Annotated in this window: 815 protein-coding genes, 2 tRNA genes, 20 pseudogenes and 1 riboswitch (2 of these 838 only partly in view); of the genes and pseudogenes, 445 read left to right on the plus strand and 392 right to left on the minus strand. The window is 60.6% G+C overall.

Annotated elements, in window-relative coordinates:
- Together ACZ889_RS13475 and ACZ889_RS13480 are read left to right on the plus strand one after the other, a co-directional pair.
- A protein-coding gene (locus tag ACZ889_RS13475; protein WP_003251108.1) for an MFS transporter crosses the window boundary here: on the plus strand, positions 1-1,155 show its 3' portion. It extends 159 nt beyond the left edge of the window; 1,155 of the gene's 1,314 nt are visible here — the last part of the coding sequence; its start codon lies off the left edge, out of view; the stop codon is at positions 1,153-1,155.
- 138 nt (positions 1,156-1,293) lie between these two features.
- Positions 1,294-2,586, plus strand: a complete 1,293-nt coding sequence (locus ACZ889_RS13480) for an OprD family porin (protein ID WP_014756042.1) — start codon at positions 1,294-1,296, stop codon at positions 2,584-2,586.
- 170 nt (positions 2,587-2,756) lie between these two features.
- Here the strand turns inward: ACZ889_RS13480 and ACZ889_RS13485 are convergent, their stop codons facing one another.
- Together ACZ889_RS13485 and ACZ889_RS13490 are read right to left on the minus strand one after the other, a co-directional pair.
- Entirely contained in the window at positions 2,757-2,942 is a 186-nt protein-coding gene (locus ACZ889_RS13485; protein WP_274147262.1) for a hypothetical protein, read from the minus strand.
- An 848-nt stretch (positions 2,943-3,790) separates the two neighbouring features.
- Complete coding sequence (locus tag ACZ889_RS13490) at positions 3,791-4,696, minus strand: LysR family transcriptional regulator (protein WP_003251100.1); 906 nt, start codon at positions 4,694-4,696, stop codon at positions 3,791-3,793.
- A gap of 98 nt (positions 4,697-4,794) precedes the next feature.
- Here ACZ889_RS13490 and ACZ889_RS13495 point away from each other — a divergent pair, with 98 nt between their 5' ends.
- Positions 4,795-5,556 carry a sulfite exporter TauE/SafE family protein gene (locus ACZ889_RS13495; RefSeq protein WP_180688372.1) on the plus strand — a complete coding sequence of 254 codons (762 nt, stop codon included), beginning with the start codon at positions 4,795-4,797 and terminating at the stop codon, positions 5,554-5,556.
- 1 nt (position 5,557) lies between these two features.
- Here ACZ889_RS13495 and ACZ889_RS13500 read toward each other — a convergent pair whose 3' ends face one another.
- The 5 genes from ACZ889_RS13500 to ACZ889_RS13520 all read right to left on the minus strand — a co-directional run bounded on the left by ACZ889_RS13500 (position 5,558) and on the right by ACZ889_RS13520 (position 10,260).
- Positions 5,558-6,982 (minus strand): GGDEF domain-containing protein, encoded by a 1,425-nt coding sequence (locus tag ACZ889_RS13500; protein WP_180688371.1) that lies wholly within the window; start codon positions 6,980-6,982, stop codon positions 5,558-5,560.
- Between the two features lie 137 nt (positions 6,983-7,119).
- Entirely contained in the window at positions 7,120-8,949 is a 1,830-nt protein-coding gene (locus tag ACZ889_RS13505; protein WP_476257446.1) for an SLC13 family permease, read from the minus strand.
- 125 nt (positions 8,950-9,074) lie between these two features.
- The gene (locus ACZ889_RS13510) at positions 9,075-9,467 is read right to left on the minus strand and encodes a glycine zipper domain-containing protein (protein ID WP_003251091.1); all 393 of its coding nucleotides are present in this window, start codon (positions 9,465-9,467) and stop codon (positions 9,075-9,077) included.
- A gap of 73 nt (positions 9,468-9,540) precedes the next feature.
- Positions 9,541-9,726: a hypothetical protein gene (locus ACZ889_RS13515; protein ID WP_004577263.1), complete on the minus strand. Its 186-nt coding sequence runs from the start codon at positions 9,724-9,726 to the stop codon at positions 9,541-9,543.
- Positions 9,727-9,969: 243 nt separating this feature from the next.
- Positions 9,970-10,260 carry an RcnB family protein gene (locus ACZ889_RS13520; RefSeq protein WP_003251088.1) on the minus strand — a complete coding sequence of 97 codons (291 nt, stop codon included), beginning with the start codon at positions 10,258-10,260 and terminating at the stop codon, positions 9,970-9,972.
- Between the two features lie 117 nt (positions 10,261-10,377).
- Here ACZ889_RS13520 and ACZ889_RS13525 point away from each other — a divergent pair, with 117 nt between their 5' ends.
- Positions 10,378-10,728: a hypothetical protein gene (locus ACZ889_RS13525; protein ID WP_003251087.1), complete on the plus strand. Its 351-nt coding sequence runs from the start codon at positions 10,378-10,380 to the stop codon at positions 10,726-10,728.
- 169 nt (positions 10,729-10,897) lie between these two features.
- Positions 10,898-11,719 (plus strand): class I SAM-dependent methyltransferase, encoded by an 822-nt coding sequence (locus tag ACZ889_RS13530; protein WP_476257447.1) that lies wholly within the window; start codon positions 10,898-10,900, stop codon positions 11,717-11,719.
- On the opposite strand, the gene ACZ889_RS13535 is transcribed toward ACZ889_RS13530, so the two are convergent.
- The 4 genes from ACZ889_RS13535 to ACZ889_RS13550 form a co-directional block, all read right to left on the minus strand.
- Positions 11,720-12,487 (minus strand): SDR family oxidoreductase, encoded by a 768-nt coding sequence (locus ACZ889_RS13535; protein ID WP_003251082.1) that lies wholly within the window; start codon positions 12,485-12,487, stop codon positions 11,720-11,722.
- 36 nt (positions 12,488-12,523) lie between these two features.
- Positions 12,524-13,591 (minus strand): phosphotransferase family protein, encoded by a 1,068-nt coding sequence (locus ACZ889_RS13540; RefSeq protein ID WP_476257448.1) that lies wholly within the window; start codon positions 13,589-13,591, stop codon positions 12,524-12,526.
- Positions 13,592-13,774: 183 nt separating this feature from the next.
- Complete coding sequence (locus ACZ889_RS13545; protein ID WP_003251077.1) at positions 13,775-14,092, minus strand: SCP2 sterol-binding domain-containing protein; 318 nt, start codon at positions 14,090-14,092, stop codon at positions 13,775-13,777.
- A 56-nt stretch (positions 14,093-14,148) separates the two neighbouring features.
- Complete coding sequence (locus ACZ889_RS13550) at positions 14,149-14,859, minus strand: histidine phosphatase family protein (RefSeq protein WP_010954748.1); 711 nt, start codon at positions 14,857-14,859, stop codon at positions 14,149-14,151.
- A 197-nt stretch (positions 14,860-15,056) separates the two neighbouring features.
- On the opposite strand from ACZ889_RS13550, the gene sohB reads away from it, so the two are divergent.
- Both sohB and ACZ889_RS13560 read left to right on the plus strand, forming a co-directional pair.
- Entirely contained in the window at positions 15,057-16,076 is a 1,020-nt protein-coding gene (sohB, locus tag ACZ889_RS13555; RefSeq protein ID WP_004577258.1) for a protease SohB, read from the plus strand.
- A gap of 154 nt (positions 16,077-16,230) precedes the next feature.
- A tRNA-Cys gene (locus ACZ889_RS13560) sits at positions 16,231-16,304 on the plus strand.
- A 100-nt stretch (positions 16,305-16,404) separates the two neighbouring features.
- On the opposite strand, the gene ACZ889_RS13565 is transcribed toward ACZ889_RS13560, so the two are convergent.
- Positions 16,405-17,454, minus strand: a complete 1,050-nt coding sequence (locus tag ACZ889_RS13565) for a site-specific integrase (protein ID WP_180688368.1) — start codon at positions 17,452-17,454, stop codon at positions 16,405-16,407.
- A 28-nt stretch (positions 17,455-17,482) separates the two neighbouring features.
- Complete coding sequence (locus ACZ889_RS13570; protein ID WP_180688019.1) at positions 17,483-17,752, minus strand: hypothetical protein; 270 nt, start codon at positions 17,750-17,752, stop codon at positions 17,483-17,485.
- A 111-nt stretch (positions 17,753-17,863) separates the two neighbouring features.
- Here ACZ889_RS13570 and ACZ889_RS13575 point away from each other — a divergent pair, with 111 nt between their 5' ends.
- Positions 17,864-18,394, plus strand: a complete 531-nt coding sequence (locus ACZ889_RS13575; protein ID WP_108078252.1) for an MltR family transcriptional regulator — start codon at positions 17,864-17,866, stop codon at positions 18,392-18,394.
- A 74-nt stretch (positions 18,395-18,468) separates the two neighbouring features.
- On the opposite strand, the gene ACZ889_RS13580 is transcribed toward ACZ889_RS13575, so the two are convergent.
- Positions 18,469-20,412 (minus strand): DNA cytosine methyltransferase, encoded by a 1,944-nt coding sequence (locus ACZ889_RS13580; RefSeq protein ID WP_476257449.1) that lies wholly within the window; start codon positions 20,410-20,412, stop codon positions 18,469-18,471.
- An 81-nt stretch (positions 20,413-20,493) separates the two neighbouring features.
- On the opposite strand from ACZ889_RS13580, the gene ACZ889_RS13585 reads away from it, so the two are divergent.
- Both ACZ889_RS13585 and ACZ889_RS13590 read left to right on the plus strand, forming a co-directional pair.
- On the plus strand, positions 20,494-21,042 hold the full coding sequence (locus tag ACZ889_RS13585) for a hypothetical protein (RefSeq protein ID WP_108078250.1): 549 nt from the start codon (positions 20,494-20,496) through the stop codon (positions 21,040-21,042).
- Between the two features lie 164 nt (positions 21,043-21,206).
- The gene (locus ACZ889_RS13590) at positions 21,207-21,614 is read left to right on the plus strand and encodes a hypothetical protein (RefSeq protein WP_476257450.1); all 408 of its coding nucleotides are present in this window, start codon (positions 21,207-21,209) and stop codon (positions 21,612-21,614) included.
- Positions 21,615-21,669: 55 nt separating this feature from the next.
- Here ACZ889_RS13590 and ACZ889_RS13595 read toward each other — a convergent pair whose 3' ends face one another.
- Positions 21,670-22,053, minus strand: a complete 384-nt coding sequence (locus ACZ889_RS13595; protein WP_041168400.1) for a hypothetical protein — start codon at positions 22,051-22,053, stop codon at positions 21,670-21,672.
- Between the two features lie 102 nt (positions 22,054-22,155).
- Here ACZ889_RS13595 and ACZ889_RS13600 point away from each other — a divergent pair, with 102 nt between their 5' ends.
- The gene (locus ACZ889_RS13600; protein WP_014756154.1) at positions 22,156-22,374 is read left to right on the plus strand and encodes a hypothetical protein; all 219 of its coding nucleotides are present in this window, start codon (positions 22,156-22,158) and stop codon (positions 22,372-22,374) included.
- 77 nt (positions 22,375-22,451) lie between these two features.
- Positions 22,452-22,598 carry a hypothetical protein gene (locus ACZ889_RS13605; protein WP_178085882.1) on the plus strand — a complete coding sequence of 49 codons (147 nt, stop codon included), beginning with the start codon at positions 22,452-22,454 and terminating at the stop codon, positions 22,596-22,598.
- 2 nt (positions 22,599-22,600) lie between these two features.
- On the opposite strand, the gene ACZ889_RS13610 is transcribed toward ACZ889_RS13605, so the two are convergent.
- The 5 genes from ACZ889_RS13610 to ACZ889_RS13630 all read right to left on the minus strand — a co-directional run bounded on the left by ACZ889_RS13610 (position 22,601) and on the right by ACZ889_RS13630 (position 25,464).
- A complete protein-coding gene (locus ACZ889_RS13610; RefSeq protein ID WP_476257451.1) occupies positions 22,601-23,125 on the minus strand; it encodes a hypothetical protein in 525 nt (174 codons plus the stop codon).
- Positions 23,100-23,465 carry a DUF7740 domain-containing protein gene (locus ACZ889_RS13615; protein WP_180688364.1) on the minus strand — a complete coding sequence of 122 codons (366 nt, stop codon included), beginning with the start codon at positions 23,463-23,465 and terminating at the stop codon, positions 23,100-23,102. Before ACZ889_RS13615 ends, ACZ889_RS13610 begins: the two co-directional genes overlap by 26 nt.
- An 81-nt stretch (positions 23,466-23,546) precedes the next feature.
- Positions 23,547-24,089, minus strand: coding sequence for a hypothetical protein (locus ACZ889_RS13620; protein ID WP_180688363.1), 543 nt, complete (start codon positions 24,087-24,089; stop codon positions 23,547-23,549).
- A complete protein-coding gene (locus tag ACZ889_RS13625; RefSeq protein ID WP_012051892.1) occupies positions 24,086-24,853 on the minus strand; it encodes a lambda exonuclease family protein in 768 nt (255 codons plus the stop codon). The genes ACZ889_RS13620 and ACZ889_RS13625 overlap by 4 nt, the downstream gene beginning before the upstream one ends.
- Positions 24,850-25,464: an ERF family protein gene (locus tag ACZ889_RS13630; protein WP_012051893.1), complete on the minus strand. Its 615-nt coding sequence runs from the start codon at positions 25,462-25,464 to the stop codon at positions 24,850-24,852. Before ACZ889_RS13630 ends, ACZ889_RS13625 begins: the two co-directional genes overlap by 4 nt.
- Before the next feature lie 426 nt (positions 25,465-25,890).
- Between ACZ889_RS13630 and ACZ889_RS13635 the strand changes: the two are divergent.
- Positions 25,891-26,034, plus strand: a pseudogene (locus ACZ889_RS13635) (DUF4113 domain-containing protein); the annotation flags it as partial.
- Positions 26,028-26,183, plus strand: coding sequence for a hypothetical protein (locus ACZ889_RS13640; RefSeq protein WP_230623078.1), 156 nt, complete (start codon positions 26,028-26,030; stop codon positions 26,181-26,183). The pseudogene ACZ889_RS13635 and the gene ACZ889_RS13640, both read left to right, overlap by 7 nt.
- Before the next feature lie 165 nt (positions 26,184-26,348).
- Here the strand turns inward: ACZ889_RS13640 and ACZ889_RS13645 are convergent, their stop codons facing one another.
- Positions 26,349-27,305: a LysR family transcriptional regulator gene (locus tag ACZ889_RS13645; RefSeq protein ID WP_108078247.1), complete on the minus strand. Its 957-nt coding sequence runs from the start codon at positions 27,303-27,305 to the stop codon at positions 26,349-26,351.
- Positions 27,306-27,346: 41 nt separating this feature from the next.
- Here ACZ889_RS13645 and ACZ889_RS13650 point away from each other — a divergent pair, with 41 nt between their 5' ends.
- Together ACZ889_RS13650 and ACZ889_RS13655 are read left to right on the plus strand one after the other, a co-directional pair.
- Positions 27,347-27,778 (plus strand): GFA family protein, encoded by a 432-nt coding sequence (locus ACZ889_RS13650; protein WP_012051932.1) that lies wholly within the window; start codon positions 27,347-27,349, stop codon positions 27,776-27,778.
- 294 nt (positions 27,779-28,072) lie between these two features.
- On the plus strand, positions 28,073-28,882 hold the full coding sequence (locus ACZ889_RS13655) for a hypothetical protein (RefSeq protein ID WP_180688362.1): 810 nt from the start codon (positions 28,073-28,075) through the stop codon (positions 28,880-28,882).
- Positions 28,883-28,993: 111 nt separating this feature from the next.
- On the opposite strand, the gene ACZ889_RS13660 is transcribed toward ACZ889_RS13655, so the two are convergent.
- Complete coding sequence (locus tag ACZ889_RS13660; protein ID WP_155293960.1) at positions 28,994-29,380, minus strand: hypothetical protein; 387 nt, start codon at positions 29,378-29,380, stop codon at positions 28,994-28,996.
- A gap of 524 nt (positions 29,381-29,904) precedes the next feature.
- Between ACZ889_RS13660 and ACZ889_RS13665 the strand changes: the two genes are divergently transcribed.
- The 9 genes from ACZ889_RS13665 (at position 29,905) to ACZ889_RS13705 (ending at position 37,258) form a co-directional block, all read left to right on the plus strand.
- The gene (locus ACZ889_RS13665) at positions 29,905-30,882 is read left to right on the plus strand and encodes a hypothetical protein (protein WP_476257452.1); all 978 of its coding nucleotides are present in this window, start codon (positions 29,905-29,907) and stop codon (positions 30,880-30,882) included.
- Positions 30,883-30,941: 59 nt separating this feature from the next.
- Positions 30,942-31,262: an IS66-like element accessory protein TnpA gene (gene tnpA / locus ACZ889_RS13670; protein WP_144180134.1), complete on the plus strand. Its 321-nt coding sequence runs from the start codon at positions 30,942-30,944 to the stop codon at positions 31,260-31,262.
- Positions 31,259-31,594 (plus strand): IS66 family insertion sequence element accessory protein TnpB, encoded by a 336-nt coding sequence (gene tnpB / locus ACZ889_RS13675; protein ID WP_014861582.1) that lies wholly within the window; start codon positions 31,259-31,261, stop codon positions 31,592-31,594. The genes tnpA and tnpB overlap by 4 nt, the downstream gene beginning before the upstream one ends.
- Before the next feature lie 63 nt (positions 31,595-31,657).
- On the plus strand, positions 31,658-33,193 hold the full coding sequence (gene tnpC / locus ACZ889_RS13680) for an IS66 family transposase (protein WP_014861581.1): 1,536 nt from the start codon (positions 31,658-31,660) through the stop codon (positions 33,191-33,193).
- A gap of 21 nt (positions 33,194-33,214) precedes the next feature.
- Positions 33,215-33,799 (plus strand): nucleotidyltransferase family protein, encoded by a 585-nt coding sequence (locus tag ACZ889_RS13685; protein WP_014756466.1) that lies wholly within the window; start codon positions 33,215-33,217, stop codon positions 33,797-33,799.
- 48 nt (positions 33,800-33,847) lie between these two features.
- Positions 33,848-34,192: an ASCH domain-containing protein gene (locus tag ACZ889_RS13690; RefSeq protein ID WP_256591574.1), complete on the plus strand. Its 345-nt coding sequence runs from the start codon at positions 33,848-33,850 to the stop codon at positions 34,190-34,192.
- Positions 34,193-34,418: 226 nt separating this feature from the next.
- Positions 34,419-35,330, plus strand: a complete 912-nt coding sequence (locus tag ACZ889_RS13695; RefSeq protein ID WP_476257453.1) for a hypothetical protein — start codon at positions 34,419-34,421, stop codon at positions 35,328-35,330.
- Between the two features lie 383 nt (positions 35,331-35,713).
- On the plus strand, positions 35,714-36,232 hold the full coding sequence (locus ACZ889_RS13700) for a cysteine hydrolase family protein (protein WP_014756163.1): 519 nt from the start codon (positions 35,714-35,716) through the stop codon (positions 36,230-36,232).
- 726 nt (positions 36,233-36,958) lie between these two features.
- The gene (locus ACZ889_RS13705; RefSeq protein ID WP_003250941.1) at positions 36,959-37,258 is read left to right on the plus strand and encodes a hypothetical protein; all 300 of its coding nucleotides are present in this window, start codon (positions 36,959-36,961) and stop codon (positions 37,256-37,258) included.
- A gap of 126 nt (positions 37,259-37,384) precedes the next feature.
- Here the strand turns inward: ACZ889_RS13705 and ACZ889_RS13710 are convergent, their stop codons facing one another.
- Positions 37,385-38,482: an SDR family oxidoreductase gene (locus tag ACZ889_RS13710; RefSeq protein WP_476257454.1), complete on the minus strand. Its 1,098-nt coding sequence runs from the start codon at positions 38,480-38,482 to the stop codon at positions 37,385-37,387.
- A 72-nt stretch (positions 38,483-38,554) separates the two neighbouring features.
- Between ACZ889_RS13710 and ACZ889_RS13715 the strand changes: the two genes are divergently transcribed.
- Entirely contained in the window at positions 38,555-38,926 is a 372-nt protein-coding gene (locus tag ACZ889_RS13715; RefSeq protein WP_180688359.1) for a MerR family transcriptional regulator, read from the plus strand.
- Between the two features lie 31 nt (positions 38,927-38,957).
- Here the strand turns inward: ACZ889_RS13715 and ACZ889_RS13720 are convergent, their stop codons facing one another.
- From ACZ889_RS13720 to adhP, 3 genes are all read right to left on the minus strand, one after another.
- On the minus strand, positions 38,958-39,194 hold the full coding sequence (locus ACZ889_RS13720) for a hypothetical protein (RefSeq protein WP_180688358.1): 237 nt from the start codon (positions 39,192-39,194) through the stop codon (positions 38,958-38,960).
- A gap of 276 nt (positions 39,195-39,470) precedes the next feature.
- The gene (locus tag ACZ889_RS13725; RefSeq protein ID WP_017148244.1) at positions 39,471-39,677 is read right to left on the minus strand and encodes a DUF6434 domain-containing protein; all 207 of its coding nucleotides are present in this window, start codon (positions 39,675-39,677) and stop codon (positions 39,471-39,473) included.
- A 91-nt stretch (positions 39,678-39,768) separates the two neighbouring features.
- Positions 39,769-40,779: an alcohol dehydrogenase AdhP gene (adhP, locus tag ACZ889_RS13730; protein WP_003250933.1), complete on the minus strand. Its 1,011-nt coding sequence runs from the start codon at positions 40,777-40,779 to the stop codon at positions 39,769-39,771.
- A 432-nt stretch (positions 40,780-41,211) separates the two neighbouring features.
- Here adhP and ACZ889_RS13735 point away from each other — a divergent pair, with 432 nt between their 5' ends.
- Entirely contained in the window at positions 41,212-41,406 is a 195-nt protein-coding gene (locus tag ACZ889_RS13735) for a hypothetical protein (protein WP_003250932.1), read from the plus strand.
- A 1-nt stretch (position 41,407) separates the two neighbouring features.
- Here the strand turns inward: ACZ889_RS13735 and ACZ889_RS13740 are convergent, their stop codons facing one another.
- Both ACZ889_RS13740 and ACZ889_RS13745 read right to left on the minus strand, forming a co-directional pair.
- Positions 41,408-41,821 (minus strand): DoxX family protein, encoded by a 414-nt coding sequence (locus ACZ889_RS13740; RefSeq protein ID WP_014859854.1) that lies wholly within the window; start codon positions 41,819-41,821, stop codon positions 41,408-41,410.
- A 104-nt stretch (positions 41,822-41,925) separates the two neighbouring features.
- A tRNA-Leu gene (locus ACZ889_RS13745) sits at positions 41,926-42,010 on the minus strand.
- A 467-nt stretch (positions 42,011-42,477) separates the two neighbouring features.
- On the opposite strand from ACZ889_RS13745, the gene ACZ889_RS13750 reads away from it, so the two are divergent.
- The 3 genes from ACZ889_RS13750 to ACZ889_RS13760 are packed head-to-tail and all read left to right on the plus strand — an operon-like array spanning position 42,478 to position 45,454.
- Entirely contained in the window at positions 42,478-43,638 is a 1,161-nt protein-coding gene (locus tag ACZ889_RS13750; RefSeq protein WP_004576582.1) for a two-component system sensor histidine kinase NtrB, read from the plus strand.
- Positions 43,639-43,643: 5 nt separating this feature from the next.
- Positions 43,644-45,089 (plus strand): ATPase domain-containing protein, encoded by a 1,446-nt coding sequence (locus ACZ889_RS13755; RefSeq protein WP_003250928.1) that lies wholly within the window; start codon positions 43,644-43,646, stop codon positions 45,087-45,089.
- An 11-nt stretch (positions 45,090-45,100) separates the two neighbouring features.
- Positions 45,101-45,454, plus strand: a complete 354-nt coding sequence (locus ACZ889_RS13760; protein ID WP_003250927.1) for a response regulator — start codon at positions 45,101-45,103, stop codon at positions 45,452-45,454.
- Between the two features lie 38 nt (positions 45,455-45,492).
- Here ACZ889_RS13760 and csrA read toward each other — a convergent pair whose 3' ends face one another.
- The 8 genes from csrA to ACZ889_RS13800 all read right to left on the minus strand — a co-directional run bounded on the left by csrA (position 45,493) and on the right by ACZ889_RS13800 (position 51,255).
- Entirely contained in the window at positions 45,493-45,690 is a 198-nt protein-coding gene (gene csrA / locus ACZ889_RS13765; protein WP_012051904.1) for a carbon storage regulator CsrA, read from the minus strand.
- A gap of 253 nt (positions 45,691-45,943) precedes the next feature.
- Positions 45,944-46,966, minus strand: coding sequence for a DNA topoisomerase IB (locus ACZ889_RS13770; protein ID WP_003250925.1), 1,023 nt, complete (start codon positions 46,964-46,966; stop codon positions 45,944-45,946).
- Positions 46,967-47,023: 57 nt separating this feature from the next.
- Entirely contained in the window at positions 47,024-48,115 is a 1,092-nt protein-coding gene (gene modC / locus ACZ889_RS13775) for a molybdenum ABC transporter ATP-binding protein (RefSeq protein ID WP_476257455.1), read from the minus strand.
- A gap of 1 nt (position 48,116) precedes the next feature.
- On the minus strand, positions 48,117-48,797 hold the full coding sequence (modB, locus tag ACZ889_RS13780; protein ID WP_003250923.1) for a molybdate ABC transporter permease subunit: 681 nt from the start codon (positions 48,795-48,797) through the stop codon (positions 48,117-48,119).
- Positions 48,797-49,555, minus strand: a complete 759-nt coding sequence (modA, locus tag ACZ889_RS13785) for a molybdate ABC transporter substrate-binding protein (RefSeq protein WP_180688356.1) — start codon at positions 49,553-49,555, stop codon at positions 48,797-48,799. Before modA ends, modB begins: the two co-directional genes overlap by 1 nt.
- An 82-nt stretch (positions 49,556-49,637) precedes the next feature.
- Complete coding sequence (locus ACZ889_RS13790) at positions 49,638-50,723, minus strand: NAD(P)H-dependent flavin oxidoreductase (protein WP_012051909.1); 1,086 nt, start codon at positions 50,721-50,723, stop codon at positions 49,638-49,640.
- 51 nt (positions 50,724-50,774) lie between these two features.
- Positions 50,775-50,945 (minus strand): hypothetical protein, encoded by a 171-nt coding sequence (locus ACZ889_RS13795; RefSeq protein ID WP_012051910.1) that lies wholly within the window; start codon positions 50,943-50,945, stop codon positions 50,775-50,777.
- Between the two features lie 7 nt (positions 50,946-50,952).
- Positions 50,953-51,255, minus strand: coding sequence for a DUF1883 domain-containing protein (locus tag ACZ889_RS13800; RefSeq protein ID WP_003250918.1), 303 nt, complete (start codon positions 51,253-51,255; stop codon positions 50,953-50,955).
- Positions 51,256-51,414: 159 nt separating this feature from the next.
- Between ACZ889_RS13800 and ACZ889_RS13805 the strand changes: the two genes are divergently transcribed.
- From ACZ889_RS13805 to gorA, 5 genes are all read left to right on the plus strand, one after another.
- A complete protein-coding gene (locus tag ACZ889_RS13805; protein ID WP_019438771.1) occupies positions 51,415-51,774 on the plus strand; it encodes a hypothetical protein in 360 nt (119 codons plus the stop codon).
- Between the two features lie 77 nt (positions 51,775-51,851).
- Positions 51,852-52,502 (plus strand): c-type cytochrome, encoded by a 651-nt coding sequence (locus ACZ889_RS13810; protein ID WP_180688355.1) that lies wholly within the window; start codon positions 51,852-51,854, stop codon positions 52,500-52,502.
- Positions 52,499-53,413: a c-type cytochrome gene (locus tag ACZ889_RS13815; protein ID WP_012051913.1), complete on the plus strand. Its 915-nt coding sequence runs from the start codon at positions 52,499-52,501 to the stop codon at positions 53,411-53,413. The genes ACZ889_RS13810 and ACZ889_RS13815 overlap by 4 nt, the downstream gene beginning before the upstream one ends.
- Before the next feature lie 236 nt (positions 53,414-53,649).
- Positions 53,650-54,489 carry a UTP--glucose-1-phosphate uridylyltransferase GalU gene (gene galU, locus ACZ889_RS13820; protein ID WP_010954649.1) on the plus strand — a complete coding sequence of 280 codons (840 nt, stop codon included), beginning with the start codon at positions 53,650-53,652 and terminating at the stop codon, positions 54,487-54,489.
- Positions 54,490-54,586: 97 nt separating this feature from the next.
- Positions 54,587-55,942, plus strand: coding sequence for a glutathione-disulfide reductase (gene gorA / locus ACZ889_RS13825; protein ID WP_476257456.1), 1,356 nt, complete (start codon positions 54,587-54,589; stop codon positions 55,940-55,942).
- A 134-nt stretch (positions 55,943-56,076) separates the two neighbouring features.
- On the opposite strand, the gene ACZ889_RS13830 is transcribed toward gorA, so the two are convergent.
- The 6 genes from ACZ889_RS13830 to ribBA all read right to left on the minus strand — a co-directional run bounded on the left by ACZ889_RS13830 (position 56,077) and on the right by ribBA (position 62,910).
- Complete coding sequence (locus ACZ889_RS13830) at positions 56,077-57,384, minus strand: substrate-binding domain-containing protein (protein ID WP_003256241.1); 1,308 nt, start codon at positions 57,382-57,384, stop codon at positions 56,077-56,079.
- Positions 57,385-57,539: 155 nt separating this feature from the next.
- Positions 57,540-58,688, minus strand: a complete 1,149-nt coding sequence (locus tag ACZ889_RS13835) for an ABC transporter ATP-binding protein (protein WP_004576591.1) — start codon at positions 58,686-58,688, stop codon at positions 57,540-57,542.
- A 17-nt stretch (positions 58,689-58,705) separates the two neighbouring features.
- Positions 58,706-59,512 carry an ABC transporter permease gene (locus ACZ889_RS13840; protein WP_003256236.1) on the minus strand — a complete coding sequence of 269 codons (807 nt, stop codon included), beginning with the start codon at positions 59,510-59,512 and terminating at the stop codon, positions 58,706-58,708.
- Between the two features lie 6 nt (positions 59,513-59,518).
- Complete coding sequence (locus ACZ889_RS13845; protein WP_014590488.1) at positions 59,519-60,436, minus strand: ABC transporter permease; 918 nt, start codon at positions 60,434-60,436, stop codon at positions 59,519-59,521.
- Positions 60,433-61,458 carry an ABC transporter substrate-binding protein gene (locus tag ACZ889_RS13850; protein ID WP_004576593.1) on the minus strand — a complete coding sequence of 342 codons (1,026 nt, stop codon included), beginning with the start codon at positions 61,456-61,458 and terminating at the stop codon, positions 60,433-60,435. Before ACZ889_RS13850 ends, ACZ889_RS13845 begins: the two co-directional genes overlap by 4 nt.
- 330 nt (positions 61,459-61,788) lie before the next feature.
- A complete protein-coding gene (ribBA, locus tag ACZ889_RS13855; RefSeq protein ID WP_003256231.1) occupies positions 61,789-62,910 on the minus strand; it encodes a bifunctional 3,4-dihydroxy-2-butanone-4-phosphate synthase/GTP cyclohydrolase II in 1,122 nt (373 codons plus the stop codon).
- A 78-nt stretch (positions 62,911-62,988) separates the two neighbouring features.
- On the opposite strand from ribBA, the gene ACZ889_RS13860 reads away from it, so the two are divergent.
- Positions 62,989-63,282, plus strand: a complete 294-nt coding sequence (locus ACZ889_RS13860; protein ID WP_003256229.1) for a DUF1330 domain-containing protein — start codon at positions 62,989-62,991, stop codon at positions 63,280-63,282.
- A 204-nt stretch (positions 63,283-63,486) separates the two neighbouring features.
- On the opposite strand, the gene ACZ889_RS13865 is transcribed toward ACZ889_RS13860, so the two are convergent.
- Positions 63,487-64,506 (minus strand): alpha/beta hydrolase, encoded by a 1,020-nt coding sequence (locus tag ACZ889_RS13865; RefSeq protein WP_014756183.1) that lies wholly within the window; start codon positions 64,504-64,506, stop codon positions 63,487-63,489.
- Between the two features lie 146 nt (positions 64,507-64,652).
- Between ACZ889_RS13865 and ACZ889_RS13870 the strand changes: the two genes are divergently transcribed.
- The 6 genes from ACZ889_RS13870 to ACZ889_RS13895 all read left to right on the plus strand — a co-directional run bounded on the left by ACZ889_RS13870 (position 64,653) and on the right by ACZ889_RS13895 (position 68,725).
- Complete coding sequence (locus ACZ889_RS13870; RefSeq protein WP_476257457.1) at positions 64,653-65,537, plus strand: LysR family transcriptional regulator; 885 nt, start codon at positions 64,653-64,655, stop codon at positions 65,535-65,537.
- A 26-nt stretch (positions 65,538-65,563) separates the two neighbouring features.
- A complete protein-coding gene (locus tag ACZ889_RS13875) occupies positions 65,564-65,965 on the plus strand; it encodes a hypothetical protein (protein ID WP_003256224.1) in 402 nt (133 codons plus the stop codon).
- A 134-nt stretch (positions 65,966-66,099) separates the two neighbouring features.
- Positions 66,100-66,321, plus strand: a complete 222-nt coding sequence (locus ACZ889_RS13880) for an MbtH family protein (RefSeq protein WP_476257458.1) — start codon at positions 66,100-66,102, stop codon at positions 66,319-66,321.
- Positions 66,318-67,037 carry a thioesterase II family protein gene (locus ACZ889_RS13885; protein WP_064614834.1) on the plus strand — a complete coding sequence of 240 codons (720 nt, stop codon included), beginning with the start codon at positions 66,318-66,320 and terminating at the stop codon, positions 67,035-67,037. Before ACZ889_RS13880 ends, ACZ889_RS13885 begins: the two co-directional genes overlap by 4 nt.
- Positions 67,038-67,094: 57 nt before the next feature.
- On the plus strand, positions 67,095-67,646 hold the full coding sequence (locus tag ACZ889_RS13890; RefSeq protein WP_070095755.1) for an isochorismatase family protein: 552 nt from the start codon (positions 67,095-67,097) through the stop codon (positions 67,644-67,646).
- A 26-nt stretch (positions 67,647-67,672) separates the two neighbouring features.
- The gene (locus ACZ889_RS13895; protein ID WP_180688352.1) at positions 67,673-68,725 is read left to right on the plus strand and encodes a DUF1615 domain-containing protein; all 1,053 of its coding nucleotides are present in this window, start codon (positions 67,673-67,675) and stop codon (positions 68,723-68,725) included.
- A 639-nt stretch (positions 68,726-69,364) separates the two neighbouring features.
- Here ACZ889_RS13895 and ACZ889_RS13900 read toward each other — a convergent pair.
- The 9 genes from ACZ889_RS13900 to ACZ889_RS13940 form a co-directional block, all read right to left on the minus strand.
- Complete coding sequence (locus ACZ889_RS13900; protein ID WP_476257459.1) at positions 69,365-70,228, minus strand: metal ABC transporter substrate-binding protein; 864 nt, start codon at positions 70,226-70,228, stop codon at positions 69,365-69,367.
- On the minus strand, positions 70,225-71,124 hold the full coding sequence (locus tag ACZ889_RS13905) for a metal ABC transporter permease (RefSeq protein WP_180688351.1): 900 nt from the start codon (positions 71,122-71,124) through the stop codon (positions 70,225-70,227). The genes ACZ889_RS13900 and ACZ889_RS13905 overlap by 4 nt, the downstream gene beginning before the upstream one ends.
- A complete protein-coding gene (locus ACZ889_RS13910) occupies positions 71,124-71,870 on the minus strand; it encodes a metal ABC transporter ATP-binding protein (protein WP_476257460.1) in 747 nt (248 codons plus the stop codon). Before ACZ889_RS13910 ends, ACZ889_RS13905 begins: the two co-directional genes overlap by 1 nt.
- The gene (locus ACZ889_RS13915; protein ID WP_003256213.1) at positions 71,867-72,769 is read right to left on the minus strand and encodes a metal ABC transporter substrate-binding protein; all 903 of its coding nucleotides are present in this window, start codon (positions 72,767-72,769) and stop codon (positions 71,867-71,869) included. Before ACZ889_RS13915 ends, ACZ889_RS13910 begins: the two co-directional genes overlap by 4 nt.
- A 16-nt stretch (positions 72,770-72,785) precedes the next feature.
- Positions 72,786-73,355: a DUF6162 family protein gene (locus ACZ889_RS13920; protein WP_003256212.1), complete on the minus strand. Its 570-nt coding sequence runs from the start codon at positions 73,353-73,355 to the stop codon at positions 72,786-72,788.
- Positions 73,352-73,672: a hypothetical protein gene (locus ACZ889_RS13925; RefSeq protein WP_047603499.1), complete on the minus strand. Its 321-nt coding sequence runs from the start codon at positions 73,670-73,672 to the stop codon at positions 73,352-73,354. Before ACZ889_RS13925 ends, ACZ889_RS13920 begins: the two co-directional genes overlap by 4 nt.
- Positions 73,669-74,208 (minus strand): hypothetical protein, encoded by a 540-nt coding sequence (locus tag ACZ889_RS13930; protein ID WP_003256210.1) that lies wholly within the window; start codon positions 74,206-74,208, stop codon positions 73,669-73,671. The genes ACZ889_RS13925 and ACZ889_RS13930 overlap by 4 nt, the downstream gene beginning before the upstream one ends.
- A complete protein-coding gene (locus ACZ889_RS13935) occupies positions 74,205-75,398 on the minus strand; it encodes a PepSY-associated TM helix domain-containing protein (protein ID WP_476257461.1) in 1,194 nt (397 codons plus the stop codon). Before ACZ889_RS13935 ends, ACZ889_RS13930 begins: the two co-directional genes overlap by 4 nt.
- A gap of 177 nt (positions 75,399-75,575) precedes the next feature.
- Positions 75,576-76,910, minus strand: a complete 1,335-nt coding sequence (locus ACZ889_RS13940; protein WP_003256208.1) for a lysine N(6)-hydroxylase/L-ornithine N(5)-oxygenase family protein — start codon at positions 76,908-76,910, stop codon at positions 75,576-75,578.
- Positions 76,911-77,083: 173 nt separating this feature from the next.
- Here ACZ889_RS13940 and ACZ889_RS13945 point away from each other — a divergent pair, with 173 nt between their 5' ends.
- Entirely contained in the window at positions 77,084-77,530 is a 447-nt protein-coding gene (locus ACZ889_RS13945) for a hypothetical protein (protein WP_064614826.1), read from the plus strand.
- Positions 77,531-77,797: 267 nt separating this feature from the next.
- Here the strand turns inward: ACZ889_RS13945 and pbpG are convergent, their stop codons facing one another.
- Positions 77,798-78,724, minus strand: a complete 927-nt coding sequence (gene pbpG / locus ACZ889_RS13950) for a D-alanyl-D-alanine endopeptidase (RefSeq protein ID WP_180688349.1) — start codon at positions 78,722-78,724, stop codon at positions 77,798-77,800.
- A gap of 193 nt (positions 78,725-78,917) precedes the next feature.
- Positions 78,918-79,250, minus strand: a complete 333-nt coding sequence (locus tag ACZ889_RS13955) for a tyrosine-type recombinase/integrase (RefSeq protein WP_080756726.1) — start codon at positions 79,248-79,250, stop codon at positions 78,918-78,920.
- Between ACZ889_RS13955 and ACZ889_RS13960 the strand changes: the two are divergent.
- Positions 79,250-79,405: pseudogene (locus ACZ889_RS13960) on the plus strand (DNA polymerase V subunit UmuC); the annotation flags it as partial. The gene ACZ889_RS13955 and the pseudogene ACZ889_RS13960 sit on opposite strands and share 1 nt — an antisense overlap.
- A gap of 107 nt (positions 79,406-79,512) precedes the next feature.
- Here ACZ889_RS13960 and ACZ889_RS13965 read toward each other — a convergent pair.
- Together ACZ889_RS13965 and ACZ889_RS13970 are read right to left on the minus strand one after the other, a co-directional pair.
- Positions 79,513-80,082 (minus strand): DJ-1/PfpI family protein, encoded by a 570-nt coding sequence (locus tag ACZ889_RS13965; RefSeq protein WP_080756727.1) that lies wholly within the window; start codon positions 80,080-80,082, stop codon positions 79,513-79,515.
- 405 nt (positions 80,083-80,487) lie between these two features.
- On the minus strand, positions 80,488-81,654 hold the full coding sequence (locus tag ACZ889_RS13970) for an aminotransferase-like domain-containing protein (protein WP_180688348.1): 1,167 nt from the start codon (positions 81,652-81,654) through the stop codon (positions 80,488-80,490).
- A gap of 80 nt (positions 81,655-81,734) precedes the next feature.
- Between ACZ889_RS13970 and ACZ889_RS13975 the strand changes: the two genes are divergently transcribed.
- The gene (locus tag ACZ889_RS13975; RefSeq protein ID WP_012051939.1) at positions 81,735-82,178 is read left to right on the plus strand and encodes a MarR family winged helix-turn-helix transcriptional regulator; all 444 of its coding nucleotides are present in this window, start codon (positions 81,735-81,737) and stop codon (positions 82,176-82,178) included.
- An 860-nt stretch (positions 82,179-83,038) separates the two neighbouring features.
- On the opposite strand, the gene ACZ889_RS13980 is transcribed toward ACZ889_RS13975, so the two are convergent.
- Entirely contained in the window at positions 83,039-83,713 is a 675-nt protein-coding gene (locus ACZ889_RS13980) for a polysaccharide lyase family 7 protein (protein WP_003256199.1), read from the minus strand.
- 234 nt (positions 83,714-83,947) lie between these two features.
- On the opposite strand from ACZ889_RS13980, the gene ACZ889_RS13985 reads away from it, so the two are divergent.
- The gene (locus ACZ889_RS13985) at positions 83,948-84,271 is read left to right on the plus strand and encodes a DUF1654 domain-containing protein (protein WP_476257462.1); all 324 of its coding nucleotides are present in this window, start codon (positions 83,948-83,950) and stop codon (positions 84,269-84,271) included.
- Between the two features lie 38 nt (positions 84,272-84,309).
- Here the strand turns inward: ACZ889_RS13985 and ACZ889_RS13990 are convergent, their stop codons facing one another.
- Positions 84,310-85,134, minus strand: coding sequence for a S24 family peptidase (locus ACZ889_RS13990; RefSeq protein ID WP_019751052.1), 825 nt, complete (start codon positions 85,132-85,134; stop codon positions 84,310-84,312).
- Between the two features lie 164 nt (positions 85,135-85,298).
- Here ACZ889_RS13990 and ACZ889_RS13995 point away from each other — a divergent pair, with 164 nt between their 5' ends.
- Positions 85,299-85,637 carry a chemotaxis protein gene (locus tag ACZ889_RS13995; protein WP_121783273.1) on the plus strand — a complete coding sequence of 113 codons (339 nt, stop codon included), beginning with the start codon at positions 85,299-85,301 and terminating at the stop codon, positions 85,635-85,637.
- Between the two features lie 68 nt (positions 85,638-85,705).
- Here ACZ889_RS13995 and ACZ889_RS14000 read toward each other — a convergent pair whose 3' ends face one another.
- Together ACZ889_RS14000 and ACZ889_RS14005 are read right to left on the minus strand one after the other, a co-directional pair.
- On the minus strand, positions 85,706-85,888 hold the full coding sequence (locus tag ACZ889_RS14000; protein WP_010954600.1) for a hypothetical protein: 183 nt from the start codon (positions 85,886-85,888) through the stop codon (positions 85,706-85,708).
- 94 nt (positions 85,889-85,982) lie between these two features.
- A complete protein-coding gene (locus ACZ889_RS14005) occupies positions 85,983-86,336 on the minus strand; it encodes a hypothetical protein (RefSeq protein WP_003256193.1) in 354 nt (117 codons plus the stop codon).
- A gap of 161 nt (positions 86,337-86,497) precedes the next feature.
- On the opposite strand from ACZ889_RS14005, the gene ACZ889_RS14010 reads away from it, so the two are divergent.
- Positions 86,498-87,319, plus strand: a complete 822-nt coding sequence (locus ACZ889_RS14010; protein ID WP_476257463.1) for a shikimate 5-dehydrogenase — start codon at positions 86,498-86,500, stop codon at positions 87,317-87,319.
- 56 nt (positions 87,320-87,375) lie between these two features.
- Here ACZ889_RS14010 and ACZ889_RS14015 read toward each other — a convergent pair whose 3' ends face one another.
- From ACZ889_RS14015 to ACZ889_RS14025, 3 genes are all read right to left on the minus strand, one after another.
- Positions 87,376-87,618 (minus strand): hypothetical protein, encoded by a 243-nt coding sequence (locus ACZ889_RS14015; protein ID WP_003256190.1) that lies wholly within the window; start codon positions 87,616-87,618, stop codon positions 87,376-87,378.
- Between the two features lie 97 nt (positions 87,619-87,715).
- Positions 87,716-88,243 carry a lactoylglutathione lyase gene (gloA, locus tag ACZ889_RS14020; RefSeq protein ID WP_476257464.1) on the minus strand — a complete coding sequence of 176 codons (528 nt, stop codon included), beginning with the start codon at positions 88,241-88,243 and terminating at the stop codon, positions 87,716-87,718.
- Between the two features lie 224 nt (positions 88,244-88,467).
- Positions 88,468-88,827 (minus strand): histone-like nucleoid-structuring protein, MvaT/MvaU family, encoded by a 360-nt coding sequence (locus ACZ889_RS14025; protein WP_010954596.1) that lies wholly within the window; start codon positions 88,825-88,827, stop codon positions 88,468-88,470.
- Positions 88,828-89,188: 361 nt separating this feature from the next.
- On the opposite strand from ACZ889_RS14025, the gene ACZ889_RS14030 reads away from it, so the two are divergent.
- On the plus strand, positions 89,189-90,478 hold the full coding sequence (locus ACZ889_RS14030) for an OprD family porin (protein WP_476257465.1): 1,290 nt from the start codon (positions 89,189-89,191) through the stop codon (positions 90,476-90,478).
- A 67-nt stretch (positions 90,479-90,545) separates the two neighbouring features.
- On the plus strand, positions 90,546-91,295 hold the full coding sequence (gene cobF, locus ACZ889_RS14035) for a precorrin-6A synthase (deacetylating) (RefSeq protein ID WP_476257466.1): 750 nt from the start codon (positions 90,546-90,548) through the stop codon (positions 91,293-91,295).
- 69 nt (positions 91,296-91,364) lie between these two features.
- Here cobF and ACZ889_RS14040 read toward each other — a convergent pair whose 3' ends face one another.
- Complete coding sequence (locus ACZ889_RS14040) at positions 91,365-91,715, minus strand: response regulator (RefSeq protein WP_012051948.1); 351 nt, start codon at positions 91,713-91,715, stop codon at positions 91,365-91,367.
- 248 nt (positions 91,716-91,963) lie between these two features.
- Between ACZ889_RS14040 and ACZ889_RS14045 the strand changes: the two genes are divergently transcribed.
- Genes ACZ889_RS14045 through ACZ889_RS14065 form a run of 5 tightly spaced genes read left to right on the plus strand, consistent with a single transcriptional unit; the run spans position 91,964 to position 98,463 of the window.
- A complete protein-coding gene (locus ACZ889_RS14045) occupies positions 91,964-95,431 on the plus strand; it encodes a response regulator (RefSeq protein WP_180688343.1) in 3,468 nt (1,155 codons plus the stop codon).
- Complete coding sequence (locus ACZ889_RS14050; protein ID WP_010954591.1) at positions 95,428-96,249, plus strand: CheR family methyltransferase; 822 nt, start codon at positions 95,428-95,430, stop codon at positions 96,247-96,249. The genes ACZ889_RS14045 and ACZ889_RS14050 overlap by 4 nt, the downstream gene beginning before the upstream one ends.
- Positions 96,246-96,821, plus strand: coding sequence for a chemotaxis protein CheB (locus ACZ889_RS14055; protein WP_180688342.1), 576 nt, complete (start codon positions 96,246-96,248; stop codon positions 96,819-96,821). The genes ACZ889_RS14050 and ACZ889_RS14055 overlap by 4 nt, the downstream gene beginning before the upstream one ends.
- Positions 96,815-98,041 (plus strand): hybrid sensor histidine kinase/response regulator, encoded by a 1,227-nt coding sequence (locus ACZ889_RS14060; protein WP_003256177.1) that lies wholly within the window; start codon positions 96,815-96,817, stop codon positions 98,039-98,041. Before ACZ889_RS14055 ends, ACZ889_RS14060 begins: the two co-directional genes overlap by 7 nt.
- Positions 98,042-98,085: 44 nt before the next feature.
- A complete protein-coding gene (locus tag ACZ889_RS14065) occupies positions 98,086-98,463 on the plus strand; it encodes a response regulator (RefSeq protein ID WP_003256176.1) in 378 nt (125 codons plus the stop codon).
- A gap of 48 nt (positions 98,464-98,511) precedes the next feature.
- On the opposite strand, the gene ACZ889_RS14070 is transcribed toward ACZ889_RS14065, so the two are convergent.
- Genes ACZ889_RS14070 through ACZ889_RS14080 form a run of 3 tightly spaced genes read right to left on the minus strand, consistent with a single transcriptional unit; the run spans position 98,512 to position 101,152 of the window.
- A complete protein-coding gene (locus ACZ889_RS14070; protein WP_014859099.1) occupies positions 98,512-99,093 on the minus strand; it encodes a TetR/AcrR family transcriptional regulator in 582 nt (193 codons plus the stop codon).
- A gap of 12 nt (positions 99,094-99,105) precedes the next feature.
- Positions 99,106-99,954, minus strand: a complete 849-nt coding sequence (locus ACZ889_RS14075; RefSeq protein ID WP_014590524.1) for a 3-hydroxybutyryl-CoA dehydrogenase — start codon at positions 99,952-99,954, stop codon at positions 99,106-99,108.
- A 13-nt stretch (positions 99,955-99,967) separates the two neighbouring features.
- Positions 99,968-101,152 (minus strand): acetyl-CoA C-acyltransferase family protein, encoded by a 1,185-nt coding sequence (locus tag ACZ889_RS14080; RefSeq protein ID WP_003256172.1) that lies wholly within the window; start codon positions 101,150-101,152, stop codon positions 99,968-99,970.
- Between the two features lie 168 nt (positions 101,153-101,320).
- Here ACZ889_RS14080 and ACZ889_RS14085 point away from each other — a divergent pair, with 168 nt between their 5' ends.
- Positions 101,321-102,409, plus strand: coding sequence for an AraC family transcriptional regulator (locus ACZ889_RS14085; protein ID WP_476257467.1), 1,089 nt, complete (start codon positions 101,321-101,323; stop codon positions 102,407-102,409).
- Between the two features lie 79 nt (positions 102,410-102,488).
- On the opposite strand, the gene ACZ889_RS14090 is transcribed toward ACZ889_RS14085, so the two are convergent.
- Positions 102,489-102,926 carry a carboxymuconolactone decarboxylase family protein gene (locus tag ACZ889_RS14090; protein WP_476257468.1) on the minus strand — a complete coding sequence of 146 codons (438 nt, stop codon included), beginning with the start codon at positions 102,924-102,926 and terminating at the stop codon, positions 102,489-102,491.
- Between the two features lie 200 nt (positions 102,927-103,126).
- On the opposite strand from ACZ889_RS14090, the gene ACZ889_RS14095 reads away from it, so the two are divergent.
- On the plus strand, positions 103,127-104,323 hold the full coding sequence (locus ACZ889_RS14095) for a CynX/NimT family MFS transporter (RefSeq protein ID WP_476257469.1): 1,197 nt from the start codon (positions 103,127-103,129) through the stop codon (positions 104,321-104,323).
- Here the strand turns inward: ACZ889_RS14095 and pdxR (ACZ889_RS14100) are convergent.
- The 6 genes from pdxR (ACZ889_RS14100) to glcD all read right to left on the minus strand — a co-directional run bounded on the left by pdxR (ACZ889_RS14100) (position 104,316) and on the right by glcD (position 110,506).
- The gene (gene pdxR / locus ACZ889_RS14100; RefSeq protein WP_476257470.1) at positions 104,316-105,749 is read right to left on the minus strand and encodes a MocR-like pyridoxine biosynthesis transcription factor PdxR; all 1,434 of its coding nucleotides are present in this window, start codon (positions 105,747-105,749) and stop codon (positions 104,316-104,318) included. The genes ACZ889_RS14095 and pdxR (ACZ889_RS14100) overlap by 8 nt on opposite strands.
- Positions 105,750-105,840: 91 nt before the next feature.
- Entirely contained in the window at positions 105,841-106,179 is a 339-nt protein-coding gene (locus ACZ889_RS14105) for a hypothetical protein (RefSeq protein ID WP_004576022.1), read from the minus strand.
- A gap of 139 nt (positions 106,180-106,318) precedes the next feature.
- Positions 106,319-106,717 (minus strand): heme-binding protein, encoded by a 399-nt coding sequence (locus ACZ889_RS14110; protein WP_003256164.1) that lies wholly within the window; start codon positions 106,715-106,717, stop codon positions 106,319-106,321.
- Positions 106,710-107,945 carry a glycolate oxidase subunit GlcF gene (glcF, locus tag ACZ889_RS14115; RefSeq protein ID WP_476257471.1) on the minus strand — a complete coding sequence of 412 codons (1,236 nt, stop codon included), beginning with the start codon at positions 107,943-107,945 and terminating at the stop codon, positions 106,710-106,712. The genes ACZ889_RS14110 and glcF overlap by 8 nt, the downstream gene beginning before the upstream one ends.
- A 9-nt stretch (positions 107,946-107,954) precedes the next feature.
- A complete protein-coding gene (gene glcE / locus ACZ889_RS14120) occupies positions 107,955-109,007 on the minus strand; it encodes a glycolate oxidase subunit GlcE (RefSeq protein ID WP_161775375.1) in 1,053 nt (350 codons plus the stop codon).
- Positions 109,007-110,506: a glycolate oxidase subunit GlcD gene (gene glcD / locus ACZ889_RS14125; protein WP_017148258.1), complete on the minus strand. Its 1,500-nt coding sequence runs from the start codon at positions 110,504-110,506 to the stop codon at positions 109,007-109,009. The genes glcE and glcD overlap by 1 nt, the downstream gene beginning before the upstream one ends.
- A gap of 194 nt (positions 110,507-110,700) precedes the next feature.
- On the opposite strand from glcD, the gene glcC reads away from it, so the two are divergent.
- The gene (glcC, locus tag ACZ889_RS14130) at positions 110,701-111,465 is read left to right on the plus strand and encodes a transcriptional regulator GlcC (RefSeq protein ID WP_476257472.1); all 765 of its coding nucleotides are present in this window, start codon (positions 110,701-110,703) and stop codon (positions 111,463-111,465) included.
- A 60-nt stretch (positions 111,466-111,525) separates the two neighbouring features.
- Here glcC and ACZ889_RS14135 read toward each other — a convergent pair whose 3' ends face one another.
- Positions 111,526-111,843, minus strand: coding sequence for a DUF2388 domain-containing protein (locus tag ACZ889_RS14135; protein WP_003256154.1), 318 nt, complete (start codon positions 111,841-111,843; stop codon positions 111,526-111,528).
- A gap of 281 nt (positions 111,844-112,124) precedes the next feature.
- Here ACZ889_RS14135 and ACZ889_RS14140 point away from each other — a divergent pair, with 281 nt between their 5' ends.
- Positions 112,125-112,751, plus strand: coding sequence for a glutathione S-transferase family protein (locus ACZ889_RS14140; RefSeq protein WP_108190621.1), 627 nt, complete (start codon positions 112,125-112,127; stop codon positions 112,749-112,751).
- 42 nt (positions 112,752-112,793) lie between these two features.
- On the opposite strand, the gene mrdA is transcribed toward ACZ889_RS14140, so the two are convergent.
- Positions 112,794-114,689: a penicillin-binding protein 2 gene (gene mrdA, locus ACZ889_RS14145; protein ID WP_003256152.1), complete on the minus strand. Its 1,896-nt coding sequence runs from the start codon at positions 114,687-114,689 to the stop codon at positions 112,794-112,796.
- A gap of 561 nt (positions 114,690-115,250) precedes the next feature.
- Here mrdA and ACZ889_RS14150 point away from each other — a divergent pair.
- Positions 115,251-116,591 (plus strand): MFS transporter, encoded by a 1,341-nt coding sequence (locus ACZ889_RS14150; protein WP_476257473.1) that lies wholly within the window; start codon positions 115,251-115,253, stop codon positions 116,589-116,591.
- A gap of 102 nt (positions 116,592-116,693) precedes the next feature.
- Entirely contained in the window at positions 116,694-117,947 is a 1,254-nt protein-coding gene (locus ACZ889_RS14155; RefSeq protein ID WP_476257474.1) for an OprD family porin, read from the plus strand.
- A 388-nt stretch (positions 117,948-118,335) separates the two neighbouring features.
- On the opposite strand, the gene ACZ889_RS14160 is transcribed toward ACZ889_RS14155, so the two are convergent.
- Positions 118,336-119,705, minus strand: a protein-coding gene (locus ACZ889_RS14160) for an IS3 family transposase (RefSeq protein WP_372340364.1) whose coding sequence is annotated in 2 segments (ribosomal slippage) — positions 118,336-119,205 and positions 119,208-119,705 — 1,368 coding nt in all. Because the reading frame shifts where the segments join, the coding sequence is not laid out codon by codon here.
- A 246-nt stretch (positions 119,706-119,951) separates the two neighbouring features.
- Between ACZ889_RS14160 and ACZ889_RS14165 the strand changes: the two genes are divergently transcribed.
- Positions 119,952-120,665 carry a GntR family transcriptional regulator gene (locus ACZ889_RS14165; protein ID WP_003256147.1) on the plus strand — a complete coding sequence of 238 codons (714 nt, stop codon included), beginning with the start codon at positions 119,952-119,954 and terminating at the stop codon, positions 120,663-120,665.
- A 6-nt stretch (positions 120,666-120,671) separates the two neighbouring features.
- Here the strand turns inward: ACZ889_RS14165 and ACZ889_RS14170 are convergent, their stop codons facing one another.
- A complete protein-coding gene (locus ACZ889_RS14170) occupies positions 120,672-121,622 on the minus strand; it encodes a PDR/VanB family oxidoreductase (RefSeq protein WP_047603072.1) in 951 nt (316 codons plus the stop codon).
- Positions 121,623-121,634: 12 nt separating this feature from the next.
- A complete protein-coding gene (locus ACZ889_RS14175; RefSeq protein ID WP_014860002.1) occupies positions 121,635-122,702 on the minus strand; it encodes an aromatic ring-hydroxylating oxygenase subunit alpha in 1,068 nt (355 codons plus the stop codon).
- A gap of 281 nt (positions 122,703-122,983) precedes the next feature.
- Here ACZ889_RS14175 and ACZ889_RS14180 point away from each other — a divergent pair, with 281 nt between their 5' ends.
- The 29 genes from ACZ889_RS14180 (at position 122,984) to ACZ889_RS14320 (ending at position 165,846) form a co-directional block, all read left to right on the plus strand.
- Positions 122,984-123,649 (plus strand): ABC transporter ATP-binding protein, encoded by a 666-nt coding sequence (locus ACZ889_RS14180; protein WP_180688333.1) that lies wholly within the window; start codon positions 122,984-122,986, stop codon positions 123,647-123,649.
- Entirely contained in the window at positions 123,649-126,108 is a 2,460-nt protein-coding gene (locus ACZ889_RS14185) for an ABC transporter permease (protein ID WP_180688332.1), read from the plus strand. Before ACZ889_RS14180 ends, ACZ889_RS14185 begins: the two co-directional genes overlap by 1 nt.
- Positions 126,098-127,156 carry a lipocalin-like domain-containing protein gene (locus tag ACZ889_RS14190; protein ID WP_476257475.1) on the plus strand — a complete coding sequence of 353 codons (1,059 nt, stop codon included), beginning with the start codon at positions 126,098-126,100 and terminating at the stop codon, positions 127,154-127,156. The genes ACZ889_RS14185 and ACZ889_RS14190 overlap by 11 nt, the downstream gene beginning before the upstream one ends.
- Positions 127,157-127,753: 597 nt before the next feature.
- Positions 127,754-128,257, plus strand: a complete 504-nt coding sequence (tssB, locus tag ACZ889_RS14195) for a type VI secretion system contractile sheath small subunit (protein WP_004576422.1) — start codon at positions 127,754-127,756, stop codon at positions 128,255-128,257.
- A 34-nt stretch (positions 128,258-128,291) separates the two neighbouring features.
- Complete coding sequence (gene tssC / locus ACZ889_RS14200) at positions 128,292-129,830, plus strand: type VI secretion system contractile sheath large subunit (protein ID WP_004576423.1); 1,539 nt, start codon at positions 128,292-128,294, stop codon at positions 129,828-129,830.
- Positions 129,831-129,854: 24 nt separating this feature from the next.
- Positions 129,855-131,210 (plus strand): type VI secretion system baseplate subunit TssK, encoded by a 1,356-nt coding sequence (tssK, locus tag ACZ889_RS14205; RefSeq protein ID WP_265959414.1) that lies wholly within the window; start codon positions 129,855-129,857, stop codon positions 131,208-131,210.
- Positions 131,207-131,887, plus strand: coding sequence for a type VI secretion system protein TssL, short form (tssL, locus tag ACZ889_RS14210; RefSeq protein ID WP_104887816.1), 681 nt, complete (start codon positions 131,207-131,209; stop codon positions 131,885-131,887). Before tssK (ACZ889_RS14205) ends, tssL begins: the two co-directional genes overlap by 4 nt.
- A 5-nt stretch (positions 131,888-131,892) precedes the next feature.
- Complete coding sequence (locus tag ACZ889_RS14215; RefSeq protein WP_409322160.1) at positions 131,893-133,623, plus strand: OmpA family protein; 1,731 nt, start codon at positions 131,893-131,895, stop codon at positions 133,621-133,623.
- 15 nt (positions 133,624-133,638) lie between these two features.
- Positions 133,639-134,130 carry an Hcp family type VI secretion system effector gene (locus tag ACZ889_RS14220; protein WP_104887814.1) on the plus strand — a complete coding sequence of 164 codons (492 nt, stop codon included), beginning with the start codon at positions 133,639-133,641 and terminating at the stop codon, positions 134,128-134,130.
- Between the two features lie 148 nt (positions 134,131-134,278).
- Positions 134,279-136,933: a type VI secretion system ATPase TssH gene (gene tssH, locus ACZ889_RS14225; RefSeq protein ID WP_476258017.1), complete on the plus strand. Its 2,655-nt coding sequence runs from the start codon at positions 134,279-134,281 to the stop codon at positions 136,931-136,933.
- Between the two features lie 2 nt (positions 136,934-136,935).
- Positions 136,936-139,302: a type VI secretion system Vgr family protein gene (locus ACZ889_RS14230; RefSeq protein WP_476257476.1), complete on the plus strand. Its 2,367-nt coding sequence runs from the start codon at positions 136,936-136,938 to the stop codon at positions 139,300-139,302.
- Between the two features lie 51 nt (positions 139,303-139,353).
- Positions 139,354-141,900, plus strand: a complete 2,547-nt coding sequence (locus ACZ889_RS14235; protein WP_476257477.1) for a lysozyme family protein — start codon at positions 139,354-139,356, stop codon at positions 141,898-141,900.
- 1 nt (position 141,901) lies between these two features.
- Complete coding sequence (locus tag ACZ889_RS14240; protein ID WP_476257478.1) at positions 141,902-142,318, plus strand: hypothetical protein; 417 nt, start codon at positions 141,902-141,904, stop codon at positions 142,316-142,318.
- 398 nt (positions 142,319-142,716) lie between these two features.
- The gene (locus tag ACZ889_RS14245) at positions 142,717-143,133 is read left to right on the plus strand and encodes a hypothetical protein (RefSeq protein WP_476257479.1); all 417 of its coding nucleotides are present in this window, start codon (positions 142,717-142,719) and stop codon (positions 143,131-143,133) included.
- Positions 143,134-143,191: 58 nt separating this feature from the next.
- Positions 143,192-143,455, plus strand: coding sequence for a PAAR domain-containing protein (locus ACZ889_RS14250; RefSeq protein WP_476257480.1), 264 nt, complete (start codon positions 143,192-143,194; stop codon positions 143,453-143,455).
- 2 nt (positions 143,456-143,457) lie between these two features.
- Positions 143,458-144,690, plus strand: coding sequence for a hypothetical protein (locus ACZ889_RS14255; protein ID WP_476257481.1), 1,233 nt, complete (start codon positions 143,458-143,460; stop codon positions 144,688-144,690).
- A gap of 9 nt (positions 144,691-144,699) precedes the next feature.
- Complete coding sequence (locus tag ACZ889_RS14260) at positions 144,700-148,059, plus strand: ImcF-related family protein (protein WP_476257482.1); 3,360 nt, start codon at positions 144,700-144,702, stop codon at positions 148,057-148,059.
- A 519-nt stretch (positions 148,060-148,578) separates the two neighbouring features.
- Entirely contained in the window at positions 148,579-151,047 is a 2,469-nt protein-coding gene (locus ACZ889_RS14265; RefSeq protein ID WP_476257483.1) for a type VI secretion system Vgr family protein, read from the plus strand.
- Positions 151,048-151,064: 17 nt separating this feature from the next.
- Positions 151,065-153,332, plus strand: a complete 2,268-nt coding sequence (locus ACZ889_RS14270) for a hypothetical protein (RefSeq protein ID WP_476257484.1) — start codon at positions 151,065-151,067, stop codon at positions 153,330-153,332.
- 21 nt (positions 153,333-153,353) lie between these two features.
- The gene (locus tag ACZ889_RS14275; protein ID WP_476257485.1) at positions 153,354-154,370 is read left to right on the plus strand and encodes a formylglycine-generating enzyme family protein; all 1,017 of its coding nucleotides are present in this window, start codon (positions 153,354-153,356) and stop codon (positions 154,368-154,370) included.
- A gap of 72 nt (positions 154,371-154,442) precedes the next feature.
- The gene (locus ACZ889_RS14280) at positions 154,443-154,718 is read left to right on the plus strand and encodes a PAAR domain-containing protein (RefSeq protein ID WP_476257486.1); all 276 of its coding nucleotides are present in this window, start codon (positions 154,443-154,445) and stop codon (positions 154,716-154,718) included.
- Between the two features lie 73 nt (positions 154,719-154,791).
- Positions 154,792-155,925: a hypothetical protein gene (locus ACZ889_RS14285; RefSeq protein WP_476257487.1), complete on the plus strand. Its 1,134-nt coding sequence runs from the start codon at positions 154,792-154,794 to the stop codon at positions 155,923-155,925.
- Between the two features lie 19 nt (positions 155,926-155,944).
- Positions 155,945-159,259, plus strand: coding sequence for an ImcF-related family protein (locus tag ACZ889_RS14290; protein WP_476258018.1), 3,315 nt, complete (start codon positions 155,945-155,947; stop codon positions 159,257-159,259).
- Complete coding sequence (gene tssA, locus ACZ889_RS14295) at positions 159,256-160,842, plus strand: type VI secretion system protein TssA (protein ID WP_476257488.1); 1,587 nt, start codon at positions 159,256-159,258, stop codon at positions 160,840-160,842. The genes ACZ889_RS14290 and tssA (ACZ889_RS14295) overlap by 4 nt, the downstream gene beginning before the upstream one ends.
- A 23-nt stretch (positions 160,843-160,865) precedes the next feature.
- Positions 160,866-162,635: a type VI secretion system baseplate subunit TssF gene (gene tssF, locus ACZ889_RS14300; protein WP_180690133.1), complete on the plus strand. Its 1,770-nt coding sequence runs from the start codon at positions 160,866-160,868 to the stop codon at positions 162,633-162,635.
- The gene (gene tssG, locus ACZ889_RS14305; protein WP_033726714.1) at positions 162,599-163,696 is read left to right on the plus strand and encodes a type VI secretion system baseplate subunit TssG; all 1,098 of its coding nucleotides are present in this window, start codon (positions 162,599-162,601) and stop codon (positions 163,694-163,696) included. Before tssF (ACZ889_RS14300) ends, tssG (ACZ889_RS14305) begins: the two co-directional genes overlap by 37 nt.
- Entirely contained in the window at positions 163,677-164,213 is a 537-nt protein-coding gene (gene tssJ / locus ACZ889_RS14310; RefSeq protein WP_004576431.1) for a type VI secretion system lipoprotein TssJ, read from the plus strand. The genes tssG (ACZ889_RS14305) and tssJ (ACZ889_RS14310) overlap by 20 nt, the downstream gene beginning before the upstream one ends.
- Positions 164,214-164,217: 4 nt before the next feature.
- Positions 164,218-164,658, plus strand: a complete 441-nt coding sequence (gene tssE / locus ACZ889_RS14315; protein ID WP_004576432.1) for a type VI secretion system baseplate subunit TssE — start codon at positions 164,218-164,220, stop codon at positions 164,656-164,658.
- 21 nt (positions 164,659-164,679) lie between these two features.
- The gene (locus ACZ889_RS14320; RefSeq protein ID WP_004576433.1) at positions 164,680-165,846 is read left to right on the plus strand and encodes an OmpA family protein; all 1,167 of its coding nucleotides are present in this window, start codon (positions 164,680-164,682) and stop codon (positions 165,844-165,846) included.
- 72 nt (positions 165,847-165,918) lie between these two features.
- Here ACZ889_RS14320 and ACZ889_RS14325 read toward each other — a convergent pair whose 3' ends face one another.
- Positions 165,919-166,665, minus strand: coding sequence for an enoyl-CoA hydratase-related protein (locus ACZ889_RS14325; protein ID WP_064493055.1), 747 nt, complete (start codon positions 166,663-166,665; stop codon positions 165,919-165,921).
- A gap of 116 nt (positions 166,666-166,781) precedes the next feature.
- On the opposite strand from ACZ889_RS14325, the gene ACZ889_RS14330 reads away from it, so the two are divergent.
- The 18 genes from ACZ889_RS14330 to ACZ889_RS14415 all read left to right on the plus strand — a co-directional run bounded on the left by ACZ889_RS14330 (position 166,782) and on the right by ACZ889_RS14415 (position 189,526).
- Complete coding sequence (locus tag ACZ889_RS14330; RefSeq protein ID WP_004576435.1) at positions 166,782-167,426, plus strand: TetR family transcriptional regulator C-terminal domain-containing protein; 645 nt, start codon at positions 166,782-166,784, stop codon at positions 167,424-167,426.
- A gap of 73 nt (positions 167,427-167,499) precedes the next feature.
- Entirely contained in the window at positions 167,500-168,216 is a 717-nt protein-coding gene (locus ACZ889_RS14335) for a response regulator (RefSeq protein ID WP_003256139.1), read from the plus strand.
- The gene (locus tag ACZ889_RS14340) at positions 168,213-168,995 is read left to right on the plus strand and encodes a substrate-binding periplasmic protein (RefSeq protein ID WP_003256136.1); all 783 of its coding nucleotides are present in this window, start codon (positions 168,213-168,215) and stop codon (positions 168,993-168,995) included. Before ACZ889_RS14335 ends, ACZ889_RS14340 begins: the two co-directional genes overlap by 4 nt.
- Positions 168,992-171,244 carry an ATP-binding protein gene (locus tag ACZ889_RS14345; protein WP_180688331.1) on the plus strand — a complete coding sequence of 751 codons (2,253 nt, stop codon included), beginning with the start codon at positions 168,992-168,994 and terminating at the stop codon, positions 171,242-171,244. The genes ACZ889_RS14340 and ACZ889_RS14345 overlap by 4 nt, the downstream gene beginning before the upstream one ends.
- Positions 171,245-171,440: 196 nt before the next feature.
- Positions 171,441-172,847, plus strand: a complete 1,407-nt coding sequence (locus ACZ889_RS14350; protein WP_003256132.1) for an amino acid permease — start codon at positions 171,441-171,443, stop codon at positions 172,845-172,847.
- A 238-nt stretch (positions 172,848-173,085) separates the two neighbouring features.
- Positions 173,086-173,880: an enoyl-CoA hydratase/isomerase family protein gene (locus ACZ889_RS14355; protein ID WP_004576437.1), complete on the plus strand. Its 795-nt coding sequence runs from the start codon at positions 173,086-173,088 to the stop codon at positions 173,878-173,880.
- A 33-nt stretch (positions 173,881-173,913) separates the two neighbouring features.
- Positions 173,914-175,074, plus strand: a complete 1,161-nt coding sequence (locus tag ACZ889_RS14360) for an acyl-CoA dehydrogenase family protein (RefSeq protein ID WP_476257489.1) — start codon at positions 173,914-173,916, stop codon at positions 175,072-175,074.
- A 17-nt stretch (positions 175,075-175,091) separates the two neighbouring features.
- Positions 175,092-177,209: an acetate--CoA ligase family protein gene (locus tag ACZ889_RS14365; protein ID WP_476257490.1), complete on the plus strand. Its 2,118-nt coding sequence runs from the start codon at positions 175,092-175,094 to the stop codon at positions 177,207-177,209.
- Entirely contained in the window at positions 177,202-178,809 is a 1,608-nt protein-coding gene (locus ACZ889_RS14370; protein WP_180688327.1) for a 5-guanidino-2-oxopentanoate decarboxylase, read from the plus strand. The genes ACZ889_RS14365 and ACZ889_RS14370 overlap by 8 nt, the downstream gene beginning before the upstream one ends.
- Positions 178,810-178,843: 34 nt before the next feature.
- On the plus strand, positions 178,844-180,073 hold the full coding sequence (alr, locus tag ACZ889_RS14375) for an alanine racemase (RefSeq protein WP_180688326.1): 1,230 nt from the start codon (positions 178,844-178,846) through the stop codon (positions 180,071-180,073).
- A 24-nt stretch (positions 180,074-180,097) separates the two neighbouring features.
- Positions 180,098-181,288: a pyridoxal phosphate-dependent aminotransferase gene (locus tag ACZ889_RS14380; protein ID WP_180688325.1), complete on the plus strand. Its 1,191-nt coding sequence runs from the start codon at positions 180,098-180,100 to the stop codon at positions 181,286-181,288.
- Positions 181,281-182,693 (plus strand): aldehyde dehydrogenase family protein, encoded by a 1,413-nt coding sequence (locus ACZ889_RS14385; RefSeq protein WP_476257491.1) that lies wholly within the window; start codon positions 181,281-181,283, stop codon positions 182,691-182,693. Before ACZ889_RS14380 ends, ACZ889_RS14385 begins: the two co-directional genes overlap by 8 nt.
- 43 nt (positions 182,694-182,736) lie before the next feature.
- Positions 182,737-183,438, plus strand: coding sequence for an NAD(P)H-dependent oxidoreductase (locus ACZ889_RS14390; protein WP_004576441.1), 702 nt, complete (start codon positions 182,737-182,739; stop codon positions 183,436-183,438).
- 336 nt (positions 183,439-183,774) lie between these two features.
- Positions 183,775-184,878, plus strand: a complete 1,104-nt coding sequence (locus ACZ889_RS14395) for a polyamine ABC transporter substrate-binding protein (protein WP_180688323.1) — start codon at positions 183,775-183,777, stop codon at positions 184,876-184,878.
- 34 nt (positions 184,879-184,912) lie between these two features.
- The gene (locus ACZ889_RS14400) at positions 184,913-186,325 is read left to right on the plus strand and encodes an aminotransferase (protein ID WP_047603058.1); all 1,413 of its coding nucleotides are present in this window, start codon (positions 184,913-184,915) and stop codon (positions 186,323-186,325) included.
- Between the two features lie 53 nt (positions 186,326-186,378).
- Entirely contained in the window at positions 186,379-187,227 is an 849-nt protein-coding gene (locus ACZ889_RS14405) for a helix-turn-helix domain-containing protein (RefSeq protein ID WP_080580376.1), read from the plus strand.
- A gap of 153 nt (positions 187,228-187,380) precedes the next feature.
- Positions 187,381-188,613: an ethanolamine utilization protein EutH gene (gene eutH, locus ACZ889_RS14410; RefSeq protein WP_004577508.1), complete on the plus strand. Its 1,233-nt coding sequence runs from the start codon at positions 187,381-187,383 to the stop codon at positions 188,611-188,613.
- 115 nt (positions 188,614-188,728) lie between these two features.
- Complete coding sequence (locus ACZ889_RS14415; RefSeq protein ID WP_064493064.1) at positions 188,729-189,526, plus strand: helix-turn-helix domain-containing protein; 798 nt, start codon at positions 188,729-188,731, stop codon at positions 189,524-189,526.
- A gap of 46 nt (positions 189,527-189,572) precedes the next feature.
- On the opposite strand, the gene ACZ889_RS14420 is transcribed toward ACZ889_RS14415, so the two are convergent.
- The 3 genes from ACZ889_RS14420 to catR all read right to left on the minus strand — a co-directional run bounded on the left by ACZ889_RS14420 (position 189,573) and on the right by catR (position 192,758).
- Positions 189,573-190,844 carry a D-arabinono-1,4-lactone oxidase gene (locus ACZ889_RS14420; protein WP_017148266.1) on the minus strand — a complete coding sequence of 424 codons (1,272 nt, stop codon included), beginning with the start codon at positions 190,842-190,844 and terminating at the stop codon, positions 189,573-189,575.
- A 28-nt stretch (positions 190,845-190,872) separates the two neighbouring features.
- Complete coding sequence (locus ACZ889_RS14425) at positions 190,873-191,640, minus strand: SDR family NAD(P)-dependent oxidoreductase (RefSeq protein WP_012051983.1); 768 nt, start codon at positions 191,638-191,640, stop codon at positions 190,873-190,875.
- Positions 191,641-191,885: 245 nt separating this feature from the next.
- Entirely contained in the window at positions 191,886-192,758 is an 873-nt protein-coding gene (catR, locus tag ACZ889_RS14430; RefSeq protein WP_003256113.1) for an HTH-type transcriptional regulator CatR, read from the minus strand.
- A 135-nt stretch (positions 192,759-192,893) separates the two neighbouring features.
- Between catR and ACZ889_RS14435 the strand changes: the two genes are divergently transcribed.
- From ACZ889_RS14435 to ACZ889_RS14455, 5 genes are all read left to right on the plus strand, one after another.
- On the plus strand, positions 192,894-194,015 hold the full coding sequence (locus ACZ889_RS14435; RefSeq protein ID WP_003256112.1) for a muconate cycloisomerase family protein: 1,122 nt from the start codon (positions 192,894-192,896) through the stop codon (positions 194,013-194,015).
- A gap of 17 nt (positions 194,016-194,032) precedes the next feature.
- Complete coding sequence (gene catC / locus ACZ889_RS14440; protein WP_003256111.1) at positions 194,033-194,323, plus strand: muconolactone Delta-isomerase; 291 nt, start codon at positions 194,033-194,035, stop codon at positions 194,321-194,323.
- A 43-nt stretch (positions 194,324-194,366) separates the two neighbouring features.
- Positions 194,367-195,302 carry a catechol 1,2-dioxygenase gene (gene catA, locus ACZ889_RS14445; RefSeq protein WP_180688321.1) on the plus strand — a complete coding sequence of 312 codons (936 nt, stop codon included), beginning with the start codon at positions 194,367-194,369 and terminating at the stop codon, positions 195,300-195,302.
- 117 nt (positions 195,303-195,419) lie between these two features.
- Positions 195,420-195,914: a GNAT family N-acetyltransferase gene (locus tag ACZ889_RS14450; RefSeq protein ID WP_003256109.1), complete on the plus strand. Its 495-nt coding sequence runs from the start codon at positions 195,420-195,422 to the stop codon at positions 195,912-195,914.
- 161 nt (positions 195,915-196,075) lie between these two features.
- Positions 196,076-198,175 (plus strand): putative bifunctional diguanylate cyclase/phosphodiesterase, encoded by a 2,100-nt coding sequence (locus ACZ889_RS14455; RefSeq protein WP_180688320.1) that lies wholly within the window; start codon positions 196,076-196,078, stop codon positions 198,173-198,175.
- A 14-nt stretch (positions 198,176-198,189) separates the two neighbouring features.
- Here ACZ889_RS14455 and ACZ889_RS14460 read toward each other — a convergent pair whose 3' ends face one another.
- A complete protein-coding gene (locus tag ACZ889_RS14460) occupies positions 198,190-199,014 on the minus strand; it encodes an aldo/keto reductase (RefSeq protein WP_003256107.1) in 825 nt (274 codons plus the stop codon).
- A gap of 245 nt (positions 199,015-199,259) precedes the next feature.
- Here ACZ889_RS14460 and ACZ889_RS14465 point away from each other — a divergent pair, with 245 nt between their 5' ends.
- Positions 199,260-200,138, plus strand: coding sequence for a DMT family transporter (locus ACZ889_RS14465; protein WP_003256106.1), 879 nt, complete (start codon positions 199,260-199,262; stop codon positions 200,136-200,138).
- A gap of 59 nt (positions 200,139-200,197) precedes the next feature.
- Here the strand turns inward: ACZ889_RS14465 and ACZ889_RS14470 are convergent, their stop codons facing one another.
- Entirely contained in the window at positions 200,198-201,103 is a 906-nt protein-coding gene (locus ACZ889_RS14470; RefSeq protein WP_003256105.1) for a LysR family transcriptional regulator, read from the minus strand.
- Between the two features lie 386 nt (positions 201,104-201,489).
- Between ACZ889_RS14470 and katG the strand changes: the two genes are divergently transcribed.
- From katG to ACZ889_RS14485, 3 genes are all read left to right on the plus strand, one after another.
- Entirely contained in the window at positions 201,490-203,745 is a 2,256-nt protein-coding gene (gene katG, locus ACZ889_RS14475; protein ID WP_476257492.1) for a catalase/peroxidase HPI, read from the plus strand.
- Positions 203,746-203,903: 158 nt separating this feature from the next.
- Positions 203,904-205,115: a M24 family metallopeptidase gene (locus tag ACZ889_RS14480; RefSeq protein WP_003256102.1), complete on the plus strand. Its 1,212-nt coding sequence runs from the start codon at positions 203,904-203,906 to the stop codon at positions 205,113-205,115.
- 162 nt (positions 205,116-205,277) lie between these two features.
- Complete coding sequence (locus ACZ889_RS14485; RefSeq protein WP_003256101.1) at positions 205,278-206,612, plus strand: MFS transporter; 1,335 nt, start codon at positions 205,278-205,280, stop codon at positions 206,610-206,612.
- A 124-nt stretch (positions 206,613-206,736) separates the two neighbouring features.
- On the opposite strand, the gene ACZ889_RS14490 is transcribed toward ACZ889_RS14485, so the two are convergent.
- A complete protein-coding gene (locus tag ACZ889_RS14490; protein ID WP_014860028.1) occupies positions 206,737-207,744 on the minus strand; it encodes a GlxA family transcriptional regulator in 1,008 nt (335 codons plus the stop codon).
- Positions 207,745-207,925: 181 nt separating this feature from the next.
- On the opposite strand from ACZ889_RS14490, the gene pssA reads away from it, so the two are divergent.
- Positions 207,926-209,254 carry a CDP-diacylglycerol--serine O-phosphatidyltransferase gene (gene pssA, locus ACZ889_RS14495; RefSeq protein ID WP_180688318.1) on the plus strand — a complete coding sequence of 443 codons (1,329 nt, stop codon included), beginning with the start codon at positions 207,926-207,928 and terminating at the stop codon, positions 209,252-209,254.
- 232 nt (positions 209,255-209,486) lie between these two features.
- Positions 209,487-210,632: a GGDEF domain-containing protein gene (locus ACZ889_RS14500; RefSeq protein WP_476257493.1), complete on the plus strand. Its 1,146-nt coding sequence runs from the start codon at positions 209,487-209,489 to the stop codon at positions 210,630-210,632.
- Between the two features lie 121 nt (positions 210,633-210,753).
- On the opposite strand, the gene ppnN is transcribed toward ACZ889_RS14500, so the two are convergent.
- On the minus strand, positions 210,754-212,127 hold the full coding sequence (gene ppnN, locus ACZ889_RS14505; RefSeq protein ID WP_014590577.1) for a nucleotide 5'-monophosphate nucleosidase PpnN: 1,374 nt from the start codon (positions 212,125-212,127) through the stop codon (positions 210,754-210,756).
- A 213-nt stretch (positions 212,128-212,340) separates the two neighbouring features.
- On the minus strand, positions 212,341-213,402 hold the full coding sequence (locus tag ACZ889_RS14510; protein ID WP_476257494.1) for a YeiH family protein: 1,062 nt from the start codon (positions 213,400-213,402) through the stop codon (positions 212,341-212,343).
- A gap of 112 nt (positions 213,403-213,514) precedes the next feature.
- On the opposite strand from ACZ889_RS14510, the gene ACZ889_RS14515 reads away from it, so the two are divergent.
- Positions 213,515-214,402, plus strand: a complete 888-nt coding sequence (locus ACZ889_RS14515; protein ID WP_003256092.1) for a LysR family transcriptional regulator — start codon at positions 213,515-213,517, stop codon at positions 214,400-214,402.
- A 217-nt stretch (positions 214,403-214,619) separates the two neighbouring features.
- On the opposite strand, the gene ACZ889_RS14520 is transcribed toward ACZ889_RS14515, so the two are convergent.
- On the minus strand, positions 214,620-215,075 hold the full coding sequence (locus tag ACZ889_RS14520) for a MaoC family dehydratase (RefSeq protein WP_004577493.1): 456 nt from the start codon (positions 215,073-215,075) through the stop codon (positions 214,620-214,622).
- 231 nt (positions 215,076-215,306) lie between these two features.
- On the opposite strand from ACZ889_RS14520, the gene ACZ889_RS14525 reads away from it, so the two are divergent.
- The 4 genes from ACZ889_RS14525 (at position 215,307) to ACZ889_RS14540 (ending at position 220,137) form a co-directional block, all read left to right on the plus strand.
- Positions 215,307-216,332: an AraC family transcriptional regulator gene (locus ACZ889_RS14525; protein WP_476257495.1), complete on the plus strand. Its 1,026-nt coding sequence runs from the start codon at positions 215,307-215,309 to the stop codon at positions 216,330-216,332.
- 271 nt (positions 216,333-216,603) lie between these two features.
- Positions 216,604-217,956 carry an MFS transporter gene (locus tag ACZ889_RS14530; RefSeq protein ID WP_108079268.1) on the plus strand — a complete coding sequence of 451 codons (1,353 nt, stop codon included), beginning with the start codon at positions 216,604-216,606 and terminating at the stop codon, positions 217,954-217,956.
- Positions 217,957-217,984: 28 nt separating this feature from the next.
- The gene (locus tag ACZ889_RS14535) at positions 217,985-218,713 is read left to right on the plus strand and encodes a nitroreductase (RefSeq protein ID WP_476257496.1); all 729 of its coding nucleotides are present in this window, start codon (positions 217,985-217,987) and stop codon (positions 218,711-218,713) included.
- A 104-nt stretch (positions 218,714-218,817) separates the two neighbouring features.
- Positions 218,818-220,137, plus strand: a complete 1,320-nt coding sequence (locus tag ACZ889_RS14540; protein ID WP_180688313.1) for an OprD family porin — start codon at positions 218,818-218,820, stop codon at positions 220,135-220,137.
- Positions 220,138-220,287: 150 nt separating this feature from the next.
- Here ACZ889_RS14540 and ACZ889_RS14545 read toward each other — a convergent pair whose 3' ends face one another.
- Both ACZ889_RS14545 and ACZ889_RS14550 read right to left on the minus strand, forming a co-directional pair.
- Positions 220,288-221,700 (minus strand): purine-cytosine permease family protein, encoded by a 1,413-nt coding sequence (locus ACZ889_RS14545; RefSeq protein WP_047603039.1) that lies wholly within the window; start codon positions 221,698-221,700, stop codon positions 220,288-220,290.
- A gap of 377 nt (positions 221,701-222,077) precedes the next feature.
- Complete coding sequence (locus ACZ889_RS14550; RefSeq protein WP_014590636.1) at positions 222,078-222,530, minus strand: Lrp/AsnC family transcriptional regulator; 453 nt, start codon at positions 222,528-222,530, stop codon at positions 222,078-222,080.
- 111 nt (positions 222,531-222,641) lie between these two features.
- Between ACZ889_RS14550 and ACZ889_RS14555 the strand changes: the two genes are divergently transcribed.
- Positions 222,642-223,256: a LysE family translocator gene (locus tag ACZ889_RS14555; RefSeq protein ID WP_476257497.1), complete on the plus strand. Its 615-nt coding sequence runs from the start codon at positions 222,642-222,644 to the stop codon at positions 223,254-223,256.
- Between the two features lie 66 nt (positions 223,257-223,322).
- A complete protein-coding gene (locus ACZ889_RS14560; RefSeq protein WP_003256077.1) occupies positions 223,323-223,955 on the plus strand; it encodes a LysE family translocator in 633 nt (210 codons plus the stop codon).
- Between the two features lie 22 nt (positions 223,956-223,977).
- Here the strand turns inward: ACZ889_RS14560 and ACZ889_RS14565 are convergent, their stop codons facing one another.
- From ACZ889_RS14565 to ACZ889_RS14610, 10 genes are all read right to left on the minus strand, one after another.
- Complete coding sequence (locus ACZ889_RS14565; RefSeq protein ID WP_180688312.1) at positions 223,978-226,161, minus strand: GAF domain-containing hybrid sensor histidine kinase/response regulator; 2,184 nt, start codon at positions 226,159-226,161, stop codon at positions 223,978-223,980.
- A 150-nt stretch (positions 226,162-226,311) separates the two neighbouring features.
- Positions 226,312-226,875 carry an NUDIX hydrolase gene (locus ACZ889_RS14570; protein WP_010954491.1) on the minus strand — a complete coding sequence of 188 codons (564 nt, stop codon included), beginning with the start codon at positions 226,873-226,875 and terminating at the stop codon, positions 226,312-226,314.
- A 2-nt stretch (positions 226,876-226,877) separates the two neighbouring features.
- Positions 226,878-227,630 carry a GntR family transcriptional regulator gene (locus tag ACZ889_RS14575; RefSeq protein WP_003256074.1) on the minus strand — a complete coding sequence of 251 codons (753 nt, stop codon included), beginning with the start codon at positions 227,628-227,630 and terminating at the stop codon, positions 226,878-226,880.
- 88 nt (positions 227,631-227,718) lie between these two features.
- A complete protein-coding gene (locus ACZ889_RS14580) occupies positions 227,719-228,108 on the minus strand; it encodes a carboxymuconolactone decarboxylase family protein (RefSeq protein WP_003256073.1) in 390 nt (129 codons plus the stop codon).
- 186 nt (positions 228,109-228,294) lie between these two features.
- Positions 228,295-228,780 carry a flavin reductase family protein gene (locus ACZ889_RS14585; protein ID WP_003256072.1) on the minus strand — a complete coding sequence of 162 codons (486 nt, stop codon included), beginning with the start codon at positions 228,778-228,780 and terminating at the stop codon, positions 228,295-228,297.
- Positions 228,781-228,792: 12 nt separating this feature from the next.
- Positions 228,793-230,274, minus strand: a complete 1,482-nt coding sequence (locus tag ACZ889_RS14590) for an aldehyde dehydrogenase (protein ID WP_180688311.1) — start codon at positions 230,272-230,274, stop codon at positions 228,793-228,795.
- Positions 230,271-231,104: an alpha/beta fold hydrolase gene (locus ACZ889_RS14595; protein WP_180688310.1), complete on the minus strand. Its 834-nt coding sequence runs from the start codon at positions 231,102-231,104 to the stop codon at positions 230,271-230,273. Before ACZ889_RS14595 ends, ACZ889_RS14590 begins: the two co-directional genes overlap by 4 nt.
- 68 nt (positions 231,105-231,172) lie before the next feature.
- A complete protein-coding gene (locus ACZ889_RS14600) occupies positions 231,173-231,769 on the minus strand; it encodes an amino acid synthesis family protein (RefSeq protein WP_003256068.1) in 597 nt (198 codons plus the stop codon).
- Positions 231,770-232,033: 264 nt separating this feature from the next.
- Positions 232,034-233,074, minus strand: a complete 1,041-nt coding sequence (locus tag ACZ889_RS14605) for an LLM class flavin-dependent oxidoreductase (protein WP_019438211.1) — start codon at positions 233,072-233,074, stop codon at positions 232,034-232,036.
- 80 nt (positions 233,075-233,154) lie between these two features.
- On the minus strand, positions 233,155-233,640 hold the full coding sequence (locus tag ACZ889_RS14610) for a flavin reductase family protein (protein WP_003256061.1): 486 nt from the start codon (positions 233,638-233,640) through the stop codon (positions 233,155-233,157).
- A gap of 316 nt (positions 233,641-233,956) precedes the next feature.
- Here ACZ889_RS14610 and ACZ889_RS14615 point away from each other — a divergent pair, with 316 nt between their 5' ends.
- On the plus strand, positions 233,957-235,363 hold the full coding sequence (locus ACZ889_RS14615) for a purine-cytosine permease family protein (RefSeq protein ID WP_012052008.1): 1,407 nt from the start codon (positions 233,957-233,959) through the stop codon (positions 235,361-235,363).
- 52 nt (positions 235,364-235,415) lie between these two features.
- Here ACZ889_RS14615 and ACZ889_RS14620 read toward each other — a convergent pair whose 3' ends face one another.
- On the minus strand, positions 235,416-237,041 hold the full coding sequence (locus tag ACZ889_RS14620) for a methyl-accepting chemotaxis protein (protein ID WP_476257498.1): 1,626 nt from the start codon (positions 237,039-237,041) through the stop codon (positions 235,416-235,418).
- Between the two features lie 230 nt (positions 237,042-237,271).
- Positions 237,272-238,473 (minus strand): annotated as a pseudogene (locus ACZ889_RS14625) (NAD(P)/FAD-dependent oxidoreductase).
- Positions 238,474-238,666: 193 nt separating this feature from the next.
- Here ACZ889_RS14625 and ACZ889_RS14630 point away from each other — a divergent pair.
- Positions 238,667-239,206, plus strand: coding sequence for an RrF2 family transcriptional regulator (locus ACZ889_RS14630; RefSeq protein ID WP_011805352.1), 540 nt, complete (start codon positions 238,667-238,669; stop codon positions 239,204-239,206).
- A gap of 46 nt (positions 239,207-239,252) precedes the next feature.
- Here the strand turns inward: ACZ889_RS14630 and ACZ889_RS14635 are convergent, their stop codons facing one another.
- Positions 239,253-240,164 (minus strand): AraC family transcriptional regulator, encoded by a 912-nt coding sequence (locus ACZ889_RS14635; RefSeq protein WP_004577487.1) that lies wholly within the window; start codon positions 240,162-240,164, stop codon positions 239,253-239,255.
- 102 nt (positions 240,165-240,266) lie between these two features.
- Between ACZ889_RS14635 and ACZ889_RS14640 the strand changes: the two genes are divergently transcribed.
- From ACZ889_RS14640 to ACZ889_RS14660, 5 genes are all read left to right on the plus strand, one after another.
- The gene (locus ACZ889_RS14640; protein ID WP_003256052.1) at positions 240,267-240,827 is read left to right on the plus strand and encodes a carboxymuconolactone decarboxylase family protein; all 561 of its coding nucleotides are present in this window, start codon (positions 240,267-240,269) and stop codon (positions 240,825-240,827) included.
- 99 nt (positions 240,828-240,926) lie between these two features.
- Positions 240,927-241,991, plus strand: coding sequence for an acyl-CoA dehydrogenase family protein (locus ACZ889_RS14645; protein WP_144000201.1), 1,065 nt, complete (start codon positions 240,927-240,929; stop codon positions 241,989-241,991).
- Complete coding sequence (locus tag ACZ889_RS14650; protein WP_180688307.1) at positions 241,988-242,809, plus strand: ABC transporter ATP-binding protein; 822 nt, start codon at positions 241,988-241,990, stop codon at positions 242,807-242,809. Before ACZ889_RS14645 ends, ACZ889_RS14650 begins: the two co-directional genes overlap by 4 nt.
- Complete coding sequence (locus tag ACZ889_RS14655; RefSeq protein WP_019751100.1) at positions 242,796-244,001, plus strand: ABC transporter substrate-binding protein; 1,206 nt, start codon at positions 242,796-242,798, stop codon at positions 243,999-244,001. The genes ACZ889_RS14650 and ACZ889_RS14655 overlap by 14 nt, the downstream gene beginning before the upstream one ends.
- Positions 244,001-244,756 (plus strand): ABC transporter permease, encoded by a 756-nt coding sequence (locus ACZ889_RS14660; protein ID WP_180688306.1) that lies wholly within the window; start codon positions 244,001-244,003, stop codon positions 244,754-244,756. The genes ACZ889_RS14655 and ACZ889_RS14660 overlap by 1 nt, the downstream gene beginning before the upstream one ends.
- Positions 244,757-244,805: 49 nt before the next feature.
- Here the strand turns inward: ACZ889_RS14660 and ACZ889_RS14665 are convergent, their stop codons facing one another.
- Both ACZ889_RS14665 and argC read right to left on the minus strand, forming a co-directional pair.
- Positions 244,806-245,492 carry a GNAT family N-acetyltransferase gene (locus ACZ889_RS14665; protein ID WP_014860042.1) on the minus strand — a complete coding sequence of 229 codons (687 nt, stop codon included), beginning with the start codon at positions 245,490-245,492 and terminating at the stop codon, positions 244,806-244,808.
- Between the two features lie 75 nt (positions 245,493-245,567).
- The gene (gene argC, locus ACZ889_RS14670) at positions 245,568-246,509 is read right to left on the minus strand and encodes an N-acetyl-gamma-glutamyl-phosphate reductase (RefSeq protein WP_108079274.1); all 942 of its coding nucleotides are present in this window, start codon (positions 246,507-246,509) and stop codon (positions 245,568-245,570) included.
- A gap of 156 nt (positions 246,510-246,665) precedes the next feature.
- On the opposite strand from argC, the gene ACZ889_RS14675 reads away from it, so the two are divergent.
- Positions 246,666-247,544, plus strand: coding sequence for a LysR family transcriptional regulator (locus ACZ889_RS14675; RefSeq protein WP_180688303.1), 879 nt, complete (start codon positions 246,666-246,668; stop codon positions 247,542-247,544).
- Between the two features lie 66 nt (positions 247,545-247,610).
- Here ACZ889_RS14675 and ACZ889_RS14680 read toward each other — a convergent pair whose 3' ends face one another.
- Complete coding sequence (locus ACZ889_RS14680; protein WP_476257499.1) at positions 247,611-248,261, minus strand: TIGR04211 family SH3 domain-containing protein; 651 nt, start codon at positions 248,259-248,261, stop codon at positions 247,611-247,613.
- Between the two features lie 271 nt (positions 248,262-248,532).
- Between ACZ889_RS14680 and ACZ889_RS14685 the strand changes: the two genes are divergently transcribed.
- Entirely contained in the window at positions 248,533-249,876 is a 1,344-nt protein-coding gene (locus ACZ889_RS14685; protein ID WP_476257500.1) for an OprD family porin, read from the plus strand.
- Between the two features lie 185 nt (positions 249,877-250,061).
- On the plus strand, positions 250,062-250,541 hold the full coding sequence (locus tag ACZ889_RS14690; protein WP_014860047.1) for a VOC family protein: 480 nt from the start codon (positions 250,062-250,064) through the stop codon (positions 250,539-250,541).
- A gap of 80 nt (positions 250,542-250,621) precedes the next feature.
- Here the strand turns inward: ACZ889_RS14690 and ACZ889_RS14695 are convergent, their stop codons facing one another.
- Complete coding sequence (locus ACZ889_RS14695) at positions 250,622-252,367, minus strand: BCCT family transporter (RefSeq protein WP_003256034.1); 1,746 nt, start codon at positions 252,365-252,367, stop codon at positions 250,622-250,624.
- Positions 252,368-252,682: 315 nt separating this feature from the next.
- Here ACZ889_RS14695 and ACZ889_RS14700 point away from each other — a divergent pair, with 315 nt between their 5' ends.
- The 4 genes from ACZ889_RS14700 to ACZ889_RS14715 all read left to right on the plus strand — a co-directional run bounded on the left by ACZ889_RS14700 (position 252,683) and on the right by ACZ889_RS14715 (position 254,896).
- A complete protein-coding gene (locus ACZ889_RS14700; RefSeq protein WP_003256033.1) occupies positions 252,683-253,000 on the plus strand; it encodes a hypothetical protein in 318 nt (105 codons plus the stop codon).
- Between the two features lie 8 nt (positions 253,001-253,008).
- Positions 253,009-253,209 carry a DUF1289 domain-containing protein gene (locus ACZ889_RS14705; RefSeq protein ID WP_003256032.1) on the plus strand — a complete coding sequence of 67 codons (201 nt, stop codon included), beginning with the start codon at positions 253,009-253,011 and terminating at the stop codon, positions 253,207-253,209.
- A gap of 49 nt (positions 253,210-253,258) precedes the next feature.
- Positions 253,259-253,900 (plus strand): LysE family translocator, encoded by a 642-nt coding sequence (locus ACZ889_RS14710; RefSeq protein WP_003256031.1) that lies wholly within the window; start codon positions 253,259-253,261, stop codon positions 253,898-253,900.
- 207 nt (positions 253,901-254,107) lie between these two features.
- Positions 254,108-254,896: a substrate-binding periplasmic protein gene (locus ACZ889_RS14715; protein ID WP_003256028.1), complete on the plus strand. Its 789-nt coding sequence runs from the start codon at positions 254,108-254,110 to the stop codon at positions 254,894-254,896.
- 69 nt (positions 254,897-254,965) lie between these two features.
- Here ACZ889_RS14715 and ACZ889_RS14720 read toward each other — a convergent pair whose 3' ends face one another.
- The 3 genes from ACZ889_RS14720 to ACZ889_RS14730 are packed head-to-tail and all read right to left on the minus strand — an operon-like array spanning position 254,966 to position 259,038.
- Entirely contained in the window at positions 254,966-256,309 is a 1,344-nt protein-coding gene (locus tag ACZ889_RS14720) for a c-type cytochrome (RefSeq protein ID WP_476257501.1), read from the minus strand.
- Between the two features lie 18 nt (positions 256,310-256,327).
- Positions 256,328-258,583, minus strand: a complete 2,256-nt coding sequence (locus ACZ889_RS14725; protein WP_180688300.1) for a xanthine dehydrogenase family protein molybdopterin-binding subunit — start codon at positions 258,581-258,583, stop codon at positions 256,328-256,330.
- Positions 258,583-259,038, minus strand: coding sequence for a (2Fe-2S)-binding protein (locus tag ACZ889_RS14730; protein ID WP_003256023.1), 456 nt, complete (start codon positions 259,036-259,038; stop codon positions 258,583-258,585). The genes ACZ889_RS14725 and ACZ889_RS14730 overlap by 1 nt, the downstream gene beginning before the upstream one ends.
- Before the next feature lie 269 nt (positions 259,039-259,307).
- Here ACZ889_RS14730 and ACZ889_RS14735 point away from each other — a divergent pair, with 269 nt between their 5' ends.
- The gene (locus ACZ889_RS14735) at positions 259,308-261,494 is read left to right on the plus strand and encodes an OsmC domain/YcaO domain-containing protein (protein WP_012052024.1); all 2,187 of its coding nucleotides are present in this window, start codon (positions 259,308-259,310) and stop codon (positions 261,492-261,494) included.
- Between the two features lie 209 nt (positions 261,495-261,703).
- Here the strand turns inward: ACZ889_RS14735 and ACZ889_RS14740 are convergent, their stop codons facing one another.
- From ACZ889_RS14740 to tssB (ACZ889_RS14805), 14 genes are all read right to left on the minus strand, one after another.
- A complete protein-coding gene (locus tag ACZ889_RS14740; RefSeq protein WP_476257502.1) occupies positions 261,704-262,582 on the minus strand; it encodes a DUF6708 domain-containing protein in 879 nt (292 codons plus the stop codon).
- Between the two features lie 2 nt (positions 262,583-262,584).
- The gene (locus ACZ889_RS14745; RefSeq protein WP_476258019.1) at positions 262,585-265,575 is read right to left on the minus strand and encodes a T6SS effector BTH_I2691 family protein; all 2,991 of its coding nucleotides are present in this window, start codon (positions 265,573-265,575) and stop codon (positions 262,585-262,587) included.
- Positions 265,568-266,491 carry a DUF4123 domain-containing protein gene (locus ACZ889_RS14750; protein ID WP_476258020.1) on the minus strand — a complete coding sequence of 308 codons (924 nt, stop codon included), beginning with the start codon at positions 266,489-266,491 and terminating at the stop codon, positions 265,568-265,570. The genes ACZ889_RS14745 and ACZ889_RS14750 overlap by 8 nt, the downstream gene beginning before the upstream one ends.
- Entirely contained in the window at positions 266,488-268,656 is a 2,169-nt protein-coding gene (locus ACZ889_RS14755; protein WP_476257503.1) for a type VI secretion system Vgr family protein, read from the minus strand. Before ACZ889_RS14755 ends, ACZ889_RS14750 begins: the two co-directional genes overlap by 4 nt.
- Before the next feature lie 73 nt (positions 268,657-268,729).
- Positions 268,730-269,245 carry an Hcp family type VI secretion system effector gene (locus ACZ889_RS14760; protein WP_012052029.1) on the minus strand — a complete coding sequence of 172 codons (516 nt, stop codon included), beginning with the start codon at positions 269,243-269,245 and terminating at the stop codon, positions 268,730-268,732.
- Positions 269,246-269,377: 132 nt separating this feature from the next.
- Positions 269,378-270,247 (minus strand): type IVB secretion system protein IcmH/DotU, encoded by an 870-nt coding sequence (icmH, locus tag ACZ889_RS14765; protein ID WP_476257504.1) that lies wholly within the window; start codon positions 270,245-270,247, stop codon positions 269,378-269,380.
- A 1-nt stretch (position 270,248) separates the two neighbouring features.
- Positions 270,249-271,586, minus strand: a complete 1,338-nt coding sequence (tssK, locus tag ACZ889_RS14770) for a type VI secretion system baseplate subunit TssK (RefSeq protein ID WP_476257505.1) — start codon at positions 271,584-271,586, stop codon at positions 270,249-270,251.
- Positions 271,587-271,641: 55 nt separating this feature from the next.
- The gene (gene tssJ, locus ACZ889_RS14775; RefSeq protein ID WP_476257506.1) at positions 271,642-272,439 is read right to left on the minus strand and encodes a type VI secretion system lipoprotein TssJ; all 798 of its coding nucleotides are present in this window, start codon (positions 272,437-272,439) and stop codon (positions 271,642-271,644) included.
- Entirely contained in the window at positions 272,436-273,005 is a 570-nt protein-coding gene (locus ACZ889_RS14780) for an FHA domain-containing protein (RefSeq protein ID WP_476257507.1), read from the minus strand. Before ACZ889_RS14780 ends, tssJ (ACZ889_RS14775) begins: the two co-directional genes overlap by 4 nt.
- Entirely contained in the window at positions 273,002-274,018 is a 1,017-nt protein-coding gene (tssG, locus tag ACZ889_RS14785) for a type VI secretion system baseplate subunit TssG (RefSeq protein WP_476257508.1), read from the minus strand. The genes ACZ889_RS14780 and tssG (ACZ889_RS14785) overlap by 4 nt, the downstream gene beginning before the upstream one ends.
- A complete protein-coding gene (gene tssF / locus ACZ889_RS14790) occupies positions 273,982-275,748 on the minus strand; it encodes a type VI secretion system baseplate subunit TssF (protein ID WP_476257509.1) in 1,767 nt (588 codons plus the stop codon). Before tssF (ACZ889_RS14790) ends, tssG (ACZ889_RS14785) begins: the two co-directional genes overlap by 37 nt.
- 3 nt (positions 275,749-275,751) lie before the next feature.
- Positions 275,752-276,162 (minus strand): type VI secretion system baseplate subunit TssE, encoded by a 411-nt coding sequence (tssE, locus tag ACZ889_RS14795; RefSeq protein WP_010953542.1) that lies wholly within the window; start codon positions 276,160-276,162, stop codon positions 275,752-275,754.
- On the minus strand, positions 276,159-277,649 hold the full coding sequence (tssC, locus tag ACZ889_RS14800; RefSeq protein WP_020191642.1) for a type VI secretion system contractile sheath large subunit: 1,491 nt from the start codon (positions 277,647-277,649) through the stop codon (positions 276,159-276,161). Before tssC (ACZ889_RS14800) ends, tssE (ACZ889_RS14795) begins: the two co-directional genes overlap by 4 nt.
- A 17-nt stretch (positions 277,650-277,666) precedes the next feature.
- On the minus strand, positions 277,667-278,170 hold the full coding sequence (tssB, locus tag ACZ889_RS14805; protein WP_108078351.1) for a type VI secretion system contractile sheath small subunit: 504 nt from the start codon (positions 278,168-278,170) through the stop codon (positions 277,667-277,669).
- A gap of 326 nt (positions 278,171-278,496) precedes the next feature.
- Between tssB (ACZ889_RS14805) and vasI the strand changes: the two genes are divergently transcribed.
- From vasI to tssM, 3 genes are read left to right on the plus strand one after another with little or no spacing between them, the layout of a single operon-like run.
- A complete protein-coding gene (vasI, locus tag ACZ889_RS14810) occupies positions 278,497-279,147 on the plus strand; it encodes a type VI secretion system-associated protein VasI (protein WP_179053565.1) in 651 nt (216 codons plus the stop codon).
- Positions 279,135-280,598, plus strand: a complete 1,464-nt coding sequence (tssA, locus tag ACZ889_RS14815) for a type VI secretion system protein TssA (RefSeq protein ID WP_476257510.1) — start codon at positions 279,135-279,137, stop codon at positions 280,596-280,598. The genes vasI and tssA (ACZ889_RS14815) overlap by 13 nt, the downstream gene beginning before the upstream one ends.
- Positions 280,595-284,215, plus strand: coding sequence for a type VI secretion system membrane subunit TssM (gene tssM, locus ACZ889_RS14820; RefSeq protein ID WP_476257511.1), 3,621 nt, complete (start codon positions 280,595-280,597; stop codon positions 284,213-284,215). Before tssA (ACZ889_RS14815) ends, tssM begins: the two co-directional genes overlap by 4 nt.
- Before the next feature lie 77 nt (positions 284,216-284,292).
- On the opposite strand, the gene ACZ889_RS14825 is transcribed toward tssM, so the two are convergent.
- Positions 284,293-286,146 (minus strand): ABC transporter ATP-binding protein, encoded by a 1,854-nt coding sequence (locus ACZ889_RS14825; RefSeq protein ID WP_047603023.1) that lies wholly within the window; start codon positions 286,144-286,146, stop codon positions 284,293-284,295.
- On the opposite strand from ACZ889_RS14825, the gene ACZ889_RS14830 reads away from it, so the two are divergent.
- From ACZ889_RS14830 to dapA, 11 genes are all read left to right on the plus strand, one after another.
- Positions 286,145-286,300, plus strand: coding sequence for a hypothetical protein (locus tag ACZ889_RS14830; RefSeq protein WP_162996129.1), 156 nt, complete (start codon positions 286,145-286,147; stop codon positions 286,298-286,300). The genes ACZ889_RS14825 and ACZ889_RS14830 overlap by 2 nt on opposite strands.
- Before the next feature lie 148 nt (positions 286,301-286,448).
- Positions 286,449-287,939 (plus strand): BcsE family c-di-GMP-binding protein, encoded by a 1,491-nt coding sequence (locus ACZ889_RS14835; RefSeq protein ID WP_017148281.1) that lies wholly within the window; start codon positions 286,449-286,451, stop codon positions 287,937-287,939.
- Positions 287,936-288,121, plus strand: a complete 186-nt coding sequence (gene bcsF / locus ACZ889_RS14840) for a cellulose biosynthesis protein BcsF (RefSeq protein ID WP_010953551.1) — start codon at positions 287,936-287,938, stop codon at positions 288,119-288,121. Before ACZ889_RS14835 ends, bcsF begins: the two co-directional genes overlap by 4 nt.
- On the plus strand, positions 288,114-289,727 hold the full coding sequence (gene bcsG / locus ACZ889_RS14845) for a cellulose biosynthesis protein BcsG (protein WP_180688294.1): 1,614 nt from the start codon (positions 288,114-288,116) through the stop codon (positions 289,725-289,727). The genes bcsF and bcsG overlap by 8 nt, the downstream gene beginning before the upstream one ends.
- Positions 289,724-289,942 (plus strand): cellulose biosynthesis protein BcsR, encoded by a 219-nt coding sequence (gene bcsR, locus ACZ889_RS14850; RefSeq protein ID WP_014859246.1) that lies wholly within the window; start codon positions 289,724-289,726, stop codon positions 289,940-289,942. Before bcsG ends, bcsR begins: the two co-directional genes overlap by 4 nt.
- Complete coding sequence (gene bcsQ / locus ACZ889_RS14855) at positions 289,939-290,646, plus strand: cellulose biosynthesis protein BcsQ (protein ID WP_180688293.1); 708 nt, start codon at positions 289,939-289,941, stop codon at positions 290,644-290,646. The genes bcsR and bcsQ overlap by 4 nt, the downstream gene beginning before the upstream one ends.
- The gene (gene bcsA, locus ACZ889_RS14860; RefSeq protein ID WP_476257512.1) at positions 290,643-293,252 is read left to right on the plus strand and encodes a UDP-forming cellulose synthase catalytic subunit; all 2,610 of its coding nucleotides are present in this window, start codon (positions 290,643-290,645) and stop codon (positions 293,250-293,252) included. The genes bcsQ and bcsA overlap by 4 nt, the downstream gene beginning before the upstream one ends.
- Positions 293,249-295,537, plus strand: a complete 2,289-nt coding sequence (bcsB, locus tag ACZ889_RS14865) for a cellulose biosynthesis cyclic di-GMP-binding regulatory protein BcsB (protein WP_180688292.1) — start codon at positions 293,249-293,251, stop codon at positions 295,535-295,537. Before bcsA ends, bcsB begins: the two co-directional genes overlap by 4 nt.
- A complete protein-coding gene (gene bcsZ / locus ACZ889_RS14870) occupies positions 295,537-296,652 on the plus strand; it encodes a cellulose synthase complex periplasmic endoglucanase BcsZ (RefSeq protein ID WP_014859243.1) in 1,116 nt (371 codons plus the stop codon). Before bcsB ends, bcsZ begins: the two co-directional genes overlap by 1 nt.
- Positions 296,640-300,158, plus strand: coding sequence for a cellulose synthase complex outer membrane protein BcsC (gene bcsC, locus ACZ889_RS14875; RefSeq protein WP_476257513.1), 3,519 nt, complete (start codon positions 296,640-296,642; stop codon positions 300,156-300,158). The genes bcsZ and bcsC overlap by 13 nt, the downstream gene beginning before the upstream one ends.
- Positions 300,159-300,495: 337 nt before the next feature.
- A complete protein-coding gene (gene dapA, locus ACZ889_RS14880) occupies positions 300,496-301,362 on the plus strand; it encodes a 4-hydroxy-tetrahydrodipicolinate synthase (RefSeq protein ID WP_239607430.1) in 867 nt (288 codons plus the stop codon).
- A gap of 153 nt (positions 301,363-301,515) precedes the next feature.
- Here the strand turns inward: dapA and ACZ889_RS14885 are convergent, their stop codons facing one another.
- Together ACZ889_RS14885 and ACZ889_RS14890 are read right to left on the minus strand one after the other, a co-directional pair.
- Positions 301,516-301,974 (minus strand): GNAT family N-acetyltransferase, encoded by a 459-nt coding sequence (locus ACZ889_RS14885; RefSeq protein WP_476257514.1) that lies wholly within the window; start codon positions 301,972-301,974, stop codon positions 301,516-301,518.
- A 72-nt stretch (positions 301,975-302,046) separates the two neighbouring features.
- The gene (locus ACZ889_RS14890; RefSeq protein WP_476257515.1) at positions 302,047-303,813 is read right to left on the minus strand and encodes a M24 family metallopeptidase; all 1,767 of its coding nucleotides are present in this window, start codon (positions 303,811-303,813) and stop codon (positions 302,047-302,049) included.
- Here ACZ889_RS14890 and pdxR (ACZ889_RS14895) point away from each other — a divergent pair, their 5' ends adjacent.
- The 4 genes and pseudogenes from pdxR (ACZ889_RS14895) (at position 303,814) to ACZ889_RS14910 (ending at position 311,062) form a co-directional block, all read left to right on the plus strand.
- Entirely contained in the window at positions 303,814-305,310 is a 1,497-nt protein-coding gene (pdxR, locus tag ACZ889_RS14895) for a MocR-like pyridoxine biosynthesis transcription factor PdxR (RefSeq protein ID WP_476257516.1), read from the plus strand.
- Between the two features lie 270 nt (positions 305,311-305,580).
- Positions 305,581-307,206 carry a methyl-accepting chemotaxis protein gene (locus ACZ889_RS14900; RefSeq protein WP_180688286.1) on the plus strand — a complete coding sequence of 542 codons (1,626 nt, stop codon included), beginning with the start codon at positions 305,581-305,583 and terminating at the stop codon, positions 307,204-307,206.
- Between the two features lie 741 nt (positions 307,207-307,947).
- Positions 307,948-310,663: pseudogene (mgtA, locus tag ACZ889_RS14905) on the plus strand (magnesium-translocating P-type ATPase).
- Positions 310,664-310,684: 21 nt separating this feature from the next.
- Positions 310,685-311,062 carry a DUF2493 domain-containing protein gene (locus ACZ889_RS14910; RefSeq protein ID WP_476257517.1) on the plus strand — a complete coding sequence of 126 codons (378 nt, stop codon included), beginning with the start codon at positions 310,685-310,687 and terminating at the stop codon, positions 311,060-311,062.
- Between the two features lie 100 nt (positions 311,063-311,162).
- Here ACZ889_RS14910 and ACZ889_RS14915 read toward each other — a convergent pair whose 3' ends face one another.
- The 4 genes from ACZ889_RS14915 to ACZ889_RS14930 all read right to left on the minus strand — a co-directional run bounded on the left by ACZ889_RS14915 (position 311,163) and on the right by ACZ889_RS14930 (position 314,735).
- Positions 311,163-312,389 (minus strand): MFS transporter, encoded by a 1,227-nt coding sequence (locus ACZ889_RS14915; RefSeq protein ID WP_003254145.1) that lies wholly within the window; start codon positions 312,387-312,389, stop codon positions 311,163-311,165.
- Positions 312,390-312,681: 292 nt separating this feature from the next.
- Positions 312,682-313,557 carry a universal stress protein gene (locus ACZ889_RS14920; RefSeq protein ID WP_180688284.1) on the minus strand — a complete coding sequence of 292 codons (876 nt, stop codon included), beginning with the start codon at positions 313,555-313,557 and terminating at the stop codon, positions 312,682-312,684.
- A 159-nt stretch (positions 313,558-313,716) separates the two neighbouring features.
- Positions 313,717-314,019: an AzlD family protein gene (locus tag ACZ889_RS14925; RefSeq protein ID WP_212628468.1), complete on the minus strand. Its 303-nt coding sequence runs from the start codon at positions 314,017-314,019 to the stop codon at positions 313,717-313,719.
- On the minus strand, positions 314,016-314,735 hold the full coding sequence (locus tag ACZ889_RS14930) for an AzlC family ABC transporter permease (RefSeq protein WP_180688282.1): 720 nt from the start codon (positions 314,733-314,735) through the stop codon (positions 314,016-314,018). The genes ACZ889_RS14925 and ACZ889_RS14930 overlap by 4 nt, the downstream gene beginning before the upstream one ends.
- Before the next feature lie 119 nt (positions 314,736-314,854).
- On the opposite strand from ACZ889_RS14930, the gene ACZ889_RS14935 reads away from it, so the two are divergent.
- Positions 314,855-315,319 carry an Lrp/AsnC family transcriptional regulator gene (locus ACZ889_RS14935; RefSeq protein WP_014753443.1) on the plus strand — a complete coding sequence of 155 codons (465 nt, stop codon included), beginning with the start codon at positions 314,855-314,857 and terminating at the stop codon, positions 315,317-315,319.
- Positions 315,320-315,418: 99 nt separating this feature from the next.
- Here ACZ889_RS14935 and ACZ889_RS14940 read toward each other — a convergent pair whose 3' ends face one another.
- Complete coding sequence (locus ACZ889_RS14940) at positions 315,419-316,360, minus strand: LysR family transcriptional regulator (RefSeq protein ID WP_010953569.1); 942 nt, start codon at positions 316,358-316,360, stop codon at positions 315,419-315,421.
- 142 nt (positions 316,361-316,502) lie between these two features.
- On the opposite strand from ACZ889_RS14940, the gene ACZ889_RS14945 reads away from it, so the two are divergent.
- The 3 genes from ACZ889_RS14945 to ACZ889_RS14955 all read left to right on the plus strand — a co-directional run bounded on the left by ACZ889_RS14945 (position 316,503) and on the right by ACZ889_RS14955 (position 319,957).
- Complete coding sequence (locus tag ACZ889_RS14945) at positions 316,503-317,645, plus strand: iron-containing alcohol dehydrogenase (protein ID WP_476257518.1); 1,143 nt, start codon at positions 316,503-316,505, stop codon at positions 317,643-317,645.
- 44 nt (positions 317,646-317,689) lie between these two features.
- Positions 317,690-319,033: an MFS transporter gene (locus ACZ889_RS14950; RefSeq protein ID WP_070095498.1), complete on the plus strand. Its 1,344-nt coding sequence runs from the start codon at positions 317,690-317,692 to the stop codon at positions 319,031-319,033.
- 138 nt (positions 319,034-319,171) lie between these two features.
- A complete protein-coding gene (locus tag ACZ889_RS14955) occupies positions 319,172-319,957 on the plus strand; it encodes a 2-keto-4-pentenoate hydratase (RefSeq protein WP_180688280.1) in 786 nt (261 codons plus the stop codon).
- On the opposite strand, the gene ACZ889_RS14960 is transcribed toward ACZ889_RS14955, so the two are convergent.
- Positions 319,947-320,765 carry a helix-turn-helix domain-containing protein gene (locus ACZ889_RS14960; RefSeq protein ID WP_180688279.1) on the minus strand — a complete coding sequence of 273 codons (819 nt, stop codon included), beginning with the start codon at positions 320,763-320,765 and terminating at the stop codon, positions 319,947-319,949. The two genes, ACZ889_RS14955 and ACZ889_RS14960, sit on opposite strands and share 11 nt — an antisense overlap.
- A 106-nt stretch (positions 320,766-320,871) precedes the next feature.
- On the opposite strand from ACZ889_RS14960, the gene ACZ889_RS14965 reads away from it, so the two are divergent.
- The 12 genes from ACZ889_RS14965 (at position 320,872) to ACZ889_RS15020 (ending at position 332,122) form a co-directional block, all read left to right on the plus strand.
- Positions 320,872-321,186: a DUF2834 domain-containing protein gene (locus ACZ889_RS14965; RefSeq protein ID WP_121783325.1), complete on the plus strand. Its 315-nt coding sequence runs from the start codon at positions 320,872-320,874 to the stop codon at positions 321,184-321,186.
- Complete coding sequence (locus tag ACZ889_RS14970) at positions 321,183-321,608, plus strand: MAPEG family protein (protein WP_476257519.1); 426 nt, start codon at positions 321,183-321,185, stop codon at positions 321,606-321,608. Before ACZ889_RS14965 ends, ACZ889_RS14970 begins: the two co-directional genes overlap by 4 nt.
- 71 nt (positions 321,609-321,679) lie before the next feature.
- Positions 321,680-321,913, plus strand: coding sequence for a hypothetical protein (locus tag ACZ889_RS14975; RefSeq protein WP_054889537.1), 234 nt, complete (start codon positions 321,680-321,682; stop codon positions 321,911-321,913).
- A 316-nt stretch (positions 321,914-322,229) separates the two neighbouring features.
- Positions 322,230-323,261, plus strand: coding sequence for a phosphate ABC transporter substrate-binding protein PstS (gene pstS, locus ACZ889_RS14980; RefSeq protein WP_003254123.1), 1,032 nt, complete (start codon positions 322,230-322,232; stop codon positions 323,259-323,261).
- Between the two features lie 70 nt (positions 323,262-323,331).
- Positions 323,332-324,300 (plus strand): phosphate ABC transporter permease subunit PstC, encoded by a 969-nt coding sequence (pstC, locus tag ACZ889_RS14985; protein ID WP_003254121.1) that lies wholly within the window; start codon positions 323,332-323,334, stop codon positions 324,298-324,300.
- A complete protein-coding gene (pstA, locus tag ACZ889_RS14990; RefSeq protein WP_003254119.1) occupies positions 324,297-325,190 on the plus strand; it encodes a phosphate ABC transporter permease PstA in 894 nt (297 codons plus the stop codon). Before pstC ends, pstA begins: the two co-directional genes overlap by 4 nt.
- A 50-nt stretch (positions 325,191-325,240) precedes the next feature.
- On the plus strand, positions 325,241-326,026 hold the full coding sequence (gene pstB / locus ACZ889_RS14995; RefSeq protein ID WP_003254117.1) for a phosphate ABC transporter ATP-binding protein PstB: 786 nt from the start codon (positions 325,241-325,243) through the stop codon (positions 326,024-326,026).
- Between the two features lie 94 nt (positions 326,027-326,120).
- On the plus strand, positions 326,121-326,819 hold the full coding sequence (locus ACZ889_RS15000; RefSeq protein ID WP_004574211.1) for a Fic family protein: 699 nt from the start codon (positions 326,121-326,123) through the stop codon (positions 326,817-326,819).
- The gene (locus ACZ889_RS15005; RefSeq protein ID WP_003254112.1) at positions 326,819-327,418 is read left to right on the plus strand and encodes a trehalose-phosphatase; all 600 of its coding nucleotides are present in this window, start codon (positions 326,819-326,821) and stop codon (positions 327,416-327,418) included. Before ACZ889_RS15000 ends, ACZ889_RS15005 begins: the two co-directional genes overlap by 1 nt.
- A gap of 345 nt (positions 327,419-327,763) precedes the next feature.
- Positions 327,764-328,951, plus strand: a complete 1,188-nt coding sequence (locus ACZ889_RS15010) for a porin (RefSeq protein ID WP_010953581.1) — start codon at positions 327,764-327,766, stop codon at positions 328,949-328,951.
- A gap of 140 nt (positions 328,952-329,091) precedes the next feature.
- A complete protein-coding gene (gene nosP / locus ACZ889_RS15015) occupies positions 329,092-330,255 on the plus strand; it encodes a nitric oxide-sensing protein NosP (RefSeq protein ID WP_003254110.1) in 1,164 nt (387 codons plus the stop codon).
- Positions 330,224-332,122, plus strand: coding sequence for a PAS domain-containing hybrid sensor histidine kinase/response regulator (locus ACZ889_RS15020; protein WP_014860443.1), 1,899 nt, complete (start codon positions 330,224-330,226; stop codon positions 332,120-332,122). The genes nosP and ACZ889_RS15020 overlap by 32 nt, the downstream gene beginning before the upstream one ends.
- 45 nt (positions 332,123-332,167) lie before the next feature.
- On the opposite strand, the gene ACZ889_RS15025 is transcribed toward ACZ889_RS15020, so the two are convergent.
- The 6 genes from ACZ889_RS15025 to ACZ889_RS15050 form a co-directional block, all read right to left on the minus strand.
- Positions 332,168-332,833, minus strand: coding sequence for a response regulator (locus ACZ889_RS15025; RefSeq protein ID WP_003254108.1), 666 nt, complete (start codon positions 332,831-332,833; stop codon positions 332,168-332,170).
- Positions 332,834-332,887: 54 nt separating this feature from the next.
- Positions 332,888-333,448 (minus strand): PQQ-dependent catabolism-associated CXXCW motif protein, encoded by a 561-nt coding sequence (locus ACZ889_RS15030; protein ID WP_476257520.1) that lies wholly within the window; start codon positions 333,446-333,448, stop codon positions 332,888-332,890.
- Between the two features lie 313 nt (positions 333,449-333,761).
- A complete protein-coding gene (locus tag ACZ889_RS15035) occupies positions 333,762-334,553 on the minus strand; it encodes an ABC transporter permease (RefSeq protein ID WP_004574210.1) in 792 nt (263 codons plus the stop codon).
- Complete coding sequence (locus ACZ889_RS15040) at positions 334,550-335,290, minus strand: ABC transporter ATP-binding protein (protein ID WP_003254104.1); 741 nt, start codon at positions 335,288-335,290, stop codon at positions 334,550-334,552. Before ACZ889_RS15040 ends, ACZ889_RS15035 begins: the two co-directional genes overlap by 4 nt.
- Positions 335,287-336,276: a YVTN family beta-propeller repeat protein gene (locus ACZ889_RS15045; protein ID WP_088512309.1), complete on the minus strand. Its 990-nt coding sequence runs from the start codon at positions 336,274-336,276 to the stop codon at positions 335,287-335,289. Before ACZ889_RS15045 ends, ACZ889_RS15040 begins: the two co-directional genes overlap by 4 nt.
- 30 nt (positions 336,277-336,306) lie before the next feature.
- Positions 336,307-337,500: an ABC transporter substrate-binding protein gene (locus tag ACZ889_RS15050; protein WP_014860446.1), complete on the minus strand. Its 1,194-nt coding sequence runs from the start codon at positions 337,498-337,500 to the stop codon at positions 336,307-336,309.
- 150 nt (positions 337,501-337,650) lie between these two features.
- On the opposite strand from ACZ889_RS15050, the gene ACZ889_RS15055 reads away from it, so the two are divergent.
- On the plus strand, positions 337,651-338,928 hold the full coding sequence (locus ACZ889_RS15055; RefSeq protein ID WP_180688274.1) for a HAMP domain-containing sensor histidine kinase: 1,278 nt from the start codon (positions 337,651-337,653) through the stop codon (positions 338,926-338,928).
- Positions 338,925-339,563: a response regulator gene (locus ACZ889_RS15060; protein WP_003254098.1), complete on the plus strand. Its 639-nt coding sequence runs from the start codon at positions 338,925-338,927 to the stop codon at positions 339,561-339,563. The genes ACZ889_RS15055 and ACZ889_RS15060 overlap by 4 nt, the downstream gene beginning before the upstream one ends.
- Before the next feature lie 207 nt (positions 339,564-339,770).
- Here the strand turns inward: ACZ889_RS15060 and ACZ889_RS15065 are convergent, their stop codons facing one another.
- Positions 339,771-340,430: a pentapeptide repeat-containing protein gene (locus ACZ889_RS15065; protein ID WP_476257521.1), complete on the minus strand. Its 660-nt coding sequence runs from the start codon at positions 340,428-340,430 to the stop codon at positions 339,771-339,773.
- 66 nt (positions 340,431-340,496) lie between these two features.
- Positions 340,497-342,392, minus strand: coding sequence for a quinoprotein ethanol dehydrogenase (gene exaA, locus ACZ889_RS15070; RefSeq protein ID WP_033726729.1), 1,896 nt, complete (start codon positions 342,390-342,392; stop codon positions 340,497-340,499).
- A 254-nt stretch (positions 342,393-342,646) separates the two neighbouring features.
- Here exaA and pedF point away from each other — a divergent pair, with 254 nt between their 5' ends.
- The 11 genes from pedF (at position 342,647) to ACZ889_RS15125 (ending at position 354,164) form a co-directional block, all read left to right on the plus strand.
- Positions 342,647-343,108: a cytochrome c-550 PedF gene (pedF, locus tag ACZ889_RS15075; RefSeq protein WP_014860448.1), complete on the plus strand. Its 462-nt coding sequence runs from the start codon at positions 342,647-342,649 to the stop codon at positions 343,106-343,108.
- A gap of 5 nt (positions 343,109-343,113) precedes the next feature.
- Positions 343,114-343,989, plus strand: a complete 876-nt coding sequence (locus tag ACZ889_RS15080) for a substrate-binding periplasmic protein (protein WP_012052781.1) — start codon at positions 343,114-343,116, stop codon at positions 343,987-343,989.
- A gap of 8 nt (positions 343,990-343,997) precedes the next feature.
- Positions 343,998-344,759, plus strand: a complete 762-nt coding sequence (locus tag ACZ889_RS15085; protein ID WP_047603008.1) for a quinoprotein dehydrogenase-associated SoxYZ-like carrier — start codon at positions 343,998-344,000, stop codon at positions 344,757-344,759.
- A 38-nt stretch (positions 344,760-344,797) separates the two neighbouring features.
- Positions 344,798-345,721, plus strand: coding sequence for a quinoprotein relay system zinc metallohydrolase 1 (locus ACZ889_RS15090; protein ID WP_004576474.1), 924 nt, complete (start codon positions 344,798-344,800; stop codon positions 345,719-345,721).
- Positions 345,722-345,916: 195 nt separating this feature from the next.
- The gene (gene pedH / locus ACZ889_RS15095; RefSeq protein WP_010953598.1) at positions 345,917-347,704 is read left to right on the plus strand and encodes a PQQ-dependent alcohol dehydrogenase PedH; all 1,788 of its coding nucleotides are present in this window, start codon (positions 345,917-345,919) and stop codon (positions 347,702-347,704) included.
- Between the two features lie 162 nt (positions 347,705-347,866).
- On the plus strand, positions 347,867-349,387 hold the full coding sequence (gene exaC, locus ACZ889_RS15100) for an acetaldehyde dehydrogenase ExaC (RefSeq protein ID WP_003254088.1): 1,521 nt from the start codon (positions 347,867-347,869) through the stop codon (positions 349,385-349,387).
- A 225-nt stretch (positions 349,388-349,612) separates the two neighbouring features.
- Positions 349,613-349,684 carry a pyrroloquinoline quinone precursor peptide PqqA gene (gene pqqA / locus ACZ889_RS15105; protein ID WP_003243383.1) on the plus strand — a complete coding sequence of 24 codons (72 nt, stop codon included), beginning with the start codon at positions 349,613-349,615 and terminating at the stop codon, positions 349,682-349,684.
- A gap of 51 nt (positions 349,685-349,735) precedes the next feature.
- Complete coding sequence (pqqD, locus tag ACZ889_RS15110) at positions 349,736-350,008, plus strand: pyrroloquinoline quinone biosynthesis peptide chaperone PqqD (RefSeq protein ID WP_180688271.1); 273 nt, start codon at positions 349,736-349,738, stop codon at positions 350,006-350,008.
- Positions 350,009-350,097: 89 nt separating this feature from the next.
- Positions 350,098-351,261: an alcohol dehydrogenase-like regulatory protein ErcA gene (gene ercA / locus ACZ889_RS15115; RefSeq protein WP_004576476.1), complete on the plus strand. Its 1,164-nt coding sequence runs from the start codon at positions 350,098-350,100 to the stop codon at positions 351,259-351,261.
- On the plus strand, positions 351,245-352,915 hold the full coding sequence (locus ACZ889_RS15120; RefSeq protein ID WP_104961963.1) for a PAS domain-containing hybrid sensor histidine kinase/response regulator: 1,671 nt from the start codon (positions 351,245-351,247) through the stop codon (positions 352,913-352,915). The genes ercA and ACZ889_RS15120 overlap by 17 nt, the downstream gene beginning before the upstream one ends.
- A 634-nt stretch (positions 352,916-353,549) precedes the next feature.
- Entirely contained in the window at positions 353,550-354,164 is a 615-nt protein-coding gene (locus tag ACZ889_RS15125; RefSeq protein WP_121783333.1) for a hypothetical protein, read from the plus strand.
- A 136-nt stretch (positions 354,165-354,300) separates the two neighbouring features.
- On the opposite strand, the gene ACZ889_RS15130 is transcribed toward ACZ889_RS15125, so the two are convergent.
- From ACZ889_RS15130 to ACZ889_RS15180, 11 genes are all read right to left on the minus strand, one after another.
- Positions 354,301-355,650 (minus strand): D-serine ammonia-lyase, encoded by a 1,350-nt coding sequence (locus ACZ889_RS15130; RefSeq protein ID WP_180688269.1) that lies wholly within the window; start codon positions 355,648-355,650, stop codon positions 354,301-354,303.
- 252 nt (positions 355,651-355,902) lie between these two features.
- The gene (locus ACZ889_RS15135) at positions 355,903-356,625 is read right to left on the minus strand and encodes a proteasome-type protease (protein ID WP_014756324.1); all 723 of its coding nucleotides are present in this window, start codon (positions 356,623-356,625) and stop codon (positions 355,903-355,905) included.
- Positions 356,626-356,698: 73 nt separating this feature from the next.
- Positions 356,699-357,478, minus strand: coding sequence for a transglutaminase family protein (locus ACZ889_RS15140; protein ID WP_014860454.1), 780 nt, complete (start codon positions 357,476-357,478; stop codon positions 356,699-356,701).
- Positions 357,475-358,425: an alpha-E domain-containing protein gene (locus ACZ889_RS15145; RefSeq protein WP_003254074.1), complete on the minus strand. Its 951-nt coding sequence runs from the start codon at positions 358,423-358,425 to the stop codon at positions 357,475-357,477. Before ACZ889_RS15145 ends, ACZ889_RS15140 begins: the two co-directional genes overlap by 4 nt.
- Before the next feature lie 3 nt (positions 358,426-358,428).
- Positions 358,429-359,838, minus strand: coding sequence for a circularly permuted type 2 ATP-grasp protein (locus tag ACZ889_RS15150; protein WP_476257522.1), 1,410 nt, complete (start codon positions 359,836-359,838; stop codon positions 358,429-358,431).
- Between the two features lie 433 nt (positions 359,839-360,271).
- A complete protein-coding gene (locus ACZ889_RS15155) occupies positions 360,272-360,643 on the minus strand; it encodes a RidA family protein (RefSeq protein WP_003254071.1) in 372 nt (123 codons plus the stop codon).
- Between the two features lie 27 nt (positions 360,644-360,670).
- A complete protein-coding gene (locus ACZ889_RS15160) occupies positions 360,671-361,366 on the minus strand; it encodes a DUF3726 domain-containing protein (RefSeq protein WP_409292579.1) in 696 nt (231 codons plus the stop codon).
- 2 nt (positions 361,367-361,368) lie between these two features.
- On the minus strand, positions 361,369-363,063 hold the full coding sequence (locus ACZ889_RS15165) for a hypothetical protein (protein WP_476257523.1): 1,695 nt from the start codon (positions 363,061-363,063) through the stop codon (positions 361,369-361,371).
- Positions 363,064-363,089: 26 nt separating this feature from the next.
- Entirely contained in the window at positions 363,090-364,640 is a 1,551-nt protein-coding gene (locus tag ACZ889_RS15170) for a BCCT family transporter (RefSeq protein WP_476257524.1), read from the minus strand.
- A gap of 55 nt (positions 364,641-364,695) precedes the next feature.
- Positions 364,696-365,682: a dipeptidase gene (locus ACZ889_RS15175; protein WP_003254063.1), complete on the minus strand. Its 987-nt coding sequence runs from the start codon at positions 365,680-365,682 to the stop codon at positions 364,696-364,698.
- A 13-nt stretch (positions 365,683-365,695) separates the two neighbouring features.
- Complete coding sequence (locus ACZ889_RS15180) at positions 365,696-367,138, minus strand: aldehyde dehydrogenase family protein (protein ID WP_010953610.1); 1,443 nt, start codon at positions 367,136-367,138, stop codon at positions 365,696-365,698.
- Between the two features lie 99 nt (positions 367,139-367,237).
- On the opposite strand from ACZ889_RS15180, the gene ACZ889_RS15185 reads away from it, so the two are divergent.
- The gene (locus ACZ889_RS15185; RefSeq protein WP_014860458.1) at positions 367,238-368,125 is read left to right on the plus strand and encodes a LysR substrate-binding domain-containing protein; all 888 of its coding nucleotides are present in this window, start codon (positions 367,238-367,240) and stop codon (positions 368,123-368,125) included.
- A gap of 66 nt (positions 368,126-368,191) precedes the next feature.
- On the opposite strand, the gene ACZ889_RS15190 is transcribed toward ACZ889_RS15185, so the two are convergent.
- From ACZ889_RS15190 to ACZ889_RS15205, 4 genes are all read right to left on the minus strand, one after another.
- Positions 368,192-369,121, minus strand: coding sequence for a LysR family transcriptional regulator (locus ACZ889_RS15190; RefSeq protein WP_047602994.1), 930 nt, complete (start codon positions 369,119-369,121; stop codon positions 368,192-368,194).
- A 98-nt stretch (positions 369,122-369,219) separates the two neighbouring features.
- Positions 369,220-369,729: a flavin reductase family protein gene (locus ACZ889_RS15195; protein WP_004576490.1), complete on the minus strand. Its 510-nt coding sequence runs from the start codon at positions 369,727-369,729 to the stop codon at positions 369,220-369,222.
- Positions 369,730-369,754: 25 nt separating this feature from the next.
- Positions 369,755-370,789, minus strand: coding sequence for a methionine synthase (locus tag ACZ889_RS15200; protein ID WP_047602993.1), 1,035 nt, complete (start codon positions 370,787-370,789; stop codon positions 369,755-369,757).
- Between the two features lie 26 nt (positions 370,790-370,815).
- Complete coding sequence (locus ACZ889_RS15205) at positions 370,816-371,799, minus strand: DUF1852 domain-containing protein (protein WP_004576492.1); 984 nt, start codon at positions 371,797-371,799, stop codon at positions 370,816-370,818.
- A 231-nt stretch (positions 371,800-372,030) separates the two neighbouring features.
- On the opposite strand from ACZ889_RS15205, the gene ACZ889_RS15210 reads away from it, so the two are divergent.
- Positions 372,031-372,531: a peroxiredoxin gene (locus ACZ889_RS15210; RefSeq protein ID WP_004576493.1), complete on the plus strand. Its 501-nt coding sequence runs from the start codon at positions 372,031-372,033 to the stop codon at positions 372,529-372,531.
- Positions 372,532-372,617: 86 nt separating this feature from the next.
- Complete coding sequence (locus ACZ889_RS15215; protein ID WP_004576494.1) at positions 372,618-373,556, plus strand: LysR family transcriptional regulator; 939 nt, start codon at positions 372,618-372,620, stop codon at positions 373,554-373,556.
- Here the strand turns inward: ACZ889_RS15215 and ACZ889_RS15220 are convergent.
- A complete protein-coding gene (locus tag ACZ889_RS15220) occupies positions 373,533-374,663 on the minus strand; it encodes a porin (protein WP_047602991.1) in 1,131 nt (376 codons plus the stop codon). The two genes, ACZ889_RS15215 and ACZ889_RS15220, sit on opposite strands and share 24 nt — an antisense overlap.
- 373 nt (positions 374,664-375,036) lie before the next feature.
- Between ACZ889_RS15220 and ACZ889_RS15225 the strand changes: the two genes are divergently transcribed.
- Positions 375,037-376,338, plus strand: coding sequence for an MFS transporter (locus ACZ889_RS15225; RefSeq protein WP_047602990.1), 1,302 nt, complete (start codon positions 375,037-375,039; stop codon positions 376,336-376,338).
- A 1-nt stretch (position 376,339) separates the two neighbouring features.
- Complete coding sequence (locus ACZ889_RS15230; RefSeq protein ID WP_003254044.1) at positions 376,340-377,524, plus strand: M20 aminoacylase family protein; 1,185 nt, start codon at positions 376,340-376,342, stop codon at positions 377,522-377,524.
- Between the two features lie 171 nt (positions 377,525-377,695).
- Here the strand turns inward: ACZ889_RS15230 and ACZ889_RS15235 are convergent, their stop codons facing one another.
- Complete coding sequence (locus ACZ889_RS15235) at positions 377,696-378,247, minus strand: GNAT family N-acetyltransferase (protein WP_476257525.1); 552 nt, start codon at positions 378,245-378,247, stop codon at positions 377,696-377,698.
- A 102-nt stretch (positions 378,248-378,349) separates the two neighbouring features.
- Between ACZ889_RS15235 and ACZ889_RS15240 the strand changes: the two genes are divergently transcribed.
- The 10 genes from ACZ889_RS15240 (at position 378,350) to ACZ889_RS15285 (ending at position 386,189) form a co-directional block, all read left to right on the plus strand.
- The gene (locus ACZ889_RS15240; protein WP_230678084.1) at positions 378,350-378,685 is read left to right on the plus strand and encodes a hypothetical protein; all 336 of its coding nucleotides are present in this window, start codon (positions 378,350-378,352) and stop codon (positions 378,683-378,685) included.
- Positions 378,686-378,750: 65 nt separating this feature from the next.
- Positions 378,751-378,993 carry a hypothetical protein gene (locus ACZ889_RS15245; RefSeq protein WP_003254042.1) on the plus strand — a complete coding sequence of 81 codons (243 nt, stop codon included), beginning with the start codon at positions 378,751-378,753 and terminating at the stop codon, positions 378,991-378,993.
- Positions 378,990-379,787, plus strand: coding sequence for an exodeoxyribonuclease III (gene xth / locus ACZ889_RS15250; protein ID WP_180688263.1), 798 nt, complete (start codon positions 378,990-378,992; stop codon positions 379,785-379,787). The genes ACZ889_RS15245 and xth overlap by 4 nt, the downstream gene beginning before the upstream one ends.
- A gap of 116 nt (positions 379,788-379,903) precedes the next feature.
- A complete protein-coding gene (locus ACZ889_RS15255) occupies positions 379,904-380,584 on the plus strand; it encodes a thermostable hemolysin (RefSeq protein ID WP_180688262.1) in 681 nt (226 codons plus the stop codon).
- Positions 380,574-382,043 carry an AMP-binding protein gene (locus ACZ889_RS15260; RefSeq protein WP_180688261.1) on the plus strand — a complete coding sequence of 490 codons (1,470 nt, stop codon included), beginning with the start codon at positions 380,574-380,576 and terminating at the stop codon, positions 382,041-382,043. Before ACZ889_RS15255 ends, ACZ889_RS15260 begins: the two co-directional genes overlap by 11 nt.
- A gap of 8 nt (positions 382,044-382,051) precedes the next feature.
- Positions 382,052-382,732, plus strand: a complete 681-nt coding sequence (locus tag ACZ889_RS15265; RefSeq protein ID WP_003254035.1) for a TenA family transcriptional regulator — start codon at positions 382,052-382,054, stop codon at positions 382,730-382,732.
- Positions 382,719-383,525, plus strand: coding sequence for an SDR family oxidoreductase (locus ACZ889_RS15270; RefSeq protein WP_129932158.1), 807 nt, complete (start codon positions 382,719-382,721; stop codon positions 383,523-383,525). Before ACZ889_RS15265 ends, ACZ889_RS15270 begins: the two co-directional genes overlap by 14 nt.
- Positions 383,522-384,163 (plus strand): hypothetical protein, encoded by a 642-nt coding sequence (locus ACZ889_RS15275; RefSeq protein ID WP_012052741.1) that lies wholly within the window; start codon positions 383,522-383,524, stop codon positions 384,161-384,163. The genes ACZ889_RS15270 and ACZ889_RS15275 overlap by 4 nt, the downstream gene beginning before the upstream one ends.
- A 2-nt stretch (positions 384,164-384,165) precedes the next feature.
- Positions 384,166-384,828 carry a response regulator gene (locus ACZ889_RS15280; protein ID WP_180688259.1) on the plus strand — a complete coding sequence of 221 codons (663 nt, stop codon included), beginning with the start codon at positions 384,166-384,168 and terminating at the stop codon, positions 384,826-384,828.
- A complete protein-coding gene (locus ACZ889_RS15285; RefSeq protein ID WP_476257526.1) occupies positions 384,825-386,189 on the plus strand; it encodes a sensor histidine kinase in 1,365 nt (454 codons plus the stop codon). The genes ACZ889_RS15280 and ACZ889_RS15285 overlap by 4 nt, the downstream gene beginning before the upstream one ends.
- Positions 386,190-386,201: 12 nt before the next feature.
- Here ACZ889_RS15285 and arsH read toward each other — a convergent pair whose 3' ends face one another.
- From arsH to ACZ889_RS15305, 4 genes are read right to left on the minus strand one after another with little or no spacing between them, the layout of a single operon-like run.
- Positions 386,202-386,903 (minus strand): arsenical resistance protein ArsH, encoded by a 702-nt coding sequence (gene arsH, locus ACZ889_RS15290; protein WP_180688257.1) that lies wholly within the window; start codon positions 386,901-386,903, stop codon positions 386,202-386,204.
- Between the two features lie 13 nt (positions 386,904-386,916).
- Complete coding sequence (locus tag ACZ889_RS15295; protein WP_180688256.1) at positions 386,917-387,387, minus strand: arsenate reductase ArsC; 471 nt, start codon at positions 387,385-387,387, stop codon at positions 386,917-386,919.
- A gap of 28 nt (positions 387,388-387,415) precedes the next feature.
- Positions 387,416-388,699, minus strand: a complete 1,284-nt coding sequence (locus ACZ889_RS15300) for an arsenic transporter (RefSeq protein ID WP_180688255.1) — start codon at positions 388,697-388,699, stop codon at positions 387,416-387,418.
- A gap of 21 nt (positions 388,700-388,720) precedes the next feature.
- Complete coding sequence (locus tag ACZ889_RS15305) at positions 388,721-389,068, minus strand: metalloregulator ArsR/SmtB family transcription factor (RefSeq protein WP_102885894.1); 348 nt, start codon at positions 389,066-389,068, stop codon at positions 388,721-388,723.
- Positions 389,069-389,281: 213 nt separating this feature from the next.
- Here ACZ889_RS15305 and ACZ889_RS15310 point away from each other — a divergent pair, with 213 nt between their 5' ends.
- Both ACZ889_RS15310 and ACZ889_RS15315 read left to right on the plus strand, forming a co-directional pair.
- On the plus strand, positions 389,282-389,455 hold the full coding sequence (locus ACZ889_RS15310; RefSeq protein WP_019751183.1) for a hypothetical protein: 174 nt from the start codon (positions 389,282-389,284) through the stop codon (positions 389,453-389,455).
- 79 nt (positions 389,456-389,534) lie between these two features.
- Positions 389,535-389,762 carry a hypothetical protein gene (locus tag ACZ889_RS15315; RefSeq protein WP_003254020.1) on the plus strand — a complete coding sequence of 76 codons (228 nt, stop codon included), beginning with the start codon at positions 389,535-389,537 and terminating at the stop codon, positions 389,760-389,762.
- Positions 389,763-389,964: 202 nt separating this feature from the next.
- On the opposite strand, the gene ACZ889_RS15320 is transcribed toward ACZ889_RS15315, so the two are convergent.
- Entirely contained in the window at positions 389,965-390,429 is a 465-nt protein-coding gene (locus ACZ889_RS15320; protein WP_060538167.1) for a hemerythrin domain-containing protein, read from the minus strand.
- Between the two features lie 169 nt (positions 390,430-390,598).
- A complete protein-coding gene (locus tag ACZ889_RS15325; RefSeq protein ID WP_102885621.1) occupies positions 390,599-391,456 on the minus strand; it encodes an SDR family oxidoreductase in 858 nt (285 codons plus the stop codon).
- A 194-nt stretch (positions 391,457-391,650) separates the two neighbouring features.
- On the opposite strand from ACZ889_RS15325, the gene ACZ889_RS15330 reads away from it, so the two are divergent.
- Positions 391,651-392,175, plus strand: a complete 525-nt coding sequence (locus ACZ889_RS15330; protein ID WP_180688254.1) for a hypothetical protein — start codon at positions 391,651-391,653, stop codon at positions 392,173-392,175.
- A 56-nt stretch (positions 392,176-392,231) separates the two neighbouring features.
- Here ACZ889_RS15330 and ACZ889_RS15335 read toward each other — a convergent pair.
- The 3 genes and pseudogenes from ACZ889_RS15335 to ACZ889_RS15345 form a co-directional block, all read right to left on the minus strand.
- Positions 392,232-392,411, minus strand: a pseudogene (locus ACZ889_RS15335) (protease); the annotation flags it as partial.
- 62 nt (positions 392,412-392,473) lie between these two features.
- Positions 392,474-393,244 carry an SDR family NAD(P)-dependent oxidoreductase gene (locus ACZ889_RS15340; protein ID WP_180688253.1) on the minus strand — a complete coding sequence of 257 codons (771 nt, stop codon included), beginning with the start codon at positions 393,242-393,244 and terminating at the stop codon, positions 392,474-392,476.
- Positions 393,245-393,322: 78 nt separating this feature from the next.
- On the minus strand, positions 393,323-393,814 hold the full coding sequence (locus ACZ889_RS15345) for a DUF1543 domain-containing protein (protein ID WP_060545010.1): 492 nt from the start codon (positions 393,812-393,814) through the stop codon (positions 393,323-393,325).
- 158 nt (positions 393,815-393,972) lie between these two features.
- Here ACZ889_RS15345 and ACZ889_RS15350 point away from each other — a divergent pair, with 158 nt between their 5' ends.
- Genes ACZ889_RS15350 through ACZ889_RS15370 form a run of 5 tightly spaced genes read left to right on the plus strand, consistent with a single transcriptional unit; the run spans position 393,973 to position 397,064 of the window.
- Positions 393,973-394,509 carry a chalcone isomerase family protein gene (locus tag ACZ889_RS15350; RefSeq protein ID WP_003254011.1) on the plus strand — a complete coding sequence of 179 codons (537 nt, stop codon included), beginning with the start codon at positions 393,973-393,975 and terminating at the stop codon, positions 394,507-394,509.
- Between the two features lie 2 nt (positions 394,510-394,511).
- Positions 394,512-395,048 carry a DUF3833 domain-containing protein gene (locus ACZ889_RS15355; protein WP_003254010.1) on the plus strand — a complete coding sequence of 179 codons (537 nt, stop codon included), beginning with the start codon at positions 394,512-394,514 and terminating at the stop codon, positions 395,046-395,048.
- Positions 395,045-395,350 (plus strand): DUF6482 family protein, encoded by a 306-nt coding sequence (locus ACZ889_RS15360; RefSeq protein ID WP_003254009.1) that lies wholly within the window; start codon positions 395,045-395,047, stop codon positions 395,348-395,350. The genes ACZ889_RS15355 and ACZ889_RS15360 overlap by 4 nt, the downstream gene beginning before the upstream one ends.
- Positions 395,351-395,358: 8 nt before the next feature.
- Positions 395,359-396,885: a cryptochrome/photolyase family protein gene (locus ACZ889_RS15365; RefSeq protein ID WP_180688252.1), complete on the plus strand. Its 1,527-nt coding sequence runs from the start codon at positions 395,359-395,361 to the stop codon at positions 396,883-396,885.
- Complete coding sequence (locus ACZ889_RS15370) at positions 396,882-397,064, plus strand: DUF2256 domain-containing protein (protein ID WP_080574912.1); 183 nt, start codon at positions 396,882-396,884, stop codon at positions 397,062-397,064. The genes ACZ889_RS15365 and ACZ889_RS15370 overlap by 4 nt, the downstream gene beginning before the upstream one ends.
- On the opposite strand, the gene ACZ889_RS15375 is transcribed toward ACZ889_RS15370, so the two are convergent.
- The 7 genes from ACZ889_RS15375 to ACZ889_RS15405 form a co-directional block, all read right to left on the minus strand.
- Positions 397,002-397,490: a DUF2878 domain-containing protein gene (locus tag ACZ889_RS15375; RefSeq protein WP_180688250.1), complete on the minus strand. Its 489-nt coding sequence runs from the start codon at positions 397,488-397,490 to the stop codon at positions 397,002-397,004. The genes ACZ889_RS15370 and ACZ889_RS15375 overlap by 63 nt on opposite strands.
- Entirely contained in the window at positions 397,490-398,752 is a 1,263-nt protein-coding gene (locus ACZ889_RS15380) for an SAM-dependent methyltransferase (RefSeq protein WP_180688249.1), read from the minus strand. The genes ACZ889_RS15375 and ACZ889_RS15380 overlap by 1 nt, the downstream gene beginning before the upstream one ends.
- Positions 398,727-399,536 (minus strand): DUF1365 domain-containing protein, encoded by an 810-nt coding sequence (locus ACZ889_RS15385; protein ID WP_003254004.1) that lies wholly within the window; start codon positions 399,534-399,536, stop codon positions 398,727-398,729. Before ACZ889_RS15385 ends, ACZ889_RS15380 begins: the two co-directional genes overlap by 26 nt.
- Positions 399,533-400,780: an NAD(P)/FAD-dependent oxidoreductase gene (locus ACZ889_RS15390; RefSeq protein WP_476257527.1), complete on the minus strand. Its 1,248-nt coding sequence runs from the start codon at positions 400,778-400,780 to the stop codon at positions 399,533-399,535. The genes ACZ889_RS15385 and ACZ889_RS15390 overlap by 4 nt, the downstream gene beginning before the upstream one ends.
- Before the next feature lie 6 nt (positions 400,781-400,786).
- Positions 400,787-401,539 carry an SDR family NAD(P)-dependent oxidoreductase gene (locus ACZ889_RS15395; RefSeq protein ID WP_476257528.1) on the minus strand — a complete coding sequence of 251 codons (753 nt, stop codon included), beginning with the start codon at positions 401,537-401,539 and terminating at the stop codon, positions 400,787-400,789.
- Positions 401,536-401,958, minus strand: a complete 423-nt coding sequence (locus tag ACZ889_RS15400) for a nuclear transport factor 2 family protein (protein ID WP_003254001.1) — start codon at positions 401,956-401,958, stop codon at positions 401,536-401,538. The genes ACZ889_RS15395 and ACZ889_RS15400 overlap by 4 nt, the downstream gene beginning before the upstream one ends.
- 103 nt (positions 401,959-402,061) lie before the next feature.
- Positions 402,062-402,508, minus strand: coding sequence for a PAS domain S-box protein (locus ACZ889_RS15405; RefSeq protein ID WP_012052718.1), 447 nt, complete (start codon positions 402,506-402,508; stop codon positions 402,062-402,064).
- Positions 402,509-402,661: 153 nt separating this feature from the next.
- Here ACZ889_RS15405 and ACZ889_RS15410 point away from each other — a divergent pair, with 153 nt between their 5' ends.
- The gene (locus ACZ889_RS15410) at positions 402,662-403,549 is read left to right on the plus strand and encodes a MerR family transcriptional regulator (RefSeq protein WP_476257529.1); all 888 of its coding nucleotides are present in this window, start codon (positions 402,662-402,664) and stop codon (positions 403,547-403,549) included.
- A 166-nt stretch (positions 403,550-403,715) separates the two neighbouring features.
- Here ACZ889_RS15410 and ACZ889_RS15415 read toward each other — a convergent pair whose 3' ends face one another.
- From ACZ889_RS15415 to ACZ889_RS15435, 5 genes are all read right to left on the minus strand, one after another.
- On the minus strand, positions 403,716-405,353 hold the full coding sequence (locus tag ACZ889_RS15415; protein ID WP_180688245.1) for a mechanosensitive ion channel family protein: 1,638 nt from the start codon (positions 405,351-405,353) through the stop codon (positions 403,716-403,718).
- 67 nt (positions 405,354-405,420) lie between these two features.
- Positions 405,421-405,780, minus strand: a complete 360-nt coding sequence (locus ACZ889_RS15420; protein WP_476257530.1) for a cupin domain-containing protein — start codon at positions 405,778-405,780, stop codon at positions 405,421-405,423.
- Complete coding sequence (locus tag ACZ889_RS15425; protein WP_234410154.1) at positions 405,777-406,370, minus strand: GNAT family N-acetyltransferase; 594 nt, start codon at positions 406,368-406,370, stop codon at positions 405,777-405,779. Before ACZ889_RS15425 ends, ACZ889_RS15420 begins: the two co-directional genes overlap by 4 nt.
- A 188-nt stretch (positions 406,371-406,558) precedes the next feature.
- Positions 406,559-407,518 carry a ribose-phosphate diphosphokinase gene (locus ACZ889_RS15430; protein WP_180688244.1) on the minus strand — a complete coding sequence of 320 codons (960 nt, stop codon included), beginning with the start codon at positions 407,516-407,518 and terminating at the stop codon, positions 406,559-406,561.
- 95 nt (positions 407,519-407,613) lie between these two features.
- The gene (locus ACZ889_RS15435; RefSeq protein WP_476257531.1) at positions 407,614-408,603 is read right to left on the minus strand and encodes a universal stress protein; all 990 of its coding nucleotides are present in this window, start codon (positions 408,601-408,603) and stop codon (positions 407,614-407,616) included.
- 246 nt (positions 408,604-408,849) lie between these two features.
- Here ACZ889_RS15435 and ACZ889_RS15440 point away from each other — a divergent pair, with 246 nt between their 5' ends.
- The 16 genes from ACZ889_RS15440 to ACZ889_RS15515 all read left to right on the plus strand — a co-directional run bounded on the left by ACZ889_RS15440 (position 408,850) and on the right by ACZ889_RS15515 (position 426,755).
- Complete coding sequence (locus tag ACZ889_RS15440; protein ID WP_180688242.1) at positions 408,850-410,259, plus strand: LLM class flavin-dependent oxidoreductase; 1,410 nt, start codon at positions 408,850-408,852, stop codon at positions 410,257-410,259.
- Positions 410,260-410,279: 20 nt separating this feature from the next.
- Positions 410,280-411,251 carry an AMP-binding protein gene (locus tag ACZ889_RS15445; RefSeq protein WP_047602964.1) on the plus strand — a complete coding sequence of 324 codons (972 nt, stop codon included), beginning with the start codon at positions 410,280-410,282 and terminating at the stop codon, positions 411,249-411,251.
- Entirely contained in the window at positions 411,248-412,018 is a 771-nt protein-coding gene (locus tag ACZ889_RS15450) for an ABC transporter ATP-binding protein (RefSeq protein ID WP_180688241.1), read from the plus strand. Before ACZ889_RS15445 ends, ACZ889_RS15450 begins: the two co-directional genes overlap by 4 nt.
- Positions 412,015-412,896, plus strand: coding sequence for a branched-chain amino acid ABC transporter permease (locus tag ACZ889_RS15455; protein WP_003253990.1), 882 nt, complete (start codon positions 412,015-412,017; stop codon positions 412,894-412,896). Before ACZ889_RS15450 ends, ACZ889_RS15455 begins: the two co-directional genes overlap by 4 nt.
- Before the next feature lie 4 nt (positions 412,897-412,900).
- Entirely contained in the window at positions 412,901-413,965 is a 1,065-nt protein-coding gene (locus ACZ889_RS15460) for a branched-chain amino acid ABC transporter permease (RefSeq protein WP_003253989.1), read from the plus strand.
- Positions 413,966-414,043: 78 nt separating this feature from the next.
- Complete coding sequence (locus ACZ889_RS15465) at positions 414,044-415,384, plus strand: ABC transporter substrate-binding protein (protein ID WP_060538311.1); 1,341 nt, start codon at positions 414,044-414,046, stop codon at positions 415,382-415,384.
- A 59-nt stretch (positions 415,385-415,443) separates the two neighbouring features.
- Complete coding sequence (locus ACZ889_RS15470) at positions 415,444-416,778, plus strand: ABC transporter substrate-binding protein (protein WP_476257532.1); 1,335 nt, start codon at positions 415,444-415,446, stop codon at positions 416,776-416,778.
- Positions 416,779-416,894: 116 nt separating this feature from the next.
- Positions 416,895-417,671 carry an ABC transporter ATP-binding protein gene (locus ACZ889_RS15475; protein WP_003253986.1) on the plus strand — a complete coding sequence of 259 codons (777 nt, stop codon included), beginning with the start codon at positions 416,895-416,897 and terminating at the stop codon, positions 417,669-417,671.
- Between the two features lie 283 nt (positions 417,672-417,954).
- A complete protein-coding gene (locus tag ACZ889_RS15480) occupies positions 417,955-419,304 on the plus strand; it encodes an OprD family porin (protein ID WP_182374978.1) in 1,350 nt (449 codons plus the stop codon).
- A gap of 345 nt (positions 419,305-419,649) precedes the next feature.
- Complete coding sequence (locus ACZ889_RS15485) at positions 419,650-420,882, plus strand: SfnB family sulfur acquisition oxidoreductase (protein WP_003253983.1); 1,233 nt, start codon at positions 419,650-419,652, stop codon at positions 420,880-420,882.
- Positions 420,883-420,891: 9 nt separating this feature from the next.
- Positions 420,892-421,278, plus strand: a complete 387-nt coding sequence (locus tag ACZ889_RS15490; protein ID WP_003253982.1) for a hypothetical protein — start codon at positions 420,892-420,894, stop codon at positions 421,276-421,278.
- Entirely contained in the window at positions 421,275-422,246 is a 972-nt protein-coding gene (locus ACZ889_RS15495; RefSeq protein WP_003253981.1) for a sugar ABC transporter substrate-binding protein, read from the plus strand. The genes ACZ889_RS15490 and ACZ889_RS15495 overlap by 4 nt, the downstream gene beginning before the upstream one ends.
- A complete protein-coding gene (locus tag ACZ889_RS15500) occupies positions 422,243-423,271 on the plus strand; it encodes a sugar ABC transporter substrate-binding protein (protein ID WP_012052704.1) in 1,029 nt (342 codons plus the stop codon). Before ACZ889_RS15495 ends, ACZ889_RS15500 begins: the two co-directional genes overlap by 4 nt.
- Positions 423,268-424,806, plus strand: coding sequence for a sugar ABC transporter ATP-binding protein (locus ACZ889_RS15505; protein WP_476257533.1), 1,539 nt, complete (start codon positions 423,268-423,270; stop codon positions 424,804-424,806). Before ACZ889_RS15500 ends, ACZ889_RS15505 begins: the two co-directional genes overlap by 4 nt.
- Positions 424,790-425,767, plus strand: a complete 978-nt coding sequence (locus ACZ889_RS15510) for an ABC transporter permease (protein WP_180690131.1) — start codon at positions 424,790-424,792, stop codon at positions 425,765-425,767. Before ACZ889_RS15505 ends, ACZ889_RS15510 begins: the two co-directional genes overlap by 17 nt.
- Before the next feature lies 1 nt (position 425,768).
- Positions 425,769-426,755 (plus strand): ABC transporter permease, encoded by a 987-nt coding sequence (locus ACZ889_RS15515; protein WP_003253977.1) that lies wholly within the window; start codon positions 425,769-425,771, stop codon positions 426,753-426,755.
- A 66-nt stretch (positions 426,756-426,821) separates the two neighbouring features.
- Here ACZ889_RS15515 and ACZ889_RS15520 read toward each other — a convergent pair whose 3' ends face one another.
- Entirely contained in the window at positions 426,822-428,060 is a 1,239-nt protein-coding gene (locus ACZ889_RS15520; RefSeq protein ID WP_134698404.1) for an acyl-CoA dehydrogenase family protein, read from the minus strand.
- Between the two features lie 338 nt (positions 428,061-428,398).
- Here ACZ889_RS15520 and msuE point away from each other — a divergent pair, with 338 nt between their 5' ends.
- The 7 genes and pseudogenes from msuE to ACZ889_RS15555 all read left to right on the plus strand — a co-directional run bounded on the left by msuE (position 428,399) and on the right by ACZ889_RS15555 (position 435,391).
- Entirely contained in the window at positions 428,399-428,959 is a 561-nt protein-coding gene (gene msuE / locus ACZ889_RS15525; protein ID WP_004576525.1) for an FMN reductase, read from the plus strand.
- A gap of 26 nt (positions 428,960-428,985) precedes the next feature.
- Positions 428,986-430,077, plus strand: a complete 1,092-nt coding sequence (gene sfnG, locus ACZ889_RS15530; RefSeq protein WP_014756375.1) for a dimethylsulfone monooxygenase SfnG — start codon at positions 428,986-428,988, stop codon at positions 430,075-430,077.
- An 11-nt stretch (positions 430,078-430,088) separates the two neighbouring features.
- Positions 430,089-431,219: pseudogene (locus tag ACZ889_RS15535) on the plus strand (AMP-binding protein).
- A gap of 9 nt (positions 431,220-431,228) precedes the next feature.
- Complete coding sequence (locus ACZ889_RS15540; protein ID WP_012052699.1) at positions 431,229-432,062, plus strand: ABC transporter ATP-binding protein; 834 nt, start codon at positions 431,229-431,231, stop codon at positions 432,060-432,062.
- Positions 432,038-432,919 (plus strand): branched-chain amino acid ABC transporter permease, encoded by an 882-nt coding sequence (locus ACZ889_RS15545; RefSeq protein ID WP_012052698.1) that lies wholly within the window; start codon positions 432,038-432,040, stop codon positions 432,917-432,919. Before ACZ889_RS15540 ends, ACZ889_RS15545 begins: the two co-directional genes overlap by 25 nt.
- Positions 432,920-432,931: 12 nt before the next feature.
- Positions 432,932-433,999, plus strand: coding sequence for a branched-chain amino acid ABC transporter permease (locus ACZ889_RS15550; protein ID WP_180688234.1), 1,068 nt, complete (start codon positions 432,932-432,934; stop codon positions 433,997-433,999).
- Between the two features lie 67 nt (positions 434,000-434,066).
- Positions 434,067-435,391 (plus strand): annotated as a pseudogene (locus ACZ889_RS15555) (ABC transporter substrate-binding protein).
- Between the two features lie 211 nt (positions 435,392-435,602).
- Here the strand turns inward: ACZ889_RS15555 and ACZ889_RS15560 are convergent.
- From ACZ889_RS15560 to ACZ889_RS15570, 3 genes are all read right to left on the minus strand, one after another.
- Positions 435,603-436,706 carry a sigma-54 interaction domain-containing protein gene (locus tag ACZ889_RS15560; RefSeq protein WP_003253968.1) on the minus strand — a complete coding sequence of 368 codons (1,104 nt, stop codon included), beginning with the start codon at positions 436,704-436,706 and terminating at the stop codon, positions 435,603-435,605.
- Between the two features lie 8 nt (positions 436,707-436,714).
- Positions 436,715-437,902 carry an acyl-CoA dehydrogenase family protein gene (locus ACZ889_RS15565; RefSeq protein ID WP_004576530.1) on the minus strand — a complete coding sequence of 396 codons (1,188 nt, stop codon included), beginning with the start codon at positions 437,900-437,902 and terminating at the stop codon, positions 436,715-436,717.
- Positions 437,903-438,189: 287 nt separating this feature from the next.
- On the minus strand, positions 438,190-438,342 hold the full coding sequence (locus ACZ889_RS15570; protein WP_476257534.1) for a hypothetical protein: 153 nt from the start codon (positions 438,340-438,342) through the stop codon (positions 438,190-438,192).
- Between the two features lie 186 nt (positions 438,343-438,528).
- On the opposite strand from ACZ889_RS15570, the pseudogene ACZ889_RS15575 reads away from it, so the two are divergent.
- From ACZ889_RS15575 to ACZ889_RS15630, 12 genes and pseudogenes are all read left to right on the plus strand, one after another.
- Positions 438,529-439,070: pseudogene (locus ACZ889_RS15575) on the plus strand (ATP-binding cassette domain-containing protein); the annotation flags it as partial.
- 407 nt (positions 439,071-439,477) lie between these two features.
- Positions 439,478-440,047 (plus strand): acyl carrier protein, encoded by a 570-nt coding sequence (locus ACZ889_RS15580; protein WP_033726736.1) that lies wholly within the window; start codon positions 439,478-439,480, stop codon positions 440,045-440,047.
- Positions 440,048-440,058: 11 nt separating this feature from the next.
- Positions 440,059-441,333 carry a beta-ketoacyl-[acyl-carrier-protein] synthase family protein gene (locus ACZ889_RS15585; protein WP_108078383.1) on the plus strand — a complete coding sequence of 425 codons (1,275 nt, stop codon included), beginning with the start codon at positions 440,059-440,061 and terminating at the stop codon, positions 441,331-441,333.
- Between the two features lie 169 nt (positions 441,334-441,502).
- Positions 441,503-442,417 (plus strand): beta-ketoacyl-[acyl-carrier-protein] synthase family protein, encoded by a 915-nt coding sequence (locus tag ACZ889_RS15590; RefSeq protein WP_100773812.1) that lies wholly within the window; start codon positions 441,503-441,505, stop codon positions 442,415-442,417.
- A complete protein-coding gene (locus tag ACZ889_RS15595; protein WP_476257535.1) occupies positions 442,414-443,712 on the plus strand; it encodes a beta-ketoacyl-[acyl-carrier-protein] synthase family protein in 1,299 nt (432 codons plus the stop codon). Before ACZ889_RS15590 ends, ACZ889_RS15595 begins: the two co-directional genes overlap by 4 nt.
- Positions 443,709-444,920, plus strand: a complete 1,212-nt coding sequence (locus tag ACZ889_RS15600) for a beta-ketoacyl synthase N-terminal-like domain-containing protein (protein ID WP_476257536.1) — start codon at positions 443,709-443,711, stop codon at positions 444,918-444,920. Before ACZ889_RS15595 ends, ACZ889_RS15600 begins: the two co-directional genes overlap by 4 nt.
- 38 nt (positions 444,921-444,958) lie before the next feature.
- Positions 444,959-447,829, plus strand: coding sequence for an aminotransferase class III-fold pyridoxal phosphate-dependent enzyme (locus tag ACZ889_RS15605; RefSeq protein WP_180688231.1), 2,871 nt, complete (start codon positions 444,959-444,961; stop codon positions 447,827-447,829).
- A 9-nt stretch (positions 447,830-447,838) separates the two neighbouring features.
- Positions 447,839-448,576 carry a 3-oxoacyl-ACP reductase family protein gene (locus ACZ889_RS15610; RefSeq protein WP_064614744.1) on the plus strand — a complete coding sequence of 246 codons (738 nt, stop codon included), beginning with the start codon at positions 447,839-447,841 and terminating at the stop codon, positions 448,574-448,576.
- Complete coding sequence (locus ACZ889_RS15615) at positions 448,573-449,337, plus strand: SDR family NAD(P)-dependent oxidoreductase (protein ID WP_003253958.1); 765 nt, start codon at positions 448,573-448,575, stop codon at positions 449,335-449,337. Before ACZ889_RS15610 ends, ACZ889_RS15615 begins: the two co-directional genes overlap by 4 nt.
- A 2-nt stretch (positions 449,338-449,339) precedes the next feature.
- Positions 449,340-450,624, plus strand: a pseudogene (locus ACZ889_RS15620) (DUF1302 family protein).
- A 50-nt stretch (positions 450,625-450,674) separates the two neighbouring features.
- On the plus strand, positions 450,675-451,511 hold the full coding sequence (locus ACZ889_RS15625) for an outer membrane lipoprotein-sorting protein (RefSeq protein ID WP_003253956.1): 837 nt from the start codon (positions 450,675-450,677) through the stop codon (positions 451,509-451,511).
- A 33-nt stretch (positions 451,512-451,544) separates the two neighbouring features.
- Complete coding sequence (locus tag ACZ889_RS15630) at positions 451,545-454,154, plus strand: efflux RND transporter permease subunit (RefSeq protein ID WP_476257537.1); 2,610 nt, start codon at positions 451,545-451,547, stop codon at positions 454,152-454,154.
- 69 nt (positions 454,155-454,223) lie between these two features.
- Here ACZ889_RS15630 and ACZ889_RS15635 read toward each other — a convergent pair whose 3' ends face one another.
- From ACZ889_RS15635 to ACZ889_RS15645, 3 genes and pseudogenes are all read right to left on the minus strand, one after another.
- Positions 454,224-454,607: a MerR family transcriptional regulator gene (locus ACZ889_RS15635; protein WP_003253954.1), complete on the minus strand. Its 384-nt coding sequence runs from the start codon at positions 454,605-454,607 to the stop codon at positions 454,224-454,226.
- A 166-nt stretch (positions 454,608-454,773) separates the two neighbouring features.
- Positions 454,774-455,352 (minus strand): NAD(P)H-dependent oxidoreductase, encoded by a 579-nt coding sequence (locus tag ACZ889_RS15640; RefSeq protein WP_003253953.1) that lies wholly within the window; start codon positions 455,350-455,352, stop codon positions 454,774-454,776.
- Positions 455,353-455,406: 54 nt separating this feature from the next.
- Positions 455,407-455,702, minus strand: a pseudogene (locus tag ACZ889_RS15645) (type 2 periplasmic-binding domain-containing protein); the annotation flags it as partial.
- Positions 455,703-456,290: 588 nt separating this feature from the next.
- Between ACZ889_RS15645 and ACZ889_RS15650 the strand changes: the two are divergent.
- Positions 456,291-456,644, plus strand: a complete 354-nt coding sequence (locus ACZ889_RS15650; RefSeq protein WP_180688228.1) for an SDR family oxidoreductase — start codon at positions 456,291-456,293, stop codon at positions 456,642-456,644.
- An 89-nt stretch (positions 456,645-456,733) separates the two neighbouring features.
- On the plus strand, positions 456,734-457,507 hold the full coding sequence (dapB, locus tag ACZ889_RS15655) for a 4-hydroxy-tetrahydrodipicolinate reductase (protein ID WP_476258021.1): 774 nt from the start codon (positions 456,734-456,736) through the stop codon (positions 457,505-457,507).
- Positions 457,508-457,525: 18 nt separating this feature from the next.
- Here the strand turns inward: dapB and ACZ889_RS15660 are convergent, their stop codons facing one another.
- The 4 genes from ACZ889_RS15660 to ACZ889_RS15675 form a co-directional block, all read right to left on the minus strand.
- Positions 457,526-458,206, minus strand: coding sequence for an HAD family hydrolase (locus ACZ889_RS15660; RefSeq protein ID WP_227743101.1), 681 nt, complete (start codon positions 458,204-458,206; stop codon positions 457,526-457,528).
- Positions 458,207-458,275: 69 nt separating this feature from the next.
- On the minus strand, positions 458,276-458,998 hold the full coding sequence (locus ACZ889_RS15665; protein WP_014861577.1) for an NAD(P)H-dependent oxidoreductase: 723 nt from the start codon (positions 458,996-458,998) through the stop codon (positions 458,276-458,278).
- A 493-nt stretch (positions 458,999-459,491) separates the two neighbouring features.
- Positions 459,492-460,478, minus strand: a complete 987-nt coding sequence (locus tag ACZ889_RS15670; protein WP_098090551.1) for a zinc-binding dehydrogenase — start codon at positions 460,476-460,478, stop codon at positions 459,492-459,494.
- A 69-nt stretch (positions 460,479-460,547) separates the two neighbouring features.
- Positions 460,548-461,654 carry an alkene reductase gene (locus ACZ889_RS15675; RefSeq protein WP_047602924.1) on the minus strand — a complete coding sequence of 369 codons (1,107 nt, stop codon included), beginning with the start codon at positions 461,652-461,654 and terminating at the stop codon, positions 460,548-460,550.
- 236 nt (positions 461,655-461,890) lie between these two features.
- On the opposite strand from ACZ889_RS15675, the gene ACZ889_RS15680 reads away from it, so the two are divergent.
- The 4 genes from ACZ889_RS15680 to ACZ889_RS15695 are packed head-to-tail and all read left to right on the plus strand — an operon-like array spanning position 461,891 to position 467,767.
- A complete protein-coding gene (locus tag ACZ889_RS15680; RefSeq protein ID WP_179053510.1) occupies positions 461,891-462,028 on the plus strand; it encodes a hypothetical protein in 138 nt (45 codons plus the stop codon).
- Positions 462,029-462,054: 26 nt separating this feature from the next.
- Positions 462,055-463,218, plus strand: coding sequence for an efflux RND transporter periplasmic adaptor subunit (locus ACZ889_RS15685; RefSeq protein WP_476257538.1), 1,164 nt, complete (start codon positions 462,055-462,057; stop codon positions 463,216-463,218).
- Positions 463,215-466,388, plus strand: a complete 3,174-nt coding sequence (locus tag ACZ889_RS15690; RefSeq protein WP_476257539.1) for an efflux RND transporter permease subunit — start codon at positions 463,215-463,217, stop codon at positions 466,386-466,388. The genes ACZ889_RS15685 and ACZ889_RS15690 overlap by 4 nt, the downstream gene beginning before the upstream one ends.
- Positions 466,385-467,767, plus strand: coding sequence for an efflux transporter outer membrane subunit (locus tag ACZ889_RS15695; RefSeq protein ID WP_476257540.1), 1,383 nt, complete (start codon positions 466,385-466,387; stop codon positions 467,765-467,767). Before ACZ889_RS15690 ends, ACZ889_RS15695 begins: the two co-directional genes overlap by 4 nt.
- Before the next feature lie 175 nt (positions 467,768-467,942).
- Here the strand turns inward: ACZ889_RS15695 and ACZ889_RS15700 are convergent, their stop codons facing one another.
- The 6 genes from ACZ889_RS15700 to ACZ889_RS15725 form a co-directional block, all read right to left on the minus strand.
- On the minus strand, positions 467,943-469,250 hold the full coding sequence (locus ACZ889_RS15700; protein ID WP_080756695.1) for an MFS transporter: 1,308 nt from the start codon (positions 469,248-469,250) through the stop codon (positions 467,943-467,945).
- A gap of 64 nt (positions 469,251-469,314) precedes the next feature.
- The gene (locus ACZ889_RS15705) at positions 469,315-470,295 is read right to left on the minus strand and encodes a transketolase family protein (RefSeq protein WP_047602921.1); all 981 of its coding nucleotides are present in this window, start codon (positions 470,293-470,295) and stop codon (positions 469,315-469,317) included.
- 3 nt (positions 470,296-470,298) lie between these two features.
- Positions 470,299-471,186 (minus strand): transketolase, encoded by an 888-nt coding sequence (locus ACZ889_RS15710; RefSeq protein ID WP_144000007.1) that lies wholly within the window; start codon positions 471,184-471,186, stop codon positions 470,299-470,301.
- 48 nt (positions 471,187-471,234) lie between these two features.
- Complete coding sequence (locus ACZ889_RS15715) at positions 471,235-472,326, minus strand: glycerol dehydrogenase (protein ID WP_180688226.1); 1,092 nt, start codon at positions 472,324-472,326, stop codon at positions 471,235-471,237.
- Positions 472,327-472,469: 143 nt separating this feature from the next.
- Positions 472,470-473,162 carry an SDR family NAD(P)-dependent oxidoreductase gene (locus tag ACZ889_RS15720; protein WP_180688225.1) on the minus strand — a complete coding sequence of 231 codons (693 nt, stop codon included), beginning with the start codon at positions 473,160-473,162 and terminating at the stop codon, positions 472,470-472,472.
- A 110-nt stretch (positions 473,163-473,272) separates the two neighbouring features.
- Positions 473,273-474,064 (minus strand): shikimate dehydrogenase family protein, encoded by a 792-nt coding sequence (locus ACZ889_RS15725; RefSeq protein ID WP_098090542.1) that lies wholly within the window; start codon positions 474,062-474,064, stop codon positions 473,273-473,275.
- Between the two features lie 280 nt (positions 474,065-474,344).
- On the opposite strand from ACZ889_RS15725, the gene ACZ889_RS15730 reads away from it, so the two are divergent.
- From ACZ889_RS15730 to ACZ889_RS15765, 8 genes are all read left to right on the plus strand, one after another.
- Positions 474,345-475,538: a glycerol dehydrogenase gene (locus ACZ889_RS15730; protein ID WP_180688224.1), complete on the plus strand. Its 1,194-nt coding sequence runs from the start codon at positions 474,345-474,347 to the stop codon at positions 475,536-475,538.
- Positions 475,539-476,711: an iron-containing alcohol dehydrogenase gene (locus ACZ889_RS15735; protein WP_180688223.1), complete on the plus strand. Its 1,173-nt coding sequence runs from the start codon at positions 475,539-475,541 to the stop codon at positions 476,709-476,711.
- Between the two features lie 137 nt (positions 476,712-476,848).
- Positions 476,849-478,123: a carbohydrate porin gene (locus ACZ889_RS15740; protein WP_144000009.1), complete on the plus strand. Its 1,275-nt coding sequence runs from the start codon at positions 476,849-476,851 to the stop codon at positions 478,121-478,123.
- Between the two features lie 67 nt (positions 478,124-478,190).
- Positions 478,191-479,699, plus strand: coding sequence for an aldehyde dehydrogenase (locus tag ACZ889_RS15745; RefSeq protein WP_108078395.1), 1,509 nt, complete (start codon positions 478,191-478,193; stop codon positions 479,697-479,699).
- Between the two features lie 32 nt (positions 479,700-479,731).
- Positions 479,732-480,973, plus strand: coding sequence for a sugar ABC transporter substrate-binding protein (locus ACZ889_RS15750; protein ID WP_047602912.1), 1,242 nt, complete (start codon positions 479,732-479,734; stop codon positions 480,971-480,973).
- Positions 480,974-481,028: 55 nt separating this feature from the next.
- On the plus strand, positions 481,029-482,540 hold the full coding sequence (locus ACZ889_RS15755) for a sugar ABC transporter ATP-binding protein (protein WP_180688221.1): 1,512 nt from the start codon (positions 481,029-481,031) through the stop codon (positions 482,538-482,540).
- Positions 482,533-483,579, plus strand: a complete 1,047-nt coding sequence (locus tag ACZ889_RS15760; RefSeq protein WP_180688220.1) for an ABC transporter permease — start codon at positions 482,533-482,535, stop codon at positions 483,577-483,579. The genes ACZ889_RS15755 and ACZ889_RS15760 overlap by 8 nt, the downstream gene beginning before the upstream one ends.
- Before the next feature lie 122 nt (positions 483,580-483,701).
- Positions 483,702-484,379, plus strand: coding sequence for a GntR family transcriptional regulator (locus tag ACZ889_RS15765; protein WP_047602909.1), 678 nt, complete (start codon positions 483,702-483,704; stop codon positions 484,377-484,379).
- An 88-nt stretch (positions 484,380-484,467) separates the two neighbouring features.
- On the opposite strand, the gene ACZ889_RS15770 is transcribed toward ACZ889_RS15765, so the two are convergent.
- Complete coding sequence (locus ACZ889_RS15770; RefSeq protein WP_047602908.1) at positions 484,468-485,409, minus strand: TIGR03571 family LLM class oxidoreductase; 942 nt, start codon at positions 485,407-485,409, stop codon at positions 484,468-484,470.
- On the minus strand, positions 485,406-486,623 hold the full coding sequence (locus ACZ889_RS15775) for an MFS transporter (RefSeq protein WP_098090529.1): 1,218 nt from the start codon (positions 486,621-486,623) through the stop codon (positions 485,406-485,408). Before ACZ889_RS15775 ends, ACZ889_RS15770 begins: the two co-directional genes overlap by 4 nt.
- A gap of 97 nt (positions 486,624-486,720) precedes the next feature.
- Between ACZ889_RS15775 and ACZ889_RS15780 the strand changes: the two genes are divergently transcribed.
- Positions 486,721-487,644 carry a LysR family transcriptional regulator gene (locus ACZ889_RS15780; RefSeq protein ID WP_047602906.1) on the plus strand — a complete coding sequence of 308 codons (924 nt, stop codon included), beginning with the start codon at positions 486,721-486,723 and terminating at the stop codon, positions 487,642-487,644.
- A gap of 442 nt (positions 487,645-488,086) precedes the next feature.
- Here ACZ889_RS15780 and ACZ889_RS15785 read toward each other — a convergent pair whose 3' ends face one another.
- Positions 488,087-488,443, minus strand: a complete 357-nt coding sequence (locus ACZ889_RS15785; RefSeq protein WP_476258022.1) for a TonB-dependent receptor domain-containing protein — start codon at positions 488,441-488,443, stop codon at positions 488,087-488,089.
- Between ACZ889_RS15785 and yfcF the strand changes: the two are divergent.
- A pseudogene (gene yfcF, locus ACZ889_RS15790) lies at positions 488,435-489,067 on the plus strand (glutathione transferase). The gene ACZ889_RS15785 and the pseudogene yfcF sit on opposite strands and share 9 nt — an antisense overlap.
- An 81-nt stretch (positions 489,068-489,148) precedes the next feature.
- Here the strand turns inward: yfcF and ACZ889_RS15795 are convergent.
- On the minus strand, positions 489,149-490,063 hold the full coding sequence (locus ACZ889_RS15795) for a LysR family transcriptional regulator (protein WP_003253946.1): 915 nt from the start codon (positions 490,061-490,063) through the stop codon (positions 489,149-489,151).
- Positions 490,064-490,269: 206 nt separating this feature from the next.
- Between ACZ889_RS15795 and ACZ889_RS15800 the strand changes: the two genes are divergently transcribed.
- The 3 genes from ACZ889_RS15800 (at position 490,270) to ACZ889_RS15810 (ending at position 494,550) form a co-directional block, all read left to right on the plus strand.
- Positions 490,270-491,292 (plus strand): zinc-dependent alcohol dehydrogenase family protein, encoded by a 1,023-nt coding sequence (locus ACZ889_RS15800; RefSeq protein WP_010953736.1) that lies wholly within the window; start codon positions 490,270-490,272, stop codon positions 491,290-491,292.
- Between the two features lie 517 nt (positions 491,293-491,809).
- Positions 491,810-493,195, plus strand: coding sequence for a hypothetical protein (locus ACZ889_RS15805; RefSeq protein WP_476257541.1), 1,386 nt, complete (start codon positions 491,810-491,812; stop codon positions 493,193-493,195).
- A complete protein-coding gene (locus ACZ889_RS15810) occupies positions 493,195-494,550 on the plus strand; it encodes a GntR family transcriptional regulator (RefSeq protein ID WP_180688219.1) in 1,356 nt (451 codons plus the stop codon). The genes ACZ889_RS15805 and ACZ889_RS15810 overlap by 1 nt, the downstream gene beginning before the upstream one ends.
- 127 nt (positions 494,551-494,677) lie before the next feature.
- On the opposite strand, the gene ACZ889_RS15815 is transcribed toward ACZ889_RS15810, so the two are convergent.
- Both ACZ889_RS15815 and ACZ889_RS15820 read right to left on the minus strand, forming a co-directional pair.
- On the minus strand, positions 494,678-495,979 hold the full coding sequence (locus ACZ889_RS15815) for an MFS transporter (RefSeq protein WP_180688218.1): 1,302 nt from the start codon (positions 495,977-495,979) through the stop codon (positions 494,678-494,680).
- Between the two features lie 66 nt (positions 495,980-496,045).
- On the minus strand, positions 496,046-497,359 hold the full coding sequence (locus tag ACZ889_RS15820; RefSeq protein ID WP_003253941.1) for an L-fuconate dehydratase: 1,314 nt from the start codon (positions 497,357-497,359) through the stop codon (positions 496,046-496,048).
- A 101-nt stretch (positions 497,360-497,460) separates the two neighbouring features.
- Here ACZ889_RS15820 and ACZ889_RS15825 point away from each other — a divergent pair, with 101 nt between their 5' ends.
- From ACZ889_RS15825 to ACZ889_RS15860, 8 genes are all read left to right on the plus strand, one after another.
- Positions 497,461-498,408 carry a LysR family transcriptional regulator gene (locus tag ACZ889_RS15825; RefSeq protein ID WP_088512260.1) on the plus strand — a complete coding sequence of 316 codons (948 nt, stop codon included), beginning with the start codon at positions 497,461-497,463 and terminating at the stop codon, positions 498,406-498,408.
- Positions 498,409-498,435: 27 nt separating this feature from the next.
- Positions 498,436-499,407, plus strand: a complete 972-nt coding sequence (locus ACZ889_RS15830; protein WP_476257542.1) for a LysR family transcriptional regulator — start codon at positions 498,436-498,438, stop codon at positions 499,405-499,407.
- 307 nt (positions 499,408-499,714) lie between these two features.
- The gene (locus tag ACZ889_RS15835) at positions 499,715-501,256 is read left to right on the plus strand and encodes a UxaA family hydrolase (RefSeq protein WP_003253938.1); all 1,542 of its coding nucleotides are present in this window, start codon (positions 499,715-499,717) and stop codon (positions 501,254-501,256) included.
- A 35-nt stretch (positions 501,257-501,291) separates the two neighbouring features.
- The gene (locus ACZ889_RS15840; RefSeq protein ID WP_180688216.1) at positions 501,292-502,350 is read left to right on the plus strand and encodes an Ldh family oxidoreductase; all 1,059 of its coding nucleotides are present in this window, start codon (positions 501,292-501,294) and stop codon (positions 502,348-502,350) included.
- A gap of 20 nt (positions 502,351-502,370) precedes the next feature.
- Positions 502,371-503,588 carry a fumarylacetoacetate hydrolase family protein gene (locus ACZ889_RS15845; protein WP_476257543.1) on the plus strand — a complete coding sequence of 406 codons (1,218 nt, stop codon included), beginning with the start codon at positions 502,371-502,373 and terminating at the stop codon, positions 503,586-503,588.
- Positions 503,589-503,687: 99 nt separating this feature from the next.
- Entirely contained in the window at positions 503,688-504,995 is a 1,308-nt protein-coding gene (locus ACZ889_RS15850; RefSeq protein ID WP_406669821.1) for an MFS transporter, read from the plus strand.
- 125 nt (positions 504,996-505,120) lie between these two features.
- Entirely contained in the window at positions 505,121-506,770 is a 1,650-nt protein-coding gene (locus tag ACZ889_RS15855) for a VRR-NUC domain-containing protein (RefSeq protein ID WP_476257544.1), read from the plus strand.
- Entirely contained in the window at positions 506,767-509,028 is a 2,262-nt protein-coding gene (locus tag ACZ889_RS15860) for an ATP-dependent DNA helicase (RefSeq protein WP_476257545.1), read from the plus strand. The genes ACZ889_RS15855 and ACZ889_RS15860 overlap by 4 nt, the downstream gene beginning before the upstream one ends.
- A 99-nt stretch (positions 509,029-509,127) precedes the next feature.
- Here ACZ889_RS15860 and ACZ889_RS15865 read toward each other — a convergent pair whose 3' ends face one another.
- Positions 509,128-510,309: an NnrS family protein gene (locus ACZ889_RS15865; RefSeq protein ID WP_182374993.1), complete on the minus strand. Its 1,182-nt coding sequence runs from the start codon at positions 510,307-510,309 to the stop codon at positions 509,128-509,130.
- Positions 510,310-510,524: 215 nt separating this feature from the next.
- On the opposite strand from ACZ889_RS15865, the gene ACZ889_RS15870 reads away from it, so the two are divergent.
- From ACZ889_RS15870 to ACZ889_RS15915, 10 genes are all read left to right on the plus strand, one after another.
- Complete coding sequence (locus tag ACZ889_RS15870) at positions 510,525-511,439, plus strand: site-specific integrase (protein ID WP_476257546.1); 915 nt, start codon at positions 510,525-510,527, stop codon at positions 511,437-511,439.
- 277 nt (positions 511,440-511,716) lie between these two features.
- A complete protein-coding gene (locus tag ACZ889_RS15875) occupies positions 511,717-512,550 on the plus strand; it encodes an urease accessory protein UreD (protein WP_182374994.1) in 834 nt (277 codons plus the stop codon).
- 9 nt (positions 512,551-512,559) lie between these two features.
- Positions 512,560-512,862 (plus strand): urease subunit gamma, encoded by a 303-nt coding sequence (locus ACZ889_RS15880; RefSeq protein ID WP_003253929.1) that lies wholly within the window; start codon positions 512,560-512,562, stop codon positions 512,860-512,862.
- A gap of 19 nt (positions 512,863-512,881) precedes the next feature.
- A complete protein-coding gene (locus tag ACZ889_RS15885; protein WP_010953752.1) occupies positions 512,882-513,199 on the plus strand; it encodes an urease subunit beta in 318 nt (105 codons plus the stop codon).
- Positions 513,196-514,899 carry an urease subunit alpha gene (gene ureC / locus ACZ889_RS15890; RefSeq protein ID WP_476257547.1) on the plus strand — a complete coding sequence of 568 codons (1,704 nt, stop codon included), beginning with the start codon at positions 513,196-513,198 and terminating at the stop codon, positions 514,897-514,899. Before ACZ889_RS15885 ends, ureC begins: the two co-directional genes overlap by 4 nt.
- 9 nt (positions 514,900-514,908) lie before the next feature.
- Positions 514,909-515,412: an urease accessory protein UreE gene (gene ureE, locus ACZ889_RS15895; RefSeq protein WP_003253926.1), complete on the plus strand. Its 504-nt coding sequence runs from the start codon at positions 514,909-514,911 to the stop codon at positions 515,410-515,412.
- Between the two features lie 18 nt (positions 515,413-515,430).
- Positions 515,431-515,976 carry a HupE/UreJ family protein gene (locus tag ACZ889_RS15900; protein WP_003253925.1) on the plus strand — a complete coding sequence of 182 codons (546 nt, stop codon included), beginning with the start codon at positions 515,431-515,433 and terminating at the stop codon, positions 515,974-515,976.
- The gene (locus ACZ889_RS15905) at positions 515,976-516,650 is read left to right on the plus strand and encodes an urease accessory protein UreF (protein WP_098090494.1); all 675 of its coding nucleotides are present in this window, start codon (positions 515,976-515,978) and stop codon (positions 516,648-516,650) included. Before ACZ889_RS15900 ends, ACZ889_RS15905 begins: the two co-directional genes overlap by 1 nt.
- A gap of 11 nt (positions 516,651-516,661) precedes the next feature.
- A complete protein-coding gene (gene ureG / locus ACZ889_RS15910) occupies positions 516,662-517,285 on the plus strand; it encodes an urease accessory protein UreG (protein WP_003253923.1) in 624 nt (207 codons plus the stop codon).
- Positions 517,286-517,623: 338 nt separating this feature from the next.
- Positions 517,624-518,993, plus strand: a protein-coding gene (locus ACZ889_RS15915; RefSeq protein WP_372340364.1) for an IS3 family transposase whose coding sequence is annotated in 2 segments (ribosomal slippage) — positions 517,624-518,121 and positions 518,124-518,993 — 1,368 coding nt in all. Because the reading frame shifts where the segments join, the coding sequence is not laid out codon by codon here.
- A 664-nt stretch (positions 518,994-519,657) separates the two neighbouring features.
- On the opposite strand, the gene ACZ889_RS15920 is transcribed toward ACZ889_RS15915, so the two are convergent.
- The 12 genes and pseudogenes from ACZ889_RS15920 to mcpP all read right to left on the minus strand — a co-directional run.
- Positions 519,658-520,386: a DUF899 domain-containing protein gene (locus ACZ889_RS15920; RefSeq protein ID WP_476257548.1), complete on the minus strand. Its 729-nt coding sequence runs from the start codon at positions 520,384-520,386 to the stop codon at positions 519,658-519,660.
- A 94-nt stretch (positions 520,387-520,480) separates the two neighbouring features.
- Positions 520,481-522,682: an LTA synthase family protein gene (locus ACZ889_RS15925; RefSeq protein ID WP_476257549.1), complete on the minus strand. Its 2,202-nt coding sequence runs from the start codon at positions 522,680-522,682 to the stop codon at positions 520,481-520,483.
- A 135-nt stretch (positions 522,683-522,817) separates the two neighbouring features.
- Entirely contained in the window at positions 522,818-524,098 is a 1,281-nt protein-coding gene (locus ACZ889_RS15930; RefSeq protein ID WP_180688208.1) for a hypothetical protein, read from the minus strand.
- A 46-nt stretch (positions 524,099-524,144) separates the two neighbouring features.
- Positions 524,145-524,897, minus strand: a complete 753-nt coding sequence (locus tag ACZ889_RS15935) for a hypothetical protein (protein WP_180688207.1) — start codon at positions 524,895-524,897, stop codon at positions 524,145-524,147.
- A gap of 45 nt (positions 524,898-524,942) precedes the next feature.
- Entirely contained in the window at positions 524,943-525,623 is a 681-nt protein-coding gene (locus ACZ889_RS15940; RefSeq protein WP_003253917.1) for a C39 family peptidase, read from the minus strand.
- 61 nt (positions 525,624-525,684) lie between these two features.
- Positions 525,685-527,136, minus strand: coding sequence for a heme utilization protein (locus ACZ889_RS15945; protein ID WP_476257550.1), 1,452 nt, complete (start codon positions 527,134-527,136; stop codon positions 525,685-525,687).
- Positions 527,137-527,185: 49 nt separating this feature from the next.
- A complete protein-coding gene (locus tag ACZ889_RS15950; protein WP_180688205.1) occupies positions 527,186-527,764 on the minus strand; it encodes an adhesin in 579 nt (192 codons plus the stop codon).
- Position 527,765: 1 nt separating this feature from the next.
- Positions 527,766-528,203: a hypothetical protein gene (locus tag ACZ889_RS15955; protein WP_180688204.1), complete on the minus strand. Its 438-nt coding sequence runs from the start codon at positions 528,201-528,203 to the stop codon at positions 527,766-527,768.
- A gap of 297 nt (positions 528,204-528,500) precedes the next feature.
- On the minus strand, positions 528,501-529,070 hold the full coding sequence (locus ACZ889_RS15960; protein ID WP_180688203.1) for an AAA family ATPase: 570 nt from the start codon (positions 529,068-529,070) through the stop codon (positions 528,501-528,503).
- Positions 529,067-529,633: a nicotinamide riboside transporter PnuC gene (pnuC, locus tag ACZ889_RS15965; RefSeq protein ID WP_180688202.1), complete on the minus strand. Its 567-nt coding sequence runs from the start codon at positions 529,631-529,633 to the stop codon at positions 529,067-529,069. Before pnuC ends, ACZ889_RS15960 begins: the two co-directional genes overlap by 4 nt.
- A gap of 182 nt (positions 529,634-529,815) precedes the next feature.
- Entirely contained in the window at positions 529,816-530,550 is a 735-nt protein-coding gene (locus tag ACZ889_RS15970; RefSeq protein ID WP_404940839.1) for a methyl-accepting chemotaxis protein, read from the minus strand.
- 138 nt (positions 530,551-530,688) lie between these two features.
- Positions 530,689-531,450: pseudogene (mcpP, locus tag ACZ889_RS15975) on the minus strand (methyl-accepting chemotaxis protein McpP); the annotation flags it as partial.
- Between the two features lie 300 nt (positions 531,451-531,750).
- Between mcpP and ACZ889_RS15980 the strand changes: the two are divergent.
- Complete coding sequence (locus ACZ889_RS15980) at positions 531,751-532,581, plus strand: undecaprenyl-diphosphate phosphatase (RefSeq protein ID WP_003253910.1); 831 nt, start codon at positions 531,751-531,753, stop codon at positions 532,579-532,581.
- A complete protein-coding gene (locus ACZ889_RS15985) occupies positions 532,574-532,987 on the plus strand; it encodes a DUF1294 domain-containing protein (RefSeq protein ID WP_180688200.1) in 414 nt (137 codons plus the stop codon). Before ACZ889_RS15980 ends, ACZ889_RS15985 begins: the two co-directional genes overlap by 8 nt.
- A gap of 58 nt (positions 532,988-533,045) precedes the next feature.
- Here the strand turns inward: ACZ889_RS15985 and ACZ889_RS15990 are convergent, their stop codons facing one another.
- Together ACZ889_RS15990 and ACZ889_RS15995 are read right to left on the minus strand one after the other, a co-directional pair.
- Complete coding sequence (locus ACZ889_RS15990; protein WP_047605158.1) at positions 533,046-533,405, minus strand: MmcQ/YjbR family DNA-binding protein; 360 nt, start codon at positions 533,403-533,405, stop codon at positions 533,046-533,048.
- A complete protein-coding gene (locus ACZ889_RS15995; protein WP_128573797.1) occupies positions 533,398-534,336 on the minus strand; it encodes a LysR substrate-binding domain-containing protein in 939 nt (312 codons plus the stop codon). The genes ACZ889_RS15990 and ACZ889_RS15995 overlap by 8 nt, the downstream gene beginning before the upstream one ends.
- Before the next feature lie 128 nt (positions 534,337-534,464).
- Here ACZ889_RS15995 and ACZ889_RS16000 point away from each other — a divergent pair, with 128 nt between their 5' ends.
- The gene (locus ACZ889_RS16000; RefSeq protein ID WP_014861405.1) at positions 534,465-534,692 is read left to right on the plus strand and encodes a hypothetical protein; all 228 of its coding nucleotides are present in this window, start codon (positions 534,465-534,467) and stop codon (positions 534,690-534,692) included.
- Positions 534,693-534,918: 226 nt separating this feature from the next.
- Here ACZ889_RS16000 and ACZ889_RS16005 read toward each other — a convergent pair whose 3' ends face one another.
- Positions 534,919-535,209, minus strand: coding sequence for a helix-turn-helix domain-containing protein (locus ACZ889_RS16005; RefSeq protein ID WP_245150103.1), 291 nt, complete (start codon positions 535,207-535,209; stop codon positions 534,919-534,921).
- Between the two features lie 187 nt (positions 535,210-535,396).
- Here ACZ889_RS16005 and ACZ889_RS16010 point away from each other — a divergent pair, with 187 nt between their 5' ends.
- The 3 genes from ACZ889_RS16010 to ACZ889_RS16020 are packed head-to-tail and all read left to right on the plus strand — an operon-like array spanning position 535,397 to position 536,896.
- Complete coding sequence (locus ACZ889_RS16010) at positions 535,397-535,807, plus strand: hypothetical protein (protein ID WP_128573800.1); 411 nt, start codon at positions 535,397-535,399, stop codon at positions 535,805-535,807.
- 1 nt (position 535,808) lies between these two features.
- Positions 535,809-536,396 (plus strand): hypothetical protein, encoded by a 588-nt coding sequence (locus tag ACZ889_RS16015; protein WP_476257551.1) that lies wholly within the window; start codon positions 535,809-535,811, stop codon positions 536,394-536,396.
- A 32-nt stretch (positions 536,397-536,428) separates the two neighbouring features.
- Complete coding sequence (locus ACZ889_RS16020) at positions 536,429-536,896, plus strand: hypothetical protein (protein WP_135007189.1); 468 nt, start codon at positions 536,429-536,431, stop codon at positions 536,894-536,896.
- Between the two features lie 373 nt (positions 536,897-537,269).
- Here ACZ889_RS16020 and ACZ889_RS16025 read toward each other — a convergent pair whose 3' ends face one another.
- A complete protein-coding gene (locus tag ACZ889_RS16025) occupies positions 537,270-538,538 on the minus strand; it encodes a DUF4145 domain-containing protein (protein WP_476257552.1) in 1,269 nt (422 codons plus the stop codon).
- Positions 538,539-538,969: 431 nt separating this feature from the next.
- On the opposite strand from ACZ889_RS16025, the gene ACZ889_RS16030 reads away from it, so the two are divergent.
- A complete protein-coding gene (locus ACZ889_RS16030) occupies positions 538,970-539,389 on the plus strand; it encodes a hypothetical protein (RefSeq protein ID WP_128573802.1) in 420 nt (139 codons plus the stop codon).
- A gap of 343 nt (positions 539,390-539,732) precedes the next feature.
- Here the strand turns inward: ACZ889_RS16030 and ACZ889_RS16035 are convergent, their stop codons facing one another.
- Positions 539,733-540,266: a hypothetical protein gene (locus ACZ889_RS16035; RefSeq protein ID WP_476257553.1), complete on the minus strand. Its 534-nt coding sequence runs from the start codon at positions 540,264-540,266 to the stop codon at positions 539,733-539,735.
- Positions 540,267-540,466: 200 nt separating this feature from the next.
- Between ACZ889_RS16035 and ACZ889_RS16040 the strand changes: the two genes are divergently transcribed.
- Positions 540,467-541,384 carry an abortive infection family protein gene (locus ACZ889_RS16040; RefSeq protein ID WP_476257554.1) on the plus strand — a complete coding sequence of 306 codons (918 nt, stop codon included), beginning with the start codon at positions 540,467-540,469 and terminating at the stop codon, positions 541,382-541,384.
- A gap of 105 nt (positions 541,385-541,489) precedes the next feature.
- Here the strand turns inward: ACZ889_RS16040 and ACZ889_RS16045 are convergent, their stop codons facing one another.
- Complete coding sequence (locus tag ACZ889_RS16045; RefSeq protein ID WP_135007191.1) at positions 541,490-541,798, minus strand: hypothetical protein; 309 nt, start codon at positions 541,796-541,798, stop codon at positions 541,490-541,492.
- A gap of 622 nt (positions 541,799-542,420) precedes the next feature.
- Between ACZ889_RS16045 and ACZ889_RS16050 the strand changes: the two genes are divergently transcribed.
- Entirely contained in the window at positions 542,421-542,765 is a 345-nt protein-coding gene (locus tag ACZ889_RS16050; protein WP_014861410.1) for a hypothetical protein, read from the plus strand.
- Positions 542,766-543,091: 326 nt separating this feature from the next.
- The gene (locus ACZ889_RS16055; RefSeq protein WP_014861411.1) at positions 543,092-544,759 is read left to right on the plus strand and encodes an SIR2 family NAD-dependent protein deacylase; all 1,668 of its coding nucleotides are present in this window, start codon (positions 543,092-543,094) and stop codon (positions 544,757-544,759) included.
- A gap of 594 nt (positions 544,760-545,353) precedes the next feature.
- On the opposite strand, the gene ACZ889_RS16060 is transcribed toward ACZ889_RS16055, so the two are convergent.
- Both ACZ889_RS16060 and ACZ889_RS16065 read right to left on the minus strand, forming a co-directional pair.
- The gene (locus tag ACZ889_RS16060) at positions 545,354-545,968 is read right to left on the minus strand and encodes a DUF6338 family protein (protein WP_167551138.1); all 615 of its coding nucleotides are present in this window, start codon (positions 545,966-545,968) and stop codon (positions 545,354-545,356) included.
- 475 nt (positions 545,969-546,443) lie between these two features.
- On the minus strand, positions 546,444-547,037 hold the full coding sequence (locus ACZ889_RS16065; protein WP_014861412.1) for a hypothetical protein: 594 nt from the start codon (positions 547,035-547,037) through the stop codon (positions 546,444-546,446).
- 1,381 nt (positions 547,038-548,418) lie between these two features.
- Here ACZ889_RS16065 and ACZ889_RS16070 point away from each other — a divergent pair.
- On the plus strand, positions 548,419-548,790 hold the full coding sequence (locus tag ACZ889_RS16070) for a histone-like nucleoid-structuring protein, MvaT/MvaU family (protein WP_014861413.1): 372 nt from the start codon (positions 548,419-548,421) through the stop codon (positions 548,788-548,790).
- 121 nt (positions 548,791-548,911) lie between these two features.
- On the opposite strand, the gene ACZ889_RS16075 is transcribed toward ACZ889_RS16070, so the two are convergent.
- A complete protein-coding gene (locus ACZ889_RS16075; RefSeq protein ID WP_014861414.1) occupies positions 548,912-549,919 on the minus strand; it encodes a DUF4917 family protein in 1,008 nt (335 codons plus the stop codon).
- A 293-nt stretch (positions 549,920-550,212) separates the two neighbouring features.
- On the opposite strand from ACZ889_RS16075, the pseudogene ACZ889_RS16080 reads away from it, so the two are divergent.
- From ACZ889_RS16080 to ACZ889_RS16155, 16 genes and pseudogenes are all read left to right on the plus strand, one after another.
- Positions 550,213-550,323, plus strand: a pseudogene (locus ACZ889_RS16080) (porphobilinogen synthase); the annotation flags it as partial.
- Between the two features lie 353 nt (positions 550,324-550,676).
- Entirely contained in the window at positions 550,677-553,367 is a 2,691-nt protein-coding gene (locus tag ACZ889_RS16085) for an AAA family ATPase (protein WP_014861415.1), read from the plus strand.
- A gap of 618 nt (positions 553,368-553,985) precedes the next feature.
- On the plus strand, positions 553,986-556,154 hold the full coding sequence (locus tag ACZ889_RS16090; protein WP_476257555.1) for an nSTAND3 domain-containing NTPase: 2,169 nt from the start codon (positions 553,986-553,988) through the stop codon (positions 556,152-556,154).
- Between the two features lie 146 nt (positions 556,155-556,300).
- Positions 556,301-556,882: a hypothetical protein gene (locus ACZ889_RS16095; protein ID WP_476257556.1), complete on the plus strand. Its 582-nt coding sequence runs from the start codon at positions 556,301-556,303 to the stop codon at positions 556,880-556,882.
- A 387-nt stretch (positions 556,883-557,269) separates the two neighbouring features.
- Positions 557,270-558,214 (plus strand): LysR substrate-binding domain-containing protein, encoded by a 945-nt coding sequence (locus ACZ889_RS16100; protein ID WP_128573810.1) that lies wholly within the window; start codon positions 557,270-557,272, stop codon positions 558,212-558,214.
- A gap of 133 nt (positions 558,215-558,347) precedes the next feature.
- Positions 558,348-559,203, plus strand: a protein-coding gene (locus ACZ889_RS16105; protein ID WP_476257557.1) for an IS5 family transposase whose coding sequence is annotated in 2 segments (ribosomal slippage) — positions 558,348-558,701 and positions 558,703-559,203 — 855 coding nt in all. Because the reading frame shifts where the segments join, the coding sequence is not laid out codon by codon here.
- A gap of 414 nt (positions 559,204-559,617) precedes the next feature.
- On the plus strand, positions 559,618-560,454 hold the full coding sequence (locus tag ACZ889_RS16110; RefSeq protein WP_476257558.1) for a hypothetical protein: 837 nt from the start codon (positions 559,618-559,620) through the stop codon (positions 560,452-560,454).
- A gap of 154 nt (positions 560,455-560,608) precedes the next feature.
- On the plus strand, positions 560,609-562,825 hold the full coding sequence (locus tag ACZ889_RS16115; protein WP_476257559.1) for a hypothetical protein: 2,217 nt from the start codon (positions 560,609-560,611) through the stop codon (positions 562,823-562,825).
- Positions 562,826-562,837: 12 nt separating this feature from the next.
- A complete protein-coding gene (locus ACZ889_RS16120) occupies positions 562,838-565,156 on the plus strand; it encodes a hypothetical protein (RefSeq protein WP_476257560.1) in 2,319 nt (772 codons plus the stop codon).
- Positions 565,146-565,682, plus strand: coding sequence for a hypothetical protein (locus ACZ889_RS16125; protein ID WP_135007193.1), 537 nt, complete (start codon positions 565,146-565,148; stop codon positions 565,680-565,682). The genes ACZ889_RS16120 and ACZ889_RS16125 overlap by 11 nt, the downstream gene beginning before the upstream one ends.
- Before the next feature lie 260 nt (positions 565,683-565,942).
- Positions 565,943-567,088 (plus strand): tyrosine-type recombinase/integrase, encoded by a 1,146-nt coding sequence (locus tag ACZ889_RS16130; protein ID WP_476257561.1) that lies wholly within the window; start codon positions 565,943-565,945, stop codon positions 567,086-567,088.
- Positions 567,089-567,176: 88 nt separating this feature from the next.
- Positions 567,177-567,824 carry a site-specific integrase gene (locus ACZ889_RS16135; RefSeq protein WP_128573818.1) on the plus strand — a complete coding sequence of 216 codons (648 nt, stop codon included), beginning with the start codon at positions 567,177-567,179 and terminating at the stop codon, positions 567,822-567,824.
- A gap of 374 nt (positions 567,825-568,198) precedes the next feature.
- Complete coding sequence (locus ACZ889_RS16140; RefSeq protein ID WP_128573820.1) at positions 568,199-569,203, plus strand: CBASS cGAMP-activated phospholipase; 1,005 nt, start codon at positions 568,199-568,201, stop codon at positions 569,201-569,203.
- Entirely contained in the window at positions 569,204-570,352 is a 1,149-nt protein-coding gene (locus tag ACZ889_RS16145) for a CBASS cGAMP synthase (protein ID WP_476257562.1), read from the plus strand. It begins immediately after the preceding gene.
- A gap of 4 nt (positions 570,353-570,356) precedes the next feature.
- Complete coding sequence (locus tag ACZ889_RS16150; protein WP_014861423.1) at positions 570,357-571,982, plus strand: ThiF family adenylyltransferase; 1,626 nt, start codon at positions 570,357-570,359, stop codon at positions 571,980-571,982.
- 53 nt (positions 571,983-572,035) lie between these two features.
- On the plus strand, positions 572,036-572,470 hold the full coding sequence (locus ACZ889_RS16155) for a Mov34/MPN/PAD-1 family protein (RefSeq protein WP_128573939.1): 435 nt from the start codon (positions 572,036-572,038) through the stop codon (positions 572,468-572,470).
- Positions 572,471-572,614: 144 nt separating this feature from the next.
- Here ACZ889_RS16155 and ACZ889_RS16160 read toward each other — a convergent pair whose 3' ends face one another.
- Positions 572,615-573,550 (minus strand): hypothetical protein, encoded by a 936-nt coding sequence (locus ACZ889_RS16160; protein ID WP_128573822.1) that lies wholly within the window; start codon positions 573,548-573,550, stop codon positions 572,615-572,617.
- A 481-nt stretch (positions 573,551-574,031) separates the two neighbouring features.
- Here ACZ889_RS16160 and ACZ889_RS16165 point away from each other — a divergent pair, with 481 nt between their 5' ends.
- Positions 574,032-574,643: an FMN-dependent NADH-azoreductase gene (locus tag ACZ889_RS16165; RefSeq protein WP_180688199.1), complete on the plus strand. Its 612-nt coding sequence runs from the start codon at positions 574,032-574,034 to the stop codon at positions 574,641-574,643.
- A gap of 68 nt (positions 574,644-574,711) precedes the next feature.
- Here ACZ889_RS16165 and ACZ889_RS16170 read toward each other — a convergent pair whose 3' ends face one another.
- The 3 genes from ACZ889_RS16170 to ACZ889_RS16180 form a co-directional block, all read right to left on the minus strand.
- Positions 574,712-575,914 carry an NAD(P)/FAD-dependent oxidoreductase gene (locus ACZ889_RS16170; RefSeq protein ID WP_476257563.1) on the minus strand — a complete coding sequence of 401 codons (1,203 nt, stop codon included), beginning with the start codon at positions 575,912-575,914 and terminating at the stop codon, positions 574,712-574,714.
- A gap of 80 nt (positions 575,915-575,994) precedes the next feature.
- Positions 575,995-576,594, minus strand: a complete 600-nt coding sequence (locus ACZ889_RS16175; RefSeq protein ID WP_104961855.1) for a helix-turn-helix domain-containing protein — start codon at positions 576,592-576,594, stop codon at positions 575,995-575,997.
- 39 nt (positions 576,595-576,633) lie between these two features.
- The gene (locus ACZ889_RS16180) at positions 576,634-578,586 is read right to left on the minus strand and encodes an oxidoreductase (protein WP_476257564.1); all 1,953 of its coding nucleotides are present in this window, start codon (positions 578,584-578,586) and stop codon (positions 576,634-576,636) included.
- A gap of 173 nt (positions 578,587-578,759) precedes the next feature.
- Here ACZ889_RS16180 and ACZ889_RS16185 point away from each other — a divergent pair, with 173 nt between their 5' ends.
- The 6 genes from ACZ889_RS16185 to ACZ889_RS16210 all read left to right on the plus strand — a co-directional run bounded on the left by ACZ889_RS16185 (position 578,760) and on the right by ACZ889_RS16210 (position 582,799).
- Entirely contained in the window at positions 578,760-579,803 is a 1,044-nt protein-coding gene (locus ACZ889_RS16185; protein WP_017147666.1) for an ABC transporter substrate-binding protein, read from the plus strand.
- A 22-nt stretch (positions 579,804-579,825) separates the two neighbouring features.
- On the plus strand, positions 579,826-580,581 hold the full coding sequence (locus ACZ889_RS16190; protein ID WP_180688196.1) for a class II aldolase/adducin family protein: 756 nt from the start codon (positions 579,826-579,828) through the stop codon (positions 580,579-580,581).
- A 162-nt stretch (positions 580,582-580,743) separates the two neighbouring features.
- The gene (locus tag ACZ889_RS16195; protein ID WP_003253899.1) at positions 580,744-581,628 is read left to right on the plus strand and encodes an EamA family transporter; all 885 of its coding nucleotides are present in this window, start codon (positions 580,744-580,746) and stop codon (positions 581,626-581,628) included.
- A gap of 70 nt (positions 581,629-581,698) precedes the next feature.
- Positions 581,699-582,019: a YbjQ family protein gene (locus ACZ889_RS16200; protein ID WP_003258990.1), complete on the plus strand. Its 321-nt coding sequence runs from the start codon at positions 581,699-581,701 to the stop codon at positions 582,017-582,019.
- Between the two features lie 138 nt (positions 582,020-582,157).
- A complete protein-coding gene (locus ACZ889_RS16205; RefSeq protein ID WP_003253897.1) occupies positions 582,158-582,346 on the plus strand; it encodes a hypothetical protein in 189 nt (62 codons plus the stop codon).
- Positions 582,347-582,487: 141 nt separating this feature from the next.
- Positions 582,488-582,799: a hypothetical protein gene (locus tag ACZ889_RS16210; protein ID WP_476257565.1), complete on the plus strand. Its 312-nt coding sequence runs from the start codon at positions 582,488-582,490 to the stop codon at positions 582,797-582,799.
- Positions 582,800-582,845: 46 nt separating this feature from the next.
- On the opposite strand, the gene ACZ889_RS16215 is transcribed toward ACZ889_RS16210, so the two are convergent.
- A complete protein-coding gene (locus ACZ889_RS16215; protein ID WP_003253895.1) occupies positions 582,846-583,178 on the minus strand; it encodes a hypothetical protein in 333 nt (110 codons plus the stop codon).
- Positions 583,179-583,478: 300 nt separating this feature from the next.
- Positions 583,479-584,621 carry a class C beta-lactamase gene (gene ampC, locus ACZ889_RS16220; RefSeq protein WP_004577472.1) on the minus strand — a complete coding sequence of 381 codons (1,143 nt, stop codon included), beginning with the start codon at positions 584,619-584,621 and terminating at the stop codon, positions 583,479-583,481.
- Between the two features lie 107 nt (positions 584,622-584,728).
- Between ampC and ACZ889_RS16225 the strand changes: the two genes are divergently transcribed.
- A complete protein-coding gene (locus ACZ889_RS16225) occupies positions 584,729-585,730 on the plus strand; it encodes a bile acid:sodium symporter family protein (RefSeq protein ID WP_108078430.1) in 1,002 nt (333 codons plus the stop codon).
- 889 nt (positions 585,731-586,619) lie between these two features.
- Here the strand turns inward: ACZ889_RS16225 and mobA are convergent.
- From mobA to ACZ889_RS16240, 3 genes are all read right to left on the minus strand, one after another.
- Entirely contained in the window at positions 586,620-587,195 is a 576-nt protein-coding gene (gene mobA / locus ACZ889_RS16230; RefSeq protein ID WP_180688195.1) for a molybdenum cofactor guanylyltransferase MobA, read from the minus strand.
- Between the two features lie 61 nt (positions 587,196-587,256).
- Entirely contained in the window at positions 587,257-590,385 is a 3,129-nt protein-coding gene (locus ACZ889_RS16235) for a multidrug efflux RND transporter permease subunit (RefSeq protein ID WP_476257566.1), read from the minus strand.
- Positions 590,386-590,396: 11 nt separating this feature from the next.
- Positions 590,397-591,572, minus strand: coding sequence for an efflux RND transporter periplasmic adaptor subunit (locus ACZ889_RS16240; protein ID WP_185279343.1), 1,176 nt, complete (start codon positions 591,570-591,572; stop codon positions 590,397-590,399).
- Positions 591,573-591,817: 245 nt separating this feature from the next.
- Between ACZ889_RS16240 and ACZ889_RS16245 the strand changes: the two genes are divergently transcribed.
- The 4 genes from ACZ889_RS16245 (at position 591,818) to ilvA (ending at position 596,240) form a co-directional block, all read left to right on the plus strand.
- Positions 591,818-592,519, plus strand: a complete 702-nt coding sequence (locus tag ACZ889_RS16245) for a response regulator (protein ID WP_003253889.1) — start codon at positions 591,818-591,820, stop codon at positions 592,517-592,519.
- Positions 592,520-592,525: 6 nt separating this feature from the next.
- Positions 592,526-593,824, plus strand: coding sequence for an ATP-binding protein (locus tag ACZ889_RS16250; RefSeq protein WP_003253888.1), 1,299 nt, complete (start codon positions 592,526-592,528; stop codon positions 593,822-593,824).
- Between the two features lie 243 nt (positions 593,825-594,067).
- Entirely contained in the window at positions 594,068-594,499 is a 432-nt protein-coding gene (locus tag ACZ889_RS16255) for a PACE efflux transporter (protein WP_003253887.1), read from the plus strand.
- Positions 594,500-594,680: 181 nt separating this feature from the next.
- The gene (gene ilvA / locus ACZ889_RS16260) at positions 594,681-596,240 is read left to right on the plus strand and encodes a threonine ammonia-lyase, biosynthetic (protein WP_003253886.1); all 1,560 of its coding nucleotides are present in this window, start codon (positions 594,681-594,683) and stop codon (positions 596,238-596,240) included.
- Between the two features lie 122 nt (positions 596,241-596,362).
- Here ilvA and ACZ889_RS16265 read toward each other — a convergent pair whose 3' ends face one another.
- The 3 genes from ACZ889_RS16265 to ACZ889_RS16275 all read right to left on the minus strand — a co-directional run bounded on the left by ACZ889_RS16265 (position 596,363) and on the right by ACZ889_RS16275 (position 599,805).
- A complete protein-coding gene (locus tag ACZ889_RS16265; RefSeq protein ID WP_476257567.1) occupies positions 596,363-597,544 on the minus strand; it encodes a hypothetical protein in 1,182 nt (393 codons plus the stop codon).
- A gap of 51 nt (positions 597,545-597,595) precedes the next feature.
- Positions 597,596-598,075, minus strand: a complete 480-nt coding sequence (locus ACZ889_RS16270; protein ID WP_476257568.1) for a VOC family protein — start codon at positions 598,073-598,075, stop codon at positions 597,596-597,598.
- 110 nt (positions 598,076-598,185) lie between these two features.
- Positions 598,186-599,805, minus strand: a complete 1,620-nt coding sequence (locus ACZ889_RS16275) for an NADP-dependent glyceraldehyde-3-phosphate dehydrogenase (protein ID WP_476257569.1) — start codon at positions 599,803-599,805, stop codon at positions 598,186-598,188.
- A gap of 451 nt (positions 599,806-600,256) precedes the next feature.
- On the opposite strand from ACZ889_RS16275, the gene ACZ889_RS16280 reads away from it, so the two are divergent.
- The 3 genes from ACZ889_RS16280 to ACZ889_RS16290 all read left to right on the plus strand — a co-directional run bounded on the left by ACZ889_RS16280 (position 600,257) and on the right by ACZ889_RS16290 (position 603,498).
- Positions 600,257-601,411 carry a hypothetical protein gene (locus ACZ889_RS16280; protein WP_476257570.1) on the plus strand — a complete coding sequence of 385 codons (1,155 nt, stop codon included), beginning with the start codon at positions 600,257-600,259 and terminating at the stop codon, positions 601,409-601,411.
- A gap of 72 nt (positions 601,412-601,483) precedes the next feature.
- Positions 601,484-602,602: a glycosyltransferase 61 family protein gene (locus tag ACZ889_RS16285; RefSeq protein ID WP_180688189.1), complete on the plus strand. Its 1,119-nt coding sequence runs from the start codon at positions 601,484-601,486 to the stop codon at positions 602,600-602,602.
- A 47-nt stretch (positions 602,603-602,649) separates the two neighbouring features.
- On the plus strand, positions 602,650-603,498 hold the full coding sequence (locus ACZ889_RS16290; protein WP_476257571.1) for a helix-turn-helix transcriptional regulator: 849 nt from the start codon (positions 602,650-602,652) through the stop codon (positions 603,496-603,498).
- Here ACZ889_RS16290 and ACZ889_RS16295 read toward each other — a convergent pair.
- On the minus strand, positions 603,463-604,044 hold the full coding sequence (locus ACZ889_RS16295) for a LysE family translocator (protein WP_014590819.1): 582 nt from the start codon (positions 604,042-604,044) through the stop codon (positions 603,463-603,465). The genes ACZ889_RS16290 and ACZ889_RS16295 overlap by 36 nt on opposite strands.
- A gap of 292 nt (positions 604,045-604,336) precedes the next feature.
- Here ACZ889_RS16295 and ACZ889_RS16300 point away from each other — a divergent pair, with 292 nt between their 5' ends.
- Positions 604,337-605,908, plus strand: a complete 1,572-nt coding sequence (locus ACZ889_RS16300) for a TerC family protein (RefSeq protein WP_047605197.1) — start codon at positions 604,337-604,339, stop codon at positions 605,906-605,908.
- Here ACZ889_RS16300 and rarD read toward each other — a convergent pair.
- Together rarD and ACZ889_RS16310 are read right to left on the minus strand one after the other, a co-directional pair.
- Positions 605,871-606,758, minus strand: coding sequence for an EamA family transporter RarD (rarD, locus tag ACZ889_RS16305; protein ID WP_180688187.1), 888 nt, complete (start codon positions 606,756-606,758; stop codon positions 605,871-605,873). The genes ACZ889_RS16300 and rarD overlap by 38 nt on opposite strands.
- A gap of 33 nt (positions 606,759-606,791) precedes the next feature.
- Entirely contained in the window at positions 606,792-608,378 is a 1,587-nt protein-coding gene (locus ACZ889_RS16310; RefSeq protein WP_180688186.1) for an EAL domain-containing protein, read from the minus strand.
- A 298-nt stretch (positions 608,379-608,676) separates the two neighbouring features.
- On the opposite strand from ACZ889_RS16310, the gene hppD reads away from it, so the two are divergent.
- Positions 608,677-609,753: a 4-hydroxyphenylpyruvate dioxygenase gene (gene hppD, locus ACZ889_RS16315; RefSeq protein ID WP_003253865.1), complete on the plus strand. Its 1,077-nt coding sequence runs from the start codon at positions 608,677-608,679 to the stop codon at positions 609,751-609,753.
- Positions 609,754-609,776: 23 nt separating this feature from the next.
- Here hppD and ACZ889_RS16320 read toward each other — a convergent pair whose 3' ends face one another.
- Together ACZ889_RS16320 and ACZ889_RS16325 are read right to left on the minus strand one after the other, a co-directional pair.
- Entirely contained in the window at positions 609,777-610,583 is an 807-nt protein-coding gene (locus ACZ889_RS16320) for a CSS-motif domain-containing protein (protein WP_003253863.1), read from the minus strand.
- A 129-nt stretch (positions 610,584-610,712) separates the two neighbouring features.
- Positions 610,713-611,399 carry a type 1 glutamine amidotransferase domain-containing protein gene (locus ACZ889_RS16325; protein ID WP_180688185.1) on the minus strand — a complete coding sequence of 229 codons (687 nt, stop codon included), beginning with the start codon at positions 611,397-611,399 and terminating at the stop codon, positions 610,713-610,715.
- A gap of 192 nt (positions 611,400-611,591) precedes the next feature.
- Between ACZ889_RS16325 and ACZ889_RS16330 the strand changes: the two genes are divergently transcribed.
- Positions 611,592-613,655 carry a hybrid sensor histidine kinase/response regulator gene (locus ACZ889_RS16330; RefSeq protein ID WP_180688184.1) on the plus strand — a complete coding sequence of 688 codons (2,064 nt, stop codon included), beginning with the start codon at positions 611,592-611,594 and terminating at the stop codon, positions 613,653-613,655.
- A 6-nt stretch (positions 613,656-613,661) separates the two neighbouring features.
- Here ACZ889_RS16330 and ACZ889_RS16335 read toward each other — a convergent pair whose 3' ends face one another.
- The 7 genes from ACZ889_RS16335 to gspG form a co-directional block, all read right to left on the minus strand.
- Positions 613,662-615,278: a response regulator gene (locus tag ACZ889_RS16335; RefSeq protein ID WP_180688183.1), complete on the minus strand. Its 1,617-nt coding sequence runs from the start codon at positions 615,276-615,278 to the stop codon at positions 613,662-613,664.
- A gap of 78 nt (positions 615,279-615,356) precedes the next feature.
- Complete coding sequence (locus tag ACZ889_RS16340; protein ID WP_004576565.1) at positions 615,357-616,412, minus strand: HEAT repeat domain-containing protein; 1,056 nt, start codon at positions 616,410-616,412, stop codon at positions 615,357-615,359.
- 223 nt (positions 616,413-616,635) lie between these two features.
- The gene (locus tag ACZ889_RS16345) at positions 616,636-618,051 is read right to left on the minus strand and encodes an efflux transporter outer membrane subunit (RefSeq protein ID WP_104961572.1); all 1,416 of its coding nucleotides are present in this window, start codon (positions 618,049-618,051) and stop codon (positions 616,636-616,638) included.
- Positions 618,048-621,227, minus strand: a complete 3,180-nt coding sequence (locus tag ACZ889_RS16350; protein WP_016486703.1) for an efflux RND transporter permease subunit — start codon at positions 621,225-621,227, stop codon at positions 618,048-618,050. The genes ACZ889_RS16345 and ACZ889_RS16350 overlap by 4 nt, the downstream gene beginning before the upstream one ends.
- A 12-nt stretch (positions 621,228-621,239) precedes the next feature.
- Positions 621,240-622,481 carry a multidrug efflux RND transporter periplasmic adaptor subunit MexE gene (mexE, locus tag ACZ889_RS16355; RefSeq protein ID WP_003253847.1) on the minus strand — a complete coding sequence of 414 codons (1,242 nt, stop codon included), beginning with the start codon at positions 622,479-622,481 and terminating at the stop codon, positions 621,240-621,242.
- Between the two features lie 191 nt (positions 622,482-622,672).
- A complete protein-coding gene (locus ACZ889_RS16360; protein WP_180688182.1) occupies positions 622,673-623,863 on the minus strand; it encodes a type II secretion system F family protein in 1,191 nt (396 codons plus the stop codon).
- Positions 623,864-623,874: 11 nt separating this feature from the next.
- The gene (gene gspG / locus ACZ889_RS16365; protein ID WP_014861762.1) at positions 623,875-624,300 is read right to left on the minus strand and encodes a type II secretion system major pseudopilin GspG; all 426 of its coding nucleotides are present in this window, start codon (positions 624,298-624,300) and stop codon (positions 623,875-623,877) included.
- Between the two features lie 185 nt (positions 624,301-624,485).
- On the opposite strand from gspG, the gene ACZ889_RS16370 reads away from it, so the two are divergent.
- From ACZ889_RS16370 to ACZ889_RS16385, 4 genes are all read left to right on the plus strand, one after another.
- Entirely contained in the window at positions 624,486-625,079 is a 594-nt protein-coding gene (locus tag ACZ889_RS16370) for a lytic transglycosylase domain-containing protein (protein WP_004576566.1), read from the plus strand.
- A 174-nt stretch (positions 625,080-625,253) separates the two neighbouring features.
- The gene (locus tag ACZ889_RS16375) at positions 625,254-626,705 is read left to right on the plus strand and encodes a sensor histidine kinase (protein WP_180688181.1); all 1,452 of its coding nucleotides are present in this window, start codon (positions 625,254-625,256) and stop codon (positions 626,703-626,705) included.
- Between the two features lie 307 nt (positions 626,706-627,012).
- Complete coding sequence (locus ACZ889_RS16380; protein ID WP_476257572.1) at positions 627,013-628,506, plus strand: sensor histidine kinase; 1,494 nt, start codon at positions 627,013-627,015, stop codon at positions 628,504-628,506.
- The gene (locus ACZ889_RS16385; RefSeq protein ID WP_180688179.1) at positions 628,475-629,902 is read left to right on the plus strand and encodes a sigma-54-dependent transcriptional regulator; all 1,428 of its coding nucleotides are present in this window, start codon (positions 628,475-628,477) and stop codon (positions 629,900-629,902) included. Before ACZ889_RS16380 ends, ACZ889_RS16385 begins: the two co-directional genes overlap by 32 nt.
- 14 nt (positions 629,903-629,916) lie before the next feature.
- Here the strand turns inward: ACZ889_RS16385 and ACZ889_RS16390 are convergent, their stop codons facing one another.
- The 3 genes from ACZ889_RS16390 to ACZ889_RS16400 all read right to left on the minus strand — a co-directional run bounded on the left by ACZ889_RS16390 (position 629,917) and on the right by ACZ889_RS16400 (position 632,309).
- Complete coding sequence (locus ACZ889_RS16390) at positions 629,917-630,219, minus strand: hypothetical protein (protein ID WP_180688178.1); 303 nt, start codon at positions 630,217-630,219, stop codon at positions 629,917-629,919.
- Between the two features lie 86 nt (positions 630,220-630,305).
- Positions 630,306-631,658, minus strand: a complete 1,353-nt coding sequence (locus ACZ889_RS16395) for a GntP family permease (protein WP_003253832.1) — start codon at positions 631,656-631,658, stop codon at positions 630,306-630,308.
- Positions 631,659-631,769: 111 nt separating this feature from the next.
- On the minus strand, positions 631,770-632,309 hold the full coding sequence (locus tag ACZ889_RS16400; RefSeq protein ID WP_003253831.1) for a gluconokinase: 540 nt from the start codon (positions 632,307-632,309) through the stop codon (positions 631,770-631,772).
- Between the two features lie 206 nt (positions 632,310-632,515).
- On the opposite strand from ACZ889_RS16400, the gene gntR reads away from it, so the two are divergent.
- From gntR to ACZ889_RS16415, 3 genes and pseudogenes are all read left to right on the plus strand, one after another.
- Positions 632,516-633,535, plus strand: coding sequence for an HTH-type transcriptional regulator GntR (gene gntR / locus ACZ889_RS16405; RefSeq protein ID WP_003253830.1), 1,020 nt, complete (start codon positions 632,516-632,518; stop codon positions 633,533-633,535).
- 317 nt (positions 633,536-633,852) lie between these two features.
- Positions 633,853-634,530: pseudogene (locus ACZ889_RS16410) on the plus strand (PAS domain-containing protein); the annotation flags it as partial.
- Positions 634,531-634,635: 105 nt separating this feature from the next.
- Positions 634,636-635,067: pseudogene (locus ACZ889_RS16415) on the plus strand (methyl-accepting chemotaxis protein); the annotation flags it as partial.
- Here the strand turns inward: ACZ889_RS16415 and ACZ889_RS16420 are convergent.
- The 8 genes from ACZ889_RS16420 to ACZ889_RS16455 form a co-directional block, all read right to left on the minus strand.
- A complete protein-coding gene (locus tag ACZ889_RS16420) occupies positions 635,042-638,314 on the minus strand; it encodes a transporter substrate-binding domain-containing protein (RefSeq protein WP_476257573.1) in 3,273 nt (1,090 codons plus the stop codon). The pseudogene ACZ889_RS16415 and the gene ACZ889_RS16420 sit on opposite strands and share 26 nt — an antisense overlap.
- Before the next feature lie 13 nt (positions 638,315-638,327).
- Entirely contained in the window at positions 638,328-638,942 is a 615-nt protein-coding gene (locus ACZ889_RS16425; protein WP_003253824.1) for a response regulator transcription factor, read from the minus strand.
- 221 nt (positions 638,943-639,163) lie between these two features.
- Complete coding sequence (locus tag ACZ889_RS16430) at positions 639,164-639,406, minus strand: DUF1272 domain-containing protein (RefSeq protein WP_003253822.1); 243 nt, start codon at positions 639,404-639,406, stop codon at positions 639,164-639,166.
- A gap of 66 nt (positions 639,407-639,472) precedes the next feature.
- Entirely contained in the window at positions 639,473-640,225 is a 753-nt protein-coding gene (cobM, locus tag ACZ889_RS16435) for a precorrin-4 C(11)-methyltransferase (protein ID WP_004576572.1), read from the minus strand.
- Positions 640,226-640,259: 34 nt separating this feature from the next.
- Complete coding sequence (locus ACZ889_RS16440) at positions 640,260-640,646, minus strand: cobalamin biosynthesis protein (RefSeq protein WP_003253817.1); 387 nt, start codon at positions 640,644-640,646, stop codon at positions 640,260-640,262.
- Complete coding sequence (locus ACZ889_RS16445) at positions 640,646-641,332, minus strand: CbtA family protein (RefSeq protein ID WP_180688175.1); 687 nt, start codon at positions 641,330-641,332, stop codon at positions 640,646-640,648. Before ACZ889_RS16445 ends, ACZ889_RS16440 begins: the two co-directional genes overlap by 1 nt.
- 9 nt (positions 641,333-641,341) lie before the next feature.
- The gene (locus ACZ889_RS16450) at positions 641,342-641,530 is read right to left on the minus strand and encodes a CbtB domain-containing protein (protein ID WP_003253813.1); all 189 of its coding nucleotides are present in this window, start codon (positions 641,528-641,530) and stop codon (positions 641,342-641,344) included.
- A 93-nt stretch (positions 641,531-641,623) separates the two neighbouring features.
- Positions 641,624-641,846, minus strand: a riboswitch (cobalamin riboswitch).
- Positions 641,847-641,965: 119 nt separating this feature from the next.
- Positions 641,966-642,445 (minus strand): GNAT family N-acetyltransferase, encoded by a 480-nt coding sequence (locus ACZ889_RS16455; RefSeq protein WP_003253811.1) that lies wholly within the window; start codon positions 642,443-642,445, stop codon positions 641,966-641,968.
- Positions 642,446-642,568: 123 nt separating this feature from the next.
- Between ACZ889_RS16455 and ACZ889_RS16460 the strand changes: the two genes are divergently transcribed.
- The 4 genes and pseudogenes from ACZ889_RS16460 (at position 642,569) to ACZ889_RS16475 (ending at position 645,604) form a co-directional block, all read left to right on the plus strand.
- The gene (locus ACZ889_RS16460) at positions 642,569-643,198 is read left to right on the plus strand and encodes a LysE family translocator (RefSeq protein ID WP_012052198.1); all 630 of its coding nucleotides are present in this window, start codon (positions 642,569-642,571) and stop codon (positions 643,196-643,198) included.
- Between the two features lie 21 nt (positions 643,199-643,219).
- Positions 643,220-644,093: pseudogene (locus ACZ889_RS16465) on the plus strand (alpha/beta fold hydrolase).
- 96 nt (positions 644,094-644,189) lie between these two features.
- The gene (locus ACZ889_RS16470; RefSeq protein WP_047605212.1) at positions 644,190-645,077 is read left to right on the plus strand and encodes a pirin family protein; all 888 of its coding nucleotides are present in this window, start codon (positions 644,190-644,192) and stop codon (positions 645,075-645,077) included.
- A gap of 266 nt (positions 645,078-645,343) precedes the next feature.
- Entirely contained in the window at positions 645,344-645,604 is a 261-nt protein-coding gene (locus ACZ889_RS16475) for a DUF1652 domain-containing protein (RefSeq protein WP_033725899.1), read from the plus strand.
- Between the two features lie 105 nt (positions 645,605-645,709).
- Here the strand turns inward: ACZ889_RS16475 and ACZ889_RS16480 are convergent, their stop codons facing one another.
- The 6 genes from ACZ889_RS16480 to ACZ889_RS16505 form a co-directional block, all read right to left on the minus strand.
- Positions 645,710-645,997 (minus strand): hypothetical protein, encoded by a 288-nt coding sequence (locus ACZ889_RS16480; RefSeq protein WP_003253801.1) that lies wholly within the window; start codon positions 645,995-645,997, stop codon positions 645,710-645,712.
- Between the two features lie 169 nt (positions 645,998-646,166).
- Complete coding sequence (alkB, locus tag ACZ889_RS16485) at positions 646,167-646,814, minus strand: DNA oxidative demethylase AlkB (RefSeq protein ID WP_180688173.1); 648 nt, start codon at positions 646,812-646,814, stop codon at positions 646,167-646,169.
- A 158-nt stretch (positions 646,815-646,972) separates the two neighbouring features.
- Positions 646,973-648,418: a curlin gene (locus ACZ889_RS16490; RefSeq protein ID WP_180688172.1), complete on the minus strand. Its 1,446-nt coding sequence runs from the start codon at positions 648,416-648,418 to the stop codon at positions 646,973-646,975.
- A gap of 16 nt (positions 648,419-648,434) precedes the next feature.
- Complete coding sequence (locus tag ACZ889_RS16495; protein ID WP_014861749.1) at positions 648,435-648,908, minus strand: curlin; 474 nt, start codon at positions 648,906-648,908, stop codon at positions 648,435-648,437.
- 15 nt (positions 648,909-648,923) lie between these two features.
- Positions 648,924-651,155, minus strand: coding sequence for an Ig-like domain-containing protein (locus ACZ889_RS16500; RefSeq protein ID WP_180688171.1), 2,232 nt, complete (start codon positions 651,153-651,155; stop codon positions 648,924-648,926).
- Positions 651,156-651,187: 32 nt separating this feature from the next.
- On the minus strand, positions 651,188-652,516 hold the full coding sequence (locus ACZ889_RS16505; protein WP_476257574.1) for a hypothetical protein: 1,329 nt from the start codon (positions 652,514-652,516) through the stop codon (positions 651,188-651,190).
- 268 nt (positions 652,517-652,784) lie between these two features.
- Between ACZ889_RS16505 and ACZ889_RS16510 the strand changes: the two genes are divergently transcribed.
- The 6 genes from ACZ889_RS16510 to ACZ889_RS16535 all read left to right on the plus strand — a co-directional run bounded on the left by ACZ889_RS16510 (position 652,785) and on the right by ACZ889_RS16535 (position 659,182).
- On the plus strand, positions 652,785-653,702 hold the full coding sequence (locus tag ACZ889_RS16510) for a LysR family transcriptional regulator (RefSeq protein ID WP_476257575.1): 918 nt from the start codon (positions 652,785-652,787) through the stop codon (positions 653,700-653,702).
- An 84-nt stretch (positions 653,703-653,786) separates the two neighbouring features.
- Positions 653,787-654,716 (plus strand): hydroxymethylglutaryl-CoA lyase, encoded by a 930-nt coding sequence (locus ACZ889_RS16515; RefSeq protein ID WP_047605215.1) that lies wholly within the window; start codon positions 653,787-653,789, stop codon positions 654,714-654,716.
- Between the two features lie 24 nt (positions 654,717-654,740).
- On the plus strand, positions 654,741-655,931 hold the full coding sequence (locus tag ACZ889_RS16520; RefSeq protein ID WP_088512677.1) for a CaiB/BaiF CoA transferase family protein: 1,191 nt from the start codon (positions 654,741-654,743) through the stop codon (positions 655,929-655,931).
- A 12-nt stretch (positions 655,932-655,943) separates the two neighbouring features.
- Positions 655,944-656,468: a gamma carbonic anhydrase family protein gene (locus tag ACZ889_RS16525; RefSeq protein WP_076403117.1), complete on the plus strand. Its 525-nt coding sequence runs from the start codon at positions 655,944-655,946 to the stop codon at positions 656,466-656,468.
- A gap of 67 nt (positions 656,469-656,535) precedes the next feature.
- Positions 656,536-657,852 carry an MFS transporter gene (locus ACZ889_RS16530; protein ID WP_476257576.1) on the plus strand — a complete coding sequence of 439 codons (1,317 nt, stop codon included), beginning with the start codon at positions 656,536-656,538 and terminating at the stop codon, positions 657,850-657,852.
- A 49-nt stretch (positions 657,853-657,901) separates the two neighbouring features.
- Positions 657,902-659,182 carry an OprD family porin gene (locus ACZ889_RS16535; protein ID WP_014861743.1) on the plus strand — a complete coding sequence of 427 codons (1,281 nt, stop codon included), beginning with the start codon at positions 657,902-657,904 and terminating at the stop codon, positions 659,180-659,182.
- A 12-nt stretch (positions 659,183-659,194) separates the two neighbouring features.
- Here ACZ889_RS16535 and ACZ889_RS16540 read toward each other — a convergent pair whose 3' ends face one another.
- From ACZ889_RS16540 to icmH (ACZ889_RS16570), 7 genes and pseudogenes are all read right to left on the minus strand, one after another.
- Entirely contained in the window at positions 659,195-660,343 is a 1,149-nt protein-coding gene (locus ACZ889_RS16540; RefSeq protein WP_476257577.1) for a DUF6708 domain-containing protein, read from the minus strand.
- Positions 660,343-660,546 (minus strand): annotated as a pseudogene (locus ACZ889_RS16545) (hypothetical protein); the annotation flags it as partial. The gene ACZ889_RS16540 and the pseudogene ACZ889_RS16545, both read right to left, overlap by 1 nt.
- 136 nt (positions 660,547-660,682) lie before the next feature.
- Positions 660,683-661,819 carry a DUF6708 domain-containing protein gene (locus ACZ889_RS16550; RefSeq protein ID WP_100774674.1) on the minus strand — a complete coding sequence of 379 codons (1,137 nt, stop codon included), beginning with the start codon at positions 661,817-661,819 and terminating at the stop codon, positions 660,683-660,685.
- Positions 661,819-664,479 carry a T6SS effector BTH_I2691 family protein gene (locus ACZ889_RS16555; protein ID WP_476257578.1) on the minus strand — a complete coding sequence of 887 codons (2,661 nt, stop codon included), beginning with the start codon at positions 664,477-664,479 and terminating at the stop codon, positions 661,819-661,821. The genes ACZ889_RS16550 and ACZ889_RS16555 overlap by 1 nt, the downstream gene beginning before the upstream one ends.
- A 14-nt stretch (positions 664,480-664,493) precedes the next feature.
- Entirely contained in the window at positions 664,494-665,372 is an 879-nt protein-coding gene (locus tag ACZ889_RS16560) for a DUF4123 domain-containing protein (protein ID WP_476257579.1), read from the minus strand.
- The gene (locus tag ACZ889_RS16565; protein ID WP_476257580.1) at positions 665,372-667,549 is read right to left on the minus strand and encodes a type VI secretion system Vgr family protein; all 2,178 of its coding nucleotides are present in this window, start codon (positions 667,547-667,549) and stop codon (positions 665,372-665,374) included. Before ACZ889_RS16565 ends, ACZ889_RS16560 begins: the two co-directional genes overlap by 1 nt.
- 13 nt (positions 667,550-667,562) lie before the next feature.
- Positions 667,563-668,411 carry a type IVB secretion system protein IcmH/DotU gene (icmH, locus tag ACZ889_RS16570; RefSeq protein ID WP_476257581.1) on the minus strand — a complete coding sequence of 283 codons (849 nt, stop codon included), beginning with the start codon at positions 668,409-668,411 and terminating at the stop codon, positions 667,563-667,565.
- A 349-nt stretch (positions 668,412-668,760) separates the two neighbouring features.
- On the opposite strand from icmH (ACZ889_RS16570), the gene ACZ889_RS16575 reads away from it, so the two are divergent.
- From ACZ889_RS16575 to ACZ889_RS16610, 8 genes are all read left to right on the plus strand, one after another.
- Complete coding sequence (locus ACZ889_RS16575) at positions 668,761-669,501, plus strand: gluconate 2-dehydrogenase subunit 3 family protein (protein ID WP_180688162.1); 741 nt, start codon at positions 668,761-668,763, stop codon at positions 669,499-669,501.
- 3 nt (positions 669,502-669,504) lie between these two features.
- Positions 669,505-671,289, plus strand: a complete 1,785-nt coding sequence (locus tag ACZ889_RS16580; protein ID WP_019437539.1) for a GMC family oxidoreductase — start codon at positions 669,505-669,507, stop codon at positions 671,287-671,289.
- 12 nt (positions 671,290-671,301) lie between these two features.
- Positions 671,302-672,549: a c-type cytochrome gene (locus tag ACZ889_RS16585; RefSeq protein ID WP_476257582.1), complete on the plus strand. Its 1,248-nt coding sequence runs from the start codon at positions 671,302-671,304 to the stop codon at positions 672,547-672,549.
- A gap of 266 nt (positions 672,550-672,815) precedes the next feature.
- Positions 672,816-673,835, plus strand: a complete 1,020-nt coding sequence (gene ptxS / locus ACZ889_RS16590; RefSeq protein WP_179052502.1) for a transcriptional regulator PtxS — start codon at positions 672,816-672,818, stop codon at positions 673,833-673,835.
- Positions 673,836-673,899: 64 nt separating this feature from the next.
- Entirely contained in the window at positions 673,900-674,679 is a 780-nt protein-coding gene (locus ACZ889_RS16595) for a sugar phosphate isomerase/epimerase family protein (protein WP_180688160.1), read from the plus strand.
- Complete coding sequence (locus ACZ889_RS16600; protein WP_476257583.1) at positions 674,672-675,622, plus strand: sugar kinase; 951 nt, start codon at positions 674,672-674,674, stop codon at positions 675,620-675,622. The genes ACZ889_RS16595 and ACZ889_RS16600 overlap by 8 nt, the downstream gene beginning before the upstream one ends.
- Positions 675,623-675,677: 55 nt before the next feature.
- Positions 675,678-676,970 carry an MFS transporter gene (locus ACZ889_RS16605; protein ID WP_010954250.1) on the plus strand — a complete coding sequence of 431 codons (1,293 nt, stop codon included), beginning with the start codon at positions 675,678-675,680 and terminating at the stop codon, positions 676,968-676,970.
- Between the two features lie 10 nt (positions 676,971-676,980).
- Positions 676,981-677,943 carry a 2-hydroxyacid dehydrogenase gene (locus ACZ889_RS16610; protein ID WP_476257584.1) on the plus strand — a complete coding sequence of 321 codons (963 nt, stop codon included), beginning with the start codon at positions 676,981-676,983 and terminating at the stop codon, positions 677,941-677,943.
- A gap of 41 nt (positions 677,944-677,984) precedes the next feature.
- Here ACZ889_RS16610 and ACZ889_RS16615 read toward each other — a convergent pair whose 3' ends face one another.
- From ACZ889_RS16615 to bamA, 3 genes are all read right to left on the minus strand, one after another.
- Positions 677,985-678,950 carry an endonuclease gene (locus tag ACZ889_RS16615; protein WP_108078029.1) on the minus strand — a complete coding sequence of 322 codons (966 nt, stop codon included), beginning with the start codon at positions 678,948-678,950 and terminating at the stop codon, positions 677,985-677,987.
- A gap of 14 nt (positions 678,951-678,964) precedes the next feature.
- Complete coding sequence (locus tag ACZ889_RS16620; RefSeq protein WP_108078028.1) at positions 678,965-679,348, minus strand: hypothetical protein; 384 nt, start codon at positions 679,346-679,348, stop codon at positions 678,965-678,967.
- A 130-nt stretch (positions 679,349-679,478) separates the two neighbouring features.
- Complete coding sequence (gene bamA, locus ACZ889_RS16625; RefSeq protein ID WP_180688158.1) at positions 679,479-681,842, minus strand: outer membrane protein assembly factor BamA; 2,364 nt, start codon at positions 681,840-681,842, stop codon at positions 679,479-679,481.
- Between the two features lie 197 nt (positions 681,843-682,039).
- Between bamA and ACZ889_RS16630 the strand changes: the two genes are divergently transcribed.
- The gene (locus ACZ889_RS16630) at positions 682,040-682,741 is read left to right on the plus strand and encodes a response regulator transcription factor (protein ID WP_004374934.1); all 702 of its coding nucleotides are present in this window, start codon (positions 682,040-682,042) and stop codon (positions 682,739-682,741) included.
- The gene (locus ACZ889_RS16635) at positions 682,738-684,000 is read left to right on the plus strand and encodes a HAMP domain-containing sensor histidine kinase (protein WP_012052222.1); all 1,263 of its coding nucleotides are present in this window, start codon (positions 682,738-682,740) and stop codon (positions 683,998-684,000) included. Before ACZ889_RS16630 ends, ACZ889_RS16635 begins: the two co-directional genes overlap by 4 nt.
- Here the strand turns inward: ACZ889_RS16635 and ACZ889_RS16640 are convergent.
- From ACZ889_RS16640 to ACZ889_RS16650, 3 genes are all read right to left on the minus strand, one after another.
- Positions 683,993-684,988 (minus strand): aldo/keto reductase, encoded by a 996-nt coding sequence (locus tag ACZ889_RS16640; protein ID WP_476257585.1) that lies wholly within the window; start codon positions 684,986-684,988, stop codon positions 683,993-683,995. The two genes, ACZ889_RS16635 and ACZ889_RS16640, sit on opposite strands and share 8 nt — an antisense overlap.
- Before the next feature lie 96 nt (positions 684,989-685,084).
- Complete coding sequence (locus ACZ889_RS16645) at positions 685,085-685,936, minus strand: LysR family transcriptional regulator (RefSeq protein ID WP_060489927.1); 852 nt, start codon at positions 685,934-685,936, stop codon at positions 685,085-685,087.
- A 62-nt stretch (positions 685,937-685,998) separates the two neighbouring features.
- On the minus strand, positions 685,999-687,183 hold the full coding sequence (locus tag ACZ889_RS16650; RefSeq protein WP_476257586.1) for an MFS transporter: 1,185 nt from the start codon (positions 687,181-687,183) through the stop codon (positions 685,999-686,001).
- Positions 687,184-687,450: 267 nt separating this feature from the next.
- Between ACZ889_RS16650 and ACZ889_RS16655 the strand changes: the two genes are divergently transcribed.
- The gene (locus ACZ889_RS16655) at positions 687,451-688,110 is read left to right on the plus strand and encodes an alpha/beta hydrolase (RefSeq protein ID WP_274083573.1); all 660 of its coding nucleotides are present in this window, start codon (positions 687,451-687,453) and stop codon (positions 688,108-688,110) included.
- Here the strand turns inward: ACZ889_RS16655 and ACZ889_RS16660 are convergent.
- Positions 688,095-688,976: a LysR family transcriptional regulator gene (locus tag ACZ889_RS16660; protein ID WP_180688154.1), complete on the minus strand. Its 882-nt coding sequence runs from the start codon at positions 688,974-688,976 to the stop codon at positions 688,095-688,097. The two genes, ACZ889_RS16655 and ACZ889_RS16660, sit on opposite strands and share 16 nt — an antisense overlap.
- A gap of 185 nt (positions 688,977-689,161) precedes the next feature.
- On the opposite strand from ACZ889_RS16660, the gene ACZ889_RS16665 reads away from it, so the two are divergent.
- Positions 689,162-690,805: an acetolactate synthase large subunit gene (locus ACZ889_RS16665; protein WP_004576806.1), complete on the plus strand. Its 1,644-nt coding sequence runs from the start codon at positions 689,162-689,164 to the stop codon at positions 690,803-690,805.
- A gap of 126 nt (positions 690,806-690,931) precedes the next feature.
- On the opposite strand, the gene ACZ889_RS16670 is transcribed toward ACZ889_RS16665, so the two are convergent.
- Positions 690,932-693,475 (minus strand): HWE histidine kinase domain-containing protein, encoded by a 2,544-nt coding sequence (locus ACZ889_RS16670; protein ID WP_476257587.1) that lies wholly within the window; start codon positions 693,473-693,475, stop codon positions 690,932-690,934.
- A gap of 226 nt (positions 693,476-693,701) precedes the next feature.
- Between ACZ889_RS16670 and ACZ889_RS16675 the strand changes: the two genes are divergently transcribed.
- Positions 693,702-694,319 carry a dTMP kinase gene (locus ACZ889_RS16675; protein WP_017148329.1) on the plus strand — a complete coding sequence of 206 codons (618 nt, stop codon included), beginning with the start codon at positions 693,702-693,704 and terminating at the stop codon, positions 694,317-694,319.
- A gap of 40 nt (positions 694,320-694,359) precedes the next feature.
- Here ACZ889_RS16675 and ACZ889_RS16680 read toward each other — a convergent pair whose 3' ends face one another.
- Positions 694,360-694,800: an Lrp/AsnC family transcriptional regulator gene (locus ACZ889_RS16680; RefSeq protein ID WP_004374903.1), complete on the minus strand. Its 441-nt coding sequence runs from the start codon at positions 694,798-694,800 to the stop codon at positions 694,360-694,362.
- A 143-nt stretch (positions 694,801-694,943) separates the two neighbouring features.
- On the opposite strand from ACZ889_RS16680, the gene ACZ889_RS16685 reads away from it, so the two are divergent.
- Positions 694,944-697,991 carry an aminotransferase class III-fold pyridoxal phosphate-dependent enzyme gene (locus ACZ889_RS16685; protein WP_476257588.1) on the plus strand — a complete coding sequence of 1,016 codons (3,048 nt, stop codon included), beginning with the start codon at positions 694,944-694,946 and terminating at the stop codon, positions 697,989-697,991.
- Positions 697,992-698,069: 78 nt separating this feature from the next.
- Here the strand turns inward: ACZ889_RS16685 and ACZ889_RS16690 are convergent, their stop codons facing one another.
- From ACZ889_RS16690 to ACZ889_RS16725, 8 genes and pseudogenes are all read right to left on the minus strand, one after another.
- Positions 698,070-699,194 (minus strand): mechanosensitive ion channel family protein, encoded by a 1,125-nt coding sequence (locus ACZ889_RS16690; protein ID WP_014756865.1) that lies wholly within the window; start codon positions 699,192-699,194, stop codon positions 698,070-698,072.
- 303 nt (positions 699,195-699,497) lie between these two features.
- Positions 699,498-700,556 carry a GGDEF domain-containing protein gene (locus ACZ889_RS16695; RefSeq protein WP_144000569.1) on the minus strand — a complete coding sequence of 353 codons (1,059 nt, stop codon included), beginning with the start codon at positions 700,554-700,556 and terminating at the stop codon, positions 699,498-699,500.
- Positions 700,557-701,033: 477 nt separating this feature from the next.
- Positions 701,034-703,085 carry a TonB-dependent receptor gene (locus tag ACZ889_RS16700; protein WP_108078631.1) on the minus strand — a complete coding sequence of 684 codons (2,052 nt, stop codon included), beginning with the start codon at positions 703,083-703,085 and terminating at the stop codon, positions 701,034-701,036.
- A gap of 81 nt (positions 703,086-703,166) precedes the next feature.
- Complete coding sequence (locus ACZ889_RS16705; RefSeq protein ID WP_108078632.1) at positions 703,167-703,574, minus strand: DUF2946 family protein; 408 nt, start codon at positions 703,572-703,574, stop codon at positions 703,167-703,169.
- Between the two features lie 194 nt (positions 703,575-703,768).
- A pseudogene (locus ACZ889_RS16710) lies at positions 703,769-703,888 on the minus strand (hypothetical protein); the annotation flags it as partial.
- A gap of 60 nt (positions 703,889-703,948) precedes the next feature.
- Complete coding sequence (locus ACZ889_RS16715; protein WP_180688149.1) at positions 703,949-706,102, minus strand: TonB-dependent receptor; 2,154 nt, start codon at positions 706,100-706,102, stop codon at positions 703,949-703,951.
- A gap of 71 nt (positions 706,103-706,173) precedes the next feature.
- Positions 706,174-706,563 (minus strand): DUF2946 family protein, encoded by a 390-nt coding sequence (locus tag ACZ889_RS16720; protein WP_014861864.1) that lies wholly within the window; start codon positions 706,561-706,563, stop codon positions 706,174-706,176.
- A gap of 402 nt (positions 706,564-706,965) precedes the next feature.
- Positions 706,966-707,859 carry a LysR family transcriptional regulator gene (locus ACZ889_RS16725; protein ID WP_180688148.1) on the minus strand — a complete coding sequence of 298 codons (894 nt, stop codon included), beginning with the start codon at positions 707,857-707,859 and terminating at the stop codon, positions 706,966-706,968.
- Positions 707,860-707,960: 101 nt separating this feature from the next.
- Here ACZ889_RS16725 and ACZ889_RS16730 point away from each other — a divergent pair, with 101 nt between their 5' ends.
- The 3 genes from ACZ889_RS16730 (at position 707,961) to ACZ889_RS16740 (ending at position 710,009) form a co-directional block, all read left to right on the plus strand.
- Positions 707,961-708,374, plus strand: coding sequence for a VOC family protein (locus tag ACZ889_RS16730; RefSeq protein ID WP_004374879.1), 414 nt, complete (start codon positions 707,961-707,963; stop codon positions 708,372-708,374).
- Between the two features lie 158 nt (positions 708,375-708,532).
- Positions 708,533-709,849 (plus strand): cation:dicarboxylate symporter family transporter, encoded by a 1,317-nt coding sequence (locus ACZ889_RS16735; RefSeq protein WP_033725482.1) that lies wholly within the window; start codon positions 708,533-708,535, stop codon positions 709,847-709,849.
- A gap of 13 nt (positions 709,850-709,862) precedes the next feature.
- Positions 709,863-710,009 carry a hypothetical protein gene (locus tag ACZ889_RS16740; RefSeq protein WP_175442727.1) on the plus strand — a complete coding sequence of 49 codons (147 nt, stop codon included), beginning with the start codon at positions 709,863-709,865 and terminating at the stop codon, positions 710,007-710,009.
- Positions 710,010-710,051: 42 nt separating this feature from the next.
- Here the strand turns inward: ACZ889_RS16740 and ACZ889_RS16745 are convergent, their stop codons facing one another.
- From ACZ889_RS16745 to folE2, 3 genes are all read right to left on the minus strand, one after another.
- The gene (locus ACZ889_RS16745; protein ID WP_180688147.1) at positions 710,052-710,774 is read right to left on the minus strand and encodes a DUF4198 domain-containing protein; all 723 of its coding nucleotides are present in this window, start codon (positions 710,772-710,774) and stop codon (positions 710,052-710,054) included.
- A 14-nt stretch (positions 710,775-710,788) separates the two neighbouring features.
- Positions 710,789-712,879: a TonB-dependent siderophore receptor gene (locus tag ACZ889_RS16750; protein WP_180688146.1), complete on the minus strand. Its 2,091-nt coding sequence runs from the start codon at positions 712,877-712,879 to the stop codon at positions 710,789-710,791.
- Positions 712,880-713,184: 305 nt separating this feature from the next.
- Positions 713,185-714,129 (minus strand): GTP cyclohydrolase FolE2, encoded by a 945-nt coding sequence (gene folE2 / locus ACZ889_RS16755; RefSeq protein WP_265980319.1) that lies wholly within the window; start codon positions 714,127-714,129, stop codon positions 713,185-713,187.
- Between the two features lie 353 nt (positions 714,130-714,482).
- Here folE2 and ACZ889_RS16760 point away from each other — a divergent pair.
- From ACZ889_RS16760 to ACZ889_RS16770, 3 genes and pseudogenes are all read left to right on the plus strand, one after another.
- Positions 714,483-714,916, plus strand: a pseudogene (locus ACZ889_RS16760) (TerC family protein); the annotation flags it as partial.
- Between the two features lie 323 nt (positions 714,917-715,239).
- The gene (gene arfB, locus ACZ889_RS16765; RefSeq protein ID WP_004374860.1) at positions 715,240-715,653 is read left to right on the plus strand and encodes an alternative ribosome rescue aminoacyl-tRNA hydrolase ArfB; all 414 of its coding nucleotides are present in this window, start codon (positions 715,240-715,242) and stop codon (positions 715,651-715,653) included.
- Positions 715,654-715,911: 258 nt separating this feature from the next.
- Positions 715,912-716,274, plus strand: a complete 363-nt coding sequence (locus ACZ889_RS16770) for a histone-like nucleoid-structuring protein, MvaT/MvaU family (protein ID WP_004374858.1) — start codon at positions 715,912-715,914, stop codon at positions 716,272-716,274.
- A 223-nt stretch (positions 716,275-716,497) separates the two neighbouring features.
- Here the strand turns inward: ACZ889_RS16770 and ACZ889_RS16775 are convergent, their stop codons facing one another.
- The 7 genes from ACZ889_RS16775 to ACZ889_RS16805 form a co-directional block, all read right to left on the minus strand.
- Positions 716,498-717,406, minus strand: coding sequence for an amino acid ABC transporter substrate-binding protein (locus ACZ889_RS16775; protein ID WP_476257589.1), 909 nt, complete (start codon positions 717,404-717,406; stop codon positions 716,498-716,500).
- 48 nt (positions 717,407-717,454) lie between these two features.
- Positions 717,455-718,795, minus strand: coding sequence for a putrescine-ornithine antiporter (gene potE, locus ACZ889_RS16780; RefSeq protein ID WP_476257590.1), 1,341 nt, complete (start codon positions 718,793-718,795; stop codon positions 717,455-717,457).
- Positions 718,796-718,934: 139 nt separating this feature from the next.
- Positions 718,935-720,047 (minus strand): hypothetical protein, encoded by a 1,113-nt coding sequence (locus ACZ889_RS16785; protein WP_014861893.1) that lies wholly within the window; start codon positions 720,045-720,047, stop codon positions 718,935-718,937.
- Between the two features lie 86 nt (positions 720,048-720,133).
- Positions 720,134-721,549 (minus strand): DUF2252 domain-containing protein, encoded by a 1,416-nt coding sequence (locus tag ACZ889_RS16790; protein WP_476257591.1) that lies wholly within the window; start codon positions 721,547-721,549, stop codon positions 720,134-720,136.
- Positions 721,550-721,844: 295 nt separating this feature from the next.
- On the minus strand, positions 721,845-723,278 hold the full coding sequence (locus tag ACZ889_RS16795; protein WP_476258023.1) for an efflux transporter outer membrane subunit: 1,434 nt from the start codon (positions 723,276-723,278) through the stop codon (positions 721,845-721,847).
- A gap of 1 nt (position 723,279) precedes the next feature.
- Positions 723,280-726,489 (minus strand): efflux RND transporter permease subunit, encoded by a 3,210-nt coding sequence (locus tag ACZ889_RS16800; RefSeq protein WP_476257592.1) that lies wholly within the window; start codon positions 726,487-726,489, stop codon positions 723,280-723,282.
- A complete protein-coding gene (locus ACZ889_RS16805; protein ID WP_060538618.1) occupies positions 726,486-727,697 on the minus strand; it encodes an efflux RND transporter periplasmic adaptor subunit in 1,212 nt (403 codons plus the stop codon). Before ACZ889_RS16805 ends, ACZ889_RS16800 begins: the two co-directional genes overlap by 4 nt.
- A gap of 517 nt (positions 727,698-728,214) precedes the next feature.
- Here ACZ889_RS16805 and ACZ889_RS16810 point away from each other — a divergent pair.
- Positions 728,215-729,894, plus strand: a complete 1,680-nt coding sequence (locus ACZ889_RS16810) for a SulP family inorganic anion transporter (RefSeq protein ID WP_180688141.1) — start codon at positions 728,215-728,217, stop codon at positions 729,892-729,894.
- A gap of 26 nt (positions 729,895-729,920) precedes the next feature.
- Here the strand turns inward: ACZ889_RS16810 and ACZ889_RS16815 are convergent, their stop codons facing one another.
- Both ACZ889_RS16815 and ACZ889_RS16820 read right to left on the minus strand, forming a co-directional pair.
- Complete coding sequence (locus ACZ889_RS16815) at positions 729,921-730,364, minus strand: potassium channel family protein (protein ID WP_180688140.1); 444 nt, start codon at positions 730,362-730,364, stop codon at positions 729,921-729,923.
- Between the two features lie 391 nt (positions 730,365-730,755).
- On the minus strand, positions 730,756-731,664 hold the full coding sequence (locus tag ACZ889_RS16820) for a LysR family transcriptional regulator (RefSeq protein WP_019751499.1): 909 nt from the start codon (positions 731,662-731,664) through the stop codon (positions 730,756-730,758).
- 103 nt (positions 731,665-731,767) lie between these two features.
- Between ACZ889_RS16820 and ACZ889_RS16825 the strand changes: the two genes are divergently transcribed.
- The gene (locus ACZ889_RS16825; RefSeq protein WP_060538616.1) at positions 731,768-732,520 is read left to right on the plus strand and encodes an SDR family NAD(P)-dependent oxidoreductase; all 753 of its coding nucleotides are present in this window, start codon (positions 731,768-731,770) and stop codon (positions 732,518-732,520) included.
- A gap of 317 nt (positions 732,521-732,837) precedes the next feature.
- Here the strand turns inward: ACZ889_RS16825 and ACZ889_RS16830 are convergent, their stop codons facing one another.
- From ACZ889_RS16830 to ACZ889_RS16840, 3 genes are all read right to left on the minus strand, one after another.
- Entirely contained in the window at positions 732,838-734,274 is a 1,437-nt protein-coding gene (locus ACZ889_RS16830; protein ID WP_108078636.1) for an alanine/glycine:cation symporter family protein, read from the minus strand.
- An 83-nt stretch (positions 734,275-734,357) separates the two neighbouring features.
- Positions 734,358-735,167, minus strand: coding sequence for an alpha/beta fold hydrolase (locus ACZ889_RS16835; protein ID WP_047602664.1), 810 nt, complete (start codon positions 735,165-735,167; stop codon positions 734,358-734,360).
- Between the two features lie 90 nt (positions 735,168-735,257).
- The gene (locus tag ACZ889_RS16840; RefSeq protein WP_047602665.1) at positions 735,258-736,154 is read right to left on the minus strand and encodes a LysR family transcriptional regulator; all 897 of its coding nucleotides are present in this window, start codon (positions 736,152-736,154) and stop codon (positions 735,258-735,260) included.
- 107 nt (positions 736,155-736,261) lie between these two features.
- On the opposite strand from ACZ889_RS16840, the gene ACZ889_RS16845 reads away from it, so the two are divergent.
- The 4 genes from ACZ889_RS16845 to ACZ889_RS16860 are packed head-to-tail and all read left to right on the plus strand — an operon-like array spanning position 736,262 to position 739,422.
- Positions 736,262-736,924: an RraA family protein gene (locus ACZ889_RS16845; RefSeq protein WP_180688137.1), complete on the plus strand. Its 663-nt coding sequence runs from the start codon at positions 736,262-736,264 to the stop codon at positions 736,922-736,924.
- Between the two features lies 1 nt (position 736,925).
- Positions 736,926-737,591: an RraA family protein gene (locus ACZ889_RS16850; RefSeq protein WP_180688136.1), complete on the plus strand. Its 666-nt coding sequence runs from the start codon at positions 736,926-736,928 to the stop codon at positions 737,589-737,591.
- Entirely contained in the window at positions 737,588-738,217 is a 630-nt protein-coding gene (locus tag ACZ889_RS16855; RefSeq protein WP_180688135.1) for an RraA family protein, read from the plus strand. The genes ACZ889_RS16850 and ACZ889_RS16855 overlap by 4 nt, the downstream gene beginning before the upstream one ends.
- Entirely contained in the window at positions 738,214-739,422 is a 1,209-nt protein-coding gene (locus ACZ889_RS16860) for a pyridoxal phosphate-dependent aminotransferase (protein ID WP_476257593.1), read from the plus strand. Before ACZ889_RS16855 ends, ACZ889_RS16860 begins: the two co-directional genes overlap by 4 nt.
- Positions 739,423-739,629: 207 nt before the next feature.
- Here the strand turns inward: ACZ889_RS16860 and ACZ889_RS16865 are convergent, their stop codons facing one another.
- From ACZ889_RS16865 to ACZ889_RS16885, 5 genes are read right to left on the minus strand one after another with little or no spacing between them, the layout of a single operon-like run.
- Positions 739,630-740,928: a dicarboxylate/amino acid:cation symporter gene (locus ACZ889_RS16865; RefSeq protein WP_257645088.1), complete on the minus strand. Its 1,299-nt coding sequence runs from the start codon at positions 740,926-740,928 to the stop codon at positions 739,630-739,632.
- 37 nt (positions 740,929-740,965) lie between these two features.
- Complete coding sequence (locus ACZ889_RS16870) at positions 740,966-741,907, minus strand: D-2-hydroxyacid dehydrogenase (protein WP_047602671.1); 942 nt, start codon at positions 741,905-741,907, stop codon at positions 740,966-740,968.
- Between the two features lie 14 nt (positions 741,908-741,921).
- Entirely contained in the window at positions 741,922-742,311 is a 390-nt protein-coding gene (locus ACZ889_RS16875; RefSeq protein ID WP_180688133.1) for a VOC family protein, read from the minus strand.
- Positions 742,308-743,273 (minus strand): hydroxymethylglutaryl-CoA lyase, encoded by a 966-nt coding sequence (locus ACZ889_RS16880; protein ID WP_476257594.1) that lies wholly within the window; start codon positions 743,271-743,273, stop codon positions 742,308-742,310. The genes ACZ889_RS16875 and ACZ889_RS16880 overlap by 4 nt, the downstream gene beginning before the upstream one ends.
- Before the next feature lie 17 nt (positions 743,274-743,290).
- On the minus strand, positions 743,291-744,481 hold the full coding sequence (locus ACZ889_RS16885) for a CaiB/BaiF CoA transferase family protein (protein ID WP_047602674.1): 1,191 nt from the start codon (positions 744,479-744,481) through the stop codon (positions 743,291-743,293).
- Positions 744,482-744,594: 113 nt separating this feature from the next.
- Between ACZ889_RS16885 and ACZ889_RS16890 the strand changes: the two genes are divergently transcribed.
- Positions 744,595-745,494, plus strand: a complete 900-nt coding sequence (locus ACZ889_RS16890; RefSeq protein WP_047602877.1) for a LysR family transcriptional regulator — start codon at positions 744,595-744,597, stop codon at positions 745,492-745,494.
- Between the two features lie 158 nt (positions 745,495-745,652).
- Here ACZ889_RS16890 and ACZ889_RS16895 read toward each other — a convergent pair whose 3' ends face one another.
- Together ACZ889_RS16895 and ACZ889_RS16900 are read right to left on the minus strand one after the other, a co-directional pair.
- On the minus strand, positions 745,653-746,318 hold the full coding sequence (locus ACZ889_RS16895) for an RraA family protein (RefSeq protein ID WP_047602675.1): 666 nt from the start codon (positions 746,316-746,318) through the stop codon (positions 745,653-745,655).
- A gap of 101 nt (positions 746,319-746,419) precedes the next feature.
- Positions 746,420-747,319, minus strand: a complete 900-nt coding sequence (locus tag ACZ889_RS16900; RefSeq protein ID WP_064614602.1) for a LysR family transcriptional regulator — start codon at positions 747,317-747,319, stop codon at positions 746,420-746,422.
- A gap of 151 nt (positions 747,320-747,470) precedes the next feature.
- Between ACZ889_RS16900 and ACZ889_RS16905 the strand changes: the two genes are divergently transcribed.
- The 6 genes from ACZ889_RS16905 (at position 747,471) to ACZ889_RS16930 (ending at position 753,767) form a co-directional block, all read left to right on the plus strand.
- A complete protein-coding gene (locus tag ACZ889_RS16905) occupies positions 747,471-748,820 on the plus strand; it encodes an MFS transporter (RefSeq protein ID WP_180688131.1) in 1,350 nt (449 codons plus the stop codon).
- A 53-nt stretch (positions 748,821-748,873) separates the two neighbouring features.
- Positions 748,874-749,536: an RraA family protein gene (locus ACZ889_RS16910; RefSeq protein WP_098090425.1), complete on the plus strand. Its 663-nt coding sequence runs from the start codon at positions 748,874-748,876 to the stop codon at positions 749,534-749,536.
- 328 nt (positions 749,537-749,864) lie between these two features.
- Entirely contained in the window at positions 749,865-750,977 is a 1,113-nt protein-coding gene (locus ACZ889_RS16915) for an MFS transporter (RefSeq protein ID WP_374222560.1), read from the plus strand.
- Positions 750,978-751,003: 26 nt separating this feature from the next.
- Positions 751,004-751,228, plus strand: a complete 225-nt coding sequence (locus tag ACZ889_RS16920; RefSeq protein ID WP_180688129.1) for a hypothetical protein — start codon at positions 751,004-751,006, stop codon at positions 751,226-751,228.
- Positions 751,229-751,355: 127 nt separating this feature from the next.
- Positions 751,356-752,711: an MFS family transporter gene (locus tag ACZ889_RS16925; RefSeq protein ID WP_476257595.1), complete on the plus strand. Its 1,356-nt coding sequence runs from the start codon at positions 751,356-751,358 to the stop codon at positions 752,709-752,711.
- A 12-nt stretch (positions 752,712-752,723) separates the two neighbouring features.
- Positions 752,724-753,767: a hydroxyacid dehydrogenase gene (locus ACZ889_RS16930; RefSeq protein WP_180688127.1), complete on the plus strand. Its 1,044-nt coding sequence runs from the start codon at positions 752,724-752,726 to the stop codon at positions 753,765-753,767.
- A gap of 75 nt (positions 753,768-753,842) precedes the next feature.
- Here the strand turns inward: ACZ889_RS16930 and ACZ889_RS16935 are convergent, their stop codons facing one another.
- The 9 genes from ACZ889_RS16935 to ACZ889_RS16975 form a co-directional block, all read right to left on the minus strand.
- Positions 753,843-754,421, minus strand: a complete 579-nt coding sequence (locus ACZ889_RS16935; RefSeq protein WP_180688126.1) for a TetR/AcrR family transcriptional regulator — start codon at positions 754,419-754,421, stop codon at positions 753,843-753,845.
- A gap of 184 nt (positions 754,422-754,605) precedes the next feature.
- Complete coding sequence (locus tag ACZ889_RS16940; RefSeq protein ID WP_476257596.1) at positions 754,606-755,421, minus strand: HpcH/HpaI aldolase/citrate lyase family protein; 816 nt, start codon at positions 755,419-755,421, stop codon at positions 754,606-754,608.
- Positions 755,418-756,260 (minus strand): HTD2 family dehydratase, encoded by an 843-nt coding sequence (locus ACZ889_RS16945; protein WP_182375024.1) that lies wholly within the window; start codon positions 756,258-756,260, stop codon positions 755,418-755,420. The genes ACZ889_RS16940 and ACZ889_RS16945 overlap by 4 nt, the downstream gene beginning before the upstream one ends.
- A gap of 13 nt (positions 756,261-756,273) precedes the next feature.
- Positions 756,274-757,203, minus strand: coding sequence for an electron transfer flavoprotein subunit alpha/FixB family protein (locus tag ACZ889_RS16950; protein WP_180688123.1), 930 nt, complete (start codon positions 757,201-757,203; stop codon positions 756,274-756,276).
- Positions 757,203-757,952, minus strand: a complete 750-nt coding sequence (locus ACZ889_RS16955; protein ID WP_180688122.1) for an electron transfer flavoprotein subunit beta/FixA family protein — start codon at positions 757,950-757,952, stop codon at positions 757,203-757,205. Before ACZ889_RS16955 ends, ACZ889_RS16950 begins: the two co-directional genes overlap by 1 nt.
- A gap of 51 nt (positions 757,953-758,003) precedes the next feature.
- Complete coding sequence (locus ACZ889_RS16960; RefSeq protein WP_180688121.1) at positions 758,004-759,200, minus strand: CaiB/BaiF CoA transferase family protein; 1,197 nt, start codon at positions 759,198-759,200, stop codon at positions 758,004-758,006.
- Positions 759,201-759,256: 56 nt separating this feature from the next.
- Complete coding sequence (locus tag ACZ889_RS16965; protein ID WP_476257597.1) at positions 759,257-760,423, minus strand: acyl-CoA dehydrogenase family protein; 1,167 nt, start codon at positions 760,421-760,423, stop codon at positions 759,257-759,259.
- 71 nt (positions 760,424-760,494) lie between these two features.
- Positions 760,495-761,091 carry a thiamine pyrophosphate-dependent enzyme gene (locus tag ACZ889_RS16970; protein ID WP_110744361.1) on the minus strand — a complete coding sequence of 199 codons (597 nt, stop codon included), beginning with the start codon at positions 761,089-761,091 and terminating at the stop codon, positions 760,495-760,497.
- Complete coding sequence (locus ACZ889_RS16975) at positions 761,079-761,609, minus strand: thiamine pyrophosphate-binding protein (protein ID WP_110744360.1); 531 nt, start codon at positions 761,607-761,609, stop codon at positions 761,079-761,081. The genes ACZ889_RS16970 and ACZ889_RS16975 overlap by 13 nt, the downstream gene beginning before the upstream one ends.
- Before the next feature lie 489 nt (positions 761,610-762,098).
- Between ACZ889_RS16975 and ACZ889_RS16980 the strand changes: the two genes are divergently transcribed.
- The 3 genes from ACZ889_RS16980 (at position 762,099) to ACZ889_RS16990 (ending at position 766,178) form a co-directional block, all read left to right on the plus strand.
- A complete protein-coding gene (locus ACZ889_RS16980; RefSeq protein WP_110744359.1) occupies positions 762,099-763,391 on the plus strand; it encodes a dicarboxylate/amino acid:cation symporter in 1,293 nt (430 codons plus the stop codon).
- Positions 763,392-763,605: 214 nt separating this feature from the next.
- The gene (locus ACZ889_RS16985) at positions 763,606-764,529 is read left to right on the plus strand and encodes a LysR family transcriptional regulator (RefSeq protein ID WP_047602692.1); all 924 of its coding nucleotides are present in this window, start codon (positions 763,606-763,608) and stop codon (positions 764,527-764,529) included.
- 278 nt (positions 764,530-764,807) lie between these two features.
- Positions 764,808-766,178: an MFS family transporter gene (locus tag ACZ889_RS16990; RefSeq protein WP_476257598.1), complete on the plus strand. Its 1,371-nt coding sequence runs from the start codon at positions 764,808-764,810 to the stop codon at positions 766,176-766,178.
- A 529-nt stretch (positions 766,179-766,707) separates the two neighbouring features.
- Here ACZ889_RS16990 and ACZ889_RS16995 read toward each other — a convergent pair.
- The 7 genes from ACZ889_RS16995 to ACZ889_RS17025 form a co-directional block, all read right to left on the minus strand.
- A complete protein-coding gene (locus tag ACZ889_RS16995) occupies positions 766,708-768,060 on the minus strand; it encodes an OprD family porin (protein ID WP_180688117.1) in 1,353 nt (450 codons plus the stop codon).
- 193 nt (positions 768,061-768,253) lie between these two features.
- The gene (locus tag ACZ889_RS17000) at positions 768,254-769,408 is read right to left on the minus strand and encodes an acyl-CoA dehydrogenase family protein (protein ID WP_180688116.1); all 1,155 of its coding nucleotides are present in this window, start codon (positions 769,406-769,408) and stop codon (positions 768,254-768,256) included.
- 74 nt (positions 769,409-769,482) lie between these two features.
- The gene (locus tag ACZ889_RS17005) at positions 769,483-770,832 is read right to left on the minus strand and encodes an MFS transporter (protein WP_180688115.1); all 1,350 of its coding nucleotides are present in this window, start codon (positions 770,830-770,832) and stop codon (positions 769,483-769,485) included.
- Between the two features lie 72 nt (positions 770,833-770,904).
- Positions 770,905-771,750, minus strand: a complete 846-nt coding sequence (locus ACZ889_RS17010) for a fumarylacetoacetate hydrolase family protein (RefSeq protein WP_180688114.1) — start codon at positions 771,748-771,750, stop codon at positions 770,905-770,907.
- A gap of 18 nt (positions 771,751-771,768) precedes the next feature.
- Positions 771,769-771,981, minus strand: coding sequence for a biotin/lipoyl-containing protein (locus ACZ889_RS17015; protein WP_047602697.1), 213 nt, complete (start codon positions 771,979-771,981; stop codon positions 771,769-771,771).
- Between the two features lie 28 nt (positions 771,982-772,009).
- Positions 772,010-773,542, minus strand: coding sequence for an acyl-CoA carboxylase subunit beta (locus ACZ889_RS17020; RefSeq protein ID WP_047602698.1), 1,533 nt, complete (start codon positions 773,540-773,542; stop codon positions 772,010-772,012).
- A complete protein-coding gene (locus ACZ889_RS17025; protein ID WP_110743195.1) occupies positions 773,539-774,315 on the minus strand; it encodes an enoyl-CoA hydratase/isomerase family protein in 777 nt (258 codons plus the stop codon). The genes ACZ889_RS17020 and ACZ889_RS17025 overlap by 4 nt, the downstream gene beginning before the upstream one ends.
- Positions 774,316-774,501: 186 nt before the next feature.
- Here ACZ889_RS17025 and ACZ889_RS17030 point away from each other — a divergent pair, with 186 nt between their 5' ends.
- Genes ACZ889_RS17030 through ACZ889_RS17040 form a run of 3 tightly spaced genes read left to right on the plus strand, consistent with a single transcriptional unit; the run spans position 774,502 to position 777,256 of the window.
- Positions 774,502-775,890: an acetyl-CoA carboxylase biotin carboxylase subunit gene (locus ACZ889_RS17030; protein WP_180688113.1), complete on the plus strand. Its 1,389-nt coding sequence runs from the start codon at positions 774,502-774,504 to the stop codon at positions 775,888-775,890.
- A 12-nt stretch (positions 775,891-775,902) separates the two neighbouring features.
- Positions 775,903-776,304, plus strand: a complete 402-nt coding sequence (locus ACZ889_RS17035; protein ID WP_110743194.1) for a cupin domain-containing protein — start codon at positions 775,903-775,905, stop codon at positions 776,302-776,304.
- Positions 776,305-776,308: 4 nt separating this feature from the next.
- Positions 776,309-777,256 carry a hydroxymethylglutaryl-CoA lyase gene (locus ACZ889_RS17040; RefSeq protein WP_180688112.1) on the plus strand — a complete coding sequence of 316 codons (948 nt, stop codon included), beginning with the start codon at positions 776,309-776,311 and terminating at the stop codon, positions 777,254-777,256.
- 47 nt (positions 777,257-777,303) lie between these two features.
- Here ACZ889_RS17040 and ACZ889_RS17045 read toward each other — a convergent pair whose 3' ends face one another.
- Positions 777,304-777,864 (minus strand): TetR/AcrR family transcriptional regulator, encoded by a 561-nt coding sequence (locus ACZ889_RS17045; protein ID WP_346641161.1) that lies wholly within the window; start codon positions 777,862-777,864, stop codon positions 777,304-777,306.
- A 70-nt stretch (positions 777,865-777,934) separates the two neighbouring features.
- Positions 777,935-778,702 (minus strand): SDR family NAD(P)-dependent oxidoreductase, encoded by a 768-nt coding sequence (locus ACZ889_RS17050; RefSeq protein ID WP_110743192.1) that lies wholly within the window; start codon positions 778,700-778,702, stop codon positions 777,935-777,937.
- A 265-nt stretch (positions 778,703-778,967) separates the two neighbouring features.
- Between ACZ889_RS17050 and ACZ889_RS17055 the strand changes: the two genes are divergently transcribed.
- The 4 genes from ACZ889_RS17055 (at position 778,968) to ACZ889_RS17070 (ending at position 783,694) form a co-directional block, all read left to right on the plus strand.
- Entirely contained in the window at positions 778,968-780,488 is a 1,521-nt protein-coding gene (locus tag ACZ889_RS17055; protein ID WP_180688110.1) for a class I adenylate-forming enzyme family protein, read from the plus strand.
- A gap of 8 nt (positions 780,489-780,496) precedes the next feature.
- Positions 780,497-781,273 (plus strand): enoyl-CoA hydratase/isomerase family protein, encoded by a 777-nt coding sequence (locus ACZ889_RS17060; protein ID WP_180688109.1) that lies wholly within the window; start codon positions 780,497-780,499, stop codon positions 781,271-781,273.
- A 95-nt stretch (positions 781,274-781,368) separates the two neighbouring features.
- Positions 781,369-782,223 (plus strand): acyl-CoA thioesterase, encoded by an 855-nt coding sequence (locus ACZ889_RS17065; RefSeq protein WP_180688108.1) that lies wholly within the window; start codon positions 781,369-781,371, stop codon positions 782,221-782,223.
- 121 nt (positions 782,224-782,344) lie between these two features.
- Entirely contained in the window at positions 782,345-783,694 is a 1,350-nt protein-coding gene (locus ACZ889_RS17070; protein ID WP_180688107.1) for a carbohydrate porin, read from the plus strand.
- Positions 783,695-783,766: 72 nt separating this feature from the next.
- Here the strand turns inward: ACZ889_RS17070 and ACZ889_RS17075 are convergent, their stop codons facing one another.
- Complete coding sequence (locus ACZ889_RS17075) at positions 783,767-784,726, minus strand: LysR family transcriptional regulator (protein ID WP_047602708.1); 960 nt, start codon at positions 784,724-784,726, stop codon at positions 783,767-783,769.
- A gap of 133 nt (positions 784,727-784,859) precedes the next feature.
- Between ACZ889_RS17075 and ACZ889_RS17080 the strand changes: the two genes are divergently transcribed.
- The 12 genes from ACZ889_RS17080 (at position 784,860) to ACZ889_RS17135 (ending at position 802,173) form a co-directional block, all read left to right on the plus strand.
- On the plus strand, positions 784,860-785,420 hold the full coding sequence (locus tag ACZ889_RS17080) for a nuclear transport factor 2 family protein (protein WP_219341971.1): 561 nt from the start codon (positions 784,860-784,862) through the stop codon (positions 785,418-785,420).
- Positions 785,421-785,459: 39 nt separating this feature from the next.
- Positions 785,460-786,557 (plus strand): alkene reductase, encoded by a 1,098-nt coding sequence (locus ACZ889_RS17085; RefSeq protein WP_180688106.1) that lies wholly within the window; start codon positions 785,460-785,462, stop codon positions 786,555-786,557.
- A 246-nt stretch (positions 786,558-786,803) separates the two neighbouring features.
- On the plus strand, positions 786,804-788,318 hold the full coding sequence (locus tag ACZ889_RS17090) for an aldehyde dehydrogenase family protein (protein ID WP_476257599.1): 1,515 nt from the start codon (positions 786,804-786,806) through the stop codon (positions 788,316-788,318).
- A 136-nt stretch (positions 788,319-788,454) separates the two neighbouring features.
- The gene (locus tag ACZ889_RS17095; RefSeq protein WP_180688104.1) at positions 788,455-790,842 is read left to right on the plus strand and encodes a membrane-bound PQQ-dependent dehydrogenase, glucose/quinate/shikimate family; all 2,388 of its coding nucleotides are present in this window, start codon (positions 788,455-788,457) and stop codon (positions 790,840-790,842) included.
- A 329-nt stretch (positions 790,843-791,171) separates the two neighbouring features.
- Complete coding sequence (locus ACZ889_RS17100; RefSeq protein WP_110743184.1) at positions 791,172-791,648, plus strand: nuclear transport factor 2 family protein; 477 nt, start codon at positions 791,172-791,174, stop codon at positions 791,646-791,648.
- Positions 791,649-791,650: 2 nt separating this feature from the next.
- Positions 791,651-792,724, plus strand: coding sequence for an LLM class flavin-dependent oxidoreductase (locus ACZ889_RS17105; protein WP_476257600.1), 1,074 nt, complete (start codon positions 791,651-791,653; stop codon positions 792,722-792,724).
- Positions 792,714-793,442: a hypothetical protein gene (locus tag ACZ889_RS17110; RefSeq protein ID WP_476257601.1), complete on the plus strand. Its 729-nt coding sequence runs from the start codon at positions 792,714-792,716 to the stop codon at positions 793,440-793,442. The genes ACZ889_RS17105 and ACZ889_RS17110 overlap by 11 nt, the downstream gene beginning before the upstream one ends.
- A 509-nt stretch (positions 793,443-793,951) precedes the next feature.
- The gene (locus ACZ889_RS17115; RefSeq protein WP_110743182.1) at positions 793,952-795,082 is read left to right on the plus strand and encodes an efflux RND transporter periplasmic adaptor subunit; all 1,131 of its coding nucleotides are present in this window, start codon (positions 793,952-793,954) and stop codon (positions 795,080-795,082) included.
- A gap of 10 nt (positions 795,083-795,092) precedes the next feature.
- Positions 795,093-798,245: an efflux RND transporter permease subunit gene (locus ACZ889_RS17120; RefSeq protein ID WP_476257602.1), complete on the plus strand. Its 3,153-nt coding sequence runs from the start codon at positions 795,093-795,095 to the stop codon at positions 798,243-798,245.
- A complete protein-coding gene (locus ACZ889_RS17125) occupies positions 798,235-799,659 on the plus strand; it encodes an efflux transporter outer membrane subunit (protein ID WP_476257603.1) in 1,425 nt (474 codons plus the stop codon). Before ACZ889_RS17120 ends, ACZ889_RS17125 begins: the two co-directional genes overlap by 11 nt.
- A gap of 214 nt (positions 799,660-799,873) precedes the next feature.
- The gene (locus tag ACZ889_RS17130) at positions 799,874-801,088 is read left to right on the plus strand and encodes an MFS transporter (RefSeq protein ID WP_476257604.1); all 1,215 of its coding nucleotides are present in this window, start codon (positions 799,874-799,876) and stop codon (positions 801,086-801,088) included.
- A 161-nt stretch (positions 801,089-801,249) separates the two neighbouring features.
- On the plus strand, positions 801,250-802,173 hold the full coding sequence (locus ACZ889_RS17135; RefSeq protein WP_108078684.1) for a LysR family transcriptional regulator: 924 nt from the start codon (positions 801,250-801,252) through the stop codon (positions 802,171-802,173).
- A gap of 130 nt (positions 802,174-802,303) precedes the next feature.
- On the opposite strand, the gene ACZ889_RS17140 is transcribed toward ACZ889_RS17135, so the two are convergent.
- Positions 802,304-803,404, minus strand: a complete 1,101-nt coding sequence (locus tag ACZ889_RS17140) for an alkene reductase (protein WP_476257605.1) — start codon at positions 803,402-803,404, stop codon at positions 802,304-802,306.
- Positions 803,405-803,628: 224 nt separating this feature from the next.
- Between ACZ889_RS17140 and ACZ889_RS17145 the strand changes: the two genes are divergently transcribed.
- The gene (locus tag ACZ889_RS17145; protein WP_080756684.1) at positions 803,629-803,928 is read left to right on the plus strand and encodes a LysR family transcriptional regulator; all 300 of its coding nucleotides are present in this window, start codon (positions 803,629-803,631) and stop codon (positions 803,926-803,928) included.
- Positions 803,929-804,127: 199 nt separating this feature from the next.
- A complete protein-coding gene (locus ACZ889_RS17150; RefSeq protein ID WP_052196202.1) occupies positions 804,128-804,457 on the plus strand; it encodes a winged helix-turn-helix domain-containing protein in 330 nt (109 codons plus the stop codon).
- A gap of 361 nt (positions 804,458-804,818) precedes the next feature.
- Here ACZ889_RS17150 and ACZ889_RS17155 read toward each other — a convergent pair whose 3' ends face one another.
- The 18 genes from ACZ889_RS17155 to ACZ889_RS17240 all read right to left on the minus strand — a co-directional run bounded on the left by ACZ889_RS17155 (position 804,819) and on the right by ACZ889_RS17240 (position 823,417).
- Positions 804,819-805,007 (minus strand): tyrosine-type recombinase/integrase, encoded by a 189-nt coding sequence (locus tag ACZ889_RS17155; RefSeq protein ID WP_256873172.1) that lies wholly within the window; start codon positions 805,005-805,007, stop codon positions 804,819-804,821.
- Positions 805,008-806,886: 1,879 nt separating this feature from the next.
- The gene (locus tag ACZ889_RS17160; protein ID WP_476257606.1) at positions 806,887-808,686 is read right to left on the minus strand and encodes a sigma-54-dependent Fis family transcriptional regulator; all 1,800 of its coding nucleotides are present in this window, start codon (positions 808,684-808,686) and stop codon (positions 806,887-806,889) included.
- A 72-nt stretch (positions 808,687-808,758) separates the two neighbouring features.
- On the minus strand, positions 808,759-809,649 hold the full coding sequence (locus tag ACZ889_RS17165; protein WP_180688100.1) for a transporter: 891 nt from the start codon (positions 809,647-809,649) through the stop codon (positions 808,759-808,761).
- Between the two features lie 60 nt (positions 809,650-809,709).
- Positions 809,710-810,834: an NAD(P)-dependent alcohol dehydrogenase gene (locus ACZ889_RS17170; protein ID WP_180688099.1), complete on the minus strand. Its 1,125-nt coding sequence runs from the start codon at positions 810,832-810,834 to the stop codon at positions 809,710-809,712.
- Between the two features lie 18 nt (positions 810,835-810,852).
- Positions 810,853-812,322: a benzaldehyde dehydrogenase gene (locus ACZ889_RS17175; RefSeq protein WP_180688098.1), complete on the minus strand. Its 1,470-nt coding sequence runs from the start codon at positions 812,320-812,322 to the stop codon at positions 810,853-810,855.
- 273 nt (positions 812,323-812,595) lie between these two features.
- Positions 812,596-813,768, minus strand: a complete 1,173-nt coding sequence (locus tag ACZ889_RS17180; RefSeq protein ID WP_476257607.1) for a M20 aminoacylase family protein — start codon at positions 813,766-813,768, stop codon at positions 812,596-812,598.
- Between the two features lie 3 nt (positions 813,769-813,771).
- Positions 813,772-815,061, minus strand: a complete 1,290-nt coding sequence (locus ACZ889_RS17185; protein ID WP_061203259.1) for an MFS transporter — start codon at positions 815,059-815,061, stop codon at positions 813,772-813,774.
- Positions 815,062-815,398: 337 nt separating this feature from the next.
- Positions 815,399-816,316 (minus strand): LysR family transcriptional regulator, encoded by a 918-nt coding sequence (locus tag ACZ889_RS17190; protein WP_014756758.1) that lies wholly within the window; start codon positions 816,314-816,316, stop codon positions 815,399-815,401.
- Positions 816,317-816,457: 141 nt separating this feature from the next.
- Complete coding sequence (locus ACZ889_RS17195; protein ID WP_476257608.1) at positions 816,458-817,375, minus strand: LysR family transcriptional regulator; 918 nt, start codon at positions 817,373-817,375, stop codon at positions 816,458-816,460.
- 50 nt (positions 817,376-817,425) lie between these two features.
- On the minus strand, positions 817,426-818,103 hold the full coding sequence (locus ACZ889_RS17200; protein ID WP_180688096.1) for an alpha/beta hydrolase: 678 nt from the start codon (positions 818,101-818,103) through the stop codon (positions 817,426-817,428).
- Positions 818,096-818,938, minus strand: coding sequence for a DODA-type extradiol aromatic ring-opening family dioxygenase (locus tag ACZ889_RS17205; RefSeq protein WP_180688095.1), 843 nt, complete (start codon positions 818,936-818,938; stop codon positions 818,096-818,098). The genes ACZ889_RS17200 and ACZ889_RS17205 overlap by 8 nt, the downstream gene beginning before the upstream one ends.
- A 20-nt stretch (positions 818,939-818,958) precedes the next feature.
- The gene (locus ACZ889_RS17210) at positions 818,959-819,588 is read right to left on the minus strand and encodes an NADPH-dependent F420 reductase (RefSeq protein WP_476257609.1); all 630 of its coding nucleotides are present in this window, start codon (positions 819,586-819,588) and stop codon (positions 818,959-818,961) included.
- A gap of 234 nt (positions 819,589-819,822) precedes the next feature.
- Positions 819,823-820,779, minus strand: coding sequence for an alpha/beta fold hydrolase (locus ACZ889_RS17215; protein ID WP_476257610.1), 957 nt, complete (start codon positions 820,777-820,779; stop codon positions 819,823-819,825).
- Between the two features lie 67 nt (positions 820,780-820,846).
- On the minus strand, positions 820,847-821,332 hold the full coding sequence (locus ACZ889_RS17220; RefSeq protein ID WP_180688093.1) for a nuclear transport factor 2 family protein: 486 nt from the start codon (positions 821,330-821,332) through the stop codon (positions 820,847-820,849).
- A gap of 116 nt (positions 821,333-821,448) precedes the next feature.
- Positions 821,449-822,063, minus strand: coding sequence for a nitroreductase family protein (locus ACZ889_RS17225; RefSeq protein ID WP_430757505.1), 615 nt, complete (start codon positions 822,061-822,063; stop codon positions 821,449-821,451).
- 23 nt (positions 822,064-822,086) lie between these two features.
- Complete coding sequence (locus tag ACZ889_RS17230; RefSeq protein ID WP_047602739.1) at positions 822,087-822,440, minus strand: putative quinol monooxygenase; 354 nt, start codon at positions 822,438-822,440, stop codon at positions 822,087-822,089.
- Between the two features lie 76 nt (positions 822,441-822,516).
- Positions 822,517-822,714 (minus strand): tautomerase family protein, encoded by a 198-nt coding sequence (locus ACZ889_RS17235; protein WP_014756768.1) that lies wholly within the window; start codon positions 822,712-822,714, stop codon positions 822,517-822,519.
- A gap of 301 nt (positions 822,715-823,015) precedes the next feature.
- Positions 823,016-823,417, minus strand: a complete 402-nt coding sequence (locus tag ACZ889_RS17240; RefSeq protein WP_014756769.1) for a DoxX family protein — start codon at positions 823,415-823,417, stop codon at positions 823,016-823,018.
- A gap of 138 nt (positions 823,418-823,555) precedes the next feature.
- Between ACZ889_RS17240 and ACZ889_RS17245 the strand changes: the two genes are divergently transcribed.
- Together ACZ889_RS17245 and ACZ889_RS17250 are read left to right on the plus strand one after the other, a co-directional pair.
- Complete coding sequence (locus ACZ889_RS17245; protein WP_061203267.1) at positions 823,556-824,455, plus strand: LysR family transcriptional regulator; 900 nt, start codon at positions 823,556-823,558, stop codon at positions 824,453-824,455.
- Positions 824,456-824,611: 156 nt separating this feature from the next.
- Positions 824,612-825,406, plus strand: a complete 795-nt coding sequence (locus tag ACZ889_RS17250; protein ID WP_180688090.1) for an SDR family NAD(P)-dependent oxidoreductase — start codon at positions 824,612-824,614, stop codon at positions 825,404-825,406.
- Between the two features lie 43 nt (positions 825,407-825,449).
- Here ACZ889_RS17250 and ACZ889_RS17255 read toward each other — a convergent pair whose 3' ends face one another.
- From ACZ889_RS17255 to ACZ889_RS17270, 4 genes are read right to left on the minus strand one after another with little or no spacing between them, the layout of a single operon-like run.
- A complete protein-coding gene (locus tag ACZ889_RS17255; protein ID WP_014861920.1) occupies positions 825,450-826,436 on the minus strand; it encodes an LLM class flavin-dependent oxidoreductase in 987 nt (328 codons plus the stop codon).
- A 54-nt stretch (positions 826,437-826,490) separates the two neighbouring features.
- Complete coding sequence (locus tag ACZ889_RS17260; RefSeq protein WP_014861921.1) at positions 826,491-827,300, minus strand: sugar phosphate isomerase/epimerase family protein; 810 nt, start codon at positions 827,298-827,300, stop codon at positions 826,491-826,493.
- A gap of 23 nt (positions 827,301-827,323) precedes the next feature.
- The gene (locus ACZ889_RS17265; protein ID WP_476257611.1) at positions 827,324-828,124 is read right to left on the minus strand and encodes a sugar phosphate isomerase/epimerase family protein; all 801 of its coding nucleotides are present in this window, start codon (positions 828,122-828,124) and stop codon (positions 827,324-827,326) included.
- Between the two features lie 23 nt (positions 828,125-828,147).
- Positions 828,148-829,140, minus strand: coding sequence for an LLM class oxidoreductase (locus ACZ889_RS17270; protein ID WP_014861923.1), 993 nt, complete (start codon positions 829,138-829,140; stop codon positions 828,148-828,150).
- A 141-nt stretch (positions 829,141-829,281) separates the two neighbouring features.
- Here ACZ889_RS17270 and ACZ889_RS17275 point away from each other — a divergent pair, with 141 nt between their 5' ends.
- A complete protein-coding gene (locus tag ACZ889_RS17275; RefSeq protein WP_119714264.1) occupies positions 829,282-830,175 on the plus strand; it encodes a LysR family transcriptional regulator in 894 nt (297 codons plus the stop codon).
- Positions 830,176-830,194: 19 nt separating this feature from the next.
- On the opposite strand, the gene ACZ889_RS17280 is transcribed toward ACZ889_RS17275, so the two are convergent.
- The 3 genes from ACZ889_RS17280 to ACZ889_RS17290 all read right to left on the minus strand — a co-directional run bounded on the left by ACZ889_RS17280 (position 830,195) and on the right by ACZ889_RS17290 (position 832,402).
- A complete protein-coding gene (locus ACZ889_RS17280; protein WP_476257612.1) occupies positions 830,195-830,521 on the minus strand; it encodes an ArsR/SmtB family transcription factor in 327 nt (108 codons plus the stop codon).
- A 71-nt stretch (positions 830,522-830,592) separates the two neighbouring features.
- On the minus strand, positions 830,593-831,513 hold the full coding sequence (locus ACZ889_RS17285) for a LysR family transcriptional regulator (protein WP_476257613.1): 921 nt from the start codon (positions 831,511-831,513) through the stop codon (positions 830,593-830,595).
- Positions 831,514-831,529: 16 nt separating this feature from the next.
- Complete coding sequence (locus ACZ889_RS17290; RefSeq protein WP_180688088.1) at positions 831,530-832,402, minus strand: LysR family transcriptional regulator; 873 nt, start codon at positions 832,400-832,402, stop codon at positions 831,530-831,532.
- Between the two features lie 187 nt (positions 832,403-832,589).
- Between ACZ889_RS17290 and ACZ889_RS17295 the strand changes: the two genes are divergently transcribed.
- The 8 genes from ACZ889_RS17295 to ACZ889_RS17330 all read left to right on the plus strand — a co-directional run bounded on the left by ACZ889_RS17295 (position 832,590) and on the right by ACZ889_RS17330 (position 843,348).
- Positions 832,590-834,107 carry an alginate export family protein gene (locus ACZ889_RS17295; protein ID WP_257645086.1) on the plus strand — a complete coding sequence of 506 codons (1,518 nt, stop codon included), beginning with the start codon at positions 832,590-832,592 and terminating at the stop codon, positions 834,105-834,107.
- Positions 834,108-834,149: 42 nt separating this feature from the next.
- A complete protein-coding gene (locus ACZ889_RS17300; protein WP_476257614.1) occupies positions 834,150-835,868 on the plus strand; it encodes an arylsulfatase in 1,719 nt (572 codons plus the stop codon).
- On the plus strand, positions 835,840-836,748 hold the full coding sequence (locus ACZ889_RS17305; protein WP_476257615.1) for a formylglycine-generating enzyme family protein: 909 nt from the start codon (positions 835,840-835,842) through the stop codon (positions 836,746-836,748). Before ACZ889_RS17300 ends, ACZ889_RS17305 begins: the two co-directional genes overlap by 29 nt.
- A 172-nt stretch (positions 836,749-836,920) precedes the next feature.
- Positions 836,921-838,258, plus strand: a complete 1,338-nt coding sequence (locus ACZ889_RS17310) for an MFS transporter (RefSeq protein WP_180688085.1) — start codon at positions 836,921-836,923, stop codon at positions 838,256-838,258.
- A gap of 122 nt (positions 838,259-838,380) precedes the next feature.
- Positions 838,381-839,667, plus strand: coding sequence for a salicylate 1-monooxygenase (gene salA / locus ACZ889_RS17315; RefSeq protein ID WP_121783456.1), 1,287 nt, complete (start codon positions 838,381-838,383; stop codon positions 839,665-839,667).
- Between the two features lie 74 nt (positions 839,668-839,741).
- Positions 839,742-840,680 (plus strand): catechol 1,2-dioxygenase, encoded by a 939-nt coding sequence (gene catA / locus ACZ889_RS17320; RefSeq protein WP_476257616.1) that lies wholly within the window; start codon positions 839,742-839,744, stop codon positions 840,678-840,680.
- A gap of 39 nt (positions 840,681-840,719) precedes the next feature.
- The gene (locus ACZ889_RS17325) at positions 840,720-841,865 is read left to right on the plus strand and encodes an NAD(P)-dependent alcohol dehydrogenase (protein ID WP_476257617.1); all 1,146 of its coding nucleotides are present in this window, start codon (positions 840,720-840,722) and stop codon (positions 841,863-841,865) included.
- Positions 841,866-841,896: 31 nt separating this feature from the next.
- Complete coding sequence (locus ACZ889_RS17330; RefSeq protein ID WP_180688081.1) at positions 841,897-843,348, plus strand: aldehyde dehydrogenase; 1,452 nt, start codon at positions 841,897-841,899, stop codon at positions 843,346-843,348.
- Positions 843,349-843,446: 98 nt separating this feature from the next.
- On the opposite strand, the gene ACZ889_RS17335 is transcribed toward ACZ889_RS17330, so the two are convergent.
- From ACZ889_RS17335 to frmR, 4 genes are all read right to left on the minus strand, one after another.
- The gene (locus tag ACZ889_RS17335; protein ID WP_061203278.1) at positions 843,447-844,376 is read right to left on the minus strand and encodes a helix-turn-helix domain-containing protein; all 930 of its coding nucleotides are present in this window, start codon (positions 844,374-844,376) and stop codon (positions 843,447-843,449) included.
- A gap of 176 nt (positions 844,377-844,552) precedes the next feature.
- Positions 844,553-845,095, minus strand: a complete 543-nt coding sequence (locus tag ACZ889_RS17340) for a VOC family protein (RefSeq protein WP_011154375.1) — start codon at positions 845,093-845,095, stop codon at positions 844,553-844,555.
- Positions 845,092-846,981 carry an oxidoreductase gene (locus tag ACZ889_RS17345; protein ID WP_476257618.1) on the minus strand — a complete coding sequence of 630 codons (1,890 nt, stop codon included), beginning with the start codon at positions 846,979-846,981 and terminating at the stop codon, positions 845,092-845,094. The genes ACZ889_RS17340 and ACZ889_RS17345 overlap by 4 nt, the downstream gene beginning before the upstream one ends.
- A gap of 134 nt (positions 846,982-847,115) precedes the next feature.
- Positions 847,116-847,394 (minus strand): formaldehyde-responsive transcriptional repressor FrmR, encoded by a 279-nt coding sequence (frmR, locus tag ACZ889_RS17350; RefSeq protein ID WP_047602753.1) that lies wholly within the window; start codon positions 847,392-847,394, stop codon positions 847,116-847,118.
- A 404-nt stretch (positions 847,395-847,798) separates the two neighbouring features.
- Between frmR and ACZ889_RS17355 the strand changes: the two genes are divergently transcribed.
- The 3 genes from ACZ889_RS17355 to ACZ889_RS17365 all read left to right on the plus strand — a co-directional run bounded on the left by ACZ889_RS17355 (position 847,799) and on the right by ACZ889_RS17365 (position 850,623).
- Positions 847,799-848,908 carry an S-(hydroxymethyl)glutathione dehydrogenase/class III alcohol dehydrogenase gene (locus tag ACZ889_RS17355; RefSeq protein WP_014861938.1) on the plus strand — a complete coding sequence of 370 codons (1,110 nt, stop codon included), beginning with the start codon at positions 847,799-847,801 and terminating at the stop codon, positions 848,906-848,908.
- A 43-nt stretch (positions 848,909-848,951) separates the two neighbouring features.
- Positions 848,952-849,530, plus strand: coding sequence for an S-(hydroxymethyl)glutathione synthase (gene gfa, locus ACZ889_RS17360; RefSeq protein ID WP_014861939.1), 579 nt, complete (start codon positions 848,952-848,954; stop codon positions 849,528-849,530).
- 205 nt (positions 849,531-849,735) lie between these two features.
- Complete coding sequence (locus ACZ889_RS17365; RefSeq protein WP_180688079.1) at positions 849,736-850,623, plus strand: LysR family transcriptional regulator; 888 nt, start codon at positions 849,736-849,738, stop codon at positions 850,621-850,623.
- 41 nt (positions 850,624-850,664) lie between these two features.
- On the opposite strand, the gene ACZ889_RS17370 is transcribed toward ACZ889_RS17365, so the two are convergent.
- From ACZ889_RS17370 to ACZ889_RS17380, 3 genes are all read right to left on the minus strand, one after another.
- The gene (locus tag ACZ889_RS17370; protein ID WP_180688078.1) at positions 850,665-852,128 is read right to left on the minus strand and encodes an efflux transporter outer membrane subunit; all 1,464 of its coding nucleotides are present in this window, start codon (positions 852,126-852,128) and stop codon (positions 850,665-850,667) included.
- Positions 852,129-852,134: 6 nt separating this feature from the next.
- Complete coding sequence (locus tag ACZ889_RS17375) at positions 852,135-855,314, minus strand: efflux RND transporter permease subunit (RefSeq protein ID WP_061203283.1); 3,180 nt, start codon at positions 855,312-855,314, stop codon at positions 852,135-852,137.
- 83 nt (positions 855,315-855,397) lie between these two features.
- On the minus strand, positions 855,398-856,579 hold the full coding sequence (locus tag ACZ889_RS17380) for an efflux RND transporter periplasmic adaptor subunit (protein WP_180688076.1): 1,182 nt from the start codon (positions 856,577-856,579) through the stop codon (positions 855,398-855,400).
- Positions 856,580-856,698: 119 nt separating this feature from the next.
- Here ACZ889_RS17380 and ACZ889_RS17385 point away from each other — a divergent pair, with 119 nt between their 5' ends.
- Positions 856,699-857,607, plus strand: coding sequence for a LysR family transcriptional regulator (locus ACZ889_RS17385; protein ID WP_121783460.1), 909 nt, complete (start codon positions 856,699-856,701; stop codon positions 857,605-857,607).
- Between the two features lie 40 nt (positions 857,608-857,647).
- Here ACZ889_RS17385 and ACZ889_RS17390 read toward each other — a convergent pair whose 3' ends face one another.
- On the minus strand, positions 857,648-859,018 hold the full coding sequence (locus ACZ889_RS17390; RefSeq protein WP_180690125.1) for an MFS transporter: 1,371 nt from the start codon (positions 859,016-859,018) through the stop codon (positions 857,648-857,650).
- A gap of 98 nt (positions 859,019-859,116) precedes the next feature.
- On the opposite strand from ACZ889_RS17390, the gene ACZ889_RS17395 reads away from it, so the two are divergent.
- On the plus strand, positions 859,117-859,980 hold the full coding sequence (locus tag ACZ889_RS17395) for a LysR family transcriptional regulator (protein ID WP_257645085.1): 864 nt from the start codon (positions 859,117-859,119) through the stop codon (positions 859,978-859,980).
- A gap of 94 nt (positions 859,981-860,074) precedes the next feature.
- On the opposite strand, the gene ACZ889_RS17400 is transcribed toward ACZ889_RS17395, so the two are convergent.
- Positions 860,075-860,683: a cupin domain-containing protein gene (locus ACZ889_RS17400; RefSeq protein ID WP_240459582.1), complete on the minus strand. Its 609-nt coding sequence runs from the start codon at positions 860,681-860,683 to the stop codon at positions 860,075-860,077.
- Positions 860,684-860,720: 37 nt separating this feature from the next.
- The gene (locus ACZ889_RS17405; protein ID WP_014861946.1) at positions 860,721-861,821 is read right to left on the minus strand and encodes a porin; all 1,101 of its coding nucleotides are present in this window, start codon (positions 861,819-861,821) and stop codon (positions 860,721-860,723) included.
- Positions 861,822-862,336: 515 nt separating this feature from the next.
- On the opposite strand from ACZ889_RS17405, the gene ACZ889_RS17410 reads away from it, so the two are divergent.
- The 3 genes from ACZ889_RS17410 (at position 862,337) to ACZ889_RS17420 (ending at position 866,566) form a co-directional block, all read left to right on the plus strand.
- The gene (locus ACZ889_RS17410) at positions 862,337-863,869 is read left to right on the plus strand and encodes a sigma-54-dependent transcriptional regulator (protein ID WP_180688075.1); all 1,533 of its coding nucleotides are present in this window, start codon (positions 862,337-862,339) and stop codon (positions 863,867-863,869) included.
- 319 nt (positions 863,870-864,188) lie between these two features.
- The gene (glyA, locus tag ACZ889_RS17415; RefSeq protein ID WP_061203288.1) at positions 864,189-865,442 is read left to right on the plus strand and encodes a serine hydroxymethyltransferase; all 1,254 of its coding nucleotides are present in this window, start codon (positions 864,189-864,191) and stop codon (positions 865,440-865,442) included.
- Positions 865,443-865,534: 92 nt separating this feature from the next.
- Positions 865,535-866,566 (plus strand): lipoyl synthase, encoded by a 1,032-nt coding sequence (locus ACZ889_RS17420; protein ID WP_476257619.1) that lies wholly within the window; start codon positions 865,535-865,537, stop codon positions 866,564-866,566.
- A 55-nt stretch (positions 866,567-866,621) separates the two neighbouring features.
- On the opposite strand, the gene ACZ889_RS17425 is transcribed toward ACZ889_RS17420, so the two are convergent.
- From ACZ889_RS17425 to ACZ889_RS17435, 3 genes and pseudogenes are all read right to left on the minus strand, one after another.
- On the minus strand, positions 866,622-867,896 hold the full coding sequence (locus tag ACZ889_RS17425; protein ID WP_014861950.1) for an MFS transporter: 1,275 nt from the start codon (positions 867,894-867,896) through the stop codon (positions 866,622-866,624).
- Between the two features lie 58 nt (positions 867,897-867,954).
- A pseudogene (locus ACZ889_RS17430) lies at positions 867,955-869,110 on the minus strand (acyl-CoA dehydrogenase family protein).
- 60 nt (positions 869,111-869,170) lie between these two features.
- Positions 869,171-870,037 carry an IclR family transcriptional regulator gene (locus ACZ889_RS17435; protein ID WP_476257620.1) on the minus strand — a complete coding sequence of 289 codons (867 nt, stop codon included), beginning with the start codon at positions 870,035-870,037 and terminating at the stop codon, positions 869,171-869,173.
- 237 nt (positions 870,038-870,274) lie between these two features.
- Between ACZ889_RS17435 and ACZ889_RS17440 the strand changes: the two genes are divergently transcribed.
- From ACZ889_RS17440 to ACZ889_RS17465, 6 genes are read left to right on the plus strand one after another with little or no spacing between them, the layout of a single operon-like run.
- On the plus strand, positions 870,275-871,060 hold the full coding sequence (locus ACZ889_RS17440) for an enoyl-CoA hydratase (protein WP_180688073.1): 786 nt from the start codon (positions 870,275-870,277) through the stop codon (positions 871,058-871,060).
- Between the two features lie 3 nt (positions 871,061-871,063).
- Entirely contained in the window at positions 871,064-872,593 is a 1,530-nt protein-coding gene (locus ACZ889_RS17445; RefSeq protein ID WP_180688072.1) for a 3-hydroxyacyl-CoA dehydrogenase, read from the plus strand.
- A gap of 23 nt (positions 872,594-872,616) precedes the next feature.
- Positions 872,617-873,819, plus strand: a complete 1,203-nt coding sequence (locus ACZ889_RS17450; RefSeq protein ID WP_180688071.1) for a 3-oxoadipyl-CoA thiolase — start codon at positions 872,617-872,619, stop codon at positions 873,817-873,819.
- Between the two features lie 26 nt (positions 873,820-873,845).
- Positions 873,846-875,084, plus strand: a complete 1,239-nt coding sequence (locus ACZ889_RS17455; protein ID WP_180688070.1) for a CaiB/BaiF CoA transferase family protein — start codon at positions 873,846-873,848, stop codon at positions 875,082-875,084.
- A gap of 60 nt (positions 875,085-875,144) precedes the next feature.
- Positions 875,145-875,894 (plus strand): electron transfer flavoprotein subunit beta/FixA family protein, encoded by a 750-nt coding sequence (locus ACZ889_RS17460; RefSeq protein WP_180688069.1) that lies wholly within the window; start codon positions 875,145-875,147, stop codon positions 875,892-875,894.
- Positions 875,895-876,824, plus strand: coding sequence for an electron transfer flavoprotein subunit alpha/FixB family protein (locus ACZ889_RS17465; protein ID WP_476257621.1), 930 nt, complete (start codon positions 875,895-875,897; stop codon positions 876,822-876,824). It begins immediately after the preceding gene.
- Between the two features lie 46 nt (positions 876,825-876,870).
- On the opposite strand, the gene ACZ889_RS17470 is transcribed toward ACZ889_RS17465, so the two are convergent.
- A complete protein-coding gene (locus tag ACZ889_RS17470) occupies positions 876,871-878,739 on the minus strand; it encodes a sigma-54-dependent Fis family transcriptional regulator (RefSeq protein WP_061203294.1) in 1,869 nt (622 codons plus the stop codon).
- Positions 878,740-879,055: 316 nt separating this feature from the next.
- On the opposite strand from ACZ889_RS17470, the gene ACZ889_RS17475 reads away from it, so the two are divergent.
- From ACZ889_RS17475 to ACZ889_RS17500, 6 genes are all read left to right on the plus strand, one after another.
- On the plus strand, positions 879,056-879,856 hold the full coding sequence (locus ACZ889_RS17475) for an SDR family NAD(P)-dependent oxidoreductase (RefSeq protein WP_476257622.1): 801 nt from the start codon (positions 879,056-879,058) through the stop codon (positions 879,854-879,856).
- A gap of 151 nt (positions 879,857-880,007) precedes the next feature.
- Positions 880,008-881,678 (plus strand): flavin-containing monooxygenase, encoded by a 1,671-nt coding sequence (locus ACZ889_RS17480; protein ID WP_121783468.1) that lies wholly within the window; start codon positions 880,008-880,010, stop codon positions 881,676-881,678.
- 101 nt (positions 881,679-881,779) lie between these two features.
- Positions 881,780-883,228 carry an NADP-dependent succinate-semialdehyde dehydrogenase gene (gene gabD / locus ACZ889_RS17485; protein ID WP_476257623.1) on the plus strand — a complete coding sequence of 483 codons (1,449 nt, stop codon included), beginning with the start codon at positions 881,780-881,782 and terminating at the stop codon, positions 883,226-883,228.
- Between the two features lie 101 nt (positions 883,229-883,329).
- The gene (locus tag ACZ889_RS17490; RefSeq protein ID WP_180688067.1) at positions 883,330-884,661 is read left to right on the plus strand and encodes a carbohydrate porin; all 1,332 of its coding nucleotides are present in this window, start codon (positions 883,330-883,332) and stop codon (positions 884,659-884,661) included.
- Between the two features lie 93 nt (positions 884,662-884,754).
- Positions 884,755-885,537: a (S)-acetoin forming diacetyl reductase gene (locus tag ACZ889_RS17495; RefSeq protein ID WP_047602776.1), complete on the plus strand. Its 783-nt coding sequence runs from the start codon at positions 884,755-884,757 to the stop codon at positions 885,535-885,537.
- A 62-nt stretch (positions 885,538-885,599) separates the two neighbouring features.
- Positions 885,600-886,724 carry a glycerol dehydrogenase gene (locus ACZ889_RS17500; protein WP_476257624.1) on the plus strand — a complete coding sequence of 375 codons (1,125 nt, stop codon included), beginning with the start codon at positions 885,600-885,602 and terminating at the stop codon, positions 886,722-886,724.
- 36 nt (positions 886,725-886,760) lie between these two features.
- On the opposite strand, the gene ACZ889_RS17505 is transcribed toward ACZ889_RS17500, so the two are convergent.
- Positions 886,761-887,087, minus strand: coding sequence for a hypothetical protein (locus tag ACZ889_RS17505; RefSeq protein ID WP_180688065.1), 327 nt, complete (start codon positions 887,085-887,087; stop codon positions 886,761-886,763).
- A gap of 198 nt (positions 887,088-887,285) precedes the next feature.
- Here ACZ889_RS17505 and ACZ889_RS17510 point away from each other — a divergent pair, with 198 nt between their 5' ends.
- Complete coding sequence (locus tag ACZ889_RS17510) at positions 887,286-888,212, plus strand: LysR family transcriptional regulator (RefSeq protein ID WP_180688064.1); 927 nt, start codon at positions 887,286-887,288, stop codon at positions 888,210-888,212.
- Between the two features lie 49 nt (positions 888,213-888,261).
- Here the strand turns inward: ACZ889_RS17510 and ACZ889_RS17515 are convergent, their stop codons facing one another.
- Genes ACZ889_RS17515 through ACZ889_RS17525 form a run of 3 tightly spaced genes read right to left on the minus strand, consistent with a single transcriptional unit; the run spans position 888,262 to position 890,639 of the window.
- Entirely contained in the window at positions 888,262-888,897 is a 636-nt protein-coding gene (locus tag ACZ889_RS17515) for a trimeric intracellular cation channel family protein (protein WP_180688063.1), read from the minus strand.
- 6 nt (positions 888,898-888,903) lie between these two features.
- Positions 888,904-890,160 carry a M20 family metallopeptidase gene (locus ACZ889_RS17520; protein ID WP_180688062.1) on the minus strand — a complete coding sequence of 419 codons (1,257 nt, stop codon included), beginning with the start codon at positions 890,158-890,160 and terminating at the stop codon, positions 888,904-888,906.
- 50 nt (positions 890,161-890,210) lie between these two features.
- A complete protein-coding gene (locus ACZ889_RS17525; protein WP_180688061.1) occupies positions 890,211-890,639 on the minus strand; it encodes a MarR family winged helix-turn-helix transcriptional regulator in 429 nt (142 codons plus the stop codon).
- A gap of 226 nt (positions 890,640-890,865) precedes the next feature.
- Between ACZ889_RS17525 and ACZ889_RS17530 the strand changes: the two genes are divergently transcribed.
- Positions 890,866-891,492, plus strand: a complete 627-nt coding sequence (locus ACZ889_RS17530; protein WP_180688060.1) for an alpha-ketoglutarate-dependent dioxygenase AlkB family protein — start codon at positions 890,866-890,868, stop codon at positions 891,490-891,492.
- Between the two features lie 81 nt (positions 891,493-891,573).
- Here the strand turns inward: ACZ889_RS17530 and ACZ889_RS17535 are convergent, their stop codons facing one another.
- The 4 genes from ACZ889_RS17535 to ACZ889_RS17550 form a co-directional block, all read right to left on the minus strand.
- Entirely contained in the window at positions 891,574-893,094 is a 1,521-nt protein-coding gene (locus ACZ889_RS17535; RefSeq protein WP_476257625.1) for an MFS transporter, read from the minus strand.
- A gap of 11 nt (positions 893,095-893,105) precedes the next feature.
- Complete coding sequence (locus ACZ889_RS17540; protein ID WP_180688058.1) at positions 893,106-894,296, minus strand: HlyD/EmrA/EmrK family protein; 1,191 nt, start codon at positions 894,294-894,296, stop codon at positions 893,106-893,108.
- On the minus strand, positions 894,293-895,801 hold the full coding sequence (locus ACZ889_RS17545) for an efflux transporter outer membrane subunit (RefSeq protein ID WP_180688057.1): 1,509 nt from the start codon (positions 895,799-895,801) through the stop codon (positions 894,293-894,295). Before ACZ889_RS17545 ends, ACZ889_RS17540 begins: the two co-directional genes overlap by 4 nt.
- A 123-nt stretch (positions 895,802-895,924) precedes the next feature.
- On the minus strand, positions 895,925-896,545 hold the full coding sequence (locus tag ACZ889_RS17550) for a TetR/AcrR family transcriptional regulator (RefSeq protein ID WP_047602784.1): 621 nt from the start codon (positions 896,543-896,545) through the stop codon (positions 895,925-895,927).
- 146 nt (positions 896,546-896,691) lie between these two features.
- On the opposite strand from ACZ889_RS17550, the gene ACZ889_RS17555 reads away from it, so the two are divergent.
- Complete coding sequence (locus ACZ889_RS17555; RefSeq protein ID WP_476257626.1) at positions 896,692-897,582, plus strand: LysR family transcriptional regulator; 891 nt, start codon at positions 896,692-896,694, stop codon at positions 897,580-897,582.
- 2,204 nt (positions 897,583-899,786) lie between these two features.
- On the opposite strand, the gene ACZ889_RS17560 is transcribed toward ACZ889_RS17555, so the two are convergent.
- The 3 genes from ACZ889_RS17560 to ACZ889_RS17570 all read right to left on the minus strand — a co-directional run bounded on the left by ACZ889_RS17560 (position 899,787) and on the right by ACZ889_RS17570 (position 902,080).
- Positions 899,787-900,215, minus strand: coding sequence for a DUF6691 family protein (locus ACZ889_RS17560; RefSeq protein ID WP_047602793.1), 429 nt, complete (start codon positions 900,213-900,215; stop codon positions 899,787-899,789).
- Between the two features lies 1 nt (position 900,216).
- The gene (locus ACZ889_RS17565; protein ID WP_004577361.1) at positions 900,217-900,654 is read right to left on the minus strand and encodes a YeeE/YedE family protein; all 438 of its coding nucleotides are present in this window, start codon (positions 900,652-900,654) and stop codon (positions 900,217-900,219) included.
- A 232-nt stretch (positions 900,655-900,886) separates the two neighbouring features.
- Positions 900,887-902,080: a cation:proton antiporter gene (locus tag ACZ889_RS17570; RefSeq protein WP_108078686.1), complete on the minus strand. Its 1,194-nt coding sequence runs from the start codon at positions 902,078-902,080 to the stop codon at positions 900,887-900,889.
- Between the two features lie 321 nt (positions 902,081-902,401).
- On the opposite strand from ACZ889_RS17570, the gene ACZ889_RS17575 reads away from it, so the two are divergent.
- Complete coding sequence (locus tag ACZ889_RS17575; RefSeq protein WP_476257627.1) at positions 902,402-902,974, plus strand: bifunctional pyr operon transcriptional regulator/uracil phosphoribosyltransferase PyrR; 573 nt, start codon at positions 902,402-902,404, stop codon at positions 902,972-902,974.
- A gap of 1 nt (position 902,975) precedes the next feature.
- On the opposite strand, the gene ACZ889_RS17580 is transcribed toward ACZ889_RS17575, so the two are convergent.
- The 4 genes from ACZ889_RS17580 to ACZ889_RS17595 all read right to left on the minus strand — a co-directional run bounded on the left by ACZ889_RS17580 (position 902,976) and on the right by ACZ889_RS17595 (position 907,668).
- Positions 902,976-903,854: a universal stress protein gene (locus tag ACZ889_RS17580; RefSeq protein WP_476257628.1), complete on the minus strand. Its 879-nt coding sequence runs from the start codon at positions 903,852-903,854 to the stop codon at positions 902,976-902,978.
- 218 nt (positions 903,855-904,072) lie between these two features.
- Positions 904,073-904,963: a universal stress protein gene (locus tag ACZ889_RS17585; RefSeq protein WP_180688053.1), complete on the minus strand. Its 891-nt coding sequence runs from the start codon at positions 904,961-904,963 to the stop codon at positions 904,073-904,075.
- 161 nt (positions 904,964-905,124) lie between these two features.
- Positions 905,125-907,407, minus strand: a complete 2,283-nt coding sequence (locus ACZ889_RS17590; RefSeq protein ID WP_440781145.1) for a heavy metal translocating P-type ATPase — start codon at positions 907,405-907,407, stop codon at positions 905,125-905,127.
- Positions 907,408-907,413: 6 nt separating this feature from the next.
- A complete protein-coding gene (locus ACZ889_RS17595) occupies positions 907,414-907,668 on the minus strand; it encodes an outer membrane lipoprotein OprI (RefSeq protein ID WP_108078689.1) in 255 nt (84 codons plus the stop codon).
- 188 nt (positions 907,669-907,856) lie between these two features.
- Between ACZ889_RS17595 and ACZ889_RS17600 the strand changes: the two genes are divergently transcribed.
- Genes ACZ889_RS17600 through ACZ889_RS17610 form a run of 3 tightly spaced genes read left to right on the plus strand, consistent with a single transcriptional unit; the run spans position 907,857 to position 910,826 of the window.
- A complete protein-coding gene (locus tag ACZ889_RS17600; RefSeq protein ID WP_019751519.1) occupies positions 907,857-908,504 on the plus strand; it encodes a BON domain-containing protein in 648 nt (215 codons plus the stop codon).
- 26 nt (positions 908,505-908,530) lie between these two features.
- Positions 908,531-910,372, plus strand: a complete 1,842-nt coding sequence (gene ftsH / locus ACZ889_RS17605; RefSeq protein ID WP_180688051.1) for an ATP-dependent zinc metalloprotease FtsH — start codon at positions 908,531-908,533, stop codon at positions 910,370-910,372.
- Between the two features lie 28 nt (positions 910,373-910,400).
- The gene (locus ACZ889_RS17610) at positions 910,401-910,826 is read left to right on the plus strand and encodes a potassium channel family protein (RefSeq protein WP_088513168.1); all 426 of its coding nucleotides are present in this window, start codon (positions 910,401-910,403) and stop codon (positions 910,824-910,826) included.
- A gap of 7 nt (positions 910,827-910,833) precedes the next feature.
- On the opposite strand, the gene ACZ889_RS17615 is transcribed toward ACZ889_RS17610, so the two are convergent.
- The 3 genes from ACZ889_RS17615 to ACZ889_RS17625 form a co-directional block, all read right to left on the minus strand.
- On the minus strand, positions 910,834-913,209 hold the full coding sequence (locus tag ACZ889_RS17615) for a phosphoketolase family protein (protein ID WP_476257629.1): 2,376 nt from the start codon (positions 913,207-913,209) through the stop codon (positions 910,834-910,836).
- Between the two features lie 33 nt (positions 913,210-913,242).
- Complete coding sequence (locus ACZ889_RS17620; protein WP_144000132.1) at positions 913,243-913,419, minus strand: CBS domain-containing protein; 177 nt, start codon at positions 913,417-913,419, stop codon at positions 913,243-913,245.
- Positions 913,420-913,538: 119 nt separating this feature from the next.
- The gene (locus tag ACZ889_RS17625) at positions 913,539-914,099 is read right to left on the minus strand and encodes an Hsp20/alpha crystallin family protein (protein WP_180688049.1); all 561 of its coding nucleotides are present in this window, start codon (positions 914,097-914,099) and stop codon (positions 913,539-913,541) included.
- Positions 914,100-914,297: 198 nt separating this feature from the next.
- On the opposite strand from ACZ889_RS17625, the gene ACZ889_RS17630 reads away from it, so the two are divergent.
- A complete protein-coding gene (locus ACZ889_RS17630; protein ID WP_476257630.1) occupies positions 914,298-915,032 on the plus strand; it encodes a hypothetical protein in 735 nt (244 codons plus the stop codon).
- On the opposite strand, the gene ACZ889_RS17635 is transcribed toward ACZ889_RS17630, so the two are convergent.
- Positions 915,001-915,732 carry a transcriptional regulator FNR gene (locus tag ACZ889_RS17635; protein WP_012052286.1) on the minus strand — a complete coding sequence of 244 codons (732 nt, stop codon included), beginning with the start codon at positions 915,730-915,732 and terminating at the stop codon, positions 915,001-915,003. The two genes, ACZ889_RS17630 and ACZ889_RS17635, sit on opposite strands and share 32 nt — an antisense overlap.
- Positions 915,733-915,956: 224 nt before the next feature.
- On the opposite strand from ACZ889_RS17635, the gene ACZ889_RS17640 reads away from it, so the two are divergent.
- On the plus strand, positions 915,957-916,526 hold the full coding sequence (locus ACZ889_RS17640) for a GNAT family N-acetyltransferase (RefSeq protein ID WP_004577366.1): 570 nt from the start codon (positions 915,957-915,959) through the stop codon (positions 916,524-916,526).
- A gap of 59 nt (positions 916,527-916,585) precedes the next feature.
- Positions 916,586-917,953, plus strand: a complete 1,368-nt coding sequence (locus ACZ889_RS17645) for an erythromycin esterase family protein (RefSeq protein WP_476257631.1) — start codon at positions 916,586-916,588, stop codon at positions 917,951-917,953.
- 47 nt (positions 917,954-918,000) lie between these two features.
- On the opposite strand, the gene ACZ889_RS17650 is transcribed toward ACZ889_RS17645, so the two are convergent.
- Positions 918,001-918,693, minus strand: a complete 693-nt coding sequence (locus ACZ889_RS17650; RefSeq protein WP_004374568.1) for a phosphoribosyltransferase — start codon at positions 918,691-918,693, stop codon at positions 918,001-918,003.
- 64 nt (positions 918,694-918,757) lie between these two features.
- A protein-coding gene (locus ACZ889_RS17655; RefSeq protein ID WP_230623047.1) for a hypothetical protein crosses the window boundary here: on the minus strand, positions 918,758-919,246 show its 3' portion. The gene runs 156 nt beyond the window's last position; 489 of the gene's 645 nt are visible here — the last part of the coding sequence; its start codon lies beyond the right edge, outside the window; its stop codon occupies positions 918,758-918,760.

Consider the following 919,246-nt stretch of genomic DNA (forward strand, 5'->3'; position numbering starts at 1 on the left):
CTCGAAGACCTGCAGTTCAGCACAGCGGCCTATGGCCTGGGTGCAGGGCTGTTCTTCGTCGGCTACATCATCTTCGAAGTGCCGAGCAACCTGATCCTGCAGCGCGTTGGCGCCAAGCTGTGGATCGCCCGCATCATGATCACCTGGGGCCTGCTGTCGGCCTGCACCATGTTCGTCACCAGCACCACCCAGTTCTATATCCTGCGTTTCCTGCTGGGTGCGGCCGAGGCCGGCTTCCTGCCAGGCGTGTTGTACTACCTGACCATGTGGTACCCCACCTATCGCCGCGGGCGCATCATTGCCCTGTTCATGATCGGGCTGCCGTTGTCGAGCGTGATTGGCGGGCCGATTTCTGGCTGGATCATGGGGCATTTCGACCAGGTTCAAGGTTTGCATGGGTGGCAGTGGCTGTTCCTGCTGGAGGCGATCCCCAGCGTTTTGCTCGGCATCCTCACGTTCTGGGCATTGCCTAACCATTTTCAGCAGGCCAAGTGGCTGTCGGCTGACGACAAGGCACAACTGGCGGCAGACCTGGCCGCCGACGATGCCGAGGGCAAGGACAGCAAACACAGCTTCCGCGATGGCTTCTTCAACCTTAAGGTGTGGATGCTCGGTGGTATCGACTTTTCGATCCTGCTCAGCGCCTATGCGATGGGCTTCTGGATGCCGACCTTCATCCGCGATGCGGGCGTCAGCGACACCTTCCATATCGGCCTGCTCACGGCCATTCCAAGCCTGGCCGCGCTGGCCGGCATGCTCATGATCGGGGCCAGCTCCGACCGCCACCGCGAGCGCCGCTGGCACATCATCGTGCCGTTCATCATTGGTGCAATCGCCATGGCCAGCAGCACCTTGTTCAGCCAGAACCTGGTGATGACCGTGGTGCTGTTCGCCATTGCCTCGGCGGCGATCATCGGCGCGGTGCCGGTGTTCTTCAGCCTGCCGGCGACTTTCCTCAAAGGCACCGCAGCCGCCACCGGCTTTGCCCTGGCCTGTTCGGTAGCCAATATCGCCGGCCTGGTGAGCAACTCACTGATGGGCGTGGTCACCGACCTCACCGGCACCTCGCACGCTGCGCTGTGGGTGTTTGCCGGCTGCCTGATCCTCAGCTGCTTCCTGGTCATCGCCTTGCCGGCCAAGCTGGTCAACCGCTAGCGGCCCAGCGCTTCACGCAACGGCAGGGCAGGCGGGCCGGGGGCCCGCCTGCCGACCTCTCTCGATGCAACCCGCACGCCGGTGGCCATGCAGTGCCGCCGCGCCGGGTTGCTGTTGCCCAAATCCAGGAGTAGCCCTATGCAAGGTTTCACTGCGCCGCGTTTTTCTTCGTCTGCACGCCTGGCCGGCGGTTGTATTGCCGCCGCTTTGTGTGCAGAGGCCACGGCAGAAGAGGCCGGTTTCATCGAAGGTGCCCGCGCCACGCTGCAGGCGCGCAATTACTTCTTCAGCCGCGACTATGCCGATATCAAGGGCGCCAGCACCCAGTCGCGTACCCAGGAATGGGCGCAGGGGTTTATCCTCAATGCCAGCTCCGGTTATACCCAGGGCACCGTTGGCGTGGGTGTGGATGTTACCGGCCTGCTGGGTTTCAAGCTCGACAGCAGCCCGGAACATGCCCGGTCCGGGTTGCTGCCCAGCCTGGACAGCGGCAAGTCGGCGGACGAATACAGCCGCCTGGGTGCGGCGATCAAGTTCAAGGTGTCGCAAACCGAGCTGAAGGTGGGCGAGTTGATGCCCAACCTGCCGGTGCTGCTGTTCAGCGATTTGCGCCTGCTGCCGCCGACTTACCAGGGCGCGATGCTGGAGTCGCGCGAGTTCGCCGGGTTGACCCTGAGCGCCGGCCAGTTCCGCTCCACCAGCCTGCGCGACTCGTCCAACAGCCAGAAGATGTACGCGCTGGTCAACGACCCGATCAACCCGGCGCGGCTGGCGCGCTTTACCAGCGACCGGTTCAACTACGTGGGTGCCGACTATGCCTTCAACGACAACCGTACCAGCGTCGGTGTCTGGCAGGCGCAGTTGGAGGATATCTACCAGCAGCGCTTCTACAGCTTCAAGCATGCCGAGCCGATCGGGGGCTGGACGCTGGGGGTCAATGCCGGTTACTTCGATGCCCGCGAGGACGGGAGCAAGGTGGCTGGCGACTACGATAACCATGCGCTGTTCAGCCTGTTCTCGGCCAAGACCGGCGGGCATACCTTCTATGTGGGCTATCAGCAGATCGGCGGGGATGACGGCTTTATCCAGGTAGGCGCCAACACCAACCCGATGGGTAATACGCTGCCGACCTATGAGTTCTCGGCGCCGGGTGAACGCTCGTGGCAGGTGCGCCATGATTACAATTTTGTCGCCTTGGGGCTTCCGGGGCTGACGTCGACCCTGCGTTATGTAAAGGGGCGAGACGTGGAAACAGGGCTGGGCTTTGAAGGGCGTGACCGCGAGCGTGACCTGGACCTGGCCTACGTGGTGCAAAGCGGGCCGTTGGCCGGGCTTGGGATACGGGTGCGCAACGTGATGGCGCGCTCCAACTACCGGACAGATATAGATGAGAACCGCTTGATTCTGAGTTACACGATCAAGGTGTTCTGAGGGGGTAGGTGACCCGGCGCCAGCTCGGTTCCCGAAGCAACCTTGTGCTGCGAAGAAGCAATAACTGCCTAAGGCAGTCGTTTGCCTTACCGCGCTCTTCGCAGCGCAAGGCTGCTCCTGCACGTGCTGGGTAGGTTTGAGCTGTGGAGCATGACAATGGCTCTTGCAGGTCACTGCAAGGTGTCGGGCTTCAGGCTATCTGGCAGTTGCCGAATGGCCTCCTCAAGCCGCGCGATCGGCCCGGTGAGTTGATCCGCTTCCTTGTCCTTGCCTTCACCTCTTAAGCGCTCACGCTCAACGCGCAGGTTAAGCAGATTTTTCTGCAACTTCAGTGCAGAGGTTTTGAACGAGTCCATGCTTTTCTCACGCTGTAGGCTTCCGTACCGTTGTAGGAAAAATGGACCGTAGCAGCTCGAATTTGCCGGAGAAACTGATGTTTCATACAGGCAAGACTCATTGCCACGCCATTTCCTACAGAGTGCGGTAAGCAATCCTACAAGTCGTGTTTCAGATCGTGTCCCCCCAAGCAAGCTCAATCTACCGTATTGGCTGGGTTCAGGCGCTTTCGAGGGGCAGCGCGCTGAACGCAGGTACTCCACAAAGCTGGAGGCGTGTTTAGAAACTTCATGTATCAATTGCCCGCCCGCGAGCGACACGTGCTCAGCGTCCACCACTGCGGCTGAATCCAGCCCAGCGGCATCTGCGCATCACATCTGATCCGCTTTTTTTCCATAAACCTGAATCTGTAACCGTATCAGCCCAAGCTCGACAATGTGCCCATTCCCGCATCACAACTGTAGAGGTTCCAATGGGCAAGCTGGCGCTGTTCCTGGGTGGTTTTCTGCTGCTGACCATTCTGATTGGTATTCTTGGCACCATTCCGCCAAGCTGAGTTCAACTGCGTTTTCCCCTGCGCGGCCCGTCCACTCCAAGCGACGGGCCCAATCTATTGGCCAATGGCCGGTCATCTTTTTCATCGCACTGCTGGATCAGCATCAGGTGCAAGTCATTCTCAGGGCAGGAGCGGATCGAGCTGGTCAAGTTGGCCAATTCGCCTTTCTCCTTGTGCGATAAGTCGTTCTTTACGCTGGGAAATCTGTCCACAAAAAACGTGGGTAGGTCTGTGGATAAAGTGCTGCAAGCCAGACCCGCGGCGGGCTCTGTTAAATTGAGCAGAAATTGAACAGTCGTTTCATGGCCTGTTTCAGCGTAGCGGGCCGGCTCGGCGCAGGGCGGCCAGCAAGTCACGCACCCGCGTCGGCAACTCGCCGGCAGGGTATACAGCATGCATCTGTGGGTCCTGGCCGCTACTTGACGTCAAGCGGTACTGCGGGCACACCCGCACCAGGCGGCCGGCCTTGACCTGTGCTTCGCCGACCCAGGCGGCAAGGCGAGCGATGCCGGCGCCGGCCAGGGTGCTGTGGTACACCGCGCCTCCTGAGCCCAGGCGGAGCCTGGGCCTGGGGCGCAGGCTGGTGATCTGGTCATTGTGGCAAAAGTGCCAGGCCTTGAGGATGCGTGGCGCGGTATGCAGGATCAAGGTGTGTCCATCCAGGTCTTCCGGATGTTGCGGTGTGCCAGCCAGGGCCAGATATGCCGGGCTGGCATACAGGTGGCGCTGGTAGGGCCAAAGCGGGTAGCCGATCAGCTCGCTCGATTGCGGGAAGGCACCGCGCACCACGAAATCGAATTTACCTTGCAGCGGGTCAAGGGCTTCGTCGCTGTACTGCACGTCCAGGGTCACCTGAGGGTGGCGGCGGGAAAACTCGGCAAGCACTTGCGGTAGCACATGCTCTCCCAGCAGTTGCGGCGCGGCAAAGCGGATCCAGCCTTGGGCGCTGCCGCTGAGCGCGGCCAGTTCGTCGGCAGCATCGCGTTGCACATCCAGCAAGCGTTCGGCATGCGGCAGCAAGCGCTCGCCGGCCTCGGTCAGGGTGACGGCGTTGGCGTTGCGGTTGAGCAGTTTGCTTCCCGCATTGTCTTCCAGGGTTTGTACCGCGCGTGTAACTGCGCTGGGTGAACGCCCCAGGGCGCGGGCGGCAGCAACGAAGCTGCGCTTGTGCGCCACGCTGACGAACGCCTGGATTTCCCGCAGCATGTCCAGTGCCATTGCCTGCTCCTCGTTGCAGCTATCGCAATATGGCATTTCAACACAAGTGTGCCACTTTGATTAGCCTTGCAGGCGTCTTCACTGCCTGGAACCGCGTCATGATGGATATTGCTGTGCTTTCTGTGTTCGCCTTCGCCGCTGGGTTGATCGACGCCGCGGTGGGTGGCGGCGGGCTGATCCAGATCCCGGCCTTGTTCAACGTGTTGCCCTCCGCGCAACCGGCCGCATTGCTCGGCAGCAACAAACTGGCGTCCGTGTGCGGAACGGCCTTCGCAGCCCGCTCGTTCATCCGTAAAGTGACGCTGGATTGGGGGTTGATCGTACCGGCGGCACTCAGTGCCTTTGTCATGTCGTTCGCGGGGGCCGCCACGGTGTCGCTGGTACCCCCCAGCGTGATGCGCCCGGCGGTGCTGGTGCTGATCGTGCTGATGGCTGTCTACACCTTCTGCAAGAAGGACTTCGGCACCTTGCACACACCTGCCCAGGTCGGCCGCAAGGAGCAGTGCCTGGCAGTGCTGATCGGCGGCGCTATCGGCTACTACGATGGCCTGTTCGGCCCGGGCACCGGTAGCTTCCTGATCTTCCTGTTCATCCGCTTCTTCGCCCTGGACTTCCTGCACGCCTCGGCTTCGGCCAAGGTGGTGAACATTGCCACCAACCTGGCGGCGCTGGTGTTCTTCGTGCCGACGGGCAACGTGCTGTACGCCATAGCCTTGCCCATGGCGGTGTGTAACATTCTCGGCGCGTTGACCGGTACCTGGCTGGCGGTCCGCAAGGGTGCCGGGTTTGTCCGCGGGCTGTTCCTGGTGCTGTTGTGTGTGCTGATCGCCAAGCTGTCGTGGGACCTGCTGGCCGGCTAGTTCAGATCACCAGGCGCTGTGCTTCGGCCTGTTCGACGCGGTTGCGGCCCCGGGCTTTGGCCCGGTACAGCGCCTGGTCGGCACTCGCCAGCAGTTCGTCCAGGCTGGGGGCCGGCATGTCTGCGTCGCAGCCTGCCACACCGATACTCACGGTAATTTGGAGGCGCTGGTCGGCCTGTGCCACGTGCAGGTCTTGGATGGCGCGGCGCAGGCGTTCGGCGATGAAGTTGGCCCGCTCTGGCGCAAGTCCGGGCAGGATGACAACGAATTCTTCGCCACCCAGGCGTGCGATCAGCTCATCGTTGTGCAGCTGGTCCTGGAGGGTGCTGGCGAATTGGCGCAGCACCTGGTCACCGACTGCATGGCCGTGGGCATCGTTGATCGACTTGAAGTGGTCGATGTCCAGCATCATCAGGGTCAGCGGCAGCGCCTGGGCGTGCTGTTGGCGGCTCTCCAGCAGCGCGTTGGCGCGGCGTGTGAAGGCGCTGCGGGTGAGCACTCCGGTGAGGTGATCGACGGTGGCCTGGTGCGCCAGGCGGGCCATGAGGCTACGGTTGGCCTGGCTGACGCAGGCCACCACCAGCGGCCCGAGCACCAGCATGGCGATGCCCAGGCGCGCCGACATCAGCGTGGTAACCCCAGGCTCGCTCTGCGGCACGCTGAAGTGCATGAGGTTTTGCGCCACGGCCACGATCAGCGTACTGCCGGCCGTGAGCGTCAGCAATGAAACCAGGAACGGTGAGTAGGTCCAGGCACACCACAGTAATGCGGCAATCGGGAAGGCAATGGCCCCAGGGCCACCGAAAGCGATGCTGAATGCCAGTGAGGCCAGCAGTACCAGTAACGGCGCCAGGCGTATGGGCTGCGCGCCGCCGCGCACCAAGGCCCGCACCGAGGGCGCTGTAAGCAGCACCGGCAGTACCAGCACACCGGTCGAGAACTGTTCGCTGAACCAGGCTAGCCAGGTGGCGCGCAACGACTGTTCGAACCACGGTGCGGCCATTACCGCTGCCATGCTGGCCGCCACCATGGCAGCGGCGGCGCAGGCAGCGAACACGCTAAGCACGCCGCGCGGGCTGCGCATGCGCCGGTGCATGCGAGGCAAGCGCGACATCAGCTGCCAGAGGGTGACCACCACGCCAAGATTGCACAGGTTGAACCACAGAGCCGGCCCCCAGGCGCTGCCACACAGCAGGTCGGCCCCGACCATGGCCAGCCACACCAGGCTAAAGCCCGTAAACGTGGCTTGACGGGGGTAGCGCAGGAGTACGCCGGCCAGTACCGCATTCACTGGCCAGAACAGCGACAGCGATTCGATCGGGCGTGCCAGGATGCCGCCCAGGGTGAGGGCGAAGGTCACGCCAAGTACAACGACATAAGGCAATACGCGCGATTGGGCTGGAAAAACCATGAACTCGACCGGCAAGCGGAAACGAAATCCAGGACAACGCGATAGAGCACCTGGGGCAATTACCTGCAGTGTGTTGGCTCAGGGTGGTTGATGTCAATCTGCCGCGATTGGTTGCGATAATGTCAAATTGCCTCTATTCCTGGCCACTTTCCTCACAGCCCGAAGAACCACGGCACCATCACGACGGTAACCAGCATCACCAGCACGGTGAACGGCACGCCAATCTTGACGAAGTCAGCAAAGCGGTATTGCCCGGGCCCAAGTACCAGCGTGTTGACCGGTGATGACACCGGCGTCATGAATGCCGCCGACGCGGCTAGCGCGACGGTCATGGCGAACGGGTAGGGCGACATGCCCAGCTGCGCCGCAGTGCTGACAGCCACCGGCGCCATCAGAACCGCGGTGGCGGTGTTGGAAATGAACAGCCCGATCACTGCGGTGACGGCGAACAGGCAGGCAAGAATGGCGCTGGGGCCGGCACCACCCAGCACGTTCACCAGCCCACCCACCGCCAGGTCGATGCCGCCGGTTTTCTGCAGCGCCTGGGCGAAGGGCAGCATGCCCACGATCAGCACCAGGCTTTGCCAGTGGATGGCGCGGTAGGCACTGTTCATGTCAATGCAACGGCCTGCGCCCATCAGCAGGCAGCCGATCAACGCTGCCATGACATTGGGTACGGCGCCGCTGACCATTAGCCCGACCATTACCGCCAGGCTAAGCAACGCTTGCGGCGCGCGGGTGCGGGCTGGTGCGACCAGGTCGATCTCGGCGGGCAGGCTCAGGACCAGGAAGTCTTTGGGCTTGCTCTGCAACTGGCGTACCGCCTTCCACGGGCCGACCACCAGCAGGGTGTCGCCAAGGCGCAGCTTTTCTTCCACCAGTTGCTCTTCGATAGCGGCCTGATCGCGGCGCAGGCCGACCACGTTGAGGCCATAGCGGGTGCGGAACGCCAGTTCGAGGATAGTCTTGCCGATCAACTGCGAGCCGGGCGGCAGCGAGACCTCAGCCATTCCCAAATCCTGGGATTGATCGATGAAGTAGGCGGCCTTGAAGTGCAGCGGCTCCAGGTGCATGGTTTGGCACAGGCTGCGCAGGTCGTCATGCTTGGCGAACAGGTCGAGCAGCAGCACGTCGCCCTGATGCAGCACGGTGCCCGAGTCGGCAGCGATCACGCGCGTGGTGAACTTGTGCTGGCGCTCGATACCGATCACGTTGGCGCCGTGTCTGGTGCGCAGTTTCAGCTCGCCGAGGTTGTGGCCGATCAGCGGCGACTGAGGGCGGATGCGCAGGCGTCGTTCACGGCCGTTGAGCTTGTAGTCCAGTACCAGGTCCAGCAAGGTGCGGCGGCTTTCCACCCGGCCGTCCTTGCGCACTTCACCGTTGAGCCAGTGGCGGGTCAGCAGCATGTAGCCAATGCCCAGCACCAGCACCACCAGGCCGAACGGGGTAAAGCTGAAGAAGCTGAACCCTGCTTCGCCATGGCGTACCAGCTCGCTGTGCACCACCACGTTGGGCGGTGTGGCGACCAGACTGAGCATGCCACTGATGAGGCCGGCAAAAGCCAGTGGCATCATCAGGCGGCTGGGTGACAGCTGCAGGCGCGCAGCGATGCTCAGCACCACCGGGATGAAAATGGCCACCACGCCGGTGGAGCTCATGATCGATCCCAGCCCGGCCACCGCCACCATCAGCAGTACCAGCAGGCGCGCCTCGCTATTGCCGGCCCGCTCGCTCATCCATTCGCCGATGCGATAGGCAATGCCGGTGCGCACCAAGCCTTCGCCAATCACGAACAGGGCGGCGATCAGCACCACGTTGGGGTCGCTGAACCCGGCCAGGGCCTGTTCCACGGTAAGGATGCCGAGTAGTGGCAGGGCGAGAATCACCAGCAGCGCGACCACGTCCATGCGTGGGCGGTTGATGACGAACAGGGCAATCACGATGGCCAGCAGGCCGAGGACCCAGAGCAACTCATGGTTCATGGGGAGGGGGTGTTCCTTCACACGGGGCACGATAGACAGTAGCAGTCAGTGTGCCAGCTTGTAGTGAAGGGGGTGTTGATGTGCTGCAACAAAAAGGGCCGCTATGCGGCCCTCCGGTCACGGGGTCAGTGACGGTGGCGGTGGTGCTTCTTGCTGCCGCGGTTGTCGTCGCCCAGATGGTTACCGAGGGCACCACCGGCCGCGCCGCCCAGGCCGGCACCCACGGTCGAACCGGTCTTGCCGCCTACTGCGCCGCCCAGCAGCGAGCCGCCAGCCGAGCCCAGGCCACCGCCAATGGCGGCTTCGGTACGGTTGCCCTTGCGCGCACCGACAGCGCTGCCGGCTGCGCCGCCAACGCCGGCACCGATGGCTGCGCCGGTCTTGCCGCCGAGCTGTTGACCAACAACGTTGCCCAGGACACCCCCCAGGCCACCGCCAATGGCGGCAGTACCGTCACCGGCGAAAGCGCCCTGGCACAGCAGCAGGCCGAGGGCAAGGGAAGGCAGAGTCAGACGCATGATACGAACCTCAAAGGAATCATCAGGATAAGTTGCCGCTCAACGTGCGGCAGGTCAGGGCTGAAAGGACGCTTCAGCGGTAGTAGCGGTCACCGCGGTATTGCCGATCGTCATCGTCGTCGCGGTCATGGCGGTGGTGGTGGCGATGGTCACGGTCGCGGTCACGCCAGCCGTCGTCATCATGGTAGCGATGGCTATGGCAACCTGCGGTCAGCAGGACAACAGCAACCAGAGAAAGGCTTGCAAGACGCGTGAGCACGATATAGGTCCTTGATCCGCATAGGTTTACGGGGCACCTTTTAAGACTGGGGCCGATCGATTTGGTTTCCCGGGCGGGCAAAAAAAATTGTGCGTCCAGCGATCAGCGCCAATGCGCCCGCCTGCACCAACGGGCTGTGGCGCTACCGGCATCGACCAGCCCTGGCGTATCGACGCGTTCCAGGCGCACTTGGCCGGCGGCGAGGTGCTCTGCAATGGGTCGCCTTGGCCAGGGCATGTTGAATCAGGATGCCGGTTGAATCGCCAGCACCACGCCATTGGTGATCTGCACCAGCACGTAATGCTTGCCCATGCGCACCCAGTGGCTTTCCTTTTCCGGTTCGGGCAGGCCTTTGGCTTTCCAGTCCTTGACGGCCTGGTCATCGCGTTTGTATTGGTCCGGGGCCTTGTCGCCGACGTTCAGTTCACGATTGTGGGTTTCGGGGGCGGTGATGCTTTCTTCGCTCGAGGGGGCGGCGCTGACGCTCAGGGGCAGGCAAGGCAGGGCGGCGAGTAGCAGGTAGTGCAGTTTCATGATGCGTTCCTCGTGATGGCATGTTTTATCTGCGACAGCGGCAAGTGCGTGGCAATTCACTCGGGATGCCTGCCAGTGCTAGAGTCGCCTTCTTTTTCGCGACCCCGAGGATGGAACATGCGTGCGATTCTGCCGTTGGCTGCGGTGCTGATGCTGGCCGGTTGTGCTTCTGCGACCATGGAAACGGCGCGTGGCGGCAAGCCGACTGCGCAGCTCGACTCGCACAAGGCGCCAGAGCTGGTTGCCCAGTGCATCCAGTTCAGCTGGCAGGAAGAGAAGGTGTTCGGTGATGACGCCAGCGGCTACCTGGAACCGCGCAAGCAGGGCGGGTTCACCGTGTTTACCCGTGAGGCCGAAGCGTTTGTGGACGTTTACCCGCAGCCGGGCGGGACGCGTGTGGATTACTACGCGAAGCAGAACGACGGCGTGGCTCTGCAACGCCGAGCGGCTGCTGCAACCTGCCTGTAACGGCTGGCGCTATCGCCGCTCATGCAAGGGCCCGTGCATTCAGGGTACTGAGCAAGGCAGTTGTTGCCACAGCAGAGGCGCGCGGGCTTTACAATTTTTTTCAAGGCAGTGATGTCGCAGCGCGCGCGGTGACGGCTAGCATAAGGTGCTTCCACTCAAGGACGACACCATGGACCGTTCACTGCAACTCAACCGTATAAGCTGGGATGAGCGTGCCCCGTTGCACGCCGCTTCGAAGGACTACGAGGTCGAGCGCCTGGTCCAGCAACACGGGCACTTGTCCGAAACCGTATGCTTCGACCTGCCATTGCTCGGTGACATCGACGGGCTTGATACGGTCCATTTGCAGTGCCACATCGGCACCGACACCCTGTCGCTGGCGCGCCTTGGCGCCAAGGTTTGCGGCCTGGATTATTCCAAGGCATCGCTGGCCGAGGCACGGGCATTGGCCGAGCGTTGCGCGCTGCCCATCCAGTATGTCGAGTCTGACGTCTATGCCGCCGACAAGGTACTGCCGGCGGGTACGTTCGACCTGGTCTACACCGGTATTGGCGCGCTCTGCTGGTTGCCCCGCATCGAGCCATGGGCACGCACCGTCGCAGCACTGCTGAAACCGGGCGGGCGGCTGTTCCTGCGCGATGGGCATCCGATGCTGATGGCTGTCAACGAAGATCATCAGGACCGCCTGCAGCTCGAATATCCGTATTTCGAGCACGAAGCGCCGACGGTGTGGCACACCGACCAGACCTACGTCGAAACCGATCAGCGCCTGGCCCACACCGAAACCCATGAATGGAACCACGGCCTGGGAGAAGTGATCACTGCCTTGTTGGCCCAGGGCCTGCAGCTGACAGCGCTGGTCGAGCACCAGAGCATCCCCTGGGAGGCGCTGCCGGGGCAGATGGTCAAGGGCGAAGACGGCGAATATCGCCTGCGCGAGCAGCCTGCACGCCTGCCCCTGAGTTACACCTTGGTCGCCGTCAAAGCCTGATCAGGACAGGAAGCCACCGTCGACATTGAGCGTGGTGCCGGTGGTGTAGCTGGAGGCATCGCTGGCCAGGTACAGCACCGCGCCCGCCATTTCCTTGGGGTCGGCCACGCGCTTGAGCGGGATCTGTTGCAAGGCGGCGTTGAGGATGGCTTCGTTCTTCACCAGTGCCGAAGCGAACTTGGTGTCGGTCAGCCCCGGCAGTAGCGCGTTGCAGCGAATACCGAAGGGTGCACACTCTTTGGCGAACACCTTGGTCATGTTGATGACCGCCGCCTTGGTCACCGAATAGATGCCTTGGAACAGCCCGGGCGAAACACCGTTGATCGACGCCACGTTGATGATGCTGCCGCCGCCGTTCTCGCGCATCAGCTTGCCAGCCTCCACCGACATGAAGAAGTAACCACGGATGTTCACGTCCACGGTCTTCTGGAACGCCCCTGGGTCGGTGTCCAGCACATTGCAGAATTGCGGGTTGGTGGCTGCATTGTTGACCAGCACGTCCAGTCGCCCGAACTGTTCGCGAATGCCGGCGAACACCTGCTGAATCTGTTCCAGCTCACCAATGTGGCAGGCCACAGCCGTGGCCTTGCCGCCGGCGGCAATGATGGCGTCGGCCACCTGCTGGCACCCGTCAAGCTTGCGGCTGGAAACGATCACATGGGCCCCTTGCTGCGCGAGCAAGTGGGCGATGGCCTCGCCGATGCCTCGGCTGGCGCCGGAAACAAAGGCAATCTTGCCGTCGAGGTCGAACAGGTGGGTCTTGGACATGCTGTTTTCCTTGTTATCCGTCGTCGTGGGCTGTGCTCAGAGGCTGGACTTGGAAATGACCTGCAAAGTCATTTGTTCCAGCAAGCGGTTCATGTGAATGAACTGGGCGAAACGCTTGTCCTGGGTCTGGCCATGGTAGTAGCGGTAGTAGATCTGCTGAACGATGCCTGCCAGGCGGAACAGGCCATAGCAATAGTAGTAATCGAAGTTGTCCAGGCGGATGCCGGCGCGCTCGGCGTAGTAATCGACGAACTGGCGACGGCTGAGCATGCCCGGCGCGTTGCTTGGCTGGCGGCGCATCAACTGTACTGGCGCCGGGTCGCCGGCTTCGATCCAGTAGGCCAGGCAGTTGCCCAGGTCCATGAGTGGGTCGCCCAGGGTGGCCATTTCCCAGTCCAGCACACCGATGATGCGCATGGGGTTATCCGCGTCCAGGATGACGTTGTCGAACCGGTAGTCGTTGTGCACGATGCTAGGGCGCGGGTGGTCGGCGGGCATTTTTTCGTGCAGCCAGGCGGTTACCGTTTCCCAGCGTGGCGCATCCGGTGTCAGGGCTTTTTCATAACGGCTGGTCCAGCCCTCGATCTGGCGCTGCACGTAGCCCTCCGGCTTGCCCAGGTCGGCCAGGCCGCAGGCGGTGTAGTCCACCTGGTGCAGCTCGACCAAGCGGTCGATGAAGCTTTTGCACAGGGCTTCGGTCCGGCCAGCGTCCAGGTTAAGTTCGGCCGGGATGTCCGAGCGCAGGATGATGCCCTTGACCCGTTCCATCACATAGAACTCACCGCCGATCAGGCCGGTGTCGGTGCAGTGTGCGTAGGCCTTGGGGCAGTAGGGGAAGCCGCTGTTCAGCTGGTTGAGGATGCGGAACTCGCGGCCCATGTCGTGGGCCGACTTGGCCTTTTGACCGAAGGGGGGGCGACGCAGCACGAAGTCGCGGCCCGGGTAGCTGACCAGGTAGGTGAGGTTGGAGGCGCCGCCAGGAAACTGGCTGATGCTCGGCAGGCCGAGCAGGCCGGGGATATTGGCTTTGAAGTAAGGGTCGATGACGGCCGCGTCGAGTTCTTCGCCGGGGCGTACCTGGGTGGACTGGTCGGTGAGCGTCATGCGTCTTCCTTATTCTCGATAGCAAGTACTATTGGGTAATCTAATGGTCCGCCAGGGTTGGAACAATCGTCCCATGTGCCAAATAGGTGAGGGTGTTGCTGTTGGATCACTGCACCGAATGCAGGGCAAAAAAAACCGAAGCCGTCAGGCTTCGGTTTTTCGATCATCCGGTATTCCCAGCCCTCAGGACGGGAACAGCTCGCTGAGTTTCATCGACAGCATCATGTCGCCCTCAACCCGCAGCTTGCCGCCCATGAAGGCCTGCATGCCGTCGGTTTCGCCGCTGACGATACCCTTCAGGGTTTCGGCGTCCATCACCAGGGTGCAGTTGGCATCCGGGTTTTCGCCTTCCTGCAGGTCGCAGGTGCCGTCCTTGACGATCAGCGCGTAGTGCTTGTCTTCGTCGGTGATGTTGAAGCCGAACACCAGGTCCAGGCCGGCGGCAGCGGATGGGTTGAATTTCTCTTGCATCTTTTTGACGGCATCAGCTACGGAGGTCATGGCGCATTCCTTATAGAGTGATTTACACGTCCCCGCAGGGACACAACAAGCCGGGCCTATCGGTAAGTGACAAGCTCCGGCGCCCTCAACAGCTGCACATGGGCCTGGCTGTTGAAGGAGGCCAGTGCCACGTCGCGGCCGCGAAACTTCAGCTGGCTGAGCGACGTGTTGATGATCTGCCAGTTCAGCGCGAACGCCTGGCTGGGGGTAATACCGGTAACCAGGTGGAGCAGGGCGGCAATGGTGCCACCCGAGGTGAAGATAGCAACATGATCGCCGCTGCCGGCGCTGTCCAGCACACGTTGCAGGCCCCCTTGTACGCGTGACGTAAACGAATGCCAGGTTTCCAGGCCATTATCGGCATGCTCGCCATCGTGCCAGCGCTGCACCATCAACGCGAACAGACGCTGAAACTCGCTGCGGTGCTGCGCAGCATTGCGCAGCACATGCAGGGCATCGGGCTCTTCCGGCAGCAAGTCGGGCAACAGGGCGCGGATCACACCGTCGGCATCGAACTCATTGAATGCGGCGTCGGTCTCAACCGCCGGCACCGGGCAGCCGTTGGCGTGCAGCGCCTGCAGCGCCAGCCGTGCGGTATCCTGCTGGCGGCGCAGGTCGCCAGCCACGCAGCGATCCAGCCGCACGCCCAACTGGGCCAGGTGCTCACCCAGGGCCTGGCTCTGGCGCACGCCCACGGGCGAGAGGACGTCGTAGTCATCGGCACCGAAGGAGGCTTGGCCATGTCGAATCAGGTAGAGATTGCCCACGAAAGGTTCCGGCCTGTTGGAGGTTGCTGCGAGGTTAGGATGCGGCTCACGGGCTGTCAACGAAAAAACATACAAGCGTTTGAAAAGGTTGTTTGAAAGATGTTGCCAGCGTTTACACCGGCTGGCAGCACCACAGACGCAACGGTATGCTTGCAACAGTGACGCGCCGTAGTGGCGCAGGCATTTAAGGAGTCAACGTGGAGTTTCTTGCCGAATACGCAAGCTTTCTCGCCAAAACCGCCACCCTGGTCATCGCCATATTGGTGGTGCTGTCGGCGATCGCCGGGCTGCGTGGCAAAGGTCGGCGCAAATCGGGCGGGCAATTACAGGTCACCCGACTGAACGATTTTTACAAGGACCTGCGTGAGCGCCTAGAGTCCGGCCTGCTCGACAAGGCCCAGCTCAAGGCCCTGCGCAAGCAGCAGGCCAAGGCGGAAAAACAGCAGAAGAAGGGCAAGGCCGAGGACAAGAGCCGGGTATTCGTACTGGACTTCGATGGCGACATCAAAGCCTCGGCCACCGAAAGCCTGCGCAACGAAATCACCGCACTGCTGACGCTCGCCACCGCGCGTGACGAAGTGGTACTGCGCCTGGAAAGCGGCGGTGGCCTGGTGCACAGCTACGGCTTGGCTGCATCGCAACTGGCGCGTATTCGTCAGGCAGGCATCCCGTTGACCGTGTGCATCGACAAGGTGGCTGCCAGCGGTGGGTACATGATGGCCTGCATCGGCGAGAAGATCGTCAGTGCCCCATTCGCCGTACTGGGGTCTATTGGCGTGGTGGCGCAGTTACCCAACGTCAACCGCCTGCTGAAAAAACACGACATCGACTTCGAAGTGCTGACTGCTGGCGAATACAAGCGCACCCTGACCGTCTTTGGCGAAAACACCGAGAAGGGCCGGGAGAAGTTCCAGGAAGACCTGGACATCACTCACCAGTTGTTCAAGGATTTCGTCTCCCGCTATCGTCCGCAGTTGCACATCGATGAAGTGGCCACTGGCGAAGTCTGGCTGGGCGTGGCCGCCTTGAATCGCAAGCTGGTGGACGAGCTGCAGACCAGTGACGAGTACCTGAGCGAGCGCGCACGCAACGCCAACCTGTTCCACCTGCACTATGCCGAACGCAAGAGCCTGCAGGAGCGGATTGGCATGGCCGCCAGCGGTACAGTGGAGAACGCGGTGGTGGGCTTGTGGAGTAAACTCAGCCGCCTGCGCTAACACCTTGAACCCGTTGAAATTTTTTTTCGTTCAGGGGGTTGCAAGGTTAAAAGAATGAAGACATAATGGCGCCCATCGAAACGCAGCAAACTTTGAAAAAGGTTCAGCGTTTCAAGGAGATAGCAAAGCGCAAGCAGCTAGATCCGACCTTTGAGGCCGAGTAGCAAAGTGGTTATGCTCCGGATTGCAAATCCGTCTACGCCGGTTCGATTCCGACCTCGGCCTCCACCATTCGAAAGCCCCGCAGATTAACGTCTGCGGGGTTTTTCTTTGTGCGTCAGAAAATGCCGAAGTCCCAAAACAAATTGGGATCAGTCCCAAAACTTCATCATTTGGAAGGCTTGGCGATGGCCCCGACGCGTCGATAAACGCGCTCGGTGATTCCCTCTTTTGAGTGGCCCAGCAGCACACTTGCATCGCTCAGGTCGTTGATCTCCGAGGCCGCCTTCGGTCGGATGTCGCGGAACTGAAACTGGGCGATTCGGTTGGCGAGGTCTGGCTTTTTCTCGACTTCAGCTTTCACCCTGGCCGCCTCTCGGGCGTCTGCCCACCGGTTGCGCAGCATTGGCCAGCTCATGCGCTTGCCGTGCTCGTTGAGGATGAAGAACGGCGACAGGTGCTTGCTGGTCCTGCGCATGATTCGCTCGAGCAGCTGGCCCAGACTGTTCTTCACCCCGTCCACTTCCAAGACGATCCTCAATCTCTTGCCGGTCTTGCCTTGGCTGACCATCAGGTAGATCCCCTCCACATCGTCCTTTCGCATGGACAGCACGTCTGACGGTCGCTGGCCAGTCAGGTACGCCAGGTCCATCGCATCCTTGAGCTCCGGTGGAGCTTCCTCATATACCGCCTGCCACACCGTCTCGTTGGCATAGAAGTCGCGCGGCTTTTCCTTATTCTTCCTCACGCCCAGGCACGGGTTGTCCCTGGTAGTGAGGCCCCATTCCCTTGCTGTGTTGAACACATGGGAGAGCAGGGCGATCTCCCTGTTTGCCCTGGTCTTGGCCGACCGCGAATCGCGGTACTGCGCGATCATCGCCGGCGTGATGGCATCGATTGGCGCCGAGTCGAACACGGTTCGCAGCTGCTTGAGCTCGTAGATGTTGTCCTTTTGGGTTCTGGCGGCCTTGCCCGGGATGATCTTCAGCAAGTACTCGTCGAAGATTCCCTTCATTGTGGTCAGCTCTTTCGGTACCGACTTGGCCTCCAGTTCCGCCCACTTCAGCTTGGCCTTCACCAAGTCATTGCCGAGGAAGATGTCCTTGCCTGACTTGTCTCTGTAGTACAGCGCCTCCCACACCTTGCCGTTGGCTTTTGGTCTCTTGCGGCGATACATACCTGGCGGCAGGTCGCGATTCTCGGTCTTCCTTGGGCGCATTTCACTTTACTCGGGAAAAATCAGGGGTTCACGCTGGCGCCGGTGGCGGGGCTGCAGTAACTGGAACGGTGTCGATCACTACGCCGCTGAGCTTCTGGCGGGCGTATTGGCGGCCTACTAGTGGCCGGCCGCCGCGGCTCTCGACAAAACCGTCCTCCTGCTGGTGAAGCTCGAAGCTGCTATCAGCGCTCCGCATGCTGGGCTTGATCTCGCGCCGCGTGACAGTCTTCTGGCCGTTTAGGATGGCGCGGACCATATGCCCGCTGAACAGGATCGGGCGTTCCTTTGCTTGAGACATAGCTTCACCTTGGCCGCCATATCGCGGCAGTGAATAGAGGGGAGAGGGGTTACAGCTTCTAGATTTTCAATGTATGTTGGCGCGAATAATTGAAGGCAAGGCAGGGCGCTGATGAAGGAGTTGTTTTTGTTTCCTAGCACCGAGGAGCTTATGTCCGAATCGGATAGAGGCTCCGTTATAGTTGGTGCAGCAATTTTAGAAAAGGCGCTTACTCGTATTATTGAGTTTGAATTCAAGAAAAACGGACTCTCTAATAGATATATTGTAAAAGCATTTGACGGGAACGGCCCATTAGGAACTCTGTCTTCTCGTATCCAAATCGCTAGAGGATTTGGTCTGATTTCTGATGATGCTTTTAGAGATCTGATGATGGTCAGAAAACTTAGGAACGAGTTTGCACACTCGGATAGTCACTGTTCGTTTGGTGACGAACTTGTCAGGAAGCAAATTGATTCTCTGAGCTTTTCGAAGGGGGCTCGCTCTCAGATGATGAACATGCCAGTCTATTCGGCTCTGCTTGCGATGGGGGTGAAAGAGTTGGCCAGGTTCTATAAATATTTGTTCTGTCTGACTGTGAAGGATATCGAAGTGAGCATTGCATCGACCTGGGTCGACCGAAACAGAACCGAACTTACCCGTTGAGATCAGCATTTTTCCACAGAACTGCTGATGGTTATAGTTCCCTGAGGAGGCGTGCCACAGAGCAATTCCTAGCGTCAGGCGGCAGCGGCTTTGTGATTTGAACGTATCCAAGGATCGTTAGCGCGGGCGATGGCGGCCATCGGGGGCGGGCTGACGCTGTTGCCGCACATGTGCACCTGCTCGGTCTTGGTGAACGGCTTGCCGTCGGCTCCCTTGTCGATGATGTAGCTGGCTGGGAAGCCTTGGGCCCGGTAGAGCTCGTGCGGCTGCAGCATGCGCAGGCAGATGTCGACGATGACGTACGGGGTGCCCTTCACGAAGACGGTGACCAGGCCTAGGCGGTCCTTGGTGGTAACCGTCGGCGCTGGGGCGTCGCAGGCGCTGATGTTCTCTGTGCCGTAGTAGCTGATCAGGAATGCCGCGACGCGCAGGGCGCCTTCCTCGTGCTCTGGCGACAGCTTGTACTCGACCAGGGCGTGATGCTCTGCGCCTGCGGTCATTGTCGGCACCAGGTCATCTACGGGACGGCCTACGCAGTTGCGCCGGAGCGTGGCTAGGCTGGCGGTCACGAGGCGCTGCTGGCTGCCGGTGTTGGTGACTGTGGTCAGTGGCTCGTCCGCGCCCTTGGCTGGCGTGGTGTTGAATCCGCCGTTGGCCTGCTCGATGAAGGCTGTGCACACGCCCATGGCATGGGCCGCACCCGCGGGCCTCTTGTAGTTGCCGCCGCTCGTGATGGTCGGCACCGGATCGGTGATGGCTGCACCTTCACTGTTGAACCTGAATTTGACCAGGTGCGCCGATGCCAGCGCCCGGTGGCTTTGGGTCATCAGCGTTCCCATGGGCTGGTCAGCGGCTACTGGCTTACCGGCATACACCGGGCCACCGGCCCCGACCATCACGGGGCTGGCCATCATCAGCTCGCCACGGTTGGCCGCAGTAACTGTTGGTAGTGGATCGCCCGGATCGTTCACTCGGTCGGCGCCCTGGCGTGTTGCTGGAAGAATCACCGGGCTTGCCATGGCAAAGGACCCGCCGCGCGGCCAGGAGGTCACCGTGCGAAGTGGCTCATGCGCCGACTGGGCCAGTTCGCCCGACCAGTTGGCTATCGGCACGATGAAAGGCTGCGGGTTGTCCAGCACGAACTTCTTCATGCCCTTGGCCACGCGTCGCAGCGTTGCGGCTGCCAGCTCCTTCTTGCGACCAAAGATGCTCTTGCTCGGCACGCTCCAGTCAATGCAGTCGGCGGCGGTGCGCCACTTGTGCTGGCCCTTGGTTGGATGTTTGGCGTGGGTCGGCTCTGGCCACACGATGGGTTGCCCGTCGCAGCGAGCGATCATGAACAGCCGCTCCCGGCTGGTGGGAGCGCCGAAGTCGCATGCCTTGATGATCCGCCACTCCACCTGGTAGCCCATGCCTTCGAGCAGGTGCACGAAGCGGCGCCAGGTGATGCCGCGGCGCTTCGGGTCTGGCACGAGGAACTGCTGTTGCACCGGCACACGCTCTCCGACAGCAGCGACCGTGCCGTCCAGCTTCATCACCCGCCCGGTGTTCTTGTCGCGCTTGGCCATCAGCGGACCCCACTGAAGGATCTGCTTAACGTTCTCTAGGCTGATCACCCGAGGCTTCTTCTTGCCGGCCCACTTGAGGCCGATCCACGAGAGGTTGCGGATCTCGCGCTTGCGCGGTTGGCCGCCGGCAGCCTGGCTGTGGTGGGTGCAGTCAGGGCTCATGTGGAACCAGCCAACCGGCCGCCCCTGGCATTCCTCATCCGGGTCACCCTCGAAAACGTCGGTGGTGAAGTGGCGCGCTGCAGGGTGGTTGGCGGTGTGCATGCTGATGGCCGCCGGGCTGTGGTTCTTTGCCACCGTCACCGGCCGGCCCAGGCCCATCTCCAGCCCGGTACCGGCGCCGCCGCCACCGCAGAAGAAGTCCACCACGATCTCATCGTCTTGCGGATCGAAGCCAAGGGCGTACTGGGTTTTGAAGTCGAGCGGGTTCTTTTTCTGGAATGCAGACATGGGCGGTCCTCGCCAGGGTGGCGTGATTTGGTGAAGTCGGGTATTAGTGCGCGGCGTAGTGCTGAGCTAAAGAGGCGATGAATGAGCTGTGAAGGGGTTTTGTTTTGGATTGAGCATCATCCGGGTCTTGCATCTTGGGTGCAGGCGGTTGGATCTATTGGTGCGATTGTTGGAGCTTTTGCAATCAGCAGTGGGCAAAACAGGCGTCAGGGTAGGCTTGCAAAACGAACTGCTATAGATCGTTTCGACGCCTACTGTGCTGTCATAAAAAATGCGGTTGAAAGCGCAGAGTCGGTTTCCGGCTTGGCACGCGATAAGGCTGCTTATTTCGAGTTTCGCTCGGTTTGGGAAAAGTATTTGGGTGAATCGTTTAAGACCTCTTTGGAGGCAGCCAAAGCGATATTGGTGCACGATCTCGCCGACTATAAACTTGTTGTCTACTACAGCGGTTTGATGGGATCAATTTATAAAATGCACTATGAAGTTGAGAAATACATGGCCGCGACCCCGAGTCCGGACGCGACATCCAAGGCTTACGATGATTTGAAGCAACTGTCAACGCTCATCAATTTCGACTGGATTCAATTTCAAGAGCGCGCTGAGCTGAAGCGGATCCGGATGAAAAGGTAGCGTTCCCATTGCAGGCGCCGCCCTCGCCGGGGAGGCGTTATCGATGAATAGGGGAAGGCACTGGCGGGCAGCGCCGAGTGATATGCTTCGCCGCTCACCAAACAAGGATGGTGGTAATGGGGTTGCGAGATCGAGGAAGATCGCCAAGATCAGGAGCTGCCGCGATGAAGACCCGAACGGCATCATTCATAGGGCTCGCGATTTGGATAGCGTTTCTTTGGTTGGGAAAGCCATCTGCGTCGTTGATCAGCTATTCCGTGCCGTTTGGAATTGCTCTGATCGCCACAGGCCCCCTCGAACTGATCCCAGATCGTTGGCACAGGCTTAATTTCTTCGTCAATGCCCTGTCGACTGGATTCTTCTTCGTCAGCATCATGTTTGCGATAGTGGCAATCTCTTTCGACCTGTCATTGAGCAAAAGCGAGCGTTCGATTTTCTGCCTTGCTGGATGGGCAACGCTGTTGATTGTTTACCATTTCGCAATCCCTCGGCTGAAGCGGTCGCCTTTTCACCGACTCAGCGAGGATAGAGGGATGTACAGCCCTCCAACGGATGACGATAAACGGAACTGAGATCAGATAGGCCAATGCCGGAGCAGATTAGTCGCTGGCGTGCAGCGCCGGAGGGTCAGGCCCGGCGAACCTTGAAGCCGAACATGCATTCGATATCGTGGTACTCGCACCGCTCGTAGGCTTTGTACTTGGCCTGCGATGGCGTGCAGGCGAACACATCGACGATGGTGCGATTGGTGATGTCCCACCAATCCCAGCCACTGACCAGAACCTGGTAGCGCTTCAGCGGAAGCTTCTCGGCCATCTCGCCGTACTGCATCTCCCAGGTGGGGTGGTAGTTACGGATGCGCTTCTTCGGGTCGCTGTCGAGGATTACGCCGATGTACTGACCGCGGTCGGCCATGATCACGCCAGGCTCGCCGTTGGCGATGACGCGCCGGCCTATCTCAGCTGGTACGCCGTAATGGCGTCGGACGTAGTCGCAGTTGTAGTTGCTCATGGCTTTCTCCATGCATACGCCGCCCTCCGTGGCCGGATGCGGCATGGTGTCAAAATGGGGCGATAGGGTAGGATTGCAGGGTCTTTTCAAGGATGAATCGCAGTGAAGAAGCTCAAAGACCTAGAGGCCGCAGCAACCCGCTACCTGAGCAGATATTCCCGCAAGCAGTTTTTCTCAGTGTTCGTTGTTATCACTGCGGCCAACTACTGGCTTGCCTACAACGTCGACGGGTACAAGTCGATATGGCTGGCAATGATCGGAGGTTGGTTTTTCGGCATGACCTTTGCGCCGTTCCACTCCCAAAACAACTCGCCAAACTGACCCTTTGCCATGGTGGCAATTTGGTTTGGGATGGGGTATTACGGGTGACCGGCATGGGATCGGGATAAGGATCAGTAATGAAGAAATGGCGCGTGTATCTTGATGGGAAAAAGCTCGGGACGGTTTTTGCTGACACTGAATCAGAGGCAAAGATCGCAGCAGAAGATGAATTCGGATTGACCGACGATGAAGGGGATTCGCTCGATGTCGATGAGGATAATTGATATCAGCGAGTGACTGCGATTGGACTGATAACTTCGTCGCCAGGATCCTGCTGAATCATCAGCATGCTCTTCCGGTCGAAGGCCAGGGCCAGGCGCGGCGAGATGCTGATCTCGTGCCGCGGCGGGGTTAGAAACTTCGCCGCGTGCACCCTGCCCAGTGCGTGGATGCCGTGGATCAGCGCCTCAATCATTTGGCTGTATGTGGCGTCAGCCCAGCCGCAGATCACCCGCAGGTGCTGGCCAGTCCGCTTCCTTGCTGATAGCCGCAGCGGCTCAGTACGCGCCACAAAACGGTGAGCTTCGATTTCGTGGCGCGCAATCCTGAACAAGGCGTGATGCCCGAGCGCCTCGACGTGATGAATCATCAGCGTCATCGCCTCGCCTTGTTCCTCGATCCCGGCCCATTCCATCAGTTCCAGCAGGGCCTGTTTAGTCCCTGGTCGAGCCTTCAAGCGCAGGTCTTCTTCCTGCAGGCGCTCGGCCTTGGCCCTGCGCTTCTCGTCACGCTGCTGCTGCGTCAGAGCCATCATCGCCTCCATTGCGCACGAAGGTGGCGCCCGGCCCGATGTCGAGCAGGTCGCAGACCCGATTGATGATCTTGAGCGCGGCGTCGAACACCTTGGCGTCGTCAGCCTCACGAGCCAGGCGCTTCATGTTCGGCTGGTGCTCCAGGCAGACTTTGTCGACCAGGCGCCGTGCCAGCCTGCGCAGGTGATCGGCGCTGTCGTGCATGCGCAGGCTCAGCGCGAAGGCCTGGGCCACATCATCAGGCCGGTACTGGCCGCCGCTGCGGGTGATGTACAGCTTCTTGATCGGCCGATTCATCCAGGCCGGCAGGGTTACCACTCCAGAGGGTGCTTGCTGCATGTCTGTGCTCCGTGAGGCCGCTGGGCGGCAGGCGGAACTGTTCTTGCCGCCGGCGCTGGCGGACCAGGCTGTTGAGTCTTTTCATTTCCTGATGCGTACCCGCGGGAAGTCGATACTGTTGCGCTCAATGATCTTCACCAGCGTTCCGTAATTCAGGTCGAGCTGCTCGGCCACCTGGGCGCGGTGCAGGCCGGTATCGTGCAGGGCGCATATTTTCTGGACCACTTTCAGCTCCTCGATCCGCTTCAGGTTCCGCTGGATCTGGCGCTGGGCATCCCGCTTGCTGTTGGCTGACTTCTTCCGCTCGGCTCGTCGGAAAACAAAGTTGCCTTCGCGGGCGGCCCGGAATAGGGCCTGTTTGGAAATGCCGGTGGCCTCGTGAACCTGCTGGCAGGTCATGATCTTCGCCATCTCGGCCACCGTTGCAACTCGGGCCTTCACCTTCTCCTTTCGCGGGGCTGGGTTAGGTTTCTTGGGCCTCGCCTTAGCGGCTGGCTTTGGCTGCGTATCGGGATGCTTGCGCGGCGGCAGCGGTCGATGGGTGAAGCCTTCAAGGACAACGAGCTGGCCACCAGAGGCAAAGAAGGCCGCTTTGGCGGCCTCCAGGTCGATTGATGGGTTCATGCTGCCTGGCTCCTCAGCTGCTTTTCGTAGCCGTCCACGAGCAGCTTGAATTCCCACAGGTCCTGCTCAAGCTGTTCGATATAGTCGTCATCGCGCTTGAACTCACGCCACCAGAGCTGGCGGCCTACGGGCTTGAGGAGGGGGCAGTACATCCCGATGTGCCACCATTTCCGGCCAGTGATCCACATGCAGCCTTGCACCTGGTCGATGACGTCGCTGGCATCGTTGTCGATGTGGAACGCGCGGAGCTTGTCCGGGGCCAGGAAGCACTTGTATTCGCTTCCGCCGTCTTCGCCGATGAAGCCGTCCGCGCTGGCGCCGAACGAGCCGTCGTCTGTTTTAACCAGGCCGACCTGCGTGACGATAAGGCCAGTCTGGATTTCATGCTCCATGCGCGCCTCCGGCTCCAGTTCATGGCCGCGGCGCATCTGCCAGGTCTCGAACCCTCCATCGAGCGGGGCGCCGCCTATGCGTTCGACGGCCAGCTCGAAGGCGTAGGTGAGGGCGGCATTCGATGGCTCGCCGACCGTTTCGCCATCTAGGGCGCGCTGCACGACCTCGGCCTTTGGACCGGCCTTGTAGCCTGCCAGCTCCATAGCCTTGGATTCGCCAAGGCCCGCAAGCATGGCGTCAACGTATTTCTTCTGCTGGGCGTTCAGTCCGTTCACCCGTGAGCGTGCGGTGCTAAACATACTGGCGGTGATCACTCCAGCGCGGGCCTGCAGCCACTCTGGCGAGCCCTGAGTACAATTGACGATGATCATTGGCTTGCTCCCACTTGTGGTGCTGCGCTGAGCTGAGAACCGCGAGCGCTAACCGCTACCTTCAATGCCTCGTAGAGCTCGTCGGCCGTTTTCTTGTCGGTGGCCTTTAGGTCCTGGGCGAACTTGACGCCCGCCTGCCATACCGCTGTGAGCGAGTCTTTGGAGTCAGCGGCGTAGGCCTTCGGGATCCACTCATTCATAAGCTCCCCAAGGCTTTGGGGTTGCTCACCGCCGCCGTTCCCGTCGTTGTCTTCGTTCGTCAGCACGACGTTGAAGATCATCATCGTCAGGTAGCGCCGGGCATAGCTGTAGGTAGAGCCATTGGCGTGCACGCCGGTCTTGTTGACGCTGCCCTTGATGCCGGTCGAGTCGATTGGCAGGTCGACGTAGTAGCGCTTGGTGTGCCCGGCCTCGTGCATGCAGTCGCAGACGGTGCGGATGTGCCCGGCCAGCGGACTGTCATCGGTACCGAACGAGAGGGAAAAACCGTGCAGCGTGTAGGTTGGGGCGATCTTCTTGTCGATCGACTCAAGGGCAGCATAAGAGCTGTTGGTCTGGCTGTTGTACTTGTCGCGGAACACCGGTCCGATCTCGGCCTGAGCGCGCACCATCGCGGCGTTGAATGCGGCGGAGGCAGAGCGATCAGACCTCCGACATGATCTACAACACCATGGAGTCGGTGACCCAAGGGATTGGCGACAACACGGCGGAAGCAATCGTCCAAGGGAAAAGCCTCGAAGACTCCATGGCCAGTCTGGGGCGATCTATTGTCACGGACGTGCTGAGCTCGCTCATCCAGGTGGGTACCCGGTACGGCATAAACACCGCCCTGGAACTGGCCGGGATCGCCACCACCACGAGTGCCAAGGTAGCGTCCGAGGGCGTCAAGACCGCGGCCGAGGTTACCGGGATTGGCGTCGTCACTGGCGCCTCCCTCGCGGCTACCGCAACAACTACTACTGCACAGGTTGCAGCGGCAGGGACCACCTTGTCCGCCTGGCTGCCGGCGGCATTGGTTGCCTCGGTCGGTACGCTTGATGGATGGCATCAACGAGCGCTGGGGGAGGGGGACAGTGCGGGCCGCCAGCGTGCCGGCGATACCGGACTGGGGTATGAGGAGGGAGATGATGAGCCAATCCTATACGACACGGATCGACCAGCTATGGACGGTCAAATGTTAAGCCTGCCGTCCGCCTGGCTGGCCGAGCTGAATGACCAGCCGGCCTTGTTGACCGATCCCGATGGCAGGGCCGCGGTGCTCGTTGAGCTAGCGTTTTCCGCGCACCGACGCAGCGACGTTGACGAAGACCAGCTGGCAGACATGCTGTAGTTCACCGAGGAAGCTAGGCTGTGGGCGCTGATCGAGCATGAGGAGGTCGCTTGAGCCTCCTTGTGTGAACAACGGCTATGGGGAGAAAGCCCAGGGTAGCCAGTGACAGCTATCGACCCATTGCAGCCGTTTAGACAATGCAGTGGATGCCACGACCTACGCTGCTCACTGATCGGCTAAGCATAGATACTGATGTAACTGCTCTCCAAGAACCTCGAACGCCTGAGCGATCCTGTGAATTTTGCGCAGGTCATTGTGCATTGCGATCCACACCTCAACCTCAAAGCCAAAATCGTGTGGTAGCACATGTACCAGGCCGTGCGATTTTGCGATTTGCGTCGGGCAGAGTCCGAAGCCTAAGCCCGCTCTCAGAGCGGCCAGCTGAGCAAGGTGATGATCAGAGGCAATGGCGAAATGCTGGTCGGCATCGCACAGACCAGAGTCGATAAACCGACGCAAATCCGCTGAGCGTCTGTCTGGCCCGATCAGCGGTCGCTGGCGCAGCGACAGCAGGGAGGTTGGATTACCGTAGCGCTCCAGGCACCCGGCACTGGCATGGATGCCAATCTGCAAACTGCCGACACGCCGCACCGTGATATCCGCTTCATTGGGCCGCATCAGCCGCACCGCAATATCCGATTGCAGCCTGGCGATGTCTTCAAGGGCATCGCTTATGCTCAGCTCAAGTTTGAGTCCGACGTGTTCGTAATGGAAAGGGCGCAGCAGGTCGGGCAATACTTCGACGCCAAGCAACTCGCCACAGGTCAGCCGGACTGTACCGTGATCCATCGACGCTTCAGAGCTGGCCATGCGGTTGAAGGTTTGCGCGGCCAGATCCATGGCCTCCACATGTTCGATCAGGCGCTGCGCTCCGGCAGTAGGCGTCAGTCCTTGAGGTGTGCGGGTGAACAGACTCACACCGAGAGCGTGTTCAAGACAGTCGAGGCGCCGGCGCGCAGTGGCCTGGGCGATACCCAGCAGCTTCGCCGCGCCGCTCAGGCTACCAGAGCGCAACACGGCGAGAAATACACGCTGGCTTTCCCATTCAATACCGCTCATACATTCTTGGCCAACAGTTGCTCCTAATTTGATCTTCTGCCCGAGCCCGTGAAAAGCGATCATTCGCCCACATTTTTCCGGGCGTCATTGTAAGGAACTAACGCATGAGAATCACCGGTCAGTGCCGATGTGGGCAAGTCACCCTTGAGATCGTGGCGCGGCAATTGCCGCCGCTGTATGCCTGCCACTGTTTGAATTGCCAGCGCTGGAGCGGCAGTGCGTTTGGTCTGCACATGCTGAGCGCGGCTTCGGCTGTTCAGGTGTCTGGCGAAACGGCGATCTTTGAGCATGAACACCAAGGTCAAACGTCTACCCAACATGCCTGCGGTACATGTCATACCCGGCTGTTCAACGAGACGACGGCAGCACCCGGCATGCGAGTGGTACGGGCCGGCATCCTGGAAGGGGCTGAGCGCTTCGAGCCGGTTGCGCATATCTGGACTCGGCGCAAGCAGCCATGGCTGGTGCTGCCGGGAGCAATCGCACAATGGCAGGAGAGCCCCACGCCAGAAGCATTTGCCGCCGCATTAGGGTAAGAGCTTGCTCTTCCATAAGTGAAGATGTCGCTCGCCGAGCGGCAAATTATCAGGGTTGACTACGTCCGCTTTGGGTCGATAGCGGCCAGTCGTAAACGGCTGCAATCGACCCATAGCTGCCCCTCGTTCGGGGCAGCAATCGGCCAAAAGCCGACCTGCATTCCAGGCTAAGAAACCAGGAGCGACCTGCGAAGCATTTGCCTTGAAAGTAGACCAGAATTTATAAAGTGATATCCTTTGCTAAAATAATCATAGATAAAGTTACTTATATTCTGGTTTTGCCGAGGAAAACCTTTGATCAACAAATCAATTAACAACAAGATAAACCAGCTGAACTTTCAAGGAAGAAGCGATAAAGAGCTAAAAAGTTTATACATAAAAAGAAACTCACTCAATATCGAGCCAGAATCTTTCATATACAGAATTTTTCGGGCGGACTTTTTACTTGAGGATATAAAAAACTCCGAGATAACTTTTGTTAGAGTCGGCCCGGACTCTTTCGCGGACCCTCTAGAAAACCCACTTTTAAACAAACGATTTACAGAGGGAAATGACAGTTTTACCCTCGGCTTTCTAGAGAATTACTATGCCTCATGCTGGACAAACGACCCCATTAATAAAAAGTGGCGATGGACAGAGTTTCTTAAGGGGCGGACAGGAGTTCGCATAAAAGTATCTCTTCAGAAATTCATGAACCGACTGATGGACACAAGAGACAATCATTTCATGCTGCATTATTTTGCAGTCAAAGTCATTTATGAAGACGACCAGATATTGGACAATCTAATAGCGAGCAACGATTACACCGCGTTTCTCGATTCATTAGGGCAAAAAGGCGCGCTATTAGCCTCCACCCTAAGTGACAGTTTGGAGCATGAGAGAGAGATAAGAATCATATATTCTTACATGCCGGAAAATCAATTCGTAGCCAATAGAGTAAAAATTAAAAACAGCCTCTGCAAGCTGCCATTCAACTGGTCAGACCTTATTGAAGAAATCCTGATGCCGGACTATTTACCCATTGAAACATATACTACCTTAGAGTCTAAATTTAGAAGTCTTGGCATCTGCTGCACTATAGATAGTGGCAAATCTGAAAACTAGCAACCTATATATAACTGCCAGATTCGATCAACTCCTGTCAGCCACAATCAGAAATCACACAGCTAATGGGGACGGATTTATTTTTCAGAAAATCGATCCGTCCCCTTTGAGTCAAACTCCCTCTTTACCCCATTCACGGACGAGTAATGTGAGGCCCGAAAAATTTCTTACCTGGTGTTCCCGAGACGTCGTCAGATGGAAATGCTTCCAGCATTGGGCCAAGCACTCTCCCCAATTAATTTTCGAATCGTCTAAATAGGCGTCAAAGCCTTCCGAGGGCATACAGGTAGTAGTATTTATAACGAGTGAATTTAATAATGGCCAGTCATTATCGTGACAAAAGTCCCCAACAATTCCTGCGTAATAACCAGCCATATTGTGGCTAAGGCCGAACGCATTCTCTAGTTCGTTATAAGGAACTACTCGCTTGGCTTGAGCCGCGAGAATTAGATAGCGCAGAATATTGGAAAATACTTCGATCTTGAAGTAGGCGGGCATAAACGATCTCCAAGGAGAGGGTATACGAGAGTCAAGAAGGCACTTCGTGCAACTTCTATAAGACCCAACCGAAAGTAGATAGGTTTGTCAGCTTCTCGATGTGATCGAGAAGGACGGGTAGAGGGTAATTTTGAAGAGCGCGGGAGTCAAGCGTTTTGTCGGATGATTTTTCGCTAAAGCTAGACTATGAATCGTCCATAATTTTTAGACGCATCCGAAGGTCTGCCCCTGGTCGAAAGCGGCCCTTCGCGAGTGGCCGCTGACGACCCATAGCTGCCCTTCACTAGGGCAGCTTGCCGCCAAAAAGGAGTCAGTCGGATGCTTCTACGTAGCTAAGGGCTATTCACCACTGACCTCAACCCCTCATGCTAGTGGGGCTGTCGATGGCTGCGCCTTCTTCGTCATCCTTAGCCTATCGCCAGGACGGCGGTTTTGCATGGCCATAGACCCACTCGAAAGCCCATGAAATCGCTGTAGCATCGTTTCACTAATTCTGATGAAGCTGAATTTGACTGGAGAACCTGATGGGATCTGCTGAGGCTCACACCAAAATCACGGTGGAAAACACCCTGACGACGGAACAAATCATGCGGGGACGATTCAGCGATTTTGATGTGCAGGGCACTTCGATTGAAGCTGATGGTGACCGACTGCTACTTAGAGAAAATTTTGAAGAGGCTCTCGCAGTCTACCAGCGCATTGAAGGCCCAGCTCGACCATTACGGGAAAAAATGTCTTTCGCGCTATGGGCGCTCGGGAACGAGGCAGCTTGGGCAACCCTAGGCGATGGCGTAGATTTGACCACTGAAGACGGCATTGCCATGGAACTTCGCGCATTTGCCATGACAATTTTCAACTCCGAGGCTAGTGATAGAACGATCACTGACCTTGTGGATAGCGTGCTAGCGCGCAAAGACGAGCTTCCATTCGCCGTCCAGTTGTTGTCATCGGCAATCTACATTGCTGTGTCCATGCGTTTAAATCGCACAGAAGGACTACCCCTTTACCCTGCAAGCTGTGCTAAGGCCGTCACCGCAATCAGGGAAATGTCCAAGCCGTACGCTGACTGCATGGAGGCGTTCGCCTTGGCCCGTCAGATAAGCATCCATCAAACCGACACTCGGCCGCTCAACGAACTGATCGAGCAAATGGATCTGTCGGAATGTCCAGTGCTCGGTTTTGTATTTACCGCGGCGGTGCTGGTCGGAAATAAAAGGGTGGCTCGGGAGGTGATCTCGGTATTGTGCGCTCGATTCCATGGGCATCCAAATCTTGCTGCTACGGTCGCCATGGCAGCGATTCAAGCATGTGATCTGGAACTGATTGAGGAGCTGCCAGACCCACTTCGTGAAGTCGCCATGGAGCTGCCTGAGCTTCAAGTGCTGGATGCGATGAATAGCGGCAACACCAACGCTTTGTTGGCCTCGATTGCGAAGCTACAAAACGCTGAGAGCCCCAACCGTAAGCGTCCGGCGAATTCACCTTCCGAACTCCAGCTTTAAGGGCGATGGTGTCCGCGTATTTTTAAGCGGACGCAATCACCCTTATCGCCAGGATTTCCATGCGCCAACGAAGCTCTTATCCGAAACCCTTCAAAGCCCAGGTCGTTCAGGAATGCCTGCAACCTGGGGCGACCGTATCCAGTGTCGCCATCAGCCACGGCATCAACGCCAATGTCATCCGCAAATGGATGCCGCTCTATCGAGACCAGCCTGCAACAACCTCGCTGCCAGCCTTCGTCCCGTTAAAAGCCGCACCTAAACGGCCAGCCGAAGCGTCAGCGATCATCGAGTTGCCCATGGCCGGGCTAGTGATGACCGTCAAATGGCCAACCTCAGATCCCGAGGGCTGCGCGCAATTTATCCGGGCTGTCGCTCGATGATCCGCATCGATGCGATCTGGCTGGCCACCGAGCCGATGGACATGCGCGCCGGCACCGAAACGGCATTGGCCCGGGTGATTGCGGTGTTCGGTGCGGCGAAGCCGCACTGCGCTTATCTGTTCGCCAATCGCCGGGCTAACCGGATGAAAGTGCTGGTGCACGATGGCGTCGGCGTCTGGCTTGCCGCGCGTCGACTGAATCAAGGCAAGTTTCACTGGCCCAGCATTCGCCATGGTTGCGAAGTCGAACTCGACAGTGAACAACTCCAGGCGTTGGTACTAGGCCTGCCGTGGCAACGAGTCGGCGCAGGTGGTGTGATCAGCATGCTGTAATCGCCGGCCATTTGACTGGTCTGCTTGTCGTCGTCCTGCGCCTGCTCTGGCACAATCGGCAGCATGACTTTCTCGCCCAATCTCGATCAGATGACCCCGGAACAGCTTCGTGCCTTGGCGGCACAGGCGTTGCAGTTGCAGTCTCAGGTCGAGGCGATGAGCAGGAAGATCCAGAACGATGAAATCCTCATCGAACAGTTCAAGTTCGAAATCGCCCTGCTCAAACGCCACAAGTTTGCCAAGCGCAGCGAGCAAATCAGCCCGGCACAAGGCAGCTTGCTGGATGACCTGCTCGATACAGACCTTGAAGCTATCGAGGCAGAACTAAAACAGCTTCTTCCCGCTTCGTCACAGGCCGAGCCACGGCAATCACCCAAACGTGCACTATTGCCGCCGCAATTTCCGCGTACCGTGATTCGCCACGAGCCAGAAAACACTCTGTGCGCCTGTGGCTGCCAACTTCAGCGTATTGGGGAAGACGTCAGCGAGAAGCTGGATTACACGCCGGGCGTGTTTGCCGTCGAGCAACATGTGCGTGGCAAATGGGCCTGCCGTCAGTGCGAAACTCTGATTCAGGCGCCGGTGCCCGCGCAGGTCATCGACAAAGGTATTCCAACCGCAGGCCTGTTGGCCCATGTGATGGTGGCCAAGTTTTCCGATCACTTGCCGCTCTACCGACAGGAGAAAATCTTTGGCCGCGCCGGGCTGGCGATTGCTCGCTCGACTTTGGCCCAGTGGGTTGGACAGACCGGCGTGCGACTCCAGCCGCTGGTCGATGCGCTGCGTGAAGCTGTGCTGAAACAGGGTGTGATTCACGCTGACGAAACACCGGTGCAAATGCTTGCGCCGGGCGAGAAGAAAACCCACCGGGCTTACGTCTGGGCCTACAGCACTACGCCGTTTTCGGCACTCAAAGCTGTGGTTTACGATTTCAGCCCCAGTCGTGCAGGCGAACATGCGCGCAACTTCCTGGGCGACTGGAACGGCAAGTTGGTCTGCGATGACTTCGCTGGCTACAAAGCTGGTTTTGAGCAAGGCATCACTGAAATCGGCTGCATGGCCCACGCCCGTCGCAAGTTTTTCGATCTGCATGTTGCGAACAAAAGCCAGTTGGCCGAACAAGCGCTGCACTCGATCAGCGGCTTGTACGAGATCGAACGCCAGGCGCGGGACATGAGTGATGAAGATCGCTGGCGAATACGTCAGGAACTGGCGGTACCGATCAGCAAAACACTGCATGACTGGATGTTGGCCCAGCGCGACCTGGTGCCCAACGGATCAGCCACAGCTAAAGCCCTCGATTACAGCCTGAAACGCTGGGTAGCGCTGACGCGCTACCTGGACGATGGGGCTGTGCCCATCGACAACAACCAGGTGGAGAACCAGATACGGCCGTGGGCACTCGGACGCTCGAACTGGCTGTTTGCCGGGTCACTGCGCAGTGGCAAGCGGGCGGCTGCAATCATGAGCCTGATCCAGTCAGCGCGCATGAATGGGCATGATCCGTATGCCTACCTTAAAGATGTGCTGACGCGGTTGCCGACGCAACGGGCCAGTGAGATCGGGCAGCTACTGCCGCATCAGTGGGTATCGGCCTAGCTGCAACAAGGTGATTTCTGAGTGGACAATAGTTCGAAAATCCAAGCGATTATCTCAGATGACCCCATTCGGTGGCGGTTACTCGAAATAGTGCGCTCCTTGGGATTGCCAGACTGCTGGATCGGAGCAGGCTTTGTACGAAACGCGGTTTGGGATTATCTGCACGGGCGCGATTCATCCCCGATTTCAACAGACGTTGATGTCATCTGGTTTGATGCACAACGCTGCACACCAGAGCAAGATGAAGCCCTGGAAGCAGTTCTCAGAGGTCTAGAGCCGAACGTATTATGGTCTGTGAAAAATCAAGCGAGAATGCATGCTCAGAACGGCGATAAGCCATATCTCTCAGCGACCGACGCAATGCGCTACTGGCCAGAAACCGCAACGGCGGTAGCCGTAGCACTGCGAGAGAAAGGCTCATGCGAGGTCGCGGCGCCCTTGGGGCTTGATGATCTTTTTGACTTGATTATCAGGCCAGCGGGGAGGTTCGCCACGGAGAAAACTGCGATCTATCAAAGCCGCCTCAAGTCCAAAAATTGGGTGAAAATCTGGCCGCAGCTCAAGCTTGCGCTCGTAGCGGTACCTCCCATCCCTCCGACAAAGTAACTTAGCCGGACGCATATCTTTTAGGAGAGAACCATCAAGGCTTTATCAATTGTACGGCCCAGTGGCAGTCGAATCGCTTCTGGCCAGAAAACACTCGAAGTCCGTCGTTGGCATCCAGACTTACAACCTACCGAGGATCTTCTGATTGTCGAAAATGGGCGTTTTCTTCATGCCGACGGGGAGGAAGATGATGACGGTATTGCGGTCGCGATTGTGCGCGTAAAAGCCGTGCGTCCGTTCATCCTAGCTGACATGGAAGCAGCCTGCGCAAGTTATTTTGAAGACGGCTGGCTCGCATGGGAGTTGAGTGACATAAGACCAATATCCCCTGTTACCATCCGCGCGGCGCGGGGTATCTACGAGGTAGATTTCCTGCATACAGAAGAACCCTGAACATTGAGCAAGATGTGTTGGGCAGACGCTTACCCCCAACCTCCACTGGGATATGGTTATACGAGAGCGCCTCTTAAAAATCACATGGCGGAGATGGGATACTGGTACTTGGAGAGTTCCCTACTCGCTTTTAGCTGAATGGGCGACTCGGATCGTTCCCCTACTGCCAGCGGGGGACCTCCGCGACGAAATCCTTGTGGACGCTTCCTGTATGGGATGCTTCGACATGAAACCCTTGACCCCCTATTTTTGTGAACTCTTCAATCGTAAGCCGACCTCGGCCAACTTCACGCTTATGAACGATGACCTTCCTCTTGATCAGCTTGATGACCAAGCCCTGACGCAATACATCTTTGATGAGGCCACAGCTGATTCACCGTACTGCGGTTTGCTTGACCCTGAGTTCGCACCGGACCTGGAACCTTTGTTTAAGCGGGGTATTGCAGATGCTTTGACTGCCAAGGCTGCTGACCTCACCGGCGACGCCAAGAATAGTTACATTGGTGTACTCACCGAGTGGGGGTTAATCCGGAGACCAGAGGGCATAGCCGCATTTAATTTTGAAAGGCGCCTGATGGGCAGTGATTTGCCAGAAGGTGTGCTTGAACACTTGGAATCAATCCGAACCTCTGTGGGCGGTGCCAGCGGCTCACAGCTGGTGTATTTGCAGTCTCAACTCGACAGGCTGTCCCTGGAGATCGGCCGGGCAACTCCAGTTGCGGCGGCAGAGGAAACGGTCGCCGCCGCCATCAATGAAATCTTGAGTCTGAGGTCCCACCGCCTCAATGAAGTGGGGCTGAAACGCATCAGTGAACTGACAAAACGATACGGGGCTCCCAGCCTACTTGCGGAGTTGCGCTCATTGGCCAAGGTTTCAAATACGACGTTGGGAACTGATGTCGTTGATGCCCTTGCAGTTCATATGGTTCGTCAGCAGGGCACTCTGGCCACACGCCGTAGTTACCTCGCTGGAATTCTCCGCAAGCGATTGGTGAACCTCAAAAGCGCTTGGCTGGATCAGCAGGTCTCAAAGGGATTGAATCGAGGGATCGACATTGAACAAATGATCGAGCTAGCCAAAGGGGTAGACACATGGGACGACTGGTTGGCAGGACTTGAAAAACTTCGTCCTTACTGAAACGGTAACGCTAGAGAAATTACCTGGTGTCAGATTCTGCAACCCAGAATCGCCCTAACTTTGAAGAATACGCGAACATCCGCTTTTGGCCGATAGCTGCCCTTCACGAAGGGCAGCTATCGGCCAGAAGCGGACCTCAATGCTCGATACTTCAATCAGCCTTCACCCTCACAGCGCTCACTTGCCAACCCGGTAAAGTGCAGCTACTGTCAGCTCTATGAATCAACCACGAATTGCCTTGACCACGACCGTCACGACCGCCAGAGGCTGGTCGTGAGGGGTTTCGTGAGCCAATAACGCACGAACTTCAAAGGCCCGCCAGTGATGGAAAGGGCCTTTTCTTTTGCCCTTGTGTCGCTGGCCAATATGCAAGGGAAAGCATTATGTATGCACTGTTGATTCTTGATATGCAGGCTGGATTGTTTTATGGCCCGGATAAGCCATGGGCTGGCGAAGCACTGCTAGACACATTGAATAATTTATTGAGTAAAGCCCGAAGTGCAGGAGCACCCATTTTTCTCGCCCGCCATATTGGTCCACCTGGGTCGCCAATCGAGCCTGGAAGCCCGTTGACGCAACTGGTGCAGGAGCTGGTGTTACAAGGCGACGAAGTGATTTTCGATAAAAGCCGACCTAACGCGTTCTACAAGACCGCCTTGGCCGATCGGTTACGGGATTGTGGAACTCAGGGTGTGGTCATTACCGGAATGAAAACCCAATACTGTGTCGATAGCACCTGCCGCGCCGCACGAGATCTTGGATTCGATGCAGTGCTGATCGCCGATGGCCATACCTGCACCGACACCCCTGCCCTGAAGGCCGAAGAGATTGTCGCTCATCACAATGCGACCCTCGCGGGACCATTCTGTCGTGTCGTACACGCCGAGGACTGGTGTTTCTAACTGCCATCGCCAGACGGTTCGATTCCGACCTCGGCCTCCACCATTCGAAAGCCCCGCAGATTAACGTCTGCGGGGTTTTTCTTTATGGGTCCAAAAACGCCACGAGTTCGGTAACTTTTGGCATGGAGTTCCGAAATCTCATAGCCAACCTTGAGTCGCGGTCCTGCGCGATCAGGGCCGGCGTGCTGGGGGCCATTGATGTCTAGTCAAACACTGAGCGCAGCTGCTTGAGCTCGTAGATGTTGGCGGATGACCCGGTCCAGCTTGCGCTCGTCGTGCTGTTGTTCGGTCATGTCGTGGTTCTTGCGTGCAGGCGCCGCCCTCGCCGGGAACGCCTTATCGTTGAATTAGAGGTGATATGCTTCGCCGCTTACCAAAACAGGGAGGGTGGTAATGAAACTGCGGGAGAGGCACAAGGCGTTTCAGGAATGGTTCACGCCGAGGCGGCGTAGGCGAGCGGGCGGAACCTTACTCGCCATCTGGGCTGTCGGCATCTTCATCTACCCTGGCCAGCACTGGATCTATGTATTGGTGCCAGGAATTATGTGGTTCTTTAGCGCATGGCCCCCGGAGCTTCACGACAAGCGTTGAGTCTTTGGCGGGGCTGCTGAATAGCCGATTGTCCGATTCAGCTCACAGATGAGTCAGACGAATTTGCGTAAAACTGCACGTTCGCTATGGTGGCAATAAACCACCTGACTACAACTAAAGTCGTAGGAGTGCCTCATGAGAATACGCGGTGATGTTTTCTGGGCCTGGGCTGACCCGACGCTTCATCACCGAACTCACGACGAGACGCTCGACGATGGGACATACATTGATGTTCAGACGCGACTGTCGCGGACAGGCAAAACGCAGATGTTCATCGGGGTGTACGCCCCTGGTGGCATGGCTATCCTCGAGGAGGCCTTCGATTCTCGCCCTGGCGAGTCGATGACCAGGGCGCTGGCGTGGGGCGTTGGCCGGGCCCGACGGGTCGCCACTGAAGGTGCGCCTGCTGCAGGCTTTATGGCTGCCTCGAAATAGCGGCCAGGCGCGCAGCGCCGGAGGTCAAGCGGCGACCTATTGTCATCAGCGAAGACACCGTGCATGAAACCTCTGCGTCTCCAGACTTCCAGCAATCCGGCAGGGAGGCTTCATCGGCCTGGCCCGTTATCCTCGCTGGCCAGCGCCTTCTCTTTTGGACTTTTTCATCAAGTAGTCGCTGACATAGCGCACCGTGTTTTCCAAGGCCTGCGTCATGTCGGGATGGGTAAACGCGTACTTGCGCTCCAATTGCCTGCTGTTTCCCATGTTGAAGCGCTGTGTCTGAATAAAGTTCAATGACTCGGCGCTGATCGCCAGTCGGGTCGCCAGTCCCGGAATTGTCAATATCGACCTGAGCAACCCTATGGGTACATGGCGGCGGGGTGCCTTGACCTTTAGCGTGTCTGCGATCTGCACAAGCATTCCCTGCAAGTTTGGTGTTCGCTCATACAGCGCCAGAACTTGCCGGTTGGCCATGGCGGGGTCGAACGCCACGCAAGTTATCATGTTCACCAGATAATCGACGCTGACCAATGGCAACCAGTGACTGGCGGAACCGGGAACAGCTTTGAACCGGCCTTGTGCCAGATTGCGAATGAGTTCGGCAAGCGGTTGTCCGTCCAGGATATGCCCGTTCTCGCTGTGGCCGCACACCGTAGCAGGGTGAACAATCGTGTAATCCGCATCCGCGTCTTGCATATAGCGGATGACTGCAAAATGGGACTCGAGTTTGCTGCCTTCGTAGCCTCCTACACGGGCGTAGACCGCGGGCCAGTTTGTGTTTTCAGGGCACTGAACATCAACCCCGATACTGGCAAGGTGGTTGAGGTTTTGCAGCATGAAGCCGCCTACCATGAGCAATCGGATGCGCTGGCTGGCCGCAAGCCTGGCCACGCTCAGAGCACCTTGGACATTGACTGTGCGGGCGCGCTCCGCTGTCAGCCCCCAGGAAAATTGCGCCGCGAGATGGAAAAATACAGCGGCCGAAGTGACGCGTTCTTTGTCTGCTTCGCTGAGGCCAAGCCCCTCCTGGCTGATATCGCCTTCAACGGCATGGATATACTCAGGGTTACCCCCCAGTTGGCCTACCTGCTCCTTGAGGCGTTCGATGTTGCCGGGGCTGCGCATCAGCACCCAGGTCTTGTGCCCTTGCGCAGTAAGAGCGGCCAGCAAATGTTGCCCCACAAAGCCGCTGCCGCCGGTGACAAAGCATTCCACACTCATGTTTGAACCCTTGTTTGGATAATGGGCGCAGGCTAAGGTGTAGAGCCTGCTCTACAGTCAAGGATTTTTAACGTGAATATTGGAGAGTTGGAGCGCCGGAGTGGGCTCAGCCGCCATGCATTGCGCTATTACGAACAGCTCGGGCTTATCGAGCCACACCGACAAGCCAACAACTATCGCAGTTACAGTGAACAGACCGTAGCTGACTTGGCCTTCATACAGAGCGCCCAGGGCGGGGGCTTTTCACTTGCCGAGATTAAGGACATTCTTGTGGCCAGGCGGGGTAACACGATCGATTGCGCGCAAGGCGCCGTCTTGGTCGCCGCCAAGATGGCCGAGATTCAAACGAAGATCACCACGCTACAGGCCGCTTATGTTTTTCTGGACGCGGAGCGCGCCAAGCTTGAAGCCAGTGCTATTGCCAATGGGCAGATAATGCCTTGAAGTCCTGTCAGTGACTATTTTCGATCGAGCGTCAGCCTTCAGGTAAGGTGACACCGCAGACAAATTCCTGCGTCCCCAAGCGGTGTGAGCCGAATTCCACCACGTAGCCGTCTCCTCTGCGCTGCGCCTCTGCCATCGCCGTTTTCTGGTCAGCATAAACGTCGACGAAATGCCAGGGATGTCGGTCTCTCAGGACCCCCCATCCGATGACCCAGCCTTCCCGCGAAGGGTCTGGCGGCAGGTTCTTCGCCAAGCTTCGAATGGACATACCGATCTCCTCATATGCACAGGCTCGCCCTTGCAGGTTGAGCACTTTTCTTGAACCACACCTCGCGGGCGCCGGTCTTCAGCATGAAGGATGAGTGATATTTCCAGGTTTGCTCATCAAATATTGAAATGTTCGCAGTCTAGGGTTGAACTCAAGCCAATTCCACCATCGAGGGAGTCAGGAAATGGATTATTCCAGCATGGTTGAATCGTTGGACAAGATGCTGAAAGCAACGGCTGCAGCCAAGGCCTGCCTGCAGCCGTCAGATACAGAGCGTCAACCACACCTCCGTAGCCATTCGTCCGCGACGTCACCCATGGTTGATGGGGTGCCACTCTTGATCCAAAGCATGAATCCTCGGTCGAACTTGAATGCCGCGCCGCACTCGCTGAGCAGAAACTGACGAACCTTCTGCGTGTTGCGGTAATGCTTGTCCAATGGAGTCGTACGGGTGATCGGCCCGGCGTGCCAGTCTACGGTCATGGTCTGTTCCTTTGACAATTGAGAAAGCAGAAAGCCCGAAGATGTTCATCTACGGGCTTTGCTGTGGTTCCAAATGGCCTGGCTCGGCCTGTCAGCCTTCGAACTGTATCACCATCCGGCCTTTGATCTTGCCCTCCAGCATCTCGTCAAAGATCTGGTTGATATCCTCGATCGGTCGCAGCGTTACCTTGGGCACCACTTTGCCTTCAGCGGCAAACTGGAAGGCTTCCTGCAGGTCCTGGCGTGTACCTACCAGCGAGCCCACCACTTCGATCCCATCAAGCACCAGACGGGGAATATTCAGGTCCATGGACTCCGACGGAAGCCCGACGGCCACCAGTCGCCCGCCAGCGCGCAAGGCATCGACAGCCGAGTTGAACGCGCCTTTGGCAACGGCAGTAACGACGGCAGCATGTGCACCGCCGGTTTTGGCCTGGATGACCTTCGCGGCATCTTCGTTGAGCGGGTTGACGACCAGGTCCGCGCCCATCTCGCTGGCGAAGCGCAGTTGCTCTTCGTTGACGTCGATGGCGATGACTTTGGCGTTGAACACATTCTTGGCATATTGCAGGGCCAGGTTGCCCAGGCCGCCGAGACCGTAGATGGCGACCCATTGGCCGGGGCGGACGTTGGAGATCTTCACTGCCTTGTAGGTCGTGACGCCGGCGCAGGTGATGCTGCTGGCGGCAGCGGAGTCGAGGCCGTCGGGCACTTTAACCGAGTAGTCGGCCTTGACGATGCAGGCCTCGGCCATGCCGCCGTCCACGGTGTAACCGGAATTCTTCACGTCGCGGCACAGGGTCTCGTTGCCGCTGTTGCAATATTCGCAATGTCCGCAACCCTGGTAGAACCAGGCAACGCTGGCACGGTCGCCTGGCTTGAGCGAGGTGACGCCCGGGCCAACTTCCTGAACCACGCCAATACCTTCGTGGCCCAGTACTACACCGGTCTTGTCACCAAAGTCGCCATTTTTCACGTGCAGGTCGGTGTGGCACACACCGCAGCACTGCATCTTCAGCAGCGCTTCGCCGTGTTCGAGAGGGCGCAGGGTTTTCTCTACCACGTCCACGCGACGGCCTGGTGCAACGACAGCAGCTTTCATGAGAGCCTCCGTGTCTATCCGATATGAGCTTGGGTTATCGCTGGGACAGCATAGACCTCGCCTGGCCAGGCAAAACTGCTTCAGATCATGGTCATGGTGGACGTTTGCGCAAAATACCGACGGATGCCTGACTGGCATTTGCGGAAAAAAGAAAAGCCCGCGGCAATGATGCGGCGGGCTGCAAGAACGTACGGAGCAGGGTCAGTGTGCCCACCCGGATGTCGGCATTTCGTGAAGATCAGGTCATGAGGCTGTCATCATCTGCGCCGAAGTGCGCAGGGATAAAAAAGCCCGCCATAAAGGCGGGCGAAAGACGTTTGAAGGGAGAGCCTGCAGGTTGCGCCGTGCCAGTTAACCCAGGATTAAGCGACAACACATTGACCCAGCATCCTGATCAGCCTATACAGGCCTGCCATTATCCCAGGAGCCAGCATGCGCGACGAAGACGACCTGCACGAACCCGAGCACGATCACCTGCTTGACCACGAATTTCTCTACGACGACGTGGAGCCCGAGGCAGATGCCCAAGGCGCCGAGGATGAAGTGGAGGAAGACGAGGAGACGCTGGATGACCTCGATGATGAAGAGCGCGATCACCCAGCCTGGTTCGACGACTGCGACGACTGACTCAGCGACCATCCACCGAGAACCGCCCGGGCCCGCTTACCGCCAGCAACAGCAGGCCGCCCATGATGCTGAGGTTTTTCAGAAACTGGGTCATGTTGGCGCTGCGCTCGGGGTCGACCATGTTCCAGAACGGGTGGCCCAGCAGCGCCGTGCCCAGTACGAACAGCGCAAAAAGAAAGGCCAACGGCCGCGTGTAGAAACCGAGGATCAACAGGATTGCGACGACGAACTCCATGATGACGGCAATCCCTGCTGCCAGCATCGGGGCAGGGGCGCCGAGCGAGGTCATGTAGCCTACCGTGCCATCGAAGCCGGTCAGCTTGGCCCAGCCAGACAAGACGAAGAGGACCATCAGCAGTACGCGGGCGAACAGGATAATGATGTCGCGTTGACCATCGAACAGGGAGTAGCGCATGGCGGCGTTCCAGTGGACGGGGACAAGCTCCACTTTAGCAGCTGCGCCAGACATTGCTGTCAGGCAGCAAAAAGGCGCCGCAGGGGCGCCTTTTCAACGAAGTTTGGTGCGAGTGGCGGGACTCGAACCCGCAAGGCTCACGCCGACAGATTTTAAGTCTGCTGTGTATACCAATTCCACCACACTCGCACGTTTGAAGGGGTCGCAACGACCAGCTCGCTTCTAAGCAGAAGGGCTTCGCAATCAAGCGCGCTTTATAACCCATTGTTATAGTTGAGTCAACTGCAGCACCTATGATCAACAGATAGAAGAGGCGATCGAACGGGCAATTGACACCTTGCTGTCGTTACGCCACTGTTGCCCATGATTGGATCCAAGCGTGTTCCGCAATGACTTGGGGCCGAGTTGGCGAAGGTGTGGTGCGTCCACGGTTATTCTGGCGGCTGTTGTTCGCGCAGGTGCTCGTGTTGGCCTCTGCCGGCGGTGGTATGATCATGCGGCTCAGCCTGTGATTGCTGAAAGAGGCCATGCCGCGGCGCATCAGCCCGGCGCTGGCCGAGCCGGAACGCTGACAGCCTGTAGTCGTTCAGCGGTCTACTGGCAGACACTCCAGGCTACGTTCATTTTCTCCCTCCTGCTGTGCCAGTGGAGTTTGCATGGTTTCAGCCGACTGCCTCGACGCTTCCCTCATGCCCGCCCATCGTTATGAACAGCTGGTTCAGTCGGTGGTGGATTATGCCATCTACATGCTCGACCCTTCCGGCCATGTGGTGTCTTGGAACGCCGGCGCGCAACGGATCAAGGGTTACCGTAGGGATGAAGTGATCGGCAAGCATTTTTCGTTGTTCTTCACCCCACAGGATTGTGCGCAGGGCCGCCCCGAGTGCCTGCTGCGTCAGGCGCTGGAGCAGGGTGTGGCGCAGGACGAAGGCTGGCGGGTGCGCAAGGACGGTTCGCAGTTCTGGGCCCTGGCGGCATTGGATGTGATCCGTGATGAAAATGGCCAGATCATTGGCCTGGCCAAAGTCACACGCGATATCACTGACCGTCGCGAGTCGGCGCTGCAGCTCGACGCAGTGCGTGCCCAGCTGTTCCAGGCGCAGAAGCTTGAAGCCCTCGGCCAGTTGACCGGTGGTCTGGCGCACGACTTCAACAACATGTTGACCATCATCATCAGCTCCGCGCGCCTGGCGCTGGCCACCCAGGACCCGGCACGCACCCAGCGCATGTTGCAGCACATCCTCGATGCCAGCCAGCGTGGCACCGAACTGACCCAGCAACTGCTCAGCTTTGCCCGTCACCGCAAGCTCGATGTGGCCAGCGTTGCCCCGGCAGACTTGGTTAACGCTACGCGTGGCCTGCTTGAGCATGCATTGCCAGGCTCGATTGACTTGAACGTATTGCTGCAACCGGACCTGCCGCGGATCGAGGTGGATGCCGGGCAACTGCAGATGGTGTTGCTCAACCTGTTGTTCAATGCCCGAGATGCCATCGACGGGCATGGCCGCATCAGCCTGACTGTCGATGTGGTCGAGCTGTTCGGCGAAGTTGAAGGGCTGAAGGGCAGCTTCGTGCGCTTCGAGGTGGAAGACACCGGCGCAGGCATACCCACAGAGATACTGCCGCGTATCTTCGAGCCGTTTTTCACCACCAAGCCTTTCGGCAAGGGTACCGGCCTGGGGCTTAGCCAGGTCTATGGGTTCGCCCGGCAAAGTGGTGGTGCCATTTGTGTCGACAGCGAGCCTGGCCGGGGAACTTGCATGCGACTGTACTTGCCAATGTATCAGGACCAGACGGATAGCCCACTCGACAGGTAGACATCATGGCACAGGCACTGAAGCGGCTGGTAACGGGGATCGACGGGCTCGACGCGTTGCTCAAGGGTGGCCTAATAGCTGGCGCCTCCTACATTATCCAGGGGCCGCCGGGGGCCGGTAAGACCATCCTCGCCAATCAGCTGGCCTGCGGCCACGTGCGTGGCGGTGGTCGGGTGCTGGTGGCCACCTTGCTGAGCGAGTCGCATGAACGCTTGTTCCAGTACCTGTCCACACTGGACTTCTTCGACCCGGCGCTGGTCGGTGACAAGATCCAGTTCGTCAGCGCCTTTGATACCCTCGAGCAGGACGGGCTGGATGCGGTGGTGCGGTTGCTGCGCCAGGAAATTGCCCGGCAACAGGCCAGCCTGCTGATCGTCGACGGTGTGCTCAATGCCCGGGTACGCGCGGAAACCGCGCTGGACACCAAGAAGTTCGTTTCTGAGCTGCAGGGGCATGCCGCCTTCGCCGGTTGCACCGTACTGTTGCTGACCAGTGCCCGGCTGGACGAGGGCAGCCCGGAACACACCATGGTCGATGGCGTGATCGAACTGGGTGAGCAACTGGTGGGCAGCCGCGCCGTGCGCCACGTCCAGTTGCGCAAGACCCGCGGCAGTGGTGCGTTGTCGGGGCGTCACGAATGCCTTATCGATGAGTCCGGCATGCAGGTCTATCCTCGCCTGGAAGCGTTGTTCAGCCACCCTAGCCAGTTGGGCAGCGGTACCTTGGCGCGTATCAGCAGCGGTGTACCCACCTTCGATGAAATGCTTGGTGGTGGCTTGGCCACCGGGTCAGTCAGCCTGTTGATGGGGCCTTCGGGGATTGGCAAGACGTCATTGGGCCTGGCCTTTCTGGGTGCCAGCACGCCGCAGGCGCCGGGGTTGCATTTCGGTTTTTACGAAACGCCCGAACGCCTGCGCAGCAAGGCCGCTTCGCTCGGCTACGATTTTGCCGCGATGGAGCAGGGCGGTAGCTTGCAGCTGTGCTGGCAGCCGACCACCGAGGGCTTGCTGGACCAGGTTGGCGCGCGGCTACTGGAGCGTGTAGCGGCGCAGGGCAGCAAGCGCGTGGTGATCGACAGCCTTGGCGCATTCAGCCGCCTGGCTATTGACCCGACGCGGCTGAATGCGTTTTTCCGCGCGCTGGCGGGTGAGTTGCGCGCGCGCGATGTCAGCGTGGTCCTGACCTGGGAGATGCGCGACATTTTCGGCGCGGAAATCAGCGCCCCCGCGCCGGACCTGTCGAGTATCGTCGACAACCTTATGCTGATGCGCTTTGTCGAACTGGACTCGCAACTGCGGCGCATGCTGTCGGTCCTCAAGGTGCGTGACAGCCACCATGACCCGGCCTTGCACGAGCTGCTGATCGGGCCGCAAGGCATTACCTTGCGCAAGGCATTCGAAGGTGCCTGCGGTGTGCTTTCGGGAACGCCGACGCCGCAGGGGAGCGGGTGACGGACGAGCCGATGAACACCATCCTGATTGTCGATGACGAGTACCTGATCGCCGATATCCTCGGGTTTGCCCTGGAGGACGAAGGTTTCGTGGTGGAAAAGGCGAGCAATGGCTGCAAAGCACTGGAGGCATTGAAGGAAAAACGCGTGCAGCTGGTGATTACCGACTACATGATGCCGCTACTCAACGGTGAGGAGTTGGCACGTGCCATACGCCAGGACCCGGCGTTAAGCGAGTTGCCGGTCATCCTCATGAGCGGCGCACAGGCCAGCCAAGGATGCCCGGCCCTGTTTGCCGCAATATTCGACAAACCGTTCGACATGGATGAGATGATCGCCACGGTGCATCAGTTGATGGGCACCTGAGGCTGGCGGTCGAGCGCATCCATGCCCCTCGGGTGGCGCTAGTGTGAGTCTTCGTGTTTCTCCGGAGCCGGGCTGCCGGCCTGGATGCGTTTGAAGATCTCTTCTCGATGGACCTGAACATCTTTCGGTGCATCGATACCGATCCTCACCTGCATCCCTTTGACGCCCAGAATGGTGACTTTGATGTCATCGTTGATGACGATGCTTTCGCCAACCTTACGGGTGAGTATCAGCATGTAGTTCTCCTTGGTGATGTAAAAGTCCGCTGGGCTAGTTGCCGCGGCGGCGGGAGCTTGTCCCTCTTCCTTCTCATTAAAGACGCTTTCGGCGGATAGTAATTCCCCGACAGACAAATTCTGTTGCGTGTCTTCAGTTGCAGGTGCCAAAGCAAACCGTCAACGGTTTGTCGGCCAAGGTGCTCGCTGGCAAGAATAGGGGGGTTGGCGGCTAATGGGAAATTTCTTCGCATCATGGGCTGAATAGACAAGCTCAATGGTCCTCCTGTTCCTCGAGTGCCTGAAGAAACAGCAGCAAGGCCACTTCCTCCGGGTCCAGGCCTTTGCGCACACGGTTTTTGGGCAAATTGGCCAGGCGCCCCAAGGCATAGTGCTCCAGGACTGCCGGGTGGATGTAGCAGCGCCGGCACACTGCCGGTGTATTGCCCAGGCGTGTGGCCACTTGGCGGACTATCGCGGCAACCTGGCGTTTGGCTTCACTTTCCGGCTCCCAGGCCAAGGGCTTCAGCAGGTTCAATGCCAGGCTGCTGCCGGCCCAGGTGCGATAATCCTTGGCGGTGAAGTCGGCGCCGGTCAATTGCTGCAGAAACTGATTGACCTCGCTGGAGCCGACACTATGGCGCTGGCCGTCTTCATCCAGGTATTGAAACAGCGCCTGCCCAGGCAGTTCCATGCAGCGTTTTAGCAGGTTGGCCAGGCGTCGGTCGTTGAGGGTGACGTTGTGCTCGACGCCGCGCTTGCCGCGGAACTGGAAGCGGATAGTGCTGCCTTTGACCTGCACATGGCGATTGCGCAGGGTGGTTAACCCGTACGACCGGTTATCGCGCAGGTAGCGCTGGTTGCCAATGCGGATCAGGGTGTGGTCCAGCAGGCTCACCACCAATGCCATGACCTTTTCCCGGTCCAGCCCTGGCCGCGCCAAGTGGGCTTCCAGCTGTGTGCGCAGCTTTGGCAGGGCCTGGGCGAACGCAAGCATGCGCCCATACTTGTGCTGGTCGCGCAGTTCGCGCCACTGCGCGTGGTAGCGGTACTGCTTGCGGCCGCGGGCATCGCGGCCGGTGGCTTGCAGGTGGCCTTGCGGGTCGGCGCAGATCCACACATCCGTGTAGGCCGGGGGAATCACCAGTGCGGCGATGCGCGAGAGGGTGTCGCTGTCACGTACCCGTTGGCCATCGGCATCCAGATAGATGAAACGGTCGCGCCAGCGCCGACGGGTCAAGCCCGGCTGACTGTCGTCAACGTAGTGCAGGGTGCGCGGCAGGGGGCAGTCGAGCATGGGCAGCAGGCCTCGATCAGGTCACTGATCAATGGACAATACGCGTGCTAAGGATGCTCAACCCAAAAGGGCCACCGACTTGATCTGGGCGAACAGTGTCTGCCCTGTGTGCAAGCCGAGCTGGTCTGCCGAGAAGCGGGTGATGCGTGCAAGCAGGGCATTGCCGCCAGCATCCAGGCTGACCAGCACATGCGCCGGGTTAGCCGCCGGACGGCTCTCGCGCACACGCACCGGCAGGCGGTTGAGGATGCTCGATGCGCTGTCCGCCGCCAGGGCCAGGCTGACATCCCGGGCCTGAACCTTGACGCGCAGGGTGCTGCCCATCACCTGCGCCGCGTGGGTGATGCGCAGCAGCGGCCCGTCGCTGCCGGGCAGGCGCAGGTCAAGCAGGCCGTAGTGCGGGTCGTGCCCTACCACCTTACCCTCGAACACGACGCCGGCGTCGTCGCCCTGGGCCAGCGACAGGTCAAGGCGAGCCAGGGTTTCGCCGATCGGGCCGCTGGCGATCGCCCGGCCTTGTTCCAGCAACACCAGGTGGTCGGCCAGCCGCGCGACTTCATCCTGGGCGTGGCTGACATATATCAGGGGGATGTCCAGTTCGTCGTGCAGGCGCTCCAGGAAGGGCAGTATCTCGCGCTTGCGCGGGCCGTCGAGGGCTGCCAGCGGCTCGTCCATCAACAACAGCCTTGGGCTGCTGAGCAGGGCGCGGGCAATACCTACCCGCTGCGCCTCGCCACCCGACAGGGTTGCCGGGCGGCGCTCCAGCAAGTGGCCGATACCCAGCAGTTGGCATGCCTGGTCGAGGCTGACCTTGCGTTCAGCGGGCGCCACTCGGCGCCAGCCGAACGTCAGGTTGCCGCGCACCGACAGGTGCTGGAACAGGCTGGCTTCCTGGAACACGTAGCCCACCGGGCGCAGGTGCGGTGCCTGGAAGTAGCCACGGGTGCTGTCTTCCCAGACTTCGCCGTTGACCTCGATATAGGCGCTGGCGGCCCGTTCCAGCCCGGCCAGGCAGCGCAGGCAGCTGGTCTTGCCGGAGCCAGAGTGGCCGAACAGTGCGCTGATGCCGCGCCCGGGCAGGTGCAGGTTGACGTCCAGGGTGAAGTCGTCGCGCGCCAGTTTCAGGCGCGCCACAATCGATGCGCTCATTTCAGCTCCAGCCAGCTTTGCCGCGGCGTCCAGCGTACAGCAGGAGCAGCACCAGGAAAGAGAACACCAGCATGGCACCGGCCAGCCAGTGGGCTTGCGAATACTCCATGGCTTCGACGTGATCGAAAATTTGCACCGAAACCACGCGAGTCTTGTCGGGGATGTTGCCACCGATCATCAGCACGACGCCAAACTCGCCCACCGTATGGGCAAAGCCGAGGATGCTGGCAGTGACGAAGCCAGGGCGTGCCAGCGGCAGCACCACATGAACGAAAGTGTCCCATGGGCTGGCGCGCAAGGTAGCGGCGACTTCCAGGGGCCGCTGGCCGATCGCGCCAAAGGCATTCTGCAGGGGTTGCACCACGAACGGCATGGAGTACACCGTCGAGCCAATCACCAGGCCTGTGAAGCTGAACACCACACTGCCCAGGCCTAGCGCCTGGGTGGCCTGACCAAGCCAGCCGTGCGGGCCAAGGGCGATCAACAGGTAAAAGCCGATCACCGTCGGTGGCAGTACCAGCGGCAGTGCCACCACCGCACCCACCGGCCCGCGCAGCCATGAGCGCGTGCGCGCGAGCCACCAGGCGACCGGGGTGCCGATGACCAGCAGGATCAGGGTGGTCAGGCTGGCCAGTTTTACGGTCAGCCAGATAGCGCCCAGGTCACTGGCATCGAGTGGCATCAGCGTTCATAACCATAAGATTTGATCACCGCTGCGGCTTTCGGGCCTTTGAGGTATTCGACCAGTGCCTTGGCGGCCGCATTGTCCTTGCCTTTGTTGAGGATGACGGCGTCCTGACGGATCGGGTCGTGCAGGTTGGACGGCACGATCCAGGCCGAACCATGGGTCACCTTGCCGTCCATGTAGATCTGCGACAGGGCGACAAAGCCCAGCTCGGCGTTGCCGGTGGAGACGAACTGGAAGGCCTGGGTGATGCTCTGGCCTTCGACGATCTTGCCTTTGGTGGCTTCGGTTAGCTTCAGCCTGTCCAGTACCTGGGTGGCGGCCAGGCCGTAAGGTGCCGCTTTCGGGTTGGCGATGGACAGGTGTTTGTATTCGTTCTTTTTCAGCGCTTCACCCTTGGCATCTACGTAGCCTTCCTTCGCAGACCACAGGGCCAGGGTGCCGATGGCGTAGGTAAAGCGCGAGCCGGGCACGGTTTCCTTTTCTGCTTCAAGCTTCTTGGGGGTGGTGTCGTCAGCGGCTAGGAACACTTCGAACGGTGCACCGTTCTTGATCTGCGCGTAGAACTGCCCGGTGGCGCCATAGGCCGCGACCAGTTTGTGGCCGGTGTCTTTTTCGAAGTCCTTGGCGATGGCCTGGATAGGGGCTGTGAAGTTGGCTGCGACCGCGACCTGGACTTCGTCGGCCCAGGCAGTGTTGAAGGCGAAAAGGCTGGCCAGGGCAGTGACGGCCAACTGGGGCGAGCGGATACGCATGAAGACAGCTCCTTGAGGTTATCGTTATAGCCTTGACTATATAGCGATAAGCCATTAGCCGGGAAGAGGCCAGGCCTGCCTGTCAGAATGCCTGGTGACCGATCACTGCCAGTGCCTTACCGGCAATCTCCCGGGTCAACTCACCCGCCGGCATGTGCCGGCCCAGCCGTAACGCCTGCCCCGACCACAGATTGCTGAAATCACTCTTACCCTGCGGATCGGTGATCGCCCGTAAAGGCATCAATGCCCCGCCCGCCAGCGGGAAGCGCGGTGCAAGCTCGCTCATCGGCCCCAGCTCGCGCATGAGGCGATTGTTGATGCCCCGCGCCGGGCGGCCGGTGAACAGGTTGGTCAGCGCGGTGTCGCTGGCAGGCGCGCTGTCCAGCGCCCGGCGATGCGCTGGCGACACCTTGGCCTCGGGGCAGAACAGGTAAGCCGTGCCGATCTGCACTGCCGAGGCACCCAGGGCCAGTGCCGCCAACAGCCCGCGGTGGTCGCCGATACCACCGGCGGCAATCACCGGCACGCCAACGGCATCGGCCACCTGCGGTACGAGCGCGAAGGTGCCTATCTGGCTGGTGATGTCATCGCTGAGGAACATGCCGCGATGGCCACCGGCTTCATAACCCATGGCGATGATCGCATCGCAGCCATTGCGCTCCAGCCAGGCCGCTTCTTCCACAGTCGTGGCGCTGGACAGTACCTTGGCACCGCTGGCCTTTACCCGCTGCAGCAGTTCGGCCTGCGGCAGGCCGAAGTGGAAGCTCACCACCTCCGGGCGCAACGCTTCGACCAGCAGGCAGCTCTGCTCGTCGAAAGGCGCGCGGTTGGACACCGGCGTGGGCGCCGCGAAGTCGGCGCCCACTTCGCTGTAATAAGGCTCAAGTGCCTGCTTCCAGCGCGCATCGCGCTCGGCATCGGGCGCTGGCGGCTGGTGGCAGAAGAAGTTCAGGTTCAGCGGGCGCCCCGGGCAGCCGGCGCGGAATGCGGCGATCTCGGCGCGCACCTGCTCGCCGCTGAGCATGGCGCAGGGCAGGGCGCCCAAGCCACCTGCCAGGCCCACGGCAATGGCCATGGCCGAGCCGGTCGCCCCCGCCATGGGTGCCTGCAGAATGGGCAGCTCGATGCCCAGCAGGTCGAGGATACGGCGGTCGGGCCAATGGCTCATGCGAGTCTCCTTGCGTGGGGCGAGCGATGCGGCGGGGGCTTGCGGCAAGTCTTACAGGGCCTTGCTGACCTGGATGTCGCTGATTTTCTCGGCGTCTTCGCCGTGGATCTTGCGCAGGGCCTCAAGGGCTTGCTCTTGCGAGGCATCGGGCATCAGCGCGAAATCCCAGCGACGCTGGCCGTCGAGCTTGTATTTGATGACGTACTTGATGGTCTGGGTCATGGTGGCCTTATCTGAGTTTCGACGACGAGCGACGGATGATCTTGATCTTGTGGGTCAGCGTTGGCTTGCGGGTGACCGAGATCGGGCGAGTGGTGACGGTATCGATGGTGATGTTCCAGAAGCCGGTGCTGGGTACGGTGATCTTCGCCGGAAACTTCTCGAAATGGCCGCCGTGGTAAGTATGACGGCCGCCGTTCTTGAAGCTGCGGAAGTTGGCGTCGTTCATCAGGCGGATATTGCAGCGCTGGGAGCACTCGATGACGACGATGTCGTCCTCGTTGAGGTGCTCGCGCTGGTGTACGAATTTCATGTGATGCTCCGCAAGGTTTGGATCTGCAAAAGCAAAAGATACCACGATGTGCCGTTACACTGCCGCGTTGATCGCCGGGCGTAGATAATTCTGCCAAAGCAGGGAGCAAAACCGCCTGGATGTGGTCGAAGCGAATTCCTGAAGGCAGAGGTGCAGCAAATGAAGTGGATGGTGGCGGCGTTGTCGGTGACGCTCGGTGGCTGCGTGAGCGTCGCGGAGCTGGAGCAATCGCGTGAAACGATGGATGTGATCTCTGGCAAGAGCCCGCGCGCCTATGCCGATTGCGTAAAGGAGAAGCTTGCCGATACGCGTGACCCGCTGACCGAAGAGCAGCGTGGCGACGGCCTGCGGCTGATCGTACCGCAGAAAATCACCTCAGGTGCTGGCCCGGCGGCGCTGGTGGATATCGACAAGCGCGGCAGCGGCAGCAGCATCAAACTGCACGAGCGGCTGAATAACTTCCCGCTGCGCCTTGGCGATGTGCGCACTGCGGCAACGCAATGCATCTCCGGAAGTTGATCTGAAGCAACGGGTCCTCCTTTCTCTGCTTATATGTTTTAAGCCTAAACATATAACAAAAGAAAAGGAGATTCGTGATGACACCGTTGAGACGCGTGATGATCGGCAGCTTGCTGATCCTGATCTGGCCCGCGGCACATGCCGCTGATGGTCAGAAGGTCTTCACCCAGGGTGGGGCCAACCCCGCCGCCATGGCCTGCCTGGGTTGCCATGGCCCGGACGGCAATGGCATTGCGGCTGCCGGCTTTCCACGTTTGGCCGGGCTACCGGCCGGTTATCTTGCCAAGCAGTTGCAGGACTGGCGCAACGGCAGCCGCAAGCAGCCAGTGATGGAACCTTTGGCCAAGGCCCTGAGCGACGACGAAATCAAGGCCGTCAGTACCTACCTGGCCAGCCTGCCGGCAGCGCCCGCTGGCGACCTGCACCGCCAGCAGATTGCCGATGACCCGACCACCCGCATGGCCCTGTACGGCGACTGGAGCCGGCAGATTCCAGGTTGCGTGCAATGCCACGGGCCGGGTGGCGGCGGGGTGGGCGAACACTTCCCGCCCTTGGCCGGCCAGCCCGCCAGTTACCTGGTGGCACAGCTCAATGCCTGGCGCGACGGCAGCCGCAGCAATGACCCCAACCAGCTGATGGTCGGCGTGGCCAAGGCCATGACCGATGAGGAGATCAAGGCCGTTGCCGAGTTCTTCGCCCGCCCCGCCAGTCAGGAGGTCACGCCATGAAAACCCTGATTCCCGTCTTGTTGCTGCTGGCCGTGGGCAGCGCCCAGGCCACGCCGATCGCCATGGAAGACCAGTCGCAGTTGAAGGTGCCCGGTGTGCAGGCTGCACCGCAGTTCGTGCCGCCTGCTGAGCGTGAGTTGCCCGATAATGCCTTTGGCAAAATGGTGCGTGAAGGCCACGCTTTGTTCGTCGACACCCGCCGACTGATGCCCGAGGCGGTGGGCAACGGCATGAACTGCAGTAATTGCCACCTCGATCAGGGGCGGTTGGCGCATTCGGCGCCGCTGTGGGGTGCCTACCCGATGTATCCGGCCTATCGCAAGAAGAATGACAAGGTCAACACCTTCGCCGAGCGTATCCAAGGGTGTTTTCAGTTCAGCATGAACGGCAAGCCGCCGGCCGCTGACAGCCCGCAGATGACGGCGTTGGCGGTGTATTCATACTGGCTGTCGACCAAGGCGCCGACCGGCGTGGAGATTGCCGGACGTGGTTATCCGGAGGTGGCACAACCCAAGGGCGGTTATGACTTCAAGCGCGGCCAGCAGGTTTACCGTGAACAATGCGCGATTTGCCATGGCGATAACGGTGAAGGGCAAAAGGTCGCAGGCGAGTACGTAATGCCGCCGCTTTGGGGCAAGGACTCCTACAACTGGGGGGCCGGCATGCACCGCATCAATACCGCGGCGTCGTTCATCAAGTACAACATGCCGCTGGGCAAGCCGGGCAGCCTCAGCGATCAGCAGGCCTGGGACGTGGCGGCGTGGATCAACCGCCACGAGCGGCCACAGGACCCGCGGTTGGTAGAGGGATCCATCGAGAAGACGCGGGTGAAGTTTCATGCCAATGATGGGGTTAACCTGTATGGTCAGCAGGTTGATGGGGTGCTGATCGGACAAGGGACGGGGAGCTGAGGTAAACCGGTGGCGGCCTCTTGGCGCGTGAGCCCGTCGAAGAGGCCGCCACCGTGACGCTGATTTCCCTGTCATCCAACGGTCATGTATGACAGCAATATTTACGATCCCCCGGAACTATCTACACTGGGATATCTCTATGATGGCAACGGTCGTTATCGGGGGCATTGTAAGGTGACTGCCGCCTGATTAGACTGCGCCGAATTCCACAGGCCTAGCCTTTTGTAAGGACGTATATGATCAAAAAATGCTTGTTCCCGGCAGCCGGCTACGGCACACGCTTCTTGCCTGCTACCAAAGCCATGCCCAAGGAAATGCTGCCGGTGGTCAACAAGCCACTGATCCAGTATGGCGTTGAAGAAGCATTGGATGCGGGTCTGAACGAGATCTCCATCGTTACCGGGCGCGGCAAGCGCGCCCTGGAAGACCACTTCGACATCAGCTACGAGCTGGAAAACCAGATCAAGGGCACCGACAAGGAAAAATACCTGGTCGGTATTCGTCGTCTGCTCAACGAGTGCTCCTTCTCGTACACGCGCCAGACCGAAATGAAAGGCCTCGGCCACGCCATTCTCACTGGCCGCCCACTGATCGGCGACGAGCCGTTCGCGGTGGTGCTGGCGGACGACCTGTGCGTCAACCCGGAAGGTGACGGCGTACTGACTCAGATGGTCAAGCTGTACAAACAGTACCGCTGCTCGATCGTCGCCATCCAGGAAGTCGACCCGCAGGAAACCAACAAGTATGGTGTGATCGCCGGTGAGATGATCCGCGACGACATCTTCCGTGTGACCAACATGGTCGAAAAGCCGGCCCCGGAAGACGCGCCTTCGAACCTGGCGATCATCGGCCGTTACATCCTGACCCCGGATATCTTCGACATCATCGCCAATACCAAGCCAGGCAAAGGCGGTGAAATCCAGATCACTGATGCCCTGTTGCAGCAGGCGAAGGATGGCTGCGTGATTGCCTATAAGTTCAAGGGCAAGCGTTTCGACTGCGGTGGCGCCGAAGGCTACATCGACGCGACCAACTTCTGCTTCGAGAACTACTACAAGACTGGCAAGGCTTACTGATAAGCCCTGCTGGCCTCAAAGCCATCCTTCGGGATGGCTTTTTTGTTTGCGGCGGCCAACGGCGGTATGCTGGACGCCTGCCTGGGAGAGTGAATACATGGCCTTCGATTTTGATCTGTTCGTGATTGGCGCCGGGTCCGGTGGTGTGCGCGCAGCGCGTTTTGCTGCCGGTTTTGGCGCAAGAGTGGCAGTGGCTGAAAGCCGCTACCTGGGGGGGACCTGCGTCAACGTCGGTTGTGTGCCGAAAAAACTGCTGGTATACGGCGCGCACGTTGCCGACGAGCTGGAGCAAGCCGCGGGTTTCGGCTGGACGTTGGAAGAGGGGCATTTCGACTGGGGCACCCTGATTGCCAACAAGAATCGGGAAATCGAGCGCCTTAACGGCATCTACCGTAACCTGCTGGTCAACAGCGGGGTGACCCTGTTGCAGGGCCACGCGCGTCTGACGGGTGCCAACGAAGTGGAAGTGGACGGTCAGCGCTACACCGCCGAGCATATCCTCATCGCTACCGGTGGCTGGCCGCAGGTACCGGACATTCCCGGCAAGGAACTGGCCATCACTTCCAACGAAGCTTTCTACCTCAAGGACTTGCCGCGCCGCGTGCTGGTGGTGGGTGGGGGTTATATCGCCGTCGAATTCGCCGGCATCTTCCAAGGCCTGGGGGCCGACACCACACTGCTGTACCGTGGCGACCTGTTCCTGCGCGGCTTCGATGGCTCGGTGCGCACCCACCTGAAGGAAGAACTGGAAAAACGCGGCCTCGACCTGCAGTTCAACGCCGACATCCAGCGCATCGACAAGCTTGAAGATGGCCGCCTGAAAGCCACGCTCAAGGACGGCCGCGAGCTGGTCGCCGACTGTGTGTTCTATGCCACTGGCCGGCGCCCGATGCTGGACAATCTGGGCCTGGAGAACACCGGCGTCGAGCTGGATGCGCGCGGCTTCATCCGGGTTGATGAGCAGTACCAGACCACCGCGCCCTCGATTCTCGCCATCGGTGATGTGATCGGCCGTGTGCAGTTGACCCCAGTGGCCTTGGCTGAAGGCATGGCCGTGGCGCGGCGCTTGTTCAAACCCGAGCAATACCGCCCGGTGGATTACCAGAACATCCCCACTGCGGTGTTCAGCCAGCCACCCATCGGTACCGTAGGCTTGACCGAAGAGCAGGCGCTGGAGGCCGGGCACAAGGTGCAGGTATTCGAAAGCCGCTTCCGGGCCATGAAGCTGACCCTGACCGACATTCAGGAAAAGACACTGATGAAGTTGGTGGTCGATGCCGAGACCGACAAGGTGCTGGGCTGCCACATGGTCGGTCCTGACGCTGGCGAGATCATTCAAGGCCTGGGCATTGCACTTAAAGCCGGTGCGACCAAGCAGCAGTTCGACGAAACCATCGGCGTGCACCCGACGGCGGCCGAAGAGTTCGTGACCATGCGCACCGTCACCCGCTGATGACGTGGAGCCTGCTCTACAGCCTGTAGACGCAGCCTTGTGCTGCGACGAGGTCCTTGCTGACACTGGAATGTTTCTGTCATTCGGGCCTCGTTGCAGCACAAGGCTGCTTCAGAGGTGTGTACAAGGCCGGATCAATACACCCACACCTCGACCCGCCGGTTGCGCAGCCGGCCTTGCTCCTGTTCATTGCCGGCCACTGGCAATTCATCGCCCATCCCGGTCACCTGCAGCACCTCCACGCCACCACGCGCCAGTTCGCGGCGCACTGCTTGCGCACGCAGGCGGGAGAGCAGGGCTGCGCGCCCGGGCGTTTCCTTGGGGTCGCCGAACCCCACCAGCACTGCCTTGCCCTGCAGCTTCCCGGCCTGGCGCAGGTACTCTGCCACCCGCTGCACATCGCGCAAGGCCTTGTTGTCCAGCCTGGCGCTTCCTTCCTGGAAGCGGAAGTTCACACTCAGCCGCTGCGCCTGCAGGGCCAGGATGCGATAGCGCGGTGGCATGTCGCTTTGGGGGGCGACAGACAGGGCCTTGATCTGCTGCGAAACGAAACCCTGCTGGGCGATGATCGCCTGGCCGGCCGGGCTCTGAGCGAAATCGACCAGGGCCTTGGCCTGGGGCTTGGGGTTGGCCGGCAGGTAAAAGTACAGGCGCCGTGAGAGCGGGTAGTCCTCGCTGGCCACACGTGCACGCTCTGGCAGCATGGCCGGCGCGTCGCCTTCGGCCACCGCCAGCACCTTGGCCCCGTGTACGGCGGCCAGGCTGCTGAAACCGATGGCCTGGCGGTCGGTACCCACGCGTTGCGCCAGTTCGTCGCTGGACTCGAAGCGCCTGGCCTTGGCCGAAAGTTCGCCGTGCTGAGGTTCCAGCACCAGCGCCTTGAAGGTCTCGAAAGTGCCGGAACGGTCGTCACGGGCATACAGATGAATGGCCCCGCCAGGTATGCCCAGTTGTTCCCAGCGCTGGATCTGCCCGGAGAAAATCTGCGCCAGTTGCCGGGTGTCCAGTTGGGGTATTGGGTTGTCGGGGTGGACGATGATCGCGACGCCGTCGAGGCCGATCACTTGTTCTGCGCCGGCTGCGCGCAGGTCGCCCAGCGCCTGCAACTGGCGCACTTCACTGTCGTTGATCGGTCGCGAGGCGGCGGCCAGGTCAGCCTCGCCACGGCCCAGCGCGACAAAGCCTGTGCTTGAACCGTGGGCGGCAATGTCGATGCGCAAGGGCTGACCATGCACGTCGCGGGCGGTAATCACCCGCTCGTTGGCGACCTTGCCTGGCTGTTGTGCGATGGCGGTGGCCTGCTGCGCGCGCAATTGCCCCTGCACCAGCGCCGGCATCAAGGCCGCGCCGATGGTGTTGGAGCCTTGGACACGCAGATGCAGGGGCTCAGACAAGGTCGCTAGTGGAAGCAAGGTGAGCAGCAAGACAAGCAGGCGGAGCATGCCGGGTGGCCTATGGCACAGTGTTGGCCGGCAGATTACGACAGTGGCGTGATGATAATGTGACGGGGGCGTACACCTTCCAGCGTGCAGCGCCTGCCCGATCGTGCGCCGCGCGGGCGACGCTCGATCTGGCAGGCGCTGCAACGCTGAAGAGGTTAATGTGCCCCGGCCGACTTGCTCAGGTCGCTCTCGGCCCATTCGGTATAAATGCAAGCGTCGGCCACTGCCCAACGCACCTTCACGCTGTCGCCCGGCTGCATCGGCATGCCCGCGGCCGACAGGGCCTTCACCGTCAGCTCGGTACCCCCTGCAGTCACCACATGACAGGTCTGGCTTTCACCCAGGAACAGCACTTCGCCCACCTTGGCACTGACCTCGTTCCAGCCTGCCGGCAATGGCTCGCGCGCCGCTTGTTCGGCGGTCAGGGCCAGGGCTTTTTCCGGACGCACCATGATCAGCGCATCCTGCTCGGCGGCCAGGCCTGGGGTGAGGCGGATGGCCACTGGTTGGCCCTCGAAGCTGCCTGCGCCATTGCTGCTGGCCTTGATCCGCAGGAAGTTGGAGTTGCCCAGGAACGACGCAACAAAGGCATTCGGCGGATTCTGGTACAAGTCGTACCCGGTGCCCAGGCCGACGATCTTGCCGTGGCTGAAGATGGCGATGCGCTGCGACAGGCGCATGGCCTCTTCCTGGTCGTGGGTCACGTAGACAATGGTAATGCCCAGGCGGCGGTGCAACTGGCGCAGTTCGTCCTGCAGGTCTTCACGCAGCTTCTTGTCCAGCGCGCCGAGCGGCTCGTCCATCAGCAGGATACGCGGCTCGTACACAAGCGCCCGGGCGATCGCCACGCGCTGCTGCTGGCCGCCCGACATTTGCGAGGGTTTGCGGTGCGCGAACGGCTCCAGTTGCACCAGCTTGAGCATGGCGTCGACGCGCTTTGCGGTTTCGGCAGCGCCGAGTTTGCGAATGGCCAGTGGGAAGGCGATGTTGTCACGCACATTCAGGTGCGGGAACAGCGAATAGCGCTGGAACACCATGCCGATGTCACGCTTGTGCGGCGGCACGTTGACCAGCGACTGGCCGTCGACCAGGATCTCGCCGCTGCTCGGTGTTTCGAAGCCGGCCAGCATCGACAGGGTGGTGGACTTGCCCGAGCCGCTGGAACCGAGGAAGGTCAGAAACTCGCCGTCCTGGATCTCCAGGTCGAGGTTGTCCACGGCGGTGAAGTCGCCGTAGTGCTTGTTCAGGCCGCGCAGGCTGACCAGGGTTTTGCCGTGCGCGTTGTCTTTGATCACTGCACTCATTGTTGTTTTCTCCGCGCTCAGGCGTTTTCGGTGCGCCGGCGCAAGGCGGCGGCAATGAACATGACCAGCAACGACAGGCCGATCAGCAAGGTCGAAGCCACGGCGATGACCGGGCTCAGGTCCTGGCGCAAGGTGGTCCACATCTTCACTGGCAGGGTCTGCAGGTCGGGGCTGGCCATCATCACGCTCAGCACCACTTCATCCCAGGACACCAGGAAAGCGAACAGGCCACCGGCGATCATGCCGGGGCGGATGGCCGGGAACGTGACCTTGAAAATGGCCTGCAGGCGTGAGGCACCGCAGATCACCGCAGCATCTTCGATCGACTGGTCGAACAGCTTCAGCGAGTTGATGATCGAGATGATGGTGAACGGCAGGGCGACGATCACGTGGCTGACCACGAAGGCGAACAGCGTGCCGGTGTAACCTAGCTTGAGGAACAGTGCGTATACCGCCACGGCAATGATCACCAGCGGCACGATCATCGGCATGGTAAACAGCCCGTACAGCAGCTCGCGGCCCGGGAAGCGGCCACGCACCAGGGCGAATGCGCTGGGCAGGCCCAGCAGCACAGCGGCGATGGTGGTCAGCACGGCCACCTTCAGGCTGGCCAGTGCGGCGTCCATCCACTCCGGGTTTGAGAAGAACTGGCCGTACCACTTGAAGGTCCAGCCCGGTGGCGGGAACACCAGCCACTGTGACGAGCCGAATGACAGCAACACAATGAAGACCACCGGCAGCAGCAGGAAGGCCGCGATGACCCCGGTGGTCAGGTACAGGCCCGTACGCAGCGGGCGGCCCATGGCATTGGGAGACAGGAGCATGGCGGTTTACCTCGCGTTGCCAACCGGGGATTCCGGCTGCAGCTTCAGGTACAGGTAGAAGAGCACCAGGGTGATCGCCACCAGCAGTGCGGCAGCGGCGCTGGCCAGGCCCCAGTTGAGGAACGACTGCACCTGCTGGATGATGAATTCAGGCAGCATCATGTTCTGCGCGCCCCCCAGCAGCGCCGGGGTGACGTAGTAACCGAGCGACATCACGAACACCATCAGCGCCCCGGAGAACAGCCCCGAGCGGCACAGCGGCAGGAACACCTTCCAGAAGTTGGTCCACGGGCTGGCACCACAGATCGAACCTGCCTGCAGCACCATCGGGTCGATGGCGTGCATGGTCGCCTGCAGTGGCAGCACGATGAACGGGATCATGATGTAGCTCATGCCGATTACCACGCCGGTGAGGTTGTGCACCATTTCCAGCGGGGCATCGATGATGCCCATGGCCATCAACGCCTTGTTGATCACGCCCGAGCTCTGCAGCAGCACCAGCCACGAGTAGGTGCGCGCCAGCAGGCTGGTCCACATCGACAGCAGCACGATGTTCAGCAGCCAGCGGCCCCAGCCCTTGGGCACCAGGGTGATCGCCCAGGCCAGCGGGAAGCCCAGCAGCACGCTGATCAGGGTCACCACGCCGGCCACCGAAAAGGTGTTGAACAGCACACGTGCGTAGGCCGAGTTGGCAAACAGCTGCTCGTAGTTACCTAGCCCCGGGGTGGGTTCCAGCACCCCGCGCAGCAGCAGGCCGACCAGCGGGGCGAAGAAGAACACGCCAAGGAACAGCAGGGCGGGCAGCAGGTTGCGGCTGCCTTTCCAGCGCTGGCTCAGGCTTGCGCGGCGCGGGGCGGTGCCCGGGGCGCCGGCACCCGTGGGGGTGCCTTGCGCATTGTGCAGGGCGTTGATGGCGACTTTCATTTGACCAACCACTCATTCCAGCGGGCCGCGATAGCTTGACCGTTCTTGGCCCAGTAGGCGAAGTCGAGGGTGACCTGGTCCTGGGCGTAGGCAGTTGGCAGGTTTGGCGCGAGGTCTTTGTCCAGTTTGGCCACGCTGTCGACGTTGACCGGCGCATAGGCGGTCTTGTTGGCGAATTCGGCCTGGCCCTCTGCGCTGCTGGCGTTGGCCAGGAATTTCATGGCCGCTTCCTTGTTCTTGGCGCCTTTGGGGATGACCAGGAAGTCGGCCATGACCAGGTTCTGCTTCCAGCTCACACCCACCGGTGCACCGTCTTGCTGCAGGGCGTAGACACGGCCATTCCAGAACTGGCCGAGCGAGGCTTCACCCGAGGCCAGCAACTGCTGTGACTGGGCGCCACCGCCCCACCAGACGATGTCTTTCTTGATGGTGTCGAGCTTCTTGAAGGCGCGGTCCAGGTCCAGCGGGTACAGCTTGTCAGGGGCTACGCCGTCGGCCAGCAGGGCCAGTTCCAGCACGCCGGGGCTGGGCCATTTGTACAGGGCTCGCTTGCCGGGGTAGGCCTTGGTGTCGAACAGCGCGGTCCAGTCCACCGGCTTGTTGGCCCCGAGCTTGCCTTCGTTGTAGCCGAGCACGAAGGAGAAGAAGAATGAGCCGACGCCATGGTCGGAGACGAAGCGTGGGTCGATCTTGTCGCGCTTGATCTGGTTGAAGTCTAGGGGTTCGAGCAGGCCTTCGCTGGCGGCACGCAGGGCGAAGTCGGCTTCGACGTCGACCACGTCCCACTGCACGTTACCGCTCTCGACCATGGCCTTGAGCTTGCCGTAGTCGGTGGGACCGTCCTGCACGACCTTGATGTTCGTGGCTTTGGTGAACGGTACTGCCCACGCTTCTTTCTGGGCGTCCTGGGTCGTACCGCCCCAGCTGACGAAGTTGAGGCTGTCGGCGGCCTGGGCGGCCTGACATGCCAGGGTCAGCAGGCTGGCGGACAGCACTGCGGTTACACGTTTGCTTAACAGCATGGTTACGCCCTCGTTGCTTTTGTTATTCGAGGCGGGGCTTTTGGTGCGCCCGCCAATAATGTTCGGGGAGCAGCTAAAACAAAGTGTTCTGATGGCCGTTTTTAATTGTAGGTGCCGGCCTGCAGGTTTAAGGTCTACGGGATATCATATTATGGTATTCCAAGATTTTGGCAAGAGGTATGAGGCGACCGGCCATCACTCCGCCCTGTCAAAAGCACCAAGGGCCCTGTAGGCGCGGGTTTACCCGCGAATGCGTCGGTGGTGTCACCCTCGCATTCGCGGGTAAACCCGCGCCTACAGGGCCCCGCTAAATCAATTGCTTGTGTGTTCTCAGCCATCCATCCCCGGGTCGAACGGGATGCTCTGCACCACCTCCAGCTCATAGCCCGCCAGCCCCGCGTATTTCAGCGGTGGCCCCAGGTGACGCAGCTTGCCCACGCCAAGGTCCTGCAGAATTTGCGCCCCGGTACCCACTTCGGAATACACCTTGGACTGGCCACGTTGATAGGGCCGCACAGGGTGGGTCAGTTGTGGCACACGCTCAAGCAAGGCCTGGGAGGATTCGTGGTTGGCCAGGATCACCACCACGCCAGTACCTTCCTCAGCCACCTTCTGCAGCGCCGCCCACAGCGTCCAGTTGGCGGGGCCGGCGTACTCGGCACCCACCAGGTCGCGCAGCGGGTCAATCACATGCACCCGCACCAGGGTCGGCTGTTCGCGGCGAATGTCGCCCATGACCATGGCCATGTGCACGCCACCTTCGATGCGGTCTTCATACGTGACCAGGCGGAAGGTGCCATGCACGGTCGGTAGCTCGCGCTCGCCGATGCGCTTGATGGTCTGCTCGGTGCTCAGGCGGTAGTGGATCAGGTCGGCGATGGTGCCAATCTTGATGCCATGCCGGGCGGCGAACACTTCCAGGTCGGGGCGACGGGCCATGGTGCCGTCGTCGTTCAGCACTTCAACGATGACCGAGGCCGGGCTGAAGCCGGCCAGGCGTGCCAGGTCGCAGCCGGCTTCGGTGTGGCCGGCACGGGTCAGCACGCCGCCTTCGCGTGCCCGCAGGGGGAAAATGTGGCCAGGTTGTACCACGTCTTCGGGGCGGGCGTTGGGGGCCATGGCCGCTGCCACGGTGCGTGCCCGGTCAGCGGCGGAAATGCCGGTGGTGACCCCGGTGGCCGCCTCGATCGACACGGTGAACGCGGTGCTGAACACGCTACCGTTGGCCGGAACCATCTGCTCCAGGCCCAGGCGCTGGCAGTGATCGTCGGTCAAGGTCAGGCAGATCAGCCCGCGCGCCTCGCGGGCCATGAAGTTGATGGCCTGGGCGTCGCAGCGCTCGGCGGCGATCAACAGGTCGCCTTCGTTTTCCCGGTCCTCGTCATCCACCAGCAGGACCATCTTGCCTTGCCGGTAGTCCTCGAGAAGTTCCTCGATGGTGTTGAAAGCCATGGTGCACGCTCACTGTGGTGGGGTGAATTTTATGGTATACCATCATACACAAATATCGCCGTAACAGGAGAGCTGCACATGAAGGCCTACTGGATCGCCCATGTGGACGTGACCGACCCCGAGCAGTACCAGCAATACACCCAGCGCGCCCCGGCTGCCTTCAAGGCATTCGGCGGGCGCTTCCTGGCCCGTGGCGGGCGCAGCGAGGCGATGGAAGGGAGGGCTACGCCTCAGCGTAGCGTGGTGATCGAGTTCGATTCGTACGCGCAGGCCGTCGCCTGTTACCGCTCCGCGCTGTACCAAGAGGCATGCAGTCATCGCCAAGGGGTGGCGAAGGCTGAGGTGATCATTGTGGAAGGGTTTGAGCCCTGAGCAGGATTTGCCGGCCCTTTCGCGGGTAACCCGCTCCTACACAGGCCACCACAGAATTTGACGTTTGTGGTGGCCTGTGTAGGAGCGGGTTTACCCGCGAAAGGGCCGGACCTGCCGCACCGATGGCAGTTTCATTGAAGCCTGCGGGCCGTTTCCGCAAATAGAAGCAAAAGACCCGCCCAGGCGGGTCTATTGCTCATTGCCTCACTGCAGATGCACTTTAAGTTCGTTGCCCGCCTGCCGCAGCGCCGCCTTTACTGCCGGCACTTGGCTCAACGGGTTGAGCAGCCCATAGTCATGAATCATTCCGTTGTAGCGCACCGAGGTTACTGTCACGCCCGCCGCATTCAACTTGCGGGCATACGCCTCACCTTCATCCCGAAGCACATCGAACTCAGCCGTTTGCACCAGGGCCGGTGGCAAGCCCTTCAGCTGTTCGGCGGACGCCCGCAGCGGCGAGGCGTAGATCTGCGCCCGCGCCTTTGCATCAACGGTGTAGTTGTTCCAGAACCACTTCATCATCCCGGTGGTCAGGAAGTGTCCTTCGGCAAACTGCTTGTACGACGCTGTCTCGAAGCTGGCATCGGTCACCGGCCACAGCAGCAGCTGGAAGCGCAGGGCAGGGGTGCCGGCCTCTTTGGCCTTGAGTGCAACCACCGCCGCCATGTTGCCGCCAACGCTGTTGCCGGCTACAGCCAGGCGCTTGCCATCCACGCCGATCTCCTTGCCATGCTCGGCCACCCAGCGCGTCGCGGCGTACGCCTGGTTGATCGCCGTCGGGTAGTGCGCTTCCGGTGACGGGGTGTAGTCCACATAGACCGCCACCGCACCCGAGCCGACCACCAGGTCGCGGATCAGTCGTTGGTGGGTCGGGAAGTCGCCCAGCACCCAGCCGCCACCGTGGAAGAACATGAACACCGGCAAATCACCTTTGACATTAGTCGGGCGTACCACTTGCAGCTTGATCGACTGGCCATTGGCCTGAATCGTGCGTTCCTTCACTTCGATCCCCGAGAGGTCGACCTTTACCGAGGCCTGGGCGCCGGTCAGTACCGCGCGGGCGTCGTTTGGTGTGAGCTGTTCCAGCGGCTTGCCACCCCCTTTCTCCAGGGCTTCGAGGAAGGCCTGGGTGTGTTGTTCGACACCAGGGCTGCCGGCGGCGAAGGCACTGGAAACGGACAGGGCCAGGAGGGAGGCGGTGAGGGCTTTGTGGACAATGTTCATGAGCGAATCCTTTTCTGTGCAAGTGTTGGTAGTGGGCGTCTTGCCTGGCCTGAGGGGCCATCGCTGCGACTTGTGCGTAGATTAGGCAGATGCACTCGTGGGAAAAAGCCGCTATAAAGTGTTTGACTGTCAGCAAGAGCGAGACAATGAACCCTTACGAAGACATGCGGATCTTTGCCCAGGTGATGGAGGCCGGTAGTTTCACCGCTGCCGCCGACCGTCTAGGCATGTCCAAGCAATCGGTCAGCCGGCGTCTGATGCAGCTTGAAGAGCGCCTGGGCGTGCGCCTGCTCAACCGCTCCACCCGGCGCCTCGATGCCACGCCACTGGGGCAGCACTACTACCAGTCGGCCCTGCGCCTGCTGGGTGAAGTGCAGCAGGTCGAACACGACATCAGCGGCCAGGCCCAGGTCCTGCGCGGCACCTTGCGCCTCAGCGCGCCGCTGTCGTTTGCCATGGCGCACCTGGGTTGCCTGCTGACCGAGTTTCTGCAGTTGCACCCCCAGGTTGATGTAGAGGTAGACCTGAGCGACCGCGCCGTCGACCTGATTGGTGAAGGCTATGACCTGGCGCTGCGGATTGGTGCACTGGAGGACTCCAGCCTGATCGCCCGGCGTATCGCCAGTGTCGAGCGGGTCTACTGTGCGAGCCCGGCGTATTTGCAAGCACGGGGAGTGCCGGGAAAACCGGATGAGCTCGTCGCGCATGATTGTCTGCCCTATGGGCATTCGCGGCAGGTGCAGTGGCAATTCCACAAAGGTGGCAAAACCCAGGCAATTCAGGTGACCGGGCGCATGCGGGCGAACAATGGCGAGTTGCTGCGGGGGGCTGCGATTGCCGGGATGGGGGTCACTTACCTGCCGACCTTTATCGTTGGGCAGGCGTTGGCGGAGGGGCAACTGGTGACGGTTCTGGATGAGTGGCGCCCGCCCGCGCTGCAGCTGTCGGCGGTGTATCCGCAGCACCGGCAGGTGGCGCGGCCGGTGCAGGGTTTTGTCAGCTTCCTGCGTGCGCGGCTGGCGCAGCTCTGACCGTCGGTACAGGCTATGCTTGCCCTATGAGTACGCCCGTTCCTTTACGCCAACCTTGCCCCCCTGGCGCCTGCGTCTGCGGCCGCGAGCAATTGGCCGACCATCCGCAGGCCGCCCAGCGCATCCTTTTGCTGACCCGGCAGGAAGAAAAACGCCTGCTCGAACGCCTGGAAAACCTGAGGGACCTGGAAGACCTTCAACGTCTGCAGCAGCGCCTGTACGAAAACCTCGGCATCCGCGTGCACATCGCCCCCGGTTACAACGAGGTACGGACCATGCGCGGCATCGTCATCGAGCTGGACGAGCAACCCGGGCTGTGTCGCAAGACCCGGCAGTCTATCCCGGCGGCGATCCGGCGCGGGCTGGAGCGTAATCCGCAGGTTGCGTTCCGGTTGCTCGATACGCACGACCTGTTGCGCGATACCTGAGCGTTGATACCTGTACCGGTCGATCCCACCTGGGGGCGCGTCAATTCCGTTAATTTTTACAGCGCTTGCTACGTCTACTTGAAAGCCACCCTGCGCCAGGCGCGCAGCGGCATCATCATTTAAGGAGACAGGCAATGACTTCCGTTTTCGACCGCGACGATATCCAGTTCCAGGTAGTGGTCAACCACGAAGAGCAATACTCGATCTGGCCCGACTACAAAGTCATCCCCAACGGCTGGCGTGCCGTGGGCAAAAGCGGCCTGAAGAAGGACTGCCTGGCCTACATCGATGAAGTCTGGACCGACATGCGCCCGTTGAGCCTGCGCCAGAAAATGGCTGAAGCTGCCGCCCAGTGACCGTGCTGAACCTGCTGTGCCTGCCGTACTCCGGGGCCAGCGCCATGGTCTACAGCCGCTGGCGGCGCAAGCTGCCGGCATGGTTGCAGGTACGCCCGGTAGAGTTGCCTGGGCGGGGGGCGCGCATGGCCGAGTCGCTGCACACCGACATGCAAGTGCTGGCTCGGCAACTGGCCAGCGAGCAGCGACTGGCGGCAAGCGCTCCTTATGCGCTGCTCGGCCACAGCCTGGGCGCTCTGCTGGCCTTCGAGCTGGCCCATGAGCTGCAGGCATTGGGCTGCCCGGCGCCGCTGGCCTTGTTCGCCTGCGGCACCGCGGCACCTACCCGGCGTGAGGACTACGACGGCAACAACTGGCGCGAGCCCAAGAGCGACGCCGAGCTGATCAGCGAGTTGCGCGCGCTGCAAGGTACGCCTGAGGAAGTGCTGGCCAACGCTGAGCTGATGAGCCTGACCTTGCCGACCTTGCGCGCCGATTTTCTGTTGTGCGGCACTTACACATACCGGCAGCGAGCGGCGTTGCAGTGCCCACTGCATGTGCTGGGTGGCGTGGATGACCGGGCCAGCGATGAGCAACTGCAGGCATGGCGCTGTGAAACCCACGGCGCGTTCTCGCTGCAGATGTTCCCGGGTGGTCATTTTTTCATCCATGAGCAGGAAGACCGTGTGCTCGCTGCGCTGACCGCGTCGCTGCAGCCGCTTCGGCTGTCCGCCTGATTGACGTCACCGCTTGCCTGGGGGAGGCTAGGGTTTTTCCCAGGCAAGAGGCAGACAATGCTGATCGATCCACTCAAGGCCACGCTGCTGGTCGTCGACATCCAGGAAAAACTGATCGGTGCCATGAGCGACCCCGAAGGCACTCGGGCACGGGCCCGCTGGTTGCTGGCGGCGACTGCCGAGCTGGCGCTGCCGACGGTGATTTCCGAGCAGTACCCCAAAGGCCTGGGCCATACCCTGGCCGAACTGCTGGCCGCAGCGCCGGCAGCCGAAGTGGTGGAAAAAAGTCACTTTTCCTGTGTGGCTGCCGAGTGCCTGCCGGCCAGTTTGATGGCGCGCGAGCAGGTGATCGTCTGCGGCATGGAAACCCATGTTTGTGTGCTGCAGACCGTGCTCGGCCTGCTGGCGCTGGGCAAGCAAGTATTCGTGGTCGAGGATGCCTGCGACAGCCGCACCTCGGCCAGCAAGGCCGCAGGCCTGGCGCGCATGCGTGCCGCCGGCGCGCAGGTAGTGACCCGCGAGATGGTGCTGTTCGAATTGATGGGCAGTGCCGGGCACCCGCAGTTCCGCCACATCAGCAAAACCTATCTGGTCGGTGAACAGCCCTGAACGGCCGGTTACTGGCCATTTCGGTGATGGCCCTGGCGCTGTTGCAAGGCTGCGCCGGGCGCCGCGAAGAAGCGCCCGAAGCGGACCCGGCCAAAATCCGTGCGCAGCTGTTGCGGCTGTTACCCGCCCAGGTCAAGGACCGCGAGGGTTGGGCCAACGATATCCAGGTAGCCTTCGAAGCCCAGCGCATAGCGCCCAGTAAAAGTAACCTGTGTGCAGTGCTGGCGGTGACCGAACAGGAGTCGACTTTCACTGCGGACCCGCAGGTGCCCAACCTTGGGCGTATCGCCCGCCAGGAGATCGACCGCCGCGCTGCGCGCCTGCATATTCCCAAACTGCTGGTCGACGGTGCGCTGAAGACGCCGTCGGGCAACGGCAAGAGCTACCAGCAGCGGTTGCAGACAGTGCGCAGCGAAAAGCAGTTGAGTGAACTGTACGACGAAGTCGTTGCACGCCTGCCGCTGGGCAAGACCTTGCTGGACGGGCTGAATCCGGTGCACACCGGCGGGCCGATGCAGGTCAGCATCGACTTCGCCGAAAAGCATGCAAGGGATTACCCCTACAGCCATGAAGGCACGATTCGCCAGGAAGTGTTCAGCCGGCGCGGCGGCATGTACTTCGGTATTGCCCACCTGTTGGGCTACCCGGCCAACTACGAGCGCCAGCTTTACCGTTTCGCCGATTTCAACGCGGGCTGGTACGCCAGCCGCAATGCGGCATTCCAGGCGGCGTTGAGCAAGGTCACGGGGGTGAAGTTGGCACTGGACGGCGACCTGGTGGCGCCAGGGGCGATCATGCCGGGGACGACTGAACTGGCCGCGCGCAAGCTGGGGGTGAAGCTGGGGCTGCGTAACCCGCAGATCCGAAGCCAGCTGGAGGAGGCCGACAGCCTGGCGTTCGAGGACAGCAAGCTGTACAGCGGGGTGTTCGCCCTGGCGGATGCCAAAGCCGGCAAACCGGTGCCCCGCGCAGTGTTACCGGGCATCGAGCTGAAGAGCCCGAAGATTACCCGCAAGCTGACCACGGCCTGGTTTGCCGGGCGGGTGGATGAGCGTTATCAGCGGTGCATGAAGCGTTAGCCTGGCAGCAACCGTTCAACGGGTTTACCCGCGAATACGGTGGCGGCGGCAACGGTGATCGGCGGGTGGAAATTGGCCAGCAGGCCCGGCCTCTTCGCGGGTAAACCCGCTCCTACACGACGGCCTGCGCCCAACCACCGACGCGTGTCCAATGTAGGAGCGGGTTTACCCGCGAATACGGTGGTGGCGGCAACGGTGATCGGCGGGTGGAAATTGGCCAGCAGGCCCGGCCTCTTCGCGGGTAAACCCGCTCCTACACGACGGCCTGCGCCCAACCACCGACGCGTGTCCTGTAGGAGCGGGTTTACCCGCGAATACGGTGGTGGCGGCAACGGTGATCGGCGGGTGGAAATTGGCCAGCAGGCCCGGCCTCTTCGCGGGTAAACTTGCTCCTACACGACGGGCTGCGCCCAACCACTGACGCGCGTCCAATGTAGGAGCGGGTTTACCCGCGAATACGGTGGTGGCGGCAACGGCGAACGGCGGGTGGAACTTGGCCAGCAGGGCCGGCCTCTTCGCGGGTAAACCCGCTCCTACACGACGGCCTGCGCCCAACCACCGACGCGTGTCCAATGTAGGAGCGGGCTTGCCCGCGAACACGGGCGAAGCCCGTGCCATCCACCGCGTGGGCCTGTCCGATCAGCGCCCGCCCAATGCCCCAACCACTTGGTCAACGCTGGCTTTGAGCCCCGCAATCGCATCTTCAGGGTCACTCTCCACCACCACCAGCTTGGCCCCGGCCGCCTTGATTACCTCGGCCACTGCCGCGTCCGGCTGACGATGGTCCAGCACCAGCGCCACGTCCTGCGCCTTCAGGTTCTCCCCCAGCGCCTTGAGGGCCGCCGCATCCCATTCGGCCGGCAGTGGCTGCTCGACCGCATCCAGGTTCAACCCGTTGACCAGATATCCCAGCCTCTCCGACAGGCTCACCACCGTCAGGTTGTCGACTTTGGCCAGCCGCGTCTGGCTGCTGGCCGAAAGCTCCAGCAACTGGCGCTTGAGCCCTGCCAGGTTGCCCTGGATCTTTGCCTTGTCGTCAGGCGCCAGGCGCTCCAGGTCATTGGCCACCACGTCGGCCATGCGCCCGAGGTTGGTCGGGTTGAGCCAGGGGTAAGCACCATAGGCATCGTCACCGTTCACCGCAATGCCCGGCAGTGCGCCATCCACCGGTCGCGCGGCATCGATCTCGACAATGCGGATATTGCTGCGTCGGGCCATCGGGTACAGCGGGTCGTCACGCCAGATCGAACGCACGCCGATCACCGCATCTGCCTGCTGGGCGGCCTTGTGCAGGCCTGCGCCACCACGCCCGCTGAAATATGACGGTTGGCGGCTGGCAGGCAGGTTGGCCGGTGCTGCCTGCTGGAGCTGCACCGCAGTGCCGTCGAGCAGGGCGCTGGCCAGGCTATGGGTGACGGGCAGGGTCGTCAGCACTTGCGTGGCGAAAGACAGGGACGGCAGGCCGGCCAGTGCCAGCGCCAGGGTCAGGTGTTTGAAGTTCATGCCGGGTTTCCTTGCAGGCGAGGAACGAGTGCGCGGGCCAGGGCGGCCAGGGCAAAGCAGATGCCGGCGACCAGGATGATCGCGGCCCCTGACGGCACCGGCAGGTCGAAAACAATCGGTAGCAGGATGCCGAGCAGGGTACTGATGGTGGCAATCAGCACCGACAGGAAGAAAAAACCCTTGAGCGACTGACTGACCAGGCGAGCAGCGGCGGCCGGGATGACCAGCAGCGCACCGACCAGGATGGCCCCGATCACCTTCACCGCAGCTACAGTCACCAACGTCACCAGCACCACGAACAGATAGTCCAGGGTCTTCACCGCTACCCCGCGCACAGCCGCCAGCTGCGGGTTGAAACTGGCCAGCATGATGCGGTTGTACAGCGGCAGCGCCAAGGCCAGCACCAGCGCCGCGACGATGCCCAGCACGAGCAAGTCCTGGGCGCTAACGGTCAGCACCGAGCCGAACAGCACGTTCTCGAGGATGTGCACGTTGATCTTGCCTGCCAGCATCAGCAGCAGGCTGGCGCCCAGCGCCAGCGACACCGACAGGAACACGCCAATCAGTGTGTCCGGCGACAGCCCGGTACGGTTGCGCAGGAAGTTGAGCAGGATGCCGAACAGCAGGCAGTAGCCGAACAGGCTGCCGTAAGGGCCGGTATAGGGCTCACCCAGCAGGATACCGATGGCCACGCCGGTCAGCGCCGCATGGCCGACCGCTTCGGAGAAGAAGGCAAAGCGCTTGACCACCACCAAGGTACCCAGGCCGCCCAACACCGGGCCGATCATCAGGCCGGCCAACAGGGCGTTGACCACGAAGCCGTAGGCCAGTGCCTCGGGCAGATAGCCGGAAGTGGCCCAGTCCTGGACCGTTTGGCGAAAGATTTCAAAACTCATCAGGCAAGGTTCTCGCTACGCGGGTGAACGGAGAACAGGCCGAGCAGGCGCTCCGGGGTCAGGGCCTGGGCAGGCGGCGCATCGAACAGCACCTGGCGGTTCAGGCCTGTTACCCGGTCCGCCAGACGCAACACGGCTTCCAGGTCGTGCTCGATCCATAGAACGGTAGTGCCGGCCTGGCGCCAGCCCTGCAATAACTGTTCGAACACCTGGATTCCGGCTTCATCGAGGGCCGACATCGGTTCGTCCAGCACCAGCAACTGCGGCTCGGGGATCAGGCCCTGGGCCAGCAGCACGCGCTGGCGCTCACCGCCGGACAGTGCCCCCATGCGCCGCGTGCGCTTGTCGAGCATGCCAACCTGAACCAAGGCTGCATCAATGGCCGGCTTCACGCGCCGCGACAGGCCGAGGAAGGCCGGGCGGCGCTGGCACATGGCGGCCATGAAGTCGTCCACGGTCATAGGCAGGCCGCGGTCGAACTCCAGTGCCTGCGGCACGTAGCCAATCACTTCGCGCTCACCAGGCCAATGCAAGGTCAGCTGGCCCTGGTGTGGCATCTGCCCGAGCAGGGTCTTGATCAACGAGCTCTTGCCGCCGCCGTTGGGGCCGACGATGGCGTGCACGCTACCTGCTGCCACGCTGAAACTGACCTGTTCGAGGATGCGCGTACGCCCCAAGGTCAGGTCGATGCCAGTGAACTCGATGCGCGGCCCGCAGGCTGTCACCCGCTTGGCGGCAGCGGTCATGCGCGGTTCTCCTGAATGGCGCGGACCACGGTGTCCAGGTTGCGCTTCATTTCCACCTCGTACTTGTCCTTGGTGTAATCGCCGTAGGAGATATGCGTCAACGGATACAGGCGTACGCCGGACTCACGCTGAATGGTTTCAACATAGGCCGACGGGAAGTCCATTTCCGAGAAGATCACCCGCACGTCCAGTGCCTTGAGCTGGTCGATGGTTTTTTTCAGCTGCGCCGGGCTGGGCTCGATGCCATGGGCCGGCTCGACGACGGCGGTCACCTCCAGACCGAAGTCGCGCACCAGGTAGTCATAGGCAGCATGGATGGTGGCGACCCGGAACGTTGCGCCAGGGGCTTCGGTGACCTTGGCTAGGGCCTCGGCACGCAGGGCGCGCAGGCGCTTGGCGTAGGCACGGGCGTTTTGCGTGTACAACTTGGCGTTGTCCGGGTCGAGCTTGCCCAGTTCACGGGCGATGTTGTTCACCTGGGCGATGGTGGTGCTGATCGACAGAAAGGTGTGCGGGTTGACCACCTTGCCGGCACCGCGCGCGGCGATGCCAGTGGCCGCCAACAGCGGCACGTTCTGATTGGCTTCGATAGTGGCAATGTCGGGTTTTTCGCTGGTGGCGATCATGCGGTCTGCGAAATCGTCATGGCCAACACCGTTGAGCACCACCACGTCCAGCGTGCCGATGCGCTTGATGTCCTCGGCCCGCGGCTCGTAGGCGTGCGGGTTGAAGCCCGCCGGAATCAGGGGAACCACCTCGGCCTTGTCGCCGACAATATTGCTCACGTAGCTGTAGTAGGGGTGCAGGGTGATGCCGATTCGCAGCGGCTTGCTGTTATCGGCCAGGGCCATTGCCGGCAGGGCAAGGGACAGGAGCAGGGCGAGGGCGGAGCGAAACATGGGCGGGTCCTTGGGTTCAGTGACGGTGTTCGCGGGTGACCCCGGCGTCGTAGTGGCTGACCACTTGTTGCCAGCCAGCCGCGATCAGGGCGGCCTGGCCGAGGTCGTCCGGGATCACGGCGGCGCTGTCGCGGCGCAGCCAGATATCGGCTTGGCCTGTGCTGTCGGGTGGCAGGATCAGCAGCAGGCTGCCGGCCACTTCCGGGGCCTGGCTGCGGCCCAGGTAGGCGCCGGGTTCCAGCCATGACCATTGGTGGCCGCCACGGCTTTGGCTGCCGGCATCGACCACGAACGGCGGCAGGCCTTCTTCGGCCAGGGCCTTTACGCTGGGCGTGACGGCGTTTTCTTCGCGCAGGAGCTGGATCTCGTCGAAGGCTACCCGCAGGTCGGTGTACAGGCCTTGCTCGGCGGCGGTGAGGTCGCGGCGGGCGTCGATCTGGTGGCTGGCGATGGCCTGTTCGTCCTCGCGCTCACCGCGCAGCAGCACCACGCTGGCGGCGAGCACCACGATCAGCAAGCTTGCCAGCAGCACGTACAGGGTTTCGTGCCCGGCACCGGCCGGGCGAATGACGTGGGCGCGGCTCATGGCTGGGCGATATCGGCGTAGTCCACTTCCACCACGTGCCCGGGGCCAGCATCGAACAGCACGTAGAATTCGCCGTCCGGGCGTTTGAAGGTCAGCGTCGAGTCGTCGCCAAGCTTGCCGCCGACCAGCACCTGTTCGTCATAACCAATCACGTCCAGGGTCACTCCGGGGGCACCGCTGCCGTCCGAGAAACCGCCGGTGCACTTGACCTGGCCGCTGGCCAGTTCTTCGCATTCGCACATCGGGTTGTGCGCCAGCGCAGGGCCGGCGACCAGTACCAGCAAGGGCAGCGCCAGGGTGCGCATCCGTTGATTCATTTGTTTTCTCCTTGTTTCTCGAGCCATGCCACAGTGGCTGGCGATGCCTTGGCCAGGGGGATCGACGCCTGGTGCATGCTGCCGTCCCAGCCTTCCAGGGTGATCCAGATATGCGCGTCGGGTTTGGTACGCGGCGGAATCGGCAACGAGGTGCCCATGTTGTAAGGTGCACCGAAGAAAATGGTGCCGGCGGCGCGCAGGCTTCTTGGCTTGCCGATGCGCAGGTAGGCTGCCTTGACGTTTTTTATGCAGGCCTTGCACAGCGATGCATTGAACGATTTGAAGTAGCCGGCGGGGCCGTCGGCGTGTGGCGCCTCGTCACGCAGTTCCGCAAGGTCGAGGCTGTAAGGGCCGACCTGGATGTCACTGATCACGTTGGCGCCAAGGCCGGCGTCGCCGCGGAACAGCCTGGCGTCGGCGAAGTACTTGGGCATGAAGCCCAGCGGGATCAGGATCAGCAGGATGTTCAGGTGAAAACGCCACTTCAGCCAAAGCTGCTTCAGCGGGCTGGCGGGCAGGGCCTGGGCCTGGCTCATGAATGGATCTCCACGGTGGTTTCACTGTGAGCTGCACGCGGAGCGCGCTCGCTGCGCTTGAGGGCCGCGGCGGTGGCCTGGGCGGTGCGCTTGGCCCAGATCAGCAGGCCGCTGAGCACCATCAGGGTGAGGATCAGGCCGAAGAAGAACCACACCAGCTTGATCGGCAAACCGCCAAAGTCGCCGGTGTGCAGCGGGCGCATGGACTCGGTGACGAACTCCAGGGCCGAACGGTCGCTGATCAGGAACTGGCTGTCGACATTGCGTGTGTACGGATTGACCGACGCACTCTGGAACATCAACGGGTACCAGCCCGGGCCAGACAGCATGACGTGGCTGTAGGCAGTGGCGGGGAGCGAAATGGAGGTCACTTCCAGCCCTGGGATCGCCAGCCCGGCAAGGCGTGCCGCCTCATCCAGGTCGATGCGCGAGGCGGGGCTGCCATCTGGCGTTTGTGGCACTTCCTCACGGGCGATCACCGGCACGATTGGCTGGCTGGAAAGGGTGATGTGGTTGTCAGACAGGATCGCCTGGATCAGGAACCAGGTGCCGGTGATGGAAATGACTGCAATGAACCAGATTGACCACACCCCGGACAGACGGTGCAGGTCACCCCAGAAAATTCGCGAACCATGGCCGGTACGCACGGGTTTGAAAAAGCCTTTCCAGAACTTCTTGTAAACCACCAGGCCGGTGACCAGCGAGGCCAGCATCGGCAGGCCGAGCAGCGAGACCAGGTACCAGCCCCAGCTGAAACCGTTGGTGAACGGCACCAGCCACCAGCCGTGCAGGGCGCGGGTGAAGGCTTCGAAGTTGAAGTCCGGGGTCTTGCCCTGAATGGTTCCGGTGTAGGGGTTTACATACAGCGTCGGGCGGGTGCCGTCAGGCAGGGTGACATTGGCTTTCACCGCGAAGTGCGAACCATCTGGCTGGCTCAGGCGCTCCACCACCATGTCCGGCTCGGCCTTGTTCAAGGCCTCCAGTACCTTCTGAAAGCTCATGCGCTCGGTGTCCGCGTCTGGCTTGTTGGCGCGCACAGCCGAATCGGCGAGCCAGACGATTTCCTGGCTGACCACGGCGAGCATGCCGGTGAAGCAGACGATCAGGACAAAGAACCAGATCGGCAAGGCGAGCCAGCTGTGGACCAGGAACCACAGCTTGGATTTGGATTTTTTCGGTGATTGGGCCATCAGACGGTCTTCTGCTATGGGTGGTCGAGCGTGTGCCAACCAAAGAGTGCTGTACTGATAAGGACGAATGAGAATCGAAAACCTGCAGGTTAAAATGAAAGCAAATGTTTCAAAGCACAAACACCGGACTGCGCACGAGGCACCAGTCCGGCCTTGATGGCTGGTTGTAGAGAGGGGTCAGGCGCGGGTCAGTGCCACGGCTGCTTGGGGCTTTTCGTGCAACTGCTCCAAGTCCTGGTACAGCGCTCGGCCAATTTCCGCAGCGCGTGCCGGCAGGACCGAAAGCAGGGTGTCACTCAGGCCGTGGCTGTTTTCGCAGAAGCCCTGCAGGTACACCGAGGCTTGCAGGTCCGGGCTGGCCAGTACGCGGTAGTTGCGGTCGACGCTGAAGTCCTCCAGGTAATCGGCCAGCGGCGCCAGCAATTCACGGTGCGAGCGGCGCTCGTAACCGGTGGCGAGGATAACGGCATCGTAGCGGTGGGTTTGCTGCTGGCCGGTGGCGAGGTCGCGCAGGGTCAGTTCCAGGCCTTCGCGGGTGGCCACCACCGCTTCCACCTGGCGCCGGCACAGCACGTTGTGGCGGTGCTGATGGGCAACCTTCTGTCGGTAGAGGATGCCGTAGATGCGCTCGATCAGGTTGAGGTCGACCACCGAGTAGTTGGTGTTGTGGTATTCGCCCAGCAGTTTGCTGCGCTGTTCGGCCGGTTCGTTGTAGACCAGGTCGGTATAGTCGGGCGAGAAGATCTCGTTGACGAAGGGGCTGTCGTCGGCGGGCTTGAGGGCCGAGCCGCGCAGAATCATGTCGACCTTGACTGACGGGTAGCTGTCGTTGAGGTCGATGAACGCCTCGGCGGCGCTCTGGCCTGAGCCGATCACGGCAATGCGCATGGGTTTGCCAGCCGTGCACGGCAGTTTGGTCAGGCTGCTCAGGTACTGCGAGTGGTGGAAGACTCGCGGGTCGTCCTTGAAGGCGCCGAAGTTTTCCGGGATTTTCGGCGTGCCACCGCTGCCCACCACCACTGAGCGGGTGGCGCGGCTGTATTCGCGGCCTTGTTTGTCACGCGTGATCACGCACAGGTGTTGGACCCGGCCTGCATGCATGTGCGGTTCGATGCGCAACACTTCCTGCCCATACACCGCCTGGGAGGCGAAATGCTCGGCGGCCCAGCGCAGGTAGTCGTTGTACTCCAGGCGGCAGGGGTAAAAGGTGCCGAGGTTGATGAAGTCGGCCAGGCGCTGCTTCTGGTGCAGGTAGTTGACGAAGCTGTAAGGGCTGGTTGGGGTACGCAGCGACACCAGGTCCTTGAGGAACGAGATCTGCAACTCGCTCTGGGTAGCCAAGGTCTCGCCGTGCCAGTGGTAGTCTTGCTGCTTGTCGATGAACAGTGCGTCGAGTGCATGGCCCCGGGATTCGGCGAGTTCTTCCAGGGCGATGGCCAAGGCCAGGTTGGAGGGGCCGAAGCCCACGCCGATCATGTCTTTGATGGTTTCCTGCTGTGAAGACTGGCTCATGGCTGCGATTCCCTGAATGTCGAATATGGACGCCCGCCGGGGCTCCGGCTCCTGCGCAAGTACATGAGTTGGAACGAGCCAGCCGAGGGGGAATTTAAGCGGGCTAAAGAACAGCGTGAGGCGGCCGATGTGTTGGTTACGGCAAGGACCAATTTTTCAGGCAGGGAATCAACATGAGCGGTATCACGGCAAGCAACCTGATGATCAATGGTGTTTCAGCACAGACGCTAAGCGCGAACGCAGCAACCGAGCGTGAACAGGCGAAACAGGCCGATGAGGCGGTGGGGCCGTTGAGCATAAGCAGTGACAGCAGGAAGGTGTCGGCGGGTAGCCAGGCGCAGTCCACCGACACTGAAGGCAGTAGTGAATCGGGGGCTGTGAGCGAGCTGCGTCAATTGATCAAGGATCTGCAGAAGCAATTGGCAGAGGAACAGAAACAGTTGGCTGCATTGCAGAACAGCAAGATGGACGAGACTGCGAAAGCAGCAGCGGTTGGTGCCAAGCAGGCGAGCGTTGCTACCCTCAATGGGCAGATCATGGCGGCCACGGCGCAGTTGCTGGAACTGTTGCAGCAAGAGGGCGGCAGCAGTGCGGGAGGCATGGTCAGCGCTACGGCCTGACTGGACATGCACAGGCCGCTGTAGGCGCGGGTTTACCCGCGAATGGGTCAGGCCTGCTGGCCAATTTCCACCCGCCGTTCACCGTTGTCGCCGCGACCGTATTCGCGGGTAAACCCGCTCCTACACCTATCGAGGGTGGACACACATTGGTGATTGGGCGCAGGCCGTCGTGTAGGCGCGGGTTTACCCGCGAACACGGGCGAAGCCCGTGCTATCCACCGCGTTGTCTGTTTCGCGAACACGCCCGCACGTTCCAGGATATGGCGGTCATTCGGCCGCCAACCGCCCCTTGTTCTGCCGGTCGGCCTTGTACTGCATGGCCACCGCCGGTGCCGGCTTGGCGGTACCGGTTTCCAGCCATTGACGCATGCGGCTGGCATCGGCGAAGTGGGTGTACTTGCCGAAGGCATCGAGAATGACCATGGCCACCGGGCGGTTATCCATGCGGGTCAGCAGTACCAGGCAGTGCCCGGCCTCGTTGGTGAAGCCGGTCTTGGTCAGCTTGATATCCCAGTTGCTTTTGTTCACCAGGTGGTCGGTGTTACGGAAGCCCAGGGTGTAGTTGGGCTTGCGGAAGGCGACGGTCTTTTCGCGGGTGGTCGACAGCTCACTCAGCATGGGGTACTTGCGCGAGGCCATCAGCAGCTTGGCCAGGTCGCGGGCAGTGGATACGTTCTGCGTCGACAGGCCGGTCGGCTCAACATAGCGGGTCTGGGCCATTCCCAGGCTGCGGGCTTTGGCATTCATTGCCTTGATGAACGCCGGATAGCCGCCGGGGTAGGCGTTGGCCAGGCTATTGGCCGCACGGTTCTCCGACGACATCAGGGTAATCAGCAGGGTTTCGCGGCGGTCCAGCTGGCTGCCCAGGCGCACGCGCGAGTACACACCTTTCATCTCCGGGTTGTTGGCAATGGTCATGGTGAGCATTTCATCCATGGGCAACTTGGCATCCAGCACCACCATCGCCGTCATCAGTTTGGTCACCGAAGCGATCGGCACCACGCGGTCGGCATGGCTTGAATACAGCTCCTGGTTGCTGTTCAGGTCGATCAGCAGAGCGCTGCCTGAAGCCAGATGCAGTTTGGAGGGGTCACGTTGAACCTGGGCCGGGGGTTGTGCAGCAGCAGTCGACGGAAGGGTCGCGGTACCTGTGAGCAACAGCAGCAGGCTGAGGATGGACAGGGATGTTTTCACGTTGAGGCTCACTAAAAGTTGGTATGTCGTTGGCTGTGCAAGGGTTTTCCCCCTAAAACCGATGCATTTTGGAGTATGGCTGAATTGCTGTCGAATGCCTTATGCCTAAAGGGCGCAAAGTGAACGATATTTAATCCTGTACCCATTACGTTCTTTTCCAGCTTCGCCAGTTCCGTCCAATCGTTGGCAGAATTCAACCACTTGGCGTAGGTCGAGAGAAGCACCTGCACCGAGCGCCCAAGCTGCCCAGCAATGAACGCTGGATTCGTGGTGACGAGCCAGAAGGCTGGAAGATGAATGGCGACTCCGTCGAGACGCGGCGCTTCTGCTTCGAGCGGTATTGCGCGATCTCTCTGGCCCTTGCCAGTGCGCCAAGAGCCCGGCTGTTCAACATTACGGTGCGGGTGTATTTCGTCTTGGTCCGCTCGACTGCCTGCTTTTCAACCACGATCCGGCAGATGTGAGCCGTCTTTTTCTCGACGTCGACCTCATCCCGGCGCAGCGACATAATCTCGCCCGTGCGCATACCCAACCTGCGACACGCTGCTGATGACCCGATTTGCCTCAAAGGCGGTCGACCGTATCTTCAGGCCCGGTTTTCGGTACAGCAAGGCAGAGGTGCTGCTGATGGACTTGCGGCAACCCGGTGAGTTGGCAGAGGACTTGTTTGCGCTCAAGCAATGAGTGGCTGCATTCGATCTACATCTGCCTTTAAAAAAGGACAGCTAACGGCCAGAAGAGGACCGTCGAAGACATTACCTGATGGGCTGATTTGTGGAACGAGGCGGTCATCCATGTTCCGCTGCTAGCATTGATCTGAACTGAGAAATGAGCGCTGAAGATAATCCGGCACCTTCGAACACTGCGCAGGTGAAGCTAACGGGTGCAGGGCCTGGAGCAGTTATGATGCGGTCTGCAACCACAGCTACTGCACTGCTTCGATAGCGCGTGCGCCCGTCATAACCTACGGCATTTTTTTGCAGAAATTCAGCGCTGTTCGAGGTATGAGGAACTGTGTCGAGTAGCCCGGCTCTCGCAAGTGCCAGCGTTCCACCACAGATGCCAGCAATTGTCGCTCCACTTGAACGACTAGCATGAAGAAAGTCTCGAATATCCGGAGCTTCTGTACGCTCCCAGACCATTCCTCCAATCACGACAACAACGTCCGGTTTCCAGTCCAGGCATTGTTGCAAGCCACTATCGACAGTTACAGCCAATCCGCCCTGCGAGTGGAGCGGCCCTGTAGTAGGTGCGAAAAACCTGACGTCGATCCCATAAAATGGAGACGCAGTTCCAGCAATGAATGCGTATTCCCAGTCAGCAAAACCCGGTGTCAGTATCAAACCCACGCGTGCCATCAGCCAGATTCCTCCATGAATGCCGATAGCGTACGGCGGCTTCAAACAGACATCAAGGTTCAGCTAGCGGTGCTCATAGGAAGGGAGGATGATGTTCCCGGTCGCGATATTGGATTCAATATCGAAATTAAGAATACTGTGCTGCTGGCACCAGGGCCTTAGGGCAATTTGAAATTTGTCAAGTGTCGGCAAGCTTGATTGACTACGATTATGAGGGCGAAAGCGAAGCTAACGCATCTTAGATAACACGCGATTGACTCCAGACCGCCGGGGGCATTTAGTGAGCTCCTCAGACTTTGTCTTCAGTAAGTGACCGCTTTTGGCCGATAACTGTTCTCCACGAAGGACAGCTATGGGTCGAAAGCGGCCTGTCGTGAATCGCAGATTTCGACCCATTAGAGATAGTCAGGCCGCCTGCTGGCTCAGAGCCCGACGCAGGACATCCGACAAACGCTTCAGACCTTCATCCAGCTTGTCGGGAGCAACATGGCTGAAGTTCAGCCTCAGGTGCCCTGGATGTTTGTCAGGCTCTGGGAAGAAGGGCTCTCCTGGCATGAAAGCCACATTGGCCGCCAGTGCCGGCTCGAGCAATGCCCGGGTATCGATGGGGTGCTTGAGCGTCAACCAGAAGAACAACCCTCCCTCTGGCATCTGCCACTCGGCCAGGTCGGCGAAGTGCGTCTCCAATGCCGCCTGGAAAGCGTCTCGACGACCTCGGTAATAGCTGCGTAACTCTTCAAGATGACGGTCAAGCCTTTCTGTCCCCAGCCATTGAAGCACCTGCCATTGGCCAACCCGACTGGTGTGCAGGTCCGCCGACTGTTTGAGCCGCAGCAAGTGCGGGAACAGGTCGGGGCTGGCAATCAGATACCCAATCCGCAAGCCGGGCAGCAAGGTCTTGGACACAGTACCGGTATAAATCCAGCTGGTGGTGTTCAGACGGCTGACAACCGGCATGGCCGCGACGCTGTCGAAGCTCAGCTCTCGATAAGGCTCATCTTCGATCAATGTGACGTTGAACTCATCGAGAAGCGCCGCGACTTCGTCCCTTTTCCTGTCGCTGTAGCGCAGCCCCGACGGGTTCTGGAACGTTGGAATCAGATAGATGAACGCGGGGCGGTTCAGGCTCAGCAGTTCGCGCAGCGACTCCAGGTCCGGGCCATCCCGCTCCATCGGCAGCGAAAGGCAGTGCGCGCCGAAGAACTGGAAGCTTTGCAATGCAGCCAGATAGGTAGGGGCTTCCAGCAGTACCGGCGTTCCTTTGTCGATATACAGTTTTGATGTCAGGTCCAGAGCCTGCTGCGAGCCGCTGAGAATGAGCACTTGGCTAGCCTCGCACGTGATTCCCAAGGCACGGGCTTCCCTGGCCAGCGCCTCACGCAACATCGGCTCACCCTCGCTCATCCCGTACTGGCCCATGCTGGTGGGCATTTCAGCCCAGTCCACAGAGGGCAGCATCTCCTCTGCCGGTAGCCCCCCTGCAAAAGACATCATCCCTGGGCGCTGCGCGGCGGCCAGAATTTCACGAATCAAAGAGCTTTTAAGGCGCGAAACACGTTCAGAAAATGCCATGGATCACCTCTGGCCAAGCGCGAACAATATAGGTCAAACTCCTTTACCTAAAGTAGAGCGCTCGTCGAGAATAAGTCAATATGATTGACCTAAAAAACCAGGAAGCACAGCAGCAGGCCATGGAGGCGTTTTTCTTTGGCTATCAGGCGTTCACCACCAAGGCCGACGAGATGCTTGAGCGCAGGGGCTTGGGCCGTGTGCATCAGAGGATCGTTTTTTTCATAGCCCGGCACCCGCACCTCAGCGTCAAGCAACTGCTGGCTCTGCTCGGCGTGACCAAGCAGGCGCTGAACATACCGCTCCGGCAATTGGCAGAGATGGGCTTAGTGGACAGCGTGGCATCGCATACCGACAAACGGATGCGTTTGCTTCAGTTGACCAAAGAAGGCTCGCGACTTGAGGAAATGCTGCGACGTGAACAAGTAAAGCTGCTTGAACGGGCATTCGGTGAGGCCGGAGCGCCGGCGGTAGAGGGATGGCTGGCTGTCAATGCGGCATTGGGGAAGATACAAAATTCAACGTGAACCCGGATACCCGGAAGAAGGCCTCTGTAGACGCGGTTTCATTAGGAACATGCGTATGCTGAGCAGATTTGATTGTCCGCAATGGGTCGACAGCGGACTGTGGGAGGTGGGTGTAGCTGACGACCCAGGACGGATCTTGGTTGGCTGAACGCCTGGATGGGGGAATAAAGCTGTCTAAAACCGCCCGAAAGCGTCTCGGTTTTATTGGGCCAAAGTCGCTGAAACTGGCTGAACCCTATTAGACAGGCCAGATGCTCAGGCCGCTTGCGGTGCGGTCTGAGGCTAGATACCCACGCTACTGCTGCATTGCCGGGATGTGCTGGATGGACGTACAGCCGGCGCGTACCAATTTTTGTACCAATAGTGGGATGCAGTTCAGCGAAAGGTCCCGGTATTGAGGTTCTCGCCCGTGTCCGGTGATCTGATATAAAACCTTTCTGGACAGGGTAAGCGCACACTTGATGTAGCTCAGAGCTTCTGAGCATTGAGAGGTGCGTATGACCATAGATAGGGATGGAATGGATTGTGATCAGCAGGTTAGCAGGCCGGCTGAAAACAATGGTCCGCCAGGCAGTCAAGACTCGGAAGGTAAACGGGAGCAGCCCGAGGATCGCGACGATTCCGCACATAATCGGCCCTTTCGAGGCAGGCAGAGATCAGGCCCGCCGGACCCATCGCGGGCATCCAATGCCGAGCGTTATAGTTATCACAAGCGCCCACTGGAGTAACTTCCAGTACAGTGTGTAAAGGCTGGCGGAAGTACTGTTCAGCCCAGCTGATAGAAGCCCAGCCCCGCGCTGGGCTTTTTGCATTCATGCGACGCCCTGAGGGGTTTTGATAGCAGGGCTGGGCATCGACGTTCAGCGATGGATGAGCGAGAGCTCGCTGATGATGCAGATCGAGCCGTCCTCGGCGGGGGTTGCGTCGGTGTAGTCGACCTGGTTGTAGACCCCGCCGTGGAACTCGAACAGGTGCGAAGCCCAGGTACTGTCGAGCTGCAAATCGCCCGACGAGGCGGATACCCCGTTGCATTCGGCCGTCACGGTTACCACGCCTTCAGACGTCGTGTGAATGCTGATGTGGAACGTCGCACCCAGTGGCACCCCCTTCAGGACTGTGGAATTCACCGGGTCGGTCTGGTTGAAGGTGCGTCGAAACCCCAGTGTGATGTTGCCCTTGTTCCAGAACACCTTTACTGGCGGGCCGTCGTCCCCGCGTACGTGCATCTGGGCGATGACCACCTTCTGCGCGGAGTTGACCTTGGTCAGCGTCATGGTCTGGCGATTCCAGTGATCCTGGGCGCTGGCCAGCGTCCAGTCTTGCGTTTCTGTCCATTCGCAGCGTGTCCTGTGGGTGCTTTTGCTCGAAGCACCTTTGGTTGGGGCTGAGAACTGGATTGAGCCATCGCTGAGCACTGTCACGATGCTGGGAAAGCGGGCAATCGCTTCAGCACCGTTCAGCTCCAGAGCAACGGGGTTGGTTGAGGAGACGGCTACCGGCGTGGCGATGGTGAGGTGGCTGATATCTACGGCCATGGGGAACTCCTGGCGAAAAGGTTTGAGTGGCATAGCCGCCGTACAAGCGACGGCCGAACACAAAGTTAGCCTCAGGCTAAAGATCGGTCAATAGCTGATGGCTAAATTAATTTCGCTTCACGGGAAATTACCTACAGGCGAAATTTTCCGCAGTGGGGGGCTTTACGCAGGATTTGACGGTGAGCTAAGCTTTCGCCGAGTACTGTACGAATATACAGCTATCAGGATGAGAATATGGCAAGCCACATGAAGTCGGAACCTCAACAGCGCCAGGAAATGACCGGAATAGAGCGGCTTAGCCTGCGGGTATCGTCAATGATCAACCACCCGCTCGCACAGACGCAGCGCTGGGTAGTGGTGCACCGTCTGGATACCGACGGTGAAGCGGAATGGGAGGAGGTGATGGGCCAACTGCTGGAAACGCCAGAGTTGCAGCTGACGTTCAATGATGACGCCAGCGTGACGGTGCGATGGGCGCGCAGTAGCGTGGAAGAGCGTGATGATTTTATCGTCGAGCGCGACTGCGAGGCTCAGGTCGAGGAAGCTGCATCGTTCTGAGCTTCAGCAAAAGCCCGCCGGTCAGGGCGGGCTTCGGTTTATACAAGGTGGGCATTCCACACCAGCAGGACCCTGGCCTGTATGTAGGTCTCTTCCCGACGAATCATGCGGTCTTTGTGCCGCGAGTTGTCGGAGATCATCTCGAAGTGGTCCTCGTCCGCGATCTGTAGCCGCTTGATGTAGATGTGGTCGCCCCAGGAAAAGAAGTAGATGCCATCGCCGACGAACTCTCGGATGCTGACGTCGACGATCAGCGGGTCGCGGTGCCTGATGGTCGGCTCCATCGACTGGCCCCAGCCGGTCACCATCTTCAGGTGATGGTGCTCGCTGAACGTCACGCCCAGTTCGCGCAGGTGGCTGGGGCTGACGCGAACGTCCTTGAACATCTCGGGGTAGTCGTGGGGGATCTGGCCGCCGCCCATGGCTGCCCGTACGTCATAGTGGGCAATCCACACTTCGTCACCGACCAGGCCGGGGCGCAGCGGCTCGGCTTCCAGCAGCGTGGCATCTGCAGGCTCTTGCGCCGCAGCCAGCAGCCTTTGCCGGGTTTCTTCAGCGATACCTTTGCCGCTTCGGGCAAGCATCTGTTTGACCAGGTCGGCTGCAGAGAGCTTGTTGTCACCTGGCTCGACAGCCGCCTGTGCGTGTTCGCCTGGCGACAGCGCGTCGAACCAGCCCCGTGGCAAACCTTCGATGCCCTCGATGCGGCGGGCCACGTCATCGCCCAAGTTTTTCACGGTCTTGTCGGAAAGGATCTGGCTAAGGTGTGCAGGCGCCATCCCCCAGCGCTCTGCGCAGGTGCCCTTTCTCTGGCTGCCGATCAGCTTCACCAGGTTGTGCTTGCGAATTTGGTAGATGTCCATGGGGTAAAGCATGCCAGTGTTTAGCTTGCTGCTAAATGTGCGCATGGCTAAATCTGCTCTTGTCGTGTTGTTAGCTGTAGGCTAAATTAAGCGCGCGAACAAGGAAAGCTGACGAGACATTTTTCTCCAGGGCTGATCACATCATCATCTGTAATGAGGTTCACATGGATCCGACCGACCTCGGCCCGGGTACCGTCACTTGGCTGGGCGGTACGGGGACTGTATTGCTGGGTGCGTTTCTGTGGCTGCGTAAATGGTTGTCCAGGGATGCAGTCGACCGCGCGATGGACACCGCAGAAATTGCCGTCATCCGCCACCTGACAGAGCTGCTGGACATCGAACGGGATGCTCGAAGGGAGGCGCAGGCAAAAGCTGATCTGCTCACCAAGGAGCGAAACGAGCTGGTGATGACCGTAGGCCGGCTGCAAGGCAAGGTCATGGTGCTGTCCAGTAAGCTGGGCAGTAGCGGCCAAACCTCAGGTGGCAGCCCGGGCAATCCGTGAAGCACAAAAAAAGCCCGCCATATTGGCGGGCGACAAGGGCGTAGGGAGCAACGCACAACATATTCGGTTCAGGCAACCAGAGTACCTGGTTGCAACTGTTCGGCCAGTGCCTGGGCTGAGGCGCGGGTCGGCATCGGGCCGCTCACGGCTTCGCCGTTGCGAACCAGGTACCAGCACGCCAGCAGGCCCTGCTCACGCAGTGAGGCGGGAACGGCGCTACCGACAACGGACATGATCTGGATAGTGGCCATGGGGACCTCCTGTGAAACATGGCTCTACCATACGCAGCAGCCGGATATGTTTGAAATCAACTTCCTCGATAGTGATCATTGCTCCTATCAACCATTACCAGCGCGGTGGCCCGTAGTACACCGGTGGCGGCCCATAGTAGGTGCGGTAGCCCGGTGGCGGCGGGGGTGGTGCGTAGTAGGGCTGGTAGTACACCGGCTGTGGTGGCGGTTGTACGTACACCGGCGGCGGCGCGTAATAGACCGGCTGGCGTTCGACATACACTGTGCGGTCATGGCCGCCATAAACCGTCGCCCCAACCACGGCGCCGACCACTGCCGCACCCAGCAGTGGCCCCGGCCCATACCAACCACCGTGCCCATGGCCGCCATAGCCGCCGTGCGCTGCTGCAGGCCCGCTGATGGCCAGGGCACCGACCAGCAGGACGATTCCGGGAATGAGACGGTTCATAAAACAACCTCGCAGGAAAACCCCACGTCCGGGGCCCTGTTACTATGACTCCAGTCTCTGTCAGCTGAGCACAGGGGAACGGTAAAGGTTGTGTAAGGGGCGACCAGTGGTTGACTCTGTTACGCTGAATAAACGTTTCAGTCATGACTAAGGGGCCTGTTATGCCGACAACTCCCAGCCGGGACACCGTGCTTTGTATCTCTCTGGCCGGACGCCCCGGCACCTTCGGCGTGCGCTTTCACAACCACCTGTATCAGCAGTTGGGCCTGGACTTCTACTACAAGGCCATGCGCACCGATGACCTGCCGGCGGCGGTGGCAGGGATCCGCGCCTTGGGTATTCGCGGCTGCGGGGTATCGATGCCGTACAAGGAAGCCTGCATGGCCTTGGTCGACGAAATCGATCCCTCGGCGGCGGCCATCGAGTCGGTCAATACCCTTGTCAATTGCAATGGCCACCTCAAGGCGTACAACACCGATTACCTGGCCGTGCGCCAATTGCTGGCTCAGCATCAGGTCGATCCGGGCACGGCCTTTGCCCTGCGAGGCAGCGGTGGCATGGCCAAGGCCGTGGCCAGCGCCTTGCGCGATGCCGGGTTTGCCGAAGGCATCATCGTTGCACGCAACGAGCAGGCCGGGCGTCAGTTGGCGGATGTCTGTGGTTATCGCTGGGTACCTGAGCCAGGCGACATTTGCCCGCCCATGCTGGTGAACGTGACGCCGATCGGTATGGCGGGCGGGCAGGAGGCAGAAGAGCTGGCGTTTCCCGAGCACGCCATCGCGGCGGCGGAGCGGGTGTTCGATGTGGTGGCGATGCCGGCGCAGACGCCGTTGATTCGCCGGGCTCAGGCGTTGGGCAAGCCGGTGATCACTGGGCTGGAGGTCATTGCGCTGCAGGCGCTGGAACAGTTCGTGTTGTACACCGGGGTGAGGCCGACGCAGGCGCAGGTGGATGCGGCGGTGGCATACGCGCGGGCTAGCTAGTTAATGCTACCCCCTTCACAGCTTCGGCGGCGAAGGGGGTACAGGCGAAACCCGGATCAGAACACCTCGTGCCCGTTATCCAGCTGTTTGTCGACCAGTGCCCGGCCATGGGCCAGCGACACACGCTGCGCGTTCTCAAGGTCGGAGAAGAACTGCATTGGCATCGACATGCGCTTGCTGGTGTGCCCGTCAGGTGCCGTGATCAGGCAGCCGGCGGCATAGGGCAGGGGGGAGTCGGGATGGGGCATCACGCTGGCAGTGATGGTGTGCTCGCGGTATTCACAGTGAAGAGATTGCATCGTCCTTACCTCGCTGTGGCATGTGAAGCAGTTACCTTCATATACCACAGCAAGAGGCCGGGAGTTCCCGGCCCGACGAGCGCGCCGCGACGAACGCTTAGCCTTCGAGCTCGGTTGGCTGGATCACTTCGATCCAATAACCGTCCGGGTCCTTGACGAAGGCCAGGTGGTTCATGCGGCCGTCCTGCAGGCGTTTCTGGAACGGTACTTCCAGTTCCTCGAAGCGCGCGCAAGCGGCGCGTACGTCGGGTACCGAAATGCAGATGTGGCCAAAGCCGCGCGGGTCGGTGTTGCCATTGTGGTAGGCGAAATCGGCATCGTTTTCGGTGCCATGGTTGTGGGTCAGCTCCAGCACGCCGGGGATCGCCTTCATCCACTGGTGGCGGGCGGTGTCATCAGCGGGGATCTGGGCAGGGTCGACCAGGGCCAGGAAGTACAGGCTGAAAGCGGCTTCAGGGAAGTCACGCTTGTCCACCAGGCGGAAGCCCAGCACGCGGGTGTAGAAGTCCAGCGACTTCTCGATGTCCTTGACCCGCAGCATGGTGTGGTTGAAGACGAACTGGGCGGTGGCGGCGTCAGGTTGCGCGGTGACGCCAGGCAGGGTTTGCAGATCGTGCAGGCTCATGGGAACTCCTGAGACGGGGCCGGGCACAGGGCGCCGGCAAAACAGACAGGCTGGCCATGATACGGCAGTGCGCCGATTGCGCAAATGAAAGCGCCCTGCAAAGGCAGGGCGCTGAAATTAGAGGCCCGCATGTGCGGGCGCGTGATGGGGTCGCTAGTCCTTTAGCTGTTTCGATACTGAGCCAGTCCTTGTGAAAAAAGTGTGAAGCCTATGTGGGCATTTCATCAGCGTACCCAGCTTTCTACTGTGGCGGCCCCATACTGTTCTTTCCAGGCCTTGAGGCCACGGTGGTTGCCGCCTTTGGTCTCGATGCGTTCGCCGGTGTGCGGGTTCTGATAGACCTTGACCACCCGCGGGCGGCGTTGTTGCTTGGGGGGTGTGCTGGAAGCGCGGGCCACAGCCTTCGGGTCGAGGATGGCGATGATATCGCGCAGGCTCTTGTCATAGCTTTTCATCAGGCCGACTAGTTTCTGCTCGAATTCGATTTCGCGTTTGAGGCCGGCATCCTTTTTCAACGCTTCCAGTTGCGCCATCTGTTCCTGGAGCGCTTTTTCGGCAGCACGAAACTCTGCAAGTCTGGACACTGTAATCACTCCTGTACGTCGGTCGTGGCAGGGCGTGACGAACATTGAAGACGCGTAAAAACGCCGGCCACGCAGTTGGGTTTCACTGTTCGCTGATATCGAGTGTAGTCATTCATGGCTACTGGGTAAACTGCTAACTTTTTGCAAGTAAGGCGGGAACTTTCCTAGTTTTGCGCACGGTATTTGGCGTTTTTTCTGCGGTTGCACCACAGGGGGCCTAGACCATGGTCCAATGGCCCGCGTCAGAGCCTTTGGGCGATCATTTCAGATGATGGCCGACTCATGTTCGGACCTGCCGCAGTACCGTGGCCAACACGTGCCACAGGTTGTTAACTCGTCTTCATTCTGGATGTTTCCTCGCATGTTTTCCCCTTTCCCCCTCGCCCCTGGGCGCCGTGTTACCGGCCTGTTTCTATTGTGTGCCGGTGTCAACGCCCAGGCTGCCGGGTTTCTTGAAGACGCCAGTGCCAAGATCGAAGCACGCAATGTCTATTTCAACCGGGACTTCCGGGACGGCTACAGCAGTTCCAGCCAGGGCGCATCCAAGCGCGAAGAGTGGGCACAAGGCTTCATCCTCAATGTGCAATCGGGTTATACGCAAGGCCCGGTAGGTGTTGGTGTGGATGCGCTGGGCATGTTCGGCTTCAAACTGGACTCCAGCCCGGCCGACAGTAACAGTGGATTGCTGCCCTCGTCTGGCCACGACCCCCGGCACTCGGCCGACCAGTATGCGAAGATGGGCCTGGCGGCCAAGGTCAAGGTCTCCAATACCGTGCTCAAGTACGGCTCAATGATGCCGGATGTGCCGTTGCTCAAGTACAACGATGGCCGTCTGCTGCCGACCCTGTTCCAGGGTGCCATGCTCACCTCTGAAGAACTGCACGACCTGAAGTTCACCCTGGCTCGCCTGGACAACTACACCGCTCGGGATTCCACCGATCGCCAGGACATCCGCGTGCACTGCAAAAACAAGCGTTATGCCTGCGATACCGAAGCCGACCACTTCGACCTGGCCGGTGTCGACTACCGTTTCAACGAGCGTTTCAGCGCCCAGTACCAAGTGGCCAAACTGGAGAATATCTACCGTCAGCACTTCCTCGGCCTGGTGGCCAGTCAGCCGCTGCCGGTGGGCAGCCTGTCGGCTGACATGCGCCTGATCAAGAGTGATGACATCGGCAATGCCCGTGCCGGTGAAATCGACCATCGCGCCTTCAGCGGCATGCTTGGCTACAGCCTCGGTGGCCACAAGCTCAGCGCCGGCTGGCAGCGCATGTATGGCAACAGCGCCATGCCGTACCTGGATGGTAGCAACCCGTACCTGGTCAACTACGCCCAGGTCAATGATTTCGCCGCTGCACAGGAGCGCTCCTGGCAAGTGCGCTATGACTACGACTTCAAGGCGTTGGGTGTACCCGGCCTGACCTTCTTCACCCGTTATATCAACGGCGACAATATCAAGGTGCCGGGCAGCGGTGCCGAAGGCAAGGAGTGGGAACGCGACACCGAGTTCAAATACCAGGTGCAAAGTGGCACCTTCAAGGATGTCAGCGTACGCCTGCGTAACTCCACTTACCGCAGCAACTATGAAAGGTGGGCGCGTGACATGGATGAGACGCGGGTCATTGTCAGCTACAACTTCTCGATCTTCTAAGCAGCTGCTTTGCCAAATACCGGTAACCGCCTGACAATGGTGGCGGGTTCCCGCAAAGGGCAGGGCAATGAAAGACCTGTTGTTGATCGGCATCGGCGCGGGTGACCCGCGCCAGGTCACCTATGAAGCAGTCGATGCGCTGCGCAGTGCCAGCGTGTTCTTCGTGCTCGACAAGGGCGACGACAAAGATGAACTGGTGCGTCTGCGCAAGGCCATTCTGCAGCGCTACCGCCCCGAAGGTGGCTATCGCCTGGTGCCGGTGGTCGACCCTTTGCGCGATGGGCAGGCGGATGACTACCTGGGCGCGGTGCAGCACTGGCACCGGCAGCGTGCTGCGCTGTATGCGCGCCTGATCGAGGAGGAAATTGGCGACGGGGAAACAGGTGCCTTCCTGCTGTGGGGCGAGCCGACCCTGTACGACAGTACCCTGCGCATTCTCGACCTGGTCCGCGAACAGGGCGTGACGTTGCGCGTGCAGGTCATCCCTGGCATCAGCAGTGTGCAGGCGCTGGCGGCGCGGCACCAGGTGCCGCTCAACCGCATCGGCGAGCCCCTGACCGTGCTGCCTGGGCGACGCCTGGCCGAGCAGGGGCCTGTCGACAATGTGGTGGTGATGCTCGACGGGCAGTGCGCCTTTGCCGGGCTCGATGACCCGGCGTTGACCATTTATTGGGGCGCGTACCTGGGGACCGAGGATGAAGTGCTGATCGCCGGGCCGTTGCAGGCGGTGAAGGCACGGATACTGGAAGTGCGCGAGCGGGAGCGGGCGCGCAAAGGGTGGATCATGGATACCTATCTGCTGCGCAGGGAGCTGTGAAGTGGGTTGCCTGTGTCGGCCTCTTCGCGGGCAGGCCCGCCCCGGCAAGCGAAACAGGCAACGCCGTGCTCAAGGGTTACCCAGAATACCCACCACCGTGTCCCGCAACTGGTCGATGCTGAACGGCTTGCCGATCAGGTGCATGCCCTCCGGTACCGTGAGGCTGTCGGCGTAACCGCTGGCGAACAGCACCGGTAATAGCGGCCGCAGTTCGCGCGCTTTGCCCGCCAGCACCTCACCTCGCATGTCCGGCAGCCCCACATCGGTCATCATCAGTGCCAGCGCCTGGCTTGGGTCTTCAAGTACACGCAGGGCGGCTGTGGCGTCTTCTGCCTCGATGACCTTGTAGCCCAACTCGTCGAGCACTTCGACCGTCAGCATACGTACGATGTCGTCGTCTTCGACTACCAGAAGGTGCATGGTTCAAATCCTGTACAAATGAGTGTCTTTAATCTGTGCACCGCGCGGCATCAGAAGTTCCCGAGGATACCGCTCCATGCAAATAGATGGAACGATTGCCGAATGCAACCTTCAAATACTGGCTAAATGCCCTGCCAGACCCGTGAAAGCTGGTTAGACTCGCTTATCAGGACAGCGCAGTGGCAGATAACAATAACGACTGATCGGCCACTCTTTTCAATGGACTTTTCTAGCTCGGGCGTTTTCTCATGATTCAAGCAGCCTCGATGGACCAGCGAAGCTTTCGCAAGCTGTTGAGCCGTAACATCGGCCTCCCCCTGGGGGTTGGCCTGCTCGGGGCCGTGGCCTTCGTCGCGGTGATCAACTACCTGCTTTCGGCCATGCAGTGGGTCGAGCACACCGACCGGGTGATCGGCAACGCCAACGAAACGGTCAAGCTCTCGATCGACATGGAAACGGGCATGCGCGGCTTCCTGATCACGGGCGACGAGCGCTTCCTTGACCCTTACGAGGTGGCCAAGCCACGCATTCTCGGCAGCCTGCAAAGCCTGCGCAGCATGGTCGAGGATAACCCGCAGCAGGTTGACCGTATTGACCGGCTGATGGCCTTGCAGCAGGCCTGGAACGACTTCGGCAGCGAGATGATCAGCCTGCGCCGCAGCCAGGGCGATTACCAGGCCTCGATCGGCAATGGCCGGGGCAAGCGCATCACCGATGAAATCCGCAAGGAGTTCGATGACCTGATCATTACCGAACAACAACTGCGCATGGCCCGTAACGAAAAAGTCAGTACCGTCACCGTGACGTCGATTTCGGCTTTCGTGCTGTTCATTGTCGGCCTCAGTGCATTGCTGGCCTACCTGGGCCGTCGTGACCTGCTGGCACTTTCGGCCAACTACGCTGAAAACCTGCAGGCCCAGCAGCGCTCGGCGCAGCGCCTGGAGCACCAGGCCTGGCTACGCAACGGCCAGACCCAGCTGGCGCAGCAGGTGCTCGGGCAGCTGACCTTGCCCATGCTTGGCGAGAACATCCTGCGCTTCTTTGCCTCTTGTCTGGGCAGCGTGGTGGGCGCCGTGTACGTGCGCGACGAGCATGGCCGGCTGGTGCGCGTGGCCTGTTATGGCCTGAGTACCGAAGAGCAGGCCCGCGAGCAGATCGAGTCGGACCACCATGGCCTGTTGGCCCAGGCGGTCCGCGAAGGCCGCTTGCTGCGCCTGGAGGAACTGCCCGAAGATTTCTATCGCCTCAGTTCCGGCCTGGGCAGCGGCTTGCCGCGCAGCGCACTGCTGATGCCGGCGACCGAAGACGGGCAGATCAACGGGGTGATCGAGCTGGGCTTCCTGCGCCCCTTGCAAGAACGGGATGAAGAGCTGCTGGAGCGGGTCGGCGGCAACCTGGGCATGTCGATCGAGAGTGCACGTTATCGTCAGCGCCTGCAGGAAGTGCTGGCCGAAACCCAGCAACTCAATGAAGAGCTGCAGGTGCAGCAGGAAGAGCTCAAGACTGCCAACGAAGAGCTCGAAGAGCAGTCACGGGTGCTCAAGGAGTCTCAGGCCCATCTGGAAACCCAGCAGGCCGAACTCGAGCAGACCAACGAGCAGTTGTCGGATCGCACCGAAGCGCTGGACCGCAAGAACGATGAGCTGAGCCAGGCGCAGCTGGAGCTGCAGGCCCGTGCCGACGACCTGCAGCGATCGAGCAAGTACAAGTCCGAATTCCTCGCCAACATGTCCCATGAGCTGCGCACGCCGCTCAACAGCTCGCTGATTCTGGCCAAGCTGTTGTCAGAAAACGCTGAAGGCAACCTCAGCGAGGAGCAGGTCAAGTTCGCCGAATCCATCTACTCGGCCGGCAACGATCTGCTCAACCTGATCAACGACATTCTCGATATCGCCAAGGTCGAGGCCGGCAAGCTTGAAGTACGGCCCGAAACCACCCAGGTCGAGCGCCTGGTAGAAGGCTTGCGCGGCATGTTCCAGCCGCTTGCCGGTCACAAGGGGCTTGCCTTCGAGGTCAAGGTCGAGCCGCAGGTACCGGTCACGCTGTTCACCGACCGTCAGCGCCTGGAGCAGATCCTCAAGAACCTGTTGTCCAACGCCATCAAGTTCACCGAGCGTGGCCAGGTCAGCATGAACGTCAGCTTCCAGGCTGGCAGCGGTATCGTGTTCGCAGTCCGTGACACCGGCATCGGCATTGCGGCCGATCAGCAGCAGGCGATCTTCGGCGCCTTCCACCAGGTCGATGGCACCAGCAATCGCCGTTATGGTGGCACTGGCCTGGGGCTGTCGATCTCCCGTGACCTGGCGCATTTGCTCGGAGGCCAGATCAATGTCGACAGCAGCCCCGGGCAAGGCAGCGTGTTCAGCCTGATTCTGCCGGAGCGCTATGCCGCCGAGGCCGAAGACGTCGAGCCGCAAAGCCTGCGCCCGGCCGTCGATGCGTTGCCGCCTGCACCGCAAGCGCCGTTGGCCGCCGCTGTCATGCGCCCGGCGCCGGCCTTTGCCGACGACCGCGAGCGGGCCCCTTTCGATACCCGTTGCATTCTGGTGATCGAAGACGAGCCCAATTTTGCCCGCATTCTCTTCGACCTGGCCCATGAACTGGGCTATAGCTGCCTGGTGGCCCATGGCGCCGACGAAGGCTTCGAGCTGGCAGCCCAGTACATTCCGGATGCGATCCTGCTGGACATGCGCCTGCCCGACCACTCGGGCCTCACCGTCCTGCAGCGCCTCAAGGAGCAGGCCAGCACCCGCCATATCCCGGTGCACATCATTTCGGTGGAAGACCGCGTCGAGGCGGCCATGCACATGGGGGCGGTGGGGTATGCGGTCAAACCCACCAGCCGCGAGGAGCTCAAGGAGGTGTTCGCTCGCCTGGAAGCCAAGCTTACGCAAAAGCTCAAGCACATCCTGCTGGTGGAAGACGACGACCTGCAGCGCGAGAGCATCGCCCGGCTGATCGGCGACGACGATGTCGAGATCACGGCCGTCGCCATGGCCCAGGATGCACTGGCGCTGTTGCGCCAGAACATCTACGACTGCATGATCATCGACCTCAAGCTGCCAGACATGCTCGGCAACGAGCTGCTCAAGCGCATGACCGCCGAGGATATCCGCGCCTTCCCGCCGGTGATCGTGTATACCGGCCGCAACCTCACCCGCGAGGAAGAAGCTGACCTGCTCAAGTACTCACGCTCGATCATCATCAAGGGCGCACGTTCGCCGGAGCGCCTGCTCGACGAAGTGACGCTGTTCCTGCACAAGGTCGAATCGCAGCTGTCCAACGAGCGTCAGCGCATGCTCAAGACCGCGCGCAGCCGCGACAAGGTGTTCGAGGGCCGCAAGGTGCTGCTGGTGGACGACGATGTGCGTAATATCTTCGCCCTGACCAGCGCCCTGGAGCACAAGGGCGCCATTGTCGAAATCGGCCGCAACGGGCGCGAAGCCATCGAGCGCCTGGAGCAGCACGACGACATCGACCTGGTGCTGATGGACGTGATGATGCCGGAGATGGACGGCTTCGAGGCCACCCGCCTGATCCGTCAGCAACCGCGCTGGCGCAAACTGCCGATCATCGCCGTGACCGCCAAGGCCATGAAGGATGACCAGCAGCGTTGCCTGCAAGCCGGTGCCAATGATTACCTGGCCAAGCCGATCGACCTGGACCGCCTGTTCTCGTTGATCCGTGTCTGGCTGCCGCAACTGGAGCGAATTTGACTAGCGAACGCAACACCGACATCGAGATCCGACTGCTGATCGAGGCGATCTACCTCAAGTACAGCTACGATTTCCGCAATTATTCCGGCGCTTCGATCAAGCGCCGGATTCTCCACGCGCTGCGTCAGTTCGATTGCCTTACGGTGTCTGCGCTGCAGGAACGTGTGCTGCACGACCCGGGCATGTTCATGCAGTTGCTGCAGTACCTGACGATCCCGGTCAGCGAGATGTTCCGTGACCCTGACCACTTCCTTGCCGTGCGCAACGAAGTGGTGCCGCTGCTTCGTACCTGGCCCTCGATCAAGGTCTGGATCGCTGGCTGCAGCACGGGGGAAGAGGTGTATTCCATGGCCATCCTGTTGCGTGAGGAAGGGCTGCTTGAACGCACCATCATCTACGCCACCGACATCAATCCGCATTCGCTGGACAGGGCCAAGCAGGGTATCTACTCGATGCAGAGCATGCGCGAATACGAGGAAAACTACCGCCTGGCCGGTGGCCGCCGTGACTTCGCCGAGTACTACACCGCCGCCTATGGCAACGCCATCATGGACAGCAGCCTGCGCGACAATGTCACCTTCGCCGACCACAGCCTGGCCACCGACAGCGTGTTCTCCGAGACCCAGTTGGTGTCGTGCCGCAATGTGCTGATCTACTTCAACAAGGACCTGCAGGATCGGGCGCTGGGCCTGTTCCATGAGTCGCTCTGCCACCGCGGTTTCCTGGTGCTGGGTAGCAAGGAGTCGGTGGACTTTTCGGCCTATAGCGATCGTTTCGAGCCGCTGGTCAAGCCCCAACGGATCTTCCGTAAATCATGAGCGGTGTACGTGCAGTGGTGATCGGCGCCTCGGCCGGTGGCGTGGCGGCATTGTTCCAGGTGCTCGGCGCGCTGCCATCGACGTTCGCCATACCGGTGCTCTGCGTGCTGCACCTGCCGGACGATCGCCACAGCCAGCTGGCCGGCGTGCTGCAGCGGCGGCTGCATCGGCCGGTGTGCGAGGCACGTGACAAGGAGAGGATCAGCGGCGGGCAGATCTATGTGGCAGGGCCGGGTTACCACTTGTCGGTGGAGCGCGACCTGACGCTGTCGCTGAGCCAGGAAGAACCGGTGCATTTCTCGCGCCCAGCGATCGACTTCCTGTTCATCTCGGCGGCCGATGCCTATGGCGACAGCCTGCTGGGTGTGCTGCTTACCGGCGCCAACGAAGACGGCGCCAGGGGCCTTGCCTACATCAAGAAAAATGGGGGGCGCACGATCGTCCAGGACCCTCGTGACGCACAGGTTGCCCTGATGCCGGAGGCCGCCCTGGCCCTGCACCAGCCCGACCATATTCTTACTCTGAGCGGTATCGGGCAGTTGCTCGCGACCTTGGAATACAGCGCATGCTAAGCCACACCATCGCCAAACTGCTGATTGTCGACGACTTGCCGGAAAACCTGCTGGCGCTCGATGCCCTGATCCAGGGCGAGGACCGCGAGGTGCACCAGGCACAGTCTGCCGAGGCTGCCTTGTCGTTGCTGCTCGAGCACGAGTTCGCACTGGCCATTCTCGATGTGCAGATGCCGGGCATGAACGGTTTTGAACTGGCCGAGCTGATGCGCGGTACCGACAAGACCAAGCACATCCCGATCGTCTTCGTCAGCGCGGCGGGTCGCGAGATGAATTATGCCTTCAAGGGCTACGAGAGCGGGGCCGTGGACTTTCTGCACAAGCCGCTCGACACCCTGGCGGTGAAAAGCAAGGTCTCGGTGTTCGTCGACCTGTTCCGCCAGCGCAAGGTGCTTGGCCGGCAGCTGGAAGCCCTGGAGCAGAGCCGCCAGGAACAGGAGCTGTTGCTCAGCCAGCTGCAGGTGGCACGGTGTGAGCTGGAGCACGCCGTGCGCATGCGGGACGACTTCATGTCGATCGTCTCCCACGAGGTGCGTACGCCGCTCAATGGCCTGATCCTGGAAACCCAGTTGCGCAAGATGCACCTGGCTCGGGGCAACCTGGACGCGTTCAGTGTCGACAAGCTGCAGGCCATGGTCGAGCGCGACGAACGGCAGATCAACAGCCTGATCCGGTTGGTCGAGGACATGCTCGATGTTTCGCGCATCCGTACCGGTAAACTGTCGCTGCGGCCCAAACTGTTTGACCTGGGCCAACTGGTGCGTGGGCTGGTGGAAAACTTCACGGCGCAGGCCATGGCCCTGGAAACACATATCGAGTTGCAGCGTTGCGAAGCGCTGAAGGGGGAGTGGGACGAATTCCGGATTGAACAAGTAGTGGCCAACCTGTTGTCCAATGCAATGCGTTACGGCGAGCGCAATCCGGTGCAGGTGCGGGTGTTCGAGCAGGGCGGCATGGCCTGGGTGCAGGTGCAGGACCACGGCATCGGTATCAGCGCCGTCAACCAGCAGCGGATCTTCCAGCAGTTCGAGCGGGTCTCTGCCCAGCAGGCCAGCGGAGGGTTGGGCCTGGGGTTGTACATCTCCGAGCAGATCGTCCAGGCACACGGTGGCCGGATACAGGTTGAAAGCGAGGAGGGCAAGGGTGCCACATTCACCCTGCAATTGCCGATGGCAATATTCAAAGAACAAAACGACCAGGCGCGGGCAACCTCTGTGTAAGCCTGGGGTCTGATGGCCAACTGTAAGTATTTCAAGGCGTTAACATGAGTGAAGATGCACAAGATGTGGTTCTGGTCGTCGAGGATGAACCGGCGATTCGCATGATTTTGCGCGATTACCTGGCGGGTGAGGGGTACCACGTCCTGGTGGCTGAGGATGGCGAGCAGGCGTTTGCCATCCTGGCCAGCAAACCGCACCTGGACCTGATGGTGACAGACTTCCGTTTGCCGGGGGGGATCTCGGGGGTGGATATTGCCGAGCCCGCGGTGAAATTGCGGCCCGACCTGAAGGTGATTTTCATCAGCGGCTACCCGGCGGAGATTCTCGAATCTGGCAGCCCGATCACCCGCAAGGCACCTATCCTGGCCAAGCCGTTTGACCTGGATACCTTGCACGAGCAGATCCAGTCGCTGTTGCGCTGAGGCATCCGGCCTTTTCGCGGGGCAAACCCGCGAGGAGGCCGTTGCAGGCTATCGCAGCGTCCGCTCAATCCCGCCGACCAGCAAGTTTTCCATCAGCTCCAACCCTTGCGCTTCAGGCAGTGCTTTGAGCAACCCCGGCAGCTGGTTGAGAAACGTCGCCAGTACATGCGCTGTAGCGTCCAACGCTTGCCCCGGCAGTTTCGCTTGCGGTGCGATCAAGCGCAGCAAACCCGCCTCATAGCGCTTGCGCAACGATGCCAGGTGCGCCTGTTGCGCCTCACTCAAACAACACAAATCCCGCTCGGCCAGCCGAAACTGCAGCGGCCGTTCGGCATGCAACTGCCAGTGCGCAGCAATCAGGCAGCTCAATGCCGATGTCCCCCGGGCCATGGCCCGGCGGGCCTGGTCCAGGGTGGCCTGCAGCTCTTCGTACAACTCTTCGATCAAGTCGTACAGCAGGTCCTGCTTGCTGGGAAAGTGATGGTACAGCGAGCCGGCGGTCAGCCCCACATGGGCCGCCAGTTCGCGCATGCTGACCTGGCCAAAGCCCTTTTCGGCAAACAATGCCATGGCCCGGTCACGTCGCTCCTCAAAGTTGGCACAGCGCATTGCGGCATTGACCGGGGGCATGGCGCTTGGTCCTCAGTAGGTGAAGAAACCGCGACCGCTCTTGCGCCCCAGCCAGCCGGCCGCGACCATTTCCTTGAGCAGCGGAGCAGGGCGGTACTTGCTGTCGTTGAAGCCTTCATGGAAGGCCTCCATGATCGCCAGCAGGGTGTCCAGGCCGATCAGGTCGGCCAACGCCAGCGGGCCGATCGGCTGGTTGCAGCCCAGGCGCATGCCGGTGTCGATGTCCTCGGCACTGGCCAGGCCTTCCTGGCGCACGAAGATCGCCTCGTTGATCATTGGCACCAGGATGCGGTTGACCACGAAGCCCGGGCGGTTGCCGGCGGTGATCGGGGTCTTGCCGACTTTTTCGGTCACCACCAGCGCTTGGGCGTAGGTGTGGTCGCTGGTCTGCAGGCCACGAATGATCTCCACCAGCGCCATCATCGGTACCGGGTTGAAGAAGTGCACACCAATGAAGCGCTCGGGGTGCTCGATGCTGGCAGCCAGTTGAGTCACCGACAGCGACGAGGTGTTGGTGGCGATCAGGCAGTCGGCGGCAACGTTGGCTGCCACCTGCTGCAGGATGCGCTGCTTGAGCTGCAGGTTCTCGGTAGCCGCTTCGATCACCAGGTGTGCAGCGCTGAGCTGGGTGTAGTCGGTGCTGGTGCGAATGCGTGCTTTGGCGGCTGCGGCCTTGTCGGCATCGAGGGTGCCTTTGCTGACCTGGCGCTCGAGGTTCTTGCTCAAGGTGGCCACGCCGCGCTCGAGCGCTGCGTCGGAAACATCCACCAGCAGCACCTGGTAGCCGGCAATGGCGCACACCTGGGCAATGCCGTTGCCCATGGTGCCCGCGCCGATCACGGCGATCTGTTCAATGCTCATGTGTCAGTCTCCCTCAGACGCGCTCGAACACGACGGCGATGCCTTGGCCACCGCCGATACACATCGTGGCCAGGGCGTAGCGGCCCTGGATGCGCTGCAGCTCATGGATGGCCTTGGTGGCGATGATCGCACCGGTGGCACCCACCGGGTGGCCCAGGGAAATGCCCGAACCGTTGGGGTTGACCTTTTCCGGGTCGAAGCCCAGCTCGCGGGCCACGGCGCAGGCCTGGGCAGCGAAGGCCTCGTTGGACTCGATCACATCCAGGTCTTGTAGGTTCAGGCCGGTTTTTTCCAGCACTTTGCGGGTGGCCGGAATCGGCCCCAGGCCCATCAGCTCGGGCTCCACCCCGGCGTGGGCATAGCCCACCAGGCGTGCCAATGGTTTCAGGCCCAGGCGGCGCACTGCGTCACCGGTGGCCAACACCAGGCCGGCGGCGCCATCGTTGATACCGCTGGCGTTGCCGGCGGTGACGGTGCCGTCTTTCTTGAATACCGGCTTCATACCGGCCAGTTGTTCGGCGGTCACATCAGCACGCACATGCTCGTCGACACTGAACTGCACGCTGCCTTTGCGGGTTTTCAGCTCCAGCGCAACGATCTGGCTGGCGAAGCGGCCCTCGGCAATGGCACGCGCGGCGCGGCGCTGGCTGGTCAAGGCCAGTTCGTCCTGCATTTCGCGGGTAATGCCGTGCTTGGCCGAAACGTTCTCGGCGGTGATGCCCATGTGGAAGTGCTGGAACGGGTCCTGCAGCACGCCGACGGTATAGTCGATGCCTTGCAGGTCACCCATGCGTGCACCCCAGCGCGCCTGTGGCAGCAGGTAAGGGCCACGGCTCATGGATTCGGCGCCGGCTGCGACGGCCACATCGGTGTCGCCCAGCAACAGGCCCTGGGCCGCAGAGACAATAGCCTGCAGGCCAGACCCGCACAGGCGGTTGACGTTGAATGCCGGCGTTTCCTTGGGGATGCCAGCGTTCATTGCCGCTACCCGTGCCAGGTAGGCGTCACGCGGTTCGGTGGGGATCACCGTGCCCATCACCAGGTGGCCGACTTGCTCGGCGGCCAGGCCCGAACGCTCGATGGCGGCGCGGGTCACGGCGCTGGCCAGGTCGGCCAGTGGCAGGTCCTTGAGGGAACCGCCGAAGCCACCAATGGCTGAACGGACGGCACTGACGACGTAGATTTCTGCGCTGCTCATGAGGGCTCCGATTGCGAAGGCGTGGCGGGACCGGGCCAGGCTCTGCGAGAATGGTGGGCGGCCCCGGAGTGGGATCGAGTCTAGGCAAAGGCTCTGTTGCCGCCTATGCCGGATCTGTTCAAACAACCTGGCACTTTTTGCCACTCAGCATAGACAGCGAAAACCGCCATGCGCGAAAGCGATTCAGTCGCCGTGTACTTCCTCAACGCCATGCTCCACGCCCTGCGCGACACGCCCGTCGAGCGTGATGCCCAGCTGCGTGCGGTGGGCATTGCCCCGCAGCTGCTGGATCAGCCTCAGGCGCGGGTGCCGGCCAAGGCGTTCGCCCAGCTGTGGCTGGCGTTGATCCAGCGCCTGGACGATGAGTTCTTTGGCCTCGACAGCCACGGCATGCCGCTGGGCAGTTTTGCCCTGATCTGCCGGGGTTTGATCCTCGAGCCGAACCTGGAAAAGGCCTTGCGCCAGTGCATGGGGGGCTTCGGCCTGTTCCTGCGTGACCTGCGTGGCAGCCTGACGGTACGTGGCGGGCGGGCGCTGATCAGCGTGCAGTCGAACATTGCCGACCCATTGACCCGGGTCTATGCCGAGGAAACCTACCTGGTGCTGATGATCGGCATGCTGTGCTGGCTGGCTGGGCGGCGGATTGCCATCGACCGCACGGAGCTCGCGGTGTCGCGCCCGGCCCAGGAGGACGACTTGCTGCTGTGGGGACCGGACCTGCGCCTGGGCAGCGGACGCACCGAGGTGGAGTTCGACAGCGCTTACCTGCGCCTGCCGGTGGTGCAGGACCGGGCGGCTTTGCAGACCTTCCTGCGCAGTGCGCCACAGGGCCTGGTGATCCGCTTTCGCAATCAGAACGGGCTGGTGGCTGAGGTGTATCGGCACCTGCGGGCATTGCGCTATGGACAGTGGCCGACATTGGCCGCGCTGGCGCAGCAGCAGGGGGTCAGTGCCAGTACCTTTCGCCGGCAGTTGGAGCGGGAGGGGCGTTCGTACCAGCAGATCAAGGATGAAGTGCGCCGGGCCATGGCCTTCGAGCGGCTGCGCGAAGGCGCGTTGAGCATTGCCGAAATTGCCGAGCAGGCGGGGTTTCAGGAACCGAGTGCGTTCCACCGGGCGTTCAAGAAATGGACCGGGCAGAGCCCAGGGAGCTACCGGGCGCGGCTGGTCGGCCTGCGTTCTACCTGTGGGAGCGGGCATGCCCGCGAAGAAACCAACGCGGTGGATGGCACCGGCTCTGCCGGTGTTCGCGGGTAAACCCGCTCCTACAGGGCACGCCCAGAATTGTAGGAGCGGGCTTGCCCGCGAATAGGCCTGCACAGGCCACCCGAAAGGATCAGGCCGGCACCATGGCAAAGCCGACGCCGAACCGGTTCCAGGCATTGATGGTGGCAATTGCCAAGGTCAGGTTGGCCACCTCGGCCGGCTCGAAGTGTTCCTGCAGGGCTTCATATTGGCCCTGCGGCGCACCCCGTTCAGGCAAGCGGGTCAGGCTCTCGACCCAGGCCAGCGCAGCACGTTCACGCGGCGTGAAGTAGCTGGTGTCCTGCCACACGCACAAGGTCTGCAGGCGTGCTTCGGTCTCACCGGCCTTGCGCGCATCGTTGGCATGCAGGTTGACGCAGTAGGCGCAGCCGTTGATCTGCGAAGCGCGCAGGCGTATCAGCTCCAGCAGCGAGTGTTCAAGGCCGCTGTTGGCCAGCGCCTGCTCCAGGCCGACCATGGCTTTGTAGGCTTGCGGCGCGTGTTTGGCCCATTCGATACGGTTGTGCATGTCAGTCTCCAAGCGTGTGGGGTGGATATGGCGCTACTGTAGCGCCGCTCATTGGCCTCCCCGATAGCCAATTTTGCGCATAAGCGGGAGGCCAATCGTCCATTCAGGTGGCCACTGACCTGCATCCAATCTCTTCATTTCTGCCAAGCCAGCCGAGCCGGGATAATGACCAGTTCCTGCTACAAGAGAACCGACTCACAATGAGCGCTGTACTGAACCTGTTGCTGGTGATCCTGCTGGCGTTGAACCTGCGGCCGATCCTGACCAGTATCGGCCCGTTACTCGAACCCATGCGCGCCAGCACCGGCCTGGGTTACCAGCAGGCCGCCTTGCTGACGGCGCTACCGGTGCTGTGCATGGGCCTGGTGCCCCTGTTGCAACCGTGGCTGCGACGCTGGGTCAGCGAGCACGGTGGCATGCTTGGGGGACTGGCCGCGATTGCCCTGGCCTGCCTGTGGCGCCTGCAACTGGACAGTGCCTGGGCGCTGATCGCCAGTGCGCTGGTCGCCGGCCTGGGCGTGGCGGTGGTGCAGGGCATGATGCCGGGGCTGGTCAACCGCTGGTTCCCCGGGCGTCTGGCCGGGGCGATGGGGCTGTACTCGGCGGCGCTGATGAGCGGCGGCGGCCTGGCTGCAGTACTCGGGCCACACATCAGCGGTCATTTCGGTTACTGGCAGGCGGGCCTGGGCGTATGGGCGATCCCGGCCGTGCTGGCGGTGCTGGCCTGGGCCGTGCTGCGGCCAAGGCAGGAGGCGCCAAAGCTGTCTGGGGCCGCAGGCGGGCACTGGTTCGGTACGCGCCGGGCGTGGTTGCTGGCCCTGTACTTCGGCCTGATCAACGGCGGCTACACCAGCATGGTGGCCTGGTTGCCGGCTTACCACATCGAGCACGGCGGCAGCGCTCAGGGCGGTGCCGACCTGGTGGGCCTGATGACCGTCTTTCAGGTGCTCGGTGCGCTTGGCCTGCCGCTGCTGCTGCGACGTTGGGCCGACAGGCGCCCGGGTTTGTGGCTGGCGCTGGCGATCCAGCTGGCGGGCTTCCTGGGGCTTTTGCTGGCACCTGCGGCGGCTTCCGGGCTTTGGGTCGCCATGATCGGATTTGGCTTGGGTGCCTGCTTCAGCCAGTGCCTGACGTTGACCCTGGAACACCTGAAAACGCCTGCCGAGGCCGGCAGCCTGGCGGCGTTCGTACAGGGTATCGGCTTTATCATCACCGGCATCGTGCCGTATATCACGGGTTGGCTGCGGGATGTCAGTGGCGACTTCCAGGCTTCGTGGACGCTGTTGACCGTGACCGTGATGGCAATGCTGCTGGTGACCGCGTGCTTCAACCCGCGCGGCTATGCGGCGGCTATCGCCCGGCCGGCCGCAACCGGCAAGGCCGCACCGGTCAACTGAGGCGTTGCAGGGTATCGCGTACCCGGTCCAGCGCCGGGTTGATATCCAGCAGTTCGATGGCGCCGAAGCCCATCAATAGCCCCGGCCGTACCGGTGCCTCGCTGAAGAAGGGTGCCAGTGAATACAGGCCGACCTCTACCTTGCGCGCGAGGTTGGCCAACAGCTCCACATCCACCCCGGGCGTAGCCAAGGCACTGAGGTGGAAGCCTGCGCTGGCGGGGATGGCGCTGAACCACGGTGCCAGATCGCCGCCAAGGCGCGCCAGGATGCGCTCGCGGCGTGCACTGTAGACCTCGTGGCAGCGGCGGATGTGCTTGTTCAGGTGGCCTTCGCCAAGGAAGCGCGCCAGCGCCCACTGCAGCAGGGTCGGGCTGTGCCAATCGCTAAGGTGCTTGGCCACGCAAGCGGCCTGCAGTACGGCAGGTGGTAATACGGCATAGCCCAGGCGCAGCTCGGGCAGCAAAGTCTTGGAGAAGGTCCCGACATAGGCGACCAGCCCATGCCGGTCCAGACGCTGCAGCGCGTCCGAGGCTGGCCCGTGGTAGCGGAACTCACAGTCGTAGTCGTCTTCGATGATCAGTGCACCCAGCTCGGCGGCCCGCGCAAGCAGGGCATGCCGGCGTGGCTCGCTCATCGGCATGCCCAGCGGGAACTGGTGCGAGGGTGTGACGTAGATCAGCCGGGTGCCATCGGCGATCTGTTCCACGCACAGGCCCTCATCGTCCACCGGCACCGATTGCAGGCGTGCACCCAGGGCCAGGAACAATTGCCGTGCCGGTGGGTAGCCAGGATCTTCCATGGCCACCTGGCAGCCCGGTTCGACCAGCACCCGGGCGATCAGGTCCAGCGCCTGCTGGGCGCCGTTGCACACCAGCAGGTCGGCTGCGCTGCAGTGCACCCCGCGCGAGTAGGCGATGTGGTGGGCAATGGCTTCGCGCAGTTCCGGCAAGCCCTGGGCCGGGAATTGGCGCTCGGGGTGGCGCTGGCTACGGCGCAGGGCGTAGTTCAGGCAACTGCGCCACTGGTCGAAGGGGAACTGTGCCTTGCTCGAAGCACCACCGACGAAGTCATAGCGCGATGGCGCCTGCACCTGGCGTTGGCTGAGCACGGTGGCGCGCTGCTGCCAGCGCTCGAGGGAGGCGGCGCCGGCCAGGGGTATGGTGGCTGATTCGTTACTGCGCAGCGGATGGCGCGGGGTGACGAATGTGCCACGGCCGACCACGCCACTGAGCAGGTTATCGTAGGTCAGGCGCGAATAGGCCTCGGCCACTGTCTTGCGCGATACGCCCAGTTGTTCAGCCAGCAGACGGGTGGGCGGCAGTTGGGTACCGGCGGCCAGGTGGCCGCTGTCGATACCGTCGCGCAGTTGCTGGTAAAGCTGATCGGCCAGGCCTTTGCGGCCCTCCAGGCGAATGTGCAGTTCCATGGGCGGGTCCGGAGCGGAGGATTGCTCAGGATAGCGGATCGGCTGCGACTCAGGTGCTTGTCACAGGCGACGAAGAGGCCGAGCCAACCGCTCAGAGCCGAGCGGTGCTGACGGTGATATAGCCTTTTTCTGCCAGGGCAATGCGTATCACGGTTTCATCCTCCGGCGCGTTGCGGTTGCGCTTGATGCGCACGCCTTCAACCGCCGAAGCTTTCATATGCTCTGAAATGGCCCGCCCGTTCGCGTCGAAGAACACCTCGCTGGCCAGCAACTCGATGCGTTCGATCAATTGCCGGGAATGTTCATCGGTGGCGCAGAAGAACATGACCCCCGACAAGTGCGGGTCGTTGTCGGGGTTGGTCATGTCATGGGCCAGCATTTCGCGCAGGCTGCTGCGCAGTTCGGCGATGGGGCGGGCGTACGGGTGCATGCGGAGCCTCCTCTGGATCGCGACCTTGCGTCCTCCAGTGCCGATCATGTTTTCTGTGGGCAGAGGCAGCAAGTAGGGCGCTTCTGAGGGCGGCGTAGGAAACGTCTTAAGATGCTGGGCGGTGGTCGAACCCCAGGGTCTACAAGGCAGCAGCCCCCGCCTTGGCCACCTGGGCATCCTGTTCGGATTTGACGCCGGATACACCAATGGCGCCCACCACCTGGCCTTCCACCCGCAGCGGCACGCCACCTTCAAGGCTGGTCAGCAGGGGGGCGGTCACGAAGGCCGTGCGGCCGCCATTGACCATGTCTTCATAATCCCGCGTCTCTTTGCGCCCCAGTGCGGCGGTGCGGGCCTTTTCCATCGCGATGTAGGCACTGGCCGGTGCGCAGCCGTCCAGGCGTTCCAGGGCCAGTGGGTGGCCGCCGTCGTCGACCACGACGATGGTCACGCTCCATTGGCGGGCCTGGGCTTCCTGGCGGGCGGCGGTCAGTACGCGGGCGATTTCGGTCTGGCCGATAACGAACTTGCTAAGCATGGGCGGGCTCCGGGTTCAAGGCTGCTTCGACGATCTCGACCCAGTGGCGCACGGGCGTGCGTCCAGCTCCGTCGAGGTGGGCCTGGCAGCCTATGTTGGCTGTGGCAATGAGGTGCGGTTTACCGCTTTCCAGCGCATTCAGACGATTGTCGCGAAGTTGCAGTGACAGTTCAGGTTGGGTCAGCGAATAGGTACCTGCCGAGCCGCAGCACAGGTGGCCATCGGGCACCGAGGTCAGGGTAAAGCCAAGCCGTGTCAGCAGCGCCTCTACCGCGCCGCCCAGCTTCAGTGCGTGCTGCAGGGTGCATGGGCAGTGGAAGGCCAGGCGCTGTTCGGTGCACAGGGCCAATTGTTCGATCGGCTCATCGCGCAGGACTTCCACCAGATCGCGGGAAAGTGCACTGACCCGTGCCGCCTTGGCAGCGTAATGGGGGTCTTTCTCCAGCAGGTGGCCATAGTCGCGGACAAACGCACCGCAGCCGCTGGCGGTCTGCACGATAGCCTCGGCACCCGCTTCGATGGCGGGCCACCAGGCATCGATATTGCGCCGTGCCCGCTGCAGGCCTTGCGCCTGAGCATTCAGGTGATAGTCCACCGCGCCACAGCATCCGGCCTGCAGGATGGGTTGCACACTGATGCCCAGGCGGTCGAGCAGCCGCGCAGCCGCGGCATTGGTATTGGGTGACAAGGCCGGCTGCACGCAACCTTCCAGCATCAGTACCCGGCGCGCATGGCGCACTGCCGGACGCTGGCCGGGTGTGGTTACCTGCGCCGGCAACTTGCGTTTGAGTGAGGCCGGTAGCAGCGGGCGCAGCGCCTGGCCGCTGCGGGTCAGGGCCTTGAACAGTGCCGGGCGCGGCACCACCGCACGCAGGCCCAGGCGCAACAGGCGCTGGCCGAGCGGGCGTGGCACCTGCTGCTCGACCACTGCGCGGCCGATGTCCAGCAGATCATGGTACTTCACCCCGGATGGGCAGGTGGTTTCGCAGTTGCGGCAGGTCAGGCAGCGGTCCAGGTGCAATTGGGTGCTGGCGGTGACCGGCTCGCCTTCGAGCATCTGCTTGATCAGGTAGATGCGCCCGCGCGGGCCGTCCAGTTCGTCGCCCAGCAACTGATAAGTGGGGCAGGTGGCGGTGCAGAAACCGCAATGTACGCAGGTGCGCAGGATGCGCTCGGCTTCGTCGGCGCGGGCCAGGCGGCGCGATGTTTCGCTAAGGTTGGTTTGCATGGGCTGGCCTCACAGGTCCGGGTACAGGCGACCAGGGTTGAACACCCCCTGGGGATCGAGCTGCTGCTTGAGGGCGCGGTGATAGCGCATCAGTGCAACCGGCAGCGGCGGGCTACTGGCTGCACCGGGGGCGTAGCAGGTGGCGTGGCCGCCCACCCTGGCGACCTGATCGCGAATGGCCTGCGCCGGCGCGCAGGTCTTGAGCCAGCGCTGGGCACCCCCCCAGTCGATCAGCTGCTGGCCGGGCAGGTCCAGCTCGCCGGTAACGGTGGGTACGGACAGGCGCCACAGGGGGGCGGCGTCGGCAAAGAACGCCAGGCGCTGCTCGCGCAGGTCGCTCCAGAAGCGGTTATCGAGCGTTTCGCCCCCCAACCGCTGGCGTGCCGATTGCACCGACCCTTCGCCGCCTTCCAGGCGCAGGTACAGCGTTTCGCCGTCATGGCAGGCGGCGCTGATCGGCAGCGGTTGCTGACCCCATTCGGCCAGCTCGGCCAGCGCTTCATTGCGGCCCATCGGCAGGCGCAGGCTCAGGCACAGGCGCGGGCGTGGCAGCACTTTCAGCGAAACCTCGGTCAGCAGCCCCAGGCATCCGAAGCTGCCCGCCATCAGGCGTGACACATCGTAGCCGGCGACGTTCTTCATCACCTCGCCACCAAAGCGCAGCAGCTTGCCGTGGCCGGTAATCACCCGTGTACCCAGTACGAAGTCGCGCACCGACCCGGCCCACGGCCGTCGCGGGCCAGACAACCCGGCCGCGACCATGCCGCCCAAGGTGGCCTCGGGGCCCAGGTGGGGTGGTTCGCAGGGCAGCATCTGGCCGGCCTCGTGCAGGGCGGCCTCGATCTCGCGCAGGGGGGTACCGGCGCGGGCCGTGAGTACCAGCTCGGTGGGGTCGTAGCTGACGATGCCGCGGTGGTTGCGGGTGTCGAGTACTTCGCCAGCCACCGGGTTGCCGAGCATCGCTTTGCTGTTGCTGCCCTGGATACGCAGCGGCGTACCTTCGTTCAGCGCCTGGTTGACCTGCTCCAACAGCGTTTGGCTCATGTCGCGGTCCATGCTCATCAGAAGCGCTCCAGCTCAGGGAAGGGCAGTTGCCCCTGGTGCACGTGCAGGGCGCCGAATTCGGCGCAGCGGTGCAGGGTGGGAATGTTCTTGCCGGGGTTGAGCAGGCCCTGGGGGTCGAAGGCGGCCTTCACCGCGTGGAACAGGGTAATTTCATCGCTGTTGAACTGCGCGCACATCTGGTTGATCTTCTCGCGCCCCACGCCGTGTTCACCGGTGATGCTGCCGCCCACTTTCACACACAGCTCCAGAATCTTGCCGCCGATCGCTTCGGCACGCGCCAGCTCGCCGGGCAGGTTGGCATCGAACAGGATCAAAGGATGCATGTTGCCGTCGCCGGCATGGAACACGTTGGCCACCCGCAGGCCGTACTCCGCGGACAGGTCGCTGATGCCCTTGAGCACCCGTGGTAACTCGCGGCGCGGGATGGTGCCGTCCATGCAGTAGTAGTCCGGGGAGATGCGCCCCACGGCCGGGAACGCGTTCTTGCGCCCGGCCCAGAAGCGAACGCGCTCGGCTTCGTCGCAGGCCAGGCGCACCTCGCGGGCCCCGGCTTGCGTCAGCACGGCGGCGACGCGCTCGCAGTCGTCGTGAACATCGGCTTCCACGCCATCCAGTTCGCACAGCAGGATCGCCGCCGCGTCCACCGGGTAGCCGGCATGGATGAAGTCTTCAGCGGCGCGGATCGCCAGGTTGTCCATCATCTCCAGGCCGCCGGGAATGATGCCGGCAGCGATGATGTCGGCGACTGCCCGGCCGGCGTCCTCGACGCTGTCGAAACTGGCCAGTATCACCCGCGCCACCTGGGGCTTGGGCAGCAGCTTGACGGTGACTTCGGTGACGATACCGAGCATGCCTTCGGAGCCGGTGAATAATGCCAGCAGGTCGAAGCCGGGGCTGTCCAGGGCATCGCTGCCCAGGCTCAGGCGTTCGCCCTCGACCGTAAGGATGTCCACCTTGAGCACATTGTGTACGGTCAGGCCGTACTTGAGGCAGTGCACGCCACCGGCGTTTTCGGCGACATTGCCACCGATTGAGCAGGCAATTTGCGAGGAAGGGTCGGGTGCGTAGTACATACCATGGGGTGCGGCGGCCTGGGAGATGGCCAGGTTGCGTACGCCCGGTTGCACGCGGGCGTAACGCCCCTGCGGGTTGACCTCGAGGATACGGTTGAAGCGCGCCATCACCAGCAGGATGCCCTTGGCCAGCGGCAGGGCACCACCAGACAGGCCGGTACCGGCGCCACGCGCAACCACCGGTACGCCGCGCTGGTGGCAAAGCTTCAACAGCGTCTGCACCTGCTCCAGGCGCTCGGGCAGCGCCACCAGCAGTGGCACGGTGCGGTAGGCCGACAGGCCGTCGCATTCGTACGGTTTGAGGTCTTCATCGCGGTGCAGGATTTCAAGGTCCGGCAGTGCATCGCGCAGCGCCTGCAACAGGGCGGCCAGGTCCACGTTGGGCAGCGCGCCATCGACGCGTTCGTCATACAGGATATTCATTGGCTCACTCGCAACGGTTTTTGTTGTTGTTGGCGAAGCGGTCACCGATGCAGCGTGCGCGTGCTAGCGTTCGGGGTCGAGCGAGATGTTGACTGGTCCTACCAGTTTCTTCGGGCAGTACTGTCTATTCACGGTTCTGTCTGGCTAGATTGGCGCTATAAGTCAAAGTGGTCCTACCAGCAGGAGTGTGCGCAGTGGGTACTGAAGGCAAGGCCAAGGTCGCCGACCAGGTGGCCGAACGGGTCGAGCGGCTTATCGTCGAAGGCGTGCTCAAGGTGGGCCAGGCACTGCCGTCGGAGCGGCGGCTGGTGGAAAAGCTTGGCTGTTCACGTTCGGCCTTGCGCGAGGGCCTGCGCGTTCTGCGTGGGCGCGGCATCATCGACACCGAACAGGGGCGGGGTTCGTTCGTCGCCGATCTCACCGGGCAGGCGGGTGCTACGCCTTTGATGCACCTGTTCAGTTCGCAACCGCGCACGCTGTTCGACCTGCTGGAGGTCAGGGCGTTGCTGGAGGCTGAGTCGGCGCGGCTGGCGGCGTTGCGGGCTACCGACGTCGACCGCCTGCTGATCCGCCGGCGCTACGAAGAAATGCTGGCTGCGCACGAGGCTGCGCAGGCGCTCGATGCCCGTGAGCATGCCCGCCGTGACCATGCCTTTCACCGGGCGATCAGTGAGGCATCGCATAACCCGGTGCTGGTGCATACCCTGCAATCGCTCAGTGACCTGACGTTGAGCACTGTGTTTGCTTCGGTCAACAACTTGTATTGCCGGCCAGCGCAGAAACGCCAGATTGATCGGCAGCATGCGCGGTTGTATCGCGCGGTCATGGAGCAACTGCCCGAGCAGGCGCATCGGGCGGCGCGTGAGCATATCAACGGCATACGCGACAGTTTGCGGGAGGTCGAGCAGGAAGAGCAGCGCCTGGTCAGGGCGACCATGCGTATGGATGGCTGGGGGTGAAACGGCCCTGTGCCGGCCCTCTCGCGTCGAACCGCCGCGAAAGGGCCGGTACAGGTTTACTCAATGGTCAGCCACAGGGTCATCTTGCGACAGTATGGCCCGGGCCAGCTCTTCATCGTTGGCCTGCAACCCAGGATGGTCCTTGCGGGCCTGTTCAAGCGCCGACTCCACATAGGCGCCGCGGATGGCACCGCCGCTGGCGACGAACGCTGAAAGTTCGTCACGGGCCGGGATGATCCGTTTGTCGTCCTTGAAGGTCGAATACAGCGAAGCGGAAATACCGGCCGAGGTGGCGACGTCGCCCGCATCGACGCGGGCCAGGGCAGCACCGGCAGGCATCAGGAGCAGCAGCGCAGGGGCGAGGAGTAGGTGGCGCATGTCGTGTTCTCCAGTAACGTGAAGCACAGGGAAATAAACCACTCAGTGTCTAAGACGGCGGAGGCGTTGGGGTAGTTCCCTTATCCTGGCTGGAGGGTGTCGGGGATAAGGTGCACCTGCCGCTGACGATGTGGCTGAACTGGCGGTTTGCAAGCTGGCGACGGAGCGCGTCATGGATTGACCGCGTCGGGACGCGCGTGATTTGCTTGGGGGGATGGTGCTTCGCGGGCAAATCCGCAGAGGGCCCTGCCGATCATTCAAAGGAAACTGAAGGTTCGCCCATGTCCGACTACAAGCTGCACTGCTTCGCCGAATCCGGTAACGCCTACAAGGCTGCGCTCATGCTTGAACTCACCGGCCAGAACTGGCAGCCGGTGTTCGTCGACTTCTTCCATGGCCAGACGCGTGAGCAAACCTGGCGCGATGAGGTGAACGAGCAGGGCGAGGTGCCGGTGATGGAACACGCTGGCAAGCGCTTCACCCAGTCTGCGCTGATCCTCGAATACCTTGCCGAACAGACCGGCCAGTTCGGGCCTCGCGATGAAGATGAAAAGCGTGAGATCTGGCGCTGGATGCTGTTCGACAACCATAAGTTCACCAGCTATTACGCTGCGCTGCGCTTTCTGTTCTGCCTGAAGAACACTGGCGAAACCGATGTCACGCGGTTCCTGCGCGAGCGTGCCACGGCGGCTTACCGTATTGTCGATGCTCACCTGGCGAAGACGCCATTCATGGTCGGTGGCCGGTTGACCATTGCCGACCTGTCGTTGGCGGGGTATGTGTTCATGCCAGAAGACACCGGTATCCCGTTGGCAGCGTTCACGCACATCGAGGCCTGGAAAGCCCGGATCCAGGCGCTGCCGGGGTGGAAACACCCGTATGAGCTGATGCCGCGCACGGCATCCTGACTCATTCGCGGCTAAAATCGCCTCCACAGCGGCCACGCCAAATCATGTGTGTGGCACACCCCGAGTGGGTGCGCCGCCCGCATACTCCGGCTTCAGGTGCCCTTGCTCATCCAGCAGATAAGCATCCATCACTTCCCGCACCACCGGCCCTGCGACCCGGCCTCCAGCCTCACCGTTCTCGATCATGACCGCCACCACCACACTGGGGTGCTCAGCCGGAGCAAAGCCGACAAACAGGGCGTTGTCGCGGTGGCGCTCCAGGGTCTTGTTGCGGTTGTAACGCTCACCCTGTTTGATCGCCACCACCTGCGCGGTACCACTCTTGCCGGCGATCCGATACTGCGCGCCTGCTGCTGCGGCGCGGGCAATGCCGCGCGGGTCGTGCATGACCATCTGCATGCCCTGGCTGACCTGGTCCCAGGCATGCTTGTCGTGCAGCACAATGTCGGGCATGGGGTTTGGGTCGATCGGCGTATCGCCGCCCACGGTCATGGCCAGGTGCGGGCGGTGCCACACGCCCTTGCTTGCCAGCAGGCTGGTGGCCTGGGCAAGTTGCAGGGGGGTGACCTGCATGTAACCCTGGCCAATGCCAAGGATCAGCGTCTCGCCCGGGAACCAGGCCTGGCGTCGTGTGGCGCGCTTCCACTCGGCCGAGGGCATCAGCCCGGAGGCTTCCTCGAACATGTCCAGCGACACCTTCTGGCCCAGGCCGAACTCGGCCATGTAGTCGTGCAGGCGGTCGATACCCAGCTTGTGCGCCAGGTCGTAGAAGTAGGTGTCGTTGGAGCGCATGATGGCGGTGTACATGTCCACCCAGCCGTCGCCGCTGCGGTTCCAGTTGCGGTACTTGTGGTCATAGTTGGGCAGTTCGTAGTAGCCCGGGTCGAACACCCGGCTGCCAGGGGTGATCACCCCGCTGTCGAGGCCAGCGATGGCCACTTCAGGCTTCACGGTCGAGCCAGGCGCATACAGGCCGCGCAGGACGCGGTTGAACAGTGGGCGGTCGATGGAGTCGCGCAGCGCGGCATACTGCTTGAAGCTGATGCCCTTGACGAACAGGTTGGGGTCGAAGCTGGGGTTGCTGACCATCGCCAGTACGTCACCATTGGCCGGGTCCAATACCACCACCGAGCCACGGCGGTCACCCAGCGCTTTTTCTGCGGCTATCTGCAAATGGGCGTCCAGGGTGAGGACTATATCCTGCCCTGGGGTCGGGTCCTTGTGGTTGAGCACGCGCATCACCCGACCCTGAGCGTTGGTCTCGACCTCTTCGTAGCCCACGTGGCCATGCAGCTGGCTTTCGTAAAAGCGCTCGATGCCGGTTTTGCCAATCGATTGGGTGCCGCGGTACTCCGTGCTGTCGAGCGTCTTGGCTTCTTTCTCGTTGATGCGTCCCACATAGCCCACTGAATGCGCGAAATGCCCGGCCAGTGGATACTCGCGGATGAACTGCGGCTCCACCTCCAGGCCCGGCAGGCGGAACTGGTTCACCGCTACCAGGGCGATCTGCTCCTCGCTCAAGCCCACCATAAGGGTCACGGGCTCGAACGGTTTGCGGCCACGGCGCAGGTCCTTGTCGAACTGCTTACGGTCGTCTTCGGTCAGGCCCAGCACCTGCGTCAGGGTGTCGAGCACCTTGGCCGAGTCGCCGCCTGATCGCTCGCGGGTCATGGTCAGGTCGAAGCTGGGCTTGTTGTCGGCCAGTACCACGCCGTTGCGGTCATAGATCAGCCCGCGTTCGGGGGCGATGGGCAGCACGTGCACGCGGTTGTTTTCCGACACGGCCGTTTGTTGGTCGTGCTGCAGCACTTGCAGCACATAGAGCCGGCCCACCAGAACAGCACACAGGCTGAACACCATGGCAGCGCAGGCCAGAAGCCGACGGTTGACCAGGTGCTTTTCCTTTTCGTGGTCCTTTAGCGGGATGGGTTGCGGCATCTGTGAATCGATCCTGAGGGGTGGCAATACGCGCGCGATCGGGTCGCGGATGCTACGCAACCCGCACCGCACCCTCAAGGCGAGTCCCGGCTGCTGGCTGGCTGGCATCGGCTGTGCGCCCCATGATCAGGGCGCTGAGGGGGAACATGAAGATTTGTTCATTGCGTAGTCATGGTGGTGAGTCAAGGGGTGGTTTTTGATGGTTTGTGGATCCATAATTCGATTGTGTTCGTTAATCGAACATCAAGTTTCTTTGGTTTTAAATTTATAACCTATTGAATTTATTTATAAAAAATATGATTTTTCCTAACGATGAGCTGAGGTTGGTCGCGCCTGATTGATAGGCAGTGCTTTCGTAACGTTGTCTGTGGATCCATTATCTGGTTGATTAGCGCCTGACAACGGCCGGAGCCCTCCTGCCGTATGCGATAACAATTACAAAAAGGGTCCAGTCATGAATGGCTATCCAGCGGCACTGAACCGTCAGGGTTCCTCCCGTTGCGCCTGCGCGTGCGCATCGTTCCTCTCGCCTTTGGCCAAGCCTGGCCGGCAGGTGACCCCATGAATACCGATCTCAAGCAACGTCTGGACAACGACCCGATGGGTCGCTTTCAGTGCCTGGCCATTGGTATTTGCATCATCCTCAACATGATCGATGGCTTCGACGTGCTGGTCATGGCCTTCACCGCCGCCTCGGTGTCTGCCGAGTGGGGCCTGAATGGGGCGCAGGTAGGGCTTCTGCTCAGTGCCGGCTTGTTCGGTATGGCGGCCGGGTCATTGTTCATCGCGCCGTGGGCTGACCGCTTTGGCCGACGCCCGCTGATCCTGCTGTGCCTGGCGCTGTCCGGTATCGGCATGCTGCTCTCGGCACTGAGCCAGAGCCCGCTGCAACTGGCGCTGCTGCGTGGCCTGACCGGGCTGGGCATCGGTGGCATCCTGGCCAGCAGCAATGTGATTGCCAGTGAATATGCCAGCAAACGCTGGCGCGGCTTGGCGGTGAGCCTGCAGTCCACTGGCTATGCGCTGGGCGCGACCCTGGGCGGTTTGCTGGCGGTATGGCTGCTGGGGCATTGGGGCTGGCGCTCGGTATTTCTGTTTGGCGGCATCGTCACCGTACTGGTAATCCCGCTGGTACTGCTGTGGTTGCCAGAGTCGCTGGACTTTCTGCTGGCACGCCGGCCGGCCAATGCGCTGGCCCGGGTCAACCGCCTGGCCGTGCGCCTCGGCCAGCCGGCATTGGCGCAACTGCCGGCTGTTGCCGCAAGGGCAGAGGATGCCAGCAGCGGTTTCAGGCAACTGCTGGCGCCGGCCATGCGCCGCACCACGCTGGTGATCTGGTTGCTGTTCTTCCTGGTCATGTTCGGCTTCTACTTCGTCATGAGCTGGACGCCGAAACTGTTGGTGGCCGCCGGCTTGTCGGCCCAGCAAGGCATCACCGGCGGGGTGCTGTTGAGCGTGGGCGGCATCGTTGGCGCGGCGCTGATCGGCGGCCTGGCTTCGCGCTGGCCACTGACGCGCGTGCTGGCGTTGTTCATGCTCATCACCGCCGCGCTGCTGGTGCTGTTCGTGGCCAATGGTGCCTCGGTCACTGCGGCGCTGGCGTTGGGCCTGCTGATCGGGCTGTTTTCCAACGGCTGCGTGGCTGGGCTGTATGCCTTGTCGCCGGTGGTCTATGACGCATCGGTACGCGCCACCGGCGTGGGTTGGGGGATCGGCATCGGCCGCATGGGCGCGATCCTGTCGCCGACCGTGGCTGGCGTGCTGCTCGATGGTGGCTGGCAACCCCTGCATCTGTACGGCGTGTTTGCCAGCGTGTTCGTGCTTGCCGCGGGTTGCCTGCTGCTGTTGCGCCCAACGGCCAAGCCTGCGTCCGCCTTGCCTGCTGATGCACTGAGCCACTGAGTGCAACCCGGCCTCGCCGGGTATCTGAATGCAACTTACTGCTCCGGGTCATGCTGGCCTGGGGCGGTCTGCTGCGCCTATTGAACGCGGAGAACAATAATAATGATGGACACAACTTGCACGCTGGCCCGTTCGGTCCTGGCAGTTTCGCTGGCGTTTGGCCTTGGTTTGCCGGCCTGGGCGCAAGAGGGGGGCTTCTTTGAAGATGCCAAGGGTGGGCTGACACTGCGCAACTACTACTTCAACCGCGATTTCCGCGACCCGGGGGCCGCCAAGGGCAAGGTTGAAGAATGGGCCCAGGGTTTCATCTTCAAGTTCAGCTCTGGCTACACCCCGGGGCTGATCGGTTTTGGCCTGGATGGTATCGCCCTGTTCGGCGTGAAGCTGGACAGCGGCGGCGGTACCAGCGGCTCAGAACTGTTGCCGGTGCACGATGACGGGCGAGCGGCCGACGACTACGGTCGGGCCGGGCTGGCAGCGAAGCTGCGTATGTCCGCGACTGAGCTGAAGGTGGGGGAGTTGTTGCCGGATATTCCGATGTTGCGTTACGACGATGGCCGCCTGCTGCCGCAGACCTTCCGTGGTGCCATGCTCGACTCGCGGGAAATCGAAGGCCTGAGCCTGCAGGCCGGCCAGTACCGCGAGGTGAGCCTGCGCCACTCTTCGGACATGCAGGACCTGTCTGCCTGGGCCGCGCCCGGGGTCACCTCGGACGGCTTCAACTACGCCGGCGCCGAGTACCGCTTCAACCAGCAGCGAACACTGATCGGCGCCTGGCACTCGCAGTTGGAGGACATCTACCAGCAAAGCTACTTCAACCTGCTGCACAGTCAGCGGGTAGGGGAGTGGACGTTGGGGGCCAACCTTGGCTACTTCATCGACCGGGATGACGGGCAGGCGCGCATCGGCGACATCCAGAGCCGCACCGGCTACGCCTTGTTGTCAGCTTCGCACAGTGGCCACACGCTGTACCTGGGGTTGCAGAAGGTCAGTGGCGACAGTCAGTGGATGTCGGTGTACGGCAGCAGTGGGCGAACCCTGGGCAACGACATGTTCAACGGCAACTTCAGCAATGCTGACGAGCGTTCGTGGCAAGTGCGTTACGACTACAACTTTGCCGCGCTCGGTGTGCCAGGGCTGCTGGCCATGGTGCGGTACGGGCATGGCGAGAACGCCACCACGGCGGCGGGCAGCAATGGCAAGGAGTGGGAGCGCGATACCGAGGTGAACTACACCTTCCAGAGCGGGTTTTTGAAGAACCTCAACATCCGGCTGAACAACGCGACCAACCGGCGCAGCTTCAACAGCGATTTCGACCAGACGCGACTGATCGTCAGCTACCCGCTGACCTTGTAGGAACGGGTTCAGCCGCGAACACCGGCGCAGCCGGTGCCATGTTCCGTGTTGCCTGCTTCGCGGGTAAACCCGCTCCTACATCTACGGCGCCTGTTTTGAGACAGGTTGGTTTCTTGGCGCGCGCTCTCCCCGTAGGAGCGGGTTCACCCGCGAACACCGGCGCAGCCGGTGCCATGCACCGCGTCGCCTGCTTCGCGGGTAAACCCGCTCCTACATTTACGGCGCATATCTTGAGACAGGTTGGTTTCTTGGCGCGCGCTCTGCCCGTAGGAGCGGGTTCACCCGCGAACACCGGCGCAGCCGGTGCCATGTTCCGCGTCGCCTGCTTCGCGGGTAAACCCGCTCCTACATCTACGTGAGCTGCGCCCCAGATGTTGGACGGTCGGTGCTAGGCTACCTCAGCTTGAGTTCTGTAAGCCACAGGACTCAGGCCGTTGAGTTTCATTTTAATGCGGTCATGGTTGTAATAGTGGATGTACTCATCCAGTCCCGCCTGTAGCTCTGCGACGCTTTTGAAGCGCTCACGGTAGAAGTATTCCGATTTCAGCGTGCCGAAAAAACTCTCCATCGCGGCGTTGTCCAGGCAGTTACCTTTGCGTGACATGCTTTGCTCAAGCCCTGCTTCCTTCACACGTGCACAGTAATCAGGGTATCGGTAGTGCCATCCTTGGTCCGAGTGCAGCAGTGGTTTGTTGCCCGCCGGAAGCAGTTGAATCGCGCGCTCCAGCATTTCGCCGACCAAGGTGAAGCGCGGTCTGGTGTCGGTGCGATACGTCACGATTTCGCCGTTGTACAGATCCATTACAGGCGAGAGGTACAGCTTTTCACCCGCCACTTTGAACTCAGTGACATCGGTAACCCACTTCTGGTTAGGCTGATCAGCCTGGAAATTACGCTTGAGAATATTAGGCGCGGCTTCTCCCATCAGGCCCCGATACGCCTTGTACTTCTTCGGACGGACCGTGCACTTGAGGTCTAGAGCAGCCATCAGCCGGCGCACCTTTTTACTGTTAACCAACTGCCCAGAACTGCGCAGCGCAGAGGTAACCCGCCGATAACCATAACGACCGCGATGTCGGTCGCAGATCTCCTGGATCGAGATTTTGAGAGAGGCACACTTATCCCCGGCCTCAAGCAGCCCTAGCTGGTAATAGTAAGTACTGCGTGGCAGGCCGGCAGCCTTGAGCAGATCGGCAAACGGGTAGTGTTCGCGCAAAGCCCTTACTAGCCGGGTTTTTTCCTGGCTTTCTTCAGCCTCGCCTTCTCCTCGTCGAGCTCCTCGAGCTTTTTTAGGTAGGCGTTCTCCGCTTCAAGCTGGCGAAGTCTCTTGAGCAGCTCCGCATGGGTAAGCTCCTCGATAGGTTTGGGAGCGGTCTCTTCGGGCTTGCGCGGGGCTTTAGGCATAGGGTTAACCAATATCTTTTTGCTTGAGGACAGGGCTTGGAAGCCGCCACTGTAATACTGTTCCTCCCAGTGCCGCACCTGAGATGAGTTACCCAGGTTGAACAACGCTGCGGTGGCCCGGAGCGACAGCTTCTCGCGCCACATACGGTAGAGCACAGAAAGCTTGAACTCGCTGCTGTAATGACCGCCAGGCTTCTCGAAGCTGGCCTCACCATGTAACTGATAGGACATGACCCAACGGCGCAGCAAAGTCGGATCGATTTGAAACAGCGCCGCGATGTGGCGAAAGCCTCGGCCACGCTTGAGGAAAGCCTGGATGGCTGACTGCTTGAATTGTGTTGAGTACTTGCTCATGAAAACCCCCAGATGATGGACAGATGTCCAACATCTGGGGCGCAGCTCAACGGCGCATGTCTTGCGCCAGGTTGGTTTCTTGGCGCGCGCTCTGCCCGTAGGAGCGGGTTCACCCGCGAACACCGGCAACGCCGGTGCCATGTTCCGCGTTGCCTGCTTCGCGGGTAAACCCGCTCCTACAACAGGCCTGCTGCAACCCCTCGGCTTGCGCTAAGATGCCCGCTCATGTCTTTGGAAGTCGCCTGGATGAGCAAACCCGGTCAGATGGTGCTGGTTGCGTTGCGCAAGATGATCGCTTCGGGCGAGCTGGCAGCCGGCGAGCGCTTGATGGAAGTCCCAACCGCTGAACTGTTCGGCGTTTCACGCATGCCGGTGCGCATGGCATTTCGCACCCTCGAACAGGAAGGCCTGCTGGTGCGCTTTGGTGGCCGGGGGTTTCAGGTGCGTTCGGTCAGCGCCGATGACATCGCGGGTGCGGTCGAGGTGCGCGGTGTGCTGGAGGGGTTGGCGGCGCGTCAGGCTGCAGAACGTGGCTTGTCGGTGCAAGCACGCGCTGCGCTGCAACAGTGCCTGGTCGACGGCGATCAGCTGTTCGACAAGGGCTTTGTGAGCGAAGACGACTTGCAGGTCTATCACGACCTGAACATGCGCTTTCATCAGGTGATCATCGACGCCAGCCACAACCCGGCCATTGCCGTTGCCCTGGCGCGCAACGACCACCTGCCATTCGCCTCGGTTACCGCACTGGCGGTGGACCGCCATGATCTGGCTCGCGAGTACCGGCGCTTCAACTTCGCCCACATGCAGCACCACGCCGTGTTCGACGCCCTGGTCAACCGCCAGGGTGCCCGCGCCGAAGCGATCATGCGCGAGCACGCCAATGCCACCTTGCGCTATGCCGAAACCTTTGGTGGGGCAGCGGCGGACGCGGGCATGAAAGTCATCCTGCCCTCGTCGTAAGCCGGGTCAGATGTCCAGCACCAGCAGTGGCGTCTTCGAGCGCGAGCAGCAGGGCGTGAACTGATCGTTCAGGGCCTGTTCCTCTTCAGTGAGAAACAGATCGCGATGGTCCGGTGTGCCCTGCAGCACGCGTGTCAGGCAGGTGCCGCAAATACCCTGCTCGCACGACATGGCGATCTCGATACCGTTCTCTTCCAGCACCTGCACCACGGTCCGGTCGGCTGGCACCTCGAACACCTGGCCCGTGCTGCCCACCTGCACCGAGAAACTGCCATCGTTGCTGGCATCCACCGGTGCTGCGGCGAAGTACTCGCGGTGCAGGTTGGCCTCCTCCCAGCCCAAGCCCTTCGCGCTGTCCAGCACATGCTGCATGAACCCGCCCGGCCCGCACACATACAGGTGCACATCAGCTTGCGGGTTGCCCAGCACCTGGGCGATGTCCAGCGCCGTTTCCGGCTGCTCGTCAAAATGCACGAACAGCCGATCAGCGAACGGCGCGCTGCGGATCCGCTCGACAAACGCCGCCCGCTCGCTGGAGCGGGCACAGTAGTGCAGCTCGAAGGCCTGGCCGCAGTGGGACAGCTGCTCGGCCATGCACAGGATTGGGGTAATGCCGATGCCGCCGGCAAACAGCACACTGCGCTGCGCCCCCTCGGCCAGCGGGAACAGGTTGCGCGGCGCACTGATACGCAGCCGGGCACCGGCCTGCACCTGCTCGTGCAGGCTACGTGAGCCGCCCCGCGAAGCCGGGTCGTTGAGCACGCCTATCAGATAGCGATGGCGTTCTTCGGGGTGGTTGCACAGCGAATACTGGCGCACCAGCCCGTCGGGCAGGTGCACGTCGATATGGGCGCCGGCGCTGAACGCCGGCAGCAGGCTGCCATCTGCCGCTGCCAGCTCGAAGCTGCAGATTCCCTGCGCTTCATCGTTACGGGATACCACTACGGCATCGATCATGTCGGCTGTTCCTCAGGCAGGGGTGGCGCTGGTGGCGATCAGTTGCGGCTGCGGCGCACGCTCTTTGGCGATGATCCGCTCCAGCACTTTGCGTGACTGCACGCCGCCGGCATCGATGTTCAGCTTCAGCAAGTTGCGCTCGGGGTGGGCCAGCAGGTTTTGCTGCTGGCGTTCGAGCATTTCCAGGTCTTCGCTGAAAATCTTGCCCTGGCCCTCACGAATGTTGTCGGTCAGGGTCTGGTCGTGCGCAGCGAAATTGCGTGCCATGCCCCAGAAGTACCAGATCGAGGTATCGCTTTCCGGGGTGATGAAGTCGACCACGATGCTCGATGCCTTGTGCTGTGCCTCGGCGTGGTAGCCGCCCTTGCCGGCATGCGCTACACCCACTTCGATCAGCACATGGCTAGGTGGGGTGAAACGGCAGATCTGCCAGCGGTCCACCGGTACATCGTCGGCCAGGCCGTTGCCACGCAAGGCCATGCGCCAGAACGGCGGCGCCATGATGTTTTCCATGTGCCGGGCGGTGACCACTTCGTCGCCGGTGACGGTGGTCACCGGCGGTGCCTCGTCGATCTCCTTCTGGCCGATGCTGGACGCGTGCACATAGGTTTCATGGGTGAGGTCCATGAGGTTGTCGATCATCAGGCGGTAGTCGCAACCGATGTGGAACAGCCCGCCGCCGTAGGCCCACTCATCATTCACCGCCCATTCCAGATGCGGAATCAGCGCCGGGTCGGCCTGCGCCTGGTCGCCGGGCCAGACCCAGATGAAGCCATAGCGCTCGACGGCCGCAAAGGTCTTGTTGCAGGGGAAGCCACGCACCCGTTGGCCCGGCATCGACACGGTCTTGCCGTCGCAACCCATCACCAGGCCGTGGTAGCCGCACACCAGGTTGCCGTCCTCGACATAGCCCAACGACAACGGTGCGCCGCGGTGCGGGCAGAAGTCCTCGACGGCGGCTACTTGGTTCTCTCGGGCGCGGTAGAACACGATTTTTTCCCCGCAGATCTGCCGGCCCAGGGGTTTGGTGGCGATTTCGTCGGGTGTGCAGGCGACGTACCAGGTGTTTTTAGGGTACATGGGAGGCTCTCCGGGGTTTTGTTTTTATTTAATGGATCCATTAAGGCTGTGACTGGCGTGCGAGGTCAATGAATTTTACTTGAGAGATGCGTATTCTGTGCGATTATCGGTTTTTAGTGGATCCATTGATGGGGCGCCCCTGCGATTCGAGCGGGCGGCTGCAGCAGCACGTCGTCTGAACAGGAAGGCACCGGCGAGATCGATCAATGCGGCCGGTGCAGGAGCAGGCTTGGCCGAACCTGCTATGCCTAAAGGGACACCCCACCCATCAAGGCCACTCGATGCTAGCCATCGAACAACTCTACAAATCATTCCCCACCCCCCAAGGCCCGCTTCCCATATTGCAGGGGGTGGACGTGCGCCTGGCGCGGGGCAGCAGCCTGGCGCTGATGGGCGAGTCGGGCAGCGGCAAGAGCACTTTGCTGCACCTGGTGGCTGGCCTGGACAGAGCGGACAGCGGCCGTATTCTGATCGACGATGTTCCGCTCGATGGCCGTTCGGAAGCGTCGCTGGCGCAGTGGCGGCGGGAGGGGATCGGCCTGGTGTTTCAGCAGTACAACCTGATCAGCAGCCTGGACGTGGGTCTGAACCTTACGTTCCAGGCCCGTCTCGCCGGGCGGCATGACCCGCATTGGGCGGCTTACCTGGCGCAGCGCCTGGGCCTGGTGGACCTGCTTGAGCGTTACCCGGAACAACTGTCTGGCGGCCAGCAGCAGCGGGTCGCCATCGGCCGTGCGCTTGCCGGGCGCCCGGCCTGGCTGTTGGCTGACGAACCGACCGGCAGCCTTGACGAGGCCAGCAGTGACGAGGTGCTGAGTTTGTTGTTGCAGTTGGTCGCCGAAGCCGGCAGCGGGGTACTGATGGTGACCCACAGCCCGCGGCTGGCGGCGCGTTTGCAGCGCCGTTGCTACCTGCAGGCCGGCCGTGTGCGGCCCGAGCAGGGCTGATGAAGCTTTTGTCGCTGGCCCTGTTGGCGCTGCTCAGCCACTGGCGGCGCCATCGTGTGCAGTGCTTCAGCATCTTCACTGGCCTGTGGCTGGCCACGGCGCTGTGGACCGGTGTGCAGGCATTGAACAGCCAGGCACGCAGCGACTATGCCCGGGCCAGCGCGGTATTGACCGGGCCGTTGCAGGCGCAACTGATCGCGCGCAATGGCGAGCGCTTCGATCAGGCGTTGTACGTGCAACTGCGCAGGCAGGGCTGGGCTGTTTCGCCGGTGCTGGAAGGGCGCTTGCGCTTGCCGGGCGAGCCCGCACGCAGTGTGCGACTGATCGGCATCGAGCCGTTGAGCCTGCCGCCTGCCGGCAGCATTGCCGGTGTGCAGGTGCAGGCATTCGACCTGCAAGCGTTCATCGGCACGCCCGGGCAAGCCTGGGTTGGGCCAGACACCTTGCGTCAACTGAACACAAGCCCCGGGCAGCCGACCCGCGACAGTGAAGGGCAGTTGCTGCCGCCTATGGTTTTGCAGCCTGCGTTGGCACCCGGGGTCATCGTGGTGGACATCGGCCACGCGCAGGCGTTGCTGAACGCACCGGGGCAGTTGTCTCGTCTGCTGCTGGCTGATACGCCCGGGCCGTTGCCTGCGGATATCGCCCGCTACCTTGAACTGCAGCCGCGGCAGGACGATGGCGGCTTGCAGCGCCTCACCGACAGTTTCCACCTCAACCTGACCGCCCTCGGCCTGCTGGCGTTCGTTGTCGGCTTGTTCATCGCCCACGCCGCGATCGGTCTGGCGCTGGAGCAGCGCCGTGGGCTGATCCGCAACCTGCGCGCGTGCGGCGTCAGCCTGAAGACCCTGCTGGGTGCCCTGGTGCTGGAGCTGGGCCTGTTCGCGGCACTGGGTGGGCTGGCCGGGGTGGCCAGTGGTTACGCATTGGCCGCGTGGCTGCTGCCCGACGTGGCCGCCAGCCTGCGTGGTCTGTATGGCGCCCAGGTCGCCGGCACGTTGAGCCTGCCGGCGGGGTGGTGGCTGCTGGGTGTGCTGGTGAGTGTACTCGGGGCATTGCTGGCCGGCCTGCAAAGTGTAATGCGCGCTGCCCGATTGCCTTTGCTGGCGCTGGCGCAACCCCAGGCCTGGCGACTGGCGCAGGGGCCGTGGTTGCAACGGCAGGCTTTGCTAGCGGGCCTGCTGCTGTTGCTGGCCTTGGGCTGTGGTGTATTCGGGGCTGGCCTGCTTAGCGCGTTCGGCATGCTGGCAGGGTTGCTGCTGGCGGCGGCGCTGCTGTTGCCGGCCTTGCTCGATCGGGTACTGGCGTGGCTGGCGCGTCGTTGCCACCGGCCATTGGCGCAATGGTTCGTGGCTGACAGCCGCCAGCAGCTGCCAGCCTTGAGCCTGGCGTTGGTCGCCCTTTTGCTGGCGCTGGCTGCCAGTGTTGGTGTGGGCAGCATGACCGAGGGTTTTCGCAAGACGTTTGTCGGTTGGCTTGACCTGCGCCTCTCCGCCGACCTGTATGTCACCCCGCGGGACACGGCCCAAGGCTTGCAGATAGTCGAGTGGCTCAAGCAGCAGCCCGGGGCCAGCGTGGTCCTGCCCGGCTGGCGTGCAGACATGCAGCTGCAAGGTTGGCCGGTGCAAGTGCAGGGCATTGTCGATCACCCCGCCTATCGAACGCGCTGGCCATTGCTGGAACAGCATTCGCGCGCCTGGCAGCAACTGGCCAGCGGACAAGGCGTGATGCTCAGTGAGCAGTTGGCCAGGCGATTGAACCTGCAACTGGGCGACAGCCTGAAGCTGCCCGCAGGCACGTCAGCCATGCCCGTGGTGGGGATCTATGCCGATTACGGCAACCCCAAGGGGCATGTACTGGTCAATGCCGACTGGTTGCGCGCCCACTGGCCACAGGCAACCCTGGCCGGCTTGAGTGTCGACCTGAGCGCTGAAGGGGTGGCATCGCTCAAGGCCGCGCTGCAACGGCACTTTGCCCTGGATGACAGCCGGGTGGTCGAGCAGGCGCGCCTGAAACGCTGGTCGACCGACGTGTTCAACCGCACCTTTGCCGCCACCGCAGCCCTCAACAGCCTTACCCTTGGCGTGGCCGGTGTGGCGTTGTTCATCAACCTGCTGACCCTGGGCCAGGCCCGGCTGGGCCAGTTGGCACCGCTGTGGGCGCTGGGGGTGCGGCGCATGCAACTGGTCTGGCTGAGCCTGGGGCAGACACTCATGCTAAGCAGCTTCACCGTGTTGCTGGCAATCCCGCTTGGGCTGTTGCTGGCCTGGTGCCTGGTCGCAGTGGTGAACGTGCAGGCCTTCGGCTGGCGCTTACCGCTGTATGTGTTCCCCATGCAACTGCTGCAGTTGACCGTGCTGGGCATGTTCACCAGCCTGCTGGCCTGCGCCTGGCCGCTGTGGCAACTGGCGCGCCGCCAGCCGCGCGAACTGTTGAGGCCGTTGGCCGATGAAGCTTAATGCGTGGCTGTTGCTGACCGGGTTGTTGTTGTGCGGCTGTGATCAGCCAGCACCGCAAAGCTATGCCGGGCTCGGGCAGCAGGCTGGCGAGTTTAGCCAGGTGACCCGCGATCATCGTCTGGTCTTCCCGCATGACCACGGTCCCCACGACGGCTTTCGTATCGAGTGGTGGTATGTCACCGCCAACCTCAAGGACGCCCAGGGCCGAGATTGGGGCGCCCAGTGGACACTGTTCCGCTCGGCCTTGCGCCCCGGCCCGGAGACCAGCGGCTGGAACAGCCCGAACCTGTGGATGGGGCATGCAGCACTGACCGGGCCGGGTGGCCATCAGGCTGCTGAAACCCTGGCGCGGGGAGGGATCGGCCAGGCCGGCGTGCAGGCCCAGCCGTTTCGTGCATGGATCAATGACTGGGTGTTACAGGGCCAGGGCGGCATTGAACACCTGCAGATGGTCGCAAGTGGCGACGGATTTCGCTATGACTTGCAGTTGCACAGCGATCTTCCCTTGGTGCTGCATGGTGAGCAGGGCTACAGCGAAAAATCAGGCAAGGGCCAGGCTTCGTACTATTACAGTCAGCCGTTCTACCACGTCCAGGGGCAGGTCCAGCGTGGCAGCCTGTGCATCGCGGTTACCGGGCAGGCCTGGCTGGACCGGGAATGGAGCAGTCAGCCGCTGGCGCCCGGGCAGACCGGCTGGGACTGGTTTTCCCTGCACCTGGACAGTGGCGCCAAGCTGATGCTGTTCCAGGTACGGGAGGCCCACGGGGAACCGTATCGCGCCGGGACCTGGGTAGGGCCACAAGGGGACGTGATGGCACTGGACGCCGCACAGATCAAGCTGCAGGCGCTGGCCTGGTCCGCGCAGAAAAACGGCAAGCAGGTGCCGACGCGCTGGCGGGTGCAAGTGCCGGAGCATGGGGTGGATGTGCAGGTCGATGCCGTTGAGCCGCAGGCGTGGATGCAGACACGGTTCCCGTATTGGGAAGGGCCGGTACGCTTGAACGGGAGTGCGGGCGGGCGCGGGTATCTGGAGATGACCGGTTACTAGGCGCTGTGTGTAAAGTCTTGAGACGAAGAGCTGGTTAGCCGGCGAGTTAGCATGCAAGCCTCAGCCAGCCATACCCATATCACACGATGCGCTGAGCCCACTTTCCGGCATAGGCACTGTCGACAAACAGGGTATTCACTGACGGGTACCTGCTCATCAATGAAGCTCAGGAAGAATTGGCTGTTTTAATTGGGGGGGTATCATTTTCTGGACTTGCCTTTGGTGGGTTTAGATTAATTGATATTTGTACGGCGGTGGTCCGCGCGGTCTGTTGGTTAAATTCGTTGATATGGATCAATGCATTGCTGGTGCATTGAGTGCATCTGTTTGGCGCTACTCGATTGGGGGGGGCAAGCAGAATCCTGGTCGAAGGTTTTCCTGTCGCTTGTAGGAAGTTTCCTAGTTTTGTGCGGGGGGTGGCGAAATGTGAAGAATTGGTGCATGTTTGATCTGGAAACATTTCAAGTGTTGCCTTGGGGGAGCGGTAGTTGCTGGCAATGAATTGAATTCCATTGCAGTTGCCAATGGGCCTGAAATGGATCGTTGTCAGTGATGTCACTTTCGTCGAGGCCGTTTCCAGTGGCTTCAGGAGGAGTTATGGCTTCAGGCAGTTTTCAAAGTGAGGTGCCGAGGGCGCGCGTCAATATTAAACTTGATCTTCATACGGGTGGGGCCCAGCGTAAGGTTGAGCTGCCGCTTAAGCTCATGCTGATGGGGGATTACAGTAACGGAAAAGAGCAGCGTCCGCTGTCCGAACGGAGCAAGGTTAATGTCAATAAAAATAATTTTGACAGTGTGCTCTTGGAGTTTTCACCGAGCCTCAAACTGGTCGTTGAAGATACGCTGGCCAGCGAAGGTGGAGAAACGCCTGTTGAACTGAGTTTTCAGCGGATGAAGGACTTCGAGCCCGAACAGGTCGCTCGACAGATACCCCAATTACGTGCGCTGCTGGCGATGCGCAACCTGCTGCGTGAGTTGAAAGCCAATCTCTTGGATAACGCCACGTTCCGTGCCGAGTTGGAACGCATACTGAAAGATGAAGCGCTGAGTAATGAACTGCGTAAGGAACTGGCTGCCCTTGCCCCTCAAGGCGGATGCTAGAAAACCATCATCTCTACAGACGGGAAGCTAACAAATGTCCGAAGAGCAATCCTCTGCGCAATCGCGTGGCGCCACTGTGCGGGTGGAAGACAGCCAGAATGTCTATCACACATTGTTTGAAAAAATAAATCTCGAACCCCTTGAGCAGATGGGCGGTATCGACGCCTACCAGAGTGTGGATGTTCTGTCTGAGGCAACACCCAATCAGCGTGTTACTGCGTCTGTAAGTGTTTTTCTTGAGCGGCTCAAGCAAGTCTCCCCGAAAGTGGAGCGTCTGGACAGGGCCCTGCTGGACGAACACATTGCCTCGATTGATGCCCAGATCAGCAGTCAGCTGGACGAAGTGATGCATCATCCTGACTTTCAGCGTGTAGAGTCGATCTGGCGTGGGGCGAAGTCGTTGATCGATCAGACGGACTTCCGCCAGAACGTCCGCATCGAGTTGTTGGATATCAGTAAAGAGCATCTGGCCCAGGACTTCGAAGATGCGCCCGAAATCGCTCAAAGCGGCATGTACCTGCATACGTATACTCAGGAATACGATACGCCGGGTGGTGAGCCTATTGCGGCGGCGGTCTCAAACTACGAGTTTGGCCGTGGGGCGCAAGACATTGCACTGTTGCGGAATATCTCGAAAGTTGCGGCCTCCGCTCATATGCCATTCTTGTGCTCGATGGGCCCTGCGTTCTTTGGCAAGCAAACAATGGAGGAGGTCGCCGCGATCAAGGATATCGGCAACTACATGGACCGTGCTGAGTACATCAAATGGCACGCTTTCGCTGAAAGCGATGATGCCCGCTATGTCGGCGCCACATTGCCCTGTACGTTGGGGCGACTGCCTTACGGGCCTGATACGAGTCCGGTTCGGCTGTTTAACTATGAAGAGCGCGTCAAGGGGCCGGACCATAGCAAGTACCTCTGGGTAAGCTCGACGTTCGCGTTTGCAGCCAATATGGTCAAAAGTTTTATCGCCAATGGTTGGTGCGTACAAATTCGAGGGCCGCAATCAGGGGGTGCTGTAACGAATCTGCCGATCCATCTCTATGACATGGGGACGGGCAGTCAGGTCAAGATTCCTTCGGAAGTGATGATTCCGGAAACCCGCGAGTTTGAGTTTGCCAATCTTGGTTTGATTCCGTTGTCGTACTACAAGAATCGCGATTATGCGTGCTTTTTCTCAGCGAACTCAGCGCATAAGCCGGCGATTTATGACACACCTGAGGCCACGGCCAACAGCCGCATCAACGCTCGGCTGCCTTATGTCTTTCTGCTTTCGCGTATCGCTCACTATTTGAAACTCATCCAGCGGGAGAACATTGGCACGACCAAGGATCGCCGCCTGTTGGAGCTGGAACTGAACAGGTGGATTAGCGGCTTGGTTACCGAAATGACGGACCCCGGCGATGACTTGCAGGCGTCTCATCCGCTGAGGGAGGCAAAGGTGGTTGTCGAAGATATTGATGACAACCCAGGCTTCTTCAGAGTCAAGCTGTTTGCGGTGCCGCATTTCCAGGTTGAGGGTATGGACATCAACCTGTCGTTGGTTTCGCAGATGCCCAAAGCTAAATCCTGACGGCGAACCCGGGAGTTACTAATCGTGAAGATCGATCGGCCTATGTGGGCGTCCGGTGTGGTGTTGTCTGCGCAGCAGTTTCAGCAGCAGGCCCGCTTTGAATCGTGGACCAACCAGGCAGTTGCTTCCTTGGCATGGGTTCATCCGTGGGGTATTCGCGCAGTCGCATTTGATGCGGACGCACTGCAGCTAGGCAAACTCCTGGCCACTCGGCTGCAGGTGTGCATGCCCGATGGAACGCTGATTGACACGGATCGATTGGATCGGCTTCCCAGTGCCCTGGAACTGTCCCGGGCGCTGCCTGACGACAGTCAAGCGGCAACGGTGGTGCTCGCTTTGCCGCTGGAACAGGCCAATGGCAACAACTGTCTGTTCGAGGGTGCCCGAGTTGAGCGCCCGGTCAGATACCGCCAAGTGTGGCGGGATGTACAGGATCACTATACCGATGAGGTGCAGTCAATCAGCGTACTCGAACATGCACTGAGCTTGCGCCTGAATGAAGATGACAACGCAGACTACCTCACCTGCCCAGTGGCACGCCTTGTCCGGGATGGGCGGGGGCGTTGGGAAATTGATCAGGATTACATCCCCCCGTTGCTGAGGTTTGATGCGCACGCTGGATTGTTACTTCAGCTGGATAACTTGCTGACCCAGCTGTCCTCCAAACGTGAGCGGCTGATGGGGATGCGTCGCGAGAGCAACCAGCGCATGGCAGATTTTGCTGTCGCTGATGTGACATTGTTCTGGTTGCTCAACGCGTTGAATACCTATCAGCCGGTGCTGGCAGACCTTAAAGCACACCCTGCTCGGCATCCGGAGTTGGTGTACCAGCAGTTGGTGAAATGCGCGGGGGCGCTGTTGACGTTTTCGTTGGACCAGAGTGTCGAGGACATTCCTGCCTATCAGCATACGCACCTTGAGTCTGTTTTCCCGCCGTTGATGCGTACGCTCTCCACATTGCTGGAAGCGAGCCTGCCGTCACGTGTGCTGGCTTTGGTACTCGAAGCGCGCAGTGCCAACCGATGGCAGGTGGCCCTGAACGATCCTCGTTTGCTTGAGCCAGACGGGGCTGACTTTTACCTGTCGGTGCGCTGCCGGCTGCCAGCCGTGCAAGTGCAAAGCCAGTTCCCACGGCTGTGCAAGATCGGCTCGCCTGATGATGTGGACTATCTCGTCAATGCAGCACTCGATGGCGTGCCCTTGAAACCCCTCAGCCATGTGCCTGCGGCGATACCGCTGCGTTTGGAAAACCAGTACTTCGCACTGGATCTCGGGCATGAGAAAGGGCGTGCCATGTTGGAGGACGGCGTATGCGCGCTCTATGTGCCGAGCGTGTTCCAGGACGCCACACTTGAGCTGTTCGCGGTGCTGCGCTCATGAGTCTCGCTCAGCAGAAACCCGGCACAGCCAAGGTGGATATCGACGCCTTGTTACAGGATACCTACTTGCTGGTGGTCGAGTTGCGACATGGCACAGGTGTGCACAGTAGCCCGGAACTTTGGCCGCGTTGCGTGGCGGATGTCGAGCATGTTCGGGCCTCTCTTCAGGAGGAGGGCCTGGATCGCCATAGCATCGAGCTTATCAGCCATGCGCAATGTGCCTTGCTGGATGAGACAGTGCTCGCTTGCGCCGAAGGTAAGGCCCATGAGGACTGGGCAATGGAGACCTTGCAGGCCAAGTTTTTCAGCAGTCATCAGGCGGGGGAATCGCTTTATGAAGACATGCGCACCGTGCTTCGGGAGGCCTCTGCACACCCTTATGTCTTCACGGTCTTTCAGCGGGCGCTGATGCTCGGTTTTCGGGGGCGCTACCGCGAAGTGAATCATCCAGAGCGGCAGCAATTGTTCGCTGCAATCGATGCGCATGTACCGCCCCTTGACACAAGTCAGTCCCTGGTCACCCAGATAGGGCCTACTTCACACCTCCCGATGTGGGGTTGGCTGCAGTCTCCTCTGGTCCACGTGGTGGCCGCATCTGGCCTGCTGATAGGCCTCTGGTGGGGGCTTGACCATACGCTGGGTGAGGCAGTGGCCTCGCTCCTGCCGGTGCAGGGGTGAGCGAGATGCAGCTGAGACAGGAGCAGGGGCTCTGGCTATGGGCCGGAACGTTGTCCTTGCTGCTCATTGCCACGCTTCCGCTTGCTGTTGAGTGGCAGCTCACGATCGCCGTGGTCGTCACGGGCGGAGTGTGGGCAGCATGGCGCCGAAGCAGGCGGATTGCCGGCGGCGAGGGACATGAACTGCAGTGGAGCAAGGGCACTAGCCTACCTGCAGGATCCTACCGCCATCCGGTTGTCTTGGTGGTAGGCGATTGTCTGGCTGAGCTGTTTGGTCCGTTACCCGCTGAGCAATGGGCATTGCGGGTAACGGGGGAGGGTTGCTATGTCCGGGTGCCCGACGCGCAGAAGCTACCCACGACGATTGCCAGCCTGTTGCTGCAAAGGCCCGAATGGAATGAACAGCTGAGTGTCATGTGGGTCGTGGATCCCTCCGTCCATACAGATGTTGCAGTGTTGGCGAATGAACTGCGCAATGTGCACCGTCAGATTGTGAGGTTGCGCGAACGTGGTAGCCCACTGTCGCTGCTGGTGGTGGGGTTTTTCCAGAGCACTTCGCAGACCTCGGCCTGGTTTACCTGGGCAAGCGCCAAATCGAGCGTGCAAGTGCATGAATCAGGTATGTGCATGAGCCTGGCCGAATGGCAGGGTTGGAGCGCGGATCCTGATCTCCGGGCTGCTCGACTGCGAGACACTGTGCAATTGAGCGCTGCTGCTGGCTGGTTGAAAGCTCTCTGTATGTCGGAAATGCGCGTGCGGACTTCTCGCCAGGAGATCGCGGCCACCGCCTTTGCCCTTGCATGGACACCCAATTCCAGCGAGCGCCCTGACAACAACCTATGGCACCGCTGGCTGCAGGAGCGGACTGGGCTGAGCTTTGACCAAGGTACGTCTGATGATGCCTATGCTTCATTGCCGTTCCCTGACGCTCTGCTTCATTTGCTGCCTCGCAGTGCTCAACGTAATAGGCAACACAGAGCGGTGCTGGTGGGGGGCTGGCTGTTTGTGTTGGCAACCTCCATCGCGTTGGTAAGCTCTGCATGGCAGAACACATTGCTGGTACGCCAGGTCACCGAAGACTTACGGCGCTATGCCACTGCTTCGGTGAGTGCTGAGCCTGACAAGGGTCTCCAACGGGAGGGCGCGCTGGCAGTGCTTCGTCAGGATGCCGAGCGCTTGGACCACTATTACCGCCAGGGTGAGCCGTGGTCGCTGGGCCTCGGCTTGTACCAGGGCGAAAAACTGCGCCCGTCATTGCTGGCGGCCATCAACGGCCACCGTATCCCGACGATGCCTCAGTCTTCGCCTGCCAGCCCTCAAATGGTTCGCTTGGACAGCCTCTCGCTTTTCAGCAGTGGCAGTGCGCAGCTGAAGGCGGATTCAACCAAGGTCCTGGTCACTGCATTGGCGGGCATCAAGGCCCAGCCAGGTTGGCTGATTGTGATCACGGGGCACACGGACGCTACCGGCAGCGACGAACAAAACCTGCGTTTGTCGCGAGCACGTGCGGCCGCGGTACACGACTGGATTCAACACATGGGCGACATCCCCAGCAACTGCTTCGCGGTGCAAGGCCTGGGAGCCAGCCAGCCAGTTGCAAGCAACGACACGGAACAAGGACGGTCGGCCAATCGCCGAGTTGAGATTCGCCTGGTGCCGGAGGCGGGGGCTTGCCTGTCCTCGACTGCGGCTTCTGGCCTGCAACCCCAGTCGCATTCCGCGACCTCCAACACTTGAAAGAGGATTTTCTAAATGGCTATTCCTGTTTACCTGTGGCTGAAAGACGATGGCGGTGCCGATATCAAAGGCTCGGTGGATGTTCAAGATCGAGGTGGGAGTATCGAGGTCGTCGCTCAGGATCATAACTTGTACATTCCGACTGATAACAACACTGGCAGATTGACCGGTACGCGCATCCATACCCCATTCCTTTTCACCAAAGAGATTGATGCGTCTTCCCCGTATCTCTATAAGGCCGTCACAACCGGTCAAACGCTCAAGTCGGCGGAGTTCAAGTGGTACAAGATTAATGATGCCGGCCAGGAAGTTGAGTATTTCAATACCAAGCTGGAGAACGTGAAGGTCGTTCAGGTTGCACCAAAAATGCACGACATCAAAGATCCTGAGAAAGAAAAGCACAACCATTTGGAATCGGTCGAATTGCGTTACGAAAAAATCACCTGGACATTCAAGGATGGAAACATCATCCATTCGGATTCCTGGAATGAACGTACTACCGCCTGATGGAACTTGGCCGTCGGTCTGTAATTGCTGACGGTCCCCAGTGTATTGGGTTGAGCGTCCGCGTGCGGGCGCTCAGCCAAGTACACCACGGTTTCAGATACGTCCACTGATGACGTTACGTTGACCATTGACGACAAGGATGCCCTGTATGGCACATGATCCTACCCGCTTGCTCCGCCGTCTCAACGCTTATTGCACCCAGGCACTGACGGCGGCAGCGTCGTTGTGTCAGGCACGTGGGCACAGTCATATCAGCATTGAACACTGGTTGTTGAAGTTGTTTGAGCAAGGAGAAGGTGATCTTGTGGTCATCGCCCGCCGTTATGGGTTGGATGTGGATGCCCTGTGGCAAGGACTGCTTGAGTACTTCAATACCTTGCCGCGCAGCGTGCTCAGCAAGCCCCAACTAAGTCTCGAAGTGCAGCAACTGATCAGCAGCGCCTGGCTACTGGCATCGATGGATCGCGACTGTGAGCAATTGCGCTCCGTGCATGTGTTGGCGGCCCTGATTGAGACACCGGACTTACTCAAGTGCTCAGCCGCTTGGCCTCTATTGGGTATAGGTTCAACACAACTGCAACAGGTGGTAGCCCTGCTTGAATCGGATTCGGAAGAAAGGCAGTTGGTGCAGACTGTGTCGTTCAACCCCGCGACGGGACGGACGGCCAAGCCTACAAGCGCTGCGGATAGCGATGTGGCGCAGCCAGCGATCCTCGATCAGTTCAGCCATGATGTAACCGCCAAGGCCGCAGCGGGGCAGATCGATCCAGTCTTCGGACGTGACGATGAAATTCGTCAGGTGATTGACGTACTGAGCCGTCGCCGCAAGAACAACCCCATCCTGGTAGGAGATCCCGGTGTCGGGAAAACCGCCCTGGTCGAAGGACTTGCTTTGCGCATTGCCAGCGGCGAAGTCCCGGATAGCCTGAAACCGGTGAGTATCCGTACGCTGGACTTGGGGCTGCTTCAGGCTGGAGCCGGGGTCAAAGGTGAGTTCGAGCAGCGGCTCAAGAACGTGATCGATGCCGTCCAGCAATCGGAAACACCCATCCTGTTATTTATCGATGAAGCGCACACCCTGATCGGTGCTGGCAACCAGCCGGGGGGCGCTGATGCCGCAAACCTGCTGAAACCTGCCTTGGCGCGTGGCGAGTTGCGAACCATCGCTGCCACGACCTGGAGCGAATATAAGCAGTACTTCGAGCGCGATGCTGCGCTGGAGCGGCGCTTTCAGATGATCAAGGTGGATGAGCCGGATGATGCCAATGCTTGCTTGATGCTGCGCGGGCTCAAAGCGCGTTACGCCACCTATCACGGCGTGCACGTTCAAGACGCTGCAGTGCAGGCGGCGGTTAGTTTGTCCCGGCGTTTTCTGACGGGGCGCCGCCTGCCGGACAAAGCGGTTGACCTGATAGACACCGCGTGCGCACGCGTTCGTATGAGCCTCGATTGCGAGCCGCAGGCGCTGGTCCAGCTGAAGTCGCAAAAGACGGCCCTGACTGCAGAGCGAACTGCGTTGGAAGAGGATGCACAGCTTACTGGCAGGCTGATGGAGCCTCGTTTGGCGAAGATCAACGCCCAGCTGGTTCATCTCGAGAGCCAGCAGGCTGCGCTGGAGCTGCAGTATCAACAAGAGCTTGAGCTTACCCGTCAGTTGCTCAATGTTCGTCAGGCCGAGCAGGTCGATACAGCGGCCTGCGCGAAGCTGCAACAGGAACTGAGCTACGTACAGGGGAGCCGGCCGCTACTGTCGCTCGACGTGTGCGCACGCAGTGTGGCCGAAGTGATTGCCGACTGGACAGGCGTTCCCCTTGGCAGTTTGCTCAAGGACGAACACGCCAGCTTGTTGAATTTGGAAGATCAACTGGCCGAACGCGTGGTCGGTCAAGAGCCAGCCCTGCTTGCACTGGCTCAGCGGTTGCGCGCCGCCCGTACAGGGTTGACGAACGACAACGCGCCGATGGGCGTTTTCCTGCTGGTCGGCACCAGTGGCATCGGCAAGACGGAAACAGCACATGCCCTGGCCAGTAGCCTGTTCGGCGGTGAGAAGTCGCTCATCACGCTCAACATGTCCGAGTACCAAGAGGCGCACACCGTCAGCCAGCTGAAAGGGTCACCGCCTGGTTATGTTGGCTACGGCCAGGGTGGTGTGCTTACCGAGGCCGTTCGCCAGCGCCCCTACAGCGTCGTGTTGCTGGACGAGGTCGAGAAAGCCCACCGAGATGTCCTCAACCTGTTCTACCAAGTGTTCGATCGCGGCTTCATGCGCGATGGCGAAGGCCGGGAGATCGATTTCCGCAACACGGTCATCCTGATGACCTCCAACCTCGGCAGCGACCTGCTGCAAAGTTGCATCGAGCAGCACCCAGCCACAGAAGATGCAGCCCTCCATGAGCTGCTACGTCCGGTGCTACGCGAGCACTTCCAGCCGGCACTGCTGGCACGGTTCCAGACATTGATCCTCCGCCCACTGGAGGCCGATGCGCTCAAACGCATTGTCGCGATCAAGCTGGGCCAGGTAGCCAGGCGTTTGCAGCGTCATTACGGCTTGCAGTGCCAGGTGGAGGACTCGCTCTACGAAGCCTTGGTCGCCGCCTGCCTGCTGCCCGATACCGGCGCTCGCAACATCGACAGCTTGCTGAACCAGCAGATTCTGCCGGTACTCAGCCAACAGCTACTGCAGCGCCAAGCTATTGGCCAGCCAACTCAAACGGTGACGCTTGGGTACTGCGAGAACAGCGGCATCAGTTTGAGCTTTTCCGATGAACACGACGCAGCACCGCTGGCTGGTGAGAGGGCTTGATCATGGCGAAGTCATTACTAGGTTCCACCCCTAACCACTACACGCTTGAAATCGATGAATTGGATGCGGTCGAGCTCGATGTACTGTCGTTCAACGGTGAAGAATGGCTGAGCCAACCCTTCAAGTACAGGGTAGCGTTCACCTCTGCCACGCAGGACATCGAGGCTGCCAAGGTCCTGGGGAAGGACGCCAGTTTTCAAATGGGGTCGTCAGGGCATGCACCGGTCAATGCGATCTCCGGTGCAGCGTCACGCACGTTGCATGGTGTGATCACGGGTTTCAAGCGCCTCTCCAGCTCCAGGGATGAGGCCCGCTATGAGGTAACCCTGCAGGCTCGCCTGGCGTTGCTCAGCCGTGGCAAGCAATACCGGATCTACCAGCATCAGTCAGTTCCGGAAATTGTCGAAAGCATCCTGCGCAGCCGCCACCAGTTCGAGGGGCAGCACTTTCTGTTCGACCTGGTACGCGAATACCCCAAGCGCGAACAGGTCATGCAATACGGTGAAAGTGACCTTTCCTTCATCAGCCGCCTGTTGGCAGAGGTGGGCATCTGGTATCGCTTCACGCACAACGACAAGCTGTTTATCGACGTTGTCGAGTTTCATGATCATCAGCAGCATTACCAGTTCGACGTCAGCCTGCCGCTCCGCCCACTGTCTGGCCTGGCCAGCAACGGCCAGGATGGCGCCTGGGCGCTGCAGGTCAGCCATGAGGTAGTGGAACAGCACATCAACGTGCGTGCTTATCACCACCGTGATGCCGGAGCTTTCCTTGACGGGGACGTGGATCACAGCCGGCAGGCGACGACCACCTATGGCGAGGGTTACCACTACGGCGAACCCTACACCGCGCTGGGCGACGCAATCGCCCAGGATGAGGATCTGGAAAGCGAAAGTGGCTACTTCTACGCGCGCCTGAACCATGAACGCTTCCTCAATGGGCAAACCCGCTGCAGTGGCATCAGCAGCAGCGTCGCACTCGCTCCAGGGCAGGTGGTTACGATCACTGACGGGGCACCCCAAGTCTTCGAGCCTGGAGTCGTCATGACGCATCTGACCATCGAGGCCGCCCGGGACCGTAGTCTGGAAGTCACCTTCGAGGCGATACCGTACTCAGAGTCGATATGCTTTCGGCCGCCACTGCCGGACAAGCCGCAGATCGCGGGCACAGTGCCGGCGCGAGTCACCAGCACCCAGCAGAACGACCCCTATGGTCACATCGACCTGGAGGGGCGCTACCGAGTGAACTTCCTGTTCGACCGGGACAGTTGGAAAGCGGGAGAGGAGAGTGTCTGGCTACGACTGGCTCGACCTTACGCAGGCGACACCCATGGCCTGCACCTGCCGTTGATTTGCGGTACGGAAGTGGCGGTGGCGTTTGAACAGGGCGACCCGGACCGGCCTTACATCGCGCATGCCCTTCACGATAGCCAGCACCCCGACCATGTAACGCTGCGCAACTACAAACGCAATGTGCTGCGCACGCCTGCGAACAACAAGTTGCGCATGGACGATACGCGGGGGCAGGAGCATATCAAGCTCAGTACCGAGCACAGTGGGAAGAGTCAGCTCAACCTGGGGCATCTGGTAGATGGGGACCGCAAAGCGCGCGGGGGAGGTGCTGAGCTGCGCACGGATGGGCATGCAGCTATCCGAGGTGGCAGCGGCGTCTTCATCAGCGCTGACGCGCAGCCTGGTGCCCAAGGCGGCATGCTCGAAATGGCCGCTGCGCTGGAAAGACTGGATCAGGCCAAAGAACAACTGGAAGCACTGTCGAATGACGCCCAAGCGAGCAAGGCCGAGCCTGCGGACGTTCAAGCTCAACTGGACATGCTCAAGCAGGACCTGGAACAACTCAAGTCCTCGGTACTGCTGCTCAGCGCGCCGCAAGGTATCTCGCTGACCAGTGGTGGGCATCTGCAACTGGCGGCCCAGAAGAACCTGATGTTCAACGCCGGTGCGCAAGCCGATATGAGCGTGGTCAAGCGCTTATTTGTCGGGGTGGGGCAGGGGCTTAGCGTGTTTGTTCGCAAGTTGGGAATCAAGCTCATAGCCAACCAGGGGCCGGTGAGTGTTCAGGCGCAGAACGATGCGCTGTCGCTAATGGCTCGGCATGGTTTGGAAATTGCCAGTACTGAGGATGAAGTCCGTATCACCGCGAAGAAGAAGATTACGCTGAATGCGGGCGGTAGCTACATAGCGATAGATGCCTGCAGTGTTGAGTCAGGTACGGAGGGTGACTTCCTGATCAAGTCCGCAAGTTTTGAACATATAGAAGAGCCTACGAAGCAGCCGATAGAGCGTGTATCAATGCCTGCTTTGGTAGATCATGATCCTGAAATGCTGGGTTCTACAGTGTTTTCTGGGTGAATATTTCTTCGGCGGGAGTGATTCGCTATGGTTGATCGTGTGAGGAGTCTGGTGGGTGATTTATTCAAAAAAATATCTCATCAGGAAGATTCGCCTGTTACTGAATTTCCCACTCTAAATGTGAGCGCTCTTCTGCCTGTCACTGATTGGAGTCATCCTTTTAGGCAAAAAGGATATGTAAATATCCTTCACCAGCTCACTCAACAAGGTCGTGCGACGGCAGGGTTTTATCCACTGGGTGTTAGCGGCCTGTGGCATGGTGGAATACATTTTGACAGCGGTACGGCAGCTGTTCTCGATCAGACCAGTGTGTCGTGCATCGCAGATGGTGAAGTGATTGCCTATCGTATTGATATGGAAACGAAAGAAACAGCCTATGTTGTAAAAGGTTCCTCGGAGAATAGGCCGTTTTCTCGAAATTTTGTATTGGTCCGCCATCGTGTTGATGCGCCGGAGATTGCCGAGAGCAGTGAGTCTCCTCCATCATTGATCTTCTATAGTCTCTATATGCACCTGCAGGATGGCGCGTTCTATCGTGACTCACCCTTTATGGAACGTCCTGCCTTCTGGGAGGAAAGAGGGGACTATATTGTTTCAAAGAATGCCAAAGATAAGAGGAGCAATGCTCAGCCAACTGAGTTGGGCTCGAATATTCGTCATCTGGAAATTGCTGGAAGCAAAATAGACTTCCTGCCGCAAGGGTCTCATGTGCGTATTAGCGGTGATGGCGATTTTCGTAAGCTGGAGAGCTCAGTTGGGCCGAGCAGCCTGCGGGACGAATCTGATGTGCTGCAGGGCTATGTTGAGGTCAAACAGTTGGATGCGGTGGGGGCGGGAGAGTACAGCACGCGAAATGCGGTTAATGTATATTCCGAGGCTGATAGGAAAAGCAAGGTGCTTAGTTTGAAACTTCCGAAAGGCACTCTCGTAAAAGTGAGTGGTGAAGGTGAATTCCGGAGGTTGCTGAATGTTGCGCAGTTTGTCTATTTTAAGTCGCTAGAGGTTCAGCGTGTACCCTGCGAATATGACAACGTTAGCATTCTCGCTACGCCTGTCCCGATAAGCGCGGGGGACTTGGTAGGGCATGTTGGTGTATATCAAGATGCTGTCGCGGACCGGCCTGAAAAGAAACTTCATTTAGAGGTTTTTAGTGCTGATGACGTGGCGGGTTTTTTTGAGAGTTGCCGGGAATGGAGTAAGGGTCTTCCGGGAGAGCTAAATACATGGCTTGAGTTGGCGAGGGGCACAGAAGTTGTGCCGGACCAGGGCTTCACCAAAAATAACCCACCCGCTCAGACCGGCAAGCACCCGGTGAGTGCAGAAAACTTGTTGGTTCCCAAATCCTTGCTTGATGGATTGCCTCCTACCCATAGAATCAAAGTGCCTGCGGCTGGCGGGCGTAGGGCTTGTAACTGGTATCACCTTGAGGGTGTGCTCAGTGATGCAGCGAATCAGCTGTTGAATGGTTGGGTGAAAGAGGAAGTGGGTATAACTCCGTGGAAAAATCCATGGGATTGGGAGGGGTATCAGGTTATTACGGAGTATAAGACGCCTGCAGAGTTCATGGCTGCCTCCCGCCGGTCAGAAAAGCTGCTGACGGAGGAGCAGCTTAAGCGGTTTGGCGCGATGGCCGATGAGGGCGAAAAATCGACAGTCAAGACTCGCTTGCGCGAACTGGTTGATAGTGACGGCAATGGAAGAATCACAGCGAATGAACTCCGAGCTGCAATTCAAACGCCGGCCGGTGCTCAAAAGCTTTCAAAGCTGGTGGTCAGCTACGAGAGTGAATGGTATTACGCGGCGCACAAATGGGATGCCTTGGATGAGCTATTAGGGCATTCGGGCTCAACTCCCAATGTCAATTGGCTGGCAGAGAAAGATCGGATTAAACAGCTGAGTTGGTGGGGTGATGTGGCGGCAAAATTGTGGCTGCCCCAAGAGGCGAGGGTGTATCACTTTAATCCAATGGGGCTATTGGCAAATCTGGGGTTAGTGGATGATAACGACTTAAGGTGGCTGGTTGTTCCGCGAGGGCAGTTCACTTTTGATGCCGAAGGTAACGATATCGAGGGGAATGCAAGTTTTACCCGCATTGCGCATGCGCCTCCAGGCGAATCTGGCATAACTATTGGACGAGGGTATGATCTAGGTCAGCGTTCTAATTCTGAAAATGAATTGCCTGCAGTTGGGATAGGCGAACCTCTCCTTTCGTGGTTGGTCAAGTCAAAAAAATTCAAAGGAGAGGCTGCGCGGGAGTATTACCGCAATGCCCCTAAAGCGGTTAGAGAGTACAAAATCACTCGGAGGCAGCAATTTGAGTTATTTGTCTCTGTTTATGATTTTATGATTAGTGAAGTCGTTAGGATATCCAGAAATAATGAGGCCTATGGTGTGCTTAATTGGGAGGCGTTAGATCCTAGGGTGCGAGATGTAGTGGTCGATTTAATTTATAGGGGTGATTATCACCCGGATTCAAGGAAGTTCGTTCAGCGGCCTTTTGTTAATAACGATGTGTCGGCTTTGCGAGCTATTATGATGGATAGGGATAAATGGGGGGCGTCCCTCTTGATAGGTTTAGGCGAAGGGCGGATCATTTGAAATGAAATTTTTTTTGTTCTTGTTTGCCGTTTTTTTGTTTGCGATGGAAAGCGCTGACTCGAAAGAGCTTGATTATAAGCTGGTGCTTACGGCAGGGACCGGTACTGTTGATGGGCGCGTGGTGCGCTTTCTGACATTTTTCGAGGATGCGTGTCTTACGGTGCAAAATGTTGTGCCGGGGGATGTAGGGAGGGTTGCGGCGGAGGCGAGAATATGTAGTTTAGATGGGCGGGATATAAGTAGTGATTTCGTGGATGTTACCTTCAAGCGAGGTGTCTTTACGGATAAGGGTCTGTTTTTTGATGTTAGTGCTACCCCATTTAGGCCTCTGGGGGAAAGGAAGTTGCTCTGTCAGGTAAAGTTTGTTCAGGGCGTGGCTGACCACTTGTCATGCGTAAATGCAAATTACGATGAGTGATATCTAGTGTTTCGAAGGATTGATTTGTTTGTCTGCTCAATTTGTTTTGCTCGATGAATATCGGATCTTTGCTATAGCGAATTCGCCGAAGAGTGTTAGGGAGCACAGGCTCACGCGAAGGCAGCAGTTTGAGTTGTTTTATATTGTTTATGAGAGGCTTAAGAAAAATGTAATTTCTACATCAATGAGGTAGCGAGGTTATGGGTCCTTTCATTGGGGCTCGCTTGACTCTAGAGGTCAGAATGTCGTTGTTGATCTAAAATATATGGGGTTGTAACGATAAAAGTAGACCTTTCGTGTAGGGGCAATATTGCTGCTTTGAGGGCTGTATTGGAAGTTGGAAGTAACTGGTCTAGGGTTTCTGAGGATAGGTATCGGAGAAGGGTGAGGTTTTTGCAATGAAAACGCGTTCGTTGTTATTGTCATTGCTGATTGTTTTGTCGGGTGCGGCTGGGGCAAAGGAGCTTGATTATGGCTTGGTGCTTACTGCTGGTACGGGTGTGATCGATGGGCGAGTAGTGCGTTATCTGACCGTGTTTAAAGAGCCTTGCCTGATTGTGCAAAATCTCGTTCCGGGAGACGTGGGGTCAGTTGTGAACGAGTCCAGGATATGTGGGCTGTCCGGAAGGGGTTTCAGTGAGGATTTTGCGGATTTTAGTTTTGAACGAGGAGTCTTTGAGAAGGGTGGGTTGTTTTTTGAAGTGATTGCTTCGCCCGTAAAGCCTATTGGTGAGAAGAAACTATATTGCGAGGTTAAATTTTCCGGTGCGTCGGCGGATCATTTGTCTTGCAAGAGTGCTCAGGGTGAGGAATGATTGCGCTGTTTAATTTTTCAGGCTGCTTTCGTGGGATAATTTTTGTTTGGGGGTAGCAATGAAAGGGGTGGTTCGGATAAGTGATAAGAGTTCCGGTGGTGGGACTGTGCTTAACGGTTCTAGTTCAATGCGATTCAGCGGTGTTGGAGTTGGCCGCGTGGGAGATGAAGTTGATTGTCCAATTCCTGGGCATGGCAGGACTGTAATTTCAGAGGGAAATGCAGCCTTTAAAGATAACGGTGTTCCCGTCGCATTTGATGGTCATCGCTGCGCGTGTGGTTGCGTTCTGATTTCGTCGATGCCCAATGCTGGTGCGAGCTAGATATGCCTGGCGAACTTGATCGAATGCCGCCTGCTGCGGTTCAGCCAGAACGCCCTCGCATATGGCTTTGGCTATATTTGCTTGCCGTGGTGTTGATCATTGCGTTCGCTGGAGTGATTCTATTTTCGGAGGCTGCTCTGCATGAAACATCGTTAGAAGCATGGGGCACTGCTTTAGGTATTTCGTCTCTCGGATGGGGCGTAGCGTGTTGCGTTCGGCTGCTCTATTACCTAAGTCAACAGCGAAGTGCCGATGGCTGGGATGCTGCACGTGCATTGGACTTTGACAGCAAGCTCCGCCAGGGACGCCGTAGTCTCCAGGTTTGCGCTACCAGCGTGTACACCGCTCTACGTCTTGAGCAAATGAAGGAAAGTGAGCAGGCCGATGCCATCCTCAAGGGCGCCTCTGCACTAAAGGCTCAATCATGCAGGATGACGGGCGCCACGGTGCGGCATTCCCGTTTGCCTGGTGATCTGAACGAGGACACTGAACGCGCGCTGTTGAATGTACTCACGCAGGTGCTCGGAGATCTGGCTCCTATGTTTGCTGAGCTGCCTGACGATGTTCAGGTCGCATTGGCTGTCGAGGTTGCAACTCCTCTGCGAAAGGATCGGTTGGCCGATGTTTGGAAGATGGCTTGGGTCGAATCGGGCATCCGCCAGCCTCTTCAGCTTTTCGCTTGTACCGGACTTGATGCAGTAGATCAGTGGCTGGACCGGCGCAACGACGATACGGCGGTACTTCTGGTGATGGCCGTAGTGTTGGCACCTCAGGCGCCACTCGGCACGGCGGAATCAGCTGTTGGATTGCTGCTGAGCAATCCCAGCGCTTACCCCTCAATGGCATCAGTTGCCACATTACACAGGCCAGAGCAATCGCGAGACGACACCCCCGAGGCGCTGCTTCGCGCTGTTCACCAGTGCTTGGATTGGGTGCCCATCGAGGTGGCTGCAGTCGAGCATCTATGGCGAGCAGGCGTTGAACAGAAACACCAGCGAGCTGTGACATCCGTTCTGGGCAGGGTCGAGCTGTTAGCTCTTAAAGATAAGCAGGTCCACAACCTGGATGCCCTGCTTGGCTATCCCGGAACGGCAGCACCCTGGTTGGCAATCGCTCTGGCTGCGCAAGCCGCGCAACGTAGTGCCGGAGCTCAATTAATTCTAAGTGGTGGACACGGCGCTGAGACGCCGCTGTGGGGAACGGTGGTGACGCCTGTTCAGCCGCTTGTGAGGTAGGGCTTTGACATGCAATTTAGGCGGACGTGGTTGTTGGCTGTTGTGCTTGTCATTGCATTATTGGCCCTCGTCATCATCGGTTCAGTGCTGTGGGTGCGTCCGGGCATGGCAGTGACGCTATTTGATAGCGCGTCAGGTGGCGGCGGAGTTCTGATAGCGGCGCTGGTCGCAATGCCAGTATTGTTGTTGGTAGTCGCTTACCTGGTCTTCGCTCGTCACTCGGGCGCATCGGCATACTGGAGTCATGCAGGTCAGGGTGAATCTGCTTTAGAGGGTGACGCACAACAGCAGGCCACTGCCTATGATGTGCCTGCGACCGATATCACGTCAGCGTGTATGCACCTTCGCGAGCAGTACGGTTGGCTGTGGTGGCGAAGGGTTCGTTTGCTATTGCTGGTTGGGGAGCCCACCGAGGTAGAGGCTATCGCGCCAGGTTTGGTCGATGGGCACTGGCTGGAAGGGCGAGGCACCGTGCTGCTTTATGGCGGAAGCGTTGCAACGGCGCTAGACACTCGGCTGCTGGACAAATGGCAACGGCAGTTCGGTTGGCGAGGTATTGACGGACTCGTTTGGGCGCTGAGAGATCGTCAAACCGACGACCGCATTTCAATGAGTACCAGTGTTCGCCAGCTGCGAGACATAGGCCGCTATTTTGGCAGGGCATTGCCGCTGCACCTGTGGCAGGTTTGCGGCAGTGAATGGGAGCAGTTAGAGCGTGATGTGACAGCGATTGGTTGTACGCTGCCTACCCGAAGACCTGGCGTTTGCTGGGATGAACGTGTGGGCGGTCTGCAGCACAGATTGCGCGAGCAGGGGTTAGCACAGATGCAAAAGCATGTGGACCATGACTTCCTGCTGCGACTCGCGCGTGATCTGCTGGGCGACGGCGCATCACGTTGGCGCGGTGTATTGGAATCCTTGTCAGGTAGGGCCGTTCGGGGTATCCAACTCCGGGGCCTCTGGTTCAGCCTGCCAGTTCGGCGAACTTCCCCCAAGGTGCTTGAGCACCATTGGCCTGAAGATCCTGCTTGGTCTGGAATTCTCAGTGACCATTCTGCCCGATCTCGCAGACTGGGTTGGCACCCAGTAAGAATCGTCTACACCTCCGCGCTCGGGCTTGCAGCTGTCTGGGGCATTGGCTTGTTGGTTTCATTCACCAGCAACCGTGTCGAAGTCGGCCGAGTGGAAGCTGCGTACCGAGCGCTACAACAGCCCGAGGCCGCTAGTGATTCAGCGCACGCCCTGGCCGAGCTGGTTCGCGAAATGTCCCGCCTGAGCTACCGCAGCGAGCACGGAGCCTCCTGGTACCAACGCTTTGGCCTGAACCGCTCCGATGACCTGCGTGAGGCGGTGTGGCCGCTGTATGTCGAGGCCAATGACCGCCTTCTTCGGGACCCGGCCGCATCCGACTTGGAGAGACAACTCACCGCGCTGGTCAAGCTCGCACCGGGTAGCCCGGCCCGCGCCGAGAGAGCGCAGCAGGCCTATGATCAGCTCAAGGCCTACCTGATGCTGGCCCGCCCGGAAAAGGCCGATGCAGATTTCCTGGTCGATAGTGTGGGTGCAAACCAGCCTGCCATGTGGCGGTTCTATGCTGAGCATTTGCCTGATCATCCGGAATGGGCGATCAAGGCCAATCCCAGACTGATTGGTCAGGTTCGCCAGGTGCTGCTCGGCGAGTTGGGGCAGCGCAACGCGGAAGCCACGCTGTACCAGCACGTCCTCGACACCGCCGCGAACCACTATCCGCCCATGGGCTTGCAGCAGATGGTCGGTGACACTGATGCGACCTCCCTGTTCACCAGTCGCGAGCAAGTCCCCGGAGTGTTCACCCGCGAAGCTTGGGAGGGGCAGGTACGTTCGGCCATTGATGACGCCGCTAAGGCGCGTCGTGAAGAGATTGACTGGGTATTGAGCGACAATGTGGGTGATGTCGGGGGCGAGCTGAGCCCTGAGCAACTGAAAGCGCGGCTGACCGCGCGCTATTTCCGGGATTACAGCAGCGCTTGGCTGGCCTTTCTCAATAGCCTGCGCTGGCAGAAGAGTACCACTCTGCATGATGTGATCACCCAGCTGACGGTGATGAGCGATGCACGCCAGTCGCCTTTGATCGCCCTGATGAACACCCTGAGTTACCAAGGGCAGGCGGGTGTCCGTGGCCAGGCTTTGGCTGACTCACTGATCGAATCGGCGCAGAAGCTGGTGGGGCAAAAAGCAGCACCGATGGTTGATCAGCTGGCTCAAGTGCCTGGCGGCCCACTCGACAGCACGTTCGGCCCGCTGATGGCCTTGCTGGGCAAAGATCCCGAAGGCCGATCCGGCAGCGACCATTTAAGCCTGCAAGCCTTCCTCACACGCGTCACCAGCGTGCGGCTGAAGTTGCAGCAGATAACCAATGCCCCAGACCCGCAGGCCATGACACAAGCGCTGGCGCAGACCGTGTTTCAAGGCAAGGGCGTCGATCTTACTGACGCGCAGTCCTACGGCAACCTGATTGCCGCGAGCCTGGGCGCCGAGTGGGGCCCTGTGGCCCATGCGTTGTTCGTGCAACCACTGGCGCAGGCCTGGCAGCAGATCCTGCAGCCATCATCGGCAGGCCTCAACCGGGATTGGCAACGCGCCATCGTCGATGAGTGGCATGGTGCATTCGACAACCGTTACCCCTTTGTTGCCTCCAGCAGTGATGCATCCCTGCCCATGCTCGGGCAGATGATTCGCGCCGACTCCGGGCGCATCGAGCAGTTTCTGCACCAGCAGCTCAATGGGCTTGTGCGCAAAGAGGGGAGTCGCTGGGTGATCGATCCCCGCCAGAGTCAGGGCTTGCGCTTCAACCCGGCCTTTCTGGAGGCAATCAACCAACTCAGCCAATTGGCGGATGTGCTGTACACCGACGGCGGCATGGGCATGAGCTTCGAACTGCGGGGCAAACCCGTGCAGGACGTGGTGCAGACCAGCTTCGTGCTCAACGGCGAGAAGCATCATTACTTCAACCAGCGTGAGCGCTGGCAGCGCTTTCGCTGGCCAGGGCAGGGTGACCACCCGGGCATCAGCCTGACCTGGACCAGCGTGCATGGCGGAGAACGGCTGTATGCGGACTACCAGGGTACCTGGGGTTTGATACGCCTGCTGGAGGAGGCCAATGTCACCCCACTGGATGACGGCGACAGCCGTTTTCGGGTGGTGCTAAGTGCGCCGGACGGCCTCGGCCTGACGTGGCACCTGCGTACCGAGCTGGCTGAAGGCCCGCTGGCATTGCTCAAGTTGCGCAGCTTCCGCCTGCCCCGGGACATCTTCCTTGTGGACGATGCGCATTACGCGCAGAAGGGAGGCCCGCGATGCTGTAGTGCTGGGCACATTAACTCTAAGTGATGAGCATGGCCTTGCTTCGGCGCTGTGGAGCGCATTGTTAACGTATGTTCGGCCGCTTTAGAAGTAGGCTTTTTGCATGCAGTTTAGACGGAAGATTTTGTTAGCCGTTGTGCTTCTCAGCGGGCATTTGATTTTGTAATTTATGTAGGCTATTTCCCGCATCTTAAGGCAACTCGGTGAATGCTTGATTCTCCCTCCATGATCGTTGGTTAATTTGCTAATGCCAGGGTATGAGGTCGCCTGAGTTTAATTGTCATGAGTGAGTTTTGTAGGAAGTTTCCGAATTATTCCTAAAGGGTGGCGGACGTTAGAAAAAATTGCCATCGTTGCAAGGGGTGCATTGCAGAGTGCTCTATCAGACGTAGCGCTGTTCATTTGAGTCTCTGTCAACACGGCTCTACGCAGGTTGATTCACCGGCATCAGTTTGAACTTTTCGATGAACACAGCGCAGCGTTGTTGGCTGCCGCGAGGGCCTGATCTTGGCGAAGCCATTACTTAGTTTCACCCATAATCATTACATGCTTGAAATCGATGAACTGGACGACGTCGAACTCGATGTACTGTCGTTCAAAGGTGAGGAATGGCTGAGTCAACCGTTCAAGTATACGGTGGCGTTTACCTCTTCCACGCAGGATATTGATGTCGCCAAAGTCCTCGGGAAGGACGCCAGTTTTCAGATGGGGTCGTCAGATCAGACACCGGCCAATGCGATCTCTGGGGCGGCGTCACGCACGTTGCATGGTGTGATCACGGGTTTCAAGCGCCTCTCCAGCTCCAAAGATGAAGCCCGTTATGAGGTGACCCTGCAGGCTCGCTTGGCGCTGCTCAGCCGTGGCAAACAGTACCGGATCTACCAGCACCAGTCGGTTCCAGAAATCGTCGAGAGCATCTTGCGCAGCCGCCACCAATTCGAAGGTCAGCACTTTCTGTTCGACCTGGCTCGCGAATACCCCAAGCGTGAACAGGTCATGCAGTACGGTGAAAGTGACCTTGCCTTCATCAGTCGCCTGTTGGCAGAGGTGGGCATTTGGTACCGCTTCACGCACAACGACAAGCTGTTTATCGACGTTGTCGAGTTTCACGATCACCAGCAACATTATCAGTTCGACGTCAGTCTGCCGCTCCGCCCCCTGTCTGGCCTGACCAGCAACGGCCAGGATGGCGTCTGGGCGCTGCAGGTCAGCCATGAGGTGGTGGAGCAGCACATCAACGTTCGCGCCTATCACCACCGCGATGCGGCGGCTTTCCTGGAGGGGGACGTAGATCACAGCCGGCATGCGACGACAACCTATGGTGAGGGTTACCACTACGGCGAACCCTACACCGCGCTGGGTGACGCAATCGCCCAGGATGAGGACCTGGAAAGCGAGAGTGGCTACTTCTATGCGCGCCTGAACCATGAACGCTTCCTCAATGGGCACACCCGCTGCAGTGGCATCAGCAGCAGCGTCGCACTCGCTCCGGGGCAAGTGGTTACGATCACTGATGGGGCACCCCAAGTCTTCGAGCCTGGAGTCGTCATGACGCATTTGACCGTCGAGGCTGCTCGGGACCGTAGTCTGGAAGTCACCTTCGAGGCGATTCCCTACTCAGAGTCGATATGCTTTCGACCTCCATTGCCGAACAAGCCGCAGATCGCCGGGACGGTACCAGCGCGGGTCACCAGTACTCAGCAGAACGACCCCTATGGCCATATCGACCTGGAGGGTCGCTACCGGGTGAACTTTCTGTTCGATCGGGACAATTGGAAAGCGGGAGAGGAGAGTGTCTGGCTACGGCTGGCACGACCTTACGCCGGTGACACGCATGGCCTGCACCTGCCGCTGATCTGCGGCACCGAAGTGGCAGTGGCGTTTGAGCAAGGCGACCCGGACCGGCCCTACATTGCTCATGCCTTGCACGATAGCCAGCCCCCCGACCATGTCACGCTGCGCAACTACAAACGCAACGTGTTGCGCACACCCGCGAACAACAAGTTGCGCATGGACGATACGCGGGGGCAGGAGCACGTCAAGCTCAGTACTGAACACAGTGGTAAGAGCCAGCTCAATCTGGGGCATCTGGTCGATGCCGATCGCCGGCCTCGCGGGGAGGGCGCGGAACTGCGCACCGATGGGCATGCCGCGATCCGTGGCGGCAGTGGCATCTTCATCAGTGCTGATGCTCAGCCTCAAGCCCAAGGGACAATGCTGGAGATGGGAGCAGCGTTGGCTCAGCTCAATAACGCTCTGGCATTGGTGAACGCACTGGCGCAAAGCGCAGCTGTGTCGGGAGCATTACCAGCTGATAATCAGGCCCAACAGAGCCTGCGGGAGGCATTGGCGCGGCTCAAAGATTCGGGACTCCTTGCCTCGGCACCTGCCGGGATAGCTATGGTTACACCTGCAAACATCCAACTATCGGCAGAAAACTCTATTACAGCTACGGCTGGTGATAGTGCTGACTTAAGCCTATTCAAACGTTTTAGCGTGGCCGCAGGTGAGGCAGTCAGTCTGTTCGCCCAAAAGTTAGGGCTCAGATTAATTGCGGCTCGTGGCCCTGTGGACATTCAGGCACAAAGCGATGCGATGACGTTACAAGCAGACAAGGAACTTGCTTTAAATAGCAGTAATGGCGAGATCGTTCTCAATGCCCAACACGGCATCACCCTGGTTAGCAGAGGTGCCTATATCAAGATAAAAGACGGATCTGTTGAGATCGGTGCCCCGGGTGAACTGCATATCAAGAATGACAATATCGCTTGGGGAGGCACTGCCTCATTGGAGAAGGCCCTGGCACCGATGATTCTGGAAGATCCTGTTTACAGCAATCCCATGCAAGGTGGCTTTCAAGTTAGAGATAAAGTCAGTGATAAGCCAAAACCTTACGTACGGTACCGAATTGAAGCTGCCGACGGCAGCGTGCTGAGAGGCATGACAGATGGGAATGGTTATACACAATCCCACTATGGAATTGATCTTCAAAGCATAAAGTTATTCTTTGAGTAACTTCGGAGTGATAGGAAATGAGCGGTGCGGATATCTCAGTAGCAGAGAGCAGGGTTTGCAAAAGTAAACCCGTTGTAGTGGCTCATCATCAATCGGTACAGTGTTATTTTTGTCCGGAAACCGAAGAGTTGGTTTTTATTGCTGACAGTGAGGCTGCAGAGTTTGAGGCGCATTGGAAGGAAATGCAACAGTGCGTAAATGATTTTCATCAGGAAAAAATTAATTACTCCGTTGCAATTGAAAAATATGGAATTGCTGCAGAAACCACAGCAGCGCCTGAGGCGTCATTTCATGACGCTGTAGTGCGAGCTGAGGAAAATTTGGAGTTGAAGCGAAAAGAATTAAAAGAAAAAATTGGTGAGTTTTCTACCCAGGACATGAAATATAGTGATGTTGTGGAGCTTGTTCCTGTTAGTGGCCAGTCTGCTAAAAGAAAAGCTGGTGAGAAACGAGCGCCTGTAGTTTATGTAAAAAAAGGTTACTACAGTAAAGGCAAGGATGGCAGAAAACTCCATACTGTGTCGTTGAAAAGTAGTGACAAAAAAGGCGGCGCTGAAAGTATCTTTGAGCGACGCAGTGATGGAAAAATCCGACGCATAGACGACAAGAAGCTTAAGCGGCAGCTTGCGGGATTGAATTGGCCAAAAATAAAAATTGATCTGAAGGATGTTGTTAAATGGGCAGGCCTTGGTTTTGATCCTGAGGCGCTGAGTATGGATTGTTCACTTTTTGACTGGGCGGATAGCTGGAATGCTGCCGCACAAGGTGAGGCAACGTGGGGGGATCATATTGACTTTGAGGGCGGAGCACAGTTTATGCGCTTTGTTTCCAATTTCGGCGCAAATGTTGAAATTGATCCACGTAAGCAACAATTCTCCATCAAAGGAGAGGGTGGCGGCAGCTTGACTGCGGCTGCCGGCATAGCGTCCTTTTCAATTTACGCCCCGGATCGCATCGGATGGGCGCTTACAGTTAATCCCTCTGATGAGAACGAGGTCCCGTTTGATTTAGGGATGATGCGCTTAAGTTTGAACGTTCGCTTGGCCGCATTTATTGGAGCGACGCTTCAGGTGGAGGCTCTATTCCAGGTGGTCAGGAGTGGTGACCAGCAAACCGTCATGGGCCAACCTGGTCGTTTGAGACCTTTCAGTGAAAGAAAAAGCAAAGCTTATGATTTTCATAAGCAGATGAACAGTGAAGATGAAGGGATACAACTTTCGGCAGAAGCTTTTGCGGGTGCGAGGGCGGAAGGAACACTGACGGGATCACTGCAATGGTTAAAGCCGACAGCGGCAGGGGAAACAAATGGCGGTATACTGGAGACTACTGGAGAGTACGTCGATTTTTGTAAAATAGGACCCAGTATTGCAGGGTTGGCGGGGGCGGGTGCCGGCTTGAGTTTTCATTGTACTTTTATTAATGGGAAGTTTTGTTTTCATTTTGCAGCCTCTCTATGCAAAGGGGTAGGTGCCAAAGGTGGCTTTATTTGTGAGGTGGATGGCAATACCTTTCTGGAGTTTGGTGCTTGGTTGATTTATCAACTGAATGAAAGGAATTATGGTTTTTTTAGAGTCATGGATAAGGCCGCATTTAGAGTGTATACGAACTATTGTGTTATGCAAATGGAGGTCGTTGAAACTAATGTATATGAGTATTACTCATCCGCAAAAGAATCGATTGAGAAAATTGCAGATGATTTCAAAAACCAGGTTGGTGAATTGGCTGGTGAGACAAAGAGGAGTGTTGATGCTTCGAGACGACGGAATCAGTTAGCTAAGAATGTTATCACTCGACAGTTAGATTTGTTGCGCTACACACCTGAAGCTAAGGGTATATTGCTTTATCTTCTAACGCGTCATGGTAAGTGGGACAATATAGATCCAGGAAACATAGAGTTTTTCGATCGCTACGGTGAACGAAAAGAGGCGGTGCTTTGTGTGCTTAGAAGTATTCAGAGCAAGCCGGAGTGGCGTAAAGTATTGTCTCGTGTCAATGCGCAAGGGAATGGCCCATCAGAGGGATACGATGAGTTGGACGCCGTCGAGCGGCATGAGCGAAGCTTGGTGGAATTTCTTAAGTTAGGGAGGGATCGAGATAGAGAGTTATATGAAATAAAATATAAGCGAAGCGAATTGGCCATAATTTATGATCGGTTGAAGGAGTTTGGTTCTTCTGGTTATGCGCTCGCTATGAATGATACAGTCTATTATAAGCTAAACGTTGGTCGTAATCCGAATTACCCGCGACGCTGCAAGTTTGGTCCTTGTAGTGCGGATATTGTCTGAGTAAACCTAATTGGAGTGGTCGTGAAAATTTTTAAGGTGTCTATATTTTGTTTGGTTTTTTTGAGTTTGTCAGGCTGTGACCAGTTGGCGAACGGAGTTGATCATAAGGAACTCGGGATAACGCCGATAGAGATGAAGAATTTTATCGAAGAGGTAAAAAGGGACTTGGTGTTTGTTGAGGGTGGTGAATATTTGATGGGGGATTATGGCTTACAGTATGGGTCGGAGCAAATGTCTTATGATAGTGATGAAGACAGTCGGCCAGTACATAAGGTAAAGTTGAGCACCTTTTCTATTGCAAGATTTAAGATCTCAAATAAAGAGTTTGAGATGTATCTTAAAAGCAGTGGTCTTAAGTTGCGTTCTTTTGAGGTAGGGGGAATACAGGAAAAGTGGAAGAACATTCATTCTTTACCTGATTTGCCAGCGCATATGGACTGGTATGAAGCCGACCGCTATTGCAACTGGCTGGCTAAAGTGTCCAATCTTCCTTTCTCATTACCCACTGAGGCCCAGTGGGAGTACGCGGCACGCAGCCGCGGGCAGTTTTTGATGGTGGCCACTGATGACGGTACTTATAAGCAGACAAATGATGGTTTTACTAAATATGGGGGAGGGCCGAAAGGAGTTAACATTTCTACTTATCGAGATCGTGAGGATTTTGCTAGACAAATGGGGTGGAGCACGGAGGGGCTTACGCCCTTGCCGGTAAACAGGTTTCCTCCCAATCCGTTGGGCCTTTATGCCATGTCGGATAATGGGCTGGAGTGGGTTAAGGATTGGTATGACGAAAATTATTATCAGTACTCCCCTGAAATTGACCCCCAGGGGCCGGAAACACCAGTGACCAAGGACTACTATGGCCGGGATACAAAAGTTACACGTGGTCAGGCATATGCCAATCCCAGCTGGGGAGGAGGAGTGAATGTGCACAGAACCCCTGAGAATCCGCATGGTTATGCATCCGAAGATAAAATGATTGTGTTGGGCGACAAAACGGCGAGGTGTGTTGTTAACAGTGACAATCGGATTGAGTAATGGTGGGCTCTAAATTTCAGGGGGTATTTAAACATAGGCTGCCTGAAAGGCGGGTGATGATCTTATTTTTGAGTGCTTAATGATACGCGCGGAGTTATTCGTGTTGGCGACAAACTGTCTTCGGGAGGCAAGGTACTTGCCGGCACCCGTGGGTTGAAATTTATGCAGCTTGATGTCGCTTGCGTAGGTGATGCTGTTTTTTGTCCAATACCTGGGCACGGCGTGAATGAAATAGCAGAGGGGGATACGGGTTCGAAAGTTAAAGGTCGGCCCATTGCTTTAGACGGTCATTGCTGTTCCTGTGGTTGTGAGTTAATCACGTCGCTTCCTCAAGCAGGTAGGCTGTGAGATGGCAGTTGACCTGAACTCATTACCCGAGAGGCGATTGCTACCCCGGCAACCTCGGCACTGGCGGTGGGGTGTGGTCATCTTGCTTTGTTCGCTCATAATTGGCGGGTTGATGGTCCTGCTTTGGCGGGTGGGCAGTTGGCATACATCATTTTGGTTGTGGATCTGCGCATTATTAGGAGTTTTGATTACCGGGTTATTGTTCTACGCACTGCGTTTGTTGGCGTACGAGAAACATCGAGATTATATAGAGAGTTGGAATGAGCGTCGCGATGAGTTGGAGCGGTCACTCATTCGGCGCGGCCAGCGTACGGTTGCCGTATTGGCCGTATCCTATTGTTCCGGGGCGGGTAATAATAGACTTGCTCAGGCCCTGCGTTTGGGTAGTAAGCCCCTCCAACCTATTTATCTGGAAGGACAAGCCTTGACAATGCGGTTGAGTCAATTAAAGCCGTGGGTGCAAAATCACTCAAAGTCCGAATACGCTAAGCGTTTACATGGATTTTTACAACAAGTTGTACGTCGGTTGGAGTCTGATTTAGAGATCGGGGCGCGCAGTCTTGCTGTGGATGTTCGTATTAGGCATAACCAAGTGCTTTGCAATGAAGAGCTTCTGTCTATTTGGTCTGCAGTTACCACCAACCACCGTTTAACTGATAACGTGGTCTTTGCAATGGACGATGATGGCGTAATGTGGCTGGACACGTGGTTGGATGCGCCGGAACGACATCAACTGTTAATGTCCGTTGAAATTAATCTTTTTCTAAACCCCGTTGCTGAACAGGCCGAGACCGTGACAGCTGTGTTGTTGGGCTCTTCGCAGTGGTGTAACACGCAAAAAATTGATTCGATCGCCCTGGTTCATCGCCCTGTCCAACTTGAGTGCGCTGGTCGCTCTATCAAGGATGCAGTTACGGATGCATTTCTTTGGGGGCAACTGCGTGCCGGAGAAGAAACGTACTTCAGTTGGCAGGCTCAGGTGCCTGGTGACGTTTTACGTGAGACAAGTATCGCTGTGAATGCAGCACGTTTCCCTTTTAACGTGGCCAGGTGTCATCGATTGGATGATTCGTTTGGTTTACCTGGATGTGCAGTAGGTAATGTCGCATTAATCGTTGCTAGTGAGTGTGCCAAGGCGGAGGACGGTCCGCAGGTGGTCCTGCTACACGATGCCTCTGCTCAAATTTTTATTGTCCGGCCTGCATGAGATCTTGAAATAGGGATTGATCGTGAAAAAGAAGAGAATCAGCGTCTGGATAGTGATCCTGTGTTTGCTCGTTGCGGGTGGGGTATTGATCTGGGTCGATAATCCCGTAGTGCAGGTGAGGAGTGAGACTGCACGCTTGCAATGGACAGCAGTGTTGTTGATCGGCTGTTTGATATTTCTCTTTCTCGATGGCGTCGGCGAATTGGCTATCCGAATGTTGGGCGCGAGAGATTTTATTGCTCTGATGGGACAAAAGCTCGGAGTCAACCGGACTCGTTCGACTGGCAGTAACGTGGTTTCTAATGCTGAGGATCCTTTCGGCGTACCCGAGTTGAGGGCGCATTTGAAGGGACGCTACGGCTTCTTCTGGCGGCGCAAAATTCGACTGTTGTTGGTGGTCGGTGAGTCTGAGCAGATCGAGGCGATTGCCCCTGGGTTGAGCGAGCAGCGTTGGCTGGAAGGGCAAAACACCGTGCTGCTGTGGGCCGGCAGCATCCAAGGTGAACCGCAAGACGCGTTGCTTTTGCAGTGGCGCGGCCTATGCCGCAACCGTGCGCTCAATGGGGTGGTCTGGGTGTTGAACAAAGACCAAAGCAATAACGTGAGCGCGATGAACGATAGCGTTCGTCGTTTGCAGAATCTGGCCAAAACCCTACGCTGCCAATTGCTGCTGCATGTGTGGCAGGTCTGCGACAGTATGTGGCCGCAGCACGCGCGCGAAATCGGAGCGGTAGGCTGCATGCTCCCGGTACCATTATCGCCAGTGCGGCTCGCCGACCACTTAGGCATGCTCGCACAACCCTTACGTGAGCAGGGTCTATCGCAGCTTCAAAAAGACTCTGATCATGATTTCTTGCTTCGATTGTCACGCGATGTTGCGATCGAGGGTGTCTCCGGATGGTGCGCTGCATTGTCCGCGCTGTTCCGGCGACGCGACGTTTGGTTGCGTGGAGTGTGGTTCAGCTTACCGCTGCGACTCCAGAACAACCTTCGCGTGGATCATCACTGGCCTGCAGACCCAGCATGGTCAGGGATCCTCAACGATCGCTCCGCCCGAGCCCGGCGACTGGGTTGGCACCCAGCCAGAGTCGCCTACGTTTCTGCGCTCGGCCTCGCTTTCATTTGGGGCATCGGCTTGCTGTTGTCGTTTGCGAGCAACCGTGCCGAGGTCGGTCAGATAGCGGCGGCGTACAGCGCTTTGCAGCAGCCTGTAGCAGGTACAGACACTAAACAGGCACTGGGTGAGCTGGTACGCGAACTCTCCCGCCTGGGCTACCGATCAGAACACGGCGCACCGTGGTATCAGCGCTTTGGCCTGAGCCGGTCGCACGAGCTGCGTGAAGCGGTGTGGCCCCTCTATACGCAGGCCAATAACCAGCTGCTCCGTGACCCAGCCGTAGCTGAGCTGGAAAAACGGCTCAAGGCGTTGGTCAACTTGCCTCCGGCGAGCTCTCAGCGGACACAGCAGGCTTACATCTACCTCAAAGCCTATCTGATGCTGGCGCGCCCAGAAAAAGCCGATGCTGCTTTCCTGGCCGAGACCTTGGGCGCTGCCGAACCGGCATTGTGGACATTCTACGGCCAGCATCTGCCCGAGCACCCTGACTGGGCGATCAAGGCCAATCTCAGGTTGATCGCCCAAACACGCCAGCTGCTGCTGCGTGAACTGGGTCAGCGAAACGCTGAAAGCAGCCTGTACCAGCAGGTCCTCGACACCGCGGCGAACCACTACCCGGCGTTGGGTTTGCAACAGCTGGTCGGCGACACCGATGCAAGCGCTCTGTTCGCCAGTGCTGAACAGGTCCCCGGTGTATTCACCCGCCAAGCCTGGGAAGGGCAGGTTCGTGCAGCCATTGAAGACTCGGCGCAAGCCCGGCGCGAAGAGATCGACTGGGTACTCAGCGACCACCCCAACGACATCGCCAAGGCGCTGAGCCCCGACCAGCTTAGGGAGCGGTTGACCACCCGCTACTTCCAGGATTACAGCAGTGCCTGGCTAACCTTCCTCAACAGCCTGCGCTGGCAGCAGGGCCATGGCCTGCGCGATGTGATTGCACAGTTGACGCTGGTGAGTGACGTGCGCCAGTCACCATTGATCGCCTTGATGAACACGTTGAGCTACCAGGGCCAGGCCGGCGTTCGTGGCCAGGCCCTGGCCGATTCCCTGATCGAATCCGCGCAGAAGCTGGTAGGGCAAAAAGCAGCACCGATCGTCGATCAACTTCCCCAAACACCCAGCGGCCCGCTCGATAGTACCTTTGGCCCTTTGATGGCTTTGCTGGGCAAGGACACTGAAGGGCGATCAGTCGATGGCCGCCTGAGCCTGCAAGCCTTCCTCACGCGGGTCACCGGTGTGCGCTTGAAGCTGCAGCAGGTGGTCAATGCGCCCGATCCCGAGGCGATGATGCAGGCCGTGGCACAGACGGTATTCCAAGGCAAAGGCGCGGACCTGACCGACACCCAGGCCTATGGCAACCTGATCGCCGCCAGCCTCGGCGCCGACTGGGGGCCGGCGGCCAATACGCTGTTCGTGCAGCCGCTGGATCAGGCGTGGCAACAGATTCTGCAGCCGTCGTCGGCCGGCCTCAACCGGACCTGGCAGCGCGCGATCGTCGATGAGTGGCAGGGCGCTTTCAGCGGCCGCTATCCCTTCGCCGTCACCAGCAGTGACGCCTCATTGCCCGTGCTGGGGCAGATGATCCGCGCCGACTCCGGGCGGATCGAACAGTTTCTGGCACAGCAACTCACGGGGCTTCTGCGCAAGGAAGGCAGCCGCTGGGTGGCCGACGCGGGGCAGAGCCAGGGGCTGCGTTTCAACCCGGACTTTCTCACCGCGATCAACCAGCTGAGCCAGTTGGCCGATGTGCTGTACACCGATGGCGGTATGGGCTTGAGCTTCGAGCTGCAAGGCAAGCCTGTGCGTGATGTGGTGCAGACCACCTTCGTACTCAACGGTGAAAAGCACCACTACTTCAACCAGCGAGAAAGCTGGCAACGCTTTCGCTGGCCCGGGCAGGGTGATCATCCGGGTATCAGCCTGACGTGGAGCAGTGTTCATACCGGCGAACGTCTGTTTGCGGACTACCAGGGCACCTGGGGGCTGATTCGTTTGTTGGAGCAGGCCAACGTCACGGCGTTGGATGACGGCGACAGTCGCTTTCGGGTCGTGCTGGATGCGCCAGATGGCCTGGGCCTGACTTGGCATTTGCGCACGGAGTTGGGCGAAGGGCCGCTGGCGCTGCTCAAGTTACGCGGGTTCAGCCTGCCGCGAGAGATCTTTCTGGTAGAGGGCCGTGATACCCCGCAGTACACGCACAATGGGGGCTTCGAATGAGCCTGAAAAGCCTGATCGAAAGCTGTTTGTCCACCAGCGAGCCACTGGTCATTGCCCGCAAACACAGCGAATCCTGGGAGCCTTGGCTAACGCCCATCAGCGGTGATGCACCGGTGGGAGAGGACCCGGGCTACGACGACGATTTCCAGCGCATGCGCGAAGAGGTCAACAAACTCTCCGGGGCGGATGTCGACCTTGTGGCCCAACTGGCGCAGAAGCTGCTCCAGCAGTCCTGCAAAGACCTTCGTGTTGCCACCTACTACCTGTGGGCACGCTTGCATAGGGACGGTGAGTCCGGCTTGGCAGATGGCCTGAGTTTGCTGGCGGCGCTGATGGAGCGCTATGCCTGCGACATCCTGCCGGCGCGTCCCCATAGCCGCAAAATGGCCCTGGAGTGGCTTGCCGGCAGCAGGGTCCTGGCAAGCCTGTCGCTGTACCCTCAGGTGGTCAAGGCTGAAACTGAGCGAACGGTGGCTGCGCTGGTGTGGTTGGAGCACGGCTGCAGCAACTGGCCCGCAGACCAGCGACCGCGGCTGGACGCCTTGTACGGCGCCCTCAGCAATAGACTCGCTATGTCGGGAGGTGTTGATGCAATCGTCCCGCAGACCAGCAGTGACTCACCGCCGAGAAGTAGCGCCCCTGGCCCGAGCACATCACCCATCAAGTCCGGTCGCGATTTGCTGGACAGTGGCCGGGGCTTGGCCAGCTACCTGCGTGAACAACCAGAAGGTTGGCTGGCAGCCCATCGGCTGATGAAGAGCCTGCGCTGGGACACCGTGCATCAGGTACCGCCCCAAGACGCACAGGGCATTACCCGGCTGGCACCCCCGCGCGGTGAATACCGTGCCCAGTTAAAACGCCTGCACGTGCAGCAACGCTGGAGTGAGTTGATCGACCAGGCCGAGCGGATGTATGCCGAGGGCGTCAACCATTTCTGGTTGGACCTGCAATGGCATCTGCATCAGGCCTTGAGCAAATCACCCCATCCGCACAGTAGCTGGGCAGCCATCGTCAAACATGACCTGAACATGCTGCTGCAGCGCTTGCCTGGGCTGGACATGCTGTATTGGAACGATGGCTCGGCTTTCGCGGATGAAACCACACGCGAGTGGATCAACCAGCACGTCAGCGACAGCCGCTCCGCGCAATGGCTGCCTGCTGCAGCCTCGGCAACCACCACGGCAACCTGCGAAATCCTTGCGCTGGAACCTGAGGCACTGGCGCAAGCCGATGCTGAGGGTGTCGAGCAAGCGCTGGCGTGGCTTGCAAAGCGGCCCGATACGCAGGCCGGGCGGCAACGCTGGTTGCTGCGCCTGCTGATGGCCCGGGTGGCCGAGCAGTACGGCAAGGCCGAACTGGCCATTCATTTGTTCACTGAACTGGATACCACCGCGCACCACCACGCACTGACCGACTGGGAGCCAGAGCTGATCTTTGAGGTCAAGGCGCGGTTGCTCAAGCTGCTGCGTTTGAAAGCCCAGCGCAACGATGCCGATCGGCCAGCCCTGGCGCGGCAGATGGAACAACAGCTGGCGGCGCTGGTAGCCATTGACCCGGTACGCGCTGCGGTGCTGTGCAGCTAACTCACATTGATCAGGATCTTGTTTTGAGCAAGGACAACCCAACCCTACGGTACTTTGATGCCGAGATGCGCTACCTGCGTGAAGCCGGTAAAGAATTTGCCCAGGCGTTTCCGGACCGCGCGGCGCAGCTGAACCTGAATAAACCTGGGGCGCAGGACCCCTATGTGGAGCGCCTGTTCGAAGGCTTCGCGTTCTTGATGGGGCGCCTGCGCGAAAAACTGGACGACGATTTGCCCGAACTGACCGAAGGGCTGGTCAGCCTGCTCTGGCCACACTACCTGCGCACTATCCCCTCGCTGGCAATCGTTGAGCTCATGCCTGATGTCAGCCAGATGAAAGGCACCGAATCCATTGCCAGGGGGTTTCAGGTGTTGTCTCAGCCAGTGGGTCCGCAACGTACCCGCTGCCGCTACTCCACGACACAGGACCTGCCGCTTCAGCCGCTCACGCTCGACACCGTGCGTCTTGATCACGAGCCTGATGGGCGCGCGGTGCTGCGTTTGCGTTTCTTGTGCGGGGAAATGGCAGATTGGAGCCGGCTGGATCTTGCTCAGATACCGCTGTACCTGAACGCCGATGCCGCATTGGCCAGTGCACTGCATCAAGCACTGACTTTGAAGGTACAGGCGTTATATGTGCGTATGCCGGGCGAGGCAGAACGCCAAACACTTGAAGGCCATTTCAAGCCCAAGGGCTTCGCCGATGATGACCGTCTTTGGCCCAAAGGTGATAGTGCGTTCAGCGGCTACCAGCTGCTGCTTGAGTACTTCACCTTCCGCGAGAAATTCATGTTCGTGACGCTGTGCGGTTTGGAGTCGTTGTCATTGCCACTGGGCGCTACTTGGTTCGAGCTTGATGTCGTGCTGTGTGAAGCATGGTCGCATGCCTTCACGCCCAACGAGGAGCACATCCGTTTACACGCGGTCCCCGTGATCAATTTGTTCCCGCTGGATGCGGACCCGCTCAACCTGGACCCGCTGCAGAACGAGTACCTGCTTCGCCCGATGCGGCTGCAGGACGGGCACACGGAAATCTATTCCGTGGACAGGGTGTCCGGTTCCAAGAACAGTGTCCGTCAGGACTACGTGCCTTTCAGCAGCTTTCGCCACAAGGGTGGCATGCTCCGCGATGAAGCCCCCGAGCGGTATTTTCATACCCGCCTCAGGCAGGGCGCCAATGGTCTTCATGACACCTGGCTGATCCTGGGCGGGGAAGGCTTTGACAAGGATGTGCTGCTCAAGCGCAAAAGCCTGTCACTGCGCCTTACCGGGACCAATGGCCAACTGCCGCGCAAGGCCCTGCGCAGTACATTGCTCGACGCGGCCGCGCAATCCACCCAGGCGGGGCTGCAGGTGCGCAACCTGACCTCACCCACGCTGCCATGTTATCCGCCGAATCGTGACCGGTTCCACTGGCGGGTACTGAGCCACCTGGGCTCGAACTTCTTGCCCATGCTCAATAGTGCTGAAGTGCTGCGTGGCACGCTGGCGTTGTACGAGTGGACGGGTAGCGAAACCAATCGCCGTCGCTTGGAGGCCATCGTTGAGGTCAAGCATCACCTTATCCAGCGGTTCGAAAAAGGGTTCTTGCTGCGCGGCGTGGATATCGAGGTGACGCTCGACAGCAATGGTTTTTCGGGGGAGGGGGACATCTGCCTGTTCGGTGAAATGCTCAGCCGGTTCTTCGCGCTGTATGCCGACATTCACTTGTGCACGCAACTGACGTTGATCCTGCAACCGACGGGGAGGTGCCTGCGATGGAGCGAACATCACAGTCAGCGTATTCCAGGCTGAAGGCAGAAGGGCTTTTGCAGGTGCTGGAGGGGCAGGTTGCCTCGGCCAACGTGTATCGCGTCTGCCAGTTGCTCGAGCAGGTACTGGTCGATCACCCACCGCTGGGCAGTACCGCACACCCGGTTGATGACGGGGTCCGCTTTCGGCCCGACCCAGGCATGGGCTTTCCCGCCAGTGAGCTGAAGGCCATAGAGTTCGACGACGCCTGTCCCGAACGCCCTATTACGATACGAACTCGGCTACTTGGTTTGTATGGTGTCGATTCGCCGCTGCCAACGGCCTACCTGGACGACATCGCCCAGCGCCGTGAGGGCCACGAAGCTGTAGAGGCGTTTCTCGATATCTTCAACCACCGGGTATTCACCCAGTTCTATCGGATCTGGCGCAAATACTCGTATCCCGCCACCTTTGAGGCGGGCGGTAGCGATGCGACTTCACAGTGCCTGTTGGGCTTGATCGGCCTTGGAGTACCCGGTACTGCCGAGCGTATCGCCACGCCCATGTCTCGCTTTTTGGCATTGCTCAGCGTGATGCGCTTGCCGACCCGCAACGCTGAGGGCATTGGCGCGTTGGTCAAGCTGCTGGCGCCGAGCACGGAGGCACATGTCACCGGGCATTGGCCGCAACGTGTCGTGCTTGAGCGACCAGCCAGCCTGGAAACGAAAAGCCCGGTAAGTCTTTCCCAAGGCATGCCGCTAGGCGCTGTCGGAACGGATGCGAACAGCCAGTTGCGCCTGTTGCTGCACACCAATGATCCGGAAGAGGCGCGCGAGTGGCTTCCTGGGGGGCAGTTGCTGCTCGACTTGCGGGTGCTGCTGGAGGTGTACCTGGGGTGGCGCTGTACGGCCAAGCTACAGCTGTCGATTCCGCTGCGTCTGCTGCCCGTGCCGGTACTGGGCCGTGCGCAAGTCAGGTTGGGAATGACGGCAGTACTGGGGTTGCCGACCGGTGAAGAGGCTACAGCCAACACCGACACCATCACAGTCAACCTGGGCCGCTATCAAGGCCTACAACTGAATCCTTGCGACAGGGAGGTATCGCATGTGGCGTACCGCTTCTAAACGCTTCACGGTCGTGGCGCTGGTGACACTGCTGGGCGGCTGCGGCCTCACCCAGAAGGTTGTGGAGGGTACGGCTTCCACGGCCCGTGCGGTTTTCTACAAGCAAGTCAAAACATTGCATCTGGATTTCACCGGCCGGTCAGCGATGAATACCGACAGCATGGAGATGAGTGGGTTGTCCGTTTCGGTGCTGGTGCGTGTCTACCAGTTGCGGGATCACAAGGCTCTGGACAAGGCAACTTACGACGATCTGGTCAGCCACGGCGAGCGCGTGCTGGGGGGCGACCTGTTGAGCGAAAAAGCCGTAGTGGTCAAACCTGGTGAGGCGGCTCAGCTCAGCACGCCTTTGCATAGGGAGGCTCAGTACATTGCCGTGATTGCGTTGTTCCGAAATCCGGACATGGAGCAAGACGCGTGGCGTTTGACCTTGCAGCGTGATGACCTCGATCCGGACCAGCCCAGGGTTGTCGAGTTGGGTGATAACCGCTTGAAGTTGCGGCCGCGCAGCGAGGACTGAGCACATGATCGAACCAAGCCCTTCGCTTTACGAAACGCTGCTGCAGAATTTCAGCGGCGAGTTGGAGCTGGATCGGGTCAGTGATGATGATCAACTGACGCTTTCGGTTCTGGACAACCTTCAGCGCATTCTAAACAGCCGGGCCGGCACACTCGCGCATCTGCCGGACTATGGCTTGCCGGATATGGGCACGGTTCTTCAAGGGTTGCCGGCCTCGGCCCATGGTTTGATGAATGACATCGTGAGCACGTTGCGCAGGTATGAGCCGCGGCTCGCAGAAGTACGCATCGAGCTGGTGCCGCAGCGACGGCCCGGCCATTTGGAATACGCACTCGATGTACGCATCAAGGGCGGTGGCCGCGCCACCTTTGGGACCACGCTTGCACCTGACGGGAGGGTGGTTGTACGTCACCTGAAACAGGAAGGCTATCTCGCCAAGCTATAGACCTACGGACAAGGAGGCCAGATGACGGCGCTTTTTGAAATGCGGATTCGCTTGGGCGGCGACCCAGGCAGTTTTGATGAGTTCAACGTGTTGCGCGGCGAGTTGGCCAAGCTTGATCATCCTGCGTGTCCTGACGTTGACTGGGCAAAAGTTGAAGCGTTGTGCTTGAGGCTCTTCGAACGGAACGGGGTGGAGCTGCAGACCGCAGTGTCCTTTATCCTGGCGCGTAGCTACCGTACGGGGCTCGCTGGTTTGACCGAGGGGGTGGCATTGCTCGCCACTCTCACGGACGAGTGGCCGCGCTTGTGGCCGGTGCAGGCTTCAGCTCGGATCGAGCTCATCGCCTGGTTGTTTGCTCAGCTACATCCCCTGGTTCGAATGCTGGAATGGGGCGGATCGAGTCTGGCGACGCTGAGGGAACTGATCGTTGAGCTGGGGCGGCTTGAGCACCGTTTGGAGCGGCTTGGCCATGCTTCCTTGGCTTCGCTGAAGGTGTTTCGACAGCAGATCAGTAGCGTGATGCAGCGGATGTCGGGAAGCAGGGACGTGCCGATGCCGCTTCCGTTGCAACCATGGGCATCACCAGCCGAGCCAGCGCTTAGCCCTCCGATCGCTGCGGTTGTCTCAGCACCACCGACTTACACCTTTGTAGTTGAACCAGCGGCGCAGAAACGCGCGGTGTTGCCGTGGTTGCTGACACTGACGGTCACCAGTGTCTTTGTGGGGTGGCTGGGCTGGCAAGAATGGGCATCCAGGCAAGTCAAAGAGCCGCCCACGCCTGAGCCGATCCAACTCGACAGTCTGAATCTGTTTGATCCGGGCAGTGCCGAACTGAAGCCCGGTTCAACCAAACTGCTGATAAACGCACTGGTTGGCATCAAGGCTCAACCGGGTTGGCTGATTGTTATCTCCGGGCATGCGGATGCACGGGGTGACGCGGCCAAGAATCTCGACCTGTCCCGTGCCCGTGCTTCAGCCGTGCGCGACTGGATGCAACGGATGGGGGATATCCCGGACAGTTGTTTTGCTGTTCAAGGTGTCGCGGCCAGCCAGCCGGTCAGCAGCAACCACACATTCGATGGGCGGGCGGAGAATCGTCGTGTGGACATCCGGCTATTGCCGCAGAGCAGTGCGTGCGGGGGGGAGAGCGATGACATTCGCGTTGAGCCGCGTAGCGATAGCATCTAACCCCAATATCCCGTCGATGCCGCCGCTCCCTTTCAGCGCGGTCTTGTGCCGCGAAAGGGTCGAGTCACCCTTTCAATCCTTGATCATCCCTCGCAGCACTGCCCGCGCTTCTTCAGTACGCAAGCATTCGATGAACAGTCGGCTTTCCCGCGCCACCGTGGCCTCCAGCTCCGCCCGCTGGCTGTCCTTGAGCAGCCGCTTGCTGATCCGCAGTGCCGCCTGCGGGTAGCCTTGCAGCTGCCGCGCCAGCGTGCGGGCAGCGTCCAGGCACTGTTCGCCGTTTTCATGCAGCTCATTGGCCAGCCCCCAGGCCAGCATCTGTTCGCCATCCAGCAATGCATTGGTCAGCAGCAAGCGTGCCGCCCGGGCCTGGCCAAGCACACGCGGCAGCAGCAGGCTGGAACCAAACTCCGGGCACACACCCAGCGGCGCGAAAGGCATGCGCAGCTTGGTCGAGCGGCTGACCAGCACCTGGTCGCAGTGCAGCAACAGGGTGGCCCCGATGCCGATCGCCGCACCACTGACCGCTGCGATCAGCGGCTTGTCCAGGCCCATGACCACCCGCATCAGGCGGAATACCGGGCTGTCCAGGTCGCTGGGCGGGTTGTCGAGGAAGTCGCGAAGGTCGTTGCCAGCGCTGAAGCAGTGCGGCCCACCGGTGATGATGATGGCATCGACAGCGGGGTCTTCACCTGCCGCCAGCAATAGGTCGCCCAGCAGCTGGTACATGGCAGTGTTCAGGGCATTGAGCTTGTCGGGGCGGTTGAAGGCCAGGGTCAGCAGGCCTTGGTCCAGCTCGCGTGTGATCAGGTCGTTCATGGCAGCCGCTTTTATTGTTGTGAGGGGGCCCTGACGGGCAGTGGCGCTTAGGGTTTATCACGCAGTCCGGCTTGTTGTACAGTCGTTCAGTCCAGCCCCTAACCAGAGACCCACCGATGACTCAGGAAGCCCGCTACCACCGCATGCTGCCGGAATTGCGCAAAGCCAACCTGGTCGAGGCGACCCTGGTGTGCCTCAAGCGCCATGGTTTCCAGGGGGCTTCGATCCGCAAGATCTCGGCTGAGGCCGGGGTCTCGGTCGGGCTGATCAGCCACCATTACGCCGGCAAGGACGAACTGGTGGCAGAGGCTTACATGGCCGTCACCGGTCGGGTGATGGGCCTGTTGCGCGAGGCCATGGCCCAAGCTGCGCCCAATGCCCGCGAGCGGTTGTCGGCGTTTTTCCGTGCCTCGTTCTGCGCCGAGCTGCTCGACCCGCAATTGCTCGATGCCTGGCTGGCCTTCTGGGGCGCGGTGAAGACCGCCGACGCGATCAACCAGGTGCACGACCACTCCTACGGCGAGTACCGCAACGAACTTGGCCGGCTACTGGCCAGACTGGCCGAGGAGGAGGGCTGGCAGGGCTTCGATGCCGACCTGGCGGCCATCAGCCTGAGCGCCTTGCTCGACGGCCTGTGGCTGGAGTCGGGCCTGAACCCCGGCACCTTCACCCCCGAGCAGGGCGTGATCATCTGCGAGGCCTGGGTCGACGGCCTGCAGGCCGGTGGCCGGAGGCGCTTCAGCCTGTCCGAGGGCTGTTGATCACCTGTTCAGTAACGAGTACGCTGCTGTCGCGAGTGTGTAGAACAACACCAATAAAAAGAGACAACACGCAATGACGCCTCGGGTATTGATCGTCGATGACGATCCGCTTATTCGTGACTTGCTGCAGGCCTACCTGTCCCAGGAGGGCTACGACGTACACTGCGCCGACACCGCGGAAAGGGCCGAAGCCCTGCTTGCCAGCCAGGATGTCGACCTGGTGCTGCTGGACATCCGCCTGCCCGGCAAGGACGGCCTCACCCTGACCCGCGAACTGCGGGTGCGCTCGGAGGTTGGCATCATCCTCGTCACCGGGCGCAATGACGACATAGACCGCATCGTTGGCCTGGAATGCGGTGCAGATGACTACGTGATCAAACCACTCAACCCCCGCGAGCTGGTGTCCCGGGCGAAAAACCTGATCCGCCGCGTACGCCATGCCCGCGAGGCGCACCCCGCCCCGGCCTGCGCGCAATCGCTGAAGCAGTTCGCCGACTGGGCACTGGATACCGACCGCCGGCGCCTGATCGACGCCCGTGGCGGGCAAACCCTGCTGACCCACGGCGAGTTCCAGTTGCTCAGCGTGTTCCTGCGCAACAGCGGCCACACCCTCAGCCGCGACCAGTTGATGGACCAGATTCGCAACCGCGAGTGGGTGCCCAACGACCGCTCCATCGACGTGCTGGTCGGCCGCCTGCGGCGCAAGCTGCATGACGACCCGGCCGAACCGCAGTTGATCATCACCATTCACGGCACCGGCTACCTGTTCACCGCCAGCGTGGCAGCATGATTCCTCGCGCCTGGCAGTTGGCGCTGGCCTTGACGTTGCCCACCCTGCACGCCAGTGCCAGTGAGCCCGTGCGTTACTGTGACTACCCGGTGTACCCGCCCATTTCCTGGAGCGACGGCCACCAGGTGCGCGGCCTGGCCCCAACCGTGGTGCGTGAACTGTTCGCGCGCATGGGCTACGAGGTGCAAACCGTGGTGCTGGGCAACTGGAAGCGCTGCCTGATGGACGCCGCCGCCGGGCGGGTGGACGTGGTCCTGGCCTACAACAGCGACCAGCGTGACCAGCGCATGCGTTTTTCCACGGAGCCGGTGGTGCGCGAGGAAGTGGCCGTGTTCTACAACCGCAAGCGGCCGGTGCAGTTCCAGCAGCTGGAGGACCTGGCGGGTTACCGCGGCGGCCTGCTGTACGGTGAAAGCTATGGCGCCGAGTTCGACCGCTTCGTCGCCCGGCATCAGAACATCGAGCGGGTATCGTCCAGCCAGCAGAACTTCGGCAAGCTGATCCGCGGGCGCATCGACTATGTGATCCAGGAGCGGCGCACCGGCCAACTGTTCATCGAGCACCTGCCCGGCGCGCAGGACATCCGCGTATTGCCCAGCGCGCTGAGCGTGGACTACCTGCGGGTAGCCGTATCGCGGCAATCACCCCTGAGCCAGCACATGGACGAAATCGACGCGCAGTTGCGGCGCATGAACCAGGCTGGCGAGATCGCGCGCTGGCTGGAGCAGAGCGAGGTCACTTACCGCGACATGATCAACCTGCCGGCGGATGCACGATGATCCGCCTGCGCACCGATGGCCTGCTGCGCCGCCTGCTGCTGTTCATCCTGCTGTTCAGCTTGTGCTTCACGGTACTGGCCAGCGGCGTGCAGCTGTACTTCGAGTACCGTCGCGAAATGCGGGATATTGAGGCACGCATGGCGTTGATCCGCGCCGGCTACCTGGCCAGCCTGGAGCGCAGCCTGTGGGACCTCGACGAGGCGCAGCTGGATGTTCAGTTGCGCGGCCTGGTGGACTTTTCCGATGTGGCGCGGGTGCGTCTGGTCAGTGATGATTTCACATTGTTACGCGGTGAGGCCGAGCCCCAAGGGCCGCTGCGCATCGAGCGCTTCCCTCTCGACTATCAGCCGCCCTCAGGGCCGGTCAGGCACCTGGGCGAACTGGAAGTCAGCATCGACCTTGGCGCGGTACACCGGCGGCTTTACGCCACGGGCCTTGCCAGCCTGTTGTGGATGGGCGTGTTTCTGTGCGGCCTGGCAGTGGCGCTGTCAGGGCTGTTCTACCGCCTGGTCACCCGCCATCTGCAAGTGATGGCCGAGTTCGCCCGGCGTATTGGCGCCGGCCAATGGCAGGAACCGTTGCGCCTGGGGCGCCGCCGTTCATCGCGCCCTGACGAGATCGACACGGTGGCCAATGCCCTGGACGATATGCGCCGCGCCATCCTCAGCGACATTGAACGCCGCGAACGCGACCGCCTGGCGTTGCAAGACAAGCGCGACGAACTGCAGGCCATGGTCGAACGACGTACCGCCAGCCTGGCCCGGGCCAAGGATGACGCCGAGGCCGCCAACCTGGCCAAGTCACGCTTCCTGGCGACCATGAGCCACGAACTGCGCACCCCGCTCAACGGTATCCTGGGCATGGCCGAGCTGCTACGCGGTGGCCGGCTGGAAGCGGCCGACCGTCAGCGCCTGGAAGCCTTGTACAAGGCCGGCGAGGGGCTGTTGGCGATTCTCAACGAAGTGCTGTATTTCGCCCGGCTCGAAGAAGGTGAGAGCCGCGCCGAGCTGGTCGGCTTTTCGCTGCGCCAGTTGTGCCAGGAAGTGCTGGCGCTGCTCGAACCCATGGCCGCGGACAACGGCGACACACTGCATCTGGAGATTGATGAGCAATTAGCCGGTTACCAGCACGGCGCCGAGCAGTACCTGCGTCAGGTGCTCAGCAACCTGCTGGCCAATGCCATCAAATTCACCGAGCACGGCCAGGTGCGGCTCAAGGTGCAGGTGCTGGTCAGCGAGGCGACCACGCAGCGCCTGCGGCTGTCGGTCAGTGACAACGGCATCGGCATCGAGCCGGCCGTACAGGCAAAAATCTTCGACCGCTTCGTCCAGGCCAGCGAGGCCGTGGCACGCCGCTACGGCGGCACCGGTCTGGGACTGGCGATCTGCAAGCACCTGGTGGAAAAGCTGGGGGGCTGCATTGGCCTGGACAGTGTACAAGGGCAGGGCAGCTGCTTCTGGTTCGAACTCGACATCGCCCTTGGGCAGCCGGTTGCGGCCAATACCCCGGCCCAGTCGGTCAGCGCCAGCCTGGATATCCTGGTGGTCGAGGACGTCGCGCTGAACCGTGAGGTGGCGAGCGGCCTGCTGGTGCGCGATGGCCACCGGGTGAGCTTTGCCGAGGATGCCGGGCAGGCCCTGCAGTTGTGCGCACAGCGGCGCTTCGACCTGATCCTGCTGGACGTTCACCTGCCCGGCATGAGCGGGGTGGAACTGTGCCGGCAGCTTCGCGCCACCCCCGGGCCTAACCACCACAGCCGGATAGTTGCGCTGACCGCTGGCGTGCAACCGGGGCAACTGTCGGATTACCTGGAAGCCGGCATGCAAGGTGTGCTGGCCAAGCCCCTGCGGCTAGCCAACCTGCGCCAGGCGCTGGCCGACGCAACGCCGACTGAAGAGGCCGGTATTGACGCGAACATGGACTGGTCGCTGCTGGCCACCCACCGCTCGCTGCTGGGCGAGCAGAAGCTGCAGGGCCTGCTGAATGTGTTGCGCCAGTCACTGGAGCAGCACGCCACGGCGTTGGCCGAGGCGCTGCCAGCCCAGGACTTTACCGAGGTGCTGCACCTGGCCCATCGCCTGGCCGGCAGTTGCGACTCCCTGGGTTTTTCTGGCCTGGCTGCGCTGTTGCGATGCCTGGAAGACGCCGCCCGCCAGCATGATGGGCAGGCGCTGAACGCACTTGCCGAGCCACTGGCAAGCCAGCTCGGCCAGGCCCGTGCGACCCTGGAACAGTTGATCCAGAGCTGACGTACAAAAAACTTACGACTTTTTACATCTTCGATCCGTTCGTACAACGGCGTCTTACATCCGTTTCCAATAATCCATGGCAACCGTGTTGCACGCGGTCCATGAGGCTTATTGGAGACAAGAATAATGACATGCCGTAGCGCTCAGCCCCTCGTTCGCATCGCCACACGTACCTGCCGCAATGGTGAGGTGCGCCATGACTGACAACGTTGAAAAGATCCAGCTCACCCGCGCCCTGAAAAGCCGGCACATCTTCATGTTGTCGCTGGGTGGGGTTATTGGAACCGGCCTGTTCATGGGCTCGGGCGTAACCATCAATCAGGGTGGGCCGGTGGGCGCGATCCTGGCTTACCTGGTGGCGGGCTTGCTGATGTACCTGGTGATGGTCTGCCTGGGTGAGCTGTCGGTGCAGATGCCGGTGTCCGGTTCGTTCCAGGCCCACGCCACTAAGTACATTGGCCCGGCCACCGGCTTCATGATCGGCTGGGTGTACTGGATGAGCTGGGCCACCACCGTAGGCCTGGAGTTCACCGCTGCCGGCATGTTGATGACCCGCTGGTTCCCGGAGGTGCCGATCTGGTACTGGTCGGCGCTGTTCGTGGTGGTGCTGTTCGGCCTCAACGCCCTGGCCACGCGTGCCTTTGGCGAGGCCGAGTACTGGTTCTCGGGCATCAAGGTGGCAACCATCCTCGGCTTCATCGTCATTGGCCTGCTGGTGATCTTCGGTGCCATCCCCCTGAGCAGCGGGGCACCCGCACCGATGCTGAACAACCTGGTGGGCGAGTCGCTGTTCCCCCATGGCCTGTCGGCAGTGTTCGCGGTGATGATGACCGTGGTCTATGCCTTCCAGGGCTGCGAAATCATGGGGGTGGCTGCCGGTGAGACCGAGCACCCGGAAAAGAGCATCCCGCGGGCGGTGCGCAATGTGGTGTTCCGCGTGCTGATCTTCTATGTGCTGGCGATTGCCGTGCTGTCGGCCATTGTGCCGCACGAGCAGGCCGGGCTGATGGAAAGCCCGTTCGTGCAGGTGTTCGATATGGTCGGCATCCCTTACGCCGCCGACTTGATGAACTTCGTCATCCTCACGGCCATCCTCTCGGTGGGTAACTCTGGGTTGTATGCCTCCACGCGCATCCTCTGGGCCATGTCCAAGACTGGCATGGCACCGAAAAGCCTGTCGCCGCTGAGCAAGCGTGGCGTGCCGCTGCGGGCGCTGAGCATCACCCTGTGCTTTGCGCTGATCTCGCTGATGACCAGCTTCGTCGCGGCTGACACGCTGTTCATGGTGTTGATGGCGGTAAGCGGTATGTCCGGCACCGTGACCTGGATCGTCATCGCCCTGGCGCAGTACCGCTTCCGCAAGGCCTGGCTGCGCGACGGCGGGCAACTGCAGGACCTGAAGTACAAGGCGCCGCTGTACCCGCTGGTGCCGCTGCTGTGCATCACCCTGTGCAGCTCGCTGTTCGTGTTCCTGGCGCTGGATGAAACCCAACGACCGTCGCTGTATTGGGGCTTTGGCTTCATTGCCCTGTGCTATGCGGCGTACTTCTTCGTCAACCGCCGCCGGCAGGGGGCCTTCGCACCCAGCGCACCAGGGGTTTGACGCCGCAGCTCGTCGTCGGCGGGTGTCAATCGCTGCATGTTCAGCACCTGTGAGATCGAGCACCGCCCGCGCGGCGCGCGATCTCACAGGCCATAAAGCCGTCACGACGAACGCCCTTGTGTAACGCCAAACACCGAGTTGTGCGAAGTTGTAACAGCCCATCCCGTCTTGTTGAACACTCGTTTAGTATCTTCCTCGTCAAGCCCTCCAAAACCATCACAACAACACCGAGGCCCCCATGACTACCCCGTCGTCGCCACTGTTGAGCAAGGTCGAAGCTGGCGTTGCCTGGATCACCCTCAACCGCCCCGAGCAGCGCAACGCGCTGGACATTCCCACCCTCAAGCAACTGCACGCCTTGCTCGACAGCCATGCCGACGACCCCGCCGTACGCGTGGTGGTGCTGACTGGCAGCGGCCGCAGCTTCTGCGCTGGCGCCGACCTGGCCGAATGGGCAGCCGCCGAAGCGGCGGGCACCCTGGAAAGCTACGGCTGGACCGAAACTGCCCATGCCCTGATGTTGCGCCTGCACAGCCTCGACAAACCCACCATCGCCGCCATCAACGGCACCGCAGTGGGCGGTGGCATGGACCTTAGCCTGTGCTGCGACCTGCGCATCGCCGCCGCCTCGGCGCGCTTCAAGGCCGGCTACACCAGCATGGGCTACAGCCCCGATGCCGGCGCCAGCTGGCACCTGCCACGGCTGATCGGCAGCGAGCAGGCCAAGCGCTTGTTGTTCCTCGATGAACTGTGGGGCGCCGAGCGTGCCCTGGCGGCTGGGCTGGTCAGCGAAGTCTGCGCCGACGAGCAACTGCCCGCCGTGGCGGCCGAGTTGGCCGGGCGCCTGGCCAATGGCCCGACGTTCGCCTATGCGCAGACCAAGCAGCTGATCCGTGACGGCGCCCGGCGCACCCTCGCCGAGCAGCTGGAGGCTGAGCGCCACGCCGGCCTGCTGTGCGGCCGCAGCCAGGATGGCGCCGAGGCCCTGCAAGCCTCGGTTGAACGCCGCGCCCCCCGTTTTACCGGCCAGTAATCCGATACCCGACCCTCATCAGGACCTTCGCAGATGAATTTCCAACTGACCCAAGAACAAGAAATGTTGGTGGAAGCGGTACGCAGCTTTGTTGCCAAGGAGCTGCTGCCCCATGAGGAAGCGGTGGACCGCGCCGACGCTGTGTCACCCGAACTGGCCGCGCAGATCCGTGGCAAAGCCATCGCTGCTGGCTTCTATGCCTTCAACATGCCCGAGGAAGTGGGAGGGGGCGGTCTGGACTACCTGTCCCAGGCGCTGATCGAACGTGAGCTGTCCAAGGTGTCCTGGGCGCTGCATGTCTTCGTTGCACGGCCGTCGAAAATCCTCATGGCCTGCAAGGACGAGCAGATCAACGACTACTTGCTGCCTTGTGTGCAGGGCGAGAAAACCGACTGCTTTGCCCTCACCGAACCGGGTGCCGGTTCGGATGCCAACGCCATCAAGACCCGCGCCGTGCGCCACGGCGATGACTTTGTCATCAACGGCAGCAAGCACTTCATCAGCCACGCCGGCCACGCCGATTTTGCCATCGTCTTCGCGGTCACCGACACCTACGAGCACAACGGGCGCAAGCGCAATGCGGTCACCGCCTTGCTGGTCGACCGGGGTACGCCGGGCATGACCATCCGCCGTGGTCCCAAGTGCGTGAGCAACCGTGGTTATCACACCTACGAGCTGTTTTTCGACGACTGCCGGGTGCCGGCCAGCAAGGTGCTGGGCGAAGTCGGCAAAGGTTGGGAAGTGGCCAATGCCTGGCTTACCGCCGGCCGGGTGATGGTCGCCGCCAACTGCGTGGGCCAGGCCCAGCGCGCCCTCGACCTGTCACTGCAATGGGCCGCCGACCGCAAGCAGTTCGGCCAGGCCATCGGCAGCTACCAGGGGGTGTCGTTCAAGCTGGCCGACATGGCCACGCAGATCCGCGCCGCCGAAATGCTCACCCTGCACACCGCCTGGAAGATGGATCAGGGCAGCATGACCGACGGTGAAGCCGGCATGGCCAAGCTGTTTGCCAGCGAAGTGCTGGGCAAGGTCGCCGACGAAGCCGTGCAGATCTTCGGCGGCATGGGCCTGATGGACGAAGGGCCGGTTGAGCGCATTTGGCGCAACGCGCGTATCGAGCGCATCTGGGAGGGCACTTCGGAAATCCAGCGGCATATCATCGCCCGCGAACTGCTGCGCCCGCTGCTGCGCTGAGCGCCAGGAGAACACCCATGTCGCAATCGATTCGTGACAACCTCAAGCGCCTGCTGGCGCCCCGGCACCTGGCCTTCGTCGGCGGGCGCAGCATGGCGCGGGCGCTCAAGCGCTGCGCCGAAGGTGGCTTTGCCGGTGAGCTGTGGCTGGTCAACCCGCAGCATGAAAGCCTGGAAGGCATCCCCTGTGTGGCACAGGTGGCCGACTTGCCTTACGCTCCGGACGCGGTGTTCATTGCCACCAACCGTGAGCTGACCTTGCAGTGCGTTGCCGAGCTGGCTGCACGTGGTGCCGGTGGCGCCATCTGCTATGCCTCGGGCTTTGCCGAAAGCGGTGAGGAGGGCTGCCAGTTGCAGCAACGCCTGCTCGCTGCGGCCGGCAACATGGCCCTGCTCGGCCCCAACTGCTATGGCCTGCTCGACTACCTGCACGGTGCAGCCCTTTGGCCGGTGGCCCATGGCGGCGAGCAGGTGGAGAAGGGCGTGGCGATCCTCACCCAGAGCGGCAACTTTGCCTACAACCTGTCCATGAGCGACCGCTCCCTGCCGGTGGCCTACATGGCCTCGGTCGGCAACCAGGCGCAACTGGGTGTGGCCGAGCTGATGGATGTGCTGCTCGACGACCCACGGGTAACGGCCATTGGGCTGCACCTGGAAGGCTTGAAGAACGTGCCGGGCTTTGCACGCGCCGCCTACAAGGCATTGCAGCAGGGTACGCCGATCATTGCCCTGAAGACGGGCGTTTCGCAGATCGGCGCTGAACTGGCGCTCAGCCACACCAGCTCGTTGTCCGGTTCCGATGCGTTGTACGACAGCTTGTTCCAGCGCCTGGGGGTGATCCGCGTCAGCGGCCCGGTGAGCTTTGTCGAAACGCTCAAGGCCGCAGCCTGCGGACGCTTGCCGGCAGATGGCGAGCTGATTGCGCTGGCCTGCTCAGGCGGCGATGCCGGCCTGATTGCCGACTATGCCGAACGCAACCAGTTGCAATTGCCGAAGCTCGCGCAAGAGCAGGTGGCGGCACTGGCCGAGGTGTTGCCGGGCTATGCCAACCTGGTCAACCCACTGGACTTCACCACTGCCATCTGGGGCGATGAAGCCGCCCTGCAACGCATGCTCGACAACACCCTGAGCGGCGCCGCGGGCGCGGCGATGCTGGTGCTGGACTACCCGGCGGCCTTCACCGGCGAGCGCAAGGAATGCGACCTGCTGCTGGGGCTGTACTGCGATGCCGTTGAACGCCACGGCAAGATCGGCTTCGTCACCTCGGCTTTCCCGGAACTGTTGCCTGCCAGTGCGCGTGAGCGCCTGCATGCGCGGGGCATCGCTGCCCTGCAGGGCGTGGAAGACGGCCTGGCGGCCTGGGGGCGCATCGTCGCTTACCAAAAGAACCGCCAGCGGTTGCTGGACCAGGGCGAGGCTGCGCGGGTACCGCTGTGCCCGCAGGCCCTCACGGGCGAAAGCCGACTGTTGGACGAATGGCAATCCAAGCAGGCCCTGCGCGCCTTCGGTCTGCCGGTGCCGGCAGGTGTGCTGAGTACGCCCGAGCGCGCTGTGGCAGACGCCGCCCGCGTGGGTTACCCCTTGGTACTGAAGGCGGTCAGCGCGCAGCTGCCGCACAAGACCGAAGCTGGCGCTGTGGCGTTGAACCTGCGCGATGCCCGCGCCCTGGAAGCTGCACTGGTGCAGATGCGCCAGTGCATCGCTGACTACGCCCCGCAGGTTGCGTTTGATCAGGTGCTGCTTGAGCCCATGGCCGAGCCGCCCTTGGCCGAGCTGATAGTGGGCATCAAACGTGAACACGACTTTGCCCTGGCCTTGGTGATCGGTGCCGGCGGCGTGCTGGTCGAACTGCTCAAGGACAGTGTCAGCCTGTTGTTGCCCACCACCGACAGCGCCATCCGCGCCGCACTGCTGAAGCTGCGCAGTGCCAGCCTGCTGCAAGGCTTCCGTGGCCGCCCGGCTGCCGACCTCGACGCCTTGGTCGCAGCTATCCGTGCGGTGGCCGACTACGCCTGCGAAAACGCCGGGCAGCTGTTGGAGCTGGATGTGAACCCATTGATGGTCGGTGCCCATGGCACCACCGCGGTCGACGCGCTGATCCGCCTCGGCCAGGCGCAAGGAGAACGACATGAATGACCTTACCCTGACAGCCGGCCAGGCGCTGGTGCGGTTGTTGGCCAACTACGGTGTGGAGACCGTGTTCGGCATCCCTGGGGTGCACACCCTGGAGCTGTACCGTGGCCTGCCGGGCAGTGGCATTCGCCATGTACTGACCCGCCACGAGCAGGGCGCCGGCTTCATGGCCGACGGCTATGCGCGGGTCAGTGGCAAGCCTGGGGTGTGCTTCGTCATTACCGGCCCAGGCGTGACCAACGTCGCCACCCCCATCGGCCAAGCCTACGCCGACTCGGTGCCGATGCTGGTGATTTCCAGCGTCAACCACACCGCCAGCCTGGGCAAGGGCTGGGGCTGCCTGCATGAAACCCAGGACCAGCGCGCCATGACTGCGCCCATCACCGCGTTTTCTGCGGTGGCCCTGCAGGGCGACGATTTGCCCGAGCTGATCGCGCGCGCCTGGGCAGTGTTCGACAGCGAACGACCGCGCCCGGTGCACATTTCGGTGCCCCTGGACGTGCTGGCGGCATCGGTCAGCCGGGACTGGAGCGGTGAGGTGGTACGCCGTCCCGGGCGTGGCCAGCCGTGCCGCGAAACCCTCGAGCAGGCTGCCCTGAGGCTTGCCGCCGCCCAGCGGCCGATGATCATTGCCGGGGGTGGCGCGTTGCACGCGGCTGAGCAGTTGCAGCAACTCAGTACACGGCTGGCAGCGCCTCTGTTCACCAGCGTGGCCGGCAAGGGCGTGCTGCCACCAGACGCGCCACTCAATGCCGGCGCCAGTCTGTGCGTCGAACCCGGCTGGCAACTGATCAGCCAGGCTGATGTGGTGCTTGCCGTAGGCACCGAAATGGCCGACACCGACTTCTGGCGCGAGCGCCTGCCGATCACTGGCGAGCTGCTGCGCGTGGACATCGACCCGCGCAAGTTCAACGACTTCTACCCCTGTGCCATTGCCTTGCAAGGTGATGCCCGGCAAACCCTGGCCGGCTTGCTCGAACACCTGCCAGCACTCGACCGAGACCCTGCACAGGCCAGCGAAGCGGTGAGCGACCTGCGCCAGGCCATTCGTCATGGGCATGCACCGTTGCAGGCCACCCATCAGGCGATTCTTGACCGCATTGCCGCCGTGCTGCCCGACGATGCGTTCATCAGCAGCGACATGACCCAACTGGCCTACACCGGCAACTACGCCTTCGCCAGCCGGGCGCCGCGCAGCTGGCTGCATCCGACCGGCTACGGCACACTCGGCTACGGCCTGCCAGCCGGTATTGGTGGCATGCTTGCCACCGACCATCGCCCAGGCCTGGTGCTGGTGGGCGACGGCGGTTTCCTTTATACCGCCCAGGAGCTGGCCACGGCTGTAGAGGAACTGGACCGGCCGTTGGTGGTGCTGCTGTGGAACAACGACGCCCTCGGGCAGATCCGCGATGACATGCTCGGCCTGAACATCGAGCCGGTCGGCGTGCTGCCGCGTAATCCGGACTTCATCGGCCTGGCCCGTGCCTTTGGTTGCGCGGTGCGCCAGCCGCGTGATCTGGACGCGCTGCAGGCCGACCTGGCCAGCGGTTTCGCCACACCCGGCGTGACCTTCATCGAACTCAAACACACCTGCGTCTGTTAAGCCGCGAACAACCAAAAGAACAAGAGAAACCCACATGCCATTTCGCCGTACACTTCTGGCCGCATCCCTGGCCCTGCTGATCACCGGCCAAGCCCCACTGTATGCCGCCCCCCCGCTGTCGATGGACAACGGTACCAATGCCCTGACCGTGCAAAACAGCAATGCCTGGGTCGAAGTCAGCGCCAGCGCCCTGCAGCACAACATCGGCACGCTGCAGGCCGAGCTGGCCGGCAAGTCCAAGCTGTGCGCCGTGCTCAAGGCCGATGCCTATGGCCACGGTATCGGCCTGGTAATGCCATCGATCATCGCCCAGGGCGTGCCCTGCGTGGCGGTGGCCAGCAACGAGGAGGCCCGCGTGGTCCGCGCCAGTGGCTTCACCGGGCAACTGGTGCGGGTACGCCTGGCCAGCCTCAGCGAGCTGGAAGATGGTTTGCAGTACGACATGGAAGAGCTGGTGGGCAGCGCGGAATTTGCCCGCCAGGTCGATGCCATCGCCGCGCGCCATGGCAAGACCTTGCGCATTCACATGGCGCTCAACTCCAGCGGCATGAGCCGCAACGGGGTGGAGATGGCCACCTGGTCCGGCCGTGGCGAAGCGCTGCAGATTACCGACCAGAAGCACCTCAAGCTGGTCGCGCTGATGACCCACTTCGCCGTGGAAGACAAGGACGATGTCCGCAAGGGCCTGGCGGCCTTCAACGAGCAGACCGAATGGTTGATCAAGCACGCGAAGCTCGACCGCAGCAAGCTCACCCTGCACGCCGCCAACTCGTTCGCTACGCTGGAGGTGCCGGAAGCGCGCCTGGACATGGTACGAACGGGGGGCGCGCTGTTCGGTGACACCGTGCCGGCGCGCACCGAGTACAAGCGTGCGATGCAGTTCAAATCGCACGTGGCTGCGGTGCACAGCTATCCGGCTGGCAACACCGTGGGCTATGACCGCACCTTCACCCTGGCCCGTGATTCGCGGCTGGCCAACATTACGGTCGGGTACTCCGATGGCTACCGCCGGGTATTCACCAACAAGGGCCATGTGCTGATCAACGGCCACCGTGTGCCGGTCGTGGGCAAGGTGTCGATGAACACGCTGATGGTCGATGTCACCGACTTCCCGGACGTGAAGGGGGGCAACGAAGTGGTGCTGTTCGGCAAGCAGGCCGGGGGCGAAATCACCCAGGCCGAGATGGAAGAAATCAACGGCGCGTTGCTGGCCGACCTGTACACCGTGTGGGGCAGTTCCAACCCGAAGATCCTCGTCGACTGAAACCGCCAAAGAAGGGAGATTGCCATGCGCTACGCCAAGCTTACCCAACGCATCGCTGGCGACGGGGCTGCGGCCTGGGACATCCACTACCGCGCCCTGGCGCTGCAGGCCGAGGGTAAGGACATCCTGCTGCTGTCGGTGGGTGACCCGGACTTCGACACCCCCGCGCCTATCGTCGAGGCGGCCATCGACAGCCTGCGCGCTGGCCATACCCATTACGCCGATGTACGCGGCAAGCTGGCGCTGCGCCAGGCCATCGCCAACCGTCACCGGCAGCGCAGTGGCCAGGCGGTGAGCGTCGACCAGGTGACCGTGCTGGCGGGTGCCCAGTGCGCGCTGTTCTGCGTGGCCCAGTGCATACTCGACCCAGGCGATGAGGTGATCGTTGCCGAACCGATGTATGTCACTTACGAGGCCGTGTTCGGCGCCTGTGGCGCCAAGGTGGTACCGGTACCGGTCAAGCCCGAGAATGGCTTTCGCGTGTGCCCGCGTGACGTCGCCGAGCGCATTACCCCGCGCACCCGCGCCTTGGCGCTGAACAGCCCGCACAACCCTTCGGGGGCGAGCCTGCCGCGCGCCACCTGGGAGGCGCTGGCCGAACTGTGCATTGCCCATGATCTGTGGCTGATCTCTGACGAGGTCTACAGCGAGCTGCTGTATGAAGACGAGCATGTCAGCCCCGGCAGCCTGCCGGGCATGGCCGAGCGCACTGCAACGTTGAACAGCCTGTCCAAGTCGCATGCCATGACCGGCTGGCGCATGGGGTGGGTGGTCAGCTCGACAGCACTGGCCACGCATCTGGAAAACCTCGCCCTGTGCATGCTCTACGGCTTGCCGGACTTCGTCCAGGATGCCGCCGTGGTGGCGCTGGAGCAGCCGTTGCCCGAACTGGACGCCATGCGCGAAGCCTACCGCCAGCGCCGTGACCTGGTGTGCGAACAGCTGGCCGGCTGCACGGGCCTCAAGGCGCTTAAGCCCGATGGTGGCATGTTCGTGATGGTCGATATTCGTGAGACCGGCGTAAGTGCCCAGGCCTTTGCCGACTACCTGCTGGACAGCCAGGGCGTGTCGGTGCTTGCCGGCGAAGCGTTCGGCCCCAGTGCTGCCGGGCATATCCGCCTGGGCCTGGTGCTGGGCAATGCGGCGCTGGTCGATGCCTGCCAGCGCATCGCCCGCTGTGCCGACGAACTGAAACGGGAGTACGGCCATGCGTGAGTATGCGCGGCTGTACATCGATGGCGCCTGGCAGGTGCCGAGCGGGCAGGGCATGGCTGAGGTGATCGACCCGGCCACCGAGCAGGCCATTGGCCGGGTACCCTTGGGCGCCGAGGCCGATGTCGAGCGGGCGGTGATGGCGGCGCGGCGGGCCTTCCATGGCTGGTCGCGCACGCCGTCCAGTGTGCGCGCCGGGTACATCCGGGCATTGGTCGCACAGCTGAAAAACCGCGCGGCGCAAATGGCCGAGGTTATTACCGACGAGCTGGGCATGCCGGTGCAGTGGTGCCAGGCGGTGCAGGTCGAAGGCCCGATTGCCGGGTTGGAGCAATACGCCGAACTGGCCAGGCTGATGGACGAGGTGCGCGAAGTCGGCAATTCGCTGGTGTACCGCGAAGCCGTTGGCGTGTGCGCATTCATCAACCCGTGGAACTACCCGCTGCACCAGATGATCGGCAAGCTGGCGCCGGCCCTGGCTGCCGGGTGCACGGTGGTGGTCAAACCCAGCCAGGAAACGCCGCTGCACGCATTTGTGCTGGCCGAAATGATCGACGCCATCGGCCTGCCGGCAGGGGTGTTCAACCTGGTCAGCGGCCCAGGTGCCAAGGTCGGTGAAGCCCTGGCCCGGCATCCGCAGGTGGACATGGTGTCGTTCACCGGCTCAACCGGTGCCGGGGTGCGGGTGGCACAAGCGGCCGCGCCGACGGTGAAGCGGGTGTGCCTGGAACTGGGTGGCAAGTCACCGTTGCTGATTACCCCCGATGCCGACCTGCACGCTGCGGTGCGCCATGGCGTGCAGGATGTGATGATCAACTCGGGGCAGACCTGCACGGCACTGACCCGCATGCTGCTGCCGGCCAGCCGCTACGCCGAGGCGCTGGAAATCGCCGAGGCCGAAACCCGCGCACTGGTCATGGGCGACCCGCGTGACCCCGCCAGTTTCCTCGGGCCGATGTGTTCGGCAGGCCAGCGGCGCACGGTGCTCGACTACATTCGCCAGGGCCAGGAGGAGGGCGCGCGCTTGTTGTGCGGTGGTGATCACGGCGGCTTCGAGCGCGGCTTCTACGTGGCGCCCACGTTGTTCGCCGACGTCGACAACCGCATGCGCATTGCCCAGGAAGAAATCTTCGGTCCGGTGCTGTGCCTGATCCCCTACGCCGACGAGGCCCAGGCGCTGGCGCTGGCCAATGACTCGCCGTTCGGCCTGTCCAGCGCAGTGTGGGCGGGCAGGCGCGAGCATGGCCTGGCGCTGGCACGGCAGATACGGGCCGGGCAGTGCTTCATCAACGGGGGCGGGTTCAACTACCGGGCGCCGTTCGGTGGCTACAAGCAGTCGGGCAACGGTCGCGAGTGGGGCGAAGAGGGCCTGGCGGAGTTCGTCGAGGTGAAAGCCGTACAGTGCTGAGCCACCGCTGGAAGACAACCTGTTTTGTGTAAGGAGAATGCTTGTGAATGTACTGATCGTCCACGCTCACCCCGAACCGCAATCGTTCACGGCAGCCCTGCGTGACCAGGCTGTGGAAACCTTCCGTGCCCAAGGCCATCAGGTGCAGGTCAGTGACTTGTACGCCATGGGCTGGAACCCGGTGGCCAGTGCCGATGACTTTACCCAGCGCGAGAACCCCGAGTACCTGGTGTATGCCCTGGAGCAGCGCCAGGGGGTCAAGCGTGGTGCCATTGCCGCAGATATCCAGCAGGAGCTGGACAAGCTGTTGTGGGCCGATCTGCTGGTGCTGAACTTCCCGATCTTCTGGTTCTCGGCCCCGGCCATGCTCAAGGGCTGGATCGACCGGGTGCTGGTGTCGGGGGTGTGCTATGGCGGCAAGCGCTTCTACGACCAGGGCGGGTTGGCGGGCAAGAAGGCGCTGGTGACCGTGACCCTGGGCGGGCGCGAGCACATGTTTGGCGATGGCGCGATTCACGGGCCGTTGGAAGACATGCTGCGGCCGATCCTGCGGGGCACGCTGGCCTATGTCGGGTTCGAGGTGCTGCCGCCGTTCGTGGCTTGGCATGTGCCTTACATCAGTGCTGCTGCGCGGCAGGACTTTCTGCAGCAATACCGGCAGCGTCTGGAGCAGCTCTCGGACGACCAGCCACTGGTGTTCCCGCGCCTGGCGCAGTTCGATGAAGCGTTGTACCCGCTGACGTGACCTTTCTCCTGTACTGAACACTGGGGCCGCGTTGCGGCCCTTTCGCGACACAAGGCCGCTCCCACAGGATTACCGCCAGCTTCGAAGGCTGCGCCGTCCTCCCACAGGATTACCGCCAGCTTCGAAGTCTGCGCCGTCCTTGTGGGAGCGGCCTTGTGTCGCGAAAGGGCTGCAAAGCAGCCCCAACATTTTGTCGGCATACGATGTTCTGCAAACCTTCCAGCGCCACCTGCCAAAAAACGACCACCCACACATTCGGGGTATGTCACCCCTGGGCAAATCCACCGATAGTGAACCCATCGGCTCGATCCGGAGCACTCACACGATGGAGTTGCCATGCGCAAGGTACTGAAGGTGATTGGCGGTCTGCTGCTGGCGTCTGGCGCCAGCCTGGCCCAGGCGGCAGAGGTGGACAGCGGTAACACGTTACGGTTGTACAACTGGACCGACTACATCGGTGAAACCACCCTGGCCGACTTCGAGAAGGCCACCGGCATCAAGGTCATCTACGACACCTTTGATGGCTACGAAACCGTGCAGACCAAACTGCTCACCGGCCGCTCCGGCTACGACCTGGTCATGCTCAACGCCTCGCTGGTCCCCCCGCTGATCAGCGCCGGCGTGTTCCAGGCACTGGACAAGCAGCAACTGCCTAGCTGGCAAAACCTCGATCAGCAGGTGGTCAACAACCTGCAGGGCTACGACCCTGGCCTGAAGTACTCGGCGCCCTATACCTGGGGCAGCTCGGGGGTAACCTACAACGTCGACAAGATCACCGCGCGCATGCCCGACGCGCCGATCGGTTCGCTGGCCATGCTGTTCGACCCCAAGATCGTCTCGCGCTTCGCCGACTGCGGCGTCACCCTGATGGACGCACCCACCGAGGTCATCCCGCTGGCCCTGCAGTACCTGGGCAAGGACCCGCGCAGCGCGTCGGCCGCCGACCTCAAGGCAGCCGAACAACTGCTGCTGGGTATCCGCCCCTACATTCGCAAGTTCGACTCGGTCAACTACCTCACCAGCCTGCCCAACGGCGATGTCTGCCTGGCGCTGACCTGGTCCGGTGACTACGCCACCGCCCAGGCCCGTGCTGTGGAAGCGAAGAAGGACATCAAACTGTCGTTCTTCATCCCCCAGGAAGGTTCGCTGATCTGGTTCGACAACCTGTACATCCCCAAGGATGCGCCGCACGCGGCCAACGCCCACCGCTTCATCGAGTTTCTGCTGCAGCCGCAGACCATGGCCAAGGTCACTGACTACATCCACTACGCCAACAGCAACGCTGCTGCTACCGCGCTGGTGCGTGATGACATTCGCCAGGACCCGGCCATCTACCCCGACGCACAAACCCGTAAGCGCCTGTTCGCGCAGAAAACCCAGAGCCCCAAGGACATGCGCGCCATCACCCGGGTCTGGAGCACGGTCAAGACCGGTTTCTGAACACTGCCCAACGATTCCCGCCAAGGAGCTGCCCATGGCCACCCCAAGCAAAGCATTCGCTATCGCCCACGACCCGCTGGTGGAAGCCGACAAGGCCCACTACATGCACGGCTACCATGTGTTCGACGAGCACCGCGAGCAAGGTGCGTTGAACATCGTCGCCGGTGAGGGCGCCTACATTCGTGACACCCACGGCAACCGCTTCCTCGATGCCGTCGGCGGCATGTGGTGCACCAACATCGGCCTGGGCCGCGAGGAAATGGCCCTGGCCATCGCAGACCAGGTGCGCCAGCTGGCGTATTCCAACCCGTTCTCCGACATGGCCAACGACGTGGCCATCGAACTGTGCCAGAAGCTTGCGCAGCTGGCGCCGGGCGACTTGAACCATGTGTTCCTCACCACCGGCGGCTCGACCGCTGTCGACACCGCCTACCGGCTGATCCAGTACTACCAGAACTGCCGCGGCAAGCCACACAAAAAGCACATCATCGCCCGCTACAACGCCTACCACGGCTCCACCACCCTGACCATGTCGATCGGCAACAAGGCCGCCGACCGGGTGCCGGAGTTCGACTATCACCACGACCTGATCCACCACGTCTCCAACCCCAACCCGTACCGTGCCCCGCACGACATGGACGAGGCCGAATTCCTCGACTACCTGGTGGCCGAGTTCGAGGACAAGATCCTGTCGCTGGGTGCCGACAACGTGGCGGCGTTCTTCGCCGAGCCGATCATGGGCTCGGGCGGGGTGATCATTCCGCCCGAGGGCTACTTCCAGCGCATGTGGCAGCTGTGCCAGACCTACGACATCCTGTTCGTCGCCGACGAAGTGGTGACCTCGTTCGGGCGCCTGGGCACCTTCTTCGCCAGCGAGGAACTGTTTGGCGTGATCCCAGACATCATCACCACCGCCAAAGGCCTGACCTCGGCGTACCTGCCGCTGGGCGCGTGTATTTTTTCCGAGCGCATCTGGCAAGTGATTGCCGAGCCAGGCAAGGGTCGTTGCTTTACCCACGGGTTTACCTATAGCGGCCACCCGGTGTGCTGCACGGCGGCGCTGAAGAACATCGAGATCATCGAGCGCGAGCAACTGCTCGATCATGTCAACGACGTGGGGGGTTACCTTGAGCAACGCTTGCAGAGCCTGCGCGATCTGCCGCTGGTGGGGGATGTGCGCTGCATGAAGCTGATGGCCTGTGTCGAGTTCGTCGCCAACAAGGCCAGCAAGGCACTGTTCGCCGATGAGGTGAACATCGGCGAGCGCATCCACAGCAAGGCGCAGGAAAAAGGGTTGCTGGTGCGCCCGATCATGCACCTGAACGTGATGTCGCCACCGTTGATCATCACCCATGCGCAGGTGGACGAGATCGTCGAGACCCTGCGCCAGTGCATCCTCGAAACCGCGCGTGAACTCACGGCGCTTGGCCTGTACCAAGGCCGATGAACCTGGCGCAAAGGGCTGTGCGCGGGCGTGCCTGGCAGGCTAGACTGCCGGGCATGACCCAGGCCTCCCCCGATACCCCGCTTACCCTCACAATGGGCGCGCTGCAGCAGTGGCACGTGGCGTTGCAGCGCGCCCTGGCCCATGGCGAAACCCCCGAGGCGCTGGAGTATGTGGCCGCTGCCATCGGCCAGTTGGTGCAGGTGGAGTCGATGATGATCAGCCTTGAGTGCCAGGGGCGGGCACCGCAGTTGCTGTACCAGCAAGGCATTCCTGAACTGCACCGGGCTGCCGTGCTGGAGCGCTATTTCAGCGCCGGCTACCTGCTGGACCCTTTCTGCCTTGCCGTGCAAAGCGGCCTGGCCGAAGGCTTCTACCACCTGCAGGAAATCGCCCCCGACAACTTCTTCGACAGCGACTACTACAAGGCTTATTACCTGGGTACAGGTTGCAGTGAAGACAGCTACTACATTGTCGACCTCAGCGCAGGCCGCAAGCTGTCGCTGAGCCTGTTCCAGGGCTGCAGCGGCACGCGCCTGAATGCCGGGCAGGTCGACCTGTTGCGTGCGCTGGAGCCGATGGTGCGCGAACTGCTGGGGCGCTATGCCCGGCACAACCTGGAACCGGGCGCTGCATCAACCGAGCGCGGCAGCCTGCAGGCAGCGTTCGACAGCTTTGGCTGTCAGGTGCTGACCGACCGCGAACGGGAAGTGGCGCACATGATCCTGCGCGGGCACTCGGTGAAATCTACTGCGCAGGAGCTGGGTATCTCGCCGGAGACCGTGCGCATGCACCGCAAGAACCTGTACATGAAGCTCGGGATCAACTCGCAATCGGAGTTGTTTGCACGGTTTATCGACTGGTTACGCGGTGATCAGCTGGAAATCCATAGCGTAACGCGGTGATCAATTTTCTATACCTCCCGGTATATGGACAGCCCTGCACCTTGCCGCATAGCTTAACCCTCGACGGGGCGCGCCATGCTCAAGCCATAACAACAACGATGCCCCGTTACATTTCAGTCCTGCCAACCCAAAACTCTAAAAATGAGGCGGCAAATGGAAAGCATCGGCACCTATGTCATCTACGTCATCATGGTGTGCGCGGTACTGGGTGCCGTGGCATCCATCTACAACCCCGAAGGCGAACTGGGCCAGGAGTTCATCGCCGGCCTGCACAGCATCGGCCCCATCTTTATCCCGGTAGCCGGCATCATGGCGGCGATCCCGTACATTTCAGCTGGTATCAGTCATGTGATCGCGCCACTGTTCCAGGCCATCGGGGCCGACCCTGGCATCGCCGGTCCCATCTTCATCGCCTCGGACATGGGCGGCTACCAGTTAGCCAAAGCGCTGGCGCAAAGCCAGGAAGGCTGGATCCTCGGCCTGATCACCGGCTTTCAGTGCGGCGCCACCATCATCTTCGTCATTCCGGTCGGGTTGGCCATGCTGCGCAAGGCCGACCACAAGTACATGGCATTGGGGATCATGGCCGGGCTGCTGACCATTCCGCTGAGCATCATGATCATTGCCATGACCATGCAGGCGCTTGGCCTGAGCGTGCGTCCGGACATCGCTACCACTGGCGCCGCTACCCAGGCACTGCACTTCACCTGGGCAATGCTGCTGCGCAACCTGATGCCGTTGATCCTGTTTTGCATTGCCCTGGCAGCAGCATTGCGCTACTTCCCCACACTGATGGTGTACCTGTTCCTCAAGCTCGGCCAGTTCATGTACATCGCCGTGGTTCTGGTGCTGGTAGCGTCCATCGTGCAGTACTTCACCGGCCTGTTCAGCCACCTGTTCGGCAGCTGGGGTTTTGCGCCGATCATCGCCGATGCCGATGATCAGTTTCGCGCCTTGGAAATTGCTGGCTACATCGGCCTGATGCTGTGCGGGGCGTTCCCCATGGTGCACTTGCTCAAGCGCTTCCTGGCGCGGCCAATCGAACGGGTGGCCTCGCGCTTTGGCATGTCTGGTGTCGGTGCGGCCGGGGTATTGGCGGCCTCGGCGAATATCCTGGCCATGTTTCGCTTGGTCAGCGAAATGCCGCCCAAGGACAAGGTATTGGTGATCGCTTTCTCTGTGTGCGCCGCGTTCACCTTTGGCGACCACATGGCCTTCTCCGCCAACTTCCAGCCCTCGCTGATACTGCCGTTGATGATAGGCAAACTCAGTGGCGGCCTGATCGCCATGCTGCTGGCCAGTTGGCTGGCGGTGCCCAAGGCGCAGGAGTTGGGGCGTCAGGACGCTGCCGCAGGTGTCTGCAAGGGGGTGGCCGAGCCGTCCTGAGCAAAAGCGTCATGCGCATGATCCGGAGCGTCCTGGGCGCTCCGGATTTTGTGTTTTTAACCGATCAAGGCGGTAAGGTCATGCAGGCCTTCGGTGCATGAGCGTGTGGTGAACAATGACAAAAGATGAGGCAAACGAGTTGGCAGCGGTGATCGAGGCGATCGGCAGCGAACAGCTGGGACCGGCGCTGGATGCGTGGCTGCGCAGCAAGCTGACGTTCGACATGAGTTGCGCCTACCTGTTCCAGTTCAATCAACCAGCACTGCTGGTGCATAACGGGTACAACCGTACGGTCACGGAGCGTACGTTGAACGCCTACGTGCGCGGCGGCTACCTGCTTGACCCGTTCTACGTTGCTTGCGTCAACGAGCACCCAGCCGGGCTATGGCGCATGAGCGAACTGGCACCTGACTGCTTCTTCTCTTCAGGGTTTGCCATTTCCAAGGACATCCACCCCTGCGTGTCGTCCGACTATGGGACGGCGGTGGATGAGGTGGGCTTCATCATTCCCCTTCGGCCCCGGTTGGCGATCGTCTATTCGCTGATGCGCAACCACGGCAGCGGGGATTTCGGTGCAGGAGAAATGGACCTGTTGGCTGCAATGTCGCCGCTGCTGGCTTCGGTTTTTGGTCAGCACTGTCGATTGCGTTACGCTGATATCCTGCGCGCAGCACCAGAGGGGGTGGTGCTGGAGGACGCCTTCGTAGAGATCTTGCAAGGGCAACTGACTGAAACCCAGCGCCTTATCGCCAAGTTGTTGTTACAGGGGCACAGCAATGCGTCGATTGCGCGGCAGCTGAATATTTCCGATGGGACGGTAAAGGTGCACAAGCACAACATCTATCAGCGCCTGGAAATTTCATCCAACGCCGAACTGTTTCGCCTGTTTATCGATTATCTGGCCAAGGGCTGATACAGCAAGGGGCTGCAAAGCAGCCCCTTGCTGTATCAGGTACAGGTCACCTGAACAGCGGACTCAGGTGCTCGCTGAGGTAGATCCCTTGCGGATCGAGCTGGCGGCGCAGCTTACGGAAGTCCTCGGCACGCGGGTATATTGCACTCACATCTTCACCCGTCAGGAAATGCAGCTTGCCCCAGTGCGGTCTGGCGCCATAGGAACGCAGGATCTGATCCACCGCCCGCAGATAGTCCCAGTAGTCGGTACCCGGCTGGCCGGACACCGAAATGGTCACGCTGTCCTGCTCGAAGAATGGGCTCATCCACGCCCCGTCACCGGCAGTAAAGCGGTACTCGATGGGGTAGATGGCCTTGGGGAAGTCCTCCAGCATCAGCTTGCGCACGGCCCGCAACGCTTCTTTGCTGTGGCGCAACGGCACAGCGTATTCCAGCTCGTGAAAGTTGGGCAGGTACTCGATCGGGTACACATCCGAGCTGTAGGCCACTTTCTCGAACTCGCTTTCCCAGATCGGGTGGCCGGTGATGTCCATGACCTTCACTTCGCAGACATCGGTGGTGCGCCCGCTTGTAGAGGTGGCGGCGGTATCGGGTAGGCAATAGCAATGCCGGCTTTGCTCGTAGGGGCACCAGAAGAAGCTGAAGTGGCGGTGTTTGCGTGCCAGTTCGTCGTGCTTTTCCATCACGCTTTCGAAGTCTTCGCGCCAGATGCGCTCGTGCAGGTTGAAGCTGTCGGTCACCTGCAAGGTCAGTTCGGAAACAATGCCCAGTACGCCCAGCGACACCCGACCCGCTTGTAGCAGGTCAGGGGTGCTTTCGTCGACCACGAGTATTTCGCCATTGGGTTGCACCAGCTTCATGCCGACAATCGACGAGGCCAGGTTGCCGAGGGTCAGACCGGTGCCGTGGGTACCGGTAGTCAATGCGCCTGCAATCGACTGGCTGTCGATGTCGCCCTGGTTGACCATTGATAACCCGGCGGCACGCAATGTCTTGCCCAAGGCATTGATGGTGGTGCCGGCGGCAGCGGTGACGCGCTTCCTCTCGTGGTCGATATGGCGTACGCCGCTCATGTTGGCCAGGGTCAGGTGCAGGCCATTGGTCAGTGCCACTGGGGTGAAGGAATGCCCCGAGCCGGCCACGCGCACGTTCATGCCATTGCTGCTGGCCTGGCTGACCATTGAGCACAGTTCGTCCTCGCTGGCCGGTGCCCCGCGTGCTGTACGGATGCAGGACTGGTTACCGGCCCAGTTGCGCCAGTGCGCGTGTTCAAGGCCGAATTCGTTGATATGCATGTTGTTGGAAGAGGTGCTCACATCGTTCTCCTGCCGGTTGTTCTTGTAATCAGAGGGCGGTGTAGCCATTGTCGGCAAACAGGTGCGCACCGTTTACGAAACTGGCGTCGTCACTGGCCAGGAACAAGGCTGCGCTGGCGACTTCCGAGGGTTGGCACAAGCGCCCCTGGGCGGCAGCGATGGCCTGTTCGCTGACGTCCACGCCATGTTTGCGCAACATATCGATCTCGCGCAGGCCGTGGGCGGTGGCGATGAAGCCCGGGCAGATGGCATTGGCGCGAATGCCTCGGTCGCGAAACTCCACAGCGATAGCCCGGGCGAACATATGGGTGGCACCCTTGCTGGTGCAATACAGCACCTCCATCGGCGTGCCCACCACTGCCGAGATGGATGAAGTGCAGACGATACTGCCGCCGCCGGCCGCGAGCATGCCCGGCAACACCGCGCCGGTGACCAGGAACATGCTCTTCACGTTCACGGCCATGATCCGGTCCCATTCTTCTTCACTGGTTTCCAGGAAGGGCATGGCCGACAGGATGCCCGCGTGGTTCATCAGCACGGTGATGTGGCCGAATGCCTCTTCTACGGCCGCCACCGCGGCCTTCACTTGTTGTGCGTCCGAGACATCGGCGGCGGCGAAGATGGCCTGGTAACCTGCATCACGCAATCGCCTTGCAACTTCGGCGCCCTTGCTGCCGGGCAGGTCGACAATGCCTACCCTTGCCCCTTCTGCCGCGAACAGCTCCGATGCGGCCAGCCCGCAGCCACCCGCACCGCCAGTGATCAGCGCCACCTTGCCGTTAAGACGTCCAGCCATGTTCGACTCCCGATGATTTTTGATTGACTGTCTTGAGCCCGGGCGTTTCGCGATTCGCGTGCCGGAGCATGAAACAGATCATCGGGAACATCCATATACCGATGGGTATACGGGGCACGCATAGGCAATGGGGCAGGGCTATAGAGTCCCTGTGGGGCCTGCCCGCGAAGCAGGAGAACCGGTGCATAGCACGGGCTTTGCCCGTGTTCGCCGGCGCGTCCGCTCCCACAAGGTGCATGGTGTGTTCATATTGCCTGTTGCTCGATCAACGCCAGGCACCGCTTCACGATCGGGCTTACATCACCCTTGCGCCGGCTGAGGATGATGGGGCTGACGGCGCCGCTATCAAGCAGGCCGACATACTCGATATCGGGACGGTGCTGCTGCTGTACCGATGCTGGCACCAGGGTCACCCCGACGCCAACCGCTACCAGGCCGATGGCAGTCTGCAGTTCGTTGGCCCACTGGCTGACACGAATGCTCATGCCGTGGTGGGCGAACAGCGCCAGCACGTGGTCGGCATAGCTGGGCCGGGGATTGGCCGGGTAGAGGATGAACGCTTCGCCAGCCAGCTGGGCCAGACTGAGCGGGCTGCCCGCCAGGGGGTGGCCCTTGGGCAGCACGGCCACCAGCGGGTCCTCGCACAGCACCTGCTGGTGAATCACCGGGTCGTCGATGCGAATGCGGCCGAAGCCAATGTCGATACGCCCGCTTTTCAGTGCCTCCACCTGTTGCAGTGTGGTCATTTCGTTCAGGCCCAGTTCCAGCTCGCTGTCCTGGCGAAGTTCGCGGATCAGCTCCGGCAGCACGGTGTACAGGGTAGAGGGCGCAAAGCCGATGCCCAGCCACTGGCGCTGGCCCTGGCCGATGCGGCGGGTGTTGTCGCTGATGTTCTGCAACTGCTGCAGCACGGTGCAGGTCTGTTCGTAGAAGAAACGGCCGGCCTCGGTCAGCCGCAGCGGACGTTCGCGCACCACCAGCAGGGTGCCGAGCTGGTCCTCCAGCTGGCTGATCTGCCGGCTCAGGGGTGGCTGGGCGATGTGCAGCAGCTCGGCGGCGCGGGTGAAGTTCAGGGTCTCGGCCAAGACTTTGAAGTAACGCAGGTGGCGCAGCTCCATCAGACCTCCAGGGTATGGTGGGAGATTCATTTGATATTGGACGGTCATCAGGGTCTCGCGCAATCCTTCAACAATCAAGTAAACGCATCACTCGGGCCTACGACTGTAAGCCCTACCTGACGGGACCTGGCAACAATGACAAGCGCGCTGATTGAACACATAGATGCAATTATCGTCGATCTCCCGACCATTCGCCCGCACAAGCTGGCGATGCACACCATGCAGCAGCAGACCCTGGTGGTATTGCGACTGCGCTGCAGCGATGGCGTGGAAGGCATCGGTGAAGCCACCACCATCGGTGGCCTGGCGTATGGCTACGAAAGCCCCGAAGGCATCAAGGCGAACATCGACGCGTACCTCGCCCCGGCGCTGATCGGCCTGCCGGCAGACAACATCAATGCCGCCATGCTCAAGCTGGACAAGCTGGCCAAGGGCAACACCTTCGCCAAGTCCGGCATCGAAAGCGCCTTGCTCGACGCCCAGGGCAAACGCCTGGGCCTGCCGGTCAGCGAACTGCTGGGGGGCCGCGTGCGTGACAGCCTGGAGGTGGCCTGGACCCTGGCCAGCGGCGACACCGCCCGCGACATCGCCGAAGCTCAGCACATGCTGGACATTCGCCGGCATCGGGTGTTCAAACTGAAAATCGGTGCCAACCCGGTGGCGCAGGACCTCAAGCACGTGGTCGCGATCAAGCGCGAGTTGGGTGACAGCGCCAGCGTGCGGGTCGACGTCAACCAGTACTGGGACGAGTCCCAGGCCCTCCGCGCCTGCCAGGTATTGGGCGACAACGGCATCGACCTGATCGAGCAGCCGATTTCGCGCATCAACCGCGGTGGCCAGGTGCGCCTGAACCAGCGCAGCCCGGCACCGATCATGGCCGATGAGTCGATCGAAAGCGTCGAGGACGCCTTCAGCCTGGCCGCCGACGGCGCCGCCAGCATCTTCGCCCTGAAAATCGCCAAGAATGGTGGCCCGCGCGCGGTGCTGCGCACTGCACAGATCGCCGAGGCCGCTGGCATCGCCTTGTACGGCGGCACCATGCTCGAAGGTTCGATCGGCACCCTGGCTTCGGCCCATGCATTCCTCACCCTGCGCCAGCTCACCTGGGGTACAGAGCTGTTCGGGCCGCTGCTGCTGACCGAGGAGATCGTCAACGAGCCGCCGCAATACCGCGACTTCCAGCTGCACATCCCCCATACCCCAGGCCTGGGCCTGACGTTGGACGAACAGCGCCTGGCGCGCTTCGCTCGTCGCTGACAAGCAAGGAGATAACCATGTTGTTCCACGTGAAGATGACCGTGAAGCTGCCGGTCGACATGGACCCGGCCAAGGCCGCCCAGCTCAAGGCCGATGAAAAGGAACTGGCCCAGCGCCTGCAGCGCGAAGGCACCTGGCGCCACCTGTGGCGCATTGCCGGGCATTACGCCAACTACAGCGTGTTCGATGTGCCCAGCGTCGAGGCGTTGCATGACACGTTGATGCAGCTGCCGCTGTTCCCGTACATGGACATTGAGGTCGACGGCCTGTGTCGGCATCCCTCGTCTATTCACAGCGACGATCGCTGATTCGCACCTGTATGCCTGACAAGAACAATACGAGGTAAGCACTATGACCGTGAAAATTTCCCACACTGCCGACATTCAAGCCTTCTTCAACCGGGTGGCTGGCCTGGACCATGCCGAAGGAAACCCGCGTTTCAAGCAGATCATTCTGCGTGTGCTGCAAGACACCGCTCGCCTGGTCGAAGACCTGGAAATCACCGAGGACGAGTTCTGGCACGCCGTGGACTACCTCAACCGCCTGGGTGGCCGTAACGAGGCAGGCCTGCTGGCTGCTGGCCTGGGCATCGAGCACTTCCTCGACCTGCTGCAGGATGCCAAGGATGCCGAAGCCGGCCTTGGCGGCGGCACCCCGCGCACCATCGAAGGCCCGTTGTACGTTGCCGGGGCGCCGCTGGCCCAGGGCGAAGCGCGCATGGACGACGGCACAGACCCAGGCGTGGTGATGTTCCTTCAGGGCCAGGTGTTCGATGCCGACGGCAAGCCGTTGGCCGGTGCCACCGTCGACCTGTGGCACGCCAATACCCAGGGCACCTATTCGTACTTCGATTCGACCCAGTCCGAGTTCAACCTGCGTCGGCGTATCATTACCGATGCCGAAGGTCGTTACCGCGCGCGCTCGATCGTGCCGTCGGGGTATGGCTGCGACCCGCAGGGCCCAACCCAGGAATGCCTGGACCTGCTCGGCCGCCACGGCCAGCGCCCGGCGCACGTGCACTTCTTCATCTCGGCACCGGGGCACCGCCACCTGACCACGCAGATCAACTTTGCGGGCGACAAGTACCTGTGGGACGACTTTGCCTATGCCACCCGCGACGGGCTGATCGGCGAACTGCGTTTTGTCGAGGATGCGGCGGCGGCGCGCGACCGCGGCGTGCAAGGCGAGCGCTTTGCCGAGTTGTCATTCGACTTCCGCTTGCAGGGTGCCAAGTCGCCTGACGCCGAAGAGCGAAGCCATCGGCCGCGGGCGTTGCAGGAAGGCTGAGTTCGAGGTTATGTCACTGTGATTTTGCCTGGGGCTTTCCGTGCGGGGAGGTCCCGGGCTTTTTGTCGCCAGGGGCGGGTGATCTAGAATCGTCTTTTTGTTCAGGCCTCCCACACCATGCTCCCCATCGCGCTGCTGCCAACCACCCTCGACCAGGCGTCGCTGATCCGCAATCTCTACCAGTTCTATTGCTACGAGTCCTCCGACTGGGAGCAGGAAGACGTCGAGGCGGATGGCCGTTTCTACATCCACGAGGAGCACCTGCAACGTTACTGGCAGGACGACGGCTGGGGCGCGTATCTGGTGCTGGTGGACGGATTCATCGCCGGCTTCGTCCTGGTCGAGCGCAGCGAACTGCCTGGCATCGATGCGCAGGAACTTGCCGACCTGTTTATTTTGAAGAAGTACCGTCGCCAGGGCATCGGCCAAGCGGTGGCGTTGCAGTTGCTGAGTGGCGAGGGTGACTGGCTGCTGCGTTGCTACGCACAGGATCTGCCCGCCGTGGCTTTCTGCAATGCCGTGCTGGCGAGCCTGCCGCGGCCGGCGCAGGCTATCGCCCTGGGGGATGAGCCGGACTTGCTCAATTTCCTGGTGACCGGCACCCGCCATTGAGGGCGGGGCGCTTTCGTTCGTCCAGATAAGGGATAGCGCCATTTTTGTGATGTGCTTCACAAAATGTTCGCGAGCGGCATAATGCCATCATCGCTTTCCAAGACCCGGCCGCCGCTTGCCGGGGTCCCTTTTCATGCGCTTCGAAGGTTCAGGTAAAGTTCATGTCGCTCGCAGCAAACCCCGACATCATGTACCGGCTGTTGATCCAGAGCGTGGTGGATTATGCCATCTACCTGCTCACCCCTGACGGTATCGTCGCCAACTGGAACCCCGGCGCCCAGCGCGCCAAGGGGTACCGTGCCGAGGAAATCGTCGGCCAGCACTACTCGCTGTTCTACACCGATGCCGAGCGCGCAGCCGGGTTGCCAGCATTCAACCTGGAGCAGGCGCGCAGCACCGGACGCTTTGAAGAAACGGGTGCACGCCTGCGCAAGGACGGCACGGCCTTCCATGCCCATGTGGTCATCGAAGCGGTGTACGACGATGCCGGGCAATTGGTGGGTTTCGCCAAGGTCACCCGCGACATCTCTGAACGCCACCGCCAGGAGCTCGAATTGCTGCAGGCCAAAGAGCTGGCCGAGCAGTACAGCCAGGAAATGGCCAAGCTGTCGCAGTTTCTCGATTCGGTGATTGCCAACATTCCCGCAAGCGTCATCGTCCAGGACCTGGAAAGCCAGCGCATCCTGTTGGCCAACCAGCAGGCCGAACGCCTGTTCGGTGGGCCACAGCGCAGCATGATCGGCCAGTTGCCCAGGGAATGCCTGGCACCGGCTGCCGGTGACTACCTGGAGCAGCAATTCGTGCGGGGTGCCCGCAGTACCAAGGGGCACGCCGCCGAAACCCGCGTCGACACCGCCCGCGGCCCACGCACACTGCGTAGCCGTACCCTGCTCAGTCAAAACCGCGAAGGGCAGGCCGATTACGTGTTGTTCGTGGCTGAAGACGCCACCGAAGAGCTGGCCGCCCATGCGCAGATCCATCACATGGCGCACCATGACGCGCTCACCGGGCTGCCCAACCGTACGCTGTTCCACGAACGGCTACGCCAGGCCCTGTTGCGCGGCAGCGAAAACGCCAAGCTGACGGCTGCCCTGTGCCTGGACCTGGACAACTTCAAGAACATCAACGACTCCCTTGGCCATGCGTTTGGTGACAAGTTGCTACGCGAGTTGGGCAAGCGTCTGCGCCGCGAACTGCGTGAGCACGACACCTTGGCCCGCTTGGGTGGCGACGAGTTTGCCGTGGTGCTGACGGGCCTGGAGGGGCGGGATGCCGCGTGTAATACCGCGCAGCGCCTGATCAAGGCCATCAGCCCGCCATTCCAGATCGAAGGGCATCAGTTCGTGGTGGGGGTGAGCATCGGCATCGCCATCGCGCCTGATGACAATGACCAGGCAGAGCAACTGTTGGGTTACGCCGACATGGCCCTGTACCAAGCCAAGCGTAACGGCCGTAATCGTTATGAATGCTTTGATGTCGAACTGGACGTTGCCGCCCGTCAGCGCCGCCTGGTGGAAACCGACCTGCGCACAGCGCTGCACCTGGGGCAGTTGCAGTTGCACTACCAGCCGGTAGTCGATCATCAGACCAGCAGCGTTACCGGCTATGAGGCGCTGCTGCGCTGGGAACACCCGACCCGTGGCATGGTCATGCCGATGGACTTCATCCCCATTGCCGAAGAAACCGGGTTGATCCACGAGTTGGGCAACCGTGCGCTGAATCTGGCCTGCCAGGAGGCGGCCAGTTGGGACAGTGAGCAGACGGTGTCGGTCAACCTGTCGGCGGTGCAGTTCAAGAACGGCGATCTGGTGCATACCGTCGCCCTCGCGCTGGCCGACTCGGGCCTGCCGCCGCAGCGGCTGGAGCTGGAAATTACCGAGTCGGTACTGCTGGGCAACAGCGAGGAAAACGTGCGCACCTTGCGTGCGCTGAAAGACCTGGGCGTGTCCATTTCACTGGATGACTTTGGTACCGGCTACTCATCGTTGGGCTACCTGCGTTCGTTCCCGTTCGACCGGATCAAGATCGACAAGTCGTTCGTGCATGACATGTGCGACAGCCGCGAGGCCATGTCGATCATTCGCGCCATTACCGAGCTGTCCAACAGCCTGATGATCAAGACCACGGCCGAAGGCGTGGAGTCGGAGGAGCAGATGCGCCGGCTCGCGGCGGAAGGCTGTTCGCACTTCCAGGGCTACTTTTACGGGCGGCCGGCACCGGCGAGCGAGCGGTTGAAGCAGGTCATCACGCAAGAACAATGACTTGCGCGGCGGCCTCAGCTGTTCCAGTCCGGGGCAAACGGCGGGCTAACCACGCGCTGGTCTTTCGGCAGCCCGGCAATGGCTGCGCGGTCTTCGTCATCCAGCTGCACGGTCAACGCGGCCAGGTTGGCCAGCTGGTTTTCGCGGCTGCTGGCTTTGGGGATCGCCGCCACGCCGTCCTGGTCCAGCAGCCATTTCAGCGCGACCTGGCTGGGCAGCACGCCATGCTTGCGGGCAATCGCCTGGATCACTGGCTGCGCCGCTGCCTGGCCGCGTGCCAGCGGGGTGTAGGCGGTGAGCAACAGGTCATGGCTGCGAGCGAAGTCGAGTAGCGGTTGCTGGCTGAGCAGAACATGGTATTCCACCTGGATCGCCGACAACGGTGCGCCCAGGGTTTCCACCACCTGGCGCAGTAACCCCAACGGGAAGTTGGCCACCCCAATATGGCGCGCCTTGCCTTCGTCACGCAGGGCTACCAGGGTGTCGATGCTGCGGGCCAGGTCCCAGTCTTTGCCTGGCCAGTGGATGTGGAACAGGTCGACCTGTTCGGTACCCAGCGCGCGCAGGCTGTCTTCCAGCGACTGACGCATGGCGTTGGGCTCCAGGCGGTCCCACCAGACCTTGGTGGTCAGGTGGATCTGCTCGCGTGGCACGTCGCTGTCGCGCAGCGCCTGGCCAACGGCTGCTTCGTTTTCGTAGGCGGTGGCAGTGTCGATGTGCCGGTAACCCACGTCCAGTGCCTGGCGCACGGCCTGGGTGCATTCACTGCCGGTCATTGGCCAGGTGCCCAGGCCGATGGCGGGCAAGTCCAGGCCGGTGCGGGTGCTGAGCCTTTGCATGTAAATTCCTTGTAGGGTGTGCAGGGGTCGGTCGATGGTCGGCGATCAACCGTGCACGGGCCATGCAGACAAGGTGGAAAGTGGTCGATCAGCGAACACAAATTGCACTTGACCGGGTCAAGCGGCAAATGAACTTCCTTATGCTGCGGCATCTCTTCTAGAATCCCAGCTGTCACATCCGCCAGGCAATGCCTGCGCGGCCTTCCTTGGGCGGGGCATGTTGCCGCGCCGTCATCGAGAGAGCCATGAGTTCCAGCACACCGCTGTCCGGCGTCAACCAACCCCTGCGCGGCATCGCTTTGGTGGTGGTGGCGACGTTCCTGTTCGCCAGCCACGATGCCTTGTCCAAATTCCTGGGTGGCCTGTACCCGATAGTCATGGTGGTGTGGGCGCGTTATGTGGTGCACACGTTGCTGATGGCCGGTATCTTTCTGCCCAAGTCTGGGCTCAATGTATTGCGCACACGCCGGCCGGTACTGCAGACCTTGCGGGCCCTGAGCCTGCTGAGCACCAGCCTGCTGTTCACGACCGGTTTGCAATACCTGCCACTGGCCGAGGCCACGGCCGTCAACTTCCTTGCCCCGGTGCTGGTCACCGCGCTGTCGGCGCCGCTGCTCAAAGAGCGAGTGACAGTGGGGCAGTGGGTGGCGGTGGTCATGGGCTTTATCGGCGTGCTGGTGGTGGTGCACCCGGGTGGGGCGATGTTTACCCCGGCCATTCTGTATCCGTTCGGTTCGGCGTTGGGCTTCTGCTTCTATCAGTTGCTGACGCGGATTCTGGCGGCGCATGACAGCCCGACCACCAGCAACTTCTACGCGGGGCTGTGCAACACCTTGGCAATGAGTGCGCTGGTGCCGTTCTTCTGGGAAGTGCCGCGCTGGGACCATGCCCTGTTGATGCTGGCACTGGGGGGCTTTGGCATGACTGCGCACCTGCTGCTGACCCAGGCCTTCCGCCATGCGGCGCCGGCGTTGCTGGCGCCGTTCAGCTATTGCCAGATCGTGTTTGCCGGGTTGCTTGGCTTCGTGGTGTACAGCCAGGTGCCGGATACCCTGAGCCTGGTGGGGATTTTGGTGATCTGCCTCAGTGGGCTTGGCGCAGCGTGGATGCAGCGCAGCAAATAGCAGTTGTGTACTTCAGGCTTTACGGCCGGTAGCAACAGCGTTGTGCTGCGAAGCGGGCATCACGGCGTGGCCATGAACTGCAGGATGCGGTCGCGCAGCCAGCGCTCGGCGGGGTCGTTGTCCTGGGCGCCGCTCCAGACCATCGACAGCTCGGCCTCGGTGATGTCGAACGGCGCCGGGTCGGCGCGCAGGCTGCCGTCGTCGGCGAGGGCACAAGCGGCATAGTCCGGCACCGTGGCGATCAGCTCGGTGTTGCGCAGCAGGGCGCGCAGGCTACCGAACTGCGGCACCGCCAGCACCACCTTGCGGCAACGACCGATGCGTGCCAGGTCGAGGTCGATGTTGCCGCTCATGTCACCGGAAAACGACACCATCACATGCGGGCGGGCGCAGTATTCGTCGAGGGTCAGCGGCCCCGGGCGGTCGTCGGCGCGCAGCACCCGTACACCGATGTCGCGCAGCTTGCGGCGTTTGGCGGTGGCCGGCAGGTCGGTGGTATAGCTCACACCTACCGAGATCTCGCCGCTGGCCAGCAGGCCAGGCATCAGCAGGAAATTGGCCCGCCGCACGACCACGCTAATGGCGGGGGCTTCTTCACGCAGGGCCTGCAGCAGGGCCGGAAACAGGCCGAACTCGGCATCGTCAGAAAGGCCCAGGCGGAACACGTTGCAGCTGTTGGCCGGGTCGAACTGGCGGGCGCGGCTGATGGCGGCGGAAATCACGTCCATGGCCGGGCCCAGTTCAGCAAAGATCTGCATGGCCCGTGGGGTGGGTTCCATGGCCCGGCCGCTGCGGATCAGCAGCGGGTCGTCGAACAGCTCGCGCAGGCGGGCGAGGGCGGCGCTGACGGTGGATTGGGTGATAAACAGCTTTTCACCCACGCGGGTCAGGTTGCGTTCGATCATCAGGGCTTCGAACAGCACCAGCAGGTTCATGTCGACGTGGCGCAGGTCGTTGCGGTTCATGAGGGCTCGGCGTCCTGGGCAAAGGGTATGGTTGTGTATTGAAGCAGGGTGCAGGGCCCTGTGCCTTGTATGGATGTGCCGGCCTCATCGCGGGCTTGACCGCGATGAGGCCGATACAGGCCTGCGCCTGACAGAGTCAGCCTATCAGGCTCCAACAGCCACTCTATTAGAACTCTGCCCAAGCTCGGCTAGTCTTTCACGTGGCCCCGCGAATTCCGCGACAGGGCAGCGCGTCAGCACCTGCGTGCAAGACCGTGCCCCCTCGCCGTGACAGCTTCGCAAGCCCCGTGTACACCTGATGAGGGGTAGTACGAGCCCACCCGCTCGGCTGAAAGAACACTGGCATAGACCGGAAATCTGGATAACCGACCCAAAGGTACCCGCAGATGTCGAACGAATCGAAATGCCCGTTCCATCAAACCGCAGGTGGCGGCACCACCAACCGTGACTGGTGGCCTGACCAGCTCAACCTGAGAATTCTTCACCAGCATTCCTCCAAGTCCAGCCCCGACCCGGACTTCGACTATGCCAAGGCGTTCAAGAGCCTCGACTTCCAGGCCCTGAAGAAAGACCTGACTGCCCTGATGACCGACTCGCAGGATTGGTGGCCGGCCGACTTTGGCCACTACGGCCCGCTGTTCATCCGCATGGCCTGGCACAGCGCGGGCACCTACCGCATTGGTGATGGCCGCGGTGGTGCGGGCTCTGGCCAGCAACGCTTCGCCCCGCTCAACAGCTGGCCGGACAACGTCAGCCTGGACAAGGCCCGGCGCCTGCTGTGGCCGATCAAGCAGAAGTACGGCAACAAGATTTCCTGGGCCGACCTGATCGTACTCACCGGTAATGTTGCCCTCGAATCCATGGGCTTCAAGACCTTCGGCTTCTCCGGCGGGCGTGCCGATGTGTGGGAGCCGGACGAAGACGTGTACTGGGGGTCGGAAAAGGTCTGGCTGGGCGGCGATACCCGTTACGGCAAGGATCAGGTCAAGGCGCAGCCGCCGGGGCAGGGTGACCTGGTGGCCGAGCCGGCCAAGCATGGTGAAGAGCAGAATCGCGACCTGTCGGCCGAGCGTAACCTGGAAAACCCGCTGGCCGCCGTGCAGATGGGCCTGATCTACGTGAACCCGGAAGGCCCGGAAGGTAACCCCGACCCCGTGGCCTCGGGCAAGGACATCCGTGAAACCTTTGGCCGCATGGCCATGAACGATGAAGAAACCGTGGCCTTGATCGCCGGTGGCCACGCGTTCGGCAAGACCCATGGTGCCGGCCCCGCCGACAACGTCGGCCCCGAGCCGGAAGCGGCAGGCCTGGAAATGCAGGGCCTGGGCTGGCACAACACGTTTGGCTCCGGCAAAGGCGGGGATACCATCACCAGTGGCCTGGAAGTGACCTGGACCTCCACCCCGACCCGATGGAGCAACGAATACCTGAATAACCTGTTCGACTTTGAGTGGGAGCTGACCAAAAGCCCGGCCGGCGCGCACCAGTGGCGGCCAAAAGAGGGCAAAGGCGCCGGAACGGTGCCCGATGCACACGATCCCGGTAAAAAGCACGCACCGTCGATGTTGACCTCCGACCTGGCATTGCGCTTCGACCCGATCTACGCGCCGATCGCCCGCCGTTTCAAAGACAACCCTGAGCAACTGGCGGATGCTTTTGCCCGTGCATGGTACAAGCTGATCCACCGCGACATGGGCCCGCTGTCGCGCTACCTGGGCCCGGAAATGCCCAATGAAGAGTTGCTGTGGCAAGACCCGTTGCCCAAAGCTGACCCATCCACGATCAGCGAGCAAGACATCGCGGCCCTCAAGGCCAGGATCCTGGCCTCGGGTTTGAGCGTGGGCGAACTGGTCTCCACCGCCTGGGCATCCGCGTCGACCTTCCGCGGCTCCGACAAGCGCGGTGGTGCCAACGGCGCACGTTTGCGCTTGGCGCCACAGAAGGACTGGGCTGCAAACCAGGGCGTGGACAAGGTGTTGGCGGCATTGGAGAAGATCCGGGGCGAGTTCAACAACGGCGGCAAAAAGGTTTCCCTGGCCGACCTGATCGTGCTGGCCGGTACCGCGGCAGTCGAAAAAGCTGCCAAGGATGCGGGCTACAGCGGCAGCGTAGGGTTCCGCCCAGGCCGAGTCGATGCGTCCCAGGAGCAGACCGACGTCGAGTCGTTCGCCGTGCTGGAACCGCTGGCCGATGGCTTCCGCAACTTCACCAAGGCACGCTACAGCGTCAAGGCCGAGAAACTGTTGCTGGACAAGGCCCAGTTGCTGACCTTGACCGCGCCAGAGCTGACCGTGCTGATCGGTGGCCTGCGGGTGCTCGGTGTCAACCATGGTGGTAGCAAACTCGGGGTGTTCACCGACAAGCCGGGGACGCTGAGCAACGACTTCTTCCGCAACTTGCTGGATATGAGCGTGGAGTGGAAACCGACCTCGGCGGACAACGAAACTTTTGAAGGCCGCGACCGCAAGACCGGGCAGGTGAAGTGGAGCGGTAGCCGGGTCGATCTGGTGTTCGGTTCGCATGCCCAGTTGCGGGCGTTGAGCGAGGTGTATGGCAGCAGTGATGGGAGTGACAAGTTTGTCCGCGACTTTGTGGCCGCCTGGCAGAAGGTCATGGAGCTGGACCGCTTTGATTTGAAATAGCGTTGCCTGGCGGGGGGGCGCTCAGCGCCCCCTTGGCCAGTGGTTATCCCGCCAATTCCAGGTCGGATAGATACAAAAGTGTCCTCGTCGGTTCTGTTGCAATGCTTCTCAGGCGGCCGGCCTGAACAGCGTGCTCACAACGACAAGGAACCCCGACCATGCAAATGCCCAAGACCCTGAAAATCCGCAATGGCGACAAGGTGCAGCCAACCTTCTCCGCTCAGGAATACGCTGCTCGCCACGCCCGGCTGCGGGCCTATATGGCCGAGCAGGACATCGAGGCGGCAATCTTCACCTCGTACCATAACGTCAACTACTACAGCGATTTCCTCTACTGCTCGTTCGGCCGCCCCTATGCGCTGGTGATCACCCAGGACAAGGTGGTCTCGATCAGTGCCAACATCGACGGCGGGCAACCTTGGCGGCGCACGGTCGGTACTGACAACATCGTCTACACCGACTGGCAGCGCGACAACTATTTCGTCGCCATCCAGCAGGCGTTGCCGCTGGCCTCGCGCATCGGCGTGGAGTACGACCACCTGAACCTGCAGAACCACGGCAAACTCGCCGCCTGCTACCCCAAGGCCGAGCTGGTGGACATCGCTGCGCCGTGCATGCGTATGCGCATGATCAAGTCGGCCGAGGAGCAGGCACTTATCCGTCACGGTGCACAGGTGGCCGACATCGGCGGGGCGGCAGTGGTCGAGGCCCTGCGTGAGCAGGTGCCCGAGTACGAGGTGGCACTGCATGCCACCCAGGCGATGGTGCGCGAAATTGCCAAACGCTTCCCCGACGCCGAGCTGATGGACACCTGGACCTGGTTCCAGTCCGGGCTCAACACCGATGGCGCACACAATCCGGTCACCAGCCGCCGTGTGGGCAAGGGCGAGATCCTCAGCCTCAACTGTTTCCCCATGATCGCCGGCTACTACACCGCGCTGGAGCGCACCCTGTTCCTTGACCACTGCCCGGACGAGTACCTGCGCCTGTGGCAGGCCAACGTCGAAGTGCACGAAGCCGGGCTGAAACTGGTGCGCCCGGGCATGCGCTGCAGCGATATCGCCCGCGAACTGAACGAGATCTTCCTGCGCCACGACCTGCTGCAGTACCGCACCTTCGGCTATGGCCATTCGTTCGGCACGCTCAGCCATTACTACGGCCGCGAGGCGGGGCTGGAGCTGCGCGAGGACATCGATACCGTGCTGGAACCGGGCATGGTGGTGTCGATCGAGCCGATGATCATGCTGCCTGAAGGGCGGCCGGGGGCGGGCGGTTATCGCGAGCATGACATCCTGATCGTCAACGACAGCGGCGCCGAGAACATCACCAGGTTCCCGTATGGGCCGGAGCACAACATCATTCGCAAATAAGCATCGGCGTCGGCTGCTTCGCGGGCAAGCCCGCTCCTACGGGGATTTCACCGTTGTCGTAGGCGCGGGTTTTCCCGCGAAAAGGCTGGCCCAGACAACAACAAGATCCCCGTATGACCACCAGACCCTGCCTCCAATTAAAAGAACCAGAGGGTACCCGTCATGTCCAGCACCACCCTAGACCCATCCGCCATCGCCGGCCCCGCGCACAACGCCGAACGCCAGGCGCTGCGCAAGGCCGCCCGGGCCAGCTTCATGGGCAACTTCGTCGAGTGGTTCGACTACGCCGCCTACGGCTATCTGGCCACCATCATCGCCGCCACCTTCTTCCCGCAAACTGACAAGACCACCGGCCTGCTGGCTACCTTCGCGGTATTCGCGTTGTCTTTCCTGGTACGCCCGCTGGGCGGCATTGTCTGGGGCCACTTCGGCGACCGACACGGTCGGCGCAACGCGTTGTCCTGGTCGATCCTGATCATGTCGGTATCCACCTTCTGCATCGGCTTGTTGCCGGGCTATGCGCAGATCGGGCTGTGGGCACCGGCCCTGCTGTTGCTGATCCGCCTGGTTCAGGGGTTTTCCGCCTCGGGTGAGTACGCCGGGGCCGCTGCGTTCCTGGCCGAGTACGCGCCGCCTGGGCGGCGTGGCTTGTACACCAGCATCGTGCCGGCCAGCACGGCGGCGGGGTTGTTGTTCGGTGCGGCGTTCGTTGCGGTGCTGCATGAGCTGCTCAGCAGTGAAGCCCTGCATGAATGGGGCTGGCGCCTGCCGTTCCTGCTGGCGGCGCCGTTCGGCCTGGTAGGGCGCTATATCCGCATGAGCTTGCAGGACACGCCCAAGTTCCTGGAGATGGAGCAGCGCCTGGAAACCAAGGCCGGCATGGCCACGACGCCGCTGCGCGAACTGCTGGGCCAGCACCGGCGCAGTCTGGCGATCGGCATAGGTGTCACCTGCCTGAATGCGGTTGCGTTCTACCTGTTGCTCAGTTACATGCCGACCTACCTGTCCAGTGAAATGGGCATGAGCGAGCGGGATTCGTTCATCGCCTCGACGGTGTCGCTGGCCACCTATATCGGCTTGATCTTCCTGATGGGGCGGCTGTCCGACCAGTTTGGTCGCAAGACCATGCTGGTGGTGGCCTCGCTGTTGTTCCTGGGGTTGACCGTGCCGTTGTTTCGCCTGCTGGACGGCCAGCCGCTGCTGGTGATTCTGGCCATCCAGATCCTTTTCGGTGCGATGCTGGCGATGAACGATGGGACCTTGCCGTGCCTGCTGGCCGAAATCTTTCCGACCCGGGTGCGCTTCAGCGGGTTTGCCCTGAGCTTCAATGTGGCCAATTCGCTGTTTGGCGGGACTGCGCCGTTCATTGCCACCTGGCTGATTCAGGTGACGGGCAGCAAGCTGGCCCCGGCAGGATACCTGCTGGCGGCAGCACTGGTGGCGCTGGTGGCCATGCTGATGTGTCGGGAGACGGCGCACGGGGCCCTTGAAGATTAGTTGACCTGCACTGGCCTCTTCGCGGGCAAGCCCGCTCCTACAACGGCCTGTGGCGGACCACCGATGTGCGTGTAGGCGCGGGCTTGCCCGCGAAGAGGCCAGCAATGCCAATACCTGACCCCCGTCAGTGGAGAGAGGCCTGCCGCCGCTCCCCTAAAGGCGACAGCCCGAAGAACCGGCTATAACTCTTGGAAAAATGCGCAGGCGAACTGAAGCCGCAGGCCAGCGCTACCTCACGCACTTGCACGTCGCTGCGCAGCAGTAACTCCCGCGCCCGCGACAGCCGCAGCTCCAGGTAATACTGGCTGGGCGTGCGCTGCAGGTACTTGTGGAACAGCCGCTCCAATTGGCGCACGGTCACGTCGTTGAGGCTGGCCAGTTCCTCCAGCCCCAGCGGCTCCTCCAGATTGGCCTCCATGATCGCCACCACCTGGCTCAGTTTGGGCTGGGCGCTGCCGAGCAGGGTGCGCAGCGGCACACGCTGCCGCTCACGCTCACCGCGTACGCGGTCGCACAGCAACAGCTCGGCGGCCTTGGCCGCGATGTCCTGGCCGCCCGTGTCGCGGGCCACCAGTTGCAACATCATGTCCATGGCTGCCACGCCGCCTGAGCAGGTGTAACGGTCGCGGTCCAGTTCGAACAGCTGGCTGGAGATCACGATACCGGGGAAGTGTGCCTGCAACGTCGGCAGGTCTTCCCAGTGGATGGTGCAGCGGTAACCCTTGAGCAATTCGGCCTTGGCCAACAGGTAGCTACCGGTGCAGATACCGCCTAGCGGCAAGCGCTGGCGGGCCAGTTGGCGCAACCAGTCGATCAATGGGCGGTTGCTACGGCTTCGGTCGATCGGGTTGGCGCCGACCACCAGCAAGGCATCCAGCGCGGGGGCGTTGGCGATGTTGTAGTCGGGCAGTACGCGCATGCCGTTGCTGGCCACCACCGGCGCGTCGTCTGCGGCGATCAGCACACTGCGATACAGTGGCTTGCGCGCGGCCAGGTTGGCCATGCGCAGGGTCTCTACCGCCGACGCAAGGCCGATGGTGGTGAAATTGGGCAAAATCAGGAAGCCAAAGGTCTTTGCCGAACAATTCTTTACACTAGACGGCGATAGGTTTGCAGAAGCGGGGTGGACCATTGCGCTGTTCCTGTGCAAGCTGAGGCCTGGTTGGTCAGGGGCAGTGAGAAAGCAGAGCCTCGCGTGGTTCTTGTTGTTATGGGTCGTTGCCGGGTCGATCATACACCCCGGATGCAGCGGCCAGGAATGGCCCCGCCGGCTGGCAGGGCCGACAGTGATTGCACAGAGAAGGTGAGCGTCAGTGAACCCCGAAACCATGCTGGCGGGCTTGCCAGGCTATGCCATGGCCCCCGAAGCGATCCAGGTGCTGCCCGATGCCAGGGCTTACCGCGCCTGCCTGTTCGAGCGCATCCGTACGGCGACTCGGCGCATCGTTATCGTCGCGCTCTACCTGCAGGAGGACGAGGCTGGCCAGGAAGTCCTGGATGCCTTGTACCAGGCCAAGGCCGCGCGGCCAGGCCTGGAGATCACCATCGTGGTCGACTGGTTCCGCGCCAGGCGCGGGCTGCTGGGGGCCGGGCGTCAGCCGGGCAATGCCGCCTGGTATCAGGCCCAGCGCCAGTTGCGCGGGCTGGACATCGCGATCCATGGTGTGCCAGTGCAGACTCGCGAACTGTTCGGGGTGTTGCACCTTAAAGGCAGCATCATCGACGATTGTGTGATCTACACCGGCGCTAGTTTGAACAACGTCTACCTGCATCGTTTCGACCGCTATCGCCTGGATCGCTACCACGTGTTCCAGTCACCGGCACTGGCTGATGCCATGGTCGGCCTGGTGCAGCGTTTGCTGCACCACACCGCCACACCGCGCCTCGACCTGCCGGCGCTACCTTCTACCCGCAGCTTGCGCGGCGACATTCGGCGTTTGCGCGCACGGCTGCGGCGCATGGCCTACGAGGTACCTGCCAGCATGACGGGGCAGGGCTTGCAGGTGATCCCGCTGCTGGGTGTGGGCCGTGGCAATCCACTGAATCGGGCGCTGTGCGCCTTGCTGGCAGTGGCGCGCACGCAGATCATCATCAGTACGCCGTATTTCAACCCGCCACAGGTCGTGATGCGCGAACTTGACCATGCCCTGGCGCGGGGGGTTGGGGTGGAACTGATTGTCGGTGACCGCACCGCCAACGACTTCTACATCGCCCCTGGCGAACCGTTCAGTGCCAGTGGTGCATTGCCCTATCTGTATGAGGACAACCTGCGCACCTTCGCCCGCCGCCGCCACGCCGCGATTGCCAGCGGCCAGCTGCAAATACGCATCTGGAACGATCCGGGGCATACCTTCCATGCCAAGGGCGTGTGGATCGACCAGCGTTATTCGCTGCTGACCGGCAACAACCTGAACCCGCGCGGGTTCAACCTGGACCTTGAGAACGGCCTGCTGATCGACGACCCGCAGGGGCAATGGCTGGCGCCACGGGAAGCGGAGTTGAGCGAACTGCGGCGCTTTGCGCCGAGAATCGGTTCGGCAGAGGCGCTGGGGGAGAAGGCCGAACATCCCAAGCAAGTGCGCAAGTTTCTGCGTCGGTTGCGCTATAGCCGGCTGGAACCGTTGATCAAACGGGTGCTCTGACGTCGCCTGTAATGGCCCTGTCGCCGGCAAGCCAGCGACAGGGCCAGAGTGGTGCGCACCGCGCATTGATGTCATTATGATATTGCTGCCCGCGGCCCTTTGTCAGGGGCTGGATTACAATGTGCAGGCAACCGTGCAAGGCCCCTCTGAACGTGATCACGATCGCATACAGTCGGGCCTTTTCCCGTTAACCAGACAGGCCAATGCGTATATGGCGTTAGATCCACCCACGATGCTGACTATTTCAGTCGCTTTGGCCGCTGCGGCCGCCTTGTACCTGGCGATTGAATGGCGCAGTGTGCGCGAAACTTCGTTGCTGTACTGGAGTGCGGGTTTCGCCACGATTACGGTTGGTAGCACCCTGGCATTGTTGCGCGGGGTCGGCTTTCTGTTCATCGGAATCTGGTTCGCCAATGGCTTGCTGGTGGTGGCCCACGTTTTTTTCCTGATCGGCGTGCTGCGCTTCACCCAGGAGCGCTTGTCACGTGCCTGGCTGATGATTGTGCTGGTCTGGTTCGCCTTGCTGCTGCTGCCTGTGGGCCCGCAGTGGTCGAAGGTGATGCTGATGGTCAACTCGTTGTTGGTGGCCTCGCTGACGCTCAAGGCCAGTTTCCTGCTGCGGCCACATGGCAAATCGCTGAGTGTCGGGGCCGTGCAGCTGCGCTATGTGTTGCTGATCCATGGGCTGTTCTATGTGGCCAAGGCGGCCATCGCGATCACGCCAGGCACGCTGATTGACCTGGCGACCTTTGGCGGGCTGATCATTCAGGTTTCGCTGGTGGAAGGCGCGATGGCGATCATGCTGATTGCCTTGTCGATGACCGGCACCGTACGTTACCGGCGTGAAGAGCGGATTGCCCGGCTGGCAGCCCGTGACCCACTGACTGCGCTTTACAACCGGCGTGCACTGGAGGTGAGGGCGGGGCATTTCTTCAAGGACGTGAGCCCGGCGCAACCTGGGGCATTGCTACTGATCGACATCGACAACTTCAAACTGGTCAACGACCTGCACGGGCATATCGCCGGCGACCGTTTGCTGATTGCCTTGAGCGAGATGATCCGTACGGCGCTGCCCGAGCGTTCGCTGGCGGCGCGGTTGGGCGGGGATGAATTCGTCATCTTACTCAGTGGCGCGAGCAGTGAACGGGTCATGGAACTGGGTAGTGGGCTGCGCGAGCAGTTCCAGCAATACGCCGACAAGACCGTGCCTACGCCCCAGGCGGTGACCTTGAGCATTGGTGCCAACGTGTTCGATCAGCCGCCGGCGAGCCTGGCGGCGTTGATCGAGCAGGGGGATGTGGCGTTGTACCAGTCCAAACGTGGGGGGCGCGACAGCATTCGGTTTTTCGAGCGGACGATGGTTGAACTCCGGCAGTGAGCGAATCACCTAGGTGGGTGAGCTCTCATGTAACCCATGTGGGTGATCCGTACAGGCGCTCCCGTCACCCGGCCCCCGCGTTTGACGGGCATCCATGCCCGTCATCAGCAAAACAGCGTGGTCAGGTCGCTACCTGATAGCACGGCACATACTCCGCGCCGCCGGGCAGCTTCATCCGGTGCTGGTCGACGAATGCCTGCAGCAGCCGGCCCAGCGGGTCCAGTACGGCGCTGTCACCGTGGATCTGATACGGCCCGTGTTCCTCGATCAGGCGGATGCCTTTGTCCTTGACGTTGCCTGCGACAATCCCGGAAAACGCCCGGCGCAGGTTGGCCGCCAGTTCATGGGGCGGCAGCTCGCGGCGCAAGTCCAGGTCGGCCATGGCCTGGTGGGTCGGGTCGAACGGTCGCTGGAAGCTCTCCTCGATCTTCAGCAGCCAGTTGAAGTGGAAGGCATCGTTGCGCTCGCGGCGGAACTGCTTGACCGCTTTGAGGCCTTCGACCATGTGCCGGGCGACTTCCGCCGGGTCATCAATGATGATTTCGTACAGGCGATGGGCCGCTTCACCCAGCGTGGCGCCGACGAAAGCGTGCAACTGTTGCAAATAAGGCTCGGCGCTGCGCGGGCCGGTGAGCACCACCGGGAACGGCAGGTCGTGGTTGTCCGGGTGCATGAGGATGCCCAGCAGGTACAGGAACTCCTCCGCCGTGCCGGCACCGCCCGGGAAGATGATGATGCCGTGGCCGACACGCACGAAGGCCTCCAGGCGCTTCTCGATGTCTGGCAGGATCACCAGTTCGTTGACGATCGGGTTGGGCGCCTCGGCGGCGATGATGCCGGGCTCGGTCAGGCCCAGGTAGCGGCTGCCATGCATGCGTTGCTTGGCGTGGGCGATGGTGGCGCCCTTCATCGGGCCTTTCATCACGCCCGGGCCGCAGCCGGTGCAGACATCCAGCTTGCGCAGGCCCAGTTCGTGGCCGACCTTCTTGGTGTACTGGTATTCCTCGGTGCTGATCGAGTGGCCGCCCCAACACACCACCATCTTCGGCTCCACGCCCGGGCGCAAGGTGCGCGCGTTGCGCAGCAGGTGGAAAACGTAGTCGGTGATGCCCTGGGAGCTTTCCAGGTCGATGCGCTGGCTGGCCAGCTCGCTTTCGGTGTAGACGATGTCGCGCAAGGCGCTGAACAGCATTTCACGGGTGCTGGCGATCATTTCGCCATCGACGAAGGCGTCGGCCGGGGCGTTCAGCAGCTCCAGGCGCACGCCACGGTCCTGTTGGTGGATACGCACCTCGAAGTCTTTGTAGGCCTCAAGGATAGTCTTGGCATTGTCGACATGGGCGCCAGTGTTGAGGATTGCCAGGGCGCACTGGCGGAACAGTGTGTAAAGGCTACCGGTACCGACTTCACTCAGTTGCTGCACTTCACGTTGTGACAGCGTCTCCAGGCTGCCTTTGGGGCTGACGGATGCATTGATGACATGGCGTTGAGGCATCTAAGTCTTTCCTGTGCGGGTAAAACATCCTTCTTTGACACCACCATACCGAGAAATGTGGACGGCAACGAGGGGGGCTGTGAAAAACCTTGAGACCGGGCGGCCTGCTTCGCGGGTAAACCCGCTCCTATACAGGTACAGCGCAAGCCTTGATGGCGGTGCGGACCTGTGTAGGAGCGGGTTTACCCGCGAAGCAGCCAACCCGGTCTCGAATCAGCCCAACAGCTTCTGCACCCCCAGGGTAATCGCCAACCCCCCGCCAACCAGCCACAGGTTGAGGATCGCCCCGGTCGCCAGCGCCCGTGGCCCGGCCTGGCGAATCTGGCTGAAGCGGGTCTCCATGCCCAACGCCGTCATGGCCATGGTCAAGGCAAAGGTGTCCAGGCTGTTCACGGCCTGGGTCACGCTGCCAGGCAGCACTTGCAGCGAATTCACCAGTACCAGTGCCAGGAAGCCAAAAGCGAACCAGGGCATGGCAATGCGCCCGTTGCCCTGCGCCTGGCCAGCCTTGCGCGAACGGCTGATCCACAGGCCCACCACCAGCAGTACCGGCACCAGCAGCATGACCCGGGTCATCTTGACGATGGTGGCGATATGCGTGGCTTCGGGGCTGACATTACTGGCCGCGCCTACCACCTGCGCCACTTCGTGGACTGTGCCGCCCAGCAACAGCCCGGCGCCCATGGTATCCAGATGCAGCCAGCCGGCATTGATCGCCAGCGGGTAAAGGAACATCGACAAGGTACCGAACAGCACCACGCTTCCGACTGCCATGGCGCTTTTATGGGGGGCGCTGCGCAGCGCCGATTCGAATGCCAGCACGGCGGCGGCGCCGCAGATGGCGCTGCCGGCGGCGGTCAGCAAGGCGGTATCGCGGTCGAGCTTGAACACTTTCATGCCACACCACAGGCCGATCAGCAGCGTACTGGTGACTACCAGCACCGACACGACAAGCCCCGACCAGCCGACTTCGGCAATTTCCTGCAGGCTTACCCGCAGGCCAAAAAATGCCACGGCAATGCGTAACAGGCCGCGAGCGGAAAAATTGATGCCTGCTGCCCAGCTTGCCGGTACGCCGTCACGCAGCGCGTTGCCATACAAGGCACCTGCAACGATACCCACGATCAGCGGGCTGATGCCCAGGTTGGCGATAGCGGGCAGGGCCGCCAGTTGCGTGACTGCGACCGCGAACAGCGCGACGAACAGAATGCCATTGAGCCGCCCTCGGGTGGAGAGGGTAGGGGCAAAGGCGGGGTTGGACGGAACCGTGGCCATGTGAGTCCTCCGGAAAAGGTGTTTCGACAAGGCCTACGTTAATCTGGTTATAAGCTTATAAAAAATCGTAATTTAGGATGGCAAATATCCGAAAAGCTGATAATTTTTAAAAATGACCCCAGAACAGCTGATAACATTCGCCACGGTTGCCGAACACGGCAACATCAGCCATGCCGCTCAAGCCCTGCACCTGTCGCAGCCGGCGGTGTCCGGCCAGCTCAAGCTCTTGCAAGAGGCGTTTGGCGAACCCCTTTACCAACGTGCCGGCCGCGGCGTGCGGCTGACAGCGGCCGGTGAGCAGTTGCTGGCGCATGCCGAGCGCCTGCGCGAAACCTTCCGACAGGCGCAAGCATTGCGCGAGGCCATGCGCGGGCTGGAGCGCGGCACCTTGCGCATCGGCGCCAGTACCACGCCCGCCAGTTACCTGCTGCCTTACCTGATCGCCGATTTTCACGGGCGTCATCCGGATGTGCTGGTCAGCACCTCGCATGGCAACACGGCGGAGATCGTCGCCGCCCTGGACAGTGTTGATATTGCCCTGATCGAGGGGCCGCCCGGGCAGGAGTTGCCGTTGGGTACGCAAGTGACGCCGTGGCGCGAGGACGAGATCGTGGCGATTGTGCCCCGTGGGCATCCCCTGGCAAGCAGTGACCAGCAGACACTGGCGGCGCTCGGCACCTACCCCTTGGTACTGCGTGAAAGCGGCTCGGGTGTGCGGCAGATCGTCGAGCGGGCGTTTGCCCGTGATGGCGTGGCAATGCGAGTGGCGCTGGAAATCGCTGGCGTTGAAGGGGTAAAAGAGGCGGTCCGGGCCGGGATGGGGGTTGGCTTTGTGTCGGCGATGTCCATTCGTCATGAAGATGGGGCGCTGCACCGGCTGCAGGTTGCGCCGCAGGCGCTGGTGCGGCGTTTTTCCATTCTGTTGCCGCATGGGGCTACGCCTTCGCGGGCTGCCTCGCGGTTTCTTGAATTGTGTGTTGCCATGCAAGAGGTGGGTTGACTGTGCTGGCCTCTTCGCGGGCGTGCCCGGTCCCACAGGTTACAGCACAGATGTTGAAGACTGTGCTGTACCTGGACTGCCCGCCAAAATTTGAAAGCCTGCGCGCTGCGCTTGCTCAGCCGCTTCGCGCAATTGCGACCCTCTGACGGCGGTACTTGAGAGAGATGTTTGGGGGCTTCTGAGCAATGAGGATTGGCCAAATGGATCGGCGTCGGGGTCATTTTGCTCGTGCGATTAGCACGGTCAGGTCGTAAGTCAACACCGAACCGGTGCCGGCTACCTGCACAGCAATCGCGAGCGTGACCCAGCCGCAATCGTCTCGACGAGCGTGCTGTGAGACATTCATCACCTTTGCCGTCAGGCTGAGCCTATCTCTCGGCTTCACAGGTCGATGCATGATGAAGTTTTCAATGCGGTGCCCGGCCACGACATGCGTCACCGAAAACAGCGCATCACACAGCATTCGCTGAGCCAGTGCGAAGGTATGCACGCCGCTTGCACAATGTACGCCCAGGGGGCTGGAAAGCGCCTGAACGGGATCAGTGTGCATGTATAGCGGATCGTATTGCTTTGCGAAGGCGATGATTTCGTCTTGCGCCAACGCTTCATCTCGATGGTGTGTCCACGCCTGGCCGACAGAAAACTGCTCCCAGAACATCTCGCTGGCACTCATGGAAAGGGCCTTAAACAGGTGGGGTGACTATCCTGGATGCAGGGGCGAGAATGAAGCAATGCCCGCTTACCTCAGGTGTTGTGACCTCTCTGGGCGGTAATCCAAAACGTGTTGCAATAAAAAACAAGGGGCGTTGACACCTGGCACAGTGATATTGGTACGGTAGATCTTCTACGGGTGTGTCTGCTTTGCAAGGCAGCCTTTGGTATCGAGTTAGCAACGGAGCCCCAGATGGAGTTTTCTGCTCACAAAGGCACTACGTCGATCAGCCTCGTGCGGGACGCACTTCAAGGAGCAGAACTGCGTGGCCTGGATGTTGCTACTGTGCTCAGCCACGCGCATATTGATCCACGCCTGCTGGACCAGCGCTATGCCAGGGTACCTGCTGGTACGTTCTCCAGATTGTGGATTGCGTTAGCGGATTTGCTCGACGATGAGTTTTTTGCGGCAGACAGTCACCCTCTTCGCAGAGGTAGCTTCAAGCTGATGGCGCAGTTGGCCCTCGGCTGCGACACCATTGGACAGGCGCTCAAGCGGATTCTGGCGTTTCTCAGGACTGCCCTTGATGACATCTATGGGTCGGTGGAGTGCGACGGAGAGTATGCTGCAATTGTCATCCATGATCATGGTGAGTCGCGAAGGGCGTTTTGTTATGGTGCCTGGCTGGTCCTCGTGCACGGCCTGCTTTGCTGGCTGTGCGACAGGCGCATTCCTATTGTGAAGTTATCGATGCGTCCTCCTCAGCCGGTGGACGACAGCGACTATCGAATGCGTTTCTGTGAGGAAATCGAGTGGAGGGCCGAAAGAACCTCCGCTGTGTTCGAGAAGAGCTTTCTGGCGTACAAGGTTTGCCAAACGCCCGCTTCTCTTCCTGCCTTTCTAAAAGGCACGCCAAGTAACTTCCTTGTGAAATACCGTAACGACGACAGTACGAGCATTATGATCCGGCGGCGATTAAAACTGCTCTCTCCACACACGTGGCCTGAACTCGATGAGCTCGCACGCGACTTGAGCATGTCCAGTTCCACCCTACAGCGAAGGCTCTATGCTGAAGGTTTCACCTACCAACGGCTCAAAGATAATCTAAGGCGGGATATTTCCATCAGTCTGCTGTGCCGGGCAGGTATGACAGTGGATGGCGTTGCGTCAGAGGTTGGCTTCATTGAGACCAGTGCGTTCCACAGGGCATTCAAGAAATGGACGGGTATCACCCCTGGTGCTTACAGACGCTCGTTGCTTAGCCCTCGAGGGGACTAGTCCGCTGCGCTTGGGCTGATCACCCTCTCTTCGAAGCCATCTGGTTTTCCAAAAACTGCCCGTTCCGGTCAAGCAGAATGATGCCATTGGGCATGGTTGGCGCTTGCCATAAGGCCTACGATTTTTCTCGGGCGCCGTCTAGTTGGTGCCTCTCAACTCTCCCGACTCACACGCAGAACCATGCGTACCTGTGCGTGTGGTCGAGTTGTGCCAGATCGCTATACGTATGTGGACTTCAAAAACACAACAATAAGATTGAAGGAGACACGGTATGAGTTCTTTGAATATGTACACGTTGACCGAAGAGTCGAAGTTTAACCGCTTTCATGGGATTATTCTGTTCTGGTGCGTGTTAATTCTGATTATCGATGGCTACGACTTGGCAGTGGTGGGGGCTGCCTTACCGGCCATCATGGCCGATATGCAAATTGACGCAACCAGCGCCGGGGTAATGGCTGGCTCAGCATTGTTTGGGACAATGCTGGGCGCCATTTTTTTAGGTACATTGGCAGATCGAATTGGCCGGCCGAAAATGATCGCGATCTGTGTGGCGCTGTTCAGCGTTTTCACCGCTGCGGCAGGGTTCACTGACAGCCCGCTGACCTTCAGTATCATGCGCTTTATCGCCGGCTTGGGAATCGGCGGTGTGTTGCCCATCTGTACGGCGCAGATGGGTGAGTTCTCGCCCTTGAAAGTTCGCACCCGGCTGGTGACCATCGTTTTCGCAGGCTATTCGGTGGGCGGAATTCTGGTAGCGCTGACGGGTAAACAACTGATCGAAAGCTACGGTTGGCAATATGTGTTTTACGTGGCCGTCCTGCCAGTGGTTTTGATTCCTTTCATTCTCAAGTCAATGCCCGACTCTATCGGCTTTATGTTGAAGCAGGGTCGACAAGACGAGTTGAAAATCATCGCGCGTCGCCTTCGTCCTGACCTTGTGATCAAGGATGACACGCAGCTCGTCGGCAATCCGCAGGTTATCTCTGCTCAAGACAAGCCGGTACGAAGCCTTTTCCTGGAAGGCCGTGGATACAGCACGGTCATGATCTGGATGGCATTCATGACCGGGCTGTTCATGGTGTATGCGCTCAATTCGTGGCTCACCAAGTTGATGGCCATGGCGGGCTTCAGCCTCGGTTCAGCCCTGAATTTCGTCATCGTGTTCAACCTCGGTTCGATCTTCGGTGCAATTCTGGGTGGATGGCTTAGCGACAAATTCAGCATCAAGCACGTCTTGGTGGTGTTCTATGTAGTGGGCGCGGTCGCACTCACGTTGCTGGGATATACCCGCTCCACCGAACTGCTCTTTGTCGTCGTGTTCATCGTGGGGGCCTCGACCCTTGGCACCCAGCTTCTGGCCTATGCATACGCCGGCGATTTCTATCCCTCCACCATCCGCTCAACTGGCGTCGGTTTTGCATCGGGCGTCGGTCGCGTCGGGGCGATTGTCGCACCTGTTTTGATTGGTGCCTTGGTGTCGATGGCGTTGCCGCTGGAGCAGAACTTCATGGCAATCGCGCTCGCCGGCCTGGTAGGGGCTGTTGCAGTGACCATGATCAACCAATCTCGCTCGGACTCGGCTGTAGTGAGGAAGAAGGCCACGGTTGCCCACGAGCTGACCTGACCATAATTCTGCGAGACAGGTGCCAAGTATGCTTATTGATCGCTTGCGCAAATCACCGGTAGGTTCGGACGAAACTGCCCGTTTGATCGACTGGGCAATTGTCTCACGTCGGAGCATCAGGTCGTTCCTCTCAACCCCAGTTCCGCTAGAGGAAATCGAAGCGATGCTGAACGTTGCTCGCTTTAGCGCAACAGGCGTCAACCTGCAGCCCTGGAACGTGCATGTTGTTACCGGTGATATGAAGGCACGGTTGTCCGCAGCACTTGCTGAGGTTGATGACCATCCGGCTGATGACCAACGCTTTTCTGATCCCTACGCGTATTACCCCAGGGAGTGGACGTCTCCCTACATCGAACGGCGCAGGGAGGTAGGGTGGGGGCTCTATAGCTTGTTGGGCATCAGTCGAAGCGATAAACAAAGGATGCACGAGCAACACGGCCGGAATTATCGCTTCTTCGGGGCGCCTGTTGGCCTGTTCTTCACGATTGACCGCGTGCTTCAGGAAGGGAGCCTGCTGGACTATGGCATGTTCCTGCAAAGCCTCATGATTGCCGCACGGGGAAGAGGCTTGCACACCTGCCCGCAGGCAGCATTCCTTAAATATCACAGCATCATCACTGAAATGCTGGCAATACCGAAGAGCCAAATGCTCGTCTGTGGGATGAGCTTGGGTTATGCCGATGATGGCAGCATTGAGAACACGTTGGTTACTGGCCGTGAACCCGTGCGTGCATTCACGACCTTTCACTCAGAATAAAAAACCTGGCGTGCGCCCTGTGCAAGTTTGGCGTCGGGCAGGGTGATACTGTTTCGATCATTCCGCTAAAGCGGGCCTTAACCCATTTGTAGGACTGGCATTGCATGGGGCGCTTAGCTGCGCTCCATGCTCAAGCACACAACAAGAACAAGGTGCCTGTGATGTCTATTGCTTTTAAAAAATCGTTGGCTTGTTCAGCAACACTGCTAGTCGCGCCTTATGCTTCTGCCGCGTTCGTGGAAGACTTCAAAGGCAGTCTCGAGCTCCGGAACTTCTACTATAATCGTGATTTCCGTAATGATGGCGCCACTCAGTCCAAGCGCGATGAGTGGGCGCAAGGCTTTATTTTGAACTTGCAATCGGGTTTTACAGAAGGGCCAGTGGGCTTCGGTATTGATGCGATGGGCTTGCTGGGGGTGAAGCTTGATTCCAGCCCGGACAGAACGGGATCAGGGCTGCTGGCCTACGATTCCGACAGGCAGGTTGAGGATGAATACGGTAAGTTCGTGGCCACCGCCAAAGCGAGGATGGGTAAGACGGAGTTGAGGATAGGGGGGGTAAACCCTCTGATGCCTCTACTCTGGAGTAATAACAGCCGCTTGCTGCCTCAGGTCTTTCGCGGTGGTTCGCTGACCGTCAACGATATCGATAAATTGACGGTAACGGCTACAAGAGTCAACGCAGTGAAGCAGCGTAATTCCACCGATTTCGAATCACTCACAGCCACTGGCTATGCCCCGGTTGAGGCGGATCACTACAACTACCTGGCATTTGACTTCAAGCCTGCGAAGGACATGACCTTCAGTTTGCACGCCGCCGAACTTGAAGATCTCTATAAATCCTACTTCGCCGGCATTAAAGTCATCAAGCCGTTGTGGGAAGGCAATGTGATCGCGGATGTTCGCGTGTTCGATGCCAGCGAGACGGGCTCCAAAAAACTGGGTGAGGTGGACAACAGAACGCTGAGTAGCTACTTCGCCTACAGCATCAAGGGACACACCCTCGGTGGCGGTTACCAGAAGGCTTGGGGCGACACCTCGTTTGCGTTCGTGAACGGCACGGATACCTATCTGTTCGGCGAATCGCTGGTCAGTACATTCACTGCCCCTGAGGAGCGAGTGTGGTTCGCAAGGTACGACTTTGATTTCGCCGCGTTGGGTGTACCGGGCTTGCTGTTCACCACCCGGTACATGAAAGGTGATGATGTTGATCCTGATCTGCTGAAGAGCCGCCAAGCCGCTTCACTCCGCCTTAACGGGGAGGAGGGCAAAGAATGGGAGCGGGTCACTGATATCTCTTATGTCATTCAGAGTGGGCCGGCGAAGGGTGTTTCGTTCCAATGGCGAAACTCCACGAACCGCTCGACCTACGCTGACAGCGCTAATGAAAATCGCTTGATCATGCGCTACACCTTCAACTTCTGAATAGCGAAATGGGCCGGCCTTCTGGCGCCGGCCCCTTTTTTGCCATTCATTCCCAGTCGACGGGTTCGCTGTTTCCCGCCTGAATTGCACCAGGCGTTCGGACGCCTGCACCCAGCCGTTTCATCTTTTGCTGCGAAAGGCCAGTACCGATCAAGCCACTGCTGCCAGCTTGGCGCTGGTCTGCCGACGACGGTAGGCACTGTCACGGCTCGCCAGCCACCAGTACAGCGGCGAGGTGATCGCCAACCCTACCAGCCACGACAGGTCAGCCCCGTTGATGTGCTCGGAAATTGGCCCGACGTACAGCGGGGTGTTCATGAACGGTATCTGCACCACGATACCCACAGCGTAGGCGATCAGTGCCTGCGGGTTGTAGCGCCCGTAGATACCACCATCGACCTGGAAGATCGACTGGATGTCGTAATCACCTTTGTGAATGGCGTAGAAGTCGATCAGGTTGATCGCCGTCCACGGCACCAGCACCACCAGCAGTACCAGCACCATGTCAACGAAGTGGCCGATGAAGTCTGCCGAAGCGAACACCGCTACCACGCAGCAGGCCGACAGCACGATCAGCGACAGCACTGCACGGCTTTTGGCGGTGGGGATCCAGCGGTAGGCGAACGTTTGCACCAGGGTGATGATCGACAGCACCGCGCCATACAGGTTGAGGGCGTTATGGCTGATCACACTGAGCAGGAACAGCACCAGCATGATCGGGCCGAGCGTGCCGGTGGCCAGCTTGACCGCGTCCATGGTGTCCATGCCGGCCGGGATCGCCAGCACGGCCACGGCGCCGAAGATGAACGACAGGCTTGAACCCAGGGCCGAGCCCAGGTAGGTGGTCCAGAAGGTCGAGCTGACTTTGACATCTGCCGGCAGGTAGCGCGAGTAGTCCGACACATAGGGCGCAAAGGCGATTTGCCACAACGCCGCCAGCGACACGGTGGCCAGCCAGCCGGCCAGGTTGAAGCCGCCGCGGGTAAGGAAATCGTCGCTCTGCACATGGGTGAAGATGTAGCCGAAGCCAACCACGATACCGATACCCAGTACCCAGGTGCCAATGCGATTGAGCACGTGGATGAAGCGGTAGCCGATGATGCCGATGATGCCTGAACCCAACGCACCGACGACGATGCCCACCGGTACCGGAACGGCGTCGACCACGCCATGCAGTGACTTGCCGGCAAGGACGATGTTGGAAGCGAAGAAACCGATGTACATGACGCCGGCGATCACCACCACCAGCAGCGCGCCGAGGGTGCCGAACTGGGCGCGGCTCTGGATCATCTGCGGAATGCCCATTTGCGGGCCCTGGGCCGAGTGCAGGGCCATCAGCACCCCGCCGACCAGGTGACCGACGAGGATGGCGACGATGCCCCATACCAGGTTCAGGTGGAACAGCTGCACACCCAGCGCGCCGGTGACGATGGGCAACGGCGCGATGTTGCCGCCGAACCAGAGTGTGAACAGATCCCTTACCTTTCCATGGCGGTCTTGCGGGGGCACGTAGCCGATCGTGTGTTTTTCTATCAGGGGTGCCGAATTGGCTGCACTGGTCATGACTGACTCCAAGGCAAGGTAGGGCATTGGGAACTGCCCGGGGGCGTGCCGGCGGTGGGCGACGCGTTCTTGTTGGAGCGATGATGAGGGGCGCGGGGGTAACGAGAAATTAGTAAATATGTGCCCATAAGCGTTAAAAAAACTAAGGCTGACAAAAGCTTAAGCGGGTGACGGTAGCAAGGAGAGTGCCAGCTGGCTGAAGGCCTTGGGGTAGAGGGGCGGCGGGTTGGCAACCGGATCACGGTGGGCTGGGTTGGTGCGATGTGCGCGTTTTCAGGGCAGATGAAAGGTTGCCTGGGCCGGCCTTTTCGCGGGTAAACCCGCTCCTACAGCAGGCGCGGGTTTACCCGCGAAGGGGCCGGCACAAGAGGAAACAGCTACATGGGGAGCAACCGATCCTGAATCACTTCCTTCATCACCAAGGTCGAGCTCAAGCGTTTCACATTGGGAATACTGGTCAGATGCTCGTCATACAGCTTCTGAAACGCCGGCAGGTCCTTGGCTACCACATGCAGCAGGTAATCCGGGTCGCCAAACAGCCGCTGCGCTTCGACAATCTGCGGGATCTGCGCCAGTGCCGTTTCAAAGTCCGCCACCGGCTGGCGGGTCACCTCGCGTAGCGTCACGAACACCAACGCGGCAAAGTTCAGCCCAAGGGCGCTCGGTGCCAGCCGTGCGTGATAGCCCAGAATGGCGCCGGACTCTTCCAGTGTCTTCAAGCGCCGATGACAGGGTGACAGGCTGAGCCCCACGCGGTCGGCCAGCTCGGTTACCGACAGCCGCCCGTCTTTTTGCAGCTCGGCAAGGATTTTTCGATCAGTTCTATCCATTGGGAAGAATCTTCCAGTACATGAATGCTGAGGGGGAATATACGAAAGAAAATCCCCGGACGGAATCCGTAATCTATCGACATCCCAATGCAGTAGATAAGGAAGATTCAAGTGGCTATCAGTGTGCTGACGGCGTTCTGGGCTGTGTCGATGCTGTTCGTGATTACCCCCGGTGCAGACTGGGCCTATGCCATCTCGGCCGGCATGCGTGGGCGCTGGGTGATGCCAGCGGTGGCGGGGATGTTGTCGGGGCATTTCCTGGCCACGCTGGTGGTGGCGGCCGGGGTCGGCAGTTTGCTGGCAGGTCACCCGTTGGCGCTGACCTTGCTGACCCTGGCGGGGTGCAGCTATTTGCTGTGGCTGGGCGGCAACCTGTTGCTCAGCCCGGCATTGCCGGCGGCCGGGCAGGGCGGAGCGGGGGAGTCGGGCTCACGCTGGGCGTTGAAGGGTTTTTGCGTCAGCGGCCTGAACCCCAAGGTATTCCTGCTGTTCCTGGCCCTGCTGCCGCAGTTCACCGACCCGCAGTCGAGCTGGCCAGTGCCATTGCAGATCTTGTTGCTGGGGCTGGTCCACCTGTGCAGTTCGCTGGTGATCTACACGCTGGTCGGCTATGGCGCCAAAGCTGTGCTGAGCACTCGGCCGGGTGCGGCAAAGCTGGTCGGGCGGGTGTCTGGGTTGGCGATGATTACCGTGGCCCTGGGCTTGATAGCCGGGCAAATGACCTGAATTTACCGGTTCAGAATGACTTCAGATACACTCGCTGCACCCTAATGCACAACCAGGAAGTGCCCCATGCCCGAAACCACGCAACTGCTCACGTTCGCCTTGATTTGCCTCGGCATGGTCCTGACCCCAGGGCCGAACATGATCTACCTGATTTCCCGCTCGATCTGCCAGGGCCGCCAAGCCGGCTTGATTTCGCTTGGCGGTGTGGCTCTGGGCTTCGTCATCTACATGTTCTGCGCGGCAATGGGCATCACGGCGCTGGTGATGGCGGTACCCTTTGCCTACGACGCGCTGCGCATCGGTGGCGCGCTGTACCTGTTGTACCTGGCCTGGCAGGCGCTGCGGCCGGGTGGCCAATCGCCGTTCCAACTCCGTGAACTGCCCGCCGACAGCCCGCGGCGGCTATTCACGATGGGGTTTGCCACCAGCCTGCTCAACCCCAAGATTGCCGTCATGTACCTGTCGCTCATGCCGCAATTCATCGAACCGGGCCACGGCAGCGTGCTGTTGCAGTCGCTGGTGCTGGGTTCGACGCAGATCGCCATCAGCGTTACGGTCAACGCGCTGATTGCGATCATGGCCGGTTCCATCGCCGTGTTCCTGGCTGGCAGGCCGCTGTGGCAACAGGTTCAGCGTTGGTTGATGGGAACGGTGCTGGCGGGGCTGGCGGTGCGCATGCTGGCAGAAGGGCGCCGTTGATCGCCTATTGCGATGCAAGGTATCAGTGGCCGAATACTTTGCCGAGTATCTGGCACACCTGTTCTGCCGAGTAGGGTTTGGCCAGGAAGGTGAACCCTTGGTGCCCGCCTTCGGCAATCGCCTCGCTATAGCCCGAAGTCAGGATCACCGGCAACTGCGGGCGCTGGCGGCGAAGTTCGCGGGCCAGTGCCAAGCCACCCATGCCGGGCATGACCACATCGGAAAACACCGCATCAAAATCACCTGCCGGGCCAGTCAACTGCGCCAGCGCTTCTTCTGCCGACCGTGCATAGCTGATTTGGTAGCCGTGGTCCTCGAGGAGCTGAGCTGTGAAATTGCCCAGGTCGGGATTGTCTTCTACCACCAGTATTCGTCGCCGCTCGCCCTGTACCTGTGGCTGGCTGCCGGCCGAGGCGTCTTCGGGCGAGGCCGCAGTTGGTGCCTCCTGCGGCAGATACAGGGTAAAGGTGGTGCCCTGGCCGGGGATGCTGTTCACCTGTACATCGCCCCCGGATTGCTTGGCGAAACCAAACACCTGCGACAACCCGAGCCCGGTACCTTCACCTGGGGCCTTGGTGGTGAAGAACGGGTCGAAGATGCGCTCCAGCAACTCGGTGGCAATACCGACTCCGTTGTCGCTCACCGATATCGCCGCGAACGGGCCTGGCTGTGAAGGCTGACCGCGCAAGGCCGGCAGGCACTGGTCGGCCTGCAGGCGCAGCTGCAAGGCACCTTCGCCAGCCATGGCATCGCGGCCGTTGAGCATCAGGTTGATTACCGCAGTTTCCAACTGGCTGAGGTCGGCGCGGATGTGGCAGGGCGCTTGCGGTAGCTGCAGCTCGACCCGGATGCGCGCGCCAGTGACGGTGTCGAGCATGTCGGCCATGGCTTCCAGCCGTGGCCCGGCTTCGAACACCTGTGGGCTGAGGGCCTGGCGTCGGGCGAAGGCCAGTAGCTGGCCGGTCAGTTTGGCACCACGGTCAACCGTGTCGGACATGGTCTTGAGGTAGCGCTCGCGGCGCTCCTCGGCCAGGTTGGGGCGCTGCAGGAAGTGCAGCGACGAGCGGATGATGGTCAGCAGGTTATTGAAGTCGTGGGCTACCCCGCCGGTCAGCTGGCCAATGGCTTCCAGCTTTTGGGCCTGGCGCAGCACGGCCTCGGTGTGCAGCAACTGAGTGGTGCGTTCTTCGACGCGATGTTCCAAGGTGGTGTTGAGCGCTTCCAGGGCCGCCATCGCTTCGCGCACTTCGGCATGGGCCTGGACCCGCTGTATGTGCGCCCAGCATCGCTCGGTCACTTCGCTGATCAGTGCTTGCTCGTAGTCGGTCCATACTCGGGGTACGCGGTCGTGAATCGCCATCAGCGCGGTCAGCTTGCCACCCTTGATCAGTGGCATGCAGATGGTGGCCGTAATGCCGATGGCCTGAAAAGTCGCCGCCTCGTCAGTGGCCAGTTCGCGCAGGTTGTCGTTGATCACCAGGGCCAGGCCGCTGCGCAGGCGGCTGACCGCCAGGCGGCCGAAGTCATGCAGGTGATAGTGGCCCACCAGGCGTGGTGAGCCGGGTGTCACCGCATCGCCGCAAATGGTGAAACCGTCCTCGTCGGGGTCCATCATTGCATAGGCGCAACTGGACAAGCCAAGGTGCTCGACCAGCATGCGGGTGGTGATGGCCATGATCTGGTCCGGGTCGGTCGCTTCGGTCACGGCTCGCCCGAGGGTATCGAGAAAGTTCAGGCGCTGGTTGGTGACCACGCTGGCTGTGGTTTCGGTGACCGTGTCGAGCATGCCCAGTATCTCGCCATCATGGCCGCGAATCGGGCTGTAGCAGAAGGTAAAATAGGCCCGCTCCAGGCCGCCGTTGCGGTCGATCATCAGCGGGAAGTCTTCGATGTAAACCGCTTCGCCGGCCAACGCGCGGGCCGCCATGCTGCTGATTTCATCCCAGGCTTCGTGCCACACGTCGCGGAAGGGGATGCCCAAGGCCAGGGGCTTGCGACCGAGAATCGGTGTGAAGGCATCGTTGTACAGGGTGATCAAGTCCGGGCCCCAGAGCACGGCTTGCGGAAAGCGCGAGGCCAGGCACAGAGCTATCGTGGTTTTCAGGGCATCGGGCCAATGTTCCAGCGGGCCCAGGGGGGTGGTGGCCCAGTCGTGGTTGCGGATGCGTTCGGCCATTAGCCCGCCGCCATCTAGCCATCTAGCCATGTGCTTTGCCGGTCCTCTTTCTCAAGGCCCTTAGGGTGCACCGAGAATAGACCGTTGGCGAGGGTTTTGTGAGGGCTGTGCCACTGCACGAGCCTCTGTAACTGCGCGATCCGGGTGAGTGCAGGTTCACCCGCGAAGAGGCCGGGCAGGCTAGCGCATGAAGTGCACCTTGCCGGTGTCATCATTGCCCATGTAAATGCCATACACCCCGGCCTGCCGCTCGAGGATGTAGCGCTCGAGAATTTGCCGGATGGCCGGGTAGTAGATCTCATCCCAGGGGATTTCATCCGGTTCGAAGAACTTGTACGCCAGCGTCTCAGGCCCGTACTGCCCGGTCTCTTCGGTGACGATGGCACGGAAGATGATGTACACCTCGCTGATCTTTGGCACGCTGAAGATCGAATACGGCGAGACGATGTCCGCACGTACGCCGCTTTCTTCCCATACCTCGCGCAGCGCCGCCTGTTCGGTGGTTTCGCCAGCCTCCATGAACCCGGCAGGCAAGGTCCAGGTGCCGGGGCGAGGGGGGATGGCGCGCTGGCACAGCAGGTACTTTCCATCGCGCTCGATGATGCAGCCGGCGATGATCTTGGGGTTGATGTAATGGATGTAGCCGCAGCCGGTGCAATGCAGGCGTTCGTGGGTATCGCCTGTGGGAACGCCCCGGGCCAGTTCCTTGGTGCAGTGCGGGCAGTAGCGCGGGGCATTGGGCATGATCAGCGACCTATGCGGGGTTCCTTCAGGGCCAAGGGTTCGACAATGTCGCGCACTTTGGCGTTGTCATCCTGCTTCTGGCGCAGGTAGTCCAGGGCCACCTTGGCGGCGGCGCGGACGTGGTCGACCGAGGCCTGGTGGGCTACCAGCGGGTCACCGCCCTTGATGGCCTCGACGATCTTTTCCATTTCGCGGTTGCTGGCGCCGCGGCGGTTTTCCTGCGATACCGAGGTGGCGCGCAGGTAGCTGATGCGTGCTTGCAACTGGCGCAACTGCTGGGCCGCCACCTGGTTGCCGGAGCCTTCCAGCAGCACATCGTAGAAACCTTGTACCGAATCCAGTACCTGTTGCAGCTCACCTTCTTCCAGTGCCTCGCGGTTCACTTCCAGCGCGCGTTCCAGCGCACGGATGTCCTTGGCCTTGGCGTTGAGGGTGAACAGTTGCACGATCAGGCCTTCGAGCACACAGCGCAGCTCATAGATGTCACGTGCGTCTTCCAGGGTGATGATGGCCACCCGTGGGCCTTTGGCGTCGGCGAACTCCACCAGGCCTTCGGACTCCAGGTGACGCAGCGCTTCACGTACCGAAGTGCGGCTGACGCCGAGGCGGTCGCACAGGTCGCGTTCGACCAGGCGGTCGCCGGGCAGCAGGTGAAAGTTCATGATAGCGGCGCGCAGCTTGTCGAGCACGATTTCGCGCAGAGTAACGGGATTGCGGTTGACCTTGAAGCTGTCGTCGAGTGGCTGGCGTTTCATCAGGTGCGCTCTTTATGAGGCTGTTGCGCCAACATCGCGGAATGCCTCGAACCGAGGCTTTCCATGCAGTGGTTCGAACAGCCCGTTGTTAACGGGTTGGCTCCGCATCGGCTTCGGCAAAGGCTTCACGGGCCAGGCGGAAACTGTCCACCGCCGCGGGTACGCCGCAATAAATGCCGACCTGGAGCAGGATTTCGCGAATCTGTTCACGGCTCAGGCCATTGCGCAGGGCACCGCGAATGTGCAATTTGAGCTCGTGGGGCCTGTTGAGCGCGGAAATCATGGCCAAGTTTATCATGCTGCGCTCTTTCAGCGACAAGCCTTCACGGCCCCAGACGTGACCCCAGCAATACTCGGTGACCAGCTCCTGCAACGGTTTGGTGAACTCATCTGCGTTCTGGATCGAGCGGTTGACGTAGTCCTCGCCCAGCACCTGGGTGCGGATTTTCAGACCCTTTTCGTACTTTTCATTGCTCATGTGCAGTACTCCGGCATAAAACAGGGGCCGCAACCGAGGGTGAGACGATTAGCGCGACCCCTGAAAACAGGGTCATCGGTGTTGGCTTTTTCGCGGGCTTGCCCGCTCCCACGGGTTCCAGGATCTGTGCGATACCTGTGGGAGCGGGCGAGCCCGCGAAGCGGCCAACACCGACTTCAAGATGTATCAGCCAAGCGGCGGCAGGGCGCCGAGCTTGCCTTTGTGGTAGACCATCGGGGTCACCGGCTCGGCCGGCAACACCAGGTTCTTCACCGCGCCGACAATGATCGCGTGGTCACCGCCGTCATACTCGCGCCACAACTCGCACTCGATGATCGCCGTAGCCTTGGCCAGCAGGGGGTTGCCCAGCTCGCTCAGGTGCCACTCCACGCCCTTGGCCTTGTCCTTGCCCTTGCCTGCGAAGGCATAGGCTTCGGCGGTCTGGTCGGCGGACAGCAGGTGGATGGCGAACTGCTTGCTGTCGCGCAGGATCGGGTAGGTGTCGGAGGCGTAGTTGGGGCAGAACAGCACCAGCGCCGGGTCGATCGACAGCGCGCTGAATGCACTGGCGGTGATGCCGACGATGCCGCCGTCGGCGTCCAGCGTGGTCACTACCGTGACGCCGGATGGGAAGGAGCCCATCACGTCTTTGTAGATGCCGGGTTCGATCATCTCGTGTTCCTCTTAGCGCATCACGAACGGGTCGGGCATCGGCGCGGTGGACAAGTTGATCCACACGGTCTTCAGCTCGGTATAGGCCAGCACCGAATCGATGCCGCTCTCACGGCCGTAGCCGCTGTTCTTGAAACCACCTATCGGTGCCATGGCCGACACGGCACGGTAGGTGTTGACCCAGATGATCCCCGAACGCACGTCGCGGGCCAGGCGGTGGGCACGGCCCAGATCGCGCGTCCAGATGCCGGCAGCCAGGCCGAATTGCGAGTCGTTGGCTATGGCCAGTGCTTCTTCTTCGGTCTTGAAGCGGATCACCGCGGCGACCGGGCCGAACACTTCTTCCTGCATGATGGTCATCGCGTTGCTGTCGCACTCGAACAGGGTCGGCTCGTAGAACCAGCCGTCACCTTCAACGTCGGCACGCTTTCCGCCCATGTGCAGTTTTGCACCTTCGGCCTTGGCTGCTGCCACCAGGCCTTCGACGACTGCCAGCTGTTGCGCGGTGGCCATCGGGCCCATTTCGCTGGCGTCGTCCTGCGGGTTGCCGATGCGGATGCGCTTGGCGCGGGCAATCAGGCGCTTGACGAACACGTCGAAGATTTCATCCTGCACCAGCAGGCGCGAACCGGCCACGCAGCTTTGCCCGGACGCGGCGTAGATGCCGGCCACGGCGCCATTGATGGCGCTGTCCAGGTCGGCGTCGGCGAAGATGATGTTCGGCGACTTGCCGCCCAGCTCCAGCGACAGCTTGGCGAAGTTTTCGGCACTGCTGCGCACCACGTGGCGGGCGGTGGCGGCACCGCCGGTGAAGGCGATCTTGCGCACCAGTGGGTGGCGGGTCAGCGCCGCGCCGGTGCTGGGGCCGTAGCCGGTGACCACGTTGACCACACCGGCCGGGAAGCCGGCCTCAAGGGCCAGTCGGGCCAGCTCGAGGATGGTCGCCGAGGCGTGCTCGGACGGTTTGAGCACGATGGTGTTGCCGGCAGCCAAGGCCGGCGCCAGCTTGATCGCGGTGAGGTACAGCGGGCTGTTCCACGGGATGATCCCGGCAACCACGCCGATTGGCTCGTGCACGGTGTAGGCGAACAGGTCGGGTTTGTCCAGCGGCAGGGTGCCGCCTTCGAGCTTGTCGGCCAGGCCCGCAGTGTAGTGGAAGAACTCCGGCAGATAGCCGACCTGACCGCGGGTTTCGCGGATCAGCTTGCCGTTGTCACGGCTTTCCAGCTGGGCCAGGTGCTCCTTGTTCTCGGCAATCAGGTCACCCAGACGACGCAACAGCTTGCCGCGCGCGGTGGCGGTAATGCTGCGCCACGCCTTGCTGTCGAAGGCACGCTGGGCGGCCTGAACGGCCAGCTCCACATCGGCTTCATCGGCGTCGGGCAGTTGCGCCCAGGCCTGGGCGGTGGCCGGGTTGAGGCTGTCGAAGGTCTTGCCGCTCTGGGCATCGCGCCATTGGCCGTCGATGCACATCTGGAAACGAACGAGGGTCATGCAACAATCCCCTTGGCGGATTCGGTGAGGGTGCGGGCTTGGGTGAGGAAGTCCAGCAGCATCTTGTTGACTTCACGCGGTGCTTCCACTGGCATCATATGCCGTTGCTCGGCGAGGACCACACTGCGTGCGCCAGGAATGCTGGCGGCGAGCTGGCGGGTCATGGCCGGGGTGGAGCCCGAGTCGAGTTCGCCGGTGGCGATCAGCGTCGGCACCTGGATACTGCCCAGGTCGTCGGCGCGGTACATGTCCTGAGTGGCGAACAGCGAATAAGTGGTGTGGTAGCCCTGCGGGTCGTTGCTCGCCAGCACCTGGCGAATGGCGGCGACCTGCGCCGGGTTGGCAGCCTTGTATTCACGGCTGAACCAGCGGTCCAGGGCAGCATCGACGTTGGCGTCTGGGCCCAGCTCCGCCGCCTGGGCAGCGCGGGCGATCACCCCGGCACTTTGCTCGGGGGTGCGGTTGAACACGCTGTTGAGCACGACGAGTGCAGCCAGGCGCTGCGGGTAATTGAGGGCGAACGCACGGGCAACCAGGCCGCCCATGGAGAAGCCGATCACGGTGGCTTGTGCAATTTGCAGGTGGTCAAGCAGTTCGGCGAGCTGGTCGGCATAGCCTTCCAGCGGTGTGTCGGCGGCCGGTACGCGGCTTTGACCGTGGCCGAGCATGTCGTAGGCGATGACGCGGTAGTCGTTGGTCAGGCCAACGAACTGACCGCCCCACATTTCCTTGTTCAGGCCCACGCCGTGGATCAGCACCACGGGTTGGCCCTGGCCGACATCCAGATAGCTGGTGCCGGCAGGTGTGCGTTCAGCGACAGGCTGAATCATGGAGGGCGCTCCTTGAAGGTCGGGCGCGGCGGGTAAGCACGCCACGCCCCGGCCCGTCTTGGTTGTTGTTATTGAGCGTTGGCTTTTTCGGCAGCCAGTTCTTCCAGGTCGATGTAACGGTTGCCGATGCGCGGGTGCAGGCGGCCGCCATCGGCTGCGCCCAGGACCACGACGATTTCATCGGCACGCGGGGCATCTTCGATCTGCATTTCCAGGGTGATGTAGTGCGAACGCAGGCCTTCGTCGTCCTTCTGCATCATCGGGATCTGGATCGAAGTGCCTGGGCCGCCGCGCTTGTTGGTGAAGCTCAGGTAGCTCTTGGCCTGTACCGCCTCGCGGTAGTGGTTGCCGAAGCGCAGGGTATGGATCACGGCCGAGGCGTGCTCGATTTCGCCATCGGCGCCGACGACGGCGGCCTTACCGTAGGCCTCGATCTTGTCGGCGCCGCCAATGGCAGCAGTCAGGCGCTCGACCATCAGGGCACCCAGCTCCGAGCAGTTGGCGCGAATTTCCGGCTTCAGATCTTCAACGAAACCGCGACCGGCCCATGGGTTCTTGATCACGACGGCCAGGCCGACCATGGTCACCGGCTTGTCGGTGGCTTTGCCGCCTTCGATGCGGGTCTCTTCGGAGTAGGTGACGATCTTGCGGATTTCGAAACTCATGGATGGCTCCTGGTGAGGGTTATCAGCTCTTGTTGTCTGATGGTATACCATAATATTTGTTGTGCAAGAGGTGTCAGGAAATTTCTCTTGCCGGGGGACGAAAGGTGGCCTGATGCCTTGATTTCTCTGTTGTCTGTACTGGCCTCTTCGCGGGCTTGCCCGCTTCCACAGGGACTGCACAGGTTTCAAAAAAAAGCCCGCTCACGCAGGCCGAAGGGGCCCACGGGAGCGGGCGCGTCCCGCAATGATTCAGGCAATGGGAATTCAGGCGAACGCCGGCACCACTTCCTTGATGAACAGCTCGAGCGACTTCTTCTTCTCGGCGTGGGGCAAGCTGTTGTCGCACCAGAAGCTGAACTCGTCGACGCCCAGTTCCTGGTAGTACTTGATGCGCGCGATGATTTCTTCCGGGGTGCCGATCATGGTGTTCTTGCGGATGTTCTCAAGCTGGAACGCCGGCACTTCGGCGAATTTCGACTCCGGGCTCGGCTCCAGGAAGCCATTCACCGGGGTGGTCTTGTTGCCGAACCAGGCATCGAAGGTGCGGTAGAAGCGCGAGATCGCCTGGGCGCCGACCTTCCAGCCTTCCGGATCTGCCGGGCTGTGCACATGGGTGTGGCGCAGCACCATCAGTTGCGGGCGCGGCACGCCTGGATTGTTGTCCAGGGCGGCCTGGAACTTGTTCTTCAGGTCCAGCACTTCTTCGTCCCCCTTCATCAGCGGGGTGACCATGACATTGCAACCATTGGCAACGGCGAAGTTGTGCGAGTCCGGGTCGCGGGCGGCGATCCACATGGGCGGCGTGGCGTTGAACGGCTTCGGTACGCTGGTGGAGGTCGGGAACTTGTAGACTTCACCGTCGTGGGCGTAGTCGCCTTCCCACAGCTTGCGCACCACCGGCACCATCTCGCGCAGCGCCTTGCCGCCGTCGGTGGCCGGCATGCCACCTGCCATGCGGTCGAACTCGAACTGGTAGGCGCCGCGGGCCAGGCCGACTTCCATGCGGCCGTTGCTGATCACGTCGAGCAGGGCGCATTCGCCAGCGACGCGGATCGGGTTCCAGAACGGCGCGATGATGGTGCCAGCGCCCAGGCGGATCTTCTCGGTGCGCGCGGCCAGGTAGGCCAGCAGCGGCATCGGGCTTGGCGAAATGGTGTATTCCATGGCGTGGTGTTCGCCGATCCACACGGTGCTGAAACCGCCGTCTTCGGCCATCAGGGTCAGTTCGGTCAGGTCTTCGAACAGCTGGCGGTGGCTGACCTGTTCATCCCAACGTTCCATGTGTACGAACAACGAAAATTTCATGGGTTTTTCCTCAACGCTTGTTATTGCCCGTCAGTCAATCGGGCTTCAGTGTGGGAGCGGGCTGCGTCCAACTGCAGGCTTCAGGCAAAGGCCGGCAGGCTGGCCATCTTGCCGCGGCAGTACACCATCGGCCGTGGCGCTTCGGCAGGGACGATCAGGTTGTGTACCTTGCCGACCATGATGGCGTGGTCGCCACCTTCATATTCACGCCACAGTTCGCATTCGATGACGGCGGTGGCACCGGCCAGGATCGGGTTGCCCAGTTCGCTCAGGGTCCACTCGATGCCGCTGGCCTTGTCCTTGCCTTTCTTGGCGAACGCGTAGGCTTCGGCCTGCTGTTCACCGGACAGCAGGTGAATGGCAAAGCGCTTCTGCTTGATCAGTACCGGGTAGGAGTCGGAGGTGTAGTTGGGGCAGAACAGCACCAGCGGCGGGTCCATCGACAGGGAGGAGAAGGCGCTGGCGGTCAGGCCGACGACCGAGCCGTCGTCGTCCTGGGTGGTGATGACGGTAACGCCGGACGGGAAGGAGCCCAGAACATTCTTGTAGACAGTTGCGTCGATCATCGGGAGTACCTCTGAAGGGCTGCGGTGGTCCGCGGTTTTTATCGTTGATGTGTCTGATGGTATACCGTAATACCTATTTTGCAAGCGGAATTTTCACCCCTGGGTTTTCGCGATGAACGGCCAAAAGCCACGAAAACCGTGGCCTTGAGCGGTGAGGCGGTTTGTCGCAGGGGTTTCGTAAGCGGATCAGTGGCCGTTTTTTCATGCGGATCAGTGTTGTCAAAAGTTTGGAATACCATAATATGGTCCGCAGCTGAGAGGCCGCCTAGATGCGGTTTCCTTACAAAGATAAAAACGACCTTTCGAGCTGAAAACCATGTCCCAACCGTCGTCGCAACACCAGTTTGTCGAGAATCACACGGTCGATTACGTTCCACCTGCCGAGCGCCATGGGAAGGCGCGCGACCTGTTCACCCTCTGGTTCAGTACCAACATTGCGCCATTGCCTATCGTGACCGGCGCCATGGTGGTCCAGGTGTTCCACCTGAACCTGTTGTGGGGCCTGATCGCCATCGTGCTGGGCCATCTGGTCGGGGGCGTGGTCATCGCCCTGGCCTCTGCACAGGGGCCGCAGCTGGGCATTCCGCAAATGGTGCAGAGCCGTGGCCAGTTTGGCCGCTACGGTGCCTTGCTGATCGTGTTCTTCACCGCGCTGATCTATGTCGGCTTCTTCATTTCCAATATCGTCCTGGCGGGCAAGACCATTCACGGCATCGCGCCGAGCGTGCCGATGCCTGGCGCGATCGTGATCGGTGCCCTGAGTGCGACTGCCATTGGCGTGATCGGCTACCGCTTCATCCATATCCTCAACCGCATCGGTACCTGGGTGATGGGCTCGGCGTTGCTGGCCGGTTTCATCATGATGTTCGTCCAGGATCTGCCGGCTGACTTTTTCAGCCGTGGCGCGTTCAACCTGTCGGGCTTCATTGCCACCGTGTCGCTGGGTGTGATCTGGCAGATCAGCTTCTCGCCGTACACCTCTGACTACTCGCGCTACCTGCCCCGTGAAGTGGGCATTGCCAAGCCGTTCTGGGCCACTTACTTCGGCGCCACCCTGGGCACCATCCTGTGCTTCAGCTTTGGTACGGTGGCGGTGCTGTGCGTGCCGGAAGGCACCGACGCAATGGATGCGGTGAAGCAGGCCACCGGCTGGCTGGGCCCGATCCTGATGGTGCTGTTCCTGCTTAACATCATCAGCCACAACGCCCTCAACCTCTACGGCGCCGTGCTGTCGATCGTGACCGCGATCCAGACCTTCATGGCCGAGTGGACGCCGAGCATCAGGGTACGGGTGATCCTGGCCTCGGTCATTCTGGTGGGCTGCGGGATGGTGGCACTGAATGCCTCGGCGGACTTCATCGGCCAGTTCATCGGCCTGATCCTGGCGCTGCTGCTGGTGCTGGTGCCGTGGGCTTCGATCAACCTGATCGATTTCTACCTGATCAAGAAGGGCCAGTACGACATCGCCTCGATCTTCAGTGCCGACGGCGGCATCTATGGCCGCTTCAACCACCACGCGATCATTGCCTATGCCTGCGGCATCCTGGTGCAGCTGCCGTTTGCCAATACTTCGCTGTATGTGGGGCCGTACTCGAACATTGTCGAAGGGGCTGACCTGTCGTGGCTGTTCGGCTTGCTGGTGACCGTGCCGCTTTACTACTGCCTGGCGACGCGCGGCAAGGCTGTCGAGAAGGCGGGGCGGGTGGTAAGCGTCAACGACTGATAGACCGCTGTTGCTGTAGCCGGGGCCGCAATGCGGCCCCGGCTGTTTTGGATCAAACCTTGAACTGCGCCACCATCCCGTTCAGGTCCACCGCCAACCGCGACAGATCCTGCGCCGCCGCACTGGTCTGGTTCGCGCCCGCCGACGTTTGCATCGCCAGGTCACGAATATTCACCAGGTTCCGGTCCACCTCGCGTGCGACCTGCGCCTGCTCTTCCGAGGCACTGGCAATCACCAGGTTGCGCTGGTTGATCGAAGCAATGGCCTCGGCAATCACTTCCAACGCCTGCCCTGCGCTTTGTGCCACTTCCAGCGTACCCGTGGCGCGGCCCTGGCTGCTGTGCATTGCTGTCACTGCCCGCTCGGTGCCGTTCTGGATACCGGCAATCATCTGCTCGATCTCTGCCGTCGATTGCTGGGTACGGTGGGCGAGGGCGCGTACCTCGTCAGCCACCACGGCAAACCCACGTCCTGCCTCTCCGGCCCGTGCCGCCTCGATGGCGGCGTTCAGTGCCAGCAGGTTGGTCTGCCCGGCAATTGCACCAATCACGTCCAGCACCCGGCTGATCTCGTTGGCGTTGCTGGCCAGCTGCTCGATCTCAACCGATGTGCCGGTCACATCCGCTACCAGATGCTGAATGGATGCCAGCGCCTGGTTGACCTGGTCGCGGCCATCGCGGGTGGTCTGGTCAGCGCCTTTGGAAGCATCAGCAGTGCTGACCGCGTTGTTCGCCACTTCCTCGACTGCCGCAGTCATCTGGTTCACCGCCGTGGCGGCCTGGTCGATTTCTGCACTCTGCTGATGCAGGCCGCGGCTGGTGTCTTCAGTGACGGTGTGCAGTTCTTCCGAGGCCGAGGCCAGTTGGTCGGAAGACGCGGCGATCTGGCGAATGGTATCGCGCAGGCTGCCCTGCATCCGGCTCAGGGCGCGCAATAGCATGGCCGGCTCATCGCGGTCGGTTACCCGTATCTCCCGGGTCAGGTCGCCGGTCGCCACGCGCTCGGCCACAGCCAGCGCATCGGCCAGCGGCACGACGATACTGCGGGTGAGCACGGTAGCGATGGTGGCAAGGGCCAGCATGATCACCACCAGTGAGGCAACCAGCGCGGTGAACGCTTCGTCCGCTACGTCGCTGCTGCGCTGCGAGGCTTGTTCGGCACCTGTGCCGTTATAGGCGATCAACGCTGCCATGGCCTGCATCATGCTGTCGGCGCGCTGAGTCAGCGGGCCGCTGATCTGCTGCTTGGCATCGTCCATGTGCCCAGCTTGAATGCCTTGCAGCACACGGGTCTGTAATTCGAAATAGTGCTGATAAGCAGCGCTGAAGGCATTGAACAGGGCGCGGTCATCGGCAGCGATGATCGTGTCGGCATAATCCTTCAGCGCATTATTCAGCTCGGTATTGATGCCGTTGAGCATCTGCAGGTTGCGCTCGCGGTCACTGGGGTTGTCGTCCAGGGCGGCACGCAAGGTGACGGCGCGGGCACGCCCGAGGTTGGTGCTGATGTCACCGAGGGCTATTACGGCCGGCATCCAGGTCACCCGGATTTCATCCGTGGCCTTGTCCATCTGCCGGGTTTCGTAAAGTGCGATCAAGCCCATGAACAGAACCAGGATGCCCAACAGGGCGAACACGCTTGCAGCGCGAATGCCGATCTTCAAATTCCGTAACTGCATGGAATGCTCCTTGACGGTGGCGTGCAGGCCTCAGGAGCTTGGGTGGATGGCCGGGTCACCGGTATGGCGCCAGGCTCTTGATGCGCTGCGGAGTTGTTTGTGTGTCTCACCCTCGTGACTTTTTTGATTTCAATGATGCCATATGGCCATCATTATTGAACAGCCATTCAATGTAACGGCCAAAACTGACAAAACCGCCAATTGTTGACGGTTTTGTCAGAAAAATGCCGTTAAACGATGGCGATCATTGGGTCCGCCGCAGCCAGCGCCAAGGCGCGGTCAGCCGCTGGCGGATAAATCCATACCGAGTTGATCTGGCGCTTGAGGGCCTTGCCTTCCTGGCCGTGCAGCTTCAGTTCGCGCTCCCAGCCTTCGCTGAAGGCGGCGCCCCAGTCTCCCAGGTCCAGGCAGGTGACGTATTTGGGCTGGCGATACAGCACCGGCTGCAGGCCGAGCAGGTCGGCGGCGGCGTTGTTGCCGGCGTGGCGGCCCATGGGGATGGCGTGCTGGCACGTCATCAGGGCATGGTTGCCCAGGTCATCCACCGCAGCCCAGGCGGTGTCGCCGGTGGCGTAAACGTGCTCCTGGCCCAGCACTTTCAAATGGCCATCCACTTTCAGCCGGCCGAAGGTATCGCGCTCGCCGGCAACGTGCGCCGTCAACGGGCTGGCCTTGACGCCAACGGTCCAGATTACCGTGTTGCTGGCGATGTGCTCGCCGTTGTCCAGGGTGACTCCCGCAGCATCGACAGCCACCACGGAAGCGCCGGCCAGCCATTCGACCCCGGCCTGTTCACACGCGGCAACAATCGACGGTGTGATCCCTTCACCCAATGCCGCCCCACTTGCGCTCCACGGTCGACCACCACTACCCGCAATGCCGCGTCGGCCCCGAGGATCGAGCGCAGGCGAGTAGGCATTTCGGTTGCGGTCTCGATGCCGGTGAAGCCGCCGCCGCACACCACCACGGTATTGCGAGTTGGCGAAGCGGGCAGGGCGGCCAGATCGACCAGATGCTGCTCCAGGCGCATGGCCGATTCCATCTGGTCGACATCGAACGCATGCTCCGCCAGGCCTGGTACTGCCGGGCGGGCAACCTGGCTGCCTGCGGCCAGGATCAGGCGGTCGTAGGCGATGCGCTGTGGCTGGCCGTGGGTATCGGTATAGCTGACGCTGCGACCTTCGGTGTCGATGCTGTCGGCGTTGCCCGGGAAGAAGTGAATGCCCACAGCCTCGAACAGATCACCCAGAGGTGCCTTCATGCCATGCACGTCGGCCTCGTAAAAGCGCGGACGAATGCGCAGTTCCGGCTGTGGCGCCAGCACGCTGATGCTGAGATCGGCACGTTGCGCCTGGTCGAGTAGGCGGGCAGCGCTCAGGGCGCTCCAGACACCGGCAAAGCCGGCACCGATGATCAGGATGTTGGATTTCATGAAGGTGCTCCGCAAGGTTCGAAGAGGGCATCGGGGGCCAGCTGTATGGCCTTCGAGTAACTACGAATATATCGGTCGTAGTTACCTTCGGCAAGGGCTTTTCCCTTTGCGGTGGAGCTACCTTTTGACACCTTGTTTTGTCAGTGCCGGGGTATCGGCGTAACATGTACGACAAAATCGGTCGGAGATTTGAATGTCGCTTTACAGTGCTGGCGTGGAATACGGTATCCATTGCCTGTTGTTTTTAGTCGACGAGCGCGGTGAAACTCGTGATTCCAGCGTGCGCGACCTGGCCGAGTTGCAAGGCGTGCCGCAGGAATACCTGGCCAAGGTCTTCACCAAGCTGGCCCGTGCCGGGCTGGTGGCGGCCACCGAAGGCGTGCGCGGCGGCTTCCGCCTGGCGCGGCCGGCGGCGCAGATCAGCGTGCTGGATATCGTCCATGCCATTGATGGACCGAAGAAGATCTTCGATTGCCGCGAGGTGCGCGAGCGTTGCACCTTGTTCGACGGCTCGCCGCCGCGTTGGGCGACCGAGGGTACCTGTGCGATCCACGCAGTGATGCTGGGGGCGCAGAAGCGCATGGAAGAGTCATTGGCACAGCAGACTGTGCTGGACCTGGCCATGCGCTTCGGGCGCAAGGCCCCGGCTGAATTTGGCCAGCAGGTCGATGCCTGGATGGGTGAGCGGCGGGAGGCCAAGGGGGCTGGGGATATTCCGGTAGACCAGGTGTGAAGGGCTTGCCCGAACCGGCCTTTGCGCGAGCAGGGAAGTACGCCGATCAGCGCCCTTCGTGTTGGCGCCGATAGGCCCCAGGCTGCACCCCCATGGCCTTGGCAAACGCCCGGGTAAACGCCGCCACCGACTGATACCCCACCTGCGCACCCACTTGCTCCACGGTATTACCCGCCCGCAGCAACTGGCTGGCATGGCGCATGCGCAGTGCCAGCAGCACCTGCCCTGGCGATTGCCCCGCCAGTTCGTTGAAGCGCTTGAAAAACGCAGACCGCGATAAGCCGGTGCAGGCGGCCATGCTCTCCAGCGTCCAGGCTTGCCCCGGTTGTTCGATCAACTGCTCCAGCAGCCCGGTAAACGCTGGCTGGCGAGCGAGGGCGACAAGCCCGCCCAGTGACTGCCCGGCAATGACCTGCTGGCGCAGCACGTACAGGAACAACAGGTGCGTCAGGCGCTCCAGCAACGCCTGCGACGGGCCGGCGGCCCGCCGGCATTCTTCCAGAATGAGCTCGAACAGCGCCCGCGCCGCACTGCCGGCGGGGTCTTCGGCGCGCAGCAGGATCCAGTCGGCCAGGCCTTCGACAATCAGTGAAGACAGGCCGGACTGGAAATGGAAGAAGCCGCAAACCAGCCCGACGCCGTCGCTGGCTTCGCTATCCAGCGACTGCATGGCCTGGCGCGGTTGGGCACAGGCGTCGACCGGGTCCTGATCGCTGGACAAGCGATAGGCAAGGTCGCGCAACAGGAATACGGCATCTCCCTTCTCCAGGCGCACCGGTTGCGGCTGGCCGTCAATGTGCAGCCAGCAATGCCCTTGCACCACCAGGTGAAAGCTGGCGCGGCCCATGCCCTGGGTGCTGGCATGCCAGCCACCGCAATAGCGCCCGACATGAAACAGGCTGGCATCGAGCTCCAGGCCCTCTAATAACCAATCGACAAGGTGGCTGGACGAAATCATCTAATACAAAGACTCAGGAACAAGGAAAGGCGACTGATGAATATGGAGGGTAGTTCTTATAACCAACAGACTGTAGTGACACTCATCAAAGGAGATCACTGCATGTCCTCGCGCATTACTTTACACACGCTGCAGAGCGCCCCGGAAGCGGCACGGCCGTTTCTTGAGAATGCCCAGAAGAATTCCGGCTTCATCCCCAACTTGCTCGGCGTGCTGGCCAACGCCCCGGCGGCGCTTGAAACCTACGTGACCGTTTCGGCACTCAATGGCAAGTCTGAGCTTGGCCTGGCCGAGCGTGAAGTGGTGCAACTGATCGCGGCCACCCAGCATGGCTGCGACTTTTGCGTGGCCGGCCATACGGCCGTCGCGCTGAACAAGGCCAAGCTGCCGCAGGAGGTGGTCGATGCTCTGCGTGCCCGTGGTGAACTCCCCAACGCCCGCTACGAAACCCTGGCCGCCTTTGCCCGCGAAGTGATCGCCACCCGTGGCAATGTCAGCGAAGCCACCTACCAGGCCTTCCGTGAGGCCGGCTTCAGTGAAGGCAACGCCTTGGAGGTGATTCTGGGCGTAAGTCTCGCAACCCTGTGCAACTTTGCTAATGTTTTCGCCCAGACGCCACTCAACGAAGAGCTTGGCAAATACCGCTGGCAGCCTTCTGCGTAGCCCACCTGTGATAATGGCCCTTACCAGGCCGTTGTAGGAGCGGCCTTGTGCCGCGAACGGGCCGCAGAGCGGCCCCGGCGTTATCAAAGGAGCAAGACCATGCAAGATTGTGCATTTCGACACTGGCTGGATGCCAATGCCGAGGCCATCGACCGGGGCCTGTGCGAACCGCAGCAGGTGCTGGCGCAGATCGCAGAATCGCAGCTGTTGCGCACAGGGGTCGACCCAGCGCTGGGCGGTACGGGCGGGCAGGTGACCGATGCGGTCGAGGCCATCGCCGCCATTGCCAGCCGCTCATTGGCTGCGGCTTTCGTCTGCTGGGGCCAGCGTGCCTTCATCGAATACCTGCTGCACAGCCCCAACCAGCCCCTGCGTGAGCGCCTGCTGCCGCGGCTGTTGACCGGTGAATTGGCCGGTGCCACCGGGCTGTCCAACGCCATGAAGTTCCTGTCCGGTATCGAAGCGCTGCAGGTGCGTGGCCGCCCGGCAGCCGATGGCTGGCACCTGGAAGGGCGACTGCACTGGGTGACCAACTTGCGTAAAAGCGGCTTCGTGGTGGCGGCGGCCATTGAGGATGAAGCCGGCGGCGCGCCGTTTGTGCTGGCCATTCCTTCCGACGCCCAAGGCCTGGAGCGCTCTGATGATCTACAACTGATGGGCCTGCAGTCGAGCAACACGGCAGCACTGGCTTTTCACCAGGTATCGCTGGCACGCGACTGGCTGCTGCATGAAAATGCACGCGAATTCCTGCCAAGGGTACGCCCGGCATTCCTGGCGCTGCAATGTGGCATGGCCATCGGCCTGGCGCGACGGGCGCTGGAAGAGGTTCACGCGCACCTGCATGGCCGAGCGTCGTTCCTCGACGAAGCCCGTCAGGTGCTTAGCGAACGCCTGGAAAACACCGTCAGCGAACTCAAGCAGGGCTTGCTCGAAGGTCGCTTCCAGCAGCAGCCGGCGGCCTTGTTCAAGCTGCGCATCATCCTGGCTGAAAGTGCTGCCGACGCGGTACAACTGGAATTGCAGGCCAGTGGCGGCAAGGCTTACCTCAGCGAATACGGCGAAGGGTTTGCCCGCCGCTGGCGGGAGTCGGCCTTCGTGCCGATCGTCACGCCCAGCCTGGTGCAATTGCGCGCCGAACTGCAACGCCAGGCGGGCGTTGCATGAGCGCAGTGTTGCTGGAGGCCCGTGACATCCGCCTGGGCTACCCGCGTGAGGGGGGGTGGCAGCAGGTACTGGCGCAGTTCGACCTGCAGCTGGCGCCAGGTGAAGTCGTGAGCATCCTTGGCCCCAGTGGTGTGGGCAAGTCAAGCCTGCTGCGGGTGCTGGCAGGCCTGCAGCTGCCTGGCGGCGGTAGCGTGAGCTTGCACGGCCAGCCACTGCAGGGGCCGCACCCGCGTCTGGCGGTGGCCTTTCAGGACCCCAGCCTGCTGCCATGGCTGAGCCTGGAGAAAAACGTCGCCTTCGGCCTGGACTTCGCCCGTCAGCCCAAGCTGGCGGATGCCGAACGCCGTGCACGCATCGACCATGCGATTGCGGCTGTGGGCCTGGCCCACGCGCGTGGCCAGTACCCGGCGCAGTTGTCTGGCGGCATGGCCCAGCGCACCGCGCTGGCCCGCTGCCTGGCACGCCAGCCCGAAGTCTTGCTGCTGGATGAACCCTTCGGTGCGTTGGATGAGGTGACCCGCGCCGACATGCAGCAGCTGCTGCTGCAACTGATCGCCACGCACAAGACCGCGGCCGTGCTGATCACTCACGATATCGACGAAGCCCTGCTGCTGTCAGACCGGGTTCTGCTACTGGGCAACCACCCAGCGCACATCCTTGGCCAGTGGCACATCGACCTGCCGCAACCGCGCACGCAGAGGGTCGAAGAGCTGGGGGCCTTGCGCATAGACATCCTCAAAACCCTTCGGCGGGCAAGCCGCACAGTCGAACCTACCCCAACCCCTTTGCCCTCGGAGGCTGTCCATGTGCATGGATGACTGCTGTTCCTCTTCTTCGCGTCGTGACTTTCTCAAGCTCGGCGCCATGCTCACTGCTGCCGGTGCATTGCCGTTGCTGTCGAGCTTGCAGGCGCGTGCCGCTGCCGAGCCGGACGCGCCGGTGCGTATCGGCTACCTGCCGATCACCGATGCCACGCCGCTGCTGGTGGCACATAACAACGGCTTGTTCGAGGCCGAAGGCATCCAGGCCGAGCGCCCGGTGCTGCTGCGCAGCTGGGCGCAGGTGATCGAGGCATTCATTTCCGGCCAGGTCAATGTCATCCACCTGCTTTCGCCGATGACGGTGTGGGCGCGCTATGGCAGCAAGGTGCCAGCCAAGGTGGTGGCCTGGAACCACGTGGGCGGTTCGGGCCTGACTGTTGCGCCGGATATATCCGACGTGAAACAGCTTGGTGGCAAGACAGTGGCCATTCCGTTCTGGTACTCGATCCACAATGTGGTACTGCAACAGTTGCTCAACGACAACGGCCTGACGCCAGTGTCGAAGCCGGCCAATGCGCAATTGGCCGCCAACGAAGTCAACCTGCTGGTGCTGCCGCCGTCCGACATGCCACCCGCTCTGGCCAGCAAGCGCATTGCCGGCTACATCGTTGCCGAGCCGTTCAACGCACTGGCCGAGAACCTCAAGGTGGGCCGCGTGCAGCGCTTTACCGGCGATGTATGGCGCAACCATGCGTGCTGCGTGGTGTTCATGCACGAGCATGACCTGAATAACCGCCCGGAATGGTCGCAGAAAGTGGTCAACGCCATCGTCAAGGCCCAGCAATGGACCCGTGACCATCGCACCGAAGCCGCCGCACTGCTGTCCCGGGCGGGCCCCAACAAGTACACCCCGCACGAGCCTGCGGTGCTGACCAAGGTCCTGGCGCCCGCCGCCGAAGACCGTGCTGGCTACATTGCCAGTGGTGCCATTCGCCATCAGCAGTGGGACGAAAAGCGCATCGACTTCCAGCCATACCCGTTCCCGAGTTACACCGAAGAGCTGGTCAAGCGCCTGAAAACCACCCTGATCGAAGGCGACAATGCCTTCCTTGCCGGGCTGGATCCGGCGTATGCCGCCCGCGACCTGGTCGACGATCGCTTCGTGCGTAATGCCATCGCGACAGTGGGTGGCCCGTCGGTGTTCGGCATTGCCGACAACTTCGAGCGTAGCGAGGAGTTTGCGGTCTGATGCGCACCCATGTCGTACATGCCGGCCTTGGGCTGGTCGGGTTGCTGGCCTTGTTGCTGTTATGGTGGGCCGGTGTAGCACTGTTCGGCCAGGCCGACGGCCTGTCGGCGCGCTTTTCGCCGGCGGCAACCCTGGCCAGCCTGGTCGAGCTGCTGGGGCAGGGCGAGGTCTATGGGCATATCTGGGTCAGCCTCAAGCGCATCCTGATTGGGCTGCTGCTGGCGCTGCTGATGGGTGTGCCGCTGGGCTTGCTGGTAGGCAGCTACCGGCACCTGGAGGCGGCGACCACGCCAGCATTCCAGTTTCTGCGCATGATATCGCCATTGTCGTGGATGCCTGTGGTGGTGATGCTGATGGGCGTGGGTGACCAGCCGATCTACTTCCTGCTGGCGTTTGCCGCGTTGTGGCCGATCTTGCTGAATACGGCGGCAGGGGTGCGTCAACTGGACCCGCGTTGGCTGCAACTTAGCCGCAGCTTGAGTGCAACGCGCTGGGAAACCTTGTGCAAGGTGATTGTGCCGGGGGTGATCGGTCACGTGCTGACGGGCGTGCGCCTGGCCATCGGTATTCTGTGGATTGTGCTGGTGCCGTGCGAAATGCTTGGGGTGAGTGCGGGGCTTGGGTATTTCATTCTTGATACCCGCGACCGGCTGGCGTATTCCGAACTGATGGCGATGGTGCTGCTGATTGGCGTGCTGGGGTTTGTGCTGGATGCCCTGGCGCGTGGGCTGCATCGGCGCTGGGTGTATGGCTGAAAGGCCAGTGAGGCCTGTTCTTGGGTATCCCCGCGAGCAGGCCCTTGGTTCAATGCACGGTCTTGCGCTGGCGCACACATTCCTGGGCTTGAGCGGTCAGCTCATCCAGCCGCTCATCGCGCATCTGCTCCGCTTCGATCATTGCATCCTCACCCTGCTGGTTAAGCAGATAGGTGTGAATCTGCAGCACTTCAGCCGTCTGATAAATCGGCGCAATGTCCAGGCGCCCGATCAGCGCACCACTGGGCTGGCCGGTACTGCTCATCAGCACCTGCGGTCCATTGGCGGCCACCACTTGCATGCCCATCGCCTCGAACCACGGCACCTGGTTGGCAAAGGCGTTCAGCTCCACGCAGGCATGGCGCGACCGCAGGTCGCCCAGCAGAGCACGGGCGATGCCCTGGCGGCGATGGCTGGCGCACACGGCCAGAAAGGCCAATGAACAGGCCCGCCCATCGTCCTGGGCTGGCAGCGACAGCGCAAAGCCCAGCAACTGGTCCGGTGCTTCGGCATCCAGCGCCAAGGTAAGTGCCACCGCCAGACCGCGGGCGCCGTCCAGCGCTTGCAGATACTGGTGGACTTCCATGCCGACGCCGTACTGGTACAGCGGGTACAGCGGGTTGTCGACAGCGATGGCGACACTGCTCAATTCGCCGACATTGTGAATGACCAGCTCGCGGATCTGGTTCTGGAAAGATTCGGGTGGCACGCTGTCGAGGCGGCTCAGGATGAACATCTGGGGGCTCCGGCGGATGAGAATACGACCCGCGCTGTGTTGGCGCGGGTGTACAGTCTAACCGGTTTTGCCGCATCAGCCGTGTGCCTGTAAGGCACCGAGCATCAGGTCGAGGTTTTGCACGGCAGCACCAGAGGCACCTTTGCCCAGGTTGTCGAACACTGCGGTGAGCAGTACCTGGCCATGCTCGGGGTTGGCGTACAGCGCCAGGCGCAGGTCATTGCTGCCGTTCAATGCCTCGGGGTCGAGGTTTGCCGCAGCGCCGCCCTGATGCAGAGGCATCACCTGAACATGGCGGGCACCCTGGTAATGCCGTTCCAGGCAGCCTTGCAGCTGCTCGGCGCTGACCTGTCCAGGCAGCAGGCGAAGCTGCAGCGGAATGCTCAGCACGATGCCTTGGCGGTAGGCGCCATAGCCGGGCATGAACATCGGCCGCGCCGACAACCCCGCGTGCTGCTGGATCTCCGGTACGTGCTTGTGCGCCAGCTCCAGGCCATACAGCTGTAGCGCCGGGGCTTTGGCGGCGCCGGGTTGTTCGTGCCGCTCGACCGCCGCGCGACCACCGCCGGAGTAGCCAGACACGGCGTGGATGTTCAGGGGGTAGTCCGCAGGCAGCAAGCCGGCCTTGACCAGTGGGTGCAGCAGCGCGATGGCGCCGGTGGGATAGCAGCCGGGATTGCTGACACGTGTGCTTTGCGCGATGCGCTCGGCTTGCTGATGGTCAAGCTCCGGCAGGCCATACACCCAGCCTGGTGTGGTGCGGTGCGCCGAGCTGGCGTCGATCACCCGCACCCGTGGGTTGTGGATTGCGGCCACGGCCTCGCGGGCGGCGTCGTCGGGCAGGCACAGCAGGGCGATGTCGGCGCTGTTGATCGCTTCGCGGCGGCGTTGCGGGTCCTTGCGCTCGGCCTCGGGGAGGGTCAGCAGGCGAAGATCGCTACGGCCCTGCAGGCGGGCATGGATCTGCAGGCCTGTGGTGCCTTGGTCGCCGTCGATGAAAACAACAGGGGTGTGCATGCTCGGGGTCCGGTTGGGGAAAGATAGCCTATGCTCGCCCGTAGCGTTGGTAATGAAAATTTGAATATGATGATCGATACATTCAGGTTTTCTGAATTAGTTTTGAAACGCGTGGTGAACCTGTGGGTTTACCCGCAAAAGGGCCGGCTCTGAACAATGCGCGAAATCAGCCTCGACCGCCTCCGCACATTGGTGGTCATCACCGACCTGGGCTCCTTTGCCGAGGCCGCCCGCCAGCTTAACCTGGCGGCGCCCACCATCAGCTTGCACGTGGCCGAGCTGGAGGCGCGTATCGGCGCCCCGTTGCTCACCCGCACCCGCGGCCAGGTGCGGCCTACCGTCATCGGTGAAACACTGCTGGGGCGTGCCCGACGCCTGCTGGCGGACGCTGACTTGGCGCTGGACGAAGTACGCCGGCAGGTCGCAGGGTTGACCGGGCGTGTGCGGCTGGGCGCCTCCACCGGTGCCATCGCCCATTTGCTGCCGCAGGCGCTGGCGCGCCTGCGTGTGGAGCACCCGGGGATCGATGTGCAGGTTCAGGTGCTGACCTCACAGGCGTCGCTCGCGCGCTTGCGTGAGGGCACACTGGATATCGGCCTTGTGGCCTTGCCGCAGGTGGCCGGCAAAGGGCTGACGGTTACCCCCTGGCGGCGCGACCCGATCCTGGCGTATGTGCCGGCCGACTGGCAGCCGCCGGTCAGGATCACCCCGGCGTGGCTGGCGCAACGGGCGTTGATCCTGAACGACAGCACCACCCAGCTGTCGCGGGTTACCGGCGAATGGTTTGCAGCGGCGGGGTTGTACCCCGAACCACGGATCGAGCTGAACTACAACGATGCGATCAAGAGCCTGGTCGGCGCCGGGTACGGGGCGACCTTGTTGCCGCAGGAGGGGGAGGCGACCGAACTTGACCGGCGCATTGCCCGCCGACCGCTGCGGCCGGGGTTGTGGCGGCAGTTGGGTATTGCGTGTCGGGAAGGGCAGGTGGAGCGGGCCACGGGGTATGTGCTGGAGGCGCTGGAACGGTTGCGGTAGGGGTGGTTCCGCTGCTGCAAGACCTGTGGCAGGCCTGCACGTTCCAGCCCCGACGCCTTGCCGAACTCAGAACCAGCGATCGTTCTTCTTGCGCCCACGGGTCAGTGCCGGCAGGATCAGCCCCGCCAGCAAGCCTGCACCGGCAATGCTGCCGCCATACACCATGTAGCGCATCATCACCCGCTTGTTCTCATCCCCCAGGCGGGCCTGGGTATCGCGCAGGTCCGACTGGCTCTGATCGAGCTGCTCGTTCAGTACCTTGTTGCGCGCCTCCAGCTCGTCAATCAGCTGCTTGCGCGAATCAAGCGTTTCCTGCATGCCCTGTACGCGGTTCTTCCAGCTGTCGTCGATGGTCTTCAACTGCCCGGTCAGTTCGGCGACCTGGGCATCGAGCAATGGCAGGCGCTCGTTCTGCCCGGGCACTGTCTGCAGGTCGTTGCTGAGGATCCACACCACATCGCCGTTCTGCCCGCGCACCTGGCTGTAATTGCCCTGGCTGCCGAGCAGGGTCAGCTTCTGCCCGGACTTGAGCGTGCCGACAATGCGGTGCCCGTCGGTCGGGCCGCTGCGCACGTAGGTGCTCAGGCTGTCACTGACCCAGCGTGCGTCGCTGGCAGGCTCTTCGGCGTGCACGGGTGCGGCAAGGCCCACCAGGGCGGCAATCAGGCCGATGCGCAGGGCAGGGAGGGCGGAAGCATTTGGGCGGGAATCGGGCATGTTGGGTCTTCGCTGAAACAGGACAAAAAGTAGGCCCGGTGACTGGGCCGATGAACCGGTCGGTGAGTTGACCGTCAGCGAAAGACCGTTTTTTTGTCAGCAGGTTCACTGCCTAGTGTCGGAAATGTCTGCAGAATGTTGCAGTGCCCGCCCCAGAGCGCTGCGTTGCCGATGACGCAATTGTAATGCGCCGATCACCTTGGCGTTATCTGCCGGTCGTCAATCTTGGCCCGCCGACATAACAACAAATGCGACGTTCAAGGAGCATCGGATGACGTGCAGATCACCCCTGACACTGGCTGCTTGCCTGGCGCTGGCCGGCGTTGGCAGCCAGGTTGTTGCTGCAGAAAAAAGTGCGGACGGCTTCATGGAGGGCAGCACCCTCAGCGTGCTTAACCGCAACTTCTACTTCAACCGCGATAATCGCGATTCTGTGGCCCCCACACACAACCCGAGCAAACAACCTGACAACGGCTACTCCGAGGCCTGGGGGCATGCCGTGATTACCCGATTCGAGTCGGGCTTCACCCAGGGCATCGTAGGTGTTGGCCTGGATGCGTTTGCCATGCTTGGCCTCAAGCTCGACACTGGCGGCGGCCGCAACGGCGGGCGCAGTTCTTTCGACGTATTGCCGGTTGACCGCGACGGCCAGGCACGTGACGAATACACCAAGGTGGGGGGCGCGGCCAAGCTACGACTGTTCGACACGGTACTGAAGGTGGGGGATGTGTTCCCGGCCAACCCGGTGGTGGCGGCTGGCGACTCGCGGCTGCTGCCGGAAAGCTTCCGTGGGGTGACCCTGGAGAACACCAGCATCAAGGACCTTACCCTGCAAGCCGGGCGTCTGCATGCCATGAGCCAGCCGATGTCCAGCGACCTGCGGGAGAACTTCGTGACCTTCTATGGCGGCCCGGTCGATTCGCCCTGGATCGCCTATGGTGGGGGGGATTACAAGCTCAATGAGCATGTCAGCGTCAGCCTGTTCAGTAGCCGGCTCAAGGACGCGTGGAACCAGTACTACGCCGGCACCAGCCTGAGCGGGCCACTGAGCGAGGCGTTGGCGCTGATTGGCGGTTTCAACTATTACAAGGCTGTGGATGAAGGGCAGCAGCGCCTGGGCGCCTTTGACAACGACATCTGGAGCGCCAAGCTGGGTGTGCGCTTTGGTGCTCACACCCTGGCCCTGACGCACCAGCGCAACAACGGCGACGACGACTTCGACTACCTGCGTCAGTCTGACTCGATCTTCCTCGACAACTCCATCCAGTACAGCGACTTCAACGCGCCCAAGGAGCGTTCGTGGATGCTGCGTTATGACCTGAACATGGCCGCCTACGGCGTACCCGGGTTGTCGTTCATGACACGCTACGGCAAGGGTACCGATGCTGACTACTCCAATGCCAACGCCACCTACATGCGCCGTGACGTTGCGGGCAACCCGCTGACCGACCAGAAACGCTGGGAGCGTGACATCGAGGTGAAGTATGTGGTGCAGACGGGCGCGGCCAAGGACCTGTCGTTGCGGGTTCGCCAGGCCACCACCCGGGCCACGGCGTTCGAGTCGGACTTGGACGAAGTGCGGCTGATCGTGGAGTACCCGTTGTCGATTCTGTGATTCCACCTTGGCAACCTTGTTGCTCCTTTGGTTTGGGTGGATTTTCTGGCGCTCCGCTTGGGGCGCTTTTTTTATCGGCTTGATCGCCTATCAAACCTGCATTTGCATCAGGTGGTCAGGTGCTACCGGTACGCCGGGGCTATGGGGCTAGACTCAAGGCTCACCTTCGATCTTGGAGCAAGACCATGACTGCCAAGAACACCGTCTGCCTGTGGTATGACCACGCTGCCGAAGAGGCGGCGAACTTCTATGCCCGAACTTTCCCCGATAGCCGGGTGGTCGCTGTGCACCAGGCACCCGCCGATTACCCTTCAGGCAAGCAGGGCGATGTGATCACCGTGGAATTCACGGTAATGGGTATCCCGTGCGTGGGGCTCAATGGTGGATCGGCCTTCAAGCACTGTGAGGCATTTTCGTTCCAGGTCAGTACCGTGGACCAGGCAGAGACCGACCGCTTGTGGGAGGCCATTGTCGGCAACGACGGCGAGGCCAGCGTTTGCGGCTGGTGCAAGGACAAATGGGGGATTTCGTGGCAGATCACTCCACGCATCCTCATCGAAGCCATCGGCCATTCCGACCGTGCGGCGGCCAAGCGTGCGTTCGAGGCCATGATGCAGATGGGCAAGATTGATGTGGCGAAGATAGCGGCGGCGCTAAAAGGTTGAAGCGGGTCTGTGTTTCAGCAGGCGCGGCCTCGAATCGCGAACGGGCTGCGTGGCAGCCCGTGGTTTTCGGGTTGGCGCCGTCAGTTGCTGGTTACTTCGGCCTCTGCCGCTGTCTTGGCCGATGCCTTCTTCTCCTGCACCACAATGTAGAACTCCTCCCCATGCTTCACCGCCCCATACAGTACGGCCTTCTCGATCAGCTCGTTGCCGCGCAGGTGGCGCAGCATCATCGGGTCCTTGCGCAGGTCGCGGTACAGCGCCAGGCATAGCAGCACCATCACCACCACGAATGGCAAGGCCACGACGATGGTCAGGTTCTGCAACCCGGTCAGCGCCTCGCCAGGGTTACCTGGGTCGCCGATCGCCAGCATGATCGCCGCCACCGTACCGGTCAGCGTCCCCCAGAAAATCACTGTGCGTCGCGATGGCGCGGTGGTGCCGTGTTCCGACAGCGTGCCCATCACCAGCGAAGCGGCGTCGGCGCCCGAAACAAAAAAGATGCCCACCAGGATCATCACCAGCACCGAGGTTGCCGAGGCCAGCGGGTAGCTGTCCAGCAACTGGTACAGCGCGTGGTTACTGTTGACCGCCCCGTTGGCCAGCTGGAAGGCGCCCTCGCGCACGGCCTCGATGGCGGCGCCACCGAAGATGGTGAACCACACCAGGCTGACCAGGCTTGGCACCAGCAGCACCCCGGTAACGAACTGGCGAATGGTGCGCCCGCGGCTGATGCGGGCGATGAACATGCCCACGAAAGGCGTCCAGGAGATCCACCAGGCCCAGTAAAACACGGTCCAACCGGCCAGCCAGCTGTTCATCTGCTCGCCGCCGCTGGCGTTGGTGCGGGCCATCATTTCCGGCAGCATCTTGATGTAGATGCCGAGCGAGGTCGGCAGCAGGTTGAGCATCAGCAGCGTCGGCCCGACCATGAACACGAACACCGCCAGCACCAGTGCCAGCACCATGTTGGTGTTGGACAGCCACTGGATACCCTTGCCGATGCCCGACACCGCCGAGGTTACGAAGGCAATGGTCAGCAGGGTGATGATCGAGATGTAGAACAGTTTACCGGGGCTTTCGATCCAGCCGTTGTATTCCAGGCCGCCGGCAATCTGCAGCGCCCCAAGGCCCAGCGAGGCGGCCGAGCCGAATAGCGTGGCGAAGATTGCCATCATGTCGATCAGGCGGCCGAGAGGGCCGTTTGCGTGCTTGCCGATCAGTGGTCGGAAGGCGGCGGAAATCAGCTGCGAGCGGCCACGGCGGAAGGTGCCGTAGGCGATTACCAGGCCGACGATGGCGTACATGGCCCAAGGGTGCAGGGTCCAGTGAAACAAGGTGGTGGCCATTGCCACCTGCATCGCTTCGCTGGTCTGCCCGCTGGCCGAGCCGGGCGGCGGCGATATGTAGTGCGACAGCGGCTCGGCCACGCCGAAGAACATCAGGCCGATGCCCATGCCGGCGCTGAACATCATTGCTACCCAGGACACCGTGCGAAATTCTGGCTGTTCGCCATCGCGGCCCAGCGGCACTCGCCCGTAACGGCTGGCGGCCAGCCACAGCACGAACACCACGAACAGGGAGGAGGTGAGCACGAAGAACCAGCCGAAATTGAGAATGACCCAGGATTGCGCGCTGGAGGCGCTGCTGGCCAGGCTGACCTGGTTGAGGAAGCCCCAGAGCACGAAGGCGATGGCCAGAAGGCTGGTGAAACCAAAGACAATCCAGTCAAGCTTGCCCTCGAAATGCCGGTCCTGGCGGGCTTCTGCGGTTTTCGAGGGGTCTGTGACGCCAAGATCGAGTGTTTCGGGGATGTGTTCCTTTGCCATGTATGATGAGGCCCCATTGTGTCTGCCTGAGCGCGCAGGCTTGTTGTTGTGTGGGCTGCCGAGCGCGATGACGGCCTCGGCGGGGTGGATTGCTGGCGGGATTATCCTGCGCAGCAAATGGCGGCTCATGTCCCCATAACGTCCTGGGGCGTCCATTACGCGACTTGGCAAATACTTTTAGTTCTGGGGGCAGTGGCCCTTTCTGTCTCGGCTTCTGGTACCCTGATGGGCATAACCCGGGCCCGCACATACGAGCATCGTAGAAGCGCTGCTGCTTGTGGGCCTGGCCGCACCAGGAAACGGAGATTCGTCATAATGGCCACTGACCGTGTGAGCCTGATTCATTTCGATAAATTGAGCATGAGCCCTGCCGCTGCCGATCGGTTCCAGAAAGCCCTCGACGCGCTGGAAGCGCTCAAGCTGCAGGACCGTTACGTGTATCTCATTGCTCCCTATCTGGGTGATATCGCTGACGCCTCCGACGCCGAGCAACTGGCCACAGCCCTCGAGCAGGGCTTGCGCGTAGTCGAAGAGTTGCTGGCAGCCAGGTCGGTAACCAAGGTCAAGGCCGAGGAAGTGCGCCAGGTGTTCCACAGCGCAGGCGAACGTGCGCGTGCAGAGCTGCCTGGCTGAGCAGTTGCATGGCCAAAGACATCGACAACCCCTGCGTCTCGTTATGCCAGCTCAACAGCGAACTGTGCGTGAGCTGCGGCCGTACCCGTGACGAAATCCGCAAGTGGCGGGGCATGAAGCGGCCCGAGAAAATGGCCACTGTGCAGCGGGCGGCGACGCGAATGAAGGCTATCGCCAAGAAGGCGGCCAAGCGGCAGAATGCCAGCTGAACCTGCGTGCAATTCACGCAGCCTTTCCTGATTGTCTGCCGAGCCTGAAATGGATTCTCACTCGCTGTTCGCGTTCACCCTGGTCGCCGCCATCGCGATCGCCAGCCCCGGCCCTGCCACCTTGATGGCTATCAACAACAGCCTTGCCCATGGCCAGCGCAGCGCGATCTGGTCGTCGCTGGGCAATGGCACGGGCCTGTTCTGCTTGTCGGCTGCGGCCATGCTGGGGCTAGGCGCACTGCTGGCCAGTTCTGAAGTACTGTTCAATGCCGTGAAGATCCTGGGGGCGGGCTACCTGTTCTACCTGGGCGTGCGACAACTGCTGAAGAAGAGCCCGATGCTGGAGCAGGGGGCCGCAGAGCGTGCGGCCAAGGTGCGACCCGCGCCGCTGAAACTGTTCAAATCGGCCTTCCTCACTGCAGTCACCAACCCCAAGGCGACCATGTTCTTTACTGCGCTGTTCCCGCAGTTCATCGACCAGGGGGCTGCGTTGTTGCCGCAGTTCCTGACCTTGACCGGGATTTTCGTGGCCTTGTCGCTCACTTCGCTGAGCGCGTATGCCGCCTTGGCTGCGCGGGCCAAAGGGGTGCTGACCCGGCCGTCGCTGTCGCGCTGGGTGAACCGGGTGGTGGGCACCACCTTTATCGGTTTCGGCGCGGCGATCCTGGCGATGCGACGGCAGGGTGCCTGAAAAGCCCACGTTGTCGCCTGCTGTGCAGGCCCTTACTGTCTGTCCTTCGGCAGATTTTTCAACTGAACGATGAAAGGCTCGTCTGCGGGTTGCTGATGGTCCAGACTGTCCACAGCGCGCAGACGATAGCTGCAGGCGGCCACAGTGGGTGGCAGCCTTTGGCTATCACGCCGGGTCGCCGGGTGTTTCATGTGCCGAGGGTCGTAGATGATCGAGCGTTGCTTTCGCCACGTCTTGCTCCTGGTGTGCCTGTCACTGCTGCCCCTGGCTGCGGTGGCGGATGATGCATGCTTACGGCTGACCGCCACGGGTAACCCGGAATACCCCCCCTACCTGTGGCGCGACCCGCTAAACCCTCAACGATTGATCGGTGCCAATGCCGACCTGCTCAAATACGTGGGCAAGCAGTTGGGGCTGGACATAGAGGTGGTTTACGCCGGGCCGTGGTCGCGAGCCCAGGAAGCCGTGCGCACTGGGCGGATCGACTTGATGGCCGGGTATTTCCTGACCGAGGCGCGCCGGCAGCATGTGGACTTCATCGCCCCGCCATTTTTGCGCACCCCCAGCGTCATCTGGGTGCGCCAGGACAATGCTTTTGCCTACCAGCAATGGGCCGACCTCAAAGGCCGCAAGGGTGGCACTCTGGTCAACAACAGCCACGGCCAGCAGTTCGATGAATACGCCCAGGCCAATCTCACCCTCGAAGCGGTGCCCAGTGCCAGGCAGGCGTTCGAGAAGCTGATGCACAAGCGCAGCGATTATGTGGTGTACGAGCAGTATCCTGGCATGGCGCTGGCACGCACATTGGGCATCGCAGCCACTGTGCAGGTGTTGCAGCCACCGGTATCCAGCGAAGGGTTGTACCTGGCAATCTCACGTGAGTCGCCCTGCAACCGGCCACCGCTGCGTGAGGCGCTGGCGCGGGAGATGGCGAAGATCGTTGGCGGGGCCTTGCCCGAACAGTGGTTGAAACAGAATCTGGAGCGGTGGCAGTGACAGAGTGGCTCATGTGCTGCGCGGTCTTTGTTGGGGGCAGCCTCGCGTCGGTACATGTGCCACTCCAATTCAACGCATATGCAAGATGATAGGGCTGCTGCTGGCCGGGTCGGTATGCCCACGCAGCTTGCCTACCGCCTGCACATCCACCGCACCACCCTGGTTGCCCCAGGCCGTACGCACAAAGCTGAGCACGTCGGCAATCTCCTGATCACTCAGCTGTTCGCGCAAAGCCGGCATGCGATAGGCGTCCGGCATCCCTGCAGCCACCACCCGCTGCGAACCATTGAGCGTGATATTGATTGCCGAGGCGCTCTCCTTGGCCAGTGCCGAGGTTGCCCCGGCCAAGGGCGGCATCCATTCGGCCTGGCCCTTGCCGTCCAGGCCGTGGCATGACGCACAGCGTGTCACGTAGGTGCGCGCTCCTGGGCTGTCCAACCGCGTCGCTAGCGATTCGGCCTGGTATTGCCAGGGTGCGCCGTCACGTTGAGGGTCGCCGGGCAGCGACTTCAGGTAGTGGGCGATGGCGGCCAGGTCGTCGTCACGCATGAATTGCGTGGAGTTGTTGAACGCCTCGGTCATCGAACCATATACCACTGCATGCCGGTTGCGCCCGGTCTTCAGGAACTGCGCGATCTCGGCCTCGCTCCAGCGCCCCAGCCCGGTGTTGTGGTCGGCACGCAGGCTGGGTGCATACCAGCCGTCGAGCAGTGCGCCGGACAGGAACGGCTTGCCGCTGTCATCCAGCGCCTTTTCATTGAAGGCCAGGCCGCGTGGCGTATGGCAACTGCCGCAGTGCCCGGGGCCCTGGACGATATAGGCGCCACGGTTCCACTGTGCATCCTGCCCGGCCTTGGCGGTGTAAGGCGTGGTGGCGGCGAACAGGCCGTTCCACAAGGCGATGGGCCAGCGCAGGTTCAGCGGCCAGGGGATGTCGCTGGCCAGGTTGGCCTGCCGCGCCGGTTGCACGCCGTGCATGAAGAATGCATACAGCGCCTTGACATCATCATCGCTGAGCTTGGCGTAGGACGGGTAAGGCATAGCCGGGTACAGGCGTCGGCCACCCGGCGCGACACCCTGGCGCACGGCGCGGTCGAAGTCAGCCAGGGTATAGTTACCGATACCGCTGTCGCGGTCGGGGGTGATGTTGGTGGCGTGGATTGCCCCCAGCGGGGTGGCCATTTCCAGCCCGCCGGCGAACGGTTTGCCATCCGGCAGGCTATGGCAGGCCACGCAATCACTGAGCCGGGCTACGTATTCGCCGCGGCTGACCAGCGCCGGGTCGGCAGCAGTGGCCTGTGCATCGGCAAACGGCGATGCGGGTTCACGGGTGACATACCAGGCCAGCAGGCCCGCCGCGACCAGGCACGGCACCGCCAGCCAGCCAGCGGTTCTTGCGAAACGATGGGTCATGAGGCGTCCCTTGTGCGATCAGCTGAAGGTGTGGCGGCTCAATGGCAAACTGCGCACGCGCTGGCCAGTGAGCTGCGCGACCGCATTGGCCACCGCCGGGGCAACGGCGGGCAGCGGTGGTTCGCCGATGCCGCCCATCTTCGCCCCGCTTTCGATGATGCGCACATGCACCCGGGCCATGCGCGAAGGCGGCAGGATCGGGTACAGGTCATAATTGCGCGCGCGCGGCTTGCCATCCACGTACACCGCTTCTTCCACCAGCGTCTGCGACAGGCCCAGGGCGACGGCGCCGTTGACCTGATGCTCGATGATCGCCGGGTTGACGATGCTGCCTGGGTCGATGGCTTGCCAGATGTCGTGCACCCTGACCTGGCCGTTGTCGATGGAAACCTCGGCAATGACCGCAGCCTCCGAGCCGAACGGTGAGGCCATGGCCACGCCGCGTGCGCGCTTGCTGCCATCCTCGGCGGTGAACGGTCCGCGCTTCCAGCCGCCGGACAAGTCGGCCACTGCGTTCAGCAGGTTGGTCAGTCTCGGGTTGTCGCGCAGCAGGTGCAGGCGCAGTTCAAACGGGTCCTTGCCACCTTTGTCAGCCAGTTCGTCCAGGAATGATTCGTAGAAGAAGTCGTTCAGCGAGTTACCTACCGAGCGCCAGTAACCGAGCATGGCCGGGCCTTTGACATAGATCTGGGCAATGCGCTTGTTGGCGATGGCGTAGGACTTGCCTGACAGCCCCTCAAGCGCGGTCGGGTCGATCTTCTCCCCTTGTTTTCCAGCAAGGGCCTCGGTTGGGCCCTCGGTGGCGCTGACCGCTTCGAGCGCCACTGGCATACCGTCTGCGTCCAGCCCGGCGCGGAACTTCACCACTGCGACGGGGCGCAGTACATCGCGCAAAAACTCCTCCTCGCGGCTCCAGATAAGCTTCACCGGCCGGCCAACCGCTTTGGCCAGGGCAATGGCCTGCGGGTAGGGGTTGGCAGAGTCGTACAGGAAGTGGCGGCCAAAGAAGCCGCCCAGCAGCGGCGAGTGCAGGTTGATTTGTGCAGGCTCCAGGCCGGTGCGTCTGGCAATGTCGTCACGGAACATGTCCGGGGCCTGGTTGGGCAGCCAGACGTCGAGGCTGCCGTCCGGGTTGAAGCGGGCGAGGGCGGACGGTGGCTCCAGCTGGGCATGGTTCAGGTACTGGTTGTGGTAGCTGGCCTCGACCTGGGTCTTGGCGTTGGCCAAGGCGCCGGCAATATCCCCTTCGTTCTCTTCATCACGGGACGGCCCTTGCACCGTCGCGAGGTGTTCGCGCCAGGCGTCGCTGGAAAAATCGGCCGGCATCGGGCGCACTTTGCTGTCGGCGGCCGGTTCTTTCCAGTCCACCTGCATCGCCTCCACTGCACGCTTGGCGTGCCACCAGCGCTCGGCGACCACGGCCACGGCGCCTGGCAGCTGATGCACAGAATGTACGCCTTTCATGGCCTTGACCTGGTCTTCGTTGCGCAGGCTGCCAACCGTCATGCCCAGGCGCGGCGCATGTTGCACGGCAGCGTGGAGCATGCCGTCGACTTTGATGTCGATGCAGTACTGGGCCTTGCCGGTGGACTTGTCGTAGGCATCCAGGCGGCGTACGGGCTTTCCAATCCAGCGAAACTGGCTGGGGTCGCGCAGCTTGACGCTGGCCGGGTCGGGCACCGGCAGGTCCATGGCGCGACCGGCCAGCTCACCGTAGGGCACGGAGCGTCCACTCGTGGTATGTACTACGTTGCCCGGCGTGGTTGAAAGCTCATCGACCGGTACACCCAGGTGTTCGGCGCCCGCCTGCAGCAGCATGCCCCGGGCGAGCGCGCCCAGGCGGCGCATGGTGGGGTAGCTCATGCGCACCGACATGCTGCCACCGGTGATGCGCATGCCGTTCTCCATCACCACGTAGGCTTCGCCCGGTGGTGCGCTATCGACCACGAAATGGGCCGGGTCGACATCCAGCTCTTCACCCACAATCTGCGCCATGGCGGTGAAAGGGCCTTGCCCGCCTTCCATAAAGGGGCTCAGCAGGCGCACCGTGCCGTCCGGGCGAATCTCCAGAAATGCAGGCACCTGGGTGCCGCGTTCCGCGGTTGCCGCAGCGGCGGCTGCTGCCTGCACGCGGGCCGAGCCCATGGGCAGGCCGAAACCTAGCACCAGGGCACCGACTGCGGTGCCGGCAAGAAAGCGCCGACGTGACAGGTTGACCGTTTCGCCCCGCTGCAGCCTGAGCAGTTCGGCGGGTGTATCGACTGGCGTGTTCATCAGGCCTGTTCCCCCTGGGCCAGGTCATGCACGGCGGCATGGATGGCGTTGTAGGTGCCGCAGCGGCACAGGTTAACCATGGCTGCATCGATCTGCGCATCGCTGGGTTTGGGCGTGTGCTTGAGCAGCGCCGTGGCTGCCATGACCTGGCCAGACTGGCAATAGCCGCATTGAGCCACCTGGTGCTCGACCCAGGCGGCGACCACCCGTTTGCCGACGGGGTCGGCTTCGATCGCCTCGATGGTGGTGACCTCACGCCCCACCACACCGGCCACCGGGGTAACGCAGGCGCGCACCACATTGCCGTCCACCAGCACCGAACAGGCGCCGCACTGGGCCAAGCCGCAGCCATACTTGGTGCCGGTCAGCCCCAGGTCATCGCGGATTACCCACAGCAGGGGCGTGTCGGCGTCCGCCTCGACCTGATAGGTCTTCTGGTTGATGCGTAGTTCCATGGTTTCACCTGCCCGTCACGGTTGTTGTCGCTGTGTTTTATCTGCATGGGGAATACGTTGTCCCCCGGTGCAGAAACGCTAGCACAGCAGGATGACCGCTGGTCTGGTGGCGGGGTGGCTTCAGAGGATCAGGCAAGTAATCCGGCGGAATACGCAAGCCAGCTTCGAAAAATCAAGCCTGCAGTCGGCGTTGAACAGGACTTGCGCAACGAAAACCCGGATAATGCCGGCCAATTTCGTTTTGCACGCTTAAATCACGGTAATCCCGCATGGAAATCAAGGTCAATTTTCTCGACAATCTCCGTCTCGAAGCCAAATTCGATGACTTCACGGTGATCGCCGACCAACCTATCCGCTACAAAGGCGATGGTTCGGCCCCCGGCCCGTTCGACTATTTCCTGGCGTCTTCGGCCTTGTGCGCGGCTTACTTCGTCAAGCTGTACTGCCAGACCCGCGATATCCCCACCGAAAACATCCGCCTGTCGCAGAACAACATCGTCGACCCGGAAAACCGCTACAACCAGATCTTCAAGATCCAGGTCGAACTGCCCGAAGACATCTCCGACAAGGACCGTCAAGGCATCCTGCGCTCCATCGACCGCTGCACGGTAAAAAAGGTGGTGCAGACCGGCCCTGAGTTCGTGATCGAAGTGGTCGACAACCTCGATGCCGATGCCCAGGGGTTGCTGATGCCGGTGTCGGACACCAGCACCTATATCCCCGGCAAGGACCTGCCGCTGGAGCAGACCATTGCCAACATGTCGGGCATCCTCGCCGGGTTGGGGATGAAGATCGAGATCGCCTCGTGGCGCAACATTGTGCCCAACGTCTGGTCGCTGCACGTACGCGATGCGCAGTCACCCATGTGCTTTACCAACGGTAAAGGCGCCACCAAGGAGGCTGCGCTGGCCTCGGCGCTGGGCGAGTTCATCGAGCGCCTCAACTGCAACTTCTTCTACAACGACCAGTTCTGGGGCGAAGACCTGGCCAACGCCCCGTTCGTGCACTACCCGAACGAGCAGTGGTTCAAGCCGGGCCCGCGCGACGCGTTGCCGGCCGAGATCCTCGATGAGCACTGCCTGGCGATCTACAACCCTGACGGGGAGCTGCGTGGTTCGCACCTGTATGACACCAACTCGGGTAACACGGCGCGGGGCATCTGTTCGCTGCCGTTCGTGCGCCAGTCCGACCAGCAGGTGGTGTACTTCCCGTCCAACCTGATCGAAAACCTGTTCCTCAGCAATGGCATGAGCGCGGGCAACACCTTGGCCGAGGCGCAGGTGCAGTGCCTGTCGGAAATCTTCGAGCGGGCAGTGAAGCGCGAAATCCTCGAGGGCGAGTTGTGCCTGCCGGACGTGCCGCAAGAGGTGCTGGCCAAATACCCGGCGATCGTCGCCGGCATCCAGGGCCTGGAAGAGCAGGGCTTCCCGGTGCTGGTCAAGGATGCGTCGCTGGGGGGCGAGTTCCCGGTCATGTGCGTGACCTTGATGAACCCGCGCACGGGTGGCGTGTTTGCCTCGTTCGGTGCCCACCCGAGCCTGGAAGTGGCGCTGGAGCGCAGCCTCACCGAGCTGCTGCAGGGCCGCAGCTTCGAAGGCCTGAACGACTTGCCGCAACCCACCTTCGAAAGCCATGCACTGACTGAGCCGAACAACTTCGTCGAGCATTTCATCGACTCCAGCGGCGTGGTGTCGTGGCGCTTCTTCAGCGCCAAGGCCGACTTCGAATTCGTCGAGTGGGACTTCTCCGGGCACGGCGAGGACTCCAACCAGCAGGAGGCCGCGACCCTGTTCGGCATCCTCGAAGACCTGGGCAAGGAAGTGTACATGGCGGTGTACGACAACCTTGGCGCCACCGCGTGCCGCATCCTGGTGCCGGGCTATTCGGAAATCTACCCGGTCGAGGACCTGATCTGGGACAACACCAACCGCGCCTTGTCGTTCCGTGCCGACATCCTCAACCTGCACAGCCTCGACAGCCGCTCGCTGAAGCTGCTGCTCAAGCGCCTGGACAATTGCGATGTGGATGACTACACCACCATCACCACGCTGATTGGTGTGGAGTTCGACGAGAACACAGTATGGGGCCAACTGACCATTCTGGAGCTGAAGCTGCTGATCTGCCTGGCGGTACAGCGTTTTGAGGACGCCAAGGAACTGGTCGAGGCATTCTTGCAGTTCAACGACAACACCGTAGACCGCGGCCTGTTCTACCAGGCGCTGAACGTGGTGCTGGAAGTGCAGTTGGATGACGAACTGGAGATGGATGACTACGAAGCCAACTTCCGCCGTATGTTCGGCAATGCGCGCATGGATGCGGTATTGGGCTCGGTGGACGGCAGTGTCCGCTTCCATGGCCTGACCCCGACCAGCATGAAGCTCGAAGGCCTTGATCGCCACCTGCGCCTGATCGACAGCTACAAGAAACTGCACGCGGCCCGGGCCAAGTTCGCCTGACAGGCGCTGCGCCCAATCATCGCCGGCAAGCCAACGCCACAGGTATTGCACCGCTCTTGAGATTTGTGCCGAACCTGTGGACGCTGGCTTGCCTGCGATAAGTCAGGAGCCGTCCTACAGCCCTTTGATCTGGGCGCCATCCCCATTCTGTCTTGCCGCGTTGCCATCCAGGCGCATAGCGTTCTCTTCCTATCCACTTCAGGTGGTGACTATTCGGGCTTAGCAGGCCCACCTTCGAAAGCCTCCGCCGGTGGTGGCGCTGCACGGACATTGAAAAGCTTGCAGACACAGTACCAACAGAAGGCGACGGTCAGGTTGTAGGGAAACAGCACGGCCCAGAACGGCAATTGCCAGTTCTTTTTGCCCTGCATTTCACCGGGCTCGCCGGTTCGCCAAGGGGCATAGTGGCGCCAGGCTTCTGCCGGGGTCAGGCAGATGGCGTGCAGTGGCTTGTGCCACCAGTTGGGTTCACCGGGCGGGGGGAGTTTGTCCGGGCCGTGGTCCATGAAGTGGCGCAGGTATTCCCACACTTCGGCGACATGTTTGACGCCGGGTTCGGTGGGTTCGTTGCTGTCGACCCAGAGGCAGTCTTTTTGATGCAGGCTGCCGTCTTCGCGGCGGGGGGCGAAGGCGAGGGCATAGCTGGTGCTGAATGATGAACCGCCGTATTCGGTGCGCTTGAAGATGCCACCTCCGGTGTCGGCCCATTCGAATACGAGTACCTTGCTCAAACGTTGGTAATAGATTTTTTGGGTTGACCGATTGAAGCAGAAACTTGATAAGCGTTTTATGAAATATATCCGATAAATGAGGAAAGGTAGGAAAGTGAAAGGCATAAGCAAGAATCCAGTCGCTAATAATGGAGCGGTTTCGTACATGCGCCATATATCCCTGGATAGTAAATATGGGTAAAAGCCGGCAATTGACAGAACAGTTATCGCGCAATACAGCTTCCCCATGAAGACAGAGTCTGTGATCCATGGATTCCTTAAGCATAAAATGGTGTCGGATAAGCTTAATAGTTGCCCTGTGATAGAGGGCTTGTGTCCAGAGTCTGACATTGAGTTGAATATCCAGATGGTTGCCATGGTCAGCGCTCCAGACGAAAAGTTGACAGGGTCTCATTGTCTTCGTCCAAGCCTTGATTGGCGTTGTAGGTTAGATGAAGTGAGACATGATTTTGGTTGGCGAGGGTGTTTTCGAAATGTAGAACTAAGCCAGCATCTACGAGGTGGCCGGTCGGGCTGATTGGAAAAACGTCAATTCCGTGGTTGTCACGGACGGAGCTCAAACTTCCTGACCATTCACTTACGCCTAGCCTGAATGCAGGCAGCAGCACTGTGAACTCTACGGTTGGTTGGGGGGTGGCTACTTCGTTATGTGTGATAGCTGTCCAATTTGGCGGCGACCAGTGGTTATTCTGATGCCATCGGGTGTCGGCGTTAGTTATGCCCAGGGATAGGGCCTGCTCGGCGGATAGTAGCTTGGGCCCGTAATGTTCATTGTGCCAAGCCTTAATTTCTGTTTGCAGTGAGGTGAAAGCAGGAAGTTTCTTGTCAAAGTCCAAGTTGATGTCGGCGTGCGACTCTCCATCATTGATGCGATTGCCGAATATGCTACGTGCTGCCCACAGTTCTATTGGGCTGTGAAGGCGTTCATGTGCCTTGGCGTGTAGGTAGAGGCCTCCTGCGATGATGGCTACGCCTACGAGGACAAGGGCAGCGGCGGCCCATCCGGCAAAGGGCACAACCGATGTCACGCCTGCAATTGCAAGTCCTGCTTCAAGGACGACAGCGGAACCAATAGCCATGGTGAACCCGCCCGCCACAGTGTAACCGGCTGCAGTTAGATCACCATTTTCGTACTGTCGTAGCGCCTTAGTACCGTCCGCGAAAAAACCCAGTGCAATCGCCGGGTATCCGGCTAAACGCGCAAACAAATTGCTACTCAAGAACTTGATAATCCCATTGCCAAAGGCCATGCCCGGCGCTGTGGCACTTAATCTCAGCATGACGGCCTTTTGCGTTGCCCGCACGCTGACCAATGTCGCCGCCGCTGCACCAATCACCCCGAAAACAGATGAAGCGAACCCCAGGGTGTATTCCGGTGCATCGCTCTTCTGCAGGCTGTTGTAGGCCGTCTTGAGCGATAAGATGTTGAACCACAGCATCCCCGCGTTTAAACCACCACCACCGCCCGAGGTGAGCAGCCCCAGAAAGTTAGGTTTCGCACGCGCACTGGTGGTCAGCTCAATGGACACCGTGCGGCTACCCGAAATGCGCAACGCTTTCATCTCTTCAACCTGCGCCATGCCGCTCTTCAAATACCGCTGCACCTCCTGGCTAAAGGGATTTTCCGTAACGGCCTGCTCGGTGATGCGATAGCGCGCCGCCAACAACCCCAGCGCTTTCTCGGCATTGGCCTCACGCGCTGCCAGCAACACTTGCCGCCGCAGGCCATGGCTGGCATCCCAACGGGTCTGGCCACGCAGGCGCTTGAGCACCACGGCATTGACCGACTGGGCGGTGAGGTCGGTGATGTCCGCCATGGCCGGGAAGCGACCGGCCAGTCCTTCGATCACGTTGTCGCTGGCGCCGAACATGGCGCCGATCGAATCGGCTTTATCCTTGAACGGGTTGAACGGCGCCAAGGCGGTGTAAAGCGGGCTGTCGTGCTGCTCCAGCCATTGCTCCAGGCGTTTGAAGCGTCGGTCATGATCTTCGGTGCCAGGTGTCGGCTGGCCCATCGGGTGGATCAGCAACGCCAGTGAGATTTCCAGACCGCGGGCGGAGGTGCGTTCGTCGCGGTCGTAACAGGCCAGTGCCGCAGCCAGGCTGTAGGGATTATCAATGTGTTGGGATTCGGCCGTCGCCAGCCAGGCGTCATGATCGTTGCTGGCTTGCAAGGCCAGGTTGCGCAGGGCGGCAATCCGTCGTTCCAGCGCGTCGCGTTCGGCGAGGAAGCGCCGGTATTTGTCGACATCGAGGCGCTGTGCTAGGCGCGCGCCATTGGGGGAGTAATCTTCGTGGGTGAGGGCCTGGAAATGGGACTCGGCCGGCGACAGGGCAGGCCCCCGGCGTGACGTGCCCAGCCTGAACGCGGCCAGTTCCGGTGAAGGTGCATCCGCCGGGTACAGGCTTTCCAGCGTCTTGTTCAGCAGCATGGCGACCAGGTTGCGATGGTGAAAGTCGCGGCTCTGCGGGCTGAGCTGTTCGGCATCCAGCCGGTAACACGCTGGCACGCGCTCCTGCTCGGGAGGTTGGGCGGGTCTTGTGTGCTCCAGTTGCTCGGCCGGCATCAGGTCACGCAGTTGATGCTGGTAGGCCGAGACAGACAGGCTCAGGTCCAGGGCCATGCCTTCGGCGTCGGCGAGCGCCACCACCACTGGCACTTTCGGCTGGGTCCAGGGGTAGTGGCGGGCGATGGCATTGAGGTTGCCGATGGGCAAGGTTTCGGTGACCGGGTCGCTGCTCCAGGTCAGCGGCATGCGCCGCTCGGTTGGCTTGAAGTCTTCGACCCAGGTTTGCAGGGCACTGACCGGCAACACATGGGGCTGGGTGGACGGCGCCTGATTGCCGCTCACCAGCTCGGCCATGTCCAGCTGGCGCATGTGCCGTTTGCGCAGGGCTGCCGAACCGGTGATACGGGCGGTGATGGCGTTGGTCCACAGGTGCGGGCTGTAGCCGATCCACACTTCCTTGGCCGTATCCTGGCAGGTGTCGGCCCACACCCAACCCGTGCTCTGGCCGGACAGGTAGCGCTCACGGCGGTGGTAGTCCTCCAGCCCTTGGTAGCGCATCTCCTTGTAGAGGCCCGCGCCGACGTGCTCATGAATGACCAGTTTTTCGCCCAGAGGGCCTTTCATGAACACGTAGACATAGCCTGGGCGCACAGCGCGGAGGGTGTAGGCCGAGTGCTGCAGCGGGGCGAAGCCTTGTTCCAGGTTGAAGCCTGCATCGGTATAGCGGCAGGCGGGGGCGTCGCCGGTGCGGGGTACGATGGCGTAGCGCACCGGCAGGATGGGCACACGTGCGCTGCAGGCAGGGCCGGAGGTGGCGCTGCTGACGGAGGCGTTAGTCATGGGCAGGCTCCTTGCTTTCGACCAGTGCCTGGAGCTCGCGAAGGCGGGCCTGGGGCGACTCTTCGAGGTTGGTGTAGATTTTTCCTGCCTTGTCATTGCTCATCAGCCACATGTGCCCGGCTATCAGCCGAATGAATTGGCCCGCAACTTCCTCGCTCCGGAAATTGAGGGCTGTCAGTTGAGGCAGGAGTGTTTCTATCCATAGGCGTATGTCCGCCAAGGTATGGTTGGCATAGGGCGGCATGGCCAAGACCTCATGCGCCAATGAGAGGACAAAGTGCTCGTGCATGCCTGCTTGCAACCGATCAAGTTCAAGCGGCTGGAGGGTCAAAGGCAGTTCTGATCTTGAGCGGGCAGCAATCGGCTTGTTTTCGTGTGTTTTCCACTCATGAGCCGGCCCCCAGTTGGCTCGCCATGCCAACCGAGACACCGGGCCAAGCCAGGCCTTGCGATGGTCGTCGTCCAGCGCATTCAGCCAGGCTGCAAGATGGTCCGGTGTGACATGGTGAGTGGCAACGCTCTGGTCAGGGAGCACGACCTGCACCAGGCTGGTGAAGTGGTCTGCCAGCGCTGCCAGGCCAACCTCGGCATCCAGCGCGATGGCTCCACCGATAGGCATCCAGGTCGTGATTGCATGGGCAAGCAGCTCGTGAGCGTCTGCAACGTCCACCAGCAAAGGCCCAAACTCATGACGGTCATCCAGGGCGCTGTTCTTCCATAACCATGCCTTTTGAGTATTCCGGCTGACAGCATTGATAAGGTCGAGTACCGATGGGGCATAAGCAGGAACCAGTTCACCTTCCTGCGGGATGGGCCGATAGGCCCAGTACTCGATTGCTCTGGTCATGAGCAGCAGAAAGCGGCAGTTGTGAGCGAAGTCTTCGCTGCGCGGAGCAGCTGATGACGGTGTAGTCATTGGACTGGCCCTCGGATACAGCGGCAATCGGGCAGGAGGCAGGAACCATCAGGGCGGCGCCCACACAAGCGCTCCAGAGGCTTGCCGGTGTTCGGGGCACTGCTGATGGAAAAGGGGCTTGTCGTCCCATTTGCCGACTTGAGCATCTGGCCGGTGATGCGAATCGTCGGGCTGTCCAGGGTGATGCCTGTTTCGTCGATTCGAATGGAGCCCCCAGGGCCTTGGATGACCACGGCTTCCGATGCTCGAAGTTCATAACGGCGAGTACGTCTGCGGATATCCCCACGGGCTTCCAGCTCGGCATGCCCTTCGACCCGTTGCTCGAAGTTGCCACCGATACGGGTGTGGTGATTGGCGGCGATCTGGTCGTGACGGTGATTGCCGATGTTTTCGACACGGTCCTTGGCGATCCTGATCGTGTGGTTTCTACCGATGTCGAGCGCGGCGTCCTGCCCAATGGTGATGCGCTCGTCATTGCCAACCGTTTCCATACGGTCGTGGCCGATCAGGATCGATTCGTCGTTATCGACCTGCTCTTTGCGGTCATTGCCGACCTGCGTAGTCTCATCGTGCTTGACCACATTGTTCTGGTCCCTCTGGGCATGAATGAACACTTCCTCCTGGCCCAGTTCGTCCTCGAAGCGCAGCTCGTTGAAGCCATCGCCCTTGTGGGTCTGGCTCTTGATGGTCATGCGGGTCTTGTGGCGGGGAAGGTCGTAGGGTGGCAGCTGGTTACCGCAGTAAGTACGGCCGGTGATCATCGGCTGATCGGGGTCGCCGTTGACGTAGTGGATGATCACGTCCTGGCCAATCCGTGGGATGGCCATCGAGCCCCAGCTGCCGCCGGCCCAGCCTTGGGATACGCGTACCCAGCAGGAGCTGAACGCGTTGTCCTGGCTTTCTCTGTCCCAGGGGAAGCTGACCTTGACCCGGCCCCATTCGTCGCAGTAGATCTCTTCACCGGGCGGCCCCACCACGGTGGCCATATGCGGGCCGTCAACGCGTGGTTTGGGCAACGGAGCTGGGCGCCATTCGGTTCTGCCTGGCACCAGTACCGCCTTTTGCTCGTAACGTGTGCCCTGGTCGGTCCCGGCAGCTTCTTCCTGCAGGCTGGTGAACTGGCTGCCTTCGTGGCGGACCGTGCTGACCCGCCAATGCACATTCAGGTCTTCGCGCGGGTGCCCGGTCAGGGTGAAGCTCAGGCCTGGTTGCAGGCGCACATCGTCGCCTTGCACTTGGGCAATACGCACGTCATGGCGCAAGCCGGTGATGCGGTTTTCGGTGAACGGCTTGCCAACGGCATCGCGTTTGTAACGGCCGGGGTAGTCGAAGCACTCATAGTCCGTGGACTGGTGCTCAAGATACGGGCCCGAGGCCCTGTGTTCCTGACGATAGGCCGGGTGGGTGAAGGTGTAGTCGCGTTGAACCTGCCGTGCAGTACGCACCTGTTCGCTGTAGCGCAAGCGCCGTAGGCACGGTTGAGGCTGGTCGCCGCCGTGGCTGGAATGGTACAGCACGGTGGCTGGGGCTGACGGTTCACGCTCACGGTAGAAGCCTTCGGCGTCGTCCTCGTGTTTGATGACACCGTGACTTATCAGACCGAGTGACTGCAGTCTGTCGGTGATGATCAGCTTATGGCGTTTCTCACTGTGCTCGAAGCGGTAGACGAAGCCTTCTTCGGCTGTCAGGCGGGCGATGAAGTCGAGGTCGGTTTCGCCGGCTTGTACGCAGAATTCGCGCACTTGGTGGTCCAGGCTGGCGCGTAGTTCGTACTGGTCGATGCCCTGGCGCTTGAGCATCAGTTCAAGAATTTGCGGCACGGTCTTCTGCTGGAAGATGCGCCAGTTCGAACGCAGGCTGGCACGGGCCAGCTGTGGCTCGATCAGCGCGTCATAGTAGGTGCGGTAGAAGCCACTTTCCGCTTGGCTGAAACGACTGACCAGACCGTGCACGTAGCGTACTGGGTGTCCGCCTTCCCAGATGGTGAAGAGCACCGGTTTGTCGAGCAGGTGGCCGAAGTCGATATCGTTCTCGAAGCTGATCAATTTCAGCTCCAGTTCGAAGGGTGTGCTGATCCCTTCTCGTAGTTCGAACGACACCACTTCGAACTCAGTCTTGCCCACGAGTGGTTCAAAGCTGTAGCGTAAATCAGATTGGCTAGGCATAAATATCCTTTCCGCCTTCTGAGTATTCGAAAAGCCCAGGCAGAGCGAGCCTGCCTGGGGCGTTTCAGTTAGATCAGGCGATCGGATTGCGCCAGTCGTCAGAACCTTCGGTATTGGCTACATCGTGAGCCCACGTGATCTTTCGATACGCCAGGGATACTTCAATCAGTTGTGTGTAGTTTTCATTGTCTTTGTCGAGTGCGTGGGGAAGCACGGTATTGATGCTGACGATGGTGGCGTCTTCTAGCGTGGTCGTGAAAAAGTGCTCTTGTTTGCCTTCCTCCGAGGTGCGATACCAGCTGACTTCGACCGTTGGCAACATTTCGCCGGTGGCAAGTGCCTGATACATCAGGGGCGTAGCTTTGTTCAGTGAACTGGTGAATATGAAAGGCTTATGCACGCGCTGGCCACTCGGTTGACCGCTCTGGGGGTCAGTGGGCGTAGTCACCTCATGCTTGATTTCCTGAACCAGAATTTGATCTTCATGGCCTTGTTGGAACACGTTGCCGACGGAGTCAGCGGTGAAGGCGCCCGCGGTGATGTTGCCTTGGGTCTGGCCTACGATCTTGATGTAAGCGGGTGTTGGCATGGCAGTTACTCCTGCGTCCATGTGGGTAAAGCACGCGCACCACGGTGGCGTGGCCATCGGAAACGATGGGCTTGTCAGCGAGGCAAAAACCTCGCTAATTCGTTGCATTCAGCGGTGCTGTGTCACGGTTGGCTATTGCTGCAAAATGCCGTTCAGCGACTCCAGCACTTCGGTGGTAATCAGGTGCAGGCGATAGCTGTAGATGCTGTAAGCCACCGCCATGGCGATGGCGGAAATCACCAAGGGGCTCCACCAGGGCCATTGCCGGTTCATGCGGAAGTTGCGTGGGGCCACATTGGTGTAGGGGTCGCAGACTTCTTCGGGGGTAGGGCCGCGCAGTTCGCGGATGATCCCGTGCAGTTGGTGAATCAATGCGTTGAGTGTTTCTTCGCCTTTCGGCGCGAGCGCGTACTTGCCCTTCAGCCCAAGGCACAGGGCGTAGTACATGAACTCCAGTACGTCCTGGTAACGCTTGGGCTCCTGCATCAGGCGGGTAATCACCGTGAAGATTTTTTCTCCACCCCAGGTCTCGTCGTGGAAGATGCTGAGCAGCGGCTCCTGGCTCCAGCAGCTGCTCTTACCCCAGGGCCGCTCCATAACGGCCTCGTCTATGAACAGGCACAGACCGTAGGAGTACGCCAACAGCTGGGCGGGCTCGTAACCGTGCTGGCGCAGTTCTTCCTGAATGTTGTCGATCTGGCCGCGCACTTGCTGGTGCACGTCCTGGATATTTGGCAGCTCGTCCAGCGTACGCAGGCGTATGACTAAGCCGAACAACGGTGATGCGGCATCCAGCATCAGGTTGGCGAAGCCGCCCCGCAGCTGAAATTCCGGGTCAGCGGGGTAGCCTTCGGAAAAGGGCTCAGGCTCAGGTTTGTCCGTGGATACTTGCGCATTGGTTGCCGCAGCCCAGGGGGCGAGTACTGGCTTTTCAAGGGTTGAATCGAGCGCGTTGACTGCAGCGTTGTTTTCATCGGTGGGCGTATTGTTGTCATTTCCCATGTCACTCACTCCTGATCGCCCAGAACTGCAGTTCAAGCCCTGGGAAGTCGCCCGCAATGTGGATGCCGAAGCCATTCGCCTTGCTCATGCACGCCCAGGCCGGGTCACGTCGGTCCAGCTCGAAGTAGCTGAAGCCCGCATGGAAGGGCAGGTCGCGGGGCGCCACGGGTAATGGCAACAAAGGGATGCCCGGCAATTGCAGCGGCACCAGGTCATTCAGTGACTCAAGCGAGGTGATCTTGGCTTTCTGGATGAACATCTGGCGCAACGCCTGTGGTGGCATGCTGGCGCGCACGGCGAGGATGAAGTCGGCTTCGTCGATCAGCCGGCGGTCTTCCAGCGTGGTCGTCATCACACCGAATTGTTCGCTCTCCAGCGGTAGTGAAACAGCGCGTGGCCGCAAGACGGTGCTCAGAGACCGACGCAAGGTGTCTTCCAGTGGTTTGAAAGAGGTGCGCAGCGCGGTGTGGTGATAGGCGGGGTACTCCTGCGGGAGCCTGTTCTGGTCGGTGAAGGTGACGAATTCGCCGCAGGCCTGGCTCATGCACAGGTACAGCTGCTCGGGGTGCGTTTGCGCTTGCCTGGCCAGATGCTGGAAGCATGGCCACCAACGGTTCATGGCCTGCAGCAGGTTGAAGTCGCGAATGTCGGCGATCCCGGACTGGCCCGATGCACCAATCCGCGTGGCGAGGCCGCGCGCCCGCTCGCGCAAGGTATGGGTGATTTCTTCAAGAAACCGCTGCAGCGCTGGCACCGCCCGCACCGAAACGCTGGTGGGGTAGAACGCTTCGTCCAGTTGCAGGCTGCCGTCGGGGCGCCGTTCCAGAATACGTGCCAGGGCCAGGCGGGTGTAGGCGCTGCTGTCTTCGGTCTTGCGTTTGAGCTGCAGGTTGGGCACCGCAAGGTCTACCTGCACCAGGTCACCGTCAGCGGTGTGGGTATCCTTGATTTCCTGTGCCTGGGCGGTATAGCGGAAATTGGCTGCATTGTCGGGCCAGCTCACTTCGCGGCCGCCATCGGTACGCAGCGGCAGGCACAGATACACCTCACTGTCTTTGCACGCGTTGTCGCCGATTTCCAGCGGCGGCGGTGGCGGCAGGTCGGCGGGAATGTCGAACACCGTGCCGTCCGGCATCACACCTCGCGCCCGGGTGATGGCGACTTTGCCCAGGCTCAGGTATTCGTCGCTCAACTGAAGTTCGCTGAAGCCGTAGAAGGCTGCGTTGAGGCTGGCGAGGCGCTGGTGCAGGGCTGCTTCGCTGGCCCTGGTCGCCTGTTGGAAATGCTGTGGTTTGACGAACAGGCCTTCGGGCCAGAGAACGGGATTGCGTGAACTCATGGGCGCTCCGTGTCAGCGTGAGTAAGCAGGAAGGGCAAAGGGTGTTGAGGCGCCATCAGTCTTCTTCCTTGAGCACGATGTGCGTGTCGTTGACCAGCACCGACAGCATGATCTGGCGGCCACGCGGCGGAATGCGCAGAACTTGCCGCCAACTGGCGTTTTCATGCCCTCGGTAATCGGCAATCACCGCGACGAAGCGGGTTTCGGCGTGGATAGGCTCGAACGGGATGTACTTGAACTGGCCAGGGCGCAGCAGGTAATCGTCACTGCGGATGTAGGTACTGCGCAGCGCTTTGGCCGGGTCCTGCTCCAGTAGCTGGTACACGGTGTTGCGCAGCAGTGAGTCGTCGCGCAGTTGCAGGATCGTGATGGCAATAGGCGTAGCGACCAGCGCTGAGGCAACGCTTGTGGTGCGCGGCAAGGTCAACGCCACCTGAGGGTCGTCGTAGCTGCCGGGGCCGCTTTCTTCCAGGGGCGAGCGCGCCGGGTCGCTTTCGTCTCCTTCGTCCAGCTCGACGGGGGACATGGCCGGGAATTGCGCTTGCAGGTATTCGAACAGAACCCCGATTTTTTCGGTCAACGCATAGGGGTCGCCAGCACTCAGGGTTACAGCGTAGGGGCTGGGCTCCAGGGCGCTATCCAGTTCGGCTGCGACGTCAAGGCTGTTCGGATTGCCGTTGAGGGTAGGGCTGGCATTGATGCTGAATGCGACCTCGGTCGGGTGATCCTGGGGCGGCCCGATGGGCAACGAGTGGTCCATGGCCACCTGGCTCATTCTGCTCAAAGAGGTACAGCCGGTGGGCACGACCAGCGCAAGCAGCAGGGTGGCGAGCAGAAGTGGATGAGGCTTCATGGGTATGCTCCGGCAATCAGGCGCTGCAGCGGGCTTTCTCGGAGTGCCCCTTCACCGTCTGCTGCGTCCAGCGCTGCCAGAGGGTCATTCCCCTTGGCTGCTTTGAAGACCGAGGAGATCTCGACGGCTGGTTGGGGGGCAGAAGGCTGTGCCGGCCAAGCGGGTGCAGGCGCTTCCGCTATCAGGCGGTCGAGCACCCTCGGGTCCGGGTTGAACAGGTCCTCCAGCGAGCGCGTGCAGGCCTGATCCTGGGTGTACTGAACCTGTAGCCGATAGGTACCAATGAGAAGCTGGTCACCCTCAACCAGGCGTCTGGGTGGAAGCGGCCCCAGGCTGTTGGCACTGCCATTGAGGTAGGTGCGGTGGCAGTGGTCGATCACGCAGAAGCTGCCTTCGATCCAGCGGATTTCGCAGTGGATGGGCGCAACGGTCTGATCGCGGTCATTGATCTGCCAGTTTGCTCGCCCGCTGCCGATGGTGCCGCCCTTGCAATCGAACAGGTGCCGAGCAGTAACGCCGTGCTGCAGTTGGTCGAGGTTGGTGATGCTCAAGGTGACTGTGTTCATGAGCGCCCCCGGATGCGTACAACCGGGCTGATCTGGCCATGCCGGTCGTCGACGAAGCTGGTCCAGCCCAGGTATGCGCCCTGGCTGCGGTGCAAGCAGAAGGGGGACAACGCGCTCTGCTTAAGGCGCAGTTCCAGGTCGTAGGCCAGCCCGTCACGCAGCAGAAAGTCGATCAGTGCACGCAAACGGCCGAAGTTGATGCCGCTGGGCAGCAAGTCCCGCAGCTGTGTCTGGTCGAGTTCGCTGATCACGATGGTGAACTTGCTGCTGCGAGTGCGCGTGCGGCTGCCGATCATGAACGTGCTGCCCAGCTGGCCGTTGGTCCGCCCCAGCCTTGCAAGCTGCCTGGACGGCGTGACGACTGATCGCGTCTCGAACTCGCGGATGTGCACCTGCTTGAGGTCGAAGCAGTGCGCAATGATGCCGGCCACAGTGCCCGGCGCACGGCTGCGGCTGGCGATCACGCCGGCAAAACTGAGCAGGCGGCTCCAGGGCAGCGCCGTGTCCCCTCGCAACTGCTTGTCGTTAAGCCCCAGCAGGGCAAACACGTACTGCGAGAACCCGTCACTGGCACCTGGCTGGAAGCGGATGTAATAGCGGTACTTGCGCCAGATACGGTGCAACAGGCTGAGCAGGTAGTGGTTGAAGAAGTCGAAGAAGGCCGGCCGTACACCGATGCCATGCGCATGTTCATACGCCACCTGTTCCAGGTAATAGGTGGGCAATGGCGAATCGGTGCCGTGCAACCCCAGGAACGTGGCAACGACGCGGTAGCGCTCGTCCTCAGCGGGCATTCGCTGGGCTTTGTACACGTCCGATACAGGGAAGGTCAGCCGTGGGTCGCAGGCCAGGCGCACGCGCAGCCGGGTGGCCTTGTCCGGCCAACGCGGTTCCAGGTCATCGCCATGCAGCCCGTGCAACCGCTCCAGCAACTGGAAGAAGTTGTACTGGTGCGCTTTGCAGAGCAGCTTGTCGGCTAGATCAGCGGTTGCTTGCCGGTCTGTATTGGCCATGTGTAGTGCTCGTTATTGGTGGTGTTGATCACTTCCAGCTGGTGGAAGGAATTGATGCTGGCGTACAGGGCGAAGAAGTGCGCGAGCACACAGCTGAACAGGTACAAGTCGCCTTCGCAGAGGAAGGCGGCCTGGTCCAGTTTCAGCCGGGTGTGCAGGCCGCGAATGGGTTGCCCCTTGATCAGCCAATCCATGGGCTGCGTATGAATGTCGCGCATACCTTCCAGGCGTTTACGGGTGGTGCGGGCCTGCTGGATGTCATGCAGGGCCATGAAGTCATAGGCGCGGATCACCGCTTTCAGCGGCTCTACCGAGAGCATGGACAGGTAGTTGAGCGACATGTTGGAGATCAACGCCCACTGCAACTGGCCGTCCAGCACCGGGCGACAGGGGCGGGTGGGTGTACAGAGATTGGTGTAGGTGGCCAGAGGCGGCGTAAGTTCGGTCAGAACGTTGATGTCATCGATGCCCAGCGCCAGCGGGAGGTCCCGATTAGTGCAAGTGAGGTCGATGGACGCGGTTTCCAGCTCGCCTATGTAGCTGTTGGCGTCGGCGCGGACGAAGGCGATTCGATGCATGACGCCATTGCCGTGCAGGCACTCTTCCAGCTGGCAGCGGTAATACAGCGCCGTGCGCCCCTGGACGTGCTCGATTTCATGGGCGAATGACTCGAAGGGACGGAAGGTCCGAAGGTGCTCACCGGTGTTCCCGTCAGTCGTCGTTCGGGTGCTGATCACCTGGTCGACACTGAAGATTTCGTAGCCGTGCGGCGCTGTGCCCTTGGGCTTCAGTGGAACCATGGCGTCCTTGCCGGACAGGTCGATGGGCTCGGCGCTGTGCTGGAACAGGTTGACCGCAGGTGCGCAGAACAGGTTGAAATCTGCTTTGCCGACACGCAGCGAGTCGGGTAGCTGGCGCGTGAAGAGAAATTCGAGGTTTACCTGCTGGCTGCCATGAGCTGGCCAGATTTTTTCCAGCCCGGTAACGCTGAAAAAGTGAAAACGTTGAGGGAACGCGAAGTATTCCTGCAGGATGCGGTAGCCATCAAAGACGTTCTGTGGATAAGGCAGCAAGGCGTCGTTGGGGCTGAACCCTGGGAATGCGATGCTATTTGCCGGCAGCCGACGAACCTCGCCATTGATGGTCACGCTGACATGCTTGAGGTATTGAGAAACCCACAGGTAAAGCGTGCGAGCGGTTCGGGCATCGCCGCTGAGGTAAAAGTCGAGGCTAGTACAGCCCAGGCTGTTCAACGGCCGCTCGACCAGTGATTGAAGGCCGATGCAGATCACAGAACTGTCGGATGTCTGGGTGGCTGCCACCGTGTCGATCTCAAACGGATAAATGTTGACCGCTGTACAGGTGCGGAACTCGCAGGCCACGCCGTCTACCGGTTTCGAGAACAGCTGCGACCCCTTTGGGATGCGCTGTGACTGGCTGAGGGATTGCCTCACCGGGCTGAACTTGATGATCGTCGCGCTGGGCATCGGCCGCAGGTAGTTCGGCCACAGCAACTGCAGCATGGGATGGGTCAGCTCTGGCAAGTCGTCTTCCAGCTTCAGCCGTAGCTTGGCGGTCAGGAGCGCAAAGGCTTCCATCAGGCGTTCGACATCGGGGTCGCTGGCGCCTTTGCCAAGCAACCGCGCGAGTTGTGGGTTGTCCTTGGCAAAGTCGTTCCCCAGTTCGTGCAGGTAACGCAGTTCTTCGCTGAAACGGTCTCTCAGTGACATGGGTCACCTCACGCGCGTGTAGCGGTTGTGCCCATCGACCAGCAGCTCGAGTTGCAGCTGCTCTGCGTGGTTGTTGACCTGTACCAGGCAATCCAGCCTGAAATGCAGCTCCAGCGGGGCATGGGTATCGGGCACTGCGTTGAGCGTGCGTACCTGTATGCGCGGCTCGAAGCGCTGGAGGGTGCGGCGGATATCCGCGCTCACCTGCACAAGCAAGTCGCCGTTGCTCACGTCATGCCCGTTGAAGTCGCGCAGGCCCAGCTCAGGGCTGCTCTGGGAGCACCCCTGGCGAGCATTCAGCAGCGTTTCGAGGTGGCGCTTGATGGCGGCGAACTTGTGGGAAGCGCTCTCGCGTCGGGAGGCCTCCCGGCGGGTGCACTGGTCCACCATCAGGCGATCAAAAAGACCACTCATTGCGTATCGAGCCGCCCGACCAGGGAAATCTCGAAGTTCGCGCCCATGTACTTGAAGTGCGGGCGTACGGCGAGCGAAACCTGGTACCAGCCCGGGTCACCCGCAACATCCGAGACCTCAATACGGGCGGCACGCAGCGGCCGGCGGCTGCGAACGTCGGCAGACGGGTTCTCCTGGTCGGCGACGTACTGCTTGATCCATTTGTTCAGCTCGGACTCAAGGTCACGGCGCTCTTTCCAACTGCCGATCTGCTCGCGCTGCAGCACCTTGATGTAGTGGGCGAGCCGGTTGACGATGAACAGGTAGGGCAACTGGGTACCCAGCTTGTAGTTGGTCTGTGCCTGAAGCCCCTCAGGGGTTTTCGGGAAGTGCTTGGGCTTTTGTACCGAGTTGGCGGAGAAGAACGCGGCGTTGTCGCTGTCTTTACGCATGGTCAGGGCGATGAAGCCCTCTTCGGCCAGTTCGAATTCCTTGCGGTCGGATATCAGCACCTCGGTAGGAATCTTGGCCTGCAACTGGCCCAGGGATTCGTACAGATGGACCGGCAAGTCTTCGACAGCACCGCCGGATTGGGGGCCGATGATGTTCGGGCACCAGCGGTAGCGGGCGAAGCTGTCGTTGATGCAACTGGCTAACAGAAAAGCAGAATTGCCCCACAGGTAGTTGTCGTGCTGCCCGGCGATGTCTTCGTTGTAGTTGAAGCTCTCGATCGGTTGTTCCTGCGGGTGGTAAGCGGAGCGAAGCATGAAGCGCGGCCCGGTCAGGGCGACGTGGCGGGCGTCTTCGCTTTCACGAAAAGCGCGCCACTTGGCATGCCGAGGGCCGGCGAAGAGGTCTTTTATTTCCTTGAGGTTAGGCAGCTCCTCGAAGCTGTTCAAATTGAAGAATTCGGGGGCAGGTGCAGCAAGAAAAGGGGCATGGGACATGGCGCCAACGGAGGCCATGTAACTTAGCAACTTGATGTCAGGGGAAGAGGGGCCGAAGTTGTAGTTGCCTACCATGGCCGCAACCGGCTCTCCCCCGAATTGGCCATAACCCGCGGTGTAAACATGCTTGTAGATACCGCTGCAGGTAATGTCAGCAGCATTTTCGAAGTCGTCGAGCAGGTCCTCTTTACTGACATGCAAGACTTCAAGCTTGATGTTCTCCCTGAAGTCCGTGCGGTCGACCAGAAGTTTCAGGCTGCGCCATGATGATTCAAGCTGCTGGAACTCAGGCTGATGCAGAATGGCATCCATCTGTTTGCCGAGCATTCGGTCGATTTCGGCAATCATCTGGTCGGCTCGGTGCTTGTTGATCAGTTGATCTGGGTCATTGCTCTTGAGGATTTCGGTGATGAAGGCAGATACGCCCTGCCTGGCAATTTGGTAGCCCTCCTGGGCAGGTACCAGTTTGGTTTCTGCCATGATCTGGTCGAGCAAGGTGGCATTGCTCAATGTGTCGGCCGTTGCGTCTGTGGTGATGGCGGTGCTGCTTGGCTTGGGCATGTGGACGCTCCGTTGTCTCAATCTTGTTCTGGCGCCTCGAGCACCAGGTCCAGTTCTTGGGCGAGCTGCTTACGCGCCTGCTCGTTGTTAAGCAGGTGCTGCAATTGCTTGCGGAAGGCCGGGACGTTACCCAGCGGGCCTTTCAGGGCGACCAGTGCTTCGCGCAGCTCCAGCAGCTTGTTCAGCTCGGGCACCTGGCGCGCGATCCGGTCCGGCCCGAAATCGTTGATGGACCTGAACTGAAGGTGGACGGCCAGCTCGGTATCCGGGGCGGTGCCAAGCCTGGACGGTACCGTTACGTCCAGGCTCACGTTGGCGTCGTTCAACACGCTGTTGAATGTATGTTTATCGATGCGCATGACCTGACGGTCCTCAAGCGCACGGTTGTCATCCAGGCCGAAGTCGCCCAGCACCAGCATCTTGTGCGGCAGCTCCACCTCAGCCTGCTCATCGCTGGTAGCGGGGACATACTTGATATTGACGCGTTCTTTCGGCGCAACGGATCCCGTATTTTTAGACATCGGTACGCAACTCCCTGTTGGGCTGTAGGATGTTCAGGTGCTAGTTGTGTTTATTGTTGTCTCGGTCTTGTAGGAAGATTCCCACATATGATTAATGGGTTGGGTTATTTGTCCGTTCCCTATGAAAACGATGCACGGAATAGTGCTCTTTGGTCGAGCATTAAGATGTAAAGAAATATTTGTTTGTGTGCATTCGGTACTGTGTAATAGGCTTCTGCTGGATTTGTTTTAATTGGTCGCGCGGACGCATGGGCATTGCTATCTATTTGTAGGAAAGTTCTTTGCGCCGTATAGGCCTTTTGTACTATTCAGAGAGTAAATTCAGGATGATTAACCGCTGTGCATATGGCGCCGGTCTCTCGTTGCTGTTTTGTCTGCAGCCGGTGCTGGCAGGCTCCACGCGGGACTGTCCCCGGATTGTTTCCAACGTCGAGCGACTGGCCTGTTTCGATCAGGCTGCTGGCACCCCGGCGTACACGCCAAAACGGCAGTGGTCTGCACCGGAGCAGCAGGCCCCCACTGTGTTGCGTGTGATGGCAAATGAAGCTGAACGGGCACCGGATGACCTGACGTTTCGCATCGGGAGCCAGACCCAGGACGGGGCAGGCGCACCAGCGCTTGTGATTTCGGCGCCCGCCATCGCATCGGGTGATGAACGTGCTTACATGGCAATCAGTTGCATCCAGGCCATCTCCCGGCTACAGCTGATTGCCAGGCGCCCGATCGAAGCAAGCTGGGTCAAGGTACGCCTGAGCGGGGAGGGCTGGTCTACCCGTGAGACGTCCTGGCAAGTGATGGAGAACGGCCAAGTGCTCGATGCCGGGCGGGGCCTGCCCGCCATCGAACAGATCAGGAAGCTGATCGGTGCCCAGCGTATCGAGGTTGTGAGTGATTACGGCGAGGTCGACGGGCTGACCTTCGATGCGCAAGGCCTGGACCCCTTGATCAGCCGGGCGCGAAGCACATGTCGGTGGTAGCGCAGGTATCCGGGGAAGAGGTCACTCGGTTGCTCGCGCCGATTGATCCGGCAGTTCCGGCTGGCCTGTTCGATGTCGAGGACGAAACCTATCAGGCCATTGATCAGGAGATGGTCAAGCTGGGTGGGCTGCAGGAAGCCTCGATCGACTGGGTCTACATCGAAGACGCGTCCCGTCAGTACCTGAGCCAGCAATGCAAGCACTTGCGAATCGTTGCGCACCTGAGTGCCGCATGGTTGCGTAGCGGCTGCTGGGAGCAGTGGGGATGCACCTTGGCGTTGCTGGCCGGCATGCTCGAGTGCTATTGGGAAGCCGCTCATCCCAAGCCGGGACCGAAAGGCTTCCTGGGCAAACGCAAGCTGGTTGCCCTGGTGATCGATCGCTTGGCCGAGGCGCTCCCGCGTCTTGATCGTTTTACCTACACCCCGACCCACGCAGCGGCAGCGCAGGCTGCCTTGAAACGCCTGCAACAACAGGAAACGGTGCAGCTGGACACGGCAGCACTGGGCGAACTTGAGCGCCTGCTAGGCAAGTACTCGGAACTTGCCAACGGTGTTGGCGAGGCTGCTGTGCCCAAAGCGCCGGCTGCAACCGAGAAGCCTGCGCCGTTGGCCGATGTCATCGCCACACCCGTGTCACGCATGTCGATGGGCAATGAGCGTGAGACACGGCGGGCCGTGCTGTCCATGGCCGAGCTCATCAACCAGCAGGACCCTTACGACGCTACCGGCTATCAGGTACGGCGTTTCGGTTTGTGGGCGCACATTCAGATTGCTCCCCAGGTCAGGCAGGGCAACCGTACGGAATTGATGGCGGTGCCGCTGGACATCACGCGGGTCTATGAAGAGGCCATTGCCAGTAAGGCGGTTGACCCCGCCTTGCTGCAGCGTATTGAAAAGAGCCTGACGGCTTGCCCCTTCTGGATTCGTGGCAGCTTTCTGGCTGCGACCGTCGCCACACAGCTGGCGATGTGCGAGGTGGCCGAAGCCATCCGTTGTGCCACCGCCCGGTTTGTACAGCGCATGCCGTCGCTGCAGCAGTTGTGCTTCAGCGACGGGCTGGTATTTGTCGACGACCAGTGCCTGGCCTGGCTCAAGGGCACGCAAGGGCCGTCTGGCCAAGGTGCAACCCCCCAGGAGTTCAGCGGCTTGCGCGAGGAGTTGGTCAGCCAGCTGGAAACCGGTGGCGTAGAACCGCTGCTCCTTCGGCTGCAAGGGCTGCAAGCGGGCTTTCGTGCTCCCCGTGAGCGCTGCCACACCACCGTGATTGCAGCTGATCTGCTGGCCGCGCGGGGTGTGTCCTGGCTGGCCCAGGACCTGTGCGCCAACGTTGCCCGAACCATGCAGCAAACCACCGCCAGTGCGTGGGAGCCCGAGGTGTTTCAGCGGCTTCAGCAGTACGCGGCATCCCCAGTGCTGGCAGTTCAAGACAAGGATCAGGAGCCTCGATGAATCAAATATGGACGCAACTCAAACGTTGGGGCTGGCCGTGGGTAACGCGCATTGGCCTGGCGCTGCCGCTGCTGCTAGGGCTTGGCGCCTTGCTGATGCTGGTCGCTATCTGGTGGCTTGGCCCGCAATGGACGTGGCGGGAGCAGCAGCCGCTGGCAAGTGTGGCTCATCGCAGCGTGGCAAGCCTGGTGCTCGTGCTGGTGCCGCTTCTGTGCTGGCTTGGGGTGCTGCGCACGCGCTTTCGCCGCCTGCAAACGGAGCGCCGGCAGGCACTGGCCGCCGAACAGGATGTCGCGCTACCGTTCGTGCAGGCGCAAGAGCGGGCCTTGAGCCAGGGGCTTGAGCGGTATCTCGACAATGCCGGTGGGCGACGCGCGTTGTACCGGCTGCCTTGGTACCTGGTGTTGGGCGACGAACAGTCCGGTAAAAGCAGCTTCATCGACCGCACCGATCAGCGCTTTACCCTGACGCGTATCGACCAGGCCCAGGCACGGGGCCGACAGGCTGAAGCACTGGCCTATCCGGTAGGCTGGTGGGTCAGCGACGATGCCGTGATCATCGACCCGCCCGGCGTTTTCATCAGTCAAAAACCACCGGTGGGCTCGGCGGCCAACGACCCCACCAATGCCTCCGCGCCGCCCGGCATCCAGGCCCGGTTATGGGAGCACCTGTTGGGCTGGCTGCAGCGTAAGCGAAGCCAGCGGGCGCTCAATGGTGTGTTGCTGGTGGTCGACCTGCCGGCGCTGCTGCATGGCAAGCCCGAGCAGCGCGTCGCGCTGGCCCATGGGTTGCGCACACGCCTGTACGAAGTGAGCAGTCAATTGGGCGCGCGCCTGCCGCTGTACGTGGTACTGACCAAATTCGATCTGCTGGACGGCTTCGACCAGTTCTACAGCCAGCTTCCGGCCGCCAAGCGTGAAAGCCTGTTGGGGTTCACCTTCAAGCTGGATGCGGTTGACGCGTTCGACGCCTGGCTGGATGAGTATGACGAGCACTACGGGCGGCTTCTCACCCAATTGCATGAGCAGGTCATCGATCGGCTGGATGTACTGGGCAAGACAGCACCGTGCGGACGCCTGTTCTCACTGCATGCACAGCTGATCGGGTTGCGCCCCATACTGCAGGCATTCTTGCGCGAAACCCTGGCGAGTGACCGGTTCACCACGCCACCCTTGGTGCGTGGTGTGTACTGGTCGTCAGTGGTACAGCAAGGCGACATGCGCAATGCCTTTGTCCGTGAAGCGGCTCAGCCCTACACGACGAAGCTACCCCTGCGTGAAGGTAAAGCACAGGGGAAGGCGTTGGTCTATTTCATCCAGCAAGCATTCAGGCGGGTTATTTACCAGGAAGCCGGGCTGGCGGGCGACAATGTTCGGGTAGCGCGCAGCAAGCGCCACTTGTTGTGGGTGGGCTCTGGTGTGGGCATCCTGGCGTTCAGTATCGCCATTGCCAGCTGGCAGCGTTACGCCGAGATCAATGGCGCCAAGGCTGCCAGTGTGCTCGCCAAAAGCCAGGAGTACGGCGGTCACGAAGTCGATATGCGTCTTGATCCGACCGGGCGCAACCTGCTGGCGCCACTGGACCAGATTCGCGATGCGGTGGCGGTGTTTGGCGACTATCGTGCGGCCTGGCCGGTGGTTGCCGATTTTGGCTTGTATCAAGGGCGCAACATTGGTCCCTTGGTTGATGAGGCGTACCTCAGCTTGTTGTCGAAACGTTTCTTGCCGGCCTTGGCCAGTGGTGTGATCGATGCCATGAACGCTGCACCACCTGGCAGTGAGCAACAAATGGCCGCGCTCAGGGTTTACCGGATGATCGAGGACCGCAATAGCCGCCGGCCAGAATGGGTCGAGGACTGGATGGCCCGTCAGTGGCAACGGGCCTTTCCTGGCCAGGGTCAGTTGCAGCGTGACCTCATGCAGCACCTGAAGTACGCCTTGGCCTATGCTGATACCGATTTGCCGCAGTACCGCCAGCGGGTCAGCGAAGTGCAGCAGGCGTTGCGCAAATTGCCGTTGCCACAGCGGGTCTACGCTGGGCTGAAACAACAATCGTACGAGCAGGTGCACGCCGGGCTGGACCTGCGCCACCAGGTAGGGCCTGCGTTCGATGTGGTGTACCAGCCGTCTTCCGGGTCAAGGCAAGGGGGGGAGGATGTAAGGCTGGCCGGCATGCTCACCGCCAAGGGCTTCAGGGATTACTTCGAGCCGCACAGCCAACGCTTCGCTGAAATGGCGATGGTTGATCAATGGGCATTGGGGGAGCGCAGTCAACTCGACTATTCGGACGTCGACCGCGATGCGTTGACCGAGCGGCTGTATAACCTCTACAGCGCCGATTACATTGACAGCTGGCGGCGCGCCCTGAACGCGTTTACGGTGGCTGACTTCCGTGATCTGGACCATGGTGTCGCGATCCTGGAGCAGTTGACCGGCCCCGCAGCACCGTTGCAACGGCTGCTGGATACGGTCAGGGATAACACCTCGCTTGCGTCTCCAGCAGTTGTTGAATCACCGGGTGAGCTGAGTACGCTGCGGGTAGCAACCGGAAAACCCGAGCAACAGCAAGCGTTGGCTATCCAGCGGGCGTTTGCAGGCCTGGGCGCCATGCTGCAGGCGACAGGAGAAAAGCCGAGCTACTACGATGAAACCCTCGGCGCTGTTGCGGCCGTGCTGGACTACGCCAAGGCCGTACAGGACAGCCCGGACCGCGGCAAGGCCGCGTTGCAAGCCGTGCATCAGCGCTTTGCGATGACAGGGCAGGACCCGATCGGCACCCTGCAACGTGTTGCCACAGGTTTACCGGAGCCTATCAGCCACCAGGTCAGAAAGCTCGCCGACCAGACTGCCCAGGTGCTGAACGTCGAAGCACTGCGCGAACTGGAGCGACGTTGGGATGCTGACGTGTACAGTTTTTTCCAGCAACGCCTGGCAGGCCGCTACCCCTTTGTGGTGAAGGCACCCGATGCTTCTTTGGATGACTTCGAGGCGTTCTTCGGGCCGAAAGGGCGCCTGCAGCAGTTTAATGATCGGTATCTCAAGGTTTTCCTGAAGGACAACCTTGAGGCTTTGCAGTCCGCTCAGCACGGGCAATCCCTGATTCGTGCCGACGTGATCGAGCAGCTCGAGCTGGCGGAGCGCATCCGCGAAACCTTCTTCGATCAGCGTGGCCAACTGAGTGTGCAGTTCAGCATCGAGCCCTTGGGGCTCAGTGCGAACCAGCGTACCAGCCTGCTGGACCTGGATGGCCAGTTGATTGCCTACACCCATGGCCCAAGCCATATCACGGGTATTGTCTGGCCCAATACCCTGGGGCAGCAGGTCCGTAGCAATCTCACCTTGCTAAGGCAAAATGGCAACAGCAGCAGCCTGGAGTACCGTGGCCCGTGGTCGATGTTCCGCTTGCTCAGCCGCGGCGCGCTCAATGGCCGGACGGCGACCAGCGTGGACCTGAGCTTCCGGACCGGAGATGGCGTGATGCGCTATCGGCTTAACGCTGAAAAAGCCTTCAATCCTATTACCCAGCAACCGTTCAAAGGCTTCCGCTTGCCCCGAGGCTTATTGCAACAGCCAGCCAATGGGGTGCAGGCGGCGCTATCGGATGAGCAGCGACTATGAACATCGTCAGGGGCGCAATGCATTGACTGGGCAGGCTTTCGAAGCCTGGGTATGCGCTGTCTGCCCCCGGCCTCTGCTTACTCCACAGCCTCGGCCACGCCCCGATCCTCACCCAGGAACCCGCCACTCTGGTGCTGCCACAACCGTGCATAGGTACCCTGTTTTGCCAACAGTTCGGCATGGGTGCCTTGCTCGATGATGCGCCCTTCATCCATCACGATCAGTCGGTCCATGGCGGCGATCGTCGACAACCGGTGGGCGATGGCGATAACGGTCTTGCCCTGCATCATCTCATCCAGGCTCTCCTGAATGGCCACTTCCACCTCCGAGTCCAGCGCGCTGGTGGCTTCGTCAAGCAGCAGGATCGGTGCGTTCTTCAGCATCACCCGGGCAATTGCAATGCGCTGGCGTTGGCCGCCAGACAGCTTGATACCGCGTTCACCCACCAGGGTGTCATAACCGCTGTTGCCCTGGCGGTCGCTGAGCTGGCTGATGAAACCGTCGGCCTGGGCATTGGCCGCAGCAGCACGGATCTGTGCTTCGGTAGCATCGGGGCGGCCATAGGCAATGTTGTCGCGAATCGAACGGTGCAACAGCGAGGTGTCCTGAGTGACCATGCCGATGGCGCTGCGCAGGCTGTCTTGCGTGACCTTGGCGACGTTCTGCCCGTCGATGCGTATTTCCCCCTTATCCACGTCGTAGAAGCGCAGCAGCAGGTTGATCAAGGTGGATTTACCGGCGCCGGAGCGGCCGACCAAGCCGACTTTTTCGCCTGGACGAATGTGTAGCGTCAGCTCATTGAGCACCTGGCGCTCGCCGTTGTAGTTGAAGCTGACCTTGTCGAAACTCACCGCGCCACCCGTGGTGACCAGCTCTGCAGCACCCGGCGCATCCTGTACCTTGGGGCCGCGGGTGAGGGTGGCCATACCGTCCTGCACGGTGCCGATGTTTTCGAACAGCGAGGTAATTTCCCACATGATCCAGTGCGACATGCCGTTGACGCGCAAGGCCATGGCGGTGATTGCCGCCACGGCCCCGGTGCCGACCTGGCCCTGGTGCCACAGCCACAGTGCATAGCCACCGGCACCAAAGATCAAGCCCACCACCAGCGCCTGGTTGACGATTTCGAACTGGCTCACCAGGCGCATCTGGCGAAAACCGGTCTGCTTGAAGTCTTCCATGGCTGCGCGCGCAAAGTGCGCTTCGCGGTTGGAGTGCGAAAACAGTTTCACCGTGGTGATGTTGGTGTAAGCGTCAGAAACCCGCCCGGTCATCGACGACCGGGCATTGGCCTGCTCCTGCCCGACTTTGCCCAGCCGGGGTACGAAATACAGCATGGCCAAGCCGAACAGCACGACCCAGGCAATGAAGGGCAGCATCAGTTTCAGGTCAAAGCCGCCGGCCAGGGCAATGATCGCGATGAAATACACGCCAATCCCCGGCAGGATTTCGATAAGGGTGAACAGCACATCGCGCACTGCCAGTGCCGTCTGCATCACCTTGGTTGTGACCCGGCCAGAAAACTCGTCAGAAAAGAACGACAAGCTTTGGCGCAACATCAGGCGGTGAAAGTCCCAACGCAGCCGCAGCGGCAGGTTGATCGCCAGCACCTGGTGCTGAACCATGGTGCGCAGCGCCACCAGCCCGATGCTGACCAGCAGGACGATGCCGATACCCCACAGCACACGGCTTTCCTCGGGGCCAACAGTACCGCCTGCCTGCCAGGACGCGAGCAGGTCGACCACCTGGCCGAGGAACGCGAACAGCCAGGCTTCGTATATCGACACCCCGGCACTGAGCAGTGCCAGCGCCAGAATGTAGCCACGGGCGCCGCGGGTACAAGCCCACATGAAGCGCAACAGGCCAACGGGCGGCGGTGGTACCTCGTCGGGTGGGAAGGGGTCGAGCCGACGTTCAAAGATACGCAGCATGCTTGTCTCCGGAAAACGGTTTTTGCCTGGCCAATGCCCTGCCGGCTTGCCTTTGCCGACTTTTGTTTTTAACCCGGAAAAGGTCGGCCTTGGGGTGTTTGTTAACAAACCTTTGCAACTCATTACATTTCAGATTGATTTCATTCTGCCCTGATGCTGTATAATTGACGCGACTTTGTGCTAGGTATCCTTTTCGTCGTTTTTTTGACATGAGTCATAAGGCGTCAGCAGAGGATGTGACACATTCCGCCTTCAAACCGTTTCAATTTACCTTTTGTAGAGCCAGTGTTTTGACTAATGGAATGCAGTTGTTGGCGATTTCCGGCCTGAGCGTCGAGAGCAGCCAGCTTCATCAACAAGGACTGTACTGGTTAGCCTGTGACGCCGCCGAAGACGCCTCCTTGCTATGCCGCCAGGTGGTCGAAGGCATGCCCGATAATGCCAGGGCAGCCCTGATCGCCGATGCGCAAGCCATGGATGACGTGCTGGGTGCGCTCGACGCAACGCGCGGCCCGGCCGAGCTCGCGTTGTATGAGGCCAACTCGCAAGCCACCCGTTATCTGGTTGAAGACCTGCCTCGTCTTGATGCCCGTGGGCGTGTGCTGGTGCTGCTGGCACCGGCACACGCCTGGGCGGATACCGAAGTCGAGCACTGGTGCAATGCGCTGCGCCCGGCGTTGTTGGCTGAAGCGGCGTTGCTGCTGGTCGTCAGTGGGGGACAGAGCACCGCCTTGGTCGAGCGCCTGCGCGTTTTCAACCAGTGCCTCGACGGCCTGGGGCAGGTGTACCGCGGCAAAGGTGGGGTGCGCTACCTGCAGCATTTCTGGAGCAACCCGCTTGGCAAAGCAGCCACCCGGGACATGGAGCTGACTCGGCTGAGCGCGGGGTTTGCCGTTGCTGCCACGCCTCAGGCACCCAGCGACACCGGTGGCGACGAGTTGCTGTGCCTGGCCCAGCGCCCGGTACTGGAAGGCGCGCCAGCCTTCTCTGAACACTGGCAGGTCTGCGAAAGCTTTGAGGAACTGGGGGGCAAAGCCAGCCGGGCGGTGTCTGCCACGGTGATCTTTGCCATGGACGGTGGGCAGCGTCTGGATAGCCTGGCGCGCCAACTGCACCACCTGCGGCAGTCGCGTGGCAACGCCTTGAAGCTGGTGGTGCGCGAAATGGCGCCGACCCTGCGTTATCAAGACGAACAGTTGCTGCTGGCTTGTGGTGCCAGCCAGATCGTGCCGTTCGGTGCCAGCTTGTCACGCTTCCTGACCATGGTCGAGAGCATCCAGGGTTACGTCTGGCGTCGACACCTGCCAACCGACTTCGATGCCTTGCTGGCACGCCTGCGGCCGCTGGCCATCTGTGGGTTGGTAGCGCCACGGGCGTTCGCCGAGGCTGTGCAAAGCATGTGGCACGGGGTGCGCAACGGCGAAATCGTCCACCAGTTGCTGGTGTTGCGTCCGGCGCCCGGCCTGACCCCGCTGCAGGCTTGCTCGCGTACGGTATTCCGCCGTGATGGCGACATTGCCTGCGTGGTTGGCGAGGTGCTGTTCCTGTTCCTGTTCGCTTGCCGCTCGGAAGGGGTCGAGCAGGCGCTTGACCACATCTTCCAGCTGTCATGGAAAGAGCTGTTCATCAGCCAGGAGGTGCTTGCCGGTGTCGACAGCCTGGCCACTCCGGCTTTCCTCGACAGCAACCTACCGCAGCCACCCCGCAGCGACACGGCGGCGCAACTGCCTGCACAGGCATGGTCGGCACTGGCACCGCGCAAGGTTGGCCTGGCCAAGCGGGGTGGCGCATGAACTTCGTGCAACTGCTGCAGGTGGTCGGCATTACCGCACTCGTCACGCTGGGCCTGGCCTTGTTGCTAGTGCGCCTGTGTTCGGCATTACGTGGCGTGTTGCGCCGTCGCCTTCCCCCCCGTTACCTGAAACCGCTGGGCGTACGCCGCCGCGCTGCACGCCAGGAACCCCAGAATGACTAATACCACCATCACCCTCCCGGTACTGGCCCGCTGGCCTGGACTGGGAGGGTGGAACCTCTATTTTTTTGCAAAGTTTCTGCTGGTCGCACTTGGCATGCTCGACTTCCAGGCGCTGCCGAACCTGTTGTTTGCTGCGTTTCTGCTTATCCCTTTGCCGGGCCAGTGGCTGCGTATTGCCCGGCAACTGCTGGCGGTGCCAATCGGTATCGCGCTTTTCTACCAGGACACCTGGCTGCCACCCTTCAGCCGCTTGCTGGCGCAGCCGGGGGTGCTGGACTTCTCGTGGGACTATCTGCTCGAGCTGCTGGGCCGCTTCATCAACTGGAACCTGCTGGGGGCGCTGGCAATGTTGCTGGTGGGTTACCTGTACCTACGCCATTGGCTGCGCCTGAGCACCCTGAGCCTGCTGGGGTTGGCATGGCTGTCGGTCGGCGGCTTGCCGTTGCTGGGTGCAAGCCAGGCGCCCGGCGTGGCGGCGCGCACCGCAGCCGAACCCGCGCCAGCCACTGCAGTAGCCGACAATGCCACGCTCGACAGCTGGCTTGAGCGCTTCTTCGCCAGTGAGCGCGAGCGGGTGACGGCGTTCCCGGCCGTGAATGCCGATGAGCAACCGTTCGACCTGCTGGTAATCAACATCTGCTCGCTGGCCTGGGAGGATCTGTCTGCCGTGGGGCTGCGGGACAACCCGCTGTTGTCGCGCATGGACGTGATCTTCGACCAGTTCAACTCGGCGACCTCCTACAGCGGCCCGGCCGCCATCCGTGTGCTGCGTGCCAGCTGCGGACAGTCGTCGCACACTGGCCTGTACCAACCGGCTCCGGAGCAGTGCCTGTTGTTCCAGAACCTGGCCCGGCTGGGTTTCCAGAGCAACACCTTGCTCAACCACAGCGGCCGGTTCGACAACTTCATCGGCGACATTACCCAACAGCACATGCCGCAACCCGGCATGCGCAATACCGACTTCCCACGGGCGCTGGTGGGCTTCGACGGCTCGCCGATTGCCAGTGACCTGGATGTCCTGCACCGTTGGTGGGGGCAACGCAAAGGTACCCCGGACGAGCATGTGTCACTGTTCTACAACAGCATCAGCCTGCATGACGGCAACCGTATCGTCACTGCCGACGGCGGTACCCGCGTGGCCGACTATGCCACCCGCGCCAATCGCCTGTTTGGCGAGCTTGGCACCTTCCTTGACGAACTGGAGCGCAGTGGCCGCCGGGTAGTGGTGGCCATTGTCCCTGAGCATGGGGCCGCGTTGCATGGTGACCGCATGCAGTTGTCTGGCATGCGCGAAATTCCCACGCCGTCGATTACCCATGTGCCGGTCGGCCTGAAGTTCATCGGCATGGGCCAGCCTGCCCGCAACGAGCCGCTGCGGGTCACAGCTGCCACCAGCTACCTGGCGTTGTCCGAGCTGATCTCGCGTGTGTATGCGGGCCTCGGCCAGCAGCAGGTGCTGGATGTGCCCGGCCTGCTGACCGACCTGCCAACCACCGAGCAGGTTGCCGAAACCTCTGGCGCACAGGTGCTGAATTACCAGGGCCGTGCCTACATGCGCCTGCAAGGCCAGCCTGACTGGCAGCCCATTCCGAAGGAGCGCCCATGATCACTGGCAAGTCAGACCCGTCCGACCGCAGCGACGATATTGCCCAGTTGCGTCAGCACCTGGACATGCCAGAGCTGAACTACCAGGACATCTCGATGCTGGTGGGCGTTCAGCAGGCCCTGCAGCGCTGGCCATTGCTGGGTGAAAGCTGCAAGGCCAGCAGCGACGAAGCGCTGTACGCAGCTGTCACCCTGCGCGAGAGGGTCGCGCCATGACCAGCCTGGCATTGCATGGGGTACGCGGAGGCCTGGGGCGCAGCGCCTTGCTGGCTGCATTGGGCTACGCGCTGCAGGGCGTGGGCGAGCGGGTGCTGCTGATTGACCTGTGCCCAAGCAACTTGCTCGGGCTGCACTTCAACCTGCCGCTGGATACGTCCGAGGGCTGGGCGCTGGCCGAGCGGGAAGGGCGGCCGTTCAGCGATGCCGTGTACGAGGTGCTCGATGGCCTGTGCCTGCTGCCGTACGGCAACCTGCCTGGCGGTGCGCAGCACCGTGTGCCCGATGCGCAGTCATGGCGCGCTCGCCAGGTCGAGCTGGCCGAGCATTTCGACTGGCTGTTGTACGACCTGCCGCAATTGCCGGGCGATACCGCCGGCAATGGCATCGAGACTGATGTACGGGTACTGGTGGCAGAAGCCGAAATGGCTAGCCACCTGCTGCTCGGGCGACGCCCGCTCGAGCACTTCGACATGCTGCTGGTCAACCGCTACGACCCGGCCAGCCGCTTGCAGAGCGACCTGTTGATGGTTTGGCGTGACCTGTTTCGTGATCGCTTGCCGATCCAGGTGGTCCATCGCGACGAAGCCTTCCTCGAAGCGCTGGCGTACAAGGCTCCCCTGGGTCTTTACGCACCGCAGAGCCTGGCCTGCCGGGATGTGCAAAGCCTGGCGGTGCGCTGTCTGACGAGGCGCCAGCCGTGACCCTGACCCCTCTGTCGGCCTATACCTGGTTCACTGTCCGTGGCGCGCGTCTGCCGGTCGCGTGGCTGTTCACCCTCGGCGTGTGGCTGGCCTTCCTGTTTCTGCGCCTGGAGTCACCCGCCTGGCAGGCGCTGCTGGCCGAGCGCCAACGCCTGTACCCGCAGCTGGCGGGCAAGCGCCCAACCCTGGGTGACCCGCTGCGTCTGTTGATCCAGAGCCTGTGGTTGTTGCTGTGGCGCCAACCGCAGGCACGTACAGCAGGGCCTGGCCGCCGCGCGTTGGGCGCTGTGCGCATGCACCTGCGGGCGGCAGGCGGGGTGGCGCGCCACTACCGCGGCCTGCTGATCGATGCATTGCAACAGGTACCCGCGCGCTACCGCGCCAGTGTTTTCAAGCACCAGGCCTCGGCACGCCTGCGCGGCCTGAGCGTGTTTGCCCGGCGGGCGTTCTATAGCGTGCTGACGGTATTCGCCCTCAGCCTCGCCCTGCTGTGCGTGACGGAACCGTTCGGCTATCTGGCGCAACTGATGTTCATCTGCCTGCTGCTGGTCATCGCCCTGCTGGTGCGACACATGCCGGGGCGTTTCCCGACCCTGATGCTGATCGTGCTGTCGACCATCATCTCGTGCCGCTATCTGTGGTGGCGCTACACCTCGACCCTGAACTGGAACGACACCACCGACTTGGTATTCGGGGTGATCCTGTTGGCGGCAGAAACCTATTCGTGGTTCGTGCTGATCCTGGGTTACATCCAGACCAGCTGGCCATTGCAGCGCAAGCCGGCAAACCTCCCGGCCAACGCCAGGCACTGGCCAACCGTCGATTTGCTGATCCCCACCTACAACGAAGACCTGTCAGTGGTGCGCACCACGGTAATGGCCGCGCTGGGTCTGGACTGGCCACGCGAGTGCCTGCGCATCTATATCCTCGATGATGGCCGCCGCGACACGTTTCGTGCCTTTGCCGACGAAGTCGGGGTAGGGTATATCGTGCGGCCCGACAGCAAGCATGCCAAGGCCGGCAACCTCAACCATGCGCTGGGCGTCACCGACAGCGAGTTGATCGCCATCTTCGACTGCGACCATGTGCCGGTGCGCTCCTTCCTGCAACTGACCGTGGGCTGGTTCCTCAAGGACGCTAAACTGGCGCTGGTGCAGACACCGCACCATTTCTTCTCGCCTGACCCGTTCGAGCGCAACCTCGGCTCGTTCCGCCGCCGCCCCAACGAAGGGGAGCTGTTCTACGGCCTGATCCAGGACGGCAACGATATGTGGAACGCGGCGTTTTTCTGCGGCTCGTGTGCCGTGCTGCGCCGCACTGCGCTGGAAAGCATCGGTGGTTTTGCTGTCGAGACCGTGACCGAAGATGCCCACACCGCCCTGCGCCTGCATCGCCAAGGGTGGACGTCAGCCTATCTGAGTATTCCGCAGGCCGCGGGCCTGGCCACCGAAAGCCTGTCGGCGCACATCGGCCAGCGCATTCGCTGGGCCCGTGGCATGGTGCAGATCTTCCGCACCGACAACCCGCTGTTCGGGCGTGGCCTTAGCCTGTTCCAGCGGGTGTGCTACGCCAACGCGATGCTGCACTTCCTGGCCGGCCTGCCGCGGCTGGTGTTCCTGACGGCGCCACTGGCGTTCCTGTTGCTGCATGCCTACATCATCTACGCACCGGCATTGATGATTCTGCTGTACGTGCTGCCACACATGATCCACGCCAGCCTGACCAACTCGCGGATGCAGGGCAAGTACCGACAAACCTTCTGGGGCGAGGTCTACGAGACCGTACTGGCCTGGTACATCGCCCGCCCGACCACGGTGGCGCTGTTCGCGCCGAAAAAAGGCACGTTCAACGTCACCGCCAAGGGCGGCCTGATGGAGCAGGAACAGTTCGACTGGCGCATCGCCCAGCCTTACCTGTGGCTGGCCGCGCTCAACGTGGTGGGCCTGGGCTTTGCGGTGTGGCGCCTGGTCACTGGCCCGACGGCAGAAATCGGCACGGTGATCGTCAGCTCGCTGTGGGTGATCTACAACCTGCTGATCATCGGTGCCGCAGTTGCGGTGGCCGCCGAAGTGCGCCAGGTGCGCCGCGCCCATCGGGTGCAGATGCGCTTGCCGGCGGGGCTGATGCTGGCCAGCGGTCATGCCTACCCCTGCACCCTGGTCGACTACTCCGACGGCGGTATCGGCCTGCAGGTACAGCCCGGTCTGGAGTTGAAACCGGGGGAGCAGGTACGCCTGCTGCTCAACCGCGGCCAGCGCGAGTTCGCCTTCCAGGCGTGCGTCACCCGTACCGTCGGGCAACACGTGGGCCTGGTGTTCCGCGACCTCGCCCTGCAGCAGCGTATCGACCTGGTCCACTGCACCTTTGCCCGCGCCGATGCCTGGCTTGGCTGGAACGAGCAGCACGAGGTCGAGCGCCCGCTGCGCAGCCTGATCGATGTGTTGAAGCTGGGTGGCGTCGGTTACGTGCGCCTGGTCGAGCACATGCCGCCATGGCTGCGGGCGTGGTTGCGCCCGTTGCGTTCGCTGGCGCTGTGGCTGGCCAGCTACTGGCCCCGCACACCGCGGGCAATCCCTTCCATGAACCCTGTTGATCGAGACGCATGATGACTGGTTATCCCGCGCGTACCTGGGGCCTGGCGATGGCGCTGTTTACCGCCTTGTCGCAGAGCGCCGCTGCTGCTTCTGTAGCTCCGCTTGCCGAGCCTGCGGTACCCACACCCACGGTACCAAACTGGCAGGTTGCGAAAACCTTCGAGCAGCTTGGACATGCGTCCGACAGCCTGCTGCTGGGGGTACGCAACAGCGAGCATATTGAGTTCGGCCTGCGTCGCGATCGCCTGGCCACCGATGCCAGCTTGCAACTGGACTACACGCCTTCGCCAGCCTTGCTGCCGAACCTGTCGCACTTGCGCGTCTACCTCAACGACGAGCTGATGGGTGTAGTTCCGGTGGAAAAGGAGCAGTTGGGCCAGCGTGTGCGTCGCCAGCTGCCGTTGGACCCGAAACTGCTCGGCGACTTCAACCGGGTACGTCTGGAGTTTGTCGGGCACTATACCGATGTCTGCGAAGACCCGGCCCACAGCGGCCTGTGGCTTAACCTTAACCGCAAGAGCCAGGTACAGTTGCACGAGCAGGCGCTGGTGCTGGAAAACGACCTGGCGTATTTCCCGTTGCCGTTCTTCGATACCCGCGACACCGGCAAGGTAGTGCTGCCGGTGGTGTTCAGCGGCGTGCCGAGCCTGGGCGAGCAGCGTGCGGCGGCAATCCTGGCATCCTACTTCGGCAGCCAGGCCGGTTGGCGCAAGGCCAGCTTCCCTGTGCTGTACAACCACCTGCCGGCCCGTGGCGAAAAACCTGCACCGAGCATCGTGTTTGCCAGCAACGACCGTCGCCCGGCGTTCCTCGCCGATCTGCAGCAGTTCCCGCCAGTCGACGGCCCCGTGCTGCAGGTGATCGATCACCCGGACGACCGCTTCAGCAAAGTGCTGCTGGTGCTGGGCCGTAACGACGACGACCTGATCAAGGCCGCCTCGGCGCTGGCGGTCGGCAACAATCTGTTCCGCGGCGCGCGCGTCAAAGTGGAGCAGATGACCGCGCTGCAACCGCGTCAGCCCTACGATGCGCCGAACTGGACGCGCACCGACCGCCCGGTTCGATTTGCCGAGCTGCTGGATTACCCCGAGCAACTGCAAGTCAGCGGCCTGCAACCGCGGCCGGTGACACTGGAACTGAACCTGCCGCCCGACTTGTTCGTTTGGCGCAACCAGGGTATTCCGCTGCGCACCCTGTACCGCTATACGGCGCCAGCGGTGACCGACGAATCGCGCCTGAGCATCAGCGTCAACGATCAGTACATCACCAGCATGCCGCTGGTGGGCAATGATCGGCGCGGCGGTACCCTTGAGGAAATGCGCCTGGCAGTGCTGCCCGGTGACAACACTGCATTGACCGAGAACTCGCTGGTGCCGGCGCTGAAGATTGGCGACCGCAATCGCCTGCGCTTCGACTTCAGCTTTGCCAGCACCCTGGGCAGCGCCCAGCGCGATCGCTGCCAGACCTCGCTGCCGGTGGACGTGCGTGCAGCAATCGACGACAACTCCACCATCGACCTTTCCGGTTACCACCATTACATCGCCATGCCCGACCTGCGTGCATTCGCCCGCAGTGGCTTCCCGTTCAGCCGCATGGCCGACCTGTCCGAGACGCTGGTCATCATGCCGGCCAAACCTACGGCGATGCAGGTCGGCACTTTGCTCGACACGGTTGGCGGGTTGGCCGGACAGATCGGTTACCCGGCGCTTGGCCTGCAATTGATCGACGACTGGCAACAGGTCGCAGCGGCAGACGCCGACTTGCTGCTGATCGGCAGCCTGCCCGAGGCCCTGCGCGATGCGCCCAACCTTGGCCTGTTGCTCAGCGCCCAGCGTGACTGGTTGCTGCAGGGCCGCAGCGCATCGTTGCCCGGTGGCCAGCGTTTCGATACTGAGCCGGTGGCTGCAAGCAGCCGCGTGGCGGTCAGCGCCCAGGCGCCGATTGCGGCCATCACCGGGCTGAAGTCGCCGTTCCACGAGCAGCGCAGTGTTGTGGCCTTGCTGGCCAACAGCGACAGCGATTACGCATTGCTGCGCGACGTGCTTGGCGATGTGGGCAAGCTCGATGCGGTGGCGGGTTCGGTAACGCTGGTACGCAGCAGTGGCGTGAGCAGCCAGTTCGTCGGCGAGCACTACTTCGTGGGCGCGCTGCCGTGGTGGCTGCTGCTGTGGTTCCACTTGTCCGAGCACCCTGTGTTGCTGGCGGTGATCGCGGCTGTTTGCGTGGTGCTGTTCGCCTTCTTGTTGTGGCGGGCACTGCGCTGGGCAGGCAAGCGCCGCTTGGGTGAGGCGGGGTGATGATGCGCCAGATGCTGGTAGGGCTGGTCGCCTTAGGCCTGCCCGTTTTCGCCAATGCCGGGTCGGTTTGCCCATGGCCTGCCTGGGAGCGGTTCAAGGCCGAGCTGGTGAGTGTGGATGGCCGGGTCATCGACCCGAGTGACGAGCGCCTGATCACCACCTCGGAAGGGCAGAGTTACGCGCTGTTCTTCGCCCTGGTAGGCAACGACCGGCAAACCTTCGCGCAGTTGCTGCGTTGGACCAGCAACAACCTCGCCGAGGGCGACCTGGCCCGGCATCTGCCTGCCTGGCTGTGGGGCCGTGACGGGCAGCAGCAGTGGCAGGTGCTGGACGCCAACAACGCCAGCGATGCCGATCTGTGGATCGCCTACAGCCTGCTGGAAGCAGGGCGGTTGTGGGACCAGCCGGCCTACACGCAACTGGGCCAGCACCTGCTGTGGCGTATCGCCGCGCAGACCGTGCGCAAGCTTCCAGGCCTTGGCGTGATGTTGCTGCCAGGTGACTACGGCTTCGAAGACGCCCAGGGTACCCGCCTGAACCCCAGCTACCTGCCGCTGCAGTTGCTCGACCGCTTCAGCGAGGTGGACCCCTTGTGGGGGGAGCTGGCGGCCAACACGCGGCGTTTGTGGTTGGCATCGTCGCCAAAGGGCTTTGCACCGGACTGGTTGCTGTGGACGCCGGCCGGAAAGCCAGCGGCAGACACGAAACATGGCAATGCCGGTGATTATGACGCCATTCGTGTGTACCTGTGGGTCGGCATGTTGGCCGAGGGGGCGGCGCAACGCCGCGAACTGGTCGCCCATTATGCGCCGATGGCGGCATTGACCCAGCGCCAGGGGCTACCTCCTGAGCACCTGGATGCACGCAGCGGTGAAGCCCGCGGCCATGGCCCGGCAGGTTTCTCTGCGGCCTTGCTGCCATTGCTTGCTGCCTCGCCAGAGCACGTGGCCGGCCTGGCGGCCCAGCGCCAGCGCTTGCGCGAACAACCGGTCGAGGCCAAGGCGTATTACAGCCAGGTGCTGGCGCTGTTCGGCCAGGGCTTCGACGAGGCCCGTTACCGTTTTGACCCGCACGGCCGCCTGTTGCCGGCCTGGAGTGCGCCATGCAGCGAATGATCGGCGTGTTGATGCTGGCGGCAATAACCTGCCAGGCAGATGCACAACCCAAGGATATCGATGAACAGCGCCAATGGCTGCTGGACCAGGTACGCCGTGGCGAAGCGCTGCACCGTGACGACCTGGTGCGCGATGCGCTGGGCCGTTTGCAGTTGCTTGAGCCGCGCAACCCGGATGTGTTGCTGGCGGCCTTGAGCCTGGCATTGCGCGAGAAGAACAGCAGTGAAGCCGAGCAGTTGAGTGCGCGGATCAGTGCCGTGGCGCCTGGCAGCCTGCAAGCACGTCAGGCCGCACGCCTGCTTGAACTTCAACAACCGGCGCCTGCGCGGCGCTTGCAGCAGGCGCGTCTGCTGGCGGTTACCGGCCGTAACGAAGAGGCGCTGGCGGTGTACGAACAGTTGTTTGCCGGCGAACCACCCAGCCTTGAATTGGCCCTGGACTACTGGCGCGTGCGCGGCAACCTGCCAGGCCAACGCCCTGAGGCGATCCGCCAGTTGCAGCGGTTGGATCAGCAGTACCCGGGCAGTGCCGGGCTGCGCCAGACCCTGGCCGGTTGGTTGTTCGCCGAAAAGCGTGACCGCGAGGCCTTGGCCCTGCTCGATCAGCTGGCGCGAGACCCCGGTGCACGGGATGCCGCTGCCCAGCGCGAGTTCGACTACCTGTCCGGGCAAGCCGTGAGTGCCACCAGCGCGGCAGCCTGGCAAGCCTTTCTTCAGCGTTACCCGGCTTCGCCGTTGTTGGCACAGGCCAGCGAGACCTTGCAACAGCAGCGCAAGCTGCTGGCCGACCCGGCATGGCAGGCCGGTCAACGGGGTAAGGCATTGCTCGACAAGGGCCGTAATGCCGAAGCGGAAACGCAGCTGCGCCTCGCCCTGCGCCAGTACCCGGGCGATGCCAGCCTGCATGGGGCCCTGGGTTATGCGTTGATGCGCCAGGGCCGCCATGAAGACGCCCATGCGGCGTTCCGCGCGGCGAGCGCCAAGGAGCAGGACACCTACTGGATCAGCCAATGGAAGGACCTGGAGTCGTCCAGCCAGTATTGGGCCCTGCTGAAGAAAGCCGAGCGGGCCCTGGAGGTGAAAGACGTGCGCGGTGCGCGCGCACTTTACCAGCAGGCTCGCCAGCAACGGCCAAAGGATGAATACGCGTTGCTGGGCTTGGCAGATGTCTCGCTGGCCGAGGGCGATGTGGCGGCTGCCGAGCGGCAGTACCTGCAGGTACGGCGTATGGCGCCGGATAACGAAAGTGCCGTGCGTGGCTTGATGCGCGTTTACCAGGCGCAGTCGCCAGGCAAGGCGCAGGCATACCTGGACAGCCTGCCACCACGGCAGCAGGCGCAGTTCGCCAGCCTGCGACGCAGCCTGGAACTTGCGCGCCTGCGCCAGCAAGGGGACGAAGCCCTGCAGCGCGAGGACTGGTCGACGGCCAGCCATGTGCTGGGCCAGGCTTCAGCCCTGGCTCCCGATGAGCCTTGGCTGGTGTATCAGCTGGCCAACAGTCTGCGTCACCAAGGGCGCACTGGCGAGGCCGACGCGGCATTTGCCAGGCTGGTGCAGCACCAGCCACGTGATCCGGCAACGCGCTATGCCCACGGCCTGTTCCTGGAGTCCAGCGACCGTGATGCCTTGGCTCTGGACAGTCTGAGGGCGGTACCTCAGGCGACCTGGAGCGCGGACATGCACGCGCTGGAGCAGCGTGTTCAGCGGCGTATGACCCTGGCCTCTGCGCAGCAGTTGCAGGCACAAGGCCGCAGTGCCGAGGCGACAGCCTTGCTTGAAGCCGGCCTGGCGCGTGGTGAAGGTAGCCCGGACGACTTGATGCTGTTGGCTGACTGGGCAGCCGCGCGTGGCGAACATGGCAAGGCGCGCAGCTATTACCAGCGTGTGCTGGTCGCGCAGCCTGGGCGTCCTGATGCACGCCTTGGGGTGATGGAAAGCGCCGTGGCCGAAGGCAACCTGCAGCAGGCCCGGCACATGCTGGGCGTGAAGGTGCCACAATTTGCCGCTGATGACGGCAACGCCCAGCGGCGCCTGGCGGCGGTGTGGACCGCGCTGGGTGAACACGATCAGGCGGCCAGGCTGCTTGACCGGATTGCCGCGCAGCAGACGCGACCCGATCCGTTGTTGCGGCGCGACGCAGCCCGCCTGGTGGCGCAGGATGATCCTCAACGAGCACTGGACCTTTACGCGGCAGCGATGGCTGATGCGCAGTTGCTGGACCGTGCTGCCGTAGCGCCACGGGATGACCGTGCATTGACCCTGGCCAGCCGCGAGCGGGATGGCGACGACTGGCTGGCCCGCAGCCTGCGCAGTGATGTGGACGCCCTGTATCGCCAGCGCAATACCCATGTGACGCTGATGCATGACTACGGCTGGCGCGAGGATGACGGTACGCCCGGCACGTCGGAGCTGAGTACCCAGTCGACCTTGTTGCATGTCGACACTCCTTGGCAGGAGGGCACCGCGTTTGCGCGAGTAGAGCGCATTGGCATGGATGCGGGGTCGTTCGAGCCGAACGATCAGGGAAGCTACACCCCCGACTTCGGCAGCTGCCAGTTTGTTGGCCAGACCGCTGACGGCAAAACACTGCCCGCGTGCACGGGGGGATCGCAGACTGCAAACGGTAGCCTGTTGGCGTTGGGTTGGCAGGGCAGCCGCTGGGCGTTCGACCTGGGCACCACCCAGGGCTATGCAATCAACAACTGGCTGGGCGGCGCAACGGTCAACGGTGACCTCGGGCAGGTTGGCTGGTCGCTGACCGCCTCGCGCCGGCCGATGAGCAATTCATTGCTGTCGTTCGCCGGCGCACGCGACCGCCCGACGGGCGTGCGCTGGGGCGGGGTCACTGCCAATGGCGCCACGCTCGGCCTGAGCTGGGACCAAGGTGGCGACAACGGGGTGTGGGCCAGCCTGGGGCACCATTGGCTGTACGGCGAGAACGTGGCCGACAACCAGCGGACCCGGGCCATGGCCGGCTTTTACCACCGCGTGGTGGAAAAGGCCGACGAGCGTGTCCGTGTTGGCGTGACGCTGATGCACTGGCGCCATGACAAGGACCTGGGCGGCTACAGCCTGGGGCAGGGCGGTTACTACAGCCCGCAGCGCTACAGTTCGGTGGGCGTGCCGGTCAGTTATGCCTGGCGCAACTACGACTGGTCGCTGCTGCTGGAAGGTTCCGTCAGCTGGTCTCAGGCTCATAGTGGCAGTAGCCGCTTGTACCCGGACGCGCACATCAACCGCAAGGTACTGGCGAATTATGGCGTCGACTCCAACATCGATGCGATGACCGAAGCCAGCGACAGCAGCGGGTTGGGCTACCGCCTGCGCGGTCTGTTCGAACGGCGCCTGAGTGACCAGTGGGTACTGGGCGGCGGCTTCGACTGGCAGCACAGCGATGACTATGCGCCTAGCCATGGCATGCTCTACCTGCGCTACCTGTTCGAACCGTGGCGAGGCAACCTGGCCCTGCCGGTGACACCGCTGGAGCCTTACAGCGAGTGGCGGTGACGGCAATCGCTGCGTTGCAAGGGGCGCGCCTGCACGGGGCGATGCGGGCCAAGGGTTGACACCAGGCACGCCGCCCCACCATTATCCAGCCATACCTACGCAACGGGCTTGCCAGCATGTCCACATCCAACCACGCCATTTCCGCTTCGGGCTTCATCGCTCAGGCAGACGCGTGCGTTGCCGTTGCCAAGAAATCCAAGAAACAGCCGCTCATCTGACCGAGGCGCGCTGTCTCGTCAGGTGGGCTGACGAGACAGAAGGCGCCAGGTATCCCTGCCACCACTTCCACTCTTCGCCCTGCTGACGCTGACTTTCGGTCAACATCAGGAGTTTTTGCATGTCGAATTTCCGTGGTATCTGGATCGCCCTCGTCACGCCAATGCGCGCCAATGAAATCGACTTCCCAGGCCTGGAAAAGCTGGTGAAGAAGCTGCTCGAAGACGGTGTGGCCGGTTTTGTGGTGTGCGGTACCACGGGTGAGGCAGCGGCGTTGTCCAAGGCCGAGCAACTGGCAGTGCTGGATGCCGTGCTGGCCTGGGTGGAGCCTGGCAGGGTGGTGATGGGCCTGTCAGGTTACAACCTGCGTGAGTTGCTGGCCTTCCAGGCTGAAATCCAGCAACGTGACATTGGCGGACTGCTGGTTCCCGCGCCTTGCTATATCCGCCCTTCGCAGGCTGGCATCGAAGCCTTCTTCGCCACCGTGGCCGATGCCGCCAGCGTGCCAGTGATCGTCTACGACATTCCCTACCGCACTGGCGTACGCATCGAACGTGAAACCCTGCGCCGTATCGTGCGCCATCCACGCATTGCAGCGGTGAAAGACTGTGGTGGTGACAGCGAGACGACCATGGCCCTGATCGAGGACGGCCACGCCCAGGTGCTGGCCGGTGAAGACCTGCAGATCTTCAATAACCTGTGCCTGGGTGGGGCAGGGGCCATTTCAGCCTCCGCACATGTGCGCGCCGACCTGTACGTACGCATGGTGCGGCAGGTTGACAGCGGTGATTGGGCCGCCGCGCGTGGTACGTTCTACCAGTTGCTGCCCTGGATCAAAGTGGCCTTTGCCGAGCCCAACCCGGCCGTGGTCAAGGCGGCATTGCAGCTGCAAAGCCTGATTGCAGACGAGCTGCGCGAGCCCATGCAGGCGTGCACGAATACCACCCGAGACAAGCTGCAAAGCGTGCTGTGTTCACTCGGTGCCTGAAGCGGCAACGATTGATGGCGGGTTGACAAGCCGCCACACCCTTGGTCGGTTCGGGGTCGGCGGGTGCCTCGCGAGCGGATTTCTGCCAGCTACGCGCTGAGACAGAGTATTGCCAGGGCCGCTTTGCGGCCCTGTCGCGACTCCAGGTTGCTCCTACGCTGGCTGGGTCGGCAGGCGCTTTTCCATCGGCTGATACACCAGCCCGGCAAACTCACCCACGTCGCCTGCCAGGCTGAATCCGTAGCGTTGGTAGGCGGGTACAGAAGACAGTGATGCCTTTACCGTCACCACCTCAGCGCTGGCATGCTTCAGTGCGGCGTTCATCAGGCGCTTGCCTATGCCCTGGCGTTGCAGGCCTGGTGCAATGAACAGCATCGCAATGTGACGGCCTTCCTTGAGCTCGATCAGCCCCGCGATAGCGCCTTCGACAAAACAGGCCAGCATGAGGTTGTCACCTTGCATGCGCTCGGCAAACGCCTGGGGTGCTGACACCTGGGTAAAGGTCTCGATACCTTGCGCCGACAGCGTGGGCGCGACTGCCTGCATGAAGGCATCCATGCACAAGGCGCAGGCCTGGGGGAGGTCGTCAGGGGTGAGCGTGCGTACTTGCATGGTAATCGTCCTTGTCGGGTGACCTTCTGTTGCCCACTTTAACCTGTTACGGGTTCAAGGGCTGATGCGGTATCAAGCTGCCCTGGCAGCGCCCGGCTTGCGTTCGCCAATCAGGATGTCTTCGAAGAATGCCCCGACAGGTTCGGTAGGGTGACACAGTTGTATCTCCAGCACCCACACCACCTCGCTCGGGACAATCTCCACCTCGGCCAGCTTGTCCTGGCTATACAACACATGCGGGAAGTCGGCGATGCGATGCCCGGCCAGGTTGCGCTCCAGCTGCCAACCTTTGGCCTGGGCACTGCGCTCGGCGAAGTCATACAGTTCACGCCCGGTCAACCCGCGGCCCCAGGCCTGGCGGGTCTCGTCGAACACTTCATGCAGTGCCTTCACGCAGGCGTGGTGCAGGGCGTGCTGGCCAAACACGAAGGTATCGCCATAGTCACCTTCATAGCCATCCCAAACCGGGCCAACGTCGACCACGACGATGTCCGTGGTACGTAACACGCGTTGAAGGTCAATGCCTTGCCGTGGCGTACGTACGGTATCGTCACCAAAACGGATGTAGGTGGGGTGCCAGGTGTGTGAGGCGCCCATCGCCTGCAGGGTATGCGCGGCCATCTCCAGGGCCTGGGCGGTGGTCATGCCGACCTGCAGTTGGCTGGCAATGGCGGCCACGGCCCGCACCGACTGTTCGCGGGCCGCGAGCATGCCGTCCAGCGAATAACGTGGGCCGACCTTTTCCAGCTCAGGGTGCAGCGTGCTGGCTGAGGAAGCCTGCGTTGTCAGTGCGCCACTGGCGACAAAGGCCTCGGCTACAAAGCGATGGGGCTGTACCCCTGCTGCAAGGCATTGCTCGCGGACCTGGGTGATCATCGTGGCATTGCCACAGGCATAGACCTGGGCTTCGTCCCAGCGATGCGTCTGGCTGAGCGCCACCTGTTGTATACGTGCCTGGGCCGAGAGCACCGGTTGCCAGCGAAAGTGCGGGTGCACACGGCTGGACACGTCGAGAAATTCGCGATCATAAAAATCCGCCGGCGAAGAGCCGCCCCAATACAGCGTGACGTCGGCATCGCCGGCCAAGGCTGTCAGCAACAGCGGCTTGATGCCGGCGTAACCTGTGCCGGTGGCGAAAAGGATCAGCGGGCGTTGGTCATCGTGCTGCCAGGTACAGGCGCCCAGCGGGCCTTCGAGCTTTACCGTTGCACCTGCTTGCAGGGTGGGCAGCAAACCTTCAGTGAACAGGCCGCCGCTGACCTTGCGGATGTGAAACACCAGTTGCCCTTGTGCCTGGGCAGGCAGGTTGGCAATGGAGAAACAGCGGCTGTCGCCGTTGTCCAACTGAAACCGCATGTACTGGCCCGCCCGCACCTCCAGCGGCTGAGCAGGCTGCAACACCAGCTCGACGATATCTGCGCTCAGCGCGCGCTTGCCAACCACCTGTGCCTGGGTTTCCAGTGCGGGTGCGTCCAGTGACCAGCCGGGTATTTCCAGGCGCATGTCGCTGCAGGCGTGGCTCTGGCACAGCAACATCTCGTCGGCGGCCAAGGGATAGGACGGCGGCGGTGTGTCCGCATCCCGCTGCTTGTCCTGATGCTGCCCCGACACCACCTTGACCTTGCACGAGCCGCAGGCGCCGCGGCGGCAGGAGAAGGGTACCGGCAGGCCGCTGGCGAGCATGGCGTCGAGCAGCAGCTCCTGGCTGGCTTCGAACGTTTTGCCCGAGGGCGACAATTCAATGATGTGGCGGCTTTGCATGAGCACCTCGGGGCAAATGGAGGTTCGATTGTTGCTATAGTCCAGGACCAGCAGAACCTCCAGTTTTGGATATTTCATATGGTCCAGCTTCGTAAATGGCAGCCACTGCTCAAGCTCGATGGGGCACAAGCTTCGTACCGGCAGATCGTCGAAGGGCTGGTGGCCGCAATCAGCGAGGGTCGCCTGCGCCCTGGCACGCCGCTGCCGGGCACGCGGGAGATGGCGCAACTGCTGAACGTCAATCGCAAGACCGTGATCCTTGCTTATGAGGAAGCCGAAACCAAAGGCTGGCTGCAAAGCGTGCAACGCCGGGGCACCTTTGTCAGCCAGCAGCTGGCGCCCGGCACAGCGGCCGTTTGCGGTGCCGTGCGGCCTTTTGCCCTGGCGCTGCCAGAGGAACCTGCCGTTGCCTACTTCAAGGCGAACGAACAGGCTGTAGCCCAACAAGGGCGGCCGGGGGCCTTGTTCTTCGACAACGGCGCCTGTGACCACCGCCTGCTACCGCAGGCTGTACTGCACCGCTATTACCGCAATGCCTTGCGCAGCAGCTTCAGCAGCAATAGTGTGCGCCACGGCAGCGAGTGCAGCAGCCGCAATCTGCGCAGCGCCCTGGCCGACATGTTGCGGCACAATCGCAGCCTGAACGTTGGCGCCGAGCATATCTGCCTGACCCAGGGGGTGCAGATGTCACTGTCCCTGGTGGCCAGTGTGTTGCTCAAGCCGGGTGACGTTGTGCTGGTCGAGCGCCTGAGTTACCCCCCTGCGTGGGAGATCTTCCGTCAGCTGGGTGCCCGCCTGGTGACCGTGGAGCTGGACCATGAGGGCTGCCGGGTCGATCAGCTCGAGGCCCTGTGCCGGCAGCACAAGGTGCGGATGATGTACATAACACCCCATCACCAGTTCCCGACCACGGTCAGCCTGCCAGCCGGGCGCAGGCAACAGCTGCTGGAGCTGGCGCGCCAGCATGCCTTTTGCGTGGTCGAAGAGGATTACGACTACGAATACCACTTTGCCGGGCGGCCTTATCTGCCGTTGGCCAGCGACCGCCAGCAGCGGCACGTGATTTACATTGGCTCACTGTCCAAGCCTTTGGGCAGTACGTTCCGTTGCAGCTATATCGTGGCACCGGTGGAAGTGACAACCGTGCTGGAACGCAGGGCGATGTTGACCCTGGGGCAGGGCGATGCAGTCATGCAGCAGATGTTGGCGGACCTGATCAATGATGGCGAACTGAAGAAGCACCTGCGCCGGGTCAACCGCGAGTACCGGCGCCGGCGCGAGACTTTGTTGGGGTGTTTGCGCGATGCGTTCGGCGAACAGATCAGCGTGCAGGCGCCAGAAGGTGGCCTGGCGCTGTGGGTGAGGTTTGCCGATGAGATCAACGTGGATCAGTTGGTCGACAAAGCGCTGGAACGGGACCTGGTGGTGCGCAGTGGGCGACAGTTTTCACCGTTTGGCCATGCCGAGAATGCCTTGCGCCTGGGGTTTGCTTCGCTGGATACGGATGAGATCCGGCAGGCGACCCAACGCCTGGCAGACGCCGCGAAAGCGATTGGCAAGGCGCGGTGGCTGTAGGCACGGCCTTCTGTCGCGACAGGGGATGGCACGGGCTTCGCCCGTGTTCGCGGGCAAGCCCGCTCCCACAGTGATCGCGCTGGCCTCAGGATTTGTGCAAGAGGGTTCCGCCCCCAAGGGGCGCGAAGCCTCTGGGTCTCAACGCATTCCGTTCGGTTACCGCACATAACCGCATCACGGCGCCTCAAGCCTGCGCCAGCACCTCCGATAGCAGCACACCCACCATCGAATCTTCGATCAGAAGTGGTGCCAACAAGGAGTACTGCCCGCATGCTTGCCAACCTGAAAATTCGCACCGGAATGTTCTGGGTGTTGTCGCTGTTCAGCCTGACCCTGCTGTTTTCGACTGCCAGTGCCTGGTGGGCTGCCGTGGGTAGCGACCAGCAGATCACTGAACTGGACCAGACTGCGCACCAGTCGGACCGGTTGAACAATGCGTTGCTGATGGCGATTCGCTCCAGCGCCAACGTGTCTTCGGGCTTTATCGAGCAGTTGGGTGGCCATGACGAGAGTGCAGGCAAGCGCATGGCGCTGTCGGTGGAGCTGAACAACAAGAGCCAGGCGCTGGTCGACGAATTTGTCGAAAACGCCCGCGAACCCGCCCTTCGCGTGCTGGCAACCGAGCTGCAGGCTACCTTTGCCGAATACGCCAAGGCGGTGGCCGGGCAGCGTGAAGCGACCCGCCAGCGTTCGCTGGAGCAGTATTTCAAGGTCAACAGCGATGCCGGTAATGCCATGGGGCGGTTGCAAACCCTGCGCCAGCAACTGGTGACCACACTGAGCGAACGTGGCCAGCAAATCATGCTCGAGTCCGACCGGCGTCTGGCCCGGGCACAATTGCTGAGCTTGTGCCTGCTGGGCGTGACCGTGGTGCTGGCGGTGCTGTGCTGGGCGTTCATTGCCCAGCGTGTGTTGCACCCCCTGCGTGAAGCCGGTGGGCATTTCCGGCGCATTGCCAGTGGCGACCTGAGTGTGCCGGTGCAAGGGCAGGGCAACAACGAGATCGGCCAACTGTTCCATGAGCTGCAGCGCATGCAGCAGAGCCAGCGCGACACCCTTGGGCAGATCAACAACTGTGCCCGGCAGCTGGACGCCGCCGCCACGGCGTTGAACGCGGTCACTGAGGAAAGCGCCAACAACCTGCGTCAGCAGGGGCAGGAGCTGGAGCAGGCCGCGACTGCCGTGACCGAAATGACCACGGCAGTGGAGGAGGTTGCGCGCAACGCGATCACCACCTCGCAAACCACCAGTGAATCCAACCAGCTGGCCGCGCAAAGCCGCCGGCAAGTCAGCGAAAATATCGACGGCACCGAAGCCATGACCCGCGAAATCCAGACCAGCAGTGCGCACCTGCAGCAGTTGGTGGGGCAGGTGCGGGACATCGGCAAGGTGCTGGAAGTGATCCGCTCGGTGTCCGAGCAGACCAACCTGCTGGCGCTCAATGCTGCCATCGAGGCGGCCCGTGCCGGTGAGGCCGGGCGCGGCTTTGCGGTGGTGGCGGATGAGGTGCGCACACTGGCCTACCGCACGCAACAATCGACCCAGGAAATCGAGCAGATGATCGGCAGCGTGCAGGCGGGGACCGAAGCTGCGGTGGCTTCCATGCAGGCCAGCACCAACCGCGCCCAGTCGACACTGGACGTGACCCTGGCCTCGGGGCAAGTGCTGGAGGGCATCTACAGTGCGATCGGCGAAATCAACGAGCGCAATCTGGTCATTGCCAGTGCGGCCGAAGAGCAGGCTCAGGTGGCGCGGGAAGTAGACCGCAACTTGCTGAACATCCGCGAACTGTCCAACCATTCCGCGGCGGGTGCGCAGCAGACCAGCGAGGCGAGCAAGGCGTTGTCGGGGCTGGTGGGGGAGATGACGGCGTTGGTGGGGCGGTTCAAGGTTTGAGGCGCTGCGCCTGCGTGGAACATTAAGATAAGGTTAAACTTATTTAAAGTTCCCCTTGCGGGTTGACTTCGATACTACGCTTGAATAAAGTTCGACCGCCCCGAGCGCGGGGCCTTTTTTCCCTTCACTGAAGAATTCAATGGACACAGTATCTCGTCGCTGCCTGACCTCTGCCGAATGGCCGGGTCAGGCACTTGAACCGGAACACCGGTCCCGACACCCTGGTCGGGCAAGCCGCGCCAGAGCCTGATGCTCCGCCGTGACTTGCCGCCGCCGGTGTTGGCCGGTTGGAGGCAAGCTCATGAACCTCACTTCATTCGTTTCACATCGCCAGCCTGCGTGCCTTGCGCCGCGGCAGGCCCGCGCCTGGCCGCGGCGTCTGCACGGCTACTTTGACCACCACCAGCACCCCCCAAGTAGTTGCGGGGTGCTGGTGCGTGTTCATGCACGCTTGAGCCCCCGCACTTCTCACTGAATAAAAGATATTGAGCGGTATCTTTATGCTCGAACTTTTCACGTTAAAAGTTCGCGGGATAACTATTGCCCTGTGTTTATGAAAAGGAATCAAACCATGGATTGCGCGAGTAGAAAGTTCGCTGCCGACACAACTTCCGACTCTCGGCAGCGGACAGACAACTGTCGGAAAGAACCAGCATTATTCAGCGACCCGACATGCCTTCGTTCACCGCCTGGGTGAAACGTCTGTGTGTCGTGCCGCCGCAGCGGCAGGAGCACAGCAACATGACTGTCAAATACCGTAACACCTCATCGGCCAAGGCCGAACGCGAAACCCGCCTGTCCACCCGCGCCGCCCGTGAAGCGCGCAATGGCCTGGCGGTCACCCTCGCCAACCTCGATGCCAGCGAACAGGGCCTGACCGAGCACGAAGCCGCCAAGCGCCTGGCGCGCGATGGGGCCAACCAGGTTGCCCACGACCCGCAACCCCACCGCCCTGGTGCAGCTGCTCAAGGCCCTGAACAACCCGTTCATCTATGTACTGCTGACCCTGGCCGGGATCAGCTTCGTCACCGACTACTGGCTGCCGGTCAGCGCAGGCGAAGCAGACGACGCCGACCTGACCAAGGTCATCATCATCATGACCATGGTCAGCCTCAGCAGCCTGCTGCGCTTCTGGCAGGAGTACCGCTCGAACAAGGCTGCCGACGCGCTCAAGGCAATGGTGCGTACTACGGCCACGGTGTTGCGCCGCGAGCAGATCGGGCAAGCCCCGCGCCTGCGCGAAGTGCCCATGGACGAACTGGTGGCCGGCGACATCGTGCAGCTTTCTGCAGGTGACATGATTCCCGCCGATATCCGTCTGCTCGAAGCGCGTGACCTGTTTATCAGCCAGGCCGTGCTCACCGGCGAAGCGTTGCCGGTCGAAAAGTACGACACCTTGGGTAATGTCGCGCAGAAGTCCGCCGCCGAGCATGGCGCACATCAGGACAACCTGCTCGAGTTGCCGAACATCTGCTTCATGGGGACCAATGTGGTCAGTGGCCGCGCCCGCGCCGTGGTGGTGGCGACCGGCCGACGCACCTATTTTGGCTCGCTGGCCAAGGCCATTGCCGGTTCGCGCAGCCAGACCGCTTTTGACCGCGGCGTGAACAGCGTCAGTAGCCTGCTGATCCGCTTCATGCTGGTGATGGTGCCGGTGGTGTTCATGATCAACGGTGTGGTGAAAGGCGACTGGGGTGATGCCTTCCTCTTCGCGCTTGCCGTGGCAGTGGGCCTGACCCCGGAAATGCTGCCGATGATCGTCAGCGCCAACTTGGCCAAGGGCGCCGTGGCCATGGCCCGGCGCAAGGTGGTGGTCAAACGCCTGAACGCCATCCAGAACCTGGGCTCCATGGACGTACTGTGCACCGACAAGACCGGTACGCTCACCCAGGACCGGATCATCCTCGAGCACCATGTGCGCTTCGACGGCCAAACCGACAAGCACATCCTTGAGCTGGCGTGGCTCAACAGCCATCACCAAAGCGGCATCCGCAACCTGATGGACCAGGCCGTGCTGCATTTCGCCGGCCAGGACCGCCAGTTCCAGGCGCCTTACGCCTACGCAAAGGTCGACGAACTGCCGTTCGACTTCATCCGCCGCCGCCTGTCAGTGGTGGTGAAGAATGCCTTGGGCGATCACCTGCTGGTAAGCAAAGGGGCGGTCGAGGAAATGCTCGCCATCGCCACCCATGTGCAGGAAGGCGACAAGGTCGTTGCCCTCGATCCGTGCCGCCGCCAGCAGCTGATGGCCAGTGTCGATGCCTTCAACCAGGACGGCTTCCGCGTGCTGGTGGTTGCCACCCGGCAGATCCCGGCGGCCGAAGGCAAGGCGCAGTATCACACCGAAGATGAGCGCGATCTGGTCATCCAGGGCTTGCTGACCTTCCTCGACCCGCCCAAGGAAACGGCCGGCCCGGCCATTGCCGCCTTGCGCGACATGGGCGTGCAGGTAAAGGTACTGACCGGCGACAACCCGGTGGTCACGTCCAAGGTCTGCCGTGAAGTGGGCCTGGCGCCAGGCCAGCCGTTGCTCGGCCAGGACATCGAGGGCATGGACGACACCACCCTGAAGCTTCAGGTGGAGGAGCGCACCGTCTTCGCCAAGCTCACCCCGTTGCAGAAATCACGGGTGCTCAAGGCCCTGCAGGCCAATGGTCACACCGTGGGCTTCCTTGGCGACGGCATCAACGATGCCGCCGCCCTGCGCGATGCTGACGTCGGTATCTCGGTGGACAGCGGCACCGACATCGCCAAGGAATCGGCCGACATCATTTTGCTGGAAAAGAGCCTGATGGTGCTCGAGGAGGGCGTACTCAAAGGCCGCGAAACCTTCGGCAACATCATGAAGTACCTGTGCATGACCGCCAGTTCCAATTTCGGCAACGTGTTCTCGGTCCTGGTGGCCAGTGCGTTCATTCCGTTCCTGCCGATGCTGGCGATCCACTTGTTGCTGCAGAACCTGATGTATGACTTTTCCCAGCTGTCGCTGCCCTGGGACCGCATGGACAAGGCGTTCCTCAGCAAGCCACGTAAATGGGATGCCCGCAACATCGGCCGCTTCATGTTGTGGATAGGTCCTACGTCGTCGATCTTCGACATCACCACGTTCGCCCTGATGTGGTACGTGTTCGCCGCCAACAGCGTCGAAATGCAGGCGCTGTTCCAGTCTGGCTGGTTCATCGAGGGCTTGCTGTCACAGACGCTGGTAGTGCACATGCTGCGCACTCGCAAGGTACCGTTCTTCCAGAGCACCGCTGCATTGCCGGTGGTATTGGCAACGGGGCTGGTCATGGCATTGGGTATCTACATCCCGTTCTCCCCGGTGGGCGCGATGGTTGGCCTGGTGCCGCTGCCGTGGGAGTACTTCCCTTGGCTGGCCGCCACCCTGCTGGGCTACTGCGTGGTCGCCCAGGCCATGAAGACCCTCTATATCCGCCGTTTCGGCCAGTGGTTCTGAGCGATGCAAGGAGAGCAGACCATGCGAGTACTGATTTGTGCAGGACGCAACTACGCCGACACCCGACGCTGTCGCCAGGCCTTGGACGACGTCCAGCGCCAGCGGCCGATCCGGGTGTTGATCCACGGTGGCAGCCAGTTCATTGGAGGGGAAATCGAAAGCTGGGCGCGCGAGCATGGCGCCGATCTGGTGCGCTACCCGCCAAACTGGCAGCTGCACGGCAAAGCGGCCGAACGCTTGCGCAACCTGTTCATGCTCAATGACAGCCGCCCTGACCTGTTGCTTGCCTTGCCCGGTGGCGATGACACCGAGGAGCTGCTGGCCAGGGCCCGTGGCGCCGAGGTTCAGGTGATGTGCGCCAGGCAACCACGCCAGCCCGAGCGGGGCGATTGCAGCTAATGCAAGCGCCTGGGGCCGTACGGTACCTGCGGGCTTGCCCGCGAAGCAGGCGCCTCGGTTTCACGGTCTCAAGCTTTGCGCAGCCGCCCTGGGCGGCTGCTTAACCTGGCTGCGCCGCCAGATCGTTACTGACGTTGCGCCCCAGCACCAGCACGGTGACAAAGCCACAGCCCACCAGCGCCGTGGCCAGGCTCAGCAGTACCGCAGTGCCCATATGGTCTACGACTTGCCCGCCGAAGAACGAGCCCACGGCAATGATCACCTGGAACAGGGCCACGAACAGCGGCATGCCACGTTCGACATCCTTGGGCGCCACGACAAACATCCAGATATTGGCACAGGCCGGGAACGCACCGAAGGCAAAGCCCCACAGCGCGATCAGCATGGCGGCGCCCGTCATGCCGGTGGCGAAGTGCGGGAACAGGGCGGTGCTGACTGCGATCATGAGCGCGACCAGCATCAGGGTATGCCGCACGCTGCGGTTGGCCGCAAAGCCGGCGAAGATGTTGCCCATGAAGCCGGCCACGCCATACAGCAGCAACAATGAACCGATCGTAGGCCCGTCAAAGCCGGCATTCTGTTTGAAGAACGGTGCGACATAGGTGTACGCAGCAAAGTGCGCCAGGCCGATCAGCAACACGGCGATCAGACCGACCCGTGCTTGCGGGTTGATGAACAACGCCGGCAGGTCGCGGATGCGGATGGCCTTTTCCGGCATCAGCCGCGGCAGCAGGAACACCTGTGCCAGCAGCACCGGTACGCCTACCAGTGCAGTGACCAGGAACGTCATGCGCCAGCCCATCAGGCCACTCAGCCAGGTGCCGACAGGCACGCCCACTACCGTCGCCAGGGTTACGCCAGCCATGATGATGGAGTTGGCTTTGGCTACGCCCATCCCGTCAGGTGCCAGGCGGCCGCTGAGGGCGATGGCTGTCGCCCAGAAGCCGCCGATACTGATACCCAGTAGCACACGGCCGACCAACAGCAGGTTGAAGTCGCCGGCGTAGGCCACGATGGCGTTGGCGATGATCATGATCAGCGTCAGGCCGATCAGCAGGTAGCGCCGGTCCAGCGCGCCGACGCCTACGGAAATCAACGGGGCGGCTAACGCAGCCATGATCCCTGGCAGGGTCACCATCAGGCCGGCAAGGCCTGCACTGATGCCAAGGTCGCTGGCCACATCGTTCAGCACCCCCACCGGGAGGAACTCACTGGTGACCAGGGCGAAAGCACCCACGGCTACCGAGAGGATTGCCAGCCATTGCTGGGTCACGCTTTGTTGGCTATGTTCGGGAAGGCCGCGAGGGGCCTGGCTGTTGCTTGGCATGGGTTAGGTTCCATGAGGGATCTCGCCTGTAGCAGGCGCAGGAGCGGGGGGATTTGCAGGGGATTGTAGAGGCGGCCTTGCCCAACCGACAGGCAGGCCGCTCGATAGTCATCATCAGTGCAATCGATGAAACGTCTTGCGTAGAGCCGCTGCTCTCAGCAATGACGCCCCACTCGCGAATGCTGTGGGCGGGAGGAGCTCTTCCCAAGCCCGTACGTCAGCAGGCAAGGCCAGCCACGGTGGTTTGACCCAGATAGGCGCAACAGGCGGCAGTGCAGAACATTCATGCAGCCTAGGGTGTTACCATCACATCACACTGCGATTCGTTCAGTACATGCTTGGTGACGCTGCCCACCAGCAGTTCCTCCAGCGCGCTTGCCCCCTGCTTGCCGACAACGATCAGGTCGCACTCCAGCTCCTGTTCCTGCTCGGCAATGCGCCAGCCAGGGTCACCGTGCACCAGGATCTGCCTCGCATCGGCCAGGCCGGCAGCCTCACTCAGCGCCGCGAGCTGTACTTGTGCATCCTTGCGGATGACATTGCGGTAGTGGGTGAGGGTATCGTGGTCGAGATGGGCGAAGCGCACGCTGGCTTCGAACGGGGCTTCGTACGCATGCAGCAGAATGATCTCTGCTTGCGGGGCAATGGCCTTGGCCAATTCGATCGTGCGCAGTGAAACGGACGAAAAATCGACTGGCACCAGCACGGTGCGGTAGGCATCACGAGGGGCCGGCTTGACCACCAGCAAAGGGCAGGGCATGCGGTTGAGCAGTTTCTGCACAGTTGAACCCAGCAGCAGGCGCCGCGCTACGTTCTGGCCCCTGGCCCCACACACCAGCAGGTCGCTGTGCTTGTCCTGCACCACCCGGTTGATCTCCGTGATCACCGAGCCGCTGGCGACCTGCACGCCAGCGGAGATACCGTAACGCTGGAACAGCAGCGCTGCCAGTGCGTGGGTTTTCTCGCCTGCGCTATCCAGTACGCGTTTCAACAGATCGTCATCAGGCGTCACCAACTGTTTGAGGCGCTCGAAGGGTGCCGGGTTGGCAACGTAGAGCAGGTCCAGTGAGGCCTGTTGCGCATCGCTCAGGTAGGCCGCCCGCTCAGCGGCGTTGCGGGCATGTGGGGAAAGGTCGGTGGCAACCAGTATGTGTTTCAGCGGGTTCATGTGGGGCTCCTTGGTCAAGGCGCGCACAGCGATCAAGCGGTAAACCTTGCGCACTGTGCACCTGTCGGTACTTGAGTCATTCCTTGCGTGCAGCCATCGTCGCGCGAACCCGGCGCGAGGGCTTGATTTGGGTCAATGGCGTGCAGGTGTAGCGGCAGGTCATGCCGGCAACAGCACGCGCAGCAACCCCGTCACGGCAATGGCAAATACCACTACCGGCAACAGGGAAAACCGCGCAGCGGCGTACACGGTAAGCCCCAGAGCAATCAGGTCGGCCGGGTGCCCGGAAACGAACTTGGGCGCGATCACGGCAATCAGCACGCAGCCGGGCGCGGCGTTCAGCACCTGGGTCAGTTGCGGGCCCAGGGTGCGGTTGCGCAGCAGTAAAAAACCCAGCGCACGGGTCAGGTAGGTGACCACGGCCATGCCAACGATGGTGACCAGCGTAGCAACGTCAATCATGGCTTGGCCCACAAATAGGCGGTCACCAGGCCGGCTACAGTGCCCGCGAGCACGTACCAGCCACCGGGGATCAGCAGGTAGAACAGCGCTGCGGTGAACAGGCTGAACAACCATGGCAGGGCAGCGTGTACACCTTTCCACAGGCCTTTGAGCAGTACCAGAAAGACCGCGGCGAAGGCCATGTCGAAGCCATAGCTGCGCAGGTCCCCGAGCAATGGCCCGATCTGTGTGCCAAGGCTGGTGAAGGTGACCCAGGTGATCCAAAGGGATAGCGACACGCCCATGAAATAGCACAGGCTGAAGCCACCACGCTGGCGTGCATCGGCCAGGCCCATGGCCCAACTCTCGTCACACATGAAGAACAGCGCTCCTAATGCCTTGGGCAACGGCAGGTGGCTCAAGCAAGGCGCCAGCGTCGCGCCCATCAGCAGGTGGCGGCTGTTGATCAGCAGGGTCATGGCAACAATCACAAGGATTGCTGGCGGTGAGGTCCACAGCTCGATTGCGGCCAACTCCGATCCGCCACCGAAGTTGAGGCCAGTCATCAGTGCCACTGCGCCGGCTGTCAATTGCTGCTGGGAAGCTTGCGCACCGAGTACCAGGGCAAAGGGGATGAACCCAAGCAATACCGGCAGGGCGGCAACGGCGCCACGGCGCAGTTCGCTGTGCGGCGTGGTGGCGGGTGGGTCGTTCAGTACAGGTTCAAGGGCATTCATGGTCACCTCCAATGGAGGCAAATTATTCCAATTAACGACTGAAATTGGCTTGCGCAGTTGCGCTGATGGGCAGATCATTTGGCATTTGCTACCGACAATATCGAAAAAAAGGTTTATCAATGCCAATCAAGCTAGATGCCATCGACCGCCGTATCCTCCGGGCGCTGCAGCGCGACGGCAGGTTGCAGAACCAGGAGCTGGCCAAACAGGTAGGCTTGTCTGCCTCGCCGTGCCTGCGCCGGGTACGCCTGTTGGAGGAGGCTGGGGTGATCGAGCGTTATGTGGCGCTGCTGGACCCGGCCAAGGTCTCGCTAGGCCTGACCCTGTTTGTGAGGGTATGGCTCAAGCGTCAGGACCAGGAAACCACGGACGAATTTGTCGAGGCTGTGCGCCAGTTGCCCGAAGTGGTGGAGTGCCATGTGATGGCGGGCGATTGTGATTTGATGCTACGGGTGGTGGCAGCAGACCTGGAGGCCTATCGACGCTTCCAGGTGGCGCACCTGACCAGCCTGAGCGTGGTCCAGAACGTGAAGACCGAAGTCCCGATGGAAAAAATCAAGCTCACCACCGAACTGCCGGTGTAGCTGCAAGGCTGATTACCCAGGGCTGGCGGGCTGCCTCATCACTGTCTTGACCCTCAGCCTTTCAGCCCGGATTTCCCAGTGGCCTGCCATGAAACCGCATTAACTGTCGCAGCGCTGTCGGCCCTGCAACAGCAGCAGTTCGGTGAGCGTGTCCATGGCCGGTGTTGCCTGGCTGCCTTTACGGGTTACCAACTCGTAGGGGTCGCTGACCGAGCCCATGCTCAAGGGCAGTATGCTCACCTGTTGATTCATTGCACATTGCCGGGCCACGTCGATCGACACCAGCGCAACGAAGTCAGGACGGTTTTGCAACAGCGACAAGGTCGCCAGGATCGAAGTGGTTTCAACCAGGTGCAGCGGGAAGCGCAGCCCGGCATCGTGAAATTCGCGCTCCAGTTGCACGCGCATGGGCATGTTGGCCCGGTAGACGATCCAGCGGCTCTCGGCCAGGTCGGCAAGGCTCAGGCTTGGCGCATGCTTGAGCGGGTGGTCGATGTTGGCGATGACCGCCAGTGTCTCATCCTGGACAAAGGTGCTGGCGAACAGCTGCGGCGTATTGCTGACACTGGTGCGGCACAGGGCGATGTCCAGGCGGCCGCTCTCGATCTGCGTCAGCAGCGACTGGCTGGTGTCTTCGATGATTTCGAACGACATCTGTGGCTGGATGCTGGCCAGCTGTGACACCGCCTTCATCAGCAACGGCACCGCGCCCATGATCGCCCCCACAGCCAGCCGGCCGCCGACCCCACGCAGGATTGCATCCAGATCGTGCCGCAGGTTGGCGATATCGGTCTGCAACAGGCGTGCGTAGCGGATGGCGCAGTGTCCGGCGGCCGTGGGCTCCAGGCCTCGGTTGGTGCGGTTGAACAGCACGGTGCCGAAGGTGGTTTCGATTTCCTGCAAGGCCTTGCTGGCACCAGGCTGGGTAAGCCCGACGCTGCTTGCTGCACCGAGCAGCGAGCGGTGCTCGTCCAACTCGATCAACAAGCGCAGGTGGCGGGCGTGCAGGCGGGACATGATCGAATTGAGCGATGGGGTCATCTGGTATTAGTCCTGGTTATACCGATATGGATTGTTCTCAATACCATGGCCAGCCGCGCATTCCTATACTGGCGCTGCACAGTGTCGCATCCAGTGCGGCTGAAACGCCCAGAACAATAAAGCCAGGAGCCTGCCAAGCCTTATGTCCCTGATCAACTACATCACTCAGATCCAATTCGATATCGGTGCCATTGCCTGCCTGCCCGCCGAATGTGGGCGCATTGGTATAACCAGGCCTTTGATCGTGACCGACCGTGGCGTGCGTGCCGCCGGTATCGTCGATACGGCGTTGAACACCTTCGGCAGCACCACCGCACAACTGCCGATCTACGACGGTACGCCACCCAATCCCAACGAGCATGCCGTGCGTGAGGCCGTGGCCATGTTCAAGGCATATGGCTGTGATGGCATCATCGCCATTGGCGGTGGCTCGGCAATTGACCTGGCCAAGGGGGTGGCTGTGTGTGCCCGGCACGACGGCCCGTTGAAGGGCTTTGCGGTGATCGAGGGCGGCCTGGCCCGGATCACCCCGGCAACCGCGCCGGTGATTGCGGTGCCGACCACGGCCGGCACGGGGAGCGAGGTCGGGCGCGGTGCCATCCTGATACTCGATGACGGGCGCAAGGTTGGGGTGATCTCGCCCCATGTGGTGCCCAAGGCCGCCATCTGTGACCCGGCATTGACCCTCGGGTTGCCGGCTCAACTCACGGCTGCCACCGGCATGGACGCGATTGCCCACTGCCTGGAAACCTTCATGGCACCTGCGTTCAACCCGCCTGCCGACGGCATTGCCCTGGACGGCCTGTGGCGGGCCTGGCGCTTCATCGAACGAGCCACCCGCGCGCCGGGCAACCTGGACGGGCGCATCAACATGATGAGCGCATCGCTGCAAGGTGCGCTGGCCTTCCAGAAAGGCCTGGGCTGCGTGCACAGCCTTAGCCACGCGCTGGGCGGGATCAACCCGCGCCTGCACCACGGCACCCTCAATGCGATCTTCCTGCCTGCCGTCATCCGCTTCAACCGCACGGCCGAAACGGTGGTGAGTGAACACAAGATGCAACGCATCGCCCAGGCGATGGGGCTGGCCGATGACAGCCAGATCGAAGATGCCATTCGCCACATGACCCGTACGCTGGGCCTGCCGACCGGCCTTGGCGAACTGGATGTCAACCCGGACCTGTTCCCACGCATCGTCCAGGGCGCGTTGGCCGATCACAGCCACCGCACCAACCCACGTGAGGCATCTGCCGAGGACTACCAGTGGCTGCTTGAAGCGTCCATGTAAGCCGTTACCTGCTGTTCAACCAATAACAACAAAAGTGAACGCCCATGAATACCAAATATGCGCAACCCGGGCTTGCCCGCGAACCTGAAGCGGTCGCCAGCTCGAACCCGTTCAGAAAGTACCAGGTCATCACCGTCAGCCTGTTGCTGGTGATCGGCATCATCAACTACGTCGACCGCAGTGCGTTGTCGATTGCCAATACGTCCATCCAGCGCGACATGGGCATCACGCCGTCACAGATGGGCATTCTGCTGTCGGCGTTTTCCCTGGCGTATGCCTTTTCGCAACTGCCCTTGGGCATGATCATCGACCGCCTGGGCAGCAAGATTTCGCTGGGGGCGGCCCTGCTGGGCTGGTCGGTGGCACAGACGGCTTCAGGCCTGATCAACAGTTTTTCTGCATTCATCGGGCTCAGGGTGGTGCTGGGAATTGGCGAGGCGCCGATGTTCCCGTCGGCGGCCAAGGCGCTGGCGGAGTGGTTCGAGGCCGAGAAGCGGGGGACGCCGACCGGCATCGTGCTGTCATCGACCTGCATCGGGCCGTGTCTGGCGCCGCCGTTGCTGACGCTGCTGATGGTCACCTGGGGCTGGCGCGGCATGTTCATCGTCACCGGAGTGTTCGGCATTCTGGTTGCCGCCTGCTGGTTCGCTTTCTACAAAAGCAAGGCGCGGTACCTGGCCGAACTGCCTGCCGAGGCGCGTGAGCAGCTGCTGGCGGCCCAGGCGCATAAACAGGCGGTACCAAGCGCCAGGCCCAGTGTGCAGGCACAACTGGCGGCGTGGGCCGAACTGTTCCGCCACAAGAGCACCTGGGGCGCAGTATTGGGCTTCATGGGGGTGATCTACATGCTGTGGCTGCACCTGACCTGGCTGCCGGGCTACTTCGAGCGCGAGCATGGCTTGAGCCTGTACCAGACCGCCTGGGTGGTTTCGCTGGCCTATGTATTCGGCGCGTTGGGCACCATTGTCGCGGGCCGCATCTGCGACCGCCTGGTGAAGAACGGTGCCAGTGTGCTGGGTAGCCGCAAGCGGGTTGTAGTGACTGCGTTGCTCGCGGCGGCCGCATTCACCGTTCCCCTGTCGTTCGGTAGCGGCTTCCTGCTCAGTGTGGCGCTGCTGTGTTGCGCACTGTTCAGCGTGAACATGGCCAGCTCTACCGCATGGATGATCGCCAACACCGTGGTCGATAGCCAGCGCGTGGCCTCGTTTGGCTCGATCCAGAACTTCGGCGGCTACCTGGCAGGCTCCGTGGCGCCCATCGTGACCGGGTTCAGCATTCAGCAGACCGGGTCCTTCGCTTCGGCATTCCTGATCAGTGCCGCCGTGGCCGCGGTTGCTGCGATGGCTTATGTGTTGTTGTTGAAGCAGCCGGTTTCCACTGATCGCTGAGCATGCACCTGCAGGCGGGTTTCATCAGGCAGTTCAATAACAATTTGTGATGATGGGCATCATGACAATATATTTATCATTATCAATTTCAGGTCATAGCATCTGTTGCCTGCCATCGCCTATCTCAATGAGGTCTTGATGAACCGTTCGCTCTTCGTACACCAACGCACTGCAGCCTTGCTACTGCAACACTGGCGCAGCGGTGACCTGCTGACGGAACTGCCCGGCAGCCTCAAGCCCGAGACGTTGAAACAAGGCTATGACAGCCAGGACCAGTTGTTTGCCGCTGCCGCAGGCCAGCGCGCCGGGTGGAAGCTGGGCGTCGGCAGCCCGGCAGGCATGCGTGCCGGCAAGTTGTCGCGGCCCTTGATTGGCCAACTGGAAGCGGGGCGTTGCCATGCCGATGGCGCACATATCCAGCTGCCAGCGGTTACGCCGGTGACCATCGAATGCGAAATTGCCTTCGTGCTGGACCGGGATATTCCTCCGCAAGCCGGGCGCGTACCGGTGAGTGAGGATATTCGCGCCACGTGCGTCACCTTTGAAGTGGTGCGTTCGCGCTTTGTCGACCGAAAGGCTGTCGGCTGGCCAAGTTTTGTGGCTGACAACGTGGGGTTTGAAGCATTGGTGGTCGGCAATAGCCTGGGCGCCGGTATCAATGTGCCGTTGCTCGCCGACCTGGCCGAAACCACCGAGGTGCATGTGGATGGCCAACGGCGCGCCGGTGGCTTGTCTGGCGATGCGGCCACCGACCCGCTGGTGTCGCTGGCTCACCTGTACGCGCACGCTGCCGAGCGTGGCCAGACCCTGAAGGCCGGGGATGTCGTGACCACCGGGGCCATGTGCCAGCCGTTCGATTTGCATGAAACAGGCCACCAGGTCAGCGCCAGGTTCCTTGGCCAGACCCTGACGTTCACGCTGTAACGGCCGACCATTGCTCGAACGCTGCCTGCATTCTTTGCCGGGTCTGTGGGTCGGCGGGGATCAGGTGTTCGATGCGCAGTGACTGCACGGTGACATCCTGCGGCATGCCAAAGGTGGTGAACGTGGACAGGAACCGCAGCTCACCATACGGGGTGTTCACGCGGGTCAGCAGCAGAGGGGTGGCTGTCGTCATCTGGCACGGGCTTGCCGGGGCCGGCAAGTCGCGCAAGCGCGCTGCCAGTGCCGGATTGCCTGCGGCCTCCCTGGATGCACGTTGCCAGGCTGCAGCGCGGATTTCCGGCGCGTTGGCCAGGTGATCACCCAGACCACCCGGGCACAGCAGTGTCTGTAGCAGGTTGAGGCCGGTTGCCGGCTGTGCGCTGACACCGGCCATCGCCAACAGCAGCCCGGTACTGGCGTTGGCGGCGATGACGTCCCAGTGGCTGTCGATGACGATCGCCGGAGCGGGGTTGTTCACCTGCAGAATATGCTCGATGGCAGTATTCACCAAGGCCAGTTCAGGCGCATCGAGTGGCGTGGCGGCGTAGCGGGGTGCGTATCCTGCAGCAACGAATACTTCGTTGCACCGCTCCAGCGGCGCATTCAGGGCCGAGAGGAGGGCATGCAAGGTGCCTGGGCTGGCTTTGGCGCGTCCTGTTTCCACACAGCTCAGATGACGCTGCGACAGCCCCGTCAGCAGCGCCAGTTCCAGCTGGCTGAGGTTGGCCTGACGGCGCAGTTCGCGAAGATGCTGGCCCGCTGAGATGTGCGGGGCAGGGGTGCTGCGATGGAACAGATGCTGATTCATGCGTTGCCCTGATCGTCCTTGAGTGCAATGTCCATGACCTCACGGGTCATTGAGTGCAAGCAACCCTATCACTACTGTGCCGGCAAACCCTATCAAGGAGAGCTATATGGGCTTGCGTATCTGCGCGCTGGCAATACTGGTGCTGTTTTCGCTGTATACCGGCTGGACCATGCTGATTGCCGAGCAATCGCTGCTGGCATTCGGGCTGGCACTGCTGGCGCGGCCGGACACGGCCCAGGTGGTCATCGACCTGTACCTGATGGCCGGGCTGGCCGGTTGCTGGATGGTGAGAGACAACCGCATGCGTGGCAGCGCCGGGATCGCGGTGCTGCCCTACCTGCTGCTGACCGTCGTGTTCGTTTCGCTGGGGCCGTTGCTGTACCTGGTGATCAGAGGCGTTGCCGAGGGGCGCCAGCCATGAGCAGTGCCTTGCAGGTTTATGCGCTGTGTGTGGCGGTGCTGTTCCTCAAGATGTTCCTGGTTTCCTGCTATCAGGGCTATCACCGCTTGCGCTTCGTCGCGTTCACCAACCCGGAGGACGCTGCCGTGTTCAGGCGCATCGCCCAGGCCGCAGAACGCCCGCAGGTGATACGTGCTGCCAAGGTTTGGGCCAACGACCTGGAGAACATTCCCATGTTCTTTGCCCTCGGCGGGCTGGCTGTTGCGCTGGAAGCCGCCGCGCTACCGGTGCTGTGGCTGAGTGTGGTGTTCACGGTTGCCAGGGTCCTGCACACGCTGGCCTACCTGCGGGGTTTGCAGCCTTGGAGAACGTTGTTCTATGGCATCGGGGTCATTTGCCTGCTGGGATTCTGCTTACTCATCACCGCGAGAATAGGCGGCTGAACCAAAATATTGCATGAGTCATCTTGATGCTTTCACATAGCAGTACTAATACTTAAGCACTGCCGAAGGGGATGATCATGCAGACACGCTTCGTTGTGGTTCCCGCAGTGCCACTCAAGAAAGAGGCTTATCCTCGGCGGCTTGGCTTTCCCGCCGCACTGGGGGAGGGTTACGACCTCTACGACACCCAAGACAAGATGCGTCTGAGCCTGAACTTTTCCACCCGTGCCCAGGCTGAGTTCGAATGTGCATGCCGCAACCGCTGTGGGGATGGCGGTGATACAGGTCTCGCCGGCATCGGTTGATCGCCTGCAGTGGCCAGGTTCCTGTTCCTGGTGCTGCGTTGCAGGGTCTTCGCGCCTGCCGGTTTGCCTGAACGGTTGAAACCCTGCGCGTCTAAAAAGTGCCGGCTAATGGGCGAGCGGTGCTTTAGCCTCGTACGGCCGTCATCCAATCGGCACATTCAAGCGTTAGCGTTGAGGCCGGAGCCGTTTCAGGGTTCCAGCCCGGCGCCTGATGGCACAGTCAATAAGCTCTACCGCGCGGCCTGCCATTCAATAGTCACAAAGTTGTAACACAGCTGATGCAAAGTGTGCCGGCCATCACATGGAGCACATTTTGATGAAACGCCTGATGAAGTCTGCTGCACTCGCCGTTGCCGTTTCCCTTTGCGCCACCTCGGCAGCCTTTGCTGCAGAAAACGTTCGGTTGACCGGTTCGGGCGCCAGCTTCCCTGCACCGATCTACCTGACCTGGTTCAAGGACTTCAGCAAGAACACGGCTGGCGTCACCGTCGATTACCAGTCCAAGGGCAGCGGCGCGGGCGTTCAGGACTTCCTGAACAAGACCGTCGACTTCGCCGCCAGCGACTCGGCCATGAGCGAAGCAGACATTGCCAAGGTTGGCGAAGGCGTGCAGTTGCTGCCAATGACCGCCGGTGAAATCGTCCTGGCTTACAACCTGCCGGGTAACCCTAAAGGGCTGAAGCTGCCGCGCGACGTCTACTCCAATATTTTCCTCGGCAAGATCACCCAGTGGAACGACCCGCAAATCGCGGCGGCCAACCCTGACCTGAAGCTGCCTGCCACCCCGATCACCGTGGTCGTGCGTGCCGACTCCAGCGGCACCACTGCCGTCTTCACCAAGCACCTGTCGGCCATCAACGCTGACTTCAAGCAAGGGCTGGGCGAAGGCAACACCGTCAACTGGCCGGCCACCGACAAGTTCATCAAGTCGCCGAAGAACGACGGCGTAACCGCCACTGTCCGCCAGACCCCGGGCGCCATCGGCTACATCGAGTACGGCTTCGCCAAGCTGGCCAAGGTCGACTTCGCCATGTTGCAGAACAAGGCTGGCCAATACGTCGTGCCGAATGCCGAGAGCGGTGCTGAAGCACTGGCGGCGGTGAACATGCCGGAAAACCTGGTGGCCTGGCTGCCTGACCCGGACGGTGCCAAGTCCTACCCGATCACTTCCTATACCTGGATGATTTTCCGCAAGGACAACGGCAACCCGGAAAAAGCCAAGGCCATGCGTGAAATGGTCGAGTACAGCCTGACCAAAGGCCAGACCATCGCCGACTCGATGGGGTACATCCCGCTGCCGCCGTCGGTAGTCGACCAGGTGCGTAAAGCGTCCGCCAACATCCAGTAATACCCAGGCGCTCCCGGTATCGGCATGAAGCCATGCCGGGGGTGTTTGTCCCTTGTCCCGGAACTCGCCAATGAACACTCCTTTTGCCATACCGGATAACCCCGACTCCGCGTGCCAGCCACCGTCTACGAAAGACTTTCTGGTCGATCGCACCTTCCGTGCGCTTGCGCGCATTGGCGTGGTGCTGGTACTGGCGCTGGTCTTCGCGCTGGTCTACGAAGTCGGCCGCAAGGCACTGCCCGGCATTGAAAAGCACGGTTTTGACGTGTTGTTCGGCAGCGTCTGGGACGTTAACCAAGGCAAGTACGGTATTCTGCCAGCGATCTGGGGGACGCTGTACAGCGCCTTGATCGCCCTGTTGATCGCCGGTTTCTTCGGCGTCAGCATGGCCATTTTCCTGACCCAGGATTTCCTTCCGGCCAAGCTTGCCGCGGTGTTTCGCACCATCGTCGAGTTGCTTGCCGCCATCCCCAGCGTGGTGTACGGCCTGTGGGGCATCTATGTGGTTATCCCGGCGATTCGCCCGCTGACCGCCTGGCTGAACAGCGAGCTGGGCTGGATCCCGTTTTTCGGCACTTCCCTGAGTGGCCCAGGCCTGCTGCCTGCGGCGTTGGTACTGGCGATCATGATCCTGCCGACCATCGCGGCGGTTTCCCAGGATGCGCTGACCAGCGTACCGATGAAAACCAAGCAGGCTGCCTACGGCATGGGGACCACCCACTGGGAAGCCATCCTCAAGGTGATGGTGCCCTCGGCGGCTACCGGCATCTTCGGCTCGTTGGTGCTCGGCCTGGGCCGTGCACTCGGCGAAACCATGGCGCTGGCCATGCTGGTCGGCAACGCCAACACCATTTCCCTGTCCTTGTTCGCACCGGCCAACACCCTGGCGGCGCTGCTGGCGCTGAACTTCCCGGAAGCCGGCCCGAACGAGGTCGAAGTGCTGATGTACGCGGCACTGGTACTGATGTTCATCACCCTGCTGGTGAACGTCCTCGGCTCGATGATCATGCTCTACGCTCAGCGGGGTAACAAACAATGACTGACCTGACGACCCCTGTAGCCGCGCTGCCCAGCCTGCAGCGCAAGCTGGAAGGCCGCGCCCTGCGCAGCCTGGTATTGACCACCCTGGCATGGTTCGCGGCACTGGTGGCCAGCGTGCCGCTGATTTCCGTGCTGTACATGCTGATCACTCGCGGCGGGGCACGCCTTAACCTGGAAGTGTTCACCGAGCTGCCGCCGACCGGCTTCGAGATGGGCGGTGGTTTCGGTAACGCCATGGCCGGTACCTTCGTCATGGTCGGCATTGCCGCCGCCATCGCTGTGCCGGTCGGTATCCTGGCAGCGGTGTTCCTCGCCGAGCTCGGCCCGGACAGCAAGCTGGCCAATGCCGCGCGCTTTGCCGCCAAGATGCTCACTGGCCTGCCATCGATCCTGGCCGGGGTGTTTGCCTACGCCCTGGTGGTGATGACCACCGGTACCTACTCGGCACCGGCAGGCGGCGTGGCGCTGGCGGTATTGATGCTGCCGATCGTGGTGCTCACCGCTGAAGAGTCGATGAAGATGGTGCCCAAGATCATGAAGGACGCCGCCTACGGCATGGGTTGCACCCGCGCCCAGGTCATCTGGAAGATCGTGCTGCCTACCGGCCTGCCGGCCATCCTCACCGGCGTCATGCTGGCCGTGGCCCGCGCCGCTGGCGAAACCGCGCCACTGCTGTTCACCGCGTTGTTCAGCAACTACTGGATCTACCACGACGGCGACCTGGCGGTGATGAACCCCACAGCCTCGCTTGCGGTACTGATCTACAACTTCTCCGGCATGCCGTTCGACAACCAGCTGGAGCTCGCCTGGGCGGCCTCGCTGGTGCTGGTAATGATCGTGCTGGTCATCAACATTTTGAGCCGAGTCTTCGGCAAGCCCAAGTATTGAGAAAGGGAGCATCCAACTTGAACGTATCCACTGCGCAAAGAGCCGCTCCCATGGTCAGCGAAGCCCCCATCGTCATGGACTGCAAGCTCGACAAGATTTTCTACGGTAACTTCATGGCCGTGCGTGACAGCCATGTGCCGATCAGGAAAAACGAGATCACCGGTTTCATCGGCCCTTCGGGCTGCGGCAAGAGTACCGTGCTGCGTAGCTTGAACCGTATGAATGACCTGGTGAAGGGCTTCCGTTTCGAAGGCCATGTGCACTTTCTTGGGCAGGATGTCTACGGCAAGGGCGTCGACCCTGTTGTAGTGCGCCGCTATATCGGCATGGTGTTCCAGCAGCCCAACCCGTTCTCGATGAGCATCTTCGACAATGTGGCCTTCGGCCTGCGCCTGAACCGCTACAAAGGCGACTTGGGCGATCGCGTGAAGCACGCCTTGCAAGGCGCCGCGTTGTGGGACGAAGTGAAGGACAAGCTCAAGGTCAGCGGGCTGTCACTGTCCGGTGGCCAGCAGCAGCGCCTGTGCATCGCCCGTGCCATCGCCACTGAGCCGGAAGTGCTGTTGCTGGACGAGCCCTGCTCGGCACTCGACCCGATTGCCACCCGCCGCGTGGAGGAGCTGATGGTCGAGCTGAAAAAGGACTACACCATCGCCCTGGTGACCCATAACATGCAGCAGGCGATTCGTGTGGCCGACACCACCGCGTTCTTCTCGGTGGATATTTCCCAGGGCACCCGCACCGGCTACCTGGTCGAGATGGGCCCGACCGCGCAGATTTTCCAGAACCCGCGCGAGCAGCTGACCAGCGACTACATCAGCGGCAAGTTCAGCTAAACCATGCAAGCTCAAGGTGGGCGGGTGTTGCAGCCAGGAAGGTTGCAACACCCGGCCGCGTTACCTTCCGTTAAAGTGTTACCCGGGATTACCAATGCGAGCGACGCGTCGTCTTGATCTGTCAGCGGTAGAGCGCGCACTGCGCGAGGTGCAGGGCCGTTTTGCCGAACTCAGCCAGCATTTCACCGAACCGCGGGACCCGTTTACCGACGAGGTGCTGCTGAATGTGGTTGAAGGCTATGCGCTGATTGACGACTATGTCGCTCGCGGTATCGACCTGTTCGACCTGCAACAGCTGAACCTGATGCTGGAAATCAATGCCACCGTGCTATGCGGCAGCGATCCGGCCCGTCGCCTGGAATTCGCCCCGCACCTTGCGGCAACCGAAGCGCACTTTTTCAACAACGTGGAAGGTGGCATCAAGGATTTGTACAACTGGTACTGCGCGTACCGCAGCGATTCCATCTGGAAGCGGGCAGCGGGTGTGTATGTACGGATCCTCAGCAAGCCGCAGCTGTTCATCGAAGGCAACAACCGCACGGGTTCGCTTATTGTCAGCTATTTGCTGATGCGTGCCGGGCTGCCGCCATTCGTGCTGTCGCTGGACAACGCCGAGGGTTACTTCAACCCGTCCTCGGTCATACGCAACTCCGCCAAACACGGTGTCAAGGCTTTGTACGAACTCCCCAAGATCAAGAAAAAGTACGCCGCGTTCCTGGAAGCGAAGGCGCCTGAGCCCGGCAAGTTCTTCCTCAACGGCACGCCCGTGCCTGCCTGTGAGGGGAGCCGCTGATGCAAGGTTCATCCCTGTTCGCACGAGGGCGGCAAGCCATCGAACGCAAGCTCAAGCGTGGCCAGGTACGCATTTCGTTCGATATCGACGACACGCTGGCCTGCCTGCCCGAACACGCCGCCGCCGAGGACAGCAAGCTGCCAGGTTTCGTCCATCGCTGGCTGGGTGAGCCCCTGCGCAGCGGCACCCGCGAACTGATCCGCGACCTGCGCCGCCAGGGCTGCAGCATCTGGATCTACACCTCCTCGGGGCGTACCCCGGCTTACATCCGCCGCTGGCTGATGCTTTACGGCATTCATGTCGATGGCGTGGTCAACAGCGATCGGCACCAGCACATCCTGGCCCAGAACGGGCTGGAAAACTCACCCTCCAAGCTGCCTTCGGCTTTTGATATCGATCTGCACGTAGATGATTCCGAAGGTGTGCGCCTGGAAGGTGTCGACCACGGTTTCCGCGTGGTGGTGGTGTGCCCGAAGGATGAGCACTGGGCGCAGAAGGTGAAGGACGCGGTGGTGGATGTGCAGGCACGGCTGGCCTGGCAGCAACCGCATCGCTATGAGATGCCCGCTTGCCAGCGTTCGCAGGCACTGGCTTCCTGAAGCCAGGAGATTCCGCTCAGACAATGTAATTGGGGCTGCTTTGCAGCCCTTCGCGGGCTCGCCCGCTCCCACAGGGATCTTGGATATCCAAAGATTGTGGGAGCGGGCGAGCCCGCGAAGGGCCGCAAGGCGGCCCCGGTTCATTCAATCGTATGGATGCCCGCCTGCCACTCCTGCCTAAGCCATAAGTCTCGAACCCAGACCCAAGCAGGTACCGGGACCAAATCACCGGGCCACACCCTCCCGCCCCAAAGCACTCGCCACCCCACGCCAAAGCAGCGTTTCTGGCAATTTGCCCACTTCTGATAATCGCCTCCGACATCCCGTCCCCGTTTGGAGCGCGCCATGCACAACAACAATAAGCACCTGCCGCCTCGTTTTCTCGCAGCCGCCATCGCCAGCTTTTCTGCGCTTGGCCTGAGCAGCGTCGCCGAAGCCGAGATCATGCTGTACGACAAGGACCAGACGACGTTTTCCACCGATGGCTATATCAACGCCTTCTACGTCAACAGCGAGGTCGACCGTGAGGGCGAGCAGTTTGACCGCCGCCAGTCGCGGGTGAAGATGGGCTTCTTGCCCAACTACCTTGGCTTCAACATGGGCAAGCAGGTGGATGACCTGAAGCTCGGCGCGCGTGCCTCGTTCTGGGTAACCATCAACGACAGTGAAACCAACGGTACCGACACCGCCATCGACGTGCGCCAGTTCTATGGCACGGTGGCCAACCCCGAGTGGGGCGAGGTGCTGATCGGCAAGGACTTCGGGCTGTTCGCCCGCTCCAACATCCTGCTCGACGAACTGCTGGCCGGCTATGGCCAGGTCAGCGACACCCTGGGGCTGGTGGACGGCGGCGGAGTGTCGTTCGGCAACATTGGCAGCGGTTACCCATACCCGTTCCCTACCTCACAGATCACCTACCGTACGCCCGTGATGGAGGGCCTGCGGGTGGCGGTGGGCATCATGGACCCGGTGGACACCAACGACAGCAGCCCGACCGGAAAGGCCTACCAGGAAAACCCACGCACCGAGAGCGAGATCACCTACCAGTTCGACCTGGGTGGAGCGCAGATCTACAGCTGGGTCAACGGCAGTTACCAGACCTCGGACAATACTGACTCCACGGTAGAAACGATCACTTCCAAGGGGGTGGGTTACGGGGTGCAGGCAAAGATGGGCGGCTGGTCGCTGACCGGCTCGGGGTTCCAGGCCAAAGGCATCAACCCGTTCTTCACCAACAATGCCGGCGAACCGGTTTTACGCAATGTCGACAGTGATGGCTACCTGCTGCAGGGCTCGTACAAGTTCGGCAAGAACCGCGTGGCGCTGTCCTATGGCAAGACCAAGGACGATGGCAACGGTGCGGTTGGCAGCGGCGCGGACTACGAGACCCGGGGTGTGGCGCTGTTCCATGACATCAACGACAACCTGAAACTGGTGGCCGAGTACAACCAGTTTTCCATCGACGGGCATGACACCAGTGCGCAGAACGAAGACACCGATACCTTTGCGGTGGGCGCGGTGTTGACCTGGTAAGCGGCCGGGGCCGCAAGGCGGCCCCGAATGACACGGTCTTTTACGCCCATGGAACCGCCCACCCGCTACCCAAGTAGCATTCGTCACCCACCACCACCTCCTTAAACTGATCACTCAGCCACCCCGTGCCGGAGACCACGATGCAGCAGGCTCATAACGACGGTGTGGTCAGTGCCATGTCGCAGGCTACCGACGCACGGTTGGCCGCTCAGGACCTGGCGCGGCAGTTGCTGCACCCGCACCTGGGGTTCGTGCTGTTCTTCTGCTCCGCCGAATACGACTTGCAGGCTTTGGGCGAAGCATTGGAACAGGACTTTGGTGGCATACGCCTGGTCGGCTGCACCAGCGCCGGTGAAATCACCCCGCTGGGCTACGGCCGCAATTGCGTGACGGCGGTGGGCTTCGATCACCGGCACTTTTCGATCGCCACCGCGTTGATCGATGAGATGGAGCGCTTCAGCCTGATCGACGCGCAGCAGATGGTCGAGCGGCTGGTCGGCACCTGCCGCAGCAATACCCTGGCGCCAATCAAGGGCCACAGCTTTGCACTCACGCTGCTCGATGGCTTGTCCAGCCGCGAGGAGATGGTGCTTGCCGCACTCAGCGCAGCACTGGGGGATATCCCGCACTTCGGCGGCTCGGCCGGTGACGACAACTACCTGAACCGCACCCATGTGTATTACGGCGGTACATTCCACAACGGTGCAGCCGTGGTGGTGCTGGTCAACACCTGGCTCGACTTCGAAGTGTTCACCACGCATCACATCCTGCCGCGCCAGGAAAAGCTGGTGGTCACCGGTGCCGACAGCGCCCAGCGCCGGGTTTTCGAACTGAATGCCGAGCCGGCGGCCGAGGAATATGCCCGCCACATCGGTGTGCCCGTGGCTGCGCTCGATCACCGGGTGTTCGCCGCCCACCCGCTGGCCGTGCGCATTCATGATCAGTACTACGTGCGGGCGATCCAGCAAATGCACCCTGACCTCAGCTTGAGCTTCTACTGCGCGGTGGAGAACGGCATCGTGCTCACGGCCATGACCCCGGGCCCGCTGTTGCCGAACCTGCACCAGCTGTTCGATGGCCTGCACCAGCGTCTCGGACCATTGCTGCTGACCATCGGTTGTGATTGTTTCCTGCGGCGTCTGGAACTGGAGGCCCATCACGGCCTGGAGCCGGTCGGCGCGTTCCTGCGCGAGCAACGGGTGATTGGCTTCAACACCTACGGAGAACAGTTCAATGGCATGCACATCAACCAGACCTTCACCGGGGTCGCCATTGCCCGCAACCGGCCTCCTGTCGGTCGCTGAACTGCAGGCCGAGCTGACCCGGCTGCAGCATCAGAACCACAAGCTGCAGCGCATCAATGACGCACTGATCGAGCGCATCGAGTCGGGCGTGACCCGGGGCAACGACCCATACGCCGCGTTCCAGCATTCGGTGGTGCTGGCCGAGCAGGTGCGCGAACGCACCGATGCGTTGAACCAGGCCATGGCCGAGCTCAAGGCCGTCAACCGCCTGCTCAGCGAGGCCCGGCAGCGGGCCGAGACGGCCCATCAGCACCAGATTCGCCTGATTACCGACAACGTCCCGGCACTGATCGCCTACCTGAACGCCGATCTGGTCTACGAATTCACCAACAAGGTTTACGAAGAGTGGTATTGCTGGCCGCATGGCGTGATGCTGGGCCAGAGCCTGCGCGAGGCCCACAGCGAGCAGCACTACCAACGCCTGGAAGGCTATGTGGCGCGGGCGCTGGCGGGGGAGAGCGTAACGTTCGAGTTTGCCGAGACCAATATCAACGGCCAGGAACGCTACATGCTGCGTTCCTACGTGCCGAACCGCCTGGCCAGTGGCGAAGTAGTGGGTATCTTCGTGCTGATCCGCGACATCACCGAGCGCCGCAACACCGCACAGGCGTTGCACCAGGCGTACCAGCACCTGGAGCAACGGGTGCGCGAGCGCACTGCCGAACTGACCAGCCTCAACGACCAGTTGCTGCGCGAAATCGAAGAGCGCAGCCAGGCCGAGTCGCGTCTGCGCGAGGCCAAGCGCGAGGCCGAGCAGGCCAACCTGTCGAAAACCAAGTTCCTTGCTGCGGTCAGCCATGACCTGCTGCAACCGCTGAACGCGGCGCGGCTGTTCACCAGTGCGTTGCTCGAGCGCGACGAGCCGCAAAACGCTGCCCACCTGGTGCGTAATGTCAGCAATTCGCTGGAGGATGTGGAAAACCTGTTGGGTACCCTGGTGGATATTTCCAAGCTCGATGCCGGGGTGATCAAGGCCGATGTCGCCCCGTTCGCCCTCCACGAACTGATGGACAACCTGGCTGCCGAATACGCCCAGGTGGCGCGTAGCGAAGGGTTAGAGCTGCATTTTGTGGGGTGTTCTGCCGTCGTGCGCAGTGACATCCAGCTGCTGGCACGCATCCTGCGCAACCTGCTCAGCAACGCCATCCGCTACACCCGCAGCGGGCGCGTGGTGCTGGGGTGTCGGCGCCAGCGCGGTGGCGTGCGGATTGAAGTGTGGGACAGCGGCATCGGCATTGCCGAAGAACACCTGGAAGACATGTTCCTGGAGTTCAAGCGGGGTGATGTGCAGCGCCCGGACCAGGACCGTGGGCTGGGCCTGGGCCTGGCAATCGTGGAGAAGATCGCCGGCATCCTCGGCCACCGGATCCGCGTGCGGTCATGGCTGGGCAAAGGCTCGGTGTTCGCTGTCGAGGTGCCGCTGAGCGCCACTGCACCCAAGGCCCAGCCGAGCCAGGCGATCTGCGAGCCGATGCTCGAACGCCTGCGCGGGGCACGGGTATGGGTGCTGGATAACGATGCGGCGATTTGCGCGGGCATGCGCACCTTGCTGGAAGGTTGGGGCTGCCGGGTGGTCACTGCGCTGTCGGAGGAAGACCTGGCGCGCCAGGTGGACAACTACCACGCCGAGGCCGACCTGCTGATTGCCGACTACCACCTGGACAATGACTGCAATGGTGTCGACGCCGTAGCGCGGATCAATGCCCGCCGCGCCCAGCCGCTACCGGCGCTGATGATCACGGCCAACTACAGCAACGATCTCAAGCAGCAGATCCGCGAGCTGGGTCACACGCTGATGCACAAGCCCGTAAGGCCGATGAAACTCAAGACGGCGATGAGCCATCTGCTGGCCAGTGGCGTGGCATAGCGGTTGGCCGCTTCGCGGGTTTACCCGCGAAGCGGCCGGAACAGGTCAACGGCGCAGATAATCAGCAAAATCGATATCGCCAGCACTGAGGATGGCTTGTACCCGGTTGTGCACATTGAGTTTGCGCAAGATCGCCGAAACGTGGGCCTTGACGGTGGTTTCGGCGATGTCCAGCGTGTAGGCGATCTGTTTGTTCGATTCGCCTTTGGTCATGCGCTCGAGCACCAGCAGTTGCTTGCGGGTCAGGGCCTGGAGCATTTCCGGCGGGAAGCTCGGGGCATCGTTATGGCGCCGGCTGGTACTGCTTTTTTGCGCGCGGATGATGTCTGGCGGCAGGTAGACATTGCCATTAAGGATCTGCTCGATCGCTTCGATCATCTGTGAGCGTGGCGACGACTTGGTGATGAAGCCCACGGCACCGTAGGTAATGGCCTGCAGCACGATCTGCTTTTCCTGCTCGGCCGAAACGATGACCACCGGCGTGGTTGGCGCCTCGTTGCGCAGGGTGATCAGGCCATTGAGGCCGTGCATGCCGGGCATGTTCAGGTCGAGCAGGATCAGGTCGAGGTCGTCATGCGCCTGGGTCAGGGCCAGGGCGCTTTCAAGGTCGGCGGTCTCCATGACCTCGCTGCCCTGGAAGCCATCGCTGATGACATTGTGGATGGCTTCGCGAAACAGGGGGTGATCGTCGGCAATCAGAATTTTGTACATGGCCTTTTCACCTTGTTTTTATTGGATGGAGCGGGGCATGCATACACAGGCATTTCAGGGGAACGGCACCGGTTGTGCCGGCTGCAATGGCAGGTTGGCTTGCTGCCATGCATCCAGGCCGTCGCGGTACCAATACAGGTTGTTATAGCCCAAGGCTTTCGCGCGTTTTACCGCGTTCCAGCTTAACCAGCAATCGGAGCGGCAGTAAAAGACCAGTGGTTGGTCCGGGTGCCCGGCCGTGGCTTTTTGCAGGTTACGCACGAAGTAGTCCTGCCATGCCAGGCTCAGTTCGCCGTCGCCGGTGTTGGCCAGCCACAGGCTGCCGGGGAGGTTGCTGTGCGGTTCGTCTTCGATGAAGCGACCTTGCAGCCATTGACGGCGATAGACGTCGATCAGCACCGGTCGGGGCGTCTGGCCCAGCAGGCCTTGCAATGTGGCGGTGTCGACGACCTGGCCGCCTTCGACCTGTTGCGGGGTCGGGCTGCGATAGTGCGTGGTGCGATAGCCGTCGGCGGAGAACAGCGGCGCCGTGTCAGCCTGGGCGATACCTAGCGTCAGGCTCAGCGAAAGTACCGCCAGCAAAGGGCGTGGCAGCCGGGGCAGGGCACGTGGCATGGCGGTTTTTCCTTTTTGTTATGGACTCATTACATGCCAGTGGCGGTGCTTTGTGAATGCGACGATAGACAGTAAATGCAGTACTAAAGTAGTAGATGGCCGGGCGCCTGAAGGCAGGGAGACGCCCAAGGTGTGGGAGCAACTGTCTTGCTCAATTTCTAAAAGCTGGCGCGATCCGTGTGGGAGCGGCCTTGCGTCGCGAAAGGGCCGCAAAGCGGCCCCCGATTTCAGCTGCACCGCACACATGGCCGGGGCTGCTGCGCAGCCCAATCGCGACACAAGGCCGCTCCCACACGCGTTACACGCCAGGTTTTCAGCGCGGCTTGCGCAGCGCTGCATGCTGGGGGTTGAAGGTGAGGATCGCCAGCAGCGTGAACAGCCCGGTCAAGCCCAGGCACACCGCCAGCGCCAGCAGGTTCAGCCGCTCATAAAGTGCAAACCGCACCAGCTCTACGGCATGGGTGAACGGGTTCACAGCACACAGCCAGTACAACCACTGGCTGGCCTCGCGCATTTTCCACAACGGGTACAGCGCCGACGACAGGAAGAACAGCGGGAAGATCACGAAGTTCATCACCCCGGCGAAGTTCTCCAGCTGGCGGATGGCGTTCGACAGCAATAGCCCCAGGGCACTGAGCATGAAGGCCACCAGTAGCAATGCCGGCAGCGCCATCAGCAAGCCCGCTGCCGGTGGTTGTACCCCGTATAACCAGGCGATGGCGAGGAAAGCATAGACTTGCAGCAGGGAAATCAATGAAGTTGCCAGCAGTTTGCTGCCCAGCAGGAACGGGCGTGGCAGCGGGCTGGTCAGCAACACGCGCATGCTGCCCATCTCGCGGTCGTAGACCATCGACAGCGAGCCCTGCATGCCGTTGAACAGCAGAATCATGCAGGCCAGGCCGGGGATGATGTACACCTCGTAGGGGATGTAGGTGTCGTAGGGCTCGATGATGGCAATGCCCAGCGCTGCGCGAAACCCGGCAGCGAATACCAGCAACCACAGCAGCGGGCGCACCAGCGCGCTGAGCAGGCGTGTACGCTGCAGCACGAAGCGCAGCCATTCGCGCAGCATGATGCCGTTGAAACATTGCCAGTAAGCGTTCATCGGGCGTTGGCTCCTGAGGGGGCGTTGGTCAAGCGGGCAAAGGCGTGATCGAGGTCACCGCCGTGCTCAAGGCTCAGCGCATCGGCGGTGCCACTGGCCACCAGGCGCCCCTGATGCAGAATCAACAAATCATCGCTGGGCTGCACTTCGTCCAGCAGGTGAGTGGCCCACAGCACACTGAGCTGCTGCTCGCGGCACAGCCGGCGCAGGTGCTGGTTAAGCGCCAGGCGGCTGGCCGGATCGAGGCCGACGCTGGCTTCGTCCAGCAGCAGCAGGCGCGGTTCATGCAGCAGCGCGCGGGCAATTTCCACCCGTCGCCGATGGCCGATGTTCAGTTCACGCACACGATCGCGCCGGCGTTCACCAAGGCCTTGGCGGGCCAGTTCGGCTTCGACCCGCAGGTGGCTCTGGCGCCGCGACAGGCCATGCAAGGCGGCGTGGTAACGCAGGTTCTGCTCAACGCTCAGGTCCAGGTCCAGGGTGCTTTGCTGAAACACCACACCCAGCTGGCGCAAGGCCGGGCGTGCAGCGTTGCGTAGCGAGCAGCCGCACACGCGGATGTCGCCATGCTGCAGGTCGTACAGGCGCGTGAGCAGGGCGATCAAGGTCGACTTACCGGCACCATTGGGGCCCAGCAATGCGGCGAAGCGCCCAGGTGCCAGGCTGAAACCGACTTGCCTGAGTGCCTCGCGCTGGCCATAGGCGAAGCTCACGTCACTGACGTCGAGGGCATTCATGGTGTCACCACCACGCCCCAGGGGTAGCGCCCGACCTTCACCGACTTGAGCACTTTGAGCTGCTTCACATCAATGACCGAAACGTCACCGCTGACACCGTTGGTGGCCAGCAACTGGCGCTGATCCGGGGTGAATGCCAGCTGCCAGACCCGCCGCCCGACCAGCAGGTAGTCGAGCACATCAAAGGTCTTGGCATCGATCACCGCCACGTGGTTGGCCGGGCCCAAGGCGACGAAGGCGTACTTGCCATCGGCGCTGAGCTTGATGCCCACTGGCTGGACTTTGTCCGGGTGCACGCCCTTGATCTGGAAATTCAGGGTTTTCAGCACCTGGCGCGTGGCCACGTCGAGTATGGTCACCGTGCCGCCGATTTCTGCCGAGGCCCACAGGCGCGAACCGTCTTTGCTGAACTCGACGAAGCGCGGGCGCTGGTCGACCAGCGTGCTGTCGGCCAGGGTCTGGGTGCTGGTGTCGATCCAGTGCAGCATGTTGGTGGTTTCACTGGTGTTGACCGCCCACTTGCCGTCAGGGCTGACCGCCATGCCTTCGGGTTCGATGCCGACTTCGATCTGCCCGAGCACCTTGTCGGTGACGGTGTCGATCACCGTCACCAGCGCATCGTCCTCGTTGGACACATACAGCCAGCGGTCGTTGGGGTGCAGGGCGAACTGCTCGGGGTCCTTGCCGGAAGGCAGCTCCTTGATGATCTTGCGTGTGGCCACGTCCATCACCTGCACCCGGTCCGAGTCGCTGGCGCAGATGTACAGCAGCTTGCTGTCGTGTGACAGCAGCAAGCCACGCGGACGCTGGCCCACCGGCAGGGTTTCGGTGACTTCCAGCGTTTGCAGGTCGATCAGGCTGAGGCTGTTGTCCTTCTCGTTGGAGACCCAGGCGGTGGCAGCCATGGCGTGACTGCTGGCCAGCGCCAGGGCGCCCGACAGCAGGCTGGGGTAAATCAGGGCCCGGTGGAAGAGGGGGCGGCGCATGGCGGATTCCTTATTGTTGTGGTTGTCGGGTCAGGGGTAGCTACACGTCACTTCGGGCTTGTCATAGCCCAGGCTGTCCATTTCGTTGAAGGGATGCAGGAAGCCCTCCTGCGGCGAGGTGCTGACCAGGGCGCGGGGCTGAACCAACGGGATCGGCTGGCGCAGTTCGCCGTTCCACGGGCGGTAACTGAGCTTGCGCCCCTTGAAACCGTCCAGCGGCAATTGCTCGCTGAGCAGCAGTTGCTGCAGCGCGCGAGGTTCGGCCAGGCGCAGCTTGCTGGCCGCACTGGCGACACTGCGCACAGCCATCCAGGCGGCGAAGTCACGGTCATTCATCCAGCGCCCGGCCTGGGCCTCGAAGCGTTTTTGCAACTGCGCCGCCCCGAAGGTTTCCACCGTCTTGTGCCAGCCCGTGGGGGTCAGGCCCTGGGTACCGGCCACCGGGCGTGGATACCACGTCTGGTAGGGCAGGTACTCGCCGAAGTCACCGCGCTCGTCGGCCACCAGTACCACGTCGTACTCGGCAGTCTGGGTGAACAGCGGCATGTCGGCCTGGGCGCTGCGGCGCTGGTCGTTGTCGAAGGTCCAGGTTTTTTCCGCGACCAGTTGCACGCCAAAGCGCTTCACCGACCGCCGCAGGGCAGCGGCGTAAGCCTGGTCGTCCGGGGTCTGGCCGACCACCAGCAATGCCCGTTGCCATTTGCGCAGCACCAGGAACTGCGCCAAGGCATCGGCCAGCATGGCCCGGCTCGGCAGGCTGTGCAGGACATTGCCCAGGCACTGGCTGCTGCGCAGGCTGTCGTCGGGGCTGCCGGCGTTGAACAACAGGCTGTCGGGCAGGGCGGCAGACAGCGCGCGCAGGCTGGCGGCCGGGGCATTCACCACGAACAGGCGCAGGCCTTGTTCATGCTGGGCCCTGGCGGCTTGCAGCAGGGCCTCGGGGCTGTCGACATTGGCGCTGGTCAGCTGAAATTGCTGCTTCAGGAAGCGCCCGGTGCTGTTGCTGTCGACAATGGCCAGTTCGGCACCTTGGAGCCCGGCATCGCCGGGTTCGGGGATGACGTTTGACAGCAGCGGGCCAGCGGCGGGGCGATAGCCCAGGTAGCCGATGCGTATGTGCAACGGGGCTGCGGCCTGGCCCTGAGCGGCGGGCGCCTGGGGCGTAGCCAGCGTTGCGGCCAAGGCCAGCAGGCAGGTCAAGGCAAGGTGGGCAGGCTGGCGCATAAGACACTCCACGGCAGATGGCGCCAGCATAGGAAGCCCGCCGGGAGGGGGGAATATGCAGAAAGTAGCGCTCGGCCGGTACCAAGGTAGTAATTCAGTGCGGGGGCCGCAGTTTTACGATGGTCCACAACGGCCTGAGGAGAACCGCTTGTGCGCCTTGTCAACTTGTCGGCCCTGTGGCGAGTCAACCTCTGGGTCACGTTATGCTTCGCCTTGGTGACGCTGGCTTGTGCCGGGGTGCTGTTGCACCAGGCGGTGGCCGACGTCGAGCGTGAGTTGCAGTCAGCCGAAGCCGTGGTGGCATACCTGGGCGACACCGCCGAACGCGACCCGGCAAACCTGCAGCCCGGCTTGACCAAGAGCCTGCGCCATGTGCGGGTGCATTGGCTGGCAGCGGGTGAGGTGCCAAGGCTGCCGCAAGAGGCCGGTATGGATGCCTGGCTCGGCCGCCAGTTGTTCGGCGAGCGCTACCACAGCAGCCGGCTGCTGGACTTGAGTGATGGCCGCCGCGTGTTGATTGCCGTGGATGCGCGGGATGAAATCGATGAAGTCTGGGACTCCCTGCAACAACTGCTTGTCGTTTGTGGCCTGGCGTTGTTGCTGAGCTTGTTGACCATCCGCTGGGCGGTACGGCGGGCCATGGGCCTGCTGGATGAGCTGCTGGGCGCCTTGCATCAGGTTTCAGGCGGGCAATTGACGGCACGCCTGCGCGAAGCCGGCCTGCCGGAAGCGCGCCAGCTGGCCAAACACTTCAACCGCATGGCCGCAGCCCTGGAGCAGGCCCAGGCCGACAATACCCAACTGACCCAGGCCCTGCTGGCAGTGCAGGAGCAGGAGCGTACACAGCTGGCGCAGACCCTGCACGATGATCTGGGGCAATACCTGGCAGGCATGCGTGCCCAGCTATACCTGCTGCGTATGGTGGCCGAACAGCCTGAAGTGGTGACGCAGACGGCGCAGGCCCTTGAATTCAATTGCGAGCGCCTGCAGCAAGGTTTTCGCGCGCTGGTGCACAACTTGTATCCGGTGGCGCTGCACTACATGCCGCTGGCCGAGGCCTTCGGGCTGTTGGTGAGCCAGTGGCAGGCCAGCCAGGGCATCGAATGCCGGCTGCGGGTTGGCGAGCACTTGCCGGCGCTGCCTGGGCCGAGCAGAACGCATTTGTACCGCTTGCTGCAGGAGGCGTTGACCAACGTCGCCCGGCATGCCGGTGCCAGCCAGGTGCGGGTGCGCCTGCAGCGCAGTACCAAGGGCTTGCGCCTGTTCATTCGCGACAACGGCTGCGGCGGGTGCCAGCCCCAGCGCCCAGGGGTAGGCCTGCACTCGATGGCCGAGCGCGCCCGCAGCCTTGGGGGGGAGTTACGCATTTTCAGCCGCCCGGGCGGTGGCTGGGCGCTGGCCCTTAACATTCCCGAGGAGGTGCGATGAATATCGTGTTGGTCGATGACCACGCCGTGGTCCGCCAAGGCTACGCCAGCTTGCTGCGGGCGGTGCTGCCATTGGTGCAGGTGCGTGAGGCCGCCAGTGGTGAAGAGGCGCTGGCCAGGGTACAGGAGCAGGTGCCCAACCTGGTGATCATGGACTTTGGCCTGCCCGGTATCAGTGGCCTGGAAACCACCCGGCGCCTGCGCCAGCGCCTGCCGCAATTGCGGGTGCTGTTTTTCAGCATGCACGATGAACTGCCGCTGGTGCGCCAGGCGCTGGATGCGGGGGCCTCGGGCTACCTGACCAAGAACTCGGCGCCTGAGGTGCTGATCGAGGCGGTGCAGCGGGTGTTGGCCGGGCATGCCTACATCGAGCAGCCCCTGGCCACCCAGCTGGCTTGCCTGTCACAGCAAAGCACCAGTGACCCCCGGTTGCAGCGCATGACCCAGCGCGAACTGGAGATATTCACGATGCTGGCCAAGGGTACCCCGGCGCGGGTGATTGCCGAGCAGTTGTGTATCAGTGCCAAGACCGTGTCCAACCACCTGACCTTGCTCAAGAGCAAGTTGCAGGTGAGCTCGCATGCCGAACTGGTGCATCTGGGGATTGACCTGGGGGTGGTGCGGGTGGCGGGGTGAGGTATTTCATTGCACCTGTTGGGGCTGCGTCGCAGCCCTCCGCGCACAACGGAATGTGTCCAGCCCCCGACATGTGTCCACCCCCGATCTGTGTGTGTAGGAGCGGGTTTACCCGCGAATACGGTGGCGGCAGCAACAGTGAACGGCGGGTGGAAATTGGCCAGCAGGCCCGGCCCTTTCGCGGGTGAACCCGCGCCTACAGGCCGCTCATTTGTCCCAGGTTTCAGGGCACCCCTTGCACCCCTCCATGTTGGCCTCCTGAAAATTCCCGTAATGCTGCCGCGCCCCGCGCAAATCGGCGTGTGCCAGGTTGCTCTGGCCAAACTTGGCCTCCTGCAGGTTGGCATCGCCCAGGTTGGCCGCTTGCAGGTCGGCCTTGCTCAACCAGGCCATCTCCAGGTCCGCCGCCTGCAAGTTGGCCTGCTGCAGCTTTGCCCCGGACAGCCTGGCGAACTGCAGGTAGGCTGCGCGCAGGTCCGCCTTTTCAAACTGTGCGCCCTGGGCGAACAAGCCCCAGCCTTGAATGGCCACCAGCTTGCTGTTGCTCAGGTCGGCCAGGCGCAGATTGCTCTGTTGGAGGCTGGCGCGGGTCAGGTTGGCACCTTGCAGGCGGGCTTTTTCCAGATTTGCCAGGTCCAGCTGGGCGTGACGCAGGTCGGCATCGCGCAGGTCGGCACCGGCGAGGTTCATCTTGCGCAGGTCCTGGTTGGCCAGGTTGGCGCCGCGCAGGTTGGCCCCCGGGCACTGGCTGGCTTCGGCAATCACACAGCCGTTGATGGTCAAGGGGGTATCGTTGCCAGTGTCGTCGGCGTTCACTGCCAGGGCAGGGGATAGCGCCAGCAGCAAGGTCAAGGGCAGGTAATTCATGGCAAAAGCCTCTGGGCAGGAGAAGGGCAGAAACGGGGAGGGGCGCAGGCCGCTCCCCGCTGCAGGTCAACGCTGTGCAGTCTTGTTGTCCCAGCTCGGGATCTTGAACACCCAGAACGAGCCACCCTGAGCCACCGGCTTGGTCAGCTCGGCCATGTCGCCGCCCCACAGTGGTACTGCACCGCCGTAGCCCACGGTCACGCCGATGTACTGCTCGCCGTCCTGTTCCCAGGTGATGGGCGGCGAGACGATGCCGCTGCCGGTCTGGAACTTCCACAGCTCTTTGCCCGTTTTGGCGTCGAAGGCCTTGAAGAAGCCGTCGCCGGTACCGGTGAACACCAGGTTGCCCTTGGTTGCCAGCACCCCGGCCCACAGCGGCAGGTGCTCCTTGTGTTCCCACACCAGTTTGCCGGTGGACGGGTCCATGGCGCGCAACGTGCCGACGTGGTCGTCGTACATGCGCTTGATACGGAAGCCCATGCCCAGATAAGCCGAGCCCTTCTTGTAGTTCACTTCCTCGGTCCAGTATTCCTCTTTCCACTGGTTGCCGGGGATGTAGAACAGCCCGGTGTCCTGGCTGTAGGCCATGGGGTTCCAGTTCTTGCCGCCCAGGAACGGTGGCGAGACTTCCACCGGCTTGCCCTTGGTTTCACCCGGCAGCGGCTTGGCCGGGCGTTGGCCGGGGTTTTCCACCGGGCGGCCGGTCTTCAGGTCGATATGGCTGGCCCAGGTGATGTTGTCGACGAAGGGGAAGGCGTTCTGCAGCTTGCCGTTGTTGCGGTCGACCACATAGAAGAAGCCGTTGCGGTCGGCGTGGGCGGTGGCCTTGACCACGTTGCCGTTCTTGTCCTTGTAGTCGAACAGCACCAGCTCGTTGTTGCCGGAGAAGTCCCAGGCATCGTTGGGGGTGTGCTGGTAGAACCACTTGACCTCGCCGGTACTCGGGTCGACGCCGACCTGGCCGGAGGTGTACAGGCTGTCGAAGTCATGCGGGTTGCCGTCTTTCGACGTGCGCGCCCAGGTATTCCAAGGGCCGGGGTTGCCAGCGCCGACAATGATGGTGTTGGTTTCGGGGTCGAAGCTCGCGCTTTGCCAAGGGGCTCCGCCGCCGTGGCTCCAGGCTTCGACCTTGCCGGTTTCGGTGGTTGGGTCGTCTGGCCAGGACGGCGCCTTGACGTCACCGGTCGGGGTGCTGTCCTTGCCGTTCAGGCGGCCCATGTGGCCCTCGACGAAGGGCCGCATCCACACTTCTTCACCGGTGTCCGGGTCGCGTGCGAACAGCTGGCCGACCACGCCGAATTCATCGCCGGAGCTGCCGTGGATCAGCAGCACCTTGCCGCTGGTCTTGTCCTTGATCAGCACTGGCGCACCGGTCATGGTGTAGCCGGCGCTGTGGTCGCCGAACTTCTTGTTCCACACCACTTTGCCGGTGCGCTTGTCGAGGGCGATGACACGCGCATCGAGGGTGCCAAAGTAGATCTTGTCGCCGTAGATCGCCGCCCCGCGGTTGACCACGTCGCAGCAGGGACGAATGTTGTCGGGCAGGCGGTGGTTGTAGGTCCACAGGCGTTTGCCGGTCTTGGCATCGAGGGCGAATACCCGCGAGTACGAGCCGGTGACGTAGACCACGCCATCGCTGACGATGGCCTGGGATTCCTGGCCGCGCTGCTTCTCGTCGCCGAAGGAGTAGGACCAGGCCGGGGTCAGCTTGAACACGTTCTTGTCATTGACCTGGGCCAGCGGGCTCCAGCGCTGGGCATTGGTGCCCATGCCGTACTGCAGCACGTCCTGGGTGGTCAGGTGGTCATTGGCGATGTCTTCCCAGGTGACGTTCTTGCCGGCAGGTGCAGCGGGTGTGCTGGCCGCTGTTGCCACATTGCCCAGGGCCAGGCTACCGGCTATCAGCAGGACGCGCACGCTCAGGGCCAGCGGGGAAAGGGCGGGTAGCGATCTTATTGTCATGGTTGCAGTTCCCAGTGGAGGTTTTGGCCTGCACAGGGTGGGGCGCAGCGGCCATCGCGGGATACGGAAAAAGTCCCGCCCTTGCCGGGAATAGTTCCCGCACGGCACCTCAATTGGCCCTTCGCCACAAGCCCTACTACCAAGGGATTAAGGCCCGGCCACCAAAGCAGCATTCGGCCACCCGCGGGCTGTTTCTAAGATGGCGGCACGGCCTCTGTGGTTGAGGCTTTGTGTGCAATGGTGAGGGCATAACAATGACAACAAAATGCAATGTGTTGCTGGCTGCTGGGTTGCTGGCCGCAGCCGTGCTGACCGGTACAGCCTGGGCCCATGGCAACGTGGTGCCCCAGGCAGTGGAGACCAAGGGCCTGACCCCGATCAAGGACACTGGCGTGAGCCTGGACGGCGACGGCTGGGCCGCGGTCAACCCGTACCGCAGCTCGCCCGAGCACGAAAAGGCCGTGGAAATCGGCGCCTCGGCCTACAACCAGAACTGCGCTGCCTGTCATGGCCTGGAGGCCAAGTCGGGTGGTATCGCCCCTGACTTGCGCATGCTCGATGCGGGTGATGCCGGCGATGAATGGTTCGTCGAGCGGGTACGCCACGGCGCGGTTCGCGACGGCCGCGTGTACATGCCGAAGATGGCCGACTACCTCAGCCAGGAAGCCCTGTGGGCGGTGCGCACCTACCTCGACAGCGTGCACGTCGAGGAGTGACGGCCATGCGTCTGTGGGCGGTGCTGTTGAGTGGCCTGCTGCTGTGTTGCGCGGCGGCCCAGGCGCAGGTGCGCAACTATGACGCGATCATCGCCGCCGGCGAGCTCAAGGTGGCAGTGTACAAGGATTTCGCCCCCTACAGTTTCCAGGACCACGGCCAGCCGCGTGGTGTCGATGTGGAGCTGGCGCAGGCCCTGGCCACGGCCTTGGGGGTACGCCTGCAACTGATCTGGGCGCCACCCGGAGAAAAGCTCGACGATGACCTGCGCGACTACATCTGGCGTGGCAGCCCGCTGCGTCATCAGCAATTGGCCGACCTGATGATGCGGGTGCCTTACGATCGCGCCTACGCGCAGCGGCGCAACGAGCTGGGGGAGCTGGAAAACGCCCAGGTGGTGATGTTCGGCCCCTATCAGCAGGAGCGTTGGCAGGTGGCCTACGATCGCCGTCGCCTGGCCTCGGTGGCCAGTGTCGCGGTATTCCAGCAGCATCCTATCGGGGTCGAGGTGGACAGCGTGCCGTCGTTCTACCTGACATCGGTGTTCAACGGCATGCTCAGCGCCAGGACCCACCATTACCCCAGCGTGCAGCAAGCTTTCGCTGCCATGCAGGCCGGCCAGGTGGACGCAGTGATGGCGATGCGCGGCGAGGTTGACTGGCAGCTGCACCAGGCCGCCGACCCGCAACTGGCCCTGGCAGAAAACGCTTACCCGAACCTTGGCAAACAGGCCTGGGAAATCGGCATGGCCGTACATGAAAGCAACCGGCAGCTGGCCTATGCCGTGGAGGAGGCCATGGAAGCGATGATTCGCGATGGCCGGCTCAAGGCGATGTATGCCGCATACGGCCTGCGTTACGAGGTCCCGGAGATGTATCAATAGGAGTGGCCATGAACTGGCGAGCAACTTTCCTGCTGGCCTGCTGGATGCCCTGGGCCGCCCAGGCTGCGACACAAGGCACCCACACAGACCCGGTGCCTTCTGTGATGTGGGACTTCTACCACAAGCAGTTGCTGGGGCAGGCGGCGTTCGTGTTCGATGACCGTGTGAAGCTTCTGGCGCCGCCCTTTGCCGAGGATGCACGGCAGGTACCGCTGGAGATCGACGCCCGGGCGTTCACGGGCGATGTGGTGCGGATTATCGCCTGGGCAGAACTGAACCCTCTGCCGCGCATCGTCGACTTTCAGCCCGGCGAGCGCGTGTTGCCCTGGTTGTCGATCCGCATCCGCATCGAACAGGCCACACCGTTGCGCGCCGCCGTACTGACACGCGATGGCCTGTGGCACGTCGGTTCGACCCTGATCGATGCTGCCGGCGGCGGTTGTACCGCACCCAGCGTGGTGCGCACCCAGCCCGGCTGGGAGGAGCACCTCGGGGAGGTGCTGGGCGGGCGCTACCCGCGTGGCGACAGCAGCCGCCTGCGCCTGCAGGTGGCCCACCCGATGGATAACGGCCTGGTCAGCGGCATTCCTGAATTCTTTCTCAACCATGCCGAGTTGCAAGGTGCAGATGGCCAGCGCCTGGCCAGCCTGGAGCTGTACCCGGCGGTCAGCGAAAACCCCAACCTGGGCTTTGACATTCAGGGCCCTGGGCCAACACGGCTGCTGTTGCAGGACAACAGCGGCAACCAGTTCGAGGCGGCGCTGCCCTGAGCGCGTTGTCTGATTTCACCCTGACCCGAGGCACCGCCATGCGTTGGATCCTGCTGTTGCTGCTGTGCCTGGGGCTGCCGGCCCAGGCTGATCTGGCGTACCGGCTTACCCCCCGGCAGATCGCCGAGGGCACCTGGTTGCTGGAAGGCAGCACCGACAATTTCGCCAAGGCCAATGGCGGCAATGTGGTCAACACCGCGTTCATCGTCACCGACAGCGGTGTGGTGGTGATCGACAGCGGGCCGTCGAAGGGCTATGGCGAGGCATTACGCAAGGCAATTGCTACCCTCACCGACAAGCCGGTAGTGGAGGTGCTGCTGACCCATCATCATCCTGACCATGTGCTGGGCAACCAAGCCTTTGCCGATGTGCCGATCGGTGCCCTGGCCGGCACCCGCGACCTGCTGCGCCAGCAAGGCGATGCCATGGCCGAGAACATGTATCGCCTGGTCGGCGACTGGATGCGCGGTACCGAGGTGGTGCTGCCGACCCGGGTGCTGCAGCCGGGCGTGCATGAGGTGGGTGGGCACCGCCTGAGGTTGCTGGGACTGGGCGGGCATACGGGTGCCGACCTGGCGATTTTCGATGAAAAGACCGGCGTGCTGTTTGCCGGCGATCTGGTGTTCTACGAACGCGCCCTGACCACGCCCAACAGCCCGGGGCTGGACGTGTGGCTCAAGGACCTGGATACCCTGCAGGCACTGCCCTGGAAACAGCTTGTACCCGGGCATGGCCCGTTGGCCGGTGATGCGCAGCCGTTCGTGCAGATGCGTGACTACCTGGGCTGGCTCGATGGCCTGATGCGTGATGGCGCGGCGCGCGGTGACGACATGGCTGAGATGATCCGCAGCCCCATTCCCGAACGGTTTGCCGGGATCAGCCTGACGCGTTATGAGCTGATCCGCAGTGTCAGCCACCTGTACCCGCGTTACGAGCGCCAGCAGTTGCAGCGCTTGCCATGACATTTACGGTGCCTGTGAGCCCCCGCGCCGTCCGTGCCGCGCTCTATGGCTGCCCCCGTCCATCGCTCAGGCCCCTACCAAGGAACTAGAAAACTCCGCACTGCGGGCAATTGTTGGCAATCGGGTCGGGACCAAGAATTCCCGGCACACCGGGAAATTTTCCCGGGCACAACAAAAAAACCAAAGGTAGCCGTCATGACCCGATCCCCACGTCGCCCCTTGTTCGCCGTGAGCCTGGTGCTCAGCGCCATGCTGCTTGCCGGCGCGGCGCACGCCGCTGTCAGCAATGAAGAAATCCTCCAGGACCCGAAGAACCCGCAGCAGATCGTGACCAATGGCCTGGGCGTCCAGGGCCAGCGCTACAGCCCGCTGGACCTGCTCAATGTCAATAACGTCAAGGAGCTGCGCCCGGTCTGGGCGTTTTCCTTCGGCGGGGAGAAGCAGCGCGGCCAGCAGGCCCAGCCGCTGATCAAGGACGGGGTGATGTACCTGACCGGCTCCTACTCGCGGGTGTTCGCCGTGGACGCCCGCACCGGCAAGAAACTGTGGCAATACGATGCACGTCTGCCGGATGACATCCGCCCTTGCTGCGACGTGATCAACCGCGGCGTCGCACTGTACGGCAACCTGGTGTTCTTCGGCACGCTGGACGCCAAGCTGGTGGCCCTGAACAAGGACACCGGCAAGGTGGTCTGGAGCAAGAAGGTTGCCGACCACAAAGAAGGCTACTCCATCAGTGCCGCGCCGATGATCGTCAATGGCAAGCTGATCACGGGCGTTGCCGGTGGCGAGTTCGGCGTGGTGGGCAAGATCCAGGCGTACAACCCGGAGAACGGCGAGCTGCTGTGGATGCGCCCCACCGTGGAAGGGCACATGGGCTATGTGTACAAGGACGGCAAGGCGATCGAGAACGGTATTTCCGGCGGTGAGGCGGGCAAGACCTGGCCTGGCGACCTGTGGAAGACCGGCGGCGCCGCGCCGTGGCTGGGTGGTTACTACGACCCGGAAACCAACCTGATCCTGTTTGGTACCGGTAACCCGGCCCCGTGGAACTCGCACCTGCGCCCCGGTGACAACCTGTACTCCTCCTCACGCCTGGCACTGAACCCGGACGACGGCACCATCAAGTGGCACTTCCAGAGCACGCCGCATGACGGCTGGGACTTCGACGGCGTCAACGAGCTGATCTCGTTCAACTACAAGGACGGCGGCAAGGAGGTCAAGGCTGCCGCCACGGCCGACCGCAACGGTTTCTTCTACGTGCTCGATCGCACCAACGGCAAGTTCATCCGCGGCTTCCCCTTCGTTGACAAGATCACCTGGGCCACTGGCCTGGACAAGGACGGCCGGCCGATCTACAACGACGCCAGCCGCCCGGGCGCACCCGGCAGCGAGGCCAAGGGCAGCTCGGTGTTCGTCGCGCCGGCCTTCCTCGGCGCCAAGAACTGGATGCCGATGGCCTACAACAAGGACACAGGGCTGTTCTACGTGCCGTCCAACGAGTGGGGCATGGACATCTGGAACGAAGGCATCGCCTACAAGAAAGGTGCGGCGTTCCTCGGTGCCGGCTTCACCATCAAGCCGCTCAATGAAGACTACATCGGCGTGCTGCGCGCCATCGACCCGGTCAGCGGCAAAGAAGTTTGGCGCCACAAGAACTACGCGCCGCTGTGGGGCGGTGTGCTGACCACCAAGGGCAACCTGGTGTTCACGGGCACGCCAGAGGGCTTCCTGCAGGCATTCAACGCCAAGACCGGCGACAAGGTCTGGGAATTCCAGACCGGCTCGGGCGTGCTCGGCTCGCCCGTCACCTGGGAAATGGACGGTGAGCAATACGTTTCGGTGGTCTCCGGCTGGGGCGGCGCGGTGCCGCTGTGGGGCGGCGAAGTGGCCAAACGGGTCAAGGACTTCAACCAGGGCGGCATGCTCTGGACCTTCAAGTTGCCCAAGCAGTTGCAGCAAACGGCAAGCGTCAAGCCATAACGCCTGCCTACTGCCGCTTGCTGCCGCTGATCGGTGGCAAGCGGCCCTACTACCAAATGACGAGAGCCCCGCTGCCAACGATGCATTCGCCCGGCACGCGGGGCTTCTTACCATCGGTGCATCGCCTGTCGTGGGACAGGCACCGACCCGCAGAGGCTCAGCATGATCTACGCACAACCCGGAACTCCAGGCGCCGTCGTATCCTTCAAACCCCGTTATGGCAACTTCATCGGTGGCGAGTTCGTGCAGCCGTTGGCTGGCCAGTACTTCACCAACAGCTCGCCGGTCAATGGCCAGCCGATTGCCGAATTCCCGCGCTCCACGGCCCAGGACGTCGAGCGCGCCCTGGACGCCGCGCATGCCGCCGCCGAAGCCTGGGGCAAGACCTCGGTGCAAGACCGTGCGCGGGTACTGCTGAAAATTGCCGACCGCATCGAACAGAACCTGGAAGTGCTGGCGGTTACCGAAAGCTGGGACAACGGCAAGGCCATACGCGAAACCTTGAATGCCGACGTGCCGCTGGCAGCGGACCACTTCCGCTATTTTGCCGGTTGCATCCGCGCCCAGGAGGGTGGCGTAGGCGAGATCAACGAAGGCACCGTGGCTTATCACATCCACGAGCCGCTGGGTGTGGTGGGGCAGATCATCCCGTGGAACTTCCCGCTGCTGATGGCCGCCTGGAAGCTCGCCCCGGCCTTGGCCGCTGGCAACTGCGTGGTGCTCAAGCCCGCGGAGCAGACGCCGCTGTCGATTACCGTCTTTGCCGAACTGATCGCCGACCTGTTGCCGGCAGGCGTACTGAACATCGTCCAGGGCTTTGGCCGTGAGGCCGGCGAGGCGCTGGCCACCAGCAAGCGCATTGCCAAGATCGCGTTCACCGGGTCCACCCCGGTGGGCTCACACATCATGAAGTGCGCGGCCGAGAACATCATCCCGTCCACCGTCGAACTGGGTGGCAAGTCGCCGAACATTTTCTTCGAAGACATCATGCAGGCCGAGCCGGCGTTCATCGAGAAGGCTGCCGAAGGCCTGGTGCTGGCGTTCTTCAACCAGGGCGAGGTGTGCACCTGCCCGTCACGGGCGCTGATCCAGGAGTCGATCTACGAACCGTTCATGGCCGAGGTGATGAAGAAGATCGCCAAGATCACCCGCGGCAACCCACTGGATACCGAAACCATGGTGGGTGCCCAGGCGTCCGAGCAACAGTACGACAAGATCCTTTCGTACCTGGAGATTGCCCGGGAGGAGGGCGCGCAGCTGCTCACCGGCGGTGGTGCCGAGCGGCTGCAGGGTGACCTGGCCAGCGGTTACTACATTCAGCCAACCCTGCTCAAGGGCAACAACAAGATGCGCGTGTTCCAGGAAGAAATCTTCGGGCCGGTGGTGGGCGTGACCACCTTCAAGGACGAAGCCGAAGCGCTGGCGATCGCCAACGACAGTGAATTCGGCCTGGGCGCCGGCCTGTGGACCCGCGACATCAACCGCGCTTACCGCATGGGCCGCGGCATCAAGGCTGGCCGTGTGTGGACCAACTGCTACCACCTGTACCCGGCGCATGCGGCGTTCGGGGGGTACAAGAAGTCCGGTGTTGGCCGTGAGACCCACAAGATGATGCTTGACCATTATCAGCAGACCAAGAACCTGCTGGTGAGCTACGACATCAATCCGCTGGGCTTCTTCTAAACCGCGTCGCGGCCTTCGCGGGCTCGCCCACAGGTTCACCGTCGGTTCCAGAACCGGTGCAGAACCTGTGGGCGCGGGTTTGCCCGCGAAGAGGCCGGCACACGTAACGGCCTACCCGTACCAACGCACCCCGCAAGCTCGTTCCAAAGTAGCATTCGGTCCGGTCCGCCCCCGTGCATTAATGCTTCTACCGGAATCCTCCGGCACAAGAAGAGGACTTGCCCTATGTGGACTAAACCCGCCTATACCGACCTGCGCATTGGCTTCGAAGTGACGATGTATTTCGCCAACCGTTGATGACGGCCCGGCCATCGCCACGGTGGCCGGATCCTCCTGGAGTATGCGCCTGTGAACCTCATCGATCGCCAGCAAGCCCTTGCCTTGGGGCGAGGCTTGCGCCTGGACTGGGAGCCACAGAAGGCTTGCCACGTGCTGTTGTACGCCGGGGGCATCATCGAGCTCAATGCCAGTGCCGGCTGGGTCCTGGAGCTGCTGGACGGCCACAGTACCGTGGCAACGGTCATCGACCGCCTGGCACAACGCTTCCCCAATGTACCGGGGCTCGAAGAGGACGTACTGGCGTTTCTGGAGGTGGCCCGCGCCAAATCCTGGATAGAATGACCGGTAGCCCCGCTTTGGTCTGGTTGCTTTCGTGGTGGGATGCTTTACGCTGGCGGTTATCTTCCAGAACAATAAGAACAGGCTTACCGATGAGCCAGAGTTTCAGCCCCCTTCGCAAATTCGTATCGCCTGAAATCATCTTTGGTGCCGGCTGCCGGCACAATGTGGCCAATTACGCCAAAACCTTCGGTGCGCGCAAGGTACTGGTGGTCAGCGACCCTGGCGTGATCGCGGCCGGCTGGGTGGCGGATGTGGAGGCCAGCCTGCAGGCCCAGGGTATCGACTACTGCCTGTACACAGCGGTGTCACCCAACCCGCGGGTCGAAGAGGTGATGCTCGGCGCCGAAATCTATCGGCAGAACCACTGTGACGTGATCGTCGCCGTCGGTGGCGGCAGCCCGATGGATTGCGGCAAGGCCATCGGCATCGTGGTGGCCCATGGGCGCAGCATCCTCGAATTCGAAGGCGTGGACATGATCCGCGTGCCCAGCCCGCCGCTGATCCTGATCCCGACCACCGCCGGCACCTCGGCGGACGTGTCGCAGTTCGTGATCATTTCCAACCAGCAGGAACGCATGAAGTTCTCCATCGTCAGCAAGGCGGTGGTGCCGGACGTGTCGCTGATCGACCCGCAGACAACCCTGAGCATGGACCCGTTCCTGTCGGCCTGTACCGGCATCGATGCGTTGGTGCATGCCATCGAGGCCTTCGTGTCTACCGGCCACGGGCCGCTGACCGACCCCCATGCGCTGGAAGCCATGCGCCTGATCAATGGCAATCTGGTGGAGATGATCGCCAACCCTACCGATATTGCACTGCGTGAAAAGATCATGCTCGGCAGCATGCAGGCGGGGCTGGCGTTCTCCAATGCGATCCTGGGCGCAGTGCACGCCATGTCGCACAGCCTGGGCGGCTTCCTCGACTTGCCCCATGGCTTGTGCAATGCGGTGCTGGTGGAGCACGTGGTGGCGTTCAACTACAGCTCGGCGCCGGAGCGTTTCAAAGTGATCGCCGAGGTGTTCGGTATCGACTGCCGCGGTCTCAATCACCGGCAGATCTGCGGGCGGCTGGTGGAGCACCTGATTGCCCTGAAGCGTGCCATCGGCTTCCATGAAACCTTGGGCCTGCACGGGGTGCGCACGTCCGATATCCCGTTCCTGTCGCAACACGCGATGGACGACCCGTGCATCCTCACCAACCCCCGTGCGTCCAGCCAGCGTGATGTCGAGGTCGTTTATGGCGAGGCCCTCTGACGAGCAGCAGCGGGCGTTGGCCGGGCTGCTGGGGCTGGGTGACCACTCGGCGCGCAAAAGCCATTACCCGGAGCTGTCCGCCCGCCTGGACGAACTGGAAGCCGAACGCAACCGTTACAAATGGCTGTTCGAAAACGCCGTGCACGGTATTTTCCAGGCCAGCCTTCAGGACGGCATGCGTGCCGCCAACCCGGCGCTGGCGCGCATGCTCGGCTATGACGACCCGCAAGCGGTGCTATTTTCCCTAACTGACCTGGCCGCCAACCTGTTTGATGGCGGTGCCGAGGAGTTGCAGGCCATTACCGCGGTGCTCGCCCGTGAGCACAGCTTGCACGGCTACGAAACCCGTCTGCGGCGCAAGGACGGCAGCCATCTCGATGTGCTGATGAACCTGCTGCTCAAACCCGGCCATGAAGGGCTGGTGGAGGGGTTTGTCGCCGACATTACCGAACGCAAGCTGGCCCAGCAGCGCCTGCAACAACTCAATGACGAACTGGAGCAACGGGTCGCTGCGCGTACCGATGAATTGCTGGAGGCGCGTGATGCCGCCGAAGCCGCCAACCGCAGCAAGGACAAATACCTCGCCGCCGCCAGCCATGACCTGCTGCAACCGTTGAACGCCGCGCGCTTGCTGATTTCGACCTTGCGCGAGCGGCCATTACCAGAGGCCGAGCATGTGCTGGTGGAGCGTACCCACCAGGCCCTTGAGGGCGCCGAAGATTTGCTGACCGACCTGCTGGACATTTCCCGGCTCGACCAGGCAGCGGTGAAGCCGGACGTGGCCGTGTACCGCCTCGACGAGTTGTTCGCACCACTGGTCTCGGAGTTCCGCTCAGTGGCCGATGCGGAAGGCCTCAAGCTGCATGCGCGCATCCCGGACTGTGCCATCAGCACTGACCTGCGGCTGATGACACGTATCCTGCGCAACTTCCTCAGCAACGCCTGCCGCTACACCGACGAAGGCCGGATCTTGCTGGGGGCAAGGCGCCGGGGTGGCCATTTGCGGCTGGAAGTGTGGGATACCGGGCGGGGTATTGCCGAAGACCGGTTACAGGCGATCTTCCTTGAGTTCAACCAACTGGACGTCGGCCGCGCAGCGGATCGCAAGGGCGTGGGGCTGGGGTTGGCCATCGTCGAGCGGATTGCCAAGATTCTCGGCTACCGGATTGAGGTACGTTCGTGGCCGGGGCGTGGTTCGGTGTTCAGCATCGAGGTCCCGCTGGGTAAAGAGGTGCCGCTGGCCGCTCACCAGGCTGTGCCGCTGCCAAGCGTCGGCAACCCGCTACCGGGCCGCCGCCTGTTGGTACTGGACAACGAAGTGAGCATCCTCGAGAGCATGGGCGCGCTGCTTGGGCAGTGGGGCTGCGAAGTGGTGACCGCGACCGACCAGGCAGGTGCCTTGCTGGCCTTGCAGGGGCAGGCCCCGGAACTGATCCTGGCCGACTACCACCTGGACCATGGCGTGGTGGGTTGCGAGGTGGTCAGGTATTTGCGTGAGCATTTTGCGGTTGCCATACCGGCGGTGATCATCACCGCCGACCGCAGCGATCAATGCCGGCGGGGCTTGCAGAAATTGGGGGCGCCGCTACTGAACAAACCTGTGAAACCCGGGAAACTGCGGGCGGTGTTGAGCCAGTTGCTCTTGGTGCATTGATTGGGTAGCGGTTCACCGCTGAGCAGACAATGCCAGCTAGTCGATGAGCATCGACTGTGCGATGGTCCTGTTTTAACCACCCTCTTTAGCTGCCGAATGGCCTCGGGGGTGGCAGCCAACAAACTGCGAACATTGAAATAGAGCACTTAAATGGCCTGTCGCGAAGTTTGGATCCACGGGCCTTTAAAACTTACCATTCGGTCAGAATGCAAGCAGTTAGTAAACTAACTAATACGGCTTTAAATACCGCTGGTCGGTGCTTTTGCTCAAGAAATGAACGATTTGCCAGCGAGTCGTTCCTATTTGCCAGCAAGTGTGTTCTTCCAGCACCGCACTTCGCACCTCTCCCCAGAACGTATGGACGTTCAACTTGATCTGCATGGCAGGGATGCTCACGGGGCTTCTTACCTCTGACAATGGAGTAACGCCATGCCCAACCGGGGCTCAACGGTTGAGCCACTGTGCGCAATCGAGTAACCATTCGCTGTTTCAATTAACGATATGAATTTGGTCTTCCCAGTGCGATCAGGCCGTACGCATGCTTGTTGCAAGGCCATCTAGCGCTGATGCATTACGTGGAGAATTCGACGTGGAGTTTAATACAATTATTAGCCTGTTCGGGCAGAAAGAATCCATGGAGTTGGTGCGGTTGTCGGTCATTTATGTTCATTTACTGGCCTGTTGTATCGCCATCGGCCTGGTATTTACCAGTGACGCCGAGATGGTCAGGGACTTGCTGAAGGGGCATCAAAAGGCCTGCCATGACGGTAAGCACATGGCGCGATTGCAGGCGTCTGTTGCCAATGCCTTGATATTCTTGTGGCTTACCGGTGCCGCGGTCATTGGTATCGATTACCTTGAAAAGGGCATGAGTTATTTTGCCAATCCCAAACTTCACGCCAAGGTCATTATTGTCTTGCTCCTGACCTTCAATGGCATGTTGTTGCATCGTTATGTATTACCTGCCTTGCTCAAGGCCGGTTCTTTGCTTGACCTGAATATAGGCGTGCGGATGTTTGCCCTGTTTTCTGGTGCACTGTCAGGTGTTTCCTGGTTATATGCAGCGATGCTGGGCGTCGGTCGGCCACTGGCCTGGAAGTATTCGCTGACCGAGTTGCTGTTGGCCTATCCGGTGATGATCCTGCTTGGCTTTGCCCTGATGGCCGCACTGACCCAGTGGGCGCGAAAACGCACCATGGCCAAAGCGACGCCAGCACCTGTCTGGCCGCTGGCGGGCATTCCTTGCTGATGGCCTGAGGCACTGCGACGGCGCCACGAACCGCAAACCTGGTTTGCGGCGCCGTTGCAGTGCCTGATGTGATTCAGCACGGCAAGCGTGCAACGCTTCCATGATCCGTTGCATGACTGCGAACCGGCGATCGCGGTTACAGGTTTGCCTGCACGCTGCGCCCTTTGGCCAGATAGGCGTTGAACTCATCTTCCGGCACCATGCTGCCCCCCGTTCCCCAGACGAGGTGTGTAGCCTGCTGCAGCTGGGTTGGGGTGAAGCCCTGGCGAGCCAGGTACTCGCCGGCTTGCAGCACCCGTAGCATACCGGGTACGCCGGCCAGGGCAGAGGGTTCCAGTTTGACCTTGTCCTGCTCATGGGCGATGACCATCAAGCGGTACAGCTCTTCGTCGGTCACGGTGTAGTAACCATCGATCAGCCGCTGCATGGCTTTGCCGACAAACCCTGATGGGCGGCCGACCGCCAGGCCGTCTGCTGCGGTGATGTTGTCGATGCCGAAGTCCTGCACGCAGGTTTCATCATGCAGGCCGGTATAGACACCCAGCAGCATGCAGGGGGAGTGGGTGGGTTCGGCAAAGATGCAGTGCACCGCATCGCCGAACACCAGCTTCAGCCCGAATGCGACACCGCCCGGGCCGCCCCCTACGCCGCACGGCAGGTAGACGAACAACGGGTGATCTGCGTTCACCTGGATGCCAGCCTGGTCGAATTGCCGCGCCAACCGTTCGGCGGCGACGGCATAGCCGAGAAACAGCTGTGGGGAGTTTTCGTCGTCGACAAAATAACAATTGGGGTCTGAAGCCGCCTGCTGGCGACCCTGCTCGACCGCTACGCTGTAGTCGCACGCGTGTTCTACCACGGTCACGCCGTTGGCCCGCAGCTTGTCCTTCTTCCATTGCCGGGCGTCTGACGACATGTGCACGCTCACCTTAAAACCCAGCTTGGCGCTCATGATGCCAATCGACAGCCCCAGGTTGCCGGTTGAACCCACGGCGATCGTGTACTGGCTGAAGAATGCGCGGGCCTGGTCGCTCGCCAGTTTGGTGTAGTCATCCGTTGGCGTGATCAATCCGGCCGCCAGGGCCAGGTCTTCGGCATGCTTGAGCACTTCATGGATACCGCCCCGGGCCTTGATCGAACCGGAGATGGGTAGGTCACTGTCCGCCTTGAGCCACAGGCTGCCTGCGTTCTGCAGTGATCCTTCTTCGACAAGCACCCGGCGCAGCTGTGGCAGCGGGATGACAGGCGACTCGATGACCCCGCCGGCAGCGGCTGTTTCGGGGAACACAGTGGCCAGGTAAGGCGCGAACCGCTGCAGCCGCGCGCTGGCCGCTTGCACGTCGGCCGCCGTCAGGCCCACGTCGTGCAGGGCTTCTGCAGCCTTGGCGATACCAGGGTTGAACCAGCTGGTCTGCTTCAGGGCAACCAGCTCGGCGATGATCGGGTGGCTTTGTTGCCAGGCTTCCAGGGTTTTTCCGTGAATCATGATTTCACCTGCAGTGCAGTCTGTAGGCCGCCAGCAGCAGTCTCGTGACAGGAGGGAAGGCGCAGGATAACCCACGGAGTTTCGAACATTACACATTGGTTTTACTGAGGTGTTGCCTGTACCGGCCTGTTCGCGGGCTCGCCCGCTCCCACAGGCCATCACAGCCTTCAAGGCTTGCACAGTACCTGTGGGCGCGGGCCAGACCGCGAAAGTGCCTGTCCAGGCACCAAAGGATCTGGACAGTTCGCTGACTCAGCCATAAGGCGGCGCTGGCAGTTCGGCCAGCAGGGTTTTCAAGCCGTCGCTCCACTGCCTGCGAATCTGCTGGTAATAGGCATCGTCGCTGGTAATGCGCTTGCGCGTCATGCTTTCCAGGCTGTTATTGCGGTACACCAGCAAGTCCAGCGGCATGCCCACCGACAGGTTGCTGCGGATGGTGGAGTCGAACGAGATCAGGCCGCAGCGCAGCGCTTCATCGAGCGGCGTGCGGTAATCCAGGTTGCGGTCGAGTATTGGCCTGCCGTACTTGCTTTCACCCAGCTGCAGAAACGGGGTGTCCGGTGTGGCCTGGAAGAAATTGCCTTGTGCATACACGTTGTAGATGGCCATGGGGCCGCCGGCTATCTGGCCGCCGACGATGAATGAACTGCTAAGGTCGATATCGGCCGTGAGCTTGCTGCGGTCTCTTTTGACCACCTCGCGCAGGGTGTCGGCGACCAGCACCGTTGCATCGTAGAGCGTGGCAACGTTCAGCAGGTGGGGGCCGTTGCCCTGGGTGCGTTGCTGCAGCAGGTTTACCACCGACTGCGAGGTCGCCAGATTGCCGGCGGTCTGCAGCACGATCAGCCGCTCGCCCGGGACGCTGAAGACGAACAACTTGGTGAACGTGGAGATCTGGTCGATGCCGGCGTTGGTGCGTGAGTCGCTGATGAAGACAAGCCCGTCCTCCAGGTGCATGGCGACACAGTAAGTCATGCGGTTTCCCTTGTGTTGCGTGTGGAAGGGTCTTGCCGCACTCGCGCGGCAAGACCGGTCTGAAGCCAGCCTGTCACTGGCGATGCACGTGGACGCTGGCCTGCATCGATTCGGCGCCGCCGCCGCGGCGTACGCCCCTGACCGGACAGGCATCGAGGTAGTCCAGGCCCACCGCCAGTTTCAGGTGACGCTCTGGCCGGGTCAGGCGATTGGTAATGTCGAAGCTGTACCAGGCATCGTCGACCCAGGCTTCGGCCCAGGCGTGGCTGGCCAGGTGTTGTTCGTCCTCGGTGCACAGGTAGCCGGACACATAGCGTGCCGGCACCCCCAGGCTGCGTGCGCAGGCCAGGAAGGCGTGGGTGTGGTCCTGACACACGCCTGCGCCACCGTTGAAGGCTTCGATGGCCGTGGTGCCCACCGACGTGGCCCCAGGGCTGTAGGGCATGTGCTCGGCCAGGCCTTGCATCAGCCCGATCAGTGCTGCCCGGTCGCGGTGACTGCCACATTGCCGGGCGGCGAAAGCAGTCAGGGTGTTGTCGGCCAGCGTCAGGTGGCTGCCGCGCAGGAACGGCAGGGGCGACTGGCTCTCGGTTTCGTGCTCGCAATCCGGGTCGATCTCGACCTGGCCGTGTGCGGTAAGCGCCAGGTGGCCATGGGGTTTGTCCAGTGTCAGCACATGCAGGATGTTGCCGTAAGGGTCGATCTGGCCCTTGACCTTGCAGGGCAGGTCCAGTTGCCATTGATTGATACGCTGGCGTTCGCTGCTGCGCGGCGTCAGGCGCAGGAACTGGATACTGTTGCACACGTCGCTGGCGTAGCTATAGGTCGTGTCGTGGCGAATGGACAGTTTCATACAACCTCCAGGTAGGAGTGATGGACGGCCTGGCCCAGTTGGTTGATGCGGCCGATGAAGTCGCTCAGCCACGGGTGCAACCCTGCATCAAGGATTTCGTCGATTGCGGTGTAGCGCAGGCGCGCGTTCAGTTCGGCGGCCATACGCTGGGCGGCCCGCCCGGTACTGCCCGGCAGGCCCGCCAGGATCAGGTCAAGTTCCTCGATGCAGGCATGCAGCGAGCGCGGCACGTCCACCCGCAACAGCAGCAGCTCGGACACCGGCCGGGCACTGGGCGCGGCGCGATAGAGCTCGTTGAAGGCCTCGTACGAGGTCAGCGCGCGCAGCAGGGCGCTCCATTGATAATAACCGCGGGCGGAGTCGTCGCTGACCTCTTCGGAGGCCTCGCCGAACATTTCATAGCGCGAATCGAGCAGGCGCAGGGTGTTGTCCGCCCGCTCCAGGAAGGTCCCCAGGCGAATGAAGCTGTAGGCATCGTTGCGCATGATGGTGCCGGAGGTCGCACCGCGGAACAGGTGCGATCGTTCCTTGACCCAGTCGCAGAACTGGCTGATGCCGTAGCGACCCAGGCCATTGCTGGCAATGTTGCGCATTTCGATCCAGGTGGCGTTGATGTTCTCCCACATGTCAGCGGTGATACGGCCGCGCACAGCATGGGCATTGGTCCTGGCGGCCTGCAGGCAGCAGTAGATGCTGCTGGGGTTGGTGGCGTCGAGGGCGAAGAAGTGCAGCATGCGCTCGGTGTCGAGTTCCTTGTGCCGACGCAGGTAGTCGTCCAGCATGCCCGAGGCCATCAGCGACATTGCCAGTTCGGCATGGCCGTCGCTGCGCCCGGCCTGGGGCATCAGCGATAGCGAGTAGCTGACCTCAAGCATGCGTGCGAGGTTTTCTGCACGCTCCAGGTAGCGGGACATCCAGTACAGGTCGGAAGCAGTTCGCGAAAGCATGGCTCAGTCCTCCACCACCCAGGTGTCCTTGGTACCGCCGCCTTGCGACGAGTTGACCACCAGCGAGCCTTCCTTGAGCGCCACGCGCGTCAGGCCACCGGGCACCAGGCGGGTTTCACTGCCCGACAACACGAACGGGCGCAGGTCGATGTGACGCGGTGCGATGCCGCTGTCGACGAAGGTCGGGCAGGTTGACAGGCACAGCGTCGGTTGAGCGATATAGGCGTGCGGGCGGGCTTTGATGCGCGCGCGGAAGTCCTCGATCTGGGCTTTGGTCGAGGCGGGCCCGACCAACATGCCATAGCCGCCGGAGCCCTGGGTTTCCTTGACCACCAGTTCGGGCAGGTGGGCCAGTACATGGGACAGGTCCGCCGGCTTACGGCACTGCCAGGTCGGCACGTTGTTCAGGATCGGTTCTTCGCTCAGGTAAAAGCGGATCATGTCGTCGACGAAGGGGTAGATGGATTTGTCATCGGCCACGCCAGTGCCGACGGCGTTGGCCAGTACCACATTGCCGGCGCGGTAAACCGAGATCAGCCCCGGCACGCCCAGCATGGAGTCAGGGTTGAAGGACAGCGGGTCGAGGTAGTCGTCGTCCAGGCGACGATAGATCACGTCCACCTGTTGGGGGCCGGCCGTGGTGCGCATGTAGACATGCTCATCACGCACGAACAGGTCGGCGCCTTCGACCAGCTCGATGCCCATTTCCCGGGCCAGGAAGGCATGCTCGAAATAGGCGCTGTTGAAACGGCCGGGCGTGAGCAGCACCGCGGTGGGGTTGTCCAGTGGGCTGGCGCTCTTGAGCGTGTCCAGCAGCAGGTTGGGGTAGTGATCGATGGGCGCGATGCGCTGGGCGGCAAACAGTTCGGGGAACAGGCGCATCATCATCTTGCGGTCTTCGAGCATGTAGCTGACGCCGCTGGGGGTACGCAGGTTGTCTTCCAGCACGAAGTAGCTGCCATCGCCGTCACGTACCAGGTCGACACCGGCAATATGCGCATACAGCCCACGGTGAAGGTCCAGGCCCTGCATGGCGATCTGGTAGCCCTCGTTGGCCAGCACTTGCTCTGGCGGGATGATGCCGGCCTTGAGAATGCGCTGGTCGTGGTAGATGTCCTCCAGGAACAGGTTCAGCGCCTGTACCCGTTGAATGCAGCCACGCTCGACCGTGCGCCATTCGCTGGCGCGGATGCTGCGCGGGATGATATCGAAGGGGATCAGGCGCTCGGTATCCTGCTTGTCGCCATACAAAGTGAAGGTGATGCCTGCGCGGTGAAACAGCAGGTCGGCCTCGCGCCGGCGCTGTTCCAGCAACTCCAGCGGGGTGTTGGCCAGCCAGCGGGCGAACTCCTGGTAATGCGGGCGGCAAGTGCCGTTCGCTTCGTACATTTCATTGAAAAAAGCCCGGGACATACCCACTCCTTGCCGCCGTTGCCGGCAGCTTCATTGCGGTTCATCTGCGTCTTTCAGGGTGCTGCCTTGCTGGGGTAAGTGGGAGCTGTGTCTCGCGTTAACCTCGGTTTCGGTAGATTGCCTGTGCGTTGAGTACAACCAGTCTGTGCAATAAAAATGCCGAATACGCCTGGCGGTTCTGGCGATGCAGGAAATGTGAGGGGCACACCCGATGTGTGCTGCCTGGCCGCAAGGGCCGGCGCATCAAAAAAGGGCGCTTTTGATCCGGGCGCGGGTTTTGAACCGAAATGGGGCGCAGGCCGGTGCCTGGCGGGAGAAAAAGGGAGTATTCCGGGTGCATGACGTGGGGCGGAGGGGGCATGCATCGAGCGCCGCGTGGGCGGCACTCGATTGCGCGAACGCTGAACATCGTGAGACGGGCGCCTTCAGGGCGTCAGAGGCAGGCGTAGACCACCAGCTCCACCAGCATTTCTTCCCGGGCGAGGCCAGCCACCACTACGGCCGCGCGGTTGGGGTAGGGTGCCTGGAAATACTCGGCGTACACGGCATTCACAGTCGCCAGATAACGGCGGTCGGTCACGTAGATCAGTACCTGGGTCACGGCATCCAGCGAGCTGCCAGCGGCTTCCAGGGTGTGGCGCAGGTTGTCCAGTGTCTGGCGGGCCTGGGCCTCGATGCCGCCGGCAACCACCTGGCCCTGCGTATCGATTGGGATCTGGGCCGTGTACAACGTACCGTTGCCGACGACCGCCCATTCCAGTGGCGCCCTGGAGGCGAACAGCTCGGTCTTTATCGCATGCTTCATGGGTTGTTTCCTCAGTGGCAAGGGTGTTCAGTCGGCGTCGCTGCCGCCGCCTGCACCGTGGCGGCGTGAGGCTTCGGTGCTCTCGACAAGGATGTGTTCGGCCAGCTGCCTGAGCCTTTGCCAGGTATGTTCGTTGACGGTAAAACCTTGCTGCAGTGTGCGCTGCGGGTCGCTTACTGCCTGGGCGGTCTGGCCTGCTCGGGTGAACAGCACCGTTACGTCTTGCGCGGCCGCTTCAATGGCCTGGGGCCGGGTTTCACTGCTCAGTTCCGGGCGCGGCATGCCGGCGGTAAAATCGGCCAGGTGGCATTGGCGGGCGTCCTCCCAGCGTGCTTGCACGTGCAGCCCCTGCACCGCTGCCCGGCTCAGGTAGCCCAGCAACAGCAAACGGTTGTGGCAGTGGCGTATGCGCAGTTCAGCCTGACCACAGCGCATGGCCTTGGCTGCCGCCAGTTCCACCACCGTGGCGGCGCAGCGCAACACGCTCTGGCCCTTGGCGTCGATCACCAGCAGGGCGTTATCCTCATGGCACAAGGCGTATGGCCGTGCAGCTTCGGCTTGCAGATAACGCAACGCCTTTTCCAGTGCACCGACGCCATCGAGCCCCTGCAGTTGCAACCAGCCCACGAGTTCGGCGGCATCCTCGCAGTCGCCCGGGGCGAAGCCCATGCCTTCGAATGCCTTGCGGCACATCACCTGTATTTCGTTAAGCGATACGCGCATGGTCAAAGCTCCCTTTGCGGCATGACTGCGAAATTCCAGTCGTCTGCGAACGGCTGACCGATGTCGCTGACCAGCGGCGCGCCCTGGAACAGCGTGATACGCACCCAGCGGCTTGACTTGGGGTCGAATTTCCCCGCGCCGAAAAATGCCAGTTTGCAGCGCAGCAGGTGGATCGGCAGCATGTCCCGGGCCAGCAGATTGGCACGGATTTCACCGTAGTTCGTTTTTGCCATGCCTTGCAGGCGGCGTACCGCGCCCTTGAACATCGGCTGGGCGATCAGGAAGTGAGCGGTCAGCGCCTGAGGCTGCAGTTGCAGGTGCTCCAGTAGCGCGCTATGGCACTGCTGGATATTGCGGGCAATACCCAGCTGCATTTCTTTTTCGGCCCCTGGCTCCTCTGCGCGAATGCCCAGGCGCGGCTCTTCTTTTTCAGCTGAGCGGTACCAGAAGAAGTGCTCCGCATCGGCAGCACTGAAGTCGTAGCGCAACGCCCAGCCATACTGCTGCTCGATGAGCTGGCGCAGTTGCCCAAGGGGCATCTGGGCGTCCAGCTGCCAGCTTTCGTTGACCCCCATGTGCTCGGCCAGGGGCGTGACCTGCTCGGGGTACAGCTCCAGCAGCAGGCTGACCAGAAGCTCCTGGCAGCCCACCCCCGTGTGTATTTGCGCCCAGGCCAGCAGGCGCGGCCAAAGGCCCGCGCCGTCGGCTTGCGTGCCAAGCCAGGTGGCCAGTAAAGCAAGCTCGGCCAAGGTTTGCAGGTTCTGCTCATGCTGGCGCTGGTCTTCGGTCCGGGACTGGCTCAGGTGCAACTGGGCGCGCGCCAGCAATTGCCGCAGGCGTGCCAATTGGTCGGGCTCCGCCGACTGCGCCAGCACAAGGGCCAGGGCCGTTTCCCGCGTACTGATCCAGTGCTCCACCAGTTGAGGGTGGTTGATCAGAAAAGGGGCCATTCCCAGCCCGGTCGCGTTGCCGACCCCCAGGTAGCGTTGTAGCGCCGGGGCCAGTTGCACTGCCCACTGCGGGGCGAGTGCCCGGGCCATGTGGTTGATCTGCTCGATGCTGAAGTGTCGCAGCAGGTAGACGGTGAACATCTGCGCGCTGAACGGCTGGTTGAAGTCCAGGTTATCTTGCAGGCAACCAAAATCGGCGATGCCGAACTTGCCGTTACCGTAAACCGCTGTGGTGCGATACAGGTAGCCGACTTCAGCCAGTTGCTGTGGATCGGGCTGGCGTCCTTCTGCCAGCGCCGCCAGAAACCGGTCGAAATTGCGCAAGCTACGGTTGGCCCGCGACAACACCAGCACGCGTGCATCGAAGCGACCGGCTTCCTGCAGCGGCACGTTGCGTTGCAGGTCGGCCAGTTGTGCCGAGTCGACATCGCCGGCCACCAGCACGAAGCTGACGTCCCACTGGTCGGCGATGACCCGATCGCTGCGCTTTTCCGGCGGCAGGTAGGCCGAGAAGATCACGCAGTGGTAATGGCCGTTTGGCGTTTCGATGCGGTAGATCGCAGTGCCGAAGCCTTGGCCATCGAGGTCGAAACAGCTGCGCCGGATTTGCCAGCGCTGCTGCATCATCCGCCGCATGCTGCTGCGCACGAAGCTTAGCGGGCTCTGGAAGTGGCTACCCAGCCGGGCCAGGTCCATGACTTGGCTGGCAGGGCGCAACGCGGGTATTGCAGGCACGCTGTTGGGCATTGTTGTTGTACCTGGATGGATCATGTTCAGACGCCTTGTTCACGGGCCATGTGTCGAGCGATGCGCACGGCATCCCACAGCGCTGGAAGGATCACCAGCGACACCGGCACCGCGGTGATGACAATGAAGGATTGCAGGGCCGTCACCCCGCCTGCGCCAATGGTGATCAGTACCACCGCCGCCAAGCCCATGCCGATTGCCCAGAAACCGCGCAACCACTTCTTCGGTTTATCGTTGCTGGACATCGCCAGCGCCACGGTGAAGGCCATGGCGTCGCCATTGGTGGCCACCGAGATGAAACTCAAGAACAGGAACAGCGCGCTGACAAGGCCACCCAGTGGCAGGTGCTGCGTCACTCCCAGCAACAGGTCTTCAGGCTTGGCGCCATGGGCGGTGACGATGCCTGGCGTTTGCAGCTCCAGGCCGATCCCGGTACCGCCCACCACAGTGAACCAGAACATGGTCACCAGCGGTGCGATGATCGACAGCGTCATGATGATCTCGCGGATGGTGCGGCCCCGCGAGATCCGCGCGACATACAGGGCCACCATGGGCGCGTAGCCGATGAACCAGCCCCAGTAGAACACCGTCCACCAGTCCAGCCATTTGGGGTCGGCGCGGAACATCGTCAGGGGGATGAAGTGCTCCACGTGCAGGGCAAAGGCCGCCGGGAAACCGCCGAGGATGAACAGCGTCGGTCCGAATACCACCATGAACAGTGCCAGGCCGATCATCAACCAGACGTTGATCTCGCTGACAAAACGGATGCCTTTGAGGCCCACCAGGCACGAGACAGTGTACATCGCGGTAACCAGGACAATGGTCAGCGACTGGGTGACGATAGTGTTGGGCAACCCCCACACGGCGTGCATGGCGCTGCTGATCTGCAGGCCAAGGAAACCGATCGGACCGATGGTGCCGGCCACTACCGCGATGATCGAGGCAGCGTCGGCCAAGGTGCCGATCGGGCCCTTGAGCGCTCGCTTGCCGAACAGGGGGTAAAGCAGGGTGCGCGGCGCCAGCGGAAGGCCTTTATCGTAATGCAGGTGCATCAGCACGATCGCCAGCAGGCTACCCAGCACGGCCCAGGCCAGGAAGCCCCAGTGCACGAACGATTGCGCCAGTGCCGCGGTAGCCGCCGCTTCGCTGTGCGGTTGCAGGCCGGCGAAGAAGGGCGGTGGGCTGGCAAAGTGCATCAAGGGTTCGGCAGCGGCCCAGAAGGCGCCACCACCTGCCAGCAGGGCGCACATGATCACGGCGATCCAGTTGAAGGTGCTGACGTCCGGGCGCTGGGTGACCCCGCCCAGGCGTACACGCCCGCATCTGGAAAAACCAATGAACAGGCTGACGGCGAAGGTTGCCAGCATCAGCACTTGCCAATAGAGGCCAAAGGCCTTTGTCGACCAGGCGAACAGGGTATTGACCAGCGCCGACACGGTGTCGATGTCGATCAGCGCCGCCAGCAGGAAGGCGCCTAGGAATCCGCCGCTGATCAGGAACAACGGCCAGTCGATATCGCGTGCCATAGGCAGGCCCATGGCCTGGCCGTTGGCCTGCAAGGTAGTTGGGTTTTTCATGAAACCTCCGGAACCTGCGATTCTTTTTATTGTTGATGCTGTCCGTGCAAGGGGTTCAGGCCTGTGCCGTGGTGGCGGTCTCCAGCAAGCGCAACCAGTTCAGCCCCATGATGTTGCCCACGTCGTGCTCGGCAAAGCCGCGGGCGCGCAGGCCCTGGGCAATGTTGCGGAAGTCGCGGCTGTCGCGGAACCACTGCAAGGGCGCCGGCCAGTTGGCGTTGTCCCTGGAGCCTTCGCCGTAGTCCTTGTCCTTGCTCCAGCGGCCGTTGCGCATCCATTCCAGCACAGACAAGGGTTGCGCCTGGCACAGGTCGGTGCCGATGCCGATGTGCTCCACACCCATCAGGTCGGCGGTGCGCGCGACCATGTCGCAGAAACTTTCCAGGCTACAGTCCGAGGCACCCTTGAGGTGGAACGGGTAGGTGCTGAAGCCCAGCAGCCCGCCGGACTCTGCGATCCCGCGTAGCACCGCATCGGATTTGTTGCGCTTGGCGGCGTGGAAGCTGGCAGGGTTGGCGTGGGAGATGATCACCGGTCGGCTGGACAGTTCGATGGCCTCAAGCGTGCTTCGCTCGGCGCTGTGAGACATGTCGATGAGCATGCCGACGCGGTTCATTTCGGCGATCACCTGGCGGCCGAAGCGGCTGATGCCGTTGTCCTCGCGCTCATAGCAACCGCTGGCCAGCAGGCTTTGGTTGTTGTAGGTCAGCTGCATGACGAACACCCCGAGCTGGCGGAAAACCTCCACCAGGGCAATGTCGTCCTCGATCGGCGAGCAGTTCTGGAAGCCGAAGAAGATACCCACCCGGCCCTCCTCGTGGGCCAGGCGGATGTCGCTGGCCGTGCGCACCGGGCGGATCAGCTCGGGCCATGTCTCGAAGCGGCGGTTCCACTCGCCCAGGCGTGACAGGGTTTCGCGGGCGTTTTCGTGGTAGGCGATGGTGGCGTGCACCGCGCTCAGGCCACCGGCCTGCATCTGCTGGAATATTTCCTGGCTCCAGTTGGAGTACTGCAGGCCGTCGATCATCAAAAGGTCGTGCATGGCATGTATTCCTTCAGGGCCGCAGGTAGGTGGTCTTGACCACGGTGTAGAAGTCGCGAGCGTATTGCCCCTGTTCCCGGGGGCCGAAACTCGAGGCTTTGCGGCCCCCGAATGGCACGTGGTAGTCGGTCCCGGCGGTGGGCAGATTGACCATCACGCAGCCGGTCTGGGCGCGGCGCTTGAAGTGGCTGGCGTGGCGCAGCGACTGGGTGATGATCCCGGCGGTGAGGCCGTACTCGGTATCATTGAGCGTGGCCAGCGCCTCTTCAAAATCGCGCACGCGGATCACGCAGGCGATGGGGCCGAACACTTCCTCGCGGTTGATGCGCATGTCGTTGCGGCTGTTGATGAACAAGGCAGGGCGCATGTAGTAGCCATCGCAGGCCAGTTGCAGGCGCTCGCCACCTTCGATCAGGGTGGCGCCTTCGGCCTGGGCCAGTTGCAGGTAGGCCAGGTTCTGTTCCAGCTGGCGCGCGTCAGCGACCGGGCCGATCTGTACGCCAGCCTCCAGTGCATGGCCAACCTTCAGCTGGCGCATGCGCAGGCGCAGCGCCTCGACGAAGCGGTCGTGGATACCGTCGCAGACGATCAGCCGTGACGACGCGGTGCATTTCTGCCCGGTGCCGAAGAAGGCCCCGTTGAGCGCGCATTCCACGGCCAGTTCGAGGTCGGCGTCGTCCATGACCACCAGGGCATTCTTGCTACCCATTTCCAGCTGGCAGCGCACCAGGTTACCGGCGGTGGCCACCGCTACGCGTCGGCCCGTCTGCAGAGAACCGGTGAACGTCAGGGCATCGATCTCGGCGGACTGGATCAGGGCCTCGCCGACGTCGGCACCGCTGCCCATCACCAGGTTGAAGGTACCGCTGGGCAGGCCCTGACGGCTGATGATCTCGGTGAGCGCCCAGGCACTGGCCGGCACCAGGTTGGCCGGCTTGAACACCACGGCGTTGCCGAAGGCCAAGGCCGGGGCGATTTTCCAGGCGGCGGTGGCCATGGGGAAGTTCCATGGGGTAATGATGCCCACCACACCCACCGGTTCGCGATGCACTTCGATGTCGACCCCAGGGCGCACCGAGGCGGCAGTCTCGCCCATCTGGCGCAGCACTTCGGCGGCGTAGTAATGGAAGAACTGGCCACTGCGGTTGACCTCGCCGATGCCTTCGGCCAAGGGTTTGCCTTCTTCTCGCGACAGCAGTTCGCCGAGCTCTTCCTTGCGGGCGATCAACTCGTCGCCGATGGCCATCAGCACTTGCTGGCGGCTTTCCAGACCACTGGCGGCCCACAGGGGTTGAGCGGCGCGGGCGGCCTGGATGGCCTGGCGGGCCTGTTCGGCGCTGGCCTGATGGTACTGGCCGATCAGGTCGCCAGTGTCCGAGGGGCTGTAGTTGCCCAAAGTGGCGTGGCCTTCACACCACTGGCCATCGATGTAGTTGTTGTAGGTCTTGTGTGACATGGATGAACGCCTCCCTCCGTTTGCATGGCATTCATCATGCGAGCAATATGCAGCAAATAAAAATTAATAAAAAAAATGCTTTGATAAGGAATGCTAACCATGTTGCCCGAGCTGAAAATCGCGCAGTTGCGTTACTTCGTACTGGTCGCCGAACACAAGAGTTTCCACGCGGCCGCCCGCCAGGCCTTTCGCACCCAGCCTGCGATATCCCTGGCCCTGCGTGAACTGGAGCAGAAGCTGGGGCAGGCACTGGTCGAAAAGGGCGGTGGCCGGGTAGAGCTGACGCCATATGGCGAGCATTGCCTCCCGTTGTTTCGTGGCTTGATCGAGCACCATGACCGTATTGCGCGTGAAGCCATGCTGTTTGCCCGGCATGAAATCGGCCAGGTCAGCATCGCCACCGTGCCTTCTGTGGCCAGCCGAATGCTGCCAGGGCCGCTGGCCCGCTTTGTGGCCGCGCACCCCAATGTGCAGGTCAGCATTCAGGACGGCACGGCCGAACGTGTGCAGCAGTTGCTCGCTCAAGGGCAGGTTGATTTCGGCATCAGCAGCCTGTGGGTGGACGATGACCAGCTCGAATTCGCCCCCATCGTGAATGATCAGGTTGGCGTGGTGTGCCGCAGCGACCACCCGCTGGCGCAGGCGGGTGGGCAGCTGCATTGGGCGCAGTTGCTGGGCGTGCCGATGATCCGCAACGGTACCTCGCAATTACTGGCGGGTACCGAGGCCGAGGGTTTGCTGGCCGATAGCCGGCTGTTCATTTCCAACATGATTTCGTTGATCGCCATGCTGGAGGAGGGGGTAGGGATCAGTACCTTGCCGTACCTCGCTTTTCCGCAGGAGAACGAAAAACTGGCGTTCGTGCCCCTTGTGGAGCCCAAGGTAGAACGGCACATCGGCATGCTCACCCGCAAAGGGCGCAGCTTGTCACCTGTGGCGGGGGCACTGATGGCGTTTCTGCAAGTGCAGTTGGCGAAGGCTGGCTGATTCGTTGGCCGTAGGGGCATGGCGCGCCATGGCCGGCACTGAGGTTCGCAAACGCACGCCCGGCTTTCAGATAACCGGGCCTGAAGGCACGCTGACACCTGCCAGCGTGGTGAACGAAATATCCTTGGCCGTCAGCAGAAAATCACGCACGTACGGCACCTCCAGCATGTCACTGCGCAGTGCCGCATAGAGGTTTGCCTGCAGGCCGTGTTCGCCAAGGCGCTTGGCGGTTACATAGCCGCGCGAACTGTATTCGTGCACGGCCCAGTTGGGCAGGCAGCAGACGCCGCGCCCGGACGCAACCAGTTGCATCATCATCACGGTAAGTTCTGAGGTGCGGACCTGTGCGGGCTCGACGTCGGCGGGGTCGAGGAAGCGGGTGAAGATGTCCAGGCGGGTGCGTTCGATCGGGTAGGTGATCAGTGTCTGGCTGGCGATATCGGCGGGCTCCAGGTACGGCTTGTGGCGCATGGCGTGGTGGTTGTCGATGGCCAGCAGTGCCTCGTAGCTGAACAACGGCACGTAGCTGATACCCGGCAGTGTCACCGGGTCGGAGGTCACCACCAGGTCCAGGTCGCCGCGCTCCAGGGCTGGCAGTGGCGCGAAGGAAAAACCCGAGGCGAGGTCCAGTTCCACCTCAGGCCAGGCGCCGCGGAACTCATCCACTGAAGGCATCAGCCACTGGTAGCAGCTGTGGCACTCGATGGCGATGTGCAACCGTCCGGCGCAGCCCCCGGCCAGCTTGCCCAGGTCCCGTTCGGTATTGCGGATCTGAGGCAGCACCTGATCGGCCAGCTGCAGCAGCTTCAGCCCGGCGCTGGTGAAGCGCACCGGCCTGGATTTGCGCACGAACAGTGGCATGCCGATGCGCTCTTCCATATCGCGGAACTGGTGCGACAGGGCTGATTGTGTCAGGTGCAGGCGCTCGGCGGCCTCTTGCAGGCTGTCGGTTTCACGCAGCGCGTGGAGGGTTCGCAGGTGGCGTAAATCGATCATGAGTAAAATGGCGGATCAACGCAGTAATGGCGGGTTTTCTTCACTGCTGCGTGATCCTGACAATTCCTTTGCTGGGTTTTCCGTGAGTGGGGTGAGGCTCAAGCCGCGTGAGGCGCGGCGAGGTTGCAGTACTGCCCCTTGAAATACAGCAGCGGCTGCGTGGCAGCAGTGGCCTGCAGGTTCAACGCTTTGACTTCGCCAATCACGATCAGGTGGTCCCCGGCGGCATGTTCGGCGTGAATTTCGCAATCAAGCCAATGCAGGCTGCCGGCAATGATCGGGTTGCCCAACGGCGATGCTTGCCATTCGACGCCCTGCCACTTGTTGGCGCCGCGCCGGGCAAACTGGTTGGAAATGCCGACCTGTTCACCTGACAGGATGTTGACCGTGAAGCGCCCAGCCTGGCGAATTTTCGGGTAGCTGGCCGAACGGGACATCACACTGAATGACACCAGCGGCGGGCTCATCGATACGCTGTAGAACGACTGGCAGGTGAAGCCGATCGGCTCACCTTCGTGGTGCGATGTAATCACCGTGATGCCGGAGGCGTAGTGCCCGAGTGCCTGGCGAAAAGTCGACGGCTCGATCGCCGTACCGGAAAGCAACATGGTAGGTCCTGTGGCTGCATTCATTTCAGCGTGCGTTAGCGAGTTCCTGACGGACGATGGCTGCGCCTGCACTCAACGCCTTGAGCTTGCCGCTGGCTACCTGGCGAGGCAGGGGTGCCATGCCGCAATTGGTGCAAGGGTAGAGCTTGTCGGCATCGACGAATTGCAGTGCCTTGCGCAGGGTGGCGGCGACCTGTTCGGGTGTTTCAATGACATGGGTGGCCACATCGATGGCGCCGACCATGACTTTCTTGCCGCGAATCAGCTCGAGCAGGTCCATCGGAACATGCGAGTTATGGCATTCCAGCGAAATGATATCGATGCTGGACTGCTGCAGTTTGGGGAAGGCCTGTTCGTATTGCCGCCATTCTGAACCGAGGGTCTTTTTCCAGTCGGTGTTGGCTTTGATGCCATAGCCATAGCATATATGGACGGCCGTTTCGCACTTGAGGCCCTCGATGGCCCTTTCCAGGGTAGCCACGCCCCAGTCATTCACATCGTCAAAGAAAACATTGAATGCCGGTTCATCGAACTGAATGATGTCCACGCCCGCGGCTTCCAGTTCTCTGGCTTCCTGGTTGAGAATCTTGGCGAACTCCCAGGCCAGTTTCTCGCGGCTTTTGTAGTGGTTGTCATACAGTGTGTCGATCATGGTCATGGGGCCGGGCAGCGCCCACTTTATCGGCTGTGTGGTGTGCTGGCGCAAGAACTTGGCATCTTCGACAAACACCGGCTTTTGTCGAGCGACAGCACCCATAACCGTCGGTACGCTTGCATCGTAGCGGTCACGGATTCTAACGGTTTTCCGTTGTTCGAAATCAACGCCGCTGAGGTGCTCGATAAACGTGGTGACAAAGTGCTGCCGGGTTTGCTCGCCGTCACTGACGATGTCGATACCGGCGTGTTGTTGTTCTTGCAAGGCCAGGCGCAAGGCATCCTGTTTGCCTTCGATCAGTTGCGCGTCTTGCAACTTCCACGGTGACCAAAGTGTTTCGGGTTGAGCAAGCCAGGCGGGTTTAGGCAGGCTGCCGGCCGTGGAGGTGGGTAGCAATGTGTTCATGAACTGTGACCTTGTGCTTTGAATGTTCAACGTGCGTATTGAGCGGACCATTGCGCCAGCGTGGCCTGGTAGGGTTTGACAAATTGCTCCTCGGCAAACTTGCCCTGCTCGATCGCCAGGCGGCTGCGCTCTTCCCGGTCGTAGACAATGCGCGTGAGCGAGTAATCCTGGTTTTGCAGGCTGGGCTGGTAGGCCTTGCCTGCGGGAGAATTGGCGTTGTAGATCTCGGGTCGGTAGATTTTTTGAAAGGTGTCCATGGTGCTGATGGTGCTGATCAGTTCAAGGTCGGTGTAGTCAGCCAGCAAGTCGCCGGCAAAATAAAACGCCAACGGGGCGACGCTGTTCGGCGGCATGAAATAGCGCACCTTCAAGCCCATTTTCTTGAAGTATTCATCCGTCAGCGAGTACTCATCCTGCTGGTACTCAACCCCTAGCACAGGGTGCTGATTTTCGGTGCGCAGGTAAGTCCTGCTGCTGGATACGCTCAGGCAGATAACCGGTGGTTTGCTGAAATGCTCCTGGTAGGTTTGCGAGTTGACGAAGCATTTGAACAGGTTGCCATGCAGCTCGCCGAAATGATCGGGTGTGCTGAAGGTCGACCGATGCTTGTTATGCTCCAGTAACAGCACGCTGAAGTCGTAATCGCGCACGTACGAAGAGAAGTTGTTGCCTACCATGCCTTCGAGGCGCGTATTGTTTTGGCGGTCGACAATATGGGTTTTCAATATTTCGATCAGCGGCAGTGCATGGCCGTGCTGCGCATTTTCAATATTCATTTCCACCGATATGATGTCCAGCTCTACGCGGTAGCGATCATGTTCGGGGTTGTCCCAGTGCGCCAGCGCATTGAAACGGTTATTGATCATCGTCAAGGTATTGCGCAGGTTTTGCTGGCGGTTTGCACCCCGGGCCAAATTGGCGAAGTTGGTCGTGATGCGAGTGTTTTCGGCGGGGTGATAATGTTCGTCGAACGCAATGCGCTTGACGGTGAATGTTGGCGCTTTATTCATGGTGACGGCTTCCAGATGCCTGAGTGTGAGCAACTCAGTGCTGGTCAGTTGCGTAGGCTGAGTCGTTCACACCGTAATCTTGATGTGTTTGATTGAGGCGTATCCTAGGCGGGGCGCTGCATGAATGATATTGAAGTTATTTCACAGGTTTTTTAGCCCTGCTCATGATGCGTTGCCTGGTCGACTGCGGCATCATGGCCGCCTGGCCCTCACCTCACCCAGGAGACAGCGATGATCAAAACCGGCGATCAACTGCCCGACGTTACCCTTTATCAATACAACAGCGACGCAGGCGCCTGCGCGATCGGCCCGATGGCCTTTTCCATTCGCGAGCGTTGCAAGCACAAGAAGGTGCTGATCTTCGCGTTGCCGGGCGCATTCACGCCGACGTGCTCTGAACGTCACGTTCCCGGTTATGTCGCGGCGGCCCCTGCGTTGTGTGCGGCTGGCATTGACGAAATCCTGTGCGTCTCGGTGAACGATGCCTTTGTCATGAACGCCTGGGGCAACAGCATGCAGGTCGGGGATGCGGTCAAGATGATCGGCGATGGCAATGGCGAATTCAGCGAGGCGCTGGGGCTGACCCAGGACCTTTCGGCACGCGGTTTGGGGCGGCGCTCGCAGCGGTATGCGATGTTGGTCGACGACCAGGTAGTCCAGTACATTGCGGTTGAAAGCCCCGGCAAGTTCGAGGTCAGTGATGCGGCCAGCCTGCTGGCTGTGTTGCGCTAGCCATACCTTTCAGGCCTTGCCGACAACGGCTGTCAGGGCTGCCAGAACACTTTTCGAACCGGCCGCTAACAACAAGGTATAAACGGTTGAAACTTCACCAACTCAGGGCGCTGGTCGCCATTCATAACGCAGGCAGCATCCTCGAAGCCTCCAAGCTCATGCACATTACTCAGCCCGCGCTGAGCCGTTCGATCAAGGAGCTGGAGCGGGAGGTGGGGTTTACCCTGTTGCAGCGGTCGCACAAAGGCATGGCCCTTACCGAGGAAGGCAAGCGTGTCATCCGCCATGCCAACCTCGTGGTAGAGAGCATACGCCGCCTGCAGATCGAAGCGGCGAGCATTCAGGATGCGGCGCTGGGCGCCGTGTCGATCGGGGTTACGTCGTTGACGGCGATGCTCGATGGCGTCGATGAAAGTATCCTGGCCTTTCGGCGCAAGTACCCGCGGGTGAAGATCACCATCACCGACCTGCGTCCCAGCCAGATCCTGCAGCGCTTGCGCGATGGCAGCCTGGACTTCGCCATTACTTCGCAGCAACCGCTGAGTCGGCTGAGCCTGGACTGGGAGGCGCTGGGCAGTATCAAGGGCAGGGTGATTTGCCACGCCTCGAATCGGCAGAAGTTCAGCCAGTCACTGCGCACCTTGCAATACGCCCCCTGGATCAGCCTGGACGAGTTGTCCGACCAGGCTTCGCAGTTTCACCAACTGTTCGAAGCCAACGGCCTTCGGGTGCCACAGAACACCGTTGAATGCACTTCAGTGATGATGGCGCTGAAGCTGTTGAAGAACACGGAATCGTTGATGACCATCAGCGAGCTGGCGGTGGACCAAGGGTCTACCTACGGTATCGATTGCGAGTTCGTAGCCATGGCGGTGCAGGAGTTGATTCCGGATTACCCCATCAACCTGGTCTGCATTGACCGCCACAGCCTCACGGCGCCTGCCCAGGAGCTGTTCCACAGCTTGCGCGGGCAGGTGCTCAAGCAGACCCGCCCCGTGGGGTCAGAAGTGGTAGTACATGCCTAGCGAGACGTTGCTTGGGTTATCGCCCGCCTGGTCCACCGGGGTCCCGGCGTAGGTGACCGACGAGGCGCGCTGGTTGGCGATCATGCCGAGGCGTCCATAGAGGGCCCAGCGGGGGTTGATGAAATGGTCATAGCCGATCATCACACCCCACGCGTCCTTGTCACGGGCGCTGACCTGGCGTTGCATCACCGCCAGGCGCAGCACGTCCAGCTCGCCCACTGGCGCCATCATGCCAAAGGTGTACAGCGTGGTGCTGGGCGTGCCGGCCTGGTCCACGTCCTGACGCTGCCAGGTGAGGCTGGTGGCCAGCGGGCCGAAATCGTAGAACGCCGACAGGCTCTTGAAATCGTTGGCGGTCTGGCGTGAAACGCCGCCGTCGTCCCATGGGTCGCTGTAGTAACGGTTGTAGGAGGCCAGCAACATCACCCGGCTGTTGCGGTACTGCAGCCGGGCGCCACCGCCACGTACGGTGCGCCCAGCGCTGGCGGCATCGTCGAAGCCGAAGCTCAGCGCGGTACCGAGGCTGAAGCCGCTGAAGGTCGGGCTGGTGTAGACCAGGGTGTGCTTGGGGCGCAGGTCAAGGTAGAAGGCGCCCTTGCCGGCGGCAGGCAGGGCCAGGTAGGTGTAGGGCGAGCCATAGGTGGCCAGGAACGGGTCGGCGTAGGTGGGCGTGGCCATGCCGTAGGTCTTGCCGAACTCGAGCTTGCCCAGGGTGCGCGAGCGCAGGGCGACTGTCGCCAGGCGCAGGGTACCGACGGTGTCCCAGGTGCCCTCCAGGGCCTCGCCATTGAGGTTGAAACCCTCCTCGACGTCAAGCTCCACCACGGTATCGGGGTCAAGCGCCTTGCGTGCGTACAGCCCGAGCTTGTTGGTCCAGGCGCCGCCACCGGCCAGCCTGAAACCCGAGTGGTGCTGTGAGTCGTGATAGCTGGCGAATGCATCCACGGTGCCGTACACCTTGAGCGTGTCATCGAAGCCGTAATCCAGCCCGTAATAACCAAAACCCGGCGCAATCCGCGCGAGCGTCGGAAAACCCTCTGCCTGTGCCTGCGCAGCAAGGCAAGCCCCTTGGATCATCAACAGCAACGATGTAATGCGAGTGTTCATTCACGACTCCAGGCCAGCACGGTGATGGGGTGGCTTTAGCGTCGGTGAACAGAACGTTGCAGCGTGATTGCTTATTCGGTCAGGTCATGCCGTTTGGTTAATCAGGGGCTGGCGCGGCGTGTGGATTGGCGAGCGCATCCGCGTTAGACAGGCTTCGTACCTGCGTCAACGCTGCGCTACGGCTGCTGATTTGTGGGCGTTATTGGGGCCGCGCGCGGAGCGAGGGCGGACTGTGCGCCAGCTCAGGGCAATTTGGCCAACGATCGCGCCAGCTAATTAATCATTGGTTATCCCTATGCCGAAACTGCAAGTGTATTGGGTGCCCGATTGGCTGATATTCGCTGCACGCCGCGATTTGCCAACGGAGACAACAATGATCAGACCGCTACCCACATCGCCGAGCCTGCAAAAAGGTGCGCATTCAGCCGCGCAGGTATCGTCCTCCCGTAAAACCTTGGTCGCCTGCTCGTTGGGCAATGCGCTGGAAATGTACGACTTCACGATCTACAGCTTCTTCGCTGTACTGATCGGCAAGCACTTCTTCCCCTCTGACTCGGCCATGGCGTCGTTGTTGATGTCGCTGGCCACCTTTGGCGTCGGTTTCCTGATGCGCCCGGTCGGGGCGATGGTCATCGGCCGCTATGCTGACCGGCATGGACGCAAGGCCGCTTTGAGCCTGACCATCGGGCTGATGACCCTGGGCACCGCAATGATTGCCTTTGCGCCCACGTATTCACAGATCGGGATTTTCGCCACCTTGCTGCTGGTGACCGGCCGGCTCATCCAGGGCATGTCGGCAGGCGGGGAGGTCGGTACCGCGTCGGTGTTCCTGATGGAATCCAGTGCAGTCGGCAATCGCTGCCAGAGCGTCAGCTGGCAGGCCGCCAGCCAAGGCTATGCCGCCTTGGTGGGGGCCGGCTTTGGCCTGGCCCTCAGCCAGTTGCTCGACCCTTCCGCGCTGGAAAGCTGGGGATGGCGCATACCGTTCATTTTTGGCCTGCTGATTGGGCCGGTCGGTTGGTACATACGCACGCGGTTGCCGGAAACCCATGAGGCCGCACCGGCGCAGAAGGCAGAGCAGGGGCTGGATGCCGAACTGCTCAAACGCATCGCCCAAGGCATCGGCCTGATGGCCAGCTCGACCATTGGCATGTACCTGTTCGTGTTCTACATGCCGACCTACCTGACCACCGCCTTGCATTATCCACCCGGCAGCGCGATGGCGATTGCCTGCATCAGTAGCGGTTGCATGGCCGTCATCTGCCCGTTGGCCGGCAAATTCGCCGACAAGTATCAGCTCAGAAAACGCCTGCTGGTGTGGACGGTCGCCGCGCCGGTGGTGTTGACCCTGCCCGTGTTCTATCTGCTTGGGCACGTGCAGCACATGGGCCTGGCCATGATGGGCGTGGCGATCCTGATCTTGCCGACCTGTATCGGTGCCGGTGCGTTCTTCGCGCTGATCATGGAGGGCTTCCCGAAGGCCAGGCGCTCGTTCGGCACCTCGGTCAGCTACAGCCTGGGTGTGACCCTGTTCGGTGGTTTTTCGCCGTTGGTGGCCACCTGGCTGATTGCAGCGCTGGGCACGGCGTTGGCGCCAGCTTACTTCTTGCTGGCCGGCGGCATCGTCAGCCTGGCCTGCCTCAGGTACTTCCCCGAAAACAAAGGATGCGAGTGATATGGGTATTTTGCAGAGCAATCAAACACGGGGTTCAGCTGCCGAGCTGGATGAGTTCGTCATGCTGCGCCGGCAGATCCACGCTGCGCCGGAAATTGGCGGCGACACCCCCGATACAGCGGCCCTGGTAGCCGACAAGCTGCAAGCTTTGGGCTATGAAGTGCATCGCAATGTAGGTGGGCATGGTGTGGTCGGCGTGCTGAAAGTGGGGGACAGCCCGCGCAGCATCGGTTTGCGTGCAGACATGGACGCACTGCCCATGGGCGAAAAGAATGCGTTTGCGCATGCCAGCAAGATCCCCGGCCGCATGCATGCCTGTGGCCATGACGGGCATACCGCGATCCTGCTGGCAGCCGCTGCGCAACTGGCGACTACACGCCAGTTCAACGGGACGTTGAACGTGATATTCCAGCCCGACGAGGAGGGCCTGGCAGGGGCCAAGGCGATGATCGACGACGGCCTGTTCGAGCGCTTTCCGTGCGACTCGGTGTACGCGCTGCATAACATGCCCGGCCTGCCGGTGGGCACGTGCGTGGTGCAGGCGGGGCCCACCATGGCGTCCTCCGAACGTGTCAGCATTCGGATTACCGGCAAAGGTGGGCATGGTGCGATGCCGGAACTGTCGGTAGACCCGGTGATGGCGTTGAACAGCCTGATCAGTGGCATCCAGACCATCAAGTCGCGCAATCTGAGCGTCGAGGACTACGCCGTGATCAGCATCGGCATGATCCAGGCCGGCACCGTCTACAACATCATCCCTGACGAGGCCTGCATGTTGCTGAGCGTGCGCACTGACACGGCCCAGACCCAGCAGAAGATCAACAGCCGCATTGACGCCCTGGCCAAGGGGCACGCAGAAAGCTATGGCGTGGAGATCGAGGTGCAATTCACCCAACTGGCGCCCGCCTTGTGCAACAGCGATCACGAAAGCGCGTTGCTGCGTGACAGCCTGAGGCCGTTGTTCGCCGACGGCGCGCTGCTGGACAAGATGCCGAAGAAGGTCATGGGCACCGAAGACTTTGCCTACATGTTGCAGGCGCGGCCTGGCTGTTACTTCATGCTAGGCAATGGCACGGGCGAGTTCCATGGGTGCTCGGTGCATAACCCCCACTACGATTTCAATGATGCGTTGGTGAAGATTGGCGCTGATTGTTGGGTGAAGTGGGTTCAGGACTATCTGCGTTGACCCCTTTGTCGGGGCTTGCCGGGGCTTCCACCGCTCCGGCAAGTGCCGCCTTTGCCGCGGAGAATGCCCGGCGGTGCATGGCACCGGCTTCGCCGGTGTTCGCGGGCAAGCCCGCGCCTGCAGGCTGGACTGCCTTTTGACCCTGCATCATCTGCGCAGGCCGAGGCAGGGTCAGGTTTGCCTCCTGTCGAGCCAGGCACTGCGTGTCATCTCCCATACCTCTACCTGCATCTGCCCAGCGACAAAATGCCCGTCTCGCGTTGCCACCCTGCGCATGCCCTCATACTCCGAAACCCTGCGTGAAGCATGGTTGGCAACCGCTTTGGGAACCTGCATGACCGGACGCGACAATGTCTCGAACCAGTATGCGTTGATGACCTGACATGCTTCGCGCATATAGCCTTGCCCCCACCACTGCGGTGCAAGCCAGAAGCCTCGGTTGTTTCCAGGCTGTTCATACAGGCTGATGCTGCCAATGGTGTTCTCGGTTGCATCGCGCAGCCGGATCATCCAGTGCCATTCGCGGCCCGCCACCATGGCCGGCAGGGCGATATCACGCACATAGATCAATGCGCCGTCTTCCGGGTAAGGCCACGGCACACGACGGTCCAGATAACGGACGATCTCCCACTGGGGGAACAGCTTCTGAATGGTTGCTGCATCTCCCAACTGAAGGGGTGTGAGAACAAGACGGTCTGTGAACAGCGTTGGAAGGCAATCCATGGCACTCGCTCCTGAGCTTGCGGATAATGCGTCTGAGACTTGTGAAACCTGGTATCCATGCGTCTGCGCCGAAATAGTCTACGCTCTTAGCCGAAGCGCGTCGTGACAGGCTTCATCCCGTTATCGTCGCTCTGGCGATTCACACCGACGGACCAGGCTCGGTCCAAAGAGGGTGCTGCAATGGCGACTATCGACACCGAGAACCTTGCAAAGGGGCTGCAGCAGGTTGAAGCCTGCTGGCAGGCGTATACCTCGTCACAGCGGCTTGTCGAAGGCCTCAAGGGCAGCGACCTGAGCAGTGCCATTGAAACCGCCAACCGCGATTTCACCAGGTTTCAGAACCAGTGCCAGCTGTTTTATGCCGAAGTGCGCAAGAGGGCAGCGGATGCGGACAAGCTGGAGAGCGACATGGCACGGTATCCCCATTACTTTCAGTGACGCCTGATTGAACGTCGCGCTGTGCCCGGGTTCTGACAAGCAAAGGGTACAGCGAGGACGCTTTCATGAGCATCGAACGCAACATTCCCGAGCTTGAAGCCTGGTACGCCCAGTACGACGACATCAGTTACCGGCGCGCGTCACCGGATGCCTACCACCATGAACTGCTTCGCACAGCCGAGGCCCTGCGCGACGACGGTGCCATCGACTGGGACGACTGGTTGGCGCTCAAGGCGCTGGCCGATGAGGCGCATATCCGCGCGCTGGAAGATGCCGTGCAGGCCCATGTGAGCGACCCGGACGCATGAAAGCGCTGAAGATTGCCACCTTCAACATCAATGGCATCCGCAGCCGTTTGCCGGCGCTGCTGGCCTGGCTGGAGCGGGAGCAGCCCGACATTGCCTGCCTGCAGGAGCTGAAGGCGGCCGATCAGCAGTTCCCTCGCGCGGAGCTGGAGGCAGCAGGCTATGGCAGCCTTCATCATGGGCAACCGTCATGGAACGGCGTGGCCATTCTGGTGCGGGGCAGCGATCCGCTCGAGGTTCGCCGCGGCTTGCCCGGCCTGGAAGAGGACAGCCAGAGCCGCTATCTGGAAGCTGCGGCACACGGGGTGTTGGTCGCTTGTCTCTACCTGCCGAACGGCAACCCGCAGCCCGGGCCCAAGTTCGATTACAAGCTGCACTGGTTCGAATGCCTGATCCAGCATGCGCGCAGCCTCTATGAAAGTGGCCACCCCACGCTGCTGGCAGGGGATTTCAATGTCGTGCCCACCGACATGGACATCTATAACCCGCGTTCCTGGCTGAAGGACGCACTGCTGCAGCCTGAGTCGCGAGCGTGTTACCAACGACTGCTTGATCAGGGCTGGCTCGATGCCATACGCCATCTGTACCCGGACGAGCGTGTCTACACCTTCTGGGACTATTTCCGTAACCACTGGGCCCGCAATGCCGGGTTGCGGATCGATCATCTGTTGCTCAACCCCGAGCTTGCGCCTTATCTGAAGCGGGCGGGTGTCGATGCGTGGGTGCGTAACCAGGCCAAGGCCAGCGACCATGCACCCGTCTGGATCGAGCTGGGCACGCGTCGTGCCCGGTCATAGTCAATTCAGCACATGAACGAGCACCGGGCTGAGGCGCTCCGACAGTAGCCGACTTCAGATTGCATTCAGATTCGGCCCCGATAATTCCCTCCGTCGCACCCAGGCGGGGAAATTTCATGACTCAGACTCATCAATGGCACAGTTTGCTTCCGTTACCCATCGGTAGCCATGCCGATCATCAGGCGCATCTTTCTCTTCACCTCAGCGGCGATCATGGGCGAGGCGAGCTGGAGCACTTCATACACGAGCGCTTTGCCTGCGTGCACCAGGCGGATGTGCAGCATTACCTGCCGGAACTGCTTGCCTTGCAGGGTAGCCACGGTCGCCTGATCGCGGCGGCGGGCATGCGACCGGCCAGCGAAGGGCCGCTCTTTCTTGAGCGGTATCTGGACGAGCCTCTGGAATCGGCCGTTTCACGGGTAACCGGTGTCTCGCCGGATCGCAACTGCATGGTAGAAGTAGGCAACCTGGCCTCACTCAGCGCCGGCAGCGCTCGAATAATGATCATTGCCGTGACGTGGTTGCTGGCCATGCGCGGTTTGGAGTGGGTCGCATTCACGGGCGCCGCGACACTGTTCAACAGTTTCCGGCGACTGGGGCTGGTGCCCACTGTGCTGGCCTCAGCGGATCCTGCGCGCTTGCAGGGCCAAGTGGACCAGTGGGGGACCTACTACGACCAGCGACCCCAGGTATTTGCCGGCAACATAAGCGTTGGCTTCGATGCCCTGAAGCAGGCGGGCATGTTCGAGCGGCTTGGGTTTCCCATGTTAGCCCTGGAGACCGGCCATGCGGCATGAACTGACAGCCTTTCAGGCACTGTTGCGCCAGCACGCCGTGGAGCATCCTGACGCCGTGGCCGTTCAGGGCGATGCGCAGCGTTACACCTACCGGCAACTGCTCGACGAAGTCGAATCCCGTGCGGGCTGCCTGCGTAGCCAACCACCGGGAACCTTCGCCGTGGTGCTGGATAACGGGCCCGAAGCGCTATTCTGGGATTTGGCGGCACTGTTCGCCGAACGCGCCAGTGTGACAGTGCCGCCGTTTTTCAGCGCGACCCAGTTCCAGCACTGCTTGCAGCAAAGCGGAGTCACGGCGGTCGTGTGCGAGGCGCAGTGGGCCGAACAGCTCATTGCGCTTGGCTTTGCCCGGCAGGCGCCAGCTGGCGTGTGGCAGCGTGACAGTTTTGTCGCCCCGGCGCTGCCTGAGGGTACTGCCAAGATCACTTACACCTCCGGTAGCACCGGCACGCCCAAAGGCGTGTGCCTGAGCGCTGAAACCCTGCTGCGTGTGGCGCATGAGCTGGAGGCCGCCAGCCGCCCAACCGCGCCGCAGCGATACCTGGCGGTACTGCCACTGGGCGTTTTGCTGGAAAACCTGGGCGTCTACGCCGCGCTCATGGCTGGCGCTTGTGTGCAGCTCTATCCGCAGCAGCAGTTGGGGATGGGAGGGGCAAGCCAGGTCGATTTCAAGCGCCTGCTGGGCGCAATCGCCCTCAGTGGTGCGCAGAGCCTGATCCTTGTGCCGCAACTGCTGATGGGGCTGGTGACAGCGATCGAACGCGGGCTGATGCGGGTCGGCCCTCTGCGTTTGGTGGCGGTAGGCGGCGCTCGGGTATCGCCAAGCCTGCTCGCGCGGGCCGAGGCGGTCGGTTTGCCGGTGTTCGAAGGTTACGGCTTGTCTGAGTGCGCCTCGGTAGTGGCGCTCAACCGCACAGGGGCTGTGCGCCCTGGGAGCGTCGGCAAGCCATTGCCGCATGTGCAGGTGCGCATCGCCGAGGATGGCGAAGTTTTGGTGGCCGGCTCGACATTGCTGGGCTATCTGGGAGAGCCGCCTGTAACCGGGCAGTGGTGGGCAACAGGCGATGTAGGGCACCTCGATGAGGAGGGCTACCTCTACCTGGATGGCCGCAAGAAGCATCAGTTCATCACCAGCTTCGGGCGCAACGTCAACCCGGAGTGGGTGGAAGCCGAGCTGAGCCAAAGTGGCGTGATCGCCCAGGCTTTCGTGCATGGCGAGGCCTTGCCACGCAACCTTGCCTTGCTCTGGCCGCTGGATCCCGGCATCAGCGACGAGGCCATCGAACAGGCCGTACAGCAATGCAACGCGCGATTGCCCGATTACGCCAGGGTGCACGCCTGGCGCCGCTTGCCAGTGCCTCTGAGCACGCTTGACGAAACCCTGACTGCCAATGGCCGCCCGCGACGTGAGGCGATCTTGCAGCGTTACCACACCCTATTGTCCGACATCTCGTTGTGAGGTTCACAATGTCCTTTTTCGACACCCTGCAAGTACAAACCGCCCAAGAGCGTCAGGCGCTGTTCGCCGTACCGGTGATCCGCGAAGCGCTGGCCGGCCAGGTCAGCCTGGACAGCTACGTCGCCTTCCTGACCCAGGCCTATTACCACGTGCGCCATACCGTGCCACTGATGATGGCCTGTGGGGCTCGATTGCCGCTGCGGCTGGAGTGGCTGCGCGGCGCGGTCTGCGAATACATTGAAGAGGAATACGGCCACGAGCAGTGGATCCTCAATGACATCAAAGCGTGCGGCGGTGACTGGGAGGCCGTGCGCGATGGCCAGCCGGTGCAATCCATCGAGCTGATGGTCGCCTACCTGTACGACCTGATCGCCCGTGGCAACCCAGTCGGGTTGTTCGGCATGGTCAACGTGCTCGAAGGCACCAGCATTGCCCTGGCCACCCAGGCGGCAGGCGTTATCCAGAACACATTGGCACTGCCTGACCAGGCGTTCAGCTACCTCAGCTCGCACGGTGCGCTCGACCAGGAGCACATGGTGACCTACAAACAGTTGATGGACCGCCTCGACGATGCCGGTGACCAGCAGGCCGTCCTCCACGCGGCCAAGGTCGTCTACCGCTTGTACACCGAGATGTTCCAGGGCTTGCCGCGTGCCGGGCAGCAAGAGGTGCACCATGCGTTTGGCTGAGTCCGTGGTAATCCTCACCGGCGCCAGTGGGGGCATAGGCCTGGAATTGGCTGAACAGCTCTGCGCTGCGGGTGCCCAGGTGTTGGCCGTCAGTCGGCATATGGGCAAGCTGGCTGGCCTGATGAATCGGTACCCTGATCGTCTGCGCTGGCAGGAAGCCGACCTGCGCAGCCCGTCGGGGCGCGAACACGTCATCGAGCGGGCACGCGAGATGGGGGCTGTGAATGTGCTGATCAACGCTGCTGGCGTGAATCGCTTCGCTCTGCTCGACCAGCTGGATGAGTATGCGCTGGATGAGCTATTGGACATCAACCTGAAGGCACCCTTGCAACTGACCCGGGCCTGCCTGCCGTTGCTGCGTGCTCAGCCCAAGGCGTTGGTGGTCAATGTCGGGTCGACCTATGGCTCGATCGGCTACCCCGGCTACGCCACCTACTGCGCCAGCAAGTTTGCGCTGCGTGGTTTTTCGGAAGCGCTGCGCCGCGAGTTGGCCGACACCACGGTGAACGTGCTGTATGCCGCCCCCCGGGCGACCCGCACAACGATGAACAGCAGCGCTGCGACTGCGCTCAATCAAGCGCTGAAAGTTGGCATGGACGACCCGGCGGACGTCGCCCGTGCTGTGCTCCAGGCGGTGCAATCCGAGCGCACCGAGCTTTACCTGGGGTGGCCGGAAAAGCTCTTCGTGCGGATCAACGGCATGTTGCCGGGCATGGTCGATCGCGCACTGCGCAAGCAACTGCCTGTCATTCGCCGTTATATCGGCAGCCATTCCAAGGAGTCGAACAAATGAAGCGTCTGTTCATCGCCAGCTTGCTGGCATTTGCACCCTTCACCTGGGCATTGGACCAGGCAGGCAGCCAGCGCCTGAGCGATCTGCAGCAGCGCTGGGCGCAGATTCAGTACCAAATGCCCAAGGATAAGCGTGCCGACGCCTTCGAAAAGCTGGCCGGCGAAGCAACAACGTTTGTTCGTCAGTATCCCGGCACACCTGAACCCTTGATCTGGGAGGGCATCATCAACAGCAGTTGGGCGGGGGCGACGGGTGGCCTCGGTGCACTGGGCAAGGTCAAGGCGGCGAAAGCCAGCCTGGAGCAGGCCATGAAGCTGGACCCCAACGCCCTGCAAGGTTCGGCCTACACCAGCCTGGGTACGCTGTATGATCAGGTGCCAGGCTGGCCTATCGGCTTCGGTGATGCCGAAATGGCCGACAAGATGCTGCGCAAAGCCTTGCAGATCAACCCCAACGGTATCGACAGCAACTATTTCTGGGCTGATCATCTGTATCGGCAAAAGCGCTACCCTGAAGCTACCGCCGCCCTGCAGAAAGCTTTGCAGGCACCGCCCCGGCCGGGGCGTGAGTTGGCTGACCAGGGCCGGCGTGCCGATATCGATGCTTTACTCAAGGCCATCAAGGACAAACAGGACTGAACATGCGGCTGTTGCTGGTTGAGGATGACATTGCACTGGGGGAAGGGATCTGCGATGGCTTGCGCCAGGAGGGGTACACCCTTGACTGGTTGCGGGACGGTGTCAGTGGCTTGCATGCGCTGCAACACGAGACCTTCGACCTGCTGATCCTGGATCTTGGATTGCCCCGAATGGATGGCCTCGAGCTACTCAGGCGGTTACGCGCCGGCGGCGACAGCTTGCCAGTGCTGATCCTCACTGCGCGGGATGCCCTCGATGATCGCATTGCCGGCCTGGATGCCGGCGCCGATGATTACCTGGTCAAGCCTTTCGACCTCAACGAGCTCAAGGCACGCTTGCGTGCCTTGCTGCGGCGCAGCGTCGGGCGCGCCAAGGTACTGATCGAGCATGCCGGGGTCAGCCTGGACCCGACCACCCAGCAAGTGCATTACAACGGCGTCGACGTTGTGCTCACCCCCAAAGAGTATGTGCTGTTGCATGAGTTGCTGGCACATCCCGGTAAGGTATTCACGCGTGAGCGCCTCACTCAACTGCTGTATGGCTGGGATGAAGAGCCGGAGAGCAACACGCTGGAGGTGAACATCTACCACCTGCGCAAGAAGCTGTTCAACGGCCTGATTCGCACGGTGCGTGGCATTGGCTATCTGGTCGAGGTCAAGGCATGACTTCGCTTCGCCAGCGCACGCTGTGGCGCGTGATGCTCTTGCTACTACTCGGCACCGGCTTGCTCGCGCTCTATAACTACCACGACAGCAGCCACGAAATTAACGAGGTGTATGACGCGCACCTGGCCCAGAACGCGCGTTTGCTGCAAGGCGTCATGAGCATGCCGGTACAAGAGGGCTCGCGTGAGGCGCTGTATCAGGCCTTCAACGATGCCTTGGGCAAAGCAGGGCGGCATCAGGTGGGCCACCCTTACGAAAGCAAGCTGGCGTTCCAGGTCTGGGGAGAAGGCATGGCGTTGCTGGTGCATACACCCAGTGCGCCACCCATCGACCCACCACCCACTGCTCCAGGGTTCTACGACTTTTCCAGTGGCGGTGAACAATGGCGCGGTTTCGTTTTGCCGGTGCCGGAAAAACACTGGCTCATCTGGGTGGGTGAGCGTGATGATGTGCGCTACGACCTGATCGACCGCATCGTTCGCCACACGCTGTTCCCGTTCCTGCTTGGCAGCCTGGCGTTGGCACTGCTGGTGTGGGCTGCGATCGGCTGGGGGCTGCGGCCACTGCAGAACATGGCCAATGTCATCCGCAGGCGCCATGCAGATTCGCTGGAGCCGCTGCAACTGGTACCGCTTCCCACTGAACTGGAGCCCATGCAGGCGGCCATCAATCGCTTGCTGGCGCAGATCGACGATCTGCTGCGACGTGAACATCGCTTCATTGCCGATGCTGCCCACGAAATGCGTACGCCTCTGGCCGTATTGCGCCTGCACGCGCAGAACGCGCTGGCCGCCAGCAATGATGCCGAGCGCCAGAAAGCCTTGGGCTTTCTTGTGGGCGGGGTCGATCGGCTGACACGGGTGGTCAACCAGTTGCTGACATTGGCCCGCGTCGAGCCAAGACTGGGGCAGCGAGCCAGCACCCGGATCGACCTGGCCGAGGTCGTCACCGAAACCCTGGCTGAACTGACCCCGTGGATACTGGACCGTGGCCTGGAACCCTCGCTGGACATCGACGAAGGGGACCACCACCTGCAGATCGACGCCGGCGCGCTGGGCATTGCGCTACAGAACCTGGTGTCCAACGCGGTAGAACACTCACCGCCTGGGGGGCGCATCGCCGTGTCACTGCGGCGTCTGGACAGCAGCGTCGAACTGGTCGTCGAGGATGAAGGGACGGGTATCGATGAGGAGAGCCTGTCCCGTGTATTCGAGCGCTTTTACAGCCGAAATAGCCCAAATGGTGCTGGCCTCGGGCTGTCCATCGTCGCGACCATCATCGACCGTATGGGGGGGCAGGTACGCCTTGAAAACAGAGCGGGTAGCGGGCTGGCCGCTACCTTGTCGTTTCCACTGTCTTGAATCACCTTTGCTTCAGATGGATCGCTGATTGACCCGCTCAGACAGCTGCTCGGCGCTTTCCTTGCGCTCCGAATAGCGATCGACCAGGAATGCCTGGCGGTCACGCAGCAGGACGGTGAACTTCACCAGCTCCTCCATGACATCAACCACGCGATCGTAGTACGGCGATGGTTTCATCCGCCCGGCGTCGTCGAACTCCAGATAAGCCTTGGGTACCGAAGACTGGTTCGGGATGGTGAACATCCGCATCCAGCGGCCCAGCACACGCAACTGGTTGACCACGTTGAACGACTGCGATCCGCCGCACACCTGCATCACGGCCAGGGTCTTGCCTTGGGTGGGGCGCAATGCCCCCAGCGCCAACGGAATCCAGTCGATCTGTGCCTTGAACACCGCAGACATCGCCCCATGGCGCTCCGGCGAGCACCACACCTGGCCTTCTGACCATTGCACCAGTTCTCGCAGCTCCTGCACCTTGGGATGCTCCACGGGGACATCGTCAGGCAGCGGCAGGCCCGACGGGTCGAAGGTGCGGGTTTCGGCACCGAAGTGCTCCAGCAGACGCGCGGCTTCTTCTACCAGCAAGCGACTGAAGGAGCGTTCTCGGGTAGACCCGTACAGCAGCAGGATGCGTGGTTTGTGTTCGCTGGTCGGGGTTGCCGAAGGCGGCAGGTCGAACAGCGTGAGGTCGAGGTTAGGCAGTTGCTCGGACATGTTTTCTTCCTGTTCAAAGCGAGCCGATGCGATCCAGCGCGTGCTTGAGCTGCTCGCGGTCGAGTTGATCGAACGGCAGTGCGAAGAAGGCCTGGCAGCGAGATTCGATGCGGGCCAGTGTGGCGCGGAACGCCGCATCGACCGAAGCTTCGTCACCCACGACATCGGAGGGGTCTTCCAGCCCCCAATGCGACTTCAGCGCAGGGCCGAAATACACCGGGCAGGCTTCGCCCGCGGCCTTGTCGCAGACGGTGATGACGATGTCGGGTGGGTTGCCCTCGAACGCATCGTTGCCTTTGCTGCTCAAGCCCTCGGTCGAGATATTGGCCTGCTGCAACGTGCTCAGGCTGCGTGGCAGCACCTGGCCCTTGGGAAAACTGCCAGCGCTGACTGCCTCGAAACCGGGCGGTGCCAGGTGGTTGAACAGTGCTTCGGAAAGGATGCTGCGGCAGCTGTTGGCCGTGCACATGAACAGGACTCGCATGGAGGGCTCCTCCGCTGGGGGGCGAACGTCAGAGGCTCAGGCGCAGTGCCAGAGCAGAAAGGGTGATCAGCAAAACCGGTACGGTGAGTAGCAGGCCGACCTTGAAGTAGTAACCCCAGGTGATGCGCATGCCTTTACGCGCCAGCACATGCAGCCAAAGCAGTGTGGCGAGGCTGCCAATCGGGGTGATCTTCGGGCCGAGGTCGCAGCCGATGACGTTGGCGTAGATCATCGCCTCACGTACCACGCCCTCTGCGCCGCTGGCCTGGATCGACAAGGCGCCGATCAGCACGCTGGGCATGTTGTTCATGACTGAAGACAGCAGCGCTGAGATCAACCCGGTGCCAATGGCCGCGCTCCACAGGCCCTGCTCGGCAAGCCTGTCCAGCAGATGGGTGAGCATGTCCGTGAGGCCGGCGTTCTTCAGGCCGTACACCACCAGATACATGCCTAGAGAAAATATCACCACCTGCCACGGCGCTTCCCGCAGTACGCGACGGGTTGAGATGCGGTGACCGCGAGCGGCCACGGCAAAAAGGATTGCGGCACAGACGGCGGCCACCGCACTGACCGGGATGCCCAGAGGTTCCAGTACGAACAGGCCTGCAAGCAACACCAGCAGCACCCACCAACCGACTTTGAAGGTGGCGTGGTCGTGAATTGCCTCGCTCGGCGCCTTCAGCGCATCGAGCGCGTACTGCCTGGGGATATCACGACGGAAGTACAGGAATAGCACCAGCAGGGTGGCCGCCACGCTGGCGATATTCACCGGCACCATCACCGATGCGTATTCGGCGAAGCCCAGGCCGAAGTAGTCGGCCGAGACGATGTTGACCAGGTTGGAGACCACCAGCGGCAGGCTTGCCGTGTCGGCAATAAAGCCTGCTGCCATGACAAAGGCCAGTGTCGCTGCAGGTGAGAAGCGCAGCGCGAGCAGCATCGACATGACGATGGGGGTGAGGATCAGCGCCGCACCGTCGTTGGCGAACAGCGCCGATACAGCGGCGCCGAGCAGTACGCAGAAGGCGAACAGGCGGTGGCCGCTGCCGTTTGCCCAGCGCGCCACATGCAATGCGGCCCATTCGAAGAAACCCGCCTCATCCAGCAGCAAGCTGATGATGATGACCGCGATGAACGTGGCGGTGGCGTTCCAGACTATGGCCCATACGGCAGGGATGTCATGCAGGGAAACTACGCCTGTAGCCAGGGCGATGATGGCGCCTAGCGCGGCGCTCCAGCCAACACCGAGCCCCTTGGGCTGCCAGATGACCAGTATGAGGGTGAAGACGAAGACAGCAATGGCGGGCAGCATGAAAATCTCGCTTGGTGATGATCAGCAGCAGACGGAATCACGCACGGGGCGACCGTCCATATTCTTCAGCCGAAGGGCATTGTCAGCCAGCCATTGCGAATTGGCGTGCAAGGTGACCTGAAGCATTTCGTGAACCCAGGAAGGCAGCTCCGGATTCAGGCGGTAATACACCCACTGGCCCTGACGGCGGTCCAGCAGCATGCCATTGCTGCGCAGTTGTGCCAGATGGCGACTGATCTTGGGCTGGCTGTCGTTGAGCGCGCACATCAGCTCGCAGACGCACAGTTCGCCCAGGCTGGCGATAAGCAGCGTGGCGCGAGCGCGGGTTTCGTCAGAGAGGCTCTTGAAGACATCGGGCGGTGTGATCATGGGGGTGGCCTGTACATGCGGAAAGCCGAATATACGTATTTCCATATGTTCGAGCAAGTATTCCTGGGCTTGTGCGCTTGCAGCTCACCATCGCCACGCCCTTCGGTCGACAAAAGCAGGGTTTTGGCAGGCTTCAGACGCTGATGGCACTGCAGGGTGTATAGTGCCTGCTCGGGTGACTGTCGTTCAGTGGCTCATAACCGAGAGGCCAACATGTCCCAGACGTACCCCAGCGCGGCCCAAAAAGCCCATGTGCGCATCTGCGAGCAGGTCGAAGCTTTCCTTCAGCATGGCGGCCGCATTCAGCAGGTAGCGATCGGTGTCACCGGCTACGCTGATGGTGTCTCCAGGGCGCAGTGGAAAAAAGAGCGAACGGCCAAGCCTTGAGGATGCCGGCAGTGTTTATCTGCCAGTAGGGGCCACACCATCAGAGCGCCGCGCGCGCTTGCTTGCCAGGGGCTCTCCCGTGGACGAAGAACCAAGCGATTTTTCGGTAGCCGTGTGCATCGGTATTTCCGAACAGCAAGTCACGTTGTACCGCCGTGAAACGTTCCATTTAGGTGATGGTTCATGGCTTGTGCATTTCGCGTTCTCCATGCCCAAAGAGCTGCGTCAGCAACTGACCGGCAGCTTCACATTGTTGTTGAAAGCCCCGCGAGCGTTCGGTGACGCTCGTTGGACCGATGAAGCTTGAATAGCGCAGCGGGGGACGGGCGGGTCTTCACTGCTGAACCCTGGATCAGAACCGGAACGCGGTCAGAAACCTTCCAGAACACCCTTGCCGCGTGCTTTCCCGCTCTCGTTCAGGGCGTGAGCGCGTTTGAGGTGCTCGGCGTCCCAAACATTGACCCATGGCGCCAGGCCGGTCGTGCCCGAACCGGCCTGGCGTTTTTGATTCAAGCGGCCCGTTGCTCACCCTTAAGCAGTTTTTTCTGCGCTTGCATGGCGAGCCCCAGCTCGTCCAGTTGGTCTTTGCCGAGCAGCTTTTTCGCGGTAGGGAAGAGCGCTTCCTCCTCTTCCTCGATGTGATGCTCAAGCAGCTCCTTCATCACCTTGACCCGACCGGCGAACTCAAGGGTGCCTGTTTGCGTATCAAGCAGATCAGGGAGCACCAGGGCGTCGACAGTCCGGTGTTCTTCCTTGGCTTCGTAATACATCTTGGCTTCCTCTTTACCACCGGCTTGCTTGATCGCCGGGTAGAGAATGTCCTCCTCCAGAGCGGTGTGGATCTGCAGTTCCTGCCCAATGCGCTGCAGCAGTTCGGCGCGCTTCTTCACGGCACGCTCTGTGGTCGCGCAGAGCTCTTCCAGCAGTTTCTTGACCAACTTATGGTCTTGAATCAGCAAATCGATAGCATTCATGGTGTCACCTCGTCGCGGGCGAATGAAAAATGGCTTGCATGAAGTTGAGTAGCAGTGGGCGGCAGGGTTCAACGCTGATGACGTCTGGTAGGGCACGCGGCAAGGTCCAGGCTCGCTACCGCTCTGCCAGAGGCGCCGAGGCCCGCGTCAGCAGGCGCCGGCAGCACGATCACAGAATAGGTTTGCCTCCCGTCACGGCGTAACGCGAACCCGAGATGTAGCTGGCTTCATCGGACCCCAGCAAGACATAGATTGGCGCCACCTCCACAGGTTGACCCGGCCGCCCCATCGGGTAACCGGAACCGAAGTTTCTCACCGCCTCATCAGGCATGGTGGCCGGGATCAGCGGGGTCCAGATTGGGCCGGGTGCGACGCTGTTGACGCGAATGCCCTGCTTGCCCAGCAATTGCGCAAGGCCTGCAGTGAAATTGGCAATGGCCCCTTTGGTCGCGGCATAGGCCAACAGGCTGGGTGACGGGTCGTCAGCGTTGACCGAGCTGGTGTTGATGATCGAACCGCCCTTTGGCATCGAGGGCAAAGCGCGTTGGCAAATGCGGAAAATGGCGGTGATGTTGGTATCGAAGGTCTTTACCCATTCATCGTCGTCAATGTCGTCCAGGCTTTCATGGGCCATCTGGAACGCTGCGTTGTTGACCAGGATATCGATGCGACCAAACTGCGCCACGGTCTTGTCGACGATGTCATGGCAGTGCTGTTTCTGTGCCAGGTCGCCGGGCAGCAGCAGGCACTGGCGGCCCGCCGCTTTGACCCAGCGCGCGGTTTCCTGCGCATCGTCGTGTTCATTCAGATAGGCAATGGCAACGTCAGCGCCTTCTCGGGCATAGGCAATGGCCACCGCACGCCCGATGCCGCTGTCAGCACCGGTTATCAAGGCGATCTTGCCTGCGAGGCGATTGTTGCCGGTGTAGCTCTGCTCACCGCAGTCCGGATACGGATCCATCTTGCGCTGGGAACCGGGAACGCTTTGCGGTTGGGATGGGAATGGAGGGGTAGGGTAGTCGCTCATGCTGGAAGCTCCTGCAGGTTTGGAACGCTCATTCCCGTTCGAAAGGTGCTCCAAGCCAGTGTTGAAGCGGATCTTCGTGCTGAGCGACGAGCGGTTGATGCATCCATTCCCAGTGAATTTTTACCCACCTCATGGCTCTACCGCTGACGGGGCTTGCTGGCATGGGTGAGGCCCACGTTATCAAGGAGTCTGCAGTGCCTCGAATCATCACGCCTTCCACGCCGGAACATGAGATCGATCAGACGAACGAGAGGATGTTCGGTACGCCCAAGGAGCGGCTGGATTTCTATCGACGCGAAATTCAGTATGAGACCACCATCCTGGCCAACCGTACCGACGCTTATCTTGCGGCCCAGTCGTTCCTGGTGATCGCCTACGTGTCATCGATGGGTAACCTGAACCAAAGCTGGGGCGAGATGTTCACCTTGATGGTCCCGGCTTTTCTCGCATTGCTCGGCGTGCTCAGTACACTGAATGCCTGGCCTGGCATCCGCGCGGCCTTCCGGATTATCGAGCACTGGCAGATGAAGCAGAGCCACTTGCTGCGCAGCGAGCCGATGATGGGCCTGGCCTATGACGAGTCGCCGCTGTTCTGCGAGGCCGAAATCTCTCAGGCGGGGCACCGCAAATCGCTGCTGTTTTCCTTGCGCACACCCTGGATTTTCCTGTGCTTCTGGGTGTTGCTGGGCAGTTATTCGGTTTTCATTCAGCTGGCGTGATCAGCGCGTGCCGGTCGGCACCAAGGGCGACCAGCACGCGTTGAACAGAAGCAGGCTCAGCCTGCCAGTGCCTTGATCAACTGCTCATTGAAGGCGGGGATATCGTCCGGCTGGCGGCTGGTGATGAGGTTGCCATCGACTTCCAGAAGAAAGGTAAAAGGAAAGTCGCCTATCAGCATCCGTTGCAGATCAAACGAAACCATTCGTTCACCCTTCCTTCTGCCGTTGTCAGATAAAGGGTTGACCGGTTCTCGCTCAGGGCTGGTTCATCGACTTGGCCTGGAGCTCTCCGCCCGCGTCACCAGGGAATCGGCGTGCCATCCCACGCCCAGAACGTTCCGCTCTGCGCCGGGCCGTGACGGCTCACAAGTGCCAGGATGCAGGTGGCGGCAAACGCGGGCGAGAACAGTTTGCCCGGCGGCACATTGCCCTGAAAGGGGCGGGAAAGCTGGGTGTCGGTGGTGCCGGGATGCAATGCAAGTACCGTTGACGCGGGGTTCAGTCGCTTCAGCTCGATGCTTGCAGTGCGCAGAAGCTGGTTGAGCGCGGCTTTGCTGGCACGGTAGCTGTACCAGCCACCCAGGTGATTGTCGCCGATCGACCCAACCCGCGCCGACAAGGCGACGAAGGCCATCGGTTGCCGACGCAGCAGCGGCAGCAAATGCTTGAGCAGCAGAACAGGGGCGAAACAGTTGGTTGTGAAAGTGCTCAGCAACCCCGCCATGTCTAGCTGGGTCAGTGCTTTTTCAGCCCTCGCCGGGCCTTCTTGCAGCACGCCAAGCGTGCTGAAGACCAAGTTCAGCTGGTCGCAGCAGGCGCCCACCTGTGCTGCCAGAGTGTTCAGTGCCTGCTCGGACCGGGCGTCGCAGTCGAGGCGAACCAACCGTCGCCCGTGCTCTGTGAACAAGGTATCCAGCGCAGGGCTGGTGGTGGCTCGTCGCGAAACGGCGAACACCAGCCCGATGTCATCGCGCACCAGCAACTGCGTGCACAATGCCAGGCCAATCCCTTCACTGGCCCCGCAGACCAGCACGTTGGCGGGTGTGTGAAGGTCGTTTATCAGGCTCATCGGAGTGTCCTCTTGGCTGGGCGCTGGCGCCTCGTCCTGTGATGCCTGCCAACGTTCTTGCAAATGGCAGGGGTGAGCTCACAGCAGGATATAGTCGCTGTACTGCCGTAAGCCGGCATGGGGCCCTTCGATCAAGTGCACGTAACGGTCGTTCACCCAGTCGATCGGCAGGCAATCGTCGACGTCCAGTACCGCGTCGGTATGCGGCTTGAGCCAGTCTGCCTGCAGGCGCTGCTTGCCCAGTTGCCTGGCCTCGGCCTTGTCCCTGGCCACCACCAGCAGGTAGCGGTGTGCCTCGCCAAACACCCCGGGCTCGTAGCCGCCAAGGTTGATGAAGAACAACCTGGGATCGTGTGGGCCAGGCGCTACCTGACTGAACGCGACGCGGTAGCGGTCAATACCGTCGACTTCCATCCATGCGTCGATGTGCAGGCCCGTTCGGCTTCCGAACCAGGCTTGGCGCAGATGGGGGTAGGCCTGTTCAAGTGAGTCCGCCTGCGCGAACAATACATCGTGGACCTCGATGTTGGCCCGTGGGTGGCGTCCACCGAGCATGACGACGTACAGCATGGGCAATTCCTTCTATCTCGACTTTCATGGGTGTTCGATAACGGGGCGCGAGGCTTGCAGAATGTGCATGCTGGGCATTAAAAACTATACATGGCTCGTCAAATATCTGTACAAGAGTCTACTATTGTATAGTATTTAACAAAGTGCTCGAGGTCAGAATGGCGCACCCTGCACGTTGGACCTGTCTGTGCCTGCTGCTAGCCGCCATGTCGTCGGCGGCAGACTGGCGCGCGGAGCTGCCTGCGGCGCAACGGCTGGGCGCCGGTGATTTCACCTGGTTTGGCCTGCGGCTGTATACCGCCCGGTTATGGGCAGTTGGCCCGGTTCAGGACTGGAACCAGCCGTTTGCCCTTGAGCTGCTCTATCACCGTTCATTGTCCAGGGACACGCTGGTCAAGGCCAGCCTCGAGGAAATGCAACGCCTGGGTGGTGGCAGCATGACAGCACAGCAACGCGCGGCATGGACCAGGGCGATTGAGCAGGCATTCGTGGACGTGAGCCCTGGCATGCGCATCACGGGCTTGTACCTGCCGGGGCAGGGTTGCCGCTTTTACGTCGACGGCAAACTGAGCCACGCGATCGACGATCCGGTGTTCGCCCGGGCCTTCTTCGCCATCTGGCTTGACCCGCGGGCCAGAGATCCCCAATTGCGTCAGCGGCTGCTTGGGCTGGCTGGCGATGACCGAGGAGCCTGAACATGTACAAAGCGCTGTTGCTGGCTGCCTGCCTGCTTCTGGGCAGTTGTGGCAATGTCGGTATCGAGCACTATGCCCAGGAGCAGCCGAAGCTGGACCTGGCGGCGTTCTTCTCGCGCCCGGTTCAGGCGTGGGGGATGTTCCAGAAGCGTTCCGGGGAGGTGGTCAAGCGCTTCCACGTGCGCATCGACAGCCGCCGCGAGGGTGAGCGGCTGATCCTCGACGAACATTTTCTTTATAGCGATGGCACACGCCAGCAGCGTACCTGGACGCTGGTGCCGGACGGCCCCGGGCGCTGGCGGGGAACCGCGGGGGACGTGATCGGCGAGGCGCGTGGCGAAGTGGCGGGCAACGCGCTGCGATGGCGTTACCAACTGGACCTGCCGGTCGATGGGCGGCACTGGCAGGTAGACCTGGACGACTGGATGTACCTCATGGATGACGACACCCTGATCAACCGCTCGAGCATGAGCAAGCTGGGCGTTGAGATTGGCCAGATCACCTTGTTCTTCCGCCGCCTGCCAGAGGGCACACCATGAACCTGATCGCGCTGACCCAGCTGGTTTCGACCGGCGAAGCCAAGGAACTTGAACTGCTATCGCTGGAGGGTGGCTTCTACCTCCTGCGCGCCCTGACCGACGCCGGCCCTGTGACATTGAGCGATGCTCAGGGGCAGCCCGTGCGCGTGCGCTCCACGACGGAACTGCGGCAGTTGCTGGCCGACCTGCCGCCGGTGCCCTGCATGCTGGTGCAGCAGGTGGTGCACGATGAGATGTGCGGGCAACGTGACGGCCCCATCGCGCCGCTGCGCGTACCGGTAACGCTCACCAGCCAGTGGTAGCCCGGACGATGCGCCTGGGCCTGGTGCTGGGTGACCAACTGTCGTTCGACCTGGCAAGTCTGGCGTCCCTTGACCCTGCTCGCGATGCGGTCCTGATGGCGGAAGTGGAGGGGGAGGCCCGATACGTACCACATCATCCGCTGAAGATCGTTCTCATCTTCAGCGCCATGCGGCATTTTGCCCAGGCCCTGCGTGAACGTGGTTGGCAGGTGCACTATGTCGAGCTGGATGCCGAGGGTAACAGCGGCAGCATCGTGGGTGAGTTGCGTCGATGGCAACAAGCCTTGGGCGCCACCCACATTCACTTGACCGAGTGTGGTGAGTGGCGCCTGGAGCAGGCCTTGCGTGATGCCGCACTGCCGCTTGTGTGGTTTCGCGACACGCGTTTTCTGTGCTCCCGTGAAGCCTTCGGGCGCTGGGCCACAGAACGTCGCCAACTGCGTATGGAGCACTTCTACCGTGGCATGCGCAAGCGAACCGGCCTGCTCATGGAGCCTGACGGCAGCCCGGCAGGTGGGGCCTGGAATTTCGATGGCGACAATCGCAAGCCATTGCCACGGCAGCTGCGTGGCCCGTTCGCTGCGCATTTCGCGCAGGACGACATCACGGCAGCGGTGGTGGCCTTGGTGCGTCAGCGCTTCAGCGACCACTACGGGGGCGTCGACGGTTTCGACTACCCCGTGACCCATGCCGAGGCACAACAGCTGTGGCAGCATTTTCTGGATTTCGGCCTGGCGGCTTTCGGTGACTACCAGGACGCGATGGCCGAAGGCGAGCCGTACCTGTTTCATGCGCGCATCAGTGCGGCGCTCAACATCGGCCTTCTGGATGTACGTCGTCTGTGCGACGACGTCGACAAAGCCTGGCGCGAGGGGCGGGTGCCGCTCAATGCAGCCGAAGGCTTCATTCGCCAGCTGATCGGCTGGCGTGAGTATGTGCGTGGCATCTATTGGCAGCGCATGCCGGCGTATGCCGGGCTCAATCACCTGAACAATCACCGGGCGCTGCCAGAATTCTACTGGACCGGGCGCACCCGCATGCGCTGCATGGCGCAAGCCATCGGGCAGACCTTGCGGTTGGGATACGCTCACCATATTCAGCGGTTGATGGTTACCGGCAACTTCGCCTTGCTGGCCGGTATCGTGCCAACCGCAATTTGTGAGTGGTACCTGGCGGTCTACATGGATGCCTTCGAGTGGGTCGAACTGCCCAACACGCTTGGCATGGTGATGCACGCCGACGGCGGCTACCTGGGGTCCAAGCCGTACTGCGCCAGTGGTCGTTATATCCAGCGCATGTCCGATCATTGCAAGGCTTGCAGTTACAGGGTCGACCAGGTGACCGAAGAGGATGCCTGCCCGTTCAATGCCTTGTATTGGCATTTTCTCATTCGTCATCGCCCCCAGCTCTCGGCTAACCCGCGCCTGGCCCTGGTCTATCGCAGCCTCGATGGCATGCCCGCTGGCCGTCGCGATGCCGTGTGGCAACGTGGCCAGTCATTGCTGTCACGGCTCGATGCGGGGCAGGCGTTATGAAAAAGAGCCTTCTGCCCAGCAAGGTTTGCGTGGTGTGTGGCCGGCCGTTCACCTGGCGCAAGCGCTGGGCACGCTGTTGGGAGCAGGTGCGCTACTGTTCCGAGCGATGTCGGCGGTCAGCGCCGCGCCGCGATGCGCGCCAGCAGGGGCAGGGCCAAAGCCCATATCGGCATCAGTAGCAGGCCGGTTTCCAGCGCGCCCAATGGCAAGGCGACACCTGCCAGCCTGGCGCCGCCTACGTAGGCCAAAGGGCCGCCAATCGCCCCCAGCAGTGCGCCGATTCGCCAGTGCCTGCCGGCCCATGCCAGGCTGTGACGCATCCCGCTGGCCAGCACCAACCACAGCAGCGCTAGCCACAGCGGCAGGGGCCAGGCGTCGAAACCGAACACCCCCAGCGTTCCCAGCACGCTGTCGAGCACGCAGCCGACAAAGGTGACACGCAACAGCGCCTTGAGCTCGGCATTGATGTCCGGGCACAGGCGCAGGTGCACTGCCACGCCCGGAATCACCAGCAGCAACAGCAAAGGCCGCTCGGCGCCCAGCACGCAGACCCACCAGCCGGCTTGCAGCCAGAGGGCATTGCCGATCAGCCAGCGGCTGTGCATCAGGCACCGCCAGGCAAGGGCGCGCGGCGTGCCTGGGGTGCTGCCCAGAGCAGGTGCGCAACACCGATCGCGCGCTCCTCGAAACCGCCCTGGCAATAGCAGAGGTAAAACTCCCACAGGCGCTGGAACATGTCGTCGTAGCCAAGGTCCGTCAGCGCAGTGCGTGCCTGACGCAGGTTTTCGCGCCAGTGTCGCAGGGTGTGGGCGTAGTCCAGGCCAAAATCTTCCATGTGCACAAGGTTCAGGCCAGTGTGCCGGCTGGCGGTGTCGAGCAACACGCTCAGCGAAGGCAGGGCGCCACCGGGGAAGATGTAGCGCTGGATAAAGTCGACCGAGCGCTGCGCCTGGGCATAGCGCTGGTCGCGGATGGTGATCGCCTGCAATAGCATCAGGCCTTCAGGCTTGAGCAGCGAAGCACACTGGCGGAAATACACCGGCAGGTAGCGATGACCGACCGCTTCGATCATCTCGATCGAAACCAGTTTGTCGAACGTACCTTGAAGGTCGCGGTAGTCTTCGCGGAGCACTTGCACGCGCTGCCCCAGCCCCAGGGCCTTGACGCGCTCCAGGGTATGGCTGTACTGCGCCTCGGAGAGCGTCGTGGTGGTGACCCTGCAGCCGTAACGGGTGGCTGCGTGGATAGCGAGGCTGCCCCAGCCGCTGCCAATTTCCAGCAGGTGATCGTCAGGGCTCAGTTCGAGCTTCTGGCAGATGCGCTCCAGCTTGTGCAACTGGGCCTGCTCCAGTGTTTGCCCAGGGTGTTCGAATTGCGCAGCCGAATACATCATGGTGGGGTCCAGCAGCTGCTCGAACAGGGCATTGCCCAGGTCGTAGTGGGCCAGAATGTTGCGCCGGGCACCACGCTTGTCGTTGCGGTTGAGCCGGTGCAGCAGGCGCAGGGCAGGGCGGCCCAAGCGGGCCAGGCCGCCCTCGAGCGCGTCGAGCACTTCGAGGTTGGCGACGAACAGGCGGGTCACCAGCGCCAGGTCGGGGCTGCGCCAATAGCCGTGAATGTAGGCTTCGCCAGCACCGATCGAGCCATTGCCGGCGATCAGGCTCCAGGTGGCGTCATCGAGGATCTCCACCTCGGCCTGCAAAGGGCTGTCGGCATCACCGAAACTCCACTGCTGCCCGTGGCTGAGCAGGCGCAGGTGGCCGTGACGCAGCTTGCCCAACTGGGCGAGCACGGCGCTTCGTGCCAGCCCGCCGAGCAGTGGCGCAAGGCCTGCGAACTTGCTAACGCTCAGGGTGGGATTTGACATCATCAAGGTCCTCGCAAGGTTGGCCGAGTGCCAGGTCACCCTGGCAGGTGGTGTGGTCGTGCACGGGGGTGCGTTTGAGTAACAGGCGAAGCGCTTGCCAGTAGATGGCCGAGACAGTGCGCAGGCTCATCCATGGGAAGTTCAGGACATACCGCCGCAGCGTTGCTCCATCCAGTGGCGTGCGGCGCAGGGCGAGGTCGGCCTCGAACACCTTTGCGCCGTCTTGCCAGTTCTGCATCTGAATGCGTACATGGTCCGTGTCCAGGAAGAAGCGCAGGCGATAGTCCATGTCCAGCGGCATGAATGGCGACACATGGAAGGCCTTGGCCACGCTGAAGGGCCTGGCAAGGTTGCCTTGCACCGGGAGCACGTAATGAAAGCGTTCACGCCAGGGCGTGTTGCGCACTTCCATCAGGATCGCGGTCAGGCACCCGTCGCGGTCATGGCAGAAATAGAAGCTCACCGGGTTGAACGACAGCCCCCAGCACCGCAGTTGCGTGAGCAGCTGTACCCGGCCTTCGGGCAGGTGCCCCGTCGCCTGCCCGACCAGCAAGCGTGCAGCCTGGGCCAGCGATTCGCCTTGGCGGGTCAGGGCGGGCAGGTAGTCGGTCTCGCGCCAGCACAACGGCGCCAGGCGCCAGCGTCCCAGCCAGCGTGACAGGCCCATCAGCCAGGATTGTTCGTCCAGGTCCAGGTAGAACATGCCGATCCGGTAGCGGAACGCGTGGACCCGCGGCGTCAGCCGTCGGTGGCTGATCCAGCCCAGGCAGAGGCTGCTGTTCACAGGTGCTCTCCGAAGTGCGCGGCCACCTTCAGTGCGCTGACCACCCCGTCTTCATGAAAGCCATTGCCCCAGTAGGCGCCACAAAAGTAACTGTGCTGCTGACCCTGCAGTTGCCCTTGGCATGCTTGGGCAGCCGACGCTGCAACGCTGTACTGGGGATGGGCGTACTGGAAACGGGCGATGACCTGCGCCGGGTCTATCAGTGCGGTCTGGTTGAGGCTCACGCAGAAGGTTGTCGGTGCCTGGATACCCTGCAGAATGTTCATGTTGTAGGTCAGCGCGGCGGGAGCCCGCTCAGGGCCGCCCAGGCGGTAGTTCCAACTGGCCCAGGCGCGCTGGCGGCGTGGCAGCAGACGGGTATCGGTATGCAGCACCACGTCGTTGCTGGCGTAATCGATGGCGCTGAGTACGGCGCGCTCCTGGTTGCTGGGGCTTTCCAGCAGTGCCAGGGCCTGATCGCTGTGGCAAGCGAACACCACATTGTCGAAGCGCTCGGTGCCGGCCGCGTTCACGAGGGTCACGCCACCTTCGTCGCGGCTGACCCGGTAAACCTTGCAGTTGAGGCGGATGCGCTCAGCGAACGGCCGGCACAGCGGTGCGACATAGCTGCGCGAGCCGCCTTTGATCACCCGCCACTGTGGACGTTGGTTGACCGACAGCAAACCGTGGTTGCGGCAGAAGCGCACAAAGAACTCAAGCGGGAAGTGGAGCATGTCTGCGCGAGACATCGACCAGATCGCCGACCCCATCGGCACGATGTAATGATCGATGAAGCGTTGCCCATAGCGGTTCGCTTGAAGGTAGTCGCCCAGCGTGGTGCTGGCATCGATACGCCGGTTGTCCAGGTCGGCCAGTGCCTGACGGTTGAAACGCAGAATGTCCCGGATCATCCCCCAGAACCCTGGGGACACCAGGTTGCTGCGTTGGGCGAACAGGGTGTTCAGGTCGTGGCCGTTATATTCCAGGCCCGTGATCGGGTCATGCACGGAAAAGCTCATCTCGGTCGGCTGCGATGGCACCTGAAGCTGGTCGAGCAAGCGGATGAAGTTCGGGTACGTCCAGTCGTTGAAGACGATGAAACCGGTATCTATTGCATGGCGCTGGCCTTTCCAGACCACATCAAGGGTGTGCGTGTGGCCCCCGACCCATTGCTCGGCCTCGAAAACCGTGACTTCGTGCTTGCGTGACAGCAAATGGGCGCAGGTCAGCCCCGCGATGCCACTGCCGATGATTGCTATACGCATGGATCATCATTCCTGTTCATGACGGGCGAGGCGTTGGCCCAGCGCCAGGCGCAGGCGCGCGGGCAGCGCCCCGAGCAGGCGCAACACCAAGGTGAAAAGACCGGGGAAGTTGATTTCCAAGGGGCGGCCGGGCAGGCGCCTGGCGATATGCCGGGCGGCACGCTGCGCAGACCACAGCTGTGGCATGGGGAAATCGTTGCGACGGGTCAGTGGCGTGTCCACGAAGCCTGGGCTCACCAGGGTGACCGCGATGCCTTCGCGAGCCAGGTCGATTCGCTGTGACTCCACCAGATAGCGCACTGCGGCCTTGGACGCGCCATAGGCGCCAGCGCGGGGCAAGGCCAGCCAGGTCACCGAACTGCCCATCACCACCAGGTGGGGGCGTTTGCCTGCGCGAAGCAAGGGCAGTGCCGCCGCCAGGCAGTAGCTGACGCCCAGCAGGTTGGTGCGCATGACGCGCTCGACCAACGCCGGGTCGAAATGCCCCGGCTCCAGGTATTCGCAGGTGCCGGCATTGAAAATGGCCATGTCCAGGCCCCCCCAGGCCTGCTCGATATGCGCAGCGATGCCGGCGACCTGCTCCGGGTTGTCAAGATCGCCAATGGCCAGCAATACCTGCCCAGGAAACCGTTCGGCCAGCGGGGCAAGGCGGTCGGCGTGGCGCCCGCCCAAGGCGACCTGGTGACCTTGTTCCAGGAGGACTTGCGCGAGCGCGGCACCGATACCGCTGCTGGCGCCGGTCAGCCAACAGCGGCTCATGCCAGCCTGCCTTTGAGCCAGCGGATCGCAGTGCCCATGACGGGAAGGTGCTCATAAAGCAGGGCACCGGCGTCGAAATAGTCCTGGTGAAAATGCACACGGTCGCGCCAATGCAGGCAGCTGCACCCTTGCAACGTGATCGGCTGGCCCCCCGCCAGGCGCGGGTGGCAAAACTGCAGTGTCCAACGCAGGTAACCTTGCCCGGGCTTTACCTCGTCGGCGCTGGTGAAGGCGTAGCGGATATCGGTGGCGTTGGCGTACAACTGCTCGAAGTAGGCGCGCAGGGCCTGCAGCCCCTGTATCTGGTGCAGGGGATCACGGAAGGTGACATCGTCGCTGTACAGTTTATCCAGCGTGTCGAGGCTCGCCCCATCAAGGCGGGCGAAGCGCTCGGCGAACTGCTGTAGGTACGCTGACATACTGGGCTCCAGGCAATCCTGTACAACATTGAATTGTTGTACAGGTATAACTGAAGCCTAAGCTTTTATCTATACAAGTCAACGTCCTTGTATAGGTTTTTTGTCAGCGCTTGGCCTGGCCCTGCTGCCGGCGCAGTTCTGCCACTTCAGCCTCCAGCTCGCGAACCCTTTCCTCGGCGAATATCTGCGCTGTGACATCGCGCTGGATGCCGATGTAGTAGGTTAGCTGGTCCGCCTCGTTGTGCACGGGTGTGATGGACAACTCGTTCCAGAACAGGCTGCCGTCCTTGCGGTAGTTGCGCAGCACCTGGCAGCAAGGGCGGCCTTCGCGGATCGCCTCGCGGATAATTGCGATGCCCGGCTGGTCGTGATCCTCGCCCTGAAGAAAACGGCAGTCCTGATAGAGGATATCGTCGGCGCAATAGCCGGTCAGGCGCTCGAAGGCCGGGTTGACGTAGATAAGGATGCTCTCATTGCCTTCCTGCTCGGCGACAACGATGCCATCGTTGGAATGTTCGACCATCAGTTGCAGGAGTTTTGCGTTGATCATGGGGCTCACCTACAGACACTTCGTATGCGATGTGCGCCGAAGGCTTCCGTGCAGAAGCTTTTGGCGCCGTTTGTTGCATGATGAACCAAGGAGGCTCGCCGCAGAAGGTGCATCTGGGTTTAGAATGTATCACCCCTTGAATGACACCTCGTTATGACCGACGCCACCCCACCCGAATTGCTACCCATGCGCGATGTGGTCAGCCTGACCGGCATCAATCCGGTGACCTTGCGTGCCTGGGAGCGGCGTCATGGGTTGATACGCCCGCAGCGCACCGAGGGCGGCCATCGCTTGTACACGGCCCAGGATGTGCAGCGCATACGCGACATCTTGCGCTGGACCGCCAACGGCCTGCCCATCAGCAAGGTTAGCGACAGGCTCGCCGGCCAGCCTGAGGCGCCTGTGCAGCAGCCCTCGGCCTTTGACGATTGGCGCGCCGCCGTTGCACGCGCCTCCAGGGCATTCGATGCGCAGGCGCTGGAAGCTATCCATGGGCAGCTGTTCACACTCTTGCCAAAGGCCACGGTGCTGCGGGACGTGCTGATGCCGGTTTGGCATGAGCTGGCTTCAGGCACTGCACCAGGCCAGCGTAGCCAATGGTTGTTTCTCGATACGTTCTTGCGCGCCCGGCTGTTGCTGCGCTTGCAGATGAACCAGGCCGATGCGCCACGGGTGCTGCTGGCGGGTACCGAGGGGCAAGCCGAGTGCCAGGTATTGTGCGCCGGGCTGCTGTTGAGCAGCGAGCGACAACGCATCGACGTGCTCGGCTGCGGGCAGCCACTGGAAGAGCTCCCGCTGCTGTGTGCAGCGGTGCAGCCTGCGGCACTGGTGATCGCGGTGCAGCCACCGGTGAGCCCTGCCTTGGCCAAGCGCCTGCGCTCGCTGCAGATGGACATTGCTTGTCCGCTGGCCTTGACGGGCGAGGGGCTGGCCGGTGTGCAAGCGGCCTTGCACGGGCTGCCGGTATGCCTGCTGGACGAGCAGGGTGCTGACGTCGCGCGCGTGCTTGACGCCTTGCTCAGGGGGGCGCTGGACGTTTGAGCTGGGTTCTGCGCCGTGCTCAAAGTGGTCGGGTGCATAGTGGGTTAGGGATGGGGGCGCTGCTCGGCATGCTTTGGACCCATATCGGCCTCACCGTCTCCAATGTCCTGCTGGCGGTCTGTGGGCCGGTGATCATTGCGCTGACCGGCACCTGAGGCCTCATTGCTCACGCGGTGTTTTCAGGCTTGGACGGGGCCGCGTGCCACTGCTCTTTGGGCACCCATTTGGGTTGCTCGGGGTCGCCCAGGTAGTGAGGCGACATGATTTGCACCCCATACTCGTTGAACACGTCCTGGATATTGGCGTGCAACAGGCTCAGTAGTTGCGCGCGTGGCCTGGGCTCTGACGGGATGGCCTGGGCCACTAATCGGTACTCGGGGTAGAAGTCCGACAGCGCCGTCTGGAATACCTGGGGCGTGGGCGTTTGCAGCACGCCTTCGGTGCGCCGAGCCGCTTCCAGCAACATCGCCTCGACCTGACGCCACGGGGTGTCGTAGCCAATGGTCACCACGGTGTCGACCACATAGCCTGGCCCTTGCACGATTCGTGAGTAGTTCTTGGTCACCGAGCCGGTAATCATCGAGTTGGGAAGTGTCAGCACTTCGCCAAGCCCGGTGCGAATGGTCGTGGTGAACATGCCCACCTCGGTCACCGTGCCCTCGTAATCACCCACACGTACAAATTCACCGACGCGCAGCGTGCGCGTGTAGGTGAGAATCAGTCCGGCGGCGCCTTGGCCGATGACACTGGTCGCCCCCAGTGAAACCATCAGACCGAGCAACACTGACAACCCCTTGAAGGCATCGGTACCCGAGCCGGGTAGATAGGGGTAGGCCATCACCAGGGCGAAGAGCCAGATCGCCAGCGACGTCAGGCGCATGGTCGGTTGCAAGGTTTCGGCGGTCAGCCATTTCAATGTGCCTGGGCGTGCCATGCGCCTTAGCACACGTTTGGAGAAAGCGCTGATGCCCCGGGCGATGAAGAAGATCGACAGTGCAACGGCCAGGCCGGGCATGGCACGCAAAATACCGCTGATCAGGTAGTTGAGCAGCGCCATCAGGTGGATATTGAGGCTTTCCCCCCAAGACCTTGTGTAGGGGAACTGAGACAGCACGAAGCCCAGCCACTGGTAGCAGAACAACAACACGAGCAACCAGTACAGCAGCCAGAGAGAGCGGTCGATCAGGTAGTACAGGTTCTGCAGGTCGAACAGTTGCGTGTGGCCGACCTTGAGGCGCTCGGAGTGTTTGCCCATCAGTCTAGGCAGCAGTCCCAGGAGCTTGCGTCGACAGTAGCCTGCGGCCTTTACCAGCATGAAAAAGACCAAGGTTGCAGCAGCGCTGTAGCCTACCGCGGTGAGCAAGAACCGCAGGCTTCGCGCCTGGCGGGTTTCCTCGACGACAAGGCGCAGGTTCTCGGCGGCCTGCTCGGCGGCTTCGCCTGTTGTAATGGTATCGGCCGCAGCATCCAGTGGCGTCACGATGAATGCCCGGCGCCCGCCCAGCAGCACCAGGTAGCTGTGCAGGATAGGGTCGACGCGAACCTCCAGATCGTTTGTTTCCTGAAGCGTATCCTCGATGACCTTCTTGGCGCGCTGGGCACGCACCGTGGGTGTTTCGCCCAGCAGCGTCGCACGAAAGACCAGCACCGTGCGGTTGATGACGGTCAACGGTGCGGGTTCGGCAATCACACCCTCTATCTCTGGCCCGGACTGAGGGGTGTCCGCATGGAGCAGGGGCGAGAACAGCAAGTGGATCAGTAGCATCAGCCCAGCAGCCCGTCCGAACCTGCGCTTGTTGCCCATTTAACAGCCCCTGTGCCGGCGTGTGGATTGCTACCAGCATAGTCGGCTTCAGCCAGCATTCAGTGGCTTAGTTCGCGGGCACGAGGATCACGAAATTCTTCTTCATGTCTTCCACTACGGTCCATTTGCCCTTGGCGCCCGGTTCGATAATGAACGTGTCGCCAGCGGCCAGTGTGACCGGGGCGCAACCCTCAAGCTCGATGACGCAGCACCCACTCAGGACATGGCAGAACTCCCAGACTTTATAGTCAATGCGCCACGCCCCGGTGCTGGCTTCCCATTCTCCGGAAATGCGACCTCGCTGTTCATCGTGATAGTACTTGGACGTCAGCGTGTGAGGGGTGCCTTCCAATACTTCTTCAAAGAAGGGCAGGTCGCGCAGCGGTTGGATATCCAGTTCGCGGAACACGGTCAGTTTCTGGTTCATGGCTGTTTCTCGAGCACGTTGTGAGTAGGGCGATACATTAAATAGGCTTCACCGGTGACGCCCAGCATCGGGTGCGGAACGATCTGGCAGGTTTTAACAATTTGAAAACCATGACGTTCGTAGAAGCGGCGTGCACCGTGGTTTTCTGCGTAATCGATCAGGCACAACCCATCAAGGCCCGCGTCGTCAGCGCGCTGCTGGGCGTGGCGAAGAAACTGGGCGCCCAGCCCCTGGCTCCGCCAGTCCTCATCCAGCGCCAGGCTGGATATGTACAAGGTATCGGGTATTTCCATGTCGGAATAAGGCGCGAGGACGGGGTCGGTCTCGACTGGCCTGTCAGGCGTTGCGCGCAAGGCATAGCTATGCATCATGCCGATGACGCGCCCTTCAAAAGTGGCCATCAGGCAGTTCTTGTATGAAAAGTCGCCCTGTTCTCTGGCATAGCGAGACGCACCGACACTCAGCAAGGCTTCTCCAGGTGCGGCGAGCTTGCTCCATATGTAATCGGCCATGCCCTCCGATGTCAGTTGAAAGAAGCGCGCAATATCATGCGCGTCCGAGACTCGAGCGGGTCTGAAGTCGATAGGCATGCACAGTGCTCCCATGGTGCCGGGGGTCAGTTTTCAAGGGCTACGCCTTTGGCAGGGAGGCAGGGTAGACGGTTATAGCGGTTCCCATGATGCTCTGCGCGAACACCATCAGCATGGCCTGCGACACGCCTCATGGCCCGACCGATTTCAGGAGCAGGGACGCTCCGCCGTCGCCACCTGCGCCGGGGTCATGCGCCAGTGCCCGGGCGGTTGGCAAGCAACTCGGCGACCAAGGCGCTGGTATCGACGATATCCAGTTGCGCCAGGCATCGCACGGGCAGGCGAAAGGGGGCGATGCTGTCGGCCACCAGTACCCGTTCGAACGCGCCGCTGTCGAACAGCTCGCCACCGGTGGTGAACAGGCCGTGGGTGGCCGCAGCCAGTAGGCGGCTGGCTCCGGCCTGCCGGCAGGCCTGGGCAGCGCGTAGCAGCGTCTGCCCCGTGCTGATCAGGTCATCGAACACGATGACGGTGCTGCCTGCCACGTTACCGACCAGGTGTTCGCCGCTCAGGCCTGCCTGCTGGCGGTGTTTTTCCATCATGGCCACCGAGACCGGGCGCGCCAGCAGGTGCGCCAGGGCCTGGCGAAACTGCTCCGCACGTTTGACGCCACCGATATCCGGCGACACCACCGTGACCGCCTGCTCACCGAGGAGCGGGGCCAGGCGTTGGGCGAACAGTGGGGTGCATTGCAGGTTCCAGCTCGGGATTCGGTAGGCGTTGTCGAAGGCGCTGGGGTTGTGCACGTCCAGCGCCACAATGCGGTCCACGCCGCAGCTTTCCATCAGCCGAGCCACATGGCGAGTGATGATAGCGTCCTGAAACTCCACCTTGCGGTCCTTGCGACCATAACAGAGGTAAGGCGTGACGGCCGTCACCTGGCGGGCAGCAGCGTCCTTGAGCGCGCCACAGAAGAACAACAACCGGCATAGCTTGTCATGCGCGCTGTGGTGCGCGTCACCATACAGCGAGTGAAAGACGATAACCGATCGACCGTCCACCGATTCGCCAGGCCAGCACTTGTGCTCTCCGTCCTCGTAGTCGCGCTCTTCATGTGCAGACAGTTTCCTGCCCAGGCGTTGCGCCACGGCATTCCCATAGGCCTGGCTGCCTTGCAAGGCGAACAGCAACGGCGGTGTGTCATTCATGCCCTGCGCTCCAGAGGTCGTTCACAGCAACATGAGCTGCATGGCACTGTGCGGTTTGATGAGTATCTAGTCGAGCATAGCCAGCGGGCGATCGTTCAACCGTGAATCGCCAGAATACTGGAGTGAATCTTGTACAGGGTGTGCTCGGTAGTACTGCCGACGACCTTGCTCACCCCCTCGTGGTAGAGCGTGCCCATCACCACCACATCGAAGCCTTGCTGGTTCGCGTATTCGCTGACCACGTTACGGGCAGCACCCCGCACCAGGTGCAGGTGATCTGGCTTGATGCCATAACGGCCGCCGAACGTCGCCATGCGCTCGCGCGCACGACCGGACATTTCCTCGACCAGTTTGTCGGTCCAGGCCACGGGTGCGGCGGCATAGGCGACGAAGCTGGCGCTGGGTTCGTAGGCCTGCAGCAAATGCAGCTGCGCCTTGCAGCGTTGTGCCAGTGCCTGTGCCGATTGCAGGATGTGGTCGTTGAGCTTGTCGATCACCGGGTCGTGCTCGACCAGATCAACGGCGACCAGTATGCGCGCTGGCAGCTTCGTTTCAGCCTGGGCTACCAGGTGCAGCGGGATCGGGCAGCGGCGTAGCAATTGCCAGTCCAATGGCGTGAGCAGGGCACGGCTCAAGGCGGTTTCGTGCTGGATGTCCTTGATCACCATCCCGACCCGGTGCAGTTGGGCCAGCCGGATCAAGTCCTTGAGCGGGTCTTGATCGTCCAGCGTCTCGGCGTAGGCGGTAATGCCCAGCTCGCCCAGCGCCTTCACCTGGTCAGCGAGCCAAGCCTTTCGATGCTCGGCGTCCTGCTTGCGGGCGTTTTTGCGTAGCACCTGGTCCAGGGTTGCCAGGCGCGAGGGCAATTGACTAAGCGCCACCAGGTGCAAGGTAGCACCTGCCGCACTGCTCAGCGCTTGAGCACGCGTCAGGGCAGGCGAAGGGTGCAGGTCTGGATGGCAGATCAGCAGCAGTCTTGAGTAAGTATTCATGATGGCCTCCACCGCGGTGGCAGCCTCGATGAAGGCCCACCGGTTCAGGCCAAGCGTGACGCAGTGGGGCTCGATGACCTTGATATTTATCAAGATTGGCTGAATGCGGCGGTGTACTCATGACCGGGTCGCAGAGCTCGGCATGTTTCTCGCTGTGCATCAACACTGTTCGCTGTTGTACAGCTGATCAGCAGTGATGTCGTCCTGCAGGCATTAAAGCTGCTTCGAGTAATCTCTATGTCATTGTAAATAAAGAAAATATTTATTGGCATGGATTGTGTTGATAGAGCATTGAGAGGCGCCGAAACAGGGTGCCGAGCCTATCGATCAGGAGCTCCCATGCCACGTGAAATTCGTTTGAACGCCTTCGAGATGAACTGTGTCGGCCATCAGTCGCCCGGACTCTGGAGGCACCCCAAGGATCGCGCCTGGCAATACAAGGATCTGGAGTACTGGACGGATCTGGCCAAGTTGCTTGAGCGCGGTAAGTTTGACGGCATCTTCATCGCCGACGTGATCGGCATCTACGACGTGCTGGGTGGCACTGGCGATGCGGCCATTCGCCAGGCGACCCAGGTTCCGGTCAATGATCCGCTGGCGCTGATCACCCCGATGGCGCTGGTTACCGAACACCTCGGTTTTGGCCTCACCGCCTCGCTGACGTTCGAGCACCCGTATCCTTTCGCCCGGCGCCTGTCGACCCTGGATCACCTGACCAAGGGGCGCATCGGCTGGAACATCGTTACCTCGTACCTCGACAGCGGCGCGCGCAACCTCGGGCAGAAGGCGCTGAGCGACCACGATGCGCGCTACGACTACGCCGACGAATATCTTGAAGTGCTCTACAAGCTGTTCGAGGGGAGCTGGGAAGAGGGCGCTGTGCTGCGTGATCGCGAGCGCGGCATTTTCAGCGATCCGAGCAAGGTTCATGAGATCCGCCACCAGGGCAAGCACTTCCAGGTGCCCGGCATCCACCTCTGCGAGCCTTCGCCGCAGCGCACGCCGGTGCTCTATCAGGCGGGGGCGTCGAGCCGTGGCAAGGACTTCGCAGCCGGACACGCCGAGTGCGTGTTCGTCGCCGCACCGTCCAAGGTGATCCTGAAGAAAACCGTGGCCGACATCCGCCGTCGCGCTGCCGAGGCCGGGCGTGATCCACGCAAGGTGCTGATCTTCAACCTGCAGACGGTGATCGTCGACGAGACCGACGCCAAGGCTCAGGCCAAGTGGCAGGAGCTCACGTCATATACCAGCTACGAAGGTGCGCTGGCGCTGATCTCGGGATGGACGGGGATCGACTTCGGCCAGTACCGGCCCGACCAGGTGCTCAAGCATATCCATACCAATGCCATTCAGTCGGCAGTGGAAACCTTTTCCACCGCCGACCCCAATAAGCAATGGACGGTGCAGGAACTGGCCGATTGGGTTGGTATTGGCGGCTTCGGCCCGCTGATCGTCGGCAGTGCGCAGACCGTCGCCGATGAGCTGCAGGCCTGGGTCGAGGAAACCGACGTGGACGGCTTCAACCTGGCTTACGTCCTGGCCCACGAAACCTTTCGCGATGTGGTCGAGCTGTTGGTGCCCGAGTTGCAGAAACGCGGTGTGTACAAGACCGAATATCGTTCCGGAACCCTGCGCGAGAAGCTTTTCGGCGATGGCCCGCGACTGCCCGCCAACCATCCTGGCGCTGGCTATCGCGACCTCAGCCAGCAGCGCGAAAACGTCGATGTCAACCTGGCCGAGCCGGCCTGAATCGGCAGAGGAGTCATTGCATGAGCATTCATGAACGCTATCTGCCGTTGCCCGACGTAGTGGCCGACAGCGCCCTGACGGCGCTGCAGCGTTGGGCCAGAGAACGGCCGACACAAATCGCCCTGCGTCATCGCCGTCTTGGTGTGTGGAAGGCCTGGCGCTGGATCGATGTGCAGCACGAGGTCGAGCGGGTTGCCAACGGCTTGCGCCAGCAGGGGTTCGGCCCCGGGCAGCGCCTGGCATTGAGTGGCGCCTTCGAGCCGAGCCTGCTGATTCTGGCGTTGGCTGCCCACCCGCTTGGCGGCCAGAGTCTGGTGATTGGCCGCGACAGCCGTGGCGATGAGCTGCAACGGCAACTGCGCCAGGCGCGTCCGACGTTCGCCTTCGTCCAACGCCGTGAAGACGTGTCGCACTGGTTGGGCAGCGGCCTTGCCGAGCTGTGGCCACTGCGTTTGTTTTCCGCCCAGGCCAATGTCGTGAGCAACGGCTTGTGGCAGGTGCAGCCGCTGTCGACGTTGTTTGTCGGCGAGGCGCCGGTGGCGCAGCGTCAGGGTTGGACGCAGGTCGCCGAAGATGACGTGCTGTGGGTCGATGAGGGCACCGAATGGCGTGAGGGACTGGGGCATTTGCTGAGCCGTTGGTTGCACCATGGCGAAAGTCTAGCCTTCCCGGAAACGAGCGAGTCTGCTGGTCGCGACCGTCGCGAAATCGCCCCGACCGGGTTGTTGTTGTCCGCTGCGGGGGTCGAGGCGCTGGCGGGCGAAATCGATGCCCGCCTGGCGCCACCAGACAGTTGGCGACGGCGTCTGTGTGACTGGACGCTGGAGAATCCACACCAGGGCTTGCGTCGCTGGCTGAAGCAGCGGGTGCGGCGTCTGCTCGGCTTCCATCGCTTGCGCCGGATCGAGGTGCCAAGTGCGTCTGCCAGCGTGGCGCTACAAGGCCCGGCACGCTTGTCATGGCTGCACGAATATCTGGAGCGCGCGGCATGAGTGCTTTGCTGGAGGTGCGCAACGTGTCGCTGTCGTTCAAGGGCGTGAAGGCGATTTCCGACTTGTCCTTCAGCGTCAGGCGCGGCGAGATCTGCGCCCTGATCGGGCCGAATGGCGCCGGCAAGAGCTCGCTGCTGAACATCCTCAATGGCGTCTACCGGGCCGATGCCGGCCAGCTGTTCTTCGCCACCGAGCCGTTGCGCCGGCCGCACCCGCTGCAGGCGGCGCGGCTGGGGATCGGCCGTACCTTCCAGAACAATGCGCTGTTCAAGAAGATGAGTGTGCTGGACAACCTGCTTACCGGTCTGTCGCGTTTCCAGCGCAGTTTCTTTCTCGAACAGGCACTGGGCCTGCCACGTGCCCGGCGCGAGGCCCGGGCTTTCGCCGAGCGCGCCGAGCAGGTGCTGGAGTTCCTCGAGCTGCAGCCCTGGCGCGACGTTGCCGTGGGCAGCCTGGCCTATGGCCTGCAGAAACGCGTGGAGCTGGGGCGTGCGCTGATCGCGCAGCCGACCCTGCTGCTGCTCGACGAGCCGATGGCGGGGATGAACGCCGAAGAGAAACAGGACATGAGCCGCTTCATCGCCGATACCAACCGTGATCTCGGCACCACGGTGATTCTCATCGAACACGACATTCAGGTGGTCATGGGGCTGTCCAGCCACGTGGTGGTGCTGGACTACGGGCGCAAGGTCGGCGATGGCACACCGGCCGAAGTGCAGGCCAATCCCGATGTGATCGCCGCCTACCTGGGAGCGCCGCACGGATGAACTTCTTCCTGGAAACCTTGATCGGCGGCTTGCTCGCCGGCACCCTGTATTCGCTGGTGGCCATCGGCTTCGTGCTGATCTACAAGGCCAGCGGCGTGTTCAACTTCGCCCAGGGCGCGATGCTGCTGTTTGCTGCGCTGACCTTCGTTAGCCTGCACGAGCAGGGCCTGCCGTTCGCCCTGGCGTTGGCCCTGACCGTACTGGTGATGATCGTCGGCGCGCTGCTGATCGAGCGCCTGGTGCTGCGGCCCCTGGTGAATCGTTCGCAGATCACCCTGTTCATGGCCACCCTTGGCCTGTCGTTCATCATCGAGGGCCTGGCCCAGGGCTTGATGGGCGCCCAGGTGCGCGCGCTGGATCTGGGCATCGAGGACGTCCCGCTGTTCGTCGGCGAACTGATGATCAGCCAGTTCGACCTGGTCGCCTCCGGCGTTTCCGCCTTGTTGGTGGCGGTGCTGGCGCTGCTGTTCAACAAGACCCGCATCGGTGTGGCCTTGCGTGCTGTGGCCGACGATACCCGCGCGGCGCTGTCGCTGGGCATCAACCTCAACCGCATCTGGCAGATCGTCTGGGCCGTGGCCGGAATGGTCGGGCTGGTGGCCGGGCTGCTCTGGGGGGCGCGCCAGGGCGTGCAGTTCTCGCTCTCGCTGGTCGTGCTCAAGGCGCTGCCGGTGCTGATCATCGGCGGCTTCACCTCGATTGGCGGAGCCATCGTCGGCGGGCTGATCGTCGGTGCCGCCGAGAACCTCGCCGAAGCCTATATAGGCCCGCTGATCGGCGGCGGCATCACGCCCTGGTTCGCTTATTTCCTCGCCCTGATCTTCCTCTACATCCGTCCGGCCGGCCTGTTCGGCGACCGGGCCACCGAACGGGTATGACGCAATGACCGCTACCGTTTCACGCTTGGGCGCCGGCTTCGACGAGGCGCCGCTGACCCTGGTGCGCCGTCGCTGGCCAGTGGGCCTGCCGTTGTTGCTGCTGGTGGCCTTCGTCGGCTTGCCCTGGCTGGGCAACGACTACTGGCTCAACGCGATCCTGATTCCCTTCCTGGTGCTGTCGCTGGCCGGGCTGGGGCTGAACTTGCTGACCGGCTACACCGGGCAGACCTCGGTCGGTGCCGCCGGCTTTATGGCGGTGGGCGCCTTCGCCACCTACGGCCTGCTGCTGCGTGTGCCTGGGCTCCCTTTGCCGCTGGCGCTGATCGGCGGCGGGCTGATTGCCGGCCTGGTCGGCTTGCTGTTCGGCATACCCAGTTCGCGGATCAAGGGTTTCTACCTGATGGTCACCACGCTGGCTGCGCAGTTCTTCCTCGAATGGGTGTTCGCCAAGTTTCCCTGGTTCTACAACCATGCCTCGTCCGGCACCATCAGCGCACCACGCCTGGAGTTGTTCGGCCACAGCCTGGCCTCGCCGGTAGGTCGCTACCTGCTGACCCTGAGCTGCGTGGTGCTGCTGACCTGGGTCGCGGTCAACCTGGTGCGCAGCCAGGTCGGGCGCAACTGGATGGCGATCCGCGACATGGACACCGCCGCCTCGGTGATCGGCATTCCGGTGGAGCGCTACAAACGCCTGGCCTTTGCCGTCAGCTCTTTCTACCTGGGCATCGCCGGGGCGCTCTGGGCCTTCGCCTACCTGGGCACGTCCAGTGCCGGCAGCTTTGATATCAACCGCTCGTTCCAGATCCTCTTCATCATCATCATCGGTGGCATGGGCAGCATCGCCGGCAATTTCATCGGCGCGGCTTTCATCAGCCTCACACCGATTCTGCTCAGCCATGCCGGGCAGTGGCTGTTCGGCGGCAACGTCGATGCCGGGCAATTGCAGAACCTGCAGAAGATCCTCTTTGGCAGCCTGATCATCTGGTTCCTGATCAAGGAGCCGGAAGGCCTGGTACGCCTGCTCGGCGACCTGCGCGAACGCATCAGGGTCTGGCCGCTGCGATTCTGAGCACGACCGCCTCTTTCCATGAACCTTGACCCGACCGCGGGAAAGGAGGTTTTCACCCCAGCACAAGAAGTTCACACCATGCGCAAACCCTTGCATCGTCACCTGCTCGTCAGCCTCTTCGTGCTTGGCGCCCAGGCCCTGTCTCCGGTCGTCACCCAGGCCGCCGACAACCAGCAGTTCATTCCCATGGCCACCTACCGGGTCGGCGCCTATGCCTCCAGCGGGATTCCCTGGTGGGCCGGAGAGATCGACTACTTCCGTTACATCAACGAGGTCGAAGGCGGCATCAACGGCGTCAAGCTGGTCTGGCAGGAGTGCGAGACCGAGTGGAACGTCGACCGTATCGTCGAGTGCTACGAGCGCTACAAAGATGGCAAGGATGGCGCGCCGACGGCGTTCTTCTTCACCCACAGCACTCCGGGCTCCTATGCGCTGATGGAGAAGGGCGCGGCCGACCGCATCCCGCTGATCGATGGTGCCGGCGGGCGCACCGAGTCTACCGACGGCAGCGTGTTCCCCTATGCCTTCCCACTGCTGCTGAACTACTACGGGCAGGCCTCGGTGGGCATCAACTACATCGCCGAGCGCGAGGGCGGCTTCGACAAGCTCAAGGGCAAAAAGATCGTCACCGTCTACCACGACTCGGCGTATGGCCGGGAAACCCAAGCGCCGATGAAGCTACTGGCGGAAACATACGGCTTCGAGAACATCCAGATCCCGGTGGCCGATCCGGGCAATGAGCAGTCGGCGCAGTGGCGCCAGGTGCGGCAGATCAAGCCAGATTGGGTGTTCCTGCGTACCTGGGGCGTGTCCACTCCGGTTGGCATAAAGACGGCCGCACGCTTCGGCATCCCGGTGGAGCGCATCATCGGCGACGTCTGGGCCGGCTCCGAGGCCGACGTGCTCCCAGCCGGCACGGCGGCCAAGGGCTACCAGGCCCTGGCGCCGTTCCCCGGTGGCGACGGTTTCGAGATTCACCAGCGCCTGCGCCAGCACATCCTCGATGTTGGCAAGAGCGACCTGAAGGATAAGCGCTACTTCGGCAAGGTGTACTACAACATCGGCCTGATCAATGCCGCGATTGCCGTCGAGGCGCTGCGCACCGCCCAGGGCAAGTTTGGCAACCGCCCGCTCAATGGTGAGGAAGCGCGCTGGGGCTTCGAGCACCTGAATATCGACGCCGCGCGCCTCAAGGCCAGTGGCTTCGAAGGGCTGCTGCCACCGCTGCAGCTGTCCTGCTCTGATCACGAGGGCGGTGGTGCGGCCCGCGTTCAGCAGTGGGACGGCGAGAAATGGGTGCTGGTGACCGACTGGATCCAGGCCGACCGCACCACCTTGCGTCCGCTGATCGAGGCCAAGTCCGCCGCCTATGCCCAGGAGAAGGGCATCACCCCGCGTAATTGCGCCAACGAGCAATAACCCCCCATGACCTGCGCCCGGCCACCGTCGCGTGGGCTGGGCGCCTGAGGAGAAAGACCATGTATGCAACGCTTAAACGCGGTGTCGCCGCCTTTGGCCTGGCGCTCGCGAGCTACGCCGCGATGCCGTCGGCGGCCCAGGCGGCCAATGAACAATTCTTCCCGCTAGCCACCTACCGAGTCGGTGCCTATGCCTCCAGCGGCATTCCGGTGTGGGCCGGGATGATCGACTACCTGCGCTACATCAACGACGTCGAAGGCGGCATCAATGGCGTCAAGCTGGTCTGGCAGGAGTGTGAGACCGAGTGGACGGCGGAGAAGGGCATCGAGTGCTACGAGCGCTTCAAGAACGGCCTCAATGGCGCTCCGGTAGCGGTCTACCAGCCCAATGGTGCGCCGGCTGCCTATGCCCTGGCGGACAAGGCCGAGGCCGACCGGATCCCGCTGATCACCCTCGGCTATGGTCGTACCGAGGCCACCGATGGCCGCGTCTTTCCCTACAACTTCCCGGTGATGCTGACCTTCTACAGCGAGGCTTCGGCATTCATCAACTACGTGGCCGAGCGCGAGGGTGGGCTGGACAAGCTCAAGGGCAAGAAGATTGCCACCGTCTACCACGACTCCGCCTATGGCCGGGAAACCCAGGGGCCGCTGAAGCTGCTGGCGGAGAAGTACGGCTTCGAGAACATCCAGATTCCCGTCGCCGACCCGGGTAACGAGCAGGCCTCGCAGTGGCGCCAGGTGCGCCAGCTCAAGCCGGACTGGGTATTCCTGCGCACCTGGGGCGTGTCCACCCCGGTGGCGATCAAGACCGCGGCGCGCTTCGGCTTTCCGGTCGATCGCATCATTGGCGACATCTGGGCCAGCTCCAATGAAGACGTGCTGCCGGCCGGCGAGGCGGGCAAGGGTTATCTGGCCCTGACGCCCTATCCGGGCGGTGCCGACTTCGACATCCACCAGCGCATCAAGGAACACATCCTCGACAAGGGCAAGAGCGACCTCAAGGATCCGAAGAGCTTCGGCAGCGTGTACTACAACTCCGGCCTGGTGAATGCCGCCATCGCCGTCGAGGCGATCCGCGCCGCGCAGAAGCACTTCGGACCGCGGCCGCTCAATGGCGAAGAAGGTCGCTGGGGCTTGGAACACCTCGATCTCGACGATGCGCGGCTCAAGGCGATCGGTTTCCTGGGGCTGATGCAGCCGCTGAAGCTGTCGTGCAGCGACCACGAGGGTGGCGGTGCCGTCAAGGTGCAGCAGTGGGATGGCCAGCAGTGGAAGCTGATCACCGATTGGGTGCAGGCCGATCATGTCACCCTGCGCCCCCTGATTGACGCCAAGGCTGCCGAGTACGCGAAAGAGAAAGGCGTGACCCCTCGTGCGTGTGACGCGCTGTGAGCGCTCGCTTTTCACCTGTGGCAGGGGCTTTAGCCGCGACCGGCACGGGCAACGCATTTCAAGGCTTTGGGGCGGCAGGCGCCGCCCGCTGAACGACGACCAGAGGGCAACAATCCATGACCAGTGCGACTCTTCCAGCCGCCGTCAGCAGCGAGCTGCTGGCAGTGGAGGACATCGAAGTGATCTACGACGGCGCAATCCTCGCCGTGGCCGGTGTATCCCTGCGGGTCGGGCAGGGCGATATCGTCGCCTTGCTAGGCGCCAACGGTGCTGGCAAGAGCACCACACTCAAGGCTATTTCCGGCCTGGTGCAGGCCGACCGGGCGCAGGTCAGCCGTGGCCATATCCGCTTCCAGGGGCAGGACACCGCCGGTGTCGCGGCCAACCTGCTGGCACGCCAGGGTATCGTCCATGTGCTGGAAGGACGGCATGTGTTCGCCCACCTGACCATCGAGGAAAACCTGCGCAGTGGCGGCTTCCTGCGTAACCCGACGCGGCGCCAACTGGAGCAGGATCTGGAGCGCATCTATGCCTGGTTCCCGCGCTTGAAGACCAAGCGCAAGACTCAGGCTGGGCTGACTTCCGGCGGTGAGCAGCAGATGCTCGCCATCGGCCGCGCGCTGATGACCAAACCGCGCCTGGTGCTGCTCGACGAACCCTCGATGGGCTTGGCGCCGATCCTCGTCGAGGAGATCTTCGCCATCGTCGCCCAGCTCAATGCGCAGGAGGGCGTGAGCTTTCTGGTGGCCGAGCAGAACATCAACGTTGCCCTGCGCCATGCTAGCCATGCCTACATCCTGGAGAACGGCCGGGTGGTAGGTGAGGGCAGTGCTGCCGAACTGGCCGCGCGGGAAGATATTCAGCATTTCTACCTGGGCGGCAAGGCTGACTGAGCGGTGGCGACGGCTGTGGAACGCTGTGGTCATACCGCCTTTTACTGAGTAGGTGATGTTCCATTCAACGCGGCCCAGGCCGCGTTTTTTTGTCCTGACGAAAGCGCTGTGGCGCCGGCAACAGCAGTTGTGCAGATTGCTCCGCAGACGGTGCATCATATTGTTGAGTAGATTGTTCAAGTGATTGAATAACAATGATTTTTTCTGTTGGCATGGTTGTTGGAACAACTGGATTTGCAGCGCCTGGAAAGGCGCCTACCTCGTCATTCCAAGGATCACTGCCATGCGCTCTACCGCTTGCTACAGAACAGCTCTTTCTCTGGCCATCCTGCTGGCCAGCCCCGCGTTTGCCGACGGCGTTGATGAAGGCTTCATCGACGGCACGCAGATCCATGTGCTCAACCGCAACTTCTTCTTCAGCCAGGACTATCGCAACGGCGACTTCACCCTCAACCCCAACAAGGGTGAGCGGCAGAGCCTGCATCGTGAATGGGGCCACGGCATCATCGCCAATCTGCAATCCGGTTTCACCCGTGGCACTGTCGGCTTCGGCGTGGATGTGCAGGGGCTGGTCGGGCTCAAGCTCGATGGCGGCAATGGGGCAGTCGGCAATGGTGTCGGCGTGCCTGGCATCGTGTCGCGCTCGGGGAGCAACTTCGATGGCGAGCCCAAGGACAGCTACGGCAAGGTTGGCGCCGCGCTCAAGGTGCGCGCCTTCGACACCGAGCTGCGCTATGGCGACGTCAGCCCGACCAGCCCGGTGCTGCACGCCAGCGACATTCGCCTGCTGCCGCAGACACTGCGCGGCTTCATCTTCAACAACAACTCGCTGGATGGCCTGAGCCTGCAGGGCGGCAAGCTGGAGTCGAGCAGTGACCGCAACGCCAGCAACCACCGTGGTGATCTCGGCACCGTCTATGCCGGGCGTATCAAGGGCGCCAACGATGTGATGTACCTGGGTGGCGATTACCTGTTCAACGACCAGCTCACCTTGCGCCTGCACAGCAGCCGCCTCGACGACGTATGGAACCAGTCGTTCTTCAGCGTCGACCATGTGCAGCCGCTGGGTAGCGAGCTGAGCCTGAAGACCGGCCTCAATTATTACCGCACCCGTGACAGCGGCCAGGCGCTGGCCGGCCAGATCGACAACGACTCATGGAGCGTGCATGCCGGTCTGGCTGCCGGCGCTCATGGCTTCAAGCTGTCCTACACACGCATCGATGGCGACACGCCGTTCGACTACGTGTGGAACACCTATGACCTGCAACTGGATGCCGCCTCGCAGGTTTCCGACTTCAACAACCCCAATGAGCGAGCCTGGGAAGCCCGTTACGACTATGACTTCGCCACGCTTGGCGTGCCTGGGCTGAGCCTGACGGCCCGCTACGTGCGCGGTACCGACATCGACGGTACGCGCGCGGGGGGCGCTTACAGCTACTTCAATGGTACCGAGGACGGCCGCCACTGGGAGCGCAACCTGTGGCTGAAGTACGTGCTGCAGAGTGGGCCGGCCAAGGACCTCTCGTTCAACCTGATGCAGGCCACCCACCGCGTCGGTGGCGATCACGTCGCCGAGTCCAACGTCGACGAACTGCGCCTGATCGTCCAGTACCCGCTGGATATCAGCCTCTGAGAACCTGCTCACGATCTCGCGAGGTAACGCCATGCAACACCGATGGCGGCCCCGCAAAAACAGGCGAGGCGCGGTCGGAGTCGCGCTCGACTTCACCCGCTGTAAATGAGCAGTCCGACCACGCTGGCGCTCCAGCCTTTTTTAACGCAGGAGGGCCGACGCGCAGCAGGTCGTGAACAGGTCTGAGGCAAGTGTCCGCCCGGCAACAGCCAATCCACAGTTTGCCGCCACAGGTGCTTTTCCAATTATCTGGATTGCGCATCAAGTCATTGAATATGAAGGATTTTCCAGGTTGGTACGGGCTGTGCAGTAGCCCTGGAGAATCCATCACGCTTGGAGCAACACATGACTCAGTCACAACCCGCCGATCTGCGCGAGCAGGTCAGCTCGGCGCCTCGGCGCCCGGCACAGATCATCCGTAGCGACGCCGAAGCCATCGAGGTGGCGCAGCGCTTGGCCGAGGATTTTGCCCGTGAGGCAGCCTGGCGTGATCGCGAGCGGCGCCTGCCCTGGGAGGAACTGGATCGCTTCTCCGAAAGCGGTCTGTGGGCAATCAGCGTGCCCAAGGCGCACGGCGGCGCCGGGGTATCTTATGTCACCCTCAGCGAGGTGATCGCGACCATCTCCGCCGCCGATTCATCGCTCGGCCAGTTGCCGCAGAACCACTTTGGTGTGCTCAGCAACCTCGGCCTGACCGGCAGCGAGGCGCAGAAGCGCCGCTACTACGCCAAGGTGCTGCAAGGCTACCGTTTCGGTAACGCCTTTTCCGAAGCGCGCAGCCAGTACGTCACCACCTTCCAGACGCAGATCCGCTTCGACGGCGACAGCGCCGTGCTCGATGGCGAGAAGGCCTACTGCACGGGGGCGCTGTTCGCCCACATCGTCCCGGTCGCGGGTGTCGACGAGGAGGGCCGCCCGCACATCGCCTTCGTGCCACGCGATGCAGCTGGCCTGACGGTGATCGACAGTTGGGATGGCTTCGGCCAGCGCATCACAGCCAGCGGCCAGGTGCGTATCGAAGGCGTGCGAGTGCCAGCGAGCGAGGTGATACCGGCCTGGAAGGCCTACGACCAGCCAACCGCTGATGGCCCGATCTCGCAGATCATCCAGGCCGCCGTGGACACCGGCATCGCCCGTGGCGCCTTTGCCGAAACCCTGCGCGTGGCGCGTCAGGCACGCCCCTGGGTCGACAGCGGCTTGCAGCACGGCTGGCAGGATCCACTTGGCCAGGCGCTAATCGGCGAGCTGGCCTGGCGCCTGCAGGCGGCCGAGGCGATCTTGCAGCGCGCTGCCGAGGCGGTCGATCGCGCCGTCGCCGAGCCTGGCGAAGAGCACGTTGCTGAAGCCTCAGTGGTGGTCGGCCAGGCCAAGGTGCTGTCTACCGAGATTTCCCTTGAGGCGTCCAGTCGCCTGCTGGAGCTGGGCGGCACGCGCAGCGTCTCGGCCAGCCAGGGGCTGGACCGCTTCTGGCGCAATGCGCGCACCCACACGCTGCATGACCCGGTGCGCTGGAAGTACCACCTGGTCGGCAATCAACTGCTCAACGGCATCAAGCCGCAACGTCATTCCTGGAACTGAGGTCACGCCATGTCCAACACCCATTCCCAAGGCCGGGGTGACCTGGCCCACGCCCGTCATGTCGAGGCAGCTCTGCTTGACTACCTGCGCGGGCAGAGTGCTCGCCATGAAGCGCTGGTCATCGCTGCAGTCGGCGAGTTGCGCATCCGTATCGACGCCGCCGACGCGTTGCTGGCACGCGCCGACGCCTCGCAGTCGGCCGCCATCGCTTTTCGTTTGGGCGCCGCCGAGGCCGCGCGCCTGGCCGCGCAGACGCATTTCGAACTGGTGGGCAGTAGTCTGCCGCGTCCGCAGCCGGGCAGCGCCGAACCGGCACTGCCCACTCAACGGCGACTGCTCGGCGACCACTACCTCAACGGCGCCGCCTTGGCAGATCAGCAAAGGGTGCAAGCATGAGTCGAATCCTGACGTTGCTCACCGCCCTGGTGCTGGCATTGGCGGGCGGCCTGACACAAGCCGAGGAGGAGGGCGAGGCCGTGCCGTCGCTGGCCGGCAAGCGCATTGCCGTGAGCATGACTGGCACCAGTCATTACTTCGACATCAAGGCGTTCCAGGCGCAGGTCAATGAGATCAAGCGCCTGGGCGGCACGCCGATCACCCTCGACGCCGGGCGCAACGACCGCAATCTGGTCACACAACTGAACACGGTGGTCACGCAAAAGCCCGATGCGGTGATTCAGACCCTCGGCACCCTGAGCGTGATCGACCCCTGGCTCAAGCGCATCCAGGCAGCAGGCATCCCGCTGTTCACCATTGATGTGCCATCGCAGTACAGCCTCAACAACACCACCTCGGACAACGTTGCGGCCGGCCGCGCGTTGGCCGAACAGCTGGTGCGCGACACCGGCGGCAAGGGCCGCATCCTGGTGTTCAACGGCTTCTACGGGGTGCCGGTCTGTGCGATCCGCTACGACGAGTTGAAGAAGGTACTGGCCGATCATCCGCAATTGCAGATCGTCCAGCCGGAGCTGCGTGACGTGATTCCCAACACCGTGCAGGACGCCCGCAGCCAGATCGCCGCGCTCCTGAACAAGTACCCCAAGGGCGATATCGCCGCCATCTGGTCGGCCTGGGACATCCCTCAGCTCGGCGCCAGCCAGGCGCTGATCGACGCCGGGCGCAGTGAGATCCGCACCTATGGTGTGGACGGCACGCCGGAGGTACTGGAGCTGCTCGCCCCTGACAACTCGCCCATCGGCGCGGTGGTTGCGCAGCAGCCCGACCTGATCGGCCGCACCGCCGTGCGCAACGTTGCCCGCTACCTGGCCGGCCAGCGTGATCTGCCGAAGGAAACCCATGTCGCCGCGCTATTGACGACCCGCGACAACCTGGCTCAGGTCAAGCACCTGCGAGGTGACCAATGAGTGACAACGACTGCTCCGGCATTTCCCGGCGCTGCCTGCTCGGCGCGTCTTCGGCGATGCTCGCTCTCGGGCTTGCCGCACCATTGACCCGCACCATGGCGGCTGGAGCCGACAGCGGTGCCGAGGCCAGTGCCACAGTGCCTTCGCTCAAGGGCAAGCGCATCGCCATCAGCACCGTGGGCACCAGCATCTACTTCGACAGCCGGGCCTTCAAGGCGCAGGTCGAGGAGGTACAGCGCCTGGGCGGCACGCCGATCACCCTGGATGCCGGGCGCAACGACAAGGCCATGGTGACCCAGTTGCAGAATCTGGTGACGCAGAAGCCCGATGCAGTGATTCACACCCTCGGCACGCTGAGCATCATCGAGCCCTGGTTCAAGCGCATCAGCGCCGCCGGCATCCCGCTGTTCACCATCGAGGTGCCGTCGCAGTACGCGGTCAATACGATTTCCGCAGACAACTGGAGCACGGGTTTGCTGCTGGCCAAGCAGTTGGTGGCCGATCTGCGCGGCAAGGGCAGGGTGCTGCTGTTCAATGGCTTCTATGGCGTGCCGAGCTGCGGCATTCGCTATGACCAGTTGAAGCTGGTGAGCAAGTTCTACCCGCAGATCGAGTTCATCCAGCCGGAGTTGCGCGACGTGATTCCCAACACCGTGCAGGATGCCCGCAGTCAGGTTGCCGCCTTGCTCAACAAGTACCCCAAGGGTGAGCTCGACGCGATCTGGGCGGCCTGGGATCTGCCGCAGCTCGGTGCCAGCCAGGCGCTGATCGAAGCCGGGCGCAATGAAGTGCGCACCTATGGCGTCGACGGTACGCCCGAGGTGCTGGAACTGCTGCGCCAGCCCGGCAGCCCGGTGGCTGCAGTGGTGGCGCAGCAGCCTGCGTTGATTGGCCGGACGGCGGTGCATAACGTCGCCCGCTACCTGGCCGGCGAGCACGATCTGCCGCCCGAAACCTTCGTCGAGACCCTGCTGACCACGGCGGGCAACGTCGATGACGTCAAACGCATCCGAGGCGACGCATGAGTACGCCGGTGCTGGAGCTGCGTGGCATCGTCAAGACCTTCGGTGCCACCCGGGCGCTCGACGGCGCCAGCCTGCGGGTGGCGGCGGGCAGCGTGCACGGTCTGGTGGGCGAGAACGGCGCCGGCAAGTCTACGCTGATCAAGGTGCTGGCCGGCATCCACCGCCCGGACGCCGGCAGCCTGCTGCTCGACGGCCAGCCGCACGGGCATTTCAGCCCGCGCCAGGTGGAGCGCCTGGGCATTGGCTTCATCCACCAGGAACGCTTGTTGCCGGCCCGTTTCACCGTGGGTGAAGCCTTGTTCTTCGGCCACGAACGGCGATTCGGGCCCTTGCTCGATCGCCGCTCCCAGCAGCGCGAGGCCGCGCGTCTGCTGGACGACTACTTCGGCCTGCGACTGCCGGCGAATGCGCTGATCGGTGAACTGAGCAGCGCCGAGCAACAGATGGTGCAGATCGTCCGCGCGCTGCTGATCAAACCGCGTGTGCTGGTGTTCGACGAACCCAGCGTGGCCCTGGTGCAGCGTGAGGTGGAGCGTTTGCTGCGGATCGTCCAGCGCCTGCGTGACGATGGCCTGGCGATCGTCTACATCTCCCATTACCTGCAGGAAATCGAGGCCCTGTGCGACCGCGTGACGGTACTGCGCAACGGTCGCGATGTCGCTGAAGTCTCCCCGCGCAACACGTCGCTGGAGCAGATCACCCGCCTGATGGTCAACCGCGAAGTCGGCGAGCTGTACCCCAAGGTAGCGGTGCCTGCCGGTGCGCTGTTGCTCGACGTACGCGGGCTGGGTCGGGCACGGGCCTACCAGGGCATCGACCTGCAGGTGCGCCGTGGCGAGATCGTCGGCCTCACCGGGCTGGTGGGCTCGGGCGCCAAGGAGTTGCTTCGCAGCCTGTTCGGCCTGGCGCCACCGGACAGCGGCGAGGTGCGCCTGGACGGGCAACCGTTGTCCTTGCGCAGCCCGCGCGAGGCTGTCGCCCAGGGCGTCGCGCTGATGCCCGAGGAGCGCCGCCGGCAAGGCGTGGCGCTCGATCTGAGCGTGCAGGAGAACACCACCCTGGCGGCACTGTCGCGCTTCGTCCGCCTGGGGCTGCTGTCGCCGGCGCGCGAGCGGCATACCACCCTGGAGCTGATCGAGCGCCTGAGGATCAAGGCCCATGGCGCGCATGTCAAGGTGCGTCAGCTCAGCGGCGGCAATCAGCAGAAGGTGGCGCTGGCCAAGTGGTTCGCGCGGTGTTCCAGCCTGTACCTGCTGGACGAGCCCAGCGTTGGCATCGATGTTGGCGCCAAGGTGGAGATCTATCGGCTGATCGGTGAACTGGTGAAGGAGGGCGCCGGGGTGTTGATCCTCTCGTCCGACCTGCCGGAGTTGATCGGCCTCTGCGACCGCATTCATGTCATGCACCGCGGCGCCATCGCCGCACGTTTCGCCGCTGGCGAGGCGAACAGTGACCGCCTGCTGGCGGTGGCTACCGGCGCGCAACGCGCGCAGAACGAGGAACGACCTTTCTATGCCTATGCCATTGCTATCTGATGCCTTCCACCCGCGATTCGCGCAGTGGCTGCTGCGCCGTGGCGCGCTGCTGGCCTTCGCCGCGATCCTGCTGGCCTTCGCCCTCAGTGCGCCGAACTTCCTCACCCCGAGCAACCTGGTCAATGTGCTGGCCCAGTCGGCGATCCTCGGCAGCCTTGCCTTCGGCCTGACCACGGTGATCATCGGCGGCGGCTCGAACGTGGTGTCCGGTGGGCTTGATCTGTCGCTGGCGGCCAACCTCGGGTTGTCCGCTGCGGTCTATGCCAGCCTGAACAACGCCGGTTTCGGCGATGTTGTCAGCATCGCCGCGACGCTTGGCACTGGCCTGGCCATCGGCACGCTGAATGCGCTGGTGGTGGTCGGTTTCCGTTTGCCGCCGCTGCTGGCAACCCTGGCCACGATGAACCTGGTGGCCGGGCTGGAACTGGTGCTGACCGAAAACACCGTGCTGCCCAGCTCTTCGCCGTTGCTGGAAGGGCTGGCCTTCGGTAGTTGGCTCGGCGTGCCAGCCCTGGCCTGGGTGCTGCTGGCGGTCGGTGGCGTGCTGATCGTGTTGATGCAGTACACGCCATTCGGCCTGCGTCTGTACGCCATCGGCGAATACCCGGAGGCGGCTAATGCCGCTGGCCTGTCGGTGCGTGGCTACGTGTTCGCCAGCTACCTGATCAGCGGTCTGTGCGGCAGCCTGGCCGCGTTTTGTTCAGCGGCCTGGTTCAGCGGCAGCACCACCGGCTCCGGCGAGATGCTGCTGTCGGTGGTGGCCATCGCTTTTCTTGGGGGGATCTTCTCCCAGCGTCTGCAGCCGAGCATCGGCGGCACGCTGCTGGCAACGATGCTGGTCGGGGTGCTGATCAACGGCTTCCAGCTTCTGAATATTTCCAGCTTCTGGGTCGACGGCGTGCAGGGTGTCCTGATCCTGCTGGTGGTGGCCCTGTCCGGTTTGCGCAACAAGGAGGCCTGAGATGTCCGATTCGTTATCCGCCCCGCAGCCTGCCGGTCTGACCGGGCTCTCTGGCCGGGCGTTGCTGCGCCTGGTCATGCCGACGCTGTTCGCCGCCGTGCTACTGTTCTTCGCGTTGAAGGCACCCGGCTTTCTCACCGTCGGCAACCTGTCCAGCCTGTTATTGAACAATTTCGTGCTGCTGGCCATCGTCGCCATCGGCATGACCTACGCCATCGCTGCGGGTGGCATCGACCTGTCAGTCGGCACTGCGCTGGACTTCTCGGCGCTGACCTTCGTCCTGCTGCTCAATGCCGGCTTCGGGCTCTATGTCGCGATTCCCGGTGGGCTGCTGGCTGGCAGCCTGGCCGGGTTGTTCAATGCCGGGCTGATCGCCGGGCTGCGTATTTCCCCTTTTCTGGCCACCCTTGGCACGCTGTTCATTGGCAGCAGCGTGCAAAAGCTGCTTTCCGATGGCGGACAACCGATCTACCTGGAGGCGCAGGTGCGCAGCGGCTTGGCCAGTGAGCGCTTGCTCGGCGTGCCGCTACCCTTGCTGCTGGTGGCACTGTTGGCGCTGGTGTATGGCGTGGTATTGGCGCGTGGCCGCTTAGGCCGGGAGATCATCGTCCTTGGCAGCCAGCCACTGGTGGCGCGTTATTCGGGCCTGGCGCAGCGACGTATCGCTGCCCTGGTGTTCATCGCCAGTGCCTTTGCCAGCGCGCTGGCGGGCATCCTGCTGCCGGCCACGGTGAACGCCTACGCGCCGATGTCCGGCAATGCCTTCCTGATGAATGCCATCGGTGCGGTCTTCATCGGTGCCACGCTGAGCCTGCACAACCGGGTCAACGTACCCGGTACACTGCTCGGTGTGCTATTTCTCAACGTCACGGCCAACGGTCTGCTGCTGATTGGCTGGAATTTCTTCTGGCAGCAGGTGGCCACCGGCGTTCTGATTCTCTCGGTTCTGCTGTTCAGTTTTGCCAGTCGGCGACTCGGCGCTGGATAGTTCTGGCGTTTCGGGCGAAACGCCAGTGCCGTGACGAGGCCTGGGGGTGTGCCCCAGGCCATGCTTTCAGGACTGCTTGGCACCGCCACCGATCTGCCAGACATAGGGCGGTTCACTGCCATTGACGTGCCAGTCGCCGATGATGCGTTCCTTGTAGATCACCGGGTTGTGCGAGGCGGCAGTACGGGCGTTGCGCCAGTGGCGATCGAGCTGTTTGGTGGTGCTGGTACCGGAGGCGCCGAGGGTGTTGAACAGGTCGCTGGTGGCACGCAGCACCCATTCGATGGCCGCCACCTGGGCCTGGGCCGATTCCAGTTCGGCGGCGATGTTGGCCTTGCGCTCGGCGTTCTCGTCATTGCCGAAACGCGCCAGGTAGGCTTGCTGCGCGGCCTCGCTGGCGCGCAGGGTGCCTGCCTCGGCGGCGTAGATCAGCCCGGAGGCCTTGCCGATAACCTGCAATACCTGTGGATCCTCGCTTACCGCTGCGCCATTGCCATGGCTGAACACGCGCGTGCGCTTGCTGGTTTCCTGGCTGAAGTCACGCACGGCGGCGCGGCCGGAACCGACGATGACGGCGAGCAGCACCAGTTGGTAGAAGGCCGTCTGGTATTTGAAGCGGGTGGCGAAGTCGATGATGTTCTCTTCCTCGACCACCGCGTTCTCGAACACCGAGGTGCCGCTGCCGGTGGTGCGCTGGCCAAAACCATCCCAGTCGTCGCTCTGGGTGATGCCGGGTTGGTGGGTACGGATCGCTGCGATCACGTCGCCACCGGTGTCGTCTCGGCGGGCGAACAGGTCGATCCAGTCGGAGAAGAGGCTGCCGGTGCTGTAGTACTTGGTGCCATTGACCACCCACTGATCACCCTGGCGCGACACCCGGGTGCTGACGTCGCCGATCTTCACTGCGCCCACCTCCGTCCAGGCGCAGCCCACCAGATCGCCGTCGACGAAGCGTTTGAACCAGACGTCCTGTGGGGTGCTGGCATGGGCGTTGAGGCGGTCCTCGACAAAAGCAAAATGCCCGCGCAGTGCCTGCGGCACATTGGAGTCCGCTTCGGCCAGTTCGATCAGCAGCTGGAACAACTGTGGCAGGGAAGCGCCGGCACCGCCCTGTTCGACGGGTACACGCACGGCGCCGAAGCCGGCTTCTTTGAGCCACTGGATGGGCTCATGGGGCAGGGTGCGGTTGCGCTCGCGTTCCACGCTGGAGTCGGCGATGCGGGCAAAGATGGGGCGGAAGCGGGCGGCAAGGGATTCGTAGTGGGTACCGGTAGACAGGTGGGGCAGTGGGGCTTGGGCGGTCATCGCAGTTCTCCTCGATTGATGCGATTGCTGACGGCGATGCTCTCGCAAACTTCGTGCCTTGCAGTGAATGCCTTTTAAATCAACGGGTTGTGATCATTCTGGTGGGGCGGGCTGTTCGCTCGCCGACAGCTTGCTGAATGACTGTTGGTGGGCGGTCAATTGCGTTTTCCGGGGCAACTGTTGGCCGAGGGTCAGTGGTTCAACAGCTTGTTGGCCAAAAGACAGTTCAGGCTGCTAGCGCTAGCGTTCAAGTACTTGAATTTAAAGGTTTTTATGGATTGGCACGGTTGCTGCTGAAGCTCCCTCAGGTAATGCCCGCTGGGCAAGGAGGGATGAGCATGAACGCACGTGTTATCAGGGTCGTGGTGGTGTCCGGCAGCCTGCGGGCCCCATCACGCACCCATGGTCTGCTGCAGGCCCTGGTGGAGCGGCTGCCGGCCGTGTTGCCGAAGCTGGAGGTGCACTGGGTGCGCATCGCCGAACTGTCCGCCAGCCTGGCCGGTTCGCTGGAGCGCGATAGCGCCTCGGCTGACCTGCAACCGCATTTGCAGGCCATCGAGCAAGCCGACCTGCTACTGGTCGGCAGCCCGGTGTATCGCGCGTCCTACACCGGTTTGTTCAAGCACCTGTTCGACCTGGTCGATCACCAGTCGCTCAAGGGCGTGCCCGTGGTGCTTGCCGCCACCGGTGGTAGCGAGCGACATGCCTTGATGATCGATCACCAGCTGCGCCCGCTATTCGCTTTCTTCCAGGCCCACACCCTGCCGTACGGCCTGTACGCCAGTGTCGAGTCTTTCGACGATCAGCGCCTGGCTGACCCTGCGCAGTTCGAACGGATCGAGCGGGTACTCGATACCGTCGGCGCCTTCTTTCATATCCCGGTCGCCCGCGCGGCCTGACTTTCCGAGTTACAGGAGACATCGCCATGAGCCAACCGATCAAATTCGCCTACTGGGTTCCTAACGTCAGCGGTGGCCTCGTTGTCAGCAAGATCGAACAACGCACCAGCTGGGACATCGATTACAACCGCAAGCTGGCGCAGATTGCCGAGCGTTCCGGGTTCGAGTACGCGCTTTCGCAGATCCGCTTCACCGCCGGCTATGGCGCTGACAACCAGCACGAGTCGGTAACCATCAGCCACGCGCTGCTGGCCGCCACCGAAAAACTTAAGGTGATCGCCGCGATCCTGCCCGGACCCTGGACGCCGGTATTGGCAGCCAAGCAATTGGCAAGCATCGACCAGTTCACCGCGGGCCGCATCGCCATCAACGTGGTGTCCGGCTGGTTCAAGGGCGAGTTCCGCGCCATCGGCGAGCCATGGCTGGACCATGATGAGCGCTATCGCCGATCCGAGGAGTTCATTCGTGCCCTGAAGGGCATCTGGACGCAGGACAATTTCAGCTTCCACGGTGATTTCTACCGTTTCAACGACTACACCCTCAAGCCCAAGCCGCTGCAGCAACCGCACCCGGAAATCTTCCAGGGCGGGAGCTCGCGGGCCGCGCGCGACATGGCCTCGAGGGTCTCCGACTGGTACTTCACCAATGGCAACAGTGTCGAGGGCATCAAGACCCAGGTCGACGATATCCGCACCAAGGCAGCGGCCAACGGGCATTCGGTGAAGGTCGGGGTAAACGCTTTCATCATCGCCCGCGACACCGAGGAAGAGGCCCGCGCGGTGCTGGCGGAGATCATCGCCAAGGCCGACCCGGAGGCGGTCAACGGCTTTGGCAGTGAAGTGAAGAACGCCGGTGCGGCCAGCCCGGAAGGCGAGGGCAACTGGGCCAAGTCGACCTTCGAAGACCTGGTGCAGTACAACGACGGCTTCAAGACCAACCTGATCGGTACGCCACGGCAGATCGCCGAGCGCATCGTCGCGCTCAAGGCGGTCGGCGTCGACCTGATCCTCTCCGGCTTCCTGCACTTCCAGGAAGAGGTCGAATACTTCGGCAAGCATGTGTTGCCGCTGGTGCGCGAACTGGAGCAGGAGCAGCATGCCTCCCTCGCTGTGGCCTGAGGTGCGTGGCCATGCATGAGGCGTTCGCGGACAACCTGCCGGCCAGCTTGCTGGCCCGGGCACATCAACGTGGGGCGGACGTTGCGTTGCGCCACAAGCGTCTAGGCCTGTGGCAGGCGCGCAGCTGGGCGCAACTGCTGGCCGAGGTGCAGAGCCTGGCCACCGGGCTGCGCGAGGCCGGCTTCGCGGCCGGCGACAGTCTGCTGATCGTCAGCCGGCCGCGCCCTGAGGCGCTGCTGGCAAGCCTGGCGGCGCAGTGGCTGGGCGGCGTCGCGGCACTGCTCGACCCGCTGATGCCCGACGCGGAGCAACTGACGCTGTTGCGTGAACTGCAGGCCGGGTTCGTCTTTGCCGAAGGTTAGGAGGAGGTCGAGCGGGTGCTCGCGAGCGGTCATGTGCCGGCATTGCTGTTCTACGCCGATGGCCGTGGCCTGGCGGATTCCGGGTTGCCGAATTACGCTCGCCTGGCCGCGCAGTTGCCCGATCCTGCCTTGGCGGTGCAGGCGCAGAGCGAGCGCCCAGCGTTCAGCTTTCACCGGCTGGATGCCGATGGCCAGGTTCAGCAGCACGGGCTCAGCCATGCCGAGGTGCTGGGCGAGGGGCGTCGGCTGGTCGAACAGGAGCGCCTGACGGCGGCCGAGGAAGCCTTGGCGTCCCGCAACTTCGCCACCAGCGGCCAGGCCCGCTACCTGCTGGCGCCTTGGCTGCTGGCAGGCTTTCGGATGAATTTTCCGGAGAGCCTGGCGACCCGCGACACCGACCGCCGTGAACTCGGCCCGACCCTGGTACTCGGCACCCACGACAGCTACGGCCGCCTGTATGCACTGGCGCAGCAGCGTCTACCGCTGCCGGGCAGCCTGCTGCGGCGCTGGCTGGACTGGGCGCTTGACGCGCGCGGTGGGTTGCTGCGCAACGGCCTTGGCCACGTGTTGCTGCGTCGGCCGCTGGGCGATGTGCTGGGCCTGAGCCGCACCCGGGTGCCGCTGCTGGTCGGTGAGGCCCTGCCGGGCGAGGTGCAGGCGTTCTTCGCCGCCCTTGGGGTGGCGCCGCGTATCTGGCGGGAGGCGCCCCGCTGGCAGGCCGTGCGCAGCCCCCGTTCATCCCTCGCTGCTCGGTCGCAAAGCCGGGTTCAGCCCGTCTGAGGAGCGTTCATGTCGAATTTCCCGTTGCTGGAACTGGAGGGCATCAGCCTGTCGTTCAAGGGTGTGAAGGCCATCAGCGACATCGGCTTCAGCGTCGCCGAAGGCGAGATCTGTGCGCTGATCGGGCCCAATGGCGCGGGCAAGAGCTCGCTGCTGAACATCATCAATGGCGTTTACCGGGCGCAGCAGGGGCGTATTCGTTTTGCCGGGCAGCAGCGTCGGGTGATGCACCCACATGCAGCGGCACGCGACGGCATCGCTCGCACCTTCCAGAACATCGCGCTGTTCAAGGGCATGAGCGTGCTCGACAACGTGCTCACCGGGCGCAACCTCAAGCGCCGCAGTTCCTGGCTGGAGCAGGCGTTGCGCATCGGCCGCGCGCCGGGCGAGGACGATCGCCAACGCGCCGCCGCCGAGCGGGTAATCGAGTTTCTGCGCATCCAGCCGTGGCGTGACGAAATCGTTGGCACCTTGCCCTATGGCCTGCAGAAGCGGGTCGAGCTGGCCCGTGCGCTGGCCGCCGAGCCTCGCTTGCTGCTGCTCGACGAGCCGATGGCCGGGATGAATGCCGAGGAGAAGCGCGAAATGAGCCGCTTCATCGTCGAGATCAACCGTGAGTTCGGCATGACGGTGGTGCTGATCGAGCACGACATCGGCGTGGTCATGGGCATTTCCCACCATGTGGTGGTGCTCGATTACGGCCGCAAGATCGGCGACGGCTCCCCCGAGCAGGTTCGCCGCAACCCCGACGTGATCGCGGCCTATCTGGGTGTCCGCCCGGCGGCAGCTTCGGGGCTGTTCCCACACAGGAGCGCGACATGGCATTCTTTTTCGAAGTGCTGATCGGTGGCCTGCTGGCCGGGGTGATGTACTCCCTGGTGGCCATCGGTTTCGTACTGATCTACAAAGCCAGCGGTGTGTTCAACTTCGCCCAGGGGGCGATGGTACTGTTCGCCGCGCTGACCTTCGTCAGCCTGCTGGAGCGCGGCGTACCGTTCTGGCTGTCTTTTCTCGTCACCCTGGCGACGATGATCGCCCTGGCGCTGCTGATCGAACGGGCGGTACTGCGGCCATTGGTCGGGCGCTCGCCGATTACCCTGTTCATGGCCACGCTCGGCCTGGCCTACATCATCGAGGGCGCCGCCCAGGCCCTGTGGGGCGCTCAGGTTCACGGCCTGGAGCTGGCCATCAGCGACGCGCCGCTGGAACTGGGTGGCTTGCTGCTGTCGCAGTTCGACCTGTTCGCCGCCGCAACGGCGGCGGCCCTGGTGGTGCTACTGTCCTTGCTGTTCAACCGCACACGCATCGGCCTGGCGCTGCGTGCGGTGGCTGACGATCCCCGCGCGGCGATGAGCGTCGGTATCCGCCTGCCGAGGGTGTGGGCGGTGGTCTGGGCTGTGGCCGGGTTCGTCGGGCTGGTCGCTGGGCTGCTCTGGGGCGCGCGCCTGGGGGTGCAGTTTTCGCTCTCGCTGGTGGTGCTCAAGGCCCTGCCGGTGCTGATCATCGGCGGCTTCACCTCGATCAGCGGGGCGATTGTCGGCGGCCTGATCATCGGCGCTTCGGAGAAGCTCGCCGAGGTGTATCTCGGGCCGCTCATCGGCGGCGGCATCGAAAACTGGTTTCCCTATGTGCTGGCCCTGCTGTTCCTGCTGGTGCGTCCGGCTGGGCTGTTCGGCGAGCGCGCCATCGAGCGAGTCTGAGGAGCGTCGATCATGCTGTATCGAGAAGCGGGTCAGTTCAGCGTGCGTTACGCCGACGACCGACGATTCTTCCGCCTGCGCCAGGATCGGCTGGGCCTGGCGGCCTTGGTCCTGTTCGCCTTCATCGGCGTGCCACTGCTGGGCAACGATTACTGGTTCAGTGCCATCCTGATCCCATTTCTACTGCTGTCGCTGGCCGGCTTAGGGCTGAACCTGCTGACCGGTTATGCCGGGCAACTGTCGCTGGGTTCGGCGGCGTTCATGGCAGTAGGTGCCTTCGCGGCCTATAATTTCGAGCTGCGCGTGGCGGGGCTGCCGCTGCTGGCCAGCCTGCTGCTCGGCGGCCTGGTGGCGGCGCTGGTGGCTGTGGTGTTCGGCCTGCCGAGCCTGCGCATCAAGGGCTTCTATCTGCTGGTGTCGACACTGGCGGCGCAGTTCTTCGTGCCATGGGCGTTGACCCGCTTCAGTTGGTTCAGCAACGACAGTGCCTCGGGGGTGATCAGCGCGCCGCCACTGCTGATGGCCGGGTATGACTTTTCGTCGCCGGCCGGGCGCTACCTGCTGACCCTGGCGGTGGTCAGTGCGCTGTTCTGGCTGGGCGCCAACCTGGTGCGCAGCGAGCTGGGGCGCAACTGGATGGCGGTGCGCGACATGGACACCGCCGCCGCAGTGATCGGCATCCCCCTGTTGAAGACCAAACTGCTGGCTTTTGCCATCAGCGGCTTCTACCTCGGCGTGGCCGGTTCGCTCTGGGCCTTCACCTACCTGGGCACGGTGGAGCCACACGGCTTCGACCTGAACCGCTCGTTCCAGATCCTGTTCATCATCATTATCGGCGGCCTGGGCAGCATCCTCGGGAACTTCCTCGGCGCCGCCTTCATCGTGCTGTTCCCGGTGCTGCTGTCGAACCTGGCCGGGTTGCTGCCGACCGGGCTGATCGATGCCGGACAGATAGAGAACCTGCAGAAGATGGCCTTCGGCACGCTGATCATCATCTTCCTGATCAAGGAACCGGAGGGCCTGGCGCGCCTCTGGCAACGCTTTCGCGAGCGCACTCGGCGTTGGCCGTTGCGCCACTGAGCGAACCTTCGCACCGGGCTTCGCCCGCCTTATGCCACTGCCCACTGATTTGTAAAGGATAACCACGATGTCGACCCGATCCGTCCTCGGCCGCCTGGCGCTGGCCGTGAGCCTAGCGGCCGGTGCACTCAACGTGCACGCGGCCAATGAACAGTATTTCCCCCTGCAGAGCTACCGCGTTGGCCCCTATGCCGCAGGTGGTACTGGTTTCTTCGGTGGTTTTATCGATTACCTCAAGTACGTCAACGCCCAAGGCGGCGTGAATGGTGTCAAGCTGACCTGGAGCGAGTGCGAGACTGAATACGTCGTGGAGAAGGGGTGGAGTGCTACGAGCGCCTCAAGGGTGGGCTCAACGGCGCACCGGCTGCCGCCACCAATCCGCTGTCGGTGGGTATCGCGTATGCCACCCTGGAACGCTCCACGGCCGACAAGCTGCCGCTGATCACCATCAACCACGGGCGTACCGACTCCACCGATGGCAGCGTGTTCCCTTACGTCTTCCCGCTGCAGCTCAATCCCTATTCCGAGGTATCGGCCATCGTCAACTGGATCGCTCAGCAGGCAGGCGGCGAGCAGGGCCTCAAGGGCAAGAAGATCGTCACGCTCTTTCACGGTTCGCCCTATGGCAAGGAAACCAACGGGGTGCTGCAGGCCCTGGCGGACAAGTACGGTTTCGAGTTGACCCTGCTGGAGGTGCCGCACCCCGGTAACGAGCAACAATCGCAATGGCTGAACATCCGCCGCCTGAAGCCGGACTGGGTCATCCTGCGCGGCTGGGGCGTGATGAACCCGGTGGCGCTGAAGACCGCGCAAAAGGTCGGTTTCCCTGCCGACCGCATCATCGGCAATATCTGGAGCAATTCCGAGGAAGACGCGGCGCCTGCCGGTGCCGCGGCCAAGGGCTTCATCGCCATCACCACGCATCCGTCCGGTACCGAGTTCCCGGTGCTGCAGGGCATCGAACAGGCGGTGGTGGACAAGGGCCAAGGCGACCTGGCTGATCCGAAGCGCTTTGGCACCGTGTACTACAACCTCGGCGTGGTCAACGGCATCCTCAACGTCGAGGCATTGCGTCTGGCTCAGGAGAAGTTCGGCAGGCAACCGCTGAGTGGCGAGCAGGTGCGTTGGGGCTTCGAACACCTGAACCTGGACGATACCCGCCTGCAGGCACTCGGTGCCAAGGGGCTGGTGCAGCCGCTTAAACTGTCCTGCTCCGACCATGAAGGCGGTGGCGCGGTGCGCTTCCAGCAGTGGGACGGGCAGAAGTGGAAACTGATCAGCGACTGGGTACAGGCCGACCGCGCGTTTTTGCGGCCGATCATCGAGGCCTCGTCGCATCAATATGCCAAAGAGAAGGGTATTACCCCGCGTGATTGCAGCCAGGAAGGCTGATCGCGCGGGCAGGGCCGGTGGCGTCCCCCCGGCCTGTCTTCAGCCCTGCGCAGTTCGGGCGCCGCCGCGCACCAGGCCCACACCGGCTCAAAGGTTGGGGGCCGCTTCCAGTCTGTTGCGATTGCCGCCATTTGTCGCGGCCATACGCTTCTGTCCTACGCAACCCTCCTCGCGCAGTTGGCAAGGGGGGGCAATCGTTCGTGGCGGCCACTCAGATTGATAGTTGTATCGCCCGCTCAGGGCGCATCTGGGGCTCTGGCCGGCGCCGATTGACCACCAGTTCGCCGATGGCGATCAACCGGGCGCGGGTGATGTTGCGGCTCAGGCCCAGCAGGCTGGCCGTGTGCACCTGATTGCAGTGGCAGAAACGATAGGCACTGCGTAGCAGGGTGTCCTCGACCTTCTCGTGCAGGCTGCCGGCCTGCTCCTCGAACAGGCGCTGAAAGGCACGCAACAACTGCTCTTCGGCGCTTTCGGCGGTGCTCACCGGCGACTTGTCCTGGCGCTCGATACGCAGGTGCGACAGGCGCAGGTCGTCGTCCTGCACCAGGCCATTGCGGCACACCAGCAGGGTGTGGTGGATGACGTTTTCCAGCTCGCGGATGTTGCCGGGCCAGTCGTAGCTCACCAGCTTGCGTTCGGCCTCGGGGGACAGGCGCACTTCGCCGTAACCCAGGCGGTTGCAGTAGGTCTTGATGAAGTGTCGGGTCAGCGGCAGGATGTCGCCTGGGCGTTCTCGCAGCGGGTAGAGTTGCAGGCTGACCACGTTGAGGCGGTAGTACAGGTCTTCGCGGAAGTTGCCGGCAGCGATGGCCTTGTCCAGTTGTACGTTGGTGGCGGCGACCACGCGCACGTCGATGGGGATGCTCTTGCGCGAGCCCAGGCGCACCACTTCACGCTCCTGCAGCACGCGCAACAGCTTGACCTGGATGGCCATGGGCAGGTCGCCGATTTCGTCGAGGAACAGCGTGCCGCCGTTGCCCTCCTCGAACCAGCCGGCCTTGGCCGCCAGGGCGCCGGTGAAGGCGCCTTTCTCGTGGCCGAACAGCTCGGCCTCCACCAGCGACTCCGAAAAGGCGCCACAGTTCACCGCGACGAAGGGGCCGTTGCGCCGTCCGCTGAGGTTGTGTATGTGGCGTGCGACCAGCTCCTTGCCCGTGCCGGTCTCGCCGATGATCAGGACGCTGGCCTCGCTGGGGGCGACCTGTTGCAGGTGGGCGAGCAGCGCCTGCGATCTAGCGTCTTCGAAGACCTGTGCGGTCGCCCGGATCGAGGTGGCCAGTGACGGCGAAGGGGGGAGGGTCAGCAACTGCATGGCGATTCCTATGAGTAGAAAGATGGGGTGGGTCGCGTCTGGCTCAGTGCCCACTCACCCAGCTCGTGGAGTTTGTAGTCCAGCGGGTCGTGCAGGCTCTGGGTACGCAGGTTGCGCCAGTAGCGATCGAGGCGCAGCGAGGCGTGGGTCGCGCGTGCGCCAGTGACCTCGAACAGGCGGTTGCAGATGTCCAGGCCAGTGCGTGCAGCCGCCACCTTGGCCGTGGCGATGGCCAGCGCCAGTTGCGCACGCTCTTCGGCGCCGAGTGCGTGCTCCTTGTGCCAGGCCGCGTCGAGTTGCGTCGCGGCGCGCTCCACCAGCAGGCGCACGCCTTCCAGACCGACCCAGAACTCGCCGTAGTGGCGCAGGATGTAAGGGTCTTCGCTGACATGTCGGGCTTTGGAGCGGAACCACGGGCGGCCTTCCTTCAACGTGTAATGGCGGGCCTCTTCCAGAGCGCCTTCGGTGATACCAAGGAATACGTTGGCGAAATGCAACTGGGCGATCAGCGGGCGCAGGCTGGCGAAGGGGGTGCTCAGCGGGCCGGGGTCGAGAAGCATCTCGTTCTCTTCGACGCGCACGCGCTCGAAAGTAGCGCTGCCGCTGTCGGTCTGGCGCTGGCCCATGTTGTTCCAGTCATCATGCAGTGTGATACCGGTGCGGCCGCTGGGGATGGCAGCGATCAGCAGCTTGCCGCCAGCACTTTCATCGACCGCCGAGGCAATCAGCATTTCCGAGTCGCTGGCGCCTGAGCAGAAACTCTTCTTGCCGGAAAACTCGTACCAACCGTCGAAGCGTGTGAGCACGGTGCGGCTGTCCAGGGGGTTGAGCGCATTGCCCCAGAACCAGTTTTTGCGCGCGGTCTGCTCGAACCAGGGTTGCCACTGATCGCGACGGGAGAACAGGCGCACGGTAGCCAGCATCAGGTGCTGAAAGCCGAAGACGTGGGCGATGGAACTGTCGACCCGGGCGAATTCGCGCACCACCTCCAGGGTTTCGCTCCAGCTAGCGCCGAGGCCGCCGAACTGGGTGGGTATGCTCAGCGCCAACAAGCCGCTCTGGCGGATAGCGTCGCGCTGGGCCTTGGGTGTGCCGCCGGCCTCGTCGCGCTCGACGGCGGTTTCGGCGAACGCCGTCGCTAGGCGACGTGCAGTCTGCAAGGGGCTAAGCACGGCAGGTCGTAGAGGGGTTGTCACTCGGCATTCCTCGCTGGCTGATGGGATGGCGGATAGGGGGCATTTCATAGCGGCGCCTCAGGCAATTTGCTCAGCACATGCGCTTGGCGATGGAAGAGGGCTGCGGTGCGCTTTGCGGCTAGCGGGATGCGAGCCTGCAAAGGCTGGAAGAAACTCAACAGCGGGTGCAGCTGCAACAGCACCTGGGATTGGCCGGAGGTAGGCAATGACGTTGGCATCAGAAACTTCAACTCTCCAACACGGTTACCCCGATCCATCGCGGGTCTGATGAAAGTATAAAAGTCGATTCATATCTCTAAAAATAATAAAAAATAATATTTATATTCCTTGGTAGAATATCTGTTCATTGCAAATGCAATGGCATCACAAGGCTGCCAAAGCTTTCGATCAACTAAGACCGCAGGCGTGTTCATCGCTGTTTCCCACACAACAGCAGCCATGCAACGTTGCTGCCTCTTCAACACCATGCCGTCATGACAAAAACCCGTCTCGCGCTTGAGTACGCGGGGTTTGGCCGATTGGCATGGCGTCTGCGTCGTTGCCCTGGAATCCATTGAATCCCAGGGGGCGACGTGATCGCTGATAAATATCCACTGATTGCCAACGACCCTTTGGAAACCCCTGCGCTGGTCAGCGCAGACTCCCTTGGCTCTGCATCGACTCATGCTATCGCGCTGGAATTTCGCGCGGTCACCAAACGTTACGAGGGGAGCCGGTCAGGCTCCAGCAACGCGGTTGAGCAAGTGAACCTCGCGGTGCGGCGGGGCGAAGTGCTTTGCTTGATGGGTACATCCGGCAGCGGCAAGTCGACTTTGCTGCGCCAGTCAACCGGTTGATAGAACCGAGCAGCGGCGAGGTGCTCATCGACGGTGAGGCCCTGAGCGACTTGACGCAGCCTGCGCTGCGCCAACTGCGGTCGCAGCGCATCGGCATGGTGTTCCAGCATTTCGGTTTGCTGCCGCATCGAAGCGTGCTCGACAACGTGGCCTTGCCCCTGGGATTGCGCGGTGAGCCGGAGCGTACACGACGCGCAGCGGCACAACGGCAGTTGCAGGCGGTGGGGCTGAAAGCGTGGGGCGAGTGTTTTCCCCACGAGTTGTCTGGTGGCATGCAGCAACGTGTCGGGCTTGCGCGGGCAACCACCCACCGCTGGGGCATCTGGCTGTTGCCTATGGCCGGCTTTGCGGCGGGGCTGGTTTATCACCTGATCGGCAAGCCGGTGAACGCGGCAATAACCTACTGATCAACGAGATTCACGGCCCGACGAAAACCGTTCCGCTGCGCAGGGTACCTCTGGTGCTTGCGGGTACGGTGACACCCCATTTCTGGAACTCTCGTGCTGTTTCAAGCCATCGATTTTGTCATCTTACGATTCCTCTCCAAGCCCCATTGAGCGGCATAAATCAAAGGTTTCAGGGTGCGTCGGGATTTCCCACAAAAAGCACTGATGGCACGTTGACTCTCCCCTTAGGGGGAGACTTTAGACTCCCGGCCCTCGATAGATCTGGCCTGAAAACAGCTTTTTTGGCCCGATGACTTTATTCATTCAATGCGGCTTTTGTAGGGAAACAATCAATGAATAATCCGTTGGAACTGGACAGCGTTATCAGCAGTACACAGGAGATTCTTGCGCAGTTGCTGGTGTTGGACAGGGGCGACGTGACAGAGCACAGCAGTATCGTTGACGACCTCAGCGCCGACTCGCTGGACATCGTCGACCTGAGCTTCCAGCTGGGCCGTCAGTACGGTTGCACCTTGCCGAAAACCAGCGTGCTGGATCACGCGGTAGCGGTGTTTGGCGACGCCACCCGGTTTATCGAAAAAGGCCGAATCACGCAGGACGGCGTGGCCTTGCTGGAGCAGAGCCTCAGCGCTTATGCGCCGGGCCAGCTGCACGTGGGCATGCAGCCGGGCGATGTCTTCTCGGCCACCACCGTGCGGAACTGGGCGCAGCAATGCCATAACGTGTTCAACCACCTCCCCGAAACCTGCCCTGAGTGTGGTGCGGCTCATGCCCAACTCAATGAACGCCAACAAGTGGTGTGTGGCGGTTGCAGTGCTCGCCTGACCCCTCTGGACGGTGACTCGATCTCGCGTCTGCTGGTTGAGCAGTACGCGGCCGCCCAGTTGAAGGCTTCGGCGTAGGGGGTGCCTTGATGCAGGCCCGAGAGGTTCTGGTCACCGGCTATGGACTGGTGGCTCCCACGGCACTGGATGCGGCCTCGCTGTTCACGACGATCAGCGAAAACCGTTCCTGCATTGGCCAGCACCCGGCGTTTGTCGAACTGGGGTTTGCGAACCCGGCGGCCGGATTTATCGATGAGCAACAATGGCAGGTCATCGCGGCGGCCTTTCCGGGCGACCTGCAGACCACCTCCCGCCAGGAATGGCTGGCGCATTACGTGGCCCGTCAGGCGCTGGCCCATGCCGGGTTGGCCGACGGCGCATTTGCCCGAGTCGCCAGCGGTGTTTTCGTCGGGGCCAACAAACATTGCGTGAGCGGTGATTTGCGGGACGCCAGCCGTTACATGGACGATCAGGGGCGGGTCGATCTCGACCAGTTCCTGGATAACCACACCCTGAGCGGTGGGGCGTTTGCCCGGCGGGTTGATCAGCAAACCCGCCATCTCGCCGAATGGCTGGGTGTCCGTGACCATATTTCCACACATTCCGATGCCTGTGCCGCCGGCACCATGGCCATCGGCAGCGCCTATCGAGCGATCGCCCGTGGCGAGATCGACCTGGCGTTGTGTGGCGCGGTGGAGTTGATGGCCCATGAATTGTCCTACTACAGCTTTGATGGGCTGGGCGCACTCTGCCAGCGCGTGGACTTTTCCCCCCAAGAACAGAGCCGGCCGTTCATGCCGGACCGCTGCGGCTTTGTGCTGAGTGAAGGGGCGGCGCTGTTGGTGCTGGAATCCCGCGAGCATGCCGAGCGTCGTCAGGCCTGTTCGCTGGGCCGGGTGCTGGGTTACGCGAATCTGTGCGAGGCAGAGAAAATCACCTCCAGCAGCCGCGACGGCAGCAAGTATGCCGCCTGCATGACGGCGGCCCTGGCCGATGCCGAACTGACCAGTGCGGCTGTGGACCATGTGAATGTTCACGGTACGTCGACACAGGCCAATGACCGTTGCGAGGCCCTGGGCCTGGCGCAGGTTTTCGGCGAAACCCTGGAGCAGATGACGTTCACCGCCAACAAATCTGCCGTAGGGCATTCGTTGGCCGGCAGTGGTGCCATTGAGGCGGTGCTGTCGTTGATGAGCATTCAGTTGGGCGTGGCCTTGCCGACCCTCAATTTTCAGCCGGAAAAATCCGAATTTCCGGCGTTGAAATTCCTTTGCGAACCGTTGCAGCAACCGATCAATGTCGTGCTCTCCAACTCCTTCGGGTTTGGTGGCGTGAACAGTTCGTTGGTGCTGGGCAGGGCATGACATGACCAGATCCAATTCAACCGCTGTTTATATCACTGCGGCGTCGGTACTCAACGCTGCCGGTACTGAATGTGCGCCTCGTGACAGTCAACCTCAGGCCGCGCAACCGCTGGATTTCGACCCGGCACGTCTGGCCCATTGTGTTTCAGCGCCCGCCTTGCCGGCGGGTGTGTACGACCGCAGACTGTCCCGCAGCCTCGAGCCTCAGGGCGCGCGCCTGCTGTATTGCGCCGGCCGTCTCGCCGAGACCTTGCGTGGGCTGGAACTGCCCGACGAGCGGATCGCATTGACCGCTGCCATTCCGGAAGTGGATGGCCCCAGCTCGTGCTGGGATGCAGTGCAGGCCATTGGCGCACAACCGGCAGATCTGTTGGCGCAATTCTTTGCCCACACACCGCCGCTGCATGCGCTGATGATGCTCAACAGCAGCGTCATGGCCCACGCGGCTGAGGCCTTGCGTTGCAAGGGGCCCATGGGCGGTTTTTGCTCCCAGGGCAATGCGGGGCTGGATGCTTTGATGGAGGCCGCTGCCCATCTGAGCGAAGGCCGTGCCGATGCTGCCGTGGTCGTCAGCAGCAGTCCGAACATCACCCCCGCGTTGTACTTGCGTGACGCTACTCACCCACCTGTGAACCCCGGTTCGTGGGTTTTCGGCGAAGGTGCTGCGGCACTGTTGCTGACGACCAACCCGGGCAGCGGTGGTCAATCTGCGTTGCGTATTGCCGGGTTTGCCCGGGGTTACAGCGCGCAACCTGAGCGTGGACTGGCGGTTGGTCGCGACGTCATCGAGCGTGCTTTGAGCAACGAAAAACTGTGCCTCAGCGATGTCGGGCAAGTCGTCGCCGATGCACAGGATCCGCAGATTGCCGCGTTGTTTAGCCTATCGGGGCACACCCTCGAACACTCCAAGGCGTTGCTAGGTGACTTGGGCGCCAGCGCCTTGCTCAGCGAAATTGCTGTGACCTGGGCACTGGATTGCAGCCGTTACACGCTGTTGCTCGAACATAGCCGAGGCGGGCATTGGGGCGCGGTGCTGCTGGCCAGAACGTCGTCGGACACCCAGACAATGGAGAATTACCCATGAGCCCCACACGGATCGTGATCACGGGCATGGGCGCCGTCACCGGCTTCGGTTTCGAGTGGCAGTCCATGTGGCAAAGAATGTTGGCCGGCGAGCATTGCATTCGGTCATGGCAACCGGAAGGCGTCGAAGCGGGTGCGTTCCCCGTGCGTTACGCAGCGCCCGTGGATATGGGCTTGATGCCGGCACACTTGAAAAACCATCCGGCCTGGGGATTGTCGCTGGAAAAACGCACCCGCTTGGGTTGGGTCGCGGCCACCCAAGCCATTGCCGATAGTGGTCTGAGCCCCGAACAGTTGCGTGGCGCGGCGGTATTGTCAGCGTCCGGCGCACCTGCTCATCGTTTGCAGGACATGCTGCTCAGCCTGGCGGATAACCCGGCGCAGGCGCCGTCCTGGGCTCAATTGATGGCGCGACAGGCGCAGGTCGATCCTGACAGTTCACTGTGTCAGAGCAACGACCGCCTTGCGCGGGTGATTGCCGATGGCATCGGCAGTGAAGGCCCGGTGATCAATATCAGCAGCGCCTGCGCGGGAGCGTCCCAGGCCATCGGCAATGCATTCCAGATGATCCGTCGCGGCGAGGTCGAGCTGGCCATTGCCGGGGGCGCCGATTCGGTGCTGAGCCTGGACACCATGACCGCGCTGTATCTGCTCGGCGCCGCCAGCAGCGAACAGCGTTGGGGCACCGAACTGTGTCGGCCGTTCGACCGCCATCGCAGTGGCTTGATTGCGGGTGAAGGCGGTGGTTTTGTCGTGCTCGAAACCCTCGAACGGGCGCTCGCCCGAGGGGCCACGCCGTACGCCGAAGTGCTGGGTTTCGGCAGCAGCCTGGATGCCTACAAAATCACCGCCCCCGACCCGCAGGGCCGTGGCGCGGTGCTGGCGATGCAGGCGGCCCTGACGGATGCCGGGCTGGCGCCACAACAGGTCGATCTGATCAATGCCCACGGTACCTCGACACCCCTCAACGATGCCGCCGAAACCCTGGCGATCAAGACCCTGTTCGCCGAGCGCGAACATTATCGGCGGTTGCTGGTGACGGCCAACAAATCCCAGTTCGGCCACCTGATTGCGGCCGCCGGAGCACCGGAGTTCATGCTCACGGCCCTGGCCTGCCGGGATGATCGGGTCACGCCGACCCTGAACCTGCAGGATGCCGACGAACAATGCGACCTCGACTACTGCGCCCATCAAGCGGTCAAGCGCAAGGTTGACGTTGCCCTGAGCAACTCCTTCGGTTTCGGCGGCCTCAACACTTCACTGGCGCTGGGCAAGTACCGGGAGGCGCCGCGATGAAACAGGCGGTCGCGATTGCCGGTGCGGGTTGCGTGTTGCCCAGCGGTTGGGGTGTCGAGCCTTTCTGGGCGGCCGCAACCGAAGGGCGCAGTGCAATTACGGCGCTGAACGCCCGACGGTTCAGCAGCGAACGCGTGGTGGCGTTCGGGCAAATTCAGGATCAGGACCACCAACGCAGCCGACAAGACCTTGCGCAAAGCCTTCAGCGTTACTGCACGCCGGCAGTGATCTGGGGTGTCAGCGCGGTACGTCAGGCGTTGGAAGAAGCCGGCCTGGCCGATGAGCCGCCGGATGTCCGTTTCGGTTTGTATTGCTGTCAGGGCGGCTACACCCATCCGTCTCTGGAATCCTATGCCGAGTTGTTGCACGGCTGTCGGCAGGACGGCGTCGCCGACATGGCGGCGTTCGCCAAACGGATCCTGCAAGACCGTGCCCAGGACCCTTTTCTGGTGCTCAAAGGCTTGAGCAACTGCTTGCTGGGTGTCACCAGCCTGGCGCTGAAACTGGTGGGCGAGTGCAACGCCTATATGCAAGGTGTCGCCGGCAACCTGGCAGCCTTGCGAGAGGCTACGGCCGCTTTGCAGGCTGGCCGAATTGACGCGGCAATCGTTGTCGGTGCGGGCAGCGAGCTGGATGCCCTGGCGCTGTCCGGGTTGGTCCAGGCGGGTGTCATCAGCGCCAACGGCTCGAACACGCTGCTGCCGTTTGACCTTCGGGGCACCGGCGGCATTGCCGGGGAGGGCGCGGCAGCGTTGGTGCTGCGCCGGCGCGAAGACCTGCCGGCGGGTCCTCAGGCGTGCCTCGCCGACATGACGGCCCATGCGTCCCTCGGTCGCTTGAGCCTGCCCGACAGCCCAACCGATGTGTTGGTGTGCAGCGGCACCGGCGATGCGCACAAAGACCGCGTGTTGTGCCAGACGCTGGCCCTTGCGCGCGCCTCGCACATCACGAGCGGGTTGGCGATCAACGGCATTCTCAGCGCGGCGCCGAGCCTGGTGGATCTGATGCTTGCGCGTTGCGCATTGCAGGCCCAAAGCGTGCCGCCGATTGCCGGTTTGCAGCAGCCAGTGGCGAACCTGCCGTTCATTCAGGGCGCGCCCCACGCCGCGAGCCTTGCGAATTGCCTGGTGCTGAACCGCGACGACAACGGATTCAGCGCCGCCTATCAAGTGCTCTACAGCGCAAAGGCCACTCAGGACTGCCGCTGACTACCGCCTCTTTTTTACTTTCAAGGGATATGACTGTCATGGATTATCGCGATTTCGTTCGGCCCAAATTCGTCGGCCTGCTCCAGGCACTGGGCCTTGAGTGTCAATTTGAGCGCGCCCTCGGTAGCCAGTTGTTCTACCGCAACCCCAAGGGCGACATGGTCACGGTCACCGACTTTCTCGGCGGTTACGGTGCGGCACTGTTCGGCCACAACGACCCACAGTTTGTCGATCAGCTATGTGCGCTGCTGCGCAGCGACGTGCCGTTTAACGCACAAATGTCGATCCGCGGTGCGGCCGGGCAATTGGGGCGAGCGCTCAGCGACGCCTTCAATCGCGAACTGAAGAACACCGAACGTTATATTTCGACTTTCTCCAACAGCGGCGCGGAGGCGGTGGAGATCGCCGTCAAGCACGCGGAGTTCCGTCGCCAGAAGAGCCTGCAAAAGCAGTTCGACGACATCGATTTCACCCTGGCCAGCCTGACCGCCAGCGAACACGCTTACCGCGAACTGGATGTGGCCGACCTCGACCTGCCTGCAGGTGTCCTGCCGGCCACACTGAACAGCGTGACCTTGCGTCAGGTGGTTGAAGCCGTTCGCCAACACAACCTGGCGCAGTTGCACATCGAACCGGTATTTGTCGCCCTGCGCGGCAGCTTCCACGGCAAATTGGTCAATACCGTGCAACTGACCTATGGCCGTCAGTACCGCGCGCCGTTTGCCCGTTTTGGGCTGAACGTCGAGTTCATCGACCCACAGCAGCCCCATCAGTTGCAGGAGTTGCCGGCCCGGCACACGCACCATTGGTTGAGCCTGCAATGGGACGGCGAACACCTGCACGTGCTGCAATTGCCGTTCAGTGCGATTACCGCCGTGTTGATGGAACCGATTCAGGGCGAAGGCGGTATCAACGAGTTCGCGGCCGAGTTCTATCTGGGGCTGCGCAAGCTGTGTAACGAGCAACAATGCCCGCTGGTGGTCGATGAAGTGCAGTCGGGTTTTGGTCGCGCCGGGACGTTTCTTGCCAGCAGCCAGTTCAACCTGCAAGGCGACTACTACTGCCTGTCCAAGGCACTCGGCGGCGGCTTGATGAAAATCGCCGCGACGGTGATCCGCAGCAGCCACTACGAAGGCGAATTCAGCTACATCCACAGCTCGACCTTCGCCGAGGACGACCCGTCCTGCCATATCGCGCTGTCGGCATTGCGCCGGTTGTTCGCCAATGACGACGCGATGCTCAAAGACATACGCACCAAGGGCGCCTACCTCAAAGCCTCGCTCAATGAACTGAAGATGGCCTATCCGGATGTGATCGCCGATGTGCGCGGGCGTGGCTTGCTGGTGGGTCTGGAATTGCACGACTTGAGTGTCAGCAGTTCGCTGGTACAGGCGTCGGCCCAGTACAACGATGCGTTGGGTTACTTGATCGCCGGTTACCTGTTGCAATTCGAAGCGTTGCGGGTAGCACCTTCGGGCAGCAACTCCAACGTGATTCGCCTGGAGCCGCCAGCCTGTATCACCCTGGGCGAAATCGACGGGCTGATCGCTGCCCTGCAACGGGTCTGCGACATGCTGCGCCGTGGCGATGCGTTGCCGTTGGCGGCGGGTATCTGCGCGGACTCGATGCCCACCGTGCCAGCCCGTCAGGACGATTTTCGGGTGACCGAGCCCGTTGAAAACAGGGATGCCAAGGTCGAAGTCGTCGCTCGGGTAGCGTTCATCAACCACCTGATCGATGCCGATATCCTCGGTGACGTCGATCCCTCGCTGGCAGCCCTGAGCCCGGAACAAAAACGCACGTTCATCAATCGCACCAAGCCTGAACGCCGCGCTGTGCCAGTCGGCCCGGTGATCATTCGGTCGCGCCTCGGCATGGCGGTGGAGTTCACGTTATACCCGCTGTGCATGGATTCGGATGCCATGGCCGAGTACATCCGCAGCGGTGACCTGGACAGCATTCGCGAAGAAGTCGGCAGGCGTGTCACCGATGCCCGCGCCGATGGCTGCAGCATCGCCGGCCTCGGGATGTACACCTCGATCGTCACCAACAATTGTCAGGCGCTGAAGATTGCCGACATGGCGCTGACGTCCGGCAACGCCCTGACCATCGGCATGGGGCTCGAAGCCATCGAGCAAGGCTGTGTACAGCAAGGTCTGGCACTGCGCGAGCAAACCGCTGCCGTTGTCGGTGCCGCCGGTAACGTTGCGTCGACCTATGCCTCGGTGCTGTCCGCCACCGTCGATCACCTGATTCTGATTGGCAGCGGTCGTGACGGCTCGGTTCGGCGCCTGGAGAAAACCGCGCAACAGATTTACGCCGACGCGGCCCGTTCGATCCTCAAAGGCACGGCCGAACACGACCGGTTGGCCCAGCGACTGCTGACCCTTGATGGTTTTCGTGGTTTGTTGCACTCACATGGCCAAAAAGCCGACCTCGGTTTGCACATCGCCCGCCTGGTGGATGAGCGCCTTGGCGCGAACGCCTTCATCACGGTCACCAACGATCTCGACGCCATCAAGGGCGCACGGATTGTCCTGTGCGCTGCCAATGCGCCTCAGCCGTTCCTCGGTGCCGAACATTTCGCCGAGCGCAGCGTGATTTGCGATATCGCCGTGCCGCTGAACGTCCATCAAGACCTGCCGAGCCAACGCGAAGACGTGCTCTACATGCACGGCGGCATCGTCCAGACGCCGTTCGACGATGGCCTGGCGCCCAACGTGCGGGCCTATCTGAAAAAAGGTCAGCTGTATGCGTGCATGGCCGAGTCGGTGTTGATGGGCTTGTCTGGCATGAGCCAGCACGGCTCCTACGGCGATATCAGCCGTGAGCAAGTGCAGCAGGTCCGCGCACTGGCCGCGACCCACGGTTTCACCCTCGCGCAATTCAAAACTCAAAACTCACTGTAAGGAGCGGTCATGACTCAGAAAATAGCTGTCGTGACCGGCGGCAGTCGCGGCATTGGCAAGTCCATCGTGCTGGCCCTGGCCGGCGCGGGTTATCAGGTTGCCTTCAGTTATGTCCGTGACGAGGCGTCAGCCGCTGCCTTGCAGGCGCAGGTCGAAGGGCTCGGCCGGGACTGCCTGGCCGTGCAGTGTGATGTCAAGGATGCGCCGAGCATTCAGGCGTTTTTTGAACGGGTCGAGCAACGTTTCGAGCGTATCGACTTGTTGGTCAACAACGCCGGTATTACCCGTGACGGTTTGCTCGCCACGCAATCGTTGAACGACATCACCGAGGTCATCCAGACCAACCTGGTCGGCACGTTGTTGTGCTGTCAGCAGGTGCTGCCCTGCATGATGCGCCAACGCAGCGGGTGCATCGTCAACCTCAGTTCGGTGGCCGCGCAAAAGCCCGGCAAGGGCCAGAGCAACTACGCCGCCGCCAAAGGCGGTGTAGAAGCATTGACACGCGCACTGGCGGTGGAGTTGGCGCCGCGCAACATCCGGGTCAACGCGGTGGCGCCCGGCATCGTCAGCACCGACATGAGCCAAGCCCTGGTCGGCGCCCATGAGCAGGAAATCCAGTCGCGGCTGTTGATCAAACGGTTCGCCCGCCCTGAAGAAATTGCCGACGCGGTGCTGTATCTGGCCGAGCGCGGCCTGTACGTCACGGGCGAAGTCTTGTCCGTCAACGGCGGATTGAAAATGCCATGAGCCAGTTACGCACGATTGTGATTACCGGCGCGGCCAATGGTATTGGCCGCGCCGTCGCGGAAAGTTTTGCAGCCCAGGCCGAGCACCTTTTGATCTTGCTTGATCGGGATCTGGCAACCTTGCAGAGCTGGGTCACCGAGGGCGAATTTGCCGCTCGCATCGAAACCCATCAAGCGGACATCGCCGATCTCGCCAGCCTGCAACTTCTGTTCAAGGGCCTGGCCAACCGGGTCGGCTTTGTCGATGTGCTGGTCAACAGCGCCGGGGTCTGCGACGAGAACGAACCCGAAGACCTCGACAACTGGCACAAGGTGATTTCGATCAACCTCAACGGCACCTTTTACGTCACCTCGTTGTGCCTGCCACTGATGGCGGAGGGTGGGCGGATCGTCAACATGTCGTCGATCCTCGGCCGAGCGGGCAAGGTTCGCAACACCGCTTACTGCGCATCCAAGCACGGCATCATCGGCATGACCAAAGCCTTGGCGCTGGACCTGGCGCCACGGCGAATCACCGTCAATGCCATCCTGCCCGCCTGGATCGACACACCGATGCTGCAAGGCGAATTGGCGGCTCAAGCGCGCATCGCCGGGATCACCCACGAGCAGATCCTGCGCAATGCCAAGAAGAAGTTGCCCCTACGGCGCTTCATTCAGGGCGACGAAGTGGCGGCCATGGTTCGTTATCTGGCGAGCCCGCAGGCGAGTGGTGTCACGGCGCAAAGCCTGATGATCGACGGCGGTGCCGGGTTGGGAATGTAGCCATGGCTCGACTGGGATTGAACCGCGGCCTTTTGGCCGCGCTGGTCAGCCTCGGCCCGCCAGCGGCGATCGCCGAGTGGTTGCCGGAGCATCATGAAGCGGAGATCGGCGTTGCCACGGCCGTGCGTTTGCACGGTGACGACCGGGTCACGCAAAAGGCCGTGTACCTCAAGTTCAGCCTGGAGGATGCCTGGGACAGCGGCTACTACAAGGCCAAGGGCCGAGCCCGTTACGACTTCCGTTATGACGGCAACAACCCATACAGCGCGCAAGCCCGGGACGATTACCGGGCGACTGCCGATTGGCGGCACCTTTACTGGGGGCTCTACGTCGGTGACGGCGAGCTGACGGTGGGCTGGCAGCAGGTGGTGTGGGGGCGTGCAGATGAATTACGGGTGCTCGATCAGATCAACCCGCTGGATTATCGCGAGGGTGTGATCGGTCTGTTGGAAGACAGCCGCATCGCCGTGCCGATGATTCGCCTGGTGCAGCCGGTCGCCGAGTGGGAGCTGGAAGCGCTGGTGATCACTGATTTCGTGAAGAACCAGGCGCCGGCCGTCGGCAGCGAGTTCGATGCACCGATCTTTGCCACACCTGATCCGCAGATGTTTGTGGTCGATTCGCGGCCCGGGTATGACGGTCACAGTGGCTTCGGTTACGGCGCCAGTGCCAACGGCCGGATCGGCACGGTGGATGTCAGCTTCGTTGCCCTCAACGCCCGCCAACAGGACCCGGTTTACGCCGTCGAAGGCCAGACCGAAGAGGGCCTGATTCGCCTCGAGCGGCAATTCCCGCGCTATTCCATGGGCGGGCGCCGGTGTGGCCATCGATGCCGGGCACAGCATCGTGGTACGCAGTGAAGTCGCCTACTTCGACAATTGGCGCGTCACTAATCCTTACCGCGCTTACGGCAGCGACCAGACGGCGATGACCAAGTCGCTGCTGGGCGTCGATTACCTCTTGCGGGACTGGCTGATCTCGACGCAGTGGCAACATCAGCGGCTGCTCGACTGGCAGCCCGGCATGGTCCAGGACAAACGCGACGACCTGTTCACCGTGTCTGCCGAAGGCTCGCAGTTCCAGGATCGCCTCAAGACCCGTCTGGTATTCGGCATGTCGCCGCCAGCGCAGGACGACAGTTTCGTTCAGGGGATCTTCACCTACAAACCGGTGGACTGGCTCAAGTTGGGGCTCGAAGTCGATGTGTTCTTCGGCAAGCCCGACCGCCAGTTCGGTGCGTACGACAACCGCGACCAGGTGCGCTTGTCCGCCGGTTATCTGTTCTGACCACACCGGTGCGGTGTGCGAACCACTCAAACAATGAAAAGGAAATCGCCATGTTGCCCATCTTCAAGACCCTGACTGTAAGCGCACTGCTGCTGAGCGCCGCTGCCGCCATGGCAGCTGAAACACGCACGGCCGACGACATCATTCGCCAGGCCCGGGACCGCGACGACGGCAAGAGCTTCATGTCTCAGGTGTCCCTGATCCTGATCGACAAGCAAGGTAACAGCCGCATCCGCGAGTTCAGCTACCTGCAAAAGGATTACCCGGACAGCGACAAATTCACCATGTATTTCTCCGCGCCGAGTGATGTGCGTGACGTCGCCTTCCACATCGAAAACCCGCGCGAGGCCCTGGGCCTCGAAGACAGCCAATGGATGTATTTGCCGGTCAGCCGACAGACCCGAAGGATTTCCACCACCGACAAACGCGGGGCGTTCATGGGTAGCGACTACTCCTATGCCGACCTCGACAAGATTCGCGCCGAAGACTATCGCCAAACGCTGGTTGGCGAAGAGCAGTTGCAGGGCCGCGATTGCTACGTGATCGAGCGTGAGCCGGCGACGCCTGCCGTGCTGGCCAAGACCGGCTACAACAAGCTCAAGGTCTGGGTTGACAAGAAGAACTCGCTGGTGCTGCGCCAGGACTTCTTCGATGTAAAAGGTGTGATGTTCAAGCAGATGCGCACCCTGAAGACTGAAACCATCGACCAGATCGACAGCATTACCTTCAGCGAAACCGAGGACTTCATCGCCGGTACGCGCTCTCAGCTGCGCTTCAACCAGTTGCAGTACAACGTCGCGCTGGACGACCGCCTGTTCACGCAGACCGCGATCAAGCGCGGGCTGAAAGCCGGCGACTTGCCGGAATACGCCGTGTCTGCCCGCTAAGCGCCGCTCTCGATTCATCTGGAACCCTCATTCATGGAAAGATACCTGAACTTCGTCGAGCGCTATGCGCGGGCAATTGTGTTCGTGTTGGTGGCGATCACCGCCTACTTCACCTACACCCTCGGCGCGCTGATGTCGGACACCAATCCGTATCTGCTCAAGGACACTCACCCGGCGCGCAAGACGATCATTGATCTGCAGCGCGAGTTCACCGGCACGTATGACTCGGTCATGGTGGCGCTGAACAACCCCGAGAGTGTCTTCAACACCACGTCGCTGAACGCCCAGTTCGAGCTGTCCCAGGCCATACGCCAGTTGATGCTGGCGAACGATGAGGACCGTGTCGAACTGCAGCGCATCGTCGGCCTCCACAGTGACGACCCTGATGCCCAGGGTTTGCTGGTGCAGATCCTCGCCGAGGGTTTTTCGCAGAACGATTACGCTGCCGCCAAAGCGCTGCGCGACCATGGGATTGCCCGGCACTGGGACAGCCATGACCTGCAGTTTTTGAGCTTTCTTGCCGAGCGGCTCAACCCGATCCAGGAAATGGCCTCGATGGCTGACCTGGAAAACATCAGCTTGAGTGCCGATGGCGAGTTATGGATCCACAAGACCCTGCACGCCCTGGATATGGACCCGATCAAGGTCGAAGCGCAGATCATGGGCAACGAGCAGATGGTCGGTGGCGTCGTCTCGGCGGACAAGAAAGTCGCCATGGTCGTCGCCGAACTGGGCACCAAACAGGACGACGCTCAGGCCCAGTTGCGTGCTTATCACCAGGTCCGCGAGATCATCGCGAAGTACCAGGCCGCCCACCCGGAGTTCACCGATGAGGTGTTCATCGCCGGCATGCCGATCTTCATTGCGGCCCAGCAGGAAATCATCGATCACGACCTGGCGATGCTGTTCCCGATCGTGTTCCTGCTGGTGACCTCTCTGCTGGTTTTCTTCTTTCGCAAACCACTGGGCGTGGTGCTGCCGCTGTTCAATATCCTGTTCTGCACCATCTGGACCCTTGGCCTGATGGCGCTGTTGCGTGTGCCCATGGACTTGCTCACCAGTGTCTTGCCGGTGTTCCTGTTCACCATCTGTTGTGCCGACGCGATCCATGTCATGGCCGAGTATTACGAACAGCTCAATTCGGGTAAGTCTTTCCGCGAAGCCAACCGGGAAACCCAGCGCCTGATGGTCACGCCCGTAGTTTTGACAACGGTCACGACTATTGCGACGTTCCTGATTTCCACCACCAACAACATTGTCAGCATCCGCAACTTTGGCGTGTTCATGTCCATCGGCCTGACGGCGGCGCTGATCATCTCGTTGCTACTGATTCCGGCGTGGATTTCGATCTGGGGCAAAGATGCCGTCCCGCGCAAAGTGCAACTGAAAGAGTCGCTGATCTCCCACTATCTGGTGGTGTTCTGTGCCTGGCTGATTCGCTGGCGCAAGCCGGTATTGCTGGTGACCCTGCCGTTGTTGGCGATGATGACGGTGTTCACGTTCAAGGTGGATATCGAAGACTCGGGCATTGCCTACTTCAAGAAGGACAGCCCGGTGCGGATGTCCGACGCGTTCATCAACCGGGCTGGAGTCGCCGGTACATCGCCGGGCTGGATCGCTTTCGACACCAAGACTCCGCGTGGCGCGCTGACCACTGAAACCGTGCAGTTCCTCGACCGTCTGGACCAGTTCATCAAGGCCCAGCCGAACGTGAGTTACACCTATTCGGTGGCGACCTACATCAAGCGCATGAACCTCGTGCTTAACGACATGAACCCTGCTTTCCTGCGGGTGCCGCAGGCGGTGGAGCAGGTGACGGTGGTCGATGATGACGGGAAACCGGAGACCTTCGATGTCGATGGCAACTCGCTCATCGAACAACACATCATGATGTTCGAGAACGGTGGCGGGACTGACTTGCAGAACGTGCTCAATGCCGATTACTCGAAGGCAGTGACGCTGTTCACCATGACCTCCTCTGTGGCGGGCGATTACCAGGCGATGCTCGATAAACTGGACGCCTGGCTGGTCATCAACAAACCGGCCAACCTGCAGGTCACCCATGCCGGTACGCCGTACATATGGACCGGGGTGTTGCAGGAAATCACCCAGGGTCAGGTGCTGAGCTTCTCGCTGGCGTTGCTGGCCGTGACCTTGATGATGATGTTCTGGCTCAAGTCAGTACGCCTGGGCATCCTCGGCATGCTGACGTTGCTGACCACGTCGGTGACGGTTTACGGCAGCATGTACCTGTTGGATATCGAGTTGAACATCGGTACCACACTGGTGACGTTCCTGGTGGTGGGCGTCGTGGATTACGCCGTTCACCTGCTGTCACGGATCAAGATGCTGGTGCAGAAGGGCATCGAGATCGACGAGGCCATCCTGGCGGCCATGCAGGGCGTCGGGCGCTCGACGGTGGTCAACGTCGTGATCTTCTCGATGGGCTTCGTCGCGCTGCTGTTCTCCGCCTACAAACCCGTCATTGACCTGGGTGTATTGGTGATACTGGCGCTGTCATCCAGCGGCTTCATGACCATTTTGTTGGTCACGCTGATTTCGCCGTGGTTCTTTGCCTCGATTGTGCCGCAGCCAGCCGTGCAAGAGGGCGAGCAGCCGGGGGGTGGGGCTGTGCCAGGCTAAATCGCCGGGGCGCCTGCGTGCTGAAAACGGCACGGGGCGCCATGGCCGGTCAGGGGCGGCGGAGCGGATTCAGCGGGCCTTTTCCAGGTGTTCGAACTGGCATTGCATCTGAGCATCTTTGAGGCTCAGCTCAAACTCAACCAAGCCGTCATGCACTTGCTGCAAGGCCTGGATCTGCCCCATCAATTCCTGCTTTTTGTTATCGATGGCCTGCATGGCCAGATCCCAGGGCAGCTCCTGGCCGCGATGATCCTGCAGAATGGCCTGCATTTCCTTGAGCTTGAAGCCGAGTTGCTGAGCGCATTTGATGAAGGTCAGCAGCTCTACGCTTTGCTGGCTGTAGATGCGGTACTTGCCTTCGCGTTGCGGGGGTGGCAACAGGCCGATTTCTTCGTAATGTCGAATGCTTTTGACGGTGGTGCCCGACAGCTGGGCAGCTTTGCCGATGTACATGAAAATCCCTTTTTATGACGCATCAGAAGCGAAAAGATGTCGCGTGCTCGTACAGGCGCGCGACATCTTTGCACAAGCGTCAGTGTGTGGGAAGCCAAGTTGGACGAGGTGTCACAGCAGGGAGGCCCGGCTGGGCAGCGCAGGGGCACGGCCCGACCGGGGCCGATCAGCGGCTGGCGACTGCCTGGACTTGTTTGAGCCAGGCTTCACGCTGTTCCGGCTTGGAGCCCAATACCGGACCGAAGGTCAGGGTTTTCAGGGGTTTTATGCCGCAGAACTCCAGGGTGGTCTTGCGCATCTGGTGCAGGCCCGGCATGCGATACACCCACCGGTAGTACCACGGCGGCGTGTCCATGGTCACCAAAAGGTGAGCCGTGCGGCCCTTGAGCAGCTTATCCGGGAAGGGCGAGCCCTTGCGGTACTTGAAGGCAAAGCCGGGCAGAAACACGCGGTCGAAGAACCCCTTGAGCAACGCCGGAATGCCGCCCCACCAGATCGGGTACACCAATGTCAGGTGTTCGGCCCAGGTAATGTCGTTCTGTGCGTTGATCAAGTCGGGCTCAAGCAACTGGATCTGGTTATAGCCATCGTGCAAGACCGGATCGAAATCCAGGGTGTCCAGGCGCAGCAGGCGCACCTCATGGCCTGCTTGCGTGGCAGCCTCGACATAACGTTCGGACACAGCGCCGCAAAAGCTGTCGTTCGAAGGGTGGCCGAGGATTACGAGCATGCGTTTGCGCTTCATGACAAACTCCAGGTAATGAAGTGCCAAGGGTAAAGTCTGCCCCTTACGGTAGAGTCAAGCCTTGCCGGTTAGCGGTAGAGACAAACAGTCCAGCAGCGCTCGGGTGGAGCCCGGCAAACCGTCGAATGAGCGGGCGCAGAAACGCAATGTGCGTTGAGCCCGCACTCGCACCTGCAAGCGCCAACCGGATTGAAGGGCTTGCGCCTCCAGATAGACGGCGAGGGCACTGTTGGCGTTGAGGGCGACATAAGCGTGGCTGAGGGTGTCGTTGAACGTCAGGGGGGGGCGAGCCCTGTCAAGGCATTATCGACCGGCATCACCAACATTAACGGGTCGCGATCGCGCAGGGGGCATGCCGACCTACAGCCAAAGCGTCTATGAAGCCTTACCGGCGCGAGATGAGCCGGCCGCACAGGTTCCGTTGAGGGTGTGCGTTTAGAGGCCTCGTACCTCATACCGGTCGTGCAGACCGTTTTTATTGGTTCTTCACGGATTGCCGGGCAAGTCATTCAAGGCCAGATTTGAGGCCAGAATGGGATAGACCCCAGTTCGGTTTTTCGATGGAGCAGGATCGTAGATGAGATGAGCATTTGGCTTCCGGCAGGTTCAGGAGGTCACCATGGCTCTTTCGGAAATAGCGATGGGCATACTCGAACAGAGGGTCGAGTGCGTGCGGCTGTTGCTGGATCAGGTGGGCCCGGCTCAATGGTATTCATAGCGTGAAAGCGCCTGCCAGGCGTTTGCGCACAACCCTCTACGTTGTCACCGCTCGATCTTGCCGCGTGAACAGTGTTTTCAAAGTTATAGCCGGCACCTGTCAAAACTCGCAGTGTGAATCGTGCTTGCCAGCGAGAAAGCGATGTCAGCCCGGCGCAGCCCGTTTGCCAGCGTGGCATCACTGACTGAACATGTCGTGACTCTGATTGGAGAGCACGCTCATGCATGAAGCTCCAGTGACCTTGATCACGGGTACACGCAAAGGCCTCGGCAAGTTTTTGGTCGAGCATTATGTCGCCCGCGGCCATCAGGTAGTTGGCTGCAGTCGAAGTGACATCGACTGGGAACTGCCTGGCTACCGGCACTTCGTCGCTGACGTCATTGACGAGGCGACGGCCAAAACGATCTTTTCGCATAGACGTGGTGACTATGGACGGCTAGATAACTTGATCAACAATGCCGGTATCGACAGTATGAACCACACGATGTTGACACCGCTGGCAACCGTGGAACAGATTCTCGATATCAACGTGGTCGGCAGCTTTCAATTCGGGGAGTTATCGCGGTTGCCATAAGCATGACGGCGGCCGCTTTTTTTAAAGGAGACGTTTTGATACCTATGGATAGACCAATAAGACTGGTGGTATTGGGCGCGTCGGGGCGCATGGGTCAGAGACTGGTGCGAAGCTTGCTTCATGCCCAAGGTGCGTGCCTGCATGCTGCGGTGGTACGGCCTGGTTCCAGCTTGGTTGGCAAGGACTGCGCTGAAGTGGTGGGGAGTGACCCGACTGGGGTGCATTTCACTGACGATATGTTGCGATCGCTCGACGGGGCTGATGGCGTGCTTGATTTCACCCAGCCCGAAGTCACGTTGCAATGTTTGGAGTACACCTCGGCCCGAGGGTTGGTTCACATTATTGGTACGACTGGTTTCAACCCCGAGCAGGAAGCGGCGATTGCTGGCAGCCAAGGGGCGCGCATTGTCAAATCTGGCAACATGAGCGTAGGGGTGCAGTTGCTCAGTGTCCTCGCTGAAATTGCCGGTCGAGTGCTACCTGCGGAGGATTGGGATGCTGAGGTGCTGGAAATGCATCACCGTCATAAGGTAGATGCACCGTCCGGCACGGCGTTGATGATGGGGGAAGCGGTCGCCAAGGGCCGGCAGGTGGACCTAGGCAGCCAGGCGGTGCGCGTGCGGGATGGGCTGACCGGCCCGCGTGAAGTGGGCACCATTGGTTTCGCCACCCTTCGGGGGGGCTCAGTGGTGGGGGATCACTCACTCATCTTTGCGGGCGAAGGAGAAATATTTACCCTCAGCCACCAGGCACTAGATCGGCAGGTATTCACCCGAGGGGCGCTGCGGGCGGCACGCTGGGCTTGGCATCAGCCTGCCGGGGTATATTCCATGCAGGCGGTGCTTGGCTTGGCAGTGAATTGAACGTGAGTGCGATGCGGGCTAGTGGTGCTCTAGTCGCATGGATTGGTCCAGCGCTTGCAAGAGTGTCTGGTCGATCTCGTCCAGATCCTTGCAGATGAACCGCACACCCGATGCCTGCATCTGCTGTTTCTGGTACAGGGTTGCGGGTTTGCCGATAAAGCCACAACCGAGCGTTTTGCTCACTTGGGCGACCCGGTTCAGGTCATCGATGAACACCAGCTCGCCGGCACCGGTAGCTGTTTGACGGTGGATTTCAGCCATGCCCGGGCGTGCGTGGCCCATGTCGATGTAAGGCAGGTCGGCATCGAAGTACTCACTTACCGGCGCCAGGTAGCGGTCGAAGATCGCTGCCTTGGTGCTTCCCCCATATGCAGTGATACGAGCGCCTGTTTCTTTGAGCCGGGCGAGCAAGGCAACGGCTCCCGGTGCCAGCTGTACAGGGTGGCGTGCGGCGTACTGGGCTTGCTCTGCGAGGAAGGCATCTATGGTTTCCATGGCTGTCCAGGGCAGGTTGCAGGCCAGCGCCATGATGTGCCCCCCGGCCATATGCGGCGAGCCTAGTATCTGGCGTTCTAGATCGGCCGTGTAGTGGCCGCCATGGCGTTCGACGAAGGTACGAATTGGAGTGCTATAGACATCGCTCAGCAATACACCATTGGTGTCTATCGCGAAATGGCGAATTTTTTCGAGCTTGTTCATTCTGGATTCCATCTCAAATGGGCGCATAGCCGACGAGAAGCAGCGCGGGCTGCTTCTCAACGCGGGGGATTAGGTGTTTTGCGTCGCGGCTTGGCGAAGGCGGAACGTGCTGGGGTCATAGTCGTGGAGGCTGGCGAAAGGCAGCGCTTCGGCTGTGAACAAATGGTCCAGGCGATCACGGTAGGCTTGTAGGTAGTCCGCACGAACCTCGGCGGAGACACTTGCTGGTTGCCAGCAGATGAAGGGTTCGAGCACATCGAAGCCGGTCAGACGCAGTACACCGTGCTGAATGGGAAACAGCAGCGTATTGATGTTGCCGTTGATGCCGTCATGGCCGTACATCGAGGCGCCACCCCCGGTGGTAAGCGAAACCATGGCTTTCTTGCCGGCGAACTTGCCGTTGTCATACCAGGCCCCGGCGCCATAGACCGCACCGTAAGCCAGCACGCGATCTACCCAGCCCTTCAGAATTGCAGGCATCGAGAACCACCAAAGTGGGAACTGCAGAATCAGCGCGTCGCAAGCAAAGAGCTTGTCGATCTCTGCTTGAATGTCCGGGGCAAAGCCTGAGTTTTCGGTAGCGTGCGCCTCCTCGACCTGTTGCTTGAAATAGTCAGGGTCGGCACAGGTTGTGAAGTTGCCACGCCCGGACAGTGCCTGCCAGTTCATCGCGTAGAGGTCTGAAACCGTGACTTCATGACCTTGCTGAGTGAGGTGACTGCGGGCTTGGGCTGTGAGTGCAGCGTTGAAGCTCTTGGCTTCAGGGTGGGCATGGACGATGTGTACTTTCATGTGTGTTCCCGGGAGTCGTTCGCTGATGGAAGTAAACGAACGGTGCATACTCAGCCCATCTCATGCAGGGCAGGCTCACGCCGTTCGCCCGCAAACTCTGGCCAAACGGGGGCATTTCGGCTAGCTGCGAACTATCTCAGGTAGGGGGGCGCCCAGCGGTGCGTCAGTGGGTTTCTGCGCCGGATCGTGCACCCCATGCAGGGTGATGACTTCGCCAGCTTCGTTGCGCCATTGAGCCTCGATCTTGGCTTTTTTGGCTTTGAGTGAGAGACAGACCCGGCACGTCGCCATCGGCGTACTTACCTGTAATGGGCATGGTCCGAATCCGTATCTCAAGGATGCACTGACACGCTTGCCGATACAGCGGGCAAGTCAGATTGCCGAGCTGCTAGCGCACAGGTGAGGCACTGCTCAAATTTGCAGCATGTTTTAGGCTGAGCCGAGGCTCAAACATCAGGCCCTGCTTCAGCAAGCACCATCCTGTGAAGCGCAGTCAGCCCAGTTGCGCGACCCACTTGCCCCCGCCGTTACCCTCTTTGAGCTGGCGCAGTGCCAGGGGAAGCTCAGCGAAGTCGAACAGCCGGCGTTGCGGAGTAATCAGTTGGCCATCGGCGACGTGTTGCAGCAGCTGTTGCGCCTGGGTCCGTAGTGCCTGGTGATCGAGCAGCCGACCGTGGGCGTGAACGCTGTTCAGGGCCACTTCATGCAGCGAGATCGCGCTACTGAATGCGGGCAGTGGCGCGGTTTCCTGGCGGTCCTGGATGCACACCAAGTGGCCGTTGTAGCCGAGCAGATGGGCGAGGCTGGCAGCGTGGGCGCCGCTGACCGTGTCGAATAGCGCATGCAGAGGGCGCTCGCCCAAGGCGATTTGCAATTGTGCCTGCCACTGGGCGTTGTTGTAGTTGAACACATCGACCACACCAAGGGCCTTTAGCGCAGCATGGTGGCGTTCACCGGCTGTGGCCCACACACGCAAGCCACGTTGTACGGCCAGTTGCGCCAGATAGAAGCCCACCGCGCCACCAGCTCCGATCACCAGCACATCGGTTGAAGCGCCTTGGGCAATTTTGGCCAATGCCTGCCAGGCGGTAAGAGCCGGGCAGGGCACAGTGGCAGCGACGGTGTCATCAATAGTGGCTGGCAACTGCATGAGCAAGTAGGCGTCTACCAGGCAGTATTCGGCGAAGCTGCCATCGCGTGAGAGCGATTGGTGGTAAGCCACGCGAGTGCCGACTGGGATATCCACACCAGCGCCGACGGCTTCGACGATACCAACACCGTCAACCCCGGGCACGGTGCCATGACGCCAGTCGGTGTGACCCCATTCGCAGATCTTCCAGTCCACCGGGTTGAGGGCGATGGCGCGGTTAGCTACCAGCACTTCGCCGGGGCCTGGTTGCGCCAAGAGTTTGCGGATCAGTTGCAGGCCATCGAGGCCAGCGCCCGGGGTCCAGCCCCAGGCTTGGTACGAGGTGGACATGAGCATTCCTGGTTCGAAAGGTATAAGGGAGTGTGCCAATGCCATGAAGGCTCTTTCACTGAATGACTATCAGACCGTCTGTAAAGTCGGGTAGTCCGTCAGCCCTTGGGCGTTACCCCCAAACAGGGTGGCGCGTTCATGCTCGGCCAGCGGCGCATGCTGGCGCAGGCGTTCGGGCAGGTCGGGGTTAGCCACGAACGGCCGGCCAAAACCGATCAAATCAGCCCAGCCCGCTTGCAGCGCCTCACGCGCGCGCTCGCCGGTGTATTTGCCGGCATAAACCATCACCCCTGGGAATACCTCGCGCAGCTGCTGCTTGAAGGTCACCGGCATGTCTGGCGCATCGTCCCAGTCGGCTTCGGCGATATGCAGGTAACCAATACCGATTTCGCCCAGCCGCTGGGCGGCCGCGGTGTAAGTGGTGACCGGATCTGCATCGACACAGCCATTGAGGGTAGTCAGCGGTGCCAGGCGCACACCGACCCGGCTGCGCTCGCCAGTGCCATCGACCAACGCGCGGGTCACCTCATCGAGAAAGCGCAGGCGGTTTTCCAGCGAGCCGCCGTAGCGATCGGTGCGGCTGTTGGCTTCTGAGTCGAGGAACTGGTTGACCAGGTAGCCATTGGCGGCATGCAGCTCGACGCCATCGAAGCCAGCTGCCATGGCATTGCGTGCGGCCTGGCGATACTGCTCGACAATCTGCCCGATCTCGTCTTCAGCCAGTGCTCGCGGCTGCGATGCCTGGACAAAGCCTGGGGTGCCATCGGGGTTGTCGATGAACACATTGACCCCGACTGCCTGCACCGCCGAGGACGACACTGGCGCCTGGCCGCCGAGCAAGCTGCTGTGGCTCAAGCGACCGACATGCCACAGTTGGGCAAAGATCCGCCCGCCCGCGGCATGCACCGACTCGGTAACCAGCCGCCAGCCGTCGATCTGCTGCTGGCTGTAGATGCCTGGCGTGCGCGCATAGCCTTTGCCCAGCGGCGAGATCCAGGTGCCTTCGCTGACGATCAACCCGGCGCTGGCGCGCTGGGCGTAGTACTCGGCCATCAGCGCCGTGGGCACGTCACCTGGTTGCGCGGCGCGTGAGCGCGTCATCGGTGGCATGAGGATGCGGTTGGGCAACTGCAGGCCACCCAGTGGCAGCGGTTGGAACAGCGGGTCGTTGCGCATGGCGGTCTCCGGAGAAAGTCGATGGGGTGATTCTCGACAGCGGCGCAGGATGGAAACAGCCGTCGTGGGGACAATCACTTTTGCCTCCATGGCACAAGTGGGCGCGCGGTGTCGCTTATGGAACTGCATGCTCCGTTCATGCTCGGTGCACAAAATTGATTTGTGCGCGCCGCTATTAATCTGCCACAGCCATTTGCCGAGAATCCGCCTCACTTTCCGCTCACCGAGGCATCTCCATGACCGTTATCAAGCACGCCCTGCTCCTGCTCGCCACCCTGGCCAGCCTGTCGTCCGCCCTGGCTGTCCAGGCCGAAGAGTCGTCAGCGTTCGTCGAGCGCACGCAAACCCTCAGCGCCCGCGTCCTGAAAAACTGATGCTTTTCTGCATGGAATCCATCCATATGAAGCTCTCCAGAAGTGGCGCAGCCGCAGCGTTCGCCTTGACCCTGGCCGCCGTGCTGGTCGGCTGCGGCCCGCAGGCCGAGCACAGCGCACCGGCGCTGCCAAGCGTAGTGATCAGCCAGCCCTTGAAATCCACCGTCAGTGACTGGGACAGCTTCACCGGCCGCTTCGAGGCCACCGACTCGGTCGAGGTGCGCTCGCGGGTCAGTGGCTACCTGGAAAAGGTAGCCTTTACTGATGGCGCGATCGTCAAGAAGGGCGACCTGCTGTTCGTCATCGACTCGCGCAGCTTCCAGGCTGCCGTCACCCAAGCGCAGGGCCAACTGGCCCAGGCCCGTTCGCGGTTGTCGCTGGCCGAGCAGGAGTATGCGCGGGCCAGGCTGCTGATTAATTCCAAGACCATCGCCCAGAGCCTTTACGACCAACGCCTGCAAGCGCGCGACGCGGCCAAGGCCGAAGTGCTCAGCGCCGAAGGGGTGCTGGCCAATGCGCGCCTGGAACTGGAGTTCACGCGCATCACCGCGCCCATGAGCGGGCGCATCAGCCGCAGGCTGATCAGCGAAGGCAACCTGGTCAATGGCGGCAACAGTGGCGCGACCTTGCTGACCACCATCGTCTCGCTCGACCCGATCGACATCTATTTCGACATCGACGAGCAGAGCTATCTCAAGTACCGCCGCCAATCCTCCGGCAACCTCACCGGCAGCCAGGTACGCATCGCCTTGCCGGGTGAGGCCCAGCCGTCGCTGAGCGGGCGTATGGACTTCATCGACAACCGCCTCGACCCCTCCACCGGCACCCTGCGTCAGCGGGCGCGGGTGAGCAATCCAGACCTGGCCTTGAGCCCGGGCCAGTTCGGCCGCGTGCAGTTTTCCGCACGCCCTGCCTATGAGGCGTTGCTGGTGCCGGACACCGCAGTCGGTGTGGATGCCACGCGCAAGGTGCTGCACGTGCTCAATGCGCAGAACCGGGTCGAGCTGCGCCCGGTGCAGCTGGGCAAGCTGCATGACGGCTTGCGCGAAGTGGTCAGCGGTTTGCAGGCGCAGGAGCAGGTCATCGTCGATGGCCTGCAGCGGGTACGCGCAGGCGACAGCGCCGTTGGCGAGCCGCGCAGCCTGAGCCGGGTGGCCAGTGCCAACCCAACTGGGGAGGCACCGCTATGAACCTGGGACGCACGTCGATCGACCAGCCCGTGCTGGCCATCGTCCTTTCGGTGGTGATGCTGATCGTGGGTGGCTTGGCCTACCTGGTGTTGCCGACCTCCGAGTACCCCGACATCGCACCGCCGACGGTGGTGGTCCAGGCGACCTATCCGGGCGCCTCGGCGCAGACCGTGGCCCAGACCCTGGCGATCCCATTGGAGCAGGAGGTCAACGGTGTCGAGGACATGCTCTACATGTACAGCCAGGCGACCTCCGATGGCAGCCTCAACCTAACCGTGACCTTCAAGAGCGGCACCGATGTCGACAAGGCCCAGGTGCTGGTGCAAAACCGCGTCGCCCTGGCCACGCCACGGCTTCCGGAACCGGTGCAGCGCAGCGGCGTTTCGGTGCGCAAGTCGTCGCCGACCCAGCTGTCGACCATCTTCATCTCTTCACCCAAGGGCACTCACGATCAGCTGTACGTGTCGAACTTCGCCATTCGCACCGTGGCCGACACGCTCAAGCGCATCGATGGGGTAGGGGACATCAACCCGCTGGGCGCCCGCGAGTACTCGATGCGTATCTGGCTGGACCCGGAGCGGGTCGCGGCGTTCAACCTGACCCCAGGTGACGTCATTGCGGCGGTACGCGCACAAAACACCCAGGTGGCTGGTGGGGTGATCGCTCAACCTCCGGTAGCGTCCCAGGCGTTCCAGCCGAACTTGATCTTCGAAGGCCGTCTCAAAGAGCCGGCAGACTTCGACAACATCGTGCTCAAGTCCGGTGAGGCGGGACGTCTGGTGCGCCTCAAAGATGTTGCCCGCACTGAAATCGCCGGGCTTGCCTACGTCAACAACACCTACTATCTGCGCCATCCGGCGATTGGCTTGCAAGTGTTGCAGCGCCCCGGCGCCAACGCCTTGGCGACCATGCAAGTGGTCGAGCAGACCATGGCGCAGCTGAGCCAGGAGTTCCCTGAAGGCATCGAGTACAGCATCGGTTACAACCCCACCGCGTTCATCGCCGACAGCATTGGCGAGCTGGGCAAGACCATCTATGAGGCGGTGATCCTGGTAGTGCTGGTAGTGCTGTTGTTCCTCCAGGGCTGGCGGCCATCGATCATCCCGATCCTGGCAATCCCGGTATCGCTGGTGGGCACTTTTGCGGTCATGGCGATGCTCGGCTATTCGATCAACAACCTGACTCTGTTCGGCCTGGTACTGGCGGTGGGGATCGTGGTCGACAACGCCATCGTCGTGGTGGAGAACGTCGAGCGGCATCTGGCCGAGGGCAAGGGCCCGCGTGAGGCGACTATCCTGACCATGCAGGAAATCGGCGGCGCGCTGGTGGCGATCACCCTGGTGCTGTGTGCGGTGTTCATCCCCACCGCGTTCATCCCGGGGATCTCCGGTGAGTTCTTCCGCCAGTTCGGGGTGACCATCGCGGTGGCCACGGCGATCTCGCTGTTCAACTCGCTGACCCTGTCGCCGGCACTGGCGGCGATGATCCTGCGTCGCCATGGCGGCCATGCGCCGCTGCGCCGTGGTGTGCTTGGCGTGCCGCGGCGCGGTGTCGAGGCGTTCAACCGTGGCTTTGCCCGGTTGTCTGATGGCTATGCCCGCAGTGTACGCGGCCTGGTGGCGAAGACGCCGTTGATGCTGGCGCTGTACGCGGCACTGATCGCCGCCACCGGCTACCTGCTGGTGAGTACGCCCAAGGGCTTCATCCCGGCGCAGGATCGAGGCTACCTGGTGGTGATCGTGCAACTGCCCGATGGCGCCTCGCTGGAGCGCACCAACGCCATTTCTCAACAGATCGAAGCGATTGCCCTGCAGGTGCCGGGTGTCGATCGGGTGCCGACCTTCTCCGGTTTTTCGATGGTCACCGGGACCAACTCGTCGAATTCGGCGGGCCTGGCGCCGGTGTTCGAGCCCTGGTCCCAGCGCAAGCTGCACGGGCTGACCGCTGACAAGATCGCCGTCGACCTGCGCGAGCGGCTCAAGGCCGTCAGTGGTGCTTCGGTGATTGTCGCCACGCCGCCGCCGGTACAGGGGCTGGGCAGCACCGGCGGCTTCTCCCTGCGTCTGCAAGACCGCGCAGGGCTGGGCAGCGAGGCGCTGGCCAAGGCCACCGCCGAGCTGGTCGCCGCGGCCAACGCTACGCCGGGCATGACCGGGGTGTACTCGCCGTTCTCGGCCAGCACGCCGCAGGTGTTCGTCGAACTCGACCGCGAGCGCGCCGAGATGCTGGGGGTGCGGAGCAGCCAGATCAACCAGGCCATCGAGACCTACTTTGGCTCAACCTACATCAATGACTTCAACCTGGTCGGGCGTACCTATCGGGTCACTGCCCAGGCTGACTTGCCGTATCGTGTCAGCCCTGAGGACCTGGCACGGGTCAAGGTACGCAACGAGGCCGGGCAGATGGTGCCGCTGGCCAGCGTGACCCAGCTGCACGAAGCCCTCGGGGTCGAGCGCTTCCCACGGTACAACCTGTTTCCGACCGCTGAGATCAACGGCGACACCTTGCCGGGCCTGGGCTCGGACTACGCCATTCAGACCATGCAACGGTTGGCGGGCGAGCATCTGCCGGCGGGTATCAGCTATCAATGGACCGATCTGAGCTACCAGCAGACCACCGCTGGCAACATGGGCCTTCTGGTCTTCCCGCTGTGTGTGGTGTTCGTTTATCTGGTGTTGGCGGCGCAGTACGGCAGCTGGAGCTTGCCCCTGGCCATCCTGTTGATCGTGCCGATGTGTCTGTTGGCGGCGGCCGGTGGCGTGCGCCTGATGGGCCTGGATATCAACATCCTCACCCAGATCGGCTTCATCGTGCTGGTGGGCTTGGCAGCGAAGAACGCCATCCTCATCGTCGAAGTCGCCCGCCAGTTGGAGCAGGACGGGCAGGCCATCGTTACCGCCGTGGTCGAGGCCTGTCGCTTGCGCTTGCGGCCGATCCTGATGACCTCGCTGGCGTTCATCCTCGGTGTGTTGCCGCTGGTGCTGTCCGAAGGCGCCGGTTCTGAAATGCGTCTGGCGGTGGGCTCGGCGGTGTTCTTCGGGATGATCGGCGTGACCTTGTTCGGCCTGTTGTTCACCCCAGTCTTCTATGTGCTGATTCGCCGCCTGGCCGGTGGCGAGCAGCGGCTTTCGGCGCAGCCTGCGGCTGCTGAACAGGATATCCAGCCATGAACACTCGTCTTCGTTTTCCCCTGCTGGGCTTCACCGCGGCGCTGCTTGGCGCCTGTGCCGCGCCGAGCCTGCCGCCGGACAGCACGGCGCCGCCCGCGCAGTACATCAATGCCCAGTCCACGGCGCCGCTGACAATCACCACACAGTGGTGGCGTGGCTACCATGACCCGCTGCTCGACCGCTTGGTGCAGCGCGCCATGGACGACAACCTCGATGTGCAGATTACCTTGGCGCGCATCGATGCGGCGCGAGCCTTGCGTCAGGTCAGCGCCTCGGCGGGTAGCCCGAATCTGGACCTTGGCGCCAGCGCGGCCCGCCAGCGCACCTCGGCCTACCAGACAGGTTTTAGCGATGCCGTGATCGATGAGCCGCTGTCGCTGGGGGTAGGCGCCAGTTGGGAGCTCGACCTGTTTGGACGCATTCGCGAAGGTGTGCGGGCCGCCGATGCCGAAATGGTTGCCAGCGAGGAGCAGGCGCGCGCGGTGCGCGTCGCCTTGGTGGGCGACGTGGTCCAGGCCTATGCCCAGGCGCGTGGCTTGGAGCAACGCTTGGCCATCGTTCGACAGAGCGCGCAGAGCCAGGCTGAGACCTCGCAGTTGAGTGAGCAGTTGTATGCTGCCGGCAGCAGCCCGCAAGCCGATGTGCTACGCGCGCGGGCCCAGGCTGATAGCACTGCAGCGCGGGTGCCAGCGTTGCAACTGGAGTGGCAGCGTGCTGTGCATCGGCTTTCGGTACTGCTGGCCATGCCCAGTGCCGAGCTGTATGGGCAGATGCAGCAAAGCCCGGTCAGCGTGCGCGAAGTGGCCGTACAAGACGCCGGTACCCCGGCCGATCTGCTGCGCCAGCGACCGGATGTGAAAGCGGCGGAAGCGCGGGTGATTGCCGCCTATGCCCGAGTGGGCGTGGCCAAAGCCGAGCTGATGCCGCGCTTGAGCCTGTCGGCGGCAATAGGGTCTTTGATCAACGGCATGAGTGCTGCCAATCTGGCCAGTTCGACCTTCTGGCTGGCGGGGGTGAATGCCAGTGCGCCGTTGTTCGATGGTGGTCGGCGCAAAGCTCAGGTGGCGCTGCGTGATGCCGAGGCGCGCGAGGCGTTGCTGGCGTATCGGCGCACGGTACTGGTGGCAGTGGCGCAGGTGGAGTCGGCGCTGGCGGCGGCGCAGCGCAATGCTGAGCGTCAGGTGTTGCTCGCACGCTCAGCCGAGCAGGCGGGCTCGGCGCTGGAGCAGATTCGCCGGTCGTGGCAGGCAGGTGAGGCGCCATTGCTCGATGTGCTGGAGGCGCAGCGTAGTCAGCTCAGCGCACAGAGTGCGCTGGCAATGGTGCGCACCGCGCAGTGGCAGAACCAGGCATTGTTGGTAAGTGCGCTGGGTGGGTAAGGCTTCAGGCCAGCGGTGGATGCTTCGCGGGCAAGCCCGCTGCCACAGGTATCGCGTAGATTTCAGACCTGCGTTGAGTCAGCACTGGCTCAACGCAAATACTGCCAACGGCCCGGACCCTGTGGGAGCGGGCTTGCCCGCGAAGAGGCCAGTAGGTACAGAGCAAAGGGTTGGTTCAAACCTGATCGATCGGCACCCCGTGGTTGTTCTTCCACATCAGCACCACACCACTGGCAATCACCGCCACCACAATCAGGTAGACATTGAACATCCAGCCGATCTGCTCCGAATACAACCAGGTGGTCAGGTATGAGGCGGTCCCGCCAAACACGGCAACCCCCAAGGAAATGCACACACCGAACATCCGTGTGCGATAGCGCGTCGGAATCTGCTCGGAGATCGATGCTGGCTTGCAGCCGGTGATGAATGCCACCAGCATCAACCCGGCTGTCTGCGCCACCATCAGTGTCCATGGCTCGCTGGATATCATGCCCCACAGCGGGAACAGCGTCGCGGCAATGCCCAGCAGCGAGATCAGCGCGCAGACCTTGCGCCCCCAGTGGTCCGACAGCCAGCCACACACCGGCAGGAAGGCCAGGTAGATCACCTGGGCAACGCAACTCATCATGAACGCGCTGTGCGGATCCATGCCCTTGACGGTCATGGCGTAGATCGACGCGGAGGTCACCCAGGTGTAGTAGGTCAGGGTCGCCCCGGCTTCATAGAGGAACAAGCGCACGCCATGTTGCAAGACCTGGCCGCGGCTCCAAGGCGCCTGCAGCGAATTGTTGCTGGCACTTGGGCTGTGCTCGCTCTCCATCATGTTGCGCCGCAGCCATAGAGCGACCACGGCCAGCACACCACCGGTGGCGAACGGGATACGCCAGCCCCATTGCTGCATTTCTTCGACGCTGAGCACCGAGGTCAGCAGGGCCATGTAGAAGGTTGCCAGCAACGAGCCGCTGCCGACGGCGAAAAACACCGTGCTCGACCACAGCCCACGGCGTTTCGGCGGGGCAATTTCGGCGATATAGGCGTAGGAGGTGGTGGTCTCGCCGCCATGGGCGAAGCCCTGGATCAGCCGTGCACCAAGCAGCAAGGCCGAGGCCCAGCTGCCAATGGCTTCATAGGAGGGGATGAAGGCGATCAGCAGGCTGGCGCCGGCCATCAGCAGCATGGTGCTGAGCAGCACGGTGCGCCGGCCGAGGCGGTCGGCGAGGATGCCGAAGACGATGCCGCCCAAGGGCCGTAGCAAAAAGCCTGCGGCGAACACGGCAAGGGTGGCCAGTAGTGCGGAGGTGGGGTTGCTCTTGTCGAACAGGGCGGCGGCGATGTACACCGAGGCGACGGTGTAGAGGGTCCAGTCGAACCACTCCAGCAGGTTGCCGATGCCAGTGGCGAGCAAGGATTTGCGGCGCAGGTTGACAGCGCCTGGTGTGGCCTGGGCCACGCTACCGGGCAGGGTCTCGGTCATATTGTTCATTGTTGGCTCCGAGCGAAAGGGGCGGGCAGCGCCAAGGCTGGCGCTGCCCGTACAGCGACAGAAGTCAGCTTGCCAGGTGCGTGAGCGCCACTTCCTCGATGCCAGCGGCGTCGAGCTTGTAGTGCTGGTAGAGGTGGGTCGGTGGTGCGATCAGGCTGTACTCGTCATAGATGCCATGGCGCTTGAGCTTGATCCCGACACCTTCGTCGGCCAGCACTTCGGCCACGGCCGCGCCCAGGCCGCCGAGCACGTTGTGCTCCTCGACCGTCATCATACGTTTGCTGCGCGCTGCAGCCTGCAGGATCGCCTCACGGTCGATCGGCTTGATCGACGCCATGTCGATCACACCCACCGAACGGCCCTCGGCATTGAGCTTGCGCGCAGCGGCCAACGCCGGATGCACCGTGATCCCGCAGGCAATGATGGTCAGCTCTTCGCCCTGCACAAGCTCGGTGGCCTTGCCGAATTCGAAGGTGGCGCCGTTCTCGTAGATGATCGGGTCGCGACCACGACCGATACGGAAGTACACCGGTTTGTCGTAGGTGGCCGAGGCCTTGATCGCAGCGGCCAGTTGCGGCCCGTCGGAGGGCGAAACCACCGCCAGGTCGGCGATCGAGCGCATGGTCGCGATGTCTTCGGTGGCGTGGTGCGAGGTGCCGTAGAAGCCCAGGGAGATCCCGGTGTGGTGGCCGATCAGGCGCACCGGCTGCGCCGAGTAGGCGACGTCCATGCGGATCTGTTCGCAGCACAGCAGGCCGAGGAACGAGGCGAAGGTCGCCACGAACGGCATCACTCCGCAGGTGGCCAGGCCGGCGGCGGCGGTGACCATATTCTGCTCGGAGATGCCGAACTGGATGTAGCGATCCGGGAATGCCGTGGCGAACTTGTTCAGGCCGTTGGAGTACTGCAGGTCAGCGGAGCCAGCCATCACCGGATGGCCCTCGCGGGTCAACTCGATCAGGGCATCGGAGAGGTAGGAAAGCCCTGGGTTCATGGCGTTCAGGCCACGGTATTGCCAGGAGTTGGGGGACAGGGGGGCGCTCATGTTTCAGATCTCCTTGGCTTCGATTTCAGCGATGGCGCGTTTGGCGTCTTCAGGGTCCAGGTAACCCAGGTGCCAGCCCGGCTCGGTTTCCATGTAGGAAACCCCTTTGCCCTTGATGGTCTTGGCGATGATGCAGACCGGCTTGTCACGGTTTTCGTCGGCTTTGACCTTGCGCAGGGTGGTGGTCACCTCGGCGATGTCGTGGCCGTCGATCACGTGCACTTCCCAGCCGAAGGCGCGCCATTTCTCATCCAGCGGCTCGACGCCGATGACATCGTCAACGCTGCCGTCGAGCTGGAAGCCGTTGCGATCGACAATCGCGATCAGTCGGCTGGCCTTGTGGTGGGCCGCGCCCATGGCCGCTTCCCAGACCTGGCCTTCCTGCATTTCACCGTCGCCGAGCATGACGAACACGTCGTATTCGTGGCCGGTGAAGCGCTGCGCCAGGCACATACCCAGGCCGCCGGACAGGGCATGGCCGATGGAGCCGGACGAGAAGTCGATACCGGGTACTTTGCGCATATCAGGGTGATCACCCAGAGGGCTACCCAGGCGCGTGTAGTCATCCAGCCATTGCTTGGGGAAGATGCCGAGGTCGGCCAGGATCGGAAATTGACCGACGGCAGCATGGCCCTTGCCCATCAGGAAGCGGTCACGGCCAGCCCAGTTTGGCTCTTCTGGGCGCAGGTTCAGTACGTCGTAGTAAAGCGCCGAGAACAGCTCTGCGGCGGAGAACACCGAGGTGTAGTGGCCGGTCTTGGCGATCTCGATCAAGCGGATGGTTTCCAGGCGGACGAATTTCGCCCGGTCGCGCAGGTGGGCGACGGTCTCGGCGCTAGGCACGAAATCGCTGGCTTTCCAGGCCTCGAGGGTTTTACGGGGTGTAGCCATCTCTACCTCCAAATTCAGGCATCGCAGGGTGGGTGTTGCCGGGGAAATTCAGCGGGTCAAAGATTCGAGCGCGCGCATGGCCTCGATCAGTTCATCACTGGTTAGGGGGTGGCCGTTGGCGCGCACGAAATTGAGCGCGTGGGGCGCTTGCAGGGTCGGCTTGGCAACTTGGAGCAGGGTCGCCTGGTCGAGCACCTTGACGCCCAGATCAACCAAGTTGCAGGGCAGGCCGATGCGTCGGTAGAAGGCCAGCAGCTCAGCCATGAACGCCGCTTCGCGGTCTTCCAGAACCAGCTGCACCAGCAGGCCGTAGGCAACCTGCCAGCCGTGCACCTGGTCACGCGCGCCGGGGATCTTCGACAGGCCGCGAGTCATTGCGTGCGCGATCGACAGGCCGCCACTCTCAAAGCCCAGGCCGCTCATCAGCAGTACGGCTTCGATCAGGCGCTCGAACGATTCGTTGACTTCGCCGCTGCCTGCCAGCGCCAGGCCTTCTTCAGCGTTCGCGCGCAGCACCTGGTAGCACTCACGGGCCAGGGTCACGCCGGCTAGCGAAGGGCGGGCGCCGAACATATTGATGCCGCCGGCCTTAAGGCATTGTTCGGCTTCGAACTTCTTGGTCAGGGCATCGGCGATGCCCGCCAGCAGGAACGGGCGGGGAGCTTGGGCGATCAGGCGGGTATCGACCAGTACATAGCGTGGGCTGCTAAGCAGGTGGCCGACTTCGCTGAGTTGATGATGCTCGTCGTAGACGACGAAGTTCTTTGAGGTCGGCGCATCGTTGGAGGCTACGGTGGGCATGCTGATCAGGGCCGCGCCAGAGGAGTGAGCCAGGGCTTTGCCGGCGTCGATCGACTTGCCACCACCGACTGCCAGGATCATGTCGAAGGCAAACCGCGCCGCGGACTGGCGCAAGGCGGCGATGCCGTGGGCGGTGATCTCACCATCGAAGGTGATGTAGTGCAGCTGGACGTCGGCGCGGGCGCAGGTGGCGTCCAGACGCTCCTTGACCAGGCCGATGACGAAACTGTCGATGACCACCACGGCGCTGCGGCCGCAATGGGCCAGGTATTGGCCTGCCTCATCAAGTACACCAGGGCCTTGCACGTAGCGCCCGGGCGATCCGAATACCAGATTCATACGGCACCTCTTTGTGACTGTTTGTTGTTGTTATGCGAGACCAGCGAGGATCTCGGTCATGCGTGATGCATCATATATCATGCGTTTTGGCCGTCAAGCGACTTCAGCTGGCAGTAACGGCCGTAGGTCAGTTCAGCGGCGAATCAGGCGATCGAGTAGCCACCGTCGACGGCCAGGGTGGTGCCGGTGACGTAGCGAGCGTTGGCCGAGACCAGGAAGGCGATGGCGTTGGCCACGTCTTCAGGCTGGCCCCAGGCCTGCATTGGAATGCGTGACAGGATGCTGGCTGAGCGGCTCGGGTCTTCGTAGGCGCGGCGTGATAGCTGGGTCACGATCCAGCCGGGTGCCACGGCATTCGAGCGCACCCCGTCGCCCGCCCAGGCCACGGCCTGGCAGCGGGTCAGTTCAGCGATGGCCGCTTTGCTCGAGGCATAGGCCGGGGTCTTGGCCGAGCCGAAGATGCCCCACATCGAAGCGAAATTGACCACCGCGCCGCGGGCCAGTTTGAGCGCGGGCAGGGCGGCGTTGCTGATGCGCATGACAGCGGTGAGGTTGACCTCGAGCACGCGGCTGAAGCCGTCCAGGTGCCATTCACGGCTGTGGTCGATGACGCCAGCAGCATTGATTAGCGCATCGATACGTTCGAAACGGCTGAAGAAATCGTTTACCGCGGCGTCGCTGGTGACATCCAGCTCCTGATAGTGAATACCTGCAATCCGTTGCTCAGGTTCGCCCAGGCCCAGGGTATGCACCTGGTAACCGTCGGCGAGCAGGCGCTGGGCAGTGGCCAGGCCAATGCCTGAGCCGCCACCGGTGATGATTGCGATCTTGGTCATGCGGTGCTCCGTTATAGAGGTTTTTATGTGGGGGCAAGACAGCTGGTTTCGACCAGGCCGGCACAGGCCCTGTAGCAGCGGGTTTACTCGCCAAGAACAGCCACCGGGCATTAATGGCCGAACAGAAAATCAGCCAACAACTCAACCTGCCCGGTGAGCATGTGCACGCCTTTGTGGATCTGGCAGCCACGCGCCTGAGCGGCCTCCAGCAACGCGGTGACATCAGGGTTCATCACCACTTCGCCGACCAGCGTGCCCGGTTCGAGCGTTTCTGCCGGCAGCGGCAACGGGTCATTGGCCTTCAGCCCCAAGGCGGTGGCATTGATCACCACATCGAAGCCACGCCCATCGGCGGCACCGGTTGCGACCAGACGACCAGGCACCAGACCCTGCAGTTGGATCGCCAGCTCCCGGGCCTTGGCCGCGGAGCGATTGCTGATCACCAACTGCGCCAATGGCTCGGCCAGCAGGGCGTGAGCTATCCCCGTGGCGGCGCCACCGGCGCCGAGCAGCAGCACGCGCTTGCCGGCCAGGCTGTGGCCTTGGTTCTTCAGGCCACGGACAAACCCTTCGCCATCGAACATCCGCCCAGTGAAGCGCCCGTCCGCTAAACGGCGAGCGACGTTGCACACCTTGAGCAGCTGCGCCGTGCCCTGGAGTTCATCACACAGATGCGCGACTTCGATCTTGTGCGGCACGGTGACGATCACCCCGGCGAGGTTCTCGATCCCGCGCAGGCCTTGCCAAGCTGAGGCCAGGTTGGCGGGTGAAACCTCCCAAGGCACCAGCACGCCGTCATGGCCCAGGCGTTCAAGCAACGGGTTGAAGAAGGACGGCGTGCGCAAATGCTTGGCCGGGTAGGTCAGGTGGACCACGACCTGGGTGGTGCCGGTGATTGGCATGGCTGCATTCCTTTTTGCGGACAGGTTCAGGGAAAGTACGTTTATTAATGCATCATATATCTTTCTTTTGGCATAGCGCCGCAAGCAAAAGTGTTTTGCCTTGAAGTCAAAGGATCGCGCTTGGCGCCTTAAAAATAAATATGATATATCATGTTTTCAGTCGGCCCCGAGCCGGTGAACGTCCTGATAGCAAAAACAACAACAGCCTAAGAAAAGGCGAGGATGAACCCATGCAAGCAATACGTTGTGCGTTGCCGCTCGAACGTGGCGGGAGGTGCGAATGACCCAGATCTTCGCCGCACCCGGCCGCTACATTCAGGGCTACAAAGAGCTTGAACGCCTCTACCGGCATATCGCCTGGTTTGGCCAACGCTTCCTGATCATCACCAGCCAGGGCCGTCTGGATAGCCTCAAACAGACCCTGGCCATCAGCTTCGATCAACCCGACCTGAGCCTGCACTACGCCGTGTTCGATGGCGAAGTCACCCGCGCCGAGGTCCAGCGCCTGGCTGCGTTGCAGCACAGCCTGGGCTGCGATGGGGTGATTGGCGTGGGCGGCGGCAAGGTGCTCGATGCCGCCAAGGCAGTGGCACAGCAAGCGCGGCTGCCGCTGTGCATCGTACCCACCGTGGTCTCCAACGACGCCCCGACCAGCGCCTTGTCGGTGCTGTACCACCCAGATGGCAGTTTCGATGACGTGCTGTTTCATGAACGCAGCCCGGATGTAGTGGTGGTCGATACCTGGGTGATCGCTCAGGCCCCGGTGCGCTTGTTGGTTGCTGGCATCGGCGACGCCTTGGCCACCTATTACGAAGCGCGTACCTGCGTGCAAGGTAACAACGACAACTTTCTCGGCCTGGCCGGTGGCGGTTTGCAGGCGAGCGAGGGCGGCGGCAAACCAACCCTCACCTCGATGGCGATTGCCCAGCTGTGCCACCAGGTGCTCCAGGCCGATGCCGTGCAAGCGGTCATGGCCTGTTCCCGGCAGATCGTCACCAAGGCGCTGAATCGGGTGATCGAGGCCAATGCCCTGATGAGCGGCATCGGCTTCGAAAGCAACGGCGTGGCTACTGCCCATGCGGTGTATTGCGGATTCAGCGTGCTGGGTGCGCGCGCCACGGCCTACCACGGGGAGTACGTCGCCTTCGGCACCCTGGTGATGCTGCTTCTGGAAGGCGCACCGGCCAGCGAGTTGGATCAATTGCTGGGGCTGTGCCTGGCGATCGGCCTGCCGGTGTGTTTTGCCGATCTTGGCCTCGCTGACCTCAGCGAAGAGGAGTTGCAGCAAGTGGTGCAGGTCGCCGCATCGCCGCAGCAGACCAGCCGGGTAGAGCCGTTCCAAGTCACCACCTGGGAAATGCGCGCGGCGCTGATCGGTGCCAGCGACCTGGGCGAATTCTACAAAAAAGGCGGATCGATCCTGAGCACATCGGGTGCTCGGGATCTGCCATCGGCCATTAGCAGAGGTGAGTAGATGATAGCATTTCAGGCAAGCCTGCCGGTCAAACTGGATTTTGAGGTCGGGGCGATCCGCCGCATGGGCGAAAAGGTAGCCCCCTATGGCAACAAGGTGCTGCTGATGGTCGACCCGTTCCTGCAAGGCAGCGAGCTGGTCGCCCAGGTGCTGGGCAGTTTTGCCGAGCGCGGCATCAGCGCAGTGGAGTTCTACGACATCGTGCCCAACCCACGGCACACCACCATCGACCGTGCAGTGGCGCTGGTGCGTGACAGTGGCTGCCAGGTGGTGGTGGCGATTGGCGGCGGCAGTGCGATCGACTCGGCCAAGGCGGTGGCTTTCGTCGCCGTGCATGGCGGCAGTTGCTGGGACTACACCGAGCGCCTCGGTGAGCCGGTGACCCGTCCGCAGGCACGCGGGCTGCCGTTGCTGGTAGTGCCGACGACTTCCGGCACCGGCACCGAGGCAACACCGTTTGCTGTCATCAACAATCCAGGGCTGGGCCTCAAGTGTGCCATCGTCAATCCGCACATCTATCCGGATGTGGCCTTGATCGACCCGCAGATTCTGGTTTCCAAGCCGCCACGGCTAACTGCGCTGACCGCGGTCGACACCTTCTGCCATGCCCTTGAGGCTTACATCAGCATCCACGCCACGCCCTGGGTGGAGATGGTCGCGCTGGAGGCGATTCGGCTTTTCGCGGCCAATGCCCTGCGCTGTGTCGAACAGGGCGATGACCTCGAGGCGCGGGCGCGCATGGCCTTTGCCTCGACCTTGGGTGGCATGGCCATCGCTGGCGCTGGGGTTACCGTGTCGCACGCGCTCGGCCAGCCACTGGGAGCGATGACCGATGCCCCGCATGGCGGCACGGTAGCGGCCAGCACCGCGCAGGTGATCCGCTGGACCTTGCCGGTGGCCGCCGGCAAGTTCGCCCGCGTTGCCGAAATTCTTGACCCCAGCACCCATACCCTGCCCGAAGGCCAGCGTGCGTCACGGTTGCCGGAGATTGTCAGCGCTCACTTTGCGCGCCTGGGCGTGCGCGACACTTTCGGCAGCTATGGCCTCAAGCCCGAGCAGGTCGATGAGTTCGCCCAAGTGGTTTGGACCAGTTTCAACCAGGACCTGGCGTGCCACCCGAAACCGATTCGTGACCAGCAGGAGGTGGCCGAGATCGTCAGGCAGTGCCTCTAGACCGGATCGGCTCAACATTCTCGCTTCGCGGCTAAAGCCGCGAAGCGTGCACCACAGCACTCAATACCAAGCACCACCTTTGCACACTCGAACCGCTGAACAACAACCACAAAAACCAGTTTCGGGAATTCAACGCAATGGCAAGAACCACCTTGATCGGGGTCGGGTTACTGGGCGCGTGCGCCTTGCCCCTGGCCCAGGCCGATAGCTATTCACCGGCCAATTTTCTCTTCGGCGACTGGCAAGGCCAGCGCACCCTCCTGCATGAGCAGGGCGTGGACCTACAGTTCACCTATGTCAATGAGCTGGCCTACAACACCCAGGGCGGCGAGCAGCACAAGGGCACATACAGCGATCAGCTGATGGCCGATGCGCGCTTCGACCTGCAGCGCCTGCTGGGCTGGCAGGGCGCGGCGTTTCGCCTGACCCTGAGCAACCGCAACGGCGAGAGCCTGACTCAAGAGGCCAACACCGGTACGCTGTTGGCTGCCCAGGAGATCTACGGCTACGGCAGCGTCACCCGCTTGGTGCAGATGTATTACCAGCAAGCGTTGCTCGATGAACGCCTGCTGCTCAAAGTCGGGCGGCTGCCGATGAGCGGCGATGTGTTCCCGTTCTCCTGCAAGTTTCAGAACCTCACCTTCTGCGGCGCCGTTCCGGGCTACATCACCCCCAACTGGTTCACCTGGCCGGTCAGCCAATGGGGCGCCACCCTGGCTGCGCAGTTGGCCGATGATTGGTGGCTCAATACCGCGATCTATCAGGTCAACCCACGTTTTACCGAGAACAGCCAAGGGTTGAATTTCGCCAGCCCGTCAGGCACCAGCGGCTACCTGGCTGTAGGTGAGCTGGCCTGGAAGCCGAGCTTCAATGGCCTGCCGGGCAGCTATCGGCTCGGGCTGTGGCGCAACACGGGTGACTTCGCTGATATCTACCACGATGTCGACGGCCAGCCCATCGGCCTGACTGGCGCGCAAGCCAAGCAGCACGATCAGGCCAACGGCTATTACGCCATGGCCGAACAGCGCGTGTACCAGAGTGCGCGCAACCCCGCGCGCGGCCTGACCCTGTTCGCCAACTTCATCCAGTCTGACCGGGATGTCTCCAGCATCGAGCGGGTTTGGCATGTGGGCGCCTTCATCAGCGGGCCATTGGCCCAGCGCCCGCAGGACGAGATTGGCGTTGCCCTGGGCCGCCTGGAGGTCAACCCGCGTTCGGCCCGGCGTGTCCAGCAAGCCAGTGGGCAACCGCAGCGCGCCGACGTCGAGTACCCACTGGAGCTGTATTACGGCCTGAGCCTGAGCCCGGCGCTGACCCTCAGACCCAATGTGCAGTACGTACGTAACCCAGGCGGCTTTGAGCATGACCGCAGCGTGGTGGTCTGGGGCCTGAAAACCGAAATCAGCTTCTAGGGCGATGGTGCCAACACGGCGCCGTGTCGCTTTTTTAATGATGCATCATGTATGAATGGAGTGAATCATGAGCCTTGCCAATTTCGTTGACCTCACCAGCGTCCAGCAACGTGCCAGCCACCTCACACTGCTGGGCCAGGCATTTATCGATGGCCGCTTTGTCGATGCCCAGGGTGGCGAAACCTTCGACAATATTTCGCCCCGCGATGGCCGGGTGCTCAACCAGGTCGTCTCGTGCCAGGCCGCAGACGTCGACCTTGCCGTCAAGGCCGCGCGGCGCGCTTTCGACAGCGGCGTCTGGGCGCAGCGCACCCCCAAGGAGCGCAAGAAAGTCCTGCTGCGCTTTGCCGCACTGTTCGAGCAGCACATGGATGAGCTGGCGCTGCTGGAAACCCTCGACATGGGCAAACCGATCAGCGAAAGCGCAGGTTTCGATGTTCACGCCGTGCTTGATTGTCTGCAGTGGTACGCCGAAAGCTGCGACAAGCTTTACGACGAAGTCGCCCCGTCGGGCCCCGCAGCATTGGGCCTGGTGACCCGCGAAGCGATTGGCGTGGTGGCGGCGGTAACGCCGTGGAACTTCCCCATGCTGATGGCCATGTGGAAGGTCGCGCCGGCTTTGGCCATGGGCAACTCAGTGATCCTCAAACCTGCCGAGCAATCGCCGCTGACGGCCCTGCGCATCGCCCAACTGGCCGCTGAGGCGGGCATTCCGGCGGGGGTGTTCAACGTCCTGCCCGGCTTTGGCCCCACCGCCGGCAAGGCCCTCGGTCTGCACATGGATGTCGACACCCTGGTATTCACCGGCTCAGGCGAAGTCGGCAAGTTGTTTCTGCAGTACTCCGGCCAGTCGAACATGAAGCGGGTCTGGCTCGAGTGTGGCGGCAAGACGCCGAACATCATTCTCAATGACTGCCGCGACCTGGAAAAAGCCGCGACCACCGCAGCGCGGTCGATGTTCTTCAATCAGGGCGAAGTTTGCGTGGCGCCGTCGCGGCTGATCGTCGAGGCGGGTATCCGCGCCGAGTTCGTTGCCGAGGTGCTCAAGGTGGCCCGGGCGATCACGGTTGGCGACCCGCTGGACCCAACCACCGAGCTGGGCGCGATGGTCGATGCCAGTCAATTGCAGCGGGTACTGGGCTACATCGACAAGGGCGTGCAGGAGGGCGCCCAGCTGATTCTTGGCGGCGAGCGGGTCAAGCATGGCCTGGGCGCCGAGGGCTACTACATCCCACCAACCATTTTCGACAACGTCAGCAATGACATGACCATCGCCCGAGAAGAGATCTTCGGCCCGGTGCTGTCGGTGATCACTGCCCGCGATCATCTCGAGGCCTTGCGCATCGCCAACGATACCCCGTATGGCCTGGCCGCCAGCCTGTGGACCGCCGATCTGTCCCGCGCCCACCAGATGGCCCGTGGCCTGCGTGCCGGCAGCGTGTGGGTCAACTGCTTCGACGGTGGCGACATCAGCATGCCGTTCGGTGGTTTCAAGCAATCGGGCAATGGCCGCGACCGCTCGCTGCACGCCCTGGACAAGTACTCCGAGCTCAAGTCCACCTGGATCGAGCTGTGAGCCTTCGCCCGGCAACTTTGGAGAACAATAAGATGAACAAAACCGTTGCCCGTACTTTTGCCACCCTGGCCATGACTGCGCTGCTGGCGGGCCCAGCCGCCGCCGAGGCGCGCCACCCGCTGTACCAATTGATCCCCAATACCGCGCTGTCTGGCCTGGTCGATCCGCAAATGGCTGATCGTAGCCAGGTCGACAAGGCCCTGCCGCTGAAACAGAAGGGCGAGCGCCTGCGTATTGGTTGGACCGAGATCACCCTCGGCAACCCTTGGTTCGTGTCGATGATCGACGATGCCCGCAGCCTGGCCGAACGCTATGGCTATGACATGCAGGTGCAGGTCGCCGACGGCGATGTCGCGCGCCAGAGCACCCAGGTCGATAACTTCATCACCCTGGGTGTCGATGTGATCGTCATCGACCCCACCGACATCCTCGGCTCGGTGGCCGATGTCGAGCGGGCAGTGGCGGCGGGGATCCCGGTAATTACCGTCGGTACCGCCCCCGACGCCCGAGCGCCGGTTATCACCACCAGTACCGGCAACCCCTACGGCAGCGGTGTCGAGGCGGGGCGCTATGTGGTCGAGCACAGTGATCCGGCCAGCGAGATCAACGCGGCCATGGTCATCGGGGTGATGGGCAACTCCACCTCCGAGAGCCGCCTCAACGGTATGATCTCGGGGATCGTCCAGGCCCGCGCCGAACAGCGCAAGCTCGGCCTGTCCAGGGAGGATGCCTTGCTCAAGGGCTTCGAGCTGTTCCAGCAAGTAAAGGCCAAGGGCAGTTTTAGCTGGCCCGAAGGGGGCTTCAATGTGCTTGCCTGGGGGCGTGGCGATTGGACCGAGGAGGGCGGCCTGGCTGCCAGCGAAGACATCCTCAGTGCCCACGGCGAACGCCTCAACCTGATCCTGGCGGAGAACGACTTCATTGCCATCGGTGCGATCAGCGCCGTCGACAACGCTGGTAAGGCTGGCCAGGTGCGAGTCGCTGCCGCAGCTGGCAGCTTCAAGGTCGCGCTGGAGCTGATCAAACAGGGCAAGCTGCTGGTCACCGCCAGCAACAGTGGTTCGCAAACTGGCGTGGCGGCTATCGAGCTGATCCATCAGATCCTCGATGGCCGGCTTGCCGCCAACAACTTGCCACTGGCCTCGTACTTTCCGGTCGAGCTGATTACCCCGGCCAATGTCGAGCAGTTCATCCAGCTCGAACAGGCCCCGGCCAGTGTCGAGCGATTGCCGGCGTTCCGCTCCATCGACCAGCTCAAGGCAGCCATGCGCTGACCCCCGCGGATGCGGCGCCTGTCCAGACAGCGCGCCGCTTGCAGAGGCATGACCTATGAATACTTCAAACACTATCGCTGTGGAGCTGCGCGACATCCACAAGGCTTTCGGCGGCATCAGCGCTCTGAGTGGTGCCAGTTTCAGCGCCCAGGCCGGTGAGATACACGCACTGATGGGCGAGAACGGCGCGGGTAAATCGACCTTGATGAAAATCCTCGCTGGCGCCTACCTGCGCGATGCCGGCGAGGTGCTGTTGCACCAGCAGCCGGCGAGCATCGCCAAACCGGCCGATGCCCTGCGCCTGGGGGTATCGGTGATCTACCAGGAGTTCGCCCTGGCGCCACACCTGTCGGTGGCCGAGAACATCTGCATCGATGACCTCGGCGCGCGCAAGGGCCTGGTGCAGTGGGCCACGCTGCGGGCCAAGGCGCGGCGCATTCTCGACGAGTTGGGCTTTGCCATCATCGACGAGCGCCGCGCAGTCGGCGCGTTGCCGGTAGCCCACCAGCAGGCGGTGGAAATCGCCAAGGCGCTGTCACGCAACGCTTCGGTGCTGGTGTTCGACGAGCCGACGGCGGTGCTCACCTCGCACGAGACCGAGCAGTTGTTTCGCATCCTCGATGAGCTACGGCGCAAGGGCGTGTGCATCATCTACGTTTCGCACCGCATGGACGAAATCTTCCGGATCTGCGACCGCGCTACGGTGCTCAAGGATGGGCGCACGGTGGGCACCTTACCGCTGTCGGCCATTGATGAGCGAGGCCTGGTGCAGATGATGATCGGCCGTGAGCTGAGCGATCTGTTTGCGCCGCGCAAGGCCAGCCTGGGCGAGGTGCGTTTGCAGGTCGAGGGGTTGTGCGCCGGGCCGCTGGTGCGCGATATCAGCTTCCAGGTGCGTGCCGGCGAAGTGTTGGGTTTCAGTGGCTTGGTCGGCTCGGGCCGCACCGAAACCATGCGCGCCTTGTTCGGCGCCGAGCGCAGCACTGCCGGCAGCATTCGCCTGGATGGCCAGCTGCTGCGCAATCGCAACCCGCGTGCGGCCATCGGCCACGGCATTGGCTTGCTCCCCGAAGACCGCAAACAGCAAGGCGTGCTGCTGGAGATGTCGATCCGGATCAACGCCGCCTTGCGGCCTGATTCGCCCTACACCGGCCGCTGCGGCTGGATCGACGGCCGGCGCGAGCGCGCCGGGGTCGAGGCGCTGCGCAAGCGACTGCGGCTCAAGACCGGCTCGATCGAGCAGGCAGTGGGCGACCTGTCAGGCGGCAACCAGCAAAAGGTCGCGCTGATGAAGTGGGTCGATGCCGGCTGTCGGGTGTTGATCCTCGATGAGCCGACCCGCGGCGTCGATGTTGGCGCCAAGACCGAGATCTATCGGGTCATCAATGAACTGGCCGAGGCCGGGGTGGCGATCATCCTGGTGTCTTCGGAAATGACTGAGCTGATCGGCATGTGCGACCGGGTGCTGGTGATGCGCGATGGCGCCATCGCTGGCGAGCTCGGCGGCAGTGCGATCGAAGAACACGCAATGATCTGTCTGGCGATGGGAGTCGAACACCGTGGATAACAACCTGAGCAAACTGGCCGCCGGCAACCTGCCGGGCGAGCCTGCCCAGCCGCAGGCCTGGGGGCGCTCGCTGCAGCGTCTGTTTTTGCAGCACAACGCCTTGGTCATGCTGCTGGTGCTGGTGGTGGTTGCCAGCAGCCTGTCGGCGGACTTCTTCACTTGGCAGAACCTGGGCAACCTGCTACGCCAATCGACGCCGCTGATGCTGGTGAGCATCGGCATGCTGATCGTCATCCTCACCGCCGGCATTGACTTGTCGGTGGCGTCGGTGGCAGCGGTGGGCGGTATTGTGGTGGCGATGAGCCTGAACCTGGTGCCACTGGAGGGGGGCGCTGGGCTGTTTTTGGCGGTCGCCATCGCCGTGGCGGCAGGGGTGTTGATGGGCCTGGTGACGGGTAGCTTCGTCGCCTACTTTCGCATGGCGCCGTTCATTGCCACCCTGGCGATGATGACGGTGGCCCGGGGCCTGGCGTTCATACTCTCCAATGGCCAGCCGCAACGCCTCGCCGACAGCCAGAGCGCCGCTGGGCTGTTGCGCGACTTCGGTCGTCAGGCGGACGGCCTGTTCGGCGTGCCCTGGCCGGTATGGTTGGCGGTGCTGGCAATCGCAGTGTTCGCGCTGATCCTGCGTTACAACGCCTTTGGCCGGCTGATCATCGCCAGCGGCAGCAACGAAACCGCTGTGCGCCTGGCGGGCATCCCGGTGGAGCGCTACAAGCTTGCCGCCTATGCCATCTGCGGTGGGTTGAGTGCATTGGCCGGGGTGGTCATCGCCTCGCGCTCGGGAGTCGCCACGCCGAGTGCCGGCATGGCCCTTGAGCTTGATGCAATTGCTGCCTGCGTGATTGGTGGGGCGCTGTTGTCCGGCGGCAAGGGCAGTTTGTTCTATACCGTGGTTGGCGTGCTGGTGCTGGGCCTGATCGGCAACATCATGAACCTGCTCAGCGTCCCCGCTTACCCACAGCAGATCATCAAGGGCGCGATCATCGTGGTGGCGGTATTGCTGCAAGGGGTTGGCAGGCGCGACGCGCGAATCTAGATACCAGCGGGCGTGCTGGCGGCGCATGAATGATGATGTATCATGCGTCTTCGCCATCTCGCCCAGCGGTACCATCACTGGACGCTGGCGCCGGGCCATTCACCAGACGAGAGAGAACCAGCGTGACAGTTCACAAGCCCCTGGATAAAGGCAACCTGAGCGAGCGGGTCTACAGCATCATCCGCACGGCATTGATGGACGGCCAGTACCAGCCGGGTGACCGCCTGCGCATCAGTGCCTTGGCCGAGGAGTTCGGGGTGTCGATCACCCCGGTGCGCGAGGCGATTTTCCGCCTGGTCAGCGACCATGCACTGGACATGAAGGCTGCCACCTCGATCTATGTGCCAGAGCTGAGCGTCAGCCAATTGCGCGAGATCCAATTGATTCGCCACCTGCTCGAAGGCGAGGCGGCGGGGATGGCCGCCGAGCGTATTTCTGCGGCTGAGCTGGAGCATCTGGAACAGGTGCAGGCGGCGTTTCAGGCGGCGGTCAGCGTCGATTACAAGAAGGCGTCGCTGCTTAACCGCGAGTTTCATTTCGGCCTGATTGCCGCGGCGCGCATGCCGGTGATCTTCAAAACCTTGGAGAACATGTGGGTGATGATGGGGCCGCTGCTCAGCACCTTCCACGCCGAAGTGCCCAAGGCGGAGTTGGCCAGTGCCAAGCACAAGCATTTCGAAGTGTTGGAGGCCTTGCGCAAACGTGATTCGGCCAAGGCCAAGGCGGCTTTGCAAGCAGATATCGCCTGGGGCGAATTGATGTTGGAGTGGCTGGAGCGCAAGTCGCTGAGTCCGGCCTGAGCAGTACCGGCCCTATCGCGGGGCAAATTGGGCCAAACCGCCGCTCCCACGCGGACCCCGTGGGAGCGGGCTTGCCCGCGAATGGGCCTTACTGGCCCTTGCAGGCTGAGGCATGAAAATGCGGCAATACAAACGCCGCCAACTCCTCCAGCGTCTCATCCAGCGGCCGCCGATTGCGCCGCAGGTGCAAGCCAAGATGCGCCACCCCCGCCTCGCGCATCGCCTCAAGCTCGCCAATCAGCCCATTACGCCCAACCATCGCGCCAAAGCGGTGACGCTGTAGCGGCGTGTCCGGGTTGTCATCCAGATCCAGGTGCAGGAATGACACGTATGGCTTGGCCCCGGCCACTTCGCGCCACAGCGCCGCACGACGCACGTGCTCCTGCGGCGTGCCGGGGTAGGCCAACCAGCCATCCAGATGCTCACCCACCCACGCCGGGCTCTGCTGAGCCAGGCCGGCCACCAGCAACGGCAGCGGTTGGGAGGGGCGCGGCAAGACTTCGATCTGCTCTGGCAGGCCCGGCCCGCGCCAGTCGCGCAGCAACGCGATATGCTCACGAAAGCGTTCGCCACGGCTGTCGAAGTCGCGCTCGAACAGCGGGTATTCCACTGGTCGGTCGCCACTGGCCACGCCCAGCAACAAGCGGCCGCCGCTGAGCAGATCGACGCTGGCTGCGGCCTTGAGAGTCAGCAGCGGCTCTCGGATCGGCAGTACCACCGCGGCTGTGCCGAGCATGATGTTGCGGGTAATGCCAGCGAGAAATCCGAGGTAGGTAAACACCTCGAACACCTGCGCCGCGTCGCCGAATTGCGGGTCGTACAGCGGCACGTCGCGTACCCACAGGGCGCGAAAGCCCAAGCGATCAGCGAGAGTCGCCAGCTGTGCATGCTGTGCCAGGTCCGGCACACCGAACAGACCGCCGGCCTGCTGCCGGGTCTGATCGCGTGGGGTGGTCCAGTCGTTGTCCAGCGGCAGCTCCAGGCCGATGCTCAGGCCACCAGCGGTCAGTTTTGCCAGGGCGCCGCTCATGCTTGCGCTCCTGCCTGTGCACCCGCGTCAACCGCTGGGCGTTTGCCGCGCCAGACCAGCCACGCCAGCGGCAAGTGCACCAGTACCGCAGCGACCACGCCGGCCCAGGGGGTTAGGGCCAGTTGGCCGTGGGTCACCAGGTAGCTACCGGCGGTCTCACCTAGGGTGATGCCCAGGTTGAACGCCGAGATATTCAGCCCCGAGGCGAAATCCACCGCTCTAGGCGTGTAGCGCCCAGCGGTGTCGAGCATGCCGGCCTGGAAGCCCGGCGTCATGCCAAAAGCCAACACGCCCCAGATGAACAGCAGCACCACCATGGCCACTGGCGACGACAGCGAGAAGCCCAGCAACACCAGCACCGCCGCCAGCAAGACGAACAGTACGCGCAACGCCCGTTGCCAGCCCAGGCGGTCGGCCAGACGGCCTCCGGCAAGGTTGCCGATCAGCGTGGCAATGCCGAACACCACTAGCAAGCTGCTGGCCGTGGCCGAGGAGAAACCGGTGATGTCGGTGAGGATCGGCGTGATGAAGGTAAATGCGGCAAAGCTTGCGCCAAAGCCCAGGATGGTCACCAGCATCATCGACCAGATCGCCGGTTGACCGAGCGCAGCCAGCTGGGTGCGGATGCTCCCGGCTTCCCCGGTTTTCAGGGCCGGCAGCCAGAACAGGGTGGCGAGCAAGGCCAGTGCGCTGAGCACCGCCACCGCGTAGAACGGCAGACGCCAGCCCATGGCATTGCCCAGGAAGCTGCCCAGCGGCACCCCGATGACCATGGCCAGGGTCAGCCCGGCGAACATGATGGCGATGGCTTTGCTGGCCTGCCCCTTGGGTGCCAGGCTCGCCGCAACCGTGGCCCCAATGGCGAAGAAGCTGCCATGGGCGACGGCGGTGATCAGTCGCCCGATCAACAGCGTCGGGTAGTCACTGGACAACGCCGAAAGCAGGTTACCAGCCAGGAAGATTGCCACTAGGCCAGCCAACACCGGCTTACGTGGCAAGCGCCCCAGCAGCAAGACGATGAACGGGGTGAACACCGCCAGCGCCAATGCGTACAGGCCGACCAAGCCACCCGCGGTGGCCAGGGTCACGCCCAGGTCGTTGGAGATTGCGGGGAGAATACCGACCACGATGAACTCGGCCACGCCAATGGCGAAGGCGGTCAGGGCCAGTACGTACACCCCGGGGTGTATGCGTGTTGAGGAGAGGGTAGCCATGAAAAATGCTCGCAAGGTGAAAGATGCAGCACAGGATACGAGGCGCCAGTTTTGTGATGTAGACTCGTGTAATTCCAACCAGCTGTGAATTCAAGTCATGAAAACCCGAGCCAAGGACATCAATCGCTCTGGCGAGATGGAAGTGTTTGCCGAAGTGGTCGCCTGCGGCACTTTCTCGGAAGCGGCGCGGCGCCTGGACATGACCCCATCGGCGGTGAGCAAGCTGATCGCCCGCCTTGAGCAACGCTTGGGCGCACGCCTGCTACTGCGCTCGACACGGCGCCTGGAACTGACCGCCGAGGGCGAGCGCTTCCACGTCGAGACCCTGCGCATTCTTGAGCAGATCGACAACGCCGAGCGCGATGTGGCCAATGCCGCCTGCCCCAGCGGAATCATCCATATCAACAGCAACCTGCCGTTCGGCCTGCATTGCCTGGCGCCGCTGGTGCCAGCATTTCTTGAGGCCTATCCGCAGATAACCTTGAACATCGAACTGACCGATACGGTGGTCGATTTGCTTGAGCGCCGGGCCGATGTGGCGATCCGCTCGGGGCCGCTGAAGGCCTCGCGGCTGGTGCAACGGCACTTGGGCCGTAGCCGTTTGTTGACGGTGGCCGCACCGGACTACCTGGCGCGCAAGGGCACCCCGCGTACGCCACAGGAGTTGCTCGAGCACAATCGATTGAGCTTTGGTTTTCACCGGCACTCTCAGGCCTGGGTGTATCAGGACACCGATGGCGAGCGCGTCGAGGTTGAGCCGCAGGGGAATCTGCTGCTGCAAGACGGTGAGAGCATGCGCCAGCTGACCCTCGGTGGCGCGGGGATTGCCCGCTTGGCCAATTTCCATGTGGGAGCGGATATTGCGGCGGGGCGGCTGGTGCCGCTGCTGGAGGATTTTGACAGTGGTGAGCAAGACATCCTGCATGCGGTATTCATTGGGCCTGGTCGACAGTTGCCGCAGCGGGTGAGGGTGTTCATCGATTTTTTGGTTGAGCGTTTGGATGTGCAGTATTTCAGTTGAGTGGCTGGGCTAGGGCCCGCTTCATGCCACACCTCCACGCTCCCGCTATCACACCAGCTTGGCAGGGAGAGTGAGCTGGACGGAGTTGATCAGCAGGATCACATTGACGGCATGGCCTTCTACATCGAGGTGAGGAAATTCGTCACGCCAATCGATCAGATCCTCTTCGGTTTCAGCCGAGGCATCGATACTGAAAACGGCTTCAAGATGGGGAAGTAATCAAAGCTGTGCTTCTTCCACCTCCCAGAAATACCCTCTGATACCCCCAGCAGGATGCGCGATCGCGAATGGCGATTTCTGATAGCTGTCGGGGTGGCGCACTCTGGACTGTATCTCCATGGCCGGATCGACGTAAGCAGGGCGGGGCTGCATCTACATGGGTCGTATGTCACGAATGGCAGCTTTCGACCCAGGCCCGCCCTTCACGCAGGACCGCTATCGGCTAGAAGCTGTATCGGGTACTGAACATCACATTGCGTGGTTCACCGCAATAACCGGTATAGAACGTCGGGTCCAACGAACTCAGGTACTTCTTGTCGAACAGATTGTTGACGTTGACCGAAGCGCTGAGGTGCTGGGTGAGGTCATAGCGGGCCCTCAGGTTGAAGACCGCGTATTGCTCCTGGGTAGCCTTGCCCAGGTGTGTGGTCAGGCTCAGGCCGCTCTGCCAGTTCATACCGCCCCCGAGGGTCAGGCGATTCAGCTCGCCTGGCAGACGATAGGTGCTCCACAGCTTATTTCTAGAGCCGGATCTCTTAGCGTCATTGCTCCCGCATATGGAGATGACGCTATGAACAATTCAGGGCTGTGCTTGCATGTTGACGCTCAATTCACAAGTCCTTATGCAATGTCGTGCTTTACGGCGCTTCGCGAAAAGGGAATCGAGTTCGAATGGAGCCCTCTTGACCTGGACAGCCTGTAGCATCAGGCGGATGGTTATTCCCATCTCTCGCTGACGCAGCGAGTGCCCACTCTGGTGCATGGCGATTTCGCGCTGTCCGAGTCATCGGCAATCACTGAGTATCTGGAGAAGCTGTACCCGCACACGCCGATTTACCCAGAACACTCACTGCAACGTGCCAGGGCGCGGCAAGTTCAGGCGTGGCTACGCAGCGACTTGCTCCCCATTCGTCAAGAGCGCTCTACGCTCGTTGTATTCTATGGCCGCAAGTCCGGCCCCTTGTCAGCACTGGCGGAGTCTGCAAAACAAAAGTTGGTGAATGCCGCGCAACTGTTGCTTGCTGATAATCCCGATTACCTGTTTGGTCGATGGTCAATCGTCGATGTTGATCTGGCATTGATGCTCAATCGATTGATACATAATGGTGGCAGGCTTCCAGCCCAACTGGAGGATTATGCTCAGCGACAATGGCAACGCCCGACCGTGCAGGAGTGGGTCAAGCTGATGCGACCCATGCTGTAGCGCCGGCGTATGGACGGTCGCTGCCCTTGGTTGAGGGTAGCAATCGGGCCCGATCCAGATATTCGCCTGAAGGGCGGGAATTCAAAGGCTATCCGGATCCCCGAAGAACATCTGTATCCGCGACCGCAGCCACCGCTCCGCCGGGTCATTGTCCTGTGCCCCGCGCCAGGCCATGTGCAGTTCGAAACTGCGCACGGGTATCGGCAAATCCTCGGCCCGCAAGCCGCCGGCGGCCGTCAGTGCATCCGCCGTGTAGTCCGGTACCGTCGCCACGATATCGGTACCTGCCAGCAAGCTCCCCAGCCCGTTGAACTGCGGTACCGCCAGCACCACGTGGCGCTTGCGGCCGATTTCTTCCAGGGCTTCGTCGATGAACCCGGACAAGTCCCCGGCAAACGACACCAGCGCATGGGGCCGGGCGCAGAAGTCATCCAGGGTGATGCTGCCGGGTACGCTGTCGGCGCGCAGCAGTTTCGGCATGCTGCGGCGCAACACCTTGCGCTTGGCGTTGGCCGGCAGTTCGCTGGTGTAGCTGACCCCCACCGAAATCTCGCCCGAGGCCAGCAGGGTTGGCATCAGCAAGTAGTTGACCCGTCGCACCACCAGCACGATACCGGGCGCCTCGGCGCGAATGCGCTTGAGCAGTTGCGGCAGCAAGGCGAACTCGGCGTCGTCCGACAGGCCGATGCGGAACACCGCATTGCTGGTGGCCGGGTCGAATTCGGCGGCGCGGCTGACTGCAGTGGAAATCGAATCCAGTGCCGGTGACAGCAGGGCGAAGATCTCGTGGGCCCGTGCCGACGGCTCCATGCTGCGCCCTGTGCGCACGAACAACGGGTCATCGAACAGGTTGCGCAGGCGCGACAGCGCCGCGCTGATGGCCGGTTGGCCGAGAAACAGTTTTTCTGCGGCACGGGTCACGCTGCGCTCGTGCATCAGCGTTTCGAACACGATCAGCAGGTTGAGGTCTACACGACGCAGGTCGTTTCGATTCATCGGTGCGCTTCGCCTAATGTGGGGCAGAGGTGAATCTTAAGGCCAAAGGCTGTTACCCTGCACGGGTTTAGGGGGACCAATCGCAGGGAAAGTCAGGTGCCCAATCGATGACAAGCATGTCGACTATTAATGCCCACTGATGGTCTAACGGGCAAAGCCCGGATAGAGTCAGTGGTAATTAGAGGTTCACAAAGGCGAGGTATGCGATGTCCCGCATGATCCGTTTCCACAAGTTCGGTGCTGCCGACGTGCTCCGTTGCGAAGAGCAGGCCGAACCGTCACCCGCTGCCGACGAGGTGCAGATCCGCGTCGAAGCGGTTGGCGTCAGCTGGTATGACGTGCTTTGGCGCCAGAATCTGGCACCGTCCCAGGCGCGTCTGCCAGCGGGGATCGGTCACGAAATGGCCGGGGTGGTGACTGCGGTCGGGGAAGGGGTCGATGACATTGCCGTCGGTGATCGGGTCGCCAGCTTCCCGGCCACCAGTGCCAACGATCACCCGGTGTACGGCGATGTCATCGTACTGCCCCGTACAGCCATCACGCGCTACCCGAATGTGCTCACCCCGATCGAGGCCAGCGTGCACTACACCCCGCTGCTGATCGCCTACTTCGCCTACGTCGACCTGGCACGGGCCAAGGCCGGGCAGACAGCACTGGTCACCGATGCCAGCCATTGCGCCGGGCCTGCCTTCGTGCAGCTGGGCAGGGCCCTGGGGCTGAAAGTATTCGCCGCCACCAAGGAAGCGGCGCAGCGTGACTACCTGCTGGGCTTGGGCGCAGACAAAGTGATCGTCACCGAAGAGCAAGACCTGCTGCTGCAGATTGGCAAGTACACCGATGGCCGTGGTGTGGACATGGTGCTCGACGGCATGGGCGGCCCGCAGATGTCGCTGTTGGGTGATGTGCTGGCGCCGCGTGGCAGCCTGGTGCTGTACGGTCTGCAAGGCGGCAACCAGACGCCGTTCCCGGCCTGCGCGGCATTCCAGAAGAACATTCAGTTCTATGTGCACTGCATCGGTAATTTCACCGGCAAGCCAGAGCTTGGCATCAGCCAGGACCAGGTGGCACTGCAGCGTGCCTTGCGCGATATCAACCAGTTCACCGCCGATCAGCTGCTGACACCGCAGATCATCAAGGTGTACCCGTTCGAGCAGGTGGTTGAGGCGCATCGCTACATGGACCAATGCCCGTGCGGCGGGCGCGTCGTGCTGGACATGGCGCAACACTGATGGTGGATGGCGCAAGCGGAAAGCCCGGGCAAGGTCCCGGGTTTTTTATGCGCGGGGTAAAGTGTTTCAACACTTAAAGTAGGACTGTTCCTACAATAAACCCAGATATGGACTACATATAAGTCCGTAGCTTTCGGGCTGTCAGAAATATCCCGGCAAATAATCAGCCTTGAACGCTTTTGCCTTGCGAGTCACTGTGAACTGACACGGATGCTGAATGGTTTTTTTACCCTGAACTGTATCTTCAATTCATGCTGCCTCCCTCTCGATAATGGCCCAATGATAGTTTATGCAAGGAACGTGGGATGAGCATGGCTATGCCTGATATAGAGCAGCATGTGACAGCGACAGGCCATCGCAGGGGTGGTTTCTTCTCGATGGCTTGGCGACAGTGAAGGGTTACGTCATTACTTTCATTTTGTTGTAAGAAATTTCTTCTAGGTAAGTTCGGCGCATGTTCACGTTCAAGTGTTGGGTACCGCATGCGCTGGCTGCATGAAGTTGATGAGGTGATTGCGTGACTGCTATTCACGACCAGGCGATGCATTATATCTACCAGCAAGTACTCGAGCGCTTGTTGAACCACATGTCCCAGGCCCAGCGCGCTTCCTTGCAGTTGCTGATACAACGCCTGTTGGTCGCTGCAGGCGGGCCGGAGTACATCGGTACTTTCAGCTTGCAGGTATTGCAAGGGAGCGACCGCCATAGCAGCCGGCTGCTGGCCATGTTGCGTGCCGCGCAACTGAGCATTGCCCTGCGTTCGCCGGTAACCTTCCAGCTGCGGGTATTGGTGGTCAGCCTGCCGGTTGCCGATAGCGCCACGCTGGAAGCTCACGAGCGCAGTTTTAGCGCGTTGTTCATGCAGGATGACCCGCGGGTGCAATTGCAGATGATCGAGGGGTGCGCAGTGGTGCCGTTCAGTCGTCGGCACTCGGTAATGCCTGAGCGCTGGCTGCTGGCGAGGGACGCGATGTTGATGTTCGGCCACATGATCGATGCCAGGCCTGAAGCCCTGCTGGGCTGCCGCCTGCACCTGGAGCTGGCGGGGGCCGTGGTTCAGGCGCTGCAGGCAGCGGTGCCTCCCGATGCGTTGGTCACCGCCATGCCCGGGCTGCAGCGGCGCCGATACCTGGCGTGGGCCCGGCGTAGCCTGCGCCTGGCCGGCGTGCGTGGCTCGCATGCAGTGCACCAGTGCCTGGCGGCGCTGGCCCAAGGGCTGAGCCGATTGCACGGTGCTGTTGGGGGCGCACCGGGTGGTCAGCACGAGCCGGTTCCAGGCGCCGTACCGGAGCGTGCGCCGGTGCGGCTGATTGCTATTGATGACCTGTTGCCGCACTTGCTTGAAGAGCAGCAGCTTGACGCGATGCTGGGTTGTCACTTCGAGACGGCTGCGGATGCTTTGCCGCTGTCCGAATTCGTTGACTCGCTAGCCACGGCACAGCTGCATGAACTGCGCGCCCGCAGTCTGGAGCCGCTGGCCGGGCGCCCGGCGCTGAGGCTGGCAGGGCAGGCGGGTGGCAGCAAGCAGCGTGACGCCGCGCCGTTGCTATTTGGCAAAGCCTACGGCATCAATCAGGCCCAACTGGTGTGCCTGCTGTTCAGTCCGTTTGCCAGGCAGGGGAAAAACCTCGAGCGGTTCTTGCAGTGTCGGCACGCCGACATGGTGGTGGCGTTGCCGTACCTGCACAGGGCCTTGCAAGGCAAACCCTGCCCTGAGGCGGTCAAAGCCTGGCTGGTGAATACCAGTGGCTTGCCGTTGGGGCAACTGCGGCAAATTTATGATGGGCAGTTGCCGATGGCGGGATGGCGCCTGCTTAACAACCTGGCCCGCCGCGATGTACACCTGAGGCTGCTGCCGCAGCTGGCGTTGGGGCGGCGGCGTGGTGTTGCGGGGCTGCCTTGATGGGGCGAGCGGCCCCAGGCGAGTTCGCGTATCGCAAGGTGTATCGCTACCTGGAAGCGTTGATCGAACAAGCTGCAGGCGTTGGCACATGCCGGTTGCCATCATTGCGTGAGCTGTCCCGGCGGCTGCGGGTGTCGTTGGCCACGGTACAAAGTGCCTACAGCCTGCTGGAAGAGGAGGGCCGTGTACACTGCCTGCCGAGGTCGGGCTATTACGTACAGAGCGGTGGCAAAGATCAGGCCGTGGCCGTGGCCCGGCAGCCTCCCTTGCCGACGCAGCCACTGTTGGAGCGCATGCTGCTTGGTCACGAACGGCGTTTGGCCCGTCAGCGTGATCGCAGCGTTGCGTCCTGGGAAGCGCTGGGTAGCGCCCGTTTGCGCAATGCTGTGGCTGAGCGATACACCCGCTGCTCCAATCAGTACTGGCATGCCGATGATGTCCAGCTAGCTCCCGATGTGCTGGCGGTGCTGGAGACGCTGCTTGCGGCGCTGGCCCTGCAAGGTGGTACCGCATTGGTGCATTCGCCTTGTTGCTGGCAAGTGTTGCGCGCCCTGGCGCGTGCCGGCATGCGCGTGCTGGAAACACCACTGGATGCCCGTGGCAACCCCGAGCTGCACGCGTTGGCCAACCTGCTGGGTAGCGAGCCGGTAAGCCTGCTGGTCATGCCGTCTTGCCTGGGCATGCCACAAGGTCGGCTGGTTTCACCGTATTACCAGCAGCAGCTTGGTCTTTTGCTTGGCCAGCACCCTGTATGGCTGCTGGAAAACGACCTGGACAGCGAGCTCTGTTACGACGGGCCGCCGAGCACACGCCTGCGTGACTGGATCGACCCGCGCTGGCTTCTGGTGATGGGCACGTTCGAGGCCGCAGTGGGGGCAGAGGCGCCGTATGCCTATTTACTGAGCCGTGACACCGTGTTGGCCAAGGCATTCGCTGAACGGGCGTTTCGGCTTGCGCCGCTACGTTTGCAGGCGCTTGCTCACATGCTCGGCAAGGGGGAAATCGAAACGCAGCTGGTACAGCAACGCACAGACTTGCAAAGGCGTACGCAATACCTGGCGCATGTACTGCAGTCGCAATTCGGCCAACGGGTGGTATTCGACATGCCGCAAGGTGGGCAAATGCTGTGGGTGAGCTTTTGCCAGCCGCTGGCGTGGGACGGTATTGCCGCAGCGTTGGCAGGCTCTGCATTGCACGCACTGCCGGGCGAGCAGTTTGGCCTGCCGGGGCATTACCCTCAACACCTTGCGCTGATCTGGCTGGGGGGGCGCCCGGATGAACTGCAACTGGCGGTAAGGCGACTGGCGCAGGCGCTTGAGGTGCGCTGCGGGCGAAACACCCGCTTCTCAAATTGAAATCAAGACGCTTGCAGGTGCCGCCAAGTGCTGCGAGAGGGCCGACAAGTGAAATGACGGCCTGAAGATCTCAAGGCTCACTCGCAGCACAAAGAGCCACCTGCAGGGGGGGTAAATTGAGTACTCCTCAGGGGTGCTCTTGCCCCTGACGCAAACGGGTACTGACCAGCGCCGCACATACCAGCAACGCGGCAATGATCCACAACCCGTTGCGGGTGCTGCCGGTGGTCTGCTCGATCAAGCCCATCACCGACGGCCCGACGAAGCCGCCAAACAGACCGCAAGTGGTGACGAAGGCCAGGCCCGCCGCCAACGCGCTGCCGCTCAGTCGGCTGGAGGGGAAGACGAAGATGATCGACTGCACCACGAACAGCATCAGCGCGGTCAGGGAAAACCCGATCAGGCCGATGAACGAGTTGGCCAGCGATGCCAGCAGCAATCCGGCCGCCATGGTCAGCAGACCAAAGAACAGCAGCGTGCGGCAGCGGCGCGGCGAGGTGGCCAGGCGTGGGAAGGTCGCTGCACCAATGGCTGCTGCAATCCACGGCACCGCTGTCAACAGGCCGACCTGGAAGGGCGAAAGCGCAGCGTAGGTGCCGATAATGCCCGGCAGGAAGAAAATCACCGTGTAGATGGTGATCTGGTGCACGAAGTAGACCACGATCGCCAGCCAGATCTGCCGGTCGCGGAACATCTGCCCCAGCTTGCTCTGCTGCGGTGCGGCCGCCTGCTCTGCCGCCAGGCGGCGCTCGATGTCCTGGGCGTCGGCAGCCGTCAGCCAAGGCGCCGAGGCCGGACCGTCCGGCAGCTTCTTCCACACCACATAGGCCAGGGCTACGGCGGGCAGGCCTTCGAGCACGAACAGCCATTGCCAGCCATGCCAGCCCAGTACACCGTCCAGCTCCAGCAGGGCACCGCCCAGCGGGCCGCTAAGGATGTTGGCCAGGCACACACCCAGCAGGAAGTACCCCGTGGCACGGGCGCGTTGTTCGCGGTCGAACCAGTAGGTCAGGTACAGCATTACCCCGGGGAACAGGCCAGCTTCGGCTACCCCCAGCAACAGGCGCATGATGTAGAACGAGGTTTCACCCTGAACGAAGGCCATGCCCGCCGAGAGCAAACCCCAGGTAATCATGATACGGGTGATCCAGAAGCGCGCGCCCACCCGGTGCATGATCAGGTTGCTGGGCACTTCGGCCAAGGCATAGGTGAGGAAGAACAAGCCCGCGCCCAGGCCATAGGCTGCTGCCGAAAGGCCCAGATCGATGCCCATGCTGGCTTTCGCCAGGGCGATGTTGGTGCGGTCAAGAAAGCTCATCACGTAGACGACGATGAGCAGTGGCATCAATTTGCGTAGCAGCAGGCCGTTCAAGCGCTGCTCATGGGTGGTGGCAGGGGCGCAAGCCGCTGCGCGGGTGAGGGTTGTCATTGTTTTTTTCCCCGTGAAAAGTGCTGGTGGTGTGCCGCGCAGCAGCGGCACACTCAGGTCTGTGGGTCAGGAACGGTTGATGTCGAGCCACACTGCGCCGTTGGGGTACTGGTAACGTTCCAGGGTCTCAGCGTGCATCTCGATGCTGTAGCCAGGGCGTTGTGGCGGCATGTAGCGCCCGCGATGGATCACCACCGGGTCGATGAAGTGCTCGTGCAGGTGGTCGACGTACTCCAGCACCCGGTTGTGCAGCGAGGCAGACACCGCGATGTAGTCGAAAAGCGCGATGTTCTGCACATACTCGCACAGCCCGACGCCACCGCCGTGCGGGCAGACCGGCACGTCGTACTTGGCGGCCATCAGCAGCACGATCAGGACCTCGTTAAGGCCGCCCAGGCGGGCTGCGTCCAGCTGGCAGAAGTCCAGTGCGCCGGCCTGGAACATCTGCTTGAACATCACCCGGTTGTGGCAGTGCTCACCGGTGGCGACACCGATTGGCGCAATGCGCTGGCGAATGGTGGCGTGGCCGAGAATGTCATCGGGGCTGGTCGGTTCTTCGATCCAAAGCGGTTCGAAGGCGGCCAGGCGGCGCATGTTGGCCACCGACTCTTCGACGCCCCACACTTGGTTGGCATCCATCATCAGGGTGCGTTCCCAGCCTATTTCGTCGCGCAGGATGCTGGCGCGGCGGATGTCTTCTTCCAGGTCGGCCCCGATCTTCTGTTTGATGTGGGTCCAGCCGTCTGCCACGGCCTCGCGGGCCAGTTTGCGCATTTTCTCTTCGCTGTAGCCCAGCCAGCCCGGGGCAGTGGTGTACCCGGGGTAGCCTTCACGCAGCATGTGTGCCTCGCGCTGGGCTTTGCCCGGCGCCTGGCGGCGCAGCAGGGCGATGGCCTCTTCGGGGGTGAGCACGTCGGTGACGTAGCTGAAGTCCAGGCAGCGCACCAGCTGCTCTGGCGTCATGTCGGCCAGCAGTTTCCACACGGGCTTGCCCTCGTGCTTGGCCCACAGGTCCCACACCGCGTTGATGATGGCGGCGGTGGCCAGGTGGATCACGCCCTTTTCCGGGCCCAGCCAGCGCAACTGGCTGTCGCTGACGGTAAAGCGATGCCAGAAAGCGCCCATGTCGGCGCTGATTTCTTCGAGCGTAAGGCCGACGATCAAGGGGGCCAGCGACTGCACCGCTGCCGCGCATATCTCGTTGCCACGGCCAATGGTGAAGGTCAGGCCGTGGCCTTCGAGGGCTGCAGCGTCGGTGTGCAGCACCACGTAGGCCGCCGAATAGTCGGGGGCACTGTTCATGGCGTCGGAGCCATCCAGCGACAGCGAAGTGGGGAAACGGATATCGCGAACGCTCAGGTGGGTAATGCGTATGCTCATGGTCGACTCTTGTTCTGTTCAGGCCCAGGGAGAGCTGACTGTAGGTTGTCGAGCGATACAGGCATAATCGCCAAATCTTAATCAGTGATACCGGATTCGATATGTCTCGCTTGCCACCTGACAAGGCCCAGGCGCCTGCCAGCCTCGGTGCCTTGAAGATTTCCAGCCGTCAGATCACGTTGCTCAATGCCCTGGGTGAATTCGGCAACCTGCGCCGCGCCGCCGCCGCGATGCACACCACGCAACCGGCCGCCAGCCTGTTGCTACAGCAGCTTGAGGAGCGCCTGGGGGTACGTTTGTTCGAGCGCCTGCCCCGGGGGATGCAAGCGACGCTGTATGGCGAGGTGATGATTCGCTATGCGCAAAACGCATTGCATGAGTTCGATCATGCCCAGGCGCAAATCGCCGAACTGGCGCGCGGAGCGTTGGGCCTGGTGCGGGTGGGCAGCGTCATGGGCCCGGTACCGGGCGTGCTGACCAAGGCGGTGCTGGCCTACAAGCGCGACCAGCCCAAGGTGCGTATCTCGCTGGAGGTGGGCACCAGCGACACCTTGCTGCCGGCCTTGCTACGCGGTGATTTCGATATGGTGGTGGGGCGCCTGCCGGATCAGAGCGACAGCCAGGAACTGAATATCGAGCTGTTCGACGGCGGTGAGCAGATGCGTGTGATTGCTCGCGCAGGTCATCCCTTGGCGACAGCCACAGGGCTGCAACTGGCCGACCTGGTGAGCTTGACGTGGATCTTGCACCCCATCGGCAGCCCGATGCGCCGTCGCGTCGAAAGCGCATTACAGGCCGGCGGCATGGTGCAGTCGCTGGATATCGTCGAAACCGCTTCGATCCTGGCGACCACTGCCATGCTCGAAGCGTCCGAAATGATTGCGGTGGTGCCCAATGACGTGGCCCAGCATTATGCCCGCTATGGCATGGTCGCCGTCCTGCCGGTGGAGTTGCCACTGGCGATGGCCAACCTCGGCGTGCTGACCCTGCGCTCGCGGCCCAACTCGGTTGCCCTTGATACCTTGCTGCGTTACCTGCGGGCACAATAACTTTCACCTGCATGAGGCCCTGCGTCTATGCCGCCGGACATGACCCATTCCAGCTTTTGCAACTGGATCCGCTACAAGCACCTGGTGTTGATCGACACGCTGGCGCGCACGCGCAACATGCACGCCACTGCCACGCGCATGAACCTCAGCCAGCCGGCGCTCAGCAAAATGCTGCGTGACCTTGAGGAGCAGTTCGGCTTTGCCCTGTTCGAGCGCCTGCCTCGCAGCATGCCCCCCACCGAGCTGGGTGAATACGTGGTGCGGTACGCCCAGGGTGCCCTGGCCGAGTCGCAACAGTTCGTCGACCAGGTCAACCGCCTGCGCAACGGCGGGCACGGTTTCATCCGCGTTGGCGGGATCTTTGCCGCGACCGCATTGGTATTGCCGCAGGCCATCGCCGCCATCAAGGCGCGAAGCCCGTTACTGTCGATTGAAGTGGTGGAGCATTCCAGCGATCACCTGCTGACCATGCTCGAGCAGAACAAGCTGGACATCATGATTGGCCGCTTCACCGAGGAACGCTTCGGTCAGCTGTTCGACTTCCAGCCGCTGGAGCCTGAACCCTTCAGCCTGGTGGTGAACAGCGAGCATCCGCTCAACCAGCTCGACAACACACCGCTGGAAGCGCTAGGCGATTGGCCGTGGGTGCTGTACCCGGTGGGTACGCCCATCCGCAACCGCCTGGAGCAGGCGTTCCGAGTGGCCGGAATCGCCACGCCTGCCGACTGCGTGGAGACCATCTCCATGCCCATGTTCCTGCAGTTGCTGCAATCGGCACCGATGATTGCCATGCTGCCGCGCTCGATGGTGGCCGCGCAGTTGGCCAGCGGGCAGTTCAAGGAGCTGCGCAGCCCTTTGCAGGTGCCCGCGCTGGAGTATGGTGTGGTCACCCGCAAGGATGAACCGCTGAGCGCCTCCGCCAGGGCGTTTGTCGAGACTCTGCTGGAGGGCGCGCAGCGACGGCGGCAATCCCCGGCAGATGCTGCGATCTGCCCCTAGTGTGGTGTTTCACAAATAACGACCATAACTCGCGGCGCTTTTTGCGCTCATGCGGCGTTGTCGCTCCTCGCCGTAGCTGGGCTACGACTCGTCGCGACGCCTTGCCTGAATGCAAAAATCGCTCGCGAGTTATTGGCCGTATTTGCAAAACGCCACACTAGCCGATTTAAGATCACGCACCCAAATACCCTTGCGATAACTCCAGGTTATCGCTCGATCGGATCATCTCATTGGGAATGCGGCACCAGGCTTCTTACAGTGGCGACAGCCATAACAAGAAGTCAGCCGCTCCGCCCTGAGAGGTCCCATGCAACTGATTGCCAAATCCGGTGACCCCGCCGTCATCCGCCTCAACCCTTTGGACAACGTCGTCATCGCCCGCCAGGCCCTGGCGCCGGGCGTGCGCCTGGATGCCGAGGCGATTACCGTGCGCCAGCCCATCCCTTCAGGCCACAAGCTCGCCACCGAGCCTGTGGCGCAAGGCCAGCCGTTGCGCCGTTACGGGCAGATCATCGGGTTTGCGTCCCAGGCGATCGACGCTGGCGACCATGTGCACGTGCACAACGTGCAGATGGGCGATTTTGCCCGCGACTACGCGTTTGGTGTCGATACCCGCAGCCTGCCAGGCAGCGCCGCGCAGTTCCAGGGCATCGTGCGCGCCGATGGCCGTGTCGCTACCCGCAACTACATCGGCATTCTCACCTCGGTGAACTGTTCGGCAACCGTGGCCCGGGCCGTGGCCGACCATTTCCGCCGTGACATTCACCCCGAGGTGCTGGCCGACTACCCGAATGTCGACGGTGTGGTCGCCCTGACCCACGGTGCCGGCTGCGCAGTGGACCCGAGCGGTGAAGCCCTGGGCCTGCTGCGCCGCACCCTGGCCGGTTACGCCGTCCACCCCAACTTCGCTGCCGTGCTGATCATCGGCCTGGGCTGCGAAACCAACCAGATCGAAACCCTGCTGGAAACCCAGGGCCTGCAGGCGAGTGCGCAACTGCGCGCCTTTACCATCCAAGGGATCGGGGGCACTTCGAAAACCATCGCTGCCGGTATCGCCCAGGTCAAGGCGCTGTTGGCCGAGGCCAATCAGGTACGGCGCCAGCCGGTCAGTGCCCGCCACCTGGTGGTCGGCCTGCAGTGCGGCGGCTCAGATGGCTATTCGGGGATCACCGCCAACCCGGCACTGGGCAATGCCGTTGACCGCCTGGTGGCCGCCGGTGGTACCGCCATTCTCTCCGAAACTCCGGAAATCTATGGTGCCGAGCACTTGCTCACGCGCCGCGCGGTAAGCCGTGAGGTGGGGGAGAAGCTGGTGGCGCGCATTCGCTGGTGGGAAGACTACTGCCAGCGTATGAACGCCGAATTGAACAACAACCCCTCGGCCGGCAACAAGGCAGGGGGGCTGACCACTATCCTCGAGAAATCCCTGGGCGCAGTGGCCAAGGCAGGCTCCAGCAACCTGGTCGATGTGTATCAGTACGCGCAAGCCGTGCGAGCCCAGGGCCTGGTGTTCATGGACACCCCCGGCTACGACCCGGTCTCGGCCACCGGTCAGGTGGCCGGCGGGGCCAACCTGATCGCCTTCACCACCGGCCGCGGCTCGGCCTACGGCTGTGCCCCGGCGCCATCGATCAAGCTGGCAACCAACAACCGGGTGTTCGAGCACCAGCAAGAGGACATGGACGTCAATTGCGGCGGCATCGCCGATGGCTCCACCAGCATCGAGGAGCGCGGCGCATTCATCTTCGAGCAGATGCTGCGCATTGCCTCCGGGGAACGCAGCAAGAGCGAACAGCACGGCTACGGGCAAAACGAGTTCGTCCCGTGGCAGATCGGCGCCGTGACCTGATCGACCGCTCCCGTCCCATTTGCGAGGCAACTGCAATGATTCAAACCACACGGTACAACGTGCAAGCGCTTACCACGTTTGTCGAGCAACTGTTCATGAAAGCCGGAGCCGACGTGGACGTCGCCCAGGTGGTGACCCGTGTGCTGCTCGAAGGCGAACTGCTCGGCCACCGTACCCATGGCCTCAACCTGGTCAGCCGCTACATCGACGGCATGCTCAGCGGCCAGGTCAAGGCCAGCGCGCAGGCGCTGGAACAGGTCGCCGACAGTGGTGTTTCCAGCCTGTTCGACGGCCACTACGTGTTGGGGCCCTATTGCGTCAGCCGGGCACTGGATTGCGCGGCCGCGGGCGCGACCAAGCAGGGCATCGGTATTGCGGTAGTACGCCGCGCTGCCCATATCGGCTGCCTGGCCGCCTACCTCAAGCCATACACCGACCAAGGGTTGCTGGCCATCGTCTACTCGTCGGATCCGTCGGTGGGGCTGGTCTGTGCTCATGGCGGCATCGACCCGGTGTACACCCCCAACCCGATTGCTGCCGGTATCCCGACCCAGGGTGAGCCGATCCTGCTGGATGTCAGTATGTCCACCGTCACCCTTGGCCTGGTCGGCCAATGCCGCGATGCCGGCCGACGTCTGCCGCACCCGGTGCTGGTGAGCAATGACGGGCAGCTCAGCGATGACCCGGGCGATTTCTTTACCCGCCCGCAAGGCAGCATCCTGCCGCTCGGCGGCCAGGCCTTTGGCCATAAAGGGTTTGCCCTTGCGCTGTTGGTCGAAGCCCTCACCTCGGGGCTGGCCGGCCATGGGCGCAAGGATGCACCGGACCAGTGGGGCGCCTCGGCCACTGCGCTGGTGATTGACCCGCGCATGTTCGGCGGCCTGGAGGCGTTCCTCGACGAAACCAGCTTCCTGGGGGGATTGGTTCTGGCAAGCCGCCCGCTCGACCCCGAACGCCCGGTACGCCTGCCGGGGCAAGCAGGCCTTGCCCTGCGTCGCCAGGCCTTGGAGCAGGGTGTGAGCCTTTCGCCGCAGCTGATAGCCGACCTTGAGCGCGTGGCTGGGCAGTTGCAACTGCCGGGACTTTTCCAATGATGCACAGCAAGGGAACACAGATGACTGATCGAACGAACGCCAATCAACCGCTGCCACTGAGCCATGATGCCAGCGTTTTCGACCGCGGCAGCTGGGTAGGGCGCGTCTGGTTGCCGGAGCAGGGGCCGGCGGTGGTGCTGGTGAAAGCCGGCGCCGTCTACGATATCAGCACCCACGTGGCGACCGTCTCGGCGCTGCTGGAAGTGGACGATCCGGTGGCCTACCTGCGTGCCTTGCCGCTGGCCGGACCCTTGATTGCACTGCCGGCATTGCTGGGCAACAGCGATCCCACACGGCGCACCCCGCACCAGCCCTGGTTGCTGGCGCCGATCGACCTGCAAGCGGTGAAGGCCGCTGGTGTGACCTTCGCCACCAGCCTGCTGGAGCGTGTGGTAGAAGAACAGGCCAAGGGCGACCCGGCCAAGGCCGACGCCATCCGTGACACCCTGGCCAGCCGCATCGGCGCCGACCTGTCGCAGATCGTGCCCGGCTCGGCTCAGGCCGAAGCGCTGCGCAAGGTGCTGGTAGAGCAGGGCCTGTGGTCACAGTACCTGGAGGTGGGTATAGGCCCGGATGCCGAAGTGTTCACCAAGGCCCAACCGCTGTCTGCGGTTGGCTACGGCGCCGACATCGGCATCCACCCCAAGTCCAGCTGGAACAACCCAGAGCCGGAAGTGGTGCTGGCCGTGTCGAGCAATGGCAGCATCAAGGGCGCCATGCTCGGCAACGACGTCAACCTGCGTGACTTCGAAGGGCGTAGCGCGTTGCTGCTGTCCAAGGCCAAGGACAACAACGCTTCCACTGCACTGGGCCCGCTGCTGCGGTTGTTTGACGAAAGTTTCGGCCTGGACGATGTGCGTGCTGCCGAGGTGGACCTGCGGGTGGAAGGCGAGGACGGCTTCATCCTCTCCGGGCGCAGTTCCATGCGCCAGATCAGCCGTGACCCGCAAGACCTGGTGCAGCAAACCCTCAACGAAAACCACCAGTACCCTGACGGCCTGGTGCTGTTCCTCGGTACCCTGTTCGCCCCCAAGCAGGACCGCGATCAGCCGGGTAACGGCTTTACCCACAAACCGGGTGACGTGGTGAGCATCAGCAACCCGCAACTGGGTACCCTGTGCAACCGCGTGACCACCAGCGATCTGGCACCGCAGTGGGACTTCGGCCTGCGCGCGTTGATCGACAACCTCGGCCGGCGTGGCCTGCTGGAGGTCGCGGCCACCGCCCGCCCGCTTTGAACGGCTCGCTGCGTCAGGGAGGGGCGCAGCATCATCGAGGGATCGTCAAGGCGCTGACAGCGCGGCAACAATAATAATAAAGGTCATCACATGAACCCAATGAAGAAGTACCAGCGCATTACCGTCGTGTTCCTGCTGCTGATCGGCATCGTCAACTACCTGGACCGTAGTGCGCTGTCGATCGCCAACACCTCCATCCAGAAAGACATGATGATCAGCCCGTCGCAGATGGGCATCCTGTTGTCGGCGTTTTCCATTGCCTATGCCTTTGCCCAGTTGCCAATGGGCATGATCATCGACCGCCTGGGCAGCAAGATCGCCCTCGGCGCCTCGTTGCTGGGCTGGTCGGTTGCCCAGGCGGCGTTTGGCATGGTCAACAGTTTTGCCGGTTTCATGGGCCTGCGGGTGTTGCTGGGGATTGGCGAGGCGCCGATGTTCCCATCGGCGGCCAAAGCATTGTCGGAGTGGTTCGACGCCAACGAGCGCGGCACCCCGACCGGTGTGGTCTGGTCGTCGACCTGTCTTGGCCCCTGCCTGGCGCCGCCGTTGCTGACGCTGTTCATGGTCAACTTTGGCTGGCGCGGCATGTTCATCATCACCGGCGTGATCGGCGTGGTGCTGGCGCTGTGCTGGCTGACCTTCTACAAGAGCAAGGCCCGTTTTCTGGCAGAGCTTGCCGCCGAGGGCAAACCGCTGCCGAGTGAGCGCCAGGCTGCGGCCGCCACGGCAACCGCGCCGAAGGCTTCGTACTTTGCCGGCTGGCTTGATCTGTTCAAGCACCGCAGTACCTGGGGCGCGGTGTTGGGTTTCATGGGGGTGATCTACATGCTCTGGCTGCACTTGACCTGGCTGCCGGGCTACTTCGAGCGCGAGCATGGCCTGGACCTGTACAAGACCGCCTGGGTGGTGTCGCTGGCGTATGGCTTCGGTGCGGCAGGTACCATCGTTGCCGGGCGCTTCTGTGACTGGCTGGTAAGGCGTGGCATGAGCGTGCTGGGCAGCCGCAAGTTCAGTGTCATCACTGGCCTGCTGCTGGCAGCGCTGTTCACCTTGCCACTGTCGTTCGTCACCGGCCTGACGGGGTGCATCATGCTGCTTTGCCTGGCGCTGTTCAGCATCAATATGGCCAGTGCCACCGCCTGGATGATCGTCAACACCATTGTCGACAGCCAGCGCGTGGCCTCGTTTGGCTCGATCCAGAACTTCGGCGGTTACATCGCAGGCTCGGTGGCACCGATCGCGACGGGCTTCAGCATCCAGTACTCGGGCTCGTTCACCACAGCGTTCATGATCAGCGCGGTGGTGGCGCTGTGCTCGGCGGTGGCGTACTTCCTGCTGCTACAGGCACCCATTGGCAGTGCCAAGGTCGAGGCGGGCGGGATGGCTGGCGCAACTGAACAGGCGTGAACGCTACGGGGGCTGCAGTGCAGCCCCTGAACCCTTGGTTGATTGTGACGCGACCCGCGGCGCTTGTCATGGAGGGGTATCTGTATGTATAAACAGTGCCTGTTGCCGCCATCTGACTTCCGCCCGTGATCGCCCATTCCGTCGACGACCCGTTCTACTACCTGCATAACTTCCGCCAGGTCGTGCTGTGGGTCGAACAGCGCTACCAGGACCTGCTCGATGACCAGGAACTGGCCTTCATCCGTGCCTTCAGTCAACTGCAAGCGCCAGCCCAGGCCTTGATGGTGCGCATGGTGATGCGCAAAGGCGAGTTGTTTCGCAGCGATCGGCTCGACTACGCCGAAATCGGCGATACTGCGCTGGCGCTGCAGCCGTTGCTGGCCCTCGGCTGGGTACGGGAGCCCGAGCAACTGGACCTTGAACAGCTGTTCGCGTTGCTGCGCAAGGAAGAACTGGCCCGCTGCTTCGCCCGGCAACTGAACCGCCCGCGCGCGGCCAAGCATGAGTTGTTGGCACAGCTGCAACCCCTGGCGCTGGCAGCCCGGTCACTGGTCGAGTGGTTTCCTGACAGCGAGGTGCGCATCCTCCAGTGGTGCCTGCAACCTCTGTGCGACCGCATGCGCCTGCTGTTCTTCGGCAACCTGTACCAGGACTGGTCAGACTTCGTCCTCGCCGACCTGGGCTTGCTGCGTTACGAGCAGGTGCCGTTCAGCTCCGATTCGCGTGCCTTGCAGCAACGTGACGATGTCGACCTGGCCATGGCGCTGCACCAGTGCGCCGAGCGCCTGGAGCAGGGCGGCGACCCCCTGCCGATCCTTGCCACCCTGCAGGGCCTGCACAGCAGCAACCCCTGGCTGGCCCGGCGCCATGCGCGGCTGCAATTCGCCGTGGGCCAACAATGCGAACGCCTGGGTGAATGGGACCTGGCCACGACGGTGTATGCGCAATGCAACCATCCCCAGGCGCGCATTCGCCAGGTGAGGGTGCTGGAGCGCACCGAACAGTGGCACCAGGCCCATGCACTGGCGGTGCAACTGGCTGCGGCACCTGCCAACGCGCTGGAGGTGCAGGCGCTGCAGCGCATGCTGCCACGCCTGGCGCGCAAACTCGGCGGCCCGCCACAGCGGCGCCAGCGCACCACGCCGCTGGAACTGATCGAGCTCGAACTGCCCCGCGGGGACGCTGCACTGGGCGTTGAAGAAGCCGTGCGTCAGCACCTGATGCAAGAGGGGGGGCAGGCGCATTACGTGGAAAACACGCTGTTCAACAGCCTGTTTGGCCTGTTGTGCTGGGAGGCCATCTTCGCCCCGGTGCCCGGCGCATTCTTCAACCCGTTCCAGGCCGCGCCACAGGACCTGCACGACAGCGACTTCCAGCAACGGCGCAGTGCACTGTTCGAACGCTGCCTCGGGAGGCTCGACGAGGGTAGCCATCGCCAGGCGATTCTCGATTGCTACGCGGCCAAACAGGGGCTGCAGTCGCCGTTCGTGTTCTGGTCCATGCTCAGCGAGGAACTGCTGGAGCAGGCCTTGGCTTGCCTGCCGGCCGCGGCGCTCAAGCAATGTTTCCTGCGCCTGTTGCAGGACATTCGCAACAACCGTACCGGCATGCCCGACCTGATTCAGTTCTGGCCCGAGCAGGGCCGTTATCGCATGGTCGAGGTGAAGGGGCCCGGTGACCGCCTGCAGGACAATCAGCTGCGCTGGCTGGAGTTCTGTAGGCAACACGGCCTGCCGGTCGCGGTGTGCCACGTGCGCTGGAGCGAAACGCCTTGAGCTACAGCGTAGCGGTGCGCGCCTTGTGTGAGTTCAGCGCCAAGGTCGGCGACCTGGACCTGCGCTTCACGCCATCGCCCACCGCCCAGGAGGGTATCGAAGGGCATCAGCGGGTGGTGGCACGGCGGGCTGCTGGCTACGAGTCGGAAATCGCCCTTGAAGGCCAGTTCGAAACCCTCAGGGTGCGGGGCCGCGCCGATGGCTATGACCCTGGCAGCAATCGCCTGGAAGAGATCAAGACGCACCGTGGCGATCTGGCGCGTCAACCGGCCAATCACCGTCAGTTGCACTGGGCGCAGGCCAAGGTCTATGGCTGGTTGATGTGCCAGGCACGGCAACTGCCCGCCATCGAGGTGGCGCTGGTGTACCTCGACGTGGACAGCGACAGCCAGACGCTGTTCACGGAGCACTGTTCGGCTGCCGAGCTGCAGGCCTTCTTCGAAACCCAGTGCCAGCGCTTTCTGGGCTGGGCCCGATCGCAGCAACGACGCCTGGCCGACCGTGACCAAGGCCTGCTGGCGCTGAGTTTCCCTTACCCACAGTTCCGAAAGGGCCAGCGGCAGTTGGCTGAAACCTTGTACAAGGCGGTGAGTACCGGCCGTTGCCTGATGGCCCAGGCCAGCACCGGCATTGGCAAAACCCTTGGTACCTTGTTCCCGCTGCTGAAGGCCATGGTGCCGCAGCAGCTGGACAAGCTGTTTTTTCTCACCGCCAAGACACCAGGCCGGGCACTCGCCCTGGATGCCCTGCGCCAGATCACCGATGCCACGGCCCAACCTGCCCTGCGCACATTGGAGTTGATCGCCCGCGACAAAGCCTGTGAGTACCCGGACAAGGCCTGTCATGGTGAGTCCTGCCCATTGGCCGCAGGTTTCTACGACCGTTTGCCGGCTGCGCGCGAGGCTGCGGCAGCACTGCCGTTGCTCGACCGCGCCAACCTGCGTGAAGTGGCCTTGGCGCACCAGGTGTGCCCGTACTACCTGGGCCAGGAGATGGCGCGCTGGGCCGACGTGCTGGTCGCCGACTACAACTACTACTTCGATGCGCATGCTTTGCTGTTCGGCCTGACCCAGCTCAACCAGTGGCGAGTGGCAGTACTGGTGGACGAAGCGCATAACCTGGTCGAACGTGGGCGCGGCATGTACAGCGCCAGCCTTGACCAGGGCCAGCTGCTGGCGTTGCGCCAGAGCAAACCGCCTGGGCTGGTCAGTGCGCTGGACCGCCTGAACAGGCAGTGGAACGCCCTGTATAAAGAGCAGCGTGCGCCGTACCAGGCCAGTGAGTCGCTGCCTGAAGGCCTGCTGCGCGCCCTGCAGCAGTGCGTCGGGGTGATTCAGGAGCAGATGAACCAGGCCCCCACGCACATGGACCCCCAGGTGTTGCAGTTCTACTATCAGGCCTTGCAGTTCTGCCGGGTTGCCGAGCTGTTCGACGAGCACTTTCTGTTCGACATCAGCCAGCGCCAGGGCCCGCGCAAGCGGCGGCTGGCCACGCTGTGCCTGCGCAATGTCACCCCGGCGCGGCTGCTGGCACCACGCATGCAGGCGGCGCGCAGTGTGACGCTGTTTTCCGCCACTTTGAGCCCACGGCACTTCTACAGCGACCTGCTGGGCATGCCAGCCGATACCGCTTGGCTGGACGTGGCCGCGCCGTTCCGTGCCGAACAGCTGGAGGTGCGCATTGCCAGCCAGGTGTCCACCCGTTACCAGCAGCGCCAAGCCTCCCTGGCGCCGATCGTTGACCTGATTGCCCGGCAGTATGAGCGTATGCCGGGTAACTACCTGGCGTTCTTCAGCAGCTTCGAATACCTGCAACAGGTGGCAGGGCTGTTGGCTGAGCAGCATGGGCAGATTCCGCTGTGGTCACAGGAGCCGGGCATGGACGAGGCGGCCCGCCAGGCATTTCTCGATCGCTTTGTCGCCGATGGCCGAGGTGTGGGCTTTGCCGTATTGGGCGGCGCTTTCGGCGAAGGGGTGGATTTGCCCGGCACGCGGCTGATTGGCGCGTTTGTCGCTACCCTGGGGCTGCCTCAGGTCAACCCGGTCAACGAGCAGTTCAAACAGCGCCTGGGGCGGCAATTTGGAGCGGGTTTCGATTACGCGTACCTCTACCCGGGCGTGCGCAAGGTGATCCAGGCGGCGGGCCGGGTTATTCGGGGTGACCAGGACCGTGGCGTACTGGTGCTGATTGACGAACGCTTCGCCGAGCCCCGGGTGCAGCAGATGTTTCCAGGGTGGTGGGCGGCGGCTATTGTCTAGCGGTCTTTCGCCTTTGGCGATCAGGCGCAATCAGGGGTGTGATCAAACCACCCACCAAGCTCCCCACATGGCACACCGCCGCAAGACGGCCCAAGCGCGTCAACCGGGCATTCCGTCTGCCCGGGGCCGCAGCAGGATGGGCAGGTAATGGCGCAGGAACAGCAACAGCGCCAGGCTCCAGCACAGTGCCGAAACGCTTACCCCCAGCGATGTGAACAGCGGCAGAATCACCCGGGCCAAGGTCGCCAGTTGCATCAGGGCAAAGGCCCAGGCAATGCTGGTCGGCACCTGCAATGGCCTGCCGGTGTGGCCCAGGCTGACCCGCGCCATCATGGCCAGGATCAGCCCGGTCATGGCGCCAACGGTCAGCGCGTGGGTCACCAGGCTCGGGCTCAGGGCCACCCCGCTATGCCACAACGCCATGCCCAGGCAGGCCAGGGCGAGCCAGGCGTAGGCCAGGTGTAGCGACCACAGCAACGGTACGCGCCACAGGCCACGGTCGTGCCACAGCACCAGTCGGGTCGCGTGCAGCGCGAACAAGGCAAAAAACAGCACCGCCAGGCTTGCTTGCGGCGTATCGGCCAGGCCGGTGGCAAACGCCAGCGGTACTGCGACGCCGAGCAACAGGCAGGCTCGGTCCAGCCATGGGCGGGCAGGGGCCGCGTCAAGGTAACCCAGGCCACGGCGGGTAAAGAATGGTATGACCCGGCCGCCGAGTACGGTCATCATCGCCGTCACCAGCCACAGCCCGGCAAATATTCCACGACGCTGCCACAGTTCGTCCTGGTGCAACCAGCCGGCCAAGGTCAGCCACTGGCAGGCGGCAATCAACAGCACCAGTACGACGATCGGGTAGTTGTTGCGCAGGCGCCGTTGCAGGACCGGTCGTGCCAGGCTCAATGCCACCAATGGCAGGAAGCTGCCCTCGACCAGTACCAGCAAGCTACCCGGTAGTGGCATGAACCAGCTTACCCGCCCCAGCAGCCAAAGCAGGAACACACCCTGCAGCGCCCGCCCGCTCATGCCTGGGATGCCGCTCCAGTTCTGCACGGCGGTCAGCAGAAAACCCGCGATAATGGCGGCGGCGAAGCCGTAAAGCATCTCGTGGCGGTGCCAGGCGAGCATACCCCCGGGCGGTGCAGGGGCCAGTGCCCCAGCCAGTACGCCGGCCCACAACAGCAGGGCGATCAGCGCAAACAAACTGCCACCCAGGAAGAACGGGCGAAAACCCAGGCTCCAGACGGCTTGGCGTGGGCGTGAAGCAGTGGGTTGCACGAGCATGGGCAGTCCTTGGTTCGTTCAGTAGGCTTCAATTGGGGTAAGATCACGATCCGTGCCAGTTGCAAAGCCCTTGAATATCAAGGTGATGGCACTTCTCAGGGTCCGAATGACACGCGTGTGTTGCGGTCATTCAGACTGGCTTGTATGTCGTTTTGACTTGCTTCAGGGTTTGCCTGGTTCAGTGCCGGCTGACGCTTCGCTACAGGATTCACGTTTTGTCCGACCTCTCGAAAAATCCGCTGCTGCAGTACATGGCCCGTCTGGCCCCATCCAGCCAGCAAACCATGCGCTACATTCTTCAGGACGCCGCCGACCGGCTAGGTTTTGTCGACTGCAACATTGTCGATGTGCCTTGGCATCGGCTCGAGCCGGGCCATGTGATTGCACTGGTGGCTGCCCTGCGTGCCGATGGCTTCGCGCCCAACAGCTCGTCGCTGTACGTCAACGCGATTCGCGGGGTGATGAACGAGGCCTGGCGTCAGGGCCTGATCGACCACGAGCAGCTGTTGCGTATTCGCGAGGTCAAGCCGGCCACGGGCACCCGCTTGCCGCCAGGGCGCAACCTGCGCCGCAGCCTGATCCGCGAGCTGATGGATGTGTGCGCCGCCGACCCGCGGCCACAGGGGGTACGTGATGCGGCGATCATTGCCTTGCTTTACGGCACCGGCATGCGCAAGTCGGAGTCGGTCGACATCGACCTCGACCAGGTCGACTTCGAGGCGCGCAGCCTGCAGGTAGTGGGCAAGGGCAACCACCAGCTGGTCAAGTACGCACCGCCGTGGGCGTTCGAGAAGCTGCAGGCCTGGCTTGAACTGCGCCGCCAGGACCTGCCTGCCGGGGCGGAAGATGACCCGTTCCTGTTCAACCGCATCCGTCGCGGCAACCACATTACCCGGGCGCGCATTACCAAGCATGCGATCTACTACATTGCCCGCCAGCGCGGCGCGCAGGTGGGGGTGAAGATCATGCCGCACGATTTTCGCCGGGCATTCATTACCCGGGTGATCGAAGAGCACGACCTGTCGATTGCGCAGAAGCTGGCGCACCATGCCAATATCCAGACTACGGCCATCTATGACCGGCGTGATGACAACGAGCGTCGGCGCGCCGTGGACCGCTTCGATTACTGAGGCTTGATATTGTGGGGCTCAAAGCAGCCCCATTTTCACGTATGCCGGCACCGAAACAGGGCCGACACACGCCCCTGCTTTGTGCGCCATTCCCCCGCATGCCCGATGCCAGAGCGGGCACCGCACAGGTTTCATCATCGTTCACCTGCGAAGTTGGCCCGCAACCTGCTATATCCAGCCTGCGAATTTGATCGAGTGGTCAGGCCGTGCGCGCTAGCAGGCGCCCGCGCCGGACCCTCTAAACGGCCAGCAGGCCACGGATTTCAGGGGCCGCAGGATGTCGCTCGCGGAGCAGATCGAACAACAACAAGACGATGCAGGCTGGAGTGCTCACCTGCAGTTGCGCTTTGTCCAGCGTGACGGCGTGACCCGCCTTGGTGCGTGGAAGCATTTCGGACCTCTTTTGGTGCAGCGGCCTTTCTATCCTGAAGGTGCGCCGTGCCATGTCTATGTCCTGCACCCGCCAGGCGGTATCGTCGCCGGCGACCGCCTGGAACTGGACATTCACCTGGAGCCGGGTAGCCACGCGCTGCTGACCATGCCCGGCGCCAGCAAGTTCTACCGCAGCATTGGCCCGACCGCGCGGTTGACCCAACGCTTCCATCTGGCCGCGGGCAGCACCCTGGAGTGGCTGCCGCAGGACAGCATCTTCTTCTCCGGCGCCCGCGCCAGCCTCGCCAGCCGTTTTACCCTCGAGCCGGGCGCCCGCCTGCTGGCCTGGGAAACCCTGTGCCTGGGCCGTCCGGTCATGAACGAGCGTTTCGACCATGGCGCCCTCGACAGCCTTTTGCACATCGAACTGCCTGACGAGGTTGGCCTGCATGAGCGCCTGCGGCTCGCAGGCGGGCACCTGGGCAAGCTGGGTGGGCATCCGCTACTCGCCACCTTTTGTGCCGCACCTGCCGATCAGGCAGTGCTGGAGCAGGTTCGCCCGCTACTCGATGAACTGGGCAACCCGGCCGGTGCGACCCTGCTCGGGTCGTTGCTGGTGATCCGCGTGCTCGACCATGACAACCAACACCTGCAACGCACCCTGCAACGCCTGTGGCATGTGCTGCGCCCGGCCATCCTGGGCCTGCCAGCCTGCCCGCCGCGTATCTGGGCTACCTGAGAGAGCACCATGGAGCTTACCCCGAGAGAGAAAGACAAACTGCTGCTGTTCACTGCCGCGCTGCTGGCGGAGCGGCGGCTGGCCCGTGGCCTGAAGCTCAACTACCCGGAGGCCGTGGCGCTGATCAGTGCCGCGGTGCTCGAAGGCGCCCGCGATGGCCGCACAGTCGCCGAACTGATGAGCCTGGGGCGTGAAGTGCTGACCCGTGAGCAGGTGATGCCCGGTATCGCTGAAATGCTTCACGACGTGCAGGTCGAAGCGACCTTCCCGGATGGCACCAAGTTGGTGACCGTGCATGACCCCATCGTCTGAAACCGCCAAGGAGCGTCGCATGATCCCAGGTGAAATCCAGGTCGCCGCGGGCGACATCGAGTTGAACAGTGGCCGAGAAACGGTCAGCGTCAGTGTGGCCAACCATGGCGACCGGCCGGTGCAGGTCGGCTCGCACTACCACTTCTACGAGGTCAACGACGCGCTGGTATTCGACCGTGCGCCCACCCTGGGCTTTCGCCTGGACATCCCGGCCGGCACTGCCGTGCGCTTCGAGCCGGGTCAGGCGCGTACCGTGCAACTGGTGGCTTACGCCGGCAAGCGTGAGGTCTATGGTTTTCAGGGCAAGGTGATGGGCGCGCTGGAGGGCAGGGCATGAGCCGTATTTCCCGTCAGGCCTATGCCGACATGTTCGGGCCCACGGTTGGCGACCGCGTGCGCCTGGCCGACACTGCGCTATGGGTGGAGGTCGAGAAAGACTTCACGATCTACGGCGAAGAGGTGAAGTTCGGCGGCGGCAAGGTCATTCGCGATGGCATGGGGCAGGGCCAGATGCTGGCGGCCGAGGCCATGGACCTGGTGTTGACCAATGCGCTGATCATCGACCACTGGGGCATCGTCAAAGCCGACATCGGCATCAAGCATGGACGCATCGCGGTGATCGGCAAGGCCGGCAACCCCGATGTGCAGCCGGGCGTGAACGTGCCGGTCGGGCCAGGGACCGAGGTGATCGCGGCCGAGGGCAAGATCGTCACCGCCGGGGGGGTCGATTCGCATATCCACTTCATTTGCCCGCAGCAGGTGGATGAGGCATTGAACAGCGGTGTCACCACGTTCATCGGCGGTGGAACCGGGCCGGCCACTGGCACCAATGCCACCACCTGCACGCCCGGCCCCTGGTACCTTGCGCGCATGTTGCAGGCTGCCGACAGCTTGCCGATCAACATCGGGCTGCTGGGCAAGGGCAATGCCTCGCGGCCGGACGCGCTGCGCGAGCAGATTGCCGCAGGTGCTGTCGGGCTCAAACTGCATGAAGACTGGGGCTCTACGCCAGCAGCCATCGACTGTTGCCTGGGCGTGGCCGAGGAAATGGATATCCAGGTGGCGATTCACACCGACACCCTCAACGAGTCGGGCTGTATCGAAGACACGTTGGCGGCCATCGGCGACCGCACCATCCACACCTTCCATACCGAAGGTGCCGGTGGCGGCCATGCCCCGGACATCATCCGTGCGGCGGGGCAGGCCAACGTGCTGCCATCCTCGACCAACCCGACCCTGCCGTACACGATCAACACCGTGGACGAGCACCTGGACATGCTCATGGTCTGCCACCACCTGGACCCGAGCATCGCCGAGGATGTGGCCTTCGCCGAGTCGCGCATTCGCCGCGAAACCATCGCTGCCGAGGACATCCTCCACGACATGGGCGCCTTTGCCATGACCTCGTCCGACTCCCAGGCCATGGGCCGGGTTGGCGAGGTGGTGCTGCGCACCTGGCAGGTGGCGCACCAGATGAAGCTGCGTCGCGGGCCGCTGGCACCGGACACCCCGTACAGCGACAACTTCCGGGTCAAGCGCTACATCGCCAAGTACACCATCAACCCGGCACTCACCCATGGCATCGGTCACGAAGTGGGCTCGGTGGAGGTCGGCAAGCTGGCCGACCTGGTGCTGTGGTCGCCAGCGTTCTTTGCGGTCAAACCGGCCCTGGTGCTCAAGGGCGGGATGATCGTCACCGCGCCCATGGGCGACATCAACGGCTCCATACCCACCCCCCAGCCTGTCCACTATCGGCCGATGTTCGGCGCGCTGGGTGCGGCGCGGCATGCCACACGCATGACATTCCTGCCTCAGGCGGCAATGGACCGCGGGCTGGCCGAGGAGCTGAACCTGCGCAGCCTGATTGGCGTGGTCAACGGCTGCCGGCGGGTACGCAAGCCGCACATGGTCCACAACACCCTGCAGCCGCTGATCGAAGTCGATGCGCAGACCTATCAGGTGCGTGCCGATGGCGAGCTGCTGGTCTGCGAGCCGGCCAGCGAACTGCCGCTGGCCCAGCGCTATTTCCTGTTCTGAGGAGCACAAATGATTGTCTTGAGCCGCCGTATCTCCGAACCCGGCACGCGGGTTGTCAGTGGCACTGTCACCCTCGACGTGGACAGCCGTATCAAGAGCCGCCTGCGAGTAACCCTGGACGATGGCCGCGAAGCCGGGCTGATGCTGGAGCGCGGCCACCTGCTGCGCGGAGGTGAATTGCTGGCCGATGCCGAGGGCACCCAGCTGATCCGCGTGCTGGCGGCGCCCGAGGCGGTGTCGACGGTGCGCTGTGCCGATCCACACCTGTTGGCCCGCGCCGCCTACCACCTGGGTAACCGCCATGTGCCGCTGCAGATCGAACCCGGGCTGTTGCGCTTCCAGCACGACCATGTGCTGGACGACATGCTGCGGGGGCTGGGCCTGACGGTAGAGGCCGAACAGGCCCCGTTCGAGCCTGAAGCGGGCGCTTACCAAAGTGCACCGCATGGCCACAGCCACAGTCATGCCCATGGCCACGATCACCCGTTCGTACGCCTGCCTGCCCATTCCTGAACTGCCCTGGAGCAACCGATGAAAAAGACTTTCGCCCTGTTTCTGTTGATGCTGGCACTGCCAGCCTTCGCCCATCCAGGCCATGACAGCAACCCGCTGCAGGACGGCCTGCTGCACCCGCTGACCGGGCTCGATCACCTGCTGATGCTGCTGGGCACCGGCGTGCTCGCCGCGTTGACCCGGCGCAACCTGACGTTGCCTTTGGCGACCCTGGCGGCCATGTTCGGTGGCGCCGTGTGCGGTCACCTGTTTGGCGATGTGCTGGGCATGGAAACCCTGATTGCCGTGTCGCTGCTGGTGGCTGCCGGGGCGGTGCTGCTGCCGAGCCGCCAGTCGCTGCTGGCCATGGCCATGCCGGTGTTCGCCTTGTTCCATGGTTGGGCACATGGCGTAGAAGCCACGCCGAGCGCGTTCTGGCAATTCAGCGCGGGGTTTGTCGTGGTCAGCGGCTTGCTGCTGGCGGCGGGCTTTGCAGTCGGTTGCCTGCTGCGCCGCCACAGCGGCCTGCAGAAGGCCTTTGGCGGTGGCCTGTTGGCCGGCGCCGCGCTGGTGCTGGCCGGTTGATGAACAGCGACCTGGCGCTGCTGCGCCTGCTGCAGTTGGCCAGCCCCGGCTTGCCGGTGGGTGGTTTTACCTATTCGCAAGGCCTGGAGTGGGCGGTCGAGGCCGGCTGGGTTCGGGGCGTGGACAGTTTTGCCGGCTGGCAGCGTGAGCAGGTTCACGACACCCTGGCCTGCCTCGACTGGCCGGTGCTGGCGCGTCTGTACCACGCCTGCCAGGCTGAGGACGCCGAAGCGTTCGGTCACTGGAGCCGGTTCTTGCTGGCCAACCGCGAAACCGCCGAGCTGCGCCTGGAAGAACAGCAGCGCGGCGCAGCGCTGGCGCGGTTGCTCGACGGCTGGCAACTGGGCCAGGCACCCGCCTGGCGCGCCAGCCTTGAGCTGACCCAGTTGGGCGGCATGGCCTGGCTGGCTGCGCACTGGGCCATCCCGTTGCGCCAGCTGGCATTGGGCCATGGCTTTGCCTGGCTGGAGGGCGCGGTCATGGCCGGGGTCAAGCTGGTGCCGTTCGGCCAGCAGGCTGCCCAGACCTTGCTGCGCGACCTTGGCGCCGACTTGCCCGCTGCATTGGACCAGGCGCTGGTCCTGGGCGATGACCAGCTTGGCGGCGGCCTGCCGCTGCTGGCCATCGCTTCATCGCGTCACGAAACCCAATACACCCGTTTGTTCCGTTCCTGAGGACTGCCTGCATGCAAAGCTATCAACAACCCCTGCGCGTCGGTGTCGGCGGCCCGGTCGGCTCTGGCAAGACCGCTCTGCTGGAAGCGCTGTGCAAGGCCATGCGCGATCACTACCAGATTGCCGTGGTTACCAACGACATCTATACCAAGGAAGACCAGCGCATCCTCACCGAGGCCGGCGCCCTTGAGCCGGAGCGCATCGTTGGCGTTGAAACTGGCGGCTGCCCGCACACGGCCATTCGTGAAGACGCCTCGATGAACCTGGCGGCGGTCGAAGCGCTGGCGCGCAAGTTCGGTAACCTCGAAGTCATTTTCGTGGAAAGCGGCGGTGACAACCTCAGCGCCACGTTCAGCCCGGAGCTGGCTGACTTGACCATTTACGTGATCGACGTGGCCGAGGGCGAGAAAATCCCGCGCAAGGGCGGCCCAGGCATTACCAAGTCCGACTTCCTGGTGATCAACAAGACCGATCTGGCGCCTTATGTCGGGGCTTCACTGGAAGTGATGGAACGCGACACCCAGCGCATGCGGCCGCAGCGGCCCTGGACCTTCAGCAACCTGAAGAAGGGCGAGGGGTTGCAGGCCGTGATCGATTTTATCGTTGAGCGCGGGATGCTGGGTGTGCGAGCCTGACAGATCGAGGTCTCTGTGCGGGCATGTCCGCACAGAGACCAACGCGGTGGATGGCACCGGCTCTGCCGGTGTTCGCGGGTGAACCCGCTCCTACGACGGGCTGTGTCCAATCACCGATGTGTGTCCACCAACGATCTGTGTGTAGGAGCGGGTTTACCCGCGAATACGGTAGCGGCTGCGACGGTGAACGGCGGGTGAAAATTGGCGAGCAGGCCCGGCCCTTTCGCGGGTGAACCCGCTCCTACACGACGGGCTGTGTCAAACCACCGATGTGTGTCCACCCCCGATCTGAGCTGCGCCCCAGATGTTGGACATCTGTCCATCATCTGGGGGTTTTCATGAGCAAGTACTCAACACAATTCAAGCAGTCAGCCATCCAGGCTTTCCTCAAGCGTGGCCGAGGCTTTCGCCACATCGCGGCGCTGTTTCAAATCGATCCGACTTTGCTGCGCCGTTGGGTCATGTCCTATCAGTTACATGGTGAGGCCAGCTTCGAGAAGCCTGGCGGTCATTACAGCAGCGAGTTCAAGCTTTCTGTGCTCTACCGTATGTGGCGCGAGAAGCTGTCGCTCCGGGCCACCGCAGCGTTGTTCAACCTGGGTAACTCATCTCAGGTGCGGCACTGGGAGGAACAGTATTACAGTGGCGGCTTCCAAGCCCTGTCCTCAAGCAAAAAGATATTGGTTAACCCTATGCCTAAAGCCCCGCGCAAGCCCGAAGAGACCGCTCCCAAACCTATCGAGGAGCTTACCCATGCGGAGCTGCTCAAGAGACTTCGCCAGCTTGAAGCGGAGAACGCCTACCTAAAAAAGCTCGAGGAGCTCGACGAGGAGAAGGCGAGGCTGAAGAAAGCCAGGAAAAAACCCGGCTAGTAAGGGCTTTGCGCGAACACTACCCGTTTGCCGATCTGCTCAAGGCTGCCGGCCTGCCACGCAGTACTTACTATTACCAGCTAGGGCTGCTTGAGGCCGGGGATAAGTGTGCCTCTCTCAAAATCTCGATCCAGGAGATCTGCGACCGACATCGCGGTCGTTATGGTTATCGGCGGGTTACCTCTGCGCTGCGCAGTTCTGGGCAGTTGGTTAACAGTAAAAAGGTGCGCCGGCTGATGGCTGCTCTAGACCTCAAGTGCACGGTCCGTCCGAAGAAGTACAAGGCGTATCGGGGCCTGATGGGAGAAGCCGCGCCTAATATTCTCAAGCGTAATTTCCAGGCTGATCAGCCTAACCAGAAGTGGGTTACCGATGTCACTGAGTTCAAAGTGGCGGGTGAAAAGCTGTACCTCTCGCCTGTAATGGATCTGTACAACGGCGAAATCGTGACGTATCGCACCGACACCAGACCGCGCTTCACCTTGGTCGGCGAAATGCTGGAGCGCGCGATTCAACTGCTTCCGGCGGGCAACAAACCACTGCTGCACTCGGACCAAGGATGGCACTACCGATACCCTGATTACTGTGCACGTGTGAAGGAAGCAGGGCTTGAGCAAAGCATGTCACGCAAAGGTAACTGCCTGGACAACGCCGCGATGGAGAGTTTTTTCGGCACGCTGAAATCGGAATACTTCTACCGTGAGCGCTTCAAAAGCGTCGCAGAGCTACAGGCGGGACTGGATGAGTACATCCACTATTACAACCATGACCGCATTAAAATGAAACTCAACGGCCTGAGTCCTGTGGCTTACAGAACTCAAGCTGAGGTAGCCTAGCACCGACCGTCCAACATCTGGGGCGCAGCTCAATCTGGTGTAGGAGCGGGTTTACCCGCGAATACGGTAGCGGCGGCAACGGTGAACGGCGGGTGGAGATTGGCCAGCAGGCCCGGCCCTTTCGCGGGTGAACCCGCTCCTACACGACGGGCTGTGTCCAATCACCGATGTGTGTCCACCCCCGATCAGGTGTAGGAGCGGGTTTACCCGCGAATACGGTAGCGGCGGCAACGGTGAACGGCGGGTCGAGATTGGCCAGCAGGCCCGGCCCTTTCGCGGGTGAACCCGCTCCTACACGACGGGCTGTGTCCAATCACCGATGTGTGTCCACCCCCGATCAGGTGTAGGAGCGGGTTTACCCGCGAATACGGTAGCGGCGGCGACGGTGAACGGCGGGTGGAGATTGGCCAGCAGGCCCGGCCCTTTCGCGGGTGAACCCGCTCCTACACGACGGGCTGTGTCCAATCACCGATGTGTGTCCACCCCGATCAGGTGTAGGAGCGGGTTTACCCGCGAATACGGTAGCGGCGGCAACGGTGAACGGCGGGTCGAGATTGGCCAGCAGGCCCGGCCCTTTCGCGGGTGAACCCGCTCCTACGGGGCGACCGCGCAAGCCTTCGAATGTTGAGCAAGACAGTTGCCCCACAGGTGTGTGTTGCCTGCATCATTTGTGACAGCAGTGAGGCTTGTCCGGTTGCCCTTCATAGCGATCATGGTGCCGCACCCAGTCCATGGTCCCATCTTCGTTGCGCCCCAGTGGCGCAATGTCGAGGAAGTTGTAGGTGTTGACCAGAATGTCCAGCCCGCGGGCGTAGGTTGAGTAGGTGTGGTACACGCTGCCGTCGTCTTCGCGGAAAAACGCACTCAAGCCGGGCAGCTCGCTTTCATTGCCCTCATACGGCTCATAGTTGTACTGCCGCTGGCCTTCACTGCCGACACTGACGCCAAAGTCCTCGTTGAAGGCGCTGCCATGCGACGAATACCACGGGAACTGCCAGCCCATGCGCTGGCGAAATGCCTGAAATTCGGCATACGGGGCCCGTGACACCGCCACCAGCGACACATCGTGGTGGGCCAGGTGCAGGTTGGCGCCGTCAAAGTGGTCGGCCAGAAAAGAGCAGCCGGGGCAGCCCTCGCTCCAACCCTCGGCGAACATGAAGTGGTAAAGCAGCAACTGGCTGCGGCCTGCGAACAGGTCGGCGAGGCTCAACGCGCCGTTTGGCCCGAAGAAGCGGTAATCCTGCTCGACCTTTACCCAAGGCAGGGCGCGACGGGCTGCAGCTAGCGCGTCGCGGTGGTGGGTAAATGCTTTTTCGTGCAGCCACAGTTGCTGGCGAGCCGCCAGCCACTGGCTGCGGGAAACCACCGGGTGCCTGCTTTCGCGGGTGCTCATGGTGCTGTCTCCTCGCTGGGGGATTCACACCTTGGTCGAGTACGACCAGGTCGATTCGACAAGCACCGGTGGCCGGGCGATGAGCGGTACCTGCTTAGCCCGAATGAGCGATATGCCCCTCGGCCAGTTCTTCGGCGTCGTCATCCTCACCCGGCAGGGCGGTGATCACGCTGAAGTCGCTGACTTCTACCTTGCCGCCGCCATAGCCCAGCAAGTGGAAGGAAAACGCCTTGCGCTCGGTCGGGTTGTCGAAGCTGAACTCCATCTCCAGTGGCGCGTCGGCAGTGACCTTTACCTCTTCTGGCAGGCCCAGCGGCACGTCCTGTTCCAACTGCTTGGCCTTGAGCCGGATATAAGCCGCACGTTCAGGGTCCAGCGAGCGGACCTTGACCCGCACGCGGGTATGCGAGCCTCCGGGCATTTCCAGATACTGGGCGCCAATGAGGTTGTCGGCCCAGTCATCGTCAATGCGCTTGCGCAACTTGATCGGCGAAGGGCCGCCGAACTGGTAGCGCAGGTTGAGCGGGGTTTGCAGCAAGGATTGGTCGAGCACCCCGGCCAAGGCGCCGATCTGTTGGCCCAGCAGGCTGTCGGCCGGACCGAGGTAGCGGGCCTGGTCGGCGATAAAGCCCTCACTGGCATAACGCCGGCAGCGCTGTTGGAAGTCACATTCGGTGAACAGGCCCTGGCCGTTGTGGTAGCGCAGCATGCCGTTGGTGTAGGAGATCATCTCGCGGCCGCTGTCGTAGTCGCGGTACAGCGAGCGACCGCCAAGCGCGACGGGAATGGGCAGTGCGAAGTAGTCGAGCAGCGAGGTGGCCAGGTCGATATGGCCGTAGGTGCCGCGCTTGATGGTTGGCAGCTGGGTCTGCTCTGGCGCCAGGGTAAGGTTGAAGCCCCAGGACGAGGCCAGTCGCACGCCATCGATGCCGTGGGACTCGTCGGAAGTCACCACCACCAGTGTGTCCTTGAGGACGCCCTGGCGCTCAAGATTGTCAAGAAATGCCCCGACTGCGTCATCCAGGTAGGCGACCGCTGCCTGTTTCGGTGTGTCGAAGCGCTCGAGGTACTCGGCCGGCGCCGAATAGGGTTGGTGGGTGCCCACAGTGAGCAACGTCAGCATCCATGGCTTGTCCTGCTTCTGCAACTGGCCCACATAGCCCAGGGCACCTTCGAAGAAGGCGCGGTCATCCTTGCCCCACGGGAAGTCCAGGTAGTTCTTGTTGGCGAACCACTCCTGGCCATGCACCGCATCGAAACCGATGTGCGGCATGATGCGGTCCTTGGCCATGAAGCGCAGCCCCGCGCCTTGCAGATAGTGGGTGGTGAAGCCGGCCTGGCGCAATTGCGCCGGCAGGCAGGCCTGGTTGCGTTCGTTTTGGGTCAGCAGTTCTACGCCCTTGGGCGTGCCGTTGGCCAGCTTGTCGTAATCGCCGCACAGCATCGCATACAGGCCACGGATGGTCTGGTGGGTGTGCAGCACGTAGTCTGGGGTGTTCATGCCGCGCTCGGCCCACTTGCTGAGCTTGGGCATCAAGTCGTCGTTGAAACGGCTGTTCAGCGCCTGGCGGTTAGGCTGCAGGTAGGCGCCTGGGATGCCTTCCAGGGTAATCACCAGCAAGTTGCGGGCGCTTCCAGGGCCGGCAAGCAGCCTTTGCCCATGCAGGTCGGATTGAGTCAGGCCGCTGCTGGCCAGCGGGGTGAAGGTTTGCGTGCGGCCCATCCAGCCTTCGACCTGGCGTTGCAGGTTACCGACCCCGGCAGACATCAACTGGTGGGGGAGGTTGTATTGCCGCCACTGGTCGGCATCGGAAGGTAGCAACTGCTGGCTGCCCCAATGCGCGCCGAACAGCAGTACGGGTATGGCCCAGGCTTTGCGCGGCAGTGGCTGGCTACGCCGTGCACGGCTGCGCCACGCACAGGCCAGCCAGGCCAGCAGGCCGCCACCCAGGGCCCAGGGCAGCCAGGCATGGGCCAGGCCGCCACCGGTCGAATTCTCCATGAATTGCGGGTCGGTCAGGTAGTTAAGGTCGGCGCTGGTGGGCAGTCGGCCCACTGCGCTCACCAGTTCGGCCGAGGCCACCCAAAGCGCCGCCCAGGCCAGCAGCACCGGCAGCGCCAGCCACCACGGCCTGCGGTGTAGCAGCACTATCAACAGGCTGCCGAGGGCGAGATCGGACAGGTAACCGAACGGGTTGGACCAACCCAGCATGGCGCGCGTACCCAGTGGGATCACCAGCACCAGGGCCGCCAAAGTGGCAAGCCGGGTGCTTGGGTGGTCGGACAGGTTCTTCACAAAAACTTCCCTTTTGCCATTAAATCGTCATGCATCTGTGCTTGATGATATCAGGCCTGGGCAGGGAAGGCGGCCGGTTACAAGGCTTGTAACCAAAGCCGGGCCCGTTCGCACAGGCCCGGCCGATGGCAACTATCAGAAGTAATAAGGGAATTTCAGGCTGAAAGAAAAGTCAGGTGCGTCATCGGTCAGACCAATGGACAGGTTGGGCACGATGGTCAGGTTGTCGGTGGCGGCGAAGGTCAGGCCAATGTTGAAGTTGGCGGCGTTGTAGTCACTGTTGGAGATCGATTGCCAGTCGCCGCCATCAGGTTTGATCTTGCTCTTGCGGGCGAACTGGTCGGATACCGAGAACGACATACTCATCTTTTCGTTCAGGGCAAAGGCGATGCCACCGCCGATCTGCCACGAGTCGCCAAGCTTGACGTCACCCGGCACCTTGCTGTTCACCTGTGGACTGATGTCGCTGAACGAGTCTTGCATGTTGTAGGTGTAGGACAGGCTGCCGAACAGCACGGCCGGGTCGAAGGTCTTGACCAGCGAGATGCCCGGTGTGATCGACCATACACCGTTGCCGGTCGGTAGGCTTTCCGGTACCGCGAGGTTGTTGTTGCCGTCCACCTCGCGCAGTTTGATGCCATAGGGGTCTTTGCCGGTCGGCGCCTTGATTCGCAGGGTGGCCACTGCGTCAGGCCAGGTTTCGTCCTCGTCGAGGAATTTATAGGCCACCCCAACGTTGATATCGCCGATTTCCGGGTCGCGGGTCACGCTGGCATCGGAAGTGGTTGCCCCGGCTCCCCCCGCACCGCCAGACGAGTAGGTGGATTCGCGGTAAACCACGGGGACGTTGATATCGAACTGCCAGCGTTGCGCCAGGTTATAGCGCGCGGTCATGTCCAGGGTCCAGTTGTCAGCCTTGATCCGGTCGAGGTTGATGCTGCCGAGGAAGATCGAGTCCAGTGCCAGAAAGCCATTGAGGGTCAGCGCACGGGTATCGTAATGGGTATAGGTGACGCCGGTTTCGAAGCTGAACTTGCCCCCGCCGAAGAATCCGCTGGCTTCGTCATACAGGTTGGAAACGCTTTGCGCCGGCTCGGAATCGGCTGTCAGCGCCTGGCCGTAGGAGCTCCCTGTAGTGCCCGGTGCGCCAGAAGCGACGGTCTGCGCACCTTTCACCCCCTCGGCCGGAGACTTGACCAAGCGTTTGGGTTGCGCGGCAGCAGGGGCCTCCTCGACCTGGCGCACACGTTGCTCCAGCACCATCAGTGCCTGTTGCTGTGCCTCATAGCGGCGTTTGAGTTCAATCAGTTCCTGTTTCAGCGCTTCGACCTGTGGGTCGGCAGCTGCGTAAAGTGCTGTGGCTGGGGCCAAGGCAGTCAAGCACACAAAAGCTCTGAGCGTAAAAGATCGGTACATGGAGTTGCCGTCCCTTCCAACTACTTTTGATGAGACTGAGCGTAGATCAGTATCCGAAGGTGCGAAGACCTTTGAGCTGGTCGAGGCTACCGTTGAGGGAAGCCGCTGTCGGCACGCTCTCGCGCATGACAACGTTCAAGGTGGTGACGTTGTTGACCAGGTTACCGTTGCCGAGCAGCGTCGAGTTCTGCAGCAGGCCACCCTGGGCCAGGCGTTGCACGCTGCTGCCCTGGTTGTTGCTGGCATTGATGTTGAGCTGCACACCCACACCGCTGGAAGACACACTGAGCGCGCCGGCGCCATTTTCCCCGACCAGGGTCTGGCCGGCGGCCAGTACCTGGCCGTGCTGTTGTACGGCGGGGGCCTGGTTGGCTTTGGTCACGTTGATATCGACGTTGTTGTAAGCGGCGTTGTTGTCACCGGCTGCACGGACCACCTGGGTCACACCTTCGGTGGTGGTCAGGCCGTTGCCGCCCGTTACCACGCCAGTCCCGGCAGCAGACGCGCTGCTCGGCGCCGTACCTGCGCCTTTTCTATCGATCATCGAGACATAGAACTGGGGTTTGATGGTCGATTGCTGAACCTGCAGCGTGGACGTTGCCCCGATCACATCCCCTTTTGCATTTTGCCAGGTGCTGGACATGACAATGCCGAAGCTCACGATTCGTCCGGGCATCACATAGCGGCCCCGGAGGTTGGCCAGCTCCTGGTCCTTCAGTTCAATGGGTTTCAACGCCTCTGCGTGACTGGGCAAGCTGGCTGCCAGGCAGGCGATGGCCAACCACAATGAAGTCTTCATGAAATGCTCCCTGGAGCTTCATGCTCCTTGTCATTAGAACAGTCGTTAGAAGAAGTCGCTTCTGATGAAGCCGAAGTCCAGCAGCTCTGAGTCCTGCACGGGGGTGAAGTTGTTCACCCGGCCCTTGGCGGTCAGTGGCAGGGGCGGGTCGAGCAGGATGTTGTTCTTGTCGTAACCCTGGCCGATCACCGCGAAGATGATGCCGTTCCAGCCCTTGAGGAAATCGTCGACCTTGTATCGCCTGTGGCCCAGCACCGGATCACCGATGTACACCCAACCTTTGTCGACTTTCTGCATGACCACGAAGTGCTTGTAGCCGCGCACATCCATCAGCACCACGACGGGAATGCGCACGCTGTGCAGGGTTTCGGGCGCCACCCGGTAACCGCGGGCCCGCATCCCGAGGCTTTCGACGTAGCGCTTCATGTCGAGCATCGAGAAGCCTTGCGTGCGCACAAGGTCCTGGTCGGCGTGGGCCAGCATGCCTTCGATGATCTGATGTTCGTCCACATCCAGCCAGTAGGCCTGGCGCAGGATGGTCGCCAGCGCGGCCGCGCCGCAGCTGAAGTCGGTCTTTTGTTGCACCAGGTCGGCGAACTTGCGTTCGCGCAAGCTCTGGATCGGTTTGAACACCACGGCGCCGCCCGGCAGGACGGACAGCGGCATTTGTGCAGCTTCGCTCACGCTGGCCAGGCACAGCAAAAACGCCAAGGCGAAAATACGCATGATCGGGTGCCTTACGGTGTGTTGAAGAAAGGCCCCCCGAAGGGGGCCTCAAGCACAGCGGTTAGAACGAGGTGTTGGAGATGGCCAGCGAGTTGCTTTGCTGGTTGCCCACACCGGCTGCTACGTTCACGCCCAGGTTACCGCTGCCACCGTTCACCGAACCGCTAAGGGTTGCAGTGTTGGTAACTGGGTTGGCCCAGCCGGTCGGGGTCAGCACTTGGAAGGACACAGTATTGCTCAAGTCGTAGGCGCTGCTTTCGCTGTAGCTCTTCGAAACGTCGTTCGAGGATTGTTTTGATTGCTCGCCAGACTTCGAGAACTCAGACGCCGAAGCATTCTCGTACGAAGAGTCGTGAGACTTGGTGTACGAAGACTCTTTGGACTTGTCGTACGACGACTGATGCGCCTTGTCGTAGTTGGAGTCGAATGCTTTCTCGAACGACGAGTCGTATGCACTTTCGTGCGACTTGTCGACCGACACATCCAGCGACGCACTCAGCGAGCCATCGAAGGAGCTGGAGTCGGTACGCTCGTGACGGCCATAGTCGGTGGTCCGGGTACGCGAGGCGCTAACGTCAGCGTCCAGCGAAGCTGCCAGGCTGGCGCTGCTCGACGCGCTGTGGCTGCCGCTGGCAGAGCCACTGGCACCCCAGCCGAACGAGCCACTTGCGCTCGAGTTGTGGGAGCCGCTGGCACTGCTGGATTGCGAGCCGCTGGAGTCCCAGCCACTGGAGCCGCTGGAGCTGGCGCTATGCGCACCGGCGACGCTGAAGCTCGAAGACGAGCTGCGGTCGTCGGTCGAGTTGAAGCTGCCTTCCTTCGAGCTTGAACCGCTGGCCGACTTGGTGATGGTAATCGTATCCACCCGGTAGGTGCGGTCGGCGCTGTTGTTTACAACCAGGCCTGGGCCGTCCTGATTGGCCGAAGCCGTGGCAGTGGCGTTACCCAGCGGCGCACCGGTGTTGGCGATGGCCATGGTGTTTTTCTGCTGGTTGAGGTCGCCACCGGCAACGTTGATGCCAATGTTGCCCTCAGCCCCGCTGGCTGAGCCGCTCATCACCGCCGAAGACTGGGTCGAATAGTTGTCGACCCGGTTGTTTCTGCTGGTTTGCACAACGTCAGCCGTGGCACTGGCCATGCCGAACACGAAGCTGTTGTCCAGGCTCGAGTCGGAGCCTGCGTTGGCAATGGCAGCGGCGTTGTCTTGCTGGTTGCCGTTACCGGCCGCCACGTTTATGCCAACGTTGCCGCTGGAGCCGGTGCCAGAGTCACTCATCTCGGCTTCGTTGATGGTGCCTTCATTGGAGATGCGGTTGCGAGTGCTGGTTTGGGTATCCCAGGCATTGGCCGTTGCATACACAGGGATCTTGGTGGGTGGAGGATTGTGATGACCATTGTTATGGTGGCCGTTGTGGTGGTCATTACGCCGATCATTTTGCCCAGCTTGTACAGCAACAGCCATGACCGCAGCAATTGCGAAAACCAGAGGCTTGATTGCCATCGAGGGTTTCATGGTGATTCTCCGTACGCTATTAGGTTAAGTGTCGTTCTTAACTGCAGGGTCAATCCGCGACCCGGATGCTCAAGGTGTTGGCCATTCGGTTTCCCACCCCGGCACTCTGGTTCAACTGGATCACCCCTCGGCTACCGGTGAAGGCCTGGTCACTGGTAGTGACCTGGCGATAGCCTGCTGGAATGTCAGTTGCTCCTGAGTTGTTGATCAGCGCCACGTTCTGTTGCATGAGGACGCTGTCGTCGATGCTTTGCGGTTGTGCACCAATGCTGATGCTCAGTGCGTTGGCTTGCTGGGTGTTGGCACCTGCGCTCTGGTTGACCCCCAGGGCACCGCTGCCGTTGCTGAAAGCGTTGCCCTGGATGGTCGAGCGGGCGTCCATCGCGGGGTCGGCGGGCGTGTTGAGCCGTTGCCGGATCTGGGTGCTTGCATTGGCTTCGGGGCCGACGGCGATAGCGCGCGCATTGACCTGCTGCTGTTTGTCACCAGCGGCCTGGTTGACAGTGAGGTTGCCCTGATAGCGGCTGCCGGAGCTGTCGATATCGGCATTGTTGATGACGGGAACCAGGGATTGCGCAAAGGCCGGTGCAGTGCAAAGGGCGGCCAGCATCAGCAGTGTGCGCTTCATCTCACTTGCCCCCGCCGGTCAGAATCTGCAGCGGCGCGAGGCCACGCTGCACGCTCGAGTTGACCATGTTCGAGATACCGTTACCCGACCCCGTGCCGCGTCCGCCCGCCAAGTTGGGAAGCTGGTTCTGGTTGCCGAGGTTGCCACCCAGGTTGTTGGTCTGCTGAGTGACCAGGTTGCTGATGCCTGCACCGCTGCTGATGCCAGCGAAGTCGCCATCGCTCAGCTCGTTGGTTTGCTTGAGCACGTGGGCAGAAGGGTTGGCATTGACGGTGGTAGGGCTCGGGTCTGGGATCAGAGGGGGGATGGTCGCGTTGCGCACCTGCACATCGCGCTTGATGATGATGATCCCCTTGTCCGCCTGAGCCGTCAGGCTGAGTGACCCCAGTACACAACCCACCAGTAATAGGTGATAGAGGTGTTTGTCACGTTTCCTCACGACGGCAACTCCTTCTTTGAGCGCTGGCCCTGTTCAGCGATGCGAACGATAGAGCAGAAGGTGTGCCGCTTTTTAGAATACGTTTCAGATCAGATAGTTAGGGCAAGAGGCTGACAAAATGCGGCGCATGTTGTCTCAGGCTTGAAACAGCTTGCCCTGCGCGTTGCCGGCAAAGTCAGCTGTGGCCTTGATTGGAAGGGTTTTTGCAAGTGTGTTTCACGGGCTTGACACTGCCCCCAGGACAGGGGGAAGCCCCGCAATTTCGGGGGCTTTGCCCCACCGGGGTGTGTCAGTGGTTTAACACTCTGTCGGGCATGATGGCGCATCGCTACCAAGGAGCGTAGCAACCGATTGCAAGGCCAGCAATTGGCGCTGAGGCCAATTGCCATCAAGTATTTGCCGCGGCTGGTTGTGCCGCTTCAGCCAGGCCAGGCTGTCGTCGAAAAAGCGCTGACGATCGCTGAGGTCGGGTTGGCAACGCTGCCCATCGGCAATCCAGTCCACCCCTTGCGGGCTGAGCAACAGGTGCAGGTCGTAACGCCGTGCCAGCAGTGCCTCTTCCAGCCAGGTTGGGCAGTCGTCGAACAGTGCGTGGCTCCAGAGCATGTTACTTAGCAGGTGGGTGTCCAGAATTAGCAGCGGGGGCGCCTGCTCACGCGCACGGTCCTCCCATGCCAGTTGCCCGCGGGCGATGGCGGGAATATCGGCGTAGCAGGTGTCACGGCATTGCTGGTCGATGAAATGTCGCACGTATTCGCCCACCACCACGCCACCAAAATGTGCCTGGATCACCCCGCTAAGCCAGCTTTTGCCACTGGATTCTGGGCCGCACAGTACCAGCACTTTCATTGCTTGTGGCGCACTCATGGCTGTACCAACGCCGGGTCGCGGCGCCATTCCAGCCAGCCGCGTACAGCAATCAGGGTGAGCACGGCGAAGAAGCCGGCGGTGAAATACAACTGCTGATGCAGGTATTGGCCCACATAGATGATGTCGACCACCACCCACAGTGGCCAGCACTGCAGGCGTTTCTGCGCCATCCACAGCTGCGCTACCAGGCTGAATCCGGTCAGGGTGGCATCCAGCCAGGGCAGGGCGGCATCGGTCCAGTTGGCCATGGCCGCGCCCAGGGCGGCGCTCAGCAGCACCCCGGCGGCCAGGCCGGTGAACAGTGCCGGGCGTGGCAGACGGGAGACCTGTCGGGCGTCTTCAGCGTGGCCGGGGCGCTTCCATTGCCACCAGCCGTACAGTTGCAGGATGGCGTAGGCCACTTGCAGCAACATGCCCGAGTACAGCTTTACTTCGTAGAACAGCCAGCCATAAATCAGCACCATGACCAGGCCGATTGGCCAGCACCAGGCGTTCTGCTTGACCGTGAGCCAGACAGCGGTTACGCCGAGGAGGGCGGCAATGAGTTCAAGGCCGGACATCGGCGATCCTTGGAGGCTACGGGGAAGGGGCGAGATTGTAGCGGGTCGGCCGGGGAAGGTGTAGGGCGCAGCGGTGGGATACCCCTTTGTAGGAGCGGGTTCACCCGCGAACACCGGCAGCGCCGGTGCCACCCACCGCGTTGGTTCTTCGCGGGCACCCCGCTCCTACAAAGGGCTTGTTCTCAGACCCGGAACTGCCGCAACAACTGCTCCAGCTCTTCGCTCAACCGCCCCAATGCCACCCCAGCATCGCTGGACTGACGCGCCGCATCGGCGGTCTGCTGCGACAACCCGGCAGTATCCAGCACATTGCGGTTGATCTCTTCGACCACATGCGACTGCTGCAAGGTGGCGCTCGCAATGGAGGCATTCAATGCGGTGAGGTTGTTCAGCACCTGGTTGATGGCGTCCAGGCTGGCGCCGGCCTCGCGGGCTTGTTCGACAGTCTGGCGCGATGCCTCGCTGCTGGTGTCTATGGCCTTGACCGCAGCGTCCGACTGACTCTGCAGGTGCTCGATCATGGTATGAATCTCGGCCGTCGATTGTGCTGTACGCTGGGCCAGCAGGCGCACCTCGTCGGCGACCACGGCAAAGCCTCGGCCTTGCTCGCCAGCCCGTGCAGCCTCGATGGCGGCATTCAGCGCCAGCAGGTTGGTCTGTTCGGCAATGGAACGAATCACGTCCAGCACGCCGCCGATGCGCGTGCTGTGGCCGGCCAGGTCGCGGATTACCTGTACGGCCTCATCGATGGTCAGCGACAGGCGGTCGATCTGCGCCAGGCTGCCGTGGATGGCCTGCTGGCCGTGCGTCACCTGTTGTTGTGCCGTCCGCATCTCTCCGGCGGCCTGTTCAGCGGTCTTGGCCACGTCCTGCACGGCGTAGGTCACCTCATTGACTGCAGTGGCCACCTGGTCCATCTGTAACGATTGCTGGGCACTGCGCTGTTGTGCGGCACCCGCATTGTCACCGACGTGCCCGGCGGACCGGGCCAATGCGTGGGCCGCGCCTTGCAGTTGGCCGACGACACCTTGCAGTTTGCCGTTGAAGCGGTTGAAGTGCTCGCCCAGGTGGGTGATCTCGTCGCTGCCATGGGTGTCCAGGCGCCGGGTCAGGTCGCTTTCGCCGCTGGCGATGTTGCCCATCGCCTGCACCGCTTCCTGCAGCGGGCGGGCGATGCTGCGGGCGATCAGCATGACCACCAGCGCCATCAGCAGGGCAATGCCCACGCCAACCAGCGAAGCGTCGCGCAACTGGCGAGCGAATTCGGCCTGCACGTCATCGACGTACACGCCCGAACCGATGATCCAGCCCCACGGCTTGAACAACTGAATATACGAGGTCTTGGCTACCGGCTCACTGGCGCCGGGCTTGGGCCAGCGATAGTTGACCGGGCCGGCGTCCTGCTGGCGGGCAAGGGCGACCATTTCGTTGAACACGGCGAAACCATCGGGGTCGCGGATGGCGGAAAGGTCCTGGCCGTCGAGCTTGGGGTTGGCCGGATGCATGATCATCTTCGGCCCCAGGTCGTTGATCCAGAAATAGTCGTCATGGTCGTAGCGCAGCGCGCGCACTACCTGCAGCGCCTGTTGCTGGGCGGCTTCGCGGCTGAGCGTGCCGGCAGCTTCCAGGCCTTGGTAATAGGCCAGCACACCCGCGGCGGTTTGCACCACATGGCGGGTTTTCTCCGCCTTGGCCTGGTACAGGTCGCCATGGATCTGCCGCAGCATCAGCAGGCCCAGTACCACCAGCATGGCCACTGCCACCACAAGGATCAGCCACAGGCGCTGACTGATTGACATCGATCTCAGAGTGTTCATCCATCAGCTCCCGCATTGTTCTTTTTATTGAGGTGCATCGAAGCATGCTTTGCAGCGAGCCCACACCCGACTAATGGCTAAGTGCTATGTTGGTGATAGTCTGCAACGGGTCGGGTAAAGCAATTGCCAAGGGGCTCTGTCAGGATTTCGGCCGCGCAAGATGAAACCTTTAACAGGCATGAACTTTTCCGCTGGCGTTGCGCCCAACAGTCGCTGTAAAACAGCCGGGCCGTGTAAGGCAATTTCAAGCAAATCAAGAACAAGGGGCCTGCGACAAGCAGCGCTCCATCCGGGGGAATGATGGATTTTTGGACTGCCTTCCAGGCAATCATCTTAGGCGTGGTCGAAGGGCTGACGGAGTTTCTGCCGATCTCCAGTACCGGTCACCAGATTATCGTCGCCGACCTGATCGGTTTTGGCGGCGAACGGGCCATGGCTTTTAACATCATCATTCAGCTGGCGGCGATCCTGGCGGTGGTGTGGGAGTTTCGCAGCAAGATTTTCGAAGTGGTCTTCGGCCTGACCCACCAGCCCAAGGCGCGCCGCTTCACGGGCAACCTGCTGCTGGCGTTCATGCCGGCGGTGGTCCTGGGTGTGCTGTTCGCCGACCTTATTCACGAATACCTGTTCAACCCCGTCACCGTGGCGGCGGCTTTGGTGGTGGGGGGCGTCATCATGCTCTGGGCCGAGCGCCGTGAGCACCGCGTGGAGGTGGACCATGTGGACGACATGCGCTGGAGCCATGCGCTGAAAATAGGCTTCATCCAGTGCCTGGCGATGATCCCGGGCACGTCGCGCTCCGGTTCGACCATTATCGGTGGCTTGCTGTTCGGCTTGTCGCGCAAGGCAGCGACCGAGTTCTCGTTCTTCCTGGCAATGCCGACCATGGTCGGTGCGGCGGTGTATTCGGGCTACAAATACCGTGACTTGTTCCAGCCCGGCGATCTGCCGGTGTTCGCGCTCGGCTTCGTGACCTCGTTCATCTTCGCCATGATTGCCGTACGGGCGTTGCTCAAGTTCATTGCCAACCATAGCTACGCGGCATTTGCCTGGTATCGCATTGTGTTCGGCCTGTTCATTCTGGCGACCTGGCAGTTCGGTTGGGTCGACTGGTCCACTGCACATGGCTGAGGCGCTACGTGGGCAACGGGCTGAAGGCGTACGCAATGTGCGCCTGAAGCTGCTGCTGTTGGGCGTGCTTTGCCTGTTGCCCGGCCTGGGGGCGGCGCGCATGGCCTGGAACGATCAGGCCTGGTGGCCATTGGCGTTGTACCCGGCCATGAGCCTGATCAGCCTGTTGCTGTATTGGCAGGACAAGCGGCAGGCACGTAACCAGGCCTGGCGTACACCCGAGAAAGTGCTGCATGCCAGTGAACTGCTCGGTGGTTGGCCGGGGGCGCTATTGGCGCAGCAGCTGTTTCGGCACAAGACCCGCAAGGTGTCGTTCCAGTTGGTGTGCTGGGGGATTGTGCTGGTGCACCAGGTGTTCTGGGCAGACTGGCTGTTTCTTGACGGGCGTTATCTGCCCCTTGGTTGATGTGCAGTTGTGCCGGCCTCTTTGCGGGTAATGCCGCGAAAGGGCCGGTACAGGTAGATCACATGACCAACCCCACCTGCAACCGCTTGGGCAACCGACGCACGACCAGCTGGTGCGACCGCTGCAACACCTCACACAGTTCATCACGCCCCATGGGGTAGGGCGGCGCCATGCTGACCCATCGCGCCCGCGCCAGGTACGGCGCCGGCCGTATCCCGGGGCGATCGCAATAACCCAGAAACAGCTCGTCGGCTACCTTGAACGACAACCCGGCACCCGCCAGGTCGAGCACCGCGAACATCTTGTTTTCTGCCACCGAAAACACTCGGATGCCGCCCCATTTGTAGTCTTCCCGCGCCCCCGGCAGGCTCAGACAAAATGCCGCCACCTGGGCCTCGCTCATCTTCCGTTCAGACATACCGCTCTCCACAAGCCTCGAATGACGCCGCCAGGTGATCGATCCACACTCGGACCGCAGGCAGCAGGCCGCGCCGGTGTGGGTAAACCGCCTGCAGGTAGCCACCCGGCAGCGACCAGTCTGGCAGCAGGCGCACCAGTTCGCCGCGTTCCAGTTCCTCTTCACAGAACATGCTGGGCAGCGCAGTGAACCCCAGCCCGGCACGTACAGCAGCGTTACGTACTACGAAATCATCGATCGCCAAGCGTGGCTCCAGCGCTATTTCCTGCTGCTTGCCATGGGGGCCGAACAGGCGGAAGTGTACCAGCCGGTCCGCTTCGGCTGCGCCCAGCACGGGCAATGATGCCAGCTCGCCCGGTTCGCGAATGTGGTCGGCAAAACCGGGTGCAGCCACCAGTTGCATTTGTGCCTGGCGCAGGCGGCGGGTGACCAGGGCCGGGTCTTCGTCGCCCAGGTCGCGTACGCGCAACGCTACGTCAATGCCTTCGGAAATCAGGTCGACCCGGCGGTTGAGCAATACCATGTCCAGTTGCACCAGCGGGTACTGCTCGAGAAAGCGGCTGATCACATCCGGCAGGAAGGCGTGTGCCAGTGCCACCGGGCAGGAAACCCGCAAACGCCCGCGCGGTTCACTGCTCATGCTGGCCACGGTTTCGTCGGCGGCTTCGGCCTCCAGCAGCATGGCCTGACAATGATGCAAGTAACGTTCACCTACTGCGGTGAGCTTGAGTTGCCGTGTGGTGCGCTGCAACAGGCGTGTGCCCAGGCGTTCTTCAAGCTCGGCGATACGCCGCGACAGGCGCGACTTGGGGATACCCAGCTGGCGCCCGGCGGCGGCGAATCCGCCGGCTTCGACGACGCGCGCGAAGTAGAAGAGGTAGCTGTTTTTGTGGGGATTACCAAGATCAAATCCAGCGTAACTGACTGACATAAAAAGAAAAATCACCTAAATCCATTTTGACCATGGGCAAAATGAGGCTCCTCGGCCTCAGCCTGCCGCTAATGGCCCAGCATCGTCAGAAATCAGCATAGCCACCATCCTGTTGCAGGAAGAAAATCATGAACACATACACCTTCAGAGCGGAATGCCTAGGCGACGTTTTCGCTTTCCTAGGGGCACTGACCCTCAAACACCGCATCGAATGCTGCACCCTTCAGCCTGATCAGTGCTTTCCAGATGTCGAGGTGTCGCTCCGCACCGATGGCACGTTCAAGCAGTTGCAGGCCTTGGTTGACTCGATCGATGACGCTCACATCATTGCTGAGTCGCTGGAGCGCATTGAGTAGAGCTTCGTCAGGCCATTTCTCTTTATTATAGGAAAACTTTTTCTGGCTGACTTGATTGCATATACAATAAGAGCGACTTATTTTCGTTGATTAAACGCTAGTGACCGGTAAGTTGTTGCGTCCCCACGCGCCCTCTAAATCTGGCTGGTGAACGGAATGGATGCATGGCGATTTTCCCATTGAATGGGCATCACTTTTTCAAAGCATATAAAAATCTAAAATTTACTCATAAAGAAATATCTTTATTAATGTCACGAGCTTCTGTAGTCGCGATTTTCATCAAGTCTTCAAGATTTCGTTCTTTATGTTTCGACTCAGCCAGAGCCATCAACGTGACAGGGCTGACTCCTAGCTTGTCGCATAGCGCACGTACCATGTCGACGGTTGGGGTCTGCTTGGCCTTTTCAATGTTACGGATATAACGATCGGTTGCTATGGGTTGGAACGCCTCTTGGGTGAGCCCTCTATACAGTCGCAGGGAGCGGAAAACGCTTCCAAAAGCTTCGTTGTAGTCCATTCGTGATCGCCCAAAAGCGAGTATTCAACACGTTGCGTTCGCGAACGAACAGGAACTATAATTCCTGTTCATGCTTTTTTCGCGTTTCCGTGCCGTTTTTGGTGCTCCAACCTACGCCAGGTGATGGCTCAGCGATGGCTCCGGTCGCTGATGCATTATTCTGATCATCGATAAGGTAGCTAATAATATGTTCGAAACTAACGACCAAGCCCGGTTGCAGCCCAGCATCTATTTCGATCCTGAGGAGGGCACCCACCGATGGGCCTACATTTCTCAAACATCGAACCATGAATGGTTCTACGTCACCTACGAAACTACCGATGATGAGGAGGTCGTCAGCGTCCAACAGCTCATGGTTCCGATCGCACCTTATCTCTTGGGGCTAGCGACCAGAGATGCCCCGGATGGCTTCATCCGAAGTATCCAGCTGGTTTCTCCGCCGTGGATGAACGGAAGTGGCTCTTGGCTTATGGAGGATCTGAAGGAGATCCGGTCAGTCGGTCCCAAATACTTGTATGAGCTGAGTGACGGAAAAATTTATCCCAAAGAGTTTGCGAATGCTTCGGCCAAGACGCTCTGGTCTAAAACGGAGCACTGATATGTATAGGCTATTGGAGCTTGGGTTGGTGTCTCGGCACGCTAGCCTTTTCAGAAAGCAGGGCCATCAGGAAGAAGCTATTACCTTCGAGTGCATGAATGGATGGTTTGACCTCATTGCCTCCAATCTACAGGTCGTGGAGCGCTACGCCGAGCTGCAACGACTGGAGATAGAGGTCGTTGACGTTAAGGAAAAATTCGGGCTGCTACGTATCTATCAGCATGGGGGCGACGAAGTGATTGATCGAGCGCTCGATATCGCAGAGCTGGTCTCTGGCTGTGTTTGTGAGATTTGTGGTGGCCTGGGCAGTGTTAGTGAGCGCCAAGGGTGGCTTCGCACGCGCTGTCACTTGCATCAAGACCAAGATGCGGCGAAGCACCTTGCCGGCAGTAAACAAGGCTACATCGACAGCTATGCCAAGACCGTAGCATTGCTGCTTTGGTTCTTTAAGGAGCATTCCATCGGCTGGGTGAACCAAGAGTGCCTGGGGCTTGGTGGTCGTCGCCCCTTTGAGCTTCTGGCATCGAGTGAGGGATGTGAGGAGATCTATGTGTTCATCAGAAGGCTCGATGGCGGGGTAGGGGTGTGAAGCTCAAATCTCTATATCGATCTCACATCGTCATGGCGAACGAACAGGGGCTTGAAGGGCGTCTGCGCAGACTGCTTGATGGGGATTTTCAACAAGGTAAGGTTGATTTCAGGATCGTCCGTAGCCTGGTCTCGTCTCCAAGATTGATGTCATTCAGTGCGCAATGCTTTAGCCATCCAGGATTGGCGGCGGCTGGTGAGTCCTATTTAACCATGCACACGATGATTGGAGATGGGAGTCAGAAGACGTACGCATTGTCTTTGGAAGACTGGCTCTGCATCCGCAGCGTGGTGGAAAAAGTAGAAAGCTGTCGACCCTTCGACTCGGCTGTTATGAATATCCAGGTCTGGCCCTATCCCCCTTCTGATCTGGATGACTTCGCGATGGCCGTTGCTGTAGCTCTCAGTTTTACACGGGCGGAGTTGATGGCCGAATCGAGGATTTCGTTGGCAGTAGACGAACTGATGTCGAAATGGGGCTACTTTGCAGATGATTTCTAGAGCTTAAATGCTCTTCTTGACCGAACATCTCGGTTAAACGTGTCCGCTAATGGTCCTATGGACAGCACTTGCACTTCTTTGCAGAAAGCTAAAACTCGACCGTTGGTGTTTCGCCACGGATGGCTATGGGGCGGTTCAATGAGGCCGTACGCACATTCCGCCCCCCATCTATATGGCATCAGACTACGTGCGCGTAGTATCGCGCATGTGAATCTCGACCGTTGCATCTGGGTGATAGGGAGTAGGTGCACAACGGCGCAGCGTACCACAGTGACTTAAGGGTCCGGCGAATGCACCTTCCGAAGTCCAGCATTAAGGGCGATGGTGACCGCGATTTCAAGCGGGCGCAATGTCCCTTAGGCCCAGCCACCCCCTAATCTGATTTACCGTCAACATCATGACCTTCCAGATCCTCTGGACGCCCCAAGACGATCGCAGAAAACAAGGTGGTGAAAAGAGCGCTTTCCTCCTTTTCTATAAGAGGAAGTACCTTTTGAAGGTTTCGACGAGCTTCTTCCAAGGTGGTCGCGATCGAAAATTGATGTAAGCTGGCCTGCAAACTCTGCAATTCTCTGAACATGTAGCCTGCATTTGCATCTGTAATCCAACCCTGCTTGTGCATGTCATAGAGAAATTGGCAGCCCTCACCGAACTGCTGGTTCTTCACAAGCGCCACTGCGAGTTTGTTGATGATCAGCAAAAAATTCGAGATCTTCGCCTCGTCCTCGGTTTCCTCTGGTAATTGCTCATTGAAGGGGAGCCCCTGGCTGAACCTGATAGCATTTTCCTGCTCCCTCCGCTGATTCCACTCCATTGTGATCGTCTGCTGGGCAAAGACTTGCGCTTTGTCAAGCGTGTTGGCGGCGACCAACTGCTTCAGGATTCGAACACGGTAGACTGGAGGCAAAATGCTGAATAACGTGGCAACCCAAGCCTTCGATCTGAGTCCGTGTTTTTTAAAGTACGTGAGGATTGTCCACTCACAGACTAGGCCTAGATCGCGCAGACCAGCTCGGATTCGCTCGTTTGATAGCTTCTTGTGATTTTCCTCATGGGCACCATCGTTGCCCAATTTCCGAATGCGGTGGAGCGAGTCAATGACATCCCATGGGAAGAAGTGTTTGAGAAGGTCAATGCGCTTAGAGAGATTTGCGGTCCGCACGGCTCCAACATCCTTATCACCCACAAGGTGAATGAGGACAGTTCTGAAAAGGTTTTCCAAGCAATTGCGGATGCTCCCGGCCTTCAGATAAAGGCGCGAGGCATCCCGTTCGTCTAGGTAATAGTCGAACGCACTCTGAGGCATCAATGGTGGGTGATCAGCTTCCTGCATGGACAGCTCCTTGAGGTGGTTGCTAGAGCGAGCGCCTTGCGAAATGGCCGATGATACGCAGTAATTATCTCTTTCTTCAATACAGGGATGTCCATTGCTACCATGGTAAGGATTTTTGACAATTCGTCGCAGGCCTTTTCGGCGGCCGGTGTGATGCGGCAGCTTCAGGAGCCCGTTAGAGGAATCGCTAATGCGTGAAAAGGATTCAGGCAAGCTTGCTTTGTTACCAGAAGTGGCGTCACCACAGAAAATTTCTATTGCCTGATGCGCGACGGCCTTCGAATATCTGGCAGCTGCTATCGACTTCATTGAGCTTGGTACCGATGAGTTCACCCCCTCGCAGTGAAAAGTCTGGGAGCGCTACAAAGCCCAAACTGCGCAGTTCGCCCATGACATGTTGCTAGCAGAAGGTGATCGGAGTGAGATCGAACGTCGCCTGGGGATAAACAGCGCTTTTCCTCCTCAAACCAAGTAATCGAAATGCTACCCTAGGCCACCAATGCTGCGGTAGCACCTGAAACTAGGCACCGGAATAGTCGCCGACGTCAGCTATTCCTACCCACATTAGCCACAGAGAAAGGACGCCTATGGCTTGCACCCTTCAGAAAATCATCACCCGCGATCGAGGTGAAGAAGCGTACGCCGAATATGCGAATTTCCAGATTGCTGATACCGATGTGATCATCTAGGCGGCCAGGCAAACGCTGGATGCAATCCCGCCATCTTTCGGGTCGTGCGTGATGGTGAGTACGGGCTTTGCGGCGATTCTCAACTCACTTTGTGTTCCCGCCGTTGTGGTTCTTGGAGACCTGGAAGTCGATGGGTGTTTCGCATTCGAATGCCGAGGCAATATTCCAGCTGCAACCTACGACGGTGAGGTTGTTGAGGCGACTTGGGATGGCCACGCTTGGGTTATGGTCGACAACGTGATCTGCGATCTCTCGATTTTCCGTAGTGCCTACAACACCCCTAAGCCAAGCCATCTCCAGATCTTCATCAACCGCTACTTTGGCGAAGGTAAAGGAGCTTTGCTATGTCCGCCGGGAACGTTGCCGCACGGGATGGAGTTTGTACCCAAGTATGCGCTGACTGACAATCAGATTTGCGGCATCCTGGACGGCTTATCCAAGCAAGCAGCGGAGCGCAGCGCTTCAGTGTGAGACTGGATCATCCCAAAGTCCGGAGGCGTTAAGTAAGGTTCAAACTACGATCTATCGCATGAGGAATTTGCAGAGGCCGCCGCTGTAAGCACCCGAGATGCAAGGGACGTAGACGAAGAACTTCGCGTCTGTGAAGAGGCGACTTTGTCCTTAAGAGCGTATGAGGAAGCAAAAGGGCAGGTCTCCGAGGGAGAGCTAGAGAAAATCCGGCTGAGAGCCGGATTCCACTACTGCGCTGAGAGCGCGTACCTCCTTCGCAATCTCGAAGGCAATGATGAGGCACCCGCTGACGTTGCGGCTGGCCACGATGGCCGAAAAGGCTCCGAGTCAAAAGGGCAAGACCCTATCGGGAGTAGTAGGCCGCCCCTGGAGCGTTAGTCTTCATAGTCCCGCGTTGCGCTTGCCCGATAACGTTATCCTTGCTGATTTTTTTGATGGCTTTTGCGTATGTTGGGTTGACCAGCTCACCATACCTGTCCAACAGGTTATCTAGACGGTTTGCTCGTTCATTTGCGGTTGGGATCGACGAACTGAAGAGAATTGTGAGGGTTTCTTCCAGGTGCTCGACTTGGTCAAAGGACCGTAATTTGTCAGCAATTGTCCAGGACGTTTTCCGGCAAGCATCAAGCATTTCTTGAGGGGGCTCGTCGCCGCTCGCTTCAGCGGATGCCACCCAAAAATACTGCTGATTCAGCTCCAGCAATAGCATGTACACAGCGTGCCGGACTGCATTTTTTTCTTTGCGATGCTCATTAGCTCGCTGGATGATCGCAGCAATGATTGCCCCTACGAGAGCGGCTAAAATTCCTCCGATGAAACCGAGCATTCCGTCAGTCATTTTCGTTCCCTCACAGATCAGACTTCCGACAGCAATCATAACGGGAGGGGCTCCTCTGCGGTATCGAGGGGCAGGTGTTATCACGCAAGCGGTTCTATATCACCCCCAGGCGCGCTTCGCGTTGACGGCTAGAGCGGTAAGCGCTGTGAGAATGCCTTCAGTTTAGTTCTGGCGCGGCTGAGTCGAAATTTCCGCTGGGCTCCTGTACAACATCGCTTTCGGATGGAGGCAGGGAAGGCATGGGGAAGAACGATGGGATGGCGGGGTTGGCAGCCCTGTCTGCGAGGGTAAAAAACGAGCGGCGGATTCTCTTCGAGAGGCTAAAAGCATTCGAGGAAAAGCTTTTGGGCTTGATGGATGGTCTCGGGTGCCGGGGCTCCAGTAAGTATGTGACAGTTTCTACCTGGGAACACGAGGAGAGTGGCTTTAGCGGAGGGCGCGTAGCTTGGCTCTTTTTCAACGGCACCAAGCTTATGGTCAGAACCAGTAGTTTCTCAGACTACAGTGACGATACCAAACAGGATGACTACGAGTTGGACGCGGTTGAACTCAGCTGGCTGGCACTTCTGAGTGGACCTGAATACCTAGACTCTCTTGTCGCAGACATTTCTGACACCTTGGAGGAGGAGCACACGCTTTTCTCCAGTGCGAACGAATGGCTTACAAAATTCGTAGCAGCTGAAAAGGCCCAGATTGATGCTGATCTGTCTGAGAAATTTGAACAGGATCCAACTCTGCTTGAATCATGGCAGAAAGCCCGGGCGGTAGTCGAAAGCGACCCCGAGGATTCCATCGCTCGTAGCTCTTCACACCTAGAAACAGTCCTGAAGGCTTGTCTGAAACAGCTAGGCGATGTAGGCCATGAGACGATGCCAGTTGATAAGCTAACAGCGCGGATGGTTAAGAAACTACGTGAAGTAACCAGTGCCGAAGGTGGTGTCTTGCAATCACTGTCGGGGCTAGGGACTATTTTTCATGGGGTAGGGACCACAAGAAACTCCAGCAGCACCGCTCACGGAAAAAACGAAGGATATTCCGCTCCTGGGGTAGAGGTAGCGCAGCTAATAAACCACTTGGCCGGTGCCGGTTCAGCATTTATCCTCAAGCAAACCGAAAGAGTATTAAAAGCCGAGTCAGCTACCCCGCTCGACGACTAGGTCGCGCGAACTTAAATTTACAATAAAAAACAGCCATCACCGAAACAATGATGATGGCTGTCCTGTTGTGCCGTGCGCCCTTATTACAGGGGGTATTCGAAACCATTAAATTTCGAACTCAATAAAACTACCGTTGTCTTCCAGCATCAGTGCGACATTCACTGTTGGCAGATACGTGTCAGGAACTTTTTTAAGGATAGGTGAAATTTTAGCTCGAACTTGCTTGCGCGCGTCAGCCTTGCGATCTGCATCAGTAATGCCGGCAACTGTCAAGATGCCGGTAAACGTAGTCTCAATATGTGCAACCTTATCCCATACTTTGTCGAAGTCAGCAATCTCCTTTCTTACAAAATCTGCATAGTCCTCAGATCTTTGGTTCTTGGGGATGTTTTGGTGTACAGAGTACGTGAGCATGAAATAACAATACATAGGAATGCCTCTCGCCGATTAAGGGCAAAATAGAATGGAGTTGATGCTCCGCCTCGCTAGAGGGGGCTGTGTTTTTATAATGGATGGAAAAGCAAGATTCAACCGATATATTTCACTTGGCATTGCAATTATTTAATAGCGAAAAACTTGCATTTTTGCCATCGTGTGCGCGCGACTACCACAATAAACATTTCATTTCACGCTAGCCCTTTCGGATAAAATCCATACCTGAAGTTGTTGCAAATAAGTTGCGTTCGCTCCGCTAGGCCAAATGGTAAGCAAATGTTTCCAGTGAGGAGCGCGCCGATCACGTAGTGCAGCCTCTTCGTATTGGGCGGCTGCCACCTTAAGGTTGCGTGAAAAGTCTTTCTTTGCTTGGCTGGCGAGCGCGCACGTGCACCAAGATGGATTCTGCTTCCAGGTTTAGCTGAGCAACCGGTTGTGGATTTGCGCGAGATTGTTAAGCACCTTAGGGAGCGCCTGCCGGCCGAAGCTCACACCCTTAACCCAACCCGAGCAGCTATGGGCGAGCTTCAGAAATTCCTAGCCACCTTGAGCGTGATAAAAGAAGCAGAGCGCGATTGATCAGTTCCGCTGGGCGGTGGCGATGTGGATACGCGATCCGAACTGGATATCCTCCGAGGATGAAGCCGAGCAGATCAAGCAGTTCCTGGAAATGTTCGATATGGGTTCAGGTGATCTCACGCCTGACTGGGGGCATTTGGCCGATCTTTGGCTTGAGTTGGTGCGTCCTCGAAGTGCTGAACTACTACAGAAGAAAGGGCGGCGGACTACCATGATGCGACTGCGCGACCTTGAGCCCAGCCTCAAGGCTCGCCCCATTGAGGTAGATGCACTCTTGAAAAAACTCCAAGGTGTCGAATTGCGGAGGCGTTGGGAAGAGCGAATAGTCGCTTGTGTCTTGGGTTACGGAAAACCAAGCGCTAATTAATGTGTGCGGGGCCTGATTTCACCGGCCGTGGATTTTATGAAAAGGCCCCGCCCATTATGTGCAATAAGCATGGGCTTGCTCCGATTCTGCTGGTGGTGCGCCTTTATCGAAACGATGGTTGTGAGGTAAGAGTACATCTGTACTCCTTCCGTTTGTGTATCACTTTCGTCTGTACGGACGTTGAGCGCAGCCAGGATTTCAAGCTCATTTAAGGCTTGTGAGATCAAGTTTCTCTGCCTTGTTTCAAGCACCCTATGGAGGCGTGGGGCGTGACATCTAAACGCCGTTACTGATATCGTTCGGCGCTGCTCAAGAGGGATCTAGCAGTGACCACAACCTACCTCAAATACTTCCCCAAGCCTGTCCTCGACGACCTCGTCAACGGCAGATGGCTGCCGATCATCGGCGCTGGTATGTCTCTGAATGCCCACGTCACATCAGGTCAAAGACCACCGCTCTGGGGAGAGCTTGGTAAGCTCCTCGAAGACGACTTAATTGACTTCAATTCCAGTGGCGCTTTGGATGCGATCTCAGCTTACGAGCATGAGCTGGGGCGCGCGAGGTTGATGGACAAGCTCACGCAGGTGCTGCTGATCCACGAAGCGCAGCCAGGGGCGGCGCACAAGAGCTTTTGCTCCATCCCATTCGATATCGTCTGCACAACGAACTTCGATTTTCTGCTGGAGCAGGAGTACCGGCTCGGGCCCAACGTCGTTTATCCCATTCTTGAAGAGGAGCAGCTGTCGCTGAATTCATCCAAGGCCGGGGTGAACCTGCTCAAGCTACATGGCGATCTTCACCATCCAAGAAGGATGGTGGTCACGGAGGCTGACTATGATGGCTTCCTCGCGAACTATCCGCTGTTCGCAACCTACCTAGCCAATCTTTTGATCACCAAGACGGCGGTATTGGTTGGCTACAGCCTGGATGACCCGGATTTCCGGCAGATCTGGCACGTGGTCTCGCAGCGCTTGGGACGTACTAGACGATTTGCCTACACCATCGTCGTCGGCGCTAATCAATCTGATATCTCCCGATTCGAGCGTCGCGGAGTGAAGGTGATAAACCTCCCAGGTACGCGGGACAAGTACGGAGAGATCCTGGCTGCCGCGTTCGATGAGCTTCGAGAGCTGCTGAGGGACGAAGCCTTCACTGTGATGAAACCGACTGAAGAGCGGGCGATGCAAGAGCTGTCGCTACCGCGTTCAGCGCCATCGCGGCTCTGTTTCTTCTCGCTGCCCTTGGAGGTTCTGCCTTTCTACAAGGACCAGGTCTTCCCGGCGCTGGAGGACATCAATCTTGTCCCGATTACGGCCGATGGCATTATCTCCCCCGGGGATATGGTGATTGCGAAGCTGGATGCGCTTATCGACCGTTCCATCGCGATGGTCATTGATCTGTCGTCCAACTGGACGATGGTTGAACTGAAAATGGCCATCAGCCGTGCAGCGTCAAGAAGGAGAGAGGGAAGGCCTCTCGAATTGATCGTGGTGATGCGAGAGGGTCAACAGTTACCCACCGCGTTGGAAGGCGTGAAGGTAATTTATCGGCCAGATCTGTTGACTTCTCAATCAGAGGATTTCGCGATCGATCTCATCGCAACCCTGGAAAAAGTGCTCCCGTCAGATCGTGATTCCCAGCTGGGTGAGGCGCGCCGACTTCTGAGAGTGAAGGAGTATCGTGCAGCTATCGTTTCGGCAATCACCTATCTTGAGGGTGAGCTGCGAAGCGTGATGCGATTTAGAGATGAGGACGTTGCCTCAAGGCCTCACTTGTCCCTGCTAAGGCTGATCAAAAGTGCAGCCATCCGAGGCGTGATTCAACCTGAGTGGCTCTCTAGCTTGCATGAGTGGATTCACGTTAGAAACAGCATTGTGCATTCTAGTGGGGATGTGGATGTCTCTCAACGGCTGGCTAAAACTATCGTTGATGGGATTGTCAAAATAGTGGACAGCTTCCCGGTTACACCGACGTTAGGAACGACATCAGGGTAGGGTGGGTCAGGACGGTGTTGCGGAATCGAGCAAAACTGCTCGATTCAAGCGCATCGCTCAGCTTTGTGCCAACGCGGCCTTAGAAGCATCCCTACTTCTTTTTAGGTGCAGGAGGCGGTGCCTTGGGCGGAGTTGCAGGGCGCTGGCTTGTTGTTTCTTTGCTGACTCCGCCGTTGACGGAGTTAGGTGGCCTTCTTGGTGGATTGGACATGCTAATTCCTTGCTTTGATTGATTCTGTCGTCGGCTGCGGCCTGCCTCAAGTTGCGAGGTTGGCGAACAACTCTGGTTATTTGGCTAAGCTAATTTCTTCACCCTGAGGCTATCCGTTTCGGCGCGGTGGTGCCGGCGGAGCTTTGGGCGGCGTCGGCGGCCGATGGCTAACCGGTGCAGGCCGTTGTGAATCGCTACCGCAGGGGCGGCGGGGCTGGGGCGATATCCCTCTTTCTTCGTACATCAGTTACCTATCTTTGGTGGACGGTTTAGGTGGGGAGGGCGGAGGAGTAGCGGGGCGCACGTTTACCGGCGCCGGAGGACTGACATTCATTCCATCGTTGGCGACGCGCACCACCACATGCTTTTTGCTTTGGTCACTCTTATTGGTCATTCGATGTCTCCTGCTGCTCAAGGAACTCAACCATCAAAACGTCGGAATTTGAGATCAAGTAGCTTTCAATCCCTGGCATCTCGGCCCACTGATCCTCTTCATTTATCCAGCAAGGCTGTGTAATCAAGAAATGGCCTGATGCCGGATCTGTTGGCCACACCTGTGGATACCCGAACAGCCGACGTCCATCAAGCAACGTCAGCACCACGGTTTGCCCTGCCCCCCTGCGGAATGCAAATACCCATTCTGGATACGAGGCCCGCGATGTAAATCCAAGCTTCCTTGCGATTCTGTATAGATAGTCATGATTGGATGCGTACGACAAACCTAGGCCCAGGCATACCGCGAGCGCGATCCCCCACGTGGCCTCTGCGTCGGTAGTCCATAACCCTATCGCGAACCAATGCTCACCCACCCAAAGAAGGGCTTTTGAGATGCCGGATACGATGATGGTGATGATCCCGGTACCAATCAGAGCCTGAACCGTCCGCTCGAACTGACCTGGCTTTTTTACGTCTGCCAGCCAGTAAAAAATCATCGTAGTGATGAAGCCCGGTATCAGCATCTGCACCAGAGGGAGAATCTTCGTTGCTAGGTCTTCCACTGCCTATCCCACTGAGTGATGCCTGTTAGCCATCACTATAACGGTGGGTCTGGATCTTAGGTAGCCATTTTGGGGCTGGCATCTGTGCACGCTGGATAGGGCGTACACGGACTGCGGAATCTAAGCGTAGCTCGTCAGCATTTTGTTTGCGACTGTTAGCAGGAAGGTGCAGCCCTGGGATGAATGACTTGGCCCTGAAGCAAGCGAGCGCTTCAAGTCCTGAGGAAGTCAGTCAATCTAGAGAGAGGGTTTTGAGAAGCGGTGAGCCGCGCCTCCTCACAGAAGCAGTGCAGGCATAGGATCATCCTCTATAATCTAGGAGCAGGACGCTATCTTTGATCTGGCCTGTTGCGGAGAGCAAGGTGTGAGTTCCAGACCGTTTTTAGTTAGGCTTGGCTGATTGATGCCATCAGCTCGACTCTGTTGTTGGCGCCTGGGATCAAAACGGGGCTGCATCGCAGCCCCATCCGCCTAATCACTCGCCAACCGGATACCAGGTCGCATAGTTATCGTTGAAATTTTCCTCCAGCCCATAATTTTCATTCCTGGGCCCTTCAACCACTGCCTCACGGCGCACAAAAGCTTGCTTCATATGATCCCGTGCAAGTGCCGCAGGCACGTAGGCCATGCCGTGCCACTTACTGCGCCATGCAACCAGCTGGCGATCGGTTTCAATCACATACACAGGCGCATTCAGTTGGTCACGTAGGCGTGGAACCGCGTAAGCCCCATCCAAACCCCTCGGAACACGAACTTCCTGTCCGCGCCTGTCCCAACCTGCCCAGAGGCTGTAAAAGCGCATGCGGCGTTCGTGTTGGGAGATGAACTCATAGTAGGCCACGTTAGGCTTGGGCAAGACCCTTGCACAAGCCTGTCGCATAATCCTCGTTGAGTATTTGCCGATCTGGTCATCAGGAAGTTCGGCAATCTTCTGCTCGAAGTGATGACGGTTGTTGAAACCGAGCGTGCGGCAAAGGTGATCGAGCCGTTGGCAATGCGTCATGCCATCGTCTTTGAATTGATAGGACAGGTACTTGAGATCGTTATAGCAGTCGATAGCAGCAGACATGATTTTTCTCCACTGGCCTATACCAATAGATCGGTACTTGCATGCTGCTTGCGTGGCCGGAAAATACGAAAAATCAAGATAGAGACTTGAGGGTTTTTTCCCATCGCAGCAGGGTGCCTCCCCAGGCGCAGAAATTTTTACTCATCGCCATCAGTGATGTCAACCCCGACGCCAGAGGTGCTCAGACATCTCTATCGTCGACCCCGACGACACAGTGGATCAAAAGGACGTGTGCAATCTCCCCGTTGGGGGCCCGACGCCTTCCGGTGCGGGTAGTTGGACATACGTTACAAAAAGGGGGCTTGGGTCTCGTATCAACTAGCCGCCAACGAAAGTGATTGCTACTACGTGAAATCTGAAAAATATTGGCTATGAAGCCGACCTAGAACTCACGTACAGGATCGCTTTGTAGGTCGGGCCGCATCGGGTCGATGGCTGCCGGCCGGGGGGCGCTCATGTCTCAAAGCAGACAACCACCCGAGGGGCAGTCGTCCGTGCTGGTCCCATCGCTGGCAACTCACCAGCATCAAATTGGCGCATACCGCAAGCGAGCATCATTGACCTTGTGATCGCTTCAGCCGCAAGCCTATGAACTGATTGCCTATCAGTTTCTGCTGTCATATGTCGTGGGTTGAGAAATTTGTGCCTTCGCCGTTGATTGCAGCATGCGTTTTCATTGACTTGCCACTATGGTAGGACAAGGCCGAGTCTTGGTTGGGTGTAGCTGATCCCATTTGCATGCCAAGGATTTTGGTATTAGCATCGTGGTATTCCAAGGTGTAAGCCCGCTAAGCCTTACAAAGGTGCGGCAGGGCAGATCTTCACCTTCACTAGAATGATCTCTAGGAAGCAGTGAATCAGCCAGGAACTCAATGCATATTTTCATATTGGGTACCGGCCAATGTTAAAGCACCTTGCGCTCTGTTTAAGTATTTTGGCGGCATCGCCTCAGCTTCGACTCCTTCTACTCCCTTTGGCGTTCTCGATCCCAATCCTTTCAATAGCTGTGTTGATCTGGGTATGCCAAGCTACCTAGTAATGAGCCGATTGTTCAGCAAATATCTCCTTTCGATCTATCTGGTCCGCTGTACTCCGCACATATTTTTTGTCCGTCGTTTCGGGCTTCAGATTGTGGCAGCAGGAACGATAGCGTCAACGAGGGTCTAGAACGTACGGAAAGAAAGATTTCATCATCTATTGTTACGTTATCTGCTAGCATCCAGTCGACCTGCTACATTAGAATTCTAGTGCAATTTAAGGTGTACCATCGCATGATCAGGTGGGCGAACTAACCCTCCTAAGGCAGCTCTAAATATGAGTGCTGCGCATCAATTTCAGATGCCACCCGACGACCTACTAACCTACTAAAGGGATATTCCTCATGTCGCGTTTAGCCGAATACAGAAAACTTGAGCAGACGCTGGCGGCACAGCTTGCTGAACTCGAGACGATGAAAAACGACGCGAACTTGAAAAAGGAAATCGAGTTCGAGAAGAAGCTCCGCTCGCTGTTGGAGAGCTACGGTTTCAGTCTTCGCCACGTCGTTGAAATTTTGGATCCCCAGGCGGTGTCGCGTCGTGGACTAGCTACCGCGTCGGCAGCTAAACCTGCTCGCAAAGCTCGTGCGGTAAAGGTCTATAAGAACCCGCACAATGGCGAGTTGATTGAGACGAAGGGCGGCAACCACAAACTCTTGAAAGAGTGGAAGCAGGAGTACGGTGCTGACGAGGTCGAGTCCTGGATTTCAAAATGAGATAACCATCTCAGCTAGCTAAACGAGGGCAGTATCGCCCCCATTTTTTCGCCCCGTAACTTTTCGTGCCATGACTAGTGGGTTGAACGGGGCAGGTTAGATCTTCTTGCGTTTCGCTCCCTCAATCCTCCTCCGGTGCTTCGGTAGGATTGTTCCAGCAACCCGGGCTTTCTGAGTCGAAGAAATCGACTTGGCCTACCCCAGCACGATGCATGATCTCTTCTGCGCGCTGAGCGAAAGCCTGTGATCCGCCTCGTACAGAAATCGCGACCCGCTGCGGTGGATTTCTGGTGATCTGCTCTACGATGTGCTGATCCTGATCCGACAGGCTCCAGCCGTAAATGGTGACTGACTCACCCATGGCGGGGATGACCTCCCGGAAGACGCGCTCCAGGTAGGACGAGCTTTCAATGGATTTTTTCTTGTGGTCGGCAGTCCCTTCGCACACGAAGAGCGGAATGGCGGCTCCCATCTCCCAATGCGCAAGAATCGCATCGAGCAGCCGTCCGCCCTCGGCCGCCCCTAGCTTGCTCTCGCGGCGGTCGTCGGTTCTTGTGAGTACGAGATTCCCGTGGGGGTAGAAAAAAAGTGTGCTGCCAGTAGCTCTGCCGTAGGGGCTGCGTAAAGCGTCCCAGTCATCGGTGAAGGTGCCGCCAATGAATCCATCTTTGAAATGCATGCCCAGCTGCCGATTGCCAAGCATCGCGGCCCAGTAAACGATCAGGTCATAATTTAGCGAAACGACCGTGGCGAAGTGGGTCATGAACGGATAGATCAGGCGCAGATGGGGCAGGGCGTCATCATAGTCGACGTGGGTGTCACGCACAGTGGAGATCAGGGCGGTTCGAACTTCGTTGTAGGCTCCTTCAACCCTTCCGTGCGGAATTTCAAGAGCCTGGTTGACCAGACTGGCCTGCCAGAGGCGACGAAGAACCAATTCGAAGTCATTCACGCCAAAACGGTCGAAAATACCCGCCACTGCCGGCGTGATGTGCTCCAGCTCCTGCGCTTTCTCGAAAAGCGAGCCATATCCAAACTCGGGATGTACCGCCATGCTGGCCCCGTTTCCGAGTAGCAGGCTGTCGGTGTACCGATCCTGAATGTCTCTCCACTGCACAATCTCTGGCATGCCGCCGTCCTCCATTTGCGAGACGGAGGAGCGTAATGTTAAATCGACATGATGTCATCACCTTCGCTTGAGTGAGCTTATCGTTGACTAGGGGGCAAATGTATAGATCTTATGAAACACAATATAACATTATACAAAATCAGCCCGGATCAGTGATAACGGTTACGGCGGCGGGGAAGTGATTGTCCCAACAGATCTGCGCTGCTGCCGAGCGCAGTCGTTCTGCCAAAGCCGAGGCTGCATCAACTCTTGATTTTTTAGCCCGTTCTGCCTAGGAGCCCCATGACTGGCTTAACCCAGATAAGGTCATCCTTGAGGCGCTAATGGCCATTAAGCGTGCTGGATGCAGCGGAATCCTGACGTACTTCGCTGTCAAAGCCGACGCACAGTTGAAGCGCGGCTAGATTCTGAAGGAGCGGGCGGCCGATTGAGGCTGCCATCGCAGCAGCTAGCTCCAAGCTGATAAACGCCTGGAAGTCAGAAAGAACGCATCATTAACGTAGAGGCAGTAATTAATGAAGGCGCCGGTTTTTTGCAGCGACGGTTTCGAACGATGGGGCCATATCACCGATTTTGATCGGCTCCCTGGCAGCTGAGGGTACACGTCTCGCCACAACCTAAAAAGCCGTTCGTTGCGCCTTCGCAGACGTCTGCTTGGACGCGTACGCCAACAGCTCTCGGACATTTTCAAGTGATGGCTGCTTGCCATTCCCGCCTCTGCGATCTTTAATCGGATCGATATTCCAAGGAGGTTGCTATGTCATTGTTAGACGAGATCATCGTATGGGCTGGCGGACAAAAGGCATGGCAGCAGGAGGCACTGCGGCGCATTTTTTCTCACCCTGAGCTTGTCCAGCAGGACATAGACGATCTATTGGATATGGTACGCGGTGAAGAAAAAGAGGATTCGGCTTCAAAAACCGTCAGACCATTTTCCGCAGATGACGTCCCCGGTGCCGGTAGTGGAGCAACGGTTCGACTAGCAGGCGTTTCTGGTCTGGATCAGATAAACGGATTTCCTTCCGGCCGAGCTTTTGACCTCGTTCCAGAGGGTATGACGGTCCTGTTCGGCAACAACGGTGCAGGCAAATCTGGCTACGCGAGAATCTTTAAAAACGCTTGCAAAGCCCGTCATCGAGTCGATGTTCTGCCTAACGCTTTCGAAGTCGTGACTCCGCCGCGACGGCCCTCTGCTGAATTTTCGATCTTGGTGGAAGGCGTACCGGAGACCGCACGATGGGTCCAAGGCGAACCAGGACACCCGCATTTGAGTTCGGTTTCTGTATATGACTCAGCTTGTGCGAACGACTATATCGATGCTGAGGGTACACCGGCATTCCAGCCATACGGACTAACCCATCTGACGCGACTGGTCCTGCTTCAGCGAGATTTGCAAACCCGAATCGGGAATGAGCGCAATCTTTTGATTTTGGATGCTCGTCAGTTTGCAGCACTAAAAGGCAACAGCGAGGTGGGTCGCTATATCGAAACCTTGGGCGCTAACTCTGACCGCAATGAGTTGACTCGCCTGGGGACCCTGGCTGATGAAGAGCTTCAACGGCTCCAGCTCCTGAAGCGGACTTTGTTGGAGACAGATCCGGCTCCGCAGGCGATGGCTTTAGAGCGCTTAGCGGCTCGGTTGGACCAAGCAAAATCTCTGGCGGAAATTGCACAGCCGTGGGTAAACGACCGTGCGATTGGGCGTGCCAAGGAACTAATTACTGCTGAAAAAGCTGCTCGCATCGCTATGCAGCTGGCACAGGCACGTCTTCACGGACAAGGGACATCGTATTCTGCTGAGGAGTCCTCATTCGGGCTGGATACTGATGCGTTGCTTCAAGGCACTGGCGATCCGCTTTGGCAGAACTTGTACCGCGCGGCGGAGGCATTCTCCATTCAGCAGGTGTATCCCAATCATGCATTCCCCCACGTTGAGCCAGGCTCAAGCTGTGTGCTTTGTCAGCAACCCTACTCACCTGATGCGGCGGAGCGCATGCGTCGATTCGCGAATTTTATTTCAGATAGCGCCACAGAAGATGCTCAAAAGGCGACCGACGCACGGATTACTGCGCTGCGGAAGGTAAAAACCGTCAATCTGGACATCATCGACACGCCGACGCTGTCCGAGCTGTCGGAACGGCTGCCGGATCTGCACGAAAAGCTCAGTGCCACGACAACTGCGTGGACTAGCAGGCACGCCTGGCTCAGCAAGGTACTGGAGGAGGGAGACTGGGATATCGAGTCTGACCAGCTCCCTCCTGAGGTGAACGTTGATCATGAGCTTGCAAGCACGGCGGCCACTCTGCGTAAAGACGCCGCTACCTTACGCGCATCCGCAGATCCCATCGTACGTGACGCCCTCAGCCACGAACTTGGGGAGTTGGAAGCTAGGCAGCGACTGCTCGATCAACTCGGCAACATAGAACGATACATTGAGGAAAGCCAGACTCATGCCATCTTGAGTCGCTGTCATGCGGCCCTCAATCCTGCTCCAGTGTCCCGCAAATTGACGATCTTGGCCGGGAAATATGTGACTGAGGCTCTGGCAGGATCCATGAATGCTGAATTAAAAGCATTAGGCTATAAGCGTCGAGTACAGCCAGATCTTAGTGGGCGGACTGACCTCGGTGTGACTAAAGTGACTTTGCGCCTGAAGGATATAACGACGAAGGCTTCAAAAGTCCTGTCTGAAGGGGAGCAGAGAGCACTGGGAATGGCGATGTTTCTGGCTGAGCTTGAGTCCCTTCCACATGCCTCCACCGTTATTTTTGACGATCCCTCTACCTCTCTTGATCACGGATACCGCCGAGCCATTGCTCGGCGCTTAGTCTCGCTTTCCTGTACGCGTCAGATTTTGGTGTTCACTCATGATGCCGTGTTTTTGACAGAACTTGCGATGGCGCTACAGCGCGCTGATCGCTCAGCCAGTTACAAAACTATTGAGTGGGACGAGTCGCCGGGGCTAGTGAGCGATGGCCTGACCTGGAGCACAATGGATACCAAGGCTCGGCTGGTGGATTTGAAAGACCGAGCAAAAGCTTTGAGTGCTTGGGATGACAGCTATCCAAACGATGCTCTTGAGCGGCACGTCTCGGCAGCGTACTCCAGCCTAAGAGGAACAATCGAGCGTGCCACGCGAGAAGTTTTCCTAAACAATACAGTTCAGCCATTTAGCGACGTTGTGAGCGTGGAGGCATTCGGCGCTGTCATAGGCCACCCCGAAGCAGAATGGGATCAGGTTTTGGCGATTTATGGAAAAGCCTGCGAAGCCACTGAGGCGCATGACACTCCCGGTGAGCGCCAACTGGCGTTACCGTCACGGGAAGAATTGCTGGGTGACATTGCTTCGATTGTGGAGCTAGTAGGAGAAGCGACCAAGCGACGATCAGCCTTCCAGAGATCGAGAGGGGAGCGGACCGAGCAGCGTAAGAAACTATTTGGCGCCTAACCATACCATCACATGAACGAGGCCAGGCTTTTGAACGAGGTCCTGACTGGCGCGCAGTCGATACGAGCTTACACTATCTGAGCTTGAGCTAGTCACGTTGATGGAAACCCGGGACGTTTTGCTCCTAGGGCAAGGCAAAGATTTTGCAGCTCGCAAAATTGCCTTGATGCAGTATCTGGAACAGCTCCGCGTTCGTAGCTTACTGAGAGCTTCCTGACTGCCTAACTACAGTGATTCGCACCTCGCGCCTGGTAGAGGATCATTCCGTAGCCAATTGAGCTACTTGAGGAGTCGCCTTCGAAAGCTGTGGTAACGAATGGCTGCTCAGCCACTCTAGGGCGCTCAGGGTCCAGATTAGTAATCTTGGTACACAACCAAGGAAAGCTTAGATGAAACACTAGCTAGTCCAGCTTCATGTCAGAGTGGCCACCACTGATACTTGTCCGTCTGCTTAGAGTGCCGACATTCATGATTACTGATCGCACGCGCATAGACACTAAGACATTCCAGCTGCATCGAGCGCACGGTCCATGGAGCGATTTGGCGCTCCATACCATCGGCTGGCGCGCCTTCCAGGATCTATGTTCGCAGGTGTGTGAGGTAGTGCTTGGACGACCCGTGGAAATCTTCCGTGAAGCCCAAGATGGCGGTCAGGATGCGGTCTTCCTCATTCCTGCCGGAAATGGGGCCCCATCGGTCGGTACGGTCCAGTGCAAACACACGTCTGATGCCACAAAGGCACTGAAGCATAGTGATCTTAACGCCGAGATTGCTCATGTCGAAGAGTTGGTAAAAGCCGGCCAAGCGGACACCTATGTTTTCATGACTAACATGAGTGTGGATGCTCCAGTGGCGGCGGCTATGCGCACTCGGCTCCGGATACTTGGTGTTCGCAAGCCGCACATTCTTGGTCGCCAGTACATTGTGCGCGTTATCCGGAGCAAAGCGCGGTTGCGCGCACTTGTGCCGCAAGTCTATGGCTTAGGTGACCTCACCTCGATTGTGGACGAGCGACTCAGCGAGCAGAGCCGAGCGTTACTTGATAGCTGGATTCCGAAACTACGGACTTACGTGCCTACCAAGGCGCATCGCGTAGCGGTCCATGCCATCGCCGAGCATGGTGTAGTATTGTTGCTCGGCAACCCCTCTAGCGGAAAATCGGCTATTGGCGCCATTGTCTCCACCATCGCTTCGGAGAACCCGGACACCACCGTGCTTGCTCTAACCAGTCCGCGCGACTTCGAGGCTGGTTGGAACCCCAATGACCCAGGTCGCTTTTTCTGGATTGACGATGCCTTCGGATCTAACGTTGTACGGGGCGATTACGTCCAGGATTGGGCCTCGGCCTTTTCTAAGCTCCGGGCCGCAATCAAGCACGGCAATCGCTTCCTACTGACCTCCCGTAAGCATATTTACGAAGCAGCGCGGCGTCGGCTCGGAGAGCGTAACCTTCCACAATTTGCGGACGGCAGCGCCGTGGTGGACGTGGGTGAGTTGTCGTCTGAGGAAAAGGCACAGATTCTCTATAACCATGTAAATTTTGGTCAGCAGTCTCAGAGCTGGAAAACGAGCGTCAAACCTCATCTGATGGCTGTCGCCAACGTTAGTATTTTCCTTCCTGGGATCGCCGAACGTCTCGGCGATCCGAATTTCACCAAAAGCTTAGCTCCTCGCGAAGCCTCACTCGTGCGATTCATGGAGGAGCCGACAGAGCACTTGATTGATACAGTCAACGCCTTAGATGATCAGTTGCAGGCCGCGCTGATCCTGGTTTACGTACATGAGGCAGGGTTCGACCCTCACGATCATGATATCTCAGCTGCACAGGCCGTAGCGGATCTTACTGGGCATACGCTAAATAAGATTCAGGACAGCTTCGCCGAGTTGAAAGGTTCGTTTCTGAAGCTTTCCGGGTCCAAGTGGACCTTCGCCCACCCGACGATCTCTGACGCGCTAACGGAAATATTACGCCAGAAGCCTCATATGATGGCGGCGCTAATACGAGGCGCGACAATTGATACCATTTTGAGCAGTTGCACGTGTGAAGGTTCGCCGCTGATTCGAGATGCACTTGTGATTCCGACAAAACTCAATGATGCTCTTGTGACGCGACTTGGTCGAACACCCAATGAGTTGCACCGTAACTGGATGCTGTTCCACTTCCTGTCATATCGCTCAAACGAAGGGGTTTTCATAAAGGTCGTGGAACAATTTCCAGATCTACTTCGTCGATCTTGCTGGGAATCCGATCTCGTCAAAAACGACCCCCTGATCTCTACCTGCGCCCGCGCTTATCATCTCAATATATTGCCTGAAGATCTTCGGTCGGAGGTTGCCGACAAGTTGGAGTCTGCGGTGCTTGATAGGCTTGATGCCTCTTTCTTTGAGGAACCACAAGTGTTATCTGTTATCGCGCCTCTAAAGCTTATCGGTTTAGGTTACGCGCTGCGAACGATGGTACTTCCATCGCTCGAGCAGCGGATCGATGAGATCTGCGCCGACGCCGATTTGGATGAGGAGCCTGAAAGCCATTTCAAAAAGCTTCTCGGGGTGCTTGAGCACATAGAAGCGATGGGTGTCGAAGGGCATGACACGAATTTTATTGAGGATGCGCGCGATCAAGTGAGGCGTTCAATTGTTGCACTTGAGGAGCGTAAGCGCGAGTACGATGAGGGTTCAGAAGATGAAGCGGATTGGACACACATCGTGTCCCAGAAAAAGGAGGAAGCTGCGTCCACCGATCTGTTAGCTTCCGCACGATCGGTGTTTGATGATATTGACAAATAAGCCTAAAGCCAAAAAGAAGTGTATTTCGGATTTTTATGAATTGACTTTTTATTGATGGTTGATTATGTAGGCAGTTCGCTTCGCCCGCTGGGTTAGCTGAAATTGAGCCATAAATAAGGTTTTAGAGTTTGAATGGAAATGCTTGAGTGAAAATATCGGAAAAAGAGTTAATCGATGGGTTTGGACGCTTTTTGATCGATCAAGATTTAATTGATCGGGGGAATTCACATTTTGCCGGCGATAACAGCCAAAATGCTGACGTGGTCTTATCTTTGCGGTCGGGCAAGTGGCCGGGAATGGGAGTTGAAAAAATATATATAGAGGCAAAGTCGCATCACTCAGAAGACTCTCAGAATACTATTAATAAAATATTCGGTCAGTTGCTTAAAGAAACTGGAAAGCGGAAATTTGATAGGGAGAAGGAGTGTTTGGCCGTACTGTTTCCTTATGAGCGCGGAGAGTGGGAGGGGCGAGATAAAAAAATAGTGAGGAGAATAGAAGGCGAAGATTATTATCGCAGGGGTTTTTCTAGAATCGAAAAGCAAATCTTTGTTAAGTTTGGCGAGCTGGTTGGTGCCAAATATATTCTTTCTTTTTGCAGCACATCAAGCTCATTGCGAATATTTGAGTGGAGTGATTTTTTAGGTGACGACGTTATTCCTATGACCATTCTAAAAAAACCAACCAACTCCCTTCTTCAGTCGGACCCGCTTACGCTTGCTGATTAATTGGACTTGCGCTATTGGAGCCATAAGGGCATTAGATGTATATTGCGAAAATCTCGGAGGGTACAGAGCGGTCCTTCGGGACAATGAGATCAGTATGGGGACCCGATGGAGGCTAGTAGTCCAAAGCTGAAGCCAAGGCCGACATCATGGTTTACCTGCTGCACTACTACCTCAAGCGCCTCCACAGCTGCAATGGTTATGAGGCACTGGTAGCACTGGTAGCTATGGTGGAAAAGCTCAGTGCAGCGGTATGAAAATTAACCGGTGTCAAAATTTATCTGCCCATTTCATGGCCGACCTTGTTGACTTGCGCCCCCCTTACCGGTAGGCCCACTGATGGTTTACCTGCAATAATGCCTGTTGTCCTTCGGCTGCCGGAACGCACCTGTGTTTGACTACAACGAGCTGTACTTCTTCGCCCAAGTGGTCGAGCACAAAGGTTTTGCCGCGGCCGCTAGGAAAATTGGCATTCCGAAATCCAAGCTGAGCCGTCGGGTTTTTGCCCTTGAAGAGCGGCTGGGAGTGCGTCTCATCCAGCGCTCAACACGGAAATTCACCGTCACCGAAATTGGCCAAGACTACTATCGCCACTGTGTGGCCATGCTGGTTGAGGCCGATGCTGCGGAGAAGGTGATCGAGGAGTCTAGATCCGAACCCCACGGGCTGATACGAGTTAGCTGCCCGCCGGCGTTGGGTGCGATGGGCGTGAGCGATGCTATGGCGAAATTCATGGTTGCTCACCCTAAGGTGCAAATCCAAGTAGAGAGCACCAATCGAAGAGTCGATGTGGTCGGGGAGGGCTTCGACATCGCCCTACGCGTTCGCTTCCCGCCGCTCCAGGACGAGAACCTCTTCCTCAAAGTCTTTGGAGAGAGCTACCAAAAGCTTGTGGCGAAACCGTCCCTGGTCGAAGGCATTGATTTGGAAGCCCCGGGTGATCTAATCGGATTGCCTAGCATGGACCTAGCCCCAGCCAACCGCGACCACCGCTGGGCTTTTATCGATCCCTCAGGGGATCGAGTAGAAGTTCCTCACTCTCCACGCTTTGTCACTGCTGACCTAGACGCCCTACACCGCGCCGCAGTCCAGGGCGTCGGTATTGTACAGATGCCTGAGGTTATGGTGAGGCACGATCTGGTGGCCGGATTACTCGTGGAGGTGCTCCCGGCATACCGACCTCCTAGCGGGCTCATCCATGCTGTCTATCCATCTAAAAGGGGATTGCTTCCATCAGTGCGCGGGCTCATTGATCTTCTTGCTGAAGAGCTTGGGGCTAATGCTGAAGCTGATCGGAAGGCCTGTGAAGCAGCTGGCAAGATATCCAAACCGTAGTGATCGGAAAGCATTCAGACATGTCAGATGACGAGGCCTAGGCTCTGTACGAAATCCCGAGAAACCCAATCGGCATCCCTCGGAAGCTGATTTTTTGTAAGGTTTCCAACCATCTACGGAAAGGAATCCTGTGATGGCAAAGCGTTACGAACTCTCGGATGAGGCTTGGGCTGTGGTTGCTGATCTCTTCACCGAAACCCATGGCCGGGGGCGGCCCCGCCGGAGCGACCGCCTGATGCTCGATGGCGTGCTCTGGGTGCTCTGCTCAGGTGCTGCGTGGCGAGATATGCCGGAGCGCTTTGGCCCGTGGTCAACGGTGTATCAACGGTTTCGGGTTTGGCGAAACCAAGGCACGTTTGATCAGATGCTCATAGGCTTGCACCTGAGGTTGAATGAGCAAGGTTTGATTGATCTACAGACCTGGATGATCGACTCAACTGCTGTACGCGCAACCCGAGCCTCATCAGGCGCCGGGAAAAAGGGAGCCTGAGCAGCCTGCCGATCACGCTCTAGGCCGCAGTCGCGGCGGCCTGACCACCAAAATCCACATGCTCTGCGACGCCAACGGGACACCGTTGCGCTTCCTACTCTCTGGCGGTCAAGCCAGTGACATTAGTTACGCCCAGCCACTGCTGGACGAAGTCAGCATTCCATCGAGCCAACGTGGCCGCCCGCGTAAACGCTGCAAATGGCTGCTTGCTGATAAAGGCTACGACGCCGACGCGCTACGCCGCTACTGCGATCAATATCGGATGCAGCCCGTCATCCCGCTGCGCTCGATGAAGCGCAAACCTAAGCCTGGCTTACCCAGGCTGTTTGACCGGCCCAAGTACCGACAGCGCAACATCATCGAGCGCATGTTTGGCTGGCTGAAAGCGAACCGCCGGATCGTGACGCGTTTCGACAAGCTCGCGAAAAGCTACGCCGCCATGGTCTCCCTAGCTTGTTCCATGCGGTGTTTGCGACATCTCTTTTCGTACAGAGCCTAGGATCAGATCTGCCCATCGAGCATTTCGCCCTATAGGCCGACCAAGCCGCAAATGTGTCAGATATCCCCAGCGTGATAATCGCAATGCGCCTCTAGATGATCGAAAACAGGGCAACCGTTCGTCGGGTTTGCTAGATGAGAAACTTTACAAAAATGTTTGGTTGTTCACGGGCTACATGATTTTTCGAGGTCATGTAAATCACTTTGACATAGTAACAATACCTCTAATTTCAGTTTTCTCAACGTGTTAAGTTTTTATCTCTAAGCAAACAGGCCGGGGGCGATACTAAATGCCTTATTATTGGCCTGTCAATATGTTTGACAAACAGATGGATCGGTTGAGCTAGAGTTTTACACGCCAAAAAAAATAGTTGCAGCGGAGGTTGATGTGGGCTAATTATTTCTACGCCACAACATGAAAACGACGGCGTTGAAACTCATGCTAAATACTTCAGTTCTATCGCTGCTTTGCCAAAGAGAGATGCCAGCTGATCTTCAGTGCATTATTAATGGAGAACGTTTAGTACGATCGGAATACGGCCAGAAAATTGACAGGCGATTATCCGTGACATATCCAGTGTTTCTGGATGTCTATGGCCTGCCATCCGGTGTTCGTGGCGATGAACATGAAATGTATGAATTCTTCATGCTTCACTATACAGACGATAGTGTCGACGTGGTCAGGTCGCAATGCATACGACTTAGTGAGATTAAGGGTTTAGCAGGCCATAAAGTCGAACATGTAAACGCATTAGGTTTCGATGAATGGCGAAATATACAGCCTTCAACTGAGCGCCTGAATTTTTATAATGGCTGGTTCTTGCCCACACTAGGGCAGGCAGGCCAGCACATTAACTTGCTCGACATTTACCAGAAGTATGGTTCGGATTTTTGTGCCAAGGTCCACCGCGACCTAAGCATCTATATCCTTAAGATCAATCCAAAAACCGCGAAAATGAAATTAAATGCAATGCTCGTGGTTAACGGTGTTCTTGTTGAAATATTTGAAAGCAAAGAGCAGCTTAAGTATGCGTTCGGCGATCGTTTGCTTGAAGTGCTGGAGAGAATCTGGACTCACTTCATGCGCAGAAATTTCAATAGGCTGAGTGAGAATCAGTTCTTTGAAGCAGTAAGATGCATAAATGATTTTTATATGGAGTATGGATTTATAGAGGGTTTAGGTTATCCATTGCACGGACGACTAGCTAAGTTGCTATTAGGTGACGTTATTAGAGGGAAAAGATTCTACTAGAAGTCACGACCTTTCGAGCCCCTGAGTTACTGCACTAGGACCATCGATATCAATCAACTCTTTAAAGCCAGGGTGGATTATGAGACACCGAATTTCCAGTGGCCAGATATCTAAATACCCTCTCACTGAGCAGGGGCGCTTGCTTGAGCATCGCATGCTGAATGCAATGCTTTTTCAGACTCAGACACTCGAATCCGGTTGTAGGGTTGCTTGGGCTCTATTTTGTGCTTTTCTAAACGTCGTGGGGGTAAAGGATCTTCCAGTATTCCTCTATAGCGTGGCAATCGAGTTCAGAGGCTTTTTGCTAATTGAAGTGGATGGACCGCTTCACCATTTAAATAGAATATTTAAGTTCGCATGCAAAATAATGGCAACAATTTGCCCGGGATGTGATTACCAGAAGCTAATCAAGCTGTTATCCAATGATGATGGTGCTCGGCAGGCTTATCTTAGTCTTAACCGTAACGAAACGCTTCTTGAGTACTACCGGGGTTGGCCAATTAAAACCCTTGATGATGAAGTGGTCTGGGCGGACCTAAGAGAGCTTCATCGGATTCATGGTTTGGCGGTGGCTCGGCTCTATCATAAAGCTCTCAAGAATTACGGAAGAACTCAGGATGCTCAGACCTTAAAGCGTAAGCGTACATTGATCATTGATACATTGAATGCAATGCTGCGGCTATTGGTGAAAGGCGAGGATTTACAGCACCTACAGACACCATTGGGCGTAAATCAAGTTTTTGAGCGCGTTAAAGTAATTATGCTCGTTCAATACCAGGCGGAGCACCCGGGGGAAAACATTGATATATCATTTGAGACCAAGTGGAGGAGGGTATGGGTTGAAATCTACGCTTTCTTCATCGGAGAAAAGCTAGTCTCTGAGCCATTGTACCCTATTCCAAAGGGGAAAATACGTGGTCCTGTATCAAGGTCGGCAGTCCCGAAGGATGAGCTTGATGCGATTGGAACTTTCGGCGTGCTTACACCCATTCCACTTTCAATACAGGACGAAGCAGCAGCGAGCCGGATCTATGAACAAATATGTACTGACCTTGATTTGGTAAAGGAGGCCTGTGAAGAAGCCAGGGAAAATATTTTAGAAGCGCACTGGAACAGGATTCACCTTGCGGAGAAGGGAAAGGTTTGCTCTCCGAATGATAGCACTGAGACACGCGAGAAACTGGAAAATCGGTGTCGGACCTGGCAAGAATATAATTACCATGTCGCGGATCAAAAAAATAAATCAACACTTTATTCCTTGCGCTCGGCGATGGATCCTGAGCTAGCGCTGCTATCAAACTCTACTTTATTGCCGTTCTTCTATCTATTGGTTGCTGAGCACCCAGCCATTACGGCGTCGTGGTTAATAAATTATGAGCTTTACGATAAGCACGGAAACCTGAAAGGTCTTCAATCAGACGGTACAATTGCAGTGAGCATTAAACCTAGGAGAGGGTCAAAATCCGCACAGCAACCAATCTATCTCAGTGAAAAAGGAAGACTTCTTCTTAATGACGTGTTGATGTTGACCCAGCAGGCGCGAGACTACCTGCTTAGCACGGGTAATGATGACTATCGATATCTATTTTTGACAGCTAATGGGTTCGGTGAGCCAAGACGCAAAAAGCAGAGCGTTCCGCCCTTGAATGATTTGACTTACGCGCAATCGATCCTGAGGGCTGTACTGCTAAATAAGCTTACGCACAGATCAGATGGAAAAGAATTTTTTGACAGGGTGACCCTCAAAACCATGAGGACCACCGCAGCTTTGAAAGTTTACTTCGAAACTGGACGTCTAAGGGCTATGGCCGATGCATTAGGTCATAAAACACTGAACAGAAAACTCCTAGAAGAATACTTGCCAGCACAGTTGCTTCGATTTTTCCTTAATAGATGGATCCGAATTTTTCAGACGGCGATCACCTACAAGGCAGTCGTTGGTCGACCTTGTCTTCATGAAGCGATGGGGCTGAGCAATGAACAGGACCTTCAAGACTTTCTGCTGCATCATGACCTCAAACCGCTGCCAAACTATTTAATGGTGGGTACGTACGGGCTGCCTGAAATTAATGTTACTAAGAAACGGGACAACAGCCAAGTCGTATTTCCGATTACGCCAGAGCGTTGCACTTTCCTACTGTCTTGTGTAGCTGCTGTTGAGCGACTCCAAGCTAGCGGGCATGAGGTCTCAGAGGTAGGCAAGCATTGGTGGAGAACTGGAAAGTTCTTACAGATGTCTTCGGGACTTCATGAGTCTGGCCAGATACGCGTTTACTCTAACGAGGTGCTGTCAATATTTAAAACAGCAAGCCACTCAGAAGCACTCGTAAAAGTACTTGCTCCGATCATGACTCAACCAGCGAATAGGTAGTCGAGCTTTTATATGAAGAACTCTGATTATTCAAACTGGGATCCACAGTCCCAGGATACTAAGTCCTTAGCAGAACGGCTCGATGAGGTTCTAAAACTACCATTCTCTGACAGTCTCTCGGCATTAAATGCCTTGGTGCAACAAGGTGTATCAGGCGATTATAATATAGATGCACCAGATTGGCTGGTTGATGGTACAAACTTTTACTCGCCTATTTGGTCGTGCTATTTCGGTGAGGCTGATGAATATTCGGTTAAAAGACTAGTAAACTTTGATGTGCGATTGGCAAACGGAAGCTCCTTGAAAGATCCTGAAAACATTGAGACGCTCACATGGATTAGGTATTTTCTAGCTGTTCAAATCCATCCTCGGTTCAATGGTGGGGCACGTAAGGCTCCAAATTTTGAATTGTTGAAATTCAATAGGGGGCTGCACGTCGCTGATTACATTCTAATGAATGATGCTGCGGATTTTGATATCGGCCAAAATGGATTAGGAATGGTTTCAGTAACCTCTTTGAAGAATTTCCTCATTAAAAATACGGCGACTCCTATTGCCGATTATCTTTATGAATACCCTGTCAGATTAGCGAACTGGTTTCGATCGAAGCTAAATGAGGTTTCAGAGGCGGAGGTGGACGAAGCCTGTCAAAAATTCCCATTGATAAAAAATATTCCTTCACCAGAGGACAGGATCCTTGGCTTCACCGACGCCGAGCTTATAAAGGTTCGCACGGTTATTGCTCTGAATGGTTGGTACGACTTGTACCCTGGAGGAAAGAGATTCAATCCTCGAACTTTCATTAATGCTGAATACAAAAACACTCTTTATGGTGTCTCGTTGATGCCGCGTGTTATTCCGGAACTGAACCTTGATGACTCCATCGCTAGAGAGTATCCGGGCGTGCCAGTCACAAGCGTTCCAAAACCTGGTGTCACTCTCGAACAACTGCGTAACTACGTTTCGGTTGTAAAAAAAATTCCAGTTATTGAAGCTTGCTATGGAATCAGAGGTGTGTCGATTCAAGGCTTCGAGACCATTAACGCTGCAAATCTGCTGGAGCTGGTGGATCAAAAAAATCGAGGTCGCTTCGCCACCATTCCCTATGCAGTGCTGCTCCACGCTCTTGGAAATAGTTTTCAGTTCTTTATTGATTACCGTCATGCGATTCTCGAAACGACGCTGGCTGTGTTGATTGCGGTTAAGCATCATCATTTTGATTCGAGTCCTAGGATGAGGCAAGTCGAAGAGGTTTTTTCCAGTGTATCGATCCCTGAGCCGCTTCATGCGCTCGGGGTCAGTGAGTGGTGCATAGAGCGCCGAAGCGTGTATGTTAGTGATTTTTATGGAGAGGTACGTAGTAACCGATATTTCTTATATCTGTATCAGGTTATGATGGGCTCGTTTCTTATTATAATCGGTAGTTTAGGGCTGCGGAGGCAGTCAGAAATCCTGGATTTAGATCCGTTGTACTGCCTGGATCCTCCCATCGATCCGTACCTGCCTAACAATGCATCTATCAATTACTGCTTGAGCTATTCCGCAAGGAAAACTGGAACTAGGAACCAGCATCAAGTCCTAAGTGTAGGTATCACCCAGCCGCTTGCCAAGTTTATTTGGGATCTGATGGAGTTTAGGCGCAAGTGCAATCTGGCAGGTGTCCTTTCAGATAGGGCGAGATTGTTGTTATGGGTGGATCAACGTAAGGTAACGGCAGGCTCTATTAAAATTTTTTCATTCAATCAGGCCTTGGATATGGCTTGCGATTTTTTCGAAATGCAGACTGTGGAGATTGATGGTGTTGAAAGGCGTTATTATTTGCGCCAACACCAATTACGTAGATTTATTGCCTTGGCTTTCTATCACTCATCAAAAGGAAACATTGAGGCGCTTCGTCATTGGCTTGGCCACTCAGACGTTGAGCATGTGTATACGTACATTTCTGAAACTACACCTGGACTGGTTCTTGATTCTGTAAAGGCTGAAGTAATTGTGGATTTTATGTTTAACGGAGAGGATAGCATCGAAGGGCTGGACTTCCTTAAGCAGAAAATCATGGAGAAATACTCTGCTGAAGATTTCGTAGTGCGATCACTAAATGAAATTGATAGGTCTTACGAGCCGTTAGTCAAAAGGGGCTTGAAGAATTCTAGTGTTTCTTTGGCAGATCTGATCGATCAGCAGATAGGTTACGATAAAGTGATGAAGATGCTGAACGATCACGCAATTGATCTCACTCCAGAGTTTTTTACCGTCACCATGGAGGATGGTAGTCAAGAAAATCGGTTTAATCTTGTTTTGAAAATTTCGGAGGTACAAGATGCACGGTGATCGCTCTAGGAAATCGATGCTGAAATTGCATGAGCTATTACGAAGCATCAATGACTCTCCACAGTCGTATATGCATGACAGAGAGTGGTTGTCGATATTAGTTACTCAACACAGCTTGGCAGAATACAGCAATGTGGAGCTGGGTATTCGTGGGTGCGCGATGGGTACATTCAGAAGTGCGGCGTCGCATCTAGCAATAGGCTTTGATGGTATAAACAAGTTGAGGATAAGTGCTCGCGCTCGGATTTTAGAGCTAACAACCCAAAAAACGGTAAAAGCCTCAAAAAGTCGACGAGATTACGTTTCCGAGATAGCGCATCTTCAGGAGCGATTGAAAATCATGTCGCGGGACTTCTGTCAGATGCAGATCGTTGTTTATAAATTGCGGTTGATGTCGCAGCAACTTGCGACTGATGATGGTATTAGAGATCGGAAAAAATGGTGGATTCGCGAGATGAGACAGGTCGAGATAATTTATGAAGGTGGGTTGAGTAAATCATGGGCAGAGCAAAGCAATGTTACATAAAACTTGGTATAGGGTCAAAGCTCGCAACTCATGCCCCATCGCCAAATGAGCCTCCGCTATTCAACAACGCCACTGGCTTCCCGGTACTATACTTTCCTGATGGGGGTTACTGCTTTGAGTTCAACGCTTATTTGGCCTCGCTTCTCCTTGATCGTAATTATTCCTTAGTCGGCGACAGGGGTGGTACCTATGCGCAAATAGCTGCGGACCTGACACCTCTCATGAGATACATGCATAGAAATCGTATTTGCGCTATGCAAATGAGTGATTCGCGTTTTATGAATTTTATTGATGGACTCAATGTTGGCAGAAATCCAGATGGAAGCCCGCTTCGTGACCCTAATAGAATCCGGGCGATCGGATCTACTTGTCTTGATTTTCTTAATTACATGGGGGTATTTCATCACAGGCCAGACTTCGTCTCTCCCGAAGGTGCAATCAGAGGTTACCAGAAGCATCAAGTTCCAGCATTCAAGAAAAAGGGAGCGGGTCGTCTTCGTTGGTATCATTTTCATCTTCCAAATCCTAGGCCAGATAATCACCGGCACCCCGTTGGAGATATATCGCTGAAGAAGATGTACAGTGCTGCCGACTCGGTTGGGTCTTATGAGCTTCAGCAAAGGAATAACATCCTTCTTTCTGTGTTTGAGCATACGGGAGGGCGTAGAGAGGAATGTAATAGTCTTCTAGTTGCGGATCTGATCACAGCACTGGAGAAGGGGGAACCGTCGCCTAAAGTCAGACTCCCCACCCTCAAGCGGGGAAGAGTACATTTTCGCTACATCCCGGTGCCAAGAGTCTATATTCAACAATGGATGGACTATGTTAACTCGACTCGTCTTGTATGTATTCTTGAGAAGGGTGTTATAGATGATGGCTATCTTTTCATTAATATCAAAACTGGTAGGCGGCTGAGTAGTACGACTATCACTAAGGTTTTTCAAGAGCTGCGTGCCTCAGCGGGGATTCCAGAAAGAACGCATCCTCACATGTTTCGGCATAGGTTTATTACAAATAAACTGAAATCGATCATGCTTGAGTTTGATTTTGAGAATCAAGACAATTTTAAGAGGGCATTAGCAGATTTCAGTGGGTTTTACGAGAAACTTAAGCAGTGGACCGGTCATGCCAGAATAGACTCATTAGAGAGGTACATCCATCTCGCTTGTAATGAGCTTTCTGACTTAGGCCCAATAGTGGAGCACGCTCAGCAGGCCGAAGCCTTTCGCGCAGTAAGCCGTGTTCTCAATGGCGTAAAAGAAAAACTGGATAAGGGGGAACTCACAGAAACGGAATACAAGAAAGAATTTCGGCGAACCATTGAGACTGGATTAGGCAGCCTGTTCAGTGAGGCTTGGAAGTCGGCGATTTACACGTCTAACGTGGACGCACCTTCTAATCCGTAATTATTGCCTTTAACCGACCAGGAGGCTAAGTGTATCTCTGATGCTCGCGTGGTTGTGACCTATTAATAGCGATTCTTGAGGATCTAATATGGAAATCAATACGATTGACGACGTCACGCTTGGTAAGCTCTACGAGGCAGCAGCGTCATTTGGCACTAAGGAGATGCAGGACCGAAACAAAATTTTGCTTGGGGTATTCGAGCATACCGGCGCCCGGTTGGATGAGGCCCGCAATTTAACTACAGCGTGTGTCTTGATTGCATTTCACGTTGCTGGTGAGGGGGATATGGTTATGCTCCCATTGCGCTGCTCAAAAATATCGAAGGGGAGTCTGGAGGGTGATAATGGAGATGTAGCCGCCTCTTATAAAAAGGTTGTGCCTGTGCCTAAAAATATTGTCGCCCCATGGGTAGACTATATTCATACGAGTCGTGCTGCCTGCATCAAAAATTTCGAAGTTGACGATTGTGGGTATCTCTTTATCAACACTACGACAGGTGAGAATCTTACTAAAGGATCACTTCGTGGGATCATGCAACATCTCAGTGAGGCGGCGGGCTTAGCGGTGCCTGTGACGACTCGGATGATTCGTAATAGGCTCCTTCTTAAAATCTGTAAAGCCAAGTCCAAAGCATTCATAGTCTACTTTCAGTCGATGTTAGGACACACCAGAGACGATTTCTTGAAGTGTTACTTGAAATTGGATGAAGTAAGCTCTCGACGACCTAAAGATTGAGCATCTTACTCATTGCTCAAAGCGGGAGCGCCACGGGCCAACCCACGGCCCGCCGGCGCCTTTTGCTCTTGGAACGGTGGACTCTGTCCTCCCCTGGATCCCAGGTTTTGCGAAGACCTCGGTTTGGTACTGGCGGCAGTCAGGGACATTGCGCTAGACACATCTGTCTTCCCTGCGGCCTATTGAGAGGTTAGGGGAGTAAGCCGACGTTAATCCGGCGGTGGTAAATTGACTCTGCGTGTGCGATAGGGTGTTGACCTGTCAAAAAAACGTAGCGTATTCTCTATATGGTGTGTCTTTCTCATATTAGGCACTAGATGTAGTGCTTATCGGGTTTGGCTACTATTATGCCGCTAGGGACGGGAGGTTGATGCATGTCAGATGGGACTGGACCGCGTACGTATCACGTATTGGCATTGTCTGGGGGAGGTTATCGGGGTCTATACACGGCCACCATCCTTGCAGAGGTGGAGCAGGCCCTGGGTCGACCGATCGCCTCGCACTTCGATTTGATCTGCGGTACGTCGGCAGGCGGCCTGCTCGCGCTAGGCTTAGCTAGCGAGATCCCTGCCCCCGAGCTGAAGTCGTTATTCGAAGATCAGGGGAAGCAGATTTTCGGCGCCCGCAGTTGGTGGCGTCGACGGGTGGGGATGTACTTCAAGGCCAAGCATTCCAATGACGGTCTTAGGTCGGTCCTGGAGCAGCGATTTGGTGCAGCTACCATTGGTGATTTGAGACATCGCGTGCTCATCCCATCCGTTAATTTCACCACCGGGCGGGGCCAGTTCTTCAAGACCCCCCATCACCCAACCTTCGAGCTTGATCACCGTCTCAGCATCGTCGACGTAGCTCTGGCAACTTCGGCCGCGCCGGTCTATTTCCCATCTGTTCGCAACCCCCGAGGTGTCTTTGTAGATGGCGGTCTGGTGGGCAACGCGCCCGGCTTGTTTGGGCTGCACGAGATACGCACCTTCCTAGACAAAGACCCACAGGCCATTGTGCGAGTTTTGGCTATCGGAACCATGACCATCGGGGCAACGATTAGCGGTAAAACCAGCCTAGATCGAGGCATTCTTGGTTGGGGTGGGAGTCTTTTCGATCTGGTGATCTCGGCTCAGGAATCGTCTGTCGACTATATGCTCACGCAGTCGATAGGAGAGCGGTACTTCAAAATTGACGACCAGGTCACTCCCCAGCAAAGCCTTGATGTGAAGTCACTTGATGAAGTGACCGCAGCCTCTACCCATACGCTTAGTGATCGTGGTGCCAGTGCCGCGCAGCGCGCACTTGGAGATCCGCGCTTCGCACCCTTCCGTACTCACGTCCCAGCACGTCCCATTTTCTTCCATGGCCCCAACAAAAACTCGGAGGGGGTGTAAATGCTCGACCTTTCTAAGCTGTTCTACACCGAAACGACAGACGACTGCCTGTTGAACGCATTGGAGCTTACCGACGTCGAGCGAGCTTACATCACCGCATCCAAGGAGGACGTGCGCAACTGCCTGCGCACAGGTGTTCCCCGGGTCCTAAAGACAATGGGGTACGAGGGGGAAGTTCCAAAACCACGCTTCTTCACGCAGGGTTCTTGGGCCTACAAGACGCTGAACTCGCCAGCACATATCCCCCCGCAACAAAGTGATTGCGATGACGGCGCTTACTTGCCAATCAGCTTTTTGAAGGGTACCAGGAGACCAAGCGTTGCAAGTGCAATCTTTTTCACAGCTGCGGAAACTGCGCTTGGGGATCTGGTGCGGGAAAACCAGGCACTGGGCTGGAAGCTGATTCGGGACAAGGACACCTGCATCCGAATCCAGATTTCAAACACTGCGCACATCGATATTCCGCTCTACTCAATTCCGGACGAGGAATTCGTCACCTTGGCCAAGGCTGCAACACGCAGTGGGTATGTCAGTTTCGATGAAGCATTCAACGCGCGAGGGGCAGCGTCTTGGGCTGATCTTCCTACCGACCAGGTGATGCTCGCTCACAGGAGGGATGACTGGGTTAGCTCAGACCCGCGGCCGGTGAAGAACTGGTTCGTAGACCAGGTACAAGACAGGGGTGAGCAACTCCGGAGGATTGTGCGATACCTCAAAGCCTACCGTGATTGGCAGTGGGAGGCGGGCGGGCCATCCTCAATCTTGTTAATGGCTGCTGCAACGCCGCTGTTCACGAAAGTGAAGGGTAGGGACGATTTGGCGCTTCTGGAGGTGCTCAAAGGGCTTCCTGATGCATTGCGTAAAGGTGTCAGTAATCCAGTCGATGAGTCTGAAAGCCTAACTCAGCGACTCAGCGCTGAAGAACTGGAGGAAGCCGCAGAACAATTTGAGAAGCTTGAGATGAATCTGAACGGAGCAGTGAATGCATCTGACCCAGCATCCGCGTGCGTGTGGCTTCGCAAGATGTTCGGCCCTCGATTCCCTCAGCGCACCGACCTTGTAAGGGTTGTTACAGTCGCGTCGACAATCGCTGCTATTCCAGCCGAAGCAGCACCCAGCGAACTCGTCGGTACTTCCAAGGCAGGTTAGGTCGATGGGCTCGCAAAACGAGGCAGTCATTGAAGCGCTTGAAACGCGAGGTTTTCGTTACGTCGGGCGTGACGCGCAAAGGTGGCTGTCCTTTCTGGGGTATCTGAACACCAGTGAAGGTGAGCACGACTGTGAGCTGGTCGTTGATCCAGAATTTTATGAACTGCCACGCGTTCGCCTGCTTAGCGTTCCTGATGCGTTACTCCCCATCGCACCTCATATCGGAGGAAATGGAAGCATCTGCTACCTGACAAAAAATACAGTCGTTCTGGATTTTTTTGACCCCGTTGGCCAAACCCTGCGGTGTGTTGACGAGGCGCAGAGTGTGTTGGGCAAGGTTCTCCGGAAGGAGATGGTAGAAGATTTAACGGAAGAATTTTTTGTCCACTGGTACGCGGGCCAGTGCATTTTCGATGTTCAGAAGCCCATCCTCGGTGAGGTGCCAGGCTTTTGCCTGCTCGGACGCACCGGGGAACGGTTTCCCGTCATATCTGATGACCTTAGGGCCACTTCTCTGAAGCTGGATGTAATGGGCTTCGAAGCGAAACGTGAGCGAATTCCAGCGTACATCGTGAAAACCCAAGTCGAGCCAAGGCCGAGTCAGAAAGACTGGCCACCCAAAACGGTGGCAGATTTTTTGGAGTGGCAACGGCAGCTGGACGGACGCTGTGCAAAGAAGGTAGAACAGCGGCTTGGCGAAGCCTCCCGCCTGACGAAGCGGGATGCTCTGATCATCATCAAATCGCCGAATATGCGGTACGGCATCCATGTACATTTTGATCAATCAGTACTTCCTGACGAAAAGTTAGCACTCGCTCGCGGAACCCAGCGCCTCTACAGCTACAAAATCTCTCGACTACATGTCTTGCGCCTGGATAGCGAATACATCGCTCAGCGCAACATTCCGGCTCTGCAAACACTGGCTGGCAAGAGCATTGCTGTCGTAGGTTGTGGAACGATCGGTGGTTACCTGATCGATGCTTTGGCCAAAGCAGGGGCGGGCACTGGTGGTGGGGAACTGACTATCGTTGACAACGAAGTACTTGGGCCTCAGAACCTCGGCCGACACCGCCTTGGAATGGGGCACCTATTTTTGAACAAAGCATTCGGGATGCGATTAACGCTTCAGTTCGATAATCCGTCAGTGGCAGTTCGTGCCCTGGATGTGGACGCCCGGCGTGCTCATCTCGGGGCAGTTGATTTGTTGATTGATGCCACAGGTGATGAGTCGCTCGGGCATTGGTTGGCGGCACGCTACGCCAATCAGGTACCTATGCTTTCGATATGGATCGAAGGCCCTGGCGTGGCTGTCCGGGGCTTGATGAAGCAGCCAGGGCCAAGTGGTTGTTACCGATGCCTGTGCAATCACCAGAGAGCAGGAGGTTTGCCTACGGTGAAGGGCCTAATGCCGGCATTGCGGGCAGGGCACGGGTGCGAAGGCTTGTATGTACCGTTCCCTGCAACGGTGTCTCTCCAGGCCGCGGCACTCGGTGCTGAGATGGCTCTGGCGTGGGTTAATAAAAGAGAAAGTCCCTCGTTGCGGACCAAAATTACAGATTCAGGGTATGAGCTAGATACCCCTGACTGCGACGTTTTGAAAGCAGAGAGGTGCCCGGCTTGCTGCAAATGACAGATTGGTCCGCCCACGAAGGCCGCTGTTTGATCCACCTTTTGCCTGACGTAATGACGCTGGTTCACGAGTATGTGCAGAGGAATGCCTCGGATCCTGAAAGCGGCGGCATCCTTCTCGGAACTGTGCATGGACCGCATACTCAGGTTGTCCATGCGACCCCACCGTTTCCTACAGACAGAAGGACCCGGTACAGCTTTGATCGAGGCTCGGAAGGGCATACGGAGGTAGCGGACCAGCTTTGGCGAGAGAGCAGCGGGATCATTCGCTACATCGGTGAGTGGCACACGCACCCAGAGGACTATCCATCACCGTCCGGCATTGATTTAAGAGAGTGGAAGATCTCGGCAGCGAAGCGCACGGATGGTCGACCGGTGATTGGGTTGATCGTGGGCCGGAAGGGGATCTATATCCAAAGCACCGCTGCTACAGGAAAAGCCCTCGTTTACCAAGCACTGCCGGGAAATTACCCTGCACTTGGCCAATGATTTTCATCGATGCTGAGCACCATTGGCATTCGGTCTGACCAGTCACTTGCAGGCGATCTGAACAATCGAAAGGATGGCCAAGAAGCGTAGGCAGTCATCCACGACCGGCAGCTTACGGTCCCTACTCTCATGGCTACCTAGGATTTAGTCTGGATAATACTTGGTCAGCCTAGCGTCCGAAACTGTGCGATCCCATCGCTCAACGAATAGCAGAAACTTATCGTGATTGTCGATGTATGTCTCGCACCAAGCACCAATCCCGACCGCAACCTGGTTGTAGAGCGTAATGAGGTTGAAATAGTGCGTGGTATCGTAGGGGTTGCCTCTATCAGCAGGGGTATCCCCTATTGAAATTGATATACGTCTTACAGCTTTCTTCTGAACCTGGGTTGAATGTAGATTAGACATGTGAAGTAGCCCGTTCCGTAGCTCCCATAGCTCCTCGGCAGTGACTCCAACTGGCTCTAGGTCAACATAGGTATCCAACCATCTACAAAATACCGGTCTTTTTCCTTTTCCCCTGCCGTCATCCCCGAACTCAACGTAGGCCAAGCTGTCTATGCATGAAAGAAAGAGCTTGGTCGCAGAGGTATAGTGCCGATTATTAAAAAGTAGCTTGTAGGCCTTCAGGTAGTCGTCGTTCACTAGCTCTGCAAAATCGAAAGTGCCCGTTTTGCTGTACTCCACAAGCCAATCGTCCATCTCCCCAATTCCACCTAGACGCTCGTTAACATCCGCCATGTCTGTAGGCTTAAACGACGTCCGATAGTTAATTGCAGGAACTCCATTCGCGATAATAGTCACAATCGCGAGAGGATCATCGGCCTCATGTTCTTTGAAGAGATAATAAAATAAGGTAAGAGTCTTCCCTATTCGAGCCAGGGCATTATATGAATCACGCGTCATGCCAAGAGGGGCTCGGGTGAGCTTCGCGCTTTTATAATCTCGCTCGGCAGCTTCTAGGAGGAAAGCTTCTTTTTCCTCCTCAGTACCTTCTATCTCATAGCAGATGTGTCCAAGCCAGAGAGCGCGGTCATGCTCGTCAATGAAATAGTAGAGGTTGTAAACCGTTTCGAGCATGGACACAGCATCCTTTCTGCGTGGTAGGTGAGATGTGAGTGAATGATCTATCGCTGCAAGCTACACCAGTCAAGCTTTCTTTAGCCAGCCCGCGGCTTCTTACCGCGATGCATCTGACGCTTGTGGTCCTCCCGCTCACGCTTTCAGCTGTCATGCGCCTTAACGTCCGAGCTTATGGTTGAGGTGATGGAAGGCTTTCGAGAACGTCTCACCATGCTGAGGTAAGAGCCTCGGAACGTGCTTGGACGTCTACTGCCTTTGAGGTCTCTAGGGAAGAGAAGGGCAGAGCATTTTGACCTTTTCCACCCCCTAAACTGGTATTCCCCACAAAACGTTGAGGTCTTGCATGGGCATGTCTCACTGTTCCATCTGTGGGACAAACTAACGCATTTTTGCTGACTTATCAGCTATTGATCACTTCGATAGGATTCTCCCCATCGTGATCGCCCACAGATGCGGTCTTCACTCACAGGAGAGTCCCATGAAACTGTTGCACATCGATTCGAGCATCCTGGGCGACAATTCCGCCTCGCGTCAGCTGAGCCGCGAAGTGGTCGAAGCCTGGAAGGCTGCAGACCCAAGCGTTGAGGTGGTTTACCGCGACCTGGCTGCCGATGCCATTGCCCACTTCTCCGCCGCCACCCTGGTCGCTGCAGGCACCCCTGAAGACGTACGCGACGCAGCCCAGGCTTTCGAAGCCAAGCTGAGCGCCGAGACGCTCGAAGAGTTTCTGGCTGCCGATGCCGTGGTGATTGGCGCGCCAATGTACAACTTCACCGTGCCGACCCAGCTAAAAGCCTGGATTGACCGTGTGGCCGTCGCCGGCAAGACCTTCAGCTACACCGAAGCCGGCCCGCAAGGCCTGTGCGGCAACAAGAAAGTGGTGCTGGTATCCACCGCGGGTGGCCTGCACGCTGGCCAGCCGACTGGCGCCGGGCATGAAGAATTCCTGAAAGTGTTCCTGGGCTTCATTGGTATTACCGACCTGGAAATCGTCCGGGCCCACGGCCTGGCCTATGGCCCGGAGCAGCGCAGCCAGGCGATCGATGCTGCACAGGCGCAGATTGCCAACGAGCTGTTTGCGGCTGCCTGATCAAGGGAGCGGTTGGTTGCAAGCGTGGCCCTGTCGAGGGACAAGGCCACTCCAACCCGTAGAAGCGTTCAGGCTACCGGAATAAGCGGATCAGCGGCTGCCAAGGCTGCTGCACGGTCAGCCGCTGGCGGATAAATCCACACTGAATTGATCTGGCGCTTCAGCGCCTTGGCTTCGGCCTTGTCCTCCGGTGGCGAAACCTCACGGTCCCATCCTTCGGTGTACACCGCGCCCCAGGCCCCCAGGTCCAGGCACGTCACGTACTTGGGCTGGCTGTAAGCCATTGGTGCTACGCCAAGCAACTCGGCAGCGGCATTGTTGCCCGCATGGCGCCCCAGCGGAATCGCATGTTGGCACGACATCACGGCATGATTGCCAAGCTCGTCACAGGTGGCGTAAGCTACGTCTCCAGCTGCATACACGGCATCATTGCCCTTGACCTTCAGGTTGCCATCGACATGCAAGCGGCCGCGGTTGTCGCGCTCGCCGCTGATCTGTTCGGTGAGCGGGTTGGCCTTGAAGCCAACCGTCCAGACCACCGTGCTGGCGTCGATACGCTGGCCGTTGTCCAGCTGCACACCGGCAGGGTCTACCGAAACTACTGTGGCACCGCAAACCCACTCCACGCCCAGGGCCTCGCATGCCTGCTCGATGGCTGGGCGAATGCCGTCACCCAGGGCTGCGCCAATCCTGGCGCCGCGGTCGATTACCACGACGCGCAACGCGGCGTCTTCACCCAGTATCGCGCGCAAGCGGGCCGGCAGTTCGGTGGCCGTCTCGATGCCGGTAAAACCGCCCCCGGCTACCACCACGGTATTGCGTGCCGGCGTGTTCGGCAGGCTGGCCAGTGACTTCAGGTGGGTTTCCAGGCGTGCGGCGCTGTCGAGCTTGTCGACGTCGAAGGCATGCTCGATGCCGTCCATGTCAGGGCGCTCAAGCTCACTGCCGCAGGCCATGATCAGACGGTCATAGGGCAGGGTGCAGCGAGTGCCGCTGCGGGTGCGATAGCCCACGCGGCGGGCCGCTTCATCGATGTGGTATGCCGTGCCCTGCACGAAACGGACATTGACAGCGTCGAACAGCGCCTGCAGGGGTGCGGCCAGGGTATGCACGTCTGGCTCGTAGAAGCGCGGACGCACATGCAGTTCAGCCTGGGGGGCGAGCAAGGTGACCTCGACGCCCTTGCTGCCGTTGAGGTCAAGCTGGCGGATGGCGCTGAGTGCGCTCCACAGGCCGGCAAAGCCCGCACCAATGATCAGGATCTGCTTCATGGTTGTGCTCCTTTGAAGTTCGGTGGACAAGGTAGACCGTATTGCCGGTCAACGGTGTTACCAGTGCTTGCTGGAGTGCTTCAGAATGTTGGCGGCGTGATCACCCAGATCACCACGGCATCCACTTCACCGGGGTTGCCGTAGCGGTGGGGTTCCTGGCTCGAGAAGCTGAAGCTGTCGCCTTCACTCAGCTGGAAATGCCGCTCGCCTACCCACAGCTCAAACGTGCCGCTGAGCAGGTAACCGGCTTCTTCGCCGTCGTGGCTGTAGCTTTGCTGGCTGTAGGTACCTGGCGGGAAACGTGAGTGCAGCATCTCCAGCTGGCGGTTGGGCTGGGGGGTGAGCAGTTGATCGACGATGCCATCTTCGTAATGCACGCTCAGGCGGCTGTTGCGCCGCACCACATAGCCTTGGTCTTCGGGCGCGGTGGTGGCTTCGCTGGCGAAGAACCACTGGATGGTCACGCCCAGGCTGCGGGCGATATTGAACAGCGCCGGGATCGACGGGTAGGAGAGGTTGCGCTCCAGCTGGCTGATGTAGCCTGCGGTCAGTTCACTGTGTGCGGCCAGCTCCGCCAGGGTCATGCCGCGGCGCTTGCGCAGGCCGCGGATGCGGGTGCCGAGGAACTGCGGCGCGGCGCCCCCGGGTTCGCTGGCGGTGGGCTGGGAGGGTTGGCTCATGCGCGTCGGTCCATCGCAAAAGCCGCAGTATGTACAGCCTCAGAGTGCCCAGGCAACCGTCAGGCCATCGTGAATCGCTTCTTCGGCTGTGCGCGGCGCCAGGCAGTCGCCAATCCGCCGTACGTCCACCACACCTGCCAGTTCAGTGGCCAGGCGGTCTTGCGGTTGATGCCCCATGCACAGCACCAGGGTGTCGATGCCTTCGAAGATCATCGGATCGCCGCTGGCGGTGTGCTGCAAATACACCGTGTTGTCGTCGCTGCCATACAGGCGTGCGTATGGGGTGACAGGGATACCCAGGCGATGCAGCTCGCCGGCCAGTTGGTCACGTACATAAAGCGGCAGGCTCTCGCCGCAATGAGTGCCGTTGACCGCCAACTGGACCTGATGACCTTCGCGCACCAGGCGTTCGGCGATACCGGGGCCGATCCAGTCACAGCGCCAGTCGATCACCAGCACCGAACGCCCCGGTTTCACCTCATTGCGCAGCACTTGCCAGGCGTCCACTACCTGAAGCTCGCCGGTACGCTCGAACGCCGGCCAGTAGGGGGTGGCGCCGGTAGCAGCAATGACCAGATCAGGGCGCTCACGTTCGACCAGCGCACGGTCGACCCGGGTGTTGCGCACCACTTCTACGCCTGCCAGGGCCATTTCCCGTTGAAGGTTGGTGCTGGCACCCCCGAACTCGCTACGCCGTGGCAGTAGCTGGGCCAGCAGCACCTGCCCACCGAGCTGCGGGCCCGCCTCGTACAGCGTGACCTGGTGCCCGCGCGCGGCGGCCACGGCGGCGGCCTTCATGCCGGCAGGCCCGCCGCCGGCGACCATTATGCGCTTGGGCGAGGAAGTGGGCGTGAGGTGCCCGTACTGCAACTCACGCCCGGTTTCCGGGCGCTGGATGCAGGAAATGGGCAAACCACGATGGAAATGGCCGATGCATGCCTGGTTGCAGGCGATGCAGGCGCGCACGTCTTCGACCTGGCCGCGTTCGGTCTTGTCTGGCATCGACGGATCGCAGATCAGCGCCCGGGTCATGCCGCACACATCAGCCTGGCCGCGGGCCAGGATCAGCTCGGCTTCCTGGGGCTGGTTGATGCGCCCGGTGACGAACAGGGGGATAGCCAGCTGTTGCTTGAAGGTGCCAGCCTCGCGGGCCAGGTACGCCGGTTCGATGGCCATCGGCGGCACGATATGGACCGCGCCACCCAGCGAGGCCGAGGTACCGGCGACGATATGCAGGTAGTCGAGTTGGCCCTGCAAGGCCACGGCAGCAGCCAGTGACTCGTCTTCACTCAGGCCCTGGCTGTCGCGCTCGTCAGCGCTGATGCGCAGGCCAATGATGAACTGCTCATCGGTGGCGGCGCGCACCGCGGCCAGCACTTCGCGCAAGAACCTCAGGCGCTGATCCAGGTCACCGTTGTAGCCATCACTGCGTAGGTTCACCCGGGGGTTGAGAAACTGCGCGGGCAGGTAGCCATGGCTGGCCACCACCTCGACGCCATCCAGGCCGGCCTGGTGCAGGCGGCGTGCGGCGCCGGCATAGCCCTGGACGATTTCGTCGATCATTGCCTGGTCCAGCGCCCGTGGCATCACCCGGAAGCGCTCATTGGGCACCGCAGAGGCCGAGTAGGCTACCGCCAACAGGCCGTCTGCCGATTCCATGATCTCCCGCCCAGGGTGAAACAGTTGCGACAGCACCACGGTGCCGTGCGCGTGGCAGGCCTCGGCAAGCTGCCGGTAGCCATCGATGCAGGCATCGTCCGTGGCCATTAGCACATGCGAGGTGTAGCGGGCACTGTCGTGCACCCCGGCGACCTGCAGCACGATCAGGCCAACGCCGCCGGCAGCGCGGTCGCGCTGGTAGGCGATCAGTTTGTCGTTGACCAGGTTTTCGGTGGGCAGGCAGGTGTCGTGCCCGGTGGACATGATGCGGTTTTTCAAACGTTTGCCGCGGATCTGCAAGGGCTCGAACAAGTGTGGGAAGGCGGTCTGCATACAGGCGGCTCCGGTACGATGTTGTTATTTTTCTATCAAAGTGTAGCGATAGTAAAAAATCAACTTGTTTTTTTACTGGTGTCTGTCTAGGTTTTCCTCACTCGCATGGCGAGGGTGTGACCTCAAAACAACAAGAAAACGGGCCCGTCGGGCACCGCCAGGAGGAAACTACGATGCAGCTATATCCACGTGTGACCGGCCTTTGTGCAGCCTTGCTGGCCCTTGGCCTGGGCACTGCGCAAGCTGCGCAGCAGATGGTTGTGGTCGGTTATGGCGGCGCGGGCCAGAAGGCCCAGGATGAGGCGATTTTCAAGCCCTTCATTGCCCAGGACGGCAGCCAGCTGATCCAGAGTGAATACAACGGTGAAATGGCGCGGATCCAGGTCATGGCAGACACCGGCAACGTCGATTGGGATGTGGTGCAGATCGAAGGCCCTGACTTGATGCGCGGCTGCGACGAGGGGATCTACGAGCACCTGGACTGGCAGCGCCTGGGCCATGCCGCCGAACTGATCCCGGCAGCCGCACAGGATTGTGGGTCGGCCGCGCTGGTCTGGAGCGTGGCTATTGCCTACGACCGCAGCAAGCTGGCCCAGGCGCCGGCGTCGTGGGCCGACTTCTGGGACGTCGACAAGTACCCTGGCAAGCGCGGCCTGCGCAAACGTGCGGTGTACAACCTGGAATTCGCGCTGTTGGCTGACGGGGTCAAGGTCGAGGACGTATACCGGGTATTGTCCACGCCGGCAGGTGTCGAGCGGGCCTTCGCCAAACTCAGTGAACTCAAACCCCATATCCAGTGGTGGGACGCCGGCGCTCAACCCGCGCAATGGCTGGCAGCCGGTGACGTGGTGATGACCTCCACCTACAGCGGACGAATTGCGGTGGCGGCGCAGCAGGGCAGCCCGTTGGCCGTGGTATGGCCTGGCAGCCTGTACGGTATGGACTACTGGGCGATCATCAAAGGCTCGCGGCATGTCGACCAGGCCAAGCGGCTGATTGCCTATGCCAATCAGCCGGATACCCAGGTGCGGTATGTACAGCAGATCCCCTATGGGCCAACCAATACCCAAGCCGCGGCCAGGCTTGACCCGGCGCTGGCCAACTGGGTACCCACTTCGCCACAGAACCTTCAAGGGGCGCTGGCCATGAACGTGGAATTCTGGGTCGATCATGGCGAAGAACTGGAGCAACGCTTCAACGCCTGGGCCAGCAAATAGCATTCAGTAAAGGGGCAACAAGATGACTTCAACGGAACTAAGCCTGCGTCGGGAGCTGGCTGCCTGCTACCGGCTGATCGCGCACTTTCGCATGAGCGACCTCATCTTCACGCATATCTCCCTGCGCCTGCCTGGGCCGGAGCACCATTTCCTGATCAACCCGTATGGCCTGCTCTTCGAGGAGATCACAGCGTCCAGCCTGGTGAAGATCGACCTGCAGGGGCGGCCGGTGGGGGCTGCCCGTCACCCGGTCAACCCGGCCGGGTTCGTCATTCACAGTGCCATTCACGCTGCCCGCGAGGATGCCCAGTGCGTGCTGCACACCCACACCCGCGCAGGTTGCGCGGTGGCCGCACTGGAATGTGGCCTGCTGCCGGTCAACCAGATGTCCATGGAGTTTTACGGCAATGTGGCTTACCACGCCTACGAGGGCGTCGCGCTGGACATGGATGAACAGCAACGGCTGGTGGCCGACCTGGGCAACAAGCCAGTGATGATGCTGCGCAACCATGGCCTGTTGACCACGGGGCGCAGTGTGGCTGAAGCCTTCTTGCGCATGTACTACCTGGAGAAGGCTTGCGAGATCCAGTTGGCGGCGCAAAGTGCTGGGCAACTGATATTGCCGACGACCGACGTGTGCGTGCGTACCGAACGGCAGTTCAACGCGCCGGAGAGAGGGTTGAAGCAGGGGGAACTGACCGACCCGGATGCGCTGCAATTGGCGTGGGCGGCGTTGTTGCGAATGTTGGAAAAGGTGGCGCCTGGTTATCAGGATTGAACCTGTGCTTGCTGATTTGGCAGTTAGTCGTCCAAACGACAGCGGGCAGACGGAACAGTCACTGTAGTGCAACCATTGGTTTCAACTGTGCTGGTCCCTTCTCAAGGAATACCGTTATGCTGTAACGAAATATGTCTAAAATGCCTGCAGAAGGAAGTCGCAATGCCACTCAAGGACCTGCTTATCGCCCTGGTGGTGATTGTCGCCTGGGGCGTCAACTTTGTGGTCATCAAGGTTGGCCTCGACGGGCTGCCACCGATGTTGCTGGGGGCATTGCGTTTCTTGCTGGTGGCGTTCCCGGCGATCTTGCTGGTCAGGCGGCCAAAACTGCCGTGGCGCTGGCTGATCGCTTACGGTGCGACCATTTCACTGGGCCAGTTCGCGTTCCTGTTTCAGGCCATGTACAGCGGCATGCCGCCAGGGTTGGCTTCGTTGATCCTGCAGTCGCAAGCCTTCTTCACCCTCGGTTTTGCGGCGTTGTTTCTCGGTGAGCGGCTGCGCCTGGCCAGCGTGCTGGGGCTGCTGGTAGCGGCCGGCGGCTTGGCACTGATCGGCAGCGAAGACGGCGGCCATGTGCCCATGCTGGCGTTGGTGCTGACCCTGTGTGGCGGTGCGATGTGGGGCCTGGGCAACATCATTACCCGGCGGTTCGGCTCGGTCGATCTGGTCGCGTTGGTGATCTGGGGTGGGCTGATCCCGCCACTGCCATTCCTGGCACTGTCCTGGTGGCTGGAAGGCCCCGAGCGCATTGGCCATGCCTTGGCCAATATCAGTTGGAGTTCGGTGCTGGCCCTGGCGTATTTGGCCTTTGTGGCCACCATGCTCGGCTACAGCCTGTGGAGCAAGTTGCTGTCGCGTCACCCGGCAGGCAAAGTGGCGCCGTTCTCGCTGCTGGTACCGGTGATTGGCCTGAGTTCGTCGGCGTTGCTGCTGGGAGAGCGCCTGACCGCTACGCAGGGCTGGGGCGCATTGTTGGTGATGGCCGGCCTGCTGGTGAATGTATTCGGTGCGCGCATCGGTCAGCGTTTGCGGGCTGCCAACGCGTAAAGCGCTTAAATCCGCCGACCTGCGCTCTGTTAGAATCGGCCTCTTTCTGCCAGGCCAACGGAGCGCATCCATGATCATTTCCACCACCAGCCAGCTCGAAGGCCGCCCGATTGCCGAATACCTGGGCGTGGTCAGTTCCGAATCGGTGCAGGGCATCAACTTCGTGCGCGATTTCTTTGCACGGTTTCGCGACTTCTTCGGTGGCCGTTCGCAAACCCTGGAAAGCGCGCTGCGCGAGGCCCGGGAGCAGGCCACTGAAGAACTCAAGGCCCGGGCACGACAGTTGCAAGCCGATGCGGTAGTGGGGGTGGATTTTGAGATCAGCATGCCGTCGGTACAGGGCGGCATGGTCGTGGTATTTGCCACCGGCACGGCAGTACGTCTGAAGTAAAGCCTTTTGCCATTGGTCGGCTGCAGGGTTCTTGTCCGGTCGGTCCGCAAATGACCAGCTAGTCTCACTTTCACAGGCCGCGTTTCCTGGGCAACTTGTCTGGTTGCCGACGCGACCGCCACTGGAGGGAGACAGGGCATGAGCGAATCCTTTTTCGAAGACCTGAACGATGCGTTCCCGATCAACAGCCAGGTGCGTTGCGGCCAGGCGGCATTTCGCCTGGGTTTCGCCCACATGACGCTGGATGATTCCGAACAGCTCCAGCCTGCACATTTGCAGCGCAGCAAAAAAGGCCGCTTCATGCCGCGGGTACCGCTCAAGAAGTGATCCCGCGTCTGCACACACCCCGCCCAACGGCGGGGTTTTTATTGCCATTCGTTGATCCGCCTCATGGTATTGCCCGGTAGCGCTCGCCGGATGGCCCGGCCTGTGGTTTTCTGACGCGGCATTCCAGCAACGGAGGATTGAATGCTCATGCGAGTCAGGGAAGAAACCTATTGGCAGTGGGCCGACGCACAGTTGCACAGCCGCTGCCACGACGAAGCACTCAGCGACGGCACCACACTGGACGTGCAGGTGCGCTTGTCGCGCCTGGGGACGACGCAGCTGTTTCTGGGGTTGTACGCCGGGGACGGGCGGGCGTTGCTGGAAGAGTATTACCCTGCGCTGCCGGGCGAGACCATGACCCGTGCGCTGGTGTGGGGTGTCGACCGCGCCCGGGCGATGGCAACAGGCGCCTTGCCTTTGCCGGAAACCCGTCTGCAGCGGCGCCAGGCATGAAAAAGCCCGGCCTATGCGGGCCGGGCTCTGGTAAGGGTGCGAACCCTCAATTTAGCGGTTCGATCACCTTGACTGCCTGCTGCTCACGGGCAGCGGGCCATTCTTGTTGCAGGGTCTGCAGCACGCGGCCAACGAATTCGGTGTCGGCGGCGGCTTTCTTGCCGACGTAGCCTTGGCCACGGCGGTAGACCTTGAAGCGGGCACGCATGCTGGGAAGGTGCTCTTCAAATTCATCTTCGACGGTGTTCGGTGGCAGGCGGTCGAGGCGCACTTCACCGGTTTGGCTAACCCACAGCAAATGGTCGTCAAGGCTGTCCTTGCGCACGGCGAACAGCTGGGCCAATTGGTCGATAGTCGGATTGTTGTTCAAGTTCATCATAAAGCCCCCATTACCCATTCATAGGTGATTTTCACAGTTGGCGCTATCACGGTGTAGCGCACTACCAAGGCTGCTACAGCAGCATCGCAACAGGGGCTTTCTCACGCTGCCTTTTGGACAGTTTCCCTCTCCACGGACGGCCTGCGTTACCGCGCAGGCCGTCTGGAACACCCTTGCCACCGCTCCCGATCGGGGAGACGGCTTCATCATGCCCAAGCGCGATGAACGGCGTCAACCATTTTGTAGTGAATATTTTTGCTCACTACATTCTGTCGTTTTGTCCGACAATCAACGCGAGCGTTATAAGCCGGAAAGGATGTCGAAGGCGGCTTGCACCCGCGCCTGGTTGGGGTAATTCCGATTGGCCAGCAGCACGACTGCCAGCTGTTCTGCCGGCACGAACGCGGCGTACGCGCCGAAGCCGTTGGTGGCGCCGGTCTTGTTGTACCAGGCTGCCGGTAGCGCGGGCAGGGCCGGCTGCAAGCGAGTGGTGGCCTGCGGTTCGCGGATCAGCCGTGGGCTGTTGCCATCGATCAGTGTGCTCAGCGTGACCGGGTAGGGGTAGCGTTCCCAGCCCAGGCCTTGCGTCATGCCGCCAACCTGGAAATAGCCCTGCTGGGTAATGGCGGTGGCTTTCACCAGGGCCGGTGGCAGGCCCTGCGGCTGCATGTGCAACCGCACATAGCGCAGCAGGTCGCTGGCGCTGGTTTTGATGCCGTAGGCCTCATCGGCGTAGGGGCCGGGCCCTACACGCACCGGCTTGTCGTCGGCGTCATACCCTTGGGCATAAAGCCCCTGGGCGCTGGCCGGAACCTGAAGGTAAGTATTTTTCAGGCCCATCTTCGTCAGCAGGCCTTCACTCATCAGCGTGGAAAACGGTTCATGCTGCGCACGGGCAGCCAGGTCACCGAACAACCCCAGGCTGGGGTTGGAGTAGCAGCGCTGGGTGCCGGGTTTGGCGCGAGGTTGCCAGTGGCGGAAGAAATCGACTACCTGCTGCGGTGTTTGCACGGTGTCGGGGAACTGCAGTGGCAGGCAGTCGGCGCTATAAGCGCCCAGTTCCAGCACCGTCGCGTCGCCGATGGGGACGCCGGCCAGTGCCGGGTGATAGCGCTTGGCCGGGGCCTCGAGGTCAAGCTTGCCCTCGGCGCTGGCAAGCGCGGCCAGGGTGGCAGTGTAGGTCTTGCTCAGCGAACCGATTTCGAACAGCGTATCGCGGCTGACCGGTACGTTGTCGGCCTTGCTGGCCACACCGTAACTGAAGTAATGCGCGTGGTCGCGTGCATAGATGGCCACAGCCATGCCGGTGATGCCTTGTTCCTGCATGAGCGGGCGGATGATCTGGTCGACCTTGGCCTGTAACTGGTCGTCGGCCTGGACGCTGGCATGGCCCAAGGCAAGGGTAATGGCGGCTGCAAGTGCAGCCAGACGTGGGCGGAGCATGGTGAGTCCTTTTTGTGGAACGTGTCCGTTGAGCGATACCGCTCGGGGTTCCGGCGTTAGCGACGGAGAGCCAAAGACCTTATCGTCTGCCCAGCCACCATGACAAGATGGATACAGTGATGAAGTATTTGCGCATGTTATTTGACAATTTCACCTTGGCCTTGCTCGGTGTAGTACTCATCGCCACCGTGCTGCCTTGCGCGGGCGATGGCGCGGTGTATTTCGGCTGGCTGACCAACCTGGCCATCGGCCTGTTGTTCTTCCTGCATGGCGCCAAACTGTCCCGTGAAGCCATCATTGCCGGTGCCGGGCACTGGCGCCTGCACCTACTGGTGTTCTCCTGTACTTTCGTATTGTTCCCATTGCTGGGCCTGGCGTTCAAACCCCTGTTCGTACCGCTGGTGGGTAACGAGCTTTACCTAGGCATCCTGTACCTGTGTGCCTTGCCTGCAACCGTGCAGTCGGCCATTGCCTTTACCTCGCTGGCCCGCGGTAACGTGCCGGCCGCCATCTGCAGCGCGGCGGCCTCCAGCCTGCTGGGTATCTTCCTCACCCCGTTGCTGGTGATGTTGCTGCTGGGTGCCAGTGGTGATACAGGTTCCGGCCTGGATGCGGTGTTGAAGATCACGTTGCAGCTGCTGGTGCCGTTCGTTGCCGGGCAGGTCGCGCGACGCTGGATCGGTGCCTGGGTCAAGCACAATGCGCGCTGGCTCAAGGTGGTGGACCAGGGTTCGATCCTGCTGGTGGTGTACACCGCCTTCAGTGAGGCCGTGGTTACCGGGCTGTGGCACACCGTATCGCCGCAGCACCTGGCGGGGTTGTTCGTAGTGTGCGCAATTCTGCTGGCAGTGGTGCTGTTTGGCACACGCATGCTTGGCAAGGCGCTGGGCTTCGACCTTGAGGATCGCATCACCATCCTGTTTGCCGGTTCCAAGAAAAGCCTGGCCACGGGGGTGCCCATGGCCCAGGTGTTGTTCGTGGGCAGTGGCATTGGCGCGATGATCTTGCCGCTGATGCTGTTCCACCAGATACAGCTGATGGTGTGTGCTGTGCTGGCGCAGCGTTATGCCAGCCGCGAGCAGGAGGTGGAGGCTTCGGCGGTGTCGTGAGCGCCTTTGCGTTCCGATTAGATACACTGTTGGCGGTCAAGCTTTTCTGCGGTGCTCAGCGCTGAAAAGCTTGGTCGTATTAAATGGTTGATGGCCGCGAAGAGGCCGTGCCTGCTGGCCAATTTCCACCCGCCGTTCACCGTTGCAGCCGCCGCCGTATTCGCGGGTAAACCCGCTCCTACACAGATCGGGGGTGGACACACAATGGTGATTGGGCGCAGGTCGTCGTAGGAGCGGGTTTACCCGCGAAAGGGCCGGGCCTGCTGGCCAATTCCCACCCGTCGCTCACCGTTGCCGCCGCTACCGTATTCGCGGGTAAACCCGCGCCTACACCAGATCGGGGGTGGACACACATTGGTGATTGGGCGCAGGTCGTCGTAGGAGCGGGTTTACCCGCGAAAGGGCCGGGCCTGCTGGCCAATCTCCACCCGTCGTTCACCGTTGCCGCCGCTACCGTATTCGCGGGTAAACCCGCTCCTACACCAGATCGGGGGTGGACACACAATGGTGATTGGGCGCAGGTCGTCGTAGGAGCGGGTTTACCCGCGAAAGGGCCGGGCCTGCTGGCCAATCTTCACCCGTCGTTCACCGTTGCCGCCGCTACCGTATTCGCGGGTAAACCCGCGCCTACCACGGTTGTGGACCCACATTGGTGATTGGGCGCAGGTCGTCGTAGGAGCGGGTTTACCCGCGAAAGGGCCGGGCCTGCTGGCCAATTCCCACCCGTCGTTCACCGTTGCCGCCGCTACCGTATTCGCGGGTTTACCCGCGAACACCGGCAGAGCCGGTGCCACTGACCGCGTTGGTTTCTTCGCGGGCATGCCCACTCCTACAAAGTCACCACAGTTCTGAAGTGTTGTGGCTTACCTGTGGGGGCGGTGTCATGCCCTCAGTCTTGCAGCCGTTCCGGGCTGTTGAAGTTGCTTAGCCGGCGATCGCTCTCGGCGCACTCCAGCCCTTGCACCGCCTCGCGCAGCAAGGCCTTCTGCAAACTCCGCTCACCCGCTGCCCAGGCCTGCTCCAGCACCGGCAACACCCGCTTGGGCAGCACGCTGAACATCGGCTGCCAAAAACCACGCTGACGCACCATTGCCGCGCTGTTACCGGCCACTGCCAGCCGCAGCAGGTCTTCGATCAAGTCGCGATCAACCAGGGGGGCATCGCAGGCCAGCAACACCACCCACGCATGACGTGCCACCTTGAGCCCGGCAATCACCCCCGCCAGCGGCCCGGGGAAGTCGGCTTCTGCATCGCCCACCCACTGGTCGGCGTATGCTCGGTAAGCCGCCTGGTTGCGATTGCAGGAAATCACCAAGTCGTCGCTCAGTGGCCGCACCGCGCGATGAACATGTGCAATTAACGGCTCGCCTTGCCAGTCCACCAGGCCCTTGTCACGGCCGCCCATGCGCTGGCCGCGGCCACCGGCGAGAACGAGGATTGAGCAGGGGGGGAGTGCATCAGGCATGAAAAAGGGTTCCGGGCAGTCATTGCCGGGAACCCTCCCATTTCACGCGGGGCTTGTCCAGTCAGCTTTCGCGGGGCACGGGTTGCCCGTCGCTGTCATGCGCCTGGCGTCGCTGTGACAGGCGCATCACCACCACGAAGAACACCGGCACGAACACCACCGCCAGCGTGGCGCTGAGCATGCCGCCGATCACCCCGGTGCCAATCGCCTGCTGGCTGGCAGAGCTTGCGCCGCTGGCGATGGCCAGTGGAACCACGCCGAGGATGAACGCCAGCGAAGTCATCACGATCGGCCGCAGGCGCAGGCGGGCCGCTTGCACGGCGGCGTCGACGGCGTCCACGCCCTGGTCTACCAGATGCTTGGCAAACTCGATGATCAGGATGGCGTTCTTCGCCGACAGGCCGATCAGCGTGATCAGGCCAACCTTGAAGAACACGTCGTTGGGCATGCCGCGCAAGGTCACCGCCAGCACCGCACCGAGCACGCCGAGCGGAACGACCAGCAGCACCGCAGTCGGGATAGACCAGCTTTCGTACAGCGCAGCCAGGCACAGGAACACCACCAGCAGCGACAGCGCCATCAGCAGGGGGGCCTGGCTACCGGACAGCCGCTCCTGCAATGACAGGCCGGTCCATTCCAGGCCGGTACCGGCCGGTAGCTGCGCCACCAGCCGCTCGACTTCGGCCATGGCTTCGCCCGAGCTGTAGCCGGCGGCTGGCTCGCCAGAGATCGACACCGCCGGGTAACCGTTGTAGCGGGTCAGTTGCACCGGGCCGCTGACCCACCTGGCCTGAACGAACGCACCCAGTGGCACCATCTTGCCGCTGTCGTTGCGCACGTGAATGTTCAGCAAGTCTTCAACCTGGCTGCGCTGGTCACCTTCGGCCTGCACCACCACCCGCTGCATACGGCCCTGGTTGGGGAAATCGTTGACGTAGCTGGAGCCTACGGCCACGTCCAGCACCGTGCCGATATCGGCAAACGACACGCCCAGTGCATTAGCCTGGCGGCGGTCGATTTCCAGTTGCACCTGCGGGCTTTCCGCCAGCGAGGCTTCGCGCACGTTGGTCAGCACCTTGCTTTTGCTGGCGCTTTCGAGCAACTGGTCACGGGCTGCCATCAGCTCGGCGTGGCCCATGCCGCCACGGTCCTGAAGGCGAAATTCGAAACCGGTCGACTCACCGAGCCCGTCGATGGGGGGCGGCAGTACCGAATAGGCAATCGCGTCCTTGAGCTGGGTGAAGGCCATGGTCGCGCGGTCGGCGATCGACTGGGCGCTGTCGTCGGCGCCGCGCTCGGACCAGTCCTTGAGGGTGGTGAAGGCCAGCGCCGCGTTCTGCCCGCTACCGGAGAAGCTGAAGCCCAGGATCAAGGTGGTGTTGCCCACGCCCGGTTCTTCGGCGTTGTGCGCCTCGATCTGCGCGGCAACCTGTTCGGTGCGCATGCGGCTGGCGCCCGGCGGCAGTTGAATGTCGGTGATGGTGTAGCCCTGGTCTTCGGTAGGCAGGAACGCCGTAGGCAGCTGGCTGAAACCGTAGCCCAGCACCGCCAGCAGCACCGCGTACACCAGCAGGTAGCGGCCGCTGCGCTTGAGCGCCTGCACTACCCAGCGCTGGTAGCCGTTGCTCATGCGTTCGAAGCGGCGATTGAACCAGCCGAAGAAGCCTTTGCGTTCATGGTGCTCGCCCTTGGCCACGGGCTTGAGCAGGGTGGCGCACAATGCCGGGGTCAGGCTGAGGGCGAGAAACGCCGAGAACAGGATCGACACCGCCATCGACAGCGAGAACTGCTGGTAGATCACCCCCACCGAGCCTTGCATGAAGGCCATGGGCAGGAATACCGCCACCAGCACCAGCGTGATGCCGACGATTGCACCGCTGATCTGGCCCATGGCTTTGCGTGTGGCGTCCTTGGGCGGCAAGCCTTCTTCGGCCATGATGCGTTCGACGTTCTCCACCACCACGATGGCATCGTCGACCAGAATGCCGATGGCCAGTACCATGCCGAACAGTGTCAGCACATTGACCGAGAAACCCATGGCCAGCATCACGGCGAAGGTGCCCATCAATGCCACTGGCACGACCAGGGTCGGGATCAGCGTGTAGCGCAGGTTCTGCAGGAACAGGAACATGACTGCGAACACCAGCAGCATGGCTTCGAACAGGGTGTTGATGACCTGCTCGATCGACACCTTGACGAACGGCGAGGTGTCGTAGGGAATGTCGTACTTGACGCCTTCCGGGAAGTAGCGCGCCAGGTCCTGCATCTTCGCACGTACCAGGGTAGCGGTTTCCATGGCGTTGGCGCCGGGTGACAACTGCACGCTGAAGGCCGTGGCCGGTTTGCCGTTCAGGCGCGTGCCGTACTGGTATTCCTGGGCGCCGATTTCAACCCGGGCGACATCCCCGATGGTGACCGTGGAGCCGTCCGGGTTGGCACGCAGGACAATGGCAGCAAACTCTTCGGGGCTGCTCAACTGGCCTTTGACCACCACGTTGGCGGTGATTTCCTGGGTGCTGCGGCTGGGCAGATCGCCGATGCTGCCAGGGGCCACCTGGGCGTTCTGCGCGGCGATGGCTTCGGCCACATCGTTGGGCGTGAGGTTGAAGCCAATCAGCTTGCGCGGGTCGATCCAGATGCGCATGGCGCGTTCGGAGCCATACAACTGGGCCTTGCCGACGCCCTTGAGGCGGCGGATTTCGTCCATCACGTTACGTGCAAGGATGTCCGACAGCGCGGTTTCATCGAGCTTGCCGCCTTCGGAGGTGAGGGTGGCCAACAGCAGAAAGCCGGTGGACACTTTCTCTACCTGCAGGCCCTGCTGGGTGACCGGGCGCGGCAGGCGCGACTCGACCACTTTCAGGCGGTTCTGCACGTCGACCTGGGCCAGGTCCGGGTGGGTACCCGGGGCGAAGGTGGCGGTGATGGTGGCGCTGCCCAGGCTGCTCTGCGACTCGAAGTACAGCAGGCTGTCGGCGCCATTGAGCTCCTGCTCGATCAGGCTGACCACGCTTTCGTCCATGGTCGCCGCCGAGGCGCCCGGGTACACGGCGTAGATTTCCACCTGCGGCGGCGCCACGTTGGGGTACTGGGCCACCGGCAGTTGCGGGATGGCCAGCGCGCCGGCCAGCAGGATGAACAGTGCGACCACCCAGGCGAATACCGGGCGATCGATGAAAAATTGCGGCATGAATCAGGCCCTCACTGGCCGGTATGCTGTGCGATGGGTGGGGCAGCGGGTGCGTTGTCGACCTGCACCTGGTCACCGGCCTTGACGTGCTGCAGGCCCTCGACCACCACCCGTTCGCCGGCCGCCAGGCCCTCGCTGACGACCCAGCGGTCACCCTGGGCGCTGCCCAGTACAACCTGGCGGTCGCTGACCCGGGCGTGCTGGTCTACCACCAGCACCTTGGGCACACCGGCGCTGTCGCGCAGGATGGCGCGTTGCGGCACGCTCAGGCCCTTGGGTTGCACCGCTTGCTCCAGGCGTACCCGCACGTAGCTGCCAGGCAGCAGGTCGAGGTCCGGGTTGGGGAACTCGCTGCGCAGGGTGATTTGGTTGGTGCTGGGGTCGACGCTGATGTCGGAGAACAGCAGCTTGCCCGGCAGCGGGTAGGCGCTGCCGTCATCCTGGATCAGCGTGGCGCGTGCCTGGCCGTCGCCCACCTGCTGCAATTCGCCAGCGCGCAGGGCGCGGCGCAGCGCGTTGAGCTCACGGGTAGACTGGGTGACATCGGCATGGATCGGGTCCAGCTGCTGGATGGTCGCCAGCGGGGTGGTTTCGTTTTGCCCGACCAGCGCGCCTTCGGTGACCTGGGCGCGGCCGATACGGCCGGAGATCGGCGCGGTCACGGTGGCATAGCCGAGGTTCAGCCGGGCGCGCTCCAGCGCCGCCCTGGCTTCGGCCACTTCGGCATCGGCCTGCAGGAAACTGGCCTTGGCGTTGTCGTATTCCTGGCGGCTGACGGCTTTGTCGTCGACCAGCTCGCGGTAGCGCTGCTCTTGCAGGCGCGCCTGATACCGGGTGGCCTCGGCCTTGGCCAGCGTGGCGCGGGCGCTGTCGTGGTCGGCCTTGAACGGTGCCGGGTCGATCAGGAACAGTACATCACCCTGCTTGACGTCGCTGCCTTCGCGGTACACCCGCTTGAGCACCACGCCTGCGACCCGCGCACGCACTTCGGCGGTGCGTGGCGCGAGGATACGGCCGCTGAGTTCGCTGCTGATGGCCAGTGGCTGCAGTTGCAGGGTTTCCACGCGCACTTGCGCAGTGGGTGCCTGTTCGTCTGGCTCGGCGCTGTCGCTGCAACCGGCCAGGGACAGGCTCAGCAATGCCATGAGCGCCAACGGGCGCAGGCACGGGGAGAGGGTAGTAGGCATGCGGATCTTCCGATGATGACCGTGTATATGCTAAGGCAGACGCTGCCTGGGCGGCTGTTAATACCTGTAGGGCGAGTGTGAAAAAGTGTGAAGAATGATCCTGTCGAGTGGTTGGGTTCTATATTCTGCATGGGCCTGTGCTGGCCTCTTCGCGGGTGAACCCGCTCCTACGGGGACCTGCAGCAGCGGGTTTACCCGCGAAGTGCTCGCCACAGGCTTACTTCAACCCAGACGCCCAAGCACCTATGCCGAACATTTTCCTGGTCGAGGACGACAGCGCCCTGTCCGAGCTGATCGCCAGCTACCTGCAACGCAACGACTTCCATGTCCAGGTGATCGCCCGGGGCGATCATGTACTGGACGAGTACCGTCGGCAAAGGCCTGACCTGGTCATCCTTGACCTGATGCTGCCGGGCATCGATGGCCTGCAGCTGTGCCGGCTGCTGCGCCAGGAGTCGCAGACCCTGCCAATCCTCATGCTGACGGCCCGCGACGACAGCCATGACCAGGTGCTTGGCCTGGAAATGGGGGCCGACGACTACGTGACCAAACCCTGTGAGCCACGCGTGCTGCTGGCCCGCGTGCGCACGCTGCTGCGCCGCAGCAGTGTCAACGAACCGCGCCTGGAAAACGACCTGATCCTGATTGGTGGCCTGCGCATCGACCTGGCCGAGCGCACGGTGAGTTGGCGCGGCGAGGAGGTGGAGCTGTCCAGCGGCGAGTACAACCTGCTGGTGGTGTTGGCGCGCAATGCCGGTGAGGTGATGAACCGCGACCGTATCCTGCAACAACTGCGCGGCATCGAGTTCAATGGCACCGATCGCTCCGTTGACGTGGCCATTTCCAAACTGCGGCGCAAGTTCGACGACAACGCCGGCGAAGCGCGCAAGATCAAGACCGTGTGGGGCAAGGGCTACCTGTTCAGCCGTGTCGAGTGGGAGTGCTGATCGGCCATGCTCAAGATCCTGGTGCGGTTGTACCTGGTGATCATCGTCGCCTACGCCGGCGCATTGCTGTTCATCCCTGACACCATTGTCGGCCTGTTCCGCGACCGGTTCATGGCCTACAACCTGGACCAGGCCAAGGGTGTACAAGCGTTGATCGTGCGCCAGTTCCGCCAGGCCCCGCGCGAGCAGTGGCCAGCGGTGGAGCAGGAACTGGCCAGTGATTTCGCGCCGCTGGAGCTGCAGCTGCTGCGCAGGGATCAGGCCGGTTTGAGCGATGAGGAGCAGGCGCGCCTGGCGCAGGGGCTGTACGCAGTGCGCATTGCCGAGTGGGGCTATTACGAGACGGTGCTGGCGCCGCTGGACAAGGAGTGGCTGGTACGCCTGCATTCCCCGCCGGACCCGCTGGACATCAACGTGCTGTCGTGGGGCGTGACCGTATTGATTGGTGCAGCCATGCTGGGCTGCCTGCTGCTGTGGGTATGGCCGCACTGGCGTGATCTGGAGCGCCTCAAGGAGACCGCTCGGCGCTTGGGCCAGGGGCAGATGGCCGAGCGTACGCACATTTCGCCTCACTCCAACATTGGTGAGCTGGCCGGGGTATTCGACACCATGGCCAGTGACCTGGAACGCCATGTCAACCAGCAGCGTGAACTGCTCAATGCGGTATCGCACGAGTTACGCACGCCACTGACCCGGCTGGACTTCGGCCTGGTGCTGCTGTTCGACGAAGTGCCGCCAGCCAGCCGCAAGCGCCTGCTGGAGCTGGTCGGGCATGTGCGCGAGCTGGATGAACTGGTGTTGGAGCTGCTGTCCTACAGCCGGTTGTACAATGCCGATCAGGCGCGGGAGCGGGTGGAGGTATCGCTGCTGGAGCTGGTCGACAGTGTGCTTGGCGGCTTTGCCGAGGAACTCGATGGCCGGGGTATCCAATGGGAGGTGCGGGCCGAGGGTGAGTTGCCGCGCTTTGTACTGGACCCGCGACTGACGGCGCGCGCGGTGCAGAACCTGGTGCGCAATGCCATGCGCTATTGCGATGAAAGCCTGTTGCTGCGCTTGCGCCTGGAAGCCGATGGCGCCTGCTTGCTGACGGTGGAGGATGACGGGATTGGCGTCCCTGTGGAGGAGCGCGAGCGGGTGTTCCAGCCGTTCTACCGTCTGGACCGCAGTCGCGATCGCAACACCGGTGGTTTTGGCCTGGGGTTGGCAATCAGCCGCCGGGCGATCGAGGGGCAGGGCGGTACCTTGACCCTGGCGCAGTCGGCGCTGGGTGGGGCGCAGTTCAGGATTCGTTTACCCGCCGGATAATGTTTCGCCTGTTCTGCCTGCTGGCTTGATCCCAACGCAAAGCGGTCTTGGCTTCCTGCAACACCTGGGCAGGGACGGCGCCGCCACGCGTTGCTCGGCCCCAGCGGGTCCAGCCCTTCAACGCCTATCGCGAACGCTTCACCTCACAGCCGGGCAGCCAAGCGCGAAGTTGTCCAGCGTTCGGGCTTTTTCTTGGGGGCTACATCTTGTAGCTTTACAGGTCGTTCATTCAGGGAGCTGAACATGCAAGGCAAGGCCCGCAAGATCGTCCAGGCCATTCTCTATGAGGCCATCGCCGTCGCCTGTGTGGCGCCCGCGCTGGAGCTGGCGTTCGGCGCCGGCATGGCGCAGTCGACCGTGCTCTCGGTGCTGATGTCGGGTATCGCGATGAGCTGGAACATGGGCTACAACTGGGTGTTCGAACGTTGGGAAGCGCGCCAGCACAAGCGTGAGCGCACCTTCTTGCGGCGCCTGCTGCATGCGCTGGGTTTCGAGGGTGGGCTGGTGGTGATTCTGCTGCCGCTGGTGGCGTACTGGCTGGACGTGAGCCTGTGGGCGGCACTGCTGACCAACCTGGCGCTGTTCGTGTTTTTCTTCGTTTACGCCTTTGTCTTCCAGTGGGGCTTCGACAAGGTGTTCGATGTGCCGCTTTCGGCGCAGCAGGCCAAGTGTTGACTTCTGGCTGCGAGGCAGGCTAAGTTCCCACCCCATGAATACATTCCCGCACGTGAACGCCATTATTATTACCGCCATTATCAGCTTGGCGGGCTAGCGCGTACGTGCACCGAACCCGCCCTGGAGGCGGGTTTTTTCTCTCTGACTCCTGGGCAACGTAAAAACAGCCAAGGAGTCATCGATGACCAGCTTCAGTGTCCCTCGTACTACCGTCACCCCCCAGCAACTGCTGTCGGAGCAGGTGCGGCGCATTCTTGCCGCGCCGGTGTACGACCTGGCCATCGAAACGCCCCTGCAAGCGGCCCCGGCCTTGTCTGCCGCCCTTGGCAACCAGGTATTGCTCAAGCGCGAAGACCTGCAGCCTACGTTTTCGTTCAAGATCCGCGGTGCCTACACCCGCCTGTCGCGTCTGACCGATGTGCAGCGTGAGCGCGGGGTGATCACCGCTTCGGCGGGCAACCACGCCCAGGGCGTGGCCTTGGCGGCATCGCATCTGGGTATCAAAGCAACGATCGTCATGCCCACCACCACGCCATCGTTGAAAGTGGAAGGTGTGCGTTCGCGCGGCGGGCATGTGGTGCTGCATGGCGAGAGCTTCCCGCATGCGCTGGCCCATGCACTGAAGCTGGCCGACAGCGAAGGCGCGACCTTCGTGCCACCGTTCGATGACCCGGATGTGATCGCCGGGCAGGGTACCGTGGCCATGGAAATCCTCCGTCAGCGCCCGGGGGCGTTGGACGCGATCTTTGTACCCGTGGGCGGTGGCGGCTTGATCGCCGGGATCGCCGCCTATGTGAAGTACCTGCGCCCTGACGTGAAGGTGATCGGCGTCGAGCCGGTAGATTCCAACTGCCTGCAGGCTGCCATGGCCGTCGGCGAGCGCGTGATCCTGCCGCAGGTCGGCACCTTTGCCGACGGCGTGGCGGTGGCGCAGATCGGCGCCCATTGCTTCGAGCTGTGCCGCCACTTCGTCGACGAGGTGGTGACGGTGAGCAGTGACGAGCTGTGCGCGGCGATCAAGGATATCTACGACGACACCCGTTCGATCACCGAGCCGTCCGGGGCCTTGGCCGTTGCCGGGATCAAGAAGTACGTGGCGCGTGAAGGTGTGCAGGGGCAGACCCTGGTGGCCATCGACTCCGGGGCCAACGTCAATTTCGACCGCTTGCGCCATGTGGCCGAGCGGGCCGAGCTGGGTGAGCAGCGCGAGGCGATCATCGCCGTGACAATTCCGGAACAGCCGGGCAGCTTCCGGGCCTTTTGCCAGGCACTGGGCAAGCGGCAGATCACCGAATTCAACTACCGCTTCTACCCTGGCAAGGAGGCGCGCCTGTTCGTGGGCGTGCAGACCCACCCGGTGCACGACCCCCGTGAGCAGTTGCTGGCCAGCTTGCGGGAGCAGGGGTACAGCGTGCTGGACCTGACCGACAACGAGCTGGCCAAGCTGCATGTGCGCCATACCGTGGGCGGGCATGCCGCGTCAGGGGCTGATGAGCGGGTACTGCGCTTCGAGTTCCCCGAACGGCCAGGGGCGTTGCTGGGGTTTCTGGAGCGGTTGGGCAAACGTTGGAACATCAGCCTGTTCCATTACCGCAACCATGGTGCGGCGGAGGCGCGGGTGTTCGCTGCTTTGGAAGTGCCAGCGGACGAATTGGCGAGCTTGCCGTTGACGCTGGACGAGATGGGGTACCGGTATTGGGACGAGACTGACAACCCGGCGTACAAGCTGTTCCTGGGCTGAGGCACCTGTGCGGCCAATGCACGCTTGTCTAACCGCTTGCCGCCTGTGTTCGCTGCGTGACCGCCCCGCCCAAAGGGCAGGGCGATCTCCTACAGGGAACTGCGCGAGCCAGCGAGTGGGTTTCAACGCTCGCGCATGAAAAAGCCAGCAACGAACTTGCGGAACGTTTCCAGGCTTTTGAAGTCGGCGTAGCGCTTGAAGTTCTCGGTATCCGGCTCGGGGCCGATGGGCTGTTCCAGCAGCGACACTGACAACACCCGGTCCTGGTCCGAGGTCAGCACCAGTTCATCCATCACCTGCCCACCGATCACGGGGCGACGCATCTGCACTTTCACCCCTTTACTGGCCATCCAGTCGATCAGCGACACCAATGCCTTGAGCGGCTCGCGCTCTTCATCGCGGTACACCGGGAACAGATGCGCGCGCGACAGCACGGGCACACTGGCCACATGAATCAGCTCATAGAAATGGCTACCGGCGCTGGTCGGCGAGTAGATCATCAGCGCCAGCAACGGCCCGGTGGTGCGGCTCCCGCCCCAGTACAGGTGATGCCCGTGGAAGTCGAAGCCGTCTTCGCTGCGGTTGTTGAACAACTTGCGCCCTTTGATCTGGTCGACGCAGTCCAGCAGCAGGCCATGGCGGCGATGGTTGCCGAACACAGAGGCTTCGCGCAGGCGGGACTTGAGCATCATCATGTGCTTCATGTCCAGGCGGGTTTCCAGGTAGTTGCTGGCGGGCACCCGCTCCAGCAACGGATAGCGGCTGGCCACGCTGCGCAACTCGGCAAACTGCGTGGTCAGGTCTTTTTTCAAGTGGGTGGCGTAGAGGTTGAGCCCGCTGGTTTCAATCCAGGTCAGCAGCAGTGACAGCAGGCGCTGCTGTTCGCGTCTGTCGTTGCCATCGCCGGCGCCACCGGCCGTGCCAGCACGGAAGTCGCTGATCAGGCGCAAGGGTGTATCGGGTGGCAGCCAGGCGGCGGGTGGTGCGGAGTCGTTTTCACGTTCGGCGGCTTCCCGCTCGTCCTTGGTGAACGGGCAGCCAGGCGCGTGCTCGGCGGTGCCCGGGTTGTTCTTGAGGAAAAGTGTGCCGGTGCTGCCGTTGAGGGTGACATTGAGCACCGGCAAGGCATCGTTGCGGCAGTCGCAAGCCAGCCACTGGTTGGCGTTGCGTACTTTCATCAGTAGCTGGTTGGCCTGTAGCAGGCGCGGGCCGGCGAGGCTGCCGGTGGCAAAGCCGACCAGCAGTTCCTCTTCAGCGGGGGTCAGGCTGCGCACCTGGGTGGCGGTTTTGTCGATGATTCGCATGAAGCAGCTCCAAGCTACGAGCCTCAAGCTTCAAGCAAAGTCGCGCGGCTTTCAACTCGCCGCTTGGCTACCGCCGAACATCTTCGCGGCACGGGCGCGAATCTCGTCGGGGGTCAGGTCCTCTTTGTGGGTGGACACGAACCAGATGTTGCCAAACGGATCTTTCAGGGTGCCGCTGCGGTCACCATAAAACTGGTCGGTCAAGGGATGTAACTGGATGCCCCCGGCAGCCAGGGCCTGGGCGTAAACCTTGTCGCAGTCTTCAACATACAGGTGCAGGCCTACACCTGCACCGCTGAGCTTCTGGCTGGCGGTGAGGCCGCCCTCCATGTCGCAAGGGTCGCCGAGCATCAGCGACGAATCGCCGATTTTCAGTTCGGCATGGCCAACGCGACCGCCTGGGGCATCGAGGCGGAACATTTCCACCGCCCCAAAGGCTTGCTTGTAGAACTCGATGGCCTTGGCGGCGTCGTTGATGGCCAGGTAGGGCGTGATGCTGTGCTGGCCTTCGGGGATGGGTTTGACTGCCATGTTCGACTCTCCTGTGCAATGGGCGCCGAAAGGCGCCCTGTTGCTTAGAGTCGTTCGCCCAGATGGAAAATCGACAGTGACGCTAGATCGATTGTCTATAAGCGCGGCGGTCAGAAGATGTAGTCGGTGGTCAGGAAGCTCGACTGGCGGTTGCGAATGATCTCGCTGATCAGCGCTTTGTTGGCCTCCTGGAAGCGGGTGGCGACCAGCGTCCGGATGGAGAACACACGCAAAGCGTCATCCACCGAGAGCGTGCCCTCGGCGCTGTTCTTGCGGCCGTTGAATGGGTAGGTGTCAGGCCCGCGTTGGCACTGAGCGTTGATGTTGATGCGCCCGACCTGGTTGGCGAAGATGTCGACGAGGCTGCCGATGGTGGCCGGGTCGTTGCCGAACAGGCTCAGTTGCTGGCCGTAGTCGGAGTCCAGCACATAGTCGATCACTGTCTGCAGGTCGCGGTAGGGCACCACCGGTACCAGCGGGCCGAACTGCTCCTCGTGGTACACGCGCATTTCTCGGCTGACCGGGTACAGCAAGGCCGGGTAGAAGAATGAGCCGCGGCTGTGCCCGCCATTTTCGTTGAGCACGCGCGCGCCCTTTTCCGTCGCATCGGCAACCAGGCCATCGAGGTAGTCGACCTTGCCAGGCTCGGGCAACGGTGTCAGCGCCACGCCAGGTTCCCACGGCATGCCGGGCTTGAGCGCCGCCAATTTGTGCTGAAACTTGTCGAGGAAGGCCTCGACCACATCCTCGTGCACGAACAGGATCTTCAGTGCCGTGCAGCGCTGGCCGTTGAACGACAACGCCCCGGTGACGGCCTCTTCGACAGCGTTGTCGAGGTCGACCTGGGGTAGCACGATGCCTGGGTTTTTGGCGTCCAGGCCCAGTGCGGCGCGCAGACGATGCGGGCGTGGGTGCAGTTTCTTCAGGTCGCTGGCGGCCTTGTGGGTGCCGATGAAGGCGAATACATCGACCTTGCCGCTGGCCATCAGCGCGCTCACCGTTTCCCGGCCGCGTCCATAGATGACATTGATCACGCCTGCCGGGAAGCTGTCGCGGAACGCTTCGAGCAAGGGGCGGATCAGCAGTACGCCGAACTTGGCTGGCTTGAACACCACCGTGTTGCCCATGATCAGCGCCGGGATCAGCGTGGTAAAGGTCTCGTTCAGTGGGTAGTTGTAGGGCCCCATGCACAGGGCCACGCCCAGCGGGGCGCGACGGATCTGGCCGAGGGTGCCTTGTTCCAGCTCGAAGCGGCTGGAGCGGCGGTCCAGGTCCTTGAGGGCGTTGATGGTGTCGACGATGTAGTCGCAGGTGCGGTCGAATTCCTTTTCTGAATCCTTCAGGTTCTTGCCGATCTCCCACATCAGCAGCTTGACCACGGCCTGGCGCTGTTCACGCATGCGGGCAAGGAAGGATTCCACATGCTGGATACGCTCGGCCACGCGCATGTTCGGCCAGGCGCCACGGCCTTTGTCATAGGCCTGCACGGCAGCATCGAGGGCGGTCAGCGCGGTCTCGGCATCCAGCAGCGGGGCGCTGCCCAGTATGACCTGATGCTCTTCTTCGCCTTGCTTGAGCCACACCGGGCTGCGCACCGTGGCCAACGGGCCGTCCCAGCGCCTGAGCTCACCGTTGACCAGGTAGTCGCGTTGTTCCAGTGGGGCTCCCAGGCGCCAGGTTTCCGGGATGTTCTCGGCGCTGGGGAAGAGTGAATCGAGCAAACGGTCCATGGGTACTGCACCTCACATCAAAGGGCGGTTTTCAAGTCAGTTGAATCGTTTCAGCTGCGAGCATGCACTGGCTGCCGGAAAAACACCAGTCTGGTTCAACATGGCCATCCATGCCTGCCTGGCAATCCGTCAGCGGCCTGAGAGACGTTGATGCAAGTTGTCAAAGGTTATTCATGGATAGCGAAGTGGCCAGCGGAGCTTGATGGGCACGGTTATAGCAAATGTGTTGTTGAGCGTCGGTTTGATGCGGGGAATTTGACGCCATGAAACTTGATCTAAAGTCAGCCAGAAGCCGCTTGCCAAAGCCTTTGCAGGCATCTTAAATTGTTACTGAATGTGATTAGAAAGTTGTAAGCCATACTATAAAAATCAAAGTGTTAAGTGTTTTTGCTGGATTTTTCTCTTTTTCCGATTGGCCAATAGTGCACTTCAAAAGGACGTCGAAGAAGAAATGAAAAAGACCTTGACGACTGTGGCGCGCAAGCTCCTGTCGCCCTCCATGCGCTACGAAATCAGGCTGCTGGCCAGCAAAATGCGAGAAATGATGGCGCGTGCCTGTCTCTGGCGTTGGGAAGTCGCCAGGTTTCGCCCGCAACAGGAGAGCCCGTACGAAATCCTCTACATCGGCCGCAAGCAGCAACGGGAAATGGCCAAGCTGCTGATTGGGGGCAAGGGCCAGGGCAGCGCATCGATCGTGGACGGTGCAAGTGCCACGGCGGCTGCCAGCCACGTCGTGGTCATCAGCGAAATGCCCACGTCGGGGGCGCTGTCAGTGCCGCACTACCTGAGCGCCGTGGTGCCGCTGGGGCGACCGCTGGAGGACATCACTGCGCGCTATGACAGCGAACTGCGGCGCAGCATTCGCAAGAACCGACCGCTGTATCACATGCGCCAAGCCCTTTCGGACGAAGAAATCGCCATGGCCGACCGGGATCTGCTGCGCCCTTATGCTTCGGCCCGGCAGGGCATTCATGCCGCGCAGTTTCCTACCGAAGAGGTGTTCCGTATTGCCAAGAGTGTCGGCCGGCTTGACTTGATCATGTTGGGCGATGAAGTGATCGGCTGTCACCTGGGGTGTGAAGTGGTACGCGGCGGCAAGCGTTACTGGAGCACGTTGCGCTTTGGCTATTGCGAGGCGGTGTTTTCCGATGCGAAGAAACTGCGCGAGGTGAATTCGATCACCACCTTCATGGCGCTTGAATGGGCACTGGAGCAGGGCTTCGATTATTACGACATCGGCCTGTGTCTAGCGCGCCCGGACGACGGCCTGCTGAAGTGGAAGCGCCGCCGCGGTGGTGATATCGATTCGCTGGGTAACCATGCGTACCTGTTTGTCCGCCTGCCCAAGACCGGTACGGCAAAGTTCTTGTGGGATACGCCGATGTTCGCGGTCGAAGGCGACAAGCTGACGTTGCATCTGGGGCTCCCGGATGGCCCAAGCGATGAGGAAGTTGCCAGCCGCTATCACGAAATGGTGTTTGGTGGCCTGCACAAGATTTATCTCTACGGAGGCAGCGGGGCAGGCGAACCGTTTGTGCAAACGTTGCGCAGCCGTTACGCCAGCTTGCAGTCACCGCCCACTATGGAAAGAGTCACGAGTAGTTGAGTAACTGCCAGGGATGCTTTGATCTGGCGCCGGGCGCCGGGCTCCAGTCTTCGTCATCAGGGGGGACGCTTCATGGGAAGCGACATCTCGCAGTTCAGTGCATCGCCCGCAGCCAGGCAACACAGCTGGACCTTGGCCGCCTACCGCCACATGGCGCGCAAACGGCTGGGTGGAAAAACGGCGATCGATCTCAAGAGCGTCGCCACCAAGTGCTGGGAAATCGCCCCGGGCGAAGCCACGGTTTCGCCGCCGGCCATTTTCCTGCCTGGTCAGCTGGAGCGGGTGACGGGCTGGGAAGGCAAGCGGTTTTACCCCTACGTGCACCCGGCGCAGACCATGGAGGGAGGCGTCAACACATTGCAAGGGCCAACCCGCGGCTACTTGATCAAGGATGTATGGCTGATCGAGGGGGCATTGTACAAGGGCAAGGCCAGCCATTGGCTGTCACAGAAGCCAAGTACCTTCCCGACCATCCTCATCGACCATGAAATCGACCGCGCTGCAATCTACTGCACGCAAAACGGTAACGCCTGGTTCGGCACCTGGTTGATGGAAGATTGTCCGACCTATGCGCTGGCCTGCAACGAGGGCATCCCGGTGACCACCGCCCCCTCTGCCAGGTATCCGCTGTTTACCCAGGCACCGGCCTATGAAGACTGGCTGGACATGAAGCCTTTGCGCCTGCGCAGTGCGTTCTTCCGTGAGCTGGTGCTGTTCGATGACCAAAGCAACAACCGCAGCCGGCATGCTCGCTACCGAGCCATGGGTGACAAGCTGCTGTCGCATGTGACGCACACGCAGCACCCGGGGGTTTTCCTGTTGCGGGGCGGTGATGGTGACCTGCGCCTGTTGCGCAACGAGCTGGAGCTTGCCGAACACTTGCGCACGACCCGCGGTTTTCGCATCGTCAATCCGCTGAAGTCCGATGTGCCGAGCATTGTCGCGGCGTGCGCCGGGGCTAAAGTGGTCATCGGGGTGGAGGGTAGCCAGTTGGTGCATGGCGTGAACGTACTGCAGGCTGGCGGCTGCCTGCTGACTTTGCAGCCGCCGAACCGTTTCGTCAGTTACTACAAATACCTGACGGATCGTGACCACCAGCATTTTGGCTTTGTGGTAGGCCTCCCGGAAGGCGATGGTTTCAGGATCGATATTGACGAAGTGGAGCGCACGCTGGATCTGTTCCCTCGATAAGTGTGTAGTATCCCTGCATGGATCAGCGGCGGGCAGGGCAGTAGAGGATGATCGAGGTATCACGGTTTTGGCGCGACCCTGCCTTGCCGTTCGTCGAAGCCCGACGAGTAGGGGACGGGCGCAAGGTGTGCTACGCCGCGCACTCTCACGAGAGCTTCTCCATCGGGGTGATCACGGGGGGGCGTAGCACTTACATCAACAGTGACCAGTGCGTTGAGGTGGGGGCGGGTACCACGGTGTTGATGAACCCGGGCGTGGTGCATACCTGCAACCCTGTTGCCGGGGAACCCTGGTCTTACCTGATGCTGTTCGTCGATCAGCCTTGGTTGCAGGCAGTGGGTTTTACCCTGCCAACACAGACCTGGGCCCGCTCACCTGTGTTGTACGGGCGGCTGTTGCAGGCCTTTGCCGACCTGTTCGACGCCAGGCTGCCTGATCGGGAAACCCGCCTGGCGGCCCTGTTCAGCGAGCTGCCGGGCATGCTTGCCCGTAATGCCAGCGAGATTGACCAGGGCAATCCACGGCTGGATGCAGCGGCTGCTTTCATACGCGCCCACCGCAGTGACCCGCTCAGCCTCGAAGACATCTGCGGGGCTTGCGGCCTGTCCCGCTCCTACCTGATTCGTGCGTTTCGCCAACGCTTCGGCCTGACGCCGCATGGCTACCTGCTGGACCAGCGCGTGCAACTGGCCCGGGCCCAGTTGCGCCAGGGCCGCTCAATTGCTGAAGTTGCACAGGAGGCCGGGTTCGCTGATCAGGCACACCTGCAGCGGGCATTCAAACAGCACCTGGCGGCGACACCGGGGCATTACAGAAATGCCGTCGCTAGCCTGGGCGCTCCTGCAGGAGCCGTGCAAGCCTTAAAGGATCAGGTAAACCGCGCTGGCGACCAGTAACACGGCCAGGCTCCGATTGAGCATGCGCAGGTGACGTGGGTTGTCCAGGTACTGGCGAATCACGCTGCCGGCCCAGGCCCAGCAGGCCACCGAGATGAAACAGATTGGGCCATAGATCCAGGTAAACAGCCACAGCAAGTGCTGTTCACCACCGGTGTAGGCACCCACCCCGGCAACGGCTGCCAACCAGGCTTTGGGGTTCAGCCACTGCATTGCTGCGCCGTGCCAGGCTGAAGGGGCTTGGGTAGGCTGTGCGTTGTTCAGGTTACCGTCGTCACTGGCCAGCTTCCACGCCATGTACAGCAGAAACGCCACACCGCCCCAGTGCAACATCAGGCCCAGCAAAGGCCAGCGAAGCAGCAGTTGATGCAGGCCCAGCCCGACCAGCACCAGCAACAGGCAGAACCCCAGCGTGGCGCCGGCGACATGTGCAACGCTGGCGCGCAGGCCATGGCGGGCACCGCTACCAAGGGCGACGATGTTGACCGGGCCGGGGGAGATCGAGGCCGCAAGGGCGAAGGCGGCCATGGACAGGTACAGGCTCATGAGGAAGATCCACGTGGTTGGAGAGGCGTCATCCTCGCGTCGCCGACGGTCTGATGTATTGAACAAAAGTACCCGCGCACGACGCGCTCCCGCGGGGCGATAGGGCGTTGCAGGGTCGTTACAGGTTTTGTAATAGTTTTGCGCTACAACAGAAACCTGCTGTGCTTGTAGCATCGTTCTCCCAATTTGTTATCAAGGTCTATATGAGCACCTTCGCGGAGCCCCCCAGTCTTCGGCCTTTCTGGCCATCCTTCTCCCGTCCTTGTGACGTGTCCCACGTGAGTACCCGCTAATGGAATGGCTAGCCGACCCCACGGCCTGGCTAGGCCTGTTGACGCTTATCGTCCTCGAGCTGGTGCTGGGTATCGACAACCTGGTGTTCATCGCCATCCTTGCCGACAAGTTGCCGCCCCATCAGCGCGACCGCGCGCGGGTCATTGGCCTGAGCCTGGCGCTCATCATGCGCCTGGGCCTGTTGGCCAGCATTTCGTGGATGGTCACCCTTACCGCACCGCTGTTCGAAGTGTTCGGCAAGAGCTTCTCTGGCCGTGACCTGATCATGCTGTTCGGTGGTGTGTTCCTGCTGTTCAAGGCCACCATGGAGCTGCACGAACGCCTGGAAGGTCACGTGAGCCAGGCCAGTGGCACGCTGCGCCATGCCGCGTTCTGGCCGATCGTTGCCCAGATCGTGGTACTGGACGCGGTATTCTCGCTGGATGCCGTGATCACGGCGGTGGGCATGGTCGATGAGCTGTCCGTGATGATGATCGCGGTGATCTTCTCGATCGGTATCATGATCGTTGCCAGCAAGCCGCTGACCCGCTTCGTCAACGCCCACCCCACGGTGATCATGCTGTGTCTGGGCTTCCTGATGATGATCGGTTTCAGCCTCACCGCCGAAGGCCTGGGCTTCCATATCCCGAAAGGCTACCTGTACGCGGCCATCGGCTTCTCGATCCTGATCGAGCTGTTCAACCAGCTGGCGCGCGCCCGTCGCAAGCGCAGCCTGCAACAGCACAAGCCGTTGCGTGAACGCACTGCCCATGCCGTGCTGCGCCTGCTGGGCGGCCGCCGGGTCGAGGCTGACGAGGTCGGCGAGGAGATTGCCGATCTGGTCGAAGGTGGCGGCGAGCAGGTGCTGTTCGACCGCCGTGAGCGGGTCATGATCAGCGGCGTGCTGAACCTGGCCGAGCGGCCGATTCGTACGGTGATGACTGCCCGTGCCGAGGTTGATGTGATCGACCTGGCGCAACCGGCCGACGCCATTGCCCAGGCCCTGGCCAATTCGCCGTACTCGCGCCTGCCGCTGATCCGCGATGGTCGCGTGGACGAGCCCTTGGGCTTTGTGCACAAGAAGGAACTGCTGAAGGAACTGCTCTCGGGCAGCCAGCCCGATCTGGAAAGCATGGCCCGGGCGCCGTTGAACCTGCTGGAGAGCTTCAGCATCCTCAATGCCTTGGAGCAAATGCGCGGTCAGTCGACCCACATTGCCTTCGTGGTCAACGAGTTCGGTGACTTCACCGGGCTGTTGACCATGACCGACATCCTTGAGTCGATTGCCGGTGAGCTGCCGGATGCCAGTGAAGTTGAAGGCCCGGGCATCGTTCAGGAGGGCGAAGGCTTTGTGGTCAGCGGCGCGCTGAACCTCAGCCAGGTGCAGGCGCGTACTGGCTTCAGCGCCCGTGCTACCGAGGATTACCAGACCCTTGCGGGCCTGGTGATGAGCTTGCTCGACCGCCTGCCGATGGTCGGTGACCGGCTAGCCTGGAATGGCTGGATGCTGACCGTGGAGGCGGTTGAAGAGCGACGGGTACGCCAGGTTCGGCTTACACCGAACGGCGACGCTGACGTAGCAGGTGCTTGAAGCCCTCTAGCACCAGCACCAGTACTGCGGCCCAGATTGGCAGGTAGGTCAGCCACTGATCCGGGCCGATGGTTTCGCCCAGCAGCAACGCCACGCCCACCAGCAGCACGGGTTCGACGTAGCTGAGCAGGCCGAACAGGCTGAATGGCAGCATGCGGCTGGCCAGCACGTAGGCGATAAGCGCCGAAGCGCTGATCGCGCCAAGGATCGGGACCAACACATACAGCCCGGGGTGTGCTTGCAGGTCAGCGCTGGAAAGTGGGCTCTGGATCACGAAGTACAGCGCCCACGGTAGCAGCAGGCACATGTCGCACCACAGGCCGCCCAGGTGGTCGGTGCGGCAGCGTCGGCGCAGCACGAAGTAGATCGGGTAGCCGATCGTTACCAGCAGGGTTTCCCAGGCAAAACTGCCGTTTTGGTACAGCTCGTGGCCTACGCCCAGTGCGGCGCAGGCCACGGCTACCGTCTGCAGGCGTGACAGCCGCTCGCCATAGACCAGCCGCCCGGTCAGGACCATGGCCAGTGGCAGCAGGAAGTAACCCATCGACACTTCCAGGCTGCGCCCATGCAGGGGCGCCCAGAGAAACAGCCACAGTTGCACCCCCATCAGCCAGGACGTGCCGATCATGCCGAGCAACAGCACCGGCGTGCGTTTTACCCGGCCCATCAGTTCGCCCACCCGCTTCCAGTCTTTCGAGACAAGCATGAACAAGGTGAGGCAGGGCAGTGTCAGCAGGGTGCGCCAGCCAAAGATTTCTTCGCCATCGAGTGGCTTGAGCAGGGAGGTATAGAAGTACATCACAGCGAACAGGCAGGACGCCATGACCGATGAAACAATGCCTTTTGACACGAATGCCTCGAATACGGGAATTGAGCGGGTTGATCAGCCGCGCATGATCTCAGGGGGCGCATCTTGCGGCAACTGCGTTGCGCTCGGGCGAGTGGCCAGGGCTGCGAGGAACTGGGCGGCCGGCATGGGCCTGGCGAACAGGTAACCCTGCTGGAAGTCCACCCCATGCGCGGCCAGGTAGTCGCGCTGCAGGTCGGTTTCCACACCCTCGGCAACGATGCCCAGGTCCAGCTTTCCCGATAGCTCGATGATGGTCTCGAGTATGTGCACAGACAGCGCATCGGCGCCGATCATGGCAACGAAGCTCTGGTCGATCTTCAGGTAGTCGACCTTGAATTGCCGCAGGTAGTTGAGGCTCGACTGGCCGGTGCCGAAGTCGTCGAGGGCAATCATCACGCCCATAGCATGCAGCTTTTCGAACAACTCAAGGGTGACCGGCGTGGGCTCGATCAGCTTGCGCTCTGTCAGTTCCAGGGTCAGCACGACCCGGCCGGGCGGAAAGTGCTGCAGAAACGTGCGGCAGTCATCCAGCAGGCTGAGATCGCGGCAGTGGTCAGCGGTGATGTTGACACCAATATGGAAGCCGTCTTCCAACAGGCCGGCATAGGGCGCCAGGCTTTGCGCGGTATGTGTCAGCAGCGCGCGGGTCATGGCGACAATCTGCCCGCTGTGTTCGGCATAGGGGATGAACAGGTCGGGGCGAACCAGGCCTTCTCGTGGGTGGTGCCAGCGCATCAGCACTTCCGCACCGGCCCAGCGGTAATCGCCCTTGCGCACCACCGGCTGAAAATACGGCAGGAACTCATCGGCCTGCAGGGCACGGTCCAGTTCGGCACGCGGAGAGGTGGCGCGGCGAATCTGCCAGCGGCACACCAGTGCCGCCAGGGCACCCAGTACCAGCAACAGACTAACCAGGCCAGGGTAGTGGCTGCGTAACAGTTGGCCTTGCTTGTCGGCACTGTAGCCGCCCTGCACGCTGAAAGGGTAACGCGTCGAGCCTATCAGCACGTTGGCACTGGGGGCGGCAGGGGAGACACCTTTGTGGACCACGCCGTCCTTGCCCATCCAGGCGTCGCCCACGCGGATTTGCAGTTCTTCATCGGGCCCGATCAGGCGCAGTGCTGTTAGCAGGTGGTCGCCGTCCACCGTGGTGATTGCGCCGTGGTCGCCGTCGCTGGCACGGTAGACCAGCAGCGGGTGGCCCGGCGTAACCGAGTTGCCGTCCATCAGCCATAACTTGCCGTCGACGTAATCGCCAGGATTGACCGGTTCTTCGAACTCGCCGAACAGCGAGGTGCAATAAAGGTTGTTGTGCCTGAACAGGTTGGTCGAGCGCACGAAGGCATTGCGGGTAACCTGGGCCCGCAGCATAAGCTGGGCCTGCTCGCATGAACGGTCAGTCAGTGGAAGTAGCGAATTGGCGGCACGGGACAGGTTGTCGAGGATGTGTTCGACGTGCTCCAACGCCTGGCGGGTGGTGGCGTGGCTGCTGGCCTGCATTTCACGCTCGACCTGCCAGTTCATCACGGCCAGGCCGCACATGACCGGCAGCACGCCGACGACCCAAGGCAAGAGCGTGCGCCAGCTGAGTGCGGCGCGGCGTTTGACGGTAAGGGGCATGCTGACCTGACTATCATGGCGTAAAACGAGAGGATAGCCGTTTGTCGCCGCGTACGAGCAACTAAAACGCGACAAACCATTTTACGCAATGTAGAATCGATTTACGAATACAACAATAAGGTCCTTCACCTCCGAAGGATCAAGCCCGCCGAGAATGGGTCCATATGACATACCATGGGTTCAAGCTGATCATAGGTGACTTCCTCGCCCGCAGCGTGCGCGGTATCCCGTGCTCACCGCCGTTTCTGTTCCACATCCTACGCAATCTATAATTTTCGCAGCAGATGAGGACACGAACATGGCTGATATCTTCGACAATCCAATGGGCCTGATGGGCTTCGAGTTCATCGAACTGGCTTCGCCGACCCCTGGCGTACTTGAGCCTGTATTCCAGATACTGGGTTTCACCAAAGTGGCCACCCACCGCTCCAAGGATGTGCACCTGTATCGCCAGGGTGGCATCAACCTGATCCTGAACAATGAACCCAAAAGCATCGCCTCGTACTTCGCCGCTGAACACGGCCCGTCGGTATGTGGCATGGCCTTTCGCGTGCGCAATGCCCATGAGGCTTATGCCCGCGCCCTGGAACTGGGCGCCCAGCCGGTAGAAATCGAAACCGGCCCGATGGAATTGCGCCTGCCTGCGATCAAGGGTATCGGGGGGGCACCGCTCTACCTGATCGACCGCTTCGAGGAAGGCAGTTCGATCTACGACATCGATTTCAACTTCATTGAAGGCGTGGATCGCAACCCGGTGGGTGCTGGCCTGAAAATCATCGACCACCTCACCCATAACGTCTACCGTGGGCGCATGGCCTACTGGGCCGGGTTCTACGAGAAGCTGTTCAACTTCCGTGAAATCCGCTACTTCGACATCAAGGGCGAATACACCGGCCTCACCTCCAAGGCCATGACTGCGCCTGATGGCATGATCCGCATCCCGCTCAACGAAGAGTCGTCCAAGGGCGCAGGGCAGATCGAAGAGTTCCTGATGCAGTTCAACGGTGAAGGTATCCAGCACGTAGCCTTCCTGACCGATGACCTGCTCAAGACCTGGGATGCCCTGAAGGGGCTGGGCATGCGCTTCATGACCGCGCCACCGCAAACCTACTACGAAATGCTGGAAGAGCGCCTGCCTGGCCATGGTGAGCCGGTCGACCAACTGCAAGCGCGTGGCATCCTGCTCGATGGCGCCTCGCAGCCCGAAGACAAGCGCCTGCTGCTGCAGATTTTCTCGGAAACCCTGCTTGGCCCGGTCTTCTTCGAGTTCATCCAGCGCAAAGGTGACGATGGCTTCGGTGAGGGCAACTTCAAGGCGCTGTTCGAATCCATCGAACGTGACCAGGTACGCCGTGGCGTGCTGAGCACAGACTGATCGCCCCTGGAGTACCGTCGTCGTCATGTTCGTTCGGCGGCGGTACCCCGCCTGTTGGCACGTGCCCTGAACAGGGCCAGGTAGACGATCGAGCCGGTCACGATCCCCACCAGCATCAGCGAGGGGACGATCTGCAGCACCGACTGGCGGATTTCCTGAGCGGTGAAACCCTCTGGGTAGCCACCTTTGACCGTGTATCCATACTTGGCCGACATTGCGCTTGTAAAGAACTCGGACTGTGAAGGGCGCTCAAGGTCACGGCTGTCACCGTTGCTCCATATGTAGCGGTCGCCAAATTCGACCAGCAGTGTCAGCCCATCCAGAAAGCCATCCAGCTCGTTGCGAATCTGCATGGCATAGGCGGTGACGATTACGCTATTGCTTTTGCCCTTCTGGTGAAAGTCGACCAGCAGCTTCTGACGCGTATCAGGAGGGCCGTAGGACAGTGCGACTCGCTGGCCGGACGACGCGAAGGATGAATAATGCTCCAGCGAACCTGAAGCCGTGCTGCAGTAGGGTTGATTGTCTTTGAGCAAGGTCAGCGACCTGACCATTGAGCGAATGGCAACCTGGTCCTGCAAGGCACTTTTGACGTTATCGCAAGATTCCCCTGCAAATGGCAGGGTGCGCAGGGCCGTCTCGTGCATTCTGTCCAGTGCATTGTCGACGCTGAAAACCGCCTCCTGAACGGAAATGCTGGCGTTTTCCGCAAGTTTCGCTTCCAGCTGGAAAGCCATCACCAGCAAACCGGAAACCACAGGCACCAGCGCCACTGCAATGAGCAGCAGCAGCTCCACCATGCTGCGCCCCGCGTGCATGATTTTCGACATAGGCTAATAGTTCTCCGCTCTGAAACTGTCCGTGGTGAACAGCTGAGCCCTGAGCCTATGTATTTGCTGACCGGGCTGCTGTAGTCCGGCTGCAGTTGAAGCGGTAGGAAAGCGAGCGCCTTGATGTAGCTAACTGCCCTTGAGCTTTTTGAGCACTGTCTCGGCCAGCAAGGCAGTGGAAGCGGGGTTCTGCCCGGTGATCAGCCTATCATCGTCGACCACGTACGGCTTCCACGGCTCATCATGTTTGCTGTACTCACCGCCGCGCGCCCCAAGTTCGTTCTCCGTCAAGAACGGCACTACGTCGTCCAGTTCGGCCAGTTTTTCCTCTATGTTGGAAAAGCCGGTCACCTTGCGGTCTTTGAGGAGCAGGCAGTTGTTACTCAGCTTGATGTTCAGCAGGCCGACTACGCCGTGACAGACTGCTGCGACAATGCCACCTTTTTCGTAGATTTTGCGCGCCAGTTCCTGCAGAGCATGGTTTTCTGCGAAGTCATACATCACCCCATGCCCACCGGTGTAATAGATGACGCTGTATTCATCGGCCTTCACCTGCCCTGGGGCCAAGGTCCTGCCCAGTCGCGTCAGGAAGCGCTTGTCGTCGTACCACTGCCAGTCCAGATCAGGGGCCATCTGCAGGCTTTTCGGGTCGACGGGAACGTAACCGCCCTGTGGGCTGACATAATCGACCGTGTAGCCGGCCTTCTCGACTTTCTCGACAAAGTGAACGGCTTCACCCAGCCACAACCCGGTCGCCCGTTTGAGGGTTGGATACTTCGCTGTATTGGTCAACACCACCAGAATTTTCTTGCTCATGACCCTGCTCCCGTCGCCAACCTGAAAGGGCCGGTGCTCCCTGGCCCAAGGAAAACCTAAATAGCATAGCTGCCACCAGCAAGTGCGCCATGGTGTGCCTGACGTGCTGTGCTAACTTGAATCCATCCACGGGCGAGCCTGCCAGGCTTGGCGGCGCTGTGGTCAACCCTTAGCATTGCTGGAGTCACGATATTGGTCGCAAACGGTACGCCACGCGAGCCTGCGTCGCAGGTCATCCTGCAGTCGCCTGTTTTGCCACTGATCGCGCCGATGGGGGAGCGGATTGCCCAGTTCGACTGGTGGCGTACCTCGCTTGGGCCATTGTCGCGCTGGCCTGCTTCGTTGCGCATTGCCGTGGACATGATGCATTTATCACCCTTCCCGTGTGCGGTGGTCTGGGGGCCCGACCTGTGTGTGGTGCATAACGATGGCTACCGGGCGTTGCGGGCATTACCGGATGCGCTGGGCATGGCGTTCGATACCCTGTGGAGTGATATCTGGCCTGCAGTGGGACCCTGGGTGTTCAAGGCACTGGAAGGCCAGTCGAGTTTTGTCGAGGACCTACCCTTGCGTATCGTCCGCAGTGAAGGCGCCGAACCGCTATGGTGCGCATTCGGTTATGCCCCCCTGCACGATGAACTCGGTAACGTGGCGGGGTTTCTGCATACGGTGATCGAGACCACGGCCAGCGTCGAGGCACACCGCCATTGGCGTGAGCAGGTGCAGAGCTTTGAACGCCAGGTTGAGCAGCATGTGGCCGAGCGAGAGCAGTTCTGGTTGCTGTCGCGCGAAGCGATGATGATGCTCACCCCTGAATTGAAATTGCATGCTGCCAACCCGGCCTGGTACCGCATTCTGGGCTGGACACAAGAGCAGGTGCAGGCGATGTCGGTGATGGAGCTGGTGCACCCGACAGAGCGTACCGAAGTACGATTGGCAGTGTCCGGGCTGTTCCAATGCAGCCACGCGGAGCAGCTGGAGATCCGCCTGCGACACCGCGATGGTCACTACCACTGGTTTCGCTGGAGTGCACGGTTTGACGGCAACCTGCTGACGGCGGTTGGCCGGGACATCACCGCAGACCGTGAAGAGGCTGCGCGTCAGGCAGAGGCGCTGATGCACAACAGTGAGCGTATGGAGGTGGTTGGCCAGTTGGCGGGCGGCATGGGCCATGAAATGAACAACTTGCTGTCCGGTATCGGTGGCAGCCTCGAACTGCTGCAGCGGCGCCTGCAGGAGGGGCGGCTGGAGCGTGTGGAGGCCTACGTGGACGTTGCGCGCGACGCGGTGCAGCGTGCCATGGACCTGACCCATCGGTTGATCGCATTTTCCCGCCATCAGCCATTGGCCCCTCGGCCACTGGACTTCAGTCGGCAGTTACGTCTGAGCGAACCCCTGTTGCTGCGGGCGCTGGGGGCAGAGATGCGTTTGCACTGGCAACTGGACGTTGCACCTTGGGCAGTGAGCCTGGACGTACCCCAGCTAGAGAATGCCTTGATCCACTTGTGTGCCAATGCGCGTGAAGCGTGCCTGGAACAGGGCAATGTCACCCTCAGCAGCGTCAACGAACGGCTGACCACCTTTTTCCCGGATGAAGGTGGCTTGCCGCCAGGCGACTATGTGGCCTTGCATTTCGAGGATGATGGCCATGGCATGGCCGCGGCGGATATCGCCAGGGCTTTCGAGCCGTTTTACACAACCAAACCTCTCGGGCGTGGGGCCGGGCTTGGCCTGTCGATGGTGTATGGCTTCGTCCGTCAGTCGGGCGGGTATGCCTGGATCGAGTCGGCGCCGGAGCAGGGCACCAGGGTTTCCATGCTTTTCCCCAGGTGCCATGAGCCGGTTCCGGATGAGCCCGCGCCGGTACTGCTGTCGCAGCGCATGGCCCGGGGCGAGCGCCTGCTGCTGGTGGATGACGAGCTTGATCTGCGCGCGGTCATGCGTGAATACCTGACTGAGCGTGGTTTTGACGTCACGGATGTGGGCGATGCCAATAGCGCACTGGAGCGCTTTCGCCATGGCGGCCCTTTCGATCTGGTCATCACCGATATCGGCTTGCCGGGTGGGTTCAGTGGCCGGCAAGTGGCCAAGGCCATGCGCATGCAGCTTGCACAGCAGAAAATTCTGTTTATTACCGGATATGCGGATCAGTCCATTGAACCGCAATTGCTCGATCAGCCGGGCACGGCATTGTTGAACAAGCCGTTTTCGCTGGCGCTGCTTGCCGATGAGGCGCTACGCCTGCTTGACGTGTAAGGCGCTTCAAGGCTTGCCTAGAATCTGTGCCACTCGCGTCTGTAACTGCTGCAACTCGAACGGCTTGCAGATCAGCTGCATGCCTGCGCCCAGGAAGCCTTCGCGGGCCATGGCCGTTTCCGCGTAGCCAGTGATGAACAGCACCGGTAATTGTGGCCGCAGGCTGCGGGCAATTTCTGCCAGTTGCCGGCCGTTCATGCCGGGCAAGCCCACATCGGTGATCAGCAAATCCACCGGTTGTGCCGAGCGCAGCACCTTCAGTCCCTCGTTGGCGTCGGCTGCGCTTTGGCAGGGGAAGCCGTTTTCGCCCAGTGCCTGGCAAAGCAGTTGGCGCACATGGGGATCGTCCTCGACAATCAGCACGTGTCGGCTGCAGCCGTCTTGTCTGGCCGGCACAGGCTTGCTGGATGGCAGGGCCTGGTCGACATGGCGTGGCAAATACAGCTCCACCTGGGTTCCCTGGCCAATCTCGCTGCTGAGGGTGATATGCCCATGGGACTGCTTGCTGAAGCCGTACACCATCGACAACCCCAGGCCAATGCCCTGGCCGGTCGCCTTGGTGCTGAAGAAGGGTTCGAAGGCGTGCTCCAGCGTGCTTTGCGCCATGCCTTGGCCGCTGTCGGTGATTCGCAGGCGCACATAGTCGCCAGTGCGCAAAGCGCCGTCCGCAGCTTGCTCGGTGGCGATGTGATGATTGTTCGCCTCGATGCGTAGCAGGCCACCGTTGGGCATGGCCTCGCTGGCATTGAGCAGCAGGTTGTCGAGGGCCTCTTGCAACTGCTGGTCATCCGCCTCCACGGGCCACAGGTCTTTGGCCGCGTGCACTTGCAGGGTTATTGACGGGCTCAGGCAAGCTTCCAGGCGTTCTGTCTTGAGCAAGGTAGGCAGGTCTATACGTTGGCTGTGCAGCGATTGGCGGGAAGAGAAGGCAAGCAGGCGGTGGGTCAGGCGGGCGGCGCGTGAAACGGCCTCGCGGCCCATGCACAGAACGCCATCCAGTCCCTCGCCGCGGCCTTGGCGCAGCCGCCGCTGGATGAGTTCGAAGCTGCCGCTGATGCTGGTGAGCAGGTTGTTGAAGTCATGAGCGACGCCGCCGGCCAGTTGGCCGATGGCCTCCATCTTGCGTGCCTGGCAGCGGGCGAATTCACCGCGGTCCTGCTCTTCTTCCGGCGTTGAAGGCCGGCTGTCCAGGCGCTGCTGCATACCATAGAGTTCATCACGTGTAACGTACTGTCGCCGGCGGTTGCGCAGCGCGGACCGGGTCATGTGCAGTAACTGGGCATTTTCGTAGGGCGCGCCCAGCCATAGCAGATTGCCCACCGGATGATGACTCACGCCAGCGGCCGACCAGGCGCTCTGGGTCAGCAGCACAATGGGCAAATCCGACCAGCTCGGTTGCTGGTCGATGAATGCCTGCAGCAAGGCGCTTGGGCCTTGGCTGAACACTTGCTCGGCAATAATCGCCAAGCCTGCGCCTTCGGCCAGACGCGCCTGCAGGTTGGCCAGGTCGACCGCGCAGAGGCTGTTGATGCCGGCGGAAGTCAACAGACGTGAGGTATCCGCCGCCAGTTGTGGCGGTGCGAGGATCAAGGCACGTTCATCCAGCGCCAACGAACTGGCCAAAACGACTCTCCTTTAGGGTGGCCTGATACCCACTGGACCCTGGCGCAGGCTCAGGGTTCAACTGAATTCAGGCACTGCCTACAGGCCCTGTTGCAGCGCAGGGTCGTCCGGGTTCTGGCGCTCCAGCTCGGCGAGCGAAACTTGCACGTTCTGCAGTTGGCCGGACTCTTTCCAGTACTGGATCAGCAGCACCCGTACCCGGCGATTGGCTGGCTGGCGATTGAGCACGGTTTCCAGTTGCTTCTGGGCGGCGTCGGGCTGGTCCAGCTCATGCAGAGTGACCGCCAGGGTATAGCGGTAATCCGCGTTGTCCGGGTCCAGTTCCACGGCGCGGGACAGGGCCAGCAAGGCATACTCGTGCTGTTCGTGGCGCTTCAGCCAAAGCCCTAGCTCATACTGCAGAAAGGCCGAGTCGGGGCTCAGCGCCAGGGCTTTGCCCAGCACCTGGCGGGAGGCGTCGTGGTGGCCCTGGCGCTCGAGCAGGCGTACCTGAGTTGCCAGGGCATCGAGGTTGCCGGGGGCAACCGCGAGCGCACGTTGCAAGGCCGCAGCGGCCTGCGTGTAGTCGTTTTCGTGCAGGTACAGGCGCGCCAGGTGCACTTGGGCGTCGGCATCTTCAGGCTGTTGCTCCAGGGCTTGCTGGTATTGCTCCAGGGCTGACTGCAGGGGGCCGAAATAGAGGCCGATGGCGTCGGGATCGAGGCCCAGCAGGGCATCCACGGCGGCAAAACGCACGCTTTGCTCACTGTCGTCCAGCAGCGGGCCGAGTACCAGGCTGCGCTGCGCTGGCGGTAGCAGGCGGCGGATACTGGCAATGGCCGCTCGACGCACCAGCGGCTCGGCATTTTCCAGGTCCTGGCGGGCCAGTTTCAATGCCTGCGGCGAGGGGTAGTTGGGCAACTCATCGTAGAGCGCCGCACGGCGGATCGCAGGCAGGTCGTTACGTTGCAATTGCTGGTACAGCACCCGTGCGGCACCGGGCTGGCCATCGTGGGCCTGGCGCAGCGCCTTGGCGTAGCTGTGTGCTGGCAAGGTCGGCGGGGTTGGCGGGGCGTCGCGCCACAGGTAGCCGAACAGGGCCGATACCAGAATCGACAACAGCAGGGCGATCAGGTAGCGGTTGCGTCTGGGCATCGGACGATCCGTGGCGGCGGGAAGGGCAGAGCTTGGGCCAGCCGGGGGGTAAATGCAACCGAACCGGGCACGCCGCTCGCCAGGCGCCAGGCCTGAGGTGGCATTCCATGCACTGCGTATTGGGGTGAATACGATGGCAAACATAAAAAAGCCCCGAGGGCCAAGGCCTGCGGGGCAAACGGTTGGGGGAGGAGCCAACCAAAGGAGTCGTTGAGCAGTGGAATCAGTGTGCGCTGGCCACTGTCTCCGGTTGCCAGCCGCCACCCAGGGCCTTGTAGATCGAGACGATGCCGCGATAAAGGTCGACTTCACCCTGAGCTTGTGCATCTTCAGCACTTAGCCGCTCACGTTCGGCATCGAGCAGTACCAGGTAGTCCACGGTACCCTCGCGATAGCGAATCGAGGCCAGTTCTGCAGCCTTGCGGCTGGCGTCGCTCTGGCGCATCAGCGACAGCAGACGCTGCTGGGTCTTGTCGTAATCGCTGAAGGCGTTGGCCGACTCTTCAAGCGCCAGCAGCACCTGCTGTTCGTAGTTGGCCAGTGCCCCTTCGGCATCGGCCTTGGCGCCGCGCAGGCGGGCCCGCACGCTGCCCAGGTCGAAGGCCGCCCAGGTGATGCTCGGGCCCAGTGCCCAGGCGTTTGCCGCCGAAGAGCCGATCTGCGAGCCGCGGGCGGCGGTAAAGCCGAGGAAGCCACTAAGGCTGACGCGCGGGAACAGGTCGGCGGTGGCCACGCCAACGTTGGCGGTGGCGGCCGCCAGTTGGCGCTCGGCGCTGCGGATGTCCGGGCGGCGGCGCAACAGCTCACCCGGGTCACCGACCGGCAGCGCCTTGGCGATGGCCGGCAGGGCCTTGGGCGACAGGTCTACGCTGAGCGCGTCAGGGCGCTGGCCGAGCAGGGTGGCGATGCGATGCCGCGCCCGTGCCTGTTCGGCTTGCAGTTGCGGCACGGTGGCTTCGACCCCGGCCAGGCGGGCATCGGCACGCACCACGTCGAGGTCGTTGCCCACGCCGGCATCGCGCAGGGTTTCGGTGATGGTGCGCGATTCCTGCTGGGTCTTCAGGTTGGCCAGGGCGATCTTCTCGCGCAACTGGGCACCGCGCAGCTGCCCGTAGGCATCGACCAGTTCGGCGATCAGGCTGACCTGCAACTGTTGCAGGTCGGCGGCGGCCACCGCTTCCTGGGCTTCGCTGGCTTCGATCTGGCGCTGGATGCGGCCGAACAGGTCAAGTTCCCAGGCCATGTCCAGGCCCAGGTCGTAGCGCTCGCTGTTCACCCGCTGCGTGGTCTGGCCGGGGATCTGGCCTTTGCCGAGATCGCTGCTGGCACGGCTGGTTACCACCGGGAACGGGTCGTTTTCGGCGTCTTCGCGGATCGAACGGGCCGATTTCAGGCGGGCGAAGGCCACGCGCAAGTCTCGGTTGCCGTCCAGCGAAGCCTGCACCAGCTGGTTCAGCACCGGGTCGTCGAACTGCTTCCACCACAGGCTCTCGAAGCGGCTACGGTCGTAGGCCTTGGCCTGCACATCGCTGCCCAGTTGTGCAGGTTCGGTGGCGGGCGCCTGGTAGTCCGGGCCTACCGCACAGGCCGCCAGGGCCAGTGCCAGCAGGCTTGGGGTCAAGGGTTTGAGCAGGTTCATGCGTGGTTCTCCAGCACTTGAGCGTGTTCAGCCTTGCGGGCCTGGCGACGCTCGACGAAACGGCGGATCAGGAAGAAGAACACCGGGGTCAGGAACAGGCCGAACACGGTCACGCCGATCATCCCGGAGAACACCGCCACACCCATGGCATGGCGCATTTCCGAACCTGCACCGGAGCTGAACACCAGGGGCACCACACCCATGATGAAGGCGATCGAGGTCATCAGGATCGGCCGCAGACGCAGGCGGCAGGCTTCCAGCACCGCAGCCAGCGGATCGAGGCCCTTGGCCTGTTCGTCCTTGGCGAACTCGACGATCAGGATCGCGTTCTTGCACGCCAGGCCCACCAGTACGATCAGGCCGATCTGGGTGAAGATGTTGTTGTCGCCACCCGATACGATCACACCGGTGATGGCCGACAGCAGGGTCATCGGCACGATCAGGATCACCGCCAGCGGCAGGCTCCAGCTTTCGTACTGGGCGGCCAGCACCAGGAACGCCAGCAGCACGCACAGTGGGAACACCAGCAATGCGGTATTGCCCGAGAGGATCTGCTGGTAGGTCAGGTCGGTCCACTCGAAGGTCATGCCGTTGGGCAGTTCCTCTTTCAGCAGCTTCTCGATCGCAGCTTCCGCCTGACCAGAGCTGTAGCCCGGGGCGGCAGCGCCGTTGATCTCTGCAGTGATGAAGCCGTTGTAGTGCATGACCCGGTCCGGCCCGGAGGTGTCGCTGACCTTGAGGAAGGTCGCCAGCGGGATCATCTCGCCAAGGTTGTTGCGCACCTTCAGTTGGCCGATCTGCTCGGCATCAAGGCGGAACTGCTGCTCGGCCTGTACGTTGACCTGGTAAGTGCGGCCAAAGCGGTTGAAGTCGTTGGTGTACAGCGAGCCCAGGTAAACCTGCAGGGTGTCGAAGATGTCGGTAATCGCCACACCGTGGGTCTTGGCCTTTTCCCGGTCGATGGCGGCATCGACTTGTGGCACGTTGACCTGGTAGCTGGTGAACAGGCCTGCCAGCTCTGGGACGTTGTGGCTCTTGGCGATGATGTTCTGGGTTTCCTTGTACAGCGCTTCGTAACCCAGGTTGCCACGGTCTTCGATTTGCAGACGGAAGCCGCCAATCGTGCCCAGGCCCTGTACCGGCGGCGGTGGGAAGATCGCGATGTAGGCGTCCTGGATGTCGGCGAACTGGGCATTCAGCGCGGCTGCGATGGCCGCCGCCGACTGGCTCGGGTCCTTGCGCTCATCGAATGGCTTGAGCGGGGTGAACACGATGCCGCTGTTGGGGCTGTTGGTGAAACCGTTGATCGACAGGCCCGGGAAGGCTACCGAGTCGGCCACGCCAGGCTGCTTCAGGGCGATTTCGCTCATGCGCTTGATCACCGCTTCGGTACGGTCGAGGCTGGCCGCGTCCGGCAGTTGGGCGAAGGCCACCAGGTACTGCTTGTCCTGGGCCGGCACGAAACCGGTCGGCGTGGACGAGAAGCCGAGGTAGGTCAGGCCCATCAGGCCGGCATACACGAACAGGGCGATGCCGCTGGAGCGGATGACGCGGCGCACGCCACCGACGTACCTGTGGCTGGCCCGATCGAAGAACCGGTTGAAAGGGGAGAACAGCCAGCTGCCCAGCAGCTTGTCGAGGAACCGCGAGAAACGGTCCTTGGGGGCGTGATGGTCCTTGAGTAGCACCGCGGCCAAGGCTGGCGACAGGGTCAGCGAGTTGAACGCCGAAATGACGGTCGAGATGGCGATGGTCAGGGCGAACTGCTTGTAGAACTGCCCGGTCAGGCCGGAAATGAACGCTGCAGGTACGAACACCGCGCACAGCACCAGGGCGGTGGCGATGATCGGCCCGGTCACTTCGCTCATGGCTTTTTGCGTGGCTTCCAGCGGCTTCAGGCCCAGCCCGATGTTACGTTCGACGTTCTCCACCACGACGATGGCATCGTCCACCACGATACCGATGGCGAGCACCAGCCCGAATAACGACAGCGCGTTGAGTGAAAAACCGAACAGGTGCATGACCGCGAAGGTACCGATCAGCGAGACCGGCACCGCCAGCAGCGGGATGATCGAGGCGCGCCAGGTCTGCAGGAACAGGATCACCACCAGCACCACCAGCACCAAGGCTTCGAACAGGGTGTGCACCACCGCTTCGATGGAGCCGCGCACGAAGATGGTCGGGTCATAGACGATGCTGTAGTCCATCCCTTCCGGGAAGTCCTTTTTCAGCTCGGCCATTTTCGCCCGCACTTCGTCGGAGATCTCGATGGCGTTGGAGCCTGGGCGCTGGAAAATCGGGATGGCCACCGCCGGCTGGTTGTTCAGCAGCGAGCGCAGGGCGTACTGGCTGGAGCCGAGTTCAACCCGGGCGATGTCTTTCAGGCGGGTGATCTCGCCATCGGCACCGGCGCGGATGATGATGTTCTCGAATTCTTCCTCGTTGACCAGACGGCCTTGGGTATTGATCGACAGTTGGAAGCTGGTCGAGCCTGGGGCAGGCGGCGCGCCCAGCTGGCCGGCGGCCACCTGGCGGTTCTGCTCGCGGATTGCCGCGACCACATCACTGGCCGTCAGGTTGCGCGAAGCGGTCTTGTTCGGGTCCAGCCAGACGCGCAGCGAGTAGTCGCCCATGCCAAACAGCTGCACATCGCCTACGCCGCCCAGACGCGCCAGCTCGTCCTTGATGTTGAGGATGGCGTAGTTGGACAGATAGAGCATGTCGTAGCGGTTGTCCGGCGAGGTCAGGTGCACGACCATGGTCAGGTCAGGCGAGGCCTTGTCGACGGTGATACCGATACGGGTCACTTCCTCGGGCAGCTTGGGCTGGGTGCGGGTGACGCGGTTCTGCACCTGCACCTGGGCGTTGTCCAGGTCGGTACCCAGGGCGAAGGTGATGGTCAGCGTCAGCTTGCCGTCCGCAGTGGACTGGGAGGACATGTACAGCATGTTCTCCACACCGGTAATGGCCTGCTCCAGCGGCGCGGCAACGGTTTCGCCGATGACCTTGGGGTTGGCGCCGGGGAAGTTGGCGCGCACCACCACGGTGGGCGGCACCACTTCGGGGTATTCGCTGATCGGCAGCTGGAACAGCGAGATAGAACCCGCGATCAGCAGCACCAGCGACAGCACCGCGGCGAAGATCGGCCGGGTAATGAAGAATTTCGAGAAGTTCATCGGTAGGGTCCCTTAACCGCGTGGCGCCTGGGCGCTGGCGACTTTCACGTTGTTGCCCGCCACCTTCGGCGCCGGGTTGCTGGCCTCCAGGGCCTGACGCTGCTGGGCGAGGGCGGCGAGGGTTTGCTCGCTGGCCATCTGTGTTTCTTCCGGGGTTACCGGCGAACCAGGGCGCACGCGCTGCAAGCCCTTGACCACGATGCGGTCGTCCTTGCCCAGGCCGCTGCGCACGATGCGCAAGCCTTCCAGCTTTGGCCCCAGTTCCACGGCGCGGTAGGTGGCTTTGTTGTCCTTGTCCATGACCAGCACAAACTTCTTGCCAAGGTCGGTGCCCACGGCTTCGTCGTTGATGAGCATGGCGTCGTACTGGGCGCTGCCGACCAGCTTCAGGCGCGCATACAGGCCCGGGGTGAACTGGCCGTTGCTGTTGTCGAATACCGCGCGGCCGCGGATGGTGCCGGTGCGCGGGTTGACCTGGTTGTCGACGAAGTTCATCTGGCCCAGGTGCGGGTTGCCGCTTTCGTTGGTCAGGCCCAGGTATACCGGGGTGCTCTGGCTACGCTGGCCTTCACGGGCCAGCTGGGTGTACTTGAGGTACACGCGCTCGTCGGCGTCGAAGTAGGCGTAGACCTTGTCGGTGGACACCACACTGGTCAGCGGGGTGACATCGGCGGTGACGATGTTGCCGGCGGTGAACTCGGCGCGGCTGACACGGCCACTGATGGGCGCGGTGACGCGGGTGAAGCTGAGGTTCAGGCGTGCCAGGTCGAGCTGGGCCTGGATCGCATCGACGCCGGCACGGGCTTCGGCGGCGGCACTGCTGCGCGATTCGGCCAGTTCGGCGGAGATGGCGTTGCTGTCACGCAGGCGCTCGCCACGGCGGGCTTCGTTGGCGCTGCGGATGGCGGTGGCCTTGGCCTGTTGCAGCTGGGCTTCAAGGCGGCGGACTTCAGCCTGGAACGGGCGCGGGTCGATCTGGAACAGCAGGTCGCCTTTCTTGACCTGGGCGCCTTCGGTGAAGGCGACCTGGTCGATCTGGCCGGAGACCCGCGGGCGCACTTCGACGGTTTCCGGGGCTTCGAGGCGGCCGGTGAACTCGTCCCATTCGGTGATCGGTTGTTCGATCACCTTGGCCACACTTACCTTCGGCGCGGCGGGAGCCTGCACGGCGTCGGGGGTTCGACCGCAAGCGCTGATCACCACCACTGCCAGGGCAGCGAGGGGGAAGCGCAAGGGTTTGAGTGATTGTTCCATGGAGAACTCCGCCAATGTATTAGTAGTGGGCGGAGTGTGAGTGTGTTGCGCGCGAGGCACGAATCGAACGGGACGAAGGTTAATATCACGCTGAATGATAAGTGGGGATCAACTATCGATGGCTGCCAGGGTTGGGCGCAGGGCACCGCCTGTGCGGGCACCACGTTACGCGAGAGCCTGGGCCTGGCCATTCAGTGAATACTTGAGGCCAGCTCGAAGATTGGCATGTACATGAGGATCACGATCAGGCCGATCAGCAGGCCGATGAAGGTCATCAACAGCGGCTCGAACAGTTTGACGAACCATTCCACCCAGCGGCCGATTTCCTGATCATGGAAGTCGGCGCAGCGCTCCAGCATCTCGCCCAGGTTGCCAGACTGCTCGCCAGCGCGCAGCAGGCGCAGTGACACCGGTGTCACCAGGTGCCCGGCCGCGAGTGCATCGGAGAGGGGCAGCCCTTCGCCCACCCGCTGGCTGGCCTGCTCCAGGCCCTGCGCTGCTGCGTTGCCGAGCAGGCCGCGGGCCATGCCCATGGCGGTGAGGATGGGGATGCCGCCTTGCAGCAGGATGCCCAGCGAGCGATAGAAACGCGCCAGCTCGTACATCATCAGGCGTTGGTGCAGCGCGGGCAGGCGCCGCAGTTGGCAGGAGGCCCAGTACCGTACACGCGGGTGCCGGCGCAGCAGCCAAAGCGCCGCCACCCCACCGACAGTGCCCAGCGCCAGTGGGCCTTGCTGGGCATGCAGAAACAGGCCGACCTGCATCAGCACCCGTGACAGCCAGGGTAGCTCGGTGCCCATGCCTTCGAACACCTGGCTGAAACGCGGCACCACATAGCCGAGCAGGAACAGCACCACACCACCTCCCACCAGCAACAGCAGTAACGGGTAGACCGAGGCACCCACCAGCTTCTGCCGGACCAGGTCCAGGCGCTGGCGATAGCTGATGTAGCGGGTGAGGGCGTCGCCCAGAGCACCGGTGCGTTCGCTGGACTGCACCAGCGCCACATACAGCGGCGGGAATACCCGCGGTTGCTGGCCCAGCGCCTGGGACAGCGAGCGGCCCTCGTACAGCTGGCGCACCAGCTCGGCGAGCACCTTGCGCGCTGTCGCTGCGGGGCTCTTCTCCGCCAGGCTTTCCAGTGCGTCAATCAGCGGCAGGCCGGCATTGAGCAAGGTTGACAGTTCCTGGCTGAACAGCACCAGGTCGAACGCCGCTTCACGGCGCCAGGCCATGCCGCGCAGGGCGCCGCCGCTGCTGCGCAGGCTGAGCACACGCAGGCCTTGGTCTTCGGCCTGGCGGCGGGCTTGGTCGGCGTCCTCGGCGTCGATCTGCAACTGCACCACGCCCTGCCTACCCAGGGCCTTGAGGCTGTAGCGCATGGCCGCTCTCCTTACTGCCAGCTGGTAATTTCAGCGTTTTCGCCATCGCCACCTGGCTGGCCGTCCTTGCCCATCGACAGCAGGTCGTATTCACCGCCGTTCTCGCCAGGTTGCCGGTAGATGTAAGCGCGGCCCCACGGGTCTTGCGGCACGGCCTTCTGCAGGTACGGACCGGTCCAGCGAGCCTCGCCACTGGGCGCGACCACCAGCGCCTGCAAACCTTGTTCGCTGTTGGGGTAGTGGCCGACCTCCAGACGGTACAAGTCCAGGGCCTTGCTCAGCCCCTCGATCTGCGCCCGCGCTACCTTGGCCTCGGAGCGGCCTAGCTGACTGAAGTATTTGGGGGCGACGATGCCGGCCAGCAGGCCGAGTACTACCAGTACCACCAGGAGTTCAAGCAGAGTGAAGCCACGTTGCGGGTTGGTTCTGCGCTGCATGGTGAAACCCTCCACTGCATGGGGACAAGCGTTGACATGCACCATGCAACAGCCGTGCACGTCTGCCTTGGGGCCTTGCGCCATGCGGCACAGGAAGCGGCACAGTGCTTGCGTCGTGGTGAATGTCCTCGGGTTTTCCGGGGCATTTCCCCCACATCGGGGGCCACGACGAAGAGGCGACCGGCATGCGTGGACTCATCCTCGGTTTGATCTGGCTGGCGGCAGGTGCTGCCCAGGCCGATGTGTACATCTCAATCGATGCCAAGGGTGGCTACGTACTGACCAATGTCCATCGACCAGGGCGACACTATGAGAAGGTGATCAGCGAGCCGCTGGCCCAGGGTGGGCCGGTCAAAGCGCAGATGATCACCGGCCGCCCTTACGCCGAAGTAGTCGCCACGGCTGCGCGCCTCCACAACCTGCCGCCGGCGCTGCTGCACGCGGTGATCAAGGCCGAGTCCGGCTACAACCCCAAAGCCCGTTCGCGGGCGGGTGCAGTGGGGTTGATGCAACTGATGCCGGACACCGCCCGCGAGATGGGGGTGCAAGACCGCCTGGACCCGGAGGACAATGTGCAGGGCGGGGCACGCTACCTCAAGCAGATGCTCACCCTGTTCGACAACGACATCACCTTGGCCGTGGCGGCCTACAACGCCGGCCCGGATGCTGTGCTGCGGCGTGGTGCCGTGCCGCCGTTTGCCGAGACACGGCGCTATGTGCCCACGGTGCTGCGCGAGTATCGCAAGTTGCAAGGGTTGACTGATGATTCGTCTTTGTAACAACGGGCGTGCAGCTCACGCATTTCCGCAGGGGCCGCGCCACCCTCAGGCTGTTTCGGGTAGGTGAGGTGAGGAGGGAATAAATACCCTTCGGCGGATGCCATCAATTTAATACTATGGTTTCCCCAAGTCTGGGCTATAACCTTCTGAAGGTGCCCAGCTGAGGAGTCCGTTATGGACGTCGCCCCTCGTTCCGTCACTCTTGAAGTGCCTGCCGGTAGCGAGCTGGCCGCCCCGCGCAAGCCATTTAACCTGCTGCGCTGGTATGCCTGGGTCAGTCTGGCCATCATTCTTTCGGTGGCTGCCGGGTTGGGGCTGATTTCCAGCCGCTTCATCATCGACGAGAGCGTCGAGCGTGATGCGTTACTCACCGCACAGTTCATCACCTCCATTGCCGATGCCGAAGTGCGCCATGTGTCGATCCCCAATGTGCGGACCATGGGCGAACTGCTCGATCCGCGCACCGACCGCAATAACTTGCCCGACGTCGACCCGCAAGCCCGGCGCAAGGCCCGCGGCGAGTTCCTGGACCATATCGCTCACCTGCCCGATATGCTGTTGGCCAATATCTATGCTTTGGACCATACAGTGATCTGGTCCACCAACCCGGCACTGATCGGCAAGCTGATTGAAGGCGACGAAGACTTGAATCGGGCTTTCGAGTACAAGATGCGGGTTTCGGCCAGCTACCACAATTTCGAACAGGCCCGCTCCGAGCAGAAGTTTATCATCCCGCCCCGGCAGCTATTGATCGAGAACTATATTCCGCTGTTCGATGCCGATGGCGAGCAGGTCACCGCGATGGTCGAGATCTATAAAGAGCCCCATGACCTGATCGCACGCATCGAGCATGGCCTGGTCCTGATCTGGTTGGCCATCACCGTCGGCGCTGCACTGGTCTATGTCGGCCTTTACGGCATCATGCACCGCGCCGCACGGCTGCTGGCGGTGCAGCAGAAACGCCTGATCAGCAGCGAAACCTACGTGGCACTGGGTGAGGTGTCTTCGGCGGTGGCCCATAGCCTGCGCAACCCGCTGGCCAGTATCCGCTCAAGTGCCGAACTGGCCCAGGCGTTCGACGAAGGCCCGGCGCAACGCCAAGTCAACGATATCATCAGCCAGGTCGATCGCATGTCGCAGTGGATCCGCCAGATGCTGCAGTCACTGCGCCCGCTGAACGACGAGGCGTTGGCGGTGGACTTGCCGCAGGCGTTGCAGGAAAGCCTGCAGACCTACGCTGTGCCGCTGGCGCGCAGCGGGGTAAGCCTGGACCTGCAACCCTTACCGGCCGTGCAGGTGTTGGGGCACCCGGTATTGCTGCGCCAGGTATTCAGTAGCCTGATTGCCAATGCCTTGGAGTCGATGGAGCAGGGCGGGCGGTTGCGTATCGAGGTGGTACGTCACAACCGGCGCAGCCTGACTTTGCGCCTGTCCGACAATGGCAAGGGCATGAACGAAGAACAGCAGCGTATGGCTTTTCGGCCGTTCTTCACCACCAAACAGGGTGGGCTGGGGGTGGGGCTGGTGCTGGTGAAACGCATCATGGAACGTTTCGGTGGTACGGTCCGGCTCAGCAGCAGCGAAGGCCATGGCACAAGGGTTTCGCTAAGTTTCCGACTGGCGTGAATTTGTCAAATGACATCAGGATTGTTCAGTAAGATGTTGATATGAAAAGGATTTATGTTTTTTGGGTGATAATCACCCAAATGTGGGGGTTAATCCTCTAATTACTCTTAATAAGTTCTGGCAACCTACTGAAAAATAACATTTTTAATTTGGCATGTTTCTGCTGGCCAAGTTTTTGCAGCGAAGTTTGTGAAGCGCGACACGCGACAAATGGCAGCTGCGACTGCCCAGGTGGATTGCTACCCAGTGGCTGCTGCCATTGGCCTTGATGCAGTTCTGAACGTACGCCCTGCGCGGGAACCACGGGATGCAGATGCTGGAAGACGAAGTGCCCGACAAGGCCAATGCGACCGCCAGCGGACGGGCCGTACCCTTGCGTGAATTCAACCTGCTGCGCTGGTTTTCGGTGATCAGCCTGTTGATCATTACCTCGGTGGCAGGTGGGCTGGGTTATGTTTCGACGCGCTTCGTGGTGCGCGACAGCGTGGAGCGCGATGCCATGCTTACCGCGCAGTTCATTCAGGCAATGGCCCAGGCCGAAGTGCGGCATTCGCAATTGCCGCCTGGCACCACCATGGGCGAGTTGCTGGACCCGCGGCTGGACCTGCAGCACTTGCAGTTCACCCCGGCCCTGGCCGAATCGACCCGCATCGAGTTCCTCGATCATGTCGAGCACCTGCCGGACACCTTGCTGGCCAATGTCTATGCCCGCGACCGCACCATTGTCTGGTCTACCAACGTGGAGCTGATTGGCAAGCGGATAGAGGCTGATGGCGATCTTGAGCGCGCCTTCCGCTCGCGCAAGGCGGTGTCGGCCAGCTATCACAAGGTTGCGGATGATCGTGAGGAGCAGAAGTTTCAGCGCGCACCACGTTACCTGTTCATCGAGAACTACATCCCGCTGTTCGACAGCCAGGGTGAGCAGGTACTGGCCATGGTGGAAATCTACAAGGAGCCGCAGGACCTCATTCGGCGCATCCAGCGCGGCTATGTGCTGATCTGGGCCTCGACACTGGTGGGTGGGGCGTTGATCTACTTCGGCCTGTTCTGGATCGTGCGCCGTGCGGCGCACATGCTGCACCTGCAGCAGGACAGGCTGGTGGCAAGCGAAACCTACGTGGCGCTGGGTGAAATGTCGTCGGCAGTGGCTCACAGCATGCGTAACCCGCTGGCCAACATACGCTCCAGCGCCGAACTGGCCCAGGAAACCGCCAACGCTGCTGCGCAGAAGAACATCACTGACATCATCAGCCAGGTCGACCGCATGTCGCGCTGGGTGCGCGACCTGCTGGTGTCGTTGCGCCCGGCCAGTGACGAACCCGAGGCCGTGGACCTGGTGGCGGCCATCGAGGACACCCACCTGGCCTTCGCCCAGCAGATCGAACGCAACGGCGTGCGTTTCCATTTCGAAGGGCCTGACGTGCAATGGGTGGTCAGCCAGCCGCTGCAGCTCACGCAGATTCTCAACAGCCTGTTTTCCAACGCCCTGGAGGCCATGCCCGCTGGCGGGTTGCTCAATGCCCAGGTCAATGTGCAAGAAGGCGTGCGTGCCGAGTTCGTGCTGACCGACACCGGCAAAGGCATGAGCCAACAGCAGGAACGGATGGTGTTCAAACCGTTCTTTACGACCAAGCAGGGAGGCCTCGGTGTAGGCCTGGCCCTGGTCAAACGCATCATGGAACGTTTTGGCGGCTCGGTCAGCCTTCGCAGCCGCGAAGAGGAAGGAACCCGCGTCAGCCTTACATTCAATATTGCAGCGGGAGGGGAACATGGAGCACAGCATCCTGGTCGTCGAGGATGATGAAATCCTTGCCGACAACATTCGCACCTACCTCAGCCTCAAGGGCTACGAAGTCATCGTGTGCCACAGCGCGGAGCTGGCGTTGGAGCAGATCAAGCGGGCGCAACCTGACGCGGTGCTGACCGACAACTCGTTGCCAGGCATGAGCGGGCACGACCTGCTGCGCACGCTGGTGGCCCAGGTGCCGGACCTGAAAGTGATCATGATGACCGGCTACGGCAATGTCGAAGATGCCGTGCAGGCGATGAAGGAGGGCGCCTTTCATTACCTGACCAAGCCGGTGGTACTGGCCGAGCTCAAACTGACCCTGGACAAGGCCCTGGCTACCGAGCGCATGGAGCGCACGCTGTCGTTCTACCAGGAGCGTGAGGCGCAGAAGTCCGGGTTGCAGGCATTGATCGGCGAGTCGCCGGTGATGCTCACCCTCAAACACACCCTGCGCCAGGTGCTCGATGCCGAGCGGCGCATGGCCAGTGATGACCTGCCACCGGTGCTGATCGAAGGCGAGACCGGTACTGGCAAGGAACTGGTGGCCCGTGCCCTGCATTTTGATGGTTCGCGCAGTAAAGGGCCGTTCATCGAGTTCAACTGCGCTTCGATCCCTGCCAACCTGCTTGAGGCCGAACTGTTTGGCCACGAGAAGGGCGCGTTCACCGATGCCAAGGAGCGCCGGGTAGGCCTGGTGGAGGCTGCCGATGGCGGTACCTTGTTCCTTGACGAGATCGGCGAAATGGACCTGGTGCTGCAGGCCAAGCTGCTCAAGTTGCTGGAAGACCGCAGCATCCGCCGGATTGGTGCCGTGAAGGAACGCAAGGTCGATCTGCGGGTGATCAGCGCCACCAACTGTAACCTGGAGCAAATGGTGCAGCAGGGCAAATTCAGGCGTGACCTGTTCTTCCGCCTTCGCATTATCGCCCTGAAGGTGCCGCGCCTGTATTCGCGTGGGCAGGACATTCTGCTACTGGCGCGGCATTTCCTTGCCCACCATAGCCGGCGTTACGGCAAGCCGAACCTGCGCTTTTCGGCCGAGGCCGAAAGCCTGCTGCTCGGTTATAGCTGGCCTGGCAATGTGCGTGAATTGCGCAACATGCTGGAGCAGACGGTGTTGCTGGCGCCGAACGAGGTGGTGCAAGCGCATCAGTTGAACCTGTGCATGACCTTGGTTGACGAGCCGTTGGTGCAACAGCCGATGGCGGCCATGTTCGAAATACCGCGGCACGAGCCAGAACCGGGTACAAGCCTGCCTGACATGGAGCGTGACCTTGTCTGCAAGACCCTGGACCGCACCGATTGGAACGTGACCAAATCGGCGCGGATGCTTGGGTTGTCGCGGGATATGCTGCGTTACCGGATCGAAAAGTTGGGGCTGACCCGGCCTGACAAGCGTCAGTGGTAGTACAGGCCGTGTCGTCAGGGGTTACCTGTGCCTGAGCTGCCTTCTCCTTGCCGGCCGGTACCTTCCGACCCACTGCCCTCCATCCCCGGCAGATCGCGGTTGTCATTCTGCTTGGCTGGCGGGCTTTGCGGTTCGTTGCCCTGTATGCGCGGGTCGGTGGCCCGCGGCAAAGGCTTCTCGATCGGGTTGAGGGTGCTGTCCGCGCCTGGCTGTGGCGCCGTATTGTGCGGGTCGTCGGGGTAGGTCGGACCTGTGCCGACAGCAAAGGCCAGCGGCGAGGCGAGCAGGGCAACCGACAGGAAGATCGAGCGGGGCATGGCAGGCTCCTTTGCTGTACGGGTAAGGCTCATACTTCCCTTTGGCCTTACCCGAACCGTCAAGGTGCCATTACCCCGATCAACGGTCACACCACCAGCGACAGCAACATGATGAAAATGATGCCGACGATGGACAGGATCGTCTCCATCATGCTCCAGGTCTTGAAGGTTTCTGCCACGGTCATGTTGAAGTACTGCTTCACCAGCCAGAAGCCGGCGTCGTTCACATGCGACAGGATCAGCGAGCCGGCACCGGTGGCCAGTACCAACAGCTCACGGTTCACCCCCGGCACCAGGTCGATCACCGGTGCCACGATACCCGCGCCGGTGATGGTGGCGACCGTGGCGGAGCCGGTCGCGATGCGGATCACCGCCGCCACCAGCCATGCCAGCATGATCGGCGAAATTTCTGCCTGCACAGCCATCTGCCCGATCACGTTGCCTACGCCGGTATCCACCAGCATTTGCTTGAAGCCACCGCCAGCGCCGACGATCAGCACGATGGCGGCAGTCGGTGCCAGGCTCTGGTCGAGCATCTTCATGATCTGCTGGCGGTTGAAGCCGCGGGCCGAGCCGAAGGTGTAGAAGGCCAGTAGCAGGGCGGCGAGCAGGGCGGTGATCGGGTGACCGATCAGGTCCATCCACTGGCGCACGATGTGCTCGGCCGGCAGCACCACGTCGGCGAACGTTTTCAGCAGCATCAACGCGACCGGCAGCAGTACGGTGATCAGGGTGATGCTGAAGCTTGGCAGGTTGCCCTGATCGGACTCCTTGGCGATCTGGTCCATCAGCTCCTGGGACGGGTTGCCCGGGATGTAGCGGGAAATGAAGTTACCGAACAGAGGGCCGGCGATGATCGCGGTGGGCAGTGCGACGATCAGGCCGTAGAAGATGGTCTTGCCAATGTCAGCGTGGAAAATGCCGATCGCCAGCAAGGGGCCCGGGTGTGGTGGCACCAGACCGTGCACCACCGACAGGCCGGCCAGCAGCGGAATGCCGATTTTCACCAACGAGACGCCCGAGCGCCGGGCGACGATGAACACCAGGGGAATCAGCAGCACAAAGCCGATTTCGAAGAACAGCGGGATGCCCACCAGGAAGGCGGCGAACATCATCGCCCAATGCACGTTCTTTTTGCCGAAGGCGCGAATGAGGGTTTGCGCGATCTGGTCGGCACCACCGGAGTCGGCCATCAGCTTGCCGAGCATGGTGCCCAGGGCGAGCACGATACCGACGAAGCCGAGTACGCCGCCAAAACCGTCCTGGAACGATTTCATGACCTTGGCCACCGGCATGCCGGAAGTCAGGCCCAGGAAGCCGGCCGCGAGGGTGAGGGCGACGAAGGGGTGAACCTTGAAGTGGGTGATCAGCAGGATCAGCCCGACGATGGTAACCAGCGCGTCGAGCAGCAGGAAGGTATCAGTAGCCAGTCCGAACATAGTTTGAAGGCCTCGGTCTTATCGTTGTTTTGGGCGTAGCTTTTTGGAGTCTTTGCCGCGTTTACGGGGTGGGGTAGCGCTGTCTTTGGTGAGACGGAAAAGCCGCCGAGGTCAGGCGGTTTGCGCCAGGCCCGGCTCACCGCAGCGCTTTAGCCAGTGGTCCACCGCTTCGGCCAGTGCTTCGATCGGTTGGGTGGCGTCCAATGCCAGCGTCAATGGCTCGCCGCGTGGCGATTCCAGGGCCGCGAACTGGCTGTCGATGAGGCTGGCCGGCATGAAGTGCCCTGGGCGAGCCAGCACGCGTTTTTCGGCCTCGGCAGGCGACAGTTCGAGGAACACGAACACCAGCCCGGGCATGGCATCGCGCAGGGTGTCGCGGTAGCGGCGCTTGAGTGCCGAGCAGGTCAGGATCGGGCGTTCACCGGCCTGGGTGGTGGCTTGCAACTCTTCACCAAGGCGGACCAGCCAGCCGGCACGATCGCTGTCGTCCAGCGGTATGCCAGCGCTCATCTTGCGGATGTTTTCGGCAGGGTGGAAAGCGTCGCCTTCGATCAGGCGGCCGCCGCTTCTGGCAGCGATGGCAGCGCCGATGCAGCTTTTGCCGCAACCGGCCACGCCCATCACCACAATGGCGGACAGGGGAGAATTCATCAGTACCTCCTGCGGGTGAGATAGCGCTGTCTCGCCGTTGACGAACAGCCACCTCCCCGGTGTTATTGGTCTTGTCCTTACGCAGTATGGACGCCTGGTGGCGAGCGCGTGGTGGCTGCTACCAAAGATTACATTGCCTGCATCCTGAGACAGCGCTACCTTAGTGGCCGTTCCCTCTCCTTGCAAGTAGTAAAATTACAACATTCATGTCCCGCACCGGCTCCCGAACTACAGGTCGTCCCACCCTGGCTGAAGTTGCCAGGCTTTCCGGGGTCTCCCCGATCACCGCTTCGCGCGCCTTGCGTGGGGTCAGCACCGTTGCGCCTGACCTGGTGGAAAAGGTCATCGCCGCAGCAGCGAACCTTGGCTATGTGGCCAACCCGGCGGCGCGGGCGCTGGCCTCAGCACGCAGCCAGTCAGTGGTGGTGTTGATCCCGTCGTTGTCCAACCAACTGTTCATCGACACCCTGGAGGCCATTCATGAGGTCATGCGCCCTCGTGGGCTAGAGGTGCTGATCGGCAACTATCACTACGACCTTGCCGAAGAAGAGAACCTGATCCGCAATTACCTGGCCTATCAGCCCTGCGGTATTTTGCTGACCGGCTTCGAGCGTAGCGATGCTGCGCGGCAGATGCTGGCTGCCAGCGGCGTGCCGTGTGTGCACATGATGGAACTCAATGGTGAGCCAGGGGCTTTGTCAGTCGGCTTCTCGCAGCATCAGGCCGGGCGTGCTGCTGCACGGCACCTGATCGAGCGGGGGCGCAAGCGCCTTGCATTCATTGCGGCGCAACTGGACCCGAGGGTGATGCAGCGTGCCGAGGGTTTCCGTCAGGCTTTGGCAGAGGCTGGTTTGCAGGCTGCCGAGCTGGAGGTGTTGGCCCCGGAGCCATCGTCGATTGCCCTGGGCAGTGTGCTGTTCAGCCAGCTGATGCAGCAGGCACCGGATGTCGACGGTATCTTCTTCTGTAACGACGACCTGGCTCAGGGCGCGGTGCTGCAGGCCTTGCGTCAAGGGGTGGAGGTGCCACGCCAGGTGGCGATGGTCGGTTTCAACGATTTGCCTGCGTCGGCGCATATGGTGCCGCGGCTGACCTCCATTCGCACACCACGGGCTGCGGTGGGGCGGGGCGCGGCACAGGCGCTGCTGGCGTTACTGGATGGCAAGCGGGTGACGAATGCGCAGCAGGATCTGGGCTTTGAGCTGATGGTGCGCGAGAGCACCTGAGAGTGCCCGCCAAGGCCTTCTCGCGCGAATGCCACAGGAATGATTGGCCCGAAACGAATGTGCAGCGGGTTTACCTGCGAAGCGGGCGACGGGGGCATGGCACCGGCTGCGCCGGTGTTCGCGGGTGAACCCGCTCCTACAGGCGCTGTCGATGCCACGACTTGCCAACGGCGATCTATGCTCAGAAAACCGCGCATAGGGAGCCCCGCGTCATGTTCGATTTCCACCGCAAGTCTGATTTGGCAGAAATCCAGCGCAGCCGCCAGGCGTTGGCCAATGCGCAAGCCAAACTGGCCGCTATCGGTCGTTCCATGGCGATGATCGAGTTCGCCCCTGACGGCACTATCCTCGACGTCAACGAGCGCTTCTGCCAGGCCATGGGCTACAGCGCCGACGAGCTGCGTGGCAAGCACCACCGGCTGTTCTGTGAGCCGGATTATGCAAAAAGCGCCGAATACCAGCAACTGTGGCGCGAGTTGGGGCAGGGCAAGGCAATCAGCGGTACGTTCGAGCGCATCGACAAGGCGGGTCGCGAGGTCTGGCTGGAAGCCAGTTACATGCCCGTGCTGGACGAGCACCGGCAAGTCACCAGCGTAATCAAGGTGGCATCGGACATCACCCAGCGGGTGGTGCTGGAGCACGAGAGCGAAAGCCTGCTCAAGGCCATCAGCCGCTCCATGGCGGTGATCGAGTTCACCCCGCAAGGCCGGGTGATCAAGGCCAACCAGAACTTTCTCGACACCATGGGCTACCGCCTTGATGAAGTGGTTGGCCGCCATCACGGGCTGTTCTGCCTGGCGCCTGAACGCGAATCGGCCCAGTACCGGGAGTTCTGGGCTTCGCTGAACCGTGGCGAATACCACTCGCACCGCTTCGAACGCGTCAACAAGCAAGGCCAGACTGTTTTCCTGGAGGCCTCCTACAACCCGATCTTCGACAGCAAGGGCCGCCTGTGCAAAGTGGTCAAGTTTGCCAGCGACATCACCCATCAAGTCTGCACCCAGCAAAGCGCCGCCCATGCCGCCCATGCCAGTTCGGTGCAGACCGATGCCTGCGCGCGCAAGGGTACCGAAGTGGTGCAGCAGACCGTGCAGGTAATCGAGCAGATTTCCCAGGAGCTTAACGACGCAGCGCGCAGCATCGATGCGGTAAACAAGCAGTCGGATGTGATCGGGCAGATTGTGCTGACCATTCGTGGCATCGCCGACCAGACCAACCTGTTGGCCCTTAATGCAGCCATCGAGGCCGCGCGTGCCGGCGAGCACGGGCGAGGCTTTGCCGTGGTGGCCGATGAGGTGCGCAACCTGGCCGCGCGAACCAGCAAGGCCACCCTGGAAATCGTCGATGTGGTGCGGCAGAACCACGACCTGTCGCTATTGGCGGTGGCCAGCATGCAATCGAGCCTCAACCGTACCGGTCACGGCGTGGCACTGGCCAATGAGGCGGGGACAGTGATCATGGAAATTCAGCAAGGTTCACGGCACGTCGTGGACGCCATCAGCCAGATCAGCTCGACGCTGCAATTGCATTGAGCGCCTCGCGCATCTCGTCAAGCAGTGCCTGCAGGCTGACTTGCAGTTGCCCGCGTTGCTCAACGGTTGGTAGCCCTCGTGCGTGGGCGTGTTCGATGGCTTCACAGTCTTTGACCACGGTGCGCACCCTGATCATTTTGGCGCCACCCTTGATGCGGTGGGCCAAGGCGCGTACCGCTTCATCAGGGGCGTCTGTGGCCAAGGCACGCAGGGCGGCCAGGTCTTCACTGACGCTTATCGACAACTGCTCCAGCAAATGCCGCGTCAACTGTTCGTCGTCCTGGGTCAGGTGGCGCAATTCGGCCAGGTCGAACCCACCATGGGAAGGCTCCGGCGACGGCTGCTGAGGGCGCACCTGGGGCAGATGGGTCTTGAGCGTGCGCAGACCAATCGGCTTGAACAGGCATTCGTCCATGCCGCTGGCCAGGCAGCGAGTACGCTCCTCGGCCTGGGCGTTGGCGGTCACGCCAAGAATACGGCCTGCTGGCAGGCCGTGTTCGCCCTCCAGGCTACGAATGCGTCGGGTGAGTTCATGCCCGTCCATGACCGGCATGCTGCAATCGGTGATCACCAGGTCAAAGCGTGCTTCCTGCCAGCGAGCAAGGGCGATCTCGCCATTCTCCGCCAGTGTCACGTGGTGTCCCAGGGTTTGCAGTTGCCGTTCCAGCAATAGCAGGTTGGCTGGGTAGTCGTCGACCACCAGAATATTGAGCGGGCCGCTGTTGCTTTCATGTGTCGTGAGTTGAGGGTCCGCTTGTGCCGGTGCTTCGCAGACGGGTAACCGCAGGCTGACTTGTACCCGGGTACCAACGCCCTCGACGCTCTGAAGGCTCAGGGCGCCGCCCATCAGTTCGGCCAGGGTACGGCTGATGACCAACCCCAGGCCTGCCCCTTGACGTGCCCTTGGGCCATCGACCTGAACGAAGGCACTGAACAGCCTGGCCTGGTCGGCGGGGCTGATGCCGATGCCGGTGTCACGCACATTCAGCTCGATAGCCAGAACGCCGTGGCCGGCAACTTTGGGCAGTAGCAGGCATGCCTGCACTTCACCACGGTCGGTGAACTTGATGGCGTTGCTGATCAGGTTGGACAGAATTTGCTTGAGTCGCAGTGGGTCAGCCAGCACCCATACCGGCTCTGCAGGCAGCTCGCCCTGCAGATGCAACCCTTTGGCCCGGGCATTGCCTTCGAACACCCGCAGCGTGGCGCGCACCAGTTCGACCAGATTGGTAGGCACCGGTTGCAGGCTGATATGGCCGGATTCGATGCGGGAAATGTCGAGAATATCGCCAATCAGCTCAAGCAGGCCAATGGCCGAATCATGGGCGGTCTGCAAGGTCTGGGAGTCGCTGCGGCCGCTGCGGCTATCTTCCAGGGCCAGTTCCAGCAGACCGATCACCGCATTCATCGGGGTACGGATCTCATGGCTCATGGTGGCCAGGAAGGTGCTTTTGGTCTGGCTGGCCTGTTCGGCATCGTCTTTGGCCTGGCGTAACTGTTCCAGCAGCCCACGGCTCAGCGCGAGCTGTGCCTGCAGTGCGTGCTGTGCCTCGGTTCGCTGGTTGATCAGCTTGCGCAGGTAGCTGTTCCAGAACACCACCCCGGCCAGCAGTAGGGCCGACAGCACCAGCACCTGCAAAGCCAAGGTGCGGTAGTCGCGCCATGGGCTGTCGCTCACCAGTGTGCTGGTGCGCCAGCGGTTGATCAACTGGTCCAGTTCTTCAGGTGGAATGCTTAGCAGCGCCTTGTCGAGAATGGCCTGCAGCTGTGGCTGGTCGGCGGCTACGGCAAAGGCGGCAATGGCCGGGGCGTCGTCGAGCACGCTGGCAATGCGCAAACGGTCCTTGAACACATGGCTGATGTAATAGGCAGCATTGATATGGCTGCTCAGGGCCACGTCGGCAACACCGTTGGCCACGGCCTCCATCTGGCCCAGGGGGTTGTCAACTTCGACTATCTCGGCCTGCGGGTATCGCTGTTGCAAAACGGCCTGCTGCGGTGAGCCGCGCACCAAGGCGATGCGCTTGTCATCCAGGGCCTTGGTCTGTGCAGGTGATTCACCGTCGTTGCGGGTGACAAGCACGCGCGGGCTGACCAGGTAGGGGCGGGTGTAGCGCAGTTGCTTCAAGCGGTCGGCACCATAGCCCAGCGCCCCGATCATCTGTGCCTCGCCGTGCACCAGGCGGTCGATCATGGCCTGCGATGAAGCACTCTCGACGGGTGTGAACTGCAGCCCAGTGCGCAGCGAGATCTGCTTGAGCAGGTCCAGGGTGATACCGCTAGGGCGGTGCTGAGCATCGTTGAACGTCAAAGGTGCCAGCGAGGTATTGACCAGTACGCTGATAGTGGGGTGGGCGGTAATCCAGGATTCTTCTTCTTCGCTCAAGGCAGTGAGGTGGCGCTGCAGCAGCAGGCTGGTGTTACCACTGCTCCAGCGGCGCAGAATGTTCAGGCGTTCACTTTCGCTTATGCGTGACAGCGCCTTGTCCACCAGCCGATGCAGGCGCGGGTTGTCGCTGGCTATGGCGAAGGCAAAAGCCTCTGGAGCCAGTTGGGAGAAATGGTCGATTTTCAACGTGCCCTGAAAACTTTTGCCGATCATGTAGTCGGTGCTGATCGCATCGCCCAGATAGGCGTCTGCCTCGCCCAGTACCACAGCGGCGAGCCCGGCCAGGGTCGAGCGGTACAGGCTCAGTTGCGCCTTCGGGTACAGGGTGCGAACGCTGACGGCCGGCAGGTAGTGATCGACCATCGCCAGGCGCAGGCCGGCGAGGTCGGGCGTGCTTTTCAAGCTGTGCCCCTCACGGGTGACGATCACTGGCAGGTCGTCGGCATAGGGGGTGCTCAGGCTAAGCTGGGCGTCTGCCGCTTCGAAGGCGTTGGAGCTACCTAGCAAGTCGATATGGCCATCACGCAGGGCAGTGATGGCCTCGTGACGGCTGTCAAAGCGGCGTACTTCAATGGGTATGTCAAGCTGTTCGCCGATAATGCCGGCGTAGTCTGCGCTCAACCCCTCATAGTCATGCTGACTGACATTGATTTCGAACGGGGGGTAGTCGGGGCGCGCACTACCCAGTATCAGGCGTTGGCGATTTTTCAGCCAGTGGCGATCATCGCCGGATAACGTCAGTGGGGCAGCGGCACTGATTGAGCGCGCCAGCAGATGGCGTGGTTCGCTGCTGGCCTGCAGCACCGTGGAGTTGGCCAGACCGATAGCCAGAAGGACGCTCGCCAGCAACTGTTTCATGGTAGCCGAGCGCTCAATAGACGCTGTTGCGCTTGGCCAGGTCGACCATTTCCACGAGAGACTCAGTCTTGAGCTTTTCCATGATACGGCCCCGGTAGGTGCTGATGGTCTTGGCGCTGAGGTTCATGCACGTGCCGATGTTCTTGTTGTTCTCGCCGCGCGCAAGGCGCCGCAGCACTTCCATTTCTCGGTTGGAGAGACTGGCCAGGCGCACTGGCTCGCTCTCCAGCGAGTTGCTGTTGACCGACATTTGCGGAAAGGTCGAATAACCTTTGGTCAGGGCCTTGAGGGCGAACAGCAGGGCCTCGTGGTCCTCTTCCTTGGTGACGAAGGCACCTATCCCGGCATCCAGGCAGCGGCGTACATACAGGTCAGTGGCCTGGCCGGTCAGCACCATGATCTTCGGTACCGGCTCCAGGCTCTGCAATCGCTTGATGACTTCCATGCCGTCAAGGCCAGGCAGGCCGATGTCGAGAATGACTACGTCCGGGCGCAGTTCGCGGGCTACCTGAGCCACTTCACTGCCATTGCCGACCTCGCCGATGACATGGAAGCGCTCGCGCTCGAGCAGTAGGCGCAGGGACAGCCGGACAATGGGGTGGTCGTCGACGATCAGCACGGTTGTCATGAGGAAAACTCCTGTAGGGATGTGGTCCGCTTCCTGGAACACTCAGGAATACGTCTGCAAGTGGGGTTATCGGAAGCGCTGCACGATACGACCATTCCCGAAGTTTGGTAATGCCGAGTATAGAAGTGTTGAAAACCCCAGTGCTTTTTGTTGAAAAGTCCTACAAGAAACAGGAAAGACATCACCCTGAGAAAGCGGTGATGCCGCTTCTTTGCAGTTGTTCAGGCGCAGGCAGCGTGCGGTTTGTGTATACGCAGTGTGGAGGCAGGGTTGTTGGCTAATGCCTGGCCGACCCGCGTCGGGCGGGCTACCAACTGCCCGGTACAATTTGGGCAGCGGCCTTGGAAGCGGGTTTCGGCACAGGCACGGCAGAACGTGCATTCGAAGGAGCAGATCATAACGTCGGGGCTGTCACCCGGCAGGTCGGCATCACAGCACTCGCAGTTGGGGCGTAATTCCAGCATGGGCATGGCTCCTGTTCGCAGGCGGGAACCCGGAGTCTGCTACGCCCGAGGCAAGGCTGGCAATGTTCAGTCGCCAGGGCGGTACAGGTGGGCATGCCCGGCACGGTACAAGGCCGATTCGGCGAACGGTGTATCCCCCAGTACGTGGCCTACCAGGATCAGCGCCGTGCGCCGGAAATCCTTGGTCGCTACGCGTTCGACGATATCACCGAGGTTGCCGCGCACCCAATCCTGGTCTGGCCAGGTGGCCCGATGCACCACCGCAACCGGGCAGTGCGCGCCGTAATGCGGCATCAACTCATCGACAATGCGCGACAGGTGCTTGACCCCCAGATGAATTGCCAGGGTGCTGCCATGGCGCGCCAGGTCCCCTAACTGCTCACCCGGCGGCATGGGCGAGCTGTCGCCATAGCGGGTGAGGATCACGGTCTGCGCCACTTGAGGCAAGGTCAGCTCGCAGCCGAGCAGGGCGGCGCTCGCTGCCGTGGCGGTAACGCCGGGGATGATCTGGTAATCGATGCCCAGCGCCTGCAGGTGGCGAATCTGCTCACCGATGGCGCCGTACAGGCTGGGGTCGCCGCTGTGCACCCGGGCCACATCCTGACCTTTTTCGTGTGCGCTGCGCATGGCAGCGATGATCTGTTCCAGATGCAGTTCGGCGCTGTTGATCACGGTTTCGGCCTGGTGGCCTTCGAGCACGGCGGCGGGTACCAGTGAACCGGCATAAATGATCACCGGGCACTGACGAATCAGCCGTTGGCCCTTGACCGTGATCAGCTCCGGGTCGCCGGGGCCGGCACCGATAAAGTAGATGGTCATGCAAAGTCCTGGCAAAAAAGAGGGTACGAAACGCTCAGCAGGCCAGGGCGAGCGTCGCCGGGCCCAGTACCTGGCGCGTCAGCAGCAGCCTGGCCGTACCCTGCCGCTGGCTGGCCAAGGCCAGTGCCGCGCTCTCGGCTACGCCCCAACAGCCACTGTGCTGGTGGGCAGCGGCGGAACGGTGGCTGAGCAGTGGTTCATAGGGTTGCAGTTGCGCGCCATGGTACAGCACCAAGGGCAAACCGAGGCGCTCTGCCAATTGCTGCAAGCCGGGCTCGTCGGCCTTCAGGCTGATGCTTGCGATGCCGCGCAGGTCGGCCAGCGCCAGCCCCTGATTGTCCAGGGCCTGGCGCAGCAAGCGTTGCAAGGCATCTGCCGGGCAACCCCGGCGGCAGCCAAAACCGGCATAGAAGGCAGGCATCAAGCCTGGCTGGAACGGCGGAACAGCCAGGCGCTGAGCAGGCCCAAGGCCAGCCAGAAGGCGGCGTTGGTGAGCCAGGAGGCGACTTTGAACTGGGTTTCCAATGCTTCAGGGGCCAGGCTTTCGTGCACATCGGGTTGCGGTGCACCGATCACATGAGGAATGACCAGCAGCACGGCGCCCAGCGCCTTCAGCAGCCAGTGGCGGGCGAACACCAGCAAGGCCAGGCCCAGCGCTGTGGCACTGGCTGTACCAACCCACCAGGTTTGGCGTTGCCCCAGGTCGGCGGCCGCAGTCCCCGGCAGTTCTGGTGGCAAGCCCAAGGTGGGAGCCAGGCAGAACACGGCGAAGCCAGCCAACCCCCACAATGCGCCAGTGGTAGCGCGTTTGGGCTCGCGAAGGCTGTACAGGGCGGCGAGGATCAGGGCGAAGCCGACTGCGACCACCAGGTTGCCGCCTGTGGTGGACAGCACGCGCTGCCAGCCGTCTTCCGGCGACCAGGCTTCGGCGCTGTGTTCATGAGCGGCCACTTCGCTACCGTGTTCGTGGTGTGCGGCCGGGGCCGAGGACTCGTAGGTTTCCGCCTCCAGAATCAGCGGGGCAACCCAGAAGCTTTGCAGCAAGGTCAGCAACAGGGCTGCAAGGAGCCCGCTGAAACCCGCCGTACGGGCAATGCGCGTGATCATCAGGCGTACTCAGTGGCAGGGGAAGGCGGCGCTGTGGCGGGTGTCGTGGGCAGCGTTGTGCACAGCCTCGATGTGCGAGAACCCGGCAAAGTACACTAGGCACAAACCCAGCAAGCTGGCACCGACGGCGATGATTACACGCTGGCTGAGGGTAACGGGGGTAGCAAGGCTGTGTTGTTTGGCGCTGGTGACGGGCATGACGCGATCCTCTGCTTTTTGTGGGCAATGGGCGAGCGCGGCAGCCCCGGACGTGGTCGCCCAAGGGAATGCAACAGCGCCCGCCCACCGCGGGGTGTTCATGAACGCCAGGCCGGTCTCCGGGCTTGCGAGGAAGAGCTGGGCTCCTGGAACGCGTCACCTTCCCATGCCGTACTACGAGGCACAGTGGTACAGACGCTTCACTCGCTTACCGTTGCGGGGGCAGCACCGGCATTGTCCGGCCCTGCTGAAGGGCCTGGGACGCACCGGTTTCCCGTTTCACCCCCTGAGGGGCACCTGAACGCGAGGCATAAGGAGAGCATGGGGCGGGCTTGGCGTCAATGTCATACAGCGTGCGAGGCTGTCGAACAGCAGGTACGACAGGCTCAGGCCTGCAGTCTTCTTCCAGCAGGCAGAAGTGCAGAAACCGGGCGATCACCCGCGGGCGAATGCCGCCAGCTTGTCGCCATCCAGCCGGTAGCGCACCCACTCATCCTGCGCCTCGGCCCCCAGTTTCTGGTAGAAGCCGATCGCTGGCTCGTTCCAGTCCAGCACGCTCCATTCCAGGCGCCCGCAGTTGTTCGCCAGCGCTTCGCGGGCAATGTGCTGCAACAACTGCCGGCCGGCGCCATCGCCGCGTTGCTCGGGGGTTACGTACAGGTCTTCCAGATAGATGCCATTGCGCCCGAGCCAGGTCGAGTAGCTGTAGAAGTACACGGCAAAGCCAATTGCACGGCCATCACGCTCGCACATCAGGGTGTGCACAGTGCTGCCTTCGTCGAACAGGCTGTGCTCGATGTCGGCAAGGGTGGCGACCACCTCGTGGCGCGCGCGTTCGTACTCGGCCAGTTCGGTGATGAAGGTGAGGATCTGCTCGGCATCGGTACGAACGGCAGGGCGAATGGTGAGGCTCATGGTGACGGCTTCCTTGATCCGGATTGTCGGTACAGTGATGTGTATCTGCGTAATTTAATCGAACTGTACCGGTTGCTGGGAGTGGCGCTCCGTTAGTGTGACAGCACCCATAAAGAAAGTGGAATGCCCGCCATGCTTGCCTCTGCCGACCTGCTGACCGCCTTTGTGCTGTTTGCCTTTGTGTCTTCCATCACCCCGGGCCCCAACAACACCATGTTGCTGGCCTCGGGGGTGAACTTCGGCGTGCGCCGCTCGGTCCCTCATGCCTTGGGTATCAGTTTTGGTTTCATGATGATGGTGCTGGCCGTCGGCCTGGGGCTGGGTGAGGTATTCAAGGCCTGGCCACCCCTGTACACGGTGCTGCGCTACGCGGGCGCCGCCTATCTGCTGTACCTGGCCTGGAAGATCGCCACTTCCGGGCCGGTCGGCACGGCCGCGTCCAGTGCCCGCAAACCGCTGGGCTTCTGGGGGGCGGCGGCGTTCCAGTGGGTCAACCCCAAGGCTTGGGTGATGGCGGTAGGGGCGATTACCACCTACACGCCAGCGCAAGGCTATGTAACCAACGTGATCGTCATTGCGGCCTTGTTCGCGTTGGTCAACTTGCCCAGCGTGGGGGTATGGGTGATGTTCGGCAGCGCCCTGCGCAACCTGTTGCAAAACTCGCGCTGGCTGATGCTGTTCAATGTCGTGATGGCCCTGTTGCTGGTGATTTCACTGTACCCGCTGCTGTTTGTAGAATCAGCGTTTTCCTGACCCCGAGAGTACAGTAAGCCGATGCAGTTGATTCCCTGGTCCCACGAATGCGCCGAAGGTTTCACCCTGCGTGGCTGGCGAACCCCGGCCAGTGGCAAACCGCTGCTGCACTTTCTGCATGGCAACGGCTTCTGTTGCCTGGCTTACCAACCGTTGCTGATGCGCCTGGGCGAGCATTTCGACCTGTGGCTTTGCGACGTTCAGGGCCATGGGGACAGTGACCATGGTGGGGTGTTTCGCGGCTGGAACCGCACCGCTGCCTTGGCGGTGGAGGCCTTTCAGGGCGGGCGTGGCGAGTATGGCGACGTCCAGCGGTTTGCCGTAGGGCACAGCTTTGGTGGCGTGCTTACGGGGCTGATCCTGGGCAGTGAGCCGCAACTGTTCGCACGTGCCGTGCTGCTTGACCCGGTACTGTTCAGCCGACGCATGATCGGTGTGATGGGGGGCGGCAGCCCTGGTCGGCCTGCATCAGCGTCACGCCCTGGCCCGTAAGGCCGCCAGCCGCCGCAGCCACTGGCCCGATCGCGAGTCGGCGTTGGCCTCGCTGGAAGGGCGCGGTATCTTCAAAGGCTGGACCCATGCGGCACTGCAGGCCTATGTCGAGCATGCCATCGGTGAGTGTGGCGAGGCCGTGGTGCTCAAGTGCCGGCCCAGCCGTGAAGTGGAGATCTTCAGCTCATTCCCTAAACGCATGTGGGCCAGTCTGGCCGCAATCACGACGCCGACACGGGTGTTGTATGGCGAAGACACCTATCCCTTCGTGCCACACTCGGTGAATCGCCTGGCGCTGCTAAACCGCAATGTGACCGCACGGCAAGTTCCTGGTGGGCACTGTTTCATGCAGGAAGACCCGGCCATGGCGGCGGAGCAGGTGCTCGATTTCTTGCAGGGTTGATTGTTCCGCACGTGGGACGATGCATGCCATTTTAGCCAGCTACCGCGTGATTGGCATCATTGATAAGGTTATCTCAGCCAAGAGAGGAGCCTTCTCATGAAAACGATTCTGGGTATTCACCGCAGCCCCCACGCCCATTGGGTGGGGGATGGCTTCCCGGTGCGCAGCCTGTTCACCTACGACAACCTGGCCAGCCGGATCAGCCCGTTCCTGCTGCTGGACTACGCCGGTCCGCATGATTTCACCCCGACCCAAGCACGACGCGGCGTAGGCCAGCATCCGCATCGCGGCTTCGAGACTGTGACCATCGTCTACCAAGGTGAACTGGAGCACCGTGATTCCACCGGTGCTGGCGGCTTGATCGGTCCAGGTGACGTGCAGTGGATGACGGCGGCCAACGGCATCATTCATGAAGAGTTTCATTCCCCGGACTTTGCACGCAGTGGCGGCACGCTGGAAATGGTCCAGCTGTGGGTGAACCTGCCGGCGCGGGACAAGCGTGCAGCGGCCGGCTACCAGACGCTGCTGGCCGGCGACATTCCGGTGGTAGCGCTCGACGGTGATGCCGGGCGCTTGCGGGTGATTGCCGGTGACTACCATGGCCACCAAGGGCCGGCCAGAACCTTCACCGCGATGGACGTGTGGGATTTGCGGCTCAACGCCGGCGCGGCCTTGCAGTTGCCGGTCGCTGCCGGTCGCAATGCGGCGCTGGTGGTGTTGCGTGGTAACGTTCGAATCAACGGCGAGCGCGAAGCAGGCCCGTCCAGCCTGGTGCTGCTCGACCGGGAGGGTGTAGACGTAGCCGTCGAGGCGCTGGACGGCGCAAGTGTGCTGCTGCTCAGCGGTGAGCCAATCGATGAGCCGATCGTCGGCTATGGCCCGTTCGTGATGAACAGCCAGGCGGAGATTGCCGAGTCGTTCGATGATTTCCATGCCGGGCGGTTTGGGCAGATGCAGGATGAGAGGGGAGGTGCCGCGCACTGATCTTGTTGATTGGGTGGGGGTGGCCTGTTCCGGCCCTGTCGCTGGTCAACGCGTTGCTGACCAAGACCACTCGTCGTCAAGTCTGCTAATGCAGTCGAACACTCGGCCCACGCGGAGAATCTTCCACTAAGGTGCTAAAGGATCCCCCGCAAGCTCATTGCCCGGGCGCATGGACAGCTGGCCGAGCATGCGCAATATCAATTGGCGCCCCGCCCGACAAAGGCGTACTCCCAAACAACAGGCCATCCCACAGAGAGGGTCGTACCATGTCGTTGATAGGCGTTTCGATACTAGAGATGCGGCAACTGATCGAGCAGGCCTGCTTGCCAGACCGCTGTGAAGTCAGCTGCCCGGACGGCGCCAACCTGACCATCCGCCTGGGCCAGGGCCAGGATCTCGATCAGGGCGTGACCCTCAGCGGGGTCGCGCTGCAAAACCTCAACAGTTGCCGTGACCTGGTCAACCTGGTGGAGCAGCTGCATGCGCTGCGTGACAACCACCCGGCGCCACTCAAGGCGATTGCCTGAGCGCGCCTGTCGTGCCCCGGTCAGCCAAGGCTGGCCGGGCATAGGTGGCTGCTGAAAGCAACGCGCTGGCATGAGCCCAGGCAGCCACAACCCCCGTTGATCGGCTTATTGCAGTTCCAGCAGCAGGTTCAATCCACCGTCGCCGCACTTTCCCTTTTCGCGAACCACGCCGTGGTAACTCCGCCCATCCCAGACGAAGGCCACACTGTGAGCTCGGTCGATCTTGTCAGGCAGTGGGGGGCAAACGTGCAGGCGCAGCCCTGGGCGACCCTGCAGGTTGAGGGCGGCGAGCTGGCATTGGCATTCCACGCGTTGCGCCACCGGGCCGAACAGGGTGTCGCGTACGTAATCGAGCTGCAGCGAAGCATTGGGGGCGCGGCCAGGCATCTTCATCGGTACATGGCTCCGTTGCAACGGCTCGAAGAACCAGGCGGGTTGGGCATGGCAGGCTCCAGACAAAAGAAAGGCGGCTTATCATTCGAAGCTTGCCTGGCCAAGATGTTCAATGTGTTTCATGCGCGTTCATCTTGTTTTGCGCCGGGTGGCAGATGACGGCCCCTGTTCAGGCACCCGCCTTGCGCAAGGTCAGGTTGATCCGCCGTTCGCCCAGGCGCGGATGCACACCGGGTTTGATCGGTAGCACGCCGTGGAAGCGCAAGCGGTCTTCGCCGCCCCAGACCAGCACATCGCCGTGGCTCAGCGCAATGCGCTGAGCCTTGTCGGCACGCTGCAGGCCGCCGAACAGGAACACCGCCGGTAAGCCCAACGACACCGACACGATCGGCTGGCCGAAATCCTGCTCGTCGCGGTCCTGGTGCAGGCTCAGGCGCGTGCCCGGCAGGTAGTGGTTGACCAGGCAGGCATCCGGCACGAAACCGTCAAACCCGGCCAGGGCTGCAGCGCGGGAGGCCAAGGCGAGCAGAACCGGGGGCAGGGCGGGCCAGGGCTGGCCACTGAGTGGGTCGCTGGGGCTGTATCGGTAGCCATGTTGATCACTCACCCACCCCAGCGTACCGCAGTTGGTCAGGGCCACTGCCATGCGCAGGCCTCCTGGGGTGTACATGTGCCGGAACGGCGCAGCACGCAGCACCGGACGCAGGGCATCGAGCAGCGCCTCGGTTTCGGCCAGGGCGAAGCCGGGCAGCAGCACGGTGTGGCTGGCCAGGCGTTGCGGCTGGGGGCCGAACAGGTCGAGGTCGGACTGGATCATGCGGCTGCACATCTTCGAGCGGTTTGCCATTGTACCCGACAGCTACACGTCAGGGGATTGCACGCGCCGGCCGGATCGAACGATTGCAGAGGGCGGGATAACAGAAAAAGGAACCGCGGCACCAGGGAGAGGAGCACCGCGGTTCAAGGGGGAGCGGTTTACTGCTGGGTCACAGTGGCCAGGTTCGCGCTGCCCAGCTGGGTGATGGTGGCGGATTGGGCGACACCACTCTGGTCGACGAACGCCTTGTTGCTTTGGCCTCCCTGGGTCACGTAGGCGACGTTGATGCTGTCAGTCTGTTTGATGGTGGCTTCGTTTCCACTTCCGTAGAGTTGGTTGGTGTAGCTCTGGTTGCTATAGCCGGACTGGTCGAGCGTGATGGTGTTGCCGGTGCCCTGGCTGCTGCCGTAGGCATAGTTGTCGGTCCCACGCTGGTCGGCGATCAGAATGTTGTCAGTGCCGTTCTGTTCGAAGTACAGCTCGTTGCTGACATCATCCTGCTTGGTCGACATCTGGTTGCCTTTACCCGTCTGGGTCAGCGTGGCCAGCTGGTCAGCGCCCTTCTGGGTCAGATTGACGCCGTTGCCATTGCCAGCCTGGTTGATGGTGGCGTTCTGGTTGGTGCCGAACTGGCCACCCATCTTGGCGCCTTTCCAGTTACTGGCGGTGATGCTGTTGCCATTGCCTTGGGTGTTGATGGTCAGGTTGAGGTTCTCACCATTCTGATAGGTGAAATGCAGGTTGTTGTTGCCGGTTTGGGTAATGGTGGTGGTCGAGTTGTTGGTCTCGAACTGGTCCGACCAACTGGCGTTGGCATTGCCTTGCTGCGACAGGCTGACCTTGTTGCTGACGCCGAAGCTCTGGTCGATATAGCCTTCGTTCGACTGGCCGGTCTGGACTACGGAGGCCTGGCTACCGATCTGTGTGTCCTGCCACACTTCCACGGAGTTGCCGCCCCCGTACTGGCCGATGGCAATGGTGCCACCGGTGCCTTCGCGCTGGTCGCCATAGGCCCAGTTGTCGTGGCCATCCTGATAGACCTGGATATCGCCATCGATATGGTTCAGGTGCTCGGCGGCGGCGTAGTTGTCCTGGCCGGTCTGGTTGACGGTGCTGCGGTTGTTGCTGCCACCGAAGGTCTGCTCGATGAACGCTTCGTTGCGCTGGCCGGATTGCCAGCTGGTGGCTTTGCTGCCTTCCTGGCTGTCCTGCCACACGGTGGATTTATTGCCGACGCCTTGTTGGGTTTGCAGCGATTCGTTGTTCGACCCTATCGACTGGCTGGCGAAGGCATCGTTGTAGCTGCCTCCGGCGTGCTGGGTGATCTGGCTGCCGTTCTCGAACAGTTGCTCAGCGTAGCCGGCGTTGTACTGGCCGGTGGCGCTCTGCTGAATATCGCTGGTGCTTTCGGCCTGCACGGCGAGGTGGTTGTGGCCCTTGCCAGTCTGGTTCTGGGTGGCCGAGGCGAAGGATGCCTGGGTCTGAGAGACTTCGGCGATGTTTTCCTTGCCGTCCTGGGTCTGGGACGAGGTGCTGTCAGCAGCCATGGCCTGACCTGCGAGGGCCAGGACGATAGCGGCACTTAACGGAGCGAGCTTGTACATGGTGGTGCCTCCAGGTCTATCGGTATTGGGTGATCTGAACATGCTGGCCATTGCCAGCCTGGGTCACGGAGCTGTTGAGCCCCGAGCCGGACTGCACGATGCTGGCGCTGTTGTCGTTGCCGATCTGCTCGATGGCAGCGTTGTTGCTGCTGCCGCTCTGGCGAATCGACGCGCTGTTGCCATTTCCCTGTTGGCGGATGATGGCCATCAGGTCACTGCCTTCCTGCAAGATGTACGCTTCCTGGGCACCGCCGGACTGGACGATACGGCCCAGCAGGGCCTGACCGTTCTGGTCGAGGGCGGCGCGGTTGCCTGACCCTTGCTGCTCGATCACCGCAGCCTGGCCGGCACCGGCCGGCAGCAGGCGGATGATCACTGGTTCACCGAGGTCGTTGCCGGGTGCAAGGTCGGCATTGTCCATCAGGTCCTCTGCCCAGCAGGCCTGGCCCGCCAGGGCCAGGCAGAGCAACAGGGAGTACAGCCGTTTCATCGAAGCCTCCGGCTTTTACTGCACGACTACGTTGACGGTGCGCGTGGTGCCTTGGCTGGTGGTGATCGTCGCCGTCGGTGCCGCAGTCGGGATGATCGTGGTGCTATTGCTTACCACCAGGCGCCAGCGGCCGGTCAGCGCTACCGTGGCCGTCCCCAAGGTCTGGACGCCCGTGGTAGTGGTTACCCGCACGGTTACGGTATTGCCGGTGGTCACCGACGAGGTGCCACTGATGTCCCAGTTGTAACGGTTGTTGGAGCGCGCCGTGACCGTGGCTGTCGTGACGGCGAAGGTTTCAGCGGCAGGCCGAGGCGACACGTTGACGGTGACCGTACCTGGGGTGGACAGCCCCCCCAGCGAGTCACGTGCCTGGTAGGTGAAGGTGGTGGTGAAGGCAGTGGTTACAGTGGCCGGTGGGGTATAGGTCACGGTTGTGCCGTCGGTGCTGACCGTGCCACGGCCGGTGGCCGGCTGGGTGATGTTGGTCACGCTCAGCGGTACGTTGCCTTCTGGATCGGTGTCGTTGGCCAGCACGTTGATGGTCAACGGCACGCCCAAGGTGGCGACGGTTTCCGGGTTGGCAGTCGGTGCCTGGTTAGGTGCGACGTTGATCGTGACCGTGGCCGGTTCCGATTTCAGCCCCTTGGCATCCACCGCCCGGTAGCTGAAGTTGGCTACCAGCGGTTGTGTGGCCCCGGTCGGCGGCGTGTAGGTAACCGAGGTGGTACCATTCATCACGACGCCGCCAAGGCCGGTCCCGGGTTGGGTCAGGTCGCTGATGGTCAGCGGCACGTCGCCATCCGGGTCGCTGTCGTTCAGCAGCAGGTTGAGTGTGATCGGTACACCGACACTGGTGCTGCCGACATCGGCCTGGGCGAGCGGTGGCTGGTTGGCGGCCTCGACCGGGGCGTAGCCGACCACGATCACTGGCTCTACATCACTACCGCCGCGGGCAGACTTGACCGTAACGGTGGCGGGCGGTTGCGCCAAGTCGTTGACCGTGATGCTTTGCAGTGTGCCCGATTTCGACAGGCGGCCGTAGCCTTGGGCGAGCAGGTCGGGGACCGCTACTTCGTCGCTGGAACTGGCCTCGATCAACAGACGTTTGTTGGCCCAGTCGTAGCGTGCGGTGCTGACTTTGACCACGTCGCTGAGCTTGCTCGAGAGCGCAGTCGGCTGGGTGCCGCCGACTGCGTTGCTGGCGGTGACAACCACCACCTCTGGCGGCACCGACTGGTTGAACTGCTGGCTGAAGAACAAACCGTTGTTGTCCGAAGTCAGGGTGAACTGACAAGGCGAAGGCGGCGTGCCGATCAGTGCCAGGCCATTGCGCATACACAGGCTGGCCTCACTCGGCGCCTTGGCGAACACTTCCACGCGGGTACCGCTGCCGTTGCGCGAGTAGGTGGCGCGCTCCAGGGTGACCGGGGTTTGTGCTCGCGGGTCCAGCACCTTGCCAGACACGGTGAACGCGTTGGTCTGAATGGCGCCCGCGGGCCCTTCGATGCGCACGAAGTTGGTATTGAAGGGGCTACCCGTGACCGCTTCGGTGATATTGGGGTCGCCGATGAAGGTTTCGGTGGTGCCCGTGTCAGGGTTGACCTCTGTATATGGCCCGCCAACCCCCTTCAGCCAAGGGCCGATCGCCCCCCCCAGCGCCCCCTGGAAGTTGCCCGGAGCACCGATACCGATGTCCCGGGTGATGTTGATCGCGCGACGACCTGCCGTGGTGACGTTGACCGTCTCCACCCCGTAAGGGTGCGTGATGGTGTAGGTACCGGTGCGTGGGACCGATGCGCGGATACGGATGCGGGCGAAACTTTGCTGATCACCGTCTACCGGGTTTTCAGCAGCGAAGGCTGCCTCTATACCGGCAACGTAGACCTCCAGTTCATATCCGCTGTTACCCACTTGTGGTATCGAGGTTTCGGCCAGGAACCAGAACATCTCGGGTGGCCAGTTATCTGGAAATACCAGCGGCAGGGCATCGTCATAGACCCCGGGCTCGGGCAACAAGGTGCACATGTAGGCGGGCGCCCCGGGTGCGCCTGGCGCACGGGTGCTGGTGGCACGCGACTGGCACAGCTCCAGGGATTGGTCGAGGCTGTCCTTGTACCACATCGGATAGCCACCCGTGGCGAAGGTGTAGGGCCCCGGGTCGACATCAGACAGCGCGGCAAACGCGGCGCTGGTAACGGTAAGAGAGAAACCGGCGGCCAACAGCGCACGGCGCGACCAAGTGTTCATGCTGCCTCCTTGAAGGCTGAGCCTTTGTCTGTTCATGGCACCAGCACCACGTCTTCGGTGTCGCTACCACCGTTGGCGCTGGTGACCTGCACCTTGGCCGGCGGAATGGGCGAGAGGGTCATGCTCAATGTCTTCACGGCGCCGGTACCGCCCAGGTTGCCGATCAGCGTGCCGTTGCCGGTATGTGCGGTAAGTACTGGAGGTGTTGTTTCGTCACTGGTGCTGGCCACCAGGGTCAGCTCGCCGGTGGACAGGCGGTACTGGGCCTGCGTGATGGTGACCAGGTCGGTCAGGGGAACGTTGCTGGTGGTCAGGCTGCTGGTCGGGATTGCCACGCTGTTGTCAGCGGACAGCGTCACGAGGGTTCCGGCCGCCGGGTTGAGGGCTGACTGGGCGTACCAGGCGCCGGTGCCGTTGGCCTCGGTGAGGCTCAGGTTGGGGGTCTGACTGGTCAGGGTGACGCTTGCCGGTGGCGGCGGGGCCAACACGAAGATGTCTTGCTGGGCGATGAGGTCGCCGTTCTCGGTATGGCGTGAGTAAGTGCTGCGTTGTGGCATCAGCGGGGTTGGCAGGGCCACTTCGGAAAGCTTGCCCGAGACAGCGAACAGCTCGGTGCGCAGGTCGATGCCACCAGGGCCTTCGATGCGCACGTAGTTGGTGTTGAATGGGCTGCCCGTTACCCGTTCTTCCAGGTTCGGGTCACCGATGAAGCGCTCGTTGCCTTCGGTGTAGGGGCCGTTGACACTGCGCAGGAACGGCCCGACATCGCCCTTGAGTGCGCCGGTGAAGTCGCCTGCGCCGGCGATGCCGATGTCGCGGGTCATGTTGATCGCCCGGCGCCCTGCAACGGGCACATCGAACACTTCAACACCATAGGGGTGGGTGACCACGTAGGTGCCCGCGGTGGGTACGTCGACCCGGATACGGACCCGGGCGAAGCTGACCTGGTCACCCTCGACAGGTTCCTCGGCGGCGAATGCCGCTTCGATCGCCGTGCCATAGCTGAGGTCGATGCCACGCGCAGCGTCGACGATGGCAGCGTCGGCAGTGAACCAGAACGCTTCGTCAGGGAAGTTGGTGGGGAAGACGATGGGTTGGGTATCGTCGAACACACCAGGCGTGGGCAGCAGCGTGCACATGTATGAGGGTGCACCAGGTGCGCCGGCGACCCGGGAGCTGACGGCCTTGGTCAGGCACAGGTCGAGGGTACGACCGTGGCTGTCCTGGTACCAGGCGGGGAAGCCGCCATTGGCTGGGACGTAAGCGCCTGGATCGACAGCGTTCAAGGCGGCCTGCGCGGGAAGCTGGAGAATGCCGGCGAAAATCGCCACTGCCAGCGGGTGGGGTATCGGTCGGTGCATGAGTCAATTCCTCCTGCAAACGGGCCCATGGACTTGGGGCGTCTGGGAGGAGATCGGCAAGAGCTGTGCCAACACCTGAAAAATGCTTTGCAGGCCTTGTGGTGCAGGGGCTACAGATTCTCAGTAGGGCTTTATGCCAGCCGCTGGCGGTGGGCAGCGTTCCCCCAAGGTTGGGGATTGGGGGCCGGTAATTCAAACCCGGTTTTAGAAGCCAATGCGCTTTTTGCTACAGTGCTACGGCGGTCCCTTCCCCAAGCCGAGCCAAGCGATGCAACCCCTCGACCACCTTTCCCTGAACCTGTTCATCGTCGTCTGCGAAGAAGGCACCATCGCCCGCGCAGGCGAGCGCGCGTTCATGGCGCCGTCCGCCGTCAGCAAACGTATTTCAGACATCGAGGCGCGCTTTGGCACCGCCTTGCTCAAACGTAGCAAGCGCGGCGTGGAGCCCACCCCGGCGGGGCTTGCACTGCTGCGCCATGCCAGGGAAATGACCCGCGCCATGGAACGCCTGGACAGCGAGCTGAGCGAATACGCCCACGGCGCGCGTGGTCATGTGCGGGTGCTGGCCAATGTATCGTCGATCATGGAGTTTCTGCCCGAAGAACTGTCAGCGTTCATGCTGGAATACCCACTCATCCAGGCCGATATCGAAGAGCGCTTCAGCGCCGATGTCGTTCGTGGTGTGGCCGAGGGCACTGCAGACCTCGGTATCTGCCGCAAATCCATGGCGGTGGGTGACCTGGATTTCGTACCGTATCGGCAGGATCACCTGGCCGTGGTCGTTGCTGCTGACCACCCGTTGGCCGGCCGCAGCCAGATTGCCTTCGAGGAAACCCTGGGTTACGACCACCTGGGGCTCTCGGCCTTTGCCACATTGAACGCTTTTATGCGTAAAAGCGCCGAACAGTCAGGCAAGGCGCTGCATTTTCGTTCGTACGTGTCGTCGTTCGACGCGGCATACCGTCTGGTGCAGTTCGGCCTTGGCCTGGCGGTGTTTCCGCAAGAGGCCGTGTCCCGCTATGCGGCGTTGTTCGACCTGCGGGTCATTGCGCTGACTGACGACTGGGCGCTTGGCGAATTCGTCATCTGCATGCGCGACCGGCACACGCTCTCGCTGTCGGCTCGGCGCCTGCTTGACCACCTGTTGCTGCGTGCACCGGCCTGGCAGCTGATCCATCGTGGCTGACGATGGATCAGCCCGCGAAACACGTCTTTTCTGCCCGTCATCCAGCTCTTAGTCTGGCGCAACGCTTCAGACAGAGAGACCGGGATGACAACAATAACAATCAATGAAGTCGGCCTGCGCGATGGCTTGCAGAGCCTGCAAGTGATCATGCCGACAGCAGCCAAACGCCGCTGGATCGACGCCGCTTACGGCGCCGGCGTGCGCCATATGGAAGTCGCGTCGTTCGTGTCGGCACGCTTGCTACCGCAGATGGCCGATGCCCGCGAAGTGGTGGCCCACGCCCTCACGTACCCGGACCTGCAAGTAACCGTGCTGGCTCCGAACCTTCGTGGCGCAAGGGACGCACTTGAATCGGGTGCACACCGCATCGTCGCCCCGGTATCGGTGAGCACGGCGCACAGCCTGGCCAACGTGCGCCGCACGCCAGTGGAGATGGTCGAGGAACTGGGGCGCATGTGCCAGCTGCGTACTGAAATGGGCCTGCATGGGGTGCAAGTCGTGGCCGGCATGTCAGTGGCCTTTGGCTGCACCCGCCAGGGCGAGGTGCCGCTGGCTGACCTGTGTGCGTTGACCCGCCAGGTGATCGAAGCCGGTTGCGACCTGGTCTCCCTGGGGGACACCACTGGCTATGCCAATCCGGGCCAGGTTGCAACGGTGCTTCAGGCCGTACGGGAGATTGCAGGCGACCGTCTCAAGGCCGCGCACTTCCATGACACCCGGGGCCTGGCCTTGGCCAACAGCCTGGTGGCGGTGCAGCAGGGCATTGGGGAACTGGATGCCTCCCTGGCGGGCTTGGGAGGGTGCCCGTTCGCCCCTGGCGCGTCTGGAAATACCGTGACCGAAGACCTGGTGTTCATGCTGCAAAGCATGGGTTACGACACCGGCATCGACTTGCCTGCACTGATCGAAACCCGGCAGGTACTAAGCGAAGCGCTACCGGGCGAGCCACTTTACGGCTTCATCGCCCGGGCCGGATTGCCGCTCAACTTCGCCAACACACACCGCCACGCCTGAACTGCCCGTAAGAGGAGCACCACAATGTCCAGACTTCCCTTGGACGGCATCCGTGTCGTTGAGATTTCGCATATGGTCATGGGCCCGACGTGCGGCATGATCCTCGGCGACCTTGGCGCCGAGGTCATCAAGATCGAGCCGGTACGCGGCGACGGCACACGCCGTTTGCTGGGCGCAGGGGCGGGCTTTTTCCGCACCTTCAACCGCAACAAACAATGCATTGCTGTCGATGTTGAAACGCCCGAGGGCCGTGAGGCCGTGCTGCAACTGATCGACACCGCCGACGTCTTCATCGAGAACTTCAAGCCCGGGCGTATGCAGAAGCTGGGTCTGGGCTACGACGCACTGTGCCAGCGCAATCCAGGGCTGATCTACGCCTCGCACAAGGGGTTCCTCAGCGGGCCATACGATAACCGCCTGGCGCTGGATGAAGTGGTACAGATGATGGCCGGTCTGGCCTACATGACAGGGCCGGTAGGGCGCCCGCTGCGCGCAGGCAGCTCGGTGAACGACATCATGGGTGGCATGTTCGGCGCCATTGGCGTGCTGGCTGCACTCAACGAGCGCCACAGCACCGGCAGGGGCCGTGAGGTGCAAAGTGCCCTGTACGAGAATTGCGTGCTGCTGGCTGCCCAGCATATGCAGCAGTACGTGGTCACCGGTGAAGCCGCAGCGCCGATGCCGAACCGCATCAGTGCCTGGGCCATCTATGACGTGTTCACTTTTGCCGGTGGCGAGCAGATGTTTGTCGCCGCCACAGGGGAAGGCCAGTGGCACGCGTTATGCCGGGTACTGGGGCAGACCGCTTTGCTTGATGACCCAACCCTTGGTAGCAATAACGACCGCGTGTTGCAGCGGCCACGGCTGCTGGCGCACCTGGCCGAGGTGTTTGCGCCGCTGGACGCCGGGCAGTTGGCGGTGCAGCTGGAAGCCAACGGCATTCCTTTCGCGCCGATCCGCCGCCCTGAAGAGCTGTTCGAGGACCCCCACCTGCTACAGAGCGGTGGCATGGCCGAGCTGCAACTGGAAGACGGCAGCCACACACCGATGCCGTTATTGCCGCTGTCACTGGACGGCCAGCGCCTGCAGCCACGGCGGGCGATCGCGCGGATTGGTGAGCACACCCGCCAAGTGATGCGTGAACTGGGTTACAGCGACGCGCACATTGCCCAGCTGTGTGCGGCGGGCGTGCTGAAAACAGACGACGCGGCGTGAGGAGGGCTTGAGATGGCGATCTACCAATATGACAACCTTGCACCCAACCTGCACCCGGAAACGTTCATCGCCGAGGATGCCAGCGTCATCGGCGACGTTACCCTGGAACAAGGCGTCAGTGTATGGCCGCAGGCCGTGCTACGGGGCGACAACGAAGCGATCCATATCGGCCAGCACAGCAACGTGCAGGAGGGTGCTGTCTTGCATGCCGACCCCGGCTTTGCGTTGACAGTGGGGCAAGGTGTCACCATCGGCCACCAGGCCATGCTGCACGGCTGCACCATCGGCGATGGCGCGCTGATCGGCATTCAGGCGGTGGTGCTCAATGGCGCGGTCATCGGCAACAACTGCCTGGTGGGTGCCGGCGCTATCGTCACCGAAGGCAAGGTGTTTCCCGACAACTCGTTGATCCTGGGCGCACCTGCCAAGGTAGTGCGTGAGCTCACTGCCGAAGCTATCGCCGGTATGCAGCGCAATGCGACCGAGTACGTCGCAAAAGGCCAGAGCTTCAAGGAAAAGCTGATCCGTATTCGCTAAAAAACCTGCTGGTGACGCCCTTCGAGGCGTCGCTGCTCTCCAATAATTACAAGAATGGAGATTCACCATGGTTGCTTTGACCGGCGAACTGGCGCGTGAGCGCAACGACAGTCACATCAATGAGCTGCTGCTATACCGCCGTGTGGCCTGGCGCATCATGCCGCTGGCTATCATCTGCTTCCTGTTCTCCTACTTCGACCGCATCAACATCAGTTTTGCGAAGACACAAATGCAGCAGGAACTGGGCCTCAGCGATGCTGCCTACGGCCTGGCCGCGAGCATGTTCTTCGTCGGCTACGTGCTGTTCGAAGTGCCCAGCAGTCTCGGCCTGAAACGCTACGGGGCTCCGGCCTGGATCTGCCGGATCATGGTGTCCTGGGGCCTGGCGACGGCTGCGCTGGTATTTGCCTATACCCAGTACACGCTGTACTTCCTGCGCTTTCTGATCGGCGTCATGGAGGCCGGTTTCGGCCCGGCGATCCTGTTCTACCTGGCATGCTGGTTCCCGCGCAAGCACCTGGCGAAGATGAATGGCCTGTGGTTCCTGGCGGTGCCGCTGGCCGGGGCGGTGGGTGGCCCGGCTGCGGGCTTTTTGCTGGGGACAATGGACGGCGTGTTGGGCCTTGCTGGCTGGCACTGGTTGTTCCTGATGTCCGGGCTGCCGTGTGTGCTGCTGGGCCTACTGGTGCTGTGGAAGCTGGACCGCGATATCGAAGCGGCGAAATGGTTGAGCCGCGAGGAGAAGGACTTGCTGGCGGAGAACCTAGCCCAGGACAAACGCGCTGCAAAACCGATACTCGGCTCGATCTGGCGGGTATTGCTGACCCGTGAAGTGGCGATCATGGCGTTCATCTACTACGTGGTCAAAACCGCGTCCTACGGGCTGAATTTCTGGATGCCGCACCTGATCAAGTCCTCGGGGGTGCAAGACATGCTGTGGGTTGGCGTACTGTCGGCATTGCCTTATGCGGTAGCGTGCATCGGCATGGTGTTGCTGACTCGCCACTCCGACCGCACCGGCGAGCGTAAGCGCTATCTGGTGTACTGCCTGCTGGCGGCCGCCGTCGGTTACCTGCTGGCGTGCCTGTTCTCCGACTCTCCCTTCGCGATGATGACCGCGCTGGTGCTGGCCACCGCGGGCACCTTTATCGCTATCCCGATCTTCTGGACCATTCCACAGTCGACGTTCTCGGGGCTGGCCATTGCCACCGGCACCGCCGCGATCAACTCGGTGGGACAGCTGAGCGGCATCGTTGCACCAGTGATGGTGGGCAAGATCAATGACCTTACCGACAGCACCTACATGGGCATGCTGTCAATCGCGCCGCTGATCCTGGTCGCATGCCTGGTGGTGATGCGTTGCGTGCGCAACCCCAAAAGCTGATTGGCGCTGAGTCTTCGAACAACAACAAGAATAAGCACAAGGCATACCAATGATCGTGATCTTTCGGCGAGCATCGCTGGTGCTCTCGGCGCTTTACTGCGCCTGTCAAACCGCCCAGGCTGCCTTTATCCATGACGGCAGTGGCAACCTGGAACTACGCAATTTCTATTTCGACCGCGACTTTCACGGTGACAGCGCCACGCAATCGCGGCGCAGTGAATGGGCCCAAGGCTTCATGCTGCGCTTGCAGTCTGGCTATACCGACGGCGTGGTTGGCTTTGGCCTGGACGCAGCCGGCATGCTGGGGCTCAAGCTGGACTCATCGCCTGACCGTAGCGGTTCCGGCCTGTTGCCGCGAGGCAGCGACAAACGCGCCGCGGATGACTACGCCAAGGCCGTGGCTACCTTCAAGGCCAGGCTGGCGCAGAGCGAATTGAAAGCGGGGGGCCTGAGCCCGCAACTGCCATTGCTGGCGTCCAACAGCAGTCGCTTGTTCCCCCAGTGGTTCAACGGTGTGCAACTGGTGAGCAAAGACTTGGACCGGTTTACGTTCACCCTGCTGCAGGTGAATGCCACCAAATTGCGTGACTCCACCGACTATGAGGACCTGACCGCCATGGCGCAGCAAGGGGCCTATTTGGCGACGGTCACCAGTGATCGTCTGCGCTACGCCGGTGTCGATTACCAGCCGTTGAACAACTTGACCCTCAGCCTTCACACCAGTGTGCTCGAAGACCTGTTCCGGCGTGATTTTGCCGGTTTCAAGTTCAAGACCCGCCTTGGGCCGGGGGATGTGTTCACCGAGTGGCGCTGGTTCAATGCAAGGGAGCAGGGCCGGGCGTTGCTGGGCGGAGTCGACAATCAGACCCTCAGTACCAACTTCGGGTACAGCGTTCAGGGCCACACGTTCAGTGGCGGCTATCAGAAAGTGCGTGGGGATACGGCCTATGCCTACGTGGGGGGCACCGATACCTACCTGTTCAGCGAACAGCAGGTCAGCACATTTGCCTTGGCCAACGAACGGGCGTGGATGCTGCGCTACGACTTCAACTTTGCTGCCGTGGGCATCCCCGGGCTGACGTTCAACGTGCGTTATGTAAAGGGCGATCAGGTGGACCCGCAACGCATTGCCAGCGTCAAGGGCAGGACATTGGCCGCTGGCGGCGGAGAGGGGCGGGAATGGGAGCGGACTACGGATATCACCTATGTGGTGCAGTCGGGGGCGCTCAGGAATGTGTCGCTGCGTTGGCGCAATGCGAGCATGCGCTCGAATTTTGCCGATGCAGCGGATGAGAACCGGGTGATCGTGGGGTACACGTTCGAATTCTGAATTCAGACACAATCATTCGTTGGGCGCAGCCGGTTTCTCTTGCGCTTTGGATCTGCGCGGTTTGCGTGGCTTTTTCGCCGGCCGCTTGCCGGGCTTGAGCTGCCAGCGGTCGGCGTTGGCGAGCAGGCGTGCCTGGATTGCGGGTGGGTAGTCGCTCAGGGTTGTCACGGGTGGGACTGGCTTGCCGGGCAGGCCGGCCTCGCGGATGACCTTCGGCCAGCGCGGTCGCCAGCACAGCAGCAGGCTGAGCCAGTGGGCGGTGCCGATGATGACGAAAGCGGGCCAGACAAACAGCAGTGCAACTTTGAACAGCCAGCTGCTTTTGCGGAAGAAACGCCCAAGGCCTTCGAACTGGGCGCTGAATGCCTGGATGGGTGAGGGTAGCTGGGTGCTCAGGCGGGGGCGGGGGACGGCGTGTGGGCCTTCTTCCATGTAACGGCGGATGAATTCCCACTCATCACGCAGTTCGCTGCCGCCTTGGCCTTGTTTGCCGAGCAGGGCCATCTCCATGTGGGGCAGGCCGGTGCGGCTGGGGTGCCAGACCAGGCCTAGTCGCATGCCCATGCTGAGTGAGTCATCTTCTGGATATAGGCCAGTGCTCCCGGTTGCATTCCACGGGAAAGTGACGATGCCGCCGCAGTATTTCGGTCGATGTAGGTGAACTTGTTGGGTTACTCGGTTGAAGCGAATGAGCAAATGCCGACTGGTCAGCATCTCCAATCGGGTCAAGTGTAATCCATACTTTGTGTAAAAAAATATCGTAGCACCTGATACGAGTGCCATCATAAATGTCAGTGCCACCATCAGAAGTGATCGAGCCTCACGGTCTGTTATGTCTTCCCAGAGAAAATACAATGTGGAGATTGTCGTAACACCTATAATGGGTATGATTCCACCTAACGTTGCAATTGTTATGAGTCCGCGCTTTTCCTCTGAGCCACCACATCGCATTTCAATAAATGTGTCGTTGAAAGCGAAAACCGGTCCGCGTGTGTGGGGTTTTTCGCTAACAGTTTGGAAGTGTATGTCCTCTTCCAGATCTCCTTCGTAAAAGTCCAGGTTGGCTCGCTTCTCAGCAGGTGTTAACTCTGCTTCGTACGCTTTTCGTTCGGTCTCTGACTCGGTTGCTATTTGCCAGAATCCCCATTCAATCAAATACATTACAGAACCTCGCTGAATGCGGCATGTAGCGCCATCAATTCTTCTTGCTCTTTGTAAGGCTCCGAGTTTTTCCCCGCGCGGAAGCTGCTGCGCTTGCACCACTTTTCCAAAGCGTCATCTTCAAAGATGTAAATGATCAGCGTCAAAGCGAGCCCTATCCAGAACGCGCCGAGAACTAAACGAGCGAGCAGTAGCCTCGCCGATTACGCACTGGCCGGTCTGCTCGGCAAAGGCCAGGCCGTTGAAGAGGTCGGCGTTGTCATAGCGGTCCAGCGCTTGCAACAAGCGTTCGCTGACCACCCAGCGGGTACGCTCCATCTGCAAGGATGATGTATGGCATCAATTGATCTCCTTGGGCCTTCTGGGCGTGCGCGGTTTGCGTGGCTTTTTCTCCGGCCGCTTGCCGGGCTTGAGCTGCCAGCGGTCGGCGTTGGCGAGCAGGCGTGCCTGGATTGCGGGTGGGTAGTCGCTCAGTGTTGTCACGGGTGGGACTGGCTTGCCGGGCAGGCCGGCCTCGCGGATGACCTTCGGCCAGCGCGGTCGCCAGCACAGCAGCAGGCTGAGCCAGTGGCCGGTGCCGATGATGACGAACGCGGGCCAGACAAACAGCAGCGCAACTTTGAACAGCCAGCTGCTTTTGCGGAAGAAACGCCCAAGGCCTTCGAACTGGGCGCTGAATGCCTGGATGGGTGAGGGTAGCTGGGTGCTCAGGCGGGGGCGGGGGACGGCGTGTGGGCCTTCTTCCATGTAGCGGCGGATGAATTCCCACTCATCACGCAGTTCGCTGCCGCCTTGGCCTTGTTTGCCGAGCAGGGCCATTTCCATGTGTGGGAGGCCGGTGCGGCTGGGGTGCCAGACAAGACCGAGTCGCATGCCCACGCTGAGTGGGTCATCTTCTGGGTCGATGGCTGTACTTCCTGTTGTTTTCCATGGGAAGGTTACGATGCCGCCGCAGTAGCCGGGGCGGTGGAGGTGGACCTGTTGAGTTTTTCGATTGAATCGAATGAGCAGATGGCGGCTGGTTAGCATTTCCAGCCTTGAAAGTCTGAATCCATATTTTGCATATATATAATAGGCGGCACCCCCTAGCAAGATCATGTAAGTGCTAAATAAAACTGAAAATACGGAAAGAAACTCAGGCTGGGTTGCATTTATATAGATTGAGCCAAGGGTTATGTTTAGCCATGAGTAGGTCATTGGTCCCAAGCTGCCCAAGGTCATTAAGGTGATGATACCGCGCTTCTCTTCCGAGCCACCGCATCGCATCTCTAGGAAATTTTCATTGAAGGAATAAACAGGGCCGCGTGCACGAGGGTTTTCGCTTACCTTCCGAAAATGGACTTCCTCTTCTAGGTCACCCTCGTAAAAGTCACGCATTGCGCGATTTTCTGCTGGCGTCATTTCGGCTACGTACGCCTTGCGCGCAGCTTCGGACTCGATTGCCATCCGCCAGAAACCCCATTCGATTAGATACACTATAAGACCTCGCTGAAAGCGGAATGAAGCTCCTTTAATTCTTCATGTTCTTCATAAGGCTTAGCTGTTTTTCTGATTCGGAAACAGCAGCGCCTACACCACTTCTCCAATGCATCATCTTCAAGGAGGTAAATTGCGATCGTCAGGACGAGCCCTATCCAGAAAGCTCCGACTACCAATCGTGCGAGCAGAAGGCGCGCAGCTTGGGTTCCTAATTTTTTTGCAAGCTCACCCATAGAGGATGCCAACATTCTTGCAAATTTAGTCTTGGCGTTATGGGATAGATAATCAAAAAAAGGCTTCGCTATGGCAATGGCAGTTCCCAGTTCGCCTATAGATAACGTCAATGTTGCCATCGCGCGCGTGTGGTAGGCTCCGGCCAATGTCCATGATTTTGTTGAAGCGCTTGTTGCTTTGAAGTTTTCCGCTCCGTCAGCGAAGTCCCACCACGCCAAGACGAATCCTCCCGTACCAGCTAACGCAGCTCCCCACAGCTTCAACCTACCCAAGGTTGCCGCAGCCCCTCTGCCGGTCACACTTTTCGCGCCATATCGGGTTGCCACCTGATCCACATAGCTGGCGCCAACTTCAAAGCCCGCCGCTGCCGTGGTCATCGCGGCTGCCAGGAGTTCGGTCTTCACTCGCGCATCACTGTCGGGCAGCTCCCGCGCCTTGAACGCCATCAGCATGCCTTCCAGCAGGCAGACCAGACCGGCGGCACGCACTTTATAGAAGTCACTCTTCTGACCGTCCGCCTGCATTAAACCTTCAGCCCAGGCCTGATCCAGATAGCGCGCAATCTGGCCACCACTGCGTAGTGAATTAACCGGTTGCCCGCTACGTGCAGCTTCACTCAGGCGTACGTCGACAGCTGTTTCATGTACCGAAGCAAACAACGCCAGGCGCAGTCCATGGTGCAATGCTCGGTCTGCACTGTTCGGGGCTCCGCTACGCAGCACCTGTCGCCCAAGCGCGACGAACCATCCATACAAGCCGATGCTGGCGCTGTTGTTCCGCTTCTGCAATTCCTCGTACAGCGCGTTCATACGCCCGAAGGCATTCGCTGCCGCATGTGCTCGCTTGGCAAGGCCTTCGGCCAGCGTGTAGTTGAATTCCGAGGGCGGTTCGGCCTTGGCGGCCTCAATCAGTGCCGCCAGCTCTTCCCGGATGTCGTCCTGGTTGTAGCTGATGCCGCGCATCGCCAGGTTACTCCGGTCCGCCACGTCACTGCGCCACCAGTGGTCCAGCACTTTCGTGCCCCATTCACTCAACTCCATGCCGATCACGCACTGGCCGGTCTGTTCGGCAAAGGCCAGGCCGCTGATCAGGTCGGCGTTGTCGTAGCGGTCCAGCGCCTGCAACAACCGTTCGCTGACCACCCAGCGGGCATGGTCGTTGGCGCGGTCTTCGGCGGCTTGCTGGGCGTGTTGCATGGCCTGCTCGAAACCGTCGAGCTGATCATGCATGGCCTGGCGGTCGACCAGGTGGCCGTATTTCTGGTCGAACCGCTTGCGGAACTCGCCGGCATCCTGACGGGCCTGGACTTTGCTGCGGACCTCGCGCTCGAACTGCGCCAGGTGGGGCTTCATGCGTTCATCATGGGCATCTGCCTGTTGATTGGCCCGTTCGGAGAACAAGTAGATCTCGGGATGCAGGTGGGGCTGGTTGCGGACTTTTTCGGCCATGACTTCGCGCTTGACGATCTGCTCGGCCACCATCTGCGGGTAGAGTTTTTCGATTTCCAGGAACGACTGCGCGACCAGCAGCTTGCGTTCGTTGTCCACCCCGGGTTCCACAGTGCGCGCCAGCCACTGGGTCTTCACATCCTCGACAGCGGCGTTGCGCCAGGCGTTGAGCTCCTGGGTGATCCCGATGGCGTCTTCGATGACGATGGCGGCGCCACGGGGTTTGCTGTGGTTCACCAGCGGTGCCAGCGCTTGGCGTGATGCGTGCGGCGAGACGATCTGGTCGTTGTTGAACGGCTGCAGGTCCAGCAGTGCCTGCAGGTCTGCATCGTTTTGGGCCTTGAAGTCGGCCACCCAGTTCAGTTGGTCATGCTTGAGGACGTGGGGCTGTGGCGGGGCGTCGGAAGGCTGGATGAAGCGGGCGATATCGATCGTGGGCAGGCTGCTGCGGTATTCGTCGTCGAGCAGGCGGTAGTTGTCGAGCATGCGCGGGGTCAGCGGGGAAGGGCTGAACAATGGGCGCAGCTCCTGGATGTCATCCAGGTCGTAGAGGGTGATGGTCCAGCCGAAACCGCGAAGGATCTCATCCAGATTGCCGGCGCTGGGGGCAGGCGCCCAGGGGGCGTCGCTGCTGATGTACAGCAGCGAGCCATTGGGCGCCACGCGGTACTGGCTGTGCCATTCGTAGGCCGGTGCGCTATGGCGCTTGATCAGCAGGTAGAGAAAGCCCTCACGCAAAGGGCGGATGGCGTAGCTGGAGTGGGTCAGCTCGCCGACATCCTGGAACGGGCTGAGATAGCCCGGCAATTTGGGCAGGCGGGCACGTTGTGCCGGGTTGCCGCCGACGGCGGCGTAGCGCAGGGGCAGCAGTTCGAAGCGGCGGGTACAGTCGGCGACGGGGCTGTTGCGCAGGGCCGGGCGGTAGCCGGAGGTGATGCGCCTGCACAGTTCGAGGGTTTCGTTGAGTGAGTCCATGGTTGTGTTGTGCCTCAGTCCTTGGTGCGCAGGCAGCGCTGCACGTTGTCCATCAGGGATGTCTGCTGCTCGCGCGTGGCGGCAATCGCCTCCTGCCAGGCTGGCGAGCTACTGAGCTGTTCGCCACCGCGAGCCAGCATCAGCACATAGCTGATAAGGTCTTCTTCACGTCCCAGGCCTTGCGCGCGCGCCTGATCCAGATAGTGCTGAATCAAGCCAACCCGTGTGCCGTGGCAGGCAGCGTGCAAGGTCGGGCAGGACTGTTCGCTCTTGAGCAACTCGGCAAGTTGATAGCTCAGCGGGTCACCCGCCAGTTCGGCCCAACACGCTTCGTTCAACGTGATTGGCGGACAGTGCGTGGATTGAGGCTGATCACCCCCGGATATCTGCATCCACAACCGTTTGCTCGGGTGCGCCACGGGTGCCCACCAGTGATGGATGGGGGCCAGCCATTCGCTTACCCCAGGCAGCTCACGGTGCCTATCCAGCACTAGCAGAGCCGCGGCGGTGTGGAAGCGCAACAGGTACGAGTGGCCGTCCGTGCCCGTGACGATGTTGGCGTGGCTCAAGTGTCCGGCGAGCCGGGCAGCGGGAAGCGCGCTGACTATCCAGCCGCACACGGCGCCAGCAGCACCTTGTTCAAGTTGCCATTGGAAGTCGTACTGGGCCGAGACATCGGAACCGAGGCGTGAACCGAACAACCAAGGGCCTGCTGTCCGCAGGTTGCTGAACTGGGCTTGCTGCAGCAGTGGCCAGCAGCGGCCCGTGTAGTGCCCGGTCAGTTGTTCCTGCACCTTAGGTGTCAAGTTGGCCATTTCCACGATGGCGCTGAGGCGATAGTGATCGGATGCCCGCAGCACATCGACCATTGCTCTGACAAATGGGCTGGGCATCAGCTTGCTCCTTCCATGCGAATGATGGTGTGGCCGTCGGCTATCGCTTTGAGCAGGCAGCTGAGGCAAATGGGCTCGCCCGGCGCTGGTACGCCAGACGTTGAAGTGACGCGATTGCTACCCGTAGCCTGCTGGCTGACAGGCCCTTTGAAGGCCAGCGCCAGGCCGTCCAGCGTGATACCGGCGCCGTCGACTCTCAAAAGCCCTGCGGGGCTGCGGATCGTCAGGCTTTCGCTGACCTGGATGTCATAAACCTTGGTGGTGTGCCGGATGGCTTCGCCCGTTTGCAACGTGCTGTGACCGGCAACGACCTGTTCGAGGTGGCCGCCGATTTCTACTGTGTGGTTTGCCTTGGTGATGTCCTGCCGGTGGTTCCCTACCTGTTCGATTCGATCCTTGCCTGTGGTGATCCTGTGGTTGCGGCCGATGCTCAGGCTGTCGTCGTTGCCGATTTCGTGTACCCGGTTCTGGCCGATGCCAACAGATTCGTCACGGGCGATGTCTTCGCGACGGTCCTGACCGATCGAAATCGTCTCGTCTCGTTCGACGCGTTCGGTACGGTCGTTACCCACGCGTGTGGTTTCGTCGTGCTTGACGATGTTGTTCTGGTCCCGCTCGGCATGAATGAACACCTCCTGCCGACCCAGTTCATCCTCGAAGCGCAGCTCGTTGAAGCCTTCGCCTTTATGGGTCTGGCTCTTGATGGTCATGCGCGTCTTGTGCTCGGGCAGGTCATAGGGCGGCAACTGGTTACCGCAATAGGTGCGCCCGGTGATCATCGGCTGGTCCGGGTCGGCGTTGACGTACTGGATGATCACATCCTGGCCGATGCGCGGGATGGCCATCGAACCCCAGCTGCCCCCCGCCCAACCTTGCGACACGCGCACCCAGCAGGAGCTGAACTCGTTGTTTTCGCTTTCCCGGTCCCAAGGAAAGCTCACTTTCACGCGGCCCCATTGGTCGCAATAGATTTCCTCGCCCTTGGGCCCGACCACCGTCGCCATGTGCGGGCCGTCAATGCGTGGCTTGGGCAGGGGGGCCGGGCGCCATTCGGCCCTGCCGGGAACCAGCAATGCGTCCTGTTTGTAGCGGGTGCCTTGCTGCGAGCCGGCGGCCTCTTCCTGCAGGCTGGTGAACTGGGTGCCTTCGTGATGCACGCTGACCGTGCGCCAGTGCACGTTGAGGTCTTCACGCGGGTGCTCGATGAGGGTGAAGCTCAGCCCCGGCTGCAGGCGCACATCGTCGCCTTCCACTTCGGCAATGCGTGCATCATGGCGCAGGGCCGTGAGGCGGGTGGCAGTGAACGGAACCCCGACCGCATCACGCTTGTATCGGCCGGGGTAGTCGAAGCGCTCATAGTTCAGCGATTGATGGGTGTTGCTATTGTCGTACGCCTGGTGTTCCTGACGGTATTGTGGGTGAGTGAAGGTGTAGTCCCGTTGCACCTGCCGCGCTGTTCGCACCTGTTCGCTGTAACGCAAGCGCCGCAGGCAAGGCCTGGCCTGATCGCCGCCTCCAACGGATCGGTACAGCACCTGATCGGGGCCCACGTCGTCATTGTGAAACCCTTCATCCTCATCATCGGTCTTGATGGCCCCCCGGCTGATCTGGCCCAGCGCCAGCAGCCGGTCAGTGATGACCAGCAAGTGCTGTTTCGGCGTGTGTTCGAAGCGGTAGACAATGCCTTCCTCGGCGGCCAGGCGGGCCATGAAGTCGAGGTCTGTTTCACCGGCCTGCACGCAAAATTCGCGCACCTGATGCGGGTCGAGACACTTCAGCTCGTAGGCTTTCACGCCCTGGCGTTTGAGCATGATCTCGAGAATCTGCGGCACGGTTTTCTGCTGGAAGATGCGCCAGTTCGAGCGTAGCCCGGCGCGGGCCAGCATGGGCTCGACCAGTGCGCGGTAACGGGTGCGATGGAAGCCTGTTTCACCTTGGCTGAAGGTGCTGATCAGGCCGTGCACGTAGCGCAACGGGCGCTCACCCTGCCAGAGGGTGAACAGCACCGGTTTGTCGAGGAGCTGGCCGAAGTCGACATCGTCTTCGAAGCTGACCAGCTCCAGCTGCAGCCGGAACGGTGAGCTGATGGCTTCGTCCAGTTCGAACGACACCACCTCAAACTCGCTTCGGCCAACCAGCGGCTGGAAAGTGAAGCGCAGATCGGATTGGCTGGGCATGTGGCGTCCCCCGTTACTGCTGCAGAATGGCGTTGAGCGATTCGAGAACTTCGGCGGTTAGCAGGTCGAGGCGGTAGCTGTAGTAGCTGTAGGCGCAGACCATGGCGATGACCGAGATGACCAGCGGGGTCCACCAGGGCCACTGCCAGCGGCGCATACGGTGGGGGCAATGGACGACGTTGCTATAGGGGTCGCTCACTGTTTCCGGCGTGGGGCCACGCAGTTGGCGAATGACCTTGTGCATCCGGCTGATCAGTGCGCTGAGGATTTCATCGCCCTTGGGGTCAAGGGCGTATTTGCCTTGCAGGCCCAGGCAAAAGCAGAAGTACAGGAACTCCAGCACATCCTGGAATTCCTTTGGCGATTGCATGATGCGCTCGAGCAGCACGAAGATCTTTTCGCCGCCCTGGGTTTCGTCGTGGAAGATGCTCAGCAGCGGTTCGTGGCTCCAGCACGAGTTCTGGCCCCAGGGGCGGGTCATTACGGCCTCGTCCAGGTGCAGGCACAAGGCGTAGGAATAGACTTCCTGATGGACCGCGCAATAGCCGTGCTGTCGCATTTCCTCGCGGATAGTACCGATCTGCGTTTGCACGGTCTTGTGCACGAACTGGATGTTGGGCAGGTCATCCAGCGTGCGCAGGCGAATGACCAGGCCGAACAGCTGGCTTGCCGCGTCGAGCATGAGGTTGTCGTAGCCGCCGCGTAGCTGAAAGTCTGGATCGGCCGGGTAGCTGGTCAGGTCTGTTGCGTATTCAGGACCCGCGCCACCAGGAGGCCGTGGGGTTTCATTTGTGTCTTCAAGCAGGATTGGCTTTTGGTGGGCGGGCACTGGTTTGCCAGTGCGCTCGGACTCTTTGGGCATCCTTGATCCTCGTCTCTTGGCAGGTCAAACACTCGCAGTGCACCTACTTCCATGCGGCCGGGCGCAAGCATTTGCGAAAGTTTGAAGGCTAATGAGGAATCAATTTTTGAGACAGATTGAAACTTCCTAATGCGTTGTAAGAAGTTTCGCTAAAAGTTGTTTTTAAGTGTTTCTTGTCAAAAAAATGATGTTTTGTACAGGTAGGGAGGCAAAGCATGAAACCGGTTTCAAAACCTTTCTGAACGCGCTAGATTATTCGGCTGTGTCTTGATGGCCTATCAAGATCACCTCTCAATTGAAAATCAGATGGCGCTTATCAAGGCCGCCCCACAGCCGATGAGGATTCGCAATGCCTGAGCATGCCCCAGACAACCCGCGCAGGGATTTTCTGCGCAAGACCTTGACCCTGATCCCTGTCGTTACCGTGGCCAGCACGGGGCTTGGCGCTGGCGCCAGCCAGCTGCTTGCGGCCCCGCAACAGCCACCGAACGTGCCCGCCACGCCACCTGCGGGCAATTATCAACCGACATTCTTCAGCGCCGAAGAATGGGCTTTTGTACAAGCCGCCGTGTCGCGCATCATCCCGGCCGATGAGCTTGGCCCAGGGGCACTCGAAGCGGGTGCCGCCGAGTTCATCGACCGGCAGATGAATACCCCCTACGCGACCGGCGCACAGTGGTACATGCAAGGGCCGTTCAACGCCGACGCCGCGCCCGAGCTGGGCTACCAGCTGCAGCTCAGCCCGCAACAAATCTACCGCCTGGGCATCGCTGCCGTGGACGGCTGGTGCAAGGCCAATGGCGGACAGGTTTTTGCTGCGCAAGATAGCGCTACCCGGGACCGAATTCTCAGCAAGTTGGAGGCAGGAGAGCTGGTTTTCGAAACCGTTCCGGCCAAGGTGTTCTTCAGCCTGCTGGTGCAAAACACGCGTGAAGGGTTCTTCTGCGACCCGATTCATGGCGGCAACAAAGGCATGGTCGGCTGGACCCAGATCGGCTTCCCCGGCGCCCGCGCCGACTTCATGGACTGGGTCGAGCGCAATGAGCCTTACCCGTTCCCGGCTGTTTCGATCCGTGGTGAGAGGGCCTGAGGCATGGCGACGGTGTTGAACAAAGTAGATGCGGTGATCGTCGGCTTCGGCTGGGCCGGTGCGATCATGGCCAAAGAGCTGACCGAGGCCGGGCTGCACGTGGTAGCCCTGGAACGGGGGCCGATGCAGGATACCTACCCCGAAGGCAGCTACCCGCAGGTGATCGATGAGCTGACCTACAGCGTGCGCAAGAAGCTGTTCGTCGATGTATCGAAAGAAACCGTCACTGTCCGCCATAGCGTGAATGACGTGGCATTGCCCAATCGCCAACTGGGCGCATTCCTGCCGGGCAAGGGCGTGGGGGGCGCGGGCCTGCACTGGTCGGGTGTGCACTTTCGGGTCGACCCCGTCGAGTTGCGCCTGCGCAGCCACTATGAAGAGCGCTACGGGCGCACGTTCATTCCCGAAGGCATGACCATCCAGGACTTCGGCGTCAGTTACGAAGAGCTGGAGCCCTATTTTGACTTTGCCGAAAAGGTCTTTGGCACTTCAGGCCAGGCCTGGACCGTCAAAGGCCAGGTGGTCGGTGAAGGGAAGGGCGGCAACCCCTACGCGCCGGACCGTTCCAACCCGTTCCCGCTGCCCGCGCAGAAGAACGTTGTATCGGCAAGGCTGTTCGAAAAGGCTGCCACCCGCCTGGGCTACAAACCCTACAACCTGCCGTCGGCCAACACGTCGGGGCCATACACCAACCCCTACGGGGCGCAGATGGGGCCGTGCAACTTCTGCGGTTTCTGCAGCGGCTACGTGTGTTACATGTACTCCAAGGCCTCGCCCAACGTGAATATCCTGCCGGCGCTGCGCCAGGTGCCCAACTTCGAGTTGCGGCCCAATGCCCATGTGCTGCGGGTGAACCTGGACGACAGCAAGCGCAAGGCCACCGGCGTGACCTACATCGATGCCCAGGGGCGCGAGGTGGAGCAACCGGCAGAGCTGGTGATTCTGGCGGCTTTCCAGTTCAACAACGTGCGTCTGATGCTGCTTTCCGGCATTGGCAAACCTTACGATCCGGTAAAGAACGAAGGTGTGGTCGGGCGTAACTTCGCCTATCAGAACATGGGGACAGTCAAGGCGTTCTTCGACAAGGACACCTACACCAACAACTTCATCGGCGCGGGTGGCAATGGCATTGCCATCGACGATTTCAACGCCGACAACTTCGACCATGGCCCGCACGGCTTCGTCGGCGGTTCGCCAATGTGGGTGAACCAGGCCGGTAGCCGGCCGATTGCCGGTACCTCCAACCCGCCGGGGACGCCGGCCTGGGGCAGTGCCTGGAAGAAAGCCACGGCCGACTACTACACCCACCAGGTGTCGATGGACGCCCACGGCGCACACCAGTCCTACCGTGGCAATTACCTGGACCTGGACCCCACCTACCGCGATGCCTACGGTCAGCCGCTGCTGCGCATGACGTTCGACTGGCAGGAAAACGACATCAAGATGAACCAGTTCATGGTCGACAAGCTGAGCAAGATCGCCCAGGCGATGAACCCCAAGGCCATTGCCGTGCTGGGCAAGCAGGTCAAGGACCACTTCAACACCACCAGTTACCAGACCACCCACCTGAACGGCGGGGCGATCATGGGCACCGACCCCAAGACCAGTGCACTGAACCGCTACCTGCAAAGCTGGGACGTACACAACGTGTTCGTTCCGGGGGCTTCGGCGTTCCCGCAGGGGCTGGGTTACAACCCGACCGGGCTGGTGGCTGCGCTCACCTACTGGTCGGCCCGCGCCATCCGTGAGCAGTACCTGAAAAACCCCGGTCCGTTGGTCCAGGCTTGAGGAGCGATGAGCATGAAGACACTGTTGATCGCCACCCTGGTGCTGGGTGCCGGCGCGGCTGCACAGGCCGTAGCGAATGACGATGCGCAGGTACGCCTGGGCGAGTACCTGGCCCGCGCCGGTGACTGCGTGGCCTGCCATACCGCCAAAGACGGCAAGCCCTTTGCCGGTGGGTTGCCGATGGAAACGCCGATTGGCACGGTGTACTCCACCAACATCACCCCGACGGCCAGTGGCATTGGCCAGTACAGCTTCGAAGACTTCGACCAGGCCGTGCGCAGGGGTATTGGCAAAGATGGCAGTACGCTCTATCCGGCCATGCCATACCCGTCGTATGCGCGGGTCAGCGAGCAGGACATGCAGGCGCTGTACGCCTATTTCATGAAGGGCGTGGAGCCTGTCGAGCAGGCGAACAAGGCCTCTGACATTCCCTGGCCGCTGAGCATGCGCTGGCCACTGGCAATCTGGCGCGGCCTGTTCGCACCAGAGGCCAAGCCCTGGCAGGCATCGGCGACAGCTGACCCTGTGGTGAACCGCGGTGCGTACCTGGTCGAGGGCCTTGGGCATTGTGGCGCTTGTCATACGCCGCGGGCGCTGACCATGCAGGAGAAGGCCCTGAGCGCGGCCGATGGCGAGCAGTTTCTGGCCGGCAGCGCACCGCTGGAAGGCTGGATTGCCAAGAACCTGCGTGGTGATCACAAAGACGGCCTGGGCAGCTGGAGCGAAGCGCAGTTGGTGCAGTTTCTCAAGACTGGGCGCAGTGATCGCAGCGCCGTGTTCGGCGGCATGAGCGATGTGGTCGAGCACAGCATGCAGCACATGAGTGATGCCGACCTGACCGCTATCGCCCGCTACCTGAAAACCCTGCCGCCGAGTAATCCGGATGACCAGCCGCATGTTTACGACAAGCAGGTCGCGGATGCGCTATGGAAGGGTGACGACAGCAAGCCTGGGGCGGCGGTGTACATCGACAACTGCGCGGCCTGCCACCGCACCGACGGGCAGGGCTACACCCGCGTGTTCCCGGCTTTGGCCGGCAACCCGGTGGTGCAGACTGCGGATGCCACGTCGCTGATCCATGTGGTGCTCGCCGGTGGCACGGTACCGGCAACGCACACTGCGCCGTCGAACTTCACCATGCCGGCTTTCGGCTGGCGTCTGAGTGACCAGGAGGTTGCCGAGGTGGTGAATTTCATTCGCAGCAGCTGGGGGAACCAGGGCAGTGCCGTCACCGCCGGTGATGTGAAGTCGCTTCGCTGACGTGTATTTCTGCACCCTCGCCCGTAGGAGCGGGTTTACCCGCGAACACGGGCGAAGCCCGTGCCATCCCCTAACGTAATCAGATTCTAGGGTAAGCCCTGTCCAAGAGATATAAATCAATAATTATCAATGATATATGCAATATTCTTAATGCGATTTAACATTTCCTGTTTTCGTGCCCGACCAACGGCCTGTTGACGAACCCGCGCATTTTTGCTGTATTGAAACCGGTTTCATCACTATTAAAACAATCATAAGGAAAACCCATGACCGACGCGCCTGCCCATACCCGCGAACGGGTCACCATCAGCGAAGTGGCGCGTGTTGCTGGCGTTTCCAAAGCCACCGTCTCCCGTTACATCGGTGGCGACCGCCAATTGCTGGCCGAAGCCACGGCCAAGCGGCTGGAAGAGGTCATCGAACGCCTCGGCTATCGCCCCAACCAGATGGCTCGCGGCCTCAAGCGCGGCCAGACGCGACTGATCGGCATGCTGGTGGCCGATATCCTCAACCCCTATTCAGTGGCCGTGATGCACGGCGTGGAAACCGCCTGCCGTCAGCATGGTTACAGCCTGGTGGTGTGCAACACCAACCGTGACGACGAGCAGGAGCGTCACCACCTGGTGGCCCTGCAGAGTTACAACGTCGAAGGGTTGATCGTGAACACGCTTGGTCACCACCCCGGCGAACTGCTCAACCTGCAGCGTGACATCCCCATGGTGCTGGTCGACCGCCAATTGCCCGAGCTGAATGTGGACCTTGTCGGCCTGGACAATGCTGACGCAGTCGAGCAGGCCCTGGACCACCTGCAAGCCCAGGGCTACCGCGACATCCTGGCGGTCAGCGAACCCCTCGATGGCACCAGTTCACGCCTGGAGCGGGTGCAGGCATTCGGCGCGTCGATCAGCCGTCGGCCAGGCATGCGTCAGCAGGTACTGGAAATCGGCACCGGGCTGCAGGGCCAATTGGCTTCGTTTCTTGCCCACAGTGGTCATGGTCCGCAAGCCATCTTCACCTTCAACGGCGTTGCCACCTTGGCGGTGACCCGGGCGCTGCTCGAGGCCGGGCGCAACCTGGTTGCCGATGTCGGGCTGATCGCCCTCGACGACCTCGACTGGTACCCCTTGGTCGGCAAAGGCATCACCGCACTGGCCCAGCCCACCGAGCGTATCGGCGTGGCGGCATTCGAAAGCCTGCTCGGTCGCTTGCGCGGCGACAGCGGCGCAGCCCGGCGCATCGACTTCAAGGCCAACCTGATCATCCGCGGTTCAACCCAACCCCAGTAAGAAAACGGCAGGCTTGTGCCTGCTGCTGATCAAAAATGAAACCGGTTTCATAAGGACAAGAACAATGCAAGCGAACCCCGTTTCCATCAGTCTCTCCAGCTACGGTGCCGACTTTGTGCGCCAACGTGGCCAGGAGCAGTTTCTGGACCTGCTGGCAGCCGCTGGCGTCAGTCGCGTCGAATTGCGCGAAGAATTGTTCGCCAGCGCACCGGACGCAGCTGCGCTGGGTAGGGTCATTGCCGCGCTGCGCCTGGAATGCCTGTACTCCACCCCCCTTGAACTGTGGAACGCGCAAGGCGTGCCCGACCCGCTGCTGGTGCAGAAGCTGGAAATTGCCCGGGCGCTTGGCGCGGTGGCGCTGAAGGTTTCCTTGGGACACTTCGATGAGCACTGCGATGTGACGGCCCTGGCGTCGCTGCTGCCTGCGCAGGGGCCTCTGTTGCTGGTGGAAAACGATCAGACCGCACAAGGTGGCAGGATCGAACCGATGCTGCAGTTTTTCCAGCGTGTCGACCCGCTTGGGCTGCGCCTGGGCATGACGTTCGATATCGGTAACTGGCAGTGGCAGGGCGAGCCTGCGCCGCAAGCTGCAAGACAGCTAGGCCGTTGGGTGCGCTATGTGCATTGCAAGGCTGTGCAGCGCCGGGCCGATGGCCGTCTGGTTGCCATACCGCCGCAAGCAGCGGACCTGCAAGCGTGGGCAGCACTGATGGCCGAGTTCGCGCCGGGCGTGGTGCGCGCCGTCGAGTACCCCCTGGTTGGCGAAGACCTGCTGGCGCTGACCCGGGCCCAGGTGCGTCACCTTTCTGCACTGGGCGCTGCGCAGGAGCTGGACCATGCATGAACATGACGTGCTGTGTTTCGGCGAAACCATGGCCATGTTCGTCGCCGAGCAAGCCGGCGATCTGGCCGGTGTCGGCCAGTTCGGCAAACGCATCGCCGGCGCCGACAGCAACGTGGCGATCGGCCTGGCGCGGCTGGGTTTCAAGGTGCGCTGGCTGAGCCGGGTAGGTGACGATTCGCTGGGCCGTTTCGTACTCGACAGCTTGCGCTGCGAAGGCCTGGACTGTTCCGGCGTCGAGGTGGATGCCAACTACCCGACGGGTTTTCAGCTCAAGGCCCGCAGCGAGGATGGCAGCGACCCGGCAGTGGAGTACTTTCGCCGCGGTTCGGCGGCCAGCAGGCTGTCACCTGCGATGGTGAGCCCCGTTTGGCTGCAGGCTCGCCACGTGCACGCTACCGGTATTCCGCTGGCGCTGTCGGACAGCTGTCGGGCGCTGTCCCACGCGCTGTTGGACGCAATGCGCGCAGCCGGGCGCAGCATATCGTTCGACCCCAACCTGCGCCCCTCGCTGTGGCCCGATCAAAGCAGCATGGTGCGAGAAATCAATGCCCTGGCGGCCAAGGCCAACTGGGTTTTACCGGGGTTGGAGGAGGGGCGGTTGCTGACCGGTCAGCACACGCCGGCCGATATCGCCGCGTTCTACCTGGACCAAGGGGTGGAATTGGTGGTGATCAAGCTGGGCGACGCCGGCGCCTACTTCCGCAGCGCCAAGGGCGAAGGGCAGGTAGCCCCCGTGCCAGTCAGCCGCGTGGTGGACACCGTCGGTGCAGGTGATGCCTTTGCCGTCGGTGTGCTCAGCGCGCTACTGGAGGGCCGTCCGGTAGCCGAGGCGGTAGCGCGCGGCAACTGGTGCGGCAGTCGTGCCGTGCAGTCGCGGGGCGACATGGAAGGGCTGCCGCTGCGTCATGAACTGGAGGCCTACGACCTGCGCAGAAGCGCATGAGCCGACCCCGAATCACCTGTTGCAACAAAAACAACAAGCTCAGGAGAAACAAACCATGCAAAGCCAAAGCCTGGCACCTCGCCGCTGGTGGTACATCATCCCGATTGTGTTCGTCACCTACAGCCTGGCGTACCTGGACCGCGCCAACTACGGCTTCGCCGCCGCCTCCGGCATGGCCGAAGACCTGCACATCACCCCGGTGCTGTCTTCGTTGTTGGGTGCGCTGTTCTTTCTCGGTTACTTCTTCTTCCAGGTGCCCGGCGCCATCTACGCTGAAAAGCGCAGCGTGAAGAAGCTCATCTTCGTCTGCCTGATCCTGTGGGGCGGCCTTGCCACGCTTACCGGCATGGTCAGCAACGTCTACATGCTGATCGGCATCCGCTTCCTGCTCGGGGTGGTGGAGGCTGCGGTCATGCCGGCCATGCTGGTGTACCTGTGCCATTGGTTCACCCGGGCCGAGCGTTCGCGCGCCAACACCTTCCTGATGCTGGGCAACCCGGTGACCATCCTGTGGATGTCGGTGGTGTCCGGTTACCTGATCAAGCATTACGACTGGCGCTGGATGTTCATCATCGAAGGCCTGCCCGCCGTGATCTGGGCGTTCTTCTGGTGGCGCCTGGTGGATGACCGCCCGGCCCAGGTGGCTTGGCTGAGCGAGCAGGAAAAGGCCGCTCTGGCGCAGGCGCTGGCTGCCGAGCAGCAGGGTATCAAGCCTGTAAAGAACTACCGCGAAGCGTTCCGCTCGCCGCAAGTGATCATCCTGGCGCTGCAGTACTTCTGCTGGAGCATCGGCGTTTATGGCTTCGTGCTTTGGCTGCCGTCGATTCTCAAGCAGGCGGCGAACGTCGATATCGTGCAGGCCGGCTGGCTGGCCTCGGTGCCTTACCTGGCGGCAGTGCTGGCAATGGTGGGCGTGTCCTGGGCGTCCGACCGCCTGCAAAAGCGCAAGCGCTTCGTCTGGCCGCCGCTGCTGATTGCCGCGTTGGCGTTCTATGGTTCCTACGCCTTGGGCAGCGAGCATTTCTGGCTGTCGTATGCATTGCTGGTGGTTGCTGGCGCCTGCATGTACGCCCCTTATGGCCCATTCTTCGCGATCGTGCCCGAGATCCTGCCGGCCAACGTCGCAGGCGGCGCCATGGCGCTGATCAACAGCATGGGGGCGCTGGGCTCGTTTGGCGGTTCGTGGCTGGTGGGCTACCTCAATGGGGCTACGGGCGGGCCCGGGGCTTCTTATCTGTTCATGTGCGGTGCGCTGCTGACTGCAGTGGCGCTTACCGCTGCGCTCAATACTTCCCAGACCTCTGGCCGAGCAAAGCGCGATAGCTCGCGTCTGGCCATGAACCATTAGGAAATCTGCAATGAAGAAGCGAATCGTCCTGTATAAACGCCTGTCAGACGACTTGATGGCACGCCTGCAAGATCGCGTCGAGGTGACCTGGGTGGATACCACCCAGCCCGATGGCCTGGCCCGCCTGCGCGATGCGTTACCGGGGGCGCACGGGTTGCTGGGGGCCAGCCTGCGCCTAGATGCCAGCCTGCTCGACCTTGCCCCGCAACTCGAAGTGGTGTCGAGCGTTTCGGTAGGCGTGGACAACTACGACATTGCTGAACTCAGCAGGCGTGGTGTGATGCTTACCAACACGCCCGACGTGTTGACCGAAACCACGGCCGACACAGGCTTTGCCTTGATCCTGGCTACCGCCAGGCGGGTGGTGGAGCTGGCGAACTGGGTGCGTGACGGCCGCTGGCAGGCCAACCTGGGGCCGGCGCATTTTGGCAGTGATGTGCACGGCAAGACGCTAGGCATCGTCGGCATGGGCCGGATTGGCGAGGCCCTGGCCCGGCGCGCGGCCGCTGGTTTTGGCATGCGCGTGCTGTATCACAGCCAGCGTGCCAAGCCCGAGGTGGAAGCACGCTATGCCGCATGCCAGTGCAGCCTGGATGACTTGTTGCAGCAGGCAGATTTCGTTTGCCTGACGGTGCCGTTGAGCGCCAGCACCGAAGGCCTGATAGGCGCACGGGAACTCGCGTTGATGAAGCCTGAGGCAATCCTGGTGAACATCTCACGCGGGCGTGTGGTGGATGAGCAGGCGCTGATCGAAGCGCTGCGGGCCAGGCGCATCCGCGGAGCGGGGCTGGACGTGTTCGTGCACGAGCCGCTGGCGACCGACTCGCCGCTGTTGCAGCTCGATAACGTGGTAGCGACCCCGCATATTGGCTCGGCGACCGAGGAAACCCGCCAGGCCATGGCGCGTTGCGCGGTGGACAACCTGCTCAGCGCGCTGGCCGGTGAGCGGCCGGTAAACCTGGTCAACGGCTGACGCGACCCCGTTCCTACAGGGCCGGCCAGCCTTTGAAACCGTCAGCGGCAGTTACCTGCCTTGCGATACCCCGCTGCCTGCGCTTCACCTTCGTTTGCGAAGGTAACCTGGTTCTTCGCTGTAACCTGGTTGTAGCCCGGGCAGCCGACTGACAGGTGATAGACGTGGCTGTTGCGGTTGCCAAGCACGGCGCCGACCGAACCGGCGCTGGCCAGGCTTGGTTTGGCCTCTGGCTTGGCTGCGTTTACCGGCACCGCCTGTACCACGCCGCTGCCAACCGGCTTGTAGCCGGCGGTCCACTTGCGTTCGCCGCTTACGAACGGGTTGGCATGGCCCATGATCGCGGCAATGCGCCGGTCGCGTTCTTTCTCCCAGGCCGACACCGGGTGTTGCTTGTCCCAGGCCATCAGCAGCTGTTGCTGTTGGCGCGACATGTTCAGCTTGTAGCGGTCGAACATGTAGAACGTGGTGCGGGCCACCAGGCCTTTGACTTCGTCACGCGGTTCGGCGGTGCGCTGGACGAAATCGACCTTGGTGGTGCATTGGCCGTATTCGCCGGCATTGCCAGTGACCATGCCGTAGTTGAAGTTGCTGCGGTCACCGTTGACCTCACCCACGGCTGGGTAAAGGTTGAACAGGTCGGCCTCCATGGCGCGGAACACCGGGTCGTTGTCCACGCAATGCTCACGGCCTCCGTTCTTCCAGCACTGGCGCTGGTTGCCGAAGGTGTGGGCGGGCACGATGTGTTCCCACTCGGTGCGTTCGGCACGGTTCTGCTGCTTGCGTGTCTGGTAACCACACGAGGCGGCATCGATGCGCCCGCCAGACTTGCCCACCCAGGTCCATTTGCAACCGCAGTACAAGTCGCCCATGGCACTGCTGGCCTGGTCCAGGTAGACCTTCTGCTTGGCCACCACCTTGGCTTCGGTGAAGGTGGCCGGCGGGTTGGCCATGGCAGGGAGGGTAAAGGAAAATAATAAGGTTACGGCGTAAAGCAGTGATTTCATGGGGAAAACATATTTCAGGTTGGGCCGGGCATTGTAATGGTTTCCCCGGGGCTGACCAGCTCGCGGAGCCATACCAATGGTCGGCCAGGGTCGTCGCTGCCCATACGGCTGAATGTGGCTGAGTCGAGCATGTCCCGCACCTGGGTGCCCATGCGCAGCAGGTGCTCGACGAAACCGGCACCGACGTCACCGTAATCCTCCAGGGAAACCCCGCTCTGGTTGTGCTGGATTGCCAGGTGGTAATGACTGACACCATCGCCGTTGCCGCTACCGCCCAGTACCACCGTGAAGCGTGGGCCAAGCAGGGTGGCCAGGCGTTGCTGCACCAGATCGAGCAGGGCGACGGGTATTTCATTTTCGCGCAGTGATGTAGGGAAACAGGGTGTGAACGGAGGCATGAGGGTGTCCTGCTGGGCGGGGTTCGAGTGCTGGCCAGCTTAGGCAAGGTGACTGTCAACTTGGGTAAAGCGGGGGTAAAAGCGGGTAATGCTCAACCCCCGTGCTGCGCGGTTCATTTCATGAGCAGCCTCAGAAGGTCTGCCCCAACGAGAACTGGAACACCTGGGTTTCGGCGTTATCCGGCTTTTTCAATGGCGCCGCCAGGCTGAAACTCAGCGGCCCCATCGGGCTGTACCAGGTCACGCCAACCCCCAGCGACACAGCCATCTGCGCCAGGTCGACGCTGCCGCAGCCTTGGGTGGTGGACAGGTAGCAGGTGTCGGCATACACGTTGCCGGCATCGACGAACACCGAGCTGCGCAGCTGGCTCTGGTCCTTCACGAAGGGCAGTGGGAACAGGTACTCGGCTCCGCCGGTAATCAGGATATTGCCCCCCAGCACATCGGTGTCGCGGTCGGAATAGTAAGCCTGCCCAGCGCTGGAATAGGCCCCGGTAGCCGGTGTGCTGCGCGGGCCGAGGGTGCCGTCCTTGAACCCGCGTACCGAGCCCTGCCCACCGGCGGTGTAGCTTTCATAGAATGGCAAGCCGTCGGTGGAGCCATAGCCGTTGCCGTAGCCCAGGTTGGTGTGCAGGCGCAGCGTGGTGTTGCTGGTGACCGGCAGGAAAGCCTGGCCGTCGTAGTCGAGCTTGTAGAACGACAGGTCGCTGCCAGGGGTGGTAGCCATCAGCGTCAGGCTCTGCGAGTGGCCCCGGGTGGCCAGTACGCCTTTGTTGAGGGTAGATTCCGACCAACCGATCGACGCCTTGAGGTTGTTGAAGCTTTTGCCTTCGCGGGAGATGAAATCGTAGATCTCGTCAGCGCTGTAGGTGCCGGGCGAAATGTCGTCGTGCTGCAGGGTCAGGCCGTAGGTCAGGCGCGAGGTTTCGTTGATCGGGTAGCCGAAGCTGACCCCGGCGCCGTAGCTGTTGATTGCATAGTACGAAACCCCATCGTCGTAGTAATCGCTGTAGTCGGTGCTGTTGTAGAACAGGTTGTAGCCCAGGCTGACGCCGTCGGCGGTGAAGTAGGGGTCGACGAAGCCGAAGTTGTACTTGGTCTGGTATTCCGAACGGGTCAGGCCGATGGATACCTTGTTACCGGTACCGAGGAAGTTGCTCTGGCTGATCGAACCACCCAGGATCAGGCCGGCGCTCTGGGCGAAACCGACGCTGGCGGTGATCGAGCCGGAGGCCTGCTCTTCGACGCTGTAGTTGACGTCGACCTGGTCGTCGGTGCCAGGCACCTGCGGGGTCTCGACGTTGACTTCCTTGAAGAAGCCCAGGCGCTCCAGGCGGGTCTTGGACTGGTCGATCAGGTAGGTCGACGCCCAGCCGCCTTCCATCTGGCGCATTTCGCGACGCAGCACTTCGTCTTCGGTCTTGGTGTTGCCGCGATAGTTGATGCGGTTGACGTAGGCACGCTTGCCCGGGTCGACCACGAACATGATGTCGACCGTGTGGTCCTGATCGTTTGGTTGCGGCACGCCGTTGACGTTGGCGAAGGTGTAGCCTTCGTTACCCAGGCGGCGGGTGATCAGCTCGGACGTGGTGGTCATCACCTTGCGCGAGAACACCTGGCCCGGCTGCACCAGCAGCAACGACTTGACCTGGTCTTCCGGCACCTTGAGGTCACCGGACAGCTTCACGTCGCGAACGGTGTATTTCTCGCCTTCGTTGATGTTGACGGTGATGTAGACGTGCTTCTTGTCCGGCGTGATGGACACCTGGGTGGAGGCGATGTCCATGTTGATGTAGCCGCGGTCCAGGTAGTAGGAACGCAGGCGCTCCAGGTCACCGGAGAGTTTTTCACGGGCGTACTTGTCGTCGTTCTTGAAGAACGACAGCCAGTTGGTGGTCTTCAGCTCGAACAGCTGCCCCAGGGTCTCATCATCGAATACGTTGTTGCCAACGATGTTGATGTGCTGGATGGCGGCGACGGTGCCTTCGTTGATCTTGATCTTCAGCGCCACACGGTTGCGCGGCTGCGGCACCACTTCGGCGTCGACCTCGGCCGAGTAGCGGCCTTGGGCCACGTACTGGCGCTGCAGCTCGTTACGCACACCTTCGAGGGTGGCACGCTGGAAGATCTCGCCTTCGGCCAGGCCCGATTGTTTCAGGCCCTTCATCAGGTCTTCGGTGCTGATCGCCTTGTTGCCTTCAATCTCGATGCTCGACACCGACGGGCGCTCGACCACGTTGATGATCAGCACATTGCCATCGCGGCTCAACTGGATGTCCTGGAAGAACCCGGTCTTGAACAGGGAACGAGTCGAGTCCACCAGGCGGCGGTCGTCGGCCTGGTCGCCAACGTTCAGCGGCAAGGCACCGAACACACTGCCAGCGGAAACCCGCTGCAGGCCGTTGACGCGAATGTCGGCGATCCTGAACGGTGAGGCTTGGGCCAGCGTGGCTTTCAGCAGCAGGATGGAGAGCAACAGGCGCGGGTAGTTCATCGGGGTTTCCAGACAAGCGGATTCGGAGGGCAGCAAGCGCGGGCGACCCGCAAGCAGCGGGCGATGAGGATACGGGCGGGCTGTGTACGGCGCGGTTAGCCGAGGGTAAAGATGTGTAAAGTCCGACCGGCCGGCGGTGACAGTGCCGGCGCGTAGGGCGATCATTACCCCCCCTGCAATTGCGATATCTGGCCCTGATGATCCCTGTGCTGCTGGTCGACGACGACCGCGAACTGACCGAAATGCTCTCTTTGTACCTGGCGCGCGAAGGCTTCCAGGCAACGGCCGTGGACACCGGCGAAGAAGGCGAGACCCAGGCGTTGTCCGGTGACTTCCAGGTGGTGGTGCTGGACGTCATGCTGCCCGGCATTTCGGGCATCGAAGTGTTACGCCGCGTGCGCGCGCGCAGCCAGGTGCCGGTACTGCTGCTGACGGCCCGTGGCGACAACATCGACCGCATCGCCGGCCTGGAGCTGGGTGCCGACGACTATGTACCCAAGCCCAGCTCTCCTGGCGAGCTGGTGGCGCGCCTGCGGGCGATACTGCGCCGCGTGAAGCCACACCTGATGGGTGAAACCAGCGCGCCCGAGGTACCTGAACAGGTACGCAGCGGTGCATTGAAAATGTGGCCGGGGCGGCGCGAGGCACGCTGGGGCGCAGCCACGCTGGAATTGACCGGCTCCGAGTTCAGCCTGCTCGAAGCCCTGGCGCGCCAGGCCGGTCAGCTGGTCAGCAAGCAGGACCTGTCGCTCAATGCCCTGGGCCGGCCACTGACCCGTTATGACCGACGCATCGATGTGCACGTCAGCAGCATCCGGCAAAAACTTGGCCCGCGTGCCGATGGCAGCAGCTGGATACAGAGCGTGCGCGGCATGGGCTACATGCTGATCGTCGAATGATGCGCCGGCGTCTGTTCTGGAAGCTGTTCCTGGCGTTCTGGCTGGCCAACACCCTGACCTTCCTGGTGGGGGCGGGGGCCTTCATGCTCAATGAGCTGCGCGGCGATACACCCGGGCTGCGTTCGCTGCTGGCCACCGAGCTGCAATTGCTCGAACGGCATGGCGAGCGGGCCGGCCGCCAGTTGCTGGACGTGTCGCCACAGCCGCAGGATGTGCAAGTAGGCCTTTACGACGATCAAGGCCGCTTGCTGGCTGGCCAAACGGTGCACGTGGCGCGTTTCGAGCAGGCACTGCTCGACCGTGACGGCCGCCCGCTGGTGCTGCGCGCTTCGGTGGCCACCCGTGTCGGTATGGCTCCGCGCCCACGCAACCTTGGCCCGTTCGTGACTGGGGCGGTGATGAGCGCGCTGTTCGCGCTGTTGTGCAGCTTTTACCTGACCCGGCCGCTGACCTGGCTGCGCGAGGCCATGGGCCAGGTTGCCCAAGGCCGTTTCGATGTGCGGGTCAGGCCGCGGCTGGGCAAGCGCCGTGACGAAATCGTCGACCTGGCCGAGGACTGTGACCGCATGGCCGGCCAGCTCAAGGCCCTGGTGCAGGCCCAGCAGAACCTGCTGCATGATATTTCCCATGAGCTGCGCTCACCGCTTACCCGCATGCATGCCGCCATCGGCCTGATGCGCCAGCAACCCGACCGGCCCGACATGCTGGAGCGGGTCGAGCGCGAGTCGCGGCGCATGGACGACCTGATCGAGCAACTGCTGACCCTGGCCCGTGCCCAGTCCCGTCAAGGCAACAATGACTTCGCCAGCGTGGATGTGGTCGAACTGCTGGCGCAGATCGTCGAGGATGCCCGTTTCGAGGCAGGCATGAAGCAGTGCCAGGTGTCCTTGCTGGCTCAGGGCGCGTTTCTCATGCATGGCCATGAAGAGCTGCTGTACCGGGCTTTCGAGAACGTCATCCGCAATGCCGTGCGCTACACGAAGCCCGGCACGGCGGTATTGGTGGAGGCCGCACCGGCACCAGGTGGGCAATGGTTGCAGGTGTGCGTCAGCGACCATGGCCCGGGCGTCGACCCGGCGCGCCTGCAGCGCATCTTCGAACCGTTCGACCGTGGCACCGACAGCAGCGACGGCTTCGGCCTGGGGCTGGCGATCGCCCAGCGTGCCATCGCCTTGCACGGTGGCAGCATCACCGCGCTGGCCGCCGCCACAGGGGGCTTGCGGGTGCGCATCGAACTGCCGCAAGCCATTGCTACTTGAAGCCGGTGACCGCGTGGGGAACGTAAGGGGCCTGCAAGCGCGCCACCTCGTCCTCACTCAGCTGCAGTGACAGTGCGCCCAGGGCATCGTCCAGGTGGGCGGGCTTCGAGGCGCCGACGATAGGGGCGCTAACGCCGGCCCTACCCAGCACCCAGGCCAGCGCAACCTGGGCCATCGGCACCCCCCGTTCGCTGGCGATCTGCTCGACCACATCGATTACCCGGCCGTCCTCCACCTCGGTCTTTTCATAGAACGACTGCCCGGACACATCGGTGCGCGTGCGTTGGGTTTGCTGCCCATGCGGTCGTGTCAGGCGGCCGCGCGCCATCGGGCTCCAGGGCATCAGGCCGACGCCTTGATCCAGGCACAGCGGGATCATCTCTCGCTCTTCTTCGCGGTAGATCAGGTTTAGGTAGTTCTGCATCGACACGAAGCGGCTCCAGCCTTGGCTGGCGGCTACCTGCTGCGCCTTGGCGAACTGCCAGGCATACATCGACGATGCACCGATGTAGCGCGCCTTGCCGGCCTTGACCACATCATGCAGAGCTTCCATGGTTTCCTCGATGGGGGTGTGGTAGTCCCAGCGGTGGATCTGGTAAAGGTCGACGTAGTCTGTGCCCAGGCGGCTGAGGCTGGCGTCGATGTTGGCCATGATCGCCTTGCGTGACAAGCCTTGCTCATTGGGCCGGCTGGCGCCTTCCCACATGTTGGCAGGGAAGAACACCTTGGTGGCGATCACGGTTTCTTCGCGGCGGGTAAACTCCCTCAGGAGTTTGCCGAGGATGATTTCCGAGGTGCCGGCGGAATAGCTGTTGGCAGTGTCGAAGAAGTTGATGCCTTGCTCGACGGCATGGCGAATGATCGGCCGGCTGGCGTCTTCGCCCAAGGTCCAGGGATGAGTGCCGGCGTCGGGTTCACCGAAGGTCATGCAGCCCAGGCACAGCCTTGAAATGTCCAGCCCAGTGCTACCCAGCTTTACGTACTGCATCGTCGTCTCCTTCAAGGGCGTGAGTGATGGAGTTAGCCTAACGCTGGCAGGGTTGGGCGAAAATTCCGTATTGATGCATGCGCCATCTGCAAGAATTCACAAGCGTAGCAGCGGCCGCACCTGTTGCTGAAGGAAGTCGGTAACCGCCTTGATCCGCGGCGTGGCGCGCACGTCTTCATGCACGGCCAGCCAGATTTCGATGCTCATTGTCTGTTGGGCGCTGCCTGCTTCTTTCAGACCGTGTTCCTGTGCCATGAACGCGGGCAGGCAGGCGATGCCGATGCCGCCGGCACAGGCTTGGGCCTGGATGCGCAGATCATTGCTGTGCAATGCGAACGGCTGCTGGCCGGCCTGGAGGTTGAGCCATTGCTGTTGTGGGGAACGGGCCTGAGACTCGTCGTAGCCGATGTAGCGCCTGACCGTTGCGCTGGCCAGGTAACCGGGCGAGGCATACAGCCGGTAATCCAGGTGCCCCAGCAGGCTGACCACCAGAGTTGGCTCTGTCGGCCTGGCCAGGGCGATGCTGATGTCAGCTTCGCGGCGGACCAAGGATGCCTTGGATTTGCTGCCTACCAGCTTCAGGCGCAGCTGTGGGTAGCGCTGGTACAGCTCGCCCAGGCGCCGGGCGACGATGCTGCCCAGCAGCGCCGGTGGTGCCGAGAGCACCACTTCGCCTTCCACTGTCTGTTGGCCGGCGCTGGCGAAATGCTCCAGGGCAAAAGAGGACATGGCCATCTGCTCGGCGAGTTCCGCAACACGTTGGCCTTCGTGGGTGAGGGCATAAGCGCGGGGACGTCGGTCGACCAGCTTGAGCTGGAGCGAAGCCTCGAGCGAGGCGATGCGCCGGGCCACGGTGGCGTGGTCGACACCCAGGGTCTTGGCAGCGGCCGACAGCGAGCCGGCCGAGCTGAAGGCGGAGAAATGGCGCAGGTCTTCCCAATCGAACATGAATGACTCGGCAGTGGCGGGTGCATAAAGGGGTAGGGTAACCCTTTATGACCCTGCCGGCTTCAATGCCCGCCTTTCATCCGCCGCGCCACCAGGTAAATGCCCAGGCCAACCAGCGCAGTCGCGGCGCCGATGTACCCGGTGCTGGTCCAGCCCATGCCTGCAGTGATCGCCATGCCTCCCAGCCATGGCCCCAGGGCATTGGCCAGGTTGAACGCCGCATGGTTCGACGCCGCTGCCAGGCTAGGTGCCTCATGGGCAATGTCCATGAGGCGGATCTGTAGCGGTGCCGCCAGGGCGATCATGGTGCCCACCAGGCCGATGCCCAGCAGCAGGCTCCACAGCGCCTGGGCGGCGAAGGTAAAGAACAGCAGCACGGCGACCGACCACATCAGTACCAAGCCCACGGCGCGAAACTGCAGACGGTCGAACAGCTTGCCGCCAGCGATGTTGCCGACGATACCGCCCACGCCGAACGCCGCCAGGCCGAACGGAATCCACTGTGGCGACACCTGGGTCACGTGCAGCATGGTCGGTGCCAGGTAGCTGAACACGCAGAACATGCCGGCAAAACCGATCGAAGCGATGGCCAGCGCCATCCATACCTGTGGGTGGGCAAAGGCCTGTAGCTCCTTGCGCGGGTCGCTGCGTGTTTCGTCGTGGCGCTGGGGCACGAAACGCCAGACCAGGGCGATGGTGCACAGGGCGATTGCGCCGACCAGCACGAATGCCGAACGCCAACCGAAGTACTGGCCCAGGAAGGTGGCAACCGGGTTGCCGAGCAACATGGCCAAGGTCAGGCCCATCATTACCCGGGCAACCGCCCCCGCGCGCTGATCCTTGGCGACCATGCTCGAGGCGACCACTGCGGCAATGCCGAAGTAGGCGCCGTGGGGCAGGCCGCTGATGAAACGAAATGTGACCAGGCCACCGAACGAGGGGGCAAAGGCCGTGGCCAGGTTGCCCACGGCATACAGCAGCATCAACAGCAGCAGCATGTGCTTGCGCAACAGTTTGGCACCGAGAATGGCCAGTGTCGGGGCGCCAACCATTACCCCCAGCGCATACGCGCTGATGGCATGGCCCACCTGCGGCTCGCTCAACTGCAAATTGCTGGCAATGTCGGGCATCAGGCCCATGATGGCGAATTCGCCGGTGCCGATGGCAAAGCTGCCCAGTGCCATGGCGGCTTCCATCTTGGCGACGGTGTGTTTACTGGGGAGCGGGGGGCGTTCCTGGACTGACATTAGTATCCCTATTGAAACATGCTGAAACGTTCAAGGCGGGATAATAGTCAATCGATGGCTGCAACGTCGAGGATGCTGCCCCGGCTTCCGCGACGTTGCAGCCCGTTTCCTGCTCAGCTCGGGCGCGCTTGCTACGCCCCTGGCTGAAGTGACGGGATCCTGTGGCAGCGGGTACGCCTGCTCTTTTAGACTGCGGGCGGTGACGCGCCAACCCTCGGCAAACGGTGTGTACACGCGCCACGCACTCGGTTCACAAGGACAACTGCAATGTCAGATACCCCGCGCAACCCGCTGCTTATCGATGGGGCCGTCGGCCAGATCGAGCTGTTGATCGACTACCCCGACGGACCACCCAAAGGGCTGGTGCTGGTCAGCCATCCGCAACCGCTGCTGGGCGGTAGCCCACGGCATATCGTGCCACTGACCCTGGCACGGCAGCTGCGTGCAGCCGGCTGGCAAGTGGTACGGCCGAGCTTTCGTGGGGTGGGGCAGACGCAAGGCACGCACGACCAGGGCATCGGTGAAGCCGAGGATTGCATCGCGGTCATCCGTCACTTCAATCAGCAACAGCCCGAGCTGCCGGTAGCGCTGGTCGGGTTTTCCTTTGGGGCCTACGTGTTCGCCCGGGTTGCCTGTGCGCTGGAAGGGCAGTTGCAGGCAGTCGCATTGATGGGGCTGCCGGTGGGGGATGTACCGGGAGGGCGCTATTACGAGCCATTGCCGCTGCCTGGGGATTGCCTGTTACTCCATGGTGAACAGGATGAAATGGCACCGCTGGCCAACCTGCTGCAATGGGCTGGCCCTGAACAACGGGCGGTGTCGGTGTACGCCGGTGCCAATCACTTTTTCAAAGGCTGCCTGGGGCGTGCCGCGGAGCAGGTGATTGCTCATCTCGCCCAGAAGACTGGCCCTCACCGCTCCAGATAATGCGTCTGTGCAGCAAAGTCGATGAACCGCTTGCTGGCCAGCGACAGGTATTCCCCCGAGCGCCAGCACAAGCGGAAACTCATCTGCTGTGCTGGCCGGAACGGCACGCCGACGATGCCTGGCGTGCGTTGCTGCACCGAGCGCAGCAGGGTCGCCACCCCCATGTTGTCCAGCGCGGCCTGCACCACCAGCGAGACGAAGTTGCTTTGTAGCGCCACCTGGTAAGTGATGCCATGTTCGGCGAAGAACGCATCCAGAAGATGGCGTTGAACGAAGGTGCGATCGAACACCACCATGTCGGTATTGCGCAGGTCTTCGGCGGTGAGGTAGGCCTTGCTGGCATAGGGGTGATCCGGGTGCATGCACGCCAGCATCTCGTCGCTGCCCAGCAGGATCGACTCCTTGTCGGGCGGTACACGCCGGGACTCCAGCAGCGCCAAGTCGATTTCCCGTTGCTCCAGGCGATGGCCAATGTCTTCGGCACTGCCTTCGAACACGGTCATGGCAATGCCCGGGTACGACTTGCGGAAGGCGTTCATCAACCCGGGGACGTAGTGCAGGCCGAACATCGGCGGGATACCCAGGCGCACCTCACCGCGCTTGAGGTCGGCCATGTCGCGCAGTTCTTGCCGGGCAACGTCCATTTCGCGCAGGGCAGAGGCAATGCGCGGCAAGAACTGCTCGCCTTCTGCCGTGAGGATCACTTTGCGCGTGGTGCGGTTGAACAGGGTTACCCCCAGTTCTTCTTCCAGCCGGGTGACGGCCATGCTCAGCGCTGGCTGGGCGATGTGCAGGTGCTGCGCGGCCTTGGTGAAGCTGCCTTGCCGGACGATTTCGACACAGCAGCGCAATGCCTTGAGGTTCATTGAGGGGTGCTACCTTTCATGCGAGATGCATTCATAACGAACTGTGATGCTAAGCATCATAACAATATATTTATTATTATTAACCAGAGGGCCTACGATGCGCGCCACTGAGACATCCTGCAACATCTCAGTCACGCAGCTTAATAAATCTGCAATCCCACAAAGATTTTGAGGTAGTACCCCAAATGGCCAAGGCCGCCGATGTCGTTGTGCAATGCCTGGAAAACGAAGGTGTCGAGTATGTATTCGGCATTCCCGGTGAGGAAAACCTCGACCTGCTCGAATCCCTGCGCAAGTCGAAGATCAAGCTGGTACTGACCCGTCACGAGCAGTCTGCAGGTTTCATGGCTGCCACCTACGGTCGTCTGACCGGCAAGACCGGCGTCAGCCTGTCGACCCTCGGCCCTGGTGCCACCAACCTGGTGACCGCCAGCGCCTACGCCTACCTGGGCGGCATGCCGATGATGATGATCACCGGGCAGAAGCCGATCAAGAAGTCCAAGCAGGGTCGCTTCCAGATCATTGACGTGTGCGGCATGATGGACCCCATCACCAAGTACACCCACCAGTTCGCCTCGGCCGACAACATCCCGGCCCGCATGCGCGAAGCCTTCCGCCTGGCCGAAGAAGAAAAGCCGGGTGCGGTGCACCTGGAGCTGCCGGAAGACATCGCCGCCGAGCAGACCGACGCGCTGCCGATCCCGCGCAGCCTGCACCGCCGCCCGCTGGCCGAGCACGTGGCCATCGAAGCTGCCGTCGAGAAACTGCAGAACGCGCGTAACCCGATCCTGGTGATCGGTGCCGGTGCCAACCGCAAGATGACCGCCAAGGTCCTCAAGCAGCTGATCGACAAGACCGGCATCCCGTTCATCACCACCCAGATGGGTAAAGGCGTGGTCGATGAGCGCCACCCGCGCTTCCTTGGCAACGCTGCGCTGTCGTCGGGCGACTTCGTTCACCGCGCCGTCGAAGCCGCCGACCTGATCATCAACATCGGCCACGATGTGATCGAGAAGCCGCCGTTCTTCATGGTCCGTGGCGGCACCGAAGTCATCCACATCAACTTCCGCTCTGCCGAAGTCGATGCCGTGTACTTCCCGCAAGTAGAAGTGATTGGCGACATCGCCAACGCCGTATGGCAGATCAGTGAAGCACTGAACGACACGTCGCACTGGGACTTCACCCGCCTGATGGCCATCCGTGAGGCCAACGAAGCACAGATCGCCGAAGGCGCCGACGACGACCGCTTCCCGGTCTACCCACAGCGCATGGTGGCTGACATCCGTCGTGTACTGCCGTCCGAAGGCATCGTCGCCCTGGACAACGGCATCTACAAGATCTGGTTCGCCCGCAACTACAAAGCGCACAAGCCAAACACCGTGCTGCTGGACAACGCCCTGGCGACCATGGGCGCCGGCCTGCCATCGGCAATGGCTGCGCACCTGGTGCACCCGGACCGCCCGGTAATCTCGGTGTGTGGTGACGGCGGCTTCATGATGAACAGCCAGGAACTGGAAACTGCAGTACGTCTGGGCATGCACATCACCGTGGTGATCCTGCGTGACGACGGCTACGGCATGATCCGCTGGAAGCAGGCCAACATGGGCTTCACCGATTTCGGCCTGGACTACGGCAACCCGGACTTCGTCAAATATGCCGAAGCCTACGGCGCCAACGGCCACCGTGTGGAAAGCGCCGAAGGCCTGCTGCCGCTGCTGGAGCACTGCATCAAGACCCCGGGTGTGCACGTGATCGACTGCCCGGTCGATTACAGCGAGAACGACCGCATCCTCAACAGCGAGCTGCGTGAGCGCGCGCTGGCGGTATAAGCCCTGACAGGCCGGCGCCGTCCTTTTGCCGGCGCGGTCTTGTGCTGCGAAGAGGCCCGTATAGCCGACAGTGATGTGTCGGCTATACGGGCCTTTTCGCAATACAAGGCTGCTTCTGTATCCCATTCACCCCAGCTCAAGCAGACCTTGCAGGCTGGCCAGAATGGCATTGGCGTCATAAGGCTTGCGGGTGATGGGCACATGCTGCAAGTGCTCGGGAATGCTGATGCCGTCGCCATAGCCGGTGGCAAAGAGGAACGGGACCTGCCGGCGAACCAGTTCATCTGCTACGGAAATGGAGGTTCCGGTGCCCAGGTTGACATCCAGTATTGCCGCGTCCGGTTTGTGGCTACCAAGCAGTTGCATGGCTTGGTCCTCGGAGCTGGCGGTGATCACGTCCTCGATTTGCGCATCGTTGAGAATTTGCTCCAGGCCTACTGCAATTACCAGTTGATCCTCGAGTATCAGCACACACAAACCCGAGCGCGCTGCAAACGCACCGTTTGCACGGGCCAGAGGCGTGGCCGGGAGAGCGGTTTCTGCCGCTTCGGCTACGGAAAGGTGCTTGGCCGGGATTCTGAAAAAGCCTTGCAGGCCTTCGGGGTGATATTCCACCGCGCTGGTGCCACCCAGGTCGAACGGGATGCTGCGGTCGATCAGCACCGTGCCGAAGCCGCTGCGGCTGGGCGGGCGTACCGTTGGCCCACCCATTTCCCGCCAACTGATGGCACAAGCGTTGGTGGCGTCGATTGCCCAGCTCACCGAAAGCTTGCCGCCAGCCCGCGATAGCGCACCATACTTGGCCGCGTTGGTGGCCAGTTCATGCAGCACCAGCGCCATGACCGAGTACGCGCGCGCATCGAGGATGACGTTCGGGCCCTGCAACTCGATCACGTCGGCAGCCGTGCGATAGGGAGAAAGCTCGGCCTCCAGCAGCTTCGCCAGGCGCCCGCCACCGTCACCGCGCACCACCTGGTCATGGGCCAACGACAAGGCCTGGATACGCCCTTTGAGCGTTGCCACATAGTCCTGCAGGGTCTGGCTCTCCGGGGTCGGATGGGCAACCAGTGCACCAATCAGCGACAGGATGTTCTTGACCCTGTGGTTGAGCTCTTCGTTGAGCATGCGCTGGCGCACGTCGGCTTTGGCGCGTTCACTGGCGAGCAGTTCGCTGTTGTGCAGTACCACTTCGACGATAGCGGTACGGATGGCATCGCCAAACTGGCGGTCCTGCTCGGTCCAGGGTAGCGACTGCTGGTGAACGGTTTCTTTCCAGATGGCGAAGCTCTTGCGGGGCGTCAGGCGGTCGCCCAATGCGCCGCTGTCATAGGTCTTGTTCGGGTCCCCGGCCCAATCGAGTGTCTCGACCACCTCCTTGCGGAAGAAGATCAAGTAATCCCTTGGGTGTTGCGACATCGGGACGATCAGCACACCCGACACATCATTAGAATACGCCTGGGCCGACGGGAGCACCGTCGACAGGCGATTGGACGCCCAGATTCGGCCTTCGCTGACCATGTCTGCCAGGCGCAGCAGATCAGGCACGGCCGTTTGGGGCGGCGCCAGCCCTGCGCACGACCAGCGGCCTAGCAGCGACATGCCGATGCCGTCGCAGGGAATCAGCGACATCAACCGGGGCAGGCGTGCGTGGAAGAACCCATCAATGTCCGCCGCCTGGTTGGCGTCGCGCAGCAGGCTGTCCAGCGCTTTGTGGATGCGCACGGCGGCTTCGAGTTTTTGCCGGCTACGCAGGGTCTCGATATGCAGGGAGAAGAACTCACCGAACATCTCGGCGGCCACACGTTGCCCCATGGCCAGCGTGCGCGGTGCGTAGTGATGGCAGGCAATCATTCCCCACAGCTCGCCGTTGACGATGACGGAAATCGACATTGAGGCGCCCACGCCCATGTTGCACAGGTATTCGCAATGGATCGGCGAGACGCTGCGCAGGTGCGCGTAGGACAGGTCGAGCGGTTCGCCCGAGGGGTCGAGCACCGGGTTGATGGCGACCGTATTGAACTGGGCGTCGGAGATTACCCGGATCGGGTTGCGAAGGTAGAGCGCGCGGGCCTGCTGGGGGATATCGGAGGCGGGGAAGTATTGGCCCATGAAGCTTTCGAGGTCGCTACGCTTGGACTCGGCAACCACCTTGCCGGCACCGTCGGCTCCCAGCTGGTAGATCATCACCCGGTCGTAACCGAGCACCGCCCGGACAAAGCGGGCGGCGTCGCGGAACAGCTTGCTGGTCTGGTCGATTTCGCGCAGCTGGGCAATCAGCGTGCGGGCCAGTTCGATCGGTTCGGCGATGCTCGCCCCGGCAGGCTCGAACTCAAGGATTGCCGTGCCTTTGAACAAGTGGGCGGCGATGTCGACGGCCTCGCCATTGGGCAGCGTCACGCCGAAACTGAGCGCTGGCCGCGAGGCATCCCGGGTACGGGCAAGTGCGTTGCGAAGCGTATGCGTGACCTCGTCACCCAGCACCACGTGCAGTTTCTGACCATTGATATCGCTTGCTACACCCAGCATCTGTGGGGCGTTGACCGAATGGCGCAGCACCACGGTCGCCGAGGCATCACAGGCCAGCAGGCAGCCATGGGGCTGGATGCTCCCGGGAATCTGGATGGGCTCCCGGTCGCAGTTGGTCAGGTTAACGTGGGGGTTGTAGGTCATTGGCCCGTGCCTGTGGGTAAGGGGAGGCGGGCAGCAGGTCCGCCATCGTCCGTCAGCCTAGCAGGCATTGCACGCCTTGGGGATGGCGGGTCGGGCAATGCCGGTCCATTCCCAAGGCAATGCTTTGATCACAGCATGGAGTACGAATGTACTCCCGTCGAGAATCGCTTGAAGGCAGCTGCGATCAATGGTCTTATCCCGCGCTTGAGCCAACTGGTATTGCAAGATGAACCGCCCGCTGTTTATTTCCTTCGATGGGCCCAAGGGGACCGGCAAGACCACGCTGCTGGAGGCCGTCACTCAAGCGTTACGGCTGGACGGGAACAAGGTGATCCGCCTTTGCGAAAGAAAGAATGATCCTCACCGGGGCGAGACCATGGCCCTGGTCAACCAGCTTTCCAGAAGCCCTTGCCAGGACCTTGAGTTCAAGGTTTGCGAGCGCTTCGCTGAAAGCCGCGCCTGGATTTCCCGACATGTACTGCCCAGGCAGCCCGCTGACAGCATCATCCTGATTGATCGCTGGTACCCCTCTGACGCTGCGTTTCGCCGCACAGTGCCGTTTGACAAGATCCTGCGCCTGAACCTCGAACGAAACGTGCAAGTGCCCGATTTGCATGTCGGGGTTGTCACAACGCCTGAAACCTCATGGGCGAGGGCCGCGGCGCGCACGCGTGGGCTGGGCAGTACGGTGATCCATAACCTGGGAGAACAGGTTGCCTGTACCGAGGCGTTCGAGCGTGCGATTGCGGAGCAAGGCTGGGTGCTGTGCCGTAATGAAGGGACCGTCGACGAGGCAACGCGGCAGGTCGTTCGCGAGATTCAGGGCGTGCTTCGACACCTGTGAGGCTTGGGTGAGTATGGCCTGTCTACTGCCTCTGCAGGTATCAGGCGCCCTGGCGGTCGATATCACGGCGCAGGACTACCGACGTGGTAATGTCATCCACTGATTCGTGACGTGCCACGTTGTCGCGTACCTGGTTGAGGTCGTCGATCGTTCGGGTCTCCACTTCAACCACCAGGTCAAGCTGACCGCTCACCGACGACACCCGCCGTACGCGCGCGTCCGTTGCCAACTGGTCGAGCAGCCCCATGGCAGGCGTGCGCTGCAACGTCACCAGCAAGATCGCGCGTATCACGTTGGCGTCTATTTCGCCGATGTCAGCGCGATAACCGCGAATGACTCCGCTGCGTTCAAGGTTGGCGACACGCTCGGTGGTGGCACTTCGGGAAAGGCCTATGCGGCCGGCTAACGCCTTGAGCGCAATACGCGCGTCCTTCGAAAGTACCTCAAGAATCTCACGATCTTTAGCGTCCAGGTCACGCATTGCAGCCCCTTGATAAGCTTGCCGTCATTATGCCGGTCGGAACCGGCATAATGCCTGTTGCGCCCGACCGTATGCAGGGTGTCCGTTTCGGCGGCGCATGACAAGCTATTGAAAAACAATCAGCGCGCTCGGAACCTGATGATATGACAGACCTTTCCCACCCGGCACCTCGGTTTTCGGCAAGCGATGCAGAGGGCCTTGCAAAAGATTTCTTCGATGTCACCGGCACTGCAACGCCCCTGGATGGGGAGCGTGATCGCAATTACCGGCTGGAGACTGGCGTAGATGCAGGCTGGATACTGAAAATCGTCAATGCCAGCGAGCCCAGGGTAGAAAGCGAGTTTCAAACCGCGCTACTCGATCACCTGGCCGTGCATGGCGCGCATTTGGGCGTGCCACACCTGCGGGCCAGCGTGACTGGCGACTACCTGCCGTCTGTGGCCAGCAGCACCGGTGAAAAGCACGCTGTGCGCCTGGTCAGCTGGCTGGCCGGCACGCCACTTGCCAAGGCCAGACGCTCCCTGGCGCTGATGAGAAACTTCGGCCAGGCACTCGGTGAACTTGACCGTGCCCTGCAGGGCTTCATGCACCCGGGCGCAGTCCGCGACCTGGACTGGGACTTACGCCATGCTGCGCGCTCCCGTTCGCGGCTGCACTGCATCAAGGACCCTGATCGCCGGGCCGTTGCCGAGCGCTTCATCGCCCGGTTCGAACAGACTGTACAGCCTAAGCTGGCTTCCCTTCGGGCCCAGGTGATCCACAACGATGCCAACGACTGGAACATCCTGGTCGATGCCGAAACGCCCCGTAGCGTGACTGGCTTCATCGATTTTGGCGATGCCGTGCACACCGTTCTGATTGCCGAGGTCGCAATCGCCAGCGCCTACGCCATTCTCGACATGGACGACCCGATCGGCGCTGCTGCTGCGCTGGTGGCCGGCTTCCACGAAAAGTACCCGTTGCAAGCGCAAGAACTTGATGTGTTGTTCAACCTGATTGCCATGCGCTTGGTCATCAGCGTGACGTTCTCCGCTTCCCGGCGGGATCAGACAGACGACAACCCTTACCTGGCGATCAGTGAAGCGCCTGCCTGGCGTCTACTGGAACAGCTCGATTCGATGAACCCACGGTTGGCCACCGGCATTCTGCGCAAGGCCTGTGGTTTCGATGCCATCGAAGGTGCGGGGGAAGTCCGCCGCTGGATTGCCGACAACCACAAGTCGTTTGCCGACCTGGTGCGCCCGTCAGCCGCCATTCTGGACAAGGTCATCGCGCCGTTTGGCGATGCCAGCCATGAGATGACCATTGCCTCGGCCCAGCAGCGCCCTGCAGATGCGACGCGGTGGTGGAATGAATGCTCTGCCGCGCACAAGGCCCCGCTGGGCATCGGGCCATGGGGCGAGGTACGTGCCGTCTATACCGACAGCGCCTTCGAGTCTCGCTTCATCAAGGGGCAGCACCGGACCCTGCATGTGGGGGTAGATTTGCTGATGCCAGCGGGTACGCCGTTGTACGCACCGATTGCCGGCACCGTCAGAAGCGTCGAGGTCGAGCCAGACCCGCTGGGTTATGGCGGCCTGGTGATGCTCGAGCACACCCCGCCCGGTTGCCCGCCATTTCTGACGCTGTGGGGGCACATGGCCCACGAGGCGCTCAGCCGTTTGCAGGCCGGTGACAAGCTCGAAGCCGGCGACCTGGTCGGTTACATGGGCAGCGATCACGAGAACGGCGGCTGGATTCCCCACCTGCATCTGCAGTTGGTCACCGATACCCAGTTGCGCGCGTGCGAGGTCATTGGCGTAGGTGAGCCCGCGTACCGCGAAGCGTGGGCCGACCTGTTCCCCGATGCCTCGGCCCTGGCCGGTATCCCGCCAGAGACCTACAGCCAGCAGGGCATGACCAAGGCCCAGATCATTGCCAGGCGCAAGGAACTGCTGCTACCCAACCTGTCCATTTCGTACACCGACCCGATCAAGTTCGTGCGCGGTGATGGCGTATGGCTGATCGACAACTTCGGGCGGGCCTACCTGGACTGCTTCAACAACGTCTGCCACCTGGGCCATAGTCATCCCGACGTGGTCGAGGCCCTGACCCGCCAGGCTGCGCTGCTCAACACCAATACCCGCTACCTGCACGACAACATCGTCGAATACGCCGAGCGCCTGACCGGCACTTTGCCCAAGGGCCTTTGCGTAGCGTCCTTTGGCTGCTCGGGGAGTGAGGCCAACAGCCTGATGCTGCGTATGGCGCGCAACTACACAGGCAGTGATCAGGCGATCGTGCTGGACTGGGCCTACCACGGCACCACTCAGGAACTGATCGATCTGAGCCCTTACAAGTACAAGCGCAAGGCGGGCAAGGGCAGGGCGGCGCATGTTTACGAGGCCGTGGTCCCGGACAGCTACTACGCCCCCGAGCACTGGCCCGTGGAAGCGCACGGCAAGCGCTTTGCCGAGTCGGTGGCAGAGCAGCTGGATGCCATGCGCAAGGCAGGCAAGCGCCCCGGGTTTTTCATTGCCGAATCGATCCCCAGCGTGGCGGGGCAGGTGTTTTTGCCCGAACACTACCTTGAGGAGGTGTACGCTATGGTGCGTGCCGAAGGTGGGCTGTGCCTGGCCGATGAGGTTCAGGTCGGGTTTGGCCGGGTCGGCAGCCACTGGTGGGCATTCGAGACCCAGGGCGTGGTCCCGGATGCCGTCAGCATGGGCAAACCCATTGGTAACGGCCACCCGATGTCGGCGGTAGTGACCACGCGCGAGGTTGCCGATGCTTTCAACAACGGCATGGAGTATTTCAATACCTTCGCCGGTAACCCAGTGTCATGCGCGGTAGGCCTGGCGGTGCTCGATGCAATCGAGCGCGACCAGTTGAAAGAAAACGCCTTGAATGTCGGCCATTACCTGCTCGAGGGTTTGCGCAAGCTTCAGCAGCAATTCGACGTGATTGGTGATGTGCGCGGGTTGGGCCTGTTCCTCGGCATCGTGCTGGTCACTGACCGAAAGTCAAAGGCGCCAGCCACGGCCCTGGCCAGAAAAGTGGCTGATGGTGCCCGGGAGCGCGGCGTGTTGATCGGCACCGAAGGCCCGCATGACAACGTGCTGAAAATGCGCCCTTCGATGATTTTCAGCCGGACCAATGCGGACTTCCTTCTCGAGGTGCTGAAAGACAGCTTCATTGCGGCGCTGAAATAGCGTTTCAGCGCGGGCAGGGCGTGCGCATGTGCACGCCCTGCGGCGCACCTATCTGGCGAGCCGGGCAGGTTGCCAGCATCAAGCGCCCCTGATGCTCAGGCCTTCGCGAGCCTGGCCATGCAGGCCGGCGGCCTCTGGCAATGCCGTGACCTTGATCGCGCGCACCGGCACGGCGAACTTGGCGCCGATTTGCGAGAACCGCTCCAGCAGCCTGAAGTTGATCGCTTGCTGAATGTCCATGTAAAGGTTGTAGCCTGGGTCCCGGACAATGTAGACACACTCGAACTCCAGCGCCTCTTTGCCGAAGCCGCGCAGGTGAGCGCGATCGAAACGCGCCTGCTCCTGGGCCTTGATGGCGTCTTCGACGATGCCTGGCGCTTTCTTCACGGCCTCGGTGGGCGTGTCGTAGGAAAGCCCGAACTCGAACACGATGCGACGCTCTTGCAGGCGCTTGTAATTCTGGATGGTGCTGCTGATCATGCTGGCGTTGGCCATGACGATCTGTTCGCCGCCGAGGCTGCGGATGCGTGTGGTTTTGAGGCCGACGTGCTCAACGGTGCCCGCCAGGGGCCCGATGACGATGAAGTCACCGATCTCGAACGGCTTGTCCACGGCGATCGACAACGAAGCGAACAGGTCGCCGAGGATATTCTGCACAGCCAGCGCCACCGCGATGCCGCCCACGCCAAGGCTGGCGACGAAGGCGGTGATGTTCACCCCCAGGTTCGACAGCATCGCCAGCACTACGACTGACCACAACAGGACCCGCGCGCCCCAGGCCGAAAGGGTTGCCAGTGCGCTGCCCTGGTTCAGGCCGTCGGTACGGTGGCGGGCGAAGTAGCGGCTCAGGCCCAGGCCGATGGCGCGGTTGGCCCACAGGCCAATCTGCAAGGCAGCGACCACGAACCACAGGCTGCTGACCCTGCTCAGCCAGCGCTCGGGCAGGTCGAGCATGCTCAGGCCCACCAGCAAAGAGGCCAGCAACAACAGAACGTTGCTGGTGCCGGAAAGCACCTTGGCCATTATCTGGCTCAGTGGGCCTTCGTGTTCTGACCAGCGCCGTACCCGGCGCATCAGGAAACTGATGGCGGCACGGGCGACCAGGAAAACTACGGTGGCGACTGTCAGCGCCACCAGCAGATTGAGAATGGAGATGCCGAATAGGGTGGTTTCGGTGAAAAACGCGATGATGCGGTCGTTCATGAGTACCTCGCCTCTGGGGTGATTTGCCAAGGTGCTTTCTTGGGACGTCAAAGAGGCGCAACAGGTCGATCGGATTTCACCACGCTGGGCAGACGGAGTCAGTCTCGGTAGATTTTCTTCAATAACTGCAACAACTTGTTCAGCATTGGCACGACTTGCGGGGTTCGATTGCCAACGCACGCTTGCCGCAACGGCTGCAGGCCCATGCCAACCTACACCTGTTTGACGATGCCGTGCGCACGCTGCGCCCAGCCCCGGGTGACGCCGTGGCCCAGGACCCTGCATAGCCATTCTTTGGATGGGCTAGTGCTGCTCGCGCAATGCCTCCTGCTCCGGTTCGGCGACCGTGACCCGGTTACGGCCCGATACCTTGGAAAGGTACATGGCGCTGTCTGCACTGCTGAGCAAGGCGCCGAGCTCAGAGGCAGGGGCCTTCGCGAACGCTAAACCTATGCTTGCGGTGACCGGGTGTTCATCATTCACACGCAGATTGGCTATCAGGGCCCGCAGGCGCTCGGCAACCTCAATCGCCGTGTCTGGCGGCGTATTGGGCAGCAGGATGGCGAACTCCTCGCCGCCCAGCCTGCCGGCAATGTCGTTGTCACGCAGGCTGGCACTGATCGCTGCACCGATGCGTTGCAGCACCTGGTCGCCTGCGGCATGCCCGAACGTGTCGTTGATCTGTTTGAAATGGTCGACGTCCAGCATCAACACGGCCATGAATGTACCCGCATCCCTGCACTGGGCGTGCTGCGCCGAAGCGTTGTCGAAAAAAGCACGTCGGTTGTTCAGGCCGGTCAGTTCGTCCGTGCACGAGGCCACCATGGCAAGCCGATGCGCGCGTTGCATTTCGTGTTTCAGGCGCCAGGCCGTCGTCAATGCCGAGGACAGGCTTTGCGTCGCGCTGACCACGAACCAGGCGAACACCAGCACCGCCAAGGCTATCCCTTGTTGCAGCGTAGAAGGTTGCAACAGTAGCCAGCCTGTAGAAGGTAGCAAGACCAGGCCCATCGACACCAGGGTCATGTTGCGGTAGGAGGAGTAACACGACACCGCGCTGACAGACATGCCGACGGCAAACAACATGATCAGCGTCTGCCCCAGCGCGTCGTCGGTGGGCATTACGGCAAAGGCGCCCCAGCCCCAGATAGCCGCCGACAGCATCAGCGTGACCCAGTAACGCCACTCCCAGCGTTCGGCCGTGCGCTGGTTGGCCGGTGCTCGCAGATAGGCGAAGAACATGGCGGTACGCACGCCGGTCGACAGGCCCAATAACGTCATCCACACGATGACCCTTTGCGGGTCGAAACGCTCCCAGCCCAACCAGCACAGCATGACGGCGGCCAGGAAGCTGCCAAGCACAGCGGGCGCCGACTGGACAAACAGCTGTTCAAGCCGATCCCTCCGTACGGAGTAGGCTACTTCATCGCCGGGATCAAGGTTTGTCATGGCTGGCGCCGCCGCATGTGACCGGTAGCGGATTCTGGCACTTTGACGGCGTCCTGGAAAAGCCTCCTGGCGTTCACATGTGATGCCCTTCGCCCTGTTCGATTGCTGGATTCAGAAAGCGTTGCGGTAAGTAGTGGCAGTGCAGCACAGCTTATCGCCACGGTTACGGCACCTGCGACGTTTCCCGTATTTCACGTCGTTGCGCGGATCCTTTTCTTGATCGAAGGCTGCCTTGGCTGCACAGTTTCCCCTCGCAAGTTCAATCACGAACATAGCGTGTTTTCCGGCACTTCGAAAGCCAATTGATCGCGACGGCCAACAAGCGGTCGAGCAAGCCAAGGCCACTGAGGGCGTTGCCCGAGCCACTGGCGCCGACCAACGTGCAGGCTTTCAGAAGTCGAACGTCACGCCGGCATACAGCGCACGACCGTCACCCGGGGCGTGCAGGGAAGCCTCCGCACCATCCGGGTCGTACCACACGTACTCATAGTAGCGGTTGGTGAGGTTCTTCAACTGCAGGTCGACACTCATCGCTTCGGTGACCTTGTACGTCGCGCCAAGGTTCGTGAGTACGTAACCGCCATACCGGCCCTGGGTATTCTCGCGTTCCAGGTAGTAGTGGGTCTGGCCATTCATCCAGGCCGTCAATTGCAGGGCAGGGGTGGCCTGGTAGCTGATGCCGGTGTTCCACAGGTGATGTGGCACGTGGTCGATTTCCTTGCCTTTGCTGGCTGGCAAGGCACTGCTGGGCTCAAGGATTTTCGAGTACTGCCAGGAATAGGACATCCACATCTCGGTGCGTGCGTCCGGGTGCAGGTTAACCTGCAGGTCATAGCCCCAGCGGCGTGTCTCGCCGACGTTGTCCGACTCGCCGCTGGGGTCGTTCAGACGGCGGCTGACCTCGCCCGTGGCGTCCTGGCGCCAATAGGCGAAGCGGCCATCGACCCAACCGGCTGGCGTGAACTTGACACCGGTTTCCCAGCCTTCGTTGATCGACGGAGAAAGGTCTTCGTTGCGCGGTGGTACTTTGTAGGCGGCCGCGCCCGTACCCACCTGGAACGTTCTGCCCCAATTGGCATAGACGCTGGCGACCTTCCAGGGTGAATAGACCACGCTGAGCTTGGGCTGTTTGATCAGGCCGTAGTCGTTGATGTCGTAATCCAGGCCGGTCATCTCGTTGGTGAAGTCACCGCTGATCCTGTCCACACGGTACGCCGGGACAATCTTCAGCGATTCGACCGGTTCGATCTCCGCCTGCACATAGGCCCCCACGGTGTTGAAGTCGTAACGCTGGTCGCGGGTTTGCGCCTGCCGCACGCGGTTGAGCGTGCGGTAACGTTCGCTGCGGTTTTCCTGCTTCTGGATATCGCTGCCGCCTTCCAGGGCGAAGGCATGCAGCCAGTCGACCTGCGGGCGCCAGGTGAGCGAGGTAATGGCGCCGTACTGGGTTTCGTACGTGTCGCGTTCCTGCTGCGAACTGCTGCTCCAGTACTGGGTCCAGCGCCGGTCGTCAAAGGTGTTGACGTAGGTCCTGGCGGACCAGGACAGGGTCTGCGCCAGTTCGGTATCGAAATGCAGGCTGACCTGGTTCATCCGCCGCGTGCCCTTGTCCGTGGCGTTGTAGTCGTTGCTCATGCGCGGGTGGTGGCGGGCGTTGTCCTCGGTCAGGTAGCCGGCCTCCTGCGCTTCGGACTCGTAATGGCGGGCGATCAGGCCCACGCGGTAGTTGCCATCGTCCGGGGTGTAGAACCATTTACCGCCGAAGCTGTAGCGTTCGGTGTCGGCATGGTCGCGGTAGCCGTCGACCTGCTGGCGGGCGAAGAAGTAGTTCTGCGTCCAGTTACTGGTCTCGATGCCCTTGGCCAGTTGCACCTCGCGGGTGTTGAAGCTGCCATAACGCATGCGCGCTTTGTTGTAGTTGCCGCCGGTACGGGTATTGATGTTGACGTTGCCCGCAATGTTGTTGAGGCCATAGCGCGGGTCGCTGGTGCCGCGCACCACCTCGATGCTGTCGATGTCCATGGGGAACACCGAGTCGATGAAGGGCATGTTGCCGTCATTGGTGTTGCTGGGAATGCCGTCGATCAACAGTTTCACGGCGTTGATTTCGCCTTCGCCATTGAAACCGCGGAACGAAAGCTTGCCGGAGGTGGTGCCTTGGTTGAACTCGGTGAGCATCACCCCCGGTGCCCGGCGAAACAGCTCCCAGCTGTAGGCAACTGGCATCTTCTCGAGGATGTCACCGCCCAGAATATCCACCGAACTGAGCACGCTGGTTGTGGCCAGGGGGCCGCTGTCGGTGCCGGTCACATTGACCGCGCCGAGGGTGAGTACCGAGTTTTCGGCAGGCAGTGTTTCAGCGATGGCAAGTGACAGTGGGTTGAGGCCGAACAAGGCGAGCACGGGCAATACGGCGCGTGCGGTGCAACGGGACGCAGGCATGTGTGGTTTCCTGGCAAAAACGGTCGGGCAAGGTCAGGCGTCGTGCAGCGCACGCCATGACCACAAGACAGCAGCGACGGTTTAGGCCAGGGGTGAGGCGCGGGGATTCAGCCGAGGCCACTGTTCTCGTGGCAGCGGCAAGGCATGACGGTCTCCCAGTAGAAGGTCGGCCGGCCAGTAGCGGGGGAACAGATGGCGGTAGTAATCACCGCCTGCCAAGGCATGGCTGGCATGGCCACAACAGCAGTCACCACGCTGATGCTTGGGTTCAGGGGAATGGTCGAGTTGCGGCAGGTCTGCCTTGAGCTGGGTCAACAGTGACTTGGGCAGGCTCTGGGCACCGTGCAGGCTGCAGAAGCTGCCAAATATCAACGACTGGCTGTCGATGCGGGGGGCCTGCAAGGCACGGTCAAGCGGCATCGCCAGCAGGTTGAACAGCAGGGCGAAGCAGGCGAACAGACAAAGTTGTGCACGTGCAGGTGAAAGCATGAGTCACCCGACCGAACGTGGCGCGAATTGAGCCGCATCCGTTGCGGGCTGTATACATTGCGTGGCAGGCCATTTTGTCGCAGGTGCACCACGCTGAGGGCTAAATGACTGCGCATGCTGGCGGCCACCCTGAACACCCGCATCAGCCAGGCGAACAGGCGCAGCGCCTTTAGCGGCTGTTGCGCCCAATGGTCGGGCAACTCGGCGCAGCACCCCGCCGGCAAAGCCGGCAGGTGGGCAAGGCGCTCGGTCGGTGTCAGCTTGGGGTAGCCGCCCTACAGCATGGCAACCCCAGAGACGAACCACCGCGCCATGAACAGGCAGGCGACGATGCCCAGCCAGCGGTGCCACAGGTACAGCTGGCTCCACGCTCATCAGTAGCGCCACTGCACAGCGACTTCCAGGCTGCGCGGTTCACCCAGGTAGTACTGGGTGTTGGTCTGGTGGATGAAGCGGGCATACACCTCGTCGGTGAGGTTGCGCAGCCGCGCGCTGACTTGCACGTGCTTGTCCAGGTCGTGGGTCATGGACAGCCCGTAGACGGTGTACGACGGTACCCATGCGGTGTTGGCGGTGTTGGCGTACACCGATGAGACATAGCGGGCATCGGCCCCTACCTGCCAGCCGGGCGCCAGGTCGTAGGTCAACCAGAGGTTGGCCACGCGGTCGGGGATGTTGACCGGGTTCTTACCCTTGCGCGAGTACACCACGCCGCCGATGGTCTCGTTGAACTCATCGTATTCGGCATTCACCCAACTGAAGTTGCCCGCCGCCAGCAGCTTGGACGTGACCTTGAACGAGGCTGCCAGCTCGATGCCGGTGGAGGTCTGCTGGCCCGCCTGCTCGGTGGTGTTGGGCACGGTCGAGGAGGGCACGGAGATATCCTTGCGCACGATGCGATACGCCGCTGCCGTCGCCGAGCCGCGGCCGTCGAGGAAGTCGAACTTGCTGCCTACCTCGACCTGACGGCCGGTGCTCAGGTCGAAGTCGCCGACCTGGCTGATCGAGGCGCTGGTCAGGGTACCGCCTGGTGGTTCGGCCGAGGTGCTGTATTGGGTGTACAGGCTGACGTTGGAGGTCAGGTCATAGACCAGGCCCAGGCGACCGCTGATGGCGTCCCAGCGTCGGTCGAGCCTGGCTCGCGCCACATGGTCGACCACGTCGAAGTCGATATGGTCGTAGCGCAGCGCGGTGATCAATGACAGTTGATCGGTCAGGCGGGTACGGTTCTCGACGAAGGCCGAGGTGGTGTCGGTGGTGGTGGTTCTGCCCTTGGTCATGGGCGCGTCCATGCCGGGGATATCGAGGAAGTGCCCGGGTTCGAAGCTATTTGGGTCAACCGTGTCGAACGCCCCCTTGGACAGCGGGTAGTTGGTTTGCTGGTTGGTGCTGTAGTCCATGCCGAACGCCCAGTCGCTTGCCAGGCCGAACAACTGGCCCTGGTGGGTCAGCTCCAGCTTGTCGCCGTTGACCTCCTGGTCGTGCCGCTGGCGATAGCCGCCGGAGCGAGCGATGGCGCTGTTGTCGGCGTTGTAGCGATACACCTCGAGATTGCGGTAATCGCGCTGGCCGTTGTAGTGGTAGAAGGTATTACGCAGTTGGGTGTTGTCGTCGAAGCGATAGTCGGTGATCGAGCGCAGCCACCGGGTGCGCTGCTCGTAGCGACCGTCTTCGACGTTGTAGTTGTTGAAACGGTTGTGCTTGTCGATGTGTAAGGTACCGACCAGTGGCTGCAATACCGGTGTGCCCCAGTAAGGGCTGTCCTCTTGCTCTTCCAGGTATTCGATGGCCAGCGTGTGCGAGAGCTGATCGTTGATGTCGCTAAGCAGCGAGAAGGCCAGGTTGCCGGCCCCATTCTCCTGGCGATCGATATAGCCGTTGGTGCTGGTGCGGCTGTAGTCGAGGCGTGCATAGTGGCGTGGGCCGTCGCCCGTGTTCAGCGCCTTGTTGAAGGCGACCGACGTTTCCATGGTGTCGTAGCGTGCATAGCTGACGCGCCCTTCGAAGGTGTCTTCGTCACGGCTTGCCAGCCGGGTGATGAAATTGAGGCTGCCACCGACAGCGCCGCTGCCGTTGAGGAAGGAGGAGGGCCCGCCGAGCAATTCGACGCGGTCGTAGATCCAGGCGCCCACCGGGCGCGCCGCGCCGCCATACTGCAAATTGATGCCATTGAACAACTGGCTGATCTGGGCACCGTTGAACCCTCGGTACGCCACATATCCCCCCCAGCCGGGCGGAGCCGAGGCGTTAACCCCGGGCAGTGCATTGGCGGCGTCCTGGAAGTTACGTGCGCCAATGCGCTCCATGGTCTTGCGGTCGGCAACGCTGACGGAGGCGGGGTTCTCCCTGGCGCTCAGGTTCAGCCGCGAGCCGCTTTCGATGGGGCGATCAAGGTCAAGGCGGGTTGCCTCCGTGGGTTGATTGGCTGTGGCCGTGACATTGCTGGCCGGCAGGGTCAGGGTGTCATCCTGCGCCCAGGCACAGGTTGCGCTGCCAACGAGCAGCGCCAAAGTGGTCATGCGGAACATGCAAGGCTTCCTGGCTGAAATCGGTGAGCACACGCCCGCTGCCGATCAGGCGGCACGGGGACGTGGCGATGTCAGAACGCGAGAAGCGAAGCGGGAGAGGCGCGGGGATTGACCAGTGGCCAGCGCTGCCTGGGCAGGCGTGGCGGCGGTTGGTTGGGTAAAGGGCTGCCCGGCTCGCCGGCGAGCAGGGTCAGCAGGCCGAAAAAGACGGCCAGCAGTGTGGCGCTGAACAGGCTGGCGATCACGCAGTCACCGCCGGCAGGCAGGCTCGGATCGCTGAAGTCTTGCTCACCTTGGACCATGCCGCTGCTGTCGGCCGCGCACCAGGCGGCATCATCCATGCCAGCCAGGCGCAACCCGGCCATTTGCCCATGGCCCATGGCGCACAGCAACGAGCCGAACAGGATGCTGAAATACAGCACCCAGGCGACCTGTGATCGTGTGTGGTGGGCCAGCTTCATTGCAGGACTCGGCGTGACAACTGAATGATCAGGTTTAGAGGTTGGCGAGGGATTCTACATGTTCTGGTGCATCTGAACAGGGGGGATTTTTCAAGCACGAATAGTCAATCGGGTACTGTCGGGGGAGGGCTATCGCAGCAATGTCGGCTTCATGTACAGGCCCACCGAGACTCAGTGCTCACCGATGAGTTCGGCAGCAAGAGCGCGGAGTTCGTAAAGCACAAGTCCACTGCCCGCGTGTGCAAACAAGCGCGCGGCATGCCGGCTGCAGCCGGGTTAAAATGCGCAGGGGTAACGAGATGGGCGACACCCTTGGAGAGGTAGGCCGCCACTCCTGTTGTTGCCAGTATGGGCGTGGTGAGATCCGGCCCCGAGTCAGTTCAAGCATGATGGCTGAGGCAGTCAACGCAGCGCGTGTGTGATCGATGGGAAGCTGCAGTTATTCATAAGCTGTTCCTTCAAAACCTCCACCGCTTTAGGCCTTCTGGGGTTGGACTTGTAAAGCAGGACTACCTGGCGCATGTAGCGGTCAGCGTCCGACACGGGCGTTGCCTGTACGTCGTCAGTTTTCAATCCCGCCCATAGCGGGACGACGGAGGCCCCCATACCTTTTGCGACCATGATGTAGATTGCATCTAGCGCATCCAGATTGCAGAGGACATCGGGTTGCAGGTTATTGTCATTCAAATATTGCTGTGCAATCTGCCCACCCCAGGCATTTGAGTCATATCGAATCAGGTTTCGACCAAGAATCGTCGAGCGGATGTCGCGCTTGTCAATCGGGTCTTTGGTCAAAAGCATCAGGGGTTCTTCTCGAAGCACCTGTACACGAATGGTTTTGGGGACGGTGAAGGGCGGACATACCATGATTCCCGCATCGAGCTCTCCGCAGGCTACTTGTTCGTAAAGACTGCGCGAGTCCCCTGGCGTGATGCGTAGCCTCAGTTGCGGGGCAATACTTGATAGCTGATTCATGGCCTCCGGCAATAGGCCTGTCAACGCTGTAGAAATCGCGCCGATCTTGAGGTACCCGGACAGGCTACTGGTGTCCAGATTCTCTTTCAGCTCTGCTGCCCCCTGGATCAGATCTCGAATTTTCGGCAGCAACGACAGGCATTTCTCGGTAGGTTCGACAGCGTGTGCGCTTCGGTTCAGGAGTTCGCACGCCAGCGATTTCTCGAGTGCTTGTATACGTTGGCTGACTGCAGGTGCGGTCAGGTTTTCCCGTCGAGCAGCCGCTGCAATCGAGCCAGTTTCTATCACCGCCATCAGGCTTTCGAGAAATCGAGTGTCCAAAACATTTCCTTTCGCTGAGAGATGGAAAAATGCGCTTTAGCACGTGCGCGAGGCTACGCTAACCTCCCCAAAAGTTCTATCACGAAGCAAAGAGGTTAGTTATGAAATCGTTATTTCATGTTTCGTACCACGTCACAGATCTCGAAACGTCTCGTAACTTCTACGGTAACATTCTCGGCTGCAAAGAAGGCCGTACGAGTGAAACTTATGTGGATTACGATTTCTTCGGTCATCAGATTTCGCTTCACAAAGGTGTTCCTTTTCCAACTACCCGTACCGGTAAAGTCGGCGACCATGAAGTGCTGATGCCGCATATCGGCTTGGTGCTGCATCTGGATGACTGGTTCGCGATGGCAGATCGCCTGGCGCTTCATGGCGTGCAGTTCGACATACCGCCGGTTGTACGATTCCCGGGCCAACCTGGGGAGCAGCGAACGATGTTTTTCCTGGACCCCAGTGGCAACCCGATCGAGATCAAAGGGTTCAAGGACTTTGAAGGTGTATTTGCCAGCTGATTGGCATAAACCTTCGGGACGCGCCTCCCGCTTTGTCTGCGTGAGATAAGAGGCGTGTATCGATGAGTGGCCACTCAATAAAAATAACAGGCTCCAACGATGTGTTTGGCATTTTTGCCGGCCAATGTACAGTCCAAATTATAATAACTGGAGGACGTATGGCGAAGACTAGTCTGGTGACTAGAATTATTGTAGGTCTTGTGCTCGGGGTTGTAGTGGGGGCACTTCTCAATTTCTTTCCCGAGTACAAAGCCTGGATAATCAGCAGCTTTTTGCAACCCGTCGGCGATATTTTCATCAAGATGATGAAGATGATTGTCATACCCCTTGTATTCGCGTGCATGGTCGGCGCGATTGCAGGCAATGGTGATAGCAAGGCGATAGGGCGGGTAGGGGTGAAAGCCTTGTTCTACTTCTTTGTCGTGACCAGCATCGCAATTGTGTGTGGCCTGCTGGTTGGCAATCTTGCGCAGCCAGGCGTAGGTGCCAACTTGACGACGCTGACAAACACCCAATCGCTCTCGCTTCCCTCTACCTCGGAGAGCACAGGGTTTGCTCAAGTCATCCTCAATATCATCCCGGACAATATCGTCGGTGCAATGGCGCAAGGAAAGCTGTTGCCTGTCCTGTTCTTCTCGGTCATGTTCGGCTTTGGGCTAAGTGCTCTGGACAAAGAGAAGAAAATGCCGTTGATCGCGGTAGTCAATGCCATTTCCGCGACGATGTTCAAGGTGACGCATATCGTGATGCACTACTCACCCATCGGGATCTTTGGCCTGATCGGCGTGACGGTAGCCAACTTCGGGCTTTCCGCGTTGCTGCCTCTGGCAAAACTGATTGCCGTCACCTACGTCGCGGTCATTCTGTTCGGCGTGGTCGTGCTGGGCGGCATCGCGAAGGTTGCAGGGATCAACATCTTCGACCTGATCAAGGCGATCAAGGATGAGTTGATCCTGGCGTTCAGTACTGCCGCCTCGGCGACTGTCATGCCCCAGCTGATTGAAAAGGTCGAGGCCTACGGTGCGCCGCGTTCGATTGCTACGTTGGTTATTCCTACGGGTTATTCCTTCAATCTGGATGGCGCATCGCTGTTCGTGGGCATCGGCACGCTGTTCATCGCGCAGCTGTATGAAATTCCCCTGAGCTTGGCTGACCAGGTGATGCTGATCATCATCATGGTGCTGACCTCCAAGGGCGCAGCCGGCGTCCCGGGTGCCATGTTCGTGATCTTGACCGCTACGCTGACCAGTGCCGGTCTGCCGGTGGAAGGTATTGCATTCATCGCCGGAGTCTATCGCTTGATGGACATGCCGATCACGGCGCTGAATGTCTTGGGCAACGCACTGGCGCCTCTGGTTGTGGCGAAGTGGGAGAACCAATACCGGATGCCTGCTGCCCCGGTGGTAGCGCCCGAGGAGCGCCCGCAAGTGTTGACCTCTTCAATTAGCGCTGGGGGCTCGGCAAACGCGACCTAATGTGTTCATCGACATGATCGCTCTGCATGTGATGCAAGTGCCCATCATGCAGGTAATCGACATGCCCATCGTGTTCGATTGCCGTGTGGCCGCAGCCGGGCTTGTGCCGATGGACATGGTGCGGATGCTGGTTGCAGGCACTCATTCCGAACGTCTCTAACTGCCATACCTCGGCCGTCACGGCCGAGGTAGGTCGCTTATGTTACTCGTGGTGCGGCTCACCCAGGAACGTCAGTGAACTGAACAGACTCTGCTGGGCCACGGGGCTGCCGTCTGCCATTGGCAGGGTAGCCTGGGCCGCGATGATGTTGAGTCCTTCATTGCGTACGGTGATACGTGCCCGGCCTTGCTTGTCGGTGGTGGCGCTGACCTGGTGAGGGGCGCCCCGGTAATCGCCCTGCAGCGGGATATCAGCAGCCGGTTTGCCATCGAGCAGTACCTGCACTTCCAGCGTCTTGCCTGGCCCGACTTGCAGAGGGTCGCTCAGGGGAACGATCGCTAAACGCAGCATGTCCAGTTTCGGCAGGCGGGCGCCGCTCTGGTAGATCGCCAGGCTGTATTTCAAGCTGTGGGTGGAGGCGATCGCATCCTTGACGTGGGTGCGATCCTGATTGACCCATTGCTTGTCCGGGCGCTGCGACCAAGGCCCGTTGTCCAGCAGCACGGCAAGTGCCGCAGGCGGGGTAAGTGGTTGCAGCACGGCATGATCCGCCAGGCGCTCGACCGTGACCGGGACCATGTTCCCGGTCGCGTCGAACGCCCAGGCGCGCTTGATCTTTTCCGCCTTGTAGGCGTTATCCTCGGCGCCGTGGCCGTACACGGCCTCGATACTGCCACGTCGCTCCTCGGTCCACAGGCCGTGGGCGCCTGCGTTGACGCTGACCATCAGGGTCAACAGGGAAGCGACTTTCAACGATGGATGCATGATGGTTCCTCGGTTCAAAGGCTAAGGGTCAGGCTGACACTGAAGTTGCGTGGCTCCCCGGGCAGCACCCAAGCGCTGTTGTACGAGCGTTCGTAGTACTTGCGGTCGAATAGGTTGTTGAGGTTAAGGCCGACGGTGACCTGTTCGCTGGCCTTGTAGTGCGCCAGCAGGTCGACCGTGCTGTAGGCGTCCAGGGTGAAGTCGCTGCCGGCCTGGCCGGAGCGTTCGCCGACGTAGTTCACCGCTGCGCCCACATCCGAGCCGCGCAGGGCACCGTCCTGGAATTCGTACACGCCCATCAGGCTGCCGCTGTTACGGGCGATGCCGAGCAAGTCGCTGCCTTTGGGCAGGGCTGCGTCGCCCTTGGTGACCTCGGCGTCGATGTAGGCGTAGGCGCCGATCACTCGCAACGCGTCGGTCAGCTGGCCGCTGAACTGCAGGTCCAGGCCTTGGCTGCGCGCTTCGCCCGCCGCCACGCTCTCGCCAAGGGCGTCGGTGGTGATGACGTTCTCCTTGTCGATATGGAACAGGGCGATGGTCGCGCCCAGGCGGCTGTCGAGAAGGTCGAGCTTGACCCCGGTCTCGTAACCCAAGCCCTTTTCAGGCTTGTACACCTGGCCCTGGGTGCCGATGGTGTTGGGTTTGAACGAAGTGGATGCGTTGGCGAACACGCCGACTTGCGGGGTCAGTTGGTACAACACCCCGATGCGCGGTGTGGCAACGTCCTTTTCCTGGCTGTTGCTGAGACCCGTGGTGCGGTTCTGCGAGGTCTGCTCGAAGCGCTCCAGGCGTACGCCCAGCAACCCGCGCAGGCGCTCGGTGAAGGCGATCTGGTCTTGCAGGTTGATCGCATAGCTTTCAGTGTGCTCGAAGAAGTCGTTGGCACGGGTGATGGCCGGCTTCGGCTTGCCGTATACCGGGTTGTAGATATCCAGCCCATACGCTGCGGAGGTGGCGCTTTGCGGGTACTTCTGGCTGTTGCGGTAGTTTTCGTACTCCAGCCCGACCAGGGTCTGATGCTGCCAGCCACCCAGCTCGAACTGCCCGTGCAGCTCGGCCTGGGTGATGTTGTCGTTCCATTCGAAGTCGCGTTCGCGATAGAAGCGCGTGATGGTGGTGCCCACCAGGGCCTGGGGTTCGGAGCTGTTGCCCTTGAGCGTACCCTGGGTGTAGTGGTTGGCCAGGCGCAGCGTCCAGTTGTCGTTGAGCACGTGTTCCAGCGCCACGTCGAGGGTCTGGTTGTCGTTGCGGATCTCGCCGTCATTCGGCTCGCCAAGGAAGGTCGAGCGCTTGACCGACCCCATTTCGCCGTTGACCGCCGGAATGCCGCGGTCGAACACCGACTCGGTTCGGGAGAACTCGGTGTCGATCATCAGTCGGGTGTCGGGTGACAGTTGCCAGCTCAGGGAGGGGCTGACGATACGGCGCTCGCTGCCGACATGATCGCGGAAGCTGTCGTTGTCTTCGACGGCGAGGTTGATCCGGCCCAGCAGATTCCCCTCGCTGTCCAGCGGCGAGTTGGCGTCCAGGGCGGTGCGGTAGCGGTCCCAGCTGCCTGCGCTGAGCGTGAGCGTACTGAAGGCTTCGGCCTGGGGGCGCTTGGTGACGATGTTGACTAGCCCGCCAGGGTCGCCACGGCCGTACAGGCTGGCAGCCGGGCCTTTGAGCAATTCGATGCGTTCGATGTTCGACGTGTCCGGCGCGCTGTAGCTGCCGCGGTTGATGGCGAAACCGTTCTTGTACAGCTCGCCCGTGGTGAAGCCGCGCACACTGTAGTTGAGGAAAGTCAGGCCGCCGAAGTTGTTCTGCCGCGACACGCCGCCAGCAAAGTCCAGGGCGCGGTCGATGCGGGTGGTGTTGAGGTCCTTGATCACCTGCGCGGGCACGACGTCGATACTCTGCGGTGTGTCGCGCAGGTCGGTATCGGTGCGGGTGGCGGTGGCAGAGCGGTTGGCACGATAGCCTTGCACCGGCCCGTCGGCGCGTTCTTCGAGGTAGGCGTCGGTGATGGAGGTTTCGTTCAGCAGCAAGGGTTGTGCCGCTGAAATCGGCTGGCCGAACAAGCCCAGCGTCAGGCCGGCCAGAAGGGGTGCACGAGGGTTCACGTAAAGTCTCCGTTTTTCACGCTATAACGTTGCATTTTTGGTACGTCCTGACTTGGGCACTGTCCACGAGCTCGAAGGGGATCGACGGATACACCATCAGGCGCCACGGTGTGGGCTGTGCAGGCTGCACTCGATGCCAACATCGAGCCGCCCCTGCTTCGGGCGGTGCTGCATCACAGATGACAAGAAACCCTTGCGAGTAGAGCGGCCCGTCTTGCGTCAGGCCTGACAAATGAATCCTGATGAGAAAATGTTCATGTGTTGGGATGCGCATGTTATTAGATGTAATAACGTAACACCAGTGGTTAGCGCTCATTACCGGTTGCAAATGATTCTTGTTGGTCAGGCCCAGATGCCTGCGGGGCGGACCAGGCCGAGGCATCGTGCGGGTGCAGGCTTTCCAGGTGGCGAACGTGCACTTGGCTATCGCGGTAACCCTGCAGGCTTACCTGAATACGCCGCGCAGCATCCTCGACAAACATCAGGTTCTGCCCGTTGAGTGCCGCGAAAGCCTGTTCGTCAGCCCGTTTCACGGCGGTCTGAACCGGCGTGCGCAAGGCGCCTTCGACTTGGTCGATCAGGCCCAGCAACCCGAGATTAGGGGCATCGGCAGGCACCGCGACGCGCACCCGAGCTTCGCTGCGCTGGCTATGCGGCGTCGCCAGCGACGCATTGCTGCGCAGCCACTGCGCGACGGCGCTGGCTTCGAGCAGCGGCTGGTCCTTGAAGGTTCGCAGGAAGCCGTCCTCAATCAATTGTCGGGAGAGAGCGGCCGAGCACGGGCAGGTCGAAGAGTAGCCGATCCTGACCTCGATACTCAGGTTCAGTGCCCCGCCGACCTTCGTGGCGAGCACGTGAACCGGGTACGACTTCCAGCCAGAGAGGCCCTCGGTCACCAGCGCAGGGCGGCGAACCAACAAGTCGAAATCCAGGCGCAACCTGGCATTGCGGCTATCGCAATCCTGATGGCTGTCGATCATCTCCTGCAACAGCGCAAAGAGACTTGCCGGCGACACCGCCGCAGCCTGCCCCCAGGCGTCCAGCAGGCGATACAGCCTGGACATGTGAATGCCTTTGACGTGCGGTGCCGGCAGGTCGACCTGGACATCCGCCCGGGCGTGTAGCTCGTGCTGGTAGGTCGCTTCTTCGATCCTTACCGGCAGGTCGATACCCTGCATGCCGACCCATTGCAACGGGCTTAGGCTGGGGGCCAGGTCGGTGACGGAAACGTCGGGTAATGCTGAGCTCATCATGTCTATCCAGTGGTGGGAGCCTTGCACGTAGCAGCAAGGGGTATGAATCAGTTCCAGCCGGGGAAGGGGTTGGTCAGCTTCATCCAGCCTTCCGTTCCCTGGGCCCGGTTCGCAGGCGAGCCAGAGGTAAGGCTTAATGTGGATAGTTATAACATAACATTAAGGTCAGGTTGCAAATCATGTCCGTGCTCTTGAGCAGGCAGAGGCAGGAAGCCGCTTCGCCTGTGGCTGCTGGAGTGGGAGAAAACTGCTGGACAAGATCGACGCTGGCCTGGACCGCGTTGCCCGGGGCGAGCTGAAACGTAGTCGCTCGGGCAATTTCTATGTGCAGGAATGTCACACAATACCTGCGCATCACCAAGGAATTGCACGGTCAACGCTTTGTGGTTCGCTGCCTGACGTGTCAGGGAAAAGAACGCTATGGGTGACGCCACTATTCCTTGCACTTGTCCTGATTGAATGTGCAGATTTAGTGTTTGCTGTTGACAGCGTGCCTGCAATTTTTGCAATCATGCAGGATCCGTTCATCGTTTATACGTCGAACATCTTTGCAATTCTCGGCTTGCGCGCGCTCTATTTTGCATTGGCTGCGATGATCAGTCGCTTTGTTTACCTTAAGTAAGCCCTGGCTCTGGTGCTTGTCTTTATCGGCGCGAAAATCTTCCTTCATGGCGTTGTGGGTAAAGTGCCAGTCGAAATATCGTTGAGCGTTACCATCGGCCTTCTGATTGGCGGCGTGTTGCTTTCGCTTTGGAAAACCCGAGCGTCCGCTAACGCTCATTGAATGATTACGGCCGTTGACCGGCAGGACAAGGACACGCTCCGTAAGCATGGCATCGTGGCCTGCGCGTCCAATTACGAACGCCATGGGGACTCGTCCGAGTGGGTGATGACAGTGGCCGAGGCAATGCAGTAACGATCGCCTCTTGGGCCTTCACACTCGGTCAGTTGTCCCCGCAGGTTCAGTTTGTACGCGCTGGCCTAGCGCTCAGGTGCAGCTTTCTGCGTGGCGGCGCTCACGATGACCCTGAACGGACAGAGCATTATGTGTTGTCCTATGGGACAGCGGCGCAGTCTGTGATAATGGGGAATGAAAAGGGCCCTATCATGTTGACCATCTCCAATAACGTGCATCTGCCGGATGCCGAAATCGAACTCACATACATCCGCGCGCAAGGCGCGGGCGGGCAAAATGTCAACAAGGTATCCAGCGCCGTGCACCTGCGCTTCGACATCCCGTCTTCATCGTTGCCCGAGTTTTACAAGGCGCGGCTGCTGGCGCTGCGTGACAGTCGTATCACCGGCGACGGCGTATTGATCATCAAGGGCCAGCAGTACCGCACACAGGAGCAGAACCGTGCGGACGCTTTGGCGCGTCTTGCCGAGTTGATCATCAACGCTGGCAAGACCGATAAGAAACGTCGCCCCACCAAGCCGACCCTGGGCTCCAAGACCCGCCGCCTCGAAGGAAAAGCCAGGCGCAGCGCTGTCAAGGCGGGTCGGGGGAGGGTGGAGTTCTAGGCTCTGTCAGTTGCGGTAGTCGTAATGTCGGCTGAGTGGGCCATGCAGCGCTGGCGCGTGTCAGCGTAGATAACTTTCTACTCGCCAAGGTCAGGCTGGAGGGTTTCAAATTCAGGCATCTCTAAATGAGACATTGGCGGTGTGGCGCTTGCACTGCAACAGGAAAGTGGAGCAGGTGGCCCCGATTTTCATTTCGGTTTGAATTTAAACTGCGTTAGGATGTTCTAAAGGTCACCTGTCCAACTTCGGAGTATCCCCATGTCGCGTCTGGCAGAATTTAGACAACTTGAGCAAAAATTGGCCGCCCAGTTGGCCGAACTGGAGGCCATGAAAGGCAGCCGTGAGCTTCAGAAAGAAATCGAGTTTGAGACCAAACTGCGCGATCTGCTGGGCCAATATGGCTATAGTCTTCGTGACATCATCAACCTTCTGGATCCACAGGCCAGTCGCCGTGCCGCACCTGCTGCCGCAGAGAAAGCACCTCGTCGCGCTCGTCAGGTTAAGCAGTACAAGAACCCGCACAACGGCGAGATCATCGAGACCAAAGGTGGCAACCACAAACTGCTGAAGGAGTGGAAGGCTCAATATGGATCTGATGTGGTCGAGTCTTGGGTTTCCTAAGTTCGATCAAAGACGCAAAAAAAGAAACGACCTCAGAGGCCGTTTCTTTTGCCCGTGGATTGGCAGGCTGTATCCCATGGTTTCCTCGACACTTGCCACGCTCAGGAAATGGCGTTTCTCCTAGTGACCTGCGGCCAAGGTTAGCGTCTGTATGAAAAGCCTTGAGACGGCTTTTCATACAGCGCCTGGAAGGCTGCTTGCAAACGGCCTGTAGTGATTGATGTCACTCGGGCAACGCATACACCCTGAACAATTTCTTCACGATATCGTTGGTCCCTCCCAAGTATTTGTCGTAGTCCTTTTCAATGGAGCCCGAACGATAGGCTTCGCTCAAGGCCGTATCGACCAGCAGGCGGAAGTCGTCGTCATTGCGCTCCACCATCATCGCCACCGGCGAGTACTCGAATATGCGGTCCAGGAGCATCAGGTTTTTGGGAGCCCCTTCCTTGGCTATTTCGTTTTTCAGCAACATGCGCTCGGCAAAGAACGCGTCCGCCTTGCCGTCGGCGACCAGCTTGATGCCCTCATCGTTGTTGGCCACGGTAACCAGTGAAGCGATTACACCAAGCAGGCGCATCCTTTCGCGAATCCAGTCTTCGGTTACACCGCCCTCAATGGTGGCGTATGTGTGGTTGGCCAGACCGTTGTTGATGCTTGCTCGCCAGGTCGGTCCGCTATTGGCGACTTTGCCATTGAGCACATTGAGCAGCGATTCGGGGGCATCCTTGCGCACCACGACAGAGAGACCGGCGGTGTAGATCGGTATGGCGTAACTGATCGTCTTGCGCCGTTCCAGAGTGGGCGGAGTCGGCGTGCAGAGAATATCGACTTTCCCCTGGCTCACCGCACTGACCTGCTCGTAAACCGTAACCGGCTGGTAGCGCACTTGCAGGTCCGGCAGGCCAAGTTCGCGCTTGAGCTTGTCTGCAACTTTAAGGCACTGCTCGATGGCATAGCCGCTGGCTTTGTCGCCTTCCTGCGTGCTGAAGGGGGCCAGGTCTGGCAGGTAGCCCATGATGAAGCTGTGGCTGCTGCGCACGCGTTCAAGTGTGGAGGCACTGGCCATCAAAGGCAGCGTCAAAAACGCCAGAGCGAGCAAAAAACGGGTGGTTTTGATAAAGGGTACGTTCATGTCCGGTTTCCCCGTATGCAGATGTCTGTGCAGTCCTGTCTGCCGCGCCTAAGGATTGTCGGCCCCGGCCTGTTCGGCTGGCAGCGTGTTGGTGAAACGCTTGGCGAGGAAACCGTAGAGCAGGTAACCGAAGGCCAGCACCAGGGTGCCGCCCATCACCGCATCCTTGCCGCAGGCATACAGGGCATACAAGGAGTACGTCACCGCAACCAGCAGCACTACCAGGTTGCGCGCGTAGATCGTCGTTGAGACACCGGCCTTGTACATGATGACCAGCAGACCAGTCAGCGCGGTTAAATATGGGATGAGGTTAGTCACCGCCGCCAGGTTGACCAGCTTGCTGAACTGGGCGGCGGCATCCGGTGAAATGGTCGACAGGGCCATCAAGGTTTGCAGCACGCCACAGACGATCATGCCGACGACAGGGGCGTTCATGGCGTTGACCTTGCTGAAGAACTTGAGGAACAGGTTCTGGTCGGCGGTCATCTTGGCAGTTTGCGCCAAGGTAAATTGCCACCCCAGCAGCGAGCCGACACACGCCATGACCGCCAGGGCCATGACGATATGGCCTACCAATGGATTGAACATCGTGGCGTAGACCAGCGCGAAGGGGGCCGTGGACTTGGCCAGATCGGCATTGGGAATGATGCCCTGGATGACGGTGGTCGACAGTATATAGACACCGGCAGCTCCCAAGGTACCGAACAGGCAGGCCAGTGGCACGTTGCGCTTGGGGTTTTCCACGGCATCGGTGGCTTGGGCCGCCGACTCCATGCCCAGGAACGCCCACAGGGTCAGAGGAATGGCTTTGGCGATGGACTCGGAAATCGGCAGATCGTTAGGGTTCCAGGCGGCGACCAGTACATCGGGCTTGAACCAGAACCAGCCGATGATGCAAAGGCCCGCTACCGGAATGATCACGCCCCAGACCGTGAAAGCACCGATCTTGCCGGTGATGCCGGGGCCGCCGAAGTTGGCGAAGGTGGTCAGCCAGATTAGCCCGACGGTGCCTATGCACAACGGGATGGCACCACTACCCAGCCAGGGCAAGAAAGCGGTCATGTAGCCCACCGCAGAGATGGCCACGGCCACGTTGGCGATGGCCAGAGACAGGAAGTACAGGTACGAGCAGAGGAAAAAACCCGACTTCGCATGAGCCTCTTCAGTGTAGGCGGATAACCCGCCAGAGCGTGAGCAGAAGACGCCGCACTGGGCGAAACAATAAGCGATGGCCATCGAGCCGATCGCCGTGAAAAGCCACGACAACAGCGAGACGGCGCCCAGTTGAGCCATGTTGGTAGGCAACATGATGATCCCCGAGCCCATCATGTTGACTGTCACCAGCGTCGTGAGCCCGACCAGGCTCATTTTTTTGCTTGAATCAGCCATCGCAAACTCCTTGCCGCGTTCAATGTTTTGAACCTTGGTCCGGCAACGTGCAACGCGTGGCCGAATAGGGGGCTAATGCTCAATCCGCAGGCAGCGCCTTTGATATGAGCTTGGCAGGGTACGGATAATGACTGGCACATCAGTTAGCGGGTACGGTGATCACAGGGGCCTGCGGCGCCACGCCTGTTTCGGCAAGAGAGAACAGTACCAGTATGAACAAAAACTCCGATTTGGATTTCATGTCGTGGTCGTCGATCCAAAACCAATAGTCGCGATAGTGCACAGCAGCATACGCATCGGCGGGTCGCTCTTCGCTTGAATGGATGCGAACCAGAGGATCGTCCCACGGACTGGGATGATCGGGCACGGGAGGCATGGGGTTTGCTCGCCCATCTTGCAAATGCGCGGCAGGGGCCTCGATCGTCGCGGCGAGTTCCAGAAAGATTTCTGACATGGAGCGTGTCAGCAGCGCAATCTCGGTATCGCTCCTGGATACCATACCGAAAGTAAGTGTCAGTTCATCCTTGTCGGGCCGCAAGTGAAGAATCTTTCGTACGGTACGGCGATCCTTCTCCACATCATCGGGGATGTCACGTTCGATCATGAGCACTTCGCTTCTTTCGTTCGCGCGGGTACTGACCCTTACACCTAGCGATTCCGAACGCTGTATCCGCCTTAACGCATCCAATAGCTCATAGAAACGTGGATCTGCGGCACGCAAGCGTGTAGGTGATACCGATCGATTGTACACACCATTCGCTGCTCGGACGGTCAATTGCAGCACGCGGTCGACCGGGTAGCCTGCCTGAATAAGCGAAAAAACGGCCTCAGGAGATAAGGGTTGCAACAAGTAGCGTGAGAACCGCTCCCCGGAAAGCGGTGTATAGCTGATTGTTGGACGATCTGTGTAAACGCCGGATGCGCCTATGGCCTGACTGCTACCGTCGTTGGGCCATCCCGAAAACCAGCCTGCTGCGAGGTTGACCTGACTTTGTATGGCGCTGGAGCTGATCACCGAAGAGACTTCCAGATACACCGGTGCATCGGCGTAGCGCAACTTGACGATATTGAGCAGTGTCTGTTCTTTCCAGGTTGTGGCAATCACTGTGCCGTAATCTGTGCGATCGCGCTGTATCGAGGTCGGCCCCAGCGTACCGCAGCCTCCGACGTAGCACGCCGTGGCGATCAGTACCAACAGGCGGATACGGTACGGTAGGTGCGTGATCTTCGGCACTGAGGTCTGGTGATCCATAGTGTTGCCTCATGACGCATTTTTGGTGGGCCTCAGGTAATGGCATTCAGCGCGTTCGGTTAAGGCAACAGCACGGGGCGGCGGTGTCAGTCTTCTTCTCTCAATGCTTTGATCCGTCCGGATTTTTCTGCGGCTACCAACGCGGCATAGTCTTTTGCATTTTGCTTTGCATAGGTCATGACAAATTTGCCGATGGCCTGGTCGAAGGAGTCCGACTTACCCAAATAGCCGCTAATCAGTGCCGCATCCCCGGATTTTGCATGGGCACGCGCGAGGGTACGACCGCATAGCTCGGCGTACAGCTTCATTTGTACGGTCGTTGCGCCTTCGATCGGCGCGGACATTTTCATGTCCCGCAACTGCCGCACAAAGAAATGGCGGCCTTTTTGGCCTTGCGTCCAGCCCAGAAAAATGTCGCTGGAAGACTGCATCAGCCGCTGCCCTGTGACAATGCGTTGCCCCTGGTTCTCGTACTCGCTTTTTCCCGCGTAAGGCGCCAACACGGAAGGGCACGCTTCCTTGAATTGCAGAAGCAGGGGGTGGTTCTCCGCGGAAAAGAACAGGCCGACAAAACAATAGGTGCCGACGCTTCCTATTCCGACGGCTTTGACGGCAAAGTCTTCGAGACGGTACCGATCAAACAGTGTGCGGCGTTCATGGGGTAGCGATAATCGATAGTCTTGCAGTGCCGCATGCACCCGTTTATCAAAGTCCTTTTCATAGATATGAAACAGAACAGGGGGTTGATCGATCAGGCGTCGACGGCCCGCCACTTCACTGCTGATCATGGGATAAAGGTAATCGCCGACTCGAACCTTGGCTTTTTCTATCAATTGCTCACGGTTTTTTTTGATTTTGGCATTGGGGGCCATATCGATGATCGTTTGTGCATCCAGGTGGTCATACCAGACTTCCAGCGGGCTCAATTTCGAAAGCTCGCGTAGACGTTCCCGGTAAGCTTTAACGGATTTGACGGCGATCGCGTGGGCATCTTTTTCGCTGAGCCTGTTATCTGCAGCCGCGACGGCGAAGCTGATCGCCAGGCGTTTGACATCCCACTCCCAGGGGGCGGGAAGGGTTTCGTCGAAATCATTGATGTCAAAAATCAGATTGCGCTCGGGTGTCGCGAACAGTCCGAAGTTCAACAGGTGACAATCACCGCACGCCTGTACCCGAATGCCGGTGTTGGGGAGGCTGGCCAAGTCATGAACCATCAATCCCGCAGAACCGCGCAAGAAGGTGAAGGGGCTGCGCAACATGCGTCCATAGCGCACGGGCACTAGACTGGGGAGCCTATATCGATTGGACGCTTCAAGGAGATCGATAGGGTTACGATGCTTGCGCGGTGGTTTCCACACTGCGTGAGATGAGTGTGGCAGGCTCTCGCGTATCTGCTCTCCTGCGTTCAGGCGTTCTTTTCGCGAGCGAAAAGTCGGCTCGTAAATTCCGAACTTTGGTTCTCGAGCCGCACCCTTGACGGACTTTTTTTTACTGGGAGACATTTCCACTCCTTTGCTCAACGAAGTCGAAGTTGTTCAGGAGCAAGATCGCGTTATGGTTCGGTCCCTTTACAAAAGCGTAGCAGCCTGCCCCTGAACTGCGTGGATGCTCCGCTTGGAAAACCGCACATTTCATAGCCTTGGCGGGAGCGTGTTGTGGTTTGTCTGTGAACCGGATCCGTCATCCCGCGCCACTGTCCTTCCAGCGCAAGTGTTTAACCTCGAGCGGGCCAAGGTACAGCTACAGCTGGCGGTAGCACGGCTAAAACGGTCTGCCGACATGGCGTCTGCATCATGCTCATGGTCGCTTTTGGTTGGCAGTTGCTGTCAGCTTGTCCGCCTCGGTCACCCAGCCACCACCGGTTGCCTTGTACAGATCGATCATGTTGGTGAACACCGAACCGCGGGTGCGGGTGTAATCCAATTCGGCGTCGAACAGGCTGCGCTCGGCGTCCAGCACCTCGATGTAGCTGGTATAGCCGTTGTCGTAGCGCAACCGAGCGTAATGGGCATAAGTCCTCAGTGCCTCGACTTGCCTGGCTTGGTAGGCCATCCGTTCTCTGGATTTGCTCGATGCGACCAAGGCATTTTCCACGTCCCTGAACGCCGATTGAATCGACTGTTGGTAAATTTGCAGCGCCTGTTTCTGGATGGCTTCAGCTTGTTGTACCTGCCCGGCAATACCGCCGGCTGTGAAGATTGGCATGCTTAGCGCCACACCATAGGACCAGGTGGAAGCGGGTCCAGTGAACAGGTTCGACAGTTGGTTACTGGCGGAACCTAACAGGCCGGTCAGGGAAATAGTCGGGAAGTATTGAGCCTTGGCAGCGCCGATCTGTGCATTGGCCGATATCAGATTCAGTTCTGCCTGACGCAAGTCCGGTCGCCGTTCAAGCAAGTCTGATGGTAAGCCGGCCGGCACCGTTGGCAGATTCAGTTGGGCCAGGTCACGGCCGCGGATGATTGGCCCAGGGTTACGCCCAAGCAGCACGGCCAAGGCGTTTTCCTGTTGCGCGACCAAGGGCTGGAGTTGCGCAACTGACGCCTGGGTGCGCTCAAGTTCGGATTGATTCTGTGCCAGTTCCATTTCGGAAATGGTGCCGGCACCGTAACGCAGTTTGAATATTTCGTAGGACTCACCGCGAGCCTTGGCGGTCGTGCGGGCGATTTCCAGTTCCCGGTCGAGGTCGCGTAAGGTCACGTAGCTCGACGCAACCGAAGCGACCAGACTCAATATCACGCTTCGACGGCCTTCTTCCGAGGCCAGCAAATCGGCACGGGCGGATTCATCCAGGCGGCGCAACCGGCCCCAGATATCCAGCTCCCAGTTCACGCTGAGAATGGCCTGGTAGTTGTTGAACACCGGATCCACCGACGGGTCCAGCGAGACCGGACCGGTGTCCTGCGGCGAACGGGAGCGCTGCCCTTGGGCCCCCAGACCGACTTGTGGAAACAAGAGAGAACGGGTCTGGCCGTAACGGCCCTGGAATTCTTCGACCCGCGCGGCGGCAATTTTGATGTCCTTGTTTTCGAGCAGCGCCGTGCGGATCAGTTCATTCAGAACCGGGTCGTGGAACTGCTCCCACCACAGCGTATTCGACAGGTCTTTTGCTTCTTTGTCCGCATAACGGTAGGCAGCGGGGGTGTCGATTTTCGGGGGCTGGTAGTCTGGCCCCACCATGCAACCCGCCAGGCTCAGGCACAACATAAGCGGGATAGGAGGCTTACGCATCTCAATCTCCCTCATGTCGGTTTTGTGCCGCGCCGTCGGGAATCGTCGGAGCCTGCGTCGTAGCAGTCGGCTTGGCGGCTGTTTGGGCGTTGTCCTTTTCCCCGAACATTCGCTCCACCAGGTAATAGAACAGGGGGATGAAGAAGATCGCGATCACCGTCGCCGCCAGCATGCCACCAATCACCCCGGTACCAATGGAGTGACGGCTGTTCTCCGAGGCGCCGACGGCAATGGCCAGAGGCACGCAGCCGAGGATGAACGCCAGGGACGTCATCACGATAGGGCGCAAACGTTCTTTTGCCGCGGTCATCGCGGCATCGTAGGCCGACATGCCGGTTTCCCGGTTCAATACCGCAAATTCGAAAATCAGGATGGCGTTTTTGGCGGCCAGCGCCACCAGCATGGTCAAGCCGATCTGGAAATAGACGTCGTTGCTCAAGCCCCGAAGCAGGACGGCGAGCAGGGCGCCGAACAAGGCAAAGGGTACGGCCAGTAGCACACCCACGGGCAGTGACCACTTTTCGTACTGCGCCGCGAGGATCAGGAACACCATCACCAGGCCGAAGATGAACACCTGGGAGGAGGCACCTCCGCTCTTTTTTTCCTCGAATGCCTCGCCGCTCAATGCCAGCGCATAGTCATTGGTCATGATTTCCGCGCCGATCTCCTCCAGAGCCTGTAGTGCCTGGCCTGAACTGTAGCCTGGCGCCGGGTTCGCTGTGAGTTTGACCGCCGGGAAGTTGTTAAAGCGTGTTAGCAGGTCAGGACCGGTGACGTAGCGGGTTGTCAGCAAGGCCTTGAGCGGCACCATGTCGAGGTTTTTGCTGCGCACAAAGATCTGCTGCAGGTCCTCGGCCTTCAAGCGATAGGCCGGTTCGGCCTGCAGAATCACCTGCCACAGGCGACTGAACTTGTTGAATTGCGAGACGTAGAGCGAGCCGAACATGGTCTGCATGGCGCTGTAGACATCTTCGACCGGTACGCCCAGGGATTCCGCTTTCTCGCGATCGACGTCGACCATCAATTGACGGGAAAACACGTTGAAGGTGGAGGTGATGACGCCCAGCTCCTGACGTGTCTTGGCTTTCGCCACCAGATTGGCGACCAGTTCCGCCAGTTGGTCGACATTGCCGTCGCCCTTGCTTTGAACCCAGACTTCCATGCCTCCGGTGGTACCCAGGCCGGGAATGGACGGTGGGTTGACCGGCAAGATGATCCCTCCCTGAACCGTGGAAAACGCCCGCGTGGCCTTCTGGATCACTGCGGGGGCGCTTTGTGCCTTGATGGTTTCGGAGTCCTTGTAACGCCCCTCGAAATCCTTGAAGCCGACAAAAAACGCACCGGCATTGTTCTTGTTCTGGCCGTCGAGCAGGCTGTAGCCGTTCACAATCGCGACACCTTCGACGGCCTCATCTTTTATGAAGAAGTCACTGGCCAATTTGCCGACCTCGGCGGTGCGATCCAGGCTGGCAGCGTCGGGCATGATCACCGCGCCAAGCAGGTAGCCCTGGTCTTCCGGTGGCAGGAACGCGCTGGGGATGCGCTCGGCCATCAACAGGATCAGCACGATCATGCCGGCAAAGAGTAGCAATGCCAGCACGAAGCGCTTGATCATGAACGCCACCGAGCGTGAATAGCCCTCGGTCAAGCGCTCGAAATTGCGTTCGAACCAGCGGAAAAAGGCGTTCTTGTCACCGTGCTGCGGTTTGAGCAGCAGGGAGGCCAGGGCGGGGGACAAGGTCAGGGCGACCAGCCCGGAAATCACTACAGATATGGCGATGGTGATCGCGAACTGCTTGTAGAGTTGACCGGTGATGCCGCCCATGAAGGCCACCGGAATGAACACCGCGCACAGTACCAGGACGATGGCCACCACCGGGCCTGCCACTTCATCCATCGCCCGTTTTGCCGCGTCCTTGGGCGTCATTTTGTGCACCTGCATATTGCGTTCGACGTTTTCGATCACCACGATCGCGTCATCCACCACAATACCGATGGCCAACACCATGCCAAACAGCGTCAGCATGTTCACCGAAAACCCGAGGGCGGACATGCCGATGAACGTGCCGACGATCGACACCGGCACTGCGAGCACCGGAATGAGCGTGGCCCGCAGGCTCTGCAGGAAGATGTAGACCACGATAACCACCAGTACCAGGGCTTCGAAGAAGGTGTGGATTACCTCGGAAATCGAAGCTCGGGTAAAGGCCGTGGTGTCCATCACGATCTTGTACTCGATGCCCTCGGGAAACGTGGCCTTCATGTCCGAGAGGGTCTTGGTCACTGCTGCGGAAACATCCAGGGCATTGGCGCCGGGTTGCTGGTACACGGAAATCAGCGTCGCCGGCCGGCCCTGGTAGGTGCTGCGCAAGGAATAGTCTTTTTGCCCCAGCTCGGCGCGTCCAACGTCTTTGAGTCGAACAACCGCCGCGCCGTTGTTGCTGGCACGCAAGATGATGTTCTCGAATTCCGAAGGCTCGGTCAGGCGTCCCTTGGTGGTTACGGCAAACGACTGCTCCACGGGTTGCCCCGTAGGCGACTGGCCAACCCTGCCTACGGCGAACTGCTGGTTCTGATTGGCGACGGCTTTCTGTACATCGGCGGCGGTGATGCCCAGCTGGGCCATACGGTCAGGCTTTAGCCAGATCCGCATGGCGTAGTCCGGCGTGCCGAAGATACTGGCCTGGTTCGCCCCTGGAATCCGCTTGATCGCATCGAGGATATAAAGGTTGGCGTAGTTGGCGACATAGGTGCTGTCGTAGCGGTCGCCGGCGGAATACACCGCAAGCACCATCATGAAGGCCGAGGATTTTTTCTGTACCTGGATGCCCTGGTTCTGCACGGCGGAGGGCAGTTGCGGCAGGGCCAGATTGACCCGGTTCTGCACGTCGACTTGCGCCAACGAAGGGTCGGTGCCTATTTCGAAAAAAACATTGAGGGTCATGTTGCCCGTCGCGGAGCTCGACGAGTTCATGTAGATCATGTTGTCGGCGCCATTGACTTGCTGTTCGATGGGCGCGGCCACGTTATTGGCCACGACTTGCGCATCGGCACCGGGGTACGTCGCGGCCACCGTAATCTGCGGCGGCGTTATATCCGGGTACTGCGCAACAGGGAGCTTGAGCATGGCCACTGCACCGGCCAGGGTGATGATGATGGAGATCACCGAAGCGAAGATCGGCCGGTCAATGCAATAGTGGGAAATGCTCACTGGCTTTTCCCCTCATCGGCTTTTGCTGTTTGCCCATCGGCTGAGCCTGTTGACGAGGCACCAGGTATACCGACGATCTTCAATGGCCCGTCTGGCGTGACCCTGATCGCGCCATCGACCACGATGCGCTCGCCGACCCGTAGCCCCTTGTTGATGAACCAGTTGTCACCTTGCCAGTCACCCACTTCAACCACGCGTTGCTCAGGTTTTCCCTCGGCATTGAGGACCCACACGAAGTGACTCTTGGAACCTTCCAGCACGGCTTTTTGCGGCACAAGAATGGCATTGGGTCGCGTAGCGCCTTTGGCCAGGGCTCTCACAAACTGACCAGGACGCAGCAAGCCATCGGGGTTGGCGAGCACTGCCCGAACCAGGAAGGTGCCAGTATCCTGACTGTAGGAAGGTGCCAGAAAATTCACCTTGCCAGTGTTGGGCGCCACGGTGCCGTCAGCCAATACCACTTCAACGATAAAATCACTACGCGGTGGAAAAATGAGATGGCCGGCGGCTATCTCGTCGCGGTATTTCAGCGTCTCGTTTTCCGAGAGGCTGAAGTTCACGTACATCGGGTCCATCTGTGACACCGAAGTCAATAACCCCGACTCACCTGGCGTCACATAACTGCCATCCTGTTTTTTGGCATAGCTCGAAAGTCCGGCAAGGGGTGAGCTGATGGTGGTGTAGCTGAGGTTCAACTGCGCGGTACGCACAGTACCCTCTGCGGCCAATACGGCGGCATGGGTCTCACGTTCGTTGCCCACCGCATTGTCAAGGTCCATCTTGCTGACCGCATTCTGCGCCGCCAGCGGCCGTACCCGCGCCAACGTGGACTTGGCTACCTCCCAGCGAGCTTGTTGCTGGGCCAGTTGGCCTTGGGCCGACAACAGCGCGGCCTCAAACGGTTTGCGGTCCATCTGGAACAGCGTTTGTCCGGCTTTGACCAAATCGCCTTCGGTGTACAGCCGCTTATCAAGGAAACCGGCCACGCGCGCACGGATTTCCACCTCGCGGGAACTTTGGGTCTGGGCAACGAATTCGAAAGTCACTGGCGTGTCGCGGGCGGTGACCGTCATCACAGTGACTTCAGGCGGGTTATGCGCAGGGGAGACGGGTTCTTTGCCGCAGCCGGCAACTAGACTTAAGGCGCCTAGGACAATAGCGATGGGCAAACCGACAGGCTGTCTGACAACATTAATGTTCCAGCGCATACTCTTCTCCGTGAAGCTCACTTGAACAGATGCATAGCCCGTCTCTTGTCACAACGCTAGCACCCGCAGAGGGTGGCACTTCTGACAAAAATCAAGTTGCAGCACGAGGTAACCGTGAGCGCCCTGGATGAGTACAGACCAGAATGACGCATGCGATGGCTATGCGTTTATTGGGGATATTTGATATTTCTCAAGTCTCTAGCACTTATCCGGAAGAAACTTCGATGCATCTGCGGTCAATAAATACTCCGCCTTGGTGGGCAACCCGTAATATTACGAAAATTCTTCGGCGGCGTTACAAGGCTGTCGTTAATAGTCAACAGAATCAAAGCGCCCTTCGGCGTGAAGGTTTTTATTCGTAATCGGCATATCCGAAGAGAGAAAACGTGAAGGTTGGCCGCGAGATTGAGCTGATCAAGGGTGACTTTAAAATGAGCTTACGGGTCAGCTCCGTGTCAGCGCGAATGCCGAGAGTCTTTGCGCGTAACAGGCAATAGAACCCATCAGGAGCGGCCGTGTGAAACTGCATCTGAAAGCCTCAAGCACAGCTCACTCTGACACGGCGTCAATTCGCCTCAACGTCGTTTCAGGGCTCACGGCATCTGCAGTGGTACTACCCAAGGCAATGGCCTACGCGACTGTCGCCGGCTTGCCTGTTGCCGTCGGTTTGTATACGGCTTTCGTCCCAATGTTGATTTACGCATTCCTGGGCACGTCGCGAGTGCTTAGCGTCAGCTCCTCCGCCACGCTGGCGATTCTGGCCGGTGCGCAGATCGGTCTGGCGGTGCCCGATGGTGACCCCGGGAAGCTGATCACGGCCACGGCAACACTGACCGCAATGGTGGGCACCATGCTGCTGTTGGCGCGGCTGATACGCCTGGGTTTTCTGGCGAACTTCATTTCCTCCCCGGTGTTGAGCGGCTTCAAAGCAGGTGTCGGCCTTGTGATCGTGTTGGATCAGGTACCAAAACTTCTCGGCATCCACATCGCCAAACAGGGCTTTTTTCTCGATATCCTCAACATTGTGCATCACGTACCCGGGAGCTCTCTGATCACGATCGTGGTCGCTGCTGCGGCGTTCCTGATCCTCATCGCAATGGAACGCCTGTGGCCACATTCGCCAGCACCGCTTGTTGTGGTGGCAGGCAGTATCGCCGCCTCGTGGTACTTCGGCCTGCAGGCGCTCGGCGTTTCGACTGTCGGCTTGATTCCAGCAGGGTTACCCCCAATCACACTGCCCGATCTCACATTGGTTGAACAAATGATACCGGGTGCGCTCGGGATCGCGCTGATGAGCTTTACCGAAACGATTGCCGCAGGTCGTGCCTTTGTCCGGCCAGGCGATCCCCCGATCAATGCGAACCGCGAGTTGGTCGCTACCGGCCTGGGTAACCTCGGGGGCGCACTGCTGGGCGCGATGCCCGCCGGTGGAGGTACTTCGCAGACGGCGGTTGTCCGTGCCACCGGGGGCCACTCTCAAGCGGTCTCGATTGTCACTGCCGGCATGGCTTTCGCCACGATGCTGCTGCTTTCGGGGCTTCTCGGGTATCTGCCTCACGCCACATTGGCCGCCATCGTCATCTACTACTCGGTCGGGCTGATTCAACCACGAGAATTCCTGGCTATTCGCAAGGTGCGCCCTATGGAGTTCCACTGGGCGCTCGTAGCGACGTTTGGTGTGCTGTTGTTTGGCACGCTGCAGGGCATCACGGTGGCAATCGTCATATCGTTGGTCAGTCTGGCCTATCAGACTGCTCGTCCGCATGTGTACGTCCTGGGTCGCAAGCGCGGTACCGACGTGCTTCGGCCTTTATCGGAGGACCACCCAGATGATGAGACTTTCCCGGGGCTGCTGATCGTGCGGCCGGAGGGACGTCTGTTTTTCCTTAACGCGGACTATGTCAAGGAGCAGGTCATAGCGCTGGAAGCGCAGTACCATCCACATGTGGTGGTCTGGGACATGAGTGCCGTTCCCGACATCGAATACTCGGCACTGCAAGCTCTGATTGAAGGCGAAAAACACTTGGGCGAACTCGGTGCCAGTCTCTGGCTGGCGGGGTTGAACCCTGGTGTACTTGAAATGGTACGGCGTGCTGGGTTCGACGAAAAACTCGGGAGCGAGCGTATGCTGTTCAACGCTCATGCTGCGATCCTGCACTATCAGGATCAGGACGCCACGCTGTTGACGGCGTCGTAGTCATGAAGTCCTGGTAACGCAATACTTCAGGGGTTTTCGCCGCGGTCCTTGTCGGCATGGGTCATTTGGTAGATATGATTGACCTCGGCGAAAAACACACCCGTGGATAAGCCGCACATGATGATACCCGTCAACCCTTCAATCAGCCCGAATAGGCGCCAGGGTTTCACCAGCACCACGTCACCGTAGCCGATGGTCGCGTAGGTCACTCCAGAGAAGTAAAGCGCCGTTTCGAAATCAGGCAGAGATCCTTGCCACACATAGAATGTCGCCCAAATCGAGACGGCGATCAAATGCAGCATGATCATGTAGCAGACAACCCAAACCAACCGCGCGCTGATGGCGCCTAGTTGCCGTAGGGGAACATTGTTTCTGCGGGACAGAAACTTTAGCATCAAGGCCAGACCGACGGCATGCACAACCACAGTGATGGCTGCCAGCCCCCACGCGAAAAAGATGCTTGAATACATCAGTGCTCCTTCCGGGTTTCCGCGTGACGGTTGCCATCATTGCCCCTTCTTTTCTCGCGCGCTCCCAAGGGAGGTTCTTCGGCTGTTTAGTGGGGGCCAAACTGTGTTTCTCGAGGTCGAGCTTCTGTGTACGCTCCGATGTCCTTTGGTAAAGAGTCTCGACGAATGTAGGTAGACGGACTTGATAAATATCAAGCACCTCCCTCGAGCTCGCGCGGGCGGGGTTTACGTACAAACTGTCCTGATGCGGGGCATTGATATTTGTCGGTAGGAAAACGGGATTGAAATCCACGTCATTCCGCCGCTGTGGGTGAAAACTTCAGGAGGGCCAGGAGGTAAGACGCCATGTCCTCCCGCGACTAACATACTCCCTGCGCCAGTTTGGCGCTGATTACCTCCAGGCTGGGCTTGAAAGGTGCTCCGCGAAGAAGTCGGAAAGGGCCTGAACTTTTCTCGGCCGTGCACGGGCTGATGGCGTCACGAAATACAGACCGCCCTGCGTCATGCGCCACTCAGGCAAGATGTGCTGTAGACGTCCATCGGCGAGATATTCGGCGGCGATGAACTCCGGAAGCTCAGCGATTGCAACCCCCGCCAGCAAAGGTGCGACTAATGCATCCGAGTTGGTGACGCGCAGGGGACCGCGCGGGGCCACATCTTGCTCGCTGCCATTATCGTGAGTGAAACGCCACACCTGGCTCCGTGCTCGATAGGCGTAGCTCATACACGCATGAGCGGCCAAGTCGCGGGGATGAGATGGATGGCCACGCCGGGCCAGATATGACGGGGCTGCTACGAGGAATTGGGTTACAGAACAAATTCGGCGAGCCACCAGGGAGGAATCGGGGAGGGCTGCGATCCGCAATGCCGCATCGAAACCATCGGCCACCAGGTCAACTGTCGAATCAGATAGGTGTAGATCAAGCTCTAGCTCTGGATAGAGCGTCAGCAACGCTGGGAGTAACGGCGCGACCCAGCGCAAGCCGAACGACATGGGCACAGCCAGCCGCACCAACCCGCGTGGTTGTACCGACAGCTCTTGGGCTTCGCTTTCCATTTCTTCAGCCTGGCGATACAACGCACTGGCCTGGTCAACCATACGTTGACCAAACTCGGTCACAGAGAGTTGACGTGACGTTCGGTTGAACAAGCGACCACCCAGGCGCTCCTCCAAGCGCGCAACCGCCCGCGATACCGTGGGAACCGACACACCCATTGCCCTGGCGGCGGCCGCGTAAGAGCCTTCCTCCGCCACCTTGGCGAACATGGCAAGCCCTTCAAAATCCGGAATTCTTGACATTTCAATTCTGCAATGATGACTTTCAAATGATTCTATTTTGAAATTCTCTAGAGGTCGATACGCTTCTCCCACACCAAATCGCAATCTCGACGGGAGAAACACCATGAGCAAGAAACTGGAAGGTAAAGTCGCACTGGTCACTGGCGGAAGCACTGGCATCGGTTTGGCCACCGCCAAACGCTTCGCTGAAGAGGGCGCTCACGTCTACATCACCGGTCGCCGTCAAGCTGAATTGGACAAGGCGGTGGAACTGGTTGGCAACGCCACCGGTGTTGCCGTCGACTCCACGAAGCTCGAGCAGCTCGATACGTTGTATGCCCGCATTAACCAAAACCATGGTCGGCTCGACGTGCTGTTTGTCAACGCCGGCGGCGGCTCCATGCTGTCTTTGGGTGAGATCACCGAAGCTCATTACGACGATACATTCGATCGCAACGTGAAAGGCGTGTTGTTCACGGTTCAGAAGGCGCTGCCGCTACTGGCGCCGAAAGCGTCGATCATTCTGACCGGCTCCACGGCCGGTAGCTCGGGCACTGCGGCATTCAGTGTGTACTCCGCGTCTAAGGCGGCTGTTCGGGCCTTTGCACGGAGCTGGATTCTGGATTTGAAAGATCGCGCTGTCAGGGTCAACACCCTCAGCCCGGGCGCAACGCGTACGCCCGGCCTGGTCGACCTGGCTGGCCCAGATACAACACAACAGCAAGGCTTGCTCGACTACCTGGCCTCGCAGGTGCCATTGGGGCGGGTGGGTGAGCCCATCGAGATTGCCAATGCAGCCGTGTTCCTTGCCAGTGAAGACTCAAGCTTCGTGAACGGGGCTGAATTGTTCGTAGACGGTGGCCAGGCACAGATCTAAGGAAACATTTGTTGCTGTTGTTGACTGCGCATGGGGTAGCAGGTATCCCGCAGATACTCTTGGGAATGGACACCGACTTCGACAATCAAGTGGCAAGCCAGTGTGTCCGCAAATAGTTGGCCACGCTGATCGGACAAATCACAAGGGGTTCGTAGAGACCTGTCATGCGGCCCAGGCCCAGATTGATCTCCTCAATACCCCTGATTGTTTCTGAAATTTTTAGCGGTTACGTCGGAGTGCAGATACTCCCCCCGGCAAAGCATACCTGCGAAGCAGGCAACGGGGCCACGTAACGGGCCCCGTCGCCACAGCCGGATTTAGCGGTGGCTAACCACAACCGCTGGGTTATCTAAGGGCGTTGGGGGTTGTTGAGCCCAGATACTCTGGTCGATATTCACATCCTGAAAGGCACTGGCGGTCAGGACGGGTTCGGTAACACCCGCTTTACGTTGCTTGTCGTAGTCTGCGAGCAGCCTGAGGCCAACCTTGCACAGCAGCGTCAGGGCGACCAGGTTTACCAAGGCGGAAAGGGTCATGGTGATGTCGGCAAACGCGAATACGGTTGATAGGTCTTCCATCGAGCCCCAGAGGATGAGTGCTAGCACGACTGCGCGGTAGGCTAGAAGGACCTTGCGGCTTTCACCAAGGATAAACTTCAGGTTGTTCTCGCCGAGGTAGTAGTTGTAGAGGATCGAGGTAAACACGAACAATGCCAGTGCAGCGCTAATGAAAATGCGCCCCCAGTCGCCCACAACCGCAGCGAGTGAGTTCTGGGTCAGAACCAGACCGTCACCGGCAAAGCCGGCGGTGTAGAAGCCGGACAACAGGATCAGCAGAGCAGTGCAGGTACAAATGACGAACGTGTCGAAGAACACGCTAAACGCCTGTACCACACCTTGAGAAATTGGATGCCTGACCTCAGCCACTGCCGCGACATTGGGAGCACTGCCCAGGCCGGCTTCATTGGCGAACACGCCTCGTTTGACTCCCATTACGATGGCGCTGCCAATGAGGCCGCCGAATGCCTGGTCCAGGCCGAAGGCGCTTTTGATGATGGTCAGCAGCATCATTGGCACGTGATCGAACTGCAAAACAATCACGTAGAGCGTTACCGCTACGTAGGCTAGCGTCTTCACCGGTACCAGCAGGTCTGCCACCTTCGCGATACGCTTGATGCCGCCTACAAATACCAGCCCCAGCACGACCGCCAGGACGATGCCCGAATGGGTAGGCTCGATGCCGAAGGCATTTTGCAGGGAGTGGGTTACAGCATGCGATTGCAGACCGTTGAATGAAAAGCCAAAGGTGACGATGAGCAAGATTGCCATCAGTACGCCGAGCCACCGCTTGTTCAACCCGTATTCAATGTAGAAGGACGGTCCGCCGTAGAATTGGCCGCTGGCATCTTTACGCTTGTACAACTGGGCCAAGCTACATTCCATCAGCGTGGTCGCCATGCCAACCAGAGCGGTGACCCACATCCAGAAGACAGCACCCGGACCACCCATTGTTACAGCGACTCCAACGCCGGCAATATTGCCTGCACCTACCCGACCCGCGAGGCTTAACATGAGCGCTTGAAACGAGCTAATTTGCGCTGAACTGCTGGTGAGGCTGTCTTTGAAAACTTTAAACATGTGCAGGAAATACCGAAGCTGCACAAAGCGTGTCTTGAGGGTGAAATAAGTGCCTAGTCCGACGACCAGGACGATGAGCAGCTTTCCCGAAAGAAAACCGTTGATGGCTTCGAGCATGGCGCAACCTCATTGTTATTTTTACTGGGGGAGTGCGAGCTTCACGCGGCCGACTCAGCCGCGTGTTTAAAGATATGATTCGCTCAGGCGCGGTCTTGCAAAGCCTTGATGTGCTTCCACATCAGGGCGGGATTCGAATACATCGGGAAATGACCGCAATCAGGGATGCACGCCAGTTCCACGCCTTGTGCTGCGATATGGTCAAGGTACGACAGGTGTGAGTTGGTGACTCCATACATGTATTGGCGCGGGAAGGGCAGTGCGAGGAACTTGTCCATCAACTTGGCGTTGTCGGACAAATCCACCATGGATTCGAAAATGCCACGCACCGCGCCGGTCCGTACTTTATGCGCAAGGCTGGCCGCATAGAGTGCACTTGCAGGATCCGAAGCCAGCCGAGTGCGATCGATAAAGTCACGGAAGAAGCCCACGTCGTCATCACGGTTATGATCATGGATCTGTCGACTGAGGAAGCAATCCTCAGGTGCAATATTGCCTTCGATATCAACGAAACTTTTAACGCGATCAGGCTCCTCGTGAGCCAATACCAAGCCGGTAAGTCCCCCCATGGAATGGCCTACCAGATGGAACTTGTCGATTCCGAAATGCGTGAGCACGGCTTGCGCGGTTTTCACCAGGAATGCGATGTTGATGCGCGAGAGGTCGGCGCACTCCGTTTCACCGCAGCCTGGCGCATCATAGGCAATGAAGGGGTGTCCTTCGAAAGACGCCTGCAGCGTGATATCGGCGTAATCCTCTTTGGTGGAACCGAAACCGTGAAGGAACAGGATGGGCGTTTTTGGCCCGGTGCGGTGTATCACCGCCACATCGAGCTGTACACCATCGATGTTCAGTGGGACTTTCTCGTACGTGAAGCGAGCTGCATGGGACACGGATACAAACTCCTATAACAGAGTCCCCAATGTTGAACTCGCAAAATGATTTGTAAAATACGAAGCCACGAAGCCTGTCATACGCCTGGCCTATGACAGCAAATCTTTTGCATGGTCGATCATTGCCTCTACCAGCGGATTTTTGTGCTCGTTATGCCAGGCCATGGCCGTGATCACCACTTTCACTTCGGGATGCAGGGGGCGGATAAGGACGTTCTCCGGCGCGAGTTTACCCATAGACGTCGGTACCAATGCGATGCCCTGTCCGCAACTGACAAAGGCGACTTGTGACGATACGGACCGCACCTGGTGGACGATGCGCGGAGCGAAGCCGCTGGCTTTGCACTGCCCAACCAGGTAGTCGAAGTACACAGGACTCACATCCCGTGAAGCCATGACCAGGGTTTCGTCCGCGAGGGCTTGTAGAGAGATTGACTCCTTGGCAGCCAAGGGATGGTCTTTGGGTAGCGCTGCAGCCAGGCTATCTTCGGACAACGGCAAGGATTGAATATGTCGACCGAGATTCCCTTCCAGGCGTGCGAATGCAATGTCGATATCACCCGCCTCCAGTGCGGGTATGGCTTCCGCGCTATCTATCTCCCGAACCGATACCGTAATCAACGGATGGTTCTGTTTGAAGCGCTCGATCAGCGGGGGTAGCACGTCGATCATCGCCGATGTAATGGCTCCGATGGTCACCACGCCGGCATGGCCTGCGACGGCTTCGTGAACCGCCAACTCTAGTCGCTCCAGTTGATCAGCGAATTTCCGGACCGCGGGAAGAATCGCGGCGCCGGCGGCAGTCAGCTGTGCTCCGCGGCGAGAACGGGTAAAAAGTTGAACGCGTAGCGACTGTTCGAGCGCCTGGATCTGCTCGGTCAACGGGGGTTGCGACATACCCAGCCGCTTGGCCGCGCGACTGAAATTTTGGTCTTCTGCCACAGCCAGGAACAGCCAAAGGTGGCGTATCAAGCGAAAGTTGATCACGGCGCTTTTCCATAGGTTTAGGATATAACAAGCTTAGCTTCTTCGTAATATACGTATCAAATCTCGGCGCCGATACTCAAGCCTCACCTACAAGAGGCCTGCAACAGATGAGCTTGAAAGCCCCGCTTGAACGCCTGGCTGCGCTCGATACCAACACAGTGTCGGACGCGCTGGACTTCCTCGAACTGCCTGGCGCCACTAACGGCCTGCTGCCGCTCTGGAACTGCCCCAAAATTGTCGGCCGGGCAAGCACCGTGCAACTGGGGCCCAAGCAAGACGTGGCGCCCACGGTTCACCTTATTACCCCGGTGGTAGAACGAGTCACTACCGACGACCGCGTGCTGGTGATTGCAGGGGGCGTCGACGGTATCTCCAGCTGGGGCGACATCCTGGCCAACGCGGCCCAGCGCAAAGGCATCCGTGGGTCGATCATTGATGGCTTCAGCCGCGACATCCGCGGCAGTGCCGATATCGGTTACCCGGTCTTCGGTCGCGGCGTGACCATGATCAGCGCGCGCAACCGGCTCATCCAGATCGACGCGGCCGTCAAAGTTCGCATGGCTGGTATTGAAGTTGATGAGGGTGACTATGTGATCGCCGACGAATGCGGCACCGTTTTCGTGCCGGCCAATGCCATCGAGGAAGTGCTTGATTTGGCCGAGCGTATTGACCGCCGCCAAGCCGGCATGGTCGACGCTGTCCGTGCCGGTCGCTCGGTCGAAGAAGTCATGCACGACACGCAATTCGAAGCCATCAAGGTGGAGCACTGATATGAGCCTTTCTGATAAAGACCTGGTTACCTTGTTCGAAGGCTTGGATACCCCGGGTGTGTCCGACGCGATGGATAAACTGGGCATTCCGGGCCAGGCCTTCGGTATCTCGCCATTGGCCAACTACAGCCAGGTCGTCGTCGGCCCTGCCTTCACTGTTCAGTACGTCAGCGCGAGCACACCGCCCGGTACTGTCGGTGACTTCATTGATGAAGTAGCACCAGGCGATGTGGTGGTCATCGCCAATGACGGCCGTACCGATTGCACGGTGTGGGGCGACATCATGACCCAGTACGCACTGGCCCGGGGTATAGCCGGCACGGTCATTGACGGTGTCTGCCGCGATGTGAACAAGGCGCTGGGCGAAGGCTACCCACTGTTCAGCAAAGGCCGTTTCATGCGTACCGGTAAGGACCGCGTGGAAGTCGTGGCTGTAAACCAGCCGGTGTCGGTTGGCCAAGCTCGAGTCTGCGCCCGCGACATCGTTGTCGCTGACGCCAACGGTGTCGTCATCGTCCCGCGCAATCGTGCGCAGGAGGTCGCTGAAACGGCACGTCGCATCGAACATGTCGAAGCACAGATCCGCGAACAGATCGCCACTGGCAAGAGCCTCAAAGAAGCTCGTGCCGCCCTCGGATACCACTCCCTGCAGAGCAAACAGCCATGAGCCTTCCACACGATTATCAGAACATTGCAAAGGTCCTCGGTAGTTCCACCCTGTATGAGGCCTCTGGGCTGCCATCTGCAGTCGACCGCGAGATTCGCGCTGTCTGGAAGGGCGCCTTCATCGCCGCCCCCGCTTACCCGCTGCAGTGTTCGCCTGGTGACAACCTGGGCTTGCACTTGGCCGTGGCAAAAGCGCCGCGCGGTAGCGTCTTGGTATGTGATTGCGCCGACTTCATTGCTGGCTACTGGGGTGAAGTGCTCACGGTGGCGGCGGAAGCCGCAGGCATTGTCGGTTTGGTAATCAATGGCGGCGTACGCGACATCGCCGCGCTTGAAGCGCATGGCTTCCCGGTGTTCGCGCGGGGTATATCGGTCAAAGGTACTGTCAAGGCGACTACGCCTTCAGTAGGTAAACCGTTCGACTTCAGCGGTGCACAAGTAAGCGCCGGCGATCTGGTCGTCGCGGACGAGGACGGTGTGATCATCATCCCGGCGGATGCAGTCGAACGCACGCTACGCGAAGGCCAGAAACGTGCGGACAAAGAAGCAGCGTTCATGGCCAAGCTGCGCGAAGGTCACACCACCATGGACCTGATGGGCCTTACTCATCCGGAGGAACACGCGTGAGCCTGGAAACGCTGAACCGTCGCTTGGAGGCTGCCAAGCCTTCGGCAACCTACAAGATCATCGACCGCGTGGCTGCGCGACGCGCAGAAGGGGCGACGATCATTTCGCTTTGCGCGGGTGAGCCTGACTTCGATACGCCGGAGCACATCCGTACCGCAGCCATCAGTGCAATCAACAATGGTCATACTCGTTACACCCAGGTGGCCGGCCTTCGTGCGTTGCGAGAAGCCATCGCACGCAAATACCAGCGTGAAAATGGTCTCGACGTCAGCTGGCAGGACACGCTGGTTTGCAGCGGCGGCAAGCAAGTCATCTTCAATGCCCTGGCCGCAACCCTCAACGAAGGCGACGAAGTTGTGATCCCTGCGCCGTACTGGGTCAGCTATCCAGAAATGGTTGAGCTGTGTGGTGGCGAGTCGCGCATTGTCGCTTGCGGCGCCGAATCGAGCTTCAAGCTGACCCCGCAAGCACTGGCCGAAGCCATCGGCCCGAACACCCGCTGGCTGATCCTGAATTCGCCGTCCAATCCCACAGGCGCTGTGTACGATCGCGACGAACTGCAGGCTCTGGCTGAGGTGTTGCTGGCCCATCCGCAGGTTCTGATTCTCGCTGACGACATCTATGAGCACCTGATTTTCGACAACCGTGACTTCCTCACGCTTGCGCAGGTTGAACCACGTCTGGCTGCACGGACGTTGACCATGAACGGCGTGTCGAAGGCCTATGCCATGACGGGTTGGCGAATCGGGTTTGCTACCGGTCCCCGCTGGCTGCTCGAGGCGATGGAGAAGCTTCAGGGGCAGCAGACCTCAGGTGCCTGTTCCATCTCGCAGCACGCAGCAATCGCTGCCCTCGACGGCCCGAAAGATTTCATCGCCCATAGCCGCGAAGTCTTCCAGCGGCGTCGCGATTTCATGGTCGAGTTGCTCAACCAGGCGCCGGGCATCAGTTGCGAAGTTCCAGGAGGGGCTTTCTACGCTTTCGCCGACTGTTCAGGATTGATCGGCAAACGTTCTCCCGCCGGTTGTGAGTTGGTCAATGATGAGGCAGTGGCCCTGGCCTTGCTGGAGGAGGCCAACGTTGCAGTCGTTCAGGGCAGTGCTTTTGGTCTTTCAGGCTACTTACGCATTGCCTACGCGCTCGATGATGACTCGCTGCGTGCGGCGTGCCAGGCCATCCACCGCTTCTGTGAGGACGCTCGATAGCTAGATAACGACGCTGAAGTAGAGCAGCGGAAGGCTGCACCTCCTCAATTGCATATCTGCGATACAGGTGGTGCAGCCTTTTTGTTTGGCCGCAATCAATGTCCGCTCTGGACGGGGGCTGCGTGGCGGAATATGCCGGAATCCAGATGCTCGCAGCCCTTCAGCTCACCGTGCGTGGCAGCCTGCTGAAGGGCTGAGAGCAAACTGTTAACCCAGCTCGCGTTTGAGTTGTTCTCTGTCCAGCGCGCCATCCCAGCGTGCAACGAATAGTGTGGCGACGCCGTTGCCGATCACATTGATCAAAGCGCCACCTTCCGAAATAAAGCGATAAACCCCAAGTACCAACACCAGTCCGGCAGCGGGAATGACGTCGATTGAACCCAAGGTCGCGGCCAGTGTTATGAATGCACCACCTGTCACACTTGCAGCTCCTTTGGACGTCAGCAGCAGGATTAAAAGCAAGGTCACCTGATGGTAGAGCGACACGTCAATGTCCAACGCCTGGGCGATGAAGATCGCGAGCACCGTCATGTTGATGCAGCTGCCGTCGAGGTTGAAGCAGTAGCCCGATGGTACGACCAGTCCGACAGTGGACTTCTCGCAGCCAAGCCTCTCCAGCTTGCCCATCAGGCGTGGGAGAGCAGACTCCGAGGATGAAGTGCCCAGCACCAGGACCAATTCCTCACGGATATACTTGAGGAATTTCCAGAGGCTGAATCCAGCCAGACGGGCCACGATGTTCAAGACCACGAAGACGAATACCAAGCCCGTGATGTAATAGCACACCAGCAAGTTTACGTAGGCCCCCAGCGACTGGACACCATACTTGCCCACAGTGAATGCCATACCACCAAACGCTCCAAAGGGTGCGAGGTACATGACGATCTTGAGCATCCGGAAGAACGCCTTGGCGATCAGGTCGATGGTGTTCAGCAGCGGTCTCCCGACCTCGCCCAGCAGTTGTAGCCCGAACGCGAACAATACGGAAATGAACAGCACCTGAAGGATGTCACCGTCTGTGAACGCACCGAATACCGTGCTGGGAATGATATGAGTCAGAAATCCCACAACACTCTGGTCATGAGCCGCCTTGGTGTACCCGGCAATCGCTGATGCATCCAGTGTCGCAGAGTCAATGTGCATGCCAACTCCTGGCTTTAGCAGGTTGACACCGATGAGGCCGACGACTAATGCGATGGTGGTCAGCACCTCGAAATACACCAGGGATTTGAAGCCGATCCGCCCGATGCGCTTGAGGTCTTGCATGCTGGCGATCCCGCTGACCACCGTACAGAAGATGATCGGCGCAATGAGCATTTTGATCAGCTTGATGAACGTATCACCCAGCGGTTTCATCTGCTCACCCAGCCCAGGACTGTAATGCCCGAGAATGACACCCAGGACGATGGCGGCCAGCACCTGAACGTACAGATGGTGATAGAACGGTTTGCGACATGGCAAGGCGACGTCAGCGGTTTCTATCGAAGAGCTAATTGTTTTTGTCATGGCTCTACCTATTGGTCTGATTGAATCGATATTGGGTTCAAGTCACCACGTTGATCGGATCACCTTTGGCAAATGCCGTGATGTTCGCGGCAAGTACACTTTTAAGCCGTGCAACGCTGCTCTGGCTCGCCCAGGCCACGTGCGGTGTGATAATCAGATTGGGATGTGTGCAGTGGAGCAGAGGATGATCCGGACGGGGTGGTTCGGCGTAGAGCACGTCCAATGCCGCCCCGCCCAGCTGCCCATTGGCGAGCCCTGCCAGCACGGCGTTTTCGTCGATCAGAGGGCCTCGCGCGGTGTTTATGAGAACTGCACCGGGCTTCATCCGGGCTATCTGCGCAGAGCCAATCAGATACCGGGTTTGCGGTGTCAGCGGGCAATGAAGTGTGAGTGCGTCTGACCGGGCCAGTACCTCGTCGAATTCGGAGTAGCCTTCTCGCACCTTATGGGCGCCGCGGTGCTCGGCGAACAACACATTGATCTCCAGAGCGCGGGCAAGCCGAGCGACGCGACTGCCAATATCGCCACGACCAATGATACCGAGAGTCGAACCTTGCAGATCCTGAATCGGCTCCCCATGAACGCAAAAGTGCGATGACGCTGGCCACTCGGATGCAGAAGCGGCTCTGTAGGCAAGCAGTTGACGGCGCAGCGCAAACAACGAACACATGACGTGCTCGGCAACGCTTACCGCGCTGTATGCCGGAACATTGCACACGGTCACGCCCTGATCGCGGCAGGCTGCAATATCGACGCAGTCATAGCCAGTGGCGGCTACACAGATCAGTTTGAGTTTGGGCAGTTGTTCCAGTGCAAGTCGATCAATGCGCACTTTGTTGGTAATTGCGACGTCTGCCTCGGCCAATGCCTCAACTAACTGATCGAGGGGTGTTTTCTCCCGCTCGCTCCACTCAGTGGCTTCGAGCGGGCGTGCTAATGGGGACGGCAGGCTGGCGCCGTCAAGAAAGACGATATTCATGGCAATGGATCTCTTCAGCGATTGGGTGCGAGAAGCTCGGAGATTTCAATCAGATTCAGGTCGGGATCACGTACATACACCGAGCGAATAGGTCCGGTTGCACCCGTTCTTTGTACGGGTCCATCGGTGATTGGCCAGCCCTCCGACTCCAGGCGCACCATCACGGCATCGAGCCCAATGCTTGTGATAAAGCACAGATCCAGAGCACCTGGCACAGGCAAGTGTGCCTTGGGGTCAAACTCCCGTCCGCGCTCGTGGACGTTGATTTTCTGATTACCGAAACATAGCGCCAACCGACCGCTGCCGAAGGTCTCGGCGCGCATTCCCAGCACCCGGACGTAGAAGTCCCTGCACGCCTGGATGTCGATTGTGGTGAGCACCAGGTGGTCGAGATGATCGATCATTGCGCACGCTCCAATTCGATGTTGGTCATCTGCTTAGTGAGCGTATGCACATGCTCCGGTATCGGATGCAAATCCAGGCGCCTGCCTGCCCTGAGGATCTGGCTGGGCGTATCGTGGCCGATTAAACCTGGAAGGCGCGCTGATGCTGCCAGTACCCGGTGGAGATCCATGCCAGTGTCGTAACCCATCAGTTCGAGCATGTGCACCAGGTCTTCTGTGCAGACGTTGCCGCTCGCTCCCGGCGCGTAGGGGCAGCCACCGAGGCCGCCCAGAGAAGCATCGAAACGGTTAACGCCTGCGGCAAGTGCGGCCAGCGTGTTGGCCAAGGCCATGCCACGGGTATTGTGAAAATGCAGGGTTACTTGCAGGTTGGGAAAGTGTTCAAGCACTTGCCGGGACAACGCTTCAACCTGAGACGGGTAAGCCATGCCAGTGGTGTCGCAGAGCGTCACGCCTCGCACTCCCAGTGCAGCAAAACGTTCAACGAAGCGAAGCACATCAGCGCTCGGGACGTCACCCTGCATTGGGCAACCGAAAACTGTCGACAATGAGACGTTTACTGCCACGGGGCCGGAGCCTATAACGGCAACCACATCCTTGAGTTGGGTAAACGATTGCTCCCGAGTCATTCGCAAGTTTGAGTGGTTGTGCGGTTCGCTGACTGACATCACCAGGTTGGCCTCATCAATGCCACAGCCTAATGCGCGTTCAGCTCCCCTAACGTTCGGCACAAGCACCGTGTACTCGACGCCAGGTTGGCGAGCTATGCCGGCCATGACCGCTTCGGCGTCACGCAGCGCCGGGATGGCCTTGGGCGACGTGAACGACGTGACTTCGATCTTGGCGTAACCACACTGGCTCAACTCATTGATGAGCGAGATCTTATCTTCGGTTTGTATAAAGTTTTTTTCGTTCTGGAAGCCGTCACGGGTCGCAACTTCCTGCATGAACAGGCGTTTCATTTAAGGTACTCCGCTAATCAGATTAGGCCGCGCTGCCGCCATTGCTCAAGGGTGGGAGCATCGATGCCCAAACCGCCGAGAACCGCGTCGGTGTGTTCGCCCAGCCTCGGGGCGGGCGAACGTAATTGCCCGGGCGTTGCTTCGAGTTTGGGGACGATTCCAGGCAAAGTGACCGGCGTACCGTCATCCAGCTCGCTGCGGACCAACATGCCGCGGGCCTGGTAGTGGGGATCGGCAGCGATATCGGCTGCATCGTAGATTTTACCGGAGGGGATGTTGGCTTCTTTCAGCGCAGCAAGTACTTCGTCCAGTGGACGTTCAGCCGTCCAAGTAGAAATCGCAGCATCCAACCTGGCGACATGACGGACACGTCCGTCGTTTTGCTGAAGCTCAGGATCGTTGGCCAGATCGTGCCGATCGATTTTCTCCATCAGACGCTTGAAGATGCTGTCGCCATTACCTGCGATCAGAGCGTACTTTCCGTCTTGGCAACGATAAGCGTTGGTAGGGGCAATCCCCGGAAGGCTACTGCCCGCTGGCTCGCGTACAGTGCCGAACACCGAATGTTCAGGAATCAGACTCTCCATCATGTTGAAGACTGATTCGTAAAGCGCCACGTCCACCTGCTGACCTGTACCCTGGTTTTGCTCCCGGTGACGCAGGGCGAGGAGGACACCGATCACCCCATGCAGCGCCGATAACGAGTCACCCATCGACACGCCAACACGCACAGGCGTGCGCCCTGGCTCACCGGATAGATGACGCAACCCGCCCATTGCTTCACCTATGACTCCAAAGCCTGGAAGATCGCGATAAGGTCCGGTCTGCCCGTAGCCTGATACACGCAACATGATCAGCTTTGGATTGATGCCACTCAGTACATCCCATCCAAGCCCCCATTTTTCGAGGGTTCCCGGACGAAAATTCTCTATGAGGATGTCAGCGTCTTGCATCAGTCGCTTCACGACGTCCTGCGCCTCTGCCTGGCGAAGATCCAGCGTGACGGATTGCTTGTTACGAGACTGGGCGGCCCACCACACAGAAGTGCCATTGTGCAGCAAGCGCCATTTACGCAAAGGGTCGCCCGTCACGGGAGGTTCAATCTTGATGACTTCGGCTCCGAACTCGGCGAGGATTTTTGCAGCGAAAGGCCCAGCGATCAGCTGTCCCATTTCGACGACTTTGATGCCATCCAGCGGTAGGCTCATGACGTTTTCCGTTCTTGTTGGAGGTTCTGCTTGGATCATCTCCCTAAAGCGCCGGCGTGAGAATTTCAAAGTTTTCCATTACACTTTCCAAAATGGAAACGATGGGGCGGTGCGTGCTGAATCTTCTTCAACTCGACCTGGCGTCTCTGAGGCTGCTGGTACTGGCGGCGAACAGCCAGAACCTGACGAAGGCTGCGGATGGCGCGCACATGACCGTATCGGCAGCCAGCAAGCGGCTCGCCGAACTCGAACGCGTCACCGACTGCACCCTGTTCATTCGACTTCCGAGAGGACTGCAGTTAACGCCAGCCGGGAGAGGCCTGGCCGAACATGCTCGGTTAATCCTCGAAGGTGTCGAACGTATGGCACATGATGCCAATGATTTTTCTCATGGCATCCGCGGGCACGTCAGGCTGTTCGCCAATACGTCAGCTGTAATCCAATTCCTTCCCAAGGACCTCAACACTTTCCTTGCGGCGAACCCGCACGTGCGTATCGGCATGGAAGAAGCGCTTAGCGACTCGACGATCCAGGCCGTTGAGGACGGGCGTGCCGATATAGGCATCTTCGCTGACAACGTATTGGCACCCAACCTGGAGGTAAGGCCCTATCGCGCAGACCAATTGGTGCTTTTGGTGCCAAACGATCACCCCTTGGCCGAATTCTCACAGGTGAGCTTTGCTGACACGCTCGATTATGACTACGTCGCGCTGAATCAAGGCAGTTCGCTATTGCGGCGCATTAACGATGCTGCCCATGAGGCGAGAAAACTGTTGAAGGTCAGAATTCAGGTGGCCAGCTTCGATGGCATCTGCCGAATGATCGAAGCTGGGTTGGGTATCGGAATTTTGCCTTTGGAAGCGGTGAGGCACGGGCTTCTTGAGACTACATTGAAAGCTGTCCCGCTTGTGGACGCTTGGGCATCTCGAACTTTATTCGCAGGTGTCGCGGTCAATACGCGACTGTCCCCAGAAGCCGCGAATCTCTTCAACTTCCTGACAAGTCTGGAATAAAGTTGAGCTCCAGCAGGTAGCGGACGCTCATGAATTGACTGCTATCGGGCAGAAACGGCCTTTGCCACCTGCCATGAGAGTTGATGCGTGCGCTGATATATGGAAGGGACCGTGGCGGTCAGACGGTCCGCCACGGGAGGGCTGATCGGCAGCGAGTTTCAATCCGCCAACCCGGCCTTTTCCAGCACCTTGTCCAGCCAGGATTGATCCACAGCTCCAGTGGCGATTTCGGCCTTTACCCGCTCCTCATGGGCTTGATGAGCGCGGGCCTGAGCCAGCACCTGCTCGGCTGCCGCGAGAGGGAACGCCACGACGCCATCCTCGTCACCGACGATGATGTCACCCGGGTTCACCAGCATGCCACCAACCGACACCGGCACATTGATTTCGCCTGGGCCAGTCTTGTAGGGGCCGCAATGCACGACACCCCGTGCGTAACAGGGGCTCGAACGGAAGGAGTCCACATCACGAATCGCGCCGTCGACGATGAACCCCACACAGCCGCGTTGTTCGGCGTAGAGCTTAATGAGCTCGCCGATGACCGCATTGTTGGTGTCGCCCTGGGCGTCGATCACCAATACGTGACCCGGCTCGAGCAAGGTCAGGGCCTTGTAGATATAGAGATTATCACCGGGCCGGGTTTTGATGGTCAGTGCGGTACCCACCAGTTTGCCTGTGGTGTTGTAGCGGGTCAGGCCTCGGGCGCCAATGTGACGGCCGAGGTTGTCGCTGATGTGCGGGGTGACCACCGAAGCGAAAGCTTCGATGACTGACGCTGGGGCCAGAGCAGGTGAAGCGAGGATGCGGGACCCGGGTAACGACATGTTCAATCTCCTAATCAAGGGGTAACCGTCGGGGCATGCGCCGATGTTAGGAGAGAACAGGCTTTGCTTTTAGCGATATTTTTTTATCAGAAACCATCGCCTCAAGTGATGATTAGCTGGTTGAAATTACAAGTTTGCTGGGCGAGACGGGCTACTTCGACCGTCAGCCCCTGGTAGCGGTCGGCCCTGTGAACGCAGACGTACTTGATGGTTGGCAGTGGCTGCTGCGTGTGGATCACCTTCAAGCGCCCCTGGGTGATAAGTGTGCCCATGCAGGCGAGCGGCAGGTAGCTGATGCCCACACCTGAGATGGTCAGGCCAACCTGCGCCACGAGGTAGTTGCTGGTCAGGGTCTTGCCAAGGCGAATGTCGTGTTCTGCCAGCCAGCGCTCGTAGGTCAGGCCGGTCCCAGAGCTGCCGCCCTGGGTCAATACGGTGAAGCTCGCCAGCGCATTCAGGCTGATGGCGCTGTCGCCTGGATACAAGGCGGGTGCACACATCCAGGCGTTCTCTACGGCCTTCAAGGGCGTGCTGATGAAGCGCGGATCGTGAAAGATGTCGGGCACTACGATGAGGTCTATCTCATCGTTTTCCAGCCGCCGCAATAGGTCGGTGCTGAGTTCGATGGAAGGCTCGAGGTCGACCCGTGGGTAGGTCTGATGTATGCGCTCGACCAGCGAGGGCAGCCAGGTGAGCGCGGTGAGCTCCGTCACCCCAAGGCGAAACCGCCGGATCAGGGTTTCCTTCGAGCTGATGCGTTCGAGCAAGTCGTCACGCTGGCGCAGCATGTCCACCGCGCATGCATGCAGTTCGATGCCCTTTTGCGTAAGCCGGGCAGTTCGCTTGGAGCGATCGAAGATCGATACGCCGAAGGCATCCTCCAACTCCTGGACCCGTTTGGAAATCGCCGACTGCGACATGTTCAGTTTGGCGGCGGCGGCCTCGAAACTGCCCAGCTCGACAATCCAGTAAATGGCTTCGATCTGCTTCAGGGTGATCACGTTTATTACCTCGGCACGGCTGCTGTCTACGGCGAGTGGGATTCAGACTGTCCACTAAAAGCGATTATTTGAGTTGAGTTTTTGTCGCTTTTTTTCTTGTATCACCGTGCCTAGATTACCCGCGAATTACAACAACAAGGGTGTGCACATTATGTTGACCGCTGAAATAGTCCATGCCAAAGGTCGCAGCAGTTACCGCTGGATCGTTGCCGGGATGATCTTTTCCATCTACACCATCGCAGCGGCGGACAGGGCCAATCTCGGTGTCGCGCTGCCGTTCATCCGGCAGGAATTCGAGATGAGCAACGCCCAGGCTGGCGGCCTCATGAGCCTATTCCTATTGGCCTACGCACTGGCCCAGATTCCAGCCGGGTTGGCGTTCAGCAAATACGGCGTAAGCCGAATCCTGCCCGGCGCAATGATCATGACCTCGGCGCTAACCGGCCTGGTCGGCACGGCTGGCTCGCTGTTGGCATTGAAGCTCTATCGCCTGGGCCTGGGTGTGGCGGAGGGCCCGTTACCGATCAGCATGACGACCACCATCAACAACTGGTTCCCGCCCCGGGAAAAAGGCATCGCCTCGGGCATCTTTCTGTCTGCGGTGAAGTTCGGCCCAGTCATCGTCCCACCCCTGTGCGCCGTGATCATTTCGGTGTGGGGCTGGCGCGAGGTGTTCTACTTCTTTGCCGTACCCGGGATCCTGCTGTCAATCGCCTGGTACTTCATGGTTGCCGATCACCCCTCCAAGAGTCGGTTCGTCAACCAGGCCGAGTTGGACTACATCAGCGATCCGGCAGGGGCCGGCGGTACCGGAACCGCTGCGAGCAATACCGGGCGACCTAAAGCGCGCAGCTTTGCTCGGTTGGATGCCTTCATTCGTCGACGCGAAGTACCACAGCTTGAAACCCGACGCCAGGTGTTCGGCTCCTGGCAGATATGGGGCAGCGCGCTGAGCTACTGCTTCCAGCTGGGCGTGTCCAGCGTGCTTCTGGCCTGGATCCCGACCTATCTGATGACCGTCAAGGGCTTCTCTGTAATGAACATGGGCCTGGTCTCGGCAGCGCCCTGGGTCGGCGCCGTGTTGGGCAACCTACTGGGCGGCTACTGCTCGGACCGCTGGCTGGCCGGACGGCGCAAGCCCGGAATGCTGCTGTCGGCGCTGGGTACCTCGGTGATGATGTACCTGTTGATCAATTCGCCCGCCGACCCATTGGCGTATGGGCTGCTGCTGATGGCCACTGGCGTGGTGCTGAGCCTGGGCTTTTCGTCCTATATGGTTTACCCCATGGCGCTGGCCAGCAAACAGACCTTCCCGATTGCCAATGCCATCGTCAACATGGTTGGCCAGTTGGGCGCCGCAGCCACTCCATTCCTGACCGGTCTTTTGCTCGACAGCTACGGCTGGAGCTACGTCTTCTCCTACTTGGCGATCGGCTCGTTCGTCAGTTTCATGTTGCTGTTGACCATTATCGAACCGGTCCCCAGAACGGCTACGACCTGAGGCTTTTTGCCCTGCACATTCTTTTATTTGATTACCGTACCAAGGAGCTGCTGATGAATACCGAAGACAAAGAATTGGTCGCGCTGTTCGAGGGCCTCGACACCCCCGGCGTATCCGATGCCATGGACAAGCTGGGCCTGCCAGGGCACTGCTTTGGCGTGATGCCGCTGGCCGACTACAAGCAAGTCGTGGTCGGCCCCGCGTTTACCGTCCGTTATGTGTCCGCCAGCGTGCCGCCGGGCACTGTCGGTGACTTCATCGAGGACGTGGGCGAGGGCGATGTGGTGGTGATCGACAATGACGGCCGGACTGATTGCACCGTCTGGGGCGACATAATGACCCAGTACGCCGGCTCACGAAAAATCGCCGCGACGGTGATTGACGGCGTTTGCCGAGATGTCAACAAGGCGCTGGGCGATGGCTACCCGCTGTTCACCAAGGGCCGCTTCATGCGCACCGGCAAGGACAGGGTCGAGGTCGGCGCAGTCAACGAGCCGGTGTCCATCGGCCAGGCGCGAGTCTGCGCTCGGGATATCGTCGTGGCCGACGCCAATGGCGTAGTGGTGGTGCCACGCGGGCGTGCCCGTGATGTCGCCCAGCTTGCCCGCCAGATCGAAGCCGTGGAGGCCGATATCCGCGCCGCCATCAGCCAGGGCAAGACCTTGAAGCAGGCCCGCGAGGACCTCGGTTACCACACCCTGCAGCGCAAAAGGTAAGTCCACCAGAGCCTGCCGCCGGCAGGCCTGCTCACTCAGGCAGGCGCGCTTCAATACAGGCAAGCCTGCTGTTTTCTCCGCGACTAATTGCGTCAACACTGCGTCGGCCTGCATAGCTGAAATGCCGGGATTCAATAGCAGCCCTTTGCTCATCCCAGTAGAATTTTGCAGTCGCGCGATGCGCTTTGCGCGCAACAGTGCCCCTCGAAACACGTTGGCGACGGTACTCACCAGCGTCGATCTCCTCCGTACATGAAGGCCGTTTGTGAACGCTGCTCTACGTCTCCCCGGACCCGTCGGCATTCTTTGCCTGGGGGTACTCCAGATCATGGTCTGGGGTGGGTCCTTCTTTATTTTGGCGGTGATGGGTGAGCCCATCCTGCGCGAGACCGGCTGGGATGGCCACTGGGTCTATGGAGCGCTGTCGCTCAGCTTAATGGTGTCCGCACTGCTTGCGCCGCTGGCCAGCCGCCTGGTGGTTCGCTACGGTGGTCGCCTGCAGATGGCCGCCAGCGGAACCGTGGTGGGGGCGGGGCTGTTGATCGTCGCCAACGCTCACAGCCTGCAAGTGTTCCTGCTGGCCTGGGGCGTCATTGGCGTCGGCATGGCCATTGGTCTTTACGAGGCGCTGTTTGCCACTCTCGGCGCCTTGTACGCCGAGCGGGCGGGCAGGGCGATCACTGGCATCACCTTGATCTCTGGTTTTGCCACCACCATCACCTGGCCGCTGGTGGCGTTCGCCATCGAGCAGTTTGGCTGGCGAGTTACCTGTACCGCTTATGCGCTGATGCTGATTGTCGTGGTCGCGCCGCTGTACCTGTGGGTACTGCCTGCGGGGCCGCACGGGGCCACAAGCAAGCCTGTGGCGGCGGCGACCGATGTCAGCGTCGACCGACGTCTGTACTTGTTGCTCATGTGGATCTTTGCGATCGGCGCGATCATCATGACAGCAGTTTCGGTGCAACTGGTGGCAGTGCTGCAGGGGTTGGGCCACAGCCTGGCTACGGCAATCGCCCTGAGTGCGCTATTGGGGCCCAGCCAAGTCGCTTCGCGCGTGCTGCAGATAGTCGCCCGCAAACGTCACCCGATCTGGACCGCATTGGTCTCTTCAGTGCTAGTGGCCGTGGGCGTGGCACTGGTTGCCCTGGCGCCTGGCGCAACAGCAATGGGGCTGTTGCTTTACGGCTGCGGCAATGGCCTGCGGGCCATCGTCCGGGGTTTGCTGCCCCTTGCGCTGATGCCGCCGGCACAGTACGTGGCGCTGATGGGCAAGATGTCGCGGCCTTCGCTCATCGGTCAGGCGCTGACGCCGCTGGTCGGTGGCTACCTGCTTCAGCACTTTGGCGCCATGGGTGTGCTGGCAACGCTTGCTGCCTTGGCCGTCGTCAATGTCGTGCTGGTGCTGTTGGTCATGCGGTCACTGCCGGCCCGGCCCCTTTGAGTGCAGCCACCGAGGAGACAATTGAAATGTCACAATTGGACTGTGAAGAGCTGCTAATCGATGGGCCGGTGGGCAAGCTCCACCTGCTGCTCGATCATCCATCAACCTCACCGAAGGGGGGGGCTATCGTCAGCCATCCGCAACCACTGTTGGGCGGCAGCCCCCGGCACATTTTCAAAGGCTGCCTGAGCCGGGCAGCAGAAGAAGTCTGCCGCTATCTGCAGCAGAATCGGCCAGAAAGCCCGGTCTAGACAGCCATGCCTGGCAGGCATAGCTGTTAGATCTGTGGCGCCTCTTCCCCCAAAATGACGCTATGCAAAGCTGTACCCAAGTTGGCAAAAACAATAACAACAAGGGTAAGCGATCATGAATGCAGACATGAGCACGGCACGTCCGTTGACGCGCAAAGAGCGCACAACCGCAATTGTGGGTGTGTGTTCCGGCAACTTGGTGGAATGGTACGACTTCTTCATCTACGCCTACACGTCGATCTACTTCGCATCACTGTTCTTCCCAGCTGGCGACCAGACCAGCCAACTGCTGGCCACGGCCGGTATCTTCGCTGTCGGTTTCTTCATGCGTCCACTGGGTGGCTGGATTTTCGGCTACATCGCCGATACCCGAGGGCGCAAGATCTCGATGATCATCTCAGTGTTCATGATGTGCGGCGGCTCGTTGATGATCGCGGTCATGCCCACGTATGCCACGGTGGGTGTGGCAGCGCCGGTGCTGCTGGTGATCGCGCGGCTGATGCAAGGGTTGTCGGTAGGCGCCGAGTACGGCACCGGCGCCACCTACATCAGCGAGGTATCCCGTGCCGGGCGGCGCTCGTTCTACGGCTCGTTCCAGTACATGACGATCATCGCCGGGCAACTGCTGGCGCTGCTGACGGTTGCGGTACTGCAACTGGTGCTGTCGGAACAGGACCTGAAGGCCTGGGGCTGGCGGGTACCGTTCCTGATCGGCGCGCTGGCTTCGATCGTGGTGGTCATCCTGCGCCGCACCATGCGCGAGACAGCCACTGAAGCGGGCATGAAGAGCAAGGAGTCCGGCTCGCTCCGAGGCCTGATGCAGCACCGGCGCGCGGTGTTGCTGACCTTTACCATCACCATCGGCTGCTCGCTGTACTTCTATACCTTTACCGCGTACATGCAGAAGTTCCTGGTAGTGAGTGTCGGTATCCCGGCCCCCACCGTGAGCATCATCATGGCTTCTGCACTGGTGATCTTCATGCTGGTGCAGCCGGTGTTCGGCCTGCTCGCAGACAAAATCGGCGTGCGCCGCAACATGATCTTGTTCGGCCTGCTGTCCACCTTCCTGGTTATCCCGTTGCTGTCCGCGATCAAGACAGTGCAAGACCCGCTTGCCGCGTTTGGGCTCGTGCTCGCCGGGTTGCTGATCGCAGCCTTCTATACCCCGGTCACCGGTGTACTCAAGGCCGACTTCTATCCGCCGACCGTGCGCGCCCTGGGTGTAGGGCTGCCGTACGCCGTGGGGGCCGCAATGTTCGGCGGATCGGCCGAGTTCGTGGCGCTGACCTTCCGGTCCTTGGGGATGGAGCAGTACTTTTACCTGTACGTGGCGGTCATCGGCGCCATCACCCTGGTGTCGGCGCTGCTGATGCCAGACCTTGGCAAGCACGGTTATCTCGATGGCGACGGCAAGGTCGAAGCGAACATCGGCGTACGCAAGTTCATGGGCCGTAAAACGCTGCCCACCCACCCCAGCCACTGAGGGAAGGCGAGCATGATTGCTGAAAGGAAGAAGATCGTGCGCTTCGACGTCTGGTATCACCCGGTGATGGCCCAGATCCTCGAAGCTTCACCCGATGTCGTGCTGCAAACCGTTGCCCGTGACCAGCCGCCTGCCGTCATCCTGCAGGCGCTGCGCAGCTGCCAGGTGTACCAGGTGCCTTCGGCGCGGGACGAACTCCCACGACCGTGGTGTGTGACCGAGGCGCTGCTGTGCCAGTTGCCTGACCTGCTGTGTGTCTCGACCAATGGCGCCGGTTTCGACACGGTGGATGTCGAAGCCTGCACCCGCGCAGGCGTGTTGGTCGTCAACCAGTCTGGCGCCAACGCCCAATCGGTGGCCGAGGCCACGGTTGGGCTGATGCTCGATTGCGCGCGGCGTATCAGCGAATCGGACCGGCGCTTGCGCCGGGAACGCGGGTTTTCGCGTGAAGACTTGATGGGTAGCGAGCTGTGCGGTAAGACCTTGGGGTTGGTCGGTATCGGTGAAATCGGTACCCGTGTCGCACGCATAGCCCAGGCGTTGGGCATGCAGGTGCTGGCCCATGATCCCCTGCTGAGCGCGGAACAGATCGGCCAGCGGGGCGCAGCCAGTTGTACGTTGCCGAGCCTGTTGCAGCACAGTGATGTGGTCTCGCTGCATTGCCCGCGTCTGGCTTCGACCTTGAACCTCATGAACGCGTCGACTTTCGCGGCGATGCGCCAAGGGGCTGTGTTCATCAATACCGCACGGGGCGGCTTGCATGACGAGGCCGCTTTGTATGACGCGTTGGCTTGCGGTCATCTTGGCGCTGCGGGAATCGACGTTTGGGACCAGGAGCCGCCGGCATTGGATCACCCCTTGCTCGGCCTTGAAAACGTAGTCGGCCTTTATCACACCGCAGGCGTCACCCGCGAGGCCCGCAAGCGCATGGGCGCGTGGGCGGCTGAGCAGATTCTGCAGATCCTGCGCGGTGAGCCAGGGCCACGTATGGTCAACCCGCAGGCGTTCGATGTGTTCCGGCAAAGGCTGAAGGCCAGTGACCATCGCGATACCTAGTGCCGCTAGCAGTACGCTCTGGCGGGTGCTGATCCGCCAGAGCATGTATTCCCCACTCACCTTGAAGGCAGTTCGTCAACCGGGGCATTGCCCGGGCTGCAGCAAGGCATTGCACATACGCAAGATGTGCTGCTCGATCCATCCTTCCTCGAAGGCCGCATTGCCAACCCGCAGACTATTGGCGCTCTCGATGATCGCCAGGAGCGCAACGGCGGCCCGGGCTGTGTCGCGTACGCAGTACTGACCGATAGCGCAACCCCGCTCGATGACCTGGTGCAGTGGCTCGGCCAGTTGCGCCATTGCCCGCTCCAGCCAGAGCCGGTGGCGGCCTTGCAGGTGCCTGGTTTCGTGACGAAGGATCATCTCCTCCTGGGGAAGGGCAACTTGCCGTGCCAGCGCAAAACGCACATAAGCATGCAGATCTTGAGGTTGGGCGCGGTTTGCCCAGGCCTGCTTGCGGCGCTCGACGATATCGAGCACGACATTGAGCAGCAGATCCTGTTTGCAATCGACGTGATGGTAAAGGCTGCCGGGGAGAATACCGACGCGCAGGGCCAGCTTCCTCATGGTCATGGCGGTGTAGCCCATCTCGACCATCAGTTCGGTTGCAGCCTGGGTCAGGGGGGAGGGACTGGGACGGGCGGCTTCAAGCATAGGCCGGCATCCTCGACAGTGCGCCCAGCAGCCGGCAGAGCAGGCGTTTGCAGTGGCGCCGGGACCGGGGTGTGCCAGTGAGCAGACACATGGGGCACCTCTCTGGGTAGATGCCCCCGGTACCGCAGGCCGCTGCGCGTCAGAACAGAAGGAGTATGCGGTGCCGGGGGCGATAACGGGAGCGTCAGCCGGCCTGGAGCAGCATGGCGCGGGCGCGCAGGATGACGGGAGCGTCGACCATCTGGCCATCGAGGGTGAACACGCCAGCGCCAGTTTCAGCGTGTTCGACCACCCGCTGCGCCCAGTCCAGCTCGGCAGCCGAAGGCTTGAGCGCGGCGTGAATCACGCTGACCTGGCCAGGGTGAATGCACAGGGCGCCGGCAAAGCCCATGTCCCGGGCGAAGCGCACCTGACGCTGCAGCCCGTCGGTGTCCTGGATGGCAGGGAAGACGCCGTCCAGCGGCGCAGCCAGCCCGGCGACGCGGCTGTGCAGCAACACCGCATAGCGGGCATGGTCCAGTACCTGCCCGGCGGCGGCACTGCCGACGTTCAGCCCGAGGTCCAGGCCCAGATCCAGGCTGCCGAACGACAGACGGTCGACGCCTGTCGCTGCCGCCAGGAGGGGCAGCGCAGCCAGGCCCTTGGCACTTTCGATGATCGGCCACACCGCCTTGCCGGTGGCATGTGCGCGTTCGATCTGGCCGACGGTTTCCGCCTTGGGCAGCAAAATGCCGACGACGCCGGGGTGGCGCTGGCACAGCGCCAGGTCGGCATCGTGGGCCCAGTGACCGGGCGCGTTGACACGCACAAGTACCTGGGCCTGGGGCTGATCACTGAGAAACTGCTCAAGGTTATCGCGCGCCTGTTCCTTGAGGGCCTCTTCAACGGCGTCCTCCAGGTCAACGATGACTCGGTCGGCGCCACTCGCCAAGGCCTTGGGAATGCGCTCGGGGCGGGTAGCCGGCACGAACAGCGCACTGCGTACGATATCAGCGCTCATGGGCGTGCCCCCTGGGCGAATTCGATTTCGCCAACCTGCGCCTGACCGGCCTGATTACCTGCCCAGACCTGCGCCTTACCGTCACCGGTCAAACGCCCGCCGACTTGGAACGCATCCGGGCAGATCAGCGGGCGCACACCGCGATAGCTGAAGCGGCGGACGTTCAGTTGCGGGTTCGCGCGCACGAAGGCACGCAGGTTCAGGGTAGCGATCAGCGGGCCGTGGACCACCAGCCCCGGGTAGCCCTCGGTTTCAGTGACGTATGGCCAGTCGTAATGGATGCGATGGCCGTTGAAGGTCACTGCCGAGTAGCGGAACAGTAGCGTCGGATCTGGTTGCACGCTTTCGCTCCAATCGCCGTGGGGCATCGGCTCGGTGCCGCCGAGCTTGGGCGGCGAGGGCTCGCGATAGACGATGTCCTGCTCTTCGAGCAGGGCCCGCTGGCCGTCCTGCACATATTCATGCTGCACGGTGACGAACATCAAGGAGCCGGTACGCCCGTGCTTCTCCTCGACATTGAGGATGGTCGAGCGGCGGGACACTTGGGCATCGATCCGCAGCGGGCGGATGAATTCCAGGCGTCCTCCGGCCCACATGCGGTTGCGGTTATCCGCCGGGGGCAGAAAACCGCCCCGCGCCGGATGGCCATCGCCACCCAGGCCGGCCGCTTCGACTGGCTCCTGAAAAAACGCCCAATGCCAGAGTGCGGGCAGGGCATCACCCGGCGCGGGTGCCGGCTCGCTCAAGGTGGCGGCAATACGCTTGACCAAGTTATGGCTGATGCAGTCATGGACGGTCTCGCTACGGCCAATCCATGTTTGGGGTGCAGGTGTGCTCATTTTTTATTGTCCTTTACAGCGTCGAAGTCAGTTCCGGTACGATCTCGAACAGGTCGCCGACCAAACCGTAATCAGCTACCTGGAAGATAGGTGCTTCTTCATCCTTGTTGATCGCGACAATGACCTTGGCGTCCTTCATGCCGGCCAGGTGCTGAATAGCGCCGGAGATACCCACGGCGATGTACAACTGCGGCGCGACGATCTTGCCAGTCTGACCGACCTGCATGTCGTTGGGCACGAACCCTGCGTCTACCGCCGCGCGCGAAGCACCAACCGCAGCGCCGAGCTTGTCGGCCAGGCTATACAGGTGGCTGAAGTTGTCACCGTTGCCCATGCCACGGCCGCCGGATACCACGATCTTGGCGGCGGTCAGTTCGGGGCGGTCGGACTTGGCCAACGCTTCGCAGACAAATGCCGACAGGCCTGCATCTGCAGCACCGGCCAGTGCCTGGATTGGCGCGCCGCCGCCTTCTGCCGGCACGGCGTCAAAACCGGTGGAGCGCACGGTGATGACTTTTACCGCAGCGCTGGATTGGACGGTGGCAATGGCGTTACCGGCGTAGATTGGACGCTTGAAGGTGTCCGCGGACTCGACCGAAATGATCTCTGAGATCTGGTCGACATCCAGCAGCGCAGCTACCCGTGGCAGGAGGTTCTTGCCGTTGCTGGTGGCCGGCGCCAGCACATGGCTGAAGTCGCGGCCCAGGTTGGCCACCAAGGGCGCCACGTTTTCCGGAAGCTGATGGGCGTAGGCGGCATCGTCTGCCAGCAGCACTTTGCTCACGCCAGCGCACTGCGCGGCGGCGAACGCCACACCGGCCACGTCGTGTCCGGCTACGAGCACCACGATGTCAGCGCCGATCTGGCGAGCGGCGGCCAGGGTGTGCAGGGTCGGGCCAGCGAGGGAGTGATTGTCGTGTTCAGCAACTACCAGAATGCTCATCAGATCACCTTCGCTTCGTTTTTCAGCTTTTCAACCAATTCGGCCACCGACCTGACCTTGATACCTGCACTGCGGGCGGCTGGGGCTTCGACTTTCAAGGTCGTGTTGGTGGAGGCGAGGGACACGCCCAGATCGCCTGGCTTGACGGTCTCCAGCGGCTTTTTCTTGGCCTTCATGATGTTCGGCAGCGACGCGTAGCGCGGCTCGTTCAGGCGCAGGTCGGTGGTGACGATGGCTGGCAGGTTCAGCGCAACGGTTTGCAGGCCGCCGTCGATTTCACGGGTGACATTCAGCTTGTCGCCAGCCACTTCAACCTTGGAGGCGAAGGTGCCCTGGGCGAAGCCGGTGAGCGCGGCCAGCATCTGGCCGGTCTGGTTGTTGTCACTGTCGATGGCCTGCTTGCCGAGGATGACCAGCTGCGGCTGCTCCTTGTCGACAACGGCCTTCAGCGCCTTGGCCACGGCCAGGGAGTTCAGTTCGTCAGCGGCTTCGACCAGGATGGCACGGTCGGCACCCAGGGCCAGGGCGGTACGCAGTTGCTCCTGGGCAGTGGTCGGGCCGACGGAAACGACGACGATCTCGGTCGCAACGCCTTTTTCCTTCAGGCGTACGGCTTCTTCCACGGCGATTTCGCAGAAGGGGTTTATGGACATCTTGACGTTAGCAAGGTCGACGCCGGAGTTGTCCGCCTTGACGCGAACCTTGACGTTGTAGTCGACCACTCGTTTGATTGCGACCAGCACTTTCATAGGCAGGAATACTCTGTGTTTGAGCAATGGCAACGAATGAAGAACAGGGGGTCAGATGACCCCTGAATTGCGCAGTTGCTGAATACGTTCTTGGGGCAGGCCGAGTTCGGCAAGGATGCCTTCGCTGTGCTGGCCCAGTGCGGGGACCGGGTCCATGCGCGGTGCATAGGCGTTGCTGGTGGCCGGCGGCAGCAGGCTGGGCACTGATCCGGCGGCGGTGTCGATGCGACGCCAGCGGTCCCGGGCTTGCAGTTGCGGGTGGGCCCAGACACCCTGCATGTCATTGACCTTGGCATTGGCGATGCTGGCCCCATCGAGGCGCCGGATCACGGTGTCGAAGTCCAGCGCAGCGAAGGCCTCGACGATCAACCCGCGCAGCGCATCGCGATTGGCTACGCGTTTGAAGTTGGCGCTGAAGCGCTCGTCTGCGGCCAGCTCTGGCTGCTGCAGCACCTGTTCGCAGAACAGCTGCCACTCGCGCTCGTTCTGCAGCCCCAGCATGACGGTGCTGCCGTCGCCGACCGGGAAGGGGCCATACGGGTAGATGGTCGCATGCGCCGCGCCCGCACGTGGTGGTGGTGCGGCGCCCTCGTAGGCGTAGTAGAGCGGGTAGTTCATCCATTCCACCAACGCCTCGAGCATCGACACTTCCACCTGGCTGCCGATGCCGGTTTTCTCGCGCAGGAGTACCGCCGAGAGGATGCCGGTGTAGGCATACATGCCAGCGGCGATGTCTGCGATCGAGTTACCGGCCTTGGCCATCCCGTCTTCGCCCGGCCCACCAGTGACCGACAAAAAGCCGCCCTCGCTCTGGATCAGCAGGTCGTAGGCCTTTTTTTGTTCGTAAGGGCCGCCTGCGCCGTAGCCGGAGATATCGCAGACAATCAACCGGGGGAAGCGCGTGTGCAGCGCCTCGAAGGTCAACCCCAGGCGCGCAGCTGCACCCGGTGCCAGGTTCTGCACAAGCACATCAGCCTGCTCCAGCAACTGATCAAGGATGTCGCCGGCGATCTCCTGCTTGAGGTCCAGGGCCAGGCTTTCTTTGGAACGGTTGGTCCACACGAAATGCGAGGCCAGGCCGTTGACACGCTGATCGTAGCCCCGGGCGAAATCGCCACTGCCAGGGCGCTCCACCTTGATGACCCGGGCGCCCAGGTCGGCTAGCTGGCGCGTGCAGAAGGGCGCCGCGATCGCGTGCTCGAGGCTGATGACTGTGATCCCGTCAAGGGGGCGGATGGACTGGCTCATGGTGGTCGTCTCTCTTGTTATGGCAAGCCCTCGTGGGTAACGGGGGGCAGTCCGGATCAGAACGAGCGTGGCAGTTCCAGCAGGTGTTCAGCCACATAGGACAGGATCAGGTTGGTCGAGATGGGCGCAACCTGGTACAGGCGGGTCTCGCGGAACTTGCGCTCGACGTCATATTCATTGGCAAAGCCGAAGCCGCCGTGGGTCTGCAGGCAGGCGTTGGCGGCCTCCCAGCTGGCCTTGGCGGCCAGGTACTTGGCCATGTTGGCGGCCGCCCCGGCGTTGCGCCCGCTGTCGTATTCGGCGCAGGCACGCCAGCGCATCAGGTCGGCGGCTTCGATCTCGATGTGGGCTTCCGCGATGGGGAACTGCACGCCCTGATTCTTGCCGATCGGCCGGCCGAACACTTCGCGGTCACGGGCGTACTGGCTGGCTTTCTCGACAAACCAGCGGCCATCGCCGATGCATTCGGCGGCAATCAGGGTGCGCTCTGCGTTGAGGCCGTCGAGGATGTAGCGAAAGCCCTTGCCTTCTTCACCAATCAAACTACTGGCTGGGATTTCCAGGTTGTCGAAGAACAGCTCGTTGGTCTCGTGGTTCACCAGGTTGGCGATCGGCTGCACGGTCAGGCCGTTGCCGATGGCCTCGCGCAGGTCGACCAGGAAAATCGACATGCCATCGACCTTTTTCGTCACCTCGGCGAGCGGGGTGGTGCGTGCCAGCAGGATCATCAGGTCTGAATGCTGCACCCGCGAGATCCACACCTTCTGGCCATTGACCACGTACTTGTCGCCCTTGCGAACCGCAGTGGTCTTGATCTTGGTGGTGTCGGTGCCGGTGGACGGCTCGGTCACGGCCATCGACTGCAGCCGCAGTTCGCCGCTGGCCAGTTTGGGCAGGTAATAGCGCTTCTGCTCGTCGCTGCCGTTACGCAGCAAGGTGAACATGTTGTACATCTGGCCATGGATGGTGCCAGAGTTGCCGCCGCAGGCATTGACCTCTTCGAGAATGACCGAAGCCTCGGCCAGGCCCAGGCCGGAACCGCCGAACTCCTCGGGAATCATCGCCGACAGCCAACCCTCGTCAGTCATGGCCTTGACGAAGGCTTCAGGGAAGCCCTTTTCCTCGTCGATCTTGCGCCAGTACTCGGCCGGGAAGTCGCCACACAGGGCACGCACCCCCTCGCGAATGGCGTTGAGTTCTTCATTGCTGTTGTTGTCGTGCATCATCATTCTCCTGGGTGGGCCGGGCCGGCAGCGTCATCGTGGTTCGGCGGCCGGCCGGCCCTGTAACACGGTCAGATAGGCGCAAAGCCCAGAGCGGCGCGGAAGCGGTTCTTGATGTAATGACCATCGCGCGGCGGCAGTACGCGGGGTGGGTTCTCAGCCTTGATTTTCACCGTCGCCAGCTTGACCCCGTCACGGTTGGCGAAACGCTCGCGCAAGGCGTGCACACCGTCCATCTCACGAATTTCCTGAGTCCAGGCGAAACCGCAGGTGTTGGCAACCTGGTCCAACTGAATGCCGAAACCGGCGTGGCTGACCTGCATGCCTGTCTCGCCGAAGTGGCCGTTGTCCAGTACCACGATGGTCAGGTTCTTCGGCTGTTGCAGGGCAACGGTGGCCAGGGCACCAAAACCCATCAGCAGTTCGCCGTCACCGGTGACCACCACCACGCTTTTGTCTGGCTGGGCATTGGCAAGGCCCAGGCCTACGGTGATGGCGCTGCCCATGGCGGCCCAGAGGTAGTAGTTGTTGTCGTGATCGCCTGCCGCCATCACATCATAGGAGGCCGAGCCCAGGCCGGTGACCACGAGCACATCGTTGCGATCGGCCAGCAAGGTACGGACGACTTCACGGCGGCACAGCACGTGATTAGCGCTTACTTGACCCATTTCTTTTCTCCGATCAGACGCTGGCCAAGCAGCAGGGCGGTGGCGGCATCGCCATTGAAGGCCATGGTGGCAGCGCCGTGCAGCAGGGGGGCTACGTCCTCTGGCTGGTCGGCGCGCCAGGTCATCACCTTCATCAAGTTGAGGGAGGCTTCGGTGGCTTGGCCCATGGGGTTCTGCCAGGCGTTGAACTCGGCCCAGTCGCCACGCATGGTCACCACCATCAGCAGCGGGAAGCCGGCGCAGTTCTGCAGGGCAAGGGTGTTGATGCAGTTGCCGACGCCGCTCGACTGCATCAGCAGGGCGCCGCGTTCGCCGCCCAACCAGGCGCCGGCCAGGTAGCCGATGCCTTCTTCTTCGGTGGTGAGCACAACGGCCTTGATATCGGGGTCAGCGTAGGACATGCGGATGGCCGCCGAGTGGCCGGCATCCGGGACGAACACGACATGTTTGACGTCGTGGGCCTTGAGGACGCGGAACACGTCCTCTTGCCAGTTCTGTTCAGCTTCTTGCGATGACATGGGGTCTCTCCCGGCAGTGCTGCTTTTGTTTTTCCTCATCATGGGGGGAGTTGCCGCGCACGACGACTACCGTTTTTTTCTTTGAGATATGCCGTTGCGGCATAGGTCGGCTCATGCAACGGCAGGTCGACGCTCGCTGCGACCGGTTGCCGCGCCGGGTCAGGCATGGCTCGGGCAGGGGAAGCTGGCGTTATAGAAAGCGGGCATAGCTGATAGACACCAACAGCGCTTATGGGGCGTCGGCGAAGACGTTAGGTTGTCGACTCGATCGCGGCCGAGCCGCTGTCGAATCAAAACAACAATAAAATTGGGGATCGTTGATGTTGCTTCGTTACCTGCGCACGCTTGCCGGGTGGCTCACTGCTGAGCTGCCATTGGCCGATACGCCATCCTCACCATGCCGGTTCCGGCACCTTGCACTGTCCTATTTCGTTCCGTAATGCACTGCCCAGGCAGTGTCGGATCTTATTGCTTGAATACAGGTGCTCAATGAAACGCAGACTACCGTTGGCGGGCTGGATACTGCTGGCCATGTTTCTCGGTGTGGTGATCGGCTACGTCATTTTTCTCACCAGCCCGGACAAGGCCGCCGCCGCCCATACCGCGGGCTACATCTCGGTGATATCGGATGTGTTCCTCAGGCTGATCAAGATGCTGATCGGGCCGCTGGTGTTTTCCACCCTGGTGGTTGGCATCGCCCACATGGGCGACGCTGGTGCGGTAGGCAGGGTGTTCGGCAAGGCCATGATGTGGTTCATGACAGCCTCGCTGCTGTCGCTGGCAGTCGGCTTGATGATGGCCAACATTTTGCAGCCGGGGCTGCACCTGGCACTGCCGCTGCCAGACGCCAGCGAAACCACTTCGCTGCAGACCTCGGCCTTTACCCTCAAGGCCTTTGTCACCCATCTGGTACCCAGGTCCTTCGCCGAGGCCCTGGCCAACAACGAAATCCTGCAGATCGTGGTGTTCTCGCTGTTCTTCGGGGTCGCCCTGGCGGCGCTGGGCGAAAAAGCCAAGGGCCTGGTGCGCCTGACCGATGAGCTGGCGCAGGCCATGCTGCTGATCACGGGCTACGTCATGAAGCTGGCGCCCTTGGCAGTGATGGCGGCCATGGCCGCAACGGTGGCGGTCAACGGCTTGTCGATCCTGGCTACGTTCGCGGTATTCATGCGCGACTTTTATCTGGGCTTGCTCTTGCTGTGGGTGTTGCTGGTGCTGGCCGGCGCGATGTTCCTGGGCCGGCGGGTGTTCGCCTTGCTCGCACTCATCAAGGAGGCGTTCCTGCTGGCGTTCGCCACCGCCAGCTCCGAATCGGCGTATCCAAAACTGCTTTCGGCACTGGATCGGTTCGGGGTCAGCCGCAAGATTTCCAGTTTCGTGATGCCCATGGGCTACTCCTTCAACCTGGACGGTTCGATGATGTACTGCACCTTCGCCGTGCTGTTCATCGCCCAGGCGTACGGAATCGAGATGACCCTCAGCACCCAGATCCTCATGCTGCTTACCTTGATGCTGACCTCCAAGGGGCTCGCCGGGGTGCCTCGGGCATCGTTGGTCGTGATTGCCGCAACCCTGGTGCAGTTCGATATTCCCGAAGCGGGGCTGCTGTTGATCCTGGGGATCGACACCTTCCTCGACATGGGACGCTCGGCTACCAACGCCGTCGGCAACTCGATCGCCACTGCGGTAGTGGCCAAGTGGGAAGGGGAGCTGCAGGAACCGGACGCACAGCCGGCTAACTCACGCGCCACTGACCCGGAAGTAGAGCGTTCAACAGCTTGAGGCCGGCGCTTGGTGGGCACTGGGGGCCTGCGGGTGATTTCAGCGGGTGGAACAGGGCATTCATCCGTGCGGCCACACGTGTGTGGACAGCCCGAGGGGTTCGCATGGGGTTCTAGCTGCTATGCTCAAATGCTATAGCTGGCGCCAGAGGCTGTCTTTAGACTGTCAAACACGCCGTTTCAGAGGCGCTTCTTTCCTTGCCAGTGGTTGACCGATGGACGTAACGCAACTCAAAACCCTGATCCACGTGGCTGAACTGGGCAGCTTGAGCAAGGCGTCGGACCGGCTGCATGTCGCTCAACCGGCGTTGAGCCGGCAAATACGGCAGTTGGAAAAGGAGTTGGGTGTTTACTTGTTCGAGCGCCATGGCCGTGGGATGGAAATCACTGCGGCGGGTCTCGAGGTGCTTGAGCGGGCCACCCGCATCATGAACGAGCTGGAGTCTATTCGTACTTCGGTCGCTGGCGGGCGCGCGGCCTTTCGCGGCATGGTTGCCATCGGTACCACGCCGACGATCGCCGAGATCGTCACCGTGCCGCTGGTCAAGCGCATCTGCGATACCCACCCGGACCTCTCCATCCGCTTCTCATCGGCCTTCAGCGGCTACCTGCTCGACTGGTTGCAGCGCGGCGAGCTGGAGTTGGCCATCTCCTACGATCCACAGCCGCTGCATACCCTGCGCATCGAACCGGTGATGATGGAAAACCTCGTGTTGGTGGGCCCTCCCGATTCGGGGCTGACCCTCGACACGGCGATCCCTTTCGCCCAGCTGGCCAGTGAACCGATGGTCTTGCCCAGCCCCCGCCATGGGCTGCGCAAGATCATGGACCAATGTGCCTTGGAGCGCGGCTTCAAGATCACCACCAGCGTCGAGGCCGATTCATTCGGCGCAATGATCGACCTAGTACGCAATGGCTTTGGCTACACCGCATTGCCCTTGGCGTCGATCTACTCGCGCTTGAACGACGGCACGCTGTGTGCCGCACCGTTGGTCGACCCCACGCCCATGCGCAAACTGGTGTTGGTGTTGCCCGCCGACCGCCAGGTGAGCCCGGCAACTCGCTATGTCGGCCAGACCTTCGTCGACATCGCTTCAGAATTGGTAGCCGAAGGCATCTGGGCTGGGCACATGCTCTGATGCAGCAGCCAGCTATTCAATCGCGGCATAGCTGCTAGAGGGAAGCGGGTCTGGCCGCTCCCCAGGCGAGGGCGTAGTTTTGCTCGGGAATAAAAGTCGGTGCGCTTTCGCTGACTTGTAAAATAATAGTTCCCAGAAGGTACCCCCCCATGATGCGCGTTTCATCGCCTTGCGTTTTGCCGCCCGCTTTTTCCCACTACGACTCCAAGCCGATCAATCGAACGTAAACCGACGCTGTCGTTCCTGCCTTGCGTTTGCCTTAGATCTGGAGTTACCCCATGCACGCTAACAATAACAATCCCGCTGCGCCTGATGTCCACAACCTGACCAACCGACAACGAATCCGCGCCATTCTCGGTGCCTGCTCCGGCAACCTGGTGGAGTGGTACGACTTCTTCATCTACGCCTACACCTCGATCTACTTCGCAGCCTTGTTCTTCCCTAAGGGCGACCAGACCACGCAGTTGCTGGCGACCGCCGGGATCTTCGCCGTGGGCTTCTTCATGCGCCCCCTGGGTGGGTGGATCTTCGGTTACCTGGCCGACACCCGTGGTCGCAAGTTTTCCATGATCATCTCTGTGTTCCTGATGTGCGGCGGCTCGCTGATGATCGCCGTGCTGCCCACTTACGAGTCCATCGGCATGGCCGCTCCGGTGCTGCTGCTGGTAGCCCGCCTGATGCAGGGGCTCTCAGTCGGTGCTGAATATGGCACCGGGGCCACCTACATCAGCGAGATTTCCCGCAAGGGCAAGCGCTGCTTCTTTGGCTCGTTCCAGTACTTCACGATCATTGCCGGCCAGTTGCTCGCGCTGCTGACGGTGGTGGTGCTGCAGAATGTACTGCCGCTCGAAGATCTCAAGGCCTGGGGCTGGCGGATTCCGTTCTTCATCGGTGCGGTCAGTGCACTGGTGGTGGTCTACCTGCGCCGCTCAATGCTGGAGACTGCCTATGCCCAGGGCGCGAAACACAAGGAAGCCGGCTCGATCAAGGCGCTGATGAAACACAAGAAAGCCGTGCTGCTGACCATTGCCATCACGGCCGGTTGCTCGCTGCACTTTTACACGTTCTCTACCTACATGCAGAAATACCTGGTGGTGTCTGCCGGCTTCGATCCCTCGACTGTCAGCTTCATCATGACAGCCGCACTGGTGGTGTTCATGTGTCTGCAGCCAGTGTTCGGGATGATGGCCGACCGGATCGGCTCGCGTAACAGCATGATTGCCTTCGGCCTGCTGTCGAGCCTGTTGATCGTGCCGTTGCTCACGGGCCTGAAGAGCGTCAACAACCCGTACGAGGCTTTCGCGCTGGTCATGCTCGGGCTGCTGATTGCAGCGTTCTATACGCCGGTGACCGGCGTGCTCAAGGCTGACCTGTATCCCGCCACAGTGCGCGCACTGGGGGTAGGTTTGCCTTATGCACTGGGCAATGCGCTGTGTGGCGGCACGGCCGAGTACGTGGCGCTGTCGTTGCGCGGCGCAGGGGTAGAGTCGTATTTCTACTACTACGTGGCGGCCATGAGCGCCATTACCCTGCTGGCTGCCGTGCTCATGCCTGACTTGCGCAAGCATGGTTACCTGGATGGCACCGGTGCGGTGGAGGAGCACACCGGCCTGCGCAGTGGCCCCGCGTACTCCAACGCTCGGGGCTGAGCTCCGGCCTGGGCAGCCGCTGGTGGTTGCCCGGATATCTTCATGATCGTACTGCCCGGTGCTGCAGCGTCCTCAAAATGCTCGATCGATTGCTGGAGGAGGGGAACGAAGCTTTGGCACATGAACGAGCCGCATTTGAGCTAGAGCGGAAGGAGATGAAAGCTGAGCGAAGTACACTTTCGGGCGATTGTATTGTCCGCTCGGCGGCAGCCTTGCAGCCAGAGGGCGTGACCATCCAGTGGCGCGAGAATCGACTCAAGCTGGCAAGCCAATGGTCTCGTCTACATCCAGCGCTCGAGTTTCGGCATAGGCGTAGAAAGTCTGGATCGCGCGCAGATGTGAAGCTGCCGTAAGTAAGCGCAGTACCTCAGCTTGGATAGAGTGAACTGCGCCAATCGCGAAATGAGTGGAAAGCCCCAAAGTCCCATATTCCTTAGGCCATACTGTTGCCGCTGACCGAAACTGACCCAGTTTCGCCCGTTGTGATGACTGAGCCCCTGAATGGCTAGGGCGCCCCTGGCGCCCGGGCTTAGAAAATGTTGATTGGAAACTCGGTGATCAGCCTAACCTCATCGATGTCAATGTACCTGTAGCCGCTGGTAGCGCGGTGAGTCGATTGCCTTAGGCGAAACGACATATCGCGCGCCGGCCCGGACTGGATCACGTACTTGATATCGAAATTTCTCTCCCAGTGCTTATTGTCCTCGTCGGTGTCATACACGTAGCGAGCGGTGTAGTAGGGGTTATGACTGTGCGAGTTATCCATTCCATCCCCCCTGACATACCTGGTCATGAAGCTAAGCCCTGGTATGCCTAGAGCTGCGAAGTCGTAGTCGTACCTCAGTTGCCACGACCTCTCGTTCGCTTCCGTGAACGTTGCATACTGAACCGCGTTGCCTATTGTGATGGTGCCGCCCATGGTGCCAAAGCCGATCCAGTCTAAGGGCTCGTCACCGTTGATCCTCTGGTGAATGACTGAGAGCGTGTGGCCACCGGTGGTGTAGGCAGTGGAAAATGACCAGGAGGTATTGTTTATAGGCCCCGCGAGACTTTTGCCATAGTTCAACGTACGGTAAATGTTGAAGTCGAAAGCTATTCTTTGGCCTTCGTCAATGGCGTAAGTGTATTTAGTGTTGCCATAGTATTGATGCCAGGCATCTTCCAGCTGACCTGCATAGAGGGCTAGCGATAGATTTCCTTGTTGGTAGCGGCCACCAATAAAACTAGCTGAGTCATAAGTGATCGCAGTACCTCCACGTTTGAGGGCGTAGTCGGTTGTGAATTTATCGTCGCTGTTGGAGGAGTCAACCCCGGTCTGTTTCGTGTAGTGGCCTGCCTCCAGGGTGAAATTGTCAAATTCGTTGACGTTCAACTGAAGCCCCGTGGCGGCGCTGGGAAATAGACGAACAGTATTCACTGCCAGGACAGGTGTCATTGGCATCTGTTCGCCGTACTTCAGCGTACTTTTTGATGCTCGAAGCTTCAGAGCGGCACCAACCCTGGAATACTCATCGCCAGGCTTGCCATCGCCGTCGATGGGTAGCAGTCGCAAGCCTGCGGTACCGCCTCCTGCGCTAAACTTGAGGCCTAGGATTGCATTGGCATCTACCCCAAGACCGACTGCTCCGGGTGTAAAGCCGGACTGAAAATCCAGAAGAAAGCCTTGGGCCCACTCCTGTGCGTATCCATTTCTTTCGTTAACGGGCTTGAAGGCGTTTGTCCCGGTGGCACTTGAACTGCCGTTACGGAAATCTCGATGGAAGAAAAAATTTTTATTGGTAAGCCGGAGTTTTGCATCATCAAAGATTGGGTATTCCGCTGCATTTGCCTGAAACGAAGAGATGCAGAGAGCGCCCATCAGCATTGTGCAATGGCGTGACATTTTATGTACCTTCTTTATTGTTGTTGTTTGGAGAGGTAACGCATTTTTATGAGGGTTTTATGGCCAGGAATTGTCGTTTGAGTTTGCTAATTCATTAGTGCGCGCGTGCGCAATATCATGCAGGCATGCAAGCATGCCTGCGGCATTGAGGTTGTAATAACGACCCTCTAGTATCCAAACTTAGGTTTTGATCTCAAAATGATCGAGGCAACTCGAGCCAGCGTTCGCCCAGCAGGTTTGCAAGCATGTCATCGGTCAGTGGTGCAAAAGAGTAGAGGCGGATATCTCGATAGTAGCGTTGCATCGGATACTCCAGGTCAAAGCCTGCTCCGCCCATCGACTCCATGCCAACCCTCACCGCTTCGTTGGCAGCTTTGCTGGCGGCAAGCTTTGCGATGGCGCTGGAAACCTCGATGTGTTGATGACCTTGCTCCTCCGCAATCGCAGCCATTTGGGTCGTGAGCCAAGCCTGCTCTAGTGCGACGCCGGCGTATACCAGCCGATGCTGCAGCGCCTGGAATTGACCGATGGGTCGTCCGAACGCTTTGCGATCCTTGGCGTACTCAACTGCCAGCTGCTGAGCGCCTCGACCAATACCAACGGCAACTGCAGCGGCGTTCAGCCGCTCAGCGTTGAGCGTGCTCAACACTTGGATAAAACCCTGATCGACTTCGCCCAGCACTGCGTCATCCGAGAGCTTTACGTCGTCGAAGGCAACAGAGCAGGTGTCGTAGCTGTTGATAGCGAAGGTATTGATCTCTGTTGCCGAAACGCCAGGTGCTGACTTATCGACGAGGAACATGGTTACGCCGCGCGAGCGGTGCTCGCCGGTGCGAGCGAGGACAATGAGCAGGTCAGCGTGGATCGCGCCACTGATCCAATATTTGCCACCGGTGAGTCGCCAACCGTCATCAACTCGCTTGGCCTTTGTGCGCATCGCCTGCAGGATGTCAGTGCCACCACTTTCTTCAGTCAGGCAGAACGATGCTTTGATCTCGCCAGCGCAAAGTCTCGCCAGGTATTGATCTTGCTGCTGTGGCGTCCCGTATTGGCTGAGCAGTCGCGTAGCCATGAACTGAACGACGCCGAAGACTGCCATGGAGGTGGCCCTGCGGCCTAGCGCCTCCAGGGTCAGAACCTGGAGCTTGGGCGTTCCCCCGGATCCCCCGAAGTCTTCGTCGATACCCACGCCCCAGACGCCAAGCTCAGCCAGTGCTTTATGCAGGTCGAAATCAAATTTCTTGGCATTATCCAGCTTCTGTACATGCTCAACGGGAGCCACCCTGTTGATCGTGCCTTCCACTGCATCGCAGTACAGCTGCTCTTCTTCGGATAGGTTCAAGAACATCCTAGTCTCCTGGGCTTATTGATTGCGAAGGAGCCGGGGCCATGTGCCTTCCCGGCCGCTGGAGAGGAAATCAGTCAGTCAGGTTTACCGACAGCAAGGGCATGCTTAGGCATGAGCGTGAGCATGCAGAGCGCTGCGATCACCATGATCAGGCTGATCGCATACATCCCCGCGTGATCCTTACCAGTCAATTCGCGCGCGAGACCAATGATCGAAGGTGCAGCGAAACCACATAGCGAGCCCAACGAGCTGACCAATGCAATCCCTGCTGGCGCACTTTTGCCTTTGAGGTATGTCGCTGGAATTGCCCAGCAGACGATGATTGCCCCACTGAACCCGAACGCTGCTCCACCTAACAAGGCTAGGGACAGGGGGAGGGAAGTAGAGAGGGTAGAGAGGGATAGCATTGCTGCCCCGAATAAGATACTGATGCAGTAATGCATGCGTCGCTCGCGTCGCAGGTCAGAGCTGCGACCGATCAAAATCATCCCCAGGGCGGCGCAGGTGAACGGGATCATTGCGTAGAGCGAAATGTGGGTGATGCTGGAAACGCCGAGCTTTTGGATCGTAGTTGGCAGCCAGAAATTGAACGCGTAGGTACCGAGAGCAGAGCTGAAATAGAGGAATGCCAGGACATAGACTTTCGGGTCGGTGAGCGCGCTGAATATCGCCTCGCCACTGTGTGGGTTGACTGCATCCGGGTCGAGCGTTGCCTTGTCATGAGCCATCAGCTCTTGATGTAGAGCCTTCTCCTCGGTGCTGAGCCAGTGCGCCTGTTCGGGTTTGTCGCAAAGCAACAGGAAGCATGCGATCCCGATGAAGATGATGGGTACAGCTTCAAGCAAGAACAGCCACCGCCATCCCGCCAAGCCAGAAACACCATTCATTGACTCCATGATGATGCCTGAGATTGGGCCACCCAGGATGGGCGCAACAAGCGTGGCAAGCAGAAGGGTGCCGGTGACTCGACCGCGCATATAGCTTGGGAACCAGTAGCTCAGATAGAGAATCACGCCGGGGAAGAATCCAGCTTCAAAGATGCCAAGCAGCAAACGCAAGATATAGAGCTGTTGTGCGGTCGTGACAAGCATGGTGGCGGCCGATGCAAGACCCCAGAGCACCATGATTCTCGTCATGGTTTTGCGGGCGCCTATCTTGTCTAGCAGTAGATTGCTTGGGATCTCGAACAGGGCGTAGCCAATAAAAAAGATGCCCGCCGCGAAGCCGTATTGGCTTTCGGTCAAGCCTAGGTCGGGGAGCATCTGAAGCTTCGCGTAGCCGATGTTCACCCGATCAAGGAAGGCGAAGATGTAGGCGACAAAGATCAGAGGGATAACCCGCAGTGCTATTTTTCGAAACAGCACACGGTTGATTGCGGTAGCTTCAGCAAGGCTCCAGCTGGAGGCGTCGATCGTCGATTTCATGGTGAGTCCAGTGTTGTTATTGTGCGGACTTCGAATGAAAGGCGCGCGTGGACGCCTTCCACCATTTAAGTATTACTCAGCATTTACGGTATTTTTGAGTGTTCCGATTCCCTCCACTTCAACTTCAACAACATCACCAGGTTTCATCCACAATGGCGGGGTACGGAATGCACCCACGCCACCGGGGGTTCCAGTTGCGATCACATCTCCCGGCAGAAGCTCGGTGAAGGTTGAGATGTATTCAATCAACTCAGGGATCTTGAACAGCAGATCATCAAGGCCTTCACGCTGAACCACCTCGCCGTTCAGGCGCGTTTCCAGGACGAGGCTGTCGATATCGGTGATTTCATCCTGGGTGACGAGCCAAGGGCCAAAGCTACCGCTCCCGACGAAATTCTTACCTGCAGTGAACTGCAGGGTGTGTCGCTGCCAATCACGAATGGATCCGTCGTTGAAAAGGCTGTAACCGGCTACGTGCTGAAGCGCATTTTCTTTTGAGATGTGCCGACCCGATTTGCCGATTACGATCGCCAGCTCGCCCTCAAAGTCGAAAGCAGCAGAGGCCTTGGGTTGGATGAGTGGCTGATCATGACCAACCTGAGCACTCGCGAATCGAGTGAACAGGGTGGGGTGCTTTGGTACTTCGCGGCCAGTCTCGACAATGTGCTTGAGGTAGTTCAGGCCAACGCACAGCACCTTGTCGGGGTTTGGGATGACTGGAAGCCATTGAACCTGTTCTACGCTCAGCGCCGGCGCATCGCGCAGCGCAGCGAGTTCATCCAGACCGTTGTTGGACGCTAGAACGGAGCGCAAATCGGAATAACATTGACCGAGCACTGCACCGGCGTCCGAAACAGTGTCGCCATCAACGACACCGTACGAACTGCGCCCGTCATAGAGGAAGGATGCAATTTTCATGGACAAAATCTCTCAGGATTAACCCAGGACAATGAGAACGTGCCCGTCGTCGACAGTATCGTTTTCTACGACCTTGATCTCTTTAACGACGCCCGAGTCATCGGCTTCTACCGGGATCTCCATCTTCATGGATTCCATGATGATGACTTCATCGCCGAAGTTGATCTCCTGCCCCACCTGAACGTTGATCTTCCAAATGTTGCCGGCCATGGGTGCTTTGATTTCGCTCATCAGCTAAATCCTTTCTAATTGTCTGGGGTTAAACCGGGTAGATGCCGTTGCGGCGATCGATGCGAGGAATTTCACGGCGGCTGTACAAGGCAAAGCGCTTGATCAGCTCATCACGCAGGTCGTCCGGATCGATAACCGCTTCGAAGGAGAATTGATCCGCAGGATCGAACGCGTTGATGTCCTTGGCGTAGGCCTTCTGCTTCTCATCGATGAACGCAGCTCGCGCTTCGCCTTCCAGAGCCTGGATCTCGTTGTAGTGAATGGCGTTGATGGCAGCCTCTGGGCCCATCAGAGCCGGCATTGCACCAGGCAAGGCGAGCTGTGCGTCAGGCATGGTCGGACCACCCGACATACCCAGGTAGCCACCGCCGTAACCTTTGCGAACCATGACGGAGATTCGCGGCACCTTCGCTTCACAGACCGCATGCAGCAGCTTGGCGCCGTGACGGATGATCCCCGCTTTTTCTACGGCGCTACCGATCATGTAGCCACTGATGTCCTGCAGGAAAAGCAGTGGAATGTTGAAGGCGTTGCACGCCCAGATGAAACGCGTAGCTTTGTCTGCGCTGTCGTTGAACAGAACACCGCCTTTGTTCTTCGAGTTGTTCGCGATAATGCCGACAGGGCGGCCGCCCAGGTAAGCGAACGCGGTGTAGATCTCTTTGGCAAAGAGCGCCTTCACCTCAAAGATCGAGCCTTCGTCGACTAGCGATTCAATGAGCTCTCTCACCTCAAACGGACGGTTCTGGTCTGCAGGAACGATTTCGGTAATCGAGCGTTTGGAGGCCGGCTGTTTTGGTTCGCGCAGAGGAGGAAGCTGGCTGTTGTGGCTTGGGAAGAAGCGGAGGTAGTCAGCAGCTGCCTTGAGTGCTTCTTCTTCATTTTGAGCCAGATAGTCGCCGAGCCCGCTCATGGCGCAGTGCATGCGAGCCCCGCCCATTTGCTCTTCGGTTACCTTTTCGCCGATTGCCGCTTCAGCCAGGCGCGGAGAACCCAGGTAAGCAGTTGCCTGTTTGTCGACCATGATGACCAGGTCGCACAATGCTGGCACATAGGCAGATCCGGCAGGTGATGGGCCGAACATGACGCAGACCTGGGGGACTACACCCGAGATTTGCACTTGCGTGTAGAAAATGTTGCCCCATGCGATCCGCCCGAGGTAGCAGTCAAATTGGCTGTCGATACGAGCGCCAGCACTGTCCACCAGATAGATGATTGGCATCTTGGCATCGACAGCAATTTCTTGCATACGGACGATTTTGCGGAAGGTGTGGTAGCCCCAGGTGCCCGCTTTGACTGTCATGTCGTTTGCGATGACAGCGACTTCTTGGCCGTTGATCTTGCCAATTGCCGTTACCACCGCGTCGCCAGGCATGCCACGAGATGCGCCAACCAGTAGACCGTCCTCAAGGTATTCACCGTTGTCGAAGAGGATGTTGAGACGATCGCGGACCAGGATCTTACCTTGAGCCTGGTGTTTTTCTTTTGCTTTGTCTGAACCGCCGGCGCGTGCAATTTCGACGCGACGTTGCAGTTCTTTTACGTTTTCGTAGCCGCTCATGCCTTCACCTCTTTCTTGGCAAAAAATTTCTCGATACCGCGACGAAGCTCTTCGGAGCACATGAAGGCAGGACGCAGGCCGCGGGCCAGTTCCAAGCCTTCAATCAGGCCGACGGACGAGATTTTGTTGAACGCGTGCTTGCCCCGACGGACAGTGGCGGGCTCCAGATGTGTGAAGGTTTTCACCAGCTGGTCTACCAGCGTGTCGATTTCATCAGCCGTCGCAACGTGATTGACGAGGCCCATGCGGTAGGCCTCCTGGGCATCGATGGTGCGGCCGGTGAGGGCCAGATCCAGGGCGTGGCGCTCTCCCAGCCGACCTAGAAGCGCCGGAAGGATGAAAAGCGGGAAGAGGCCAATCTTCACTTCCGGAGAGCCGAACTTGGCGCCTTCGGTGCAATACGCAAAGTCGCACGCAGCGACCAGGCCGCACGCTCCAGCCATGGCTGGGCCAACGACGCGGGCAATTACCGGCTTACTCAGGGTCGGAATTACGCTGAAAAGGCGCTGCCAAGGTTCGCCGGTTTCCCACAGCTGGGTACCACCTGCATCGACAGTCGAAAGAAATTCGTCGAGGTCACCGCCAGAGGAGAAGCACTCGCCTTCACCCGTGATGACAATGACTCGGATGTCCTGCTCGCCATCCAGCTGTATCAACGTGTCGACCAGGTTCCTGGCAGTTGCGGTGGCGATCGCATTTCGCTTGGCAGGATTGCTCAGGATGATGGTGGCGCGGGGGCCTTGGCGCTCGACCAGGAGCTGCGTTGTGCTCAAGGGATTCTCCTTTTTTGTTTTACTAACCGTTGTTAGTTTTCGAGAATATAGCTAGGCTTTGTTTCCAGCACAAGCCTGGTCGTCGTTTTTCAGCTTTCCATCGCGATGCCCATAGATAGCGGCGCGCAAGCAGAGACGGACGTATCGATGCTAGTGACTTACAACTGTTAGTTTTAGGAGATGATCGTGACAGAACAAAAACTACTGATCGCGAATCGCGGCGAGATCGCATGCCGGGTGATTCGCTCCGCCAAAGCTCTCGGAATTCCTACCGTTGCGGTGTATTCCGAAGCAGATGCCGAATCTCAGCACGTGAAGGCTGCAGATGAGGCGTTTCTCATTGGCCCGTCCAAAGCGGCGGAAAGCTATCTAGATGCGGAGAAGGTGTTACGAGTTGCCAAAGAGAACGGTGTAACGCTGGTACACCCCGGCTATGGCTTCCTGTCTGAAAACACCGATTTCTCCGACGCTTGCGCTGCTGCCGGTATTACCTTCATTGGCCCAACCGCAGAAGTGATCAAGGCAATGGGGGACAAGCAGCGCTCCCGTCACTTGGCCATCAAGGCGGGCGTACCTGTGCAACCCGCGGCAGAGAACGTTACTGCCGAAGATCCAGAAACGCTGATCAACGCCGCCCGAGTGGTGGGTTACCCGCTCCTGGTTAAAGCGTCAGCTGGAGGTGGCGGTATCGGGCTGAAACCTGTTCACTCACCTGCTGACCTGGTTGAGGCGGTCGCTGCAACACAGCGTATGGCTGAGCGTGCTTTCGGCGACGGTACCGTCTTCCTGGAGAAGCTGATTGAAAGTGCTCGCCACATCGAAGTGCAGGTATTTGGCTTTGGCAACGGTGAGGCTGTGCACCTCTTTGAGCGCGATTGTTCGATCCAGCGCCGCTACCAAAAGGTGCTTGAAGAGTCTCCCGCGCCGAACGTGCCGTCGGATGTCCTGGCGCACATGGCGGAAGCTGCCGTAAACCTCGCCAAACTCTGCCGATACGATGGTGCCGGTACCGTAGAGTTCCTCTACGACGACAAATCGAAATCGTATTTCTTCCTTGAGATGAATACGCGCATTCAAGTAGAGCACCCTGTCACCGAGGCTGTGACTGGGGTAGACCTGGTTGAGGCGCAAATTCGTCATGCGCTGGGGGAGGGCGTGGAGGCTGAGCTGAAGCAGCAATCGATTCAGCGCAATGGGCACGCCATTGAGGCCCGTCTCTATGCTGAGTCTCCTGAGAAGAAATTCATGCCTGCTCCAGGCCTGATCGAAGAACTCGAGATGCCTCAGGTAGAGGGCGTTCGGATTGATGGCGGGTTCGTAGCCGGTGATCGAATCACGCCTTTCTACGACCCGATGATCATGAAAATAATTGCTCATGGGAAAGACCGTGCAGAGGCAGTTTCTCGCCTAAAAAAAGCACTTTCCGAGCTCAAGATTTCCGGCCTGAAAACCAATCGTCAGTTCCTGCTCCGCGTGTTGGCTGAACCTGCGTATCTCGAAGCAAAGGTTCACACTCGCTTCATTGATGAGCACAGCGAAAGCCTGTTCGCTGTCGCCGCAGAACAACAAGCTTAAGAGGAGATCGTCATGGCTGTTACCACACCCAACGTGCCGGGCATTGAAGGTCTCGCTGAACTGGCGTCGCGCTATATCAACGTTGAATCACTCCCTTGGAAGCCTACGCCAACACCTGGCATCGACATGAAAATTCTATTGCAGGATAAGGAAAGCGGCCTGCTCACTGCATTATTCCGTTGGGCGCCTGGCACCAGGCTTCCTTTGCATGAGCATGTCGAGGTGGAGCAGACCTACGTGCTGGAAGGCAGCATCGTAGATGACGAGGGTGAGGTCGTCGCAGGCGACTTCGTTTGGCGTCCTCGCGGTAATCAGCATCTGGCACGTTCGCCGAATGGGGCGCTGGTGCTTTCCTTCTTCCTTCGCCCGAACAAGTTCCTGGAAGGCGTACACGCTGGTCAGAATCTGGAGTAAACAAATGAGCGACCTGCCAAAGAAAATTTGGATCAACGAAGAGGGGCCGCGTGAGGGGTTCCAGATCGAAGCCAATCCTATTCCACTGCATCGGAAGACTGAGCTGATTGAAGCGCTCGCTGAGACGGGGCTGAAGCAGATTGACTGCGTTTCTTTCGTCAATCCGAAACGCGTTCCAGGGATGGCGGATGCTGATGAGCTAGCTGCTGCTATCAACAAGAAGCCTGGCGTGCGCTACACCGGTCTCTGGCTGAACCAGCAAGGGCTAGAGCGCGCTTACAAGTCTCAGCTGGATATCATCGGGGCTATCCGTGTAACTGCGTCGGAAGCTTTTTCAGTCAACAACACGAACAAGAACATCGAGCAGACGCTCGATGAGCAGCGCGCTTGGCTGAAGTCGTACGCAGAGCATGATGTTCCGGTTGAGTGGGGCTACGTCATGACTGCTTTCGGGTGCAACTATGAAGGCTATATGCCCATCCCCCAGGTTGTCCGAATGGTGGGAGAGGTGCTGGATCTGGCGACCGAAGCCGATGTACAGCTCAAGGGTGTGTACCTTGCTGACACCGTTGGCTGGGCAAATCCATTGATGATGGAAAGGACGATTGGCGCCATTCGCGAGAAGTGGCCCGACCTGGCGTTAGGTCTCCACCTTCACGACACTCGGGGGACAGGTTTGGCGAATGTGTACGCCGCGCTCAAGCTGGGCGTTGCGAAATACGACAGTTCCTGTGCGGGGCTGGGTGGCTGCCCATTCGCAGGCCATCGCGGTGCTGCAGGGAACATCTGCACCGAAGACCTCGTATTCATGTGTGAGGAGATGGGGATTGAAACTGGCGTCAATCTTGACGCCTTGATCGAAGTCGCAAATCTTGCAGAGGATATATTCGGCCGTCAGCTGCCGGGCAAGGTCATGCACGGTGGAAGCTTGGGGCGCTACAAAAAGGCGTAACGTAAGCAGGATGTAAAAAACCCCACCTTCGAGGTGGGGTTTTTGGTTCAGCTGGATTTAAATCCTACCATTCTGAGCGACAGTTCGATGTGCTGCCGCTCCAGCTCCTCCAGTCCGAGCTTCCCCTCAGGCTGATACCAGGTGCAGATGCCGGTCAGCATGGAGATCAGTGCTTTGGTTGTGAGGTTGCAGTCAGAGACATTGAATATTCCCTCCTGCACGCCATCCTCGATGATTTGACGAACCCGACGCTCGTACTCTGAGCGCAAGCGAGTAACCATGCGGTAATTGTCCTCATCCAGGCTGCGAAGCTCCATATTGCCGATGAAGACCTCCTTGCGGCGCTCAGTATGGAAATGCAGATGCACGCCTACCATGGCCTCAAAACGCTGATATGTGGATGGCTGAAGGTCCACCTTTTCGGTGAATTCCATCAGCAGATCGCGCATCACGGCCTTGAGGACTGTGGCTAGGAACTCTTGCTTGTTGCTGAAGTAGTTGTAGAGGGAGGCAGCTTTGATGCCGACCTGCTCCGCAAGGGTTCTCAGGGTCATCGCCTCGTAGCCGTACTTGGCAATCAAGTCCACGCCAGCGGTGTGAATGGCCAATTCGGTGACTTCTCGTTTCGCGCCTACAGGTCGCATCAGGTAAATGTCTCTTCAAGAATGGGAGGGCGGCTTAGCGGGTCAGATAGCCACCATCCACAGGAACCATCGCGCCAGTAATATAGCTTGCCAGGTGCGAGGTCAAGAACACTGCCGGCCCTACCAGTTCGTGCGGTTCCCCCGTACGCCCCATGGGCACGTGACTGAGAAATGCCTCAAGCTTGCCAGGATCTTGCCGTGTTTCTTGCGACATAGCCGTCGGGAACGAGCCTGGCGCGAGTCCATTTACACGGATACCGTCAGCGGCCAATTCGGACGCCAGTGCCTTGGTAAATTGCAAGACCGCCCCTTTGGACGTCACGTAGCTGGACAGTGAGGCCAAGCCGGATGTGTAGCTGTGGATGGAGCCGATGTTGAGAACTGAGCCTTTCGTTTCTTTCAAGTGCGCAAGGAAGGCATGGGTGACATTGAACATGCCAGTTACATTCACTGCCAGGGTTCGACGCCACTGCTCCGGGCTCTTTTCGCTGGCGAATGGGGCACGGAAGAGCAGGCCCGCATTGTTGATCAGCGCCGTGATACTGCCGATTTCACGCCTTATGAGATCTGCGAGATTGATACAGGCGGCCTCGTCACAGATATCGAGGGCAAAGGCATGAGCCTTACCACCTTCGTCGCATATGGCTTTGGCTGTCCCTGATGCGGTGTTCATGTCAATGTCGGTCACGATGACGGTCGCGCCGGCGATGGCAAAACCATGGGCGAGGGAAGCGCCATTCCCTCGGCCGCCTCCCGTGATCAGCACGATTGCATCATCGAGGCGTAGTGAAAGGTCTAGCATGGTGAGTCCTCATCTTGTTTTTGGTATAGAAAACTAACGTCCGTTATTTTTATCTCCTTTCGCCTGAATTACAAGGTATTCGGGCTATAGAGGCCGTTTATTTCCGCCTGCCCCCCGTTCCTGTAGGCATTTTTGTTCTAAAAATCCAGCGTTCCCCCTATTGCAAACTAACGTAGGTTAGTTATTCTGGGCGTCCAGACGGCTCGGACGCTGCGTGAACATCTGCGCGCTGAGGAGCCTCAAAACAATTACAAGAGGATTTTTCATGTCTAGCCGTATGCTGCTGGGTGGTCACATCACCCACAATGCCAAGCGTTTCACGAGCAAAGTGGCCCTGATCGATAAGGTCGGACGCACGACCTACGCAGAGTTCGAGTCCGGTGCCAACCGAGTAGGCCACGCGCTCCTGGCGCAGGGTGTTTCACATGGAGACAAGGTCGCCTTCCTTGCCAGCTCGAGCCGCCAATGGGTCGAGGCGTTCTACGGTGTCGTCAAGATCGGTGCCGTAGCCGTGCCACTGAACTATCGGGAAACGCCTGAGCAGATTTCCATGATGCTTGAGGACAGTGGCTCAAAGGTGCTGTTCGTATCCGGGCAACATGTTGAAGCCTTTGGTGGGTTGCTGGAAACGCTGCGATTTCCCGTGGTGAATCTGGAGTCGCTGGATGCGTTCAAAGCAGGTTATGCAGACGCTCCCCACCCGACAGACCGCCTGAGCGAACATGATCCTGCCGTGATTCTCTACACTGGTGGCACGACCGGGCGATCCAAAGGCGTGCTGCTGAGCCATTCCAATCTCTTCTGGAACTCGCTCAACGAAATCATCGACACAAACATGGTGGAGGGCGATAACACGTTGATCGCTACGCCGTTGCACCATTCTGCAGCGCTCAATTGCTGGTTGCTCCCCCACTTGTACCTCGGGGCTACCGCTACGCTGCTTGAGAAATATGCCACTGAAGAGGTGCTGTGCGTCATCAATAAAGAGCGCGTTACCAACACCTTCATGCCGCCCTCGCTGGCACGAGAGTTCGTCTTGCACCCGCTCGCCAAGGAGCTGGATGTGAGTTCCATGACCCGGTGGTACGTAGGCAGTGGCATTCTTACCGCAAACGACCGCAGCGCCATGAAAGCATGCATCCCTGGCGTGAAGATTTACTACCAGTATGGCCTCACTGAAGCTGGCCCTATTGCGACGGTGCTCAAGGAGGAGGATTACGACCGCGCTCGTGGATCGATTGGCCGGGCCTTCCAGAACATCGAGGTGGCTATCGTTGACGACAAGGGCAACATTGCACCTCCAGGCGAGATTGGCGAGATCGTCCTGCGGGGTCCTACCATCATGTTGGGCTACCACAACCGCCCCGATGCGACGGCTGATGCGATTGACCAGGATGGTTGGCTGCACACTGGCGACCTTGCGCACATGGATGCCAACGGTTTTGTGTACTTCTACGACCGTCTGAAGGACATGATCAAAACCGGCGGGCTGAATGTCTATTCCCAGGAAGTCGAGGCCGTGCTGGCAAAACATGATCACGTTCGCGAAGTTGCAGTGATCGGTCTGAACAACGAGCGCTGGGGTGAAGAGGTTACCGCGATCATCGTGCTGCACGATGGGGTGGTCGGTGATCCTGAGCTGCTCGTCGCGCATGCCCGGGAGCATCTGGCTAGTTACCAGCTGCCGAAGCGTGTCGAATTCATCACCTACGCGGATATGCCGTTCAACCACAACGGCAAGATTCTCAAGCGCGAACTCCGTCAACGTTTTGAGCCGCAGGGCTGAGGATAATCATGGCTATCGACTTCGAAAAACAAGGTCCTGTCGCCCTGGTGACGATCAATCGTCCTCAGGCCATGAACGCCATTGACCTGAACACGCATCTGGCCTTCCAGGAGATCTGGTCGCGGATCAATACCGATGACGAGATCCAGGTTGTGGTATTGACGGGGGCCGGCACCAAGGCCTTCTGTTCAGGCGCCGACATCGGCACCTTCTTGCCCTATCTGCGTGAGAGGGCGGTCAAGGAACTGGACGATGGTGACTTTTGCGGTATCAACCGCGGTTCGCCGACGACCAAACCGATCATTGCCGCCATTAACGGTCTTGCCTATGCCGGAGGGCTTGAAATCGCGTTGGCCTGCGACCTGCGCATTGCTGTTGATTATGCCAAGTTCGCGCTTCCGGAGCCGCGGTGGGGTGTCATTGCCGGTGCCGGTGGCGTCACTCGATTGTCCCGAGTGGTCTCCAGCGCCCTGGCGACTCAAATGGTGCTGACCGGCGAGCCTATTGGCGCCGAGCGAGCGCTCGCAGAAGGATTGGTGAGTGAGCTCACTACCTCGGATAACCTGCTGCCGCGTGCTTTGGAAATTGCTCACAGCATCACCAAAAATGGCCCTCTGGCTGTGCGGGCGTCGTTGCAAGTGATTCGACGCGGCGCTGACTGCGGTCTTGACGCTGCGTTGGAATTGGAGCGCACGGCTTTCCGTCGAATCCTTCTGAGCGAAGACTTCAAGGAAGGTATTGCAGCGTTCACCGAAAAACGCGAGCCCGCTTACAAGGGGCGGTGAAGCACTGGACATAACGGGCGCTGCATGGGGTGAGGGTGGGCAGGTCGCCTCCCACCTTTTGCCTGTCCATGCGCGCGCCAGGGAGGCGAGTCTAGATGAGTACACCGGCAGAAAAGTTAGCCGCCATCTTCGCTTTGGAGGAGGTGGAGGCCAATGTATTCAAAGGTGAGAGCCAGGACCTGAGATTGCCTCAGCTTTTTGGTGGACAGGTATTAGGCCAGGCAGCGATGGCGATGACGCGTACGGTGCTGGCAGATAAAAAACTGCATTCCCTGCACGGGTACTTCGTACGTCCAGGGCGCGCGGACGCGCCCGTGATGTATGAGGTTGAGACCGTTCAGGACGGTCGAAGCTTCAGCCGCAGGCGGCTCACAGCCTGGCAGGATTCGAAAGTCATTTTCGTTGGAGATGGTTCATTTCATCGTGTTGAAGAGGGATTTCACCACCAGCACTGCGCGCCTGAGGTCGCCGTTCCGTCTGCCTTGCCGACGGAGCTGGAACTTCTGGCCGGGGATGCTGATTTGATCGAAGAGATCAAACGTCGCCACGAAGCCGCCAATGCGCTGGAGATCCGACCGGTAGAGCCTATTGATCCTAGCGCTCCCAAGGCTCGTGCGCCGCAAAAGAGTTTCTGGTTCAGGTTTGCGCAGCTCACCACTCGCGATACTGACGTTCATCGAAGCTTGCTGGCTTATGCCAGTGATACGGCCCTGCTGATTACGTCTTTGCTTCCGCATGGCGTTTCCGATATGCAGCGAGACATGCGGGTTGCCAGTCTGGATCATTCGATTTGGTTCCACGGCGATTGCGTCGTGGACGAGTGGCTCCTGTATGTCAATGACAGCCCTTGGAGTGGGGCGGGCCGAGGCCTTTCGCGCGGCTCGATTTTTGACCAGCAAGGGCGGCTTATTGCCTCTGTTGCACAAGAAGGACTTATTCGGAAACTCTGATTTCTCTATCAGCGGCCTCACGTTTGGGGTCGCTATTTTTTTGCATGCTCAAAACGCTCTTCTGACTCAAAAATAATAATTGGTGCCTAGAGGGTACCATTCAAGAAGGGAAATAAAAAATATGAGATTTTCTGCGCCTGAGATTAAGTGCGCGAGCACTGCGTTTGCCCTGTTTTTAAGTGTGCCTGCAACCTGTATCGCAGAGACAACCTCTACTTCAATGCCATGGATGTTGGGTACCTGGGGTGGCCTGAGAGACGAGCTACACCAGAAAGGTATCGACTTCGACCTCAATTATAGAAGTGACAGTGCGTACAATGCGCACGGTGGCTACGACAAGGACAAGAAACTCGCCTACGCCGATCAGTACATGTTTTCGGTCAGTGCTGACTTGGACAAACTGCTAGGCGCATCTTCTTCAAAGTTTGTCATGACGCTAATTGATCGTAATGGCGAGGAGTTGGCCAAGGAGCGGTTGACTGACCCGCGATCAGGTTCATTGACCCAGACGCAGAACGTGTATGGGCGCGGTAGTGTTACGCGGCTGTCTCAGCTCTACCTCGAAACCCGCTTGGGAAAACCTAACTCGTATTTCAGAATGGGTCGATTCGGGCCAGAGGAATTCGGTCAGTTTGATTGCGATTTTCAAAACCTGATTTTTTGCGGTAATTCAGGCGGGAACTGGCATGGGGATGACTGGTATAACTTCCCGATCGGTCAGTGGGCGACCGCAGTCAAATATCAGTTTCTTGATGATGTCGCTGTCCAGGCTGGAGTCTTCGAGCAGAACCCGACCCTTTTAGAAAATGACAATGCCTTCAAAGTGAGTACCCGTGGCGCGGAAGGTGCTCTCATACCCGCTGAGGTCATTTGGACGCCTAAACGCGCGTTGTTTGGCCAGCCCGCGGAGTTCAGGCTTGGCGCTTTCTATAACACCACTGACGCCGATGACCTGCGCTACAACGCGGATGGCCATGAGCATGCGTTCGAGCCCGACACTCGCTACCAGTCGCATCGGGGGCGCAAAGGTTGGTGGTATGTCGCGCGCCAGACGGTGGGCCATGTTGGCGGAGATCAGCACCGGAAGATCGAGGTCTTTTCGGAAGGGTTCTGGAATGATCGCGATACTGGATTCGTCGCCAGGCATTACAACATCGGTCTTATCATCAATGGCCCGTTTGTCTCTCGTCCCGACGACTCGATCGGAGTCGCGATCGGGGGGTTGAGCGTTGCCTCGAATGTGACGGCACACCAGCGCCATGTAAACATCTACAATCAGGTCACCCGCTACGATGACCCGCGTTTTACCCCCGTCCAGACGGACGAATACAGTAGCGAGATCTACTACGGCGTGAAGATCACGGACTGGTTGACCGTGCGTCCCAACGTGCAGTACATCGTTCACCCTGGCGCAGTGGATGAGGTCGATAACGCGTTCTTGCTGGGCCTCATGGTCAGAGCGAGTTTCTAGCCTGTAGCTTCTGGCTGGGTTGCCCAGGGGCCAAGTGCAGTTCGCGCAGGGCCCCTGATGCTTGCAGGATCATTAGCCTTCAACAGGTGCAGATTGTTGCAGATGGCTCAAGAAGTTCTGAAGCTCTCGGCTCCTTCCCATGCCCTTGCGTAAAATGATTCCATAGGGCGGTAAACCTTCGATAACGTACCCGGTGAGGACAGTGATCAGCCCTGTACGGACGTGATCATTGATCACTGCTTCGCTTAACACCATGACCGCATCCGTCAATTGCACGAGCTGCAGCATCGCCCAAATGGATGAGCACTCGATCGTTTTGGAGGGAGGTAACAGATCCCTGTCCGCCCACCAGCGCTCCACGGCTTTTCGCCCTGGGCTCGCCGCTGGTTGAAGGAGCCACGTCCATTTTTGAATGATGTCCTCCATCTTCGCAGGGGCGTGCGTTGCCAGTGGGTGTCCACTTCGTACAGCCATGACCAGACGATCGTTACCGAGGGGTTCAAATTCAAATCTGGACCTATCGCCTGGGGTGCCTAGGCGTGCAATCGCCACATCCAGCCGCTCCTGCTCCAGCATCTCTATCAGCAAGTCGCTGGTGTCACTCATCATCCGGATTCCCAGATGAGGTGAGGCGCTTTTCATGGTCGCGATAGTCGATACCACCCGATCGAGTGCGCTACCCATGACGACACCTACGGCTAGATGGCCGTAGCCGCCCTCCGCTCTGGCCGTCAGGTCTTCTACGCAGCGATCAAGGCTATTGAGCGCTGAATGGGCGAATTTCAAGAGTTCTTCGCCCACCGGGGTGGGCACGACGCCTCGAGGTTGGCGTTCGAACAGTGCGCACCCAAAAGCATCTTCTACTTCCTGAAGCATCCGGGTAAGGGTGGGCTGGGACATGTTTAGTGTCTCGGCGGCCCGATGCAGATTCTGGCAGTTGCCCAGGGTCGCCAACATGAAAAGGTGTCGGTACTTTAACCGCTTGAAAAGGCTATAAGTTTTTGCGCTGGGGCTGGCAAGGGAAGGATTCATGGCATTTGGCTATTTTATTGTGTGATTCGGTTTCTGTATCAATAAAGCAAAAAACTCTATTAGTCAAACATCGCTGCGATCGCTACGTTGTAAGGTGTGTGCGGCAGTTTGGTCATGCCAAGGGCCGACTGCATTGATCACCGATGCACATTGCTGGATTGCTAATAACAACAAGGAAAAGCCACCTATGTCGCCACAGCATCGTTCCATCGAACAGCGTCTTGAGCAACTGGAAGATCGGGAGAAAATCAAAGAACTTAAATACCGATACGCCTTTCATTTAGATAATGGTTATGACCCTGATAGCATTGCCGCCTTGTTCTCCGAAGACGGGGAATGGATCATCAAAGGTGTGGGGGGTGATGTCCGCGGTCAAGGTGCAATCCGAGAACACTGTAAAAATTTGAGCAAAGGCATTTTGTGGAGCCAGCACGACATATTTGCGCCGCGTGTTGAAATCAGTGATCAAGGCGATCGTGCGGTTGCCCACTTCAATCTCGTCTGCTTGCTGACAATGCGCAGTGACGTTGCAGACGCCAAAGGCGAAGCATTTCTGCTCGCTGGAAACTACACCGACCATTTAGTGAAAGTAGATGGGGAGTGGTTGTTCCAATCCATGACCGGAACCATCGAGCAGTCATCCCCTTGGACAAAGGGCTGGGTTGAAGCCCCTTTCAAAAAAGAGTCTTGGTAAGACGAACCCTATTGTGGCATGCATTCGCAGAGGCAAAAAATGACGTTGTTGACTCCCTACGATCTATCGGGCACTCAATTAACCTCGCGCGTCGTAATGGCGCCAATGACCAGGTCGAGAGCCAAGGACACTGTGCCCAATGCCAGCACCGCGGCGTATTATCGCCAACGCGCCGGTGCAGGTTTGCTCATCACAGAAGGGGCGCAGATAACCCAGGAGGGTCAAGGCTATCTCTTCACGCCTGGCATTTTCTCTCCAGAACAGGTCGCTGGCTGGAGGCGAGTTACCGACCAGGTTCACGAAGCGGGCGGTAAGATTTTTATTCAGCTCTGGCACGTTGGTCGTATCTCTCATACGTCCTTGCAGCCCAATGGCAACGCTCCAGTTTCGTCAGTCGATACCTTGGCCGAAAACACTACGTGCTACGGCTATACCGCCGATGGTGAGCCAGGTCAGGTTCAGGTGACGCGCCCGCGGGCGTTGCCTGCCGCTGAGGTAGCCAGGGTGTCGCAAGACTTCGTCAAGGCAGCTGAAAATGCAATCCTTGCAGGGTTTGATGGTGTCGAGATTCACGGCGCCAACGGCTATATCTTTGAGCAATTCATCAATGGCGGATTGAATACGCGCACTGACGCGTACGGCGGCAGCATTGAGAACAGGCTGCGTTTCTTGTTGGAAACGGTAGATATGATTTCAGCAGCGATTGGCAGTCACCGAGTGGGTCTGCGGGTGGCGCCTTTCGGGCGTTTGTCAGCCATGCCAGCGTTTGCGGATGAGCGTGAAACGTGGCTGGCGGCGGCGGCAGCATTGAGTTCGCGAGACCTGGCTTATGTGCATTTGAGTGATCAGGATTCACTCTGCGGAAACCTCATGAACCGTGAGTTTGTTCGCGAGTTCCGGGAGGTCTACCGGGGCACATTGATGTTCGCGGGATCGCTGACACAAGAAACTGCCCAGGCCATGCTGGATGATGGGCTTGTCGACCTTGCTGCTTTCGGTCGCCCCTATATCTCCAACCCCGATCTGGTAGATCGATTCAAGCGCGGCTTGCCGCTCAGCCCGTTTGACCGTGCGACTTTCTATGGAGGAGGGGATGAAGGATACATTGACTATCCGCCCTATGGCGGCCATTCCTGACGTGTCCACCTAGGCCTGAATGTAGCCTTGATGAAGGGGCAGTGGGTATCCGTGCCCACTGCCTTTTCCTTTTTAAGGCCGGATTCAGCCGGGGCGCGGGCTATGCGCTTGGCGCGATACGGTTTCCGTATCTAAATTCGCATTTTTTCCATTGGTCATGCATCGCAGAATTGGTTAGGTTCGGTATCGGCAACCAAAATACAACATGAGGTTCGTTCGAACCCTCCAGAGCCGGAGCAAGATGCTATGCCTGCGCATGATGTGATCGATCTCTCTTACCCTGCCATCTCGAGTGAAGCAGCCAGCTTCCTCGGTAAATCTCACAAGCTGTTCATCGAGGGTCAGTGGCAAGACGCCCAGAGCGGGGCACGAAGAAAAGTATTCGACCCGGCTACGGGAAAAGTCATCGCTGAGGTTGCGGACGGTGATCAAGCCGACGTCGACAAAGCTGTCAGCGCTGCTCGTAAGTCATTCGACTCCGGTGCCTGGCGCAAACTTTCGGGCTCTGAAAAAAGCAAGGTGCTCTGGCGGATTGGCGACCTGATCGACAAATACTCGCAAGAGCTGGCAGAGCTTGAAGTTCTCGATGAGGGGTCGCCCTATGGCATTGTCAAAGACGCCTATGTGCGGAACTCAGCCGAGCATTTCCGCTACTATTCCGGGTGGTGCACCAAGCTTAACGGGCTGTCCGTGCCTGTAGGCTTGGCCGGCGAGTGGCATGCCTACACGACCCATGAGCCAGTCGGCGTTGTTGGGCAGATCATCCCTTGGAACGTCCCTCTGCTAATGGCTGCCTGGAAACTGGCTCCTGCGCTGGCTGCGGGTTGCTCCATTGTGCTCAAGCCAGCGGAGGACACGCCTCTCACCGCGTTGCGTCTGGCGGCCATTTGTGAGGAAGCAGGGCTTCCGCCTGGTACGCTGAACGTAGTGACGGGGGATGGCCGGTGCGGCGCCGCCTTGGTTAACAGTCCTTTCGTGGACAAGATCGCGTTCACTGGCAGTACCGCAACCGGCAAAGCAATCGCATCGGCAGCAGCCAAGACACTCAAGCGAGTAACCCTTGAGCTGGGTGGCAAGAGCCCTGTCATCGTCTTCCCGGATGCTGACCTGTCTACCGCCATTCCTGGTGTTGCTCAAGCCGTCATGCTGAACAGTGGTCAGGCCTGTACTGCAGGTTCCCGACTTTATATCCACGAAGATGTATACGACGATGTCATCAACGGTGTCGCTGAATTCATTTCCGAGATGAAGCTTGGGCATGGGCTGAATCGGGCAACGCAGATCGGCCCTTTGATCTCCCAGCGCCAGCTTGGTCGCGTCAGTGAACTCGTCCGCACCGGTGTCAGTGAAGGTGCGAAGGTGATCTGCGGTGCCAGTGAGATGGACGGGGAGGGGTTCTTCTACAAACCTACTCTGCTCGCCAACGTCGATCATCGAATGACGGTTTATCGAGAAGAGATCTTTGGCCCGGTGATCTCCGCGATGAAGATCTCCAACCAGAGCCTCGACGATCTGGCGCGTGAAGCCAACAACACGGAGTACGGACTGGCCGCCAGTATCTGGACACAGAATGTCACCCAAGCGCATGCGCTCGCCGCGCGCATCCGGGCAGGGATCATCTGGGTCAACAGTCACAACCAGATAGACCCCTCTCTGCCCTTTGGCGGTTTCAAGGAGTCTGGCATTGGTCGGGAAATGGGCCTTAGCGGACTTGAGCATTACACCGAGACCAAATCGGTCGCAGTGCTGCTGAAGAGCTAAACACTTGCCCGCCCAACGGGCCACACGAACCTCATTAAGACTGCGTCGCAATAGGCTCTCAGATCACCCGCGTATGGTGGTCTGAGCGCTGCTCTGTGTACGATCCCAAAGCGCGAAAAAAACAATAGGTGCGCACATGCAATTCCAAAAAGACGTCACCGATCAAGTGAGCACACTTGTTCTGTCTAAGCTACCTCTCTGGTTTGGCGGTTTACTCTTGGTGCTCGCCGCTCCGTTACTCGTAGGTGGGGTATACCTTGCCTGGCTTGGCGGATCCTTGTTCTATCTGCTCACCGGAGTATTGCTCGTTGTATCGGCCTACGGATTCTTTCAGCGTAAAAAGCTGGGTGTCTGGGTTTATCTGGGTCTCACTGCAACTGCCATCGCATGGTCGCTCTACGAAGTCGGGCTCCAGTTTTGGCCGATGGTGCCACGCCTGGCAGGGTTCCTGCTTCTTCTGATTCCTGTTCTGCTGCTGGCCTCGAAGGTGGGCTTCACGCAGCGTCGGAAAGTGTGGGTGGGAGCTGCCGGGGTCACGTCAGTGCTGCTGGTCGCCGGCTTCATCGCGATGTTCTTCCCACATGGCGTTATCCAGGGGCCGGCTCGTCCTGCGGTCGCTAGTGGCGCGGCCGATAAAGCTGTAAACGGCAACTGGCAACATTATGGACGTACGCCGACTGGAACCCGCTTCGCACCGCTTGAGCAGATCACCCCAGAGAACGTTTCCAACCTTGAAGTGGCGTGGACGTTCCGTACCGGAGAGATTGCTGATGCAGGTTCTGAAAACCAGAACACTCCGGTTCAGGTGGGCGATACGCTTTACATCTGCACCCCTTTGAACAAGGTCTTCGCGGTGGATGCGAACACCGGTAAGGAAATCTGGCGCTACGATGCCAAAGTGCAAAACCAAAAGGTCTGGAACCGTTGCCGCGGTGTCAGCTATTACGACGCCACTGAGGTCTCTGATGCTGTGCGCAGTGCCTCGACGGCGGTTCAGGATTGCCCGCAACGGGTCATTCTCTCCACGCTCGACTCGCGACTGATCGCTCTTGATGCCAAGACAGGACAAGAGTGCCAAAGCTTCGGTATGAATGGCCAGGTTAGCCTCAAGCAGGGCATGGGCGAGGTTAAACCCACCTACTACATGGGCACTTCTCCCGTCACTGTCGCTGGCAACCTCTTGATTGTCGGTGGCTGGGTCTACGACAACCTGGAAACCAAGGAACCGTCTGGCGTCATCCGCGCGTTCAACGCTGCCACGGGTGAGCTGGAGTGGGCATGGGATTTGGGCAATCCATCGATCACCAAGTATCCACCACCGGGTGAAACGTACACCCGCGGAACGCCCAACATGTGGTCGACTGCTGCCTACGATTCCAAACTGGGGCTTGTCTATGTCCCGTTAGGCAACTCTACCCCTGATTTCTGGGGCGGGCATCGCTCTGAGGCGGCCAATCGCTACGCGTCCTCAGTTGTCGCGCTGGACTACAAGACTGGGCGAGAGCGCTGGGCTTACCAGACTGTTCATCACGACATCTGGGACTATGACATTCCTTCGCAACCCGCTCTGTATGATGTCCCGGATGGCAATGGCGGTAACCAACCTGCGTTGATCCAAACGACCAAGACCGGCAACATTTTCATGCTCAATCGGGAGACGGGTAAACCAATCACTGAAGTGGTCGAGCGAAGCGTCCCGCAACAAGAACTGGCTGGCGACAAAACTGCGCCGACACAGCCCTTCTCGGTGGGCATGCCTTACATCGGCCAGGAAAAACTGACTGAGCAGGACATGTGGGGCGCCACAATCTACGATCAGTTGCTCTGCCGCATCCAGTTCAGATCGTTGCGATACGAGGGTGCCTTCACACCACCAGGCACCACTGCGAGCCTTCAGCACCCTGGTAATTTTGGCGGTATGAACTGGGGTAGTGTCTCTATCAACGAAGATACTGGCGTGATGGTCGTCAACGACATCCGGATACCGCTTCGCGTGCAGCTGATCCCGAGCGAACATCATGAGACCAATGGCAACGGTAAGCCCCACTCGGAGTTCGCTCCTATGCGTGGCACGCCATTTGTTGTGACCAACTCGTCCTTTGTCTCGCCGATAGACGTTCCCTGCCAAGCCCCTCCTTATGGGACTGTGACCGGTATTGATCTCAAGACGCGGGAGGTCATCTGGCAGCGTCCTGCAGGCACTGTCCAGGATACTGCGATCGCGGGTGTCAAAGTGCGGGCGCCGTTCCCGATTGGCATGCCAACCATCGGCGGTACCGTTTCGACGCGTTCAGGCCTGGTCTTCTTTGCAGGCACTCAGGACTATTTCCTGCGGGCGTACGATCAATCCACCGGCGAAGAGCTCTGGAAAGCTCGCATGCCAGTGGGTTCGCAAGCGACACCTATGACCTTTGTTTCACCGTCTAGCAATCGGCAATTCGTGGTTGTCAGTGCCGGCGGTGCACGTAGCTCAACGGATCGAAGCGATCTGTTGATCGCCTACGCGTTGCCTAAACAGCAGTAACAAGCCATCGAGGTCACCTCAACCCTGAGGTGGCCTCGGCGGACCCGACGCCGCTCCATCCCCGCCTTCACGAAGCGTTGACCCTGGATTGCATCGACATCGATCAGCGCCCCCCGCCGATGCCCACTCATTCTGTCCTGTCATTCCTGAATGTTTGGAATCGGAGCCCGATTATCTTTTCCTCGATCCCTTTTAGAGTAGAGCTCTGATGACTGGGCGCAGCAGCCGGCTGAAACTCACCGGCCTTCAGGCAGGTGGTCAGAAGGCCTTTGCCGTTTGCGCAAGCGCTTGCATAGCCCTGGTCTCCCACTCTCATTGGAGGGCATTTCGTGGAAAACGCTATTCAACAGCTTATCGATCGTGAAGCCATTCGCGATCTCAGAACGCTTTACGCCCATCACCTGGACGGTAACAACATCCAGGCCCTAAGCGAGGTCTTCGCGGCGGACGCTGTGGTTGAGGTGACTGTCGGAAAAATGGAGGGGATTGAGGCGATCAAATCCGGCTTGCAGGAGGCCTTTGCACTCTACGACCGGGATAACCGGCGGAGCTTCCCGTTCATGCACGCAATCACCAATCACTGGATCAAGTTGACCGGGCCTGATACTGCCGAGGGGCGCTGCTACCTCATCGACTTCGAGACTGCTTCAAAGCCTGATCCAAACCCGTTACTGCTGCTAGGGCTGTACGCCGATGAGTACAAGCGAATCAATGGCGAGTGGCGCATCACGCGTACTCGATTGGAGGTCGTCTGGCCTGATCGCAGCAACCCTGAGCAAGTATCCGGCCAAACGGAAGGAGCGTGAATATGCACGCGCCATTGAAGCTGAGCATTCTTGACTACTCTCCGGTGGATGAGGGACTGCTTCCTGTCGATGCGCTGGCGGCTAGCGTGCGCCTGGCTCAGCTTGCGGAGGAAAGCGGATTCCACAGGTTCTGGGTCTCGGAACACCATGGTGCTCCAGCGACTGCCAGCAATTCCCCTGAGATCCTCATGTCGCGTATCGCATCGGCAACCAAGACGATCAGGGTGGGCTCCGGTGGGGTGCTGCTACCTAACTACAGCAGTTTGAAGATTGCCGAGAATTACCAATTGCTTGAAGCGCTGTTCCCAGGGCGCATCGACCTTGGTTTCGGTAGAGCCCCTGGGGCTGACAGGCGCACGAGCATGGCGCTCAATGATGAAAAAGGCGAGTCGATCCCCTATGGTCGCAAAGTTGCCGACTTGCTCGGGTTCGTGACCGGGAACCATATGCCCAACTCGCGCTATGAGGGGATGCGCGCGCATCCAGAGACCCGCAACAAACCTCAGCCCTATGTTCTAGGTGCTTCGGGGGCGACGGCGGAAGTCGCCGCGCAGGCAGGCCTGGGGTTCACCTTTGCCCATTTCATCAATCCTCGTGGCGATGGGCCCCATGCAGCTAGCGCGTATCGCCAGGCTTTCAAACCGACTGATTTTTTACAATCACCTTCGGTGGTTGTAGCAGTATTTGTAGCAGTCGGAGATACGCCTGAAGAAGCCAAGGATTATGCGGCGGCCTTTCACCTCTGGCTTACCTACGCAGAGAGTGCAGGCCCGTTCAATCGGGTGCCATCAATCGAGAGTACATGTGCCCATGACTGGGCACCGGATGAGTTGGCGATTCGCGAGCGCAACAAAGGGCGGCTCATCTACGGGACAGCCGATCATGTCGTGGTCCAACTACGTGAGCTGGCAGATGCTTATGGTACCGATGAGGTCATGATCAACCTCATGATGCCAGGTGAGACCTCCCGGCTGAATGCATTGACCAGCATTGCCCATTGGCTGAGGAAAAGTGAGGTTTTGAGTAACTCGCTAGGTCAGGCAGAGCAATGCAAGGAGAGGGCGCATGACGCCTGATAGCCTTCCGATTGAAGCCCTCTCACCGTCAAATCACATAGCGCTGCATTTGGCCCATCGTTGGTTCGCCTTCCTGGAAGCACCTGGAGGTGACCTCAATGAACACTTGAAAATGTTCCATCCGAACATTCTTCTATCCGGTCACCGGATGCACCATGTGTTCGCCCAGGATCATCAGTCACTTGTGGCTTGGTTCGCATCGATACCGGATAAAATCAGCGCCCATCACATCATCCACTCAAATTACTCGACTGCAGAAAATGGAGATGGTCTGTTGAATATGGTTGTCGCTTACCAAGCGCCAGGGAAGGCGGGTATGCAAGGCTCGATCATCAGTTATGAAACGCGAATCGAGTTCTCGCCGGGGGCGCCGCGCTTTATCTCCCTCGACAAAACGCCGATCCTCTCGAACAAAAGGTCAAGCTATGAAACCTCATGGTCGACCAATCGTGTCCTCGCGCGCGTTCATGCAGAGCTGGGAGGACTAAATGGAGTGAGTGATTCAGTCCGGCGTGCCCTCGGAAATGAGGTGCGTCACCTTTCCGCCCAAGTCGTCGCCTCGGAAGGAAGCCCTGCATACGATGCGGTAGTGACCGCAGTTATGGGTGAGCCAGCTGGAGTGCGTGTGGTAAAGCTTCGTCTTACGGACGATGTCGCGCGCTCAATGCCGTCCATCGAGGACGCTCGGGTCATCGACTTTGGTGATACGCCTCTTTGAAAACAGTCCGGTTCGGGGGCGCAGCTACAGGCCAGCAGTGGTATGCGCCCCACTATGCTCTAAGGTGAACAGCAGCCACATTCCAATTTTTACAGCTCATCGATTGTGGTCTTCACAAGGCTGTCCTGCGCTTCAAGCTGATCCTTCCTTCACCGCCTTGCCAAACATCCGGACTCCTTCAAAGGATTCGGAACATGCCAAGCGCCCGTAGTCTCCGTTTCTTTGCAACCTGCCTCTCAACAGCTACAGCGCTATGCGCAGGCGTATTCACGCGCACGGAGTCTTGTCTGATTTTTATATTGGAATACAGGGATGAAATGACTGGAATTCCAGCTGATTAATCAAAATCAGGACGAGCATTAGAATTCCCTCCAAGCGATGGCGCCCGGGCTCTGTTCCGGTCGACATCATCATTCGCGCCAAATTTCTACATAACCGTCCAGGCGAGCTTGGGCCTTCAGGCTCTTGCTTGCACGCGTGTGCGCAAGCGGTTACGTACCGGAGTTTCTATGAACAAATCGTTTTCTCGGGCCGCGTTAGGGGTCTTGCCCCTTTCTGCTGCATTACTGCTGACGGGCTGTGATTCTGCGCAGGATCAAGCGGCGAGTCCTGCAGCGCTTAAAGTGGGGTACTACGCAGTCCGGGAAGCTCCGCTGACTTTGAGTACCGACCTCCCTGGGCGAACCTCCGCATTTCGCGTCGCTGAAGTTCGTCCGCAAGTTGCGGGCATTCTGGAGCGCCGATTGTTCACGGAAGGCACTGAGGTCAAACAAGGCCAGCAGCTGTATCAAATCGACCCGCGCACGTACGTGGCTCAGCAAGCCAGGGCTGAGGCCAATCTGCGCAGCGCGCGCAATCTGGCCGAGCGTTATGAGCGTTTGCTGAAAGCGCGCGCGGTGAGTCAGCAGCAACATGATGATGCCGTGGCTGCGTGGAAGCAGGCTGAAGCCGACAAGCGTGTGGCCGACATCAATGTCCAATACACCAAAGTGCTTGCACCTATCACGGGTCGCATTGGCAGATCCGCTGTTACTGAAGGTGCGCTTGTGACTGACGGTCAGGCCGCCGCTATGGCAACGGTGAATCAGCTCGATCCGATTTATGTCGATGTCACTCAACCCATCACCCGTATCCTTGCCCTCAAGCGCGCACTGAAGTCGGGTGATTTGAAAACCTCGGGCACTGACCAGGCTGAGGTCAGTCTGACCTTGGATGACGGCAGTGCCTACCCGCTTGCCGGTACTTTGAAATTCTCCGAGGTGAGCGTTGACCAAGGCACCGGCTCGGTGACTTTGCGCGCTGTTTTTCCCAATCCTGAACGTGCTCTGCTGCCTGGGATGTTTGTGCATGCCCAAGTGAAAGAGGGGGTCCGCGAAAACGCCATTCTGGTGCCTCAGCAGGCCATCGTCAGGGACAGTCGGGGTGTTGCGACTGTATGGGTGATCACTGCTGACAATCATGTAGAGCAGCGCGATCTCGAGACTGTGCGCACGGTAGGGAACGCCTGGCTGGTAGACAGTGGTGTAAGGCCAGGTGAGCGGGTTATCACCGAGGGGCTGCAGTTCGTCCAAGCGGACTCGGTCGTCGAAGGGCAGCCTGCATCGAACGTCCACGTGAACACCGCTTTGACGGCAAACTGAGAGGTCGACAATGTCTCGTTTCTTCATTGATCGGCCAATTTTTGCTTGGGTGATCGCGCTCGCGATCATGCTCGGTGGAGCCCTGGCGATCCACAGCCTTCCTGTCAATCAATATCCCAATATCGCGGCGCCGGCCGTGCAGATAACCGTCACCTACCCAGGTGCCTCTGCGCAGACCGTTCAAGATACGGTGGTGCAAGTCATCGAGCAGCAGCTGAACGGCCTGGATGGCCTGCGTTACATCAGTTCGGCAGCAAACAGTGACGGTAGCGTTGAAATCACCGTGACTTTCGACCAGGGCGTCAATCCTGATATCGCGCAGGTTCAAGTTCAGAACAAGCTTCAGCTTGCGACGCCTAACCTGCCAGCGGAAGTGCAGCGGCAAGGGATCCGTGTGGTGAAGTTCCAGGTGAACTTCATGCTGCTGGTCAGCATTTATTCGAAGGATGGAAAGCTGAGCTACGGTGACCTGGGCAACATCATCGTGTCGAGCTTCCAGGATCCGCTGTCCCGTACCCAAGGGGTGGGCGACTTCTTCGTGTTTGGCTTCCAGAATGCGATGCGGATCTGGCTTGATCCCGCCAAGCTCAATAGCTACCAGTTGATGCCCAGCGATGTCACCGCCGCTATCTCGGCGCAGAACGTCCAAGTCTCGTCCGGGGCTATTGGCGGACTGCCGACGCGTAAAGGTGTTGAGCTGAGCGCGACGGTGATCGGTAAAACCCGGTTGAAAACCGCTGATGAGTTCAAGGAAATTTTGGTCAAGGTGCAGCCGGACGGTGCTCAGATTCGCTTGAAGGATCTGGGAGAAGTGGTGCTGGGCAATGAAACCTACTCCTACGACGTCAACTACAACGGTAAACCTGCAGCCGGTATTGCGTTGCGCTTGGCCACCGGCGCGAACATGCTGGAGACCGTCGAACGCGTAAAAAATACTGTCGACCAGCTTAAACCTTACCTGCCGCCCGGCGTAGAAGTCGTTTACCCCTACGACACCAGCCCTTCGGTGAAAGCCTCGATCGACTCGGTGGTGCATACCCTGTTCGAGGCAGTCGTCCTGGTGTTTCTGGTCATGCTGCTGTTCTTGCAGAACATTCGTGCGACCTTGATTCCAACCCTGGCGGTGCCGGTGGTGCTGCTCGGTACCTTTGGCGTGCTGTACGCCTGTGGGTTCACTATCAACGTGATGACGATGTTCGCCATGGTGCTGGCGATCGGGCTGCTTGTGGACGATGCCATCGTGGTCGTGGAAAACGTCGAGCGACTGATGGAAGAAGAGCATCTGTCGCCACGTGACGCCACCTACAAATCGATGCAGCAAATCTCCGGAGCGCTAGTAGGCATCGGCTTGGTGATTAGTGCCGTGTTCATGCCGATGGCTTTCTTTGGCGGCTCCGCAGGGATCATCTACCGGCAGTTCTCCATCACGATCATCACCGCGATGGGGCTCTCTGTACTGGTCGCGTTGGTTTTCACCCCGGCGCTCTGCGCAACCATGCTCAAGGCGCATGCCGGTGGTCAGAAGAAGCAAACCGGTTTCTTCGCGTGGTTCAACCGCGTCTTCGAACGAAACACTGATCGCTATGCGTCCTCGATTTCCAAGATATTGCGCAACCCCAAACGAACCTTTGTGATTTATGCATTGCTGCTGCTTGGCGTCGTCGCCATGTTCAGAAATCTGCCGTCTGCATTCCTGCCGGATGAAGACCAAGGATTGTTGATTGTGCAGATTCAGACACCGCCCAACAGCAGTGCTGAACGCACCCAGACGGTCATTGATAGCGTTCGAACGTATCTGTTGGAAGAGGAGAAAGACGGTGTTGTCTCCGCGTTCAATATCAGTGGTTTCAACTTCGCGGGTCGCGGGCAGAACTCTGCCGTGATCTGGGTACGACTCAAGCCGTTCGAGGCGCGTACTGACAGTGAAAACTCAGCCTTTGCCATTGCTCAGCGGATAACGCGCTTTGCCAGCACTGTCCGAGATGCGAATGTCGTATCAATCGTCCCCCCTGCCATCATGGAAATGGGTAACGCGACGGGCTTTGACCTTTTCCTCCAGGACAACGGTGCTCGAGGCCATGCTGCGCTGATGGAGGCGCGTGATCAGTTGCTCAAGCGGGTGGCCAAAGAGCCTGCGCTGGCCATCGTCAGGCCTAACGGGCTCGCTGATGAGGCTCAGTACCAGGTGACCATTGATGATGAGAAGGCGCGGGCGCTGCAGGTTTCGATCGAGTCGATCGATGACACCATGTCTGTTGCTTGGGGTTCCACCTACGTCAACGACTTCGTCGACAAGGGGCGTGTGAAAAAGGTGTATGTCCAAGGTGAAATGGACGCTCGGATTTCGCCGGAAGACTTTGACAAATGGTACGTGCGAAATGCGGCTGGGCAGATGGTGCCATTCTCCTCGTTCGCCAGTGGTCAGTGGGTCTATGGCTCGCCCAAGCTGGAGCGCTATAACGGCATTCCTTCCGTTGAGTTGCTGGGACAGCCAGCACCGGGCTACAGCACAGGGGATGCCATGGCAGCGATTGAACGGGTCGCTTCGCAGCTGCCAAATGGCTTTGGAGTGTCCTGGACTGGGCTTTCCTATGAAGAACGAGCGGCAGGTTCTCAAGCGATCACACTGTATGTGCTTTCACTGATGATCGTGTTCCTCTGCCTTGCAGCTCTTTATGAAAGCTGGTCGGTGCCGGTGTCGATCATGCTCGTCGTGCCGCTTGGTGTGCTGGGTGCGGTCGCCGCAACCCTCGGGCGAGGTCTTTCCAATGATGTGTTCTTCCAGGTCGGCATGTTGACGACCATGGGGCTTGCAGCGAAAAACGCCATCCTGATCGTCGAGTTCGCAAAAGACCTCTACGAAAACCAGGGCCGCACTCTGGTGCAGGCTGCAACTGAGGCAGCGCGTCTGCGGCTGCGTCCAATCATCATGACTTCCATCGCGTTCGTGATGGGTACGTTGCCTCTTGCACGCGCTTACGGGCCGGGCAGTGGCAGCCAGCATTCGATTGGTACAGCGGTGGTCGGAGGTACGCTCGCAGCAACATTCTTGGCCATTTTCTTTGTGCCGTTGTTCTACGTGGCTGTGACGAAAGTGTTCAAGTCAAGGCAACGTGGGGCTGTGCGCGTAGCTATCCACGAGGGCGCTCATCATGACGCATAAACCCCTGCTGTTGGTGTTGGCGATGACATTGGGTGGCTGCAGCCTGATCCCCGATTATCAACGGCCCGAGGCCCCGGTTCCCAGCACCTTTCCTGAGGGCGCCGCTTATGCGGCCCCATCTTCAGGAGGCGTAGCGAGGATCGATTGGAAAACCTTCTTCAAAGACCCCGCCTTGCATGAGCTGGTGGATTTGGCTCTGTCCAACAACCGCGACCTGCGCAAAGCGGCACTGAATGTGGACGCATACCGCGCGCAGTACCGCATCCAAGGGGCGGCGCTGCTGCCTGAGATTGGCGTTGACGGGCGCACTGGGCGCTCCCGAACCCCGGGCGACCTCTCAACAACGGATCAACACATCACCTCGGGAGATAACAGTCTTCAGGTAGGGCTGACGAGCTACGAGCTGGACGTTTGGGGCCGAGTACGTAGCCTTGATCAGAGTGCGCTGGAAACGTATCTCGCGAGCGAAGAAACGCAACGGAGCGTGCAGTTGGGCTTGGTCGCCAACGTTGCGATCGCTTATTTCACATGGTGCACGGATCAGCAGCTTCTGGAGGTTACCCAGTCGACACTGCAAAACTACAGGCACAACCTGGATCTGGTACAAGCCAGCAGCGAGGCAGGTACTGCGTCGGATCTCGATGTGCGTCAGGCAAGGACGCTCGTAGACAGCGCACGCGGGCAGGTTCAAGCATTCACCCGTCAGGTTGCCCTGGACGCGAATGCTTTGCGGCTGTTGCTAGGGACGGATATGCCGGCAAACCTGAGCGGCCTAGATCTGGACAAACCCTTGCTCGCAGACATACCAGCAGGTCTACCCGCGGAGCTGATACAGCAGCGCCCGGACATCCGTGCTGCCGAGCATCAGCTGCTTGCGGCCAATGCAAATATTGGCGCTGCTCGTGCGGCGTTTTTCCCGAGCATCACGTTGACCGGGGGCGCAGGGACCGCCAGCAGCCGACTGAGCGGGCTGTTTGATGCAGGTTCGGAAAGCTGGAGCTTTGCCCCTCAAATCAATCTGCCCATTTTCAATGGCGGGCGACTCAAGGCGAGTCTGGACTACGCGAAAATCCAGAAGGATATTGGCATTGCAAACTATGAGTCGGTAATCCAGACCGCCTTCCGCGAAGTGGCGGATGGCCTGGCTGCGTTGGGAACCTGGGGGGAGCAGATAGAGAGCCAGCGTGACCTGGTGCGCACCTTCGAGGCATACAACCAGATGGCGCAGCAGCGCTATGACGAGGGGGTGGATAGCTACCTGGCTCTGCTTGATGCCCAACGTCAACTCTTGTCTGCACGGCAACAGCTGTTGACCGACCACCTTGCTCAACTTACGTCCCAAGTCCAGCTGTACAAAGCGCTGGGGGGAGGGTGGTCTGATGTCTCCCAGAAACCACCTGTAGCACAGCAGTAACACTCCCGATCTCCTTTGGTGGGAGTCTCTTTAAGGCGCCTAAGGGGCGCCTTCTTTTTTGCGCGCTTTCGCTAGGGTAATCCGTCCATACAACGCCCACGCCCGGGAAGGGTTCAGTGCGATTCGAGCGAGCAGAATTAACCTTCAGGCTAATGCTTAGCAGGCTAAGCATCGGTATAGTCAGCGCATCCCCGATTAGCGAAGTGGTTAACTCGTGTCTGCACATCACTCTTTGGCTAAAGCTCGCTTGCTTGTTTCCCTGGCCATTTTGAGCGCGCTCGTAGGCAGTACAGCCCCATCCCCCTTGTACGGTCTTTATCAAGCGAACCTGCATTTTTCGTCGACAACCCTGACCTCGCTTTTTGCCGTTTACGCCATCGGCGTCTTGCTGGCATTGGCAGTCCTGGGAAGGCTTTCCGACCGCTTGGAGGATCGCCGCTATGTCTTGGTACCGGCACTGTTTGCCGTGGCGGCTGGGTCATTGGTATTCGCATTTTCGACGGAGCTTGATGGGCTCTTCCTGGGACGCTTTTTGGCCGGCGTAGGTACGGGGGCACTTACCGGCAGCGCCAATGCGGCGCTGGTTGGTTTTGATGCTCAAGACCGCAAGCGGCATGCAGCGGTATTGGCCACCGTTTCCTTCACGTCCGGCGCAGCCTTGGGGCCGGTTCTGAGCTCAGCTGCCATCGCCGTTGATTTTTACCCTACGCTCAGTCCCTTTGTACTTAACGCTTGCCTGGCCATATTGACTGCAATTGGATTATGTCGCGTGCAGTGGAGCGGGGAGGTTGTGCATCACATTCCCAAAGCAAGCGACGGCAGTGTGCGCTTGACCCTTGACGAACAAATGCGAGGTAGCTGGCGGGCGTTCACTCGGATTTCATTGATCCTGGTGGTCGCGTGGTCAGTCGGATCGGTTTTCGTCGCATTAGGGCCTTCGATGATCATCAGCACGCTGACGGAGGTCTCAGCGCACAGTCATGCCTCGGCGGGTTTACTTGTTACCGCGTTCCAGGCGACAGCGGGGATAACGCAATTCTTCTGCCGACGCGTCAGGCCTGAACTCGCCATGGGCAGTGGTGGGGCGTTGATATGCGCGGCCTGGGTGGGGTGCCTGGTCGCCTTGTACGTACATCAGCCATCAATCTTCGTACTCTTTACTGTCCTCGCAGGGGTGGGATATGGCGCGACGTTCGTGGGCGCAATGGGTGTTTTCACATCGCTTGCTCCTGGTACTCACAGAGCTGCTTTGGGATCGCTTTTCTATCTCGCAGGATATTTGGGGAGTGCGATCGGCATCATCGGTATGGGCGCGTTGGTGGATGCCTTAGGTATGGAGAACGCCTCAGCGGTAATGCTGGGGGTAGTCGCCATGTCGCTGGGGTATCTGTTATTGGGCAAGGACAGGGTGGGTGTGCCTAAGAAGTAGCGCGCTGCGGCCCGCCAAGGCAATGCCGCTGAGGCAGGTAAACCTCACATCGAAAATTCGGTGTCCGGGCGCTTGCAAGGCAGCAGCAGGGGCTGTGTATTTCTGTACAATTTCACCATTAGGGTGCGTAAATTCCACCCCTTTCAGCTCAGGGCTCCATAATGGCGGTTAACACGTTTGACGGAATCAGGGAGTTTGTCACCTCAGCTCAAACGCTCAGTTTTACTGCGGCAGCGCTGGAGCTTGGAGTGACCAGCTCTGCAGTAGGTAAAAGTGTTACTCGCCTTGAGGCCCGACTCGGTGTGAAGCTTCTGCATCGCACGACTCGGCGTCTTATATTGACGAGTGAAGGAGAGGCATTTCTCGCCAGTTGCCTTCGGGCCATTGACGAGCTGGCAGAATCGGAAAGTTTTCTTACCACCGGCCAGCAGGAGCCCGTTGGTCGGCTGCGTGTCGATCTACCCGCTGCGTTTGGCCGCCGTCACATTTTGCCGACACTGATTGATCTTTCGGTTCGATACCACAAGCTTGATCTGTCAGTGAGCTTTAGTGAGCGGCTTGTCGATATCATCAATGAGGGGGTCGACCTGGTGGTAAGAATTGGAACGCTCAAGGATGACGGAGAGATTGTCGCGCGAAAGCTCGGTAGCCAGAGCTTGCTGATTTGCGCCACACCCAGTTACCTTGAGCGGCGCGGTGTCCCGCAGACCCGAGAAGATTTACTGTCTCACGATTGTATAGTCGGTTGGCGAAACGGCACTCGAAAAACCTGGATGCTGCTGGATGATAAAGGGCATGTCAGCGAGCAAGAGGTATGCGTGAAGCACGAGATGGGTGATGGAGAGATGTTGTTGGAGATGACACTTGCGGGGGGAGGGCTGGCGCAACTTCCAACCTGGCTCGTTCACGATCAGATCGAGCAAGGCCTCTTGATTCCTGTCCTTCAGCAGTATGAGGGGGCTGAAATGCCAATCCATGTCATCTGGCCGCGTACACGCTACATTCAGCCCAAAGTACGGATGATCGTCGATGCGCTCCTCGAGCTCGCTCAACGGGACTCGAAAATTTTCCGTCCTGACAGATGAAGCGTGACTTTCTATATGAAAAAGGCGACCCACGTTGAGGTCGCCTTTTTGTTCGCAGCGTGCTTGTTGGCCGACGCATGCCACCACCGCCAGGGACTGGGCTCAGGCAGGTTCAGCGCGCAGATGCTCTTCAGGCTGGGTTGTAGAATGGATAATCGACATATCCTTTTTCGCCACTGTTGCCGTAGAACGTCTCACGGTCAGGGGTGGCAAGGGGCCAGCTATTCTTCATGCGCTCAACTAGATCAGGGTTGGCGATGAAGGGGCGGCCAAAGGCGATTAAGTCGAGCTCGCCCGCCTCCAGAGCGGCTTCAGCGGATTCGCGATCAAACCCTCCCGCCGCAATGAGCGTGCCTCGGTACGATGCTCTGAATTGCTTGGCGAATCCTTGAGGCATCCGTTCCGCACCGATGGTCAGTTGGTCGCTCAAATGCACATACGCGATGTTTCGCTTTTGCAGTTCGGCCGCAACCGTTACCCATGTCTCGGCTTCATCTTCAAATGGCGCCATGTCGAAAAGCCGTCCGAATGGGGAGATACGTACGCCCACTTTCTCTCGGCCAATTGCTGCCGCGACTGCATCGATGGTTTCGAGGAGAAGCCTGATTCGATTTTGGATCGAGCCTCCATACTCATCAGTACGGTCGTTCACAGTTGGATTGATGAACTGCTCGAATAAGTATCCATTGGCGCCATGGATTTCAATACCGTCGAATCCTGCTTCCATCGCCCTGCATGCAGCACGGACGAAATCGCCTTTGATGTCAGCAATTTCAGGGACGGTCAGGGCGCGCGGCTTACTGGCCTGGATCGGGCCGGGCTGATGGTTTTCATCGTAGGCGTACGCGTTGGAGTTAGCTGCCAGCTTGGTGCTCGAAGAGACAGGCGCTTCACCGTTGGGTTGCAAGCTGGTGTGTGATACACGGCCCACATGCCACAACTGGGCGAAAATGCAGCCCTGCTTCTGGTGAACGGCTGCGTTGACCCTTTTCCATCCTTCGACTTGTTCTTGCGTATACAACCCGGGGTTGAACAGGTATCCCCGCCCTTGCACCGAAACGGGTACACCTTCGGTGATGATCAGTCCGGCACCAGCGCGTTGCTGGTAGTACAGCACAGTCAGGTCATCGGGAACTGTCGTTTCAGCGCGTGCGCGCGTCATGGGGGCCATGACCACGCGATTCTTCAACGTGAGGCCTGACAAGAAGTAGGGCGTAAAAAGTATGCTCATTAGGATCTCTCTAGGGCGCGCTGTGATGGGCTGATCATGGAAATATACGCGTATTGCCTCTGCTGATAACCGTTGATTGATTCCAGGCATTGCGGAACTCGGTTCCATAATAATGCGTTGTGCCGAGCGTTAGTCAGCGGTACTCTCAGGTACATGTCCCTAGCGCACCATCGCGTAGTGCCGATATTTTAAAGCTTTCATGCCGCCGCATGAGGGAGATTTGATTGTCTACTGAGAATTATGATTTTGACCCAGCGCGCCTGCGGTGCCTTGATCTCAATAAGTTAGTCGTCTTTGTTGCCGTTCACCGGGCGAGGAGTGCAAGTGCTGCAGCAAGGATGCTTGGTGTCACTCAGCCCGCCATCAGTAACACGCTTAGTGACTTGAGATTGTTTTTTGGTGATGAACTGTTTGTCAGGCGGGGAAATAGACTTCATGCTACGACACAGGCAAACGCCATCGCTGCAATTTTAGAACGCTCGCTGCATTTGCTTGAGGAAACCTTTAACAGGTTTGCGCTGTAGTTTTTTAGTTGCAGGCTCCCATAGTGGGTTTCGATTATGAGTGAGCCGCTGTAATGCGCTGTGTGAGTTGGTGCTTACTTTGTGAATGTGGAGAGAAACCAATTCAGAAAGTGAATCGCTAAGCTAGATTTTTGCAATGGTTGCGCGTGGCTGATCACGGTATTTTTGGCGAATGACGCCTTGCCGATGACGAGATTACATGAGAGTCACACTCACAACCCCGCATGATCTTGCCTTTGCCGACCTTAGCCTTGATCTCCCGAAACGTGAGGCTATCTGCAAAAACAAGCGGATAGTGGTGAAGAGCACTTCTTTCAGGCTACTCACGCTTCTGGTCAGCAATGGGGATCATATCGTTAGCCGCGAAAGTATATTCAAGGGCGTCTGGGGTTTCCATTTTGACCCGGGCACCAAGCGTATTGAGGTGCAACTTTATTACCTGCGTAAGGTGTTGCGTTTACTGGACTCAACGACCGTCATTGAGACACACCGTGGTAAAGGTCTTAGGCTGTACGAAGCCGCAAAGTAAAGGTGGGCCCGTCCGTTGTCACTTGAGAGGCCCAAATCTACTCTGCAGTGAAGCTCTTCAAGGCCATCGTCGATTCTCTCGTGGAGCAAGCGGGACAGACAATCGCGTACCGCCGGCAAGACCGTGCTAGCCCACCTGTCACCATGGGGGGCTGAGCGCCGCATCCGTGGCGTAAGCAGGTCATGACGGCTTGGAAAGGGGCAGGGTGGAACTTCTATCCCTAACCTAGCGATTGAGAGTGATCGTGGCCCACCTGCGAGGGCGGATCGTTTGCTCTGTACCGTATCTGCCGAAGACTGACGGTTAGGTTTCTCCTGGTTTAACTACCTGAGCCACCTAAGCGCCAGGGGTCAATTCGGCGTCAGTACCCATGCTGAGCTTTGATTGCTAGGTGGCCAAAAGAGACGCGTGAGTCCACATAGCGCAGCGCAGACTTCATATCCTTCCACCCGACATAACCCATTAGTGCCTTGATGTCCCAGCCATTCGCCGACGCCCAGGTCGCAAAACCCCGGCGCATCGAGTGGCTAGTGTAAAGGGCCTCCGGCAGGCCCGCTTCTTTGAAGACTCGTCATGCCACTGGCAATTGACCTCAATTGGAAGCTGAAGGTCAGCGCAGGCGAACGCGAGGTCCACTCGTTTAGACTTGGGCATGTCGGCCTCTGTAAGCTCCCAGATACCGAACTGCTCCAGCTCTCGGCTGATGAGCATGGCAAAGCGGTCTCTGCAGATGTTCTCAATGTAGGGCACACCGTTGTCGCTCCAGAACATGCTTATCCGATTTGGCCTCCAGTAAACGTAACGGGGGTTTGCGGGAATTTGACCGGAGGTATGTGGGTGTCAGAAAGACTTAAAAAGAATAAATTCTAACTCTTTGATATTTATGACCTTCGATCGCAGAGGGAGTCAAGGCATGCCCTCGAAAGTTAAGTATTCTTCTTTTTAACGGTATTATAACGATTTTTATCTTTTTTAATACCCTAATAGCAAATGGCGTTTGAGTTCTTGATTTGAAGCTTGTCGGAGGCGAGCCATGCAGTAACTTCCGCAAGATTTCCTGCATAGATTATTTTTGTGCCTACGACAACTACGTGAGTTTTCACTTTGTTTGCCCGCCATAAGCTTTGGCACGCACAATGCTAGCACTTGGATTAGGGGTCTGCAAGTGTGGGCGAATAATAAATGTGGTGTTTCAATGTATAATATTATTACGCGTGATTTTTGATTTTGTCGTTTAGTCTTCGTGAATTTAATGGGTGGGGTTATGATTCGTAGCATATAGCGTTTAGTTTTGGGTGATTTAGCGTTTAGCAATTAATTCATATAAATCGATGAGAAGCCGACATGGTTGTTCAGGATGAAAAACAGCAATGAAATCAACTCTGGAAAAGGCATTGGGAGCAGTGAGGGTGTTTAGACTTTATTCACAGATGCCACAAGGCAAGCCGTACGGGCGAGCGGTTGAGAGTGAGGCTCGTCGCCTAGTAACCTGCATGCGCGGATCGATTCAAGCGATCCGGCTTGGAAATAACCCATGACCGTGGATTCGCTACGATGCTCGATCATCGCCATGATCCCACCCAAGGATACTTTCTGACGACTGGTCTCGGTGTCGTAACATGAACGTAGGCGATGACCCGCCCATCCAGACGGCGCTCCCTCCCGATCTGCAGGCTGATAACTGCCTACCGTTGCTTCTGGCCAGCTACAGCAGGGCGCGATCGCACAGGATATGTACGCCGTCGGTAGGGTTTTGTGAGCATCGCCTGGAGCGGATTGGCTTAGTCAATTTCATCTCGCTCAACGCTGCAATAGGTTCGGATAACCTGTGGCTCATCAGACCTAATATATAGTTAAGGGGAGGTTACGTGCGGTATCCATAAGGTGAGCCACTGCTTTCGACCCAGGTTGTGCGCAAACGCCCGCGAGCGTCATAACTCTCTGGTCGCCGAGATCGTGGCGGCGACGATCATGACGCGATTCATTGCGGGTGAGGCTCGGACGCAAGTCACTTCGCTTCGGGAGTGCTTGGCCGATTACATCACCGAAGACAACTCCATTCGGGTAGTCGAGCTTCATCGTCGATGGATCGTCGATCCTGCGGCTCCTGCGGCAATGGGCCGTCCGGTTTGCCATCCAAACATCTTTTCGAAAGGAGGGCTATTCGCGCATTTACCTGCTCATCTCGCAGGCACTCTGTGCGACCTCTCAGTTTTCTATTGTGTTTACTGCGTTTCACACAGGCTGGACCCGTTGCTGCCATACCTTACGTACAGCAATCGGACACCCAATACAGAGCGCCACCATGCAAACGTTTGGCCGTGATCAAGGATTGAAACCTGATTGTCGAAAACGACGCCTGACGCCGATCCAGGCTTGTACAGATTCGTAAAGAAGAATGAATTCCGGCAACCTTGGCCAAAGTCATATCACCGCGAACATTGATTGGCCAAGCGCTTGTACAAGGTAGTGCGCGAGATGCCTAGCTCTTTGGCTGCGGCGCTGACGTTACCGCCATGGGCCAGCAGCACGCGCTCGATCACCCCTTGGGTGATGTAAGCCAGGTCGCATGAAGCCGGGACTGCAATGCCCTGCAGCTCATCAGGCAGGTGTTGCACGCCAATGCACGGTTCACCGGCAGCTAGCACCCCGACCAGGCGTGCCACGTTCTCCAATTGCCGTAGGTTGCCCGGCCAATGGTAAGCCAGCAACTGGCGCCTGGCGTCGGCCGCCAGCGGTGGGAAACCCGGGCGGTGGAAAAAACTGTCGATCAGCTGAGCCTTGTCCAGCCGCTCCTCAAGGGAGGGCAGGGCTACGCGCAGGCCGTCCAAGCGATAGAACAGATCCTCGCGGAAGCCTCCTCTGCTTACCAGCGTGGCCAGGTCCTTGTGGGTGGCAGCGATCACGCGGGCCTTCAGTGCTACCGTGCGAGTGCTACCAACGCGGGTAATCTGCCGTTCTTGCAAGGCCCGCAGCAGCCGGCTTTGCAGGGCCAGCGGCATGTCGCCGATTTCATCGAGCAACAGAATGCCGTCGCCAGCAGACTCCAGCAGGCCCATGGCACCGCCTTTGCGGGCGCCAGTGAAGCTGCCCTCGGTGTAGCCGAACAGTTCGGCTTCGATGAGGCTTTCGGGTAACGCGGCGCAGTTGATCGCCACGAACGGAGCCTGTGGGCAGCAGTGCGCATGCAACGCCTTGGCGAACACTTCCTTGCCAGAACCGGTCGGCCCGGTGATCAGCACCGGCAGGTTACCCGCCACAGCCTTGCAGGCATCGTCGAAGCGAGCATTGACCCGCCGGTCGCTGCCCAACGCCGTTGTGCTGACAGGCAGCGTCCGCGGCTTGGCGATGGGTTTGGCCAACAGCCGGCCATACAGGCGTGAGCCATCGGCTAGGGTCAACAGCTGCGGTGAGCCATCAAGGCTGGTTTGGCTGGGGCGGTCGAATAGCTGCCCCAGGCACAGCCCTTCTGGGCGGTAGCTTGGCACGCCCAGCAGTTGTTGCGCAGCGCGGTTGGCAGCATGCACCGTGCCATCGTCATGCACCGCCAGCAGCGCCTGCAGTGGTGAGCCAAGCAGCCTGGGGTCGTGTTGCAGTTCGACGATGCGGCAGCGAGGCAGGTTGAGGAAAAAGTTGTTCTCGGTGGCCAGCGCGGCATGTTTGAGGCGTTCGAGCATGGTGCCAGCGTTACGGGTACCAATGCCGGTCAGGTCCAGCGCCCCGAGCATCTCGCCATCGACCCCGCGCAACGGCACGCTGACGCAGAAAAACTCAGCAAACTCCTGCAGGTAATGTTGGTTACCGGCAACGATAGCCGGCAGGCCGTCCATCAACGTGCAGGCCGGCGCGGTGGTGCCGACGTCGACCTCGCTAACCCGGCGTCCGGCATGCAGTGCCGACAGCGGGCTGTCGATGCCGAAGGGCTTGCGGGTCTGGACAATACGGTTGTCCGGGTTGACGCAAAAAAGCATCCAGTGCGAATCGCCAATCAGCTCCCACAGCCGTTCCAGCTCGGGCTGCACGCAAGCAGCGAGTTGGCTGTCGGCCTCAGTCAGTGGCAGCACATCCAACTGCCCGCATGCCAGGCGTGGTTGCCACGGGCTGAGTCCGGCGGCCCTGGAACGCTCCCACGAGCGCTCGATCGGTTCGGGAAGTAGCCCGGCTGGCAATGGCAAGCCCTCGGCAAACTGCTGACGGGCGCTGTGCAACTGGAGCTGTAGGCGATCCATGGGTATACCTTGTGAGGGTTACTGACTGCGCACGTTGCGCCGCTGTCAGCAGCGCGTCAAGGCTGTCGGGCTTCAGAACAGCAGCAGCGCCCGCAGGTTGACCCCGGTGTCTTCCTGGAACCCGCCGACCACACGGGTGTCGTGGGTCAGCTGGCCGCTCAGTTGCACGCTGCTGCCGACCATCTGCTGAAACTCCAGGCGCACTTGCTGTACCTCGGTCTTTTGCCCGGTGTAGTCGCCCGACAGGTGCTGCTTGCCTCCTTCGCTGGCGGAGAAACCCAATGCCAGGCGCTGGGCCGGGTTGAAGTCATAGCGCAGGTTGGTCTGCAACTGGTAAGTCGTGTCCTGGCGCAAGGTCTGGCTGCCGCTGCCTGCCTTGTCGTTGCTGCCATAGAACACCGCATCGGCGTACCACTCCATCGACCAGCGGCCCCACAGCGGCTCTACCCAGCCCAACTGCAGGTCGCCTTTCCAGCGGTTTTCGCCCAGGTTCACGCCGGCGTCGCGGTCATACTGTCCCCACGGCAGGTACAGCAACGGGGTGATGCCGAAGTAGCGGCCACTGGCGCCCACCCCTGGCTGGTTCACCAACCAGAAGGTGGCGCCGATGATCGGGTCGGCCATGCCGCTGTTGCTGCCCACCGACTGTCCGGCAACCTTCACGTCGTAGACGTGGCCAAAGGGCAGCAGAATTTGCGGGTCTATCGTGATATCGCCGATTTCTGTGAAGTGGATTAGTCGCAGGATGCTGATGTTCGAACGCAGGCTGGTGCTGTGCTTGGCATCGGGTGCACCGTCGCCGTTGAATCGGTCGGCGCGGCTGAATTGCTGGTACCAGGCGGCGACGTTGGTGCCCGGCGGCAGCGCGGTGTAGTCGCCAGCATTCACATCGACGGCCAGGGCCTTGGCTGAAACCAGCGCGCAGGCCAGCGTGCCCCAGGCAAGGCTGGAGTTTTTGGTCATGACAGGGTTTTCCTTGTTCTTGTTATTGGGCGGGGGCAGCGCGCGGCTGCCCCCTGAGGCTTACTTCTGGATGCGAATGATCGGTTTGAGGGTCAAGCCTTTTTCGCTGTCTTCGGCGGCCTGGTTGATCTGCTCGAAGTCGTAGAAACGGACCAGCTTGTCGAAGGCGAAGCGGCCCTGCAGGTACAGGTTGACCAGCTCGGGGATGAATTTTTTCGGCACGCTGTCACCCTCGACGATGCCGCGTATGACCTTGCCGCCCAGCAGTAGGTCGTTGACGTCGAACTGTGCCGTGGTGCCCAGCGGCGGTGCGCCGACCACCCCCAGCGCGCCACGGCTGCCAAGGGCATCCACGGCCTGGCGCAGCACCTCTGGGCGCCCGGTGGATTCCAGCGCGAACTGCACACCGCCGCCGGTGATTTCGCGGATGGTGGCCACCGGGTCGGCCTCGCGGCTGTTGACCACGTGTGTAGCGCCCAGCTCCAGGGCCAGCGCCAGGCGCGAAGGCACCACGTCTACCGCGATGATGGTTGCTGCCCCTGCCACTTGCGCGGCCAGCACGGCCGAGAGGCCTACCGCACCGCCGCCAAAGGCAGCAAAGGCGCTGCCGGGCGTTACTTTCAGCGAGTTGATCACGGCGCCGGCGCCTGTCTGGATGCCGCAGCCCAGCGGGCCCAGCAGCTCGATAGGCGCTTCCTTGGGCACACGTACAGTGTTGTTCTCGCGCCCCAATGCGTAGGTGGCAAAAGATGACTGGGCGAAGAAGTGGTCGTTCAGTGCCTGGCCCTGTAGGTCTTGCAGGGCATGCTGGCCGTCGGGGCCTGCACCACTGAAATTGCGCCCGAAGAAGTCCTGGCAGTAGGCGGCCTGGCCGGCGTCGCAGGCCAGGCAATGGCCGCAGTAGCCATAGGTCATCACCACATGGTCGCCCACGGCCAGGTTCTGTACCAATGGGCCAACAGCCTCGATGATGCCCGAGCCTTCATGCCCCAGCACCGCCGGTAGCGGCACCGGGTAATATTGGTCGCGCACGATCATGTCGGTATGGCACATGCCGGTGGCGACGATACGCACCAGCACCTCGTCACCTTGCGGTGCTCGAATGCGTGCCTGCTCCAGTACGAAGGGGGCACCTTTGCCATGGGTCACAGCAGCCTTAATGGGGCGCAAAAGGGGTGTTGTCATTGTTATTGTTCTCCGGGGTTACAGGGGGTAGGCAGGTGCTTCGCCCTTGAGGGTCAGCCATTGCCATTGGGTGAACTCTTCCCAGTTGGCGGCGCCACCGATGCTGGTGCCGTTGCCGGATGCGCCGACGCCGCCGAAGGGATTGATGACCTCGTCGTTGACGGTCTGGTCGTTGATATGCAGCAGCCCGGTGCGCAATTGCTCGCCCAGGCGCAAGGCACGGCCGATATCGCGCGACAGGATGGCGGCGCTCAGGCCGTAGTCAGTGTCGTTGGCCAGCTCCACGGCTTGCTCATCGCTGTCGAATGGCACCACCACGGCCACGGGGCCGAAGATTTCTTCGTGGAATGCCGGGTTGTCACGTTGTACGTCACTGAGCACGGTTGGCTGGAAGAACAGCCCGTCAGCTGAACCGCCAGTTGCCAGTGTTGCCCCGGCAGCGCGTGCGGCGTCGACAATGCGCAAGGCGTTGTCACGCTGGGCCGCATTGATCAGCGGGCCCAGGTGCACCTGGCTGCTGGCCGGGTCGCCCACGGTGAGGCTGCGTGCCTTGGCCACCAGGCGTTCGACGAAGGCCTCATAGATGCCCTGTTGCACCAGCAACCTACCGGTCGACATGCAGATCTGCCCCTGGTGCAGGTACACCCCCCAGGTGGCGTTGGCGATGGCCAGGTCGAGGTCGGCGTCGTCGAGTATGATCAGCGAGTTTTTGCCGCCAAGTTCGAGCGAGACTTTTTTCAGGTGGCGGCCGGCAGCTTCTCCCACTTTACGGCCAGCGGCAGTGGAGCCGGTGAACTGGATCATTGCCACGCTGGGTGAGGCGGTAAGCGCTGCGCCGGCTTCAGCGCCGCCCGGCAGCACATGCAGCACGCCTGCTGGCAAGCCAGCCAGCTCGAAAATGCGGGCAATCACAAGGCCACCGCACACTGCAGTGCGCGGGTCGGGCTTTAGCACCACCGCATTGCCGGTGGCCAGTGCCGGGGCAACGGCACGCATGGCCAGGTACAACGGGAAGTTGAACGGCGAAATCACCCCGATCACGCCCAGCGGTCGACGTCGGGCGATGCTCAGGCGGCCGGCGGTGGAGGGCAGAACTTCACCCTGGCTGCGCGAGGGCAGAGCGCAGGCTTCATGCAGCGACTTGATGGTGATGGAGGATTCGAAGCCTGCCTTGGCCTGTGTCGAGCCGCTTTCACGCACGATCCAGTCGGCGATCTCTGCCTGATATTGCTCGGCGATGGCTGCCGCCTTGCGCAGCACGCTGGCGCGTTCTTCATACGGCAGGGCAAACCAGTTGCGCTGGGCCTTGGCGGCCTCGCGGGCGCTTCGCTCCACCTGCTCGGCACCGGCGTTTGCTAGGGTCCCCAGCGGCTGGCCATTGCCAGGGGAGGTGACTGTAGTGGCGGGCATTTCACCTGGCACCCAGGTACCGGTGAACAGTCGTTCATTCCAGAGTTTGTTAGGCAGTAAGGTTTCCACGCGAAGCATCCTGTGTTTTGTTGTATTTACGGATGCTTACTGCAGAGGGCATGCCAATGAGCAGAAGGGGCTTAATACCGGTATATCGGTGCGCGAAGTGTCCAGCTTCTGAACGATTCCATGCTTTCGCAGTGTTCAGATTCTGAACATGCCAGGTGCTGAATGCGCACATGGACATGTGGGGGCTTGGGCGTTGAAATGTGCACGTAGACCGATCAGTGCCAATTGCACTCGTCAGAGTGCTCCCCCTGAGCGAAAGCTTGGGGGAGCATTCGTGACAGATCAGCTCAGGTACCCTTGCACAATCTTGACCCAACAATCCGACCCCAAACGAATCAGTTCATCATTGAAGTCATAATGCGGGTTATGGACTGAGCAGCCGTGAAACTCACCCTCGCCATTGCCCAGGAAAAAATAGCAACCCGGAACTCGGGCCAACATCCACGCGAAATCCTCCGTGGCCATGATTTTTTTTCCTTGCGAGAGCAGGGTGCCTGGGGCGAATAGAGGCTCAAGGCACTGGCGGACCTTGTGCGTTTCGAGCGTACTGTTAACCAGCGCCGGCGCCAGTTGGACGGTTCGCAGATTGATGGTCACGCCGTACAGCTGCTCGTGTCCACGCACAATTTCTTCCAGCCTGCGATTGATCTTCTGCTCTGTTTCCGGTGTGTCGGTTCGCACGCTTAACAACATCGAAGCTGTATCCGGAATGATGTTGTAAACAGTGCCCGCCTTTACCATCCCGATACTGATGACGGCATGTTCATCGACCGCCAGGTTGCGCGACTTGATGGTTTGTATGGCATTGATGAGGCTGGCGATGACCGGGAAGGGATCGACGCTGCGTTCAGGCATGGCACCATGGCCACCACGCCCTTGAATTTCAATGCTTATCTGCTGTGAGGCCGCCATGGTAGGCCCTGTTTGTACAACCGCTGTACCGACGGGAATACCGGGTAGGTTATGAAGGGCGAAGATGGCATCACATGGAAAACGTGTGAACAATCCGTCTTCCATCATCTTTTTCGCGCCGCATAGTCCTTCTTCATCTGGCTGGAAAATCAGATTGAGGGTGCCATCAAAATCCACAGAGTCGGCGAGCCGCCAAGCTGCCGCAAGCAGAATGGCGGTGTGGCCATCATGGCCACAGGCATGCATGCGACCCGCTATCTGGCTTGCGTGTGCAAAGCGGTTTTCTTCCTGCATGGGGAGCGCATCCATGTCGGCACGCAAGCCGATGCTGCGTGGGCTGCTTCCCTTACGCAGCACCCCGACCAGCCCATGCCCGCCGATGCCGCGATGAACTTCGTAACCCCAAGAGGCCAGTTTTTCGGCGACCAGCGCTGCCGTGGCAGGCGTCTCGCCACCCAGCTCTGGCATCATATGAATCTGACGACGAAGGTTTACGAAGGCTTGTACCTCGGAGGTCGGATTGATTTCTGTAACCGCGTTCATGGGTTAGTCCCTTCCAGGGTTTTCAGGATAAAGCGCCAGACACAGTAGGCTTATGACGCCGCCTGCGAGTAGATAGAGCGCTGGCGCCAGCGGGCTTTCCAGTGCGCCGGTAAGCCATGTAGCGATCAAAGGGGAGAAGCCACCGAACAGGGTCACACCGAAGCTGTAGCTAACGGCCGTACCGAGGGCGCGCGATGGTTTGGGAAAACCTTCCATGATCAAGGCGAAGAACGCCCCTGAGCCGATGCAGCCAGGCAAAACCAGAATTGCGATCACCAACATCGCCAGGAACAGGTTGGTACTCAGGCTCAGTACGTACAGGGCCGGACCCGCGAGCACTACTGGCAACGCAATGGTCCAGAACAGCAGCTTTTTGCGCAGAACGTGGCGGTCGGCAAATCGTCCTGCCAAGGGGGTGATCACCGCCAAGCATGCGCTGGCAACACAGGCAACAGCGAGGGCACTGCGCTGTGGGTAGCCGAGCGCAGAGGTCAGATAGGCCGGCATGTAGAAAATGAACAGGTAAATGCTGATGGTCGCGCTGGCCATGAGGCCAATGGCGAGCAGCGTGTGACGCAGGTCGAAATGATCACGCCAGAGTCCTTCGCTGGCCTCGGGTTGCGATTCATGCGTTTCAGGCAAGCAGCGGCGGATATACCAACCAACCGGTCCGATAAGCAGACCCAGCATGAACGGGATACGCCAGCCCCATTGCTCGAGATCTTCTGCGGTCAAGAGCGTGCTCAATAGAAGCCCGGCGCCAGCCCCAACCAATGCGGCATAGCCTTGGCTTGCAGCCTGCCAACTAACATTCTGACAGCGATTGGCGGTGCTGCTGGATTCCATGAGGAATACTGATGCGGTACCAATTTCTCCACCCGCTGAGAACCCTTGCGTCAACCGGCCTACGATGAGTATCAACGTACCCGCCACGCCAATCTGGTGGTACGTCGGGGCAAACGCGATCATCGCTGTGCCCAGAGTCATCAGTCCGATGGTCAAGCTAAGCGCTGCTTTGCGGCCATGCCGATCGGCGAACCGGCCGATCACCACCGCCCCGACGGGCCGCATCAGGAAGCCCACGCCAAAGGTTGTCAGCGACAACAGTAACGAGGCCATTTCTGATTGCGCGGGGAAGAAGTTTCTAGCGATCACCACAGCAAAAAAACTGTAAATGGTGAAGTCATACATTTCCAACGCGTTGCCCAGGGCGCACGCAACGGTGGCCTTTTTCGACGCTGAGCGGGCGGTAGCGGGGTCGCAAGTGAAAGCGGGTGCAGGGAGAGTGGACATCAGGGTGGTCCCGTCTTGTTCTGGTGTACCCCGACTATCATTTAATTTTTACTGCCTGGCACTTACGCTTTTAGGCGCGACTTAACCGATGGTTAATCCCTGTAGTGTTTGCCGGAGCCAAGCGCACTGAAACTGAGCCCAATGGTTCGATAACCGCACAGATGCACTTTTTGCGCCCGCCTCAAGCGGCTAATACGGAAAAATCTGACGCAACGATGCTGTAAGAGCCCCTACACGTACACCTTTCAGATGACTTTCAAGGCCCTTAACCAAATCGCAAGCCCTTGCGATATTTCTATGGCTGATCCTGCGTTCTATCCACCAACGGTATGAATACTCAGGTGCGCAGAGGCTCACTCGTGCTTAACGATGCACGGACCTCGTAGTAGAGGTCGCGGGCTGAGGTGGTCAGCGAGTGGCGGTCAGTACAGACCAGATAAATGGGGTATTCAGGAATGCTTTCCTCTACCCGAACCTGAACCAGTTCATTGCTCAACCCCTGAGTGAGCATGTTGTCCAGACCCGCTTCGCTCAATGTCATGAACGCGTCGGAGTGATGGAGTAGATGAAGCGCCAGGAGCACCGACGAGCACTCGGTTATGCGCGCAGGCGGTTGAATGTGGTTGTCTTCGAACATCTGGTAGAACTGCGAAGAGTGATCGTGGATAGCATCGAGGCTGACCCAACTGGCCTGAAGCAGGTGGCGCAGCGAGCGTGCAGCCCTGAGTGGATGAGTTTTTCGGCAGACGACCAAACCGGGCATCCGGCTCAGCGATTCCCAATCCAGGTTGAGCCGCTGCGTGTGCTGTTGCGAAGTGATGGCGAAATCCAGCGTGCCGTCGCGTATCTGCTGGATGATCTGGTAGGGGCGTAGTTCTATCAGCCTTATGCACACTCTCGGGTTACGTATCTGGAAGGCAGTGATACTTTCACCCAGCCCTTTCAACACGGCCGTCAAGGAAGTCACGCCAACGGTGACTTCACCGACCTGCATATCCTTGATGTTCTCAGCTTCCAGTTGTAGCCGACGCAAGCTCTCCATGGAGGACTGTGCATGGCGAATCAGGCGCCTTCCCTCATCAGTCAGGGTCATGCCTTTGTGCGACCGTTGCATGAGCGATAGACCAAGCTCACCCTCCAGTTCCTTGATCGAGCGGCTCAATGCAGGCTGCGTCACATGCAGCGCTTGAGATGCCTCGCTAAGGCTGCCGGTTTGGTGAACAGCTACCAATGCTTTTATTTGATGAAATTTCACGGGCAGTCGGGTCCTTACTCATGCGTGGTTAGCGAGCCTGAGTCAGTGTCCCCAGGCGCCGACATGCTCAAGGATTTATCTACCGCTATCAAGAGCATCGATGCTCAGGTGCTTGTTCCTAACCTGTCCGGTAATGGGCCATCATCGGAGTGACTCAGGGTTGGGCGATGCTGCAAAAAGGCCCAGTAGCTCATCGACCAAACACCGAATCTTAGGTCGTAGATGATTGCTTCTGGACCATAGTGCATGAACCTCGACCGGCTCCGGCTCAAAGTCCTGCAGCACCGGCACGAGTGCGCCCTTCGCGATCGATTGTTCCATCAGGCAGATGGGCATCTGGCAAATACCCAAGCCAGCCACGGCTGCCGCGATCATGGCCTCTGCATCATCGAACTGGTATGTCGCAGGCGGCGAATACTTCACAGGCTGGCCATCGTTGGTCATCTTCCACGGCAACAAGCCGCCACGACGATAACCAACGATGGCCCGGTGGCCGGCCATGTCCTCCAGTGTCTTGGGACAACCGAATTCGGTGAGGTATTCAGGAGCAGCACAGGTCACCCAACGGTGGGAGGTCAACCTCCGCGCGACCAGACCCGGCACGCTGTCGACGCTGCCGAATCGGATGGCCAGGTCGATTCCCTCGTCCGTCAGGTCGACCAACTGATCGCTGAAGGTCAATGTCAGTTGCAACTGCGGGAAGCGGCGACTCATGCTCAGCAATACGGGCAGCACCACTTGTTTGCCGAACGCCACGGGCATGTCCACCCTAAGCCGACCTGCTGGAACACCCAGCTGACTGCCAAAGCTGCTCTCGGTTGAACGTATCTCCTCCAGCGCCGATGACCAGACGGCAAAGTAGGCTTCGCCATCAGGCGAGAGGGACAGTTTCCGCGTGGATCGATAGAACAGACTCGTCCCTAGCCGCTCTTCCAGCCTGGCAATGGCTTTGCCAACTGCAGATTTCGAGAGCCCCAAGCGCTCAGCGGCTTCGGTGAAGGTAGCTGAGCGTGCTGTTACCAGGAATATGTTGATTCCGCTGAACGTGTCGTCAGTCATGCAGACTTACCAGGTAGACGAAAGTGCTACCCAAGAGGATACCTGAGTGCTCAACGCCCAGGGGGGAGGGCAAAGGTTTTGTCCAGCCATTGCGAGAAGTCAGCCAGCTCTGGCGCAACGATTTCGTGACCCATGTTGTAGTAGTGCGTTTCGTGGGCGACCCCAAGCGTGCTCAGCCAGGCGTCAGCTTCTTTCGCCCAGCGCTCCGGCAGCACGTTGTCGTCGTGGCCGTGGGCAATGAATGCGCGCAGATGTGTGCGACGATACGGTTCGGCGATGATGGGAGCCAGCTCACGCAGCATACGGCCGCTGAGGATCGCAAAGCCTGCCACCCGTTCAGGCTCGGTGAGGGCGACGCTGGCACTCATGATGCCGCCCTGGCTGAAGCCGGCAATCACAGTCGGCAACGCGGGGAGGGCATCAATGAAGCGCAGGAGAAGTTGACGGCTCGTCTCCGCCTGCACTTCATTGTAAGAGGGGCCGTCGTTGGTAAACGTTACCTGGAACCAGGCAAATCCTTGAGGGCTGAGCTGCAAAGGACCACGAAGCAGAATCACTTCGAGCTCTTCGGGCAGCGAGGCAGCCAGACTCGCCAGATTGGCTTCGTTGGAACCAACGCCGTGCAACAGGATAAGGCGTCCTTTAGGCGCCGTCGCGGTGCACGCCTTACGGAAAATCAGACCCGTACCCGGTTCGCGAGCGGGGTCGGAGAACGTAGTGTCACGCATTGTTGGCATTGCCTCTGTTGAACTGAGTCGGCTCGGTGCGCGCTTGTGCCACCGAGTTGAAAAGATAACTGTCCATCGCCAGTACACCGTAGGTGATGCCACCCTCCAGAACCCGTGTCTGGTAGGTTTCCCCCGCAGCGCCTAAGGCAATGAGCAATGGCAGGAAGTGCTCGTCGGTGGGATGTGCCCGCTCGGCGGCAGGTGCCAAGCGCCGATAATCCAGAACTTGTGCGGTATCTCCAGCCGTAAGTGCCTGCGCTGTCCAGGCTGCAAATTGCTTGACGTACGCCTCGCCGTGAGTACTTGCACCCCTGAATTCGTAAAGGTTATGGGTCAGGCTGCCCGACGCGACGATCAACACGTTCATGTCGCGCAGTGGCTTCAATGCCTGGCCCAGCCTCAACGCGCTATGAGTATCAATTGGCATCGGCATGGAGACCTGGATCACGGGCGTGGACGCTTCGGGCGCAAGGTATAGAAGTGGTACCCATGCGCCGTGATCAAGCCCGCGGCGGGCATCCAACCGTGCCTTCCAGCCGGCATCGTTCAAAAGGTCCACGATTTCCTGTGCCAGAGGCGGCGCACCGGGTGCTGGATACTGCAGCTCGTACAGCGCGTCTGGGAAACCACCGAAATCATGGATGGTTTCCGGATGAGGGCTCGCCGTGACGCAGACTTCGCCGCGGGTCATCCAGTGCGGCGAGATGACCACAATGGCCCGAGGTTGCGTCAGCTCGCGACCGAGCTTGGCCAGTTGTTCACCAGCTTGGCCGGGCTCGATTGCGAACATGGGAGCACCATGAGACACAAAGAGAACAGGTAAAGACGTGTTCATGGGATATCCTCAAAAAACGATTACTTGCTCAACCACACTGGGGCAATCGACGTCCCCATACCTGCGCCATAGCCGAGATAGATGTTGAACCCGGCCAGTGGCTCTAGGTACCGCGCATTGATCAGCCCACCGGCGTCAGTGGTGTTCCAGCCCATGCTTTGGGCCAGTGCCATGGTGGTTTGTTTGGCGCGCTCATGGTCGGCTGCAATAAACACGGTACCGCGCTGGTTGTCGGCAAACTCAGGGCCGTCGGCGAGCACTTGGGCGAACAGGGTGTTGAAGGCTTTAACGACGTGCGCTTGTGGCACGGCCTTGGCTATTTCTTCAGCAGCGCTAGTGGAGTGGCCAATAGTCAGCGACATGTAGTCAGCGCTCAGTGGGTTGGTGATATCGATGACCACCTTTCCGGTCACGTCGCCCAAACCTCGCAAGGCGGTAACTGCATCGTCATAGGCCGTCGCAATGATCACGGCATCGCTGTCGCCCAAGGCCTCGGATGCAGCGTACGCAGTGACATTAGAATGCAGCGCTGCCAGTGCTTGGGCCTTGGCGAAATCACGACCGGTCACGCGCACGGTATGACCTGCCTTGGAGAGTTGTTTGGCAAAACCCGAACCCATGTTGCCGGTGCCAATTACTGTGATTTTCATAGCTACCTCTCATCGTTGGTATGCGTTTTCGATGAGCCCATTCTATAGGCTAGAAAAATGAGATAAATAAGCCAAATTGTGATTAATAATCTCGTTTGGTGAGATTATTGGTAGCGGCCGAAATAGAAAAGCCAAGACTTCAGGTCTTGGCTTTTCGGGGTAGTCAGGCAGTCGATCGCGGAGACTCAGCTCTCGTTTAAGCTGGCAAGATAGTAGGGTTGCGAACCTCATCCATCAGGATGCGCCTGCTATGAAAGCGTGCAGATCCGCGCTGAATTTCTCAGGGTTCTTGAAGGCCAGAAAATGGTCGCCGTGCTCGGCTTTGGTATAGATATGCAGTACTGAATCCGGGATGACGCTGCACATCCATCGCTGGCTTTCCAGCCAATCACTGTACTCACCTGAGAATACTGCAGTCGGTACATCTATTTTTGTACGAATGACATCGCGCCAATCATTGGTGGCATGGTCGAAGAGTACGCGTCCGGTGAATGCCATGTCGTCTTCGACGACTGCCTCCACCAGGCTCATTGCATTGTGATAATAGGGCGAATCAAGTGCCATGGCGCGCTCGAACACATGATTGGCCGAAACCAGCTGGTTGGTTGGGGTCATGCTCGTATACGACGCGATCATGCGTTCAACGGAGCTGGTGAATGCGCCAGCCTCAAGACGCTCCTGCTCCGACCAGTCCGCATGGCAGTAGATCGAAGGCGCCTGGTCAATGATGCTCAGGGTACGAATGCCTTGGGTGCCAAACAGGTCGATGTAGGCCCACATCACGGAGGCCCCCATGGACCAGCCGCAGTAATCTGCCTGGGCGATGTTCAAATGCTCGGCAAGTTCTTTCACATCCATGGCGAAGCGGGAGATGCGAGTCCCGTAGTTGACACGTTGCGAAAGACCCTGGTTACGAACGTCCAGCACATACACGTGATAATGCTTGCTTAGGATGTGCATGAGGTGGAAATACAGCGCGCCGTTCGCCGACCATCCCGGTATGAAGATCAAGGGGCGGCCGCTACCGGCTTCCCAGTAGCTCAAATGCACATCGTCACTGGTACGAAAGCTGCTGATCGTCAGCGCTTGGAAGTCAGCAGGTCGCAGAGGCTGACCAACGATTTCGTGGGGTAAATAGAAGCCGTCTCCTACGAGTGATCGAAGGGACAGTTTATTGATCGGGAAAGTCAAGATTCAGTCCTCAGGGGAAGGTTGAAAGCTCGCTTCAGCAAACACCCGGACGTGTGGGTACATGCAATTACGCGTTGCTGAAGGTTCCTGAAGGGTCATGTCCCATGGCCCAGTTCCTGCGTAGCTTGTGTCGGGCGATTTTCCAGCCCGCGTTAGTTCTGCGCAGGGTGAACTCATAGGGGCCGCCACAGGCGTAGCACTCGAAAGGCTTTGAGGTATCCGGCGCGGCGAAGAAGATCAACGAGGCGTTTGCAATTGCGGTATCTGTCCCTGTGATCTCGATTTGGAGGTTGGTGATCGAGTGCTGCAGGCCTTGGATATTGCCCTCGACGCTGGCGGCTTTGGCAATTTCTGCAGGGCCGTGAATTTCCCCCCACTCCTCATAATGCAATACGCCATCTTCGGTAAACGTATTACCAAAACTTTCAAAGTCATGCGTGTCGCAGACACGGCAATAGTGATTGAGTAGGGTGGTGATTGCTTCTTTGTCTTCAAGCCGCTGAAGACGCTGCTGCAGCGATTCCAAGACGGAGATCAAATTAGTGTCGTTCATGAATGGGTATCCTTCTTGAAAACGTACCGAGGTCGCCATACCGGTTCATCCAGGCCCAAAGCGGCTGTCCATCGATAATCAAACGGGGCAGCCTTGGTCGGATGGGGAGCCGGGCATCAAACCAGCTGCAGAACCTCTTGCACTGCCTTGCGGGGTTTCTGAGGCCAGTTCGAGGCGCCCGGATAACCTACGGTGACCAGCATCACGGGGACATCATTCGCGGTGAGGCCGAATGCTTTGGCAACCTCGGAGGCATCGAAACCAATCATCGGGGTCGACGCCAGCCCTTGACCCTGAGCTGCCAGCATCAACGTCATAGCGGCGAGCGAACCCGAGCGAATCGCCTCGTCACGTTGCAGTTGCAGGTTGTCCTGGTACATGCCAGTAGCAGCCTGTACCCACATGTCATAGACCGACTGGTCGATGATGCCAGCAGTGCGCGCGGGCTCCAGGGCATGCGGCAACGACTTGTGGGGCGCGAGCGTGCCGCACACGATGAACGTTACAGCCGCGTCCACTACTTTTTGCTGACCAAAGGCCAACGGCAGCAGTCGGGCTTTTTCTTCTGGGCTTCGCACCGCCAGAAATCGCCAGTTCTGGGAATTGAACGCCGAGGGTGCGAGTGTCGCCAGTTCAACCAGGTTGGCGATCTCTTGGTCAGTCAGGCGACGCTCGGTGTCGTACTGATTGACGGACGTGCGCGACCTGATGGCTTGAACAATCGTCGACATGAAGAACTCCTTGAATAAATCGATTAACGGCTGAAACCGTCGAATGGTGTCATGTACACGGCGCCGAACGGGTCGAGGCGCTTGCGGATTTCAGCATCTGGCGTGCCGTAGACGACCAGCCCTTTCACCGTGCACAACTCCAGGAAACGCGCGCCGAAAGGAGCGAAGGTGGTGTCTACATGACTAACGACTGCGTCGGCGTTGTAACGCTCCAGGATATGGACGGTGCTGGCGTCTTCATTCACGCTGTACTCATAAACCAGCGTGCCAGGCTCTTGTTGAGTGACCGCTACGATCTGGCTGATCAGCGCTTTGAATTCTGCAAAGTCGTGCGGTTTGACAGCGAGTGTAAACAGGCAGGAGATGTAGGGATGCATAGGATGTACCCGAGGTGATCTGACTTTGAAAGAAGCGCGCCGCGACGGGGCAACGGCGCGAGGCTGGTCCCATGGCTCAAGTGTTTTCGGGATTTTCCCCAAACAACTTGCCGGCACCCGCCCAATCGGAAGGTTTGACATCTTCGAAGATGACATAGATGTACTCGGCGGGAGTGCCGGTGTTTTTTACGATCGTCTCGGTAATATCTGCGGCAACTGTGGCTTTTTGCGCATGATCTTTACCTTCGAACCAGCTGACACGTACTACAGGCATGTGAACGACCCTCTTGAGTAATGATTAGGCGGATGCCTCAACGCATGGGCTGACGGCAAGAGAGCAGGCGCTACGTCAGCAGAAGAGGCAAGTGATGTCTGCTCTCGAATCAAGCGATGCATTTATCGTAATGTAGAAATTGAAAGCGATAAATGGCTTAAATATCCGAGATTTGTAGAAATGAATTCTACCTAGGTCGAGGCGGGGGAGCGGGGCATGAAAATCCCGGCCAGCGAAACGGGAGCGAGCATCTGGCCGGGCAAAACGGGTTAACAGAGGGGGCCTTCAGCGAGCAGTAAGCTCACACTTTGACGGCAGGTTTGGCTGCGAAGGGGCCTTCACCCAGAAGCGCCACGACCAATGCACTGATGGTCAGGAAAACCGGGTATTCCCAGCCGCCGTTAGCATTGGTGAAGCTCCAGCCATTACCAAAATGGACGGTCGCGGCGACGAACAGCTGAATCACGGCAATCGCAGCCACCCAACGAGCATACACACCCAGCACCAGCATCAAACCGCCAATGACTTCGAATGCCATGACCGGGTAAGCCAGAAAGCCCGGGAAGCCAATTGACTCGAAGAAGCCAGCAGTACCGGCAGGTGTGAAAACGAAGACCTTGGTAAGGCCATGTGCAATGAACATGATGCCCAGGGCCAGTCGCATGGCAAGGGCGGCGTAGGGGGCGGTACGGGTATCGATCATGATGGTTATCCGCTTTCTAAATTAAGTTATTGGTGCGTTCGATCTGCCTGGACAAGGCCGATGAGCACAGTCTATAGATTTGATTTTTGGGATAAACTCACTTAAATGTGACTTACCGTTCCACTTAGTGAGATAAAAATGGATCGCGCACTTGAGATGCAGGTGTTCTGCACTGTCGTGGACAAAAGCAGTTTCATCGGCGCTGCAGAACCGCTGGATATGTCCAAGGCTGCAGTGTCGCGCCATGTCAACGCGTTGGAAGAGCGCCTTGGGGTGCGGTTGATTCAGCGCACGACCCGGCGGCTGTCGTTGACGGACGAAGGGCGACAGTTCTATCACCAGGCCCGGGAAGTGCTGGCATTGATGGACCAGGCAGAAGAGGCAGTGACCTCAGCCTCGCCTGAACCTGCAGGGGTACTGCGTGTCAATGCGCCCGTGAGCTTTGGGGTGCTTCACCTTGCGCCGGTCTGGGCTGACTTCATGCGGCTGTATCCAAAGATCGAGTTGGATATCAGCCTCAACGACAGGCAAGTCGACTTGGTTGACGAGGGCTTCGATGCCGCTGTCCGCATTGCCCGCATGGAAAGCTCATCGCTTGTTGGCCGGCGGCTTGCCAGTACACGGATGCGACTGTGCGCTTCCCCCGATTACCTGTCTGCCAACCCGCCAATAACCACGCTGTCGGACCTGGAACAACACGGTGCAGTCGCCTACACGAATTTCTCGAGCGGCAATGAGTGGCATTTTACAGGGCCCTCTGGCCCTGAGAGCGTTCGCACCCGCTCGACGGTGCGTTGCAACAATGGCGATACGTGCCGCAGCATCACAGTGGGCGGGGGCGGTATCTCGCTGCAGCCGAGCTTCATGGTCAGTGAAGACCTGCGCACGGGCCTGCTGGTGGAGCTGTTACCTGAGTACCGGTCCATTGAGCTGGGTGTCTACATTGTCTACCCCACACGCAAACATCTGGCCCCCAAAGTTCGAGCGCTTATCAATTTTCTGTCAGACCGCTTTGCTTCACCGCCTTGGATCGACTGAACGCTAACCAAGTAGAATACAAGGCTACCAATTTTGGATTTATACCTGGTTTAACAACGTCAAGCTCTACATTAGGATGGGGTCATCTATGCACGTCTTCCCTGGTAGTCAACATCGGGCGGCGTGTGCATCTTCAATCTGGAGTAAGAACGCGTTATGCATATTCGACTCGACGGTAAGACCGCACTAGTGACCGCATCGACTGGTGGGATTGGTCTGGCTATTGCCAAAGGCCTGGCTAGCACTGGCGCTCAAGTGGTCATCAATGGGCGCAGTGAGGCATCAGTGGCCAAGGCGAAGGCCGAGCTGTTGGCGGTGGCGCCAAGCGCAAGCATCGTTACGGTGGTGGCTGATCTAGGTACTGCCGACGGGGTTGAGCAGCTCATCGACGCCCTGCCACATATCGATATCTTGGTAAACAATGCCGGCATCTATGGTGTTCGGGACTTTTTTGAAACCGACGACGCCTGCTGGGATGAATACTGGCAAACCAATGTGATGTCGGGGGTTCGCTTGAGCCGCGCACTGGTGCCGGCAATGCAGGCACGTGGCTGGGGGAGGGTGGTGTTCATCGCTTCGGAGTCCGCGCGCAATATTCCGGCAGACATGGTTCATTACGGGGTCTCGAAAACGGCCCAATTGGCACTTTCTCGCGGGCTGGCAAAGCGATTGGCGGGTAGCGGCATTACGGTAAACAGTGTGTTGCCTGGCCCGACGCTTTCCGATGGGCTGGCGCAGATGCTGGAAGAAGAGCGCGCGCGCACAGGTAAAACTGTCGAGGCGCTGGCGGCCGAATTCGTCATGGCGCATCGGCCCACGTCTTTGATTCAGCGTGCAGCAACGGTGGACGAGGTTGCCAACATGGTGGTCTACGTCTGTTCGACACTGGCTTCAGCGACCAGCGGCGCTGCACTTCGTGTGGATGGCGGGGTGGTTGACGACATTGTCTGAATGCACGTCGGAGCGGGATCACTCTCGCTCCGGACCTGGGTTATCAATCGTTGAGCAGGTCTGCAATGGACTCTGCAGCTAACTGATAGGATCGGCAGCGTGCGACAGGGTCATGGATTCGCGCATCAATCATCAGCTCATCGACTTGCGTGGTGGCGATGAACTGACGAAGCCAGGTGCCGACGTCGGCAATATCCCCTATCGCGGTACAGGCCATGGCCTGGTTCAAACCTTCGCGGTCGAAGTTGGAAATCTTGTCCAGATACCCTTCTTCGGGCAGTGGCAACAACCCGGCCCGCCCAGCGTGCAGCTTAACGACCCATTGCTGGTGCGAGCTTGCCAGCCAATGCGCTTCGGCCCGTGTGGGGGCTGCAATCACGTTCACGCCTGCCATTACGTAGGGTTTGGCAAGGAACTCCGAGGGGCGGAAGCTCGTACGGTAATGCTCGATTGCCTGCATCAGCATTTGCGGTGCGAAGTGTGAAGCGAATGCGTAAGGAAGCCCCATTCTGGCAGCCAGATCTGCGCCCTGCAGGCCAGAACCCAGCACCCATACCGGTACGTCGTGGCGCCCTGGAAGGGCCCGGACCGGCTCGCGTCCGTTGTTTTGCAGGTAATTGATCAGCCGGGAAACATCCTGGGCAAAGTCGCGTTCTTGCGCCACGCCGCGGATGGCGCGAATGGTCGGGCCGCCACTACCAGGAGCACGGCCCACACCCAGGTCGATGCGGTCAGGGAACAACGTATGCAGCGTGCCGAACTGCTCGGCGACGATCAGTGGCGAATGATTGGGCAACATGATGCCCCCGGCGCCGACGCGCAGTGTCGATGTCGATGCAGCCAGGTGCTGGATGATCAACGGCGTGGCCATCGAGCCGATGCCGGGCAGATCGTGATGCTCAGCGATCCAGTAACGACGATAGCCGTGCTGCTCGACATGCCGGGCCAGCAACCGGGCGCCTTCGAGCGTATCGGAAAAGGTGTTGCCTTCCCCGATCATCATCAAATCAAGTACTGAAAGTGCAGTCATGTGAGCTCCTGGTAGAAGGAGGGCGCCGGGCTTCGTTGCGCAGCACCCAGAGCGTTAGCGAGCAAGCGGGATGTCTGCCCAGGTAGGGTGTTCTGCCAGTCGTTGCTGGATGCCGCGCATGGCGTTGAGCGATCGCTGAAGCTTGAGATAGACATCACCGCAGTAATCCCAGCCCAGCAGGCCGATCCGGCCCTCGTAGCCCATGCGCTGAAGGGCGCCGAGCAACGCGAAATTGTCCAGCTCGCCTCGGTCTGGCGGCTCCATGGTCGCAACGCCACCCCAACCCAGCTGTGAAAGGGTCGAGCCTGAAGTGGTGACTTGCATCAGCCACGGCTTCATGGCGTCCAGACGCCCTTGCAGGTCACCTTCCTGGCTGGCATACCAGTGGTAGCCGTTGAACACCGCACCGAGTCGAGGGTGATCGAAAAATCGACAAATCTCCACGACATGGGATGTGGTTTCGGTGACATGGTTGCGATGTGGGTAAAGCGCAAGCTTCAGCCCTCGGCGCTCGACAACGGGTAGCAACCGCTCGATGGTCTGCAGGATTGCCTTAACGCCGTTAACAGAGGTTTGAACCGCCAGTTCGATGAGTTCCACGCCCTCGACCGATTCGATGATCTGCCTGACCAGATGATCATTGCGTCCTTCATGCAATACCAGGTACAGAGCTGCTACATCCAGCCCATGCTTATCCTTCACCTGCGGCAGTAGTTTCAAATCCGTGAGGGGATGTCCGCTCCAGGCCGCCACGGTTATGGCGTCATAGCCGACTTCAGCGACCATCTCGCATTGCGACTGGAAACTGTAGACCCCCATTGAGGTGTAGAAAAACGAGTCCAGCGCGTGGATGGGGTTGTTCATAGGGTTCATCGGTTACCGCCGAATCATCGTGGGAGATCGGTCATGAGTGCCCAGTGCGGGTTACGTGCCAGGCGCTCCTCCATTGAGCGGAAGGCCGTAAGCGAACGCTGCAGGTTACCGTGTACGTCGCCGCCCATGCTTTCCCACCCGAGGAACCCATAGCGCCCCTCGTATCCACGGCGCTCCAGCGCGCCGAGCAACACGAAGTTGTCCATTTCCCCTTCGTCCAGCGGCTCGATGGTTGCCGCGCCACCCCAGCCAAGCGGGGACAGGCGGCAACCCGCGATGTTCACTTGGCGCAGCCAGGGCATCACGGCATCCAGCCGCTGCTCCAGCGCCCCTTCCTGGCAGGCATACCAGTGGTATCCGTTGAAGACGATACCCAGGTTGGGATGATCGAAACGCTCACAGAGGTCCACGGCCTCCTGAGTGGTCTGCATGCCATAGCGAATATGTGGATACAGAGCGATCTGGATGCCGCGTCGCTCGCAGATAGGCAGCAGTTGGTCGAGCATGCGCAGGTCGTGGTCCTGCACGCGGTCACCGGAGTGCAGGGCCAGTTCTACCGAACTACAGCCCTCGAGTGTCTCGAACAGGTTGATCAAACGTGCTTCCAAGCCTTGGCGGTAGATCGCATAGATGGCGCCTACATCAAGACCCCACTCGCGCTTCACCTTTGGCAAGTCCCTGAGTTCAGAACTCCAGGAAGACACGGTGATACCTTGGTAACCCAGTGAGGCGAGCATTTCGCATTGCACCGCCAGCGGGTAGGTCCCCAGCTTGGTCTGAAAGATGAAATCCATCGCATGGACAGTGTGTTGCATCGTGAAAACTCCGTGGGAATGGGCTATATGCCTGCCGGTACATGGCTAGGAAAATGCGGAAGCACGTACTCACCAAGCTCATCGATGACTTCGGAGGCTGGGCGGCGTTGCGGCTTGAAATTCAGTGCAACATGCGAAACGCCTTGGTCCTGCTGACGCAACCATAAATCGATGAGGGTATTGCGGCCGGCGCGCATCACCCGCCCTTGCTGCAGAGGGGCATTCGGTTCTGGATCAAGGTCGAAGAAGGTGCCGTAGCCGTACGGTTTGAACGGTTTACCGGCAGAGGCCTGGTGCCACTGGGAGACGATGCTCGGGACGCGGATGGGATCATTGAGGTAGCCGATCATGCCGTCAGTGTGTTCGGCAATCCATGCGGGCGTTTGTCCGGCCATGCCCACAACCAGCGTTGGCAGCCGCGGCGCCAGTGGTTTGGGTATCAGGTCGAGGTTGCCATTAAGCTGCCCGTGGAACAGTGAAGAAAAGGTGGGCCAATCCTGTTCAGTGGCCGCCCTGAGTACCGCGAGGGCATCACGGAAGCGATCGGCGCGGCTATCGAATTCAACGCCGAATGCCGGATATTCGATGGGCCGATCGCCCCCTGCGAGGCCAAGAATCAAGCGCCCTCCCAGGAGCTGATCGACGCTTGCAGCCTGTTTTGCCACGATGAGTGGATCGCGCAGAGGGAGCACTATACCGGCAGTGCCGATCGCTATATTGCGCGTGACTGCGGCGAGATACCCCGCGTACACCAGTGGATCCAGCACCTGTGCGACATCACCGAAATGCGGGTCGTAGAAAGGCACGTCCCTCAGCCAGATGGCCGAGAATCCCGCCTCATCGACTTTTTGAGCCATAGCCGTGTGGTCGGCCAAGGTTGGGCCAGGCGTATCAGGGTAGCTTTCCAAGGGTGCAATGAAGCCGAACGTCAGGTGCCCGGGGCGAAATACTCTTGCAAAGCCCCGATGGCTGGACAGCTCGTCCGGCAAAGCGGCGTAGGACTGTTTAAAGCTCATCTTTACCTCGTCGATTCGATCGAGCGCATCATCACTGCTCGATCACAGCGTTTGAACGACTATAAAGAGGAAATCCTGAGAGAAAAATAAGCTACAATTCCGATCATTCCGGAATATTTGGATCTAATCATGCCTGCAATGATGGACCAGTTGGGTGCCTTGGGGGCGTTTGTCCATGCTGCAGAAGCCCGCAGTTTCACAGAGGCGGGGAGGCGTCTGGAGGTGTCCTCATCCGCTATTGGCAAAGCCGTGGCCCGTTTGGAAGAGCGGCTGGGCGTTCGGCTGTTTCATCGCTCTACCCGAGCCATCACCCTCACGCCTGAAGGCGCGCTGTTTCTGGAGCGCTGCCACCGAATCTTTGCCGAGCTGGAAGTAGCTGAGCGTGAGCTGCATCAAGCGGCGGCCAAACCGCAAGGAAAGTTGCGGCTCAGCTTGCCGCAGTTGGGTATGCGCCTGATGCCCCATTTGATTGCATTTCAACAGACCTACCCGGCCGTGGAACTGGAAATGGATTTTAGCGATCGTCTGGTGAATGTGATCGAGGAGGGGTTTGATGCGGTCATGCGCATCGGTGAAGTGGAAGATTCCAGGTTGATGATGCGCAGGCTGCAAGGGTTCAGCCATCGCATTGTCGCCACCCCAGAATATCTGGAGCAACGTGGAACGCCGAAGCACCCCTATGACCTGGCAAGCCACGCGTGTTTACACTACCGCTATCCCTCAAGCGGCAAGCTGGATGCCTGGCCGTTGACTGAAGACGGCAAGCCTGTGCATCTGGACCTCCCTCAAAGTGCCGTTGCCAATGCCATCGACCCGTTGATGGCAATGGCTGAAGCCGGGCAGGGGATCGCTTGCCTCCCCGACTTCATTTTGGTTGACGCGCTTGCTAGGGGGCGCTTGATATCTTTGCTGGAAGCGTATGTATCAGACCGGCGCAGTTTCACCATTTTGTGGCCGTCGAGCCGTCAGCCGTTACCCAAGATCAAGGCCTTTGTCGACTTCATGGTCGCACGCCTTCCGGCGGACCGCGGCTAAGTCAAGGCAGGCAGTGCGTTTACAGCGTGTCTTGCAGGGCCTTCAACATGCTTTGGATCAGCGCTTCGTTACGGCTGAAGAATTTGCTTCTTCCTTGCTGATTAACCAATAGCAGACCCACGCCCTGCAACTGCGCCAAATGCGTCGACATGGTTGATTGGGCGAGATCGCAGCGCTGAAAGATCTGTTGCGCGCAGACGCCGAATGCGTGGCCATAGGACTGATCAGGAAAGTGCATCGCAGGCTGTTTCAGCCACGTGAGTATCTGGCGACGGATCGGATGTGCCAACACTTTGATCAACGCATCAAGGTCTTCAGCTGCTACCGGGGTGCGCGGGTCGGTCAAGGCATAGCTCCTGTGCAAGGGAATGAGGCAAGGGTGTTCAGGACGCTTGTGAAGCGTCACGCCAGCCATGGCTACCGGGTGGGTGTTTCCTGATCCGAGAACAGGTCGAACATCAACTGTCGCAACCAGCGATTGGCGGGGTCCTTGTTGAAACGGGCATGCCAGAAGAGGTTGATTTCGATGTTTGGCAGTTCAACCGGGGGCGGCAATATACACAGATTGAAAGGGCCTTCACAGCTTGTTGCGAAACGCTCGGGCACGGTCGCAAGCAGGTCGGTTCGCTGCAGAATGTGACCTACTGCGACGAAGTGTGGCACTTCCAGGCGAACATTGCGGACAACGCCTGCTCTGGCATAAAAAGCGTCGACTTCTCCATGGCCAGTATTGGCGGCAACGACCTTGACGTGGTCATAGCGGGTGAAGCGCTCCACGGTCAATGGTTCTTGTGTGGCCGGGTGACCTGCACGGCACAGGCACACGTAGCGATGATGGAACAGGCGACGCTGGAAGAAACCTGCTTGCAAATGAGGCAGCAGGCCGACGGCCAAGTCGATGGTGCCGTTTTGCAAACCTTCGGACAAGGTATCTGCGGTATTGCGCAGTGTGCTGATAGTGCAGCCTGGTGCGAGCTCCGCCAAAGCGTCCATCAGTTTAGGCATGAAGTAGATTTCGCCGATGTCGGTCATGGCCATGGTGAAGCGCCGATTGCACGTGAGAGGGTCGAAAATATCCTGTCGACCCAGTGCATCTCGCAGCGTCTGAATGGCGAGTGTGACCGGTTCAGCCAACTGCAGCGCATAGGGCGTGGGCTCCATACCCTGATAGGTGCGAACGAACAACTCATCTTGCAGCGCCGTGCGCAGCCGTTTGAGTGCATTGCTCATCGCGGGCTGGGTCAGGTCAAGGTTTTCTGCTGCGGTGGACACCTTGCGGTCGATCAGCAGCTGGTTGAACACCAGTAGCAGGTTCAGGTCCAGGTCGCGTAATTCCATGATGCCTCTTCAGAACTTATCGATTGATGGTCGAGATGATTGCCAGGCAACGCTGAGTAATCGGGCTGATGTCATTGGCTCGACGACTGAGAATGATCGGGGAGACGGCCTCGCTTTCTTCCAGCCATGCATAGGTCAAGTCGGCGCGATGCTGCTGCTGGACCGAGGCGGGAACGAGGGTAATGCCAAGCCCTGCCGCGACAAGACCCAAGGCGGTCTGCAACTCGTTGGCCCATTGGGATACCTGTATGCCCATGCCATGGTTGGCGAACAGCGCCAGGACATGGTCGGCGTAACTGGGCCGAGGGTTGGCCGGGTAAAGTACAAAGCGTTCCTTTGACAAACGTTCCAGCGTTATCGGTTGGCCTATCAAGTGATGCCCAACGGGCAGCACAGCGACCAATGGGTCCTCACGCAAAACTTGCTGATGGATAGCCGGGTCGTCGAAATGAATTCGGCCAAAGCCAATATCGATGCGCCCGCTCTTGAGCGCCTCGATCTGCTGCAACGTGGTCATCTCTTGCAGCCCCAACTCCAGGTCTGCATCGCGCCGAAGTTCCCTGATCAGTTCCGGCAGCACGGCATAGAGTGTTGACGGCGCGAAGCCTATGCCAAGCCATTGGCGTTGACCTTGGGCTATGCGTCGGGTGTTTTCGCATAGCTGCTTAAGCTGTTTGAGCAAGGTGTCGCTCTGCTCGTAAAAAAAGCGGCCGGCTTCGGTCAACTGCAGCGGTCGACTGCGTTCCAGCAATGTTGCGCCCAAATGCTCTTCCAACTGTTGAATCTGCCGACTCAGGGGTGGCTGGGCGATGTTCAGGCGCTCTGCAGCACGCGTGAAATTCAGTGTCTGCGCAACGGCCTGAAAATAGCGAATATGCCTGAGCTCCACAATACCTCCTGAGCATGGTTCGAGATGGAAAGGATATTGGACTCAATGAATACAACGGGTCGATCCTACGGTACACGAAACAAGATTCGATGAGTATTGATCCCTTTATGGCGAACCTTACCTCGAGCGTTTCCGCGACGTGCGCCGCAGGCATAAAGCAGGGCAAGTGAATGGCGGTACAGCCCTCATGGCTGGATACCCTGCCTCACCCTTGGCCGATGCGAAGGATTACGCAGATGTCGGCGTAGAAAGGATTCAGCTCCTTAATCAAAAAACAAAAATAAAAAGGCTGCACATGAAAAGCGTATCCAAGCCCTTGCTGTATTCATGCTTGCTCAGCTCAGCATCCCTGGCGCTCGCGCAGGGTACAAACGAGCTCAAATTACCGCCTGCTGCAACAATTGCATGGGCGGACAATCCGATATACCTGGCGGACGAGGCTATCCGCAGCAAGGATTTTCTCGGTTCAATCCGATACATCCCCCTGTCCGGCGATGCCCGTGACTACCTCTCCATTGGTGGTGAAATTCGCTACCAGTACCAGGACTATCAGCACGCGCTGCTCGGGGTTGGTGGCCGTTCGAACCCGAACAGCATGCTGCAACAGCGCCTCAGGCTCAGTGCAGATCTGAATCTGAGCAATGGCTTGCGTGTGTTCACCGAGTTGGGCGACAACCGCGAATTCTTTTCCGAGCGTGTAAGCCGTTTTAACCGAGACAAGACCGATATCCAGCAGATGTTCGTCGAGTACACCGCGGGTGATGACGCCTATGGCATAGCTTCGCTGCGTGGCGGTCGGTTCGTCATGCCGATGGGCAGCGTACGCCTTGCCGGGCTGCGCGAAGGCGCCAACGTGCGCTACACCTACGACGGTATCAAACTGTCCTGGCTAACGCCGGCCAAGACCCGATGGGAGCTATTCTCGGTCAGCCCGACCCAGATCGACCCTTTGAAATTCGATGACCAGCGCGACAAGGCGCAGGATTTCTCGGGAATTTATGGCACTGGGGTATGGCATCCGCTGGACAGCAATGTCGATGTGTTCGCATACACCTACGGCCGAGATAACGCGGTGTACACCAGTATTTCCGGCAATGAGCGGCGCAACAGCTACGGGGTTCGCCTGTACCGCCAGTCATCCTCCTGGGATTACGACATTGAGGCTGTGGCCCAGGGTGGGACCAGCGGCGGTCAAAGCATCCGCGCCTGGGGGCTGATGACGCAGGGCGGGTATACCTTCAGTGATGTTGCACTGACGCCCCGCCTGGGGTTTCGAGCCAACGCATTCAGTGGCGATGATGACCCGAACGACAACACCCTCGGCGACTTCGTGGCCCCCGCATTGGCATCAGGCCTGGTTTATACAGATGCCAACTGGTTCACCGCGACCAACATGATCAACATCGCGCCGGTGGCATCGGTCAAGTTTTCCCAGGACCTTAAGCTTGAAATGAACGTCGACTACCTCATGCGTCAAAGTACGGATGATGGCATCTACTACCTCCCCACCAGTGCGCCATACGCGGCTAATCAAGGCAACGCGCGGCACGTCGCGACCAATACCAACATCATGCTCGACTGGCGTATCAACCGTTTCACCACGGTTCACGCGATGTACACGCATGTGCAGGCGGGGGAGGCCCTAGAGGATATCGGCGGCAAGGACAGCGATTACTTCGGCGTCTACACCCAATTCGTTTTCTGATCCGCCAACTGGCGTCGTCAAACAATAACAATGGAGTTCGCGATGTTTGATATGCGTAAACCGAATCTGATCTGTGCTGCTGCCTTGGCTGCTGGCTTGAGCTGGCTGTCGCAACCTAGTGCTCACGCCGCTTCGATAGACAAGACCAGCCGCCCCAACATCGTGCTAATCGTCGCGGACGATATGGGCTACTCGGATTTGAGTGCTTTCGGCAGTGAGATCCAGACGCCCAACCTCGACGCCATTGCACGCCAAGGGGTGACGTTGAGCAATTACCATACCGCGCCCACGTGTTCGCCCACCCGATCCATGCTCATGAGTGGCACTGACAATCATATCGCCGGGGTTGGAACCATGGCTGAGCTGGTGTTACCTGAACAGGTCGGCAAGCGTGGTTACGAAGGGTATATGACTGATCGGGTGGTCGCCTTCCCCAAGCTGCTTCAGGCCAATGGCTACCGCACCCTGATGGTTGGCAAGTGGCATTTGGGCAAAACGCCGGAGCTCAGCCCCAAGGCCCGTGGCTTCGACCAATCATTTGCCTTGATCGAAGGATCCGCTGATCACTTCACGCAAGGTGGCACCACTGACCGCAACCCCAAGGCAACCTATCGCCTCAATGGCGAAAACATCGACCTTCCGAAAGACTTCGGTTTCTCGTCAGACTATTTCACCCGTACGGCAATCGAGCAGATTGGCGCCTCCACCGGCAAACCTTTCTTCGCCTATCTGGCGTATACCGCGCCTCACTGGCCGTTGCAGGTACCCACAGCCTATCTGGAGCGCTATCGCGGGTTCTACGATAAAGGCTATGTAAATGTTGCCGAGGCGCGCCTCAAGCGGATGAAAGCAATGGGGCTGGTGGCCGCGGATGTACAAATCAATCCAGGCCCTGGTGTATGGCCAACCTGGGAGCAATTGTCGCCTCGGGAGCGAGCGCTCGAGGCGCGCAGGATGGAAATCTACGCGGCCATGATCACTAACCTTGACGACAATGTGGGTAAGTTGGTCAAGCATCTGAAGGCAACGGGGCAATATGACAATACCGTGTTCGTGTTTTTCTCGGACAACGGCGCGGAGGGCAGCAACCCTGAGGATGTCACACCCAATAACGCCAAGTGGATCGCCGATAACTTTGACAACTCGCTTGAGAACATTGGCAAGCCAGGGTCGTTCGCCGGTTATGGGCCCAACTGGGCTCGCGTGAGCTCCACACCCTTCAGGATGTATAAAGCCTTCACATACGAAGGCGGCATTCGCACTGCCGCGTTCATTGCCGGGCCGGGCATGCGCCACGGTGAAATCTCTGATGCTTACGTCAGCGTGAAGGACCTGGCACCCACCTTCCTGGAGCTGGCCAAGGTGGAGCATCCCGCCGTTCGTGACAGTGCCATCGAGAAGATGCAAGGCACCTCGGCGGTGGCATTCCTCAAGGGCGCGCACCCGGCTGTCCACCCGGCCGACCAATTGCAGTGCACCGAGTTGTTCGGTCGCGTGTCGCTACTGCAAGGCGACTGGAAGATGACGTTCAGCAACACGCCTTGGGGGCCTGGTAAATGGGAGTTGTTCGATATCCGCAAGGACCCGACCGAAAGACTCGACCTGGCCGTTCAACATCCGCAGGTCACTCAAAAGATGCTGAGCCAGTGGCAGGAATGCCAAGCCCGCAACGGCATCAACTGGGATGAGCAGTTGGCCAAGAAAATCCGTTTCGGGAACGAGATAAAGCACTATGAAACTGCCGACAAACAGCCGCTTTGAACCTGAGCAGCAAGAGGCTGACTGGGTGTGGATCGAGCCTGGTCGCTTCCTCATGGGCTCTGACAGGCATTACCCCGAGGAAGCACCAGCGCATTGGGAGGAGGTGGCAGGCTTCTGGATCCAGAGTACGCCTGTCACCAATGCAATGTTCGCTAGGTTCGTCGCCCGAACGGGCTACGTCACGCAGGCCGAGCGCCCCCTTGATCCACGGGACTATCCTGGAGTGGCCCAGGCGCACCTGCGGCCCGCGTCGCTGGTATTCACACCGCCATCGGGGACTGTGTCACTGGATGATGTGAGCCGATGGTGGGCGCTGGTGCCCGGTGCCGACTGGCGCCATCCGCTTGGGCCAGGGTCGGATCTGCAGGGGATGGCTCAGCATCCTGTCGTGCATGTGGGCCTGGAGGATGCTTTGGCCTATGCGCAATGGGCAGGTTGTGACCTGCCTGGGGAGCCTGAATGGGAGTACGCCGCCTGGGGCGGCACTCAGCAGGGCGAGTTTGTCTGGGGGCACCAGCTGGTGCCAGAGGGCAAGCACATGGCCAACACCTGGCAGGGCAATTTCCCGGCCGAAAACCTGCAAACCGATGGCTACAGCCGTACCTCACCCGTGGGTGCGTTCCCAGCGAACGGGTATGGGCTGTACGACATGATTGGCAACGTGTGGGAGTGGACCACCACCGTGTTTCAGCCATCGCATGCGAGCCCGCGCAAATCTTGTTGCGCGAATGCAAGGAGCGCGGCGCAGATGAAAGTGCTCAAGGGCGGTTCGCACCTCTGCGCCCCCAATTACTGTCAGCGCTACCGACCCCCGGCACGCTCCCCCCAGGCGACGGATACAACCAGTTCCCATATCGGCTTCCGCTGCGTGAAGCGGTAACCAATATTCAGGATGGAAATACTCGGTATTTGTTTTGCGGCATGTGAGACCTCTGCCGGCTTGGTCATGATGACCCCAAGCGCTTCACAGCCTGTTGGCATGCACGCCAACGGTTGAGGGGCGCAAAAAGGGTGTGCAACCCACCATAACAATTACAAGAATGAGCAATGCCATGCGAACAATCGACGTTTCGGCCCTGATCGATGGGGCACGTTTCAATGCCTTTCATGCGCGAGTTCTGGTCTGGTGCGCGCTGATCATCATCTTCGACGGCTACGACCTGGTTATCTACGGTGTAGTGTTGCCGTCACTCATGTCCGAATGGGGACTCAGCTCGCTGCAGGCTGGCGCATTGGGAAGCTGTGCACTGGTCGGGATGATGCTGGGCGCCTTGTTCTTCGGGTCGATCTCGGACCGGATCGGCCGTCGCAAGACCATCATGATCTGTGTGCTGCTGTTCAGCGGCGTCACCGCGTTGAACGGTTTTGCGTCCAGCCCTGAAATCTTTGCGCTGTGCCGCTTCATCGCGGGCCTGGGAATCGGCGGCGTGATGCCGAATGTCGTCGCCCTGATGAATGAGTACGCCCCGAAGAAATCACGCAGCACCCTGGTTGCAATCATGTTCAGCGGGTATTCGCTGGGCGGGATGTTATCTGCCGGGCTGGGGATGCTGTTCATTCCCCAGTGGGGCTGGCAAGCGGTGTTCTATGTGGCCTTGATCCCGCTGCTGATGCTCCCGCTGCTGCTTCGCCAGTTGCCAGAGTCGATGGACTTCCTGCTGCGCAGCGGCCAGATCGAGCAGGCCAAAACCGTATTGGCCCTAACCACGCCAAGCTATCTGCCAGAAGCTGATGATCAACTGGTCCATGCGGTTTCGCGGGGGGCCACGGCTTCGATCGGTGAGCTTTTTCGCGATGGCCGCTTGATCAGCACCTTGGCCCTGTGGATTGCGTTCTTCTGTTGCCTGTTGATGGTTTATGCGCTGAGCTCATGGTTACCCAAGATCATGAGCAGTGCAGGGTATGGGCTCAACTCCAGTCTGGCGTTTCTGCTGGTGCTCAATGGTGGTGCCATTGTAGGCGCCATCGCGGGTGGCTGGCTCGGCGACCGGGTGGGCATCGCCAGGGTGTTGCTGTTGTTCTTCGCCTGCGGAGCGTTGTCATTGAGCCTGCTGGCAATCAAAGCGCCATTGGCTGTGCTCTATCTGCTGATAGCTATTGCCGGCGCTTGCACCATCGGCACGCAGATCCTCGCCAATGCTTGCGCTGTGCAGTATTACCCGCCCCACGTGCGGTCCACAGGGCTGGGCTGGGCAATGGGAATAGGGCGCACTGGCGCAATTATCGGGCCGGTACTGGGCGGTGTATTGCATGGCTCCAGCTTGCCGCTACAGGCCAGCTTCCTGTTTTTTGCCATCCCCGGCGTCATAGGTGCCGCCGCGATACTTGTATTTCTGAAGCGTCGCAAGGAAATCCCGCCCGTACAGATCAGTCCACAAACTGTGTCCTGAGGGCTGACGACCAATATTCATGGCTGTGATGTTGTTTATGGGTTTGACGGTATTTATCAATGGCGGTGCAACGGTAATGATCCGGTAACACCAATAACAATCAGCCCCAAGGGTACCTTGCTATGCAAAATTCTACTTCTGCTCTGAACGTTTCGATTATCGGTGGTGGTATCGCTGGCGTGGCTCTGGCACTGGACTTGTGCCGTCATGCTCATCTGAATGTGCAGCTGTTCGAAGCCGCTCCCGCTTTCGGTGAAGTAGGCGCCGGCGTGTCCTTTGGCGCCAACGCCGTGCGTGCTATCGCGGGTCTCGGTATCGCCGAACCTTACGGCAAGATCGCCGACAGCAACCCTGCCCCTTGGCAGGACATCTGGTTCGAATGGCGCAATGGGCGTGATGCCAAATACCTCGGTTGCAGCGTTGCCGAAGGTGTAGGGCAGTCGTCGGTGCACCGTGCCGACTTTCTCGACGCCCTCGCTAGCCAGTTGCCCGACGGTATTGCCCAGTTCGGGAAACGAGCACAGCGCGTCGAGCAGGATGGCGAACAGGTTCGAGTCACCTTCACCGATGGTAGCGAGCATCGTTGCGATTTGCTGATCGGTGCCGATGGCATCAAGTCATCGATCCGCGACCATGTACTGCAAGGCTTGAACCAGCCCCTGGCTTCGCCACGATTCAGCGGCACCTGTGCCTACCGCGGGCTGATCGACAGCCAGCAGTTGCGCGAAGCCTACCGCGCACGTGGCGTCGACGAGCACCTGATCGACGTTCCTCAGATGTATCTGGGGCTCGATGGCCACATCCTGACGTTCCCCGTTAAGCAGGGCCGCTTGATCAACGTCGTTGCGTTCATCTCCGATCGTAGTCAACCCAACCCGGTATGGCCGAGCGACACCCCATGGGTGCGCAATGCTACGCAGGCCGAGATGCTGGCCGCGTTCGAAGGCTGGGACGATGCTGCTCAGGTACTCCTTGAATGCATTCCGACTCCGTCGTTGTGGGCGCTGCATGATCTTGCAGAGCTTCCGGGTTACGTTCACGGGCGTGTTGGCCTGATCGGCGATGCTGCACATGCCATGTTGCCGCACCAGGGTGCCGGTGCCGGGCAAGGGCTGGAGGATGCCTGGCTGCTGGCCCGTTTGCTGGAAGACCCGAAAGTGCTGGATAAGCGCCCACAGGCTGTGCTTGACGCATACGACGCGGTCCGCCGCCCACGTGCCTGCCGTGTTCAGCGCACGTCGTTTGAAGCGGGCGAACTCTACGAATTCCGTGATCCGGCCGTACTGGCGGACGAGGAGCGGCTTGGCAAAGTGCTGGCTGAACGCTTCGACTGGTTGTGGAACCACGATATGCAGGAAGACCTGCTGCAGGCTCGCGAATTGTTGGGCCTGCGCGCGCAAGCGGCCTGATTCGACTTCATAGATTGAGCAGGGCGCCTGGCGCCTTGCCTCGCTCAGAACACATATAAGAAGGTGGCATCACCATGGCGATCACTATTTCCAACCTGCCTGAGATCCAAGCTTTTTTCCGCGAGGCCGCAGGCTTCGGTCAAGACAAAGGCGACGCTCGCTGCAAGCAGATCATCCTGCGCGTATTGCAGGACGCCGCGCGACTGATCGAAGATCTTGAAATCACTGAAAACGAATTCTGGAACGCGGTCGACTACCTGAACCGCCTGGGTGCCAAGAATGAAGCTGGCTTGCTCGTCGCCGGCCTGGGCATCGAACACTTCCTCGATCTGCTGGCCGACGCCAAAGATGAGGCCGTGGGGCGCACTGGCGGTACGCCGCGCACCATTGAGGGCCCGCTCTACGTGGCGGGAGCCCCTCTGTGCGAGGGATTCGCGCGCATGGATGATGGCACCGAGGATGACCGCGCGACTGTCATGTTCCTGGAGGGGCAGGTGGTGGACTTGCAGGGCAAGCCGATCGCAGGGGCAATCGTCGATCTTTGGCAAGCCAACACAGAAGGGAACTACTCCTACTTCGACAAGAGTCAGTCCGAATACAACCTGCGCCGCCGGATCATTACCGATGATCAAGGGCGCTATCGGGCGCGCAGCATCGTACCGTCCGGGTACGGCTGCAACCCAGCCGGCCCTACTCAGGAATGCCTGAATGCGCTTGGCCGCCACGGGCAGCGCCCGGCGCACGTGCATTTCTTCATCTCGGCGTCCGGGCACGAGCACCTGACGACTCAGATCAATCTGTCCAACGACAAGTACCTGTGGGATGACTTCGCCTACGCAACGCGTGACGGCCTGATTGGCGATATCCAGTTCGTCGACGACGCTGACCGCTCGAAAGCGCGAGGGGTGGAAGGGCGCTTCGCCGAAATGACCTTCGATTTTTGCCTGCGCCCGGCCGTGAGCCAGAAAGCGACCGAGCGCAGCCAGCGACCACGTGCCCTGCAATCCGCATGATGCGCGCCGCCGGCTATTGAGAGATTCGAGGAGAAGCAAATGTCCCACGATAATGTGCAGAAGATGCGTATACAGGCAGCAGTCCTGCGTGAGTCGGGTGCTGCGCTGAAGGTCGAAGATGTGTTGCTTGAAGCCCCACGCCCCACGGAAGTACGTGTGCGTGTTGTGGCATCGGGTGTCTGTCACACCGACATGGTTGTACGCGATCAATTGTTCCCCACGCCCATGCCGATCATTCTCGGCCACGAGGGGGCAGGGGTAGTGGATGCGGTGGGTTCTGCGGTAACCACCGTCAAACCGGGTGATCATGTGGTGATGACCTACATGTCATGCGGCCTGTGCCTGCCGTGCGAGACAGGGCACCCGGCGCACTGCACACACATGCACCCGCTGAACTTTGGTGGCGGTCGCTTGGATGGCAGTGCGTCAAGCTGCAGTTGCGAGTCGCACGCGCCGATACACGATCATTTCTTTGGCCAGTCATCTTTCTCGACTTATGCCATCGCCAACGAACGCAATGTGGTCAAAGTCGCTAAAGAAGCTCCGTTAGAGTTGCTGGGGCCGCTGGGGTGCGGTATCCAGACCGGTGCAGGTTCGGTACTGAACGCCCTGAAGGTCGAGGCCGGCTCCAGCTTTGTCGCCTTCGGTGCCGGCGCTGTAGGGCTGGCCGCAGTCATGGCAGCGCGGGTTGCCGGTGCGACCACCATCATCGCGGTAGATGTCACCCCAAGCCGGCTAGAGCTGGCGCTGGAGCTCGGCGCGACCCACGTGATCAACAGCCGCGATGAAAATCCCGTCGAGCGGATTCAGCAAATTACCGCAGGCGGTGCCAATTACAGCCTGGAGTGCTCCGGGCGCGCGGAGGTACTGCGCCAGGCCATCGATGCCTTGGCCACGCTGGGTACCTGCGGCATCGTGGGTGCGACCAAATTTGGCACGGAAGTCGCGTTCAACATCAACGATGTGATGATCCCTGGCAAACGCATCATGGGGATCGTCCAGGGCGACGTGGTGGCCAACGCGTTCATTCCCAAGCTCGTGGATCTCTACCTGCAAGGTCGGTTCCCGTTCGACAAGCTTTGCAAGTTCTACGAATTCGACGAGGTCAACCAAGCCATGGCTGATAGCGAGCGCGGCGTGACCATCAAGCCGATTCTCCGCATGCCGGTAATAACGGCAGGCTGATTTCTATTTTTGTAACTTAGAGGTACCTATCATGACCGTACAACTGGTGATTGATAATCAGAAGCAATCGGCTTCCGACGGTAAAACGTTCGAGCGCATTGATCCCCTCGGTTCGCATACCGTTAGCGTTGGTGCCGCTTGCAGTGTTGAAGACGCATTGCGTGCAGCCCAGTCGTCAGAGCGCGCGTTCCAGACCTGGTCTGGTACAGGGCCGACCGAGCGTCGTCGTATTCTGTTGGCAGCCGCCGATGCGCTGGAGGCCAAGATGGCAGACTTCTGCACTGCGATGGCTGAAGAAATCGGCGCTTCGCAACTGTGGGCGCAGTTCAATGTCGGCGCATCGGCAAACCTGCTGCGTGAAGCCGCGGCGATGACCACGCAGATCAAGGGTGAAACCATACCCACCGACAAGCCGGGCGCGTTGTCCATGACCCTGCGCCAACCGGTCGGTACGGTGCTGTCCATCGTGCCTTGGAACGGCCCTGTGATTCTGGGCGCGCGGGCAATCGCGTATCCGCTGGCATGCGGTAACACCGTGATCTTCAAGGGCTCCGAAAGCAGTCCGCGCACTCACGCGTTGTTGGCCGAAGCATTTTACGAAGCGGGTTTGCCGGCGGGTGTTCTGAACTTCCTGATCAGTGCTCCTGAAGATGCTGCGGCGGTCACCGAAGCCCTGGTTGCCCATGACACTGTACGGCGCGTCAATTTCACCGGCTCAACCAAGGTTGGCCGCATGATCGCGCAAACGTGCGCGAGCCATCTGAAGCGCTGCCTGCTTGAATTGGGAGGCAAGGCGCCATTCATCGTGTTGGACGACGCTGATATCGAGGGCGCTGTAAACGCAGCAGTGTTCGGTGCATTTTTGTATCAAGGGCAGATTTGCATGTCCACCGAGCGTTTCGTGGTGGACGAGGCGGTTGCCGATGCGTTCGTCGCTCGCTTTGCCGAGCGCGTCAACGCACTCGAGTCCGGGTTGCCTGCGAAATCTCCGGGTTGTGTGATCGGCCCCATGATCGGCCAAGGTTCTGTGCAGCGGATCAATCATCTGCTGGACGATGCTGTTAACAAGGGGGCAAAAATTGTCACCGGTGGGCTCGCAGAGACTGCATTGATGGGCCCGACTTTGGTCGACTGCGTGACCCGAGAGATGGCCATTTACGATGAAGAAACCTTTGGCCCGGTGACTACCATCGTCAGGGTGAAAGGCGCGGAGCAGGCTTTGGCGGTGGCCAATGACACAGCCTACGGCCTTTCCTCTTCGATCTTCAGTCGTGACGTTACCAAGGCCCTCGGCCTTGCCAGCCGACTCGATGCTGGCTGTGTTCATATCAATGGTGCGACCGTGCAAAACGAGCCGCAGGCGCCTTACGGCGGCATGAAGAAAAGCGGTTACGGCCGCTTCGATGGCAGTGCAGTGATCGAAGAGTTCACTGAAGTGAAATGGGTCACAGTGGAGCCATCCGGCCAGCCTTATCCCTTCTAAGTTTTTCTCTGACACCGTTGCTTTGGTTTTTTGAGTCGTCCATATCGTGCGGGTATGGACGGCTCTTTTTTTTGCCGGTACAAAACTTCACCGGCATGCTAGTGGCGATTTTCGCCATCCACTCGCCCTAATAGCGAAGTCTGTCCTCTGTATTGTTTAGGCGTCATCGAAAGCTTCTCTTTGAACAACCTGGTCATATGGCTTTGGTCTGAAAATCCGCACTCCATTGCGACGGCCTTGAGCGGGATGTCGGCCCATTGGCTGAGCAACCGTTCGGCCTTCTTCAGCCTTCTGGCCTGAACGAACCGATGTGGCGGTGTTCCGAATTCCGTGGTGAAAACCCGAATGAACTGCGATGCACTGAAGCCGGCCACCTTTGCCAGGTCCTTGATGGTCAGCGCAGAGGATAGATTGGCGTCGATGTAGTCTTGCAGCTGGTGACGTGTGTGGGCAGGAAGTCGTGCTCCCTGCTCACTGCGCTCTATGGCGGCGCCGCCATAGCGCCTGAGCAGGTGAATGCAAATCTGGATTTCCAGGGTTTGCGTGTAGAGTGCGTGCCCTGGCTGGTCGGACAGGCACTCGCGTTCATAGGCTTCGATCAATCCTGACAGTTCAGTGTCCCGCACCACCGGGCAATGATCGATGAAGATGCCGTCTATCTCTCGCTGAAACAGTTCCTGGGCCACTTTGGCCATGACCGATTGGGAAATGTAGACATGACTCACTTCGATGTCATTTGCCCAGAACCACCGTGAAGGCTCTGCGCGGGCCAACAGCGTAACGTCCCCGGGGGCGGCCTGAGCTACCTGCCAGCAGTGCCCATCGCAGAATCCAAGGCGCGGGGTTCCCTGTTTCCAGCGCACCAATTGGTAATCGCGCATGGAGGGGATGAACACTTCGGTTTCCAGAAAGCGATAGCCACGCAGTGACATGCAATGATCGGGTACCAGGTCAACGGTGCCTTCGACCGTCACCTCGCCAGGTATGACTTCAAGCATGCGCTTGGGGGTAAGCAGGACAGGGTTCATCACAACTCCTTTTCTTATATGAATGTGGAGCGTGGGGGCGGCCTTGGATAACTAGGCAGTTCGAGAAATAAAGATTCTATCTATCATAAACGTTTCAGGGCACAAGAGCAGGGGCGAGGTAGGGGGACTCGAACTCATCACAAGATCACCTGAAGAGTTCGAGCGCATCGGGTGGCCTATGAAGACTGCATGTTTTCATCGCCTGGTAGCGTGGGTGCAGGTCGCCAGCGGCGAAGGCCGGTGCGGCCTTCGTAGTGCTGGTGGGACGGGTAAGTGACCAGCTCGATCGTGCTGCCCCACGGTGTGCGGGTATACACGTAGCGATTACCTTCACCCGCGTCTCCACCTGGAAGGTTACCGGGCTGGCTGAGTAATTTACCGCCTGCCTGCTGCAGCCGTTCAGCTGCTGCATCGATATCATCCACGTAAATACAGAAGTGCTGGATGCCGAAGTCACTTGGCCGCACCGGCGGTGCTTGTTCAACACCTGCATAAGTGAACAGCTCAAGATTAGGGCCGTTGCCAAGGCGCAGCATCCGTATCGCCCTGATCACAGAGCCAGAAGGCACGCCGAGCCCTGCTTCGACCTCCGGGCCGCCCAGAGGCTGGTCCAGCATGTCGTAGATCACCTGGGCACCGAATGCGTCGCAGAAAAAGCGTGTGGCCTGCTCCATGTCGGGTACCGTGATTCCCACATGCTCGATTGCACGTACTGTCATTGCAGTTCTCCCAGTTTGGCTGCGGCCCAGAAGCCTGATTGTGTCGCCTCATACATACGGCCCCCCCGTAAACGTGTACCAATGGCCTGAACGTTCAAGTAACGTTCCAAAGCAGCATGGGCCGTTGACGGTTGACGCGCAGTTGCCATTACCACAGTACCTGCTTCAGGTGGCTTGCCATTGAGCGCGATCGAGACACCGAGTTGCTTGAGCACCGCCTCCAGGTGATCTCGCTGCATGTCGTTGGAATCCACCCCGACTTTATCGGAGGGTGAAACCAGCGTGACCTTCTTCCGATTCTCGGCGAGCCAGATAGCTGCATACATTGCCGTCTCAGTCTCACCGTAAACGATCAGCTCAAGGGCGGTAGGCAATGCGTTGTCAGCGAGCATGTCGACCACGTCCATCGGCCCCGTTGCAGGTGCAGTGCCAGTGGCCAGTAATACATGGTCCCATTCAGCGGGGACGACCTCATCGGCAACAGCATTGAGGCGAACTTCGACACCGGCCTTGCCCAGCTCGGTTTCATAGAACGTGATCATGTTCAGGATTTCTTGCCTGAAGGGGCTTGCCGCGGCCCAGGCATGGAGTTGCCCGCCCACTCGGTTGCGGCGTTCGAGCAAGACCACCTGATGCCCGCGTTGTGCGGCCAATATTGCAGCCTCGCAGCCAGCTGGGCCAGCGCCGACCACGAGTACGCGCTGCTTGACGGCTGCCGGTCGTCGGGCCAGTTGAGCACGACGCTCCTCGCCGAGCGTGGGGTTGATCACACACTGCGTGCCCTTGCCGTTGAACATCCAGCGTGAGATGCACTCGTTGACGGCGATGCAGCGGCGCACGCTTTCGGGTTCACCACGCCTGGTCTTGATGACCGTATCAGGGTCTGCAAGGCCAGCACGGCCGAGCGCCACGAAATCGAGCTCATTATTGTCGATGGCCTTTGCCATGTCTTCCAGCAGCCAAGTGAGGCGGCCGACACCGATTACCGGCAACGACACGCGTTGCTTCACAGCCTTGGCGTAGTTGACCAATGAACCGGGTGCACCCATCGGGAGCAGGACCATTGCGGTGTCATAGTTGCCAGCACTGACATCCAAGGCGTCGACATATGGCTCGAGCATCTGGCAGAAGGCAAGCCCATCCTCCAGGGACAAACCGCCCTCGTAGGGTTCGGTGACACTCAGGCGATAGAGCAGGGGAAAGTCAGGCCCCACTTGTGTTCGCACGGCCCGCACCACCTCCAAGGCGAAGCGCGCACGATTCTCCAGGGAGCCTCCCCATTGATCGGTCCGTTTGTTGGTGAAGGGTGAAAGGAACTGGCCCAGCAGGTAACCATGTGCGCCATGAAATTCGATGGCATCGAAGCCTGCCGCAACCGCGCGCCGGGCTCCCTGCACGTACTTGTCAATGAGGCCAGGTATTTCATGCGCTTCGATGGCCCGCGGAGGTGAGCCAAAGGCACTGGTTATGCCCGCAGTCGGCGCGATGGGCGGTTCATTATGTTCGGTGTTGCCCTGAGAGTTTTGCCGGCCTGTATGGTGGAGCTGGACGGCAATCTTTGCGCCCTCTCCGTGGACAGCATCGACCAGGTTGCTTAACCCGCCGATGAACCGATCATGATCGATGCGTATCGGGTGGCCTACCGTACGCCCGACGTCCCAGTCGATGGATGTGTTCTCGGTGATTATCAAACCGACGCCGCCACGAGCCCGGGCGCGGTGGTATTCGATCAGTTTGTCGTCCACTTCGCCGAACGTGCTTGCGAACTGGGTGAAAATTGGCGCTTGAACGACGCGGTTTCGCAAGTGCATCCGTCCAATACGCCCCGGCTGAAACAGCGCGGCGGCAGGTCCATCAGTTGCCAATAGGGATTGCTCGGCATTCACCACGGCTTATCACCTCGTTATTGTTGTAATGAGGCTTGATGATGGTGCGCACACGCTCCGTACGTATTGAAAAAACATTCCACTGTGTTGAAGAAAATTCCGGTCTGCAGATGGACCTCAGGAGCCTTGAAGCGTTATTTCAGGTAGGTGCGTACCAGTGTCACAACCTCTTCGATCGCCCCATCGTGCGCTGCGCTGCCATCTTCGCTACCACTGATGAATTGTTCACGTAGATGGCTTTCCAGCACCCCGGCCATCAAACCGTTAACCGCACCACGGATCGCCGCGATCTGCTGTAGGACGGGTCCACAATCGGCACCCTCGGTCAACGCTGTTTCCAGCGCATCCAGTTGTCCACGGACCCTTCGCACTCTGGCGAGCACGCGTTTTTTTTCGGTAGGTGAATGGGGCATATGCGCTCCTCAAAAAATGAACATCACGTCAGGCGGATAGTGGGGAGGAGTATAACGCTGCTCGAGCATGCGGCGTTAAGGCAACGCGACAAGAATGCCGCCTTGGGGGACTCGAAACAAAACGGTTCGACTGTAAAAACGTTTCCTGCATTCTGGTGCTTTCGGCCTCATCTATGCTTATCGGGTTGTGCATGAAATTGCAGAATTTTTCGTGAAATTCAATGATTTAGCTGGGATCGACGGGAAAGCGTCTGAATGAAAGGCGCGTGGGTGCCACGGCTTCGAACCCTGTATCGCTGGTACTCGGAAATATACTCCCTGGGGGTACCTGTATATACTCCCCCCTAGTAACCAGGCTCCCGCTGATGTCTGGCCCAATACCTCAAACCTAATAGGGAGACATTATGAAATCTCGCGCTGCAGTAGCATTCGCACCCGGTAAACCGCTTGAGATCGTCGAAATTGATGTGGCGCCACCTCGTGCAGGCGAGGTGCTCATCAAGATCACCGATACCGGCGTATGTCACACCGATGCCTTCACGCTGTCCGGTGATGACCCTGAAGGGCTTTTTCCAGTCGTGCTCGGGCACGAAGGTGCAGGCGTCGTTGTAGAAGTGGGTGAAGGGGTCACAAGCCTGAAGCCAGGCGACCATGTCATCCCTTTGTACACGGCAGAGTGCGGCGAGTGCCTGTTCTGCAAATCGGGTAAGACCAATCTGTGTGTCGCTGTGCGCGCCACCCAAGGCAAGGGGGTGATGCCCGATGGCACCACGCGTTTTTCCTATCAGGGGCAGCCGCTGTACCACTACATGGGATGCTCAACCTTCAGTGAATACACGGTGGTGGCCGAAGTCTCCGTAGCCAAGATCAACCCTGAAGCCAATCACGAGCATGTCTGCCTGTTGGGATGCGGCGTAACCACTGGCATTGGTGCGGTGCATAACACCGCGAAGGTTCAGCCTGGGGACACCGTTGCAGTCTTTGGCCTTGGCGGAATCGGCCTGGCCGTTATCCAGGGCGCTCGTCAGGCGAAAGCCGGTCGCATCATTGCCATCGATACCAACCCCTCCAAATTCGACCTTGCGCGCTCCTTTGGTGCCACCGATTGCGTCAATCCGAAAGACCATGAGCAACCCATTCAGCAGGTCATCATCGATATGACGGGGTGGGGTGTTGATCATTCCTTCGAATGTATCGGCAATGTCAACGTCATGAGATCTGCCCTTGAATGCGCTCACCGCGGTTGGGGCCAGTCGATTGTGATTGGCGTCGCCGGTGCCGGCCAGGAAATCTCGACGCGTCCGTTCCAGCTGGTAACCGGGCGAACCTGGAAGGGCTCGGCATTCGGTGGCGTCAAGGGCCGCAGCCAATTGCCCAAGATGGTCGAAGATGCGATGAACGGAGAAATTGAGCTGGCACCCTTCGTCACCCACACGATGCCACTGGACCGCATCAATGAAGCGTTTGACCTGATGCACGAAGGCAAATCCATCCGCACCGTCATCAAATACTGATAGGGCTCGAATGCCCTGAATATACGGACAAGAGGGTCATGCTGTGAGCAACGTAAAACTTCATCCATCACTGGATAACGGTATACAGCCCGCCCTGCAAGGCTTCACTGGCGGGGTGTTGCGGTGTCACTGCGCTACCGACGCCGTCGAGGTGCGGGTCGACTCACCCACGCTGCATAACCATGCCTGTGGCTGTAGCAAATGCTGGAAGCCGGCGGGTGCAAAGTTTGCCGTCATAGCGGTCGCGCCACGTGATGCGGTAACCGTTCTGAGCAATGGTCAGAAGCTGAAAATTGTCGATGAGGCTGCGACCATTCGCCGTCATGCCTGCACCGAGTGCGGTGTTCACATGTACGGTCGAATCGAGAACAAGGGCCATCCTTTTTATGGCCTGGACTTTGTGCATACGGAGCTCTCTGAAGAACCAGGTTGGTCGGCCCCGGCATTTGCGGCGTTCGTCTCCTCGGTCATCGAGACGGGGACGCCTCCCCAGCAGATGGCAGGCATTCGCCAGCAACTGCGAGGCATAGGCCTGGAGCCCTATGACTGTTTATCCCCCGAACTGATGGATGCCATCTCGACCCATGTGGCAAAGCAGAATGGGACCTATCGCGAGGCTTGAGTTACAGCTTCAGATACCCCCACAACGCCGCCCCAGTCCTTGGGGCGGTTTCATTTTATCCTCGTACTCAGCTTCTACCCTGGTCAACATCACCGCTTTACGCGGTGAGAAGGGTGCCCTGCGGCTTATGCAGCGGCGGGCAGCGCTCTATAATCACCGGCGTCACCACGCCAACGCATTCGTTACTATCAGTAAGGTCTTCAGTATGGACCGTTTCACGAGTATGCAGGCCTTCGTAAAGGCAGTTGAAACAGGGTCGTTCAGCGCCGCGGGGAAGGTGCTGCACATGTCTGCGCAATTGGTGGGTAAACATGTCAACTCCCTGGAGGAGCGGCTCGGCGTGCGGTTGCTCACCAGAACCACCAGGACCCACAGCCTGACGGATTTTGGCCAGTCGTTCTATGCCCGTGCCAAGTTGATTCTTCATGATGTAGAAGAGGCGGAAAACCTGGCGGCGGTCGCGCTTGCTTCGCCAAATGGGCGACTCAAGATCAATGCGCCGGTCAGTTTTGGCATGCATGCGCTGGCACCGGTCTTGCCCGAGTTCATGAAGGCTTATCCTCAAGTCAATATTGAACTCAACCTTTCAAACCGTGCAGTCGACCTTATCGACGAGGGCTACGACGTGATTTTTCGTGTCGGTCGGTTGGCCGACTCTGGGCTGATTGCGAGAGTATTGGCGCCTTACCAGTTGGTCATGTGCGCCTCACCGGACTATCTGCAAGCACACGGCGCTCCGTCCACTCCCGATGATCTTCGCCATCATGAGTGTCTTGGTTTTTCCCATACAGAGCTGCGTACTCATTGGGTTCTGGAAGGAGATGAGGGCAGGGTAGAGGTGCCCGTGCAAAGCCGATTCGTGTCTGATCATGGAGAGCCGCTGCTATGTGCCGCTTTGGCTGGGCTTGGCGTGATGCTGCAGCCTGTCGAACTGGTGAGTGACTACCTCGAATCAGGGCGCCTGGTCGAGTTGCTACCGGATTACCGTGCCCCTACGCGGCCGTTGCACGCGCTGTATGCTCCCGACAAGCATATGCCCCCGAAGCTGCGTAGCTTCCTGGATTTTGCGATATCAAAATTTGGCAGCGTGTAGCGGGTGCTTGTCTGACGGGGTCAGGCAAGCACCCGCAATGGTCAAGGCTCAATAGCCGCAGAGGTAGCCCAACCGCCGCCTAGCGCGGTGATTAGCCTGACGGTGGCGATGGTCTGCTCGCCCTGCAGTGCCGCCAACGCTTGCTTGGTTTGCAACGTCGTTCGATCTGCGTCAATCACATTCAAATAGTCGCTTGCACCTTCCTGATATTGAGCCTGGGCTATACGGCTTGTGCCTTGAGCCGCTTCGATTGCCTGGGTCTGAGCTTGGACTTGTTGATGCAGCAACCTGATGTTGGCGAGGTTATCCTCTACCTCCCGCAAGGCGTCGAGGACGGTTTGCTGATAAGTGGCTGCTTGCTCGTCGTAAGCGGCCCGCGCGTTGGCAAGGTCTGCGTCACGCTTGCCTCCATCGAACAGCGGCAGGTTCAGCACGGTCCCGGTCAACGGCCCCAACAGAAATGCTTTGCTGGACCCTTGGAACAACTCTCCCAAGGTGTTGCTTTCGTATCCTGCCGTACCGGTCAGCGTCAATGAAGGAAAATACGCAGCCTTGGCGACGCCGATCCGTGCATTGGCAGCAGCCATGGCACGTTCTGCCGCCGCGACGTCTGGGCGCCGCTCCAGCAGTGCTGATGGCACGCCGACGGGTATTTCCACCGTTAAGGGCTGCACGGGCATGAATGGGAAGTCAAAGGCTGATGGCGCCTGCCCCAGGAGCACCGCGAGGTTGTGTTCTCGTGCGGCGCGGGCTCTGACCAGCGCCAATTCGCCGGCCCGCGTGGAGGCGAGCTCGGTTTGCGCACGCATCCAGTCCATTTCGCTGACCTGCCCTGAGTCCTTGCGCTTGGTTGCAAACGCCAAGGCGTCTTCCCGTAGCTTCAAGGTATCGCGGTAGATGCTTATCTGGGCATCCAGGGTTCGAAGCTGAAAGTAGTTCGCTGCTACATCGGCCTGCAGGGCTAGCAAAACAGAATGATAGAGCGCCGCACTTTGCTGTTCATCGGCGGCGGAAGCTTTGATCGCGTCACTGACGCGGCCAAACAAGTCTGCCTCGTAGGCAACGTTCAACTGTGCGCGCCAGTAGGTGTTAGCCGACTGGGCAACGTCATTCGAGGACTGCGAGGTGAGCTCACGTGACGGTCCGATGCCTGTACTCACGCTTGGCAAACGCCGCGCTTCGGTACCTTGATGATAGGCCCGGGCTTCCTGAAGCCTGGCGAATGCCTGCTTCAAACCCTGGTTGGCCGCCATCGCTCGGGCTTGCAGGTCATCCAAGGTAGAATCCGCAAAAACCTTCCACCATTGACCCCGTGGGTACTGGTCTGCGGGCTGTGCGGTTTTCCACCCAGCTTGATCGTCGACGTTCGACTCTTTGTAATGTGCCTGTGTGGGCGTGGCAGGCACCACGTATTCGGGCGCCAGTGAATGACAGGCGCTCACCATGGCAACTGCAAGGGCACCCATGGACAGCTGAGGCCACCGAATGGAAACGGCAAGATTCATGGTGTATCAAACCTCGATATGAGCGGGACGGTGATGCTCGGTCACCAGCGATTTATTGCCCGACAGTTTGCGCAGCAAGACGTAGAACAGCGGTGTGAGCAACAGGGCGAACACGGTTACGCCGAGCATGCCGAAGAACACGCTGACGCCGATGGCATGGCGCATTTCTGAACCTGGACCGGTAGCAACCACCATCGGCACAACGCCCATGATGAATGCCATCGATGTCATCAGAATCGGCCGTAGACGTAATCTGCTCGCTTGCACCGCAGCATCCACCACGCTGTGGCCCTGCATTTCGAGCTCGCGGGCGAATTCGACGATAAGGATGGCGTTTTTGGCTGACAGCCCAACCAGGACGACCAGACCTATCTGGGTGAAAATGTTGTTGTCGCCTTGCGTCAGCCAGACGCCTAACAGCGCAGACAAGATGCTCATCGGTACGATCATGATCACCGCCATCGGCAAGGCCAGGCTCTCGTATTGAGCGGCAAGCACCAGAAAAACCAACAGCACGCAGATCGGGAATACCAACAGTGCGGAGTTACCGGCCAACTGCTGTTGGTAAGCGAGATCTGTCCATTCGAACTTGATACCTGCAGGTAAGGTTTGCTTGGCGATGCGTTCGATCGCCGCTTGAGCCTGGTTGTTGGAATACCCCGGTGCCGGTCCACCATTGAGGTCTGCGGCAGTGAAGCCGTTGTAGCGCACGACCATTTCAGGTCCATAGGTTTGCTTGACTCGAAGCAAAGCGTCGAGCGGAACCATTTCGCCAGTAGTGCTGCGGGCTTTCAACTGACCGATATCGTGGGCGAATGCTCGGAAACGCGCGTCTGCTTGCACGCGTACCTGGTAGACGCGGCCAAACAGGTTGATGTCATTTACGTAAAGCGAGCCCAGGTAGATTTGCAGAGTGTCGAACACTTCGTTGACCGGCACGCCCAACTGCTGCGCCTTGACGCGATCCACCTCAAGGTCCAACTGCGGGATGTTGATGTCATAACTGCTGAACAGGGGGCCCAGCTCAGGTGCCTTTGCTGCTTCTGCGATGAACGCTTCCGTCGCGTCATGCAACGCCTGGTAGCCCAGCGCCCCGCGATCTTCGAGTTGCAACTTGAAGCCGCCGAGGGTGCCCAGGCCTAATACCGGCGGGGGGGTGAAGACCGATATCTTGGCTTCCTTGATCTGGGCAAACTTCTCATTCAGTGACTTGGCAATTGCGCTGTCGCTTAAATGCACGCCATGACCGTAGCGGTCTTCGAAGGCGGTCAGCGGCAGGAACATCACCACCGAACTGGACGATGAGGTAAAGCCGTTGATCGATAGCCCAGCATGGGCAACGGTGAAGCCTACTCCCGGCTCCGTCAGGGCAATACGCCCCATCTCCTGAGAGACTGCATCCGAGCGCTCAAGCGTAGCGCCACTAGGCAGTTGCGCCACTGCGATCAGGTACTGCTTGTCCTGTGCGGGTACAAAACCACCCGGTACGACGTCTCCCATGAGCACGGCCAGCGTCAACAACAAAACGTAGCAACCCATCATTACGCCCTTGTGCTTGAGCGTGCTGCGTACGCCAGCGCCGTAAGCATTGGAGCCACGCTTGAAGAGCCGGTTGAATGCGTTGAAGAACGTGCCCAAGGCCCGGTCCATGATCCGCGTCAAACGGTCCTTGGGCGCATGCGGGCTTCTAAGCAGCAAAGCGGACAATGCCGGAGACAGCGTAAGAGAGTTGAATGCCGAAATGACGGTCGAAATCGCAATGGTCATCGCGAACTGCTGATAGAACTGCCCGGTCAAGCCAGACATGAATGCCAGCGGCACGAATACCGCAACCAGGGTCAGGCCAATCGCGATAATCGGGCCACTGACCTCATCCATGGCTTTGTAGGTGGCTTCTCTGGGGCTCAGTCCATGCTCCAGGTTGCGCTCGACGTTTTCCACGACGACGATGGCATCGTCCACGACAATGCCAATTGCCAAGACCATTCCGAAGAGTGAGAGCGCATTGATCGAGAAGCCAAAAGCCAGCATCAGGGAGAACGTGCCTACGATGGCAACCGGTACTGCCAGCAGAGGTATCAACGACGCTCGCCAGTTCTGAAGGAACAGAATGACGACCAGTACGACCAACGCAATGGCTTCCAGCAAGGTATGCACAACGGCTTCGATGCTGGCGGCGACGAACCGTGTAGGGTCGTAGTTGAAGCCATAGCTGACACCTTTGGGCATTTCCTTGCCGACTTCCGCCATTTCACGGCGCACATCGTCGGCAATCTGTAGCGCATTGGCACCGGGCTGCTGGAATACCCAGATCGTCATCGAAACCTTGGTATTGAGGTGCGTGCTCTGGGTGTAATCCGAAGCGCCAAGTGTTACCCGCGCCACATCGCGAAGATAGGTCACCCCACCATCGGCGTTGGTTTTCAAAACAATGGCTTCAAACTCCTGGGGCGTCTGCAAGCGGCCCTTGACGTTGAGATCAAGCTGCAACGTCACGCCTGGCGCACTGGGCGTGGCACCCACCATGCCTGCCGATACTTGAGCGTTCTGCGCTTGGATCGCACTCACTACGTCGCTTGCAGACAGATTGCGCTCGGCCAGCTTTCGCGGGTCCAGCCAAACGCGCATGGAGTAATCCCCGCCGCCTTTGAGCTGAACGTCGCCTACACCCTTGATCCGGGCCAGGCGGTCACGGATATGAATGAGGCCATAATTGTGCAAGTAGTCGACGTCGTACTGATCGTTGGGTGAGAAGAGGGTCACGGCCAGGGTCATCGTGCTAGATGCCTTGATCGTAGTGACCCCCAGTTTCTGCACGGCTTCCGGTAGTCTTGGTATTGCCTGGGAGACGCGATTCTGTACTAACTGCTGGGCAAGGTTGGGGTCCATCCCCAACTCAAAGGTGACCGTGGTAGTCATCTGCCCATCACTGTTGGCCTGGGACTGCATATACAGCATCTTTTCCACGCCATTGATTTTTTCCTCAATAGGCGCAGCCACCGTTTCAGCAATGACCTTGGGGTTGGCGCCGGGGAACTCGGCGTGTACCAGCACCTGCGGAGGCACCACCTCAGGGTACTCGGCAATGGGTAATTTGAAGAGCGAGATCACACCCAGCAGCAAGATCACCACTGACAGGACAGCGGCAAAGATGGGACGATCAATGAAGAATCGAGAGAATTTCATCGCAAGGTTTTCTTAGGCAATAGGAACCCGGCAACGCGCATTTTGCGGCGCATCGCTTTAGGTTGGTGTGCGGTTGAGGTGCTTCAGCGCTGAGCCGAGACTGCTTTAGCGGTACTGGACATTGCGACTTGACGCGGCTTGACGGTCTCATCCGCCTGCACACGTTGCAGGCCATTGACGATGATGTGGTCCTGCGCAGAGAGACCGCTTTCGACAATCCGTAAGCCGTCATAAAGCCCGCCCAGGCGCACTTCGCGGTAGTGCACTTGATCCTGCTGATCTACGACCATGACAAATTTGCGATCCTGGTCGGTGCCCACCGCGTCTTCGTTGATCAGCAGGGCTTGTCGACGTTGGCCTGCGCTGACTTTGACATGTGCGTACATGCCCGGCACCAACTGGCTACGTGGATTATCAAAGCGCGCTCTCACTCGAATGGTGCCTGAGCTGCTGTTGAGCTGGTTGTCGACGGAGTCCACCACGCCTCGGCGGGAAAAACCCGGTTCGTTGGCCAGGCCCATTTCTACCTTGATGGCTTGATCATGGGGCTGGGAAAGAAAACGCAGATAGGTTTGTTCATCCACTTCGAAGCTAGCGTAGATGGGCGAGATCGATACGATGCGAGTCAATACCGGTGCAGATGCTCCGTTAGCCACTACGTTACCCACCGTGAGTTCTGCGCGAGACACTTTGCCACTCACCGGTGCTTTGACTGAGCAATAGTCCAGGTTGACACGCGCGGTTTGCAGCCTTGCTTTCGCGGCTTCGACTTCGGCTGCACTGGTCTGTTGCAAGCGCAAGGCGGCGTCCGCATCGCGTTGCGCAATCGCATTCTGGCCAAGCAGGCGCTTGGCGCGCTCGGCATCAGCGTGAGCGTAGGCGTAACGGGCGCTGGCGCCGGCAACTTCTGCCAAGGCTTGATCGACAGCGGCTTGATACAGGCGCGTATCAATCGTGAACAGCAGGTCGCCCCGATTGACTTGGGCGCCATCTTTGAAGTGCACGGCAGTAATAGCACCGGGCACCAATGGGCGGACATCGACGGTTTCAACGGCTTCGAGTTTCCCCGAGTAAGTCTGGTATTCGTTGAGTTGTTCGGCAATGGGCGTGGCGATGTCGACCTCTGCGTGCACGGCGTCCGGCGCTTGTTCGCTGGCTTGCGCCAGGGTGTCGTTGCCCTTGCTGAGCAACTGGTAACCGGTTCCCGCTGCGGCGGTTAGAACGAAGGCCAGGGCGAGGGGGACTTTCTTGAATGGGAGGTTCATGAGCACGGCAAATAGAGGCTATGGCTGAAAGACGCGTAATGCTAAGGTAGATCAAATGATCGATAAACACGCTGTAAATCCTTACACTGTAGCCAAAATGTCCTCAATGAGCGTTACCTATGTCGTCCAGTGATAGTTTTGCCGGCATTCATACATTCGTCACCACTGCCAAATGCGCGAGTTTCACAGAGGCGGCAGACCGCTTGGATATTTCCAAATCAGCGGTAGGCAAGGCGATTGCCCGCCTGGAGCAACGGCTGGGTGTGATGCTGTTTCACCGCACCACCAGGAGGTTGTCGTTAACGGCTGATGGGGAGGCTTATCTGGCTGCCTGCAGCGGCGCGCTGGACGAAATCCGTGATGTTGAAAATTGCCTGACCTCAAAGGCACATGAACCTTCTGGGCAACTGCGTGTGGACATGCCGGTGGCGCTGGGGCGCAAAATGATCTTGCCGATCACCTTGGAGATTGGGCAGCGCTATCCGGGGCTTACATTCACACTTACATTCAATGACCATCTCATCGACCCTGTGGAAGAAGGGGTGGATCTGGTTATCCGCTTTGGCGACCCAGGCGACCATCAAGGCTTGATCGCCCGTCCATTGACGCGTCAACGCCTGATCATCTGCGCAGCCCCCGCTTATTTGCAGGCGCGGGGCACACCGCACTCACTGGAAGAAATTGACCGGCATGCCTGTATCGTTACATACCGTCGAGGGCAGCCCTTGGGCTGGCGGGTAATGAGGGATGGTCAGGCTGCGCGTATCGTGCCACCTGCTACACACCAGATTGGCGATGGTGCGGCAATGATCGACGTTGCCCTCGCGGGCCTGGGTTTATGCCAGATGCCGTTGTGCGTTGTGCAAGAGCACCTACAGGCGGGTAGGCTGGTGAGTGTGCTGGAAGCCTTCGAACCCGCTCCGGTGACGGTCTACGCATTGTGGCCAAAAACCGCGCACCTGCGGCCCAAGGTGCGTTGCCTGATCGATACGCTGCTTGAAATGGGGGAGAGCGGCAAACTTGAATGAGCCGTTGCAGAAGCATTAGCCGGGGCAATGTTGCAACATCTCAGTGTGCTAGCACCGAGCTGCGCACCTTGCGCACTAGCCATAGATTTGTCACCAGGCACAGTGCCAGCGCAGCCACGCACAAGAGCATTGATGTCGACATACCTTGCGTGAAGGCCGGACGCTCTGCGTGAGCAATCAAAAGGCCGAAGATGGCCACACCCAATACCCCTCCCACTTGTCTTGCAGATGACATCAGGCCAGAGGCGATCCCGGCGTCTTGCTGGGTTACCGCCGCAAGCATGGTGTTGTTCATCGAGGGTACAGTGGCTGCGCTGCCAATCCCGACGATAATCAGCGCTGAATCCAGCATCCAGCTAGCGCTGTCAGGGCTGATCCGCGACAGTATCAGGAAACCACATACCTGCAACCCGGTGCCCAGGGTCATGATCCGCAACGCGCTGAAGTGGCGCCCAAGCCTTGCCGAAGCCAGCGAGGAGAGGGTCATGACAGCCGTGAGAGGGATGAACGCAAGGCCTGTTCGGACAGCGTCATAGCCCAATATCGTCTGGAAATAAATGCTCAGGACGAAGACGACCCCGTAAAACGTGAAGTTGATCACCGACCCCGTGAGCATCATCGCTATAAGCACGGTGTTGCGTGCAAGGTGAATGGGAATCATGGGGTCGGCCACTCGCTGTTCGATCAGCACGAATGCCAACAGCACCAGGCAAGAAAGGGCGAGCACCGACAGTGGTATCAGCGACCAGCCTCGTTCACTCGCCTCGGTCAGGCCGTAGGTCAGCAGCGCCAATGCCAGCGCTATGGTCACTTGACCATACACGTCTATGCGTTTTTCTACCTTGGGTGAAGCCGGCGTGTAGCGCAACGTCAATGCGATGGCCAACAGGCCCAATGGGATGTTGATCAAGAACACGCTGCGCCAGCCCAGATGCTCAATCATCAGTCCGCCCAGCACCGGCCCGGCCGCTAGGGCAATACCTCCGCTGGCTCCCCATAACGCCACTGCCGCTTTGCGCTGTTCGGGGTTGGTAAAGTTGAGTCGTAGAAGGGTGAGTGATGTGGGAATCATCAATGCCGCACCTAACCCCTGTACGCAACGAAAGCTGATCAGCTGAACCATACTGCCGGCGAGACCGCAACCCAGGGAGCTCAAGGTGAAAACGATGAACCCGCCGACGAACACCGGTTTGGCGCCCAGCTTGTCGCCGCAACTGCCGCCAAAAATCAGCAAGGCCGAGAAGGTCAGTGCGTAGCTGTTGATCACCCACTGCAAACCAGTGAGGTTGGTGTCAAATGCTGCCTTCAAGGCGCCCAAACCCACATTGACCACGCTCACATCCAGTTGCACGACGAAGAAGCCCAGGCATGCAGCCATCTGGATGGCGGAGAGTTTTGTTGCTTTGTACATGGCAAACCAGAAGGGGGATGGAGATGGATCGAGATTAAAGCTTGCCATGCCATGCGTAAATACTAGAATCTGCGTACTTACCATGCAGGTTTGCATAGATGATGAACTGGGAAGATTTGCGCTTTTTTTTGGCCATAGGTCAGTCCGGCACACTGTCGGGCGCAGCACGCGCCCTTCAGGTAGACCAGGCAACGGTGAGCCGACGTTTGATAGCCCTGGAAGCCAGTCTGGGGGTGCGCTTGGTCAACCGCCTGCCACGGGAAGCACAATTGACGGCTGCGGGACAGCAAGTACTCAAGCAAGCCATGGAGATAGAAAAGTATGCCTATAGCGTGAAGCGCATCACGGCTGGCTTGGGGGAGCAAGAACGTACGACCGTATCCATCTCTGCTCCACCTATACTCGCTCGCCACTTTCTGGCCCCGCATCTGCTGTCGCTGTCACAAAAACTTGAGCAGGCCAAGTTGTCCATTTTGAGCGAATCCCATTTTGCTTCATTGGCTCGTATGGAGGCCGACCTGGCTGTTCGACTCGCTACCGGCTCAACAGACACGGACATCATCAAGAAAGTGGGTCGTGTTGATTTCGCACTGTATGCAGCACGCACGTACCCATATCCGTCAGAGCCCGAACGCTGGGAGTTTGTGGGGTATACAGAGCGTCAGAAGGATTTCGATCATAAGCGTTGGTTGTACCACGTGATTGGCGAGCGGCGGGTAAGCTGTGAGGTATCTGACCTGAGCAACCAGTACGAAGCCGCCTGTTCGGGCATCGGTGTGGCGGGACTGCCATGTTTTTTAGCGGATAGAGATGAGCGCCTGGTGCGCTTGGACGCCCATGAGACACTGCTCTCACTTAATATATGGATGGCCATTCACCCGGATCGCCGGAATGATGCGCTTATTCGCCGAACGATGGTGGCCATCATCGAGTTAGTTGAAGCGGTGGGATTATCCCACTGAAAATCTAAACAGGCATGGAAGGGGTGAGTCGACAACGACTGCATACCTCCCATGTCCATCGAGGAAACCACCGCTTACCGCCTGAGCACAGCGGTCACTCAATGTGTTCGAATTCTGGCTTTTCGTTTTTGTCTGGCACTGACAGTGGCGTACCTTCAACCCCTGCGTAAGCCACTATGACAACGGCCTCCTCATCACCGGTTACGCCGCGGTGACTTGCGCCAACCGACTCCGGAAAGGCCTCGCCAGCTTTGACAACAAGCGACTTTTTGCTAAGTCTATCTTCAATGGTCAGTTGACCTGATATCACGTAGGCAATGTTGGCAACAGGGTGGTGATGCCACGGCAGCGCCGTGTGAGGCGGTATTGTAATTTTGAGTAAGGACAATTGAGGCTGGCCGGATGGGTAGGGTGCATATTTGACACCTTCCCAGGATGTTGTGCTGTTCACTACAACTTTCGCCTTTGGCGCAAGTGCCTCACTGGCCTTTACGCTGCTGAGCAGGGTAAGGCTGATCAGGGCAGCGGCGATAACTGACTTGAGCGCGATCAAAGGGGTCGACCTGTCAGGGGTAACGCAACGCGATATTTCAGTCATGGCTTGGGGACCTATCTTGTTGTTTTGAGCCTTCATCGTGTATGGAAAGTGGAAGGCGGTATTGAACTGGGCATGTTTTTCATAGAACAAAAATTGCAACGCCATAGCCGGACGCCGTTATCGAGCCCTACAGCATGCTTGTTCAGAAGTGGTAATACATGCCCACAGCCAGGTTGCGGGGATCATCACCGGATTCCTCGACTGGAATTCCGGCGTAACTCGATGACGATTTCATCTTGTTGGCAATCATGGCTACACGGCCATAAATCGCCCAATTGGGTTTGAGAAAATGATCGTAGCCAATCATCACGCCCGTGGCATTCTTGCCCCCGGTCTCCACGTCACGCTGCACCACCATCAGGCGCGCGACATCGGTTTTGCCAACCGGTGCCATGAAGCCCAGCGTCCAGGCCGTCATGCTCGGGGTGTCATGTTGATCCACATCTTGTCGTTGCCACGTCAGGCTGGAAGAGAACGGGCCGAAGTCGTAGAACGCAGAAGCGCTTTTGAAGTAGTTGTGTGTCTGGCGCTCGTGACCATTGTCATTCCAGGGATCACTGAGGTAGTCGTTGAACGAACCCAGCAGCATCATGCGGGCGTTGGCGTACTGAACCTTCACGCCTTTACCGCGTACGGTGTTGCCAGCACTTGCAGTGTCATCGAAGCCAAAGGTTACTGCCGTACCCACGCTGAAACCGGCCACCGTGGGCGTGGTATATGCCAGGGTGTGCTTGGGACGCATATCCAAGTAGTAGGCGCCTTTGCCTGACGGCGGCAGGGTCAGGAATGTGTATGGCGAACCGTACACGGCCAGAAAAGGGTCGGCGTAGCTGGGAGTGCTCATGTTGTAGGTTTTACCGAACTCTAGCTTGCCATACCGCTTCGAACGCAGCGCTGCTACCGCAAGGCGAAGCGTACCGATTTGCTTCCAGTGTTGCTCCAGGGCCTCCCCATTGAGGTTGAAACCCTCTTCCACATCGAGCTCCAGCACCGTGTCTTCAGCAAGTGCTTTGCGCATGTAGAGGCCCAGTTTGTTGGTCCACGCGCCACCACCTTCGACACGCAGGCCTTCATGGTGCTGCGAATCATGGTATGAGGCAAAAGCGTCCACGGTCCCGTACAGTTTGAGTTTATCGTCGTAACCTTTGTCGACGTTGTAGTACCCGAATCCCGAGGCAACTCTTCCCAGCGCCGGGAACCCCTCCGCGTTGGCACCCTGTGCAAGACCAAGGCCGATCATCATAAGCGCAAGTAACGGGCGTCGCTCGTGTAGACAAGTGCACATGCCTGAGACTCCTCCTGTCTCAATGAACCTGTGTGCAGCCTCCCTAAGATTTCAGTGCGCGAAAATTAACTATTTGGGCGCTTCATGTTATTTGGGCAATGAGGGGGTGTAGATGAGCTGAATAGACCGGTAGCGCGTTGTTGGCTGAGCGTCGAGATGCGTTTGGAAGGCAGTGGGCAACCTGCAATGAGCAACAATTTACGCTGAAAACTGATGCACACGGCTATGGCACGGCTGCCAGATGCACTTGAATCGAGCATTTTTATCGCTGACCTCTGAGGGTCTTACGAAAATGGTTAAGCCCTTGCGTAAAGGGCAAGACTCGACGGCATGACCGCCTTGTTAGATTGACCTGCGTGCATGTCACCCTGATTACAAGGCTCCACTGCCATACCTGGGACATGCAAAAGGGCAGCGCCTTTCCACAGCGCACTGTCGCAACCTTCTGGTCTTGAACATGAATAAGGTCTGGCATGCGGATTCACGTCACCTTCACCGATCGCGTAGGCATCACACAGGAAGTGCTGGCACTGCTGGTAGCACGAAAGCTCAATCTTGAAGCGGTAGAGATGATCCCGCCGAACGTCTATATCGATGCACCTGCGTTAAGCGATCTGCTGCTGCAAGACTTGCAAGCTGCACTACTGCAAATCAAAGGTGTACAAAGCGTCCGGTGGATAGATCTCTTGCCTGGCCAGCATCGCCGGCTGCAACTGGTGACATTGCTTGCAACGGTCAGTGATCCGGTAATGGCGGTTGATCCCAGCGGCCATGTCATGCTGGCCAACCCTCGCCTGATGGACATGCTTGGAAGAGACCCTACTGGCGAGCCGGTATCGCAGTTCCTGCAGCACGCCAATCCTGGGGAAGATCTGATAGCAGACGGTTTTCGCCTGCCGGTGTGCGAGGTCAGCGTTCAAGGCCAGAAGATGCTGCTTGATGCAATTCCGATTGCTGATGGCACTGATGCGGCAGCGAAACCCGCGGGTGGATTGATAACGCTCTACCCACACTGCAGCCAAGAAACAGCGGGGGAACTGCGACAATCGGCGATTGGGGGGCTGGACACGCTTATCGGCCAGTCGCCAGAGCTTGCTTTTCTCAAGGCCCGGCTACGCAAGGTAGCCAGCCTGAACGCGCCGCTGTTCATCCAGGGTGAAACGGGTACAGGCAAAGAACTGGTGGCCCGCGCATGCCACGCGCTGAGTCCGCGTAGCGCGGCGCCTTTTCTGGCACTCAATTGCGCCGCACTGACCGAGAGCCTGGCGGAAAGCGAGCTGTTTGGTTATGCCGCAGGGGCTTTCACCGGTGCCCAGCGCGGCGGCAAGCCGGGCCTGCTGGAACAGGCTGATCTCGGCACCGTGTTTCTGGATGAAATTGGCGAGATGTCACCGTACTTGCAAGCCAAGCTATTGCGCTTTCTAAGCGACGGAAGCTTTCGTCGGGTGGGCGGAGAGCGCGAATTACGGGTCAACGTGCGCGTACTTTGCGCTACCCATCGCGACCTCGAGCAGAAGGTAAGCGAGGGAACGTTTCGGGAAGACCTGTATTACCGCCTCAATGTGCTCAATGTGCAGGTACCGCCTCTGCGTGAGCGTGGCCACGACATTCTGTTGCTGGCCAAGCACTTTCTCAAGCAGGCCTGTAAACAAATCAGGCGGACTGAGTGCAGGCTGGCACCCTCGACGTATCCTAAATTATTGCAGAACAATTGGTCCGGTAATGTGCGCCAGTTGCAAAGTGTCATCTTCCGAGCAGCGGCGATCTGTGAAGCGAACCTGATCGGCTGCGCCGATCTCGAACTTGCTGGAACGCCCCACGCCGAAATCAACGCGCAAGCTGGTGAAGTCCGTAGCCTGGATGATGCCGTACAGGACTTTGAAAAGGCCCTGTTGACGCGCCTCTATCCGCAATATCCCTCCACGCGCCAACTGGCCGCCCGCTTGAACACGTCCCACACGGCAATCGGCCTACGACTGCGAAAGTACGGTATCGCGAAGGTCTAGGCCGCTTTGGAGCTGTTTCGTTACGGTGTAAGTGTTTCCTTACAGGCAGTCGGTGATTGAAATTTCGCGCAAACCCTACCGGTGTTTGACGCAGCGCTACACAACCCCTCTATAGCGATTCAGTCCCTTGGAGCGATTACGCTCCGCTGCGCCATGAGACGCCGCAGAAAACTATCTTAACCTAATGATATATATAGTCTTTTAGGTATTGGCATCGCAGTTGCTAAGTCTGCGCACAGGGATCATGGCGATTACGATCGTCTTGGATCCGACCACTTCGCAGTCATGGCAACGTCACCCGAACGAGAAGGAATACACCATGTTTCACAAAAGCCTGACCCTGTCCGACTTCGATCCAGTGCTGTTCGAGAGCATGCGCCGCGAGGCCCAGCGCCAAGAGGATCACATTGAGCTCATTGCGTCGGAAAACTACACCAGCCCACAGGTCATGCAGGCCCAAGGTAGTGAGCTGACCAACAAGTATGCCGAAGGCTATCCCGGCAAGCGCTATTACGGTGGGTGTGAACATGTGGACGTGGTGGAGCAACTGGCCATTTACCGCGCCAAGACGCTCTTTGGCGCAGATTACGCGAACGTACAGCCACATTCGGGCTCGCAGGCCAACGCCGCCGTTTATCTGGCACTGTTGGAGGCGGGTGACACACTGCTGGGCATGAGCCTGGCGCACGGTGGGCACCTCACTCATGGTGCGAAAGTCAGCTCCTCGGGCAAGTTGTATAACGCAGTTCAGTATGGCATCGACGAAAACGGCCTGATCGATTACGACGAGGTCGAGCGACTGGCCCTTGAGCACAAGCCGAAAATGCTGGTGGCGGGCTTTTCTGCGTACTCCAGGACCCTCGATTTTCCACGTTTGCGCGCTATCGCCGACAAGGCAGGTGCCTGGTTGTTCGTCGACATGGCGCACGTCGCTGGCCTGGTTGCCGCCGGCGTTTACCCGAACCCGCTGCCTTACGCCGATGTGGTAACCACCACCACCCACAAGACGCTACGGGGCCCGCGAGGGGGGCTTATCCTGGCTCGCAGTAACCCAGAACTGGAGAAGAAGCTGAACGCCGCCGTATTCCCAGGCGGGCAGGGCGGCCCGTTGATGCATGTGATCGCTGCCAAGGCCGTGTGCTTCAAAGAAGCGCTGGAGCCGTCATTCGTGCAGTATCAGAAGCAGGTGATACGCAATGCCCAGGCCATGGCGCAGGTGTTCATGAACCGCGGTTACGACGTTGTCTCCGGCGGCACGGATAACCACCTGTTTCTGGTCAGCTTGATCCGCCAGGGCATTACCGGCAAGGACGCAGACGCTGCGCTCGGCAGGGCGCACATTACCGTCAACAAGAATGCGGTCCCTAACGATCCTCAGTCGCCATTTGTAACATCGGGCCTGCGCATCGGCACGCCTGCGGTCACCACCCGTGGCCTTCAAGAAGAAAGTTGTCGCGAGCTTGCGGGCTGGATCTGCGACATTCTCGACCACCTCGGTGATGCCGATGTCGAAGCGCATGTGGCTACCCAGGTGGCCCAGCTGTGCGCACGTTTCCCGGTGTATTCGGCCTGAGTGCTGGCTAGCCCCCGGCGCTCGCCCAGCCGGTCGAGGTCGGGGATCAAGGCGGGTATGCATGCCCGCCTTCCCTTGTGGCAGGTGACAGCATGAATCGAGTACAGACTGGCAAGATGGAAATGGGGGTCAAGCTTCGCGGCGCGGATAAAGTCGCGCGGATCCCGGTCAAGATCATCCCCACCGAGGAGGTACCACGCAAGCCGGACTGGATCCGCGTGCCAGTGGCAGCCTCACCCACAGTGGCGCGAATCAAGCGCCTGCTGCGCCAGCACAGGCTGCATAGTGTTTGCGAGGAGGCGGCCTGCCCGAACCTTGGCGAGTGTTTTTCGGGGGGGACCGCAACATTCATGATCATGGGCGACATCTGCACCCGCCGCTGTCCTTTCTGTGACGTCGGCCATGGTCGGCCGAAGCCGCTGGACAGTGAGGAGCCGAAGAACCTGGCCGTCGCCATCGCCGACTTGCAGTTGAAATACGTAGTGATCACCTCGGTAGATCGCGATGACCTGCGTGACGGCGGAGCAGGGCACTTCGCTGCCTGCCAGTTGAAATACGTAGTGATCACCTCGGTAGATCGCGATGACCTGCGTGACGGCGGAGCAGGGCACTTCGCTGCCTGCCTACGCGAAATCCGTGCACTGTCCCCGGGAATAAAGCTCGAGACGCTGGTCCCTGACTACCGCGGCCGCATGGAGGTCGCCTTGGCGGTCACAGCCACGGCGCCTCCCGATGTGTTCAACCATAACCTTGAAACGGTGCCGCGTCTTTACAAAGCCGCACGGCCTGGCTCCGACTTCGAGTGGTCGCTGGATCTGCTGCAGCAATTCAAGCAGGGTGTGCCGAACGTTCCCACCAAGTCAGGTTTGATGCTCGGCTTGGGCGAGACTGACGACGAAGTGATCGAAGTGATGCAGCGCATGCGCGAGCATGACATCGATATGCTGACGCTAGGCCAATACCTGCAACCCTCGCGCAGCCATCTGCCGGTGCAGCGTTTCGTGCACCCGGATACCTTTGCCTGGTTCGCCGAGGAGGGCACAAGGATGGGTTTCAAGAACGTCGCCTCTGGCCCGCTGGTGCGTTCTTCTTACCATGCGGAGCAGCAACTGTCGGCCCACTGAGCAATCCGTGCGTTGCTGCCCACAACCGGGGCAGCCTGCGCGAACGCTTGATCCTCTATTGCCTCTGAGGGTCGAATTGTTTGTCCTTGATGAACAGTGCCGGAATGACGCCACAAATGAAGTAGGCAGCCCCCATCACCAGGAAGCCCACACCTATCGAACCTTGCGACGCCAGGAAACCAATTGCAGCGGGCGCGATCGCAGCGCCCAGGCGGCCCACATTATAGGCACCGCCCACTGCAGACCCACGCACCTTCGCCTCGAAGCTTTCAGTCATGTACGTAGCATTCACGCCATAGGGGATGCCATACAAGAAGCCAAAGACCACCAGCATCCAGAGGATATTGTCCTGACTCTGAAACAATACGATCACTGGCAGAAACACTGCGGTACCCAGTGCGCCGAAGGTAAACACCGTTCTGCGCCCTATACGATCGGCCGCCATGCCGGCGAGCACCTTGCCCAGGATCATGGCTGTGTATGTACCCACCATGTAACCGGCCATTGATTTGAGATTCAGGCCCAGCTCGCTTTCCAGGTAAGACGGCATCCAGTTATTCACGCCGTAATAGCCGAACTGCAGAAAACCGGCGGTAAGCGTCCAACAGATGAACATGCGGCAAGCCTGCGGGTCAGCGAAGATCTGTTTATACATGCTGCCTGGCTTTTGCACCGGCCCGCTCTGATGCCCTGCAATTCTTTGCCGCGCGCGCTCGGCCTGTGCTTTGATCCAGGCTTGCGGCTCGGGTACAAAGTACTGCATCAGCACCGCCAGCCCTACCGGAACGATCGCGATATAGAACAGCATCCGCCAGCCATGGCTGGGTAGAATCCAGCCAGCCAGCAATGTCGCGACAATGTAGCCCACTGACCATCCGGCCTGCAGTGTACCCAATACGGTGGTGCGGTAACGGGTGGGGACGTATTCGGACATCAACGTGTTGCAAGCAACGTACAGAGCGCCGATCCCCAGCGAGGCCAGGAACCGGACGACCGCGAATTGCCAGTAACTCTGGGTCAAGCCCAAGGCAGCGGTACCGACGGAGAACAACAGGATGCTCCAAACCACCGTTTTGACCCGGCCGAAACGGTCACAAGCCCAGCCGCCGTAAATTCCGCCGATTGCCATTCCGGCCAGGGTAAAGCTTCCCAGGCTGCCGGCTTCCACGTTTGTAAGGCCAAACTCGGCCTTCAGGCTGTTTAGGCTGTACGACAGCAGCATCAAGTCAGCGCCGTCGATCAATAATCCCAGAAAACAAAAAATGAAAACCAGGATCCAGGTACCAGACTTGGCACGCGCAACAGCGCCTGCCTGAGAAACAGCGTCCATAGCGTCAACCTTATTGTATTTATGGTGGGTTCAGCGCTGAAGCTAAACAGGCGCGACGTCAGCCTTGAGCGTCACGGATCATGTTCCGAGCAATCACGATCTGCTGGATCTGAGTGGTGCCTTCATAGATACGGAACAGCCTGACATCCCGGTAGAAACGTTCGATCGCGTACTCACTGACATAGCCGGCACCGCCATGTATCTGTACGCAGCGGTCTGCAACGCGGCCGCACATTTCTGTCGAGAACATTTTGGCGCAGGAGGCTTCGGTACTGACGTTCTGGCCATTGTCGCGTTTACGAGCCGCATCGACCACCATGCAGCGGCTGGCATAGATTTCTGCCTTGCTGTCGGCAAGCATCGCCTGGATCAACTGAAATTCGGCGATAGGTTTACCGAACTGTTTACGCTCCAACGCATAGCGCAAGGCATCATCGAGCATCCTTTCAGCCGCACCGATGCTCAACGCAGCGATATGCAGACGTCCTTTGTCGAGCACTTTCATGGCGGTCTTGAAGCCCACGCCCTCGACTCCCCCGATCAGTTGGCTCGCGGGTACTCGTGCGTTTTCGAAGATCACGTCGCAGGTGTGGGCGCCTTTATGACCCATTTTGTGATCAGGCTTACCCAAGGAAACACCCGGCGTACCGCGCTCGACGATGAATGCGCTGATCCCACCTGCACCTTTGATATCGGAGCTGGTCCGCGCCATCACGGTGTAGATTCCGGCGTGAGGGGCATTGGGTGATGAACCGCTTGGTGCCGTTGAGCACATAGCTGTCGCCATCACGGACAGCGGTGGTCTTGAGTGATGCGGCATCCGAACCCGCGTCGGGCTCGGTCAGGCAGAAGGAGCTGAGCAGTTCACCACTGGCCAGTGGGGGCAGGTAACGCTGTTTCTGTTCTGCAGTACCGTCAAGCAGGATGCCGATCGAGCCGATCCCGTTGTTGGTACCAATGTAGGAGCGAAAGGCTGGGGATGTGCGCCCCAGCTCGAAGGCGATGTTGACCTCTTCTTCCATCGTGACACCCAATCCGCCAAATTCTTCCGGCAGTGTCAGGCCGAACAACCCCATGGCTTGCATCTGCTCGACGATGTCCTGTGGAATCGTGTCGGTATCAGCAACCTCATTTTCACGGGGGATGAGGACTTCGTTGACGAACTGACGAAGCGAATCCAAGAGGATGTCCAGGGTTTCGTTATCACGGATCATGTGCGCTCCTAACGCTCGCAGGCGAGCGGGTCTTTATCAGGGCGCCGTTACTCCGTTGTGTCAGCGAGCAGCGGCACCAATGTTGTTAACCATGTTGATCAGGCGAGGCCCGATATCGTCCATCAGTCGTTCACGGGGCAGCTGAAAGCTCGGCCCACCGCAGTTGAAGGTCAGCAACCCGTACTGCGGGTGTAGCAACGGCACCGCTACCGAGTTGACGTCGCGATGCCATTCACCGATCGAGAGGCAGAAGCCATAGTCGGTGTAATCTCTGAATGCCCGGTCCAGGCCTTTGCGAATCGACGGCCACTGGTCCGACTCGCGCTGGCGTATGTGATCGAGCAGAAACTCCCGTTCGGTTTCCGGCATTGCCGCCAGGCAGGCACGGCCTACCGAACTCTGTGCCAGTGGCAAGTAGCTGCCGATCTGGCGGCGCATCGTCGTGTTGCCTTGGCCCTGTACCACGTCCAGATAGACCATCTGCAGGCGATCGCGGGAAGCCATGGCGACTGCTGCCTGGGCATGGTTGGCCAATGCCTCCATCAATGGATGAGCCACCGCACGAATCGACAGGTTGGACAGCATGGCGTAGCCAAAGCCCAGTACACCGACATCCAGTTGATACTTGCCTGAATGCACTTCTCGCTTGAGGCAGCCCAGTCGCATCAGCGTATTGGTGAGCCGCGTCACAGTCGGTTTGGGCAGGCCGGTCATGCGCGCCAGGTCCTGATTGCCCAGCACGTTGTCGCGCGGTGTGAAACAGCGCATCAACTCCAGACCACGCGCCAGTGCCGTCACGAACTGACCGCTGCTGTCGTCTTCGCCCATGGAGATTGCGGGGTCGACGATGCCCATCCTGAGTAACCCGATTTCGTCTGCTCCCGTTGTGCTTTCTATGGTCGGCTGACCTGCCTTGTTGCGAGCCATGGTAGAACCTCATTTCAGAAGAATGCAAGAAAATAAAACCCGGTTTCGCCTGACGAAATTATAGAGTGTGCGCCTTCAAATACCAAGTGCTTCCTAGCTGACTGGTAACTGTCTGTAAGTAAAGGCTTTTATAACTTTAAGCGCATTTCTTGTTTACAGCCTTTTGCGCTCGTCCCTATGATTGATAGCGAATACGGTATCCAGTTCCGCCTAGCGAAACTAAAACAAGAGGTCGCTATGAACTCCCCACCAGAAGCTGTTGTACGCCTGAACATTCAGGAAAATGCCGTTGCAGTCGTCCGTATCGATCGGCCCGAAGTCAAGAACGCGCTCAATGGTGCGGTGCGTGAGCAGTTGGCAGAGATTTTTCGGGCATTGGCCGCCGATAACCGCGTTCGCTCCATTGTCCTGACTGGCGATGAGCAGTGCTTTGTGGCTGGCGCCGATATCCGCGAGTTCGCCCAGGCCAGCCCCGTGCAGATGTACCTTCGCCACACCGAATACCTTTGGGACGCCATCGCTCGCTGCCCCAAGCCAGTCATTGCGGCCGTCAACGGGTTTGCCCTGGGTGGTGGCTGTGAACTGGCGATGCACTGCGACATCATCGTCGCGGGTCAATCAGCACGCTTCGGTCAACCAGAGGTCAAGCTAGGGCTGATGCCGGGCGCTGGTGGTACTCAACGTTTGATCCGTGCTGTCGGAAAATTCCAGGCAATGCGCATCGCGCTGACCGGTTGCCTGGTGCCAGCGCCCGAGGCGCTCGCCATGGGCATGGTCAGCGAAGTCGTGAGCGACGATCGCACGCTGCCCCGTGCACTTGAACTCGCCGCGCAAATCGCCGAGCTGCCGCCCTTGGCTGTCGCCCAGATCAAGGAGGTGATGCTGCTAGGTGCGGATTTACCCCTAGACAGTGCTTTGGCCTTGGAGCGCAAGGCATTTCAATTACTGTTCGACTCCAGGGATCAGAAAGAGGGCGCCTGCGCCTTTCTTGAAAAACGCAAAGCCAGCTTTTCGGGAGAGTGACGCATGACACACGAGATCAGGCGAATGGCAGTGGTGGGGGCGGGGATCATGGGCACTGGCATCGCCCAGATTGCCGCCCAGGCCGGCATCGAGGTTGTACTGTTCGACAACCGCGAAGGCGCGGCCCAGGCTGCTCGCGACACCTTGAGCCAAACGATGGACAGGCTGGTAACGAAAGGCAAGCTGACTACCAACGATGCCCAGGCGACGCTTGAGCGTTTGAGGGTAGCAACAGCCTTGCCCGAGCTCAGTGACGTCGACCTGGTAATCGAAGCGATCATTGAGCGACTCGATGCCAAGCAAGCGTTGCTGGCACAGCTGGAGGCCGTTGTAAGGGATGACTGCATTCTGGCAACCAATACGTCATCGCTGTCGGTGACCAGCATCGCACGGGAATGCAGGCATCCCGAGCGGGTCGCGGGCTTCCACTTCTTCAACCCGGTGCCGCTGATGAAAGTGGTCGAGGTCATCGATGGTTTGGCCAGTGATCCGAGCGTCGGGGACCGTCTGCAGGCACTGGCCGCGCGCATGGGCCATCGGGGCATCCGCGCCAAAGACACCCCAGGCTTCATCATCAACCATGCGGGGCGTGCATACAGCACCGAAGCCTTGCAAATTCTCAAGGAAGGCGTTGCGCCGCCGGCCGAAATCGACCGAATTCTGCGTGAAGGTCTCGGCTTTCGCATGGGGCCACTGGAGTTGTTCGATCTGACGGCGCTTGACGTGTCCCACCCAGTGATCGAGTCGATCTATAACCAGTTCTACCAAGAGCCCCGTTACCGTCCCGCCGCGCTGACCCGGCAAATGCTCGACGCCGGTTATGTCGGGCGCAAGGTCGGTCGTGGATTCTACCGTTATGCAAACGGCCAGATGATCGATGCGCCCCAGGCGCAAGCTGTCCCCGCAATAGAGGCAATGCCTGTGGTGTGGCTGGGGACCGAGAACGAAACTGACCGCAGCAGGCTCAGCGCACTCCTCAGGCAACTGGGCGCACAGATAGAGGAGGGCGCCGAGCCCTCAGACGCGGCACTGTGCCTGCTTGCGCCCTACGGTATTGATGCCAGTTGCGCTGCACAGCGCTTCGGCGTCGATCCGGCGCGAACGGTGTGCATCGATCCGCTGCTCGATCAGGCGCGGTATCGCACGCTGATGCTGACGCCTGCTACTCGTGTGGATATGCGCAATGCGGCACATGCGCTGCTGGCGCGTGATGGCGTAGGTGTCAGTGTGATCAATGACAGCGTCGGCTTCGTCGCCCAGCGGGTGCTGGCAATGATCGTCAACCTGGCGGGCGATATCGTTCAGCAGGGCATCGCCAGCGTTGAAGACCTGGATGAAGGCGTGCGACGCGGGCTGGGTTACCCGCAGGGGCCGTTGGCCTGGGGTGACAGCATTGGCGCCCAACGCTTGCTCACCATCCTTGAGCGCATGACGCAATTGACCGGCGACCCGCGCTATCGCGCCGGCCCCTGGTTGCGCCGTCGTGCAACCCTGGGGCTGTCCTTGTGCCATCCAGAACCCACACTGATCTGACTTTCTACGTTTAGGATACTGCCATGCTCGATGCTTATATCTTTGCGGGGTTGCGTACGCCCTTCGGCCGCCACGGTGGTGCACTGGCTGCGGTGCGACCAGACGATCTCGCTGCCCATGTGATCCGGGAATTGCTGGCACGGCACGCCATCCCTGGTGACGCCATCGAGGACGTGATCCTCGGCAACACCAACCAGGCGGGTGAGGACAGCCGCAATATCGCGCGCCACGCAGCGCTGCTTGCCGGATTACCGGTAACGGTTCCGGGCCAGACGGTCAATCGGTTGTGCGCCAGTGGTTTGGCAGCGGTCATCGATGCCGCCCGTGCGGTCACCTGTCTGGAAGGTGAACTGTTCGTGGCCGGCGGGGTGGAAAGCATGTCGCGTGCGCCTTTCGTCATGGCAAAAGCAGAGGCGGCTTATAGCCGAGACTTTTCGGTGTATGACAGTACGATCGGCGCGCGCTTTCCGAATCCGAAGATCGTTTCGGAGTTTGGCAATGACAGCATGCCGCAGACTGGCGACAACGTAGCTCAGGAGTACGGTATTGGGCGGGAGCACGCTGACCTCTTCGCGGCCCGCTCGCAGGCCAACTACGAAGCCGCGCGCGCTAGCAGTTTCTTCGACGACGAGTTATTGAGTGTCAGCGTGCCGACTGGCCGCAAGACGCCCCCAAACCTTGTGGATCATGATGAACACCCGCGGCCACAATCTGACATTGCGGCCTTGAGTCGCCTGCGGCCTTTGCACGAAGGGGGTGTAGTCACCGCTGGCAATGCCTCAGGTGTCAACGATGGTGCCGCCGCTCTACTGATCGGCACGTCGGCTGCAGGAGAACGTCACGGTTTGGTGCCCATGGCACGCATTCTTTCTAGCGCGGCTGCGGGCGTGGCGCCGCGCATCATGGGTGTTGGTCCGGTTGAGGCAATCAACAAAGCCTTGGCGCGTGCCGGCCTGACACTGGCGGACATGGATATCATCGAAATCAATGAAGCATTTGCCAGCCAGGTGCTGGGTTGCCTGAAAGGTTTGGGGCTCGCCTTCGATGATCCGCGGGTCAACCCCAACGGTGGCGCGATTGCGGTGGGGCATCCCTTGGGCGCTTCCGGTGCGCGCCTGGCGCTGAGCACGGCGCGGGCACTGCAGCACAGTGGTAAGCGGTACGCCGTGGTGAGCCTGTGTATCGGGGTCGGCCAAGGGCTGGCAATGGTTATCGAACGCGTGTAAAGCCGCTTCTGCAAAGGTGAAATGACATGGGTGCTTTGACTGGATACCGCGTGCTCGACTTGAGCCGTGTACTTGCCGGGCCGTGGTGCGGGCAAACGCTGGCCGACCTTGGGGCAGAAGTGATCAAGGTGGAACGACCGGGGGCAGGTGACGATACCCGTGGTTGGGGGCCACCCTGGATGAAAGGTCAGCATGACCAACTGACCTCGGAGGCCTCTTATTATCAATCGACCAACCGCGGGAAGTTATCGGTTGCGCTGAACCTGGCCAGCCCCGAAGGGCAGGCATTGGTACGCGCCCTGGCGACCGACTGCGATGTGCTGATCGAGAATTACAAAGCCGGTTCTCTGGCCAAATATGGCCTGGACTACGCCTCGCTGTCGCAATTGAACCCCCGGTTGGTCTACTGCTCCGTCACAGGCTTCGGCCAGACGGGGCCACGTGCCGCAGAACCTGGCTACGACTTTATCGTACAGGGCATCGGTGGCTTGATGAGCATCACCGGGGAGCGCGATGACCTGCCCGGCGGTGGGCCGCAAAAGGTCGGAGTTGCCTTTTCCGACCTGATGACCGGGCTGTATTCGACGGTGGCCATTCAGGCTGCACTGCTCAGCAGGGAAAAGACCGGCGTGGGGCAGCACATCGACATGGCGCTGCTGGACGTACAGGTAGCGACCTTATGTAACCAGAGTCAGAACTACCTTGCCTCGGGGAAACCTCCTGGGCGCTATGGCAACGCTCACGCCAACATCGTGCCCTACCAGGTGTTCCGTGCAAGTGATCAGGACTTCATCATTGCCTGCGGCAACGACTCGCAGTTCGTAGCGCTGTGTGAGGCAATTGGGCTGCCGCACCTACCTGAAGACCCGCGTTTCACACGCAACGCTGACCGTGTGGCGAATCGGGAAGTGATCATCGGGATCCTCTCGCGGCATTTCCTCGAGGGGCGTGCAGAGGATTGGATCAGCCGTGTGCACCCCCGCGGTGTGCCGATCGGCGCGATCAACAGTATCGCCCAAGCCCTGGACGAGCCTCAGGTCAAGGCGCGCAACATGCTGGTCACTATCCCTCATCCACTGAAGCCAGATTTCGTGACGGTTGGCAGCCCGATCAAGTTGTCGGGCACGCCGGTGGAATACCTGCGTCCTGCGCCGATGCTCGGTGAGCATACGGACGAAGTTCTCAAGCGTCAGCTAGGGCTGGATGACGAGCGCCTTGCGCAACTGAAAGCGCTAGGTGTGATCGAGCAACTGGGTGAGCGCTGATCTCACTACCCCCTCACGCTGCTGTCGTGAGGGATTCACTGTTTTGCTGTGGAGCTATGCATGAAAGTCCTTGTAGCCATCAAACGAGTGGTCGACTACAACGTCAAGGTTCGCGTCAAGGCGGACAACTCCGGCGTCGACCTTGCTAACGTCAAGATGTCCATGAACCCCTTCTGCGAAATCGCCGTGGAAGAAGCCGTACGCCTGAAGGAAAAAGGCGTTGCGACCGAGATCGTCGTCGTTTCCGTCGGCCCGACCACTGCCCAGGAGCAACTGCGTACCGCCCTGGCCCTGGGTGCCGACCGTGCCATCCTGGTCGAAGCCGCTGACGAACTGAACTCCCTGGCCGTGGCCAAGGCGCTGAAGGCCGTTGTCGACAAAGAGCAGCCGCAGCTGGTCATCCTCGGCAAGCAGGCCATCGACAGTGACAACAACCAGACCGGCCAGATGCTCGCCGCGCTCACCGGCTATGCCCAGGGCACCTTCGCCTCCAAGGTTGAAGTGGCTGGCGACAAGCTGAACGTCACCCGTGAAATCGATGGCGGCCTGCAGACCGTATCGCTGAACCTGCCAGCGATCGTCACCACCGACCTGCGCCTGAACGAGCCGCGCTACGCGTCGCTGCCGAACATCATGAAGGCCAAGAAGAAGCCGCTGGAGACCGTCAAGCCTGACGATCTGGGCGTTTCCCTCGCCTCCACCAACAAGACCCTGAAAGTCGAAGCGCCGGCTGCACGCAGCGCAGGCATCAAGGTTAAATCGGTGGCCGAACTGGTCGAGAAGCTGAAGAACGAAGCGAAGGTAATCTAAATGACTATCCTGGTTGTCGCTGAATACGAGGCCGGCGCCGTAGCCCCGGCCACCCTGAACACTGTCGCCGCAGCCGCCAAGATCGGTGGTGATGTGCACGTGCTGGTCGCAGGCCAGAACGTCGGTGGCGTTGCTGAAGCCGCTGCCAAAATCGCTGGCGTTGCCAAGGTGCTGGTGGCTGATAACGCCGCCTACGCCCACGTCCTGCCGGAAAACGTCGCGCCGCTGATCGTCGAGCTGGCCAAGGGTTACAGCCATGTGCTGGCCCCGGCTACCACCAACGGCAAGAACATCCTGCCACGTGTTGCCGCGCTGCTGGACGTGGACCAGATCTCCGAGATCATCTCGGTCGAATCCGCCGACACGTTCAAGCGCCCGATCTATGCCGGTAACGCCATTGCCACCGTGCAATCGAGCGCTGCGGTCAAGGTCATCACCGTGCGTACCACCGGCTTCGACGCCGTGGCGGCCGAAGGTGGCGCGGCTGCTGTTGAAGCCGTTGGCGCTGCGCACAACGCCGGTATCTCCACCTTCGTCGGTGAAGAGCTGGCCAAGTCCGACCGCCCAGAGCTGACCGCTGCCAAGATCGTCGTTTCCGGCGGCCGCGGCATGGGCAACGGTGACAACTTCAAGCACCTGTACAGCCTGGCCGACAAGCTCGGCGCCGCCGTGGGTGCCTCGCGCGCCGCGGTCGATGCGGGCTTTGTGCCCAACGACATGCAGGTCGGCCAGACCGGCAAGATCGTTGCGCCACAGCTGTACATCGCCGTCGGTATCTCCGGCGCCATCCAGCACCTGGCCGGCATGAAAGACTCCAAAGTGATCGTTGCGATCAACAAGGACGAGGAAGCGCCGATCTTCCAGGTGGCTGACTACGGCCTGGTCGCTGACCTGTTCGAAGCCGTGCCTGCGCTACAACAGGCCCTCTAGGCCCAAAAGAACACCAGGCGTCAGTGGCAGTGACGCCGGGTGAGCGTTAGTCGTAGGAGCCCTTGCCCGGCATTTTGATGCCGTGCATATTCACCTTGCGATACAGTGTCGCGCGAGAAATCCCGAGTTCCTGTGCGGCCAGCAGCGGCTTCCAGCGGTTGCGCACCAACGTGTCGATCAGGGCCTGGCGTTCAGGGCTGCCAGAGGCGGTCTGTGCACCTTTGGCGGGGGCCGCGACACTCAGCGAGGTGGGAAGATCCTCAACACAGATGACGTGGCTTTTGCACACGGCGCAGGCGTATCGCAGCACGTGGTGCAACTGCCGCATGTTGCCTGGCCAGCTGTAATTCAGCAGCAACTCAAGTGCCGCTTCGCTCAGTTCCAGGCGCTCTCCAGAACGTTCGCATTCTTCATCCAGCAACTTGGTGATCAGCGCCAGCTTGTCTTTGCGCTCGCGCAGCGGCGGTATATCAAAACGCGCGCCACTCAAGCGGAAGAACAGGTCTTCACGAAAGGCGCCCGTTTCCACCAGCGTAGCGATATCGCGATGGCTGGCGCAGATGATTTCAATATCAATCGCCTGCGGCCGTGCGCCGCCCAGTGGCGCGACTTCGCCCTCGCTCAAGACCCTAAGCAGCCGAGTCTGCAAGGTGAGCGGCATATCTCCGATTTCATCCAGAAACAACGTACCGCCATCAGCCTGCACCAACAGCCCGCGCATACCTTTGCTTGAGGCTCCGGTGAACGCCCCCGCCGCATATCCAAACAGTTCGCTTTCGATCAGGTTCTCAGGGATGGCAGCGCAGTTGATGGCGACGAAGGCCTTGTCGCGACGTTTACTGGCTCTATGCAACTGCATGGCAAAGTGTTCTTTGCCGGCTCCGGTTTCGCCATGAAGCAAGACCGGAAGCCCCCGGTCCTTGACTCGCACTGCCAGTTCGAGTGCTTGCGCCACCTTGGGGTCGAGTGCCGACGACAGATCGCTTGCCACCGACACCGCAACCGGGCGGCGGGGGGCCTTGAGCCGCACATGTAGCCCCATCGAAGGCAGGAAATGGATGTTGTCATCACTTGCGGCGGGCAGTTGCACGGACGCAAAGGCCTCGTCGATATGTGCAGGAACCTTCCCACAACGCTGAATCAGCAGGCGTCGTGCGGCAGGGTTGAGTGCTGCGATCCGGCCATCGCGATCCCACGCGAACAGGCACAATGGCTGGCTGTCAACGTAACCGGGCAGCGGGTGCGCACGCAGTACCCACAAGTCTTGGGTGCTGTACATGAAGTAGGCATTTTCCAGGTCGCTGGCGCTCTGGATAACCATTTGCCGAATCAGATGTTGGCTGCGCCGATCATCGGGCGCCCGCACAGACGAGACATCCAGCACTGCCAGTAGCTCACCGTTGGGTGAAAAGATCGGGGCTGCGGAACAGGTGTTGCCGATGAATGCTGCTCTGAAATGATCTTGTTTGTGCACCGTGACAGGAAGTTTATCGATCAACACGGCGCATACCGCCGTGGTGCCCTCTTCATCTTCAGACCAACAGGTGCCGACATCCATGCCAGCGCGGCGGTACTCACTGCGCAGGTTCGACTCGATTCGGTAGTCAACCGTACAACCCAGCGTGTCGGTCAGCATCACGCAATAGTCGGCGTCCCGCACTCGGCTGTGAAGCCGCGAGATTTCATTCGCGGCAAGCTGCAAAAAATCTTCAACCCGTTCGCGATGCTCATTCAGTTGATGGGCTTCAAGCACCCTGGGGCCGTGCAGTCCACCCGGGTCGAGCTTGTAGTGCTGCGCCGAGCGGCGCCAGGAATCAAGGATGACATTGGGCACCGGCAGCGTCGGTGCGTGTTCGGCAGTGCGCAATACGCGATTCACATGCTCGACGTGAACCTTTGACAAGCCAGAGGACATGGAACCTCCGTAGATTGGATCTTATTTTTTTGAGAAGTCCATTAAAGGCCGGACGGCAGTGCCCTTCAAGCTGAATCGGCTGACCGGGTGATATGAGACATAACATCTCAGTGTTCGCAGGGGGAGTCGGGGCCCGAGAGACGTTATGTGTTGAATCGAACGCGTCCGTGACACGCCATGTTCGAACCTTGAGCTGTCTGGCACGGGCTTTTGGGGCCGTTTTATCAATCTTGGCATTGGGCTTGCTCTTACTGTTTCAGCGAGCCGCATGAGACGGCTCTGTCTCAACAACAATAATGAACATGAGAGGCGTCAAATGAGCCAATTCAAAGCTGTCGAGTTTTCCCTGGCTGGCAAGGTCGCATTGGTGACGGGTGCTGGACGTGGGATTGGTCAAGGTATCGCAATGAGCCTTGCCCACGCCGGCGCTGACCTGGTGCTGGCCGATTACGATATCGGTATTGCCGAAGAAGCCGCAGCCAATGTTCGTGCTTTGGGTCGTCGTGCAGTTGCCCTCCAGGTGGATGTCAGCCAGCCCGAAAGCGTGGCCGGCATGATCGAACAGGTCAGGTCGGCATTTGGCCGCCTTGATGTGGCCGTCAACAATGCTGGCGTGGTCAGCCTTGGCCGAGTCGAGGAGTTGGCCGTCGGCGAATGGGACCGCGTCATGAATATCAACGCCCGTGGCGTCTTCCTGTGCTGTCAGGCCGAACTCAAGCTGATGCGCGAGCACAATTTCGGCCGCATCATCAATCTGGCCTCGATCGCCGGCAAAGTGGGTTTTCCAGATCTTTCCCATTACAGCGCCTCGAAGTTCGCCGTGATCGGCTTCAGCAATGCATTCGCCAAGGAAGTCGCGCGCGAGGGCATTACGGTCAATGCGCTTTGCCCTGGTGTGGTGGGCACCGGGATGTGGCGCGGTGATGAAGGGCTGTCGGCCCGCTGGGCCCAACCTGGCGAAACCGAAATCCAGTCCTGGGAGCGCCATCAGTCCAGCTTGCTGCCTCAAGGGGAAGCACAAACCGTGGAGGACATGGGCCAGCTATCGGTTTATCTGGCATGCGCGCCTCACGTCACCGGCCAGGCCATTGCCGTGGACGGCGGCTTCTCGCTCTAGCCGATCCTGCGGCCCGCCTTGGGTCGCCAATCACACAGTAAGGATGAACTTTCTTGAGCGATGGCTCAGGGAGGCGGGGACTTATTGCCTGCAGGTTCGGGCCTTCGTGCCGTGATCTCTGCAGGCGCTCTGATCGAAACAGGAGAACATAATGACAAGTACAGTTCTGGCTAAACGTTCCGTTGGCACCGACGTTATTCACTACGACGCGATCGTGATTGGCGCAGGTTTCGGCGGTATCTACATGCTCAAGAAACTGCGCGATGAATTGGGTTTGAAAGTGCGCGCGTTCGACAAGGCTGGCGGTATCGGTGGCACTTGGTTCTGGAATCGCTATCCCGGTGCGCTGTCCGACAGTGAGTCGTTCGTTTATTGCTTTTCCTGGGATCGCGAGCTGTGCCAGGAGTGGGACTTCAGCTCTCGCTATTTGACCCAACCGCAAATTTTGTCCTATCTCAATCATGTAGTGGATCGCCACGATCTGCGCCGCGATATCCAGCTGGAAACAGGTATCACCCAGGCGGTGTTCGATGAGGACAGCAATCGATGGTTGGTCACTGCTGACGACGGCCATCATTACAGTGCCAAATACCTGGTCACCGCGCTGGGCCTGCTGTCGGCCACTAATGTTCCGAAGATCAAAGGCCTGGACCAGTTCAAGGGACACATGTACCACACCGCCAACTGGCCAGAGGATGCTGCACTGGAGGGCAAGCGTGTGGGCGTGATTGGCACCGGCTCTACCGGGTGCCAAGTGATCACAGCGATCGCCCCGACGGTTGGCCAACTGACGGTGTTCCAGCGCTCCGCGCAATACACTGTACCGGTCGGAAATGGGCCGGTCAGCCGGGAATACGTTGAAGATATCAAGCGTAATTACGACGAGATCTGGAAGGAAGTTCGCAGTTCTCGGCTCGCATTCGGGTTCGCAGAAAGCGATATCCCTACCATGAGTGTCGATGCTGCTGAGCGCAAAGCGATCTTCCAGCGCGCTTGGGACTTTGGCGGTGGTTTCCGCTACATGTTCCAGACGTTCAACGACATCGCCGTGAATGAAGAAGCCAATATCGCCGCACAGGATTTTGTTCGCGAGAAGATCGCCGAAATCGTCAAAGATCCGGAAACGGCGCGCAAACTAATGCCCCGCGACCTCTACGCCAAGCGTCCGCTCTGCGACAGTGGTTATTACGCCACCTTCAACCGACCTAACGTCTCGCTGGTAGACGTCAAGGCCAACCCCATCGAAGAGATTACGGCCAAGGGCATTCGCACTGCGGATGGTGTCGAGCACGAACTGGATGTCTTGGTCTTCGCCACAGGCTTCGATGCCGTGGATGGCAACTACAAGCGCATCGATATCCGCGGGCGTGGCGATGTCTCCATGAAGGATCATTGGGCTGATGGGCCCTCGAGCTACCTCTCTGTAGCGACCGCCAATTTTCCTAACATGTTCATGATTCTGGGGCCTAACGGTCCTTTCACGAACTTGCCGCCCACCATCGAGACCGAAGTCGAGTGGGTATCGGATCTGATCGGCTTCATGGAAGAGAACGAGTTGGCCTGTGTCGAGCCCACTGCGCAAAGCGAACAAGAATGGGGGGCGACCTGCCAAGCGATTGCCGATCAGACGTTGTTCGCCAAGACCGACTCCTGGATCTTCGGCGCCAACATTCCAGGCAAAAGCAACAAGGTCTACTTCTACATGGGCGGGTTGGGGGCCTTCGGTGAGCAACTGGCCGCCGTGAAGAACGACGACTACCGCGGATTCAAATTCAAGGCTGTCAGCGTAGCGGACACGCCAGTGCAAAAAGCACTGCGCTGATCGAGCCCCCTGCATTTGATTACATCGGTTGTACTGGCTTGTCGCGACCGCGCAGGCCAGTGCAGAGCGGACGCCATGGCGCCGTATAAGGAGTTTCTGCAGTGAATTTGAATAATCCCCAACTGTTGCGTCAACTTGCCTATATCGATGGGGAGTGGCTGGCTGCTGATAATCAGGCCACTATCGACGTGCTCAACCCGTCGACCGGTGCACTCATCGGTCAGGTCCCGCGTATGGGCAAGGCCGAGACACGGCGCGCCATCGAATCCGCCGAACGTGCGCTCCCCGCCTGGCGTGAGCGCTCCGCCAAGGATCGCGCCAACGCGTTACGGCGATGGTACGACCTGATCATCGCGAACCAGCAAGATCTCGCCCAGATCATGACCCTGGAGCAGGGCAAACCGCTGGGTGAAGCGCTAGGCGAAATTACCTTCGGCGCGTCGTACATCGAGTGGTACGCGGAGGAAGCCAAGCGGGTTTACGGCGATGTGATTCCAGGGGCCGCCGATAAGCGACTGTTGGTTCTCAAGCAACCGGTCGGTGTATGCGCCGCCATCACACCGTGGAATTTCCCTAGCGCGATGATCACCCGCAAAGCCGGGCCGGCGCTGGCAGCTGGCTGCACCATGGTCATCAAACCCGCTTCGCAGACACCGTTCTCGGCCCTGGCCTTGGTGTATCTGGCCGAGCAGGCCGGGATACCTCCGGGTGTGCTGTCCGTGGTGCCGGGGGCAGCCGCTGAGATCGCCGAGGAACTCACCAGCAACCCGATAGTGCGCAAGATTTCGTTCACAGGTTCGACCGCGATCGGCCGGGAAATCATGGAAAAGTGTGCCCAGGACATCAAGAAAGTCTCCTTGGAATTAGGGGGTAATGCACCCTTCATCGTGTTCGATGATGCTGATCTCGACGCGGCGGTAGAGGGCGCGCTGGCATCGAAATTCCGTAACGCTGGGCAGACCTGCGTCTGTGCCAACCGCCTGTACGTGCACGACAAGGTGTATGACGCTTTCGTCGACAAGCTGGCTGCAGCGGTCGGAGCGTTGAAGGTCGGCGATGGTTTTGCCGACGGAGTGACCCTTGGGCCGTTGATCGATGGCAAGGCGGTCGCCAAGGTTCATGAGCACATCGAAGATGCCCTGGCCAAAGGCGCCAAGGTCGTCAAAGGTGGAGGCGTGCATGCGAAGGGGGGAAACTTCTTCGAACCGACCATTCTGGTGGATGTGCCTTCCAGTGCACGGGTGGCAAAGGAGGAGACTTTCGGCCCGCTGGCGCCGGTGTTCCGCTTCCATGATGACGCCGAGGTCATTGCCAGGGCCAACGATACTGAGTTTGGCCTCGCGGCTTACTTCTACACCGCCAACCTTGGCCGCGTATTCAGGCTTGGCGAAGCCTTGGAGTACGGCATCGTTGGCGTGAACACCGGCATCATCAGTTCCGAGGCCGCGCCATTCGGTGGCGTCAAGGCATCAGGCGTGGGGCGGGAGGGCTCCAAGTACGGGCTTGAGGACTATCTCGAGATCAAATACCTGTGCCTCGCAGGCATCTGACCCGTTTTCCATTCAATCAACGCATTGATTCAGGCCGCAGGTATAGAGATCTGCGGCCCAGGCAAGGCTGTGTCGTCACTATAAAAACAAGGACAATCGACATGAATTTCTCTAGGCAGCTGCCGTTGGGGCTCGGTCTCCTTTCGTGCATCGCATTACCTGCTTATGCCTCTGACCCTGCCTCTCAGTGGGGTACGGGTGATTGGGGAGGGTTACGTACCGAACTTCGCGAGCAGGGGGTGGACGTCATCGTCGGCTACGTGGGCGAAGCAGCCAGTAACGTACAGGGCGGTTACAACCACGACCGTACCGCGCGCTATACCGCCCAGTGGGCCCTCGGTACGCATATGGACCTGCAGAAACTGCTGGGCTGGGACGATGCCGAGTTTCAACTGCTGGTAACGGAACGTAATGGCAACAACCTGTCCAACGAACGCATCGCCGATCCACGTGCCCCGCAGCTCAGCTCGGTGCAGGAGGTTTGGGGCAGGGGGCAAACCTGGCGCCTCACGCAGATGTGGTATCGGCAGAAGTTCTTCGACCGTGCCTGGGACTTGAAAATCGGTCGGCTGGGCGTGAACGAAGACTTCGCCAGCTTTCCGTGCGATTTCCAAAGTCTCTCATTCTGCAGTGCGCCGATCGGCAACGTTGCGGGAGACGTCTGGTACAGCGGTCCGGTCAGCCAATGGGGCGCGCGCGTTCGTTACAACATCAGTGACCGATGGGCGTTGCAGATCGGCGTCTACGAGCAAAACCCTTCCAACTTGAGCACAGGTAATGGGTTCAAGCTCAGTGGTAGCGGCACTGAGGGAGCACTGATCCCGGTAGAGGTGATCTGGATGCCGAAACTGGGCCGCGAAGGCCTACCCGGGGAGTACCGCCTGGGCTACTACCACAGCAGCGCCAAGGCAGACGACCTGGATGAGGATATCAACGGCGCACCACGAGCGCTGACTGGCCTGCCGCCAAAAACCCGCAACAGCAAGCATGGCGCTTGGCTCATAGGCCAGCAGCAACTCACCAGCCATGCAGGTGATGCAACCCGCGGCTTGAGCGTGTTTGCCAGTTTGACCGTCCACGATAAGGCCACCAGTGGCATTGAAAGCTTTCAGAACATTGGGGTGATTTACAAAGGCCCTTTCAATGCCCGTCCCAAGGATGATATCGGCCTAGGTATCGCTCGCCTGAAAGTCAACGATGACGTTACCCGCTCCCAGCGCCTGATCAACGACAGTAGCGGTATCGACGATTACGACAACCCGCGCTACGTGCCCGTGCAACACAGCGAATACAACATAGAGCTCAACTACGGGGTGCATGTGACTGACTGGCTCACCGTGCGCCCGAACCTCCAGTACGTACGTAATCCGGGCGGTGTCTATGAAGTTGATAACGCTTGGGTAGCTGGCGTGAAAGTCCAGGCGAGTTTCTAGCGTGTATGGCGCTTTTCAATACTCTATCGTCGAATCGACGTCATGAGTACTTGCAGTACGCATTCCCACCCACACTTGAGAAGGACAATAAAAATGAGTAAATCCCAAGGGAAAGTCGCTTTTGTCACTGGCGCTGGCCAAGGTATCGGTGAAGCGATCGCTTTGCGCTTGGCCTCGGATGGTTTTTCGGTGGCCTGTGCCGATATGAACATCGAAACCGCCAACCAGGTCGCTGACAAAATCAATGCGAAAGGGGGCAGGGCACTCGCACTCAAAGTCGATGTAGCTGATCGCGATGACGTCTTCAAAGCCGTTCAAGAGGCAGTCGACGGCCTGGGCGACCTGCATGTGGTGATCAACAATGCGGGGATTGCACCCATTGCACCTATCGAATCCATCACGCCCGAGGTGTACAGAAAGACCTTCGACATCAATGTAGGCGGTGTTCTGTGGGGCATTCAGGCCGCCGTGAAAGCCTTCAAAGCCCTGGGGCACGGAGGGAAAATCATCAGTGCGTCCTCCCAGGCCGGGCATATCGGCAACCCCGATCTCGCAGTTTATGGCGGTACCAAATTCGCGGTACGCGGCATCACCCAGACGGCAGCCAGGGAGTTGGCCCCTCTGGGGATTACGGTCAACGCCTACTGCCCTGGGATCGTTGATACGCCAATGATGCGCAAAGTCGCCCAGGACGTCGCTGAAAATGCCAACCAGAGCATCGAGTGGGGAATGGAGCAGTTTGCTCAGCACATCACGCTCAAGAGGCTTTCTCGGCCGGAGGACGTGGCGGGCTGCGTATCGTTCTTGTCCGGGCCGGACTCTGACTACATGACTGGCCAGGCTGTCATCATCGACGGCGGAATGGTCTTCAACTGAACCGTGCTTACCGCTCATCCAGGTGAGCGGTGCCTTTAACAGCCTAGTTGAGAGGGTGTCGCATGAGTGTGATCAAGGGCATTGCATCGCCAACAAAATTTCTGATGCAAGCTGATGCGTTAGGCGATCTGGCGCAACATGGTAGGGCTTATGGAGCCCGTGCGTATCTGATTTGCGATCAGTTCATCATGACCAGGGTCGAGCAAAACGCGTTGCCAGGCTTCATTGACGAGCAGTCTGCAGCTTATGGCGTATTCGGTGGGCAGTGTTCTGATCGCGAGATAGACAGCCATGTCGAGGCGGCGGGTGATGCCGACTACATCGTTGGGATTGGCGGCGGCAAGACACTGGATACAGCCAAGGCCGTTGCACACTATCTGAAGCGTGCTGTGCTCATCGTACCGACATTGGCCTCGACCGACGCGCCGTGTACCGCCATTTCAGTCATTTATAACGATGACGGTTCATTCAATCGTTATTTGTTCCTCGCCAAGAACCCCGACCTTGTGCTGGCGGACACACGCATTCTTGCAGAGCAACCACCGCGGTTTTTCGCCGCCGGTGTCGGTGATGGCCTGGCTACTTATTTCGAGGCCAGGGCCTGCTTTGCCGCGCAACGCGATAACTTGGTGCTGGGTAACGATGGGAAGATGCTCAAGCCTACGCTGATGGGTTTCGCAATCGCCCGGACCTGCTATGAGACCATCAGGAAGTACGCGGCGCAGGCCATGTACGCGGTCAACAGCAAGACCATCACGGCGGCACTGGAAAACACCATTGAAGCAACCATCTACATGTCCGCCGTTGGGGCCGAGTCTGGCGGGTGCGCAGCAGCGCATGCCATTCACAACGGTATGACGTTGGTCCATGACCTTCATGGCGCGCAGCATGGTGAGAAAGTGGTGTTTGGCTTGTTCACCCAACTGGTGTTGGAGGCAGCCCCGATGGCGGAGATCGAAGAGGTTGTCGATATCGCTATATCCGTTGGGCTGCCCTTGACCCTCGAAGACCTGGGATTGAAAACATTCAGGGAGCATGAATGGAGACAAGTCGCGCAAGCTGCATGCGACGTGAACGACACCGTTCATAACATGCCTTTCGCTGTCACACCTGAGTTGGTGTACGACGCGATCATCGCCACTGACGCAATGCTGCGTGATTTCAAGACGAAGAAAGCTCAGGGCTGATCTGGTGAGCTGACTCAGCAGGCCAGGGGCTGCGAATCAAACGCAGTCCCTGGCCGCCTGCAAAAGCCCGTGGGCCAACAGGCTGCGTTGATAGACAAAAACCTTCCCGCCAGATGATGCCTTGTAGGCTTCGATCACATTGTCCGCGGCCACAGCACTGGGCATGACGATTTTGTAGTGACGGTCAGATTGCGAAAGGGTTGGCCTGAAGGCGTTTTCCTCGAGCTTTGGCACCAGGCAAGCGGTGTACGCCTCAGGGGATTTTTGTGTGTCCAGCGTGAGCGAAGGTTCGTTTGGTGTCGATGAACATCCGGCAACGGCTGAAAGGGCGAAGGCCGTGCCAACAATGATAAAGGCTCGCATGTTCCTGATTTCCTGGTTTTGCCCTGCGGTCAGTGCAATTGAAATCAGCCATTATCCATCTGCCCAGACAAGACGGAACACATGAAGGATGATGATGACTATTACCTGAGGTGATAGTCTGCTCTAGAGCTGTCAGCTTCGCGATGAAACTGCATGGGCGGTTGTTACTTTCGGATTACGAGCAGCGGGAAGAGGTGCATGAACCGAAACGAGTTGAGAAAGGCTGACATCAATTTGATGGTCGTTTTTGAAGCCTTGATGCAGGAGCGCAACCTCACGCGTGCGGCAGAGAAACTGTTTCTGGCTCAGCCTACTGTAAGTGCTGCATTGGCCAGGTTAAGGACCATGTTCAATGACCCTCTGCTGATTCGGGTCGGTAATCGTATGGAACCCTCAGCCCGCGCTGAGGAAGTCATTAAACATCTCACACCTGCCTTGGATGCCATGTCCGTCGCACTGAGCCTTGCACATGACTTTGATCCGGCAACCAGCAAGATGACGTTCCGGATCGGCTTGTCGGATGATGTGGAGTCGGGGTTGCTACCTCCGCTGCTCAGAGCGCTGCGCGTGGAGGCCCCCCATATCGTGATCGTTGTTCAGCATGTCGACTACTGGCGTATTCCCGACCTGCTGGCATCTGGTGAAGTCACCGTGGGTATAAGCCAGACCAAAGGCCTTCCGGCGAACGCAAAACGCAAAGTGCTACGCACGATGCAAGCGCGTGTGCTGAGGGCTGACCCATCCCAGACGCCGCTGTCCCTGGATGAGTTCTGCGCGCGGCCGCATGTGCAGATTTCTCCAACTGCCAATGTTCATGGGGTGGTAGATGACTGGCTCAAAGAAATCAATCGGACCCGAAAGGTTGTTTTGTCAGTTCCGCAGTTCAGCTCATTGCCTTCCATTCTTGCCAATACCGATTTGCTTGCCTGCTGCCCTGATTACGCTGCCCAGGCACTGACAGGCTGGGGGAATCTGACAGCTGAGCCGCTGCCTTTTGAAACGGCTCCCCTGGAGCTGGCAATGGTATGGCTGAGCACAACCGATAGCGATCCGGCGGAGCGCTGGTTGAGGAGCAAGCTGGAGCAGCACATGAGCGGCGTGCGCGAGTTGGTTGAGGCAAACTGACGGGCGCGTCTGTGGAGCCCCGTGCGAGCCCCACAGGTGCGCATCGTTTCTAGCGCTGCTGCTCGTTGATATCGTTGCGATTGACGGGCAAGCGCCAGCCGAAGCGCAGCGAAGCAAGACGAAGGCAGATACACGCCGTCGCAGCCAGCCATGACCCCCACGCTGAGCTGACGTCCAGATAGCTGAGGGCAACCTCGACCCCGGCACCGGCCAATGCTGCGCAGGCGTAGATTTCACGCTGCAGGATACTCGGTACACGGGAAAGCAAGATGTCACGAAGCACCCCTCCGCCTGTGGCGCTGACCATTCCCAGCACAAGGGCAACTTCTGCCCCGGCATGGGCCGCCAGAGCCTTCTTCGCGCCTGCAACCGCAAACAACCCAAGCCCTATCGCATCGAACAGTTGGACCGGTGACTTCATCCGACATACGCTCGGATAGGCACAGCTAACCCAGAGTGCTGCAGCCAAGGAAACTGCCAAATAGCGCCAGTTCGACAGCCCGGCAGGAGGCAGGGCACCCAGGCACAAGTCCCTCATGATGCCGCCACCGCAAGCGACCAGAAAGGTGATGGTCACGATGCCAAACAGGTCCAGACGCTGTTGCCGGGCAGCGACCGCACCGCTTACGCCGAAGGCGAACGTGCCGAGCAGGTCGAGCACACTGTAGATCAGGTGACCATCCATGGGCTGTTACTCGTTATCGCCGAACCAGGCGAAAGCCGCGCAAAGCATGCTCTCAAGACCCGTACGAAGGGTAGGGTGCAACAACGGCGCGAACTTGGGGGAGTGGTTGCTGGGGATGCTGTTGATCTGGCCTTTGGCTTTAGCCTGCGCGTAGACCTCCGGGTCTGTGCAGCCTACGAACCAGAACACGTAAGGCACCTGCCATGCCCGGCCAAATACGCTGAAGTCTTCACTGGCCGCCGCAGGTGCTGTTTCATAAGCGCGCTCGCCAAACCAGGTGCCAAATGCCTCAGCCAGACGGGAGGAGGCCTTGGCGTCGTTTACCGTCAAGGGGTAACGATTGAGTGTGGTGAATTCCGGCTCACGCGGTGCGTTGGATGCCGAGCATTCGGCGCAGCAGATACGTTTGATGGCGCCCAGCATGTGCTCGCGAACCCCCTCGTCGTAGGTGCGCATGTTCAGTTTCAGCGTGGCTTCGTCAGGAATAATGTTCTCCTTGGTGCCTGCTTGCATCGAGCCTACGGTCAGCACTGCCTGATCGAGAGGAGAAATTTCACGAGACACGATGGTTTGAAGGCGCAGGACTGTCGACGCCGCCATGATCACCGGGTCGATCGAGGTCTGGGGTTGAGAGCCATGCGAACCCTGGCCGAAAAGCTTGATCTTGAGGCTGTCACCCGCTGAAAGAATGGTGCCGCTGCGATGCCCGACGGTACCGGCAGGCCCTACCATGACGTGTTGGCCGAGAATGATATCTGGCTTTGGGAAGCGCTCGAGCATGCCGTCGTCGACCATGCTTTGTGCGCCGATGCCCACTTCTTCCCCAGGTTGGAAGACCGCCATGACGGTGCCTCGCCAAGTGTCACGGTGCTCAGACAGCACCCGCGCCACGCCCATCAGCCACGTCACGTGCATGTCGTGGCCACAGGAGTGGCATACCGGCACCTCCACTCCATCCTCGTTGCGGGTGACCACATCCGCGGCATATGCCAGCCCCGTGTTCTCCGCCATGGGTAGTGCGTCCATATCCGCGCGCAGCATGACCACCGGCCCGGGCCCATTACGCAATACACCCACCACGCCGGTCACACCCATTTCACGCGTGACTTCATAGCCAAAGCGCTCGAGATAGTCGGCTGCGATCTGAGCGGTACGGAACTCGCACATCGACAATTCAGGGTGGCGGTGGAGGTCTTTGTAGACCTCTTCCAGTTCCGGTAAGAGACTGTCGAGTGATGGGATCAACTTTTTCAGGGACGACATGAGGTACTCCTTCACGTAAAAAGAGGGCAGGGTGTGGGGGGATTGAAGCGTCAGTCGGTGGGTAGCAGGTTATCCACTAGCTTTGAGAGCAGACCGTCCAGCGCCTGGCGTTCTTTGAGCGACAGAGCACGAACGAGTTGATCTTCCAACTCGGCGCCCACTACCGAAGAGTCGTCGGCAATCTGGGTGCCGGCGGGCGTCGCACGCAAGCCGACGCTGCGTCGGTCGACGGGGTGGGGGTGGCGTGAAATCAAACCGCGAGATTCCAGCAGCGCCAGTGTCTTTGACAGCAGCGTTTTTTCCAGCATTGCGAGCGTAGAGACGTCTTTGGGGGTGACATCGGGGTGGGCTTGGATGAGCCGCAGCACACGAAGGCCGCGTACATCCAGGTCCCAGTGTTGGCGGTACACGGCGTTGGCACGCTCCATGAGCAGGGCGCTGGCCATGTCCAGTTTGAAATTCAAAAAATCGGAATACATTACGAATGCTCCAGATCGATGACCAGAGCATAACCATATGGTTGAAAGTTTCAACTATATTTCGACAGGGTGTCCTGGCCCCATCTATCGATTCAAGCTGTCTACGCGTGACTCCATGCGTTGAGTTTCAACTGTCCAAACAGAACAGGCGGTAATCCAGAATCCCGCGGGAAATTAGAATCCGGTGTTTGGCGGCTGCCTGCCGTTCTCTAAACCTCGGAAGTGCATGCAAGCAGATCTATTCCTAGCGCAAGCTGAGTCTCTGAATTTATTGCCGTGCGATGGTCAGGTTCATGACTTGGGCCTGGTCATTGCCAAGCGTGAAGCCGATGAATTGCTGCGCCAGCTTCAACAGCATGTGCCATGGCAGGCAGATACTGCGCTGATCGCGGGCCAACGAATCACCAGCGGCAGGCAGGTAGCCTGGTACGCAGATCAACCCTACCGGTATTTTCATTCGGGTGTCCTGCGTGAGGCCAAGCGATGGGACCTGCCTGTGCTTGACGCCATCCGCGACAGAATGGAGCAACTGAGCGGTGCCAAGTTCAACAGTTGTGTACTCAATCGCTACCAAGATGGCAGCCAGGGAATGGGGTGGCACAGTGACCCTGAAGCCCAGGGCCCGCACAGTGTAATTGCTTCGTTGAGTTTGGGCGGCGAGCGCAAATTTGCGTTCAAGCACAAGCTCCTAGACGAGCGTCGAGCCATTTTCCTCCAGCACGGGCAGGTGATCGTGATGAAGGGGGATACCCAGCGCTACTGGTTGCATGCCGTGATGAGGACATCCAGACCTGTAGGGCCACGAATCAGTTTGACCTTTCGTGACTTTCCGGAAAGCGAAGATTGGACCTGAGGGGATCCTCTGCGCCGCGCCAGCCTATCTGCACAATAGATCATGACGCCCGAGGATCTCAGCCCGCCTTTCAGGTTTGAGTTATCTGAAGGTCTTTTGCGCGGCCGATACCCCCAGCGCCACCACTGCAACAACGATTACGAACCAGAAGTACTCCATGCTGGCAACCAGGGTCGACTGCTGATGAAGGCTTTGCGTCAGCATCGACAGTGAAATCTGATTCGCCGCAGCAGCACCCACCTGAGGTGTCAGGGCCTGCGCGAGGTGCTGCGACTGCTCAAGATACACCGGGTCACCGGCGCTGAAGTGCCCATTCAAATTGTTGTACTGGAGTGTCGTACGCCATTGCAGGAACAAGGTGGCCAATGCTGTGCCCATGGCCATGGCAATCTGCCCCAGCATGCTTTTGATCTGGTAGGCGTGGGCGAACAGCGTGTCGTGATGGGTGACATCGCGAAACGTCTGCATGGCGGCCGTGGCCAATACCAGCATCACGAAACAGCCGTTCAGGAACAACGCCGGCAGAATGTTCGACCATATGTTGGCGTCCGTTGTAATGGATGACATAAGCCAGCCAAATCCCGACAGCGCGCCGAAACCTGTAAGGAAGAATTTTTTGGGGGCAGGGAATTTGGGGATGAGCATGGCCATGACCAGCCACGTGCCCAGCGCGCCACCGAGCCCAAAAGCCTGAAATGTCCCTATGGTGTCCCAGGAGTAGCCAAGGCCTGTCTGCAGAAAGTACGGCAGCATGTAGTTGTTGGCGCCCAATACCACGTAGGTGAAGCAGAAGAGCGCGACACCGAGTAGATAGCGTGGCTGCATGAGATCCCTGACCTTGAGGAAGGGAGCGTCCTTGCGGTGTTCTGCGTGGAAGAAGATATACAGCCCAAGCGCCGCCAACAGCGAGAATGCGATGAGAATGAATGTCTCGTTATAGAAGTCGTAGTAGGAGCGTTGCATCACGTACAACAAAAAGAAGCTGCTCACGGACAGCAGCAGGATGTTCGCCGGCGTCGAGGGGGTGCGATCGTCGATCGGAGCTGGGGCGCTTGGCAAAAAGCGCATTCCCAGCAACCCTGCAACCAAAGCGCCTGTGATGAGCACCCAGAAAATCGCATGCCAAGTGTCTTCAATCACCACCATGGATGAAATGAAAGGTGCAGAAGCGGTGCCGATGGCCAGCCCGGTCGCAAACACTTTTACACCGATGAAACGCCCGAGGCCTGGAGGCAAGAAATTGACCATCAGGCGGGCGGACGTCATGAACGATGCGCCCCCCAACGCCATGATGACCCTACCCACGGTAAATGTCGTCAAGTCATCGCTCATCCCACAGACCAGCGCGCCCACGACGAAGATACTAATGGAGCCCAGCATAAAGTTGCGCCAGCCAAGCCTCTCCACCAGCCACCGTTGCTTGGAAATCACAACAACGGCAATGCATGCATAGAGTGCCGTGATCAGTGTGAACTCTTCTGGGCTGGCGTCGATTTCACCGCGTATCGGCGCAGAGGCGAAGGCAATCATTCCGGCTTGCAAATACTCCAGGGCGCACAGCAAACCAACCGTAATGAGCAGGGCAGCATTTTTTCGGTACATGATGCCCCTCGTCAAAGGTTGACGTGTTGGTTGTTACGCCCGCGATCTTCGTTGGCACTGATTACCTGTTCAACCACCTGATTGGCGTCTTTGAGTTCGTTGTCGAAAATGGAAGTACTGTAGGCGGGACGGGTAGGGCTGGTCGTGTTCAACACAGCGCCGGTCTGGTCGCTTGTATCAACCGATACCCGCATGGACAGGCCGAGACGCAGCGGATGGCGCTCTACTTCCTTGGCATCCAGGGCTATGCGCACGGGGACGCGTTGGGTCACCTTGATCCAGTTGCCCGTTGCGTTCTGCGCAGGCATCAGGGAAAAAGCGCTACCTGTGCCGGCGTCCAACCCTACGATCGTGCCGTGGAAGACGGTGTTACGACTGTAAGCGTCGGCGCGAAGCTCGACCGGTTGGCCAATGCGCAAGTCTTCAATCTGAGACTCTTTGAAGTTGGCGTTGACCCAGACCTGGTCGACCGGTACCACCGACATCAATGCCACACCGGGGTTGATCCGTTGGCCTACCTGTACACTCCGTTTGGTAATGAGCCCGCTGACTGGCGAGCTGATCTGCGTGCGGTGCAGCGCGATGTAGGCATCGCGCAAATTACTCGCGGCCACAAGCACCTCAGGGTGTGTGCGCAGCGTGGTGTTATCGACCATGGCCAGGCGCACCGCCAGGGCGTGCTGGGTTCCCTCAAGGCCAGCCACAGCGTTTTTCAAAACTTCCTCAGCATGGCTGATTTCTTCCCGGGATACGGCACCGCTGGACGCTAGCTGATTGCGTCGCCGCACATCGTCCTGTGCCTTACGGACGTCGTTCTTACGTTGGCTGACCTCGGCTTCCAGTTGTTGGACCTGATAGTACTGAGTGCGCGCCTGACGTACCGCCCGCGCGAGGTTCGACTTGGTGCGCTCGAACTGGATTTCGGCATCTACAGGATTCAGTGTTACCAGCGGGCTATGAGCGGCAACATAATCCGTGTTGTCGCCATTGATGACCGTCACCGTGCCACTGACTTGAGAGGTGACCTGAACAATATTGCCCTCGACGTAGGCATCATCGGTAGACTCCGCGCCCATACGGGTCGCGTACCAGATACCCAGCGCTACTAACAGCAGCACGATGGCCAGCGCCAACAGCAGCTGCGGGGAACGGGAGGGTTTAGCTTGCTCTGGGGAAGCGGATGCAGGTGTTTTACTGGTCATGATTTTTTGGCTGCTGTGGAGGTGACGTCGGCATCAGGTTGAATTTGAGGGCTATATCCGCCCCCCAGTGCTCGGCTGAGGTTCGCCTGCAAGGAAAGTGCGCGAGACTGTAAAGTGACGAGTTGTCGTTTTTCGGCCAGCGTGGCGTTTTGTGTGGCGAGGACCTGCAGGTAAGTGGCCAAACCTGCCGCGTAGCGACTATTCACCAAGTCCGAGGCCGCCTGTGCCGTAGCGACAGCCTCATTTTGTTGAGCCAGGCGTTCCTTCAGCCAACGCAGGGAAGCAATTTGATCAGCAATGTCTCGCAGCGCATCGATGACGGTCTGGTTGTAGTTCTCAACAGCGAGGTCGTAGGCTGCATTCTGTGCATCGAGGTTGCCACGCAGGCGGCCCCCTTCAAAAATTGGCAGACTGATAGCAGGGGAGACCCCGAGGATGCGACTGCTGTGGTCGTTGAAGGTGTCGAATGCAAGGCTCTGCATGCCAATGAACGATGTAAGGTTCACATTGGGATAAAAACGCGCCTTGGCGACTTCGATCTCATGCCCTGACGCCTCTACTCGCCAGCGCTGGGCTACGACATCGGGTCGATGGCCGATAAGCTCCGCAGGAAGATTGCTTGGAAGGGTCACGGTGCTGCTCGCACGCATGCGTGGCCGTGTGATCGTTCGACCACGGTCCGGGCCTTTACCCAAAAGCGAAGCCAGTTTGTTCTGGTTGAGCTCGATCACTTCCCTCAGCGCAGCGATGTTCGCCCGGCTGGCAGGAAGTGCCGCTTGAGATTGCTTGATGTCGATCTGCGTACCCAGTTCCGCTTCGAACCGCTGCTGGGTCAATTTCTCGATCTGCTCCTGCTGATCCAGCAGTGCTTGAGCCAGATCGAGTTGTTCATAGTTGTCCTGCAAGGCGATGTAGGCCTGCACCACTGAAGTGGAGAGCATGAGTGCTGCAGCGCGCTCGTCGACCTCCAATGCACGACGGCGACCGACTGCAGCTTTCACTGCTTCGCGGTTTTTACCCCAGAAGTCCAGCTCATAGCTCAGGTTGAACGTCCCCTGATGGACGTTCTGCCAAGTTCCTTTTGCCGGCGCCGGCGTTGTGCCGTTCGAGCTAAAGCGTTCGCGAGTAACGCTCATGCCCACTTCGGCATTAGGCAGCAACGATGCCCCCTGTATGTCTTCAAGCGCATTGGCCTGATGCACGCGCGCGGCCGCGGCACGCAGCGTGGGGCTACCGGACAGCGCTTGCGCGACCAACACATTCAGCTGTGCGTCGTTGTAACTCGTCCACCAGGTTTCGCTTGGCCACGCAGCAGCTGACAACTTGAGGTCACTGTCGGCGAGGGTTTGCTCCATGCCTTGTGGCTCACTCATATGGGCGCTGGTTGTCAGGTCACTGAATGCACAGCCGGAGAGGGCGCCTAATAGTAGGGCAACCGAGATGTACTTGCTGGGGTGCAAGGTGGCTGCAACCCCTGCACTAGCCTGGTGTTTTCTGGTGTTCATGACGGGATTCTCTGACGCTAAAAGAGGCCTGCGCCTGTCGGCGTGAGTGGTGGATGAAAAACCTATAAACACTGACAGTGTCGTTATGGGCGTGAAAAAGCATCGGCACCTCTCGTAAGAGGTTCAGCCGACGCGCAGGCCTCGTACAACGAGTGCAACAGACCGATCAATATCTTCAAGGTTGTCCAGGTTTGCGGTAACCAAGTGCAACCAGGATGTCCCGGTGAGCATCGCTACGGCAGCATCAATGGCTGGCCCGTCGATGATTTCACCTCTACTGACCGCTCTGGCAAAAATGTTCCGCAGCGTTCGCTCGCGGCGAGGAAGAAAGGCTGTCCGAAACTCTTCGATGGCTTCGATATCGAGTTGGATTTCGATAAACACGCTGCGCAGCGTCTCGCCAGCACTGGAAGAGCGCCACCACACCCACAAGGACCGCAAGTGGTCAATCAGGTCTTGTTCGAGATCCCCGGTATCTGGGGAGGTTACGAACGTCACAGCGGCACGCTCGTACACATCGCGCAGTAATGCGCCTTTGCTACGCCACCATCGATAGATGGTGGGTTTGCTGGAACCTGCTCGTTCCACCAAAGCGTCCATGGTGAAGGCTTTGTACCCCTTTTCCTTGAGAATGGCAGCCGCCGCATCGAGGATCGCTTCGGTGCTTTGGGGGCTGCGCACAGCTCCGATGGATGACCGGCTCCGAGGCTTGGCACTTTTGATCGGCTTGGCTGTATCGCTCATGTTGGCTCGCATCAGAGGTCGAGGTAGGCGTGGATCACAATAGACACTGGCAGTATTTATAACGTAGTATTTTTTGAGGGTCAACGTGGCAGTTCGTCATGACTCACTGAATTAACAGGCATTCAAGGGTTTTTTGAGGCAGTGTCATGGATACTTTGCAGAACATGCGCACGTTCATGTGCGTAGCGCAGACGGGGAGCTTTACCGCTGCTGGCAAGCAGATGCACCTGGCAGTGCCGACGATTTCCCGCAATATCGCCAAGCTTGAGGAGCATCTGAAAACGCGCTTGATCAATCGCAATACACGGCAGTTGATCTTGACCGAGGCCGGTGGACGCTACCTCACATGGTGCCGGCGGATTATCTCCACCGTGGATCAGGCTGAAGTCGAGGCGCGGGGTGCGATGTCATTGCCAGAAGGGCGTTTGCGCCTGCATGCGATGGTGGGGGTCGGGGCTCATTTCGTAGTCCCTGCTATCGCTGAACTGCGCAAGCTTCATCCAGCGATTACTTTCGAGCTGACGCTTTCGAACCGTCTCCCAGACTTGCTAGGCGAAGGTATCGATATTGCGATCATTGCCTCCGATCGGCTGCCTGACTCCGGATACATCTCACGGCAACTGGGTAAGACTCAGAGCATTTTGTGCGCCTCGCCATCCTACCTGGCCGCCAATGCCGCACCACAAACGCCTGCAGACCTTATCCGATTCGATTGCCTGCAATTGTCGGTGCCTATGACAGATGCACTCGAGTGGTGCTTTATATCAGGTGGCCAGACAGAGACGATTCAACCCCGTCCCGCGTTTCTGGAAGTCGACTCTACCGAGGCAATGGTCAGGGCCCTGGAGTCGGGAATGGGGGTAGGGATATTGCCTGCCTTTGCTGCGAGGCCGGCGTTACAGGAGGGGACGCTGGTGCATGTGCTGCCTGATCACCAGCTACAGGAACTGAACCTGTATGCCATTTACGCGGGAAGAGATTACCTTGATGCCAAGATCAAAGCCTTCATTCGCACCCTCAGACGGCTGATGCCTTGAGCAATGCAGAAGGGCGGCGCAGGAGCGCCGCCTTTATTGATTAGAACGGCTACGGCTGATTCAGTTTTCCCTCGGTAACGACTGGCGGTAGCCCAACCCTGAACTGATGCGGTCGCTCCCAGTTGCAGCGCTGCATCAGGAGCCTGCCGATGTCTCGCTGTGCCTCCGGGGCGCCCAAGTCGATCAAGCGCGCCGCAGGTGCTGCCTTGATCCGATATTCCGAGTAGCAACGTGGCAGTCGGGCTGCGCTTCGAACATGTCGTCCCCGAGACATGAACCTTCCTGGCTGCGGAAGCTTGTTCTGAAGGCATCTGTCCAACTGGCTGTGCCTACGAACCCGTAGACTGGCAATGTGCCATTCCCGCGCCCATAGTCGGGATGATGCGTAGCTCTTGATCAAATGGAGGCAGGCACTGACCGGTCAAAAACAAAGCCCGCCTTGGTAGGCGGGCTATCGAACGTCTCCAAGGGGAGGCTCATCGCCAACAAGTCTCGGAGCAAGCAAGCTCAGAATACACCGTTTTCAGCACGATGTCGTTACGAGGTCAGGGTGGCTTTGACCAACGAACGCACACCCGAAAATCTACAGAGCTCGGGGGCAAGAACTAAAAATTTCAAAACACGCAGGGAATCCGGTTTTGCATCTTTAGTTTTCCGCATTTCGCAGGTTTAGTTCTGAGCGCTGCGCCGAATCCGAGGGAGCTCAGGAGCATTTCTGACGTAACATCAGGTTTAACATAATACGCATTATGCATAACTGCGTATTAGTCACCGGTACCGCTGGGTGGGCAGATTTAAAGCCAGGTACATGACAGCTCAGGCGCCTTTCCAGCTGTGACAGTACACGGAAGCCTCTTACCCTAATCTCGAAAGTAAATCGACCTAGGCCGTTTTTTTTGCCTCATTCCAATCCATCTTGCTGCTCGGATCGCTCTCACAGCCGCAGACCCATTCAACGCTTCTGTCCACCGATGCCATGGATACAAGGCGCTTCCTGGCGCGACGAGCCTCGTCATTAAGGTGTCGATTTACGTCTATGTGTTACTGCAGCCACGTAAACTGCGTTAAGCAACCGTGCCAGCGCCTTTGCTATTTCTGAAGACTTGCGAAGGCCGCGTATGCTTACTCATCGATGAAAACACAAGCATCGGCGCGAACTCCTTTTTCTGACCAGAGGTCGAACCTGTGAAATCAGAAGAAACTTTAAGCGCGATGGCCTCGAGTGACTGCGGTTGCGCTGTCAATCCTGTACGGTTCCGAACACGCAATATCGGTGAGATCTGTTTCAGGTAGCTCATCATTATCCAGGTGAAAATAAAGCATGAGATATTTGTAGAGCCGGGTTTTTCCAATCGTATTTGGCTCTGATTGGCACAGACGCCACCACCTTTCAATAGCCTAAATGCCCAGATCAATCCCAATAGACGCTTTCGCCTAACCTTGGCAACCCCTCAACCTAGAGCGGTTTACTCACTCAATAAACGATAAAATCGGTCAAAATCATCGCCCTGTACAGCTCTTTCTCAGTCAGTACACCCGTTAAATCTGCCTGGCGCGCGGGTGCACGCCAGCCATTCTGTATCCTCAAAGCCCAATTCCAGGCTACCTGAGCGCTTCAGTTTGCCACGAAGCTGTCCGATATCAGCGTGCGCCCGCAGCCCGATAACCCAGAGAACCTGAGATAAAGCCAGTCGGTTGCATTGTCGAGCAATAAATACCAAACTACCCTTCTTTTATGTAAGCGCGCGACCCAACTCGACTAAATGAATATTTAGTTGAGTTATACGCATAGCCCGTCTGGAAAGTGCCCTTCACGCTTCCCTCAATATCCGATAACTCTCAGGCCGGGATATTGTGTATTCCTCAGCGCCATTCTTTATTCAGGTTGTCCCATGTCATCGTTATCACCCTGTCTTCGAAAGTTACCGGTGCTTTCTGATGCTGAATTTCCAGCAGCTGACCGAAGAACAGCCGACGGTGCGAGCCTACCTGGCCTCCTTCCCCGCCCCCTAAACGTGGCCGAGGGCTACAGACGACTATGCAACTGGCCGCGCCCTCACCCGCCTTCAATGGGCGACTTTCGTCGGGATGGCAATGATAACGGGTGGTTCCATGTCGTCGGTAAGGGCAACGGGGTTGTCTCCTCTGCCCTCACCCAATGAAACCCACCCGCTGTTGTCTACGCGGCACGGCCGCAGCTTGCTTTACGCCTGGCGGCTTTTACTAAGCGCTTCCAGCCCATTGAACAGCGCCATGCCGGCCAGCATCGCTGCCACAAACAGCCAGCCTTGCCAAAACCCGCCGGCCAGCAGCACCAGGGCCGGCCCTGGGCACACCCCGGCTAGCCCCCAGCCAATGCCGAAGATCAGGCTGCCACCCACTAGCCGTCGGTCAATGTCGCGCCGGGCAGGTAACTGCATCGCGCCGCCGAGCAAGGACACAGCGTGCTGACGCGCCCAAGCCATCGGCAGCAGTGCAACACCGATGGCGCCCACCATGACGAGTGCCAGTGACGGGTCCCACTGCCCCGCGAGGTCGAGAAACCCCAGTACCTTGGTGGGGTTTGCCATGCCCGACAGCAACAACCCCATGCCGAACAGCAACCCCGCGATGAATGCGCTGATCCGGGTCATTTCATGCTCCTGGGTAAAGGTGGCGAACCACGAAGACGGTGGCAAAGCCGGCCGCCATGAAGCACAACGTGGCCACCGCCGAGCGAGGGGACAGGCGAGAAAGGCCGCACACACCATGGCCACTGGTGCAGCCACTGCCATAGCGGGTACCCACGCCCACCAGAAGCCCTGCGACCATGAGCAACCAGGGGGCCGTACTGAAATGTACCGTGGGCATCGCCGAGAACGCTCGCCACAAAAGTGGCGCCGCGATGATGCCCAGCAGAAACGACAGTTTCTCGCCACGCCCTTCTCCCGTGCGCTGCAACAGCGAGCCGAGCAAACCGCTGATACCGGCAATGCGCCCGTTCGCCACCACGAACAGCCCGGCGGCCAGGCCTATTAGTGCTCCGCCTGCCAGAGCCGACCACGGTGTGAAGGCAGCCATATCAACCAACATTTCAGTGCTCCCTATCCAACTGCAGAAATGAACCGGTTCCATCTTAACGCTGTGCCTGCACCGCTGGAATCCACCCCTTCGCGACGGCCCTTCGGGCCCATGGCCAGCCACGGGTCCAGATCAGCATGACCGCCCCAGCCAGCCACCAAGCCCATTTTCTTTGCTGGATGACTCATGGTGCCCTCCTGCGCGTACAGGCCTTTACGAAACCGGTCGGCCCCCTGTCACACCCTCATTCTCGTGCGCTGCGCCCCAGCCGCCGCGCCCCCGGCAATGCACTCATGCCGTGCAATACCACGCTCAGCACAACGCAAGCGATGGTGCACGCGATGATCGTGCCAGCCTCTTGCAACGGCGCATCCAGTATCAATATCGCGAAAACGATGGACGCGAGCCCACGGGGGCCGAACCAGCCGATAAACAAGCGGCTCTCGGCGCTGAGTGTGCTCCCCGCCAGGCTGAGCCAGACAGGCAGCATTCGCACCAGCGACAGGCTCGAAAGTGCGTAGAACCAGACGGAGGGTGCCATGATCTGCGAAGCCTTGGGCGCCACATAGGCGCCAAACACCACCCAGGTCAGCAGCGACAGCGCTTCACCGCACGACTCGCCGGTGACGATCAACGGCTGGGTTTCCCGTTTGAACAGGTAACCTGTCAGCAGCCCTGCGCAGAACGCGGCGATAAAACCGCTGCCCCCCAGTGCCTGAGCGCTGGCGAAGCTCAGTAATGCCAGCGCGGGCATCACCAGTTGCTGCCAGGCCTCGATCTGCAGGCAATGGCGTTGCGACAGTCGTAACAACCCGCCTACCAACAGCGCAAGCGCCGCCCCCGTGAGAACACCGATACCCAACTCCTCCAGGAAGAAGTAGCCCGCCAAGGCAAAAGGCATCGTCGAATGAGCCTCCGTCAACAATGCCAACAGCAAGAGTAGTACCGGCACGCAAATGCCGTCATTCAAGCCGCTTTCGACATTCAGGCTCTCGCGCACATCGGCCGGAACGTCGGGGTTGCTCACGACGGCCTTGCCGAGGGCGGCGTCGGTCGGGGCCAGTATCGTCGACAACAGCGCCATCTCCAGCCAGGGCATCCGTGGGAACATCAGCCAGGCAGCAAGCCAGCCCGCAATCAGTGTCAGTGGCAGCCCCAGGGTCAGCAAGCGCAAGGGCAGGCTACGGGATTGCCGCAATTGGGCCAGGTTGGCCTTGGCGGCATCATTGAACAGGACGATTGAGAGGGTAAGCTCGGCCAGCAAGCGAAGATCGTTGCGGTCCAGCGAAAGGTTCAACAACCCGAGCCCGGAGGGGCCTGCCACCAGGCCTGCCAGCAGAAACAACAGCGGCCCATTGACAGGTTTCGACTCAAGCGCGCCGGCCAGGCTGGCGTACAGCACCAGCAAGGCGGCCAGAACAGCCAGGTTCTGATACATGGCCACGCCTCGGGATCAAAAGCGTATGTAGCAACGCTATCACTGCCCGCGCAACGCGACGATCTGAAAGGCGGCAGAAGTTATCTTAGGTCAACTATGCAGGTAATAAAGATCTCGCGTGCCGGTAACGGCCATGGCCCATCAGTGTCATCAGCAGGCTATTGGTGCCTGCGCCCGTCTGGTAGATGCAGTAATCCGCGATGCACTGAAACTCAGGTTCCTGGCCCGGACTCGGCTGGCTATCACTTGGCTTTTATCAAGCCCACCTCAAGGTGCCCGGGTAGGCTCCCGCCCAGTGATATCCAATAAAGGAGAAACACCATGAATCGCCCCGCTCCATCGAGGGTCCGCCTGTATGACGAAGACGATCTGGACAGCGTGCTGCGTTCGATGGCCCGCCAGGCCATGGCCTGCCTGCCGGCGTCCGAAGTGGCACTGGTAGGCATTCAGCGGCGTGGTGAGCCGCTGGCGCAGCGCTTGCAACTGCACCTGCAGGCACTCACCGGTGCTGCGCCCTTGCCGCTCTACCCGATCAAGGTCAAGCGTTATGCAGACGACCTGAGCCTCCTGCATGCCCATACTCAACTCACCGAAAACCCTGAACTCGCCAAGCTCGACCTTGCCGCAACCACCTTGCTGGTGGTCGATGACGTGCTCTACGAAGGGCACTCTCTGCTATGCACCTGCGCCTACCTCGCCGAACTGGGTGCGCGCCACATCATCAGCGCGGTGCTCGTCGACCGCCACGTCTGCCACCAACCGGTGCATGCCGATATCGTCGGCATTCATCTGCAGGTCGCGGCGCAGGATATCGTCGAATGCCATGTGCCCCCCTACGAAGGTCAATTCTGCGTGGAGGTGGTGCGCCATGGCCGAACAGGCGATACCGTCTGATTCAACTGCCAGGTGCAGGCCTGATCGTCAGGATGCTGCACGGCGCATGGCTGACAAGCCGCTCGGTGGTATCGCCGATCAGCTTGGCCCAACGCCTGGCCTGCACGGCGCCGACCACCACCACATCGGCTCCCAGCGCTGCGATATGAGACTTGATGACACGCAACGGCGCACCTTCGCTGAAGAATCGATGGTTGTGGGCGATGCCGTGGGCATCGGCCAACGCATCGAACGGCAACTGCAGCGATTCCCGCAGCTCATCCGCCCAAGGGCCGGCGAGGTCAGGATTTGCCAGCATGGCGATTGGCAGGTCGTAAGCCGAAAGCAGGTTCAGCTGGCCCTGGCATTGCGTCGCCAGTTGCTGACCGGCCATCACCAGTGCGTCATTGAGCGGCGAGGCGTGGGATACATCCACCGCGACCAGCACGCTAGCTGGCATGGCTGGGGCATTCGCCGGTACGAACATCAACGGCACCTCGCTCCCATGCAACAGTACCTGGTCAAGTGAAGTCCGGGCCCGCTGATCGATCAGGGAACAGCCCGAGCAGTCCTTGATCACCAGATCAGGCGCATAGCGGGCAATGCAGGCCGGCACCAGGTCTCGGGGATCGGAGGTTTCCACGGCCTCGAAACCTGGGCGTGCCCCCCTTGCCGGCTGTTCATCGAGCAGCGCCTTGAGCGCTGTGCTGAAGTGCACGGATGAAACGCAAGGCAGCGGGGGTGTCGGCAACTCGTGGCGCAGGCGCAGTTCGCCGGGTTCATGAATACCCAGCACGTGCAGGGAAGCACCAGACGCCGCAGCCAGGGCCATGGCCCGGTCCAGCGCGGCATTGGCTTGAGCCTTGGTCATGATCAGCAAAATCCGGCGATACGGGTTCATCGGGCACCTCCCGGTGCGGCTGCAGGATAGCCTACGTCGCCGCTCCTTCAGCAGCGCGGGGGCGCTGTTCCAAAACGGGATGTTCGAACGCATCCTGGTCACCGACAGCATCAAGCCCTTTCGCCTGCCCGCCCGTGCCAGGCCCGGCTGGACGTCGTCAACACCAGCGCCCTGGTCGCCGAGCGCCTCACGCCCATGGCGTAGTCAGCCGCACGGTCCTACACCACCAGGATATTGCAAGGCACCTGGTACAACACATGCTCGGTGGTACTGCCGAACAGACGGTCCAGTCCCCGTGCGATGGGCCGCCCCATGACCAGTACCTCCACCGGCTGTGATTCGACGTATGCGCTGAGCACCGCGACCGGGCGGCCCAGCATAAAGTGGCAACGTTGCGGTGGTGCGCCGAAGCGTTCGGCCAGTTTCCTGAAATCATCCTCCAGCGCTTGGCGCAAGGGCTCGGCAATGTCACCGATGGCCCAGGCGGCATACCCCATATCGCCCATGTAGGCCATCGACAGATCGCAGGCGTGCAGCAGGTCCAGTTGCGCCCCTGTCTGCAAGGCCAAAGCACCGGCCTGCTGGACGATGCTGTCATTTCGGGCTTGCCCCTCTGGCGAGGTGTCGGCCACGTCCACCGCCGCCACGATCTGGCGCGGCAACGCCGGCTGGCTGGCACCGAGCAAGTAGACCGGGACCGGGCAGTGGCGCAACAGTTGCCAGTCAAGCGGCGTGAAGAAGGCGCGCTTGAGCGCAGGCTCATGCTCGACCTGCTTGAGCAGCAGGTCCGGTTGCATCTCCAGCACGTGCTGCAGAATGTCATCCTGCAGGTCGTTACTCCAGGCCACCTCGGTCGTCACCTGCACGCCGGAGGCACGCAGTGCGTTTGCCTGGGCTTCCAGCTGTTCATGCTGAGCAAGCCGATAAGCCTCCCGCTCCGCTTGATGCTTACCGGACTCCAGCAGCCAGAGTTTGTCCAATGACTCGAGCAAGGCGACGATGTGCAGGCTGGCCGATGCCGATCTGGCCAGTGCAACAGCCTGCTCCAGGGCGACCGCCTGGTGCAGCATTGGACGCATGATCAGCAACAGCCGTTGATAGTGACTCATGATGGCCTCCAACGGTGGGCCGGCCTGATCACTCAGGTCGCTCGGGTTGCATCGAGACGGGGCTTTTCGGCCGGCAGTGATTGACCGCTGCTGCCAGCATCCGGTCAACGCCGCCCTTGGCGCTTGATTTTTATCAAGCGTGCAAATGCCTGCAGCGGTGTTCAATGTTGGTCAAGGTAACGGTACAAGGCCTCCTCCTGGTCGAAATGCAGTTTTGCCAAGGTATCCAGGCGTATGAGCTGGTGCTGGATTTCGTCGGCGCTCGGGTTGGCGGCGGCCTGGGCGAAATCCTCGTTCATGCGCGTCAGCAAATGGATCAGCCTGAACATTTCCCGGTGTGTATGGCTGAGCGGCGAGAGCGGATCCTCGCCTCCCATGTAGCGGCTCAACAGGGGGTACAGCTGCTGCTCGTCGTCCCGCTCATGGCGCTCCAGCGAGCCATGCAGGGCGGCGACCAGGCGCCCGAGGTCGGCCCGCGCCTGCTCCGCAGGGCGGCTGGCAAAGTCCCGCGCCATCTGGCTCAGGTCGGTCAACACCCCGTCCAGTTGTCGATGCTCGTCCTGCATGCGCTGCAGGCTCTCGGTCGGCAACCCGTTGTGGCCATCGCCCGCAACCGGGCCGAGGGCGCGAAGGGCGTTGAGGATGATCAACAGGTCGATGCCTTCCTGCAGTACCGCCCCCATCACCGCAGGCAGGTAGCCGGCCGCAGCGAACAGCATGGCCAGCAGCGAGAGGCTCATGCCCACCCACACGCCTTGCCGGGCGATGTGCACGGTGTGCCGGGCGATGTCGAGCGCTTCGATCAGACGATCCAGCCTGTCGACCAGCAAGACCACGCCGGCTGACTGTGCCGAAGCAGTCACGCCGGACGCGCCCATGGCAACCCCGACATCGGCGGCAGCCAGTGCTGGCGCATCATTGATGCCATCCCCGACCATCAGCGTGGGACCTTTTCGGCAACCTTCCTGCACCAGGCGGACCTTGTCCTGCGGTGAGAGGCCAGAGTGAAGCGCATCGATACCCGCTGTCAGCGCGATCATTTGCGCCGTCTGGGGGCGGTCGCCAGTCAGCATGACAATCTGGTCGATGCCGCGGGCTCGAAGCCGGCGCAGGGTCTGAGGGGTTTCCCGACGCACATCGTCGGCCAGCCGCAGCATCGCTTTCAATTCACCGTCCACGGCTACGAAACTGCCACTGCTGGCCAGATAGTCCAGCTGTTGCAAGCACACCTGTGCCCAAGGGCCCGCATCCCTGCCCTGCTGCACGTAAGCCAGCAGCCCCAAGCGCACGGCTTTGCCTTGTACCTGACCGGCCAACCCTTGGCCTGGCGCCTCCTGCACCTGTTGCGGCGCCGCCAGGCTCAGGCCCCGCGCGAGGGCCGCATCGACAATAGCCCGAGCGATCGGATGGGTGGATGCCTGGGCCAATGACGCGGCCCACTGCAAGATCTGCAGCGGCGCGCCCTCCCCGTTAAGCTCGATCGATTGCAGCCGAGCATGGCCGCTGGTCAAGGTACCGGTCTTGTCGAGAAAAACCTGGCGGATCCCGGCGAGCGCCTCCAGTACCGCGCCATCGCGCACCAGAATGCTACGCCGCGCCGCTCGCGAGATGCCCGACAGCACGGCAATCGGCACCGCCAATATCAGGGGGCAAGGTGTGGCGACCACCAGCACCGCCAGCACGCGTTGCGGGTCGCCACTGGCCCACCAGGCGAGCGCGGCGATCAGCAACGTCAGCGGGATGAACGCCAGCGCGTAGCGGTCAGCCAGGCGCACGAAGGGCGCCCGTGACTGGCGTGCCGCCTCGGCTAGGCGCACGATGCCGGCATAGGTGCTTTGTGCCGCAGTCTGCGTGGCCACCAGCACCATCGGCGCGCCGGCGTTGCACACCCCGCTGGCCACCGGCTCGCCGCAATGACGAGTGATGGGTAACGATTCCCCGGTCAGCGCCGCCTCGTCCAGGGTGGCCTGGGGACTCTGCAGGCGCCCGTCCACGGGCACGATTTCACCCAGGCGCACCAGCACGGCCTGCCCTGGCCTGACCTGATCCACCGCAACTTCGCGCAGCCCGTCTTGCTCCTGGATCCAGGCACGTTGCGGCGCTCGATCGATCAGCGCCCGCAATTCGCGCTCGGCATGACGCACGCTGAACGCTTCAAGTGCTCGGCCGGTGGCCAGCATCAGCGCGACCACCGCAGCCACCAGCATGTTCTCCAGGGCCAGGGCGGCGGTGATCGACAGCAAGGCAATCAGGTCGATACCCGCCTCACCCCGGGCTAGGCGCCTGAACATTTCCACCGCCAGGACCCCGGCCATGACCAGGCCACCAGTTGCCCAGACCAGCGCGGCCCAGGCAGGCCGCTGCGCCGCATAGGCCACGCCGCCAGTCAGCAGGGCCAGCGTGCAGACCACCAGCAGTGCGAGGTCGAGCCATCGACGTGGCATGGCGGGCTACTTGCGTCTGGCCTGCTGGCGCAGTTGCCGCACCTCGTCCTGAGCCTGGGTTGCCCGCCTTAGGGCCTCGTTGGCGGTCTGCTCGACCAGATCGATGCGGTAACACACTTGATCGGCGCGCAACCTTGCGGTGGCGGCGTTGTTCTCCGCTGATTCCAGGCGCGCATCGTATTCCTCGGCGCGCCACGCCGTGCAGCCGGACGCGGTAACCAGCAACAGGCTTGCCCACCCGCAAAGCACATAACGTCGCATGTCGGTACCCTCGTGCATGGCCAGGACACGCTAAGTATCGATGGCGGCGTGCGCCGAACGCCTGACATTTGTCAACCGCGAGCGGCCTGTTCACCCGGTTTGACCTTTATCAATCGCGCTGGGGGGCACAAGGGTAGAAACAAAGACTCAGGGCACCGCCCCTACCCTATCTGCTACCGGAGCCGATCATGAACGACCTTGACCTGCGAGACCTTGTGCTCGAAGAGCTGGAATTCAAACCCGATATCAATGCAGCCAGCATCGGTGTGACGGTGCAGAACGGCGTGGTGACCCTCTCCGGGCACGTCAATAGCTACGCCCAGAAAGTCAGTGCCGAGCGCACGGTCAAGGCCATGAAAGGCGTGCGCGGCCTGGCAGAGGAGATAGAGGTACGCCTGAACAAGCTCGAAGGTACCGCTGACGACACGATTGCCAGCCGTGCCCTGAACATCATCGCCTGGAGCTCGGACGCCAACGTGGAGGGCATCCAGGTCACCGTGCAAAAAGGGACGGTGACCCTGGAAGGCCAGCTCGATTGGCAATACCAGAAGGAAGTGATCGAACAGGCAATCTGGCGCTTGTCGGGTGTGGTTGGCGTACACAACCGCATCACCCTCAAAGCCCGGGCCGACGTGGTCGATATCAAGCGCCACATCGAGGACGCACTCAAGCGCAGCGCCGAAATCGAGGCCGGAGGCATCCGCGTCACGGTCGACGGTGGTGTGGTCAAGCTGGAAGGCAAGGTGCACTTGCTGCGCGAGCGAGAAGTGGTCGAGCGTGCGGCCTGGTCGGTGCCGGGCGTCAGCAAGGTCGAAGATTATCTGTTGATCGCCTAGCGCCGCCGCGCCGAGGACCGATGGCCATGAACAAGGATAAGCCCTGGACGCTCTACCTCCTGGCAGTTGGCCTGGCAGTGCTCGCTGCCGTGCAGTTCGGCCTGTTCAGCCAGCCGGCCGTGCAAGCCATTCCTTACAGCCAGTTCCTGCAACTACTCGATCAGCAGAAGGTCAGCGACCTGCATATCGAGCACGAGCGGATCCTCGGCAGGCTGCAGGAGCCGATCGATGGCCACTCGGTATTCTCCACCGTTCGCGTCGACCCGGCTCTGAGCGAGCAACTGGGACGCTCTGGAGTCGCGTTCTCTGGCGTCGTCGAGGACAACACGGTAGCGACCGTGATGGGCGCGTTGATGCCGCTGTTGATGATGCTGGCGCTGTGGTACTTCCTGTTTCATGGCCTGGGGCAGAAACAGGGGTTGGGCGGGTTGATGGGGGTGGGCAAGTCGCGTGCGCGGGTCTATGTCGAACACGACACCCAGGTGACTTTCGCCGACGTGGCCGGTATCGACGACGTCAAGGGCGAGCTGACCGAGATCGTGTCCTTCCTGAAAAACAAGGCGTGGTATGCGCGCCTTGGCGCCCATGTGCCCAAGGGCACGCTGCTGGTAGGCCCACCCGGCACCGGCAAGACCCTGGTCGCCAAGGCCATCGCCGGGGAAGCGGCGGTGCCATTTTTCTCGATTTCCGGCTCGGAGTTCGTGGAGATGTTCGTGGGCGTGGGTGCCGCCCGGGTGCGTGACCTGTTCGACCAGGCCCGCCAAGCGGCGCCTTGCATCATCTTCATCGATGAGCTGGATGCCCTGGGCAAGATGCGCGGCGTCGGCAGCTTTGGCGGCAATGACGAGAAAGAGCAAACCCTCAATCAGTTGCTCGCCGAGCTCGACGGCTTCGACCCACGGGAAGGCGTGGTGCTGTTGGCAGCGACCAATCGCCCGGAAGTGCTGGACCCGGCGCTGCTGCGTGCCGGGCGCTTCGACCGGCAGATTCTCATCGACCGGCCCGACCGCAAGGGCCGCCTGGCGATCCTGAAAGTCCACCTGCACAAGATCATCTACAAGAACGACCTGGACTGCGAGCGGATTGCCGAGATCACCCCGGGCCTGACGGGCGCCGACCTGGCCAACCTGGTCAACGAGGCTGCCATCGTTGCCACCCGGCGGTCCAGCCAGTGGGTCGAGTTGCAGGACTTCACCGCTGCGGTCGAGCGACTGGTGGCGGGCATCGAGCGCAAAGGCAGCGTATTGCGCAGCGACGAGCGCCAGGTGGTGGCGTACCACGAAATGGGCCATGCCCTGGCCGCCAGTAGCCTGCCGGCGATGGACCCGGTCCACAAGGTGTCGATCATTCCCCGCGCCGCGGGTTCACTGGGCTACACCCTGCAACGGCCGACCGATGACCGCTACCTGATCAGCACGCAGATGCTGCGTGACCGCCTTGTCGTGCTGATGGCCGGGCGCGCCGCCGAGCACCTTGTGTTCGGCCAGGTCTCCACGGGTGCCGCCGACGACCTCGGGCGCGCCACCGATATCGCCCGCCAGCTGGTCACCCGCTTCGGCATGAGCCCGGTGCTGGGCCAGGCGGTCCTTGAGCGCCAGCAAGCCGGCTATCTGGGTGACTCGCTGTTGCGTCAGGAGCGCAAGGACTACTCGGAGCAAACTGCGCGCGAGATCGACCTCGCTGTCCGCGGCTTGCTCGAAGAAGCCTATGGCCGCGCCCGGGCTTTGCTGGAGCAGCGCCGCAACGACCTGGATGCAGGCGCGCGTCTGTTGCTGGCCAAGGAGACCATCACCCCCGAAGAATTCCCGGCGTTGCAACCGCAAGCCAATGAGCCCGCCACCTATGTGCTGGTCGATGCCACGAAATGAACCGCCGATCCTGGCCAGGGTACCTGCGATGCTCTTTGTCACGCTGATCAATATGCTGGTGGTGATCCTGGTGGTGATCATTCATTACGAATGCCTGCTGCGCCTGAATGACTGGCTACCTCGGCTCAAGCTCTGGAGCCGCTTTCGTATCGTCGCAGGCGTGTTCGGCGCGCTGCTGGCCCATGCCCTGGAGGTGTGGTGTTTTGCCTTGGCCTATTACCTGATGGCCCATGCCCCAGGCTGGGGTACGCTCAGCGGCAATTTCGACGGCAGTTTCCTGGACTGCGTGTATTTTTCCTTCACCACCTACACCACCATAGGCTTCGGCGATATCGCCCCCACTGGCCACCTCAAGTACCTCACCGGCCTGCAGGCGCTGACGGGCCTGGTGCTGATCACCTGGACCGCCTCGTTCCTGTTCCTGGAAATGCAGAAGTACTGGAAGGCCAAGTAAGGCGGGCTCAGGCGCGCGACGCTGATGTCCAGCGCCATTGCGCAACTTCAGGCATGTCTTCGCCATGTTCGATGAGGTAGAGCTTGTGCTTCTCCATCGTGGCCCAATAGCGGGCGCGGGCCTGTTCGAGCTGGGGCTGCAAACGTGGCACGCGCTCGAACACATCGAGCAGCAGCTGGTAGCGGTCCAGATTGTTGATGACTGCCATGTCGAATGGCGTGGTGGTTGCGCCCTCTTCGCGAAAGCCCCGGACATGAAACCGTTGCGGATTGGCGCGTTTGTAGATCAGGCGGTGGATGAGCGCCGGATAGCCGTGGAAGGCAAAGATGACCGGTCGATCTTCGGTAAACAGCCCGTTGAAATCGCTGTCGGACAGCCCGTGAGGATGTTGTTGCGACAATTGTAGCGCCATGAGGTCAACGACATTCACCACCCTCACACGCACGTCTGGAGCCTGCTCTTGCAGCAGTGTAACCGCCGCCAGTACCTCCAGTGTCGGCACATCGCCCGCGCAGGCAAGCACCACCTCGGGCATCTCGTCATCATGGCAGGCCCAGCCCCAGCGCCCGATACCTGATTGGCAGTGCACGGCGGCCGCTTCGCAATCGAGCCATTGCCACTCCATCTGCTTACCGGCAACGATCACATTGATGTACCCACGGCTGCGCAGGCAATGCTCAGCCACCGACAACAGGCAGTTGGCGTCAGGTGGCAGATAGATCCGCGCGAGATTGGCCTTCTTGTTTGCAAGCAGGTCAAGCAAGCCCGGGTCCTGATGCGAGAAACCATTATGGTCCTGCCGCCAGACATGCGAAGTCAGGAGGATATTCAATGAGGCGATCGGCTTGCGCCACGGCACCTCGGCAGCTGTCTTGAGCCATTTGGCATGTTGGTTGATCATCGAATCGACGATATGGATGAAAGCTTCGTAACAGGAAAACAGGCCATGGCGGCCCGTCAGCAGGTACCCCTCCAGCCAGCCCTCGCAGATGTGCTCACTGAGGATCTCCATGACCCGCCCCTGTGCCGAAAGGTGTCTGTCATCGCTGGCCCGAGCATCCAGCCATACCTTGTCGGTCACCTCAAATACCGCATCCAGGCGGTTGGACGCCGTTTCGTCAGGGCCGAACAGGCGGAAATTCTGCGACGCAAGGCTGTTCTTCATGACATCGCGGACATAACCACCCAGCACTCTGGTCGCCTCGGCCCGCACCTGACCAGGGCCCGGCATCGGCACGCAGTAATCGGCGTAGTGCGGCAAATCCAGGGCCCGCAATAAGAGACCGCCGTTGGCATGGGGGTTCGCGCTCATGCGTCGCCGGCCAGTTGGGGTCAGCGCGGCCAGCTCAGGCAACAACGTACCCTGTGCGTCAAAAAGCTCATGGGGGCGGTAACTTTCCAGCCATTGTTGCAGCTGCATCAGGTGCGGCGGTTTGCCAAGGTCCGCCAACGGCAACTGATGGGACCGCCAGGTGCCCTCTACGCGTTGCCCATCCACGTACCTGGGCCCCGTCCACCCTTTGGGGGTACGAAGAATCAGCACCGGCCACAAGGGCCTGTCGACCACCTGCGGGTCTTCGGCATGCCGCGCGAGGCGCTGGATCTGGCTGATCTTCTCGTAGATGACATCCAGCGTCCTGGCCAACGCGCGATGGACCTCCATAGGCTCGTCACCCTCGACAAAATACGGATCATAGCCATAGCCATACATGAGGCTGGTCAGCTCCTCCTCGCTGATCATCGACAGCACGCTGGGGTTGGCGATCTTGTAACCGTTCAGATGCAAGATGGGCAGCACCGCGCCGTCGCGGGCGGGGTTGAGGAACTTGTTGCAGTGCCAGCTGGCAGCCAGTGGCCCGGTTTCGGCCTCACCATCACCAATGACGCACGCCACCATCAGTTGCGGATTGTCCAGGGCGGCACCATAGGCATGGGCCAGCGAATAGCCCAGTTCGCCCCCTTCGTGAATGGAGCCAGGCACATGGGGGCCGACATGGCTGCCAATGCCATAAGGCCAGGAAAACTGCCGAAAGAGCCGGGCCATTCCAAGTGCGTTGCGCTCGACCGATGGGTTGAGCTCGGTGTAGGTACCGTCGAGGTATGCCTGAGCGACCAGGGCAGGACCGCCGTGGCCAGGCCCCGTGACGAACAGCACATTGAGGCTGTACTGGCGAATCAACCGGTTCAGATGGGTATAGACGAGGTTGAGCCCCGGGGACGTCCCCCAGTGGCCGAGCAGCCGCGGTTTGACATCGGCCAAGGTCAAGGGCCTGGTCAACAAGGCATTGCCCTGCAGATAGATCTGGCCAACGGTGAGGTAGTTCGCCGCCCGCCAATAGGCGTCCAGGCTTTCGAGCTCTTCAGTACCAGGGAAATCACTCATGCCAGCCTCCTTTCGTCATCGCGCACGGGGCGCTCAAAGGTCTTCGCCGCGAAGATCTTCCTCCCGCCGGCTCTGTTGACGGATCAGCAGTGACAGTTCGTACAGGTGGTCCGACAGCAGGCCCATCAGGTCGTCCGCCGTGGCGATTCCGACCAGCAGACCGAGATCATCGACGACCGGAATGCGTCGGATAGTGGCGCGTCGCGGCATAGATGGAGATACCGGGTAGTGCGGTGACCACGTCCCGTTTGCAGTATTTGCCAATGGACATCATGTACTACCTCCACAGGCGGAGCCTCCTTGCTCCTCGATGCAGTGAGGGTGGGTGATCATTTACCGCTCTTGATCGGAATCACCTTTTCCGGATGGATGGCTTCGGCACGTTTGGGCAGGTGCACCAGCAGCACGCCCTTGTTGAACTGGGCGTCGATTTTCTCGGCGTCGACTCCACGGGGCAGCTGGAAAACCCGTTCGAAGCTGCCGTAATGGCGCTCGGACAGGTGATATTCCTTGCGTTTTTCGTCCACTTCTTCCTTTTTCTCGCCCCGGATCAACAGGTTGCCATTGACGAGCTTGATCTCGATATCCTTGGCATCCACGCCAGGCAACTCGGCGCTGATGCGGTACTCCTCGGCCAGCTCGCTGATGTCCATGGCCGGCATGCCGTGGGTGAACAGGTCACGCCGCCAGAACGGTTCGACATCGAACGGTGTGTGGCTGAATGGCATGCGCATCGGCCGCCGTCCAAAATCCTCGAACAGGCTGTCGATCTGACGGCGCAATTGCTGGAAGGGCCGCCACAGCTCCGAAGGTTCGACGCTGGGCGGCGAACCTTCGGTTGGCTGGCTGGCGACGGGGGTAACAGGCACTTTCTTGGCAACGTCTGACATGGCGCCCTCCTCGAATGAGTGAATGAGTACTGCCTCCCAGGGAGACGCCTCGATCATGCGCCGTGGGGCAGCACCCCATTTGATCTTTATCAACAAGGTGAAGTCCCTGCCGTCCGCTGGTTTGATCCTGGTCAAAGTGCCGGATTGGCCACGGTCTAGGCTGAGTACAGCAAGTCATCATTACCGTGCGAGGCAGTCATGGACCGGGAGGGTGCCAGCGTCCGCTTGCTCCAGACATTGCCCGGCCTGGGCATCCAGCAATTCGTGCGCCTGGCCCTTTGCAGCCAGCCATGCAGCGAGGCAATGGCTGGCCAGTACTGCGTGCTCAGTGGTCGTACCGAGTGCTGGCCATGCAGTTACGTGACCCTACCTGGCGTGGCCGGGCAATTTATCGTCAGCACCCAGAATGCGCAGCCCTTGGGCCGGGCGGGGGAGCTGTTCGACTACTCCGGGCCGCTTGGCAGCGCTTGGCCGTTGCCCCTGCAAAGTACAAGGTTGCTGGCCATCAGTCGCGCCGATGGCCTGCTGCCCTTGCTGGGTGCGCTGGATGAGATTCGCTGCTGGCTGCCTGGGGTAGAATTGCAGCTGTCACATGACGGCATTGCGGCCGAACTGCTGCCAGACGATTGTCGAACCTGGCTGTCGGCACTGTCGCCATTGCCGCGTGACTACAGCAGTGGCTGGTGGCAGACCAGGCATTTGCTGACCACTTTCCGCCCGGACACGGTGTACTGTTGCGCGCCGCCACAGGTGGCGCGCCAAGTGGCACGGTTGTGCTGGCAAACTGGCGTAGCCGCGCAGCGTATCTGGATACGCACAGACCATGTGTCACGCCCGATCTGGGTGGGGCACTCCCCCGAAAGCTGGCCTGTGCAACGCTATGACCGGGTGCTTGCCGCGCTCAAGTGGGCTCCTCCAGGCGGGTCAGGTTGACCAGGCCTTGCATGTCGATGAGCCTGACCTCGCGCCCGGCGCACAGCATGAAACCTGCATGGACGAAACGGCTGAACAGTCGGCTGACCGTTTCCTGAGTGAGGTCCAGGTAGTTGGCGATATCACCACGGGACATGGGCAGGTTGAACACATCAGCCTGCAAGCCTCGCGCCTGGTAACGCGCGGACATGCCCAGCAGGAAGATCGCCAACCGCTGTTCGGCACGCCCATGGCAGCAGCGCAGGTGCTCGTCCTTGCCCTGGATCCCCAGGCTGAGCATGTGCAGCAACTGATAGCGCAGCCCTGAAATCTGGCCGGACAGGTCCACCAGTTGGTCCAGCCTGATGGCGCAGACCAGCGAGATTTCCAGGGCAACGGCAAAGCTTCGGTAACAACTGGCACCAATAGCGTCCAGCCCGAGCATTTCCCCCGGTAGGAGAAAGCCGGTCACCCGCTCGGTGCCCTCGGCATCGAGCAGAAAATTCTTGATCGCCCCGGAGCGCAAGGCATACACGTGCTCCATGGGTTCATTGGCCTTGAACAGGTACTCACCCCGCTTCAGCGGCCGGTTACGGCGGACAATTCGCTCCAGCTTGGCCACTTCGTCGGCACTGAGGCTGGCTGCCAGGCAAAGCCGGCTCAACGAGCACGCAAGGCACTTGACCTGGAGCTTTGCTCCCATTTCCGCAAGGCCTGACATGATGATGCCTCTGCTTTTTTGCAGGCGTGTATCTATTGAAGTTAGCGGTTCCACTAAACGTTAGCGGTCTGTCCGACCAAGGGTCGGACGCTATCCCCGGCTATACCCGCTTTTTTCTATCGGTTTGACAAGTCATGTGGGAAGCAATTGACAACTGTCAAGTCAGCGATGGGCCCGCTGCCGAAACTGAACTTCCTTGTTCATTCGACACAGAGGACATTGCCATGGCGCCCGCCGAGACTTCCCGTGAGCATAAAACGCCTTCGTTCCCAAAACCTTCGGGTGAATACTGGATCGAAGCCCTTGAAAACGGCGTTCACGTATTGATCAGGCCCTTGCAAGCCCAGGACCGAGAACGCGAAAAAGCCTTCATCGAACGGCTGTCGCCCGAATCGCGGCATTTCCGCTTCCTGTGCCAGCTCAGGGAGCCCGGTGAAGCCATGCTCGACCAGCTGATGAAGGTCGACCAGGATCGCCAGGCGGCTTACGTCGCCCTTGCCCACGTGGATGGCGAATTGCAGGAAGTGGGCATTTCCCGCTACGCCACTGCTAGCGGCAAGGACGAGTGCGAGTGTGCCGTTACCGTCATGGACAGCTGGCAGCACCATGGCTTGGGTCGCCTGCTGCTCAAGCACCTGGTCGACCATGCCCGGGCCAAGGGCTTGCGGCAGATGTATTCGGTCGACGCGGCAGCCAACCATGCGATGCGCGACCTGGCCAAGGCGGCGGGGTTCACCACCGCTGCTGACCCGGATGACCCCAGCCAGGTCATCCACCGGCTCTCCCTGATCTGACCCAAGGCCGCCGCACCCTGACGGGTCAAGGCGCGGCGGCCGACTACGGGAGTCTCCCCATGACCGGCCCTTCGAAGACATTGATGGAAAAACTCTACGGCAAGCAGTATCAGGTCGACACTGCCGATATTGCCCCGGTGCTTCATCAGTACGCCGAACCTTTGCCGGACCTGGATACGCCGGCATTCGCAGCGCTGTTCGACCGCTATGCTGACGCGCGCGTCATCCTGCTGGGCGAGGCAAGCCACGGCAGCAGTGAGTTCTATCGCGCCCGCGCGGCGATCACCCGGCGCCTGATCGAACAGCATGGTTTCAACATCGTTGCCGTCGAGGCTGACTGGCCGGATGCCGGGCATGTCGATCAGTACGTCCGAGGCTTGGCGCACTCGGCGTGGAAACGCCATATTTTCAGCCGTTTTCCTACCTGGATGTGGCGTAATAACGAAGTCAAAGCCTTCGCCCAATGGCTTCACGGGCACAACCGCCTGCTGCCCACCGACCACCGCGTGGAATTCCGCGGCCTGGATGTCTACAGCCTGCGCAATTCCATCCATGAAGTCCTGGCCTATCTGGATCGGGTCGATCCGCATCTGGCCCATGAAGCCCGCCGCCGTTACGGTTGCCTGACGCCTTGGCAGGACGACCCCGCGCTGTACGGGCACTTTGTCGAGCGCGGTGGCGTCATGCCTTGTGAGCAACCGGTGATCCAGCAGTTGAATGTCATGCTCGCCGAGCAACTGTCAGGGCTTGTCCGCAATGATGAAGCCTTCTTCAACGCAACGCAGAACGCCCGTGTAATCATCGCTGCGGAACAGTACTACCGCGCCATTTACCGAGGTTCGACGGCTTCCTGGAATCTGCGCGACCGGCACATGTTCGATACCTTGCACGCACTGCTGGAACACCGTGGTCCCCACGCCAAGGCCGTGGTCTGGGCACACAATTCACACATCGGCAATGCCGGAGCCACGGAAATGGGCTGGAAAGGCCAGTTCACCATCGGCCAGCTTTGCCGCAGCGCTTTCGGGCACGACGCGGTGCTGATCGGCATGGCCACCGACCGCGGCCAGGTGGCCGCCGCCGATGACTGGGACGGCGACATGCAGATCAAGGAAATCCGTCCTTCGCGCAGCGACAGCTGGGAGCACCAGTTCCGCCTCGCAGGCGTGCCAGCCAGCCTGAGCGACTGGCGCGACCCACAGCGCAAGGCGTTGCGCCATGTGTTGTCCACGGCGCTACTCGAACGCGCCATCGGCGTCATCTATCGCCCCGAGAGCGAACGGCTGAGCCACTACTTCGAGGCGGTGCTGGCCGAGCAGTTCGATGCGCTGCTCTGGTTCGAACAGACCCAGCCAGTGACTGCCCTGCCCTTGCCGAAACAACAGCACCTTGAGCCTGAGGACGAAACCTATCCATTTGGTGTATGAGCCTCGGCGAAGCGCTATCAGTCTGCGTGCGGATTTCAACCCTGCGCTCAGTCATGGGGGGCACTCCGGCAAAGTGCTTGCTGATCAGCTTGCCCCATGAGCGTCATGACTTCCTCGTCCGACGTCTGCGGGAAATCCTGGTACCAATAGCCAACCGAGACCATCCGCTCAGGCACACGCGGGCACACCAGCTCATCCACTTCACCGTACAGCGCTTCGAGCGTTTCTGGCGGTGCGACCGGGACGGCGACGACGATTCGCGCCGGTGACTGGGCTCGTGCAGCCTGTATCGCCGCCCTCATCGTGGCACCGGTCGCCAGGCCGTCATCAACGAGAATCACCACCTGATCCTTGAGTTGCTGGGCTGGCCGCCCTCCCCGGTAAGCCCGCTCGCGCCGCGCCAGTTCCTCGGTTTCCCTGGCAACCACGGCGTCGAACACCGCGCGATCTACCGGATAGGCCCGCAACATGTCGTCATTGAGGAAGGTTACTCCGCCGCTGGCTATCGCCCCCATGGCGAACTCGGGTTGAAACGGCATACCGAGTTTGCGCACCATCAGCAGGTCCAGGCGAACGTTGAGGGCAGTCGCGACTTCATAGGCCACCGGAACACCACCACGCGGCAGTGCAAGCACGATCACGTCGGGCCTGCCGGCATACCGGGCCAGTGGCTCTACCAGGCAACGTCCAGCCTGGGTACGGTCGACAAACACAGTTGGCAAGGCAAGATCATGGGACATGAACACCTCCCGCGCCGCGATGGGCGCCGGTCGTTTCAGCTGCCGATGGGAGCCGTTGATGGCTTCAAGGCGTGGCTGCACGCCCCACCTCGGGCAACAGGTCGAACTGCGCGAGGCAACGCTGCTCATCAGCGGGAGTCAGCGCCTTCAGGCCGCTCACTTCCTGCATGGGCGTTTCGAACAGGGCCAGGCGCAGCACCCCATTGCGCTCCAGAAAGGTCTGTGCCAGGCACGTGCACACGGGTTTGCCGACCAGCGTAGCAAGCTTGTCATCCTCAGGCACCTCCACCTGGGCCTGCAGGTTGGCCGTGCAATTTTCTACAATCTGCGCCACGGAGCGCCCCGCCAGCCACACGGTGCCAGCACCGAGTAGGACCAGGAGCAGCAACACGCTTATCAACGTGTTCGATTCCCGGGTGATTGAACGCAGCAACGCCAGCCTGGCCTGCCAACCCGTCTGCTGGCCATTGAAAATGGCCTTGCCGACCGTGCGCTTGACGCCCCGCTGCACCGCCCACCCCAGCGCGACACTCAACGCCAGCAGGCCAAGGAG

It is taken from the genome of Pseudomonas sp. TE3895, from assembly GCF_056278855.1.

Bases quoted from the DNA above. Each gene is read 5' to 3' on its own strand.
- ACZ889_RS13480 (WP_014756042.1), top strand. From the start codon at position 1,294: ATGCAAGGTTTCACTGCGCCGCGTTTTTCTTCGTCTGCACGCCTGGCC.
- ACZ889_RS13485 (WP_274147262.1), bottom strand. From the start codon at position 2,942: ATGGACTCGTTCAAAACCTCTGCACTGAAGTTGCAGAAAAATCTGCTT.
- ACZ889_RS13490 (WP_003251100.1), bottom strand. From the start codon at position 4,696: ATGGCACTGGACATGCTGCGGGAAATCCAGGCGTTCGTCAGCGTGGCG.
- ACZ889_RS13495 (WP_180688372.1), top strand. From the start codon at position 4,795: ATGATGGATATTGCTGTGCTTTCTGTGTTCGCCTTCGCCGCTGGGTTG.
- ACZ889_RS13505 (WP_476257446.1), bottom strand. From the start codon at position 8,949: ATGAACCATGAGTTGCTCTGGGTCCTCGGCCTGCTGGCCATCGTGATT.
- ACZ889_RS13510 (WP_003251091.1), bottom strand. From the start codon at position 9,467: ATGCGTCTGACTCTGCCTTCCCTTGCCCTCGGCCTGCTGCTGTGCCAG.
- ACZ889_RS13520 (WP_003251088.1), bottom strand. From the start codon at position 10,260: ATGAAACTGCACTACCTGCTACTCGCCGCCCTGCCTTGCCTGCCCCTG.
- ACZ889_RS13525 (WP_003251087.1), top strand. From the start codon at position 10,378: ATGCGTGCGATTCTGCCGTTGGCTGCGGTGCTGATGCTGGCCGGTTGT.
- ACZ889_RS13530 (WP_476257447.1), top strand. From the start codon at position 10,898: ATGGACCGTTCACTGCAACTCAACCGTATAAGCTGGGATGAGCGTGCC.
- ACZ889_RS13535 (WP_003251082.1), bottom strand. From the start codon at position 12,487: ATGTCCAAGACCCACCTGTTCGACCTCGACGGCAAGATTGCCTTTGTT.
- ACZ889_RS13540 (WP_476257448.1), bottom strand. From the start codon at position 13,591: ATGACGCTCACCGACCAGTCCACCCAGGTACGCCCCGGCGAAGAACTC.
- ACZ889_RS13545 (WP_003251077.1), bottom strand. From the start codon at position 14,092: ATGACCTCCGTAGCTGATGCCGTCAAAAAGATGCAAGAGAAATTCAAC.
- ACZ889_RS13565 (WP_180688368.1), bottom strand. From the start codon at position 17,454: ATGCGCCCAAGGAAGACCGAGAATCGCGACCTGCCGCCAGGTATGTAT.
- ACZ889_RS13570 (WP_180688019.1), bottom strand. From the start codon at position 17,752: ATGTCTCAAGCAAAGGAACGCCCGATCCTGTTCAGCGGGCATATGGTC.
- ACZ889_RS13575 (WP_108078252.1), top strand. From the start codon at position 17,864: ATGAAGGAGTTGTTTTTGTTTCCTAGCACCGAGGAGCTTATGTCCGAA.
- ACZ889_RS13580 (WP_476257449.1), bottom strand. From the start codon at position 20,412: ATGTCTGCATTCCAGAAAAAGAACCCGCTCGACTTCAAAACCCAGTAC.
- ACZ889_RS13585 (WP_108078250.1), top strand. From the start codon at position 20,494: ATGAGCTGTGAAGGGGTTTTGTTTTGGATTGAGCATCATCCGGGTCTT.
- ACZ889_RS13590 (WP_476257450.1), top strand. From the start codon at position 21,207: ATGAAGACCCGAACGGCATCATTCATAGGGCTCGCGATTTGGATAGCG.
- ACZ889_RS13595 (WP_041168400.1), bottom strand. From the start codon at position 22,053: ATGAGCAACTACAACTGCGACTACGTCCGACGCCATTACGGCGTACCA.
- ACZ889_RS13605 (WP_178085882.1), top strand. From the start codon at position 22,452: ATGAAGAAATGGCGCGTGTATCTTGATGGGAAAAAGCTCGGGACGGTT.
- ACZ889_RS13610 (WP_476257451.1), bottom strand. From the start codon at position 23,125: ATGGCTCTGACGCAGCAGCAGCGTGACGAGAAGCGCAGGGCCAAGGCC.
- ACZ889_RS13615 (WP_180688364.1), bottom strand. From the start codon at position 23,465: ATGCAGCAAGCACCCTCTGGAGTGGTAACCCTGCCGGCCTGGATGAAT.
- ACZ889_RS13620 (WP_180688363.1), bottom strand. From the start codon at position 24,089: ATGAACCCATCAATCGACCTGGAGGCCGCCAAAGCGGCCTTCTTTGCC.
- ACZ889_RS13625 (WP_012051892.1), bottom strand. From the start codon at position 24,853: ATGATCATCGTCAATTGTACTCAGGGCTCGCCAGAGTGGCTGCAGGCC.
- ACZ889_RS13630 (WP_012051893.1), bottom strand. From the start codon at position 25,464: ATGGTGCGCGCTCAGGCCGAGATCGGACCGGTGTTCCGCGACAAGTAC.
- ACZ889_RS13640 (WP_230623078.1), top strand. From the start codon at position 26,028: ATGTTAAGCCTGCCGTCCGCCTGGCTGGCCGAGCTGAATGACCAGCCG.
- ACZ889_RS13645 (WP_108078247.1), bottom strand. From the start codon at position 27,305: ATGATCGCTTTTCACGGGCTCGGGCAGAAGATCAAATTAGGAGCAACT.
- ACZ889_RS13650 (WP_012051932.1), top strand. From the start codon at position 27,347: ATGAGAATCACCGGTCAGTGCCGATGTGGGCAAGTCACCCTTGAGATC.
- ACZ889_RS13660 (WP_155293960.1), bottom strand. From the start codon at position 29,380: ATGCCCGCCTACTTCAAGATCGAAGTATTTTCCAATATTCTGCGCTAT.
- ACZ889_RS13665 (WP_476257452.1), top strand. From the start codon at position 29,905: ATGGGATCTGCTGAGGCTCACACCAAAATCACGGTGGAAAACACCCTG.
- tnpA (WP_144180134.1), top strand. From the start codon at position 30,942: ATGCGCCAACGAAGCTCTTATCCGAAACCCTTCAAAGCCCAGGTCGTT.
- tnpB (WP_014861582.1), top strand. From the start codon at position 31,259: ATGATCCGCATCGATGCGATCTGGCTGGCCACCGAGCCGATGGACATG.
- tnpC (WP_014861581.1), top strand. From the start codon at position 31,658: ATGACTTTCTCGCCCAATCTCGATCAGATGACCCCGGAACAGCTTCGT.
- ACZ889_RS13695 (WP_476257453.1), top strand. From the start codon at position 34,419: ATGAAACCCTTGACCCCCTATTTTTGTGAACTCTTCAATCGTAAGCCG.
- ACZ889_RS13700 (WP_014756163.1), top strand. From the start codon at position 35,714: ATGTATGCACTGTTGATTCTTGATATGCAGGCTGGATTGTTTTATGGC.
- ACZ889_RS13705 (WP_003250941.1), top strand. From the start codon at position 36,959: ATGAGAATACGCGGTGATGTTTTCTGGGCCTGGGCTGACCCGACGCTT.
- ACZ889_RS13710 (WP_476257454.1), bottom strand. From the start codon at position 38,482: ATGAGTGTGGAATGCTTTGTCACCGGCGGCAGCGGCTTTGTGGGGCAA.
- ACZ889_RS13720 (WP_180688358.1), bottom strand. From the start codon at position 39,194: ATGTCCATTCGAAGCTTGGCGAAGAACCTGCCGCCAGACCCTTCGCGG.
- ACZ889_RS13725 (WP_017148244.1), bottom strand. From the start codon at position 39,677: ATGACCGTAGACTGGCACGCCGGGCCGATCACCCGTACGACTCCATTG.
- adhP (WP_003250933.1), bottom strand. From the start codon at position 40,779: ATGAAAGCTGCTGTCGTTGCACCAGGCCGTCGCGTGGACGTGGTAGAG.
- ACZ889_RS13735 (WP_003250932.1), top strand. From the start codon at position 41,212: ATGCGCGACGAAGACGACCTGCACGAACCCGAGCACGATCACCTGCTT.
- ACZ889_RS13740 (WP_014859854.1), bottom strand. From the start codon at position 41,821: ATGCGCTACTCCCTGTTCGATGGTCAACGCGACATCATTATCCTGTTC.
- ACZ889_RS13750 (WP_004576582.1), top strand. From the start codon at position 42,478: ATGGTTTCAGCCGACTGCCTCGACGCTTCCCTCATGCCCGCCCATCGT.
- ACZ889_RS13755 (WP_003250928.1), top strand. From the start codon at position 43,644: ATGGCACAGGCACTGAAGCGGCTGGTAACGGGGATCGACGGGCTCGAC.
- ACZ889_RS13760 (WP_003250927.1), top strand. From the start codon at position 45,101: ATGAACACCATCCTGATTGTCGATGACGAGTACCTGATCGCCGATATC.
- csrA (WP_012051904.1), bottom strand. From the start codon at position 45,690: ATGCTGATACTCACCCGTAAGGTTGGCGAAAGCATCGTCATCAACGAT.
- ACZ889_RS13770 (WP_003250925.1), bottom strand. From the start codon at position 46,966: ATGCTCGACTGCCCCCTGCCGCGCACCCTGCACTACGTTGACGACAGT.
- modC (WP_476257455.1), bottom strand. From the start codon at position 48,115: ATGAGCGCATCGATTGTGGCGCGCCTGAAACTGGCGCGCGACGACTTC.
- modB (WP_003250923.1), bottom strand. From the start codon at position 48,797: ATGCCACTCGATGCCAGTGACCTGGGCGCTATCTGGCTGACCGTAAAA.
- modA (WP_180688356.1), bottom strand. From the start codon at position 49,555: ATGCGTATCCGCTCGCCCCAGTTGGCCGTCACTGCCCTGGCCAGCCTT.
- ACZ889_RS13790 (WP_012051909.1), bottom strand. From the start codon at position 50,723: ATGAGCCATTGGCCCGACCGCCGTATCCTCGACCTGCTGGGCATCGAG.
- ACZ889_RS13795 (WP_012051910.1), bottom strand. From the start codon at position 50,945: ATGACCCAGACCATCAAGTACGTCATCAAATACAAGCTCGACGGCCAG.
- ACZ889_RS13800 (WP_003250918.1), bottom strand. From the start codon at position 51,255: ATGAAATTCGTACACCAGCGCGAGCACCTCAACGAGGACGACATCGTC.
- ACZ889_RS13805 (WP_019438771.1), top strand. From the start codon at position 51,415: ATGAAGTGGATGGTGGCGGCGTTGTCGGTGACGCTCGGTGGCTGCGTG.
- ACZ889_RS13810 (WP_180688355.1), top strand. From the start codon at position 51,852: ATGACACCGTTGAGACGCGTGATGATCGGCAGCTTGCTGATCCTGATC.
- ACZ889_RS13815 (WP_012051913.1), top strand. From the start codon at position 52,499: ATGAAAACCCTGATTCCCGTCTTGTTGCTGCTGGCCGTGGGCAGCGCC.
- galU (WP_010954649.1), top strand. From the start codon at position 53,650: ATGATCAAAAAATGCTTGTTCCCGGCAGCCGGCTACGGCACACGCTTC.
- gorA (WP_476257456.1), top strand. From the start codon at position 54,587: ATGGCCTTCGATTTTGATCTGTTCGTGATTGGCGCCGGGTCCGGTGGT.
- ACZ889_RS13830 (WP_003256241.1), bottom strand. From the start codon at position 57,384: ATGCTCCGCCTGCTTGTCTTGCTGCTCACCTTGCTTCCACTAGCGACC.
- ACZ889_RS13835 (WP_004576591.1), bottom strand. From the start codon at position 58,688: ATGAGTGCAGTGATCAAAGACAACGCGCACGGCAAAACCCTGGTCAGC.
- ACZ889_RS13840 (WP_003256236.1), bottom strand. From the start codon at position 59,512: ATGCTCCTGTCTCCCAATGCCATGGGCCGCCCGCTGCGTACGGGCCTG.
- ACZ889_RS13845 (WP_014590488.1), bottom strand. From the start codon at position 60,436: ATGAAAGTCGCCATCAACGCCCTGCACAATGCGCAAGGCACCCCCACG.
- ACZ889_RS13850 (WP_004576593.1), bottom strand. From the start codon at position 61,458: ATGCTGTTAAGCAAACGTGTAACCGCAGTGCTGTCCGCCAGCCTGCTG.
- ribBA (WP_003256231.1), bottom strand. From the start codon at position 62,910: ATGGCTTTCAACACCATCGAGGAACTTCTCGAGGACTACCGGCAAGGC.
- ACZ889_RS13860 (WP_003256229.1), top strand. From the start codon at position 62,989: ATGAAGGCCTACTGGATCGCCCATGTGGACGTGACCGACCCCGAGCAG.
- ACZ889_RS13865 (WP_014756183.1), bottom strand. From the start codon at position 64,506: ATGAACATTGTCCACAAAGCCCTCACCGCCTCCCTCCTGGCCCTGTCC.
- ACZ889_RS13870 (WP_476257457.1), top strand. From the start codon at position 64,653: ATGAACCCTTACGAAGACATGCGGATCTTTGCCCAGGTGATGGAGGCC.
- ACZ889_RS13875 (WP_003256224.1), top strand. From the start codon at position 65,564: ATGAGTACGCCCGTTCCTTTACGCCAACCTTGCCCCCCTGGCGCCTGC.
- ACZ889_RS13880 (WP_476257458.1), top strand. From the start codon at position 66,100: ATGACTTCCGTTTTCGACCGCGACGATATCCAGTTCCAGGTAGTGGTC.
- ACZ889_RS13890 (WP_070095755.1), top strand. From the start codon at position 67,095: ATGCTGATCGATCCACTCAAGGCCACGCTGCTGGTCGTCGACATCCAG.
- ACZ889_RS13895 (WP_180688352.1), top strand. From the start codon at position 67,673: ATGGCCCTGGCGCTGTTGCAAGGCTGCGCCGGGCGCCGCGAAGAAGCG.
- ACZ889_RS13900 (WP_476257459.1), bottom strand. From the start codon at position 70,228: ATGAACTTCAAACACCTGACCCTGGCGCTGGCACTGGCCGGCCTGCCG.
- ACZ889_RS13905 (WP_180688351.1), bottom strand. From the start codon at position 71,124: ATGAGTTTTGAAATCTTTCGCCAAACGGTCCAGGACTGGGCCACTTCC.
- ACZ889_RS13910 (WP_476257460.1), bottom strand. From the start codon at position 71,870: ATGACCGCTGCCGCCAAGCGGGTGACAGCCTGCGGGCCGCGCATCGAG.
- ACZ889_RS13915 (WP_003256213.1), bottom strand. From the start codon at position 72,769: ATGTTTCGCTCCGCCCTCGCCCTGCTCCTGTCCCTTGCCCTGCCGGCA.
- ACZ889_RS13920 (WP_003256212.1), bottom strand. From the start codon at position 73,355: ATGAGCCGCGCCCACGTCATTCGCCCGGCCGGTGCCGGGCACGAAACC.
- ACZ889_RS13925 (WP_047603499.1), bottom strand. From the start codon at position 73,672: ATGAATCAACGGATGCGCACCCTGGCGCTGCCCTTGCTGGTACTGGTC.
- ACZ889_RS13930 (WP_003256210.1), bottom strand. From the start codon at position 74,208: ATGAGCCAGGCCCAGGCCCTGCCCGCCAGCCCGCTGAAGCAGCTTTGG.
- ACZ889_RS13935 (WP_476257461.1), bottom strand. From the start codon at position 75,398: ATGGCCCAATCACCGAAAAAATCCAAATCCAAGCTGTGGTTCCTGGTC.
- ACZ889_RS13940 (WP_003256208.1), bottom strand. From the start codon at position 76,910: ATGAGCCAGTCTTCACAGCAGGAAACCATCAAAGACATGATCGGCGTG.
- ACZ889_RS13945 (WP_064614826.1), top strand. From the start codon at position 77,084: ATGAGCGGTATCACGGCAAGCAACCTGATGATCAATGGTGTTTCAGCA.
- ACZ889_RS13955 (WP_080756726.1), bottom strand. From the start codon at position 79,250: ATGCGCACGGGCGAGATTATGTCGCTGCGCCGGGATGAGGTCGACGTC.
- ACZ889_RS13965 (WP_080756727.1), bottom strand. From the start codon at position 80,082: ATGGCACGCGTGGGTTTGATACTGACACCGGGTTTTGCTGACTGGGAA.
- ACZ889_RS13970 (WP_180688348.1), bottom strand. From the start codon at position 81,654: ATGGCATTTTCTGAACGTGTTTCGCGCCTTAAAAGCTCTTTGATTCGT.
- ACZ889_RS13975 (WP_012051939.1), top strand. From the start codon at position 81,735: ATGATTGACCTAAAAAACCAGGAAGCACAGCAGCAGGCCATGGAGGCG.
- ACZ889_RS13980 (WP_003256199.1), bottom strand. From the start codon at position 83,713: ATGGCCGTAGATATCAGCCACCTCACCATCGCCACGCCGGTAGCCGTC.
- ACZ889_RS13985 (WP_476257462.1), top strand. From the start codon at position 83,948: ATGGCAAGCCACATGAAGTCGGAACCTCAACAGCGCCAGGAAATGACC.
- ACZ889_RS13990 (WP_019751052.1), bottom strand. From the start codon at position 85,134: ATGGACATCTACCAAATTCGCAAGCACAACCTGGTGAAGCTGATCGGC.
- ACZ889_RS13995 (WP_121783273.1), top strand. From the start codon at position 85,299: ATGGATCCGACCGACCTCGGCCCGGGTACCGTCACTTGGCTGGGCGGT.
- ACZ889_RS14000 (WP_010954600.1), bottom strand. From the start codon at position 85,888: ATGGCCACTATCCAGATCATGTCCGTTGTCGGTAGCGCCGTTCCCGCC.
- ACZ889_RS14005 (WP_003256193.1), bottom strand. From the start codon at position 86,336: ATGAACCGTCTCATTCCCGGAATCGTCCTGCTGGTCGGTGCCCTGGCC.
- ACZ889_RS14010 (WP_476257463.1), top strand. From the start codon at position 86,498: ATGCCGACAACTCCCAGCCGGGACACCGTGCTTTGTATCTCTCTGGCC.
- ACZ889_RS14015 (WP_003256190.1), bottom strand. From the start codon at position 87,618: ATGCAATCTCTTCACTGTGAATACCGCGAGCACACCATCACTGCCAGC.
- gloA (WP_476257464.1), bottom strand. From the start codon at position 88,243: ATGAGCCTGCACGATCTGCAAACCCTGCCTGGCGTCACCGCGCAACCT.
- ACZ889_RS14030 (WP_476257465.1), top strand. From the start codon at position 89,189: ATGTTTTCCCCTTTCCCCCTCGCCCCTGGGCGCCGTGTTACCGGCCTG.
- cobF (WP_476257466.1), top strand. From the start codon at position 90,546: ATGAAAGACCTGTTGTTGATCGGCATCGGCGCGGGTGACCCGCGCCAG.
- ACZ889_RS14040 (WP_012051948.1), bottom strand. From the start codon at position 91,715: ATGCACCTTCTGGTAGTCGAAGACGACGACATCGTACGTATGCTGACG.
- ACZ889_RS14045 (WP_180688343.1), top strand. From the start codon at position 91,964: ATGATTCAAGCAGCCTCGATGGACCAGCGAAGCTTTCGCAAGCTGTTG.
- ACZ889_RS14055 (WP_180688342.1), top strand. From the start codon at position 96,246: ATGAGCGGTGTACGTGCAGTGGTGATCGGCGCCTCGGCCGGTGGCGTG.
- ACZ889_RS14060 (WP_003256177.1), top strand. From the start codon at position 96,815: ATGCTAAGCCACACCATCGCCAAACTGCTGATTGTCGACGACTTGCCG.
- ACZ889_RS14065 (WP_003256176.1), top strand. From the start codon at position 98,086: ATGAGTGAAGATGCACAAGATGTGGTTCTGGTCGTCGAGGATGAACCG.
- ACZ889_RS14070 (WP_014859099.1), bottom strand. From the start codon at position 99,093: ATGCCCCCGGTCAATGCCGCAATGCGCTGTGCCAACTTTGAGGAGCGA.
- ACZ889_RS14075 (WP_014590524.1), bottom strand. From the start codon at position 99,954: ATGAGCATTGAACAGATCGCCGTGATCGGCGCGGGCACCATGGGCAAC.
- ACZ889_RS14080 (WP_003256172.1), bottom strand. From the start codon at position 101,152: ATGAGCAGCGCAGAAATCTACGTCGTCAGTGCCGTCCGTTCAGCCATT.
- ACZ889_RS14085 (WP_476257467.1), top strand. From the start codon at position 101,321: ATGCGCGAAAGCGATTCAGTCGCCGTGTACTTCCTCAACGCCATGCTC.
- ACZ889_RS14090 (WP_476257468.1), bottom strand. From the start codon at position 102,926: ATGCACAACCGTATCGAATGGGCCAAACACGCGCCGCAAGCCTACAAA.
- ACZ889_RS14095 (WP_476257469.1), top strand. From the start codon at position 103,127: ATGAGCGCTGTACTGAACCTGTTGCTGGTGATCCTGCTGGCGTTGAAC.
- pdxR (WP_476257470.1), bottom strand. From the start codon at position 105,749: ATGGAACTGCACATTCGCCTGGAGGGCCGCAAAGGCCTGGCCGATCAG.
- ACZ889_RS14105 (WP_004576022.1), bottom strand. From the start codon at position 106,179: ATGCACCCGTACGCCCGCCCCATCGCCGAACTGCGCAGCAGCCTGCGC.
- ACZ889_RS14110 (WP_003256164.1), bottom strand. From the start codon at position 106,717: ATGCTTAGCAAGTTCGTTATCGGCCAGACCGAAATCGCCCGCGTACTG.
- glcF (WP_476257471.1), bottom strand. From the start codon at position 107,945: ATGCAAACCAACCTTAGCGAAACATCGCGCCGCCTGGCCCGCGCCGAC.
- glcE (WP_161775375.1), bottom strand. From the start codon at position 109,007: ATGAGCATGGACCGCGACATGAGCCAAACGCTGTTGGAGCAGGTCAAC.
- glcD (WP_017148258.1), bottom strand. From the start codon at position 110,506: ATGAATATCCTGTATGACGAACGCGTCGATGGCGCGCTGCCCAACGTG.
- ACZ889_RS14135 (WP_003256154.1), bottom strand. From the start codon at position 111,843: ATGCGCCACCTACTCCTCGCCCCTGCGCTGCTGCTCCTGATGCCTGCC.
- ACZ889_RS14140 (WP_108190621.1), top strand. From the start codon at position 112,125: ATGTCCGACTACAAGCTGCACTGCTTCGCCGAATCCGGTAACGCCTAC.
- mrdA (WP_003256152.1), bottom strand. From the start codon at position 114,689: ATGCCGCAACCCATCCCGCTAAAGGACCACGAAAAGGAAAAGCACCTG.
- ACZ889_RS14150 (WP_476257473.1), top strand. From the start codon at position 115,251: ATGAATACCGATCTCAAGCAACGTCTGGACAACGACCCGATGGGTCGC.
- ACZ889_RS14155 (WP_476257474.1), top strand. From the start codon at position 116,694: ATGATGGACACAACTTGCACGCTGGCCCGTTCGGTCCTGGCAGTTTCG.
- ACZ889_RS14165 (WP_003256147.1), top strand. From the start codon at position 119,952: ATGAGCAAACCCGGTCAGATGGTGCTGGTTGCGTTGCGCAAGATGATC.
- ACZ889_RS14170 (WP_047603072.1), bottom strand. From the start codon at position 121,622: ATGATCGATGCCGTAGTGGTATCCCGTAACGATGAAGCGCAGGGAATC.
- ACZ889_RS14175 (WP_014860002.1), bottom strand. From the start codon at position 122,702: ATGTACCCTAAAAACACCTGGTACGTCGCCTGCACACCCGACGAAATC.
- ACZ889_RS14180 (WP_180688333.1), top strand. From the start codon at position 122,984: ATGCTAGCCATCGAACAACTCTACAAATCATTCCCCACCCCCCAAGGC.
- ACZ889_RS14185 (WP_180688332.1), top strand. From the start codon at position 123,649: ATGAAGCTTTTGTCGCTGGCCCTGTTGGCGCTGCTCAGCCACTGGCGG.
- ACZ889_RS14190 (WP_476257475.1), top strand. From the start codon at position 126,098: ATGAAGCTTAATGCGTGGCTGTTGCTGACCGGGTTGTTGTTGTGCGGC.
- tssB (WP_004576422.1), top strand. From the start codon at position 127,754: ATGGCTTCAGGCAGTTTTCAAAGTGAGGTGCCGAGGGCGCGCGTCAAT.
- tssC (WP_004576423.1), top strand. From the start codon at position 128,292: ATGTCCGAAGAGCAATCCTCTGCGCAATCGCGTGGCGCCACTGTGCGG.
- tssL (WP_104887816.1), top strand. From the start codon at position 131,207: ATGAGTCTCGCTCAGCAGAAACCCGGCACAGCCAAGGTGGATATCGAC.
- ACZ889_RS14215 (WP_409322160.1), top strand. From the start codon at position 131,893: ATGCAGCTGAGACAGGAGCAGGGGCTCTGGCTATGGGCCGGAACGTTG.
- ACZ889_RS14220 (WP_104887814.1), top strand. From the start codon at position 133,639: ATGGCTATTCCTGTTTACCTGTGGCTGAAAGACGATGGCGGTGCCGAT.
- tssH (WP_476258017.1), top strand. From the start codon at position 134,279: ATGGCACATGATCCTACCCGCTTGCTCCGCCGTCTCAACGCTTATTGC.
- ACZ889_RS14230 (WP_476257476.1), top strand. From the start codon at position 136,936: ATGGCGAAGTCATTACTAGGTTCCACCCCTAACCACTACACGCTTGAA.
- ACZ889_RS14240 (WP_476257478.1), top strand. From the start codon at position 141,902: ATGAAATTTTTTTTGTTCTTGTTTGCCGTTTTTTTGTTTGCGATGGAA.
- ACZ889_RS14245 (WP_476257479.1), top strand. From the start codon at position 142,717: ATGAAAACGCGTTCGTTGTTATTGTCATTGCTGATTGTTTTGTCGGGT.
- ACZ889_RS14250 (WP_476257480.1), top strand. From the start codon at position 143,192: ATGAAAGGGGTGGTTCGGATAAGTGATAAGAGTTCCGGTGGTGGGACT.
- ACZ889_RS14255 (WP_476257481.1), top strand. From the start codon at position 143,458: ATGCCTGGCGAACTTGATCGAATGCCGCCTGCTGCGGTTCAGCCAGAA.
- ACZ889_RS14260 (WP_476257482.1), top strand. From the start codon at position 144,700: ATGCAATTTAGGCGGACGTGGTTGTTGGCTGTTGTGCTTGTCATTGCA.
- ACZ889_RS14265 (WP_476257483.1), top strand. From the start codon at position 148,579: ATGCTTGAAATCGATGAACTGGACGACGTCGAACTCGATGTACTGTCG.
- ACZ889_RS14270 (WP_476257484.1), top strand. From the start codon at position 151,065: ATGAGCGGTGCGGATATCTCAGTAGCAGAGAGCAGGGTTTGCAAAAGT.
- tssA (WP_476257488.1), top strand. From the start codon at position 159,256: ATGAGCCTGAAAAGCCTGATCGAAAGCTGTTTGTCCACCAGCGAGCCA.
- tssG (WP_033726714.1), top strand. From the start codon at position 162,599: ATGGAGCGAACATCACAGTCAGCGTATTCCAGGCTGAAGGCAGAAGGG.
- tssJ (WP_004576431.1), top strand. From the start codon at position 163,677: ATGTGGCGTACCGCTTCTAAACGCTTCACGGTCGTGGCGCTGGTGACA.
- tssE (WP_004576432.1), top strand. From the start codon at position 164,218: ATGATCGAACCAAGCCCTTCGCTTTACGAAACGCTGCTGCAGAATTTC.
- ACZ889_RS14320 (WP_004576433.1), top strand. From the start codon at position 164,680: ATGACGGCGCTTTTTGAAATGCGGATTCGCTTGGGCGGCGACCCAGGC.
- ACZ889_RS14325 (WP_064493055.1), bottom strand. From the start codon at position 166,665: ATGAACGACCTGATCACACGCGAGCTGGACCAAGGCCTGCTGACCCTG.
- ACZ889_RS14330 (WP_004576435.1), top strand. From the start codon at position 166,782: ATGACTCAGGAAGCCCGCTACCACCGCATGCTGCCGGAATTGCGCAAA.
- ACZ889_RS14335 (WP_003256139.1), top strand. From the start codon at position 167,500: ATGACGCCTCGGGTATTGATCGTCGATGACGATCCGCTTATTCGTGAC.
- ACZ889_RS14340 (WP_003256136.1), top strand. From the start codon at position 168,213: ATGATTCCTCGCGCCTGGCAGTTGGCGCTGGCCTTGACGTTGCCCACC.
- ACZ889_RS14345 (WP_180688331.1), top strand. From the start codon at position 168,992: ATGATCCGCCTGCGCACCGATGGCCTGCTGCGCCGCCTGCTGCTGTTC.
- ACZ889_RS14350 (WP_003256132.1), top strand. From the start codon at position 171,441: ATGACTGACAACGTTGAAAAGATCCAGCTCACCCGCGCCCTGAAAAGC.
- ACZ889_RS14355 (WP_004576437.1), top strand. From the start codon at position 173,086: ATGACTACCCCGTCGTCGCCACTGTTGAGCAAGGTCGAAGCTGGCGTT.
- ACZ889_RS14360 (WP_476257489.1), top strand. From the start codon at position 173,914: ATGAATTTCCAACTGACCCAAGAACAAGAAATGTTGGTGGAAGCGGTA.
- ACZ889_RS14365 (WP_476257490.1), top strand. From the start codon at position 175,092: ATGTCGCAATCGATTCGTGACAACCTCAAGCGCCTGCTGGCGCCCCGG.
- ACZ889_RS14370 (WP_180688327.1), top strand. From the start codon at position 177,202: ATGAATGACCTTACCCTGACAGCCGGCCAGGCGCTGGTGCGGTTGTTG.
- alr (WP_180688326.1), top strand. From the start codon at position 178,844: ATGCCATTTCGCCGTACACTTCTGGCCGCATCCCTGGCCCTGCTGATC.
- ACZ889_RS14380 (WP_180688325.1), top strand. From the start codon at position 180,098: ATGCGCTACGCCAAGCTTACCCAACGCATCGCTGGCGACGGGGCTGCG.
- ACZ889_RS14385 (WP_476257491.1), top strand. From the start codon at position 181,281: ATGCGTGAGTATGCGCGGCTGTACATCGATGGCGCCTGGCAGGTGCCG.
- ACZ889_RS14395 (WP_180688323.1), top strand. From the start codon at position 183,775: ATGCGCAAGGTACTGAAGGTGATTGGCGGTCTGCTGCTGGCGTCTGGC.
- ACZ889_RS14400 (WP_047603058.1), top strand. From the start codon at position 184,913: ATGGCCACCCCAAGCAAAGCATTCGCTATCGCCCACGACCCGCTGGTG.
- ACZ889_RS14405 (WP_080580376.1), top strand. From the start codon at position 186,379: ATGACCCAGGCCTCCCCCGATACCCCGCTTACCCTCACAATGGGCGCG.
- eutH (WP_004577508.1), top strand. From the start codon at position 187,381: ATGGAAAGCATCGGCACCTATGTCATCTACGTCATCATGGTGTGCGCG.
- ACZ889_RS14415 (WP_064493064.1), top strand. From the start codon at position 188,729: ATGACAAAAGATGAGGCAAACGAGTTGGCAGCGGTGATCGAGGCGATC.
- ACZ889_RS14425 (WP_012051983.1), bottom strand. From the start codon at position 191,640: ATGGCTGGACGTCTTAACGGCAAGGTGGCGCTGATCACTGGCGGTGCG.
- catR (WP_003256113.1), bottom strand. From the start codon at position 192,758: ATGGAGCTGCGCCACCTGCGTTACTTCAAAGTCTTGGCCGAGACCCTG.
- ACZ889_RS14435 (WP_003256112.1), top strand. From the start codon at position 192,894: ATGACAAGCGCGCTGATTGAACACATAGATGCAATTATCGTCGATCTC.
- catC (WP_003256111.1), top strand. From the start codon at position 194,033: ATGTTGTTCCACGTGAAGATGACCGTGAAGCTGCCGGTCGACATGGAC.
- catA (WP_180688321.1), top strand. From the start codon at position 194,367: ATGACCGTGAAAATTTCCCACACTGCCGACATTCAAGCCTTCTTCAAC.
- ACZ889_RS14450 (WP_003256109.1), top strand. From the start codon at position 195,420: ATGCTCCCCATCGCGCTGCTGCCAACCACCCTCGACCAGGCGTCGCTG.
- ACZ889_RS14455 (WP_180688320.1), top strand. From the start codon at position 196,076: ATGTCGCTCGCAGCAAACCCCGACATCATGTACCGGCTGTTGATCCAG.
- ACZ889_RS14460 (WP_003256107.1), bottom strand. From the start codon at position 199,014: ATGCAAAGGCTCAGCACCCGCACCGGCCTGGACTTGCCCGCCATCGGC.
- ACZ889_RS14465 (WP_003256106.1), top strand. From the start codon at position 199,260: ATGAGTTCCAGCACACCGCTGTCCGGCGTCAACCAACCCCTGCGCGGC.
- ACZ889_RS14470 (WP_003256105.1), bottom strand. From the start codon at position 201,103: ATGAACCGCAACGACCTGCGCCACGTCGACATGAACCTGCTGGTGCTG.
- katG (WP_476257492.1), top strand. From the start codon at position 201,490: ATGTCGAACGAATCGAAATGCCCGTTCCATCAAACCGCAGGTGGCGGC.
- ACZ889_RS14480 (WP_003256102.1), top strand. From the start codon at position 203,904: ATGCAAATGCCCAAGACCCTGAAAATCCGCAATGGCGACAAGGTGCAG.
- ACZ889_RS14485 (WP_003256101.1), top strand. From the start codon at position 205,278: ATGTCCAGCACCACCCTAGACCCATCCGCCATCGCCGGCCCCGCGCAC.
- ACZ889_RS14490 (WP_014860028.1), bottom strand. From the start codon at position 207,744: ATGGTCCACCCCGCTTCTGCAAACCTATCGCCGTCTAGTGTAAAGAAT.
- ACZ889_RS14500 (WP_476257493.1), top strand. From the start codon at position 209,487: ATGCTGACTATTTCAGTCGCTTTGGCCGCTGCGGCCGCCTTGTACCTG.
- ppnN (WP_014590577.1), bottom strand. From the start codon at position 212,127: ATGCCTCAACGCCATGTCATCAATGCATCCGTCAGCCCCAAAGGCAGC.
- ACZ889_RS14510 (WP_476257494.1), bottom strand. From the start codon at position 213,402: ATGGCCACGGTTCCGTCCAACCCCGCCTTTGCCCCTACCCTCTCCACC.
- ACZ889_RS14515 (WP_003256092.1), top strand. From the start codon at position 213,515: ATGACCCCAGAACAGCTGATAACATTCGCCACGGTTGCCGAACACGGC.
- ACZ889_RS14520 (WP_004577493.1), bottom strand. From the start codon at position 215,075: ATGAGTGCCAGCGAGATGTTCTGGGAGCAGTTTTCTGTCGGCCAGGCG.
- ACZ889_RS14525 (WP_476257495.1), top strand. From the start codon at position 215,307: ATGGAGTTTTCTGCTCACAAAGGCACTACGTCGATCAGCCTCGTGCGG.
- ACZ889_RS14530 (WP_108079268.1), top strand. From the start codon at position 216,604: ATGAGTTCTTTGAATATGTACACGTTGACCGAAGAGTCGAAGTTTAAC.
- ACZ889_RS14535 (WP_476257496.1), top strand. From the start codon at position 217,985: ATGCTTATTGATCGCTTGCGCAAATCACCGGTAGGTTCGGACGAAACT.
- ACZ889_RS14540 (WP_180688313.1), top strand. From the start codon at position 218,818: ATGGGGCGCTTAGCTGCGCTCCATGCTCAAGCACACAACAAGAACAAG.
- ACZ889_RS14545 (WP_047603039.1), bottom strand. From the start codon at position 221,700: ATGACCAGTGCAGCCAATTCGGCACCCCTGATAGAAAAACACACGATC.
- ACZ889_RS14550 (WP_014590636.1), bottom strand. From the start codon at position 222,530: ATGGATAGAACTGATCGAAAAATCCTTGCCGAGCTGCAAAAAGACGGG.
- ACZ889_RS14560 (WP_003256077.1), top strand. From the start codon at position 223,323: ATGCCCGAAACCACGCAACTGCTCACGTTCGCCTTGATTTGCCTCGGC.
- ACZ889_RS14565 (WP_180688312.1), bottom strand. From the start codon at position 226,161: ATGGCTAGATGGCTAGATGGCGGCGGGCTAATGGCCGAACGCATCCGC.
- ACZ889_RS14570 (WP_010954491.1), bottom strand. From the start codon at position 226,875: ATGCCCAATGCCCCGCGCTACTGCCCGCACTGCACCAAGGAACTGGCC.
- ACZ889_RS14575 (WP_003256074.1), bottom strand. From the start codon at position 227,630: ATGAAACGCCAGCCACTCGACGACAGCTTCAAGGTCAACCGCAATCCC.
- ACZ889_RS14580 (WP_003256073.1), bottom strand. From the start codon at position 228,108: ATGAGCAATGAAAAGTACGAAAAGGGTCTGAAAATCCGCACCCAGGTG.
- ACZ889_RS14585 (WP_003256072.1), bottom strand. From the start codon at position 228,780: ATGATCGAACCCGGCATCTACAAAGACGTGATGGGCTCCTTCCCATCC.
- ACZ889_RS14590 (WP_180688311.1), bottom strand. From the start codon at position 230,274: ATGACCCTCGTTCGTTTCCAGATGTGCATCGACGGCCAATGGCGCGAT.
- ACZ889_RS14595 (WP_180688310.1), bottom strand. From the start codon at position 231,104: ATGATTCAGCCTGTCGCTGAACGCACACCTGCCGGCACCAGCTATCTG.
- ACZ889_RS14600 (WP_003256068.1), bottom strand. From the start codon at position 231,769: ATGAGTTTCGAAATCCGCAAGATCGTCACCTACTCCGAAGAGACCCGC.
- ACZ889_RS14605 (WP_019438211.1), bottom strand. From the start codon at position 233,074: ATGAAATTTTCGTTGTTCGTACACATGGAACGTTGGGATGAACAGGTC.
- ACZ889_RS14610 (WP_003256061.1), bottom strand. From the start codon at position 233,640: ATGATCGACGCAACTGTCTACAAGAATGTTCTGGGCTCCTTCCCGTCC.
- ACZ889_RS14615 (WP_012052008.1), top strand. From the start codon at position 233,957: ATGTCCCAACCGTCGTCGCAACACCAGTTTGTCGAGAATCACACGGTC.
- ACZ889_RS14620 (WP_476257498.1), bottom strand. From the start codon at position 237,041: ATGCAGTTACGGAATTTGAAGATCGGCATTCGCGCTGCAAGCGTGTTC.
- ACZ889_RS14630 (WP_011805352.1), top strand. From the start codon at position 238,667: ATGTCGCTTTACAGTGCTGGCGTGGAATACGGTATCCATTGCCTGTTG.
- ACZ889_RS14635 (WP_004577487.1), bottom strand. From the start codon at position 240,164: ATGATTTCGTCCAGCCACCTTGTCGATTGGTTATTAGAGGGCCTGGAG.
- ACZ889_RS14640 (WP_003256052.1), top strand. From the start codon at position 240,267: ATGTCCTCGCGCATTACTTTACACACGCTGCAGAGCGCCCCGGAAGCG.
- ACZ889_RS14645 (WP_144000201.1), top strand. From the start codon at position 240,927: ATGCAAGATTGTGCATTTCGACACTGGCTGGATGCCAATGCCGAGGCC.
- ACZ889_RS14650 (WP_180688307.1), top strand. From the start codon at position 241,988: ATGAGCGCAGTGTTGCTGGAGGCCCGTGACATCCGCCTGGGCTACCCG.
- ACZ889_RS14655 (WP_019751100.1), top strand. From the start codon at position 242,796: ATGTGCATGGATGACTGCTGTTCCTCTTCTTCGCGTCGTGACTTTCTC.
- ACZ889_RS14660 (WP_180688306.1), top strand. From the start codon at position 244,001: ATGCGCACCCATGTCGTACATGCCGGCCTTGGGCTGGTCGGGTTGCTG.
- ACZ889_RS14665 (WP_014860042.1), bottom strand. From the start codon at position 245,492: ATGTTCATCCTGAGCCGCCTCGACAGCGTGCCACCCGAATCTTTCCAG.
- argC (WP_108079274.1), bottom strand. From the start codon at position 246,509: ATGCACACCCCTGTTGTTTTCATCGACGGCGACCAAGGCACCACAGGC.
- ACZ889_RS14675 (WP_180688303.1), top strand. From the start codon at position 246,666: ATGCGCGAAATCAGCCTCGACCGCCTCCGCACATTGGTGGTCATCACC.
- ACZ889_RS14680 (WP_476257499.1), bottom strand. From the start codon at position 248,261: ATGCCCGATTCCCGCCCAAATGCTTCCGCCCTCCCTGCCCTGCGCATC.
- ACZ889_RS14685 (WP_476257500.1), top strand. From the start codon at position 248,533: ATGACGTGCAGATCACCCCTGACACTGGCTGCTTGCCTGGCGCTGGCC.
- ACZ889_RS14690 (WP_014860047.1), top strand. From the start codon at position 250,062: ATGACTGCCAAGAACACCGTCTGCCTGTGGTATGACCACGCTGCCGAA.
- ACZ889_RS14695 (WP_003256034.1), bottom strand. From the start codon at position 252,367: ATGGCAAAGGAACACATCCCCGAAACACTCGATCTTGGCGTCACAGAC.
- ACZ889_RS14700 (WP_003256033.1), top strand. From the start codon at position 252,683: ATGGCCACTGACCGTGTGAGCCTGATTCATTTCGATAAATTGAGCATG.
- ACZ889_RS14705 (WP_003256032.1), top strand. From the start codon at position 253,009: ATGGCCAAAGACATCGACAACCCCTGCGTCTCGTTATGCCAGCTCAAC.
- ACZ889_RS14710 (WP_003256031.1), top strand. From the start codon at position 253,259: ATGGATTCTCACTCGCTGTTCGCGTTCACCCTGGTCGCCGCCATCGCG.
- ACZ889_RS14715 (WP_003256028.1), top strand. From the start codon at position 254,108: ATGATCGAGCGTTGCTTTCGCCACGTCTTGCTCCTGGTGTGCCTGTCA.
- ACZ889_RS14720 (WP_476257501.1), bottom strand. From the start codon at position 256,309: ATGACCCATCGTTTCGCAAGAACCGCTGGCTGGCTGGCGGTGCCGTGC.
- ACZ889_RS14725 (WP_180688300.1), bottom strand. From the start codon at position 258,583: ATGAACACGCCAGTCGATACACCCGCCGAACTGCTCAGGCTGCAGCGG.
- ACZ889_RS14730 (WP_003256023.1), bottom strand. From the start codon at position 259,038: ATGGAACTACGCATCAACCAGAAGACCTATCAGGTCGAGGCGGACGCC.
- ACZ889_RS14735 (WP_012052024.1), top strand. From the start codon at position 259,308: ATGGAAATCAAGGTCAATTTTCTCGACAATCTCCGTCTCGAAGCCAAA.
- ACZ889_RS14740 (WP_476257502.1), bottom strand. From the start codon at position 262,582: ATGGCAACCATCTGGATATTCAACTCAATGTCAGACTCTGGACACAAG.
- ACZ889_RS14745 (WP_476258019.1), bottom strand. From the start codon at position 265,575: ATGACTAACGCCTCCGTCAGCAGCGCCACCTCCGGCCCTGCCTGCAGC.
- ACZ889_RS14750 (WP_476258020.1), bottom strand. From the start codon at position 266,491: ATGACTACACCGTCATCAGCTGCTCCGCGCAGCGAAGACTTCGCTCAC.
- ACZ889_RS14755 (WP_476257503.1), bottom strand. From the start codon at position 268,656: ATGCCTAGCCAATCTGATTTACGCTACAGCTTTGAACCACTCGTGGGC.
- ACZ889_RS14760 (WP_012052029.1), bottom strand. From the start codon at position 269,245: ATGCCAACACCCGCTTACATCAAGATCGTAGGCCAGACCCAAGGCAAC.
- icmH (WP_476257504.1), bottom strand. From the start codon at position 270,247: ATGGGAAATGACAACAATACGCCCACCGATGAAAACAACGCTGCAGTC.
- tssK (WP_476257505.1), bottom strand. From the start codon at position 271,586: ATGAGTTCACGCAATCCCGTTCTCTGGCCCGAAGGCCTGTTCGTCAAA.
- tssJ (WP_476257506.1), bottom strand. From the start codon at position 272,439: ATGAAGCCTCATCCACTTCTGCTCGCCACCCTGCTGCTTGCGCTGGTC.
- ACZ889_RS14780 (WP_476257507.1), bottom strand. From the start codon at position 273,005: ATGAACACAGTCACCTTGAGCATCACCAACCTCGACCAACTGCAGCAC.
- tssG (WP_476257508.1), bottom strand. From the start codon at position 274,018: ATGGCCAATACAGACCGGCAAGCAACCGCTGATCTAGCCGACAAGCTG.
- tssF (WP_476257509.1), bottom strand. From the start codon at position 275,748: ATGTCACTGAGAGACCGTTTCAGCGAAGAACTGCGTTACCTGCACGAA.
- tssE (WP_010953542.1), bottom strand. From the start codon at position 276,162: ATGAGTGGTCTTTTTGATCGCCTGATGGTGGACCAGTGCACCCGCCGG.
- tssC (WP_020191642.1), bottom strand. From the start codon at position 277,649: ATGCCCAAGCCAAGCAGCACCGCCATCACCACAGACGCAACGGCCGAC.
- tssB (WP_108078351.1), bottom strand. From the start codon at position 278,170: ATGTCTAAAAATACGGGATCCGTTGCGCCGAAAGAACGCGTCAATATC.
- vasI (WP_179053565.1), top strand. From the start codon at position 278,497: ATGATTAACCGCTGTGCATATGGCGCCGGTCTCTCGTTGCTGTTTTGT.
- tssA (WP_476257510.1), top strand. From the start codon at position 279,135: ATGTCGGTGGTAGCGCAGGTATCCGGGGAAGAGGTCACTCGGTTGCTC.
- tssM (WP_476257511.1), top strand. From the start codon at position 280,595: ATGAATCAAATATGGACGCAACTCAAACGTTGGGGCTGGCCGTGGGTA.
- ACZ889_RS14830 (WP_162996129.1), top strand. From the start codon at position 286,145: ATGCTTGTCTCCGGAAAACGGTTTTTGCCTGGCCAATGCCCTGCCGGC.
- ACZ889_RS14825 (WP_047603023.1), bottom strand. From the start codon at position 286,146: ATGCTGCGTATCTTTGAACGTCGGCTCGACCCCTTCCCACCCGACGAG.
- ACZ889_RS14835 (WP_017148281.1), top strand. From the start codon at position 286,449: ATGCAGTTGTTGGCGATTTCCGGCCTGAGCGTCGAGAGCAGCCAGCTT.
- bcsF (WP_010953551.1), top strand. From the start codon at position 287,936: ATGAACTTCGTGCAACTGCTGCAGGTGGTCGGCATTACCGCACTCGTC.
- bcsG (WP_180688294.1), top strand. From the start codon at position 288,114: ATGACTAATACCACCATCACCCTCCCGGTACTGGCCCGCTGGCCTGGA.
- bcsR (WP_014859246.1), top strand. From the start codon at position 289,724: ATGATCACTGGCAAGTCAGACCCGTCCGACCGCAGCGACGATATTGCC.
- bcsQ (WP_180688293.1), top strand. From the start codon at position 289,939: ATGACCAGCCTGGCATTGCATGGGGTACGCGGAGGCCTGGGGCGCAGC.
- bcsB (WP_180688292.1), top strand. From the start codon at position 293,249: ATGATGACTGGTTATCCCGCGCGTACCTGGGGCCTGGCGATGGCGCTG.
- bcsZ (WP_014859243.1), top strand. From the start codon at position 295,537: ATGATGCGCCAGATGCTGGTAGGGCTGGTCGCCTTAGGCCTGCCCGTT.
- bcsC (WP_476257513.1), top strand. From the start codon at position 296,640: ATGCAGCGAATGATCGGCGTGTTGATGCTGGCGGCAATAACCTGCCAG.
- dapA (WP_239607430.1), top strand. From the start codon at position 300,496: ATGTCGAATTTCCGTGGTATCTGGATCGCCCTCGTCACGCCAATGCGC.
- ACZ889_RS14885 (WP_476257514.1), bottom strand. From the start codon at position 301,974: ATGCAAGTACGCACGCTCACCCCTGACGACCTCCCCCAGGCCTGCGCC.
- ACZ889_RS14890 (WP_476257515.1), bottom strand. From the start codon at position 303,813: ATGAAATATCCAAAACTGGAGGTTCTGCTGGTCCTGGACTATAGCAAC.
- pdxR (WP_476257516.1), top strand. From the start codon at position 303,814: ATGGTCCAGCTTCGTAAATGGCAGCCACTGCTCAAGCTCGATGGGGCA.
- ACZ889_RS14900 (WP_180688286.1), top strand. From the start codon at position 305,581: ATGCTTGCCAACCTGAAAATTCGCACCGGAATGTTCTGGGTGTTGTCG.
- ACZ889_RS14910 (WP_476257517.1), top strand. From the start codon at position 310,685: ATGCGAGTACTGATTTGTGCAGGACGCAACTACGCCGACACCCGACGC.
- ACZ889_RS14915 (WP_003254145.1), bottom strand. From the start codon at position 312,389: ATGCCAAGCAACAGCCAGGCCCCTCGCGGCCTTCCCGAACATAGCCAA.
- ACZ889_RS14920 (WP_180688284.1), bottom strand. From the start codon at position 313,557: ATGAACCCGCTGAAACACATACTGGTTGCCACCGACCTTTCCCCACAT.
- ACZ889_RS14925 (WP_212628468.1), bottom strand. From the start codon at position 314,019: ATGATTGACGTTGCTACGCTGGTCACCATCGTTGGCATGGCCGTGGTC.
- ACZ889_RS14930 (WP_180688282.1), bottom strand. From the start codon at position 314,735: ATGAATGCCCTTGAACCTGTACTGAACGACCCACCCGCCACCACGCCG.
- ACZ889_RS14935 (WP_014753443.1), top strand. From the start codon at position 314,855: ATGCCAATCAAGCTAGATGCCATCGACCGCCGTATCCTCCGGGCGCTG.
- ACZ889_RS14940 (WP_010953569.1), bottom strand. From the start codon at position 316,360: ATGACCCCATCGCTCAATTCGATCATGTCCCGCCTGCACGCCCGCCAC.
- ACZ889_RS14945 (WP_476257518.1), top strand. From the start codon at position 316,503: ATGTCCCTGATCAACTACATCACTCAGATCCAATTCGATATCGGTGCC.
- ACZ889_RS14950 (WP_070095498.1), top strand. From the start codon at position 317,690: ATGAATACCAAATATGCGCAACCCGGGCTTGCCCGCGAACCTGAAGCG.
- ACZ889_RS14955 (WP_180688280.1), top strand. From the start codon at position 319,172: ATGAACCGTTCGCTCTTCGTACACCAACGCACTGCAGCCTTGCTACTG.
- ACZ889_RS14960 (WP_180688279.1), bottom strand. From the start codon at position 320,765: ATGAATCAGCATCTGTTCCATCGCAGCACCCCTGCCCCGCACATCTCA.
- ACZ889_RS14965 (WP_121783325.1), top strand. From the start codon at position 320,872: ATGGGCTTGCGTATCTGCGCGCTGGCAATACTGGTGCTGTTTTCGCTG.
- ACZ889_RS14970 (WP_476257519.1), top strand. From the start codon at position 321,183: ATGAGCAGTGCCTTGCAGGTTTATGCGCTGTGTGTGGCGGTGCTGTTC.
- ACZ889_RS14975 (WP_054889537.1), top strand. From the start codon at position 321,680: ATGATCATGCAGACACGCTTCGTTGTGGTTCCCGCAGTGCCACTCAAG.
- pstS (WP_003254123.1), top strand. From the start codon at position 322,230: ATGAAACGCCTGATGAAGTCTGCTGCACTCGCCGTTGCCGTTTCCCTT.
- pstC (WP_003254121.1), top strand. From the start codon at position 323,332: ATGAACACTCCTTTTGCCATACCGGATAACCCCGACTCCGCGTGCCAG.
- pstA (WP_003254119.1), top strand. From the start codon at position 324,297: ATGACTGACCTGACGACCCCTGTAGCCGCGCTGCCCAGCCTGCAGCGC.
- pstB (WP_003254117.1), top strand. From the start codon at position 325,241: ATGGTCAGCGAAGCCCCCATCGTCATGGACTGCAAGCTCGACAAGATT.
- ACZ889_RS15000 (WP_004574211.1), top strand. From the start codon at position 326,121: ATGCGAGCGACGCGTCGTCTTGATCTGTCAGCGGTAGAGCGCGCACTG.
- ACZ889_RS15005 (WP_003254112.1), top strand. From the start codon at position 326,819: ATGCAAGGTTCATCCCTGTTCGCACGAGGGCGGCAAGCCATCGAACGC.
- ACZ889_RS15010 (WP_010953581.1), top strand. From the start codon at position 327,764: ATGCACAACAACAATAAGCACCTGCCGCCTCGTTTTCTCGCAGCCGCC.
- nosP (WP_003254110.1), top strand. From the start codon at position 329,092: ATGCAGCAGGCTCATAACGACGGTGTGGTCAGTGCCATGTCGCAGGCT.
- ACZ889_RS15025 (WP_003254108.1), bottom strand. From the start codon at position 332,833: ATGTACAAAATTCTGATTGCCGACGATCACCCCCTGTTTCGCGAAGCC.
- ACZ889_RS15030 (WP_476257520.1), bottom strand. From the start codon at position 333,448: ATGCCACGTGCCCTGCCCCGGCTGCCACGCCCTTTGCTGGCGGTACTT.
- ACZ889_RS15035 (WP_004574210.1), bottom strand. From the start codon at position 334,553: ATGAACGCTTACTGGCAATGTTTCAACGGCATCATGCTGCGCGAATGG.
- ACZ889_RS15040 (WP_003254104.1), bottom strand. From the start codon at position 335,290: ATGAATGCCCTCGACGTCAGTGACGTGAGCTTCGCCTATGGCCAGCGC.
- ACZ889_RS15045 (WP_088512309.1), bottom strand. From the start codon at position 336,276: ATGCGCCGCCCCCTCTTCCACCGGGCCCTGATTTACCCCAGCCTGCTG.
- ACZ889_RS15050 (WP_014860446.1), bottom strand. From the start codon at position 337,500: ATGCGCCAGCCTGCCCACCTTGCCTTGACCTGCCTGCTGGCCTTGGCC.
- ACZ889_RS15060 (WP_003254098.1), top strand. From the start codon at position 338,925: ATGAATATCGTGTTGGTCGATGACCACGCCGTGGTCCGCCAAGGCTAC.
- ACZ889_RS15065 (WP_476257521.1), bottom strand. From the start codon at position 340,430: ATGAATTACCTGCCCTTGACCTTGCTGCTGGCGCTATCCCCTGCCCTG.
- exaA (WP_033726729.1), bottom strand. From the start codon at position 342,392: ATGACAATAAGATCGCTACCCGCCCTTTCCCCGCTGGCCCTGAGCGTG.
- pedF (WP_014860448.1), top strand. From the start codon at position 342,647: ATGACAACAAAATGCAATGTGTTGCTGGCTGCTGGGTTGCTGGCCGCA.
- ACZ889_RS15080 (WP_012052781.1), top strand. From the start codon at position 343,114: ATGCGTCTGTGGGCGGTGCTGTTGAGTGGCCTGCTGCTGTGTTGCGCG.
- ACZ889_RS15085 (WP_047603008.1), top strand. From the start codon at position 343,998: ATGAACTGGCGAGCAACTTTCCTGCTGGCCTGCTGGATGCCCTGGGCC.
- ACZ889_RS15090 (WP_004576474.1), top strand. From the start codon at position 344,798: ATGCGTTGGATCCTGCTGTTGCTGCTGTGCCTGGGGCTGCCGGCCCAG.
- pedH (WP_010953598.1), top strand. From the start codon at position 345,917: ATGACCCGATCCCCACGTCGCCCCTTGTTCGCCGTGAGCCTGGTGCTC.
- exaC (WP_003254088.1), top strand. From the start codon at position 347,867: ATGATCTACGCACAACCCGGAACTCCAGGCGCCGTCGTATCCTTCAAA.
- ercA (WP_004576476.1), top strand. From the start codon at position 350,098: ATGAGCCAGAGTTTCAGCCCCCTTCGCAAATTCGTATCGCCTGAAATC.
- ACZ889_RS15120 (WP_104961963.1), top strand. From the start codon at position 351,245: ATGGCGAGGCCCTCTGACGAGCAGCAGCGGGCGTTGGCCGGGCTGCTG.
- ACZ889_RS15125 (WP_121783333.1), top strand. From the start codon at position 353,550: ATGGAGTTGGTGCGGTTGTCGGTCATTTATGTTCATTTACTGGCCTGT.
- ACZ889_RS15130 (WP_180688269.1), bottom strand. From the start codon at position 355,650: ATGATTCACGGAAAAACCCTGGAAGCCTGGCAACAAAGCCACCCGATC.
- ACZ889_RS15135 (WP_014756324.1), bottom strand. From the start codon at position 356,625: ATGACTTACTGTGTCGCCATGCACCTGGAGGACGGGCTTGTCTTCATC.
- ACZ889_RS15140 (WP_014860454.1), bottom strand. From the start codon at position 357,478: ATGAAACTGTCCATTCGCCACGACACGACCTATAGCTACGCCAGCGAC.
- ACZ889_RS15145 (WP_003254074.1), bottom strand. From the start codon at position 358,425: ATGCTTTCGCGAACTGCTTCCGACCTGTACTGGATGTCCCGCTACCTG.
- ACZ889_RS15150 (WP_476257522.1), bottom strand. From the start codon at position 359,838: ATGTCCCGGGCTTTTTTCAATGAAATGTACGAAGCGAACGGCACTTGC.
- ACZ889_RS15155 (WP_003254071.1), bottom strand. From the start codon at position 360,643: ATGAAGCATGCGATAAAGACCGAGCTGTTCGCCTCCAGGGCGCCACTG.
- ACZ889_RS15160 (WP_409292579.1), bottom strand. From the start codon at position 361,366: ATGCGCGTATCGCTTAACGAAATACAGGTGATGTGCCGCAAGGCATTC.
- ACZ889_RS15165 (WP_476257523.1), bottom strand. From the start codon at position 363,063: ATGCCCAACAGCGTGCCTGCAATACCCGCGTTGCGCCCTGCCAGCCAA.
- ACZ889_RS15170 (WP_476257524.1), bottom strand. From the start codon at position 364,640: ATGAAAAACCCAACTACCTTGCAGGCCAACGGCCAGGCCATGGGCCTG.
- ACZ889_RS15175 (WP_003254063.1), bottom strand. From the start codon at position 365,682: ATGCACGACCTTTTGATGATCGACGGCCTGCAGTACTCCAACTGGAGC.
- ACZ889_RS15180 (WP_010953610.1), bottom strand. From the start codon at position 367,138: ATGTCACACAAGACCTACAACAACTACATCGATGGCCAGTGGTGTGAA.
- ACZ889_RS15185 (WP_014860458.1), top strand. From the start codon at position 367,238: ATGTTGCCCGAGCTGAAAATCGCGCAGTTGCGTTACTTCGTACTGGTC.
- ACZ889_RS15190 (WP_047602994.1), bottom strand. From the start codon at position 369,121: ATGATCGATTTACGCCACCTGCGAACCCTCCACGCGCTGCGTGAAACC.
- ACZ889_RS15195 (WP_004576490.1), bottom strand. From the start codon at position 369,729: ATGTTGCTTTCCGGTACGGCGATCGAGCCGTCGACTTTTCGCCAGGCA.
- ACZ889_RS15200 (WP_047602993.1), bottom strand. From the start codon at position 370,789: ATGAACACATTGCTACCCACCTCCACGGCCGGCAGCCTGCCTAAACCC.
- ACZ889_RS15205 (WP_004576492.1), bottom strand. From the start codon at position 371,799: ATGAATAAAGCGCCAACATTCACCGTCAAGCGCATTGCGTTCGACGAA.
- ACZ889_RS15210 (WP_004576493.1), top strand. From the start codon at position 372,031: ATGATCAAAACCGGCGATCAACTGCCCGACGTTACCCTTTATCAATAC.
- ACZ889_RS15220 (WP_047602991.1), bottom strand. From the start codon at position 374,663: ATGAACACTCGCATTACATCGTTGCTGTTGATGATCCAAGGGGCTTGC.
- ACZ889_RS15225 (WP_047602990.1), top strand. From the start codon at position 375,037: ATGATCAGACCGCTACCCACATCGCCGAGCCTGCAAAAAGGTGCGCAT.
- ACZ889_RS15230 (WP_003254044.1), top strand. From the start codon at position 376,340: ATGGGTATTTTGCAGAGCAATCAAACACGGGGTTCAGCTGCCGAGCTG.
- ACZ889_RS15235 (WP_476257525.1), bottom strand. From the start codon at position 378,247: ATGGATTGCCTTCCAACGCTGTTCACAGACCGTCTTGTTCTCACACCC.
- ACZ889_RS15245 (WP_003254042.1), top strand. From the start codon at position 378,751: ATGAGCATCGAACGCAACATTCCCGAGCTTGAAGCCTGGTACGCCCAG.
- xth (WP_180688263.1), top strand. From the start codon at position 378,990: ATGAAAGCGCTGAAGATTGCCACCTTCAACATCAATGGCATCCGCAGC.
- ACZ889_RS15255 (WP_180688262.1), top strand. From the start codon at position 379,904: ATGACTCAGACTCATCAATGGCACAGTTTGCTTCCGTTACCCATCGGT.
- ACZ889_RS15260 (WP_180688261.1), top strand. From the start codon at position 380,574: ATGCGGCATGAACTGACAGCCTTTCAGGCACTGTTGCGCCAGCACGCC.
- ACZ889_RS15265 (WP_003254035.1), top strand. From the start codon at position 382,052: ATGTCCTTTTTCGACACCCTGCAAGTACAAACCGCCCAAGAGCGTCAG.
- ACZ889_RS15270 (WP_129932158.1), top strand. From the start codon at position 382,719: ATGCGTTTGGCTGAGTCCGTGGTAATCCTCACCGGCGCCAGTGGGGGC.
- ACZ889_RS15275 (WP_012052741.1), top strand. From the start codon at position 383,522: ATGAAGCGTCTGTTCATCGCCAGCTTGCTGGCATTTGCACCCTTCACC.
- ACZ889_RS15280 (WP_180688259.1), top strand. From the start codon at position 384,166: ATGCGGCTGTTGCTGGTTGAGGATGACATTGCACTGGGGGAAGGGATC.
- ACZ889_RS15285 (WP_476257526.1), top strand. From the start codon at position 384,825: ATGACTTCGCTTCGCCAGCGCACGCTGTGGCGCGTGATGCTCTTGCTA.
- arsH (WP_180688257.1), bottom strand. From the start codon at position 386,903: ATGTCCGAGCAACTGCCTAACCTCGACCTCACGCTGTTCGACCTGCCG.
- ACZ889_RS15295 (WP_180688256.1), bottom strand. From the start codon at position 387,387: ATGCGAGTCCTGTTCATGTGCACGGCCAACAGCTGCCGCAGCATCCTT.
- ACZ889_RS15300 (WP_180688255.1), bottom strand. From the start codon at position 388,699: ATGCTGCCCGCCATTGCTGTCTTCGTCTTCACCCTCATACTGGTCATC.
- ACZ889_RS15305 (WP_102885894.1), bottom strand. From the start codon at position 389,068: ATGATCACACCGCCCGATGTCTTCAAGAGCCTCTCTGACGAAACCCGC.
- ACZ889_RS15310 (WP_019751183.1), top strand. From the start codon at position 389,282: ATGTCCCAGACGTACCCCAGCGCGGCCCAAAAAGCCCATGTGCGCATC.
- ACZ889_RS15320 (WP_060538167.1), bottom strand. From the start codon at position 390,429: ATGAATGCTATCGATTTGCTGATTCAAGACCATAAGTTGGTCAAGAAA.
- ACZ889_RS15325 (WP_102885621.1), bottom strand. From the start codon at position 391,456: ATGAGCGACTACCCTACCCCTCCATTCCCATCCCAACCGCAAAGCGTT.
- ACZ889_RS15340 (WP_180688253.1), bottom strand. From the start codon at position 393,244: ATGAGCCTGATAAACGACCTTCACACACCCGCCAACGTGCTGGTCTGC.
- ACZ889_RS15345 (WP_060545010.1), bottom strand. From the start codon at position 393,814: ATGCTGTACGTCGTCATGCTCGGTGGACGCCACCCACGGGCCAACATC.
- ACZ889_RS15350 (WP_003254011.1), top strand. From the start codon at position 393,973: ATGGCGCACCCTGCACGTTGGACCTGTCTGTGCCTGCTGCTAGCCGCC.
- ACZ889_RS15355 (WP_003254010.1), top strand. From the start codon at position 394,512: ATGTACAAAGCGCTGTTGCTGGCTGCCTGCCTGCTTCTGGGCAGTTGT.
- ACZ889_RS15360 (WP_003254009.1), top strand. From the start codon at position 395,045: ATGAACCTGATCGCGCTGACCCAGCTGGTTTCGACCGGCGAAGCCAAG.
- ACZ889_RS15365 (WP_180688252.1), top strand. From the start codon at position 395,359: ATGCGCCTGGGCCTGGTGCTGGGTGACCAACTGTCGTTCGACCTGGCA.
- ACZ889_RS15370 (WP_080574912.1), top strand. From the start codon at position 396,882: ATGAAAAAGAGCCTTCTGCCCAGCAAGGTTTGCGTGGTGTGTGGCCGG.
- ACZ889_RS15375 (WP_180688250.1), bottom strand. From the start codon at position 397,490: ATGCACAGCCGCTGGCTGATCGGCAATGCCCTCTGGCTGCAAGCCGGC.
- ACZ889_RS15380 (WP_180688249.1), bottom strand. From the start codon at position 398,752: ATGTCAAATCCCACCCTGAGCGTTAGCAAGTTCGCAGGCCTTGCGCCA.
- ACZ889_RS15390 (WP_476257527.1), bottom strand. From the start codon at position 400,780: ATGCGTATAGCAATCATCGGCAGTGGCATCGCGGGGCTGACCTGCGCC.
- ACZ889_RS15395 (WP_476257528.1), bottom strand. From the start codon at position 401,539: ATGAGCCGCTGTTGGCTGACCGGCGCCAGCAGCGGTATCGGTGCCGCG.
- ACZ889_RS15400 (WP_003254001.1), bottom strand. From the start codon at position 401,958: ATGTCAGCGTACCTACAGCAGTTCGCCGAGCGCTTCGCCCGCCTTGAT.
- ACZ889_RS15405 (WP_012052718.1), bottom strand. From the start codon at position 402,508: ATGATCAACGCAAAACTCCTGCAACTGATGGTCGAACATTCCAACGAT.
- ACZ889_RS15410 (WP_476257529.1), top strand. From the start codon at position 402,662: ATGACCGACGCCACCCCACCCGAATTGCTACCCATGCGCGATGTGGTC.
- ACZ889_RS15415 (WP_180688245.1), bottom strand. From the start codon at position 405,353: ATGGGCAACAAGCGCAGGTTCGGACGGGCTGCTGGGCTGATGCTACTG.
- ACZ889_RS15420 (WP_476257530.1), bottom strand. From the start codon at position 405,780: ATGAACCAGAAACTGACCGTGTTCCGCGAACTGGATATCCAACCGCTG.
- ACZ889_RS15425 (WP_234410154.1), bottom strand. From the start codon at position 406,370: ATGCCTATCGACTTCAGACCCGCTCGAGTCTCGGACGCGCATGATATT.
- ACZ889_RS15430 (WP_180688244.1), bottom strand. From the start codon at position 407,518: ATGAATGACACACCGCCGTTGCTGTTCGCCTTGCAAGGCAGCCAGGCC.
- ACZ889_RS15440 (WP_180688242.1), top strand. From the start codon at position 408,850: ATGCCACGTGAAATTCGTTTGAACGCCTTCGAGATGAACTGTGTCGGC.
- ACZ889_RS15445 (WP_047602964.1), top strand. From the start codon at position 410,280: ATGAGCATTCATGAACGCTATCTGCCGTTGCCCGACGTAGTGGCCGAC.
- ACZ889_RS15450 (WP_180688241.1), top strand. From the start codon at position 411,248: ATGAGTGCTTTGCTGGAGGTGCGCAACGTGTCGCTGTCGTTCAAGGGC.
- ACZ889_RS15455 (WP_003253990.1), top strand. From the start codon at position 412,015: ATGAACTTCTTCCTGGAAACCTTGATCGGCGGCTTGCTCGCCGGCACC.
- ACZ889_RS15460 (WP_003253989.1), top strand. From the start codon at position 412,901: ATGACCGCTACCGTTTCACGCTTGGGCGCCGGCTTCGACGAGGCGCCG.
- ACZ889_RS15465 (WP_060538311.1), top strand. From the start codon at position 414,044: ATGCGCAAACCCTTGCATCGTCACCTGCTCGTCAGCCTCTTCGTGCTT.
- ACZ889_RS15470 (WP_476257532.1), top strand. From the start codon at position 415,444: ATGTATGCAACGCTTAAACGCGGTGTCGCCGCCTTTGGCCTGGCGCTC.
- ACZ889_RS15475 (WP_003253986.1), top strand. From the start codon at position 416,895: ATGACCAGTGCGACTCTTCCAGCCGCCGTCAGCAGCGAGCTGCTGGCA.
- ACZ889_RS15480 (WP_182374978.1), top strand. From the start codon at position 417,955: ATGCGCTCTACCGCTTGCTACAGAACAGCTCTTTCTCTGGCCATCCTG.
- ACZ889_RS15485 (WP_003253983.1), top strand. From the start codon at position 419,650: ATGACTCAGTCACAACCCGCCGATCTGCGCGAGCAGGTCAGCTCGGCG.
- ACZ889_RS15490 (WP_003253982.1), top strand. From the start codon at position 420,892: ATGTCCAACACCCATTCCCAAGGCCGGGGTGACCTGGCCCACGCCCGT.
- ACZ889_RS15495 (WP_003253981.1), top strand. From the start codon at position 421,275: ATGAGTCGAATCCTGACGTTGCTCACCGCCCTGGTGCTGGCATTGGCG.
- ACZ889_RS15500 (WP_012052704.1), top strand. From the start codon at position 422,243: ATGAGTGACAACGACTGCTCCGGCATTTCCCGGCGCTGCCTGCTCGGC.
- ACZ889_RS15505 (WP_476257533.1), top strand. From the start codon at position 423,268: ATGAGTACGCCGGTGCTGGAGCTGCGTGGCATCGTCAAGACCTTCGGT.
- ACZ889_RS15510 (WP_180690131.1), top strand. From the start codon at position 424,790: ATGCCATTGCTATCTGATGCCTTCCACCCGCGATTCGCGCAGTGGCTG.
- ACZ889_RS15515 (WP_003253977.1), top strand. From the start codon at position 425,769: ATGTCCGATTCGTTATCCGCCCCGCAGCCTGCCGGTCTGACCGGGCTC.
- ACZ889_RS15520 (WP_134698404.1), bottom strand. From the start codon at position 428,060: ATGACCGCCCAAGCCCCACTGCCCCACCTGTCTACCGGTACCCACTAC.
- msuE (WP_004576525.1), top strand. From the start codon at position 428,399: ATGAACGCACGTGTTATCAGGGTCGTGGTGGTGTCCGGCAGCCTGCGG.
- sfnG (WP_014756375.1), top strand. From the start codon at position 428,986: ATGAGCCAACCGATCAAATTCGCCTACTGGGTTCCTAACGTCAGCGGT.
- ACZ889_RS15540 (WP_012052699.1), top strand. From the start codon at position 431,229: ATGTCGAATTTCCCGTTGCTGGAACTGGAGGGCATCAGCCTGTCGTTC.
- ACZ889_RS15545 (WP_012052698.1), top strand. From the start codon at position 432,038: ATGGCATTCTTTTTCGAAGTGCTGATCGGTGGCCTGCTGGCCGGGGTG.
- ACZ889_RS15550 (WP_180688234.1), top strand. From the start codon at position 432,932: ATGCTGTATCGAGAAGCGGGTCAGTTCAGCGTGCGTTACGCCGACGAC.
- ACZ889_RS15560 (WP_003253968.1), bottom strand. From the start codon at position 436,706: ATGCAGTTGCTGACCCTCCCCCCTTCGCCGTCACTGGCCACCTCGATC.
- ACZ889_RS15570 (WP_476257534.1), bottom strand. From the start codon at position 438,342: ATGGCTGCTGTTGTGTGGGAAACAGCGATGAACACGCCTGCGGTCTTA.
- ACZ889_RS15580 (WP_033726736.1), top strand. From the start codon at position 439,478: ATGAATAATCCGTTGGAACTGGACAGCGTTATCAGCAGTACACAGGAG.
- ACZ889_RS15585 (WP_108078383.1), top strand. From the start codon at position 440,059: ATGCAGGCCCGAGAGGTTCTGGTCACCGGCTATGGACTGGTGGCTCCC.
- ACZ889_RS15595 (WP_476257535.1), top strand. From the start codon at position 442,414: ATGAGCCCCACACGGATCGTGATCACGGGCATGGGCGCCGTCACCGGC.
- ACZ889_RS15600 (WP_476257536.1), top strand. From the start codon at position 443,709: ATGAAACAGGCGGTCGCGATTGCCGGTGCGGGTTGCGTGTTGCCCAGC.
- ACZ889_RS15605 (WP_180688231.1), top strand. From the start codon at position 444,959: ATGGATTATCGCGATTTCGTTCGGCCCAAATTCGTCGGCCTGCTCCAG.
- ACZ889_RS15610 (WP_064614744.1), top strand. From the start codon at position 447,839: ATGACTCAGAAAATAGCTGTCGTGACCGGCGGCAGTCGCGGCATTGGC.
- ACZ889_RS15615 (WP_003253958.1), top strand. From the start codon at position 448,573: ATGAGCCAGTTACGCACGATTGTGATTACCGGCGCGGCCAATGGTATT.
- ACZ889_RS15625 (WP_003253956.1), top strand. From the start codon at position 450,675: ATGTTGCCCATCTTCAAGACCCTGACTGTAAGCGCACTGCTGCTGAGC.
- ACZ889_RS15630 (WP_476257537.1), top strand. From the start codon at position 451,545: ATGGAAAGATACCTGAACTTCGTCGAGCGCTATGCGCGGGCAATTGTG.
- ACZ889_RS15635 (WP_003253954.1), bottom strand. From the start codon at position 454,607: ATGTACATCGGCAAAGCTGCCCAGCTGTCGGGCACCACCGTCAAAAGC.
- ACZ889_RS15640 (WP_003253953.1), bottom strand. From the start codon at position 455,352: ATGAAGCGCAAACGCATGCTCGTAATCCTCGGCCACCCTTCGAACGAC.
- ACZ889_RS15650 (WP_180688228.1), top strand. From the start codon at position 456,291: ATGCATGAAGCTCCAGTGACCTTGATCACGGGTACACGCAAAGGCCTC.
- dapB (WP_476258021.1), top strand. From the start codon at position 456,734: ATGGGTCAGAGACTGGTGCGAAGCTTGCTTCATGCCCAAGGTGCGTGC.
- ACZ889_RS15660 (WP_227743101.1), bottom strand. From the start codon at position 458,206: ATGAACAAGCTCGAAAAAATTCGCCATTTCGCGATAGACACCAATGGT.
- ACZ889_RS15665 (WP_014861577.1), bottom strand. From the start codon at position 458,998: ATGAAAGTACACATCGTCCATGCCCACCCTGAAGCCAAGAGCTTCAAC.
- ACZ889_RS15670 (WP_098090551.1), bottom strand. From the start codon at position 460,478: ATGTCCACCTCGTACCAAGCCTGGGGCTGGACCCCGGGCGCTGGCCTC.
- ACZ889_RS15675 (WP_047602924.1), bottom strand. From the start codon at position 461,654: ATGCGCAACGACCCGCTGTTCCAACCGCTGCCACTGGGTGGCCTGCAG.
- ACZ889_RS15680 (WP_179053510.1), top strand. From the start codon at position 461,891: ATGACCGTTATCAAGCACGCCCTGCTCCTGCTCGCCACCCTGGCCAGC.
- ACZ889_RS15685 (WP_476257538.1), top strand. From the start codon at position 462,055: ATGAAGCTCTCCAGAAGTGGCGCAGCCGCAGCGTTCGCCTTGACCCTG.
- ACZ889_RS15690 (WP_476257539.1), top strand. From the start codon at position 463,215: ATGAACCTGGGACGCACGTCGATCGACCAGCCCGTGCTGGCCATCGTC.
- ACZ889_RS15695 (WP_476257540.1), top strand. From the start codon at position 466,385: ATGAACACTCGTCTTCGTTTTCCCCTGCTGGGCTTCACCGCGGCGCTG.
- ACZ889_RS15700 (WP_080756695.1), bottom strand. From the start codon at position 469,250: ATGAACAATATGACCGAGACCCTGCCCGGTAGCGTGGCCCAGGCCACA.
- ACZ889_RS15705 (WP_047602921.1), bottom strand. From the start codon at position 470,295: ATGAGCGCCCCCCTGTCCCCCAACTCCTGGCAATACCGTGGCCTGAAC.
- ACZ889_RS15710 (WP_144000007.1), bottom strand. From the start codon at position 471,186: ATGGCTACACCCCGTAAAACCCTCGAGGCCTGGAAAGCCAGCGATTTC.
- ACZ889_RS15715 (WP_180688226.1), bottom strand. From the start codon at position 472,326: ATGAATCTGGTATTCGGATCGCCCGGGCGCTACGTGCAAGGCCCTGGT.
- ACZ889_RS15720 (WP_180688225.1), bottom strand. From the start codon at position 473,162: ATGACCAAGATCGCAATCATCACCGGTGGCGGCTCAGGCATTGGCCTG.
- ACZ889_RS15725 (WP_098090542.1), bottom strand. From the start codon at position 474,064: ATGCCAATCACCGGCACCACCCAGGTCGTGGTCCACCTGACCTACCCG.
- ACZ889_RS15730 (WP_180688224.1), top strand. From the start codon at position 474,345: ATGACCCAGATCTTCGCCGCACCCGGCCGCTACATTCAGGGCTACAAA.
- ACZ889_RS15735 (WP_180688223.1), top strand. From the start codon at position 475,539: ATGATAGCATTTCAGGCAAGCCTGCCGGTCAAACTGGATTTTGAGGTC.
- ACZ889_RS15740 (WP_144000009.1), top strand. From the start codon at position 476,849: ATGGCAAGAACCACCTTGATCGGGGTCGGGTTACTGGGCGCGTGCGCC.
- ACZ889_RS15745 (WP_108078395.1), top strand. From the start codon at position 478,191: ATGAGCCTTGCCAATTTCGTTGACCTCACCAGCGTCCAGCAACGTGCC.
- ACZ889_RS15750 (WP_047602912.1), top strand. From the start codon at position 479,732: ATGAACAAAACCGTTGCCCGTACTTTTGCCACCCTGGCCATGACTGCG.
- ACZ889_RS15755 (WP_180688221.1), top strand. From the start codon at position 481,029: ATGAATACTTCAAACACTATCGCTGTGGAGCTGCGCGACATCCACAAG.
- ACZ889_RS15770 (WP_047602908.1), bottom strand. From the start codon at position 485,409: ATGAGCGGCGCCCTGGCAAAACTGACCGCTGGTGGCCTGAGCATCGGC.
- ACZ889_RS15775 (WP_098090529.1), bottom strand. From the start codon at position 486,623: ATGGCTACCCTCTCCTCAACACGCATACACCCCGGGGTGTACGTACTG.
- ACZ889_RS15780 (WP_047602906.1), top strand. From the start codon at position 486,721: ATGAAAACCCGAGCCAAGGACATCAATCGCTCTGGCGAGATGGAAGTG.
- ACZ889_RS15795 (WP_003253946.1), bottom strand. From the start codon at position 490,063: ATGAATCGAAACGACCTGCGTCGTGTAGACCTCAACCTGCTGATCGTG.
- ACZ889_RS15800 (WP_010953736.1), top strand. From the start codon at position 490,270: ATGTCCCGCATGATCCGTTTCCACAAGTTCGGTGCTGCCGACGTGCTC.
- ACZ889_RS15810 (WP_180688219.1), top strand. From the start codon at position 493,195: ATGGGGCGAGCGGCCCCAGGCGAGTTCGCGTATCGCAAGGTGTATCGC.
- ACZ889_RS15815 (WP_180688218.1), bottom strand. From the start codon at position 495,979: ATGACAACCCTCACCCGCGCAGCGGCTTGCGCCCCTGCCACCACCCAT.
- ACZ889_RS15820 (WP_003253941.1), bottom strand. From the start codon at position 497,359: ATGAGCATACGCATTACCCACCTGAGCGTTCGCGATATCCGTTTCCCC.
- ACZ889_RS15825 (WP_088512260.1), top strand. From the start codon at position 497,461: ATGTCTCGCTTGCCACCTGACAAGGCCCAGGCGCCTGCCAGCCTCGGT.
- ACZ889_RS15830 (WP_476257542.1), top strand. From the start codon at position 498,436: ATGCCGCCGGACATGACCCATTCCAGCTTTTGCAACTGGATCCGCTAC.
- ACZ889_RS15835 (WP_003253938.1), top strand. From the start codon at position 499,715: ATGCAACTGATTGCCAAATCCGGTGACCCCGCCGTCATCCGCCTCAAC.
- ACZ889_RS15840 (WP_180688216.1), top strand. From the start codon at position 501,292: ATGATTCAAACCACACGGTACAACGTGCAAGCGCTTACCACGTTTGTC.
- ACZ889_RS15845 (WP_476257543.1), top strand. From the start codon at position 502,371: ATGACTGATCGAACGAACGCCAATCAACCGCTGCCACTGAGCCATGAT.
- ACZ889_RS15850 (WP_406669821.1), top strand. From the start codon at position 503,688: ATGAAGAAGTACCAGCGCATTACCGTCGTGTTCCTGCTGCTGATCGGC.
- ACZ889_RS15865 (WP_182374993.1), bottom strand. From the start codon at position 510,309: ATGCTCGTGCAACCCACTGCTTCACGCCCACGCCAAGCCGTCTGGAGC.
- ACZ889_RS15875 (WP_182374994.1), top strand. From the start codon at position 511,717: ATGTCGCTCGCGGAGCAGATCGAACAACAACAAGACGATGCAGGCTGG.
- ACZ889_RS15880 (WP_003253929.1), top strand. From the start codon at position 512,560: ATGGAGCTTACCCCGAGAGAGAAAGACAAACTGCTGCTGTTCACTGCC.
- ACZ889_RS15885 (WP_010953752.1), top strand. From the start codon at position 512,882: ATGATCCCAGGTGAAATCCAGGTCGCCGCGGGCGACATCGAGTTGAAC.
- ureC (WP_476257547.1), top strand. From the start codon at position 513,196: ATGAGCCGTATTTCCCGTCAGGCCTATGCCGACATGTTCGGGCCCACG.
- ureE (WP_003253926.1), top strand. From the start codon at position 514,909: ATGATTGTCTTGAGCCGCCGTATCTCCGAACCCGGCACGCGGGTTGTC.
- ACZ889_RS15900 (WP_003253925.1), top strand. From the start codon at position 515,431: ATGAAAAAGACTTTCGCCCTGTTTCTGTTGATGCTGGCACTGCCAGCC.
- ACZ889_RS15905 (WP_098090494.1), top strand. From the start codon at position 515,976: ATGAACAGCGACCTGGCGCTGCTGCGCCTGCTGCAGTTGGCCAGCCCC.
- ureG (WP_003253923.1), top strand. From the start codon at position 516,662: ATGCAAAGCTATCAACAACCCCTGCGCGTCGGTGTCGGCGGCCCGGTC.
- ACZ889_RS15920 (WP_476257548.1), bottom strand. From the start codon at position 520,386: ATGAGCACCCGCGAAAGCAGGCACCCGGTGGTTTCCCGCAGCCAGTGG.
- ACZ889_RS15930 (WP_180688208.1), bottom strand. From the start codon at position 524,098: ATGTACCGATCTTTTACGCTCAGAGCTTTTGTGTGCTTGACTGCCTTG.
- ACZ889_RS15935 (WP_180688207.1), bottom strand. From the start codon at position 524,897: ATGAAGACTTCATTGTGGTTGGCCATCGCCTGCCTGGCAGCCAGCTTG.
- ACZ889_RS15940 (WP_003253917.1), bottom strand. From the start codon at position 525,623: ATGCGTATTTTCGCCTTGGCGTTTTTGCTGTGCCTGGCCAGCGTGAGC.
- ACZ889_RS15945 (WP_476257550.1), bottom strand. From the start codon at position 527,136: ATGAAACCCTCGATGGCAATCAAGCCTCTGGTTTTCGCAATTGCTGCG.
- ACZ889_RS15950 (WP_180688205.1), bottom strand. From the start codon at position 527,764: ATGAAGCGCACACTGCTGATGCTGGCCGCCCTTTGCACTGCACCGGCC.
- ACZ889_RS15960 (WP_180688203.1), bottom strand. From the start codon at position 529,070: ATGAGTGCGCCACAAGCAATGAAAGTGCTGGTACTGTGCGGCCCAGAA.
- pnuC (WP_180688202.1), bottom strand. From the start codon at position 529,633: ATGTCCGGCCTTGAACTCATTGCCGCCCTCCTCGGCGTAACCGCTGTC.
- ACZ889_RS15970 (WP_404940839.1), bottom strand. From the start codon at position 530,550: ATGGACCAGGTGGCCACTGCAGTCAATGAGGTGACCTACGCCGTGCAG.
- ACZ889_RS15980 (WP_003253910.1), top strand. From the start codon at position 531,751: ATGGATTTTTGGACTGCCTTCCAGGCAATCATCTTAGGCGTGGTCGAA.
- ACZ889_RS15985 (WP_180688200.1), top strand. From the start codon at position 532,574: ATGGCTGAGGCGCTACGTGGGCAACGGGCTGAAGGCGTACGCAATGTG.
- ACZ889_RS15990 (WP_047605158.1), bottom strand. From the start codon at position 533,405: ATGTCTGAACGGAAGATGAGCGAGGCCCAGGTGGCGGCATTTTGTCTG.
- ACZ889_RS15995 (WP_128573797.1), bottom strand. From the start codon at position 534,336: ATGTCAGTCAGTTACGCTGGATTTGATCTTGGTAATCCCCACAAAAAC.
- ACZ889_RS16000 (WP_014861405.1), top strand. From the start codon at position 534,465: ATGAACACATACACCTTCAGAGCGGAATGCCTAGGCGACGTTTTCGCT.
- ACZ889_RS16005 (WP_245150103.1), bottom strand. From the start codon at position 535,209: ATGGACTACAACGAAGCTTTTGGAAGCGTTTTCCGCTCCCTGCGACTG.
- ACZ889_RS16010 (WP_128573800.1), top strand. From the start codon at position 535,397: ATGTTCGAAACTAACGACCAAGCCCGGTTGCAGCCCAGCATCTATTTC.
- ACZ889_RS16015 (WP_476257551.1), top strand. From the start codon at position 535,809: ATGTATAGGCTATTGGAGCTTGGGTTGGTGTCTCGGCACGCTAGCCTT.
- ACZ889_RS16020 (WP_135007189.1), top strand. From the start codon at position 536,429: ATGGCGAACGAACAGGGGCTTGAAGGGCGTCTGCGCAGACTGCTTGAT.
- ACZ889_RS16025 (WP_476257552.1), bottom strand. From the start codon at position 538,538: ATGAAGTCGATAGCAGCTGCCAGATATTCGAAGGCCGTCGCGCATCAG.
- ACZ889_RS16030 (WP_128573802.1), top strand. From the start codon at position 538,970: ATGGTGAGTACGGGCTTTGCGGCGATTCTCAACTCACTTTGTGTTCCC.
- ACZ889_RS16035 (WP_476257553.1), bottom strand. From the start codon at position 540,266: ATGATTGCTGTCGGAAGTCTGATCTGTGAGGGAACGAAAATGACTGAC.
- ACZ889_RS16040 (WP_476257554.1), top strand. From the start codon at position 540,467: ATGGGGAAGAACGATGGGATGGCGGGGTTGGCAGCCCTGTCTGCGAGG.
- ACZ889_RS16045 (WP_135007191.1), bottom strand. From the start codon at position 541,798: ATGCTCACGTACTCTGTACACCAAAACATCCCCAAGAACCAAAGATCT.
- ACZ889_RS16050 (WP_014861410.1), top strand. From the start codon at position 542,421: ATGTGGATACGCGATCCGAACTGGATATCCTCCGAGGATGAAGCCGAG.
- ACZ889_RS16065 (WP_014861412.1), bottom strand. From the start codon at position 547,037: ATGTCTGCTGCTATCGACTGCTATAACGATCTCAAGTACCTGTCCTAT.
- ACZ889_RS16070 (WP_014861413.1), top strand. From the start codon at position 548,419: ATGTCGCGTTTAGCCGAATACAGAAAACTTGAGCAGACGCTGGCGGCA.
- ACZ889_RS16075 (WP_014861414.1), bottom strand. From the start codon at position 549,919: ATGCCAGAGATTGTGCAGTGGAGAGACATTCAGGATCGGTACACCGAC.
- ACZ889_RS16085 (WP_014861415.1), top strand. From the start codon at position 550,677: ATGTCATTGTTAGACGAGATCATCGTATGGGCTGGCGGACAAAAGGCA.
- ACZ889_RS16110 (WP_476257558.1), top strand. From the start codon at position 559,618: ATGAAAACGACGGCGTTGAAACTCATGCTAAATACTTCAGTTCTATCG.
- ACZ889_RS16115 (WP_476257559.1), top strand. From the start codon at position 560,609: ATGCTGAATGCAATGCTTTTTCAGACTCAGACACTCGAATCCGGTTGT.
- ACZ889_RS16120 (WP_476257560.1), top strand. From the start codon at position 562,838: ATGAAGAACTCTGATTATTCAAACTGGGATCCACAGTCCCAGGATACT.
- ACZ889_RS16125 (WP_135007193.1), top strand. From the start codon at position 565,146: ATGCACGGTGATCGCTCTAGGAAATCGATGCTGAAATTGCATGAGCTA.
- ACZ889_RS16130 (WP_476257561.1), top strand. From the start codon at position 565,943: ATGAGTGATTCGCGTTTTATGAATTTTATTGATGGACTCAATGTTGGC.
- ACZ889_RS16135 (WP_128573818.1), top strand. From the start codon at position 567,177: ATGGAAATCAATACGATTGACGACGTCACGCTTGGTAAGCTCTACGAG.
- ACZ889_RS16140 (WP_128573820.1), top strand. From the start codon at position 568,199: ATGTCAGATGGGACTGGACCGCGTACGTATCACGTATTGGCATTGTCT.
- ACZ889_RS16145 (WP_476257562.1), top strand. From the start codon at position 569,204: ATGCTCGACCTTTCTAAGCTGTTCTACACCGAAACGACAGACGACTGC.
- ACZ889_RS16150 (WP_014861423.1), top strand. From the start codon at position 570,357: ATGGGCTCGCAAAACGAGGCAGTCATTGAAGCGCTTGAAACGCGAGGT.
- ACZ889_RS16155 (WP_128573939.1), top strand. From the start codon at position 572,036: ATGACGCTGGTTCACGAGTATGTGCAGAGGAATGCCTCGGATCCTGAA.
- ACZ889_RS16160 (WP_128573822.1), bottom strand. From the start codon at position 573,550: ATGCTCGAAACGGTTTACAACCTCTACTATTTCATTGACGAGCATGAC.
- ACZ889_RS16165 (WP_180688199.1), top strand. From the start codon at position 574,032: ATGAAACTGTTGCACATCGATTCGAGCATCCTGGGCGACAATTCCGCC.
- ACZ889_RS16170 (WP_476257563.1), bottom strand. From the start codon at position 575,914: ATGAAGCAGATCCTGATCATTGGTGCGGGCTTTGCCGGCCTGTGGAGC.
- ACZ889_RS16175 (WP_104961855.1), bottom strand. From the start codon at position 576,594: ATGAGCCAACCCTCCCAGCCCACCGCCAGCGAACCCGGGGGCGCCGCG.
- ACZ889_RS16180 (WP_476257564.1), bottom strand. From the start codon at position 578,586: ATGCAGACCGCCTTCCCACACTTGTTCGAGCCCTTGCAGATCCGCGGC.
- ACZ889_RS16185 (WP_017147666.1), top strand. From the start codon at position 578,760: ATGCAGCTATATCCACGTGTGACCGGCCTTTGTGCAGCCTTGCTGGCC.
- ACZ889_RS16190 (WP_180688196.1), top strand. From the start codon at position 579,826: ATGACTTCAACGGAACTAAGCCTGCGTCGGGAGCTGGCTGCCTGCTAC.
- ACZ889_RS16195 (WP_003253899.1), top strand. From the start codon at position 580,744: ATGCCACTCAAGGACCTGCTTATCGCCCTGGTGGTGATTGTCGCCTGG.
- ACZ889_RS16200 (WP_003258990.1), top strand. From the start codon at position 581,699: ATGATCATTTCCACCACCAGCCAGCTCGAAGGCCGCCCGATTGCCGAA.
- ACZ889_RS16205 (WP_003253897.1), top strand. From the start codon at position 582,158: ATGAGCGAATCCTTTTTCGAAGACCTGAACGATGCGTTCCCGATCAAC.
- ACZ889_RS16210 (WP_476257565.1), top strand. From the start codon at position 582,488: ATGCTCATGCGAGTCAGGGAAGAAACCTATTGGCAGTGGGCCGACGCA.
- ACZ889_RS16215 (WP_003253895.1), bottom strand. From the start codon at position 583,178: ATGATGAACTTGAACAACAATCCGACTATCGACCAATTGGCCCAGCTG.
- ampC (WP_004577472.1), bottom strand. From the start codon at position 584,621: ATGCTCCGCCCACGTCTGGCTGCACTTGCAGCCGCCATTACCCTTGCC.
- ACZ889_RS16225 (WP_108078430.1), top strand. From the start codon at position 584,729: ATGGATACAGTGATGAAGTATTTGCGCATGTTATTTGACAATTTCACC.
- mobA (WP_180688195.1), bottom strand. From the start codon at position 587,195: ATGCCTGATGCACTCCCCCCCTGCTCAATCCTCGTTCTCGCCGGTGGC.
- ACZ889_RS16235 (WP_476257566.1), bottom strand. From the start codon at position 590,385: ATGCCGCAATTTTTCATCGATCGCCCGGTATTCGCCTGGGTGGTCGCA.
- ACZ889_RS16240 (WP_185279343.1), bottom strand. From the start codon at position 591,572: ATGCCTACTACCCTCTCCCCGTGCCTGCGCCCGTTGGCGCTCATGGCA.
- ACZ889_RS16245 (WP_003253889.1), top strand. From the start codon at position 591,818: ATGCCGAACATTTTCCTGGTCGAGGACGACAGCGCCCTGTCCGAGCTG.
- ACZ889_RS16250 (WP_003253888.1), top strand. From the start codon at position 592,526: ATGCTCAAGATCCTGGTGCGGTTGTACCTGGTGATCATCGTCGCCTAC.
- ACZ889_RS16255 (WP_003253887.1), top strand. From the start codon at position 594,068: ATGCAAGGCAAGGCCCGCAAGATCGTCCAGGCCATTCTCTATGAGGCC.
- ilvA (WP_003253886.1), top strand. From the start codon at position 594,681: ATGACCAGCTTCAGTGTCCCTCGTACTACCGTCACCCCCCAGCAACTG.
- ACZ889_RS16265 (WP_476257567.1), bottom strand. From the start codon at position 597,544: ATGCGAATCATCGACAAAACCGCCACCCAGGTGCGCAGCCTGACCCCC.
- ACZ889_RS16270 (WP_476257568.1), bottom strand. From the start codon at position 598,075: ATGGCAGTCAAACCCATCCCCGAAGGCCAGCACAGCATCACGCCCTAC.
- ACZ889_RS16275 (WP_476257569.1), bottom strand. From the start codon at position 599,805: ATGGACCGTTTGCTCGATTCACTCTTCCCCAGCGCCGAGAACATCCCG.
- ACZ889_RS16280 (WP_476257570.1), top strand. From the start codon at position 600,257: ATGAAAAAGACCTTGACGACTGTGGCGCGCAAGCTCCTGTCGCCCTCC.
- ACZ889_RS16285 (WP_180688189.1), top strand. From the start codon at position 601,484: ATGGGAAGCGACATCTCGCAGTTCAGTGCATCGCCCGCAGCCAGGCAA.
- ACZ889_RS16290 (WP_476257571.1), top strand. From the start codon at position 602,650: ATGATCGAGGTATCACGGTTTTGGCGCGACCCTGCCTTGCCGTTCGTC.
- ACZ889_RS16295 (WP_014590819.1), bottom strand. From the start codon at position 604,044: ATGAGCCTGTACCTGTCCATGGCCGCCTTCGCCCTTGCGGCCTCGATC.
- ACZ889_RS16300 (WP_047605197.1), top strand. From the start codon at position 604,337: ATGGAATGGCTAGCCGACCCCACGGCCTGGCTAGGCCTGTTGACGCTT.
- ACZ889_RS16310 (WP_180688186.1), bottom strand. From the start codon at position 608,378: ATGCCCCTTACCGTCAAACGCCGCGCCGCACTCAGCTGGCGCACGCTC.
- hppD (WP_003253865.1), top strand. From the start codon at position 608,677: ATGGCTGATATCTTCGACAATCCAATGGGCCTGATGGGCTTCGAGTTC.
- ACZ889_RS16320 (WP_003253863.1), bottom strand. From the start codon at position 610,583: ATGTCGAAAATCATGCACGCGGGGCGCAGCATGGTGGAGCTGCTGCTG.
- ACZ889_RS16325 (WP_180688185.1), bottom strand. From the start codon at position 611,399: ATGAGCAAGAAAATTCTGGTGGTGTTGACCAATACAGCGAAGTATCCA.
- ACZ889_RS16340 (WP_004576565.1), bottom strand. From the start codon at position 616,412: ATGCCCAGACGCAACCGCTACCTGATCGCCCTGCTGTTGTCGATTCTG.
- ACZ889_RS16345 (WP_104961572.1), bottom strand. From the start codon at position 618,051: ATGAACCTGCTCAAACCCTTGACCCCAAGCCTGCTGGCACTGGCCCTG.
- ACZ889_RS16350 (WP_016486703.1), bottom strand. From the start codon at position 621,227: ATGAACTTCTCGAAATTCTTCATTACCCGGCCGATCTTCGCCGCGGTG.
- mexE (WP_003253847.1), bottom strand. From the start codon at position 622,481: ATGGAACAATCACTCAAACCCTTGCGCTTCCCCCTCGCTGCCCTGGCA.
- ACZ889_RS16360 (WP_180688182.1), bottom strand. From the start codon at position 623,863: ATGCGCTACAGCCTCAAGGCCCTGGGTAGGCAGGGCGTGGTGCAGTTG.
- gspG (WP_014861762.1), bottom strand. From the start codon at position 624,300: ATGCAGCGCAGAACCAACCCGCAACGTGGCTTCACTCTGCTTGAACTC.
- ACZ889_RS16370 (WP_004576566.1), top strand. From the start codon at position 624,486: ATGCGTGGACTCATCCTCGGTTTGATCTGGCTGGCGGCAGGTGCTGCC.
- ACZ889_RS16375 (WP_180688181.1), top strand. From the start codon at position 625,254: ATGGACGTCGCCCCTCGTTCCGTCACTCTTGAAGTGCCTGCCGGTAGC.
- ACZ889_RS16380 (WP_476257572.1), top strand. From the start codon at position 627,013: ATGCAGATGCTGGAAGACGAAGTGCCCGACAAGGCCAATGCGACCGCC.
- ACZ889_RS16385 (WP_180688179.1), top strand. From the start codon at position 628,475: ATGGAGCACAGCATCCTGGTCGTCGAGGATGATGAAATCCTTGCCGAC.
- ACZ889_RS16390 (WP_180688178.1), bottom strand. From the start codon at position 630,219: ATGCCCCGCTCGATCTTCCTGTCGGTTGCCCTGCTCGCCTCGCCGCTG.
- ACZ889_RS16395 (WP_003253832.1), bottom strand. From the start codon at position 631,658: ATGTTCGGACTGGCTACTGATACCTTCCTGCTGCTCGACGCGCTGGTT.
- ACZ889_RS16400 (WP_003253831.1), bottom strand. From the start codon at position 632,309: ATGAATTCTCCCCTGTCCGCCATTGTGGTGATGGGCGTGGCCGGTTGC.
- gntR (WP_003253830.1), top strand. From the start codon at position 632,516: ATGTCCCGCACCGGCTCCCGAACTACAGGTCGTCCCACCCTGGCTGAA.
- ACZ889_RS16420 (WP_476257573.1), bottom strand. From the start codon at position 638,314: ATGAAACAGTTGCTGGCGAGCGTCCTTCTGGCTATCGGTCTGGCCAAC.
- ACZ889_RS16425 (WP_003253824.1), bottom strand. From the start codon at position 638,942: ATGACAACCGTGCTGATCGTCGACGACCACCCCATTGTCCGGCTGTCC.
- ACZ889_RS16430 (WP_003253822.1), bottom strand. From the start codon at position 639,406: ATGCTGGAATTACGCCCCAACTGCGAGTGCTGTGATGCCGACCTGCCG.
- cobM (WP_004576572.1), bottom strand. From the start codon at position 640,225: ATGACCATCTACTTTATCGGTGCCGGCCCCGGCGACCCGGAGCTGATC.
- ACZ889_RS16440 (WP_003253817.1), bottom strand. From the start codon at position 640,646: ATGCCTGCCTTCTATGCCGGTTTTGGCTGCCGCCGGGGTTGCCCGGCA.
- ACZ889_RS16445 (WP_180688175.1), bottom strand. From the start codon at position 641,332: ATGATCACGCGCATTGCCCGTACGGCGGGTTTCAGCGGGCTCCTTGCA.
- ACZ889_RS16450 (WP_003253813.1), bottom strand. From the start codon at position 641,530: ATGCCCGTCACCAGCGCCAAACAACACAGCCTTGCTACCCCCGTTACC.
- ACZ889_RS16455 (WP_003253811.1), bottom strand. From the start codon at position 642,445: ATGAGCCTCACCATTCGCCCTGCCGTTCGTACCGATGCCGAGCAGATC.
- ACZ889_RS16460 (WP_012052198.1), top strand. From the start codon at position 642,569: ATGCCCGCCATGCTTGCCTCTGCCGACCTGCTGACCGCCTTTGTGCTG.
- ACZ889_RS16470 (WP_047605212.1), top strand. From the start codon at position 644,190: ATGAAAACGATTCTGGGTATTCACCGCAGCCCCCACGCCCATTGGGTG.
- ACZ889_RS16475 (WP_033725899.1), top strand. From the start codon at position 645,344: ATGTCGTTGATAGGCGTTTCGATACTAGAGATGCGGCAACTGATCGAG.
- ACZ889_RS16480 (WP_003253801.1), bottom strand. From the start codon at position 645,997: ATGAAGATGCCTGGCCGCGCCCCCAATGCTTCGCTGCAGCTCGATTAC.
- alkB (WP_180688173.1), bottom strand. From the start codon at position 646,814: ATGATCCAGTCCGACCTCGACCTGTTCGGCCCCCAGCCGCAACGCCTG.
- ACZ889_RS16490 (WP_180688172.1), bottom strand. From the start codon at position 648,418: ATGTACAAGCTCGCTCCGTTAAGTGCCGCTATCGTCCTGGCCCTCGCA.
- ACZ889_RS16495 (WP_014861749.1), bottom strand. From the start codon at position 648,908: ATGAAACGGCTGTACTCCCTGTTGCTCTGCCTGGCCCTGGCGGGCCAG.
- ACZ889_RS16500 (WP_180688171.1), bottom strand. From the start codon at position 651,155: ATGAACACTTGGTCGCGCCGTGCGCTGTTGGCCGCCGGTTTCTCTCTT.
- ACZ889_RS16505 (WP_476257574.1), bottom strand. From the start codon at position 652,516: ATGCACCGACCGATACCCCACCCGCTGGCAGTGGCGATTTTCGCCGGC.
- ACZ889_RS16510 (WP_476257575.1), top strand. From the start codon at position 652,785: ATGCAACCCCTCGACCACCTTTCCCTGAACCTGTTCATCGTCGTCTGC.
- ACZ889_RS16515 (WP_047605215.1), top strand. From the start codon at position 653,787: ATGACAACAATAACAATCAATGAAGTCGGCCTGCGCGATGGCTTGCAG.
- ACZ889_RS16520 (WP_088512677.1), top strand. From the start codon at position 654,741: ATGTCCAGACTTCCCTTGGACGGCATCCGTGTCGTTGAGATTTCGCAT.
- ACZ889_RS16525 (WP_076403117.1), top strand. From the start codon at position 655,944: ATGGCGATCTACCAATATGACAACCTTGCACCCAACCTGCACCCGGAA.
- ACZ889_RS16530 (WP_476257576.1), top strand. From the start codon at position 656,536: ATGGTTGCTTTGACCGGCGAACTGGCGCGTGAGCGCAACGACAGTCAC.
- ACZ889_RS16535 (WP_014861743.1), top strand. From the start codon at position 657,902: ATGATCGTGATCTTTCGGCGAGCATCGCTGGTGCTCTCGGCGCTTTAC.
- ACZ889_RS16540 (WP_476257577.1), bottom strand. From the start codon at position 660,343: ATGTATTTGATTGAATGGGGATTCTGGCAAATAGCAACCGAGTCAGAG.
- ACZ889_RS16555 (WP_476257578.1), bottom strand. From the start codon at position 664,479: ATGGACTCACTCAACGAAACCCTCGAACTGTGCAGGCGCATCACCTCC.
- ACZ889_RS16560 (WP_476257579.1), bottom strand. From the start codon at position 665,372: ATGCCCAGCCCATTTGTCAGAGCAATGGTCGATGTGCTGCGGGCATCC.
- ACZ889_RS16565 (WP_476257580.1), bottom strand. From the start codon at position 667,549: ATGCCCAGCCAATCCGATCTGCGCTTCACTTTCCAGCCGCTGGTTGGC.
- icmH (WP_476257581.1), bottom strand. From the start codon at position 668,411: ATGCCCAAAGAGTCCGAGCGCACTGGCAAACCAGTGCCCGCCCACCAA.
- ACZ889_RS16575 (WP_180688162.1), top strand. From the start codon at position 668,761: ATGCCTGAGCATGCCCCAGACAACCCGCGCAGGGATTTTCTGCGCAAG.
- ACZ889_RS16580 (WP_019437539.1), top strand. From the start codon at position 669,505: ATGGCGACGGTGTTGAACAAAGTAGATGCGGTGATCGTCGGCTTCGGC.
- ACZ889_RS16585 (WP_476257582.1), top strand. From the start codon at position 671,302: ATGAAGACACTGTTGATCGCCACCCTGGTGCTGGGTGCCGGCGCGGCT.
- ptxS (WP_179052502.1), top strand. From the start codon at position 672,816: ATGACCGACGCGCCTGCCCATACCCGCGAACGGGTCACCATCAGCGAA.
- ACZ889_RS16595 (WP_180688160.1), top strand. From the start codon at position 673,900: ATGCAAGCGAACCCCGTTTCCATCAGTCTCTCCAGCTACGGTGCCGAC.
- ACZ889_RS16600 (WP_476257583.1), top strand. From the start codon at position 674,672: ATGCATGAACATGACGTGCTGTGTTTCGGCGAAACCATGGCCATGTTC.
- ACZ889_RS16605 (WP_010954250.1), top strand. From the start codon at position 675,678: ATGCAAAGCCAAAGCCTGGCACCTCGCCGCTGGTGGTACATCATCCCG.
- ACZ889_RS16610 (WP_476257584.1), top strand. From the start codon at position 676,981: ATGAAGAAGCGAATCGTCCTGTATAAACGCCTGTCAGACGACTTGATG.
- ACZ889_RS16615 (WP_108078029.1), bottom strand. From the start codon at position 678,950: ATGAAATCACTGCTTTACGCCGTAACCTTATTATTTTCCTTTACCCTC.
- ACZ889_RS16620 (WP_108078028.1), bottom strand. From the start codon at position 679,348: ATGCCTCCGTTCACACCCTGTTTCCCTACATCACTGCGCGAAAATGAA.
- bamA (WP_180688158.1), bottom strand. From the start codon at position 681,842: ATGAACTACCCGCGCCTGTTGCTCTCCATCCTGCTGCTGAAAGCCACG.
- ACZ889_RS16630 (WP_004374934.1), top strand. From the start codon at position 682,040: ATGATCCCTGTGCTGCTGGTCGACGACGACCGCGAACTGACCGAAATG.
- ACZ889_RS16635 (WP_012052222.1), top strand. From the start codon at position 682,738: ATGATGCGCCGGCGTCTGTTCTGGAAGCTGTTCCTGGCGTTCTGGCTG.
- ACZ889_RS16640 (WP_476257585.1), bottom strand. From the start codon at position 684,988: ATGCAGTACGTAAAGCTGGGTAGCACTGGGCTGGACATTTCAAGGCTG.
- ACZ889_RS16645 (WP_060489927.1), bottom strand. From the start codon at position 685,936: ATGTTCGATTGGGAAGACCTGCGCCATTTCTCCGCCTTCAGCTCGGCC.
- ACZ889_RS16650 (WP_476257586.1), bottom strand. From the start codon at position 687,183: ATGTCAGTCCAGGAACGCCCCCCGCTCCCCAGTAAACACACCGTCGCC.
- ACZ889_RS16655 (WP_274083573.1), top strand. From the start codon at position 687,451: ATGTCAGATACCCCGCGCAACCCGCTGCTTATCGATGGGGCCGTCGGC.
- ACZ889_RS16660 (WP_180688154.1), bottom strand. From the start codon at position 688,976: ATGAACCTCAAGGCATTGCGCTGCTGTGTCGAAATCGTCCGGCAAGGC.
- ACZ889_RS16665 (WP_004576806.1), top strand. From the start codon at position 689,162: ATGGCCAAGGCCGCCGATGTCGTTGTGCAATGCCTGGAAAACGAAGGT.
- ACZ889_RS16670 (WP_476257587.1), bottom strand. From the start codon at position 693,475: ATGACCTACAACCCCCACGTTAACCTGACCAACTGCGACCGGGAGCCC.
- ACZ889_RS16675 (WP_017148329.1), top strand. From the start codon at position 693,702: ATGAACCGCCCGCTGTTTATTTCCTTCGATGGGCCCAAGGGGACCGGC.
- ACZ889_RS16680 (WP_004374903.1), bottom strand. From the start codon at position 694,800: ATGCGTGACCTGGACGCTAAAGATCGTGAGATTCTTGAGGTACTTTCG.
- ACZ889_RS16685 (WP_476257588.1), top strand. From the start codon at position 694,944: ATGACAGACCTTTCCCACCCGGCACCTCGGTTTTCGGCAAGCGATGCA.
- ACZ889_RS16690 (WP_014756865.1), bottom strand. From the start codon at position 699,194: ATGAACGACCGCATCATCGCGTTTTTCACCGAAACCACCCTATTCGGC.
- ACZ889_RS16700 (WP_108078631.1), bottom strand. From the start codon at position 703,085: ATGCCTGCGTCCCGTTGCACCGCACGCGCCGTATTGCCCGTGCTCGCC.
- ACZ889_RS16705 (WP_108078632.1), bottom strand. From the start codon at position 703,574: ATGCTTTCACCTGCACGTGCACAACTTTGTCTGTTCGCCTGCTTCGCC.
- ACZ889_RS16715 (WP_180688149.1), bottom strand. From the start codon at position 706,102: ATGTTCCGCATGACCACTTTGGCGCTGCTCGTTGGCAGCGCAACCTGT.
- ACZ889_RS16720 (WP_014861864.1), bottom strand. From the start codon at position 706,563: ATGAAGCTGGCCCACCACACACGATCACAGGTCGCCTGGGTGCTGTAT.
- ACZ889_RS16730 (WP_004374879.1), top strand. From the start codon at position 707,961: ATGAAATCGTTATTTCATGTTTCGTACCACGTCACAGATCTCGAAACG.
- ACZ889_RS16735 (WP_033725482.1), top strand. From the start codon at position 708,533: ATGGCGAAGACTAGTCTGGTGACTAGAATTATTGTAGGTCTTGTGCTC.
- ACZ889_RS16740 (WP_175442727.1), top strand. From the start codon at position 709,863: ATGATCGCTCTGCATGTGATGCAAGTGCCCATCATGCAGGTAATCGAC.
- ACZ889_RS16745 (WP_180688147.1), bottom strand. From the start codon at position 710,774: ATGCATCCATCGTTGAAAGTCGCTTCCCTGTTGACCCTGATGGTCAGC.
- folE2 (WP_265980319.1), bottom strand. From the start codon at position 714,129: ATGAGCTCAGCATTACCCGACGTTTCCGTCACCGACCTGGCCCCCAGC.
- arfB (WP_004374860.1), top strand. From the start codon at position 715,240: ATGTTGACCATCTCCAATAACGTGCATCTGCCGGATGCCGAAATCGAA.
- ACZ889_RS16770 (WP_004374858.1), top strand. From the start codon at position 715,912: ATGTCGCGTCTGGCAGAATTTAGACAACTTGAGCAAAAATTGGCCGCC.
- ACZ889_RS16775 (WP_476257589.1), bottom strand. From the start codon at position 717,406: ATGAACGTACCCTTTATCAAAACCACCCGTTTTTTGCTCGCTCTGGCG.
- potE (WP_476257590.1), bottom strand. From the start codon at position 718,795: ATGGCTGATTCAAGCAAAAAAATGAGCCTGGTCGGGCTCACGACGCTG.
- ACZ889_RS16785 (WP_014861893.1), bottom strand. From the start codon at position 720,047: ATGGATCACCAGACCTCAGTGCCGAAGATCACGCACCTACCGTACCGT.
- ACZ889_RS16790 (WP_476257591.1), bottom strand. From the start codon at position 721,549: ATGTCTCCCAGTAAAAAAAAGTCCGTCAAGGGTGCGGCTCGAGAACCA.
- ACZ889_RS16795 (WP_476258023.1), bottom strand. From the start codon at position 723,278: ATGCGTAAGCCTCCTATCCCGCTTATGTTGTGCCTGAGCCTGGCGGGT.
- ACZ889_RS16805 (WP_060538618.1), bottom strand. From the start codon at position 727,697: ATGCGCTGGAACATTAATGTTGTCAGACAGCCTGTCGGTTTGCCCATC.
- ACZ889_RS16815 (WP_180688140.1), bottom strand. From the start codon at position 730,364: ATGTATTCAAGCATCTTTTTCGCGTGGGGGCTGGCAGCCATCACTGTG.
- ACZ889_RS16820 (WP_019751499.1), bottom strand. From the start codon at position 731,664: ATGTCAAGAATTCCGGATTTTGAAGGGCTTGCCATGTTCGCCAAGGTG.
- ACZ889_RS16825 (WP_060538616.1), top strand. From the start codon at position 731,768: ATGAGCAAGAAACTGGAAGGTAAAGTCGCACTGGTCACTGGCGGAAGC.
- ACZ889_RS16830 (WP_108078636.1), bottom strand. From the start codon at position 734,274: ATGCTCGAAGCCATCAACGGTTTTCTTTCGGGAAAGCTGCTCATCGTC.
- ACZ889_RS16845 (WP_180688137.1), top strand. From the start codon at position 736,262: ATGAGCTTGAAAGCCCCGCTTGAACGCCTGGCTGCGCTCGATACCAAC.
- ACZ889_RS16850 (WP_180688136.1), top strand. From the start codon at position 736,926: ATGAGCCTTTCTGATAAAGACCTGGTTACCTTGTTCGAAGGCTTGGAT.
- ACZ889_RS16855 (WP_180688135.1), top strand. From the start codon at position 737,588: ATGAGCCTTCCACACGATTATCAGAACATTGCAAAGGTCCTCGGTAGT.
- ACZ889_RS16865 (WP_257645088.1), bottom strand. From the start codon at position 740,928: ATGACAAAAACAATTAGCTCTTCGATAGAAACCGCTGACGTCGCCTTG.
- ACZ889_RS16870 (WP_047602671.1), bottom strand. From the start codon at position 741,907: ATGAATATCGTCTTTCTTGACGGCGCCAGCCTGCCGTCCCCATTAGCA.
- ACZ889_RS16875 (WP_180688133.1), bottom strand. From the start codon at position 742,311: ATGATCGATCATCTCGACCACCTGGTGCTCACCACAATCGACATCCAG.
- ACZ889_RS16880 (WP_476257594.1), bottom strand. From the start codon at position 743,273: ATGAAACGCCTGTTCATGCAGGAAGTTGCGACCCGTGACGGCTTCCAG.
- ACZ889_RS16885 (WP_047602674.1), bottom strand. From the start codon at position 744,481: ATGAGCCTACCGCTGGATGGCATCAAAGTCGTCGAAATGGGACAGCTG.
- ACZ889_RS16895 (WP_047602675.1), bottom strand. From the start codon at position 746,318: ATGTCGTTACCCGGGTCCCGCATCCTCGCTTCACCTGCTCTGGCCCCA.
- ACZ889_RS16905 (WP_180688131.1), top strand. From the start codon at position 747,471: ATGTTGACCGCTGAAATAGTCCATGCCAAAGGTCGCAGCAGTTACCGC.
- ACZ889_RS16910 (WP_098090425.1), top strand. From the start codon at position 748,874: ATGAATACCGAAGACAAAGAATTGGTCGCGCTGTTCGAGGGCCTCGAC.
- ACZ889_RS16915 (WP_374222560.1), top strand. From the start codon at position 749,865: ATGGTCTGGGGTGGGTCCTTCTTTATTTTGGCGGTGATGGGTGAGCCC.
- ACZ889_RS16920 (WP_180688129.1), top strand. From the start codon at position 751,004: ATGTCACAATTGGACTGTGAAGAGCTGCTAATCGATGGGCCGGTGGGC.
- ACZ889_RS16925 (WP_476257595.1), top strand. From the start codon at position 751,356: ATGAGCACGGCACGTCCGTTGACGCGCAAAGAGCGCACAACCGCAATT.
- ACZ889_RS16930 (WP_180688127.1), top strand. From the start codon at position 752,724: ATGATTGCTGAAAGGAAGAAGATCGTGCGCTTCGACGTCTGGTATCAC.
- ACZ889_RS16935 (WP_180688126.1), bottom strand. From the start codon at position 754,421: ATGCTTGAAGCCGCCCGTCCCAGTCCCTCCCCCCTGACCCAGGCTGCA.
- ACZ889_RS16940 (WP_476257596.1), bottom strand. From the start codon at position 755,421: ATGAGCGCTGATATCGTACGCAGTGCGCTGTTCGTGCCGGCTACCCGC.
- ACZ889_RS16945 (WP_182375024.1), bottom strand. From the start codon at position 756,260: ATGAGCACACCTGCACCCCAAACATGGATTGGCCGTAGCGAGACCGTC.
- ACZ889_RS16950 (WP_180688123.1), bottom strand. From the start codon at position 757,203: ATGAGCATTCTGGTAGTTGCTGAACACGACAATCACTCCCTCGCTGGC.
- ACZ889_RS16955 (WP_180688122.1), bottom strand. From the start codon at position 757,952: ATGAAAGTGCTGGTCGCAATCAAACGAGTGGTCGACTACAACGTCAAG.
- ACZ889_RS16960 (WP_180688121.1), bottom strand. From the start codon at position 759,200: ATGAGCCAGTCCATCCGCCCCCTTGACGGGATCACAGTCATCAGCCTC.
- ACZ889_RS16965 (WP_476257597.1), bottom strand. From the start codon at position 760,423: ATGCACGACAACAACAGCAATGAAGAACTCAACGCCATTCGCGAGGGG.
- ACZ889_RS16970 (WP_110744361.1), bottom strand. From the start codon at position 761,091: ATGGGTCAAGTAAGCGCTAATCACGTGCTGTGCCGCCGTGAAGTCGTC.
- ACZ889_RS16975 (WP_110744360.1), bottom strand. From the start codon at position 761,609: ATGTCATCGCAAGAAGCTGAACAGAACTGGCAAGAGGACGTGTTCCGC.
- ACZ889_RS16980 (WP_110744359.1), top strand. From the start codon at position 762,099: ATGAAACGCAGACTACCGTTGGCGGGCTGGATACTGCTGGCCATGTTT.
- ACZ889_RS16985 (WP_047602692.1), top strand. From the start codon at position 763,606: ATGGACGTAACGCAACTCAAAACCCTGATCCACGTGGCTGAACTGGGC.
- ACZ889_RS16990 (WP_476257598.1), top strand. From the start codon at position 764,808: ATGCACGCTAACAATAACAATCCCGCTGCGCCTGATGTCCACAACCTG.
- ACZ889_RS16995 (WP_180688117.1), bottom strand. From the start codon at position 768,060: ATGTCACGCCATTGCACAATGCTGATGGGCGCTCTCTGCATCTCTTCG.
- ACZ889_RS17000 (WP_180688116.1), bottom strand. From the start codon at position 769,408: ATGTTCTTGAACCTATCCGAAGAAGAGCAGCTGTACTGCGATGCAGTG.
- ACZ889_RS17005 (WP_180688115.1), bottom strand. From the start codon at position 770,832: ATGAAATCGACGATCGACGCCTCCAGCTGGAGCCTTGCTGAAGCTACC.
- ACZ889_RS17010 (WP_180688114.1), bottom strand. From the start codon at position 771,750: ATGAAAATTGCATCCTTCCTCTATGACGGGCGCAGTTCGTACGGTGTC.
- ACZ889_RS17015 (WP_047602697.1), bottom strand. From the start codon at position 771,981: ATGAGCGAAATCAAAGCACCCATGGCCGGCAACATTTGGAAGATCAAC.
- ACZ889_RS17020 (WP_047602698.1), bottom strand. From the start codon at position 773,542: ATGAGCGGCTACGAAAACGTAAAAGAACTGCAACGTCGCGTCGAAATT.
- ACZ889_RS17035 (WP_110743194.1), top strand. From the start codon at position 775,903: ATGGCTGTTACCACACCCAACGTGCCGGGCATTGAAGGTCTCGCTGAA.
- ACZ889_RS17040 (WP_180688112.1), top strand. From the start codon at position 776,309: ATGAGCGACCTGCCAAAGAAAATTTGGATCAACGAAGAGGGGCCGCGT.
- ACZ889_RS17050 (WP_110743192.1), bottom strand. From the start codon at position 778,702: ATGCTAGACCTTTCACTACGCCTCGATGATGCAATCGTGCTGATCACG.
- ACZ889_RS17055 (WP_180688110.1), top strand. From the start codon at position 778,968: ATGTCTAGCCGTATGCTGCTGGGTGGTCACATCACCCACAATGCCAAG.
- ACZ889_RS17060 (WP_180688109.1), top strand. From the start codon at position 780,497: ATGGCTATCGACTTCGAAAAACAAGGTCCTGTCGCCCTGGTGACGATC.
- ACZ889_RS17065 (WP_180688108.1), top strand. From the start codon at position 781,369: ATGAGTACACCGGCAGAAAAGTTAGCCGCCATCTTCGCTTTGGAGGAG.
- ACZ889_RS17070 (WP_180688107.1), top strand. From the start codon at position 782,345: ATGAGATTTTCTGCGCCTGAGATTAAGTGCGCGAGCACTGCGTTTGCC.
- ACZ889_RS17075 (WP_047602708.1), bottom strand. From the start codon at position 784,726: ATGAATCCTTCCCTTGCCAGCCCCAGCGCAAAAACTTATAGCCTTTTC.
- ACZ889_RS17085 (WP_180688106.1), top strand. From the start codon at position 785,460: ATGACGTTGTTGACTCCCTACGATCTATCGGGCACTCAATTAACCTCG.
- ACZ889_RS17090 (WP_476257599.1), top strand. From the start codon at position 786,804: ATGCCTGCGCATGATGTGATCGATCTCTCTTACCCTGCCATCTCGAGT.
- ACZ889_RS17095 (WP_180688104.1), top strand. From the start codon at position 788,455: ATGCAATTCCAAAAAGACGTCACCGATCAAGTGAGCACACTTGTTCTG.
- ACZ889_RS17105 (WP_476257600.1), top strand. From the start codon at position 791,651: ATGCACGCGCCATTGAAGCTGAGCATTCTTGACTACTCTCCGGTGGAT.
- ACZ889_RS17110 (WP_476257601.1), top strand. From the start codon at position 792,714: ATGACGCCTGATAGCCTTCCGATTGAAGCCCTCTCACCGTCAAATCAC.
- ACZ889_RS17115 (WP_110743182.1), top strand. From the start codon at position 793,952: ATGAACAAATCGTTTTCTCGGGCCGCGTTAGGGGTCTTGCCCCTTTCT.
- ACZ889_RS17120 (WP_476257602.1), top strand. From the start codon at position 795,093: ATGTCTCGTTTCTTCATTGATCGGCCAATTTTTGCTTGGGTGATCGCG.
- ACZ889_RS17125 (WP_476257603.1), top strand. From the start codon at position 798,235: ATGACGCATAAACCCCTGCTGTTGGTGTTGGCGATGACATTGGGTGGC.
- ACZ889_RS17135 (WP_108078684.1), top strand. From the start codon at position 801,250: ATGGCGGTTAACACGTTTGACGGAATCAGGGAGTTTGTCACCTCAGCT.
- ACZ889_RS17140 (WP_476257605.1), bottom strand. From the start codon at position 803,404: ATGAGCATACTTTTTACGCCCTACTTCTTGTCAGGCCTCACGTTGAAG.
- ACZ889_RS17150 (WP_052196202.1), top strand. From the start codon at position 804,128: ATGAGAGTCACACTCACAACCCCGCATGATCTTGCCTTTGCCGACCTT.
- ACZ889_RS17160 (WP_476257606.1), bottom strand. From the start codon at position 808,686: ATGGATCGCCTACAGCTCCAGTTGCACAGCGCCCGTCAGCAGTTTGCC.
- ACZ889_RS17165 (WP_180688100.1), bottom strand. From the start codon at position 809,649: ATGACCAAAAACTCCAGCCTTGCCTGGGGCACGCTGGCCTGCGCGCTG.
- ACZ889_RS17170 (WP_180688099.1), bottom strand. From the start codon at position 810,834: ATGACAACACCCCTTTTGCGCCCCATTAAGGCTGCTGTGACCCATGGC.
- ACZ889_RS17175 (WP_180688098.1), bottom strand. From the start codon at position 812,322: ATGCTTCGCGTGGAAACCTTACTGCCTAACAAACTCTGGAATGAACGA.
- ACZ889_RS17180 (WP_476257607.1), bottom strand. From the start codon at position 813,768: ATGAACGCGGTTACAGAAATCAATCCGACCTCCGAGGTACAAGCCTTC.
- ACZ889_RS17185 (WP_061203259.1), bottom strand. From the start codon at position 815,061: ATGTCCACTCTCCCTGCACCCGCTTTCACTTGCGACCCCGCTACCGCC.
- ACZ889_RS17195 (WP_476257608.1), bottom strand. From the start codon at position 817,375: ATGACTGACGACACGTTCAGCGGAATCAACATATTCCTGGTAACAGCA.
- ACZ889_RS17200 (WP_180688096.1), bottom strand. From the start codon at position 818,103: ATGCGTGACACTACGTTCTCCGACCCCGCTCGCGAACCGGGTACGGGT.
- ACZ889_RS17205 (WP_180688095.1), bottom strand. From the start codon at position 818,938: ATGAACACGTCTTTACCTGTTCTCTTTGTGTCTCATGGTGCTCCCATG.
- ACZ889_RS17210 (WP_476257609.1), bottom strand. From the start codon at position 819,588: ATGAAAATCACAGTAATTGGCACCGGCAACATGGGTTCGGGTTTTGCC.
- ACZ889_RS17220 (WP_180688093.1), bottom strand. From the start codon at position 821,332: ATGAACGACACTAATTTGATCTCCGTCTTGGAATCGCTGCAGCAGCGT.
- ACZ889_RS17225 (WP_430757505.1), bottom strand. From the start codon at position 822,063: ATGTCGACGATTGTTCAAGCCATCAGGTCGCGCACGTCCGTCAATCAG.
- ACZ889_RS17230 (WP_047602739.1), bottom strand. From the start codon at position 822,440: ATGCATCCCTACATCTCCTGCCTGTTTACACTCGCTGTCAAACCGCAC.
- ACZ889_RS17235 (WP_014756768.1), bottom strand. From the start codon at position 822,714: ATGCCTGTAGTACGTGTCAGCTGGTTCGAAGGTAAAGATCATGCGCAA.
- ACZ889_RS17240 (WP_014756769.1), bottom strand. From the start codon at position 823,417: ATGATCGATACCCGTACCGCCCCCTACGCCGCCCTTGCCATGCGACTG.
- ACZ889_RS17245 (WP_061203267.1), top strand. From the start codon at position 823,556: ATGGATCGCGCACTTGAGATGCAGGTGTTCTGCACTGTCGTGGACAAA.
- ACZ889_RS17250 (WP_180688090.1), top strand. From the start codon at position 824,612: ATGCATATTCGACTCGACGGTAAGACCGCACTAGTGACCGCATCGACT.
- ACZ889_RS17255 (WP_014861920.1), bottom strand. From the start codon at position 826,436: ATGACTGCACTTTCAGTACTTGATTTGATGATGATCGGGGAAGGCAAC.
- ACZ889_RS17260 (WP_014861921.1), bottom strand. From the start codon at position 827,300: ATGAACAACCCCATCCACGCGCTGGACTCGTTTTTCTACACCTCAATG.
- ACZ889_RS17265 (WP_476257611.1), bottom strand. From the start codon at position 828,124: ATGCAACACACTGTCCATGCGATGGATTTCATCTTTCAGACCAAGCTG.
- ACZ889_RS17270 (WP_014861923.1), bottom strand. From the start codon at position 829,140: ATGAGCTTTAAACAGTCCTACGCCGCTTTGCCGGACGAGCTGTCCAGC.
- ACZ889_RS17275 (WP_119714264.1), top strand. From the start codon at position 829,282: ATGGACCAGTTGGGTGCCTTGGGGGCGTTTGTCCATGCTGCAGAAGCC.
- ACZ889_RS17285 (WP_476257613.1), bottom strand. From the start codon at position 831,513: ATGGAATTACGCGACCTGGACCTGAACCTGCTACTGGTGTTCAACCAG.
- ACZ889_RS17295 (WP_257645086.1), top strand. From the start codon at position 832,590: ATGGCTGGATACCCTGCCTCACCCTTGGCCGATGCGAAGGATTACGCA.
- ACZ889_RS17300 (WP_476257614.1), top strand. From the start codon at position 834,150: ATGTTTGATATGCGTAAACCGAATCTGATCTGTGCTGCTGCCTTGGCT.
- ACZ889_RS17305 (WP_476257615.1), top strand. From the start codon at position 835,840: ATGAAACTGCCGACAAACAGCCGCTTTGAACCTGAGCAGCAAGAGGCT.
- ACZ889_RS17310 (WP_180688085.1), top strand. From the start codon at position 836,921: ATGCGAACAATCGACGTTTCGGCCCTGATCGATGGGGCACGTTTCAAT.
- salA (WP_121783456.1), top strand. From the start codon at position 838,381: ATGCAAAATTCTACTTCTGCTCTGAACGTTTCGATTATCGGTGGTGGT.
- catA (WP_476257616.1), top strand. From the start codon at position 839,742: ATGGCGATCACTATTTCCAACCTGCCTGAGATCCAAGCTTTTTTCCGC.
- ACZ889_RS17325 (WP_476257617.1), top strand. From the start codon at position 840,720: ATGTCCCACGATAATGTGCAGAAGATGCGTATACAGGCAGCAGTCCTG.
- ACZ889_RS17330 (WP_180688081.1), top strand. From the start codon at position 841,897: ATGACCGTACAACTGGTGATTGATAATCAGAAGCAATCGGCTTCCGAC.
- ACZ889_RS17335 (WP_061203278.1), bottom strand. From the start codon at position 844,376: ATGAACCCTGTCCTGCTTACCCCCAAGCGCATGCTTGAAGTCATACCT.
- ACZ889_RS17340 (WP_011154375.1), bottom strand. From the start codon at position 845,095: ATGACAGTACGTGCAATCGAGCATGTGGGAATCACGGTACCCGACATG.
- frmR (WP_047602753.1), bottom strand. From the start codon at position 847,394: ATGCCCCATTCACCTACCGAAAAAAAACGCGTGCTCGCCAGAGTGCGA.
- ACZ889_RS17355 (WP_014861938.1), top strand. From the start codon at position 847,799: ATGAAATCTCGCGCTGCAGTAGCATTCGCACCCGGTAAACCGCTTGAG.
- ACZ889_RS17365 (WP_180688079.1), top strand. From the start codon at position 849,736: ATGGACCGTTTCACGAGTATGCAGGCCTTCGTAAAGGCAGTTGAAACA.
- ACZ889_RS17370 (WP_180688078.1), bottom strand. From the start codon at position 852,128: ATGAATCTTGCCGTTTCCATTCGGTGGCCTCAGCTGTCCATGGGTGCC.
- ACZ889_RS17375 (WP_061203283.1), bottom strand. From the start codon at position 855,314: ATGAAATTCTCTCGATTCTTCATTGATCGTCCCATCTTTGCCGCTGTC.
- ACZ889_RS17380 (WP_180688076.1), bottom strand. From the start codon at position 856,579: ATGAACCTCCCATTCAAGAAAGTCCCCCTCGCCCTGGCCTTCGTTCTA.
- ACZ889_RS17385 (WP_121783460.1), top strand. From the start codon at position 856,699: ATGTCGTCCAGTGATAGTTTTGCCGGCATTCATACATTCGTCACCACT.
- ACZ889_RS17390 (WP_180690125.1), bottom strand. From the start codon at position 859,018: ATGTACAAAGCAACAAAACTCTCCGCCATCCAGATGGCTGCATGCCTG.
- ACZ889_RS17395 (WP_257645085.1), top strand. From the start codon at position 859,117: ATGATGAACTGGGAAGATTTGCGCTTTTTTTTGGCCATAGGTCAGTCC.
- ACZ889_RS17400 (WP_240459582.1), bottom strand. From the start codon at position 860,683: ATGGCGTTGCAATTTTTGTTCTATGAAAAACATGCCCAGTTCAATACC.
- ACZ889_RS17405 (WP_014861946.1), bottom strand. From the start codon at position 861,821: ATGATGATCGGCCTTGGTCTTGCACAGGGTGCCAACGCGGAGGGGTTC.
- ACZ889_RS17410 (WP_180688075.1), top strand. From the start codon at position 862,337: ATGCGGATTCACGTCACCTTCACCGATCGCGTAGGCATCACACAGGAA.
- glyA (WP_061203288.1), top strand. From the start codon at position 864,189: ATGTTTCACAAAAGCCTGACCCTGTCCGACTTCGATCCAGTGCTGTTC.
- ACZ889_RS17420 (WP_476257619.1), top strand. From the start codon at position 865,535: ATGAATCGAGTACAGACTGGCAAGATGGAAATGGGGGTCAAGCTTCGC.
- ACZ889_RS17425 (WP_014861950.1), bottom strand. From the start codon at position 867,896: ATGGACGCTGTTTCTCAGGCAGGCGCTGTTGCGCGTGCCAAGTCTGGT.
- ACZ889_RS17435 (WP_476257620.1), bottom strand. From the start codon at position 870,037: ATGGCTCGCAACAAGGCAGGTCAGCCGACCATAGAAAGCACAACGGGA.
- ACZ889_RS17440 (WP_180688073.1), top strand. From the start codon at position 870,275: ATGAACTCCCCACCAGAAGCTGTTGTACGCCTGAACATTCAGGAAAAT.
- ACZ889_RS17445 (WP_180688072.1), top strand. From the start codon at position 871,064: ATGACACACGAGATCAGGCGAATGGCAGTGGTGGGGGCGGGGATCATG.
- ACZ889_RS17450 (WP_180688071.1), top strand. From the start codon at position 872,617: ATGCTCGATGCTTATATCTTTGCGGGGTTGCGTACGCCCTTCGGCCGC.
- ACZ889_RS17455 (WP_180688070.1), top strand. From the start codon at position 873,846: ATGGGTGCTTTGACTGGATACCGCGTGCTCGACTTGAGCCGTGTACTT.
- ACZ889_RS17460 (WP_180688069.1), top strand. From the start codon at position 875,145: ATGAAAGTCCTTGTAGCCATCAAACGAGTGGTCGACTACAACGTCAAG.
- ACZ889_RS17465 (WP_476257621.1), top strand. From the start codon at position 875,895: ATGACTATCCTGGTTGTCGCTGAATACGAGGCCGGCGCCGTAGCCCCG.
- ACZ889_RS17470 (WP_061203294.1), bottom strand. From the start codon at position 878,739: ATGTCCTCTGGCTTGTCAAAGGTTCACGTCGAGCATGTGAATCGCGTA.
- ACZ889_RS17475 (WP_476257622.1), top strand. From the start codon at position 879,056: ATGAGCCAATTCAAAGCTGTCGAGTTTTCCCTGGCTGGCAAGGTCGCA.
- ACZ889_RS17480 (WP_121783468.1), top strand. From the start codon at position 880,008: ATGACAAGTACAGTTCTGGCTAAACGTTCCGTTGGCACCGACGTTATT.
- ACZ889_RS17490 (WP_180688067.1), top strand. From the start codon at position 883,330: ATGAATTTCTCTAGGCAGCTGCCGTTGGGGCTCGGTCTCCTTTCGTGC.
- ACZ889_RS17495 (WP_047602776.1), top strand. From the start codon at position 884,755: ATGAGTAAATCCCAAGGGAAAGTCGCTTTTGTCACTGGCGCTGGCCAA.
- ACZ889_RS17500 (WP_476257624.1), top strand. From the start codon at position 885,600: ATGAGTGTGATCAAGGGCATTGCATCGCCAACAAAATTTCTGATGCAA.
- ACZ889_RS17505 (WP_180688065.1), bottom strand. From the start codon at position 887,087: ATGCGAGCCTTTATCATTGTTGGCACGGCCTTCGCCCTTTCAGCCGTT.
- ACZ889_RS17510 (WP_180688064.1), top strand. From the start codon at position 887,286: ATGAACCGAAACGAGTTGAGAAAGGCTGACATCAATTTGATGGTCGTT.
- ACZ889_RS17515 (WP_180688063.1), bottom strand. From the start codon at position 888,897: ATGGATGGTCACCTGATCTACAGTGTGCTCGACCTGCTCGGCACGTTC.
- ACZ889_RS17520 (WP_180688062.1), bottom strand. From the start codon at position 890,160: ATGTCGTCCCTGAAAAAGTTGATCCCATCACTCGACAGTCTCTTACCG.
- ACZ889_RS17525 (WP_180688061.1), bottom strand. From the start codon at position 890,639: ATGTATTCCGATTTTTTGAATTTCAAACTGGACATGGCCAGCGCCCTG.
- ACZ889_RS17530 (WP_180688060.1), top strand. From the start codon at position 890,866: ATGCAAGCAGATCTATTCCTAGCGCAAGCTGAGTCTCTGAATTTATTG.
- ACZ889_RS17535 (WP_476257625.1), bottom strand. From the start codon at position 893,094: ATGTACCGAAAAAATGCTGCCCTGCTCATTACGGTTGGTTTGCTGTGC.
- ACZ889_RS17540 (WP_180688058.1), bottom strand. From the start codon at position 894,296: ATGACCAGTAAAACACCTGCATCCGCTTCCCCAGAGCAAGCTAAACCC.
- ACZ889_RS17545 (WP_180688057.1), bottom strand. From the start codon at position 895,801: ATGAACACCAGAAAACACCAGGCTAGTGCAGGGGTTGCAGCCACCTTG.
- ACZ889_RS17550 (WP_047602784.1), bottom strand. From the start codon at position 896,545: ATGAGCGATACAGCCAAGCCGATCAAAAGTGCCAAGCCTCGGAGCCGG.
- ACZ889_RS17555 (WP_476257626.1), top strand. From the start codon at position 896,692: ATGGATACTTTGCAGAACATGCGCACGTTCATGTGCGTAGCGCAGACG.
- ACZ889_RS17560 (WP_047602793.1), bottom strand. From the start codon at position 900,215: ATGACCCGGATCAGCGCATTCATCGCGGGGTTGCTGTTCGGCATGGGG.
- ACZ889_RS17565 (WP_004577361.1), bottom strand. From the start codon at position 900,654: ATGTTGGTTGATATGGCTGCCTTCACACCGTGGTCGGCTCTGGCAGGC.
- ACZ889_RS17570 (WP_108078686.1), bottom strand. From the start codon at position 902,080: ATGTATCAGAACCTGGCTGTTCTGGCCGCCTTGCTGGTGCTGTACGCC.
- ACZ889_RS17575 (WP_476257627.1), top strand. From the start codon at position 902,402: ATGAATCGCCCCGCTCCATCGAGGGTCCGCCTGTATGACGAAGACGAT.
- ACZ889_RS17580 (WP_476257628.1), bottom strand. From the start codon at position 903,854: ATGAACCCGTATCGCCGGATTTTGCTGATCATGACCAAGGCTCAAGCC.
- ACZ889_RS17585 (WP_180688053.1), bottom strand. From the start codon at position 904,963: ATGAGTCACTATCAACGGCTGTTGCTGATCATGCGTCCAATGCTGCAC.
- ACZ889_RS17590 (WP_440781145.1), bottom strand. From the start codon at position 907,407: ATGCCACGTCGATGGCTCGACCTCGCACTGCTGGTGGTCTGCACGCTG.
- ACZ889_RS17595 (WP_108078689.1), bottom strand. From the start codon at position 907,668: ATGCGACGTTATGTGCTTTGCGGGTGGGCAAGCCTGTTGCTGGTTACC.
- ACZ889_RS17600 (WP_019751519.1), top strand. From the start codon at position 907,857: ATGAACGACCTTGACCTGCGAGACCTTGTGCTCGAAGAGCTGGAATTC.
- ftsH (WP_180688051.1), top strand. From the start codon at position 908,531: ATGAACAAGGATAAGCCCTGGACGCTCTACCTCCTGGCAGTTGGCCTG.
- ACZ889_RS17610 (WP_088513168.1), top strand. From the start codon at position 910,401: ATGCTCTTTGTCACGCTGATCAATATGCTGGTGGTGATCCTGGTGGTG.
- ACZ889_RS17615 (WP_476257629.1), bottom strand. From the start codon at position 913,209: ATGAGTGATTTCCCTGGTACTGAAGAGCTCGAAAGCCTGGACGCCTAT.
- ACZ889_RS17620 (WP_144000132.1), bottom strand. From the start codon at position 913,419: ATGCCGCGACGCGCCACTATCCGACGCATTCCGGTCGTCGATGATCTC.
- ACZ889_RS17625 (WP_180688049.1), bottom strand. From the start codon at position 914,099: ATGTCAGACGTTGCCAAGAAAGTGCCTGTTACCCCCGTCGCCAGCCAG.
- ACZ889_RS17630 (WP_476257630.1), top strand. From the start codon at position 914,298: ATGGACCGGGAGGGTGCCAGCGTCCGCTTGCTCCAGACATTGCCCGGC.
- ACZ889_RS17635 (WP_012052286.1), bottom strand. From the start codon at position 915,732: ATGTCAGGCCTTGCGGAAATGGGAGCAAAGCTCCAGGTCAAGTGCCTT.
- ACZ889_RS17640 (WP_004577366.1), top strand. From the start codon at position 915,957: ATGGCGCCCGCCGAGACTTCCCGTGAGCATAAAACGCCTTCGTTCCCA.
- ACZ889_RS17645 (WP_476257631.1), top strand. From the start codon at position 916,586: ATGACCGGCCCTTCGAAGACATTGATGGAAAAACTCTACGGCAAGCAG.
- ACZ889_RS17650 (WP_004374568.1), bottom strand. From the start codon at position 918,693: ATGTCCCATGATCTTGCCTTGCCAACTGTGTTTGTCGACCGTACCCAG.